The 871,819-nt window shown below is 62.3% G+C and carries 781 protein-coding genes, 13 tRNA genes, 1 other RNA gene, 2 pseudogenes, 4 riboswitches and 1 other annotated feature (1 of these 802 cut by a window edge); of the genes and pseudogenes, 359 read left to right on the forward strand and 438 right to left on the reverse strand.

Features of this window, described 5'->3' with window-relative positions; all coding sequences use genetic code 11:
• Both purU and ACP15W_RS00270 read left to right on the forward strand, forming a co-directional pair.
• A protein-coding gene (gene purU, locus ACP15W_RS00265) for a formyltetrahydrofolate deformylase (RefSeq protein ID WP_424930823.1) crosses the window boundary here: on the forward strand, positions 1-598 show its 3' portion. Its footprint begins 287 nt before the window's first position; 598 of the gene's 885 nt are visible here — the last part of the coding sequence; its start codon lies beyond the left edge, outside the window; it ends in the stop codon at positions 596-598.
• Positions 599-947: 349 nt separating this feature from the next.
• Positions 948-1,517, forward strand: a complete 570-nt coding sequence (locus ACP15W_RS00270; RefSeq protein ID WP_424930824.1) for a TetR/AcrR family transcriptional regulator — start codon at positions 948-950, stop codon at positions 1,515-1,517.
• A gap of 601 nt (positions 1,518-2,118) precedes the next feature.
• Here the strand turns inward: ACP15W_RS00270 and ACP15W_RS00275 are convergent.
• The 4 genes from ACP15W_RS00275 to ACP15W_RS00290 form a co-directional block, all read right to left on the reverse strand.
• Positions 2,119-3,636 (reverse strand): ABC transporter permease, encoded by a 1,518-nt coding sequence (locus tag ACP15W_RS00275; RefSeq protein WP_424930825.1) that lies wholly within the window; start codon positions 3,634-3,636, stop codon positions 2,119-2,121.
• 10 nt (positions 3,637-3,646) lie between these two features.
• Positions 3,647-4,696, reverse strand: coding sequence for a quaternary amine ABC transporter ATP-binding protein (locus ACP15W_RS00280; RefSeq protein ID WP_424930826.1), 1,050 nt, complete (start codon positions 4,694-4,696; stop codon positions 3,647-3,649).
• A 64-nt stretch (positions 4,697-4,760) separates the two neighbouring features.
• Complete coding sequence (locus ACP15W_RS00285) at positions 4,761-5,723, reverse strand: glycine betaine ABC transporter substrate-binding protein (protein ID WP_424930827.1); 963 nt, start codon at positions 5,721-5,723, stop codon at positions 4,761-4,763.
• A 34-nt stretch (positions 5,724-5,757) separates the two neighbouring features.
• Positions 5,758-8,082, reverse strand: a complete 2,325-nt coding sequence (locus ACP15W_RS00290; protein WP_424930828.1) for a DUF1989 domain-containing protein — start codon at positions 8,080-8,082, stop codon at positions 5,758-5,760.
• A 130-nt stretch (positions 8,083-8,212) separates the two neighbouring features.
• Between ACP15W_RS00290 and ACP15W_RS00295 the strand changes: the two genes are divergently transcribed.
• Both ACP15W_RS00295 and xsc read left to right on the forward strand, forming a co-directional pair.
• Positions 8,213-9,238 carry a LacI family DNA-binding transcriptional regulator gene (locus tag ACP15W_RS00295; RefSeq protein WP_424930829.1) on the forward strand — a complete coding sequence of 342 codons (1,026 nt, stop codon included), beginning with the start codon at positions 8,213-8,215 and terminating at the stop codon, positions 9,236-9,238.
• Between the two features lie 125 nt (positions 9,239-9,363).
• On the forward strand, positions 9,364-11,142 hold the full coding sequence (xsc, locus tag ACP15W_RS00300) for a sulfoacetaldehyde acetyltransferase (RefSeq protein ID WP_424930830.1): 1,779 nt from the start codon (positions 9,364-9,366) through the stop codon (positions 11,140-11,142).
• A 66-nt stretch (positions 11,143-11,208) separates the two neighbouring features.
• Here xsc and ACP15W_RS00305 read toward each other — a convergent pair whose 3' ends face one another.
• A complete protein-coding gene (locus ACP15W_RS00305; RefSeq protein WP_424930831.1) occupies positions 11,209-11,964 on the reverse strand; it encodes a hypothetical protein in 756 nt (251 codons plus the stop codon).
• Between the two features lie 509 nt (positions 11,965-12,473).
• Entirely contained in the window at positions 12,474-13,355 is an 882-nt protein-coding gene (gene dapA, locus ACP15W_RS00310; protein ID WP_424930832.1) for a 4-hydroxy-tetrahydrodipicolinate synthase, read from the reverse strand.
• Positions 13,356-13,530: 175 nt separating this feature from the next.
• Between dapA and ACP15W_RS00315 the strand changes: the two genes are divergently transcribed.
• The 5 genes from ACP15W_RS00315 to ACP15W_RS00335 all read left to right on the forward strand — a co-directional run bounded on the left by ACP15W_RS00315 (position 13,531) and on the right by ACP15W_RS00335 (position 19,932).
• Positions 13,531-15,534 carry a transglycosylase SLT domain-containing protein gene (locus ACP15W_RS00315; protein WP_424930833.1) on the forward strand — a complete coding sequence of 668 codons (2,004 nt, stop codon included), beginning with the start codon at positions 13,531-13,533 and terminating at the stop codon, positions 15,532-15,534.
• Positions 15,535-15,831: 297 nt separating this feature from the next.
• Positions 15,832-16,188 carry a hypothetical protein gene (locus ACP15W_RS00320; protein ID WP_424930834.1) on the forward strand — a complete coding sequence of 119 codons (357 nt, stop codon included), beginning with the start codon at positions 15,832-15,834 and terminating at the stop codon, positions 16,186-16,188.
• Positions 16,185-18,353 (forward strand): PQQ-binding-like beta-propeller repeat protein, encoded by a 2,169-nt coding sequence (locus tag ACP15W_RS00325; RefSeq protein WP_424930835.1) that lies wholly within the window; start codon positions 16,185-16,187, stop codon positions 18,351-18,353. Before ACP15W_RS00320 ends, ACP15W_RS00325 begins: the two co-directional genes overlap by 4 nt.
• Before the next feature lie 446 nt (positions 18,354-18,799).
• Positions 18,800-19,192 carry a RidA family protein gene (locus ACP15W_RS00330; protein WP_424930836.1) on the forward strand — a complete coding sequence of 131 codons (393 nt, stop codon included), beginning with the start codon at positions 18,800-18,802 and terminating at the stop codon, positions 19,190-19,192.
• Between the two features lie 353 nt (positions 19,193-19,545).
• Positions 19,546-19,932: a hypothetical protein gene (locus ACP15W_RS00335; RefSeq protein WP_424930837.1), complete on the forward strand. Its 387-nt coding sequence runs from the start codon at positions 19,546-19,548 to the stop codon at positions 19,930-19,932.
• A gap of 11 nt (positions 19,933-19,943) precedes the next feature.
• Here ACP15W_RS00335 and ACP15W_RS00340 read toward each other — a convergent pair whose 3' ends face one another.
• On the reverse strand, positions 19,944-20,834 hold the full coding sequence (locus ACP15W_RS00340; RefSeq protein ID WP_424930838.1) for a LysR family transcriptional regulator: 891 nt from the start codon (positions 20,832-20,834) through the stop codon (positions 19,944-19,946).
• A 108-nt stretch (positions 20,835-20,942) separates the two neighbouring features.
• Here ACP15W_RS00340 and ACP15W_RS00345 point away from each other — a divergent pair, with 108 nt between their 5' ends.
• Positions 20,943-21,440 (forward strand): lactoylglutathione lyase family protein, encoded by a 498-nt coding sequence (locus ACP15W_RS00345; protein WP_424930839.1) that lies wholly within the window; start codon positions 20,943-20,945, stop codon positions 21,438-21,440.
• A 106-nt stretch (positions 21,441-21,546) separates the two neighbouring features.
• The gene (locus ACP15W_RS00350) at positions 21,547-22,431 is read left to right on the forward strand and encodes a DMT family transporter (protein WP_424930840.1); all 885 of its coding nucleotides are present in this window, start codon (positions 21,547-21,549) and stop codon (positions 22,429-22,431) included.
• A 15-nt stretch (positions 22,432-22,446) separates the two neighbouring features.
• On the opposite strand, the gene ACP15W_RS00355 is transcribed toward ACP15W_RS00350, so the two are convergent.
• Positions 22,447-23,625 (reverse strand): MFS transporter, encoded by a 1,179-nt coding sequence (locus ACP15W_RS00355; protein WP_424930841.1) that lies wholly within the window; start codon positions 23,623-23,625, stop codon positions 22,447-22,449.
• 94 nt (positions 23,626-23,719) lie between these two features.
• Between ACP15W_RS00355 and ACP15W_RS00360 the strand changes: the two genes are divergently transcribed.
• Positions 23,720-24,601: a LysR substrate-binding domain-containing protein gene (locus ACP15W_RS00360; protein WP_424931581.1), complete on the forward strand. Its 882-nt coding sequence runs from the start codon at positions 23,720-23,722 to the stop codon at positions 24,599-24,601.
• Positions 24,602-24,655: 54 nt separating this feature from the next.
• On the opposite strand, the gene ACP15W_RS00365 is transcribed toward ACP15W_RS00360, so the two are convergent.
• Together ACP15W_RS00365 and thyX are read right to left on the reverse strand one after the other, a co-directional pair.
• Complete coding sequence (locus ACP15W_RS00365) at positions 24,656-28,456, reverse strand: 5'-nucleotidase C-terminal domain-containing protein (protein WP_424930842.1); 3,801 nt, start codon at positions 28,454-28,456, stop codon at positions 24,656-24,658.
• 381 nt (positions 28,457-28,837) lie between these two features.
• Positions 28,838-29,752 carry an FAD-dependent thymidylate synthase gene (gene thyX, locus ACP15W_RS00370; protein WP_424930843.1) on the reverse strand — a complete coding sequence of 305 codons (915 nt, stop codon included), beginning with the start codon at positions 29,750-29,752 and terminating at the stop codon, positions 28,838-28,840.
• Between the two features lie 76 nt (positions 29,753-29,828).
• On the opposite strand from thyX, the gene ACP15W_RS00375 reads away from it, so the two are divergent.
• The 3 genes from ACP15W_RS00375 to ssrA all read left to right on the forward strand — a co-directional run bounded on the left by ACP15W_RS00375 (position 29,829) and on the right by ssrA (position 31,643).
• A complete protein-coding gene (locus tag ACP15W_RS00375) occupies positions 29,829-30,257 on the forward strand; it encodes a VOC family protein (RefSeq protein ID WP_424930844.1) in 429 nt (142 codons plus the stop codon).
• Positions 30,254-30,955: a DUF1194 domain-containing protein gene (locus tag ACP15W_RS00380; RefSeq protein ID WP_424930845.1), complete on the forward strand. Its 702-nt coding sequence runs from the start codon at positions 30,254-30,256 to the stop codon at positions 30,953-30,955. Before ACP15W_RS00375 ends, ACP15W_RS00380 begins: the two co-directional genes overlap by 4 nt.
• Before the next feature lie 336 nt (positions 30,956-31,291).
• Positions 31,292-31,643: a transfer-messenger RNA gene (gene ssrA / locus ACP15W_RS00385) on the forward strand.
• A 174-nt stretch (positions 31,644-31,817) separates the two neighbouring features.
• Here ssrA and ACP15W_RS00390 read toward each other — a convergent pair.
• Positions 31,818-34,904 (reverse strand): Rne/Rng family ribonuclease, encoded by a 3,087-nt coding sequence (locus ACP15W_RS00390; protein ID WP_424930846.1) that lies wholly within the window; start codon positions 34,902-34,904, stop codon positions 31,818-31,820.
• A gap of 605 nt (positions 34,905-35,509) precedes the next feature.
• On the opposite strand from ACP15W_RS00390, the gene ACP15W_RS00395 reads away from it, so the two are divergent.
• Both ACP15W_RS00395 and prfB read left to right on the forward strand, forming a co-directional pair.
• A complete protein-coding gene (locus tag ACP15W_RS00395; protein ID WP_424931582.1) occupies positions 35,510-38,062 on the forward strand; it encodes a penicillin-binding protein 1A in 2,553 nt (850 codons plus the stop codon).
• A gap of 166 nt (positions 38,063-38,228) precedes the next feature.
• Entirely contained in the window at positions 38,229-39,356 is a 1,128-nt protein-coding gene (prfB, locus tag ACP15W_RS00400) for a peptide chain release factor 2 (RefSeq protein WP_424930847.1), read from the forward strand.
• 29 nt (positions 39,357-39,385) lie between these two features.
• Here the strand turns inward: prfB and ACP15W_RS00405 are convergent, their stop codons facing one another.
• On the reverse strand, positions 39,386-40,597 hold the full coding sequence (locus ACP15W_RS00405) for a GAF domain-containing sensor histidine kinase (RefSeq protein ID WP_424930848.1): 1,212 nt from the start codon (positions 40,595-40,597) through the stop codon (positions 39,386-39,388).
• Positions 40,598-40,832: 235 nt separating this feature from the next.
• On the opposite strand from ACP15W_RS00405, the gene ACP15W_RS00410 reads away from it, so the two are divergent.
• Positions 40,833-41,627, forward strand: coding sequence for a DUF2189 domain-containing protein (locus ACP15W_RS00410; protein ID WP_424930849.1), 795 nt, complete (start codon positions 40,833-40,835; stop codon positions 41,625-41,627).
• Between the two features lie 45 nt (positions 41,628-41,672).
• Here ACP15W_RS00410 and ACP15W_RS00415 read toward each other — a convergent pair whose 3' ends face one another.
• The 5 genes from ACP15W_RS00415 to fliF all read right to left on the reverse strand — a co-directional run bounded on the left by ACP15W_RS00415 (position 41,673) and on the right by fliF (position 46,253).
• Complete coding sequence (locus tag ACP15W_RS00415; protein WP_424930850.1) at positions 41,673-42,809, reverse strand: flagellar motor switch protein FliG; 1,137 nt, start codon at positions 42,807-42,809, stop codon at positions 41,673-41,675.
• On the reverse strand, positions 42,806-43,549 hold the full coding sequence (fliP, locus tag ACP15W_RS00420) for a flagellar type III secretion system pore protein FliP (protein ID WP_424931583.1): 744 nt from the start codon (positions 43,547-43,549) through the stop codon (positions 42,806-42,808). The genes ACP15W_RS00415 and fliP overlap by 4 nt, the downstream gene beginning before the upstream one ends.
• Positions 43,550-43,646: 97 nt before the next feature.
• The gene (locus tag ACP15W_RS00425) at positions 43,647-43,871 is read right to left on the reverse strand and encodes a FliM/FliN family flagellar motor switch protein (protein ID WP_424931584.1); all 225 of its coding nucleotides are present in this window, start codon (positions 43,869-43,871) and stop codon (positions 43,647-43,649) included.
• Positions 43,872-44,031: 160 nt separating this feature from the next.
• On the reverse strand, positions 44,032-44,649 hold the full coding sequence (locus ACP15W_RS00430; protein ID WP_424930851.1) for a hypothetical protein: 618 nt from the start codon (positions 44,647-44,649) through the stop codon (positions 44,032-44,034).
• On the reverse strand, positions 44,649-46,253 hold the full coding sequence (gene fliF / locus ACP15W_RS00435) for a flagellar basal-body MS-ring/collar protein FliF (protein ID WP_424930852.1): 1,605 nt from the start codon (positions 46,251-46,253) through the stop codon (positions 44,649-44,651). Before fliF ends, ACP15W_RS00430 begins: the two co-directional genes overlap by 1 nt.
• Positions 46,254-46,401: 148 nt before the next feature.
• Here fliF and ACP15W_RS00440 point away from each other — a divergent pair, with 148 nt between their 5' ends.
• The 6 genes from ACP15W_RS00440 to ACP15W_RS00465 all read left to right on the forward strand — a co-directional run bounded on the left by ACP15W_RS00440 (position 46,402) and on the right by ACP15W_RS00465 (position 52,108).
• The gene (locus tag ACP15W_RS00440; protein WP_424930853.1) at positions 46,402-46,911 is read left to right on the forward strand and encodes a flagellar basal body-associated FliL family protein; all 510 of its coding nucleotides are present in this window, start codon (positions 46,402-46,404) and stop codon (positions 46,909-46,911) included.
• Positions 46,912-46,924: 13 nt separating this feature from the next.
• Complete coding sequence (locus ACP15W_RS00445) at positions 46,925-47,854, forward strand: hypothetical protein (protein WP_424930854.1); 930 nt, start codon at positions 46,925-46,927, stop codon at positions 47,852-47,854.
• Between the two features lie 3 nt (positions 47,855-47,857).
• Positions 47,858-48,442, forward strand: a complete 585-nt coding sequence (locus ACP15W_RS00450; protein WP_424930855.1) for a MotE family protein — start codon at positions 47,858-47,860, stop codon at positions 48,440-48,442.
• Between the two features lie 93 nt (positions 48,443-48,535).
• Positions 48,536-49,408 (forward strand): flagellar motor stator protein MotA, encoded by an 873-nt coding sequence (gene motA / locus ACP15W_RS00455; RefSeq protein ID WP_424930856.1) that lies wholly within the window; start codon positions 48,536-48,538, stop codon positions 49,406-49,408.
• 2 nt (positions 49,409-49,410) lie between these two features.
• Positions 49,411-51,951 (forward strand): hypothetical protein, encoded by a 2,541-nt coding sequence (locus ACP15W_RS00460; protein ID WP_424930857.1) that lies wholly within the window; start codon positions 49,411-49,413, stop codon positions 51,949-51,951.
• Between the two features lie 67 nt (positions 51,952-52,018).
• Positions 52,019-52,108, forward strand: a tRNA-Ser gene (locus ACP15W_RS00465).
• Between the two features lie 429 nt (positions 52,109-52,537).
• Here the strand turns inward: ACP15W_RS00465 and ACP15W_RS00470 are convergent.
• The 5 genes from ACP15W_RS00470 to ACP15W_RS00490 form a co-directional block, all read right to left on the reverse strand.
• On the reverse strand, positions 52,538-53,815 hold the full coding sequence (locus ACP15W_RS00470; protein ID WP_424930858.1) for an amylo-alpha-1,6-glucosidase: 1,278 nt from the start codon (positions 53,813-53,815) through the stop codon (positions 52,538-52,540).
• 9 nt (positions 53,816-53,824) lie between these two features.
• Positions 53,825-54,868 carry an ABC transporter ATP-binding protein gene (locus ACP15W_RS00475; RefSeq protein ID WP_424930859.1) on the reverse strand — a complete coding sequence of 348 codons (1,044 nt, stop codon included), beginning with the start codon at positions 54,866-54,868 and terminating at the stop codon, positions 53,825-53,827.
• Positions 54,869-54,900: 32 nt separating this feature from the next.
• Positions 54,901-55,743 carry a carbohydrate ABC transporter permease gene (locus tag ACP15W_RS00480; protein ID WP_424930860.1) on the reverse strand — a complete coding sequence of 281 codons (843 nt, stop codon included), beginning with the start codon at positions 55,741-55,743 and terminating at the stop codon, positions 54,901-54,903.
• Positions 55,740-56,585 (reverse strand): carbohydrate ABC transporter permease, encoded by an 846-nt coding sequence (locus ACP15W_RS00485; protein ID WP_424930861.1) that lies wholly within the window; start codon positions 56,583-56,585, stop codon positions 55,740-55,742. The genes ACP15W_RS00480 and ACP15W_RS00485 overlap by 4 nt, the downstream gene beginning before the upstream one ends.
• 105 nt (positions 56,586-56,690) lie before the next feature.
• Entirely contained in the window at positions 56,691-57,959 is a 1,269-nt protein-coding gene (locus ACP15W_RS00490; protein WP_424930862.1) for an ABC transporter substrate-binding protein, read from the reverse strand.
• A 316-nt stretch (positions 57,960-58,275) separates the two neighbouring features.
• Here ACP15W_RS00490 and ACP15W_RS00495 point away from each other — a divergent pair, with 316 nt between their 5' ends.
• A complete protein-coding gene (locus ACP15W_RS00495; protein ID WP_424930863.1) occupies positions 58,276-59,289 on the forward strand; it encodes a LacI family DNA-binding transcriptional regulator in 1,014 nt (337 codons plus the stop codon).
• 119 nt (positions 59,290-59,408) lie between these two features.
• On the opposite strand, the gene carA is transcribed toward ACP15W_RS00495, so the two are convergent.
• Complete coding sequence (carA, locus tag ACP15W_RS00500; protein WP_424930864.1) at positions 59,409-60,605, reverse strand: glutamine-hydrolyzing carbamoyl-phosphate synthase small subunit; 1,197 nt, start codon at positions 60,603-60,605, stop codon at positions 59,409-59,411.
• Between the two features lie 188 nt (positions 60,606-60,793).
• On the opposite strand from carA, the gene ACP15W_RS00505 reads away from it, so the two are divergent.
• Genes ACP15W_RS00505 through ACP15W_RS00515 form a run of 3 tightly spaced genes read left to right on the forward strand, consistent with a single transcriptional unit; the run spans position 60,794 to position 63,311 of the window.
• Positions 60,794-61,249: a GatB/YqeY domain-containing protein gene (locus tag ACP15W_RS00505; RefSeq protein WP_424930865.1), complete on the forward strand. Its 456-nt coding sequence runs from the start codon at positions 60,794-60,796 to the stop codon at positions 61,247-61,249.
• 23 nt (positions 61,250-61,272) lie between these two features.
• Positions 61,273-62,298 (forward strand): Ldh family oxidoreductase, encoded by a 1,026-nt coding sequence (locus ACP15W_RS00510; RefSeq protein WP_424930866.1) that lies wholly within the window; start codon positions 61,273-61,275, stop codon positions 62,296-62,298.
• Entirely contained in the window at positions 62,295-63,311 is a 1,017-nt protein-coding gene (locus ACP15W_RS00515; protein WP_424930867.1) for an aldose epimerase family protein, read from the forward strand. Before ACP15W_RS00510 ends, ACP15W_RS00515 begins: the two co-directional genes overlap by 4 nt.
• A gap of 102 nt (positions 63,312-63,413) precedes the next feature.
• Here ACP15W_RS00515 and ACP15W_RS00520 read toward each other — a convergent pair whose 3' ends face one another.
• Positions 63,414-64,463 carry an alpha/beta hydrolase family esterase gene (locus tag ACP15W_RS00520; protein WP_424930868.1) on the reverse strand — a complete coding sequence of 350 codons (1,050 nt, stop codon included), beginning with the start codon at positions 64,461-64,463 and terminating at the stop codon, positions 63,414-63,416.
• A gap of 398 nt (positions 64,464-64,861) precedes the next feature.
• Here ACP15W_RS00520 and ACP15W_RS00525 point away from each other — a divergent pair, with 398 nt between their 5' ends.
• From ACP15W_RS00525 to ACP15W_RS00535, 3 genes are all read left to right on the forward strand, one after another.
• Positions 64,862-68,515 carry a vitamin B12-dependent ribonucleotide reductase gene (locus tag ACP15W_RS00525; protein ID WP_424930869.1) on the forward strand — a complete coding sequence of 1,218 codons (3,654 nt, stop codon included), beginning with the start codon at positions 64,862-64,864 and terminating at the stop codon, positions 68,513-68,515.
• A gap of 690 nt (positions 68,516-69,205) precedes the next feature.
• Positions 69,206-69,439 (forward strand): hypothetical protein, encoded by a 234-nt coding sequence (locus tag ACP15W_RS00530; protein WP_424930870.1) that lies wholly within the window; start codon positions 69,206-69,208, stop codon positions 69,437-69,439.
• Between the two features lie 479 nt (positions 69,440-69,918).
• Complete coding sequence (locus tag ACP15W_RS00535) at positions 69,919-72,603, forward strand: M10 family metallopeptidase C-terminal domain-containing protein (RefSeq protein ID WP_424930871.1); 2,685 nt, start codon at positions 69,919-69,921, stop codon at positions 72,601-72,603.
• A 100-nt stretch (positions 72,604-72,703) separates the two neighbouring features.
• Here the strand turns inward: ACP15W_RS00535 and ACP15W_RS00540 are convergent, their stop codons facing one another.
• The 7 genes from ACP15W_RS00540 to ACP15W_RS00570 form a co-directional block, all read right to left on the reverse strand.
• Complete coding sequence (locus tag ACP15W_RS00540) at positions 72,704-75,802, reverse strand: ATP-binding protein (RefSeq protein WP_424930872.1); 3,099 nt, start codon at positions 75,800-75,802, stop codon at positions 72,704-72,706.
• An 11-nt stretch (positions 75,803-75,813) separates the two neighbouring features.
• Positions 75,814-76,758, reverse strand: a complete 945-nt coding sequence (locus tag ACP15W_RS00545) for a response regulator (RefSeq protein ID WP_424930873.1) — start codon at positions 76,756-76,758, stop codon at positions 75,814-75,816.
• Between the two features lie 2 nt (positions 76,759-76,760).
• Positions 76,761-78,188: an HlyD family type I secretion periplasmic adaptor subunit gene (locus ACP15W_RS00550; RefSeq protein WP_424930874.1), complete on the reverse strand. Its 1,428-nt coding sequence runs from the start codon at positions 78,186-78,188 to the stop codon at positions 76,761-76,763.
• Positions 78,189-78,199: 11 nt separating this feature from the next.
• Entirely contained in the window at positions 78,200-80,443 is a 2,244-nt protein-coding gene (locus ACP15W_RS00555) for a peptidase domain-containing ABC transporter (protein WP_424930875.1), read from the reverse strand.
• On the reverse strand, positions 80,440-82,137 hold the full coding sequence (locus ACP15W_RS00560) for an ABC transporter transmembrane domain-containing protein (protein ID WP_424930876.1): 1,698 nt from the start codon (positions 82,135-82,137) through the stop codon (positions 80,440-80,442). Before ACP15W_RS00560 ends, ACP15W_RS00555 begins: the two co-directional genes overlap by 4 nt.
• An 11-nt stretch (positions 82,138-82,148) precedes the next feature.
• Positions 82,149-85,109, reverse strand: a complete 2,961-nt coding sequence (locus ACP15W_RS00565) for a hypothetical protein (protein ID WP_424930877.1) — start codon at positions 85,107-85,109, stop codon at positions 82,149-82,151.
• A 338-nt stretch (positions 85,110-85,447) separates the two neighbouring features.
• Entirely contained in the window at positions 85,448-86,899 is a 1,452-nt protein-coding gene (locus ACP15W_RS00570) for an acetamidase/formamidase family protein (RefSeq protein WP_424930878.1), read from the reverse strand.
• A gap of 333 nt (positions 86,900-87,232) precedes the next feature.
• Between ACP15W_RS00570 and ACP15W_RS00575 the strand changes: the two genes are divergently transcribed.
• The gene (locus ACP15W_RS00575) at positions 87,233-89,581 is read left to right on the forward strand and encodes an acetamidase/formamidase family protein (RefSeq protein ID WP_424930879.1); all 2,349 of its coding nucleotides are present in this window, start codon (positions 87,233-87,235) and stop codon (positions 89,579-89,581) included.
• 173 nt (positions 89,582-89,754) lie between these two features.
• Here the strand turns inward: ACP15W_RS00575 and ACP15W_RS00580 are convergent, their stop codons facing one another.
• The 3 genes from ACP15W_RS00580 to ACP15W_RS00590 form a co-directional block, all read right to left on the reverse strand.
• Positions 89,755-90,255: a ferritin-like domain-containing protein gene (locus ACP15W_RS00580; protein ID WP_424930880.1), complete on the reverse strand. Its 501-nt coding sequence runs from the start codon at positions 90,253-90,255 to the stop codon at positions 89,755-89,757.
• A gap of 407 nt (positions 90,256-90,662) precedes the next feature.
• Positions 90,663-90,956: a hypothetical protein gene (locus ACP15W_RS00585; protein WP_424930881.1), complete on the reverse strand. Its 294-nt coding sequence runs from the start codon at positions 90,954-90,956 to the stop codon at positions 90,663-90,665.
• Positions 90,957-91,860: 904 nt separating this feature from the next.
• A complete protein-coding gene (locus ACP15W_RS00590) occupies positions 91,861-93,180 on the reverse strand; it encodes a D-amino acid dehydrogenase (protein WP_424930882.1) in 1,320 nt (439 codons plus the stop codon).
• A gap of 219 nt (positions 93,181-93,399) precedes the next feature.
• On the opposite strand from ACP15W_RS00590, the gene pheS reads away from it, so the two are divergent.
• Complete coding sequence (gene pheS / locus ACP15W_RS00595) at positions 93,400-94,476, forward strand: phenylalanine--tRNA ligase subunit alpha (protein ID WP_424930883.1); 1,077 nt, start codon at positions 93,400-93,402, stop codon at positions 94,474-94,476.
• A 169-nt stretch (positions 94,477-94,645) separates the two neighbouring features.
• On the opposite strand, the gene ACP15W_RS00600 is transcribed toward pheS, so the two are convergent.
• From ACP15W_RS00600 to ACP15W_RS00650, 11 genes are all read right to left on the reverse strand, one after another.
• Positions 94,646-95,077 carry a DUF6691 family protein gene (locus tag ACP15W_RS00600; RefSeq protein WP_424930884.1) on the reverse strand — a complete coding sequence of 144 codons (432 nt, stop codon included), beginning with the start codon at positions 95,075-95,077 and terminating at the stop codon, positions 94,646-94,648.
• The gene (locus ACP15W_RS00605) at positions 95,074-95,505 is read right to left on the reverse strand and encodes a YeeE/YedE family protein (protein ID WP_424930885.1); all 432 of its coding nucleotides are present in this window, start codon (positions 95,503-95,505) and stop codon (positions 95,074-95,076) included. The genes ACP15W_RS00600 and ACP15W_RS00605 overlap by 4 nt, the downstream gene beginning before the upstream one ends.
• 93 nt (positions 95,506-95,598) lie before the next feature.
• The gene (locus tag ACP15W_RS00610) at positions 95,599-97,149 is read right to left on the reverse strand and encodes a peroxidase family protein (protein ID WP_424930886.1); all 1,551 of its coding nucleotides are present in this window, start codon (positions 97,147-97,149) and stop codon (positions 95,599-95,601) included.
• A gap of 182 nt (positions 97,150-97,331) precedes the next feature.
• The gene (locus ACP15W_RS00615; protein ID WP_424930887.1) at positions 97,332-98,123 is read right to left on the reverse strand and encodes an inositol monophosphatase family protein; all 792 of its coding nucleotides are present in this window, start codon (positions 98,121-98,123) and stop codon (positions 97,332-97,334) included.
• Between the two features lie 38 nt (positions 98,124-98,161).
• Entirely contained in the window at positions 98,162-98,395 is a 234-nt protein-coding gene (locus ACP15W_RS00620) for a hypothetical protein (RefSeq protein ID WP_424930888.1), read from the reverse strand.
• A 139-nt stretch (positions 98,396-98,534) separates the two neighbouring features.
• A complete protein-coding gene (rpmB, locus tag ACP15W_RS00625) occupies positions 98,535-98,828 on the reverse strand; it encodes a 50S ribosomal protein L28 (protein WP_424930889.1) in 294 nt (97 codons plus the stop codon).
• 144 nt (positions 98,829-98,972) lie between these two features.
• Positions 98,973-99,203, reverse strand: coding sequence for a DUF1289 domain-containing protein (locus tag ACP15W_RS00630; RefSeq protein WP_424930890.1), 231 nt, complete (start codon positions 99,201-99,203; stop codon positions 98,973-98,975).
• The gene (ruvX, locus tag ACP15W_RS00635; RefSeq protein ID WP_424931585.1) at positions 99,200-99,619 is read right to left on the reverse strand and encodes a Holliday junction resolvase RuvX; all 420 of its coding nucleotides are present in this window, start codon (positions 99,617-99,619) and stop codon (positions 99,200-99,202) included. The genes ACP15W_RS00630 and ruvX overlap by 4 nt, the downstream gene beginning before the upstream one ends.
• Positions 99,620-99,681: 62 nt before the next feature.
• The gene (gene ccmI, locus ACP15W_RS00640; RefSeq protein ID WP_424930891.1) at positions 99,682-100,914 is read right to left on the reverse strand and encodes a c-type cytochrome biogenesis protein CcmI; all 1,233 of its coding nucleotides are present in this window, start codon (positions 100,912-100,914) and stop codon (positions 99,682-99,684) included.
• 117 nt (positions 100,915-101,031) lie between these two features.
• Positions 101,032-102,225 carry an oxidoreductase gene (locus ACP15W_RS00645; protein ID WP_424931586.1) on the reverse strand — a complete coding sequence of 398 codons (1,194 nt, stop codon included), beginning with the start codon at positions 102,223-102,225 and terminating at the stop codon, positions 101,032-101,034.
• A gap of 38 nt (positions 102,226-102,263) precedes the next feature.
• On the reverse strand, positions 102,264-103,250 hold the full coding sequence (locus ACP15W_RS00650) for a 2-hydroxyacid dehydrogenase (RefSeq protein WP_424930892.1): 987 nt from the start codon (positions 103,248-103,250) through the stop codon (positions 102,264-102,266).
• A gap of 113 nt (positions 103,251-103,363) precedes the next feature.
• Here ACP15W_RS00650 and ACP15W_RS00655 point away from each other — a divergent pair, with 113 nt between their 5' ends.
• Complete coding sequence (locus tag ACP15W_RS00655; protein ID WP_424930893.1) at positions 103,364-103,891, forward strand: SH3 domain-containing protein; 528 nt, start codon at positions 103,364-103,366, stop codon at positions 103,889-103,891.
• A 37-nt stretch (positions 103,892-103,928) separates the two neighbouring features.
• Here the strand turns inward: ACP15W_RS00655 and irrA are convergent, their stop codons facing one another.
• Positions 103,929-104,366, reverse strand: a complete 438-nt coding sequence (irrA, locus tag ACP15W_RS00660; protein WP_424930894.1) for an iron response transcriptional regulator IrrA — start codon at positions 104,364-104,366, stop codon at positions 103,929-103,931.
• A 177-nt stretch (positions 104,367-104,543) separates the two neighbouring features.
• On the opposite strand from irrA, the gene fabA reads away from it, so the two are divergent.
• The 9 genes from fabA to ACP15W_RS00705 all read left to right on the forward strand — a co-directional run bounded on the left by fabA (position 104,544) and on the right by ACP15W_RS00705 (position 112,454).
• The gene (gene fabA / locus ACP15W_RS00665; RefSeq protein WP_424930895.1) at positions 104,544-105,050 is read left to right on the forward strand and encodes a 3-hydroxyacyl-[acyl-carrier-protein] dehydratase FabA; all 507 of its coding nucleotides are present in this window, start codon (positions 104,544-104,546) and stop codon (positions 105,048-105,050) included.
• 14 nt (positions 105,051-105,064) lie between these two features.
• Positions 105,065-106,294: a beta-ketoacyl-ACP synthase I gene (fabB, locus tag ACP15W_RS00670; protein WP_424930896.1), complete on the forward strand. Its 1,230-nt coding sequence runs from the start codon at positions 105,065-105,067 to the stop codon at positions 106,292-106,294.
• A gap of 4 nt (positions 106,295-106,298) precedes the next feature.
• Complete coding sequence (locus ACP15W_RS00675) at positions 106,299-107,087, forward strand: enoyl-ACP reductase FabI (RefSeq protein ID WP_424930897.1); 789 nt, start codon at positions 106,299-106,301, stop codon at positions 107,085-107,087.
• Between the two features lie 69 nt (positions 107,088-107,156).
• Positions 107,157-107,468 carry a PepSY domain-containing protein gene (locus ACP15W_RS00680; protein ID WP_424930898.1) on the forward strand — a complete coding sequence of 104 codons (312 nt, stop codon included), beginning with the start codon at positions 107,157-107,159 and terminating at the stop codon, positions 107,466-107,468.
• Positions 107,468-108,133: a response regulator transcription factor gene (locus tag ACP15W_RS00685; protein ID WP_424930899.1), complete on the forward strand. Its 666-nt coding sequence runs from the start codon at positions 107,468-107,470 to the stop codon at positions 108,131-108,133. Before ACP15W_RS00680 ends, ACP15W_RS00685 begins: the two co-directional genes overlap by 1 nt.
• Positions 108,130-109,491, forward strand: a complete 1,362-nt coding sequence (locus ACP15W_RS00690) for a sensor histidine kinase (protein ID WP_424930900.1) — start codon at positions 108,130-108,132, stop codon at positions 109,489-109,491. Before ACP15W_RS00685 ends, ACP15W_RS00690 begins: the two co-directional genes overlap by 4 nt.
• 108 nt (positions 109,492-109,599) lie before the next feature.
• Complete coding sequence (locus tag ACP15W_RS00695; protein ID WP_424930901.1) at positions 109,600-110,235, forward strand: calcium-binding protein; 636 nt, start codon at positions 109,600-109,602, stop codon at positions 110,233-110,235.
• Between the two features lie 357 nt (positions 110,236-110,592).
• Positions 110,593-111,486: an alpha/beta fold hydrolase gene (locus tag ACP15W_RS00700; protein ID WP_424930902.1), complete on the forward strand. Its 894-nt coding sequence runs from the start codon at positions 110,593-110,595 to the stop codon at positions 111,484-111,486.
• Positions 111,483-112,454 (forward strand): threonine ammonia-lyase, encoded by a 972-nt coding sequence (locus ACP15W_RS00705; protein ID WP_424930903.1) that lies wholly within the window; start codon positions 111,483-111,485, stop codon positions 112,452-112,454. The genes ACP15W_RS00700 and ACP15W_RS00705 overlap by 4 nt, the downstream gene beginning before the upstream one ends.
• A 55-nt stretch (positions 112,455-112,509) precedes the next feature.
• Here ACP15W_RS00705 and ACP15W_RS00710 read toward each other — a convergent pair whose 3' ends face one another.
• The 4 genes from ACP15W_RS00710 to ACP15W_RS00725 all read right to left on the reverse strand — a co-directional run bounded on the left by ACP15W_RS00710 (position 112,510) and on the right by ACP15W_RS00725 (position 117,186).
• Positions 112,510-113,355: an amino acid ABC transporter substrate-binding protein gene (locus ACP15W_RS00710; protein ID WP_424930904.1), complete on the reverse strand. Its 846-nt coding sequence runs from the start codon at positions 113,353-113,355 to the stop codon at positions 112,510-112,512.
• A 205-nt stretch (positions 113,356-113,560) separates the two neighbouring features.
• A complete protein-coding gene (locus ACP15W_RS00715) occupies positions 113,561-114,304 on the reverse strand; it encodes an SGNH/GDSL hydrolase family protein (RefSeq protein ID WP_424930905.1) in 744 nt (247 codons plus the stop codon).
• A complete protein-coding gene (locus tag ACP15W_RS00720; RefSeq protein ID WP_424930906.1) occupies positions 114,301-114,654 on the reverse strand; it encodes a hypothetical protein in 354 nt (117 codons plus the stop codon). The genes ACP15W_RS00715 and ACP15W_RS00720 overlap by 4 nt, the downstream gene beginning before the upstream one ends.
• Before the next feature lie 42 nt (positions 114,655-114,696).
• On the reverse strand, positions 114,697-117,186 hold the full coding sequence (locus tag ACP15W_RS00725; RefSeq protein ID WP_424930907.1) for a GcvT family protein: 2,490 nt from the start codon (positions 117,184-117,186) through the stop codon (positions 114,697-114,699).
• Between the two features lie 216 nt (positions 117,187-117,402).
• Here ACP15W_RS00725 and panC point away from each other — a divergent pair, with 216 nt between their 5' ends.
• The 4 genes from panC to ACP15W_RS00745 all read left to right on the forward strand — a co-directional run bounded on the left by panC (position 117,403) and on the right by ACP15W_RS00745 (position 121,799).
• A complete protein-coding gene (panC, locus tag ACP15W_RS00730; protein WP_424930908.1) occupies positions 117,403-118,278 on the forward strand; it encodes a pantoate--beta-alanine ligase in 876 nt (291 codons plus the stop codon).
• Positions 118,275-119,093, forward strand: a complete 819-nt coding sequence (gene panB / locus ACP15W_RS00735; RefSeq protein WP_424930909.1) for a 3-methyl-2-oxobutanoate hydroxymethyltransferase — start codon at positions 118,275-118,277, stop codon at positions 119,091-119,093. Before panC ends, panB begins: the two co-directional genes overlap by 4 nt.
• A gap of 122 nt (positions 119,094-119,215) precedes the next feature.
• A complete protein-coding gene (locus tag ACP15W_RS00740) occupies positions 119,216-119,713 on the forward strand; it encodes a hypothetical protein (protein ID WP_424930910.1) in 498 nt (165 codons plus the stop codon).
• A 58-nt stretch (positions 119,714-119,771) separates the two neighbouring features.
• On the forward strand, positions 119,772-121,799 hold the full coding sequence (locus tag ACP15W_RS00745; RefSeq protein WP_424930911.1) for a M3 family metallopeptidase: 2,028 nt from the start codon (positions 119,772-119,774) through the stop codon (positions 121,797-121,799).
• A 17-nt stretch (positions 121,800-121,816) separates the two neighbouring features.
• Here ACP15W_RS00745 and ACP15W_RS00750 read toward each other — a convergent pair whose 3' ends face one another.
• The gene (locus ACP15W_RS00750; RefSeq protein WP_424930912.1) at positions 121,817-122,695 is read right to left on the reverse strand and encodes a cation diffusion facilitator family transporter; all 879 of its coding nucleotides are present in this window, start codon (positions 122,693-122,695) and stop codon (positions 121,817-121,819) included.
• Between the two features lie 423 nt (positions 122,696-123,118).
• On the opposite strand from ACP15W_RS00750, the gene ACP15W_RS00755 reads away from it, so the two are divergent.
• The 7 genes from ACP15W_RS00755 (at position 123,119) to ACP15W_RS00785 (ending at position 129,588) form a co-directional block, all read left to right on the forward strand.
• Complete coding sequence (locus ACP15W_RS00755) at positions 123,119-123,532, forward strand: MucR family transcriptional regulator (protein WP_424930914.1); 414 nt, start codon at positions 123,119-123,121, stop codon at positions 123,530-123,532.
• An 89-nt stretch (positions 123,533-123,621) separates the two neighbouring features.
• Positions 123,622-124,935, forward strand: coding sequence for a tRNA (N6-isopentenyl adenosine(37)-C2)-methylthiotransferase MiaB (gene miaB, locus ACP15W_RS00760; protein WP_424930915.1), 1,314 nt, complete (start codon positions 123,622-123,624; stop codon positions 124,933-124,935).
• A gap of 83 nt (positions 124,936-125,018) precedes the next feature.
• Positions 125,019-126,047: a PhoH family protein gene (locus tag ACP15W_RS00765; RefSeq protein WP_424930916.1), complete on the forward strand. Its 1,029-nt coding sequence runs from the start codon at positions 125,019-125,021 to the stop codon at positions 126,045-126,047.
• Positions 126,037-126,540, forward strand: coding sequence for an rRNA maturation RNase YbeY (gene ybeY / locus ACP15W_RS00770; RefSeq protein ID WP_424930917.1), 504 nt, complete (start codon positions 126,037-126,039; stop codon positions 126,538-126,540). Before ACP15W_RS00765 ends, ybeY begins: the two co-directional genes overlap by 11 nt.
• Before the next feature lie 39 nt (positions 126,541-126,579).
• Positions 126,580-127,512: a hemolysin family protein gene (locus tag ACP15W_RS00775; RefSeq protein WP_424930918.1), complete on the forward strand. Its 933-nt coding sequence runs from the start codon at positions 126,580-126,582 to the stop codon at positions 127,510-127,512.
• A 68-nt stretch (positions 127,513-127,580) separates the two neighbouring features.
• Positions 127,581-129,080 (forward strand): apolipoprotein N-acyltransferase, encoded by a 1,500-nt coding sequence (gene lnt, locus ACP15W_RS00780; RefSeq protein ID WP_424930919.1) that lies wholly within the window; start codon positions 127,581-127,583, stop codon positions 129,078-129,080.
• A gap of 106 nt (positions 129,081-129,186) precedes the next feature.
• Complete coding sequence (locus ACP15W_RS00785; RefSeq protein ID WP_424930920.1) at positions 129,187-129,588, forward strand: helix-turn-helix domain-containing protein; 402 nt, start codon at positions 129,187-129,189, stop codon at positions 129,586-129,588.
• A gap of 170 nt (positions 129,589-129,758) precedes the next feature.
• Here ACP15W_RS00785 and ACP15W_RS00790 read toward each other — a convergent pair whose 3' ends face one another.
• The 7 genes from ACP15W_RS00790 to dprA all read right to left on the reverse strand — a co-directional run bounded on the left by ACP15W_RS00790 (position 129,759) and on the right by dprA (position 139,982).
• Positions 129,759-130,496, reverse strand: a complete 738-nt coding sequence (locus tag ACP15W_RS00790; protein WP_424930921.1) for an NYN domain-containing protein — start codon at positions 130,494-130,496, stop codon at positions 129,759-129,761.
• Positions 130,496-131,731 carry a lytic murein transglycosylase gene (locus ACP15W_RS00795; RefSeq protein WP_424930922.1) on the reverse strand — a complete coding sequence of 412 codons (1,236 nt, stop codon included), beginning with the start codon at positions 131,729-131,731 and terminating at the stop codon, positions 130,496-130,498. The genes ACP15W_RS00790 and ACP15W_RS00795 overlap by 1 nt, the downstream gene beginning before the upstream one ends.
• Before the next feature lie 106 nt (positions 131,732-131,837).
• Positions 131,838-132,554 carry a sulfotransferase family 2 domain-containing protein gene (locus tag ACP15W_RS00800; protein ID WP_424930923.1) on the reverse strand — a complete coding sequence of 239 codons (717 nt, stop codon included), beginning with the start codon at positions 132,552-132,554 and terminating at the stop codon, positions 131,838-131,840.
• Between the two features lie 188 nt (positions 132,555-132,742).
• The gene (rnr, locus tag ACP15W_RS00805; RefSeq protein WP_424930924.1) at positions 132,743-134,980 is read right to left on the reverse strand and encodes a ribonuclease R; all 2,238 of its coding nucleotides are present in this window, start codon (positions 134,978-134,980) and stop codon (positions 132,743-132,745) included.
• Positions 134,981-135,243: 263 nt separating this feature from the next.
• Positions 135,244-135,720, reverse strand: a complete 477-nt coding sequence (locus tag ACP15W_RS00810; protein WP_424930925.1) for a bacterioferritin — start codon at positions 135,718-135,720, stop codon at positions 135,244-135,246.
• A 280-nt stretch (positions 135,721-136,000) separates the two neighbouring features.
• Complete coding sequence (gene topA, locus ACP15W_RS00815; RefSeq protein ID WP_424930926.1) at positions 136,001-138,652, reverse strand: type I DNA topoisomerase; 2,652 nt, start codon at positions 138,650-138,652, stop codon at positions 136,001-136,003.
• A 154-nt stretch (positions 138,653-138,806) separates the two neighbouring features.
• Positions 138,807-139,982, reverse strand: coding sequence for a DNA-processing protein DprA (gene dprA, locus ACP15W_RS00820; protein ID WP_424930928.1), 1,176 nt, complete (start codon positions 139,980-139,982; stop codon positions 138,807-138,809).
• Between the two features lie 382 nt (positions 139,983-140,364).
• Here dprA and ACP15W_RS00825 point away from each other — a divergent pair, with 382 nt between their 5' ends.
• From ACP15W_RS00825 to ACP15W_RS00840, 4 genes are all read left to right on the forward strand, one after another.
• Complete coding sequence (locus ACP15W_RS00825) at positions 140,365-141,189, forward strand: hypothetical protein (RefSeq protein WP_424930929.1); 825 nt, start codon at positions 140,365-140,367, stop codon at positions 141,187-141,189.
• A 161-nt stretch (positions 141,190-141,350) separates the two neighbouring features.
• Positions 141,351-142,811, forward strand: a complete 1,461-nt coding sequence (locus ACP15W_RS00830; RefSeq protein ID WP_424931587.1) for a carboxypeptidase M32 — start codon at positions 141,351-141,353, stop codon at positions 142,809-142,811.
• 133 nt (positions 142,812-142,944) lie between these two features.
• A complete protein-coding gene (locus tag ACP15W_RS00835; RefSeq protein WP_424930930.1) occupies positions 142,945-143,481 on the forward strand; it encodes a hypothetical protein in 537 nt (178 codons plus the stop codon).
• A gap of 129 nt (positions 143,482-143,610) precedes the next feature.
• Entirely contained in the window at positions 143,611-144,615 is a 1,005-nt protein-coding gene (locus ACP15W_RS00840) for an aldo/keto reductase (protein WP_424931588.1), read from the forward strand.
• Between the two features lie 54 nt (positions 144,616-144,669).
• Here the strand turns inward: ACP15W_RS00840 and ACP15W_RS00845 are convergent, their stop codons facing one another.
• A complete protein-coding gene (locus tag ACP15W_RS00845) occupies positions 144,670-146,058 on the reverse strand; it encodes a hypothetical protein (protein WP_424930931.1) in 1,389 nt (462 codons plus the stop codon).
• A gap of 92 nt (positions 146,059-146,150) precedes the next feature.
• Positions 146,151-147,539 (reverse strand): 30S ribosomal protein S12 methylthiotransferase RimO, encoded by a 1,389-nt coding sequence (gene rimO, locus ACP15W_RS00850; protein ID WP_424930932.1) that lies wholly within the window; start codon positions 147,537-147,539, stop codon positions 146,151-146,153.
• Positions 147,540-147,767: 228 nt separating this feature from the next.
• Between rimO and ACP15W_RS00855 the strand changes: the two genes are divergently transcribed.
• A complete protein-coding gene (locus tag ACP15W_RS00855; protein ID WP_424930933.1) occupies positions 147,768-148,502 on the forward strand; it encodes a glutamine amidotransferase in 735 nt (244 codons plus the stop codon).
• Between the two features lie 57 nt (positions 148,503-148,559).
• Here ACP15W_RS00855 and ACP15W_RS00860 read toward each other — a convergent pair whose 3' ends face one another.
• Positions 148,560-149,060: an RrF2 family transcriptional regulator gene (locus tag ACP15W_RS00860; RefSeq protein ID WP_424930934.1), complete on the reverse strand. Its 501-nt coding sequence runs from the start codon at positions 149,058-149,060 to the stop codon at positions 148,560-148,562.
• Between the two features lie 332 nt (positions 149,061-149,392).
• Here ACP15W_RS00860 and cydX point away from each other — a divergent pair, with 332 nt between their 5' ends.
• Positions 149,393-149,512 carry a cytochrome bd-I oxidase subunit CydX gene (gene cydX, locus ACP15W_RS00865; protein WP_424930936.1) on the forward strand — a complete coding sequence of 40 codons (120 nt, stop codon included), beginning with the start codon at positions 149,393-149,395 and terminating at the stop codon, positions 149,510-149,512.
• Entirely contained in the window at positions 149,496-150,113 is a 618-nt protein-coding gene (locus tag ACP15W_RS00870; protein WP_424930937.1) for a DNA-3-methyladenine glycosylase I, read from the forward strand. The genes cydX and ACP15W_RS00870 overlap by 17 nt, the downstream gene beginning before the upstream one ends.
• A 150-nt stretch (positions 150,114-150,263) precedes the next feature.
• Here the strand turns inward: ACP15W_RS00870 and ACP15W_RS00875 are convergent, their stop codons facing one another.
• The 5 genes from ACP15W_RS00875 to rfbC all read right to left on the reverse strand — a co-directional run bounded on the left by ACP15W_RS00875 (position 150,264) and on the right by rfbC (position 155,210).
• Positions 150,264-151,139, reverse strand: coding sequence for an MBL fold metallo-hydrolase (locus ACP15W_RS00875; RefSeq protein ID WP_424930938.1), 876 nt, complete (start codon positions 151,137-151,139; stop codon positions 150,264-150,266).
• Between the two features lie 649 nt (positions 151,140-151,788).
• Positions 151,789-152,682 carry a glucose-1-phosphate thymidylyltransferase RfbA gene (gene rfbA, locus ACP15W_RS00880; protein ID WP_424930939.1) on the reverse strand — a complete coding sequence of 298 codons (894 nt, stop codon included), beginning with the start codon at positions 152,680-152,682 and terminating at the stop codon, positions 151,789-151,791.
• 37 nt (positions 152,683-152,719) lie between these two features.
• Positions 152,720-153,589 (reverse strand): dTDP-4-dehydrorhamnose reductase, encoded by an 870-nt coding sequence (gene rfbD, locus ACP15W_RS00885; protein ID WP_424930941.1) that lies wholly within the window; start codon positions 153,587-153,589, stop codon positions 152,720-152,722.
• The gene (gene rfbB / locus ACP15W_RS00890) at positions 153,586-154,644 is read right to left on the reverse strand and encodes a dTDP-glucose 4,6-dehydratase (protein WP_424930942.1); all 1,059 of its coding nucleotides are present in this window, start codon (positions 154,642-154,644) and stop codon (positions 153,586-153,588) included. The genes rfbD and rfbB overlap by 4 nt, the downstream gene beginning before the upstream one ends.
• The gene (gene rfbC / locus ACP15W_RS00895; protein ID WP_424930943.1) at positions 154,644-155,210 is read right to left on the reverse strand and encodes a dTDP-4-dehydrorhamnose 3,5-epimerase; all 567 of its coding nucleotides are present in this window, start codon (positions 155,208-155,210) and stop codon (positions 154,644-154,646) included. Before rfbC ends, rfbB begins: the two co-directional genes overlap by 1 nt.
• A 249-nt stretch (positions 155,211-155,459) precedes the next feature.
• Here rfbC and ACP15W_RS00900 point away from each other — a divergent pair, with 249 nt between their 5' ends.
• The 3 genes from ACP15W_RS00900 to ACP15W_RS00910 all read left to right on the forward strand — a co-directional run bounded on the left by ACP15W_RS00900 (position 155,460) and on the right by ACP15W_RS00910 (position 163,148).
• A complete protein-coding gene (locus ACP15W_RS00900) occupies positions 155,460-157,343 on the forward strand; it encodes an autotransporter assembly complex protein TamA (protein ID WP_424930944.1) in 1,884 nt (627 codons plus the stop codon).
• Positions 157,340-162,028, forward strand: a complete 4,689-nt coding sequence (locus ACP15W_RS00905) for a translocation/assembly module TamB domain-containing protein (protein ID WP_424930946.1) — start codon at positions 157,340-157,342, stop codon at positions 162,026-162,028. Before ACP15W_RS00900 ends, ACP15W_RS00905 begins: the two co-directional genes overlap by 4 nt.
• Before the next feature lie 100 nt (positions 162,029-162,128).
• Entirely contained in the window at positions 162,129-163,148 is a 1,020-nt protein-coding gene (locus tag ACP15W_RS00910; RefSeq protein WP_424930947.1) for a Fe(3+) ABC transporter substrate-binding protein, read from the forward strand.
• Here the strand turns inward: ACP15W_RS00910 and ACP15W_RS00915 are convergent.
• Positions 163,126-163,452 (reverse strand): thioredoxin family protein, encoded by a 327-nt coding sequence (locus tag ACP15W_RS00915; RefSeq protein ID WP_424931589.1) that lies wholly within the window; start codon positions 163,450-163,452, stop codon positions 163,126-163,128. The genes ACP15W_RS00910 and ACP15W_RS00915 overlap by 23 nt on opposite strands.
• Before the next feature lie 38 nt (positions 163,453-163,490).
• Here ACP15W_RS00915 and ACP15W_RS00920 point away from each other — a divergent pair, with 38 nt between their 5' ends.
• Positions 163,491-164,711: an aminopeptidase P family protein gene (locus ACP15W_RS00920; RefSeq protein WP_424930948.1), complete on the forward strand. Its 1,221-nt coding sequence runs from the start codon at positions 163,491-163,493 to the stop codon at positions 164,709-164,711.
• Between the two features lie 15 nt (positions 164,712-164,726).
• Here ACP15W_RS00920 and ACP15W_RS00925 read toward each other — a convergent pair whose 3' ends face one another.
• Both ACP15W_RS00925 and ACP15W_RS00930 read right to left on the reverse strand, forming a co-directional pair.
• Positions 164,727-164,906, reverse strand: coding sequence for a hypothetical protein (locus ACP15W_RS00925; protein WP_424930949.1), 180 nt, complete (start codon positions 164,904-164,906; stop codon positions 164,727-164,729).
• A gap of 21 nt (positions 164,907-164,927) precedes the next feature.
• Positions 164,928-166,487 (reverse strand): GMC oxidoreductase, encoded by a 1,560-nt coding sequence (locus ACP15W_RS00930; RefSeq protein ID WP_424930950.1) that lies wholly within the window; start codon positions 166,485-166,487, stop codon positions 164,928-164,930.
• 498 nt (positions 166,488-166,985) lie between these two features.
• Here ACP15W_RS00930 and ACP15W_RS00935 point away from each other — a divergent pair, with 498 nt between their 5' ends.
• From ACP15W_RS00935 to ACP15W_RS00960, 6 genes are all read left to right on the forward strand, one after another.
• Positions 166,986-167,723 carry a CDP-alcohol phosphatidyltransferase family protein gene (locus tag ACP15W_RS00935; protein ID WP_424930951.1) on the forward strand — a complete coding sequence of 246 codons (738 nt, stop codon included), beginning with the start codon at positions 166,986-166,988 and terminating at the stop codon, positions 167,721-167,723.
• 141 nt (positions 167,724-167,864) lie between these two features.
• Entirely contained in the window at positions 167,865-169,505 is a 1,641-nt protein-coding gene (locus tag ACP15W_RS00940; protein WP_424930952.1) for a hypothetical protein, read from the forward strand.
• A 205-nt stretch (positions 169,506-169,710) separates the two neighbouring features.
• Entirely contained in the window at positions 169,711-170,697 is a 987-nt protein-coding gene (locus tag ACP15W_RS00945; protein ID WP_424930953.1) for a glycosyltransferase, read from the forward strand.
• Positions 170,698-170,752: 55 nt separating this feature from the next.
• Positions 170,753-171,469 (forward strand): tyrosine-protein phosphatase, encoded by a 717-nt coding sequence (locus ACP15W_RS00950; protein ID WP_424930954.1) that lies wholly within the window; start codon positions 170,753-170,755, stop codon positions 171,467-171,469.
• A gap of 107 nt (positions 171,470-171,576) precedes the next feature.
• Positions 171,577-172,122, forward strand: coding sequence for a nitroreductase family protein (locus ACP15W_RS00955; RefSeq protein WP_424931590.1), 546 nt, complete (start codon positions 171,577-171,579; stop codon positions 172,120-172,122).
• Positions 172,119-172,823 carry an EI24 domain-containing protein gene (locus ACP15W_RS00960; RefSeq protein WP_424930955.1) on the forward strand — a complete coding sequence of 235 codons (705 nt, stop codon included), beginning with the start codon at positions 172,119-172,121 and terminating at the stop codon, positions 172,821-172,823. Before ACP15W_RS00955 ends, ACP15W_RS00960 begins: the two co-directional genes overlap by 4 nt.
• A gap of 29 nt (positions 172,824-172,852) precedes the next feature.
• Here the strand turns inward: ACP15W_RS00960 and ACP15W_RS00965 are convergent, their stop codons facing one another.
• Positions 172,853-172,975 (reverse strand): hypothetical protein, encoded by a 123-nt coding sequence (locus ACP15W_RS00965; RefSeq protein ID WP_424930956.1) that lies wholly within the window; start codon positions 172,973-172,975, stop codon positions 172,853-172,855.
• A gap of 409 nt (positions 172,976-173,384) precedes the next feature.
• Here ACP15W_RS00965 and ACP15W_RS00970 point away from each other — a divergent pair, with 409 nt between their 5' ends.
• Entirely contained in the window at positions 173,385-175,238 is a 1,854-nt protein-coding gene (locus ACP15W_RS00970) for a phosphoenolpyruvate carboxykinase (GTP) (RefSeq protein ID WP_424930957.1), read from the forward strand.
• 84 nt (positions 175,239-175,322) lie between these two features.
• On the opposite strand, the gene ACP15W_RS00975 is transcribed toward ACP15W_RS00970, so the two are convergent.
• The 3 genes from ACP15W_RS00975 to mce form a co-directional block, all read right to left on the reverse strand.
• Positions 175,323-176,447, reverse strand: coding sequence for an alpha/beta hydrolase family esterase (locus ACP15W_RS00975; protein WP_424930958.1), 1,125 nt, complete (start codon positions 176,445-176,447; stop codon positions 175,323-175,325).
• Positions 176,448-176,523: 76 nt separating this feature from the next.
• Entirely contained in the window at positions 176,524-176,787 is a 264-nt protein-coding gene (locus ACP15W_RS00980; RefSeq protein ID WP_424930959.1) for a DUF1467 family protein, read from the reverse strand.
• Entirely contained in the window at positions 176,784-177,188 is a 405-nt protein-coding gene (gene mce / locus ACP15W_RS00985; protein WP_424930960.1) for a methylmalonyl-CoA epimerase, read from the reverse strand. Before mce ends, ACP15W_RS00980 begins: the two co-directional genes overlap by 4 nt.
• A 185-nt stretch (positions 177,189-177,373) precedes the next feature.
• Between mce and ACP15W_RS00990 the strand changes: the two genes are divergently transcribed.
• From ACP15W_RS00990 to ACP15W_RS01010, 5 genes are all read left to right on the forward strand, one after another.
• Positions 177,374-178,096 carry a response regulator gene (locus tag ACP15W_RS00990; protein WP_424930961.1) on the forward strand — a complete coding sequence of 241 codons (723 nt, stop codon included), beginning with the start codon at positions 177,374-177,376 and terminating at the stop codon, positions 178,094-178,096.
• Between the two features lie 111 nt (positions 178,097-178,207).
• Entirely contained in the window at positions 178,208-179,419 is a 1,212-nt protein-coding gene (locus ACP15W_RS00995) for an FIST N-terminal domain-containing protein (protein ID WP_424930962.1), read from the forward strand.
• Positions 179,416-181,647, forward strand: a complete 2,232-nt coding sequence (locus ACP15W_RS01000) for a PAS-domain containing protein (RefSeq protein ID WP_424930963.1) — start codon at positions 179,416-179,418, stop codon at positions 181,645-181,647. Before ACP15W_RS00995 ends, ACP15W_RS01000 begins: the two co-directional genes overlap by 4 nt.
• Positions 181,648-181,726: 79 nt before the next feature.
• Positions 181,727-184,018, forward strand: coding sequence for a putative bifunctional diguanylate cyclase/phosphodiesterase (locus ACP15W_RS01005; RefSeq protein WP_424930964.1), 2,292 nt, complete (start codon positions 181,727-181,729; stop codon positions 184,016-184,018).
• A 157-nt stretch (positions 184,019-184,175) separates the two neighbouring features.
• Positions 184,176-185,759, forward strand: coding sequence for an AAA family ATPase (locus tag ACP15W_RS01010; protein WP_424930965.1), 1,584 nt, complete (start codon positions 184,176-184,178; stop codon positions 185,757-185,759).
• Positions 185,760-185,772: 13 nt separating this feature from the next.
• Here the strand turns inward: ACP15W_RS01010 and ACP15W_RS01015 are convergent, their stop codons facing one another.
• From ACP15W_RS01015 to ACP15W_RS01025, 3 genes are all read right to left on the reverse strand, one after another.
• A complete protein-coding gene (locus ACP15W_RS01015; RefSeq protein ID WP_424930966.1) occupies positions 185,773-186,879 on the reverse strand; it encodes a polysaccharide pyruvyl transferase family protein in 1,107 nt (368 codons plus the stop codon).
• Positions 186,869-189,595, reverse strand: a complete 2,727-nt coding sequence (gene mprF, locus ACP15W_RS01020) for a bifunctional lysylphosphatidylglycerol flippase/synthetase MprF (protein WP_424930967.1) — start codon at positions 189,593-189,595, stop codon at positions 186,869-186,871. The genes ACP15W_RS01015 and mprF overlap by 11 nt, the downstream gene beginning before the upstream one ends.
• A 118-nt stretch (positions 189,596-189,713) precedes the next feature.
• Complete coding sequence (locus tag ACP15W_RS01025; protein WP_424930968.1) at positions 189,714-190,121, reverse strand: hypothetical protein; 408 nt, start codon at positions 190,119-190,121, stop codon at positions 189,714-189,716.
• Between the two features lie 252 nt (positions 190,122-190,373).
• On the opposite strand from ACP15W_RS01025, the gene ACP15W_RS01030 reads away from it, so the two are divergent.
• The 3 genes from ACP15W_RS01030 to ACP15W_RS01040 all read left to right on the forward strand — a co-directional run bounded on the left by ACP15W_RS01030 (position 190,374) and on the right by ACP15W_RS01040 (position 192,156).
• Positions 190,374-190,805, forward strand: a complete 432-nt coding sequence (locus ACP15W_RS01030; protein ID WP_424930969.1) for a SufE family protein — start codon at positions 190,374-190,376, stop codon at positions 190,803-190,805.
• A 29-nt stretch (positions 190,806-190,834) separates the two neighbouring features.
• On the forward strand, positions 190,835-191,845 hold the full coding sequence (bmt, locus tag ACP15W_RS01035) for a betaine--homocysteine S-methyltransferase (protein WP_424930970.1): 1,011 nt from the start codon (positions 190,835-190,837) through the stop codon (positions 191,843-191,845).
• Between the two features lie 65 nt (positions 191,846-191,910).
• Positions 191,911-192,156, forward strand: coding sequence for an MliC family protein (locus ACP15W_RS01040; RefSeq protein ID WP_424930971.1), 246 nt, complete (start codon positions 191,911-191,913; stop codon positions 192,154-192,156).
• 137 nt (positions 192,157-192,293) lie between these two features.
• Here ACP15W_RS01040 and ACP15W_RS01045 read toward each other — a convergent pair whose 3' ends face one another.
• From ACP15W_RS01045 to ACP15W_RS01060, 4 genes are all read right to left on the reverse strand, one after another.
• Positions 192,294-193,247 (reverse strand): GAF domain-containing protein, encoded by a 954-nt coding sequence (locus ACP15W_RS01045; protein ID WP_424930972.1) that lies wholly within the window; start codon positions 193,245-193,247, stop codon positions 192,294-192,296.
• A 228-nt stretch (positions 193,248-193,475) separates the two neighbouring features.
• Entirely contained in the window at positions 193,476-194,831 is a 1,356-nt protein-coding gene (locus ACP15W_RS01050) for a hypothetical protein (RefSeq protein WP_424930973.1), read from the reverse strand.
• A gap of 366 nt (positions 194,832-195,197) precedes the next feature.
• Positions 195,198-196,349: an alpha-hydroxy acid oxidase gene (locus ACP15W_RS01055; RefSeq protein ID WP_424930974.1), complete on the reverse strand. Its 1,152-nt coding sequence runs from the start codon at positions 196,347-196,349 to the stop codon at positions 195,198-195,200.
• A gap of 28 nt (positions 196,350-196,377) precedes the next feature.
• Entirely contained in the window at positions 196,378-197,424 is a 1,047-nt protein-coding gene (locus tag ACP15W_RS01060) for an aldo/keto reductase (RefSeq protein ID WP_424930975.1), read from the reverse strand.
• Between the two features lie 356 nt (positions 197,425-197,780).
• Between ACP15W_RS01060 and ACP15W_RS01065 the strand changes: the two genes are divergently transcribed.
• Positions 197,781-199,379: a GAF domain-containing sensor histidine kinase gene (locus tag ACP15W_RS01065; RefSeq protein WP_424930976.1), complete on the forward strand. Its 1,599-nt coding sequence runs from the start codon at positions 197,781-197,783 to the stop codon at positions 199,377-199,379.
• Here ACP15W_RS01065 and ACP15W_RS01070 read toward each other — a convergent pair.
• From ACP15W_RS01070 to ACP15W_RS01085, 4 genes are read right to left on the reverse strand one after another with little or no spacing between them, the layout of a single operon-like run.
• Positions 199,376-200,176 (reverse strand): ABC transporter ATP-binding protein, encoded by an 801-nt coding sequence (locus tag ACP15W_RS01070; protein WP_424930977.1) that lies wholly within the window; start codon positions 200,174-200,176, stop codon positions 199,376-199,378. The genes ACP15W_RS01065 and ACP15W_RS01070 overlap by 4 nt on opposite strands.
• Positions 200,173-201,174, reverse strand: a complete 1,002-nt coding sequence (locus ACP15W_RS01075) for a FecCD family ABC transporter permease (protein ID WP_424930978.1) — start codon at positions 201,172-201,174, stop codon at positions 200,173-200,175. Before ACP15W_RS01075 ends, ACP15W_RS01070 begins: the two co-directional genes overlap by 4 nt.
• The gene (locus tag ACP15W_RS01080; RefSeq protein WP_424930979.1) at positions 201,171-201,992 is read right to left on the reverse strand and encodes an ABC transporter substrate-binding protein; all 822 of its coding nucleotides are present in this window, start codon (positions 201,990-201,992) and stop codon (positions 201,171-201,173) included. Before ACP15W_RS01080 ends, ACP15W_RS01075 begins: the two co-directional genes overlap by 4 nt.
• Positions 201,992-203,833 carry a TonB-dependent receptor plug domain-containing protein gene (locus ACP15W_RS01085; RefSeq protein WP_424930980.1) on the reverse strand — a complete coding sequence of 614 codons (1,842 nt, stop codon included), beginning with the start codon at positions 203,831-203,833 and terminating at the stop codon, positions 201,992-201,994. The genes ACP15W_RS01080 and ACP15W_RS01085 overlap by 1 nt, the downstream gene beginning before the upstream one ends.
• 135 nt (positions 203,834-203,968) lie before the next feature.
• Positions 203,969-204,173: riboswitch (cobalamin riboswitch) on the reverse strand.
• 665 nt (positions 204,174-204,838) lie between these two features.
• Between ACP15W_RS01085 and ACP15W_RS01090 the strand changes: the two genes are divergently transcribed.
• Positions 204,839-205,840, forward strand: a complete 1,002-nt coding sequence (locus ACP15W_RS01090; RefSeq protein ID WP_424930981.1) for a PAS domain-containing protein — start codon at positions 204,839-204,841, stop codon at positions 205,838-205,840.
• Between the two features lie 174 nt (positions 205,841-206,014).
• Here the strand turns inward: ACP15W_RS01090 and trpS are convergent, their stop codons facing one another.
• Complete coding sequence (gene trpS, locus ACP15W_RS01095; RefSeq protein ID WP_424930982.1) at positions 206,015-207,052, reverse strand: tryptophan--tRNA ligase; 1,038 nt, start codon at positions 207,050-207,052, stop codon at positions 206,015-206,017.
• A 189-nt stretch (positions 207,053-207,241) separates the two neighbouring features.
• Here trpS and ACP15W_RS01100 point away from each other — a divergent pair, with 189 nt between their 5' ends.
• From ACP15W_RS01100 to ACP15W_RS01110, 3 genes are all read left to right on the forward strand, one after another.
• On the forward strand, positions 207,242-208,735 hold the full coding sequence (locus tag ACP15W_RS01100) for a BCCT family transporter (RefSeq protein WP_424930983.1): 1,494 nt from the start codon (positions 207,242-207,244) through the stop codon (positions 208,733-208,735).
• Positions 208,736-208,881: 146 nt separating this feature from the next.
• Complete coding sequence (locus ACP15W_RS01105) at positions 208,882-209,871, forward strand: NADPH:quinone reductase (protein WP_424930984.1); 990 nt, start codon at positions 208,882-208,884, stop codon at positions 209,869-209,871.
• Positions 209,872-209,977: 106 nt separating this feature from the next.
• Positions 209,978-210,379 (forward strand): hypothetical protein, encoded by a 402-nt coding sequence (locus tag ACP15W_RS01110; RefSeq protein ID WP_424930985.1) that lies wholly within the window; start codon positions 209,978-209,980, stop codon positions 210,377-210,379.
• A gap of 6 nt (positions 210,380-210,385) precedes the next feature.
• On the opposite strand, the gene ACP15W_RS01115 is transcribed toward ACP15W_RS01110, so the two are convergent.
• Both ACP15W_RS01115 and ACP15W_RS01120 read right to left on the reverse strand, forming a co-directional pair.
• Positions 210,386-211,021 carry an FMN-binding negative transcriptional regulator gene (locus ACP15W_RS01115; protein WP_424930986.1) on the reverse strand — a complete coding sequence of 212 codons (636 nt, stop codon included), beginning with the start codon at positions 211,019-211,021 and terminating at the stop codon, positions 210,386-210,388.
• Positions 211,022-211,051: 30 nt separating this feature from the next.
• Positions 211,052-212,047: an endonuclease/exonuclease/phosphatase family protein gene (locus tag ACP15W_RS01120; RefSeq protein ID WP_424930987.1), complete on the reverse strand. Its 996-nt coding sequence runs from the start codon at positions 212,045-212,047 to the stop codon at positions 211,052-211,054.
• A gap of 192 nt (positions 212,048-212,239) precedes the next feature.
• Between ACP15W_RS01120 and ACP15W_RS01125 the strand changes: the two genes are divergently transcribed.
• Together ACP15W_RS01125 and ACP15W_RS01130 are read left to right on the forward strand one after the other, a co-directional pair.
• Positions 212,240-213,367, forward strand: coding sequence for a carboxylate-amine ligase (locus ACP15W_RS01125; RefSeq protein ID WP_424930988.1), 1,128 nt, complete (start codon positions 212,240-212,242; stop codon positions 213,365-213,367).
• Positions 213,368-213,535: 168 nt separating this feature from the next.
• Positions 213,536-215,140 (forward strand): sodium:solute symporter, encoded by a 1,605-nt coding sequence (locus tag ACP15W_RS01130; protein WP_424930989.1) that lies wholly within the window; start codon positions 213,536-213,538, stop codon positions 215,138-215,140.
• Positions 215,141-215,155: 15 nt separating this feature from the next.
• Here ACP15W_RS01130 and ACP15W_RS01135 read toward each other — a convergent pair whose 3' ends face one another.
• A complete protein-coding gene (locus ACP15W_RS01135; RefSeq protein ID WP_424930990.1) occupies positions 215,156-216,490 on the reverse strand; it encodes an MATE family efflux transporter in 1,335 nt (444 codons plus the stop codon).
• Between the two features lie 236 nt (positions 216,491-216,726).
• On the opposite strand from ACP15W_RS01135, the gene ACP15W_RS01140 reads away from it, so the two are divergent.
• Together ACP15W_RS01140 and ACP15W_RS01145 are read left to right on the forward strand one after the other, a co-directional pair.
• Positions 216,727-217,158, forward strand: a complete 432-nt coding sequence (locus ACP15W_RS01140) for a PACE efflux transporter (RefSeq protein ID WP_424930991.1) — start codon at positions 216,727-216,729, stop codon at positions 217,156-217,158.
• A gap of 108 nt (positions 217,159-217,266) precedes the next feature.
• Entirely contained in the window at positions 217,267-218,241 is a 975-nt protein-coding gene (locus ACP15W_RS01145) for a calcium/sodium antiporter (protein ID WP_424930992.1), read from the forward strand.
• 537 nt (positions 218,242-218,778) lie between these two features.
• On the opposite strand, the gene ureC is transcribed toward ACP15W_RS01145, so the two are convergent.
• The 5 genes from ureC to purM form a co-directional block, all read right to left on the reverse strand.
• Entirely contained in the window at positions 218,779-220,491 is a 1,713-nt protein-coding gene (gene ureC, locus ACP15W_RS01150) for an urease subunit alpha (RefSeq protein ID WP_424930993.1), read from the reverse strand.
• Between the two features lie 117 nt (positions 220,492-220,608).
• Complete coding sequence (locus ACP15W_RS01155; protein ID WP_424930994.1) at positions 220,609-220,989, reverse strand: lysozyme inhibitor LprI family protein; 381 nt, start codon at positions 220,987-220,989, stop codon at positions 220,609-220,611.
• Between the two features lie 79 nt (positions 220,990-221,068).
• Positions 221,069-222,073 carry a patatin-like phospholipase family protein gene (locus ACP15W_RS01160; RefSeq protein WP_424930995.1) on the reverse strand — a complete coding sequence of 335 codons (1,005 nt, stop codon included), beginning with the start codon at positions 222,071-222,073 and terminating at the stop codon, positions 221,069-221,071.
• A 205-nt stretch (positions 222,074-222,278) separates the two neighbouring features.
• Complete coding sequence (gene purN, locus ACP15W_RS01165; protein ID WP_424931591.1) at positions 222,279-222,908, reverse strand: phosphoribosylglycinamide formyltransferase; 630 nt, start codon at positions 222,906-222,908, stop codon at positions 222,279-222,281.
• Positions 222,908-223,951 (reverse strand): phosphoribosylformylglycinamidine cyclo-ligase, encoded by a 1,044-nt coding sequence (gene purM, locus ACP15W_RS01170; RefSeq protein WP_424930996.1) that lies wholly within the window; start codon positions 223,949-223,951, stop codon positions 222,908-222,910. The genes purN and purM overlap by 1 nt, the downstream gene beginning before the upstream one ends.
• Positions 223,952-224,148: 197 nt before the next feature.
• Between purM and ACP15W_RS01175 the strand changes: the two genes are divergently transcribed.
• From ACP15W_RS01175 to ACP15W_RS01190, 4 genes are all read left to right on the forward strand, one after another.
• Positions 224,149-224,224 (forward strand) — tRNA-Ile (locus ACP15W_RS01175).
• A 258-nt stretch (positions 224,225-224,482) separates the two neighbouring features.
• On the forward strand, positions 224,483-225,451 hold the full coding sequence (locus ACP15W_RS01180) for a DMT family transporter (RefSeq protein ID WP_424931592.1): 969 nt from the start codon (positions 224,483-224,485) through the stop codon (positions 225,449-225,451).
• 281 nt (positions 225,452-225,732) lie between these two features.
• Complete coding sequence (locus ACP15W_RS01185) at positions 225,733-226,827, forward strand: efflux RND transporter periplasmic adaptor subunit (RefSeq protein WP_424930997.1); 1,095 nt, start codon at positions 225,733-225,735, stop codon at positions 226,825-226,827.
• Positions 226,828-226,835: 8 nt separating this feature from the next.
• Entirely contained in the window at positions 226,836-229,880 is a 3,045-nt protein-coding gene (locus tag ACP15W_RS01190; protein WP_424930998.1) for an efflux RND transporter permease subunit, read from the forward strand.
• Between the two features lie 15 nt (positions 229,881-229,895).
• On the opposite strand, the gene ACP15W_RS01195 is transcribed toward ACP15W_RS01190, so the two are convergent.
• The 8 genes from ACP15W_RS01195 to ACP15W_RS01230 all read right to left on the reverse strand — a co-directional run bounded on the left by ACP15W_RS01195 (position 229,896) and on the right by ACP15W_RS01230 (position 237,735).
• Positions 229,896-230,648 (reverse strand): LuxR C-terminal-related transcriptional regulator, encoded by a 753-nt coding sequence (locus ACP15W_RS01195; RefSeq protein ID WP_424930999.1) that lies wholly within the window; start codon positions 230,646-230,648, stop codon positions 229,896-229,898.
• Between the two features lie 215 nt (positions 230,649-230,863).
• Positions 230,864-232,834: an ATP-binding protein gene (locus tag ACP15W_RS01200; RefSeq protein WP_424931000.1), complete on the reverse strand. Its 1,971-nt coding sequence runs from the start codon at positions 232,832-232,834 to the stop codon at positions 230,864-230,866.
• A complete protein-coding gene (locus tag ACP15W_RS01205) occupies positions 232,819-233,679 on the reverse strand; it encodes a phosphate/phosphite/phosphonate ABC transporter substrate-binding protein (protein WP_424931001.1) in 861 nt (286 codons plus the stop codon). Before ACP15W_RS01205 ends, ACP15W_RS01200 begins: the two co-directional genes overlap by 16 nt.
• Before the next feature lie 2 nt (positions 233,680-233,681).
• Positions 233,682-234,182 (reverse strand): response regulator, encoded by a 501-nt coding sequence (locus ACP15W_RS01210; protein WP_424931002.1) that lies wholly within the window; start codon positions 234,180-234,182, stop codon positions 233,682-233,684.
• Between the two features lie 66 nt (positions 234,183-234,248).
• Entirely contained in the window at positions 234,249-234,602 is a 354-nt protein-coding gene (locus ACP15W_RS01215; RefSeq protein WP_424931003.1) for a response regulator, read from the reverse strand.
• Between the two features lie 292 nt (positions 234,603-234,894).
• Positions 234,895-236,919 carry a pyridoxamine 5'-phosphate oxidase family protein gene (locus ACP15W_RS01220; protein ID WP_424931004.1) on the reverse strand — a complete coding sequence of 675 codons (2,025 nt, stop codon included), beginning with the start codon at positions 236,917-236,919 and terminating at the stop codon, positions 234,895-234,897.
• 15 nt (positions 236,920-236,934) lie between these two features.
• A complete protein-coding gene (locus tag ACP15W_RS01225) occupies positions 236,935-237,570 on the reverse strand; it encodes a glutathione S-transferase family protein (protein WP_424931005.1) in 636 nt (211 codons plus the stop codon).
• Between the two features lie 27 nt (positions 237,571-237,597).
• Complete coding sequence (locus ACP15W_RS01230) at positions 237,598-237,735, reverse strand: hypothetical protein (RefSeq protein WP_424931006.1); 138 nt, start codon at positions 237,733-237,735, stop codon at positions 237,598-237,600.
• Positions 237,736-237,835: 100 nt separating this feature from the next.
• Between ACP15W_RS01230 and ACP15W_RS01235 the strand changes: the two genes are divergently transcribed.
• The gene (locus ACP15W_RS01235; protein ID WP_424931007.1) at positions 237,836-238,732 is read left to right on the forward strand and encodes a LysR family transcriptional regulator; all 897 of its coding nucleotides are present in this window, start codon (positions 237,836-237,838) and stop codon (positions 238,730-238,732) included.
• A 75-nt stretch (positions 238,733-238,807) separates the two neighbouring features.
• Here ACP15W_RS01235 and ACP15W_RS01240 read toward each other — a convergent pair.
• From ACP15W_RS01240 to ACP15W_RS01250, 3 genes are all read right to left on the reverse strand, one after another.
• Positions 238,808-238,881, reverse strand: a tRNA-Cys gene (locus ACP15W_RS01240).
• Between the two features lie 93 nt (positions 238,882-238,974).
• Positions 238,975-240,540 carry a M10 family metallopeptidase gene (locus ACP15W_RS01245; RefSeq protein WP_424931008.1) on the reverse strand — a complete coding sequence of 522 codons (1,566 nt, stop codon included), beginning with the start codon at positions 240,538-240,540 and terminating at the stop codon, positions 238,975-238,977.
• A gap of 191 nt (positions 240,541-240,731) precedes the next feature.
• A complete protein-coding gene (locus tag ACP15W_RS01250; RefSeq protein ID WP_424931009.1) occupies positions 240,732-240,929 on the reverse strand; it encodes a CsbD family protein in 198 nt (65 codons plus the stop codon).
• A gap of 310 nt (positions 240,930-241,239) precedes the next feature.
• Here ACP15W_RS01250 and ACP15W_RS01255 point away from each other — a divergent pair, with 310 nt between their 5' ends.
• The 8 genes from ACP15W_RS01255 to ACP15W_RS01290 all read left to right on the forward strand — a co-directional run bounded on the left by ACP15W_RS01255 (position 241,240) and on the right by ACP15W_RS01290 (position 249,878).
• On the forward strand, positions 241,240-242,436 hold the full coding sequence (locus tag ACP15W_RS01255; protein WP_424931010.1) for a phosphoserine transaminase: 1,197 nt from the start codon (positions 241,240-241,242) through the stop codon (positions 242,434-242,436).
• A gap of 18 nt (positions 242,437-242,454) precedes the next feature.
• Positions 242,455-242,949 (forward strand): GNAT family N-acetyltransferase, encoded by a 495-nt coding sequence (locus tag ACP15W_RS01260; RefSeq protein WP_424931011.1) that lies wholly within the window; start codon positions 242,455-242,457, stop codon positions 242,947-242,949.
• Position 242,950: 1 nt separating this feature from the next.
• Positions 242,951-244,543: a phosphoglycerate dehydrogenase gene (serA, locus tag ACP15W_RS01265; protein WP_424931012.1), complete on the forward strand. Its 1,593-nt coding sequence runs from the start codon at positions 242,951-242,953 to the stop codon at positions 244,541-244,543.
• A gap of 323 nt (positions 244,544-244,866) precedes the next feature.
• On the forward strand, positions 244,867-246,927 hold the full coding sequence (locus ACP15W_RS01270) for a hypothetical protein (RefSeq protein ID WP_424931013.1): 2,061 nt from the start codon (positions 244,867-244,869) through the stop codon (positions 246,925-246,927).
• 245 nt (positions 246,928-247,172) lie between these two features.
• Positions 247,173-248,465 (forward strand): adenylosuccinate synthase, encoded by a 1,293-nt coding sequence (locus ACP15W_RS01275; protein ID WP_424931014.1) that lies wholly within the window; start codon positions 247,173-247,175, stop codon positions 248,463-248,465.
• Positions 248,462-248,701 carry a DUF2842 domain-containing protein gene (locus ACP15W_RS01280; protein WP_424931015.1) on the forward strand — a complete coding sequence of 80 codons (240 nt, stop codon included), beginning with the start codon at positions 248,462-248,464 and terminating at the stop codon, positions 248,699-248,701. Before ACP15W_RS01275 ends, ACP15W_RS01280 begins: the two co-directional genes overlap by 4 nt.
• A 17-nt stretch (positions 248,702-248,718) precedes the next feature.
• Positions 248,719-249,210, forward strand: a complete 492-nt coding sequence (locus ACP15W_RS01285; RefSeq protein WP_424931016.1) for a CreA family protein — start codon at positions 248,719-248,721, stop codon at positions 249,208-249,210.
• A complete protein-coding gene (locus tag ACP15W_RS01290) occupies positions 249,207-249,878 on the forward strand; it encodes a thiamine diphosphokinase (protein ID WP_424931017.1) in 672 nt (223 codons plus the stop codon). Before ACP15W_RS01285 ends, ACP15W_RS01290 begins: the two co-directional genes overlap by 4 nt.
• Here the strand turns inward: ACP15W_RS01290 and ACP15W_RS01295 are convergent, their stop codons facing one another.
• Positions 249,879-250,448, reverse strand: coding sequence for a hypothetical protein (locus ACP15W_RS01295; RefSeq protein ID WP_424931018.1), 570 nt, complete (start codon positions 250,446-250,448; stop codon positions 249,879-249,881).
• Between the two features lie 142 nt (positions 250,449-250,590).
• The gene (gene cbiB, locus ACP15W_RS01300; RefSeq protein ID WP_424931019.1) at positions 250,591-251,532 is read right to left on the reverse strand and encodes an adenosylcobinamide-phosphate synthase CbiB; all 942 of its coding nucleotides are present in this window, start codon (positions 251,530-251,532) and stop codon (positions 250,591-250,593) included.
• Between the two features lie 71 nt (positions 251,533-251,603).
• Here cbiB and cobU point away from each other — a divergent pair, with 71 nt between their 5' ends.
• Complete coding sequence (cobU, locus tag ACP15W_RS01305) at positions 251,604-252,137, forward strand: bifunctional adenosylcobinamide kinase/adenosylcobinamide-phosphate guanylyltransferase (RefSeq protein ID WP_424931020.1); 534 nt, start codon at positions 251,604-251,606, stop codon at positions 252,135-252,137.
• On the opposite strand, the gene speB is transcribed toward cobU, so the two are convergent.
• The 4 genes from speB to speA all read right to left on the reverse strand — a co-directional run bounded on the left by speB (position 252,106) and on the right by speA (position 257,332).
• Positions 252,106-252,951, reverse strand: a complete 846-nt coding sequence (gene speB / locus ACP15W_RS01310; RefSeq protein WP_424931021.1) for an agmatinase — start codon at positions 252,949-252,951, stop codon at positions 252,106-252,108. The genes cobU and speB overlap by 32 nt on opposite strands.
• A 135-nt stretch (positions 252,952-253,086) precedes the next feature.
• Positions 253,087-254,250 carry a carboxynorspermidine decarboxylase gene (gene nspC, locus ACP15W_RS01315; RefSeq protein ID WP_424931022.1) on the reverse strand — a complete coding sequence of 388 codons (1,164 nt, stop codon included), beginning with the start codon at positions 254,248-254,250 and terminating at the stop codon, positions 253,087-253,089.
• A gap of 16 nt (positions 254,251-254,266) precedes the next feature.
• A complete protein-coding gene (locus tag ACP15W_RS01320; protein WP_424931023.1) occupies positions 254,267-255,478 on the reverse strand; it encodes a saccharopine dehydrogenase family protein in 1,212 nt (403 codons plus the stop codon).
• A gap of 18 nt (positions 255,479-255,496) precedes the next feature.
• Entirely contained in the window at positions 255,497-257,332 is a 1,836-nt protein-coding gene (speA, locus tag ACP15W_RS01325; protein WP_424931593.1) for a biosynthetic arginine decarboxylase, read from the reverse strand.
• Between the two features lie 343 nt (positions 257,333-257,675).
• On the opposite strand from speA, the gene ACP15W_RS01330 reads away from it, so the two are divergent.
• The 5 genes from ACP15W_RS01330 to ACP15W_RS01350 all read left to right on the forward strand — a co-directional run bounded on the left by ACP15W_RS01330 (position 257,676) and on the right by ACP15W_RS01350 (position 262,908).
• Positions 257,676-258,365, forward strand: a complete 690-nt coding sequence (locus ACP15W_RS01330) for a response regulator (RefSeq protein ID WP_424931024.1) — start codon at positions 257,676-257,678, stop codon at positions 258,363-258,365.
• Complete coding sequence (locus ACP15W_RS01335) at positions 258,362-259,582, forward strand: FIST N-terminal domain-containing protein (RefSeq protein WP_424931025.1); 1,221 nt, start codon at positions 258,362-258,364, stop codon at positions 259,580-259,582. Before ACP15W_RS01330 ends, ACP15W_RS01335 begins: the two co-directional genes overlap by 4 nt.
• Before the next feature lie 269 nt (positions 259,583-259,851).
• Entirely contained in the window at positions 259,852-261,840 is a 1,989-nt protein-coding gene (locus ACP15W_RS01340; RefSeq protein WP_424931026.1) for an ATP-binding protein, read from the forward strand.
• Between the two features lie 94 nt (positions 261,841-261,934).
• Positions 261,935-262,558: a hypothetical protein gene (locus ACP15W_RS01345; RefSeq protein WP_424931027.1), complete on the forward strand. Its 624-nt coding sequence runs from the start codon at positions 261,935-261,937 to the stop codon at positions 262,556-262,558.
• Positions 262,555-262,908 (forward strand): hypothetical protein, encoded by a 354-nt coding sequence (locus ACP15W_RS01350; RefSeq protein WP_424931028.1) that lies wholly within the window; start codon positions 262,555-262,557, stop codon positions 262,906-262,908. The genes ACP15W_RS01345 and ACP15W_RS01350 overlap by 4 nt, the downstream gene beginning before the upstream one ends.
• A 7-nt stretch (positions 262,909-262,915) precedes the next feature.
• Here ACP15W_RS01350 and ACP15W_RS01355 read toward each other — a convergent pair whose 3' ends face one another.
• Positions 262,916-263,749 carry a quinoprotein dehydrogenase-associated SoxYZ-like carrier gene (locus ACP15W_RS01355; protein WP_424931029.1) on the reverse strand — a complete coding sequence of 278 codons (834 nt, stop codon included), beginning with the start codon at positions 263,747-263,749 and terminating at the stop codon, positions 262,916-262,918.
• 189 nt (positions 263,750-263,938) lie between these two features.
• Between ACP15W_RS01355 and ACP15W_RS01360 the strand changes: the two genes are divergently transcribed.
• A complete protein-coding gene (locus ACP15W_RS01360; protein ID WP_424931030.1) occupies positions 263,939-264,976 on the forward strand; it encodes a quinoprotein relay system zinc metallohydrolase 2 in 1,038 nt (345 codons plus the stop codon).
• A 121-nt stretch (positions 264,977-265,097) separates the two neighbouring features.
• Here the strand turns inward: ACP15W_RS01360 and ACP15W_RS01365 are convergent, their stop codons facing one another.
• Positions 265,098-265,700: a hypothetical protein gene (locus ACP15W_RS01365; RefSeq protein WP_424931031.1), complete on the reverse strand. Its 603-nt coding sequence runs from the start codon at positions 265,698-265,700 to the stop codon at positions 265,098-265,100.
• A gap of 164 nt (positions 265,701-265,864) precedes the next feature.
• Here ACP15W_RS01365 and ACP15W_RS01370 point away from each other — a divergent pair, with 164 nt between their 5' ends.
• The 6 genes from ACP15W_RS01370 to ACP15W_RS01395 all read left to right on the forward strand — a co-directional run bounded on the left by ACP15W_RS01370 (position 265,865) and on the right by ACP15W_RS01395 (position 271,800).
• Positions 265,865-266,977, forward strand: a complete 1,113-nt coding sequence (locus tag ACP15W_RS01370; protein ID WP_424931032.1) for an S-(hydroxymethyl)glutathione dehydrogenase/class III alcohol dehydrogenase — start codon at positions 265,865-265,867, stop codon at positions 266,975-266,977.
• A 7-nt stretch (positions 266,978-266,984) separates the two neighbouring features.
• Complete coding sequence (fghA, locus tag ACP15W_RS01375; RefSeq protein WP_424931033.1) at positions 266,985-267,815, forward strand: S-formylglutathione hydrolase; 831 nt, start codon at positions 266,985-266,987, stop codon at positions 267,813-267,815.
• A 190-nt stretch (positions 267,816-268,005) separates the two neighbouring features.
• Positions 268,006-269,808, forward strand: a complete 1,803-nt coding sequence (locus ACP15W_RS01380) for a methanol/ethanol family PQQ-dependent dehydrogenase (protein WP_424931034.1) — start codon at positions 268,006-268,008, stop codon at positions 269,806-269,808.
• 90 nt (positions 269,809-269,898) lie between these two features.
• Positions 269,899-270,435, forward strand: a complete 537-nt coding sequence (locus ACP15W_RS01385) for a c-type cytochrome, methanol metabolism-related (RefSeq protein ID WP_424931035.1) — start codon at positions 269,899-269,901, stop codon at positions 270,433-270,435.
• Positions 270,419-271,258 carry a substrate-binding domain-containing protein gene (locus ACP15W_RS01390; RefSeq protein ID WP_424931036.1) on the forward strand — a complete coding sequence of 280 codons (840 nt, stop codon included), beginning with the start codon at positions 270,419-270,421 and terminating at the stop codon, positions 271,256-271,258. The genes ACP15W_RS01385 and ACP15W_RS01390 overlap by 17 nt, the downstream gene beginning before the upstream one ends.
• Positions 271,255-271,800, forward strand: coding sequence for a PQQ-dependent catabolism-associated CXXCW motif protein (locus tag ACP15W_RS01395; protein ID WP_424931037.1), 546 nt, complete (start codon positions 271,255-271,257; stop codon positions 271,798-271,800). Before ACP15W_RS01390 ends, ACP15W_RS01395 begins: the two co-directional genes overlap by 4 nt.
• Before the next feature lie 8 nt (positions 271,801-271,808).
• Here the strand turns inward: ACP15W_RS01395 and ACP15W_RS01400 are convergent, their stop codons facing one another.
• Together ACP15W_RS01400 and ACP15W_RS01405 are read right to left on the reverse strand one after the other, a co-directional pair.
• The gene (locus ACP15W_RS01400; protein WP_424931038.1) at positions 271,809-272,681 is read right to left on the reverse strand and encodes a YncE family protein; all 873 of its coding nucleotides are present in this window, start codon (positions 272,679-272,681) and stop codon (positions 271,809-271,811) included.
• A gap of 67 nt (positions 272,682-272,748) precedes the next feature.
• Entirely contained in the window at positions 272,749-273,294 is a 546-nt protein-coding gene (locus tag ACP15W_RS01405; RefSeq protein ID WP_424931039.1) for an SRPBCC family protein, read from the reverse strand.
• Positions 273,295-273,496: 202 nt separating this feature from the next.
• Between ACP15W_RS01405 and ACP15W_RS01410 the strand changes: the two genes are divergently transcribed.
• Genes ACP15W_RS01410 through ACP15W_RS01425 form a run of 4 tightly spaced genes read left to right on the forward strand, consistent with a single transcriptional unit; the run spans position 273,497 to position 276,445 of the window.
• A complete protein-coding gene (locus ACP15W_RS01410; protein WP_424931594.1) occupies positions 273,497-274,660 on the forward strand; it encodes an ABC transporter substrate-binding protein in 1,164 nt (387 codons plus the stop codon).
• Between the two features lie 10 nt (positions 274,661-274,670).
• A complete protein-coding gene (locus ACP15W_RS01415; RefSeq protein ID WP_424931040.1) occupies positions 274,671-275,657 on the forward strand; it encodes a YVTN family beta-propeller repeat protein in 987 nt (328 codons plus the stop codon).
• 36 nt (positions 275,658-275,693) lie between these two features.
• A complete protein-coding gene (locus tag ACP15W_RS01420; RefSeq protein ID WP_424931041.1) occupies positions 275,694-276,146 on the forward strand; it encodes a hypothetical protein in 453 nt (150 codons plus the stop codon).
• 38 nt (positions 276,147-276,184) lie between these two features.
• The gene (locus tag ACP15W_RS01425) at positions 276,185-276,445 is read left to right on the forward strand and encodes a PepSY domain-containing protein (RefSeq protein ID WP_424931042.1); all 261 of its coding nucleotides are present in this window, start codon (positions 276,185-276,187) and stop codon (positions 276,443-276,445) included.
• 51 nt (positions 276,446-276,496) lie between these two features.
• Here the strand turns inward: ACP15W_RS01425 and ACP15W_RS01430 are convergent, their stop codons facing one another.
• The 3 genes from ACP15W_RS01430 to meaB are packed head-to-tail and all read right to left on the reverse strand — an operon-like array spanning position 276,497 to position 278,905.
• Positions 276,497-277,288 (reverse strand): SseB family protein, encoded by a 792-nt coding sequence (locus tag ACP15W_RS01430; protein WP_424931043.1) that lies wholly within the window; start codon positions 277,286-277,288, stop codon positions 276,497-276,499.
• 38 nt (positions 277,289-277,326) lie between these two features.
• Positions 277,327-277,926, reverse strand: coding sequence for a uracil-DNA glycosylase family protein (locus ACP15W_RS01435; RefSeq protein ID WP_424931044.1), 600 nt, complete (start codon positions 277,924-277,926; stop codon positions 277,327-277,329).
• Entirely contained in the window at positions 277,916-278,905 is a 990-nt protein-coding gene (gene meaB, locus ACP15W_RS01440) for a methylmalonyl Co-A mutase-associated GTPase MeaB (RefSeq protein WP_424931045.1), read from the reverse strand. Before meaB ends, ACP15W_RS01435 begins: the two co-directional genes overlap by 11 nt.
• A gap of 28 nt (positions 278,906-278,933) precedes the next feature.
• Between meaB and ACP15W_RS01445 the strand changes: the two genes are divergently transcribed.
• The 5 genes from ACP15W_RS01445 (at position 278,934) to ACP15W_RS01465 (ending at position 285,129) form a co-directional block, all read left to right on the forward strand.
• Positions 278,934-279,776, forward strand: coding sequence for a DUF3108 domain-containing protein (locus ACP15W_RS01445; RefSeq protein ID WP_424931046.1), 843 nt, complete (start codon positions 278,934-278,936; stop codon positions 279,774-279,776).
• A gap of 5 nt (positions 279,777-279,781) precedes the next feature.
• Positions 279,782-282,277, forward strand: a complete 2,496-nt coding sequence (gene hrpB, locus ACP15W_RS01450) for an ATP-dependent helicase HrpB (protein ID WP_424931047.1) — start codon at positions 279,782-279,784, stop codon at positions 282,275-282,277.
• A 241-nt stretch (positions 282,278-282,518) separates the two neighbouring features.
• On the forward strand, positions 282,519-283,952 hold the full coding sequence (locus tag ACP15W_RS01455; RefSeq protein WP_424931048.1) for a Glu/Leu/Phe/Val family dehydrogenase: 1,434 nt from the start codon (positions 282,519-282,521) through the stop codon (positions 283,950-283,952).
• Positions 283,953-284,111: 159 nt separating this feature from the next.
• Positions 284,112-284,963, forward strand: coding sequence for a 3-deoxy-8-phosphooctulonate synthase (kdsA, locus tag ACP15W_RS01460; RefSeq protein ID WP_424931049.1), 852 nt, complete (start codon positions 284,112-284,114; stop codon positions 284,961-284,963).
• 90 nt (positions 284,964-285,053) lie between these two features.
• Positions 285,054-285,129: transfer RNA gene (locus ACP15W_RS01465), tRNA-Gln, on the forward strand.
• Between the two features lie 115 nt (positions 285,130-285,244).
• Here the strand turns inward: ACP15W_RS01465 and ACP15W_RS01470 are convergent.
• Positions 285,245-286,324 carry an IS5 family transposase gene (locus tag ACP15W_RS01470; protein WP_424931050.1) on the reverse strand — a complete coding sequence of 360 codons (1,080 nt, stop codon included), beginning with the start codon at positions 286,322-286,324 and terminating at the stop codon, positions 285,245-285,247.
• 313 nt (positions 286,325-286,637) lie between these two features.
• Between ACP15W_RS01470 and ACP15W_RS01475 the strand changes: the two genes are divergently transcribed.
• Positions 286,638-287,207: a DedA family protein gene (locus ACP15W_RS01475; protein WP_424931051.1), complete on the forward strand. Its 570-nt coding sequence runs from the start codon at positions 286,638-286,640 to the stop codon at positions 287,205-287,207.
• Between the two features lie 321 nt (positions 287,208-287,528).
• Here the strand turns inward: ACP15W_RS01475 and ACP15W_RS01480 are convergent, their stop codons facing one another.
• The 7 genes from ACP15W_RS01480 to cbiE all read right to left on the reverse strand — a co-directional run bounded on the left by ACP15W_RS01480 (position 287,529) and on the right by cbiE (position 293,420).
• Positions 287,529-288,017, reverse strand: coding sequence for a copper chaperone PCu(A)C (locus ACP15W_RS01480; RefSeq protein ID WP_424931052.1), 489 nt, complete (start codon positions 288,015-288,017; stop codon positions 287,529-287,531).
• Between the two features lie 37 nt (positions 288,018-288,054).
• Positions 288,055-288,238, reverse strand: a riboswitch (cobalamin riboswitch).
• 37 nt (positions 288,239-288,275) lie between these two features.
• On the reverse strand, positions 288,276-289,019 hold the full coding sequence (gene cobF, locus ACP15W_RS01485) for a precorrin-6A synthase (deacetylating) (RefSeq protein ID WP_424931053.1): 744 nt from the start codon (positions 289,017-289,019) through the stop codon (positions 288,276-288,278).
• Positions 289,012-289,743, reverse strand: coding sequence for a uroporphyrinogen-III C-methyltransferase (gene cobA / locus ACP15W_RS01490; RefSeq protein ID WP_424931054.1), 732 nt, complete (start codon positions 289,741-289,743; stop codon positions 289,012-289,014). Before cobA ends, cobF begins: the two co-directional genes overlap by 8 nt.
• Positions 289,728-291,056: a cobyrinate a,c-diamide synthase gene (locus ACP15W_RS01495; RefSeq protein ID WP_424931055.1), complete on the reverse strand. Its 1,329-nt coding sequence runs from the start codon at positions 291,054-291,056 to the stop codon at positions 289,728-289,730. Before ACP15W_RS01495 ends, cobA begins: the two co-directional genes overlap by 16 nt.
• Positions 291,053-291,865 (reverse strand): precorrin-4 C(11)-methyltransferase, encoded by an 813-nt coding sequence (gene cobM / locus ACP15W_RS01500; protein WP_424931056.1) that lies wholly within the window; start codon positions 291,863-291,865, stop codon positions 291,053-291,055. The genes ACP15W_RS01495 and cobM overlap by 4 nt, the downstream gene beginning before the upstream one ends.
• Positions 291,862-292,230 carry a cobalamin biosynthesis protein gene (locus ACP15W_RS01505; protein ID WP_424931057.1) on the reverse strand — a complete coding sequence of 123 codons (369 nt, stop codon included), beginning with the start codon at positions 292,228-292,230 and terminating at the stop codon, positions 291,862-291,864. The genes cobM and ACP15W_RS01505 overlap by 4 nt, the downstream gene beginning before the upstream one ends.
• Positions 292,227-293,420 (reverse strand): precorrin-6y C5,15-methyltransferase (decarboxylating) subunit CbiE, encoded by a 1,194-nt coding sequence (gene cbiE / locus ACP15W_RS01510; protein WP_424931058.1) that lies wholly within the window; start codon positions 293,418-293,420, stop codon positions 292,227-292,229. Before cbiE ends, ACP15W_RS01505 begins: the two co-directional genes overlap by 4 nt.
• Here cbiE and ACP15W_RS01515 point away from each other — a divergent pair.
• Positions 293,419-294,174: a cobalt-precorrin-6A reductase gene (locus ACP15W_RS01515; RefSeq protein ID WP_424931059.1), complete on the forward strand. Its 756-nt coding sequence runs from the start codon at positions 293,419-293,421 to the stop codon at positions 294,172-294,174. The two genes, cbiE and ACP15W_RS01515, sit on opposite strands and share 2 nt — an antisense overlap.
• Here ACP15W_RS01515 and cobJ read toward each other — a convergent pair.
• The 20 genes from cobJ to ACP15W_RS01615 all read right to left on the reverse strand — a co-directional run bounded on the left by cobJ (position 294,147) and on the right by ACP15W_RS01615 (position 315,770).
• Positions 294,147-294,899 (reverse strand): precorrin-3B C(17)-methyltransferase, encoded by a 753-nt coding sequence (cobJ, locus tag ACP15W_RS01520; RefSeq protein WP_424931060.1) that lies wholly within the window; start codon positions 294,897-294,899, stop codon positions 294,147-294,149. The genes ACP15W_RS01515 and cobJ overlap by 28 nt on opposite strands.
• Positions 294,896-295,627 (reverse strand): precorrin-2 C(20)-methyltransferase, encoded by a 732-nt coding sequence (locus ACP15W_RS01525; RefSeq protein ID WP_424931061.1) that lies wholly within the window; start codon positions 295,625-295,627, stop codon positions 294,896-294,898. Before ACP15W_RS01525 ends, cobJ begins: the two co-directional genes overlap by 4 nt.
• Positions 295,624-296,253, reverse strand: a complete 630-nt coding sequence (locus ACP15W_RS01530; protein WP_424931062.1) for a precorrin-8X methylmutase — start codon at positions 296,251-296,253, stop codon at positions 295,624-295,626. The genes ACP15W_RS01525 and ACP15W_RS01530 overlap by 4 nt, the downstream gene beginning before the upstream one ends.
• Before the next feature lies 1 nt (position 296,254).
• A complete protein-coding gene (locus ACP15W_RS01535; RefSeq protein ID WP_424931063.1) occupies positions 296,255-297,427 on the reverse strand; it encodes a hypothetical protein in 1,173 nt (390 codons plus the stop codon).
• Positions 297,424-300,765 carry a cobaltochelatase subunit CobN gene (cobN, locus tag ACP15W_RS01540; protein ID WP_424931064.1) on the reverse strand — a complete coding sequence of 1,114 codons (3,342 nt, stop codon included), beginning with the start codon at positions 300,763-300,765 and terminating at the stop codon, positions 297,424-297,426. The genes ACP15W_RS01535 and cobN overlap by 4 nt, the downstream gene beginning before the upstream one ends.
• Before the next feature lie 7 nt (positions 300,766-300,772).
• A complete protein-coding gene (cobW, locus tag ACP15W_RS01545; RefSeq protein WP_424931065.1) occupies positions 300,773-301,828 on the reverse strand; it encodes a cobalamin biosynthesis protein CobW in 1,056 nt (351 codons plus the stop codon).
• Entirely contained in the window at positions 301,821-302,222 is a 402-nt protein-coding gene (locus tag ACP15W_RS01550; protein ID WP_424931066.1) for a DUF1636 family protein, read from the reverse strand. The genes cobW and ACP15W_RS01550 overlap by 8 nt, the downstream gene beginning before the upstream one ends.
• Before the next feature lie 116 nt (positions 302,223-302,338).
• Positions 302,339-302,560, reverse strand: a riboswitch (cobalamin riboswitch).
• Positions 302,561-302,942: 382 nt separating this feature from the next.
• Positions 302,943-303,019, reverse strand: a tRNA-Arg gene (locus tag ACP15W_RS01555).
• Positions 303,020-303,090: 71 nt separating this feature from the next.
• Entirely contained in the window at positions 303,091-304,407 is a 1,317-nt protein-coding gene (locus ACP15W_RS01560) for a branched-chain amino acid ABC transporter permease (protein WP_424931067.1), read from the reverse strand.
• A complete protein-coding gene (locus ACP15W_RS01565; RefSeq protein ID WP_424931068.1) occupies positions 304,404-305,417 on the reverse strand; it encodes a branched-chain amino acid ABC transporter permease in 1,014 nt (337 codons plus the stop codon). The genes ACP15W_RS01560 and ACP15W_RS01565 overlap by 4 nt, the downstream gene beginning before the upstream one ends.
• 5 nt (positions 305,418-305,422) lie before the next feature.
• Positions 305,423-306,145: an ABC transporter ATP-binding protein gene (locus ACP15W_RS01570; RefSeq protein ID WP_424931069.1), complete on the reverse strand. Its 723-nt coding sequence runs from the start codon at positions 306,143-306,145 to the stop codon at positions 305,423-305,425.
• A complete protein-coding gene (locus ACP15W_RS01575) occupies positions 306,142-306,414 on the reverse strand; it encodes a hypothetical protein (protein WP_424931070.1) in 273 nt (90 codons plus the stop codon). Before ACP15W_RS01575 ends, ACP15W_RS01570 begins: the two co-directional genes overlap by 4 nt.
• Positions 306,411-307,199, reverse strand: coding sequence for an ABC transporter ATP-binding protein (locus tag ACP15W_RS01580; RefSeq protein WP_424931071.1), 789 nt, complete (start codon positions 307,197-307,199; stop codon positions 306,411-306,413). Before ACP15W_RS01580 ends, ACP15W_RS01575 begins: the two co-directional genes overlap by 4 nt.
• Positions 307,200-307,268: 69 nt before the next feature.
• Entirely contained in the window at positions 307,269-308,459 is a 1,191-nt protein-coding gene (locus ACP15W_RS01585) for an ABC transporter substrate-binding protein (RefSeq protein WP_424931072.1), read from the reverse strand.
• Positions 308,460-308,571: 112 nt separating this feature from the next.
• Positions 308,572-309,420 (reverse strand): 16S rRNA (adenine(1518)-N(6)/adenine(1519)-N(6))-dimethyltransferase RsmA, encoded by an 849-nt coding sequence (rsmA, locus tag ACP15W_RS01590; RefSeq protein WP_424931073.1) that lies wholly within the window; start codon positions 309,418-309,420, stop codon positions 308,572-308,574.
• Positions 309,417-310,406, reverse strand: coding sequence for a 4-hydroxythreonine-4-phosphate dehydrogenase PdxA (gene pdxA, locus ACP15W_RS01595; protein WP_424931074.1), 990 nt, complete (start codon positions 310,404-310,406; stop codon positions 309,417-309,419). Before pdxA ends, rsmA begins: the two co-directional genes overlap by 4 nt.
• Positions 310,403-311,332, reverse strand: coding sequence for a peptidylprolyl isomerase (locus ACP15W_RS01600; protein WP_424931075.1), 930 nt, complete (start codon positions 311,330-311,332; stop codon positions 310,403-310,405). The genes pdxA and ACP15W_RS01600 overlap by 4 nt, the downstream gene beginning before the upstream one ends.
• A gap of 51 nt (positions 311,333-311,383) precedes the next feature.
• The gene (locus ACP15W_RS01605) at positions 311,384-313,534 is read right to left on the reverse strand and encodes an LPS-assembly protein LptD (RefSeq protein ID WP_424931076.1); all 2,151 of its coding nucleotides are present in this window, start codon (positions 313,532-313,534) and stop codon (positions 311,384-311,386) included.
• Positions 313,535-313,566: 32 nt separating this feature from the next.
• A complete protein-coding gene (lptG, locus tag ACP15W_RS01610) occupies positions 313,567-314,661 on the reverse strand; it encodes an LPS export ABC transporter permease LptG (protein ID WP_424931077.1) in 1,095 nt (364 codons plus the stop codon).
• Entirely contained in the window at positions 314,658-315,770 is a 1,113-nt protein-coding gene (locus ACP15W_RS01615; protein WP_424931078.1) for an LptF/LptG family permease, read from the reverse strand. The genes lptG and ACP15W_RS01615 overlap by 4 nt, the downstream gene beginning before the upstream one ends.
• Positions 315,771-315,865: 95 nt before the next feature.
• Between ACP15W_RS01615 and ACP15W_RS01620 the strand changes: the two genes are divergently transcribed.
• The 3 genes from ACP15W_RS01620 to ACP15W_RS01630 all read left to right on the forward strand — a co-directional run bounded on the left by ACP15W_RS01620 (position 315,866) and on the right by ACP15W_RS01630 (position 318,478).
• Positions 315,866-317,353 carry a leucyl aminopeptidase gene (locus tag ACP15W_RS01620; RefSeq protein WP_424931079.1) on the forward strand — a complete coding sequence of 496 codons (1,488 nt, stop codon included), beginning with the start codon at positions 315,866-315,868 and terminating at the stop codon, positions 317,351-317,353.
• Between the two features lie 7 nt (positions 317,354-317,360).
• Positions 317,361-317,819, forward strand: coding sequence for a DNA polymerase III subunit chi (locus ACP15W_RS01625; RefSeq protein WP_424931080.1), 459 nt, complete (start codon positions 317,361-317,363; stop codon positions 317,817-317,819).
• A gap of 137 nt (positions 317,820-317,956) precedes the next feature.
• Complete coding sequence (locus ACP15W_RS01630) at positions 317,957-318,478, forward strand: glutathione peroxidase (protein ID WP_424931081.1); 522 nt, start codon at positions 317,957-317,959, stop codon at positions 318,476-318,478.
• A gap of 20 nt (positions 318,479-318,498) precedes the next feature.
• Here ACP15W_RS01630 and ACP15W_RS01635 read toward each other — a convergent pair whose 3' ends face one another.
• Complete coding sequence (locus tag ACP15W_RS01635) at positions 318,499-319,575, reverse strand: alcohol dehydrogenase family protein (RefSeq protein WP_424931082.1); 1,077 nt, start codon at positions 319,573-319,575, stop codon at positions 318,499-318,501.
• Positions 319,576-319,644: 69 nt separating this feature from the next.
• Between ACP15W_RS01635 and ACP15W_RS01640 the strand changes: the two genes are divergently transcribed.
• Positions 319,645-320,166 (forward strand): TetR/AcrR family transcriptional regulator, encoded by a 522-nt coding sequence (locus tag ACP15W_RS01640; RefSeq protein ID WP_424931083.1) that lies wholly within the window; start codon positions 319,645-319,647, stop codon positions 320,164-320,166.
• 196 nt (positions 320,167-320,362) lie between these two features.
• Here the strand turns inward: ACP15W_RS01640 and ACP15W_RS01645 are convergent, their stop codons facing one another.
• The 3 genes from ACP15W_RS01645 to ACP15W_RS01655 are packed head-to-tail and all read right to left on the reverse strand — an operon-like array spanning position 320,363 to position 323,449.
• The gene (locus ACP15W_RS01645; RefSeq protein WP_424931084.1) at positions 320,363-320,950 is read right to left on the reverse strand and encodes a retropepsin-like aspartic protease family protein; all 588 of its coding nucleotides are present in this window, start codon (positions 320,948-320,950) and stop codon (positions 320,363-320,365) included.
• A 4-nt stretch (positions 320,951-320,954) separates the two neighbouring features.
• Positions 320,955-321,575: a MarC family protein gene (locus tag ACP15W_RS01650; RefSeq protein ID WP_424931085.1), complete on the reverse strand. Its 621-nt coding sequence runs from the start codon at positions 321,573-321,575 to the stop codon at positions 320,955-320,957.
• Entirely contained in the window at positions 321,575-323,449 is a 1,875-nt protein-coding gene (locus tag ACP15W_RS01655; RefSeq protein ID WP_424931595.1) for an ABC-F family ATP-binding cassette domain-containing protein, read from the reverse strand. Before ACP15W_RS01655 ends, ACP15W_RS01650 begins: the two co-directional genes overlap by 1 nt.
• A gap of 130 nt (positions 323,450-323,579) precedes the next feature.
• Between ACP15W_RS01655 and ndk the strand changes: the two genes are divergently transcribed.
• From ndk to ACP15W_RS01685, 6 genes are all read left to right on the forward strand, one after another.
• On the forward strand, positions 323,580-324,002 hold the full coding sequence (ndk, locus tag ACP15W_RS01660; RefSeq protein ID WP_424931086.1) for a nucleoside-diphosphate kinase: 423 nt from the start codon (positions 323,580-323,582) through the stop codon (positions 324,000-324,002).
• A 194-nt stretch (positions 324,003-324,196) separates the two neighbouring features.
• On the forward strand, positions 324,197-324,715 hold the full coding sequence (locus ACP15W_RS01665) for a redoxin domain-containing protein (RefSeq protein ID WP_424931087.1): 519 nt from the start codon (positions 324,197-324,199) through the stop codon (positions 324,713-324,715).
• 37 nt (positions 324,716-324,752) lie between these two features.
• A complete protein-coding gene (locus ACP15W_RS01670; protein WP_424931088.1) occupies positions 324,753-325,133 on the forward strand; it encodes a VOC family protein in 381 nt (126 codons plus the stop codon).
• Positions 325,134-325,263: 130 nt separating this feature from the next.
• The gene (locus tag ACP15W_RS01675; protein WP_424931089.1) at positions 325,264-325,917 is read left to right on the forward strand and encodes a protein-L-isoaspartate O-methyltransferase family protein; all 654 of its coding nucleotides are present in this window, start codon (positions 325,264-325,266) and stop codon (positions 325,915-325,917) included.
• Between the two features lie 76 nt (positions 325,918-325,993).
• Positions 325,994-327,397 (forward strand): TolC family outer membrane protein, encoded by a 1,404-nt coding sequence (locus ACP15W_RS01680; protein WP_424931090.1) that lies wholly within the window; start codon positions 325,994-325,996, stop codon positions 327,395-327,397.
• Positions 327,385-327,894: a hypothetical protein gene (locus ACP15W_RS01685; RefSeq protein ID WP_424931091.1), complete on the forward strand. Its 510-nt coding sequence runs from the start codon at positions 327,385-327,387 to the stop codon at positions 327,892-327,894. Before ACP15W_RS01680 ends, ACP15W_RS01685 begins: the two co-directional genes overlap by 13 nt.
• A 13-nt stretch (positions 327,895-327,907) precedes the next feature.
• Here the strand turns inward: ACP15W_RS01685 and ACP15W_RS01690 are convergent, their stop codons facing one another.
• Together ACP15W_RS01690 and ACP15W_RS01695 are read right to left on the reverse strand one after the other, a co-directional pair.
• Positions 327,908-328,387, reverse strand: coding sequence for a GNAT family N-acetyltransferase (locus ACP15W_RS01690; protein ID WP_424931092.1), 480 nt, complete (start codon positions 328,385-328,387; stop codon positions 327,908-327,910).
• 164 nt (positions 328,388-328,551) lie between these two features.
• Positions 328,552-330,846 (reverse strand): xanthine dehydrogenase family protein molybdopterin-binding subunit, encoded by a 2,295-nt coding sequence (locus ACP15W_RS01695; RefSeq protein WP_424931093.1) that lies wholly within the window; start codon positions 330,844-330,846, stop codon positions 328,552-328,554.
• A 170-nt stretch (positions 330,847-331,016) separates the two neighbouring features.
• Between ACP15W_RS01695 and ACP15W_RS01700 the strand changes: the two genes are divergently transcribed.
• Together ACP15W_RS01700 and ACP15W_RS01705 are read left to right on the forward strand one after the other, a co-directional pair.
• Positions 331,017-332,048 carry an XdhC family protein gene (locus ACP15W_RS01700; RefSeq protein WP_424931094.1) on the forward strand — a complete coding sequence of 344 codons (1,032 nt, stop codon included), beginning with the start codon at positions 331,017-331,019 and terminating at the stop codon, positions 332,046-332,048.
• A gap of 1 nt (position 332,049) precedes the next feature.
• Complete coding sequence (locus tag ACP15W_RS01705) at positions 332,050-333,669, forward strand: NTP transferase domain-containing protein (RefSeq protein WP_424931095.1); 1,620 nt, start codon at positions 332,050-332,052, stop codon at positions 333,667-333,669.
• Positions 333,670-333,684: 15 nt separating this feature from the next.
• On the opposite strand, the gene ACP15W_RS01710 is transcribed toward ACP15W_RS01705, so the two are convergent.
• Entirely contained in the window at positions 333,685-334,287 is a 603-nt protein-coding gene (locus ACP15W_RS01710) for a LolA family protein (protein WP_424931096.1), read from the reverse strand.
• A 454-nt stretch (positions 334,288-334,741) separates the two neighbouring features.
• On the opposite strand from ACP15W_RS01710, the gene ACP15W_RS01715 reads away from it, so the two are divergent.
• Positions 334,742-337,735 (forward strand): hypothetical protein, encoded by a 2,994-nt coding sequence (locus tag ACP15W_RS01715; protein ID WP_424931097.1) that lies wholly within the window; start codon positions 334,742-334,744, stop codon positions 337,733-337,735.
• Between the two features lie 43 nt (positions 337,736-337,778).
• Here the strand turns inward: ACP15W_RS01715 and ACP15W_RS01720 are convergent, their stop codons facing one another.
• From ACP15W_RS01720 to ACP15W_RS01730, 3 genes are all read right to left on the reverse strand, one after another.
• Positions 337,779-338,105, reverse strand: coding sequence for a hypothetical protein (locus ACP15W_RS01720; protein WP_424931098.1), 327 nt, complete (start codon positions 338,103-338,105; stop codon positions 337,779-337,781).
• 73 nt (positions 338,106-338,178) lie between these two features.
• Complete coding sequence (locus tag ACP15W_RS01725; RefSeq protein ID WP_424931099.1) at positions 338,179-340,785, reverse strand: DNA translocase FtsK; 2,607 nt, start codon at positions 340,783-340,785, stop codon at positions 338,179-338,181.
• Position 340,786: 1 nt separating this feature from the next.
• Positions 340,787-341,995: an aminotransferase class I/II-fold pyridoxal phosphate-dependent enzyme gene (locus ACP15W_RS01730; RefSeq protein ID WP_424931100.1), complete on the reverse strand. Its 1,209-nt coding sequence runs from the start codon at positions 341,993-341,995 to the stop codon at positions 340,787-340,789.
• Positions 341,996-342,326: 331 nt separating this feature from the next.
• On the opposite strand from ACP15W_RS01730, the gene ACP15W_RS01735 reads away from it, so the two are divergent.
• The 3 genes from ACP15W_RS01735 to ACP15W_RS01745 all read left to right on the forward strand — a co-directional run bounded on the left by ACP15W_RS01735 (position 342,327) and on the right by ACP15W_RS01745 (position 346,887).
• Entirely contained in the window at positions 342,327-345,434 is a 3,108-nt protein-coding gene (locus ACP15W_RS01735; RefSeq protein WP_424931101.1) for a transporter substrate-binding domain-containing protein, read from the forward strand.
• A gap of 54 nt (positions 345,435-345,488) precedes the next feature.
• On the forward strand, positions 345,489-346,715 hold the full coding sequence (locus tag ACP15W_RS01740; RefSeq protein WP_424931102.1) for an FAD-dependent monooxygenase: 1,227 nt from the start codon (positions 345,489-345,491) through the stop codon (positions 346,713-346,715).
• Between the two features lie 97 nt (positions 346,716-346,812).
• Positions 346,813-346,887: transfer RNA gene (locus ACP15W_RS01745), tRNA-Phe, on the forward strand.
• 160 nt (positions 346,888-347,047) lie between these two features.
• Here the strand turns inward: ACP15W_RS01745 and ACP15W_RS01750 are convergent.
• The 3 genes from ACP15W_RS01750 to ACP15W_RS01760 form a co-directional block, all read right to left on the reverse strand.
• The gene (locus tag ACP15W_RS01750) at positions 347,048-348,004 is read right to left on the reverse strand and encodes a beta-1,6-N-acetylglucosaminyltransferase (protein ID WP_424931103.1); all 957 of its coding nucleotides are present in this window, start codon (positions 348,002-348,004) and stop codon (positions 347,048-347,050) included.
• A 108-nt stretch (positions 348,005-348,112) separates the two neighbouring features.
• Positions 348,113-351,673, reverse strand: coding sequence for a cellulase N-terminal Ig-like domain-containing protein (locus ACP15W_RS01755; protein WP_424931104.1), 3,561 nt, complete (start codon positions 351,671-351,673; stop codon positions 348,113-348,115).
• Positions 351,674-352,008: 335 nt separating this feature from the next.
• Entirely contained in the window at positions 352,009-354,042 is a 2,034-nt protein-coding gene (locus ACP15W_RS01760) for a GumC family protein (protein WP_424931105.1), read from the reverse strand.
• A gap of 397 nt (positions 354,043-354,439) precedes the next feature.
• Here ACP15W_RS01760 and ACP15W_RS01765 point away from each other — a divergent pair, with 397 nt between their 5' ends.
• The 8 genes from ACP15W_RS01765 (at position 354,440) to ACP15W_RS01800 (ending at position 362,708) form a co-directional block, all read left to right on the forward strand.
• Positions 354,440-355,273, forward strand: coding sequence for a WecB/TagA/CpsF family glycosyltransferase (locus tag ACP15W_RS01765; protein WP_424931106.1), 834 nt, complete (start codon positions 354,440-354,442; stop codon positions 355,271-355,273).
• Positions 355,274-355,329: 56 nt separating this feature from the next.
• Entirely contained in the window at positions 355,330-356,250 is a 921-nt protein-coding gene (locus ACP15W_RS01770; RefSeq protein ID WP_424931107.1) for a sulfotransferase family protein, read from the forward strand.
• Positions 356,240-357,214 (forward strand): sulfotransferase family protein, encoded by a 975-nt coding sequence (locus tag ACP15W_RS01775; protein WP_424931108.1) that lies wholly within the window; start codon positions 356,240-356,242, stop codon positions 357,212-357,214. Before ACP15W_RS01770 ends, ACP15W_RS01775 begins: the two co-directional genes overlap by 11 nt.
• Positions 357,198-358,172 carry a glycosyltransferase family 2 protein gene (locus ACP15W_RS01780; protein ID WP_424931109.1) on the forward strand — a complete coding sequence of 325 codons (975 nt, stop codon included), beginning with the start codon at positions 357,198-357,200 and terminating at the stop codon, positions 358,170-358,172. Before ACP15W_RS01775 ends, ACP15W_RS01780 begins: the two co-directional genes overlap by 17 nt.
• 1 nt (position 358,173) lies before the next feature.
• The gene (locus ACP15W_RS01785; protein WP_424931110.1) at positions 358,174-359,097 is read left to right on the forward strand and encodes a glycosyltransferase family 2 protein; all 924 of its coding nucleotides are present in this window, start codon (positions 358,174-358,176) and stop codon (positions 359,095-359,097) included.
• Positions 359,098-360,423, forward strand: a complete 1,326-nt coding sequence (locus ACP15W_RS01790) for an O-antigen ligase family protein (protein WP_424931111.1) — start codon at positions 359,098-359,100, stop codon at positions 360,421-360,423.
• Positions 360,423-361,850 carry a lipopolysaccharide biosynthesis protein gene (locus tag ACP15W_RS01795; protein ID WP_424931112.1) on the forward strand — a complete coding sequence of 476 codons (1,428 nt, stop codon included), beginning with the start codon at positions 360,423-360,425 and terminating at the stop codon, positions 361,848-361,850. The genes ACP15W_RS01790 and ACP15W_RS01795 overlap by 1 nt, the downstream gene beginning before the upstream one ends.
• 141 nt (positions 361,851-361,991) lie before the next feature.
• Entirely contained in the window at positions 361,992-362,708 is a 717-nt protein-coding gene (locus ACP15W_RS01800; protein WP_424931113.1) for a sulfotransferase family 2 domain-containing protein, read from the forward strand.
• A gap of 157 nt (positions 362,709-362,865) precedes the next feature.
• Here the strand turns inward: ACP15W_RS01800 and ACP15W_RS01805 are convergent, their stop codons facing one another.
• The 4 genes from ACP15W_RS01805 to ACP15W_RS01820 all read right to left on the reverse strand — a co-directional run bounded on the left by ACP15W_RS01805 (position 362,866) and on the right by ACP15W_RS01820 (position 367,676).
• Positions 362,866-364,665: an IlvD/Edd family dehydratase gene (locus ACP15W_RS01805; RefSeq protein ID WP_424931114.1), complete on the reverse strand. Its 1,800-nt coding sequence runs from the start codon at positions 364,663-364,665 to the stop codon at positions 362,866-362,868.
• A gap of 27 nt (positions 364,666-364,692) precedes the next feature.
• Positions 364,693-366,012 carry a TRAP transporter large permease gene (locus ACP15W_RS01810; RefSeq protein ID WP_424931115.1) on the reverse strand — a complete coding sequence of 440 codons (1,320 nt, stop codon included), beginning with the start codon at positions 366,010-366,012 and terminating at the stop codon, positions 364,693-364,695.
• Positions 366,012-366,575, reverse strand: coding sequence for a TRAP transporter small permease subunit (locus ACP15W_RS01815; RefSeq protein WP_424931116.1), 564 nt, complete (start codon positions 366,573-366,575; stop codon positions 366,012-366,014). The genes ACP15W_RS01810 and ACP15W_RS01815 overlap by 1 nt, the downstream gene beginning before the upstream one ends.
• Positions 366,576-366,644: 69 nt before the next feature.
• The gene (locus ACP15W_RS01820; protein WP_424931117.1) at positions 366,645-367,676 is read right to left on the reverse strand and encodes a TRAP transporter substrate-binding protein; all 1,032 of its coding nucleotides are present in this window, start codon (positions 367,674-367,676) and stop codon (positions 366,645-366,647) included.
• Between the two features lie 423 nt (positions 367,677-368,099).
• Between ACP15W_RS01820 and ACP15W_RS01825 the strand changes: the two genes are divergently transcribed.
• Positions 368,100-369,110, forward strand: a complete 1,011-nt coding sequence (locus ACP15W_RS01825; RefSeq protein ID WP_424931118.1) for a LacI family DNA-binding transcriptional regulator — start codon at positions 368,100-368,102, stop codon at positions 369,108-369,110.
• Positions 369,111-369,119: 9 nt separating this feature from the next.
• Here ACP15W_RS01825 and choV read toward each other — a convergent pair whose 3' ends face one another.
• From choV to choX, 3 genes are all read right to left on the reverse strand, one after another.
• Positions 369,120-370,142: a choline ABC transporter ATP-binding protein gene (gene choV, locus ACP15W_RS01830; protein WP_424931119.1), complete on the reverse strand. Its 1,023-nt coding sequence runs from the start codon at positions 370,140-370,142 to the stop codon at positions 369,120-369,122.
• Positions 370,139-370,972, reverse strand: coding sequence for a choline ABC transporter permease subunit (choW, locus tag ACP15W_RS01835; protein ID WP_424931120.1), 834 nt, complete (start codon positions 370,970-370,972; stop codon positions 370,139-370,141). Before choW ends, choV begins: the two co-directional genes overlap by 4 nt.
• Before the next feature lie 145 nt (positions 370,973-371,117).
• The gene (gene choX, locus ACP15W_RS01840) at positions 371,118-372,032 is read right to left on the reverse strand and encodes a choline ABC transporter substrate-binding protein (RefSeq protein ID WP_424931121.1); all 915 of its coding nucleotides are present in this window, start codon (positions 372,030-372,032) and stop codon (positions 371,118-371,120) included.
• A gap of 63 nt (positions 372,033-372,095) precedes the next feature.
• Here choX and betI point away from each other — a divergent pair, with 63 nt between their 5' ends.
• The 6 genes from betI to ACP15W_RS01870 all read left to right on the forward strand — a co-directional run bounded on the left by betI (position 372,096) and on the right by ACP15W_RS01870 (position 380,092).
• On the forward strand, positions 372,096-372,698 hold the full coding sequence (betI, locus tag ACP15W_RS01845; RefSeq protein WP_424931122.1) for a choline-binding transcriptional repressor BetI: 603 nt from the start codon (positions 372,096-372,098) through the stop codon (positions 372,696-372,698).
• Positions 372,695-374,203, forward strand: coding sequence for a choline-sulfatase (betC, locus tag ACP15W_RS01850; protein WP_424931123.1), 1,509 nt, complete (start codon positions 372,695-372,697; stop codon positions 374,201-374,203). The genes betI and betC overlap by 4 nt, the downstream gene beginning before the upstream one ends.
• 61 nt (positions 374,204-374,264) lie before the next feature.
• Positions 374,265-375,452: a BCCT family transporter gene (locus ACP15W_RS01855; protein ID WP_424931124.1), complete on the forward strand. Its 1,188-nt coding sequence runs from the start codon at positions 374,265-374,267 to the stop codon at positions 375,450-375,452.
• Positions 375,453-375,509: 57 nt separating this feature from the next.
• The gene (gene betB, locus ACP15W_RS01860; protein WP_424931125.1) at positions 375,510-376,961 is read left to right on the forward strand and encodes a betaine-aldehyde dehydrogenase; all 1,452 of its coding nucleotides are present in this window, start codon (positions 375,510-375,512) and stop codon (positions 376,959-376,961) included.
• Positions 376,962-376,972: 11 nt separating this feature from the next.
• On the forward strand, positions 376,973-378,622 hold the full coding sequence (betA, locus tag ACP15W_RS01865) for a choline dehydrogenase (RefSeq protein ID WP_424931126.1): 1,650 nt from the start codon (positions 376,973-376,975) through the stop codon (positions 378,620-378,622).
• Positions 378,623-379,066: 444 nt separating this feature from the next.
• Positions 379,067-380,092: a calcium-binding protein gene (locus ACP15W_RS01870; RefSeq protein ID WP_424931127.1), complete on the forward strand. Its 1,026-nt coding sequence runs from the start codon at positions 379,067-379,069 to the stop codon at positions 380,090-380,092.
• A gap of 98 nt (positions 380,093-380,190) precedes the next feature.
• On the opposite strand, the gene ACP15W_RS01875 is transcribed toward ACP15W_RS01870, so the two are convergent.
• Complete coding sequence (locus ACP15W_RS01875; protein WP_424931128.1) at positions 380,191-381,438, reverse strand: MFS transporter; 1,248 nt, start codon at positions 381,436-381,438, stop codon at positions 380,191-380,193.
• 169 nt (positions 381,439-381,607) lie between these two features.
• On the opposite strand from ACP15W_RS01875, the gene ACP15W_RS01880 reads away from it, so the two are divergent.
• Complete coding sequence (locus ACP15W_RS01880) at positions 381,608-381,988, forward strand: hypothetical protein (protein WP_424931129.1); 381 nt, start codon at positions 381,608-381,610, stop codon at positions 381,986-381,988.
• Positions 381,989-382,036: 48 nt separating this feature from the next.
• Here ACP15W_RS01880 and ACP15W_RS01885 read toward each other — a convergent pair whose 3' ends face one another.
• A complete protein-coding gene (locus ACP15W_RS01885) occupies positions 382,037-382,666 on the reverse strand; it encodes a TetR/AcrR family transcriptional regulator (RefSeq protein WP_424931130.1) in 630 nt (209 codons plus the stop codon).
• A 165-nt stretch (positions 382,667-382,831) separates the two neighbouring features.
• Between ACP15W_RS01885 and ACP15W_RS01890 the strand changes: the two genes are divergently transcribed.
• The 4 genes from ACP15W_RS01890 (at position 382,832) to ACP15W_RS01905 (ending at position 385,518) form a co-directional block, all read left to right on the forward strand.
• Positions 382,832-383,278, forward strand: a complete 447-nt coding sequence (locus ACP15W_RS01890) for a hypothetical protein (RefSeq protein WP_424931131.1) — start codon at positions 382,832-382,834, stop codon at positions 383,276-383,278.
• Positions 383,279-383,322: 44 nt separating this feature from the next.
• The gene (locus ACP15W_RS01895; protein WP_424931132.1) at positions 383,323-383,952 is read left to right on the forward strand and encodes a DNA-3-methyladenine glycosylase family protein; all 630 of its coding nucleotides are present in this window, start codon (positions 383,323-383,325) and stop codon (positions 383,950-383,952) included.
• Positions 383,953-384,040: 88 nt separating this feature from the next.
• Entirely contained in the window at positions 384,041-384,694 is a 654-nt protein-coding gene (locus ACP15W_RS01900; RefSeq protein WP_424931133.1) for an alpha/beta hydrolase, read from the forward strand.
• A gap of 236 nt (positions 384,695-384,930) precedes the next feature.
• Positions 384,931-385,518 (forward strand): HNH endonuclease, encoded by a 588-nt coding sequence (locus ACP15W_RS01905; protein WP_424931134.1) that lies wholly within the window; start codon positions 384,931-384,933, stop codon positions 385,516-385,518.
• Here the strand turns inward: ACP15W_RS01905 and ACP15W_RS01910 are convergent.
• Complete coding sequence (locus ACP15W_RS01910; protein WP_424931135.1) at positions 385,491-385,964, reverse strand: disulfide bond formation protein B; 474 nt, start codon at positions 385,962-385,964, stop codon at positions 385,491-385,493. The genes ACP15W_RS01905 and ACP15W_RS01910 overlap by 28 nt on opposite strands.
• Entirely contained in the window at positions 385,961-386,542 is a 582-nt protein-coding gene (locus ACP15W_RS01915; RefSeq protein ID WP_424931596.1) for a YqaA family protein, read from the reverse strand. The genes ACP15W_RS01910 and ACP15W_RS01915 overlap by 4 nt, the downstream gene beginning before the upstream one ends.
• 113 nt (positions 386,543-386,655) lie before the next feature.
• Between ACP15W_RS01915 and ACP15W_RS01920 the strand changes: the two genes are divergently transcribed.
• Entirely contained in the window at positions 386,656-387,489 is an 834-nt protein-coding gene (locus ACP15W_RS01920; RefSeq protein WP_424931136.1) for a neutral zinc metallopeptidase, read from the forward strand.
• Between the two features lie 78 nt (positions 387,490-387,567).
• Here ACP15W_RS01920 and ACP15W_RS01925 read toward each other — a convergent pair whose 3' ends face one another.
• Positions 387,568-387,888, reverse strand: a complete 321-nt coding sequence (locus ACP15W_RS01925) for a DUF2282 domain-containing protein (RefSeq protein ID WP_424931137.1) — start codon at positions 387,886-387,888, stop codon at positions 387,568-387,570.
• A 123-nt stretch (positions 387,889-388,011) separates the two neighbouring features.
• Between ACP15W_RS01925 and ACP15W_RS01930 the strand changes: the two genes are divergently transcribed.
• The 7 genes from ACP15W_RS01930 to ACP15W_RS01960 all read left to right on the forward strand — a co-directional run bounded on the left by ACP15W_RS01930 (position 388,012) and on the right by ACP15W_RS01960 (position 395,043).
• Positions 388,012-388,518 carry a thioesterase family protein gene (locus ACP15W_RS01930; protein WP_424931138.1) on the forward strand — a complete coding sequence of 169 codons (507 nt, stop codon included), beginning with the start codon at positions 388,012-388,014 and terminating at the stop codon, positions 388,516-388,518.
• Positions 388,519-388,571: 53 nt separating this feature from the next.
• Complete coding sequence (locus ACP15W_RS01935) at positions 388,572-389,696, forward strand: ABC transporter permease (protein WP_424931597.1); 1,125 nt, start codon at positions 388,572-388,574, stop codon at positions 389,694-389,696.
• Positions 389,696-390,478 (forward strand): ABC transporter ATP-binding protein, encoded by a 783-nt coding sequence (locus tag ACP15W_RS01940; protein ID WP_424931139.1) that lies wholly within the window; start codon positions 389,696-389,698, stop codon positions 390,476-390,478. The genes ACP15W_RS01935 and ACP15W_RS01940 overlap by 1 nt, the downstream gene beginning before the upstream one ends.
• A 3-nt stretch (positions 390,479-390,481) precedes the next feature.
• The gene (locus ACP15W_RS01945) at positions 390,482-392,218 is read left to right on the forward strand and encodes an MlaD family protein (RefSeq protein ID WP_424931140.1); all 1,737 of its coding nucleotides are present in this window, start codon (positions 390,482-390,484) and stop codon (positions 392,216-392,218) included.
• Positions 392,219-392,226: 8 nt separating this feature from the next.
• Complete coding sequence (locus ACP15W_RS01950; RefSeq protein ID WP_424931141.1) at positions 392,227-392,877, forward strand: ABC-type transport auxiliary lipoprotein family protein; 651 nt, start codon at positions 392,227-392,229, stop codon at positions 392,875-392,877.
• 1 nt (position 392,878) lies between these two features.
• Positions 392,879-393,940, forward strand: a complete 1,062-nt coding sequence (locus ACP15W_RS01955; RefSeq protein ID WP_424931142.1) for an ion channel — start codon at positions 392,879-392,881, stop codon at positions 393,938-393,940.
• A 92-nt stretch (positions 393,941-394,032) separates the two neighbouring features.
• The gene (locus tag ACP15W_RS01960) at positions 394,033-395,043 is read left to right on the forward strand and encodes a hypothetical protein (RefSeq protein WP_424931143.1); all 1,011 of its coding nucleotides are present in this window, start codon (positions 394,033-394,035) and stop codon (positions 395,041-395,043) included.
• 7 nt (positions 395,044-395,050) lie between these two features.
• Here the strand turns inward: ACP15W_RS01960 and ACP15W_RS01965 are convergent, their stop codons facing one another.
• The 13 genes from ACP15W_RS01965 to ACP15W_RS02025 all read right to left on the reverse strand — a co-directional run bounded on the left by ACP15W_RS01965 (position 395,051) and on the right by ACP15W_RS02025 (position 412,981).
• Entirely contained in the window at positions 395,051-395,995 is a 945-nt protein-coding gene (locus ACP15W_RS01965; protein WP_424931144.1) for an acetamidase/formamidase family protein, read from the reverse strand.
• A 33-nt stretch (positions 395,996-396,028) separates the two neighbouring features.
• Positions 396,029-396,682 carry a TenA family protein gene (locus ACP15W_RS01970; protein WP_424931145.1) on the reverse strand — a complete coding sequence of 218 codons (654 nt, stop codon included), beginning with the start codon at positions 396,680-396,682 and terminating at the stop codon, positions 396,029-396,031.
• Between the two features lie 100 nt (positions 396,683-396,782).
• Positions 396,783-397,928, reverse strand: coding sequence for a porin (locus ACP15W_RS01975; protein WP_424931146.1), 1,146 nt, complete (start codon positions 397,926-397,928; stop codon positions 396,783-396,785).
• Positions 397,929-398,039: 111 nt separating this feature from the next.
• Complete coding sequence (glgX, locus tag ACP15W_RS01980) at positions 398,040-400,031, reverse strand: glycogen debranching protein GlgX (RefSeq protein ID WP_424931147.1); 1,992 nt, start codon at positions 400,029-400,031, stop codon at positions 398,040-398,042.
• Positions 400,028-401,659: an alpha-D-glucose phosphate-specific phosphoglucomutase gene (locus ACP15W_RS01985; protein WP_424931148.1), complete on the reverse strand. Its 1,632-nt coding sequence runs from the start codon at positions 401,657-401,659 to the stop codon at positions 400,028-400,030. Before ACP15W_RS01985 ends, glgX begins: the two co-directional genes overlap by 4 nt.
• A gap of 8 nt (positions 401,660-401,667) precedes the next feature.
• Positions 401,668-403,101 (reverse strand): glycogen synthase GlgA, encoded by a 1,434-nt coding sequence (gene glgA / locus ACP15W_RS01990; RefSeq protein ID WP_424931149.1) that lies wholly within the window; start codon positions 403,099-403,101, stop codon positions 401,668-401,670.
• Positions 403,102-403,105: 4 nt separating this feature from the next.
• Positions 403,106-404,365: a glucose-1-phosphate adenylyltransferase gene (glgC, locus tag ACP15W_RS01995; RefSeq protein ID WP_424931150.1), complete on the reverse strand. Its 1,260-nt coding sequence runs from the start codon at positions 404,363-404,365 to the stop codon at positions 403,106-403,108.
• Between the two features lie 46 nt (positions 404,366-404,411).
• A complete protein-coding gene (glgB, locus tag ACP15W_RS02000; RefSeq protein WP_424931151.1) occupies positions 404,412-406,631 on the reverse strand; it encodes a 1,4-alpha-glucan branching protein GlgB in 2,220 nt (739 codons plus the stop codon).
• Between the two features lie 33 nt (positions 406,632-406,664).
• A complete protein-coding gene (locus ACP15W_RS02005) occupies positions 406,665-409,127 on the reverse strand; it encodes a glycogen/starch/alpha-glucan phosphorylase (RefSeq protein WP_424931152.1) in 2,463 nt (820 codons plus the stop codon).
• A gap of 102 nt (positions 409,128-409,229) precedes the next feature.
• The gene (locus tag ACP15W_RS02010) at positions 409,230-409,925 is read right to left on the reverse strand and encodes an orotate phosphoribosyltransferase (RefSeq protein WP_424931153.1); all 696 of its coding nucleotides are present in this window, start codon (positions 409,923-409,925) and stop codon (positions 409,230-409,232) included.
• Between the two features lie 11 nt (positions 409,926-409,936).
• Positions 409,937-410,977: a dihydroorotase gene (gene pyrC, locus ACP15W_RS02015; RefSeq protein ID WP_424931154.1), complete on the reverse strand. Its 1,041-nt coding sequence runs from the start codon at positions 410,975-410,977 to the stop codon at positions 409,937-409,939.
• Positions 410,978-411,103: 126 nt separating this feature from the next.
• Positions 411,104-411,814, reverse strand: coding sequence for a glutathione S-transferase N-terminal domain-containing protein (locus ACP15W_RS02020; protein ID WP_424931155.1), 711 nt, complete (start codon positions 411,812-411,814; stop codon positions 411,104-411,106).
• Positions 411,815-411,958: 144 nt separating this feature from the next.
• Positions 411,959-412,981 (reverse strand): alpha/beta hydrolase, encoded by a 1,023-nt coding sequence (locus ACP15W_RS02025; RefSeq protein WP_424931156.1) that lies wholly within the window; start codon positions 412,979-412,981, stop codon positions 411,959-411,961.
• A 221-nt stretch (positions 412,982-413,202) separates the two neighbouring features.
• Between ACP15W_RS02025 and metZ the strand changes: the two genes are divergently transcribed.
• On the forward strand, positions 413,203-414,384 hold the full coding sequence (gene metZ / locus ACP15W_RS02030) for an O-succinylhomoserine sulfhydrylase (protein WP_424931157.1): 1,182 nt from the start codon (positions 413,203-413,205) through the stop codon (positions 414,382-414,384).
• A 219-nt stretch (positions 414,385-414,603) separates the two neighbouring features.
• Entirely contained in the window at positions 414,604-415,722 is a 1,119-nt protein-coding gene (folE2, locus tag ACP15W_RS02035) for a GTP cyclohydrolase FolE2 (protein ID WP_424931158.1), read from the forward strand.
• A gap of 63 nt (positions 415,723-415,785) precedes the next feature.
• Here folE2 and ACP15W_RS02040 read toward each other — a convergent pair whose 3' ends face one another.
• Positions 415,786-416,289 (reverse strand): hypothetical protein, encoded by a 504-nt coding sequence (locus tag ACP15W_RS02040; protein WP_424931159.1) that lies wholly within the window; start codon positions 416,287-416,289, stop codon positions 415,786-415,788.
• Between the two features lie 442 nt (positions 416,290-416,731).
• Between ACP15W_RS02040 and ACP15W_RS02045 the strand changes: the two genes are divergently transcribed.
• The 6 genes from ACP15W_RS02045 to ACP15W_RS02070 all read left to right on the forward strand — a co-directional run bounded on the left by ACP15W_RS02045 (position 416,732) and on the right by ACP15W_RS02070 (position 421,873).
• Entirely contained in the window at positions 416,732-418,183 is a 1,452-nt protein-coding gene (locus ACP15W_RS02045) for a TrkH family potassium uptake protein (protein ID WP_424931160.1), read from the forward strand.
• Positions 418,184-418,262: 79 nt separating this feature from the next.
• Complete coding sequence (locus ACP15W_RS02050; RefSeq protein WP_424931598.1) at positions 418,263-419,390, forward strand: ABC transporter ATP-binding protein; 1,128 nt, start codon at positions 418,263-418,265, stop codon at positions 419,388-419,390.
• 134 nt (positions 419,391-419,524) lie between these two features.
• Complete coding sequence (locus ACP15W_RS02055) at positions 419,525-419,743, forward strand: twin-arginine translocase TatA/TatE family subunit (RefSeq protein WP_424931161.1); 219 nt, start codon at positions 419,525-419,527, stop codon at positions 419,741-419,743.
• 38 nt (positions 419,744-419,781) lie between these two features.
• The gene (gene tatB, locus ACP15W_RS02060) at positions 419,782-420,150 is read left to right on the forward strand and encodes a Sec-independent protein translocase protein TatB (RefSeq protein WP_424931162.1); all 369 of its coding nucleotides are present in this window, start codon (positions 419,782-419,784) and stop codon (positions 420,148-420,150) included.
• A gap of 8 nt (positions 420,151-420,158) precedes the next feature.
• Positions 420,159-421,028, forward strand: a complete 870-nt coding sequence (tatC, locus tag ACP15W_RS02065) for a twin-arginine translocase subunit TatC (RefSeq protein ID WP_424931163.1) — start codon at positions 420,159-420,161, stop codon at positions 421,026-421,028.
• 47 nt (positions 421,029-421,075) lie between these two features.
• Complete coding sequence (locus ACP15W_RS02070; RefSeq protein WP_424931599.1) at positions 421,076-421,873, forward strand: ATP-binding protein; 798 nt, start codon at positions 421,076-421,078, stop codon at positions 421,871-421,873.
• A gap of 3 nt (positions 421,874-421,876) precedes the next feature.
• Here the strand turns inward: ACP15W_RS02070 and ACP15W_RS02075 are convergent, their stop codons facing one another.
• A complete protein-coding gene (locus ACP15W_RS02075; protein ID WP_424931164.1) occupies positions 421,877-422,449 on the reverse strand; it encodes a methyltransferase family protein in 573 nt (190 codons plus the stop codon).
• Positions 422,450-422,929: 480 nt separating this feature from the next.
• Between ACP15W_RS02075 and ACP15W_RS02080 the strand changes: the two genes are divergently transcribed.
• Positions 422,930-424,684, forward strand: coding sequence for an acetolactate synthase 3 large subunit (locus ACP15W_RS02080; RefSeq protein ID WP_424931165.1), 1,755 nt, complete (start codon positions 422,930-422,932; stop codon positions 424,682-424,684).
• Positions 424,685-424,700: 16 nt separating this feature from the next.
• Positions 424,701-425,291, forward strand: coding sequence for an acetolactate synthase small subunit (ilvN, locus tag ACP15W_RS02085; protein WP_424931166.1), 591 nt, complete (start codon positions 424,701-424,703; stop codon positions 425,289-425,291).
• A gap of 199 nt (positions 425,292-425,490) precedes the next feature.
• Here the strand turns inward: ilvN and ACP15W_RS02090 are convergent, their stop codons facing one another.
• Together ACP15W_RS02090 and ACP15W_RS02095 are read right to left on the reverse strand one after the other, a co-directional pair.
• Positions 425,491-426,312, reverse strand: coding sequence for an arginyltransferase (locus ACP15W_RS02090; RefSeq protein ID WP_424931167.1), 822 nt, complete (start codon positions 426,310-426,312; stop codon positions 425,491-425,493).
• A gap of 100 nt (positions 426,313-426,412) precedes the next feature.
• Positions 426,413-426,886, reverse strand: coding sequence for an RDD family protein (locus ACP15W_RS02095; RefSeq protein WP_424931168.1), 474 nt, complete (start codon positions 426,884-426,886; stop codon positions 426,413-426,415).
• A 305-nt stretch (positions 426,887-427,191) separates the two neighbouring features.
• On the opposite strand from ACP15W_RS02095, the gene ACP15W_RS02100 reads away from it, so the two are divergent.
• A complete protein-coding gene (locus ACP15W_RS02100; protein ID WP_424931169.1) occupies positions 427,192-428,007 on the forward strand; it encodes a sulfotransferase family 2 domain-containing protein in 816 nt (271 codons plus the stop codon).
• A gap of 42 nt (positions 428,008-428,049) precedes the next feature.
• Here ACP15W_RS02100 and metA read toward each other — a convergent pair whose 3' ends face one another.
• From metA to ACP15W_RS02115, 3 genes are all read right to left on the reverse strand, one after another.
• The gene (metA, locus tag ACP15W_RS02105) at positions 428,050-428,967 is read right to left on the reverse strand and encodes a homoserine O-acetyltransferase MetA (RefSeq protein WP_424931170.1); all 918 of its coding nucleotides are present in this window, start codon (positions 428,965-428,967) and stop codon (positions 428,050-428,052) included.
• Between the two features lie 121 nt (positions 428,968-429,088).
• Positions 429,089-429,955 (reverse strand): ATPase, encoded by an 867-nt coding sequence (locus ACP15W_RS02110; RefSeq protein ID WP_424931171.1) that lies wholly within the window; start codon positions 429,953-429,955, stop codon positions 429,089-429,091.
• Positions 429,956-430,057: 102 nt separating this feature from the next.
• Positions 430,058-431,191 carry an OmpP1/FadL family transporter gene (locus ACP15W_RS02115; RefSeq protein WP_424931172.1) on the reverse strand — a complete coding sequence of 378 codons (1,134 nt, stop codon included), beginning with the start codon at positions 431,189-431,191 and terminating at the stop codon, positions 430,058-430,060.
• A 346-nt stretch (positions 431,192-431,537) separates the two neighbouring features.
• Between ACP15W_RS02115 and ACP15W_RS02120 the strand changes: the two genes are divergently transcribed.
• Positions 431,538-431,924: an ArsR/SmtB family transcription factor gene (locus tag ACP15W_RS02120; protein WP_424931173.1), complete on the forward strand. Its 387-nt coding sequence runs from the start codon at positions 431,538-431,540 to the stop codon at positions 431,922-431,924.
• The gene (locus tag ACP15W_RS02125) at positions 431,905-432,435 is read left to right on the forward strand and encodes an SRPBCC family protein (protein ID WP_424931174.1); all 531 of its coding nucleotides are present in this window, start codon (positions 431,905-431,907) and stop codon (positions 432,433-432,435) included. The genes ACP15W_RS02120 and ACP15W_RS02125 overlap by 20 nt, the downstream gene beginning before the upstream one ends.
• 70 nt (positions 432,436-432,505) lie before the next feature.
• Here the strand turns inward: ACP15W_RS02125 and ppa are convergent, their stop codons facing one another.
• The 4 genes from ppa to ACP15W_RS02145 all read right to left on the reverse strand — a co-directional run bounded on the left by ppa (position 432,506) and on the right by ACP15W_RS02145 (position 435,670).
• Entirely contained in the window at positions 432,506-433,042 is a 537-nt protein-coding gene (ppa, locus tag ACP15W_RS02130; RefSeq protein WP_424931175.1) for an inorganic diphosphatase, read from the reverse strand.
• A 123-nt stretch (positions 433,043-433,165) separates the two neighbouring features.
• Positions 433,166-433,873, reverse strand: coding sequence for a nucleotidyltransferase domain-containing protein (locus tag ACP15W_RS02135; protein ID WP_424931176.1), 708 nt, complete (start codon positions 433,871-433,873; stop codon positions 433,166-433,168).
• 175 nt (positions 433,874-434,048) lie between these two features.
• Positions 434,049-434,948 (reverse strand): DMT family transporter, encoded by a 900-nt coding sequence (locus tag ACP15W_RS02140; protein ID WP_424931177.1) that lies wholly within the window; start codon positions 434,946-434,948, stop codon positions 434,049-434,051.
• Positions 434,945-435,670, reverse strand: a complete 726-nt coding sequence (locus ACP15W_RS02145; RefSeq protein ID WP_424931178.1) for a YdcF family protein — start codon at positions 435,668-435,670, stop codon at positions 434,945-434,947. Before ACP15W_RS02145 ends, ACP15W_RS02140 begins: the two co-directional genes overlap by 4 nt.
• Before the next feature lie 195 nt (positions 435,671-435,865).
• On the opposite strand from ACP15W_RS02145, the gene ACP15W_RS02150 reads away from it, so the two are divergent.
• Entirely contained in the window at positions 435,866-437,218 is a 1,353-nt protein-coding gene (locus ACP15W_RS02150; RefSeq protein ID WP_424931179.1) for an aspartate aminotransferase family protein, read from the forward strand.
• An 87-nt stretch (positions 437,219-437,305) separates the two neighbouring features.
• Here the strand turns inward: ACP15W_RS02150 and ACP15W_RS02155 are convergent, their stop codons facing one another.
• The 4 genes from ACP15W_RS02155 to ACP15W_RS02170 form a co-directional block, all read right to left on the reverse strand.
• On the reverse strand, positions 437,306-438,226 hold the full coding sequence (locus ACP15W_RS02155; RefSeq protein ID WP_424931180.1) for a GSCFA domain-containing protein: 921 nt from the start codon (positions 438,224-438,226) through the stop codon (positions 437,306-437,308).
• A 98-nt stretch (positions 438,227-438,324) separates the two neighbouring features.
• Positions 438,325-439,065, reverse strand: a complete 741-nt coding sequence (locus ACP15W_RS02160) for a hypothetical protein (protein WP_424931181.1) — start codon at positions 439,063-439,065, stop codon at positions 438,325-438,327.
• On the reverse strand, positions 439,062-440,624 hold the full coding sequence (guaA, locus tag ACP15W_RS02165) for a glutamine-hydrolyzing GMP synthase (RefSeq protein WP_424931182.1): 1,563 nt from the start codon (positions 440,622-440,624) through the stop codon (positions 439,062-439,064). Before guaA ends, ACP15W_RS02160 begins: the two co-directional genes overlap by 4 nt.
• Before the next feature lie 44 nt (positions 440,625-440,668).
• On the reverse strand, positions 440,669-441,607 hold the full coding sequence (locus ACP15W_RS02170; protein ID WP_424931183.1) for an AEC family transporter: 939 nt from the start codon (positions 441,605-441,607) through the stop codon (positions 440,669-440,671).
• 204 nt (positions 441,608-441,811) lie between these two features.
• Between ACP15W_RS02170 and ACP15W_RS02175 the strand changes: the two genes are divergently transcribed.
• Positions 441,812-443,371 (forward strand): trimethylamine methyltransferase family protein, encoded by a 1,560-nt coding sequence (locus ACP15W_RS02175; RefSeq protein ID WP_424931184.1) that lies wholly within the window; start codon positions 441,812-441,814, stop codon positions 443,369-443,371.
• A 67-nt stretch (positions 443,372-443,438) separates the two neighbouring features.
• Here ACP15W_RS02175 and otsB read toward each other — a convergent pair whose 3' ends face one another.
• From otsB to ACP15W_RS02190, 3 genes are all read right to left on the reverse strand, one after another.
• Positions 443,439-444,173: a trehalose-phosphatase gene (otsB, locus tag ACP15W_RS02180; protein WP_424931185.1), complete on the reverse strand. Its 735-nt coding sequence runs from the start codon at positions 444,171-444,173 to the stop codon at positions 443,439-443,441.
• A 5-nt stretch (positions 444,174-444,178) separates the two neighbouring features.
• Positions 444,179-445,552, reverse strand: a complete 1,374-nt coding sequence (locus ACP15W_RS02185) for an alpha,alpha-trehalose-phosphate synthase (UDP-forming) (protein ID WP_424931186.1) — start codon at positions 445,550-445,552, stop codon at positions 444,179-444,181.
• Positions 445,553-445,662: 110 nt separating this feature from the next.
• On the reverse strand, positions 445,663-445,986 hold the full coding sequence (locus ACP15W_RS02190; protein WP_424931187.1) for a DUF6477 family protein: 324 nt from the start codon (positions 445,984-445,986) through the stop codon (positions 445,663-445,665).
• A gap of 171 nt (positions 445,987-446,157) precedes the next feature.
• On the opposite strand from ACP15W_RS02190, the gene ACP15W_RS02195 reads away from it, so the two are divergent.
• Together ACP15W_RS02195 and ACP15W_RS02200 are read left to right on the forward strand one after the other, a co-directional pair.
• Positions 446,158-447,357: a DUF6456 domain-containing protein gene (locus ACP15W_RS02195; protein ID WP_424931188.1), complete on the forward strand. Its 1,200-nt coding sequence runs from the start codon at positions 446,158-446,160 to the stop codon at positions 447,355-447,357.
• Between the two features lie 181 nt (positions 447,358-447,538).
• Positions 447,539-448,225 carry a class I SAM-dependent methyltransferase gene (locus ACP15W_RS02200; RefSeq protein WP_424931189.1) on the forward strand — a complete coding sequence of 229 codons (687 nt, stop codon included), beginning with the start codon at positions 447,539-447,541 and terminating at the stop codon, positions 448,223-448,225.
• 60 nt (positions 448,226-448,285) lie between these two features.
• Here ACP15W_RS02200 and tpiA read toward each other — a convergent pair whose 3' ends face one another.
• The 7 genes from tpiA to ACP15W_RS02235 form a co-directional block, all read right to left on the reverse strand.
• Positions 448,286-449,020 carry a triose-phosphate isomerase gene (gene tpiA, locus ACP15W_RS02205; RefSeq protein WP_424931190.1) on the reverse strand — a complete coding sequence of 245 codons (735 nt, stop codon included), beginning with the start codon at positions 449,018-449,020 and terminating at the stop codon, positions 448,286-448,288.
• Positions 449,021-449,069: 49 nt separating this feature from the next.
• Positions 449,070-449,411 carry a TfoX/Sxy family protein gene (locus ACP15W_RS02210; RefSeq protein WP_424931191.1) on the reverse strand — a complete coding sequence of 114 codons (342 nt, stop codon included), beginning with the start codon at positions 449,409-449,411 and terminating at the stop codon, positions 449,070-449,072.
• A 1-nt stretch (position 449,412) separates the two neighbouring features.
• Positions 449,413-449,763, reverse strand: coding sequence for a HesB/IscA family protein (locus tag ACP15W_RS02215; protein WP_424931192.1), 351 nt, complete (start codon positions 449,761-449,763; stop codon positions 449,413-449,415).
• A 57-nt stretch (positions 449,764-449,820) separates the two neighbouring features.
• Positions 449,821-450,564 carry a DUF3307 domain-containing protein gene (locus tag ACP15W_RS02220; RefSeq protein WP_424931193.1) on the reverse strand — a complete coding sequence of 248 codons (744 nt, stop codon included), beginning with the start codon at positions 450,562-450,564 and terminating at the stop codon, positions 449,821-449,823.
• Between the two features lie 73 nt (positions 450,565-450,637).
• The gene (locus ACP15W_RS02225) at positions 450,638-451,294 is read right to left on the reverse strand and encodes a hypothetical protein (protein WP_424931194.1); all 657 of its coding nucleotides are present in this window, start codon (positions 451,292-451,294) and stop codon (positions 450,638-450,640) included.
• 61 nt (positions 451,295-451,355) lie between these two features.
• Positions 451,356-451,721, reverse strand: a complete 366-nt coding sequence (locus ACP15W_RS02230; protein WP_424931195.1) for an SUF system Fe-S cluster assembly protein — start codon at positions 451,719-451,721, stop codon at positions 451,356-451,358.
• Between the two features lie 94 nt (positions 451,722-451,815).
• Positions 451,816-453,021 (reverse strand): glycerophosphodiester phosphodiesterase family protein, encoded by a 1,206-nt coding sequence (locus ACP15W_RS02235; protein ID WP_424931196.1) that lies wholly within the window; start codon positions 453,019-453,021, stop codon positions 451,816-451,818.
• Between the two features lie 114 nt (positions 453,022-453,135).
• Here ACP15W_RS02235 and tgt point away from each other — a divergent pair, with 114 nt between their 5' ends.
• Complete coding sequence (gene tgt / locus ACP15W_RS02240) at positions 453,136-454,263, forward strand: tRNA guanosine(34) transglycosylase Tgt (RefSeq protein WP_424931197.1); 1,128 nt, start codon at positions 453,136-453,138, stop codon at positions 454,261-454,263.
• 43 nt (positions 454,264-454,306) lie between these two features.
• Here tgt and ACP15W_RS02245 read toward each other — a convergent pair whose 3' ends face one another.
• Entirely contained in the window at positions 454,307-454,882 is a 576-nt protein-coding gene (locus ACP15W_RS02245; RefSeq protein WP_424931600.1) for an HD domain-containing protein, read from the reverse strand.
• Positions 454,883-455,627: 745 nt separating this feature from the next.
• Here ACP15W_RS02245 and ACP15W_RS02250 point away from each other — a divergent pair.
• Positions 455,628-456,113: a GNAT family N-acetyltransferase gene (locus tag ACP15W_RS02250; RefSeq protein ID WP_424931198.1), complete on the forward strand. Its 486-nt coding sequence runs from the start codon at positions 455,628-455,630 to the stop codon at positions 456,111-456,113.
• Positions 456,114-456,278: 165 nt separating this feature from the next.
• Here the strand turns inward: ACP15W_RS02250 and ACP15W_RS02255 are convergent, their stop codons facing one another.
• Positions 456,279-457,595 carry a TrkH family potassium uptake protein gene (locus ACP15W_RS02255; RefSeq protein WP_424931199.1) on the reverse strand — a complete coding sequence of 439 codons (1,317 nt, stop codon included), beginning with the start codon at positions 457,593-457,595 and terminating at the stop codon, positions 456,279-456,281.
• 3 nt (positions 457,596-457,598) lie between these two features.
• On the reverse strand, positions 457,599-458,267 hold the full coding sequence (locus ACP15W_RS02260; RefSeq protein ID WP_424931200.1) for a potassium channel family protein: 669 nt from the start codon (positions 458,265-458,267) through the stop codon (positions 457,599-457,601).
• A gap of 552 nt (positions 458,268-458,819) precedes the next feature.
• Here ACP15W_RS02260 and lon point away from each other — a divergent pair.
• Together lon and ACP15W_RS02270 are read left to right on the forward strand one after the other, a co-directional pair.
• Positions 458,820-461,231 carry an endopeptidase La gene (lon, locus tag ACP15W_RS02265; RefSeq protein WP_424931201.1) on the forward strand — a complete coding sequence of 804 codons (2,412 nt, stop codon included), beginning with the start codon at positions 458,820-458,822 and terminating at the stop codon, positions 461,229-461,231.
• 98 nt (positions 461,232-461,329) lie between these two features.
• The gene (locus tag ACP15W_RS02270) at positions 461,330-461,764 is read left to right on the forward strand and encodes a YqaA family protein (protein WP_424931601.1); all 435 of its coding nucleotides are present in this window, start codon (positions 461,330-461,332) and stop codon (positions 461,762-461,764) included.
• A gap of 36 nt (positions 461,765-461,800) precedes the next feature.
• Here the strand turns inward: ACP15W_RS02270 and ACP15W_RS02275 are convergent, their stop codons facing one another.
• Positions 461,801-463,324: an aldehyde dehydrogenase (NADP(+)) gene (locus ACP15W_RS02275; RefSeq protein ID WP_424931202.1), complete on the reverse strand. Its 1,524-nt coding sequence runs from the start codon at positions 463,322-463,324 to the stop codon at positions 461,801-461,803.
• A gap of 346 nt (positions 463,325-463,670) precedes the next feature.
• On the opposite strand from ACP15W_RS02275, the gene ACP15W_RS02280 reads away from it, so the two are divergent.
• The 3 genes from ACP15W_RS02280 (at position 463,671) to ACP15W_RS02290 (ending at position 464,947) form a co-directional block, all read left to right on the forward strand.
• Positions 463,671-463,745: transfer RNA gene (locus ACP15W_RS02280), tRNA-Val, on the forward strand.
• A 19-nt stretch (positions 463,746-463,764) separates the two neighbouring features.
• Positions 463,765-463,840, forward strand: a tRNA-Val gene (locus ACP15W_RS02285).
• Between the two features lie 126 nt (positions 463,841-463,966).
• On the forward strand, positions 463,967-464,947 hold the full coding sequence (locus ACP15W_RS02290; RefSeq protein WP_424931203.1) for a sulfotransferase family 2 domain-containing protein: 981 nt from the start codon (positions 463,967-463,969) through the stop codon (positions 464,945-464,947).
• 13 nt (positions 464,948-464,960) lie between these two features.
• Here the strand turns inward: ACP15W_RS02290 and ACP15W_RS02295 are convergent, their stop codons facing one another.
• Both ACP15W_RS02295 and ACP15W_RS02300 read right to left on the reverse strand, forming a co-directional pair.
• Positions 464,961-465,704 (reverse strand): HAD family hydrolase, encoded by a 744-nt coding sequence (locus tag ACP15W_RS02295; RefSeq protein WP_424931204.1) that lies wholly within the window; start codon positions 465,702-465,704, stop codon positions 464,961-464,963.
• 103 nt (positions 465,705-465,807) lie between these two features.
• Positions 465,808-467,196 carry a PleD family two-component system response regulator gene (locus tag ACP15W_RS02300; RefSeq protein WP_424931205.1) on the reverse strand — a complete coding sequence of 463 codons (1,389 nt, stop codon included), beginning with the start codon at positions 467,194-467,196 and terminating at the stop codon, positions 465,808-465,810.
• A 108-nt stretch (positions 467,197-467,304) separates the two neighbouring features.
• On the opposite strand from ACP15W_RS02300, the gene ACP15W_RS02305 reads away from it, so the two are divergent.
• From ACP15W_RS02305 to rpmG, 4 genes are all read left to right on the forward strand, one after another.
• On the forward strand, positions 467,305-467,583 hold the full coding sequence (locus ACP15W_RS02305; protein ID WP_424931206.1) for a DUF3572 domain-containing protein: 279 nt from the start codon (positions 467,305-467,307) through the stop codon (positions 467,581-467,583).
• 127 nt (positions 467,584-467,710) lie between these two features.
• Positions 467,711-468,130, forward strand: a complete 420-nt coding sequence (locus ACP15W_RS02310) for a DUF983 domain-containing protein (protein ID WP_424931207.1) — start codon at positions 467,711-467,713, stop codon at positions 468,128-468,130.
• The gene (locus tag ACP15W_RS02315) at positions 468,111-468,818 is read left to right on the forward strand and encodes an NUDIX hydrolase (RefSeq protein ID WP_424931208.1); all 708 of its coding nucleotides are present in this window, start codon (positions 468,111-468,113) and stop codon (positions 468,816-468,818) included. Before ACP15W_RS02310 ends, ACP15W_RS02315 begins: the two co-directional genes overlap by 20 nt.
• Positions 468,819-468,927: 109 nt before the next feature.
• On the forward strand, positions 468,928-469,095 hold the full coding sequence (gene rpmG, locus ACP15W_RS02320) for a 50S ribosomal protein L33 (RefSeq protein WP_424931209.1): 168 nt from the start codon (positions 468,928-468,930) through the stop codon (positions 469,093-469,095).
• Positions 469,096-469,202: 107 nt separating this feature from the next.
• On the opposite strand, the gene ACP15W_RS02325 is transcribed toward rpmG, so the two are convergent.
• The 4 genes from ACP15W_RS02325 to ACP15W_RS02340 form a co-directional block, all read right to left on the reverse strand.
• On the reverse strand, positions 469,203-470,087 hold the full coding sequence (locus ACP15W_RS02325; protein ID WP_424931210.1) for an SHOCT domain-containing protein: 885 nt from the start codon (positions 470,085-470,087) through the stop codon (positions 469,203-469,205).
• A 90-nt stretch (positions 470,088-470,177) separates the two neighbouring features.
• On the reverse strand, positions 470,178-471,065 hold the full coding sequence (locus ACP15W_RS02330; protein WP_424931211.1) for an esterase-like activity of phytase family protein: 888 nt from the start codon (positions 471,063-471,065) through the stop codon (positions 470,178-470,180).
• Positions 471,062-471,934, reverse strand: a complete 873-nt coding sequence (gene mepA, locus ACP15W_RS02335; RefSeq protein ID WP_424931212.1) for a penicillin-insensitive murein endopeptidase — start codon at positions 471,932-471,934, stop codon at positions 471,062-471,064. The genes ACP15W_RS02330 and mepA overlap by 4 nt, the downstream gene beginning before the upstream one ends.
• 3 nt (positions 471,935-471,937) lie before the next feature.
• Positions 471,938-473,287, reverse strand: a complete 1,350-nt coding sequence (locus ACP15W_RS02340; protein WP_424931213.1) for an MFS transporter — start codon at positions 473,285-473,287, stop codon at positions 471,938-471,940.
• Between the two features lie 144 nt (positions 473,288-473,431).
• On the opposite strand from ACP15W_RS02340, the gene ACP15W_RS02345 reads away from it, so the two are divergent.
• Positions 473,432-473,719, forward strand: a complete 288-nt coding sequence (locus tag ACP15W_RS02345) for a YggT family protein (protein ID WP_424931214.1) — start codon at positions 473,432-473,434, stop codon at positions 473,717-473,719.
• A 163-nt stretch (positions 473,720-473,882) separates the two neighbouring features.
• Positions 473,883-474,179 (forward strand): PRC-barrel domain containing protein, encoded by a 297-nt coding sequence (locus ACP15W_RS02350; RefSeq protein ID WP_424931215.1) that lies wholly within the window; start codon positions 473,883-473,885, stop codon positions 474,177-474,179.
• Between the two features lie 88 nt (positions 474,180-474,267).
• Here ACP15W_RS02350 and plsY read toward each other — a convergent pair whose 3' ends face one another.
• The 5 genes from plsY to ACP15W_RS02375 all read right to left on the reverse strand — a co-directional run bounded on the left by plsY (position 474,268) and on the right by ACP15W_RS02375 (position 478,914).
• The gene (plsY, locus tag ACP15W_RS02355; protein WP_424931216.1) at positions 474,268-474,846 is read right to left on the reverse strand and encodes a glycerol-3-phosphate 1-O-acyltransferase PlsY; all 579 of its coding nucleotides are present in this window, start codon (positions 474,844-474,846) and stop codon (positions 474,268-474,270) included.
• Positions 474,840-476,144 carry a dihydroorotase gene (gene pyrC, locus ACP15W_RS02360; RefSeq protein ID WP_424931217.1) on the reverse strand — a complete coding sequence of 435 codons (1,305 nt, stop codon included), beginning with the start codon at positions 476,142-476,144 and terminating at the stop codon, positions 474,840-474,842. Before pyrC (ACP15W_RS02360) ends, plsY begins: the two co-directional genes overlap by 7 nt.
• Positions 476,141-476,602, reverse strand: a complete 462-nt coding sequence (locus ACP15W_RS02365) for a hypothetical protein (protein ID WP_424931218.1) — start codon at positions 476,600-476,602, stop codon at positions 476,141-476,143. The genes pyrC (ACP15W_RS02360) and ACP15W_RS02365 overlap by 4 nt, the downstream gene beginning before the upstream one ends.
• Entirely contained in the window at positions 476,599-477,552 is a 954-nt protein-coding gene (locus tag ACP15W_RS02370; protein ID WP_424931219.1) for an aspartate carbamoyltransferase catalytic subunit, read from the reverse strand. The genes ACP15W_RS02365 and ACP15W_RS02370 overlap by 4 nt, the downstream gene beginning before the upstream one ends.
• A gap of 357 nt (positions 477,553-477,909) precedes the next feature.
• A complete protein-coding gene (locus ACP15W_RS02375; protein WP_424931220.1) occupies positions 477,910-478,914 on the reverse strand; it encodes a DUF6635 family protein in 1,005 nt (334 codons plus the stop codon).
• A gap of 117 nt (positions 478,915-479,031) precedes the next feature.
• Here ACP15W_RS02375 and ilvA point away from each other — a divergent pair, with 117 nt between their 5' ends.
• From ilvA to ACP15W_RS02390, 3 genes are all read left to right on the forward strand, one after another.
• Entirely contained in the window at positions 479,032-480,294 is a 1,263-nt protein-coding gene (ilvA, locus tag ACP15W_RS02380) for a threonine ammonia-lyase IlvA (protein WP_424931221.1), read from the forward strand.
• A gap of 9 nt (positions 480,295-480,303) precedes the next feature.
• Positions 480,304-481,077 carry an alpha/beta fold hydrolase gene (locus ACP15W_RS02385; protein ID WP_424931222.1) on the forward strand — a complete coding sequence of 258 codons (774 nt, stop codon included), beginning with the start codon at positions 480,304-480,306 and terminating at the stop codon, positions 481,075-481,077.
• Positions 481,078-481,146: 69 nt separating this feature from the next.
• A tRNA-Thr gene (locus ACP15W_RS02390) sits at positions 481,147-481,222 on the forward strand.
• A 142-nt stretch (positions 481,223-481,364) separates the two neighbouring features.
• Here ACP15W_RS02390 and ACP15W_RS02395 read toward each other — a convergent pair.
• From ACP15W_RS02395 to ACP15W_RS02415, 5 genes are all read right to left on the reverse strand, one after another.
• On the reverse strand, positions 481,365-484,397 hold the full coding sequence (locus ACP15W_RS02395; protein ID WP_424931223.1) for a DEAD/DEAH box helicase family protein: 3,033 nt from the start codon (positions 484,395-484,397) through the stop codon (positions 481,365-481,367).
• Between the two features lie 593 nt (positions 484,398-484,990).
• Complete coding sequence (locus tag ACP15W_RS02400; protein ID WP_424931224.1) at positions 484,991-486,757, reverse strand: PQQ-dependent methanol/ethanol family dehydrogenase; 1,767 nt, start codon at positions 486,755-486,757, stop codon at positions 484,991-484,993.
• A gap of 293 nt (positions 486,758-487,050) precedes the next feature.
• The gene (locus ACP15W_RS02405; protein WP_424931225.1) at positions 487,051-487,587 is read right to left on the reverse strand and encodes a tetratricopeptide repeat protein; all 537 of its coding nucleotides are present in this window, start codon (positions 487,585-487,587) and stop codon (positions 487,051-487,053) included.
• Between the two features lie 86 nt (positions 487,588-487,673).
• Entirely contained in the window at positions 487,674-488,636 is a 963-nt protein-coding gene (locus ACP15W_RS02410) for a YVTN family beta-propeller repeat protein (protein WP_424931226.1), read from the reverse strand.
• Positions 488,637-488,640: 4 nt separating this feature from the next.
• On the reverse strand, positions 488,641-489,807 hold the full coding sequence (locus tag ACP15W_RS02415; protein WP_424931227.1) for an ABC transporter substrate-binding protein: 1,167 nt from the start codon (positions 489,805-489,807) through the stop codon (positions 488,641-488,643).
• 171 nt (positions 489,808-489,978) lie between these two features.
• Here ACP15W_RS02415 and pedF point away from each other — a divergent pair, with 171 nt between their 5' ends.
• Together pedF and ACP15W_RS02425 are read left to right on the forward strand one after the other, a co-directional pair.
• Entirely contained in the window at positions 489,979-490,677 is a 699-nt protein-coding gene (pedF, locus tag ACP15W_RS02420; RefSeq protein WP_424931228.1) for a cytochrome c-550 PedF, read from the forward strand.
• Positions 490,678-490,705: 28 nt separating this feature from the next.
• On the forward strand, positions 490,706-491,596 hold the full coding sequence (locus tag ACP15W_RS02425; protein ID WP_424931229.1) for a substrate-binding periplasmic protein: 891 nt from the start codon (positions 490,706-490,708) through the stop codon (positions 491,594-491,596).
• A gap of 23 nt (positions 491,597-491,619) precedes the next feature.
• Here ACP15W_RS02425 and ACP15W_RS02430 read toward each other — a convergent pair whose 3' ends face one another.
• Complete coding sequence (locus ACP15W_RS02430) at positions 491,620-493,752, reverse strand: 4Fe-4S binding protein (protein ID WP_424931230.1); 2,133 nt, start codon at positions 493,750-493,752, stop codon at positions 491,620-491,622.
• A gap of 246 nt (positions 493,753-493,998) precedes the next feature.
• Positions 493,999-495,210 carry a mannonate dehydratase gene (gene uxuA, locus ACP15W_RS02435; RefSeq protein ID WP_424931231.1) on the reverse strand — a complete coding sequence of 404 codons (1,212 nt, stop codon included), beginning with the start codon at positions 495,208-495,210 and terminating at the stop codon, positions 493,999-494,001.
• Between the two features lie 91 nt (positions 495,211-495,301).
• On the opposite strand from uxuA, the gene ACP15W_RS02440 reads away from it, so the two are divergent.
• From ACP15W_RS02440 to ACP15W_RS02460, 5 genes are all read left to right on the forward strand, one after another.
• A complete protein-coding gene (locus ACP15W_RS02440; RefSeq protein WP_424931232.1) occupies positions 495,302-496,057 on the forward strand; it encodes a GntR family transcriptional regulator in 756 nt (251 codons plus the stop codon).
• The gene (locus tag ACP15W_RS02445; protein WP_424931233.1) at positions 496,054-497,025 is read left to right on the forward strand and encodes a TRAP transporter substrate-binding protein; all 972 of its coding nucleotides are present in this window, start codon (positions 496,054-496,056) and stop codon (positions 497,023-497,025) included. The genes ACP15W_RS02440 and ACP15W_RS02445 overlap by 4 nt, the downstream gene beginning before the upstream one ends.
• A 166-nt stretch (positions 497,026-497,191) precedes the next feature.
• Positions 497,192-497,695, forward strand: coding sequence for a TRAP transporter small permease (locus ACP15W_RS02450; protein WP_424931234.1), 504 nt, complete (start codon positions 497,192-497,194; stop codon positions 497,693-497,695).
• A 4-nt stretch (positions 497,696-497,699) separates the two neighbouring features.
• Complete coding sequence (locus ACP15W_RS02455) at positions 497,700-498,977, forward strand: TRAP transporter large permease (RefSeq protein ID WP_424931235.1); 1,278 nt, start codon at positions 497,700-497,702, stop codon at positions 498,975-498,977.
• 8 nt (positions 498,978-498,985) lie between these two features.
• Positions 498,986-500,029: an L-idonate 5-dehydrogenase gene (locus tag ACP15W_RS02460; protein ID WP_424931236.1), complete on the forward strand. Its 1,044-nt coding sequence runs from the start codon at positions 498,986-498,988 to the stop codon at positions 500,027-500,029.
• A gap of 14 nt (positions 500,030-500,043) precedes the next feature.
• On the opposite strand, the gene ACP15W_RS02465 is transcribed toward ACP15W_RS02460, so the two are convergent.
• Positions 500,044-501,069 carry a LacI family DNA-binding transcriptional regulator gene (locus ACP15W_RS02465; protein ID WP_424931237.1) on the reverse strand — a complete coding sequence of 342 codons (1,026 nt, stop codon included), beginning with the start codon at positions 501,067-501,069 and terminating at the stop codon, positions 500,044-500,046.
• A gap of 364 nt (positions 501,070-501,433) precedes the next feature.
• Between ACP15W_RS02465 and ACP15W_RS02470 the strand changes: the two genes are divergently transcribed.
• From ACP15W_RS02470 to iolB, 5 genes are all read left to right on the forward strand, one after another.
• Positions 501,434-503,359, forward strand: coding sequence for a bifunctional 5-dehydro-2-deoxygluconokinase/5-dehydro-2-deoxyphosphogluconate aldolase (locus ACP15W_RS02470; protein WP_424931238.1), 1,926 nt, complete (start codon positions 501,434-501,436; stop codon positions 503,357-503,359).
• Entirely contained in the window at positions 503,356-505,185 is a 1,830-nt protein-coding gene (gene iolD, locus ACP15W_RS02475) for a 3D-(3,5/4)-trihydroxycyclohexane-1,2-dione acylhydrolase (decyclizing) (protein WP_424931239.1), read from the forward strand. Before ACP15W_RS02470 ends, iolD (ACP15W_RS02475) begins: the two co-directional genes overlap by 4 nt.
• 132 nt (positions 505,186-505,317) lie before the next feature.
• The gene (gene iolE / locus ACP15W_RS02480; protein WP_424931240.1) at positions 505,318-506,235 is read left to right on the forward strand and encodes a myo-inosose-2 dehydratase; all 918 of its coding nucleotides are present in this window, start codon (positions 505,318-505,320) and stop codon (positions 506,233-506,235) included.
• A gap of 17 nt (positions 506,236-506,252) precedes the next feature.
• Complete coding sequence (locus ACP15W_RS02485; protein WP_424931241.1) at positions 506,253-506,462, forward strand: hypothetical protein; 210 nt, start codon at positions 506,253-506,255, stop codon at positions 506,460-506,462.
• Entirely contained in the window at positions 506,462-507,256 is a 795-nt protein-coding gene (gene iolB / locus ACP15W_RS02490) for a 5-deoxy-glucuronate isomerase (RefSeq protein WP_424931242.1), read from the forward strand. Before ACP15W_RS02485 ends, iolB begins: the two co-directional genes overlap by 1 nt.
• Positions 507,257-507,313: 57 nt before the next feature.
• On the opposite strand, the gene ACP15W_RS02495 is transcribed toward iolB, so the two are convergent.
• The 9 genes from ACP15W_RS02495 to ACP15W_RS02535 all read right to left on the reverse strand — a co-directional run bounded on the left by ACP15W_RS02495 (position 507,314) and on the right by ACP15W_RS02535 (position 515,247).
• Positions 507,314-508,330, reverse strand: coding sequence for a LacI family DNA-binding transcriptional regulator (locus tag ACP15W_RS02495; protein WP_424931243.1), 1,017 nt, complete (start codon positions 508,328-508,330; stop codon positions 507,314-507,316).
• A gap of 122 nt (positions 508,331-508,452) precedes the next feature.
• On the reverse strand, positions 508,453-509,256 hold the full coding sequence (locus ACP15W_RS02500) for an alpha/beta hydrolase (protein WP_424931244.1): 804 nt from the start codon (positions 509,254-509,256) through the stop codon (positions 508,453-508,455).
• Positions 509,257-509,301: 45 nt separating this feature from the next.
• Positions 509,302-509,988, reverse strand: a complete 687-nt coding sequence (locus ACP15W_RS02505) for an ABC transporter ATP-binding protein (RefSeq protein ID WP_424931245.1) — start codon at positions 509,986-509,988, stop codon at positions 509,302-509,304.
• The gene (locus ACP15W_RS02510) at positions 509,985-510,734 is read right to left on the reverse strand and encodes an ABC transporter ATP-binding protein (protein WP_424931246.1); all 750 of its coding nucleotides are present in this window, start codon (positions 510,732-510,734) and stop codon (positions 509,985-509,987) included. Before ACP15W_RS02510 ends, ACP15W_RS02505 begins: the two co-directional genes overlap by 4 nt.
• Entirely contained in the window at positions 510,727-511,710 is a 984-nt protein-coding gene (locus ACP15W_RS02515; RefSeq protein WP_424931247.1) for a branched-chain amino acid ABC transporter permease, read from the reverse strand. Before ACP15W_RS02515 ends, ACP15W_RS02510 begins: the two co-directional genes overlap by 8 nt.
• Positions 511,707-512,627: a branched-chain amino acid ABC transporter permease gene (locus ACP15W_RS02520; RefSeq protein WP_424931248.1), complete on the reverse strand. Its 921-nt coding sequence runs from the start codon at positions 512,625-512,627 to the stop codon at positions 511,707-511,709. Before ACP15W_RS02520 ends, ACP15W_RS02515 begins: the two co-directional genes overlap by 4 nt.
• 63 nt (positions 512,628-512,690) lie before the next feature.
• Positions 512,691-513,821 (reverse strand): ABC transporter substrate-binding protein, encoded by a 1,131-nt coding sequence (locus ACP15W_RS02525; RefSeq protein WP_424931249.1) that lies wholly within the window; start codon positions 513,819-513,821, stop codon positions 512,691-512,693.
• A gap of 263 nt (positions 513,822-514,084) precedes the next feature.
• Positions 514,085-514,699, reverse strand: a complete 615-nt coding sequence (locus ACP15W_RS02530) for a DsbA family protein (RefSeq protein ID WP_424931250.1) — start codon at positions 514,697-514,699, stop codon at positions 514,085-514,087.
• Positions 514,700-514,725: 26 nt separating this feature from the next.
• The gene (locus ACP15W_RS02535) at positions 514,726-515,247 is read right to left on the reverse strand and encodes a DUF721 domain-containing protein (RefSeq protein WP_424931251.1); all 522 of its coding nucleotides are present in this window, start codon (positions 515,245-515,247) and stop codon (positions 514,726-514,728) included.
• 47 nt (positions 515,248-515,294) lie between these two features.
• Between ACP15W_RS02535 and mutY the strand changes: the two genes are divergently transcribed.
• Both mutY and ACP15W_RS02545 read left to right on the forward strand, forming a co-directional pair.
• The gene (gene mutY / locus ACP15W_RS02540; protein ID WP_424931252.1) at positions 515,295-516,362 is read left to right on the forward strand and encodes an A/G-specific adenine glycosylase; all 1,068 of its coding nucleotides are present in this window, start codon (positions 515,295-515,297) and stop codon (positions 516,360-516,362) included.
• Positions 516,363-516,442: 80 nt separating this feature from the next.
• Complete coding sequence (locus ACP15W_RS02545; RefSeq protein ID WP_424931253.1) at positions 516,443-517,075, forward strand: chemotaxis protein CheB; 633 nt, start codon at positions 516,443-516,445, stop codon at positions 517,073-517,075.
• A 37-nt stretch (positions 517,076-517,112) separates the two neighbouring features.
• Here ACP15W_RS02545 and ACP15W_RS02550 read toward each other — a convergent pair whose 3' ends face one another.
• The 3 genes from ACP15W_RS02550 to ACP15W_RS02560 all read right to left on the reverse strand — a co-directional run bounded on the left by ACP15W_RS02550 (position 517,113) and on the right by ACP15W_RS02560 (position 519,049).
• A complete protein-coding gene (locus ACP15W_RS02550; protein ID WP_424931254.1) occupies positions 517,113-518,219 on the reverse strand; it encodes a site-specific DNA-methyltransferase in 1,107 nt (368 codons plus the stop codon).
• 84 nt (positions 518,220-518,303) lie between these two features.
• The gene (locus ACP15W_RS02555) at positions 518,304-518,951 is read right to left on the reverse strand and encodes a ribonuclease HII (protein WP_424931255.1); all 648 of its coding nucleotides are present in this window, start codon (positions 518,949-518,951) and stop codon (positions 518,304-518,306) included.
• Positions 518,952-518,973: 22 nt separating this feature from the next.
• Positions 518,974-519,049, reverse strand: a tRNA-Arg gene (locus ACP15W_RS02560).
• Between the two features lie 110 nt (positions 519,050-519,159).
• Between ACP15W_RS02560 and ACP15W_RS02565 the strand changes: the two genes are divergently transcribed.
• Positions 519,160-519,468 (forward strand): antibiotic biosynthesis monooxygenase family protein, encoded by a 309-nt coding sequence (locus tag ACP15W_RS02565; protein ID WP_424931256.1) that lies wholly within the window; start codon positions 519,160-519,162, stop codon positions 519,466-519,468.
• Here the strand turns inward: ACP15W_RS02565 and cysG are convergent, their stop codons facing one another.
• From cysG to ACP15W_RS02615, 10 genes are all read right to left on the reverse strand, one after another.
• Positions 519,469-520,866, reverse strand: coding sequence for a siroheme synthase CysG (gene cysG / locus ACP15W_RS02570; protein ID WP_424931257.1), 1,398 nt, complete (start codon positions 520,864-520,866; stop codon positions 519,469-519,471). It abuts the gene before it with no gap.
• Between the two features lie 29 nt (positions 520,867-520,895).
• Positions 520,896-523,517: a molybdopterin-dependent oxidoreductase gene (locus ACP15W_RS02575; protein ID WP_424931258.1), complete on the reverse strand. Its 2,622-nt coding sequence runs from the start codon at positions 523,515-523,517 to the stop codon at positions 520,896-520,898.
• Between the two features lie 4 nt (positions 523,518-523,521).
• Complete coding sequence (gene nirD / locus ACP15W_RS02580; RefSeq protein ID WP_424931259.1) at positions 523,522-523,869, reverse strand: nitrite reductase small subunit NirD; 348 nt, start codon at positions 523,867-523,869, stop codon at positions 523,522-523,524.
• On the reverse strand, positions 523,866-526,325 hold the full coding sequence (nirB, locus tag ACP15W_RS02585; protein ID WP_424931260.1) for a nitrite reductase large subunit NirB: 2,460 nt from the start codon (positions 526,323-526,325) through the stop codon (positions 523,866-523,868). The genes nirD and nirB overlap by 4 nt, the downstream gene beginning before the upstream one ends.
• 83 nt (positions 526,326-526,408) lie before the next feature.
• Complete coding sequence (locus tag ACP15W_RS02590) at positions 526,409-526,849, reverse strand: globin family protein (RefSeq protein ID WP_424931261.1); 441 nt, start codon at positions 526,847-526,849, stop codon at positions 526,409-526,411.
• Entirely contained in the window at positions 526,849-528,501 is a 1,653-nt protein-coding gene (locus tag ACP15W_RS02595) for an ABC transporter ATP-binding protein (RefSeq protein WP_424931262.1), read from the reverse strand. Before ACP15W_RS02595 ends, ACP15W_RS02590 begins: the two co-directional genes overlap by 1 nt.
• A 12-nt stretch (positions 528,502-528,513) precedes the next feature.
• Positions 528,514-529,593 carry an ABC transporter permease gene (locus tag ACP15W_RS02600; protein WP_424931263.1) on the reverse strand — a complete coding sequence of 360 codons (1,080 nt, stop codon included), beginning with the start codon at positions 529,591-529,593 and terminating at the stop codon, positions 528,514-528,516.
• 32 nt (positions 529,594-529,625) lie between these two features.
• Positions 529,626-530,993 carry a CmpA/NrtA family ABC transporter substrate-binding protein gene (locus ACP15W_RS02605; protein WP_424931264.1) on the reverse strand — a complete coding sequence of 456 codons (1,368 nt, stop codon included), beginning with the start codon at positions 530,991-530,993 and terminating at the stop codon, positions 529,626-529,628.
• A gap of 241 nt (positions 530,994-531,234) precedes the next feature.
• Positions 531,235-532,413 (reverse strand): CmpA/NrtA family ABC transporter substrate-binding protein, encoded by a 1,179-nt coding sequence (locus ACP15W_RS02610; RefSeq protein ID WP_424931265.1) that lies wholly within the window; start codon positions 532,411-532,413, stop codon positions 531,235-531,237.
• On the reverse strand, positions 532,410-532,994 hold the full coding sequence (locus tag ACP15W_RS02615; protein ID WP_424931266.1) for an ANTAR domain-containing response regulator: 585 nt from the start codon (positions 532,992-532,994) through the stop codon (positions 532,410-532,412). Before ACP15W_RS02615 ends, ACP15W_RS02610 begins: the two co-directional genes overlap by 4 nt.
• A 258-nt stretch (positions 532,995-533,252) precedes the next feature.
• On the opposite strand from ACP15W_RS02615, the gene ACP15W_RS02620 reads away from it, so the two are divergent.
• Positions 533,253-534,053: a GH25 family lysozyme gene (locus ACP15W_RS02620; protein ID WP_424931267.1), complete on the forward strand. Its 801-nt coding sequence runs from the start codon at positions 533,253-533,255 to the stop codon at positions 534,051-534,053.
• 344 nt (positions 534,054-534,397) lie between these two features.
• Here the strand turns inward: ACP15W_RS02620 and ACP15W_RS02625 are convergent, their stop codons facing one another.
• The gene (locus tag ACP15W_RS02625; protein WP_424931268.1) at positions 534,398-535,468 is read right to left on the reverse strand and encodes an acyltransferase family protein; all 1,071 of its coding nucleotides are present in this window, start codon (positions 535,466-535,468) and stop codon (positions 534,398-534,400) included.
• A gap of 35 nt (positions 535,469-535,503) precedes the next feature.
• Positions 535,504-535,562, reverse strand: a sequence feature (sul1 is cis-regulatory element that is thought to sense ions involved in sulfur or methionine metabolism; They are found in Alphaproteobacteria).
• Positions 535,563-535,737: 175 nt separating this feature from the next.
• On the reverse strand, positions 535,738-536,928 hold the full coding sequence (locus tag ACP15W_RS02630; RefSeq protein ID WP_424931269.1) for a YHYH protein: 1,191 nt from the start codon (positions 536,926-536,928) through the stop codon (positions 535,738-535,740).
• A 153-nt stretch (positions 536,929-537,081) separates the two neighbouring features.
• On the opposite strand from ACP15W_RS02630, the gene ACP15W_RS02635 reads away from it, so the two are divergent.
• The 3 genes from ACP15W_RS02635 to ACP15W_RS02645 all read left to right on the forward strand — a co-directional run bounded on the left by ACP15W_RS02635 (position 537,082) and on the right by ACP15W_RS02645 (position 538,874).
• Entirely contained in the window at positions 537,082-537,567 is a 486-nt protein-coding gene (locus ACP15W_RS02635; RefSeq protein WP_424931270.1) for a MarR family winged helix-turn-helix transcriptional regulator, read from the forward strand.
• A gap of 505 nt (positions 537,568-538,072) precedes the next feature.
• On the forward strand, positions 538,073-538,396 hold the full coding sequence (locus ACP15W_RS02640) for an ArsR/SmtB family transcription factor (protein ID WP_424931271.1): 324 nt from the start codon (positions 538,073-538,075) through the stop codon (positions 538,394-538,396).
• Positions 538,397-538,400: 4 nt separating this feature from the next.
• Positions 538,401-538,874 (forward strand): SRPBCC domain-containing protein, encoded by a 474-nt coding sequence (locus tag ACP15W_RS02645; RefSeq protein ID WP_424931272.1) that lies wholly within the window; start codon positions 538,401-538,403, stop codon positions 538,872-538,874.
• Positions 538,875-539,244: 370 nt separating this feature from the next.
• On the opposite strand, the gene ACP15W_RS02650 is transcribed toward ACP15W_RS02645, so the two are convergent.
• The 18 genes from ACP15W_RS02650 to ACP15W_RS02735 all read right to left on the reverse strand — a co-directional run bounded on the left by ACP15W_RS02650 (position 539,245) and on the right by ACP15W_RS02735 (position 557,028).
• On the reverse strand, positions 539,245-539,994 hold the full coding sequence (locus tag ACP15W_RS02650; RefSeq protein ID WP_424931273.1) for an ABC transporter permease: 750 nt from the start codon (positions 539,992-539,994) through the stop codon (positions 539,245-539,247).
• Positions 539,991-540,719 carry an ABC transporter ATP-binding protein gene (locus ACP15W_RS02655; protein ID WP_424931274.1) on the reverse strand — a complete coding sequence of 243 codons (729 nt, stop codon included), beginning with the start codon at positions 540,717-540,719 and terminating at the stop codon, positions 539,991-539,993. The genes ACP15W_RS02650 and ACP15W_RS02655 overlap by 4 nt, the downstream gene beginning before the upstream one ends.
• Positions 540,719-541,402 carry a TenA family protein gene (locus tag ACP15W_RS02660; RefSeq protein ID WP_424931275.1) on the reverse strand — a complete coding sequence of 228 codons (684 nt, stop codon included), beginning with the start codon at positions 541,400-541,402 and terminating at the stop codon, positions 540,719-540,721. Before ACP15W_RS02660 ends, ACP15W_RS02655 begins: the two co-directional genes overlap by 1 nt.
• A complete protein-coding gene (locus ACP15W_RS02665) occupies positions 541,399-542,343 on the reverse strand; it encodes an ABC transporter substrate-binding protein (protein WP_424931276.1) in 945 nt (314 codons plus the stop codon). Before ACP15W_RS02665 ends, ACP15W_RS02660 begins: the two co-directional genes overlap by 4 nt.
• The gene (locus ACP15W_RS02670) at positions 542,343-542,966 is read right to left on the reverse strand and encodes a thiamine phosphate synthase (RefSeq protein ID WP_424931277.1); all 624 of its coding nucleotides are present in this window, start codon (positions 542,964-542,966) and stop codon (positions 542,343-542,345) included. Before ACP15W_RS02670 ends, ACP15W_RS02665 begins: the two co-directional genes overlap by 1 nt.
• Positions 542,954-543,733 carry a thiazole synthase gene (locus ACP15W_RS02675; protein WP_424931278.1) on the reverse strand — a complete coding sequence of 260 codons (780 nt, stop codon included), beginning with the start codon at positions 543,731-543,733 and terminating at the stop codon, positions 542,954-542,956. The genes ACP15W_RS02670 and ACP15W_RS02675 overlap by 13 nt, the downstream gene beginning before the upstream one ends.
• A gap of 1 nt (position 543,734) precedes the next feature.
• Positions 543,735-543,932: a sulfur carrier protein ThiS gene (gene thiS / locus ACP15W_RS02680; RefSeq protein WP_424931279.1), complete on the reverse strand. Its 198-nt coding sequence runs from the start codon at positions 543,930-543,932 to the stop codon at positions 543,735-543,737.
• Positions 543,916-544,896 (reverse strand): FAD-dependent oxidoreductase, encoded by a 981-nt coding sequence (locus ACP15W_RS02685; RefSeq protein WP_424931280.1) that lies wholly within the window; start codon positions 544,894-544,896, stop codon positions 543,916-543,918. Before ACP15W_RS02685 ends, thiS begins: the two co-directional genes overlap by 17 nt.
• On the reverse strand, positions 544,889-545,698 hold the full coding sequence (gene thiD, locus ACP15W_RS02690) for a bifunctional hydroxymethylpyrimidine kinase/phosphomethylpyrimidine kinase (RefSeq protein ID WP_424931281.1): 810 nt from the start codon (positions 545,696-545,698) through the stop codon (positions 544,889-544,891). Before thiD ends, ACP15W_RS02685 begins: the two co-directional genes overlap by 8 nt.
• Positions 545,699-545,757: 59 nt before the next feature.
• Positions 545,758-545,858, reverse strand: a riboswitch (TPP riboswitch).
• Between the two features lie 50 nt (positions 545,859-545,908).
• Positions 545,909-546,136, reverse strand: coding sequence for a formate dehydrogenase subunit delta (locus ACP15W_RS02695; RefSeq protein ID WP_424931282.1), 228 nt, complete (start codon positions 546,134-546,136; stop codon positions 545,909-545,911).
• Entirely contained in the window at positions 546,126-546,947 is an 822-nt protein-coding gene (gene fdhD / locus ACP15W_RS02700; protein ID WP_424931283.1) for a formate dehydrogenase accessory sulfurtransferase FdhD, read from the reverse strand. Before fdhD ends, ACP15W_RS02695 begins: the two co-directional genes overlap by 11 nt.
• A 64-nt stretch (positions 546,948-547,011) precedes the next feature.
• Positions 547,012-549,894, reverse strand: coding sequence for a formate dehydrogenase subunit alpha (gene fdhF / locus ACP15W_RS02705; protein WP_424931284.1), 2,883 nt, complete (start codon positions 549,892-549,894; stop codon positions 547,012-547,014).
• Positions 549,891-551,420 (reverse strand): formate dehydrogenase beta subunit, encoded by a 1,530-nt coding sequence (locus ACP15W_RS02710; protein ID WP_424931285.1) that lies wholly within the window; start codon positions 551,418-551,420, stop codon positions 549,891-549,893. The genes fdhF and ACP15W_RS02710 overlap by 4 nt, the downstream gene beginning before the upstream one ends.
• Positions 551,417-551,896, reverse strand: a complete 480-nt coding sequence (locus ACP15W_RS02715) for a formate dehydrogenase subunit gamma (protein ID WP_424931286.1) — start codon at positions 551,894-551,896, stop codon at positions 551,417-551,419. The genes ACP15W_RS02710 and ACP15W_RS02715 overlap by 4 nt, the downstream gene beginning before the upstream one ends.
• A 93-nt stretch (positions 551,897-551,989) precedes the next feature.
• Positions 551,990-552,874, reverse strand: coding sequence for a LysR family transcriptional regulator (locus ACP15W_RS02720; RefSeq protein ID WP_424931287.1), 885 nt, complete (start codon positions 552,872-552,874; stop codon positions 551,990-551,992).
• Between the two features lie 171 nt (positions 552,875-553,045).
• Positions 553,046-553,678: a hypothetical protein gene (locus ACP15W_RS02725; protein WP_424931288.1), complete on the reverse strand. Its 633-nt coding sequence runs from the start codon at positions 553,676-553,678 to the stop codon at positions 553,046-553,048.
• Between the two features lie 294 nt (positions 553,679-553,972).
• Positions 553,973-555,448: a protein adenylyltransferase SelO family protein gene (locus ACP15W_RS02730; RefSeq protein WP_424931289.1), complete on the reverse strand. Its 1,476-nt coding sequence runs from the start codon at positions 555,446-555,448 to the stop codon at positions 553,973-553,975.
• Between the two features lie 74 nt (positions 555,449-555,522).
• A complete protein-coding gene (locus ACP15W_RS02735; protein ID WP_424931290.1) occupies positions 555,523-557,028 on the reverse strand; it encodes a hypothetical protein in 1,506 nt (501 codons plus the stop codon).
• Between the two features lie 146 nt (positions 557,029-557,174).
• Between ACP15W_RS02735 and ACP15W_RS02740 the strand changes: the two genes are divergently transcribed.
• On the forward strand, positions 557,175-557,891 hold the full coding sequence (locus tag ACP15W_RS02740; protein WP_424931291.1) for an SIMPL domain-containing protein: 717 nt from the start codon (positions 557,175-557,177) through the stop codon (positions 557,889-557,891).
• Positions 557,892-557,942: 51 nt separating this feature from the next.
• Here the strand turns inward: ACP15W_RS02740 and ACP15W_RS02745 are convergent, their stop codons facing one another.
• From ACP15W_RS02745 to ACP15W_RS02760, 4 genes are all read right to left on the reverse strand, one after another.
• Entirely contained in the window at positions 557,943-559,232 is a 1,290-nt protein-coding gene (locus ACP15W_RS02745) for an O-acetylhomoserine aminocarboxypropyltransferase/cysteine synthase family protein (protein WP_424931292.1), read from the reverse strand.
• A 105-nt stretch (positions 559,233-559,337) separates the two neighbouring features.
• Positions 559,338-560,192, reverse strand: coding sequence for a class I SAM-dependent methyltransferase (locus ACP15W_RS02750; protein WP_424931293.1), 855 nt, complete (start codon positions 560,190-560,192; stop codon positions 559,338-559,340).
• 90 nt (positions 560,193-560,282) lie between these two features.
• Positions 560,283-560,603, reverse strand: coding sequence for a thioredoxin (gene trxA, locus ACP15W_RS02755; protein ID WP_424931294.1), 321 nt, complete (start codon positions 560,601-560,603; stop codon positions 560,283-560,285).
• Positions 560,604-560,879: 276 nt separating this feature from the next.
• Entirely contained in the window at positions 560,880-561,701 is an 822-nt protein-coding gene (locus ACP15W_RS02760) for an LOG family protein (RefSeq protein ID WP_424931295.1), read from the reverse strand.
• 225 nt (positions 561,702-561,926) lie between these two features.
• Between ACP15W_RS02760 and ACP15W_RS02765 the strand changes: the two genes are divergently transcribed.
• Positions 561,927-562,772, forward strand: coding sequence for a dienelactone hydrolase family protein (locus tag ACP15W_RS02765; RefSeq protein ID WP_424931296.1), 846 nt, complete (start codon positions 561,927-561,929; stop codon positions 562,770-562,772).
• A gap of 82 nt (positions 562,773-562,854) precedes the next feature.
• Here ACP15W_RS02765 and ACP15W_RS02770 read toward each other — a convergent pair whose 3' ends face one another.
• Complete coding sequence (locus tag ACP15W_RS02770; RefSeq protein WP_424931297.1) at positions 562,855-563,421, reverse strand: helix-turn-helix transcriptional regulator; 567 nt, start codon at positions 563,419-563,421, stop codon at positions 562,855-562,857.
• Positions 563,422-563,654: 233 nt separating this feature from the next.
• Here ACP15W_RS02770 and ACP15W_RS02775 point away from each other — a divergent pair, with 233 nt between their 5' ends.
• The 5 genes from ACP15W_RS02775 to ACP15W_RS02795 all read left to right on the forward strand — a co-directional run bounded on the left by ACP15W_RS02775 (position 563,655) and on the right by ACP15W_RS02795 (position 566,492).
• Entirely contained in the window at positions 563,655-564,296 is a 642-nt protein-coding gene (locus ACP15W_RS02775; RefSeq protein ID WP_424931298.1) for a hypothetical protein, read from the forward strand.
• Positions 564,271-564,729: a hypothetical protein gene (locus tag ACP15W_RS02780; protein ID WP_424931299.1), complete on the forward strand. Its 459-nt coding sequence runs from the start codon at positions 564,271-564,273 to the stop codon at positions 564,727-564,729. The genes ACP15W_RS02775 and ACP15W_RS02780 overlap by 26 nt, the downstream gene beginning before the upstream one ends.
• Before the next feature lie 96 nt (positions 564,730-564,825).
• Positions 564,826-565,653: a 2,3,4,5-tetrahydropyridine-2,6-dicarboxylate N-succinyltransferase gene (dapD, locus tag ACP15W_RS02785; protein ID WP_424931300.1), complete on the forward strand. Its 828-nt coding sequence runs from the start codon at positions 564,826-564,828 to the stop codon at positions 565,651-565,653.
• A 107-nt stretch (positions 565,654-565,760) separates the two neighbouring features.
• Positions 565,761-566,015, forward strand: coding sequence for a GlsB/YeaQ/YmgE family stress response membrane protein (locus tag ACP15W_RS02790; RefSeq protein WP_424931301.1), 255 nt, complete (start codon positions 565,761-565,763; stop codon positions 566,013-566,015).
• Between the two features lie 141 nt (positions 566,016-566,156).
• Positions 566,157-566,492, forward strand: coding sequence for a hypothetical protein (locus tag ACP15W_RS02795; RefSeq protein ID WP_424931602.1), 336 nt, complete (start codon positions 566,157-566,159; stop codon positions 566,490-566,492).
• 9 nt (positions 566,493-566,501) lie between these two features.
• On the opposite strand, the gene ACP15W_RS02800 is transcribed toward ACP15W_RS02795, so the two are convergent.
• Positions 566,502-567,059: an NUDIX hydrolase gene (locus tag ACP15W_RS02800; RefSeq protein WP_424931302.1), complete on the reverse strand. Its 558-nt coding sequence runs from the start codon at positions 567,057-567,059 to the stop codon at positions 566,502-566,504.
• A gap of 196 nt (positions 567,060-567,255) precedes the next feature.
• Here ACP15W_RS02800 and ACP15W_RS02805 point away from each other — a divergent pair, with 196 nt between their 5' ends.
• The 9 genes from ACP15W_RS02805 to lysM all read left to right on the forward strand — a co-directional run bounded on the left by ACP15W_RS02805 (position 567,256) and on the right by lysM (position 577,449).
• The gene (locus ACP15W_RS02805; protein WP_424931303.1) at positions 567,256-568,662 is read left to right on the forward strand and encodes a glutamine synthetase family protein; all 1,407 of its coding nucleotides are present in this window, start codon (positions 567,256-567,258) and stop codon (positions 568,660-568,662) included.
• Positions 568,662-569,966, forward strand: a complete 1,305-nt coding sequence (locus tag ACP15W_RS02810; RefSeq protein ID WP_424931304.1) for an NAD(P)/FAD-dependent oxidoreductase — start codon at positions 568,662-568,664, stop codon at positions 569,964-569,966. Before ACP15W_RS02805 ends, ACP15W_RS02810 begins: the two co-directional genes overlap by 1 nt.
• Positions 569,967-569,990: 24 nt before the next feature.
• Positions 569,991-571,076, forward strand: coding sequence for a polyamine ABC transporter substrate-binding protein (locus ACP15W_RS02815; RefSeq protein WP_424931305.1), 1,086 nt, complete (start codon positions 569,991-569,993; stop codon positions 571,074-571,076).
• 67 nt (positions 571,077-571,143) lie between these two features.
• Positions 571,144-572,283 carry an ABC transporter ATP-binding protein gene (locus ACP15W_RS02820; protein ID WP_424931306.1) on the forward strand — a complete coding sequence of 380 codons (1,140 nt, stop codon included), beginning with the start codon at positions 571,144-571,146 and terminating at the stop codon, positions 572,281-572,283.
• 28 nt (positions 572,284-572,311) lie between these two features.
• Positions 572,312-573,250: an ABC transporter permease subunit gene (locus tag ACP15W_RS02825; RefSeq protein ID WP_424931307.1), complete on the forward strand. Its 939-nt coding sequence runs from the start codon at positions 572,312-572,314 to the stop codon at positions 573,248-573,250.
• On the forward strand, positions 573,250-574,047 hold the full coding sequence (locus ACP15W_RS02830) for an ABC transporter permease subunit (protein WP_424931308.1): 798 nt from the start codon (positions 573,250-573,252) through the stop codon (positions 574,045-574,047). Before ACP15W_RS02825 ends, ACP15W_RS02830 begins: the two co-directional genes overlap by 1 nt.
• A 176-nt stretch (positions 574,048-574,223) precedes the next feature.
• On the forward strand, positions 574,224-575,600 hold the full coding sequence (locus ACP15W_RS02835) for a glutamine synthetase family protein (protein WP_424931309.1): 1,377 nt from the start codon (positions 574,224-574,226) through the stop codon (positions 575,598-575,600).
• 14 nt (positions 575,601-575,614) lie between these two features.
• Entirely contained in the window at positions 575,615-576,922 is a 1,308-nt protein-coding gene (locus tag ACP15W_RS02840) for an NAD(P)/FAD-dependent oxidoreductase (protein ID WP_424931310.1), read from the forward strand.
• Positions 576,923-577,023: 101 nt separating this feature from the next.
• A complete protein-coding gene (gene lysM, locus ACP15W_RS02845) occupies positions 577,024-577,449 on the forward strand; it encodes a peptidoglycan-binding protein LysM (RefSeq protein ID WP_424931311.1) in 426 nt (141 codons plus the stop codon).
• Between the two features lie 45 nt (positions 577,450-577,494).
• On the opposite strand, the gene ACP15W_RS02850 is transcribed toward lysM, so the two are convergent.
• A complete protein-coding gene (locus ACP15W_RS02850; protein ID WP_424931312.1) occupies positions 577,495-577,845 on the reverse strand; it encodes a carboxymuconolactone decarboxylase family protein in 351 nt (116 codons plus the stop codon).
• 148 nt (positions 577,846-577,993) lie between these two features.
• On the opposite strand from ACP15W_RS02850, the gene ACP15W_RS02855 reads away from it, so the two are divergent.
• Entirely contained in the window at positions 577,994-578,230 is a 237-nt protein-coding gene (locus ACP15W_RS02855; protein ID WP_424931313.1) for an Lrp/AsnC ligand binding domain-containing protein, read from the forward strand.
• Between the two features lie 15 nt (positions 578,231-578,245).
• Here ACP15W_RS02855 and ureG read toward each other — a convergent pair whose 3' ends face one another.
• From ureG to ACP15W_RS02880, 5 genes are all read right to left on the reverse strand, one after another.
• Positions 578,246-578,878, reverse strand: coding sequence for an urease accessory protein UreG (ureG, locus tag ACP15W_RS02860; protein WP_424931314.1), 633 nt, complete (start codon positions 578,876-578,878; stop codon positions 578,246-578,248).
• A gap of 99 nt (positions 578,879-578,977) precedes the next feature.
• The gene (locus ACP15W_RS02865) at positions 578,978-579,196 is read right to left on the reverse strand and encodes a DUF1127 domain-containing protein (RefSeq protein WP_424931315.1); all 219 of its coding nucleotides are present in this window, start codon (positions 579,194-579,196) and stop codon (positions 578,978-578,980) included.
• A gap of 124 nt (positions 579,197-579,320) precedes the next feature.
• Positions 579,321-579,941, reverse strand: a complete 621-nt coding sequence (locus ACP15W_RS02870; protein ID WP_424931603.1) for an urease accessory protein UreF — start codon at positions 579,939-579,941, stop codon at positions 579,321-579,323.
• 16 nt (positions 579,942-579,957) lie between these two features.
• Complete coding sequence (locus ACP15W_RS02875; RefSeq protein WP_424931316.1) at positions 579,958-580,239, reverse strand: YrhK family protein; 282 nt, start codon at positions 580,237-580,239, stop codon at positions 579,958-579,960.
• A 3-nt stretch (positions 580,240-580,242) separates the two neighbouring features.
• Positions 580,243-580,764, reverse strand: coding sequence for an urease accessory protein UreE (locus tag ACP15W_RS02880; RefSeq protein ID WP_424931317.1), 522 nt, complete (start codon positions 580,762-580,764; stop codon positions 580,243-580,245).
• A 113-nt stretch (positions 580,765-580,877) separates the two neighbouring features.
• Between ACP15W_RS02880 and gfa the strand changes: the two genes are divergently transcribed.
• Positions 580,878-581,528 (forward strand): S-(hydroxymethyl)glutathione synthase, encoded by a 651-nt coding sequence (gene gfa / locus ACP15W_RS02885; RefSeq protein WP_424931318.1) that lies wholly within the window; start codon positions 580,878-580,880, stop codon positions 581,526-581,528.
• A 176-nt stretch (positions 581,529-581,704) separates the two neighbouring features.
• Here gfa and ACP15W_RS02890 read toward each other — a convergent pair whose 3' ends face one another.
• Positions 581,705-581,920 (reverse strand): hypothetical protein, encoded by a 216-nt coding sequence (locus ACP15W_RS02890; RefSeq protein ID WP_424931319.1) that lies wholly within the window; start codon positions 581,918-581,920, stop codon positions 581,705-581,707.
• 158 nt (positions 581,921-582,078) lie between these two features.
• Complete coding sequence (locus tag ACP15W_RS02895) at positions 582,079-583,158, reverse strand: PA0069 family radical SAM protein (protein ID WP_424931320.1); 1,080 nt, start codon at positions 583,156-583,158, stop codon at positions 582,079-582,081.
• A 169-nt stretch (positions 583,159-583,327) separates the two neighbouring features.
• On the opposite strand from ACP15W_RS02895, the gene ACP15W_RS02900 reads away from it, so the two are divergent.
• Both ACP15W_RS02900 and ACP15W_RS02905 read left to right on the forward strand, forming a co-directional pair.
• Positions 583,328-584,032 (forward strand): corrinoid protein, encoded by a 705-nt coding sequence (locus tag ACP15W_RS02900; RefSeq protein WP_424931321.1) that lies wholly within the window; start codon positions 583,328-583,330, stop codon positions 584,030-584,032.
• A gap of 18 nt (positions 584,033-584,050) precedes the next feature.
• Positions 584,051-584,701, forward strand: a complete 651-nt coding sequence (locus ACP15W_RS02905) for a DUF1638 domain-containing protein (RefSeq protein ID WP_424931322.1) — start codon at positions 584,051-584,053, stop codon at positions 584,699-584,701.
• Between the two features lie 145 nt (positions 584,702-584,846).
• Here the strand turns inward: ACP15W_RS02905 and ACP15W_RS02910 are convergent, their stop codons facing one another.
• The 5 genes from ACP15W_RS02910 to purC form a co-directional block, all read right to left on the reverse strand.
• The gene (locus tag ACP15W_RS02910; RefSeq protein WP_424931323.1) at positions 584,847-586,193 is read right to left on the reverse strand and encodes a sigma-54-dependent transcriptional regulator; all 1,347 of its coding nucleotides are present in this window, start codon (positions 586,191-586,193) and stop codon (positions 584,847-584,849) included.
• On the reverse strand, positions 586,190-587,923 hold the full coding sequence (locus ACP15W_RS02915) for a sensor histidine kinase (RefSeq protein WP_424931324.1): 1,734 nt from the start codon (positions 587,921-587,923) through the stop codon (positions 586,190-586,192). The genes ACP15W_RS02910 and ACP15W_RS02915 overlap by 4 nt, the downstream gene beginning before the upstream one ends.
• Positions 587,924-587,995: 72 nt before the next feature.
• The gene (gene purQ, locus ACP15W_RS02920) at positions 587,996-588,685 is read right to left on the reverse strand and encodes a phosphoribosylformylglycinamidine synthase subunit PurQ (protein WP_424931325.1); all 690 of its coding nucleotides are present in this window, start codon (positions 588,683-588,685) and stop codon (positions 587,996-587,998) included.
• Positions 588,682-588,921, reverse strand: a complete 240-nt coding sequence (gene purS, locus ACP15W_RS02925; RefSeq protein WP_424931326.1) for a phosphoribosylformylglycinamidine synthase subunit PurS — start codon at positions 588,919-588,921, stop codon at positions 588,682-588,684. Before purS ends, purQ begins: the two co-directional genes overlap by 4 nt.
• Positions 588,921-589,685, reverse strand: coding sequence for a phosphoribosylaminoimidazolesuccinocarboxamide synthase (gene purC, locus ACP15W_RS02930; protein WP_424931327.1), 765 nt, complete (start codon positions 589,683-589,685; stop codon positions 588,921-588,923). The genes purS and purC overlap by 1 nt, the downstream gene beginning before the upstream one ends.
• 166 nt (positions 589,686-589,851) lie before the next feature.
• On the opposite strand from purC, the gene ACP15W_RS02935 reads away from it, so the two are divergent.
• Complete coding sequence (locus ACP15W_RS02935) at positions 589,852-590,172, forward strand: DUF1476 domain-containing protein (protein WP_424931328.1); 321 nt, start codon at positions 589,852-589,854, stop codon at positions 590,170-590,172.
• A gap of 50 nt (positions 590,173-590,222) precedes the next feature.
• Here ACP15W_RS02935 and ACP15W_RS02940 read toward each other — a convergent pair whose 3' ends face one another.
• Both ACP15W_RS02940 and ACP15W_RS02945 read right to left on the reverse strand, forming a co-directional pair.
• Complete coding sequence (locus tag ACP15W_RS02940) at positions 590,223-590,846, reverse strand: GNAT family N-acetyltransferase (protein ID WP_424931329.1); 624 nt, start codon at positions 590,844-590,846, stop codon at positions 590,223-590,225.
• Between the two features lie 31 nt (positions 590,847-590,877).
• Positions 590,878-591,825, reverse strand: coding sequence for a homocysteine S-methyltransferase family protein (locus ACP15W_RS02945; protein ID WP_424931330.1), 948 nt, complete (start codon positions 591,823-591,825; stop codon positions 590,878-590,880).
• Positions 591,826-592,034: 209 nt separating this feature from the next.
• Here ACP15W_RS02945 and ACP15W_RS02950 point away from each other — a divergent pair, with 209 nt between their 5' ends.
• Entirely contained in the window at positions 592,035-592,652 is a 618-nt protein-coding gene (locus tag ACP15W_RS02950; protein ID WP_424931331.1) for a TetR/AcrR family transcriptional regulator, read from the forward strand.
• 165 nt (positions 592,653-592,817) lie between these two features.
• The gene (locus ACP15W_RS02955; protein WP_424931332.1) at positions 592,818-593,003 is read left to right on the forward strand and encodes a CTP synthetase; all 186 of its coding nucleotides are present in this window, start codon (positions 592,818-592,820) and stop codon (positions 593,001-593,003) included.
• Here the strand turns inward: ACP15W_RS02955 and ACP15W_RS02960 are convergent.
• From ACP15W_RS02960 to purB, 3 genes are all read right to left on the reverse strand, one after another.
• On the reverse strand, positions 592,998-593,969 hold the full coding sequence (locus ACP15W_RS02960) for a magnesium transporter CorA family protein (RefSeq protein ID WP_424931333.1): 972 nt from the start codon (positions 593,967-593,969) through the stop codon (positions 592,998-593,000). The genes ACP15W_RS02955 and ACP15W_RS02960 overlap by 6 nt on opposite strands.
• A gap of 114 nt (positions 593,970-594,083) precedes the next feature.
• Positions 594,084-594,539 carry a TspO/MBR family protein gene (locus ACP15W_RS02965; protein WP_424931334.1) on the reverse strand — a complete coding sequence of 152 codons (456 nt, stop codon included), beginning with the start codon at positions 594,537-594,539 and terminating at the stop codon, positions 594,084-594,086.
• 1 nt (position 594,540) lies between these two features.
• On the reverse strand, positions 594,541-595,851 hold the full coding sequence (purB, locus tag ACP15W_RS02970) for an adenylosuccinate lyase (RefSeq protein ID WP_424931335.1): 1,311 nt from the start codon (positions 595,849-595,851) through the stop codon (positions 594,541-594,543).
• Positions 595,852-596,098: 247 nt separating this feature from the next.
• On the opposite strand from purB, the gene ACP15W_RS02975 reads away from it, so the two are divergent.
• Positions 596,099-596,572, forward strand: coding sequence for a hypothetical protein (locus ACP15W_RS02975; protein ID WP_424931336.1), 474 nt, complete (start codon positions 596,099-596,101; stop codon positions 596,570-596,572).
• A 27-nt stretch (positions 596,573-596,599) separates the two neighbouring features.
• On the opposite strand, the gene ACP15W_RS02980 is transcribed toward ACP15W_RS02975, so the two are convergent.
• The 4 genes from ACP15W_RS02980 to ACP15W_RS02995 form a co-directional block, all read right to left on the reverse strand.
• Positions 596,600-597,001: a type II toxin-antitoxin system VapC family toxin gene (locus ACP15W_RS02980; RefSeq protein WP_424931337.1), complete on the reverse strand. Its 402-nt coding sequence runs from the start codon at positions 596,999-597,001 to the stop codon at positions 596,600-596,602.
• Positions 597,001-597,246: an antitoxin gene (locus ACP15W_RS02985; protein WP_424931338.1), complete on the reverse strand. Its 246-nt coding sequence runs from the start codon at positions 597,244-597,246 to the stop codon at positions 597,001-597,003. Before ACP15W_RS02985 ends, ACP15W_RS02980 begins: the two co-directional genes overlap by 1 nt.
• A 159-nt stretch (positions 597,247-597,405) precedes the next feature.
• Entirely contained in the window at positions 597,406-598,035 is a 630-nt protein-coding gene (locus ACP15W_RS02990; protein ID WP_424931339.1) for a DUF1190 domain-containing protein, read from the reverse strand.
• A 398-nt stretch (positions 598,036-598,433) separates the two neighbouring features.
• Positions 598,434-599,627: a glutathionylspermidine synthase family protein gene (locus tag ACP15W_RS02995; protein WP_424931340.1), complete on the reverse strand. Its 1,194-nt coding sequence runs from the start codon at positions 599,625-599,627 to the stop codon at positions 598,434-598,436.
• A gap of 277 nt (positions 599,628-599,904) precedes the next feature.
• Between ACP15W_RS02995 and ACP15W_RS03000 the strand changes: the two genes are divergently transcribed.
• Positions 599,905-600,315 (forward strand): DUF6314 family protein, encoded by a 411-nt coding sequence (locus ACP15W_RS03000; RefSeq protein WP_424931341.1) that lies wholly within the window; start codon positions 599,905-599,907, stop codon positions 600,313-600,315.
• A gap of 7 nt (positions 600,316-600,322) precedes the next feature.
• Here the strand turns inward: ACP15W_RS03000 and ubiB are convergent, their stop codons facing one another.
• Together ubiB and ubiE are read right to left on the reverse strand one after the other, a co-directional pair.
• Positions 600,323-601,849 carry a 2-polyprenylphenol 6-hydroxylase gene (ubiB, locus tag ACP15W_RS03005; RefSeq protein WP_424931342.1) on the reverse strand — a complete coding sequence of 509 codons (1,527 nt, stop codon included), beginning with the start codon at positions 601,847-601,849 and terminating at the stop codon, positions 600,323-600,325.
• Between the two features lie 92 nt (positions 601,850-601,941).
• The gene (ubiE, locus tag ACP15W_RS03010; RefSeq protein ID WP_424931343.1) at positions 601,942-602,697 is read right to left on the reverse strand and encodes a bifunctional demethylmenaquinone methyltransferase/2-methoxy-6-polyprenyl-1,4-benzoquinol methylase UbiE; all 756 of its coding nucleotides are present in this window, start codon (positions 602,695-602,697) and stop codon (positions 601,942-601,944) included.
• A gap of 116 nt (positions 602,698-602,813) precedes the next feature.
• On the opposite strand from ubiE, the gene mutM reads away from it, so the two are divergent.
• From mutM to ACP15W_RS03055, 9 genes are all read left to right on the forward strand, one after another.
• A complete protein-coding gene (gene mutM, locus ACP15W_RS03015) occupies positions 602,814-603,674 on the forward strand; it encodes a bifunctional DNA-formamidopyrimidine glycosylase/DNA-(apurinic or apyrimidinic site) lyase (protein WP_424931344.1) in 861 nt (286 codons plus the stop codon).
• Between the two features lie 108 nt (positions 603,675-603,782).
• Positions 603,783-604,559, forward strand: a complete 777-nt coding sequence (locus ACP15W_RS03020) for an enoyl-CoA hydratase (protein ID WP_424931345.1) — start codon at positions 603,783-603,785, stop codon at positions 604,557-604,559.
• A 95-nt stretch (positions 604,560-604,654) separates the two neighbouring features.
• Positions 604,655-604,921, forward strand: a complete 267-nt coding sequence (rpsT, locus tag ACP15W_RS03025; RefSeq protein ID WP_424931346.1) for a 30S ribosomal protein S20 — start codon at positions 604,655-604,657, stop codon at positions 604,919-604,921.
• A gap of 575 nt (positions 604,922-605,496) precedes the next feature.
• Positions 605,497-606,897 (forward strand): chromosomal replication initiator protein DnaA, encoded by a 1,401-nt coding sequence (gene dnaA / locus ACP15W_RS03030; protein WP_424931347.1) that lies wholly within the window; start codon positions 605,497-605,499, stop codon positions 606,895-606,897.
• Positions 606,898-607,202: 305 nt separating this feature from the next.
• Positions 607,203-608,321: a DNA polymerase III subunit beta gene (dnaN, locus tag ACP15W_RS03035; protein WP_424931348.1), complete on the forward strand. Its 1,119-nt coding sequence runs from the start codon at positions 607,203-607,205 to the stop codon at positions 608,319-608,321.
• Positions 608,318-609,427: a DNA replication/repair protein RecF gene (gene recF / locus ACP15W_RS03040; protein ID WP_424931349.1), complete on the forward strand. Its 1,110-nt coding sequence runs from the start codon at positions 608,318-608,320 to the stop codon at positions 609,425-609,427. Before dnaN ends, recF begins: the two co-directional genes overlap by 4 nt.
• A 99-nt stretch (positions 609,428-609,526) precedes the next feature.
• Complete coding sequence (locus tag ACP15W_RS03045; RefSeq protein WP_424931350.1) at positions 609,527-611,509, forward strand: monovalent cation:proton antiporter-2 (CPA2) family protein; 1,983 nt, start codon at positions 609,527-609,529, stop codon at positions 611,507-611,509.
• A 187-nt stretch (positions 611,510-611,696) separates the two neighbouring features.
• Positions 611,697-615,146 carry a pyruvate carboxylase gene (locus ACP15W_RS03050; protein WP_424931351.1) on the forward strand — a complete coding sequence of 1,150 codons (3,450 nt, stop codon included), beginning with the start codon at positions 611,697-611,699 and terminating at the stop codon, positions 615,144-615,146.
• Positions 615,147-615,408: 262 nt separating this feature from the next.
• Complete coding sequence (locus ACP15W_RS03055; RefSeq protein ID WP_424931352.1) at positions 615,409-616,608, forward strand: patatin-like phospholipase family protein; 1,200 nt, start codon at positions 615,409-615,411, stop codon at positions 616,606-616,608.
• 72 nt (positions 616,609-616,680) lie between these two features.
• Here the strand turns inward: ACP15W_RS03055 and ACP15W_RS03060 are convergent, their stop codons facing one another.
• Positions 616,681-617,325: a thermonuclease family protein gene (locus ACP15W_RS03060; protein WP_424931353.1), complete on the reverse strand. Its 645-nt coding sequence runs from the start codon at positions 617,323-617,325 to the stop codon at positions 616,681-616,683.
• Between the two features lie 320 nt (positions 617,326-617,645).
• On the opposite strand from ACP15W_RS03060, the gene ACP15W_RS03065 reads away from it, so the two are divergent.
• The gene (locus ACP15W_RS03065) at positions 617,646-618,650 is read left to right on the forward strand and encodes a LacI family DNA-binding transcriptional regulator (protein WP_424931354.1); all 1,005 of its coding nucleotides are present in this window, start codon (positions 617,646-617,648) and stop codon (positions 618,648-618,650) included.
• 132 nt (positions 618,651-618,782) lie between these two features.
• On the opposite strand, the gene ACP15W_RS03070 is transcribed toward ACP15W_RS03065, so the two are convergent.
• Genes ACP15W_RS03070 through ACP15W_RS03080 form a run of 3 tightly spaced genes read right to left on the reverse strand, consistent with a single transcriptional unit; the run spans position 618,783 to position 621,972 of the window.
• Complete coding sequence (locus ACP15W_RS03070; protein ID WP_424931355.1) at positions 618,783-619,940, reverse strand: Gfo/Idh/MocA family protein; 1,158 nt, start codon at positions 619,938-619,940, stop codon at positions 618,783-618,785.
• Between the two features lie 13 nt (positions 619,941-619,953).
• The gene (locus ACP15W_RS03075; RefSeq protein ID WP_424931356.1) at positions 619,954-620,847 is read right to left on the reverse strand and encodes a TIM barrel protein; all 894 of its coding nucleotides are present in this window, start codon (positions 620,845-620,847) and stop codon (positions 619,954-619,956) included.
• A gap of 30 nt (positions 620,848-620,877) precedes the next feature.
• Positions 620,878-621,972: a Gfo/Idh/MocA family protein gene (locus ACP15W_RS03080; RefSeq protein ID WP_424931357.1), complete on the reverse strand. Its 1,095-nt coding sequence runs from the start codon at positions 621,970-621,972 to the stop codon at positions 620,878-620,880.
• Between the two features lie 127 nt (positions 621,973-622,099).
• On the opposite strand from ACP15W_RS03080, the gene iolD (ACP15W_RS03085) reads away from it, so the two are divergent.
• The 4 genes from iolD (ACP15W_RS03085) to ACP15W_RS03100 are packed head-to-tail and all read left to right on the forward strand — an operon-like array spanning position 622,100 to position 626,646.
• Complete coding sequence (gene iolD, locus ACP15W_RS03085) at positions 622,100-623,965, forward strand: 3D-(3,5/4)-trihydroxycyclohexane-1,2-dione acylhydrolase (decyclizing) (protein ID WP_424931358.1); 1,866 nt, start codon at positions 622,100-622,102, stop codon at positions 623,963-623,965.
• The gene (gene iolC / locus ACP15W_RS03090; RefSeq protein ID WP_424931359.1) at positions 623,965-624,948 is read left to right on the forward strand and encodes a 5-dehydro-2-deoxygluconokinase; all 984 of its coding nucleotides are present in this window, start codon (positions 623,965-623,967) and stop codon (positions 624,946-624,948) included. Before iolD (ACP15W_RS03085) ends, iolC begins: the two co-directional genes overlap by 1 nt.
• A 13-nt stretch (positions 624,949-624,961) precedes the next feature.
• A complete protein-coding gene (locus ACP15W_RS03095; RefSeq protein WP_424931360.1) occupies positions 624,962-625,804 on the forward strand; it encodes a 5-deoxy-glucuronate isomerase in 843 nt (280 codons plus the stop codon).
• The gene (locus tag ACP15W_RS03100; protein ID WP_424931361.1) at positions 625,801-626,646 is read left to right on the forward strand and encodes a class II fructose-bisphosphate aldolase; all 846 of its coding nucleotides are present in this window, start codon (positions 625,801-625,803) and stop codon (positions 626,644-626,646) included. Before ACP15W_RS03095 ends, ACP15W_RS03100 begins: the two co-directional genes overlap by 4 nt.
• Positions 626,647-626,752: 106 nt before the next feature.
• Here ACP15W_RS03100 and ACP15W_RS03105 read toward each other — a convergent pair whose 3' ends face one another.
• Together ACP15W_RS03105 and ACP15W_RS03110 are read right to left on the reverse strand one after the other, a co-directional pair.
• Positions 626,753-627,484 carry a class II aldolase/adducin family protein gene (locus ACP15W_RS03105; protein WP_424931362.1) on the reverse strand — a complete coding sequence of 244 codons (732 nt, stop codon included), beginning with the start codon at positions 627,482-627,484 and terminating at the stop codon, positions 626,753-626,755.
• Positions 627,481-628,629: a TauD/TfdA family dioxygenase gene (locus ACP15W_RS03110; protein ID WP_424931363.1), complete on the reverse strand. Its 1,149-nt coding sequence runs from the start codon at positions 628,627-628,629 to the stop codon at positions 627,481-627,483. The genes ACP15W_RS03105 and ACP15W_RS03110 overlap by 4 nt, the downstream gene beginning before the upstream one ends.
• Positions 628,630-628,756: 127 nt before the next feature.
• On the opposite strand from ACP15W_RS03110, the gene ACP15W_RS03115 reads away from it, so the two are divergent.
• The gene (locus ACP15W_RS03115; protein WP_424931364.1) at positions 628,757-629,647 is read left to right on the forward strand and encodes a LysR family transcriptional regulator; all 891 of its coding nucleotides are present in this window, start codon (positions 628,757-628,759) and stop codon (positions 629,645-629,647) included.
• 35 nt (positions 629,648-629,682) lie between these two features.
• On the opposite strand, the gene ACP15W_RS03120 is transcribed toward ACP15W_RS03115, so the two are convergent.
• The gene (locus ACP15W_RS03120; RefSeq protein ID WP_424931365.1) at positions 629,683-630,567 is read right to left on the reverse strand and encodes a LysR substrate-binding domain-containing protein; all 885 of its coding nucleotides are present in this window, start codon (positions 630,565-630,567) and stop codon (positions 629,683-629,685) included.
• A gap of 168 nt (positions 630,568-630,735) precedes the next feature.
• Here ACP15W_RS03120 and ACP15W_RS03125 point away from each other — a divergent pair, with 168 nt between their 5' ends.
• The 3 genes from ACP15W_RS03125 to ACP15W_RS03135 are packed head-to-tail and all read left to right on the forward strand — an operon-like array spanning position 630,736 to position 635,032.
• Positions 630,736-632,352, forward strand: coding sequence for a GMC family oxidoreductase (locus tag ACP15W_RS03125; protein WP_424931366.1), 1,617 nt, complete (start codon positions 630,736-630,738; stop codon positions 632,350-632,352).
• A 16-nt stretch (positions 632,353-632,368) separates the two neighbouring features.
• Entirely contained in the window at positions 632,369-633,577 is a 1,209-nt protein-coding gene (locus ACP15W_RS03130) for a mandelate racemase/muconate lactonizing enzyme family protein (protein ID WP_424931604.1), read from the forward strand.
• Between the two features lie 12 nt (positions 633,578-633,589).
• A complete protein-coding gene (locus tag ACP15W_RS03135; RefSeq protein WP_424931367.1) occupies positions 633,590-635,032 on the forward strand; it encodes an aldehyde dehydrogenase family protein in 1,443 nt (480 codons plus the stop codon).
• 60 nt (positions 635,033-635,092) lie between these two features.
• Here ACP15W_RS03135 and ACP15W_RS03140 read toward each other — a convergent pair whose 3' ends face one another.
• The 7 genes from ACP15W_RS03140 to ACP15W_RS03170 form a co-directional block, all read right to left on the reverse strand.
• Complete coding sequence (locus ACP15W_RS03140) at positions 635,093-636,085, reverse strand: NAD(P)-dependent oxidoreductase (protein WP_424931605.1); 993 nt, start codon at positions 636,083-636,085, stop codon at positions 635,093-635,095.
• Positions 636,086-637,204: 1,119 nt separating this feature from the next.
• Positions 637,205-638,839 carry an ABC transporter ATP-binding protein gene (locus ACP15W_RS03145; protein WP_424931368.1) on the reverse strand — a complete coding sequence of 545 codons (1,635 nt, stop codon included), beginning with the start codon at positions 638,837-638,839 and terminating at the stop codon, positions 637,205-637,207.
• A complete protein-coding gene (locus ACP15W_RS03150) occupies positions 638,832-639,650 on the reverse strand; it encodes an ABC transporter permease (RefSeq protein WP_424931369.1) in 819 nt (272 codons plus the stop codon). Before ACP15W_RS03150 ends, ACP15W_RS03145 begins: the two co-directional genes overlap by 8 nt.
• Complete coding sequence (locus ACP15W_RS03155) at positions 639,647-640,648, reverse strand: ABC transporter permease (protein WP_424931370.1); 1,002 nt, start codon at positions 640,646-640,648, stop codon at positions 639,647-639,649. The genes ACP15W_RS03150 and ACP15W_RS03155 overlap by 4 nt, the downstream gene beginning before the upstream one ends.
• Positions 640,611-642,200, reverse strand: coding sequence for an ABC transporter substrate-binding protein (locus ACP15W_RS03160; RefSeq protein ID WP_424931371.1), 1,590 nt, complete (start codon positions 642,198-642,200; stop codon positions 640,611-640,613). The genes ACP15W_RS03155 and ACP15W_RS03160 overlap by 38 nt, the downstream gene beginning before the upstream one ends.
• A gap of 725 nt (positions 642,201-642,925) precedes the next feature.
• Positions 642,926-643,002 (reverse strand) — tRNA-Arg (locus tag ACP15W_RS03165).
• A gap of 103 nt (positions 643,003-643,105) precedes the next feature.
• A complete protein-coding gene (locus ACP15W_RS03170) occupies positions 643,106-644,506 on the reverse strand; it encodes a helix-turn-helix domain-containing protein (protein ID WP_424931372.1) in 1,401 nt (466 codons plus the stop codon).
• 122 nt (positions 644,507-644,628) lie between these two features.
• Between ACP15W_RS03170 and ACP15W_RS03175 the strand changes: the two genes are divergently transcribed.
• The 6 genes from ACP15W_RS03175 to ACP15W_RS03200 all read left to right on the forward strand — a co-directional run bounded on the left by ACP15W_RS03175 (position 644,629) and on the right by ACP15W_RS03200 (position 649,920).
• On the forward strand, positions 644,629-646,161 hold the full coding sequence (locus ACP15W_RS03175) for an acyl-CoA carboxylase subunit beta (RefSeq protein ID WP_424931606.1): 1,533 nt from the start codon (positions 644,629-644,631) through the stop codon (positions 646,159-646,161).
• 34 nt (positions 646,162-646,195) lie between these two features.
• Positions 646,196-646,876, forward strand: a complete 681-nt coding sequence (locus tag ACP15W_RS03180) for an SDR family oxidoreductase (RefSeq protein ID WP_424931373.1) — start codon at positions 646,196-646,198, stop codon at positions 646,874-646,876.
• A gap of 84 nt (positions 646,877-646,960) precedes the next feature.
• Entirely contained in the window at positions 646,961-647,206 is a 246-nt protein-coding gene (locus tag ACP15W_RS03185) for a hypothetical protein (RefSeq protein ID WP_424931374.1), read from the forward strand.
• Between the two features lie 25 nt (positions 647,207-647,231).
• Positions 647,232-647,591 (forward strand): hypothetical protein, encoded by a 360-nt coding sequence (locus ACP15W_RS03190; RefSeq protein WP_424931375.1) that lies wholly within the window; start codon positions 647,232-647,234, stop codon positions 647,589-647,591.
• A 65-nt stretch (positions 647,592-647,656) separates the two neighbouring features.
• On the forward strand, positions 647,657-647,842 hold the full coding sequence (locus ACP15W_RS03195; protein WP_424931376.1) for a hypothetical protein: 186 nt from the start codon (positions 647,657-647,659) through the stop codon (positions 647,840-647,842).
• A 77-nt stretch (positions 647,843-647,919) separates the two neighbouring features.
• Entirely contained in the window at positions 647,920-649,920 is a 2,001-nt protein-coding gene (locus ACP15W_RS03200) for an acetyl-CoA carboxylase biotin carboxylase subunit (RefSeq protein ID WP_424931377.1), read from the forward strand.
• A gap of 186 nt (positions 649,921-650,106) precedes the next feature.
• On the opposite strand, the gene ACP15W_RS03205 is transcribed toward ACP15W_RS03200, so the two are convergent.
• Positions 650,107-650,583, reverse strand: a complete 477-nt coding sequence (locus tag ACP15W_RS03205; RefSeq protein ID WP_424931378.1) for a DUF4174 domain-containing protein — start codon at positions 650,581-650,583, stop codon at positions 650,107-650,109.
• A 120-nt stretch (positions 650,584-650,703) separates the two neighbouring features.
• On the opposite strand from ACP15W_RS03205, the gene scpA reads away from it, so the two are divergent.
• The 12 genes from scpA (at position 650,704) to upp (ending at position 667,216) form a co-directional block, all read left to right on the forward strand.
• Entirely contained in the window at positions 650,704-652,845 is a 2,142-nt protein-coding gene (gene scpA, locus ACP15W_RS03210) for a methylmalonyl-CoA mutase (protein ID WP_424931379.1), read from the forward strand.
• A gap of 163 nt (positions 652,846-653,008) precedes the next feature.
• Positions 653,009-655,288 carry an NADP-dependent malic enzyme gene (locus ACP15W_RS03215; protein WP_424931380.1) on the forward strand — a complete coding sequence of 760 codons (2,280 nt, stop codon included), beginning with the start codon at positions 653,009-653,011 and terminating at the stop codon, positions 655,286-655,288.
• Positions 655,289-655,339: 51 nt separating this feature from the next.
• Positions 655,340-657,235: a propionyl-CoA synthetase gene (locus ACP15W_RS03220; RefSeq protein WP_424931381.1), complete on the forward strand. Its 1,896-nt coding sequence runs from the start codon at positions 655,340-655,342 to the stop codon at positions 657,233-657,235.
• A 298-nt stretch (positions 657,236-657,533) separates the two neighbouring features.
• Positions 657,534-658,046 (forward strand): molybdopterin-dependent oxidoreductase, encoded by a 513-nt coding sequence (locus ACP15W_RS03225; RefSeq protein ID WP_424931382.1) that lies wholly within the window; start codon positions 657,534-657,536, stop codon positions 658,044-658,046.
• Positions 658,047-658,051: 5 nt separating this feature from the next.
• On the forward strand, positions 658,052-659,680 hold the full coding sequence (locus tag ACP15W_RS03230) for a sensor histidine kinase (protein WP_424931383.1): 1,629 nt from the start codon (positions 658,052-658,054) through the stop codon (positions 659,678-659,680).
• Between the two features lie 213 nt (positions 659,681-659,893).
• Positions 659,894-661,372 carry a response regulator gene (locus ACP15W_RS03235; RefSeq protein WP_424931384.1) on the forward strand — a complete coding sequence of 493 codons (1,479 nt, stop codon included), beginning with the start codon at positions 659,894-659,896 and terminating at the stop codon, positions 661,370-661,372.
• Entirely contained in the window at positions 661,372-662,823 is a 1,452-nt protein-coding gene (locus tag ACP15W_RS03240) for a sigma-54-dependent transcriptional regulator (RefSeq protein ID WP_424931385.1), read from the forward strand. The genes ACP15W_RS03235 and ACP15W_RS03240 overlap by 1 nt, the downstream gene beginning before the upstream one ends.
• A gap of 62 nt (positions 662,824-662,885) precedes the next feature.
• Positions 662,886-663,284 carry a cytidine deaminase gene (locus ACP15W_RS03245; RefSeq protein ID WP_424931386.1) on the forward strand — a complete coding sequence of 133 codons (399 nt, stop codon included), beginning with the start codon at positions 662,886-662,888 and terminating at the stop codon, positions 663,282-663,284.
• Entirely contained in the window at positions 663,281-664,051 is a 771-nt protein-coding gene (deoC, locus tag ACP15W_RS03250; protein WP_424931387.1) for a deoxyribose-phosphate aldolase, read from the forward strand. The genes ACP15W_RS03245 and deoC overlap by 4 nt, the downstream gene beginning before the upstream one ends.
• Positions 664,051-665,358 carry a thymidine phosphorylase gene (deoA, locus tag ACP15W_RS03255; RefSeq protein WP_424931388.1) on the forward strand — a complete coding sequence of 436 codons (1,308 nt, stop codon included), beginning with the start codon at positions 664,051-664,053 and terminating at the stop codon, positions 665,356-665,358. The genes deoC and deoA overlap by 1 nt, the downstream gene beginning before the upstream one ends.
• Positions 665,358-666,563 (forward strand): phosphopentomutase, encoded by a 1,206-nt coding sequence (locus ACP15W_RS03260; protein ID WP_424931389.1) that lies wholly within the window; start codon positions 665,358-665,360, stop codon positions 666,561-666,563. Before deoA ends, ACP15W_RS03260 begins: the two co-directional genes overlap by 1 nt.
• Before the next feature lie 17 nt (positions 666,564-666,580).
• Positions 666,581-667,216: a uracil phosphoribosyltransferase gene (upp, locus tag ACP15W_RS03265; RefSeq protein ID WP_424931390.1), complete on the forward strand. Its 636-nt coding sequence runs from the start codon at positions 666,581-666,583 to the stop codon at positions 667,214-667,216.
• Positions 667,217-667,227: 11 nt separating this feature from the next.
• On the opposite strand, the gene ACP15W_RS03270 is transcribed toward upp, so the two are convergent.
• Together ACP15W_RS03270 and ACP15W_RS03275 are read right to left on the reverse strand one after the other, a co-directional pair.
• Entirely contained in the window at positions 667,228-667,458 is a 231-nt protein-coding gene (locus tag ACP15W_RS03270; RefSeq protein WP_424931391.1) for a hypothetical protein, read from the reverse strand.
• 198 nt (positions 667,459-667,656) lie between these two features.
• A complete protein-coding gene (locus tag ACP15W_RS03275; protein ID WP_424931392.1) occupies positions 667,657-668,187 on the reverse strand; it encodes a Pycsar system effector family protein in 531 nt (176 codons plus the stop codon).
• A gap of 184 nt (positions 668,188-668,371) precedes the next feature.
• Here ACP15W_RS03275 and ACP15W_RS03280 point away from each other — a divergent pair, with 184 nt between their 5' ends.
• Entirely contained in the window at positions 668,372-668,746 is a 375-nt protein-coding gene (locus tag ACP15W_RS03280) for a hypothetical protein (RefSeq protein WP_424931393.1), read from the forward strand.
• A 260-nt stretch (positions 668,747-669,006) separates the two neighbouring features.
• On the opposite strand, the gene ACP15W_RS03285 is transcribed toward ACP15W_RS03280, so the two are convergent.
• From ACP15W_RS03285 to hisA, 7 genes are all read right to left on the reverse strand, one after another.
• Positions 669,007-669,498 carry a PTS sugar transporter subunit IIC gene (locus tag ACP15W_RS03285; protein WP_424931394.1) on the reverse strand — a complete coding sequence of 164 codons (492 nt, stop codon included), beginning with the start codon at positions 669,496-669,498 and terminating at the stop codon, positions 669,007-669,009.
• Positions 669,499-670,251: 753 nt separating this feature from the next.
• Positions 670,252-671,295 (reverse strand): hypothetical protein, encoded by a 1,044-nt coding sequence (locus ACP15W_RS03290; protein WP_424931395.1) that lies wholly within the window; start codon positions 671,293-671,295, stop codon positions 670,252-670,254.
• Positions 671,296-671,644: 349 nt separating this feature from the next.
• The gene (gene lepA / locus ACP15W_RS03295; RefSeq protein WP_424931396.1) at positions 671,645-673,444 is read right to left on the reverse strand and encodes a translation elongation factor 4; all 1,800 of its coding nucleotides are present in this window, start codon (positions 673,442-673,444) and stop codon (positions 671,645-671,647) included.
• Between the two features lie 62 nt (positions 673,445-673,506).
• Positions 673,507-675,186, reverse strand: a complete 1,680-nt coding sequence (locus tag ACP15W_RS03300; protein ID WP_424931397.1) for a hypothetical protein — start codon at positions 675,184-675,186, stop codon at positions 673,507-673,509.
• A 178-nt stretch (positions 675,187-675,364) separates the two neighbouring features.
• Entirely contained in the window at positions 675,365-675,688 is a 324-nt protein-coding gene (locus ACP15W_RS03305; RefSeq protein ID WP_424931398.1) for a phosphoribosyl-ATP diphosphatase, read from the reverse strand.
• On the reverse strand, positions 675,685-676,446 hold the full coding sequence (hisF, locus tag ACP15W_RS03310; protein WP_424931399.1) for an imidazole glycerol phosphate synthase subunit HisF: 762 nt from the start codon (positions 676,444-676,446) through the stop codon (positions 675,685-675,687). The genes ACP15W_RS03305 and hisF overlap by 4 nt, the downstream gene beginning before the upstream one ends.
• A gap of 17 nt (positions 676,447-676,463) precedes the next feature.
• Positions 676,464-677,186, reverse strand: a complete 723-nt coding sequence (gene hisA, locus ACP15W_RS03315) for a 1-(5-phosphoribosyl)-5-[(5-phosphoribosylamino)methylideneamino]imidazole-4-carboxamide isomerase (RefSeq protein WP_424931400.1) — start codon at positions 677,184-677,186, stop codon at positions 676,464-676,466.
• A 124-nt stretch (positions 677,187-677,310) separates the two neighbouring features.
• On the opposite strand from hisA, the gene ACP15W_RS03320 reads away from it, so the two are divergent.
• The 5 genes from ACP15W_RS03320 to miaA all read left to right on the forward strand — a co-directional run bounded on the left by ACP15W_RS03320 (position 677,311) and on the right by miaA (position 683,088).
• Positions 677,311-678,129, forward strand: a complete 819-nt coding sequence (locus ACP15W_RS03320) for a TIGR00282 family metallophosphoesterase (protein WP_424931401.1) — start codon at positions 677,311-677,313, stop codon at positions 678,127-678,129.
• Between the two features lie 266 nt (positions 678,130-678,395).
• Complete coding sequence (locus tag ACP15W_RS03325) at positions 678,396-680,120, forward strand: SLC13 family permease (RefSeq protein WP_424931607.1); 1,725 nt, start codon at positions 678,396-678,398, stop codon at positions 680,118-680,120.
• 80 nt (positions 680,121-680,200) lie between these two features.
• Positions 680,201-680,941, forward strand: coding sequence for a YebC/PmpR family DNA-binding transcriptional regulator (locus ACP15W_RS03330; protein WP_424931402.1), 741 nt, complete (start codon positions 680,201-680,203; stop codon positions 680,939-680,941).
• Positions 680,942-681,239: 298 nt separating this feature from the next.
• The gene (locus tag ACP15W_RS03335) at positions 681,240-682,073 is read left to right on the forward strand and encodes an META domain-containing protein (protein WP_424931403.1); all 834 of its coding nucleotides are present in this window, start codon (positions 681,240-681,242) and stop codon (positions 682,071-682,073) included.
• Positions 682,074-682,179: 106 nt separating this feature from the next.
• Positions 682,180-683,088, forward strand: a complete 909-nt coding sequence (gene miaA, locus ACP15W_RS03340) for a tRNA (adenosine(37)-N6)-dimethylallyltransferase MiaA (protein ID WP_424931404.1) — start codon at positions 682,180-682,182, stop codon at positions 683,086-683,088.
• Between the two features lie 88 nt (positions 683,089-683,176).
• On the opposite strand, the gene ACP15W_RS03345 is transcribed toward miaA, so the two are convergent.
• The 3 genes from ACP15W_RS03345 to ACP15W_RS03355 all read right to left on the reverse strand — a co-directional run bounded on the left by ACP15W_RS03345 (position 683,177) and on the right by ACP15W_RS03355 (position 685,944).
• Complete coding sequence (locus tag ACP15W_RS03345; protein ID WP_424931405.1) at positions 683,177-683,407, reverse strand: hypothetical protein; 231 nt, start codon at positions 683,405-683,407, stop codon at positions 683,177-683,179.
• Between the two features lie 206 nt (positions 683,408-683,613).
• Positions 683,614-684,744 (reverse strand): polysaccharide biosynthesis/export family protein, encoded by a 1,131-nt coding sequence (locus ACP15W_RS03350; RefSeq protein WP_424931406.1) that lies wholly within the window; start codon positions 684,742-684,744, stop codon positions 683,614-683,616.
• Positions 684,745-684,867: 123 nt separating this feature from the next.
• The gene (locus tag ACP15W_RS03355; RefSeq protein WP_424931407.1) at positions 684,868-685,944 is read right to left on the reverse strand and encodes an anhydro-N-acetylmuramic acid kinase; all 1,077 of its coding nucleotides are present in this window, start codon (positions 685,942-685,944) and stop codon (positions 684,868-684,870) included.
• Between the two features lie 76 nt (positions 685,945-686,020).
• Between ACP15W_RS03355 and tyrS the strand changes: the two genes are divergently transcribed.
• Positions 686,021-687,277: a tyrosine--tRNA ligase gene (gene tyrS / locus ACP15W_RS03360; RefSeq protein ID WP_424931408.1), complete on the forward strand. Its 1,257-nt coding sequence runs from the start codon at positions 686,021-686,023 to the stop codon at positions 687,275-687,277.
• Here tyrS and ACP15W_RS03365 read toward each other — a convergent pair whose 3' ends face one another.
• The 6 genes from ACP15W_RS03365 to ACP15W_RS03390 all read right to left on the reverse strand — a co-directional run bounded on the left by ACP15W_RS03365 (position 687,278) and on the right by ACP15W_RS03390 (position 691,062).
• A complete protein-coding gene (locus tag ACP15W_RS03365; protein ID WP_424931409.1) occupies positions 687,278-687,538 on the reverse strand; it encodes a hypothetical protein in 261 nt (86 codons plus the stop codon). It lies immediately after the preceding gene.
• Positions 687,539-687,757: 219 nt separating this feature from the next.
• Positions 687,758-688,336: a peptidylprolyl isomerase gene (locus tag ACP15W_RS03370; protein ID WP_424931410.1), complete on the reverse strand. Its 579-nt coding sequence runs from the start codon at positions 688,334-688,336 to the stop codon at positions 687,758-687,760.
• A gap of 2 nt (positions 688,337-688,338) precedes the next feature.
• On the reverse strand, positions 688,339-688,851 hold the full coding sequence (locus ACP15W_RS03375; protein ID WP_424931411.1) for a peptidylprolyl isomerase: 513 nt from the start codon (positions 688,849-688,851) through the stop codon (positions 688,339-688,341).
• 108 nt (positions 688,852-688,959) lie between these two features.
• Positions 688,960-689,478: a pantetheine-phosphate adenylyltransferase gene (coaD, locus tag ACP15W_RS03380; RefSeq protein ID WP_424931412.1), complete on the reverse strand. Its 519-nt coding sequence runs from the start codon at positions 689,476-689,478 to the stop codon at positions 688,960-688,962.
• 70 nt (positions 689,479-689,548) lie between these two features.
• Complete coding sequence (locus ACP15W_RS03385; RefSeq protein WP_424931413.1) at positions 689,549-689,986, reverse strand: CBS domain-containing protein; 438 nt, start codon at positions 689,984-689,986, stop codon at positions 689,549-689,551.
• Between the two features lie 167 nt (positions 689,987-690,153).
• Entirely contained in the window at positions 690,154-691,062 is a 909-nt protein-coding gene (locus ACP15W_RS03390; RefSeq protein WP_424931414.1) for a LysR family transcriptional regulator, read from the reverse strand.
• A gap of 152 nt (positions 691,063-691,214) precedes the next feature.
• On the opposite strand from ACP15W_RS03390, the gene ACP15W_RS03395 reads away from it, so the two are divergent.
• Positions 691,215-692,714, forward strand: a complete 1,500-nt coding sequence (locus ACP15W_RS03395; protein ID WP_424931608.1) for a CoA-acylating methylmalonate-semialdehyde dehydrogenase — start codon at positions 691,215-691,217, stop codon at positions 692,712-692,714.
• Positions 692,715-692,775: 61 nt separating this feature from the next.
• Here the strand turns inward: ACP15W_RS03395 and ACP15W_RS03400 are convergent, their stop codons facing one another.
• Positions 692,776-694,146 (reverse strand): dicarboxylate/amino acid:cation symporter, encoded by a 1,371-nt coding sequence (locus ACP15W_RS03400; RefSeq protein ID WP_424931415.1) that lies wholly within the window; start codon positions 694,144-694,146, stop codon positions 692,776-692,778.
• Between the two features lie 448 nt (positions 694,147-694,594).
• On the opposite strand from ACP15W_RS03400, the gene ACP15W_RS03405 reads away from it, so the two are divergent.
• Positions 694,595-695,368, forward strand: a complete 774-nt coding sequence (locus ACP15W_RS03405; RefSeq protein ID WP_424931416.1) for a hypothetical protein — start codon at positions 694,595-694,597, stop codon at positions 695,366-695,368.
• Positions 695,369-695,414: 46 nt separating this feature from the next.
• Here ACP15W_RS03405 and uvrA read toward each other — a convergent pair whose 3' ends face one another.
• Together uvrA and ACP15W_RS03415 are read right to left on the reverse strand one after the other, a co-directional pair.
• Positions 695,415-698,276 carry an excinuclease ABC subunit UvrA gene (uvrA, locus tag ACP15W_RS03410; protein WP_424931417.1) on the reverse strand — a complete coding sequence of 954 codons (2,862 nt, stop codon included), beginning with the start codon at positions 698,274-698,276 and terminating at the stop codon, positions 695,415-695,417.
• A gap of 153 nt (positions 698,277-698,429) precedes the next feature.
• A complete protein-coding gene (locus ACP15W_RS03415; protein WP_424931418.1) occupies positions 698,430-699,008 on the reverse strand; it encodes a lytic transglycosylase domain-containing protein in 579 nt (192 codons plus the stop codon).
• Between the two features lie 206 nt (positions 699,009-699,214).
• Here ACP15W_RS03415 and ssb point away from each other — a divergent pair, with 206 nt between their 5' ends.
• On the forward strand, positions 699,215-699,688 hold the full coding sequence (gene ssb / locus ACP15W_RS03420) for a single-stranded DNA-binding protein (RefSeq protein WP_424931609.1): 474 nt from the start codon (positions 699,215-699,217) through the stop codon (positions 699,686-699,688).
• A 54-nt stretch (positions 699,689-699,742) separates the two neighbouring features.
• Here the strand turns inward: ssb and ACP15W_RS03425 are convergent, their stop codons facing one another.
• The gene (locus tag ACP15W_RS03425; protein ID WP_424931419.1) at positions 699,743-700,753 is read right to left on the reverse strand and encodes a ribonuclease T2 family protein; all 1,011 of its coding nucleotides are present in this window, start codon (positions 700,751-700,753) and stop codon (positions 699,743-699,745) included.
• A gap of 351 nt (positions 700,754-701,104) precedes the next feature.
• On the opposite strand from ACP15W_RS03425, the gene ACP15W_RS03430 reads away from it, so the two are divergent.
• On the forward strand, positions 701,105-701,545 hold the full coding sequence (locus ACP15W_RS03430; protein ID WP_424931420.1) for a DUF1810 domain-containing protein: 441 nt from the start codon (positions 701,105-701,107) through the stop codon (positions 701,543-701,545).
• Here ACP15W_RS03430 and ACP15W_RS03435 read toward each other — a convergent pair.
• The 5 genes from ACP15W_RS03435 to ACP15W_RS03455 all read right to left on the reverse strand — a co-directional run bounded on the left by ACP15W_RS03435 (position 701,542) and on the right by ACP15W_RS03455 (position 706,750).
• A complete protein-coding gene (locus ACP15W_RS03435) occupies positions 701,542-702,321 on the reverse strand; it encodes an SDR family oxidoreductase (RefSeq protein ID WP_424931421.1) in 780 nt (259 codons plus the stop codon). The genes ACP15W_RS03430 and ACP15W_RS03435 overlap by 4 nt on opposite strands.
• A gap of 5 nt (positions 702,322-702,326) precedes the next feature.
• Positions 702,327-702,812, reverse strand: coding sequence for a hypothetical protein (locus ACP15W_RS03440; protein ID WP_424931422.1), 486 nt, complete (start codon positions 702,810-702,812; stop codon positions 702,327-702,329).
• A gap of 162 nt (positions 702,813-702,974) precedes the next feature.
• Entirely contained in the window at positions 702,975-703,604 is a 630-nt protein-coding gene (locus ACP15W_RS03445; RefSeq protein WP_424931423.1) for a ParA family protein, read from the reverse strand.
• 452 nt (positions 703,605-704,056) lie between these two features.
• Positions 704,057-705,520 carry a peptidoglycan -binding protein gene (locus ACP15W_RS03450; protein WP_424931424.1) on the reverse strand — a complete coding sequence of 488 codons (1,464 nt, stop codon included), beginning with the start codon at positions 705,518-705,520 and terminating at the stop codon, positions 704,057-704,059.
• Between the two features lie 3 nt (positions 705,521-705,523).
• Entirely contained in the window at positions 705,524-706,750 is a 1,227-nt protein-coding gene (locus tag ACP15W_RS03455; protein WP_424931425.1) for a biopolymer transporter ExbB, read from the reverse strand.
• A 172-nt stretch (positions 706,751-706,922) separates the two neighbouring features.
• Between ACP15W_RS03455 and ACP15W_RS03460 the strand changes: the two genes are divergently transcribed.
• Both ACP15W_RS03460 and ACP15W_RS03465 read left to right on the forward strand, forming a co-directional pair.
• Complete coding sequence (locus tag ACP15W_RS03460) at positions 706,923-707,876, forward strand: SPFH domain-containing protein (RefSeq protein ID WP_424931426.1); 954 nt, start codon at positions 706,923-706,925, stop codon at positions 707,874-707,876.
• A complete protein-coding gene (locus ACP15W_RS03465; RefSeq protein WP_424931427.1) occupies positions 707,873-708,391 on the forward strand; it encodes an NfeD family protein in 519 nt (172 codons plus the stop codon). Before ACP15W_RS03460 ends, ACP15W_RS03465 begins: the two co-directional genes overlap by 4 nt.
• Before the next feature lie 74 nt (positions 708,392-708,465).
• On the opposite strand, the gene ACP15W_RS03470 is transcribed toward ACP15W_RS03465, so the two are convergent.
• Positions 708,466-709,773: a calcium-binding protein gene (locus tag ACP15W_RS03470; protein ID WP_424931428.1), complete on the reverse strand. Its 1,308-nt coding sequence runs from the start codon at positions 709,771-709,773 to the stop codon at positions 708,466-708,468.
• Positions 709,774-710,040: 267 nt separating this feature from the next.
• On the opposite strand from ACP15W_RS03470, the gene ACP15W_RS03475 reads away from it, so the two are divergent.
• From ACP15W_RS03475 to ACP15W_RS03515, 9 genes are all read left to right on the forward strand, one after another.
• Positions 710,041-710,829 (forward strand): calcium-binding protein, encoded by a 789-nt coding sequence (locus ACP15W_RS03475; protein WP_424931429.1) that lies wholly within the window; start codon positions 710,041-710,043, stop codon positions 710,827-710,829.
• A gap of 72 nt (positions 710,830-710,901) precedes the next feature.
• Positions 710,902-712,998 carry a hypothetical protein gene (locus ACP15W_RS03480; RefSeq protein WP_424931430.1) on the forward strand — a complete coding sequence of 699 codons (2,097 nt, stop codon included), beginning with the start codon at positions 710,902-710,904 and terminating at the stop codon, positions 712,996-712,998.
• An 11-nt stretch (positions 712,999-713,009) separates the two neighbouring features.
• Positions 713,010-714,275, forward strand: coding sequence for a glycosyltransferase family 4 protein (locus ACP15W_RS03485; RefSeq protein ID WP_424931431.1), 1,266 nt, complete (start codon positions 713,010-713,012; stop codon positions 714,273-714,275).
• Positions 714,272-716,491: a hypothetical protein gene (locus ACP15W_RS03490; protein WP_424931432.1), complete on the forward strand. Its 2,220-nt coding sequence runs from the start codon at positions 714,272-714,274 to the stop codon at positions 716,489-716,491. Before ACP15W_RS03485 ends, ACP15W_RS03490 begins: the two co-directional genes overlap by 4 nt.
• On the forward strand, positions 716,488-717,792 hold the full coding sequence (locus ACP15W_RS03495) for a glycosyltransferase family 4 protein (RefSeq protein ID WP_424931433.1): 1,305 nt from the start codon (positions 716,488-716,490) through the stop codon (positions 717,790-717,792). The genes ACP15W_RS03490 and ACP15W_RS03495 overlap by 4 nt, the downstream gene beginning before the upstream one ends.
• Entirely contained in the window at positions 717,789-719,534 is a 1,746-nt protein-coding gene (locus tag ACP15W_RS03500) for a type I secretion system permease/ATPase (protein WP_424931434.1), read from the forward strand. Before ACP15W_RS03495 ends, ACP15W_RS03500 begins: the two co-directional genes overlap by 4 nt.
• On the forward strand, positions 719,531-720,862 hold the full coding sequence (locus tag ACP15W_RS03505; RefSeq protein WP_424931435.1) for an HlyD family type I secretion periplasmic adaptor subunit: 1,332 nt from the start codon (positions 719,531-719,533) through the stop codon (positions 720,860-720,862). Before ACP15W_RS03500 ends, ACP15W_RS03505 begins: the two co-directional genes overlap by 4 nt.
• A 76-nt stretch (positions 720,863-720,938) precedes the next feature.
• Complete coding sequence (locus ACP15W_RS03510; RefSeq protein WP_424931436.1) at positions 720,939-722,354, forward strand: tetratricopeptide repeat protein; 1,416 nt, start codon at positions 720,939-720,941, stop codon at positions 722,352-722,354.
• A 40-nt stretch (positions 722,355-722,394) separates the two neighbouring features.
• Positions 722,395-723,195, forward strand: a complete 801-nt coding sequence (locus tag ACP15W_RS03515; RefSeq protein ID WP_424931437.1) for a CatB-related O-acetyltransferase — start codon at positions 722,395-722,397, stop codon at positions 723,193-723,195.
• On the opposite strand, the gene ACP15W_RS03520 is transcribed toward ACP15W_RS03515, so the two are convergent.
• Complete coding sequence (locus tag ACP15W_RS03520) at positions 723,164-724,339, reverse strand: hypothetical protein (RefSeq protein ID WP_424931438.1); 1,176 nt, start codon at positions 724,337-724,339, stop codon at positions 723,164-723,166. The two genes, ACP15W_RS03515 and ACP15W_RS03520, sit on opposite strands and share 32 nt — an antisense overlap.
• A 228-nt stretch (positions 724,340-724,567) precedes the next feature.
• On the opposite strand from ACP15W_RS03520, the gene ACP15W_RS03525 reads away from it, so the two are divergent.
• A complete protein-coding gene (locus tag ACP15W_RS03525) occupies positions 724,568-725,149 on the forward strand; it encodes a hypothetical protein (RefSeq protein ID WP_424931439.1) in 582 nt (193 codons plus the stop codon).
• A gap of 281 nt (positions 725,150-725,430) precedes the next feature.
• Here ACP15W_RS03525 and ACP15W_RS03530 read toward each other — a convergent pair whose 3' ends face one another.
• Positions 725,431-725,955 carry an EF-hand domain-containing protein gene (locus tag ACP15W_RS03530; protein WP_424931440.1) on the reverse strand — a complete coding sequence of 175 codons (525 nt, stop codon included), beginning with the start codon at positions 725,953-725,955 and terminating at the stop codon, positions 725,431-725,433.
• A gap of 246 nt (positions 725,956-726,201) precedes the next feature.
• Here ACP15W_RS03530 and ACP15W_RS03535 point away from each other — a divergent pair, with 246 nt between their 5' ends.
• Together ACP15W_RS03535 and ACP15W_RS03540 are read left to right on the forward strand one after the other, a co-directional pair.
• Positions 726,202-726,915 (forward strand): response regulator, encoded by a 714-nt coding sequence (locus tag ACP15W_RS03535; RefSeq protein WP_424931441.1) that lies wholly within the window; start codon positions 726,202-726,204, stop codon positions 726,913-726,915.
• Positions 726,912-728,294 (forward strand): ATP-binding protein, encoded by a 1,383-nt coding sequence (locus ACP15W_RS03540; protein WP_424931442.1) that lies wholly within the window; start codon positions 726,912-726,914, stop codon positions 728,292-728,294. Before ACP15W_RS03535 ends, ACP15W_RS03540 begins: the two co-directional genes overlap by 4 nt.
• 106 nt (positions 728,295-728,400) lie before the next feature.
• Here ACP15W_RS03540 and ACP15W_RS03545 read toward each other — a convergent pair whose 3' ends face one another.
• The 6 genes from ACP15W_RS03545 to ACP15W_RS03570 form a co-directional block, all read right to left on the reverse strand.
• Positions 728,401-729,636: a hypothetical protein gene (locus ACP15W_RS03545; RefSeq protein WP_424931443.1), complete on the reverse strand. Its 1,236-nt coding sequence runs from the start codon at positions 729,634-729,636 to the stop codon at positions 728,401-728,403.
• A gap of 643 nt (positions 729,637-730,279) precedes the next feature.
• The gene (locus tag ACP15W_RS03550; protein ID WP_424931444.1) at positions 730,280-731,050 is read right to left on the reverse strand and encodes an anti-sigma factor; all 771 of its coding nucleotides are present in this window, start codon (positions 731,048-731,050) and stop codon (positions 730,280-730,282) included.
• Positions 731,047-731,589 (reverse strand): sigma-70 family RNA polymerase sigma factor, encoded by a 543-nt coding sequence (locus ACP15W_RS03555; protein WP_424931445.1) that lies wholly within the window; start codon positions 731,587-731,589, stop codon positions 731,047-731,049. Before ACP15W_RS03555 ends, ACP15W_RS03550 begins: the two co-directional genes overlap by 4 nt.
• Positions 731,590-731,718: 129 nt before the next feature.
• Positions 731,719-733,407 (reverse strand): thiamine pyrophosphate-dependent enzyme, encoded by a 1,689-nt coding sequence (locus tag ACP15W_RS03560; RefSeq protein ID WP_424931610.1) that lies wholly within the window; start codon positions 733,405-733,407, stop codon positions 731,719-731,721.
• A 5-nt stretch (positions 733,408-733,412) separates the two neighbouring features.
• Positions 733,413-734,387, reverse strand: a complete 975-nt coding sequence (locus ACP15W_RS03565; RefSeq protein ID WP_424931446.1) for a 2-hydroxyacid dehydrogenase — start codon at positions 734,385-734,387, stop codon at positions 733,413-733,415.
• A 191-nt stretch (positions 734,388-734,578) separates the two neighbouring features.
• Positions 734,579-734,664, reverse strand: a tRNA-Tyr gene (locus tag ACP15W_RS03570).
• Positions 734,665-734,813: 149 nt separating this feature from the next.
• Here ACP15W_RS03570 and rlmB point away from each other — a divergent pair.
• Together rlmB and ACP15W_RS03580 are read left to right on the forward strand one after the other, a co-directional pair.
• Positions 734,814-735,599 carry a 23S rRNA (guanosine(2251)-2'-O)-methyltransferase RlmB gene (gene rlmB / locus ACP15W_RS03575; protein ID WP_424931447.1) on the forward strand — a complete coding sequence of 262 codons (786 nt, stop codon included), beginning with the start codon at positions 734,814-734,816 and terminating at the stop codon, positions 735,597-735,599.
• A gap of 203 nt (positions 735,600-735,802) precedes the next feature.
• Complete coding sequence (locus ACP15W_RS03580; RefSeq protein ID WP_424931448.1) at positions 735,803-736,255, forward strand: CoA-binding protein; 453 nt, start codon at positions 735,803-735,805, stop codon at positions 736,253-736,255.
• A 34-nt stretch (positions 736,256-736,289) separates the two neighbouring features.
• Here the strand turns inward: ACP15W_RS03580 and ACP15W_RS03585 are convergent, their stop codons facing one another.
• From ACP15W_RS03585 to ACP15W_RS03595, 3 genes are all read right to left on the reverse strand, one after another.
• Entirely contained in the window at positions 736,290-736,529 is a 240-nt protein-coding gene (locus tag ACP15W_RS03585) for a hypothetical protein (protein ID WP_424931449.1), read from the reverse strand.
• A gap of 194 nt (positions 736,530-736,723) precedes the next feature.
• Complete coding sequence (locus tag ACP15W_RS03590) at positions 736,724-737,512, reverse strand: M48 family metalloprotease (protein WP_424931450.1); 789 nt, start codon at positions 737,510-737,512, stop codon at positions 736,724-736,726.
• A gap of 59 nt (positions 737,513-737,571) precedes the next feature.
• Positions 737,572-738,177, reverse strand: a complete 606-nt coding sequence (locus ACP15W_RS03595) for an exopolysaccharide biosynthesis protein (RefSeq protein WP_424931451.1) — start codon at positions 738,175-738,177, stop codon at positions 737,572-737,574.
• 180 nt (positions 738,178-738,357) lie between these two features.
• Here ACP15W_RS03595 and ACP15W_RS03600 point away from each other — a divergent pair, with 180 nt between their 5' ends.
• The 3 genes from ACP15W_RS03600 (at position 738,358) to ACP15W_RS03610 (ending at position 741,137) form a co-directional block, all read left to right on the forward strand.
• Positions 738,358-739,020, forward strand: a complete 663-nt coding sequence (locus ACP15W_RS03600) for a YggS family pyridoxal phosphate-dependent enzyme (RefSeq protein ID WP_424931452.1) — start codon at positions 738,358-738,360, stop codon at positions 739,018-739,020.
• A gap of 117 nt (positions 739,021-739,137) precedes the next feature.
• Positions 739,138-740,049, forward strand: a complete 912-nt coding sequence (gene ppk2, locus ACP15W_RS03605; RefSeq protein WP_424931611.1) for a polyphosphate kinase 2 — start codon at positions 739,138-739,140, stop codon at positions 740,047-740,049.
• 212 nt (positions 740,050-740,261) lie between these two features.
• A complete protein-coding gene (locus ACP15W_RS03610; RefSeq protein WP_424931453.1) occupies positions 740,262-741,137 on the forward strand; it encodes a DUF2189 domain-containing protein in 876 nt (291 codons plus the stop codon).
• A 157-nt stretch (positions 741,138-741,294) separates the two neighbouring features.
• On the opposite strand, the gene ACP15W_RS03615 is transcribed toward ACP15W_RS03610, so the two are convergent.
• Positions 741,295-742,245: an MBL fold metallo-hydrolase gene (locus ACP15W_RS03615; RefSeq protein ID WP_424931454.1), complete on the reverse strand. Its 951-nt coding sequence runs from the start codon at positions 742,243-742,245 to the stop codon at positions 741,295-741,297.
• Between the two features lie 78 nt (positions 742,246-742,323).
• On the opposite strand from ACP15W_RS03615, the gene ACP15W_RS03620 reads away from it, so the two are divergent.
• Positions 742,324-743,634: an ATP-binding protein gene (locus ACP15W_RS03620; protein WP_424931455.1), complete on the forward strand. Its 1,311-nt coding sequence runs from the start codon at positions 742,324-742,326 to the stop codon at positions 743,632-743,634.
• 125 nt (positions 743,635-743,759) lie between these two features.
• Positions 743,760-745,358, forward strand: a complete 1,599-nt coding sequence (locus ACP15W_RS03625; protein ID WP_424931456.1) for an SGNH/GDSL hydrolase family protein — start codon at positions 743,760-743,762, stop codon at positions 745,356-745,358.
• 45 nt (positions 745,359-745,403) lie between these two features.
• On the opposite strand, the gene ACP15W_RS03630 is transcribed toward ACP15W_RS03625, so the two are convergent.
• From ACP15W_RS03630 to coaBC, 7 genes and pseudogenes are all read right to left on the reverse strand, one after another.
• On the reverse strand, positions 745,404-746,960 hold the full coding sequence (locus ACP15W_RS03630) for a 2-isopropylmalate synthase (RefSeq protein WP_424931457.1): 1,557 nt from the start codon (positions 746,958-746,960) through the stop codon (positions 745,404-745,406).
• Positions 746,961-747,653: 693 nt separating this feature from the next.
• Positions 747,654-748,433 (reverse strand): annotated as a pseudogene (locus tag ACP15W_RS03635) (HesA/MoeB/ThiF family protein); the annotation flags it as partial.
• A 2-nt stretch (positions 748,434-748,435) separates the two neighbouring features.
• Positions 748,436-749,143 carry a GNAT family N-acetyltransferase gene (locus tag ACP15W_RS03640; RefSeq protein ID WP_424931458.1) on the reverse strand — a complete coding sequence of 236 codons (708 nt, stop codon included), beginning with the start codon at positions 749,141-749,143 and terminating at the stop codon, positions 748,436-748,438.
• Positions 749,144-749,146: 3 nt separating this feature from the next.
• Entirely contained in the window at positions 749,147-750,097 is a 951-nt protein-coding gene (gene cysK / locus ACP15W_RS03645) for a cysteine synthase A (protein ID WP_424931459.1), read from the reverse strand.
• A gap of 47 nt (positions 750,098-750,144) precedes the next feature.
• On the reverse strand, positions 750,145-750,591 hold the full coding sequence (locus tag ACP15W_RS03650; protein WP_424931460.1) for an RrF2 family transcriptional regulator: 447 nt from the start codon (positions 750,589-750,591) through the stop codon (positions 750,145-750,147).
• On the reverse strand, positions 750,588-751,091 hold the full coding sequence (gene dut / locus ACP15W_RS03655) for a dUTP diphosphatase (RefSeq protein ID WP_424931461.1): 504 nt from the start codon (positions 751,089-751,091) through the stop codon (positions 750,588-750,590). The genes ACP15W_RS03650 and dut overlap by 4 nt, the downstream gene beginning before the upstream one ends.
• Entirely contained in the window at positions 751,088-752,284 is a 1,197-nt protein-coding gene (gene coaBC / locus ACP15W_RS03660; protein ID WP_424931462.1) for a bifunctional phosphopantothenoylcysteine decarboxylase/phosphopantothenate--cysteine ligase CoaBC, read from the reverse strand. Before coaBC ends, dut begins: the two co-directional genes overlap by 4 nt.
• A 247-nt stretch (positions 752,285-752,531) precedes the next feature.
• Here coaBC and bcp point away from each other — a divergent pair, with 247 nt between their 5' ends.
• The 3 genes from bcp to ACP15W_RS03675 all read left to right on the forward strand — a co-directional run bounded on the left by bcp (position 752,532) and on the right by ACP15W_RS03675 (position 755,105).
• Positions 752,532-753,011 carry a thioredoxin-dependent thiol peroxidase gene (bcp, locus tag ACP15W_RS03665; protein WP_424931463.1) on the forward strand — a complete coding sequence of 160 codons (480 nt, stop codon included), beginning with the start codon at positions 752,532-752,534 and terminating at the stop codon, positions 753,009-753,011.
• 224 nt (positions 753,012-753,235) lie between these two features.
• Positions 753,236-754,573 (forward strand): DUF5930 domain-containing protein, encoded by a 1,338-nt coding sequence (locus tag ACP15W_RS03670; RefSeq protein WP_424931464.1) that lies wholly within the window; start codon positions 753,236-753,238, stop codon positions 754,571-754,573.
• Positions 754,563-755,105 (forward strand): bactofilin family protein, encoded by a 543-nt coding sequence (locus ACP15W_RS03675; protein ID WP_424931465.1) that lies wholly within the window; start codon positions 754,563-754,565, stop codon positions 755,103-755,105. Before ACP15W_RS03670 ends, ACP15W_RS03675 begins: the two co-directional genes overlap by 11 nt.
• Before the next feature lie 89 nt (positions 755,106-755,194).
• On the opposite strand, the gene ACP15W_RS03680 is transcribed toward ACP15W_RS03675, so the two are convergent.
• The 3 genes from ACP15W_RS03680 to ACP15W_RS03690 are packed head-to-tail and all read right to left on the reverse strand — an operon-like array spanning position 755,195 to position 756,917.
• The gene (locus tag ACP15W_RS03680) at positions 755,195-755,635 is read right to left on the reverse strand and encodes a DUF6446 family protein (RefSeq protein WP_424931466.1); all 441 of its coding nucleotides are present in this window, start codon (positions 755,633-755,635) and stop codon (positions 755,195-755,197) included.
• The gene (locus ACP15W_RS03685; protein ID WP_424931467.1) at positions 755,632-756,000 is read right to left on the reverse strand and encodes a glyoxalase superfamily protein; all 369 of its coding nucleotides are present in this window, start codon (positions 755,998-756,000) and stop codon (positions 755,632-755,634) included. Before ACP15W_RS03685 ends, ACP15W_RS03680 begins: the two co-directional genes overlap by 4 nt.
• Positions 755,997-756,917, reverse strand: a complete 921-nt coding sequence (locus tag ACP15W_RS03690; protein WP_424931469.1) for a glycine--tRNA ligase subunit alpha — start codon at positions 756,915-756,917, stop codon at positions 755,997-755,999. Before ACP15W_RS03690 ends, ACP15W_RS03685 begins: the two co-directional genes overlap by 4 nt.
• 170 nt (positions 756,918-757,087) lie before the next feature.
• Here ACP15W_RS03690 and ACP15W_RS03695 point away from each other — a divergent pair, with 170 nt between their 5' ends.
• Together ACP15W_RS03695 and ACP15W_RS03700 are read left to right on the forward strand one after the other, a co-directional pair.
• A complete protein-coding gene (locus tag ACP15W_RS03695) occupies positions 757,088-759,367 on the forward strand; it encodes a calcium-binding protein (protein WP_424931470.1) in 2,280 nt (759 codons plus the stop codon).
• A gap of 28 nt (positions 759,368-759,395) precedes the next feature.
• A complete protein-coding gene (locus ACP15W_RS03700) occupies positions 759,396-759,893 on the forward strand; it encodes an OsmC family protein (protein ID WP_424931471.1) in 498 nt (165 codons plus the stop codon).
• Here ACP15W_RS03700 and ACP15W_RS03705 read toward each other — a convergent pair.
• Complete coding sequence (locus ACP15W_RS03705; RefSeq protein ID WP_424931472.1) at positions 759,881-760,090, reverse strand: DUF1127 domain-containing protein; 210 nt, start codon at positions 760,088-760,090, stop codon at positions 759,881-759,883. The two genes, ACP15W_RS03700 and ACP15W_RS03705, sit on opposite strands and share 13 nt — an antisense overlap.
• A gap of 419 nt (positions 760,091-760,509) precedes the next feature.
• Here ACP15W_RS03705 and ACP15W_RS03710 point away from each other — a divergent pair, with 419 nt between their 5' ends.
• Positions 760,510-761,589: an Mrp/NBP35 family ATP-binding protein gene (locus ACP15W_RS03710; RefSeq protein WP_424931473.1), complete on the forward strand. Its 1,080-nt coding sequence runs from the start codon at positions 760,510-760,512 to the stop codon at positions 761,587-761,589.
• A 16-nt stretch (positions 761,590-761,605) separates the two neighbouring features.
• Here the strand turns inward: ACP15W_RS03710 and gltS are convergent, their stop codons facing one another.
• From gltS to ACP15W_RS03755, 9 genes are all read right to left on the reverse strand, one after another.
• A complete protein-coding gene (gene gltS / locus ACP15W_RS03715; RefSeq protein ID WP_424931474.1) occupies positions 761,606-762,835 on the reverse strand; it encodes a sodium/glutamate symporter in 1,230 nt (409 codons plus the stop codon).
• 178 nt (positions 762,836-763,013) lie between these two features.
• Positions 763,014-763,913, reverse strand: a complete 900-nt coding sequence (locus ACP15W_RS03720) for a DUF4167 domain-containing protein (RefSeq protein ID WP_424931475.1) — start codon at positions 763,911-763,913, stop codon at positions 763,014-763,016.
• Positions 763,914-764,123: 210 nt separating this feature from the next.
• Positions 764,124-764,963 carry a peptide chain release factor N(5)-glutamine methyltransferase gene (gene prmC / locus ACP15W_RS03725; protein WP_424931476.1) on the reverse strand — a complete coding sequence of 280 codons (840 nt, stop codon included), beginning with the start codon at positions 764,961-764,963 and terminating at the stop codon, positions 764,124-764,126.
• Entirely contained in the window at positions 764,960-766,015 is a 1,056-nt protein-coding gene (prfA, locus tag ACP15W_RS03730) for a peptide chain release factor 1 (RefSeq protein ID WP_424931477.1), read from the reverse strand. The genes prmC and prfA overlap by 4 nt, the downstream gene beginning before the upstream one ends.
• Positions 766,016-766,342: 327 nt before the next feature.
• A complete protein-coding gene (locus ACP15W_RS03735) occupies positions 766,343-766,843 on the reverse strand; it encodes a DUF1499 domain-containing protein (protein ID WP_424931478.1) in 501 nt (166 codons plus the stop codon).
• Between the two features lie 4 nt (positions 766,844-766,847).
• On the reverse strand, positions 766,848-767,981 hold the full coding sequence (gene ispG / locus ACP15W_RS03740; RefSeq protein WP_424931479.1) for a flavodoxin-dependent (E)-4-hydroxy-3-methylbut-2-enyl-diphosphate synthase: 1,134 nt from the start codon (positions 767,979-767,981) through the stop codon (positions 766,848-766,850).
• Between the two features lie 81 nt (positions 767,982-768,062).
• On the reverse strand, positions 768,063-769,343 hold the full coding sequence (locus ACP15W_RS03745) for a helix-turn-helix domain-containing protein (protein WP_424931480.1): 1,281 nt from the start codon (positions 769,341-769,343) through the stop codon (positions 768,063-768,065).
• A gap of 196 nt (positions 769,344-769,539) precedes the next feature.
• Positions 769,540-770,049 (reverse strand): MarR family winged helix-turn-helix transcriptional regulator, encoded by a 510-nt coding sequence (locus ACP15W_RS03750; protein WP_424931481.1) that lies wholly within the window; start codon positions 770,047-770,049, stop codon positions 769,540-769,542.
• A gap of 77 nt (positions 770,050-770,126) precedes the next feature.
• Positions 770,127-770,465 (reverse strand): succinate dehydrogenase assembly factor 2, encoded by a 339-nt coding sequence (locus ACP15W_RS03755; protein ID WP_424931482.1) that lies wholly within the window; start codon positions 770,463-770,465, stop codon positions 770,127-770,129.
• Positions 770,466-770,576: 111 nt separating this feature from the next.
• Between ACP15W_RS03755 and ACP15W_RS03760 the strand changes: the two genes are divergently transcribed.
• Both ACP15W_RS03760 and ACP15W_RS03765 read left to right on the forward strand, forming a co-directional pair.
• Complete coding sequence (locus ACP15W_RS03760) at positions 770,577-771,044, forward strand: SspB family protein (RefSeq protein WP_424931483.1); 468 nt, start codon at positions 770,577-770,579, stop codon at positions 771,042-771,044.
• Between the two features lie 422 nt (positions 771,045-771,466).
• On the forward strand, positions 771,467-773,128 hold the full coding sequence (locus ACP15W_RS03765; RefSeq protein ID WP_424931484.1) for a calcium-binding protein: 1,662 nt from the start codon (positions 771,467-771,469) through the stop codon (positions 773,126-773,128).
• A 60-nt stretch (positions 773,129-773,188) separates the two neighbouring features.
• On the opposite strand, the gene ACP15W_RS03770 is transcribed toward ACP15W_RS03765, so the two are convergent.
• Complete coding sequence (locus ACP15W_RS03770; RefSeq protein WP_424931485.1) at positions 773,189-773,596, reverse strand: DUF3775 domain-containing protein; 408 nt, start codon at positions 773,594-773,596, stop codon at positions 773,189-773,191.
• Between the two features lie 299 nt (positions 773,597-773,895).
• Between ACP15W_RS03770 and ACP15W_RS03775 the strand changes: the two genes are divergently transcribed.
• Together ACP15W_RS03775 and ACP15W_RS03780 are read left to right on the forward strand one after the other, a co-directional pair.
• Entirely contained in the window at positions 773,896-775,218 is a 1,323-nt protein-coding gene (locus ACP15W_RS03775) for a calcium-binding protein (RefSeq protein WP_424931486.1), read from the forward strand.
• A gap of 232 nt (positions 775,219-775,450) precedes the next feature.
• A complete protein-coding gene (locus ACP15W_RS03780; protein ID WP_424931487.1) occupies positions 775,451-776,725 on the forward strand; it encodes a calcium-binding protein in 1,275 nt (424 codons plus the stop codon).
• Positions 776,726-776,923: 198 nt separating this feature from the next.
• Here ACP15W_RS03780 and ACP15W_RS03785 read toward each other — a convergent pair whose 3' ends face one another.
• Positions 776,924-777,952, reverse strand: coding sequence for a helix-turn-helix transcriptional regulator (locus ACP15W_RS03785; RefSeq protein ID WP_424931488.1), 1,029 nt, complete (start codon positions 777,950-777,952; stop codon positions 776,924-776,926).
• Between the two features lie 317 nt (positions 777,953-778,269).
• Here ACP15W_RS03785 and fumC point away from each other — a divergent pair, with 317 nt between their 5' ends.
• From fumC to ACP15W_RS03810, 5 genes are all read left to right on the forward strand, one after another.
• A complete protein-coding gene (fumC, locus tag ACP15W_RS03790) occupies positions 778,270-779,661 on the forward strand; it encodes a class II fumarate hydratase (protein WP_424931489.1) in 1,392 nt (463 codons plus the stop codon).
• Positions 779,662-779,787: 126 nt separating this feature from the next.
• On the forward strand, positions 779,788-780,393 hold the full coding sequence (locus ACP15W_RS03795; protein ID WP_424931490.1) for a 2-hydroxychromene-2-carboxylate isomerase: 606 nt from the start codon (positions 779,788-779,790) through the stop codon (positions 780,391-780,393).
• Positions 780,394-780,445: 52 nt separating this feature from the next.
• Complete coding sequence (ypfJ, locus tag ACP15W_RS03800; RefSeq protein WP_424931491.1) at positions 780,446-781,309, forward strand: KPN_02809 family neutral zinc metallopeptidase; 864 nt, start codon at positions 780,446-780,448, stop codon at positions 781,307-781,309.
• Complete coding sequence (locus ACP15W_RS03805; protein WP_424931492.1) at positions 781,306-781,497, forward strand: DUF4169 family protein; 192 nt, start codon at positions 781,306-781,308, stop codon at positions 781,495-781,497. Before ypfJ ends, ACP15W_RS03805 begins: the two co-directional genes overlap by 4 nt.
• Before the next feature lie 5 nt (positions 781,498-781,502).
• A complete protein-coding gene (locus ACP15W_RS03810; protein ID WP_424931493.1) occupies positions 781,503-781,748 on the forward strand; it encodes a ribbon-helix-helix domain-containing protein in 246 nt (81 codons plus the stop codon).
• On the opposite strand, the gene ACP15W_RS03815 is transcribed toward ACP15W_RS03810, so the two are convergent.
• The 6 genes from ACP15W_RS03815 to ACP15W_RS03840 form a co-directional block, all read right to left on the reverse strand.
• Positions 781,745-782,476, reverse strand: coding sequence for an amino acid ABC transporter ATP-binding protein (locus ACP15W_RS03815; RefSeq protein WP_424931494.1), 732 nt, complete (start codon positions 782,474-782,476; stop codon positions 781,745-781,747). The two genes, ACP15W_RS03810 and ACP15W_RS03815, sit on opposite strands and share 4 nt — an antisense overlap.
• A complete protein-coding gene (locus ACP15W_RS03820; protein ID WP_424931495.1) occupies positions 782,473-783,147 on the reverse strand; it encodes an amino acid ABC transporter permease in 675 nt (224 codons plus the stop codon). The genes ACP15W_RS03815 and ACP15W_RS03820 overlap by 4 nt, the downstream gene beginning before the upstream one ends.
• 6 nt (positions 783,148-783,153) lie before the next feature.
• The gene (locus ACP15W_RS03825) at positions 783,154-783,915 is read right to left on the reverse strand and encodes an amino acid ABC transporter substrate-binding protein (RefSeq protein WP_424931496.1); all 762 of its coding nucleotides are present in this window, start codon (positions 783,913-783,915) and stop codon (positions 783,154-783,156) included.
• Positions 783,916-784,090: 175 nt separating this feature from the next.
• The gene (locus tag ACP15W_RS03830) at positions 784,091-785,119 is read right to left on the reverse strand and encodes an App1 family protein (RefSeq protein ID WP_424931497.1); all 1,029 of its coding nucleotides are present in this window, start codon (positions 785,117-785,119) and stop codon (positions 784,091-784,093) included.
• A 193-nt stretch (positions 785,120-785,312) separates the two neighbouring features.
• Positions 785,313-787,160, reverse strand: coding sequence for a FecR domain-containing protein (locus ACP15W_RS03835; protein ID WP_424931498.1), 1,848 nt, complete (start codon positions 787,158-787,160; stop codon positions 785,313-785,315).
• A gap of 238 nt (positions 787,161-787,398) precedes the next feature.
• On the reverse strand, positions 787,399-788,154 hold the full coding sequence (locus tag ACP15W_RS03840) for a cytochrome c biogenesis CcdA family protein (protein WP_424931499.1): 756 nt from the start codon (positions 788,152-788,154) through the stop codon (positions 787,399-787,401).
• A gap of 122 nt (positions 788,155-788,276) precedes the next feature.
• Here ACP15W_RS03840 and ACP15W_RS03845 point away from each other — a divergent pair, with 122 nt between their 5' ends.
• Positions 788,277-788,552: a sulfurtransferase TusA family protein gene (locus ACP15W_RS03845; protein WP_424931500.1), complete on the forward strand. Its 276-nt coding sequence runs from the start codon at positions 788,277-788,279 to the stop codon at positions 788,550-788,552.
• Between the two features lie 2 nt (positions 788,553-788,554).
• Here the strand turns inward: ACP15W_RS03845 and ACP15W_RS03850 are convergent, their stop codons facing one another.
• From ACP15W_RS03850 to ACP15W_RS03860, 3 genes are all read right to left on the reverse strand, one after another.
• Entirely contained in the window at positions 788,555-790,003 is a 1,449-nt protein-coding gene (locus ACP15W_RS03850) for a phospholipase D-like domain-containing protein (RefSeq protein WP_424931501.1), read from the reverse strand.
• Positions 790,004-790,105: 102 nt separating this feature from the next.
• Positions 790,106-791,524, reverse strand: coding sequence for a dihydrolipoyl dehydrogenase family protein (locus ACP15W_RS03855; RefSeq protein ID WP_424931502.1), 1,419 nt, complete (start codon positions 791,522-791,524; stop codon positions 790,106-790,108).
• Complete coding sequence (locus ACP15W_RS03860) at positions 791,521-792,261, reverse strand: TVP38/TMEM64 family protein (protein WP_424931503.1); 741 nt, start codon at positions 792,259-792,261, stop codon at positions 791,521-791,523. Before ACP15W_RS03860 ends, ACP15W_RS03855 begins: the two co-directional genes overlap by 4 nt.
• A gap of 256 nt (positions 792,262-792,517) precedes the next feature.
• On the opposite strand from ACP15W_RS03860, the gene rpmH reads away from it, so the two are divergent.
• Genes rpmH through yidD form a run of 3 tightly spaced genes read left to right on the forward strand, consistent with a single transcriptional unit; the run spans position 792,518 to position 793,331 of the window.
• Positions 792,518-792,652 (forward strand): 50S ribosomal protein L34, encoded by a 135-nt coding sequence (gene rpmH / locus ACP15W_RS03865; RefSeq protein WP_424931504.1) that lies wholly within the window; start codon positions 792,518-792,520, stop codon positions 792,650-792,652.
• Positions 792,653-792,669: 17 nt separating this feature from the next.
• Positions 792,670-793,077: a ribonuclease P protein component gene (rnpA, locus tag ACP15W_RS03870; protein ID WP_424931505.1), complete on the forward strand. Its 408-nt coding sequence runs from the start codon at positions 792,670-792,672 to the stop codon at positions 793,075-793,077.
• The gene (yidD, locus tag ACP15W_RS03875) at positions 793,074-793,331 is read left to right on the forward strand and encodes a membrane protein insertion efficiency factor YidD (RefSeq protein WP_424931506.1); all 258 of its coding nucleotides are present in this window, start codon (positions 793,074-793,076) and stop codon (positions 793,329-793,331) included. Before rnpA ends, yidD begins: the two co-directional genes overlap by 4 nt.
• Positions 793,332-793,386: 55 nt before the next feature.
• On the opposite strand, the gene ACP15W_RS03880 is transcribed toward yidD, so the two are convergent.
• The 13 genes from ACP15W_RS03880 to metK form a co-directional block, all read right to left on the reverse strand.
• Positions 793,387-793,623 (reverse strand): thioredoxin family protein, encoded by a 237-nt coding sequence (locus tag ACP15W_RS03880; protein WP_424931507.1) that lies wholly within the window; start codon positions 793,621-793,623, stop codon positions 793,387-793,389.
• Positions 793,624-793,881: 258 nt separating this feature from the next.
• Entirely contained in the window at positions 793,882-794,214 is a 333-nt protein-coding gene (locus tag ACP15W_RS03885; RefSeq protein ID WP_424931508.1) for a hypothetical protein, read from the reverse strand.
• A 74-nt stretch (positions 794,215-794,288) separates the two neighbouring features.
• Positions 794,289-795,509: a tryptophan synthase subunit beta gene (gene trpB, locus ACP15W_RS03890; protein ID WP_424931509.1), complete on the reverse strand. Its 1,221-nt coding sequence runs from the start codon at positions 795,507-795,509 to the stop codon at positions 794,289-794,291.
• A 97-nt stretch (positions 795,510-795,606) separates the two neighbouring features.
• A complete protein-coding gene (locus ACP15W_RS03895) occupies positions 795,607-796,248 on the reverse strand; it encodes a phosphoribosylanthranilate isomerase (RefSeq protein ID WP_424931510.1) in 642 nt (213 codons plus the stop codon).
• A gap of 9 nt (positions 796,249-796,257) precedes the next feature.
• On the reverse strand, positions 796,258-796,599 hold the full coding sequence (locus tag ACP15W_RS03900) for a lipopolysaccharide assembly protein LapA domain-containing protein (protein WP_424931511.1): 342 nt from the start codon (positions 796,597-796,599) through the stop codon (positions 796,258-796,260).
• Between the two features lie 42 nt (positions 796,600-796,641).
• Positions 796,642-796,923: an integration host factor subunit beta gene (gene ihfB / locus ACP15W_RS03905; RefSeq protein WP_424931512.1), complete on the reverse strand. Its 282-nt coding sequence runs from the start codon at positions 796,921-796,923 to the stop codon at positions 796,642-796,644.
• A gap of 87 nt (positions 796,924-797,010) precedes the next feature.
• Positions 797,011-797,925 carry a signal peptide peptidase SppA gene (gene sppA, locus ACP15W_RS03910; protein WP_424931513.1) on the reverse strand — a complete coding sequence of 305 codons (915 nt, stop codon included), beginning with the start codon at positions 797,923-797,925 and terminating at the stop codon, positions 797,011-797,013.
• A 16-nt stretch (positions 797,926-797,941) separates the two neighbouring features.
• On the reverse strand, positions 797,942-799,627 hold the full coding sequence (gene rpsA / locus ACP15W_RS03915) for a 30S ribosomal protein S1 (protein ID WP_424931514.1): 1,686 nt from the start codon (positions 799,625-799,627) through the stop codon (positions 797,942-797,944).
• A gap of 98 nt (positions 799,628-799,725) precedes the next feature.
• The gene (cmk, locus tag ACP15W_RS03920) at positions 799,726-800,358 is read right to left on the reverse strand and encodes a (d)CMP kinase (protein ID WP_424931515.1); all 633 of its coding nucleotides are present in this window, start codon (positions 800,356-800,358) and stop codon (positions 799,726-799,728) included.
• Between the two features lie 484 nt (positions 800,359-800,842).
• The gene (locus ACP15W_RS03925; protein ID WP_424931516.1) at positions 800,843-801,250 is read right to left on the reverse strand and encodes a GFA family protein; all 408 of its coding nucleotides are present in this window, start codon (positions 801,248-801,250) and stop codon (positions 800,843-800,845) included.
• A gap of 128 nt (positions 801,251-801,378) precedes the next feature.
• Positions 801,379-802,716: a 3-phosphoshikimate 1-carboxyvinyltransferase gene (gene aroA / locus ACP15W_RS03930; RefSeq protein WP_424931517.1), complete on the reverse strand. Its 1,338-nt coding sequence runs from the start codon at positions 802,714-802,716 to the stop codon at positions 801,379-801,381.
• A gap of 83 nt (positions 802,717-802,799) precedes the next feature.
• Positions 802,800-803,531 carry a tRNA (guanine(46)-N(7))-methyltransferase TrmB gene (gene trmB / locus ACP15W_RS03935; protein ID WP_424931518.1) on the reverse strand — a complete coding sequence of 244 codons (732 nt, stop codon included), beginning with the start codon at positions 803,529-803,531 and terminating at the stop codon, positions 802,800-802,802.
• 35 nt (positions 803,532-803,566) lie between these two features.
• Positions 803,567-804,736 carry a methionine adenosyltransferase gene (metK, locus tag ACP15W_RS03940; RefSeq protein ID WP_424931519.1) on the reverse strand — a complete coding sequence of 390 codons (1,170 nt, stop codon included), beginning with the start codon at positions 804,734-804,736 and terminating at the stop codon, positions 803,567-803,569.
• Positions 804,737-805,038: 302 nt separating this feature from the next.
• Here metK and ACP15W_RS03945 point away from each other — a divergent pair, with 302 nt between their 5' ends.
• The 3 genes from ACP15W_RS03945 to ribD all read left to right on the forward strand — a co-directional run bounded on the left by ACP15W_RS03945 (position 805,039) and on the right by ribD (position 808,760).
• The gene (locus tag ACP15W_RS03945) at positions 805,039-807,009 is read left to right on the forward strand and encodes a putative bifunctional diguanylate cyclase/phosphodiesterase (RefSeq protein ID WP_424931520.1); all 1,971 of its coding nucleotides are present in this window, start codon (positions 805,039-805,041) and stop codon (positions 807,007-807,009) included.
• A gap of 166 nt (positions 807,010-807,175) precedes the next feature.
• The gene (gene nrdR, locus ACP15W_RS03950) at positions 807,176-807,649 is read left to right on the forward strand and encodes a transcriptional regulator NrdR (RefSeq protein ID WP_424931521.1); all 474 of its coding nucleotides are present in this window, start codon (positions 807,176-807,178) and stop codon (positions 807,647-807,649) included.
• Positions 807,650-807,653: 4 nt separating this feature from the next.
• Positions 807,654-808,760, forward strand: coding sequence for a bifunctional diaminohydroxyphosphoribosylaminopyrimidine deaminase/5-amino-6-(5-phosphoribosylamino)uracil reductase RibD (ribD, locus tag ACP15W_RS03955; RefSeq protein WP_424931522.1), 1,107 nt, complete (start codon positions 807,654-807,656; stop codon positions 808,758-808,760).
• Positions 808,761-808,772: 12 nt separating this feature from the next.
• Here the strand turns inward: ribD and hflX are convergent, their stop codons facing one another.
• The 9 genes from hflX to dusB form a co-directional block, all read right to left on the reverse strand.
• Positions 808,773-810,026, reverse strand: coding sequence for a GTPase HflX (gene hflX, locus ACP15W_RS03960; protein WP_424931523.1), 1,254 nt, complete (start codon positions 810,024-810,026; stop codon positions 808,773-808,775).
• Positions 810,027-810,036: 10 nt separating this feature from the next.
• Positions 810,037-810,273: an RNA chaperone Hfq gene (gene hfq / locus ACP15W_RS03965; RefSeq protein WP_424931524.1), complete on the reverse strand. Its 237-nt coding sequence runs from the start codon at positions 810,271-810,273 to the stop codon at positions 810,037-810,039.
• A 163-nt stretch (positions 810,274-810,436) separates the two neighbouring features.
• Positions 810,437-811,939: a TrkH family potassium uptake protein gene (locus tag ACP15W_RS03970; protein ID WP_424931525.1), complete on the reverse strand. Its 1,503-nt coding sequence runs from the start codon at positions 811,937-811,939 to the stop codon at positions 810,437-810,439.
• 2 nt (positions 811,940-811,941) lie between these two features.
• Entirely contained in the window at positions 811,942-813,324 is a 1,383-nt protein-coding gene (gene trkA / locus ACP15W_RS03975; RefSeq protein WP_424931526.1) for a Trk system potassium transporter TrkA, read from the reverse strand.
• Positions 813,325-813,358: 34 nt separating this feature from the next.
• Entirely contained in the window at positions 813,359-814,756 is a 1,398-nt protein-coding gene (locus ACP15W_RS03980; protein ID WP_424931527.1) for a sigma-54-dependent transcriptional regulator, read from the reverse strand.
• Entirely contained in the window at positions 814,753-817,041 is a 2,289-nt protein-coding gene (locus ACP15W_RS03985) for an ATP-binding protein (RefSeq protein ID WP_424931528.1), read from the reverse strand. Before ACP15W_RS03985 ends, ACP15W_RS03980 begins: the two co-directional genes overlap by 4 nt.
• A gap of 48 nt (positions 817,042-817,089) precedes the next feature.
• Positions 817,090-818,541, reverse strand: coding sequence for a nitrogen regulation protein NR(I) (ntrC, locus tag ACP15W_RS03990; protein ID WP_424931529.1), 1,452 nt, complete (start codon positions 818,539-818,541; stop codon positions 817,090-817,092).
• Between the two features lie 3 nt (positions 818,542-818,544).
• The gene (locus tag ACP15W_RS03995) at positions 818,545-819,684 is read right to left on the reverse strand and encodes a two-component system sensor histidine kinase NtrB (RefSeq protein ID WP_424931530.1); all 1,140 of its coding nucleotides are present in this window, start codon (positions 819,682-819,684) and stop codon (positions 818,545-818,547) included.
• Entirely contained in the window at positions 819,651-820,646 is a 996-nt protein-coding gene (gene dusB / locus ACP15W_RS04000; protein WP_424931532.1) for a tRNA dihydrouridine synthase DusB, read from the reverse strand. Before dusB ends, ACP15W_RS03995 begins: the two co-directional genes overlap by 34 nt.
• A 136-nt stretch (positions 820,647-820,782) precedes the next feature.
• Between dusB and ACP15W_RS04005 the strand changes: the two genes are divergently transcribed.
• The 3 genes from ACP15W_RS04005 to ACP15W_RS04015 are packed head-to-tail and all read left to right on the forward strand — an operon-like array spanning position 820,783 to position 822,907.
• Positions 820,783-821,934, forward strand: a complete 1,152-nt coding sequence (locus tag ACP15W_RS04005; protein ID WP_424931533.1) for a bifunctional 2-C-methyl-D-erythritol 4-phosphate cytidylyltransferase/2-C-methyl-D-erythritol 2,4-cyclodiphosphate synthase — start codon at positions 820,783-820,785, stop codon at positions 821,932-821,934.
• A complete protein-coding gene (locus ACP15W_RS04010; RefSeq protein WP_424931534.1) occupies positions 821,931-822,425 on the forward strand; it encodes a phosphatidylglycerophosphatase A family protein in 495 nt (164 codons plus the stop codon). The genes ACP15W_RS04005 and ACP15W_RS04010 overlap by 4 nt, the downstream gene beginning before the upstream one ends.
• Entirely contained in the window at positions 822,422-822,907 is a 486-nt protein-coding gene (locus tag ACP15W_RS04015) for a CinA family protein (protein ID WP_424931535.1), read from the forward strand. The genes ACP15W_RS04010 and ACP15W_RS04015 overlap by 4 nt, the downstream gene beginning before the upstream one ends.
• Here the strand turns inward: ACP15W_RS04015 and ACP15W_RS04020 are convergent.
• Positions 822,883-823,350: a type II toxin-antitoxin system RatA family toxin gene (locus ACP15W_RS04020; protein WP_424931536.1), complete on the reverse strand. Its 468-nt coding sequence runs from the start codon at positions 823,348-823,350 to the stop codon at positions 822,883-822,885. The two genes, ACP15W_RS04015 and ACP15W_RS04020, sit on opposite strands and share 25 nt — an antisense overlap.
• 198 nt (positions 823,351-823,548) lie before the next feature.
• On the opposite strand from ACP15W_RS04020, the gene hpt reads away from it, so the two are divergent.
• Both hpt and nudC read left to right on the forward strand, forming a co-directional pair.
• Positions 823,549-824,088: a hypoxanthine phosphoribosyltransferase gene (hpt, locus tag ACP15W_RS04025; RefSeq protein ID WP_424931537.1), complete on the forward strand. Its 540-nt coding sequence runs from the start codon at positions 823,549-823,551 to the stop codon at positions 824,086-824,088.
• Between the two features lie 28 nt (positions 824,089-824,116).
• Positions 824,117-825,082: an NAD(+) diphosphatase gene (nudC, locus tag ACP15W_RS04030; protein WP_424931538.1), complete on the forward strand. Its 966-nt coding sequence runs from the start codon at positions 824,117-824,119 to the stop codon at positions 825,080-825,082.
• Positions 825,083-825,094: 12 nt separating this feature from the next.
• Here nudC and ACP15W_RS04035 read toward each other — a convergent pair whose 3' ends face one another.
• The 3 genes from ACP15W_RS04035 to ACP15W_RS04045 form a co-directional block, all read right to left on the reverse strand.
• Positions 825,095-825,547 carry a DUF4399 domain-containing protein gene (locus tag ACP15W_RS04035; RefSeq protein ID WP_424931539.1) on the reverse strand — a complete coding sequence of 151 codons (453 nt, stop codon included), beginning with the start codon at positions 825,545-825,547 and terminating at the stop codon, positions 825,095-825,097.
• A 72-nt stretch (positions 825,548-825,619) separates the two neighbouring features.
• Complete coding sequence (locus ACP15W_RS04040) at positions 825,620-826,474, reverse strand: prephenate dehydratase (protein WP_424931540.1); 855 nt, start codon at positions 826,472-826,474, stop codon at positions 825,620-825,622.
• 208 nt (positions 826,475-826,682) lie between these two features.
• Positions 826,683-827,309: a 3-oxoacid CoA-transferase subunit B gene (locus ACP15W_RS04045; RefSeq protein WP_424931541.1), complete on the reverse strand. Its 627-nt coding sequence runs from the start codon at positions 827,307-827,309 to the stop codon at positions 826,683-826,685.
• A 400-nt stretch (positions 827,310-827,709) separates the two neighbouring features.
• Between ACP15W_RS04045 and ACP15W_RS04050 the strand changes: the two genes are divergently transcribed.
• Positions 827,710-828,474: an SDR family oxidoreductase gene (locus ACP15W_RS04050; protein WP_424931542.1), complete on the forward strand. Its 765-nt coding sequence runs from the start codon at positions 827,710-827,712 to the stop codon at positions 828,472-828,474.
• Between the two features lie 10 nt (positions 828,475-828,484).
• Here ACP15W_RS04050 and ACP15W_RS04055 read toward each other — a convergent pair whose 3' ends face one another.
• From ACP15W_RS04055 to ACP15W_RS04070, 4 genes are all read right to left on the reverse strand, one after another.
• Positions 828,485-829,024: a hypothetical protein gene (locus ACP15W_RS04055; protein ID WP_424931543.1), complete on the reverse strand. Its 540-nt coding sequence runs from the start codon at positions 829,022-829,024 to the stop codon at positions 828,485-828,487.
• A 340-nt stretch (positions 829,025-829,364) separates the two neighbouring features.
• Complete coding sequence (locus ACP15W_RS04060) at positions 829,365-830,069, reverse strand: CoA transferase subunit A (protein WP_424931544.1); 705 nt, start codon at positions 830,067-830,069, stop codon at positions 829,365-829,367.
• Positions 830,070-830,191: 122 nt separating this feature from the next.
• Positions 830,192-830,497, reverse strand: a complete 306-nt coding sequence (locus ACP15W_RS04065) for a hypothetical protein (RefSeq protein WP_424931545.1) — start codon at positions 830,495-830,497, stop codon at positions 830,192-830,194.
• 159 nt (positions 830,498-830,656) lie between these two features.
• A complete protein-coding gene (locus tag ACP15W_RS04070; protein WP_424931546.1) occupies positions 830,657-831,277 on the reverse strand; it encodes an AAA family ATPase in 621 nt (206 codons plus the stop codon).
• Positions 831,278-831,448: 171 nt separating this feature from the next.
• Between ACP15W_RS04070 and ACP15W_RS04075 the strand changes: the two genes are divergently transcribed.
• Positions 831,449-833,092 carry an alpha-glucosidase family protein gene (locus tag ACP15W_RS04075; RefSeq protein WP_424931547.1) on the forward strand — a complete coding sequence of 548 codons (1,644 nt, stop codon included), beginning with the start codon at positions 831,449-831,451 and terminating at the stop codon, positions 833,090-833,092.
• Between the two features lie 63 nt (positions 833,093-833,155).
• Here ACP15W_RS04075 and ACP15W_RS04080 read toward each other — a convergent pair whose 3' ends face one another.
• The 4 genes from ACP15W_RS04080 to ACP15W_RS04095 are packed head-to-tail and all read right to left on the reverse strand — an operon-like array spanning position 833,156 to position 837,077.
• On the reverse strand, positions 833,156-833,878 hold the full coding sequence (locus ACP15W_RS04080) for a peptidase (RefSeq protein ID WP_424931548.1): 723 nt from the start codon (positions 833,876-833,878) through the stop codon (positions 833,156-833,158).
• A gap of 24 nt (positions 833,879-833,902) precedes the next feature.
• Entirely contained in the window at positions 833,903-834,721 is an 819-nt protein-coding gene (locus ACP15W_RS04085; RefSeq protein WP_424931549.1) for a transglutaminase family protein, read from the reverse strand.
• Complete coding sequence (locus ACP15W_RS04090) at positions 834,722-835,675, reverse strand: alpha-E domain-containing protein (protein ID WP_424931550.1); 954 nt, start codon at positions 835,673-835,675, stop codon at positions 834,722-834,724.
• Between the two features lie 10 nt (positions 835,676-835,685).
• Positions 835,686-837,077 carry a circularly permuted type 2 ATP-grasp protein gene (locus tag ACP15W_RS04095; RefSeq protein WP_424931552.1) on the reverse strand — a complete coding sequence of 464 codons (1,392 nt, stop codon included), beginning with the start codon at positions 837,075-837,077 and terminating at the stop codon, positions 835,686-835,688.
• A 316-nt stretch (positions 837,078-837,393) separates the two neighbouring features.
• On the opposite strand from ACP15W_RS04095, the gene ACP15W_RS04100 reads away from it, so the two are divergent.
• The 8 genes and pseudogenes from ACP15W_RS04100 to ACP15W_RS04135 all read left to right on the forward strand — a co-directional run bounded on the left by ACP15W_RS04100 (position 837,394) and on the right by ACP15W_RS04135 (position 846,719).
• The gene (locus tag ACP15W_RS04100) at positions 837,394-838,488 is read left to right on the forward strand and encodes an ABC transporter ATP-binding protein (RefSeq protein WP_424931612.1); all 1,095 of its coding nucleotides are present in this window, start codon (positions 837,394-837,396) and stop codon (positions 838,486-838,488) included.
• A gap of 63 nt (positions 838,489-838,551) precedes the next feature.
• Positions 838,552-839,688, forward strand: a complete 1,137-nt coding sequence (locus ACP15W_RS04105; protein WP_424931553.1) for an extracellular solute-binding protein — start codon at positions 838,552-838,554, stop codon at positions 839,686-839,688.
• A 76-nt stretch (positions 839,689-839,764) separates the two neighbouring features.
• The gene (locus tag ACP15W_RS04110) at positions 839,765-841,459 is read left to right on the forward strand and encodes an ABC transporter permease (RefSeq protein WP_424931554.1); all 1,695 of its coding nucleotides are present in this window, start codon (positions 839,765-839,767) and stop codon (positions 841,457-841,459) included.
• 20 nt (positions 841,460-841,479) lie between these two features.
• A pseudogene (locus ACP15W_RS04115) lies at positions 841,480-842,325 on the forward strand (ABC transporter permease); the annotation flags it as partial.
• Positions 842,326-842,449: 124 nt separating this feature from the next.
• On the forward strand, positions 842,450-843,109 hold the full coding sequence (locus tag ACP15W_RS04120; protein ID WP_424931555.1) for a paraquat-inducible protein A: 660 nt from the start codon (positions 842,450-842,452) through the stop codon (positions 843,107-843,109).
• A 20-nt stretch (positions 843,110-843,129) separates the two neighbouring features.
• Complete coding sequence (locus ACP15W_RS04125; protein WP_424931613.1) at positions 843,130-843,720, forward strand: paraquat-inducible protein A; 591 nt, start codon at positions 843,130-843,132, stop codon at positions 843,718-843,720.
• Positions 843,689-846,127, forward strand: coding sequence for an MlaD family protein (locus tag ACP15W_RS04130; RefSeq protein WP_424931556.1), 2,439 nt, complete (start codon positions 843,689-843,691; stop codon positions 846,125-846,127). Before ACP15W_RS04125 ends, ACP15W_RS04130 begins: the two co-directional genes overlap by 32 nt.
• Before the next feature lie 4 nt (positions 846,128-846,131).
• Positions 846,132-846,719: a PqiC family protein gene (locus ACP15W_RS04135; protein ID WP_424931557.1), complete on the forward strand. Its 588-nt coding sequence runs from the start codon at positions 846,132-846,134 to the stop codon at positions 846,717-846,719.
• Positions 846,720-846,743: 24 nt separating this feature from the next.
• Here the strand turns inward: ACP15W_RS04135 and recR are convergent, their stop codons facing one another.
• The 5 genes from recR to ACP15W_RS04160 all read right to left on the reverse strand — a co-directional run bounded on the left by recR (position 846,744) and on the right by ACP15W_RS04160 (position 850,230).
• On the reverse strand, positions 846,744-847,349 hold the full coding sequence (gene recR, locus ACP15W_RS04140; RefSeq protein ID WP_424931558.1) for a recombination mediator RecR: 606 nt from the start codon (positions 847,347-847,349) through the stop codon (positions 846,744-846,746).
• Between the two features lie 15 nt (positions 847,350-847,364).
• Positions 847,365-847,709 (reverse strand): YbaB/EbfC family nucleoid-associated protein, encoded by a 345-nt coding sequence (locus tag ACP15W_RS04145; protein ID WP_424931559.1) that lies wholly within the window; start codon positions 847,707-847,709, stop codon positions 847,365-847,367.
• 3 nt (positions 847,710-847,712) lie between these two features.
• Positions 847,713-849,506, reverse strand: coding sequence for a DNA polymerase III subunit gamma/tau (locus tag ACP15W_RS04150; protein WP_424931560.1), 1,794 nt, complete (start codon positions 849,504-849,506; stop codon positions 847,713-847,715).
• Positions 849,507-849,714: 208 nt separating this feature from the next.
• Positions 849,715-849,790 (reverse strand) — tRNA-Ala (locus tag ACP15W_RS04155).
• A 113-nt stretch (positions 849,791-849,903) separates the two neighbouring features.
• Complete coding sequence (locus ACP15W_RS04160) at positions 849,904-850,230, reverse strand: TIGR02300 family protein (RefSeq protein WP_424931561.1); 327 nt, start codon at positions 850,228-850,230, stop codon at positions 849,904-849,906.
• A gap of 199 nt (positions 850,231-850,429) precedes the next feature.
• Here ACP15W_RS04160 and ACP15W_RS04165 point away from each other — a divergent pair, with 199 nt between their 5' ends.
• The 3 genes from ACP15W_RS04165 to ACP15W_RS04175 all read left to right on the forward strand — a co-directional run bounded on the left by ACP15W_RS04165 (position 850,430) and on the right by ACP15W_RS04175 (position 853,227).
• Complete coding sequence (locus ACP15W_RS04165) at positions 850,430-851,737, forward strand: polyhydroxyalkanoate depolymerase (RefSeq protein ID WP_424931562.1); 1,308 nt, start codon at positions 850,430-850,432, stop codon at positions 851,735-851,737.
• Positions 851,738-851,867: 130 nt separating this feature from the next.
• The gene (locus ACP15W_RS04170) at positions 851,868-852,545 is read left to right on the forward strand and encodes a M48 family metallopeptidase (RefSeq protein ID WP_424931563.1); all 678 of its coding nucleotides are present in this window, start codon (positions 851,868-851,870) and stop codon (positions 852,543-852,545) included.
• 31 nt (positions 852,546-852,576) lie between these two features.
• Positions 852,577-853,227, forward strand: coding sequence for a GntR family transcriptional regulator (locus tag ACP15W_RS04175; RefSeq protein WP_424931564.1), 651 nt, complete (start codon positions 852,577-852,579; stop codon positions 853,225-853,227).
• An 8-nt stretch (positions 853,228-853,235) separates the two neighbouring features.
• Here the strand turns inward: ACP15W_RS04175 and ACP15W_RS04180 are convergent, their stop codons facing one another.
• The 5 genes from ACP15W_RS04180 to ACP15W_RS04200 form a co-directional block, all read right to left on the reverse strand.
• Entirely contained in the window at positions 853,236-853,487 is a 252-nt protein-coding gene (locus ACP15W_RS04180) for a hypothetical protein (RefSeq protein WP_424931565.1), read from the reverse strand.
• Positions 853,488-853,646: 159 nt separating this feature from the next.
• Entirely contained in the window at positions 853,647-854,987 is a 1,341-nt protein-coding gene (gene glmM / locus ACP15W_RS04185; RefSeq protein WP_424931566.1) for a phosphoglucosamine mutase, read from the reverse strand.
• A gap of 53 nt (positions 854,988-855,040) precedes the next feature.
• Complete coding sequence (gene folP / locus ACP15W_RS04190) at positions 855,041-856,054, reverse strand: dihydropteroate synthase (RefSeq protein ID WP_424931567.1); 1,014 nt, start codon at positions 856,052-856,054, stop codon at positions 855,041-855,043.
• Complete coding sequence (gene gph, locus ACP15W_RS04195; protein ID WP_424931568.1) at positions 856,051-856,776, reverse strand: phosphoglycolate phosphatase; 726 nt, start codon at positions 856,774-856,776, stop codon at positions 856,051-856,053. Before gph ends, folP begins: the two co-directional genes overlap by 4 nt.
• Before the next feature lie 227 nt (positions 856,777-857,003).
• Positions 857,004-857,933 carry a dihydroneopterin aldolase gene (locus ACP15W_RS04200; protein ID WP_424931569.1) on the reverse strand — a complete coding sequence of 310 codons (930 nt, stop codon included), beginning with the start codon at positions 857,931-857,933 and terminating at the stop codon, positions 857,004-857,006.
• A gap of 185 nt (positions 857,934-858,118) precedes the next feature.
• Here ACP15W_RS04200 and ACP15W_RS04205 point away from each other — a divergent pair, with 185 nt between their 5' ends.
• Positions 858,119-858,748, forward strand: a complete 630-nt coding sequence (locus ACP15W_RS04205; RefSeq protein ID WP_424931570.1) for a CAP domain-containing protein — start codon at positions 858,119-858,121, stop codon at positions 858,746-858,748.
• A gap of 24 nt (positions 858,749-858,772) precedes the next feature.
• Here ACP15W_RS04205 and ACP15W_RS04210 read toward each other — a convergent pair whose 3' ends face one another.
• The 4 genes from ACP15W_RS04210 to glyS all read right to left on the reverse strand — a co-directional run bounded on the left by ACP15W_RS04210 (position 858,773) and on the right by glyS (position 865,396).
• Positions 858,773-859,576 (reverse strand): cell wall hydrolase, encoded by an 804-nt coding sequence (locus ACP15W_RS04210; RefSeq protein ID WP_424931571.1) that lies wholly within the window; start codon positions 859,574-859,576, stop codon positions 858,773-858,775.
• Between the two features lie 148 nt (positions 859,577-859,724).
• Positions 859,725-860,672, reverse strand: coding sequence for an ArgK/MeaB family GTPase (locus tag ACP15W_RS04215; protein ID WP_424931572.1), 948 nt, complete (start codon positions 860,670-860,672; stop codon positions 859,725-859,727).
• The gene (locus ACP15W_RS04220; protein ID WP_424931573.1) at positions 860,672-863,287 is read right to left on the reverse strand and encodes a putative PEP-binding protein; all 2,616 of its coding nucleotides are present in this window, start codon (positions 863,285-863,287) and stop codon (positions 860,672-860,674) included. Before ACP15W_RS04220 ends, ACP15W_RS04215 begins: the two co-directional genes overlap by 1 nt.
• 57 nt (positions 863,288-863,344) lie before the next feature.
• Positions 863,345-865,396 (reverse strand): glycine--tRNA ligase subunit beta, encoded by a 2,052-nt coding sequence (gene glyS, locus ACP15W_RS04225; RefSeq protein ID WP_424931574.1) that lies wholly within the window; start codon positions 865,394-865,396, stop codon positions 863,345-863,347.
• Positions 865,397-865,579: 183 nt separating this feature from the next.
• Here glyS and ACP15W_RS04230 point away from each other — a divergent pair, with 183 nt between their 5' ends.
• The 3 genes from ACP15W_RS04230 to ACP15W_RS04240 are packed head-to-tail and all read left to right on the forward strand — an operon-like array spanning position 865,580 to position 868,608.
• Entirely contained in the window at positions 865,580-866,014 is a 435-nt protein-coding gene (locus ACP15W_RS04230) for a hypothetical protein (RefSeq protein WP_424931575.1), read from the forward strand.
• A gap of 43 nt (positions 866,015-866,057) precedes the next feature.
• Positions 866,058-867,134: a site-2 protease family protein gene (locus ACP15W_RS04235; protein WP_424931576.1), complete on the forward strand. Its 1,077-nt coding sequence runs from the start codon at positions 866,058-866,060 to the stop codon at positions 867,132-867,134.
• Position 867,135: 1 nt separating this feature from the next.
• On the forward strand, positions 867,136-868,608 hold the full coding sequence (locus tag ACP15W_RS04240) for an NAD(P)H-hydrate dehydratase (RefSeq protein ID WP_424931577.1): 1,473 nt from the start codon (positions 867,136-867,138) through the stop codon (positions 868,606-868,608).
• A gap of 119 nt (positions 868,609-868,727) precedes the next feature.
• Here ACP15W_RS04240 and ACP15W_RS04245 read toward each other — a convergent pair.
• On the reverse strand, positions 868,728-871,819 hold a 3,092-nt coding region (locus ACP15W_RS04245), incomplete at its 5' end, for a putative Ig domain-containing protein (RefSeq protein ID WP_424931578.1).

Below are 871,819 nucleotides of genomic sequence, written 5' to 3' on the forward strand. Positions count from 1 at the left end.
CCACTGCCTGAACGACCTGCTCTACCGGGTGAAGATCGGCGCGCTCCCGGTCGAGATCGTCGCGGTGATCTCGAACCACATGGACTACCAGAAGGTCGTGGTGAACGCGGACATTCCGTTCCACTGCATCAAGGTCACCAAGGCGAACAAGCCCGAGGCCGAGGCGCGGATCATGGAAGTGGTGGAGGAGGCCGGAGCCGAACTGATCGTGCTCGCCCGCTACATGCAGATCCTTTCGGACGACATGTGCCAGAAGATGTCCGGCCGGATCATCAACATCCACCACTCGTTCCTGCCGAGCTTCAAGGGCGCCAACCCCTACAAGCAGGCCTTCGAGCGCGGCGTGAAGCTGATCGGCGCAACCTCGCACTATGTCACCGCCGATCTCGACGAGGGTCCGATCATCGAGCAGGACATCGTGCGCATCACCCATGCCCAGAGCGCGTCCGACTATGTCTCGCTCGGCCGTGATGTGGAGTGCCAGGTGCTTGCGCGCGCAATCCACGCCCACGCGCACCGCCGCGCCTTCCTCAACGGCAACAAGACCGTGGTCTTCCCGGCCTCGCCCGGCAGCTACTCCAGCGAGCGCATGGGCTAAGCCAGGCTCACCCTATCCCGGGTATCGGCGCCGAGGCGCCGGTCCCGCACGGCCTTTCACCGAGAGGCGCGCCGCCCTTCCGGGGCTGCACTCGCGACCAGTCGAACCCGCGCCAAACTGGCTGGTTTCAGCGCCTCCAGATGCGCGGCCCGGATCGTGCCGATAAGAGACTTCCTATTCCATCAACTCATCAGATTTCGGCCTAAGTGTCGGTCGCATGATCCGGTCCGGGCATATCGGTTTTTTGGAGCGCAAATGCTCCCCGCGACATTGCGCGGACTGCGCGTCACTTTGAAAGCCCAGAAATCTTTTTTCTTGTCAGTTTGACAATCAGCATTCGGGTGTCGACATGTCTTCCATGACACAGACCGAAAGAGACATCCTCGAAGCCGCCATTCGCCTGTTTACCCGCTACGGCGTGAAGCGCAGCAGCATGGGCGATCTGGCAAAGGAGGCGGGCGTCAGCCGCCAGACCCTCTACAACACCTTCCGCAACCGGGATGACGTGCTGCGCGCCCTGATCCGTTCCCATACCGACGATGCGGTCACGGAGATCGAGACCCGGATCGAGACCGTCCCGGATCTTGGGGATCAGCTCGACATCGCCTTCGAACGCATGACGGTTTCCGCCTTCAATCTCGTCGCCGCAACACCCAACGCGCAGGATCTCGTCGACGGATTCAACCGCGCCGGCCAGGAGGAACTGGACGCCGCGTCGGAACGGTTTCGCGTGTTGATCGCACGCATCCTCTCCCCCCATCTGGCCGACCAGCCGCGCGCAGGGCTCACTCTCGAGGATTTCTCGGATTTCGTGCAGTCCTCTTCCAGGGCTATCGGCCGGACGGCACGTGACCGTGATCACCTTCTGCGCCAGTTGCAGGTGCTTAAGACTCTCAGTCTTGCCGGGGTGGGGCAGTAGGGCGCCCGTGCGGCGAATTTCGAAACGGACAGGCCATTGCCCGGAGCCGCGCTTCGCATCCGCCGCACAGCGCAAGATCGATGTGGACGGGCCCTAAAGGACATTCATGTATTTCGTGGCGAACCAAGGCAGCGAGCCTTTTTTGACCATTAGGGCCTGGCGTTCATGGCCCGGAATCGAGGTGCGGAGCACCGCCGGGCCAGCGCCCGTCCGCCCCATGGGCGGGCGCTCACTCTACCAGCATTTTCAAGACCAGTCGCGCGTGGTGTCGGCACCATAAATTGCGTTGCACAGTCCGCAGGACGCGCCACCCTCGGACGGCCGCTGGCCCTCGTGTCTTCCAAAGACGAATGTCAAATCCGTCCGCACGGTCGATTTTGAAGGGCTATCCAGAGAAATCCCGCCACCGCGCGGGCCGGGGTCTATCCCTTACAGCGAAGGCCCTGAAGGTGAGCAACGCAGAAGCGCAAGATGGTCAACATTGATCACATGGGCTGGAAGGGCAGCATGGCGCCCTGAATACCTCCGGCCCTTACGAGAACGGGCGGCCCCCTCGAGGGACCGCCCGCTCCGCATTCGCCCGTCAAACTCCGCGGGAAAGCTACTTTCCGCCCGCCACGATCCGGTCGAGAATGAGCGCACAGAAGAGGATCGCGAGCCCGGCCAGGATGCCTTGCCCGGCGGCTGCATATTGCAGGGCTTCCAGCACGTCCTCGCCCAGCCCCTTGGCCCCGATCAGCGAGGCGACGACCACCATCGCCAGCGAGAGCAGGATAGTCTGGTTCACGCCCGCCATGATGGTCTTGCGCGCCAGCGGCAGATCCACCCGCCAGAGCAGGTAACGCGGCGTGGCACCGAAGGCGAGGGCGGCCTCGCGCACGGTTGCCGGCACCTGCTGAAGCCCCAGAACCGTGAAGCGGATCACCGGCGGACTGCCGAAGATCATCGTGGCCACGACACCCGCGGGCTTGCCCGACCCGATGAAGGCCACCACCGGGATCAGATAGACGAAGGAGGGCATCGACTGCATGAAATCGAGCACTGGGCGCACCACCGCAAAGACCCGAGGTCGCCGCGCGCAGAAAATGCCGAGCGGAATGCCGAGCGTGATCGAGATGAGAGCCGCAGCCCCCAGAAGCGCGATCGTCGTCATCGCCTTCTCCCAGAAGTCGAGCACCCCGAGATAGGCCAGCGCCGCCCCGGTGAAGATCGCCACCCGCGGCCCGCCCGAGAGATAGGCCAGCATGATGAAGACAAGCGCCACCACCGGCCAGGGCGTGCCCACCAGCACCACTTCGATCCAGTCCAGGAACGTGCGCATCCCGGCCGTCAGCCCGTCGAAGAAGCCGCGCCCTTCGGTCTTGGTCCAGTCGAACACCGCCTGCACCGCATCGCCGGTGTTCAGCCGCCAGTCGCGGTTGGTGGGAAAGGCGTTCAGCAGGCCGAACGCATCGGGCCGCGCGAATTTCATCGTCGAGAGGATCACCACGGCCCCGGCCAGCAGGCTCGCGACCGTCAGCCGCTCCTTCGACCATCCGCTTGGCGTGCTCCGGTCCGAACGCCAGCGGGCGAACTGCCCCTCGAGCGCCCAGTTGGCGAGGCTCGCGGCGATGAACTTGATCACCAGGAGGAGCACGACCCCGACCAGCAGGTAGACCGTACCGCTGGCATCGGCGCCCGCGGCGGCGGCCTGCGCCTGGGCAAGTGCATCCTGCAGGGATTCTGCCGCCCGCTTGAGCGAGTCGAGAGAGGCGGCACCGGAGGCTTCCGCGGCCTCGATCTGTTGCTGCCGCAGATCCAGCGTCTGGGCGATCTGCTCCGCCCGGAGACGGAACTCGCGGCCCAGATCCCCGAAGAGACCAAGCCCGATCTGGATGTAGGCCAGCGTCTCCAGGATAAGAAAGCCCAGGAACCAGGACCAGAGCCCGCGCGCGCCGAACCAGACGGGGCCCAGAAGCCCCGCCGCCCGGTTCAGCGTGAACCGGTAGCCCGGCGCCTCCATCATGTAGGCAAAGACCCGTTGGTAGTAGTCGCGCGACTGGCCGACGAAATCGCCCACCAGAGCGCGCATCTGCCCCGCCTTGTCGGGCTCGATTTGAGACTCGTCGAAATGCTGCATGACCGCCCCCTTACGCCTGGCTGCTCTGGATGGCGCGGAGCAGGCCCGCGCGGTTGATGACGCCCACCGTCTGCCCCTCGGCGGCGACCTTGACGATGCCATGCCCGTCGATCGCGAGATCCATCAGGTCGCTGAGGTCCATCTCCGGATGCGCAACCTTCGCATCCTCCGGCACCTCGCCATGCGTGGCCTCGAACTCCCCGACCGGTTTCATCACCGAATGGGCGAAGATCAGGTTGAGCTTCGAGATGCCCGCGACGAAATCGGAAACATAGTCATCCGCCGGGTTGAGAATGATCTCCTCCGGGGTGCCCACCTGGACGATGCGGCCGTCCTTCATGATGGCAATGCGATGACCGATGCGGATCGCCTCGTCGAGATCGTGTGTGATGAACATCGTCGTCTTCCCGAGCTTGCGGGAAAGCGCCATGAACTGGTCCTGCAACTGCTTTCGGATCAGCGGATCGAGTGCGGAGAAGGGCTCGTCCATGAGCAGGATCTCCGGGTCCGAGGCGATGGCGCGCGCAAGCCCCACGCGCTGCTGCATCCCGCCCGAAAGCTCATGGGCGTATTTGTCCTCCCAGCCGGTGAGATCGACCAGATCCAGCACCCGGTCCGCCTCTTCCCAGCGCCGGGCCTTTCCGGTGCCGCGGATCTCCAGCGGCATGGCGACATTGTCGCGCACCGTGCGATGGGGCATCAGGCCGAAATTCTGGAACACCATGGCGACACGGCGGTTGCGCAGATCGCGCAGGCCCGCGGCGTCGAGCCCCATCACGTCGTCGCCGTTGATGTAGATATGCCCGTCGGTCGGCTCCAGCAGCCGATTGACATGGCGCACGAGCGTCGACTTGCCCGACCCCGAAAGACCCATGACACAGAAGAGTTCGCCGCGCTCGATCTCGAAACTTGCATCCGCCACCCCGACGACGCAATCGTACATCTCGAGCACTTCGGCCTTGCTCAGATGTTCCTCGTGAATTGCGCGCAGCGCCTCTTTCGCGCGCGCCCCGAAAATCTTCCAGACGCCCCTTGCGTCGATCGCGATCTCGCCAGCCATGGCTGCTCCCGGTATGAGTGGCTCCGCTGGCCCGCCCCTCGCAGGGGCGGGCCGGTGAGGATGGTCAGTTCAGGCCCAGCCACCCATCGACGGTCTCGCTGTTCTCGTCGAGCCAGGCGGATACGGCCTCGTCGATATCCTGGCCCTGGACCACGACCTGATACGTGAGTTCCGAGAGCTCGGTGTCGTCCATGTCGATCTGGCTGAGGAAGGAGGCCGCCGCCGGGTTCCGCTCATCGAGCGAGGCGGAATAGGCCACCGTCACGGTCTTCACCTGGTCACCGGTGGTGATGGAGGATTTCGTGTACCAGTCCGCATCCTGATCCGGCTGGATCATGGTGTAGCCGGCAGGATCGAATTCCGGCTCCTCGATCATCGTCACGTCATAGAGCGCGTGCACGAAATGCGGCTTGTAGCAGTAGAAGACGACACCCTGCTCCTCGTTGATCGCATCCTTCAGACGGGCGTAGAACACGGCCTCGTCTTCGGTCGTCGGCGCGAGGAAGCTCTCGATCCCGTAGTCGCGTACCTTGACCTTGTGGATGTTGGTGGAGGCCCAGCCCGAACCGCCGACCCAGATCTCGCCCTTGCCATCTCCGTCGCTGTCATAGAGATCCTGCGCCATCGGCGTGGCGAGATCGAAGATCGAGGCGATACCGTGCTCCTCGACCATGTAGGTCGGTGTGCAGAATCCCGACCGCCCCTCGTAGCTTCCCGAGGAGAGCGCCACCGTGCCCTTCTGATCGACATATTCCTCGATGAAGGACTGGTGGTTCGGCAACCAGACATCGGGATGCACGTCGATATCGCCGCGACCGCCATCCATGGAGGCGAAGATCACCGCGTTGGCGCCAGGCGCGTATCCGGCCTCACTGCCCAGCCGCGTCTCGATCACCTGGCCGATGATCCGGCTCATCACCTTCGCGCCGGGCCAGCTCGGTTCCCCCACCATCACCGTTTCCTGCGCCAGCGCGCCGGAACCGAAGCTCAGTGCCGCGATCGTGCCGATTGTCTTGAGATGTCTCATGTCTCCAGTCTTCCTCTCAGGTTCGAGTTGTGTCTCAGGCTCGCGCCCTCGTTCGCTGCGGATCTACAAAGGGAATGTCGCTGACGGTCGCGCTTAGGCGCTTCATCCGGCCGTCGAGCTGGCCGATCTCGAGCGCGCGCCCGTTCTCCGCATGTTCGATGCCGAGCCGGGCGATGGCGATCGCATGGCCGAGCATCGGGGAGCGGGTCGCGGAGGTGACAACGCCCACCTGCCGCTCGCCGTCGTAAATGGGGCTGCCATGCGCCGGCACGTCGTTGCACCCCAGAAGCAGGCCCTTCAGCGCCCGGCGCGGGTCGCGCGCGTTGCGCTCCAGCGCCGCCTTGCCCGTGAAATCCGGCTTGTTGAGGTTGACCGCGAAGCCGAGCCCCGCCTCGAACGCGTCGATGCCGGGGGCGAACTCCGCATTCGCCGCCGCAAGTCCGGCCTCGATCCGGATGATGCCCAGCGCCTCGGTGCCCATCGGCAGGATGCCGAACTCCTCGCCCGCCTCCATCACCGCATCCCAGATCTCCAGTGCGCCTGCCTTGCTGCAGAAGATCTCATATCCCAGCTCCCCGGTGTAGCCCGAACGCGAGAGCATGAAGGGCGTGCCCTCCCGGTCGTGCAGCCGCGCGGTCGTGACGCCGAACCACTTCAACTGGTCCACGGCGGGCACATGGGGCTGGGTGAAGGCGATCTTGCGGATGAGATTGCGCGATTTCGGACCCTGGATCGCCAGGTTGGGCATCGCGCTCCCCATGGCGTGAATGCGCACCTGAAGCCCGAGCGCATCGGCCAGTGCGGTGAGCACCCGACCGCTCTCCTCCGAACCGCAGCACCAGCGGAAGAGGTCGGGGGCCAGCCGGAACAGCGTGCCGTCGTCGATCACCGTGCCCGCCTCGTCGCAGAGCAGCGTGTATTGACCGCGCCACACGGCGAGCTTGGCCACATTCCGCGTCGTGGCCTTCTGCAGCAGCGTTTCCGCGTCGGGGCCCACGATGTCGTATTTGCGCAATCCGCTCATGTCCTGAACCGTCACCGCCTCGCGGCAGGCCCAGTATTCCCCGATTGCCCCGTGCGAGGGGAAGTTCACCGGGGTCCAGAGATCCCGTGCCGGCGAAAAATGCTGCGTCAGGGGTTCGAGCCGTTCGTGAAAGGCGGAAGTCTGGCTGATCAAGGCGGTGGAATCCTCTTTTTCCCGGTATGCGACAGCGCGGCGCATGGGGGTCTCCGGTTTGTAAATGCGCACATGCACGTCCGTCGGATTCCAGCCGTTGATCGGATCGATATCGTCCGGACAGGCGGTGGAAACGCAGACGAGGTCGTCCTGCGCCCGCATGGCCACATAGTCGCCGGGGCGCGAATGCGATTCCTCGGTCATGATCTGATGGGTGTGCGGATCGACCCAGGTGCTCCAGAAGAAATTGATGGCCGGCCAGGCGGCGCGCCGCGCCACACCGTAGGGCGCCATCGCATGGGAAATGTTGTCGGAACAATTGAGGTGGCCGGCGAAGCCGCGCTCCTCGTAGCCGCGCGCGTTGCAGGCCAGACCGAATGTGTCGTGCCGCCCGCAGGTATCCTGCACGACGTTGAGCAAGGGCCGCATCTCCTGGTCGAAGAACTTGTCGAGCAGGCCCGGTCCGGGATAGGAGCGGCGCACCATCGAGCGCGTGGCGGTTCCGTCGATCATCAGCTCCTGGCCCCGGTCGAGACCATCGGCGCGGAAGGCCATGAAATCCGAGCACTGCTGCCCCTGGATATCGATGATCTGCACGTATTCGCCCTTCTTGAGCGGGTAGGACATCGCGGTCCCGCGCGGCACGGTGAACTCGTCGCGTGTGTCGCCCAGAAGTGGCGGGAGGAAGGGCCCGTTCGACGGTGCGACCTGCACCGAGAGCGTCACGGAGCCGGTCAAGGCCCCTTCGATCAGCGCGCCGGTCGGGGCAGGGCGGAACACCCAGACCGTCACCGCCTCCCGGACCCGGAAGAGATAGGGCTCGTCCTGTCCGGCCAGCGTGCAGCTCGGGATGCCGATGGCCGTGCGGCCGCCGTTGCCCGCCACCCAACCGAACAACGCCGCCCCGTCGCAATCCTCGATTGCCAGTGTGCCGGTATCCGTCAGGCCGAGCCTGCCCAGTGCCGGGGCGCCACGGTCGTCGAAGGCGAGGATCTCTGCCGTCGCGCCGGATGCCACATCGACCGAGAGGAGATCGCCGGAGCGCACCTCCTGTCGTATGCCTTCGCGCGGGACGAGGTCGCGAACCGTGGCGTCTTGCGGTTTTCGAAATCCGGGAAACGCTCTCGCCGGACTGTTGAACCCGATGTTCTCGAATTCGCGCAGGATGGTGGAGAGGGACATGTTCTCTACCGATTCTCCCAATGTAACTGGTTACATTAACGATGATACTGGTTACATCTGTCAAGGAAGGCTTGTCCTGCGGGAAATTTTACCCGCTTATGGCGACTGAATGGCGCAGAAAGAGGCGAGAGTGGCGAAAGGAAAGGCAGAACGCAGACGAGCCAACCTGCGCGACGTGGCGACAGCGGCAAATGTCTCGGTGGCGACCGTCTCGCGCGTGCTGAATGCTCCCGGCACGGTGGCGGAAACGACTCGCAAACGCGTCGAGGAGGCCATGACCAGCCTGCGCTGGGTGCCAAGCGCCGCCGCCCGCGCGATCAACTCGGGCCGGACGCGCTTCATCGGCGCGCTCGTCCCGACGCTGGTGCACGACATATATGCCCGCGTGCTCGGCAGCCTTGAAAGCCAGCTCGCGCTCCACCGCCTCTCCCTCGTGGTCGCAACGACCCAGGATGATCCCGAGATCGAGGCGCGGAAGGCGCGGGGCCTGATCGACATCGGCGCGGAAGGGCTGATCGTCTCCGGCATGACCCACGCCCAGGATTTCTATGACCTGATCGAACGGGGCGCGATCCCGGTGGTCGCCACCTCCTGCCATGATCCGAGGTATTTCCTGCCCACCGTGGGCTATGACAATGCCGGTGCCGCGCGAGCCGCGCTGGACCATCTCCGCAGCCTCGGCCACCGCCGCATCCTCGTGGTCCATGGCCCCAGCGCGAACAACGACCGCACGCGGGCCCGGATCGCGGGGATCATCGACCACGACCCGCAGGCCGAACTGAGTTTCCTGGAATCGCCGCTTTCCATCGGAGGGGGCTGCGAAACCGTGCGCGGCATCGACTGGTCGGAGCGCAAGTGGACCGCCTGCCTCTGCCTCTCGGATGTCATCGCAACGGGCGTTCTCTTCGAGCTCCAGCGCCAGGGCGTGTCCGTCCCCTCGCAGGTCTCGGTGATCGGCACCGACGATCTGCCCGGTTCGGCGCATCTCTGCCCCGAACTTACGACCGTCCATCTGCCCGTCTCCAGAATGGGCCTCGCCGCGGCCGATGCCATCGCCGGGTGGGTCGAAACTCAGGAAACCCCGCAGGACCGCCTGCTGGATTTCGACCTCATCGTACGCGCCTCCACCGCCCCAGCAGCTCAGGACGGCTCCTGATCGCAGGCAGACCGCCGACCGCTCTTCTCGCGGGCGTTCGGTCTGGATATAGGGGCGGTGAGGATCTGGCCCTATCAATGCCCGGCAGCGGGCGTAAACACGGGAAAAACCAACGGGGAAACGCCATGAAGATGACGACGGAAGAAGCCTTCATCAAGGTTCTGCAGCGCCACGGGATCGAACATGCCTTCGGGATCATCGGATCGGCGATGATGCCGATTTCCGATCTCTTTCCCTCGGCCGGAATCACCTTCTGGGATTGTGCCCACGAAGGCAGCGCCGGCATGATGGCGGACGGCTACACGCGCGCCACCGGCAAGATGTCGATGATGATCGCGCAGAACGGCCCCGGCATCACCAACTTCGTCACCGCCGTCAAAACTGCCTACTGGAATCACACCCCGCTTCTTCTCGTCACCCCCCAGGCCGCGAACAAGACGATTGGGCAGGGCGGTTTCCAGGAAGTCGAGCAGATGAAGCTCTTCGAGGACATGGTCGCCTACCAGGAGGAGGTGCGTGACCCGACCCGCGTGGCCGAGGTGCTCACCCGCGTCATCTCCAAGGCCAAGCAGGCCAGCGGCCCCGCGCAGCTCAACATCCCGCGCGACATGTGGACCCAGGTCGTCGATATCGAGATCCCCGAACCCATCGAGTTCGAGCGCTCGCCGGGCGGCGAGAATTCCGTCGCGGCTGCCGCGGCCCTGCTCTCGGAGGCCAGAAACCCCGTCATTCTCAATGGCGCGGGCGTGGTGCTCTCCGCAGGCGGCATCGCCGCGTCGAAAGCACTGGCCGAGCGCCTCGATGCCCCGGTCTGCGTCGGCTACCAGCACAACGACGCCTTCCCCGGTTCCCATCCGCTCTTCGCCGGACCCCTGGGCTACAACGGCTCGAAGGCCGCGATGCAGCTCATCAAGGAAGCTGATGTCGTCCTCTGCCTCGGCACGAGGTTGAACCCGTTCTCCACCCTGCCGGGCTACGGCATGGAATACTGGCCCGCGGAGGCGAAGGTCATCCAGGTCGACATCAACCCCGACCGGATCGGCCTCACCAAGAAGGTGAGCATCGGCATCGTCGGGGACGCGGCCAAGGTCGCGAACGGCATCCTGTCGCAGCTTTCGGACACCGCCGGCGACGCGGGCCGCACCGAGCGCCGCAACCGCATCGCGGAAACCCGGTCGCGCTGGGCGCAGCAGCTTGCCGAGATGACCCACGAGGATGACGACCCCGGCACCACCTGGAACCAGCGCGCCCGCGATGCCAAGCCCGAGTGGATGAGCCCCCGCATGGCCTGGCGTGCGATCCAGACGGCACTGCCCCGCGATGCCATCATCTCGAGCGACATCGGCAACAACTGCGCTATCGGCAACGCCTACCCGAGCTTCGAATCGGGGCGCAAATACCTCGCACCGGGCCTCTTCGGCCCCTGCGGCTACGGACTGCCGGCGATCATAGGCGCCAAGATCGGCTGCCCGGACGTGCCCGTGGTGGGCTTCGCCGGGGACGGCGCGTTCGGCATCGCGGTCAACGAGCTCACCGCCATCGGTCGCGGCGAATGGCCCGCCATCACTCAGGTCGTCTTCCGCAACTACCAGTGGGGTGCGGAGAAGCGCAACTCGACCCTCTGGTTCGATGACAACTTCGTCGGCACCGAGCTTGACGAGCAGGTCTCCTACGCCGGCATCGCCAAGGCCTGCGGGTTGCAGGGCGTCGTCGCGCGCACCATGGACGAGCTGACCGAGGCGCTGAGCCGCGCAATCCGGGACCAGATGCAGAGCGGCAAGACCACACTGATCGAGGCCCTCATCAACCAGGAACTGGGCGAGCCCTTCCGACGCGACGCCATGAAGAAGCCCGTGCGCGTCGCAGGCGTCTCCGCAAGCGACATGGTGCCGCAACAGGTCTGAGGCGAGTGCCGGGCCAGCCGGGCAGGGCGCTTGCGCCCTCCCGCAGTGCGTGAACGGTCGCGCGCCCTAGTTCCGGTCGAGCACCAGCGGCACGCGCATCCCCATGCCCTCGACCAGCTCGCCCGCCATTCCCACCGGCCAGAGCACCCGGATCGTGTCGCACATCCCGTCGTCGATCTCCGCGCCCTGGCGCGAAACCGGAATCTCGAGCGCGGCCACTTCCTCCGGGCTGAACTGCCGGTGCCGGAGCGCGGTCGGCTCGGGCGCCTCCTCGAGATTGCACAGCGAAAACTGCGAGCCGTCATTGTAGGGCAGGCTGACAAAGCCGTATTTCACCGTCTCTTCTCCCGCGGGTTTCGAGACCACGAGCATCTGGAAGGAGGGGCCGTCGGGATTGTCCTGGTTCTCGAAATAGCCGATGTAATCCCCGTCTCCATCGCCGGTCATGTCGAACTGCATGTAATCGACACCCTTGCCATAGGAGCGGTTGCCCCACATCGTATCCGCCAGCACCCAGAAATCCGCATCCGTCACGCCGCCGAGGCCCGCGTCCTCGCCCTCGAAGAGCGCCTCGTACTGGGCCTTCGCCACCTCGAGATGGCCCGCGCCCCGCGCCAGATCGCCGTCCTCGCAGGCCGAAACCGCCCGCCCCAGCGTGTGCTCCAGATCCGCGCTCCAGGTCTCGGGAATGTCCTCCTCCACCAGCGCATGGTGATAGGCCTCCACGGCGGCAAGACATTCGCCCAGATCCTCCAGCGCATGGGCGGGCAGGGCAACGAGCAAAAGGGCCGGGAACGCGGCAGATGTGAGGCGGAGCGTCATGGAGCTATCCTTCGCAGGCAGGGCGGCGGCCCCGGAGTATCCCTTCGCCGCCCCGGGTTAGGGAAATGTGAATGGTCCTGCACCTGCCGCCTGTCCGGGCGGAAGGCTGGCACCTGCCGGACCACTTCGAGATGTCGCGTCGAGAAACTCAGGCTCGGCGCGGCTCTGAACTCATCCCGATTATACCCCGAAAACCGGGGGACGTAAGCAGCAACCCGCACCGCCGCCGCATTCCATCGCAAGGGGGCGGCCGCGATCACACGCACCATGCGCAGCCCTCTCCAGGCCCGCGCCATCAAGCCTGCGTTATGCCAATCCCGCACCGCGTGGTTCTCGCTCCTGGGCGACCCGCACCCTTATATGTGGTCGAATTGATCGGATGATTGGCAGGGCTCAGGCCCCTTACCCCGAAGGCCACCCGTTAAGAGATCGGTAACAGGCAGCCATACGGTTTCCATATCGAAACCATATGGATTCCATACGCGCGGAATGGCCCGATCGGCCGCGCCTCAGGCGTATTCGAGCACCCCGGCATGGCGCATCGCCGCCTCGACCTTTTCCTTCGTCGCAGGCTCCAGTCCCACCAGCGGCGAGCGCACCTCGTCGGTGCAGCGGCCCAACAGCGAGAGCGCGTATTTCGTCGGCGAGGGGTTCGGCTCGGCAAAGCAGGCCCGGTGCAGCGGCATCAGTTTATCCTGATATGTCAAGGCCTTGGCGTAGTCGCCTGCCAGCATGGCATTCTGGAATTCCGCCGAAAGCCGCGGCACCACATTGGCCACCACCGAGATGCAGCCCACACCGCCATGGGCATTGTAGCCGAGCGCGCTCGCATCCTCGCCCGAGATCTGCACGAAATCCGGCCCGCAGGTGATCCGCTGATCGCTCACCCGCGTCACGTCGCCCGTGGCATCCTTCACGCCCACGATCCGCGGCAGCTTCGCCAGCTCCCCCATCGTTGCGGGGGTCATGTCGACCACCGACCGGCCGGGGATGTTGTAGATCAGGATCGGCAGGTCAACCGCATCGTGCAGCACCTTGAAATGGTGATACATTCCGCGCTGGCTGGGCTTGTTGTAATAGGGCGTCACGACGAGGGCGGCATCCGCACCGACCCGATGGGCGAATTGCATCAGCCGCACCGATTCGTCGGTGTTGTTCGAGCCTGCACCCGCAATCACCGGGATGCGTCCGGCCGCGGTATTCACCACAACCTCGATCACGTGCTCATGCTCTTCATGGGTGAGCGTGGGCGACTCGCCGGTCGTGCCGACGGCCACGAGCCCGTGCGACCCTTCCTCCACGTGCCAGTTCACCAGGCCAACAAGCGCTTTCTCGTCCACCTTGCCATCGCGGAAGGGGGTGACGAGCGCGGGTATCGAGCCTTTGAACATTGGGTAACTCCGGGGTGGACGGACGTGCCGATTTGAAAGCCGCGTGAACCTAATCGTGAATGCGCAACACCGCAAGCGCCGCTTTATGCGCCCAGGATATACGCTATGGTAACGCTTGAGTTGCAAAACGAACCGGTAAGATTCGTTGACAGGTCATGAACGTCAGGGACATTCCATGCGCGTATCGCTCACTGCCTCGCTGACCTTTGGCCTGCTGATCGGCACGGTCGCACTTCCCGTCGCCGAACCGCTCCCCCGGCCTCAGACGCTGAAGCTTTCCGCGCCCGCCACCCGCTCCATCGCCGGGGCCGACCACATCAACCTCGCGCTCGCCGCCGCCGCCCAGGACCGCTGGAGCGATGCGCAAAGCTTCGCGCGCCAGACCGGCGTGCCGGTGGCCGCGGACATCATTCTCTGGACCCGCCTGCGCACGGGTGGCGGAGAATGGGCGGAATACGAGGACTTCCTGGCCCGCAATGCCGACTGGCCCGGTCTCGCGTCGCTGCGTCGCGAGGGCGAACACCTGATGCCCGTGGACCTGCCGCCCGCCGAGGTCGCGAAATACTTCACCGCGCAACTGCCCCAGTCCGCCACAGGCTCCATGCGGCTAGCGGAGGCCTTTGTCGCTGCCGGCAAGCCGGAGACGGCCGAGCGGGTGATCCTGCGCGCCTGGGCCGAGATGCCGATGTCGGTGCCCGAACGCGCCGCACTTCAGGAGACCTGGGGCCACCTGATCGCGGAACGCCAGATGGAGCGGCTCGACTGGCTGCTCTGGAACGGCTACATGCGCGAAGCCGAGACCATGCTCGACGAGTTCGATCCGGGCTGGCAGGCACTGGCCAAGGCACGGATCGCGACCCGCCGCGACACGGCCGGTCTCCAGCTCCTGATCCAGTCCGTCCCGCGCGATCTGCAGGACGATCCCGGTCTCGCCTTCGAGCGCTACCTCTACCGTGTCAGCAAGGGCCGCTGGGACGATGCCGAGGAGTATCTCTTCGAACAGTCGATTGCGCCGGAGAGGCTCGGCCGCCCCGACTTCTGGATGGAGCGGCGCGCGGGCCTCGCGCGACAGGCGCTGCGCCGTGGCGAGATCGACCGGGCCTATCGCCTCGCGGCCAACAGTTTCGGCACCGAAGGCGGCGACTACGCCGAAGCCGAATGGCTCGCGGGATATATCGCGCTGACGGAAATGGACGACCCCAACCGCGCCGCGGAGCATTTCTCCCGCTTCCGCGACGTGGTCCAGACCCCGATCTCTTCGGGGCGCGCGGGCTACTGGCTCGGTGTCGCGCTGGAGAAGGCAGGCAAACCCGATCAGGCCGCCGCGGCCTACCGCTATGGGGCCGAGCATCAGACAAGTTTCTATGGCCAGCTTGCCGCCGAACGCGCCGACCTCGAACCCGACGCCTCCATCGCGGCCACGCCGGCACCCGCCACCCTTGCCGAAAGCCCGGTGCTGACCTCCTCGGTGGTGCAGGCCGCACGGCTCTTCATGGAAGCGGGGCAAGATGGCCGCGCCGCACAGTTCCTCCGCCATGCCGCCGAGAATCAGCCCGCGGATGTGCGCGCAGCACTTGCCCAGATCGCCATGGATGGCGGTCTCACCCATGTGGGCGTGCGCGTGGCCAAGGATGCGGCCCGCGAGCGCATCATCCTGCCCGACCACTACTACCCGCTGCCGGAGATGGCCGAGGAAGACTGGCCCATTCCCACCGAACTCGCGCTGGCCGTGGCGCGGCAGGAATCCGAGCTTAACGCAGGCGCGGCCAGCCATGCCGGTGCCCAGGGCCTCATGCAGCTCATGCCCGCGACCGCCAGGCAGATGGCCGAGGACCTCGGTCTGCCCTACAGCGCCTCGCGGCTGGTGCATGACCCGAATTACAACGCCACGCTCGGCACGGCCTATCTCGCGCGGATGCTCAAGCGCTACGACGGCTCGACCATGCTCGCGGCGGCAGCCTACAATGCCGGGCCCGGCCGCGTCGACGAATGGCTCGACACCTATGGCGATCCGCGCGCGCCGGGCGCGGACCCGATCATCTGGATCGAGAGCATTCCCTTCAACGAAACCCGCAATTACGTCATGCGTGTGCTCGAGGGGCTTCATGTCTACCGGGCGCGGATCGAGGGGCAGGCGGGACCGATCCGCCTCGCCTCCGACATGCTGCGAATGGGCTGACTTGATGCGCCGCTGAGCCACAGCGGCGGGAGACTACGGCCGCCTTGTCCCCAAACCACGGGGCCCGGAGACGTCGCCTGCCGTTCATCCGGCGGATGAACGCTTTCGCATGACGCCGAATTTTCACTGGACCGTGAGCCGGACTGCCCCAATTGTTACAGTGCGCGCATTCGGTCGCGGGACCAAGACCGCTCCGGCCCCATGCGCGCTTGAAATGTTGATCCTGATCCGGTGGCGCACGCGGGTGCGCAGCAAGGCGATCGGGGTCTGGCGCAACAACGCTGGGGGACTTCGAAGATGCATTTTCTGAAACCGCGCTCCGCGCCATCGGCAGTGATGTTTCTGTTGATGGCCGCCGCCGGGCTCGCGGTCACGCTCTATCTTTATCTCACACCGCTCACAGGCGTGAACGGGACGACGGGCGCCGCGCTGGTCGTGTTCGCTTGCGCCGCCATGACGCTGGCGGGGCTGGTGCTCGTCTATCGCCCCTGGGGCGGCTTCTCCGAACTGCTGCGCTATCTCTGCCTGCTTGCAGCCGTCTGTACCGCGGCCGCAGCCCTGTTCCTGCAAGCCTACTGGCTGTTATGGCTCATGGCCTTCGCCGTCGTTTTCATCCTGTTCGATTTCCTGGCCAGGAAGGGAGAGCCCGCATGATCCGGCAAAGCTCCATCGCCGCACTTCTCGCCTGCACCGCCAGCTTCGCATACGCGCAAGAAGAGCAACCGCAGCAGGGCACACCCACCGCGGCCGAAACCGGCGCGGAGGAAGAAGCCACGTCCGATCAGTCCGAGGGCGCGGAGGACAATGCTGCCGGCTCCGAAGACGGCATATCCGAAAGCACCGAAGAGCCGGCTTCCGAAAGCGAGATCGACAGCGAGACCGAAGCCGAAACCGGCCAGACCGAGGCCGAGCCCGCCGCCGACGCCACCGCGCAGGCCGAGCCGCCTGCATCCCCCATACCGCTGGTTCCCGAAACACCCACATGGGACAGTTTCCACGGCCAGCTCAATGCCCAGAAATACGCCCCCCTCGACCAGATCACCCCGGAGAATGTTGGCGACCTGGAAAAGGTCTGGGAGTATCACACCGGCGACCTCTCTGATGGAAAGGGCGATCTGCCCGCCACCGTCTGGTCCGCAACGCCCGTCTACGCCAACGAGACGCTCTACATCGGCACGCCCTTCTACCGGGTGATTGCGCTCGATCCCGAGAGCGGCGAGGAGAAATGGACCTTCGACAGCCAGTCGACGCTCGAGGCCCTCACCCAACCCGCGCTCAAGAACCGCGGCGTGGCCTATTGGGAGGCCGACGAGCCTGTCGAAGGCGAGGCGTGCCAGAAAATCGTCTATCTCGGCACGATGGATGCGCGCCTCTTCGCGATCGATGCGGATACCGGCGAGCCTTGCACCGGTTTTGCCGACAATGGCGTGCTCGACGTGAACCAGTGGAACACCACCAACGACCACTGGCCGCTCTCGCTCCTGCAACCGCCGACGGTCGCCGCCGACAAGCTCATCATCGGCTGGGCCGGCAAGGACTGGGAATGGGCCGAAGCGCCTCCGGGCACGGTCTTCACCGTCGATGCGCAGACCGGCGAGCTGATCTGGACGGTGAACTTCCTGCCCGAGGATATCCGGGTGAAGACCGGCACCGCGAATGTCTGGACCCACATGTCGGCGGATGAGGAACTGGGGCTGGTCTACATGCCGGTTTCCTCGCCCTCCCCGAATTACTGGGGCGGCAACCGGCTCGAGGACATTCCGCTCGCCACCTCCACCACGGCGGTCGATCTCGACACCGGCGAGGTGGTCTGGTCGGCGCAGCATGTCCACCACGACGTCTGGGACTACGACACAAATGCCGCGCCCACGCTCATGGACATCACGGTGGACGGCGAGGAAATCCCGGCGCTCCTGCAATCGACGAAGATGGGCATGCTCTTCGCGCTCAACCGCGAAACCGGCGAGCCGATCTGGCCCATCGAGGAGATGGAGGTGCCCACCGATACCGACATCAAGGGTGAGGAACTGCGCCCGACCCAGCCCATCGTCACGAAGCCGGAGCCGGTGATCAGCCTGAGCGAACGCCCCAAGGCCTGGTGGATCGCAGACCTGCTTTCGCTCGGGAAATGCTCCGAGATCTTCGAGAACGCGCGCTACGACGGCATCTACACGCCAACGACCACCAAGGGCACCGGCACGCTGGTCTACCCGGCGACTTTCGGCGGCCAGCAATGGGGCGGGGTGGCCTTCGATCCCGAGAACCAGATCGCGGTGGTCAACACCTCGCGCGCGGTGCAGATGCTCGACATGTATGAGCGCGAGGACTACGACGAGGTCGCTAGCGGATCGGGCAACGAGCAGGGCTTCTATCCGCAGACCGGCGCGCCCTACGGCTTCGAACTGACCGTGCCGCTCAACTGGCTCGGAATGCCCTGCTGGGAACCGCCCTATGGCGATATACGCGCCATCGACATGACGACGGGCGACACGCTCTGGTCGCGCCCGATCGGATCCTCGCAGAAATACGGCTTCTACATGCCCGAGAGCATGGGCTCGCCCACCATCGGCGGCCCGGCGGTGACGGCCGGCGGCCTGATCTTCATCGGCTCGACCATGGACGCGAAGGTCCGCGCCTATTCGCTCGAGAACGGCGACGAGCTTTGGGAAGACGTCGTCGAGGCACCCTCGGTCTCGAACCCGGCCATCTACGAGCATGATGGACGCCAATACGTGGCCTTCGTCGCGGGCGGCAACACGATCCTGAAACCCTCCGTTGGCGATCAGGTCGTGGTCTACGCGCTGCCCGAGGAAGACTGACCGAAATCCGAGCGGCTCCGGCAACCGGGGCCGCTCTCAAGGCCAAGCCTCCTGCCGGATGTGTGCAGGGTCGCGGCAAGGATGAAATCGCGATCCTCACCAAGCAGTGGCCCGCTTTGAGCCGATCAGACCCTCGGTGCTGGGAAGCAATGGCACGGGACAAGCCGAAGGCGCCGTGCCTGCGGCGGCCCGTCCGGACGGGCTGGCGCATCGTTGATGACGGGGCAACGAGCTGATCCAGGCAGTGTCGTCACCATAAACTGCGTCGAACAAGCGATGGTGCGCCACCCCCCGGACCGCCACCGGGTCGGTCCCAAAAACCGCAATGATGCCGCCAGTGCAAACTGTCACCGGTGCGCCGGCGACGGGATCCCATCCGATCCAACTTGTGCTGTTCCCATCGCCTCCTTGGGAGTAAAACGGCTGTCAGGTGGGAGGCCTCATCCATGCGACACCTGATTTCCAATGGAAACCCGATGGAAGAGATCGTGGGCTTCAGTCGTGCTGTTCGGGTAGGGCCCTATATTTCGGTCGGGGGAACCGCACCGGTCGATGCGTCTGGCAGGACGGTCGGCGTCGGGGATGTTCATGCCCAGACAACCCAGTGCTTCGAGATCATCAAGGCCGCTCTCGAACAGGCAGGCTCCGGTCTGCAGGATATCGTTCGAACTCGGGTCATCCTGACGGATATCGACCACTGGAAAGAGGCCATCGAGGCGAGGAAGAAATACTGCATCGATGCCCGACCCGTCGATACGATCATGGCGGTCACACGGTTCGTGAATCCTGAATGGCTTGTCGAGATTGAAGTCGACGCAGTCGTTCCCCACGACGCATAGCGCCCAAACCCATCCATTCAGGCACGGGCGCGAACGATCGTTTTAACCGGTAGGTTCCTGTGACGTGTCGAATGTCAGACGGATGCGGCTCGTGCACCGCGCAGGCTTCAAGTGCGCACAAGAACTCGAAAGCTGCGCGACACTCAAACGACCGCGGTGTTCAGATTGCTGCCAATTTCAATACCGGGCCGCCGCAGGCACGGCGCCTTCGGCTTGTCCCGTGCCAGTGCCTCAAAGCTCGCCGCCCCCTCTTGGCAATACTCCGGAAAGGTTTCGCTGCCACTCTCCTCAACCGCAGATCAGACAGGCGTCCCCCGGTGGGCACGCCCGGCGCGCGTGAAGGAGGCGTCAGCATGTTCGACAAGACGATACTCGGCTACCTGGCCGATCAGCACTGCCTCCTCGGCATCACGGATCTCGACAACCAGCTCGACACAACAGGCTCGAAACAGCTCGCCACCATCGAAGGTGCATTCGTCGATCCGGGGACCGATTTCGGCGCGGGGCAGGTCTTCCTCGAAGTCAGCAATCTGCGCGGTGTCTGTATCCGCAGGCTTCCCTATGGCGGGCGCATTTCCATGACGCTCGCCGAGGCCGTGCGCGCGGTGGCGGCGATGCGCTCGTCCGGGCTGCTCATCACCGACGCCTCGGGCCGGCCGGGCGTGACCCATTTCCCGCCGCACCTCCTGGGCGAGATCGCCATCCTGCCACTCAATCTGCGGCCCAAGGGCGACCAGTAACCGCCACTCTCTCAGGAAAGCCGGGCGGCCACGGCCCGAGCCAGCCCGGCAATCCGCTGCATCCGCGCGCTTTCGGGGCGCCCGCGCCGGGACACGAGCCACAATTCGTGATAGCGCCGTTTCGGCAGCGGCAGGATCGTCAGCCTGTCCTTGTGCGGATAGGCCTCCACCCCGCTCCGGGGCAAAAGCGTGTAGCCGATGCCCCGGGCGACAGGCTCGGGGATCTGCCCGATCTGGTTGATGAAACTGCGCAGACGCAGCCGGTCCGCGCCGGGATACTCATCCGGGAAATTCAGCCCCAGCAGATCATCCGCATGGGAAAATCCGTCGGGATGAGCCACGAAGCCGCGCCGCTCGAGCGCCGCGAATGTCGCCTCCTCGGGCGACGCATCGGCGGGCAGCACGAGACAAAGCTCCTCCCGGCCTAGCTGCCGGGCCTCCAGCCGCGCATGCACCGGATCCTGCCCAAGAACGCCGAGATCGAAGCGACCGCCAAGCACCCCGGAAAGCACAGTCGCCTGCGGAGCCGCTTCGAGATGAACCTTCAGCCGCGGGGCCCCACGCATCACCTCGAGCACGCGGGGATAGAAAAGCATCGCGAAGCTGCCCGAACAGGCAAAGCGCACCTCGCCCACGTCCGGATCATCCACCTCGATCCGCTCGCGCAACCGCCGCTCCTCCTCGCGCCGGGAGAGGCCAAGCGCGAAAACCGCCTCCCCGGCGGTCGTGAGGGCAAAACTCTTGCCGTCCTGCGCGATCAGGGGCTGTGCGAGTTGCGCCTCGAGCTTGCGCAAATGCTGCGAAACGCCCGGTTGCGTCATGTTGAGCCGCTCCGCGGTCCGGGTGAAATGCCCGGTCTCGCAAAGCGTGGTGAAGGTCTCGAGCCAGGCCGCGTTGATCATGGATCATAACATGGCATTATCAAAAATATTCACAACGATAATTTCACTATTGCCCCGTTTGCCCCCAATTTCCTGTCAGACAGCAACGCAATGAAAAAGGGGCATCCCATGTCGCAGACACCGCGCACCTTCTCCCACATCGGCCTCTCCGTCCCGGACGTGGACGCCGCCGTGAAGTTCTATTCGGAAGTGATGGGCTTCTACACCATCATGCAGCCGAGCGATGTCACCGAGGATGACAGCGCCATCGGCCAGATGTGCACCGACGTGTTCGGTCCGGGCTGGAACAAGCTCCGCATCGCCCATCTGTCCACCGGCGACGGCATCGGCATCGAGCTCTTCGAATTCGACGGCAACCGCGCCCCGGAGGAGAACTTCGACTTCCGCCGCCACGGGACCTTCCATTTCGCGGTGCAGGACCCCGATCTCGAAGGGCTGCTCGCCCGCATCGTCGAGGCCGGCGGCAAGCAGCGGATGCCCGTGCGGGAGTATTTCCCCGGAGAGAAACCCTACCGCATGGTCTATGTCGAGGATCCGTTCGGCATCATCTTCGAGCTCTACAGCCACAGCTACGAACTGACCTACTCGGCCGGCGCCTACTCCTGAAGCCGCTCTCCGCTTGCACTGGCGGCCCGCCGGTGCGAGACACCATACTTGTATCCCAGTTGCGGGATGCCGGTGCAGGCGGAAGATTTCAGAGAGGTGGTTTCGGATGAATGACAATACGCGCGGCATCATGTTCATGGTGCTGGCTGTCACCATGATGCTCACCTCCGACACGGTCCTGAAGTTCGTCGCTCAGGACCTGCCGCTGTTCCAGATCATCTTCATCCGCCACCTCTTCATGACCGCGGGGCTCGTCGCGCTGGCAATGCGGGACGGGGCGCACAAGGTCCGCCCCTCGAGGCGTCAGACCCGGCTCCTGACCCTGCGCACCCTGGGCGAATGCAGCGTGATCTGCTTCTACATGTATGCCCTGGCCATGATGCCGCTCGGCACCGCCACGGCGATCTTCCAGCTCCAGCCCCTCGCCGTGACCCTGGCCGCGGTGGTCTTTCTCTCGCAACCCATCGGCCCCCGGCGCCTGATCGCGATCATCATCGGGTTTTCCGGCGTGCTCCTGATCGTGAGGCCCGGCACGGAAGCCTTCGGCCCCGGCGCGATCCTCGTGCTGCTGGCCGTGGGCGGCGTGTGCCTCCGCGACATCTCGACCCGCATTCTCGGACCCAGCCTTCCCGCCACGATGATGGCGGCCATCGCCTCTGCCGCGCTCCTGGTGCTGAGCCTTGCGGTCATGCTGGTGCGCGGCGGATGGGCCCCGGTCTCGGCGTCCCAGCTCGGGTTGATCTTCTGCGGCGCCTGTTTCCTTCTGGTCGGCTACACGGCGATTGCGCTCGCCATGCGCTTCGGAGACATCGCGGCGATCTCGCCGTTCCGCTACGTGTCGCTGGTCGTGGGGCTCATCTATGGCTTCGTGATCTTCGGCGAAGTGCCGGATGTCCTGATGCTCGCAGGTGCGCTGATCATCGTCTCGACCGGCATCTACACATTCGTCCGGGAACACAGGGCCAGCGTGCAGCGCGTTCCCGCACACTGACCCCGGTGCCTGCAATCACTCCGCGGGCACTGTCCGGCTCTGGGCATCGAGCTGACCCGAGGCCCAGGTCAGACCAAGCCCGATCACGACGATGACGGCCCCGACATAGGGTGCGGCTGCAAGCCCGATGCTTTCGACCACCATGCCGCCGAACCAGGCGCCGAACGCGATGCCGAGGTTGAAGGCGCCGATGTTGAGCCCGGAGGCCACGTCCTCTGCGCCGGGGCTGACGTCACGCGCGACCTGCACCACGTAGGATTGCAGGGGCGGCACGTTCGCGAAGGCAAACCCGCCCCAGAGCGCGATGACCGCAATGGCCGCGATCGGGTTGGCGAGGGCGAGACCGAGTGCTGCGAGGAGAAGCGCCAGGCCGCCGAAGATCAGCGTCAACGCCGGCACCGGGCCAATGCTGTCGGAGAGCTTGCCGCCAAGGATGTTTCCAACCGCCACGGAGGCCCCGTAGAGCAGGATCACCAGGCTGACGCTGCCGGTCGAAAGGCCGGTCACATCGGTGAGCATCGGCGCGAGAAACGTGAAGGCCACGAAGTTCCCGCCATAACCCACGGCCGTGATCAGGTAGATCAGCAGGAGCCGCGGCGAGGTCAGAACCCGCGCCTGGGCACGCAGCCCGCTCGGCGCGCTGTGCGGGATGGAGGCGGGCACCAGAACCGCGCTCGCGACAAGGCCGATCAGGCCGAGACCCACGACGCCGAGAAATGTCGATTGCCAGCCGAAGGTCTGACCGACCCAGGTTCCGAGCGGCACGCCGGTCACGAGCGCGACCGTCAGACCCATGAAGACCATGGCGATGGCCGAGCTTTCCTTCTCGCGCGAGACCAGGTTGGTGGCGATGGTCGAGGCAATGGCGAAGAAGACACCATGGGCAAGACCGGTGATGAACCGCGCCGCGATCAAGCTTCCGTAGCCCGGCGCAACGGCGGCAAACGCGTTGCCGATGGTGAAGAGGGTGAGCAGCGAGAGAAGCAGCGCCTTGCGCGGCATTCTGCCGGTCAGTGCGGTCAGGACCGGTGCGCCGATCGTGACACCGAGCGCATAGAGGCTGACCAGCAGCCCGGCGGATGGCAGCGAAACGCCGAGGTCGGCGGCAATGGTCGGTATGAGGCCGACGATGACGAACTCGGTCGTTCCGACGGCAAAGGCGCTGATGGTCAGCGCCCAGAGAGCGAGTGGCATGAGGTAACTCCGTTGACGAAAGGTCTCGACCGCGGATGTGGCAGGGATTAGCCCTTGCGTGAATGATCATGAATGGAAAGGGTCTTTGCGTTTGGTGCATGAATTGCCGCAAGCGGCGGATCTCGCCGTCTTCGTCGCCGTGGTCGAGGATGGCGGATTTGCCGAAGCCGCCCGCCGGCTGGGGGCTGCGCCCTCAACCCTGAGCCGGACCGTCACGCGGCTCGAGGGGCAGCTTGGCGTCACGCTCCTGCGCCGCACCACGCGGGCCATTGAGCTCACACCCGAGGGGCGGGAGCTTTTGAGGTCCGCGCGCGAGATCCTCGAGCGGACAGAGGCCCTGCGCGACTTGGCATCCCGAGGCCGCGCACCCCGTGGGCCGCTCCGGGTGAATGCACCGGTGCCCTTCGTGCTTCATGCTCTCGCGCCAAGACTTTCGGAGTTCCGCCAGGCCTATCCCGAGATCGAGATCACCCTCGACATGACCGACCGTGTGGTCGACCTGATCGACGCCCATGCCGATGTGGCGATCCGCTTCGGCACCCTGCCCAGCAGTGACCTGCTCCATCGCAGGCTCGGGTGCGCGGAGTGGCGTCTCGTCGCCTCACCCGCGTATCTCGCGCGCGCGGGCCAGCCCGCGGCGCCGGAGGATTTTCGCAATCTCGAACAGGTGCGCTTCACGACGCCCACCCATATCAACCGGCTGCGGTTCCACGGCCAAAACGCCGATATCGAGCCGCGCATTGCCGCCTGGGCCACGAATGGCGAGGCCGTTCGCCATCTCGTCCTGGGCGGCATGGGGATCGCGCGGTTCTCGGATTTCATGATCGACCGCGACATCGCCGCCGGTCGTGTCATCGAGCTTCTGCCCGGTGCGCTCGACATCCCGCCGCAGGACGTCACGGCGCTCTACCTCACCCGTGCGTCCGGCCTGCGCCGGCTCTCGGTCTTCCTAGACTGGCTCGAAACCATCTTCTGACGCCCGGGCGGCGAGATACCCCGCCACCCGGACACCACGTCGCGCTTACGCCGATCAGGCGAGAACCAGATCGTCCGCGATGGTGAACTGCGCCACCAGCGGATCGTGGTCGGAGGCGCGGTAATCGGTCGCGGCGAACTCCGTGTTCACATGCACCGCGTCGAACCTCGCCCCCTCGGCCAGATTGCCGCTCGCCAGGATATGGTCGAGCGATTCCGAATTGCCCTGGTAGATGAAGCTGTAGCGCTCGTCCTCGGGCAGCGTATTGGTGAGGTTGGTCAGCCCGACCGCCTCCAGACCCGAAACCGGCGAGACGAACTCGAACTCGTTGAGATCGCCCAGAACCACCAGGTTCGCATCCGCATCCTCGGCCAGTTCGCCGGCCACGAAGCCCGCCACGGCGGAGGCCTGCGCCTGGCGCTCGTCGAGGCTGCCGTTGACCGCCACGTTCTCCTGGTTCTTGTCGAAGGGCTGGCTGGTGCCCATGATCGGAGCCGACCCGCCCTTGGAGGAGAAGTGGTTGTTGACCATCGTCACCTCGACGCCGCCGAAGGCGAAGGTCGCAACAAGCGGCAGACGACCACCCTCGAATGCCTCGCCTTCACCCTGGCCGGAAATCGTCTCCACCGAGCCGTCCACCAGCGACACGCGATCACTGTTGTAGAGATAGGCCGTGCGGATGTTGCCACCCGGCTGACCGCCGCTCGCATTGTCGGTGATGAAGGTGTTGTCGATCCAGTCGTAGTCGAGCGATCCGTCGAGCGCGAAATTGTCGATGAAGTCGATGGAGCGCGCGAGCAACTCGAGCGTCTCGGAAGCCGACGTGGTGCCGTCATCCTCGGAGCCCGAGTTGTCCTGAACCTCCTGGAGCGCGATCACATCCGGCGTGCCCATGTTGTTCACGATCTGCGACGCGATGCTGAGGAACCGGAAGTCGGTCACATCCGTATCGCCATCGCTGTCGTTCGGGTCGAGGTTGAGCACGTTGTAGCTCGCAACCGTCAGCGCCTTGGGGCAATGGCCCAGCTCGGTCACTTCCGCCTCGAGCCCGCCATCGACGATCTGGTCCGAGAAATCCACGGTCGGAATCAGCTCGTAGTCGCCGAAATTGTAGCTCATGACGCCGGTGACATCGCCAAGCGCGTCGCCCACATTCACCTCCGGCGCATCGAAGCCCGACACGTCGTAATCCGGGTCGATCTGGATGCGCTCGGGGTTGAAGTCGTCCTCCGAGAGATTGAGCGTGCCGCGCTCGGAAAGCCCGGTCGCACCGTCGCCCTGGTTCGCCGCGACGTAGATCTCGCCGAAGCCGTTGGTGCCGGCGATGACACCTGCATCTTCCACCGTCACCAGCATTCCCTCGACGCTCTCCATGAAGTCGATGCCGCTGGTGGTCGGGTTGAAGGCGATGAAACCGTCATCCTCCATGTTCTCGGTCGGCAGCACCCGGCCGCTCTCGCCGATGATCGTGGCCTCGGGCAGCGCGTTGCCCGACGACAGAACGCTCACCTCGGTGACATTGACCAGCTCCGTGGTCGGCAGGTTGCCGGTGCCCGCACCGCCGGGGAAGTATTCCGCAACGTCGCCCGCCACTTCCGCCTCGTCGCCAATGGCCACGGTGGGCGTGCCGCCGGTGTAGACGAAGATCGCGTCGGAGGTAGCGATGTTGCCGTCGCCCTCGGCGTCCTGGAGGTAGAAACCGTTCGAGTCCAGTGCCGTGACGATGCCCTTGGTGCGGATAGCTTCGCCGGTGACGTTGAATTCGTCCTCGAGGCTCGCGAAGAACTGGATGACCGTCGCATAGCCCGCGGCCGACAGCACGTAGGGCGAAACCTGGGCAGCCCCCTGAATGTCGTAGATCGCGGTCAGATCACCGCTGCCACCATCGCCGCCGTCACCCAGAACCGTGTCGTCGCGGAAATTGACGTTCTGGATGCGCTCGTCGTCCGCACGGCCGGTGTCCTCGATGGCGAAGGGCGTCTCCTCGCCGTAATTGTCGAGGAGGTATTCGGCGAGCGCGTCCTGCTCGGTGCCGTCGGAGGCGAAATCGGCATCGCCGCTCTGGCCGCCGTCATCCTCGCCATCCCCATCGAGATCGTAGAGATCAACACGGTTCACCCCGTCGCCGGCAGGGAAGGGATAGCCATCGCCGCCATCGGCCATGAAGTTGAGCGTCACGATGCGCACGTCCGCGCTCGCGTCACCAACGATCTCGCCATCCTCGACCAGCACGTCGACGATCTCGCCGTCCTCATCCACGATCGCCGCTGAAAGGATGCGGCTGCCGGCCTCGAGATCGGGATCATAGGCGAACTCGACGCCCGAAACCTGCGGGAACTGGCCGGCCACGTCGGGCAGGGCGCTCACACCATGTTCGAGCACCGCCACGATCTCGGCGCGGGTAAGCGTGAGCAGGGTCAGGCCATTGTTGAAGGCGAGCGTGCTCTGGATATCGGTCTGGCTGATCCCGCCCTCGGGCTTCACGCCCTCGATCTCTTCGTTCGGCAGACGCTCGGCCTCGGTGGCACCGGCCGGAACCACGAGCTGACCAACGGAGGCACGGATGCCGCCGCCATTCTTGATCGAGACCATCACCGTGTCGTCGTAGTCCTTGGCGATGGCGAGGTTCGCATCCGCCGTCAGGTTGCCGAGGTTGGTTTCCTGGGTGCGCACACCGTCGGGATCGGACGGGTCGAGCTCGTCGCCCGAGCGCTCGCCGTTGAGGAACACCTCTGAAATGCCGAAGACATTGCCTTCGCTTTCCTCGATGGCACCGCGCAGCAGGTCCACGACAAGCTGGACCTCCTCGTCCACGAGGTCTTCCGCGCCCAGATCGGCCACGCCCTGTTCATCGGTGGCATAGGCGCCGCTCACATCCGCGTCGTAGCTGTCGAGGATCAGGTTGCCCGCGTCGTCGAATTCGATGACAAGACGGCCGACATAGAGATACTGCCCATCGGTGTTGACCACGACCACGGGGTTGCCATCCGCATCCGTCAGCTCGATCGGATAGTCGCCGCCAGCCGACTGGCCATCGCGCAGGCGATCGGTGTCATCGGCCAGGATGGTGTCCGAACCGCCCGCCACGATGATGTCCACACCGCTCAAAAGCGGGGCGAGGGCCTGTTCGATGGAGATCTGCTGCATGTGGCTCAGCAGGATCACCTTGTTCATGCCCGGATTGGCGGCCAGAAGCGCATCCACGTCTGCCTGGATCACCGCGGCAAGTGCTTCGAGCTGCGCATCGGTCGGCGGGGTGTCGAACTCTTCCGGGGCGATCGTCACGTCGCCGGGGCTGGAGATCGTGCCGAGCGCGGGTGTCGTGGCGCTCACGATGCCGATCAGTTCACCGCCCACTTCCTTGACGACCGAGCCGGAGATCGTGCCGCCTTCGCCCGCGCCGCCATCCGCGACCACGAGACCGGAAAGAAAACCGTCCGTGAGGAAATCGAGGTTGCCTGAGATATAGGGCATCTCGGTGCCTTCGAACGCGCCGAGACCGTCGATCTCCACATCCGTCACGCTGCCCGAGATCAGCCCGGCCACGACCTCGGTGCCGAAATCGAACTCGTGGTTGCCGAAGGAGATCACCTCGAGGCCCAGTGCGTTCTGGATGAAGATGTCACCGACACCGCCGGCGCCTTCGCCCCAGATGGCCTCGGAGGCGTCGAAGAACACGCCCGGAATATAGGCATCGCCCGAGGAGAGCGTCAGCGTGTTGTCGGCAAGGCCGTCCTCGCCCAGATCCTCGTCGCGCAGCGCGTTGAGCACGGCCGAGAGGGCCGGTGCATCATCGAGCGCGGCCGCGGCGCCTTCCTGGTCGGAGAAGTGGAGAAGTTCGAGAGTATAGGGCATCTGTGCCTCGCTTCGCTTCGGTACACCGCGCGCCGGCAGGGCGGCCCGCGTTCAGGAATGTGCTGGAGGGGAATGAAGCGCGGACACGGCAACAGCGGTGCAGGTCAATTCCTGTTTGCACCGCGCGCCTCGCATCCCATCTCCCCGGCGGAGCGCATCCAACCGCGCAGAGACGACAGAAACGTGACGGGTCTGCGACGGTTTATTAACCATAGCTACGGGTTTTGTGCCGCTCAACCATTGGTCGCACCGGCGCGATTCACGCGAGTGCACGGGGCCTGTAGGGTGCAGGCCCGTGCGAAATTTGCTGCATGAAATGCATATGGAATATGCATGAAATATGCATACGGATTTCGGGCCTGAAATGGGGCCCGAAGGGGGTCAGTCGGAGCGCGCGAGCGCGGCCTCGAACTCCCGCCATTCGCCCTTGCTCATGCCGCTGTCTTCCTGCGTCACGGTCTCGCCCGCGATCATCCGGCGCAGTGTTTCCATGCCCTTTCCGGAGAAGGAAACGGCGTTCAGCCGGTAGTCCTCGAACGCGTTCCAGGCGTGCGGAACCCAGTCCTTCACCACCTCGCAGATCGCTTCGGCATAGACCCGGATCTCGTACTGTGCATGAGGATCGGCCCGCAAGCGCAGGAAATGAAACAAGTTATGTAGATCTACTTTCCAGTACCATTGCGTGTAGATATTGGCCGGGAGGTTCATCCGGGCAAGCTCCCGCGCCAGCCCCTGCTGGCCCTCGGTCGAGAGCATGTCCTCGTAATGGTCATAGGCCCGGCCCGCGTCGCTCCGCAGGATGTCGAGCACCTTTGCCGCTTCAGCATCCTCCAGAACACTCCCGCGGCCCTGGTTGTTCGATGCTGATTGTGCCGCCAGCTGCTCGGGCTGGGGGATGTAGAATTCCCGGTCCAGGATCGAGTACCGCGCGGAATATTCGTTTACATTCGCCGTCCGATGTCTGATCCATTGCCGCGCCACGAACACCGGCAGCTTCACGTGCAGCTTGATTTCGCACATCTCGAAGGGTGTCGAATGCCAGTGCCGCATGAGATAGCGGATCAAGCCCGCATCGTCGCGCGCCTTTTTCGTGCCGGCGCCATAGGAAACCCGAGCCGCCTGAACAATCGCGGCATCGTCCCCCATGTAGTCGATGACCCGGACAAACCCATGATCAAGCACCGGGATCGCCTTGTAGAGATGGGGTTCCATGCCGGGCGCCGTGGCGCGAAGGGTTTCACTGACCGTTTCGCGCTGGGCCGCGATTTCGGCCTTCTGTTCTGCACTCAGCGACATATGTAACCTCTCGGGCGGCGATTCACTTAGATTCGGCTCAACTAGATGTAGACTTCTACAGCGAGGGATACGCAATATGAAGATCAAATATCTCCACACAATGGTGCGCGTCACCGATATCGAGGAATCGAAGAAGTTCTATTGCGATCTTCTCGGCCTAAGCGAAGTTCGCCGGATCGACAACGATAAGGGGAAATTCACTTTGGTGTTTCTCGCGCCACCGGGTCAGGAAAGTGCCGCTATAGAACTCACCTACAACTGGGATGGTGACGAAAACTACACCGGGGGTAGGAATTTCGGCCATCTCGCGTATTCTGTAGAGAACATCTACGAGATGTGTGAGAAGATGCAGAATGCAGGCGTAACGATCAATCGCCCGCCGCGGGATGGACATATGGCCTTCGTGCGCTCGCCCGATGGCATCTCCATCGAGTTGCTCCAGATGGGCGACGCTCTTGAACCCGCGGAACCTTGGGCAAGCATGGAGAACACGGGAAGCTGGTGAAGAAATTTGCGCGAGGACTGTCGGCCTTCCTGCTGATGATTTCACTGCCGGTTTCGGCCGAGAGTGCAACATGCAGACTGGCGCTTGCCCTCGCGCTGGACGTTTCCTCATCCGTTGATACGTTCGAATACGAGTTGCAGAAAGAAGGTCTGGCATCGGCGCTGACGGCGCCCGAAGTGCGGCAGGCCTTCTTTTCAGCGCCCGGACAGACGGTTGCACTCTTGATCTATGAGTGGAGTGGCCGCCATCAGCAACTTGTGCGGCAGAACTGGGTTCTGGTTGCAGAACAACAGGATCTTGACGAGATCGCGGCCGGGGTCCTCCAGATGCCTCGAACGCATGCGAACCTCCCAACCGCAATAGGGGCTGCCATGGCTTTTGGCGGCCAGGTTCTCCAGTCGTCCCCTGACTGTCTCGAGAAGAAGCTCGATGTCTCCGGGGATGGCACCAATAATGACGGACTATGGCCCGGCGATCTTCGCAACAGCGCGATACTGCAAGACGTGATCGTGAATGGTCTCGTGATCGGCCACAACCGCGACGTGCTGCAGGTTTACTACGAACAGTTCGTCATTCAGGGGCCTGGGTCTTTCGTCGAAATGGCGGAGAATCATGAAGATTTTGAGCGCGCCATGCGTCGAAAGCTTGTGCGCGAAGTCGGCGTCAGTGCACTGAGTTTACTTGCGCCCAAGCGATAATTACCGGCACGGGTTGCCGTTGGAATACCAATGATTTCAGGAGATCGGCTTGCGTCTACCCGCAGAATATCATGCGACGGCGCTGCAACGTCCGGCGTTTTTGGCGGGAGCTGATTGCCCCTTTTTCCATTGCGGCTCCGTGCGCCGCCAATGGACCCTCCTTGCCAATACGGAATTTCAGACCCTGCTGGTTTGGTCTGGTTGCAGGCCGTTTGAACAATGCACACCCGGAGAACTGGAAATCTGATGTGAAGTTTGAGAAGGGCGGATCCTCACCTACTTTGGGTTTGCTGCGGGGCGCATATTTCAGGTCCGTGGGCATTCCAGACTTCGCGGGGGGTTCAAATCCGATCCCGGTTGCCCTATATCTGTTCTGTCTCGGAAACGGGACTATGGTGATAAACGCGCCCGTAATAAACGGATCGGACCCGGGGGCGGTACCCGGCGGCTCCACCATTATCCCTCGTTTGGGGATCATGGGGCCGAAACAGGATCGACGGACGTCTAAAGGGGTTAGCTTTCACCCGGTGAGATACCACCGTTATCGGTTCAAACAGTACAGTTGCAAACGACAACTATGCTCCGGTTCGCGTTGCTGCGTAAGCAGTAACAAAGACCGAAAATTAAGTCCTGGCGCCTTGCAGCGTCAGGCGGGGTTCGCAGGCACCTGGCAACAGAAGCCTGCATTCTCCCAAACCTGTTTGTTCTGTGCCCCGCGGGCTGATCACCTTGCAATCGTGGCTATTCCTCGAAGTAAAAACTGTGGCCTGACTTCATATCGCGCCAAGGCCGGTGCCCCGGATTCCAAGAAAAAGGCCGCACCCTTAGATGCGGCCTTCTGCAGATGATTGGGGGAAGCCGTTCAGCCGGCACTGCCAGCGCGGGACCACCATCCCCGGCGCTTCGGCTCCGGCGCTTGCTGTGGTTCTGGAGTTGCCATTTCAGGTTCACCACTTTCCGCTTGCAGCACACTCTGGATCGGAAGCTCCGACTCAACCGTCTGGACTTCTTCGATTTGAGACACACTCGCTTGCGTTTCTACTGCTTCAGATGCCGTATCCCCGACTGTTTCGGCCGTCGGTTCGGTTTCCGCTGCATCTCCTGTGGGAGAAACGTCCAAGGTCTCAGGTTCCGGCTGGCCCTGTTCCGCGTCGTCCACGCTTTCCACTAGAGGGGTGTCCGGCTCCGCTTCGGGTTCAGCGGCAGGGAGGGTATCGGCGGTCGCCGGTTCATCCGCTTCGCTACCTTGGACATCCGAAACCACTTCGTCTGTCGGAGCGATCGCGACTTCTGCAATCACAGCGGCAGCTGGCTGGCTGACCCTCGGCCGACGACCAGGTCTCTGCACGCTTTCTGATTCCGGTACCGCGACAATATCTGCCGGTGCGGCTTCGCCGAGATCAATCACCTCCCCGAAGGCATCCGGTTTCGACGGAGCGGGCTGAGAGCCTTCAGTAGTCTCGGTGTTCTGGCCCACTTTCGCCGGAGCGGCATCACCTGACCCATTTTCAGGGGTCTGGCTCGGTTCATCCTTCTGGTCGGCTTCCTCAGCAGGTTTCTCGCCTTCGGCGGCCTGGTTGTCTGCCGACTCGGCCTGTTGATCTTCCGAACCTTCGCGAGAGGACTTTCCACCCCGCCGACGCCGACGCCGCTTCTTCTTGGGCGGGGATTTCTCCTCGCTGGTCTCGGTTTCGTCCTGCGACGCCGCGGGTTTTTCCTCCTCGGTCTCTTCGACCTCGGGCATGTCCTCGATCTCGACCTTGACCGGTGCAAGCCCCTCAGGCGCGGCGATCAGGCGCGATGCCGTCTTGAAACGCTCGATACGGTAGTCCGGATTGATCAGCAATGCGTCCCCCTCGATCCGAACGGAGAGACCAAAGCGACGCTCTATCAGGGCCACATGTTCGCGCTTGTGGTTGAGCAGATAGTTCGCGATCTCGACCGGAGCCACGACCAGAACTTCCTTCGAGCGCTGACGAACGCCTTCCTCCTCGACCTCACGCAAGAGAGCGAGAGCGACAGAATCGTCCGAGCGTACACGTCCCGTGCCATGGCAGTGGGGGCAGCCCTTCGTGGTCGCCTCGATCATGCCGGGCCGCAGGCGCTGGCGGCTCATTTCAAGTAATCCGAAGCTTGAAATCCGGCCGACCTGTATCCTAGCGCGGTCAGACTTGAGCTTCTCTTTCAGCTTCTTCTCGACGGCAGAGTTGTTTTTCCGCTCATCCATGTCGATGAAGTCGATGACGATCAGGCCGGCCAGATCGCGCAGCCGCATCTGGCGCGCGGCCTCCTCTGCGGCCTCGAGATTGGTTCTGAGTGCCGTGTCTTCGATCGACGCTTCGCGGGTTGATCGGCCCGAGTTCACGTCGATCGCCACAAGGGCTTCCGTAACGTCGATGACGATATAGCCGCCCGACTTGAGCTGAACGACCGGGTTAAACATCCCGGTCAGGTAGCTTTCCACCTGGAAGCGCGAGAAAAGCGGAAGCGGATCGCCGTAATGCTTCACGTTCTTCGCGTGTGAAGGCATGAGCATTTTCATGTAGTCTTTTGCTTCGCGATAGCCCCGTTCACCATCGACAAGCACTTCGTCGATATCGCGGCTGTAGAGGTCCCGGATCGCCCGCTTCACAAGGCTGCCTTCCTCATAGATCAGGCAGGGCGCGACGGATTTCAGCGTGAGGTCCCGGATTTGCTCCCACTGCCGCAGAAGGTATTCATAGTCGCGTCTGATCTCGGTTTTCGTGCGGTTGGCGCCGGCAGTGCGAATGATGAGCCCGGCACCTTCCGGAACCGTGATGGAATTCGAGATATCCTTGAGCTTCTTGCGGTCGGTCGCGTTGGTGATCTTGCGGCTGATGCCGCCGCCGCGTGCCGTGTTCGGCATAAGGACGCAGTAGCGACCAGCAAGGGAAAGATAGGTCGTCAGTGCTGCGCCCTTGTTGCCCCGCTCTTCCTTTATCACCTGAACCAGGAGGATCTGCCGAACCTTGATGACTTCCTGGATCTTGTAGCGGCGGGGACGGGCGCGCCGTTGTGGCTGTTCGTCGCGCGGGTTTTCCTGTCCGCCCACGGAATCGACATCCGTCGGAGTTGCCCTTGTCTCGGGCGTTTCGACCAGCATGGATTCCGAGCCGTCTTCTTGCGGAGCAGTCGAGGCGTCATCCGAATTGGCGCTGCTCTCATTGCTATCAGCTTCGCCGGCACCCTCGGTTTCTGTGTCGGTGGCTCCAGCAGTGACGTCTTCTACTACCGCGGCTTTTGCCGGCACCGGATCTGAGCTTGCTTCTGGCGCATTCTGTTCGATTTCAGTGGCCGCAGCCTCGGTAGGCTCCGCTTGAGGCTCATCATTAGCCTCAACCGCAGACATCTCGTCGGTTGTTGCGACCGTACCGCCTTCCGGAGATCCGCTGGCCTCGATTGATGGGTTTGTCGACTGGTCGCCCTGTTCCGAAACCGAGTGTCCGGCTTCGGCGCTTTCCACTCCGGGATTTGGCTCCTGATCGGGCTGCGGGCCGATTGGTTCTGACTGAAGGATGGCGTCTTCCGACGAAGGAGCGCCTTCGCCGGCGGGCTGGCTCCGCTTGCGACTACGCGAGCGACTGCGCGATGGCTTCTGCTCCGCGGCAGGCCGCTCGCTCTCCTCGTCCGCTTCTTGCGCGAGCGCGGCTTCCTCCGCAAGCAGCGCTTCGCGGTCGGCCTTGGGAATCTGGTAGTAATCAGGATGGATCTCAGAGAAGGCAAGGAAGCCGTGGCGGTTCCCGCCATAGTCCACAAAGGCAGCCTGAAGTGAAGGTTCGACACGGGTTACCTTCGCGAGGTAGATGTTCCCGGCTAGCTGCTTCTTGTTGAGAGACTCGAAGTCAAATTCGTCAACTTTGGTTCCGTCTAGGACGACCACACGCGTTTCTTCCGCGTGTGTTGCGTCGATCAGCATTTTCTTTGTCATGGTATCTTTCAAGGACGCCAAGCGGCATGCCCCCCGCTAAGGGGAACCGTCTGCGCGTCGACTGGGGCTTGGCGATGGGCGGAGCGACAATCCCATGCGGGCCGGATACCGGCCTGAACGCTATGGGGTTCTGTTCGTGCTCTGCGCGGTCCACCGCTTTACACTATCCGGCGCCTGCCAAAGGCTCGGCGCCGCCTCTTTCTGCGGATACTCCGCGTTGAAACCTTGTGGCGCAAGCGCCAGCCGCAACGATCCGTGAGATGCACCGCATGGCCTTACCGTGCGTGCCGAGCAGAACGTCTGCGGCGAATACGTGTGCAGAAGGAATTTTTGCATCCACTCCTGCGATACTAGATATAGAATTGGTTCCGGAGAATGACAATCGCTTTTGTTGTGTCGCTGTCCACGTTCATTTCAAATGCGAACTAACTTTCGCGCGTTCAGGTGCTGCGCCCGGTTCATCAGTCAATCCGTTCCTGATCCCTGAATTCGTGCGGGGATCATCCGAGGCTATCAAACTGCATGCCGATAGTGTGATCGTGCCGCATTTTGACCTTGGCACATGCCTTGGATATGGTTTCCACTCACTTAGATGGCGGCGAATCGTGCTCCGGATCATTACCAGTTTCTTCGGTTTTCTTTTCAGTTGGGCAGTCATCGGTGCGGTGATGGCGCTCGCCGGTCTCGTTGCGATTTTCATGATTTATGGTCGCGACCTCCCTGACCATGCGCAACTCGCACAGTATGAGCCAGCAACGCTGAGCCGCATCTACTCGGGCGAAGGCCTGTTGATGGATGAATTTGCGCGCGAGCGTCGGATCTTCACACCCATCGACGAGATCCCCGACACATTGAAGCAGGCGTTCATCAGTGCCGAGGACAAGAACTTCTACGACCATCACGGGTTCGATCCGATCGGTATCGCGGTGGCCATCAGAGATGCCGCCCGCGGACAGCGGCTTCGCGGCGCTTCCACGATCACTCAGCAGGTCATGAAGAACTTTCTTCTGACCGGGGATCGCTCCGGGGAGCGTAAAGTCAAGGAAATCATTCTTGCGACACGGCTTGAGGCCACGCTCAGCAAGGACGAAATCCTTGAACTCTACCTTAACGAGATTTTTCTCGGGCAGAATTCGTACGGTGTCACCGCGGCTGCACAGTCGTATTTCGCGAAGCCACTCGATGAGCTCACTTTGGCGGAGATCGCTTATCTCGCGGCGCTTCCGCAAGCACCGAGCAACCTGCATCCGGTGCGTCAGAAGGATAGGGCTGTCGCGCGTCGGAACTACGTTCTCGACCAGATGCGCGAGAATGGCTATGTCTCGGGCGAAGCTGCCGAGGCAGCGAAGGCCGAAGATCTTCTGACGGTGCAGGGTGGCCATATTGCCTCGGCGCGCAGTCAGATGCCGCCGCGTGACTATTTTACGGATGAGATCCGGCGCGAACTTTCCTCCAGTTTGGGAGATGAAGAGCTCTTTACCGGAGGCCTGACGATCCGGGCCAGCGTCAATCCGGAGTATCAGGAAGCTGCTGTTCGTGCCCTCCGCGAGGGGCTTGAGGAATACGACAGGGGAACGGGAATCTATCGCGGCCCGGCCGCAACGATAGACCCGGAGAAATTCGATCCCATCGCCGAAGAGACCTGGCGCCGTGCGATCTCCGCAACCCGCGTGGCGCGCGATATAGATGGGTGGTATCCTGCAGTCGTTCTGGGTATCGGAGAAACTTCCGTGCGCATCGGAATTGAGGGCATCCCGGAGGATGAAGACGGCCACTACCTGACTTTTGCGGATGCAAGTTGGGCTCGGGTGAAGACTGACTCTGGCCGTTATCGCGCAGCGACTGGTCCCGATGACATGTGGGATGTGGGCGATGTGGTTTTTGTGGAGAATATTGCGGACGAGGGCGCTGAAGAACCAGAGTGGTCCTATCGTCAGATTCCAGGCATCCAGGGCGGTTTCGTGGCCATGGATACCCAAACAGGTCGTGTGCTCGCCATGCAGGGCGGCTTTTCTTACCAGTCGAGCGTTTTCAATCGCGCAACACAGGCTCTCCGTCAGCCAGGGTCATCGTTCAAGCCGTTTGTCTATGCCGCTGCTCTGGACAACGGCTACAGCCCCGCGACGATCGTTGTTGACGCGCCTGTAGAGGTCGAGACGGCGCAGGGAGTTTGGCGTCCACAGAATGCATCCGAACGCTACTACGGTCCGGCTCCGATCCGCACCGGTTTGGAGCAGTCGCGGAACCTCATGACTATCCGCATCGCGCAGGATGTGGGTATGAGCACGGTTGCGGAATACGCCGAACGGTTCGGGGTCTATGACGACATGCCGAACCTGATTTCCTATTCGCTGGGTGCAGGTGAAACGACCCTCTACAAGATGGTGGCGGCCTACGCCATGTTTGCGAATGGCGGCATGCGTGTCGAACCGACGCTGGTGGATCGTGTACAGAACCGCTACGGCGAGACGATCTACCGTCATGATCAGCGCAACTGTATCGATTGTGAAGCGGACGTTTTGGCTCTGGCATCCGCTCCAAAAATCGAAAGCGAGGCTGAGCGCATCATGGATGCGATCACTGCCTACCAGATCACCTCCATGCTGCGCGGCGCAGTTAGTCGTGGGACGAGCCGTGCAGCCGTTGGGTCTCTCGGGCTCAACCTTGCGGGCAAGACCGGCACAACCAACGATGCCAAAGATGTCTGGTATGTCGGCTACAGCCCCCGGATCGCCGCGGGTTGCTACATGGGGTACGACGCTCCGACCCCACTTGGGCGATCGGCCTTTGGGGGAACCCTCTGTGCGCCGGTCTTCGCAGAATTCATCAAGGTGGTGATGGAGGGGCAGGGGCCGGTGAAGTGGCCGGTACCGCCCGGAGGTTACTTCATCAATATCGACCGCTCTACAGGCCAGCGGCTTGCAGACAATGCAAGCGGGCCGAGTGTTCAGACCGAGTACATCAAGGATGGTCAGCAGACGATTGTTGGCGGCTACGGTCAGACTGTTGATGGCGGTTGGCGCATGGGCGCGGACGTACCCCTTCAGCAAGGCGTAAGCCGGGCTGCGGTCGAGCGCGTCCAGGTGCGGGGCGGCGGAACGAAGGTATTGCCCAGCAATCCCTCCCTTGGCTCCATGTCGAGTGGTGGGCTTTACTAGAGCAACCGATAATTCTCGAAGCACGTCCGACTGCAAGGGTTGCCCTGCCTTTTTCGCTCCGTGCCACCCCCTTTACCCGGGTTTGCGGGGCAGTTAGAACATCTGCTACCCCGATGCACGGTCCTCCATGGCCGTAATCCTAATCTTGAAATGATTGCGAAGGCCCATGCGCGCAGAAACCGAACAACAGGTCGCCGAAATCGAGAAATCCCTCGAACTCCTGCGCCAGCGCATGGATTGGGACACCGCAGAACACAGACTCGAAGAATTCAATGCGATGTCGGAAGATCCGGAACTATGGAACGATCCTGCGCGGGCCCAGTCGCTCATGCGGGATCGTCAGATGCTCTCGGATGCGATCGACACCTATCGCTCGCTTGCCCAAGAGCTTGAGGACCAGCAAGAGCTGATCGGTCTTGGCGAGGCCGAGAACGACCAAGAGGTGGTCAAAGAAGCTGAAGCGGCAATACGTACTCTTCGGGAACGTGCCGCACAAAAGGAACTGGAGGCCCTCCTGGATCAGGAGGCGGATTCTAATGATACGTTCCTCGAGATCAATGCAGGTGCTGGTGGCACCGAGAGCTGCGACTGGGCTGCCATGCTCGCCCGGATGTACGTGCGGTGGGCCGAAAAGCGTGGCTACAAGGTGGAGCTTATATCCGAAAGCCCGGGAGACGAGGCCGGCATCAAGTCCGTCACCTACCAGATCAAGGGTCACAACGCGTACGGTTGGCTGAAATCTGAGTCCGGTGTTCATCGGCTGGTGCGTATTTCGCCTTTTGATGCTGCTGCCAAGCGTCACACGTCCTTTTCCTCGGTCTGGGTCTATCCGGTGGTTGATGAAAATATCGAGATTGACGTCAACCCGGCCGATATCCGAGTGGACACATATCGATCGTCCGGAGCAGGTGGCCAGCACGTCAACACCACCGACTCTGCGGTGCGTATCACGCATATGCCTACGGGCATCGTCGTGACTTCGTCGGAAAAATCTCAGCACCAGAACCGCGCGAACGCCATGGCGGCGCTGAAATCGCGTCTCTACGAAATGGAACTGCGCAAGCGCAACGAGGCAATCACGGCGGCCCACGAGGCCAAGGGCGATGCCGGGTGGGGCAACCAGATCCGCTCCTATGTCCTACAGCCCTACCAGATGGTAAAGGACTTGCGGACAAACGAGGAAACCTCCGACACCAAAGGCGTGCTCGATGGCGATCTCGACGCGTTCATGGCTGCGGCACTCGCGCTTCAGGTCTCGGGCAAGAGTCGCGCGGAGGCGCAGGCCGTAGACTGATCCCCGGCAGGCATGTGCAGGGGAGCGGTTTACTTGGAGCCGGTTTCCGAGGGCTCAACTTGGTACGGTAGGAGCAAAGAAAATCGGTTTCCCCCAGGCTCGGGTTCTACGCTAAGTCTCCCACCATGTGCTGCAGCTATCTGCGATGCAATGTGCAAACCTAGGCCGATGCCCTTCGTCGTAGCCGTATCGCCCCTGACATAGGGGTCAAAAATACCATGCCGGATCCGATCCGGAATCGGCTTGCCGTCACTGATTACATCGATCTGGATCGAGGACGATTGTGTCACCGCACGTATGAGGATTCGGCCATTCGGATCTCCATGTGATACGGCATTTGTCAGCAAGTTGGACAGGAGTTGTCCGATCTTGCCGGAATCTCCTGTCACCCATTCGGGCAGATCGAGATACTTCTCAACCTGCCTGCGCGATGCAAGTTCCACTTCCGTGGCGACGGATTCAATTACACTTTTTAGAGCAACCTTAGGCGCGATATTCAGTGTCATCGGGCCGCCGAGCCGGCCCCGTGTAAAATCTTCCAGATTGTCGATCAGAGATGACATGCGAAAAAGAATACCCTGCAACTCTACCATCGCACACTGAGGGTCCTTCAACTTGCCATCGGCCATCAGGCGGAGACCCGAAGTGAGTGCAGCAACCGGATTGCGCAGATCATGTCCAACTACGGCAATGAATTCCTCGCGCAGTTTGGCGATCTCGCGGGCACTTACCAGCGCGGTCCGGCTGCGATCGAGTTGTGTTGCCAGATCCAAATTGATTCCGATGAACTCGGCACAAAGCTGGAAAAGGCCAATGACTTGTGCTGTCGAGACCTTGCGCGGTTGCGGGTCCAATGCGCAGAGGGTGCCAAAGAAGGAGCCGTCAGGAAGTTGGATCGGGACCGAAATATAGCTTCGAAATCCGTACAGCGCCGGAATGAAATGATCACGCCACGCTTCGTCGGCAGCCACGTCATTGATTACGACAAGATCCCCGCTCTTCCTTATGAGGTCGCAAATTGTCGTCTCGATTGGAATCTCGTCACCGGGACCAAGACCGAATGCAAGTTCGTCGCGAGAAGCGCAGGCTACCCAGCGATCTGTCGTCACGCGAGCAATGGCTGCAAATCCCATGCCGGCCGCCTGCGAGCAGATATCGAGAATGACTGGTACGCGCGCCATCGATTGCACGCGTTGGATATCGCTCTGGAAATCAACTGATTGCGGGTCTGAGAGGTTCAAGACGTCGGATGCTGGCATGAGACAGGATGAGCAGACTACGCACGGACGTAAGATAAAATGCGAGACTACACGGAAGAGCAATGCCAATACAGTTCAAATGCAATGGTCGTCCTAGGAAGCGGGATCTTCATTACTTTCGATCGTGAAGCCCAGAGAGTTGCTATGTCGCAGCGAGTCGCATTAGAATTCTCGCATACGAACGGTATCAATACCGGCGATAGGGAGAACAAGACTGATGTCCGTCACAACAGGCGAGGCGGTCTCGCACAAGCGTCCGCAGATACGTCAAATCACCACAAGTGATGTCCACGCTGCGCTGCTCCAAGGGTGGGCCGACTTTCGTGCGGCGCCGAATTTTGGCCTGTTCTTCGGCGGAATATATGCAATCGCCGGGATTTTCATTTTGCTTCAGTTGATGGCCTGGAACCAGCCGCTCTGGATTATTCCGTTGGCCTGCGCGTTTCCCATCATCGGTCCGTTCGTGGCCCTGGGTCTTTATGAGGTGAGTCGCCGTCGCGAAGAGAACATTCCACTCGTATGGGGCGAGGTGCTCAGCGCACTCTGGGGGCAGCGCAATGGTCAGATGCCGTTCATGGCCTTTATCGTTCTTGCGGCCTTCATGGTGTGGATCTGGTTTGCGCGGCTTCTGGTCGCTGTCATTTTAGGCCGCATGAGTTTTGCAGTTTATTCCGACTTCAATATTCTTTTCACGACCGGAAGTGGTCTGACGCTTCTGTTCTTCGGCACGCTTGTCGGGTTCATTATCGCTTTCTGTATCTTCTCATTCACGGTGATGGCCCTACCGCTTCTTCTGGACAGGGACATCGATTTCGTGACGGCAATGATTACAAGCGTAGATACGGTGAAGGCAAACCCGAGGCCGATGTTGACTTGGGCCTGGATCGTCGCAGCAACTCTCATCATTGCAATGATCCCGTTCTTCCTCGGCCTGATCATTGCCCTGCCTGTGCTGGGCCATGGCACGTGGCACCTTTATCGCAAGGCCATCGCAGAAGAGAACATAGAATAAGGGATGCGCAGGTCGGGAAAGTCCCGATCTGCGTCCTTAATCCATTCAGGTAGGCAGTTCTATATCTAGCAAGTTGATCGTCCCGCGCTTGGACATATCGAGTATGATCTTCGACAGTTCGATCTGCGCGGCTTCGCCTTCCTTGAGCGGAACAGGCTGCATTGCGTCGAGGTCCTCGCGGAAGCGTTCGGCAAGACGGCGGGGAAGGGAGGAAAGCAGGAACTCTACCGAGGGGCTCTCCTGAGCGACCCCGCGATTGAGCGCCTTGAGGAGTTCCTCCTCGTCCATCTCGCGCAATACCGCGGCGACGTCGCGGGAATTGAGACGAACCGCAATATCTTCGAAGGTAAACATCGTTCGTTGAACTTCTGCCGCAAGGACTTCGTTCTTGTTTTCGAGGAATTCCATGAATGCGTCGCGGACTTCGCTGGAGATGTTGTTCATCAGGCCGGCGATCAGTTCTGCCGGTCGGCGCTTGGACATCGAGCTCTGCAGCGTGACGAGGAAATCGCGCTCGATCGCCTGCTGCATCGCCATCGAGACTCGCTTGTCCATACTTGGCACACGGGCGAGGCGAAGAACGACCTGCTGAGCGAAATCCCTATCGATCTCGGCAAGAACGGAAGCCGCAATATCAGCACGCAGTTCTGTAACGATGACTGCGACAGTCTGAGGGTGCTCGGCTGCGAGGAATGTAGCAAGGGCCTTGATAGGGGCTGCATTGAGACGTTCCCAAACGCCTCTACCCTTGGTTTGGGGCAGGGTGCCGAGAATTCGGTCAATCTCCGCATCCGGAATCAAGCCACTGAGAAGTTCCCGCGTGACCCGCGCGCCGCCGGAAAGTTCAAGCCCGGATGTAAGCTGCTCAAGAAACTCAATAATGACTGCGTCCAGTACGTCTTGGCCAATCTTACCGAGTTGGCCAAGCGTTCGGACAATACGCTCCATATCTTCTTCCGATATGTCCTGAAGAACTGTCGAAGCCATTTCGGGCCCAATAGCCGTCAGGACAATTGCAGCCTTCTGGATGAGCGAGAGGTGAGCAGCGGCCGACTTCTGCTTTTGTTCGGCCAATTCGGTCGATGGTAGCTGGGACTGCACGGATTTACGGGCGAGCTTTAGCGCGTCCGGTCTGTCCGGAAGAGTCACCAGTGCAGTTTGACCGCTGTCTTGCTCGCTCATGGCGCATAACTCCTAACCAAAGCGCCCGCCAGCAGACTCCATCCGTCGGCTACGACGAAGAATGCCAGCTTGAAGGGGAGTGAGACGATGGCGGGCGGGACCATCATCATCCCCATAGACATCAGGATTGCTGCAATTACCAAGTCGATGACGAGAAATGGCAGGAAGAGCAGGAAGCCGATCTCAAAGCCACGCTGTATCTCGCTCAGCATGAATGCCGGGATCAGCGTTGAAAGCGGGACGTCTTCCTCGGCGTTCCGTTCCGGTGCAACGTCTTCAAGAAGCTCAACTACATCCGGATCGGCCCGAGCGCTCATGAACACGCGAAACGGTGCCATGGTCGGGGCGAAGGCCTGTTCCGGGGTCAATTCGCCTTCAATCATGGGCTCCACGCCGGCTTGCCATGCCTGATCGAACACGGGTTCCATCACGAAATAGGTCAAAAAGAGCGCGAGGCTGATGAGCATCATGTTTGGCGGTGCCTGTGTTACGCCAATTGCTTGTCGCAGGATTGACAAGACAGTGACCATGAACGGAAAGCAGGTCACCATGATTGCCAGACCAGGTGCGAGGCTCAGGAGCGTGATCAGGATCAGGATCTGAACCGTTCGCAAGCTGAAAGAATCCCCGTCTCCGAAATCGACGGCGATTTGCTGCGCAAATCCTGCCTGGGGCCAGAGCAAGGCGATTGCTGCCATCCCTGCCGCGCAGTAGAGAGCCGTCTGGAAACGGGTGATCATGGTTTTCAAGCCGCTCGATTGAGGTCTGTGTTGCTTTCAGACTCTTGTCTCATCATGTCTATCTCGGGCCGCCAGTTCTGCTTTACTGGAGCGGAGACTAGATTTCGTTTGAGATATCAGCCACCTCCGTGAGCCGGACTCCAAGCTTCCCGCTTGATTCACCGATTTCTTGCAGCTCGCCACGCGCAATCAGCTTGTCGCCGATGTAGAGTTCAACCGGATCATCGACGCTCGAATCGAGCGGCAGAACCGAATCCCTGCGCAGTTCAACAAGTTCGCTTACAAGTGGCCTGGCTTTTCCGACCGAGATCGTCACCTCTATGGGAACTCCAAGGAAGGCACCCGCACGGGCGGAGGCCCCGGATTTTTCCGGTTGCCCCGTACTCGTCGCCGGGGTTGCCTGCTGTTGCAGTTGCGTGGAAGCGGGATCGGCATCCGCCGCGACCGTTTCCGCATTACCCTCTGTTCCGGGCAGGTCTGGTTCAGGCGTATCCGCGTCGCTCATCTCTCAAGTCCCCGTTGTCCTGACTAAAATGGCTGGAGATCACCTCCCGGATCCGGTCAATACAGGTTTCCATATCAAGGTGATCGTAGCCCTGGTCCCAGAATATCTGGGCTTCTCTGGGAAGCAGCTCCGGTGCTTCATCTATCTCTGCAGTTATCTCGCGCTCCTCAACCATGCGGTTAAGCGGAGCGGCTAGCTCGGAAGAGCAGCGGATGCGTGGTTTGGCTGCAGGCACGCTTTCGATCGCTTCGGTAACGATCCGACCGATTTCATTCACCATTCCTGCGTCGGCCAAGCTTGGAGCGATCGCGCGAACGACTGCTTCGATAAGCGGAGCTACCGTGGCCGAAACATGCATGCGGGCAGCTTCGTTTGTCATGCCCGCGTCATTGAGCGCTTCGACAAGTTCGCTGGTCAGTCGACTTTGTTCGGAAAGATAAGTTTCGGTAGCCGCGCCTTGGCCGGCCAGAAAACCTTCTTCATACCCCTGCGCTCGGGCCTGATCGATGCGTGCCTCGAGCGCTGCGTCGCCGTTGCTTGTGGATGACCCGGCCGCTGTCGCCGGATCAAATTCTTGCAGACGAAAGTTGCTCATTACCCTGCCGGCTCCTTCTGACCTTCTGGGGTTTCAATCCAATTCCGAAGAACGCGCGCGGAGTCCTCGCTACGATCCGAGATGACCTCCTTGAGGCGATCAATCTTGCTTAGGCTCTTGGCCGGTAGATCTTCGAGGAAATCACCTTCCTCTGCGCTGCCTTCGCTGACACCGATCTGGGCCGGAGCCTGGTCGTTCCCTTCGATCATCGCACCATCCTCTCCTGCGAGTTCTCCGATGAGGGGTGCCGGCTGTCGGCTCATCATCGGACGGAGTACGAAGAAGATCAGCGCGAGAATGATTGAACCGAGCACCCCAATCTGTATCAGGCGGGCTCCGTAAATTTTCATGAAGCTTTCCTGACCGCCTTCAACGAGCGTGCCTTGTTCGGGCGCAGCGGTGAATTGCAACGACTCGATAGTGACCGTGTCTCCGCGGGCAGGGTCGAAACCGGCCGCTGTCTCCACGAGCTGACGCAAGGTATCCATCTCATCTTGTGGGCGTGGCTGCCAGCTTTGCTCGCCGCCCTCATCTGTGGCGACGATACCATCGACCATTACGGCGACATTGATGCGTTGCACCTGGCCTGGGAGGATCACACGTTCGCTTCGAGTTTCGGAGACCTCGAAATTCTGTCGCTCCCGCGTTTCGTTCGCAGTGCGGGAACTCTCCCCGGCGCCACCTTCGACATCCCCATCCGGCAAGTTGCTGGCAACCGTAACACCCGGTGCTGGACCGGAAGATTGCTCGGTACTCTGTTCCGTTTCCGAACTAATTGCGACGCGGCTCTCGGGGTCGATCCGGCGCTCCGAGATTGTCTGACTGTCCATCGAGGCGTCGACGTTCACCTCGACTATCGCACGGCCTTTGCCAACTCGCGCTTCGAGCAAACGCAAAATGTTCTGACGTAACTTCTCGGCACGTTCATCCGGCTTGGTGATACCAGCCTTCGCCATGTCGTCCAGATCCCCGGAGAGCACAACTCCATTGATTGAATCTATGACTGCAACATCCTGTGCATTGAGCCCCGCGACGGCAGAGGAAACAAGGTTGCGGATTGCTTCTGCCTGGTCAGTTTGCAGGGAACCTCCCGCCATTGTAACTGTAACTGATGCCGACCCGGTTTGGGTGCGAGAGAATGGCTGCTGTATTGGGTTCGCAATATGAACACGTGCTGCACGAACATTGGGACTGGTCGCGATGGTCCGCGCTAGTTCGCCTTCCTTCGCACGCCAGTAGGCTGCATCGAACATCTGACTCGTCGTCCCGAAACCGGAAAGACCGTCAAGGATTTCATATCCGGCGGGACCACCAGCGGGCAGGCCTTCGGCAGCGAGATTCATGCGCAGCCGATCCCGTTCGGAGCGATCCACATAAATGGAGTTGTTGCGTACTTCGAACTGAACTCCTTCGGCTTCGAGGGCCGCAACGACCTCTCCGGAAGCGGAGGGGTCGAGCCCGGAGTAGAGTAGGGCGTTGTCGGGTGCAGTCGCGATCTTGCTAATGCCGAACATGGTCGCGATGATCCCCACAGCGGACAGGATCGCGATCAGGCGCTGGCGCGGTTCGAGACTTTCCCAGATGGTCTGGATTTTTGTTGGCACGGCTTGCGTTCTATCCCTTGGAGGGCGCGCGGGGTTGGGCGCCTCTTTCCGTGGCCGATACTCGGGTCAACAGGCTTAACATTTGGTTAGTGTTGCGAGAGTTAAATACAGCCTGAAGACGTATCAGCCTGCCTATCGGAACCCCCGCATGACCGATGAAACTGTCGAAACAGATGAAGCCGAGGAGTCCGGAAAAAAATCCGGCGGCAAAATGCCTTTGCTCTTCGGCCTCGTCGCCGCAATCCTACTGGGAGGCGGTGGATTCTTTGCTGTCTATTCCGGGATGATCGGGTCTTCCGCCCCTCCTGATGACTTAGCAAAGGTTGAGGCCGAAAGGACGGTCCAGGCCAAGCTCGAGGAAGTGTCATTCGTCCCGATCGAACAGATCATAGTTTCACTTCCGAAGCAGGCATCTGCACGAAACCTTCGCTTCGTCGGCCAGCTTGAGGTCGCTCCGGGACAGGCGGAAGCGGTGGAGCAGTTGATGCCTAGGATCGTGGATGTACTTAACACTTATCTCCGTGCCGTTGATGTACAGGACTTCGAAGAGCCCTCACAGGCCACACGCCTGAGGGCGCAAATGCTTCGGCGCGTCCAAGTCGTGGCGGGTGAGGGGCTCGTTCGTGATCTACTGATCACCGAGTTCGTCTTGAGTTGAGGGAGAGACCGCATTGGAACTACTCACGAACGGACTCCTAATCGCCGCCACCCTTTTTGCCGGCGGGTATTGCTGGGTATTGTCGCGCCGGGTCAGGGAACTCAAGTCGCTTGACAAGGGGCTCGGTAAGTCAATCGTTACGCTTACACGCCAGATCGAGGTGGCGCGTACGACACTTGAAGAGTCGCGAAATGCCGCGAAGATCAGCCGGAACGATCTGACCGACCTGCTCCAAAAGGCGGATGAGGCGACGCAGCGAGTTGCCGAGGCTACGGAGGCGGCTCAAGACATCGAGCGTGGCTTAAGGTTTCAGATTTCCCAGGCGGGTGACCGTCGTCGAAATATCGACCGCGACCCCGACGATTTTGTTTCTGGGCCCAATTCGGCTCTGGCCACGCAGGAAGCCGCGCGGAAAAAGGCGCGCCAAGCTGCACTACGCCGTCAGGCAGAGAGGGAGCGTGCCGCCCGTGAGGAAGCGGAAGTTACGTTCAATAAGACAGAACCTGCCGAAGGAAATTTGGCGTTCAAAGTCGACGGTGAGGAGGTGCGCCAAAGCGTGCAGAATGATGTGCAGGCAGGAAGTGAACACTCCCGAGAGGCGCCTGCTGCCCGAAAAAACATGAATCGGGCTGTAGCTCCTCGATTTGATCCTGAAGAAATTGCGAAGGAAGAGGGCGAAGCTCGTCCTGCGGGTCCGACCGCGGATGAGGTCGAACCTTGGCAACCGAAGCGGGCGGCTTCATCGGTTCTGCGCGCCGGAGCTGACCTGCTTACGCTCAAGCCGTTGAAGCCCAAGACAACGAAAGTAGCTGAACTGCCAAAGCCGAAATCGCTTCCCCCGCTCGGCAATCCGTTGCGTAGCAAGTCCGATGTCGCTGCTATCGACGACGAGGACGAACTCCTCGAAGCACTGAGCATGCTGGCTGCTGGCGGGAAAAGGTAAGAGATGGCAAGAGTAACATCCGCACCGGCTGTGGGAGGGCTGGGGTTGGTCATCATGTGTTTCTTGGCATCAGCCGGGCTGCGTCTCGCCGAGAGCGCGCCGGCCTTCGCCGAGGAGTTCAGCACGCTTGCATCGTTCCGCCCTGCCGCAGGTCAGGCACCAGCCGAATCGCCTCCTGCCGCTGAGGCGGATGCTCTTCTGAGAGAGATCCGTCAACGTGAAGAACAGCTTGAAGTAGAGGCAAAGCAACTTGCTGATCGGGCGCAGGCTCTGAGTGTGGCCGAAAAGAAGCTTGAGGAGCAACTCGAGGCCTTCGAGATTGCCCGAATGAATCTCGAGGGCACGTTGGCTCAGGCCGACAAGGCTGCCGAGCGAGATATCGAACGGATGAAGACAGTCTACGAGAGCATGAAGGCCGCTGAGGCCGCTGAAATTTTCCAGCAGATGGACATCGGATTTGCCGCGGGTCTTCTGTCTCGCATGCGGCCGGAACTTGCTGCTAATGTTATGGCTGCCATGGAGCCGGACGCCGCCTACGCCGTCACTCTGACTATTGCCAGCCGAAATTCAGGCGTGCCGAAGGAATAATTCCGGCCTGAAGGATTCTTAAACGATCATGGCGTAGCACTGTTTGCGTAACAGAGTTGCGCAAACTGCGCGGTATCAGTCGAGTAGTCAGTCATGATCGGTTTTGTCGGAATCGCAATCGTGTTCGCCATGGTCTTCGGCGGGTACATCATCGCAGGCGGCAAGATCGGGATTATCCTGCACGCCGCTCCCTATGAGTTGATGATGATCATGGGTGCCGCTCTCGGTGCATTTGTCATTGGGAACGACACTCACGGTATCAAGCACACCCTCAAGGATGTTGGAAAGGTCTTCAAGGGACCATACTGGAAGCCTCAGGATTTCCGAGACCTTTTGTGCCTCATGTTCCAACTTCTGCATATTGCGAAGACTAATCCGGTCATGCTCGATACCCATGTCGAGGATCCAGCAGCCTCACCAATCTTCTCGGCCTATCCAAAGATCCTGGCGGACAAGGAAGGCGTGGCGCTAATCACGGATACGCTTCGCTCTGCATCCATGAACTATGATGATCCGCATCAGGTCGAGGAAGTGCTCTCAAAGCGTATTGAGGCAAACTATCACCACGCCCAGCATTCCGCGCACACCCTTCAGAATATGGCAGATGGACTTCCTGCACTTGGCATTGTCGCCGCGGTGCTTGGGGTGATCAAGACAATGGCGTCGATCGATCAACCGCCTGCCGTTCTCGGTGGCATGATCGGTGGTGCGCTTGTCGGAACGTTTCTGGGTGTTTTCCTCGCGTATGGCTTCGTCGGACCGTTCGCGTCCCGCGTGAAGGATGTGATCGATGAGGATCAGCATTTCTACAATCTCATCCGCGAAGTCCTCGTCGCCTACCTTCATCAGCACGCACCCAACATCTGTGTCGAGGTCGGACGCCAAAACACGCCATCGGGCTTGCGTCCGTCCTACGATGAACTTGAAGGTGCACTGCGCGACTCCAAGCAGAGCCTGGCGGCCTGATCATGCGCAATCTCGGCATAAGCTTTGCGGCGCTTGTATGCGCCGCCACGCCGGGGCTCGCTGCGGAAGGTGGTCTTATCCGTAGCGGCGAGCAGGCCGGCTTCTCCCGCCTTGTCATGCGGATCGAGCCGACCACGGAATGGTCTCTCGAGACGGCATCAGGAAGGGCAACGATCTTTTTTCCGGGAAAGCTCGTCGAATTCAGCACCACCGGTGTCTTTGACAAGATCCCTCGTACCCGCATTACCGATGTCGAGGTTGAATCGGGAGAGGACGGAACCAGTGTCCGGGTTCAGATCGGTTGCGACTGCCGAGTGAGCACATCGTTTGTAGGCGCGCGCTATCTCGCGCTCGACGTGTCGGATAAGAAGAGCGCTGAAAACGGACAAGACGAGAATTTACCTGAGAGCGAGGTGGCAGAGGCGAAGGCGCTCAGCCCGACATCCACTGAGGCAGTGGATGCTATCGCGGAGGGCACTTCGGCCGAAGTTTTCGAAGGAAACGATCGGGAACTTGCAGACGTAACCGAGGACGGTGGCAGAAGCGAAATCGGCCTGGGGGCCGACTTGGAAGCAGGGACCGAGCAATCGGCACCAGAGAGCGAGGGGTTCGCTACAGGACCTGAGCTACCAAGTCCGGAAATGCTCGCAGAAGCAGAAGAACTCGCAAAACGACGTACGAATGAGATTAAGAATGTCTACGCCGCTGAGGAAGCTCTTTTGGAGCAGATCGAGCGCGCGGCCTCGCAGGGCCTGTTGTCTCGAAGGGACACGACACCTGACACTGACGGCCCTGTAGACCTCGCTGCAACGGATCCGTATTTTGTCGAGAGCGGCGCGCCGGAGGCAATAGAACCTCCAAATGAAACTGTTCCTCCGACTCTGCCGCTCTCGCTTGATCCGACAGGGGAAAGCGGAGATGATCTTGCCGGTTTGGCACGGCACGATCAGATCGAGGCAATGACGGTATTCGATCGCTACAACGCCCGCGCCCCGGAACGTATTCGCAAGTCATCGCTACTGCCCGAGTGCATTCCCGACTATCGTCTAGACATCGACTACTGGGCCGCAGAGCAACCCCTGTTCGAGCAGATGTCCAGGTTGCGGCAAGATCTCTACGGCGAGTTCGATGAGCTCAATGAAACCGCCGTTAATGAGATGGCAAAGCTCTACATAAGATTCGGATTTGGTGCCGAGGCCGAAGCGCTTCTGGAGGCATTCGGAACTGACAGCGCTGATAAACGCCTACTGGTCGATCTGGCGCGCATCATGGATGATCGAAGGGTTGCAGACTTTGGTCCACTCTCACGGGATCTACCGTGTCCTGGCCGGCATGGGATGTGGCTAGCCATTGCAGGAGCGACTTCGGCGTATAGAGATGAACAACATTTTGCGACGGTCGAAGAAGCCTTCGCCGATTTGCCGCCAGATCTTCGTATGCATGTGGGTCCGAGGCTCATGGAGAACCTTCTAGATGACCAGCGTGGATACGAAGCTCGCCAGATCTACGAGATTGTGACGCGAGTAGGGGATCAGGGGACCACGGACCTCAAACTTGCGGCCGCACGTCTTGCGGCAGTTGAGGGCGATCCGGTCTTTGCAATGAAAAGCATGTCTTCGCTTGTAGAGCAAGCCGCGCCCAACGCTTCTGATGCCCTGAAGCAAATGGTGGAACTCGGGCTCTCAGCTGGCTACGCGATCCCTGATCGAACCGTGATTGACCTCCGGAGTACGGCGCTCGAACAGCGTGGAACAGAGAAGGAGCCGGAACTGCGAGCTTTGTTGGCAAAGGCGCTTGCTGCACGCGCTGAGATGGAAACCTCTATTGAGGAAATTCGGGCAGCAAAGGCTGATCTGGGTGAAGACGAATACTTCAATGGTGTCGCTGTTGACATCCTGGCGAATTCAGTCCCCGAGCGGGTTGGACTTGCCAATTATGCACGCTTGGTTCTCTCGTCTGAGGACATGATATCAACGGGACCTCAGAACGACGTGGCACGGCAGAAGATTTCTACCAACCTGCTTGAACTCGGTCTCGCGCAGGCCGCTGAGCGGATGGTGATCCCGGCCGCCGGTCGCACTGAGGAGGGTCGGCTTCTGCTTGCGAAGTCCTACTTGACGCAGGGTGAAACGGAGAAGACACGCAGGGTTCTTGACGGAATGACCGGAGAAGCGGCAGCAGATCTTCGCGCAAGATCCTATTTCATGGACGGGGATTTCCCGAGTGCGCAGGAAGAACTCGACGGAGCCGGTCTAACAGATCGCGCTGGTTCCGTTGCATGGCCGTCCGGAGACTGGACGCGTGCGAAAGACGCTGCGAGTAATCCTGAAACGGCTGCAATGGCAGAGTACATGGCGTCGCGATCTGGCGTCGGGCAGAGCCTGTTGCCGTCGGATGACCCTGCGTCGCTCGATCCGCAAGAAGCCTTCGTCGAACCCCTGCCTCAACTCGAAGACCCCAGTCTCGATTCGGCGCGCCGTTTGCTTGCGACGGGGGAGCAGCTCGAGAATTTCATCCAGTCGCTCTTGTCCGAGAACGAATAATCCTGCTGAATCTGGCAAGAAGGTCTTGCGCTCCTTCGCGCAGAGGCTTATCGGTCTGCGCCGGAATGGAGAGATGCCGGAGTGGTCGAACGGGGCGGTCTCGAAAACCGTTGATGGGGCAACTCATCCGAGGGTTCGAATCCCTCTCTCTCCGCCACATCTTCTCTCAGGAATGATCTCCCAATCCGGCTATGCCGAATTTTCCCGCTGTTGTTGAGGGGTAATGCGGGAAATGCAGGGCATCAGCCCAAGCGCGAGTAGCCAATGGAACCCTGTTCTTAAGCCGATGCTCTTCAGAACTCCATGAGTGCAGGTTGTTTTCAAAGTAATTGCCAAACCATGTATAGTGTAACTTTCTGTCGGTCATAATTTTCAATGCTCTCCTGTGAGTTCTCATGGGAGAAGGTGGTGTCGTTTCTCTTGCAATTATCAACTGAATAGTGCATAATTCGCGCCGAGTTGGCCGAGAACGTGGCGATAGGGCGCATCAAAACAATCCCACAATTTCCGTCAATGTGCGGCGCCCACGGATATTCACCAGGTGGGACGAAGATCCTTGGGTGCTGCTACCTTCTCCGGGACGATCTCAGGCCAACTCAGCTTCCTGAGCCAGAATTTCCAGCACCATTGCCGCTGTCCAAGTGAAATGCGCCCCGCCGCAGGGTTCGGCGGTGATCGGGTCGTAGTATTCTGCGAAGCCGCTGCGATCGATGAGGCGCAGGCTGTCGGTCATGATCCGCCCGACCATGTCGGTCTGGCCCGCCCGACAGAGCCCGTCGGCGATCATGTAGTTGACGATGAGCCAAACCGGTCCGCGCCAGTAGCGCAGGCCGTCGTATTCCGGCGCGGTGGGATCGTGGCTCGGGATGAGATATTCGCAGGACCGGCCCAGCACCTCGATGCGGCGGGAGATCCCGGCGGCGCGCTCGGTGGGGATCGCGGCAAAGGCGGGGAGCAATCCCCCGACGGTGGGGCTCTCGATCAGGGCACCGACCTGGCGGTCGTAGCAGAGATACTGGCCCATCCCGTCGCTCCAGAGCGTCTCGAGCGCCGCGATGCCGCGGTCCGCAAGCGCGCGGGAGCGGGTGGCCATCCCGGGCTCGCCCAGGAGGTCGGCGAGATCCGCGAGATCGGCGCAGGCGCGGATCAGGATCGCGTTGAAGCCCGGGTCCACCACCTGGAAGGGCGAGGCGTCATGTAGTTTCGATGTGTCCCAGTTCAGCTCGCGGAAGATCTGCACCAGCTTGATGTAGCGCTCGTATTGCGCATGCGTCGGCCGGTGGGCCGGGTTGGCATGGGTGATGTCGCGGCGCTGGAAGGTGCCGACGCCCTCGGTCGAGACCCGCTCGAGGGCTGCATCCCAGTCGACCGAGTTGTCGCGGCCCGATTCCCAGGGGTGGATGATCGCCACCAGCCCGGTCCCTTCGGGGTCGCGGGTGCGGTAGAACCATTCGTGCCAGGCGTGCATCTTCGGCAGCAGTGCCGCCGCGCGGCGCCGGGCCATCTCCTTGTCCTTCGCGCGGTCGAACATTCGCCGGGCGGCAAAGGCCGCGACGGCGGGCTGGGACAGGCCGGAGGTGGGCGTGGGTCGTCCGGTCGCGTAGACTTCGGGGCCGGGGAAGTAGCCGGGGTCGTATTCGTGGAAGATGATGTGCGGCACCATGCCGCATTCCCACTGGTGATCAAAGAGCGTCTCGATCTCGGTCCAAGCCCGGTCCTCGTCGTAGTGGGCAAAGCCGAGCGCGCTGAGCGCGCTGTCCCAGTTCCACTGGAACGGGTAGAGCCCGTGGGTGGGCACGGTGTAGGTGCCCCGGTCGTTGTCGCGAAGCACCTGCTTCGCCTGGTCGATGTAGTCCTGTCTCATTTTGCCTTCTCAGCCGACGGCGAGGGTGGTTTCGGGGTCGAACCAGCGGATGCGGTCCGGGTTGGGCGCGAGCGTCAGCCTGTCGCCGGGCTTGACCGGCAGGTCGCTGTCGAGCACGGCGCGGAACATCGTGCCGTTGACCTCGCAGGTCGCCAGAAGATGCGCGCCCAGCGGCTCGACGATCTTCACCCGCGCATCGAGCCCCGTGTCCGCGGGCTGGATGTCCTCGGGTCGGATCGCGAATTGCAGCGGGGACTTTCCGTAGCGCGGCCCGTCGATCTGCTGGCCGGCCACCGTCCACTTGCCGTCGCCTGCGGATTCCGCGCGCAGGAAGTTCATCGGCGGGTTGCCGATGAAGCCCGCGACGAACTCGGCGGCCGGGTTGCGGTAGACCTCGATCGGCGAGGCGGCCTGGACGATCTTGCCCTTATGCATGACACTGATGCGGTCGGCCATGGACATGGCCTCGACCTGGTCATGGGTGACGTAGACCGCGGTGGTCTTCGATTCCGCCAGAACGCCCTTGAGCTCCGCCCGCATTTCCATCCGGAGCAGCGCGTCGAGGTTCGACAGCGGCTCGTCCATCAGGATCACGTCCGGTTCCATCGCGAGCGCGCGGGCCACGGCGACGCGCTGGCGCTGGCCGCCCGAGAGCTCGCCCGAGTAGCGCTTGAGCAGCATCTCGATATGCATCAGGCTGGCAGTGCGTTCGACCCGGCGCTTGACCTCCGCGTCGGGCAGCTTCTGCATCCTCAGCCCGAAACCGATGTTCTCGAACACGGTCAGGTGCGGGAAGACCGCGTAGTTCTGGAACACCATGGCGATGCCGCGGTCCTTGGGCGCGAGGTGGTCTACCCGGCGCCCGCCGATCCACACCTCGCCCTCGGTCGCGGTCTCGAGGCCGCAGATGATGCGCAGGAGCGTGGTCTTGCCGCAGCCCGAGGCGCCGAGGAGAACCATGAATTCCTGGTCGGCGATGTTGAGGTTGATATCGTGGAGCGCCTGGTAGGCTCCGAACTTCTTGGCGACGTTCTTGATCTGGATTTCAGCCATTTTTCTGTGTCCTTCCCTAGGGTTCGCGCCGCTCAGCGGTTCGCGATGCCCCACATGGCGAAGAGGTATTTGCGCACGGCGAAGATGAAGATGAGCGCCGGCACGACGAGGATGAACCCGCCGGCGAACTTCAGGTGGAGCGGCGCCTCGCCCAGCGTCTGCAGGAGGAACGCGGTCAGCGTCCGGTTCTCGATGGTGAGCACCGCCGCGGCGAAGACCTCGTTCCACGAGATCACGAAGGCGAAGATCGCCGAGGCCGTGATGCCGGGCAGGATGAGTGGCAGCACGACCTTGGTAAAGGCGGTGAAGCGCGTGCAGCCCAGGGTCCAGGCCGCCTCCTCGAGCTCCAACGGTATGCCCGAGAAGAGCGAGAAGGTGATCAGCACCGCGAACGGGATCGCCAGCGTGGTATGCACAAGCGCAAGGCCGAAGGCCGTGTCGTCGAGCCCGGTGCGGATGAAGAGCACCGCCAGCGGCAGGGCGAGCAGCGGCAGCGGAAAGGCCCGCGTGAGCAGGATTAGCAGCCGGAAGACTTCCTTGCCGCGGAAGTCGAACCGCGACAGGGCGTAGCCCGCCGGCGCGCCGATGACGATCGACATGATCATCGTCAGCGTGGCGACGATGACCGAGTTCTTCAGCGCCACCAGCATCCCCTCGAAGCCTGCGAAGAACTGGAGACTCCCGAGGTCGAATTCCGGGATGAACGACTTCGGAAAGCTGTTCACGGTTTCCGGCGAGGAAAGCGTGTTGATGAGCAGCAGGTAGAGCGGAACGATCACCCAGGCGCAGAGCAGGATCACCGACGCGGTGTAGAGGAACCGCGAGGCGCTGTGGGTTGTGGTGCGGTCCGCGGCGACAGCGACAGCATCGGTCATATCGTGGCTCCTTTCGGAACGCGCAGGGCGCGGAGGATGACGAGGGTGAAGGCGATCGAGATGCCCAGCACGATGAGCGCGAGGGCCGCCGCCGCACCGCTGTCCTGAAGGTCGAACTGGTAGGCGTAGATCTCACCCATGAGCACCGGGAACAGGGTTCCGCCGAGCGCTGCGACCACCGCGAAGACCTCGAAGGCGAGCACTACGCGCAGGATCAGCGCGGTCTGGAGCGAGGGGCGCAGGAGCGGCAGGGTCACCCGCAGGAAGCGCTGCCAGGGAGAGGCACCGAAGACCTCCGCGGCCTCGTAGTATTCCTTCGGGATGAGGCCGATGCCGGCAACGAGGATCACGAGCATGATCGCCGTGGCGCGCCAGATCTCGGCAAGCGCGATGGCGACGAAGACGATGACCGGGTTCTGGTAGGACAGGAAGTTGACCGGCCGGTCGATGATCCCGAGCCCGTGCATCATCGAATTGAGGAAGCCGGACTGTTCGAAGATCGCGAGCCAGATGATGCCGGCGGCGAGATCGGAGATGCCGAGCGGGATGGTCCAGATGTAGAGGACCATGTCGCGTCCGGTCTTCATCCGGTTGACCATCGTGGCCATCAGCAGGGCGAGGGCAAGCTGTACCGGGACGACCGCTAGCGCTAGGAGCATCGTGTTCTGCAGCGAGATCGGGAATTTCCAGTAGGTCACCACGTCTCGGAAGTTGTCGAGGGTGAAGCCCGCGCCATCGGTGAAGGCCAGTTTCGAGACGAGAACGAACGGGTAGAGGAAGAATACGCAGAGAAAGAGGGTGACCGGCAGGATCAGGAGATAGGGCAATAGTCGAGCGTTCATCGGATCGCTCCCATGGTAGCGCCAGGCGCCAGGATTTGGTTTTCAGGTGACGTGTCCGGGCTGGTTTCAGCCCGGACGTTCGGTGGTGTCAGGCGATTGCCGGGATCACTCCACCGGGCAGGCGCCCTCGGACGGCGCGTCGGGTGCCCAGCAAGGCGCGCCGGATTCTTCCATGATCCTGGAAAGCTGCTGCTTCTGGTCTTCCAGTACCGCCTCGATCGGCTGGCGCGCGAGCACGATGCGCTCGAACGTGTCGACGAAGACGCGGCTGAAATCGCCATCCATGTCACCGAGACCGGCCGGGAGCAAGCCGGGGTTCGCATCCGGCGCGCCGCTCATCTTGGCAACCGCATCACCGGCAGCCGTGACGGCGGGCGGCAGGTCGTCGGGAAGTTCGACATCGACAACCGGGAAGAAGCTGGTGGCGCGCAGGGTCGCGATCTGTGTCTCTGGCTCGAGCATGTATTGAATCACAGCCTTGGAGGCGTCCTGGTCGGGCGTGGTTTCCGGAATCGCGAGGCCGGCGAGCACCGGCATGAAGCCGCGACCCTCGGGGCCGGCCGGAGCGGGGAAGGCGACGAAATCGTCCGGCCGCTCGTTGAAGGCCTGCGCGAGCCGAGAGGTGTGGTCGAAGGCGATCCAGGCGTCGCCCGAGAGAAGCTGTTCCTGCAGGAAGGAGAAGTTGGTCGAGGCGGGGTTGGTGTGCTCCCAGAGCTCGAGGAACTTTTCCCATGCAGTTACGGCTTCGGGCGAGGCGAAGGTGCGCACGACACCGTTGGTGTAGGAGGGGTAGAGATAGCCTTGGAAGAATCGGTGCTTCAGCCCCTTCGGCCCGGCCGGGAAGCCGAACTTCGGCTCGCCGACACCCTCGTGGACATTGGCGGCCCATTCGATGAGCTGGTCATAGGTCAGCGCGTCGATGTCGGCGCCTTCGGGGAGGTATTCAAGCGCTTGCTTGTTGGCGGCCATGATGTAGGTCGCCTGCATCCAGGGCACGTATTGCAGGGTGTTCGTGCCGAGCATCGCGAGCGTGTTGAAGGTCTCGCTGTTGGACGTGACGCCGAGATCACCGAGGTCGACGAGATGATCCGGGTCGATGGACGAGAAATCGCCGTGCAGCGCGCCGAGGACGCCGATGGAGCCTGAGCCGGCCTCGACCTCCGCCTGGAAGCGGGTCAGCCAGGGGCCGACCTCGTTCGGCTGGTAATCCACAGTCTCGGGGGCACCGGTGAGCACGTCCTGGCGCATCGCCTGCGCCTCTTCCACCGGACGCGCCTGGGTCGACCAGAACAGGACATCCGCCTGTGCCACCATTGCGGAACAGATTAGGGCGAAACCTGAAACGGTGCCGGCTAGCGTGCGTCGTGAAGTCATGTATTCCTCCCGAGGACTTTGTATGGGCCAAGTCGTTGCTTGGCGGTGTGTTTCTCAAAATTGTGCGCCGAATGCGTTGCAGGATTGCCGCTATTAGACCCAATTTCAACCGTAGCTTTGCCCCGGTCGCATACCCCAACTCACGCCAGTGCATGCCGAAAGCGGATATATCGTTATATCATTGTCAAGCAGGTTTTATGTTTTTTCAATCCTTCTGATGTCTGTCTCCTGTCATTTTGGTCTACATCTTGCGCTTTCGGGGAAAAACCGGGAGATTTCGGTGGAGTAAGGTTATATCACGCGAATGTGGTCAGGAATGTCTCAGAAACCGACGCTGGAAACCGTTGCCAAGGAAGCTGGCGTATCCGTCCCTACCGTGAGCCAAGTCATGCGGGGCACTGGGCGTATTTCCGAGTCGACGCGGCAAAAAGTCCTTCAGGCCGCAAGCAGGCTTCACTATGTCCCCAACGCCCGTGCTGCCGCCATGCGCTCGGGTCAAAGCCGGGAGATCGGTTTTCTGATTAACCAGTTGGCCAACCCCTTCAATGCAGAAGTCGTTAGTGGTGTCGTCGATCTTCTCGAAGGGGAGGGCTACCTAGTTTCGGTCCTGGACACACGGGACGATACGAGTCGGCAGGATCGGCAACTTGAAGCCTTCATCCGTCACGGACGTGCGGGCTTGTTGTGGGTTCCTACAACCGAAACGCAAAGGGAGGCTGTCGAGTTGATCGCTGCGCACGGTATTCCGACAGTGACGTTCCTGAGGCATCTGCATCGCGACGTTGATCACGTCGGTATTCACAATGCCGACGCTACCGAACTAGCAACCGGCTACCTCGCCGATCTCGGCCACCGGCATATCGCATATTTAGGAGGCACAGATCTGACCGTGGTGCGCAGGGAGCGCATAGCAGGTTACAAGAAGGCTATGGTCCAGCGGGGGTTATCGCCCAATGTTGTTTGGGATTGTGATGACAACAAGCTCGCCGGACTGGAGGCGATGCAAGACCTTCATCGTTCTCACCCGGAAATCACTGCCATCGTGGCCAATGGAGACATGGTCGCACTCGGGGCCAGCTTGGGATTAACGCGTGCAGGCCTGATCCCCGGTCAGGATGTTTCAATTGTGGGATTCGACGATATTCAGGACGCAGCGGTTGCCACGCCTCCACTCACGACAATGTCTGTTCATCCGCATAAACTTGGACGAAAACTGGCCAGGGCACTTCTCGATCGCATCGCTGAACCTGACATGCCAGCTACTGTTTCAGAAGTCGCGGCCGAACTGATCGTACGGGAAACATCTGGACCCCCTTCAAGCCAGATATGAGTCAGCGCGTGGCGCGCGGGTTGCGCGTCTCACCGCAAGCAGCAAGGATCATTCTCTCGATAGGCGAAGCGGGTCTTCCAAAAGCTGTGGGTGCACCCCTGCTGGGGCGCCCTTCGAACTCAGGACTTTGATTTCATGGCCTCGACGAAACGCTCGAAGAGATAGAAGCTGTCTTGTGGGCCCGGGCTGGCCTCGGGATGATGCTGAACCGAGAATACGGGACGGTCAGTCATGGCGATGCCGCAGTTCGAGCCGTCAAACAGCGATACATGGGTTTCCACAACGCCTGCCGGCAATGTCTGGCTGTCGACCGTGAAACCGTGGTTCATGGAGGTTACTTCGACCTTGCCTGTAGCAATTTCCTTGACTGGATGGTTTGCGCCATGGTGGCCGTGGTTCATCTTGATGGTCCGCGCCCCGAGCGCAAGTGCCAGCATCTGGTGGCCCAGGCAAATTCCGAAAACGGGCATATCGCTCTTGTCGAGAATTTCGCGCATCATCGGCACGGCATACGCGCCGGTCGCTGCCGGATCGCCCGGACCGTTCGAGAGGAAAAGGCCCTCGGGATCAAGCGCAAGCACATCCTCGGCGGTGGCTGTGGCAGGCAGAACCGTTACATCGCACCCGGCGGATGCGAGACAGCGAAGGATATTACGCTTGGCCCCGTAGTCGATGGCCACAACGCGGTGGCCGGGTTCTAGCCTGTTCGCGTACCCCTCGGGCCAAGCCCACCGCATTTCGTTCCATCGGTAGCTCTGTGCGCAGGTTACGTCCTTCGCAAGGTCCATGCCCTCAAGCCCCGGAAATGCCTTGGCTTCGGCGAGGAGTGCCGGGATGTCGAAATTGCCTTCCGGGTCATGCGCAATCACGGCATGGGGCGCGCCTTGAAGTCGGATAGAGCGCGTCAGCCTGCGCGTGTCGACCCCGCCTATTCCAATACGGCCTCGCTTGGCGAGCCACGTAGACAGATGATCGGCCGTGCGCCAGTTCGACGGCTCAGTAGGGTTCCACTTGACGACCATGCCTGCGGCAAGCGGATCTGCCGTCTCATCGTCTTCACTGTTCGTACCAACATTCCCGATGTGCGGAAACGTGAAAGTAACGATCTGGCCTGCATAAGAGGGATCGGTCATGATCTCCTGATAGCCGGTCATCGCCGTGTTGAAGCAAAGCTCGGCGGTTGCCGTTCCCTTCGCCCCGAAACCGATACCATAAAACACCTGTCCGTCGTTCAAGACGATGCATGCCGTCGGTTTGACAGCGCCTTCTGAGCCTGCAACGAGGTGATCTTCGGCTTGAGCAAGTGTTTCGGCCATCAGCGAATCCCAAATGTGACGAAATGGAAACTATGCTTGCTCGAGGGTGGGGTCAAGGAATCGCAGTTTTAAATTTTCATCATGGAATCAGGTTGTTGTGAGAACTGGGTGTCACTTGCTGACTGCAGTGCAGCACGATATAGTTAGTAGCTCGGACCTCGTGGAGGTCGGCAAGACATGGGTGATGGATGATCCGAGAGAGACTGTCCGGTGATCTCAAGTCGGCGATAAAGTCAGAAGATGCGCATCGTGTTGCAACACTGCGCCTGATTTGCGCCGCAATAAAAGACCGGGACCTCGCTACGGCGCAGGCTGACAATGCCGATGGCTTGAGCGACGAAGAGGTTCGCGCAATCCTCGTCAAGATGGTAAAGCAACGCGAGCAAAGCATTGCGGATTTTGAAGAATCCGGTCGGCTTGATCTCGCGGAAGAGGAAAAGGCCGAAATCGACATAATCCGGGAGTATTTGCCACGTCCATTTTCTGACAGCGAGATGGACCAGGCAATTGCCAAGGCTATCGAAAAAACCGGTGCACAAGGCGTTCGGGATATCAATCGCGTAATGTCGCACCTTAAAGCGCGACATGCTGGGCGTATGGATTTCACGCGGGCCTGTTGCCAGCTGAAGAACAGTTTTCGCTAAGCCGAAATATACGGAAAGATCAAGTGGACAGCGATATGAATGGCCCCGTGAGGCTAACCACGGGCGAGGCAACGGCGCTTGTTTCCCGTGCCTTGCAGGCTTCGAACTGCTCTGCTTCCGTCGCGGAATGTGTTGCAGGTGCATTGGTCCGTTCGGAGACGGATGGCCAGAGTGGGCATGGGCTTTCCAGGGTTCCCTATTATGCGCTTCAGTCTCGGGTTGGAAAGGTCGATGGTAGCGCGGTTCCCGAACTTCTCGACATTAAGCCTGCGGTTTTTCGGGTAGATGCAGGATATGGGTTTGCCTACCCGGCCTTGCGAGTAGCACTTCCGGAGCTGGCACGGCGCGCACGTGAGACCGGGGTTGCTGCATGCGCTATCGCGAGATCACACCATTTTGGTGTGGCCGGCCATCATTGCGAAGATCTTGCGCGTGAAGGTCTTGTTGCCTTCGTTTATGGCAATGCACCGGCGACAATCGCTCCCTGGGGAACCCGGACACCGGTTCTGGGAACCAATCCAATTGCTTTCGCGGCTCCCATACCGAGCAAAGAACCATTAGTTATCGACTTCGCCGTCAGTACTGTCGCGAAGGGCAAGATCATGGCTGCGGCTCAGGCCGGTCGCGAAATCCCGGAAGGCTGGGCACTGGGCCCGGATGGAGAGCCGACTACGGACGCGAGTGTCGCTATGAAAGGCACGCTCGCTCCGGCGGGCGACGCGAAGGGCGTTGGATTGGCGCTCATGGTCGAGGTCATGTCTGCCTGCCTCGTGGGGTCGGCGCTGGGAACTGAAGCATCCAGCCTTTTTGATGATAAGGGTGGCCCGCCAAATCTCGGGCAAACAATTCTCGCGATGGATCCGTCAGCCTTGTCAGGGGGCGCATTTAACGCACGTATGACGGAACTTGTGGAGGTTTTCTGCGCTGTCGAAGGCGCTCGGCTTCCCGGAACACGGCGGCTTGATGCCCGTGCAAGCGTTTCGAAAAATGGGCTTTCCGTCCCTGCAGCACTTCTCAGAATGATCGAAGAGATTGGGACAGCTCATTGAAGAAGAAGCGTTTTGGCGATCTTAACGGAAAAGCTGTCGAAGAGGTTGTTCTTGAAAGCTCTGACGCGGCGGTTTCGATCCTGAACTACGGCTGTGTTACGCGTGACTGGCGCGTGGATGGTTCACACGGAACGCTGCCGGTAATCTTGGGTTTCGACAGCTTGGCAGCTTACGTGCATCATGCGCGTGGGCATGGTGCCATAGTGGGTAGGGTGGCCAACCGGACGGCAAACGCTTGTTTCAAGCTGGAAGGGCGAACCTACACTTTGACGGCCAATGATGGTCCCGGTCTGAAACATCACTTGCATGGTGGCCTTGAAGGACTCGGTCGGCGGATATGGGAAATGGAGGTCGATACGGCAGCTGGTACTGTCCAACTGCGCTACCGAAGCCCCGATGGGGAGGAAGGCTATCCCGGAACGGTGGATTTCTCAGTAATGTACCGCTTGGAAGGTCCCAAGCTCATCTGCGAGTTGACGGGTCTTCCGGATCGGCCTACGCCGATCAATCTTGCGCACCACAACTATTTCAATCTCGGTGGAGACGGCACGATCCGCGATCATGTGCTTTGGATCGATGCGGAGGAATATACACCTGTGGATGACGAACTCATTCCGCTGGGTAACTTTGCGCCGGTCGAAGGCACGCATTTCGACTTCCGCAAAGCACGAAGCATCAATGACAGCGACCCAAAGCGGTTGGGGCTTGATCATAACTATATATTGCGGTCAGATCGCGATCAAGGCAAGCATGTGGTGTTTTCGTCGTGTCCGCGAACGGGCCTGGAGCTACAGGTTTGGACAGATCAGCCGGGCATCCAGGTCTTTAATGCTTCGGAAATGGTGATCGAGGCGGCGGGGCTCGAGGGGCGGCGGTACGGGCGGTTTGCCGGAATCTGTTTTGAGGCGCAGCATTTTCCGGATTCGTTGCACAATCCGCAGTGGCCGAGCATCATCAGAACGCCGGAAAACCCCTACTTTCAACGACTTGAGGTGGAGATCGCGCGGGGCTGAACAGCGCGGACCCGCCCGAAATCCACGTATGGAATCGGTATGGAATCCGTATGGTTTTCGTATGGCTCGAGTATGGTTCGCAATTTACCCTTGGTTTACCCATCACTCCGAAGCGGTGTCGCCGAGACCGAAGAAGGCTGCGATGGCGGATGTCGAGCAGATGTCGGCGTCGCGGATGAAGGGGTCGCCGGACATGCCGCAAGGCGCACCCATGGCATCCGGGTCGATCGGCGTGGCGTGGGCGAAACCGGGCAGGGCATAGAGCTCGACCAGAATTTCGCCCTCGGGGTTGGCATATGCCGCACGCAAAGCGACTCCGAGATCCCGCTGTTCGTCGGGTAGGGCATCGATCCGGTGAACATCCGTCCACTGCTCAACGAGTTCCCGTGCGTTGGGCGGATCGACGGTGCCATCCGCATCGCCCTGCCAGATCGAGACACGGGGCCAGGGCCCGGTGAAACCGGCTGGTGCAGCGGCGCGGACCAGATCGCCCCATTCCTCGGGAGAGCGGTCGGGGGCAGGGTTGCTAGGCAGGAACGGAAAAGAGATGCCACAGGCCTCCGGGGCGGTGGCCGTGCGGGTGCCGCAACGGTAGGGAAGCCCCGCGATGATCGCACCGGAGGAGAAAACCTCCGGGTAGGTCGCCAGCATCACCGCGGTCATGCCGCCGCCGGCGGAGAGGCCGTTGACGAAGATGCGGTCCTCGTCGATTTCCATGTCTTCGACCGCTGTGGAGATCATCTGGCGGATGGAGAGCGCCTCGCCGCTGTCGCGCGTCGAGTCGCGGACTTCGGCGAAGTTGAAGCAGGACGTGGGATGGTTGCGTCCGTTGGGATCGAAGATCGGACCGGGACCGAGCTGCTGTTCGGGGAAGAGAAGCGCGAAACCGCCCCTGTCCGCTTCCGCCTGCCAGCCGCTATGCTCGAAATAGCCCGGAGCGGACTGGTTGCAGCCGTGAAGGACCACGACCAGAGGCGCACCTTCGCCCAGCCTAGCGGGCCGGTAGGAATACATGCGCAGATTGCCGGGGTTCGACCCAAAATCTTGTGTCTCGGAAAAGGTGCCGGAGATTGCGGCCGGCGCCGTGGAAAGGGAGGCGAGACATGCGAACGCGAGCGGACTCGCGGCGAAAGGTAATCTCGAGAACATCATTCGGCTCCAAGGGATCGGTGCAAATGGCAGAGGGGAATCACTGGGAAATCCTGTGCCGCGCCCGTCCAATTCGGGCTTCGACACGGGTAAAAGGATAGCGCAGGGGCTTCTGATCGCAAACCGATTTCGATTTCCCCCAGCCGTGAGGCCTCTGTGCCACCTGACCCTGCGGTGCAGTGAAAACAGGACTTTTCGCCTTTAACGGGAATCGTTTGCTAACAATCTACTAACAGCAGGTTGTGGACACATTGCTGTCAACCACAATATGTGGTCGCAATGCGCAATAAATCCGTTGCGACTCGGAGCGCTTTGGCATTGTTTGGTGGCAGGCCGCAGGACGGCAACTAGATATGGTGCCGCTCACTAGATGCACCCAGAACAAGACCAAGGAGCATGAGATGAAGATCGAGCGCAGGTTCACCACGGAAGACAGCGGGGCATACGGTCGGATCGCGTTCAAGACAACCGCGTCGGAGATCCGCAACCCGGACGGATCGGTGGTGTTTTCGCTCAAGGACCTGAGCGTTCCGGAGGGCTGGAGCCAGGTTGCAGCGGACGTGCTCGCACAGAAATACTTCCGCAAGGCCGGCGTTCCCGCACGCCTGAAGAAGGTGCGCGAGAAAGGCGTTCCCGAGTTCCTGTGGCGCTCCGTGCCCGACGAGAAGAAGCTCGCAGAACTGCCGGAAGCCGAGCGCTATGTCGGCGAAACGAGTGCGGCGCAGGTCTTCGACCGGCTTGCAGGCGCCTGGGCCTACTGGGGCTGGAAGGGCGGATACTTCACGACCGAGGCCGATGCGAAGGCCTATTACGACGAGATGCGCTACACGCTGGCGGCCCAGATGGGTGCGCCGAACAGCCCGCAGTGGTTCAACACCGGACTGCACTGGGCCTATGGCATCGACGGTCCGGCACAGGGCCACTACTATGTCGATTACCAGACCGGCGAACTGACGAAATCCGCTTCCGCCTATGAGCATCCGCAGCCCCATGCCTGCTTCATCCAGTCGGTCCAGGATGACCTGGTGAACGACGGCGGCATCATGGATCTCTGGACCCGCGAGGCGCGGCTCTTCAAATACGGTTCCGGCACCGGCACCAACTTCTCGTCGCTGCGCGCAGAGAACGAGAAGCTCGGTGGCGGCGGAAAGTCGTCGGGCCTGATGTCCTTCCTCAAGATCGGCGACCGGGCGGCGGGCGCGATCAAGTCGGGCGGCACCACGCGCCGCGCGGCGAAAATGGTGATCTGCGACATGGATCACCCCGACATCGAGGACTTCATCTCCTGGAAGGTGCTCGAGGAGCAGAAGGTCGCGAGCCTCGTTGCCGGTTCCAAGATCCACCGCGAGCGGCTGGCCGCGATCCTTGACGCGGTGCGCGCCTGGGATGGCGATGAGGAAGCCGCCTTCGACCCCACGGTCAACAAGACCCTGAAGACCGCCATCCGCGCGGCCAAGAAGGTTCATGTTCCGGAAGCCTACATCAAGCGCGTGCTTCAGCAGGCCGAGCAGGGCGTGACGGAAATCGATTTCCGTAGCTACAACACCGATTGGGACTCGGAAGCCTATCTCACCGTGTCGGGTCAGAACTCGAACAACTCGGTTCGTGTTACCGACGACTTCCTGCGGGCGGTCCGCGAGGATGCGGACTGGGATCTCACGAAGCGCACGGACGGCACGGTTGCAAGGACCGTCAAGGCGCGCGACCTGTGGCAGAAGGTGGGTGAGGCGGCCTGGGCCTGCGCCGATCCGGGCGTCCAGTTCCACGACACGATCAACGCCTGGCACACCTGCCCGGAAGACGGCCCGATCCGTGCCTCCAACCCGTGCTCGGAATACATGTTCCTCGACGACACGGCCTGCAACCTTGCGTCCATGAACCTGCTGACCTTCCTCAAGGACGGGCAGTTCGACGCGAAGGGCTATGTCCATGCGACCCGCATCTGGACCATCACGCTCGAAATCTCGGTGATGATGGCGCAGTTCCCGAGCCCGGAGATCGCGACGCTCTCCTACAAGTTCCGCACGCTGGGCCTCGGCTACGCCAACATCGGCGGGCTGCTGATGAACATGGGGCTGAGCTACGACAGCCCCGAGGGTCGCGCGCTTTGCGGTGCCCTCACGGCCGTCATGACCGGTGAGGCCTATGCGACCTCAGCCGAGATGGCGGGCGAACTGGGTGCCTTCCCGGGCTACGAGAACAACGCGGCGCACATGCTGCGGGTCATCCGCAACCACCGCCGTGCCGCGCAGGGCAACACGGCGGGCTATGACGGGCTCGCGGTTCCGCCGGTGCCGCTCGACCATGCCAACTGCAAGGACCGGGCCCTGCTGAACCTCGCGCATTCCGTCTGGGATCGTGCGCTGGAACTTGGTGAGAAGCACGGGTTCCGCAATGCGCAGACCACCGTGATCGCGCCCACCGGCACGATCGGGCTGGTGATGGATTGCGACACCACCGGCATCGAGCCGGACTTCGCCCTGGTGAAGTTCAAGAAGCTCGCGGGCGGCGGCTACTTCAAGATCATCAACCGCTCGGTTCCGGCAGCGCTCGCCACTCTCGGCTACACCCAGTCGCAGATCGGCGAGATCATCGACTATGCCGTCGGTCGTGGTTCGCTGACCGACGCGCCCGAGATCAACGCCCGCTCGCTCACCGGCCACGGTTTCGGCCCGGAGGAGGTGGCAAAGATCGAGGCCGCGCTTCCGACCGCCTTCGACATCCGCTTCGTCTTCAACCAGTGGACCCTGGGCGAGGAGTTCTGCACCCGTGTTCTCGGCATCCCGGCGGAGGAACTGACCGACCCGGCCTTCGATCTTCTGCGCCATCTCGGGTTCTCGCGCGCCCAGATCGAATCCGCGAACGCCCATATCTGCGGCACCATGACGCTCGAGGGCGCCCCGCATCTTCGTGATGAGCACTACGCGGTCTTCGATTGCGCCAATCCCTGCGGCAAGATCGGCACGCGGTATCTCTCGGTGGAGAGCCACATCCAGATGATGGCCGCGGCGCAGAGCTTCATTTCGGGGGCGATCTCCAAGACGATCAACATGCCCAACGACGCCACGATCGACGACTGCAAGGCGGCCTACGAGCTGTCCTGGTCGCTCGGGGTGAAGGCCAATGCGCTTTACCGTGACGGTTCGAAGCTCAGCCAGCCGCTCGCGGCCTCGCTGATCGAGGACGACGACGAGGAGGATCTCGAGGAAGCGCTGATCGACGCGCCCCAGGGTGAGCGCGCCGCCGTTCTGGCCGAGAAGGTCGTCGAGAAGGTCATCATCAAGGAGATCCAGCGCTCCAACCGGGTCAAGCTGCCCGAGCGCCGCAAGGGCTACACCCAGAAGGCGATGGTGGGCGGGCACAAGGTCTACCTGCGCACCGGCGAATACGAGGACGGCACGCTCGGCGAGATCTTCATCGACATGCACAAGGAGGGGGCTGCCTTCCGCGCGATGATGAACAACTTCGCCATCGCTGTCTCTGTGGGGCTTCAGTATGGCGTGCCGCTCGACGAGTTCGTGGAGGCCTTCACCTTCACCCGGTTCGAGCCGGCTGGCATGGTGCAGGGCAACGACTCGATCAAGAGCGCGACCTCGATCCTCGACTACATCTTCCGCGAGCTGGCGGTGAGCTATCTCGACCGCACGGATCTCGCGCATGTGAAGCCCGAGGGCGAGAGCTTCGACTATGTCGGCAAGCCGGTCGAGGAGAGCAATGTCGAGGCGGTGGCAAATGCGGAAGTGGCGCAGACCTCGATCGAGATGATCAAGCACATCTCCTCCACGGGCTATCTGCGCAAGCGTCTGCCGCATGAGCTCATGGTGCTGCAGGGGGGTGCCGGGCTTGCCAGTAGTGCCTCGGCGGTCGGGGCGGCGGTGTCCTCCACCACCACGACCAAGACGCAGGCAAGCGTGACGGCGCTCGATGCTCGCTCCAAGGCGCGGATGCAGGGCTATGAAGGCGACCCGTGCGGCGAGTGCGGCAACTTCACGCTGGTCCGCAACGGGACCTGCCTGAAGTGCAACACCTGCGGCTCCACGACGGGCTGCAGCTGAGGAAATTGGAGTTGGGGCGCGGAACTCCTACCTTCCGCGCCCCAGCTTTCCCGCATCGATGTGCACAATGCGGGGAAAGCTGTTTCGACCCAGATTTGGGGCGATGGCCTGTTAGGCCATTATCGAGGCATCAGATCAATGACGTGCACTTTTATACAGGATCTGCCCACAAGAAATGCCAGATTCCTGTTGATAAAAGGAGCCATACACATGGCACGTAAGTCAAACAACGAAGTTACGAGCGCAAGAGCAGCCACAGCGGCAAGCAAAGTGCTTCGAAACCCAAGAGCGAGCAAAGCAGCCAAAACTGCTGCGGCCTCGGCCCTGACACAGAGACCCAACAAGAAATCAAAGTAGAAAGCGAGGGGATTCACTAAAGCCAAGGAGTTTTAGAAAATGGGTGTTTCTCATCCTCTAACCGGTGTGAATCTGAATGTGATAGAATACGAAAGAAAATCGCTCGAGTACGCTGAGGCTGTTACTGCTCACGTTATGAGAATGCAAGGAGAGAAGTTCTCTCGTATTGCTCATGCGCTTGGCACTAATACTCTCAGAGTCGGTGAAGTCCTGAGGGGGGAAAGGCATCCGACAGCGATTGAAGTTGCGAAGCAACTCGTAGTTAGTTCGGCACCAAAGCCACACGACGTTTAGCAGTTTTCGGGAGAGACAGTTGAAGACATTGAGGCGCGGTTGAAACCGCGCTTCGCAAGGCCAGAAAACAAGCCGCAAAAAATCGAGCAGAATGGCGGCGAGAACGGAAGAGAACCGATGGCGACACAATATCGAACAAAGACCAGCGATGTCAGAAAGGCAGATGCCGGGCTTTATAGCAATCAGCGGCATTCGCGAGCGGATTTCGACCATCTTCTCGGGATGATCCAGCTGAACATGTTTGACTGCAAGCAAGACCCCGTCGAGCAGTAAGAACGGAAACGCAGTCCAAGACGGGGGAATGCAAACTACAAGAGGCCCAACCGGGCCTCTTTTTTTTATGCAGCCGGGCACTGGGGTGCGTGGCGAAGGCCCGCAGGCGGCCAGAGATGCCGTGTAGATGCTCTGGTTCAGGGATTTAGCCGCGCATTTTACCGAAAGTGGTTACGACCGCTGAATTGAGTTCGCCTCTTGGAATTGGTCTGGCCAGCAAGAAATTCCATTCCGAGACCGCGCAACCCGCTAATAAAAATAAAAAAATTGATTCTCCCAATTCAAAAGATCAGAAGTATCTCAAATTATACACATAAACTGTGTCTCGCCAAGGCGGCTTTCTATTGTGGCCAGATGTGCGCATCTTCTCGCTTCGAGCAGGAGGACTTGCCGCAAAGGCGCTTAAGCGCACCCGGCAGGGTTCTGGCGAGAAAAATGTGTCTGGGTGGCACGTATACTCGAAAGTGGGGGATTTGCGAGTGTGCGAACATAATGGGTGTGAAGAGTTGTGCTCCGTTTGCGAGGCTCCCGTTCGGCTTGCGGTGCTCGATACGGATGGAAGCCCCATTGATGCGGCAGGGAGTGTTCTGACGCCGGCGCCCATCGCGCCGACGACCGGGGATCTTTCCGGTCTTCTCTCCGGAAGCTACTGGGGCTCGAACGAGATCTCGTTCGGGTTCACAACAAGCCTGCTCGATTATGTCAGCCTCGACGCGCCCAATTCCGAACTCCTGACTTTTTCCGAGTTGGGGGATGGCGGCAAGGAGATCTTCCGCGACGCGCTCTCTCACTGGGATGAGGTATCCGGACTGAACCTCACCGAGAGCGGCTCGCCTGGCTCGGCGGAAATTCGCATCGCGGCATCGACAGCCCCGCTTACGGCCTGGGCCTATGTGCCGAGCCTCGACTGGGCCGGCGGTGGAGACATCTGGGTCGATCCGGAGGAGATCACCCCTTACGCAGACGATGTCCGTGGGGCTACCGGGGCGGTCGGAACCTATGCCCATCTCACCGCCATGCACGAAGTCGGCCATGCCTTGGGCATGGAGCACCCCCATGAAGGGACGAGCCTGGGCGCGGCCTACGACAGCATTGAATACTCGGTGATGAGCTACAAGTCCTATGTAGGGCACGATGGCGGCGGATATACCAACGAGACCCACGGCTTCGCGCAATCGCTAATGATGCTTGATATCGCGGCGATCCAATCGATCTATGGCGCCGACTATACCACACGCTCGGGCGATACGACCTACAGTTTCAATCCCGCAACCGGCGAGATGCTGGTCGATGGGGTCTCCCATGCTGTTCCGGCGGAGAACAGGGTCTTCCGCACGCTGTGGGATGGGGGCGGCTACGACACGCTCGATTTCGCCACCTACACCAGCAGTATCAGCGTTAACCTCAATCCCGGCGAAGCGACGGATCTTGATACTGGCGGGATCGGTCAAAAATCTCGGCTGGGCTACGAGGCGGGTAACTGGGTCTATGCATCGGCCAATATCTACATGTCGCTGCTTTTCCAGAATGACACGCGCAGTCTGATTGAATCCGTCATATGCGGTGGCGGCGACGATGTCCTGATCGGGAACAGTGCGGACAATCTGCTCTGCGGTGGCCTGGGTCTGGACACATACACGCTCGGTTCGGGCAATGACACGATCCGCGGTTCGATTGCGGAGGTCATCGGCGATATCGTGACCGATTTCAGCGCGGGTGATCAGGTCGTGGTGACCGATATCGGCGCGAACCAATCGACCGAAGTTGGCGCAGACGGGGTGATCCGTCTCGTTGAGGGTTCCAGTGGGGATGACACGGGAGGCGGTACAGACCCGGATGTCGGGGGCGATCCCGGCGATGAGGAGGGCAGCGGTGATACTGACAACGATCCGGGATACGATTTCACGGATGATGGGGGCCTGACCGTCCGGCTAACCGGCAAGCGGGATCGCTATGAGTCCCATTCCGAGGATGGCCAGACCGTTCTCGGGATGGAGGGCACGGACAAGATCAGAACCGGGGCAGGGGACGATCGTATCGTTGCCGATGGCGGCAACGACAATGTCTTTGCGGGCGCGGGGAACGATACCGTTGAAGGCGGAGCCGGCAACGACCGGTTGAATGGCGAACTCGGCGATGACGTCATGTTCGGGGGTGGCGGACGTGACAACATGCGGGGAGGAGAGGGTCACGATCTGCAATATGGAGAGGCCGGGGATGACCTGCTTTCCGGCAATGACGGGAACGACAGCCTCTCGGGAGGCGACGGCAAGGATCGGCTGGACGGCGGGCGCGGAACCAATGTTCTCTATGGCGGCGACGGGAATGACCGCCTCGTTGGCCGAGAGGGGGATGATCTCCTCTATGGAGGTAACGGTTCGGATGAACTCGCGGGGGGCAAGGGCAACGATACCTTCGTGTTCCATGTAGACGATGTTGGAACCGACACGATTCGCTTCGACTCCGGATCGGACATCATCGAGATCAACGGTTTTTCCGGAGGACTCGACGATCTGAACTTTTCGGACGGCCGGAAGGGCGTGACTATCGATTTTGGGGGGAGCGGAAGCATCCTCGTTCTTTCCAAGAAGGAAGAGGATTTCCAGGAAAGTGATTTCTCGTTCCATGCTGGAACCAACACGGCCCGCGAGCTTTCACCCGTTCCCCTGAGCGAAGTCGGCGTTTCGAATGCCACAATGACAAATTTGACGGACGGCGATGACGCGCTCAGCCTGACGAGCATCAAGACCGGCATGAAATTCAACCTTCGAGGCGGCGACGACAAGCTGAGTGCAAGCAGAGGCAACGACACGATCAATGGCGGAGCGGGGGACGACACGATCAAGGCCGGTAGTGGCGATGACGTCATTCTTGGAGGGAGCGGGGAGGACGAACTCTTCGGGCAGGGTGGCAATGACGTTTTCGTTTTCCGCGCCAGGGATATCTCGACCGGATCGACAGAGTTCGACAAGATCCTCGATTTCAGATGGCGCGATGACACCATCCGCCTGGAAGGTTTCGATGACAGTTCGGTGGGCGATCTCGAATTCACCATCCACAACAGGAAACTTCAGATAGTCGTTGATGACAAACAGACCATCTGGCTCAAGACGTTGCGGGATGAATCGGTTTTCGTCGCCAACGACCTCATCGATTTCGTGTAATCTTCGCTCCTGAAGGATGCCTCGTTGTCGGAGATTGCTGCCACTTGCGACCCCGGCCTGTCGCAGGTGGGGGCAGGGGGGCTTGCGGAGAAGTCGGGGATCAGCTGGCGAGCTTTGCCTTCTGGGCTTTCCTGAGGACGCTGATGTAGGTCGCAAAGGACGATTCCAGTTCTTCGAGCAGCGCGATGGCGTCGCCCGGACTGGCATCCTGGGACTTGCACTGGGCCTCGATCCGAGCAGCAACAGATGCCATTGCCGTTGCGCCCATCATCTTCGCCGAACTCTTGAGCGTATGTGCTGACCGTCCGAGAAGTTCGATATCCTGATCCACTATGGCCTGGCGCATCGTATCGAACGTGTTGGGTGTCTGGCTCACGAACATTTCCCAGAGTTTTGGGAATTGCGGGCCCATGGTCGCCTTGGTCTTGAGAAGAATTTCCTTCTCGACCACAGGCAGCGGTTTCTTGGCAGCCACGTCCTTCACCGGCTTTGCCTGCTTTGATTGGTCCCTTTCCGGAGCAATCTTGTCTGCTGCCGCGCGATCCGGTGTCTTGGCGGCCTTTGGGGGGGCCATTTTCAAATCGTCGGCCAGAGGTGCGACGACTTGGTCTTCCGCGACCTCGGTGGGAACTTCCGCGACTGCCGCATGGCTTTTCGCGTCTTCGATCACCTGCGGCTTATTCGGAACGGGAACCCGCGGTTCGGCACCTTTCTGTCCGATCCATTTCGCCAAGATCTCGACAACCTCCTGCTCACGGACGGGCTTCGACAGGAAATCGTCCATACCGGCGTTGAAACACTTCAACCGATCCTGCTTCATCGCATTGGCGGTCAGCGCGACAATGGGCGTTCGGCTGAATTCTTCCGTCTCCATTTTCGCCTTCAGGATCGATACTGCCTCATAGCCATCCAGAACGGGCATCTGACAATCTAGAAAGACGATGTCGAAACTCTGGCCTTCCGCAAATCGATCAATGGCTTCCTGTCCATTCCGCGCAGTAACGATCTGACAGCCAAGCCGCCGAAGCAGTTCTTCTCCGTACATAAGGTTGATTGCGTCATCATCGACCAGCAGGACGCGCGCTTTGGTGAAGGTGGCACTGCTCTCGGAAGCCTTGGCCTTTGACTTCGCTTCAAACGATCGATGGTGGAATGCGGACGCGATAGCCTCGACGAAGTTCTTTGCGCTGTGCGGGGCATTGATGACAAAATCCGCCGCCGACTGCTCCTCGCTGCTCAACACATTCGAAGCCAACCTCGAGGAACGCATGAGGCCGATTTTCATCGGAACTGCGCCATTGGGCCGGACATCGCGATGATCCCTAAATTGCTCTGCCGTTTCCACGTTGCTGACGAGAAGAAGATCTACGGGATCACCTCGTCTTTCGGCTTCGAGAATGTATTTCTTCGCGCTTTCGATGTCGTGGATGTGGCGAATGTCGCCTCCCGCTGACGAGATCGATGAAATGGCTGCCGAGGCCAGAGAACAGTCTTCAAGGCACAGAACGATGTTCTGCAACCCGACAACGCAACATTCGCGCCGAAACGGTTTGCCATTGTGCCTTGCGTCCAGTTCAACAGTGAAACGGAACATTGAGCCTTCACCCGGCGTACTGATTACGGAGAGTTCGCCCCCCATCGCCTGAACAATCTGGCTGGATATTGTCAGACCAAGTCCGGTGCCTCCATAGCGCCGGGTTGTCGAGGCATCAGCCTGCCGGAATGGCTCAAAGACGTCCTTGATCCGGTCTTCGTCGATACCGATCCCCGTATCTATGACAGCAAAGGAGACTTCCTTGCGATTTCGGTCCCTATGATCAATCACCTCTACCCTGAGCACAACTTCTCCGGCCTCGGTGAATTTGATGGCATTCGAGAGCAGGTTCGTGAGCACCTGGCGCAGCCGTAGTTCATCGAACACGAACGGCCCGTAAGCCTGCAGTGGAAGAATGGTGATCAGGTCAATATTCTTCCCGTTTGCGAGTATGTTGGCCGCGCTGGAAACACTGTTGATGAGTTCCCCCAGGTTGGCTTCCTGCGGATCAAGCTCCATTTCTCCTGCTTCAATCTTGGAGAGATCGAGCGTTTCGTTGATCAAGGCAAGCAGGCTTTCCGCAGACACATTAAGTGTGTCTAGGTAGCGTGTTTGCATTGGCGAGAGGCGCTCGTTTCGGAGCAGGTCGCTCATTCCGAGAATGCCGTTTAGTGGCGTTCGCATCTCGTGGCTCATCGTCGCAAGGAACCGCGATTTCTGGTAATTCGCCGCTTCCGCCGCGTTAATGGCCTGGCGGCTCAACCGAATCTGCCGGACACTTATGTAGCTCGTGAATATGATCGCGAACGCTATTCCGAGAAGGATCAGATGAAGCCTGAGTTCCTCATCAAGAATAAACGTCTTGAGGTCCGTGCTCGTTGTAGCTGCTAGAAGTGTTATCGCGTGACCATCAAAGAAAAGGGTCAGTCGGCCCTCTTTCTCACTTTGTCCAGCCCCGGACCCAAATTCGTAAACCTGCTTCCTGCCGGTCGTATCGACGGAGATGCTATTTACCCGAACCCCATTCAGCCTATCGACCTGAGTGGCGATCCTATCGATATTCAAAGAGAGAAAGATCACACCATCAGCACCGGAAGACGTTGCTATCTTCTGGTAAGGTTTGAGAAGAGTGATGAAGGACGACGTTTCTTCTCTTGCGTCGGAGATCAGCTTGCCAGGTAACAAGTAAGACCGAGAGGCTACACCACTTTCAAGGTTGGATAGTCGATCTCGGACATCGAGTGACAAGGTTGAGAGGGGGAAGGTTCTGGCATTGCTGTTCCCCCTCTTGATAAGACCTGTTCCATGCTGGTTGAGTTCGACTATCCCAAACTCTGCGACGCCCAGTGATAGTCCATTCACAAGTGATTGCGAGAAATTCGTCAGCTCGTCTGCCTCGAGGGACTGTGACGCCCTCGCGAGCGCCTCTACGGATCGAACCTTCAGGTCGGCCGCCGCAATCGCGGAAGAGGCCTTGCGGTGAGCCTTTTCGAGTAGGTCCACGCGCTCCTTTTCCACGTGCCGCGCATAGTTCGTCATGACGTAGTAATAATCGAGATAGGCAAGCGCGCCCAGAATGACGCAAGTTATGTAGATCGGGAAAAACCTCTTGAGGTGCCCATATGGCTTATGGGCGCGGGCATTCGAGGCATTAGAACTGGTCATGACTACCTAACCTACCAGTCGAAATCAGGCTTTGCGCGCACAACGGCGACCACGCAATTTCCGGTGCTGTTGAATTTGACTTCATCGAAAGCGGTTGCTTTGGCTTGAGCAATGCCTCGTCCATGGGATCCCTGGGACCGGGAAAAGTCGATCTCGACGAATTCTTTCCAAGCGAACCCGTCACCGGGATCCTCGACCACAAGTGACACACCTGTCGTCTTGCGCGATATGGCAGCCGTGGCTTTTCGCTCTGCTGGCAGTTGATCCAGCCTCTTGCGCAGCTCTTCCTTCAGCAGTCCGTCTGCAAGCAAATCGCCCTTGCGGTCAAAACCTATCCCGCAGATGCCGTGCTCCACGGCATTCAGGAGGAGTGCCGCAATACCTTCAATGGATCTCTCGGGGTTGGGAAAGAAGTTGGCCAGGAACCCCGCGAGCGACTGTGCTTCGTCTGGCGTCCTGAACTGGAACTTGGCGGCGACAGCCAGATCAAAGCCCAATGTATCGTTGCTGTGGTCATTCAACGCATCCAACTGCGATGCGCCGCGTAGCGCTGCGGAAATGACCGATCCTACGAGGTTTGCCTCGACCGGTTTTGAAAGATAGTAGAACACGCCTGCTTCAATTCCCTCCCGCATTTCTTCGGGATCGTCCGACCCCGTGATCATGACGATGGGAATGTGACAAAGGTCCGGCTCTTTCTTGACCTTCCGTACTACGGTCAGCCCGTCCATGCCCGGCATGACGCGATCAAGCAGGACAATCGAGATGTCCTGCTCATTCGCAAGTGAGGCAAGTGCATCCTGACCATTCGTTGCCGTCAGGACCTCAAACCCAAGTTGCTGGACAACTCCCTCCAGCATGAGAAGGGACATCGGATCATCGTCAACGACGAGGATTTTCCTTGAGGCAGACCGGATGTTTGACTTTCTGTCTTCCTGAACCGGTCTGTCCAGCATGCTCAACTCTCCCGGAAGGCACCTTCCAGTGCCAGTTTCACTGGCTTCAGCAGATATTCGACAATAGTTCGATTACCGTTAATGATGTCTGCATCCACCCGCATGCCCGGCAGTACGGGGTGTTCACCTTGCCCTGGTCCGAGCGAGTGCCGTGAAAGCCTTATCTCTGCCGTGTAGTAGGGACGGCCATCTGCAGAAACGAGAGCGCTGGGGGAGATCCGTTCGACGGTTCCCTCAACCGCGCCGAACCGCACGAAGTCATAGGCCGTGAACTTCACCTTGGCTGTCTGACCCACGTCTACTCGGCCGATATCGCGTGCGGATATGCGGACACGTGCGATCAGTTCCTCGTCGGAAGGCACGACGTGGGCAACCGCTTGCCCGGAGGAAACGAAATCGCCAACGGCCAGCCGATCGGGAAGCTTGATGATTCCATCGACCGGTGAGCGGACGGAAAGTTGTGAGATCTGAAGCTCGAGGTTCGAAATTCGTGCGTTCACTTCCGAAAGATCGGCCTGGGTCTGGTGGAGCTGCTGCAGCGCGCCAGAGCGTTCCGCGCTGCCCGTAGAGAGCAGGCGGGTTTTGTACTCGCGCTGAGACTGTAGGTTTTGAGCGAGTTGCCTCTTCAGGACGTCACGCTCGGAGATTTCGGACTCGAGATCGAGGCGCGCTTCGACAATGCTCTGGTAGGTCACGAGGCCTTTGTCGTAGAGTTCCTCACGTCTTGACACCAGATCGGCAACGCCTTCGGCCCGGTTCTCCTGTGCTTCGATCTGCCGCTCGAGAATCTGCTGGTCATGTTTCTTCTGGGCAAGCTGGTTCGAGACTATGCTCTCCCGGTCGGTGAGTGCGGCAAGCATCGCGGCATGGGTTCGGCGTGCATCGAACACTTCGGGACCTGCACTGGAAAACCTCTCGAATACCGGCTCGCGTCCCTCGATGTATGCGGCAAGCCTTTCGGCGCGGATCTCCAGCGAGACCGCCTGCTGGCTTGCTATTCGCAGATCCGACCTGATGTCGTTGTCGCTGAAGATAGCGATCAGGTCACCACGTTTGACGGTCTGACCGGATGTTACGGATATGTCGGCGACGGTACCACCAATCGGGTGCTGGATGGCCCGTTCGAAGCCGCGGGGGCTGATCTCCCCTTCCGACTTGGCAATTTCCGGCAGGACAGCGGTGGACCCCCAGGCAATCAAGGCCATGAGAGACGCGGCCACGACGAAGACGGCAAACTTCGCGGAGACGCTGTCCGGACGTTCCTCAAGCCGAACGGAGGCTGCAAGGTGGCGTACCTGGGCCGAGGAGATCGACTTTTGCGCAAGCGTCGGTTGCGCTTTCTCGGTCATACTGCGGCGTTCATCCGGACGCTGTCCCGAGGATTCCATGTCGACGCGGCGCTCCGGATCGAGCCGGGCAATCGGTTTCAACTGTAACGCTCTCATACTTGCCCAACAATCTTGTCCAGTGTGCCAATGACTGCCCGCCCTCCAGGGCGCAGCGCGATTACTCTGTCCGCAATGCGGAGCATGTCCGTGCGATACGAGACGAAGAGGATCGTTTTCTTGCCTCGCAGCCGGTCGATACAGGAACGCAGATCCTCGTCGAGCCCTGCAAGGAGAGACGAAGAGGGTCGTTCGTCTATCAGGAGAACGCTAGATGGCCGAAGAAGGCCGCGCGCCAATCCGATCCTCTCACGCAGGAGTGGGTCGGATTCAGCGATCCGCTGAGGGTCGATGACCGTCTCCATTCCCGCCGGTTGCGCGGAAACACTGCCCCAAGCCCCGGACTGCTCCAGACAGGCTTGCAGGTCCTCATCGGTCGCCAGGGGCATCCCAAGCCGAAGGTTCTCGGCTATCGTGCCCGCGAAAAGGTCGATCTCCTGCGGCACGTATGAGATTTGCTCTCGCAACTCATGCGGGTCGAGCTGGCGGATGTCGAACCCGTCGAGCCTGACGGCCCCGAGCAGTGGCGGGTAGAGCCCGAGGACGAGTTTGAGGATAGAACTCTTCCCGGAGCCGTTCGGTCCGGTGATCGCCAATACTTCACCCGGAGAGGCCTCGAAGTCCAACCCCGATAGAACCATCTGCGCCTGTTTGGGATATCGGAAGGTGACATTGGCGAACCCGATGCGGCCCTCACCCTTCAGGTTCGACGGCGTCAGGGCTCGCGGTTCGTAGCGAGTTTCAGTCTCGATATCCATGAGTTGATCAATCTGTGCGATGGCATTGCGCATCTGCTCAAGGCGGGGGATCATGCCGCACAAGGCATGAAGCGGCGCAAGACCGCGCAAGAGGAGCATCATGCAGGTGATCAGCGCGCCGGCTCCGAGCTCGCCGACCCAAATCAGGTTCGTGCCGACATAGACTGCCGCAACGACGAGCAATCCGGTCAGAAACTGTGCCGCGATCTCACCGTGAATACCGGTTTGGCCGAGTCTGAAATTTGCGATCTGCTCTCGTCCCGATATTTCGCGGTAACGCTCTTCCCATCGATCCGAAAGACCGTCGAGTCGGATTGCCTCGATCCTTTCCAAGCAATCCAGAGTGAACTGCTGAACACGGGAGGTTTCGATCGCTGCTTCCTTGATCCGAACTCGCACGCGGTACCAGACCAGGACGAACAGTCCGCAGAACAAGACCATCCCGACGAGCGCAACGTAGACGATCTTGCCGCCGAGAAACGCCAGCAGGAGCAGCGCAAAGAGTGCTGTGGGTATTTCGATTGCGGTCACCATTACCGGTCCGCAGAGAAAGTCCCGAATTGACTCAAATGTCTTGATGCGCGCGATCTGTTCCGAAACTCCGGCTCTGCCGACGATTGATGAGTTGAGGTTCACGAGCCTGTCGAAACTTGCGCTTCCAACGATAAAATCCAGCCTCGATGTAATCCATGTGAGCAGTTTGGATCGCGCGCGGCGCAGAAGGTATTCGACCGCGACAATGATGGCGACGCCCTTGGTGAGGTAAATGAGTGGGGCTGTCTCGCCAATACTGATGACGCGTTCGTGGACGAGCAGGATAAGCAGAGGCACAGATAACGCGATCATGTTAAGCAACAGACCGACCATGAGAATTTGGCGGATCTGCGGTTTGAACCGCTTCATTGTGGCGCGGAACCACGTTGATCGGGAGTTCTCCCGAGCGATCTTTGAAGTGGGCATGTCGTCCTCGACAATGCCACTGAAGGCGATCACTTCGACCGCTTCGTCTTCGCACGCAGACCTTGAGGTCAGGGTGCGGGCATCCAGTACACACAGTCCGTCGGGGTCATCCGGCGCCTGGCCGACCACGAGTGGGTTTTCCGGGCAGAGCTTCCCCCTGTCTGGACCTCTGAGGACAAGAACTGGCAGCAATCGACGGTCGATCTCGCTGACGCGGCAACGGAACGAGGAATAGCGATAGCCGAGATTTGCCATCGTGTTGACGAATGCAATACGGTCGAACGGTCGGTCGCTTCTCGCAGGCAAGGCCGACGCGATCGTTCGCGCCGGAAGAAACGGGTTCATTCGCGAAATCTGTGCACAGAAAGCCCAGACGAACGCGTCGTCTTCAAGGCTTCCCCGCGAATTGAGCATCATGGAGATACGTCCGTAGAGCTCGCGAATTGCGCTTGCATCGCGGGGAGACACGGGGGGGTGATCAGCAGTTTCGGACTGAACAAGTCTGAGTGGTTCCGCGCTCATATCCGCAACTCCCGATAACGCGCGACTTGCAGCCTCTGGCCGCTTTTCTGGGGGCGCTCCTCGAGTCTGCCCTGGTTATATTGAAGATGCCGGCCGGCCAGACTGCGCATGTTGGCATCATCGGTGGCGAGCAGAACCGTCGCCCGGCCCTGAAGTTTTGCGAAGAGTTCGAATAGAGCGGTGTAGCTCCTCCGGTCGAGGCCCTTGTCGCAATGATTGAAGAGGATGACCTTGGGTCGACTCGCAAGTGCGCGGGCTATTGAAATGCGCTGTTTGATGCCCGGCGGGATCGAGTCCGAACCGTCTCCGCGCAACGGTGTATCGAGACCATTCGGCAGGACGGATATATCCTCATCCAGCCGGAGCTGGCGCGCAATGAAAAATATGTCCGAAATGGTGACCGCACCAAAGCGGGAAAGGTTCTCGAGAACGGTGCCCCGATAGATGACAGATTCAGGCTGGAGGTAAGCAATATGCTTCGCCCTGAGGCTTTCCTCAATGAGATGTGCGGGCCGGCCGGCGAGTAGAACCTCACCCTCATCAGGCTTCCGCAGCCCCGCGACTGCCCGGAAGATTGACAGAAGTTCCGAGCTTCCGGCACCGTCAATCAAATGAGTAACGCCGAAATCAAGGTTCAGATCGACCTTGTCCAGCAGCGGCTTTTCCGACTGGTTGCAGGTTTCTCCCGGCCCTGTCTTGAACACGGTTACGGATTTCAGGGAGAGCGCACCCTCCATTTCCGGTTCTATGTGGCGGATCCGCGTATCGTCCGCGACAATTTCATTGAGCATGGCTTCGGTGCGGGTCTGGTCGACCGCGAGTTCCTGCCTGCGGATCAGTAGCCCGAGGCCACGCTGAACCGGAGGCATGATCCGGCCGGACAGCATCACGGAGGCGATCATCGCGCCAAGTGTTATCTCTCCGGCGACAGCGAGGAAGCCGCCCGCCAGAATGATCGAGAAAATCAGAAGCGTCGAGAAAGTGGAAGTCGCATCGAAGATTTGCGTCAGCCTGCGGGCGAAGGCGTAGTTGGCTTCGCAGCTGCGATACTTGAAATCCTCATACTTTCTCGTCAGTTGGGACTCGATTGCGAGCGCTTTCGCCGTGGAAAGCCCCCGCAGTGCCTCCACGAGGAAATCGAAGCGGGAATTGTCGACGTTCTCCCGCTCTTCGCGCAGATCGAGGAGCTTGCGCGATGTCACGATGACATAGATCGCGAAAGTCACGATCATGATAACCGGGACAAGCACCAGCGGTCCTGCGATGATCCCCACGAGCGTCAACGCAACCGGAACCATGGCAAGCTCCAAGAGGCTGACCATTCCCTGACCGCTCCTGGTCTCACGCAAGCCCTTGACGGTGGTGATCAATGCGAGGTTCGCGCTTGCACTACGGTCTCGTCTGGCACTGCCGCGAAGCATTTTCTCCATTGCCAGGCATCCGGCTCGATGCGCGAAGCTCGAGCCGCGCAAACCCAGGAGTCGTGCGCGTGCGACCCGTAGCCCGAAATCGGCAGACAACAGTACCGTCGCCGCGAACAGGATGACGTTCAGAGAGTGCTCACTCTGGTTCGGGATGATCCTGTCGTAGGTCTGCGAGATCGTCACGGGAAGAACGAAATCCAGAATGCAGACAGAAATCGTCGCAATGACGACTGCAGCTGTAGAGCTTTTCGGGTGGTCAAGGTTCTGCATGTGCTACCCGATCAGAAGAAGCCGAAGGAGCCGGAGCCCGAGCTTCCAAGCGACTCGTCTCCAAGTTGCCCGAGGCCCGCCGCCAGATCGCCCGCCGGAAGTGCAACGCTATCGGATGCAGCACCCGACAGATCGGTCGAGGCTCCATCGATGAGGCCATTGTCCGCAACGGCAGCGATATCGGCGTCGCCGCTATCGAGAACATCGCCAAGATCCCCAATTCCGGTTTCCGCCTCGATATCATCAAGAAGCCTTGAAATCTCCGCGTCCACGTCCGTGTCCGCCGGGTCGGGGTCCGTGTCGGAGACGCCGCCGAGCTCGAGGTCGACATCGCCGAGCAGCTCCTCGACCGGGTCGAGACCGAGCTCCACGTCCGCGACCCCGAGATCCACGTCCACATCGGTGTCCGCAGGGTCGGGGTCGGGATCGGAGCCGCCGCCGATCTCGAGGTCGACATCGCCGATCAGCTCCTCGACCGGGTCAAGACCGAGCTCCACGTCCGCGACCCCGAGATCCACGTCCACATCGGTGTCCGCAGGGTCGGGATCGGTGTCGGAGACGCCGCCGAGCTCGAGGTCGACATCGCCGATCAGCTCCTCGACCGGGTCGAGGCCGAGCTCCACATCCGCGACGCCGAGGTCCACGTCCACATCGGTGTCCGCGGGGTCGGTGTCGGTGCCCGTGTCGGTGTCGGAGCCGCCGCCGATCTCGAGGTCGACATCGCCGATCAGCTCCTCGACCGGGTCAAGACCGAGCTCCACGTCCGCGACCCCGAGATCCACGTCCACATCGGTGTCCGCAGGGTCGGGATCGGTGTCGGAGACGCCGCCGAGCTCGAGGTCGACATCGCCGATCAGCTCCTCGACCGGGTCGAGACCCAGTTCCACGTCCGCGACGCCCAGGTCCGCGTCCACATCGGTGTCCGCCGGGTCAGGATCGGTGTCGGTGTCGGAGCCGCCGCCGAGCTCGAGGTCGACATCGCCGACCAGCTCCTCGACCGGGTCGAGGCCGAGCTCCACATCCGCGACCCCGAGGTCCACGTCCACGTCGGTGTCCGCCGGGTCAGGGTCCGTGTCTGAGCCGCCGCCGATCTCGAGGTCGATATCGCCGACCAGCTCCTCGACCGGGTCGAGGCCGAGTTCCACATCCGCGACCCCGAGGTCCACGTCCACATCAGTGTCCGCCGGGTCAGGATCGGTGTCTGAGCCGCTGCCGACCTCGAGGTCGACATCGCCGACCAGCTCCTCGACAGGATCGAGACCGAGTTCCACATCCGCGACCCCCAGGTCCGCGTTCACATCGGTGTCCGCAGGGTCCGTGTCTGTGTCGGAGCCGACGCCGAGCTCGAGGTCGACATCGCCGACCAGCTCCTCGACCGGGTCGAGACCGAGTTCCACGTCCGCGACGCCGAGGTCCACGTCCACGTCGGTGTCCGCAGGGTCCGTGTCGGTGCCCGAGTCTTGGCCTGAGACGCCACCAAGCTCGAGGTCGACATCGCCGACCAGCTCCTCGGCCGGGTCGAGACCCAGTTCCACATCCGCGACCCCCAGATCCACGTCCACGTCGGTGTCCGCAGGGTCGGGATCGGTGTCTGAATCGGAGCCGCCGCCGATCTCGACGTCGACATCGCCGATCAGCTCCTCGACCGGGTCGAGACCGAGCTCCACATCCGCGACCCCGAGGTCCACGTCCACGTCGGTGTCCGTGGGGTCGGGATCGGTGTCTGAATCGGAGCCGCCGCCGATCTCGACGTCGACATCGCCGATCAGCTCCTCGACCGGGTCGAGACCGAGCTCCACATCCGCGCCGCCTAGGTCCACGTCGACATCGGTGTCCGCCGGGTCGGGATCGGTGTCGGTGTCGGAGCCGCCGCCGAGCTCGAGGTCGACATCGCCGACCAGCTCCTCGACCGGGTCGAGACCGAGTTCCACGTCCGCGACCCCCAGATCCACGTCCACGTCGGTGTCTGCAGGGTCCGTGTCGGTGTCGGAGCCGCCGCCGAGCTCGAGGTCGACATCGCCGACCAGCTCCTCGACCGGGTCGAGACCGAGTTCCACATCCGCGACCCCCAGGTCCGCGTTCACATCAGTGTCCGCCGGGTCAGGATCGGTGTCTGAGCCGCCGCCGATCTCGAGGTCGACATCGCCGACCAGCTCCTCGACCGGGTCGAGGCCGAGTTCCACATCCGCGACCCCGAGGTCCACGTCGACATCGGTGTCGAAGCTGGATGGCCGGAGCCCCGGATCAGCGACGATCGGATCAGAAGTTGGGAACAACGCATCCGTCGATGAACCAACCTCAGCAACCGGGTCCGAATTAGAACTATTGCCACTTGGTTGCGCGGATACGGAACCTTCGCTACCGCTGGAGTTTTCGTTTCCTTCCTGCTGATCGACGTATTCCGCAACCGCCTCATCCGCTCGAGTTTCGTCTCGGGTCGGTTCTACCCCTCCATTTTGGGCAGAGGATGTCTCGGCTTCCGTTTCCGGCGCGTCATTTTCGCTCGCCTCACCCACCAGTGGCAGAAGCGTCGAACTGCCAGAACTGGGCGCATTTCCATCGCTTGCGTTGGATCCGTCGCTCTTTGCCTGCCCCTTCGCGCCGGTATCAACACGACCAGCTATCTCGGCAATTTCAGGGAGATCGAGCAGAACCTCGCCAAGACCTTCGAGATCAATATCACTCAAGTCCGCATCGCCGCGCTCTTGGGTCGCTGTTTCACTACCCTGACCGAGAGGCAGATTGCTTGCACTGTTCACGGCAAGATCTCGAAGCGGGCTTAAGGTCTCCGCTCCGGACTGATCCGCCGTGCTGGACAGCGAATCCGAATCCGGCGCGATGGATGTCCCCAAGTCATGCGTGGAGAGCCCGTTAAGGGCCCCATCTGTGACGTCCAGCTCGTCCGCAGTATAGCGCTTGGCATCCAGTGGGGATGCAGCCTCAATATCCGTGGAATGCTGACCGTCTCGCATAGCTACCCCCTCCCAGATCGAAACGGAGCCAGATATGACAGATCGTGTATAATGAATTGTAAGTGTAAATGAAAATATAGGCCGCAGAATATATACTATTTTGCGTTATTGCTGTAATTTTAATTTAGCAATTCGCATCAATGATTATCAAATTTTTAGATAACTACCTCGCAGTGGGTTGCTTTCAATCGTGAAAGTCCGTACCGGCAAATTCTGGGCGCGCAGGTCAAGTCGACAAATCCGTCCTTGATGTGCTCATCCCGAACCTGGCGAAGGTCACGAGGAGGACAGGCCGTGCGGAACAACCGCTCCGCACGGGGACTGTTGGCTACCGCGCGTCAGGCACGTCCGGCGAACAGGTCCTTCTTGACGATCGCGTGGACACCCCAGTTGCCATCGACAACCTGGGTAATCCCGAAATCGACGCCGACCGACATCAGGGAATGCGCCTCGTCTTCGGTCAGGCCCTTCGTCGTCATCAGGAACTTTCGCATTTTCCGGAACGCATCTCGCATCGCGTCATCGATCGAGGATTTGGTGTAGATGTCCGCCTGTGCCGTCGTGCCAAGAGTGTCCAGGTAGTTCGGCACCGAAAAGCCATGCACAAGCCATTCTGTCTGGGTTTCCAGCATTGGATGGTCCAATTCCTCCAGCGGTGTGCCGGCCAGGTTCGCCTTCTTGTGCAGGATCAACTGGAACGTGCCCGTCAACGAACATTCGATGGCGGTGCCGCAGAGTTCGCTGTCACCCTGCGAAGCATGCGGGTCGCCGACCGAGAGCAAGGCGCCGTCGACCGCTACCGGGTAGTACATCGTTGCGCCCTTGCCGATGCGCCAGTTGTCCACGTTGCCGCCGGTGTAGCTGGGCGGCACCGAGTCGACGACATCCGCCTCGGCGGGTGCCACGCCGAGCGTGCCGAAATGGGGGCGGATCGGAATTCGCACGCCTTTCAGCACATCGAAGTTCCGGCTGGTCAGCGAGTGGTCGACCGGCACGCCCGGGTAGTCGATGGTCGGGTGGGTCACGCCGAACGGGTCGGTCTGCGGCACCCACTTGAAATTGTAGACCGCCTCGGCCCAGTTCTTGTCGCCGTTCGCATCGACCTGGTAGATCGTGATGACCTCACGCTTCTCGTCGTTGAGCATATCGTTGTAGTGGTACCCCCACCAAGCGGCCGCGTTGGAGCCGAAGGTCTTGCCCGTGAACTCCGGGTTGGCACAGGGGCGCGGCACGCAGTCGAGAATGCGGACTTCGAGCACGTCACCGGGTTCGGCGCCACGCACGTAGACAGGGCCGGTGAGGATATGGACACCTTGTCCGTCGCCAGAGCCGATCTTGTAGACCGCAGGGTCCGTGGAGCCCGCGCCGCGACGGTCGACACCTTTCTTGTCCTTGGTCCAGAGGTAGACGCTTTCCGCGCCTTCATCGCCCTCTACCATCCGCTCCATGTCGTCACCGGCGTGGTGGGTCAGCGTCTCGATGGTCACGATGTCACCGCTGTCGACTTCGACCCGCGGTTTCAACGTCTTGCTGAAGTAACCCCAGTGGACGGTGTCTGAATTGGCGGGCAGATAGTGATATGACGGCGCAGACGAGCCGTTGCCAGCACTTGTCTGGGCCAGAGCTGGCGTCACCAGCGACAGGCCACCCGTGGCGCCGGCCGCGGCAATCCCGCCCGCCCCCAGCAAACCGGCGCCGAGAAAGCCGCGCCGACCCGGATTGATCTCTTCCTTGAATTGACTGAAGTGTGCCTCGAAATCGGGGCAATTCACGTCGTCTCCAAGACACATGATCGTATCTCCTGTTTTTGAGTTTCGGGTGCCGGCATCTTCAATTGGTCGAAGGGCATTCGTTATGGCAAGCGCGCGGGCCAAGAGCGGGAAACGGCCTCCAATGCCCGTGTCGGTCGAGAAAAAGATGTTCTATTGCGGTGCTTTAGGTGTATCAGGCAAGGGAAGGGCCTGCGACGGTCCGCAAGTGTTTGCGCGTCCGGGCAACAGATTGTGCACATGCTGCACAGCGCACGCCGATGCAGATGCACAAATATCCGGCACAGTATCGGAAACTTGCGAAAGCGGAGGAATTCCCGGCGGGTGAATGCTAGCCGGGCGTTAGGCTTGGGGATGGATAAGGCTCAAGGACCCGATCATCTGGATCTTTCCACGCTGCCGGAGGCGTCGCGCGCCGAGGGGTGGGGGTCGTGGCTGGCGGAGCTAGGGCTGACCGCCATGGCGGACGGGAATGTTGCGCTGACGGGGATGCTGGGTCTTATCCAGGTTGCAAGCGGGGTGCGTCTGGGGCGTCTCGTTGCTCCGGCTCAGGAAATCCGCCCAAGTGGAACCCGCACCCGCCCAGCACCATTGCTCGTCGTCCTGACGCTTCGCAGCAGAGGCGTGTTGTCGCGGGACGGACACGTGCAGTATTTTGCCCAGAACGATCTTGCCGTGCTGGATCAGGGCAGTGAGTGGCGTCTGCGGTGGTCTGGCGATGCCAAGGCGATCATTCTGGAGATCCCGGACGATGCGATATCCGCGCGCCTTGGCCGACAGCGGCCAAGGCAGCCATTGGTGCTCGGAAGCTCGATTGCAGCCGACATGGCACGGTCGATGCTGTCCGTTCTTGGGGCGCAGTTCGACACGCTGACACAGCCGGATCTCGCCGCGAGCGAAGGGGCGTTGCTCGACCAGATATGCAGCGCGATCACAAGCGAGGCAGATCTTGACGATGGGACAATGACCCCGGTTCAGGTCGCACATTACCGGCGCGTCGCGGCTGCCATCGACTCGCGGTTGAATATGCCGGACCTTTCGCTGAGCGATGTCGCCGGCACGGCGGGGCTGTCGCCGCGGTACGTGCAAAGGCTGTTCGAGCTGCAGGGGGACAGCTTCTCCCGTTACGTCCGCCAGAAACGGCTGGAACGCAGTCGAGCCGCCCTGCTCGACATGAGCCAGAACGCCGTGAGCATTGCCCAGATCGCACACCGATGGGGATTTGCCAGCGCCTCGCATTTCAGCCGTTCGTTCCGCGACGCGTTCGGGCTATCGCCGCGCGAATTGCGAGAAGACAACCGGCTTGCGCCACTGCCCTACGCCTTTCGGGGCAGCCCCGGCAACGCCGCGCGCCCACCCACGGACACCCGTATCCGGCAGCCCGCGCAAAGATCGGTCGCAGATGAAACCGGCCTTCCCGAACCTGCACCCGGGAGTGACAACACTGCAGATTTCGTATTGCCGGCGCGCGCAGATACCGTGCATTGGGGGCATATCAGCCGGTCCAATCCGCCGGTCCTGTTTGTTCCCTCTGGTTCAGTTGTCCGGGTTGAGACGCTGACCCAGCACGGTGGCGACGACTTTGCCAGGTTCATCGAAGGCGACCCCGGCGCGGAAAGCGTCTTTCGTTGGACGCGGGATACCAAGGCTGTAGATCGGCGAGGCGCAGGCCCCATGGACGCCTCTGTCTTCGGTCGCGGCGCGGGAGAAGGGTTCGGGGTGCACATCTGCACCGGACCAATCCACGTGACCGGCGCCGAACCGGGCGATGTGCTTGAGGTCGAGATCATCGAGATTGCCCCGCGCCCATCCGCGAATCCGCTCTACAAGGGTAAGGCGTTTGGCTCAAATGCGTCGGCCTGGTGGGGGTACCAGTACAACGACCCGCTGCAGGGAACGAAGCGGCACGAGACGGTGACGATCTTCGAGGTGGATCTCGACCGCCCCGACGAAGCCCGTGCACTCTATCAGTATGCCTGGACGCCGCAAACCGACCCGTTTGGCGTCGAGCACCCGACGATGGACTACCCGGGTATTCCGGTCGACCACACTACGGTTGAGCACCGTGACGCGCTCAAAAGGATCGTCGTGCCTGCGCGCCCGCATTTCGGTTTTGTCGGGGTGGCCCCCCGCGAGGCGGACATCGTTGACTCGATCCCGCCGGGGTATTTCGGCGGCAATATAGACAACTGGCGCGCCGGACCCGGTGCTCGCGTCTATCTGCCGGTCGCGGTCGAGGGCGCTTTACTATCCATCGGCGATGGCCACTTTAGCCAGGGTGATGGTGAGATCAACGGAACCGGTCTCGAAATGTCGTTGACGGGGACGGTTCGCGTTGTGCTGCACAAGGCTGGAACCGATACTGTTCCGCAGGTGCGCGGGCTTGCGGGTCCGATCATCGAGACGCCCGAGGAATGGGTGATCCAGAGCTTCAGTTTTGAAAACCACCTGCGCGACCTGGGACGCAGCGCCCAGACCGACGTCTACACTCGCTCCTCGGTGGACCATGCATTGCGCAATGCTTTCCGTCAGGGACGCCGTTTCCTGATGGATGTATACAGTCTCACCGAGGACGACGCACACGCTCTCCTGTCTGTTGCGGCGGATTTCAGCGTCACACAGGTCGCCGATGGAAACTTTGGCGTTCATGTTACCATCAGGAGATCCCTGTTTGGCCCGTCTGAAACCTTAATGACTTCCTAAAGAGGTTGACTGTGATCTGCCTGGTCGTGCTTGGAGTGGGGACTGCGATCGACAAGCCGAAAAGCCGCTTTGCCCATAGCGGACGAGACCTTGTACGCTGAGTGAATGTCCGAAAAATGTGAAGGAGCCGCACGATCTCTCGCGCGGCCCCGGTTGCCGATGGCGGTTGAAGATCAGGAAACGGCTTCGGCGTTGACGCCGCCCTTCATGGCGATCGCGGTCATGCGGCGGTCGCCGTCGTACGTCTGGTCGAGACATTTCTTCAGAACTGCCGCGTCACCGTCGAGGCCGAGGCGGTTGGCGAAGGCGGCCAGCGTACCGTAGCCCGCCAGTGCGTAGTGAACCATGCGCTGGTATTGCGGGATGATGGCGGCGTCGCGCACATCCGGGTCGGTGATGTCGTCCGAAAGTCCGTGGGCACGGGCCTCTTTCACGAGGCCTTCCATGCCCTTGCAGTGCTCGGCGTTGGGCTTGATGCCGTGGTCGTTGCACAGCTTTTCGATCTCGGCGATTCCATCGGCGATGCCGTTGCCGCCGTCGATCAAGGCCTCGGACAACTCCTTGTCCTGCGCCGCACGGCCCAGCTCGTTCACGACGGACAGGGACTGTGTATTAGCACTCCAGATGTCCTGCAGCTGGTCGAGGTAGATGTCCTTGAGCGAGTTGATTGGCATGTCGGTATCCTTTGTTCTGGTTCGGGTACCAACGGCTGGAATCGTGGAAGGTTCCCATGTTCGGAAAGTAGGAACGCGCGATGGTTCACGCTTCGCGCGCTCTCAACGTTGTTGAATGTGCTGGTACTCTGTCGCCCGGTTTTCTAGGCATGCCCAAAACTGAAGCGCAATATCAATCGGTAGGCGCACTCTTGAGTAACACTGAGCGTTCTGACCGGAGGCAGGATCGGCTTTGCGAGCCAGTACGTGCTTTCGCGCAGGATCAAAAAAACAACGGCGGAGGAAGCGAGGTGCGATCGGTAAATATTACAATCGCAATGAGAATTTACGCCGTCGAGATTTATTTCTTTTGCTTATTCTTTTTTTGGGTGTCTATTGATCGACACCCTCTCTTGTCTATCGTAAATCTACGCCTTCGCCTTTTTCACCGAGATATCGATTTCATGGCTATGCCAGGGGGAGAGAAAAAGAAGAGCCGGCAGCAGCAGGTACGCAAGCGAGGAGAGGCTTGTCTCCGCAAGGGAACCATTGGCGGTTGCCACGACCTGGCTGACGATGAAGCCGAGTGCAGGGTCCCAGGCCGGCTTGCTGGTGATACCAAGCCCCACGAGCAATTTGCCCCCAAAGATGATCGCTGCGATCGCGAGGATCTGGGATGCCGCGAGGATGCGCGGATCCGGGTTGAGGCATTTTCGTATCAAGTCAGGTCTCCGGTCGCCGCTCTGGCTTGGTTCTCTGCGTTGGTGGACTCTTTGTCGTGGGTCATCTGGATCGGCGGAGGAAAGATGGCAAGGGCAGCGGTGAGCATAAAAGCGGACAAGTGGCATGCGTGCCCGCAGCACCAGGGCGGCGGGCAGGCCGGCTGACCTACTGCGGGTTGATCGAAATGAGCTGGAGATCTGTCGGCAGGGTCGTGGCCGAGATGAGCAAATCGCTTGTGACCGTTCCGTCGAAGAAGTTCAAGGCCTGCAAGATGTTTGGCCTAAGGTAAATATTACAGTCGATTAGAGCCGCAAGTTCGCAGTAGATTGCGTGCATCAGCGGTTGAAAGCGATCTGCAGTCGAGAACATGGCCTCAGCCTTCGGCGGCAATGCCGCTTGCTAACCTGACTCGCTCCAACCTCTACGACCACCCGCGTGGCGAAAGCGCTGAGAACCTGGCGCTCATGAAGTTCATCCGCCGGTAATTCCAGGAAACGCCGTAGTACGGATCTTGGCAGATGGCCCATCATATGCAGAAAGACCAGCGATGTCAGAAAGACAGATGCCGGACTCCACAGCAATCAGCGGCATTCGAGAGCGGATTTCGACCATCTTCTCGGAATGATCCAGCCGAACATGTTTGACTGCAAGCAAGACTCTATCGAGCACTAAGAACGGATACACAGCACAAGACGGGGGGATGCAAACTTCATGAGGCCCAAATGAGCCTTTTTTGGCTTACATCGTGTGCTCTTGTGGCCGCCAAAGCGACTTTGAACCATTCACGGTGTTGAAGGCGCGCGAGGAGGGCGCACGCCCGACGGTTACCCCTACAAGAATGCGTGCGGCGAAAACCGGAGGCTGGACGGCGGGGAGCTGCCCCAGCCGAAATCTGAAACGTCTTCAGGTTGCGTAGCGCTCCGCGGTAAGGCCATCGAAGGAGATCTCCGGTTCCTGCCCAAGTACAACGTCGGTCACCGCCCGCGCCGAGCCGCAGGCCATTGTCCAGCCCAGCGTGCCGTGTCCCGTGTTCAGAAAGAGGTTGTCGTATTTCGACGGACCAAGCACCGGCGTTCCATCCGGCGTCATGGGGCGCAGACCGGTCCAGCCCTCGGCCTTCGAGATGTCGCCTCCACCGGGGAAGAGATCGCCGATCACGTGGCGTACCGTGTCCGTCGCGTGGGGTCCGAGACGTTTGGAGTAGCCGGCGATCTCGGCCGTGCCGGCGACGCGGATGCGATCGCCGAGACGGGTGATAGCCACCTTGTGAGTTTCGTCCATGATCGTGGATTGGGGTGCCTTGGCATCGTCGATCACCGGGATCGTCACCGAGTAGCCCTTGACCGGATAGACCGGCAACTTCACCCCAACAGGATTCAGGACATTCGGCGCGTAGCTGCCAAGCGCACAGATATACTTGTCGCCCGTGATGCGGCCTGCGACTTCGGTATCGACGCCTGCCACCGATCCGTTCTCGATCGCGATCGACTTGATCGTCTGCCCATACTGGAAGGTGACGCCCATTTCGGCGCATTTCTCGGCCAGCGCGATAGTGAACATGCGGCAATCGCCCGTACGGTCGGCCGTCAGGCGCAGTCCGCCCACGAACTTGTCGCGCACCTGTGCCAAGGCAGGCTCCGCTGCGATGCAGCCGTCCTGATCGAGCACCTCAAAGGGGGAGTCGAATTCCGCCAGCACCTCCTGGTCGGCCTTCGATCCCTTCAGCTGTTTCTCCGTGCGGAAGAGCTGCAGCGTGCCCTGTTCGCGACCGTCATACTCGATGCCGGTTTCGGAGATCAGATCCGGCATCACGTCTCGTGAATAGTTCGAGACCCGAACCATTCGGCTCTTATTGACCCGATAGCTCTCATCGTTGCAATTCCGGAGCATCTGAAGCCCCCAGGACCACATGGTCGGGCTGATCATCGGCCAGATGAAGAGCGGGCGGCGTTTCATGAAAAGCCATTGCAGGGCTTTCTTGGGGACGCCCGGTGCGGCCCAGGGTGAGGTCATGCCGTAGCTCAGCTCGCCTGCGTTCGCGTAGCTCGTCTCGAGTCCGGGCCCGGTCTGACGGTCAAGGACCGTGACCTCCGCTCCGGCCTTTGCAAGATAGTAGGCGGTTGTAACGCCGATCACGCCGGCCCCCATCACGACAACCTTCATGGCGCGCACTCCCCTCACCTGAACTCCAGGCGCCGACCTCTCGCTCGCAGGCCGCCGCATTCCAAATGCGCGCGATATTGAGCGGATCGTTCGGCGGGGTGCAAGGCATCGCACCGAAATTCGACCCGAAACACCAACCGCCATGTTGCCAGTGCACGCCAACTCGGCAACTGCCACGCGCTTTTGCAATGTGGCGAGGAGTTGGCCGTGTCGACTTGCAATCGGGGGCGGCTGTGCTAGGCACCTTCGACGCAAATTGCCAGCAGACATGAGGCGAAGATGGACGGGATCACCGAGTTGCGGGAAAAGTATCTCGGCGCGATCGAGGCGGCGGATGACGAGGCGGCGCTCGAGGACGTTCGCGTTGCAGCTCTCGGCAAGAAAGGCGAGGTTTCCGCACTCATGCGGTCGCTCGGAGGCATGTCCCCGGAAGAGCGCAAGACCGCCGGACCTGCACTCAATGCGCTGAAGAGCGATCTGAACGGGGCAATCCTTGCGGCGCGGGCTCGCTTTGCGGATGCGGCGCTCTCTGCGCGACTGGCCACTGAATGGGCGGACGTGACACTGCCATCGCGGCCGCGGACGGAAGGTACGATCCATCCTGTCAGCCGAGTGATGGAAGAGGTCGTCACGATCTTCGCTGATTTGGGCTTCGCAGTCGCCGAGGGCCCGCAGGTTGAGACGGACTGGTACAACTTCGATGCGCTGAACATACCGGGCCACCACCCGGCGCGTGCCGAGATGGATACCTTTTACATGGCGCGGAGCGAGGGCCAAAACCGGCCCCCTCATGTGCTCAGGACCCACACGTCTCCGGTTCAGATCCGGCACATGGAAGCCCACGGGGCGCCGTGCCGTGTAATTGCGCCGGGGCGGGTATTCCGGGCAGACTACGACCAGACCCACACACCCATGTTCCATCAGATCGAAGGGCTTGCCATCGATCAGGACATCTCGATGGCCAATCTGAAGTGGGTGCTGGAGGAGTTTTTCTCGGCCTACTTCGGCACGAGCGTGAAAACGCGCTTCCGTGCTTCGCACTTCCCGTTCACCGAGCCTTCGGCCGAAGTGGATATCCAGTGCTCATGGGTTGGTGGACAACTCAAGGTCGGCGAGGGCGATGGTTGGCTCGAGGTGCTTGGGTCCGGCATGGTTCATCCCAACGTGCTGCGTGCCGCGAACGTCGATCCGGAAGAATGGCAGGGTTTCGCGTTCGGAATGGGCATCGACCGTATTGCAATGCTCAAATACGGCATTCCCGATCTGCGGGCCTTCTTCGACAGCGACCTGCGGTGGCTGCGTCATTACGGGTTTGCCTCGCTCGACATGCCTTCGCTTCATGCCGGGGTAAGCTGATCCGCTCGCAAGAGTGCCTTGAGAAATGGCCCCGCTCGACCTCCATGGAGGGGCGAGCCTGGCGGCAGGACATGACCCGCGATGCCCCGAGGCAATTTCCTGCCCCGGGGCCGTATTTTACCAGTCCAGCATCCAGGGGTGGCGGGTGTTTCGGCGGAACTGGCGTTGTTCAGCTCGTCTGCAAGAGACGCATGCGCACCTGCAGTTGAGGCGCCAGCCACATTCCGGCGATCATCGCAATGGCGAAGATGAGGCCAGATGTGCCGCCGTAGCTGAGCGAGGCCATCGCCGGTCCCGGACAGATGCCTGCGAGGCCCCAGCCCGCGCCGAAGATCAGAGCCCCGATGATCAGACGGGAATCCACTTCGGATTTCGCTGGCCCGGGTATCGGAGCCCCGAGGAGACTCGTGCGGCGCCTCTGGAGCCATTTCCAGGCAAATACCATGGGCAGGATTGCGCCGCCCATGACGAAGGCCAGCGTCGGGTCCCAGTCTCCGGTTACATCGAGCCAGCCCTGCACCTTCTTCGTATCGGTCATGCCTGACAGCAGGAGTCCGAGCTCGAAAAGGGCGCCGGACAACGCCGAAAAGATCAGTCTCATTGGATGATTCCCAGTGCGTGTTTTGCTATCAGCACGGTCGCAGCCCCTGAGGCCAGATAAACCGCGGTTGCGAGAATGCTACGGGTGGAGAGCCTCGAAATGCCGCAGACACCATGACCGGATGTGCACCCGCTTCCGATCCGCGTTCCAATGCCGACCAGCAGTCCGGCCAGTATCAGAATAGGGACGTTGTGAGTCGCATTGGTGGCGGGGGCCCCGAACAGCGCGGTTGCAGCCGCAGGAGCGAGCACCAATGCACCGAGGAATGCCGCGCGCTCGGCAAAGTTCGACTTCCCCGTTCCGTCGATCAGGCCACCGAGGATGCCACTGGCACCCATGATCCGGCCATTCACCAAGAGAAATAGACTCCCGGCGGCTCCAATGAGCAGTCCGCCGAGCAGGCCCATCGTCCAATCTGCCAACCACATTCGGATTGATCCTTCGATCTGCGTTCCCCAAGCAGACCCTAATATGTGTGCTGTATTATATATGTCAATAAATGAATGTGTTTGTGCCTTGCCTTAGTCGGTTATCATGAACCCGACATCCGTTGGTGCGGAAACACCAGAGTTGCGTGCGATTACATCACCCAAGCTCCCGGTTGCCTCGATCACGCGAAGCCCGACCTCCGAGAACGTGTCGGGCCCATAGACAGCCTTGGAGAGCAGCGGGTTCGTCAATGCCTGTGTGAAGGCGTCATTTGCGACCATCCTCACAAGTAGGCCACCCATGAGGTCATCGTTCGAATATCCTTCGGCAAAAATACCGACGAACCACTCGAGCCGGTCCATGGAGCCATACAAATCTTTCAGGCGCTGGGCGAGGACTTCCTCGCCAGTCAGTTCCTCGAAGGTCGCTAATGGTTTCATTCCGTAGCGTGCCCTGTAGTCGTTGTAAGGCGCAAGCTGACAGCGGCGCGCCATTTGCATGCTGACCCGCTGAACATCCATCAGTATTGAGTCGGTATTTCCCAGGCCAATCCTGCCGGCTCTCTGACGCGAGGCATCAAGGCTGAGACGCTCGACGCCTAGCTCGATGGCCCGACGATTGTTGCGCACCAGAAAACCGGCGCTTTCGGTCTGTCCCGCAAACTCGACAGTCGAGGGAATGAGGTCATGCCAGCGATAGAGGAGAGCGAACTCGACCGCTATCCAGTTCGTACGATACCAGCTTTCCTTTTCCGCCATGCCGGGTTCGGCAAAAAGCGGAAAGGGTTGCGGGGAGATGTGGACGATGTATTCGCCAATCACGATCTTGAGCAATTCGACGATACAGACGTTTCGCGTGGTCTGAAACACCCTCTCATCGTCCCAATCCGGGTAGGCGTCGGACAGAATGCCGGCTACGCGATTGTGCTCGCGTAGAAAGACCGTGTTCATCAGCGTGTTGCCGATGGTGACATTTCCATGTTCCAAGCCGACAGCAAAGGCATGCCGCTTCTCCTCGTCAGTGGAGTTCTGGAAGACACGGTGGAAATTGACCGGAGAGTGGAGGTTTGCGAATTCAGGTTTCATCGTCGGCCCGTCTTCGCCCTCTTCGAAAAGGAAGACAGGCCATTCAGCGCCGTCGATTGTCTGGCTCTTGAGCCTGCCGCCTTCGTGGGCGCGAAGCAGATCGGTTTGCGCCTCGCTCAACCCGTAAATTTGACAAAGGTCGATTTCATGGTTGCTCTCGTTCTCGGCAAAATCCTGATCCGGTTCCGGTTTCCACTTCGTGCGCAGAAAGCTGTCGGTGAACCACTGCGCGAAGAACGGGAAGAGCAAGGTGGTGTCTACTGCTCGCAGATCCTTTGTCCGTTCAAATAGAGTAAGGACATCTTCGAGCGGTGGCAGGTTGAGGCTCGGTGCGGGGGGCAGATGGCGACCAGAATAGGCGCGGTTGGTCAGTCCTGGCCAAGTCGAATAGCCTCCCTTCATCGTCAGGGGGCGAGGTCTCGGCGGAACCGCAAAGGCCAGCTGGTTTATGAGGTACCTGTTCAGAGCGCGGTGAAGCGGAGGAATGCGAGGGATCGTGGTGTAGATTGCCGCAAGAATTCTGGTGCGAAAGTTCGCGGAACGCGTCCCGTTTTTCATGAAATCACTCCTAATCGATACGAGAAAAATGCAATTGCAACTAATGAGTGCGCTCAATAGTAGCACGTTTCACGTGTATCGATAAGGATTGCAGGCAGTAAAATGCGCGTGCTTTGAACCCGACCCTTGTGTAGGGGGCGGTTCAATTCACCGATGGGACACCAGACGCCGGAGCGGCGCCCTCAACTCTTACGGACGATTCCGGTCAGTGTCTCGAAGACATGCGGGTTGGCGGCGACAACACTGCGGCTCTCGAACATGCCGGCGCCTTCCTGGATGGGGCCCGTGAACCCGCCCGCTTCCCGGACGAGCAGAAGCCCGGCCGCCATGTCCCAGGGTCTGATCCCGCGCTCCCAATAGCCGTCGTATCGCCCGGCCGCGACATATGCGAGATCAAGGGCAGCAGCGCCCCAGCGCCGAATTCCGGCGGTGCGGGGGGTAAGCTCGGCGAGGTCACGCAGCGTTTTGGGCAATAGAGGCGAACCGCCAAAAGGCACTCCGGTGGCGAAGATCATCTCAATCATGTCGCGTCTGCCGGATACCCGAAGGCGGCGATCGTTCATCCATGCCCCGGAGCCCTTCTCGGCGACGAAGATCTCGTCCTTCGCAGGATCATAGACGACGGCCGCGACCACCTGTCCCTTGTGTTCGAGGGCAATGGAGATAGCCCAGTGCGGGAGACCGTGGAGATAGTTCGTGGTTCCATCAAGTGGGTCAACGATCCATCTGCGCGTGGGGTCCGTACCCGGCACTTCCTCACTTTCCTCACCCAGCCAGCCGTAGTTCGGGCGGGCCTCGGTAAGCTCGGTGCGAATGATCTCCTCGGCCCGCATGTCGGCGCGGCTCACGAAATCGCCGGGCCCCTTCGCCGAAACCTGAAGGTTTTCGACCTCATTGAAATCCCGAACCAGACTCCGCCCGGCTTTGCGGGCCGCCTTGATCATGATGTTCACATTTGCCGAAGCTTGCGTCATGGCGCTTGGTCTGCCTTGTTCGGGGGGAGGTTGCGGCCTCAGCGTTCGTTCTGGAACCGGTTGATGGAGTTTAGGGCGGGCATCTCGGTCTTGTCGATGACGCCGTTTCCGTTGCGGTCAGCCTTCTTGATCAAGACAAGATTGAGGCGAGGAAAGGTTTCCTCTGCCTCGTCGAAGGAGACAACACCGTCGCGGTTGCGGTCTGTATGGCTGAAGGACGCAGCATGGGCCAAGGTCGCAAGGCACGAAAGAGCCATCACAATCAGAGCCATTCGCATCACGGAGTAATCTCACCTTCCAGCCATGCGGGTGATCCGCCGAGGAGACGCATATCCGCAATGCATAACACGTTAAACGGGCCAGAAGGCCCGCTCGAAACCGCTTTCGCAATTACCCTTAGGCGCTGCGCGCTCAGGCGGCAGCGCTCTGCTGTGCCTTGGCGATATCGCGCTTCAGCTTGAGAGCCTTCGGCGAGAGTTCGTCGTCCTTCGACTTTGCGAGGAACGCGTCGAGGCCGCCCCGGTGGTCAACTGTCCGAAGAGCAGCGGAGCTGATCCGGAAGGACACGGTCTGCCCGAGGGTTTCGCTGGTGAGCGAAACGGTATTGAGGTTCGGCAGGAAGCGGCGTTTCGTCTTGTTGTGGGCGTGGCTGACGTTGTTGCCCACCATTACGGTCTTACCGGTCAGTTCGCAGCGGCGCGACATATTTCTTTTTCCTTGCTCTGGGCGTTGCCCTGTTCACGACTCATCCTGGACGCCGGACTGCCTAGGGCGCCATAAAATCTGGAAGCGGCCTCCTAGCCGATACGGTTTCACCCGTCAAGGCCCGGAGCTGCGGCTCTTGCGCAATCAACGCGACCTGGCTCCACGTCCGCCGCGTCGTCTGGGTTTTACCCGTTCAGTGCGCGAGGGCAACTCATTCATGATGGCCTGGCGTTGCTGTGGCGGTAGACTCGACCAAGCTGCGATCTCCTCGAGCGAGCGGTAGCACCCGAGGCACAGTCCAGACTCCTCATGGATCACACAAACCTTCACGCAAGGGCTCTCGACCTCTTCACGCTTCCAGACATCATCGGTCATCTGCTGGCCTCCAGGTGCCTCAGACGGTCAAGCATACCCTGCAAGATGTATCCTGCCGCGACATGATCAATGACCTCGCCACGCCTCTTGCGGCTGGTGTCCGCCTCCAGGAGCGCACGCTCCGCCGCGACTGTCGAGAGACGCTCGTCCCAGTAGGTGATCGGCATTTCCGTGCGTGCCGAGAAGTTGCGGGCGAAGGCACGGGTCGACTGGCATCGCGGGCCTTCGCTCCCGTCCATGTTTCTTGGCAGTCCGAGGACGAGCCCGCCGATTCCGCGTTCGGTGATCAATCCGGCGAGGGCTTCCGCATCCTGTCCGAATTTGCGTCGGCGTAGGGTTTTCAGTGGAGTGGCGATCTGTCGCATTGTGTCGGATACCGCGACCCCGATCGTCTTTGTGCCGAGATCCAGACCCATAAGAGCCTTGCCCGGTGCGATTGCCGCCGCGAATTCCTCGGGGTTCTCGAAAATCTGCCAGCTCAAGGCGTCAGTCCTCCGGCTGCGGCCGCGGCCTCGATCTGTTCCAGAGCAGCGGGGTCGGATGCGAATTTCGCAACCGCTTCCAGGCGGATTGCCTCTGCCCGTTCCTTCTGGCCCAGAACTCCGAGCGCCCTGATCAGTCGCGCCCAGTCTGCCGGCGGGCCGCCTTCCTCCGCGAGGCGCGCACCCAGGCCTTCGACCATCCCTTCGATCATTGCCTGGCGCTCCTCGGGTGACATGTCTTCGGCGGCGGCAATATCTGCGGCATCGGGACCAGGGGCAGTCGCGGAGGTGTCCGGTGCGGGCATGCCTGCAAGTCTGGCGACTTCCCCGATTTGGGCCTGAATCGGCGCGACCCAGGGTGCGCTCGGCTGGCTTTCGTTCAGGAGCCGCGTCCAGATTGGATAGGCCAGGTCGGGCCGGCCCGCCTGAAGGAGGGCCACTCCGGAATAGTAGCGGCCGAGTGGATGTGCGGGCTCTCTCTCAAGGGCGTCTGCGAGCAATTCCTCTGCCTCCGGCGAAACATAACCGCCCGCGGCAAGGATCATGAGTTCAGCGAGTTCGAGGTTGTCCGAGACCTGCGCCTCTTCACCAAGGATCTCGATAACGTCTTCCTGAGCTGCGCGGGCTTCCGCGTAGCGCCCCAGGCTGGCAAGGCTGCGCGCAAGCAGCCGGTGGCCGCGAAGATCCCCTGGACGGTCCTCCAAGGCGGTACGGAGTTGCTCCACGAGAGCAAGGTCGCTGTCGGTATTGAGCGCGGCGGCAGGCCCAGTTCCGGCCTCGCGTGCCGCGGCCTCGGCTTCTTCCTGGCTGGGTCGGTTGGCATAGGCTTCCGCCATGAGCCGATTCCGTTCCGCCAGTGGCTGGTCGGGAAATCCGGCGGCACCCGTGTAAAGGTAGATCCCTGCGGCGGCGGCAATCGCGCATCCGGCCACCAGTGCCCCGGCGACAAGCGATATCCGTCGCGGTGCCCGATCGGCCTGCGCTTCGGCCGCCTCCGCGTCGGCGGCCTGGAGAAGACGGCGGGAAAGCTCCAGCCGTGTCGCTTCGGCTTCCTCCGCACTCAGGAGGCCGCGCGCGCTTTCCGCTTCGACCTCCCTGAGCTGATCACGGTAGACCTGCATGTCGTGGCTGGCTCTTCGCCCGGCCCTTTTCTCGCCGCGCAGCAGCGGGCCCAGAACCAGCAGGAGACTGCAAAGGATCAGTATCGCCGCGAATATCCAGAACAGCATGGTGCATCCAAATGCCTCGTTTCGTGGAGGCGGACCCTAGTCCCAGGCAGGCGCAGGCACAATGTTGCTTTGGTCGCGTTTGCGTGGGTAGACCCAGGTGTGCCGCTGGGAGGAGCTTCAAGGGGTAAAGTGCGCGTTCCAGGTTGACGTTCGGTCAGCATCGCGCCGCTCGAAGGTTTCGAGTGCGTCTTCGACGCTTCGGGTGTCGGGCGTTTCTCGGCCTTCACCGAGGTCGGTCAGGCGCATCGTGTACCACGCGGTCACGCCGCCTTCGATATTTGTCGAGAAGCGGGGAAAATTTGGATCCTGCGCCTTCTCGCCTTGCCAGGAGCGGGCAAGGCCTGGGTCGAGCACGTGACCTCGCGCGATGCCCACGATGTCCGTATAGCCGTCTTCAATGGCGGCGACAGCCTGGGCCCGCGACTTAAAGCCACCGGTGAGCATAAGCGGTTTGCGTGCCACTTGCCGGGCTTTCCGGGCGAAATCGAGGAAATAGGGGCCGCTCCCGGCGCTGTCGGACGCCGATTTCGCGCCGGGGAAGTACGTCCCACCGCTGATGTCGATCAGGTCGATGCTGCTGGCATCAAGCAGTTTTACGACCTCCAGGGCTTCGGTTTGCGTAAGACCACCTTCGAGTTGATCGCTCGAGTTGAGCTTGATCGCGACAGGAAACTCCGGGCCGACGGCGGAGCGGACTTCCTCCAGCACCTCGAGCGCGAGTCGCGCCCGCGCCAAGAGGCTTCCGCCGTAGTCGTCCGCGCGGCGGTTGAAGAGGGGAGAGAGAAACTGCCCCAGCAGGAAGCCGTGCGCGGCGTGCAATTCGACGCCACCGAAACCGAACCTTCGGGCCAGTCGGGCCGTGCGGGCGAAATGGCCTGGAAGGGCGCGGATCTCGTCCCGCGTCAGTTCACCGCAGGTCAGCCCAGGAACGCTCAGTGCGGACGGCCCTTTGGGGGAACTGATTGGGCCATAGGCAAGAGCCCCCGCATGCCCGAGTTGCAGAAAGAGCCGTGATCCGCATCCCGAGCCGGCTCGCGCAAGCGTTTCCCAAGCCGCGGCCGGGGACTTTTCGTGCAGTACAAGGTTGCCAGGGCGCTCGGCATATTGGTGATTGCCCTGAACCTCGCCCACGATCGAGAGGGCGCATCCACCCTCGGCCCATCGCTCATAGAGGCGGAACTGCGCGTTCGAGGGATTTCCACGCCCGTCGCCGAGAGAATCAGACATGGCTGCCTTTGCGATCCGGTTCTTGAGAACCACTCCGCAAGGTAGCTCCTGGGGGCGAAAGAGGGTTTGACTGCCTCCCGTCAGGACAACTTACTCCGTCTCGGAGACCGGCTGCCGGTCACTCAAAGCATCCCTGCAACGACACGATCCGGCGGCCTGTGCCCATCCTCGAAGGTCTTGATATTAAGAATGACCTTTTCGCCCATATCGAGCCGGCCTTCCTCGGTCGAAGAGCTCATATGCGGCAGGAGCATCACGTTCGGAAGCTGCATGAGTCGCGGATTCACATCATGCCCGTGCTCATAGACATCGAGACCGGCACCCCCCAACTCGCCACCGCGCAGCATGCGAGTGAGCGCATTCTCGTCGATCACCTCGCCACGGGCCGTGTTCACCACGTAGGCCGTGGGTTTCATCAGCTTGAGACGTCGCGCGTTCATCAGGTGGAAGGTGGAAGGCGTGTGCGGCACGTGGATCGTGAGGATGTCGATCCGGGCGAGCATCTGGTCGAGGCTTTCCCAGTAGTGAACGCCGAGGCCTTCCTCGATCTCCGGGTGAAGGCGGCCACGATCGTGGTAGTGCAGGTCCAGTCCGAAGACCTTCGCGCGGCGCGCGACCGCCTGGCCCACATGACCCATGCCGAGAATGCCGAGACGCTTGCCGGCGATGCGGTGGCCCATCAGTGCCGTGGGGCTCCAACCTTCCCAATTGCCGCTCTGCATGATGCGCACACCCTCGGGAATGCGCCGCGGAACCGACAAGATCAGCGCCATGGCCATGTCGGCGGTGTCTTCCGCCAAAACGCCGGGCGTGCTTGAGACCGTGATGCCGCGTTGCTGCGCGCTGGCCACGTCGATATGATCGAAACCCGCCCCGTAATTCGCGATCAGCCGCAATTGCGGACCCGCATGGGCCAGCAGCTTGGCGTCGATCCTGTCGGTAATGGTGGGCACCAGGACATCGGCCGTCTCCATCGCCTTCGCCAGTTCCTCCGGCGCAAGGGGAATATCCTGCGTGTTGAGGGTGACATCGAAGAGTTCCTGCATCCGGGACTCAACCGCTTTTGGAAGCCGCCGTGTCACGAACACGTTCACAGGTTTGGAGGACATGCTGATTCCTGTTTTTCTGGCGATGCTTGTCGGTTAATTTGCCGCATTAATGGCACGGGGAGATCGGAGAAATCCAGAGACTATCCCGGCGCGAGGTGAAAGCAGGACCAAAGATGGACAGGCTTCGATGCGGATTTTCGCTGGCATTGGCGGTGGCGATGCTGTCGCTGACCGATGCGGCCTCTGGTGCCAGTGCACAGGAGGTGCTGGCCCGCGGACCCGTGACGAATCTCCCCATGCCGCGTTTCGTCTCGATCCGGGCCGACCATGCGAATGCGCGGCGCGGACCGGGGCTCGACTACAGGATCGACTGGGAATTCGTGCGCCGCGGCTTGCCGGTCAAGGTGGTCGCGGAACACGGGCAGTGGCGCAGGGTGCAGGATGCCGAAGGGTATGGCGGCTGGGTCCACCAGTCGCTGATCTCGGGCGTTCGGACGGGGCTTGTGACCGGAGAGGAGAACGTCCCCATGCTCGCTGATCCAGAGGTCGGCGCCGATGTCCGGGCAGAAGCCGAGCCCGGTGCCTTGGTTCAACTCGAAACCTGCTTCGGTGACTGGTGCGAAGTGCGTGCGGGCGGTCACGAAGGCTGGCTCGAGCGCAGTGCCCTCTGGGGCGTGCGTGCAGACGAGGAATTCGACTGAAAGCCGGAAAGCTGCATCAGCCGGCCGAAACCGATGCTCAGCTTTCGCGCCGGAGCCGGATTACCACATCGACGCGGGACAATGTCGCACCCTCCGGAATGTCCGGCTTGCTTGCCAACTGCACGGCCTTGTTTGGCGCATCCGTCAATTGGCCATCATCCTCCCAGTAGTAGTGGGAGTGGCTGTCGACCCTCGTGTCGAAATAGGAACGCGAACCATCCACCGTGATCTCGTGCATGAGGCCGGCCTGACAGAAGGCGCGCAGGGTATTATAGACGGTCGCGAGAGAGACCGACACGTCGGAGGTGCCGGCGGCCTCGTGAAGGCTCTCCGCGGTCACATGACGATCCTGTCCGTCGCCGACGAGAAGTCTCGCCAGCGCAAGGCGTTGCCGTGTCGGGCGCAAGGAGCCCGATGCGAGCCAAGCTTCCGCTCGCTCGAGCGCCTGGGACCCGGTTCCGGTCGAGGCACACATTGGTATTCACCCGTTACTGTTTCAGGATTTTTATAGCGAAATCGTTGCGGAATGCCAGCCCGGCGTGCCTGTCTCGCGCGCAATTGCAGGATCGTCCCGCCCTTGCACCCCGTCGATCAGCGGTGTTACAGGTCGAAAAAGCCTACGGGGCCTTGGAGGACAGGAGCGTGGCGTTGCATGACTGAACGGGCAACAAGCATTGATTACGAGGGACTTTTGTCCTGCGCCCGGGGGGAGATGTTCGGGCCTGGTAATCCCCAATTACCCGAACCGCCCATGTTGATGATGGATCGGATCACGGAGATTTCAGATGATGGCGGCCCGAACGGGTTGGGCCATGTCGTTGCGGAATTCGACGTGAAACCCGATCACTGGTTCTTCAAGTGCCATTTCGTTGGGGACCCGGTGATGCCAGGGTGCCTCGGTCTGGATGCGCTCTGGCAGCTGACCGGGTTCAACCTGGGTTGGCGTGGCATGAAGGGCAGAGGGCGCGCGCTCGGTGTCGGTGAGGTGAAATTCACCGGCATGGTCACGCCCGAGACGAAGCTCCTAGAGTACACGGTGAACTTTACCCGGGTCATCGATCGCAAGCTGAAACTCGGCATCGCAGATGGCATCATGAAGGCGGACGGAGAGGTGTTTTACACCACCACCGGAATGAAGGTCGGTCTGTTCCAGGAATAGAGAGGGGCATCGAGATGCGCCGCGTCGTTATCACTGGCCTCGGCATCGTTTCCTCCATCGGAAACAACGCCGAAGAGGTCGCAGCCGCACTGAAGGCCGGAAAATCGGGCATTTCCTTTGCGCCCGACTACGCCGAACACGGGTTCCGAAGCCAGGTCCACGGCAAACCGGATATCGTCCTTGCCGATCACATTGACAAGCGACAGATGCGCTTCATGGGCGATGGGGCGGCCTTCGCCTACATTGCCATGGAACAGGCCATCGCGGATTCGGGATTGGAGCCGTCCGATGTCTCGAATGAGCGCACGGGGCTCATTGCCGGTTCCGGCGGACCGTCGACGCGCAACATGTTTGCCGCGCACCAGATCGTTCTGGACAAGGGCAGTCCCAAGCGGATGGGGCCCTTCATGGTGACCCGCTGCATGTCTTCGACGGTTTCGGCCTGCCTCTCGACGCCCTTCAAGATCAAGGGGGTCAACTACTCGATTACCTCGGCCTGTTCGACCTCCCTGCACTGCATCGGCAATGCCGTGGAGCAGATCCAGCTCGGCAAGCAGGATGTCGTGTTCGCGGGTGGCGGCGAGGAACTCGATTGGACGCTCTCCTGCCTCTTCGACGCCATGGGAGCCATGAGCTCGAAATACAATGATACGCCGGAACGGGCGTCGCGCGCATTCGATGCGGATCGCGACGGCTTCGTGATTTCCGGCGGCGGCGGCATGGTCGTGGTTGAGGAACTCGAACACGCCAAGGCCCGTGGTGCCAAGATCTACGCTGAAGTGACCGGCTACGGCGCGACGTCCGATGGCCATGACATGGTCGCGCCTTCGGGAGAAGGCGGGGAACGTGCCATGCGGCTCGCCCTGTCAACGCTGCCCGAGGGCCGGAAGGTTGGCTATATCAACGCGCATGGGACCTCCACGCCGGTTGGCGATGTGGGTGAGGTCGAGGCTGTCCGCCGCATCTTCGGCGAGGGGGTCACGCCGCCGATATCCTCGACGAAATCGATGACGGGTCACAGCCAGGGCGCGACGGGCGCTCAGGAAGCAATCTACTGTCTCCTGATGCTGAAGGACGACTTCGTGGCACCTTCGATCAATGTGGAAACGCTCGATCCCGGTATACAGCCCGGCGAGATCGCGACGACACGGATTGATGATGCCGGACTTGATACCGTCATGACCAACAGTTTTGGTTTCGGCGGAACGAACGGGTCGATGTTGTTGAGCAAATTTGACGGGTGATCCCATGGCACAGTTGATGGCCGGCAAACGCGGCCTGGTTCTGGGAGTGGCAAACGACCACTCCCTTGCTTGGGGGATCGCGAAGGTCCTTTCGTCCCACGGGGCGGAAATGGCCTTCACCTATCAGGGCGAAGGTTTCGGGCGCAGGGTGCGTCCTCTCGCGGAGAGCATCGGCGCAACCATGATCCTGCCGGCCGATGTGCAGGACCCGGCCTCGCTGGATGCGCTCTTCGAGGCCCTGACCGAGAACTGGGGCTCGCTGGATTTCATCGTTCACGCCATTGCCTATTCCGACAAGTCCGAACTCGACGGTCGGTTTGTCGAAACATCGCGCGAGAACTTTTTGAATTCGCTCGATATTTCCTGCTACAGCCTTGTCGAGCTCACCCGGCGGGCCGAACCCCTCATGAGCGAGGGAAGCTCCATCATCACGCTGACCTATATCGGTGCGCAACGTGTCACGCCGAACTACAACGTGATGGGCGTTGCCAAGGCCGCGCTGGAAAGCGCCGTTCGCTATCTTGCAAACGACCTCGGGCCAAAGGGTATCCGTGTCAACGCGGTCAGCCCCGGACCCATGCGAACGCTGGCGGGCGCAGCCATTGCAGGCTCGCGGAAGGTCTACAAGGTCACGGAGCAGAACGCCCCGATGCGGAAGAATGCTAGCTTGGAGTCGGTCGGTGGCGCGGCGCTCTATCTCCTGTCGGATCTCTCCTCCTGCACATCCGGCGAAGTGATCTTCGTGGATGGCGGCTTCCATATTCTCGGCATGGCACAGCCCGAAAACCTCTGATTCTCTGTCAGCGGGGAGTCAGGCGGAACAGGTAGGATAGACGGGAAAAACCCGCCCGTTGGGAATACCATGCGAAAGCTCACGAAACCGGCCGTTGCCGCCTCGCTTGTCTGTTCCGTTCTTCTGGCCTCTGCGGCGACCTACGAGGATTACGGTCGTGCCCGCGAGGCGGTCGAGCGTGGGGAAATCCTTCCGCTAACCGAAATTCTCGAACGCGTGGAGCGTGAGCACGGCGGACGTATGATCGAGATCGAGTTAGAGCTGGAAGGCGAAGGTGTGTTCTACGAACTCGAACTGATCCAGCCCAACGGCCGCGTCATCGAGGTTCTGGTCGACGCGGCCACAGGAGAGACGCTCTCACTTGAGGTGGAGGACGATTGATGCGAGCGCTTGTCGTCGAGGATGACCCGCGCATCTCCCGCGATCTCGCCAGCGCCCTGGAAGCTGCCGGGTTTGCGGTCCGCAGCTGCGGAGATGGCGAAGAGGCCTGGTTCATCGGCGACACGGAGATCTTCGACCTCGTGGTTCTCGACCTCGGCATGCCGGGCATGGACGGATTGTCGATCCTGAAGCGTTGGCGCGGCAACCAGCGACAAATGCCGGTTCTGATTCTGACTGCCCGTGGCGCATGGACCGAACGGGTGGAGGGGATCGAGGCCGGTGCCGACGACTACCTGCCGAAACCGTTTCACATGGAGGAACTGGTGGCGCGGGCGCGAGGGCTCGTTCGGCGTGCATCGGGCCATGCTGCCTCTCGTGTCGCGATCGGTTCCGTCTGGATTGATACCAACCGGATGACCGTTCATTCTGACGAGAAACCCATATCGGTTTCGCCCCTTGAATACCGCTTGCTCACGTTCCTGGCGCTGAACAAGGGGCGGGTGATACCACCGACCGAACTGCTGGAGCATCTCTACGGGGACGATGACGCGCGAGAGGTCAACGCAGTGGAGGCAATCATCACCCGGCTGCGGCGGAAGGTCGGACCGGATGTTGTGCGCACCCGGCGCGGGTTCGGCTATATTGCGGAAGATCATGTGTCGTGATCTCGCGCTCAATTCGACTACGCCTCTTGCTTGTCGGCGGGTTGGCCGTGGTGGTTCTGCTGGCCGTCGGCTCGGCCGGGCTCACGGCGCTCTTCGAACGTCACGCGGAACGCCGGGCCGCTGATGAACTGTCGGCCGATCTCGACCAGTTGCTGGCGGGAATCGAGCGATCCGATGAGGGAGCCCTCGAGGTCAGTCTGCCCCCGGCGGACCAGCGTTACCATCTGCCGCTCTCGGGTCGCTACTGGCAGGTGGAGATCGACGGCGTCACCACCATCTCGCGCTCGCTCTGGGATACCACTCTCGAATTGCCATTGGCCGATGCGGTTCTCGGGGCGTTGCGGTCCTACGACATCGAAGGCCCGGAAGGCGAAGGCCTGTTGGTGCTTGAGCGAAGGGCCGTGCTCCAACCGGCGCTCGGGGGCGGGAATGTCCGCGCCGTCGTGGCCATGGATCGAATCGAGTTGCGTGCAGCAGCGCGCAGCTTTCTTCGCGACCTGAGCCCTTTTCTCTGTCTTCTCGGTGTCATGCTGGTCGCTGGCGGCTGGGTGCAGGTGGCCATCGGCCTCAAACCACTTGCAGCGGTCGGAGAGCGGGTCGTCGCCGTGCGTTCGGGTGCCGCGAGCAGATTGGGAGACGGTTTCCCCGGGGAAGTGCAGCCGCTAGTCGCGGAAGTCGATGCGCTGATTGCTTCGCGCGAGGTTGCCGTGGCGAAAGCCCGGACGCGGGCATCGGATCTCGCGCATGCCCTCAAGACACCGCTTCAGGCCCTCATAGGTGAGGCGGACAGGTTGCGGAACACAGGCAATTCGGAAAGCGCGGAGAGCATAGAGGACATCGCGCAGGCCATCGAGCGGCATGTGCAGCGCGAACTCTCCCGCGCACGCATTGCAGCGACCGGCTGGGCTGCATCCTGCTCGCCGACCACCGTGATTGCCCCGTTGGTCCGTGTCCTGCAGCGTACACCGGATGGGCAAAGACTGCGGTGGGTCGTCGAAGGTGCGGAGAACGTTCGGGCCCGAATTGATTCGGGCGATCTGACTGAAGCCCTGGGCGGGCTGCTGGAGAATGCCGCCCGCCACGCCCGAACGGAGGTCCGCGTGCGTGTCACGGGGGCAGCTCAGGAAGTCCGGATCGCTGTCAGGGACGATGGGAAGGGGGTTCCGGATGCTGAACTGGCCCGCCTCAGGCTTCGCGGTGCGCGTCTCGATATTTCCGAACCGGGTTCTGGCCTAGGGCTCGCGATCACGTCCGAGATCTGTGAGGCCGCCGGGGGCGAATTGCTCCTGGGAAACGTTTTAGACGGGTTCGAAAGTATCATAAGACTACGAGGCGTCGCCGAAAAGGCTGCAAGCTGACAGAAGTCTGACATCGTCCGTCAGACTGGGGTCAGAGAAGATTGTTATTACGAATTTCAGCCGCACGACGAGTGGCGCATTTCATATTGGAACGTGGGAGTTGAAAGCATGGCCAAGATTACGGGAACAGATGAGAACGACGATCTTCGCGGCACTTCATCTGCAGACAAGATCTACGGTCAACTCGGAATCGACGATATCGAGGGGCGGAGCGGAAATGACAAGATCTACGGAGGCGGCGGCAACGATGAGATAGAGGCCGGCAGCGGCAATGATACGGTCAAGGCCGGCGACGGCGTGGACGAGATCGACGGCGATGACGGCAACGATGTCCTATATGGCGGAAAAGGGTCGGACGAGATCGACGGCGATGACGGCAAGGACAAGCTGCTTGGCCAAAAAGGGCGGGACGAGCTCGATGGCGGCAACGGCAGGGACACCCTGAAGGGCGGCGAGGGGCGTGATACACTCGAAGGGGGCAACGGTGACGACCGGCTTTATGGCGGGGCCGGCGCGGATGTCTTCGAATTCGAGGAAGGCGACGATAACGACGTCATCTACGACTTCGAGCTCGGGTCCGACCGTATCGATCTGACGGACTACGACTTCTCGAGTTTTTCTTCGGTGGAGAACAAGGCGGAACAGTCAGGCGACAACGTGATCCTGGCTCTGACTTCGAATGACAGCATCAAGATCAAGAACATGGATCTCGATGATCTCGACGCGGGGGATTTCATTCTCTGAAGCCCCTGCTGGGAATATGGATACCACGCACAGGCGCCGGCCCTTCTTTCGAGGGGGCGGTGTTTACCTTTTCGCAATTCGGGGGCGGAAGCTGCTTTTGCGCGGCGCTAGAGTAACTGATGAAGCACTCAAGCGAGCGATGGACACTGTGGCATGAAAGGGCGAGTGGTTGCGCGATGCATGGGCATTTCCAAGCCTCAAAGTGCCGACTATGATCCCGCGAGAGAAACACGCGGCACTTCGGCGTGCCACTCGCATTGGGACCCATAAAACGATCCGCAATGCGGCGTGCAACACTAAATACGGCCTCAAGACCGTGTGGGTATTTCGAGGAAACAAACGATTGGAGCAACCGCCATGGAAACCGGGGTGGACCTTGCAGGGCCAGAGGGCCGTGCCGGCCGCGAAGGCAGGATGAAATACTTCACGTCATCGGATGGGTTGAAGCTTGCCTATTTCGATGAGGGCTCCGGCATGCCGATGGTATGTTTGCCGGGTCTCAGCAGGAACAGTGAGGATTTCGAACCGGTTGCTGCGGCTTTCAGTGATCGGGCCCGGATCATCCGTCTCGATCTGCGCGGACGTGGAGAATCGGAATACGACAAGAATTTCTCGAACTACAATGTCATGGTCGAAGCTAGGGATGTGGTGGAACTGCTTGACCATCTTGGCCTGGATCGCGCCGTCGTATTCGGTACATCTCGCGGCGGTCTTATTGCGCTCGCTCTGGCCGGAACTGAACGTGGTCGGCTTTCGGGTATCATTTTCAACGACATTGGTCCGCATATCGATCCGACGGGAATGGCACGGATCGTTCGGACCCTTGGCATTCTGCCCCCGGAGGAGACGCTCGAGCCCTACATTCGCCGTTTTGCGGCCGAGAGCGCGGAACAGTTTCCCGGCGTGACCTACGAACATTGGCGCACCTATGTCAGCCGGACATTGCAGGAAACACCGGATGGTCTCGAATATCGTTACGACACGAAGATCCGTGACGCGGTGCTCGCGAGCCTTGAGGCCGGAAACTGGCCTGACCTCTGGCCGCTCCTAGATCAGTGCGAGGGGTTGCCTCTCCTGTTGCTCAAGGGTGAGAACAGCGACATCCTGTCTTACGAAACCGCCGAAGAAATGCACCGCCGCCGACCCGACATGGACTACGTCATCGTCAAGGATCGGGGGCATATCCCGTTCCTCGATGAACCCGAAGCACAGGCGGCGATCGGCAAATACATAGAGGCTCTGAAGAATTGACTGACATACGGCGCATCGAAGCCGCTCGCACACGGCTTGCGGGCAATATTCGTCGCACACCGCTTCTCCATGCGCCTTCCCTCGATCGGATCGCGGGGAGGCGTATTCTCGTGAAGGCCGAATGCCTCCAGATCACCGGGTCCTTCAAGGCGCGCGGGGCCTGGTCGGCGATCTCGGCGCTTCCCGAGGACGTGCGGGCGCGGGGGATCTTGGCCTATTCCTCCGGGAACCATGCGCAGGGCATAGCCTGGGCGGCAGCGAAGCACGGGGTATCGGCGGTGATCGTGATGCCTGAAGATGCGCCGGCTGCGAAGGTTGCCGGGACCAAGGGATATGGTGCGGAAGTCGTGCAGTACGATCGCGCGCGGGAGAGTCGCGAAGACATCGGTCGCGCCTTGGCGGCCGAGCGTGGCCTCACACTCATACCCCCGTATGATTTCCCTGACGTGATCGCAGGCCAGGGTACTGCCGGGCTGGAAATTGCCGAGCAGGCCGCGGAGGCCGGGGTGAACCAGGCGGACGTGCTGGTCTGTTGCGGAGGTGGCGGGCTGTCTTCCGGTATCGCGCTGAGCCTTGCTGCAACGGCTCCCGGGCTCAGGATGCGGCCTGTCGAGCCCGTCGGGTTCGACGATGTGAAGAGATCGCTCGAAACGGGCGAGCGGCAGAAGAACGCGGCACTGACGGGCTCGATCTGCGACGCAATCCTGACGCCCGAGCCCGGAGAGCTCACGTTTCCGATCCTTAGGCAGCACGCCGGGCCGGGCCTGCTCGTTTCGGATGAGGAAGCGCTAGAGGCCGTGGGGCTAGCCTATCGCCACCTAAAAATTGTGGTCGAGCCCGGTGGAGCAGTCGCACTGGCGGCGGCGATGTTCCGGTCCGACGAGGTCCCAGGTGATGCGGTGATCGCGGTCGCGAGCGGCGGAAACGTGGATTCCGCGCTGTTCTCCAAGGCAATAGCAAACGCCTAGAGAGACCGACGTGGCGGCCGGGAAGACAAGATCCCGTACCGCCAAGTCATTAAAATCAGGGCAGTTCGGGCGCGATCAGAAAAAGCGCCTGGAGTGCGAGGCCGGGCTGCGCGCCGGCGAAATTGTCCGCGAAGGTCTGTTCGACGGTTCCATTCGAGTAAAGGTGGCTGAGAGCGCGATCCACGGCGAGGCGGAAATCCGCATCGCCCCGGCGAAGGGCAAGCCCCTGCTTCTCGACTGTCAGGGTATTGTCGGAAATGGCGAACCGCTCGGACATGTCGCTTCTGTAGAAGAGCCCGTAGAGGATCGACTGGTCACCGAAATAGGCGGAGATCTCCCCATTTTCCAGCGCGGCGAGACCGGCTTCGTGATCCTCAAAACCGATGATTTCTGCCGAGAGTTCAGCAGCTTCCAGGGAGTTTGTCAGAATTTCCTGTGTTGTCGTGCCGCTCCGGACGCCGATGGATTTCCCCTCGAGTTCGGAGAGATCTCTCTCTGCCTCGATCGGCATGAGGACGGCGGTGCCATCCACGAAAACCGGCAGGGAGAAGTCGACCTGTGCCCGGCGCTCGATGGTGATGGTCGCGGCGCCGCAGAGGAGATCGATTTCGCCGTTGGCGACTTTTTCAAAACGATTCTCGGTGGTTACGGGGATGAAGTTCGCCGTGAGGTCGTCCAGATCAAGGTCGATGGCCAGAAGCTCCGCCACGCGGGCGCAGAGCATCGGCGTGTAGCCGCGAGGCTGATTGCCCTCACCGAGATAGGACAGGGGGGCTGCATCGGTTCGAAAGCCCAGCCGTAGCTCGCCTGTTTCTTTAATGCGATCAATGGTTTGCGCCGACGTGGGCAAGGCGGCGAAGGTCGCGAAAAGGGCTAGGGCAATGCTGACAGCGCGTCTCATATGGGCTCCGGGACTGAAATTTGCGCGCAACCTATCCTGCATGGAACGGGGTTCCAAGCCGGCACCGCTCACGAAATGTGACCCGCAAATACGGCAGGATTCGCTGTATGGAAACAGTATGGATTCGATATGGAAACCATACTTACGCGCGACCATACGAACCGAATGTGCAACGGCATGACCGCGAGGGCCATGCCGGAACCTTCTACTGCGTGAGACCGCCGAAAATCGACTGCACTTCGGCGGCGACCGCTTCACCGAGAACTCTGTTTGATTGGGCGGTAAAGTGGATGCCATCCACCCCGTCGGTCTCGATCACCGAGCCGGCCGCGAAGGAATACTCCCCGGCAAGATCGGCGACCTTGGCATAGATTTCAGCCAGGGCCGCGCTCTTCTCCTTGCTCGTTTCATCGAAGGCTTCCCGTGCCTCGACCCCGATCTCGTCGCCGAGCGGTGGCGGGCTGATGAGCAGGACGCGCGGAGCGGGATTCTCGGTGAAGGCCCAGGGCGATTCATGAACGATGTTGATCAGCTCGCCCGCGCCGAGCCCGATTTCCAGTGGCGTGCGGTCGAGATAGGTCTTGGTGTCGTTCGTGCCGAGCATGATGATCACGAGATCGAGGGGATCGTGGCTCATGAGCGCCGCGGGCAGATACTCAGACCCGTTGAGAATGTCATCGGTCGGATCGTCGATGTTCGTGGTGCGGGCGCTCAGGCCCTCGACGACGATGCTGTAGTCGTCACCAAGCGTCTCGGCCATGGCGGCAGTCCAGCGGTCTTCCGGAGCGTGCCGGGTGGTCGGAACCACGGGGGAGGTCGGCACCCATCCCCATGTGAGACTGTCTCCGAAGACGAGGATGTTTTTGGTCTCGGAGTCCTGGGCGAGGCCGGGGCTTGCAGCCGCACCAAAGAGCGTGGCCAGGAGAACGGCGGTGCCGACGTGTTTCATGTGGGGTTTCCTCTTCCGGTGCGCGACGGTTGATCCGCCGCGTCATCCGCCTGTATCCGGCGGTTCGTGAGGTTAGCCCGGCCCGTTGCCTTGCGCGAATTGCGACCATTGTCGGGGGTGAATTCGCCTTTGACAGGTGGCAGCGCGGGGAAGGGGTGCCCCCGGAAAGGGAGGGCGGCATGTGCGACGATGGCGGGGTTGCGGTGCCCGGTTTCGCTCTCGGAACGGTGAACGGCTTCGTCGATCGTGGCGAGCGATATGGGGAAGTCGACGGGCAGCACCCTGGGGTGTTCGGGAATATCGTCCGGGACATTCCCGAGGTGCTGCCTGAAGTTTCGGCGCCGCCGCATCCGGAAATTACCGTGGTGCGGAAGCGCCGATGTGCCGGAGGTCTACCCGTCGGCGCGGATGGTCGCGTTCTTCGGGTCGTAGGGCGAGTCCTCGGTGATTTCGGCGTCCCAGAGCCGGTCGAACATCTTCACCTTCAGCTTCGTGCCGGGTTTCGCGAGATCGGGGCGGACATAGCCCATGCCGACCGACTTGCCGAAGGCCACGGAATAGCCGCCCGAGGTCAGCCGGCCGACCTTGGTGTCGCCATCATAGAGGGCTTCCCGGCCCCAGGGATCGGCATCTTCCGGTCCGTCGATCAGGAGCGTGACGCAGAGCGAGCGGATGCCTTTTCCCTCCATCGCGGCCTTGCCGTGGAAATCCTTGGACAGGTCCACGAAGCGGTCGAGCCCGGCTTCGAGCGGCGTGGCGTCCCGGCCCAGTTCGGTGCCGAAGGCGCGGTAGCTCTTTTCCTGCCGCAGCCAGTTCTGCGCGCGGGCACCCACGAGCTTGAGGCCATGCGGTTCGCCGGCTTCCATGAGCCTGTCGAAGAGGTGGTTCTGCATCTCCATCGGGTGATGCAGCTCCCAGCCGAGTTCGCCGGTGTAGGCCACGCGGATGGCGGTGGTGGGCACCATCTTCAGCTCGATGTTCTGCGCCGAAAGCCACGGGAAGCGCTTGTTCGACAGGGCGGTTGCGGGCTCGGGGTCACTGATGAGCTGCGAAAGGACATCACGGGATTTCGGGCCCGCAATGGCAAAGACGCCGAACTGGGTGGTGACGTCCGCCAGATACATCGGGCCGAACTCGGCGATCTTGTCGTCGATCGCCTTCATCAGGAAGTCCTGATCGTAATTGTGCCAGGCGCCGGCGGAGACGAGGTAGTAGCTGTCCTCGCCGGTGCGCACGATGGTGTATTCCGTGCGCGTGGTGCCATTGGCCGTGAGCGCGTAAGTCAGGTTGATGCGGCCCACCTTCGGCAGCTTGTTGCAGGTAAACCAGTCGAGAAACGCGGTCGCGCCCGGCCCGGTCAGCACGTGCTTGGTGAAGGCGGTCGCGTCGATCAGGCCCACGCCTTCACGGACGGCCTTGGCTTCCTCGGCCGCATACTGCCACCAGCCGCCACGGCGGAAGGAGCGCGCGTCGTGGTCGTTGAAATCCTTTGGCGCGAAGTAGTTCGGGCGCTCCCAGCCGTTCACGCAGCCGAACTGCGCGCCTTGCGCCTTCATGCGGTCGTAGCAGGGGGCCGTGCGCAGCGGGCGACAGGCCGGGCGCTCCTCGTCGGGGTGGTGGAGGATGTAGACGTGTTCGTAGGCTTCCTCGTTCTTGCGCGCGGCGTATTCGGTGGTCATCCAGTTGCCGAAGCGCTTGGGGTCGAGCGAGGCCATGTCGATCTCGGCTTCGCCTTCCGTCATCATCTGGGCGAGGTAGTAGCCGGTGCCGCCCGCCGCCGTGATGCCGAAGGAGAAGCCCTCGGCGAGCCACATGTTGCGCAGGCCGGGCGCGGGACCCACAAGCGGGTTGCCGTCGGGGGTGTAACAGATCGGGCCGTTGAAATCGTCCTTGAGACCGGCGTTCTCGGAGGACGGGATGCGGTGGATCATCGACATGTATTCCTCCTCGATCCGGTCGAGATCGAGGGGGAAGAGGTCAGCGCGGAAGCTGTCAGGCACGCCCCATTCGAAGCGCGCGGGCGCGTTTCGCTCGTAGGGGCCGAGAATCCAGCCGCCGCGTTCCTCGCGGACATACCATTTGGCATCGGCGTCGCGCAGGACGGGATGTTCACCGTGGGTCTTGCGATACTCGAGCAGCGCCGGGTCGGGCTCGGTGACGATGAACTGGTGCTCGACCGGGATCGCGGGCATCTTGATGCCCAGCATCTTCGCGGTGCGCTGGGCGTGATTGCCTGATGCCGTCACCACATGTTCGGCGCGGACCTCGAAGGTTTCCTCGGAGGGCACGAGGTTGCCTCCTTTTTCCACCATCTTGCAGCCACGGACGATCCATTCGGAGCCGGTCCATTCGAAGCTGTTGACCTGTGCCTTGCGGACGATCTCGACCCCGCGCTGGCGCGCGCCCTTTGCCATGGCCTGGGTGACATCGGCGGGGTTGATGTAGCCGTCGGTGGGGTGAAAGAGCGCGCCTTCGAGATCCTCGGTGCGCACCAGCGGCCAGCGCTCCTTGATCTGGGCTGGGGAGAGCCATTCATAGGGAATGCCCACGGTTTCGGCGGTGGTGGCATAGACCATGTATTCGTCCATGCGCGCCCGTGTCTGGGCCATGCGGAGGTTGCCGACCACGGAAAAGCCCGCGTTGAGGCCGGTTTCCTCCTCAAGCGTCTTGTAGAGCTTCACGGAGTAGTCGTGGATGTGGCTCGTGGCGAAACTCATGTTGAAGAGGGGCAGGAGGCCTGCCGCGTGCCATGTCGAGCCGGAGGTCAGCTCGTCGCGCTCGAGCAGGAGCACATCCTGCCACCCTGCCTTTGCAAGGTGATAGGCGATCGAGGCTCCGACCGCTCCGCCACCGACAACCAACGCCCGTACATGCGACTTCATTTCCGCGACTCTCCGTGTGGGGTTCCGGGATGCACTCTGCCCGCTCGGGCGCGCGTCCGCCGCAGTTTGCCCGACGAAACGAGGTGCGATTGCGACGTGGGCATGGCTAAAATGCGGGCATTGCTTGCAGGATGAGGGCAGAAACGCTACTTAGCCGCAGGGGTCGGCATGTCCGCTTGCGGGCAGAAATGCCGACGTGACCGGGGGAAGATGCACATGATCGTGTGCAAGACGAAGGCGGAGTTGCGGTCTCAACTTGCGCGATTGCGGCGCGAGGGCGATCTGGGATTCGTGCCCACGATGGGTGCGCTGCATGACGGGCATATCGAACTGGTGCGACAGGCGCGCCGGGAGAATGCCCGCGTGGTCGTGTCGATCTTCGTCAATCCGACGCAATTCGGTCCCAACGAGGATTTCGAGGTCTATCCGCGCGACGTAGACGGTGACCGCGCCAAGCTCGAGGCCGCGGGCGTCGATGTGCTGTTCCTGCCCGAAGTCGCGGAGATCTACCCGGAGGGCAGCGAGACCGTTGTCGAGACGCAGCATCTGGCGCGGATCCTGGTGGGCAAGCTCCGGCCGGGGCATTTCCGCGGCGTGACGACGGTCGTGGCGAAGCTCTTCAACCTGGTTCAGCCCGAGCGCGCCTATTTCGGCGAGAAGGACTACCAGCAGCTCCAGGTGATTCGCCGGATGGTTGAGGATCTGGACTTCCCGATCGAGGTCGTGGGCGTGCCGACGGTGCGCGAGGCGGACGGGCTTGCCATGTCCTCTCGCAACATGCGGCTGACGCCCGAGGATCGTGCGGCGGCTGTCGTGCTCAACCGCGCGCTCGATGCGGCGCAGGCCCATGTCGCCGAAGGGCCCACGAACGTCACAAGTCTTCGCCGGCTGGTGCATGAGACCCTGGCCGAAGAGCCGCGGGGCACGGTCGAAGCCGTCGATATCCGTTGCGCCACGACGCTGAACCCTGTGCGCGGGGCAATCGAGAAGCCGGTGGTGATCCTGCTGGCCGTGCGGTTCGGCGATGTGCTTCTGATCGATCAGCGTGTTGTCGCCCATCCTGCCGTTGCATGGAGAAATGCCGCCGAATGAGCGCAGAAACCCGTATCCGCCGTGTCACGGTCCCACAGATCGCGGCACGCAAGGGCGGTGAGCCGATTGTCGTGCTCACCTCCTATACCGTTCAGCTCGCGGCCTTGGCGGACCGTCACAGCGATGTTCTCCTTGTCGGGGATTCGCTGGGCATGGTGGCGCATGGGATGGAAACGACCATTCCGGTGACGCTCGAGCACATGATCCTGCACGGGCAGGCGGTGGTGCGCGGCTCGAAGCGTGCGCTTGTGGTCGTGGATCTGCCGTTCGGCAGCTACGAGGAAAGCCCGCAGACAGCTTATCGCAATGCGGCACGGGTGATGAAGGAAACCGGCTGCGGCGCGGTGAAGCTCGAGGGCGGCGCGCGCATGGCCGACACGATACGCTTTCTCACCGAGCGCGGCATTCCGGTGATGGCGCATATCGGGCTGACCCCGCAGTCGAGCCATGTGATGGGCGGGTTTCGCACGCAGGGACGCGACCGTTCGACCTGGGGGGCGCATCTGGAGGATGCCCGCGCGGTCACGGAAGCCGGGGCGTTTTCGGTGGTGGTCGAAGGCGTGGTCGAGCCGCTTGCGGCCCAGATCACCGAGGCCATCGCGATCCCGACCATTGGCATCGGGGCCTCGGCCAGATGCGACGGCCAGGTGCTGGTGCTCGAGGACATGCTCGGGCTCAGCCCACGGGTGCCGCGTTTCGTGAAGCGCTATGCGGAGCTCGGCGAGATCGTCGATGGAGCCGTGAGCGAATACGCGCGCGACGTGCGAGCGCGCAGCTTTCCCTCCGAAAAGCACACCTATCCGATTGAAGACTAGGCAAGGGACCGCCGGTCGCCCCCGCCGCCAATCAGTCATCGGGAACCTTTTGGCCCCATTCGCATTTGTTTCGACACCGGTCGGACCAGGCTGGCCCGACCAACTTCTCAAGGGGGGTCGAAATGAAGAAACTGGTGGCTTTCATTCCTGTCTCGATGCTTGTCGCGGCCTGCGCGTCTGGCGAACCGGAGCCGCTGCTGATCTCGTCCGTGACGGTGAACACCGATCTCGCGGCGATCCAGAGCAGAGAAGCCGTCGAATACTGGCAGGATCTGAGCAGCGATCTGGAAACCGCGATTGCGGCCGAATTCGCGGGCAATATCGACCCGACAGGGCGCCCGGTTACCGTGGATATCGATGAGTTGACCCTGGAGGAGACCTTCACGGCGGGCGCCTCGCTCGATACCGCACGGCTTTCAGGCGTGGTGAGCCTCGGCGATGTCGCGCCCGATGGGGTTCCGGATCCGACATGGACCGTGACGGCGACCGCGCAGGATGCGACGCCCTATGTCCAGGAGGGCGGCACGATACAGGTCAATCCCACCACGCCCGCCTATTATGATGCGATCGTGAAAGCCTTCGCGGACGGGGCGGCAGACACATTGCGCTCGGGCTCTTGACCCTTTCCGGTCTGGGGGCGAAAGTCCGGCCTTCGCCCTCAACCGTCAAGAGAATCTCATGAACGCCCTGCTCGATACCTGGAACACGCCCTTCGGGCTGCCGCCCTTTGCAGAGATCGAGAACGACCAGTTCGGACCGGCCTTCGAGGCCGCGCTTGCGGAGGCGCGCGCCAATATCGCTGCAATCGCGAATTGCGGAGCGGTGCCAACCTTTGCCAACACGATCGAGGCGATGGAGCTTGGCGAGGATCTGCTCGACCGGGTGGCCTCGGTGTTCTTCAACCTTGCTGGCGCGCATACGAATGACGCACTTCAGGACCTGCAACGGGAGTTGAGCCCGAAACTCGCGGCCTTCTATTCGGAAACGATGATGAATGCCGCGCTTTTCGCGCGTGTGAAGGCTCTCTTCGATGTGCGCGAGACGCTGGGGCTGAATGCCGAGCAGTTGCGCGTGCTCGAGCTTTATTACCGCATGTTCGTGCGGGCGGGCGCACAGCTCGAGGGGCCGGCTCGGGACAGGCTCGCGGAGATCATGCAGGAACTGGCCCGGCTCGGGACGAGTTTCTCGCAGAATGTTCTGGCTGACGAGAAGGACTGGTTTCTTCCCCTGCGTCCGGAGGATCTCGAGGGGCTTCCCGGCTACCTCGTCGCGGCTGCCGCATCCGCCGCCGCCGAGCGCGGGCAGGAGGGGCATGTCATCACGCTCTCGCGGAGCCTGATCGTGCCGTTCCTGCAAACCTGCCCGGATCGCGGATTGCGCGAGAAAGCCTTCAAGGCCTGGATCTCCCGCGGGGAGAATGGTGGCGAGACCGACAACCGCGAGATTGTCGCACGCACGCTGGCGCTGAGAGAAGAACGCGCGAAGCTGCTAGGATATCCCAGTTTTTCCGCCTTCAAGCTCGAGCCTGAGATGGCGAAGACACCTGCGGCGGTGCGCGATCTGCTGATGGCGGTCTGGGGGCCGGCACGCGCGCAGGCCGAAGCCGATGCCGCGAAGCTCGAGGACCGGTTGCACGCGGACGGGATCAACGGCGACCTCGAGCCCTGGGACTGGCGGTATTATTCCGCCGCGCGCCAGCGGGAGGAGCACGATCTCGATGAGGCGGAAGTGAAGCCCTACTTCGAGTTGAACGCGATGATCGATGCGGTCTTCGATGTGGCGCACCGGCTGTTCGGACTGAGTTTCGAGCCGGTCGACGTGCCGCTCTATCATCCGGACGCGCGGGCCTGGGAGGTGAAGAAGGGTGCGCGCCACATGGGGCTCTTCATCGGCGATTACTTCGCCCGCTCTTCGAAACGGTCCGGCGCGTGGTGCTCGTCCTTCCGCAGTCAGAAGAAGCTGGGCGGCGACGTGCGGCCCATCGTGCTCAATGTCTGCAATTTCGCGAAGGCGCCCGAGGGCGAGCCGAACCTGCTGACTTTCGATGATGCGCGCACGCTGTTCCACGAATTCGGCCACGCGCTGCACAACCTGCTCTCGGATGTGACCTATGCCTTCGTGTCCGGCACGAGCGTGGCGCGGGACTTCGTGGAACTGCCAAGCCAGCTTTACGAGCATTGGCTTGAGGTGCCCGAAATCCTAAAGACCCATGCGCGCCATTCCGAGACCGGGGAACCCATGCCGCAAAATCTGCTCGACCGGCTGATCGCGGCGTCGAACTATGATCAGGGCTTCGCGACCGTGGAATATGTGGCGTCGGCGCTGGTGGATCTCGATTTCCATTCGGGCCCGGCGCCGGCCGACGCGATGGCGCGTCAGGCGGAGATCCTCGCCGGTCTTGGAATGCCACGCGCAATCGTCATGCGCCATGCGACGCCCCACTTCCAGCATGTGTTCTCGGGCGACGGATACTCGTCGGGCTACTATTCCTACATGTGGTCAGAGGTCATGGACGCGGATGCCTTCGCGGCCTTCAAGGAAACCGGGGATGCGTTCGATGCGGGCATGGCGGAGCGCCTCGAGCGGCACATCTACAGTGCGGGCGGCGGACGCGATGCAGGCGAACTCTACATGGCGTTCCGCGGCCGGATGCCCGGTGTCGATGCGCTTCTGGAACAGCGTGGGTTGAAGCCTGTGGCGGCCTGAGCGAGAGGGCTCGGGCGTCAGACCGGGTCCTTGTGGATCAGCACATCCGCGTCGGGCAGTTCCGCGACGATGGCGCGCTTGACGCGGGCGCCGACCGCATGGGCCTCGTGGAGGGTGAGGTCCCCGTCGATCTCGAGATGGACCTGGATAAAGACGCGGGAGCCAGCGGTGCGCGTCTTGAGGTCGTGAAAGCCGCAGACACCTGGAAAGCCGGTGATGATCTTCTCGACGCGGGCGATCTGGCCCCGATCCGCCCGGCGGTCCATCAGCGCGTCCCAAGCGCCGCGCCCGATGGAGGCGGCCCCGAACAGCAGGATCCCGCAGGCGACAAGGGCAATCACCGGATCGAGCCAGCCAATGCCATGCTGCTTCGAGGCGTAGAGCGCGGCCATGGCACCTGCCGCGGGCAGGAGGTCAGAAAGGTAATGCAGGCGATCGGCCGCCACGATGCGTGAGCCGGTCTGCGCCGCGACGCGTCCCTGCCAGATCACGAGGGCGAGCGTGAGGACGATCGAGAACCCCATCACCGCGAGCCCCTCGCTCTCGGCCCGCAGCGGGGCAGGCGAGGGCAGGCGCATGAGGGCCTGTGCGGCGATGGCGAGCCCGGTGATGCCCACGAGGACGGATTGTGCGAGCGCGATCAGATCCTCGACGGAGGTATGGCCGAAGGCGTGTTCCTCGTCGGGCGGCTTGGAGGCGTAGAAGATCCCGAGGAGCCCTGCAGCGGATATCGCGAGATCCATGGCCGAATCGATCAGCGAGGCGGCGACGGAGAGGGACTCCGTGGTCGCGAATGCCCAGCCTTTGGCGATGACGAGACAAAGCGCCACCGCCACCGAGGCGCAGCCGGCGGTGATGTTGAGCCTGTTCCGGGTCTGTGTTTCGGCCTGAATCATGCTGCTGAACTTGCGTCTGTTGCGCTGCGAGATCAACAGGCGCTGATGTGCGAAAAGCCTTAAGATTAAGGTGATGAAGCGGATGAATCCAAAATAAGGAGGCCTTCGGACAAATTCGCCGGGGGCACGTCTTTTGCCATTGGCAAGTTCTTGCCTATTAACTTTTTGTGCGCTAGTTGCGCTTTCTTCGCCGTTTGCTTACGAAGCGTTTCGGTGCGATGCTTGGCCAAGCATCGTCTAGCTGCCTGTGCGAAAAACGAATTCGTGATTTATTTAGAAACTTAGTTTTTGTTTCCCTTGTCAAACATTGCTAGACTAAATAAATGCTTGTTATGCTCTTAATGCAGGCGATGGATTTGAGGGCTCAAGTTAAATCACGGGAATCCCGTCAGAAGCTTCGGGTCCGGACAGAGTAGAGGCGAAATGAACGAAGAGAACGATATCAACCGCGGCGATGTCCTGGCGCTTACTGCCGAGATCGTCTCGGCCCACGTAGCAAACAACTCCGTAGGGCACGGAGAGGTTCCCGACCTTATCCAGTCCGTTTTCGGAAAGCTGACGGAACTTGCCGCTGGCGAGGAAGTCGCAAGCGTGGAACTTACACCTGCGGTTCCGATCCGCAAGTCCGTTACGGATGATCACATCATCTGTCTTGAAGACGGCAAGAAGTTGAAGATGCTCAAGCGGCACCTGATGACCGCTTACGGCATGACGCCGGAAGAGTATCGGGCAAAATGGGGTCTGAAACCGGATTATCCCATGGTTGCGCCGAACTACGCCGCCAAGCGGCAGGAACTTGCGAAGAAGATCGGTCTGGGCCGCAAGCCCCGCAACTGACGATCTTGGAACTTGCGCGCGGTTTCGCGCGACTGTAGGTGGGCGCGCAGTGCTATGATTGCGCGCCTTTTTCTATTTCGGGAAGCGACATGTCCGGGGCCAGTAAGAAACTGTTCATCAAGACCTACGGGTGCCAGATGAACGTATATGACAGCGAACGGATGGCATCGGCGCTCGCGCCGCAAGGCTACGAGACCGTGGACAGCCCGGACGCCGCCGATCTCGTTCTGCTCAATACATGCCACATTCGCGAGAAGGCCGCCGAGAAGGTCTACTCCGAGCTTGGGCGGCTCAGGGTGCTCAAGGCCGAGAAGCCCGATCTGCGGATCGGGGTCGCGGGCTGCGTGGCGCAGGCGGAAGGCGTGGAGATCGCGGCGCGCGCGCCCGTGGTCGATCTGGTCGTCGGGCCGCAGGCCTATCATCGCTTGCCGGACATGCTCGACCGGGTGAGCGGGGGTGAACGTCCCGTGGAGACGGATTTCCCGAGCGAGGACAAGTTCGACCATCTTCCGCGGGAGAAGCGGCGTCGGGGACCCTCGGCATTTCTGACTGTCCAGGAGGGATGCGACAAGTTCTGTGCGTTCTGCGTTGTTCCCTATACGCGCGGTGCCGAGTTTTCCCGCCCGTCGGAGCGGATCGAGGCGGAGGCGCGCGACCTGGTGGACGCGGGCGTGGCCGAGATCACGCTGCTCGGACAGAACGTGAATGCCTATCGGGACGAGACGGGAACGAGCCTCGGGGCGCTGATCGGACGACTGGCGCGGATCGAGGGGCTGGAACGCATCCGCTACACCACTTCGCACCCGAACGACATGGAAGACGATCTGATCGAGGCCCACGGGCAGGAGGCGAAGCTCATGCCCTACCTGCACCTGCCGGTTCAGGCGGGCAGTGATCGCATCCTGAAGGCCATGAATCGGAAGCACACGGCGGCCGAATACATCGACCTGTTGGGTCGTATTCGCGCCGCGCGCCCCGATATTGCGCTTTCGGGCGATTTCATTGTCGGCTTCCCGGGGGAAACGGACGCGGATTTCGAGGACACGCTGCGACTGGTGGAAACGGTGGGTTACGCGCAGGCTTATTCCTTTGCCTATTCGCCGCGTCCGGGCACCCCGGCGGCGGACCGCGACGATGTGCCGCAGCAGGTCAAGACCGAGCGGCTCCACCGGCTTCAGGCGCTTCTTTCGGCGCAGCAGACCGCGTTCAACCAGAACCTCGTGGGGCGCAGCCTGCCGGTTCTCCTGGAAAAGCGCGGACGGATGCCGGGGCAGCTTGCCGGGAAGTCTCCCTATCTCAATGCCGTGCACCTTCAGGCGGATGAGGCGCTGATGGGGCGTGTGGTGACGGCCAAGATCGTCGAGGTCACCGCCAACTCGCTTGCCGGTGTGATCGCGGCCTGAACGCAACCAAAAATCTTGCGCAGTGCGTCCGGCTGGGGCACTGTCGCTCCTGCGTCTGCACTCATTGCGTTTCCGGAGGACCATTGGCGATCAACGCCCCTCAATCCGCCCCAAACCCGGATGATCACACTGATAGCGTTCTCGAATTTCCGGACAATCGACTTCTGATCGACCTCTGCGGTGAGCTGGACAGGAATATTGTCCAGATCGAGGAAAGGTTGGGAATCGCGATACACCGGCGGGGCAATCACCTCGCCCTGCATGGTGGGACCGACGAGCGCGAGAATGCCGAACGCGTTCTCCGCGCGCTCTATGCACGGCTCGAACAGGGCCGTCCGGTGACGCCTGGCGATATCGATGCATCGATTCGCATGTTGCCCGGTGAGACCCCGCCACCGGAGGAGGATCGCGCGCCGTCCGATCAGCTTGAGATGTTCGGGGCGCAGCGCATGGAGATCCGCACCCGGCGTAAGGTCGTCGAGCCGCGCACCGCCGTGCAGAAGAACTACGTCCAGAACCTCTTTGAGCATGAATTGGTCTTCGGGCTTGGTCCTGCCGGAACGGGCAAGACCTATCTCGCGGTGGCAGCGGGTGTCTCGCTCTTCATCGAGGGGCATGTGGACAAGATCATCCTGTCCCGTCCTGCTGTCGAGGCGGGCGAGCGGTTGGGATTCCTTCCCGGTGATATGAAGGACAAGGTCGATCCCTACATGCAGCCGCTCTACGATGCGCTCAATGACTTCTTCCCCTCGAAGCAGGTCCAGAAGCTCATCGAGGAACGGCAGATCGAGATCGCACCGCTTGCCTTCATGCGTGGCCGCACCCTGTCGAATGCCTTCGTGGTGCTCGACGAGGCTCAGAACGCCACCACGATGCAGATGAAGATGTTCCTCACGCGACTGGGCGAGAACAGCCGCATGGCCATCACGGGCGACGTGACGCAGATCGACCTGCCGCGGGGCGTGATGTCCGGGCTGATCGAGGCTGAACGGGTGCTGCGCGACGTGAAGGGCATCGGTTTCACGCGGTTCACCGCCGAGGATGTCGTGCGCCATCCGCTGGTTGCGCGGATCATCCGGGCCTATGATTCTGCCAAACCCTATGACAGCTGACCCCGCGCCGGGCGCGGGCCTTGTCGAGGTGGTCATCGAGGAGCCGCGCTGGTCCGATCTGGATATGGGCGGGCTTGCGGAGCGGGCTGCGGCGGCCAGCCTTGTGGCCGTCGGGATGACCCCGGCTGGGCATGAAATCAGCCTTCTTGCCTGCGATGATGCGCGGATCGCGGAGTTGAATGCGGCCTTTCGGGGCAAGGAAAAGCCCACGAACGTGCTTTCCTGGCCTTCAGGCGAACTCGATGAGCCCGCCAGGCCGGGTCTGGAGGAGGAGGCGATCTTCCTGGGTGATCTGGCGCTGGCCTTCGAGACCTGTTCGGCGGAGGCTGCCGAGGCGGGGCTGTCACTGGAGGCGCATGTGACCCACCTCGTCGTTCACGGAGTGCTTCATCTTCTTGGCTTTGATCACGAAGAAGATGAAGAAGCGGATGAGATGGAAAGAATCGAGATCAAAACACTTGCAAGTCTGGGTGTGGCGAATCCATATACTTGAACTTGGCGCCGTTTGCGGCGTGAAATGCGGATAGGAGACATGGGCGAAAAAGCCGACGGGACGGGCCAGACCGGCCAATCCCGTGACGAAAGCGGAGACGGAGAGAGTCCGGGGCTTTCGAATTTGATAGCGCGTCTGCTCGGATGGCAGAGCGAGGAACACGACGGGGACACGAAGGACGAGCGGGAGCAGAGTGCCGTGGCGGCAGCTGAACAGCTGCGTGCGCGCAACATGCTCGTCAACCTTCGCAACATGCGGACATTGCGGGTCGAGGACGTATGCGTGCCGCGGGCCGATATCGTCGCCGTTGCGGTGGATGCAGAGATCGACGAGGTTCTGGACGTTTTTCGCGAGCACACCTGGTCTCGCGTGCCCGTCTATGACGACACGCTCGATCAGCCGCTGGGTCTGGTTCATTTCAAGGATTTCGCGCTGAGTTTCGGGTTCGGCCCGTCCAGTGTGGCCTTCAATCTCCAGGACCTGGTTCGGCCGTTGCTCTATGTGCCGCCGTCGATGCCGATCGGCGTCTTGCTGCACAAGATGCAGATCGCGCGTATCCACATGGCGCTGGTGATCGACGAATACGGCGGCGTGGACGGGCTCGTGACCATCGAGGACCTTCTCGAGCAGATCGTGGGCGACATTGCCGACGAGCATGACGAGGACGAGAACAAGACCTGGATTGAAGAGGGGCGCGACGTCTACGTGGCGGCGGCGCGGATGGATCTCGAGGATTTCGAGGCGGCGTCGGGCGTGAGCATTTCCCTTCCCGACAAGGAGGAGGAGGCCGACACGTTGGGTGGTCTCGTCTTCCGGCTTGCGGGCCGTGTGCCCGAGCGCGGTGAGATCGTGATCCACGAGGATGGCCACGAGTTCGAGATCCTCGACGCGGACGCCCGGCGGATCAAGCGCCTGCGCGTGCGACTGAAGCGCAATGGCGAGGCCGGACGCTTGCAGGAGGCGGCCGAATAGGCCTTCTCGCGGGGATAGGTGGCGGGCATCTGTGCCAGGTCGAGTTTGGCCAGGCCCGGACGCTCGTCGTGGCCGCCGCTGCCGGGGCTTTCATGGGGTTGGCGCAGGCGCCGGTCTCTTGGCCTTTGGTCTATGCGTTCGCGTTGCCCCTGTTGTTCTGGCTGCATGGCAGAACGCAGAGAGGCTGGACCGGGTTCCGGATCGGCTGGGCGGCGGGCGCGGGCTATTTCACGGTTGTGCTGTTCTGGATCGTCGAGCCGTTTCTGGTTGATATCCGCACCCATGGCTGGATGGCGCCCTTCGCCCTGATCGGCATGGCTGGAGGCCTCTCGCTCTTCTGGGCGGCGGCCTTCGGCCTGACGACATTCCTGCGTCCCAAACCTCTCATGCGGGTGATCTGCCTCGCGTCACTCTGGACGCTGGCTGAGTATGCGCGCGCGCATGTGCTCACCGGGTTTCCCTGGGGGCTGCTCGCCTACGGCTGGATCGATACGCCCGTCGCGCAAGGGCTTTCACTGGTCGGGCCGCATGGGCTCGATTTCCTCACGATGCTTGCAGGCCTCGCGCTCGGGTTGGCGCGGCCGGCTGCGGTTCTGGCCTCGGTGGCACTTGTCGGCGCACTTTGGGGGTTCGGAGCCTGGCGGCTTTCACAGCCCGTCGAGTTGCGGCCGGACGGTTTCGTTGTGCGGGTGGTCCAGCCCAATGCAGCGCAGGACATCAAGTGGCAGCCGGGAATGGCGCAGGTTTTCTACGAACGCCTGCTCGCGGAAACCGCGGCGCGGGCGGAAGGAGTGGCCCCAAGTGCAGTCGTGTGGCCCGAGACGGCTGTGCCTTTCCTGCTTGGAGAGCGACCGGAACTGCAAACCGAGATCGCAGGTGTCGCGGGTCCGGACGCGACGGTCGTGCTTGGATTGCGGCGGCGCGAATGGCAGCCGGATCACCCCGCTGGAGAGGCCTGGTACAATTCACTGGCCGTGCTTGCGCCGGAGACGGGGGACGCGCTCGCGGTCTATGACAAGCACCATCTCGTGCCGTTCGGCGAGTATTTTCCGCTCGCGAAACGGGTCGCGGGTCTGGGTTTGCCGGGGCTGACCGGACTGACCGGGACGGGATTCGATGCGGGTCCTGGCCCGGTGATCATGTCAGAAACCGGGCTTCCGCCCTTCCTTCCGCTGATCTGCTACGAGGCAATCTTTACCAATGAGGCAACTATTCCGGAGGTTCGACCGGACTGGTTCGTGCAGATTACCAATGACGCCTGGTTCGGAAAAATTTCCGGACCCTACCAGCATCTTGCGCAGGCACGCGCGCGGTCAATCGAATACGGTTTGCCGCTCGTTCGGTCAGCCAATACGGGAATATCAGCAATTACAGACCCTTACGGAAGAGTTCTCGCAAGCATTCCCCTTGGCCGCCAGGGTCACGCAGATGCCCAACTCGCTCTTCCACTGGAAGAAACAATCTATATGCGAGTGCGCAATTGGCCGCTTGTATTATTAATCCTGCCAATTTTTCAGTTAACTTTATCAAAAGTTTATGGTGGAATGCTTCGTCAACCCGGACAATAAAACGCTTCAGCGTAGGCCGTAACTTTGACTTGTGGAAAACATCAAGCTGCACGCTTGTTGCTCGCGAAAATGGTTGCTGCCGTTTTGCCTGTAGGGTGGGGTTGAAGTGGATAGTTACACGTTTGCAAATGAAGTCGACAAGCATGTCGGGCAGCGGATCAGAAGCCGTCGGGAATCTCTGAAGATCAGCCAGGGCCGGCTGGGGCGTCAGCTTGGCGTCACGTTCTCCCAGATCCAGAAATACGAGAAGGGGTCGAACCGGGTTGGTGCCGGCCGTCTCTATCAGATCGCGATGTTTCTCGGCGTGACGCCGAACTACTTCTTCGAAGGTCTTGAAGGAGAGCAGGGGATCGAGCCGCAGAACTCCTCGACGCCCAGCTCGGTGAGCCCGGAAGAACTGAAGGCGCTGACCGATGCCTTCTCCAACGTGGACGACAAGGATACGCGTGCGTCCGTCGTTGCTCTCGTGCGCTCTCTGATGGGCGAGATCGAGAAGCGCAGCCTCTGAGTTGAAACTCGGAGTTGGAGCCGCGGGAACGCGCGGCCACAAGAACACCCAGGATCGGCAACGGGGCGCGCCGGCGAACCGGCCAATATCCCGAACTGCCGTGATCTCGGGGCACGCATCATCGCAAACCGTTTCGGTCAGTTGCAGATCCCGCCCGCGCGATGATCGGGCTATTTGCGTGTGCGAGCCCGCGTCTTTTTCTTCTGTGGGCGCATTCTCGGGCCCTGCGGCCCTTTCCGGTCGATCTCGAACTGCGGCATGGCCGCCACAAGGTCACTGAGCTTGCTGTAGCCGAAGGTGCGGGAATCGAACTCTGGCGAGAGGTTGTTGAGACGGTGCCCGACGATGCCGAGGCTGAGCCAGCCCTCCGCATCCCCTTCCAGTTCTCCGATCACCTTTTCGAACAGGGGAAGCGCCTCACCCGTCGGGGTGGCGGACTTTGCCTTGTCACCGTCGCTGCCACCGTTGACGAAGTTCTCGGTGAAGATGAAGCGGGTGCAGGCCTGGCGGAAGCTCTCGGGTGTCTTGCGCTGGCCGATGCCGTAGACAGCCACGCCCTGTTCACGGATGCGCGCGGCGAGCCGGGTGAAATCGCTGTCCGAGGACACCAGGCAGAAGCCGTCGAAACGCCCGGAATGGAGAAGGTCCATCGCGTCGATGACCAGGGTGATGTCGGAGGAGTTCTTGCCGGTGGTATAGGCAAACTGCTGCTGCGGAAGTATGGCGTGGCGCGACAGGATCTCGGCCCAGCCCTTCAGGTGGCCGTCGGAAAAATCGCCGTAGATCCGCCGCAGGCTTGCCTCACCGATGCGGGCGACCTCATCGAAGAGCCCGTCGGCGATCTTCGGCGAGGCGTTGTCCGCGTCTATCAGCACGGCAAGCCGCGGGGATTGCTCTTCGTTGGCCATCAGCGCAGCGCATTCAGCAGGTCGGCACTGGCGAACCCGTCCGGGGTCATGCCGTTCGCCGATTGGAAACGCCGGATGGCGGAGGCGGTATCCGGCCCGATCACGCCGTCCGCACCGCCGGTATCATAGCCAGCGGCGGTGAGACGTTCCTGCAGTTCGATCTTTTCGGTGCGGCTCAGGGTGCGTTCCCCCCGCGGCCAGGGCTGCACGAAAGGGGCGCCACCGCCGATGCGGTCCCCGAGATGGCCGACGCCGAGGGCGTAGGACGTGGCGTTGTTGTAGCGTTTGATGACGTAGAAATTCTGGTAGACGATGAAGGCCGGGCCGCGCGCACCGGCCGGAGCGATGATCGCCGCCGGGCCGTAGTCGGGCAGGGTGGTGCCGTTCATGGTCCGCACCCCTGCCGTCCGCCACTGGCTGACAGAGCGGCGATTGGAGTCGTCCGCCAGCGCGTAGTTGAAGCCAGCGGGCAGGCGAACCTCCATGCCCCAGGGCGCCCCCGACTGCCAGCCGGCGCGCGAAAGGTAGTTCGCGGCGGAGGCGAGCGCATCGACCGGCGAGTCGGACCAGACATCGCGTCGGCCATCGCCGTTGAAATCAACGGCATAGCTCAGGTAGGAGGTCGGGATGAACTGGGTGTGCCCCATTGCGCCGGCCCAGGATCCGATCATGTTGGCCGGCTGGGTATCGCCTGCCTGGATAATCTTGAGCGCGGCGATGAGCTGATCTTCGGCGAAACTCTTGCGGCGTCCTTCGTAGGCCAGTGTCGCCAGCGATTCGATCACCGGAATGTCGCCACGATAGGTGCCGTAATTGGTCTCCATGCCCCAGATCGCCAGAACCGTGTCACTGTCGACCCCGTAGGTCTGCTCGATGGCGGCCATGGTGCTGGCGTATTCCGCGCGACGCGCCCGGCCGTTGGTGACGCGATCGGGCGAGGCCGCGCTGTCGAGATACTCCCAGATCGGTTTGGTGAACTCGGCCTGGCGGCTGTCGAGCCGCATGACCTCCGAATTGACACCGACACCGCGAAACGCCGCATCGAACACGCTGGGCTGGATGCCTTGCGCGATGGCCCGGCTGCGGAAACCGGACTTCCAGGCCCTGAAGCTCTCGGGCTGCGGCGACTGGCTGCGGGCCATGGGCGGCGTGTTGTTATAGGAGGAGTTTGCATTGACGCCGCAGCCGCCCGCGACCAGCGCGATGACGAAAAGGGCAAGTGGAAACGACTTCAAGGCCAGCCTCCTGCTCGATTGGCTTTTTATTGTTCGGCAACTCTACTCTCGCGTGTGCCTGAAAGATAGGGGACGTGTCCGGTTTCTTCGATGAAATGCACGCATCTCAACCGCGCTCCGGAAACGTGAAGGCCGCGAAATCCCGGGCGAAGACTTCGCGGAGATGCTCGCGATCCGCCGGGCCGATCAGGGACTCGCGCGCGGTGGCGCCGGTGGAGATGTTCTTGCGCGGCAGGCGCAGATCGGGGAGCTCGAGGCGCTCGGCCACACGCGCGAAATCGCTTTCGTGCTGGCCAAAATATCCGATGAAATCGACAATCGTCGCGCCGGTTTCGTCCTGCACGGCGTCGCATTGGCAGCGGGAGGCGGGGTCGCGGAAGAAGGAAGGGTGCCGGATGAATTCGGAGAAGGTTTCGGTCTCGCGATAGGCGGTCATGCCGGGCCAGATCAACGGATCGGAGCCTGAGAAATAAGGCAGCTTGAAGCGGAGATTGCGCAGCCCGCCGGCGTCCCGCTTCTCGGAGACCATGGCGAAATAGCGGTAGAGGGATTCGGTGCGCTCGAACGGGTGGCGGACGAAGGCGAAGCTGAAATAGCTCTCCCAGGTCTCGGGGCCGAGAAACTCGCGGATCTTCGTGGCGTGGCTGTGTTTCTCGAGGCCGTATCTGCGCTTGTACTGGATGTTTCGGAGCTTGCCCATCGGAGTGGAGCCGATCACGAGATCGCCCGGACCAAGCTGGCCTGCGAGCGCGGAGGTGATGGATTCCCCTGCGGTCTTGTGGATGTGGACGAAGACGAATTTCCGGGTCTTCGATATAATCATTCGGCCAGGCTCCCTGGGGTGCGGCCCCCGCTGGTCTCGGGGCCGCCTCACGCGCGGGGCGAGCATAGGGGTGGCCCCCCGAGGAACACAAGCGCCAAGCGCCCGACAGGCCGATGGACGGGCGGCGGAATGCCAAGGCAGGGGTGTCCGGGCAGGTGCCGGGAGGTTTGGATTGCCCGTGACCGGGACTAGCGTTTGCGGGTCTTCGATTTGCGGATACGGGAGCGCGACAGCTTGCGGCGGGGCGGTCCGCCTTTTGAGCGCCGCGAGGGTGTCGGCACGCCGCGGCCTTCGATCTCCAGCAGGTCGAAGAGTAGCCCGCCGGTGATGGGCGCCGCTTCCTGGAGGCGGACGAGAACGCGCTGGCCGAGCCCGATGACACGGCGGGATTTCTCGCCGGTGAGGGTCTGGGTTTCCGGGTCGTGGCGGTAATACTCGGTTCCGATGGCGGAGATCGGCACGAGGCCGTCGGCACCGGTTTCGTCGAGTTTCACGAAGAGGCCGAACCGCGCCACACCCGCGATCGTTCCGGGAAATTCGCTGCCGATCCGGTCGGCGAGATAGGCCGCGAGGTAGCGGTCGGTGGTGTCGCGTTCGGCCATCATCGAGCGCCGCTCGGTCATCGAGATGTGCTCGCCGGTGCGGTCGAGCTCGATTTCCTCGTCGCGCGAGAGGCCATCATCCCCCCAGCCATGGGCGCGGATCAGCGCGCGGTGGACGATGAGGTCCGCATAGCGGCGGATCGGCGACGTGAAGTGGCCGTAGCGCGGCAGGTTGAGGCCGAAATGGCCAAAATTCTCTGGCGTGTAATACGCCTGTGTCATGGAGCGCAGGACGCTCATGTTGATCATTTCGGCATGTTCGGTGCCGGCGACGCCATCAAGCAGGCGGTTGAGCTGTGATGTCTTGAGAACCTGGCCCTTCGCCAGAGAAAGGCCCACGCTTTCGGCTGTTTCGCGCAGGGCTTCGAGCTTCTCGGGGCTCGGCTCCTCGTGGACGCGGTAGAGCAGGCGGATGCGCTTTGCCTCGAGCGTTTCGGCGGCAGCGACATTGGCGAGGATCATGAAGTCCTCGATCACCTTGTGGGCATCGAGCCGGTCGCGAAAGGCGACGGACAGGACCTCGCCTGCTTCGGAAAGGACGATCCGGCGTTCGGGGAGGTCGAGGTCAAGTGGCTCGCGGGCAGCACGCGCCTTGTGGGCGGCGCGCCACGCGGCCCAGAGAGGGTCGATGACGCTTTCCTTCAGAGGCGTGGTGCGTTCGTCCGGTTTGCCATCCGCCGCCGCTTGTGCCTGGGCATAGCTGAGGCTGGCCGGAGACTTCATGAAGCCGCGGGTGAAGCGATGGTCGATCTTGTTGCCATGGGCGTCGAGCACCATGCGAACCGCGATGCAAGGACGCTCCACGCCTTCGTGAAGCGAACAGAGATCCCCGGAGAGATCCTCGGGCAGCATAGGCACAACCCGGTCAGGAAAGTAGGAGGAGTTGCCGCGACGTAGGGCCTCACGGTCCAGTGTGGAACCCGGTCGGACATAGTGGGCGACATCGGCGATGGCGACCCACACGACGAAGCCGCCGGGGTTCTTCGGATCATCGTCGGGCGCCGCGCAGACGGCGTCGTCATGGTCGCGGGCATCTTCGGGGTCGATCGTGACGAGGGGCAGGTCGCGCAGATCCTCGCGCTGGCCAAGCTGTACCGGCTTCGCGTCCGCTGCCTCTGCGAGTGCGGTTTCGGGAAATTCGTCCGGGATTCCATGCTCGTGAATCGCGATGAGCGACACCGAGCGCGGGGCGGAGGGGTCACCGAGTCGTGCGATGATGCGGGCGCGCGGCATGAGGTGCGAACGGGCGGTGCCGGATTGCTCCGCCTCGACAAGTTCGCCGTCCTTCGCACCGGACGTAAGACCCGGCGGTACCAGCCAGTCTCGGTCGGTGCGCTTGTCTATGGCGCCGATTCTCCCGCCTTCGGAGGTGGCGTGGAAGATACCGATGACACGCTTGGGGCCCATGCCGATCCGCCGGATGACCTTGGCGGTTAGCGGCGCCTCGGGGTCTTCGGTGCGGATCAGTCGGCCGAGAAGCCTGTCGCCGGCGCCGAGCGCGGGGTCGTCGCGCCTCGTGGTGATGAGGACGCGGGGGGCGGGATCGTCACCTTCCCATTGCATCGGCTCACCCCAGAGATCGCCGGAAGAATCCGGCCCCGTGACGCGCAGGACGAGCACCGGAGGCAGTTCCCCGGCGGGCCGCACGCGGGAGCGGTTGCGGTCGATCAATCCCTCGCGAGTCATCTGGGCCAGGAGCTGCTTGAGCTCGATCTTCAACGCGCCCTTGAGGCCAAAGGCGCGTGCAATCTCCCGCTTGCCCGACTGGCTTGGGTTCTCACGGAGAAAGGCGATGATCTCGTCGGGTGTCGGCAGTTGCTTCATGGCGCTGCGTTAGCACGAGGAGCGAGCACTGGCACCCGAAAACTGGCGAAAGTCCGGCTTGCCGACGTGTGGGCTGTTCCCGGTGCAACCCGACAATTTCGCGGTATGGAATCGATATGGTTTGCGTATGGCAACCGTATGGCAATTTGCCATAGCCCGCAAAATCCCGAAGGCTGGCAGAGCAAGGGTATTGCCCGAATGAAACGGGGCCGCGCAGGAAAGCGCGGCCCCGTATCGTGAAGGATCGAGAGGGGGAGAAAAGATCAGGCCTCCGGCCCGGACATCTGCTTCGCGCTGAAGGTCTGTTCACCCAGGCGGTCAATCAGGCTGATCTGCTGATCGAGCCATTCCTTGTGACCTTCCTCGTCAAGAACGAGTTCCTCGAAGAGCGCGCGGGTTCCGATGTCGTTCTCCTCATAGGCCTGCTTGGCGGCCAAGGTGTAGAAGTTGATGGCCTCTTCCTCGTCGGCGACGTCGGCCTTGAACATTTCCAGGAGGGACTCGGACTTCTTGGGCTTCTTGTGGAAGTCGATTTCCGGTGTGCCTTCGAGAAACAGGATGCGCTCGATGAACTTGTCCGCGTGGCCAAGCTCTTCCTGCATCTCTTCGCGCATCTTGGCGGCGAGCAAGTCGAGACCCCAGTCGTCCAGCACATGAGCGTGCAGCTGATACTGGTGCGCTGCGGTCATTTCCATCTTCATGGCTTTCTGCAGGTTCTCGATCGTCTTGGCGTTGGACATCTTCGGTTTCCCTTCTCTCAAGCTACTGGGACCGCGAGCATCCGGATGACGCTTGCGGCCTGCCGGAACGGGTCCGGCGATACATTCGAAGTAATGAATGCGTAATTCACCCCCTCGATTCTTCAAGGGGGGAACTAGTGCAGGATTTTGTCGGGAAAAGGGCGATTGGCGGTATTCCGCGCCTCATTTGCGGGGCAGAAGCGGCCCGAACGAGGCGTTTGCTCGCGTTGCGAAGGTCTCGCTCGCGATGCGATTTGTGCGTTGCATTGCGCCCGAAAAGCTACCCTGCCGCGGCCTTGGGATCGTCCTTGTCGTCCTCGATCAGTTCCGGGCCGTCATCCTTGGCAGCGGACTTTTTCGCCGGGGCCTTCTTCTTGGTCGCGGTCTTTTTCGCCGCCGTCTTCTTGGCTGCAGGCTTCTTCTTCGCCGGGGCCTTCTTCTTGGGTTTCTTGGCGTTGATGAGTTCGACCGCCTCTTCCAGCGTTACGGCATCCTTGTCGATGCTCTCAGGCAGCGTGGCGTTGGTCTTTTCCCATTTGACGTAAGGCCCGTAGCGGCCTTCGTAGACGCCGATCACGCCGCCGTCAGGGTGTTCGCCAAGCTCGCGGATCGGCTTGGCTGCCGCGCGCCCGCCGCCGCGCGCGTTCTTCTGGGCGATGAGTTCCACCGCGCGGTTCATGCCGAGGGTCAGAACCTCTTCCGGATCCTTCAGAGACGCGTAGGTCTTGCCATGCTTGACGTAAGGTCCGAAGCGGCCAATGGCGGTTTCGACCTTCTCACCGTCCTCGGGGTGCATGCCGACGAGACGCGGCAGCGAGAGAAGCTCGAGTGCGCGCTTGAGATCCACGACGTCGGGGTCCATGCCCTTGGGAATGGAGGAGCGCTTGGGCTTCTTGTTTTCCTCGGTGACCTCGCCGAGCTGGACATAGAGGCCGTAGGGTCCGCGGCGCATGGTGACCTTCTCGCCGTCGTCATTGTAGCCCAACAGCTTGCCATCGGGGCCGCCGATATCGGCATCCCCATCCGTGTCGCCCGAGAGGGGGCGTGTGTAGCGGCATTCGGGGTAGTTCGAGCAGCCGATGAAGGCGCCGCCCGAGCGTGCGGTGCGCAAGCTGAGCCGGCCATCCCCGCAGGACTTGCAGCGGCGCGGCTCCGGGTCCTCGGGGGTCGCCGGGAAGAGGTGGGGTTCGAGAACCTCGTTGATCTTCTCGAGCACTTCCGTGATGCGCAGCCCCTCGGTGGCGCCAAGCGCTTTCGAGAAGTCGGTCCAGAAGTTCGAGAGCAGATGCTTGTAATCCTCGTCGCCGGTGGTCACCCGGTCGAGGTCTTCCTCGAGGTTGGCGGTGAAGTTGTAGTCGAGATAGCGCCCGAAATAGTTTTCGAGGAAAGCGGTGACGAGCCGGCCCTTGTCCTCGGGGTAGAGGCGATTCTTCTCCTTGCGCACATAGGCGCGCTCCTGGATCGTCGAAACGATGGAAGCATACGTGGAGGGCCGGCCGATGCCGAGCTCTTCCATGCGCTTGACCAGCGTCGCCTCGGTGTAGCGTGGTGGCGGCTGGGTGAAGTGCTGTTCGGGGGTGACGCTCTTCTGCGGCGTGCGGTCGCCCTGGGCGATCTGCGGCAGGCGACGGTCGTCGTCGTTGTCCGCATCGAGATCCACGTCGTCGCGGCCCTCGAAATAGACCTTGAGGAAGCCATCGAATGTCACGACCTGGCCGGTGGCGCGCAGGCCCACGACCTTGTCCGACGCGCCGATCTCGACCGTGGTGCGTTCGAAGCGCGCGGCCTCCATCTGGGAGGCGATGGAGCGTTTCCAGATCAGTTCGTAGAGCTTGTACTGGTCGGGCTCGAGCCGGCCGATGTCACCTGGTGCGCGGTTCATGTCCGTCGGGCGGATACACTCGTGCGCTTCCTGGGCGTTTTTCGCCTTGTTCTTGTACATGCGCGGCGATTTCGGCAGGTAGTTCTCGCCGTAGCGCGCCTTGATGGCGTCGCGCGCGGCCATCACGGCCTCGGGGGCCATGTCGATGCCGTCGGTTCGCATGTAGGTGATGAAGCCGGCTTCGTAGAGCCGCTGCGCCGTGCTCATGGTCTGGCGCGCGCCCATGCCGAACTTGCGGCTGGCCTCCTGCTGGAGCGTGGAGGTCATGAAGGGGGCTGCCGGATTGCGGGTCGCGGGCTTTGCCTCGACGGATGCCACGGAGAGGTCGCGCGCGCTGATCTTCGCCACCGCGTCCTTTGCAGCGGCTTCATCGGCGAGGTCGAACTTGTCGAGCTTCTTGCCATCGAGCGTGGTGAGCCGAGCCTCGAAGGTTTCGCCCCTGGGTGTTTCGAGGAGTGCCTTGACGGTCCAGTATTCGCGGGCCTTGAAGGCCTCGATTTCCATCTCGCGCTCGACGATGAGGCGCAGCGAGACCGACTGCACGCGGCCGGCCGATTTCGCGCCCGGAAGCTTGCGCCAGAGCACGGGGGAGAGCTTGAAGCCCACGAGGTAGTCGAGTGCACGGCGGGCGAGGTAGGCGTGGACCAGTTCCATGTCCACGTCGCGCGGATTTTCCATCGCGGTGGTCACGGCGGACTTGGTGATCGCGTTGAAGACGACGCGGGCGACCTCGGTGTCCTTCTTGATCGCGCGGCGTTTGGTCAGCGCTTCCAGAAGATGCCAGGAAATCGCCTCGCCTTCGCGGTCGGGGTCGGTCGCGAGAATGAGCTTACCGTCATCCTTGAGCGCTTCCGCGATGGCGCGGACATGCTTCTGGCTCTCGGACGCGACCTCCCATTTCATCTCGAAATCGTGTTCGGGATCCACGGAGCCGTCCTTGGGCGGCAGGTCGCGGACATGCCCGTAGGAGGCCAGAACCGTGTAGTCGGACCCGAGATACTTGTTGATTGTCTTTGCCTTGGCAGGCGACTCGACGACGACAACGGCCATTAAACATCTCCCGCCCCGCCCAAAAACCCCGGCGGGGGCCGGGCGGTTACATGCGGGCCGGGGCGGGGCTTGTCAACCGGAAGGCGGAAGCGCGGGCTCGAATCTGCCGGGTGGTGGCGCTGCCTTTCGCGGTTCGACGACTGGTTGACCCGGCTCATGCGAGGCTGATGAGGCCGCCGGGATGGCGTCGGATGAGGCCCGAAAGCTCGAGATCGGTCAGTTCGGCCGCAAGGCGCGCGGCACTCTGGCCCAGCTCGCGGGCAAGCGCGTGTTCCGGGATCGGCACTGGCCCCAGCAGCGTGAGGATGCCGGCGGGCTCGGGCGGGGTGGAGGGTGCGGCCTTCGGGGGCGATTGGGGGCTTTCGATGCTGCGGGGGACCGTCTTCTCCGGTTCGGCCGAAGGGGTGTAGCGGGGTGACGCAGGCGCGCCCTGGGCCAGCGTTTCGGCGACATCCTCGCCCGACCGGACGAGAACTGCTCCGTCGCGGATGAGCTGGTTGCAGCCGCCCGCGCGCGGGTCGAGCGGGCTTCCCGGAACGGCCATGACTTCGCGGCCTTGGTCGAGCGCATTGCGCGCCGTGATGAGGCTCCCGGAGCGCAGGGCGCCCTCGATCACGACGATGCCCTGTGCGATGCCGGAGATGATGCGGTTGCGGCGTGGAAAATCCTTGGCGCGCGGCTCGTGGCCCATGGGCATTTCGCTGAGGCGGAGGCCGCTTTCGGGGATCTGGCGTGCAAGCTCGGCGTTGCTGGGCGGGTAGATCGTGTCGACGCCGCCGGCCTGGACCGCGATCGTGCCGGTCTCGAGCGCTGCGCGGTGCGCGGCGGCGTCCACGCCACGCGCCAGCCCCGAGACGATGCCGTAGCCGATCTGGCCCAATTCGCTTGCGAGCCGGGCTGCCATGCGACATCCGAGTGCGGAGGCGTTGCGTGCGCCCACGAGGCCCACCTGCGGCTGGTTCAGCAGTTGCGGGTTGCCGATGGCCCAGAGTAGCGGCGGCGCGTCGGATATGGTGGCGAGGAGCGCAGGGTAGTCTTCGGCCCCAAGGAGCAGGGGGAAGGCACTTGCTTCCATTGCGGCTTCCCATTCCGTTTCCACGCTGGAACGGCTGGCCAGCGCATAGTAACGGCTGCCAGACCGGGCGGCGATTTCGGGCAGCGCCTCTAGCGCCGCGCTCGCCGATCCATGGGCGCGGATCAGCCGGATGAAGGTTGTGGGGCCAACGCGGGGCGAGCGGAAGAGTTGCAACCAGTCGAGCCGTCCTTCTTCCGAGCGGGGAAGGGCTTCGGTCGGGATCTTGCCCGAACTGGGCTCGGCATGGTCGGGCATCGGTGTGGCTCCGGGGTTCGGCTTTCCCCTGCCATCGGTGCGTTAACACCCTGTGAACGTGAGCGCGTGGCGTTGCCTGCGGAGTGCGCGGGGAGGGCGGCCAAATGGCAAAAAGGCCATCGGCATTCGAACTGTCGTAATGTGACGCATCTCCTCGAACGGGGTCGGTTTCGTCCCGGTCGGGCAGACGCAATCAATCCGAGACATGGCAGTTTGGTCTGGTCGGCGGCGGGTTGTTCCGGTCTTGCCGCGGTGGCCGGGAGCTTGCCCGCGCGCAGCCGTGCGCCGCCCAAAAAGGGGGCGCGCGGTTCGGGGCAGGCAGAAATTCCCGACCGGAATACCGGCATTTGGCCGCGCCAGGGCGTATCGAGAGGAAACAGGTTTGGCTGAAGAAGTTACGACGGGTGCAACGCTCACCTTCATGAACGACGGCGACGGGATCACAATCGATCCGGCAACGGGTGCCGTGAACATCTTGTCCGGTGCCGAGCGCAGCAGCATCGGGGTGAAGGTCAGCTTCCAGGCGACCGAAGACGCGGAAGCGCAGGAATTCATGGTCGCCATCACCGATCTCACGGCTGCCAAATCCGCGCTGACCAGTTTCGACGACGAGGCGTCCCTCGCGACCATGAACTATCTGGGCTATCTCGCGCCGGAATGGACCCTGGTGACGGAGGGCGAGCACACGTTCGGCCGGCTCATCCCCGACAGCAATTCGCGCGCCCACGGTGACTGGTCGCGCGCGATGGGTGACGGGCTCTACCGCTGCCTCGTGCGCTGGGCCTGGGATGACCTGGAATACAGCCTCGACCGGCGATTCAGCTTCGGCGCGCGCGTGGCCAAGGTCGGCGCGGATTGGTTTGGCATCCGGGTCGATGCCTATGAGAATTCGATCGGTGAGCGGAAGCTGCACCTGCGCGAATACACCGGCGAGAAGGGCAAGACCGTTGCGCTCGCGACCGCGGAAGTCGGCTGGGAGCACGGTGAATGGCAGTGGTTCGAGGTCGAGGTTCTCGGTGATACGGTCAAGGCCCGGCTCTACCCGGAGACGTCTTCTGCTCCCGACTGGCAGGTCACGGCCACCACCAGCCAGGGCGAGCTTTCCGAACTTGAATCGGGCGCGTTCGGACCCGGCGGTTTCCCGGCACTGAACGAAAGCCCGGTGATCGACGTGCGCGAGATCTCCTACGAGCCGGTCATTCACTAGAGACGGCCCTGCCGTCCAAGGCTGGAGGTTGAATTTCGGGAGTATCCGGTGCAGCGAAGGGTGCGGCGTTCAATGGACGCTGCACCCTTCTTGCGTTTTTTCCGATTGCTGCCAACTGGAGACCCGGATTGCTCGATACCTCGCCCGCCTATGCCGACCTGATGCGTCATTTCCGGCGCATGGCCGCCCTTGAACATGTTCTGGGATTGCTGAACTGGGACCAGGAGACCCAGATGCCGCCGAAGGGCGGGGATATCCGGGTCGAGGAAGTCGGAGCGGTGGCAGCAGCGCACCATGCCGCGCTCTGCGACCCGAGGATCGAGGACTGGGCGGCGTCCTGCGGCGCGGCGGAACCGGGCAGCTGGGCGGAGGCGCATGTGGCAGAGGCCCTGCGGCTTCACCGCCGGGCCGTGCGGCTTCCTGCAACGCTGGCCGAGGACCTCGCGCGGCAATCGGCCCGTGCCCAGATGATCTGGGAAAAGGCGCGGCCCACGTCCGATCTAGGGGTTTTCCTGCCCGAGCTTGGCAAGCTCGTGGCGCTGAAGCGGCAGGAGGCGGAGTGCCTGCGCGAAAGTGACCAGCCCGCCTATGACGCGCTGCTGGCCGAGTTCGAGCCGGGTGCCTCATCTGCGGAGATCGAAGCGGTTTTCACCCGGCTGCGGGCGGCGCTCGTATCGCTTCGGGCCCGGATCGAGGCGGCAGGCGGTGCATCGGGCGAACTTTCGGGGTCATTCCCGGCAGAGCAACAATTGGCCCTGGCTCACCGTGTCGCCGGGCTCTTCGGCTACGATTGGGCAGCAGGGCGGCTCGATCTCGCCGTCCATCCGTCAAGTTCGGGAACGGGGGGCGATGTCAGGATCACCACGCGGATCGACGAGGCCAATCCGCAGGACTGTTTCTATTCCACGATCCACGAGGTAGGTCACGCCGTCTACGAACAGGGGTTGGATCCGGAGCAACTGCTTCTGCCCGCGGGCGGCCATGCCTCGATGGGCGTGCACGAATCACAATCGCGACTGTTCGAGAACCAGCTTGGGCGCAGCCGCGCGTTCTGCGAGTGGCTCTATCCCGCCATGACTGCAACTTTCGGCGAAACGGGACTGAGCAGCCCGGAAGCGCTTTACCGGGCGGTCAATGCGGTGCGGACCGGCTTCATCCGCACCGAGGCCGACGAGGTGCATTACAACCTCCACATCATGATGCGCTTCGACCTGGAACGGGACCTGATTTCAGGTGCGCTGGACGTTTCGGATCTTCCTGAGGCGTGGAATTCCCGCTTCGAGGCGGATTTCGGCATGAAGGTGCCTGATGCGGCGCGGGGCTGCATGCAGGACGTGCATTGGTCCGCCGGGCTCTTCGGATATTTTCCGACCTACGCGCTGGGCAACATCTATGCGGGAGAGCTTCACGCGGCCCTGAGGCGAGACATGCCTGATCTCGATACCGCGCTCGGCGCGGGTGAGATCGGTGGGGTGCGCGACTGGCTCGGGGCCCGCATCCATCGCTTGGGCCGAAAGCACGCACCGGCCGCTCTCATCGCGGCGGCCTGCGGAGCCGAACCCAGCGAGGGTGCGCTGCTGGGCTATCTCGAAGAGAAATACTGGGCGCTCTATGGAGTTTGACCCCGGGTCGAGTTAATAGGAAGCAAATTCAGAGATTTAGGCGCATTTTCCGAACCGCTCTCAACCGGTTCTTCAACCCCCTTGGCGAAACTGTCTGCACGGGGGGCGGGGCACGAGGATGAGGGGGACGGTAATGGCTTATCCTGTCAGTGGCGGTCTGACGCCAGAGTTTGCATATGATTTTCACCCGGTCTTTCCGGCCCGGCTCTTTGAACTGCGCGACATTCGCGCCGTGCTGAAAGAGGCCGGTGTCGCTCTTGACAGCAAGGAGAACCGGATGCCGGTCTTCCGGCACGGTGCCGCGCGGCTCGCCTTCGCGGAAGCGGCCGATCGGGTGAAGGAAGCGATGTGGAACGCGGGTTGGGGCCTCAATGCCGAATTCGGGGATGAGGACGGAAGCGAGGACAATCGCGCCGAGAGGTTGGCTGCCCGGATCCGCGAGAAGATCGCAGCCGAACGCGCGGGCCTCATTTCGCATCGCGCAATGCTCCATGGAATCAAGCAGCTTCATCGCTTCGAGGGCGAACGCATGAAGGGCCGAATGATCGATCCGGGGGCCCTGCGGGACCATGAGGGAGAGAGCCGCACCGGATCGACCACCCTCAAACCGCTGGACATCTGGCGGGCGCAGGTGCTGATCAACAGCGCCGATCAGGCGCACTGCCAGTAGCGAGCAGGCGACTGCGTGGGGGGGGGCGCAGTGTTCATGCGAGGCCTCATCCAGTTCATCCGAAAGGCTTGAGGCTCGCCCGAGAGCCCTCTACCAATGCTGCGGAACGTGGCAGGTGCGGGGCAGGGCATGGAAAAGCGCAGGCTTGGAGCGGGTGGGCCGATGGTGTCGCCGATCGGTATCGGCGCGATGTCCTTCGCGGGCGTCTATGGCAATGCGACAGAGGACGCCGCCCACGCCATCCTCGACGCGGCGCTGGAGCTTGGCATCGACCATATCGACACGTCGAACGTCTACGGCATGGGCCGGTCCGAGGAGATAATCGGTCGGTTTCTCGCGCGCCATGGCGGAGCGGCGCAGGAGGTCTTCAGGATTGCCACCAAGGCCGGGATCACGTCCGACCCGGAAACCGGGCAGCGGTGCTTCGACAACGCCCCAGAACATCTCGAGGCGGAGATCGACGGCAGCCTGAAGCGCCTGGGGCTCGACCGCGTCGATCTTTTCTACGTGCATCGCTGGGACCGGCGCATTCCGATCGAGGAGGTGACGGGCACACTCGTGCGGCTGATGGAGAAGGGCAAGATCCGATCCTTCGGGTTTTCCGAGATTGCACCCTCGAGCCTGCGTGATGCGGCGGCGGTGCATCCGGTTGCGGCGGTTCAGTCGGAATACTCGCTTTCGACACGCGCGCCGGAACTGGGGCTGGTGCAGGAATGCGCCCGGCTCGGAACGGCGCTGGTGGCATTCTGTCCGGTGGGCCGCGGGTTGCTGACCGATACGCCGCCGGCGCCGGAAAGGATTGCCGCATCAGGATTTCTTGCGGGGAATCCGAGGTTTGTCGAACCTTCCTACAGCAAGAACATCGCTGCGACGGACGAATTTCGGACCCTCGCGGCCGATCTCGGGGTGCCAACGGCCGCGCTCTCCATCGCCTGGCTGCTCTCCCGCGGCGAGGGTGTCATTCCGATCCCCGGCACGCGGTCGGTGGCGCATCTGAAGGAGCTGGCCGCCGGGGCGGATCTCAGGCTTTCGGACGGGGATCTCGCCCGGATCGAGGAGGTTCTGCCGGCGGGTTGGGCCCATGGCGATCGCTACACGGATGAGCAGTGGATCGGCGTGGCGCGTTATAGCTGAGGATCTCCCTGCGGGCCGCTCTGGCCCGCGTGCCATTCGGAGGGTGCGGCGGTTTCAACGAACCGGGTAGAGGATCGGGCCGAGGTCGCTGTCTTCCTCTACCTGCCAGCCGCGGTCTTCCAGTTCCGTGCGTGTGCGCTCCGAAACCTTGCCCGCGACCGTGAGCAGATGGGCGGCCTCGGGCTCTGCGTCAAATCGCGAAACGAACCCCTCGAGGCGTGGCGTCCAACTGAGGTAGTTTACTGGTGCCGGAACAATGACCTCGCCGCTTTCTGTCTGTCCGAAGGCGACGCCTTCTGCACGGATCTCGGTGAGCGGTTCTCTTTCGAGGTGATAACGCTTCAGCATTTCCACCGACTGGACCGCGAAGCGCGCCTGTCCCTCCGAGCCGACACCGAGCGCCAGCGGCAGCACTCCCGACCGGCCTTCGACGCCGTCGAGAGCCTGAAAAGAGGAGGCCAGCACCGCCTGCGCGCTCAGCGGATACCAGGCATGGCGCAACAGCCGGTCGGCTTCACCCTGGCTGGCCCCGGCCGAGAGCAGTGCCTGCTCGATCTCGACGCGAAGATCACCGGGCGGTGTATCCCAGACCCAGTCCGTCATGGTGGAGGTCGCGGAGATGAGCGCGCCGCCCGGGATCAGGCTCGTGACGATGTTGACCCCGAGCCCGCCCGCGAAGGCCGCCCAGGTGACGTCGTCGAGTTCCTGGTCCAGAACGGGGTTGGTGGTGTAGGGATCGACCCCCAACGCCTTGGCCAGGCGCCGGCGCTGCTCGTCAAAGCCAAGGATGTTCACCGCGACGCTCCCTCCGGCGCGCGCAATCGCGCCTGGAAGGCTACCGCTTTCGGGCGCGGCGGCGGAAGGGTCTGACCCGCCGGGCAGGTCCGATGCGATCTCCTCGCCGACACCCGGTGTCCGCCCGTGCCGTGTATCGTCGAGCTTCTGGATGCCGGTTCGGACCGAGCGCCCCGTCCGGTCGAAGAAGCGCCCGACGCCCTCCGGCACGCCCGCGAGCGTCTCCCGCGGGCGCGTGGCCAGCGTGCGGAGGCCGCCGGCCGTATCCTTCGCGGTCTCTGCCGCGGCAGAGGCGAACTGGTCATCGTTCCGAACGTCCTCCAGCGCGGCGAGTGCGCGGATTTCATCGAGGCGCACGGCCAGCATTCCGGGGCCGGATGCAGTGAACGCGCCATAGGGCGACGAGATCGAAAAGGTCGCCATGAACCCGTCCGTGGGGACCTGATCCGCGATGGTGTAGGTCTCGCCTTCAAGAGGGATGTCGCCCGCGAGAACCTCCGCATCGAGTATCGGCGGTGTTTCGAAGTCCGTGGCGGCCTGGGCGGCGGGCCATCCGACCAGGGCGGCGGTCAGAATGGCGGGAAGCGCAACTCCGGTGCGCTTTCCTGATAAGAACGATGCCTTGCGCCTGAAGCCTGATGCGAGCATTTTCCTGTCCCGGTTTTCTTCAACCAGAGCGAATGTTCTCTCGCCCGGTGTTCGGGAAGGTATAGCGCGGCTGTCCGGCTCTCCGGAAGCCTCTAGTCCGTGACCGGCCGCCCCCAGAGGTCATACTCGGAGGCTTCCTCCACCTCGACGGTGAGGATGTCGCCGGGCTTCAGCCCTTCGAACGCCTCGTCGATGAAGAGATTGCCGTCGATTTCGGGTGCATCGGCCATGGTGCGACAGGTCGCAGCCTCGTCATCCACCTCATCAACAATCACTTCGAGCCGCTGGCCGACCTTCCGCGCGAGCTTCGCCTCGCTGATTCCCTGGGCCTTCTCCATGAAGCGCTCCCAGCGCTCCTGCTTGACCTCGGGCGCCACGTGATCGGGCAGATCATTGGCGCGTGCGCCGGCGACGTTCTCGTACTGGAAGCAGCCGACGCGATCGAGCTGCGCCTCGTCGAGCCAGTCGAGCAGGTGCTGGAACTCCGTCTCCGTTTCGCCGGGGAAGCCGACGATGAAGGTGGAACGCAGGGTGATGTCGGGGCAGTCGGCGCGCCAGCGGGCGATCTCGGCCAGAGTGTCCGCGCTCTTGGCGGGCCGCGCCATGCGCTTGAGCACGTCCGGGTGGCTGTGCTGGAACGGGATGTCGAGATAGGGCAGCACGCGCCCTTCGGCCATCAGCGGAATCAGGTCACGCACATGCGGGTAGGGATAGACGTAGTGCAGACGCACCCACGCATCTAGTTCGCCGAGTTCTCTAGCGAGATCGGTGAGATGAGTGCGAACCTCGCGGCCTTTCCACGGATGGGTGTCGAACTTGCGGTCCAGCCCATAGGCAGAGGTGTCCTGGCTGATCACCAGTAGCTCGCGCACACCGGCCTCGACGAGCTTTTCGGCCTCCCGCAGCACGGCATGAACCGGGCGCGAGACGAGCTTTCCGCGCATGTCCGGGATGATGCAGAACTTGCACTTGTGGTTGCAACCCTCGGAAATCTTGAGATAACTGTAATGGCGCGGCGTCAAGTGCACGCTCTGGCCGGGCAGAAGGTCGATGAACGGGTCGGGCGCGGGCGGCACGGCGGAATGCACTGCGTCGAGCACCTGCTCATACTGGTGCGGCCCGGTGACGGCGAGCACGGAGGGGTGCGTGCCGCGGATATACTCTTCCTCGGCCCCAAGACAGCCGGTCACCAGAACGCGGCCGTTCTCGTTCAGTGCCTCGCCAATCGCTTCGAGGCTTTCGGCCTTGGCGCTGTCGAGAAAGCCGCAGGTGTTCACGATCACCGCATCGGCGCCAGCATAATCCGGTGAGATGGCATAGCCTTCCGCGCGCAGGCGCGTCAGGATGCGCTCGCTGTCCACCAGGGCCTTCGGACAGCCGAGCGAAACCATGCCGATTTTCGGCTGGCCGGGGCGGGCGGCATCGGTGAAGCGGGGCGCGGGCGCTAGGTCCGGGCGGAGATCGGGCGGATTCTGGGGCATGGAGCGGGCCTATACGGCAAATCGCCGCTCAGCGGAACGGGGAAAATACCGACAGGCGAACCTGTGATATGTTCCTGCACCGTTCCAGCTTTCACGGCAGGGGCTGTCTTGCCGCGTGTTCGGTCCGACGATTGGAACGCAAGGCCCTGAACAAGCGGCCGGAGACAGGGCGATTGACGGCTGGCCTTGCGTTGCGCAATTACGTTTCCTGAATGTGCGAGAGGCGAGATGAAACCTTTTCTGATCCTGCAACTGCGTCCGGAAGCGGTCGTTTCGGACGATGAGTATGCGGCGATTCTCGACAAGGGCGGTTTGACCGAGGATCGTGCGCATCGTGTCCGGCTCGATCAGGACAGGCTCCCGGAGGATCTCGATCTCGACCAGTATGCCGGTGTGATCGTGGGTGGCGGTCCGGGGTGCGTGAGCGACGCACCCGAGACGAAGAGCGAGATGGAGGCCCGTATCGAGACCGCGGTTCTCGGTCTCATGCCTGAAATCACGGGCCGGGACATTCCGTTTCTCGGGTGCTGCTATGGTATCGGCATCCTTGCCCATCATCTGGGCGCCGAGGTGAGCAAGGCGCGCTACGGCGAGGCCGTGGGCACGGCGTCCTGCGTGGTGACCCGCGAAGGGAAGGGCGATCCCATCATGATCGGTCTGCCCGACGGGTTCGATGCCTTCGTCGGCCACAAGGAGGCGGTGCAGGAGCTTCCCGAGGGTTGCGTGCATCTCCTCTCGTCGGAGACCTGTCCATTCCAGATGATCCGCTACGGGCGGAACGTCTATGCAACGCAGTTTCACCCGGAAGCAGATGCAGATGTCTTCGCGCTCAGGATCGAGGTCTATCGCGACAAGGGCTATTTTCCCCCAGGGGACGCGGCGCGCCTCATCGAAGCCTGCCGTGCAGCGGATGCAGGGATGTCCGCGCGGATCCTTCGAAACTTCACCGAACGCTACGGGTGAGCGCGGGTGCCTGCTTCGGGGATCACCTAAAGAGGGCGCGCGACGATACCGAACCTCTCAGCAATGCGACCCCATGCAGGCGTTCACCCGAGGCGAGCCCGTCGTGCATTGCTGGCTCATCCCGTTCTTGAAGCTGAGAAGATGCTCGAGCGGGGTATTGCTTTCGATGAGATCGGCAATGGTGATGTTGTCTAGCGAGGCATAGAAGGCCTCGAGCGCGCTGCTCAGGGCAACCTTCAGAAGGCAGAATTCGGCAAGCGGACAGGTGTTGCGGTCATCGTCGAAGCATTCGACGAAAGGAACGCCTTCTTCCAGCAGCCGGAACACCTCTCCGACGCGGATGTCTTGAGGCGCCCGGCCAAGGGTGACCCCGCCGTTTCGGCCGCGAAGTGTCCGCAGGAACCCCTTGTTGTTCAGAATGCTGATCACCTGGGCGAGGTGGTTTTCGGATACGTTGCACGTGGCCGCGATATCCGCCTTGCGCAGGGCGATCTCGGGGTTCAGGGCGCAACACATCAGGGTGCGCATTGCGATGTTTGTCTTGATGGTCAGGCGCATTGCACTGTCCGATCGTCATTTGATGCCAGGGAACGTCTTGTGGCAAGACTTAGGGCCGACAGCGGATGACGGCGTTGATCAAAGTCAATTGGTCGGGCGAAAAGTTGAATTTGCGATGCAGGGATGATGGCCGGGGTACGTCGGGGTGAACCAAGGCGTTGCTCGCCCTTGCCGGTTTGCTCGCATGCCGGAAGGTGGCGACGGTGATCTTCCTGCCGCTGATTCTGGTCTATACGGCCGGGGTCTAACGGGTATTGTGGAGCAAGGTGACGGCAAGCGACGTGACCGGAAACTCCGGTTCGCATTACTGAAAATGCAAGGAAAACAGAGAGATGTGGTATTCTTCCTGGAAGCTCGGACTGCCACTGGCCGGGATACTCGCGGTGATGAACGCGATCTTGAGCGAGACGCAGGAGGTCAGCCGGCTTCTGGATCATGCCAATGACGATTGATCCCGGTGACGGGCGCAGGCGCTGTGCCTGGTGTGGCGCGGCGCGGGACTACGTCGCCTATCACGATACCGAATGGGGGTTTCCGGTGGCGGATGACCGGCGGCTCTTCGAAAAGATCTCCCTCGAGGGCTTTCAGTCGGGGCTGAGCTGGCTCACGATCCTGCGCAAGCGAGAGAACTTCCGCGCTGCCTTCGCGAACTTCGAGATCGACGCGGTGGCGGCCTTTGGTCCGGAAAAAGTCGAACGATTACTTGAGGATAAGGGCATCATTCGCCACCGGGGCAAGATCGAGGCGGTGATCAACAATGCCCGGCGGGCGCAGGAACTGGTGGCGGAGGTCGGCAGCCTTGCGGCCTATGTCTGGCGCTTCGAGCCGGATTCCGCCGAACTGGGGCCGCCGCAGATGGTCTCGACCTCGCCGGAATCCATTGCCATGTCGAAGGATCTCAAGAAGCGGGGCTGGAAATTCGTAGGCCCGACAACGGCTTATGCCTTCATGCAGTCCATGGGGCTGGTGAATGACCACGCCGAAGACTGCTGGGCGCGGGCGGCCGTGGCGGAGGCGCGGGCCGGGTTCACGCCGCCGGCCGGGCGGGGGTGACGCGGGTTCGGCGAGAATAGACCTCAAGTGCCTGAAACGGATCAGGAAATCCTGTGCATATTCCATGCAGCTTTCATGCATATTTCATGCATACGATTTGCCCTGAAAGGCCTTGAGCGGCATACGATCGCATGCCAACTGGCCAGTTTGTCAGCGCGGGGCAAACCCCAGCATCTGCGGTGGCATGACCATGATCGTCGGGCGGCGGGGCAGGCCGCGGAGCGTGACGTCGATGAAGGACTCCTCGAGGATCTCGACCTGGAATTCGGTCTCCATCGCGGTGAGGAACCCTTGCAGCGAGGTCATGGAGAACCAGTGCATCGGGATGACGATGCGCGAGCGGACGTGCTTGAGGAGCGCGATCATTTCGGGCAGGGGCAATGTCAGCCCGCCGTCCACCGGCGCCATCACCACGTCGAGCCGGCCGATGGCGGCGAACTGCTCGGGCGTGGGGATGTGGTGGAGGTGGCCGAGATGGCCGATGCAGAGTCCCGCCACCTCGAAAACGAAGATCGAATTGCCATGGGCCTCGGTCGGTGCGCCGTAGCTGCCCCGGATGTCGGTGGGCACGTTGCGCACCAGCATTTCGCCGAGTTCGAGGTTGTGAACGGCGGGATTGACGCCATCGGGGCTCCAGCCTTCCAGCACATGGGGGATGCGCGGATCGGGCGCGGCTGTCCAATGGGTGCCGTGGGCGTGGTTCATCGTCACCACGTCGGGGATGAACTCCGTCGGGCCGAGAAAGCCGTTGTAGTCCGTGACCGCCGACAGCCCGCCATGGGTCTGGAGCAGGAACATGGCGTGATCGACATAGCTCAAGCGCACGCTATCGGCGGGCACGGCTTCGAGATAGCTCGCGTTCTGCGGCGCGTCCGTCAGCGCGGCGGGGATCACCCGTAGGCCCGGAACGTTCTCGACGAAGGCGATGCAGTGCGATGGCGGCCTTGTGGCCGGGGTGTCCTGGGCGCGGGCCGTGCCGATGCCGGCGGAGAGGATGGCGATCAGTGGCAGCAGAATGCGACGCATGGGCAATCCTTCTCTCGCTGGTTCGGAGAAGGATAGGCCGAAGCGGCGGCGTGGCAAAAGGGTGTTGTTTGGACGTGCGGGTGGGGGCGCGCAATTCAGATCCCATTCTGCCGAGTGGGAACAAGCGCCATTGGCCGAAGGCCCCGGCCCGGAACAAGGCGCGGAGCGCCGCCGGGCCTGCGACCGTCCGCCCGACTGGGCGGTCGCATCTGCAACGTCGGTGCGCGAGAACTGCCTTCGGGTGGCTCGACCATAAATTGAGAGCCTCGTGCGTTACCTGCTCCCACCCTCGGACGGCCGCTGGCCCTCTGTTGCGGTAGTCCTGAGGTCGGCCCGGCAGGGCGGCATCACCCCCGGTCGGCGTGGCAGGAGTTTTGTCTGGTGAACAGGGCACGCCACAGTGCCAGCGGCCGTCCGAGGGTGGCGCGTCCTTCGGGCTGTGTAGCGCAGTTTATGGTGCCGACATTTCTAGCGTCTGATCTGCGAGATGAAGGCAAGGAGAGCGCCCGCCCATGGGGCGGACGGGCGCTTGGCACGGCGGTGCTGCGCACCTTTGTTCCGTGCCAGTTGGGCCTGGCCTTGGAGTCGTGGGTGGAGGAGAGGCCAATGCGTGAGATTTGCAAACTGGCTAGTGCATTCCGCTCCGGGTTCACCCCCGGTCGGCGATGCGGACGAGGTATTTCCCGTATTCGGTCTTGAGGTAGGGCGCGGCGAGGGCGCGGAGGTCATCGGCCGAGATCCACCCTTGCGAGAAGGCGATCTCCTCGGGGCAGCCGATCTTGAGGTTCTGACGTTCCTCGATGGTGCGCACGAAGTTGCCTGCGTCCAGGAGGCTCGCATGTGTCCCGGTGTCGAGCCAGGCGAAGCCCCGGCCCATGCGCTCGACGTTGAGCGCGCCCTCGGCGAGATAGGAGTTGAGAAGCTCGGTAATTTCCAGCTCGCCGCGCGGGCTCGGCTCCACCGCGCGGGCGCGGGCGGGTGCCGTGCTGTCGAGCACGTAGATGCCGGTGACGGCGAAATCGGATTTCGGCGTCTCGGGCTTTTCCTCGATCGAGAGCACGCGGCCGCTCTCATCGAATTCCACCACGCCGTAGCGTTCGGGGTCCGCGACCTGGTAGCCGAAGACCGTGCCGCCCGAGCCGCGCCTGCTTGCGGCCGAGAGCATGACCGGCAGGTCGTGTCCGAAGAAGATGTTGTCGCCCAGAACCATGGTCGAGGCGGCGCCGTCGAGGAACTCTTCGGCCAGGATATAGGCTTGTGCGAGCCCCTCGGGCTTCGGCTGGACGATGTATTGGAAGCGCATCCCCCATTTCTCGCCGTCACCCAGCAGCCGCTTGAACTGCTCCTGGTCGGCGGGGGTGGTGATGATGGCGATCTCGCGCAATCCGGCCAGCATCAGCACCGAGAGCGGGTAGTAGATCATCGGCTTGTCGTAGAGCGGCAGGAGCTGCTTCGAGAGCGAATGGGTGATCGGGTAGAGGCGGGTGCCGGAGCCGCCTGCGAGGATGATCCCCTTGCGGGGCGGGGTGGCTGTGTCGGACATGGTCCTTCTCTCCTCTTCCCTCTCTCGGGGCGGTCGTTCAGGTGAGCTCGCGGATCGCCTCGTCGAGCGAGGCGTGCCAGTCGGGCTGGTCGATGCCGTAGGCGGCCATGATGGCGGAGCAGTCCAGCACGGAATCGGCCGGGCGCGCCGCCTTGGTGGGCCATTCATGGGTTTCGATGGCGGTGACCTTCGGGGTCTCGCCGGGCGCCCAGCCGGCGCGCTCGAAGATCGCGCTGGCGAAACCGGCCCAGGTGGTGGCGGGCTGGCTGGCGAAGTGGAAGGTGCCGGGCTGGCCGCGTCCGACCTCGTAGGCGCCCGCGATGGTCCAGAGCGCGCGGGCGATGTCGCGGGCCGCGGTTGGCTGGCCGTGCTGGTCTCCGACGACGCGCATTTCATCGCGGCCCTTGCCGACGTTGAGCATCGTCTTGAGGAAGTTCTTGCCGTGGACCGAGAAGACCCAGGCCGTGCGCAGGATGACGGCATCGGCGCCCGAGGTCGCCACGGCCTTTTCGCCCGCGAGTTTGCTGCGGCCGTATTCGGTGGTGGGCCCGGTGGGGTCGATCTCGGTCTTCGGATCTCCGGGCGCGCCTTCGAAGACGTAGTCGGTGGAGATGTGCAGGAAGGGCAGGCCCCGCGCGGCGGCGGCCTTGGCCATGGCCTCGGGGGCCAGCGCGTTCACCTTGTGGGCCAGCTCCGGCTCGTCCTCGGCCTGATCGACGGCAGTGTAGGCGGCGGCGTTCACGATGATGGAGGCATCGGTGGCCTCGATGGCCTCGGTCAGGGCGGTGAGGTTCGTCAGGTCCGCCTGTTCACGCCCGAGGCATTCGGCCTCGATGTCCATTTCGGGGGCGAGATGCGCGAGCTCGCGGGCGACCTGTCCGGTCTTGCCGAAGACGAGCGCCTTCATGATTTCCCCGCTTCCTTGAGCCCGACGCGTTCGAGCGTGTGGCCGCGGGCCTGGATCGCCTGCCACCAGTCGCGGTTCTCGAGATACCAGGTCACGGTGCGGCGCAGGCCCTCGTCGAGGGTGACGGAGGGTTCCCAGCCCAGTTCGGCGCGGATCTTGGAGGCGTCGATGGCGTAGCGGAAGTCGTGCCCCGGACGGTCGGTCACGAAGGTGATGAGCCTGTCGTGGGGCGCGCCCGCGGGGGAGAGCTCGTCCATCAGGGCGCAGATCTTGGTGACGATGTCGATGTTGCGGGCCTCTGCATTGCCGCCGATGTTGTAGCTTTCGCCCAGGCGCCCGTCCTGCACGACCTTGAGAAGGGCCGTGGCGTGATCCTCGACGAAGAGCCAGTCGCGAACGTTCTCGCCCTTGCCGTAGACCGGGATCGGCTGGCCGGCGAGCGCGTTGAGAATCACCACCGGGATGAGCTTCTCGGGAAAGTGGAAGGGGCCGTAGTTGTTCGAGCAGTTCGAGAGCACCACCGGCAGGCCGTAGGTTTCGCCCCAGGCGCGCACGAGGTGGTCGCTCGAGGCCTTGGAGGCGGAATAGGGCGAGTTGGGGGCGTAGGGCGTGGTCTCGGTGAAGAGCCCGGTCTCGCCCAGCGTGCCGAAGACCTCGTCGGTGGAGATGTGGTGGAAGCGGAAATCGCGGCCCGGCTTGTCGCGGCTGCCGCCCCAGTATGCGCGGGCGGCTTCGAGCAGCGTGTAGGTGCCGGTGATGTTGGTGTCGATGAACTCGGCCGGCCCGTCGATGGAGCGGTCGACGTGGCTTTCGGCGGCGAGATGCATCACCGCATCGGGCTGGTGCGCGGCGAAGATCCGGTCGAGAGCGACGCGGTCGCGGATGTCGGCCTTCTCGAAGGTGTAGTTCGGGCTGTCCGCGACGCTTGCCACATTGGGCAGGTTGGCCGCGTAGGTGAGCGCGTCGAGATTGACGACCGCGTGGCCGTCAGCAATCGCCTGCCGCACGACGGCCGAGCCGATGAACCCGGCCCCGCCCGTTACCATGAGTTTCATCAGAACTCTCCATACTCGAACGGCGATACAAAGTCGCGAAAGGCCGGCAGATCCTCGTCCTTGCCCGAAAGCGTGGCCTCATCGCGGGTGATGCCCCAGTCGATGGCCAGATCCGGGTCGAAGCAATCGACACCGCCGTCGCTTTCCTTGTCGTAGAGGTTGTCGACCTTGTAGATTACCTGCGTCTGGGGCACGAGGGTAACGAAACCATGAAGAAACCCGCGCGGCACCAGAATCTGGTTGCCTTCCTCGGCGGAAATCCGCGCCGCCGCCCACTGGCCGTAGGTGGGAGAGCCGCGCCGGGCATCCACCGCAACATCGAGGATCGCGCCGGTGGCACAGCGCACCAGCTTGGTCTGGGCGAAGGGCGGGGCCTGATAGTGCAGCCCCCTGAGCGTGCCCGGCTCGGCGGAGAGGCTTTCGTTGTCCTGGACGAAATCGAAGACCAGGCCGAGATCGGCCATGCGGGCGGCATTCCATGTCTCGGAGAAATAGCCCCGATGATCGCCGAAACGCTTCGGCGTGAGGACTTTAACATCCGGAATGCGTGTATCTATCATGTCCATGGCGATTGAGTATTCCAAGCCTCACGACCCTGTCCAGCGCCTTGAGGGACGTAGCGCCGATTTGTCGGCAACATAATTGACGGAACCTTTGCAATCCGTTGCCGTTTCCCCATGAAAGCAGGCCAATGGCATCGCACCTGGAGACTGTGCCTTGCCACTCGACGTCATTAAGATATCTTGGCCAAAAGAGTTTGAGGGTGAGCGACGGGAATGGGCAGACTTGTGATACGCTCTTTGGGGGCGGGGCTCATGGCCGCTTCCTTCCTGCATCCGGTCGCACCGGCACATGCGTTCGAGCTCTTCGGAATCCAGCTCTGGGGAGAGGATGAGGAAGAGACCGGCAAGATCGATATTCCCGATCCGCTGAACTATTCCGTCACCATTGTCGCGCCCGACGATGTTCGGGGCACCATCGAATCCGCCTCGTCCCTTTGGGACAAGCGCGAGGAGCCCGTGGCCGGAAAGGCCGGGCTTCTCTCGCGGAGCCGGGGCGACTACCGCCGCGTGCTGGGTGCGCTCTATTCAGATGGCTATTTCGGGGCAGGGGTGAGCATCCAGGCCAATGGGGCGGAGGTTGCCGACCTGACGCTCGCCGCGGATATTCCGGACAATTCGCAGGTCGTCATCAGCGTGGAGCCGGGGCCGGTCTTCAGCTTCGGCGAGACCGAGATCGTGAATGCGCCGCCCCTCGTGCGGGAGGACAATTCGGTTTTCGAGCCGCCCTCCTCGGTCGGCTTCGAGACCGGCGAGGATGCCCGGCTGAGCGCCATCAATTCGGCATCGAGCCTGACGATCGGCCAGTGGCGGCAGCTTTCCTACGCCAAGGCGCAGGAAGCGGGGCGGGAGGTCGTCGCCGACCATTCCACCAGCCAGCTCGATGTTTCGGTCACGCTCGACCCCGGCCCGAAGGTCGTCTACGGCCCGGTCTCGAACCGCGGGAGCGAGCGGGTCGATCCCGAGTTCATCAACTACATGATCGACCTGCCTCAGGGCGGCGAATACGACCCCGACGACATCAGCGATGCGCGCGATCGGCTCTCCAACCTCGGCGTTTTCGATTCGATCCGCCTGGTGGAGGCCGAAACGCTCGGACCCGACGGGCAGATGCCCATCAATGCCGTGCTCAAGGATCGCAAGCGCCGGGGACTCGGCTTCGGCGGCACCTATTCCACCATCGACGGCCTTGGGCTCTCCGCCTACTGGCTGCACCGCAACCTCTTCGGAAAGGCGGAACGGCTGCGGTTCGATGCGAGTATCGAGGGGCTGATCGCCGAGTCCGACTGGAAAAACTACGACTACAACGCCGGCGTGACCTTCACGAAGCCCGGTGTTCTCACGCCAGACACGAAGCTCGTGACATCGCTGGTCGCCAACCAGTCGGATTACGACACCTACCGCGAAACTTCGCTGACCGCGCAGGGCGGCTTCTCCCACGAGTTCTCGCGCAACCTGAGCGGCGAGCTCTACGGACAGTTCAAGCGGGCGCGCTACGAGGATGATTTCGGCACCCGCGACTTCCTCACGTTCGGGCTGATCGGGCGCGGCACCTATGACCGGCGCGACAACGAGTTCGACCCGACCCGCGGCTTCTACCTCCAGGCGGAACTCTTGCCTTATCACGAGTTCGAATACGGCAACACGGCCGTGCGCGGCACCTTCGAGGGCCGGGTGTATCGCGGGTTCGGCGAGGACAAGAACCTCGTGCTCGCGGGCCGGGCGAAGATCGGCAGCTTCGTCGGCGCGAGCATCGCGGAAAGCCCGCCCGACATGCTCTTCTTCTCTGGTGGCGGTGGCTCCGTGCGCGGCTACGCCTACAACTCCATCGGTGTCGACGGGACGGATGACGACGGCGACGATATCGTCACCGGTGGCCGGAGCCTCGCGGAGGCCTCCTTCGAGACACGCTACCGCTTCGGCGACAGCAGCTTCGGCGCGGTCGGCTTCGTCGATGCGGGGCTCGTCAACTCGGGCAGCGATTTCACCGACACGGGCGACGTTCGGGTCGGCGTGGGGCTCGGCGCGCGCTATTATACATCCTTCGGGCCTCTCCGGGTCGATGCGGCCGTTCCGCTCGACAAGAAGGAGGGGGATGACAGCTTCGGCATCTACATCGGGATCGGACAGGCGTTTTGAGACGGTTTGCTGCAATACTCGGCGCCACGCTGGTTCTCGGCCTTGCCGCCTTCGGTCAGGAACAGGAAACGGCTGACGCGGACGCCGATCAGGCCACGGACAACGGGTTCATCCTCAATTTCATCCAGGAGAAGATCTCCGGGCCGGGTCGCGAGATCACCCTTAGCGGGGTCGAAGGCGCGCTTTCCTCGCAGGCGCGAATCGGCGGGATCACCGTGGCCGATGACGAGGGCGTCTGGCTCCGGATCGAGAATGTCGTGCTGGACTGGAACCGGCTGGCGCTGCTGCGCCGGCGGGTGGCGATCAACGAGTTGAGCTTCGACAGGATCGACCTGATCCGCAAGCCGATCCCGGTCGAGACCGCACCCCAGGTGGAGGCGGAATCGGACGAGCCCTTCTCGCTGCCCGATCTTCCCGTGGCCGTGCGGCTCGACAGGCTTCTGGCCGAGACGGTTTCTGTCGGGGAGGATGTGGCGGGCGAGGCCTTCGACTTCCGGCTCGAGGGCAATGCCGCGCTGGAGGACGGCGCGCTGGAGTCGGGGCTTGATATCCGGCGGCTGGACGAGCCGGGCGGCACCATCACGCTTGAGGCCAACTATGCCAACGAAGACAGGCAGATACGGGTCGATCTTGATCTGAACGAGCCGGCGGGCGGGCTGCTCTCCACTCTGGCCAACATCGAAGGCCAGCCGCCGCTTTCGCTCACGGTCGCGGGCGAAGGCCCGCTCGACAACGTGGATATCGATTTCGATCTTCAGGCGGACCAGACGACGCTTGCGGACGGGGTGCTTGCGCTGCGCGGCCAGGAGGACGGACAGGGGTTCGATCTCGGGCTCAGGGGCGAGATCGGGCCGCTCATTCCTGCGCAATACCGGGATTTCTTCGCGGGCGAGACCCGGATCGACCTTGCAGGCGTCAGCAAGTCCGAAGGGGGCGTGCGTCTTGATCTGATCGGTCTTCAGGGCGCGGTGATGAACCTGAACGGCCGGCTGGAAACGGCGGAGGACAACTTCCTGCGCAGTCTCAACCTTTCGGGCTCCCTGGGCGATCCGGCGGACGAGCCGGTGCTGCTGCCGGTGCCGGGTGCGGAGACGCGGCTCAACTCGGCCATTCTCTATCTCAATTACGGGGGGGCTTCGCGTTGGGACGGCATCGTGGCGCTCGATCGTCTCGATGCCGCGGGGCTGACCATCGAGGATTTCACCCTCGACATGGGCGGGCGTGCGCAGAACCTCGACGATCCGGCGGCGCGCGACGTGACGGTCAACATCGAGGGGCGCGCAACTGGGGTGTCCTCGACCGATCCGGAGGTGGCCGAGGCCCTGGGGAGCGAGCTCGATCTCTTCGTGGATGCCGCGCTTCCGCCCGGTGCGCCCATCGATCTGCGCCAGGTCCAGGTCACGGGCGAGAGTCTCTCGCTCTTCGTGTCCGGTCTGCTCGACGGGCTGGAATATGACGGTCGGGCGTCGGTCCGGGTGCCGGATCTCGCGATCCTTTCGGGCATTGCGAACCGCAATCTCGGCGGTGGCGTGACGCTCAGGGCGAACGGCAGTGTCGATGCCGCGGCGGGCAAGTTCGACCTCACGCTCGACGGGTCGGCTTCGGATCTCGAGGTGGGCGATCCGCGGGCGGACGGGCTGCTCGCGGGCGAGACGCTGATCTCGGGTCGGGCCGTGCGCGACGAGCGGGGCATCCGCACGGAGGATCTGAGCATCCGCAATCCGCAGCTCGAGGTCAGTTCCGACGGCAGCATCTCGAGCAGTAGCACCGATATCGACGTCTCTGCGCGCATCGAGGATCTCGGGCTTGTCGATCCGCGGTTCGCGGGCGCGCTGACGGTGGACGGACGCGCCTCCGGGCAGGGGCAGCCGGTCAGTCTCGAGGCGGCGATCGCGCTGCCCGAGGGGCAGATCATGGATCAGGCCGCCCGCAACCTGCGCATCGGCTTCGACGGCGAGAAGGATGGCGACACGGTTCGCGGCCAGCTCGACGGCACGGGCTCCATCGCCGATCTGGCGCTCGACCTGGCCGGGGCCATCGAGGCCTCGCAGGCGGCGCAATCGGTGCAGGACCTGGCGCTTTCCTTCGGGGCGCTGAGCCTGGCGGGGGATCTTTCGCGGGAAGAGGGCCAGCCCATCGAGGGCAATCTCGACCTGCGCGCGCCCGATCTCGGGCAGATCGGAGAGGTGGCGGCGCTTGATCTGGCGGGCACGGTCTATGCCGCGCTCGAGTTCGGTGGCGAGGCCAGTGGTGACGCCGAAGAACAGGAGGTTCGGCAGGATCTCTCGGTGCGCGCGACCATCAACGGCTTTGCGCTCGGCGAAACGGTGCTCGACGATCTCTATGCGGATCTCGACATCACCGACCTGACCGGCGTTCCCATGGCCGAGGGCGAGATCAACGGCTCCGGAATCACGGCGGGCGGGGTCGATATCGCCTCGCTCACCACGAGGGCCACCCGCGAGGGCGATGCCAGCACCCGCATCGATACCAACGCGCGGCTCGCCATCGGCACGCTCGCGGATCTGGAAGGCGTTCTCGAGGCGCTGCCCGACAACGGCTTCAAGGTCGATCTCGAGGAAATCAACATCCGGCGGGACACGCTTGCGGCCACGCTGGCCGAGCCGAGCACGATCACCGTGCAGGGCGGAGACGTGGATATCTCGCCGCTCCGGCTCGATCTCGGCGACGGCTACCTGAGCGCACAGGGCGCGGTATCGGACGAGTTGAGCCTGGATGTGGATCTCTCCGAGGTGCCGCTGACGGTGGGCAACCTGATCCGGCCCGCGCTCGATCTGCGCGGGACGCTCTCGGGCCGGGCAGACATCACCGGGCAGCGGGATGCGCCGAGCATTTCCTTCGACCTCGCGGGCAACGAACTCGGGTCCGGCTACGGCGATTCGATCGGGCTTCCGGCGATCTCGCTGGATGCTTCGGGGGAAACATCCGACCAGATCCTCACCGTGGATGCGGATCTGACGGGCGCGAACTCCACGCTGTCGCTGACCGCGGATGGCGAGGTTCCGCTCGCGGCGGAGAAGAATTTCGACCTGACCGTCGATCTCGCGTCCTTCCCGCTTGCCATGGTCGACCGGCTGGCCGGCGGGCAGGGGCTGCGCGGCACGCTCACCGGGCAGGCGCAGATCAGCGGGGCCCAGAGCGCGCCGGAAGTCACCTTCGACATAGCCGGCGACGGGCTGACGGCCTCGATCCTGGCGGACAACGACGTGCCGCCCTTCGCCCTCAACGTGGCCGGGGATTTCGCCGAAAACGCGGTGACGCTCTCCACGCTTCAGGCAACCGGCCCATACGGCTTCGATCTCAGCGGCGGCGGGCGGATCCCGCTCTCCGGCGACGGGCTCGACGCACGGCTTTCGGGTGTCGTGCCGCTCCAGATGGCCACGCCGGTTCTGGCGCAGCGCGCGGCGAGCGCCACCGGCCAGCTAAATATCGATGCCTCCGCAACCGGGTCGCTCGCCGAGCCGCAGACCAACGGCACGATCACGCTGGCGAATGGTACCTTCACCGACCCCGAAACCAACCTGAGGCTTGAGAACATCTCGCTCGATGTGGCGCTCGACATGACGCAGGTGGTGGTGAACCGGCTCCGTGCGGAATCGGCCGCCGGTGGGGATGTCACTGCGAACGGCACCGTTTCGCTTGCGGCGGCACAGGGCTTCCCGGCGGATCTTACGGTCAATTTCGACGAGATCCGCTACACTGACGGTGCGTTCCTCTCCACCGGGCTCGACGGCGAACTGGACGTGACGGGGCCGCTGACGGGCGGCGGACGGATTTCCGGCGACATCGTGCTTCAGAAGACGGAGATTTCAATTGCGGAGGGGTTGGGCGGCTCCGCCGGTGCCGCGGTCGACGAGATCCGGCACCTGCGCCCGCCGCCGCGCGTGGTCCGCACGCTGGACCGCGCCCAGGTCAACCTGTCCGGTGACGAGAACGGCGGCTCCGGCGGCGATGGCGGCAGCGGCGGGCTGGCGCTCGACATCGAGGTTACCGCCCCGAACCAGATCTTCATTCGTGGCCGCGGCCTCGACGCGGAACTGGGCGGTGCGGTCGATATCGGCGGCACAACGTCCGATCCGGCGCCGGTCGGGGAGTTCGAGATGCGGCGGGGCCGGATTTCCATCCTGACGCAGCGGATCGACTTTACCGAAGGCACGCTCGAGCTTGATGGCGAGTTGGACCCGCTGATCAATTTCGTCGCCGAGAGCACTTCGGGCGATGTGACCGCGATCGTCACGGTTTCCGGGCGCGCCTCGGACCCGGAGATCACCTTCTCCTCCTCGCCGGAACTGCCCGAGGACGAGGTGCTCTCGCGGCTGCTCTTCAACCGGGCCGCGCAGGACCTCTCGCCCTTCCAGCTGGCGCAGCTTGCGGCCGCGGCAGCGGAGCTTGCCGGGGTGAGCAGCGGGCCGGGAATCCTCTCGGAGCTTCGCGGTGCGACCGGGCTCGACAATCTCGACGTGCTCACGGCGGAGGACGGCTCAACTGCCGTCAGCGCCGGGAAATACGTGGCGGACGATGTCTATCTCGACGTGCAGACCGACAGCAAAGGCGAAAGCCGGGCGGAGATCGTCTACGACGTGAACGACAATTTCACCGCGCGCGGTTCGGTGGGGAGCGATGGCAACACGATCTTCGGCATCTTCTTCGAGCGAGATTACTGAGCGAATTTGTCGGGCTTTCTGTTGACACCGCGGCGCCTGCGGGTGAAATAACCCTGACGAAAACACTCGGTCAATCGGGCCGACGATCTTGGGGGATTTCATGTCAGTTCGCAGCGCAACTCTGATGACAACGGCCATCGCCGGACTTCTGGCGGGGCTTCCGGCTCTCGCACAGGACGTCAACGTCTATTCGTCGCGCCACTACGATTCCGACGATGCGCTCTACGAGGCCTTCACCGAGGCGACGGGCATCCAGGTGAACCGGCTCGAAGGTGAGGCGGACGAGCTCAACGCGCGGCTGCAGGCCGAGGGCGAACAGTCCCCGGCCGACATCCTGCTGACGGTGGATGCGGGCCGGATCTGGCGCGCGGATCAGCTGGGTCTGTTGCAGCCCATCGAATCCGAGGTTCTGGACGAGCGCATTCCCGAGCACCTGCGCGACCCGGAGGGTCACTGGTATGGCCTGTCCCAGCGCGCGCGGCTGATCTTCTACTCCATGGACCGGGTCTCGAACCCGCCGCAGACCTATGCCGATCTCGCCGATCCGGCTTACGAGGGGCAGGTGTGCATCCGGTCCTCCTCCAACATCTACAACCTCTCGCTGATGGGTTCGATCATCGCGCATGAGGGCGAGGAAGCAGCACAGGAATGGGCGGCAGGCGTGGTCGAGAACTTCGCGCGCGATCCCGAAGGCGGCGACACCGACCAGCTGCGCGGCATCGTTTCGGGGGCCTGCGACATCGCGGTCGCCAACAGCTACTATTTCGCCCGTGCGCTCGCGCAGGATGTCGAGGGCGTCACCGGCAGCACCGACAGCATCGGGATTGTCTTCCCGAACCAGGAAACCACCGGCACGCATGTGAACATCGCCGCAGCCGGTGTGGTGACCCATGCGAAGAACCGCGAGAACGCGATAGCCTTCCTCGAGTTCCTGACCACGCCGGAAGCCCAAGCGCATTTCGCCGATCAGAACAACGAGTTCCCGGCCGTGCCCGGTGTGCCGGTGGGCGAGGTCGCGGCGTCGCTCGGGGAATTCGAGCAGGATACGCTCAACCTCGACGAGCTTGGCAAGAACCAGGCCAAGGCGCAGGAAATCTTCAACGCGGTCGGCTGGCCCTAATACGTAAAGGCGCCCGGACCTGAGCGGTCCGGGCGCGTTCTGCCACGCATGTGGTCCTGCCTGACGCTGCCTCTCTGTGGGGTCGGGCCATCAGCCATTCCCGCAGCCTCTCGGGTTTCGGCAATCCGCCCGCGTGGACGAGCGTGCCATCGACCGAGACGCCGGGCGTGGATACGACACTGGCCATGGCGATGGATCTCGGGTCCAAGATTTTCTCCACATCGACTGCGATATTGATCCGGAACGGGCGCTGCGGTAGCTTTCCCGCTGGCCGGCGATGGCGTCGCCGCGCCCTTGTGTTGATTGTCCTGTACGCCCGGACGTTTTGGACGAGGGCATGACATGCAGTCCATCCAGGAACGCCCCCAGACTTTCATCTGCCACAACGGAGAGCGGGCACCACTGCCGTTCAGCTCGGCGGAATATGCCCGCAGGCTCGACGGCCTGCGCGCGATCATGACCGCGCAGGATCTGCCCGCGGTGCTGCTCACCTCGATGCACAACATCGCCTACTACTCGGGCTTTCTCTACTGCAGCTTTGGTCGGCCCTACGGGCTCGTGGTGACGCAGGAGAGCTGCACCGTGGTTTCGGCCAACATCGATGCCGGGCAGCCCTGGCGGCGCAGCCATTGCGACAACGTCATCTATACGGACTGGCAGCGCGGCAATTTCTGGCACGCGGTCGCCGGGCTTGCGGGCAAGGTGGGGCGGCTCGGGATCGAAGGCGATCACCTGACCCTGGCGGCTCGTGACGCGCTCGAGGCGGCGGTGTCACCCGAAACGCTAGTGGACGTGGCCCCGGCGACGATGGCGGCGCGCATGGTCAAGTCGGAGGAGGAGATCGCCCTGATCCGGGAAGGCGCGCGGATCGCGGATCTGGGCGGTGCAGCCATTCGCGAGGCGATCCGGGAGGGCACGCGCGAGATCGACGTGGCCATGGCCGGGCGCGATGCGATGGAGGCCGAGATTGCCCGCGCCCATCCCGACAGCGAGTTGCGCGACACCTGGGTCTGGTTCCAGTCCGGGCTGAACACCGATGGCGCACACAACCCGGTGACGACGCGCGCGTTGCAGATGGGCGACATCCTGAGCCTCAACGCCTTCCCGATGATCTCGGGCTACTACACGGCGCTGGAACGCACGCTCTTCCTCGGCGCGCCGGACGCGGCCTCGATGCGGCTCTGGAAGGCGAATGTGGCCGCCCACGAGATTGGTCTCTCATTGATCCGGCCGGGCATGAGCTGTTCCGCAATCTGCGCCGAGATCAACCGGTTCCTCGCGGACGAGGGTCTCCTGCAATACCGCTCCTTCGGCTACGGGCATTCCTTCGGCATGCTGAGCCACTACTACGGTCGCGAGGCGGGGCTGGAACTGCGCGAAGACATCGACACGGTGCTGGCGCCGGGGATGGTGGTCTCGATGGAACCGATGCTCTGGGTGCCGGAGGGCACGCCCGGCGCGGGTGGCTACCGTGAGCACGATATCCTCGTGGTGGGCGAGGCCGGTGCGGAGAACATCACCGGCTTCCCCTACGGCCCGGAGGCGAATGTCATCCGGGGGTGAGCGACCGGGCCCGGTTCAGGCTTCGAGCTTGCGCAAGGCCTCCACGTCGGCATCGGTCAGAATCCAGCCGTTGACCATGTGAAATCCCGGTGTCGCCTTCACGGGCGGCACACGGCCCGCAAACGGCAGGGGCAGGGACAGGGAGGCGGCGCTGGCCAGGAGAAGCTTGAAGACGGTGCGGCGTGTGGTTTTCATGTCTGCGTCCTTGTCCCTTGTTCAGCGAATGACCGAATCGTCCGAAACCGAGGCCAGATTGCCTCCGGCGAGTTCCTCGGACAGGTGGTCGCCAAGCCGGAGCGCGAGTTCGACGATGGTGTAGGTCGGGTTGCAGTGTCCGGCGGTCGCGAAGACACTGCTGCCGCCCATGAAGAGGTTGCCGACACCGTGGACCCGGCAGTTGGCATCCACCACGCCTTCCCGAGGATTTTCGCTCATCCGAGTGGTGCACATGTGGTGGTGCGCGCCGACCTGATGGCCGGGTGTTCCCATTTCAGGCGGCGTCGGGTCCTCGTCCATGAGCCAGTCCGCGACCTTGACCCGGCCGATATGCTCCTTGGCGAGGTATTCCCCCATCACCGTGACGCAGGCCCGGTAGGTCTGGAAATCGAGCGGGCTGTGACGCCAGTCGATGGCAAGCCGCTGGAGACCGAACCTGTCCTTCGTGTCCGAGAGCAGAACGCGGCTGTCCCGGTTCAGCGCCTGTTCGGCGATGCATCCGATCTCGCCCTTGTGGAATTCGTCGGTCTTGAGGGCGTCGAAATACCGCGCGATCCCGCCGACATCGCATTTGAACGGCCGACCCAGCACGCGCTCGGCCAGTTCGGTCATGAAGTCCGATGTGCAGGCGACGGACCGCATGGCCTCGGTCTTGAGGTGCAGCGCATGGGTGTTGAGCAGCGCGTTGAAATTGAGGCATCCGGCGCGCTGCATGAATTCGGGGGTCGGGGCAAAGCCGGTCTTGGGGGGCACACGGTCCTCGAACAGGACCTCGCCCACGAGATAGGTGGGGTGTTCGCAGAAATAGCGGCCCACGAGATCGTGCTGGTTGCCGATGCCCTTGGGAAACTGGCTGTTGGCGTTGAGAAGCGCACGCGGGTTTTCCAGCGCCCCAAGGCAGAGGCAGTAGGAGCGGGCGCGCACGGTGAAGCCCCCATCCTCGGGGGCATAGGACTTGAAGACGGTCCCGGCCACCGCCGTGCCGTTCCCGTTCATGCGGATGTCCACCAGGTTCGCGTTCACGACGAGCGTGATGCGGTCTGAGGCGTCGATTTCGTCCTGATATTTCCGGCCGATCATGGTCGGGGGATAGCTGAAGCGGAATCCGGGCAGGAAGAGGTCTTCCTCGGCGCCCTCGACGGTTTCGTCCGGGGTCGCCTCGGAGGGCGGAAGGTCGAGGATCGCCTCGGTTTCCGCGGCATAGGGGCTCAGATCCTCCCAGCCGATGGGCCAGCCGCTGAGCGGGTGATGGGGTTGGGCCCGGTAGTCATAGGGGTCGAGCGCGCGGCAGCGTCCGCCCCAGTGGTTCGAGGAGCCGCCCAGGAAGCGCAGGCGCGTGATGTCGGTCGGGTAATAGGGCAACCCGACGATATCGCCCTCGTAGAGCTCCTGGCTCTCCGCCGTGATGTCGAGCCCGCCGCCTTCCATGAGCGCGACACTGAAGCCGTGCGCTGCCAGCCTGCGGGCGAGACTCATGCCTGCCGGTCCTGTTCCGACGATGCAGGCGTCGAAGGTCCTGTCGAAGAATGCGCGATCCGCATTCTGTGCATCGAGGATCATCGTACTCGTCCTCCTGACATGTACATCCGCTCCATGCCCCGGTTTCTGCGTGTGAGGGGGGTGGAGCGGCACAACATCCGATGCCCGCAGTTCGGTCTGCGATTCACCGGCACGCGCGTTTCGAAAACAAACATGTGTCCATGCTGCGTAATTCTGCAGAATTCGTGGGTCATCTAAATATTACGGTCAAATTCCGTATCGCGAATACTATATCGGATTCTTCCATTCATAAAGACAAAAAATGATGAATACATAAAATTCGAAGCACCTTCCAGAATGCTCACGTCGGGCCGTCGCAGGTCCGCGATGGGACGGGGGTTGTCGATGTGTGGTTTTGTGCGGGTGTCCGGCCAATTCCGGAATCATCTCGCTCTGCGGATAATCCTATCAGGGTTCGGGGCTCGCGGAGAAGCGCTCATGACATTCGGCGAACGCAAATTCGCCCCTGTGACACAGAAGTCGCTTTATGAAGGTGGCATGACGCATTACTCAGGGGGGATGAGAACGAAACCTTCCGCCTTCGCTGTCCATCTGTTCACCGCAACGGGCGCCGCCCTAGCCCTCCTGGCCCTTGTCGCGGCCAGCGCCGGGGAGTGGCGGGCGATGTTTCTCTGGCTCGGGATCGGTCTGGTGGTCGACGGCATCGACGGGCCGCTTGCGCGGAAGTTCGACGTGAAGCGGAACGCCGCCAACTGGGACGGGACAATCCTCGACCTGGTGATCGACTATCTGACCTATGTCTTCATCCCGGCCTTCGCCCTGATCGGTTCCGGGCTGGTGCCCGGCATCTGGGCCATGCCCGCGGCGCTCTTCATGTGTCTGACCAGCGTGATCTACTACGCGGATACGCGGATGAAGGCCCAGGACAACAGCTTCGTCGGGTTTCCCGGCGTGTGGCACATGCCGCTTCTGGTGCTCTTCGTGACCTCGCCGCCCGGCTGGTTCATCGTCCTCTTCGTGCTGCTTCTGGGGTTGGGGCAGTTCACCGGGTTGAAATTCATCCATCCCGTGCGGACCCGGCGCTGGCGCCCGGCCAATCTCGCGGTGCTCATGCTCTGGTTCCTGCTCGCGGCCTTGAGCGTGTTCATGGATTTCAACGCGCCGCCCCTGCAGCACTGGCTGCTCGTGGCCACCAGTCTCTGGCTGCTCTTCGCGGGCATCCTCATGCAGATCATTCCGCCCGACGAGGTGAAAGAGGCTGACGAGGCTGGGGAGCCCCGGTTCAGCGATGCCTGAGCCCGTTTGGGCCGGTTTCGGATCGCGAATGCGTGACAATTCCTCAAACCCACTGGACCGGACGGGCGGATCCGGTTGATGTCACTGTCCGTGCGCGGGTGTCGCGCCCGGTTGGAGGCTCGGCGGGAGGGCGGAAGTGCAATGATTGGTCGGATCGCGCGCCTGGCGCTTGTTCTCGGCATTCTGATCCATGGGCAGGCGGCTCTGGCCCAGCAAGAGCAGGGTGCGCTCAGCCGCGCCGATCTCGTCGCCCGCGTGGCGGAGGGTCTCACCGCGGAGCCGGGGCAGCCGATCGCGGCGGGCGGTGTGCTCTACCGCTCCGATCCCGCGGCCCGGATCATCGCGGATCTGCCGGGCTGGCGGCCCGTCCTGCCCGCCACGCCCGAGCATTTCGGTGCGCGGGGCGACGGTAGTGACGACACGGATGCGCTCGCAGCGGCCTTCTCCACGGGCAGCGTGCGGCTGACATCGGGCCGGACATACGGGTTTCGCCGGCTCGACGTGCCGCCCGATACGGTCGTGAGCAACCCCGGCGCGGAGTTGCGCTATATCGGGAAACCGAAGGACAAGGTCATCCTGCACGTGGGGCGCGGCGCCCATTGGGACACGCTCATCTACCGTGCCGCGATCGAGACCCGGCGCCAGTCCCCCTCGATCCTGATCGAAGGCGGCGCGAGCATCGGCGTGCTCGACATCGCGGCCGACACCCAGCTTGACGCCAATGCCGTTCAGGTCGTGGGCGACGGGGTGGAGATTGGCCTCATGCGCAGCCGCAATTTCGGCCGGCCGCTCCTTGTCATGGACCCCGATGGCGGGATCGACGGGTTCCGGCTCGGCTGGCACGAGTTCGAGAGCATCGTGCGCGGCATCCGCCTCTTTGACGTGAGCAATTTCGAGATCGGCGGCGGGCGGCAATGGGGGCGCTCGCCACTTTCCCCGAACGAGGCGCCGGGGCGCAACAACCTGCTCCTCTCCGGCGTGCGACACGGGACCTTCGGGCCCCTCGATCTCGGTGATGCGGCCGAGCATGCGATCCGGTTCGGCGGTGGCGGCGACGGACAGGGGCTTGCCTCGGAGGATGTTACCTTCGCGCCGCTCACCATCCGGCGACAGTCGGCCTCGGCCATCAAGCTGAACCCGGGCGTGGAGGGACGGGTGCGCGACATCCACTTCGCGGATGTGACCATCATCGATCCGTTCTGGCAATCGGGGGAGAATGCGAAGGCCTCCCATCTCATCCGCATCAGCCATTCCGACCGGATCTCGATCGCGGGCGGCAGTGTCCGCCACGAAGCCCCCGATCCGGTGACGACCGAACCGGGCGTCGTCTTCGCCATCGCCGACAGCACCCAGGTGGATGTCGGGCCCTTCGTCGTCGCCTGTTGCGCGCGCGAGCTGGTCGCCTTTGTCGAGGACAATGACAGTCGCCGGGCCGGGTATCTCGGCGATATCCGCGACATCACCTTCGACGGCATCGATGACGCGCAGTCGCGGCCCCTGAGCCGCGCCCCGATCCGCTTCAAGACCTGCAACATCAAGGTGAAGGACATCCTCATCGACGGGCTCGACCTGCGCGATCTCGAAAACCAGAAGCTCGTCAAGCTTCCGGAATGCGATGTGGACATGGACGAGATCCGGGTGCGCGGTCAGATCGACGGCGTGAGCCGCGAAACCTTCGCCGGGATGCCCGAAGATATCGATATCGAGGCCGACCTGACGATGCCCGGCGGTCACCGGATGAAGGGCTCGCCCCGGGTGCTGCGGGATGCCCTGAGCGACTGAGGCCCGGAGGACTGGCGGGGGCGAGTCGGAGGACTGGCGGGGGCAAGGCGGCTCCCTCCGGCCAGGGTGCGACGTGTGATCCGTATGACAACGCCCGTAACCCTGGCGGGACATGCGTCTTGTCGGACGCGTGGAGCGAGTGCTACGGAAGGCGCGTCGCGGCAGGATCGCGGCTCTTCCTCTTGCTGACTGAAGGGTGCTCTGGATGGACAAGCCTCCCGTCGACTGTTCCGGGGATCTCTATATCGCCTGGATCAACTTTCAGCGTCGGGCCTTGTCGATGCAGCAGGTTCTGGGCTTCGAACTGCATTTCGTGCCGTCGCCCTTCGAGACCAAGTGGCTGAAGCCGCTGGGCTATGTCTGGCAGGCCCTGCGGACGTCCTGGCTCGTGCTCACGCGGCGCCCGAAGCGGGTCTGGGTGCAATCGCCGCCCACCTTCCTTCCGCATATCCTCGTGGTCCTGCGCCTTTTCAGGCGGTTCGGCATCGTGGCCGATACCCATCACGAGGCTCTGATCCCGCCCTGGGCGAAGGTTCCCGGCGCGCTTGGCGTTCTCAACCGGTGCAATACCGTGATGGTGCACAACAGCGAGTCGCTCGAAGAGGCCGCGCGGCTTGGCGTCGATCGCAAGCGTCTTCTCGTGGTGGAGGACCCGCCGCCCCCGAACATGCAGGGCGACGCCAATGTGGCGGAAGCTGCGCGGCCCTATGTGCTCGTACCGTGCTCCTTCAAGTCCGACGAACCGATCGAGGTGCTGCTCGAGGCAGCGCGCGCCCTTCCGGACGTGGAGTTCCGGGTGACGGGCAACCGGGCGCGGGCCGAGGCGCAGGGCTATACCGAGGGCGCGCCGGAGAACGTCAATTTCACCGGCTTCATCCCGCTGGAGGATTACGACGCGACGCTCAAGGGGGCCGCAGTCGTGCTGGGCCTGACCAGCGAGGAGGGCATCCAGCTCAGTGTCGCGAACGAGGCGCTCGGGGCCGGGCGCCCGCTTGTCCTTTCGGACACGCGGGTTCTGCGGGCGATGTTCGGATCGGCGGCTCTTCTGACACCCAATACTTCGCCGGGAATTTCTGCTACGCTGCGCGAGGCTCTCGACCGGCGCACTGAACTGGAGGAGCGCAGCCGCGCCCTCAGCGACCGGCGGCTGGCCGAATGGGTTGACGTGGTTCGTGTCATGGAAACGCAATAGAACCATGGCATGGACTGGCAACGGACGTTGCGCTGGTTGCCCGGAGTGAAGACTGATGAGCAAGAAATCCGCTGTGCCCAGCACGATGCGACGCTGGAAGGATGGCTGGGTCGAACTCGATCCATCCTCCGGGCTCTGGCGGCGAAATGCCTGGATCGACATGGTCTGCTTCGACGATGGCATATTCCGGCTGTTCTGGCGCAACCTGCATGAAGTGCATCCCGGTGTCTTTCGCAGCAATCAGCCCACACCCGGCCAGATCCGCGAGATCGTGGAGAAAGAGGGCATCCGGGCGATCCTGAACCTGCGCGGTCAGACGCTTTTCGGTTCCTATCTCCTGGAGCGGGAAACCTGCGATGCGCTCGGGGTCGAACTGATCAACGTCAAGACCCATTCGCGACAGCTTCCCAGCGTGGCCAAGCTGCGTCAGATCGACGAGATCTTCGCGACGATCCCGCAGCCGTTTCTCATGCATTGCAAATCGGGGGCCGATCGGGCGGGGCTGTCCTCGGCGCTTTACCTGCTCCTCCACACGGACATGCCGGTCGAGGCCGCGCAGGCGCAGCTTTCGGCGAAGTATCTTCATTTCCGGCGTTCCAAGACCGGGGTGCTGGACTTCATGATCGACAGCTATGCCGCGCGCGCGCACCGCGCGCCGATCAGCTTCCGCGACTGGCTCTTCTCGGAATACGATCCCGACGCGCTCATGGCGCACTTCCAGAGCGGTAGGGCCGCGGATTTCCTCGTGGACCGGGTGCTTCACCGGGAATAGGGGCCGAGGCGCCCCGCATGGCCCCGGAGCCTTGACGGCGGGGCCGCTGCGTCACATCTCGTGCGGGTCGACTAGAGTTATTCCGGAGACCCGCCTTGTCCGATGTCATGGATTTCCTTCTCTCGCGCCGGTCCCGCCCGGCGAAGCTCCTGAGCGGTCCCGCACCTGATCGCGCCACTCTCGAGCGTATCCTCGAGGCCGGCGGCCGGGTGCCCGATCACGGCAAGCTGGAGCCCTGGCGCTTCGTGGTTCTCGAAGGGGCGGCGCTCGCACGCGTTGCGACGGCGATCCGGGCGCGCGGCGCGGACACCGGGCAGGACGGCGAGAAGGCTGCAGCCGCCTTCGAGGGGGCACCGGTCGCGATCATCGTCGTCGGTGTGCCGAAGGAGAGCGAGAAGATCCCGGCGGACGAGCAGGTTCTTTCGGCCGGATGTGCGGCCTTCAACGTGCTTACGGCGGCGCTCGCGAGCGGTTGGGGCGCCAATTGGCTGACGGGCTGGATCGCGCGGGATCCGATGCTTCTGCGCGAGACTTTCGGCCTCGAGGGAGACGAGTGGATCGCGGGCTTCATCCATATCGGCACCTGCGAAACCGCCGTTCCGGAGCGGCCGCGCCCGGACATGGACGCCGTTACGCGCTGGGTCAGCGAATGAGCCCGATCGCGGATCTTGCCCGCGCGGTCGCGCAGATGGGCGACCGGCGCTTTCTCGGCGTGCTCTTCTGGTCGCTCTGCCTGACGGTTCTGGTGCTTGCCGGGGTGTTCTGGGGCGCGATGCTGCTTCTGGGTGCCTTTCTGCCCGAAACGGTGGTCTTGCCCTGGCTCGGTGAGGTGACCTTCATCGACAACATGGCATCCTGGGCGGCGGTGGGCGTGATGCTTGCGCTCTCGGTGGTGCTGATGGTGCCGGTGGCCGCGATCGTGGTCGGCTTCTTTCTCGACGGGATCGTGTCCGCGGTCGAGGCGCGCCACTATCCCCAACTCGCTCCGGTGTCCGGGCTCGGCATCAAGGAGCAGCTCTGGGATTCACTGGTGTTCTTCGGTGTGGTCGTGGGGGCCAACCTCGTGGCGCTGCTGATCTACCTTCTGGTCGCCCCGCTTGCGCCCTTCATCTTCTGGATCGTGAACGGCTTTCTACTTGGGCGGGAGTATTTCACGCTCGTTGCCGCGCGTCGCTCGGGCATGGAGGGCGCGAAGGAATTGCGGCGGCGCCATGGCGTGCGGATCTGGCTCCTGGGGATCTGCATGGCGATCCCGCTCAGCGTTCCGCTCTTGAACCTGATCGTGCCGATCCTGGGCGTGGCGATCTTCACGCACCAGTATCACAGGCTCACCGGCACCCGCGCCGTGCCCTGAAGCTTTCGTGCGGCTGCCGGCGTCTTTCTTCAGGAGGATGCCGAGCCAGCCGGCGGGGGCGGAAGTTCGGCCTTGTCCGAGGTGCAGGCCATCGCTGTGGATGTCAGGCCGAAGAGCGCAAGGACAGCCAGCGGGGCAATCATCTTCATCATCGATTCGCGTTCCTTCCCTGTTGTTCGGATGCCGATCCTACCACAGGCGCGTCGGAAGCCGGTTCGCTTTCTGGGGGATGTTGCTCCCTTGCGGATCTGCCATGCCAACCCGATGCTCAACCAATGGGCGAATGTGGTTTACGGGGCCGCCGCGCGGGCAAGATAGCCGATGGGGCGGCCATTCGCGCCGGGGGCTCGGGGCAGGGGCGCGATCTGCATGAAATATGCATGAAATATGCATGTTTTGTGCATGGCTCTCGGCGCTTTGGAGCGGAAACAAACCATGCGAAAGTCTTGAGGCAGATCATGTTCGACTTGGCGCGACTCTCGTAGGTATCGCCTGTCCACCCGAACATACTCGCATGAATGTTAGAAACATAAGCTCCAGGAGGAAAGCGTGGAAGATCTCATGAGGACCCCGACTACAAATGCCGCATTGACCACCTGGGTTGAGAAAATGGAACGCCTGTGCACGCCCGACAAGGTTGTCTGGTGCGATGGATCGCAGGAAGAATACGATGCAATCTGCCAGGAAATGGTGGATGCCGGGACATTCATCCGCCTCAACCCGGAGAAGCGCCCGAACAGCTATCTCGCCCGTTCCCACCCCTCCGATGTCGGCCGCGTCGAGGACCGCACCTTCATCTGCTCGGTGAACAAGGACGATGCCGGTCCCACCAACAACTGGGCGCCGCCCGCGGAGATGCGCGCGACCCTGAACGGGCTTTTCGAAGGCTGCATGGCCGGTCGGACGATGTATGTGATCCCGTTCTGCATGGGGCCGCTCGGCTCACCCATCTCCAAGATCGGCGTGCAGATCACCGACAGCCCCTATGTCGTGACCAACATGCGCATCATGACCCGGATGGGGCAGGCCGTGCTCGACGCACTGGGCACAGATGGCAGCTTCATTCCCTGCATGCATTCCGTCGGCGCGCCGCTCGCGCCGGGTCAGGCCGATGTGCCCTGGCCCTGCGAAAGCGATATCAAGAAGAAATACATCGTCCATTTCCCCGAGACCTATGAAATCTGGTCCTACGGATCGGGTTATGGCGGCAACGCGCTACTGGGCAAGAAGTGCCTCGCGCTGCGCATCGCCTCGGTGATGGCCCGCGACGAGGGCTGGCTCGCCGAGCACATGCTGATCATGGGGATCGAGTCGCCGGCGGGTGAAAAGACCTATCTCGGTGCGGCCTTCCCGAGCGCATGCGGCAAGACCAACCTCGCCATGCTCGTGCCGCCCAAGGGCTTCGACGGCTGGAAGGTAAGCACGGTCGGCGACGATATCGCCTGGATCAAGAGGGGGCCTGAGGGCGAGTTGCGCGCGATCAACCCCGAAGCCGGCTTCTTCGGCGTGGCACCGGGCACCAACGAGAAGTCGAACCCGATGGCGGTTGCGACCATCAAGAGTAACACGATCTACACCAACTGCGCGCTCACCGACGATGGCGATATCTGGTGGGAGGGCATGACGAAGGAGCCGCCGGCGCATCTGATCGACTGGAAGGGCGAGGACTGGACACCGGACTGCGGCCGCCCTGCTGCGCATCCGAACGCGCGCTTCACTGCGCCGGCCAGCCAGTGCCCCTCCATCGACCCAGAGTGGGAGAACCCTGCCGGTGTGCCGATCGCGGGCTTCGTCTTCGGGGGCCGGATGAGCAAGGAGATGCCCCTGGTCTACCAGTCCTTCAACTGGAGCCACGGCGTCTATCTTGCCGCCACCATGGGTTCGGAAGCCACGGCTGCGGCTATTGGCGTCTCGGCGATGCGGCGTGACCCCATGGCGATGCTGCCCTTCTGCGGCTACAACATGGCCGATTACTTCACCCATTGGCTGAACGTCGGTCGTCGTGTGTCCAATCCGCCCCGGATCTTCCGGGTGAACTGGTTCCGCAAGGACGACGAGGGCAACTTCATGTGGCCCGGTTTCGGCCAGAACATGCGGGTGCTGAAGTGGATCGTCGACCGGGTCCATGGTCGCGGCTATGCGGTGGAGAGCCCGATTGGCTGGATGCCGCGCCACGAGGACATCGAATGGGCCGGTCTCGATTTCTCGCCCGAGACCTTCTACCAGCTCATGGAGGTGGGCCGCGAGGCGGGTGCGAAGGAAGCCCACGCCCACGAGGAGCAGTTCGACAAGTTCTTTGACCGGCTGCCGAAGGAGTTCATCTTCGAACGCGAGCTTTTGCGCTCCCGACTCTGGCGCTCTCCCGATCACTGGGGTCTGGCGCATGAGGATGTGGTGCGCCCGGAAGCCAACTGAGGCCAAGGCATAAGCAATCCGGGGTGCGCGGGCGTGTGCCCCGGAATTTCCGTTTTGCCTGATTGAAGCAGGGCGGGCCTGATCTCAGCCGATCGAGGCCCGCTTCTTCGCAGTGGTGCGGTGGCGCAGGAAGAAGCGCACCATCTCGCGCGAGGCGTCCGGACCGGTGGGGTCGGTGAAGCTGCCGGCCGCATTCCCTCCGGACCATGCGTGCCCTGCGCCCTCGACAACCCAATGTTCCGCGAATGACCGCCCCCTGCCAATCCGGTGCGAGGTGCGCACATACGTTCGTCCGCCCGGTACATGGCCGGTCTTCTCGGTCTTGCGCAGGTCCGAATAGGGGTCGAGCGCGCGCATGGCTATGAAACGGCCGTTGCGGGGATTGACGACCCTGTCGGCGCTGCCGTGGAAACAGATCGTTGGCATGGGAACGATATGTCGCAGGCCCGGCGCGCCGTGCTGCATGGCGACCACGGCGGTGGCTTCGTCATGGGCGGCCCCCACCGGCAGGCCCGAGTGGGCACCGACGGCGGCAAAGATGTCGGGATAGGCATCGGCGACGATCAGTGCGGCTGACGCCCCGGCCGAGAGGCCCGCGATATAGACCCGCGACAGATCGGCCCCCTGCCTTGCAATGACATCGCGCACGAGGCTGGCAAGCAGCGCCGGTTCGCCGGCGCCGCGGGTCTGGTCGCTGCGCTTGTACCAGCTCCAGCAGCGGAACATCTGCGTCTTGCGCTCCTGCGCAGGGTAGAGCACCAGGAACCCGAACTCCTCGGCAAGCACGTTCATGCCGGTGCCGCGCGCGAAATCATCCGGCGACTGGCTGCATCCGTGCAGCATGACCACGAGGGGCAGCGCCCCTTCGGACTGTTTGGCCACTGCCGGGATGTAGAGCTTGAAGGCCCGCTCCCCGAATTCGCAGCGATGAAGGCCCGATCTGAACGATGCGCCGCGGGGCCTCGTCGTTCTCGCGCGTGCGGTGGAAGGGGGCTTCGGGGCGGGTTTGGGCCGGGGCGAGGCTGCCGGTCTGGCCTTGCCCTTGGGCGTGACCATCTTCGCGAGCGGCGTGGTCGTCTTTGCCGCCTTGCGCTTCGCCGGCGCCGTTGCGGGAAGCGTGCCCGTCAGCAGCTTGCCGAAAGCCGTCTTCGTGGCGCGCTGCATCCGTTTGCGGGCATTGGTGCGCGAACGTTTGAACGGGTCGTACATCTCATCTCTGTCCGAGGGCGGTAAGCAAGCGGGCAATCTGTCGGCCGTTTGGCGTCTCCATACGGACCCGGAATGGCTACATCCGGCCCCAGAAGTCGATATCCTGTGGCGTTATTCCACCCCAGATAATGATGCTGCCGATGATCGCCCAGAGGATCGTGGCGACGATCGTGACCCAGAGCATCTTCTTGCCGATCATCGGGTTGGTCGGCGCGGAAGACGGCGTGCCCGGCACGACATCGCCATCCTCATCCTGGGTGCGGATGCGGATCGGCAGCGCAACGAGTAGGCCGAGAAACCAGAGGACCGCGAAGAGGACGAGGGCGGCGGTGATGGTCATACCTGTTCGAGTTCCACAAGGGTTCCGGTGAAGTCCTTCGGATGCAGGAAGATCACCGGTTTGCCATGGGCGCCGATCTTGGGCTCGCCATTGCCGAGCACACGGGCGCCCTGCGCGCGGAGCTTGTCGGCGGCGGCGGTGATGTCCTCGACCTCGTAGCAGATGTGGTGAATGCCGCCTGCGGGGTTCTTTTCCAGAAAACCCTGGATCGGGGAGTTTTCGCCCAGCGGGTAGAGCAGTTCGATCTTGGTGTTGGGCAGCTCGATGAAAACCACCGTCACGCCGTGATCGGGTTCATCCTGGGGGGCGCCCACTTTTGCACCCAACGTATCGCGATACTGGGCGGAGGCGGCTTCGAGATCCGGCACGGCGATTGCAACGTGGTTCAGACGACCGATCATGGCTGCTTGTCTCCCTTGGCACTGTGCCGCCCTGCTATATTTGGCTGCGGGTCGGGGGGCAATGGCGCGCCCGTCGATCTTTCGTCTTGTCCATTGGTCCTGCTGTCGCGGGTGGATCGGGTCTGGTAGACTTGGTTCGACGCGCGGGGGACAGGAATTACCGCAAGGAAGAAGGACGTTCGAGCATGGCCGAAACGACACAACGCATGGCAACAGCCAACCGGACCATGCCCCGGGTGCCGCTTGCCCTTGTCGTGGACGATCACCCGCTGTTTTGCGAGGCGCTGTCGATGACGCTGAAATCGGCGCTTGAGGTCGATGACGTGGTGACGGCGGCGAGCCTTGCGAAGGGCATCGAGCGGATCGGGGAAGCCCCCGCGCCCGATATCGTGCTGCTCGATCTCAAGCTGCCTGACGTGGATGGTCTGGATGGCGTGATCCGTCTCAAGAAGGCCGCACAAGGCATTCCGGTGGTTGTGGTTTCTTCCCTGGCGGACAACAATGTGATTGCCTCCGTGCTAAAGGCCGGGGCCTCCGGTTTCATCCCGAAACACAGCCAGCGCGGCGTGTTTGTCGAGGCTTTTGACCGGATCTGGAAAGGGGATGTCTTCACTCCCGACGGCTACGTTGCCCCCGATACCGCCGAGGGCGGTCGCGCGGTGGACGAGGCCGCGGCTGTGGAGCGGCTTTCGACGCTGACGGATCAGCAGGCGCGCATTCTGGGGCTTGTCTGCGAGGGCAAGCTCAACAAGCAGATCGCCTATGAACTCGATATCGCCGAGACCACGGTCAAGGCGCATCTGACGGCGATCCTGCGCAAGCTCAACGTCCACAGCCGGACGCAGGCGGTTCTGATCGCCCAGAATGCCCGTTTTGCCTCGCTGATGCAGAAGCACGACGCGGTCTAGCGGTGGGGAAAGCGGCCCGTCCGATGCATGAGGGTTAACGCGGGTTCGGTTTCGATCTAGCCGCATCGGGCAATCTCGCCTAGACTGATCCCCAAAAAAACAAGGGGAGGAATGGCGCAATTGGAAGGTGCGGAAATCGCCTTTGACGGCGCTGATGTCGGGGTGGCTCTGGACCTCCCGGCAGAAAGCGCGGTCTGTTCGGCCTGCGCGCCGGCGGATGATCCGCGACAGGCGTTTGATGAGCTTGTGCGAACTCTTGGCGGGGCCGAATGCGGATTGCTGGCGATCTTCGCAGCACCCATGGCCGATCTCGAACTGCTAGCGCAACTCGGTCCGGAGTATTTTCCTCGGTCCCAGATCATCGGCTGCACGACCGCGGGGGAAATCACACCCAAGGGATATTCCGAGGATTCGATCCTGCTGGTGGCCTTCAAGGCGAGCCATGTGGTCGCGGAAACGGTTCCCATTCTGGGGCTCGCCAAGGCCGAGGTCGCGCGCGCGGCGCAGGAGGCCGTTCGACGGCGCGCGAAGCTCGCAGCCGCCGCGCCGGAATGGGCCTGGGAATTCAGTTTCCTGCTGATCGACGGCATGTCGCTGCGCGAGGACCAGGTGGTTTCCGCCTTGCGCCTGGGGCTTGGCGGGATGCCATTCTTCGGCGGATCGGCCGGGGACGGGCTCGATTTCGGCCATACCTACGTTCTCGTGGACGGGGTGTTCCGCGAGGATGCCGCGGTGCTGGCGGTCTGCCGGAGCCGCTGCCGGGTGCAGGTCATCAAGTTCGACCATTTCGAGCCGACGAACACCAAGATGGTGGTGACGGAAGCGATTCCGGATCGGCGGATCGTGCGCGAGATCAATGCCGAGCCCGCGGCGCGGGAATACGCGCGTCTCGTCGGGGTCAGGGAGGACGAGCTTTCGCCCTTCGTCTTCTCCTCCCACCCGGTCGTGGTCAATGTGGGCGGGCAGCACCATGTGCGCGCGATCCAGCGGGTGGAGGAAAATGGCGATCTGGTTTTCTTCTCGGCCATAGACGAGGGTCTCGTGCTCACGCTTGCCCAGGCTGCCGACATCACCGATCACATGCGCACCGCCCTTGCCAACGTCACGCTGGGCGGGGAGCCGGATGCCATCATCGGCTGCGAATGCCTGTTTCGCCGATTGATCGCCGAGCAGACCCAGCAAACCCGCGTGATTTCGCGAATGCTTGCGGACAACCGCGTCGTCGGGTTCAATACCTACGGAGAGCAATCGGGATCCGTTCATGTGAATCAGACATTTACCGGCATGGCCATCTATCCGCCGGAGCGGAGCCTCCGGGATTGAGCCTGTCCATCGTCAACCCGCAGGACTCGCTGGAACGCCAGAACGAGAAGCTGCTCAAGATCGCCTCCGCGCTGATGCGCCGTGTGGAGTTGGCTTCCGTGGATTCGGGCGAGGCCTTCGCGCATTTCGAGCGCGCGCTGATGCTCGAAGCGGAGGTGCGCGCGCGCACCCGTGAGCTCGAACAGACGCTGACGCTGCTCAACGAATCGAATGCGCGGCTTTCGCAGGCCATGGAAGATGCGGAGCAGGCGCGCTCGGATCTCTATGACGCCATCGAGGCGGTGAAGGAGGGTTTCGCGCTCTTCGACAGCCGGGAAGTGCTTGTCATGTTCAACAGCCGCTTCGCGCAGACGCTGCCGGATGTGGCCGAAAAGCTCGGGCCGGGGCTGAAGTTCGTCGATTACGTGCGGTTCGTCTCCCAGAGCCGACATATCGTCTTTCCCGAGGGCATGACGCGGGAAGAATGGGCGCGCCATCGGCTGGAGACCCATCGCAAGCAATCGGTCAACTTCAATGTCCGCATCGAGGGGGATCGCTGGCTTCAGGTGAGCGAGCAGCGCACGCCGGGCGGCGGCACGGCGATGCTCCAGACCGAGATCACCGAGCTGATCAAGATGGAGCGGCAGGAGCGCGACAAGCTCCTGGACGAGCAGGCGCGGCTTGTCCGCGCGACGCTGGACCATATCGATCAGGGCATCTGCATCTTCGATTCCGATCTGCTGCTCGTGGGGTGGAACAACCGGTTGCGGGAGCTGCTGTCGCCGCCGATGCAGATCCTGCGGGTCGGAACGCCCTTTTCGGTCTTTGCCGAGCATTTCCGCCGCTCGCGGATCTTCGAGGGGAAGACCGGGCCGGAACAGCTCTCGCGCTGGGTGATGAAGAAGGGTGTCAGGTCCCCGCTCTCGGTCGAACTGCGGACCTGCGACAACGTCTTTCTCGATGTGTTCGGGCAGGAAATGCCCAACCGGGGGTTCGTGATCAGCTTCACCGATGTCACGGCGGAGCGCGAAGCCCAGTTCGCCATGAACGCGGCCAACGCGAGCCTGGAGCGGCGGGTGCAGGAGCGGACCAACGCGTTGCAGGATGCGCTGGCGGAAGCCGAGCTCGCGAATGCCTCGAAATCGCGCTTCGTCGCGGCGGCAAGCCATGACCTCTTGCAGCCCCTGAGCGCGGCAAAGCTCTTTCTCGCCTCGCTGGAGCAGTCCTGTGCCGGAACCGGGTCCGCGGAGACGGTGAGCCGGGTGCAGAGCGCCTTCGAAAGTGTCGAAGGCATCCTGAGTGCGCTTCTGGATATTTCGCGGCTCGATTCGGGCTCGGCGGCGCTCAAGGTGACAAGCGTGCCGCTGGCGCAGGTGCTCAGCCAGCTCGGCCAGGAGTTCGGGGAGATTGCCCGGCTCAAGGGGCTCGACCTGCGGGTTGTGGGGAGCCGGGCGGTGGTGCGCAGCGATGCGGCCTACCTCCGGCGGGTGGTGCAGAACCTGCTCGCCAATGCGGTGCGCTACACGGACGCCGGAAAGGTGCTGCTCGGCGTGCGGCATTCGCGCGACAGCGTCTGGATCGAGGTCTGGGACACCGGGCCCGGCATACCCGAGGCCGAGCGTGCAGCGATCTTCGGTGAGTTCCATCGGGTGGGTGCGAAATCCAGCGCTGACGAGGGCATGGGGCTGGGACTTGCCATTGTCGACCGGGCCTGCCGGCTGCTCGGCCACGACATCGAACTGGTTTCCGAGGTCGGGCGGGGAACGGTGTTTCGGGTTCGGGTGCCGCTTGCCGTCGGGGAAGAGGATATGGCGCCCGAGCTTCTGACCGGCGGGGCGCCTGTCAATGACGGGCCGGCCGAAAGCGGCCTGATCATCCTCATGATCGAAAACGAGAGGGTCGTGCGCGAGGCGCTTTCGGGACTGCTGGAAGCCTGGGGCGCAAGCGTTCTGGTTGCCGCGAACCTCGCGGAGGCGCAGGAGCTTATCGACGAACTCGGGCTCGCGCCGGATCTGATTCTTGCGGACTATCATCTGGATGCGGGTCAGAACGGGCTCGATGCCATCGAGACCATCCGTGCGTCGTTGGGCCCGGTTGACGCGGTGCTCGTCACGGCGGATCGTTCCGATGCCGTTGGCCGGCGGTGCCAGGCCCAGGGCGTGCTTCTGCTGAACAAGCCGGTGGCTCCCGCGCGACTGCGGGCCCTGCTGGCAAGCGTTGTTCCCAACAGCGACGCAACACCCATGTGAAGTGGGGCAAGCTCGTTTGTTAAAGCAATAAAAACCCTTCCGGCGCAGTCTCCATCCCGAACCACATTGTTGGAACGAGATGGCCGGACAGGTGACATCGGATCATACTGGCGCCGTGCGCGAAAGCGGCAATGACGGCCCGGGGCGCTTGAGCCGCATTGCCGGTCTTTTCGGCATGGGTCCGGAGACGGCCGACAGGGAATTGTCCCGGCAACTCTCCGTGGTGATCGTTCTTCTGGCATCCCTCGCGATACTGCCGAGCATCGTGCTGTGCTTCTGGGCAGCGCATGAATTCGACGCCTTCGCGGAGGCGCATGAGCGCATCCTGCTGGAGCGCGCGCTCGGGGAGGCCTTCGAGCGTGTTGCGGCGGATCAGGAAGGCGTGACCCATTGGGACGATGCGGTGACCTTCACGCGGGCCCGCGATCAGCACTGGATGGATGACAATGTCGGCGTCTGGATGGCGGACTACTACGGCCACGACCTGCTCTATGTGCTCGACGAGGAAAACGAGCCGATCCTTGCGGTGGAGGGGGGTGAGACCGTCGCGCCGGCGGCGTTCGAGCGGCTGCGCGCGGATGTCACGGGGCTGGCGGGCGAACTTCGGAGCCAACTTCCGCTGGCCGAAACGCCCGGAACGCTGACCGTCAGCGACCTGATGGAGGTCGATGGCCATCCGGCGCTTCTGAGCCTCAAGCCCATCGTGCCCAGCACCGATCGCGTGGCCTTCGAGCCTGCGCGGACCTATCTGCATCTCTCGGTCGTCTATATTGAAGGCGAGTTTCTCGAGCGGCTCGGCGCACGAAATCTCGTTGAGGGCACGCGGTTCGAGCCGCCCGGCGCCCCGGTTCCGGTCTCCGATCCCCTGCCTCTGGTGAGCGCGCGGGACGGGCCTCTGGGCAATATCGTCTGGACCCCGTCGGCGCCCGGCCAGAAGGTGATCCTCGCCATCTCGCCGGGCATCATCGTTTCTGTCATGGCGCTTCTCGCGCTAATCTTCTGGCTGCTCAGCCGGCTTCGGAGGGCGATCATCCAGATCCGCACGAGCCGCGCGGAGGTTCAGCATCTTGCGTTTCACGACACGTTGACGGGCTTGCCCAACCGGGCGCTTTTCGATGACAGGCTCGATCAGGCCCTGGCACTGGTCCGGCGCGGCGAGGGGCGGATCGCGCTCCACTATATCGATCTCGACCGGTTCAAGAACGTCAACGACACTTTCGGGCATCCCGCGGGCGATGAATTGATCCAGCAGGTCGCGGAACGACTGATGACGATCACGCGGCAGTCGGACACGGTGGCGCGGCTGGGGGGGGACGAGTTCGTCATTCTCCAATCGAGCGTTCGCGGGGTCCTTTCGGCCAAGAAGCTGGCAGAGCGGACGCTGGAGGCCCTGCGGCAACCCTATCAGCTCAGTTCGGATCGGGTTTTCGTCGGAGCATCGATCGGTATCGCGGTTGCCCCCGACAGTGCCGGAGATCGGTTCGAGCTGATGCGCAAGGCCGATATTGCGCTCTATCAGGCCAAGAGCGACGGCAAGAACCGGGTCTATATCTTCGAGGATTCCTTCGACGAGATGGTGCAGCTCAAGCGCGAGGTCGAGGAGGACCTGCGTCATGCCCTCAGTGGCGGCGACGGGCTCGCGCTCGCCTACCAGCCTTTCTATGCGCAGGATGGCAAGGAGATCTGCGGGGCGGAGGCGCTCTTCCGGTGGAACCACCCGCGTCACGGGTCGCTCTCGCCTGCGGCCCTGATCGCGATCGCGGAAGAGCGCGGGTTGGCCGGTGAACTTGGCGAATGGATCCTCCGGGAGGCCTGCCGCACCGCGATTGCCGTGGATCTGCCGGTGCTTTCGATCAACATCTCGCCCCTGCAGTTTCAGGACAAGGCGTTCCCCGACATGGTGCTCGGGGTTCTGGCCGAGATCGGGATGGACCCGCGCCGGCTGCAGATCGAGATCAAGGAAAACATGCTGCTTGAGAATGGCGAGTCCTTCGGTCCGGCCCTCGACAAGCTGCGGGATGCGGGGGTGCGTGTGGCGCTCGACGATTTCGGTTCAGGCTACGCGTCCTTCCGCTATCTGCACCGCTTCCGGGTCGATGGGATCAAGATCGACCGGAACTTCGTGCAGAACATGGAGAACGATCAAAGTACGGCGGCCATCGTGCAGGTGATGTTCGATCTGGCGCGCGCCTTCGAGATCGACATCGTGGCCGGCGGTATCGAAACCGAGAGCCAGTGGAAGCGGCTTCTGGACCTCGGCACGCCCAACCTGCAGGGGTTCCTCTTTTCGCGCCCGTTGCCGCGGGAGGAGCTTTCGGTGTTGCTCTCGAAACATGCCCATCCGGCGAGGCCGGTGCTGGAAGGGTCCTGATCCGCCAAATCTTCCGCCGCCGCGGGGGCACTTTTCCGCCAGATTGCATGAAAAACAGACTTCTGCCGCGCCCGACCTTCGCGGGCGTTGCCGAAGCCCCGCGACAGCCTTTAGATAGGTCCGGAGGGTATCCGGCTGCGAGAAGGGGGCTAGGCGGATGGAGGACGATCCGAACGGTTTCGACCGGAGCGACGGTGCCTCGGCCTCGGAATGCGATCAGCGTGCAATCCTGGCGCTGCTGATGGACCCCGCGACCTACGGCGAGAGTGAGGACGTCAAGCGCGTGGACACGCACGCGGCGCAGGTCTTTCTCTGTGGCGATCACGCCTACAAGATCAAGCGCCCGGTCAAATACGACTATCTCGATTTCTCGACGCTGGACCTGCGACACCAGATGCTGACGCGCGAGTTCGAGCTCAACCATCCCAATGCCCCCGAAATCTACGAGGACGTGGTCAGCATCAACCGCGACGCGCGGGGCCGACTTTCGGTCGGCGGTGCCGGCACGCCCGTGGAATGGGTGTTGCGCATGAGCCGGTTCGACCAGGAGGCGGAGTTCTCCCGTATCGCCGAACGCGGGGAACTGACCGATGCGCTTGCCGATCATCTGGGCCAGTCGATCGCCGCGTACCATTTCAATTCGGAGCCGCGCGATTCCGATGGTGCGGAGTTGATCGCCGAGATCATCGAGGAGCTTCGGCTCGCGTTCGAGACCATGGAGGAAGAGCTGGAGCGCGACCGGATCGCGGCCTATCTCGATGGCTGCAATCTGGCATTCGAGCGTGTGGCGGACGTGCTGTCGACCCGCAGCGGCTCCGGTCATGTGCGTCGCTGCCATGGCGATCTGCATCTGTGCAATATCGTCCTGATTGACGGACGTCCGGTGGCGTTCGATGCCCTGGAGTTCGACGAAATCCTGGGAACCTGCGATGTGCTCTATGACCTCGCGTTTCTCGTCATGGATTTGAACCACAAGGGGCTGTCGCGCGCTGCCAACATGGTGCTGAATGGCTATCTCTATGCCGAGCGGGGCATGGAGGATCCGGGTATCGAGGCCTTTCCGCTCTTTCTCGCCATCCGGGGCGGAATACGGGCCATGGTGGACATCCAGACGGATCGGGCCTGCGACACGCCGGGGCAAAAGACGGCGGGTGCGCGGCGCTACCTCGATGAAGCGATCAGGGCGCTCGCGCCGCCCGCGCCGCGGCTCATTGCCGTGGGAGGGCGTTCGGGATCGGGGAAGACCTCCGTTTCCCGTCAGATCGCACCACTCTTCGGGGCTGCGCCGGGGGCCGTGCATCTGCGCAGCGATCTGGAGCGGAAGGCGATCTTCTGCGTGGACCCGCTCACGCATCTGCCGCCCGAAAGCTACACCCCGACCGTGAACCGGCATGTCCACGAGCGCCTGCGCATTCGCGCGGATACGATCCTCAGGACGGGGCATTCCGTCCTGCTCGACGCGGTCTTCACCACGCGGCGTGAGCGCACCGCGCTTTCCGATCTCGCCGAGCGCCTGGGCGTGGAGTTCACCGGCATCTGGCTGCAGACCGACGCGGACCACCTGATCCCGCGCGTGGCGGCGCGCAGGGGTGATGCCTCGGATGCGGACGAGACCGTGGTCCGCCAGCAGCTCCGCACCCATACCGGGCCCATGGACTGGTATCAGGTCGATGCATCGGGCAGCGCGGAGGAGACGCTGGCGCATGTCTGCGCGGTTCTGGGATTCGACGTGCCGGAGTGAGACCTGGCGGCGCTCAGGCCTCGTCGCGCAGCGCGTCCTCCAGAAACCGTTTCGACTCCGCGCGCAGGGCATCGAGCTTTGCCGTCACCGGGCCATAGTCGATGGGCGTGGTCAGAAGCGTTTCTGCGCGGCTTTCGTCATCATCGGTGAGCAGGCGCTCGGGCAGGCCCACGGCATCCAGGAGCGAGACGAAGCGCTCGAGACCGCGGCTCTGGTTGGGGATCGCGACGAAGGTCTTGCCGAAGAGGATCGCGAAGGCGGTGCCGTGGAACGAGTCGGTGATGATCACATCGGCGTCCATGAAGGCGCGCAACCAGGTCGGCACGTCCGTTGCGTCCGCGCCCGAACCCGGCCTGATCTGTCGAAGGTCGTGTTTTCCTCCGAGCGCGGCAACGGCCTTTTCCCCGACGCTTTTCGCCAGGTCCTGCTTATCGAGCACATAGGCCAGTACTGTCGGCGTTTTGCTCGCGGGGGCGGTCTCGACCACTTCGTCGTAGAAACCCGGATCGATCAGGAGCGTCGGGTCGAGGGTGACCCTCGCATCGCTGCGCCCAAGATCTTCGGCACAGATTCGCACTCCGGACCCCTCGCGCACCGAGACCGCATCGAATTTGCCGAGCAGGTCCGAGATCCGGGCCGTGTGGTCCGGGTGTCCCCAAGTATCGACGCCGAAGGAGGCGGCATAGGAGATCCTGCGCGTGGGCCGGTCGCCGAGGAAGCCGAGGAAGAAGTTCCCGTGCTGTCCGTCGCCATGATACTTGAAGCGCCAGACCTGATCGCTGCCGACGATCACCGTGTCGAGCTTGTGACGCTCCACCGCCTCGGCGAGCTGTTTCGGGCCGCGCAGGTTCGCCGAGACATTCGGAATGAACTTGCGGATGAACGGGTAGTGGGGCTGGCGCTCCATCTCCTTGCCGCGGAACCCGCCGATGTTCTGCCCCGGAATGCGCTCGAGCAGCTCGACCACCTTTGCCTTGGCGGGCGGGCGATACCACTTGATGTTGAAGAGGACCACGTGGTGACCCGCGCGCATCAGCGTCTGGGTCAAAGCCGCGGCCTGGAGCAGGCCGCCGTAATTGTTGGTCAGCGGAAGGGTCAGCAGCCCGATTCTACGCGGCATTCGCACTCCTGATGGGTGAAGCCAACTGTGGTTCAGGGGTCTGCTCAGACGCCGGCGCCGGCGGTGCAGCGCTTTCGGGGCGTTTCGAGGACTGGGGCGTCCGGCGCCGGACGAAACCGCCCGCGCCGCCCGAAATCAGGCTTGCCACGTCCATCAGCGCGCGGGGCAGGCCAAGCCCGCCGGGTGCGGCGAGGTAGACCGGCGTCCAGACGGGCGCGAATTTCTGCTTGTAGGCGCGTAGCCCCTCGAACTTGTAGAACTCGTCGCCCCGGCGATAGATGAAGGTCCCGACGCGGTTCCAGGTGGAGGCGAGCGGGTGGTCGGCGAGACCTGCCAGCGGCGCTGCCCCGAGGCTGAACCAGCGGAAGCCCTCTGACTGGCCATAGAGCAGGATATGGGTGAAGAGCGCGTCCATCACCACCTTCGAGGCCCCGGTGCGGTAGCGCATGAGATCGATTGCGATCTCGGTCGTGTCGGCGCCTTTCCAGAGATTGGCGAAGGCCACGATTTCGTCTTCCCGGCGCAGGACGGCGATGTCGAAATTGACCAGATAGTCGTCGTCGAACCGACCAAGCGAGAAGCCCTTCTCCTGGCCCTTCTTCGTCTCGAGCCACGCATCGGAGACCTGGCGCAATTCGGGAAGCAGGGGAGCGACATCATAGGCCGGGATCACCTCGAAGTGAAGGCCTTCGCGCTCGGCGCGGCGGAGGGCCGTGCGTTGATCCTGGCGGGCCTTGCCGCTCATTGTGAAGGTGGAAAGGTCGACGCGGGCGACCTCGCCGGTCTTCAGGAGCGCAAGCCCCATATCGAGATAGACGGGCAGGTTGTCGGGCGAGATCGCGTAGAACACCGCCTTCGCACCCGCCCGGTCGGCGGTTTCAGCGAATTTCCAGACCAGGTCATTGGCGGCGGTTGGATCGCCCACCGGGTCCCCCATGGTGATCCAGCTTCGTCCCGAGATTCCATACATAAGGAAAGCCTTGCCATCCTCGGAGATCATGAAGCGCTTGTCGCCAAGAAGCGCGATGTTCGGCTGGGAGGTCGGGCATGTTGCCAGAAGGTCCCGGACTTCCTGGGGGATCTCGACCCGTCCGATGCGCGACTGCACGGGGCGGTTGACCAAGGCATCGATGCCGATGGCGGCGAAGACGATGCCGAGTGCAAGCGTTGCACGCAGGAAGCGCGGCGCATCGCCCGACCAGGTGAAATCCCACCAGAGCGCGCTTTGATATTCCACGTTGCGGAAGGCGAAAAAGCCGATGGCCGTCAGCGAGATCATCGTCAGCGCCAGGAGCGCCAGCCACCCCGGGCCGGGCCGGAAGCTCATCCAGTCGCCCTTGCGGTAGAACGCGGCACGCGAGGCGTATAGAAGGCCCGCGGTGGTATAGAGCAGGGCGGCTTCTTCCCAGTCCAGTCCCTTGAGGAGCGAGAAGGTCGCCGCGCCCAGAAGCAGCACGATGGCCGCGACACGCGCCAGCGCCATCCGGTTGAGCAGCCCACGCGCGATCACCAGCAGCAGCAGCCCGACGAGGCTCGCCAGCAGGTGCGAGGTCTGGGCGAAGGGAAGCGGCACCACGTCGCTCAACACATCCATGCGCCCGCCGTCCCGCGGCACGTTGCCCGATACGAGCAGCACGACGCCGCTGAGAAAGACGAGACCCGCGAGCGCACGGCCGATGAACGGACGGGCGGAGCGAATGGCCGAGCGGGAGGCGCGCAGGACCGGCGAGTGGAACCGGCGCCCCTCAAAGACCGCGAGTGCGATGCCCGCAATGCCGAGCGGCAGCAGGTAGTAGATCGTGCGGAACAGGATCAGGGCCGCAAATGCGTCGGGTCTGCTTGCCGCGCCGAGGCCCACCAGCAGTGTCGCTTCAAGTACGCCCAGCCCGCCGGGCACATGGCTTGCGGTCCCCGCTATCAGCGCGAGGGTGAAGAGTGCTATGAAGGTTGCGAATTCGGGCCGCAGATCGGCAGGAAGCAGCACGTAAAGCACACCCGCAGCAGCGGCGACGTCGAGAATGCCCAGAAGGATCAGCATGAGCGTCACGGGGCCGCCCGGCAACGGCATGCGCCAACGGAAGATCGTGATGGACTGATGCGCGCGCCAGACCCAGGCCGTCAGTGCCGCTAGACCCGCGAGGAGCAATGCGCCGGTCATCCGGTCGGCTTTCGGAGCAATATCCTGCAGGGCCGGAAAACCGTTCGGGTCGAAGAGCAGCACGAGGCCGAAGAGCGCCGCGAAACCCAGCCAGAGTGCGCCGAAGGCGATGCCGACGATCCGGCCCACATCGGCGGCGTCAAGTCCCGTGGAGGCATATATCCGGTAACGGACCGGCCCACCCACGAACATGTGGAAGCCGAGCGCGTTTGAGAGGGCGTATCCGGTCATGCCGGCGAAGGCCGCGAGCCGTGCCGGCACCTTTCCGGGCGCGACGCAGCGGCTGGCGACGATATCGTAGAGCCCCATGCCAAGAAAGCTCAGGAATGTGAGGCCGATCGCAAGCCCGATCTGCCAGGGCGCGACGTTGGACAGGGCCGTCTCGATATCGGAATAGCGGATCTCGCCCGACATGCGGTAGAGTACGGTACTGGCCAGCACGAGAATGCCGGCCGCTGCTGCGGACCAGAGCACCTCCGGGCGCAACAGCCATTTCGATGGTCTTGCCCGGCGGCCTTCGAGCCCCAGATCCCGTATCCTGCGTTCGACAGCGGCCATTTCCACCACCCCTTGAATCCGCCTTGTTCGGGGGGCTTATGGCCGAGTAACCTTAATCTGGCGTGTGAAGCGCAGCTGGAAACGCGCGCAAATGATTAGGCTTTTTCTTCAAATGTGTTCAGTTCAGCGGCAGGGTGGTGACAGTGCCGGCCGACTGGATACGGATTGCGCTGGCATCCTCGAGGTAGCGGGTCGGCAGGAAAAGCGCCGCATTCAGCACCCGTCCGGAGGTGGGTCCGGCAGGTGCGGTTTCGATCGGCGGAAAGGCAAGAAACTCGAGCTCGATGTAGCCCGTGGTCGCGCGATCTTCCTCGGTGTCCTCGGCCGGCGTCGGCGCGATGCTCGCGAGCCGCGCGGAATGGTATCCCGGAGAGGGTGCGATCCCCTCCACGCGCACGATGATGCCCCGAAGTGCGGGGTCGATACGGGAAGAAGTCATCTGCACACGTACCGCGTCGGGCCATTCCTCGGGCTCGATACCGTAGGTGTCGCCACCCGAGCCCTCGCGTCCGAGGAATTCAGGCATCTCGACGCTGCAGGCTGCAAGGCCGAGAAGGAGAAAAGGTGCAATTATATATCGATACATGTGCCGATGCCGTCTCTTGACCCGCACATAGCTTCTTGCGCCATGGTTGGAAAGTGAAATCCCGCTTCCTCCCCGGCGTGGCCCGGTGCGGCAAGGTGGATCATTTCGGATCGCAGCGAAAGGGCGGGGGCTGGACCTTTGCCCGGTATGGGCCTACATCGGCGGCAGCGGCTCCAGCATGGGGAAAGACAATTGGCGACCGACTCTTTCGAGGACATTGTGAGCGATTTCGACTTCCTGGACGATTGGGAAGACCGGTATCGGTATGTCATCGAACTGGGGAAGAAGATGGCGCCTCTTCCGGAGCCGCTGCGAACGTCGGCCACCAAGGTTGATGGCTGCGCCAGTCAGGTGTGGATCGTGCCGCGCCTCGACGGTGAAGGGGCATCTGCAAAATTCGATTTCGAGGGCGATTCGGACGCGATGATCGTGCGTGGACTGATCGCCATTCTTCATGAGCTTTATGCCGGATTGACCGTTGAAGAGGTTGTGGGGGTCGATGCGCCCCACGAACTCGGGCGGCTTGGGCTCGATCAGCATCTTTCGTCACAGCGTTCGAACGGTCTGCGTGCCATGATCGGTCGGATCCGGTCCATTGCCGGTGCCGCAGCCGAACAGGTCTGAGACGAACAGGAACGGGGAAACCGGAAAACATGCGTGTTGCGCTAGAAACTCTGCTGTCCGAACGCGACTGGCTGCTGGCCGACGGCGCGACCGGCACCAACCTTTTCAACATGGGGCTCGCATCGGGCGATGCACCCGAGCTCTGGAATGTCGAAGCGCCGGAGAAGATCCGGGCGCTCTACGACGGGGCGGTGGGCGCGGGCAGCGATCTGTTCCTGACCAACAGTTTCGGCGCCAATGCAAGCCGTCTGAAGCTGCATGACGCCCAGGGCCGGGTGCATGAGCTCAACAAGGCGGCGGCGGAGATCGCGCGTGAGGCGGCCGATGCTTCGGGCCGGAAGGTCGTGGTTGCGGGCTCCATGGGGCCGACGGGCGAGATCATGGCGCCTCTGGGGCCGCTTACGATCGATGCGGCGGCGGAGATGTTCGAGGCGCAGGCACGCGGGCTTTTGGATGGCGGCGCGGATGTGCTCTGGGTCGAGACGATCTCGGCGCCCGACGAGTTGCGCGCGGCGGCTGAAGGGATCGGGCGGACCGGGGCGCCCTGGTGCTGCACCATGAGTTTCGACACGGCGGGTCGCACGATGATGGGCCTGACGGCGGCGGCGATGGTGAAGCTGGTTGAAGAACTGCCACACAAGCCCCTGGCATTCGGGGCAAATTGCGGTGTGGGAGCATCGGACCTCCTGCGCACGGTCTTGGGGTTCTCGGCCGCCAATCCGAACCTGCCGATCATCGCGAAGGGCAACGCGGGCATTCCGAAGTTCGTCGAGGGCCACATCCACTATGATGGAACGCCCGAATTGATGGCCGATTATGCGGTAATGGCGCGCAATTGTGGCGCGACGATCATCGGTGGTTGCTGTGGCACGACGCCCGAGCACCTGGTGGCCATGCGCGCCGCGCTGGAAAAGATGGGCGGCAAGGGTGATGCCCCGGAACTCACCGAGATTGCAGAGAAACTCGGCGGATTCTCGTCCGACTCCGACGGCTCCAGCGATGCACCGCAGCGGCCCGCGCGGCGCCGTCGCCGGGGCTGAGCGTGGCTCGATGGGCCGCGGCCCTGGCGTTGGTCGCGGCGGCGGAGAGCGTGGAAGACGTTGAAATGAAAGAGGTTTCTTTCGCCTGTGGTGAGGTGGGGCCTAGCGGGGCGGTCGGGTTTCCGGCCGACAACCCGGAGGCGGTGGTCCTCATGCTCGGGAATGAGACCTCCGACCTGAGGCGCGTGCGGACGGCCTCAGGCGAGAAATATATCAGCAAGGACAAGGGGTTGTCGATCTGGCTCAAGGGCACGGATATGACACTGGAGCTTCCCGGCGGGGCCACGCATATCTGCGCCTTGCGGTCCTGATCCCGCGACATCTCGACGCCTGAACGCGTGCGCAAAGGCGTATGACTTTGATATGCATTTCGTAGGTATTTCATACATACGAAAATTCATGTTTCCTCAAGGTTTGAACCCGGCAGCCGTGCTTGGAGTGACTACGCTCAGAGATACCAGGCGACGATATAGGCAAGCTCCGCACGGTCGTAGATCGGCAGGGCCACCATCGAGGTATAACCCGCCGGAAGGCCGGGTGCGTCTGATGTGACATGGGGCAGGCCCGAGCCGATGACCTGGCCGATCGCGCCCTGCCAGGCGGAGGCGACGGGGGCGTCCACCGGCGGATTGAGGTTGCTCCAGAGCGGACCTTTACGCTCGCAGATCCCGTCGATCAGCATGGCCTTCTTCGCGCTGCCGGTTCGCGTGGCGCGGGCATCCCAGATCTCGAACCGGCGGGCGATGGGGGTGCCGGGCGCGGAGAGGAGTGTCAGCACGCAGGTCTTGTCGGCGGGGCTGGGGATCGGCAGGCCGAGGCCTGTCTTGATCCCGGCCTCACCCGCGCTGGCCGCACGAAGGAAGGCATAGGTCGTGCCGACATCGCGCATGAGGATGGGCGTGTTCGCGGCCCAGACGGCACCGGGAAGCCCCTGACCACGGGAAAAGCTGATCGTCTGCGAGACGGCCTCGAAGGTTTGCGCCGTGCCGTAGTAGCCATCATCGAGCCTCAGGGCATTGTCGCGATCTTCCCAGACCTCGATGGCGCCCGCGTGTTCGGCATCGTCTCCGCAGAGCACCACGAGAACGCCCTTCAGTTCGGCGCCGGCAAAGACGGGCACGGCAACGGCGCTGGTGAGGCCCGCTTCCCGTGCCGCCTCGGTGCGCTTGAAATAGGAGCCGTCGAAGGTCTTGAGCACGACGGGGCGCCCTTCGGCCCAGGCCTTGCCGGGAAGCCCTTCACCCTTGGCGAAGCTCTGCCGGCGGGAGGCCTCGGCGAAGCCATCAAACGCGCCGTAGTTTCCGCCGCGATGGACGAGCACATCGCCTTCGGGCACCCAGACTTCCGAAACCTGTATGAAGGTCCGATCAGAGGGCTTGGCAAGCTCCAGGGTCTCTTCCATGCGGTGGCTCCGTTGATCTCTAGGGCAGATACAGGGTGGCAAAATCAGATCAACGGTCGGTGAGTGCGGTGTTACAGTCAACCGGGAACGGATCAATGGCCGGGCACTTCGCCTTGCCTGTCTAAAAATACGGCAGGTGGGGGTGTGCGGTCCACTCGCTTTTGGCAGTCGCGTTGCAAACGGGGGGCCGCACCCGGCCCCCCAAAAAGCTCAAGTCTCGCGCAACTCTCAGTTGCCGCCGATCCGGACTTCCTGATCGTCGGCCAGCTCGAGGTTGTCGTCATATTCGAAGTCGTTCGCAGCTTCGATGTCGCTTTCCGTCATGCCGGTCACGACGAGTTCATCGTCGTCCTGCTGCGTCACCCGCGACAGCGGAACAGGAACCTGCTTGCCACCAAGGCCAAGGAAGCCGCCGCTGTTCAACACGAGGTTCGGACTGCCGTTGATTTCCACGACCGCCTCGGGATTGCCGAGTTCTTCGCCGTCCGCCGTCACGACGTCCATTTCCAGAAGGTCATCGACGGTCGTCATCGTACCGGTTTCCGCGGCCTCTTCCGATTGCCGCTGGGAGAGACGCTGCTCGCGTTCTTCGGCCGTCTCGATCACGACGTTCGGCTCGCCGTCCTGCTGAATCTCAATCGTCGGTTGTTCCGCCATCAGTACGGACACTTCGGGCTCGGCGCTTTCGAACGAAACGTTGGGGTCGCTCTGCTCGTATGCGATCTCCGGCTCGCCCTCCGCCTGAACGATTTCGACCTGAGCTTCGGAGTTCGCCACTTCCGTATCTGCGTCGACGTTCTGCGTCTGGTTGCCCGCGCTGTCGGAGCCACCCTCGGTGTTCTGCACGTTGGCGGCCGGTTCGGTCCCGGTCCCGCTCTCGTCGACATCCACGCCGAGATCGACGTTCAGTTCCGGATCGGCCTGCGTGACCGTGACCTTCGGATCACCCTGTTCGACCTGAACCTGGGGATCATCGGAGTTGATCCGGATGTCGGGGTCGGAGCTTAGGACATAGATGTCGGGTGCAGGCATCTGGATCCGGACGATGATGTCTGGAATTTCCACGGTCACCTTTGGCTGCTTCTGTTCGACCTGGATATCGGCCGAACGCCCGGCAACCGTGACCTGGGGCTGTTGCTTGTTTACCATCACCCTGGGGGCCGGTACGGCGACATCGACATCGGGATCAGGAATGGTGACTTCCGCCTGACCTTCGATCGTCGCTTCCTCGGTGAGATCGACCTGATCGCTGACCGTTTCGCTCTGCGGGTCGTTCTGAGAGTCGATCGTGGTCTCGTTTTCTGTCGTGCTTTGGGTGGTGGTCTGACTGGAGTCCTTTGCGCGTTGGCGGAGCACCTGACAGTCCTCTTCCGCGTCTGCATCGACAGCGGCGAAGATGTTCTCCTGAAGAACGACCAGGTCACCACTCAGGCCGCGATAGGCTTCCGCAAGGCTGCGACATGCCTCGCTTTTGCTCGAAAGTTCCTCTTCGCTGAAATCGGCAACAGTCTGCGCAACGGCGGTGCTGGCCAGAGGAACAGTGATCGCGGTCGTCAGAAGAAGGCTTCTGGTCATGGTTCTCATTTTGAAAGGTCTCCCTTGCTTTCATGCGCCCTTTCAAAGGCTGACTAATCAACCGCGCTTTCCCGACCATGGTTCCACTTTTCGCGCCGCCAATCCAGGCAATGTATGGTCAACTCATGGGAGAGTGTCCGCTAATATTCTGATTTTAATGCGTAAAAAATGGTGAAAATAAGTGCAGGTCATTGCGGTGCCTGTGCGGCAACGCCTGGTGTCTGTTACCTGATACGTCGCAAGCCCCCGCATTTCACGGCGGGGGGCGATGTAGACGTTTGCGATATTGGGGCGGGGGTGATCCGCGAAAGCGCTCCCGCGCTTCCACCCTCGGGTCGGTCACGTTTCATGCCGCAACGGGGGGTGCGGGCGCCCCTATCGCGGCCGGGTGCGGAGTTTTTCAGGGGTGAGTTCCGCGACGGACCTGCAGCCCATGAGGCGCATGTCGCGCACAAGCTCGGCCTTCAGCTGGGCCATGGCGCGGGAAACACCCGGCGCACCGGCAGCGGCGAGAGGGAAGAGATAGTAGCGCCCGAGCCCCACCGCCTTTGCGCCGAGGGCCAGCGCCTTCAACACATGGGTCCCGCGCTGCACGCCGCCGTCGATCATCACGTCGATGCGGTCGCCCACGGCCTGAACGATCTCGTCGAGCTGGTCGAAGGCGGCGCGGGAGCCATCGAGCTGGCGACCGCCGTGATTGGAGAGCACGATGCCCGAGCAGCCGATATCCGCGGCGCGGCGCGCGTCCTCGACGCTCATCACCCCCTTGAGGCAGAATTTCCCGCCCCATTCGGCGACCATCTTCTCCACGTCGTCCCAGGTCATGGTCGGGTCGAGCATCTCGGTGAAATAGCGCCCGATGGTGAGCGCATCGCCCTTCATGTCGATATGGGCGTCGAGCTGGGGCAGGGAGAACTTCTCGTGGGTGACATAGTTGATGCCCCACATCGGCTTGATGGCGAACTGGGTCATGCCCGCGACGGAAAGGCGGAAGGGAATGGAGAAGCCGGTGCGCAGGTCGCGCTCGCGGTTGCCGCCCGTGATCGAATCGACCGTGAGCATCATCACGTTGATGCCGCTTTCCTTGGCCTTGGCCATCATCGAGGAATTGAGGGCGCGGTCCTTGTGGAAATAGAACTGGTAGACTTGGGGAATGTCGTGCTTCTTTGCCAGTTCCTCCATGGAGACGGTGCCGAGGGAGGAGACGCCGAACATGGTGCCGAACTCTTCCGCCACCTGGGCGGTGGCGCGTTCGCCCTCGTGGTGGAAAAGGCGCTGAAGGGCCGTGGGCGAGAGGTAGACCGGCAGGTCGAGTTTCTGGCCCATGGTGGTGACGGAGAGATCCACGTCCGCGACCCCGCGCAGCACGTCCGGCACGAGGTCCACGGCGTCGAAGGCGGTGGTGTTGCGCCGCAGGGTGCTTTCGTCATCCGCGCCGCCGTCGATGTAGTTGAAGATCGGCGAGGGCAGGCGCCGCTTCGCCAGCCTGCGGAAATCGTGGAAGTTGTGGCAGTCCTTCAGTCGCATGGCGTTCCCCCCGTTTCTTGCGTCTTGGTCACATCGGCATCGGCTGCGCGCGATGGATGGCGGCGATGCCTTCGCGCACCTCGTCGCTCAGCGTGATTTCGGCCGCGCCGATATTGGTGGCAAGCTGGTCGAGGCTGGTGGCCCCGATGATCACCGCGCCCATGAAGGGGCGCGAGGCGTTGAAGGCAAGCGCCATCTGCGCGGGCTCGAGCCCGTGGTCGCGGGCGAGCGCCACATAGCTTTCGGCAGCGGCGAGAGATCTCTCGTTCACCCGGCCGCCGAGCTGCGGATTGAAGCTGCGTCGGCTGCCTTCGGGGATCGCGCCGCCTGCGTATTTCCCGGTGAGAAGCCCGCCCGCAAGCGGCGTGTAGGCCATGAGGCCCACATCCTCGTGGTGGGACAGTTCGGCCAGATCGAGATCGAAGAGCCGGCACATCAGGCTGTATTCGTTCTGGATCGAGATCATGCGCGGCAGGTCGTGCGCCTCGGCCAGTTCGAGCCAGAGTGCGGTGCCCCAGGCGCTTTCGTTGGAGAGGCCCACATGGCGGATCTTGCCCTCGGCCCTGAGGCTGGCCAGCGTCTCGAGGATCGCAAGAAACTCGGCGCGCTGGGTCTTCGCCTGGCCGGTTGGGTCGTATGTCCAGTGCTGGCGGAAGTGGTAGGAGCCGCGATTGGGCCAGTGGAGCTGGTAGAGGTCGATGGTGTCGGTGCGGAGTCGCGCGAGGCTTTCGTCCACCGCGCGGCGGATCGTCTCGGGGCCGATCGGTTCGGATTTCGGCGGGCGCACGGTGCTGTTGCCGGGACCGACGATCTTGGTGGCGACGATGATGTCCTGCCGGCGGCCGCTGCGTGCGATCCACTCGCCGATGATGCGTTCGGTGTTGCCGGCGGTTTCGGCCGAGCCGGGCGTGGTGGGGTAGAGTTCGGCAGTGTCGAGGAAGTTGATGCCGTGATCGAGCGCGCAGTCGATCTGGGCGTGGGCCTCTTCGGTGGTGTTCTGGCTGCCCCAGGTCATGGTACCGAGGCAGAACTGGCTCACTTCGAGATCGCTCCGGCCGAGCTTGTGCTTTTTCACGCGACTTCCCCACTTTTTTTACGCGCGGGCACAGTTGACCCGCCCGGCGGGTGAATTCAAGCCCAAGACGCAAGGCGCGGCAGATAGGGACAAATCGATGGGGCGCTTCGGGACAGCAGCATTGCGGCGCGGAGGTACCTTTGCGCGCGGAGGCCTGCCCGCGTGCGGTGGGGTAGCGGCATGTTAAGCCATCCCCGGTAGCTACTGGCCGGTATTCAACACGAGTGAAGTGCTAAATCTCAGCTGCGGGACCTTCGGTCGGGCGGCGCCAGTGACTTGTTGAGCGATTTGCCGAAAAGGGCCGGTGCATGCGGCGGTCCGGACCGGTTGCGCGCAGGTATTCCAGAAGGGTCAAGATGAAATTCGATCAGACTGTCCAGCCCCGGTTCAGTGATCCTCTCAAGCAGCTCTATCTTCTGGCGGTCGAGCCCGACCTGAGCCTGGGCCAGAAGGTTGAGCGGCTGATCGCTCTCGGTCTGGAGACACTGGATCTGGAGCTCGGGATCGTCAGTTCGATCACCGATCCGGTCTACGAGGTGCTTTACGTGAACGGGCCCGACTGGGCGCCGACGGCGGGGGCGACATTCGACGTCAACGGAACCTATTGCCTTCACACGCTGCGAAATTCCGCCGTCACGGCATTCCATCACGCCGGAAAGCAGGAGATCGCGGAGCATCCCTGCTACCTCAATTTCGGGCTGGAGAGCTATATCGGCGCGCCGGTGCTGCGGGGCGGCCAGCCCTTCGGCACGCTCAACTTCTCCAGCATCGCAGCGCGGACCGCGCCCTTCACGCAGGCGCAGAAGGATTTCGTGACCTTCCTTGCGCGCTGGCTTGGCAACGAGTTGAAGCTCGAGGCCGAACGGCGCGAATTGCGCGAACAGCGAAGCCTTCTTGCCGCAGTAATCGATGCTGTTCCCGAGGCGGTGATGGTGGCTGACGTCAACCGGAGGGTCACGCTGATCAACCCGGCCCTGGAACGGCACTTCGGGTATACCCCTGAGCAGCTTATCGGCCGACAGACGGCGATACTCTACGAGAGTATGGCGGAATACGAGGAAACAGGCCGCAAACGGTTCAACCAGAATGCCGCAATGGAGAAGGACAGATTCACCCTCTCATTCCGGCGCGCGGATGGCACCACCTTCGAGGGGGAGGTCTCCGGTGCCAGTGTTCGAACCGAAAAGGGCGAGCATCTGGGCTATCTCGGGGTGATCCGCGACGTGACTGAACAGAACCGCTTCGAGCGCGCCAAGGATCAGCTCATCTCGACGGTCAGCCACGACCTGAAGACACCGCTCACCTCGCTTTACGGCGCGCTCTGCCTCCTCGATGCGCAATCGGTCGGCATGGCTGTGGCCCTGCGGGAGATGGTCCAGATGGCGATGCGCAACGCCGATGTGGTGCAGCAGATGGTCAGCGACCTTCTCGATATCGAGACCCTGCGTGCCGGAAAGCATGCGGCGGATTTCGAGGCTGTCCGATTGCGACCGATATTGGAAAGGGCGGTCGCGACGGTCGCGCCCTATGCCGCGGAATGTGGTGTCGCCGTCCAACTGGAGGATGCCACGGGGCTCGAGCCGAAGTTGAAGCTCGACCAGCAGAGCATACTCCGGCTGCTCACGAACCTGATGACCAACGCGGTCAAGGCGGCGCCGGAAGGAACCGCCGTGACCCTCGGGATTTCGAGCGATGGCCATGGCTTCTGGGTAACGGACAATGGGAGCGGCATTCCGCCCGAAATACAGCCATCGCTCTTCGAGCGGTTTTCACGCGCGGACAGCTACCGTGTGAAGGAAGGGAGCGGGCTTGGCATGAGTATCGTCAAGGCAATTGTCGACCAGCATCTCGGCAAGATCTCCTTCGAGACGGCCGAATGGAAGGGCACCACGTTTCACGTGGTCTTTCCGACCTCGGCGGAGGTCATGCAGGAGGCGGAAACGAAAGAGGCCTAGGCCGGGTCGGGGCTTGTGTGCGTGTGCGTCTGCTCGAGAACGTCCACCGGCATGATCATCAGGCCGTCGGAACCCTGGGAGACATGCGCGCGAATGCCGTAGACCCGTTCAAGGAGCGCCGCGTCGAGCACGTCCGCGGGCGGGCCATCGGCAATCACGTGACCGCCCGAGAGCAGGATGATCCGGTCGCACCAGCGCGCGGCAATCCCCAGGTCATGGAGCGACACGAGAAGCCCGCGCCCGCCGCGGGCAAGCCGGCGAAACGTGTTCATCAGCGACAGCGCGTGGGCCGGATCGAGACCCGCAAGCGGTTCGTCCGCCAGGAGAAGCGGCGCGGACTGGGCGAGCGCGCGGGCAATCAGGACCCGGGCGCGCTCGCCGCCCGAGAGCTCGGTGGCGGGCCGGAGCCGCATGGCATCGAGCCCCATTTCGGCGATGGCGGTGTCTATGGCGGCACGGTTCTCCGTTCTGCTTGCGCTGTGGGGCATCCGCCCGAGGCCTACCAGGGTTTCGACAGTGACGGGCCAGGCGATGGTGCGGTCCTGGGGAATGTAGGCGGCGCGGCGCGCGCGCTCTTCCGGGGCAAGCGCGCTTGCCGGGTCGCCGCCAAGCCGGACGCTGCCGCGGGCCGGTGCACCGAGGCCGAGGGCGGTGCGGATGAGCGTTGTCTTGCCCGCGCCATTGGGGCCGAGGAGGCCCACGAGTTCGCCCGGTTTCACCTCCATGGAGACGCCATCGAGGATCTGGCGTTTCTTGCGGGTGACGCCGAGACCCGAGAGGGAGAGAAGCGCGGTCATGTCATGGTCCTGCGGTTCTTCAGCACCAGCCAGAAGAAGAAAGGCGCGCCGACAAGTGCCGTGAGCACACCGAGCTTCAGATCGCGGTCGGGGGCGATGACCCGCACGGCAAGATCAGCCAGCAGCAGCAGGGCCGCGCCGCCAAGGGCGGAGGCGGGCAGGAGCCGGGAGGGCAGACCGCCGGTGAGCGGGCGCAGGAGGTGGGGCACCACGAGGCCGATGAAGCCGATGGCCCCGGCGACCGCCACGCCCGCGCCAACGGCCAGAGCCGTGCCATAGACCGCCAATCGCCGGGTCCGCGCGACATTCACGCCCATGGAGGCGGCGGTGTCCTCGCCGAGCGTGAGCGCATCGAGCGCGCGGGCTGTGGCAAAGAGCAGCACGAGGCCCACGAGGATGAAGGGGCCGGCCAGCCAGACATGGGAGAGCGATCGATCCGCCAGCGAACCGAGCAGCCAGTAGACGATCTCGGAGGCGGCGAAGGGGTTGGGCGCGAGGTTCAGCACCAGCGAGGTGAGCGCGCCCGCAAGGCTCGAAACGGCGATACCTGCGAGGATGAGGCTGATCGAGCTGCCCGAGGCGCCTGCCAGTATCTGGACGATGGCGGTGGCGGCGAAAGCGCCCGAAAGCCCCGCGAGAGGCAAGGCGAGGGGGAAGACGACGGAAAGCCCGGTATAGAGCGCCAGCACGGCCCCGAAGGCGGCGGCGCCCGAAATGCCCAGGAGGCCCGGTTCGGCAAGCGGATTGCGCAGGTAGCCCTGAAGTGTCGCGCCCGAGGCCCCGAGGCCCGCCCCGATCAGGACGGCGAGCAGTGCGCGGGGCAGGCGGATTTCGCGCATGACCAGGGCGGTGGCTTCGCCGCGTCCGGAGAGGAGCGCGTCGAGGCTTTCGCGCACGCCGAGGCCCGCGGGTCCGATGAGGAGCGCGCAGAGGAAGAGCACGAGAACGCAGACGGCGAGAACGGCGATGGTGATCCGCGCGGAGGTCCGGCCCCTCATGGTTGGAGGTGCTGCCGGAGTTGGGTCACGGCCTCTGCGGCGCGCGGCGTCGCGCAGACCCAGAGCCGTCCGGCGACGCTTTCGCGGGCGCGGGTGACGGCCCCGAGGGCCGGGTGGCGGAGGATTTCCTGCGCGCGGGCGGGGGAGCTGTATTCCTGGCCGGTGATCAGCAGGTCGGGATCGGAGAGGATGAGGGTCTCGAGCGGCAGGCGGGACAGGCCCTTTCGACCATCCTCGACGGCGATGTTGTCCATTCCGGCCGCGTCTATCACCGCATTCGCGAGGCTGCCCGCGCCGGAAGTATAGCCGTTGGAGTAGTAGACCGCGGCGCGGGGGCGTGTCTCGGGCGTGGGGGCTTCAAGTGCTGCATCCATGCGCGTGATCAGCACCTCGGCGCGGTCCGGCGTGCCCAGGAGATCGCCCATGCGGCGCACGGCGCTGCGGATGTCCTCGAAGCTCGCCCCGATCGGGAAGGCCTCGACGCGGATGCCGAGACGGCGGAGCAGCGCCACGGTTTCGGGCGGCGAGTAGGTGCCCGCGAGCACGAGATCGGGCTCCAGCAGGTAGATTTCCTCAGCGCTGTTGTGGTGGAACGGGTAGGCGCCTGCCTCCTCGGCCATGGCGGAGGAGACCGGGTCCTGCGCGATGTCGCTCACGGCCACGAGCTGGCCGGGCCGCGCGAGCATCATGGCGAGCTGGTCGGTGCAGAGGTTCATGGAGACGACGCGCGCGGGCGCGTCATCGGCATGAACGACGGGGGCTGTGGGGGCGGCGGCGAACAGCCCGGCTAGAAGCAGGGGCCGCAGCCGCCCCGTCATCAGAACGTGCCCCGGATGCCGGCGAAGAACGCCTGGTCGGAGGTGCCGTAGCCGCGCGCGGTCTGGTATTCGGCATCAAACAGGTTCTCGGCCCGGAGGTAGACCTCGGCCTGATCGGTGAGCGCATAGGCGACGCGCGCGTTCACCACCGTGAAGTCCTCGTCGAAGTTCTCCGTGTCCGCCGTGCCGCCATCGGTGTAGTCGGCGACATAGCGGGCCTCGAGGCCGTAGGAGATGCGGTTCACCGCACCTGCGAGCGAGACGGAGAAGTCGTGGCGCGGGATCCGGTCGCGGTCCTCTCCGTCGGCATCCTCGGCATCGGTGTAGGTGTAGCTGCCCAGCAGGCTGAGGGCCTCGGTGATTTCCCAGGCGGCGGCAAGCTCGACACCCTTGCTCTCGGAGGTGCCATCGGATTGGGCGTAGGCCGAAGTGGCGAAGTCGTATTCGATCAGGTCCTCGATCTCGAGCCAGAACAACGTGGCCGAGACGTTGCCGCGCCCGCCGGCGAAGGCCTGCTCGACGCCGAGATCGGCACTCAGGCTGGTTTCGGGATCGAGATCCGGGTTGCCGTAGAGCGAGAAGAGTTCGTAGTTCGAGGGCGGCCGGAAGCCCGAGCCGAGCGAGGCGCGCAGCACGGTTTCGGTGGGCAGTTCATAGGCGCCGGTGAGGCGTCCGGAGGTGTAGCTGCCGAACTCGGAGTGCTCGTCGAGGCGGAGGGCTGCGTTGACCGTCAGCGCGTAGATCGGCGACCAGTCGGCCTGACCGAAGATGCCTGTGATCGCGCTGTCTTCCTTGTCGGCATTGCTCGGGTCGGTGGTTTCCTTCGACCAGTCGGCACCGAACTGGAAGCCGAGGATGTCGGACCAGTCGAGGTTGCCGAGATACTCGGCCTTGATGCGGTTTCCTTCGGTCGAATAGGGGAAATCGTCGTTGTACTCCCGTTCGACGTCGAAGTAGCTCATGGCGAGCTGGTGCGCCAGGCGGCTGCCGAAGGGGGCGATGTCGGCGCCGAACCGGGCGCCCCACTGCTCTGAATCATAGTCGAAATCGGCGTCGCTGATCGGGAAGCCGCGGTCATAGTCGCCCGATTGGGTCTGCCAGAAGGCCGAGCCGAAGAGCGCGACGGCCTCGGACGTGTTGATCCGCCCGGTTCCGGAAATGCGCGTGGTCTCGAAGCCGTCATCCTCCGAATTGCCGTCGTCCTCATCGGCCGAGGAGAAGCCATCGGTGGTGTAGTTGCTGATGTCGAGGGAGAACTCGCCGCGCTCGTCGCGCCCCGCGAAGCCGAGATTGCCACGGAAGGTGTTGTAGGAGCCGCCTTCGAGCGTGTAGCGGGTCTGGAAGCCGTCCTCGGTGGCGCGGCTCGAGGTGATGTCGATCACGCCGCCCACGGCCTGGCCGCCATAGAGGGCGGACTGGCTGCCGCGCAGCACTTCGACGCGGGAAATGTCGCCGGTCAGCAGTCCCGAGAGCGAGGGAGAGACCTGGGTGCCGGTGGGGTCGGAGATTTCGATCCCGTCAACATAGACGCGGACATACTGTTCGGAGGCGCCGCGGATCGCGAACCCCGAACTGGAGCCGGGTGCGCCGTTCTGGCTGAAGGTAACGCCGGGCAGGGTGGTGAGTTGCTGCAGCACGAAGGGGCGGTCATCGGCCCGGATCTCGCTCTCGCTCAGCACGGAGACCGATGCGCCGGTCTTGTCCTGGGGCGTTGCGACGCGGTTGGCGGAGATCACCAGTTCGTCGAGTTCGATGGCGTCATCCGAGAGCGGCTGGGAAAGCGCGGTCGTGGCGTGCAACGCCGCGAGAACCGACAGGGCCGGTGTCAGGTATCTGTGCATGTAGTCCCTCCAGCGGGCAGGCCCGATGGGCCCGGTTCCGGTCTCGTCCTCGGCATCGGGAGAGACCCATCCGCCGCGGACAGTGATTGTCGATCACCGCTGCGGATGGCCGCACCTTCGCGCACCCCGCGCGTCGGTTGGGTGAAGGCCCGGGCAGGTCTCCTGGCTCGCGGGTCATCACCCTGGCGCCTGCCTTCCCGGGCATGAGGCCCAGTGGCATATGTAGGCGCGGGTTCGCCGCTCACAGTTGCGGGGGCAGCCGCGGCTTCGGGCGTCGAACCCTCACCGCATTCCCTTTTGGCCCGCCGGCAAGACGGGCACCCGAACGGCGCGACTTTTTCCGCGAGTGCGAAGGGAAGTCAAGGTGTCAGATGGTATCAAGGGCGCGCGAACACCTGCGGACGAGAAATCCGGCTGGACTTTTCCGCCCCCTTTGGGTAGCGCCTCTCGCGTTGTGCGGACGTGGCGAAATCGGTAGACGCAGCAGACTTCAATTGGAGTGCCCGGCTGGAAACGGCCGGAGTAGAACCGCTCAAAGTCGGGGAACGCTAAAGGATCGTGTTTGCGATCCCAGGCCAATCCCGAGCCAAGCCCCTCTCTTGGGGGGAAGGTGTAGAGACTGGACGGGCGGCACCTAAATCCTCACGCGCAGGCGGGGGCCAGGGTGAAGGGACAGTCCGGACCACGAACGTCTCCGGCACGAGGAGGCGGCGTCGAAAGGCGAAGTGGTGCGAAAATCTGCTTCCCTCTGGGAGTACGGGTTCAAGTCCCGTCGTCCGCACCAGCAAACCCCTTGGCCTGCCTTGTTCGGTGAGGTTTTCCCCAACCGCACGAATCCGCATGGCCCGACCGATTGGCATGCGGATGCCGAGCCGGTTCCGATGTCGGTCCGGAAGTTTCAAGATGAGTGTTCGTCTATCGTTCAGTATGGTAGCGTCCTTCGGGAGAGGCCTGAAAAGGCATTGTTGAGTAATCGAGTTGCCGAGATTGATTGACGGGAGAAGGATGGTGAAAATCGAGGCCGCGCTCGAACGCTGGAACCTCTGGAATGACCGAATGATGGGACGGGCCGTTCGACACGCCAGGATACCGCTCAGCATTTCGGACCCGAATCTGCCGGAGAACCCGATCGTTTTCTGCAACCAGGCCTTCATTGACCTCACCGGCTATTCCGGGGAAGAGATCATCGGCAAGAACTGCAGGTTGCTCCAGGGCGCGGAGACCACCGCTCAAAGTGTTCGGGAAATTCGGTCCATACTCCAAAGTCTCAAGGTCGATACTGTCGAGATCGTCAACTACCGCAAGGACGGATCAAAGTTCCTGAATGCGCTCCAGATCGGCCCGATCTTTGATGAGGACGGGAACCTGGCCTATTTTTTCGGCTCCCAGCTCGATGTGACCGCGAAAAGAGAGGCGGAGGAGCAGGCTCGGAAGCTCGCCAATGCCGAACTGCTCCACCGATTGCGAAATATCGTCAACGTGATGTCCGCCATCATTCGGATGACCGCGCGCCAGGAGACCGATCCCCGGACCCTGGGTTCGCTCATTGCCGAAAGGCTGGCGACTCTCAGCGATGCCCATTTCCAGTTTCTCCGGGGGGTCGAAGATGACGGCCTGCATTTTGATGAGATTGCCCGAACAATCTTGAAGGCCTACGCGTTCGACGAGGCGGAGGGGTTCGCCCTGTCCGGGCCTGATGTCGCTCTGCCGGTGTCTGCAGCCTCCTGCCTCGCCCTTATCCTGCATGAACTGGCGACGAATTCGATCAAACATGGCGCGTTCAGCACGACGAATGGCGTCGTCCGCCTTTCCTGGAAAATACGTGATCTGGGTGCGTCCCGCAGCGTCGCGTTCTGCTGGCAGGAAAGTGGCGGGCCACCCGTCTCGATGCCGAAACGGAACGGAGGTTTCCGGATCATCAACGACCTGATCGCGGTCGCGAACGGATCGATCGACATGCATTGGCCGGAAACCGGATTGGTCGTCGAAGTCGAACTCCCGATGTAGGAGATCGCAGCCGGCTTGAACCCGGCCGGAGCAATCCGCGAGGGTTCAATTCTCTCCACCGGCACCATTTTTTCAGATCAGACGGGTGCATGACGTGTGGCTGTCGATTTGCCCAGAAGACGCTGCCCGCGACCTGACTTCAGATCACGGGCCGAGTTTCTCCCGTCAGCCGGTTCAGCGGCTGCGGACCATTCCGATGATATCGCGGGTTTGGGCCACGATCGGGTCTGCAATGGCGTGGGCGCGATCGGCGCCGTCGCCAAGAACGCGGTCGATCTCCGACACGTCGCCGAGATAGTCGCTCATCTTCGAGGTGATGGGCGACAAATGCGCCACCGCGAGGTCCGCCAAAGCCGGCTTGAAGGCCGAGAAGGGCTGACCGCCATGCTCCGCGATCACCGCCTCGGGGGTCGTATCGGCGAGCGCGGCATAGATGTTGACCAGGTTGCGGGCCTCCGGACGCTCCTTCAGGCCCTCGAGATCGGAGGGCAGGGGCTCGGGATCGGTGCGCGCCTTGCGAATCTTCTGGGCGATGGCGTCGGCGTCATCGGTGAGGTTGATGCGGCTCATGTCGGACGGGTCCGATTTCGACATCTTCCTGGTGCCGTCGCGCAGGGACATGACCCGCGTGGCCGCGCCCTCGATGATCGGCTCGGGGCTGGGGAAGAACGGCGTGTCGAAGTCGTTGTTGAACTTCGCCGCGATGTCACGGGTCAGTTCCACATGCTGCTTCTGATCCTCGCCCACGGGCACATGGGTGGCGTGATAGACGAGGATGTCAGCGGCCATGAGCGCGGGATAGGCTAGGAGGCCGAGGCTCGCGTTCTCCGAGTTCTTGCCCGCCTTGTCCTTCCACTGGGTCATGCGCTTCATCCAGCCCATGCGCGCGACGCAGTTGAAGATCCAGGCCAATTGCGCATGCGCCGGCACCTGGCTCTGGTTGAAGAGGATAGACCGCGAGGGGTCGAGGCCGCAGGCGAGATAGGCGGCCGCAAGCTCGCGGGTGGCCTGCTTCAGTTTCGCGGGGTCCTGCCAGACGGTGATGGCGTGCATGTCGACGATGCAGTAGATCGTCTCGATGCCCTGGTCCTGCATCTTGGCGAAACGCCGGAGCGCGCCGAGATAATTGCCAAGCGTGAGGTTGCCCGACGGCTGGATCCCCGAGAACACACGGGGAGAAAAGGCGGGCGCCGCGGAAGTCGCTTCGGTCATCTGTCTGGTCCGTTGCCTGAGGCGGGAAAACCCGGCGCTTATCCCCGCTTGCCCGGCGGAGGTCAACCTGCGCCCGAAGCATCGGGTCTTCGGGCCGAGATCCGTGGGCAGCATCCATGGACAGCGGCCCGGTGGGCAACTAGGCTCCGGCTGCGCAGGTTTCCGTTTCAGGCATCAGGAGCCGAGAACATGATCGGCAAGACCACCAGCCCGCTGCTGATCATCGCGATTGCGATCAGTGCCGTGATTGCAGGTTGGGGCATTGCCGATCCCGAGGGGCTCGGGAGCCTGGCTTCGGCTGCGGTCGCGATGCAGTTCCAGAGCCGTGGCTGGTTCATCATGCTCGAGGCAAGCGGGCTGCTTTTCGTCGCGCTTTTCCTCGCTTTCTCGCGCTTTGGCACCATCCGTCTCGGGCCCGACGGGTCGGAACCGGAATTTTCCACTCCGGCCTGGATCGCGATGCTGTTCGCGGCCGGCATGGGGGTCGGGCTGCTGTTCTATGGTGCGGCGGAACCGCTCACCCATTTCGAGGAATTGCGCAAGTTCGGGAGCGATCCGCAGGCCGCGGGCTATGCGCTGTTCGTGACCTATCTCAACTGGGGGTTTCACGCCTGGGCGATCTACGGCGTCGTGGGGCTCATCATTGCCTATTTCGCCTATCGCCGGGGCCGCACGCTCCTGCTCAGCGCGCCGGTGGCGGATGCCTTCGGCGAGGCGGGCTGGACGCGCGCGCTCGGCTGGGCCTTCGATCTCCTGTCGATCGTCGCCATCGCCGTCGGACTGGCCGGCTCGCTCGCCATGGGGGTGTTCCAGGTCCAGACCGGGCTGGCGGGCCTCATCGACGTCGAGAACCCCGGCGTCCTGACCCTGCCGGTCTTCGCCGTGATGTGCCTGGCCTTCTCGATTCCCCTCCGGCGCGATCTCGGCGAGGGCATGGCGCGGCTTTCGAACGCGGCCATGCTCATCGCCGTGGGGCTGATGGTCTATCTGCTGGTGCTCGGGCCGACCTCCTACCTGATGAACGGCATCGTCAGCGGGTTCGGCCGCTATGTCTTCGGGGTTTTGCCGGCGGGCTTCTCCACGGCGGAATTCTTCGATCAGGACGTGGTGAACTGGTTCGAGGGCTGGACGCTCAACTACATGATCTGGTGGCTCGCATGGTCGCCCTTCGTCGGGATCTTCATAGCCCGCATCTCGCGGGGGCGCACCATCCGCGAGTTCCTGATCGGGGTCATCGTTGCGCCGACGCTGTTCTCCATCCTCTGGTTCGGGGTATTCGGCGGTCTCGGCTTTTTCGACGCGCTGCGGCAGGAGGCCGGGCTCTCCGCCATCAATCGCGAGAATCTCGACGCAACGACTTTCGCCCTGCTCGACGGGTTTCCGCTCGCCGGGGTCACCCACGCCGCGACCATCGTGGCGGCGTTTCTCTTCGTCGTGACCTCCGTGGTCAGCGCGGGCTTTACCCTTGCCATGATCGGCACGGGCGGTGACGAGAACCCTTCGCCCCGCATCCGCACGATCTGGGGTGCGATCCTGGGCGCGCTGGGGCTCGCGATGGTGCTTGTGGGCGATGTCGGGTTGGTGCGGTCGGTCATTGCGCTTTCGGCCATCGCCTTCGTCTTCATCGTGCCGGTACTGGTGATATGCCTCTTCCGGTCGCTGCGGCGGGAGAAGCGGCAATGAGCGCGGGACTGATCGACACGATGCTGAATCTGACGGTTTTCGCCTATCTCGGAGTTCTTGTCTGGATGTGGCTGCGACCGGATCCTTGAGCGTTCCCGCCGCATTCTGGAACGTTGAACCGCACATCACACCGAGGGGGAATTGCCATGCGCGCCATGACCTACGAAAGCTTCGGACCGGCCTGCGAGGTCCTGCACCTCGAGAACCTGCCGACGCCCGATCCGGCACCGGGTGAGGTGCTCGTTCGTCTTGCCACATCCGGCGTGAACCCCTCGGATATCCGGGCCCGCGCAGGCGGGCGGCCGGGCGTCGTGAAGCCGCCGTTTCCGCAGATCATACCGCACAGCGACGGCGCAGGCGTGATCGCGGCGGTGGGCGAGGGTGTCGCCTCGGGCCGGATCGGTGAACGGGTCTGGATCTGGAATGGCCAATGGAGGCGGGCCTTCGGAACGGCGGCGGAATTCATCGCCTTGCCCTCCGATCAGGCCGTTTCCCTGCCGGAGAATGTCTCTTTCGAGGCCGGTGCGGTGCTGGGCATTCCGGGGCTGACGGCCGTCCATGCGGTGCTGGGCGGCGGTTCGGTCGCGGGAAAGACCCTGCTCGTCAGCGGCGGTGCCGGCACGGTCGGGCGCATCGCGGTTCAGATCGCGGCCGCATCGGGCGCGCGGGTTCTCGCCACGGCGCGGGGTGCGGAGGGTCTGGAGGCGGCAAGGGCTGCGGGTGCGCATGAGGTCTTCGACTATTCAGGGCCCGATCTGGCGGACGAGATCCTTGCGGCAACTGGCGGTGCCTCTGTTGATCGGATCATCGAGGTGGAGTTCGGAAGGAACATCGAGACCGACACCCGGATCATCGCGGAGGGTGGCACCATAGCTGCCTACGGCTCTGCGCAGGACATGACGCCGGTGCTGCCCTTCTACCCGTTGATGTTCAAGGCGGTGACCATCGACCTGATCCTGATCTATCTGCTTGGAAAGGAGGCTCGGGGACGGGCCATCGCGGATCTCACGGCGCTGCTCGAACGGGATGCGCTCGACCTGAGAATTTCCGAGGTGCTCGACCTGGCCGACTGCGCACGGGCCCACGACATGATCGCAGACGGCGCGCGGTCCGGGCCGGTCATCTTGCGAATATGATCCCGGCCATTGTCACATGAACGGGACAGGCGCAGAGTATCATGCCGGATCGGCGCAGTTCTCGGTCCTAGGAGCCTGCGGCCGCACAGTCACCGGGGAGGCCATCATGATCCGCTTCATTGCGTTCTGCACAGCGCTCGCACTTGCAACGCCCCTATCAGCGCAGATGTCGGAGGATGTGCATTTCTCGACCGGCAACTACGGCACGACGGTTGAGGGCAGTGTTACGGGAAACGAATATCGGGACTATCGCGTCGGGGCGGAAAAAGGGCAGGAAATGCTCGTGGAGCTGACCGTGACCGAGAGCGATGGCAACGGAACGGTCTACTTCAACATCCTTCCGCCGGGCAGCGCGGGCGAGGCGATCCATATCGGCTCGATGGATGGAAACGCCATCACGCAGACGCTTCCCAAGAGCGGAACCTACACGATCCGCGTCTACCAGATGGGAAATGACAAAGACACCGGGAAAGCCAGTGCGTTCCGGATCGCCCTCTCGATTCGCTAAGCCGGTTCAGCTTTCTTTGTCGGCAATCCCACGACCCGCCATGCGGTCGGCCATCTCGACGTTCCCAGTTGCACGCAATCCCTCGATGGTGCCGAGATAGTCGCGCGCCTCGCGGTTCTGGCTCAGCTTCGATTTGGCGAGCGTTCGGCTGACCTCGATCCGCAGGGCGACGATCGCGGCAAGCATGTCCTCCATGTAGTCGGCCGGCGCATCGGCCATCCGCCACGCCGCCGCGCCGTTGAGCCGCCGCTCGTGGGTCCGGGTGAGCAGGCCCACGGCCGCGCGCTTGGACGGGGTGTCGTGCTGGAAGGTGATGATCCCGTGCATATGCACTGCCTGGTAGTTCCAGGTTGGTACATGGCGGTGATGTTCGGCCTTGGAGGGATAGAAGTTGGGCGAGACGTAGGCGTCCATGCCCTGGAAGATTACCAGCACTTCTTGCCCGTCCGCGATCAGCCGGTGCATGTCATTTGCCAGCGCCACATGACCGATCAGAAGGTTTCCCTTGCCGGGCAGGAGCGGAATGTGGTTGGCCACCAGCCCCTGATCGGTCTGCGCGACGATGGCAGCTAGCGGTGCGGCCTCGATCACGCGGGCGATCTCGTCCTGGCTGATCTCCTCGAACTGTGGAGGGATATACATGGGCTGCTCCCGTAGCTGGCTGCGCTACCCTTAGACGATATCGAGTGTTACCGGGAAGTGGTCCGATGCGTCGCGCAATGCGCTCTTGAGCGGTTCGGCCTCCTCGAACTGGTAGGGGTTCCAGACCCGCGCGGGCCTCTCGCCCTGCGGGGTGAAATGGCGCGAGACCATGATGTGGTCGATGAGTGCGTTGACCAGATCGCCGGTGAACCTGTCGGTGAAGCGGGCGGTCGAGGGCTCCCAGCCGTAGCGGCCCCATTTCGGTTCGCCCAGGGGATAGCGCAGCAGTCGGTCGGGCTCGAAGATGTTGCCCATGATGAGCTCCACCGCCGAGCGGCCGAAGCGGCTTTCGTAGAAGTCGAAGCCCGGCCCGTCATTCACGTCTCCCATCACCGCCACGGGCCGGTCCGCGTCCAGCCATTCATCGACGCGGATGCGCACGGAGGTGCATTCGGCGAAGAGCTTGCGCCGGTTGCGCTCGGACGTGCGCTCGAAGTGAACGCGGTCCTGGGCGGTGAAGATGCCCTTGGACTTGGCGTGGACCACCATGATCCAGAAGGGCGGTGCGCCATCGGCGCGGGTGATGCGTGCCTCCAGCGGCGGGCGGTAATGCCTGTAGATCTCCTTGATGCCGTCCGCGTCGCTGTCGATCTGGAAGCTCTCGTCGAGGCGCGGGTTGCGCACCGCACCAGCCCGTCCGCCGGGATCATGGGTCGCCGAGAGCACGTCCGGGTCGTAGAGAGCCGCGATCTCCTGCCGGCCGGGAGAGGGAAAGCCGATCAGCGCCTTGCGCTGGCGCAGTCCCTTCTCGGCGGCGAAGGTTTCAAGCGCTTTCACCGTGTCGCGCTCGCCGGTGGTGGTTGTGGTGTTCGGACCTTCGGTGATGCCGATCAGGTCGGGGTCGATGGCGGAGATGGTTGCGGCCACGGCCGCGAATTTCTTCATCGAGGCCGCATCGGTCTTGAGGCTGTTGTCGGGTTCGAAATGGTCATCGAACCATTCGATATTGTAGGACATGAGGCGCATGGCGGTGTCTCCTGCCAGCTTTGGGGGAATCGGATTTGGTGAAAGTCATGCTGAAAGGCCGTGTCGCAATGGTAACAGTATAACCGATCGCATCGCGATCGGGGAGGCCGGCCCCGGTCACGTATGCTTGCGGCCATTGACCGCAAATGCCTGCTCCCGCACACTCTTCGGCAAATTCAGGGGGGAAGAAGAATGGACAAGCCGAGCCTCACCCTCGGGATCGAGGAGGAATATCTCATCGTCGATCGCGAGACCCGGGACCTGGTGGCCGAGCCCGATCCGGCCTATCTCGAGGCGTGTGGCGAGGTGCTGGGCGAGCGGGTCACGCCCGAGTTCCTGCAATGCCAGATCGAGGTGGGCACAAGGCCCCACAGGACCGTGGCCGATGCCGTGGACGAGTTGCGCGGGCTGCGCAAGGGCGTGACCGAGACTGCCGCGCCCTTCGGTTACGCGGTCATCGCGGCCTCCACCCATCCCTTCGCGCAGTGGCGGCAGCAGAGCCACACGAAGAAGGAACGCTATGAAGGCCTCTGGAGCGACATCGGCGGCCCGGCCTGGCGGCTGCTGATCTGCGGGATGCACATGCATGTGGGCATCGAGGACCCCGACATGCGCATCGACCTCATGAACCAGGCGGCCTATTTCCTGCCGCACCTGCTTGCACTTTCGGGCTCGTCGCCCTTCTGGGACGGCACCGATACCCAGCTCTCGAGCTACCGGCTGACCGTGTTCGATGCCATGCCGCGGACCGGGCTCCCGGACCCGCTCTACAGCCATTCGGAATTCGTCCGGCTGGTCCAGCACCTTGAATCCGCGGGCTGCATCGAGGACGGCTCGAAGATCTGGTGGGATATCCGGCCCTCGGCGAAATTTCCGACGCTCGAGCAGCGGATCACGGATGTCTGTCCGCGGCTATCGGATGTCGCAGCCCTTGCCGCGCTCTATCAGGCGCTTCTGTCCTGGCTCTACCGGCTGCGCACGCGCAACCGGCGCTGGCGGATCTACCCCAACACCCTGATCCGGGAGAACCGCTGGCGGGCGCAGCGCTATGGGGTGGAGGGCGAGCTGATCGACCATGGCTGCGGCAAGTCGGTTCCGGTCAGCGATCTGGTCGAGGAACTGATCGAGATGATGGCGGAGGATGCCGATGCGCTGGGCTCGACGACCGAGCTTCTCGGTCTGCGGCAGATCGTTCAGGAGGGCACCTCCGCCGTGCGCCAGCGCAAGGTCTATGCGCAAGCCATGGAGGAAGGCGCCGGCACCCCCGCGGCCCTTCGTGCGGTTGTCGATCACCTGATCGAGGAATTCACAGCGCACTAGTTGCCTCGTCTGAACGGCGCACGATTGCCGGATAGCGGCTTTCCACCGAGTTCCCAGGGTCTCGGTAAGGCACTCCCGTGCCGTGTCTGTTGCAGGCGTTTTCCGGAACCCGGTGCGTCCGGGGCGCGTTGCACCCCTGCAAAAGAACACAAGCGCAGAGGGGGCGGCATGGGCGAGGCAAAATTCGATCTTGCGTGGATAGATTACACCATCGTGGGGATCTATTTCGCGGCGATCATGGCCCATGGCTGGCACGTTTCGCGCAAATCCGGCAGCGGCTCGGAGAGCTACTTTCTCGCCGGCCGCACGCTCCCCTGGTATCTCATCGGCTTCTCGCTCTTTGCCTCGAACATGTCCGGCTCGAGTTTCGTCGGGTTGATGGGCGGAGCCTATGAGAATGGCGTGGTGATCTTCAATTACGAGTGGACCGCCGCGCTCGTGCTGATCCTCTTCGCGATCTTCATCCTGCCGTCCTACCTGCGCGCGAAGGTCTCCACCGTGCCGGAGTTTCTCGAGCGCCGCTATGACGTGCGCTCGCGCCGCGCCTTCTCGGCCTTCACGCTGCTCGCGATCCTCTTCATCGACACCGCCGGTGCACTCTATGCCGGCGGCCTCGTCATCGCCAACACCACGCCGCTCCTGAACCTCTGGACCGCCGTGGCGCTGCTCGCGGCGGTCGCCGGCCTCTATACCATTCTGGGTGGGCTTTCGGCGGTGGTCGTGACCGACACGGTGCAGGCCGTCCTGCTGATCGTTGCCGCCACGGCGCTGTTTCTCATCGGCATGAACGAGGTTGGCGGTTGGAGCGCGATCTTCGAAGGCACGGATGAGGCGATGCAGCACCTTGTCCTGCCCGCCTCGGACGATTTCCTGCCCTGGACCGGGCTCTGGGGCGTCGTGCTGCTGGGCTTCTACTACTGGACGATCAACCAGTTCGTGGTGCAGCGGACGCTCGGCGCCCGGACCCTGCGTCAGGGGCAGGTCGGTGCGCTCTTCGCAGGATTCCTGAAGCTGCCGAACATCTTCCTGATGGTGTTGCCGGGGCTGATTGCCCTGAAGCTATACCCGGACCTCGAGACCCCCGATCTCGCCTTTCCCACGCTCGCGTTCGAGCTGATGCCAATCGGTCTGCGCGGGCTGATCCTCGCGGCCCTGATCGCGGCCATCATGTCCTCACTCGACAGCGCGATGAACTCCGCCTCCACGCTGGTGGTGAAGGATTTCTGGAAGCCGCTGAAACCCGAGACATCAGAGGCGCAGCAGGTCCGCCTAGGGCGGATCGTTACCGGCATCGTCATGGTGTTCGGTGCGCTCTATGCGCCCTTCATCGGTTCTTTCGGCAGTCTCTTCAGCTATTTCCAGTCGTCCCTGAGCTATGTCGTGCCGACCATCGTGGTGGTTTACGTGCTGGGTCTCTTCGTGCCCTGGCTGAACGGAACGGGCGCCTTCTGGACGATCATCACAGGCCTTGTCGTCGGCGTTCCGCTCTTCATCGCCAAGGAGGTAACGGGCATCTGGGCGGCGGCGGGCCTGCCGGACATCCACTATACGGTGATGTCGAGCCTGATGATGCTCATGGGCATTGCGGTCCACGTGACGCTGTCCTGGACCACGCGGCAATCGGCGTCCGAGGATATCGGCCGTCTTGTCTGGTCGGGGGAGGAAACGGCGCACATCTTCCGCCACCTCGAGCGTCCGATCTGGACTGATCGCACGCTTTGGGCCGGGTTTCTCGTCGTCTGCACGCTGGGGTTCATCCTCTGGTTCTGGTGAGGCCAAAGCCCCGGCTCAGCCGGTGGTTCGGGGCTCGAGGCGCTGCGTCAGGACGTGGAACCGAAGCGCCATCAGCCCGACCGAGAGCACGCTTGCAAGCAGGATGCCCTGGTAGATCCCCGCGAGTCCCTGTCCGAAGCTGATCGCCAGAACCCAGGCGGACGGCACCATGACGACCGCATAGTTGAGGAAGTGCAGCCCGGTGGGCACCCATGTGTCGCCCCGGCCGCGGCAGGCGGAGTTCATGACGGTCTGCCCGCCATCGAAGATCGTTGCGAGCATGATCCAGAAGAAGACGGGCAGGGCGGCAGCGACCACGGCCTCGTCGGTGGTGAAGAACCGCACGAACCCCTCCCGTTCGAGGGCAAAGACCAGCGTGAGCGCACCGGTGGCCAATGTCGAGAGCGCAAGCCCGGTCCATCCGGCGCGCGCCATGCCGGAGGCATCCTGCCGACCCCAAGCATTGCCCACCCGCACTTGCGTGGCCGCGGCGATGCCGAAGGCGATCATAAAGGTGAAGGCGAGAAACTGGAACAAGACACCATGCGCGGCGAGCGCCAGCGGCCCGAGACGCCCGATGATCAGGACCAGCACCGCGAAGGCCGTGGCCTCGAAGAGGAACGAGGAGCCCGAGGCGAGCCCGATCCGGACCATTTCCCGCACGGGCGGGACGTTGGCGACCGACCAGAGCCGCCCGCGAATGTCCCGGCGCAGGTAGATCATCAAGCCTATGGCCGAGAGCGCGAATGTGAAGACCGTCGCCATGGCACAGCCCGGTGCGCCGAGCGCGGGAAAGGGGCCGAGGCCGAGGACAAGCACGATGTTGAAGAGCAGGTTGAGGACGTTGGCACAGGCAATGGCCACGAAACCCGGCATCGGACGGTGCTGCGCCTCGAGATAGGAGGCGCAGACATAGTAGAGCCCGACAAGCGGCAGGGCGAGGCCCAGAATGCGGGTGACGCTTGCGGCACGTGCCGCCAGTTCCGCTGATTGACCGGTGAGCATGTAGAGCCCGCCTGCGAACTGCAGAAGGGCACAGAGGCCCAGCCCGAGTGCAAGCGCCAGAACCAGCCCACGACGCAGGATCACGGGCGCTGCCGGCGCATTCTCCGCGCCCATCTCACGCGCGACCAGAACCGGCACACCGAGCATCAGGCCGACGCTCATGGCGATGAGGCTGTCGTAGATCGCCTGGCCCAGCACGTAGTTGGCGAGTTCCTCGGCTCCGGCGCGTCCGAGGACGATCACGTCCATCATGCTCATGGTGACGAGCCCGACACGGCTGAGGATCATCGGCCAGGCCAGCACGAGTGTGCGGCGCGCGTGGTAGAGATAGGAGGTATTCTGCAAGGTGGTCATCCGGAGGCAGGCACAGGCGGCCGCTCTAGCCTGCGGTCGGGATTCGCGCAATCGGTGTGCAGTCTGGTGGTGGCACGACAGCCTTGCCCTTCATGTTTTTCGAACCGGAGACGGGCAGGGGCTCTTGCCCCGTAAGAGTTCCGGTCTCATCTATCGCACGTGATGGGGACGACCCCACCAGACGTGCAGTGCATACGGGACGGCCCGGAATGATCACGGAGCCCCCCATGCGCAAGACATTCGACCGCGTTCGTCAGGCTGTTGCCTTCGAGGTGATCGGAGTTCTGGTTGCCACCCCGCTCTTCGCCCTCGTCTTCGACCATTCCGTTGCCCAGATGGGCGGTCTCGCCCTCCTCGCGGGCACGGCGGCCACGGTCTGGAACTTCCTCTACAACATCGGGTTCGACAGGCTCCTGGTGCGCTCGCGAGGCAGTGCGGTGAAGTCTTTGCCGCTCAGGGTGGTCCATGCAATTGGCTTCGAAGTGACCCTTCTGGCGATCCTCCTGCCCCTGATGGCCTGGTGGCTCCAGATTTCACTGGTCGCTGCGCTGATGATGGACCTGTCCTTTGCGGCGTTCTACGTCGTCTATACCTTTGCCTTCACCTGGGGCTACGACCGGCTCTTTCCCGTCGGCACGGCCCGGATGCGACACTGTTAGACACGGCATGATTTTATTGTGCCCGGAGCGCGTCGAGGGACTGGAAGTGGGACGAGGGACATCCCACGTGCAAAGCCGTTTGATCTGTCTTGCGGAGCCCTCGCGCCCATGGAAATTTCCCTGTCACTTCTCGGTGGCTTCGTGCTGCTGGTGCTGGGCGGCGAGCTGCTCGTGCGCGGCTCGGTCGGTGTCGCAACCCGGTTCGGGGTTTCCCCGCTCGTCATCGGCCTGACCCTGGTCGGGTTCGGCACCTCGACGCCCGAGCTCGTTACATCGGTGCAGGCCGCGCTGGGCGGCTATCCCGGAGTGGCCTATGGCAACATCGTCGGCTCCAACATCGCCAACATCCTGCTGATCCTGGGGGTGACGGCGATCATCTGCCCGATCGCAGTGGCACGAGGAGCGCTCAAGCGCGATGGCCTCGCCATGCTGTCTGTGGCCGCGATCTTCACCCTTCTGGCGTTCGTCATGCCCATGGGGCGGATCGTGGGTCTCGCCTTCGTGCTCGCACTCGCGGGCTACATCTATCTGGCCTTCCGGCAGGAAAGCGCAGGGGCCGAGCCTGGTGCGGTGCATGACAAGGGCGAGGCGTTGAGCGAGGCCGAGGCGGCGATCGCACCCGGTCCCGCGCCCGGCGGCTCGCTGCTGCTCCCGCTCGGCATGGCCATTGCCGGGATCGCGGCGGTTGTCGCGGGCGGAGCGCTTCTGGTGGATGGCGCTGTTTCGCTCGCGCGGATCTTCGGCGTTTCGGAAACGCTGATTGGCCTCACCATCGTGGCTATCGGGACTTCGCTGCCCGAACTTGTGACCTCGGTTATGGCGGCCCTGCGCCGTCAGACGGATGTGGCTTTCGGCAATATCGTCGGCTCTAACATCTACAACATTCTCGGGATCGGTGGCGCGACGGCGCTTGTCAGCCCCGGTGCCGTGCCGGCCCAGATCGTGCGTTTCGACAACCTGTTCATGGTGGCGGTTTCCGCGCTCGTGATCTGGTTCACCTACACGGGACGCAAGCTCGACCGCTGGGAAGGCGGCGTGCTGCTCGCGGGCTATGTCGGGTATCTGGCGCTCGTGGTGCTGTAGGGCCGTCAAGAGAAACTGAACAGCGAGTGGCCCAGGGCCCCTGTGAGGTGAAGAGAGGCGTAGCCCGGCGGCGCAGCCGGGCAACTTCGCCTTTGATCGGATTTACCTTGTACTGGCGAATCTCCTCTGCTAACGCGAGCAGCCTGTCCGGCACAAAAACTCTTGTAGGACCTACTGGATACCGTAGAGCGTAGTCAGATTGCCTTGTGTGCAAGTTCGACAATTGTTGTAGGTCGTTGTCGATCAATGTTCGCTCATTGGCGAGATACGCTCGGCGTCTTGTCTCTTGGAGTTCGGGCATTTGCCACATAGCCCAAATGTCATGGCCATACTTGCGATTCTTACCCAGCTCAGCGCGCGTCACAGCGCCGGATCTTAGCAGGACAACCTTGCATCGTAGTTCGTAAAATTGGGCGAGACACAGAAGTGTTGGCGCCCAAAAGTTCCGTCGCGGATGAGGGTTAATCTCCCAGAGACAGAATGCGGCTTCCAGAAAAGAATTTGCTCGGCCATCAAGATCGGCAGCCTCATCCACATTCAAAACATGAAATAGCGCTGCGCCATGGGGAGGACTTCCGCAGGCTCGCAGGTGAGCAACTCGCCATCGGCGCGCACCTCGTAGGTTTCCGGGTCCACCTCGATGTCGGGGCAGTAATCGTTGAGCTTCATCGCCGCCTTGCCGATGCCGCCACGGGTGTTCTCCACTGCGAGCGTCTGCTTTGCGAGCCCGAGCGAGGCGCCGATGCCATCAGCCTGCGCCGCGCCGGAGACGAAGAGCACGGCGGAATTCTCCACCGAGCGGCCGTAGGCTCCGAACATCGCCCGCGTGTAGACCGGTTGCGGCGTCGGGATCGAGGCGTTGGGATCCCCCATCTGCGCGACAACGATCGTGCCGCCCATCAGCACCATCTCGGGCTTCACCCCGAAGAAGGCCGGGGACCACAGCACGAGATCGGCGCGCTTGCCCACCTCCACGGAGCCGATGTGCTTCGAGATGCCATGCGCCACCGCCGGGTTGATGGTGTATTTCGCGACGTAGCGCTTCACGCGCGCATTGTCGTTCTCGCCGGTCTCCTCCGACAGGCGGCCGCGCTGGACCTTCATCTTGTGGGCAGTCTGCCAGGTGCGGATGATCACCTCACCGATGCGGCCCATCGCCTGGCTGTCCGACGAGATGATCGAGAACGCCCCCATGTCGTGCAGAATGTCCTCCGCCGCGATGGTCTCCTTGCGGATGCGGCTTTCGGCGAAGGCCACGTCCTCGGGGATTGCCTTGTCGAGGTGGTGGCAGACCATGAGCATGTCGAGATGCTCTTCGAGCGTGTTGACCGTGTAGGGCCGCGTCGGGTTGGTGGAGGAGGGGATGACATTCGCCTCGCCGCAGACCTTGATGATATCGGGCGCATGCCCGCCGCCCGCGCCCTCCGTATGGAACGCGTGGATCGTCCGGCCCTTGAAGGCGGCGACGGTGTTCTCCACGAAGCCGCTCTCGTTGAGCGTGTCGGTGTGGATCATCACCTGCACGTCCATGTCATCCGCCACCGTAAGGCAGCAGTCGATGGCTGCCGGCGTGGTGCCCCAGTCCTCGTGGAGCTTGAGCGCACAGGCCCCGCCCTTGACCATCTCCACAATGGCGGCCGGCTGGGACGCGTTTCCCTTGCCCGACAGGCCGAAATTCATAGGGAAGGCGTCGAGGCTCTGGAGCATCCGCCCGATATGCCACGGCCCCGGCGTGCAGGTGGTCGCGAGCGTGCCATGAGCAGGCCCGGTGCCACCGCCGAGCATGGTGGTGATGCCGGAATGCAGAGCATCATCGATCTGCTGCGGACAGATGAAATGGATGTGCGCGTCGAACCCGCCTGCGGTGAGGATCTTGCCCTCGCCCGCGATGACCTCGGTGCCGGGGCCGACGATGATGTCCACGCCCGACTGTGTGTCCGGGTTGCCGGCCTTGCCGAGCGCCACGATCAGCCCGTCCTTCAGACCAACATCGGCCTTGTAGATGCCGGTGTAATCCACGATCAGCGCATTGGTGATGACGGTATCGACCGCGCCGCCCTCGCGCGTGACCTGGGATTGCCCCATGCCGTCGCGGATCACCTTCCCGCCGCCGAACTTCACCTCCTCGCCGTAAGTGGTGAGATCCCGCTCGACCTCGATGATCAGGTCGGTATCCGCGAGCCGGACCCGGTCGCCGGTGGTGGGGCCATACATGTCGGCATAGGCGGCGCGGGAAATCGGCGTGGGCATGGGCGGGTGACCTCAAGAAAGACTGCGGAACGGACGCGGCGAGCCGCGGGCGCGCTCACTTTTGCACAGGCTCTCGCCGGGTCAAGCCCCCGAGGGCGCCAAGCGGCAGTGCCGGGGTTATCGGCCGAAGTTCCTGAGGTCCTTTGTACGCCTTTTGGTCAGCCGCTCGAGACAGGCGGACCAGACCGAGGCCTGCATCGAACCGCCCTGGTAGGGGCCGGCTTCCGCGGAACAGGTGGCATCGCGGAAGGCGATCCATCTGCGCTGGGCGTCCCGAAGGGCCGCACCCGTGCCCATCCGCTCCGCCCGGCGCTGCGCGCCTGGCCAGGCCTTGTTGAGCTTTCGGTCGGCCTTGAGGAATTTCTGGTGGAAGCACTCGTTGATCTGGAGCTGGGTCACGGCCCCATCGCAAATGCCCGCTCGTGCCGGTTCTGCGGGTTGCAGCAGAAGGGTCGCGAGAAGTGCTGTGGCGGCAAGTCGGCGGATCGGCAGAGGCATGGCAGGGTCTTTCCGGTGGCTCGGTCGGTCGATCCTCTCCCGCAGGGATTAGGATGACGTGAACCGCGCGCCTTGCCGCTCAGCCCGCGAGCGCCATTTCCTCGACCACCCTTTTGGCGTCCAGGTATCCGGCCTCGATCCGGCGCTGAATGGCCGATGCCGAGAAATCCGAAACTCCGCTGCCAATCCGCGGGTCGGTATTGCCGATATGGATGATGTCGTTCACATAGCTGCCCGGATCGAGACCACGCGCACCGGGAAAGGCCTGGGCGAAGTGGTGCTGGACCTCCGGTTCCAACTCCTGGATGACCTCGATCAGGCGATTGCGGTGGCGCAGGCGCTGCAACTCGGTCTGGACGCGGCTGGCGATCTGCAACTCGATCATCCGTTCCGAGACCTCGTTGAAATTCGTCGGCATCGATCCCGCGCATTGACCCGGTGCCACTAGGATGAGCCTGCGCCGGATGTGCGTTCCGGCTTCGAAGAGATCGAGGGCGGGTTGCAGGGGCGTGGGGTCGAACATCCCGCCATCCCAGTAGCTCTTGCCGTCGATCTCCGTCATCGGGAAATTCGGCGGCAGGCTGCCGCTCGCCACGATATCGTCTACCGACACATAACCGTTTCCGCGGTTGCTGAACCGATCGATCTTCCCGGTTTCGACGTCCACCGCGGACGCTGCAAAGGCGATCTCGCTCTCGTTGAGCCGGTCGAAATCCACGTGCCGCACCAGCGTCGAGCGCAGGGGGTCGTTCGACAGGAATGCGGTCCAGGTCGGCGCGGCCCATATGTCGAAGCGCGGGCGATACATGCCGAGGTTCATCACCGAGGAAATCGCGCGCCCGGCTTGCGCCGAGAGGAACGGCCCGCCGACGGTAAATTCCTTCCAGACCTCGCCCAGTTCCCTAACCGGGTCGCCGCTGCGCGCGCCCACCAGCACTGCTGCCGTGATCGCACCGATGGAGGAGCCGGTCACGATATCGGGCCGGATGCCGGCCTTGCTGAGGTAGTTGTAAACCCCCAGATGATAGGCCCCGACCGCACCGCCGCCCTGGAACACGAGCGCGGTCTGAATGTCTTGCGCCATGGCGTTTCCCCAAATTATTCGTCCGGCCTTCTAAGGGCGGGCCGGTCCGTGAAGAAGCTTACTATGGATGTAGTCAAAGATCAGATCGAAACATCTCCGTCGAGCATTTTGTCGTGATCCGAGTAAATTTGCCTTAAAAATTTCATCTTCGTGTAGAGTGCGCCTGGGTCGGTCGCCTTTTGCCCCCGCCGGGGAGCGGGAGGTCCTAGCCTGGCCCGGGGCCGGGTTCCTGAACATCGCCCATGATAGTCACCTTCGTCCGGTCCCCGGCCGCGAACCGCCGCAGCACCGCCGGATAGAGCCGATGTTCCATCTTCAAAAGACGGCTCGCGAGAGTTCCCGGTGTGTCGCCGCGTTCGATCGGGATCACGGCCTGTCCGAGGATCGGCCCGGAATCCAGATCGGCCGTCACTTCGTGCACCGTGCAGCCATGCACGCTCATGCCGGCCTCGATCGCGCGTCTGTGGGTCTCCAATCCCGGAAAGAGCGGCAGGATCGAGGGGTGGATATTGATCATCTGCCCGGCCCAGCGGTCGATGAAGGCGGGCGTCAGGATACGCATGAACCCCGCAAGGCAGACGATCTCGGTGCCGTATTCCTCGAGCGTGCGCGTGAGTTCCGCCTCGAATGCGGCGCGATCGCCCTTGAAGATGCGGTGGTCGAGTGCCAGTGCATCAATGCCCATTTCGCGCGCCTTCTCTAGGCCGCCCGCGTCTGGCCGGTTCGAGACCACGACGCATGGGAGGCCCGGATGGTTGCGGTCGGCCATGTCGCGCGCGAGAGCAAGCATGTTCGACCCGCCGCCCGAAATGAGGATCGCGACGCGTTTGCGGATCACAGCTGCCCCGCGTAGGCAATGCCCGCGCCCTTTGTCACAGTGCCGATCCGTGCAACGCTTTCGCCCTCGTCGGCGAGCAGGGTGGCGAGTGCGTCCGCCCGGTCCGGGGCGACGATGGCGACCAGCCCGATGCCGCAGTTGAAGGTCTTGAGCATTTCCGCGTCATCCACGCCGCCCACGTCCCGCAGCCAGCCGAACACCGGAGGCAGGTCCCAGGCATCGAGATCGATCTCCGCGCCCATGCCTTCCGGGAAGACGCGGGGCAGGTTCTCGGTCAGCCCGCCGCCGGTGATATGGGCAAACCCGCGCACGCCCCCGGCCTTGATCGCGGCCATGGCGGGTTTGGCGTAGATCTTCGTGGGAGCGAGCAGTGCCGCGCCGAGCGAGCCACCACCGAAGGGGCAGGGCGCATTCCAGTCGAGGCCGCTCTCCGCCACGATCCGGCGCACCAGCGAATAGCCGTTGGAATGGACGCCCGAGGAGGCGAGCCCCAGCAGCACATCGCCCTCGGCCACATCTGCCGGAAGGTGCCCGCCGCGCTCCATGGCGCCCACGGCAAAGCCCGCGAGATCGAAATCGCCCGCCGCATAAAGCCCCGGCATTTCCGCCGTCTCGCCGCCGATGAGCGCGGCGCCGGCCTGCGCGCAGCCCTCGGCAATGCCCTCGACGATCTGCGCTGCCGCACCCACCTCGAGCTTGCCGGTGGCGAAATAGTCGAGGAAGAAGAGCGGTTCCGCGCCCTGACAGATCAGGTCGTTCACGCACATCGCCACGAGATCGATCCCCACCGTGCCGAGTTCGCCGGTATCGATGGCGATCTTGAGCTTGGTGCCGACGCCATCCGTGGCCGAAACGAGAATGGGATCGCTGTAGCCTGCGGCCTTGAGATCGAACATCGCGCCGAACCCGCCGAGCCCCGACATGACACCCGGACGGCTGGTGGCCGCGGCCGCGGGCTTGATCCGATCCACGAGCGCATTGCCCGCATCGATATCCACGCCCGCATCGGCGTAGGTCAGACTGGTTTTCTTCTCCGACATGGGCTGGGGCTCCCGGCGCTGATTTGAGCGCGCTTTAGACCATGGATCGGGGAATGGGAAGCCGCGCGCGAGGCTTGGCAGGCCGGGGAGCGGGTTTTGTCTACCTGTTTGCCCGGATCATGGCATCAAAGCGGCAATTCGTGGCTCTCTTGACCTCTTGACCCGGCCCGCGGGCCTGCATAGGCATGGCCTCAGGCGGGCCTGTAGCTCAACGGTTAGAGCAGAGCGCTCATAACGCTTTGGTTGGGGGTTCAAATCCCTCCGGGCCTACCAGATCACCCTTATCGGCTGGCGGCGCTTTGATCCTGTCGAGACACTTCGGCCCCTGGCTCGGGGTGCGCGGATCCGCCGTGCCGAGAATCCACGCACGGCCGGGCCACTTTCCCGCAATTTCACGCCATGGCTTGCGAAATGCGTCCGCGCGGTGTGAGGTGGGCGGGATTGCGTCATGGATCCTGGGGTGTTCCCGACCTCCAGACCATGCAGTCAGTGCCCGGAATGCAGGAAAACGCAGGAAGTTTCATGACAGCCATGCCCAGATCCAATGCGAGGGGCGCGATGTTCTCGCTCGCCGCCTTCGCCGTCTACTCGACCCACGATCTGGTGGTGAAGCTTCTGGGCACCGAGTTCGCGCCGTTCCAGATCGTGTTCTTCTCGGTGCTGTTCGGTTTTCCCGTCGTCTCCGTAATGCTGATGCGGGACCCGACGGACGGAAACCTCATCCCGCGCTACCCGCTCTGGACGGCCGTGCGGACCACTGCGCAGGTGATCTCGACGGTTTGCGTCTTCTATGCCTTCTCGGCCCTGCCGCTTGCGCAGACCTATGCGATCCTCTTCGCCCAGCCGCTGCTGATCACACTGCTGGCCATTCCCATCCTGCGCGAGCCGGTCGGCCTGCACCGTGGCCTCGCGGTTCTGGTGGGGCTCGGCGGCGTCATGGTGGTGCTGCAACCGGGTTCCACCGAGCTCGAACTGGGTCATGCCGCCGCGCTCATCGGCGCATTTGGCGGCGCGACCGCCTCCATCGTGGTTCGCAAGGTGGGCCGGGAGGAGCGCAATGCCGTTCTGATGCTCTATCCCATGGTCGCGAACTTCCTCGTGATGGGCGCGGCCCTCGCCTTCATCTACGAGCCGGTCGAGATCCAGCACATTGGCGGTTTCGCCCTGATGTCGTTTCTCTCGATCTGCGCGCTGCTTCTGCAGTTCGCAGCCTATCGGAATGCGGCGGCCGGTGTCGTGGCGCCGATGCAATACTCCCAGATCATATGGGCGACGCTCTTCGGCGCATTGATCTTCGGGGAGCGCCCGGGGCTGAACACCGCCATCGGCGCGGGCATCGTGATCGGGAGCGGCGTCTACATCGTCATGCGCGAAACCCGGAAATACGGCACCACTGCGCCGGTTCTCTCGACACGCGCGCGTTTCGCGCAGGGCACCCTGCCGCGGTTCGGCAGCTTCGCACGGATCTGGCGAAACAATGCCTCGCAGAAGGATTCGTGACACGCGGAGGCATACATCTGGCTCACGGCAGTGAGAATGCGAAGGGCAAGCAAGCGGACCGCGCGGTTGTTCCGCCCAAATCACGCGAGGGGGCTGGACGATCCGGCTTTGCAGACCAGATGGCGTGCGGGGCCCGGACCCGGCGAGGGCCTCACCCTGAAGCAAGGCGCCGAACTTATGAAAACTGACTGGTTTCATATTTCGGCAGTATATCCTAGGGTCCGCGGCGATGCCGTCCCCCTCGCGGGGTGCGCTTCCTCGATGCTGGTGGAAAAACGAGTTTGGTCAAAACGATGTATCGCTTTCTTGCAAGACCTGTTGAGTTCCTGCTGATTCTCCTCCTCTGCCTCGCAGCCGCCAATCCGGGCCGGGCGCAGGATGATGGGGTGCTCCGGGCGGTCAAACTCGAGCCGCTGACCGCGACTCAGAGCGTGCGCGAGCGCGAATTCTTCGGCCAGGTCGTGGCGCGCCAGACCCTCGATCTCGCCTTTCAGGTGGGAGGTCAGGTCAACGAGCTGATCGGGGTGGAGGGCAGCCGGCTCTCTCAGGGCGACCTGATTGCCAAGCTCGATCTCGAACCCTTCGAGCTCAATCTCCGCCAGGCGCGGCTGGAGCTCGAACAGGCCGAGCGGTTTCTCGAACGCCAGCGCCAGCTTGGCGCGGACACCGTGTCGCAGGTCACGATCGACGACGCCGAGACCGCGGCCAACCTTGCCCGCGTGTCGTTGCGCAATGCCGAACTGGATCTGCAGCATGCCACTCTGACGGCACCCTTCGATGCGCTGGTCGCCCGCCGCTTCGTGGCCAATTACACCACCATCGAGGCCGGAACGCCGGTTGTCCGCCTGCACGACATGTCGGAGCTGCGCATCGAGATCGAGGTGCCCGAAGTCCTGTTCCGCAGCGCCGACAGCGGTGCCGATCTGGAGATTTCGGCCTATCTGCCCGAAACGGGCGCGCGCTACCCCGTGGAGATCCGCGAATATCAGGCCGAGACGTCCGCCATCGGCCAGACCTACACTGTCACCCTTTCGTTGCCGGAACTGAACAACGAGTCCATCATTCCCGGCGCGTCGATCACCGTGACCGCCCGCCTCAATTCCGGCGACAGCAAGATCGTCCTCCCGCCCGAGGCCATCGTGGTCGGCCCGGACCGGCAGACCTACGTTATGGGGTTCGAGCCGGAGGAAGGCCAGGCGGAGGGCGATGACCGGACAGGTCGCGCCGTCCGCATCCCGGTCGAGATCGAGGCCGATGAGAACGGCAACGTCGTGATGATCGACGGGCCCGAAGCCGGAACGGAGATCGTGGTTGCCGGCGCAAACCGCGTAAGCGATGGCGAGCGCGTTCGCCGTTTCACCCGCATCGGAAACTGAGGCACGTCATGGGTATCGCACGCGCCTCCATCGACCGGTCCGTTCTGACGTGGCTCCTGATCCTCGGCTGTCTTGCTGGCGGGATCTGGGCCTTCTTCACCATCGGCCGTCTCGAAGATCCGGCCTTCACCATCAAGCAGGCCATCGTCACCACGACATATCCCGGTGCCTCCGCCGCGCAGGTGGCCGAAGAGGTTTCCGAGCCCCTCGAAAGTGCCATCCAGACCCTGGGCGAGGTCGATACCATCACCTCGACCAACAGCCCCGGCCTCTCGATCATCGAGGTCGAGATCCAGGACACCTATGACGGCAGCGAGCTGCCCGACATCTGGTCGAAGCTGCGGGCCGAGATCTCCGATACGGCCGTGGGCCTGCCCGATGGTGTCTCGGAGCCGATGGTCAACGACACGTTCGGGGATGTCTACGGCATCTTCTTCGCGGTGACGGCCGAGGGGTTCTCGGATGCCGAGAAGCACCAGATCGCAACCTTCCTGCGGCGCGAGATGCGCGCGGTGGAGGGCGTCGCGGACGTGGAGGTCGCGGGCCTGCCGGAGGAGGCGATCTATGTCGATCCCTCCATGCCGCTCGCCGTGCACCAGAACATCTCACCCGATGCGGTGATGAACGCGATCAACACCTCCAACTCCGTCAACAGCAGCGGCCATCTCGACCGGAGCGGGGAGCGCACGATCATCCAGGCGCCCACCGGCTCCGAAAGCGTGAGCGAGATCGCCGGGCTTACCATTGGTGTCGACGGTGAGGTGGTCAACCTCTACGACGTCGCGAATGTCGAACGGACACGGGTGGAACACCCCTCGCAGATCATCCGGTTCAACGGCATCGAGGCCTTCAGCATCGGAATTGCCGGGCTTCAGACCGAGAACATCGTCGAGGTCGGCAACCGCGTCGATGCGCGCCTCGATGAATTGCGCACCGAGATTCCCTACGGGATCGAACTGCACCCGATCTACCAGCAGCACGTGGTGGTGGATCGCTCAAGCACGACCTTCCTGACCAACCTCGCGCAGTCGGTGACAATTGTGGTCGCGGTGCTGGCGGTATTCATGGGCTGGCGCTCGGCGGTGGTCGTCGGCTCGACGCTGCTCCTGACCGTGCTGGGCACGCTCTTCTTCATGGGGGTCTTTTCCATCGAGATGGAACGGATCTCGCTTGGCGCGCTCATCATCGCCATGGGCATGCTCGTGGACAACGCCATCGTGGTGGCCGAGGGCATGCAGGTGCAGATGCTCCAGGGCCGCTCGGCGCGCGAGGCCGCCGAGGATGTGGGCAGCAAGACCCAGTTCCCGCTCCTGGGCGCAACGGTCATCGGTATCATGGCGTTCGCCGGCATCGGTCTCAGCCCGGATGCCACCGGTGAGTTCATGTTCTCGCTCTTCGCGGTGATCGGAATATCGCTCCTTCTAAGTTGGGTGCTCGCGATCACCGTGACACCGCTTCTGGCCCATTACTTCTTCCGGCGCGGGCAGGGGATCGGAGGCGCCGATGCCTATGGCGGCCGGGCATTCCAGTTCTATGGCACGGTCCTGAAACGTGCGCTTCATCACCGATGGCTGGTGGTCGGCGGTCTCGTCGGTCTCACGGTTGCCTGTTTCGCGGGGTTCGGCCTGATCAAGCAGCAGTTCTTCCCGGATTCGAACACGCCCATGTTCTTCGTCCACTACAATCTGCCGCAGGGGTCGGACATCAACGCGACCGCCGAAGACATGAGCGTGATCGAGGATTGGCTGGCCGACCGCGATGAGGTGGTCTCGGTGACGACGATCACAGGGCAGGGCGCGAGCCGTTTCATGCTGACCTACGAACCTGTCCAGCCCGACCCGACCTATGCGCTTCTGCTCATCCGCACGGAGAATCTCGAGCAGATCCCCCCGCTGCGCCGCGAACTCGACGCGTATGGGACCGAAATGCTGCCCGATGGCCGGTTCCGCACCGAGCGGCTGGTCTTCGGCCCCGGCGGCGGTGCGCCCATCGAGGTCCGCTTCTCGGGTCCCGATCCGTTGGTCCTGCGCGAACTGGGTGCGGAGGCCATGGACCGGATGGAGGCCGCAAATGACCAACTCCGACACCTGCGCACCGACTGGCGCGAGCCCGAGCTTGTCCTGCGCCCGATCTACGCCACCAACCGCGCCCAGACCGCCGGCGTGACCCGCGAGGATATCGCCCAGACCTTCGCCTTCTCCACCGACGGCATCCAGACCGGGGTCTTCCGGGAGGATGACAGGCTCATCCCGATCATGTTCCGCGAGGACCACGGACCCATCGTGAGCCTAATCGACCGCGTGGTCTTCTCGGCGTCGGCCCAGGATTACGTGTCGATGGAACAGGTGACCGACGGGTTCCGATACGAGATCCAGGACACGCGCGTGCATCGGCGCGACCGCCTGCCGACCCTCACCGTCAGTGCGGACATCGTTGCGGGCGGACCCACGGCTGCCACGGTCCATGCGTCCATCCGCGACACTGTCGAGGACATGGAGCTTCCCGTGGGCTATGCCATGGCCTGGGGCGGCGAGTACGAGAACTCCACCGAAGCCCAGTCGAGCCTTGGCCGGCAGCTTCCCCTGAGCCTTCTGGTCATGGTGATCATCTCGATCTACCTCTTCGGGGCATTGCGCCAGCCGCTGGTGATCTGGCTTCTGGTGCCGATGGCGGTCAATGGCGTGGTCATCGGACTTCTAGGCACCGGCCTGCCGTTCAGCTTCACCGCGCTCCTCGGCCTCTTGAGCCTCTCGGGGATGCTGATCAAGAACGGCATCGTGTTGGTCGAGGAGATCGATCTCGTCCGCAAGGAGGCGTCCGATTATACCGAGGCCATCGTCACCGCCTGCACGAGCAGGCTTCGCCCGGTCCTACTTGCAGCGGCCACCACCATTCTTGGCATGATTCCGCTCCTGAGCGATGCCTTCTTCCAGAGCATGGCGGTCACGATCATGGGCGGGCTCGCCTTTGCATCGATCCTCACGCTGATCGCGGCGCCGGTTTTCTACAGTCTGCTGATCCCGGAGGGGCATATGCGGCACGCAAAGACCTGACCGGAGGCATCCTCGTCAGGGGGTTATCAGCCCGCGGACAATGGCCACGGCGAGGGCCTGTTCGCGGGTCGCGCAGCCAAGCTTGGTGCGGGCCGAGATCATGTGTGACCGCACCGTGTGTTCCGAAATGCCGAGCTTCTCCGCGATCCGTGCATTCAGAAATCCGTTTGCGAGCAGGCAGAGTACATCATGTTCGCGCGGGCTCAGATGCGATCGCCGGTCGAGCACCGTATCTGCGTGAGCCCCTTCCGAGGGAAATTCGTTAAGCGCCACGAGAGGTGCGGCGAGGAGCATGGCCTGAAATGTCTCGCTGTCGATGAAGTCTTCCTCTCCGCGACCTGCGCCGATCATCACGCACCGGACATGCGAGGAGGTTCCGACCGGGCAGGGAATGCCGACACAGGCATCATAGCCGGCCTCCGAATGCTCGGCATGGTAGCTGCGGCGCAGCCGTCCGTTTTCTCCGATGGTCCACCGAGCATCGGATGCACGCCAGACCGTCTTCGAAAGTGCGCGCGGCGCGATGCCCTGAGGCGGGGCATGCGGGTCAATCTGGATATAGTCCCGATCCATCCAATGGTTGATCCAGTCACTGCGCATATTGGACCGGATCTGGAGTGTTTCGCCCGTGACTTGATCCTTTTCGCCCATGTTCAGGAACGGGGAGCCAAGCTTGCGGAAGGCCCCGGCGAAAGCGTTCCACCGCTCATCGGGGCTCTCGCTGTGCTTGGTCGCGTCGAGAATGTCGATCAAGGTATTGAAGGGCATGGGACTCGCGATTCCGTGTTCCACTCATGAATCTATTTGCATGAGAAAGGAAACCAAGTCGTTTCTTGGCTGTTCGATGAATCGCGGGGGCAGATGCCCCTCAGCGCATGGTCATTTTCGCCAGAACGCCCATTTTCTGGACAGTGAAAGGTCTACCGGGCGTGTGTCACGTTACCGGTAGAGCCTGTTCTACGCTGTCCACAGACCAGCCTCCGTCAGCTTGCCTTGGCGATTTCCGCCTCGTACCTTGGCAGCCTGATCGTGAAACACGCCCCCGCCTCGGCGTTGCTGACCGAGATCTCGCCGGACATCTCCCGGATCGTTCCGAAGCTGATCGACAGGCCGAGGCCTGTGCCCTTTCCCGGCTCCTTGGTCGTGAAAAAGGGCTCGAACAGCTTGTGGATGAGATCGTCCGGCACGCCGCCGCCAGTATCCTTAATGCGGAGGACGTGGCCTTCGGGCGTGTCGAACGCCGCACTCACGTGGATTTCGCCCGACCCGGTGCCTTGGCTTTCGATGGCGTCACGGGCATTGCTGAACAGGTTCAGAAGTACCTGCTCGAAGATGACCTGCTCTCCCACGACCAGCGCCGCGTCGTCGGGTATGTCGGTGGTCAGCGAGATATCCATGGTATGGAGCTGGGTGCGCGCAAGCCCGGTGGTCTTCCGAAGCGATTCCCCGAGATCGAACGGCGCCATTTCCCCGTCCGCCTTCCGACCGAACACCCGCATGTGGTTGATGATCTGGGCCGCGCGCTCGGTCTGCTCCTCGATCCGTTCGAACTTGCCGCGGTAAAATTCGATATCCTCATGCCCCTTGGCAATCCGTTTGAGCGAATTGGACGAGGCCATGCGGATCACTCCGAGGGGCTGGTTCAGCTCGTGGGCGATGCCCGTTGCCATCTCGCCCAGCGTGGCCATCTTCGATGCCTGGATGAGCTGCCCCTCGGAGCGGCGCAGATCGGTGATGTCCTTGGCCGAGAGCACCACGCCGATCCCCTCGACGAAGGACTGAACCGTCAGCAGGATGCGATCGGAGTTTCGTTTCATCTCGAGCGGCGCGCTGTCGCGCCGGTTCAGCTGCTCCGCGATCCAGCCGTCGGGATCTTCCCGGACATCGGGGAAGGCGCCCTGTGAAATACCCTCCTTGAGGAATTGTTCCAGCGTGAAGCGATACGGCAGCTTGCGGATAATCTTTTCGTTGAAAGACCGGAAGGCGGCATTGAGAAAGAGCGACTTGCCGTCCAGCTCGAAGATCGCCACCTGCTCGGCGACCTGATCGAAGGCCGAGATCAACCTCTGCTGTTCGAGCCGCGCCTGTCGGACCGCCCGCATGGATTCGTCGAAGACCACCGTTGCGCGCGCCATGTCGCCGATCTCGTCTTCGCGCTCCGTATCGGGAATATCGACATTGTTCTCGCCCCGCGAAATGCCAGTCATGCACTCGACAATGACATCCACACGGGCCTTCTTCTGCAGAAGCTCTTCCTGCTTGTGTCTGAGCTGTGCCCGCTCGACGGACAAGGCCTCGGCCATCTGGTTGAAGCAGCGCGCCGTTTCCGCGAGTTCGTCGCGGCCCGTGTCGGTGACGCGGGTTTCCAGATCGCCGCTCGAGATCCGGCGTGCGCCCTCGCGAAGCCACCTGAGCTGCTTCGTGAGGATTGTGCCAAGCCCGTATCCGAAGACCGCGACCAGCGACATGCCGAGAACCGCGACGATGATGTTCCAGTTCAGCGCCTTGCGGACCTGTTCTTCCACGGCGAGCGTGGACATGCCGAGTTCCAGAGCGCCGAAATTCGTGCCCGCGATGGTGATCGGCACGGAAATGTCGATCACATGGTCCGCCGTCGCCGTCTCGAAGGAGGTATCCGCCCGGAACAGCCGCGCCAGTGCCTCGGCATCACCCCCCTCGGACAGAACCACGCCGGCGGCATTGCGCGCCCGGATGTAGGTGAGGTCGGCGGTCGAAACGGCCGACTCGATCGTGGCATCGAGTGTCGCCAGATCGGTCGCGATGACCGAACCCGCCACGGTATTGGCGAACACCCGCGCCGTGGTGTCTGTCCGGTCGAAGAGCTGCGTGGTTGCCGATCCACCAAGCGCGAACTGGTTGATGGAGATGAGGATCGCCATCACCGTAAGCTCGATGAGGGCGATGCCGAGAATGGTCTTCAGTCGGAAGGACACGTCAACTCACCTTCCTGCAGAATGCCGGACTCCTCGTGCGACATCTCCAGCGCCCGGACATCATTCCAGTCGCCGTCGGCGGCAATCTGCAATCCGACCATGCCGATCCCGGACACCAGCTCGGGATTTTCCTCGGCAATCCGCAGGAAGGCCTGCTGCATGTCCGCCGTGAAATCCGCGTCCGCGTTCGCGCTGACGGCGAAGGCATGGGGGGTGAAGGCTTCGGTCTCGTAAACGATTGTCAACTCGTCCCTGATCTCGGCCGACGTCGCATTGAAGGTCCGCATCACGCCGCCACCAGCGGGCATCAACCCCGCCGCCACTGCGCGGTAGACGCTGTCATGCGAATTCACATAAGCCGGCTCGAAATCCACGCCCATGTCGGTGAGTGCGGCACGGGTCAGGATACTTGCGCCGAACGCCCCGGGCGATGGAAAGGCCACCTGCGCATTCTCCAGACCGCTCAGATCATCGAGCGCCGCATCCTTGCGGGTGACGATGATGCCCTTCAGCCGCTTGTCGGCCTGCCGCGCGAAGGCACGATAGCCCGATTCCTCGGAGAAGATCGCGTAATGCATCGGGTTCATGTAGGCGACGTCATAGGCACCTTCGGCCAGGCACGCCTCGAAGGTCGGAATGTCCTTCGCTGTCCGGAAGCGGAACGTTGTGCCGGTTTCTTCCCCCAGCTTGTTGAGGAACGGGCCCCACATCTGCGCCAGCCGGCTGGCCGACTGCTGCGGAACGATGCCGAAGGTTCTCACTTCGCCCGCCGGATCATTTGCGGCGAAGGCGGGCAGACCTAACGTTGCGGTGAGCCCGATGGCTGCAAGAATTCCATACTTCATCTTCATGCTCCCCCGGTTGCTGCCACGTCGCGTCTGTCGTTTTCCCGTGCGCGTTCGAGGGCTTCCCTGATCCCGTTGCCCGATGCGGCCGAGACCTCCTTCTCGCCGCCGCTGCGCACGGCCTTCCGGATCGCCGTGATCAGATCGTCGGACATGAAGGGCTTGCAGAGGAAGTTGAAAGCCCCGACCTGGACCGAGGCCTGAAGTGCGTCGGGATCGCCGCTCAGAACCAGGTAGGACAGCGACCTGTCGGCAAAACGGGCCTGGGCGCGGGAAACGAACTGGATGCCGTTCGCGGCATTTCCAGAGTCGTCGACGAAATGGACATCCGTCACCACGACGCGAATGCTTTCGTCGGCGTCGAGTAACTCCAGGGCAGTCTCGATGCTGTTGGCGGTCACGTAGGTCCAGCCTTCGATCTCGACGGTTTCTCCCAGTTCCTCGAGAGCAGTCCGGTCGTCATCGACAAGCAGTATCTTGAGTTCCTTCATGTCGTCATCCATAGGCGTGTCCTCCTTGGTTTTCTGGTTCTGAGGGGGGCGGCGGCGGATGAACCGGGGGAGTTCGGGTCATGCATCGGCGTTGATCACGTCGATGAGGTCGTCCACGTCGAGGGGCTTGGCGAAGCAGGCCGTGGCCCCCAGGCTGAGGGCTTCTTCGCGATTGGATTCCGCACCGTGGCCACTGACCACGAAGAACCGGGCGGGGTAATTGCGGCCCTTCAACTCGGCGATCAGTTCCAGACCGCCGCGCTTCGGCATCTTCAGGTCGGTAATAACGATGTCGAACGAGCCGCTCTGGCAAAGCGCGAGAGCGCTGTCGACACTCTCTGCAGGCGTCACCTCGAAATCCTCCAGTTCCAGGGACTCCTGAAGCTCCTCCCGCAGCATCGGCTCATCGTCTACGATCAACACACTGGTCATGGCACCTCCAAGTGGTGGGTATCCTTGGTCGGTGAGCGCCGTTAAGAATTCGATAAATGCGATGCGTTGATACGAAGCGAAAAACGCTTGAAGTAGCCAATTTTAGTAGTTTTTGTTTGGTGTATGCTTCGTTATGGAGGAGAAAATGTCAGTAATTTTTGAATTTTTCGAGTGGTTCAACAATCTATTTTCGTGATATTATTGGTAAATGGACCCGTAAGCATGGAGACAATTTTGCGACGTCTTCGGAAGTGGAGGCGGGCCTTGCCGCCATTCCTTCTGCCAAGTGCCATCACAGATCCAGTTCAAGACCTTCCGCGCTCGCGGGAACCGAGCAGCAGATGAAGACGTGCCCCTCCGGCGCGGGGAAAGCCGGAGGCCGGGTATAAGCCACGTCTCCCGTGATGACGCGTGTGGCACAGGTGCCGCATTTTCCATCGCGGCAGCTGAAGGACGGGGAGAGGCCCGTACCCTCGGCAAGGTCCAGCAAGCTGCCAGCACCGGGCATCCATGTCGCTGCGGTCTCCGAGGCCGCGAAACGCACTGGTGCGGTTTCGGGCAGATCCTGCGCAGCGGCGGGCCGGTTCCTCTCGCCTTCTTCGAGTTCGCCCGCTCCGAAGAACTCGTGACGGATATGGCTCCGGTCGATGCCGAGCTTGCGCAGACCAGCGTAGAGCGTACGCATGAAGCCGTCGGGGCCGCATAGGTAGAACTGATAGCCGCCGAAGGGCAGGAGCCGCGCCAAGATCTCGATGGAAAGCGCGCCCTCGCTCTCGTGGGTCCGGCCCACTGCCTCATCCTCCGCTTCGGGGCGCGAGTTCACCCGGTGCAGGTGGAACCAGCCGTATCTGCGCGCGACCTCCTGAAGATAGGCATCGAACGGACGGCCGCGCGATGTGCGCGCGGCATGGAAGAACCAGATGTCGCGCGGTCTGGCGCCGCTTTCCACCGCCGCGATCTGGGCCTCCAGCATGGCAATCATCGGCGTGATGCCGACACCGGCTGACAGGAAGACGATAGGCTGCTCCCCCTCATCAAGTACGAAATCGCCCGCGGGATCGGCTGCGTCGATCCGGTCTCCGACCGCAAGCCGGTCGTGCAGGATGCGGGAGGCCGTACCCCCGGGCTCGCGCTTGACCGACAAGCGCAAAGTGCGGCCGTTCGTAGCTTGGCTGATCGTGTAGCTGCGCAGGATCGGGCCATCGGGCATATCGAGGCGGATCGGGAGAAACTGCCCGGCCACATGGGCCGGGAGGGGCAGACCATCCACGGGTGCGAGGTGGAAAGAGGTGATCTCCGCGCTTTCAGCGACCCGGGCCTCGATCTCATAGCGCCGCCAGCCATCCGGGACGCTGCGCGCGCGGCGTGTCTGCGCCCAGGTGCCTGTGCCCTTAAGCGGCGGCCAGGCTTCGATCAGCGCGGTGCGCGCGGGCAGCACATGCTCGGCCATCCAGACCTCTTCGGGCCGAATGTCCACGATGCGCTCGGCCCCCTCGAAGGCCGCAACCCGCGCGCCGTTCCAGTCCACCGAGGCGCGCCCGGTGAGCAGGAGCGCGGACCCGGTCGTGAAATCGGGAATGAAGAGGCCCACGCGGCCGTCATCCTCGATATTCCCGAGCGTGTTGAAGAAGCGATTGCCGGAGAAATCCGGGAAAGAGAGCGTGCCATCCGGATTCTGCCCCAGAAACCCCGGTCGTCCGCCGCGATGGGAAGCATCCACGCCGCTGCGTGGGTCGTCGGAGAGGGCGCGGCTGCGTGAAGCAATGATGAACATGTCGGCCCGCGCGATGATGTCGCGCGCCGGCTCGTCCAGGCCGGAGAGCCGCCGTGCGATGATCGCCGAGAGATCATGGTCATCCCATGCGGGCTGGCGGATCTGGATGTATTGCGGACAGTTGCCGAAGCTCTGATCGACCGTCAGCGCCAGGCCACCCCCGGCTGCCTGCCGCACCGTGGCATTCACGCGGTTGCGTCGTCGGGTGGCGAGTTCGATCCCGACCGCGCCGATCTTGGCCCCCACGTCCAGCGAAAGGTCCAGTTCCCCGGCAAGAACCGGCAGGGCGCCAAGGGTCATGGTCCGGGGCGAGGGCGACCCTATGAAGCCGGGCGACCCCATGGCCGCAGTCGCCCAGACCCGCCCGCGCCGGTCGAGACCGCCAAGAAACAGGATCGGCAGGCTTTCGAAGAAGTCGCGATGCTGCTGCGGCATGGCGGGCCGGATGAAGGTCGAGGCCATTTCCGTCTTCGCGAAAGGTACCTCTGCGCGGCGCTGCACCGCCAGTTCGCCCGCGTGAAAGCTCGTTTCCAGATCTGTCATGGCGGTCCCGATCGCTCAGACGAGTTCGGGGATGGGCGAGGTCGCCATGCCCACGAAACCGGGCAGGGCTTCCACGCGGGAAAGCCAGGCGCGGATGCGGGGGTAGGGTGCAAGATCGACGCCACCCTCGGGCGCATGGGCGATGTAGCTGTAGGAGGCCACATCGGCGATGGTGGCGTGATCGGCGGCGAGCCAGTCGCGCCCGCCGAGATGCGCTTCCATGATGCCGAAGAGGTCGTGGGCCGTGGCGACAGCGGTGGCGTGATCGAGGGGCGCGCCGAAGACCGTGACCAGACGAGCCGCGCAAGGGCCGGAGAACACGTTGTCGGCCGCGATGGTGAGCCAGCGCTGCACCTCCGCCGCGGTCCGTGCATCGCGTGGCATCCACTGGCTCTCCGGGCCATAGGTCTGCACGAGATAGACCAGAATGGCGTTGGAATCCGAAAGGGTGTGGCCGCCATCATCGATCGCCGGCACCTTTCCGAACGGGCTGAGTTTGCGGAACTCCCCTGTCTTGTGCGCGCCATTGGCCATGTCGAGATCGATGGTCTCGTAGGGCAGGCCGAGCAGCGCCAGCATCAGTTCGACCCGGTGGCAATGGCCGGATTTGGGGGTTCGGTAGAGTTTGATCGGGGTGATTGGGAAGGTCATTGGGTTCTCCTGCGGGGCGGAAAAGTGTCAGAGGCCGAGGTCGTCGAGGCCAAGATCGCTTGGGCCGGCGTGATCGTCGGGGCGGCGGCCCAGGGGCCAGCGGAACTTGCGCTCCTCCTCTCGAATGGGCCGCTCGTTGATCGAGGCATGACTTGCTCCTTGCATCCCGGTGGTTGCGGTCCGGATGCCGGGAAGCTAGCGACGTTGCCTGGCTGAAAGAATTGGGATAATCGTAAAGTCACTATTTCGCAAAACAGCGATAATCATGGACCGTCTGCAGACCATCGAAGTCTTCGTCGCCGTCGCGGAGACCCGGAGCTTTGCCGCCGCGGCGCGTCACATGGGCCTCAGCGCCCCTTCGGTCACCCGCGGTGTCACGACACTCGAGGCGCGGCTGGGAGTGCGTCTCTTCACACGGACCACCCGTCAGGTCCGGCTCACCGATGTGGGGGAGGCCTATCTCGAAGAGGCGCGTCACGTTCTGTCGCAGCTTCAGGCGGCGGATGCCATGGCCTCGGGTGCGGCGGTCAGGCCGAGCGGACTGCTGCGGATCACCTGCGCGAACGAGTTCGGCCGCATCTACGTCACGCCGCTTCTGACCGAATTTCTGGACACCCACCCGGAGGTGTCCGTGGATGTGCTCATGGTTGACCGGATCGTGAACCTCGTGGAGGAGGGGATCGATATCGGGGTGCGGATCGGGCCCCTGCCGTCCTCGGGGCTGACGGCGGTGCGCGTGGGCACCGTGCGGCGGGTCATCTGCGGCACACCCGGGTATTTCCGGGCAAACGGCCATCCCGGCCACCCGTCCGATCTGAAGGATCACACCCTCGTTGCCGCCGCCCCGGTCGGCCCCGCCAACGAATGGCGCTTCGGCGAAAGCGGTCAGACCGTGGTGCGGGTCCGGCCACGCCTCACCGTCTCAAGCGTGGCCGCGGCGATCGCGGCGGCGCGCAGCGGATGGGGTCTCACACGGGTCCTGTCGTATCAGATCGGTCCGGATCTGGAGCGGGGCAGCCTGCAGACAGTGCTGGAAAATCACGAACCGAACCCTCTGCCCATCCACCTCGTGCATGTGGAGGGACGGCGCGCTCAGGCCAAGGTGCGTAGCTTCATCGACTTCGCGCGTGATCGCCTGCGGGCGGTTCCGGTTCTGAACTAGGAGCCGTTTCGGGCACCCGCCGGATCGCATGGCACCAGGCCTTGTTGCCGATCCGTCATTGTCATTGAAAGGAAATGGAGGCGAGTACCGGAATCGAACCGGTGTACACGGATTTGCAATCCGCTGCGTAACCACTCCGCCAACTCGCCGCGGTGGAGGGTCTCTTAGAAGCGCGGGCAGGACGCGTCAAGCGCTCATGCGCAAATTCCGCGATCCCCGCGCCGCGCCCTGCGTGCCAAGGCTCAGAGGATGAAATCGGCCGCGATGTAGTCGGCCGCGTCAACCTGGCCACCATCCTTGATGATGATCTCGAAATCGGCACCCTTGTCCTTATCTACAGTGCCGCGCACGTAGGTCTTCCCGTCTATTTCCTTGACCCAGAGCCGGCCCGGCTCATCGAGCTTGTTCTTGTTGAACTCGACGAAGGTGAAGGCCTGATCTCCACCCTTGTTCTCCTTTGCGTCTATGCCGGAGACATCGATCTTGTCCCCGCCCGAGCGCCCGGCGCCCTGGAATGCCTTTGCGCCATCCGAAGCAATGATCACATCCACATTCTTGCCCGAGCTCTCTTCAACGTCGTCGAAGATGAAACGGTCATCACCCGCGCCGCCGCCGAGTGTGTCGGCGCCCTTGCCACCCGTGAGCTTGTCCTTGCCGCTGCCCCCCTTCAGCGTGTCGGCCCCCTTGCCGCCGATCAGCTTGTCCGCGCCGCTGTTACCCTTGAGCTTGTCGGCTGCCTGACCGCCCTCGAGCTTGTCCTTGCCGCCGCCACCTTCGAGCACGTTGTTCTTCGCGTTGCCGACAATCTTGTCATCGCCGTCGCCGCCCAGGGCATTCTCGATCATCGAGCGCTTGTCACCCTCGTAGAGCAGGGCGTTGTAGATGTTGCCCGCCGCGCGGTCCTTGTCCGACCAGTCGAGAATGGCGGCCTGTTCCTCGGAAAAGAGGCTGGATTCGCCCGGATTGAGGTCTATCTGGAGATCGGTTTCGTAGGCCGAGAGGTCATAGGTGTCATTGCCGCCGCCGTCCCAGATCGTCGCGAAGATCCGGTTGTCGCCCGGATCGAGCGCAACGCGGCCATCGAGCCGCGTCTTCCCGTCCTCGGGCTTCCACTTGTAGGTGGTGTCGCCGGAATTGACCTCGTAGTTCGCACCATAGAGATACTGGAGCGCGGCGATGTCGAGCATCATGAAGGTCTGAGGAAGCCCCCAGGTTTCGGCGCGATTGGATTCCGACCCGCCGATCTCCGAGCGATAGGTCATCACGGTGTATTCGTAGCCGTCATAGGCTTCGGGAATCTCGGGCCGGCCGTCCTTCTCCTCATGGGGGTGTTTGAGGCCGAAGGCGTGGCCGATCTCGTGCATGATCGTCTTGTAATCCGAGTTGCCGACCTGCGGGTCGAGGCCCTTGCCGCCATACCAGCCATCACCGCCGACATTGTTGCCGGAGGGGTAGTAGGTCGTGGCGGTCCGAACTTCGGAGGAAGACGTGTTCCCGAACCGGATCTCCGCACTCGAGGCCGAGCCCGTCGAGATGTCGAGTGCGGTGAAGCCCTCGATCGTCATGCCTTCCGCCGCATTCGGCGTGCGGAACGAGTCGACGTCGAGCGCCCGGACTGCGGCTTCCTTCTGGGCGTCCGAGAACTCGTAGAAATCGGGCAGCGCGGCGGAGCGGTAATAGCCGCTGCCATACTGCGAGGCCGAGGTGGGGAAGGCGTATTCGAGGCTGTCCGTGTCCCAGGCGAGGGTCGATACGAGACCTGCAAGGCGGGCGTCGGATGGCTCTTTCGGCGTGCGTGTCGCGGTCATCGGGGCGTTGTCCTCTCTCACTGGCCGGGCTGGGAGGCCGGGAGTTTAAGAGGGGCGAGGTTAATCAAGCATGAGAGCCGCGGCTGTCACGGCCCGCACAATCACTTCAATCTTAGGGGCCGCGAAACGAAGAGCGCCCGCCGGGAGGTTTCCCGGCAGGCGCCCGTTCATTCATTGCGTCCGGCCGTTGCTCAGTGGGAGGCCATGAACTCGTCGAACTCGCGCTCGGCGTCAGCCTTGGTCTTGCCATACTTGCGCTGCAGAAGGCCCACCATCTGTTCGCGCTCGCCCTTGGTCTGCTGAATTTCGTCGTCGGTCAGGTCGCCCCATTTCTCGCGCGCCTTGCCCATCATCTGCTTCATGGAGCCTTCGAGTTGATCGTTGTTCATCTTTCGTCTCCTTCAATCGTTGCAGTCCAGAAAGAGCGCGGGGGTGACCCCGCGGCAGCCTGTCCGAACACCTCTCGATGTGCCTCGCATCGCTGCCGATCGCTCTGACCTTACAAACATCCCAGCTAGCCGAGGGTTCCCCCCGATCAACGCGCCCGACCGTCACGAAGCCGTGTGAACGCCAGGGGCAGGGGCAAAAAAGGGGCTTGGCAAAATCGGCCCGAATCGACTATTCGGACGCCGGGCGCGACCCCGGACAAGGGTGAGCGGGGCGGGCTCAGTGATCTCACCCTGACCGAGGAGCTGGCTCATGAGCCATTCCGCCGCTGATGCGGTCGCTGTTGCGGCCCCTGCAAAACCCCAGACAAAACCGGCACGTCCCGAGTTCTCGTCCGGCCCCTGCGCCAAGCGGCCCGGCTGGAATGCCGCCGATGTCGCCGCCAAGGCCTATCTCGGCCGCTCGCACCGCGCCGCACAGCCCAAGGCGCAGCTGAAGGCCGCCATCGATCGCACCGCGAACTTCCTCCGCGTGCCCGAAGGCTACAAGGTCGGCATCGTGCCCGCCTCCGACACGGGCGCCTTTGAGATGGCCATGTGGTCGATGCTGGGCGCAAAGCCGGTGGACATGCTGGTCTGGGAAAGCTTCGGTCAGGGCTGGGCGACGGACGCCACCAAGCAGCTCAAACTCGACGATTGCCGCGTGCTGACCGCAGGCTACGGCGAAGTGCCCGATTTCGGGGATGTCCGCGACGAAGCCGATGTCTGCTTCACCTGGAACGGTACCACCTCGGGTGCCCGCGTGCCGAACACCGACTGGATCAAGCCCGGCCGGGAGGGTCTCGTGCTCTGCGACGCGACCTCGGCGACCTTCGCCCAGGCGCTCGACTGGGAAAAACTCGATGTCGTCACCTTCTCCTGGCAGAAGGCGATGGGCGGCGAAGCGGCCCACGGCATCCTGATCCTCAGCCCCCGTGCGGTCGAACGGCTGGAGACCTACACACCGCCGCGCCCGCTGCCGAAGATCTTCCGTCTCACCAAGGGCGGCAAGCTGATCGAAGGTGTCTTCAAGGGCGAGACGATCAACACGCCCTCCATGCTCTGCGTGGCTGACTGCATCGACGCGCTGGACTGGATGGACGGCCTCGGCGGTCTGGACGCGACCATCGCGCGCGCCACCGCGAATGCCGATGCCCTGCAGAAATGGGTCGACGCCACCGACTGGGTCGAGAACCTCGTTGCCGATCCGGCCGCGCGCTCGAACACCTCCGTCTGCCTCAAGATCGTCGATCCGGACATCACCGCGATGGACGAGGCCGCACAGCGCGACTTCACCAAGAAGATGGTGAAACTGCTCGAGGCCGAGGATGCAGCCTATGATGTGGGCGGCTACCGCGACGCGCCTCCGGGCCTCAGGATCTGGTGCGGCACCACGGTCGATACCGCCGATATCGAGGCGCTGACCCCGTGGCTCGACTGGGCCTTCGCGACCGCCAAGGCCGCGCTCTAGGTCACACGAGCCGGTCCGATGCGCCTGCGTCACGCGAGCCTGGAAGACATTCCGATGCTGCGGCACTGGGACGTGCAGCCCCATGTCGTCGCTTCGGGTGCCGGCGGCTGGGAATGGGAGGAGATGATCTCCACGCCCGTTCTCTGGCGTGAGCTCCTGATCGCGGAAGTGGAGGGGCAGCCGAAAGGCCTCCTGCACATCATCGACCCGGCGCTCGAGGACACGCACTACTGGGGCGACTGCGGCCCGGACCTGCGCGCCCTCGACATCTGGATCGGTGAAGCAAAGGACACGGGGCGCGGGATGGGCACCCGGATGATGCAGGCCGCGCTGGATCGCTGCTTCGCGGACCCCGGCGTCCGCGCCGTCCTGATCGACCCCCAGGTCACCAACACCGAGGCCCACAGGTTCTACCGCCGGCTGGGCTTCGACTTCATCAGAGAACAGCAGTTCGGCGAAGACAGATGCTTCGTGTTCGAACTCACCCGCGCCACCTGGCGCAAAGGAGACTGAAATGCCCAAGGTTCTTATTTCCGACGCCCTGTCCGATGCCGCCGTGCAGATCTTCCGTGATCGCGGCGTCGAGGTCGATTTCCAGCCCAAACTCGGCAAGGACCCCGAGAAGCTGGCCGAGATCATCGGCGACTACGATGGCCTCGCCATCCGCTCTGCCACCAAGGCGACCGCCGATCTGATCGCCAAGGCCGCCAACCTCAAGGTCATTGGCCGCGCCGGCATCGGGGTCGACAACGTCGATATCCCCGCCGCCTCCTCCAAGGGCATCGTGGTGATGAACACGCCCTTTGGCAACTCGATCACCACCGCCGAGCACGCCATCGCGATGATGTTCGCCTGCGCGCGCCAGATCCCCGCCGCCGACGCCTCCACCCAGGCCGGCAAGTGGGAGAAGTCGAAGTTCATGGGCGTCGAGATCACCGGCAAGACGCTGGGCCTGATCGGGGCGGGCAACATCGGCTCGGTCGTCGCCTCGCGCGCCATCGGCCTGAAGATGAAGGTCATCGCCTATGACCCGTTCCTCTCCGCCGAGAAGGCCCAGTCCATGGGCGTCGAGCGCGTGGAGGATATCGAGGATCTTCTGGCCCGTGCCGATTTCGTCACGCTCCACCTGCCCAAGACCGAGAAGACCGCGAACCTGCTGTCCGCCGAGCGCATCGCCAAGATGAAGAAGGGCGCGCGTCTCATCAACTGCGCCCGTGGCGGCCTCGTCGATGAAGCGGCCGTGGCGGAGGCGCTCAAGTCCGGCCACCTCGCCGGTGCCGCCTTCGACGTCTTCGCCGAGGAACCGGCGAAGGAAAACGTGCTCTTCGGTGCCCCCAACGTGGTCTGCACCCCGCATCTGGGCGCGTCCACCTCCGAGGCCCAGGAAAACGTGGCGCTTCAGGTGGCCGAGCAGATGTCGGACTACCTGATGTCGGGTGCGATTTCCAACGCGCTGAACGCGCCCTCCGTCACCGCCGAGGAAGCCCCGGTCCTCAAGCCCTGGGTCAACCTCGCGGAGATGCTCGGCAGCTTCGCCGGTCAGGTCACCGAGCACGCGATCAAGGAAATCGAGATCGAGTATGTCGGCACGGTGGGCGATCTCAACCTCAAGCCGCTGACGGCCGCCCTCAGCGCGGGTCTCCTGAAGCCGCTGGTGGGCGAGGGCGGTGTCAACATGGTCTCCGCTCCGGTCGTGGCGCGCGATCGCGGCATCCAGATCGCCGAGACCATGAAGGACGCCCAGGGCGCCTTCGGCTCCTACATCCGCCTGATCGTGACGACGGAGAAGCAGACCCGTTCGGTCGCCGGCACGATCTACTCGGACGGCAAGCCGCGCTTCATCCAGATCAAGGGCATCAACCTCGAAGCCGAGCCGATGAGCCACATGCTCTACACCACCAACAACGACGTGCCGGGCTACATCGGTGCGCTCGGCACCAAGTTGGGCGATCTCGGCATCAACATCGCGACCTTCGCGCTGGGGCGTGCCGAGAAGAGCGGCGAAGCCATCGCGCTTCTGGGTGTTGACGCCAATGTCGATGCCGATGCGATCGCCCAGATCGCGTCCCTGCCGCAGGTCCGCCAGGCCAAGGCTCTCGATTTCTGATCCTGTCGGCCCGGCGGTCACGCCGGGCCTATAGCAAGAACCATTCAGCTTCAGGTTCGAGCTGAACCGGTTTCACTATACGGGCACGGAGCAAAGCCGTAGGCGCCGTGCCAGCGTCCGTCCGCCCCATGGGCGGGCGCTATCTGCCGCCGCATTTCTAAGCTCGGTCGCCCGCAATGTCGTCACCATGAATTGCGGAGCTCGGGCGTCTGGGCGCGCCACCCTCGGACGGGCGCTGTCCCTCTCCCCGAAATGCTCCGGTTGACACTTGCGCAAGCCGCCAACACCATCCGCGGATTTCACCCCGGCGAGCTAGGCAAAACATGTTCAAGGACGAGACCTGCCTCGACAAGTTCGCCATCATGCTGGTGGGGGCATCGGTTGCCTGCGCCGCCAGCCTTGGCGCGCCCCCACCGCCCGGAATGATAGAGGCCATGACGGCGGGCACCGGGGTTCTTGCGCGCCTTTCGGGTCAGCGCCGTGCCGAGGCTGAACGCGTGCTCAAGGCTTTGCAACGGGACCTCAAGTCGCAGTGGCGAAACTGGAGTGAGGAGTTCTCCCGGGGAGATGCGTCGTCGCGCGAAGGCGCCGTGGCCAGCTTCGAGGAAGTCATCCCGCATTGCATGGCGCTGCCCTGCGACGTGGTGGGAAAGCGCCTTGATGCCAATTCCATCGCGCATGAGGTTCTGCATCGGGCCGAGAAAGTCCTCCCTGTGGTCTATGGCGATACCAGCCCGCGCAATGCCGAGGCGTATCTGGCTCGCAAGTTCCTTCTCGATGTGACCCGCAATGCCTACGCCCGGCTCATTGCCGAACCGGGTTACATGGAGCATCTCGCGCCGGCGCTGTGGCAAGATGTCCTCACTTGGCAGACGCGCATGGAGGATAAGCAGGACGCTCAGACCGCTATGCTGGAAGAGTTGCTGGCGCGCTCTGCCCCGGGCCTCCCCCTCGCCACGGCCAAGGCCATCCTGCTCGATTTCGGTCATGGCGAGGTTCCCGACGATCCGGCGCAGATCGAGCGCCTGCTGCGTGCCAAAGCAGAAGAGTATAATACCTACAAGGACCGCATCCGCGAGCTCGATGGGTCGGGCGATATAATCGTGCATGAACTCCTGGGCGAGGCCGATGCGCTGGCCAAAAACGGACGTTTTGTCGAGGCTGATGCTAAGCTGATCAAGGCAGAGCGCGCAGATGAAGCTGCACATGTCTTGCGGCGTGCCAGGTTTCGCGCAACGCGAGGCGACCTGGCCCGACTTCGACTGCAGTATCGCGAAGCAGCCGGCCACTATGACGCCGCAGCAAACTTTGTCTCGCAGTTGGAGCCTCAGTCGCGATGGATCTTCGAGATCTTACGTGCGGAGGCACTTTACAGGCTAGGCGATGAACTTGGTGACAGAGCCGCGCTTCTGGATTGTATTCAACTCTTTGAACGGGATGTATTGCCTCATTTGCCACGTGTTAAGTATCCGCGCGATTGGGCAGGAGCGCACTACAACCTAGGAAATGCGCTTCGGGTTTTGAGCGGTCGAGACGGCAACAAGACAAACCTAGAAAAAGCTGCAAGTGCCTACCGCGAGGCATTGAACGAATGGACGAGAGAGCGTGTTCCTCAAGATTGGGCCAAGGCGCAGAACGGCCTCGGGATCGTTCTCGCGATTCTCGGGGAAATTGAAGGCAGCAGAGAGCGGCTGAATAAGGCCGTAGCAGCCCTCCGATTGGCTCTGACGGAACAGACGCGCGAGCGAAATGGGCTGGCATGGTCGCAGACGCAAACGAACCTTGGCAATACGCTGACGCTCCTTGGTCAATATGGGGCGGGCAAGGCGAGGTTTGAACAGGCAGTTTACGCCTATAAATTAGCCCTCGAAGAACTCACTCCTGAGCGTGCGCCTCTCGAATGGGCGAACGCGCAGAATGGTTTAGGGATCGCACTCATGCTTCTGGGGCAGCTTGATAGAGATCCTGTACATCTAGAGGCGGCAATCGATGCATTCCGACGGGCGCTGGAAGTCAGAAAACCGGAGACTGTCCCGATCGAATGGGCATCAAGCCAGAACAACCTCGGCGGAGCTCTCACGTTCCTTGGGGCCTACGGTGGCGGCGATTCCCGCCTAGTTGAAGCCATCGAAGCCTTTGATCTGGCGTTGCAGGAATATACGATTGAGCGCGGGCCGATCGACCATGCCGACGCGGTTGGAAACCAAGGCACGGCACGACTGTTTCTTGCCCAAAGCAGGCAGGATTTCACCTTGGCACGACTGGCGCTTCGCCAGATGGAGGAAGCGTGTTCGCTGCTCCGTGCAAGCGGTCATTTGCCCAGGGCGGCAACCTTCGAGCGCCAGATCCCCGTGGCCGAGGCACTCGTTGAACGGCTTTCCTGATCCGCCAAGCTGCTCTTCCCGCATCTGCCAGAGGTCGTATCGTTAACGAGGTATGAAAATGGAGCCATACGGTTTCCATACCGAAACCATATCGATTCCATACCGCGATCTTATCCGATCGGCGTCCGGATTCCGGCATTTCGCCATTTCTGCGGCAGAACAGCCGTTCAACGGCGAAAATACGGTTTCGGCCCGCCTTTCATATCGCTATAGCTCCCTCGTAACGGCATGGAGCACCGAATATCATGGCTAATGTGGTCGTCGTGGGCGCCCAGTGGGGCGACGAAGGCAAAGGCAAGATCGTCGACTGGCTGTCCGAACGGGCGGATGTGATCGCGCGCTTCCAGGGCGGGCACAATGCCGGCCACACGCTTGTCATCGATGGTGAGGTCTACAAGCTTTCGCTCCTGCCATCGGGCATCGTGCGCAAGGGAAAGCTCTCGGTCATCGGTAACGGTGTTGTGCTCGATCCCTGGGCCCTGATCGGAGAGATCGACAAGCTGCGCGCGCAAGGTGTTGATATCACGCCGGAAAGCCTGCGGATTGCCGAGAACACGCCGCTGATCCTGCCGTTGCATCAGAACCTCGACCAGATCCGGGAAGAGGCCGCAGGCAAGGCCAAGATCGGTACCACGGGGCGCGGCATCGGTCCGGCCTACGAGGACAAGGTGGGCCGTCGCTCGATCCGCGTGGCAGATCTCGGCGATGCCGCCACCCTCGATACGCGCCTCGACCGGTTGCTCGCCCATCACGACGCGCTTCGCAAGGGCCTCAATGCCGAGCCGGTGAACCGCGACGAGCTGCGCGCGAAGCTTCTCGAGATCGCACCCAAGATCCTTCCCTATGCCGCCCCGGTCTGGAAGGAACTGGCCGAGGTCCGCGCCGCCGGAAAACGCATTCTGTTCGAAGGCGCGCAGGGCGCACTGCTCGACATCGATTTCGGAACCTACCCCTACGTCACCTCTTCGAACACGCTGGCCGGCATGGCCGCGACCGGCTGCGGCATGGGTCCGGGCGCGGTCGATTTCGTGCTCGGCATCGTGAAGGCCTACACCACCCGCGTCGGCGAAGGGCCGTTCCCGGCCGAACTTGATGACGCGGATGGAAATCGCCTCGGCGAGCGCGGTCATGAGTTCGGCACCGTCACGGGTCGCAAGCGCCGCTGCGGTTGGTTCGACGCGGTGCTCGTCCGCCAGACCTGCACAACGTCCGGAGCGAATGGTATCGCGCTGACCAAGCTCGATGTGCTCGACGGCTTCGAGGAACTCAAGATCTGCGTTGCCTATGAGCTCGATGGCAAGCGCCTCGACCACCTGCCCATGGCTGCCGACCAGCAAGCCCGCGTGACCCCGATCTACGAGACCATGCCGGGCTGGTCGGAAACCACCGCCGGCGCACGGTCCTGGGCCGATCTGCCGGCTGCTGCGATCAAGTATGTCCGCAGGGTCGAGGAACTCATCGGATGCCCGGTGGCACTTCTCTCCACCAGCCCCGAGCGCGAGGACACGATCCTCGTCACGGACCCGTTCGCCGGATGATCGAGCTCTCCTACAAGACGCGCCGCAGGCTCTCGCTCGTGGCGCTGCTTGTCTGGTTGCCGCTTTACATCGTGGTGGCGGTCAAGCTGATGCAATGGCTCGGTCGACCTGGAATTCTCCTGGAACTGCTTATCTATGTAGGGTTGGGTTTTCTATGGATGCTGCCGCTCCGCTTCGTCTTTCTCGGTGTCGGTCGTGCGGACCCGGACGCCCCGAATGACGATGAGGGCCCATAGCGAAGGAGCACACGAGCATGTTGAGCAGGATTGCGTTGGTCGGGGGCATACTCGCAGGAATGTCGGGGTCGGTGGCAGCCGAGGAAATCGGTGAAGTCACGACTGCATTCAAGCTTCTTGGTGCGAACCACAAGATCGTTATCGAGGCCTTCGATGACCCCAAGGTCGAGGGCGTTTCCTGCTTCGTGAGCCGGGCGCGCACCGGTGGCATTTCCGGCAGCCTCGGACTGGCGGAGGATACCTCGGACGCCTCCATCGCGTGTCGCCAGATCGGGCCGATCAAGTTCAGAGATGATCTCGAAGATGGCGAAGAGGTTTTCGGGCGTCGTGCCTCGATCATGTTCAAGCGCATTCAGGTGGTCCGGTTTTTCGATGAAGATCGGAACACGCTCATCTATCTCACCTACTCCGATAAGTTGGTCGATGGCTCGCCGAAGAATGCGCTTTCGGCCGTGGTGGTGCGTGACTGGCACGCTGCGCCCGACCCGGAGACCGAAGCACCAGGATGAGCGGCCCACTGATCCGCGCGGAAGGACCGGTCACCCTGATTGGCGGTGGGCCTGTGGAGGATCGGGATCTTACGGAAGCCCGGGATATTGCGCCGTTATTGGTTGCTGCTGACGGTGGCCTGAACCACCTGCGCAGCAAGGATGTTCGGCCAGCAGCGGTCATCGGCGACATGGATTCGGTCGAACTTGATCTTGTCCGCGAAAGTGGCGTGGCGTGCCACCATATTGCCGAGCAGGACAGCACTGATCTCGAGAAATGCCTGCGCAATATTGCAGCCCCGATCATGATCGGGATCGGTTTCATGGGCGGGCGTGTGGATCACCATCTCGCGGCGATGAATGCCCTGCTGCGTTTCGCCGATCGTCCGGTGATCCTGTTGGGCGGGAGCGATATCTGTTTCCTGTGCCCAGACGAGCTTAGCCTCGATCTCTCGTCGGAAACCCGCGTGTCGTTGTTTCCGATGGCGCCCGCGACGGGACGGATCTCACACGGATTGCGTTGGTCCGTGGAAGGGCTCGTCATGAGGCCTGACGGACGCATTGGCACATCGAACATGGCCCTTGGCGGACCCATCCGTGTCGGTTTCGACGCGCCCGCCGTTTTGGTGATCCTGCCCCGGCGCGAACTGGGGCAGGCCGTCTCCGTGCTGGCGGGATCCGCGAGCTGATCAGCTTTCGACTTCCTCGACGGAAACCGCGACCGCCTGGGTCATCGTGACTTCGATCATGTCGCCGCGGTTGGCTTCCTGCGCAAAGGTCTGGAGGCGCGGCGGAACAGCCGAACGGCGTTGGAGGCCATCGGGGGTGAGATAGGTGGCGATCCCTTCATCGCGGTCGTAGTCGAGAAGTTCGACGACAACCGTTTCGCTTTCAACCGCGATACCGCCGGGCAGTTCGCCGGGAGCGGCTTCTGCCGTGGCAACTGCAATCGAGGCATCCGGCGAATTCGGCGTCGCCATCGAAAGAGTGGTCGCCTCGTAATACTCCACCACCACGATGTCGCCTGCCGTCAGCTGATCAAGATTCTTGATGCCGTCATTTGCGTAGACGGTGAACCGCTGGCCGGTTTCGTCGCCATGGAGGCGAATGATGCGCTCTTCCTTGTCGACCGCATCAATCGTTGCAGTGGCCGTCTGCAGCGACTCGCTGACCGCAGGTCCGCGGCTCGGGCCGGGCATGGGACCGCAGGACGCCAATGCCATGGTTACGGCCCCGAACAGGGCGAGTGCAAATTTCATGATGAACCCCTTCATTTCAACTTGAGCGCCGCTCGGCGCTTTCGGGCGATCGTCTTTCGCCACAGTTGGCATTAGGCGCTCTGGTTGAGCCAAGCAACCCTGTTGGCGGGCTTGATGCAGCAAAGGGGGCAAGTGTCTGATTTTACGCAGCTGCAAGAAGGCAGAGCAGTGCCCCGGCGAGGAACATGGTCCGCTTGTAGAGTCCGAGGCCACGCAACAGATCGCCGGGTGCCGGGTCGGGGGCAGAGGCATTGATCCAAGGCTCCTGCGCCACGCGATCCTGATAGAATCGTGGGCCGGAGAGCCGGCAGTCAAGTGACGCGGCCATTGCTGCTTCCGGCCAGCCGGCGTTCGGTGATCGATGATGCGGGGCATCGGCGCGCATTGTGCGGAGGCATCTTGCAGGTCGACCTCCGGCAAGGGCTATCAGTACGCCGGTCAAACGGGCAGCGGGCCAGTTCACGAGGTCGTCCAGTTTCGCGGCGAACCAGCCGAAATGCTCATGGCGAGGGCTGCGATGGCCGATCATGCTGTCGAGCGTGTTGATGGCCTTATACGCGGCAATTCCCGGCAAGCCTAGGAGCGCCCCCCAGAAGAGTGGCGCGATCACGCCGTCGGAGGTATTTTCCGCCAGACTTTCGAGGCTTGCCCGTGCGATGCCGCTTTGGTCGAGTTGCGCCGGGTCTCGGCCGACGATCTGGCTCACGGCCGCGCGTGCGTCCGCGATCTGCCCGTGCTCTAGCGGGACCGCTACCGCGGCCACATGGGTGTAGAGGGAGCGCGTTGCCAAAAGGGGCGCTGCCAGTGCGCCTGCCAGAAGATGTCCCCAGAACGTCGGGTGAAGCAGAAAGGCGATGATCATAGGCGGCAGAGTCGCGGCAAGTACGGTCACGACCGTGGCTGTCGTTCCGGCCAAGCGATTTCGGCCCGGATCCAGTTGGGGCTTGTTCCAGGCATGATCGAGGCGGGACACGAGCCCACCGATCCATGTCACGGGATGACCGATCTGCGCGTGCAGACGTGTAGGCCAACCGATGGCTGCCTCGATGGCGAAGGCAATGAGCATGACGAGAGGCCAGTTCATGGCCAGGCACCTCCGGGTTGACAGGCGCGGTGATTTTCCCGGAATGCATGCGCGTTACAAGGGGAACTGGAATGGCGCTTACGGATCATCGTCTTGTACTGGGTGGTGCGCGGTCGGGCAAGACGCGGCATGCCATGGCGCTTGCCGAGGCAACTGGCCCAAGGCGGCTCTACATTGCCACGGCCGAGGCGCATGACGCGGAAATGGCGGAACGCATCGCCCGCCACAAGGCCGAGCGTGGAGCGGGCTGGCAATCGGTCGAAGCGCCGCTTGATATTGTTTCTTCGTTTGCTTCGTTCGGCACGGATGCAATTCTGGTGGATTGTCTGACCCTTTGGCTTTCGAACCTCATGCATTCGGGGCGCAATCCCGAAATCGAAACGGGCCGGTTCATCGAAGGACTGCGTGATGTCCGGTCCCCGATCATACTGGTCTCGAACGAAGTCGGCCTCGGCCTGGTGCCCGAAACGCCATTGGGGCGCGCCTTCCGAGATGAACAGGGGCGGCTCAACCAGCGCATTGCCGCAGCCGTCGGTTCCGTTGATTTTATCGCTGCCGGACTTCCGGTCGCACTCAAACGGCCAGAGCCATCAAGCGGTAGGTAATCTGCGCGGCGGTGAAATCCCACGCCTGTTTGCCATCGGGGGCAAGTTCAACGACATCGAGGCCGATGAGGCGACGGCCCTTAAGTGCATTCTCCACGAGATGTATGGACTGAAAATACGACAACCCTCCGGGCACTGGGGTTCCGGTTGCAGGCATTTCGCTGGGGTCGAGCCCGTCCACGTCGAAGGAGACGTAGATGTCTTGCGGGAAATCTTCGGGCAGATCGATGGCATGAAGTCCCTTGGTGACGATTTCCTCGGCATCGACATGAAAGACGTGATTGCGCAACCGGCTCTCCATCTCTTCGCCGGAAAGTGCGCGCACACCGAATTGCGCAAGCCGGACGCCTTCTTCCGCCAGCATATGCATGACCGACGCATGGGAATGCGGCTCGCCCTGATAGGCGACGCGGAGGTCTGCATGGGCGTCGATCTGCACGATCCCGAGTGGTCGGTGGGTCGCGGACAGAACACCCATCACTGCGCCATAGGTGAGTGAGTGTTCGCCGCCGAGCGTGACTGGTATCTTGCCCGCCTCCACGGCGGCGCGCGTTCTGGCCGCAAGACGCGCCATGACTTCGGGTAGGGGGCCGGTGCAATCAACCGGGGCCTCCGTGTGAATGCCCCGCGCGCAGGGTTCTTTCCCGGCTGTATTGCGCTCGAGTTCGTTGCTCGCCTCGATGATGGCCGTAGGGCCGAGGGAGGTTCCTGAGCCGTAGGAAACTGTGCGCTCGAGCGGCATAGGTATTACCCGGAAAAAGGCGTCTTCCCGGCGCTCGGTCTGTGTTAGTTCGCTATCGAGAAAGAAGGTCATGTGGCCAGCCTCCGGGGGGCGGCTTTTGCCGCCAATCTGTGCGCGCAAATGAGCGCGCGGTGCGTCGTTTGGCGTGCCCGTGTTCGGGCCCGCCGACTGCTCTCCAGGTTAACAAACCAGTATGAAAACGGGCCGCTAGGACAAGCGATCGCGGAAGTCTTCATAGCCGAACTCACGAATGATCTTAAGGTCGTCCGTCTCGGAATTCCAAAGCGCAATAGCGGGGAGCGGCACGCCATTGAATGTGTTGGTCTTTACCATCGAGTAATGCGCCTGGTCGAGGAATGCGTAGCGCTGGCCGATCTGGAGCGGCTTCTCGAAGGTATAGTCCCCGATCACATCTCCTGCGAGGCAGGAAGGTCCCCCGAAACGATACGTGTGACCACTCTTGGATTCGCCAAGCAGCGCCGGACGATAGGGTGCCTCGATCACATCGGGCATGTGGCAGGTGGCCGAGATATCCGTGATCGCCAGATCCATACCGTTCTGGGGAAGGTCGAGGATCTCACCCACCAGGATGCCGGCATCAAGCGCCACCGCCTCACCTGGCTCGAGGTAGACTTCAAGCCCGGTCTCCGCACGAACCCCCCGGAGAAAGGCGATCAGTCCTTCGCGGTCATAGTCGCCGCGCGTGATATGATGCCCGCCGCCGAAATTTATCCATTTGAGCGCCGGGAAGTAGGGGGCAATCCTGGGCTTCACGGAGTCCCATGTCCGAGCCAGCGGCGCGAAATCCTGCTCGCAGAGCGTATGCATGTGCAATCCGTTCACGCCCGTCAACGACTGCGCGGTGAGTTGTGAAACCGGCAATCCAAGCCGTGAACAGGGTGCGCAGGGATCGTATTTCGCCACTTCGCCTTCGGAATGCTCTGGGTTGATGCGAAGCCCGACATCGACCTTGCGTCCGCTCGCGAGGATATTCGGCAGGAACCTGTCCTTCTGCACGGCGGAGTTGAAGATCATGTGATCCGACAACGCGATGATCGCATCGATTTCCGACGCCTTGTAGCCCGCACAGAAGGTCGCAACCTCGCCGCCATATTCCTCTCGGGCAAGACGCGCCTCGAAAAGCCCGCTGGTGCAGGTTCCTCCAAGGTATTCGCGCACGACGGGGGCGAGCGCGAACATCGAGAACGCCTTCAAGGCCGCGAGGACATGTGCGCCCGAGCGATGTGACACCTCCTTCAGGATCGAGAGATTTCTCCGGATCGCGGCCTCGTCGACCACGAAACAGGGAGAAGGCACGCGGGAAAGGTCAAAGCGGCGAAAGGCGCCCGCATCCCCCGCTTGCGTCTGCATGACCACAGTCACCTGATCAGAACTCCACTGGTCCAGGGAGGTCGACCACCTGCCAGGGCAGGCCTTGCGTATTCAGCATCTCCATGAAGGCATCAGGGTCGAGCTGTTCGGTGTTCCAGACACCCGGCTCGCGCCAGATGCCCCTAAGCACCATGGCAGCGCCGATCATGGCCGGGACGCCCGTGGTGTAAGAGACGGCCTGGCTGCCCACCTCGCGGTTGCACTCTTCGTGATCGCAGATGTTGTAGATATAGAGGGTCTTCTCGCCGCTGCCGTCCTTGGCCGGACCGGTGATGATGTCGCCGATGCAGGTCTTGCCCTTGGTGGTCTCAGCGAGGTTGCCGGGATCAGGCAGTACGGTCTTGAGGAACTGAAGCGGAATGATCTCGACCCCGTTGTGCACCACCGGGTCGATGGAGGTCATGCCGACATTCTGCAGAACGGTGACGTGGTTGATGTATGCGTCGCCAAAGGTCATCCAGAATCGTGCGCGCTCGATTTCAGGAAAGTGTGTCGAGAGGCTCTCAAGCTCCTCATGATACATCAGGTACATGTTTCGCTCGCCCACTTCAGGGAAATCGAAGGGCACCTTGTTCGACATCGCTTCGGTCTCGACCCATTGGCCGCCTTCCCAGTGCCGTGCAGGGGCCGTCACTTCGCGGATGTTGATCTCCGGATTGAAGTTGGTGGCAAAAGGCTTTCCGTGATCACCGCCATTGCAGTCGAGGATGTCGATCTGGCGGATGCCGTCGAGCTTATGCTTGCGCACCCAGGTTGCGAAGATTGAGGTCACGCCCGGGTCAAAGCCGGAACCGAGAATTGCGGTCAGGCCCTTCTCCTTGAAGCGTTCCTGATAGGCCCATTGCCAAGAATACTCGAACTTCGCCTCTTCGGGGGGCTCGTAATTCGCGGTGTCGAGATAGTGAATGCCGGCCTCGAGGCACGCATCCATCAGCGCCAGATCCTGATAGGGGAGCGCGAGGTTTACCAGAAGCTCTGCCCCTGTTTCCTTGATCAGATCCACGACCGCCCCGACGTCCATAGCGTCGATCTCGGCCGTCTTGATCTCTACGCCGGTGCGTGCCTTCACGCCTTCTGCGATTTCGTCACACTTGAACTTGCGCCGGCTGGCCAGCGTGATCTCGGTGAAGATGTCAGAATTCATCGCCATCTTGTTGACGCATGCGCCGCTTACGCCGCCCGCGCCGATCACGAGTGTCTTGCCCATGGGGATTGCCCTCCGGTGTCAGTGGGATTCGTAGTAGGTGTAGCCGTTCATGCTGTCGCGGTAGGCCGCGATCAGCGTTTTCCGGTCGGAGACCGAAAGCCTGTCTTCCGAGATTGCCGTCTCGACCAGTTTGCGGAAGTCGTCGATCAGATCGCGCGGATCGTATTCGACGTAGCTCAGCACTTCCGAGATTGTGTCTCCCTCGACTTCCTGCAGCAGGTCGAACCCGCCATCCTCTCGCAGGTCGATGGTGGCCACGTTCGTGTCGCCGAACAGGTTGTGCAGATCGCCGAGCGTTTCCTGGTATGCACCGACGAAGAGGACCCCGATATAATAGGAGCTGTCGTCGTCGATTGTGTGCACCGGCAGCGAAGGCGAAATGCCGTCCGCGAGGATGAAGCGGCCGATCTTGCCGTCGCTGTCACAGGTGATGTCGGTGAGAACTGCGCGCCTGTCCGGTTCCTCGTTCAGTCGCTGGAGTGGCACGACCGGGTGGATCTGATTGATGGCCCATACATCCGGGAGAGATTGGAAGAGCGAAAAATTGCAGTGGTAGATATCCGCGATCTTCTCAAGCTGCGCGTCTATCTCCGACGTGCTTTCGCTCTCATGGGCGACGCGCTTGATCCGCGAGAGTATCCGCAGATAGATCCGTTCGCCACGCGCGACCTGACGCAAGCCGACGTAGCCGCGGCGGAACAGCGCCCTGAGCTCATCACGGTAATACTGCGCGTCGTTGATACACTCCTGCAGTCGCATCGGTTCGATGTAGGATTCGATGGCCCGCAGGTCCGAAAGGAGATGGTGATCGTCCGGTTCCGGTTCTGGAGCGGTCTCGACTTCGAAGAAGGTGGCTTCGAGTACGTTGAAAACGAGGAGCGAGGAGTGTGCCACTACCGCCCGGCCACTTTCCGTCACGAGCGTCGGGTGCGGCAGGCCGGCTTCGTCCATGGCATAGCGGACGGTTTCGACGACATTCAGGCAATACTCGTCCACGGTGTAGTTTACCGAGTTGTCGTTTGCCTTCATTTCGCCGGTATAGTCGATGCCGAGGCCGCCTCCGAGATCGAGGTGGCTGAGCGGAACGCCCTCACCCGTCAGTTCAGTAAAGTAGCGACAGGCCTCGTTCACTGCGCGGCGCACGTCGTTCACGTCCGGGATTTGCGAGCCAAGGTGGCTGTGCTGTAGCTTGAGGCAATGCAGAAGACCGGCCTCGCGTAGCCGGTCGATCGCTGTCACAAGCTGGTCCGAATTCATCCCGAAGGTCGAACGATCACCAGAACTTGCGGCCCAAGCTCCGCTGATCTGGTTCGTAAGCTTGATGCGTACGCCCAGAAGGGGATCCAGGCCGAGGTCCTTGGCCGCGGCAATGACCGTATCAACCTCCTTTGGGCTTTCTAGCACGATGACCGTGTTGAAGCCGAGCTTGCGGGAGAGGATTGCGAGGCGGATGAATTCATCATCCTTGACCCCGTTGCAGACGATCAGTGCGTCCTTGGCCAGCGAGCGGCTGAGCGCAATTACGAGCTCGGGCTTGGACCCGGCTTCCAGTCCGTAGCCATAGGGGCGGCCGAACTCGACGATCCGCTGGACCACATGGGCTTGCTGGTTAACCTTGATCGGGAAAACGCCACGATAGGTGCCCTTGTATCCCGTTCGCTCTATTGCCTGGTTGAAACTCTCGTTCAGGGTGCGGATGCCACGCTCGAGAAATGAGCTTACACGCAGAAGAACCGGAGTCTGGATCCCGCGGCGTTCAAGCTGACGGATAATCCGCGGAAGGCTTGCCGGTGGCGTGCTCTCCGACTGGGGGTGTATGAGACCCAGGTCCCCGTCGGGCAGGACACTCACCATCCCCTTGCCCCAGCGTTCGATCCCGTAGATGCCGTGGGGCAGTTCGTCCTCGCTCGTCACCTGTTTCTCCCTTGTCGAAGCGACGTGCCGCCGCCCAGCTCTCGCGCTCATTAACAACATTCTTCCGGCCCGGCAAAACCTCTGTTGTCCGATCTCGGAAACCGGCTTCAATGAACTGGATTGATGCAAGGCGCACATCACGGTTTCGTCAGTACCGACGCGATACGCCCGAACGACTCACCTCCTGTTCACCCTCTCCCTTCGATTTGAGGGCACCTCCGGGGCATTTGATTTGCACGAATGTTGCAGTCTGGTAGTGTCCTGACCTCAGGGAGAAAAAAGCATGCACAAGCAAGCAACGACGCAGGGCGAAGGGGAAATCGGCTCTGTACTGGTGATTGACGACCATCCACTATACTGCGAGGCGCTCGCCAGCGCGATCGAGGGAATTTTTGGCACTGACGATGTAAGATCGGCGAGCTGCCTATCGGAAGGAATGCGGCTATTGAATTCGCGCTATTTGCCGGATCTCATACTGCTCGATCTCAATCTTCCCGATGTCGCCGGGCTCAATGGCTTCATGCGTATCAAGGACAAGAACCCGGATGTCCCGGTTGTCGTGATCTCGGCCAGCACCTCGGAGAAGACGATTCAGGCACTTTTGGGTGCGGGCGCCGCTGGCTTCATTCCTAAGGATCTGCCCAAGGCATCCTTTTCCGAAGCGGTCAGAACCGTATGTGAAGGCAAAATCTACGCGCCACCCGGCATTCGCCGCACCTGTGTGGCGAATGATGATAGCCAAGATGCCGAGCTGGTTTACCAGCGGATCGAAGGGCTGTCGCCGCAACAAAGCCGCATCCTCAATTTGATATGCGAAGGCAAGGCGAACAAGCAGATTGCCTTCGAGCTCTCATTGGCCGAGGCGACAGTCAAGGCGCATATCACCGCGCTCCTTCGACGTCTGGGTGTTCGCAACCGCACTCAGGCCGCACTTCTGGTGAAGGAAGCGAACATGGTGTCCGGTCTGCAATGAAGGACTTGGCCGCTGGGTTGCCGGGTAGTGCTCTTGGTGGAGCGCAGTTCAAGAAAGCTTACGGTGAGAGACGACCCAACGATCCGATGATCAAGGTGGCTGTCTCCCGCGCGGAGACGGGTGCACTGGCACTTCGCGAAGTTGCTGCGGAGTTAATTGGACGCAAGTCGAGTTTCGTGTTTCTTCTGTTTCCGCCGCGCTTCGACCCGGGGGACCTCGAAGCACCGATTGGGGAAAGTTTTCGCCATACGACCGTTTTCGGATGTACAACGGCAGGGCAGATCACGCCTGCCGGCTATGAGACTGACGCGCTAGTCGCTATTGCGTTTCCTTCTGAGCATTTCAGGTTCTCTTCGAAACTTTTCAAACCGCTCGCGCCTGTTTCTATCGAGCAGACCGCCGTCGAGGCCGAGCGCATGGCCGCGCAGTTCCGTCCCAATACCGGATGGAACCGGCTGGCGATCACCGTGGCTGATGGGCTTTCCAAGCAGGAGGATGTTTTCGTCGCCGCCCTGCACGCCGGCTTGCGCGAAGTGCCCGTTTTCGGCGGTTCGGCCGCGGATGGACAGTCCTTCAAGTCGACTTTTGTGCTCCACGGTGGGCGGTTCCACACAAATGCTGCTTTGCTGCTCTTGCTTGAAACCGACCTCGAATTTCGTGGCTTCGGGTTCGATCATTTCGAGACCACTGAACGGAAGCTGGTGGTAACTGGCGCGATTCCAGAAGAGAGGTTGGTTGTCGAGATAAACGGGACCCCGGCGGCGAAGGAATATGCCAGGTTGCTCGGACTGACGGTTGAAGAGCTATCGCCAATCGTTTTTGCCGAGAACCCCGTTCTGGTGCGCAACGGCAACGTCTACCATGTTCGAGGTATACAACAAATCCACGAGAGCGGTGGCCTTACTCTGCTCTCCGCAATCGACGAAGGGCTTCTTCTGAAGCTTGGTCGCGGAAAGGAAATCGTCGCGACGCTCTATGCGGGGCTCGATGTACGAGGCGAGCAGGGGCAGAAGCCGGATTTCATTCTTGGCTTCGATTGCTTCCTGAGAAAATTGGAGATTGTTCACAAGGGGTTGGACCGCGAGGTTTCCGAGGCCATGCGCTCCCACAATGTCATCGGTTTCAACACCTACGGAGAGCAGCATTTGGGAGTTCACGTCAACCAGACCTTTGTGGGCGTCGCGTTCTTCCGACCAAGGAGTGTATCGCCATTCTGATCGATCCGGATGATCCGATGGAGGTCCAGGTCGAGAAACAGGCCCGGATCATCGAGGCACTTATCAACCGTGCCGAGCGGAGACATGAGGTCTCGGGGTCGGCTTATTCCCTGTTCCAGTCGGCCATATCCCTTCAGGCCGAGGTGTGGGAGCGTACCCGCAACCTCGAACAAGCGCTCGACACGCTTGGCCGCGCCAGCACGGAGCTTGCGACTGCTCATCAGGCAAAGGAGGTCAGCCAGGCCAACCTGGCTGATGCGCTTGAAGCAATGGAGGGCGGTTTCGCGCTGTTCTCCGAAAACCGCCTGCAGATTTGCAATGAACATTTCAAGTCTCTATTGCCAGACCTCGCCCCGATGCTGCGACCTGGCCTCGAGTATCGCGACTACATGCTGGCCGTAGCTCGAAGTAATAGCCTCAGACCTGAGCCAGATGATGATGGCAGCGAGTGGATGCGGCTTCTTCCGGATCCAGAGGGGCGGCACTACTCGACATACGTTCTGCCGTTGGCGCATGATCGCTGGGTTCAGGTGTCTCATCGTCGCACCGGCTCCGGGAACATCGCCGTTCTTCAGACCGAAATAACGGATGTCGTGCGCCAGAGCCGGCGCGAAAAGGACCGGTTGATCGACGAGCAGGCGGTTTTTCTGCAGGCAGCCTTCGATCATATGAGTCTTGGCGTGTCGACCTTCTCCCGCGAAGGCGAACTCATTGTCTACAATGATCGTTTCGGAGACCTGCTAGGGCTGCCCTATACCTTCCTGAGGAAGGGAACGAGTGTACGCCGGATTGCCGATTTCCTGGAGATGACCCGCGACCTGAATGGTGCTGGCGACCGGATAGAACTTATGAAATGGGTTCGCGCCGTGCGGTCCGGGAAGTCAGTGAAAGAGCGATTGCGGCGCTTTTCCGACCTGACGCTCGATGTTCTCATCAATGGCCTTCCCGATGGGGGCTTCATTGTCGTCCTGATGGACGTGACCCGCGAAATGGAAGCTGCGGCCGAGTTGCAGCGCATGAACGAAACGCTTGAGCGTCGCGTGGCCGAACGTACTGCCGAACTGACAGAGACCAACCGCCTTCTCAGGCTTCAGTATGAGGAGCAGGCCCGGGCCGAGGAAGCGTTGCGTGTTGCAAAGGAAACCGCGGAGGAAGCGAACAGGACCAAGTCTCGCTTTCTCGCTGCCGCCAGCCATGATCTTCTCCAACCCATCAGCGCAGCCAAAATCTATGTTTCCACTTTGAGAGAGCAGGCCCGGCAAGATGGCGTAGCGGATACCGCTTTGCGGTTAGAAAGATCATTCTCGTCAATCGAGTCGCTCCTTCATTCGTTGCTGGAGATTTCAAGGCTCGACAGCCGTGGTGCGGAGTTCACGCTCAGCGCTTTCCGGATCAATGACGTGCTTGATGCGCTGGGCGATGACATGGCAGCGCTGGCGGCCGAAAAGGGAATTGAACTGCGTATTGTGCGATCCTCGCGGGTTGTTCGCAGTGATCTGCGTTACCTGCGTCGGTGCGCGCAGAACCTTGTTGCCAATGCGATTCAGTATACGGAAGCGGGCAGGGTTCTGGTCGGCGTACGCCTTCGTGGTGAAACACTCCGACTTGAGGTGTGGGATACGGGTGTCGGGATATCAGCTTCGGATCGGGAGCGGATATTCGAGGAGTTTACCCGGCTGGGGCGGGGCGGGTCCGGCGGTGGCGTCGGACTTGGGCTCTCCATCGTTGAGCGTGCATGCCGTCTTCTTGGACACGAGGTGGGGCTACGGTCGCAACCAGGCCGCGGCTCAGTTTTCTGGATTGATCTGCCCAAGGTCAGTTCTCATGAGGTTGATGCGGTTGATGCATCACCAAACGAGGACTCTGAACACGAAGATCTCGCTCGTATCATTCTTCTGGTGGAGAACGATCCAGAACTACGCCATGCCACAACGCAGAAACTCGAAAGTTGGGGCGCGAGCGTTCTGGCTGTTCATTCGACCGAGGAGGCCGTGCGGACGATTCGCGACCTGGGTGCGCCACCGGATATCATCCTCGCCGATTATCAACTCGACGGGGAAGATACCGGTCTCAGGACGATCGAGGCACTTCGAGCAGAAACCCAAGATCATATACCTGCCGTCATGGTCACAGCTACACGGAGCGATGCGCTGCTCAAGGCAGGGGAGGCCTGCGACTTTGCCATTCTGAACAAGCCGGTCAAGCTTGCTCGACTGCGAGCGCTGATTGATTGGAAAACGCGGCATTTGTCTGGATAGCCAAGGCGCCAATAGGTTCGGCACCGACAAAGGTCTGCGGTGACGCGCTGTGGTGAGGGGCTAGGATCACGGGAAGCTTGGGAGGAAACGGGCGATGAAGATCTGGCTTGGGCCCTTGGCCGCGGCGAGCATTTCAACTGCCTGCATCGCGGGAGCCACTGACAACGAGACTTATGACACGATCTTTCGGAGCGGTACACTAGACGCTCTGCCGGAGGCTTCTGTAATCGAATATGCGGAAACGGGCGGTGTCGCGGATCAGACCCTCCGTCTCACGATCGGGTCGGAGAACCTGACAGAACTTGTTCGGATACGCGGGCAACAGCGCGGTGCGATTGGCCAATTTCCGACTGATGTCGGCAATCCGCTGATCATGTATTACATGGAGAATGCCGTTCGGGCTGTGGCCGAAAAATCTGGCGGAAGTCCCTTCTATATCAGGAACCGTTTCAAGGAAGCGCTTCTTGATGAGGCAGAGCATGAACCAGTTTTGTTGATCTTGGAGGGCATTGAGGTGTCGGGAGAGCGGCTTGTGCTTCACCCTCTGGAAGGGGATGTGAATGCTGAAGCGGCGGGCTTCGATGACTTGGCATTGGAAGTAACGGTGTCTCCTGATGTCCCGGGCTGGTACTATTCGCTGGCAGTTTCGGGGGGGGGCGAACCTGCGGCGGTGTCCCAACGGATAGAAATTTCGGATGTGGAGCAAGCTTCAGAATGAAGACATTTCTCATCGCGGGAGTTTTCAGTATCGCGTTTGGCGTGCCGAGTATCGCCCAAACCGTGGCGGAAAGGCTCAATGACTACCCAACCGAGGCGCGGGCCGACTATGTCTTCGGGTGCATGGCTGCAAACGGTCAGACGCGCATTATGCTTTCAAAATGTTCCTGCTCAATCGATCGGATCGCGTCCATCCTACCATACGAGAAATATGTGGAGGCGGAGACAGTTCTCTCGCTCCAGCAAGTGGGTGGCGAACGCATGTCGATGTTCAAGGGACCTCAGATGAACCAAGCTTTTGTGGCAGACCTGCGCAGGGCGCAAGCTGAGGCAGAAATTCTCTGTTTCTAGGCCGGCTTCAACTTGGAGAAACCTTGGGCAAGGTCTTCTCGAATGTGTTGCCCTCGGTGTCGTGTGCAATAATCCTGAGTGATTCAGCTCCGTTGTCGGCGTAGTTGAACCGGAAGACCGGGTTCTCGCTTATCGAGATCCCGCCCTCCATCAGAAACAGGCGCTCGTCCCCCTGAAGAACCTCAATGCGGTCGAGGAAGTGAGCCCCGATGAAGAGTTGGGTGATCTGGTCGCGTTGAAGCCCCGAGTAGTTCGGGTGCCGGATCATTATCTGCGCCTCTTGGCGCGGTTTCGATACCTGTGGGCTTTTCGTCACGCCGAAAAGGCGGAGCCGCATCTCTCCCATTCCGGCCAGTGCTTCTTCCGGACTCTTCGAGGCAGGGGCCGAACAGCCTCCACTCGCCTTCACGAAACGTCCCGTCATGAAATGCCCGTCTGGGGTTTCGGCGATGGCGCGGACATTGGAATACTGATTGACACGCACGCGCATTTCAAAATCGAGCGGTTGCATGGCGGGGCCGAAGCTGATGTCGGCCGCAAGTGGCGCCGGATTTTCGTCGATCACTAGGCGGACCATTTCGATTGGGCCAGCTGTATCGTTGGTTTGCCGAAGGGTTATTGGCACGGTCGCGGCGTCAGCGGCACGATAGGGCGCTCCAAGATCGAAGACATCCTCTCCATCGAGTAACTCAACATCTCCCACGAGGTCATCTCGTATGAGATCCCAACTTTCGCTTGCAACAAGGGGATTGTCCCGGGCGGGTTCGGCTGCCCATAGTGAGCCCGCAAGGGCAAGTGCCAAGCAGGAGATGCTCGAAATGGAAAACGTTCTGGATGACATGGCGAAAGGCTCCGTCCTGTCGACAAGAGGCTGGCGCTGGAACGCTCTGCGGTTTGCGCCGAGATCGATTGCTTGCAACCAACCACCTACCAGAATAGCAGTTTTCATGCTGTAACCGAACCAATCCTTTGGGATATGTGGCGAGTTGCGTTTCAGCGAAGCACAATTTCCCATGAAAAGGACGAATACATGTTCGAAGCATTCGTGATGCTTTGCTCCTTGGAGGCAACTGATGTTTGCCGGGCGGCATTATTGCCCGGTCACGCCAGTATAGACCGGGTCGAATGTGAGCTTTCGGCTTTAATGGCAGAGATCGGATTCGAGGGTGTGATCGTTTCAGGTGGCGTGTATTGCAAGGAGCGGCCAGCATCAGCCCTCGAATTCGAAGAAGTTGCTCCCGGAGTTTTTGTGCATACGGGAGCCGTTGCCGAGCCTGGTCTCAATAACCAGGGAGATACGTCCAATATCGGATTTGTCGTTGGAGAGGATGCCATCGCCGTTATTGACGCGGGCGGAACCCGTGCTCTGGGTGAAGCCGTCTACCTAGCCATTCGTGAGGTCAGCCAGAAGCCGATACGGTATGCAATTCTAACGCATATGCATCCCGATCACGTGTTTGGCGCTGTCCCTTTGCAGGAGGCGGGTGCAAAGGTTATCGCGCATCAACGCTTGCCGCGCGCGTTGGCGGACAGATCACAGACGTATCTCGATCGATACGCCGATCTGATCGCAGAGGTCGATTTCATGGGCACCGAAGTTCCGGTGGTTGATGCCGTTGTCGAATTCGAAACGAGTATTGATTTGGGGGGACGAACGCTCGACCTAGTGCCGCGAGAAACTGCCCATACCACGAACGATATGACCGTATTTGACAGTGAAACGAGGCTGCTCTTCTCCGGAGATCTGGTGGTGGAAAACCATATTCCCACACTGGACGGCTCCTTGCGTGGCTGGATCTCTGTATTGCAGGTAATGTGTGAAGAGCGTGCGGATGGCGTTGTTCCGGGACACGGAAAAGCAGTTCTATTCTGGCCTGAAAGCGTGGTTCCGATGTTGTCCTACCTTGAGGGCCTTGTCCGGGACGCACGCGCAGAGATCGAAGCCGGAACGAGCCTCGCCGAAGCGATCGAACGTATTGGCATGGATCAAGCTGACCGATGGTCCTTGTTTGACGTCTATAATCCGCGCAACGCGACTGTCGCGTATACCGAGCTTGAGTGGGAGTAACGAGGCAGGGAAGCATCCGGCAATGGCATACCCGATCTCATCCCGATATGACTTGGCAAAATCTGATGTAGGCTGAAACTGCAGTCCTATAGTCCTGACGGCGTAGGCTCTCTCGGCCGTGTCACGGCGCTGAATTCAGTAGCATCTGAGCGATAGCGTAAAGCCGGCGTTCCAGTAGGACAGGGGTCTCGCAGACGTAGGTCAGCGATTGGGCCCGGTCACGAAATATGCGTTCATCCCAATCAATCTTTGCCTCCAGCTCATCAAGTCTGTCGTAGTCTGGAGGCTCTGACGCCTCTGCTTTGCGAAACGCCATTCGGTTTTGATCAATTCGCTGGGAGAGAGCATGCTGCCCCGACGCATAGCGCTCGATCCCTGCCATGATCTTCCGCCTTTCCTTTGCGAGGTGATCGAATACGCCCTCGAAGATTAGTCCGAGATCGTCCAGATCGGTCTCAGGGTTCGCTTGCATGAAATCCGCAACAAGGCTTTCTGCATCCGCAAGGGATACCCTTCGAAGGGCCAGAGCATCTGCCAGTTCGCTCTGTGCCGTGCTAATTTCGCTATCGGGTAGCGGATGCGGCCACATCAGCCCGACGGACAAGCCGGTTACCTTGCGTTGCACACAGGGCCAGTTCGGATCTTCTATCGGCTGGGCGATCAGGCTCGATGGCAATAGCAGGGCAGCGATCAATGCGCCGTTGAGTGCGGTTCTGACTAACATCTGAGTGAACTCCTCCCTAGCCATTGTTTCTTATGGCAAAAACGACGGGTTGCGAAGCGGTTCAACTGCATCCTAAGGTCTTAATTGTTCGCGTTGAGAGCGGGCATATACTCGTTCTCAAGGCCTATGGGCAACTTACTCACGTTCTTCAGGGAGAAGCACATATGCGCACCCGCGCCGCCGTCGCCTTCGAGGCTGGCAAACCTCTCGAGATTACCGAAGTCAATCTGGAAGGCCCCAAGGCGGGCGAAGTCCTTGTCGAAATCAAGGCAACCGGACTGTGCCACACCGATGAATTCACGCGCTCGGGTGCCGATCCGGAGGGCATCTTTCCGGCTATTCTGGGGCACGAGGGTGCTGGCGTTGTCGTGGAGGTGGGTGCAGGGGTGACGAGCTTGAAGCCGGGCGATCACGTGATCCCTCTCTACACACCGGAATGCCGGGAATGCGACTACTGCCTGCATCCAAAGACCAACCTCTGCCAGGCAATCCGGACCACCCAAGGCCAAGGCCTGATGCCCGACGGAACGAGCCGCTTCACCACGCTCGATGGCGATCCGATCTACCACTACATGGGGTGCTCGACCTTCTCGAACTACACGGTTCTTCCGGAGATCGCACTGGCGAAGATCCGTGAGGACGCGCCCTTCGATACAGTATGTTATATTGGCTGCGGCGTGACCACCGGCATTGGTGCGGTGATCAATACCGCTAAGGTGGAAATCGGCTCGCGCTGCGTTGTTTTCGGGCTCGGCGGGATCGGGTTGAACGTGATCCAAGGGCTTCGGCTTGCGGGCTGCGATCAGATTGTCGGTGTCGATCTCAACGATGACAAGAAGCCGATGGCCGAGAAGTTTGGCATGACCGACTTCGTCAACCCAACCGAGGTGGGCGAGGATCTGACGGCATATCTAGTGAACCTCACCAAAGGCGGTGCGGATTACACGTTTGACGCCACAGGCAATGTAAATGTGATGCGCACGGCGCTGGAATGTGCACACAAGGGCTGGGGTGAGAGCATCATCATCGGTGTGGCGCCGGCGGGAGCAGAGATCTCGACGCGTCCATTCCAGCTAGTTACCGGGCGGAGCTGGCGCGGCACGGCGTTCGGGGGCGCGCGTGGGCGCACAGACGTGCCGAAAATCGTCGACTGGTATATGGATGGCAAGATCGAGATTGATCCGATGATCACCCACAGGCTCAAACTAGAAGAGATCAACCACGGGTTCGACCTCATGCATGAGGGCAAGTCGATCCGCGCGGTCGTCCAATACTGAGGGTTGCATGGAACTCGTCTCCAAGAACCAGTGTTTCGGCGGGACCCAAGCGGTCTACAAGCATATGTCGGATGTCTGCGGTGTGGAAATGACCTTCGGGGTCTTTTTGCCGCCTCAGGCGAAGAACAGATCGGTGCCAGTCCTCTGGTATCTCTCTGGCCTTACCTGCACCCATGAAAATGCCATGACTAAGGCAGGTATGCAGAAATACGCTGCCGAGCACGGCTTGGCGCTGGTTTTTCCCGATACCAGCCCGCGCGGATCCAATGTGGCGGACGACGATGCCTATGATCTGGGGCAGGGCGCGGGGTTCTATGTGAACGCGAGTATGGAGCCTTGGAGCCAGCACTATCAGATGTATGACTACGTCGTGAAAGAGCTCCCTTCGGTGTTGCAAGGTGCACTCCCGGTCAATGGCAAGCACGGCATTACTGGACATTCGATGGGCGGACACGGTGCACTGACCATCGCATTTCGTAACCCGCAGAAATACAGTTCAGTTTCCGCGTTTTCCCCAATCGTGAACCCCACGGCGTCAAACTGGGGGCGCAAACAGCTCTCGGCCTATCTTGGTGCAGACGAGTCATTGTGGACCAAGCACGACGCCTGTCTGCTTCTCGAGGAGCATGGCTGGGCCGGCTCAATTCTGATCGATCAGGGTGCAGACGATCAGTTTCTAGAGTTGCTCAAGCCCGAGGCAATGGCGAAGCTCTTGGCAAAACGGCGGCAGCCATCAGTGATGCGGATGCAACCCGGTTACGACCACAGCTACTTCTTTGTCGCGTCCTTCGCGGAAGATCATGTCAAATGGCACGCAGAAAGGCTGAATGCATCGTGAAGTAAAGCTGGGAAATTGACGGGGTCGTCGGTCAGAAGAGCCGCAGAGCAACACATGCTCGTTGTGAAAGCGGCCGGTCCTTCGGTTCCTGTAATTGGCGCCCAAGAATAAAAAGATGGCACAAAAGCGCGGGCGAGTGGCGCTGGGGTGACAAGAACCTCAAGAGAACTTTAAGGGAGGTAAATCAAGAATGCGACGATCAATCAGTCTTGCAGCGCTCGTAGCTGTGGCATCCCCGATTGGGGCGAGCGCGAACGAAGCCCTCATGGAGGTCATGAGTGACCCGAACCAATGGGCGATCCAGACCGGAGACTACGCAAACCAGCGCTATTCCGAACTGGATCAGATCAACAAGGATAACGTCGGGGATCTCGTCCCGACCTGGACCTTCTCGACCGGTGTTCTGCGCGGCCACGAAGGATCGCCGCTTGTGATCGGCGATGTGATGTATGTGCACACGCCATTTCCCAACATCGTCTATGCGCTCGATCTCAACGACAACGGACGAATAATCTGGCGCTATGAACCGAAGCAGGACACCAGTGTCATTCCGGTAATGTGCTGCGACACGGTCAATCGCGGTGTGGCTTACGCAAATGACAAGATTTTCCTGCATCAGGCAGACACGACCGTTGTCGCCCTCAATGCCCAGGATGGATCGGTGCTCTGGACGGCCGTGAACGGTGATCCCTCGATCGGTGAGACGAACACGGCGACCGTGCTGCCCGTGAAGGACAAGATCATAGTCGGCATCTCGGGCGGCGAGTATGGCGTGCGCGGCCATGTGACAGCATACAACATGGAATCTGGCGAGCAGGAATGGCGCGCCTATTCGATGGGTCCGGACGAAGAAATGCTCGTTGATCCGGAGAATACAACACATCTCGGCGAGCCGATTGGTGCGGACTCAAGCCTGAATACCTGGGAAGGTGATCAATGGCAGATCGGAGGCGGCACGACCTGGGGGTGGTATTCCTATGATCCGGAAGCCGATTTGATCTACTATGGCACCGGTAACCCTTCGACCTGGAATCCTGCGCAGCGACCTGGTGACAACCGCTGGTCCATGACTATCATGGCGCGTGATCCCGATGACGGGATGGCCAAGTGGTTCTACCAGATGACGCCCCACGACGAGTGGGACTTCGACGGCGTCAACGAGATGATACTCACCGATCAGGACTTCAACGGGGAAGAGCGAAAGCTCCTGACCCATTTCGACCGAAACGGCTTTGGCTACACGCTCGACCGAGTAACAGGAGAGCTGTTGGTGGCCGAAAAGTTCGACCCGGCGGTGAACTGGGCGACCGAAGTGGTGATGGATCCCGAAAGTGAAGAGTATGGCCGTCCGCAGGTCGTGGCCGAATACTCGACCGAGCAGAACGGCGAGGACGTGAACTCGACCGGCATTTGCCCGGCTGCGCTAGGCACCAAGGATCAGCAGCCAGCCTCCTATTCGCCGAAAACCCAGCTCTTCTACGTTCCGACCAACCATGTCTGCATGGACTATGAGCCGTTCCGGGTAAGTTACACGGCAGGCCAGCCCTATGTAGGCGCAACGCTTGCAATGTATCCAGCACCCGACAGCCATGGCGGTATGGGTAACTTCATTGCCTGGGATAATGTGGCCGGCGAGATCAAGTGGTCGATCCCCGAGCAATTCTCGGTCTGGTCAGGCGCCTTGGCCACCGCGGGTGATATCGTCTTCTATGGTACACTCGAAGGCTATCTCAAAGCCATTGACTCCACGACCGGGGAGGAACTCTACAGGTTCAAGACCCCGTCGGGCATCATCGGCAATGTGATGACCTACACCCACAACGACAAGCAATATGTCGCCGTCCTGTCTGGCATTGGCGGTTGGGCCGGAATCGGTCTCGCTGCGGGGCTGACCAATCCCAATGACGGTTTGGGTGCCGTGGGCGGATACGCGGCATTGAGCGACTATACCGCGCTGGGCGGGCAGTTGACGGTCTTCACCCTGCCGGAGTGAAGATAGCTGCCTGACGGCAGATTAGTCCCAGAATGGATCGGCACGGGTTTCCCTCACTCGTGCCGGTCGATCCCCGGCCCAAAAGGTTGAATGATGAGAAGCAGAATCCTGACGCCGTGTCTCTCGGTGGCCTTACTTGCCTGTTCGTCTTTGGCTGGCGCACAGCAGCTTACAGAAGAGGAGATGACGGCCAATATTACCGTCGCCTATGAGGAAGGCGGAAAATACTACACCGACGATGATATACCCACCTACAATGTGGCCGATGATGGTACCGTCGATTGGCTGACATTTTCCGGGTTTCGCCGTTATCACGCCGAGTGCCACGTCTGCCATGGGCCGGACGGGGAAGGTTCGACCTACGCACCGGCCCTCAAGGCATCCGCTGTCAACATGGACTACTACGACTTCATCGATGTGGTGGTGAACGGTCGTGAGAACGTCACCAGTTCTGAGCAGGATGTGATGCCCTCGTTCGGGACGAACAACAACGTCATGTGCTATCTTGATGATATCTACGTCTATCTGAAGGCGCGCGGCATGGAGGCGATTCCGCGGGGACGCCCGGGAAGCAAAGAGGCCAAATCCGATGAGATTCAGGCGGCTGAGGATGCATGCCACGGTTAGGGGCTGCGCGGCGGCCCTGATCTTCCTGCTGGCCGGTCACCCCGGCGAAGCAACCGCGCAGACTGCCGATCTCGTATCGCGGAACGAATTTCGAGTTTGTGCAGATCCCGCAAACTTTCCAATTTCAAGTGAAGACGGTTCCGGGTTCGAAAACAAGATTGCCGAGCTTTTAGCCCGCGAGCTTGATCTCCCGCTCGAATACACCTGGTATCCGGACTCCACAGGTTTTGTGCGCAATACGCTCGGCGCAAACCGATGCGATGTGGTAATCGGATATGCGCAACTCCATGAACTGGTTCAGAATACCAATCACTACTATACATCGCGCTTTGTCATAGTGGTGCCAGAAGCGAGTCGCTATGCGGGTATATCGCAAATCTCAGATCCCGATCTCGAAGGCGCGCGCATCGGACTGGTTGCCGGAAGCCCCGCCGCCTCACACATGGCGCGGAATGGATTGATCAGCCAGGCAAGATCCTATCCGCTTTTTGTGGATCGTCGGTATTCTGACCCCTCGGGCGACATGCTTGGGGATCTTGAGGCTGGAGAAATCGATGTCGCGATCCTGTGGGGGCCAATCGGTGGGCCGCTAGTCAAGACCAAGCATCCTAGTCTGGTCGCCACGCCTTTGATGGATGAGGAGGCGCCACCGAAAATGTTCTATCGCATTACAATGGGTGTTCGCCGAGGCGAACTGGACTGGTCGCGAAAACTGAACTCGCTGATCCGACGCAATCAAGACGAGATCAATGACATCCTGCTGGAAGCAGGCGTGCCGCTCATGAACGATATGGGCACAGCACCACTTGAGCCAAAGCAATGAAGTCGGCTGCCTCAAGCGTGCTAGTTGCGGTCTTTCTCGTGGCCGCGCCAGTCGCGTACGCGGTGGAAGAACCGCAGAGTTATCGGATGACAGACTATCGGGCGCCCGTTCCCGATACGCTCGCAGGCGCCACGGTCATTGACACCGATGCTGCGTATGCCTTGTGGAGGACCGGGCGAGTCGCCTTCATAGACGCGCTCCCTCGTCCACCGAAGCCCGAACTCCCTGAGGGCACGATCTACCGTGAGAAGCCCCGGGATACGATCCCGGGGGCCCTTTGGCTCGCGAATGTGGGATATGGCGAAATTCCAGAGGCAATGCATCAGTATTTCCGCGAAGGGCTAGGAGAGGCGACCGAGGGAGATCTCGGCGCTCCTGTCGTTCTTTTCTGCCAGGCCGATTGTTGGATGAGCTGGAATGCTGCAAAGCGCGCAGTCGAGTATGGCTATTCGAATGTGTTCTGGTTTCCTGAGGGTACGGATGGCTGGTTGGCGGCCGGACACCCAACCGAACGAATGGAACCAAAGCCTGGAGGAAGCTAGCGGGGGGATCATTCCTCTGGATCTACAACGAATGATCCAAAAGCTCGTGGTCCGTCCCCGGTTTCGATCTCTTCCACCACCGTAAGTATTTCCGCATCGATGAGCGATACGGTATTCGAGAACCAGTTGGCCACGACGATCCGTCGTCCATCGGACGTGGCCGCGATGCCTTCGGGATATTCACCAACATTGAGTTCCGCGATCGGCTCGAGGGTCTCGAGATCGAAAACCGTGACGGAATCGGCATACTGGTTCGATACAAAGCCACGCTTGGACGCGAATGCCACGTCATACGGTCTTTCGCCCGTTGGTATCTGACCCTCAACAATCCCGGTGACAGGGTCCATGACCGTCACGGTGTTGCTTCCAACGTCAGCGGTGAAGAGTCGCCCATCCGGGGCAAATTCGAGGCCGAAAGGTCGGGCGCCTACTGTGACCGTATGAGTGAGAACGAGGGACGCGGCGTCAAAAATCGAAACACTGTTGGCATCGCGATTTGCGCTGGCCAGCCATTGGCCATCAGGTGAAACTGCGAGGCCAGCGGGTGTGCCACCGGTCGTCAAAACCTGCATTTCGCTCAAGTCCTCTGGCGAGAGCACCCAGATCCGTGCATTGAACCAGTCGCTGACGAAAACACGCCCTCGCGCCGTATCGAGGGCAATACCCAAGGGACCGCCCTCGAGTTGCGCCTCTGCGACCAGTGAACCGTCATCTATGTCGAGGCGTCGTATTTTTTTGCTTCCCGGACTGACGACAATGGCCGCGCCCAGTATCCCACTTGCAGCTATGCCTGCCGGTTGGCCGGGTATTGGCACCCGGCGAATTTCTTGTCCCCTTTCGAGGTCGAGCACGCTCATGTCGTTGCTCGACTGATTGGTCACGAATGCCAAGTCTCCGGCCAGGGCCGCAATTGGCACCCCCGCGAAGACTGCGAGCCAGAAAATAGTCCTACTGCGCAAAACGTTCGGCAAGAGCTGTCAAACCGGCATCATAGACCGAGGTTACCGCCGCTATGGCCGCTTCGTCATTCAGGTGTTCTGGTGGATCACCGTTCGGATCACCGCGATAAAACGCTCCCCGCCACTCTATTTCGGAGCCGCCTGACATAGGCTTTACAGTCAGGTGCGAAGAGTAATTTGTCACCGGCAGAATTTCTACGTCCACGTCTGTGATGCGGTAGGAGTAGCTCATCTTTGCGTCGTCGTATTTGTAGAGCACCTCGGAGATCGTTGGCCCATCCGATGCACCAAGATAAAGGACCCGGGTTGCGTCGATCTCGTTTCCGCCTTGGCCCTCGGTCACGGCAACGGCCGGATGCCAGCCCATATCCTGAAAGTTGCCGATCACGGACCAGACTTCTTCGGGGGCGGCCGGAACTTCCGTGGTCAAAGTGATCTTCTGGCGTGTTGGCCCATGCGCCAGCACAGCAGCCGGCACCATTGCACCAAGAAGCGCGAAGCCGATGCCGGCTGCCAGCCTCTTCTCGAATTTCATCCTGATCCCTCACCTGTTTTCTTTGCTGACTTGATCGCACATTCGCACGTGGTGAACGGATGATCGGGCCGCTCAGATGAGAGCTCAATACGCCAAAGGTATCGGTTCCATGTCATTGTGCTTTGCCCGTTCCTTACTAGAATGGTCACATAAGAACGGTCGTGAAACGGCCGACTGGGAGGATGACTTGTTGAAGACTTGGATGCTGCCGTTTGTAGCGGCTGCTGTTTGTCCGTCTGCCGTGCTCGGTGTAGATGTCGACGCCGCAGTGCTCCGGGTAGACTATGAGGAACTCTTGCCCATTTCGCGGTTGGACCTGAAGCCTGAGGATCTAGGCTTCTCCGGCGCGATGCTTGCAACCCAGGATAACCAGACAACCGGCCAATTCTTGGGACATGAATTCACCGTCGAAACTATCGCGACTTCACCCGAAGAGTCGGCTGCGGCGCTGGACGGGCTTCTGGGGCAGGGGATCCGTATCATCGTCTTGCTTGCCGGAGATGAACTCACGCTTGAGCTTGCGGAGCGTGCTGGCGAAGACGCTCTGGTGCTCAATGCCTTGGCACAAGGCAATAACCTGCGCGATGAAGATTGCCGGGGCAACCTGCTGCATGTTGCGCCCAGCCGCGCGATGCGAACCGACGCCCTTGCTCAGTATCTTATGTGGAAGAAGTGGGACAAGTGGGTGTTGATCCAGGGGTCCCACCCTGAAGATTTCGCGCTTGCAGACAGCTACCGCAACTCAGCCCGGAAGTTCGGCGCTGAGATCGTCGATCAACGCGGCTTCGAGGATACTGGCGGTGCGAGGGTCAGCGACACCGGGCATGTGATGGTCCAGCGTCAGATGCCGCTCTTTACCCAGGACATGCCGGACCACGATGTGGTTGTTGCCGCTGACGAAGCGGATGTGTTTGCCGTACATCTGCCATATCACACTTGGGGCCCTGATCTTATTGTCGGATCAGCCGGCTTGACGCCTGCAAGCTGGATGCCCGCGCATGAATCCTGGGGGGCAACTCAGTTTCAGACCCGGTTCGAGGAACTTTCCGGGCGCTACGCTCGGGAGGAAGACTACCAGGCCTGGCTCGCATTGCGTGTTGTCGGCGAGGCCGTGACTCGGACTGGTCAGGCAGATCCCGCCACGATCCTCGAATATGCCTTGGGCGATGAATTCGAGCTCGCGGCCTTCAAGGGGCAACCCGTAACGTTTCGGGACTGGAACGGGCAATTGCGCCAGCCGATTTTGCTGACGGATGGACGGATCAACGTGAGCGTTTCCCCGCAGGAAGGCTATCTGCACCAGGTCTCGCCGCTCGACACGCTCGGCCTCGACGAGCCGGAATCGGCCTGCACCGTATTCGACTAGGGAGCTATTCATGGAGAGAATTGTGCGAACGGCTGTATTGGCCGCGATCCTCGGGGCCGGCTGCAACACGGCTCCGGCCTTGGCCAACAAGGTTTTTGTCTCCAACGAGCGCGGCAACACTGTGACGGTGCTCGACAGCGAGACCTGGGAGGTCTTGGACGAGTTTCCCGCCGGCAACCGCCCTCGAGGCATCACGATCGCACCCGATGGATCTGAACTCTATGTCTGCGCGTCCGATGACGATCTCGTCCGTGTGTTCGACCCGGAAACCTACGAGGAACTTCATACATTGCCATCCGGGCCGGACCCCGAACTGTTTGTTTTGCACCCCTCGGGAAATCCCCTCTACATCGCCAACGAGGACGACAATCTTGTCACTGTCGTCGATACGGTAACTCGGGAGGTATTGGCGGAGGTGCCAGTCGGCGTTGAACCAGAAGGCATGGCGGTCAGCCCGGATGGAAATTGGGCGATCAACACCTCCGAGACCACCAACATGGCCCATTTCATCGACACGAACAATTTCGCCATCAAGCACAACATCCTTGTTGATCAGCGGCCGCGCTACGCGATCTACACCGATGACGGAGCGAAGCTCTATGTCAGCTCCGAGATCGGTGGCACGGTCAGCGTGATCGACACCAGTGGCGAGACGCCCGAACTGATCGACAAGATCCGGTTTGAGGTGCCTGGAGTTCAGCCGGAATGGCTGCAGCCCGTGGGGATGCGCATCACCTCCGACCAGTCGAAGCTCTTTGTAGCGCTCGGGCCTGCGAACAGGGTGGCGGTCATAGATCCGCAGACCGACGAAGTGCTGGAATACCTGTTGGTAGGTCAGCGCGTTTGGCAGCTCGATTTCACGCCGGACGAAAAATATCTGATCACGACCAACGGGAACTCTAACGACGTTTCGGTAATAGACGTCGAGAATCTTGAAACGATAAAGTCGGTTCAGGTCGGCCAGCAGCCCTGGGGTGTCGTCGTGGCACCGGATTGAGCCAGCTGATCGGAAAATTCCAAACGGGAGGACTACATGAGAACCCTATTCGCGGCGGCGGCACTCGCGGCCGCCACAGCTCTGCCTTCAGTATCTACCGCGGCACCGCTCTGCGATGAATTTGGTTTCGCAGGCGTGCTGGCAAGCTGTAATCGCGGTGAACCCATTGAACTGACACTTGCGTCCGGCCAGCCTCTCCATCCGGAAGGGGCCGTCGAGCTTCAGTCCGGCGCGTACTATGAGATCCATATCAATGCGGATGGCTCCGCAGAGCTTGCCGTTTCCGGCCCGGAGTTCTTCCGTGCGGTCTGGTTCAACGAGATTGTCATCAACCAGATCGAGGTCCGCCCTATGGCCATTGACAGTCTCGAGTTCGACGCGGCCGGCTCGGCATCGATTTCCTTCGTCGCGATAAAGCCCGGCTCCTACGATCTGAAGATCCCCGGAAGCACGGGGGAAACGCAGAAGGTGACGTTCTCGATCCGCTGATGCGGCGGGAGCGATGATTCAGAGGGAGGAAAAGACTTATGAAGTTCAGAAAGACCATGCTCGCCGCAGTTTCAGTATTCGCGCTTGCAATGCCTCTTAGCGCTTCGGCGCAGGGAGTTTCACCAGAAACTGCCGAGCAAATCCAGGCGATGCTCGCCGAGATGCAATGCGAGATGGATCCGAGCGATATCGAAGTCGAGGATGACGGCTATGAACTCGACGATGTGTTCTGTGCCGATGGTCAGTACGATATCGAGCTGGATTCCAACCTGAACGAAACTGGCCGTCGCAAAGAGTAGCAGTAGCAGACCGAAGCGACCGGGCTCGTCCCGGCCCTGACGCTTGCTGGGCTATCTCAGCCGCGGTGGCTTGTCCGGATCACTTCCTGGTTCGACTGGTGCCTGAGGGTGGTGATTGGTTCTATCATCAGGCAGCTCGATCCTCACCGAAACAGCCTCTATCTGTGCCCGGCTCGGCGCGTCGTTGTCGAGAAACGTGACGTCCAGCCGTGCGTGTTCGACACCGCTGAAGCGTACCGCCTCACCAATTGCAGCTGCCACATCCTTTCGCGCGCCTTCCGGTACACCAAAGAGAACGAGCAGAAGCGCGTTATCGTTCTCGGAGAATTCCGCCTCCACCAAGTGTGCCTGGTCTATCACAGAAGAAAGCGCGGCCAGTTTGGGATCCAGAGAGGCCATCAGTCCGGAGGGGAGGTGGCGCGGCATCGCGATACCGGTGATCCTGGCTTCGTGCAGTTCCGGATCCCCCTCGCCAAGCTGTGCCATCCACCTGACCGCTTCGGGAGGAAGCAGCATCTCTGAAGGTGCCACGCCAAGGTTGAGTGCCAGGCCGACCTGTTGAGTGGAGATCATTTCCACCAACCGCCGCCCCGGAAGCGCGATGTAGGGCGAAGGCTCATCCAGGAACTCGGCAAGTCTTTCACCGCGGTCGAAGGCAAGAATGAACTGGCCTTCATCCATTTCGAACAGATGCGGTTCGATGTGGTCGCGCTCTGGTTCTTCCGCCAATAAAAGGAACAGCTCAGCGTCCATGATCCGTTCCAGAAGGCGCATGTAGAGACCGGTGTCGTCCGGATCGGCCTGCGTGGCGTTAAAGGCTGCGTCGATTGCGGTCTCTGTCATTTCTCTCCCGATCCGCCGGGGTCCGTGTCTACCAAGGTCTAGCGATGTTGCAGGAGGTTGCAAACCCGTGCTTGCAATACAGGCACGAGTTCTTTTTCGAACCATGGGTTGCGCTTCAGCCAGCCGGTGTTGCGCCAGGAGGGGTGGGGAAGCGGAATGAAGTGCTGCGGCAGTTCGCGCCAGTCGGCGACTGTTTGCGAGACCGATCTCGATTTTCCACCAAGGTGCCATTTTTGCGCGTATGCGCCGACAAGTAGCGTCAGCTGAATAGCCGGCATGGATCCAAGAACACGCTTGCGCCACGTTTGGGCACAAATTGCCGGGGGCGGTAGATCTGAACCGTGCGCATCATATCCGGGAAAGCAGAATGCCATCGGGAGAACGGCGATCCTGCTCCGATCGTAGAAGGTATCGCGGTCAATCCCCATCCACTGGCGCAAACGGTCTCCGGAAGCGTCATCAAATGGACGACCCTTCTGATGCACCTTCAGGCCGGGTGCCTGACCACAGATTAGGATCGAGGCAGTTTCAGAGAGCCAGGGAACCGGTCTTGGCGAATGGGCGGTTCGGGTCGCCGCGAATCTGTCGGCACAGATGCGGCAGTGTTGAATCTCGGCAGAAAGCTCTTCAGCTGTCATTCGAGATCAAAATTGGGTTTGGTGCAAAACTGTCCAGCAGGGTTTCCGCGGCAATGTCAGGCGGGAGTTCTCCACTGGCAACCTTGCTCGCCAGTTCCTCGCGGTGCGCGGCAATCTTGGGGTCTCGTTCCAGCCTTGCCATGAGGCCTGCTTCTATCGCATGGCTGAACCAGGTCTGTGCCTGTGCCGCACGACGGGCATCCCAGGTTCCGCTTTGTTGCCTGCCGGTAGCCAACGCTTCGACCGCATTCCAGGCTTCCTCCAAACCGTCACCCGTGTAGGCTGAAACAGTCTGTGCCTTGGGAAACCCCTCGGGATCGCCGGGTCGAGCACGCATCAGTCGAAGCGCGCCGTGGTAATCAGCGCAGGTTCGCATGGCTTGCGGTTTGAGCTCGCCATCGGCTTTGTTTACGAGGATCAAATCGGCCATTTCCATGATGCCGCGCTTGACACCCTGCAATTCGTCTCCGCCCGCGGGCGCAAGGAGAAGAACAAAGATGTCTGTCATGTCCGCGACCATGGTTTCCGACTGACCGACCCCCACCGTCTCCACGAGAACCACATCGGCGCCCCATGCTTCGACAAGCAGAATTGTCTCACGGGTATTTCGCCCGACTCCTCCGAGGGTCGCCTTGCTTGGGGAAGGTCGGATGAAGGCTTCCGGCCTTCGCGAGAGGTGTTCCATTCTGGTCTTGTCCCCGAGAATGGAGCCGCCTGACCGTGCCGAGGAGGGATCCACCGCAAGTACGGCCAGTTTCAAGCCTCGTTCGATGAGGAAGAGGCCGAGCGCCTCGATGAAGCTTGACTTGCCGACGCCCGGCGTGCCGGTCAGACCGACACGCAGAGCGGGTTTCTCGCGACGTGGCAGGTCGGCGAGCAGTGACTGTGCCATCTGTCGGTGATCGGCGCGGCTCGATTCGACCAGGGTGATGGATCTCGCGAGCGCTCTGCGGTCTCCGGATGCGACTTGCGTTGCCATTTCGGATGCAACCCTCGCGCCTTCGCCCATGTCGTTTCTGCCCCTCACGCAAGCTTCATTTGGCCCGCCGGGTTCTTGCTTGGAGGTTTCCGGCGCATTTGGCATACACCAAGACCATCCGTCCGGAGTCAACCACATGCTGTATGCCAGATTTGCCCAGAAATTCGCAGGCGTCAGCCTCGCGACAGTGCTGTCGGTTCCGCTGCTCCCGCCATTGGTCGCAGCTGAACCCTATGAGGCGGTGTTCGATTTCAAGATTGCGGGAATTCGAGCGGGTGAGATAGCGATGTCAGGCCGTGACGAAGGTCGCAGCTACGAGGCAAATGCCGAAGTCCGGACAGCAGGAGTGGTGAGCATATTCGCCGATTTTTTCTATGACGGAACGGCAAAGGGCGGGGTTGCGGCCAATGGTCGGGTCGTTCCCGATAGCTTTGTCGCCAGTTCCAAGTCGCCAAGGGATCGGAGAGAAACGCGGATCGAGTGGGAGCAAGGCACCCCTGTTTTCGTATCCGTTGAGCCACCACGTTCGAGTTCGCCGGAACCATCAAAGCAAAGCGGCACTGTCGATCCCGTGTCGGCAAGTTTTGCGCTTCTGAGAGACGGACCGTCCGACGAGATCTGCCGCAACTCGGTAGACGTTTTCGATGGGTCTCGGCGCTCCAGGATCACGCTGGGTACACCGCAAACTGACGGAGAAAATCTGGTCTGCAATGGGAGCTATGAGCGCCTTGAGGGTGAAGGTAACAGCTTCAATACGAGTTCGTCCTATTCGTTTCGCGTAGTCTATCGCAAGGCCGGCGCTGGTGAGGCGCGGCTGGAACGGATCGAGACACGAACAGACTACGGTATGGCTGCATTGGTGCGGAAGTAGGGCCGTTGCACGCTACTGATCTGCCGATCGAAACGGTGCTTCCGAAGCTGGGGCATGCGCTGGCGACGTCAGGACATGCCGTCTTGCAAGCGCCTCCAGGCGCCGGAAAGACGACCCGCGTGCCGCTCTATCTCCTTGAAGCCGGTATGGTTGAAGGCCGCATCCTTATGCTCGAACCTCGCCGGGTCGCTGCCCGTTCGGCGGCGGAACGCCTGGCCGAAATGCTTGGTGAACAAATCGGGAGCCGGGTCGGCTATCGCATCAAGGGTGAAAGCGTGCGTGGTAGCCGGGTGGAGGTCGTCACGGAAGGCGTGCTGACGCGCATGATCCAATCCGACCCGGAACTCGCTGGTGTCGGATGCGTGATTTTCGACGAATTTCATGAGAGAGCCCTGCAGGCCGATCTTGGGCTTGCGTTGACGCTTGAATTGCGCGCTGCGCTTCGTCCGGACCTCAAGCTTCTCATCATGTCGGCCACGCTCGACGCCGAGCCCGTGGCGGAGCTGATTGGGGGGGCGCCGCTCGTCACGTCGGAGGGTCGGGCCTTTCCAGTAGAGACACGATGGCTGGATCGTCCCTGGTCCAAAGGGGCGCCACGGCGTGGGCAGTTCGAAACAGCGGTTGCCGATTTGGTCTGCACCGCGCTCGACGAAACCGAGGGTGGGGTGCTGGTTTTTCTACCGGGTCGGGGAGAGATCAGTCGGGTCGAACGGCTTCTCGCCGGGAGACTCAAGACCGACATTGTGATCCAGACGCTTCATGGTGGACTGAGGCCAGAGGTTCAGCGTGCTGCACTCAGACCGCTGCGTGAGGGGCGAAAGCTGGTCCTTTCGACATCGATTGCCGAAACATCTCTTACCATCCCAGATGTGCGCGTTGTGGTCGATGGGGGGCGTGCCCGGCGCTCGCGGTTTGATCCCGGATCCGGCATGGCACGGTTGGTGACCGAACCTGTGACGCGTGCAGAAGCGGAACAACGTCAAGGACGCGCGGGGCGCGTCGATCGAGGTTGGTGTTTCCGGCTATGGACGAAAGGCGAGGAGGGTGCCCTTTCAGCCTTCCCCCCGCCGGAAATTGCTTCCGCTGATCTCTCTCCATTGGCGCTTGAGCTGGCGATGTGGGGGGCGAGTGGCCCTGACGACCTCGCCTGGCTAACACCACCACCCCAGAGCGCCTTCGACGAGGCGCTCGCGCTGCTGAAAGACTTGGGTGCCGTGAGCGAGTCCGGACGCATCACGGACCATGGCAAGGCTCTGGCAGGGCTGCCGGTGCATCCGCGCCTTGCTCATATGCTGCTAGAGGCGAATTCGCGCGGGGCGGGGGAAGTCGCGTGCAATCTGGCAGCGCTCGTTGAAAACCGAGACCCGCTATCCAATTCCTCCTCGGATCTTTCTGACCGGTTGAAAGCACTGCGCGGCAAGCCCGTGGCGTTTGAAATTGATTGGGCGGCCCTGAACCAGGTCAGGGCCGAAGCCAAGCGCCTCAGGCGTCTCTTGCCCAAGAGTTCGAAGTCTGGGAGCAGCCTTTCTGCTGGGGCTGTCCTTTCCCTCGCTTACCCCGACCGTATCGCACAGCGTCGCACAGGTGAGGCGCCACGCTATCTGCTGACCGGTGGCAAGGGGGCTGTAGCGGCTCCGCAAGACCCCATTGGGACGGCGCACATGCTTGTAGTGGGTGATCTGGACGGCAATCCTCGGGAGGCCTTGATACGGCGCGCGCTCGTGGCGGCGGAGTCGGAGATTCGTGACCTTCACGCGAAGAACCTGAGGCAGGACCGAGTCTGCGAGTGGTCCAGACGAACGCGGTCCGTCATGGCCCGCGAGCGGTTGATGTTGGGTGCTGTAGCCTTGGAAGATCGGCGCTGGGCGGCAGCCCCGCCGGAGGCGATTGCCCAGGCGATGACGGAAGGCGTGCGGGATCTTGGCATAGAGGCTTTGCCCTGGGATGCTGGGGCCAGGCGCTTCGCGGCCCGGGTCGAGTGGCTCCGTGCGCGGGGAGAGAGGGAATTGCCGGACTTCTCTCCGGATGGCCTGATGGCGGAGGTCGAGCATTGGCTCATGCCCCATCTCTCGGGCATTCGGCGTGCAGATCAGCTCGCACAGCTAGATCTCTTGGCTGCTCTGCAAGCCCGACTGACCTGGAGTGAGCGCGAAAGCTTGGATCGGCTGGCTCCAGCTGCGATAACAGCGCCGACTGGAACCCGATTGCCCGTGAACTACGCCGATGATCCGCCTTCGGTTTCGGTGCGCTTGCAGGAACTCTATGGTCTGTCTGAGCATCCGGCTGTGGGTCCAGATCGAATGCCGCTGCTGCTCCATCTTCTTTCCCCGGCGCAGCGCCCGGTACAAACGACATCGGATCTTCCCGGCTTCTGGGCGTCCTCCTACAGCGATGTTCGGCGGGATCTTCGGGGGCGGTACCCGAAGCATTCCTGGCCCGAGGATCCTGCCAACGCGGTGCCGACGCGCCGAACGCGCAAGCCGCGAGATCGATCGGTCTAGGCTTGCTGCCAGCCACGCATGAGATCAGAATGGTGATCTCCAGCACTGACAGGGGCCTTCAGTTCCTTGCTCCGCGTCGCGCGACAATCAGCTAATCATTTGTCAACAATCCGAAACGCAGAGTTCGGATCCCCGGGGTGGTGGTTGCTGAATACCCTTCGCTGGGGGTTGAGCGCTCGTTGGAGGAGTGTTCTACTCACTGAAGCAAGGACCACGTCAGATCGTCCTCGGGAGGAAAAATATGAATGCGCCGCATCGGGAGCCTGGCTTCCGCGACTCCGTCAACATGATGTTCAACCACGCGGTCCGATTGATGGACCTCACTCCTGGACTGGAAGAGAAGATCCGGGTCTGCAATTCGACCTACACTGTGCGGTTTGGTGTGCGTCTTCGAGGAACAATTCATACTTTTACGGGGTACCGCTCTGTTCATTCGGAGCACATGGAGCCGGTCAAGGGCGGAATTCGTTTTGCCATGGGCGTGAATCAGGACGAGGTGGAAGCACTCGCCGCGCTCATGACATTCAAATGCGCTCTGGTCGAAGTTCCCTTTGGTGGATCGAAGGGCGGGCTCAGGATTGATCCGCGCGAATGGGACGAGCACGAGATGGAGCTGATCACGCGTCGGTTCGCCTACGAGCTCGCCAAGCGTGATCTGATCCATCCGTCTCAGAATGTCCCGGCACCGGATATGGGCACGGGCGAGCGCGAGATGGCCTGGATCGTCGACCAATATCGCAGGATGAACACGACTGACATCAACGCGTCAGCTTGCGTCACGGGCAAACCTCTGAATGCCGGTGGTATTGCTGGTCGAGTGGAAGCCACGGGCCGTGGTGTCCAATACGCAATTCAGGAATTCTTCCGACATCCGGAGGACCTCAAAGCCGCCGGTCTCGAGGGGGATCTCGAGGGCAAGCGTGTCGTCATCCAGGGCCTCGGCAACGTCGGGTATCACGCGGCAAAATTCCTTTCCGAGGAAGACGGCTGCAAGATCGTGGGTGTAATCGAACGCGATGGAGCGATTCTGGATCCGAATGGCATTCCAATCGAGTTCCTTCGTTCTCACGTTCAGGCAAGCGGTGGTGTGAAGGATTTTCCGAGGGGCACCTATGTCGAAGATGGCCAAAGCCTGCTTGAGCATGATTGCGACATACTCATTCCCGCCGCACTTGAATCGGTCATCAACCTGACGAATGCCGAGCGCATAAAGGCACCTCTGATCGTCGAGGCCGCGAATGGGCCCATTACGGCCGGCGCAGATGATATCCTGCGATCACGGGGGAAGGTCATCATACCGGACCTCTACGTCAATGCCGGGGGCGTGACCGTGAGCTATTTCGAATGGGTCAAGAACCTCAGCCATATCCGGTTCGGTCGTATGCAGCGCCGCCAGGAAGAGGCGCAGAACCAGATGCTCGTGAAGGAGATTGACCGGATTCTTTCCGTGTCCGGTGCGGAACACGGACTCTCCAAGGCATTCAAGGAGCAGTTCGTGCGCGGTGCCGGCGAGTTGGAACTGGTACGTTCCGGCCTGGATGACACGATGCGGACCGCCTACCAGTCCATGCGGGAAGTCTGGCATTCAAGGAAGGGCGTCGAGGATCTGCGAACGGCGGCCTATATCGTCTCGATCGGTCGCGTTGCGGGCAGCTATAGGTCGAAGGGGCTGTAGTGCCGCCTCTTGCGCACGAACACCTGTCGATCAAGTGACGGGAGAACGTCTGGCGGCCTACGACTCCGCAACGGTATCCCGCCGAACTGGCGTTGCGTTCGAACGGCTTTACTCTCTCGATGCGGAAGGTTATCGCACCGATGACACAGGGAGGTATACATGGCAGACGCGCCCGCTTTTCGGACAGTTCAAATTGGGGATATTGCTGTTGCGAATGCGGCGCCCCTGACGTTGATCGCGGGGCCTTGCCAGCTTGAAAGTCTCGATCATGCCATGATGATCGCCGAGGCAATGGCTCAAATTTGCGCTGAACAGGGTCTGGGCTATGTCTTCAAGGCATCCTTCGACAAGGCCAACCGAACGTCGTTGAAAGGCCAGCGCGGCGTCGGAATTGACGAGGGACTGTCGATCCTCGCCGAAGTCCGTGCGCGGGTCGGTTGCCCGGTCTTGACCGACGTACATACGGCGGATCAGTGCGCTCCAGCAGCAGAAGCTTGCGATGTATTGCAGATCCCCGCCTTCCTTTGCCGGCAAACCGATCTCCTGCTCGCCGCTGGTGAGACGGGCGCGGTGATCAACGTCAAGAAGGGGCAGTTCCTCGCGCCTTGGGATATGGTCAACGTCGCGGCCAAAGTGGCTTCCACCGGTAACAACAGCATTCTTCTGACTGAGCGTGGCTCATCCTTCGGGTACAATACGCTGGTCGCCGACATGCGTAGTTTGCCGATCATGGCGCGGACCGGCTATCCGGTCGTGATGGACGCGACCCACTCGGTGCAGCAGCCAGGGGGGCAAGGCGGGTCCTCAGGGGGACAGAGGGAATTTGCTCCCGTGATGGCGCGAGCGGCCGTTTCACTGGGCGTTGCAGCGGTGTTCATCGAAACCCATGAAAACCCGGATAGCGCGCCTTCCGACGGTCCCAACATGGTTCGGCTTGACGAAATGGGACGGTTGGTGGCGGACCTTGCGGCGTTCGACAGATTGGCGAAAGCGCGACCGCTGACGATCTAGAGGCGTTGTCCGTCTCAGAGAGGCAGTGAGATCATTCAAATCAAATTCTCACTTGTGATCGCTGAGATCACTGAATAGAAAGCGCACAGTTGGGGCGTAGCTTAGCTGGTAAAGCAGCGGTTTTTGGTACCGAAGAGCGCTGGTTCGAATCCAGCCGCCCCAGCCACCTGGTGACCTCTATCAACCCGCGTTGCACGGCGAGAATGATGTAATCGGCGCGGCTTGGATGATGACCGACCGGGTTCATCTTGCGTTGTCTATTCTCCTTGCCGTCCCATGGCTCACGCGCCCTCGGCCTTCTGGATCTGGACCAGCCTTCTGATGTTGTAGGCGATGTTGGCTATGCCGATCTTCGCCTTGGCCCTTGCGATCCCGATGGTTCGGATCGTGAGACCCATGGCCTGTTTCTGAACGGCGAAGACATGCTCGATCGGTGCACGGTGCTTCGAACGAGTGGCGTTGCCGCGACGGATATGCGCGGGCATCGGCTTGCCCTTCGGCTTTCGGCGATGGACATGGCTGATGAAACCGTGGCGCTCCATGAAGGCCTCGTTCTTGCGGGACCGGTAGGCACTGTCGGCCCAGACGCCTGAGGCGGTGTTCGAAGAATCCAGCAGCCCCCGGCGCAGCATCCTGCCGTCATGAGCCGCCGCGTCGGTGACATCCCAGCGCCGGATCAGGCGATACTTCCTGTCGATGCTCGTATGAGCCTTGTAGCCGAAGGAGGGGATCGCGATATCCGCCATCGGCTTGCCGTCCTCCCGGAGCCGGGCCTTGCCGAACTGGACTGTCCACCGGGCCGAGGTATCCTTCTGGCGTGCCTTCGAAGGATTTTCCGGCCAGATCTGGTCTGCGGTCCTGCCGTCCCTGATCTGGCGCTTCTCGTCATCGGTATTGCGCTGCTTCGGTGCCGCGACCAATGTGCTGTCGACGAGTTGGCCCGACATCGCGATGTAGCCGGCGTCGCGCAGGGCCTCGTCAAAACGCTTGAACAGACCCTCTATGGCACCGGCCTTGATCAGTCGTTCCCGAAACGCCCAGATCGTCTTGGCGTCGGGAACCTTGTCATGCAGTCCCAGCCCCAGAAAGCGCATGAAGGACAGGCGATCGGAGATCAGGAATTCCGCACGCTCATCGCTCAGATTGTTCTGCGCCTGGATCACCAGGATCTTCATCATCAGAACAGGATCGAAAGGCGGGCGGCCGCCTTTGGCGCCGTCCGAATACTTCAGCGCGCTCTCCAGGTCTGACCGGAAGATCTCGAAATCAACCGCCCCAGCATAAGCCTCGAGTTGATCGCCGAGATCGCTCAACCGCTTCAGCCTCTCGTCGATGTCAAAGAACCCAGGTTGTCTCGCCATCCCGACCTCGCCCGTTCCCACAGAACCATTGAATCAGGAAAACGCCAATCTGGCGAGGTAAATAGAGGTTTCCACCTTCTCAGCATTCCTTTCAGGCCCCTTTTCGCTGAAATGGCGGGCATCTACTTGTTTCGGATGGCAAAATCACCTGTTTGCCGGAGCCGATACCCAACGTTCCAGTGACATTCTGTCAGGAACTGGAACCTTTCACCGGTCTTGAGCACCGCATCATACGCGCACAGCTTCACGTGATTGGTGTATGCCGGTCGGACGTGGCGTTTCCGACGTCGCGACGCAGTGCCGGGGGGACCCCATGACCGTCGATCATCTGATATCCGATTATGGCCTTTGGGCGATCTTTCTGGGCTGCTTTCTCGAAGGGGAAACCGTCGCGATCACGGGTGGCGTGTTCGCGCACCGGGGGCTCCTAGTGCTGTGGAAGGTGGCCGTGACCGCTGCATGTGCTGCGGTGAGTTCGGACCTCCTGTTCTTCCTGCTGGGGCGTTATTTTAAAGGCAATTCCTGGGTGCGCAGGATCATGGCGCTGCCGAAATTTGCCGCTGTCATGGTGCGGATCGATAAGAGGCCAGGCCGCTTTGCCTCGGTGTTTCGGTTCATCCCGGGAATGCGGATCATCGGCCCTTTGGCGCTCGCGCAGAGCCGGATTTCGAGCGCGGAATTTGCCGTTCGCGCAGGGGTCTCTGCGGGAATATGGGCCGTGTTCTTCACCACGGCGGGGCATTTCGTCGGGCGCTTCATTACCCTCATATTCGGACAGGTCGACAGGACGGAACTGCTGTTTTTCGTTCCGGTGTCGATCGGTGTGATCCTGATCGCGATCGTCATTTGGCGACGAAAAGGCAGCGGTGCGCGGAGGGGCTGAGGATGGCGAATTATGCCGCAAAGACAGTCGCTTGGAGCCTGAATATTCGATGCATATTCCATGCATATTTCATGCATACGATTTTCGCACCGAGACGGTGAAGCCCATCGCGGAGGGCGCCATTCAGACGGGCCGGTTTTCGAGGGCTCGTCCCATCCTCCAGATCCGCGCCTGAGCACCCGGGAGACGTTCGAGTGAGGAACTCAAACCGCGGCACTGAGTTGTTTGCGACGCGCGAAAGGGCCGTGTTTCGGTGGGATAGGATCGCGGGGGCTCGAGACGTGCCGCATCGCGTTGCAGCACGTCCCGTAGGACAAGGTATCAGCCGACACTTTCCTCGTGATAGTGTTCGTCGTCGGAATGCTCGACTTCGACTTCGATTTCGATCTCGCCCACACCCTCGAATTCAAGGTGGGCATGGAAGTGATCGCCGGCCTCGACATGCTCCTGCACGTCGTGGAAGACGATGTGGATGCCACCCGGCTGCATTGTCAGGGTCTGACTCGGCGCAATCTCCAGCGCCGTAATCTCCTGGATCGACATCTTGCCGCTCTGGTCGACGCTTGGCGCCTGAAACACGCCCGGTTCGGCAAAATCGACCTCAGCCGCGGTCAGAACAGCGGGCGTTTTGTTCGTGTTCTCGATGGTGACGAACACGTTGATCGAATGGGCCGTCGCCCCGGCCTCGACGGTGTAGGCATGGCTGACGACGATACCGGCATCTCGAGCGGCTTCGCCGTCGTGATGTGCTGTAACCGGAACGGCCAGAAGAAGCGCCGCGCTGGCCGCGGCGATGGTACGAATGAACATCAATGTTCCTTTCCGGGGCCCTCCGCCCCTGTTGCAAGGTCGTCTCCGTCCTCCGGCTGGTCTCCTGGCTTGCGGGTCGCTGCGTGCCTCTGCCTTCCCGGTCCCTTGCGGGGACCAGTGGCCTGGGGAGGAACGCTCGCCGCTTACAGTTGCGGGGGCAGCGCCGGACTTTCACCGGCTTCCCAATTTCTCCAAAACGGACCTTTGGATGTGATCTAGTTAGCAGGCGGTGGCGAGGCGGACAATGACTGCCGACGTTCATCGACGGATTTCCCGACGCAAGAGATAGGTATCCATGATCCAGCCATGTCGCGCCCGTGCGGCGGCGCGGGTTTCCACGATCCTCGGCCCGGCCTGGTCGAGGGGGCCGAAATCCAGCACCTGCTCCGCCATGCCGAGGAATGCGCCCCACCAGATCGTCAAGCCCTCTGCGCACAGCGTGCGGAAGCTGCATTCGCCGTCGAGCATGATTGCCACGCTTTCCGCGTTATCGGGCCAGCCGTGGTCCCTGAGGCGCCGCCCCGTCGTGACCGTGACCGCGCCGTTCACCATATTGAAGGGGATCGCGTGCGCGGCAGTGAGCGCCTGCAGGGCGCTGATGCCCGGAACGACGCGGATGCGCGGTGCGGGCGTCAAACGCTCGGCGATCCGAAGCGTGCTGTCGTAGAGCCCCGGGTCACCCCAGACGAGCAGTGCGACCGGTCCCTCGACATCGTTGCGCGCGATCGTGTCCGACCAACGGTGGGCGATCTCCTCATGCCAACGATACACGCGATCCAAGTAGGGAAGGGTTTCGTCCCGGACGGGCATGTCGAACTCCACGACTGGAGCGCTCGCTCCCGCGCTCTCGAGGATCGCGTGGCGGAGGTCGGCCAGATCGTCCTTTCCGGAGCCCTTGCGTGGCACGAGCACGAGGGCCGCTTCGCGAAGGGCACGGCGCCCCTCCAGTGTCAGGTGGTCCGGGTTGCCGGTGCCGATGCCGACGAGCCACAGTTCACGCATGCCCGGCCTCGTTCGCAAGCGCGCCGTAGAGGATGAGCGCAGGCAGATCGCTTCGCGTCTGCGAGAGATGCTGCGCGAGGGTGGCGACGTCCGACCGGGTCAGGGACTGCCCAGCGGTCGACACCCCCTCGGCCAGGAGGGCCGGCGTGGTGCCCGGCAGGCCGTGCACCATTAGCCGTTCGGCGAGTTTCGGGAAGGTCCGCTTGCCCATGTAGACGACGGTGCAGGCAGCGGGGTCGGCGAGCGCGGAGAGATTCATTTCCTCGGGCAACTCCCCCGTGACGTCGTGGCCGGTGACGAACTGCAAGCGCCGCGCGGTCAGGCGCCGGGTCAGCGGCAGGCCTGCCGCCGCCGCGGCCGCACAGGCCGAGGGCACGCCCGGCACGATCTCGTGACCGATGCCCTCGACGCGCAGCGCGGTCAGCTCTTCCTCGAGCCGGCCGAAGATACCGCAATCCCCCGACTTGAGCCGCACGATCCGCCCGCCGCCGCGGGCGTATTCCACGAGCAGGCGCGAGACGTGATCCTGCCGGGGCGAGGGGCGTCCTGCCCGTTTTCCGACACCGACGAGGTCCGCGCCCGGACGGGCATGGCTCAGTATCGGCCCCGACGAGAGGTCGTCGAAGAGGATCGCGTCGGCGCGCTTCAGCCTGTCCACGGCCTTGAGCGTCAACAGTTCCGGATCGCCCGGTCCGCTTCCGACGAAGCTCACGAAGCCTGCCATGCGCCCTCCGCCGAGATGAGGTGAAAGAACGTGCCGGTCGCATGCCCGCGCCGCGAGCCGGTTTCGGGGACCGCCTCGCCATCGGCGTTGGTCACGCGCGCGAGCGGTGCGTCAGGCTGCTCGATGATCGTGGAGTAGTGAAACTCATGTCCGCGCAGTGCTGTCCCGGCCTCGACGCCCGGCATCTCCGTCTCCAGCACGGCGCGCCGGTAGCCGAGGTGAAACTTTCGCTTTTCGTAGGATGTGACGAGGCCGAGGAGCCCCGCCATGGCGTGGCGGGTTCCGTCCTTGTCGATCAGGGCCTCGCCGAGCGCCATGTAGCCGCCGCACTCACCGTGAACCGGGCGGGTTCGGGCGTGGCGGCGCAGACCGTCGAGAAACGCTCCCGCCGCGGCGATGCGTCCCGCATGAAGCTCGGGATAGCCTCCGGGCAGCCAGACGAGGTCCGCGTCCGCATCGGGCGGCTCGTCGGCCAGTGGCGAGAACGGCACGATATTGGCGCCTGCGCTGCGCCACGCCTCGAGAATGTGTGGGTAGGTGAAAGAGAATGCGGCGTCCCGCGCGAGCGCGATCCGCTGCGCGGGCGGCAAGGGCAGGGCGCCCGCGGCGGGAGCCGGACCGCCGCGCGCCGCGCCTCGCAGGGCCGCGAGATCGACATGCTCTCGCAGGAAGGAGGCGTAGCCGGTGATGGCTGCCTCGAGATCGGGATGTTCGATCGCCTGGATCAGGCCGAGATGCCGCTCGGGCAGCGTCAGATCACCCCGGCGTGGCAAAGCCCCGAGAACCGGAAGCCCTGCCTTCTCCATTCCGAGGCGGGTCAGGCGCTCGTGTCGGGGACTGGCCACGCGATTGAGGATGACGCCCGCAAACGGAAGGTCCGGCCGATAGGAGGCAAAGCCGAGTGCCGTCGCCGCCGCCGACTGCGCCTGCCCTCCGACATCGAGAACCAGCACCACCGGCCAGCCCATGCGGGCGGCGGTCTCCGCGCTCGATCCGAAACCCGCAAGCCCCTTGGTCGCGACGCCGTCGTAGAGGCCCATCGATCCTTCGCCGATACAGATGTCGGCGCCGTTGGCGTGCGCAGCCACAGCGTCAAGGAGCGTGCCGTCCATTGCCCAGGTGTCGAGGTTGAACGAGGAGCGCCCCGAGGCGGCGAAATGGAACGCAGGGTCAATATAGTCGGGACCCGACTTGAATGGCTGAACGATGGCGCCGTCCTCGGAGAGCGCACGCAGCAGCCCGAGCATGACTGTTGTCTTGCCGGTCCCGGAGGATGGCGCAGACACCAGAAGGCCGGGAGGCCAAGCCGTCATGGCGCACCTCCCTGCGTGCTGGTGTCGTCCTTCCACCCGGCCCAGTTGCTCTGCGCGGATTGTGGACGGTAGCGGCGGTCGTAGTAGGTCGCGTATAGGCGGCTTTCGGCGAAGTCTGGTGTCCCGAGAGCGCGTCCGACAAGAATGAGCGCGGTCCGGCTAATTTCCGGCGCGACCGCATCGGGCAGCTCGGACAACGGCGCGCGGATCACCTGCTCATCCGGCCAACTCGCGCGGTAGACCACCGCCGACGGACAGTCTGCGCCATAATGGGGCATGAGCGTATCGACGACCGCGGCGAGGTTTTGCACCGAAAGGTGGAGGACAAGGGTTGCGCCGGTCGCGGCAAACGCGGCGAGGCTCTCGCCCTTGGGCATGGATGAGGCACGCCCGGGCGTGCGGGTCAGGACAACCGATTGCGCGACCTCGGGCAACGTGAGCTCTGCGCCCAAAGTTGCAGCGGCGGCTGCGAATGACGGCACGCCAGGCGTGACGGTGTAGGGGATGCCGCGTGCCTCGAGTCGCCGGATCTGCTCGCCCATCGCCGACCAGACGGACAGATCTCCAGAATGGAGCCGGGCCACGTCCTCTCCGCGGGCATCTGCGGCCTCGATCTCGGCCATGATGGCATCGAGGTCCATCGGCGCAGTGTTCACGACGCGCGCCCCCTCGGGACAGTGCCTGAGCACCGCCCTGGGTACGAGCGATCCGGCATAAAGGCAGACGGGAGAGGCGGCGATGAGGTCGCGGCCGCGTAGTGTCAGAAGATCCGGCGCTCCGGGCCCTGCGCCGATGAAGTGTACGGTCATGTCGTGTCCTTCCTTGCCAGAGCGCAGGTCGCGCACCGGTCGCCTGAAATGCTGCGAGAGGCGATTAGGCGCGCGCCGGGTCCGAGCGAAGCGAGGGCTGCCGCTTCCGCTACGCTGCCCGTGTTCCGTGCTTCGCTCGATCTGCGTGACCGCGTGAGGGTGGCTTGGGTCTCCAGATCGGCGGAAGGAATGGGCCGCACCCCGACCCCGAGTTCGGCGGCGAGTGCGACGAGCGCCGGGTGGTCCGCCTTGTCCTCGGCCGTGGCGAGCCAGGCGGGCGCGGGGCTCGCGCATGCCCGACGGAGCGCATCGGCGAGGCTCTCGCGGGTCGCGCTTTCCCGGAAGCCGAAACCTGCCGCGATCATAGCGCGCCTCGATATTGAACCACGGGATAGGATGCGCGCCACGCGCGGCGCGAACCAAGGGGTGCGGCTTCAGCGAGCTCGATGCGCATCAAGTCACCGCCGCGTTCTTCCTGCCATTGCGTCAGGAGCGCCTCGGATTCGAGGGTCACGGCATTGGCGACAAGGCGTGTTCCGCGAGAAAGACGGGCGGCAAGATCTTCAAGCAGGGCGCGGTTCAATCCGCCGCCGACAAAGACGGCGTCGGGCGGCGGGAGACCCTCAAGCGCTTTGGGCGCCGTGCCCCGGACGACAGTGAGCCGGTCGGCCCCGAGCGCCGCCGCGTTGCTTCCGATGCGCGCTGCGCGGTCGGCCCGTGCCTCGATCGAGATCGCCTCGGTCGCGGGATGCGCGAGCAGCCACTCGATGGCTATCGATCCAGAACCGCCGCCGATATCCCAGAGCCGCTCCCCAGCCCGTGGAGCCAGGGCGGAGAGCGTCATGGCTCGTACCGGTCGCTTCGTAATCTGCCCGTCGCTCTCGAAGGCATCGTCGTCGCGTCCCGGCACGCAGGGCAGGCCGGGACCGCCCGCGATCTCGAGCGCCATACAAAGAGGGTGGCTGAAACTGCCCTCCGGCGCATCTGCCCGAAAGGCCGAATGCCGCTCGCGCGGGCCTCCAAGCGCCTCGAGCACGGTCACCTGCGTCTCACCGAAGCCCATCCTGGTCAGATAGCGCGACAGGTCCGAGACAGCTTCGCCGTCGCGCAGGAGCAGAAGGAGCCTTGCGCGCGGCGCAAGGTGCGGACGCAGCCGGGTCAGCGGCGCAGCGTGCAGCCCGAGGCAGGCGACGCGCTCGATCGCCCATCCCATGCGCGCGGCTGCGAGGGCGAAGGTCGACACACCCGGAAAGGCGCGCCATTCCGAGGGGCTCAATCTTTCCGCAATGACGCGCCCCGCGCCGAACCAGAACGGATCGCCCGAGGCGAGGGCGACGGCCCGCCTTCCGCGGTAGCTTTCGAGCAGGATGAGACCCTCGGAGAAGGGCACGGGCCATGAGACTTTCTCCGCAGAGAGATCGGGCAGCAGCGAGAGGTGGCGCGGCGGACCGATCACCAATTCGGCCGCGTCAAGCGCTGCGCGGCTTGCGGGCGGCAGCCCGTTCAGTCCATCCTCGCCCAGACCGACGATCGTGAGCCACGGACCTTCAGACATGCGTGCGAACCTCCTGATCCTTGCGGGAACGAGCGAGGCAACGGCCTTTGCCCGCGCCGCTGCCGACGCGGGGCTTGCGGGAACCGTCTCCTTTGCCGGGCGGGTGGCCCGCCCCTTGCGCCAGCCCCTGCCGCAGCGGTCCGGCGGGTTCGGCGGTGTCTCCGGCCTGCGGTCCTACCTGCGGGCCCACCGCGTGACGCATGTGGTCGATGCGACGCACCCGTTTGCGGCACAGATGAGCCGGAACGCGGTTGCCGCCTGCGCGGCGGAGAGCGTGCCGCTCGTTGCCTTGACCCGACCGGAGTGGAGCGAAGCCCCCGGCGACCGCTGGATCCGGGTCTCCGACATGGCGGGCGCGGTCGCTGCGCTGGACCGCCCGCCGCTGTCCGTCATGCTCGCAATCGGACGCATGCACCTTGGCGCGTTTGCACGGCAGGTGCAGCATCGCTACCTTCTGCGGCTGGTCGACCCACCCGAGGCTCCTCCACCCTTTCCCCGATGCGAGGTCATCGTCGACCGTGGTCCGTTCGATACGACCGGCGATCTCGATCTGCTGCGATCTCGCGGCATCGAGTTGGTGGTTTCGAAGAATGCCGGCGGGTCGGGCGCCTATGCAAAGATCGCCGTGGCGCGCGCACTCGGACTTCCCGTGGTCATGATCGACCGGCCGGTGCAGCCCGACCGGCGGGAGGTGTACGACGTGGCTGCGGCGCTCGACTGGGTGGTTCATGCGGGGACCGACCTCGGTGTATAGACAAATGGCGCGCCCTTCCGGGGGATGAGGCGGGTGGCGCTTGATCCGACGAGGACGAGTGTGCGCATGTCCGCCATCCCGGGGTCGGCTTCTGCGAGAGGTCTGACGGTGATCTGCTCATCTGGCGTGCAAACCGCGCGGGCAAAGATCATGACCCGGTCGGGCGCACACGTCTCTCGCAGGACGTCGAGCGCCCGGACGAAGCCTTCGGGCCGAGAGGCGGAGCGCGGGTTGTAGAACGCCATCGCGAAATCGGCCTCGACTGCGAGCCGCAGGCGCTTTTCGATCAACGCCCAGGGCTTGAGGTTGTCGCTGAGATTGATCGCGCAGAAATCATGCCCGAGCGGTGCTCCGACACGCGCCGCCGCCGCGAGCATCGCGGTGATCCCCGGCAGCACACGCACATCAAGTTCGCGCCACGCGCGCTCTCCGTGCTCCACAGCCTCGAAGACCGCGGAAGCCATCGCGAAAACACCGGGGTCCCCTGAACTGACTACCACCACGCGGGCACCGCCGGCCGCGAGGGTCAGGGCGTGACGTGCGCGGTCGATTTCCACGCGGTTGTCGCTTTCGTGACGGGTCAGGCCCGCCCGTGGCGCAACGCGCCTCACATAGGGGATGTAGCCGATGATGTCGGTCGCGGCGTCGAGCGCAGCGCGCACCTCCGGTGTCACGAGTGCGTCGGAGCCCGGTCCGAGTCCCGCGATGACGACGGAGCCAGTCATGGCCGCCGTCCTTCGCCATGCACGATGACGATGGAGAAGTAGGGCGCTGGCCCATCCTCGGCCTCGGCCAGGGGCGTCACGGTCTGGCCTTCCATGCTGGCATATTGCACCAGCACCGCCTGGTCCGCGCGGCCCGCATGGCACAGCGCGGCGCGGATCTTGGGCAGATTTCGACCGACCTTCATGACGACGAGCGCATCGGCGTTCTGCATGGCGCGCACCAGATCGGTTTCGGGCAGAGTGCCCATTACGACGCTCAGCACGTCGTCGCCCCATGTCATCGGGCGACCCGTGGCCGTCCATGCCGCCGACATACCTGTAATCGCAGGCACGACCTCGACCGGAACCTGTCCGACAAGCCGGTCGTGCAGATGCATGAAGGAGCCGTAGAAGAACGGGTCTCCTTCGCATAGCACCACGACATCCTCGCAATCCTCGGCGAGGGCGCGCAGACGCCTGGTCTGCTCGCAGTAGAACTGCGAGAGACAAGCGTTGTAGGCGGGATCCGCCAGGGGAATCTCGGTCGTGACGGGATATTCCATCGCGATCTCGCGCGCGCCCTCGGCTATCATGCCGGCGACAATTGCACGCGCACGCCCCGGCCGTCCGGCCTTGCGGAAGAACGCCACATTGCGCGCGGTGCGCACCAGGCGGTCAGCCCGCACGCTCATCAGATCAGGATCGCCCGGGCCGATACCGACGCCGTGTATGGTGCCCGTCTTCCTCATTCTACGCGGCACGCTATTGCGTTGATTGCGGCGACGGTGATCGCGCTGCCGCCGAGGCGACCCGTCACGATGAGCGCGGGGGCGGGCTGCGCATTCCAGAGCGCATCCTTCGATTCCGCGGCACCGACGAAGCCGACAGGACATCCGATGATCGCGGCCGGACGCGGGCATTCGGGATCCTCGAGCATCTCGAGGAGGTGGAAGAGAGCGGTCGGCGCATTGCCGATCGCGACAACCGCGCCGTCCAGACGCGGGCGCCAGAGCTCGAGCGCGGCGGCGGACCGGGTGGTCTTCATTCGCGCCGCCATCTCGGCCACCGACGGATCATGTAGCGTGCAAACGACCTCGTTTCCCGCGGGAAGGCGGGGGCGGGTGATCCCCTCGCTTACCATGCGCGCGTCACAGAGGATCGGGGCGCCGGCGTTCAGCGCGTTGCGGGCTCGGCCAACCATGCCGGGCGTGATCCGGATGTCGCGCTCCAGACCGACGAGACCCGCGGCGTGTATCATTCGCACGGCGACGGGTTCGGCGTCTGCGTCGAATGCGCCGAGGTCGGCCTCCGCGCGTATTGTGGCGAAGCTTTCGGCGTAGATCGCAGCTCCGTCTGTTTGGTAAGTGTAAGGCATGTCAGGGTCCGAAGAGCTGTTCGAGATCGGCATGTGAAAGGCCGCGGCGTTCCGGCACATCCCGGGCCGTGCCCTCCCGGACGAGATCGAAGCGACCGGCACGGCCCACGAGGGTGAGATCGGCTTTCCCGGGCCAGGCGCATCCTTTCGCGCAGCCCGAGACATGCGCGCGGATCCGGCCGGGCAGGCGGGTGGCCAGGCGGCGCGCGATCTGCCGTGTGGCGATCTCGCCTTGTTCGCAGCCCGGCGCCCCGACACAGGCCGCGATGCGCAGCAGCGGATCGCCTGGTGCAGTTATGAGGTCGGATCCGCTCAGTACGTCGTGCGCCGGCGGCTCCGTCAGGAACAGGAGGCCAAAGGGCGTAACGCGCAGGGCGCCGCCGGGTGCAAGCGCATCCGCGATGCGGGTCAACTGTGCTGCGGTGAACTGGCCGAACGCCGCGCCGACCGCAAGGCCTCCGGCGCGGGGACCGGGCTCGGGGCGTGGCGCCTCGGGCGCGGGCATTTCCGTGCCGATCAGGTCCGCGGGCAGCTTCGCCCCCGATGCGAGGTGCTGCGCCATCCGACCGCGGCCATCGGCGCCGACCCCGCCCGAGGCCAGAAACCATCGCGCCAGAGCGAGCGCGACGCCTACCGCATCCTCGGGATCTTCGACGGGGCGTCCCGCGGGAGCGCCGTCCGCACGCACCAGAAGGCCTCTTGCGTTGCTCTCGACGCGAATATCCCCGCTGACCTTGGCGAGCACACGTGGCCGGCATCCGGTATCAAGGACAAAACCGAACTTGTTCGGCAAGTCCACATATTCGGCACCCCGCAGAGCGTCGGCCAGTGCTTGCGAGATCCGGATCTGGGGATCGTCCTCTGCCCGAAACGGATCGAGGATGATGTTGCGCCGCGCCTCGCTGCCGTCGTCGGGATCAAGCAGGCCGAGAGCGTCAAGCCCCTCCAGCACCGAGGGAAGCCGTCCCTCGGCCACCCCGCGAATCTGCAGGTTTGCCCGGCTGGTGGCGTCGACCGTGCCGTTGCCGAACTGCGTCGCGAGTTCTGCCAGCCCCCGCAGTTCGAAATCCGAGAGCGTGCCCAACCACGGGCGCACACGGACAAGAAGGCCGTCTCCCGACACCATCGGGCGGTGCGCACCTGGACACCAGCCCTTCACCACGGGATCGCTCATTCTGCGGCTCCGAGGTTCGCGAGGATCGAGTTGCGCCGGGTCTGCCAGAGCCCCGCCTCGTGCAAGGCATCGAAGCGGTCTCGAATTGCCTGCAGGGCGCCGGGATTGGCTTCACCCAGAAACTCCGTGACGTCCGGGTCACCCAACGTCGCGTCGTAATAGAGATCGAAAAGGTGGGACGGGACGACATTCGCAAGGTGCGCGAAGGCCGCCATGTTTTCGAGCGTAGCCGCGATCTCCGCCGCGCCTCGGAAGCCGTGCCGCCGCATCCCGTCGATCCAGGCCGGGTTTGCGGCGCGGGCCTGCACGACGCGCGTGATTTCTTCCCTCAGGGCGCGTGCCCGGGGACGGGCGGGATCGGTGTTGTCGAGATGCCAGAGCCGCGCCGATCCCCCTGTGATCCCCTGCGCGGCGGCGAAGCCCGCCTCGTGAGCCGCGTAATCCTCGGCCAGGAGGAGGTCCGTCTCGGGCAGATCCTGCGCATGGATGAAACCATCCGCCGCCAAAACCCGCGCCTCGATCCCCGCACGGTCTGCCGAGGCATGCTCGCCGTCGAAGGCCCAGGCCGATGCGGCGAGCCAGGCCTCGCCGGCCGCGCGCCGACCTTCGTCCGAATAGGCGCCCAGCGACGCTCCCATGCGGAGCCCGAAGCTGCCGGGGGCCGGGCCAAAGACGCGGGCCGTCGGCTTTCCGACATAGGGGTTCCAGTCCGGCGCCTCGTCCCGTGCGGCGAGCGCCCGCACGGCCTGCTGGAACAGCGCCGAGAGGGTCGGAAAGACGTCGCGGAAGAGCCCCGAAATCCGCAACGTGACGTCGATCCGCGGGCGGTCGATTTCCGCGATGGGCAGAACCTCGATCCCCGTGACCCGCTCCGTTCCGGCATTCCAGACGGGTCGCACACCTAGCAGAGCCAGCGCCATCGCAAACTCCTCTCCCGCGGTGCGCATCGTGGCCGAGCCCCAGAGATCCACGATCAGCCCGCGCGGCCAGTCCCCCTCGTCCTGCAGGTGGCGCCGGATCAGCTCGTCCGCGAGCCTCTCTCCCTGGGCGAAGGCGGCGCGCGTCGGCACGCTGCGTGGATCTGTCGTGTAGAGATTGCGCCCTGTCGGCAGGACATCAATCCGCCCGCGATAGGGCGAACCCGACGGCCCGGCGGCGATGCGCTGCCCATTCAAGGCCTCGAGCAGGGCCTGTCGTTCTGACTGCGCCGCACCTGCGGCATCGAAGGGCGCCTGGGTCGCCGGGGCACGGCCCCAGACGTGCAAACCGTCACCGAACTGTGTTTCCTTGACGTCGCAGACGAAGCGGTCGATCCGGGTGATCGCCTCGGCGGGGCAGGACGCCGCGTCTATTCCGAGATCTCCCTCGACCCCGAGCGCCTGTGCCTCTGCGCGGATGTCGTCCGTCAGCCGGACGCGCCGCTTCGGATCGAGGCCGTCGGCGTTCGAAAACTCGTCGAGCAGGGCTTCGAGGCGGACAAGTCGATCCGGCGTCGTCGCCGTGCGCAGCGGCGGCGGCACGTGCCCGAGCGTGACTGCGCCGATCCGGCGTTTGGCCTGCGCGGCTTCCCCGGGGTCGTTTGCGATGAACGGGTAGACGACGGGAAGATCTCCGGTCAGCGCAGCGGGCCAGCATGTGCGCGACAGGGCTACGGATTTGCCCGGCAACCATTCGAGCGTGCCATGCGCGCCGACATGGACCATGACGTCGGACCGATCCTGAAGCCAGAGATAGAATGCGACGTAGGCATGCCGGGGCGTGCGCGAAAGGTCGTGGTACTCGTCGCCGCGATTGTCCGATGTGCCGCGTTCGGGTTGCAGTGCCACAAGAGCGCGCCCTTGTCTCAACGCCCTGAACCGGACGCCTTCGGGGCTGATATCGGGATCGTCTTCGGGTGCCCCCCAAGCTGTGGCCAGATCGTTTCGAAGCGTCTGCGGCAACCGGGCGAGTGCGCTCTTGTAGGCGTCGAGCGGCCATGCGATCCGCTCGGTGACAAGCGCCCGATCGAGGGGGGCACCTTTCGGGACGTCATAGCCTTCGCCCCGAAGGTCCTGGAGGATCGCCTCGGCCGAGGCCAGCGCGTCAAGCCCCACGGCATGGGCGAGGTTCCACTCGCGGCCCGGATAGGTGGAGAGGACGAGGGCGACGCGTCGTTCCCCGGCAGGTATCGCGGCAAGGCGGGACCACGCCGCCACGCGATCCGCAATTGCGTTCACGCGGTCATCGCATGCCGTGTGCCTGAACCGCGAGAACTGGAGTGCATCATCGCGGGCGTTCGGTTCCTTGAAAGATGCGACACCGGCGAAGAGCCGCCCGTCCACCTCGGGCAATACCACATGCATGGCAAGGTCGGCGGGTGAGAGACCACGCTCCGCTTCGGCCCAGGCACTCTGCGTAGAGGTCGCGAGTGCGATCTGGAACACCGGCACGCCCCCCGCATCAAGCGGCGAGGGGCCGCCGTCCCTTCCGCCCGAGAATGCCGTCGCGTTCAAGATGACGGCAGGCCCGAGCGCCGCAATTTGGGACGCAAGCCATGCACCGGCCTTCAGCGCCTTGAGCGAGGGGACGAAGAGGCCAAGCACCCGGAAGCCCCGTGACCGCAGCGCCCTGACGAGGGCCTCGACCGGCTCCAGATCCGCGGAGACGAGATAGGATCGGTAGAAGACGATGATCGCCAGCGGCTTCGTTATGGCGGAACCCCTTTCAGGGGGAGAGAAGGGGGCGGACCCTGGACCTTCAGCCTCCGGTACGTGCCCGAGGATCGGGCAGGCGACGCCGTGTTCCGGGGTCCACGCCCCGACAGGCGGCAAGGCCTTGATCCCCGGCACCGGCCCTGCGTAGAGCCCCGCAGCGAGCGCAATCTGTGCGAGTGCCGCCTGCGCTGCGACTTCCCCGCCCGTGTCACACAGATCCGCCAGCCGCCGAAGGGTCGAAGTTGGCACGGTCGAAACCGCGTCGAGCCGCTCGTCGGGTCGGCCGTCTGCGGGCAGGACGGCAAGCGCGATGCCTCGGGTGCGGGCGAGCGCCTCCAGCTGCTGGAGACCGTAGGCCCAATAGGACGTTCCCCCGATCAGTCGGATCAGAATGCCGCGCGCGCCTTGCAGCGTCTTCTCCACGTAGGTGTCGACCGACAGCGGGTGCTTGAGTGCAGCGAGGTTCGCTAGGCGCAGCGAGGGGATTCGTCCGTCGCGTCCGCCGCCGCGCTCCCATCCCGCCGCGAAGGCCCCGAGATCGCTGTCCGAGAACGACAGCACGACCAGATCGCCCGGCGTCTGCCCCAGATCCGTTGGCGTCTCGCATTCTTCGAGTCCGTGGCTTTCGCGGAAGATGACGTGCATGGCTGGTCTACTCGGCTGCCTCGCGGGTGTCGGTCAGTGCCTCCCGGATGGCCACCTCGTCCACGTCGTCATGCTCGGCGATGACCACGAGCCGACCCTGCCGCGCCTCATCGGGTCGCCACGGACGATCGTATTGATACCGCACGCGCGCGCCGACCGCTTGAAGCAGCAGCCGCATGGGCTTGCCCGCCACGGCCGCGTACCCCTTGACGCGCAGAATGTTCCTCGACCGTGCCAGCGCCTCGATACGGGCCACGAGATCGGACGGCCCCCTCACTTCGGGAATGTCGATCACGACGCTCTCGAAGTCGTCGTGATCGTGATCGTGAGGTTCGTCGTGATGCGAAGGCCGCGCATCCATGTCATCTTCCGCCGCGGCCTCGAGGCCGAGAATGACGCGCGGATCGACCACGCCCTCGGCCACCTCGACCACGGGCAGGTTGCGCCGCGCCTCGGCGGCAAGGACCTCGCGCGCCTTTGCGACACCTTCGGGGCCGGCAAGATCGGGCTTGGTCAGCAGAACGATGTCCGCGCAAGAGATCTGATCCTCGAAGACCTCGGACAGCGGCGTTTCGTGGTCGATGCTCTCGTCGGCCAACCGCTGCGCGTCCACGCGGGCGACGTCGGGGGCAAAGCGACCGGCCGCAACGGCTTCGGCATCCGCGAGTGCGATAACCCCGTCCACGGTGATCTTCGAGCGGATGTCGGGCCAGTCGAAGGCTTTGAGGAGCGGTTTGGGCAATGCGAGCCCGCTCGTTTCGATCAGGATGTGCTCGGGGCGCGGATCGAGCTTCAGGAGCGCCTCGATCGTGGGGATGAAGTCGTCTGCCACCGTGCAGCATATGCAGCCGTTGGCGAGCTCCAGCACGTTTTCGGCCGGACATTCGGGGACGGCGCAGCCCTTCAGGATCTCGCCGTCGACGCCGACATCGCCGAACTCGTTGACCACGATGGCCAGCCGCTTGCCGCCGGGGGTCTTCATCAGGTGCGAGATCAGGGTGGTCTTGCCCGACCCGAGAAAGCCGGTGACGACGGTGACGGGAAGTTTCTCGAGATCAGCCATTTGCGGCCTCCTTGGCGGGGGTCAGGGGCGGAACACGCGCGATGCAGTTGCGCTTGAAGTGTTCGGGGCGCTGGCGCCAGGGGATGAGCCCGTCCGTCGTGCCGCGATAGAGTTCGGCGCCGCCGACCAGGGTCTCGACGTCGGCATCCTCGTGCAGACGGCCGTAGATGTAGGTCCATCGGCCCGGCCCTCGTAGCGCGACGGTGCAGCCGTCATCGCAATTCTGAAGGCATTCGACCGGGGTGACGGTCACGCCCTCGGGCAGCTCTCGGGTTGTGAGGTTGTCGTAGAGCCGCGCGCCAGGGCGTCGGTCATCCTCGGGCGCTTCCACGCCGCGGCGGCACTTGATGCACACCAACAGCTCGGCCTGCTGCACCTCGTCGGTTTCGGTCACGTCTGTCCCACTCCTTCGGCGGGACGCGGGTCAGATGACGGGCGGTGTCACGTGTCGTCGCGCAAAGCATCGGGCGCGGACCACAGGGCCTCCCGACACCGGAGCACCCCGTCCGGTTTCGTCGTCTCACGCTGGCAGGTCTCCCGGCTTGCGGATCTCGGATCGCGAGGTGGCGATCCTGCGGTGGCCCGGCCTTCCCAGCCCGATGCGGGGCCAGTGGCCATTGGGCGACCTTTCCGGTTACGGTCGCGGGGGCGGCTGCGTCTGCCCCGGATGACCCGGGGTACGCATTCCCATTTTCACCCGACTACACGGGCACCAACTTTTGCTGACATGCGCGCGACACGCACATCTTGTCAAGTGCGAGGAGTCCAGAGCCCGTGGATGAAAAAACAGCCCTTCACAACGAGAAGATGAAACGGAACAGATACGCCTGATGGCGGAAAGGTCTTCCGCACCTCTCCAAGCATCACCCGATTACCGAGGCAGCCATTGTCGGCGTTTCGATGGCGGGCGCGGAAGAGTAATTTTCGACCTCAGCAGAGACGCTCGACTCAGTTTATCGTCGCAGACGCCCGGCGCATCTGCAGCGCGCAGTCGATCTGCTCGACATTGCACCCAGGCGGAAGAGGAATTCCACTTGATTGCGCATTTCATGGCAAATTTCGTGGCATTCGCTCAATGCGTCTCGACGATGATCTTCCAAGTGCTTGAAAAAATTGGCGCACCCGACAGGATTCGAACCTGTGGCCTCTGCCTTCGGAGGGCAGCGCTCTATCCAGCTGAGCTACGGGTGCCTGAACGCTTCTATATGCGAGCTTTCTGGCGGCTGCAATCGGGTTTGACACCGGAATCGCACTTCGTTGGTCTAGCGCGACCGACGTTCGGGAATAAGGCCCTTGGGCGCGAAACGGAGAACCACGAGAAGAATGACTCCCATGAGGAATGGTCGCAGGTGGGCCGCGCCTTCCAGCAGATGATTGCGCAGGAAGCTGGCGGGGTCCATCGGTGATGTGAGGGTGTCCATCAACCAGCGGCCTGCCGGTTCGGCCACGACCCAGACATACCAGATCAGTGCGCCGCCCAGAACCGCACCCCAGTTGTTGCCGGACCCGCCGACCACGACCATCACCCAGATCACGAAGGTATAGCGCAGCGGGTTGTAGGAGGTGGGCGTGAACTGCCCGTCGAGTGTCGTGAGCATGGCCCCTGCGATGCCGACCACGGCGGAGCCGAGCACGAAGACCTGCAGGTGGCGGCGCGCCACATTCTTGCCCATGGCTTCGGCGGCGTCGCGGTTGTCCCGGATCGCGCGCATCATGCGGCCCCACGGCGAATGAAGCGCCCGCTGGCTCAGCCAGAGAATGATCGCGACCACGATCAGGAACAGACCCGCGTATCCGAGGCGCACGGTGATGGTCGAGGCGGTGATGGGATCGGTGCCGAACCGCTCCGCCAATCCGATCAGCCAGTCCGACGCCTGCAGGTCGCGTTCGTAGGGAACCGGTCGGGGCAGGCCGGTGACGTTCTTCACACCGCGGGTCAGCCAGTCCTCGTTCTTGATGACCGAGAGGATGATTTCGGAAATGCCCAGGGTTGCGACGGCGAGATAATCCGACCGCAGGCCAAGCGCGACCTTGCCGATGACATAGGCTGCGGAAGCGGCGAAGAGGCCGCCTACCGGCCAGCCGATCAGGATCGGAAGGCCCAGGCCGCCGAGGTAGCCTTCGGCCGCCGCATTGACCGACTCGATGGCTTCGGAAGCGGGATCGAGGAAGACCCGCATCACGAAGTAGCCGGCGAAGATGATCATCAGCGTTGCCGGTCCGCGCAGGGCAGTGAGCCGGCTGCGCACGAAGAGGGCGAGGGCCAGCGTCAGCATCAGGGAGAGGGCAGCAAGGCCGAGATTGATGCCCCCGGCGGACCATGCGGCAGGAACGGGGGGCATGGAGGTGAGGACGGCGGCCACGCCGCCTAGCGCGGCAAACCCCATGATGCCGAAGTTGAAGAGCCCCGCGTACCCCCACATGATATTCACGCCCAGCGACATCACGGCGGAGATGAGGCAGAGGTTGAGAATGGTCACCATGACCACCCAGCTTTGCAGCAGGCCCACCATGATGAGGAGCCCGGCCATACCGGCGTAGAGGATCGGGACGCGGTAGTTGTCGAAGGCCTGTCTCATAGCACACGCCCCTTGAAGATGCCGGTCGGTCGGATCAGCAGGACCACGACGAGGATGATGAACGAGACCGCGAACTTGTAGTCCGTGCCAAGGAGCTGGACGAGACCGTCAGGCAGCATCTCGGGCGGGAGGACATACCGCAGGACGCCCTTGTAGGCATAAGTCACCATGACTTCCGAGAAGGCGACGATGAACCCGCCGGCAACGGCGCCCAGCGGGTGGCCGACACCGCCCACGATCGCCGAGGCGAAGATCGGCAACAGGAGCTGGAAGTAGACGAAGGGCCGGAAGGATTTGTCGAGGCCATAGAGCACGCCTGCGATGGTCGCGAGGCAGGCCGCGAGGATCCAGGTGATGCGCACGACTTTCTCCGGGTCGATGCCCGAGAGCAGAGCGAGATCCTCGTTGTCGGAATAGGCGCGCATTGCCTTTCCCGTGCGGGTCTTCTGCAGGAACCAGAACACGAAAGCCACGACCACGATCATCACCACGATGGTGATGGCCTGACTGGTCTTGAGCGCCAGGCCCTGATCAAGCCCGGTCCAGTCGCGGAAATCCCGGACGCTGATCAGGAAGCGTTCGCCATCGTCGAAGCGTTGGTCGCTCGTGCCGATGAAGAGCCGGGTCAGGGCATTGTAGACGAACATGACGCCGATCGAGGCCATGACGAAAATGACCGGTGCACTTCGCTGTCGGCGATAGAACCGGTAGACGACCCGATCCGTTCCGAGCGCCAGCAGCACCGCGACGGCGAGGCCCACGGGCAATGCGAGGAGAGCCGTCGGGAGGGGGCCAAGCGAGATGCCCATGGCCTGCAGACCCCAGGTGGCGAGGATCGTGGCCATGGTTCCGAATGCCATCATGTCGCCATGGGCAAAATTCGAGAAGCGCAGCACGGCGTAGATCAGCGTGACGCCGAGCGCCCCGAGCGCGAGTTGCGATCCGTAGGACAGGGCCGGGATCAGGACGAAATTGGACAGGACGATGACGCCATTCAGGATATCGGTCATGAACTCTAGCCCCCCAGAAAGGTCTGCCGGACTTCTGGGTCGGCCATGAGGGCCTCGCCGGTGTCGGTGAAGCGGTTGCGACCCTGCACCAGCACATACCCGCGATCCGCGATGTTGAGCGCCTGGCGGGCATTCTGCTCGACCATCAGGATGGCGAGCCCGGTGGAGGCAATCTCCAGGATCTTGTCAAATAGCTCATCCATCACGATCGGGGAAACCCCGGCGGTGGGTTCGTCCAACATGAGAACCTTCGGCCGGGTCATGAGCGCCCGCCCCACCGCGACCTGCTGGCGTTGTCCGCCGGAAAGTTCGCCCGCGGGCTGGCGCCGCTTTTCCTTCAGGATCGGGAAGAGCGAGAAGACCTGTTCCATCGTTTCGGAGAAGTCGTCGTCGCGGATGAAGGCTCCCATTTCGAGGTTTTCCTCGACGCTCATGCTGGTGAAGACATTGCCGGTCTGCGGAACGAAGCCCATTCCCGCCGAGACGCGGTCCTGCGGGGTCAGGGCGGTGATGTCGCGGCCGTCGAGGATCACCGAACCGCTGCGCAGCTTCAGCATGCCGAAAACGGCTTTCATCGCGGTGGATTTGCCCGCACCGTTCGGGCCGACGATGACGGCGATCTCGCCCTGGTTCACGCCGATCGTGCACTCGTGCAGGATGTCGGCGCCTCCGTAGCCGCCGGTCATGCCGGTGCCTTCCAGATACGCTCGGGCTTCTCTAGCTGTCATTTGTTCATCCGCAACCACTTGAGCGCGCCTGGTTCCATGCCCTTGAACTTGGGCGGGGCGGAGAGCGGGCTCACGCAAAGTGCGGTATCGGCCGGGAGCTGGCGTTTGACCGCATGGTACAACTTGGAAAGGGTCCGCGCGGAGCGGACGAGAAAGAGGCCCTCGGCCATGGGGTGGACGGGGTCTCCCAGGCTGACCTGTGTCCCCCGGCCGCCGTGCCACACGAGGAACAGGGCGTCTTGCGGCGCGGTCTCTTCCTTCCGGCTCATGCGGGGGCGCCCGACTTTTTCTTGTTCTTCAGGCCGCGCCCCAGGTAGGCCTCGATCACAGCCTCGTCCGCCATGACCTCGTCAGGGCGTCCCTGTTTCAGGAGCTTGCCCTCGGCCATGACGATGACCGGGTCGCAGAGCCGGGCGATGAAGTCCATGTCGTGCTCAATGAGGCAGAAGGTGTAGCCGCGCTCGGTGTTGAGGCGCTGGATCGCTGTGCCGATCGTCTTGAGCAGGGTGCGGTTCACGCCTGCGCCGACCTCGTCGAGAAAGACGATCTTCGCGTCCACCATCATGGTCCGGCCAAGCTCGAGGAGCTTCTTCTGACCGCCCGACAGATTGCCCGCAAGCTCGTCCGCCACATGAGAGATCTCCAGGAAGTCTATGACTTCATCGGCTTTCTCGCGGACTTCCGCCTCCCGCGCATTGACGCGACCGGGATGGAACCAAGCGTCCCAGAGGGTTTCGCCGGGCTGGTCGGGCGGAACCATCATCAGGTTCTCGCGAACCGTGAGCGTAGAGAATTCATGCGCGATCTGAAAGGTGCGCAGAAGCCCGCGGTGGAACAACTCGTGCGGTGGGAGGCCGGTGATGTCCTCGCCATCGAGCCAGACCTTGCCGGAGGTTGGCGTGTAATGGCCGGCGATCACGTTGAACAGCGTGGTCTTGCCCGCCCCGTTCGGCCCGATCAGGCCGGTAATCGAGCCCTTGGCGACTTCGATGGAGGTGCCGTCCACGGCGCGGATGCCGCCGAAATGCAGGTGGAGATTGTCGACGCGGATCACGCGGGGCGGCTCCGTGGGTTGCGGCCGGGCCCATGCGGGATGCGGGCCAGGCCTGGAGTTGAAACGGGATCAGCGATAGCTGATCGTCGATGGGGCGTTGTCGATGATCTCGTAGACACGGTAGGAGCCTGCGGCCTCACCCGGTCCGATCAGTTCGACGCCGGAAGCGCCCACGTAGTCGATGTCCTCGCCGGCCGCTGCCATTTCCAGGCCCTTGGCAAGTTCGCCGGGCAGGATCGGCTCGCCGGGTGCATTCGCGACGGCCATCAGGTTGTCGCGGATGCCGGTGCGGTCGGGGCCGCCGGCGGCTGCCATGGCGAGCGAAATGAGCGCTGCTGCGTCGTAGCTCTCGGGTGCGTAGGTGCCGGTCGGATCGACGCCGGCTTCCCCTGCGATGGCGGCGAATGCGTCTGCACCCGGACCTTCCGTACCTGGCAGGGTGCCGATGACCTTGCCGTTAATGTCGTCGCCCACCGCGTCGATCAGGCTCTGGCCATACATGCCGTCGCCGAAGAAGAACATGTCGAAGGCGCCGAGGTCCATTGCGGACTGGACGATGCCCACGCCGCCCTGATCGACGTAACCGAAGACCATGAGCGCATCCGCGCCGGTGGCCTGGAGTGCCGCAACCTCGGCGGAATAATCGCCCTTGCCGTCTTCATGGCTCTCGCTCAGCGCCACCGAGCCACCGAGCCCCTCGAAGGCTTCCACGAAGGCATCGGCCAGACCCTTGCCGTAGTCGTTGTTGGTGTAGGTCACGGCGACATTGCCGATATCCTGATCGGCCACGACCTGGGCCATGACTTCGCCCTGACGGGCGTCCGACGGCGCGGTGCGGAAGAAGAAGTCGTTGTCGTCGATCGTCGAGAGCGCGGGCGAGGTCGCGGAAGGCGAGACCATCACGACGCCGTTTGGCACGGCCACGTTGTTGGCGATCGCCGTGGTCACGCCGGAGCAATCCGCGCCCATGATGGCCACGACATTGTCGGAGGTGACCAGGGTTTCGGCCGCGGTGGTCGCGGCGGCTGCGTCGATGCAGGTGGAATCGCCGCGCACCACGTTCAACGTCGCGCCGCCCGGCAGCGCGCCGCTTTCGGAGGCTTCGGTAAACGCCATTTCGGCACCGGCCGCCATGCCGGGCGTGATGGATTCGAGCGGACCCGAAAAGCCGAGAATGATCCCTACATTCACGGAATCCTGGGCCAGAGCGGCGCCGCCCAATACAGTGCTAGCTGCCGTCGCGAGCAGAATGTGCTTCATGTGAAGTCTCCAGGTTGAACGCATTGATTTCCCGTTCCTTCGGGGCTCCGGCGATCGGAGCAGATTCGTTGGGGAGGAGATTACCGTCTTGTCGAAGCATCGCAAGTGCAGCCTAATTCGTGCCATCCAGCACCCGCGACAGCCGGCAAAAGCCTTCGAGCGAAACCTGCTCCGCCCGCCACGTGGGTTCGATCCCGGCGGACGTGAGCTGCGCCTCCACATCGGGGCCGAGGGATTTCAAGCTGGAACGCAGCATCTTTCGGCGCTGGTTGAAGGCGAGCGCCGTGAGGCGCGACAGGGTTTCGGGGTTCGCGGGAAAGCGCGGGCTTTCGAGCCGGTCAAGGTGAACAACCGCGCTGGTGACCTTGGGTGGCGGAGTGAAGGCGCGCGGCGGGATCTCGAACGCGATGCGGGGTTCAGCCCGCCATTGCGCAAGGATTGCCAGGCGACCGTAGGCCTTGCTGCCGGGTTTTGCGACGATCCGCTCGGCGACCTCCTTTTGGAACATCAGCGTGAGGCTCGACCAGAAGGGGGGCCACTCCGTCGGGCTGAGCCACCGCACCAGAAGCTCGGTACCAACATTGTAGGGCAGGTTGGCGACGATCCGGACGGGCGGCGTGAGGTGGGGCCGCGGGTCCAGCGCCAGGGCATCTCCTTCTAGCACGGTGAGGCGCTCGCCACTTGCCTCCGCAATCTCGCCCAAGGCGGGCAAGCAGCGGCTGTCGCGTTCTATGGCGACCACCTTGCGAGCGCCCTCCCTCAGCAGTCCGCGCGTGAGACCGCCGGGGCCGGGGCCAATCTCGAGCACGTCACAGGCGGTGAGGTCCCCGGCACGGCGCGCGATCTTGGACGTGAGATTGAGATCGAGAAGGAAATTCTGCCCAAGCGCCTTTCGCGCGCTGAGCCCATGGGCCGCGATCACCTCGCGCAGCGGGGGCAGCTCCTCGAGGCTGGCTGTCATTTCCGCGATTCACGTCTCGCGCCGAGATCGGCGGCCATGCGCAGGGCGGCGATGAGGCTCCTGGGGCTTGCTGTCCCGGTGCTCGCGATATCGTAGGCGGTGCCGTGGTCGGGCGATGTCCGGACGAAGTCGAGGCCGAGTGTCACGTTCACGCCGCCATCGAAATCGAGCGTCTTGATCGGGATCAGCGCCTGGTCGTGATACATGCAGACCGCCACGTCATAGCTGCGCCGGGCGACCGGGTGGAACATGGTATCCGCCGACATCGGACCGTGGACGCCGATGCCATCCTGTTCGAGCCGCTCGAAGGCCGGTGCAATGACGGCACGCTCTTCGTGGCCCATTTCGCCGCCTTCCCCTGCATGGGGATTGAGGCCTGCGATCGCAATCCGCGGATCCTCGATGCCGAAATCCTCGATCAGGGCCCGGTGCGTGACGCGGACCGTGGCCTCGATCAGATCCGTGGTCAGTTTGCGTGGAACATCGTGCAGCGGGATGTGGATCGTGACCGGAACCACGCGAAGCTCGGGGCAGGCGAGCATCATCACAGGGCGCCTGGCACCGCAAAGATGGGCGAGAAACTCGGTATGGCCCGGAAAATCGAACTTCGTGCCGGTTCGCAGGACCTTCTTGTTGATCGGGTTCGTGCAAAGCGCGCTGGCTTCGCCGCGCCGTACGATGTCCACGCCCCGGCGAATGATCTCGACGATGGCGAGCGAATTGGCCGGATCCGGCCGGCCAGCCGGCGCGGGTGCGGGCAGGGGATGCTTCAGGACCGGCAAGCCCTCACGCATGGCCGCTACGGCTTCGTGGGGCGCATCAATCGGAGTAATGGGCACACCCTTGCCCTGCGCCATGTGCGCAACGTGGGTGAGGTCGCCGATAAGGAAAAACGAGAGTTCCTCCCGAAGTTCCTTCCAGGCTTTCAGGGTGACTTCGCAGCCGATGCCGGCCGGATCGCCCATGGTGAGTGCGACAGGTTTCATTGTTCCCGGATCACCGCGTCGCGGCGAAGCTCCTGCAGGAATCCCTCACCGAAGGTGTTGACGCGTTCCGAGAACAATTCCAGCCGCATGGCTTCGCGCCTTTCGAACTCGGTTGTCTCGGGATCCTGTGGCGGACGCTCCTTCCGGATCGACAGGACCTTGATGATGGCGATGCCACCGGTGATCTGGATGGGCGGCGCAACCTGGCCGGGCGACAGGCCATTGACGGCATTGCGCAGCGGCCCCGGCATCCCTTCCAGCGGCATGGCCGGGATCCGGCCCCCGTCCGATGCGGTCTCGGCGCGGCTGAACTGAAGTGCGGCCGACGCGAAATCGCCCCCCAGCGACAATTCCCTGTAGAGATCATTCGCCAGTCGCTGGGTTTCGGTCTCCCCGCGCTCCGCGTAGGGAAGGGCAATCTCGCCCAGCTCGTAGACATCGATGCGCCGGTTCGCGGCCTCCACCAGAGCGGCATCGATTTCCGCATCGGACGGCATGGCCAGCTGGCGGAAGCGTGCTCCGAGGACCTCGCGCCAGATCAGGCCGGCCTCGACGAAATCGTCCATTGCCTGCCGGTCGATGTCGCGGGCATCGAGAATGCGCAACACGTCTTCCATGCCTGCGCCACGGGATGCCGCGAACTGTTCGAGGCCGGCAAGAACCGCATCCTCTGGCAGGTCGACTCCGATCCGTTCGCCCGACTGGACCTTGAGGCGGTCTTCCGTAAGCTGTTCCAGTGCGAGGCTTCTGAGATCGCCTTCGGCCCCGAGGGCCTCAAGCAGCCGGATGCGCTGATCGATATCGTAGTCGGTGATGACCTCGCCGTTGATCGTGCGCACAGGTGCATAGGGGTTCGCGGCGAAGCCGGAAAGCGGCACCGCCAGTGTCAGGCAAAGCGCGGTGGTTATCGTTCGAGCAATCCACATTCGGTCTTCAGAATCCCTTCGAATCTCGGCAAGGTTCCGGCTCCGGTCTCTTTACGCGCCTTTCAGGCGACAGTCACGCGACGGCCAGTCCTGGCTTTCTCCATCCCCCAATCCCGCGAGCTTGACGTCGAACTGGATGGACGTGGAGGGATCGAGATTAACCGATGACGTGAAGCGACGCGAGATGGAAAGCTCGAATTCGGCGCATTCGTTTCCGTAGACAAGCGCCCCGCCGGCCTTGAGATTCTGTTCGGTCACCACGTCGTAGCGCCAGAGCAATTCGAGCCCCCAGTTGGGCAGAAACCGATAGCTTGCCTCGATCCCAAGCTCGTTGATCTCCGGTTGCGGCCCGAGAATCTCGTTGGTCGAATCCTCGGCGAAGTAGGTGTAGCTCGTCTCCAGCTCGGTGCGGTCGTCCTCGTAGCTCAGGGCGAACTCGTTGCGCCGGAAGTTCAGCTCGCCGTCGAAGAGCGCGCGGTTGGTCACCTCGAACCCGGTCTGGAACCGGACCGAGACTGCGCCGACGTAATCCGACCACTTGCCCGCGAGGCCGGAGCCTTCCGGGAATTCGTTGTCATCGGTGGCGCGCACGACCCGCCCCATCGTTGCCCCGAGTGACCATCCGTCCGCATCGTAGCGGTTGTAGCGAAGGCCGAGATTGGCCCGCAGCCCGGTCTCGACGCGGTCCCTGCCGGGGTAGCGATTGAGGGCAAAGAGGTTCGTTTCGTCCAGTTCGGGCAGCTGGCTGTCCTCGTTGGGCACATTGCTCGAGCCGAGATCTTCGGACCACACCAGCTGCGCGATGGGTTCGATGACATGGGTTGCCCGCGCGCTGTTGCGCTGCAGGGGATAGCTCACCTCGGTCGAGGCGATGGGCACGGCCCGGAATTTTCCGCCATCGTCGCCATCGGGGTCGGAGCCCACGCCGTAGATGTCGAAATCGCCCGCTAGGGTCGCGTTTGTCACCAGCCCGTTGCCGAAGATCCAGCGCTGCTGCCAGTCCGCCCCACCGCCTGCGCGCAACACGTCGCGTCCCTCCTCGCGCGTGATGCCGAGCGCATTGGCGTTCAACCCGAACAGACCGCCGATCGCGCCGGGCATGGCGCCGCGGTAGTTGTATTCGTATTCAGGAAGGATGAATGGCACGGAGCCGTCGTCCTCATCCTCGCGGAGGCTCTGAAATCCGACGGTGCCGAGGTGGAGGTAGTCGTAGCTGCGCACCCGATCGACCTGCAGGTAGCTGGTGAGGCGGTCATCGTCGGAGTAGTCGAATTCCTGCAGGAAACTCTTGTCGGAGGCAAATTCGAGCTGGAATTCGGAGGTGAACCCGCGCGGCAACCGGAACTCGCCGCTGGCATCGACGGCACCGCGACCGCTGTCCCCGCTACCGTCATCAAGCGCGAGCGTTCCGCCCAGATCTATGCCGCCATTTCGGAACTCCCGCCGGTACTCGCCCTCGAAGAGGGTCGCGCCATCGGTGGTGACAAAGGGCGTGACCGTGATGTCCGCCGATGGCCCGAGGGTGAGGTAGTAGGGCAGTTTGACGCCCGATCCGAAGAGATCCGACTGGTGGTAGGACGGAAGGAGAAAGCCGGAGGAGCGTGATATCCGCGGATCGGGAATGCTCATGGCGGGGAGGTAGGCGATGGGCGCGCCCAGAACCTCGAAGCGGGCGCCTTCGAAATAGATCCGTTCCTCCTGCTCATCCAGCGTGACGCGCTTTGCCCGGATGCTCCACGTGGGGACGGGGTTTTCGGCACATATCACACAGGACGAGGCGATGGTGCGCTGAAGGGCGGTGTAGCGGCTCCCGGTGCGTTCGATCTCGCTGGCTGCGAGCTGCAACTGATCCGCGATCAGAAGCCGTCCGCCCTGGATCAGGCCGGCGGAAAAATCGGGCGAGAGCTGTGCGGCATCGGCCAGGAAGATCGTGCCGTCGATATCGGTGACGCTGATCGGCCCCGTGGCCCGGATCTCCTCGGCCTTCTCGTCGTAGACCAACGTTTGAGCGTGAAGCACGCGCGTGCCGTAGACCGCCTCCACGTCTCCGGTGGCCGTGAGCAGGCCCGTCTTCTCGTCGTAGGTCACGGAATCCGCAATCAGGCTCGCGGGCTGGGATTGGAGCGATCCGGCCCAGAGCACGCCGACCGTCGCAGCGGCGAGAGTGGACAGGGCCTTCCAGTTGCAGATGCGAGAGCTCAAGGCGCGGGGTCTCCTGTTGGTCGTTGCCCTGATTAGCCGTCTTCGAGGTGCAGCAACAGTCCCAGTGCGAAAAGGATCGCGGACAGCGGTGCCGCCCAGACCGATACGAACATCGGGATCTGCCCCTGTGCGCCGAGGGTTTCGGCGAAATCCTTGAAGAAATAGAGGGCAAAGCCTGCCAGGATCGCGACGAGGATCATGACGCCCGTCTGGCCGAAGCGCTGGGGGCGGAGGGAGAAGATCGCGCCGATCAGCACCATGGCGGCGAAGAGCGCGGGGCGCGCCAGCTCGCTCTGGAAGAACAATCGATGTCGTTGGCCTGAAAAACCCGCATTCTCGATATCATCGATGAAGCCGGGCAGATCCCAGAAACCGATCATCTCGGGGGCCGTGAAACTTTCGAGGATCTGCTCGGTGGTCAGCGTCGTGGGGAGATCGTAGCGCGACTGGGAAACGATCTTCTCGAACCTGCCGTCCGGCGCGGCCTCCCAGACATTCGCGACGTCGATGCGCCATGCGCCGCTCGTGAGGCGTGCCACCGGAGCCTCGATCCTGGAGTAGAGCGTGCCCCGCTCGTCGAAACGATGCATCGTGACACGGGTGAGGATCGTGCCGGTGATGTTGGACCGTGCGGCCTGGATGACCGTCTGTCCGTCCGCGTCGGCCTGTCGGAGCCAGATCCCCTCCGACGAGAACGACAGGAAGCTCGCGCGATCATTATCCATGTCGCCCTCGAGTTCCTCGGCCTCGCGCAGGGTGGCGGCGACGAAGGGGTTGACCATCGCAATCGAGAGATAGCCGAGAAGGATCGCGGCAAGGGCAGGCACGGCGATCAGCCGCAGCGCGGATATCCCGGCGGCGCGCATCACCACGAGTTCGCTGGTGCGCGACAGCTTGAGAAACAGCGCGAGGCTCGAGAGCATCAGTATGAGCGGGAAGATCTCGTAGAGCGTCTCGGGCATTCCGAGGGCGGTGAGGCGCAGGATGTCGCCGAGTTCGGCATCCGATCCGGCGTAGCGGCGCAGATCATCCACACCGGCAAACAGTGCAACGATGAGCGCCAGGACAGCGAAGACACCGAGAGTGGCCCGGATGAACCCCATGAGAAGGTAGCGCGAAAGCGTCACGACTGCACTCCCTTCCGTCCACCCCAGGGATGGGAGAGATAGCGCAGCATGATTAGGGTATAGACAATTGCCAGCCCTTGGGGTGCATACATCACGGGCCATTGACCCGGATGCGTCTCGACCTGGCTCTGACAGGCAAAACACACGGCCTGAAGAAGAGCGCCGACGCCGACAGCGACGATCACGCGCCGCCCGAAGCCTGATCTGCGGTAGCCCCCGGCGAGAAACGTCACCAGCGCGATAGCGGGGTAGCTCATGGCCAGGAGCGGCATCGAGATCTTGTAGTGCCCCTCCGCGATGTAGTCGCCGAGGTCGAAGCGCGTGTCGAGCATTTCGGGTGTAGGATCGAGCAGGGCAATGACGGAATACTCGGAGGGCCTTCGGGTTCGGCTGCCGTTGTCATCGATCAGGTCGCTCAGATCGAAGACGAACTGGTCGAAAGCGACATTGTTCAACTCGCCGTGCTCGGTCGTTGTGAGTGCCACCCCGTCCTGCATGACGAGGCGGGCTTCATCTTCCTGGCGCAGGAAGAGCGCGCGTTCGGCCGAATAGGTGATGACCTGTTCCGGGTCGCGCTGGTCATTGAGAAAGATGCCTTCCATCTCCCCCGAGCGTCCGGTTTCGTCGATGAAGAGGGTGAGACCGTTGAGCGGGTGGATGAATTGCCGCTCGACGATAAGTGATGCGGCGAGGTCGGAGCGGATCGCGCGGGTCCGATCCGCGAGCTCCCGTCCTGAGATGGGGACCAGCACCATCATGACCACGGCCATTGCGGCGGCGATGATCGTTCCGAAGATCAGGATTGCGCGGAGCAGTTGCACCGGTCCGTAGCCGGCCGCCATCATGACCACCAGCTCCGAGCCCGAATAGAGCTTGTTGAGGGCATAGAGAGCGGCGCCGATTGCGGAGAGCGGCAGGACGATCACGAAGACTTGCGGCAGAACCAGCGATGAGAACTCCAGGAAGATCCAGGCGCTCTGACCGCTCGAGATCACCGTTTCTATGAGCTGCACGGACTGGGTGAGCCAGATCACGCCGGTGAAGATCAGGAGGAAAAATCCGAAGGCCCCAAAAAGCTGCCGGAGAAGGTATCGATCTAGTCGTTTCAAGCGTATGCCCCTGGGTCCGGCGCCATTGCCCATCTGGCCATCCGGCAGGAAAGCCGTTAGGCCTTTGCCGGTCAGAGGACAATAAGGAGAGAGCCGTGACCACGCCACTCAAAACGAACTTCGTCGAGGCCGATGCGGAGGCGATCGGGACGCTTGAGGGGCGGCTCGTCGCATTCATCACTTCGGAGGGCACGATGGACCCGCTGGCAAAGCGCGTCGATCGACTCACGAAGAAGGCACTCACCCGGCTGGCCGAAAGCGACGGGTTCGCGAAGGGGAAAGCGGGTTCGAGCCACGTGCTGAATTTCCCGGCGGGCCTTGCCGCAGAATCGGTCCAGGTCATCAAGCTCGCGCGCAAGCCCAGTGCAGCAGATGCACGCAAGGCGGGTGCGGCAATCGCGAAGGCGGGGCTGCGCAAGCCCGTGACGGTCTTGGCCGGGCCGCTCGGATCCGTGGCCGATCTGTCCCTCGGCCTGACCCTGCGGGCCTATGATTTCGACGCCTACCGCACCAACCAGGACGAAGGCGAGGACAAGAAGCCCGGCCTGATTTCCGAGGTCACCGTCATGGTGAAGGACCCGGAAGCGGCTCAGGCTGCCGCCGCGCCTCTCGTGGCGCAGGCCGAGGGCGTGGTCTTTACCCGCGATCTCGTCAACGAGCCGGCAAACGTGCTCACGACCACCGAATTCGCCGACCGGCTCGCGGGATTGCGGGAGCTTGGGGTCGAGGTCGAGATTCTTGAAGAGGACGACCTCGAGAAACTGGGCATGCGCACGCTGCTCGCGGTCGGGATGGGGTCCGAGACACCCTCCAAGGTTGTGGTCATGCAGTGGAACGGTGGAGGCGACGAAGCGCCCTTCGCGCTGGTTGGCAAGGGTGTCGTCTTCGACACTGGGGGCATCTCGATCAAGCCGTCGGGCGGCATGGAAGAGATGACCATGGACATGGGCGGTGCGGGTGTCGTTTCCGGCGTGATGAAGACCGTCGCCATGCGCAAGGCGAAGGCAAATGTGGTCGGGCTCGTGGGTCTTGTCGAGAACATGCCCGACGGCAAGGCGCAGCGTCCGGGTGACGTGGTCAAGACCATGAAGGGTGACACGGTCGAGGTGATCAATACCGATGCCGAGGGTCGCCTCGTGCTGGCGGATGTGCTCTGGTACACGCAGGAGCGGTTCAAGCCCTCCGCCATGGTCGATCTCGCCACGCTTACCGGTGCCGTCATCATCGCGCTGGGCCATGAGAATGCGGGTGTCTTTTCCAACGATGACGATTTCGCGGAGGCTTTCCTCAAGGCTGCGAAATCCGAGGAGGAAGGCGCGTGGCGCCTGCCGCTGGGCGCGGCCTACGACAAGCAGATCAAGAGCCGGATCGCCGATATCGCCAATGTGGGCGGACGTCCTGCGGGCTCGATCACCGCGGCGCAATTCCTGCAGCGCTTCGTGAAGAAGGACGTGCCCTGGATCCATCTCGACATTGCCGGTGTGGCTTATGTCGCGAAGGGCACGGAGCTTTCGAACAAGGGGGCGACCGGCTGGGGCGTTCGCGCGCTCGACCGGCTGATCCAGGACAGATACGAGGGCTGATGCATCCTTGGCCGAGGTCCTGTTCTACCACCTGACGGCGACCCCGCTCGAGCGCAACCTTCCGGTGATGCTGGAAAAATCGCTCGAGCGCGGCTGGCGCGTGGTGGTGCGCTGCGGGTCCAAGGCGGGGATGGAGGCGCTCGATGCGCTGCTCTGGACCTACCGCGATGACAGTTTCCTGCCCCATGGCACGTCCGCGATGGGGCATGCCGAGGGGCAGCCGGTCTATCTGACCGTGGGGCAGGAGATCCCGAACGGCGCGGATGTGCTCATGCTTGTGGATGGGGCGCGGGCTTCCGTTGATGAAATGAAGCGATTCCAGCGTGTGTGTCTTCTGTTTGACGGGGCCGATGCCGGCGTCGTCGAGACCGCGAGAAACGATTGGCGCGCCGTGACTGCCGCCGGCTTGAGCGCGAAATACTGGACGCAGGAACAAGGCGCCTGGGTTCAGAAGGCATCCAACTGAAAACCATGCCAAAAAATCGATTTGAGGCGCGCGGCTAGTGGGGTTAATCACATTTTTCTGCGAAACGGTCAGATAATTGTGAACCAAACCGCCATGTAAGGCGTAAACACATCAGATCACGAGATAGGGAGTGTTCCATGCGACGCCTGTTATTCGCGCTTCTGCTGGCGGGACTATCGACCGGCGTCGAGGCCGGTGCGATCGGAGCGCGGTTCGATTCCATCGATGGCGAGGTCTATGCGTTGGAGGAATGGCGCGGGCGACCGGTCTTTGTGGTCAATACCGCATCCCGCTGCGGCTTCGCCCACCAGTTCGAGGGGTTGCAGACCCTTTACGACACCTACCGCGACCGTGGGCTCGTGGTGCTGGCCATTCCCTCGAACGATTTCCGGCAGGAGCTTGCGACCGAAGCCGAGGTCAAGGAGTTCTGCGAGGTGAATTTCTTCCTCGACATGCCCATGACCATGATCACCGAAATTCGCGGCGAGGCGGCCCACCCGTTCTACCGCGCGGTGCGCGATGAGACCGGCTTCGAGCCGAGCTGGAATTTCAACAAGGTTCTCATCGGGCCGGATGGCGAGGTGGTGGAAACCTGGGGCGCGACGACGGAGCCACTTGCGCCCGAGGTGATTGCCCGGATCGAGGAATTGCTGGACTGATCCGGGCATAAGGTATCAGGTCAGGAAGCGACCTGGATACCGATCTTGCCGATATGCGACTTGGAGAGAAAGACCTCCTGAGCGACCTTAAGCTCCTGCAATGAGTATGTTTTCGCGAGCAGCGGCCTGATTTCGCCATTCTCGATGTAGCGCACGAGGTCGGTAAAGACCCGGGGCGGCTGATGGGTGCTTCCGATCAGGGTCAGGTCGCGCAGGTAGAGCGTGCGAAGATCCAACTCCACGATCGGACCCGCGATTGCCCCGGAGGTGACATAGCGCCCGCCATTGCGAAGCGTTGCCACAACGGCTTCCCAGCGCGGGCCCCCCACGAGGTCGAGCACCACATCGAAGGCCCGCTCGGGCAGATCGCCATCGCGGTCCAGCGTTTCATCGGCTCCGATGGCGCGCAGATCAGCGGCTTTGGCAGGGCTTGTGAGCGCCGTGACATGGGCGCCTCGGCGCTTGGCGAGCTGGATGGCGGCGGAGCCGACCCCGCCCGATGCGCCGGTAATGAGGACTCTTTCCGCTCTGAGCGTTGCCCGCTGGATCATGCCCTCGGCGGTCGAGAAGGCGCAGGGAAAGCTCGCCAGTTCCACGTCCGACAGGTCGGATCGGACTGTGAGTGCGTCGGCAGCCGAAATGACGACATACTCCGCGAAGGCGCCGTCCATCTCGGAGCCAAGCGTGACAATCTGGAGGTCATTCGGATCATCGCCACGGGGCTGCATGGTCCGCGCCAGAATGCGCTCTCCGACCCGTCCGGGCGCGACACCTTCGCCGACCGCGACGATGGTGCCACAGCAATCCGCGCCCTGAACCCTCGGAAAAGACAAGGCATTTCCTGCCCAGCCACCATCTTCATCCGCGCCTTCGGAATAGCTGCCGGTGGTCCCCGACGCCGTGTCGCCCCGGACGCTTTTGGAATACCAGCCGATGCGGGTGTTGATGTCGGTGTTGTTCACGGAGGAGGCGCCGACGCGGATCAGAACCTCCCCGTCGCCGGGATCGGGCACGGGCAGATCCTCGCGCCAGACCAGCTTTTCGGGGCCGCCGTGGCCGGTCAGGACCATGCCCTTCATGGTTTGGGGACGTGTCATCATGCGCTCCGTTTGGTAGAATGAACTCTCTACTTGCTCAGGTAGAGGGGTCATTCTACATCGTCAAGCATGAGAGATACGAAAACCAAGATCGCCGCCGGTTTGGAGCGGGCCTTCGCCGCCCGAGGGTTTGCCGAGCCGAGCGTGGAGGACCTTCGGGACGCGGCGGGGGTCAGCCTGCGCACGCTCTACAAATACACGCCATCGCGCAGCGACATGGTGGTGGTGGCGCTCGAATACCGGAATGACCGCTACTTGGAGCGGGTTTTCAGTGGTTTGCCGGTCGATCCTGAAGCAGCACTTGATGTTGTCTTCGAGCGGGTCGCCGGGTGGATGGAGGAGGAAGCCTCCCACGGCTGCCTCTTTCACGCAGCGGTCGGCGCGGCGCCGCAAGACCCGGCATTGCAGGAGCTTTTGCGGCGTCACAAGACCGAAATGGCTGCGCGGACAGCACAGGCGACCGGGCTTGCGGGTCGGGAGGCGGACCTTACGCTCCTGATCGAGGGGCTGATGCAGAGCTGGCCGCTGCTCCGGGCCGAGGCGGTGGAGAGCGCGAAGCGGCTGGGCCGCATGGTGATTCGCGGAAAGTGAGATCGGGCGAAAATCAGGTGCTGGAATCGGTATGGTTTCCGTATGGAAACCGTATGGCAGACGTAAGGCTGCCCGGTTTTTCGTTGCGCACCTCAGGTGTTGCGCGCGCGCTGGAGAAAAGCCCCCTTTTTCCGGTGCGATGGGCGTGCGGCGCTTTGGTGCGCGGCGCAACGAAATCGCGACGTTCCTCCATGCGTCAGCGCACGAGGCGCATGACGTCGCCGGAGATCTCGATCCGGGCGAAGTGTTCGAGGTAGCTCATGCCCAGAAGCGAGGTGTGAAGCTCGCCCTCATTGACCGAGGCCTGGACGTTGCGCTCCTCGAAGGGGCCGAAGCGGACGCTGTCGAGGTAGATCGGCGCGATGCGCACGGTGCCGTTGGCGGTGCTGGCGCGGCCGGTGAAGGAGAGGCGGTCGGGGTCGATCCCGATCCGCTCCGCGTCTTCGAGCGAGAGTACAATCTGGGAAGCGCCGGTGTCCACGATGAAGGAGACCGGCGTGCCCTCGAGTTCGAGGCGGGCGTGGAAGTGGCCGTCGCGGCTCCGGCGGATCTCGATGGCCTCGTCCGAGGTCTGAATGGCGCGGTTGGGGAAAAGCTCGCCCGTCAGCACGTCGCGGAAGCCGTAGGCGATGATGACCATGGCGAAGATCAGCACCCAGATGCCGAGGTCGCGGACCGTCTTGCCCAGGCGCTGGCCGCCGCCGAAGAGGAAGAACCCGCCGACGCCCGCGAGCAGGACCACGAGGTAGATCAGGCGGGCGAAGCTGTCGGGGTCGTTCGGCATCGGCTCAGTTGCTCATGAGGCCCACATCCCGCAGCCCGTCGAGGACGAACTGGACCGAGAGGGCGGCGAGGAGGATGCCGAGAAGCCGGCTGACGACGACAATGCCGGTATGGCCCAGGAGCCGCTCGATGGGGCCTGCGAGACGGAAGAGCATGTAGACGATGGCGAGCACGAACAGCATGACGCCGTGGATCGCGGCGATGGCGGCGTAATCCCCGGAGTTCTGGCTGATGAGCAGGACCATCGTGGCAAGCGATCCGGGCCCCGCCAGAAGCGGCATGGCGAGCGGGAAGACGGAGGGGTCGGGGGGCGCGTCGATCGAGCGTTTCTCGCGGCGCTCGGTGCGTTTCTCGAAGAGCATGTCCACGGCGATCAGGAAGAGCAGCAGCCCGCCCGAGATGCGGAAGGCGGGCATTCCGATGCCAATCACGCCGAGAAGCGCCTCGCCGGTGAGCCCGAAGATCGTCATGAGCCCGGCGGCGATGACGATGGCACGAAGCGCCACCACCCGGCGTTCGCGCGTCGACATGCCGCTGGTGAGCGCCACGTAGATCGGGGTCGTGCCGATAGGGTCGATGATGACGAAGAGCGTCACGAAGCTGGTGATGAGAAGATCGAGCGACATCAGGGAGTTCCACCGGCGCGTTCAAGTTTCTCCAGCGCGGCCATCCAGAGGGCTTCGGCGCGGGCAAGACCGTCCTCGACCTCGGCGCGCTTCTTCTGGAGCTGGGCGAGCTTGTCGGTGTCGCCGCGATCATAGGTCAACGGATTGGCGAGGCGTGCGTCGATGGTCTCGCGCATTTCCTCGAGCTTCGAGACCCGCGCTTCGCATTTAGCGACCTCGGCCCTGAGCGGCGCGATCTCGTTGCGCGGCGCCGGCTTGGCGCGCGGTTTGGCCTCGCCGTTCTTCTCGGCCTTCTTCTTCTCGGAGGACCCGCCGCGTTCGCCGAGGAGCAGGCGGCGGTAGGCCTCCATGTCCTCCTCGAAGGGTCTGACCGCGCCGTCCTTCACGAGCCAGAGCCGGTCGGCCACCAGTTCGACAAGGTGGGCGTCGTGGCTCACGAGGATGACCGCACCGCCATAGGCGGTGAGCGCCTCCACGAGTGCCTCGCGGCTTTCGATGTCGAGGTGGTTGGTCGGCTCGTCTAGGATGATCATGTGCGGCGCATCAAGCGTCGCGAGGAGGAGCGAGAGCCGCGCCTTCTGGCCGCCAGAGAGCCGGCCCACCTCGGTGGTTGCGGTATCGGGGCCGAGGCCACCTGCGGCGAGGCGGGCGCGCAGCTTGGCGGGCGCTTCCTCGGGGCGGAGGCTCTGGAGGTGCTGGAGCGGGGTTTCGTCGAGGTTCAGCTCGTCCACCTGGTGCTGGGCGAAATAGCCGACCCGGAGCTTGGAGGATTTCACCATCCGGCCCGACATCGGCTCGAGCCGGTCCGCGAGCAGCTTGGAGAGTGTCGACTTGCCCTGGCCGTTGGCGCCCAGGAGCGCGATGCGGTCGTCCTGGTCGATGCGCAGGTCGAGGTTGCGCAGGACCGGGCGGCCGTCATAGCCGATGGAGGTGCCTTCGAGCCGGATGATCGGCGGGGAGAGTTCCTCGGGGGTGGGGAAGTTGAAGGCCGCGACCTGGCTCTCGACCACGGCGGCGACGGGTTTCATCTTCTCCAGTGCCTTGAGGCGGCTCTGGGCCTGGCGGGCCTTCGAGGCCTTGGCGCGGAAGCGGTCGACGAAGGACTGCATGTGCGCGCGGGCCGCGTCCTGCTTCTTCTTGGCGGCGATCTGCTGTTCGAGCCGGGCGCGGCGGGTTTCGTCGAAGGTGTCGTAATTGCCCTGGTAGAGGGTGAGCTTGCGGTCGTGCAGGTGGAGGATCGCGCCGACCGAGCGGTTGAGCAGGTTGCGGTCGTGGCTGATGACTAGCACCGTGTGGGGGTAGCGGGCGAGGAAGTTCTCGAGCCAGATCGTGCCTTCGAGGTCGAGATAGTTGGTGGGCTCGTCGAGGAGCAGCACGTCGGGTTCGGAGAAGAGCACCGCGGCGAGCGCCACGCGCATCCGCCAGCCGCCGGAGAAATCGGCGCAGGGGCGGGCCTGGGCTGCGGCATCGAAGCCGAGCCCGTTGAGGATGGCGGCGGCGCGCGCCTCGGCCGAATGGGCGTCGATATCCACCAGCCGGGTCTGGATCTCGGCGATCTCATGGGCGTCGGTGGCGGTTTCGGCGCGCGCGAGCAGCGAGGCGCGTTCGAGGTCGGCGGCGAGCACCGTGTCGAGCAGGCTGTCCTGGCTCGCGGGGGCCTCCTGGGCCACGCCGCCGATGCGCGCCTGGCGCGGCACCTCGATCTCGCCGGCGTCCAGCGCCAGTTCGCCCCGGATCAGCCGGAAGAGGGTCGTCTTGCCCGCGCCGTTGCGCCCGACGAATCCGACCTTGTGCCCGGCGGGGATCAGCGCCGAGGTGTGATCGAAGAGTTGCTTGCCCTCCAGCGTGAAGGCGATGTCCTTGAATGCCAGCATGGGTGCGATGTGACGCGGGGTTTGGGGCATGTCAACAACAGCTGCGGCTTCGAAGCGACATTAAGGCTTCCCCGTCCGGCGGCTGCGTGATACCTGCGCGCCCAAACAGCAAGGGACGCTTGACGAGACAATGGCGATTCAGAGAACTTTTTCGATCATCAAGCCGGATGCGACCCGGCGGAACCTGACCGGCGCGATCAATGCCAAGCTGGAAGCGGCTGGCCTGCGGATCATCGCGCAGAAGCGGATTCATCTGTCGCTCGCACAGGCGCAGGAATTCTATGCGGTGCACCGGGAACGCCCCTTCTTCGAAGAACTGACCGAGTTCATGAGCTCCGAGCCGATCGTGGCCCAGGTTCTCGAGGGCGAAGACGCCATCGCGAAGAACCGCGAAGTGATGGGCGCGACCAACCCGGCCGAGGCCGAGGACGGCACCATCCGCAAGGAATTCGCGCTTTCCATCGGCGAGAACTCGATCCACGGCTCCGACGCACCGGAAACGGCGGCTGTCGAGATCGCCTACTTCTTCTCGGGTCTCGAACTGGTCGGCTGAGGCCGCGCCGGAAACGGCTCGTGACGTGATGCGCGGGGCATCGGAGGCAGGCGCTTCCGGTGCCCCGTTCGCGTTTCGGGGTGGCGGCTTACGAAAACGTGTGCTTTCGGGGCGTTGCCAGCAACTGTTGAAGCGGCCAGACATGGCGCGACCACTCAATGTCCCTGCGACGAAATCCGAGGAGCGAGACCGAGATGACCCATTCCAAGCCCGAAGCCGGTGGCCTGCTGCCCGAGATGTCCTTCCCGAAGCTCGGAGGCGGGGAGATCGCCGTGGGCGGCATGCGCGAGCGGCACACGCTTCTCGTAGTCTATCGCGGCAAGCATTGCCCGCGCTGCAAGAAGTATCTCAATGCGCTGGAGGCGTTGAAAGCGGATTGGGAAGAGGCGGGCTACGACATCGTGGTTGTCTCCGCGGACCCGGAGGAGAAGGCGCAGGCGGATCTCGACGAGTTCGGCTGGAGCTTCGATCTCGCCTACGGGATGACCGAGGACCAGATCCGGACGCTGGGGCTTTACGTCTCCGATCCGCTGAGCCCGGACGAGACTGACCGGCGCTTTGCCGAGCCGGGTGTGTTCTGCGTGCGGCCCGAGGGTATCATCCAGCTTCTGTGCATCTCGAACGGTCCGGCGGCGCGGCCCGACCTGAAGGAGCTTCTGGACGGGGCGAAGTTCAACATCGCCAAGGCGCGCCCGCCGCGCGGAACGGCCTGAGCGGGCCGATATGACGGTCTGAGGGGGATAACCGGGGATGATCGACCACATCACGTTCGGGGTGGGTGATCTTTCCCGGTCTGTGGCCTTCTATGACATGGCCCTTACGCCTCTCGGTTTCCGTCGCCTGTGCGATCTTCATGAAGGGGAAGGCGGCGGGGTCCGGGTTTGTGGCTATGGGGCCGAGCGCCCGCAATTCTGGCTGGCGGAGGAAAATGCCACGTCGGGGATGATGCATGTGGCTTTCGCGGCGTTGAGCCGCGAGGCGGTGGACGTCTTTCATGTCGCGGCCCTTGCGGCGGGTGGAAGCGACAACGGGGCGCCCGGATTGCGGCCCCGGTATCACTCCGGTTACTACGCGGCCTTCGTGCTCGATCCGGACGGGCACAATATCGAGGCGGTTTGCCATACGGGTTAGACGGTTGCAGGGACTGCGCAGGTGCAACCGAAGCCGCTCAAGCCGTTGATGCCGCAACCCCTCCAGTTGTCACGCCAGAGGAATTGTGCCATCTGATGGAAAGTTCGACATGGCATGAAGGTTGTGCACGATGACCGATTTTGCGGCTGCGCGGGAAGCGATGGTGGATTGCCAGGTGAGGACCGCGGATGTAACGCGGTATCCGATCATCGAGGCGCTGCTGAGGGTTCCGCGCGAGGAATACGTGCCGCAGGGGATGAAGCCGGTCGCCTATCTTGGTGACGACATTGCGCTTGGCAACGGGCGCGTCATTCTCGATCCGCGCGTCTTTGCCAAGATGCTCGATGCGATCAATGTCGGCCCCAAGGACCTGGTTCTCGATGTGGGCTGCGGGCTGGGGTATTCCTCCGCGGTGCTGGCGCGCATGTCCGAAGCGGTGATCGCGCTCGAGGAAGACCCGGATCTCGCCCGCCAGGCCGAGGCCAATCTGAACGCGCAGGACGTGGACAACGCGGTTGCCGAGACCGGGCCGCTTGCGGAGGGCAAGGCCAATCACGGGCCTTTTGATGCGATCGTCATCGAAGGCGGGATCGAAATGCTTCCCGAGGCACTTGCGGCGCAGCTGAAACCGGGCGGACGAATCGTCGCGATCTTCATGGATGGCGCGAACGGGCAGGCAAGGCTCGGAATTGCGACCAATGCCGGGATCGCCTGGCGTCGTATCTTCGATGCCACAGCGCCGGTCCTGCCGGGGTTCAGTGAAACGAAAGCGTTTGAATTCTAGAGACCCGGTGTCGATAGTGAAGCAAGGTGTCCGGAGAGCGGGCCTTTTTGAATCGAGCAGTTTCCGGAGGATCGTCATGCAGAAGCGACGGTTGAAATCATTCTTCATATCGTCGGCTTTCGTCATGACGACGCTGGCCGCACCGTTGACACCCGCGCGGGCCGAGTCCCTCGCGGATGCCCTGATCTCGGCCTACCAGACCAGTCCGCTGCTTTCGTCGAGCCGGGCTGCCCTGCGGGGTGTGGACGAGAACGTGCCGCAGGCCCGCGCACAGCGCCGGCCCCAGACAAGCGCCAACATCGGCGCGTCGGCGGACGTGGATTACGGCGAATACGACGACCGGACGGACGCGCTCGAGGCCACGCTTGATGCCTCGCTGCTGCTCTACGATCACGGTCAGACCAAGGCCGCGATCGAATCGGCGCGCAACAGTGTCGCGGAAGGCCGTGCCGACTTGCAGAACATCGAGCAGACGGTGCTCTACGCCGCTGTTCAGGCCTATGTGGATGTGCGACGGGACGAGGAATTCGTCCGCATCTCGCGCAACGACGTGGAACGGCTCGAGGAGACGCTGCGCGCGACCCGCAACCGCTTCGAGGTGGGGGAAGTGACCCGCACCGACGTGAGCCAGAGTGAGGCCGCCCTTGCCGAGAGCCGGGCCAATCTCGCTTCCGCCCTCGGCGCACTGGAGGTTTCGCGCGAGGCCTATCGCGCCGCCATCGGGCATCCGCCGGACAACCTCGAAACGCTTCCGCCGCTCCCGGCGGTTCCCGCTTCGGTGGAAGAGGCGATCCAGATCGGAATTCAGCGCAATCCGCAGATCGTTTCGGCGCAGTATTCCGAGCGCGTCGCGGTCTACAACTTCGATCGGGCGGTGGCCGCGAAGGGGCCGACGATCAGCCTCGGCGGCTCCACGGGGCTTTCGCGGACCAACAACACCACATCGGGTGCCTGGGCCGGCGAGCCCTTTGCCGAAGTGACGCTCCAGGGCTCGATGCCGCTCTATACCGGCGGGTCGAATGACAGCCTCATCCGCCAGGCGCAGGCGCTGATCGACCAGCGCCGGTTCGAGGTTCAGGATGCTGCCCGGACGGTGACGCAGGACGTGTCCTCGGCCTGGGCGCAGCTCGAGGTCTCGAAGGTGGCGATCGTTGCCCGCCGCGAACAGGCCGAAGCCAGCCGTCTCGCCGCCGAGGGTGTGTCGGAAGAGGCCCGGCTCGGTGCGCGTTCGACGCTCGACGTTCTCGATGCGGACCAGGACCGCCTGCAAGCCGAAGCCGAGATCGTTTCGGCGGTGCGGGACGAATACGTGGCGGCTTATGCGCTCTTGCAGGCCATGGGGCTCCTGACGGTGGAGCATCTCGAACTGGGAATCGAGACCTATAATCCGGACGACTATTTTGCGAGGGTTCAGAATGCGCCAGTTGGCGGCTATGATACCTCCGCAGTCGATCGGATAAGGGCACGATGGGAACGATAGAACAGGATTTCGGCGGGAAGGCGACCTCCGCCTCCGGGGCAGACCCGGAGCGCGACGAGGCGACGATCCTGGACGAGGACGATCTCGATACGGAAGACGGCGGGCCCGAAGAGCAGCCGCCGAAGCAGGATCTCGCGGATGTTCTGGCCTCGATCCGCCAGCTCGTGACCGCGGAAACGGCGGCCCGCGTGGAAAAACGCGAGAGCCAGACCGCCGGGGCCGAGGGGGTTCTGATCCTGACGCCGGAGATGCGGGTCGATGGCGGCGGCCATGAGGCCCATTCCGGGGAGATCCTCACGGAAGGGATGAAGGACAACGCACCCGCGCAGGGCGCGCCGATCCTCGACGAGGAGGCGCTGCGGGCTGTCATCAACGCGATCATCCGCGAGGAATTGCAGGGTGAGCTTGGTGATCGGATCAGCCGCAATCTGCGCAAACTGATTCGCCGCGAGATGAGCGTGATGCTGGCCGAAGAGCGCGAGCGGGAAGACGCTTGAGCGTCCTCAGTCTTCAGTCCACGGGCACGAGGTCGAGCTCGTAGAAGATGCTTTCCTCGGCGTTCGGATATTGCGCGAAGGGGCCACGGGGTTCGAACCCGGCCTCGACGTAGATCTTGCGCGCGGCTTCGTAGCTGCTGCCCGAGCCGGTTTCGAGCAGGATGCGCTGGAAGATGCGCGACCGTGCCTCGTCGATCATGTGGTCTAGCAGGGCCTTGCCCAGGCCGCGGCCGCGAAATTCCCGCGCCACATGCATGGATTTCAGTTCGCAATCGCCGTCCCCCAACGGCCGGAGCGCGGCAATGCCGGCAAGCGCGCCGTTGACCTTGAGGCCGAAGAGCACGATGCCGGGTGCGGCGAGATCTTCCGCACTTAGCGCGAAGACGTTCTCGGGGGTGGTGCTGGCGATGGAGAAGGTGACGTGGCGCTGAATGAGCGCCCGGACGGAGGGGTCTCTTGTGTCAACCTGGGCTATGCTCGTCTCGTCCGTCATGATCATCTCTCATCCCCCCGTGGCGCCATACAGGCTTTCCCCATCCATGATTTCCGGCCAGAGGCGCGGAAAAGTGGCATCATTTTGAATGTGTTTTGTTAACAAATGCCTCCGCAATTCGATGTTTTGCGGGCCGGTGTGGCGTCACGGCAAGGGACAGGAGATCATTCCGCGGCCTGTCTCGCGCCATCGAGCCATGACCAGAGCCTGAGGGGCGTGAGCGGCATGTCCACGTGGTGCACACCGCGCTCCCAGACCGCATCGAGCGCGGCATTCGTCACTGCCGCGAGCGCGCCCACGGTTCCGGCCTCGCCGCAGCCCTTCATGCCGATGTCATTGGCGGTGGAGGGCACGAGTTCGGTGTGGAAGGCCATCATCGGCACGTCGTTGGCGCGGGGAAGCGCGTAGTCCATGAAGGATCCCGAGAGGAGCTGGCCGTCCTCCGAGTAGACCACCTGTTCGGACACGGCCTGGCCGATGCCCTGGGCAACGCCGCCATGCACCTGGCCCTCGGCGAGCATCGGGTTCACCAGGTAGCCGAAATCATCGACGACGGTGTATTTCACCACCTCGAGCCTGCCGGTGGCGGGGTCGATTTCCACCTCGGCGAAATGGGCGCCATTGGGGTAGGAGCGTGCGGGCACCGTGAATTCGCGGGTGGTGCTGAGCAGGTCGGTCAGGCCCTTCGAGCGCGCGGTTTCGGCCAGCGCGATCAGATCGGCGGTGCGGTCGGTGCCCGCGATGCGGAAGGCGCCGTCCTCGAAGACGATGTCCTCGGAGGCGGCTTCGAGCTCTTCTTCCGCCAGCGGTCGGAAGGCTTCGATGACCTCGCGCGCCGTCTTGATGATCGAGTTGCCCTGCATGGTGACCGAGCGCGAGCCGCCCGTGCCGCCGCCGCTCTTGATGCGGTCGCTGTCTCCCTGGACGAAGCGGACCTTCTCCAGCGGAATCCCGGCGTGTTCGTTGAGGAACTGCGCGAAGACGGTTTCGTGGCCCTGGCCGTTCGACTGGGTGCCGACGAGCAGTTCGACCATGCCGTCCTCGGCGAAGGCGATGGTCGTGGTCTCGTTCTGATCGCCCAGGATGGACTCGATGTAGTAGGCAAGGCCCAGGCCGCGCAGCTTGCCCGCGCCTGCGCTTTCGGCCTTGCGAGCGGCGAAGCCCGCCACGTCGGCCTCCGCGATGGCACGGTCGAGCACACGGGAGAAATCCCCCACGTCATAGAGCTCGCCGGCAGCAGTGCGGTAGGGGAACTTCTCCTTCGGGATGAAGCTCTTGCGGCGCATCTCGATCGGGTCCTGGCCGAACTGGCGCGCGGCATGGTCCATGAGCCGCTCGATGACGTAGATCGCCTCCGGACGGCCCGCACCGCGATAGGCATCGATGGGAACGGTGTTGGTGAAGATGCCCTTGACGTTGAAGAATGCTTTTTGGACGTCATAGACGCCCGGCATGACCTTCAGGGCGAGGTTGGAGGCGATGTGCTGGGCGAATTCCGAGTTGTAGGCGCCGAGGTTGGACACGCATTCGATGCGCAGCGCCTGCAGGCGATACTCTGCGTCGAAGGCGGCTTCGGCGGTGGTGACGTGGTCGCGGCCGCCGTTGTCGGTGAGCATGGACTCGGCCCGTGTCGCGGCCCAGGCGACGGTTTCGCCCAGTTCGCGCGCGGCGAAGGCACAGGCGAAATATTCGGGGTAACTGAAGCCCTTCATGCCGAAACCGCCGCCGACATCCGGTGTGGTGACGCGGACGGCCTCCGGCGCAAGGCCGAGGTTCTCGGCAAGCTCGTCGCGCAGACCCCAGACTCCCTGGCCGCCATAGGCCATGGATAGGCGCGTGCCGTCCCATTCCGCGACGCAGCCGCGCGGCTCCATGGAGGCGCAGATGATCCGATTGTCGAGCAGTTCGAGGCGAGTGGTGTGGGCCGCGGCGGCGAAGGCCTCGGTGACTTCGGCCTCGTCGCCATGGGCCCAGTCGTAGGCGAGATTGCCGGGCGCTTCCGGGTGGATGGTTTCGCCGCCCGTCGCGGTGGCGGTGTGCACGGGCAGATCGTCGAAATCGCAGACGATGAGGTCGAGGGCATCCATGGCCTCTGCGCGGCTCTCCGCCACGACGATGGCAATGGCCTCGCCCGCGAAGCGGACGCGACCGTCGGCAAGAACCGGGCGCGCGGGGGCGGCGCCCTTGGAGCCGTCGCGGTTCTTGACCGTGCTGAAGGCCATGGAGTTCTTCATCTTGCCGGCAAGGTCGGCGGCGGTGAAGACGGCGCGCACGCCCGGTGCCTTGCGGGCGTCGGCCACGTCAAGCTCGGTGATCTCGCCATGCGCGACGGGGCTGCGGAAGAAGGCGGCGTGGAGGCTGCCTGTCGGCATGACATCCTCGATGTAGCGCCCGGCTCCGCGGAGGAAGCGATCATCTTCGCGGCGCCGCACACTCTGGCTCGTTCCAAACTTGCTCATGACCGATGATTCCCCGACGATTCCACAGGGCGAAAGTAGCGCCTCAGGCGGCGGCGTCCACTGCATTGGCGCGCGCGTGCCCCCCTGATCCGGAGGCATCGTCGGGTGGCTTGGTTCGGGGCGTGAATTGGGTGTATGGTCTCTGGCCTTGCGGAGGACTGGAAGAACCCATGAGCGAGACGGAATTTGATCAGATACCCGAAGCGGCCCTCAATTGGGTGCGCAAGGGCAAGAAGGCCGCGTTGGCCACGGTTGTCGAGACCTGGGGTTCCGCGCCGCGCCCGGCGGGATCCCAGCTTGCCATCAGCGCGGACGCCGAGATCGCGGGCTCGGTTTCGGGTGGCTGCGTCGAAGGGGCCGTGGTGGCCGAGGCGCTGGAGGCCATCGAGGATGGCCGGCCCCGCATCCTGGAATTCGGCGTGTCCGACGAGGAAGCCTTCGCGGTGGGTCTCGCCTGCGGCGGAACGATCCGGGTGATGGTCGAGCCGGTGGCGGTGGGGCAGGGGCCGAGCGAAGCCCTGCTGGCGGATCTGGTCGCGGCGCGCGCGAGCCGGCGGCAGGTGGTTTATGCCGTCAATACCGTGAGTTGGGAGCGTTACCTTGTCAGTGCCGGATCGCTCGGCGATCTGCATGACGCGGTGGAAGCGGCGCTTGTCTCCGATCGCTCGGGCTTTTCGGGCGACTGGTTTCTCGGGGTTCACAATCCCCCCTTGCGTCTCGCCATCGTGGGGGCGGTCCATATCGCCCAGGCGCTGGTGCCCATGGCGCGGATCGCGGGATACGATGTGGCTGTCATCGATCCGCGCGAGGCTTTCGCCAGCGACGCGCGGTTTCCGGGCACGACGCTCTTCACCGACTGGCCCGATGCGGGGCTCGATGCCTTCGGGCTCGATGCGCGCACCGCGGTGGTGACGCTCACCCATGATCCGAAGCTCGACGACCCGGCCATCCGGGCCGCCCTTCGGTCGGAGGTGTTCTATCTCGGCTGTCTCGGCTCGACCCGGACCCATGCCAAGCGCGTGGTGCGGTTGCAGGAGGACGGCTACGGCGAGGATGCCATTGCGCGGATCCATGCACCCATCGGTGCGGATATCGGGGCCAAATCGCCTGCGGAGATTGCCATTTCCATCCTGGCGGAGATCACCGAGCGGCTTCGCAGGCCCGAAACCCGTCCTCAGGTTCGACAGAAGGCCTTCGCTTGAGATGAAGTTCGGGCCGGTTGCCGCGCGGAGCGCCGAAGGTGCGATCCTCGCCCATTCCCTGAGTTTCGGCAGACGCAAGCTGCGCAAGGGGCGCGTGCTCGGAGCGGCGGAGGTGGCCGAACTGGTAGCTGCGGGTGTGGAGGAGGTGGCGGTTGCGCGGCTCGAGGCCGGCGATCTCGGGGAGGACGAGGCTGCGGCGCGAATTGCGGCCTGCCTTCGGGCGGACGGGCTGGATGTATCCGCGCCCTTCACCGGGCGGGTGAACCTCTTTGCTGGAGCGGCGGGGATCTGTGCGGTGGATCGCGCGGCGGTGGATGCGCTCAACCGTATCGACCCGGCGATCACCCTGGCCACCGTGCCGGAATGGTCGCGGGTGCAGGCCCGCCAGATGGTCGCGACGGTCAAGATCATTCCATACGGCGTGCCCGGGGCGCTGGTGGATCGCGCGGTTGCGGCGATGCGGCCCGGCACGCTGGCGCTGCATCCTTTCGAGCCCACGACGGCGGCCCTGATCCTGACCCGGACGCCGGGGATGAAGGAGAGCCTGTTGCGCAAGGGCGCGGAGGTTGTCGCGGCCCGGATGGAGGCGCTTGGCGTCCAACTCGGTGCTTCGGTGACGGTGGCGCATGAAACCGGGGCGGTGGCGGCTGCGCTGCGGGCGGCGCAGGGTGATCTCGTGCTCATCCTGGGCGCGTCCGCCACCTCCGATCCGGAGGATACCTGCCCGAGTGCGGTCACGGCAGCGGGCGGAACGCTGGAGCGCTTCGGGATGCCGGTGGATCCGGGGAACCTGCTGTTTCTCGGACGCCATGCGGGCCGGCACGTGGTGGGGCTACCGGGGTGCGCGCGTTCGCCTGCGCTCAACGGTGCCGACTGGGTGCTCGAACGGCTGGTTGCGGGGCTCGAGGTGACGGATGCCGCCATTGCCGGTATGGGGGTCGGCGGGCTTCTGAAGGAGATCCCGCAGAGGCCGCAGCCGCGCGCGGCCCGGTCGCGTTCGGTCGTGTCGCGTCCGAAGGTGGCAGCGCTGGTCCTTGGCGCGGGTGCCGGGCGACGGATGCGGGGGGCGGACAAGCTGCTCGAGGATGCGGGGGGTCAGCCGATGCTGGCCCGCTCGGTGCGCGCGGCCCTGGAGAGTGCCGCATCGGAGGTGATTGCGGTCATTCCGGCCGGGCATGAGGCCCGCAAGGCGGCGCTCGCGGGGCTTGATGTGCGGGTCGTCGAGACGGCGCTCTGCCGCGAGGGCATGGCGGGGTCCCTTCGTGCCGGACTGGCGGCGATTCCGGATGCGGCGGACGCAGTAGTGATCCTGCTGGCCGACATGCCGGAGGTGGGACCGGGCCATGTGGATCGGCTGATTGCGGCCTTCGATCCGGTGGAGGGCCGCGAGATCTGCCGCGCGGTGACGGAAGCCGGCAAGCCGGGGCATCCGGTGCTGTTCGGGCGACGCTTCTTCGAGAGCCTTGCAGGGCTCACGGGGGACCGCGGCGCGCGGGATATCGTGCGTGCCTCGGCCGAGTTCATCGTCGATGTGCCGACCGAGGGCGAGGCGGCGGTGATCGATCTTGATACGCCCGAGGCCTGGGCGGCCTGGCGGGCGGAAACCGAGGCCGCCAGATAGACGTGGGCGCCGCTGTCAGCGGTAGTTCAGGGCGGCGCGCTCGATATTGAAGAGGCTGCTGTCGAGGCTGACGCCCTGGGTGAGGCGTGTGATATCGACATGGGTCTGCTGGCCGGCCTTGGTGATCACGTCCCAGCTCTTGAGCGCCACGGGCCCTTCGGAGAAGGTGAGAACAAGCCGACCTTCCTTCGGAGTCTTGGGGTCGATCAGGGTGATGTGGGTGCCGCCAGCGTCCTTGGTGGCGCCGAGCACCATGCCGGGTTCGCGCAGGCTGACATTGGGATCGAGCAGCATCCGCAGTGGTGTGCGGCCCAACGGGTAGCGGGTCGGATTGCGGTTGGACTTGGGGTCGAAAACGCCGACGAAGCTGCCGTCGGCGATCACCATGGCGCCTTCGGGCTTGTCGTAGTCGAAGCGGATCTTGCCCGGTTTGGAGAGGTAGAACCGGCCCGTCTGCGTGGAGCGGTTGGGGTTGACCTGGCGGAACGCCCCCTCTGCCGTGCGCAGGCCGCGGAGATAGGCGTCGATGGCGGTGGCGTTCACGCTTTGCGCCTGTGCGGGCAGGGCCGCAACAAGGGGCAGGGCGAGAAGGCCGAGAAGGGTGTCGCGTCTGTTCATAGCACCTAGATAACGCCGGAAATCCGCTTGTGCCACTCGCGCGGCATCACGCTTTCGGCAGGCTGTGGTGAGGGGGCGGGGCACCCCCGTGGCAATACTCGAGACAGGCCATTTGCGCGATCAGGGCCGAATTGTTGTCGGGTGGTTAATATTGTGTTATCGTATCGCGAGTGGAGGGTTTTGACATGAAGTATCTTTTGGCATTGCTTCCTGTACTCGCCGTATTGGCAACAATTGCTTTCTCGACCTGGCGAGCGCCCGACGCTGTCGCGGGGCCGTGCAATCCGCAAGTTCAAAGATGCTGATCTAAGGCCTGCCGCTCTTTTCATCTCTTTGCGCGGCAGTTCCAAATCACCAATTTCACCTGTCCATTCGTCTGGAGCCGGGGGCTGATTGATCGCGGCATGCCTCGACGGAAAGCGTGCCCGCCCCTCCAAAGCCCGGGATTTTCAATATGGAATCACTCGCCGGAATCTGGCCTGCCAGCGTTCCCGAAACGCTTTGGCAATTCAACTTGCTGGCGCCTGAGAGCCGGCGCGACTTTCCGTTCGTGGGTATTGCAGTCACATCTCAGTTCGTCCTGGCATTCGTGGCGGGCGTGATCCTGATCTGCGCTTTCGCCTGGAAGCGGTTCTCGGAGCCGACGTTCGATGTGGAGAGCCCAGCCTTTCGCGATTTCAGGGAGCTGGAAATCTGGAACCTAAAGGACAGCCACTCCCTGCGGCGCGCGTATTTCGTCTACTGCATCTCGCTCGTGGTCATCTATGCGACGCTGGCCTTCTTCGGGCGGGTGATCTTCCAGCTAGTCGAGCAGCTCAACGTATCCGGCCTGCAGCTCAACGTCGGAATCGTGCAATTTGATTCCTGGCAATGGCCGCTGTTTCTCGCCCTGGGAATTTCCGGGATCGCGCCGCTGATCAATCCGCTTGTCCCGGTGGAGGTTTGGCTGCGGCGGTTTTCGCATGAGGTCGTCGGTATACCGACGCGGCTCCGGGAGAAGGCGGACCGGCTCAAACCGATCATCGACGGCAACAAGAACCAGCATATGGAGATTGTCACGACAGAATGGGTGAAGGCCTATCTGGGGTGTCGCTTAGAGACCTGCTTTGCGCTCAAGCAAAACATGGCAGCGGTCCTCGACTGGTCATACAGCGAGCATATCCAGTGGTCTGACCCGGAGATTCGGGGGAAACTGCATGAGTTTGAACGACGTGCGCGGGAGGAAGCCGAAGCCGCGCTTCAGGAATTCGACTATCTTGTCAATCCGGAGAACGTGCCGGATTCGATGGTCTCGGAGAACCACCAGGCACGGCTGAAGGAATTCGAGAAACTGTTCGAAGCCTGCATCCAGAGTCTCGAGAGTGCGCGTGACAAGTTCTCGATCATCCTGGCGATCTACTGCGAGAACGGTTCGCGGCTGATGGAGAGCGAGAACGAGTTCATCAAGAACAACATATCCAACAGGCTGATTTCTCCGCTGGTGCTGCCGGGCACGGGATTGCCGATCTACGCCTTCCCGATCGTCTTCTTGTTATACTACTTCGCGACTCTGCTTTGGTGGCATCCGCTGATTTCTTCCGTTCCGCATACCACAACCACGGTGGCTGTCACGGCCGGGATGGAAACGCTGAAACTCTTTGTCCTGATCTGGTTGCCGATCATGTTCGTGGCGGTGATTTCGAGCGTCGTGGACAACTCGGCCAAGGCGGTAACCAACCGGGAAGCGGACCGGCCCGCCTGGACCCTTCTACCCGGAACGCTCGCGGCATTCATGATCGCCGCACTGACGATGTCGCTCTACGCGATACTCTATTCCGCGCTCCCGGCAAACAACATCACCCAGATGCGCGAGGCACTTCTTGGCACGCCGAATGGGGAGCCATGGTATGCGGCGATCTACTACTACCTGCTCTTCGCGCCGGTTGCCGCGATCTGCTACGGGTTCGTTTACGCGGTCAAGGCCGCCAGCAGGAGGCCGGGACAGTTGCTTGCGCGCGCCCTTGGTGTTGCTGCCAGCTTGTTTGTCTTTTTCTATATAGCGTTCCTGGTGGACCAGCTTTCCTATCCCTGTTTCGATGAAGGGGGGCAGAAGGTCTCCATCTGGCAGCTGGCATATGGATTTTTCGGATTGTCCCCACAGGAGCGGCAGGCCTGTTTCACCGTGTATTCGAGCCTGGACATGCTGGTGATTTCCGCAGCGGCCTTCATCTCCGTTAGCGGGCTTGTTTCCAGGGCATCGCGGCCCTCCCGGAAGGCGCAGGCGAAAAAGCCGCTGCGTTTCCCTTCGCGGCATCCGGCTGCAATCTGTCTGGCCCTGTGCTTGCTGGTCGCGTGGGCCGGGAAAGTCAGTGCTCAAGAAGAACCTGACGATGCTCGACAAGAACGGGACTTTCCCGTTGTGCTCGGGTTTCGCACCGACATTCCTCCCTTTTCCTTCGAGGCACCAGCCACTGGCGTGGTCGCTTCATCCGCGGCGCAAGTGTCCCAACGGCCCTACCAGGGATACATCGCGGATCTATGCTACAAGATCTTCGACAGGAGCGGATACGACGTTGTCCAGCGCCCCGTCGATTCCGGAAACAGGTTCGAGATCATGCGCGGTGAGCTTCCCGAAACCGCCGCCGGTTTGCCCGATGATTCTGACAACCAGGTGGACGTGCTGTGTGATGCAACGACAGTCCGTCTGGACGACGCAGAACGGATGAAGTCCGGGATCTTTTCTCCGATCGTCTTCGTATCCGGGGTTTCCTACCTGTCGCGATCGCGCCGCGGAATTTCGGCCGACGTGCTGCTCGGGTATGTGCGAAACTCCACGGCGAAGAGGGCCGCGCAGGAGGCATGCAGTGTCGATGTGCTGCGACTGGGAGGCGAGGATGCGCGACCGATCTGCAGGATGGGTAGCCCGGAGGATTGTAGCCTGCACAAACAGAAGCCGCGTGCGGACACGGAAACGATCCCACCCACGAAGACTCTCGAGGCCGTCTATGGCGAAGCGCCCGACTATGTGCTCTGCGAGAGGGACGACCACGACGCGCTGATCGAGTGGTTCTGCAGCGATGCGGATCTCGATCTCGGAAACGACAAGGTGTATTTCGGGGATCGGGATATCATCGTCGGAAAACTGGCCGAATGGGAAAAGAAGGGGCGGAGTTGCGAAAGGGTCCGCGATTCCAAGCGGTCCTTTACCTACGAGCCCTATGCGCTGCTGATCTCCAAGGCCGATGTCGAGTTGGTCGGCTTCGTGCAGCGCCGAATCTTTGAGATATTCTCGCATCGTTCGGGCGCGAGGGCGCTGTTCTACAAGTGGTTTCCGGAGGGCACGACCATGTCAGAGCCTTTGGCTTGGTTGTTTCTGCTTAACGGTGTCGCAGACGAGAACGATGTACTCACCGGGCCGAAGAGATACGAGAAGATTCAGGGCCTGACAGAAATTGCGGGTGCCGAGTAGGGCGCTGACCTGCTTTCGAGGCCTGACCGTACCGATACTGTCCTCAGCCGGAGCATTCGTTGATGGCGTCGCGATGGGCGCGGCCGAACGTGTTGGTCACGGAAATCCGGCTGCCCGCGCCGGCAACCGCGGCGTCCCAGGCTTCTGTCATGCTTTCGCCGCTTTCCTTGCGGTTCATGTAGTCGGTGCCGATGCGGTCATAGAGCGCGAAGTCATCCGGTGAGAGTTCGGCCTGAAGCCGCTCCGTGGCGCAGGTGCAGATCTCGGGCGGATCACGCTCGGCGCACATGCGCATGACCCCCTCCTGGGCATGGAGTGAGATGGGGGCGAGGGTGAGGGCGAAGGTGGCGAAGAGATAGGTTCGGGTCATGCGGCGAGGCTCGCATGACCCGGGATCCTGCTCCAGAGATTCGCGCCCCTCGGCCATCGGGGCGCGTCGTCGTCTATCGCTCGGGCACCAGCACTTCGCGTTTGCCGACGTGGTTGGCGGGGCTGACGACGCCTTCATCCTCCATCTGCTCCACGAGGCGCGCGGCCTTGTTGTAGCCAATGGCGAGCTTGCGCTGGATGTAGGAGGTCGAGCACTTGCGGTCCTTCGCGACGATGGCGACGGCCTGATCGTAGAGCGCGTCGTCGCCGCCGGTGTTGCCGCCGAGGCCCAGCACGAGGTCGATCTCGCTCTCGGCATCCGCTTCCGGGCCCTCGACGACACCGCTCTCGTAGGAGGGCGGCCCGAGTGCCTTGAGGTGGCGCACGACATCCTCGACCTCGTCGTCGGAAACGAAGGGCCCGTGGACACGGGTGATGCGCCCGCCGCCGGCCATGTAGAGCATGTCGCCCATGCCAAGGAGCTGCTCGGCGCCCATTTCGCCCAGGATGGTCCGGCTGTCGATCTTCGAGGTGACCTGGAAGGAGATCCGGGTGGGGAAGTTCGCCTTGATCGTGCCGGTGATGACATCGACCGAGGGGCGCTGTGTCGCCATGATGAGGTGGATGCCGGAGGCACGCGCCATCTGCGCGAGGCGCTGGATGCAGGCCTCGATCTCCTTGCCCGCGACCATCATCAGGTCGGCCATCTCGTCGACGATCACGACGATATAGGCCATGGCCTCGGGCGTGAATTCCTCGGTCTCGAAGATGGGCTCGCCGGTATCCTCGTCGAAGCCGGTCTGGACCGTGCGGGTGAAGTTCTCGCCCTTGGCGAGCGTGTCCTTCACGCGCGAATTGTAGCCGTCGATGTTGCGCACACCGAGCTTCGACATCTTGCGGTAGCGCTCCTCCATCTCGGCCACGACCCATTTCAGCGCCACGACGGCCTTCTTGGGGTCGGTGACCACGGGTGAGAGCAGGTGCGGGATGCCGTCATAGACCGAAAGTTCGAGCATCTTCGGGTCGATCATGATGAGCCGGCACTCGTCGGGCGAGAGCTTGTAGAGCAGGCTCAGGATCATGGTGTTGACTGCGACCGACTTGCCCGACCCGGTCGTTCCCGCGATCAGAAGGTGAGGCATGCGCGCGAGGTTCGCCACCACGGGCTCGCCGCCGATATCCTTGCCGAGCGCGAGGGGCAGAGGGTGCGGGCTTTCCTCGTATTTGCGGGCCGCGAGGATCTCGCGGAGCAGCACCTTCTCGCGGTGATCGTTGGGCAGTTCGATGCCGATGACCGAGCGGCCCGGAATGGTCGAGACGCGGCAGGCAAGGGCGGACATCGAGCGCGCGATGTCGTCCGAGAGGCCGATCACGCGGGACGCCTTGAGGCCTGCGGCCGGTTCGAGCTCGTACATCGTGACCACGGGGCCGGGGCGGATCGAGACGATCTCACCGCGGATGCCGTAATCGTCGAGCACGTTCTCGAGCATGCGGGCGTTTTCCTCGAGCGCCTCGTCGGTCAGCAGGTGGCGGACGATGCTGTCGGGATGCTGGAGGAATTCGAGGTCGGGGACTTCGTATTGCGCGGCTTCCGCGGTCGCGGTCGGTGGCGGCGCGAGCGGCGCGAGCGGCGCGCGGGGGGCGCGGGGGGCGACCTTGCGTTCGTGCTTGCGCTCGGCCTGTGGCCTAGGGGTGGGGGCCACGGGCGGATCGAGCAGATCGATCTCGTCCTCGTCTTCCATTACCGGATCATTCTCCGGATCGGTAAGGGGCGGTGGCGTTGCACGCAGGACCGGCGTGCGGGCTTCGGCGTCGGCCTTGGCGCGGGCTTTCACGGCGGCGGTGATCTTGGCGGAGACGCTGTCCTCGGCGGGTTCTTCGACTTCAGTTGCGGCGGAGAAGCGCGGGATGCCGCCGGGTTCGCGGCGCGGCTGGGGCAGGGGGGCGGCATCGGCCTGTTCGGCGCGGCGCGCGCGGCGTTCGGCGGCGTGTTTCTGGGCCGTGCGGGCCCCGCTTGCAGCACCTCGCGCGGCCTGACCGGTCACCCGGAGGATGCCAGCATAAAGCGTGATCGAGCCGCGCATGAGGTAGCGAAGCGCGGATTGCGCCTCGGCCTTGGTGACGCCGAGCGCGAAGGCGGAACTGGCGACGAAGGCGATGCCCAGCACGACGGAGGCCAGGGGCAGTGCGAGCCGGATGTCGAGCGGCACGAGGGGCAGGAGATTTGCCAGGACGGCATCGCCGAGGAGACCCCCGAGCCCGAATTCATGGGGCCATGAGGCGAGTGGCACATGGGTTGCGGCGAAGGCTGCGGCGGCCAGAATGGCGACGGGTGCGGTGACGGCGCGGGTGACGGCGCGGGTTTCGCCCCGGTGCATGAGGAAGCGCGCGCCCCAGGCGGCGAAGATTGCCGGCACGCCATATGCGGCCCAGCCTAACGCCCGGATCAGCGGATCGGCGATATAGGCCCCGATCAGGCCGAGCGCGTTCTGCGGTGGCGCGTCGGTGGCGGTGAACAGGCTAGGATCGCTGGGAGAGTAGGACCAGATCAGCGTGAACGCGAGGGCCGCGATGCCGACAAGGATGAGACCGAGCAGTTCGGCGCCGCGTCGGCGAAGGGCCTCCTCGGTCTCGCTTTCGATCAGCGGGGCGCGGCGTTTGGCCTTGGCGCGTGCAGCCATGTCAATCGGTCCCTTTCAGTTCAGGCATGTCTTCGAGCGTGTTGCGGATCGCGGTCAGGCCGGTCTCGACTTCCCGTGCCTCCGCCACGAGGGCGATGCGGATGTAGGCCGCGCCCGGATTGGTGCCGTCCGCCGCGTCGCGGGACAGATAGGCGCCGGGCAGGACGCGAACGCCGGTGCGGCGGTAGATCTCGACCGCGGCGCGTTCGCCGTCGGCGACGCCCAGCCAGAGGAAGAAGCCGGCCTGCGGCGAGGTGTAGCCGGCCAGCCCCCCGAGGATGCGGTCCGCGATCGCGAATTTCTCGCGGTAGAGTGCGCGGCTTTCTTCCACGTGTTTCTCGTCATTCCAGAGGCTTGCAGCCGCATGTTGAAGCGGAAGCGGAAGCGGTGCGCCGGAATAGGAGCGAAGCTGGAGCATGGCGCGAATGGCGCCGGGACCACCCGCGACGAAGCCCGACCGCAGGCCGGGTGCGCTCGAACGCTTGGACAGCGAGTGGAAGGCCAGGACACGCTCGGGATCCGCGCCCATTGTGCGGACGACCTGAAGCACACCCGGAGGCGGGGTGTCGCGGTAGATCTCGCAATAGCACTCATCGGCCAGTATGCGGAAATCATGGGTTTCCGCCAGGGCGATGAGATCCCGCCAGTAGGCCTCGGTCGCGACAGTGCCCTGCGGGTTGGCTGGGGAGCAGATATAGGCGAGCGTCGTGCGCGCCAGGATGTCCGCCGGGACGGAGTTGAAATCCGGCAGGAACCCGGTCCGCGCCGTCGCGGACAGGTAGATCGGCTCGGCACCTACCGCAAGCGCGGCCGTCCCATAACACTGGTAGAACGGGTTGGGCATCAGGATGACGGGTTGTCTGCTCGATTTGTTTTCCGGGCAGAGTGCGATGGCGGCGTTAAATAATCCTTCACGGGTGCCATTAAGCGGCAGGATTTCCGTGTCCGCATCGAGCTCGACGCCATAGCGCCGCGCGAGCCAGCCGGAGATGGCCAGCCGCAATTCGGGTGCGCCCTCGTTGGGAGGGTACTTCGAGAAACCGGCGAGATTGGCCGCGATGGCAGGGCCGATCTGATCGGGAAGCGCGTGTTTCGGCTCTCCAATTGTCATGTGAATGTCCGGGCCGCCGGCCGGAACATCGCCAAGCAGCCTCCGCAGACGCGGAAAGGCATACTCCGGCAGGTCGGAAAACCGCTGGGGATACTGCATCACTGGCCTCAGGTGTGGGATCTCATTGTCCCTTTGGCGCCATTCTACCCGGCAGGCAAGCGTCGGTCCAGATAATTGCACTGCGGCGGCGGCAGGGTTAGACAACGTCGGGAGGGGGCTTCGGATGGGGTGTCGAAGCGCGCAGGTCACAAGACTGTCGCCAAGCCCGGGAATCCAGATATAGTCGCGTTGCGAGTGATTGGGTGCAGAGCGTTCGCAGCAGGACGCGTGACGATTTGCGGGAGATTTCGCAAGATCTTTCATCTATAACGCGACTCTCCCGCGGAAGGTGTTTATCGTGGTGGAATTGATATTTCGGAAGGACTGTATTTTGCCCTTGCTGCGTGCAAGCTGGACCCGCCTGATCCTCATGTGGGCCGTGGTGTTGCCGTCCGTCACCCTGGCGCAGGATCGGGAAATCATCGACGTGCCCTGGACGGCGGCGGCCGGTTTGGCAAAAGCGGAAGCGAATGGCGATCCATCGGGCTTTTTCGTCGATCTTTCACGCGCCATTGCCGAAGAGGCCGGGTTCGACGTCCGTTTCCGTGAATACGAGACCGTGCAGGAGGCGCTGCAGGCGCAGTCAAGCGGTGAGACGCAGATGCTGTCGGGAATCGCGCAGACCGTACCCCTTGCCGAGACCAATGTCTTTTCCGTTCCGGTCGCAAAATCGACAGTGAACCTGTTTGTGCGTGCGGAGGAGCCTTTCGGTGTTCTGCCGGAAAGGCTTGAAGGACGGCGCATCGGAACGGTGGCGCAGATCCTCGGGCAGACTTTCGACGAGCTGAGCGCGCGAAACGAAATTGTGGATTATCCCGACCAGATGAGCGCGTTCGGTGCGTTGCTCGTCGGAGATATTGACGGCGTGGTCACACGCTACCAGCCGGCCGCGGTGGCGCTGGCGCGCGCGCGGATCGATTACCGGGTGCGTGTTGCCGGGTTGCCCCTCAGGTCGGAAAACCGCTTGGTCGCGATTCATGAATCGCGTTTCGATCTCTTGCCTCGGGTCAATTCGGCGATCGCCAGACTCGAGGCTGACGGCAGGCTCAATAGCCTGAGAGTTCTGTGGAACATGACCTTGCCCGAACCCATGCCCGAGGTGCTGACCGTCGGGTTTCTCGAATTTCCACCCCATCAGGTCATTGGCCCGAACGGCTCCTTCACCGGATTTGGCGTAGAGGCGCTGCGACACCTTGCGAACCGCGCCGATCTCACTCTCGAAATACGCGAGATTACCCGCGAGGAATGGCTCGAGGGGCCGGGAGCGAGCTATGACATGCTTCCGCCGCTCAGCGTTTCGCCGGACCGCCAGTTGCGCATGGATTTCACGCTTCCTCTCCAGCGTATGGGGTTCTCGATCTTCACGCGTCAGAGGGATGCGCCCACGGTTTCCGGGCTGCCGGATCTCGCGGATTCCGTTGTCGGCGTGTTTGAGCAAAGCATTTCCATTCCGGTTGCGCAGGCGGAGGGCGTTCGTAATTTCAGGACGTTCGACAGTGCAGATGACATGGTCGACGCGCTCGTCGCGGGTGAGGTCGATGCCGTTCTCTATCCAACGACGCCAATGCGTGGCGTTCTCGAGGATCGCGGGCTCATTGATGAAGTCAAAGCGGTTCCGGGCCAATTCATGGTCACGGAACGCGGTGTTGCCCTTCGTCCCGGCCTCGGGGTCGTGCGCGAACGACTGAATGGCGTGATACCGGGGTATCTGAGTTCGGAGGAATTTGCCGCTCTGCGAGATCGCTGGCTCGGTGAGCCGCAATTCTGGACACCGGAGCGGCGCCGGGCGGCATGGATCGCCGCGGCTGCACTCTCGGCGTTCGTGCTCCTGGCATTCCTGGTGCAGACGACGCTGGCGCGCTGGAGGGCCGAGGCGCTGGCGGCTGAGACCCGCGCGGTCAGCAATAGATTGGGTGCGATTCTGGACGCGGCGCAGAGCGGTATCGTGGGTCTGACGGAAAAGGGTATCGTGGCTGTCGCCAACCCCGGCGCGCGAAAGTTGCTGGGCCGCCCGGATGCGGAGACGCCCTTCGACTGGCCGGATGATGCCACGTTCATGGATCCCCACGACCTGTCTCTTCTCGGGACCATCAGAAGCCCGATCAAGCGGGCGCTTTCGGGTGAAACCCTCCGCGGTGAGATTGCCCTGCTTCGCAATGATGCAAGCAGCGAACCGCCGCGGTATGTCCGTCTTTCCAGCGCGCCGGTTGCGGATCGGGCGCCATCGGACATCTCGACGGTGATCATTCTCGACGATGTGACGGAGCAGGAGCGGACGCGGCAGCAGGTGGAACGCTCTGGCCGGCTCGACGCACTGGGGCAGCTCACGGGCGGGATTGCGCATGATTTCAACAATATTCTCGCGACCATAGAATACGGCATCGAGCTTGCCTCCGTCGATGTCAGTGGAAAGGCGCGGACCTTTCTCGACAGGGCGCGCACGTCCGTACGGCGGGGCTCGGAGCTGACGAACCGGCTTCTTGCGTTTGCCAAACAGCAGCCGGGTGCGGAGAAGTCGGTTCGGGTTGGGGAGGTCCTGTCGGAGTTCCAGAAGCTGGCCCAGCCGACGATCGAGAGATCCATCGATTTGACCTTCGCCGTCGAGGATGAGGATCTGATCGTCCATTGCGATGTGGGAAAGCTCGAGAACGCGCTGCTCAATCTGGTCTTGAACAGTCGCGACGCGATCCTGCAGGCCGGGAAGGGGGACCGGATCACCGTTCAGGTGCGTGGTCTGCCCGAGTTCGACCGTGTTGCGGGGGAGGAGCCGCGGTCGCAACGTGACGTAGAGCGAAGCGGCCCTTGCGTCGAGTTCTCGGTCACGGACAATGGCCCCGGGATGCCCGAGGAGGTCAAGCGCCGGGCGACGGATCCCTTCTTCACCACGAAGGGCAAGGCGTCGGGGACCGGTCTGGGGCTTTCGATGGTGTTTGGCTTCGTGCAGCAGGCGGAAGGCGTGCTGAGGATCTATTCCGAGGTGGGCCATGGCACGACGGTCCGTCTGGTTCTGCCGCGGGGAACGGAACATGGCCAGGTCTCCGAACCGGAAGCCAAGGTTTCGGAGGCCAAGGGCACCGGGCAGCGCATTCTGATCGTGGAGGACGAGCCGGACCTGCTCGCTGCCGTGTCGGAGATTGTCCGGTCCATGAACTACGAGGTGCTCGAGGCGGATTCGGGGCGTGATGCGATCGCGCGGATCGAGGCGGGGCTCGAGTTCGATCTCCTGCTGACCGACGTGGTAATGCCCGGTGGTGTCGGTGGCTTCGATCTGGCCAAGGTCGTGCGTGAACGCTGGCCCTCGATACCGATCATCTACATGTCCGGTTATGCCGGCATTCAGGAGCGCGAGATGGGCGGGGTCGTGGCGCCGACGCTGCAGAAACCCTGCCCGCCATCGGACCTTGCACGCATGCTGCGCCAACAGCTCGGCACGGCCTGAGGTCAGGCCGATACGGCATGGACAGATGTGGCGACGCGCACTAGGTCCAGTATCATGAGGGATGATTGCGATATTCTGATCGTGGGCGGCGGGCTGAACGGCCCCGCGCTTGCGCTGGCGCTTGCCTCGGCCGGTATCTCCAGCATCGTGCTGGATGCGCGGCCGAGGGCCGAACACGAGAGTGCGGATTTCGACGGGCGTGCCTACGCGCTTTCGCTGTCGTCGCGCCGGATGCTGGAGGTTCTGGGCATCTGGTCCCGTGTCGAGGCGCGGGCGCAACAGATCGAGGCCATCAAGATTAGTGACGGCAGGCCTGGCGAAGGGGCGTCTTCCCTGCATCTGCACTTCCAGAGCGCCGAGATCGACGAGGGCGCCATGGGGCATATCCTCGAAGATCGTTTCCTGAGAGCGGCCCTTCTCGAGGCCATGGACGAGGCCCCTTGGGTTGAGGCGCGCTCTGGTGTTCGGGTCGTGCGTCAGCACGTCGAGGCGGGGCGCGTTCGGGTGGAACTGGAGGACGGCACGCAACTGTCCGCGGCGCTTCTCGCCGGCTGTGATGGGCGGGGCAGCGAGGTGGCGCGCAGGTCCGGGATCGGACGGGTCGGATGGGACTATCGGCAGAGCTCCCTCGTCTGCGCCATCGAACACGAACGGCCCCATTGCGGCACGGCCCATCAGTTCTTCATGCCGGCGGGTCCACTCGCGATCCTGCCCTTGCCGGGCAACCGCTCATCCATTGTCTGGACGGAAGAGCGGTCTCAGGCGGAGGCCATCTCGCGCCTGTTTCCGCAGGAGTATCTCCGTGTTCTCGAGCCGAGATTCGGGGATTTTCTGGGCCGGATCTCGCTTGCGGGGGGGCGCTACAGTTATCCTCTTGGGCTCACGGTGGCGGAGAGGTTCGTCGGGTCTCGGGTTGCGCTCGTGGGCGATGCCGCTCACGGCATCCATCCACTGGCGGGCCAGGGGCTCAATCTCGGCCTGCGCGACGTTGCAGCCCTTGCGGAGGTATTGTCGGAGAGCTTCCGCTGCGGGCTCGATCTCGGCGCGCCGGACGTGCTCGAAAGCTACCAGCGCTGGCGGCGCTTCGACACGGCACTCCTGGCGGGGGCGACGGACGGGATCAACCGGCTTTTCTCGAACGACAATCCGGTTCTGAGGCTGGGACGTGATCTCGGTCTTGCAGCTGTGAACCGGCTTCCCCGGCTTCGGCGGGGGTTCATTCGCGAAGCCGCGGGGCTCTCGGGCGACCTGCCGCGGCTCCTTCAGGGGCGGGCGCTTTGAAGTCGAAATTTCCTGCCATTTTCCTCTGGACACCCGCGAGGAAAGGGCTTAGCAACGCCGCCGTTGCGACAACTACATGACCCCATGTCGCACAGTTGCCCGGGTAGCTCAGGGGTAGAGCAGCGGATTGAAAATCCGCGTGTCGGTGGTTCAAATCCGCCCCCGGGCACCATCTCCTCCCAGAAACGTACTACCGTCTCTCAATGGCGAGCCGCACTACCATCGGCGTTTCGCGCTTCGCAGGCTTGCTCCGCGAGGCACCTTCTCTTGCGAAATGCGAGTTGTTCTTCAGCCGCGGCGGGAGGGCCGATCACCCCCCCCCATTTAGTGATTCAGGAACTCTGTCGGCGCTGAAGCCGCGGCTCGCCCAACCCGCGCTTGCTGACTTCGTCGAGCATGTCGAGAATGGTCGAATCGACGTTCGGGTCGAACTTGCGCGCGAAGAATGCGTCCGATCCGATGAGTTCATCGAAGTCCTTGGAAACCAGGACATGCGGGTGGGCCATGCCGGGGGTCCAGTGGATCAGGTGACGGTTCGCCGACCTGGTGTCGCGGAAGGGACTGCTCATGATGAGCCAGGGCAGCCAAAATTCCTCGGGCAGTTTGCACCGGCGCAGGAACGCGTTCGCCGTTGCAACCAGGGGATCGCGATCAAGCCAGGTGCAAAAATCCCTGTGGAGAACCGACCAGTTCGATCCCTTCCATTGCGCATCGATGCTTGCCGGAGGTTTTCGCCGGATCAGCGGAATCTTCCGAAGCTTGCCCTTGAAGAGATACCAGTAGTGATTGAACCGTTCGCGCACATGTCCGGGGCACTGATCAAGATGCTGGATGGTGACATAGTTCGGCCAGAGTGAATTGCCGGTGGGCGCGCCATCTGCGTCGCAGGCGCCACATTCCTCGGCGGCCTCGAGCAGTCGCTGACGGATCTCATCGACCGGCTTCAGCGGGTAGCAGGCTCCGCTGAGGTTGATCATGTAGTCCCAATCGGGGATCTGCAGGGCCCGAGTGATCGCGGCTGCATGGGTCTCGACGAGGCTCCAATGTCCCCAATGGGTCATTCGAGATGGCAGGAACTCGAGTCGAGGATAATCCCTTGCGATCCGTGTGAACGACTGCTTGTCGTCATCTGTCGCGGCAGCACTGACATGGACGATAAAGTGATCTTTATCGTTGTATATTGCCGACACAAGCCTTCGGAACTGGTTAGGCTTGTCATGCACCATTAGAAAGAAACAAATTTGCAACTGCAAGGCAGCAGCGCTCCATACAAACTCCGAGTGCTCCATAGCATGTGACTGGCGCGGCCTGCAAAATCAATTCCCGCTTTTGCCTGCGTGTGGCAATCGCGCTACGGTTCGGCCCCGCCCGCATCAGGTGAGACGGGGCCGAATGCTTCAGTTTCGTGACAGTGCCTCGTTGACGAAGCCCGTGGCAAAAAGCCATTCCAACGCATTGGATTTCATGCCGTGTTCGGAGGACACGACCGCTCTGCTGGATTCAAAGATAGCGGCGTATCTCGGCCAGTCGGATTGCGCCTTCGGGTAGATGGAATCGCCCATGCTGTTGATCTCGAAGGTCCGCAGGTTGCCGGCGGCGGGACCAAAACACGGGTTGCCCGGAATCGGGCCGTCGATTGCATCCATCATCAATGGATCACCGAAAGGTCGAATACCCAATCCCTGGACAAGAGACACGTTGGACGGGTTGCAGCCGAGTGCGAACCACATGCCTTCAATTGCGGTGTCTGCCACTTCCTCCGTGATCTCACCCTTGGCGAGGAGGTCGAGGGCCAGGCGGCCGCAGCGCCAATTCGATCCCGGACCGAACCGCATCCAGCCTGCGCCCCAGGGATAAAGCCCCGTGCTGTGGAGGCCGTAATTACTGCCAATGCGTGTGTCGGTCGCAAAGCGCCTGTCGGACCATGTCACGATTGCCTCGCTCACAGTCGCATCGACCGCCCGACCTTCCTGTCCGGCGCGGACGTATTCCCAGGCTTCCATCACGTAGTCGCCACGGCGGGTTCCGAGATCTTCACCGGCTCGCGGCAAGCCATGTTTCGCGATTGGTTTGAACGCGTTGTAGGACTCGAAGACGGCGCGCGCGGCTTCATTGCCCGTTGCACGGTAGAGCGAGGCCGCTGCGGCGACCCGCACGATGGCCATCGCGGTGTTGTCAAACGTGTTGTAGCTGTCGATGCCGGTGTCGAGGGTCTTTTCCGCCCATTCCCAGGCAAGGCTGGCCTCGTCCTTCAGGGATTGGCCGAGCTTCTCGTCCCCGCAGACAACCGAAATGACATGACCGAGTTTGGCCGCTGCGGTGACGAACTGATAGGCGCTCCACTCTTCGGGCGCGTAAGCGTAGGTTTCCTGCAGGTGGTTCCAGGAGACCGATCCCGCAATTCCGTCGAGCGAATACTCCACGCCGCCGATGATGCCGCCATCCGCACGTTGGGTGCGGCGCCAGAGGGAAATGCCCCAGAGAGCTTCGTGGATCAGGTCGGGAAGTATGGTTTTTCCATCGCCGGTGTCCGTGGCACTCTTGCGTGCCTCGACGGGGGAATCCGCGAAAACGCAGCCGCTTTCCGGGATGTTGAGGTCGATCTCGCGCAGAGATGGCAGAAGCTCGACCATCTGCGCCATGGTGAAGACAACGCCCATGTGCTGGATACGGCGATCCCAGTCGCCGGCATCGTGCCAGCCGCCCCAGGCTTGTTCAGCCACTTCCGATCTGGTTGCGGTGGCAGCTTCGACTGCTTGGGTGTCGTCCGTGGCGTCTTTGGGAGACAGGGAGATGGCGTCGATCAGGCCGGAGGCTCCCGCAAGGGCGTCGATGAAGATACCTTGGTTTTCGGCATTCTCGATCTCGAACAGATTCCAGCCCGTCGTCAGTTCGGTGATCGCCTGGGTGGTGCCGCGATTGAGCTTCGCCCTGATCCTGCCGGTTAGTTCCACGAGATGAATGCCCAGCGTATAGGTCTGGTTCGACGTGGTCTTGTTGGTAAGGTCCAGCGTGGCATTGCGATAACCCGACGTCGCGTTGATCTGAAGGGCGCTGCCGGTAAGTATGAAACTTGCATCGAGCACGCGCCAGTTGCCGCTGTTGGCAAACGCGTCATTCGGTACGAGTTCGCCAGGCGAAGTGTCTCCGGTCGGCTCGGCGACGTCGTGGCTCGAGGAATGGCCTGTTTCCTTCAGAACCTCGAAAACGTCCGAGCCGCCGACAAAGCCTTCGGAATGCCGCCCGAGAAGGACGTCGGTCTGGTGAATGATCACGCCATCGGCGGGATGGTCGTTGCGGGGGCGCTCGCGGCCTTCGCCGAAGGGCTCTTCAATCGCGCAGCCCGACCGCTGGTGGAAATACCAGCGTGCTGCCGCCCGGAACGCTTCCGTGTAGGGTTGCTCTTCGATGGCAAAAGCCATGGAACTGCCGATCTTGGCCACTTCGAGGCGATAGTGGCCGGTGTCGGATACATCCGAGAAGTCCGCTTCGAAAATGTCGCAGCCGTTGTAGTTGAGGTTGGACTGGTGGGTTTCGGTTGCCGGTTTGACAAGTGACAGGGTTCCCGAAGCCGCCACCTCGTCATCCTCGACCCGGATGAGTTTCCAGCCGGTGTACGCGGACAGGGTTGAATTGGTCGAGGCTGCGTTGCCGCTCTTGTTCGTGCCGAGCCAGAGGCCGACATAGGCCTTCTTGGGGCCCGAGCTGGCGTAGCCCTCCTGACAGACATGGATGGCTTCCGATACCGCCTGGCCATCATAGCTCGCAGCGAGTGTTCCGCCGCTTGGTGGGGTCACGACAACAAGGGCGTTCGTCGGGATGTCCTCTTCGAGCTCGAGCGTCACGAGATGCCGGCGTCGGTTGTCATAGGTGCGTGGCGCGACCTGCGCGGTTTGGATCGGAACCGATTTGCGGAAGACCCGGGTGATCCGGACCGGGGCGCCATTGATCCGGGCGGTCCAGTTCTCCGGCAGATCTGCCGCGGAAAGATTGGCCGCGCCGCCATCGGTGGGACGAAAGGCGTCGGTGTATTCCGTTGCTTCGGCGCTTGCCCATGGGAAGAACAACTGGGGCGCGTTCTCGTGAACGTCGCTCGAGAAATTTCCGGCCGTGTCGGCGTAGCTGCCTTCCCCACCAAGGCGGTTATGTGCGTCCGGTTTCCAGCTGCGATCCATGACGGCTTCGACCGGGGTGTAGGCCGAAGGGGTGATCTTGTTGTCGTAGAGTACAGCCTGAACAAAACGGGCACCGGCGAAAGCCAACCGATCCGAGAAAGCGGCCTCGTGGTTGGCGGCAAGTGCTTCGGAAACAGCATTGTTCTCGCGTTCGGTCGTGACATAGAGGGTCGAGGAGGCCGAGCCACCGGAGTTCGCCGCGGTGACGATGATCCCTGTGTTGGAGAGTGGAATGTCCGTGGGTATCGCAAGAAGACCGGTTTCCGGGTCTATGGTCGCGCTTCCGCCTTTTGCCGTGAAACGGAGATCCTGACCCTCGAAGTTCTGCGCCGTTTCGAATTCTTCGACACCGGAACCAAAGTCGATGACTTCTTCACCCAAATCGGCCAGAAGGGTCGGCGCAGGGTATGCGACCCGAATAAATGGGGTTGTCGCGTCGCTCTGCCCTATCAGATTGAGGGCGCTCACTCGGCAGCAGAGTTCGGATTGATCGTCTTCCGGTGCAACATTATAGGTCTCGCCAGTGGCCCCGGGAATATCGAAGCCGTCGCGCTGCCACTGGAATGACAAAAGTGGTGCAGGCGTGCCACTCCAGGTTCCGGGTTCGACGCGCAACTCCGTTCCGACCTGAGCTGTGCCGGAAAGGGCCGGGTAATCGATGACTGACGGTCTGACGCCGGAAGGTTCGTCCTGGTCGCTGCTCACGGACACATCCACGGAATAGGCACCCGTAGCCGGGTCGGGTGTCACGGTGAATGACGCGTTGGTGGAGTCGAAACTCACCGACGGTCCGGTCAATCTGACGACATAATGGTCATTGTTTCTACTGGAATCGCTTGCCAAGGATCGCTCCAATCTGAATCGGTTTCACTCTCGAGAATTGCGAGCGTGAGCCGCCGGATGGGTGCTGGTGGATTGGTCCCGGACTTCGATCGGATTTCGGATGCGCCGCCACGGCCAGCATGGTTCTGCTCCGGGAGGCGTCATGCCCTTGAAATGTGAGCGCGGCACAGCCCCGGAGAGCCCACCGCTGCGGCTCTCTTATAGGGGCCGGGAGTAAAGAAGGCTTGAGACCTGCGCCCGTCAGAACAGATCTACAGGCAACGGGGAGCATACACCTATTTCGCGTAGCCCGCATGGTAGCGTTTGTCCGCGTAGGAAAACGCATCATCCGAATAGCTGTGTGCCTTCTTGGCTTCCACGAGGGTGGGCACGACGGCAATCGGAGTGACCCCCACGTCCTGAAGTGTGCGAATGGCGCTTTTGACGGCACTTTTCGGAGTCGAGTTCCAGCGGACAACAAGCAACGTGACATCGGCGGCATTCGCCATCGTCGCGAAGTCCAGCATCGGCAGAACGGGCGGCATATCGATGACGATCCGGTCATAGGTCGCGCGCAAATGCTTGAGGAAGATATCGAACTGCCGTGAGTAGGGCAGGTCCGACGGGTTTTCCGTGTTCGGAAAGGCCGGCAGGATGTCGAGGTTTTCACCCAAGGCCAGCAGGTGTTCGTCGATCTGTTCGGGTGCCGTGATCAGTTCGTTGAGGTCGGGGCCGCCGCGTCGGACAGCTCTCCGGTAGGGCGAGCGCCAGAAGTCCACATCCAGAAGAAGTGTCCGTTCCCCGGTCTGGGCGCAGGCCTTGGCAAGCAGGAGCGCGGTGGAACTCTTTCCTTCGCCCGGGAACGCCGAGACAATGGCTATCGAGCGCTGCTCCAAGCCTGTTGCGCCTATTGAGGACCGCAGTTTGCGCGCGCTCTTGAGCAGACGATCGTCGCGCAGGGTTCGGCCGCGCATGAGCGTTCGCAAAGGGGTTTCCCGGCCCTTGCTCTTTGGCATGAGGCTTATGACGGGGAGGCCTGTGGTCTCCTCGAAGTCGCTGACCGTGCGCAGGTTTCGCCGCCGCAACTCGACAATTGCCGTGATGAGACAGGCAAGGAGCAGGCCTATCACGCCCCCAAGGGCCATGAACTGGTTCCTGTTGGGGAAGGAGGGCCAGACAGCCGGACGCGCGGCCGAAATGATCTGGGCATCGGTGCGCAAAATATCATCCTGCTGCTGCATGACACTGAGCTGGGCCACAACGTTGGAGTAGATCGACTGAGTGACCTGAATCTCGCTTTCGAGACGGGCTGCCTCGGCCTCGAATGCGCCTTGCTCTGCAAGTGCGCCTTCCAGCACCGCCAGGGAGGCCTCGGTCTGCGAGAGGTCCGCTTCTGCCGCCCCCGATGCCTGTGCCTGGCTCAGTCGCGCGCGAAGGCGGCCTCTCTGCATCTGTGCGTTTACAAGTTCCTCTTCCGATGGAAAGGGCGACTCCAAGAGATGGGCTTCGAGCTGCGTGTTAAGTTCGGCCAGCCGGGTGTTCAGTTCTTCTGCGCGGCCGGTCAGCCAATTTGTGGACCTGTCCAGTGTGTCGAGTTTCGTCTGCATCTGGGAGGCGAGATACTGTTCGGCAAAGGCGTTTGCGATCCGCGCGGCCTTCTCCCGATCCACCGACGTGAAGCTGATGGTGTAGACCGCTGATACGCTGCTCAGTTGCTGAACGTCGAGTTGCTGGGCGACCGCCTGTATGACCTTCTCCTTGTAGAGAATGTCTTCAACGTCGGTTTCCGCGGTATCGTCCAGACCGGTTTCACCGTCCGTGGTGGGGGCATCGGAAATAAGCCCGGAAACCAGGGATTGTGCGGTATCTAGGACCCCGGAAAGGGTCCCGTTGTCTCCGCCTTCCGCATCGCCATCTACTTGCGCTAGGGCAACGATCTCATCTTCGGGCGCAAACTCGGGATCGTCCTGCAGACCCAGCGCGTCGACAACACGTTCTACCAGGTCCAGGGAGCGCAGAACTTCTGCTTCGCTTTCGAGGGAGGTCAGTGAAATCGGAAGTATGGTGTCTGAGGACCGAATGCCGCCTTCGACCTGAACACGGGTGTCGATCATTACCTGAGCGGAGGAGGTGAATTCCTCTTCGAGGTTCCTGACGATCAGAAAAGCCGTCAGGGATCCAAGGACTGCAGCTGCGACGATGATATACTTCGCTCTTAGGAGAGCGCGGAAGACGTCCGTGATGGCCCGAAGCTCGGTGACATTCGCGCCTTCGAGGAAACCCCGACCATACAGCTGATTTTCCAGCGCGGTCGGATCTATTCGCCGCATACTTAATCTCCCACAGGTAAACACCACCAGACCACCGGCATTCTTGACGTTGATCGCTGCCGGAAGGCAAGGCCGCCAACCTCGCGCAGGGCGCAAATGCTCGCGACCGTTGCCTGGATGTCGTGACATTTTTGCAAGATTGGTGCGGTTCTGTGGCCAAACTCGCGCTTCTACCGGGATTGTTAGTTCGACAGCCAAGTCTCCCGAGCGATTGAGCAAAAATGCCGCGGTTCGCCTCTAAAATGTTCGAGCTGAGTTTTTTTGCGTTGCGTCGCATCAGCAATACGAGTTTTTGTTAACTAAAAATAAATCTTTAGGTATGGCGGCGAAACAAGCCTCAACCGCGCGGTGAGTGGTGGCCCAGATTCGTTTGGGCGAGCAGAAGGAACGCAATTTCATGAACTTCGCCGTTCTGAATCCCGACAACATGCGGCGTGTTCCGCATGTCCGTATTGCGGGAATCCCGGCAGCCGTGGTTTCCGAACTCGGCTTGGCGAAGCTAATGAGCGACGACTGTTCGCGGTTCCGGGCAGGTTTGCTGCGCCGGCCCGTTACCGTCATGGATGTCAACGGGCAGGCCGTTTCCCTGTTTGCCCGCGACCCCGATTATGCGCGGGCACTGGAGTCCGCTTCGATCGTCCATGCAGACGGTCAGTTTCTTGTGACATTCTCGCGGTTCTGCAGCCGGAAGATCCCGGAGCGAACAGCGACGACGGACTTCATTCATGCCGCCGCCCAGAAAGCGCAGGACGACGGGCTTTCGTTTTATCTGCTCGGTGGAGAGGAGGGCATTGCTCGAGAGTGTGCTGACAGGCTCAAGGAACTCTACCCGAATCTTCAGGTCGCAGGATACCGGAGCGGTTACTTCTCCGAAGAGGAGGAGGAGAGTGTCATAGAGGAAGTGAACGCTTCTGGGGCCGACATTGTCTGGGTCGGACTCGGCAAACCCAAGGAACAGCTCTTCGTCTCGAAGAACCGCTCGAAGTTGCATTGCGCTTGGGTCGTGACCTGCGGGGGCTGTTTCAACTTCATTACAGGCGATTACAGCCGTGCGCCGAAGTGGATGCAAGCGGCGGGGATGGAATGGATTCACCGCATGCTGACCGGCCCGCGCTATCTCCTTACGCGCTACCTCACAACTGTTCCGCACGCCTTGTGGCTCACACTCTACTGGATGATCGCCGGGCGGAACGAAGCCAGTGTCGAATTCGATCAAAAGAAAGAAATTTGATCCGCCACGGTGGATGATAGTATGAGCGGCGCTCGAGAGTATCAGGTAAGCGGAATATGCGGGATCGGAACAGTCAGCGGCAATTGAAGGTGGATTTCATCGGGATTGGCGTGCAGAAGGCGGCCACGTCATGGCTTCACGATGTCCTGTCAGCCCACTCCGGAATCGAGGCAAGTACGCCGAAGGAAATCGATTTTTTTACGCATCATGTCGATCGCGGTTACGAGTGGTATGAAAGCTTCTTTCGAAGCGACGAGGCGGACGTGAAGCGCGGTGAATGCTCACCCTCCTACTTCTACAGTCTCTCGGCTCCGGCCCGAGCCAATGCATACAATCCAGAGTTTCGGATCATTGCAATCTTGCGCGATCCGGTTGCGCGTGCCTTCTCGAACCATCTTCACGAGATCCGGAAGGGGCACATTCCCGACACTCGGACATTCGAAGACGCTCTTGAAGCCAATCCGCTTTACGTCGAGCAGGGGCGCTATAAGAGGAACCTCGAGCGTTGGCTGGACGTTTTCGGCCGTGAGGCTGTTCTGGTTCTTTTGGCAGAAGACATCGCAGCAGACCCGGAGACTGCCTATGCGCGCGTCTGTGCGCATCTCGGTGTGTCTTCCGAGGTCCGGCCCGACACGTTGGGCGAGCGGAGCCACGAAAGCGTGGCAAGCCGGAATGCCGGTTTCCAGAAGGTCCTGAGATCGGCAGGCGATGCCGCGCGCTCGCTTGGCCTCGGGGATGCGGTGCGGAGTGTGAAGGCTGCACCGGGCGTGCGTGACCTGCTGGCACTGAACAAACGGGATCTTCGGTCCGAGATCGCGCCGATGCTGCCGGAAACGCGGGAGCGACTGTCGGCGCAATTTCAGGAAGATATCGGTTTCGTAGCCGAATTGCTTGAGCGCGAAACACTGCCCTGGCCCTCGCAATCGAAATCCGACCCTGAAGTCCGTGTGAACCTCGAGGTGGCCAATGCCCAATGATTTCCGCCGTGTCCTGAGTTCGCTTCGGCTCGGTGACATCTATCCGATGACGCGCCGCGTCACAGGGCTGTCCTATCTCGATCGAGAGGATTTTCTACCGCAGGTCGGCGCCGAAACTGCAGAAAGGCTGCGTGATATCGCACTCCATGCACGAGGAGACGGGCCTGCGCCCATCCTCGTATTTGGTGTGATGCCACGATCTGGCACGAATTTTCTCAGGGATGTGCTGGCACTGCATCCGGATGTATGTGCTGATCCGGGGCGGCTCTACGAATTCCCGTTGCTGCACGCGGCCCGCAGCGCCACGTCCTTCATGGATCAGTTCCTGTCGTATTTCCCGCGCAATGCGGAGGTGCTGGATCGGCTCGACGCATTGGCCCTGCTTTCGGGAGCCTGGTTGCGAGAGCTTCAGCGAGAGGCAGGTGAACGGCAAATTCTGCTGAAAAGCCCGCACGTTCAGAACATTGGCCTACTTACTACGATATTCCCGGGCGCAAAATGCGTCCTTTGCCTGCGTGACGGGCGCGATGTGCTCGACTCGTCCCTGAAGACATTCGGTTCAAGCTCGCTGGGGCGGAAGAATTTCAAGCAGCTTGCCTGGGAATGGAAACTTGGGACGGAGGCCATTCTTACCTTCGACGAGGGCGGTGTAAATCAACACCCCGATGTGATGGTTCTTCACTATGAAAGGTTGATCGATGATCAGGATACGGTCATCGAGGCGTTGCTTTCGCACACTGGGCTCGATCCTGTGCGCTACGATCGAGAGGCACTTGCGGCTTTGCCCGTGAGGGGGTCGTCACGCTCGGAAAAGACGAGCGACAGCCGGTGGCAGCCGCAAGCACGCGATGCGAGTTTCAAGCCGGTAGGACGGTGGGCAGACTGGAGCGAAGGCCGCAAGGCACGGTTCGACCGGATCGCTGGGGAAGTGCTGGAAAGGGCCGGCTATGTCCGCGCCGCTTGAGGACGGCTCAGCAATTGCTGCGAAGCGTGTCGCAATCTGCGTGGCGACATGCCGCCGGCCGGATGGGCTCAAGCGACTGCTGGAAAGCCTGAACGGCATTTTCCGTCCGGCCTCGGTGGTCGACCTTCGTCTGATCGTTGTCGACAACGACCCTTCTGCACCTGCGACCGAAACCTTGGGAGATGTCGCGACCCTCAGCAGATGGCCCTTGTTCTATGCTCAGGAACCGGTTCCCGGCGTTGTTGCGGCGCGGAATGCTCTCCTCGAACACGTTCCTGCTGATGTCGAGTTCGTGGCTTTTCTTGATGATGACGAGGTCGTGACCCCGGGGTGGCTCGTTGCCATGCTGGAGACCCAGGCGCGAACAGGAGCGACAGCCGTTCAAGGGCCAGTTCGTCCAGAGTTTGAAGTTGCGCCGCCGGACTGGCTGGTTAAGACCGGACTCTTCGAACTCGGACCTTTTAAGGAGGGGGAGCCCCTTCATTTTGCCGCGACAAACAATGTGCTCGTTTCGAAGCGGTTTCTCGACGAGCATGATCTGAAGTTTGACGTGCGGTTCAATAGGACGGGTGGCGAGGACGAAGAGCTCTTCACTCGACTGCAGGCGTTCGGTGGACGCATCTGTGCCTCGTCCGAGGCTGTGGTCATCGATCAGATCCCGCGGACACGGATGACGATGCGCTGGCTGATGCGCCGGTCCCATCGCATGGGCAACACGCTTGGTCGGATCGCCATCCTGCACAATTCCCGCAAGGCGGAGCGCCTTGCCAAGGGCTTTGCGTCCTCCCTTGTTGGGCTTGCTCAACTGGGGACGACGGGGCTTGTGATGACACGTCACCGAGTGGCGGGAGCAATCGAATTGGCGCGAGGAACCGGTATGCTTACGGCGTTCCTCGGCGTATCATTTGCGGAATACAGTTCCGCCGCGCTGTCGCATGATCGTGGGGAGAAGGCCTGAGATGAGCGCCGCCAACCCCCGCATATCAGTCGTCATCGCCGCGAGGAACGCCGCCGATCATATCGGTGAGACTCTTGCGAGTCTGGAGGCTCAACAGGATTCCCAGCAATTTGAGGTCATCGTCGTAGACGATGGTTCGACGGACGATACGGCCTCAATCGTCGAGGAAACTGCGACGCGCGATCCTCGATTCAAGCTCTACTCCGGACCAGCGCGCGGGGTAAGTGCAGCCCGAAACCAGGGGTTTTCTGCTGTTTCAAGCAAATTCGTGCTGTTTCTAGACGCCGACGATCTCTTGACGCCCCGTGCTCTGTCACGGCTCACAGAGAAGCTTGCAGCTGCGGATGCCGTTGCGGTGTTCGGTGGCGTTCGGAGAATATCGGAACATGGGGAGCCCTTGCCCGGGGCCGACAACAGAACCATTGCGCCGGAGACGGATACGCTTGCCGCTTTGCTCCGCAAGAACTTCGTCGTGACGGGAGGATCCCTTGCGATCCGGGCAGATGCCATTCGTCGAGCGGGCGGATTCGACGAGGACCTGAGCTATGGCGAAGATTGGGAATTCTGGTGCCGCCTGGCGGAGCTTGGTGATTTCGGTGTGCTGGACGGTGAAGAGGTGCTTCTCTACCGGCAGAGGGCGACGGGCGCGAATTTTCTGAAGAAGGGATCGCCCTTTGCGCGTCGGATGCCATGTATCGACAAGCTCGCGGCCAATGACTCCCTTCGCGCGCGCCTGGGCCGGGATCTCGACAGGGCATTGCGGGCGCGGCGCATTGACGTCTTCTGGTCGAAGGTGCGGTCCGAACTGCAATTTGGCGACAGAACACGTGCGTTGTTGGTGGCGTTTGGCGGAATTGCCGTCTACCCGGACAGCCTTCTCAAGCCGCGCCTCGCATTGCGGCTGATCAGGAGCCTCGGACGTTAGATGACCCTCCTGAACGCAGCCGGTCAATCCGGACAACAGAACCCGGGCAGTGCCTTCAACGCACTGACCATTCTCTGCGTTGCGCTGATCTTGTTTGTCGGGACGGATATTTTTTCGATCCTGCTGGGCGCGGAGGGTGTCGGGGGCCCAAAATTCCTCTGCTACGTGGGTATTTTCGGAGTTTGCGGATGTTTCTGGCATACTTACACGCGCGGCATCATTGCGGCTCCACCGCTGCTACTTTTGCTCGTTATGTCCTGCCTCTCAGTCGTCTGGAGCATAAACCCAGGGGAAACGGCCGAGCGCCTTATTGCTCTGCTGGCTTGTTCGTCTATCGGCATACTGATCGGTAGTGGCCATTCCCTTCGTGGACTTGTGCTTTTCCTGGGTGTCTTGGCTGCCGTCGTTGCGTGGTGTTGCCTGCTTGCGGTGGCCGGCTTTCCGGAGGCGCGAGGTGCTCCGCCCTGGGATACAACCTGGCGGGGGATATTCAATCACAAGAACGGGCTCGGCGGAGCGATGGCCATTGGTCTGCCGTTCATGCTCTATGCCGCCATCATTACGAGGGGCTCGGCGCGCTGGTTTTTCGTCTCTGGTGTCTCCGTAGGCCTCCTCATGCTCGTGGCTTCGGAATCGCGAACAGCGCAGATCGTTGGCCTTATCGCGATTACAAATCTCCTCTTCGGGGTCTTTTTCGTTTCTAGAAAGCTCACATGGGCGACTGTTGCGCTGCTCTTGCTGGCGTTTGCATCGAGCCTCGTTTTCCTTCTCTTCGCGACCGGCCTCACGGACGCGATCTTTGCCGCACTTGATCGAAAGCCAACGATTTCCGGTCGTATCCCGATCTGGGAACTTGCCTGGCCCTACATCCTGGAACGGCCGCTGCTCGGCTACGGCTACCACGCCTTCTGGGATCCCGAGTCGGACAGGGTTATGATGATGGCCGTCGATCCCGACCTCAGGTTTGCACCTTTCTACTCGCACAATGGTCTGGTCGAGACACTGCTCGCATTGGGCGTGGCCGGTGTCGGCTTGCTTTTCTGGGTCGTTCTTGGCCTTTTAAGAGCGGTTATTCGTATTCTGAAGTTGATTGCCAGAGCGGATGATCTGGTTCCTGTTCTCGTCTTCGCCATTTCATTCTGTTTGCTCAATGTCACCGAGAGCAGTGTCCTTCAGCGGGACGATATGACCTGGATCACCTTTGTCGCCGTTGTCGTCCGTGTGCGAACACTTCTTAAAAAGGTGGAACCGCTTCCGGAAGAGCCGCGCAATTCCATGCAACTTGGAGGAGCCGGGGCGTTGCGCCGATCCGGTGTTTCCATCTAGTGGCCTGGTTCTTTCTCTCGCGTGTTGCCGCTGCGCTCATTGCACTGATCACCCTGCTCGTGCTTACCCGCCTTCTGGCTCCGGAGGAGTTCGGGCGATACAACATGATCGTGGCGTCCGGTACGATCTGCCAGCAGCTCCTCTTCTCATGGATCATCAGTTCGATTACCCGATTTCACAGCGCTGAAGAGTTCGGTGGTCGTGTGCTCTCGGTTTCTCTCGGCGCGATTTTCGCAGCCGTGGCGCTCATTCTGCCTGTGACGATCGTGGGGTATCTGCTGATCCCTGCACCAATGGACGGGTTCTTCCTGCTTTCGGCGGCCTTCGCGATCAGCACGGCCTTGCACGAGTTTGTTCTCGCCGCTTTGCGGGTCGAGAAAATGGGGCGCACTTTTGCAGTCGCGACACTTCTGCGGCCCGTGCTGGCAACATCTCTAGCTGCCGGTCTTGTTCTGGCTGGAGGGAGCTACGGAAGTGCCGTCTGGGCGAATGTGGCCGGAGCCATGCTTGCCGTGTCTTTCGGATTGCCGCAGGTTTTGAAACTGGCTTCGATAGCGCGGCCCAGCCGAAGTGTCTTGAAGAGCTTCTTTGCGTTCGGCCAGCCGCTTTCGTTCGTGCGATCAGCCTCGATGCTCTTTGCCTTCTCGACGCAGTTCATCCTCGCGACGCTGGTGAACTTCGCGCAGGTTGGGTTCTTTTCTGCCGCTCTAACTCTATCGCAACGCTCAATCACGATGCTGATGGTGACCTTGGGGCAGACGACCGCTGCCAGCATTTTCGAAGCGTTGGAGAAGGAAGGCGAGGTGCGGGCCGCCGATGAGTTGCGCCGGCACTTCGAGATGCTTCTCCTCATATCGGCGCCGCTGACGGCTGTCATGGTGTTTGCAAACGACACCGTTGCCTCGATCATCTTCAATGATACGTTTGGCCCGGGTGTTGCGCCGCATTTGGCGATCTTGTCTTTGGCGGCATTCGTCAACGGGGTCCAAGCTTCCTACTTGGCCTTCAGTTTCAGCATGAACAAGGAAACAATGAAACAGTTGGGGCTCACGGTTTCGATCGCAGCGGTGCATATCCTTGTGACCTACTTCGCGACGCGGGAGTATGGTGCCATAGGCGCCTCATGGGCGATCCTTGGGGTCGCTATCCTGAATGCTGCAATCTACACCGCCTATGGCGCGAAAATGATCAGAGCCAGCCAGCCTCTAGAGCCTCTGCTGAAAGTCGCAGCGGCAATTGCCTGTGGACTCCCGTTTCTCCTCCTGGCCGACAGAATGAATTCGTCTCTCAATAGCTTGGCGCTTATTTGTGCAGCCATGGTGGCGTGTGGAATTGCATTGAAGATGCTGGGCTACGAAAGCCTCGATACCGCGCTCTACGGCGCAAGAAAATTACTGTCCCGCTATTCCACCAAGCTCGCGCGATAGTTGATAAGCGGAAAGCCGCGCAACCGCTTCCGCGAGTTGTGTTAACCAGTTTCCGGGTTAGTTATGATCATGAAGAATGTCAGGGCTGTCCCCGGGGATGGCTTGTTTTCCGCAAGATCAGCTACGAAATGGGGAGCTCGGGTGAAGTTTCGTTCGCGCCGCCTACTGAACAAGCAAAGCGCCGGTCCAGTCTGTCGCGTGATGCGAACAGCCCGGCTTTCCGTCAAGCCGAAGCGCGATGACCGTGTCGAACGGTTTGTGAACCGCCGCGCGAATCTTGTAGCGGCCCCTGTTCCCAAAGTGGCGAGCCGCACGGTCAAGCAGATGTTTGTTGGTATGCGCGAGACGGGCGGTGATATTGAAGAGCATCTGACCCCGGACGAAATTCGGCAGACTTACCCGACCGCCTTCGTGTTTTCCTTCGTGAGGAATCCCTGGGCCCGGGTCTACTCCTGTTGGAAAGACAAGATCGACGACGCAGTCACTCCCGGCAAGCTGTCGATCATCAGCCGCTTTCATCATCTCTATCCATTCATGCCTTTCGAGGAATTCGTCGAGTGGCTGGAAACAGAAGATGGGTCAGACGCCCATGCGGACCGTCATTGGCTTTCGCAAACCGCGCATCTTTCCTCTTCACTCGGCCAGAGCTTTTGCGATTTCATCGGCCGGATTGAGGCATTCGACGACGGGCTACGAGAAATCCAACGTCGGACCGGAGCTACACTCAGTTCCACGGGTGCGCTGAATGTCCAGAACCGCAGCGAGAGCTATGTCCGTGTCTTCAGCCCCCGTGCAAAGCGCATTATTGGGCAGAGATACGGCAATGACATCGAGACATTTGGCTATCAGTTCAATTGAGAAGTCGTTTGGCCCAGTGAGGCAACGCTGAACTGGCGCAAGCAGCGGGCGGGGAACGTTCAGAGCCGACCCTCAACCTTTCTGTGCGAACGTGAAGCCGCATATTGGTCGCCCGGACATGACTGGTATGTCAGGACGACCCATTCGTTCGCGAGCCTCAATGGCTGTGACGCGGTGACTTCGAATTTCCTATGTCTCTGTAGGCATCGGCACCTTCAAGGATCATGCCATCGCTGAAGGGCCTGACGCTCTTTCGGAACATGGATTGCCACGGAGTCTGGCTCTCTGGAATTGCGTAGCCACCGTTCTCTTCGAGCTCTTTCCTGCGGGCCTCGATTTCCTCGTCAGACAACTTCAACGTCACTTTCCGAGTGTTGAGATCGACACGAATGGTGTCCCCATCACGCAGGATGGCGAGATTGCCGCCGGCTGCTGCCTCCGGAGACGCATTCAGAATGGATGCCGATCCGGAGGTTCCCGATTGCCGGCCATCGCCGATACAGGGCAGGGCGCGAACTCCCTGTTTGATAAGGTAGGACGGCGGACGCATGTTCACCACTTCGGCGCCACCGGGATAGCCCTTGGGACCGGCCCCGCGCATAACGAGAATGCTTTTTTCAGTGATTCCAAGGGCAGGATCGTCGATCCGCTTGTGGAAGTCCTCAGGGCCGTCGAACACGAAGGCCGGACCCTCGAAAGCATTCGGATCGGAGGCATCCGATAGATAGCGGTCCCGAAAATCCGGTGTAATGACGGAGGTTTTCATCAGGGCGCTATCGAATAGATTGCCACCCATGTTGAGAAATCCAGCATTGTCGGTGAGCGCCGAACCGATAGGATGGATCACGTCTTGGTTCTCGATCTCGATTTCCGCATAGAGCGATGCGAACGGCTCCCCGGTGACTGTGATGGTGTCGGGGTTCGGGACCAGGCCGCCGCGCACCAGAGTGCCGATGGTCGCACCCAGACCGCCCGCGAGGTGATAGTCTTCGCTCAGATACGCCCCGGCAGGTTGTACATTGGCCAGCAGCGGCACGGAGTATCCGTGCGTTTCCCAATCCGCGTTGGTGAGTTCAATGCCCAGGTGGCGCGCAATTCCGTTGAGATGGATTGGGGCGTTGGTCGACCCGCCAATTGCAGAGTTGACAACTATGGCATTCTCGAAGGCAGCACGGGTCATGATATCGGAGGGCTTGAGGTCCTCGTGGACCATATTAACGATCCGAATCCCGGTCCGGTATGCCATTTGCGCCCGCTCGCGGTATGGAGCAGGGATGGAGGCAGACCCTGGAAGCTGCATGCCCAAGGCTTCAGCAAGGCTGTTCATGGTCGAAGCCGTCCCCATGGTATTGCAGTAGCCGACCGAAGGCGCTGACGAAGCTGCCATCTGGAGAAACTGCTCGTTGCCAATTTCCCCCGCAGCCAAAAGCTGCCGAGCTTCCCAGATGACGGAACCGGAGCCTGCTCGCTTGCCTTTGTACCATCCGTTCAACATCGGGCCGACAGAAAAGGCGATCGCCGGAATGTTTACCGTTGCTGCCGCCATCAGCAGCGCCGGTGTTGTCTTGTCGCACCCGATGGTCAGGACCACGCCGTCGATGGGGTATCCGAAGAGGGACTCCACCAGGGAGAGGTAGGCCAGGTTGCGATCGAGCATTGCGGTGGGTCGCTTGCCGGTTTCCTGTATTGGGTGAACCGGAATTTCGAGGGCCACGCCCCCTGCTTCACGAATGCCCTCACGGACCCGTTTCGCAAGTTCCACATGATGACGGTTGCAGGGAGACAGGTCGGAGCCCGTCTGGGCGATCCCGATGATGGGCTTGCCCGATCGCAACTCTTCGAGCGTAAGTCCGTAGTTGAGGTAGCGCTCGATATAGAGCGCGGTCATTTCAGGTTCATGCAGGTCGTTGAACCAGCTTTCCGAGCGTAGGGGCTTTTTCGGGGTGTCTTTGGTCATACTGGCCTCCCAGGCGCCAATTCGTGTTTATCCATGCCCGGTGATGCCGGGAAATGCGATAAGTACGGCGACCGCCAGGATCTGCAGCCCGATGAATGGCAGCAGGGCGCGGAATATGTCGCCGAGTGCAATATCGGGTGGCGCCACCGACTTGAGATAGAATGCTGCTGGCCCAAACGGTGGTGACAGGAAGCTTACCTGCATGTTCATGGCGAACAATACGCCGAACCATACCGGGTCGTAACCCATCTCGGTGACGATCGGGACGAAGATCGGCATGGTGAGAAGTGCAATTCCAACCCAGTCCAGAAACATGCCGAGGACGAAGAGAATTGCCATCATGAAAAGGATGACGACTGTCGGGTTCTCGGAAATGCCCTGGATCAAGGCGGAGACGAAACGTATCCCGCCCATGAGATTGAAGACCCCTACAAGTGCAGAAGCGCCAATCCCGATCCAAACGATCATGCCGACGGTGGTAAGGGTCTGACGTGCAGCGCCCACAAGCAGGCTCATCGAGAACTCGCCCCGGATCACCGTAGAGAGAGCCACGCCGACGACGCCTATGGCTGATGCTTCCGTCACCGAGGCGATCCCGCCATAAATCGAGCCAAGAACGAAAATCACCACGAGGATCGGAAGGAATAGCCCCTTGAGCAGGCGCAATTTCTCGGCACGTGATATTTCATCCGGCTCCGCGATCGGAGCAAGCGCCGGGTTCAGGTAAGCGCGGATCAGAATGTAGGCTGCGTAGAAGCCCGCAAGCATGAGGCCCGGCAGAAACGCGGCGGTGAACAGGTCGCCGACGGATACATTCGCCGTGAGCCCGTAGATAATGAGTACGATCGAGGGCGGAACCATTGTCCCCAAGGCACCCCCAGCGCAACAGACGCCAATGGCGAGGTTGCGGTCGTATCCAAGCCGAAGCATCTGGGGCAGGGCAAGAAGACCCAAGAGAATTACTTCACCCCCGATGATCCCGGACATTGCGGCCAGGATGACCGCGACCAAGAGAGTCTGGATTGCAACACCGCCGCGAATGCGCCCCGCCATCACCTTCATCGCATCGAAGAGGTCTTTGGCGATGCCTGATCGATCTAGAATGGCCGCCATCAGCACGAACATCGGTACTGAGACAAAGACGAATGAGTTGACGAAACTGAAGATCCGGCTGGTGATCAGGGGCACCGCCATCGGGCCGAACCAGCCGAGCGCAAAAATCAAAGCGACAAGCAGCGTTACGAATGCAAGCGGCATGCCTGTAAGCAGGAGTGCCATGAGTGTGATGAACATCGCGAGGGTGGCGCCTCCGATGCCGAGCGCCTGAAAGTCGGGAAGAAAATCCATCAGTTTCTGCCTTTGGCCCGAGCGTAATTGACGGCGAGGATTGCGAACTGAACGGCCAGCAAGATCAGAACCACGAAAAGGAAGACCTTCAGGAGTCCGGGGTAGGGCGGGTTCCAGGCGCTTCCGCTTGTTTCGAGATGGAATTCACCCTGAGGCGTCCAGGCAGCGCGCTTGACGCTTTGCCAGGCGGCCCAGGCGAAAAACACGGAAGAGACAAAACAGGCGATCGAGATGCCAACGTTGAACAGTCTTCGGGTTTGGTCCGAAAGCCGATCATAGAACAGAACGACGCGGATGTGCTTGTCCAAAGCTGCAGCGAACAGGCCGCCGAACACAAAGGCGGAAGCATTCAGAAAGACGACTGTTTCGTGCACCCACGAGGTTGGTGCATTGAACACATACCTCATGATCACTTCGTAGAAGAGCAATACTGCAGATACGAGAATCGCGAGTGCGAAAATGATACCCGCCCTCTGAACGCCCCTGCCAAACAGGCCCGCTTCGGGCGTGGCCTTGGGTTGTTCACGGTGAAGCGGATCCGCGTCTTCTGCCAATTCAGTCATGGAGAGCCCTTACCCTTACGGGCCTTTCTGGTAGGCCTCCGGCACGTGGCCGGAGGCACCACTCATATGCTAATTCGTCGGGGCGAGCAGTCCGTTCGCTTCGAGATATGCCGAGAGCGTATCGAAGACCTTCTGCGAGTTCGGAGAGGCTTGCGCTGCCTCCTCCCATTGGCTGCGCGCGATCGAACGGAACTTCGCGCGGTCTTCATCTGACCAATCGTGGACAGTGATCTCGCCCCCGGCTTTGGCCTCCTCGACCGCCGCCATGTCGGCTTCCTTGACCGTTTGGCTCTGGTATCTCGCGAATTCGCTTACACTCTCTTCAAGCGCTGTTTGCAGGTCTTCCGGCAGTGAGTCCCATGTCGTCTTGTTGATCGAGACTTCAATCAGCGGCATCGAGTGAAAGCCGGGGTAGACGGGGTGTTTCGCCACGTCGTGCAGTCCCTGCGCTTCGTTGGTCGAAAACGTATTGTAGTCGGCCGCATCGATCACGCCCTTGTCGAGCGAAGTGAAGACTTCGGAACCGGGCAGGTTCACGGGTGCAGCCCCCGCGGCGGCAAAGACTTTCTGTACCATGCCTTCGGGCGCGCGAAGCTTGAGGCCTTCGAGGTCGTCCACACCTTCAAGGGGAACTTTGGAGACAAAGGCCTCCAGTCCGGGGGTGGTGGCGCCGATGAAATGCAGGCCGTATGGCTCAAGCATTTCGTTCATGAGGTCTGCGCCGCCGCCATTCTCCATGAAGTCGAACATCTGATCCGGGTCCGACCAAGCGCCAACCGGGTTTGCGATCAGGCCGAAGGCTGGCTCCTTGCCTGCGAAATAGGAGGTGTCCGTGAAATGGCCGTCGATGATTCCGGCTGCAACTGCATCTTGGGTTTCGCTGTGGGCGACAATCGTTTCGACCGGCAGCATTTCGATAGCGACACGTCCATCGGTCTTTTCGCTGACCATTTCTGCCCATTCATTCTGCAGCGCGAAGTTGGTGTTTCCAGCCGGATCAGACGATTGGAAACGGAAGTTGTATTCCTGTGCAAGGGCACCGCCTCCCAAAGCGCCGTAAATTGCCGTGCCAAGCACGAGAATGCGAAGGTTGTTCGCCATTATTTTCCCCCCGATTTTCTGGTCTCTCAGATTGAGAGTATCGCGCCCGTTTCTTGTGTGAGACGCGAAACTTCCTCTGGACCGCTCATTAATGATTGCGTTAACATTTGTCAATCAAACTGATAGCCCGGGACGAGAGCGTTCCAGTGCTTGTCTATGGGATTACGCTTGTCGGGTTGAGGAGGCAGCGCAGATTCGCGAGGCAAATTCCCTGAGAATCTTCAGCGAAGTGGTGTGGGCGGTATCGGGTCAATGTGCTCAATTAGTCTATTTTTGTAGCAATAATGAGTAGCGAAGTTTGATCTCGATTGAGGAAGTAGTGCAGCGCCGCCACGAGTTCTGAAGCCCCATGAATCCTGCCTGTTTTTGGCCAATACGTAGCAGGAAAATGACACAAGCGGGATACAAGGAATAATCTGCGAGATGATCAAACGACCCACCCTTATCGATGTCGCTCGTGAGGCGGGTGTTAGCGCAATCACCGTGTCTCGTACGATTCGATCGCCCGAGATCGTTTCCGAACGTGCCCGGAGGAAGGTCGAAACGGCAATCAGTCGCTTGGGTTACATTCCTGACCCGGCAGCTTCTGCTCTGGCATCGAGGACGACGACTACGATCGGCCTTCTTGTTCCCTCACTGACCAACAACGTCTTCACGGATGTGCTGAGGGGTGTGTATGACGCAGCGGAGGGGACCCGTTACTTTATCCAGATCGGAAACTTCCGCTACAGTGCGCTGAAGGAAGAGGCATTGATTGGAAATTTTCTCAGTCAGAAGCCGGCCGGGTTGATCATCTCGGGAGTGGATCAGACAGACAGAGCGAAAGATCTTTTGCGCAAGGCGGCCTGTCCGATCGTGCAGATCATGGATATTGGTTCTGACGCGATCGATATGAGTGTGGGATTCCGCCATGCGGAAGCCGCAAAAGATGCGGTCAAGCACTTACTCGATTGTGGATATCGCCGACCCGGTTTCCTTGGAGCCAGGATGGATCCGAGAGCGCAGCGCAGACTAAGGGGGTTCCGCGAAGCTTGTGCAGGGGCCAGAGTGTTCGATGAATTGCGGATCGTGACAACGCCGCAGCCCTCATCCGTGGGGATGGGGCGCCGACTGCTAGAGACCTTGTTTGCTCAGGCGCCGGATACGGATTCGGTGCTTTGCAATAACGATGACCTTGCGGTTGGAAGCCTTATGGAGGCCAAGGCGCGCAATACCGCGGTCCCAGAGGCTCTGGGGATCTGCAGTTTCAACGACGTGGAGATGGCGCGACACATGGTGCCGTCGCTCACCGCAATTTCGACGCCACGTCAGGAGATCGGTCAGCGCGCCATCGAGATGATCATCGCCGAAATTTCCAATCCCGGCACGATCAAGGAGAGACAAATCGACCTCGGGTATCGATTGGAGAAAAGAGCATCGACCCGCCGCCTCTGACCCATCCTGTCAGCAATTTCGAGCAAGTTCACCAAGCATCGAATTTTTGGTGACTTCACCGATCAGGATTCCACCCTCGGTCACACCAATCGGGGAAGTCGTTCCGGTGAGCCGGGCCATCAATTCACTGACAGGCATATCGTGTGGCACGGTTTCCTGATGCTGACCGCTGGGAGGGAGCATGGCATCCGAGGCGGTCAGCACGCCGAGGGGATTCATATGCGTGACGAAATCCTGGACGTATTCGTTGGCCGGCTCGTTGAAGATGTCTTTCGGGGTTCCGCACTGGACGATGCGGCCTCCCTCCATGATCGCGATCCGGTTTCCGAGCTTGAATGCCTCGTCGAGGTCATGGCTCACGAAAATGATGGTCCGTTTAAGCTTTTGCTGAAGCTGTAGTAGCTCATCCTGGAGATGGTTGCGGATAAGCGGATCGAGTGCGGAGAACGGCTCGTCCATGAGCAGGATTGGTGCATCTGTTGCAAAGGCCCTGGCCAACCCGACCCGCTGCTGCATGCCGCCCGAGAGTTGGCTGACCTTGCTGTCGGCCCAATCGGAAAGTCCGACCAGATCGAGCTGACTTTGCACTCGCTTGTCGCGTTCTGCCTTGGGCATGCCGGCCAGTTCGAGGCCGAGGCCGACGTTTTCCTTCACCGAACGCCAGGGCAGGAGGCCAAACTGTTGAAAGACCATCGCAACACGGGATTGGCGCAAGCGACGCAAGTCGGCTGAGCTGGCTTTCGTCACACTCGCCATGCCATTGCCATCGTTGATCCGCACCTCGCCACGGACAACGGGGTTCAGGCCGTTAACGGCGCGCAATAGCGTGGATTTCCCGGAGCCGGATAGACCCATCAATACGAGGATTTCGCCTTCCTGCACGTCGATCGAGCAATCATGGACACCGAGAACTTGATCTGTTTCGGCTTGTATTTCCTGACGTGACTGCCCTGCGTCCATGAGCGGAAGAGCTGCCTCGGGTTTGGAGCCGAAGACGATGGAAACATTGTCGAAGCTGACCGTCGTACTCATTTGCGTTCTATCCTCAGCACACGGTCGAGCATTATGGCGACAACAACGATGACAAAACCGCTTTCAAATCCGAGCGCAGTGTTCACCTGATTGAGTGCGCGTACTACCGGGACGCCCAGTCCGTCCGCACCAACAAGAGCAGCGACGACAACCATCGAAAGTGAGAGCATGATGGTTTGGTTGAGGCCAGCCATGATCTGCGGCATCGCCCAAGGTAGCTCGACCTTCCAGAGTGTCTGTCCGAAGGTACCGCCGAAGGCCTGCACGGCTTCGAGGAGCGGCTTCGGTGTCGAACTGATGCCAAGATGGGTGAGCCGGATCGGCGCGGGCAAGACGAAGATCACCGTCGCGATGAGGCCGGGCACCATGCCGATGCCGAAAAAGACGATGGCGGGAATGAGGTAAACGAAAGTCGGGAGAGTTTGCATCAGATCGAGGATCGGTCGCAAGACACCGTATAGCTTTGGGTGGTGCGCTGCCGTGATGCCGATGGGTACGCCGATTGCCATGCAGACGACGCAGGAGGACAAGACAAGCGTGAGGCTTTCGGTGGTCTCCTCCCAGTAGTCCTGGTTGAGAATGAAAAGGAAACCAAGCGCAACGAAGAGGGAAATCTTCCAATTTCGCTGCAGCAACCAAGAGATGGCGACGAAAACGGCTACGACAATGAGAGGCGGGGGCTCCTGCATCAGCCAGAGGAGTGCGTCAATTATCGCTTCACCACCATCCGCGATCGCGTCAAACACGCCTTGCCCGATCCGTTGTAGCCAGTCAAAGAACCCGGCGGCCCAATCACCTATGGGTATCTTGTTTTCGGTTAGCCAGTTCATCTGCGCTCGCCCCCTCTCAGTGTCCCGCCAAGACAGCAACGGGTGGTCCCGTCCCAGATCCTGACGGCTTTCTGCGTCAAGGCGGCTCTTCCTGCTCGCCTCGATGGAGCCGGGACTTTCATAGGAAGCCCCGGCGGCTCATCGATCAGAGACCGAAAGCTTCTTGCACGGCCGGCAGGCCGGGTTCGCCATCAGTCGTAGTGACGCCTTCGAGCCAGCTATCGAGGATTGCGGGATTCTCCTTGATCCATGCCTGAACCGCGTCATCGGGGTCTTCGCCGTCGTCCAGGATGGCGCCCATGACAGTGTTTTCCATCTCCATGGTGAAATCCATCTGTTCCAGCAGTTTGCCGGCATTCGGACACTCTGCGACAAAGTCCTTGCGGGTAACGGTGTTCACCACACCTTCGCCACCGAAGAAATCCTCGCCACCGGGGAGATACTCGAGGTCGAAGTTCGCGTTCATTGGATGAGGAGCCCAGCCGAGAAACACGACATCTTCTTCGCGGTCATAGGCTCGGCGGACCTGGCTCAGCATTCCCTGTTCGGAACTCTCGCGTACTTCGAACTCACCGAGACCGAATTTGTCTTCCTCGATCAGGCTGACGAGATAGGCGTTTCCTTCGTTGCCCGGTTCAATGCCGTAGATGGTTTCGTCTAGTTCCTCTGCGAACTTGGAAATATCGGCGTACGACTGCAGGCCCTTGTCATAGGTGTAAGCCGGCACGGCGAGCGTGTAAATCGTACCTTCGAGGTTCGTGTTGACGGTCTCGATGCTTCCCTCATCGAGATAGGGGCCGATCGCCCCCTCTTGGGCTGGAAGCCAGTTGCCGAGAAACACATCCGTATCGCCGGAAGAGAGTGCCGCAAAGGTAACTGGTACGGAAAGAACCGACACGTCGACATCATACCCGAGCGCTTCGAAGACCTGTTTTGCAGCCGAGGTCGTGGTCGTGATGTCCGTCCAGCCCACATCCGAAAAAGAAACGCTGTCGCAGGCGGTCTGGGCACTGGCCTGACCGGCCGCAAGGATGAGCGCGAGGGCGGCTGTTCGTTTCATCAGGGGTGCTCCTTTTTTGATTGACCAGTCAATTAAAAGATGGTGAGCCTGAGATTACAACACTTGAGTGATGCCATGCCAAAACTCGGAATGCAGTCCAAGCGGAGTTCAGCTCTGATCGAAGCGGTCATAGCCGAGATCGGCAGTACAGGCTCGATGGATGTGACTGTCAGCCAGATTGCCAAGCGTGCAGGGATGTCGAGTGCCCTTGCTCACCACTATTTCGGTAGCAAGAACAGCATGTTCGTAGCCGCAATGCGCCATATTCTGAACGTTTATGGCAAGGAAGTCCGTGAGAGGCTGGCAGCCGCCAATGCGCCGCGGGAGCGGCTGGAGGTCATCATTAGAACAAGTTTCTCGGAGCAGAATTTCCGGCCGGAAGTCGTGAATGCCTGGCTCAATTTCTATGTCTTTGCTCAAAAATCGGGCGAAGTGGCGCGTCTTCTGGAGGTCTATCACAGGCGTCTGGAATCGAATCTGCGGCATGAACTGCGAATGCTCATGCCAGACTGCGCCGAGTTCGTTGCCGAGGGAATCGCTGCGATGATTGACGGGGCCTATATCCGACGCGTCCTTCGGCGAGATGGGGGGATGCCTTGCAGCCCGGAAGACATGGCCCTCGACTACCTTGATCTTTGCTTGAATAGGTCGGGAGCCGGATCATGACCAAGCCCAATATCCTCATCCTCATGGTCGACCAGCTCAATGGCACTCTCTTTCCCGACGGGCCGGTGGATTGGCTTCATGTCCCGAACCTGAGGCGATTGGCTGCTCGCTCCACACGCTTTGCCAATGCCTATACTGCCTCGCCACTTTGTGCCCCAGGGCGGGCAAGCTTCATGTCGGGTCAGCTCCCGTCCAGCACGCGCGTTTATGACAATGCGGCCGAGTTCTCCTCCGATATCCCCACCTATGCTCATCATTTGCGGCGTTCGGGCTACGACACCTGCTTGTCGGGCAAGATGCATTTCGTTGGTCCCGACCAGCTTCATGGGTTCGAGGAGCGCCTGACGACCGATATTTATCCCGCAGATTTTGGATGGACACCGGACTACCGAAAACCTGGTGAACGGATAGACTGGTGGTATCACAATATGGGGTCGGTCACAGGCGCCGGCGTGGCCGAAACCTCGAACCAGATGGAATATGACGACGAAGTAGCCTTCAACGCCGTCGCGAAGCTGCGCGATCTCGGACGCGGGAAAGATTCACGACCCTGGTGCCTGACAGTCAGTTTTACCCATCCCCACGATCCCTATGTCGCACGTAAGAAATATTGGGATCTCTACGAGAACTGCGAGCATCTTCTGCCAGAGGTGCCCGCCATGGCTTATGAAGATCATGACCCGCACGCGCAGCGAATTTTTGATGCCAACGATTGGCGCAACTTTGACATCACGGAAGAGAACATCCGCCGCGCCCGGCGGGGCTATTTCGCCAACATCTCCTATCTCGACGACAAGATCGGTGAGATCCTGGATGTTCTGGAGGCCACGCGGCAGGAGGCCGTGATCCTCTTCGTCTCGGATCACGGTGACATGCTCGGCGAGCGCGGGCTGTGGTTCAAGATGTGTTTCTACGAGGGATCGGCGCGCGTGCCGCTCATGGTCTCGGCTCCCAGCATGGCGTCTGGCCTCGTAAGCGATCCTGTCTCCAACATCGATGTGACGCCGACGCTCTGCGATCTCGCTGGCATCTCCATGGAAGAGGTTGCCCCCTGGACCACCGGCGAAAGCCTTGTGCCGCTGGGGCAAGGCAAGCGTCGCGAGAGCCCGGTTGCGATGGAATACGCTGCCGAAGCCTCCTACGCGCCGCTGGTGGCGCTGCGTGATGGTCGCTGGAAATACACCCGGTGCGTGCTCGACCCGGAACAGCTCTTCGACCTCGAAGCCGATCCGCATGAGTTGACCAATCTGGCCGGCGATCCGGCTCATGCAGACACGCTCACGCGCCTGCGTGCGGAAGCCGATGCGCGCTGGGATCTCGGGCGGTTCGATGCGGAGGTGCGCCAGAGCCAGGCACGGCGCTGGGTGGTCTACGAGGCGCTCAGAAACGGCAATTACTACCCGTGGGATTTTCAGCCGCTCCAGAAGGCCTCCGAGCGCTTCATGCGCAATCACATGGATCTCAACACCGTCGAGGACGTCGCACGCTTCCCGCGCGGCGAATGACCTACCTACCGCGGCTCCTGGGGCCCTGCCTGAACGACTGAAACCGATCGAAAGGAGACGAATGACCTATCTGATATCCTTTGGAATCCTGATGGCCTTCGCGTTGGTCATCTTCTGCACGATCCGCTGGTGGAACATGCGCCTGATCGGGCCGAGCCCGGTCCCGCTCTTCACCTTCATCGCGATCCTCTTCACCTCGGGTCTCGATGTCGGTCTGATCATGTTCCCGCTGGCCTGGGACTTCCCGCTCTATGCCGACACGAGCGAGAATCCGGCCTATGCCTTTACCAATCCGCTCGCGCTTGAATTCGGATTCTGGGGTTTCCTGATCTGGGCCTTCTATTTCCTTACCGCCTTCTACTTCTGCGCCATCGAGCCCCGGGTGAAGTTCTTCGACAAGCCGTTGGTGAAGTTCATCAACAACATCGTCATCATCACCACCTGTGCCTTCACCGGCAGCCTGTTTCTCATCTACCTGCCCTACTACTTACCCTCGATCGGCGATGGTGAATCCGTCGTGACGACCTTCTACGTGATTGTCTTCGCGGTGATCCTGGCCGCCTCCTACAGCTCGACCGACATCGGCTACGTGAAGGTTCTCTCGGTAGGCTCGACCGGCCTCTTCGGAGCACTGATCATCGGCCTGTGGCTCTATGCCGGGATGTCGATTGCCGAATTCGGCACATCGATCAGCCATATCGGGGGCTACTTCGGCAACCTGCATCGGTTCGTGTTGCCTCTGACCGAGTATCACGAGTTCTATCTGTTTTGGTGGTTTGCCTGGTCGATCATGATCGGACAGTTCACCTCGCGCTTCGTAGGCGGGATGAAGACCCAGCATATGCTGGCGGCGCTGATGATCATTCCGTCGGTCCCGCTCGCGATCTGGTTCGCCGTCCTCTTCTATTTCTACGAGAACAGCATCGCGACCGAGGGCCTCGTGAACATCGCCATGGTGATCGTCGGTACGACCTTCGTGATCAACTCGCTCGACAGCCTGATCCGGCTCTACACCGACAATCTCAACCTCACCGTCGATCGGTTCGGCAAGTGGCGTTATGTCGCCGGCAACACCGCCGTGCTCTTCGTGCTGACGCTGCTCTTCAAGAGCCAGTGGCTCCAAATCGAGTGGATCGGCGCCATCGTCATCGCGCTCTACATGGCGACGATCGTCTTCATCGCCATGTATGCGCGCCACGTCATGAACGACGCGCACGGCACCTACGCGAAACCCGAACTCGATCTCTGATCGACGGCGCCTCGACCGCGGGCCGCGCGCCCGGGGAGACATCGAAGGAAACGACCAATGCAGACACAGCCCAGGGCCAGCCATTTCATCGCAGGCGCATATGTCGAGGACGAAAGCGGCGAAGCCTTCGCCTCGGTGTATCCCGCCACCGGGGAAGCGATCGCCAGGCTGCATGCCGCGACCCCGGCCATCGTGGAGCAGGCACTTGCAGCCGCCGATGCCGCGCGGGCCGAATGGCGAGCCATGACCGGCGTTGAGCGCGGCCGCATCCTGCGCCGGGCAGCCGACATCATCCGCGAGCGCAACCGGGACCTCTCCCTGCTCGAGACGATGGACACCGGCAAGCCGCTGCAGGAAACGCTCGTGGCGGATGCCGCGTCCGGCGCCGATGCGCTCGAGTATTTCGGCTCCGTGGCAGCGGGGCTGAAGGGCGAGCATGTGCAGCTGGGCGCCGATTTCGCCTATGCGATCCGCGAACCGCTGGGGCTCTGCGTGGGCATCGGCGCCTGGAACTACCCGATCCAGATCGCCTGCTGGAAGGCGGCGCCTGCGCTCGCCTGCGGCAACACCATGGTCTTCAAGCCCTCGGAGACAACTCCGCTCACGGCGCTCAAACTCGCGGAAATCCTGACCGAAGCCGGGCTGCCCGAGGGCGTCTTCAACGTGGTGCAGGGCTTTGGCGAGGTGGGCGCGGCGCTTGTGGAAGATCCGCGCGTGGCGAAGGTCTCGCTCACCGGCTCAGTGCCCACGGGGCGCAAGGTCTATGCCTCCGCCGCGGCGGGCATGAAACACGTCACGATGGAACTCGGCGGCAAGTCCCCCATCGTGATCTTCGACGATGCCGATCTCGAGGACGCGGTCGCCGGCGCGATCAACGGCAATTTCTATTCCTCCGGCCAGATCTGCTCGAACGGCACGCGGCTCTTCGTGCAGTCCGGCATCTACGATGCCTTCGTCGCGCGCCTCGCCGAGCGGCTGAAGAGCGCGGTGATCGGCGACCCGATGGACGAGTCAACCAATTTCGGCCCCATGGTCAGCGAACAGCAGCGCGAGATCGCGCTCCGCTATGTCGAGAAGGGCGTGATAGAGGGCGCGCAGCTCGTGATCGGCGGGAGCGCGCTCGACCAGCCCGGTTTCTACATGTGCCCGGCGATCTTCGCTGACGTCACCGACGAGATGACCATCGCACGCGAGGAAATCTTCGGCCCCGTGGCGAGCGTGCTGAAATTCGAGACCGAGGAAGAGGCGATCGCGCGCGCCAATGCCACCGAGTTCGGCCTGGCGGCGGGCGTCTTCACCCGCGATCTTGCGCGCGGCCACCGCGTGGCGGCAGCCTTCGAGGCCGGCACCTGCTGGATCAACACCTACAACCTCACCCCCATCGAGATGCCCTTCGGCGGCGTCAAGGCCTCCGGCGTGGGCCGCGAGAACGCGGCTGCGGCCATCGAGCATTACTCGCAGCTCAAGGCCGTCTACGTGGGCATGGGCCCGGTCGAAGCGCCATTCTGAAGGAGAGCTCCATGGAGGCGGATTACGTCATCGTCGGCGCAGGGTCCGCGGGCTGCGCCATGGCCTACCGGCTGTCTGAGGCAGGCAGGTCTGTGCTGGTGGTGGAACACGGCGGGTCCGACGTGGGGCCATTCATCCAGATGCCCGCGGCTCTTTCGTACCCGATGAACATGAAGCTCTACGACTGGGGCTACATGTCGGAGCCCGAGCCGCACCTGGGCGGGCGGCGGCTGGTCACGCCGCGGGGCAAGGTGATCGGCGGGTCCTCCTCGATCAACGGGATGGTCTATGTCCGCGGTCATGCGCGCGATTTCGACACCTGGGCCGAAATGGGCGCGGATGGCTGGGCCTATGCCGATGTGCTGCCCTATTTCAAGCGGATGGAGAACTGGCATGATTGCGGGCATGGCGGCGACCCCGACTGGCGCGGAAACGATGGCCCTCTGCACGTCACGCGCGGTCCCAGGCGCAATCCTCTTTTCAAGGCCTTTGTCGAGGCGGGGCGGCAGGCCGGCTATGAGCTGACCAGCGATTACAACGGCGAAAAGCAGGAGGGCTTCGGTCCGATGGAGCAGACCGTCTGGCAAGGTCGGCGCTGGTCCACTGCGAACGCCTATCTCCGGCCGGCTCTGGAGCGGGAAAACTGCGACTTGGTGAACGGCCTGGTGGACCGGATCCTGATAGAGGACGGGCGCGCCATCGGCATCCGCCTCGTGGACGGCCGGGAGATCAAAGCGCGGTGCGAAGTCGTTGTGGCGGCCGGATCGATAAATTCACCGAAATTGCTGCTCATGTCGGGCATCGGGCCTGCGGTCGAACTGGCCGCTCTCGGGATCGACGTGAAGGCCGACCGGCCCGGCGTGGGCAAGAATCTGCAAGATCATCTGGAACTCTATATCCAGATGGCATCTTCCAAGCCGATCACCCTTTACAAATACTGGAACATGATCTGGAAAGGCGTGATCGGCGCGCAATGGCTCTTAACCAAGACCGGGCTCGGTGCGTCGAACCAGTTCGAAAGTGCGGCCTTCATTCGCTCGCGCGCCGGTGTCGAATATCCCGACATCCAGTTCCACTTCCTGCCCATGGCGGTGCGCTATGATGGCACGGCACCGGCAGAGGGCCACGGCTTTCAGGTTCATGTTGGACCGATGCGCTCGCCCTCGCGCGGCGAGGTCACTCTGAAGAGCACCGACCCGAACGAAGCGCCGCGGATCTTCTTCAACTACATGTCGCATGAGCAGGACTGGGAAGATTTCCGCACCTGCATCCGGCTCACCCGCGAGGTCTTCGCGCAGGAGGCGTTCAAGCCCTTTGTCAAGCACGAGATCCAGCCGGGCGAGGCGGTGCAGTCGGACGATGAACTGGACGGCTTCATCCGCGAACATGCGGAGAGCGCCTATCACCCCTGCGGCACCTGCCGGATGGGCCGGCGCGACGACACGCATGCTGTTGTGGATCCGGAGGCGCGGGTGATCGGCGTGGAGGGCCTGCGGCTCGCTGACAGCTCGCTCCTCCCCCAGATCACAAACGGAAATCTCAATGCTCCGTCAATCATGGTCGGGGAAAAGGCTGCGGATCACATTTTAGGAAAGACGCTGTTGCCGGCCATGAACGACAGGTCATGGATTCATCCAGATTGGCGAACCGAGCAGCGCTAGCAACTTGGATTCAGTTTCCAGACAAGCCCCAATGGGAACACAGAGCGCTTCCCGGTCAATTCTTCGCGAGACGCGCGGCGGATGGCGCACAAAACTGCGCGAAAACAAGGCAATCCTGTCGCGCATAACGTTAAGCAACTATTAATCGCTCTCTGGACTGGCGAAGAAGACGAATTCATAAGTTCGGAGCGTTCCGGTCTGGCTGCAGCTCTGTGAGGGGAGCATGGTCAGCTCAACGGTGGTTCGTGGGTCACCGGGCGTTAAGTGTGGGCTCGAATTGGTGCGCTGTTTTCGGGTTTGGGTGTTTTGGAAGTTCTGAGTGGGTGGCTTTGGTCTTCCAAGCAGAAGTCAGGCTTGGCTTGGCAGTCTCATCTTTGCACCGGGCCGACAAGGCGTGATCTGAAGAACCGTGGCGTTACCGCGGGAAACTGGAAGGACTGAAGAATGAAGACTATCAAGGGTGATGCCGGCAACAACCGGATTAGCGGCCGCAACAAGGAAGACAAGATCCTTGGTTACGAGGGCGACGATGTGATTGATGGCCTTGCATCATCGGACATCATCTACGGCGGAGAGGGCAACGACACTCTGCGTGGTGGCACGGCCAAGAAAGATGGCGATACGATAGTTCTTCCTGCCGGCGATGACGAGATTTACGGTGAGGATGGAGACGACGAGATTTTCGGCCAGGACGGATCAGACAAACTGTATGGCGGAAAGGGCGTAGATTACATTGTCGGCGGAAACGGCGCTGACAAGATCTGGGGCGGTGACGACGACGATATTCTTTACGGTGGCCGCGGAAGCGATCGAATTTGGGGCGATGGCGGAACTGATCATATCTTCTCCGAGGACGGCAGCGACACCGTGAAAGGTGGCGGCGGAAGTGATCTGGTCTTTGGGGGAAAGGGCAAGGACAAGATCAAGGGAGAAGCAGGCAACGACAGGCTTCATGGCCAAGAAGGCAAGGACAAGCTGGAAGGTGGGAGCGGACGCGACGCTCTTTTCGGGGGCAGCGGTGATGACAAGCTGAATGGTGACAGCGGCAAGGACACGCTGCAAGGCGGTGGCGGCGACGACACCCTCAAGGGTGGTGCCGGCGTAGACGTGCTTATCGGTGGTGATGGGAACGATGTCTTTCTCTTCAAGGAGGAGGATGATTCATACCCAGGAAGCGCCGATCAGATCACATCAGGCGATGGTGCAGAGGCCTTTGAAAAGGGGGATCTGATCGACCTTCGGAGCCTATTTGGGGACAAGAGTCTCAAGTGGGGTGGGGTTATCGATCTCGATGCTGGAGAGGCGCCGAGCAAGGGGCGGGTTGCCGTTTCCGACGCAAATGGCAATCCGAATAGTTACACCGTAGTTTCGGTGAACTTGGACGGCGATGACAACGCCGAGGTTCGCATCAATATTTTCGATGATGGGCGCGAGGCCAGCTGGTATTCTTCGGATGATTTCATGCTCTGACTAGCTTCTGTCTCGGACCGCTATGGTCCGAGACCCCGCTTGATCCGGCCTCATATGCAAGCGCTTGCTTTTAGGGGTGGGGGCCGAATGTACTGGGGCTATACACCTGAGGCCCTCCCGCGCAGCAGTGTGAGCCAGATCAGTGCGCCTCCGGCCATGGCGAGCATCGGGATCATGGCGAGGTTGACCGCCTGCCAGCCTTCCATCGCGCTGCCGCCTGAGCAGTTCATCAGCCCACCGGACGCGAGCGAAGCGACTCCGACGAGCCCGAAGACGGCAAAGTCGTTCATGCCCTGGACCCGGCCGCGTTCCTCGGGACGGTGCGAGGCTGTGAGCATGGCAGTTGAACCGATGAAGCCGAAATTCCAGCCCACGCCGAGCAGGATCAGGGTAACGTAGAAATTCGTGAGTTCGACGCCCGACAGTCCGACGACCCCGGCGAGGGACAGGATCACCAGGCCTGTGACGACAATGCGCTCGACCCCGAACCGGGAGATGAGGTGCCCGGTGAAGAAGGAGGGGCCGAACATGGCCAGCACGTGGGCGCTGACGATATTGGCGGCGTCGTTCGTGGTGAAGCCGCAGCCGACGACCGCAAGCGGCGTCGAGGTCATGACAAGGTTCATCAGCGCGTAGGAGACCATGGCGCAGATCATCGCCACGGCGATGCGGGGCGTTCGGATCAGATCCCAGCGGGAGCGTGCGGGAAGGTCTGTCCCGGCCGGGGGCTTGGGTTTGGGCGAGTCGAGAAAAAGGAAGATCGGCGCGCCGATGAGATTGAGCACGGCGGCGGCGATATAAGCACCGGCGAAGGGGATCGGCGCGAGCGCGTCCTGTGTCAGCTTCACGAGCTGGGGCCCGATGATGGCGGAGGCTAGGCCCGCGGCCATGACCCATGAGATGGCCTTCGGGCGGAAGGCCTCGCTCGCGCCATCGGTTGCGGCGAAGCGGTAGAAGCCTTGCGCCGACATGTAGGCCCCCGTGAGGGTCGAGCCTACGAGAAAGAGCGGGAAGGAGCCGAGCCAGAGTGCCCAGGCGCAGAGCGCAGAGCCGAGCGCACCACCCGCCGCGCCGACATAGAAGCCGAATGCGCGCCCGCGGCTCTGCATGAGGCTCGCCAGCATTGGCGCCATGACCATCGAGCCGAAAACGATCAGCGAGATGGGCAGGGTGGCGAGGCAGCCATTGGGGCTCAGAACCTGCCCGGCTAGGCCACCGAGAACGAAGGAAATCGGCATCTGGCTGCCGAGGATAACCTGAGCCAGTGCAAGCACGACAACATTGCGGCGGGCGCGCCCGTCACCCTCAGAAACCCCCTTGGGGGCAGAGATATCCGATACCGACATGGGCCGCTCATATCGGGCGCGGTGAAATATTCCAAGATGACAATTAGAAGCGCCTTAGCCGATGATGGGTTGTAGGTGCGACAGGGGTGTTCTTCGACGCTTCAAATTACCGAGGTAGCTTGACGAGGCGAATGTCACCATGTTTGAATTAATTGAGGAGGCCAATATCATGAATGATTTCGGCAATCCGAGTAGAGTTGATAATCGCGAAGATATCCTGATCCAGGCTTTGCCCACGGATATTAGGGCGCTGCGCGATTATCTACTGACTGTTCGGCAGCTTTTGGATGAGAGAGTTCGCGATATTGGCGACAGCTATGATCGCGAAGTCGCCTCGCAGCCCGAGCTCTCCGCGCTCACGCACCTGGAAGAGGCCATTTCACGGCGGGTCGCGGAACTTCCATGCGAGAGCATTCCCGAGATCCTGGGAAAGTTCAGCGTCTATGACATGCTCGACGAGATGGACGAAGGTGCAGATACCAGCATGGAACGGGATCGGCTGATTCGCTCCATCCGCCGGGATATCGAACACCTGACCGCGCGCGCCTGAACCGGATGGCGGCGCGCTGCGGTGGTGCCTTGGGTTCGCGGTTGATGATCAGCGGCGTCTGAGGCCGTCCATCAGGAGGCCAATCCTGTTCAGGACCCGTTTTTCTGCTTCCTCCGGGGTCACGTCGTCGAAAATGGCCTGGCGCATGCCCTCCTTGTAGATCGCCAGAATGATATAGAGCGTGTCGTCAATATTCAGGTCTTCGCGGAGTTCTCCGCTCTCGATGCCCAGTTGCAGGGTCTCGATGATGGGGCGAAGCGCGTCGCGGACCTGGGCCCGGTTCTGCATTTCCGTTTCCATCGGCCATTGCCAGGAATAGGCCTGCATGATCGAGTTAAGCTGCCGGTCCGACAGGTTGTGTCTTGCCCAGTTGTGCAAGACCATCCGGATCCGCTCCAGCGTCGATCCCTCCAGCTTTACCGTCTCGTTGATCTCGTCGATCTGCGCCTGATTGAAGTCGTGCAGGACGGCATAGATCAAGCCGGCCTTGCCACCGAAATAGGCGTTTATCAGTGAATGGGTGACCCCGGCCGCCTTGGCGATCTGGGTCACGCTCGTTTTCTCGAAACCCTGCTCCGTAAAGAGCTTTCGGGCCGCTTCCACCAGCCTTCGGCGGGTGGCTTCGCTCTTGCTTGTTGTCTGGGGTTTGCTGGTCCCCGCCAGTCTGATTGTGCTCATGCATCCTAGATAGCGAATGTGTTTACATTTTCAATAACATTATTTTTTACATACTAATTGACAATGTAAATAACCACACCCATATCCGTGATGTCGCAGGGAAACGACCCGGCCAGAAAGCGGAGCGGGCGGCGATCTAGGTTCTTGTCAAAGGAGATCAGAGGGATGGTCGATGTATTCGACGGTGGGCTTTTGCGTGTCTTGCTGAACGGTGCCCACGAACTGCCCCATGATATTGCGCGGCTGGAGGCGCATATCGTCGTCATTCGAGGGTTCCTCGAGGAATATGCGCGGGAGACGGACGAGGATTGGGAAAAGGAATGGCTGCGCGGCAGCGAGTTGAGCGCCCTTATCGAGCTTGAAGACAGCATTGGACGCAAGGTTGCGGAAATTCCGGTCGGAAGCCTCAGGGAGGTGATGATCAAGCTTCGGGTCTGGAAGGAACTCGCGGACGGAGAGGAAGATGCCTATGAGTTTTCAACCCGAGACAGGGTGGTTTCCTCGGTCTACAACGACGTCGAGCAGATCTTGGGCAATCTCACGGCCAACAAGACGCAAAGATGCCCGACATGCGCGACGCTTTTGGGCGGGGAAGCACTTGCACGGCCCTGACGGGTGCGAGGTTTGCGAACAGATAGCGGCATACGGGAGGACGCATGATCGGTCGCATCGTAGAGACACCGGAGGATGTCGCGGAGGGGTGCGCCTTTCTGGCCTCAATCGAGCCGCGTTTTGCCGAGGCCCTGAACTGGCTTGCACCCCTGCCGCTGCGGCGCAAGCCCGACGGTTTTGCCGAGTTGCTCTCGATCATCATCAGCCAGCAGGTTTCGGTCGCGTCCGCTCAAGCCGTCTGGTCGCGGGTGGAGGCGCTCGGCGTGGTGGATGCTGATCTGATCCTGCGTTGTTCAGACGAGGATCTGCGGGGATGCGGGCTCTCGCGGCAGAAGATCCGCTATGCCCGCGAGATCGCGGAAAGCGGTATCGATTTCGCGGCTCTGCGTGGTATGAGTGATGATGACCTGATTGCGCGCCTCGTTGAGGTGAAGGGGGTTGGGGTCTGGACGGCGGAGATCTACGCCATGTTTTCGCTGGGCCGGGCGGACGTGTTCGCCCCCGGTGACCTCGCGCTGCGCGATGCGGCACACAAGCTGCTCGGACTGGAGGCGCGGCCGAGTGAGCCCGAGTTGCGTGCGCTTTCGCTTCGGTGGTCTCCTTGGCGTTCGGTGGCGGCGCGGTTGCTCTGGGAATACTATCTCACGGCGAACCGGCGTGAGGGCGTGCGCTAAGGGCCCGCGTGTTGACATCGCAAGTAGCCACTCGCAAACAGTCACTTGTGAGCGTATTTCCCTGAAGCCAGATAGAGGCGATCCCGCGATGACAAGCTTGACCGGGCCGGAGCGGCCTGCTGCCGAGGGCGAGGCCGACAGTCTCGTCATCTTCCTTCACGGTTATGGCGCGGATGGGAACGATCTGATCGGGTTGGCGGACCCGCTATCGCCGCATCTGCCGAAAACGCGGTTCATGGCGCCGAACGCGCCCGAACGCTGCGTGAACAATCCCATGGGCTACCAGTGGTTTCCGATCCCCTGGATGGATGGATCGAGCGAGGCACAGGCTCAAGCCTCTGCTGCACAGTCCTTCAAGCTTCTCGACGGGTTTCTCGACCAGGTGGAAGCGTCCGGAATGCCGCCCGAGCGCACCATCCTCTTCGGATTCAGCCAAGGCACGATGATGTCGCTGCATGTAGGCTTGCGGCGAAAAAAGGCACTGGCCGGGATCGTCGGATTTTCCGGACGTCTGCTCAGCCCCGAGACGCTGGAAGCCGAGATCATGACACGGCCTCCGGTCCTGCTGGTGCATGGGGATGCCGATCCTGTCGTTCCCTTTGCGAGCCTGCCGGAAGCGGCGGATGCGCTGGCAGCGGCGGGGATCGAGACGTACACCCATGTATCAAAGGGTGTGGGCCACGGTATCGCGCCCGACGGGCTTGGCCTTGCGCTCCAGTTCATTAAGGAACAGCTCGGATAGGGGCGGCCCGTGCTCCGATCTGGCCTGCGATCAATGATCCGCGATTGCTTTGGGCAGCTTTGCCGCAGCCTGTCATAATTCTGTGCAGAGCCCGGTTTAGCGTGCGCTCGAACCTGGGAGCTGCCCTATGTAGGGCCTTGATTGGTTTCCCGGTCGAGATATAGTCGAGAGACGGGCTGCTCGCCCTGTGACGCCGCTCTGGAGCTGAACCGAGCAGTCCCTTGATGGGAGAGCGCATGCTGCAGAGCACCCACACTCCAAGTTTTGTGCGAAGGCCTGGTGGTCTTCGCGACCATCCCGCTCTTGTCCTGAACGCCGATTATCGGCCTCTTTCCTACCTTCCCCTCTCTCTCTGGCCTTGGCAGGAAGCGGTCAAGGCGGCCTTTCTCGACCGGGTCGTGGTTCTCGCGGAATATGACGAGGTGGTGCATTCACCCTCGATCTCCATCCGCATTCCCTCGGTCGTGGTGCTGAAGGAATTCGTCAAACCCGCGAAATCCACTGCTTTTACCCGGTTCAACCTATTCCTGCGCGACGAGTTTGCCTGCCAGTATTGCGGGGCGAAGGACCATCTGACCTTCGATCACGTGCTGCCGCGCTGCCGAGGTGGCCGGACCACCTGGGAAAACGTGGTTGCGTCCTGCGGGCCGTGCAATCTCCGGAAAGGGTCCAAGACCCTCAAGCAGGTGGGGATGCGGCTGCGGCGCAAGCCGTCGCGCCCGACTCCGGAGCAGTTGCAGAATGTCGGGCGGAAATTCCCGCCCAACCATCTGCATGAGAGCTGGATGGACTATCTCTACTGGGATGCCGAACTGGAAGCGTAGGCCCGATACCAAAGGCCTGCAAGCAGGACGCAGACCAATCCATTCCAGCTTGCCATCGAAAGTCCCCACATCTCCCAAGCAACCTGATCGCAGAGCACCACGTCGGTTGCCATGATCTGGTCGAGCAACTCGCCCGACGAGAGTTCGCCGACACTGCCGCCGGTGCAGGAATCCGGGCCTGGCCACCAGCCGCGCTCGATCCCGGTATGATAGAGGGAGATCAGTGCGTTCACGCCCATGGCGATCGCGCCGACCAGCGCCCAGAACCGCCATGGCAGAACCATCATGAGCGCCATGCACAGGACGGCCACTACATGCGGCCAGCGCTGCCAGATGCAGATAGGGCAGGGTGCGAGCCCACCGAGATACTGGAAGGCCAGGGCTGCGATCAGCATAGCTGCCGAGACGCAGCCCGGCCCGAAGGCCTGGCGTTGCAGTCTGTTCAATGTGTCAATCCCAAGATGAGGAAGCCGCCCACGAGCGCGGCCACGAAGAGGCTGAAGACGAGGCCGAGGCGCTCCTCGATGAAGGTGCGGATCGGCTCGCCGTATTTCCAAAGAAGTGCCGCGATGATGAAAAAGCGCAGGCCCCGCGCGATCAGGCTCGAGATCATGAACACCGTGAAGTTCAAGCTCGTGGCACCCGAGAAGATCGTGATGACCTTGTAGGGGAACGGTGTCAGGCCGGCGATCAGCACCGCCCAAGCACCGTAATCGTTGAAGGTGGCTGCGAACTCGTCGAACTTGTCGGCCTTGCCGTAGAATTCCAGCACCGGCTGCCCGACCTGCTCGAATAGGCCCCAGCCGATGAAGTAACCGAATGCCCCGCCCAGCACGGATGCCGCCGTGCACACCCCGGCGATCAGCCAAGCCTGGCTCGGGCGGGCGATGATGAGCGGAATGAGCAGGATATCGGGCGGGATGGGAAAGACGGAACTCTCGATGAAACTGACAGCGGCTAGCGCCCAGAGAGCGTGTTTCGATGCCGCGAGCGAGATCGTCCAGTCGTAGAGCCGTCGTAGCACTTCATTCATACCTTTTACTGATACTCGCAGCGAGTAGCAGCATGGTCCGCTTTCAACGTCAAGGCGGTTGCCAATTCGTGGCAGAAGTCAGCACCGAAGGGCATAGCGCGAAAATGAGCGGTATAACCGAAATCAAGGTCGCTTCGCAGGCAGCGCCCGAGAGCGGACCCGGTTCGGCAAACCCCGACAAGGTGCGAAAAGGTCAGGGGCGTCGGCGGATTCTTATCGGCCTGGCGATCGCGCTGTTCCTGATTGCGAGCGGTGCACTGATCTGGACCCTGATCAAAGACAACCGGATGAACGATCCTCTGCCGCCGGTGTCTTCCGAGCGGGCGTTGATCGTCTCGCGGCGTATCGGCGTGGCATTCGAGGATGCGCAACAGACCTGGTCGAACTGGTTCCGGGCAAAGCGGCTTTCGACGCCGCGCGCGGCGGAACTGGTGCTGTTCAGCGGCGCGCGCCCCTCGCCTTGCTCTGGCACATCGCCGGTGGGGGGGCCGTTCTACTGTCCGCTGGACCGCCGGGCCTCGTTCGATATCGTCGTTCTCAACCAGCTCGAGAAGCGGATGGACCGCGAGGCGGGTTTGGGCACGGCTTTGATCGTCGCGCGGGTCCTGTCGGAACATATACAGGGTGAGCTAGGAGTGCCGGCGGCGGTTGCGCGGCGTGATCGCGATACCTTCATCCGCATGCACACGCTTCAGGCCGATTGTCTGACCGGGGTCTGGGCCGGTCTTGCCAAGAGCAGGATCGGGACAGTGCGACCCGGCTTGTACTCGGAGTTGCTGAGCAAGGGCGCATTCATTACCGAGGTTTACGTGAACGGTGGTCAGCCGGACCAGCCTGCGCTCGATATCTTCCTTCTCGATGACTATCAGGCGCGGGAGGCGTCCTTCCGCAACGGCATTGAAGCACGAGATCCCAAGGCATGTCCGCGTCCGGCCTGAGCGTCGCGCGATCCGGCCGCCTGCTTCGTCGGCAAGTCCTTGTCGTCTATCCTGCCCCTTCACTCTGTCCTGAGCGGCTTAGGACCCGGTGTCGCGGGTCAGCGGCTCCAGCGCTCCGCGCCTTGGTGTGCCGTCAGGCTGCACGGGAAGAACCATTGTGGTGCAGGTGCCTTGGGGAACGAAGATCCATGCATTGCCCTGGTAATCATGACGGCTTTCGCCAGGTGCGACGTGATCGCCGATACCATCGTTCTCGCCCGCAAGCGCCACTCCATAGCAGCGTTCCTGCGACTGTGCTGGAGCAGGCGCGCCAGATCCGGCCACGAAAGCAACTGCAAGGAAGAGTGCGGCTGCACCCCGGAGGGCGCGTGTTGGGGCCGGATGAAGAAATTGTCTCATGGCGTGCTCCCGAAACTACAGTTGAGGGGTGCGTCAGAATGCACGCAAGTTCAAGCCCTGTCCTTTCTTTCCGGCATATGCCACTGTGCGGAAGCTCAGCTTCCCCATCGAACGAGACGACGGATGACCCGACTGACGCTGCCGGACCTGCCCGATCCTGTGCCCTCCGAACCGCTGGAGCTTGTCCGCCTGCGCGTGATGCCGAGCTGGCTCGATTACAATGGCCACATGACGGAAGGGCGCTATCTCCTAGCCTGTTCGGAGGCGACGGATGTCTTCCTGCACCTCATCGGCGTGAACCCGGATTACGTGGCGGCGGGGCGGAGCTATTACACGGTCGAAACCCACATCATGCACCTCGACGAGAGTGCTGCAGGCGATCTGCTGATCGGGCGGCTGCGGGTCCTGTCAGCCGATGAAAAGCGCCTGCATGTCCATGTGGAATTTTCGGTGAACGGTCGACCGGTCGCTGCGCTCGAGCAGATGCTGCTCCACGTCGATGCCAGGGAAGGTCGCGCCGCACCGGCGGATCCGGACGTGCTTGCCCGCCTACAGCCCATAGCGGATGCGCATGCTGCGCTCGAACGCCCCTCGGGCGTGGGCCGGTTTGTGGGCCAGCGCCGTGGCTGAAAAGCGCGCTGCCAAGGTGGGATGAAGGGCCGGTCATGAACATGCAGGCGGCCATGGGCGCGCAGCCGCAGATCGATCTGGAGCGAAGCGGGGACGGCGCACGTCTCCACCTCGGTGGTCCGCTACGGATCGCGACGCTTCACGACTGGCAGGCGCAGGCCATGCCGGAAATCGGGCACGTTGCGCTCGTCATCGACATTCGTGACGTGGTTTCTCTCGATACGGCGGGAGCTTGGTTCCTGCTCGATCTCGAGCGGCGGCTTGCGGCCGGCGGCGCGGAGGTGAGCTTTGATGGCATGAGCGCAAAAACGTCTGCGCTCATGGAGATCGTCCGAGACAATCTTCCCCGATCCGAGGAAGAGCCTGAGGCGAAAAAGGGACTGACGGGGTGTCTGGAGGATCTTGGCAGGACGACATGGAGCGTATGGCGAACCATGCTCGAGCTCAATGGCCTGCTTGGTCAGCTCCTCGTTCGAGGCGCGGGTCTCATTGTGCAGCCCGGCCGTCTGCGCTGGACGGCCATGGTGGCGCATATGCAGGCGGCGGGCCTGCAGGCCTTGCCGATCGTGGCGCTGATGTCCTTCCTGATAGGGGTGGTGATGGCCTTTCAGGGGGCGGTGCAGTTGCGTGCCTTCGGGGCAGAGATCTTCGTGGTGGATCTGCTCGCGATCTCGATTCTGCGTGAACTTGGCGTGCTGCTCACCGCGATCCTGGTCGCCGGGCGTTCGGGCTCGGCCTTCACGGCGGCGATCGGTTCGATGAAGATGCGTGAGGAGATCGACGCCATGAGGACCCTGGGGCTAGACCCGGTGGAGGTGCTGGTTCTGCCGCGGGTTCTGGCGCTCGTCATCATGCTGCCGATCCTGGCCTTTTTTGCCGATATTGCCGGACTGCTGGGCGGGGCGCTGATGTCCTGGATCAATCTCGGCATATCTCCAGGCCTCTTTCTCGCGCGGCTTCTGGAGGAGACGGATGTCTGGAACTTCGTCGTGGGGATGGTCAAGGCGCCGTTCTTTGCCGCGACGATCGGGCTGGTCGGCTGCTTCGAAGGACTGAAGGTGGAGGGCAACGCGGAATCGCTCGGTGCGCGCACCTCTCGCTCCGTCGTCGAAGCGATCTTTCTGGTGATCGTGCTCGATGCGCTCTTCTCGGTCTTCTTTGCGATTGTGGGGGTCTGATGGAGGACGCCGAGCGGGAAAAGGTTGTCGAGGTACGTGGGCTCTCCACGCGGTTCGGCGATCATGTCGTCCATGAGGATCTTGATCTCGATGTCTATCGCGGCGAGGTGCTCGGCGTCGTCGGCGGGTCGGGTACCGGGAAATCGGTGCTTTTGCGCGAGATCGCGGGTTTGATGCGCCCGAGTTCGGGGCAGATCCGAGTGTTCGGCACCGACATGGAGCGCGCAGACGAGGAGGAGCGCCAATCAGTGGAGCGACGCTGGGGCGTGATGTTCCAGGATGGAGCGCTTTTCTCGACCCTCGACGTGCAGGGCAATGTTGCGGCGCCCATGCGTGAGCAGCTTTCCCTCGATCCGCACACGCGGGCGGCGCTGTCGCGGCTCAAGGTCTCGATGGTCGGCTTGCCAGAAGTGGCGTGTTCGAAGTTTCCTTCGGAACTATCGGGCGGGATGCGCAAACGGGCGGGGCTCGCGCGCGCGCTCTCGCTCGATCCGGATCTGGTTTTTCTCGACGAGCCAACCGCCGGGCTCGATCCCATCGGGGCCGCTGCCTTCGACGATCTGATACGGAACCTTGCGGATTCGCTCGGCCTCACGGTGTTTCTGGTGACACATGATCTGGACAGCCTGCACGCCATCTGCAATCGGATCGCCGTGCTGGCGGAGAAGAAGGTGCTGGTGACCGGGACGATGCAGGACATGCTCGAAGTGGATCACCCGTGGGTTCGGTCCTATTTCCATGGGCCGCGTGCGCGCGCAGCCCTCGGCACGCGGCAGGAGTAAGCCATGGAAACACGTGCAAATTTCGTTCTGATCGGTGCATTCACGGTTGCCTCCCTGCTTGGATTGCTGGGATTCTTCATCTGGCTGGCGCAGTATCAGGTCGATCGCAAGTACGACTACTACGACGTGTTGTTCACCAATGTTTCTGGGCTGTCCCAGGCCGCCGATGTCCGGTTCAACGGCTTGCCGGTTGGACGGGTGGTTTCCATGCGGCTCGTGGAGGGAGATCCCTCCGTCGTTCGGGTTCGGATCGAGGTGCAGGATGGCCTGCCGGTCAAGTCCAATACGGTAGCCACTGCGCAGGCCCAGGGCGTGACGGGGATCTCGTTCGTTTCCCTCTCCGGGGGTAGTCCGGGGGCGGGGCCCCCGCCTGAAGGACCGGGCGGTCTGCCGACGCTTCAGGCGGAGCGATCCATTGTGGAGAAGCTCTCGGAGGATGGCCCAGATCTCCTGACTGAGGGCATCTCGTTGCTGCGCGATCTTCAAGGTTTTGCCAGCGAGCAGAACAAGGATTATGTCTCGAACATTCTCAACAACGTGAATGTCGCCTCGCAGCAGCTCGAGACGGCGCTGACCGATTTCTCCGATATTTCCCAGACGGTTTCCCGCGCCACCGATCAGATCTCGGCCTTTACGGACCAGTTGCAGCCGGTTGCGGAGTCGCTGCGCACGGCGCTCGATCAGTCGGGCACGCTGATTACCTCGGCCACGGCCGCTTTCGACGATGCGCAGACGACCCTGCAAGCCGCGACGACGACTATGCAAACGGCCGATGGAACACTGAAGGAGGTCGATACGCTGATCACCGGCGATGTGGCGGCAATGATCTCGGATCTCGCGCAGACCGCCAGCGAGTTGCGTGCCGATCTCGACAGGATCGCGGAGTCCGCGGATGGCGTCATCACGGATTACGGAACCGTCGCGGAGGTGGCGACTGCACGCCTCACAGAGCTTGCCACGACCCTTGCGACAATCGAGACTGTCATGGCCGATGCAGAGACGACCCTGAGCGATGTGGACTCGGCAGCCATCGCATTCGAGGAACTGGTGGAAGGCGACGGGGCCGAGCTGGTGACGGAGTCGCGGGCGACCCTGGTGAAGGTGGACGCCGCGCTTGACGCGATCAACGGGGTCCTGAACAGCGATATGCCCGCGGTCGTGGCCGATGTTCGGGAAGCTGTCGCTACAGTCAATCGTGTCATCAGCGAGGTGGGCGGAGACGTGACGGCGTTGACGGGGCAGTTCGAGCCACTGTCGGAAACTGCGCAGGAGGCGCTGATCGTTGCCACCCAAACGCTGCGTCATGCCAATGTGACGCTGGGGGGGCTCGATGCGGTGATGGAAAGCGCCGATGGAACGCTGAGCGCAGCGGAAGAGACGTTCGACGAGCTCAATGGGGTCATCCGCGAGCAGGCGCGCCCCACTGCCATCGAGATTCAGCAGGCGGCGGCCAAAATCGGTGGTGCGGTGGACGAGATCACCGCCGAAATACCCGCTGCGGTCAGCGATCTGCGCAGTGCCATGGCCAGTGCCTCAGCGACTATGGCGCGGATCAACACCATCGTGGAAAACTCCGCCGCCCCGCTCGACAATTTCACGCAGACCGGACTGCCGGAAATCACCCAGTTCACACGCGAGTTGCGAGAACTGATCGAACGGCTCGACCGGATTGCCGGAAAGCTGGAGCGTAATCCGGCGCGCTTCATTCTGGGTGGTCAGGCGCCCGACTACAGGAGATGACGAAACGGATGATACTGCTACCTTTGCGTCCCCTTGCCGCTTCGGCTTGCGGTCTGTTTCTTCTGGCTCTTGGAGGCTGCGGGACGATTGCCTCCCTTGATGATGCCTCGCGCCATCTCGATACGTTCGAACTGAATCCCATTGAAGTTGCCGGCGTCGCAGGTGGTGGCGCGGGTGGTGCGACGCTCTATGTGGCAGAGCCTTTGGCGACGGGTGCGATTGCCTCTGACCGAATCGTCATCAAACCCGATCCCTACCGGGTCGCATTCCTGCCCGATGGGCGGTGGGTGGACCCCGCCGGCACACATGTTCAGCAGATCATCACGCGGTCCCTCTCGCGGCTCAACCGCTACGGCCTTGTCACCTCCAGCACGTCCGCGCCGCTGCCCGATTATTCGCTCGTCACGGATCTTGAGGCTTTCCAGATCGAGGTGGCGCCTGCAGACGCGCCCGCGCCCTACCGCGTGGTGATCCGGCTTCAGGCTGCCATGGTTCGCGAATCCGACAGCCGCATCATCGCACGCCAACGGTTCGAGGCGGCGGCCTTCGCGGCCAATTCGACACCCGGGGCGGTCATTCCGGCCTTCGATGTGGCAATGGAACAAGTCCTGCGCGGGCTGACATCCTGGGTCACGGCGACGTCTCCGGGCGGGGTCTGAGGTGGTGCGCCAAATGGGGCGGTGCGCGGCACTTCTTGTCCTTGCCCTGCTCGCGATAGGAACGGCGGGCCGTGCGCAGGAAGAACCGGAGCGGCTGCGGGTCGGTATCGCACATGCGCCGCCCTACACGATACTCGGGAAGGATGGCACCTGGCACGGAATGAATGTTTCGCTGTGGAACCGGATCGCCACGGCGCAGGATCTGGATTTCGACTGGGTGGTCGATGACCAAGGCGATCCCGTCGCGCAGGTGTTGGATGGGCGCGCGGATATTTCGATCGCGCCGGTATCGGTTGATGCGGCCGCTGAGAGGCAGATCGATTTCAGCTATCCCTACAGCCGCGACGGTTTTGGTATCGCGATCAGGGAGGATCGCTGGCAAGGCGTGATTGCAACCCTTCGGGCAATCTCTTCGCTGGAATTCGCCTTGACCATGGGTCTTCTTTCACTTCTGGCCCTCGTGGCAGGAACGGTGATCTGGTTGCTCGAGCGGTGGAGAAACGGAAGCTCGTTTGCACGCACGGCGCGGCCGGGGGTCGGGGACGGTTTCTGGTGGGCGGTGGTGACGATGACCACGGTTGGCTATGGCGACAAGGCACCGATCACGCCACCGGGTCGGATCGTTGCAACGTTCTGGATGTATGCCGCGCTGATCCTGACGGCGGTTGCGACGGCACAGCTGACCGCTCGCATCTCGCATGACACCCGCGGTTTCCAGATCGTCGAACTGGAAGATCTTACCGGGTTGCGTGTCGCCGTGCTTCCCGGTGGCGGGGCTCGGGAGGAGCTTTCTCTGTTGGGGGCGACCGTTGTTCCGGTAGATGATTTCGATCAGGCTTTCGGTATACTAGAAGACAACACCGCTGATGCATTTGTTGCAAATCGCGAAGCGCTTAAATGGTACGCATCTTCGAAAGCCGAAATAAGCCTATTGGGTTTGACTATTGGCTTCAATGACTACGCATTTGTGCTACCCGAGGATTGGACATTGCGTAATACGATTAATGTGTCATTATTGAATGTAATTGCGCACGAGGATTGGCGAGTTTCACGAGATCAGTAGAGTGTGCCCAAGACGAACTTGGCAATTCGGGTCATGATCTGCCGATCGGACTAAGCAGTCTTTGACCCGATATAAGATGACGGGACAGTCGGATGCTGGTCGACGGTAGATCATATCGGTCTTTGTGGCTCGATAGGGACGGGCGCACGGTCCGAATCATCGATCAACGCTGGCTCCCCCACGAGTTATGGGTCGTAGGGCTCAACACGCTGGACGAGGCGATCGACGCGATTGCCGAGGGGCGTGTCCGCGGTGGCCCACTCACCGCGGCAGTGGCTGCCTATGGCATCGCTTTCGCAATGTTCGAGAACCCTTCCAATCTCTCCCTGATGCGAGCCTGCGGCCGATTGGCCCATGTCACCGCGGCAAGTGCGGAAGCGGGCTGGGTGTTGCGGGAGATGAACCGGGATCTGCTGTTTCGGCAGCCTTGGCAGCGGCGTGAGGCGGCATATGTCCGAGCGCTCGATCTCTGCGAAACCGATGTCGCCAATCGGCGCAGGATCGGCGAGCATGGTGTTACCATCCTCAAGCAAATGTCGATACAAAGGCAAGGTCGGCCCCTCAAGGTTCTGGCTCTCAGCAGCGCAGGCTGGTTGTCCGCGGTCGATTGGGGCTCGGCCTTCGCACCGATCTACAGCGGTCGCGAGGCGGGCATTCCGATGCACGTCCTGCTGGATTCGGGGCTCGATCAGCGTTCGAGTGCTGCGCTCATACGTTGGGAATTGGCCGGGCAGGGGCTCTCGCACTCGACGATCTCGACCGAAACCGGTCCCGATCTGATGCGTGAAGGCCTCGTGGATCTGGTGTTTCTCGACGCACAGAGTGTTTCCCTCCAAGGCGACGTGCGCAATCTCGAACCGGCGAGCCAATGGGTCGAACATGCGAGTGCGCATGGTATCCCGTGCTATGCCGCCGCAACCTTTGCCGCGATCGGCTGGGGGGATCTGGCAGAGCATGATGATGCAGTGCCGCTTCTCAATCAGATCGGGTCCGACGTAACCATGTCGCAGCATCTGACAGGGCTGATCACAGAGCGTGGCATATGCCGACCGGCGCGCGATGCACTCGGGCTGCTGTTTCCCGACCGGATCGAGGCGGCCTGAGAGAACCTCAGTTGAAGATCGTGCGTGGCATGTAGAAGCTCATGACCCAGTTCGGGGCATCGACCACTTCCGATACGCGAAGATCGCCGCAGACGGATGCAAGCATGTAAGCATCGATCGCAGCGAGGCCTTGCTCTGCGCATAGGAGGTCGATCATGCCGGAGACCGCATTGCGCGCGCCTTCCATCATGTCCGGGCCGACGCCGGTGGTCACTTCGTAGCCGTCCACGTCGAGATGGCGAGTGACGGGACCGGGCGTGGTGAAGCGGGGAAAGGTAAGCGGCGTAGACTTGATGAGATCGAATTTCAGGCAGACGTCTATGGCGCTTTCGATGGCGGTGCCGCAGACTTCGCCGTCGCCCTGTGCGGCATGGGTGTCACCGACGGAGAAGAGTGCGCCGGCGACCTCAATCGGAAGGTAGAGCGTGGTCCCGGAGCAGAGATCGCGGATGTCCAGGTTGCCGCCGACCCGGCGCGGAGGAATGATAGAGTGGCGCCCCGCCTCGGCAGGGGCGACGCCGAGTGTTCCGGCAAAGGGGCGCAGCGGCACGCGCGCATGAGACCCGTATGCGACAGGATCGAGCGAAACCGCGTCATAGTGCCAGAGGTGCAATTCCGGGTCCGGGAACTGATCGGCCAGAAGGCCAAAGCCCGGAATGTTGGCGGTCCAGCCGAAGCCCGATGGCGTGAAAGCCTCTATCTCGACCTTGAGCACGTCACCCGGTTCGGCTCCATCCACGAAGATCGGCCCGGTCACCGGATTTACACGTGCTGGATCGTTCGCCGCGAGGTCGGCGGCGATACTCGATGCAGTGATCTGACCGTCGGAACTTTCGCGGCACTTGAACGCCACGCGTTCACCCGGGGCCACGGTCTCCACCGGCGCGATGGACCTGTCCCAGCCGAAATGGTGGTGATGCGCATGGATCGTGTAGGCGGGAGCGTTGCACATGTTGCGTCCTATGGTCCCGGCCTACAGGCGCGATCATTCCATCGCGTTGTAGGCCGCGTCGAAGAAGGCGTGTTCAAGGTGAACGGCCTCTCGGAAGAGCGCCTCGATCTCGGTGCGCGTCGTTGCATCTGCCCTTTCCCAAGCGGTATCAAGTTGGCTTCTGAGATACTCGACGACACTTTCGAAGCCTTCACCTGCGTGAAGCGTGATCCATTCGGCAAAGTAGAACGGCAGGTTCGGATCCGGTGGATGGAACGGGGCAGCCCAGCTGAGGTAGCTCCATTCCGCCACCACGAGGACGGCGAGCATGTGTTCGTAGCGCCCGGAGGCAGCGGCGCGCGCCATGAGGTTCTGGAAGGCCGCGGTTTCGGGAGCCGCCGCAATGTCTGCGCCGCCATCGGGTACACCGAGGGTTTCCAACGCCCGAAGGAAATAGGTATTTTCGGGCCCGGTGATCACTGCGAGGAACTGTGCAGCCGGCACGCTGTCGGCCAGGCCGGGTGCGTGGGCGATGGCCGAAGCGAGCAGGCGGACGAAGCCTTCCACGAACTTGTAGTCCTGGGTGAGATACCAGGCCATCTTGTCTCTCGACAAGGTGCCTGCCGCGAGCTCGGAGCAGAAGACATGCCGGGTGGCGGCCTGCCAGTCGCTCTCGCATTGCTCTTTGAGGTTATCGGTCGGGCGCATATCGGGAAATTTTCAGAGAAGAAGGCCAAGCGCAACGACAAAACGAAACGGCCGGGCAATTGGCCCGGCCGCAACGATCGATCAGGATGTCGATGCGCGATCAGAACTTGATGCGCAGTCCGGCCATGGTCGAGAGACCGTCTTCGTAATCCGATACATCATCGTCATACTCGAACTGACGCATGGAAACATACCACTGGCTGTTCCAGTTATCGACGTTCTGGACCATGGCGAATGCATAGGAGGTGCTGTCCGCCCCGTCGGAGGAGATGTCCTGTCCGTCATAGTAGTCGACGGAGAAGGCTGTCGATCCGACTGCGAAGAATTCCCGCTCGAGGCCCAGCTTGGCATAGCCGTAGCTCGCGTTCACATCGGCATCGTTCTGACCCCCGGCAAGGGTGAAGCTGAGACCAGTGGGCGTGTGCAGGGTGGAGAAGGAGGCCGACAGGATGTCCGCATCATCGCCTTCGTCGCGGGCATATCCGACCGATGCGGCCACTTCGACCGTATTGTAATCGGCGGCATAGGTGGCCGCGATGTCGTAGAGGCTGTCGTCGTCGTCGTTCAGGGTATCCTGTCCGTATGATGCCTTAAGGGTGAAGCCTGAGAAGGTCGGCGTGTCGTAGCGGACGCGCATCTTGCGGCCCAGGCCGTCCAGGTTGGAATAGGCGCCCGATGTCGTGACGTTGGAGAGCGTGCCGTCATCCTCGCGGAAGAGACCGCCGCCGATGTCGGAGACGCTGGAGTAGGCAATGACGCCCGTACCGGAAAGGTCGGTTTCCGCGGTGCCGTCTGAGGCCATGCTGCCTTGACCGAGCCAGAACTTGCCGACGCGCTCGCTCGAGAAGGCGATCTCGGCCTTGCGGAAGTTGGTCTTGTCGAAGCCGTAGTCGGCGCCGTTCTTGTCGAGCTGGTTGACTGTGTTTGAGGCATGCGGCTGATACTCGAACTCGATGTTCGAGAACATCTCCCAGCCGCTGTCGAAATTGGTCGTCGACGTGATCCCCAGCCGGGTGCTGGAGTTGTCGTTGTCGACGAGGCCATAGCTGGTCGACTCGTCGCCATCGTCAAAGGTCAGGATGCCCTTGTTGATCTGACCGTAGAGCTGGATCGCGGTGTGGTCGCGGAAGTTCCATTCCAGCGGCTGGATACCCTGGCTGTCCTGAGCGATTGCAGCGGTTGTCGGCAAGGCGCAGGTAGCGAGCGCGGCGAACAGAACACGGCTCTTCATGCTGAGTGAAGTCATGACTAATTCCCCCAAAAATGGTTTCGAACTTAAGGCGTCGAACCGCCCTTGGGCGGCGCAACAGACAGCGCCAATCTATGCGCGTATCCGTGACACGGAAGAGACACGAAACTAAACGGTTGCGTTTCGTTTTGACCTGTTGCCTTTATGCATCCCCTCCCGGACGAGGCGAACGCTGCGGGCGGGGACCGCGATTTTTCCCAAGGACGCTTCACTCCAAGCGTATCCATCACGGGAGGGTAGTTCAAACTCCAATTGAGTAACTGATCGATTGAAGAGCACAGCGAGGCGCGCTCCATGCGTATTGCGGAGGATCATCGCAAAGGCGCTCCCTCCCGGATCCTCCCAGTTCTCGGGCTCCATGGCGTTTCCGTTCGGCATGTGCCAAGCCACGTCCGGTATGCCAGTCTCATCGGTCTCGCCACTGAGGAAGGTTGTCCCGGAGAGCACCTTCGTCCGTCGGCGCAAGGTGGAAAGTTCTGCGGTGAAGGTTTCCAGATCCCGGTCGCGGCCCTCCCAGTCGATCCAGGCGATCTCGTTGTCCTGGGCATAGGCGTTGTTGTTGCCCTGCTGGGTTCTGCCGAATTCATCGCCGGCGGTGAGCATGATCGTGCCGCGGGAGGCAAAAAGGGTGGCGAGCATTGCCATGATGTCAGCTCTGCGCGCCCCGAGGATATCGGGATCGTCCGTGGGGCCCTCGACACCGTTGTTCCAGGAGAGGTTGTCGTTGTGGCCGTCTCGGTTTTCCTCGCCGTTGGCCTCGTTGTGCTTGTGTGCATAGGTCGTGAGATCGGCGAGGGGGAAGCCGTCATGCGCGGCAATGAAATTCACGCTGCGCGTCGTTTTTCCTGTGAAGCTGTCACTCGACCCGGCCAGGGCGGAGGCGAATGGGCCGAGCATATGGCCATCACCGCGCCAGAAGCGGCGCACGCGGTCGCGGAAGCGGTCGTTCCATTCCAGCCATCCGTCGGGGAACTGACCGAGCTGATAACCGCCCGGGCCAATATCCCAAGGTTCCGCAATCATGATACGAGTAGAAAGCACAGGGTCGGCGGCAATCTCCTGGAGGAGCGCCGCTTCGGCGCTGAAGCCTTCCATGCTGCGTCCCAGGATCGGGGCAAGATCGAAACGGAAGCCGTCCACGCCCGCGTATCGCACGAAATGACGCAGGGACTCGAGGACGAGACGCCGCACCATGGGATGGTCGCAGGCAAGCGTATTGCCGCAGCCGGTGTCGTTGATCAGTGTGCCATCCGCCGCATGTCGGAAATATGCAGCATTGTCCACGCCGCGGAGCGAGAGTGTGGGGCCGATCGCGTCACTCTCGCCGGTGTGATTGTAGACAACGTCGAGGATCACGCCGATCCCCGACTTGTGGAGCGCCTTGGTCGTCTCGGCCAGTTCAGCTATCCCGCCGGGGCATATGCGCGGGTCGGGCACGAAATAGGCAACGGGGTTGTAGCCCCAGGCATTGGTGAGGCCGAGGGGAGGCAGGTGACGCTCGTCGATCCAGGCGACAATGGGCATGAGTTCGACCGCGCTCACGCCGAGCTTCTTCAAGTGTTCGATGACGGGGGGCTCCGCGAGAGCCGCCACGGTGCCGCGAAGACGCTCGGGAATGTCCGGGTGGCGCATGGTGAAGCCACGCACGTTCAACTCGTAGACCAAGCCACCAGGCGTGAATTTTGGGGCAGCGGGGCGCTTGGGCCGGGGCAGGGTGGTGACGACCGATTTCGGCATCAGGGGCGCGGTGTCGATGCCCTCTTCGCGCGGTGCGGCAAGCCGAGGGTCATAGGCGAAGGGCCGGTCGATCGCATGGGCATAGGGATCGACGAGGAGTTTCGCGGGATCGAACCGGTGACCCTCATGCGGCGCGAAGCGGCCATCGACCCGGTAGCCATATCGCGTTCCGGGCCCTGCCTCCTTTACGGTGGCCGAGAATATGCCGTCCTCCGCGCGCGCCATCTCGATACGCGCAGTCTCCTCCCCGCTCTCGGCGTCGAAGAGGCAGACCCATGCGTGCTCGCCTGCGCCTGACCAGAGCGAGAAGCGAGTGCCGCCCCTGACGGTCCGCGCCCCGAACTCCGCTGCGTCTTCGCTCAAGTGATGACGTCCGGTGCGTCGCGACCGGTGCGCTGCTTGATGCCTGCGAGATCCTCTGCGGCCCCGATAACATCGGCGAGGGCGGACTGGGTTTCGAGCGCGAGCTTGTCGGGATCAGTTGCGAGGCGTTCGAGGTAGACGCGGAGCGTCGCCCCGGCCGTGCCCGTGCCGGACAAGCGGAAGACCATGCGGCTGCCATCCTCGAACATCACGCGAACGCCCTGGTTCTCGCTCACCGAGCCATCCACCGGATCGTGATAGGAGAAGTCGTCGGCCATGCTGACGAAGAGACCGTTGATCTTCGTGCCGGGCAGGCTTGACAGTTCGGCGCGCAGATGGGCCATGAGCCCCTCCGCGGCATCCGCGTCGATGCCCTCGTAGTCGTGGCGGGTGTAGTAGTTGCGGCCATATTCCCGCCAATGAGCCGCGACGATGTCCTTCGCCGGCTCCTTGCGGGCGGCCAGGATGTTCAGCCAGAGCAACACGGCCCAGAGCCCGTCCTTTTCGCGGACGTGGTTCGAGCCGGTGCCGGCGCTTTCCTCGCCGCAGATCGTGGCCTTGTCAGCATCGAGCAGGTTGCCGAAGAACTTCCAGCCCGTGGGTGTCTCGTAGGATTCGATGCCGAGCTTCTCGGCCACCCGGTCGGCAGCACCGCTCGTAGGCATGGAGCGAGCGATCCCCGACAAGCCGCCCTTGTAGCCCGGAGCCAGATGGGCATTCGCGGCGAGAAGCGCGAGCGAGTCCGACGGCGTGACGAAGATCCCCTTGCCGATGATGAGATTGCGGTCGCCGTCGCCATCGGAAGCCGCCCCGAAATCGGGTGCATCTGCGCTCATCATCAGGTCGTAGAGTTCCTTGGCGTGAACGAGGTTCGGATCTGGATGATGCCCACCAAAATCGGGAAGCGGGGTTCCGTTCTTCACCGTGCCCTTGGCGGCGCCGAGACGGTTCTCCAGGATCTCTGTGGCATACGGGCCGGTGACGGCATGCATGGCGTCGAAGGACATGGTGAAGCCGCCATCGAACATCGCCTTGATGGCTGGGAAGTCGAAGAGGCTTTCCATCAGTTCGGCATAGGCCGCGACCGGATCGACTACCGAGACCGTCATGCCGCCAAGATCGAAATCACCAAGAGCGTCGAGATCGAGATCGGGTGCGTCGATGATCTTGTATTCCGAGATCGACTTCGTGCGCGCGTAGATTTCGGCAGTGACCTTCTCTGGCGCCGGGCCGCCGTTGCCCGTGTTGTATTTGATGCCGAAATCCTCCTTCGGCCCGCCTGGGTTGTGGCTGGCCGAGAGAATGATGCCGCCGAACGCGCCGGACTGGCGGATGACATTCGAGGCAGCAGGTGTCGAGAGGATGCCGCCCTGGCCCACGATCACCTTGCCGAACCCGGCAGCGGCGGCCATCTTCATGACGATCTGGATCACTTCCCGGTTGAAGTAGCGTCCATCGCCCCCAACGACGAGTGCCTTTCCCTCGAACCCTTCAAGGCTGTCGAAGATCGACTGGACGAAGTTTTCGACGTAGTTGGCTTGCTGGAAGTGCGGTACCTTCTTGCGCAGACCCGAGGTGCCGGGTTTCTGGTCATCGTAGGGTTGGGTAGAAACGGACCTGATCATCACTCTCGTCCTTATTCGGAAACCAAAGAAGCAAAAAGACTGGCGTATTCGGCGGCGCTGCGGTTCCAGGACACATCGAGCCGCATTCCTTGTCGCTGCATGGCAGTCCAGAGCTTCGGATTTGCCTTGAACTCGACCAGCCTCTGGATCGCCTCGACCAAGGCAAAACCATTGTCGGGTGGGAACTGGATGCCGGTTGCCACGCCGGCAGCAAGCGCTGCGCTATTCGCGTCGATCACCGTGTCGGCGAGCCCTCCGGTGCGCGCAACAACCGGAATTGTGCCGTAATGCTGGGCATAGAGCTGCGTGAGACCGCACGGCTCGAAGCGCGAGGGAATGAGGATGGCGTCGGCGCCGCCCTGCATGACATGCGCAAGCGCCTCGTCATAGGTGAGCTGAACGCCGATCCGCCCCTCATGCACACCCGCAAGCGTGAGGAACCAATGTTCGAGGCCGGGATCGCCTGTTCCCAGCACCGCCAGTTTCGCCCCCATTTCAACAAGTTCAGGTACCACCGACGCCACGATGTCGAGGCCCTTCTGATCCGTGAGACGGCTCACGACGATGAAGAGCGGCGCGTCATCGGCATCGAGCGAGAAGCGCCCTTCAATAAGGCGGCGATTGGCGACACGCGCCTTGAGATTGCGGATCGAAAATTGCGTGCCCAGGTGAGGGTCGGTCTCGGGGTTCCAATCCTCGATATCGATGCCATTGACGATGCCGTGGAGGTGGTCGGATCGGGTCGAGATCAGCCCGTCGAGCCCCATGCCGAAGGCAGGAGTGCGAATCTCCTTGGCATAGGTCGGGCTGACAGTCGTCAGCGCCCAGGCGGATTGCAATCCGGCCTTCAGGAAGCCGACTCCGCCATAATACTCGACACCGTCCACGCTGTAGGCATGGGGTGGCAACTCGAGCCGGCTGAAGATCTCCGGGCTGAACTGCCCCTGGAAAGCGAGATTGTGGATCGTGAGCACCGAGGGTTTTTCGATCCCGCGATACTTCATGTAGGCGGGGACAAGGGCTGCTTGCCAATCATGGGCATGGACGAGGTCGGGCACGAACTCCGTGAACGCGCCACCCGCAATCAGCGCGCCAGCCAGCGAAAAGGCGGCAAAGCGGTGCCAGTTGTCGCTGTAATCCTTGCCGTCCGTATCAAGATAAGGCCCGCCCTGCCGGTCGTAGAGTCCAGGTGCGTCGAGGATCAGGAGGTCAAGCTCGCCTGCCTTCGCGGACAGGAGCCGTGCGGGCACGCCGAGCAGGGTTCCGAAATCATGGATGGGCACAGCAGGCCCCGCCTTTTCCATCAGCCGGGGGTAGCCAGGCACGAGGGTCTTCACTTCCATGCCCATGCGAGAGAGCGCGGGAGGCAGGGCGCCGGCGACATCCGCAAGTCCACCGGTCTTGATCAGCGGGTAGATTTCCGACGCAACCGAAAGAATTCTCATCAGATCACAGATCCAACTTGTCGATCATTTTCTGTGTGATGAGGCATACACCATTGTCGGTGCGGCGGAAGCGTTTTGCGTCAAGCTCGGGGTCCTCGCCGACAACCAGTCCTTCTGGTATGCGCACGCCGCGATCTACGACGACTTTCGAGAGCTTCACGTTGCGCGAGACATAGGTGCTGGGGAGTATGACGGCCTCCTCGAGATTGGAGAACGAGTTCACCCTCACGCCCGTGAAGAGCAGTGTGCGCCAGAGCCGCGCGCCCGAGACGATGCAGTCCCCGGAGATCAGTGACGACACAGCCGCGCCCCGCCGGCCTTCCTCGTCATGAACGAACTTTGCTGGCGGCGTATTCTCCGCGTGGGTCCAGATCGGCCAGTGCCGGTCGTATAGATCGAGCTCCGGGGTCACGTCCGTCAGGTCGATGTTCGCTTCCCAGTAGGCGTCGACCGTGCCCACGTCGCGCCAGTAGGCATTCGCTTCCGAGTTGGAACGAATGCAGGAACTGCTGAAGCGATGCGCCATCGCCTTGCCGCCCTTCACGAGCATCGGGATGATGTCCTTGCCGAAGTCGCGGCTGGAGTTCGGGTTCGCAGCGTCTTCACGCAGAAGCTCCATGAGCTTTGCCGTGTGGAAGACGTAGATCCCCATAGAGGCCAGCGCCACGTCCGGATTGCCCGGAATTCCCGGCGGATCTGCGGGCTTCTCGACGAAATCGGTGATCTGATCCTTCTCGTCCACGTGCATCACGCCGAAACCGGTGGCTTCCATGCGTGGCACCTCGAGACAGCCCACCGTCACGTCCGCGCCGGAATTGACGTGGTCCTGCAGCATGATCTCGTAATCCATCTTGTAGATGTGATCGCCTGCAAGGATGACCATGTATTCGGGGCCGTAGCCCTCGATGATGTCGACGTTCTGGTAAACCGCGTCTGCGGTGCCTTCATACCACTGGGTTTCCGAGACACGCTGACTGGCAGGCAGGATGTCGAAGCCTTCGTTGCGCTCGTGGCGCAGGAAGTTCCAGCCGTTCTGCAGGTGCCGGATGAGGGAGTGTGCCTTGTATTGAGTGGCGACGCCCATCCGCCGAATGCCGGAATTCAGCGCGTTGGAAAGGGCGAAGTCGATGATCCGCGTCTTGCCCCCGAAGTAGACCGCGGGCTTGGCCCGCAGATCTGTCATTTCCTTCAGGCGACTGCCGCGCCCCCCTGCGAGCACATAGGCCATGGCGTCGCGCGACAGTGGATAGCTTCTGGTCGCCATCGTCTTTCCCCCTAGTTTTTTTCTCGGTGCGGCTCTTCGTTCGGCCTTATTCTTCGGGCTGGTATTCAAGCCAGATCGTTGCAAGTGGCGGCAACGACATTCTCGCGCTGACGCCGTGGTCGTCGGGGGAGGCCGTCACCTCGCCCATGTTGCCGACACCGCTGCCGCCGTAGCCTTCGGCATCGGTGTTCAGGATTTCCTTCCAGGCCCCCGCATGCGGGAGCGGCATCCGGTAGTCATGGCGCGGAACCGGCGTGAAGTTCGTGATCACCGCAACCGGATTGGCGCCGGGAGCCTTGCGCAGCCATGCGAAGACCGATGTGTGGTGTTCGTCAGCCAAGAGCCATTCGAAGCCTTCGCCCTCGCAGTCGCGTGCATGGAGCGCCGGCTTGTCCCGGTAATGGTGGTTGAGGTCCGACACGAGGTCCTGCACGCCCTTGTGCAGGTCGATGTCCAGCTGGAACCAGTCGAGGCCACGAGCCTCGCTCCACTCTCGCCCTTGCGCGAATTCCTGCCCCATGAACAGGAGCTTCTTGCCCGGATAACCCCACATGAAGGCGTAGTAGGCGCGAAGGTTCGCGAATTTCTGCCAGCCATCGCCCGACATCTTGCCGATCAGCGAGCCCTTGCCATGGACGACCTCGTCATGGCTTAGCGGGAGAACGAAATTCTCGGAGAAGGCGTAGAGCAGGCCGAAAGTCAGTTCGTTGTGGTGATACTGCCGATGGATCGGCTCGTAGGACATGTACTGCAGCGTGTCGTGCATGAAGCCCATGTTCCACTTGAAGCCGAAGCCCAGGCCGCCGTCATGCACCGGCTTGCTCACACCGGGCCAGGAGGTGGATTCCTCCGCCATTGTCAGGATGCCCGGATGGCTTGCGTAGACCTCCTTGTTGAAGTCCTGCAAGAACTGCACGGCCTCAATATTCTCGCGGCCACCATACTTGTTCGGGATCCACTCGCCTTCCTTGCGCGAATAATCGAGGTAGAGCATGGAAGCCACGGCATCCACGCGCAGCCCGTCGATATGGAACTTCTCCGACCAGTAGAGTGCGTTGTTGACCAGGAAGCTCTTCACCTCGCTGCGACCGAAATTGTAGATCGCCGTATTCCAGTCCGGGTGGAAGCCCTGTCGCGGGTCCGCGTGCTCGTAGAGCGCGGTTCCGTCGAATTTCGCCAGCCCGTGCTCATCGGTCGGGAAGTGCGCGGGCACCCAGTCGAGAATGATCCCGATACCAGCCCGATGCGCCCCGTCCACAAAGCGCGCAAAGGCCTCCGGATCGCCGAAACGCGCAGAGGGCGCGTAGAGGCCGGTAGTCTGGTAGCCCCAGGAGGGATCGTAAGGGTGTTCGGAAATTGGCAGGAACTCGATATGTGTGAAGCCCATCTTCACTGCGTAGGGAATAAGTTCATCCCCTAGTTCGTCCCAGGACAGGAAGGTGCCATCCTCGTGCTTCTTCCAGGAGCCGGCATGAACCTCGTAGATCGATATCGGCTGACGGCGCGCATCGCAGTTGGACCAGTGCGCGCGGTGGTCGGAATCGCCCCAGTCGTGGTCGAGTTCTGGCGCAACGATGGAGGCCGTCGCGGGCCGCAATTCGCTTTCGCGCGCAAACGGATCGGCCTTCAGCGGCAGCCGGTTCCCGTTGCTGTCGATGATCTCGTATTTGTAATGCAGTCCCGCGGTCGCATCGGGAATGAAGATCTCCCAGATGCCGGTATCCACACGAAAGCGCATGGAATGGCGCCGCCCGTCCCAGGCGTTGAAATCGCCGACAACGGAAACACGCCGGGCATTGGGCGCCCAGACCGCGAAATGCACGCCGTCTACACCCTCATGCGTGAGCGGGTGCGCACCGAGCTTGTCGAAGAGGCGCAGGTGGCTGCCCTCTCCGATATAGTAGTCATCCAGCGGCCCGAGCACCGGGCCGAAGGTGTAGGGGTCGGTAAATTCCCAGCTGTCGGTCGCATTGCGCGCCTTGTATTTTAGCGGCTGTTGCTTGCGGATCTTGAGCTTGCCAGCAAAGAGACCATCGGGGTGCAGGCATTCGAGAACGCCTGCACTCTTGCCCCCGAGCGTGAAGGCCTCGACGCTCTCCGCGCCCAGAACGAGCGCGCGGGCGACGAGGCTTTTTTCCGGTTTGTGAATGCCCAGTACCGAGAATGGGTCCCTGTGCTGCCCGGCGACGATGGCGTCGATTTCAGCTTCGCCGAGTGCCGGGTCTTTCAGCACAGCTTTTGTCGCTGTCTCTAGGTTCTGGCTCACGGGATCCCCTCTTCCTCTCAGGATGCTATGCCACTACACGGGCACATTCCAGATTTCTTTTGAATACTCCCGGATGGACCGGTCCGACGAGAACCAGCCCATGCGGGCCGTGTTGAGAATGGTCTTCTCCCACCACGACTTCGGATCGGACCAGATCGCATCGACCCGGCGCTGAGCGTCGGCGAAGCTGTCGAAGTCCGACGCGACCATGAACCAGTCATGGTCATAGAGCCCGGCGACCAGATCGCGGTACCGGTCCGGATCGTCCGGGGAAAACACGCCGGATGCGATTGCATTCAGCGCCTGGCTGAGTTCGGGCGAGCTTTCGATGATGGAGCGCGGATTGCTTCCGCTCGCCCGGCGCTCGGCCACTTCTTCGGCCGTCATGCCGAAGATCACGATGTTCTCGGCACCAACCTGTTCGCGCATCTCGACATTGGCGCCGTCGAGCGTGCCGATGGTCAGTGCGCCATTGAGCGCGAATTTCATGTTGCCGGTGCCGGAGGCTTCCATCCCGGCGGTCGAGATCTGTTCGGAAAGATCTGCGGCGGGCACGAGTACTTCTGCAAGGCTCACGTTGTAGTTCGGGATGAACAGCACCTTGAGCACGTCGCGCACGCTCGGATCGCCATTGATCACCCTGGCGACATCATTCGCCAGTTTGATAATGAGCTTGGCGTTGTGATAGGAGGGCGCGGCCTTCCCGGCAAAGATCTTCACCCGCGGAACCCAATTCTTCTCGGGGTGCGAGCGGATCTGGTCGAAGAGCGCAACCGCCTCGATGATATTCAGAAGCTGGCGCTTGTATTCGTGGATGCGCTTGATCTGAATGTCGAACATCGAGTTAGGGTCGAGCCGGACACCCATTCGCTCCCGTACGAGTTCGGTAAGCCGATCCTTGTTGCGACGCTTCACCTTGGCGAACTCGTCCTGGAAGGCGGGGTCGGTCGCGTATTCCTCAAGATTTCGCAGCACGCGAATGTCATCGAAGAACTTGTCCCCGATCGTGTCCTTGATGATCCCCGTCAGTCCCGGATTGCACTGCATCAGCCAGCGCCGCGGGGTGATCCCGTTTGTCTTGTTGTTGATCCGGTCGGGATACATCTTGTGCAGGTCGCGGAATACGGTCTGCTTCATCAGTTCGGTGTGAAGCGCGGACACGCCGTTGATCGAATGCGCGCCGACGAACGCGAGGTTGCCCATCCGCACCCGCCGCTCGCCGCTCTCGTCGATCAGGCTGATGTTGCGGATCGCATCATCCCCGAAGCCGTGTTCCTGCCCGGCCTTGCGCAGAAGGTGCGCATTGATTTCGTAGATGATCTGCATGTTGCGCGGCAGAAGTCTTTCGAACAGGGGTACGGGCCAGCTTTCCAGCGCCTCCGGAAGAAGCGTATGGTTGGTATAACTGATGGTGGCCTGCGTAAGTTCCCAAGCCTTGTGGAAATCGAGTCCATGCAGGTCCATCAGGATGCGCATGAGCTCCGCGACACACACGGCGGGGTGGGTGTCGTTGAGCTGGATCGAAACCTTGTCCGAAAGGTTGTCGAGCGTGCCGAACTGGTTCATGTGGCGGCGCAGGATGTCCTGGAGAGACGCCGAGGAGAAGAAATACTCTTGGCGCAGGCGGAGCTCCTGGCCCGAGGGCGAGGCATCGGCGGGGTAGAGCACGCGCGTCAGCGCATCAGCCCGGTTGCTCTCCTTGAGCGAGCCGATGTGATCGCCTGCGTTGAAGGCATCGAGCCGGATCGGCGCGACCGGCTCGGCGTTCCAGAGACGAAGCGTATTCACGCGCGCCGCGCGCCACCCGACGACGGGTGTATCATAGGCAGAGGCGATGACCTGTTCGGCCGGGTGCCAGACGAACTTCTCCTCTTCGCCAACCGCTTCGTGATAGTCGACATAGCCTCCGAAGCCGACAACATAGGCGCTTTCGCGGCGGTCGAATTCCCAGGGGTTGCCGTGCTCCAGCCATGTCTCGGGGTATTCGAGTTGCCAGCCATCCTTGATCCGCTGGCGGAATAGGCCGTGGCGATAGCGGATGCCATAGCCATAGGCGGGCACCCCGACGGTCGCCATGCTCTCCATGAAGCAGGCGGCGAGCCGACCCAGGCCGCCATTGCCAAGCGCCGCATCAGATTCGAGCTTGGCGATTTCCTCGAAATCGACGCCGAGCTGGTCGAGCGCTTCCTTCATCTCTTCCAGAATGCCGAGGTTGGAAATCGCATCGCGCATGAGGCGACCGATGAGAAACTCGAGGCTGAGATAGTAGACGCGTTTGCCGCCGGATTCGTAGGTGGCGCGGGTCGACTCCATCCAGTGCTCGATGGCCCGGTCGCGGGTGACGAGGATGGTTGCCATCAGCCAGTCATGGGGCTTGGCAACCTTGGGGTCCTTGCCGACGCGGTAGCAGAGACGACCGATGATTTCGCGGGCGATATCCTCGGGCTTCGATGAACGCGGTTTGGGAAGCATGAAGGCGTTGTCGGGCTTGTTCACTTTGTCTCTCCGCTCTTCCGTTTGAATGCGGTTGAAGAAAACTGCATGGCTCTTGCTCATGCATCAGCAGCACAGTCGTCGCATCAGGTCCGCACCCGCGGATCAGCTCGCGATCGTATCCACCCCTCCGCGCGCGGCGGACCATTCCAGCGGCGCATCGAGAAAGGCCTCGACCTCTCTGAGCGTTGCTTCGTCGAAATGCCCCCCTGCGCGGGCTTCGGACAGCACATCCCTCCAGACGGCGAGATAGTGTAGCTTCAACCCGTGATTCTCCAACACCGATTGGGTCTGGTCAAAGATTCCGTAGTAGAAGACCACGGCGGTATGCGCGCATTCTGCCCCGGCTGTGCGCAGCGCCTCGGCAAACTTGATCTTGGAACCGCCGTCGGTGGTGAGATCTTCCACCAGAAGCACACGGCTGCCTTCCTCCATATAGCCCTCGATCTGCGCATCGCGGCCAAAGCCCTTGGGCTTCTTGCGCACGTAGAGCATCGGGAGGCCAAGCCGCTCGGAGATCCAGGCCGCGAAGGGAATCCCGGCCGTTTCGCCGCCGGCGACCGCGTCGAACCGCGCAAACCCCGCATCGCGCAGGAGCTTGGCACAGGCGAAATCCATCAGCGCAGCGCGCACGCGCGGGAAGGAAATCAGCTTGCGGCAGTCGATATAGACCGGCGATGCCAGTCCCGAAGTGAGCTTGTAGGGCTCGTCGGCGCGGAAGTGCACCGCCTTCACTTCCAAAAGCATGCGCGCGGTCAGGCGCGCCATCTCGGCGTCGTCGGGGAATGAGTTCGCGAACATCGCGTCTCCTGTCAGTTGGCGACCCGCCAGAAGAGTGGCGAACCGGGATCGAATACAACCACCGGTCCCGCGCCGGTTGCAACCGTCTCTGGTAGCGGCTGAGGTGCATCTTCGCGGATCAGGGTTATGGTGTCGCTGTTGGGGGGGAGCCCGTAGTAGGCCGGGCCGTTGAGCGAGGCGAAATCGGCCAGCCGGTCGAGCGCGCCTTCTTCTTCGAAGACTTGAGCGTAGCAGGCGACGGCGAGAGGCGCGGAGAACACGCCCGCGCAACCGCAGGCATTCTCCTTCGCGTGCTGGGCATGGGGCGCACTGTCGGTGCCGAGGAAGAAACGGCGGTCGCCGGAGGTCGCGGCGCGGCGCAGCGCCTCCTGGTGGATGGAGCGCTTGAGGATCGGAAGGCAGTAGTAATGGGGCCGGATGCCGCCCACCAGCATCTGGTTGCGGTTGAGCATGAGGTGCTGGACCGTCAGTGAACCGGCGAGGTTCTCTTCCGCACTTTCGATATATGCCACACCATCCGCGGTGGTGACATGCTCCATGATGATCTTCAGTTCCGGCAGTCTGCGGCGCAGCGGATCGAGCACCCGGTCGATGAAGACCGCCTCACGGTCGAAGATGTCGACCTCCGCGTTGGTGACTTCGCCATGCATGCATAGCGGCATGCCGATTTCGGCCATGCGTTCGAGCACGCCCATGACCTTCTCGATGTCGCGGACCCCGCTTGCGGAGTTGGTCGTCGCGCCAGCCGGGTAGAGCTTGACCGCCGTCGCAATCCCATCTGCATGGGCCGCAGCCACATCCGCGGGATCGGTGGCCTCGGTCAGGTAGAGCGTCATCAGGGGGGTAAAGCCCTGGTCCTCTGGCAGGGCGGCCAGGATGCGGTCGCGATAGGCCGCGGCATCTGCGCCCGTCACCACGGGCGGCACGAGGTTCGGCATGATGATCGCACGGGCGAAATCGCGCGATGCGGGAAGAACGCCCTCCATCATTGCACCATCGCGCAGGTGAAGGTGCCAGTCGTCCGGGCGCGGCAGAGTGATCGTCTTTGTCATGGCAAACCCCTGTCTTCGCCTCGGGCTTAGACAGGGATTCGACCAGTGGCAAGGCCCGGCAGGGCCGCACCGCGCGTGCATGGCAGAATGAGACCGGTCGTGGATCTCCGGTCAGGCCAGGTCAGGTCAGGCCTTGAGGCCCTGGCTGAACAGCAGTTTCTGGGCCTCGCGATCGTCCTGCAGATTGCTGCGCGCATCGGCTCCGACCTCTGCGCCGGTCTTCACTGCAGGCCGTGCCCCGACACGCTCGAGCCAGGCGGCCATGTTCGGAAAATCCTCGATCTTCTGCTGCTGGCCTTCCCAGCCCATGGCCCAGGGCCAGATCGCCATGTCGGCGATTGAGTAATCTCCGGCAACGAAATCGCGATCTGCCAGACGCTTGTCGAGCACGCCGTAAAGCCGTCCGACTTCGTTGCGGTAACGGTTCTTGGCATAGGGCAGGTCATGAGGCGGGTCCATCGAGGGCGCATACTTGAGAAAGTGGTGCGCCTGGCCGGCCATGGGCCCGAGCCCACCCATCTGCCACATCAGCCACTGCTCGATTTCGATCCGATCGCGTTCGCTTGCGCCGTAGAACTTACCGGTCTTTCGGGCGAGATACTGTAGGATCGCACCGGATTCGAAGACCGACACCGGTTCGCCGTCCGGTCCATCCGGGTCGATGATCGCGGGCATCCGGTTGTTCGGCGAGATCTTGAGGAACTCGGGCTTGAACTGGTCACCGGCGCCGATATTCACCAGGTTAAGGGAGTAGGGTAGTTCCATCTCGTGCAGCGCGATGGAAATCTTCTTCCCGTTCGGCGTCGGCCAGTAGTAAAGTTCGATCGGATCGGACATGCGTCACCCTTTTCTGGAACATCTGGTCCAGATTTAGGCGTTTTTGGCTCTTTGCCAAGGGGGCAGCCGAGATGTATCTCGTGAACGTGCAGATCAATATTGAGACACACAGCGTAACGATCCGGCTGTAAGGCGCTTTTTGGGTTACGCCTCGCGCAATCCCTGTGCTGCGTCGATTTCCTGCAGTTCGCTGGATGGCGAGCGCCACGGTCGCAAGTGGCTCCAGCGCGAGTCCTGCAAGCGAAAGCACGGGGCCATGCGCAGGGTCTCGATGTCCCAGCCCGGTCTGCGGCGCAGGATCGCCTCGTAGACGTCCAACGCACCGCCACGGGTATAGAAACTCCAATGGCAGAAGCGCGCTCTTGCCCTGTGAAGCGGGATGCCACGTTCATTGATCCAGGCGGTAACGTCGGGTCGGTCGATCTGAATATCGAGCCAGTTTTCCGCGGTTTGCCCGAGGCCCTGTCCGAGAGCGCGGTCACCCGGAGCTCGCTTCGGCGCGAATGTCTCGAACATCGCGTCGTAAAGATCGTTGAACCGCGCTGTGACGTTGTAAATCTCGGGCCGCTCCGTTGTCCGGATGGCTCCGAGTGCCGACAGGGCAGCGCTCTGGTATTCGGCAGCGCCCAGAAGGATGATCCGTCCCGGAGCGCGCGCCACAAGCGGGAGGGCGGAAAGAGCTACACGCGCACCCAGCGAATGGGCGAGGATCTCGACCCGCCGCTGTGGCGCGACCCGATGGATCATGTCGATCAGGCGAGCGAGGCCGGCTCCGTGGCGCGCGGCATCGGCGTAGACCTGGGAAAAACCCGTGCGACCCCGGCGGAGCAGTGTCTCGACATGGGGCAGGCGGGCGGGCCAGCCAAAACCGATGCAGAGCCCGGTCTCAAATCCATGGCGCGAAAAGCCCAACCCCAGGGGCCAGCTCCGGATCTTGCGGCAGCTCTGCACGTCGCGGAAGGCGTAGATATGGCGCTGCGGATCAGCGGTGCGGCGGCCGGGATCGTAGCGATACCCGTGAACCAGAATGACGATAGGCGCGTTTTCGGGAGTGCGCGAGATCAGCCTTTCGAGATGCGCGGCGGGCGAACCGCCCGTACTGGCCAAACAGGGACCCGACGGTCCGGCAGCAATCCCGACATAGGCCATCGTTTCAGCCCCACTCACGCGAAAAAGATCAACTTTGATGCTAATTATGCGGACAAGTTTAATGATCTGTGGCGAAAGGGTGACGGTCGCATGACAAGACGTTGCAATTCCGCTCGGAGAGGCGCAGCAATTGGCCCTGACATTGACGCAGGTGGCGCGCTTGAGTAAGGGCGCGCGTGGACAAATCCGCAATTCGAACCTTTGCAGCGCGGGGCCGGGGCGATCCGGGATCTTCTGATATGACGAGTGATTGGGCCAATCGGACGAAACTGGTGCATTCCGGCATCCGCCGGAGCCAATATGGCGAGATGTCGGAAGCGATCTTCCTGACTCAGGGCTTCGACTATCCGACCGCGGAGGCGGCCGAAGCGAGATTCATCGAGAGCGGCCCGGACGAGTTCATATATGCCCGCTATGGCAACCCAACAGTGCGGATGTTCGAAGAGCGGATAGCTGCGCTCGAAGGCGCGGAAGATGCCTTCGCCACTGCATCCGGAATGGCGGCAGTCAATGGCGCACTGTTCTCGATGCTTTCTGCCGGTGATCATGTCGTGTCCGCCAAGGCACTCTTCGGGAGCTGTCTCTACATCACCGAGACGCTTCTGCCGCGGTTCGGCGTCGATGTCGATTTTGTGGACGGTACTGATCTAGAGGCCTGGCGTGCTGCGGTGAAGCCCGGCACGAAGCTCGTCTTCCTCGAAGCCATGTCGAACCCGACACTCGAAGTGATTGATATTGCAGGTGTTGCCGAGATTGCCCATTCAGTCGGTGCGATGGTCGTCGTGGACAATGTCTTCGTGACGCCGGTTTTTCAGCGCAGTCTCGAATTGGGCGCCGATGTGCTGGTCTATTCCGCGACCAAGCATATCGACGGGCAGGGACGTTGCCTGGGCGGTGTCGTGCTCGGGAGCCGCGAGTTCATCCGCGGACCGTTCGAGACCTATCTCAAGCACACGGGCGGGGCGCTCAGCCCGTTCAACGCCTGGGTCATGTTGAAGGGGCTGGAGACACTCGATCTGCGGTGCCGCGCGCAGGCGGACACCGCCTCGACCATTGCGCGCGCGCTCAAGGATCATCCCGCTCTAGAACGGATCATCTACCCTGGTTTGGCGGATCACCCACAGGCTGCGCTTGTGGGCCGGCAGATGGAAACCGGCGGCACAATGTTGGCAATTGACCTCAAAGGTGGCAAGGAGGCAGCATTCCGGTTCCTGAACGGGCTCGAGATACTCGCGATCTCGAACAATCTGGGCGATGCCAAGAGCATTGCGACTCACCCGGCAACAACCACCCACCAGCGCCTCTCCGCTGAGGCCCGCGCGGAACTCGGAATCGGGGACGGACTGATCCGGATTTCCGTCGGATTGGAGGATGCCGGCGACCTCGTGAATGACATCCTTGGAGCGCTCTCGTCCCAATAAATGTGGCCGATGAAGAGAAATTCGACACGCTCTCGTGTACCGATAGTCGGAATGCGGGAATTCTACTTTCGTTAAATGCGAAAAATTTGTCGAAATTCTCTCGGAAGTTGTATAAGTTGAATACCGTTCAGCGCGGGTATGGACGGGAGCAATTTTCTTCCTAAGTCTACAGTCTGCATCATAATGTAACCGACGAGCCCAAGTGGCGGAGGCGCATCAATGAATGTTTTGTCGAGCACCAGGTATGATGGCCTTCGTCTGGAGACAGCGGAGGACAGGCCCTCGCTGTCGGAAGCGGAGGCGGCCATGGAAACGTTGCGCGCCTGGGCGTCCGGGGTCGGACCCGCAACGCAAGCCCGTCTGCTCGCAGGGCTGGCGGAGGATTTCCCGGCGGCGGCCTACCCGGTATTCAGCCGGGACTACCCTAAAAACTTCGTGGTCGACGCCGAATATCGCTCGGGTCTTCCCGATCTGCAGAACGGTCCCGCGAGCCTCATTCAGGGGGCCAGGACGGCCATTCAGCATGTGGGGATCTCGAATTTTGTCCTGCCCATCCGGTTCCGCAGCCGCGAGGGAGGCGAGGTCCAGCTCGAGACATCCGTTACCGGCTCGGTCTCTCTTGAGGCCGACAAGAAGGGCATCAACATGAGCCGGATCATCCGGTCCTTCTACAAGCATGCAGAAAAGTCCTTCTCCTTCGAGGTAATCGGTGGCGTGCTCGAGTCCTATCTGAAGGATCTCGAGAGTTATGACGCGCGAATCCAGATGAGGTTCCGCTATCCGATGCTTCGCCGCTCATTGCGCTCCGAGCTCGACGGATACCAGTACTACAATGTGGCGCTGGAAATGGTCAAAACGGCCGAGACCACGCAGCGGATCGTACATCTCGACTACGTCTATTCATCTACCTGTCCCTGTTCGCTGGAGCTATCGGAGCATGCACGGCGTGAGCGCGGGCAATTGGCAACACCGCACTCCCAACGGTCGGTCGCGCGGGTATCCGTCGAACTGGCCGAGGGCGAAATGATCTGGTTCGAGGAAATCGTCGAACTGTGCAACGCGGCGATCCCGACCGAGACGCAGGTCATGGTGAAGCGCGAAGACGAACAGGCGTTCGCCGAACTCAACGGTGCGAACCCTATCTTTGTCGAAGACGCCGTGCGGCTTCTTTGCGAACAACTCGAGAGCGAGCCGCGGATCGCCGACTTCCGGGTGGTCGCAAGCCACCAGGAATCGCTGCACAGTCACGACGCGGTCTCCATCCTCACGAAGGGTGAGACCTTCAAGCAGTCGAGCTACGATCCCCGACTGTTCGACTCGCTCTATCACACCGGCTGAATACCGGCCCCGGCCGTGGCCTGTTGCTCCAAGCCGGGGCAATAGTGCTGCGGCTTTCGCTGGTCATGCGACCATGTCGAAGGAACCGCCCATCGTTTCCGATGGTGTGTTCAGAGTCACAAGAGCGGATGCGTAAGATCCGCCATCTTCGGACGAGGTCTGACCAATGACCATGGCCTCCGGAGCCTGACCTATGCTTTCGACAAGGTTCGCCGACTGCTCGCGAGCTTGCAGCGCAAGCGCCATCTGGCGAGCCCAATCTATATCTTCCCCGCTGTAATCCGAACTGAAATCATAGCGAACGGCAGATTCGTCGATCGGTGTTCCGCCGCCGGAACTGGACCCGCCGGTCGAACTGCCGGTATCCGGGTTGGAACTGGTTCCGCCGGTCGTGACGGTATCGATGATGTCGCCAACACCGCCAGTGCCGGTCGGGGTTTCTCCGGTTTCCGTCGTCTCCGATCCCGGATCGGTTTCGGTATCGGGATTGAGCAGATCGTCGATGATGGTCGTGATCGGTGCGACAATGTTGCCGGCCGGTGGTGAAATTGGTCCTAGTAGTGACATCAGAAACTCCTGTTGCGTTTCAATTACACTCTACCACGTTGCGCCGCACACCGATCAGGGCAGGCTCGCTCCGCGATTAATTGACTACCAAAACATGATTCCCGAGTACACCTACTCTTCATGATATAAGTCATTGAATTCATTTGTGCATAAAGAACTCGTTTTGTGAAAACTTTGCCACAAACGGAGGACGTTTCCGCGCTGTTAGGCACGCGTCTGATTACTTGTCCGGGAGGTGGGATTTTCTCTTTGGCCGCACGAAGAATCACCACTCCGACATCAGGAGTTCAAGTCCGTGACAATCGGATCAGCGCCAGCATCGCCGCTTTCTCCATCAAATTCCCAGGAAACGGCACAGATAAGGTGGTCGGAACGCACCGCTGGATGAGTGCAGCAACCGAGCCCGCTTGACAGAATTGCCGCAGCGCGACAACGATCCGCCATGATCGATCTCAGACCCGCCGGGTATCTCGTAGGCTGGCTCGTCGCGGTTCTTGGCGCGTCGATGATGTTGCCGCTCATCGCTGATCTGGTGATGGGGGATGATCAGAACGCGGGCGAGTTCTCGGCTGCGGCCATTATCACCATAGTTGCCGGGGCCTCGACGGCCTTTGCCTGTGCCAACAGCCGGGGCAAGAGCATCGGCGTACAGGAGAGCTTTCTGCTGGCAACCTTGGTCTGGGCGGTCTTTCCCTTCTTCGGGGCGCTCCCGTTCATCATGGGATCGCCAAACGCGACCTTCACCGATGCTTTCTTCGAGGCGATGTCGGCACTGACAACGACAGGGGCGACCGTGTTCGTCGGCCTCGACGATCTCCCCGCGGGCGTGCTGCTCTGGCGGGGCATGCTGCAATGGTTCGGCGGTCTTGGGATCATCGTCGTTGCAATGGTCTTCCTGCCGACCCTTCGGGTTGGCGGCATGCAGATCTTCCGCTCGGAAGCCTTCGATACCATGGGCAAGATGATGCCGCGGGCCGCGGAGATCGCCTTCTCGCTGACGCTGATCTACTGCCTCATGACGTTCTTCTGCTTCATGGCCTACATCTTCACCGGCATGGAGCCTTTCGACTCCCTTGTGCACTCACTGACCACAATCTCCACCGGGGGCATGGCGACGACGGATGCGTCCTTCAGCGAATACGGCGCCGCCACCCACTATGTTTCGGTGGTCTTCATGATCCTCGCGGCACTGCCTTTCGTGCGCTTCCTGCAGATCGCGAACGGTGCCTCGCGCCCCTTCTTCCGTGACAGCCAGATCCACGGTTTTCTCCTCGTTATCGGGGTCTACACACTCATCCTCTCGATCTATTACGCCGCCGACGCCGAGGGCGGTTTCGAACCTGCCTTCCGCGAGGTCATCTTCAATGTCACCTCGATCGCGACCGGAACCGGCTATTCCAGCGCCGACTACGGCTCCTGGGGGCCGCTGGCACTGACGCTCTTCTTCACGATTGGGCTGATCGGCGGATGTTCCGGCTCTACGGCCTGTTCGGTCAAGATCTTCCGCTACCAGCTGCTCCTGTCGGCAATCGCGGCCGAAGTGCGTCGTGTCCACTCGCCAAACCGCGTCTTCACACCACGTTATGCCGGGCGGCGGGTCTCGGACGACGTGATGAGTTCGGTCATGGCGTTCTTCATGTTCTTCTACCTGACGCTTGCGATCGTTGCTGTCCTGCTCGTGCTCGTGGGGCTCGACCCGGTCACCGCGATTTCCGGCGCGGCTACGGCCATCGCAAATATCGGGCCGGGGTTGGGGCCCGAGATCGGACCGGCGGGGAATTTCGCGGGCCTGCCGGAGATTGCCAAGTGGATCCTTGCGGCGGCCATGCTGCTCGGCCGCCTCGAACTTCTTTCGGTCTTCGTCCTTTTCACCCCGGCCTTCTGGAGAGGGTAGCTCGCTCGCTGTCTTGCCACGCCAGACCGGCGCTGGTATCCCTCCCCAAATTTTTTCGCGCGGAGATGGGGTGGAGTTGATGACTGCCGGGCTGGAGCAGCCTCCGTTGCCCCTGTCCATGAAGGGGATCTGCCACGACTACGGCGAAGGCGCCGTGCTTAGGGATGTCTCGCTTGATCTCCATGAGGGGCAGGTCACCTGTCTGCTCGGACCATCGGGGTGCGGCAAGTCGACGCTGCTCAGGATCGCCGCGGGTGTCGAGCGGCAGTCACGCGGAACCGTCAGCATCTCGGGGCGCGTGGTTTCCGGTCCTGGTATCCACCTGCCACCCGAAAAACGCGATGTCGGCCTGATCTTTCAGGACTTTGCGCTCTTCCCCCACCTGACGATCGAGGAGAACGTGGCCTTCGGTGCGCTCGGTGGCAAATCCGAACGCCGGACACGCGCCGGGCAGCTTCTCGAACGTGTCGGGCTTTCCGGCTACGGCGCACGCTATCCACATCAGCTTTCGGGCGGCGAGCAGCAGCGGGTGGCGCTTGCACGCGCCCTTGCCCCGAAACCGCCGGTTCTCCTGATGGACGAACCCTTCTCCGGCCTAGACAAACGCCTGCGCGATGGCATCCGCGACGAGACACTGGCGATCCTGCGCGAGGAGGGGGCGGCGGTCATGCTCGTGACCCACGAACCGCAGGAAGCCATGAGCATGGCGGACCAGATCGCTCTCATGCGCCGCGGCGAAATCGTGCAGCTCGACGAGCCTTACGCGATCTACAATACGCCGGTGGACAAGGAAGCCGCGCTCTTCTTTTCCGACCTTAACGTGATCCACGGCGTTGTGAAAAATCGTCATACCGACACGCCTTTCGGGCGGTTCCAGGCCCCGGGCCTTGCGGATCAGGCCGATGTGGAGATCGTCATCCGGCCGCAGCATCTGAAGATCGATTTCGACCGCCACGGCAGGGGACCGCATCCCACCCCACAGGACGGCACGCCGGCCCGTGGTCGTGTGGCGCGCGCTCGGTTCACCGGAACGCAGAGCATTGTTGAGTTCAAGATGGAACATGACGGGACGATGCTGAAAGCGGAGGTTCCGGGCGTGTTTCTTCCCAAGCCCGGCATGCCGTTCTGGATCTCGCTGCGGCGCGACCGGTGCCATGTTTTTCCCTGCGCGCGGCAGCGCGTGCTCGAAAACCCTTACCATGCCTGAAAAAAGATTTCTTGCCCCGAAGGCCGGGGCTTGCCCTGGCGGCATCGATTGGGGTTTGAATGACGGCACGAGACGCCATATGACATGGCGGGAGAACCGGGATGACTGGCCTGGTTCGTCAACGGAGACGCGACATGCTTAACAATATCGGACCGGCTGGCCTGATCCTGATTGCCATCGTTGTGCTGGTGCTATTCGGCCGTGGCAAGGTGGCGGGGCTCATGGGCGAAGTGGGCCGCGGCATCACCAGCTTCAAGCGCGGGATCAAGGAAGGCACCGACGAGATCGAAAATGCCTCCAAGACCGAAAGCGATCAGGCGCGTGACGTGACGCCCGAGAAGGACAAGGTATAAGCACCTGTCCTGTGCCTTTGGTGGTCGGAGCCTTGTAAATGCTGGATATTGGTTGGGCGGAACTTCTGGTGATCGGTGTGGTTGCGCTGATCGTCGTGGGGCCCAAGGATCTGCCGGGACTGTTCCGCTCGGTCGGGCAATTCACGGGCCGTGCGCGTGGCATGGCGCGCGAGTTCCAGCGTTCGCTGGAGCAGGCGGCTGACGAGACGGGCGTCAAGGATGCGACCAAGAGCTTCAAGGCCGCCACCCGTTTCGACCTCGACGCCAGTCTGGCCAAGAACCCGGCCGTATCGCCCTCGCCGAAGCCAGAGACGGGCACGGGGCTGAAAGAAGACAAGTCCGCTCCCGAGCCTGCTGCGGCCAAGGCCGACAGTACTGGTGACGACACCGCGGCGGGCGGTTCGTGAGTTCCAGAATGAATGATCGCGAGATTGACGATACCTCCGCGCCACTGATCGAGCATCTTGCCGAGTTGCGGACGCGCCTGATCAATGCGGTGCTGGCCTTCGCCATATGCATGGTGCTCTGCTTCACCGTAGCTGGATCGATCTTCGATTTTCTGGCGCGGCCCTTGTCGAGCGTGTTGCGCGCAAACGGACAGGAACCCGAACTCATTTTCACCGGGCTCCAGCAGGGCTTCATGACGCAGGTGCGGATCTCGCTTTTCGGCGGCTTCGTTCTGGCGTTTCCGGTGATCGGCTATCAGCTCTGGCGTTTCGTGGCCCCCGGTCTTTACCGGCAGGAGAAGAACGCCTTTCTGCCCTTTCTGCTGGCCTCCCCGATCCTTTTCGCGATCGGTGCGGCCTTCGCCTACTATATCATCCTGCCGCTCGCTTTCGATTTCTTCCTGAGCTTCCAGCAGCTTGCGCCCGACGGCGTCGCGCCCGTCCCGGAAGAGGGGCAGGACGAGGTCGGCATCCAGTTTCTCGGGACGATCAACGAGTATCTCGGGATCACGATGAAATTCATCATCGCGTTCGGGCTCTGCTTCCAGCTGCCGGTACTGCTGACGCTGATGGGCAAGGCGGGGCTCGTCTCCGCGCGTGGACTGGGGCAGACGCGCAAGTATGCGGTGGTGGGTATCCTGACGCTGGCTGCACTCGCGACGCCGCCGGACGTCGTGAGCCAGGTGATCCTCTTCGTGGTGGTTTACGGTCTCTACGAGATCTCCATCATTCTGGTCCGGTTCGTCGAGCGCAAGCGCGAGGCGGAACTCAAAGCCGCTGGGCTGTGGGATGAGGAACTGGAGCGCGAGGCCGAGGAAGCGGCTGAGGAAGGCCGGTGACCGTGTCCGATAGCTTGCTTGCGCGCATCGCCGATGCGCTGGACCGGATGTCGCCGCCGCCCGGAGAAGCCCCGGATTTCGCTGCTGCCGATGCCTTCGTTTGGCATGTCGCGCCTGACCGGCTCGAACCGGTCGAGAAGGTGGCAGCGATCGGAATCCGGCTTCTGGTCGGGGTCGACCGGGCGCGCGACACGCTTCTGGCCAACACGATGCAGTTCGCCCGGGGTTTTCCGGCCAATAACGTGCTCCTTTGGGGCGCGCGGGGCATGGGCAAATCAAGCCTCGTGAAGGCCGCCCACGCGGAAGCCGCCCACGCGCATCCCGGTCTGAAACTCATCGAGATACAGCGCGAGGACCTGCCCTCGATCAGCCGCCTTCTCGGTCTGCTACGCGGCGCCGAGGGGCGGTTCATCCTGTTCTGCGACGACCTGTCATTCGAGAAGGATGACAGCCATTACAAGAGCTTGAAAGCTGTTCTTGATGGCGGAATCGAGGGTCGGCCGGAGAATGTGGTGCTTTATGCCACCTCGAACCGGCGTCACCTGATGCCGCGCCAGATGATCGAGAACGAGCGGCAGACCGGTGTGAACCCGGCCGAAGCGGTCGAGGAGAAGGTCTCACTCTCGGATCGGTTCGGGCTTTGGCTCGGGTTTCACCCGTGCAATCAGGACGATTTCCTCTCCATGATCCGGGGCTATTGCGACGCGTTCGGAATCGAGATTTCCGATGCAGATCTGCGGGCAGAAGCCATCGAGTGGAGCCAGACGCGGGGCGGGCGTTCGGGGCGGGTGGCTTGGCAGTTCATCACCGATCTTGCGGGCCGGCGCGGGGTACGCCTCGGATAACGCTCAGCCGGTCTGCGCGCCAAAACTGACGTTTCGCCAAAGACTTACCCGTTTTCGATAAACCGCATAGGCCTCCGGATGCCGCGCCAGCATTACGCGTTCCTCGGTCTCGGACAGGTGCCAGAGCACGAGGCATGTAGCAAGGCTCATGACAAGCGTGAGCGGCTCGGCGGCCAGAATGCCCCAACCGACGAAGCCCAGACCCTGACCCCAGTATTGCGGATGGCGCATGAAACTGTAGCTGCGCCGGTCGTAGATCCCGCGATCCCACCCCGATGTTGCCTTCAGTCCGAGCTCCGCGACGGACACGCCATGCAGCACGAGGCTGGCAATCGTCAGCGTTCCGCCGATGCCCCACGTTAGGAAGCGGGGCAGGCCGGCGGGGTTCCAGTTCTCGGTGCCGAGCCCAATAAGTCCGATATAAATCAACACCGTAACGCCCCAGGCCCAGATCGCGGTGACGAGATTGCCGCGCACCGGGGGCCAGGCCGCGTGCCGTGGAGTGCGGCGGGCGCGGGTGGATATCGCCAGCCAGATCAGCAGCGGGGCAACTACGAGCGCAAGGTTCAGGATCACTGGGGGCATTCCAATCGCGATGGCCTCTGGTGGCGTCTGCCGAGACATAGCGTGGGTCGGTGCCTGCGTCTCGTGGAGGGGCGATCACATCGCGATGAGCAATATGGTTTCGGTATGGAAACCGTATGGAAACGATATGGCTGAAAGTATGGTTCTCGACATTGCCGATCTTCGGCGCGTCCGTCACCAATGCGGCGCATAGGTCGCAGGAATGAAAGAAAAATACGCGTGAGGCGGCATATGCGCAACAAACGGTGAAGTCTTTGGTTGACCGGGGCTTACTGCGCCCCTAAGACAGGCCTTCCAGGGAGAATCAAGTGAACCATTCGGTACTCGAAGTAAGACAGCGCGGGCGAAGGACGGGACGGTAAGGCCCAGTCCGGTACCCCGCGCATGGGCCCCTCTCGAGGGGCCTTTTGCTTTTTGGAAGCGGCGCATCCCGGAGGATCGGGAGTGTGCGCGAGATACGGAGAAGATGACATGACCCGTCGCATGACCGGTGCACAGATGGTTGTTCAGGCTCTGAGGGATCAGGGTGTGGACACTGTATTCGGCTATCCCGGCGGCGCGGTACTACCCATTTACGACGAGCTGTTCCAGCAGAACGACATCCGCCACATTCTCGTTCGCCACGAACAGGGCGCGACCCATGCCGCCGAAGGCTATGCGCGCGCGACCGGCAAGCCCGGCGTCGTCCTGGTCACCTCGGGTCCGGGCGCGACCAATGCGGTCACCGGCATCACGGATGCGCTGATGGATTCGATCCCGATCGTTGTCCTCTCGGGCCAGGTTCCGACCTTCATGATCGGCAATGATGCCTTCCAGGAGGCCGATACGGTCGGGATCACGCGGCCCTGCACCAAGCACAACTGGCTGGTGAAGGAGACGGACGATCTGAGCAAGACCATCCACCGGGCGTTCCATGTAGCGACCCATGGTCGGCCCGGCCCGGTTCTGGTCGACATCCCCAAGGACGTCCAGTTCGCCTCCGGCACCTACAGCGCGCCGGCAGACGTGTCCTTTGCGCAGTATCAGCCCAAGACGAAGGCTGACCCCGAGGCGATCCTCGCGGCGGTCGAGGCGCTGGAAGTGGCGGAACGGCCGGTGATCTATTCGGGCGGCGGGGTCATCAATGCCGGTCCGGAGGCGAGCGCGCTTCTGCGCAAGCTGACGGGCGAGACCGGTTTCCCCATCACCTCGACGCTCATGGGGCTCGGCGCCTATCCCGCTTCGGGCGAGAACTGGCTCGGAATGTTGGGGATGCACGGCACCTACGAAGCCAACTGGGCGATGCACGATTGCGATTACATGCTCTGCATCGGTGCACGGTTCGACGACCGGATCACCGGGCGGACGGATGCCTTTTCGCCCGGCTCGTTCAAGGTTCACATCGATATCGACCCGTCCTCGATCAACAAGAACATCCACGTAAACGTTCCGATTGTCGGCGATGTCGCCTCGGTGCTCGAGGACATGCTGGCACTCTGGAAGAAGCGGGGTTCGAAGACGGCCTCCGAGGCGGTTTCGCGCTGGTGGAAGCAGATCGAGATCTGGCGCGGGCGCAACTGTCTTGCCTATCGGAACTCCGAGACGGTCATCAAACCGCAATACGCGCTGCAGCGGCTCGAGGCGCTGACCAAGGGGCATGACCGCTATATCTGCACCGAGGTCGGCCAGCACCAGATGTGGGCGGCGCAGTATCTCGGCTTCGAGGACCCGAACCGCTGGATGACGTCGGGCGGGCTCGGAACCATGGGCTACGGCATGCCGGCCTCTCTCGGGGTCCAGATCGCGCATCCCGATGCGCTGGTCATCAATGTCGCGGGCGAGGCTTCGTGGATGATGAACATGCAGGAGATGGCGACGGCGGTGCAGTTCCGCCTGCCGGTCAAGCAGTTCATCCTCAACAACGAGCGGCTCGGCATGGTGCGCCAGTGGCAGCAACTGCTTCATGGCGAGCGCTATTCCTCGTCCTGGTCCGAGGCGCTGCCCGATTTCGTCAAGCTCGCGGAGGCGTTCGGGGCAAAGGGGATCATCTGCAAGGATCCGGACGCCCTCGATGACGCCATCATGGAAATGATCGAGCATGACGGCCCGGTGATCTTTGATTGCTGTGTCGAGAAGCACGAGAACTGCTTCCCGATGATCCCGAGCGGCCGGGCGCATAACGACATGCTTCTGAACGAGGACGTCGCCACGGACGCCATCGGCGCCGAAGGTGCGGTTCTGGTCTGAGGCGGGGGAGAGAGACATGAACGCACTGGCGATCAAGAAGGGCGCGAGCCGCCATTCGGCCTACGATCTACGCAACCCCATGGACGACCGGCAGGAGACGCATACGCTTGCCGTGCTCGTGGACAACGAGGCGGGCGTGCTTGCCCGCGTGATCGGGCTGTTCTCGGGGCGCGGCTATAATATCGAGAGTCTCACGGTTGCGGAGGTCGATCACGAGGGGCACCTCTCGAGGATCACCATCGTCACCACCGGGACCCCGGCGGTGATCGAGCAGATCAAGGCGCAGCTTGCGCGGATCGTGCCAGTGCATGGCGTGAATGACCTGACGGTCGAAGGGCCCTCGGTCGAGCGCGAGCTTGCACTGATCAAGGTGGCGGGAACGGGCGACAAACGCGTCGAGGCAATGCGGCTTGCGGAGGTTTTCCGGGCGCGTGTGGTGGACACGACGCTCGAGAGTTTCGTGTTCGAGATCACCGGGGCGCCCGAGAAGGTGGATGCCTTCGTCTCGCTCATGCGTCCGCTGGGTCTGACGGATGTGGCCCGGACCGGAGTGGCGGCAATCGCCCGTGGTGTTGGTGGCGCGGTTTCTGCCCGGCCCGTGCCCTGAAGGAACCGGCCTGCGCGGCCCTCCGGGCGGCGCAGGCCGGTTCCGGTCTGACCCTCAGGCGGCCTTTGCCGCCATCAGGAGCGCGCAGGTGCGCGCACTATTGGTAGTTTTGCGCCGCGCCTGTTGGCGCAGCGCGACTGCTCTCCAGGTTAGCAAACCTATATGAAATCCCGTCTAGGCGGATTGCCGGACGTCGGGGCTACTTCGTGCCGGGCAGTTCTATTGCGGCGAGCTGCGCGCGGATGGCCGTGGCTTCGCTGCGCTCATGGGCCGAAGGGGCGCGATCGGCATCCGTGACCGGGCGCCAGCGCCCGTCGGCGAAGATTTCCATCGGATCGTAGCGCGCCTTGTAATCCATCTTGGAACTGCCGGGGACCCAGTAGCCGAGATAGACATAGGGCAGGTTGGATTCCTGGGCGATGCGGATGTGATCGAGGATCACATAGGCTCCCAGGCTCTGGCGGGTGAGGTCCGGGTCGAAGAAGGAATAGACCATGGAGACGCCGTCGGACAGGATGTCCGTCAGGCAGACCGCGATGAGTTCACGGCGCCCGCCGTTCTCTCCCGGGCGGTAATACTCGATCACCCGGCTGCGCACCGGGGTTTCCTCAACCATTGCGGCGAACTCGTGCATGTCCATGTCGGCCATGCCGCCGGTGGCGTGGCGGGCATCGAGATAGCGGCGGAAGAGATCATACTGGGTCTCGGTGGCCCAGGGGCTGCGCGCGAGGCGTTCGACCTCGGCGTTGCGTTTCAGGATGCGCCGCTGGCCGCGGGAGAACTTGAAGTCGCTCGCGACGATCCGGGCGGAGAGACATGCCGTGCACGTGCCACAGGAAGGTCGGTAGAGCACGTTCTGCGACCGGCGAAATCCCTGGTGCGAGAGAACGTCATTTAGGTTGTTCGCGCTGTCGCCTTGCAACGCGGTGAACAGCTTGCGTTCTACCTTGCCATCGAGGTAGGGGCACGGCTGTGGGGCCGTGACATAGAACTGATGAGACTGCGGCAGCATATGTCGCATGATCGGCCCCGGTTTCCTCCTTCTTGAACGCAAAAGTTAGCAACAGGTTTCGTACCCGGGCAACTTCTTTCTTTGGGTGTTGTTACCGCTGGAGATCCTGTCAGTCCGCCGGGCGGTTGATCATCGCCGTTCTCAGGAACAGATCGGGCACAGACTGGCGGTAGCGGGTGGTGAGGATGGTGACGCAGCTCACGACCTGGATCACGAACACCGTCATGGCAACGATGTAGCCGAGCGTGTGCAGGAAGGCGGTGATCGCATCGAATCGGCTGCCATCATGGCGGCGCAGTTCGATTCCCATGAAGCGCATGCCCCAGGTGGCGGAGCGGGACGCGATGGTGGAGGTCCGATAGATGAGGCTGGTTGCGGCCATGATGAGCGGAAACGCCGCGAAACCGAAGCCCAGGGTCACGATTCCGAAGATCAGTCCGATGGGCAGGGCGATGGCCAGCGTGATGGCAAAATCAACGCCCCAGGCCGCGAGACGCCGCGATGGTACGCCCTCGTAGAATTCCGCGTTGGTGTCCGGGTCGGGGAGGCCCGGCAGGTATCCGGCAAAAGCGGCCGTCTGCATCCGTCGTCTTCCTCATGGTGGTGTGCAACTGAGATGGGGGTGTTCGCCCCGGGGTGCAAGGGTTCTGCCCCTGCCGCTGCCCGGTCGGCACCCACACCCGAATTTCGCCTCTCGGCTGAATCTTGCTTACAAAACCAAGCTCAGGTTGTGGTTCGGTTAACTCTCTCATAACGTGATTGGCAATTGGGATAATTTCAATGGGTCGCATTATTGCCGGGGGCTCTGCCATGGGCCGCCCGAAGGTGTGCCTTTTTGCGTTGTCCCGTCCTTTTCGATGTTCTGCGGCAAGATCCGGGAGAGTTTGGGTGATCATATCCCATTCGAAAAAATTTATCTTCATCAAGACGATGAAGACGGCGGGCACCTCCATGGAGGTTGTTCTTTCCGATATCTGCGAAGACGGGGACGTGATCTCGCCACTGGGCGAGGCAAGCGACGAGCAACTGCGCGCAAAGGTGACGGGGCGCAACCCGGTGAACTATCGCTACAGCTTCCGCGATTGGCTGAGGCTTGGGCGGAAGGACAAGGCCCTTGCATTCCTGACCGACTACTATCGCTCGAAGTTCACCGAGCACATGCCGGCTGCGCGCATCCGGCAGCTTGTGGGCGAGGACATCTGGAACAGCTACTACAAGTTCACCATCGTCCGGAATCCCTACGACCGGTTCGTGTCACGCTACTTCTTCGATCTCCACAAGATGTATGTCGCGCCGAACAAGCGCGAGGCGGCGCGCCCGAACTGGGGCATCGAGACCCCGGACGAGTTCATCCGCTACAAGCCCGAGAGCGTGAACGAGAACTGGCGGATCTACTCCGACAAGGACAGGGCGCTGGTCGACAAGGCGGTGCGCTACGAGCATCTGGCAGAGGATCTGGCGGAAGTGAGCGCGCGGATCGGACTGAAGGACAACCTTTTCGACCGGATGAAATCCGTCCGGACCAAGAGCGGTATCCGGCCCAAAGGCAGCAAGTCGGTCGAGGAACTTCTCGGCCCGGAACAGAAGCTCTCGATCTATCTGCTCTGCCGCCGCGAGTTCGAGCTCTTCGGCTACGACATCGGCGAAGACGTGCGCGAGCTGCTGCGGGGCGAGGCACCGCGCCGGATGCTCAGAACCGCCTGAGGCACGCGCACTTGCGACGAAATTTGACCTGAGCCCGGAGGCTCAGGTTCCGATCAGGTCCATCTCGAAGGGAACCGTCTGGTAGATCTGGTTGATCCAGTTCCCGTAGAGCAGGTGGGCATGGCTGCGCCAGCGGTTGATCGGCGTGCGGTTCGGATCGTCCTGCGGGAAGTAGTTTACCGGCATGGAGATCGGCCCGCCCTTGGTCAGGTCACGGGTGTATTCGTCGCGCAAGGTGGTCGAGTCGTATTCCAGGTGGTTGACCATCACCAGCGCGCGGTGATCCGGATCGTCGATCAGGCAGGGGCCAACGTCCTCGGAATGGACCAGAATCTGGAGATCCTGGTTCAACTCGAGATCTTCCGGGCGCAATTCGGTCCAGCGGCTGACAGGCACCGTGAAGCCATCCGAAAAGCCGCGCAGGAAGGACGAGGTGGGTTCGATCGTCACGTGGTCGAAACAGCCGAATGCCTTGCCGGGCAGCAGGTGTTTCGGGATTCCGTGGAAATGGTAGAGCATTGCCATGCCGCCCCAGCAGACCCCGAGCGTGTGGTGCACGTTGGTCTGGGTCCAGTCGAAAATCTCGCGCAGCTCTTCCCAGTAGGAGACATCCTCGTATTGCAGATGCTCGACCGGCGCACCGGTGATGATGAGACCGTCGAATTTGCGACTGCGGGCCTCCTCGAAGGTCTGGTAGAACGACTCGAGATGATCCATCGCCGTGTTCTTGGGCTTGTGCTCGGTCATCCTGATCAGTGTCAGCTCGATCTGGAGCGGGGTCGCGCCAATGAGCCGGGCAAACTGGATCTCCGTCTGCTCCTTCTTCGGCATCAAGTTCAAAAGCCCGATCTGCAGGGGGCGGATATCCTGCCGAAGTGCGGTCTCCTCGGACATGACCGCAACGCCTTCGCGGCGGAGAACATCATGCGCGGGCAGGTCTGAGGGGATCTTGATTGGCATTTGACTTCTTTTTCCGGGGAAAATTGTCGGGGGTCCGACCTAGATAGGACGGGAGGCCGCGCACTGCAACCCGCGGTAGTACAACGCTTTCGTGGGAATGCCGATCAGGGCGCCGGGGGCGTCAGCCCTCGTTGCGCCGCGCGATGGCCGCGGCGATCAGCTCGTCGAAATCCTCCGGATCTCGGACAGATCCGGCTTCCATGGCGTCGACCGTGACGCCCCAGCGGTCGGCAATGGCCTGGTAGCGGGGCAGGCGGTGGTCGAGCAGGGCGCGGTAGCCATGGCGGATGAACTCGTCGGGATCGACCTCATCGGGCTTCTCACCCTGTTCCGCGAGATAGCGCTCCCAGAGTTCGAGCAGGAACGGCTCGGAGTAGTACATCGGCTTGGGCGCGCGATCAAACCGGCGGGCCAGCAGATCGAGGTGGGCTTCCGTTCCGCGGATCCAGACCGGGAGCAGCGCGGAGGTGAGCGTTGCCATCGTCTGGTCGTCGGCCTCGGGATCGACGATTTCGCAGAGCGAGCCGGAAGTGTCGCAGACGAAGTTGTCGTAGCCGTAGATCTCGTTGGCCTTGCGGATGAAGAGGAGGGCGTCACGTGTGGCGGCGATTTCCGCGTCGCGATGCTGGCGCTGCCGGTGGAGATATTCCTCGAAGGGGATGCCGCCCAGGTCCGGGTTGCCCGGTTTGCCGAGATAGGCCGAAAGTGGCTCGAGGTTGTGGAACGAGATGTTGGAGGCGATGTAGATCGAATCCGTCAGCAACAGGCGGCGCAGATAGGGATTGCGCATGGCCTCGTGCTTGAAGTTGTCGACGATATGCTCGCCCATGTAGCGGGTGCCGATGCGGAAATCGACGGAGTAGTGGAACCACTCGGCCTCTTCGCGCAGCATTGCGGACAGCCTGGTCTTGCCGAGGCCCGACATTCCGAATAGCGCGACGCGCTTGTGCCGGGCGCCAAGCCAATCTTTGGGGGTCTCGTACAGCATCTGGGGTCTCGCGGCAGTCCTGTGGTTTGGGTAGCCGCGCCCGGCAGCCGATGCAAGCGACTGCGCAGGATTTGATTAATTTCTTTCCCGTCGGGCAGATGCTCAGAAGGTATAGCCGAGCCGAAGCCCCGCGCTCCAGACGGAGCCATCGTCGAAATCGGTTTCGAAGCCGTTGCTGGTGCTTCCGAGGTGGCCAAAGGCGAAGCCGCCGGTGATGTTGATCCGCTCATCGACGTCATAACTCATGGCGGCGGCGCCCAATGTGCGGCCGTCATAGGGGCCGAGCGTGTTGAGGTTGGAGCCGCCTTCGGAGGGCTCGTGGATGATCGAGAGCGATCCTGCGAGCTTGTCCGTGATCTGGCGGCCGATGCCGAGCGTGTAAGTGGTGTAATCCTTCTCGTAGTTCACGAGCGGTTCGCGAAACTCCGCGACATAGGCTTGCGGGGCCATCTCGAAGACCGACCATTCGACCCAACGGATGGAGGCAAAGAGCAGCGTGTCCTCGGCGATGCCGGTCTGGAACTCCAGATCGACCGATTGCGGGAAGGTGACTTCGGTGGTGCTGTCGAAGGCCTGCCATTCCTCGGTGTCGTAGCGGATCGTGACTTCCGAGGCGTAGGTGAGCGCGACCCGGAGCGCGATCTCCGGGCGGCTGTAGGCGATCCCGGCGAGATAGCCTGTGCCCCAGTCGGAGCCGGTTTCGACGCTGTAGTTGAAGAGGAAGGGCACGTCGGCGGAGGCCTCCGTCCAGAGCGCGCGCACCCCGCCATAGATCTTGAGGTCGGGGCGGATGTCATAGGCGATCACGCCCGAGACCTGCCAGGTGTCGAGGGTCGCCGTCGTGCCCTCGTAGCTCAGAACGGCTGGTGAGAAACTGTCGGGTCCGTAGTCGGTGTTGGCGCCGAAGGGCTGATCGAGGAAGAGCGCGTAGGAGAGCCGCGAGTTGATGTCGCTCTTGAAGCTGCCGGAGAGGCTCCAGTACGGATCGAAAAGGTCCGAGGTCTCGCCGGCGAGCGGGAGCGGCACCGGAAGGCCGGTAAAGCCCTGTGGCAGGAGCGCGTCGTCGCCGCGCTGATGGGGGTCGGTATAGGTAAGGCCGACCTCACCATAGGTGCCCTCCTCGAACAGGATGCGCGTGGTAGAGGGCAGGGTCCGGTCGATGCCAGCGGCGCTGGCGAAACCGACGGAACCAACAAAGGCGGCGAGGCCGAGGCCGGCATGGGTGATGGGGCGCATTGTCCGGGTCCGTTTCCTTCAGGCTCGTGGCAATTTGCGTTCTGGCGTGCCTCGGCGAGGCTCCGGGCGATCAGCGGTCAGCAGCGGGCGACGCCCTTTCCCGACATGCCGGTAGGATCGCGCTCTGATTGTGTGAAATCAAGACAATTTTAGTAAAAGTAGTGTTCTATGTACGGAGTTGCCCCACATCTACCCGGTCACGTCAGGGAAAGGGTGGTTTCTCCGACATCGACCAGATCAGCAGCGCCCCGGCCTTTGCCCCGCCGGGGCGTTCGCTTATCTGTCGGCCATTCTTTCATTTTACTATTTCGTTGAACGAAGGCCGCGTGCATGGTAATTATACCGTATGGTTGAATCAGAATCGGTTGAAATCAGCTCCGTCTTCCAGGCGCTCGGCGATCCGACACGCCGCGGGATGATCGGGGCCCTGTCGGAGGGGGAACGCACGGTGAGCGAACTGGCCGAACCCTTCGAGATGTCGCTGGCGGCGGCATCGAAGCACATCAAGGTGCTGGAGAAGGCGGGTCTCATTCGCCGGGAGATCCGCTGGCGGACCCATGTCTGCCATCTCGAGCCCGAACCGCTCGCCCGGGCCCATGCCTGGCTTGCGACCTATGAGCGTTTCTGGACCGGACGTCTCGATGCGCTCGAACGGCTCCTCCGCGAGGAGGACCGCAAGGCTTCCAGATCCGAACCTTCAGGAGACAAGGGCAATGGACCAGATGACACTTGATCCGCGCGCGGAATTCCTCGATCCGACAAGCATCCAGTTGCGGCGGACGCTTCCCGGACCCATCGAACGGGTCTGGGCCTACCTGACCGAGAGCGACCTTCGCTCGAAATGGCTCGCATCAGGCGAGATGACGCTGGAGGTGGGGGCGCCCTTCACCTTCACGTGGCGCAACGGCACGCTGACCGCTCCGGCCGGAACTCCGCCCGAGGGAATGACGGGCGAGCATTCCATGGAGAGCCGGATCACCGAGCTCGATCCGCCGCGAAAGCTCTCGTTCACATGGGACGTTACCGGCGGGGTGACCTTCGAGCTTGAGCCGGACGGAGACGAGGTGGTGTTGACGGTGACGCACAGGCGGGTCGAACGCCGCTCGCTGCTGGTGGGTGTCAGCTCCGGCTGGCATACCCATCTCGACCTTCTGGCCGTGCGGCTTGCCGGGGCCTCGCCCGAGCCGTTCTGGGATGGCTTCAGGCGCAACCGGGCCGACTACGAGGCCCGCATTCCCCAATAGGTCGGGCCGGAAAAAGACGAAGGCCGGAGCGTCGCCGCCCCGGCCCTCTGAAACCTGACGCGGATGCGTCTTACTTCTTCATCGTGTCGAGCGAGGTCTGCAGGATCGACTTGGCTTCCGCCTTGTCGCCCCAGCCGATGACCTTCACCCACTTGCCTTCCTCGAGATCCTTGTAGTGCTCGAAGAAGTGCTTGATGCGGTCGCGGGTTTTCGGAGCGACGTCCTCGAGATCCTGGATATGGGCCTGGAACGGGTCGATCTTCTCGGCCGGCACGGCGATGAGCTTGTCATCCATGCCGCCGTCATCTTCCATCTTCAGCACGCCGATCGGGCGGCACTTGATGACGTTGCCCGGGTAGAGCGGGAAGTCGCAGAGCACGAGAACGTCGGTCGGGTCGCCATCTGCGTGGAGCGTGTTCGGCACGAAGCCGTAGCTGCAGGGGTAGAACATCGGGGTGTTGACGATCCGGTCGACAAAGACCGCGCCGGAATCCTTGTCGAGCTCATACTTGATCGGTGCGCCGCCCGCGGCTCCACCGGTGATCTCGATGACGACGTTGATGTCCTCGGGCGGGTTCTTGCCAGCCGGGATCATGTCGATGTTCATGCGTATTCTCCTCGTTCCACGCAACGCTGGCGCTCGCCTAGCATGTGCGTCGGCGCAAAAAAAGGGGGCTTGAACCGAGGTATTTACCCTGTGCCTCCATGGTCTCGCCTCCACGGGCCCGGCTCATGCGTGAGGCGGCGCATCGTTGCGCCATTCGGCGAGGGGACCGCCGCAGGACGCGTAGATGTCGCGGACGACCTGAATTGCGTCAACGGGATCCGCGGTAATGAAAAGCGTCTCGAAGGCGGACAGGTAGTCGACGCCGAGCGTTCCCTCCTCCTGGCGTAGGGTCCGGACGATGTGCTTACCAGTTGCACTCCATTTTCCGTTGATCCTCCGGTGGTGATTGAAAGCGTAAGAAAACAAGGAGGCACCGATCGCTCGTATCTCCGCGGGATCGCTCGCACCGCCAAGATCGTCGAGCAGATCACCTGCAGTATAACGTGACCGATCCACCTCGTCCGGGGTCCAAGCTCTTGGTCCCGCTGCGAGGCCGAGCGAAGCGTCTGCCTGGAGTTGTGCGCTGATTGCACCCTCGATCAGGGGAATGCCTTCGGCGATCATGTGCATCAGCGACGGCACGCCACGCTCTGCGTCCTGCGCAAAGAAGACGCGCAGCGAGTGCGGATCATGGACGAAGGTCTCGCATAGCCGGTTTTCCAGGATAAAGCTGTCCCGCCAGGCATTGGCCAACCGTGCATGAATGACCACTAGGTCGATGTCGGAGGTTGGCGTTCCATCTCCGCGCGCCAGGGACCCTGCCCAGTAGGCCGCTACGGCTTCTGGGTGGCGGTTGGCAAGGATGTGCTGAGCAATTTCAATGGGTTTCATGGGGAGTAAATAGCCTTGGCTTTGTGCTCAAAAAAACTCTCGACCGCGTGAGGGCTAGTAACGACGCTAGCGCAGCCCGTTGCAGACGGTTTGCAACATTAATGGAAAGGGCTTGATCAACCGAGGTATTTACCCTGTGCCTCCATGGTCTCGCCCCCACGGGCCCGGCGGAAGCTCAGCGCAGGCCCGGCTCGCGCGGGCGCCGCTCCGCGACGATATTGAGCAACACGCCCCCGATGATGATCGCGCCGCCCGTGAGCACGAAGACATCGAGGGGCTCGCCATAGAGCGCGAAGCCCACCAGCGCCATCACCGGCAGGCGCAGGAATTCCATGGGCGCCACGATGGTTGCCGGTGCCGCGGCCAGCGCGGAGGTGAGCGCGAAATGGGCCGAAACGCCGGTGAAGCCCGCGACGACCAGCCAGGGCAGCAGCTCTGCCGTGGGCAGCGGAATGCCGCCCGACGCGAGCGAGACCGCGATCGACATCACCGTCTGGCTCAGGGTCATCCAGAAGAGCAGGCACAGGGTCGAATCGTCGTGGACGATGCGGCGGGTGTAGATCGAGGTCAGCGCGAAACTCACTGCCGCGAGAAGAGCCGCGCCATGACCGAGATCGAGCGGGGAGACACCGGGCCGCGCGACCACCAGAACGCCGAGAAACCCGACCAGCGCGGCGAGCGCACGGGTACGGGTCATGCTCTCATGGAGCAGCAAGGGCGCGAGCACCGCGACCCAGATCGGGTTCGACATCTCCAGCGCGACGAGCTGCGCCAGCGGAATGGCCGCCACGCCGTAGAACCACGCGTTCTGGCCGACATAATGGACCACGTTGCGCTGCATGTGCCGCCCGAACTGTCGGGTGTGGACAGGCGCGAAGCCCTGGCCGAGCCTCAGAACGGCCAGAAGGACGATCAGCCAGCCGATAAGCGAGCGATAGACCATGAGTTCGAATGTGGTGAATTCATCCGACACCGCGCGCCCGGCAATCGCCATGGCGACGAAGGAGGCCATGGCGGCCATCATCCAGGCCAGCGCCAGCCAGGGGCGCGAATCGGGGGCGGCGGATCGGCTCATGCGGAGAGGATCATGGCGTGCGGTTCTCCCGCCAGCAGGTCGGAGGTGTCCGACTGTTCATAGCCCAGGGCATTGAGGGTGAGCCAGACACCGAGTCGGCCGACATTGAAGGACCAGGCGAGCGATTCGCGGGCCACCCGGCGGGCCTGCGCGCGGAAACTGCCCTTGCCGAAGGCCGTGGCGGCGGAGACTTCCACCGGGTGATAGCCGGCCCAGCGGAACGAGGCCCAGGCCCGGCCGAGGTGATAGCCATCGGAGACCAGGATCACTGGCCCGGCCTCCTCGGGCGGCAGGGGGGCGCGGGAGAGTAGGGCGTTCTGCAGTGTCGAGCGCGAGGCGTCCTCGACGGTGATGGCCTCGGCCGGCACACCGGCGGCGATGGCGACTTCGGCCATGGCGCTCCCGAGGCCGGGCAGGTTCGGATTGCCGTGGCCGCCGGTGAAATGCATCCGCGGCGCGAGGCCCTCCTCGTAGAGCGTGATCCCGTGATTGAGCCGATCGCGGGTGTCCGGGCCGGGGGCGCCATCCTGGAGCACACCACCGCCCAGCACGACGATCACCGACGCCGTGCCCGGCCGGGTGTCCACATGCGTGAGCCAGAGCGCGTGCGCGACCACGCCCGCCCCCGTGAGGACGAACAGGAGAACCACGATGAGAAGGGCGTTGCACAGCCACAGGAGTGGCCGGAACGGTCGGGGGAGCTGCACGCTTGCGGCTTTCATGCTGCATGGATCCGGTTGCCGTTGCACAGCATATGATCAGTTTCCGGGCCGCGAAACCGCAAATTCCGCATGTGCCGTGGCCGTGATGCGCCATTGATACGGACCGGGGCAACTTCTGTGGTGCTTTGGGAATTTTCCGGTCAGAAGTGGACGATATTCTCCGCTTTCACGCCTTCTTCCCGAGGAGTCCCGTTCATGCACCGATCCCCGTTTCTCGCCCGTGCCGATGCAAGCCTCCTGCGGTATGGCGCGCATTTCTTCGAGCGCGAGATCGTCGGGGCGGAGGGCAGCCATGTGATCGCCGCGGACGGCCAGCGCATACTCGATTTCACCTCCGGCCAGATGAGTGCGATCCTCGGTCATGGGCATCCCGAACTGCGCGCGGTGGTGCACGAGTGGGTCGACCGGGGGATGCACCTGCATTCGGCGATGCTGAGCGAACCGGTGCTCGCGCTTGCCGAGGGTCTCATCGGGATGACGCCGGACGGGCTCGACCGAGTGCTGCTGCTGACCACGGGGGGCGAGGCCAATGACGCCGCGATTCGCCTCGCGAAACTCGTGACGGGTGGGCATGAGGTGGTGAGTTTCGCGCAATCCTGGCACGGCATGACCGGCGCGGCGCACGGGGCGACTTATTGTGCCGGGCGCAAGGGCTATGGCCCGCCCGCGCCGGGCAATTTCGCGATCCCCGTCCCGAACCCCTACCGCCCGCGCTTTCCGGGCGTGGATCTTGATTGGCGGGTCGAACTGGACGATGCCTTCAGGCAGATCGACGCGCAATCTTCCGGTGCTCTGGCCGCCTTCATTGCCGAGCCGATCCTCTCGACTGCCGGCATCCTCGAACTGCCCGAGGGCTATATCGCGGCGCTGAAGGCGAAATGCGCCGAGCGCGGCATGCTTCTCATCCTCGACGAAGCCCAGACCGCCATCGGGCGCACGGGGCTGATGTTCGCCTTCGAGCGGGATGGCGTCGTGCCCGACATCCTCTCGCTCTCCAAGACCATCGGCGCGGGGCTGCCGCTCTCTGCCGTCATGACCAGCGAGGCCATCGAGGCGCGGGCGCATGAGCGCGGGTTCCTGTTCTACACCACGCATGTCTCCGATCCGTTGCCTGCGGCCATGGGGTGCAAGGTGCTGGAGATTGCCCGGCGCGACGATCTGCCGGCGCGCGCACGGACGCTTGGCACGCGGCTGAGATCGGGCCTCGAGGCGCTGGCGGACCGGCATGAGAAGATCGGCTGCGTGCGCGGGCGCGGGCTGCTCCTCGGGGTGGAGGTGGTGACCGACCGTGAGAGCCGCCGGCCGGACGATGTATTCGGGATCAGGGTTATGGAGATCTGCGCGCGCGAGGGGCTCAACATGAACATCGCCGCCCTGCCGGGGCTTACGGCGGTGTTCCGGATCGCGCCGCCCCTGACCGTGAGCGAGGCCGAGATCGACCAGGCGCTGGAGATCTTCGATGCAGCCCTGGGCGATGCGGCCCGCGAGGGCGCACCGCCCGTTGCGGAGGCCGATCAGGCCATGGCTGTTTCCGGCGCCGGTGCATAGCCCAGGCCGGCTACGCACTCGGTACTGGCGCCCACAGTTTGGAGGCGCGCGATGTCGGGCTTCAGGCCGGGGGCAATCGCGGATCCATCAAGCCGCGCAATAGTGCTTGCCGAAGACGTTCATGATGGTCTCGACGATCTCGGGTTTGATGTGCCGGTTGTCGTCCCGGTAGGGGTCGGTGAAATACTCCTTCACGATCTCGTAGGACGGGAAGTAGTAGACGTTCTCGCGAGACTGCGAGATGGCGCTGTCGATTGCCACCCGCAGGATCGCTTTCGAGACCGAATTGGCCGAAAGGCAGCTGACGTCCCGGAATGTCGCCATGAGCGGGATCGGCGAAAGCGTGAAGACCAGATTGCAGTCGGGCATGTGGGTCCCGACCAGTTCGCAGATCCTGACCAGGTTGTCCCGATTTTCCTCGACAGTGCTCAGGCGGAACCCGTGCCGCTCCTCGTCGAAGATCGAGGAAGGCACCGCCCGCCAGAAGGCCCGACCCGATTGCTTGTCATACCAGATCTCGGAAAGGCCAAGCGTGATGATGAGGGTGGACGTGGATTTGAGCAGGGTTTCCGTGTTCTTCCGGACATCCTCGTCAGGGAAGGCGATTTCCTTGTTGGCCCCGAACCAAAGGCCCTCGGTCAGGCTCAGGCCCTCGAGCGCCCATTCCAGCTGCTCCCGGATCGCGAAGGAATTCACGATCCCCTCGCCGAAACGGATGATGTGGCTGTTGAGCGAGAGTTTCTTGCCGAGGACGTTGTAGCCGTTGGCTTCGAGCCATTCGCTGATGTTCTGGGCAAAGCAGCTGCCGAAGGCGGTGACGACCGAATCCTTGTCGATGAGCGGCCTGTCCGGCAGCCAGCCCTTGAGAATGTATTTCTCGATGGCCTCGGAGTCCCGGAGAAGCTTCTTCGAAGGGATGAAGTTGATCTGGTTGCCGCGATACCAGGTTCCGTTGAACCTCTGTGCATGCTTGCCCGTGCGGATCACGAGGTCTTCGAGGTCTGTCATGTGTTCACCATCTCAGCCGTTGGCCCCGGTCGTTATGCTAGAGGTTGAAGAGCGGGATGCCCAGTGCGTGTTGGCCACCTATGGGCGCATCATGCGCGTCACGCCTGCGCCTGCCGTGCCATCCAGTCCTCGCACACACGGTAGAATTCGATGTCTCGCGCATACCAGAGCGCGAGCTTCGCGCGTGCCGTCTCCGAGAGCGGCGGGATCTCGGAATAATCCGTCGCGTGCGCCGCGGCCCTGTCCTCCGCCGTGCAGAGATCGGCCATGGTCACGCCGAGCCCCGCGCGCGCAAGGAAGCGATCCATGTCGGTCGCGAAGTGTTCCTGCCGGATGATCCAGAGCGGCGGCCGGTTGAGAAACATGTAGCCGTTGCGCGTGAACCAGTCGACCTGCTGCATGGCCGTGTGCGAGATCGACTGGACCGCCATCAGCGCCTTGCCGCCACGTTCGCCGGGCTCGAAGAGGCTTTCCGCGAGATCGTTGGCATGTTCGAAATCGGCAAAGGCACGAGCTTCGGCCGGGCTCCATTCGGAAAGGACCCGCGGCTGGCCCTTGCGCTTGCGCGAGTAGAAGCCCGAACGGAAGCGGCTGATCGGATCGCGGATCGGAAAGAAGTAGGGCTGGTCGGGGCGGATGCGCGAGAGATCGACACGGTGGGCGTGCTTGACGATCCGCACCCCGGTCTGTTCCTCGATCTGCGCCGCAAGATGGACGATCTGCGTGCCTGCACATTTGCCGATGTGGAGAAAGGCGATCTCCCGCCCGGTCTCCTGCGTCTGTGACCCGCCGATGAGGCGGCGGGCGCGGGTGAACAGCTTGTGCCTGTCTGGTCTCATTCCCACTCGATGGTGCCGGGCGGCTTTGATGTGATGTCGTAGGTGACCCGGTTTATCCCCTTGACCTCGTTGATGATCCGGGTCGCGGTCTCGGAGAGGAAGTCATGGGAGAAGGGGTAGTAATCCGCAGTCATGCCATCGACGGAGGTGACGGCACGCAGCGCGCAGGCAAAATCATAGGTGCGGCCATCGCCCATGACGCCCACGGTGCGCACGGGCAGGATCGCGACGAAGGCCTGCCAGATCTCGTCATAGAGTCCGTGCTTGCGGATCTGGTCGATATAGACCGCATCCGCCTTGCGCAGGATGTCGAGCTTCTCGCGGGTGATCTCGCCGGGGCAGCGGATCGCGAGGCCCGGACCCGGAAACGGATGACGCCCGATGAAGCTCTGCGGCAAACCCAGTTCGCGGCCCAGTTCGCGCACCTCGTCCTTGAAGAGCTCCCGAAGGGGCTCGACGAGCTTCATGCCCATCTTTTCCGGCAGCCCGCCGACATTGTGGTGCGACTTGATGGTGACGGACGGCCCGCCCGAGAAGGAGACGCTCTCGATAACATCTGGATAGAGCGTGCCCTGGGCGAGGAATTCCGCGCCGCCAAGCTCCTTGGCGTGTTTCTCGAAGAGCTCGATGAAAAGCCGGCCGATGGTCTTGCGCTTCACCTCCGGGTCGGAGACGCCCTCGAGCGCGGAGAGGAAGGTCTCGCTGTCATCGGCATGAATGAGCGGCAGGTTGTAGTGGTCGCGGAACATGCCCACGACCTCCTCGGCCTCATTCAGCCGCAAGAGTCCGTGATCGACGAACACGCAGGTCAGCTGTTCGCCGACCGCCTCGTGGATCAGGAGTGCGGCCACCGAACTGTCGACACCGCCCGAAAGCGCGCAGATGACCTTCGCATCGCCAACCTGCTCGCGGATCTGCGCCACCGCCTGTTCGCGGTAGGCTTCCATGGTCCAGTCGCCGGTAAAGCCCGCCAGGCGCACGAAATTCTCGTAGAGCTTCTTGCCGTTCGGCGTGTGGTGAACCTCCGGGTGGAACTGCACCGCGAAGAAGTTGCGCGAGGCGTCGGCGGTGATGGCGAAGGGTGCGTAGGGCGAGGTGCCATAGACCTCGAAACCCGGCGCGAGCTTTGACACGTGGTCGCCGTGGCTCATCCAGACCTGCTCGGAGGCGCCTTCGAACCAGCCGTCGAGCAGAGCGAGCCGGTCATTGGCGGGCGTGACATAGGCCCGGCCGAACTCCGCGGTGCCGTGGCCGCTTTCCACAGTGCCGCCCAGGCAATGCATCATCACCTGCTGGCCGTAGCAGATGCCGAGGATCGGCACGCCGAGATCGAAGACCTCCGCGGGGGGCATCGGCGCGCCTTCGGCGAAGACGCTGGCGGGGCCGCCGGAAAAGATCACGGCTTTCGGGGCAAAATCCGCGAGAAATTCCGCCGTCACGTTCTGGAACGGGTGAATCTCGCAATAGACATTCAGCTCGCGCAGGCGTCGCGCGATGAGCTGCGTGACCTGGCTGCCGAAGTCGATGATCAGAAGGCGCTGGTGCATGTCCGGTGTCATGGCTGACGCATAGGGCGCCGCGCCGGGGGAGGCAAGAGGTCTGCTTACCCGGTGACGGCAAGGTAGGCCGATAGGGTCAGAATGGAGAGAATCGTTGTCGCCAGAACAACGCGCGCGGTGATGAGCGCGCCGCGCCCGTAGTATTCGGCCAGCATGAACGGGCCGGTGCCGGTGGGAAGCGCCGAGAGGATCACGACCATATGGGTGGTCTCGGGCGGCAGGCGGAGAATCAGGGCCGCCACCACCCAGGTCAGGGCCGGTTGCAGCAGAAGCTTGAAGCCCATGAGCATGGCGGCAGTGCCCCGATCCGATTCGAGCCTGCGGCCCGCGCTGTCAGCGAGAAAAAGGCCGAGCGCAATGAGGGCGCAGGGCGAGGCCGCACCGCCCAGCAGGTCGAGGAAACGGGCGAGGGGGTCGGGCAGGGGCAGACCGGTGATCATCACCACCGTTCCGGCGGCAGGAGCCACGATCAACGGGTTCCGGACCAGCGCCAGGAAGGTCTGACGTGCGATGTTGCTGTGATGGCTCTGGGATTGAAGCCCCGCCTCGATGCAGGCGATCGCGACCCCGAACAGCACGCAGACCGTGAGAATGATCGAGACGAGCGTCACGGCAAGCGCTTCTGGCCCCACGATCGCCAGCATCAGCGGCACCCCCATGTAGCCGGTATTTGGGTAGCTCGCGTTCAGGGCATCGATCCCCGCATCCGCCAGGCCGCGGCCCTGTCGCATCCGCAAGGCAAGCGTGAGCGCGAAGACTGTGCCCGCCCCGGCGGAGAAGGCCAGGATGAAGCCGGGCTGCCAGATCTCGGAGGGTGTCGCGCTCGCCATGATGTCGAAGAGAAGAGCTGGGAGCGCCAGCCAGACCACGAACCGGTTGACCTCGCGCGTGGCATGGGGCCCGAGCGCATTGGTGCGCCGGGCAATCCAGCCGGTGAGGATCAGCGCGAAGATCGGCAGGACGATCAGCAGGTTGGTGAGCATGCGGTCTCCGGTTGCGTTACGGGCCGTCTTACCGGGAGGGGGCACCGACGGCCAATGGGAGAAAGGTCGCGGGTTTTCGCACCCGCCCGCACCCCGAATGTCGCGGATCGGCCCTCCGAGGGCGCAAATCACCGCTACGCGGACGGTCACTTGGGTAAAGCTTGGAGGGCAGGATCGGTTCCGGCACCGATGGAGGAAGGATTCATGGGCGAACTAGACCTTGAAAAGGCACGGCCCGCGCGGGGCCGCAGGGCCGGCGGCGGCGCGGCGCGGCGTGCGGAACGCACGGCCCCGAAGATCGAGTTCGCGCGCTATATCGAGCGCCGCATTCCGAATTTCGAAATTCTTGACGAGGAAGGGCTCGCGATCATCGAGGCCAATGCCGAGACGGTGCTCGAGGAGATCGGCGTGAGCTTCGTGGACAATCCGGGTGCGCTCGAAAGGTGGCGCGAGGCCGGCGCGGACGTGCGCGGCGAGCGGGTGCATCTCCCGAAAGGGCTTGCGCGCAAGCTCTGCGCCACCGCACCGTCAAGCTTCACCCAGATGGCCCGGAACCCGGACAAGAATGTGGTGATCGGTGGGAAAAACCTTGTTCTGGCACCGGTTTACGGCCCTCCCTTCGTGCATGACATGGAGGGCGGGCGGCGCTACGCCACCATGGAGGATTTCCGCAATTTCGTGAAGCTGGGCTACATGTCGAAATGGGTCCACCACTCGGGCGGAACCCTGTGCGAGCCCACGGATGTCGCGGTCAACAAGCGCCATCTCGACATGCTTCAGGCGCATATGACGCTGACCGACAAACCCTTCATGGGCTCGGTGACGGAGCCGTCGCGCGCCGCCGATTCGGTGGAGATGTGCAAGATCCTGTTCGGAGCCGAGAATGTCGGGCCGAACTGCTACATGACGAGTCTGATCAACATCAATTCGCCGCTGACGTTCGATTCGGTGATGATGGGCGCGCTCGAGGTCTACGCGAAGGCGGGCCAGGCCTGCATCATTTCGCCTTTCATCGTGGGCGGCGCAATGGCACCGGTAACGGTCGCGGGTACGCTGACGCAGGTGCTGGCGGAGGCCATGGCGGGAATCGCCTATTCCCAGCTTGTGAACCCCGGCGCACCGGTGGTCTTCGGCGCCTTCGTGACGTCGATCGACATGAACTCGGGCGCTCCCACCTTCGGCACACCGGAAGCCTCGAAGATCCTCTATGGCGCGGGGCAGCTCGCCCGGCGCCTCGGCCTGCCGTTCCGCTCGGGCGGGGCGCTCTGCGGCTCAAAACTCCCCGATGCGCAGGCGGCCTACGAGACCACCAACACGCTGCAGACCGCGCTCATGGGCGGCGTGAACTTCATGCTTCATGCCTGCGGCTGGCTGGAGGGCGGGCTCGTCTCGTCCTTCGAGAAATTCGTGCTCGACGCGGATCAGCTCGGCGCGCTGCACTCGCTCGCGCAAGGCATCGATCTCACCGAGAACGGCCAGGCGATGGATGCGATCCGCGAAGTCGGGCCGGGTGGTCACTACCTCGGCTGCGCCCACACCCAGGGCAATTTCAAGACCGCCTTTTGGCGCTCGGCGGTGTTCGACTATCGGCCCTACGAGACCTGGATCGAGGATGGCGGGCGCGATTCGATGCAACTGGCGAACACGCAGATGCGCAAACTTCTGGCAAATTACGTTCAGCCCGAGATCGATCCCGGCATCAGCGAGGCGTTGTCGGAATTCGTGGCGAAACGCAAGGCCGCGGAACCCGACGCCTTCGGATGAGCAAAGCGAAACAGTTCAGACCGAAACGGTCTCAGCAGGGATTTTCGCTCCGAACCGTGGTTTTGGTCTAGGCCAGGCGCTCGGCCTCGCGCCGCAGCCAGGCTCGGAACGCGGCAGGGTCGGGGGCATGATAGGTCGCGGCGGTTTCGCCGTCACCCACCTTGATGCCCAGACCGCCAAGCTCGCGCGCGACGCGAATCGCATCCTCATCGGTGGTATCGTCACCGGCCATGATGGCGCGCCGTCCCGCAAATTCCGGTTTCCCGCTGATCGTGCGCAGGGCAACACCCTTGTGGGCATGGGCCGGCTTCACTTCGACCACCATCTTGCCGGGCTGAAACACCAGGTCCGTGCCCAGTCCGGCCGCCCGTTCGGCCGCTGCAATACAGGCATCCCCCCGATCCGGTGCGGCGCGGTAGTGCAGGGCGGCCACCGGCCCCTTGAGTTCGAGCCAGACGCCATCTACCTCTTCGATTGCCCGCAGCGGTGCAAGAACCTCGTCGGGCAGCGGACCGGGCCGCTCGGGCACCTCCGCGCCAGGCGCGACGATCTCCAGCCCATGCCCCCCGGCGCGCCAGGCAAAATCGGGGGTCCGGCTTGCTAGATCGCGCACGTCGCGGCCACTGAGGAACACCATCGCACCGTCGAGCTTTTCCGCCAGAACCCGGAGGGCGCCGGTGGTTTCGGCGTCGATGCCGATCGCGTCGGGGTCGGGGCCGATTTCCGCCATGGTTCCGTCGAGATCGAGAAACAGCGAATCGTTCCGCGTCAGCGAAAGCGTATCGAGAGGGTCGAGGGGCATAGGCGTTACTTGACCTCTTCGGGGATCTTTTCGAGATCCTCCAGGAAACTCTTGCGCCACCAGGCAATGCTGCGGTCGCGCACACCGCTGTCCATGGATTTCCAGCGTTCGATTCGCTCGTCGAGCGGCATGTTGATGCCCTGGTAGATCGCATCCGCCGTGGCGGATATGTCGTGAGGATTGACCAGAATGGCACCGTCGAGCTGTTCCGCGGCCCCTGCGAACTCCGAAAGCACGAGAACGCCCGGATCTTCGGGGTTCTGCGCCGCGACGAATTCCTTCGCGACGAGGTTCATGCCGTCATAGAGCGGCGTCACCAGACCCACCCGTGACAGGCGGTAAAGCCCCGCGAGCATCTCGCGCGGGTAGCCACGGGCGAGATAGCGAATCGGCACCCAGTCGAGATCGCCGTAGTCGCCGTTGATCCGCCCCGAAAGCTGGTCGAGTTCCGCCCGCAGATCCTGGTAGGCATCCACGTCGGAGCGCGAGGGCGGCGCGATCTGCAGGAAGCTGACCCGACCGCGTGTGTGCTCGTGATCGTCGAGCATGCGGCCGAAGGCCTCCATGCGATTCGGCAAGCCCTTGGAATAGTCCATGCGGTCGACGCCGAGCACCAGCGCGCGCTGGTCGATGATCCGCCCGAGCCGCGAAGCCGCCGCGGTGCCTTCCTCGCCCTCCGCAAGGCCGAGAATCTCGTCCGCGTCGATCCCGATCGGATAGGCCTTGGTGCGGAAGACATGGTCGAAGGCGCGGATACGGCCATCGTCGAGGAAGGTCGCCCGCCCGATCTCGCGCAGATACCGCTCGAAATTTGCCCGGTCGCGATCCGTCTGGAACCCGATCAGGTCGAAGGCGCAGAGGGCGCGCGCGATGCGATTGTGCTGCGGGAGGGAGGTGAAGATCTCCGGTGCCGGGAACGGGATATGGAGGAAGAACCCCATTGGGCCTTCCCACCCGGATTGCCGCATTTCCTGGCCCATGAGGAGGAAATGGTAATCGTGGATCCAGACCGTGTCGTCGGTTCGGGTGAACTGCGCCAGCAGGCGGCCGAAACGGCGGTTCACCTCCTCGTACATCGCGAACTCGTGGTCGTCGAAATGGGCGAGATCCACCCGGTAGTGGAAGACCGGCCAAAGCGCGCGGTTCGCATACCCGAGGTAGTAGCCCTCGTATTCGGCTTCCGTGAGGTCCGCGAGCGCGAAATCCACGTTGTCTTCTGCAAAGAGCCGGACGCCTCGCGTCTCGCGCTCCAAGGTTTCCCCGGACCATCCGAACCAGACACCGCCGCCGCGTTCGCGGAGTGCCTCCCAGATGGCGACCGCGAGCCCGCCGACCTTGGGTTCCCCAGGGCTCGCGGTGCGGTTAGAGGCTATGATCATTCTTCCTGTCACGGCGCGGAATTGACCGCAAACCGTCCCAAGAAGCAATAGGTTAATGAAAACTTCACGCTAGCGGGTCGGCCGAAACTGGCCGATCCCCGTTTTCGGGGTCAGGCCGCGATGGAAAAACAGGATTTGGCTTCCGGCGCACCGCGCAGCGCAGGCTGGTGACGGGCCTCCGCGATCAGCGCGGTGAGAACGGCCACGTGACGCTGCACCGAATAGGTCGCATCCCCGCGCGCCCGGATCATCTCGATTCGCATTTCCTCGCCGAGAAGCGTGTTGAACGCAGCCTCGGACGAAACCGATTTCGGGTTCTTTATGAAGCGCTTGAGGTCCCTCTCGCGCCGATACTCGGCCACGCCGGCGCGGGCCGCACGGATGAGAATACGGGGGCGGCGGAGAGCGGAGAGAAGGGAAGTCGTGTCGGTCATGCTGTCCTCGTTTCGGTTTTGTGACGGTGAGGATGGCCGAGATTTTCGACGTGTTGCTCTACTTGTGATTGTTGCGCGCGCGGGCTCAGAGTTAAATTGATGTTAAATCAGCAAGTTAATGATGTTTAAGGTTTCTTTGAGGAATCAACTTTAAGACGAGTTTTGCGAAAAATGTGCAGAAAAGCAGGGCTTGTTGTGCAAGGAACCCATCCCATAGACGCTTCAGAAATCGACCCGGAAGGCGTCCGCTCCCGGCTTCCGGACTGGCTACCGGAACCGGCGGTCACCTATCTCGTGCATACGTCCGCAGGGCAATCGATCCGTGGCCTCGCCAGAAAGAAGGGATGCCATGCATCGACGATCCTGCGCCAGGTCCGCAAGGTGGAAGCCTGGCGCGACGATCCGCTCGTCGATGAAGCACTGGATAAACTCAGCCGCAAGCTCAGCTCCCCAAGCCCTTACAATACTGTAGAAAACGAGGTTTCGCCCATGCCCAATACGGCCACGTCCTCTTGCGACCGCCCGGATCCGCGTATCGAACGGGAAGCACGGCGCATTCTTCGTCGGCTGTGCGAAAAGGGTGCGTTTCTTGCGGTTGCCCCCAACATGGAAAAGGCCGTCGTCCTGCGCGAGGTCGTTCCGGGGCGGCAGAACCGCATCGCCGTGGTTGATCGGGATGTAGCCCACGCCTTCGCGTTGCAGGAGTGGATCTCCTGCGATCGTTCTGGAAAGATTGCATGTTATACGATTACCACCGTGGGCCGCGCGGCGCTGAAGCGTCTGCTCACGGAGGAGCGCCAGGCCAAGGCCGCGAAGGCCACCGGGTTCGCCGAAGTCCAGAGCCCGTTCCAGGATCAGCATCGCGAGTTCGCCGAGCGCGTGGTCGCCGCTTCCGATGGGTCCGGCGAGAAGCGGATCCGCTACAACCTCGCTGAAAGCCCGCTCTCCGTTCTTGGCCGCAAGCAGGGCAAGGACGGCAAGCCCTATCTCTCACCGGAGTTGATCGAGGCGGGCGAGCGCCTGCGCGAGGATTTCGAACTCGCCCAGATGGGGCCGCGGGTCGCGCAGAACTGGGATCGGTTTCTGACCGCGGGCGGCGACCGGGGGGCCTTCAACGCCGAAAGCGGGCCGGCCGAAGGGCCCACCGGCGCACGGGATCGGGTCGGCAAGGCGCTCGAGGCGCTCGGGCCGGGGCTTTCGGACATCGTTTTCCGTGTCTGCTGTTTCCTTGAAGGTCTCGAAGCCGCAGAGAAGCGTCTTGGCTGGTCCGCGCGCTCGGGCAAGGTCGTGCTCAAGATCGCGCTCGAACGGCTGGCAGCACATTACGCGCGAAGCCACGGTGGCGCGCAGGAAGACCGCAAGGTCGGATAAGTTCCAACCGCGCATCCCGCCCTGTTTCCCGGGGGCGGGACGTTTCCCTACAAAACGGCGAGTTGATCGCGAACTCTTGCCGTTCTACGATTGGCGCCCGGTCGCTGGTCCAGAATTTCGGGGCCATTGCGGCGAGGAAAATCTGGCCGCAACGCGCTTATCGCACACGAGGGAACTGACAATGCTTCTCGACGAGGAAAAACCCACAGTCGCGCTCCACGTGCCCCGGAAGTTCCGGCGGGGCCAACTCGGACACGACGAGGCAATGTCAGTGAAATCCGGCCTGCAGCTTCTCGATCTCATTGGTCAGAGAAAGCCGGTCGAAGGCGCGAAGATGCTGGACATGGGCTGCGGCGTGAAGGTGGCGCAGGCACTCTACGAACGCGGCTCCCCGCAGAAGCTCTATGTCGGCCTCGACGTCTACAAGCCCATGATCAGATACATGCGAAATGCCTTGTCGGGGAACGCGAAGTATCGCTTCAAGGCCGTTGATTTCCATAACGAAAAGTACAACAAGGATGGCGTCCGCATGGACGAGGTCGATGACTTTCCCGTCCGTCGCCGCGATTTCGATATCCTGACCATGTTTTCCGTGATCACGCATATGGTCCCGGATGATGCGCGCGATGTGCTGAAGAAACTGCGGGCACATGCCGCAGACGATGCCGTGCTGATCTTCTCGACATTCGTGAGCACCGAACAGGAAGAGGATTTTGTCGATCTCGTTCCCGAAAAGCCGCTTTTCAAGGCATCCTACCGGAAGGATTTCCTCGAAACGATCATCGGGGAGTGCGGCTGGCGGATCGAGGAATTCCACCCGATCATCAAGAGGGTGATCACCAACCACTACGTGTGCCGACCGGCCTGAGTGCTTGGCCGCTCCGCTCGCTTTCCGGGCGGAGCGCTTTTTCGTGGTCTCGGCCCGCGATCAGCCGGCCGCGGAGATGATCCCCCCAAAATCCTCGGCCTTCAGCGAGGCGCCACCGACCAGCGCGCCGTTCACGTCGCCGATGGCGAAGATCTCCTGCGCATTGCCCGGTTTCACCGAACCGCCATAGAGCAGGCGAATGCCGTCGGCAATCTCCGCGCCAAACCGCTCTTCGAGGTTATTGCGCATGAAATCATGCACTTCCTCGATTTCCTTCAAGGAAGGCGTGCGGCCGGTTCCGATGGCCCAGACCGGTTCGTAGGCCACCACGAGGGTTTCGGCCGTCGCACCGTCCGGGATCGAGCCCACAAGCTGGCTGCCGATCCGGTCCAGCGTGGCGCCACTGTCGCGCTCGGCTTCCGTCTCGCCCACGCAGACAATCGCCAGCAGGCCCGCGCGCCAGGCAGCGGCCGTCTTTTCGGCCACCATGATATCGGTTTCGCCATGGTCAGCCCGACGCTCGGAATGGCCCAGGATCACCGCCGTGGCGCCGGCATCCACCAGCATCTCGGCGGAAATGTCGCCGGTGTGCGCACCCGAGACCTTGGCATGGCAATCCTGCCCGCCGATGGGAACCGGGCCACCCGCGAGTGTCGCGATCAGCGTCGCGGGCGGACAGATCAGCACGTCGCAACCGGGCGAGGGATGGCTGGCCGCGAGTTCCTCGAGCATCGCCGAGGAGGCCTTGAGACCATTCATTTTCCAGTTTCCGGCAACGAGTGTGCGTGGCGACATCCATCCAGCTCCCTATTTATGTTCGGGACTTGCTAGCAGAGGCGCGGGATCAGGAAAAGTCGGGATCAACCGCCCGGAGCGCCCGTCTGGCCCATTCACAGGCCTCCTCGGGATCGTCGAGTGCGGTTTCGGGCAGGGACCAGTAGCCCATGCGCGCGGGTTTGCCCTTCTTGCCCGTATAGGTGAACTGGTGCGCGCCCTCGGCTTTGAGGGCTTCGGCAAACGATCCGCTCGCCTTGAGGAAGAGCCCCTCGTCGGAGCCGGCATAAAGCGCGAAGATCTGGCCGCGGGAATAGATCGCGAGCCCGCCCATCATCGCGCGGGCGGTCACGTCGCCCACACCCTCGAACAACTCGAGGATGTAGGCTTTCGTCTCCGCCGAAACGGCCAAGTCACATGTCCGAGAACTTGATCGATTCGCCGCAACCGCAGGATTCGGTCACATTGGGGTTGTTGAACTTGAAGCCGGATTCGATCAGCCCGGTTTCATAGTCGATCTCCGTGCCGAACAGGAACATCTGCGCCATGGGCGCGATCAGCACCCGCGCATCGTTCTGTTCCACGACCTCGTCATGCGGATCGATCGCGTCCACATAATCCATCGTGTATTCCATGCCCGCACATCCGCCTTTCTTCACGCCGATGCGCAGGCCCTTCTTGTCGCCACGCGCCATCAGCCGCGCGATCTGGGCCTCTGCGGCCGCCGTCATGCTGATGGGGGGCTTTCCGGGAATGCCGAACATGTCCGTCCAATCTCTGAGCCTTGTTGGCAGATAATCTAGGCGAGATGGGCGTCTTTCTCAAGGGGCGGGGGGCGGCGCACGCAGGAGGTCCAGCGCCGCGACCGTTGCCTGCGAGGCCGCGAGTCCCCAGGCAAAACTGGCCAGCGTGCCGATGATGACATATTCGCTGACCTTCCGGTCCTTTTCTCGTGAGAGCTCGTTGAAGCGCAACACGGATTTCGCGGCAATGAGAAAGCCGATCGCATCCACATGGCCTGCCAGCGTGATCATGTAGATCAGCAGCCGTTCGAGCCGCCCGATGAAGAGCCCGCCCTTGGGCATGTCGAGGCGTTGCTCGGCCTCCTCGATCTCGACGCTCGTCATCAGTTCCTTGACCGCATAGCCCCCCGCGAAGACCGAAGCTATGAGGCCCGCGGCAAGGGCCATTCCCACGGGCAGGGCGGGTGCGATGGGCGCAAGGGCCGGATTGGCCCAGAGCCCGGCGGTGAAGGCCTCGGGCTGGAGTGTCGCGGCTAGGCCGATCATGACGGCATGGGCCGCCTGATCGACCAGGAAGGATGTCACTCCAGGCCCGCCCAGCCGCGCCTTGAGCGCGTCGAGCAGCGCATGGCTCCCGGCAATCAGGCCGATCACGAGGGGCACGGGCGCAAGGCCGAGACAGGCCCAGGTCGCGGCGGCAACGATGGCGACATGGACGGAAAGTGCGCCGATCCGGCGCTTGTTCTCCACCATCCACCTGGTCTGGAACACGAAATCCGCGAGCAGATGTCCAAGGGTCAGGGCGATGACGGTTTCGATCATCCGGCCGTCCCGCAGGGTGCAGTCAACGCAGCGCGTTCAAGGTTGTAATCGAGAAAACAACTTTTAAGGGTTGTCATTCCAAGGCCAAACCCGCTTCGAGTGTCTGCATCGCTTGCTGAATGGCCCAATCACCCCCGGTGCGCAGATGCTTTGCGATCATCTGCTGGCTGACGCCGAGCGCCTCGGCTGCGCCCTTCTGCGGTCCGGCATCGGGGGCAAGCATGCGGGAAAACACCTGCGCCTGCTTCACCGTCCAGCGCCGCGAGATTTCATCGGCCAGCCCGAACATCGCCTGAACAAGCGCCCTCTCGCGCGCCGGGGCCCCTTTCGGCGGGTCGGCATGATCGATCGCGAAACGCGCCGTGCGCGGCATGGCGTCGAGACCGCGCCCAGAGACCTCGAAGGCGGGACCGGCTGACGCTCCCAATGCACCGCCCCGGATCATCCCCGATCCGATCCCGATCGAGACCCGCGTGTCCCGGTCCGGCCCGAGACAGCGCACGCGGGCGCGAAAAAACAATGCCGCGCGCAGGGCCACCTCCGGCTCCGGCAGGACAGCCTGCCAGCCATCACCCCGAAACCGAACGAATTCGGGCGGCTGTGTGCGAATCCTCCAGCGCCACACGAGGCGGCTGGCCTCCCTCAGCGTTGACATGACTTCGTCGAGTTCGTCGGCACCAAGCCGGGACGAGGCGACAATATCGCCCGTCGCGATGGTCAGATCCTGCATGTGTTCGCGGTTCCGCTTCTGTTGCAGTGCAAATTACCCGCACTGCGATCAACCGCAAGGTCTACATGAAGCCGAGTTCGAGCCGTGCCTCGTCGGACATCATGTCCATGCCCCATTGCGGTTCCCAGACGAGATCCACGTCCACATGGCGCACGCCCGGAACCACGGAGATCGCATCCACGACCCAGCCCGGCATCTCTCCCGCCACGGGGCAGCCCGGCGCGGTCAGCGTCATGATGATCTTCACGTCGTTCTCGTCCGAAATCTCGATCGTGTAGATCAGGCCGAGATCGAAGATGTTGACCGGAATTTCCGGGTCGTAGACACTCCGGCACGCATCAACCACCGCCTCGTGGAGTTCATGGTCCACCGAAGACGGCTTGATGAGAGGGGTTCCCTCCATCGGGCTGTCGGGCTCGACACTCATCTGGCATACTCCCAAAATTCCTGAGCACTACTATAGGAATTGAGGCCGCCCCCGTAAAGGAGGGGGCGGAGAGTTCGTCACCAGATCGCCGGGCTCAGTTCAGACCCATGCAGTTCGCGTAGTAGGTCGTCGTGGCCGGCCAGTCGGAGAAGAGCCCGACGACACCCACATCCTGCGCCAGAACGTCCACAAGCTCGAACATCTGGCCGTCGGAGGTGATCATGTCGTTGAGCGGAGTGTAGTACCAGCCGCCGCCCGTGGTGAGCGGGCCCGAGCGCTCCAGCGTCCAGGAGATCAGGTTCAGCCCGGCGGCCTTGGCGGCCTTGGCATATTCGCTGGCCGCGATGGTGCCGTCCGCATTGGTCACGAGCATATTCATGGACGGGGCCAGATAGTTCACGCCCTGCGCCTTCAGCTCCTCAAAATTCTCCGACCAGGTCGCCGGGTCCTGCTCGTCGAATTCGCCTTCCGAAGGCCATTCCACGAGATAGACCGCCTGCGCGCCATATTCCGGCTCGGCCTCGATCCAGTAGAGCACGTCCGCGAGATTGAAAGACTGCGGGAACACGTCCTCGGCCGGAACACCCGCGGCCTTGTATTCGTCGATCAGCTTCTGGGCGTAGTCTTCCTGGCTGAACCCGTCGAACGGCATCTCGACGGCGGGGGACTTCAACTCGGGCGTGAACTTCGTGCCCAGTTCCTTGAAGAGCGCGATCGATTCCGCATGGGTCATCAGCGTGCCGCCCTGCGCGGAATAGAGATCCGTGCGCCAACCGGCAGTTGCGTCCATGAAGCTCTCGATATCGGTCGCGGTGTCGTCGCCCGCGTCCATCTTGCCCTCGAGGCTCTTGAACTCCTCGAGCGTCAGGTCCGAGGTGCGGCAATCGGCACCGGCGGGCGTGTCACCGGAGGCAGGCGTGAAGCCGGCGGTGCACTTCTGGCCGAGATCGGTGGCGAGAATGTTCGTGGTGGTGGCGAGATCGTCCTGCGCGTGGCGGCAGACGAGTTCCTTGTCGGCGGTGAAGGCGACATCGCACTCCAGCACGCCCGCGCCCATTCGCGCCGCGGCCTTGTAGGATTCGACCGTATGCTCGGGGAACTGCATCGGCGCGCCGCGATGGCCGATCGACCAGGCCGAGGGCTGGAAGTCCATGTCTGCGCATTGCGCCAGCGTGTCCTTCAGGTCGCCGTCTTCCATCTGGTCGATGAGAAAACCGGGGCGGGGGCCAAGCTCGACATTGGCGGCAAGCGCAGGCGCACCAAGAGCGGCCAACGCGACGGAGGTGAGAAGCGATTTCATTTACTGCATTCCCTCGTTGATATGCGGGGTTTCCTTTGATCGCATTTAAGTGACAGAAGCGCGACACATTCGTGATGGTTTGTCGAGCCGCCCCCGAGCGCGTAAAGGAGCGCCATGACGAGATTCGCTTTTCAGATCGAGGCCCGCTCGGGCCGGGCGCGCCGCGGCGTGATTTCGACGCCTCGCGGCGAGATCCGCACGCCGGCCTTCATGCCGGTGGGCACCGCCGCGACCGTGAAGGCCATGTTGCCCGAAAGCGTCCGCGCCACCGGGGCCGACATCCTCTTGGGCAACACCTACCACCTCATGCTGCGCCCCGGCGCCGAGCGGGTGGCGCGCTTGGGCGGGTTGCACCGCTTCATGAACTGGGACCGCCCGATCCTCACCGATTCCGGTGGCTTCCAGGTGATGAGCCTCGCGGACCTGCGCAAGCTCACCGAGAAGGGCGTGACCTTCCGCAGCCATGTGGACGGCTCGAAGCATTACCTCAGCCCCGAGACCAGCATGGAGATCCAGCGGCTTCTGGGCTCCGACATCGTCATGGCCTTCGACGAATGCCCCGCGCTCCCCGCGACCGAGGAACAGGTGGCGGCCTCCATGCGGCTCTCCATGCGGTGGGCCGAGCGCTCGCGCGAAGCGTTCGGTGACCGCCCCGGCCACGCGCTCTTCGGCATCATGCAGGGCGGCGTCACGCGCGACCTGCGCGAGGAAAGCGCGGAGGCCCTCAAGGCCATCGGCTTCGAGGGCTACGCCATCGGTGGGCTGGCCGTGGGCGAGGGGCAGGAGGCGATGTTCGGCGTGCTCGACTACGCCCCCGGTTTCCTGCCCGAGGACAGGCCCCGCTACCTCATGGGCGTGGGCAAGCCCGACGACATCGTCGGCGCGGTGATGCGCGGCGTCGACATGTTCGACTGCGTGTTGCCGAGCCGCTCGGGGCGCACGGGCCAGGCGCTCACCCGGCGCGGGCCGGTCAACATCAAGAACGCCCGCCACGCCGAGGATCCGCGCCCCCTCGATCCGGACTGCAGCTGTCCGGCCTGCACGGGCTATTCCCGCGCCTACCTGCACCATGTCTTCAAGTCGGGCGAGATCATCGCCTCGATGCTGCTCACCTGGCACAACCTCCACTACTACCAGGAGCTGATGGCGGGCCTGCGCGCGGCGATCTCGTCGGACACGCTGGAGAGCTTCTCGGAGAGCTTCCACGCGGGCTATCGCGGCGGGGATCTCGAACCGCTCTAGGAGGGAGCGATCGAGCGGCGATGGCTTTCCACCAAACGGAACATTACCCGCGGGTCAGCGGCGAGACATGGCCCTCGCGGATCACGGCGGGGTCGTACGCCTTGCGACCGAACACCTCCTTTACCATCGGCGCGAAGTGATCGAGCGTCTGCATCTCGTAGTCCGGGTCGAAGGACGATTGATCCCACAATTCGCAGAACTGAGCGCAGGACTCGAAACAGGGATGATCGCGAAACCGGTCGCGTGCATTCTCGTCCCACCCGTAATGCCGCCCGTAGTAGAGGGTCTGGAATATGCCGTGATGCTCGACCACCCAGGCCACATCCCACCGGACGAAGGGACGGATCACCTCCGCCGACATCCGGTCATGGTTCTGGGGCGCCAAACCGTCGCCGATATCATGGAGAAGCGCCCCCACGATCCAGTCCAGATCGGCACCATCTTTCTCCGCGCGCGTGGCGGATTGCAGCCCGTGCTGGAGCCGGGTGATCTTGTAGCCGTCCAGCGTGTCCTCGCCCGCACGCGCCAGTTCCGCGAGCACCCGGTCTGCGGTCAGGGCCAGGAAGGGTTTCTCAAGCTCCGCCAGGAGCTGGTAATCTTCCCTGGTCCCGTCCTTCATCCGGGTAAAGGACACCGTCTTCTCATGGCTGTTCACGAGGCTTGCTCCGTCTCTGTCGCACCGCCCCACGGGGCACGGCACCTTCTCCGGCTACAGCGTATCGGGGTTCAGCCGATTCGACAGGACCCGATGAGTGTAATGCGAGATGAGGTCTCCTGTCCGCTTCGTTACGCTCGCCATGCCAGCGGCGGGCCGGGGGTTGGCGCACGACCGGCTGTTCGACGCGGTTTATGGTTACAATACTGCGTAGTTCAAAACGATGGCCCGGCCTCGACGATGCGCCAGCCCGTCCGGCCGGGCCGTCGCAGGCACGGCGCCTCCGGCTTGTTCCGTGCCATTCTCTCCCGGCACCAATGGCGGGTCTCGCCAACGACAGCAATCGGCCATTTTTGTCCGTGTCGGAACACGTGCGGGCCAGCGGCGGGCCGGGGGGTGGCGCACCACCGCCTGTTCGACGCGGTTTATGGTTACAATACTGCCTAGTTCAAAACGATGCCCCGGCCTCGACGATGCGCCAGCCCGTCCGGACGGGCCGTCGCAGGCACGGCGCCTCCGGCTTGTTCCGTGCCATTCTCTCCCAGCACCAATGGCGGGTCTCGCAATCCGCAATTCCCCCGCCAACCTGACATGCACACACGTTTGCCACAGCAGATTTCCCCGAGGGCATTCTCCTGTTGAAGCCAGCGACGCAATCGGCACCTTCAAGGCAGTCCAACACATCCGGCAAAGGGGCTCGCCCAGCATCATGCACCACTTCCGAACCGCCCGGCCCACGGACCTCGATCGCTGCTTCGAGATCGAAGTGGCGGCCTATGAAGGCGACGAGGCCGCGACCCGCGAAAGGATCGAGAGGCGCATCCTCGACTACCCCCAGGGGTTCCTGATCGTCGAGATCGAGGGCGAGGTGGCGGGCTTCATCAACAGCGGTTGCACGCATGAGGTCGAGATGTCCGACGATGCGATAAAGGACTTCGTGGTGCATGACCCGGAGGCGAGGAACATCGTCATCATGTCCGTGGTCGTCGATCCCGCCCACCAGGGGAAGGGCCTGTCGCGGGCGCTCATGGTCGAGTTCATCGCGCGGATGCGGGCCATGGGCAAGGCCACGATCCACCTCATGTGCAAGCCGCATCACGTCCCGCTCTACGAGAAATTCGGCTATGTCTATCTGCGCCCGTCCGCATCAATCCATGGCGGAATGGCGTGGCACGAGATGTCCATGACCCTTTGAGCAGCAATCCGCCGCAGTTCGTGACGCCCGGCAATCATATGCATGAAATCTGCATGGAATATGCATGAAAGCTGCATTGGATTTTTCGGCTCTCGAAATGCCGAAATCACCGCTTTTCAATCACTTACAGACCGCGGTTCGGCGCGATTAACCAGCCGTTAACCCTCACCCCAGATGCACCGTTCCCGCCGGGTAGGCGATCCGCCTTTTCGGTCCCATGGCGAGGATGAACCCGAGCGTCAGGGGGCCGACCCGCCCCACGAACATCACGCACATGATCACCACGCGCCCGGCCGTGTCGAGATCGCCGGTGGTCCCGCGCGAAACTCCCACCGTGCCAAAGGCCGAAGCCGTCTCGAACATCAGGTCGAGGAACTCCCCCTCGTGGAACAGGATCAGGATGAAGAGCGCCGTGAAGAGCGTCAGCACGCTCACCATCGAAAGCGCCAGAACCTTCATGATCTCCGCCGAGCCGAGACGCCGACCGAAGATGTCCACCGCCGTACGGCGCTGAAAGAACGCCTTCGTCGCGAGCAGCAACACGATGAAGGTCGTGACCTTGATGCCGCCCCCCGTGGAGGTCGAACCGGCCCCCACCACCATCAGAACCATGTACATCAGACTGGATCCATTGGTAAAACCGCCGATGTCGATCGTGTTGAAACCCGCCGTCCGCGCGGTTGCTGCCTGAAACCAGCTCGCGACAAACCGCGTCCAGGGGCTTTCAAGCGCGCCGAGCGTCGCGGGATTGGTCCATTCCATCGCGGCGATGGCGAAGGTCGGAACCGTGAGCAGGATGGCGGTGCCGATCAGCATCAGCTTCGTGTGGAGCGAAAGCTGGTGCCAGCGCCGCTTGGCGCGCAGATCCATCACCACCGTGGCACCGATCCCGCCAACGATGAAGAGAGCGGGGATCACGATGTTGATCACCGGATGGCCGACCCAGGCCGAAAGCGAATCCGGAAAGAGCGCGAATCCTGCGTTGTTGAAGGCCGAAACCGCGTGAAAGAGGCTCATCCAGAGCCCGCGACCCAGCCCGAATTCGGGCACGAAAACCAGGCAGAGCAGGAGCGCTCCCACCGCCTGGCAGATGAGCACGAAGCGGAAGATGATGCGCACCAGGTCGAGGAGCCCGTGGATCGAGGTCTGGTTGAGATCCTCGCGCAGGAAATGGCGGTGGGAAATGCCGATGTGCAGGCCCAGCATCGACAGGATCAGGATGGCAAAGGTCATGATCCCGAGCCCGCCACACTGTATCAGAACCAGCAGAACTGCCTGACCGAACAGGGTAAAAGTGCTGCCGGTATCAACGACGCCCAACCCCGTCACGGTGATGGCCGAGGTGGCCGTGAAGGCCGCGTCCGACCAGGTGATGGGAGCGGTCGTGGCAATGGGCAGCTTGAATGCCAGCGTGCCGATCACGATCAGCGCGCAGTAGAGCAGGATCAGTACGAGAGGGGGCGGCAGACGCCAGCGGCCCATGGCTCAGCGACCGCCGGGCAGCGAGCCGATGAACTTCTCCAGACCCGCGCGTCGCCCCAGAACGAACAGCCTGTCGCCCTTCTCGAGACGCGCCGTACCATCGGTGCAGTCGATATGGGCCGTGCCGCGCATCGCGCCGAGCACCCTCAGGTTCTCATCCACGTGCATGGGAAGCTCGCTGACCGTCTTGCCTGTCAGAACGTCTGGAACCATCAGGTTTATCAGGCTGAACCCATTGCCCATGTTGATGAAATCACGCATCAGGGGGAAGTTGAGCATTTGCGCCACATGGCGTCCGGTTTCCTGTTCGGGCAGGATGATGCGGTCGATATCGAGCTTGGCGAGGATGCGGTGATGGGTTCGGTTGGAGGCCTTGGCCCAGATCGTCTTCACACCGAGCATCTTCACGTTCATGGTGCAGAGGATATTGGCCTCCAGATCCTCGCCGATGCCCACGACCGCCACGTCATAGTCGCCCACGCCTGCCTCGCGCAGCGCTGCTTCCTCCCGGCCATCCGCGATGATGGCCTCGCGTGCGGTCTCCGCGAAGGGGCTGACCCGCTTTTCGTCGATATCGATCACCAGGACCGGGTTCCCGTAGCGGCAAAGCTCGCTCGCCACCATCGTGCCGAAGGTCCCGAGGCCGACGACCACAAAACTGCGTTTCTTCAAGACACACCATCACAAGCTGAACAGCGGGATTCGCCGCGCGAGTTTAACAGAGCGGCGGTCTCATGCACGCGCCGCTTGCTGTTCTTGATCGTTTGCGTGGCCCCCGCCACGAAACGAATGGAGTTGCGGCTTTGGGCAAAACAGCAACAGATCAAACCATCTCTGCGTCGATTAGCTTGTGAAATCTCCTGAAATACATTCCAGGAATGGGAAACAATTTTCTGAACTCGCAAGTTCGGATACTTGCATCATGCTTTCTCTCCCTACAACACTTGGTGGCATCACCAATCGCAGATCCATGTGTTTCTTTATATTCGACAATTTAGGTAAATCCGACATCCCCGCGGAGCAAGGCAGGGCGGAGCACGTCCGGATCGGGTTCGGATCCGGGTTACCTTGGTGGAATGCTTCTCTTGCAGCCGCCGAACCGTAGGCGCAGAATGTCATTTGCTTGAAACGCAGCGATGGGCGCGCCATTTGTCACCCAAGTGGAGGTGTCGCGTTGCCGCGGAAGCGGGGCGCGAGTGCCTTGCCAAGAAAAGGACGACATACATGAACGAACTGAGCAGTCCGACCCATCCGGTTCTCCCGTTGCGCGACATCGTGGTCTTTCCGCATATGATCGTCCCGCTTTTCGTGGGCCGCGAGAAATCCGTCCGCGCGCTCGAAGCGGTCATGAAGGACGACAAGCAGATACTGCTCGCAAGCCAGAAGGATCCGTCCGAGGACGAACCCACGGCCGAAGGCATCTACAGGGTTGGTGTGCTGGCGAATGTGCTTCAGCTACTGAAACTGCCCGACGGAACGGTGAAGGTCCTGGTCGAGGGCAAGAGCCGCGTTGGGATCGAGGAATTTCTCGAAAACGAGGACTACTTCGAGGCCAACGCCGAGGTGATCGAGGAGACCGAGGTCGATCCGGCGGCGGTCGAGGCCCTGGCGCGTGCCGTGGGCGATGAGTTCGAGCGCTATGCGAAGCTCAACCGTAACATTCCCGACGAGGCCGTTTCGGCGATCACCGAGGACATGCCGCCGGCAAAACTCGCGGATACGGTTGCGGGTCACCTGGGCGCGAAGCTCGAGGAGAAGCAGGCGCTTCTCGAGGAATTCGACGTGGGTGAGCGGCTCGAGACGATCTACGGTCTGATGCAGGGCGAGATGTCCGTGCTCAAGGTCGAGAAGAAGATCAAGAGCCGCGTCAAGAACCAGATGGAGCGCACCCAGCGCGAATACTACCTCAATGAACAGATGAAGGCGATCCAGCGCGAGCTTGGCTCGGGCGATGGCGAAGGCCAGGACGACGCCTCCGAGTTCGAGGAGCGGATCGAGAAGACCAAGTTCACCAAGGAAGCCCGTGACAAGGCGATGGCCGAGCTCAAGAAGCTGCGGAACATGTCGCCCATGTCCGCCGAGGCCACCGTGGTGCGCAACTACCTCGACTGGATGCTGTCGATCCCGTGGGGCAAGCGCAGCCGCATCAAGAAGGATCTGAACGCGGCCCAGAGCGTGCTGGATGCGGACCATTACGGTCTCGAGAAGGTGAAGGAACGCATCGTCGAGTTCCTCGCGGTGCAGTCGCGTTCGGCCAAGTTGAAGGGGCCGATCCTCTGCCTCGTCGGACCTCCAGGCGTCGGCAAGACCTCGCTTGGGAAGTCGGTCGCCAAGGCGACGGGGCGCGAGTTCATCCGCATTTCGCTCGGCGGTGTCCGGGACGAGGCGGAGATCCGCGGTCACCGGCGGACTTATATCGGCTCGATGCCCGGCAAGATCATCCAGTCGATGAAGAAGGCCAAGACGACCAACCCGCTGATCCTGCTCGACGAGATCGACAAGATGGGCCAGGACTTCCGCGGCGACCCGGCAAGCGCCATGCTCGAGGTGCTCGATCCAGAGCAGAACTCGACCTTCATGGATCACTATCTCGAGGTGGAATACGACCTCTCGAACGTGATGTTCCTCACCACGGCCAACAGCTACAGCATGCCGCGGCCGCTCCTCGACCGGATGGAGATCATCTCGATCTCCGGCTACACTGAGGACGAGAAGGCCGAGATCGCGCGCCAGCACCTGCTCGAGAAGCAGGAAAAGGGGCACGGCCTCAAGAAGGGCGAGTTCGAACTCACGGCCGAAGGCCTGCGCGACATCATCCGCTACTACACCCGCGAAGCCGGGGTGCGGAACCTGGAGCGCGAGATTGCCAAGCTCTGCCGCAAGGCGGTGACGGAAATCGTCAAGGGCAACTCGCAGAAGGTCGTGGTCACGCCCGAGAACCTCGAGGAGTATCTCGGAGTGCGCCGGTTCAAGTATGGCCTCGCCGAGGACGAGGATCAGGTGGGTGTCACCACCGGTCTGGCCTGGACCGAGGTGGGCGGCGACCTGCTGTCCATCGAGGCGCTGAAGCTGCCGGGCAAGGGCCGGATGAAGACGACCGGCAAGCTCGGCGACGTGATGAAGGAGTCGATCGACGCGGCCTCGTCCTATGTGCGCTCGAAAGCGCCGGACCTGGGCCTCAAGCCGCCGATGTTCGAGACCGCGGACATCCACGTCCACGTGCCCGAAGGCGCTACGCCCAAGGACGGCCCCTCGGCTGGTATCGCGATGGTCACGTCGATCGTCTCGGTACTGACCCAGATCCCGGTGCGCCGCGACGTGGCGATGACCGGCGAGGTGACGCTGCGCGGCAACGTGCTGCCGATCGGCGGGCTGAAGGAGAAGCTCCTCGCAGCGCTCAGGGGCGGCATCACGACGGTGCTGATCCCGTCCGACAATGTGAAGGATCTGCGGGATATTCCGGACAACGTGAAGAACGGTCTGGAACTCATCCCGGTCTCGAACGTGATGGACGTGCTGAAGGTGGCGCTGGTGCGCATGCCTGATCCGATCGAGTGGGACGAGGCCGACGAGGCCGCCGCCCGTGCTGCCGTGGCCGCATCCGAGCCGACGACGCCCACCGCGGCACCGCACTGATCAAACGCCCGCTTCGGGCAATCTCGCTGCCGGCCTTCGGGCCGGCAGTTTTCATATGGGGCTTCGTCCAAGGGAGATCGCGGCACATGGGAGAGACCGTGCTGGCCCTCGCCGGCCTCTTTTCCGTCGCATTCCTCGCGGCGACCTTCCTGCCGGCGCAATCGGAGATCCTGCTGACCGCAATGCTCGTCGCGGAGCGCTATCCGGTTCCCGCACTTGTCGGCATCGCCACGCTGGGCAATGTGCTGGGCTCGACACTGAACTGGTGGCTCGGCCTGAACCTTGCGCGCTTCGAGGGGCGGCGCTGGTTTCCGGTCTCGCGCGAACAGGCCGCGCGGGCCGAAGGCTGGTATCACCGCTGGGGCCGCTGGTCGCTGCTCCTGTCCTGGGCGCCCTTCATCGGCGATCCGCTCACCTTCGTCGCCGGGGTGCTGCGCGAACGCCTGAGCGTCTTCCTGCTCTTCGTCACCGTCGCCAAGCTCGGGCGGTATCTGCTGGTGGTCTGGGCCACCGCAAGCTGGAGCGGGGCCTGAGAGCCCCTGCCGGCTTGCTCGGTAAGGCGCTTCCGGTCAGGCGATATCATCGGGCAACACACCCGCGGGCACGTTCTGGTAGCAGACCGGCCGCAGGAAGCGCCGGATCGAGAGCGTTCCCACGCTTGTCGCACCGAAATTGGTCGAGGCCGGGTAGGGGCCGCCATGAACCATCGTGTCGGAGACCTCGACCCCCGTCGGGAAGCCATTGACCAGCACGCGGCCTGCCTTGCGCTCGAGGATCGGCAGGAGGGCGCGTGCCCGCGCCGTATCGCCTTCATCCATGTGCATCGTCGCGGTGAGCTGACCCTCGAAGCCCTTCGCGAGCATCTTCATCTCGTCCTCGCCCGAGACCCGCACGACGAGCCCGAGCGGCCCGAAGACCTCCTCGCCGAGCGCATGGTCCTGAAGATAGGCCTCCGCATCCGTTTCGTAGAGGTTCGGCGCGGCCGTGCGACCATCCTGCTCGGTGGTCAGAACCGGGGTCACGGCATTGCGGCCGTCGAAGCGTGCCTTGCCGTCACGATAGGCCTTCGCGATCCCGTCAGTGAGCATCACCTGCGGTGCGCTTTCTGCCAGCGCGTCCCTGGCCGCGGCGACGAACGCGTCCCCTTCCGGGCCTCTCTCAACTACAGCGATGCCTGGGTTGGTGCAGAACTGGCCTGCTCCCATGGTGAGCGACCCGGCCCAGCCCTTGCCGATCTCGGCCCCGCGTGCCCTGGCCGCCTCGGGCAGGACGAACATCGGGTTGACCGAGCCGAGCTCGCCGAAGAACGGGATCGGCTCCGGGCGCTGCGCACAAAGATCGAAGAGTGCACGCCCGCCCGCCAGCGAGCCGGTAAAACCCACCGCCTTGATGTCGGGGTGCTGCACAAGCGCCTGGCCAACCTGCCGGTTGCCGCCCTGGATCAGCGAGAAGACACCTTTTGGCATGTCGCAGCGCGTGACAGCCGCCGCAATGGCCTCGGCAACGATCTCTCCCGTGCCGGGATGGGCGGAGTGGCCCTTCACCACCACCGGACACCCGGCAGCAAGGGCCGCGGCCGTGTCCCCGCCCGCGGTCGAGAAGGCGAGCGGGAAGTTCGAGGCGCCGAATACGGCCACCGGGCCGATCGGACGCTGCATCATCCGCAGGTCCGGGCGCGGGAGCGGGGCGCGGTCCGGCAGGGCCTCGTCATGCCGGCGGTCGAGATAGTCGCCCTTGCGGATATGGGCCGCAAACAGCCTGATCTGGCCGGTGGTCCGTCCCCGCTCGCCCTGAAGCCGGGCTTCCGGCAGGCCAGTTTCCTGGCAGCCGATCTCGGTGATCGCGTCCGCCCGGGCCTCGATCTCCTCGGCAATGGCATCGAGGAATTCCGCGCGCGCCTCGCGGCCCAGATAGGCATAGGTCCAGAAGGCCTCTTCGGCCGCCTTGCAGGCCGCATCCACCAGTTCGACGCTTCCGATGCTGAAGACATGGGCCGGGCCGGTTGCGGGCTCGGAGGAAAATGTCCCTTCTCCCGAAATCCAGGCGCCCGCGATAAGATGCTTCCCATGCGGGGTGAATTTTCCGTCGAGCATTTCGATCTCCCTGATCTTCTCGCTGTTCTTTACCGGGCGCTGCCGCAGAACGTCCTGCCGGTTCCCGCATACGCAGTCCCCCGTGAGAACGGCCCTCCAAGTGGCCGCCTCGTGCAGGGCCATGTCGTGAAACACCCGCCCGGTCTTTCCGGTGTTCTGTACGCGGTGGCGTTTTTGCGTGTCAATCAGCCGCCCGGTTGCAATCGTTTCATAAATAGCATCGTTCGCCTGGTTGACAGGCTTTGCGCGGGCCCTGGGACTGGCGAACATCCGCTTCACCAATCCGCAGAAATCCAAAGAATACCTCTTGATGGTGCCCGGTGGAATATATATCAACCCGGCCACCGGGCGATTAGCTCAGCGGTAGAGCGCTACGTTCACATCGTAGATGTCGGCAGTTCGATCCTGCCATCGCCCACCATCTCCGCTTCTGCGGGGCCGGGTGATTAGCTCAGTTGGTAGAGCGCTTCGTTTACACCGAAGATGTCGGGAGTTCGAGTCTCTCATCACCCACCATTCCCCATTCGCGAATCGCAGTCTGCCGAAGAACGGAGGACGCCTCCTGACGCGGTCTGCTCTTGCGGGCCGGTGCCCGCCGCGCGATAGAGGTGAAAAGCCCGCGCAGGTGAATGGAAGGCTCGGATGAACGCGATCGATTGCAGGCCATGGAACAAGCGAAACATCACGACCACCTTGCGTGACAGCACCCCGTCCGATGCCCTGGGCTATCTCTTCATTCCGCTGGGCAAGGCCGCGAACACCGAAGTCAAGCGTCAGCTCTGGGAACTCGAGCACGAAGCGGGCAGCACGGTTCCGGTGCCCGAAGAGTATTTCGCCGTCCACAACTACAAATGGGGCGGAACGAAGGGTGAGGTCGAAACGCCATGGGAATCCTATTCGGGTGATGACGTCGATCGCCTCGTGGGCGATCTGATGAACAAGTATCTCTTCACCGTGGTCCGCAATCCCTACACGAAGCTGCTCTCGGCCTATCTCGACAAGATTATCAAGCTTCAGGCCAAGGTCGCCGCCGGAATGTCTCCGGAAAAATACAATGGCTTCAACCTGCCGGGCGTGCCCCAGAGCTTCGAGGCCTTCGTCGAGATGGTCTGCGACCAACCAGATCGGGATGTGGACATCCACTGGGCGGGGCAGGTCTACAAGACGTTCTTCCACTTCGTGAAATATAGCCATGTCGGCCATTTCGAGGATCTTCCGGGCCATTTCGCGCAGATCTCGAGCCGCTTTTCACAAGCCGCACCCGCGCGCGAGAACAAGGCCAGCCACGCCACGTCGGCCTCGCAGAAGATCCGCGAACACTACACCGAAGCGCTCGCGGAGAAGGTCCATGCCCGTTACCGCGAAGATTTCGAAGTGTTCGGATATTCGCCCGACCTGTTTGCCGGAACATTGGCTCCGGTGCGCGCCACCGCCCCGAGCGGAGAGTATTGCGACTTTGCGCGACCGATGTCGCGGGTGGTCAAGCACGCCCACGCGGGCGAGCGGCGCAAGGCACGAACCGTCTTGCGCAAGGTCCAGGAAAAGGCCGACAGGATTCGCCGGGAACTCGTGCTCGATGAAAGTCTGCGCGGTCTACTGAAACGGTCGGAAGTGGACGCCTAGAGCGGAGACGAGTTCAGAGTGCCGCCACCGTGCGGTTCTCGCCATCGATCCAGCCGGGCAGGGCGCCGATGCTGGGCAGGATGACATCCGCGAGATCGGCGAGCTCTTCGGCTTCCGCGAGCCCCGTAAGCACGCCGACTGTCCGCATCCCCGCGGCGCGCCCGCTGAGCAGATCGTGGGTGCTGTCTCCGATCATCACGCAGTCCGCAGGTTCGAAATTCGAGTGATCGCAGAAGGCCAGGAGCATCCCGGGGTCGGGTTTCGCGCCGAAGCCGCTGTCGTATCCTGCGATGAAGGAGAATTCCTCGAGGATGCCGCTCGAATCCAGGTGGTGACGCGCTGCCTGTTCCGCATCGTTCGTTGCGATGCCGAGGGTGTGGCCGTCGCCCTTCAGGCGGGCCATGAGCGCGGATAGCGGCACCGCCTCGACCTGCGGAACCTCCGACGTCGAGGCCAGGACATGGGCCCGGATTGCCGCCCGGCTGAGTTCCGGAAAGCAGGATTTGATCGCTTGGACCACCACGTCCATCGTTCCCGCGATGACCGGGCTCGTCGGTGCGAACTCCTCCCTCACCAGATCGTATCCGAGTTTCCCGGATAGCGCCTCCGCCGCGCTTTCGTCGCCTTTCGCGAGATCGCGGATGAAACCGGCGCACCATCGCCCCCAGGTCAGGCGGAAGTCGAACAGGGTGCCGTCCTTGTCAAAGAGAAGGCCACGGATCGGCTGGCCGCCGGGTGGTCGCGAAAAGGATGCCATCAGTCAGTGAGCCCGCTCAATCTCGTCAGTGACCCGCAGGTTACGCTGAGCTGGGCCCCGGCCGCAATGGCGTGCTGTCGGTGAGGTTTGGGCGGCCCGAAAGTCAGGCCGCCTCCGCGTAGAAGGTCACGCGGTTCCGCCCGCCTTCCTTGGCCTCGTAAAGCGCACGGTCGGCGCGGTGGATCACCGCTTCCGCATCCGTATCGCTGCCGTCGGCAATGGCGACCCCGATCGAGACCGTCACATTCACCTCGCCCTTGTCACGCGGCAGCGGGAAGGCGGTTCCCTCGATGGCGCGCCGTATGCGCTCGGCTGCCGCGGCTGCGGCATCGTGATCGCTGTCGGGCAGGGCCACGAAGAACTCCTCGCCGCCGAACCGTGCCACGAGATCCACGCCGCGGATGTTTTCCTGCAAGCGCCGTGAGAATTCCCGCAACACCGCGTCGCCGGCGTCATGGCCATGCTCGTCGTTCAGGCGCTTGAACTTGTCGAGATCGATCATCATCACCGCGAAGTACCCGTCGGTGTCCCGTGCGCGTTCCATCACGCTGTTCATGTGTTGCGAGGCATAGCGGCGATTGTAGATCCCGGTCAGAGGATCGATCACCGCCATCTTCAGCCCGTCGCGCACGCTGCGCCGCAGCCAGTCCGAATAGCATTTCCGGCGCAGAAGCGACCGGATCCGCGCCGTTAGTTCGCTCGGGTCGAACGGTGCCTCGATATAGTCCGAGGCCCCGATCTCCAGCCCCTTCGCCGCGGTCTCCACATCACCCTTGTTCACGACAAGAAGGATCGCGGCCTGCCGGGTTTCGGGTCGTGCACGGAGCGTGGAGACGAACCTGAGCCCGTCGCCGCCTTCCATCATCGTCTGATTCACCACGAAACAGTCGGGAAGCTCGAACTGCGCGAGGTTCTGAGCCTCGCGCTCCGAGCAGGTCTCGATGGTCATGGCCCCGAGCCCGGACTTGAGATACCGGGCCCAGGATCGCCCCTGTTCGACCGAACCTGGCGCGAGCAGTATCGGCGCGGAATAGTCCGGTTCGATGTCCTGCTCGGACACGAAATCGCTGAGACCCAGTTCGCGCGAGGTCAGATCACGCAGGCGCAACTCGTCGAACATCATCTTCATGCGCAGGAGGTTTCGCACCCGCGCAAACAGGGCGAGATCGTTGAACGGCTTTGACAGAAAGTCGTCGGCACCGGCCTCGAGCCCGCGCACCCGCTCTTCCGGCGTGTCGAGCGATGTGACCATGATGACCGGAATATGGGCGGTCTCGGGGCGCGCCTTGAGTTCACGACAGACGGTGTAGCCGTCCATGTCCGGCATCAGCACGTCGAGCATGATCATGTCCGGCTGTTCGCTCAGGGCCATTTCCAGCCCGCGTGTGCCGTTCTCGGCAGCGAACACATCGTAATACGCAGCGGAAAGCTTGGCCCGAAGCAGCAGCCGGTTGGTGGGTACATCATCAACCACCAGGACCCGACCAGACATTGATGGACCTCCGAGGAAAGGAAGAAAAGCAGCATTGATTGCGCCATTTATTAACGGCAAATGTGTTAACGAAAGGTTTCGGGCAGCCCCGCCAGGTGTAACGAAGAGATGAAGACGGAACTCGCAAAATCCATCGCGCAGGATGCGCTCGTGGCCCTCACGGGCGATCCGGAGAACCTCTCCCATTTCCTTGCCGCAACCGGCGCATCCACCGATGATGTCAGGCAAAGGTTTGAAGATGAGGAGTTTCTCGGGTTCGTGCTCGACTTTATTTTGATGTCGGATGAGCTTGTGATCTCGTCAGCCAGCGCTGCGAACGTCGCTCCGGAGCGCATCATCGTGGCCCGCCATGCCCTGGGAGGTGGCGCAGCGCCGAACTGGACCTGACCGGGAAGACGCGCTGAAATGGTAAACGCCGCTACGGCTCGTTCCCGGCGGTGCCAGTCAGGATTCGGTGGTGTAGGGGTCCGTTCGTCGGGCTGGCTGAGGGCGGCGGAATGACGTAGAAAGAGGCATGACCGACTCGAGGACGACCATGACCCAGGACGACGAACCGCGGGATACCCGCCAGGCGCTTCTGCGCGGTGTCATGATGAAGTGCCCGGCCTGTGGCGAGGGCGCCATGATGGAGAAATACCTCGAGGTCGCCCATGCCTGCCCGGCCTGCGGCACCGAACTCTATCACCATCGCGCCGACGACGGCCCGGCCTGGGCCACGATCCTCATCACCGGTCATATCATGGCACCCCTGATGCTGACGATCTTCGAGGTCTTCCGCCCCAAGGGCTGGGTGATGGCGCTCGGCTTCTCGGTCTTCTTCGTGCTGTTGTCACTCTATCTGTTGCCGAGGATCAAGGGCGCCTTTGTCGGCCTGCAATGGGCCAAGCGGATGCACGGGTTCGGCACGCCAGAGAATGTCGGCTCCAACGCCTGACGCGGGACGCGGTCCCGCTCCGGTCCCGCTCCGGGATGCCGCGACACTGATCCTCTACCGGCGCGAGGCGGAGACCTTCCGCGTACTCATGGGCCAGCGCGGGGCCAGCGCCGTTTTCATGCCGCAGAAGTTCGTCTTTCCCGGCGGCGCGCTCGATGCCGGTGATGGCGCGATCCTGCCCGACAGACCGCATGACCCCGAAACACGCGCACGGCTCGAGGTGGAGACGCCCCCGGATGTGGCGCATGCCTTGCCCTATACGGCGGTGCGTGAACTCTGGGAGGAAACCGGTGTGCTTCTGGGGCGTGCCGGCGCGCCGCCCGAGGGTTCGGTGCCGCCTCCCGGATGGGCTGGATTCCTCGCGACTGGTCAGGTGCCGGATGTGCGGGCGTTGCAATTCGTGTTTCGCGCCGTCACGCCTCCGGGGCGTCCGCGGCGCTTCGACGCGCGTTTTTTCCTGCTCGATGCCGGAGAGGCCGGTCTCGATGCTGAGGATTTCGCCCGGGCCGATGGTGAGCTCAGTCACCTGCAATGGCTCGAGATCCACGAGGCCCGCCGGTTGCCCCTGCCATTCATCACTGAAATCGTGCTCTCCGAGCTCGAAGCCCGGTTCGCGGCCCCGCACAGGCCGAGGCCGGTGCCTTTCTTCGATCACAGGGCGGAGGGCTCGCATTTCCTCATGCTTTGAGGCTTGACTCGCACGGGCGCATGGATAGAAGAGCGGTCTGGAATTTTGCCGCGCTCTGGAGCGCGGTGTGGGCGTATAGGCGCCAGCAGCCTGGCGGGAAGGATAAACCATGGCGAAGCCAACGACGATCAAGATCCGGTTGAACTCGACCGCTGATACCGGACATTTCTACGTGACGAAGAAGAACTCGCGCACCATGACCGAGAAGATGGTCGTCAAGAAGTACGACCCGGTCGCGCGCAAGCACGTCGATTACAAGGAAGGCAAGATCAAGTAAGATCTGCCCGGACGACTGGCGTTTCTCTTCCTGCGAGGAGCGCACGCCTGAAAGCCCGCGTTTGACGCGGGCTTTTTTCATTTGTTCATGTCTGGGGGTGAGGCCCGTCAAAGACGGGCCAGCAACTCCGTCTTCTTCTCGTCGAATTCCGCCTGGGTCAGAATGCCCTTCTGCTGCAGGGCGGCGAGCTTCTCGATCTTGGCGATGATGTCGTCTTCCGACGAAGCCGAAGCCTGCGGCGCCGGAGCTGCCGGTACCGGCGATGGTGCCGAACTCGGAGTGCTCGGTTCGGGCGCGCCCGAGACTGCCGCTTCCGCCTTGGGGGCCGGGGCTGCTGCCGCCGGTTCGGGGGATACGGCTTCCTTGGCACCCGCTGCCTCGCCCTCGAGCCTTACCTTGGGCAGATCGGCCACGCGCACGAGCCCATGCTGGCTGGTGAAGGTCAGCGACTGGTCGCCGCCCTGCTGCTGGGAGAAGCCACCGATCTGGTGATCGCCGGTATCGTATACCGTCGTGTCGTCCCCGAGCCGGATGGCAAGCCTGCGGGTGGATGGGAAGAAGGCGTAGCGCAGGTTGTTCTGTGCGCCGACGGAGGAGGGCGTCCCGAGGCTTTCCGGCCACCAGTCGCTTGACTGCTGCATGCCGGAGACGAAGAGGCTCGTGCCCATTCCGCCGCTCGACTGGCTTTGGGATTGCGCGACCCGCGCCGGGGCCCGTGCAAAAACGTCACCCGATTGCAGCGCATTCGAAAGCTCGGTGCAAAGCGCATCGACCCGCGCCTTGAGCGCGTTGTTGAACATGTCGCCGACCATCGTCATCCCGCCGCGGGACCATTGCCCCATGCCGCCGAGATCGGGGTGGTTGAACTGCGCCTGGTTGCCATTGCTCATCGCAAGGGCCTGCAGCAGAACGGTCACGGCGTCCTCGCTCACCCCATGTCGGGCGGCGGCGTCGGTTGCGATGCTTTGTCCGTGTTCCGTGAGAAGGCTCATATTTCAGTCTCTTTCATGGTTCTTGTTCTGGTTTCGACTGGGCGATCCTTGTCATTCGATATGGGCGGTGGGGGCAATGGCTTTCAAGCGTCAGGAGCGCGAAAGAACGTATTCCGCGAGAATTGTCCGCTGCAGTGCATTGAAATTGTCATCCGAGATCAATGTGACGCGAATCTGCCCATCGCCGTCGCGCCAGACCGAGATCCCTTCCATGTTGTCGAGCGCACCGTCCCCGAGCCGGGTTTCCATCAGGGTGCGCTCGTCGGTCAGCCCGCCGGAATCGACCGCGAAGCTGCGGACCCGCGCGATGAAGCCGCCGAGAAACTGGAAGTGGCGCTCCAGGATATAGAGCCGCCCGTCCGGCCCGAAATCCGCTCCGGTCACGAGAAACTTGCCACGCCGGGTAACAGAGAGTTCGCGGTCCCACCGCCCGTCGCGTAGCCGATATACGGGAAAGGGCCGGTCCCACTCGCCCGAGCGTTCCGGGATGGCATAGAGCGTGCCTTCCGCATCGACGGCCAGCGCTTCCAGCCCGGAATTGCGCTGCAGGCCCTGAAACTCGCGCGGGCCATCGATGTTCTCGGCCGGGCCATCGATCCGCGGATAGCGCCGGATGCGGTGGAAATGCTCGAAGGACATGTATGCCGCGCCGTCCGGTGCGATGGAGAGATCTTCCGCATCCGCGTCCTGCCCCGAAAGCGGCGCGCCGGAAATGGCGAGAATCGGTCCAAACCCGGTGAGCCGCGCGCGCTGCAACGTGCCGTCGGACTTGCGGATCAGATCTGCCCGTGCCCAGTGACCCCGGTCCGAGACCACGAGAATCCGCGCGCCACCGTCAAGCACCTCCAGCCCCGAAAAACCGCCGAAGCCCGCCTCCGCATGGCTCCAAGTGATCTTCGAGGAAAGCTTGAGGGCATTCTCCTCCGCCGCGGCCCCCGCGGGGAGCAGCAATGCAAGCACGAGAAGAAATCGCTTCACGGGGCAGCGACCACGCTGGCACATTGCGGTGGCAGATCGGCGAGCCGAATGGGCGGTTTGGGCTTCGGCGCAGGCGCATCCGGATCGGGCGGCTCCAGCGCTTCGGTCACCCACCAGATCGCCTCATCGCAGCCATCGCCCCGCGGCACCGGATCGGGGTTCACGCAGCCGCGCGCCCCCCGCGGGCAGTTGAGCCGCACATGGAAATGGGTGTTGTGCCCCCACCAGGGCCGGATCTTGCCAAGCCAGGCACGATCGCGCGCGGGCGCATCGGCGCACATCTGGAGCTTCACGGGCGCGGTGATGAAAATGCGGTTCACACGACCATCGCGCGCCACGGCCTCCAGCAGCCGGTGGTGCGACCGCGTCCAGTTGCCATTGACGGAGCGTTGATCGGCGGAGCGGACATTCATCGAGGAGATCCGCTCGCGATCGCCCCGCGAGAGATCCAGGCGACCAGGGGGCAGGAGCCAGAAATCTACATCCAGCCCGATCTGGTGCGAGGCATGGCCCGGTACCGGTCCGCCGCGCGGCTGGCTCAGATCGCCCACGTAAATCCCGTTCCAGCCGACCTTCGTGGCCGCCCGGCTGACCTCCTGCACGAATCGGATCGTTTCCGGGTGGCCCCAGTAGTGATTGCGCGAAAGGCGCATCGCCTGCCAGGTCGGCCCGCTCTCGGGCAGCGCGACACCACCGGCAAGGCACCCCCTTGAGTGCTGCCCGATGGCGTAGGGGCTCTCCGAATTGAAGGGTGTCTCCTTGGACGAGAACAAGGCTTTCGCGTCCTGCGCCCGCAAGTTCCCTGGCATGGTCGCCAGAACCCCGGTCAGCAGGAGCGCCGCCGTCTTGCGCAGAATGCTCGCTTTCATGGCTCAGTCTCCGATCCGCGCCCCAGTCCTCGCTCGCAGGAAGAGTAACAGCAGAAGTCCGAGCGCGAAAAGCCCTATCACCGGCGTGACGCCCAGCCGTTGCGAGCCGGTCGCCGCCGTTGCGATGGCAATGAGCGCAGGCCCGATGAAGGCGGTGGCGCGGCCGGAGAGCGCGTAAAGCCCGAAAGCCTGCGCCATCGCCACGCGGCCCTCCGCCTCATGGACAAGCATGGTGCGCGAGGCGGCCTGCAACGCACCCGCTGCCGCCCCCAGAATACCGCCTGCGCAGAAGAAGAGGAGATCGGGCGCCGTCGATCCGGGCGGAAGGGCCACGAACGCGATGCTTTCCCGCGTGGTGAGCAGGATGACCGCGCAGACGGCGATCAGCGCCCAGTTCGCGGTGATGATCACCGGACGCGGCCCGAAGGCAGCGTCCCCGCGACCGCCCGCCCAGGCCCCGAGCGCGCCGACGCCCGCCGCGATGATCCCGAACACCCCAAGCTGAAAGGTTCCCCAGCCCAGCACACCGCTCGCGTAGATCCCGCCGAAGGCAAAGAGCGCGGCCAGCCCGTCGCGATAGATCATGGAGGCGACAAGGAAGAGAAACAGCCGGCCATGGCTGCGCGCCTCCGTGACGGTGCGCCGGAGATCCGCCAGCCCGCTTCGTGCCGCCTGCGCGAGCGGCACCCCCCGTGGCGTGTCACGGGTCAATAGGAAGAAGGGCAGGGCGAAGACGATGAACCAGAGCGCCGCAAGCGGCCCGGTGGCCCGCGCGGGTTCCCCTTCGGCCACCTCCAGACCGAAAATCGGCGCCATCCCGAGCAGAGTGGTCTCCTTGCCCGGCGCGGGGGCGAGCAGTGCCAGCACCAGAATGAGCGATATGAGCCCGCCCAGATAGCCCAGCGCCCAGCCCGAGCCGGATACGCGCCCCGTCTCCCGGCGCGGGGCAATGTCGGGCAGCATCGCGTTGGTGAAGAGAAGCGTAAGTTCCGAGCCGAGGAAGGCCAGCCCGAAGAGGATCAGCACCGGCAGCGGATCGTCCATGCCCGGCACCGCGAGCCAGAGACCGGCGCACCCCGCAATGAAGGGCAAGGAAAAGGCAAGGACCCAGGGCTTGCGCGCGCCCGTGCGATCCGCGATCGCGCCCAGCACCGGGGCAAGGAGCGCCGTCAGCCCGCCCGCGATTGCCACCGTCGTGCCCCAGATCGCCTGGCCCGCCACCGGATCGCCCGCGACCTGAGCCACGAAATAGGGCGCGAAGATGAATGTCACGATCAGGGTGTGGAACGGCTGATTGGCCCAGTCGAACAGCATCCAGGAAAACACGCCCCACCGGCGCCGTCGATCCGTCATCGGTGTCACTGATCCGTGTCAAACTGCCTGTTTCCGCATCCTTTCTAGTGGCGGATGGCAGCTCTGCCCAGCCCGCACTTGCGGCTCCAGCCGCAGGTGTCTACTTATTCCCCAACCGCCGGTCCAAACACGGAAAACCCACGCATGACATCGCTTCTCCAGATCCTTCTGCTCATCCTCGACATCGTGTGGTGGTTCGTGATCATCCAGGTGATCATGAGCTGGCTGATCAACTTCAACGTGCTCAACCGGAGCCAGCCGCTTGTCTGGCAGATCTGGACCGGGCTCAATCGCCTGCTCGAGCCGATCTACGGCCCGATCCGCAGCGTCCTGCCCAACATGGGCGGTCTGGACCTTTCGCCGCTTGTGCTTATCGTGATCCTCTATGCGCTCCGGATCATCATCCTGAACAACGCTGGCGTCTTCATGTAGGCTGCTACACCCGAGCGATTTGCCCCCGTCCCACTGGGCGGGGAGGCAGGATCTCGCCGAGCGCTGATGATCGCGAAAGTTGATGTCTCCGGCGTGGAACCCGCGGGGCCTCTGGAGTGTTCCCACCATCAGATCCAGACTGGATCTGTTGGAGGAAACGCAAATGGAACATTCCACATTCATCCGGCTCAGTGAAACCGAGCTGACGAAGGAGAAGCTTCAGGGCGCCAAGGTGCACGGGCCCGACAACGAGACGGTCGGCACCGTCTCGAAGGTCGAGGAAGTCGGCCTTGAGCGTCGGGTCATCATCGATGTCGGGGGCTTCCTCGGGATCGGCACGAAACGGGTCGCACTGGACGCGAGCCGGTTGAACTTCGGCGTCGACGAAGATGGACATGTCCACGGCTCGACTGCCATGACCAAGGACGAAATGAAGAACCTGTCCGACTACACAGGGTAATTCGCGACAGCACGAGCCGCGATCGACGCCTCGTCGATCTGTCGAGCCGCGTGAGAGACAGCGCCCGGACGGAAATGCGGGCCGGGCGCTACTTCTTGCCGATCTTCGGCTCTTCGCCCTTCAGCAACCGGTTGATATTGGTGCGGTGGCGGGCAAAGACCAGTGCGCCCAGAAGCAGCGCAAGCAGGATCGCATCCGCCCGGCCGAAGAGCGCGAGCCAGACCGGGCTGAGCATCGCGGCGATGAGTGCCGAAAGAGACGAATAGCGGAAGGCAAGGGCCGCCACGAGCCATGTGGCACAGGACGCAAGCCCCGCCGGGAAGCTCACTGCCAGCATCACGCCCAGGAATGTCGCCACGCCCTTTCCGCCCTGGAACTTGAGCCAGACCGGAAAAAGATGCCCCAGGAAAGCCGCAAGCCCGGCGACAAGTGCCGCCTGTTCGCCGAGAAACGCCCGCGCGAGCAGGACCGCCACGGCCCCCTTGCCGCCATCGAGAACCAGCGTCGCGAAGGCGGCGGCCTTGTTCCCGGTGCGCAGAACATTGGTCGCGCCGATATTGCCAGACCCGATGCTGCGCAGATCCCCCAGTCCCATGCCGCGGGTGATGAGCACTCCGAAGGGGATGGAGCCCAGCAGATAGGCCAGTATTGCACAGAGGATCAGCATGTCTCGCTCTCCCGGTCAAACACGACGCTGCCGCCGACGATGGTCTTGAGGACACGGCCCTGCATCCGCTGCTCGTCAAAGGGCGTGTTCTTTGATTTCGACCGAAGCTTGTATCGGTCGAGCACATAGGGCGCGTTCGGATCGAAAAGAATGAGATCCGCAGGCGCACCCGGCGCGATCCTTCCGGTTTCAAGCCCCAACCGTTTCGACGGGTTGAGCGAAAGCGCGCGAAAGAGCGTCGGCATGTCGATATCGCCCGCATGCCAGAGACGCAGGGCGGCAGGCAGCAGGGTTTCGAGCGCCACCGCACCGGAGGCCGCCTCCTCGAACGGAAGGCGCTTCGATTCCTCGTCCTGCGGTGTGTGCATGGAGGAGATCACGTCGATCACGCCCGCGGCCAGTGCCTCGACCATGGCCTGCCGGTCGGTTTCGGCGCGAAGCGGCGGCTTCACCTTGAAGAAGGTGCGGTAATCGCCGACATCGAGCTCGTTCAGGGTCAGGTGGTGGATGCTGACCCCCGCCGTCACATCGAGCCCCGCGGCCTTCGCCCGCTCCAGCGCAGGCAGGCTCGTCGCCGCCGAGAGGTTGTCCGCATGGTAGCGCGCGCCGGTCATCTCGACGAGGGCAAGATCGCGCTCAAGACCCATCCGCTCGGCCATGGGGGAGACCGCCGGCAAGCCGCGCAGCGAGGCGAACTTGCCGCTTGTCATGGCGGCGCCCTTGCTCAGCACCGGCTCCTGCGGGTGGGCAATGACCAATGCACCGAGCGAACGGGCATAGGTCAATGCGCGGGAAAGCACCTTGGTATTCTCGACGACCTTGTCGCAGTCGGTGAAGGCGACGGCCCCTGCATCCTTCAGGAAGCCGATTTCGACCATCTCCTTGCCTTCGCGTCCCTTGGTGAGCGCCGCCATGGGAAGCACGCGCACGGGCGCGACCTCGCGGGCGCGACGGGTGACGAATTCGAGTGCCTCGGGATTGTCGATGGCCGGTTTGGTATCGGGCCGCGTCACCATTGTCGTGACCCCGCCCGCGGCGGCGGCCCGCCCCGCGGTTCGGAAACTCTCCTTGTGCCGCTCGCCAGGTTCGCAGACCTTCACCCCGATATCGACGATACCGGGCGCAAGATACCGCCCTCCGCAGTCGATCACCTCGCGGGCGCGGATGATCTCGTGGCGTTCTCCATCGACCTCCGGGATCACTTCCGTGATCGTATCGCCCGCGATTCGCACCGCGCCGCGCGCCTCGGTGCCCGTGTCCGGATCGACCAGAATTGCGTTGGTCAGAAGCAGGGTCATGGCGTGGTCTCCTCCATGCCGGGCGCGTCGGCCGGAGCGCGCTTCAGCCCGCGATAGGCGGCGAGGAATCCGTCCCGGTCCTTCAGGTCATACAGGGTGAATGTCGGAATGCCGACGAACTGGACACCGTTGGCGACGATCGGAGTCGGTTCGGGATAATCGGCGTGCCGGATCCATTTCGGCTTCCCGTTGCCGCTCACCGACATCACCCGCTGATCGGTCAGCACATAGTCGATGGACTGCCGCGCGAACCTGTCCACGACGACCCAGACGGCGCTCGCCGCGAGAAACATCAGATGCCGCGTGGAGTTGGCAGAATCGAGGATCGCGGCCAGAGCGAAACCGGCGAGCATCGCGATCTTCAGCCACTTCAACCGACCCCAGAACCCAGGGGAAGGCTGCCCGGACCAGACGACCGTCTCGCCCTCGTTGAGATGCTTCTTCACCAGAGCGGTCACGCGTTCGCCCCGGCCGTCCCGCGCGCTTCGCGCAGGTTCCGCGCCAGGAGATCCATCGCCGCCATGCGCACAGCCACACCCATTTCGACCTGTTCCTGGATCACGGAGCGGTTGATGTCGTCCGCGATGGTTCCATCGATCTCCACGCCCCGGTTCATCGGGCCGGGATGCATGACGATGGCATCGTCCTTGGCGTAGCCGAGCTTCTCCGCATCGAGCCCGTAGCGGTGGAAATACTCGCGCTCGGAGGGAATGAACCCGCCATCCATCCGCTCGCGCTGGAGCCGCAGCATCATCACCACATCGACACCGTCGAGCCCCTCGCGCATGTCCTCGTAGACCTCGACGCCAAGATCGGCCGCGCGCGAGGGCATCAGCGTCGGCGGACCCACCAGCCGCACCCGGTTCTCCATCCGTCCGAGCAGCAGGATGTTCGACCGCGCCACGCGGCTATGGGCAATATCCCCGCAGATCGCGACGTTGAGCCGGTGCAGCGTGCCCTTGGCGCGGCGTATGGTAAGCGCATCCAGAAGCGCCTGTGTCGGGTGCTCGTGCCGCCCGTCGCCCGCATTCAGCACCGCGCAATTGACCTTCTGGGCCAGCAGATGCGCCGCCCCCGAGGAGGGATGCCGGATCACCAGAAGATCGGGGTGCATCGCGTTGAGCGTCATCGCGGTATCGATGAGCGTCTCGCCCTTCTTCACTGAGGATTGCGCCATCGCCATGTTCATCACGTCCGCACCGAGCCGCTTGCCGGCCAGCTCGAAACTGGCCTGCGTCCGCGTCGAGGCCTCGAAGAACATGTTGATCTGGGTAAGACCCTTGAGCGCGTCGCCGTGCTTTTCCGGGCGCCGGTTCAGCTCGGCATAGACCTCGGCAAGGTCGAGAATCGCTTCGATATCGGATCGGCTGAGCCCCTCGATCCCCAGAAGATGGCGATGCGCAAACAAGGCTACCTCACTATCCCGTATCCGTTTGCCCGCCTCTATAACAGCCAGACGGGGAGGAACAAGCCTGCAAGACGCAGCGAGGTCATGACAGCGCGCCTCGAACGGTCGAGAGAGCGAGTTGCCCGAATGCTCCTATCCGGTGATCCGCCGGAGGAAGGAGCGTGCCCCGAAAGGGCAGGGCGCGGGCCTCCCCGTCGGCAGACGATGGTGCGCCCGAAAGCTGCTCAGTATGCCGACATGGAACCGCAACATTTGGTTGCGGGCCTCGGACTCGGTGTCGAGGCTGCCTGGACGGGGCTTCTTCACCGTCAGCGATGGCCCAACCGGCTGCTGCCGATTGACGAGAGCCAACAAACCTCACCCCCGGAAGGCGCGCGCCACGCTGAGCAGCACGTCGCTGAGATCCATCAGCCGAGCGACATAGAGGTCATACGCCACGTAGCCTTGCGCATCCGCGGCATCGAAGGAGGTTTCCAGGCTGTCGATCAGGCTGTTGAGCCTGCGCTCGTGGATGCCGAACTGGCGCTGGACCGGGTCCGAGATGATGCCGGCAAAGGCCGCGACCACCGCTGCCACCCCCATCAGCCCGGCGGTCGAGCCCGCCACCAGCGCGGTCGAGGCCTGCGCCGGGAACACCCCGTACCAGAGCCCGCCTGCGGTCGCGCCGAGCGGAAAGGACGCCACCGCCATCTGTTGCGCGAGCGAGGCTGCAATCGCGGGGCCCAGCGCCAGCGCACCGGGCGTCGCCTGCTTGAAGGCCACCGCCCCGGTGCCGATCGTCACCAGCGCCGTGGTGATCTCCGCGGCGGCCGTGCGCGTCCCGGTGTATTCGGTCAGGGCTTCTTCCATGCGGGCGCGAAACGCCGGATCATCCTTGCGCGCCCCGACCGTTGCCGCAGCATCCTCGACGAGATGCTGAACCTTCGGATGGGTCAGTATCGCTTCGGCCAGCCCGTTCTGAAGCGAGACGCGATCCCCGTCCTTGAATGGCTGACGCAGGAGCTGCGTGAAGATGCGCCAACGCAACTCGCGCGCCACCGCCGTCTCCAGAAGCAGGTTCTGCCGCTCCAGCCAGGCGGCGGATTTCCTGCGCCCCAACCCGCGGGCACCGAGCGCCGAAAGCTTGATGCCGATCTGGGGCAGGGAGAGAAGCGCATTGGCCGGAGCGCGCAGAACGTCCCATCCCAATGCATGGCGATGCAGCCTCGCGGAGCCGAGAAACGTGAAGGTCTCGTCCACGAAGCCGGGCACGCGTGCGCGGCAGGCGTCGAAATAGGTCTTCGCGGCCTCCGCGACGATGGCATCCGCCTCCGATCGCTCCAATCCGCCACCGATCTCTGCCGTTTCCACTGCGGCGTCCATTCCGTTCATGCTCCCATAGAGGTGTTGCTTCCGCTGATATGGGGTTGTCCCGAACATCTGCCATGGGGCATCGCGCCGAGGCTGGTGCTATCGGCGGATGCATGCTAGCGGGCAATCATGTCCGATCTTCCCAGACTCGACCTCGAGGCCGTAGGGGCCGCCGCAACCGCGCTCCGGTCGCTCTTCGAGCCGACGCCCCTCCAGCAGAACGCCTACCTGTCCGCGCGGTGCGGCGCGGAGATCTGGCTCAAGCGCGAGGATCTCTCGCCCGTGCGGTCCTACAAGATCCGCGGCGCGTTCAATGCCATGCGCAAATCACTCGACGCGCAGCCCGAGCGGCGGAATTTCGTCTGTGCCTCGGCCGGAAACCATGCCCAGGGCGTGGCCTATGCCTGCAGGCATTTCGGCACCCGCGGCGTGATCTTCATGCCCGTGACAACTCCCCAGCAGAAGATCGGCAAGACGCAAGCATTCGGCGCGGGGCAGGTGGAGATCCGTCTCATCGGGGACTATTTCGACGAGACACTCAGGGCCGCCATGGAGTTTTGCGCGGCGGAAGGTGCCCGCTTCCTTCCCCCCTTCGATGATCCAGACATCATCGAGGGGCAGGCGACCTGCGCGCTCGAAATCCTCGCCCAGATGCCCGACGGAAGGGCGCCCGACCTGCTGATCCTGCCCGTTGGGGGCGGCGGGCTCTCCTCGGGCAGCACCGCCGTCTTCCGCCAGCGCGCGCCGGAAACCGCCATCCGCTACGTTGAACCCGAAGGGGCGCCGAGCCTGCGCACGGCCCTCGAGAGGGACCATCCGGTGCGTCTCGACAAGGTGGACAACTTCGTCGATGGCGCCGCGGTCGCCCAGATCGGCGCGCGGAATTTCGAACTGCTCCGGGGCGTCGATCCCGCCCATGTGGCGCTCGCGCCCGAGAACCGGATCTGCGCCACGATGCTCGACATTCTCAACACCGAGGGTTTCGTCTTCGAACCCGCCGGCGCGCTGGCGGTGGATGCCCTGCGCGATTTCGGCGATCTCTCGGGCAAACGCGTGGTGGCCGTCGTCTCGGGCGGCAACTTCGATTTCGAGCGCCTGCCGGACGTGAAGGAACGCGCCCTGCGCTGGGAAGGGCTGAAGAAATACTACATTCTTCGGCTGCCCCAGCGTCCGGGAGCCCTGCGCGATTTTCTGGCCATTCTCGGCCCCGACGACGACATCACCCGCTTCGAATATCTCAAGAAGTCGGCGCGCAACTTCGGCTCCGTCCTGCTCGGGATCGAATCGCGAAAGCAGGGCGCCTTCGCGGACCTGGAATCGCGCATGACAGAGGCCGGTTTCGTGTTTCAGGACATTACCGAAGATGCCGTCATAACCTCCCTGGTCGTTTGAGGAAATCCGATGCTCAATACCATCATTCATGGCGAACCGCGCGACACCCCGCCGCTCGTCATCGCCCACGGGCTCTACGGCTCCGCTCGAAACTGGGGCGTTGTGGCCAAGCGTCTCTCCGAAGACCGTCAGGTCATCGCGGTGGACATGCGCAACCACGGCTCCAGCCCGCGCGCCGAGGACAACGGCTATCCCGCCATGGCCGGCGATCTGGCCGAGGTGATCGAGGCCCATGGCGGCACTGCCGAACTGCTCGGGCATTCCATGGGCGGCAAGGCGTCGATGGTGCTGGCCCTCTCACGACCCGACCTGATCTCGCGGCTGATCGTCGCCGACATCGCGCCCGTGGCCTACGAGCACTCCCAGATCCAGTATGTCGAGGCAATGAAATCGGTCGATCTCTCGAAGGTCTCTCGGCGCAGCGACGCGGACGCGCTCCTTGCGCCCCATGTGGCCGAGGCCGCGCTTCGGGCCTTCTTTCTCCAGAGCCTCGAGCTTGGTGAGGGCGGCACCACTTGGAAGCTGAACCTCGACGTGCTGGGCAGGGAAATGCCCAAGATCGTCGGTTTCCCGGAGGTCGAGGGAAGCTTCGGCGGGCCCGCGCTCTTCATCACCGGCGAGACATCGGATTATGTGGGCAAGGCTGACTGGCCGCGCATCACCGAGCTTTTCCCCAATGCGCAGCAGCATGTGGTCCCGGGTGCGGGCCACTGGCTCCATGCCGAAGCGCCGCGACCTTTCGTCGAGGCCGTGGCGGAATTCCTGGCCGCCGATAAAATTTAGCATCACGACGCGAAAACCTCCGGCAGGGTCTGGACGGCTCCGCCGGCGGTTGATATTGACCCCGCCAGCGCCGCTGTAGCTCAGATGGTAGAGCACGTCATTCGTAATGATGGGGTCGGGGGTTCGAGTCCCTTCAGCGGCACCAGATATCCTGAAATCTGAAATCCTTGCGCCCGAAGTGGTCTTTCGCAGTGCTTCAGCGTACCTTAGACAAGCAGCCCAATTCCTCCTGTAGACGGAACTAGCAGGTCGGTCCGTGGGTAAGAGGTAAAGGCAGCTTCTGTTCGCTAGTGCTCGCCGGCCCCTTCCGAAAAAAAGACTACTGAAATCCGGCCAGCAATCTCGGGCTTGTGGTTACGTGACAAGAGTTCGGCTTCCTCAATCACTTCCGACATCAAACGATGAACCTCAACGGAGCGGAAAGTGTCTTCCTCGAGCTTCTCCAGTATCGCATTGATTGCTATGTAGCCCTTCGGGAGATCTTCATAGGCGAAACTATCTCGTACTTCCCGTTTGGTTTGCTCCCAGTAGGGGTCAAGCAATCTGCTCCAGGATTCACAGATCATTTCAATGACGGTGAGAGGCAGGTGGCCAAAGAGCTCTCGATCATCGAGTTCTCGATCGGCTCGACGGCTCATGAACTGCGCACAGGCTTTCATCAGGCTCTCGACACGAGCGGGTCTCAGGTCCCACTCGGTGAGGCGATTCAACTGATCGGAAATGGTCTCGAGCGCAGTAACTAGATCCGACTCGCTGATTCCTGCGTGCTGCTTTTTAAGGCTCTTCGTGCGCTGGAAAGCGGCCTCCAGAGTTCGAGCACAGGCCAACTGATCTCGGTCCAGGACGAATCCCCCTTCTGAGGAACGGAGAAGCAATAGACGCGGCGGGAAGAAGCTGGTCGGCTTGTCGACACCCTTCAGGTGAAGAGCCGTGAACGTCTCCCTTGCAGACATTAGCGCCAATTCAGCACCCCAGGTTTCTTTGATCTTTGCCCTGCTGATGAGATAATGATGTTCCGATGGGATAAGATCCCTCGTTCGCGAAAGAACGTCGTGAAAATTGGCGTTCCGCAGGCGTCTTGAAGACCTCAAGTAGGCTACCACGCTCTCCAGGATTACCTCGGTATCCTCCGATCCGAGCTCCTGTAGGGCGTCAATCAGTTCCTCCCCGGCGAGTGTCCGATAGTTCTCGATACGGTTCGCGACCTTTTCGTCAGACGCAAAATGCCCCACCGGGATATCCACCAAGTGATAATTCACAAGTCCGAACTGACTATCAATGCGGTCGATGCGGCCCAATCCCTGAATGAGCTCCTTCAGGTTTGATGTAACACCGAGAAGCACAAGCGTATCTGACGATTGCAGATTGATACCTTCTGCCATCTTGTACGTCAGGAAGATTGAGGCAGGCCCTGGTGGCGCGTTCTTTCCACCGGGGCGGAAATAGGACTCGACCGCCTTGCCTTGGGTGATCCGTCTAAAGCTGTCCGGTCCCTTACCGAAAATCGTCTTTACCGCTCTCTCGTCACCCTTCGTTTGATTGCCGACGACGAAATTCGCATGGTCCCCGCGGCGGGAGAGCACCTCAGCAAAGATCTCGAGCGTGTCCGTTCTTTCCGCGAGGAAGACAACCCTGTCCTTCTGATTCTGGATGCGAAGACACGCTTCATATCGCTTCTCGTCGAGGTCGCGCAGTGGCTGTGAAGCAAGTTTCTTGGCCAAGGCGTCACATTTCATGGTTGGCACCAAAGGATCAATGCCCAGAAGTCCGAACATGTCGGCCTGATCGAATGCACGCACGTTCCCGCCCGTCTTCTTGCCTTGCTCGAATTCACGCAGCCATTTCCCGATGACACCATGAGACATCTCCCAGGCTGCTTGACCAGTATTCACGCGGAGTATGTTCAAGAGGTTTCGGATATGAAGCTGGTCCTGAGTGATCTGTTGGGTCTTGATGTGACCAAACCGGCTCTTCTCGATCGCCGTAACTCTTCCGCCAGGAGAGAGTTCGTTGCATAGAGAAACGATTTCCTGCAGACTCGCGTTCTGGGACTTGGTGGGTTTGAGTTTCCGGGGGCGCCCGTGGTTGGCCAACCTGGGGTAGGCGTGTTCTGTACGATCTTCGCTTTCACCAATGCAGCACCGCTGACGACGTGTTAGGAACGGCGATATCAACTCCGCAAGTTTCGTGCGGGTTGGCCTGGAGAGAGTTGTTTGGGGGTCGGTCAGAACTGCAAAAGAAGGGTTCTGATCGAAGATGTCCGACGAATTTTTCATTTCAAGATCGAACAGCTCTCCCATTCTTTGAATGTAGTCCGGCGTCATGAAGATAGATGCCCGCTTCTCTTGCATGTGGGCAAGCCAATCCACGTCACGATTTCCGAGCAAAGTCGCGGACAGACAGACGTTCCAGCTTGGGGGTGCAAGCTCCACCGCCGCCGCCATCTGGGACGCCTGTTCGAAACCGGGAGTAACCGTATGGCTTTCATCGATAACGAGAATCCCAAACTGATCGAGCCTCAAGCCAACTTTATCGCCTTCGCCGGTTCCGCGCAGCCGCAGCTTCGAAAGGCTTGTATTTGGAATTGCCTTGAGGGCATTGGTGGAATGCCTTTCCCAACTTGGAATTACCTTCGGCGGGGCAATGACTGCCGTGTTCTTTCTGGCGACGTCATGCACGGGAGAGCGGGGTATGACCCGTGAAAACGTCTCGGATAGCGCCTCGGCAAGATGGCAGCCGATCTCTGTCTTGCCTGAACCCGTCGGTGCTTCCACAAATGCGATGCCGTGGTCGTAGACTATGGCGCAAGCCTCGTAGGTAAGCTCCTGTTGGTAATCAAATAGAGTATGGCCAGTGATCTGCTGCCGAGTTCCGGTAAGCCACGGTTCGAAACCCTTCTGCTCGGCGATCATACGGGCCATCGCGTGTTCGGCAGTAACCGGTTTTATGAGGCTATCGAGTATCGAAAGTGCCTCTGCATTCCAGTCGGTGGATACCTCCCATATCTGCTCCGCTGCGTGCGCACGCTCGAGCTGCAGCTCATGTGATCCCCTGTCGAGTCCATCCGCATACTCGATGTTGCTATAGAGTCCGGACCGGGAGAAGTTCGCGGATCCGGCGACCGCGCCGATTTGTGAACTCACGATTTTGGAGTGCATCCGGCGCTCACCGGATATTCCAAATCTTTGTTGGGCCAGGCCGGGGTCGAAGACTCGGAGCATGATCTTGCCAGACTGGATGGCACGCCTTGCCAGCACGGCGAGTAGGTCCCCCTCGTCTTCGACCTGGAGGCCGGACCTCTCCAGCCAGTACAGTTTCATCTCTTCTGTCACGGGCCTTTGGCGGGCCAATCGTCTGGAGTTTGCCGTGTCGATCCCAAACGATAGCCGGATGCAAACGTCTAGGTCCGCGTCTGGATCCCTGAGCACATCCACCTCGCGCATCAACACCGATAGCGAAGACAGAAAGTCTTGGTAGCCCGTGATGATCAGACAATCGCCAGAAGTGATGTGAGGGCGGTAGAGATTGATGACGGGACGGTCGATGTTCGTGCCGACACTAGTATGGGCCCCATGCCCGATTGCAGCCGGTCTATGGGACTTCGAAGGCGCAATATTATGAGGCTTGGACCGCAGCCAATTCGGAAGAGAGAACAAGGATTGACACCAAAAAGTTCAGATAGAACGAATATGCTACCACAGCCTCCAATCGGGCAATGGATTGTTGTATTGCATTCTCTTGAGATCGCTTTGGAAACTCTATCCGCGAACCTGGTGAAAACGCCCCGCGCACGGGCGATCAATCCTCCGCCACGCGGCGTCATCCTGCCTTTGCCCGACACCCACCCGCACGAAAAAATGCCCCGGATTTCTCCGGGGCATCGAGGTAAGTCAGCTCAGGGGGAAGAGGCCGACTATTGCGCGGCGGCCAGCTGCTTGGGCAGCTTGAAGGTCCAGACCGTGCCGCCCTGGTTGAGGTAGGCGACCTTCTTGGCGACCTCGCCACCCCAGAGCGGAACCGCACCGCCCCAGCCGGAGATCACCGAAACATACTGCTCGCCGTCCTGATCCCAGGTAATGGGCTGGCCGACGATGCCCGAGCCGGTCTGGAACGACCACAGCTCCTCGCCGGTCTCGTCATCAAGGGCGACGAACCTGCCCTCGGGCGTGCCGAAGAACACGAGGCCACCGGCGGTGGTCATCACGCCACCCCAGAGGGGCGCGTCATTGTGGTAGTCCCACTTGATCTCGCCGGTATTTGGGTCGATCGCCTTGAGCGAACCGATATGGCTTTCGAAGAGCGGTTTGATGGTGAACCCCGCGCCCAAGTAGGCCGCGCCCTTCTTGTAGGAGATCGGTTCGTTCCAGATATCCATGCCCCATTCGTTCGAGGGCACGTAGAAGAGCTCGGTCTTCTGGCTGTAGGCCATCGGCATCCAGTTCTTGCCGCCGAGAAAGGACGGCACCGCGAAGACCGTCTCGCCCTTGGCCCCATCCGCCGCTGCCGTGGGATCGCCCGGCCGGTTTTCCTCGTTGTAGATCGGTCGCCCGGTCTCATCGATGCCGGAAGCCCAGGAAATGTCGCTCACGAACGGGTAGGCGTTCACGAAGGCCCCGTCCTCGCGGTTGAGCACGTAGAAGAAGCCGTTGCGGTCGGCAGTGGCGAAGCGCTTGTTGCCCTCCGCGTCGACGTAGGGAACCACCTCGTTCACGCCGTCGAAATCCCAGCCCTCGCGCGGGGTGGTCTGGAAGTGCCACTTGATCTCGCCGGTATCGGGGTCGATGCCGATGCGGCTCGCGGCATAGAGGTTGTCGCCGGAATTGTCGTCCTTGGGCTCGCCCGCACCGCGCAGATGGCTGTTCCAGGGCGAGGGGTTGCCCGCACCGAAGACGAGCGTGTGCGTGTCCGCGTCATAGGAGCCGCCGAGCCAGGTTGCCCCGCCGCCGGTCTTCCACATATCGCCGGGCCAGGTGGCATTGAGCTCGCCCGTCATCGTGGAGGGCTCGCCGTTGAGTTCACCCATGTGGCCCTCGATGACAGGGCGCTTCCAGACCAGATCGCCGGTTTCCGCGTCATAGGCATAAACGGCACCGACCACGCCGAACTCGCCGCCCGAATTGCCGACAACAACCTTGCCGTCCACGATCAGCGGGGCGGCCGTGTAGGAATAGCCGGCCTTGTAGTCCTCGAGCTTCTCGCGCCAGACCACCTTGCCGGTCTTCAGGTCGAGCGCCACGAGGCGCGCATCCAGCGTGCCGTAGTAGATCTTGTCGCCGTAGATCGCCGCCCCGCGGTTGATCACGTCGCAGCATGGCAGGATGCCCTCGGGCAGCCGCGCATCATACTGCCAGAGCTCCTTGCCAGTCGCGAGATCGATTGCATAGAGGCGCGAATAGGAGCCGGTGATATACATCACCCCGTCATAGATCAGCGGCTGGGCTTCCTGGCCCCGCTGCTTCTCGCCACCAAGCGAGAAAGCCCAGGCCGGAACGAGATTGTCCACGTTGTCCTTGTTGAGGATGTCCAGCGGGCTGTAGCGCTGCAGATGCCGCCCCATGCCATTGGTCACGACCTGGCTCGTGATGCTCTGGTCATTGGCCAGATCCTCCTCGGTGACCTCCGCACCGGCTGCGCCCGCAACCAGTAGCCCCGCTGTCACGGTGGCGATGAAACGGTTCATGTTCTTTCCTCCCAGCTCAGGTCTCGTGCAGCGGTGCGTCGGTTCACGCGCCACCGGATCACTCGCCTTCATTATTGTTTTCTGACTATTGGGCGAAATTGCACATTGGTCGTATGTTGAGGGGTTTTACTTGTGCTTTCAAGTGGATGAGTTGTCATTCATTACTTGAAACGCAGCCCGAAACACTGTCTTTCAGCATCCGGGCCATCCGGCACGTGCGCTCCCATCGAGGCCCGCCCCATTCCGCGCCACGCGGCACCGGGCAGGAGACGAGTTCGCAAGGCGGCCGGGCCTCAGTAGAGCCGCTGCTCGTATTTCCAGTTGTCCGCGTCCGGCGTCACCTCGTCGAGATCGTATCCCGATCCACGGAGCCTTTGCGCAACACCCAGACCGGCATCGGCCGCCTCGTCGACCAGGGCCCGCCCACGGGCTTCGTCCCGGTCCACGCCGCGCCCCCGCATCAGGCTGAGGCCATAGTTGAACTGGCCCACCGGATCGCCCGCCATCGCCGCGCGGCGGCTCCACTCGGTTGCGGCCGCCGGGTCTTCCGGCGCGCCCAGGCCGTTGTCGTCGAGCTGGCTCATCCAGGTCATCGCGCCGGTATAGCCATCATCGGCGCAGGTCTCGAAGACCTCGCGGGCCATCTCATGCTCGCCCTTCTTTGTGATGAAATACCCCGAGGCGCAGGTCATCATGTCGGTCTCGCCGCGACGGATGTTCTCCAGCACCCGGTCGATGGTCATTTCGGGCGGGTTGAGATCCCCGTCCACCTCGCCCCAGGCAGGAGAGAACGGCAGCAGCATGGCAATCAGCACGGCTTTCTTCGACATCGGGTCCACCACTTGGTTTTGCCGCAGGATAGCACGCGCGCCCCGAGCCCTCCTTCCGACCAAGGTCGCAGGAACTCCGCGCCCGCTCAGGGCCGAAGCGCCGCGCCCCAGGGGAAGCGGCCGACCTTGATCGTCTTGATCGGTTCGCGCGCGGCCACATCGATCACGGTCACATCGCCCGAAACCCCGTTGGTGGTGAAAAGGAGCGACTTGTCGGAGTTGAACGCCATGTGCCAGACACGCCGCCCCACAAGGATGTAGTCCTCCACCTCAAGCGTTTCCGCATTCACCGCGGCCACATGGTTCGAAGGTCCGAGCGCCACGAAGACGGTCTCATGGCTGCCGTCGAACTCGAAGCCCACGGGCTGAACCTTGTCCGGGTGCACCCCCTGGATCTCGAAGGTGATCTTGCCGATCTCCGACTGATCCGCGGTTTCGAAGACCGTCACCGTGCCACCGATCTCCGCGCTCACCCAGAGCTGTCCGCCATCGTGGGTGAATTCCGCATGGCGCGGGCGGCTGTCCACCAGCGTGTTGGCGAAAAGCTCATGGGTCGAGGTATCGATCCAATGCGCCATGTTGGTGGTCTCGGAGGTGGTGATCGCGATCTTGCCATCGGGCGAAACCGCCATGCCCTCGGGCTCGATCCCCACACCGATCTGCGCCACCACCGTCCGGCTCTCGGTATCGACCACCGTGGTGATCGCATCGTCCTCGTTGGCGATGTAGAGATGCCGGTCGTCGGGATGGAGCACGAACTGTTCGGGATCCTCTCCCGAGGGCAGATCAAAGAGGATCTCGCCGCTTTCGGGGTCCATCACCTGCACCGTGTCGCTGTCGGAGGCGCAGATGTAGAGCCGGCTGTAGTCATGGCTGAAGGTGATGCCGCGCGGCCGCTCGCCCACATTGATGGTGCGGGTCACTTCCAGCGTGTCGACGTCGATCACGCTCAGCGTGTCATCCTTCTCGTTCGAGACCCAGATCTCCTCGGCGAATGCAGGGTGCGCGGCGGCGAGAGCCGCGAGTGCAATGAATGTCTTTGCCTTCATGATCCTATCCCTGAAATGCAGTGCAGCCGCTTTCCGGCGCATCGAGCCCCAGCGAGTCGAGCTCGTTCACCTGGTGCAGAAATCCCTCGATGGGAGCGAGCGCCACCAGCGCATCGGAATCGATCAGCGGCATCGGCTGGCGCAACTGGCCGTTCCAGGCCCGGTAGCTCAGGGGCCGCCCCTTGAAGCCCGCAAGCTCGAACTCGTCGGAGAGGATGAAGTCTCGCAGGGTCGCGGCATCGGCCGTGCCCGTGCGCGTGACCGCTTCGCCAAGCGTGCGCATCGCGGCCCAGGCGGCATAGTCCTGCGGCTCCATGTCGCGCCCCGCCAGTTCGGTGAACCGACCCTGTAGCTGCGCAGCACCCCATTGCTCGACCACCGGCGCCCAGGCCTGCGCGCGCAAGCCCACCGATCCGGCCACGGGCCGCGGCAACCAGGTGTTGAAGGCGATGTAGCGCCCGAAATCGCCGGCCTCGTCGGCGACCAGCAACACGTCGTACTCGCCCAGATCCTGGGTGAAGAGCGGCACCTCCTGAGCGGCATTGCGCCGCATGTCGGCATCGAAGGCCCAGGTCTTCGACGGGCCCGGCGCCAGCCCGAACTTCACCAGCGATGCCTCGAGTTGCGCGGCATAGAGTTCGTCATCCGCGAGCGTGCCGGTGATCTGCGCCGTATCGGTCCAGCGCCGCGAAACGAGAAACTGCACAAGCGCGTCCGTCCGCATCGCGTGCGATGGCATGGTGTGCAGCAGGTTCCCCCGGCACTCGGTATCACGCAGGCGCATGTCTTCGCTTGAGGCATTGAAGATCAGCGCGCCTTCCGCCTCCGACATATCGGCCAATTCCATAAGCTGCTCGGCAGGGGCGTCCGCGATGATGAAATCGGATTTCGCCAGGGCCTCGCGCGCCGCCGCCAGGAAGTCGCCCTCCGGCGCAACCGAAACGATATCCAGGTCATAGCTCTGGCCGAGGAACTGCCCCGTGGTGCGGTTCTCCTCAAGGCCCAGTTTCGCGCCCGAGAGCCCGAGATCCTCCGGGATCGGGTCGAGGTTCGAGAGGGTAGGCGGCGCGACAACCTCCTGCCTGAGATAGATCGCCGCAAGCTCGGTTTCGGCGGAGGCGATGCTGCCTGCGGAAACCGCGATCGCGGCCAGTATCGGACCGATGCGCATGTCGTGATTCTCCTCCCGTTCGGGAAAGAGTATTGCCCTCGGCCCAGGCCCGGAATTCGACCAAGGTGCAATGGTGTATCCGGCCCACATATTACGAACGTCCAATACCGCACCGCGGCCGCCCCCAGTAAAAGTTCGGTCCAGCAACAGAAAAACTGGAGGGAGCGCTAGATGAAGCCCCGTTTGAGACTTGAGAGCCTGACGCCGTTCGCCGCCGTTCTCCTGACAGCCGGCATGGCCCTTGCACACGGGGATGTGGCGCCGCAGCCGGTCAACACCGATGCCCTGCCGGACGTGGGCGAGGAATGGCTGATCGAGAACCCCTATCGCGACATGGGCGATGATGTCTGGTCGGCGGCCATCGATATCGGCTCCTCCGGCTACAACCAGAACTGCGCCCGCTGCCACGGCCTCGAGGTCGTCTCCGGCGGCCTCGCCCCTGACCTGCGCTTCCTGGAAGCCGAGGAGTTCGGCGACGAGTGGTATGTCGAGCGGTTCCAGAACGGCTATACCCAGAATGGCACGACGATGATGCCGGCCTTCGGTGAGCTTCTCGGACAGAAGGCCGCCTGGGCGATCCGCACCTATATCGAGACCCGGCCCGACCAGGACACGATCGAAGGCTTCTATCCCGACCTGCGCGATGCCCGCGACTCGCTTGCCTCGCTCGCGGATGCAGGCGAAGCTTCGCCGGAAGCCGAAGCGATCAAGGAGCAACTCGTGGAAATCGCCAGCCAAGTCGAAACCCTTTCGGGCGCGCCCATCGCGGATTCCATCGCCTTCCGCGCCGCCAACCAGATCTCCGCCGAGCCCGCCTCCTACAAGCGGGCCGCCGAGACCCTCACCGTAGGACTGCCCGTTGCCCACTAGGCGAAAACCGATCCGGAGCGAGGGCGCAGTGGCAGCGATTGCCGCTGCGCTTCTCGCGTTTCTGGCCTCGTCCGACCCGGCCCTCGCGCGCTGCGAGGATTTCGTTCCCGGTCCCAAGCCGCAGAACACCGCCCGCGACATTGTGGGCCAGGACCTCGACCAGATCCTCGAGCGCGGCTGGATCGAGTTCGCGCTCTACGAGGAGTTTCCGCCCTATTCCTACCTCGAGGGCGGCAAGCCCGCAGGCATCGACGTCGAGATCGGCGCGCTCATTGCCGAGGATCTCGGGGTGGAGCCGCGCTTCCGCCTCGTCGCGGCGGGCGAGAACCTCGATGCGGACCTGCGCAACTACGTCTGGAAGGGCGCGATCATCGGCGGGCGCGTCTCCAACGTGATGATGCGCGTGCCCTACGACAGCGAATATGCCTGCCGGGTTGAGCAGGTGGTCTTCACCGGCCAATATGCCTCCGAGCGCATCGCCATCGCCTACGACAAGGCCGCTTACCCGGAGGACGCCCCTGTCCCGGCCTATTTCCGCTTCGATCCGGTGGCGGTCGAGAACGACTCGATTTCGGATTTCTACCTCTCCGGTCTCGCGGGAGGCCAGCTTCTGGGCATGATCCACCGCTATCCCACGATGGAGGACGGCATGGCCGCGCTGGCGGGCGGCGAGGTCAAGGCCGCCATGGGTCCCATCGGCCAGCTCGAAGCCGGGCTGAACGAGGCCATCGCGATCCACGAGCCGCCGCTGCCGGGGTTTGCCTCCGGCGAATGGACCTTGGGCGTTGCGGTGCACATGGCCTATCGCGGGCTGGGCTACGCGGTGGACGATGCGATCTACAACGCGCTCTCAGATGGCCGGATCGCCGCGATCTACGAGGCCCACGGCCTTACCTTCAATCCTCCAATCGACCGCTGAGTAGTCCGGCCTCCGCTTCCCAATCAACCGGGGAGCGGCGCGGGCCCTCCGTCAGGGGCCTTCGCAGCGGAGGCCCTTGCCGCCACCGGCGCGCGCCGGCCGCGTTTCTTCAGGACAACCGGCACGCATTGCTTCGGATCATCATGGATCGTGACGCAGTCGAGACACTGGAAACACTCGGAGTAATCGATCTTTCCACTCGGTTCGATGGCGCCATAGCGGCAGCGCACCTTGCAGAGCTGGCAGGGCGAGCCGCATTCCGTGCGTCGCGCGATCCAGTCGCGCCCCCGCAGCAGCCCGCCGAGCGCCATGAAGGCCCCGAGCGGGCAGACATAGCGGCAGAACCCCTTGAAGAGCACCAGCCCCAGCACCAGCCAGAAGGCGGCATAGAGGACATAGAACCACTCGCGCACGAAATGGACCGTGATCGCGGTCTTGAAGGGCTCCACCTCCACCGCCTTGTCGAGCGCCGCAGGCGCAACCAGCGCCACCGCCACAAGCGCTGCCAGTATGACGTATTTCAGCTTCCGCAGCCGCGCATCCCACAGGGGCGAAGGCTCTATCACCGGCAGACGGAGCCACCGTCCGATCCTGTCGGCAAACTCCTGCAACGCGCCAAAGGGGCAGAGCCAGCCACAGAAGAACCCGCGCCCCCAAAGCACGAAACTCACAAGCACGAAAACCCAGAGAAGTGTCGAAAACGGATCATAGAGCAGGAAGGCAAAACTCCCCCCCTCGATGGCGGTGCGCAGCGTCGCCAGCGGCGTCACGATGGAAAGCTGCCCCTGTCCGTGCCAGCCGACAAAGACCAGCACCACCGCGAGGATCGCCAGCCGGATCTGCGGAAACCACCGAGTGCCCGCAAGCCGGTTCATGCCCATCAGTTGCACGCCGCCAAGCAGCACCAGCCCGGCCCCCAGAACGGCAATATCGGTCTGCCGGTTGCGCAGCGCATCGAGCCAGGGCGGTGCGGGCTTGGCCACCTCTTCGCGCAGGAAGAACCGCGCGTCCGTCTGATGGGCAAGCTCCAGCGTGACCGAGCCGATCTCGGGGCGGAACATGCCGTGTTCGCGCACCGCCTTGATCCCCATGGTCCATTCGCGCGAGGGGTCGAAGCCAAGCCTGCGGTCGGTGCGGAAGATCATTGCCGTGCCGTCGTGCAGACGCTCGGGCACGTCTTCCGACAGCTCCACGAGAAGATCCGCATCGCGCAGCGCCACCGGCAGCCCGTCCTGCTCCATCGTCACCCAGTCGGGCGCGGTGTTGCGCACGAAATCCGGCGAAACCAGCCCATGCCGGCCCGCTTCGATCACCAGGATCGGCTCGTCGCTGCCGCTGATCGCGAGAAACGCCTGCAACTCGTCGTAGCTGCTCTCCGACAGCAGCGCGCGCGCAATCGCTGGCGGCCCCAGATCCGCGACCCGGAGATCGAGATAGGTCTCCTCGGGATAGTCGCTGGCCTCCGGATCGTCATCGGCCCAGATCGTGCCCGCAAAAGCCGCGTCCACCTCCGCGTTTGTCACCGCAAGCTGCGTGACGAGCCCCTCGGCCACAAGCGCTTCCCAATCGAGCGGCTCGTCATGGTCCGGATCGGGACGGGCGGGGGGGCCGGTCTGCACGCCTTGCATCTTGTCCCGCGCCACCTGAAGCGTCGCGGCGAGGATGCTCTCATGGGCGATCCGAACGCTCGCCGTCGCCTTCGTCACCCCGTCGAGATAGACCAGCGCATCAGCGCTGCTCGCACTCCCGTAGGGCGTGCCGACCACGATTGAGGAGGTGATCGAGAGACCGCGATACTGTTCGAAGAACTTCCGGAACGGGGCCTCGCCGAGGCCCGAGACGAAGATCGGCTCGTTGTGCGAAATCAGCTTCACGTCCATGAACCGCCCGTCGAGATCGAGCATCACCATCACGTTGATCGGCGCGCCGGAGAAACCGGGCAGGGGCGCGAGCGGTTCGGTCTCGAAGACATACCCCGACATCGCCCCGCCCGAATTGAGCAGTTCCCAGACACCTTCGTCGTTCACCGGCTCGCCGATGCTGAAGGGCGGCACGACGAAGGGCGCGAGATCCTCGCGCTCGAGCGCGAAAGCCTGCGAGGCGATCAGCGCCAGCATCAGGCACACGGCCAGGGGCAAACGGGCGGCGGCAGTCATCGGCGGTCTCACTGGCTGCAAGACGCGCATTTAACCAAGCGAACCTGTTGGGCGGGAATCCGACAAAGGTCCAAGCTGCACTGCAGCAGCGGCGGGCAGGCACAGCCGAGCATGGCCCGGATCGTATGCCGTCAGGTCACGTCATTCACGGCCAGATCGGTTGACGGTTCGCAAGTTTCGGTATGGCGAAACAGCCATACCGAAACCATATGGATTCCATATCGTTTCCATACCGCGTTTCGCGGCTCAGTCGGCGGCCATCGCGTGGCGCAAACCGGCGATCACGCCCCGCAGTTCCGCAAGCCCCTTAAGCCGACCGATGGCCGGATAGCCGGGCTGCGCCTGCCGCCCCAGATCGTCGAGAATGTCCTGTCCGTGGTCGGGCCGGAAGGGGATCGACCAGTCCGAACGCCCCGCCGCCTTGCGTCGATCTTCCTCGCGCAGTGCCGCCGCGACAAGAGCCGCCATGTCGGTGTTTCCGCCCAGATGCGCATCCTCGTAGAACGAGCCGCGAATGTCGTCCGTTTCCCGACGCACATTGCGCAGATGCAGGAAATGAACGCGATCCCCGAGCCGATCCATCATGCCCGGCAGGTCGTTGTCGGGCCGCGCGCCCAACGAACCGGAGCAGAGCGTGATGCCGCTCGCGGGGCTTTCCACCGCGTCCATCACCGCCTTGTAGTGCGCCTCCGTCGACATGATCCGCGGCAGACCGAGCAGCGGGAAGGGCGGATCGTCCGGATGGCAGCAGAGCCGCAACCCGAGCTTCTCGGCAGTGGGCACAACCTCGCTGAGGAAGTCGATCAGGTGCCCGCGCAACTGCTCTTCCGAAATCGCGTCGTATTCCGCCAGGTGCTGGCGCACGTCCTCAAGCGAGAAGCTCTCCGCCGCACCGGGAAGGCCGCAGACGATGTTTTCCGCAAGTTTCTTCTTCTGTTGGGAATTCATCGCGGCGAAACGGCGCGCAGCCTCACCCTGCAGCGCCTCGTCATAATCGGTTTTCGCACCGGGCCGCTCGAGGATGTAGAGGTCGAAGGCCGCGAAATCGGCCAGTTCGAACCGCATGCAGGTGCCCCCGTTGGGCAGCCGCCATGCTAGATCGGTGCGGGTCCAGTCGAGCACCGGCATGAAGTTGTAGCAGATCACCTCGATCCCTGAGGCGGCGAGATTCTCGAGCGATGTGCGGTAGGTCTCGAGATGGGTGCGCCACGCGCCCTTCTGCTTCTTGATGTCCTCCGACACCGGCAGGCTCTCGACCACGTCCCAGGTCAGCCCCGATGGCCCGCCATCGCGGAGGCGCGCGACCTCGCCCTGGCGCTTCGCGATCTCCTCACGGGTCCACACGGCGCCCGTCGGCACGTGATGCAACGCGGAGACGATCCCCTCCGCGCCCGCCTGTGCGATGTCATCAGTGGACACGATGTCCTTGGGGCCGAACCAGCGCCAGGTTTGTCTCACGGTCGAATCCTCCTTCGGTTGTTGCAGGTTACATACCAGCAAACTCATTTGAATGGTAGTATGGTAGTGTGTTATCCCGTGAGAGGGAGGAATGCGAATCATGGTTCTGCCGGAGGAGATCGACGGCGCGCTCGACGCAGCGCAACCGATCACGCCACAGATCGCGCGACATCTGCGCTCGCGCATCATCCGGGGGGATCTCAAGCCCGGAAACCGCATCTCGGAAGCCGAGATCGCGCGCCGGTTCGATGTCAGTCGCCAGCCGGTCCGCGAGGCTTTCATCAAGCTTGCCGAACAGGGCCTGCTCGCCATCCTGCCGCAACGGGGAACCATCGTCAGCCGCATCGCCTGGTCCGCCGTGCATGACGCGCGTTTCCTGCGCGAGGCGATCGAGGCGGATATCGTTGCGATCCTAGCCAATGACCCATCCCCGGGGCTGATCCGCGATCTCCGCGCCCAGATCGAGGGGCAGCGCGCTGTCGCGCAATCGGAGCCCATGCGCTTCATCGAGTGTGACGACCTCTTTCACCGTACGCTTGCAGAGGCGGCTGGAAAGAGCGGCGCCTGGAAATCCATAGAGGGGCTGAAGGCACAGATGGATCGCGTGCGCTTCCTCTCGCTCGGCCATTTTCCCGTCGACAAGCTGATCTCGCAGCACGTGGCGGTGATCGATGGCATCGAGAAGGCCAACAAGACGGGCGCCAACAGGGCGATCCGCGTCCATCTGCGCGAGGTCCTGCGGGATCTGCCGGAGATCTGCGGGGCCAACCCCCAGTATTTCGAAATGCCGGCGGGGGTTCTCCCCGAACCGGTGAATGCACCCATTCAGGGAGGAGTGGAAAAATGACGTTCGATTGGAGAAAACCCGTCCTTGCCGGAACCCTTGCCGTCTTCGCGGCGGTCCCGGCACTGGCGCAGGAGGTGACCCTCAAGCTCGGGCACCTCGCCAACGAGGACAACCCGTGGCACCAGGCCGCGGTCAAGTTCGGCGAGGAACTGGCTTCTCTGACCGAAGGCCGCATGGTGGTCGAGGTCTTCCCGAACGAGAGCCTCGGCAAGGAAATCGACCTCATCAACGGGATGCAGCTCGGCACCGTCGACATGACGATCACCGGCGAGAGCCTGCAGAACTGGGCACCGATGGCCGCACTTCTCGCCGTGCCCTATGCCTACAGCTCCATCGAGCACATGGACGAGGTGGCCTCCGGCGAGATCGGGGACCAGATCGAGGCGCAGATCGTCGAGAAGGCCCAGATCCGGCCGATCGCCTATTTCGCCCGCGGTCCGCGCAACCTCACCTCGAACCGTCCGATCACCACGCCCGATGAACTCGACGGGCTGAAGATGCGCGTGCCGAACGTGCCGCTCTTCGTGGATGTCTGGGACGCGCTCGGCGCAAACCCCGGTCCGATGGCGTTCTCGGAGGTCTTCACCTCGCTCCAGAACGGCACGATCGACGCGCAGGAAAACCCCCTCGCCCTGATCCGCTCCGCCTCGTTCTACGAGGTCCAGAGCCATGTGAACATGACCGAGCATGTCCGGTCCTGGATCTACCTCACCATCGCGGAAAACACCTGGCAGGGCCTCTCGGAAGAGGATCGCGCGGCCGTCATGGAAGCGGCAACCGTCGCGCAGGCCTATGAGCGCGAGCTTTTCCAGGAAAGCCTCGACGCCGACCGCGCCTTCCTCGAGGAACAGGGCATGACCTTCGTCGAAGTCGATGGCGCCGCCTTCCAGGCCGCGGCAAAGGATGCTGTGCTCGCCAATGTGAACGACGAGATCAAGCCGATCGTCGAAGGTCTGTTCACGCAATAGGTGCAACACGGATATCGCGGAGCGAGCCCAAGGGGTCGCTCCAACCTGACGAACAGGCCAGGAGCCCTCTCAGACGTCATGTTCGGCGGAAAGGGTCCTGGTCCAGTGTCGGCGCGGCCGGTCCTCTCCGCGTCGACACACCCCTCCGGACCAAGGAAACTGAAACATGCCGCGCGCCGGCAAGCTGATCGCGACCATCGCCACACTCGCCCGGCTCGGCACGGGACTGTCCTTCGCCGTGCTCATCGCCGCCGTCCTGATGCAGGTCGTCGGGCGGCTGACCAACAGCGCCCCGGTCTGGACCGAGGAACTCACCCGCTATGCGCTGCTCTTCACCGTCGCGTTCGGCGCCGGGCTCTCGTTCCGCACCGGCGACCTCGTGAACGTGGACGTGGTGAGTGAATCGCTGCCAGGGCGTCTGCCCTGGATGCTGCGGTTTCTGGGCGCCATCGCCACCGCGGGACTGGCACTCTTCCTGCTGCCGCACGCCTGGAAATACGTCTCGATCGGCCGCATGCAGACCTCTCCCGCACTCGGGTTGCGCATGGATGCGGTCCATTTCACCATCTGGCTGATGCTGGCGCTCATCGCGCTCTTCGCGGTCCTGCGCGTTGTCGGAATGCTCACCGGCTCCGAGGATGGCCGGCCCGTGCTGCGCGAGGAGGATTGAACCCATGGACGTCGCGATCCTTCTCTCCGTCTTCATCGGCGGGCTCGTGCTCGGAATACCCGTCGCGATCACGCTCGGCCTCTCCTCGCTGGCCTACATCCTCGTGGCCGGCATCCCGCCTGTCGTCATGCCGCAGAAGATGTATGCGGGCATGGATGTCTTCGTCCTGCTTTCCATTCCCGGCTTCATCCTCGCGGGCAACCTGATGAACCAGGGCGGTATCACCGGCCGCATCATCCGCTTCGCCAATGCCCTTGTGGGCTGGATCCGCGGCGGGCTGGGGCTGACGAATATCGCCGCCTCCATGCTCTTCGGCGGCATCACCGGCACAGCGGTCGCCGACGCGGCCTCCATAGGTGGCGTGATGATCCCGGGCATGAAGAAGGCAGGCTATCCCGGCGATTTCTCTGCCGCCGTCACAGCCGCATCCTCCACCGTCGGGCCGATCATTCCGCCCTCGGTCCCGATGATCATCGTCGGTGCGCTCTCGGGCATCTCGGTGGGCCAGATGTTCCTGGCCGGCGCGGTTCCCGGCATCCTCATGGGCGTCGCGATGATGGTGACGGCCTATGTCATCGCCAGGAAGCGCAATTTCCCCCGGCAGGACTGGCTGGGTGCGCGGGAGGTCGGCCGTTCCTTCGCCGGGGCCTTCTGGGCGCTGGCGATGACCTTCCTCATCATCTACGGCCTGCTCTCTGGCCTTGCCACGCCGACCGAAACTGCCGTGGTGGCCTCGGTCTACGCCTTCTTCGTCGGCGCGTTCATCTACCGCGAACTGCCGCTTCGCAAGGTGCCGGGGATCATCATCGACAGCGCGATTTCTGCAGCGGGCATCCTGGCGCTGGTAGGCTTTGCCAATGTCTTCGGCTGGATTCTCGTCTCCGAGCGCATCCCGCAGGCGATTGCCGATGGCGTGCTTGCGGTGACGGACAATCGCATCCTGGTGATCCTGCTCATCAATCTGCTCCTCCTCTTCGTCGGCATGTTCATGGAGACGATTGCCGCGCTGATCATCCTCTTCGTGCCCCTTCTCTCGCTGGCAGAGGCCGTGGGGATCGAACCGCTGCATTTCGCCACCTTTGCCGTCCTCAACCTGATCATCGGGCTGACGACGCCGCCCGTGGGCGTCTGCCTCTTCGTCTGCGCGGGCATTGCCCGGCTGCCGCTCATGCCGGTGATCGTGGCGATCATGCCCTTCCTGTTGTCGAACCTGCTGGTGCTGCTGATGGTCTCCTACATACCCGCGCTCGCGACCTGGCTGCCCTCCCTCCTGACCCCGTGAGGCCGGATATGAAGACCCGAGTTTGCCGCCTGCATGGCCGGAACGACCTGCGCATCGAAACCGAAACCGTTCCCGAGCCAGGGGAGGGGCAGGTCCTCCTCGCCATCGAGGCGGGCGGCATTTGCGGCTCCGACATGCACTACCTGAGCGAGGGCGGGATCGGCACGATCCGTGTGCGCGAGCCGATCATCCTGGGCCATGAAGCATCGGGCAGGGTGGTCGAACCCGGACCCGGCGTGTCCGGTCTGTCACCGGGCGACGCGGTGGCAATCAACCCGAGCCGGCCTTGCGGCACCTGCATCTATTGCGCCGAGGGCCTGCCGATGCATTGCCTCCAGATGCGCTTCAACGGGTCCGCGATCCGGCTCCCCCACGAGCAGGGGCTTTTCCGCGAACGGATCGTCGTGGATGCGACGCAGTGCATCCGGTTGCCGGAGGGCGCGGATCTCGATGCGGTAGCCTGTGCAGAGCCCCTCGCGGTCTGCCTCCATGCGCGCCGGATGGCGGGCGATGTGGCGGGCAAGCGTGTCCTCGTCACCGGTGCGGGGCCCATCGGCAGCCTCTGTGCCGCCGCGGCGGCGGAAGCGGGCGCAGCGGAGGTCGTCGTGACCGATCTTGAGGACGCGGTGCTCGATGTTGCGCGCAGGATGGGCGCAACCCGGACGATCAACGTGGTCCGCGACGGCGCGGAAATGGAACACTACGGCGAGAACAAGGGCTATTTCGACGTCGCCTTCGAATGCTCCGCCGCCGCGCCCGCGATCCGCTCGGCTGTCAACACGCTCCGGCCCAGAGGCGTCCTGATCCAGGTCGGCGTCGCGGGCGATACCCCCATGCCGGTCAACGCACTCGTGGCAAAGGAGATCTGCCTTCAGGGCACCCACCGTTTCCATGCGGAGTTCGCCGAAGCCGTGGAGGCGATCACCTCGGGCCGGATCGATGTGCGCCCGATCATAACCGGAACTTACCCGCTTCAGGATGCCGCCGAAGCCTTCCGCGTTGCCGCCGACCGGTCAAGATCGGTGAAGGTCCATCTCTCCTTCGGGCAATGAAGCCGGACCGGTGATCACCCAGGCGGGCAGTTTTCCCGAAGATAGATGTCAAAGGGCGTGAAATCGGCCATGGGCGCGTCGTGCTCGCTTCGCTTGAAGTGGCGCGCGAGCACCTCGATCGCCCGGATGGCCTCGAGCCGTGGGTTCTGGTCGATCACCGCATCGAGCACACCTGTCCGCAGCAATTGCCGCCGCAGTGGCGTCAGCTCATGGGTGATGAAAGTGACCTTCTCCTGCAGGCCGAGCGCCTTGATGCACTGAGCAATGGCGAAATTCCCGGCCGTGACATTGTAGATGCCGCGAATGTCCGGTTGCTGCTTCAGGGTCCGGTAGATCAGGTCGCCCGCGCGTTCTGCACTTTCGGCGCTTTCGAGGATCTCGACAATCTCGCAGGCGGGGAACCGCTCCCGCAAGACGGCCCGAAAGCCGATTTCGCGGTCGAGATGCCCGGCGAATTGCTGCGAGCCGAGCATGACCAGAACCTTGCCGCCACGCTCGCCGAGGAAGCGCCCCATCAACTCGCCCGCCACGCGACCCATCTGCCGGTTGTCCGGCCCCACATAGGCGATCCGCCCCGAACTGGGCAGATCGGTCAGGAAGGTGACGACCGGCCTGCGTTTCGAGACCTGCCGCAGCTTCTCGGTGACCGACACATGATCGACGCAATCGATGATCAGCCCGTCATAGCCGCTCGCGGCCGTCTCGATCTTGCGAATGGTGTCATCGAGATCTCCCGGATCGACGTGGAACATGTGGAGGTTCATTCGCAGATCCTGGGTCGTTGCGTCGGCGGAGGAAAATGCCTCGCGCAGCGCGCGGTAGAACGGGTTCTCCGGCGATTGCATCAGCACCGCGATCCGCAAAACCTGGAGATGGGCGCGAAAGACCTTCCGGTCGAGGTTCAGCCGTGTGGCCCACTCAAGGACACGCGCCTCCGACTTGGGGGAGACACCGCCGCGCCGGTTGATCACCCTGTCCACGGTGCTCAGGCTGACTTGCGCGGCCTCCGCGATCTGCTGGAGTGTTGTCTTGTTCGACACGGCCATTCCCACCTGTTGCACGACCCCCGTTTTGAAGGGTTCCCATCATTTTTCAAGATGAATGAAGGGTTGGCGTCATGTATCCGTAGCGCAAAAAAGTGCCGGGAGGAGAGAACACCATGTCTGCTGGAGTTGCGGCCAGCCGCCGCGTGCGGTCGGCGCGGAATTGGTTGGTCCTGGCATGCGCAGGTCCCAGGGGTCGCGCGGCCCAAAGCACGGTCCGCTTCAGTCATCCGACCGAAGGATCGAGGAAACCGGGCGGAGGACGGCCACCTTCGACCGGCACAGGGGTGCCGCGCCTGATCTCCCCGCCGGCACCCCGCCCACCTCTCGAAACCACCGCCCCAGGAACGGAACCAGACGCATGAAGAAACTCGACGTTATCACGATGGGCCGGAGCTCGGTCGACCTCTACGGCGCGCAGATCGGTGGCCGTCTCGAGGACATGGGGTCCTTCGAGAAGTATATCGGCGGGAGCCCGACGAACATCGCCTGCGGTGCGGCGCGCCTTGGCCTCAGGACGGCCGTGATCACCGGCGTGGGCGACGAGCACATGGGCCGCTTCATCACCGAGCAGCTCGCGCGCGAAGGCGTCGACACCACAGGCGTCAAGGTCGATCCCGAGCGGCTCACAGCGCTCGTGCTCCTGGGCATCCGCGACGAGGACAGCTTCCCGCTGATCTTCTACCGCGAGAATTGCGCCGACATGGGGCTGACGGAAGCGGATGTGGACGAGACTTTCATCGCCTCGGCCCGTGGATTCGTCGCCACCGGCACGCATCTCTCGCACCCCAAGGTCGAGGCCGCGACGCTCAAGGCGCTCTCGCTCTGCCGCAAGCACGGGCTGCGCACCGCTCTCGACATCGACTACCGCCCGAACCTCTGGGGCGTGGCGGGTCACGGCGAGGGCGAAAGCCGCTTTGTCGAAAGCGCCGAGGTGACACGCAAACTGCAATCGCACCTGCATCTCTTCGACCTGATCGTCGGCACCGAGGAGGAGTTCCATATCGCGGGTGGCTCGACCGACACGCTCGAAGCGCTTCATGCCGTTCGTGCGGTCTCGGATGCAACGCTCGTGTGCAAGCGTGGCGCGAAGGGCGCGGTGGCGATCGAGGGGGAGATCCCCGGCAGCCTCGATGAGGGCCAGGCCGGTCCCGGCTTCCCGATCGAGGTGTTCAACGTGCTTGGCGCCGGCGACGGCTTCTTCGCCGGCCTCCTGAAGGGGTGGATGGAGGCAGAGGACCTCTCGTCGGTGAACTGGCCGCGCGCGCTGGAATACGCCAATGCCTGCGGGGCCTTCGCCGTTTCGCGCCATGGCTGCACGCCTGCTTATCCGAGTGCGACCGAGCTTGAATTCTTCCTCAAGCGCGGCATCAAGCGGCCCGATCTCCGCAATGATCCCGAACTGGAGCAGATCCACTGGTCGACCAACCGCAAGGGCGACTGGTCGACAATGCGGGTCTTCGCCTTCGACCACCGGCTTCAGCTCGAGGAAATGCCGGGCTACACGCTCGAAAAGGGCGGGGCGTTCAAGGAACTGTGCCTGAAGGCGGCCCTTCAGGTCCAGGCTGGCCAGGCCGGATACGGCATCCTCTGCGATAACCGTATCGGACGGAAGGCGCTTCATGCCGCGTCCGGCACCGGCCTCTGGATCGGCCGCCCCTGTGAATGGCCGGGATCCCGCCCGCTTGAGATCGAACCGGAATACGGGCCGGACTTTGGCGGGCTTTCGGAATGGGCGCGCGAGAACGTGGTTAAGGTGCTCTGCTTCTGCCACCCCGATGACGACGCCGCGACCCGTGCCTCCCAGAAGGCGACCGTCAAGCGGCTGTTCACGGCCGCCCGCCGCAATCATCTGGAGTTCCTGCTCGAGATCATCCCGTCGAAGGTCGGCGCGGTTGATGAGGACACCACCGCGATGCTGATCCAGCAGTTCTACGATATCGGGGTCTATCCCGACTGGTGGAAGCTCGAACCCCTCAAGAGCCGCGCCGCCTGGGAAAAGGCGATCGCGGCCATCGAGACGAACGATGCCCATACCCGCGGCATCGTGGTCCTGGGCCTCGACGCACCGGAAGCCGAACTGGCGGCCTCCTTCGACGTGGCGGCTGCCTACGATCTGGTGAAGGGCTTCGCGGTGGGTCGCACGATTTTCGGCGATGCGGCGCGGGCCTGGCTCCGGGGTGACATGAGCGATGAGGAAGCCGTGGCGCAGATGAGCGAGCGTTTCACCCGGCTCTGCAACATCTGGGACAAGGCGCGGGCAAGCGCAGGGGAACTTGTGGCATGACGAAGACGATACGACTGACGGCCGCACAGGCCATGGTCCGCTGGCTGAGCGTGCAGCAGACGGAAGAGGGCCAGCGGTTCATCGAGGGCGTCTGGGCCATCTTCGGCCATGGCAATGTTGCGGGGCTCGGCGAGGCGCTGCACGGGATCGGAGACGCGCTTCCCACCTGGCGGGGCCAGAACGAGCAGACCATGGCGCATACCGCCATCGCCTATGCCAAGACATCGCGCCGTCGCCGCGCCATGGCCGTGACGTCTTCCATTGGCCCCGGCGCGACCAACATGGTCACGGCGGCAGCCCTTGCCCATGTGAACCGCCTGCCAATCCTCTTCATTCCGGGCGACGTCTTCGCCAACCGCAGACCCGACCCGGTCCTGCAGCAGATCGAGGATTTCGACGACGGCACGATCTCGGCCAATGACTGCTTCAAGCCGGTCGTGCGCTATTTCGACCGCATCACGCGGCCCGAGCACCTGCTGACCTGCCTGCCGCGGGCCTTGCGCACCATGACGGACCCGGCCGATTGCGGCCCCGTCTGTCTCGCCTTCTGCCAGGACGTCCAGGCCGAGGCCTATGACTATCCCGAGAGCTTCTTCACGCCGAAGGTCTGGCGCATTCGCCGCCCCGAGCCCGATGCCGGCGAAGTGGCCGAGGTCGCAGCCGCGCTCAGGTCAGCGGAGAAACCGGTGATCGTCGCAGGCGGTGGCGTGCTCTATTCGCAGGCGGAGGCGGATCTTCTTGCCTTCGCGAAGGCGCGCAACATCCCCATCGTCGAGACCCAGGCCGGCAAGGGCGCCATCGACTGGCAGGAAGACCTCAATTTCGGCGCCCCCGGCGTGACCGGCTCGGATGCGGCCAACCAGACGCTGGCCGAGGCCGATCTGGTTCTCGGGATCGGCACGCGCTTTCAGGACTTCACCACCGGCTCCTGGACGGTCTTCGCCAATCCCGCGCGTCGGCTCGTCTCGGTGAACCTCGCGGGCTACGACGCGGCCAAGCACGGCGCGATCCCGATGGTCGCGGATGCGAAGGTCGCCATCGCGAAGATCGACGCGGCCCTTGGCGATAAGGCCTACGCTGACCAGGATCAGGGCCGCCGCGCAGCCTGGTTCGAGGCGGCGGACGCGGTGATGGCCGTGCCCAACCATGACGGGTTGCCATCGGATGCCCAAGTGATCGGCGCGGTGCAGCGGGTCTCGACCGAGAACACCGTGGCCATGTGCGCCGCAGGCACGATGCCGGGCGCGCTACACACGCTCTGGCGCTCCGCTCCCGGTGGCTACCACATGGAATACGGCTTCTCCTGCATGGGCTACGAGGTCGCGGGCGCCATGGGCATCAAGCTTGCGGATCCTTCGAAGGAGGTCATCTGCTTCGTGGGCGACGGCTCCTACATGATGGCGAATTCCGAACTGGCGACGGCGGTGATGCGGCGCGTGCCCTTCACCATCGTGCTGACCGACAACCGGGGCTACGGCTGCATCAACCGGCTCCAGATCGGCTGCGGCGGGGCGGAGTTCAACAACATGTACAAGGATTCGAACGTCGAGGCACAACCCGAAATCGACTTCGTGGCGCACGCCCGCAGCATGGGCGCCCATTCCGAGAAGGCCGAGAGCATTGCCGAACTGGAAGAGAAGATCGTCGCGGCACGGTCGCGCAACATTCCGTCCGTGATCGTCATCGACACCGAGGCGGTTTCCGGCACTGGCGCGGGCGGCACCTGGTGGGACGTGGCCGTGCCGGAGGTCGGCGGCCCGGAACGCCTCGAGAAGGCCCGCGCGCGCTACACCGAGGCCAGGGAACTGCAGCGCGCCTTCGATTGATACCACCCATCCCGGAAGGGCCGTGCGCAGAAGACCGTGCCCTCCGGAATGCATTGATCCGAAAAATCATAGATGCCGAGGGGCCGGCAGGCCGGCCGGTCGGGCATCGAAAGAACAACGGGAGGAAACCAGATGATCCTTTACGGCACCAACCCCATCGCCTGGTCGAATGACGACGACTGGTCCATCGGCGACCACATCAGCCTCGAGGAATGCCTTTCCGATTGCCGCACCATCGGCTTCGACGGCATCGAGAAGGGCCACAAGATGCCCGACGACGGCATCGCGCTGAAAGCAAAGCTCGGCGAATACGGTCTGAAGTTCGCCGCAGGCTGGCACTCGACCAATATTCTCATCAACGACATTGAGACCGAAAAGAAGGCGCTCAAGGCCTGGATCGACTTCACCAGGGCCGCGGGCGGCAGCCACATCAATGCCTGCGAATGCTCCAACACGGTCCATGGCAACGATCATGTCGCGGTGAACAACCGTCCCATCATGACGGATGCCGAGTGGGACCGCTTCTCGCGCGGCTACGAGGAGCTTTCGGCCTTCGCGGCATCCGAGGGCATGCCCATGGGCTACCACCACCACATGGGCTCGATCATCGAGAGCGCATCTGATATCGACCGCTTCATGGAAATGGCGGGTCCCCACACGCGGCTTCTGCTCGATACCGGGCACTGCACCTTCGGCGGCGCGGACCCGGCGGAAGTGGCCCGCAAATACATCGACCGGGTGAGCCACATCCACGCCAAGAACGTCCGGCCCGACATCATGCGCGAGGTGCGCGAGGAGGGGCTCTCCTTCCTCGAAGGCGTGCGCCGCGGGGCCTTCACCGTGCCGGGCGATGCGGAGGGCTGCGTGGCCTTCGAACCGGTTCTGAAAATCGCTGCGGATGCCGGCTACACCGGCTGGCTGGTGATCGAGGCCGAGCAGGACAGTGCCGTGCGCAACCCGCTCCACTACCAGGACATGGGCCTCAAGGCGCTCAAGCGCATGGCCCGCGAAACCGGCCTCGACACCTCCGCGGCTGCCGAGACCGCCTGATCCCGAAGGGACCCCAAATGAAGATTGTCGACGCCTCCCACCCCTTCTTCAAGCCGCTCTGGCGGCGCATTGCCGTCGTGGCTGTGACTTTGGGCTGGGCGGTGGTCGAGTTCGTTTCCGGCGGGCCCATCTGGGGGTTTATCTTCGCGGCGATTGGCGCCTGGTGCGCCTGGGAATTCTTCGTCTCCGCCCCAGGGACGAAAGACACGGACGAAAGGCAAGACTGATGAGCCACCTTCTCAAACGCCCCTTCGGCACCCACGGCAAGGTGCACGAGATCACCCCCCAGAGTGCGGGCTGGCGCTATGTGGGCTTTTCGCTCTGGAAACTGCGCGCTGGCGAAACCGTGGCCGAGGCCACCGGCTCCACCGAGGTGATCCTCGTCATGGTCGAGGGCAAGGCAAAGATCACCGGTGCGGGGCAGGACTGGGGCGTGCTCGGGGACCGGATGAACGTGTTCGAGAAATCCCCACCGCATTGCCTCTACCTGCCGAACGGCAGCGAGTGGGAAGCGACAGCCGAGACCGACTGCACCCTCGCGGTCTGCACCGCGCCGGGCAAGAGCGGCCACGCGGCCCGCCGGATCGGCCCCGACGGCATCACGCTCACCCCCCGCGGCGAGGGCACCAACACCCGCCACATCAACAACATCGCCATGGAGAACGAGGATTACGCCGACAGCCTGCTGGTTACGGAAGTCTTCACCCCCGCCGGCCACTGGTCGTCCTATCCCTCGCATCGCCACGACGAAGACGATTTTCCGCGCATCACCTATCTCGAAGAGACCTACTACCACCGGCTGAACCCGGCCAACGGCTTCGGCATCCAGCGCGTCTATACCGACGACCTGCAACTGAACGAAACTATGGCGGTGCATGATGGCGATGTGGTCTGCGTGCCCCGCGGCCACCACCCCTGCGGCGCGCCCCACGGCTTCGAGATGTACTATCTCAACGTCATGGCCGGGCCGCGCCGGAACTGGCGCTTCGTGCCGGCCCCCGAGGTCGAACATCTCATGTGACGAATGAGCGGGGCGGCAGGCCCGGCCAGAGCCGCCCTCCGTGACATTCGATCCGCGTCAGGCGCTCTCGCGGCGCACCAGTTCCCCGGTGTACTGGCGCTGGCCGGACGCAGGCCGACTGGCCTTGAGGATCTGCACCAGCCCCTCGGCCATTGCGGTCAGTGGCTGACGATAGGTTGTCAGCCGGTAGTTGGGCGATTCCGCTTGGGGCACGTCGTCGAACCCGGTCACGGCGATGTCGCCGGGCATGTGCCGCCCGAGCTGGAAACGGATCGCATCGACCGCGCCGATTGCCAGCGCATCGTTTTCGCAGACCAGGATGTCGGGCAGCTCGTCCTGCTTCATGCCGCCGAGGCATTCGGATACCCGGTCATAGGCCAGCTTCGGGTCGTAGCGCGGCACCGAAATCGAGGGCGGCACCACGCCCTTCTCCCGCTGCCACTTGCGCAGGAAGGTTTCCTTGCGCATCAGATGCGCCGAATAGGTCTCGGGCCCCGCGAGAAAGAACGGCCGCTGGTAGCCCCTCTCCCGAACATAATTCGCGATGAGCGACATCGCGGCCTCGTCATCGCAGCAGATCGAGACCGTGTTGGGGTTCTCCGAATAGCGCGCGAAGACGATGAGCTTGCGCATCCGCTGCGCGCCCAGGGCGGTCCCGAGCACCTGTTCGTTGAACTGCAACCCGATCAGAACGGCCGCATCCACCCGACGCTGGCTGGCATTCAGTAGCGCCGCCGGCGCATCGGCCTCGTCGAGCGTGTTGACCAGCAGCGTGTCCCACCCGCCCTTGCGCAGGATCCGCGTGAGGCATTCGATCATCACGAGCTTGTGGGGGTTGGAAAAATCATCCACGAGCAGCGCAACGAGGTTCGAGCGGTCCGCCCGCAGACTGGAAGCCAGGAGGTCGGGCGCGTAACCAAGCTGCTCGGCCGCTTCCATCACCTTCTGCCGGCTCTTTTCCGAGATCGAGGCGTCCTGCCGGAAGGCGCGATTGACGGTCCATCGCGATACGCCGGCCACCTCGGCGACCCGGTCTGCGGTGATTGTGTTCGGGCGTTGCTGTTTATCAGGCATGGCTTTGCAGATCTTTCTGGAGGCCCACCTTACCGGGCAATTTCGCGTCGCGCCACCGTTTCTGCTCTCGTGTGCAATAATCTTTCGGCCCGCCATCCAGGGAGTCCGGCGCCGATAGTCCCTTATGTCCCGAGCAAGGCCTCACTGAGTGGGCTAGCTGGATCACGCATGCCCTCGATGACCGAGAAATGGTGGTGATCGCCGTCGATCCTCAGAGCCGTGTCGCAGCCGAGCCCCGACCAGATCGAGGCAATCAGTTCCGACTGTCGGATGAATTCCGGCCGCTCTCCACCCCCGACCCAGGCCGTAAGTCGCGCGATATCACATGGCTCGAGAAGGGCGGGGCTCTCGGCACGGGCCTCCTCGAGATCGAGATCGAGCGTGGCGTTCATCCTTGTCCGCAGGAGCGGGCGGAGATCATGCAACCCGCTGATCGACACCACAGCCTCGATGCGGTCCCGCACCTGGACGGGCAGTGGCGTGTTCGTGCAGATCATCCGGCAGGCAAGATGCCCTCCGGCGGAGTGGCCCGAAAGCCGGATCGGCCCCTCCACCCGTTCCGCGGCGCATGTGATCGCCGCACCGATCTGCCGGGTCATTGCAGAGATGCGGGCATCGGGCGCCAGCGTATAGCTCGGCAGGGCGACGGCCCAGCCCCGTGCGTGCGCACCTTCCGCCAGATGCGTCCAGTCGGATTTCGACAGCTTCATCCAGTAGCCGCCATGGATGAAGACCGCGAGCCCCTTCGGCTGAACCTCCGGCCAGACGATATCGAGCCTCTCGCGCGGCGAAGTCCCGTAGGGAATGTCCAGATCGACGGGAATGCCGCTGGCACGATAGTTGGCCGCTTCCTCCGCCCAGCATGCGGGCAGGGCGGTCGCGCCCGGAACGTGCCCCATGTTGTCATAGGCGTCGTCCCAATCCATGCAGTCTTCCTTCCTGATTGCAGTCCATCCGGTCACCGGAGCCGGTCAGACGCCCACGTATCTGTGCGAGATTTCGGGCGGCAGCGTGCGCATTTCACCGGACCAGACCGTGCGCCCACGCGCGAGGATGACGGCGCGGTCGGCCACGGCGGTCAGTTCCCGCAGCGACTTGTCGATCAGCAGGATGGCAAGCCCCGTCTCGCGCTTGAGTTCCGCGATCGCGGTCCAGATCTCCTGACGCACGATGGGGGCGAGCCCCTCGGTCGCCTCGTCGAGAATGAGCAGTCGCGGGTTGGTCATCAGCGCACGCCCGATGGCCAGCATCTGCTGCTCACCTCCCGAAAGCGTTGCGGCGCGCTGCGCGGAGCGTTCGCCAAGTCGCGGAAAAAGGGCTTGCACCCGCTCCATCGTCCAGGGGCCGCGCCGGGCCGCCGCCATCAGGTTCTCGGCCACCGTCAGATCCGCGAAGCAGCGCCGCCCCTCCGGAACCAGACCGATGCCGAGCCGCGCCGCCTGGTGGCTCGCGCGCCTGTGCAGGTCCTGCCCGTCGAAGCGCAACCCGCCCTGGGACGGAATCATCCGGCAGATCGCCTTGACCGTCGTGGTCTTTCCCATGCCGTTGCGACCCATGAGCGCCAGGACCTCACCCTCACCAAGCGAGAGATCGACCCCGAAAAGCGCCGGCACGGGACCATAGGATGCCGTGAGCCCCTCGAGCGCGAGCAGCGTCATGCCTCTTCTCCGAGATAGGCGTCGCGCACCTCCCGCGAAGCGCGGATCTCCTCCACGGTGCCCGTCGCGATGATCCGGCCATAGACCAGAACGCTGATCCGATCCGCGAGAGCAAAGACCGCGTCCATGTCGTGCTCCACCAGGAGGATCGGAGCCTCCTGCCGCAAGCGGTCGAGAAACCGGGTGAGCTCGCGGGAGCCATCGGCGCCAAGCCCGGCCATGGGTTCATCCATCACGAAGACCTTCGGGGAAAGCGAAAGGGCCACGGCGATTTCGAGTTGCCGGCGCTGGCCATGGCTGAGCTCGGAGGTCCGGACAGCAGCGCGGTCCGCAAGCCCCACGCGCTCCAGTGCGGCCATGGCACGTGCCTGAAGCTCTGCCTCCCGCAAAACGGGTCGCCAGAACCGCCAGGGATGTCCCGAATGCCCCAGCGCGCCCAGGAGCACGTTCTCGAGCACGCTGTCTTCCATCGCAAGCGCGGAAATCTGGAAGGTCCGGCCAAGCCCGGCCCGCGCACGTGCCTGCACCGTGTCGCGGGTCACATCCCGCCCCAGGAGCGCAACGGTCCCGGAATCGGGCGCCACGCTGCCGCAGATCTGGCCGATCAGCGTCGATTTTCCCGCGCCGTTCGGGCCTATGATCGCGTGGATCTCGCCCGGCATCACGTCGATGGAGACATCGTCGGTCGCGCGCATCGCCCTGAAACTCTTGACGAGATTGCGCGTCGAGAGAAGCGGCTTAGACATGGGGCCCCGCCTTTCCCGTCAGAAGACCGACAACCCCGCCACGGGCAAAAAGCACGATCCCGAGCAGGATCACCCCGAGCCAGATATGCCAGAAATCGGTGACCCCTCCGAGCCAGTGCTCGAGCGCGACGAACAGCACGGCACCGATCACCGGCCCGATGAGCCGCCCGGTTCCGCCGATGATGATGAGAACGATCAACTCGCCCGATAGCTGCCAACTGAAGGTGGACGGGCTGACGAAGCGGTTCAGATCGGCATAGAGCGCACCCGCGAGCCCCGTGATCGCGCCGGAAATCACGAAGGCCACCAGCTTGAGGCGCATCGGATCGAGCCCGACCGTCTGCACGCGCTCCGGCACCTGGCGCGCGGCGTTCAGGGCAAGACCGAAGGGTGAGGCCCGCAGTCGTGACTGCAGCACCAGCGCCACCAGAAGACAGGCAAAACAGAGGCCGAAGAACTGGATCGGCACGAGCGTGTTCAGGCCGGGAAACCCGTTGCGCACATAGATCGACATCCCGTCCTCGCCGCCATAGGCGCTCCAGGAGATCGCGAAATAGTAGAGCATCTGCCCGAAGGCGAGCGTTACCATGATGAAGTACACGCCCGAGGTCCGCAGCGTCAGCAGCCCGATGACGAAGGCCGCCAGACCGGAGGCAAGCAGCGCAACCAGCCAGATCACCGGCATGGATTTCGTGCCCTCGATGGACAGCCCCGCGATCTCGAGCGGCGTGTAGCTCTGCGCATGGAAGGCCAGAATGCCCATGGCATAGGCGCCGATCCCGAAGAAGGCCGCGTGTCCGAGGCTGACGAGCCCGCCGATCCCCAGCGCGATGTTGAGCCCGACAGCGGCCAGCGCCAGGATCACCGCGCGCGTCACAAGCGTGATCGTGAAGGGCGCGTCGGTCAGAAGGGCCATGAGCGGCACCGCCAGAACCCCTGCCAGAACGGCGAGCGTGAGATGACGCTCGGCAATCATCGTGCCGCTCCGAAAAGCCCGGTGGGCCGCCAGATCAGCACGAGGCTCATGAGGATGTAGACGGACATGGAGGCAAGTGCCGCCCCCGTTCGCGTCGCGGCGCCGGGCTCCATGAAGAGTTTGAAGACCTCTGGCAGGAAAACGCCGCCGAGCGTGTCGGTCAGCCCCACCAGGAGCGCGCCGAAGAACGCGCCCCGGATCGAGCCGATCCCGCCCACGACGATCACGACGAAGGCCAGGATCAGAACCGGCTCTCCCATACCGACCTGCACCGACTGGATCGTGCCGACCAGCGCCCCGGCAAGCCCCGCGAGCCCCGCACCGAGCGCGAAGACAAGGGTGTAGAGCCGTGAGATATCGACGCCGAGGGCCGCGATCATCTCTCTATCGTTCTTGCCCGCCCGGATCTGCATGCCGAGTCGGGTGCGCGCCGTCAGCCACCATAGGCCGAGGGCGACGGCCACGCCGATCCCGATCAGCGCGAGACGGTAAAGCGGATACTGGATGCCACCGGGCAGGCCGACCGGGCCTGAGAGGTAATCCGGCACATCGAGATAGAGCGGGAAGGAGCCGAAGAGCCAGCGCGTGCCCTCCGAGAAGATCAGGATCAGCGCGAATGTCGCCAGAACCTGATCGAGATGGGCCGCGCGATAGAGCCGCCGGATCACCACGATCTCGACCAGTGCCCCGATAAGGGCGGCAGCGGCGAGGGCTGCAGCCAGCGCAAGGAGAAAGGATCCCGTCGCCCCGGCCACGGCGGCGGCCGCGAAGGCCCCGACCATGTAGAGCGAGCCATGGGCAAGATTGATCAGCCCCATGACGCCGAAGATTAGCGTCAGCCCGGCGGACATGAGAAACAGCATGACCCCGAACTGCAGCCCGTTCAGGATCTGCTCGACAATCAGAACAAGAGACATGGAAAACCGTTGCAGACAGTGCGATCCGGCCCGGTGAAGATGAAACCGGGCCGGGTGCAGGTATTACATCTCGCACTCGGCGGCATAGGCATCCGCGTGGTTCTCGAGTGCCGGGCCGATGATCCGGTTGGTCAGAACCCCGTCCTCGCGCACCACCTCGCGGGCATAGATGGTCTGGATCGGATGCTGGTTCGGACCGAAGGCGAAATCACCGCGGGTGCTTTCGAAATCCGCCGCTCTGAGCGCCTCGCGGAACGCCTCCGTATCGGACGGATCGGCCGTCTCCAGCGCCGAGATCAGGAGGTTCGCGGTATCGAAGCCCTGGCTGGCATAGAGCGAGGGCAGGCGGCCATACTTCGCCTCGAAGCTTTCGACGAAGGCCGCGTTGGTCGGATTGTCGATATCGGCCGACCATTGCGATGTGTTCACGATCCCCAGCGCCGCATCACCCACGGCCTGAAGGATGCCCTGGTCGAAGCTGAACGCCGGACCGATCACCGGTATCTCGATGCCTGAATCGGCATACTGCTTAAGGAAGGAAATCCCCATTCCGCCGGGCAGGAAGAAATAGACGCTGTCCGCGTCCGAGGCCCGGATCTGGGCGAGTTCGGCCGCGTAATCCGTCTGGCCGAGCTGCGTATAGACCTCCTCGGCGACCTCACCCTCGAAGAACCGCTTGTAGCCGGTCAGCGCATCCTGCCCCGCCGGGTAGTTCGGCGCGAGGAGGAAGCTGTTGGTGTAGCCCACCGAATTGGCGTGTGCGCCGGCTGCTTCGTGAAGGTTGTCGTTCTGCCATGCCACGTTGAAATAGTTTGGGTGGCAGCCCTTGCCGGCAAGCGCGGAAGGCCCGGCATTCGGAGAAAGGTAGATCACACCCTGCGCGGTGGCCGCGGGCACGACCGCCATGGCGAGGTTCGACCAGATGATGCCGGTCATAACATCGACCTTCTCGGACTGGATCATCTTGTCCGAAAGCTGCACGGCAATGTCGGGCTTGCGCTGATCGTCCTCGATCACGACCTCGATGTCGTCGCGCCCGGATTGCTCGATCGCCAGCAGGAAACCGTCACCGACATCGATGCCCAGACCGGCGCCGCCACCGGACAGGGTGGAGATCATCCCGACCTTCACGTCCGCCAGCCCCGCGCCCGCGGCCAGCGCGAAAGCGGTAGTCAATCCAAGCAGTTTCCTCATCCGATGTCTCCTGTGTCTCAAGCGCGCAGGCCGGGTCTGCACCGGCGGCGCAGTCTGACCGTTCGTGTCGCTCATGTCTCGGGCTTCGGGAGGGAAAAGTGAAGAGAAACTCTTCATTTTCGTGAAGGCGCAGAGCCTCGCGACCGGCTCACTGATCGCGAAGGTGCTCGTGCGTCACATCGCCTGCACGGCAGCGTTGCAAGCGACACTAGAAGACAGGCCGGCCCGAAGCATAATGCCCACGGCCGGCCCGATCGTTTGCGTCATTCCGCTCCGGCAGCGCGCAGCGTCTCCGCGAAGGTCTCGTAGTTCATGTTGCCGTACTTCTCGCCATTGATCACGAAGGAGGGCGTCGAATCGATGCCGTCGGCACCCGCGTTCTTCTGGTAGCTCTCGACCAGGGCCTCGGCATAGGCCTGATCGGACATGCAGGCATCCATGCGCTCGTTGGTGAGCCCGGCCTGGCGCCCGATGCCATAGAGGTTCTCGACGAACTCCTCGTTGGTCTTCGCGGTCGCCCACTCGCTCTGACGCTCGAAGAGAACATCGACGAGTCCGAAATAGCGATCCTTCGGGGCGCAGCGCGCGATCATGCTGGCCCAGAGACCGGCGCGATCGAAATAGACCTCGCGGAAGATGAGCTTTGCCTTGCCCGTGTCGATGAAATCCGCCTTGAGCCGTGGCATCACCTCTTCATTGAAGGTGGCGCAATGGGGGCAGGTGAAGGACGCATACTCGATGATCGTCACCGGCGCATCGGGGTCGCCCTCGACCATCTCGACCACATCGTTGATTTCCTGCGCAAAACCCAGCGCGGGTGAAAAGGCGAATGCGAGGCCGAGTGCGAGCGTTCGGCGGCGATCGAAAAGAAGCGTCATATGTCTCAGTCATCCAGGCTGCGGAGTTATCGGGCCCTCGATAGCACATTGCGCGCGAGAGTCTGCAAGGCATCCCTCAATTCATCGTCACCAATGCTTGAGAGGCTCTCGGCCATGGGCTCGGGCAGGGCGGAGGCCGGGATCGGTTCCGGCCTGTCATCTTCCGCGGGTTTGCGCGCGACCCTCCGGAAGGGTGTCTGGGTGAGCTGTATGCGCCCCACGGTTCCGGGGCCGAGGCCCGCATTGATCTTGTCGCGGATCGTGGGCAGCATCATCTGGATCTGCGGGGCATGCGCGCCATCCACCGCGAGCTTCAGCAAGCCACCCGAAGGCCCGCGCGCGCTCGTCAGCTTCTCGGGAAAGCAGAGTTCGGCGAGTTCGCGTCCCACGAGATCGGGCCAGAGCGCCTCCAGCCGGGCCTGCGCATAGCCGCGCTTCGCCTGGGCCGTGCGCATCTGCTGCCCGATCAGCCCCGCCGCCGGCAGAAAGCCCACGGATTTGCGTTTCGGAGGGTCATATCTCTTGCGCGTTTGCTTCGTCTGGGCCATGCGTCCACGCTCCATCTGGACCCACAGGTTAACGGCACGGCAACGGCATGTCATCGGCAATCGGGAGCATCGGGAACGAGCGCGATCTCGCGGGCGAAATTCTCGCCTGGTATGACCGCCATGCCCGCGATCTGCCCTGGCGCGTGCCGCCCGGATCCGCGGAGACACCCGACCCCTACCGGATCTGGCTCTCCGAGGTCATGCTTCAGCAGACCACCGTTGCGGCGGTGCGCGACTACTTCGAGACCTTCACTCGGCGCTGGCCCCGCGTGGAGGATCTCGCGGCAGCCGAGGACGGCGATGTCATGGCCGCCTGGGCGGGCCTCGGCTACTACGCCCGCGCCCGGAACCTCCTGAAATGCGCCCGTGTCGTGGCGTCGGATCATGGCGGCACCTTCCCCGACACCGAGGAGGGCCTTCTCGAACTGCCCGGTATCGGCCCCTATACGGCGGCGGCCATCGCGGCCATTGCGTTTGACCGCCCGGCGGTGGTGCTCGACGGAAATATCGAGCGGGTCATGGCGCGCATCTTCGCGGTCGAGGAACCGCTTCCCAAGTCCAAGCCGATCCTGCGCGCCCATGCCGCCTCGCTCACCCCGCGAGATCGCGCCGGAGACTACGCCCAGGCCGTGATGGATCTGGGTGCTACGATCTGCACGCCGCGCAACCCGGCCTGCGGTATCTGCCCCTGGATGGAGGCCTGCCTCGCGCGCGCCGAAGGGATCGCGGCCCAACTGCCGCGCAAGGCCCGCAAACCCGCGAAACCGGTGCGTCAGGGGATCGCCTGGCTCGCCATGCGTGAAGACGGCGCCGTCCTTCTGGAGCGCCGCCCGGAGAAGGGCCTTCTGGGCGGAATGCTCGGGCTTCCCGGCAGTGACTGGCGCGAAAAGCCGCCCGATCCCGTGCCGCCCTTTGCCGCCGAATGGCAGCCCTCTCCGGGCGACGTGCGCCACACCTTCACCCATTTCCACCTCATCCTGTCGCTCAGAACCGCACGAGTGCCGCAGGATTTCACCCCGCCGGAGGGACTGGCGTTCCACGGCGGCGATCCGGGGCGTGCCATGCCCACGGTCATGCGAAAGGCGCTCAAGCTCGGATTGTCGTCACTCGAATGAGCGCAGCGCCGGAGCGGAACCCTTGCATTGCCCCGGCATTCTGCAATCATGGAGCTTTATGCGCCCGGAGCCGCCAATAGATGCATGATGATTATTCCCTGCCTGCCGATTTGACCGATCCGAAGGTAAGCAGCGCGGATCGCGGGTTTCACCATGTGGTGGCGATCGGCGGCTCGGCTGGCGGCGTCGAGGCGCTGACAGAACTGGCACCAATGTTCCCACGGGCGTTTGCCGCACCTATCATCATCGCGGTGCACAGTTCTCCGGGAAGCCAGCTTGCCCCGATCCTCGATCGCATGTGCCCGCTGCCCGTCATTTCGGCCGTTACCGACATGCAACTGAAGCCGGCGCATGTCTATGTCATTCCCCCCCATGCCCAGATTCGTTTCGAGGGGTCGTGGATCATTGTGTCGCAACGCAAGAGCAGTGGCTTGTTCCGCCCGTCCATCGACGGTCTTTTCCTGGCAATGGCGGAAGAGTTCGGAGATGCCGGAATTGGCGTGGTGCTTTCAGGTGCGATGGACGATGGCACGTTGGGCGCGCGGATCCTCCATCTCGTGGACGCGCGCATGATCGTTCAGTCCCCGGAGCAGGCAGGCTTTTCCTCCATGCCCCTGAACGTCATTGCCCATGATCACCCCGAGGCGGTCCTCTCCCTGAAGGGCATCGCCCAGAAACTCGTCGATATCGTCGGCGTCAAGACGTCGGATTGACCCGCCCGTTAGGGGCGGGCCGGGATGGAACCGGCGCTCAGACCGTCATTTCCGAACGGATCTGCTGCCGCCAGTAGTCGATGGGCACGGCCACGCCATCCTTCTTGAAATGCCAGAAGGTCCAGCCGTTGCAGGACGGCGCCCCCTGAACCGCCGCACCGACCTGATGGATCGAGCCGCGCGCGTCGCTTGAAATCAGCGTGCCATCGGCCCGGACCTTTGCGGAATGGCGTCCGTTCTCGGAGATGAGCGTCTCGCCCGGAGAAAGCAGCCCGCGCTCCACGAGCTGGCCGAAGGCCACCCGCGGCTCGGCGCGCTTGCGCGGCGTCACCTGAACGCTGTCCTTGTCGAGCCGCCGCACGCCGCGAATGCGCTTTTCCGCCACAGCGCGGTACTCGGCCTCGCGTTCGATGCCGATATAGCGCCGATCCAGCCGCTTCGCGACCGCACCCGTCGTGCCGGTGCCGAAGAACGGATCAAGCACCACATCGCCCGGATTGGTCGAGGATAGCAGAACCCGGTGGAGCAGGGCTTCCGGCTTCTGGGTCGGATGGGCCTTGCCGCCATCCGCGTTCTTCAGCCGCTCGCCGCCGGTGCAGAGCGGGATCGTCCAGTCGGACCGCATCTGCACGCCTTCGTTCAGCGCCTTCATGGCCTCGTAGTTGAAGGTGTATTTCGAGCGGTCCGACTTGGCCGCCCAGATCAGGGTCTCATGCGCATTGGTCAGCCGCTTGCCGCGGAAATTCGGCATCGGGTTGGTCTTGCGCCAGACAACATCGTTGAGGATCCAGAAGCCCGCATCCTGGATCGTCGCGCCCAGACGAAAAACATTGTGGTAGGAGCCGATCACCCAGATCGCGCCGTCCGGCTTGAGCAGCCGCCGCGCCTCGATCAGCCAGTCGCGCGTGAAGGCGTCATAGGCCGCGAAGGAACTGAAGCGATCCCAGTCGTCGTCCACCGCATCCACGCGGCTGTTGTCAGGCCGGTGGAGCGTGCCTTTCAACTGAAGATTGTAGGGCGGGTCCGCGAAGATCAGATCGACGCTTTCTGCCGGCATGGACCGCATGACCTCGATGCAATCCCCCTCGAGAATGACATCGGTCTTCAGGGGGGCTGGGCGGACGGTCGTTTTCGCTCTGGACACTGGGGCTCTCCGGCAAACAATGCTTTGAACGAATCATGATTCAAAAGTGATTCACCGTCAATTACGAAACGAATCAGGGGTATATCAGCGGGATTCGAAGTCCGTTTCCGCCTGTTGCCACAACATGTCGTGGATTGGCCGGAAGGTCTTGCGATGATGTGGGGTCACGCCGAGGCTGGCGAGTCCCGAGACATGTGCCCGAGTGCCATAGCCTTTGTTATTTTCCCAGCCATATCCCGGAAACTGTTGCGAAAGTGCCACCATTATCCTGTCGCGAGTAACCTTCGCGACGATGGAGGCGGCCGCGATCGAGAGGCTGCGCCCGTCGCCGCCGATGAAGGCGCGGGCGTTGCATCCCAGTCCGGGGGGCGCGTGGCGACCATCGACAAGCGCCAGATCCGGGACCTGCGGCAGTTCCGCGATGGCGCGCCGCATGGCGAGATACCCGGCGCGGCTGACATTGTAGGCCGAGATTTCGTCGACGCTTGCCTGTCCGACGCCGACCTGCGCGCATTCCGCCAGTTTCTCGAACAGCGCGTCGCGGCGTTTCGCCGAGACCTTCTTGCTGTCGTTGAGGCCGGGGGGGATATTCGCGGGATCGAGCACCACCGCTGCGGCCACGATCGGGCCGGCCCAGGGCCCGCGGCCCGCCTCATCGACGCCGCAGACCGTTCGCGCACCATGATCGTGCGCGGAGGATTCAAGCGTGAAATCCGGCAAGGCTCCGGTCATTTCGGGCGGGCTCCGGCTAGGATGGTGACCCCGGATGGATTCGAACCATCGACCTACCGCTTAGGAGGCGGTTGCTCTATCCCCTGAGCTACGAGGCCACGCGCTTCTACTAGCCGGGTTGGCGGGTGGGGGTCAATCGCGAGCGGCCTTGCGATTGCGCCGCCGGGTGCTAATTCTCGCGCAACCGCAGCAGAAGGAGTGAGCGCCTATGTATGTCGCGATGAACCGGTTCAAGGTCGTGTCGGGATCGGAGGCGGATTTCGAGGAGGTATGGCGGGGCCGCGCCAACCGGCTGGGCGAGATGAAGGGCTATGTGTCCTTCCATCTGCTCAAGGGGCCGGAGGCCGAAGATCACACGCTCTATGCCTCGCACACCATCTGGGAGAACGAGGCTGATTTCATTGCCTGGACGAAATCCGAGCAGTTCCGCGATGCCCACAAGAACGCAGGGTCGAACAAGACCAAATACCTGGGCCATCCGCAGTTCGAGGGCTTCACCAGCGTCGATGGGATCTGATCAGCCCGCGTTCGCGGCGTTCTCGGGTTTTTCCACCGCCATGTCCTTCGGGTAGCGGATGAGCAGGATGGCGGGATTGCGCACCTCGGCTGCCTCGATGTCCTGCGCCATCCTCTCGAGCCGCGTGCGGACGATCTGCTGGTCGGGCGAGGCCGCACGGCTCACGATCTCGACCGGAAGCGAGGCGGGAAGTCCCTGCGCGAGCATGTCCGCCTGAATGCGTCCCGAGCTTGCGATGGCCATGTAGAGCGCCAGCGTCGTGCCGGGATGGAGATGATTTGCCCAGTTCTGGATCGCGAAGCCTTCCCGTGTGTGCCCCGTCGTGAGCACCACCGCATCCGTGACACCGCGCTCGGTCAGGAAACCGTCGAGCGAGGCAGTCGCTGCAGAGGCCGCCGTGACGCCTGGAACGATTTCCCACTCGATTCCGGCTGCCTGCAAGCTCTCGGCTTCCTCGGCACCGCGACCGAAGATCCCCGGATCGCCGCTTTTGAGCCGCACCACGCGCTTGCCCTCGCGGGCGGCGGCCACGATCACGCCGTTGATCCGGTCTTGCGGCCAGGAGGGCACGCCCGGTTCCTTGCCCACATAGACCCGCTCGGCATCGCGCCGCGCCAGTTCCAGCAGGTCCGGGTCCACGAGCCGGTCGTAGAAGATGATGTCGGCTTCCTGTAGCCGCTGCACGCCGCGAAGCGTGATCAGATCGCGGATGCCGGGACCAGCGCCCACGAGGCTCACGAAACCCGCCTCGTTTCTCTCGAGCGGCTGCCCGCCGGCCTCGATGGCCTCCTTGATCATGCGCGCGGCCTCGCGCTCGGCCCCGCGGGAATGCTTGAGCCGTGGCTCGCCGTTGAACACCCAGCCCCAGAAGGCCCGCCGGCTCTTCATGGGAATGCGTTCCGCCACCAGGTCGCGCAACCGTCCTGCGAGGGCCGCGAGATCGCCGAGACGCGGCTCCAGCATCTCCTCGATCCGGGTCTTGATCTGCCGGCCCAGCACCGGGGCTGTGCCCTCCGTGCCGATGGCGACGACAACCGGGTCGCGATCCACCAGCGAAGGGGTGAAGGCGTCGCAGAGATCCGGACGGTCGACCACATTGGCCACCACGCCGGCGGTCTTCGCACAACCCGCAAGGGCAGTGTCCATCAGCGCATCGCCGGTGCAGATGAAGACGAGCGCCGCCCCTCTGAATGTGCCGCAGGTGACGGGGCCCTTCTGCTGGCGGATGCGTCCGCGCGCAGCGAGGGCGGCAAGTTCAGGCTCGACCGTGTCGGCGGCGATGACGATCTCCGCCTCGGTCTTGAGCATGAGGCGCGTCTTCTGGGCGGCCTGCTCGCCGCCGCCGGCGATCACCACGCGGCGGCCTTCGAGCTTGAGGAACATCGGAAAGGTTTTCATCGGTCTTCTCTCGGCAATGAGCCTTCGGTCTATTCGGCGGCGACCTTCTGGCTCGCTTTTGCCAGCAGGGAGTTGAGTTCGGGGCGGCAGGAGCCACAATTCGTGCCGGCGGAGAGCAATGTGCCGATCTCGGCCACGCTGCAGGCTTCGCCGCTTTCGATCGCTGCCATAATCGTATTCACGCCAACATTGAAGCACACGCAGACAATAGGACCAACATCGGGTTGATCCGCACCGGCGCGACCGGCCAGCAGCGAGCCGGTGTTGCTGGCCGCAAAGGCCGTGAGCGCATGGGCGCGGGACACCTCGACCGGCTCCGGCCCGGCGAAGAGGGCGGCAACGACGATCCCATCCTCAATGAGGGCGATGCGAGTGATCCCGCGCCTCGGGTCGCTCACGATGGCAAGCTGCGCATCAGGAGCGCCGAACATCGTCCGCGCGAGAGCTTCCCAATCTTCGGGCGCGTTCTCCCCGGCCAGTTCCGCCCTCCAGCACCCTTCGGATTTCGCCAGCGCCCAGTAGCCGTCGATGGCCCCGACATCGGGCTTCTTCCGTGAGATCGCGAACCCGTGCCAGGCGGGATTAAGCCGCGCGACCTCCGCGCGCCCGGCCTTGAGCGCGGGCTGGCCCGAGAACGGGTCGGTGACCGGAGGAACCAGCGGTCCGACACGGCCCGCCTTGGAAAACTGCGCGGTCCAGTGCATCGGCACGAAGATCTCCCCCGGCGCGGTGCGGTCCGTGACAAGGGCGCGCACGATGGCCGTGCCACGCGCGTTCGACACCCGGATGAGATCGGCATGGTCGATCCCGCGCGCGGTGGCATCGCTCGGGTGGATCTCGGCGAAAGGCTCCGCAAGATGCGCGCTGAGCCGCGGCGATTTTCCGGTCCGCGTCATGGTATGCCACTGGTCGCGTACCCGGCCCGTGTTCAGCCGAAGCCCTGGCGCGCGATCCACCTCGGGCGGTGTGATCGGCAGCATCCGCCCGCGCCCGTCCGCGGTGAAGAACCCGCCCTTCGCGAAAAAGCGGGGCGAGCCGCCCACGGGCCATTGCACCGGGTCCATGTCGGCATAATCCGCATCATTGACATCCGAGAGCGCACCGATATCGAAATCGCGCCCCATCTTCGCGGCCACACCGGAAAGACCGGCATGTTCACGGAAGATGTCCGCCGGGCTCTCGTAGGGAAAGGCATCCCCCCAGCCCAGACGATGCGCAAGCTGGGTGATCGCCCACCAGTCGGGCTTCGCCTCACCGGGATGGGGCAGGAACGCGCGCTGGCGCGAGATGCGCCGCTCGGAATTGGTCACCGTGCCGGATTTCTCGCCCCAGCCCACGGCGGGAAGCTGCACATGGGCAAGCTTCATCGTGTCGGTGACGGCACTGGTGTCGGAGACCACCACGAAGTCGCAGGCCCGGATCGCCGCCGAAACCGCATCGGCGTCCGGCATGGAGACGACCGGATTGGTGGAAATGATCCAGAGGAACTTGATCCGCCCCTCCGCGCAGGCCTTGAACAGGTCCACCGCCTTCAGGCCCCCCGCCACCGCCATGTTCGGCGCGCGCCAGAAGTCGGCAACGGCATTGCGATGATCGAGGTTTTCCATGTCGAGATGCGCGGCCAGCATGTTGGCCAGCCCGCCCACCTCGCGCCCGCCCATGGCGTTGGGCTGGCCGGTGACGGAGAACGGCCCCATGCCGGCCCGCCCGATCCGCCCTGTGGCAAGATGGCAGTTGATGATGGCATTGACCTTGTCGGTGCCCGCACCCGACTGGTTCACGCCCTGGCTGAAGACGGTGACGACCTTCTCGCGGCCGATCCAGAGCTTGAAGAAGGCGTCGACCTCCTGATTGCTCAACCCGCAGGTTTCCGCGACCTTCTCGCGGGTCCAGGTGCTGGCAGCATCCAATGCCTCGGAGGCCCCCGAAACATGCCTGTTGACGTAATCCGCATCGAGCGCGCCAAGATCCTGGATGCGCGCAAGCAACCCGTTGAAAAGGGCCGAGTCCGTATCGGGGCGAACGCGCAGATGCATGTCCGCAATGTCGCAGGTCGCCGTGCGGCGCGGGTCGATCACCACGACCTTCATGCCGGGCCGCTCCGCCTTGGCGGCCGCGATGCGCTGGTAGATGACCGGATGGCACCAGGCGAGGTTGGAGCCCACCAGCACGACCGTATCGGCCAGTTCAAGGTCCTCGTAGGTGCCGGGCACGGTATCGGTCCCGAAGGCCCGCTTGTGACCCGCCACCGAGGAGGCCATGCAGAGCCGCGAGTTGGTGTCGATGTTTCCGGTGCCGACAAAGCCCTTCATCAGCTTGTTGGCGACGTAGTAGTCCTCGCTCAGGATCTGGCCCGAGGCATAGATCGCCACGCTGTCGGGTCCGTGGGTCTCGATGGCCGCGCGCATCTTCGAGGCCATCAGGTCGAGGGCTGCGTCCCAGCGGGCCGGTGTGCCGGCGATGCGCGGCTCCAGCAGCCGGTCCTCGAGATCGAGGGTTTCGCCGAGCGCCGAGCCCTTGGAGCAGAGACGCCCGAAATTGGCCGGGTGATCGGGATCACCCTGGATCGTCGCACCACCCTGACCGTCCGGGGTGGCGAGCACACCGCAGCCGACGCCGCAGTAGGGACAGGTGGTGCGAACGCAACTCATGGCATCAGGCTCCCAATGCGGACGGGTCCAGAAGAATGCGGTCGGCCTCCACGCGGATGTCGAACCGCGTGACCTGACCTTCATCCGCGCCTTGCGCCTCGCCGGTCTCCAGGCTGATGACGAAGTTGTGCAGCGGGCAGGTGACGTTTCGGCCATGCACGATGCCCTGCGACAGCGGCCCGCCCTTGTGGGGGCAACGATCGTTGAGCGCGAAGACCTCGTTTTCCGAGTTGCGGAAGACCGCGATGCAGCCGCGCGGGGTCTTCACCACACGCGCGCCCCGCACGGGGATATCCTCCACCGAGCCGACATCGATCCAGTCGTCGGCGCTGATGTCAGTGATCGCATTCATTCCGCAGCCTCCTTGGTGGTGAAATCGGCGATGGGGGTGAACTCGTGCTTCTCGCCGCCCTGCGCCCGCTCGGCCCAGGGGTCCTTCTGGTAGACGGTCTGGCTCAGCTCGAAGCGCTCCACGAGCGCGCGGCGGTTGTCGAGATCCTCGACGACCTGCGCCTTCACCCAATCCATGCCGACCTTCGCGATCCACTTGTAGGGCCGGTCGAGGTATTTCGCGTTCTCCCGGTAGAGCTGGTAGAAGGCGGTTGTCAGCTCGATCGCTTCCTCTTCCGTGGGCACCTGCGCGAGCAGTTCCGTCTCCTTCACGTCCATGCCGGCAGCCCCGCCGACACTGACCTGATAGCCACTGTCCACGCAGACGATGCCGAGGTCCTTGCAGGTCGCCTCCGCGCAGTTGCGCGGGCAGCCCGAGACCGCGAGCTTGAACTTGTGCGGCGACCACGCACCCCAGAGCTTGTGCTCGATCTTGACGCCGAGCCCGGTGGAATCCTGCGTGCCGAAGCGGCAGTGGCTCTTGCCGACGCAGGTCTTCACCGTGCGCAGACCCTTGGAGTAGGCATGGCCCGAAACCATCCCGGCGGCGTTGAGATCGGCCCAGATATGCGGCAGATCCTCGCCCTTCACGCCGAGGAGGTCGATGCGCTGACCCCCGGTCACATGCACCGTGGGCACGTTGTATTTGTCCGCCGCATCCGCGATGGCACGCAGCTCGTCGGGCGTCGTCATGCCGCCGAACATGCGCGGCACGACCGAGAAGGTGCCGTCCTTCTGGATGTTGGCGTGCTTGCGCTCGTTGATGAAGCGGCTCTGGGGATCGTCCTGGTATTCGATCGGCCAGTCGGCGAGCAGGTAGTAGTTGATCGCCGGGCGGCAGACATGACAGCCGTCCTTGGTCTTCCACCCCAGCTCCTGCCAGACGGCGGCCTGGCTCTTGAGCTCGCGCGACTTGATGAGCAGGCGCACGTCCTCATGGGTGAGGTCGGTGCAGCCGCAGACAGGCTTGACCGTGGGCAGGACGAAATTGTCTCCCAGCGTGACGGCGAGAACCTGCTCCACCAGCCCGGTGCAGGTGCCGCAGGAGGTCGCGGCCTTGGTCTGCGCCTTGACCTCGTCGACCGTGGTCAACCCGCCTTCGCTGATGGCATTGACGATCTGACCCTTGCAGATGCCGTTACAACCGCAGATCTCCGCATCATCCGGCAAGGCTGCAACGGCCGCCATAGGGTCCAGCGAGGCACCCCCCTGGTAGCTCGGTCCGAAGATGAGCGTGTCGCGCATCTCGGAGATGTCCTCGGCATCCTTGATGAGGCCGAAGAACCAGTTCCCGTCGGCGGTGTCGCCATACATCACCGCGCCGATCAGCGTGTTGTCCTTCAGAACGAGACGCTTGTAGATGCCGCGCGCCGGATCGCGGAAGACCACGTCGTCGCGGTCGTCCCCTTCGGCAAAGTCTCCTGCGGAGAAGAGATCCACGCCCGTGACCTTGAGCTTGGTGGAGGTCTGCTTCGGCGCGAAGGCGCTCTCCTCGCCATGAAGCGTGCTCGCCACGACCTTCGCCTGGTCGTAGAGCGGCGCTACAAGACCGAAGAGCTGGCCGTTGTGCTCGACGCATTCCCCGACCGCGAGAATGTCGGGATCGGAGGTGACCATCTTGTCATCGACCTGAATGCCACGCCCCACCGCAAGCCCGGCTTCCTTCGCGAGCGCGGTGTTGGGGCGGATGCCCACGGCCATCACGAGAATGTCGCAGGGGATCTCGGTGCCGTTGTCGAGGCGCAGACCCTCGACCTTGCCGTCGCCATAGATCTCCTTGGAATTCGAGGAGCAGAGCACCTTGATGCCGCGCCCGACGAGTTCCTTGCGCAACAGGTAGCCCGCAGCCTCGTCGAGCTGGCGCTCCATCAGATGCCCCATGAGATGAACGACCGTCACGTCCATGCCGAGCATGTTGAGCCCGGCAGCCGCCTCGAGCCCCAGCAGTCCGCCGCCGATCACCACGGCGCGGGCACCCGGCTTCGCGGCCGCTTCCTTCATCTTGTTCACGTCTTCCAGGTCGCGGAAGGTGATGACGCCGGGCATGTCATGGCCGGGCATCGGGATGATGAACGGGTTCGAGCCGGTGGCCATCAGAAGCTTGTCGTAGGGCGTCTCGCCTGCGGCCGAGATCACCACCTTGCGGTCGCGGTCGATGCCGGTGACAGCTTCGCCGAAGCGACAGGTGATCTTGTTGCCCTCGTACCAGGCCGTGTCGTGAGTGACGATCTCCTCGTAGGACTTCTCGCCCGACAGCACCGGCGAAAGCATGATGCGGTTGTAATTGCCGCGCGGCTCGGCGCCGAAGAGGGTGACGTCGTATTTGCCGGGATCGGCTTCGAGAATGTGTTCGAGCGCACGGCCGGAGGCCATTCCTGCGCCAATGACGACAAGTTTCTCGGGGAGCGTATCGCTCATGTCGATCATTCTCCTATTGCTTTGATATCTGGGCCGGCGCGGGTCGGGCCGGGATCATGGCGGTCTCTATGCGGGTCATCCGATCACTCCGCCGCCGAAAGCTTCGCCACCACCATGTCGGGGTGGGTCGCGTCGATCATGGCTTCGGAGAGGGCGGCGTAGGCGGCAGTCCAGGCGGTTTCGGTCTCGGGCGTGAAGGCGTCCCCGAGAACCTCGGCAAAGGTCCAGATCAGAACCTCGCCCACGACCGGGTAATGCTCGGGCCGCGCACCATACTGATGGTGGCGCGAGGCCATCTGCGAGATCGCGGGCAGGAGCTTCTCGAGATCGGTCAGCCCGTCGACGATGATGCCCAGCATGTCGATGAGCTTCTTGCCCTGCGCATCGATGTCCGAGGAGAAGAGCGCACGCACACCGGGCGCCACCTCGAAGAGCCGGTCGTAGAAGATCCGGCCCGCGGTATCGCGCTCGGAGGCGATCGCCTCGTAGCTCGACTGCACCAGGTCTATCTGGTGCGGGGTCATCAGGCCGCATCCTTCTTCTTGGGCTTGGCGCCATGCTCGTATTCCTCGAGAAATTCGAGAATATCGGCCCGGTAGCGGTAGTAATCCGGGTGTTCGAGCAGAGCCTTGCGGGTGCGCGGGCGTGGCAGCGGCACCTCGACGATCTTGCCGATGGTGGCTTCGGGACCGTTGGTCATCATGACGACGCGATCCGAGAGCAGCACGGCCTCGTCCACGTCATGGGTGATGCAGATCGCGGTGACGCGGGTCTGGCTCCAGACCTCCATCAGCACTTCCTGAAGCTCCCAGCGCGTGAGGCTGTCGAGCATCCCGAAGGGCTCGTCCAGCAGCAACAGCTTGGGGCTGAGCGCAAAGGCCCGCGCGATACCCACGCGCTGCTTCTGACCGTTGGAGAGCGAGGCCGCCGACTTGTCCATTGAGTCGCCCAGACCCACGCGCTCGAGATAGTATTCCACCACCTCCTGACGCTCGGCCTGGCTCGCCTTCGGATAGACCCGATCGACGCCGATGGCGACATTCTCCTTCGCGCTCAGCCAGGGCATCAGGTTCGGCGACTGGAAGACCACGGCGCGCTCCGGATCGGCATCGAGCACATGCTTGCCGTCGAGGATGATCGCGCCCTGCGAGATCGGGTTCAGCCCCGCTGCCATGGTGAGCACGGTGGACTTGCCGCAACCCGAATGGCCGATCACCGAGATGAACTCGCCCTTCTGCATGGTCAGCTCGAAATCCTTCACCACCGTCAGCGGCCCCTTCGGCGTCGGGTAGACCTTGTGAAGCTGCGAGAACTGGAGATAGCGGTCCTCGGTCGCCGAGACGGCCGCATCGGCATAGGCCGAGGGCAGCGCATGGAGCGGCACCACGTTCGGCAGCGAATGCTTGCTGGCCGATTTCGCCTGGATGCCCACATCCATTAGGTAGCTGGTGATCTTGGTGCGCAGCGCCTTGAAGACGGGGTTGTCGTTCAGCGAGGTCCGGTCGCGCGGGCGGGGCAGGGTGATCTTCACATCCGGTCCCATCGTGCCGTCCGGGTTCAGCACGAGCACGCGGTCCGCGAGCAGGATCGCCTCGTCCACGTCGTTCGTGATCATGACGACCGTGCGCCGCTGGGCTTCCCAGATGCGTTCGATCTCATCGGCGAGGTTGGCGCGGGTCAACGCATCGAGGGCCGAGAGCGGCTCGTCCATCAGCAGGACTTCCGGCTCCATGGCGAGCGCGCGGGCAACCGAGACGCGCTGGCGCATACCGCCCGAAAGCTCGGAGGGCTTGCGGTCCTTCGCGTGGGAAAGCCCCACCATCGCCATGTATTTGTCGACCAGCGCGGCCTTGTCCTTGCCCGACATCTTGCTGTGCACCGCATCGACGGCAAGACCCACGTTCTTCGCCGCCGAAAGCCAGGGCATCAGCGCGTAGGACTGGAAGATCAGCGCGCGCGAGGGGTCGGGCTGGGTGATGGGCTTGCCCTTGTGATGGGCCGAGCCCTGGCTGGGGGTCTCAAGACCGGCAAGAAGCGACATGAGCGTCGTCTTGCCGGTGCCGGAGAACCCGAGGATTGCGACGAACTCGCCATCCTCGACGCTGAGGCTGATGTTCTTCAGGACCGAGCTGTCGCCGAAGGACTTGGACGCGTTCTTGAGTTCGAGGATGGCCATTGTCGTGTCTCCTCAGGCGCGGGCGTTGTGGCTGACGAGGGTCTGGATCGCGAACATGATCCGGTCGAGGACGAAGCCGATGATGCCGATGGTGAGCACCGCGACCATGATCCGCGCGAGGCTGTCGGAGGAGCCGTTCTGGAACTCGTCCCAGACGAACTTTCCGAGGCCCGGGTTCTGCGCCAGCATTTCGGCGGCGATCAGCACCATCCAGCCCACACCGAGCGACAGGCGCAGACCGGTGAAGATCAGCGGCAGCGCGGAGGGCAGCACCAGCTTCGTGACCTTGGTGAAGGCCGAGAGCTTCAGCACCTTGGAGACGTTCACCAGGTCCTTGTCGATGGAGGCCACGCCCAGCGCGGTGTTGATGAGCGTCGGCCAGAGCGAGCAGAGCGTCACGGTGATCGCGGAGACGAGGAAGCTCTTCGAGAACATGCCGTCATCGGTGGTGTAGACCGCCGAAACCACCATGGTGACGATCGGCAGCCAGGCCAGCGGCGAGACGGGCCGGAAGATCTGCACGATGGGGTTGAGCCCGGCATTCACCGCCGAGGAGAGACCGGATGCGATCCCGAGCGGCACCGCAACCGCCGTGGCGATCAGGAAGCCGAACATCACCGTCGTGATCGAGGTCCAGATCTGGCCGTAGTAGGTCGGCTGGCCGGTGTATTCGCGAACCCGGACCCGGTCTTCCTGGCCCTGCTCGATGAGCTGCGCGTTGCGCGCCTCCTGCCGCTCGTAGAAGGCTTCGCGGCGTTCGGCGTTGCGCTCGGCCGCCTCGTCGAGCTCGACCGCCTGCTCCCAGACCTGCACCGGGCCGGGAATGGCGCCGAGCGATGTCTGGACCTGGGGCGCAAGCCACGCCCAGGCCAGGAGAAACAGGATGATCGAGAAAAGCGGGATGCCGACGATCCGGCCGGCTTCCTTGAGGTTGGCGGCCGGGGTCTCACCAGCAGCCGCTCGCAGGAGCGGCGGCACGAACCCGAGGGCCAGCACGTTCAGCGTGCCTTCGACCTTCGCGATCTGGGTGAGCCGGCGGTTGAGGCGCTCCTCGCGGAGCGCATCGGTGGTGGGTTCGGAGGCGATTGCCATGGGTGTGATCTCCTTTGGCCCGAGCGCGCGGCTCAGCCTTCGACGCCGCTGCCGTTGACGACCTGGTCGCCCTTCAGGCCGATCGGCAGGCTTTCGAGATAGGCGTTCGGTGTCTTGCCGTCGTAGGCAATGCCGTCGATGATGTCCTCGGGCGGGGTCGGCGCACGGTAGCCGTCGCTGTCCCAGGGGAAGTCCGCCTCGTTCGCGAGACCCTCGTCCACAAGCATCCGCGCGGCTTCGAGATAGATCTCGGGCTTGTAGACCGACTTGGCGACCTCGTCATACCAGCTGTCGGGCTTGGCTTCCGGGATCTGGCCCCAGCGGCGCATCTGGGTGAGATACCAGACCGCATCGGAGTAGAACGGGTAGGTGGCGTTGTAGCGGAAGAACACGTTGAAGTCGGGAACCTCGCGCACGTCGCCCTTCTCGTATTCGAAGGTGCCGGTCATCGAGTTCGCGATCACCTCGGCATCCGCGCCGACGTAGTTCGACCACGAAAGCATCTCGACCGCTTCCTCACGGTTGGCATTGTCGTTCTCGTCGAGCCACATGGCGGCACGGATGAGCGCCTTGGTGATGGCGAGCGTGGTGTTGGGGTTCTCTTCCGTGAACTCGGCCGTCAGACCGAAGACCTTCTCGGGGTTGTTCTTCCAGATCTCGAAATCGGTGATGACCGGAACGCCGATGCCCATGAACACGGCCTGCTGGTTCCACGGCTCGCCGACGCAGTAGCCGAAGATCGTGCCGGCCTCCATGGTGGAGGGCATCTGCGGCGGCGGCGTGACGGAGAGAAGCACGTCCGCCCCGATCTGGCCCGAGATGTTCGACGGGCTGTAGTAGCCCGGCTCGATCCCGCCAGCGGCCAGCCAGTAGCGCAGCTCGTAGTTGTGGGTCGAAACCGGGAAGACCATGCCCATGTTGAAGGGCTCGCCGCGCGAGGTGTATTCCTCGACCACCGGTGCAAGAGCCTCGGCCGAGATCGGGTGCTGCGGCAGCCCGTCGGCATTCTGAGGAATGTTCGGCTTCATCTGTTCCCAGATCTCGTTGGAGACGGTGATGCCGTTGCCGTTGAGATCCATGGAGAAGGGGGTGACGATATGCGCCTCGGTGCCGTAGCCGATGGTGGCCGCGAGCGGCTGGCCTGCAAGCATGTGAGCGCCGTCGAGCGTGCCGTCGATCACACCGTCGAGCAGCACCTTCCAGTTCGCCTGGGCCTCGAGGGTGACGTAAAGCCCCTCATCCTCGAAATAGCCGTTCTCGTAGGCGACCGCGAGCGGCGCCATGTCGGTCAGCTTGATGAAGCCGAAGGTCAGCTCGTCCTTTTCGACGTCGAGGAACTGGGCCTGGGCCGCGGTGGCGAGAAGACCGAGAGCAGTCGTGGTCGCGAGGATGGAACGCATGTCGTCTGTATCCTTTGTGGATGCATGGCGAAGTGCCGGAAAAACAAAAACGCCGCTCAATCCGTCCTGCATGTCGCAGAGGGATTGAGCGGCGTTGCTCGGAGTGCCCCGCCATCGGGGCGCAATCTGGTACAGTTCACCGTCGAACCGTTGATCGCTTATTGCACCGCGATAGCCTCATTTCAAGCAGTTTTTTGCAGGTGCACAAAAGTAGTGCAAATGCTGAAACTATAAGCCGATGTCAGGGGCTTGGGGGATCGTCCGGGTCGAACGTGCGGCCGTCAAAGAACCGGTCCGGGCCGAGGATCAGCCGGCCCTGGGTCGAGGCGACGGCCGTCCGCTGGTCGAGCGATCCCTCGAGCTTCTCCGATGCGCCGGGCAGGTCCGCGCCGATCGGCTCCAGCGCCGTGCGGTAGAAATCGCTGCGGAAACAGTCGCGGGCCACGTCCCGCAGCCGGGCGGGGTCCGTGCCTGTCTGTCGCGCAAGCGCCTCCGCGATCCAGAGCGCCTGGCTCCGCCACGGAAAGGTCGCCGCCGCCTCGAAATAGGCCGCCGCCCGTTGCACGCGCTCGGTCCGACCGTGGCCGTCCGTGACGATCCGCCCCGTGAGCACGCGCTCGAGAATTTCGGGGGGCACGTTCAGATAGCGCTCGAGCGCCAGCAGTTCGGAGGTCGTCCCGGTGTTCTCGGGTTTCGCGATCCACTGCGACGCCCGCCAGATCGCCCGCAGGAGCGCGCTGGCCGTCTTGGGCTCCTCCTCGAGCCAGTCCCTGCGTACCGAAAGCGTCTTCTCGGGCGCGAATTGCCAGATGGCCGCGGACGGCAGGATCAGCGAGGCATAGCCGCGCTCCACCGCGACCGAGCCGTAAGGCTCGCCCACGCAGAAGGCGTCGATATCCCCGTGCGCGATCGCATCGGCCATCTGGGGTGGCGGGACGACCACGAGTTGATACTCGGGCCTGCAATCGGGGCCGAGGTTCTCCAGCCAGTAGGACACCAGCAGCGCATGCATCGAGAACGGGTAGGGCACGCCGAAGCGCAACGGCCCCCGCACGGTCTTTGCCAGCCGCCGCCCGACAGCGCGCGCATCCTGGAAATCGAGATCCACCGCGCCCATCGCGTCGGCCACATCGGGCCGGACACCGATCATGTTGCCGTTCACCGACAGCACGCAAAGCGCGTCGATGGCAACGTTCAGCCCGCCCAGCCCGGCGGAAAGCGCGATGCACATGGGCGCGACCATGTGCGCGGCCTGATACTGGCCCCATGCAAGCCTGTCGCGCTGGGTGGCCCAGGAGCCTTCGCGATGCAACACGAGGTCGAGGCCTTCCTCCGCGGCGAAGCCGATCTCGCGCGCAACGATCAGGGGCGCAGCATCAACCAGCGGCACGAAGCCGACATCGACCTTCACGTGGCTCATTTGAGCAGATCCGACGCGGTGATCAGTGCGGCGGCGATCTCCGAGAGCTTCTTGCCCTGATCCATGGCCGTGCGGCGCAGAAGCGCATAGGCTTCCTCTTCACCGATCCCCTTTGCCTTCATCAGCAGCCCCTTCGCCCGGTCCACCGTCTTGCGCTCCTCCAGCGCAGCCTTGGTGGCATCGAGCTCGGACCGCAAGCGGGCGACCATGTGAAATCGCGCGATGGCCGCCGTCAAGACCGGACGTATCCGCTCGCGCGCCAGCCCGTCGACCACATAGGCGCTGACCCCGGCCTCGATCGCGGCCCGCATCACCTGGTCGTCCGATCGGTCGACGAACATCGCCACCGGGCGCTCGGAGGGGCCCGAGGCCAGCGTGAGCGCCTCGAGAACGTCGCGGCTGGGGTTCTGGAGATCGATCAGCACCACGTCCGGATCGAGCGCCGCGAGCTTGCGGGCAAGCCCCGTATCATCGCCGATGACCGTGACAACGTGATCGCCGGTGTCCTTGAGACCGTCGATGATCATCATCGCCCGATCCCGATCCTTCTCCACGACCGCTATGCGCAATCTGTCCGCCACGCCGTCTCCTTTGCCGGTGCGCTGCCGGGACTGAATTTCCCGTTTCGGGTGAATCCGGGCCGCAAATTCCGCCCCTTCCGATTCAGGACATCTCGCGAGTGCGAAATCAATCGGAAAAATTCCCGTCGGCAAGTTCCGGGGGAGGGAAGCAACCACAGGTTGAATCGTTGCTGCAAAAGCGACAGCCTGATACGCTGCACCCGGCCCGGAACGAATGAATCAAACCAGAATCGGGCATAGCGCAGGAGGCACGAGCAGGTGCGAATCCTTACACTTCTTCTCGCGGCCGCCATCCTCGCCGGGTGCGGTGGCGGAAACAGCACCGCATCCTATGAGGCCGCCTCGGCTCAGGTGACGACGCGGGCCTCGGTGGTGGCTCCCCGCTTCAATGACAGCGACCCATGGGAATGGGGATCGGTGGCGCCGTGGCATTATCCGGTCCACGGGATCGACGTCTCGAAATACCAGGGCGACATCAACTGGTCCCAGGTCCGCATGTCGAACGCCTCCTTCGCCTTCATCAAGGCGACCGAAGGAGCGGACCACAGCGACGAGAAGTTCTTCCAGAACTGGATGGGGTCGGCCGCAGCCCAGGTGCCGCGCGGCGCCTATCACTACTATTACTTCTGCCGCACGCCGGAGGAACAGGCGCGCTGGTTCACCTCCCATGTGCCGCGTGATCCGCGCGCGCTGCCCCCCGTTCTCGACATGGAATGGACCCACAAGTCCCGCACCTGCAAGACCCGCCCCGATCCGGCTCATGTCCGCGCCCAGATGCAGACCTGGCTCGATATCGTCGGGCGGCACTACGGACGGACGCCGTTGATCTACACCACCGTGGATTTCTATGCCGACAACGAGCTCTGGCGCGTCAAGGGCCATCCCTTCTGGCTTCGCTCGGTTGCCGATCACCCCTCGAACACCTATCCGGGCCAGCACTGGACCTTCTGGCAATACACCGGCACCGGCGTCGTTCCCGGCATCGAGGGCGACACCGACATCAATGTCTTCGCCGGCACCCCGGACCAATGGCGCCTCTGGGCGGGCCACGCCATGTAAGCCGGCGGACGGCCGCGAAACCCGTGGCACGGAGGGCCTGCGACCGTCCGAGGGTGGGAGCATATGCCGTCAAAGGTCTTCGATTTATGGTCGAGCCACCCCATGGGCCGTGCTCGCGCGCCAACGTCGCGGATGCGACCGTCCAGTCGGGCGGACGGTCGCAGGCCCGGCGACGCTGCGCGTCTTGTTCCGGGCACACGATCCCAAGCGTTAGGAAATTGGGCCCACACGCAAATCGTATGCATGGAATATGCATGAAATATGCATTAAAACTGCATGGGCCAAACCGCTGTTAACATTGGCAGAATCCCGGTTGAGCCGACCTTCCGGCCGGAACCCCCGAACTACCCGTTGCGCGGCAGCGGATCCGAGTGCGGCACCAGCCTCAGCGCCGGTTTCTCCACCAGCGTCCAGGAAGCCCAGGCGAGCGCCAGCGCAATCGGCAGGGCAATGGCGATGTTGACTGCCGGGCTCATCGGCCCGAGGAAATGGACCACCGACTGCTGCACCGGCCAGGCGTAAATGTATACCCCGTAAGAATAATCTCCGACGCTGTTGTAGCGCGAGATCACGATCCCAGGCATGTAGGCGAGCAGAAAAACTCCGTAGCAGACCGCAAGATCGAGCACGGGCTGATAGAGCGGCGTCCGTTCCAACGCCACGGCCATGAGGATCAGGCCCAGGAGAACCACCGGGTGAAGCACGAGCCGGTCGCGCATCAGATAGAAGCTCACGCCCATCGCGAAGGGCAGCCCCAGCGACAGGAATGAGGCCAGCGCACCGGGCAGAGCCGAGGCCGGCAGCACGAAAGCCGCGCCATATGCCACGGCCAACAGCCCTGCCACGGCGAGGCGCGGCTGCCAGCGCCGGAACGCGCCAAGAAGCCCCATCACCATCACACCGGCGTAGCAGAGCACTTCGTATTGCAGGGTCCAGAGCGAGCCATTGGTCTCCCGCGCCAGGGGCTGGTCAAGGAAGACACCGGGAAGCACCGCCTGCCGGAAAGCAAGCATCAGGTTGCGCAGAATATAGCTGTAAGTGTCTGGATCAGTGACATAATCCTCCGCCGGAAGCTCCGTGACCAACAGCCCCAGAAGCGTGGTCGTCAGAAGGAGCATCACGGCAAGGGCCGGGAAAAGCCGCAGGATGCGCGCAAGCACCCATGTCCCGAGCCGGGGCTGCCGCTCGAAACTCCGTGCGATCAGAAAACCCGATATGCCGAAGAAGACAACCAGGGCGATCTGGCCCAGATTGAAATGCAGGATACGGGTGAGCGGCTGCACGGCGCCCCGGCCGAGCGAGATCGGCCAGGCATGGGAGATGAGCACGGCGACGGCCGCCACCATGCGGATGAGGTTCAGGTTGTTGTTTCTGCCATGGCAGACATCGGACAGGTAGATCGCATTCCGAAACATGCTACTCCAAGGGGGCCTGAAGGCTCCCGGCGACATTTTCTCCGGCGGATCGGCGGCCGGATTAGCCACCCCCGCAAGCCCGCAGGGGTCCAGACGAATGGGCGCGTGCCTAGCGACACACCCATTCCATGGCAATCAACCGGGCGGTCCGGCCACGGACACCATTTGTTGAAGCCGCAATGGTGAGCATGAAACGGCCGGAATGGAGCGCATTCTCGCCTGTCGTCGGCGGGATTGGGTGGCGGCCCCTCTGGAGAAGGCCGCCCCGATCAGGGCCGAGGCCTTGGCCCAGGCAAGGCATCCCGAAGGGCTTCGAGCGAGACGCCGAGCCGGCTCGCGACCTCGTCGAGATCCGCATCCGGACCACCGGCCTCTTCCAGGGTCTGCCGCAGCAGGCCCGCATCCACGCCCAGGGTATTGGCAATCGCGTCGAAGTCGGGCGCACCGCCATCGGGGCCGCCGTGACCTGCACCTCCAGGGCCATTCGCCGAACCGATACCCTGCGCGGCATTGGTCGTGAAATTGTCCTGGGCGACCACGCCGACGAGGCAGGCCGGCAGATTGGGAAAGCTCGTGCCCGAATGGTAGTGATAGACTGGTTCGCCACCGTCTTCGGTCAGGCCGACGTGCCCGCCGCAGTCATCCAGATCGTCGGGAACAGAACCATCGTGGTTCAGCGTTCCGAACATCGCATATCCGTCGAAGGCGTAACCGAACTGCGCGGTCTGGTCCTGCGCGACATTGACGCATTCAGCGTCGAGGCCTTCAGTCTCGTAGACCGTGTCCACATCAGTGGAGGTCGCATGCCAGTGATACCACCCGCCGGGATCGATATGGCCGCCGCAGGTATCGAGCGCGGGCATGTGTCCGGTCTCGAGAACCGACGGCGCATCGGCAAAGATCGGCACGCCGTCGAGGCCAATTCCCACCTTCGCGACAGTCCCGAGATCGGTCGGCTCGTCGGCCATCACCGGGTTGGCCGGAATGTGCACCGTCATTTCAACGTCGGGATCGACGGTGGCCTGAATACAGGCGTTCGGCTCGCTCGGGCCTTCCACGCGAATGTCGAAGGAATAGACTTCGCCATCCTCGTTGAAGAAGGTATAGCCTTGGGTATCCAGCATCCGGAGGAAGTCGCCGTCGATCCGATACAACCCGGCCTCGTCGCCATCCCAGTGCCAGATGCCGCCCTCGTCATCCAGTGTCGCGGGGCAGAAGGGGCCGATCTCGAGGTCGTCAGGCAGGAATTTCACGACATAGCTCGCGCAGTCCGCGGCCTCGCCGTTTTCGAGCGTGCAATCGACAATTTCACTCGGGGCAACGAGCGCGCCATCGTGAACGGAATGCGCGTCGGCGTGCCCGTAAGCGCCCGTCGCAAGCATCAATCCGCCAAGGGTGCTGATCGCGAAGATGCTGCACCTGGCATCCGCCTGCTTGATCAACTGAGGGATGGCCGGCATTCTTGCTTTTCCTCTTCTTGGGGAACGCACCGATCGGATGAGCCGTGTCCGAGGCGCAACCAGTCTGCATTCCCGTCGTCGCACCGGGATTGCGACCGCTCGCGGGGTGGGAGTAGATACGGGTTACCCCGAATTAAGTAGGACCCTAACTAAATGTGTGAGCCAAGACAAGGACCGGGGTTTCATCTGCTCCTGCACAGCACGCACCTCCTCGACGATCGCCTCCGCGACCTTCTGAAGCCGCTGGGGATTCACGCAGGCCAGGCCCGTGTCATTCATGCGCTCAGCCGCATGGGCGAGGTGTCACAACGCCAACTGGCCTCGGAGTTCAATATCAGCCAGGCGAGCATGAGCCAGATGACGAAGCGGCTCAGGATGAACGGCTTTGTCGAGCAGCGCGATGATCCGCACGACAGACGCTCAGGTATCGTCTCGCTGACCGCAAAGGGAACGCAACTTCTCGACGAGATTCTGGCAGCCTGGAACGAAGTGGATCAGGTCATCATCGATGCAATCGGCACCGAGAACGCCGAGCAGCTCTTCAGGCAAAGTCTGGCGCTCCGGAATGCCCTCGGAGGCGTCGCACCCGGAGCGAAGGGGGCCAAGCCCTCGCGGACCGAAGACGACCGTACCCACTGACGCCCTGAAGGCGGCAACTCGGCAAACGATCGCAAGCGTTGATTTTGGGGGTGTCCGCAAACCGTGTTCGTTTGCTTCGCCTTGACCCGAAAGGGCCTTTCTTGATCCGCTTTGGCTGCGAAGGTTGCCCTTTCCACATCTTGATTTTCGCCGTCTTCTCGACGCCCTCGACAACCTAGACCCAACGCAGATCGAGCCTCGTAGGCGATAACCATCTTGCACCTGCAACGAAGCACGCAGTGTCGCGACCGGCCCAGAGCCGACCTTCAGGCTCAAATCAGGATGCTGCTGCGCGGCCCATCGAAGCAGCCGTTGGCTGCGCTTGCGAACCCCGGTGACAGTCGGAGGTCGGCTACGCGGACTTTCCCGACCTTGGTAGCCGTTGCTTAAACAACTGCTTTGCTCATCTGACGACTTTCGGCAGCTTACTCTGAAGTTGCCGTTAAACTTAACCAAACAGCAAAGTGTTATTGACACATGGTCGCACTCGCAGTAACTTAACCAAATGGATAACTATTTACATAGACAGTTCCACGCTCTTGCTGACCCCACCCGATTAGCGGTCGTGGAGCGCCTACTGAAAGCTCCTGCCAGCGTCAGCGAACTGGCGGGGCCTTTCGACATGGCACTACCGGCATTCACGAAACATCTCGGCGTTCTAGAACGATCAGGTCTTATCTCGAGCGAGAAAACTGGTCGGGTTCGAACCTGCTCGATCAACCCGGCCGCAATGAGCCAGATCGAACGATGGTTTTCTGATCGCCGTGCACTTTGGGATACGCGACTCGATAACCTTGCCGCCTTTGTCGATGACCAGAGAAAGAAATAGTCCGATGGAAATTCATCACGAAACACTCATTTTCGAGCGCGATTTTGACGCGCCTCCCTCCCAGTTATTTTCGGCCTACATTGACACAAAAGCGCGAGAGCAATGGTCGACTCCATCGCCTACCGCTGAGGTTAAAATCGACAGTTCGGAGGTGCGAACAGGAGGTCATGAAACCGGACGGTGCGGCGGCAAAGGCGATCTGCGTTGGACGCTAAAAGTAATCTATCATCTTGTTACGCCCGACCGCCAAATCACCTTCACGGAAGAGCTTTGGGATGGAGAACAAATCCTGACAGTCGCGTTAATCACCTTCGACTTGAAACCCATTCGCGAAAACAAGACGGCGCTGACTTTGACGGACCAGATCACCTCCTTTGTTGGAGCTGACGCTGTTGGTGGTCATCGAGAAGGCTACACCCAAGCGCTCACAAATCTGCAGCAGCATGTGACCAAGCCCAAGAGCGGACATTCACGATAAGTGCAGCATGTTGAACTTCGGGCTCGGATCGGCCATGCGGCAGCGCAGAGGAAAGCGTGGTGTGGCAGCCGTCTGAATGTCGTCGTCACGTGATCATGGCATGAGATCGCGCACTTGCAGCGAATGGCCGGAACCCGCCCTTCATGCGACCTCGCAACCGCTGCAAAATTCGAGCGCCCGCAGCGAAAGTCAGCTTGGTCCGCATAGCCGACCAACACGGTTTTCGGACACCCCCTTAATTTATCCGGCTCGCAGGCAAATCGTATGCATGAAATATGCATGGAATATGCATTGAAACTGCATGGGCCAAACCGTTGTTAAAATAGCCGGAATCCTGCTCGATGCACCAATCGTGCGGAAGGGGCGATCCTCACCCGTGATCCGGCGTAAACCGGGTCGTGATCCTCCGTGCCAGCCGGTCGACTGTGATGTGCAGGATCACCGTCATGGTCGCCAGAACGATTAGCGCCGCGAACATCAGATCCGTCTGCGCCCGTCCGTTCGCCTGCAGCATGAGGAACCCGAGCCCACGCGAGGCACCGACCCATTCCCCGATCACGGCCCCGATCGGGGCATAGACCGCCGCGAGCCGGAGGCCCGAAGCCAGTGCGGGCAGGGCATTCGGAATGCGCACCCGCCGCATCACCGCCCAGGGTCCGGCCTGCATCACGCGGGCCAGATCGAGATAGCCCTGCGGGGTGCGCATCAGCCCGTCATAGAAGGCCGATGTGACGGGAAAGAAGATGATCAGGAGCGCCATCACCAGCTTCGACCAGATGCCGTAGCCGAACCAGAGCGTGAGGATCGGCGCGAGTGCGAAGACCGGAACCGCCTGAAAGAATACGAGAATCGGGCGCACCAACGTGCGCGCCGCTGGAGACATCGCAAGCTGGATCGCCGTGAGCGCGCCAAGGATGGAGCCGAGCGCAAGCCCCGCCAGCACCTCCACCAGCGTCACCCAGGCGTTCTCCGCGATCGTTACACGTGCCGTCCAGAGCGCGCGTACCACCCGGTCGGGGGCGGGCAGGATGAAGGGCGGAAGTCCGGTCACCAGCACGACGAGCCACCAGGCCCCGATGCCCACGAGCGCGGAGGCCAGTCCATTGCGCAGCGCGATCATGTCGAAACTCCGCTCAGCGCCTCGAAGAGCCGCGTCTGGGCCCGCAGGGTCATGGGGTCCCCGATGGCCCGGATCGGCGGCGCGGCAGGCGTGTCCATCTCGCGCAGTCCGTCTTCATCGAGGAGGAGTATCCGGTGGCCGATGCGCGCGGCCTCTGCCGGATCATGGGTGACGAGAAGCACGGTCCGCCCGGCAAGAAGCTCCACGCTCAGGTCCTGCATCTGCGCCCGCGTCCGCGCATCGAGCGCCGAGAAGGGCTCGTCCAGCAGGATCAGTGGCCGGTCCTCCATCAATGTTCGCGCCAGTGCGGCGCGCTGCCTCTGACCGCCTGAGAGTTGCGCGGGATGCTTGTCCGCGTGGTCCGCAAGGCCCACCCGTTCGATCAGCGCGCGCGCCCGGTCCGTGTCCGGTTTCTCGCCCCTGAGCGACGCGCCCAACAGCACGTTCTGCATCACGGAGCGCCACGGAAACAGCAGGTCGCTCTGGGCCATCAACGCAATCCGGCCCTCCAGCGGCGCCCCATCGTCCGCGCGCACCGTCCCGCCGAAAGCGATGCCCGTAGGCAGGCCCGCGATCTGCCGCAGAAGGCTGGATTTGCCAACCCCTGAAGGTCCCAGCAGACAGGTCCACTCTCCGGGTCTGAGCGTGAAATTCAGGTGCGGAAAGAGCGGCTTGCCAGCGATGGTCGCGGAACCCTCTATACTGACGGTAGGCGCGGGCTGCATCAGGGTTTAAGCCCCATCTCCCAGAAGCCGACCTCGAGCCGGGTCGCGTCCGCGAAGCGTTTGACAAGCCCCTGCCAGCGCGGCAGCGCAGCCCAGTCCGCCCCGAAACGGCGCTCGAGCGCCCCGTCGAGAAGCCCGCCTGCCGCGATGCAGGCGTCCTGATAGTCCTTGCCGCCGTAGGTCTCGATCCAGTCCCGGTAGGGTGTTTCGCCGGCCTCGCTCAAGAGCCTTGCGCCAATCTCGCCATAGCCGAGCACGCAAGGCGCCAGAGCCGCGAGCAGATCGAGATAGTCGCCCGAGTATCCTGCCTCGAGCACATAACGGGTATAGGCCATGTTCTCCGGGCGCTCGGGAGTGGCCGCCAGATCCGCCTCCGGAATGCCGGCTTCGGCGCAGGCGTGCACGTGAAGCTGCATTTCCTCGAGCAGCAGCACGCGCACGGTCTCGGCGGCGGCCTGCATCTCGGGCAGGGTCTCGGCCTTGACGATGGCAAGCGCCCAGGCGCGCGAGAAGTGGATCAGGAAGACATAATCCTGGCGCAGGTAGTGCAGGAACGCCTCCCGCGGGAGCGAGCCGTTCTTCAGCCCCTCGACAAAGGCATGGCGGGTATAGGCCGGCCAAGCCTCCCCGGCGGCCTCGCGCAGAAGCGCGAAGGCGCGGCCATAGTTGGGCGCATCGCTCATTCCGCAGTCACGTCGATTGCGATGTCGGAGACGGGATTGAGCGAGGGGATGAGCCCGGCTTCCTGCAGGAAGGCTTCGAACGCCTGGTAGCGACCTGCATCAAGCGCGGCCGGTCGCGTCGCGAAGCGGGGGTAGGTGTCGACCCAGGCCTTTTCGTTCAGCTCGTTCTGCAGTTCGGATGAGGTCGACGCAAAGATCTCCCAGGACTCCTCGGGGTGGTTGAGGATGTATTGCGTCGCCCGCTCCGTCGCACCGAGGAACCGCGCGATCATTTCCTCGTCCATGGTCTCGGAATTCGCGACGTAGATCAGCTCGTCATAGGCCGGCAGGCCTTCTTCCTCGACGTAGAAGCAATGCCCCGGATGGCCCTCGATCTCCATCTGGTTCAGCTCGAAATTGCGGTAGGCCCCAATCACCGCATCGACCTGACCCGACATCAGCGAGGGTGAAAGCGCCCAGTTGACGTTGATGAGTTCCACGTCGTCCATGGTCAGGCCGTTGGCTTTCAGAAGCGATCCGAGAATTGCTTCCTCGACGCCGGAGACGGAATAGCCGACCTTCTTGTCCTTCAGGTCCGCAATGCTCTCGATGGGGCCGTCTTCCTGCACAAGGAGGCAGTTGAGCGGCGTCGCGACGAGCGTGCCCACGCGCTTGAGCGGCAGGCCCTGGTGGATCTGGAGATGAAGCTGCGGCTGGTAGGACACTGCGAGGTCCGCGCGCCCTGCGGCGGCCATCTTCGGCGGGTCGGCCGGGTCGGCAGGCGGGACGATCTCGACCTCGAGCCCGGCCTCCGCGAAGAAGCCCTTTTCGTCGGCCAGGATGATCGGCCCGTGGTCCGGATTGATGAACCAGTCGAGCACGAGGGTGATCTGGTCCTGGTCCTGCGCGCTGGCGGGCAGGGCAAGGGCCGTGGCAAGCAGCGCGGCGGTGAGACGGGTCATCAATAATCCTCCGTGGCGAATGTTGTCGTTGCAGCGACCCATTCCCGCACGCGGGCCTCCGGGTCCTTGTTGAGCGTGATGTCGGTGACGACCGAAATGATGTCGGCACCTGCGCCGAAAACGAGATGCTGGCGTTCGACCCGCATGCCACCAATGGCGCATAGCGGAATGTCCCCGATCGCTTCCTTCCATTCCGTCACCCGCTCGAGGCCCTGTTGATGCCAGCGCATCTTCTTCAGGATCGTGGGGTAGACGGGGCCGAGCGCGATGTAGTCGGGCTCAAGCGCGAGCGCGCGGTCGAGTTCGATATGGTCGTGGGAGCTGATCCCGAGCTTGAGGCCTGCATCCCGGATCGCGCCTACGTCCGCCTCGTCGAGGTCTTCCTGGCCCAGGTGGACGAACTCGGCCTCCTCCTCGATGGCCATCTGCCAGTGATCGTTGATCACCAGTGTGGCGCCATGCTCGGCGCAAAGGTCGAGACTTTCCCGGATCTCGGCGCGGATCTCTTCCTCGGGACGATCCTTCACACGCAGTTGAGCGAATTTCACGCCCAGCGGAAGCATGCGGGCGAACCAGTCCGCACTGTCGAAAATCGGGTAGAAACGGTCGATCATGCGAGCCATGCCTTTCCTATGACCGGCGTCGAGGGGGAAGCCATGTCACGCGGCTCCATCGGATCGGCGTCACGGGCAAGCGCGCCTGCCTCGATCGCGCGCGAGAAGGCCCGCGCCATCGCGGCGGGGTCACCCGCCTTGGCGACGGCAGTGTTGAGCAGGATCGCGTCGAAGCCCATTTCCATGGCAGCCGCCGCCTGCGAGGGCAGGCCGAGGCCCGCATCGATCACCAGTGGAATATCCGGGAAATGCGCGCGGAGCGTCCTGAGCCCATAGACGTTGTTGAGCCCCAACCCCGATCCGATGGGCGCACCCCAGGGCATCAGCACCCGGCAGCCCGCCTCGACCAGACGTTCGCAGAGTACCAGATCCTCGGTGGTGTAGGGAAAGACCTCGAAGCCATCATCCGTCAGGATGCGGGCGGCTTCCAGCAGCCCGAACGGGTCGGGCTGAAGCGTGTCGGTATGGCCGATCACCTCGAGCTTGATCCAGTTGGTCTCGAAGACCTCGCGCGCCATATGCGCAGTCGTCACCGCTTCCTTCACCGTATGGCAGCCGGCAGTGTTGGGCAGAACCCGAACGCCAAGATCCTGTATCAGCTTCCAGAAATCATGACCTGCACCACCTTCACGCCGCAGCGAAACGGTCGCGACACCAGCACCCGACGAGCGGAACGCCTCGGCGAGGATTGCCGGCGAGGGGTATTGCGCCGTCCCGAGCATCAGCGGGTTCGGCAGGGTGACACCGTAGAAGTCGCGCCTTGCGGTTTCTCCCATGTCAGCCTCCCTGCATCGGTGACAGGATCTCGACCCGGTCGCCATCCGAGAGGCGGGTCTCGCCCCGCTCCGGGGCCGGCACGAAAGCGCCGTTCACCGCCGTGGCGATCTTGCGCGGCCCGAAGCCACTCTCGTCCACCAGGGCCGCGAGCGTCTGTCCGGCAAACTCGCGGTCTTCTCCGTTAACCGATATCTTCATCGCAGAACTCCGGTCTTTCGCCTGCAATCGCCAGGTCCGCTACTTGGGCCGCGAGGGCAGGGGCGAGCAGAAACCCGTGGCGATAGAGGCCGTTGGCATGAATGATCCCGCCGCGCCTGCGGATCCGCGGCAGGTTGTCGGGGAAGGCGGGGCGCGCATCGACGCCGATCTCGAGCACCTCCGCCTCGGCGAAGGCCGGATGCAGCGCATAGGCGGCAGACAGCATTTCGAGAAGCGATCGCGCAGTGATCCGGCTCCGCTCGCTTGCCTCGATCATCGTGGCGCCCAGCATGTAGATGCCGTTCCCGCGTGGCACCACGTAAAGCGGGATGCGCGGATGCAGCAGCCGTACGGGCCGCGAGAGGTCCACATCCGGGCAGTGCAGGATCAGCATTTCGCCCTTCACGCCGCGCAGATCGTCGAGCATGTTGCGTGCGGCCAGTCCGCGGCAGTCGATCATTCCCGGGCCGGGTTCGGCCTCCTCGGTGCGGATCTCGACGCCGTTCCCGATCAGCCGCGATCGCAGCGTGTCCAGCGCGTCGCGGGGCGCCAGATGGGCCTCGTCCCGGAAGAACAGGGCCTGATTGAAGCGCCCGGCCAGATCCGGCTCGAGGTTGGCAATCTCGTTGCCGCCGATCGTCTCGAAGCCGCTCGTGCGCCGCCCGAACCTGTCCAGTTCGCGCCTGTCCCGGGTCGGCGCGACCACGATCGTGCCGCCGCGCGTCACGTCAGCGCCATGGTTCTCCCACCAGTCTGCGGCGGCCTGCCCGTGTCGCAGAACCGGTTCCTCGGCGCTCTCCCTTTCACACCAGGGCGCAAGCATTCCGCCGGCCCACCAAGAGCAGGCATGTTCGCCCGGACCACCGCCTGCATCGATCACCGCGACATGCACACCGCGATCGGTCAGTTCGGTGGCCACGGCAAGACCCGCAACACCCGCTCCGAGTATGGTAAGATCAGGCATATTCGCGCCACATGCGATGAAAATGATGCACCGGCCCATGGCCATGACCGACGGCCAGATCATCAGCGGCGGTGATTGCTCCCTGAAGATACTGGTGCGCATGACGCACGGCAGCTTCCAGCGGCTGGCCGAGCGCAAGCCCGGACGCGATGGCCGCCGAGAGCGTGCAACCCGTTCCGTGGGTGTTGCGCGTTGCGAGCCGCGGGGCCGATAGCCGAATCGGAGCTTCTTCCCGCAGGATCAGGATGTCGGTGCAGGTCGCACCTTCCGCATGTCCGCCCTTCATCAGCACGGCCTTTGGCCCGCGTTCGAGAAGGGCCCGGCCTTGCGCCTCCATTTCCGTTTCCGTCCGCGCCGTGGCGGTCCCGAGCAGTCGCGCCGCTTCGGGCAGGTTCGGCGTTACCACGGCCGCAAGGGGAAGCAGCGTCCGGCCCAGTTCCTCGACGGCATCTTCCGCAAGCAGGGCGTGCCCCGATTTGGCGATCATCACCGGATCGACGACCACGGGCGCAAAGCGCCGTGCCAGAGCATCGGCCACGGTGCATATCACCTCCGGCGTTCCGAGCATTCCAATCTTGACCGCGCGCACGTCCATGTCGTCGAAGACGGCGTCGATCTGGGCTGTGATGATCTCGGTCGAAAGCCCCTCGATGCCGTTGACACCACGGGTGTTCTGCGCGGTGATCGCCGTGATGGCGGAGGTTCCGTAGACGCCAAGGGCGGAGAAGGTCTTCAGATCGGCCTGGATGCCCGCACCGCCGCCGCTGTCCGAGCCCGCGATCGTGAGTGCAACAGGATGCATGTCGTCTCCCCCAGTCTGATCGACCCGGGCGAAGAAACGCATGAAACGGAGATAAGGCCTCTCTCGGCTTATCCGTTCCCTACGCCGGTACTGCCCGGATCAGGTTCGATGGGTCGGTGCGTGCACCTCTCAGCCCTACCGGGCACCCCAACGGATTCCGCAAGCGTTAACACTTTGGTCCCCCTCCTGACAAGGGGGGGAGGGCTTGCGCTAGGCCGCGGAGCGCGGGGGCTTCACGTTTCCGGCGGCCTTGAGCACCATGGGCGACAGTGTCGCTTCTCCGCTTTCAACCAGTTCGAGCAGTCTTTCCCGCATGTCCGTTGACCAGAAGTCATTAATGTGGTTCGCGATTCCAGAGGCACGCTGACCCTCCGGCTGGCTCTCGAAGAATGTGGCGATCTGGTTTGCCATGTAGATGAGCTTGGTATCAGGCGACATGGGTTTCAGCTCCGGGCTCTATGCGATCGGGGTGAGTGAAGATATCGTTCCGGCCGTCCCGCCCTGCATGCACCAGCGTGATGCCCGCGGTCTCGGCGAGGCGAACGGCATGGGCCGTCGGAGACGAGACAGAAATCATGACCGGAACACCACCCACGGCGCATTTCTGAACAAGGTCGACCGAGATACGGGCCGTGACCACGAAAGCCCCGGTGGCACCGTCTGCTCCCGACCTGACGAGTGCACCCAGAAGCTTGTCGAAGGCATTGTGGCGACCGACATCCTCGCGGGCTAGCACGACACCTTCGCCGGGGCGGTAGAAGCCTGCGGCATGGGCGGCATGTGTTTCGTCGTGAAGCGGCTGGAGATCGCGCAATTCCGCGGGCGCACGGTGAATATCGCGTGTCGTGAAACGAACAGTGCTCCCGGATACGGGAACAATCGGGTGCAGCGCTTCGGAGAGGCTGTCGATCCCGCAAAGCCCGCAGCCCACCGGGCCCGCCATGTGACGGCGCCTTGCCTCCATGGCCTCGGTGCGCTCGTCATCCAGCCAGAGCCGGGCCTCGATGCCCTGCGGCTGCGGTACGATCTCCAGGTCGCTGATCTGCTCGAGCTTGGTGATCGCATGATCCGAGAGCGCGAAACCCACCGCGAAATCCTCGAGATCAGCGGGCGACGCCATCATCACGGCCTGTGTCGTGCCGTTGTAGACGATGGCCACGGGCGTTTCCTCGGGCAGGGCGCGCATGGATGTCCTGCCTGAGCCGGTGGTGATCCGCACGGTGCGGGAGGCGGGGGGAATCAAACTCATACCGGGGGATATGGCGTGATCCGTCCCGGCCTCAAATAGGGCCGGGACAATCGAACGACATGGTTCATTCTGCCGCCGGAAGGATCCGGCGCGACAGGGTCGCGCGGGCCTCGTAGTCCTCCTGCCAGTCGGTAGGGCCATTGGAGGGGCTGACCTGAACCGCCGTCACCTTGTATTCCGGACAGTTCGTTGCCCAGTCACTGAACTCGGTGGTGATGACATTGGCCTGGGTCTCGGGATGGTGGAACGTCGTGTAGACCACGCCCGGCGCCATCCGGTCCGACACCCGCGCCTTGAGGCTGGTATCGCCACGCCGCGAGGCGAGCCGCACCCAATCGCCATCCTTCACGCCGCGCACCTCCGCGTCGTGCGGGTGGATCTCCAGCACGTCTTCCTTGTGCCACGTGGTGTTTTGGGTCCGTCGCGTCTGCGCCCCGACATTGTATTGGGACAGGATGCGGCCGGTAGTGAGCAGAAGCGGGAAGCGCGGCCCGGTCTTCTCGTCGGTCGGCACGTACTCGGTCATCATGAACTTGCCCTTGCCGCGCACGAAACCGTCGATATGCATGACCGGCGAGCCCTCGGGATGCGCCTCGTTGCAGGGCCATTGCACCGAGCCCTTCTCCTCGAGCAGGTCGTAGCTCACCGAGGCGAAGCTCGGCGTGGTCGCTGCGATCTCGTCCATGATCTGGCTCGGATGGGTGTATCCCCAGGACGCGCCCATGGCATTGGCGAGCATCTGGGTGATCTCCCAGTCCTCGTAGCCATTAATCGGCTGCATCACCTTGCGCACCATGTTGATCCGGCGCTCGGCGTTGGTGAAGGTACCGTTCTTCTCGAGGAAGGTCGAACCCGGTAGGAAGACATGCGCATAGTGCGCGGTCTCGTTCAGGAAGAGATCATGCACGATGACGCAGTCCATCGCCGCCAGCCCGGCGGAGACATGCTTCGTGTCCGGATCGGATTGCAGAATATCCTCGCCCTGGATGTAGATGCCCTTGAAGGTTCCGGATACGGCGGCATCGAGCATGTTCGGGATGCGCAGACCGGGCTCCGGATCGATCGCAACCCCCCAGAGCTTCTCGTAGATCCCGCGCGCTCCATCGTCCGAGACATGCCGGTAGCCCGGCAGTTCGTGCGGAAACGAGCCCATGTCGCAGGAGCCCTGCACGTTGTTCTGACCGCGCAGCGGGTTCACGCCCACGCCTTTGCGTCCGATATTGCCGGTCATCATTGCGAGGTTGGCGATCGCCATGACGGTGGTCGAGCCCTGGCTGTGTTCGGTCACCCCCAGCCCGTAGTAGATCGCCCCATTTCCGCCCTTGGCAAAGAGCCGTGCCGCATCGCGCAGCGCCGTGGCCGGAACGCCGGTCAGCATCTCGGTGGCTTCGGGGGAGTGGCGCGCATCGGCGGCAAACTCGGCGAAGGCCTGATACTCGTCCCAGTCACATCGGTCGCGGATGAAGGCTTCATCGGCGAGCCCTTCTGTCACGATCACATGTGCGAGCGAGGTGAGCACGGCCACATTGGTGCCGGGGCGGAGTGGCAGGTGATGGGCAGCCGCGATATGGGGCGTTCTCACCAGGTCGATCCGTCGCGGGTCGATGACGATGAGCTTCGCGCCAGACCTGAGCCGCTTCTTGAGGCGGGAGGCAAAAACCGGGTGGCCGTCGGTCGGGTTCGCGCCGATAACGATCACCACATCGGTATGTTCGACGCTGTCGAAATCCTGCGTGCCGGCGGAGGTGCCGAAAGCGGTCTTGAGCCCGTAGCCGGTGGGCGAGTGGCACACCCGTGCGCAGGTGTCGGTGTTGTTGTTGCCGAAGACAGCGCGGATCATCTTCTGGACCAGGTAGGTCTCTTCGTTCGTGCAGCGCGAGGATGTGATACCGCCTATTGAGGTCTTGCCGTGTTCTGCCTGAATGTTCTTCATGCGGTTCGCAGCAAACCCGATTGCCTCGTCCCAGCTCACTTCACGCCACGGATCATTGATGTCCTCGCGGATCATCGGCTTGAGAATGCGATCCTTGTGGTTGGCATAGCCATAGGCGAACCGACCCTTGACGCAGGAATGTCCGCGATTGGCCTTGCCGTGCTTGTAGGGCACCATGCGCACGAGTTCGTCGCCGCGCATTTCGGCCTTGAAAGAACATCCCACGCCGCAATAGGCGCAGGTCGTGACAACCGAGCGGTCGGGCGTACCGATCTCGATCATCGATTTCTCCTGAAGCGTGGCGGTCGGGCAGGCCTGCACGCAGGCGCCACAGCTCACGCACTCGGAGGAGAGGAAATTGTCCGCCGCAAGGCCCGCGTTCACCCGGCTGTCGAAGCCCCGTCCTGCAATGGTGAGCGCAAAGGTCCCCTGGACCTCCTCACAAGCCCGGACGCAGCGCGAACAGACGATGCATTTCGAGGGATCATAGGTGAAATAAGGGTTCGAATCGTCCTTGGGCAGGAATTTCGGGTTCACTTCCCCATTCTGCCGCACCTGGACGTGGTTCTCGCCTTCATAGCCGTAGCGCACGTCGCGCAGGCCCACCGCACCGGCCATGTCCTGCAATTCGCAGTCACCGTTCGCCGCGCATGTCAGGCAATCGAGCGGGTGGTCGGAGATGTAGAGTTCCATCACGCCGCGGCGCAACTTCTTGATCTTTTCGGTCTGGGTATGGACAACCATGCCCTCGTGCACCAGCGTCGTGCAGGAGGCGGGCGTGCCGCGCCGGCCCTCGATTTCCACGAGGCAAAGGCGGCAGGAACCAAACGCTTCGACACTGTCGGTGGCGCAGAGTTTCGGGATCGGGATGCCGGCCTCGACACTCGCGCGCATCACGGACGTGCCCGCAGGCACGCTCACCGCAAAGCCGTCTACGGTGAGATTGACCATCTTTGCCGAATGCGCTTCGGGCGTGCCGAAATCGACCTCGTCTGGGATGATGAAATCCTTCATTCCGCTGCCTCCTTGTGGGTGGCGAAATCATCGGGAAAATGGGTGAGCGCACTCATGACAGGATAGGGTGTGAAGCCTCCGAGCGCACAAAGGGATCCATCCTTCATGGTCTCGCAGAGATCGGTAAGAAGCCCGGCCGCCCCGGCGTCACCACCCGCGATGCGGTCGATGGTCTCCACCCCGCGCACGGCGCCAATGCGGCAAGGCGTGCACTTGCCGCAGCTTTCAATGGCGCAGAACTCCATGGCAAAGCGGGCCATCTTGAGCATGTCGACGCTGTCGTCGAACACCACGATCCCGGCATGGCCGATCAGCCCGCCTTGGCCGTCGAACTCCTCGTAGCCGAACGGCGTGTCGAACTTCTCGCGCGGGAAATACGCGCCAAGTGGACCACCGATCTGAACTGCCTTTACCGGACGCCCCGTGAAGGTGCCGCCCGCGATTCCGTCCACGAGATCCCCGAGCGACATGCCGAAGGCCGTCTCGAAAAGCCCGCCGTATTTCACGTTGCCCGCGATCTGGATTGGGATCGTGCCGCGCGAGCGCCCGAGGCCGAAGTCACGATAGTGCTCGGCGCCCTTTTCGAAAATCACCGGAACGGTCGCGAGCGAAATCACGTTGTTGACCACCGTAGGTTTGCCCAGGAACCCCTCAAGCGCCGGGAGCGGGGGCTTGGCGCGCACCACGCCACGCTTGCCCTCGAGAGAGTTGAGCAGACTGGTCTCCTCTCCGCAGACATAGGCTCCTGCGCCAACCCGGATCTCCATGTCGTATGTATGCTCGCTGCCCAGAACGGAAGCGCCGAGAATTCCCGCCTTGTGCGCAATCTGAACAGCGGCGTTCATCACCTCGACAGCGTCCGGATACTCAGAGCGCATGTAGACGTAACCTTTTGTCGCGCCGACCGCGATACCGGCGATCGCCATGCCCTCGATGAGCGTGAAGGGATCTCCCTCCATGATCATCCGGTCGGCGAAGGTGCCACTGTCGCCTTCGTCGGCATTGCAGACAATGTATTTCTGATCCGCATGCGCGAGGCTGACCGTGTCCCATTTGACGCCGGTGGGAAAACCCGCACCACCGCGCCCGCGCAGCCCGGACATCTTGAGCTCGTCGATGATCCTCTCTCGCTTCATGCCGATCACGCGGCGAAGCCCCGCGAGGCCACCATGAGCCTCATATTCTTCGAGAGAGAGCGGATCGATCACGCCGCAGCGCGCGAAAGTCAGGCGTGTCTGCTGCGCAAAGAAGGGGATCTCCTCGACCGGACCAAGACCGAGCGGATGCTCTCCAAATTCCACGTCGAAGAGGCCCGCCACATCCGTTGCGGATACGGGTCCGAACCCGGTGCGGCCCGCATCCGTTTCAACCTCGAGAAGCGGCTCGAGCCAGACCATGCCGCGTGAACCGTTGCGCACGATCTGCACGTCGATCTTGCGCCGACGGGCCTCGATAGCGACGGCATCAGCGACGTCGTCTGCGCCCATGGCGCGGGCGGCGGCATCGCGGGGAACGAAGATCTTCATGGCCGGGCATCCTCGACGAGTGCGACAATCTGATCGGCGTCCACCCGGCCCGCGGGTTTGTCGTCCATCAAGACGGCAGGTGCGCAGGCGCAAAGGCCAAGGCAGTAGACCGGCTCGATCGTCACCGCGCCGTTGCGGGTGGTTCCATGCCATTCCAGACCGAGTTTTTCCAGCGCTGCCGCGGAGACGGCCTCGCTGCCCGAGGCCTGGCAGGCTTCTGCGCGGCAGATCTTCAGGGTGTGCCTTCCGCCCGGCTCGGTCTTGAAGTCATGATAGAAGCTCATGACACCATGAACTTCGGCATGGCTGATATTGAGCGCCTTGGCGATCAGCGGAAGCGCCTCTTGCGGCACATGGCCGAATTCGCTCTGCACCGCGTGAAGGATCGGAAGTAGGGGGCCTTCAAGGCTGGCGTGATCCTCGAGAATTTCGGTCACGCGATGGCTCAACGCATCAACTGCGCTGTTTTCAGGCATCAAGGTCCTCCCGGTCTAGCTTCCCCTCCACCTTTCACCCTGGTTGGCCCCTCGATCAAGATCGAATTTTCGTTGATTGATAGGATCTGTCTATCAAGCCTCCGCTCGTCTTCGCGCCATCTGCAGAAGCGCATTCACGACGGGACCGTGCGGTTCCCGCTCCGGCGTGATCAGCCCGACCGGCTGATGGGTTTCCGGCTCGATGATCGGAATGGCGGTGAGCGGCGCATTCGTCAGAAAAATGTCGGCCGCTTTCTGAGGTAGAACCGTCACGCGTGAGCCATGCAACACGTGACTGATCAGGACGATCACGGAATTGGTTTCCACATTGGGCGCGGATGAGGCGCCGGCTGCATTCAGATGCTGCGCGATGATGCGGCGGTTCTGCATGTCGGGCGTCAGCAGGCAAAGCGGCAGTTCTCCCAATTCGGACCAAGACACATGATCCCGTTCGGTGATCGGTGAACCGCTTCGGGCGATCAGGACATAGCGTTCAGTGTAAAGGGGCACGGTCACGACCCGCCCAAGCGGTTCATTATCGAGATAGCTAATGCCCGCATCGATCTGCAGATTGTCCAGCAATTCAAGGATTTCGCTCGAATTCCGCGAGAGAATGGTAAAGCGGACGTTTGGATGCGCCTGCGAGAAATCGGCCGTGATCTGAGAGATTGTCGTGAGCGCGGTAGGAATGGCCGCGATCCGCAAATTTCCCGACAGTCCGCGCTTTGTCGCGCGGATTTCCTCGCGCATGGTGCGCGCGTCACCGACGATCCGCCGCGCCCATTCCAGCACCCGCTTGCCTTCCGGCGTCAGTCCGAGATACCGCGAGCCGCGCATCACGAGCGTGCTGCCGAGTTGCTCTTCAAGTTGCTTGATTGCGCTCGAAAGCGTGGGTTGTGTCACGCCGCATGATTGCGCTGCCTTTCCGAAATGCTCTTCAGTGGCAAGGGCAATGAACATTTCGAGTTTTTCGATCATGGCTGAGATCTGGCTATGAGGGGCAAGGGATCTATCAGCTTATAGCCTTCAGGAACCCCATTTCTACCGGTGCTTGCTTATTATCTCCGGCCTGCCGCGAAAGTCGTGCTCATTCCTTTATGCTTGCATCACCCATGCCTCTTTGGCCCGGATTTGCGACCTGAAGGGTGTTCACGCCTCGAAGAAGGACAGTGTGGTGCCCAGTATGAGCGCGAAACTGACCATGACCGTGGCTGCAGCGCGGTAGTTGCGCATCATATGCCCGATGAGGATCGGGCCGAGGATCCAGTTGGCGAGCCCGGTGACAAGGCCGGGGAAATATCCGCCCGCTTCTATGCTCCACCAGGTCTGCGCAACCGCTGTCCCGAAGACCACGTGCACCGTGAAAAAGAGCACGGGTACGAGAAGAAAGGTCGCCGCGCGAAGGTAAACGGCAAGACTCGAGAGCAGGAAGAAAGAAATGGAGACCATGGAATAAACGACGAACTGGTCATCGCTATAGGGCAACCCGCCGTGAAGCCGCGGCATGCGTTCGGGAAAATCCGTGGTAAACTGCTCGGCAAAGTTGATGCAATAGACCGCGATTGCGGCAAAATAGATCGGGAGCACGTCGCTCGGCGACGCCAGTTGGGTTTGTTTTAGATACATCCATGCAAACAACGCCCAGGCAAAGAGCAAACCTGGCAGTTGCATGGCCGCAAGCGAAAACTCCGAGCGTATTTCCACGAAAAGGCCGGCAAGCAGAAGAGCAAGCACACTGCCGGCGACAAACGACATCCGGTCGATTGTGACGGCAAACTGCATCGCTCCATTTCCCCTTGCCCGCTTCCACGGGCGGCTTCCGGCTGGAACGGCAGTTGCTCTGGCCTCCGCATGACGGGGGCCTGAACAGACTGCTCGACGTATGTCGACAAAGGTTCCAGCGTGACCGTGCCACTTGCAAGCTAAGAAACGCTGAATACCTCGAAGGCATCGCCGGGAAGCATCAACTGATCACCTGGATCTGGCCATCCTCGGTCCGGTATGGCTGGATCATTTAACGGATATCCAGTGAGTGCGCCGCTACGCTTTCCGCCGGGCTGGCCACGAGCCTGCTTGCTACAGCGCGGCGTGATGCGGGCGTGCATTCGGCCCCCGCAGCAGTCCGAGCTCTTTTCCGAGGCCAGCGAACTTCCGGATCCGGTCGATTTTCTTCTGGAGAAGGCTCCAATCATCGTCGCGCGCGATTGCGTCCCAGATTGCTTCGACCTCCTCGATCACCATGGTCTCGGGGCTTTCGGATGCGGACGGGTGGGCAAGTGCTCTGCCTAGACCAGGTGCTGTTTCGAGACCACGCAGCCCCTCTTTCACGCGCGGCCAGTAGCTCGTCTGGTATGTATCGCGGATTTCGCTTGCTTCGATTCGCTCAGGCAGACCACCACCCAGGAGATCATGGAAAACCTGCTGGAACGGCGGCGTCGTTTCGTGCATCGCGGTCCAGAACAGATGCATGAGTTCGTTGCTCGTTTCTGTGCCCGGAGAGATCAAGCCCAATCGCGCAAAGGTCTGTCGTTCAAGATGCCTTTGAAAGCGGATCGGGAAATCCTGATACACCGGTTCGATTGCATCCTGAGGGGCTATTGCCAGAAGGCACTCACCCAACCGCGCAAGGTTCCAGCTCAGCGCTTCGGGTTGTCGCGCAAAGGCATAAAGCCCGTTGTGATCAAAATAGGCTGCCGTATGAAGAGGGTCATACCGATCCTGAAAGCGCCAGGGTCCGTAGTCGAAGCTTTCGCCGGTAATGTTGGTGTTGTCGGTGTTCAGCACGCCATGGACGAACCCCGCTGCATACCATTCCGCACCCATGCGCGCCGTTGCATCGCAGATGCAAGCATAGAGCCCGGCAGCAAGATCATCAGTCTCGCGCGCCTCGGGCCAGAAATGTGTCGCGCAATGCTCCACCAGTGCGCGCATCTCATCCAGTTGCCTGTGCACGGCCAGCCGCTGGAAAGTGCCGATCCGGATGTGGCTGTGGCTGAGCCGGACAAGCACGGCGGACCGCGTGGGCGAGGGTTCGTCGCCGCGCGTCAACGCCTCGCCCGTCTCGACCAGCGAGAAGGTTTTCGACGTGTAGACCCCCAAGGCTTCGAGCATTTCCGTGGCGAGAATCTCGCGAACCCCACCCTTGAGAGTGAGCCGACCGTCACCTCCGCGGGACCAGGGCGTTGTTCCGGAACCCTTTGTGCCGAGATCGAGCAGGCGTCCATCCTCGAGATCACGCAACTGCGCGAAAAGAAATCCGCGCCCGTCACCGAGGTCGGGATTGTAGACCCGGAACTGATGGCCGTGATACCGCAGGGCAATCGGTTCGGGCAGACTGCCGGGCAAAGGTTCGAAGCGTGCGAAATGCGCCACCCATTGCTGGTCATCGGCGTCGTTCAGCCCAACGCGTGTGGCCCAGGCGTCATTCCTGAAGCGCAGTCTCGCCTGCGGGAATGAAGCCGGTTGGACGACGTCATGGAATTCGGAGCCGAGGGCGAGATGCGTCGTCTCGGGATTCATCTGCGCGAGGACAGGGGTGCTTGATAGGGCCATGGGTGAAACGTGGCACTTGCGCCGTGCAGCATCAACGCCTGAGCCGCCAAATTTGTGCAAGCGAGGGCGTTTACCTATGGAAGGCGCAATACCGTTTCGCGACCACGTTTGGAATAGCGCACGGAATCGCTGCCGATCGCGATGATCCGACCGCCTTCGAACCGATCGCCCGTCCTAACCTTTTTCACCTGACCGTTGGGCATCCGGACGAGCGCCCGCTTCTGGCTGCTGCTGCCGAAGATCCCGAGCAACGAAACGTCCCTGCTGCTGAGCCCGACGATCTCCTTGGCCGATGCTTTGGCGGGTTCGGCCGACGCTGTGACGACAGCGGCCGTAGGAGCGGCCTTGCGAACGGCAGTCTGGGTTGCGACGCCGGGAGCACGGCTGAAGGTCGGGGGATTCGGGCTGAAAGTCGTGGTTCGAGCGCTGCTGCCCGATCGGGGTCTCGGGGAAGGACGATCGGTCACCAGGGCTTCTTCCCGAGCCTGGCGTACTGCCTCGGCCACTGTGGCAGACACGTCGAGGGAGGTCGGCGCCCTGCCAGGTCGTGCTCTCGGTCGCAGCCTTTCGTCGGCCGAGAGCGAAACGGATACGATCGAGGCCGCGCGGGCATCGCTGATAACGGGTCGACCTTCCGGTCTGAGCGCTTCGGCTACGGCAATCCGGACCAGATCGGCGGGTGCCGCCGTAGGAACCGAAGTGTTGGTCGTCGGCGCCGCGCCAAGGAGCCCAGGAGAGGCATAACTGGGTGCCTCCTGCGGAATGGTTCTCGCGGGAAAACTCCGGGAAGAGACTGTCACCATCGGCACGGGCGCCGGCTCGGGAGCCGTCACGGCAGCCACGGGTGCTGCCTCCGGATCCGGCTTCGCGCGAAACGCTGCCGTTCTGAGATTTTCAGGCCTGTGTGCGGGTGGTCGCACGACTGCAACTTTGCTCTCTGCGGCCTCGGGTTTGGTCTCGGGTCTTTCATGCGACGGCGAGATTTTCAGTGCAATCTCCGCGGTCTGCTCCAGCTCGGGGTGGGCCGACGGCCAAAGCAGGGCCCAGGCCACCACAAGGCCGGACATGGAGGCCGCGACCGCTATCGCCTTGCGATGCTTGGGCGAAGCGGTCTCTGAGGGGGCAGAGAGGTCGGCCGCGATGAAAGCAGGCAGGTTTCCAGGTGGTGCGATGCGGCCCGCCTGCACACCGCAATCGCCGAGAAACAGCCGTGTCTCGTAGATGACCTCGCAGGTCACCGCGACCCATTGCCGGGTGCCCGTCTCGCTTGCGGCGCCTATCGAGACCATCACCTCGCTTTCAGGGACGTGGAACGCCTCGGCCGCTTTCCGCCACGCGTCCCCGACCTTGGCGCCCGCGGGCAATTCGCCGCGGACAAGCTCGGTTTCAGGCAGGATGATCTCTATAGACCTGCCGTTCTTCCGCGCCAAAGCGGCAAGTCCGGCCATTGCTCCCGAAGCATCGGGAGCGCCCAGATCCACTCGCGCAAGAGTGGTGCACGCGATCAGATCGCGCAACTCGATGCTGTCATGATCTAGAACGATCCGCAGCAGCGCATCGGTCGTTGTTTCACTGCTCATGCGATCTCGATCTCCGTCGAGTGTTTGCGACTCTCATCATATGCTATATCCGTATTCCGATCCAGTGTTCTTGCATCTTTGAATACAACTTTTGGTTGTTTTGAGGTAACAACCCGGAACATCTGGTACCAACGGAGCAGGATATTATGGGAATAACCACGAAATGGGCCGCAGTTCTCACGCTGGTCGCGCTCGTCACCGGTGAGGGTATCGCAGCCCAGGAGGTTTCTCGCCACATCACGGTCACGGGATCGGGCGTGGTTTCGGTGAAGCCGGACACCGCAAGGATCATGGTCGGAGTTCAGGCGCGGGGAGAGACGGCTAAGGCGGCGCTTGATGAGATGTCATCGCTTCTCGACGGGGTGTTCTCCGCTCTCGATGATGCGGGGATCGTGGAGGAAAACCGGCAGACGACCGCCCTGAGCCTTGACCCGCTCTACGTCCAGCAGGAGAGGGATGGGCGGAATACTCGGGAAATCTCCGGTTACCGCGCGATGAGTATGCTCTCGATACGCGTCGCGGACATTGGCGGGGCAGGAGCACTGATCGATAGGCTCACGCAAGCGGGTGCAAACCGCATTGATTCCATATCTTTCGAGATCTCCGAGCCGGAGGCGGCGGCCGCAACGGCGCGCCAGCGTGCGGTGGAGAATGCGAGGCAAAAGGCCGGAGAGTATGCCGAAGCAGCAGAGGTCTCGCTGGGGGAAGTAGTCTCCATCTCAGAACACGGCAGTGCCGCGCCCCGTCCAATGATGTCAGGCGCACGCATGGCGGAAGCGAGTTTTGCCGTCCCTGTTGCCGAAGGCAGCATAGAGGTGGAGGCGCAGGTTACCGTGATCTTCCGGATCGCCGATGGACAGTGAGCAGGGGTAGGGCCGCCGCGCCCTTTTGAGGCGGCGGCCGGCTGGTCAATATCAGGCGGTCGCTTTTGCCAGGGCCTGATCGAGGTCAGCGATGATATCGTCCGCGTCCTCGGTGCCGATTGAAACCCGCACGACATTCGGCGCCGCACCAGCTGCGACCTGCTGTGCCTCGTTAAGCTGTCGGTGGGTCGTTGAGGCGGAATGGATGATCAATGACCGCGTGTCGCCAAGGTTCGCCACATGGCTGAAGAGCTTCACGTTGTCGATCAGTTTCACGCAAGCGTCATAGCCGCCCTTGAGACCGAAGGTGAAGATCGCGCCCGCGCCCTTGGGGCAGATCTTCGACATGCGGGCGTGATAGGGTGAGGATTTTAGCCCGGCATAGGTCACGAACTCGACCCGCGAATCCTTCTCGAGCCATTCGGCAACTTTCTCTGCGTTGGCCACATGCTTCTCCATCCGCAGCGAGAGCGTCTCGATCCCCATGAGCGTGTAGTGTGCGCCCTGCGGGTTCATTGTCATTCCGAGATCGCGCAAACCCACCGCTATGGAATGGAAGGTGAATGCCATCGGGCCAAGAGCCGGACCGAATGCCAACCCGTGATAGGCCGGTTCGGGCTCGGACAGGGACGGAAACTTGTCCGACGCCGTCCAGTCGAATTTGCCGGAGTCCGTCACCGACCCACCGGTCACGGTGCCGTTTCCGGTTAGGTATTTCGTGGTCGAATTCACGACGAGCGTCGCACCGAGTTCGATGGGGCGGCAGAGATAGGCCGAGGCCGAGGTATTGTCGACGATAAGCGGGACACCGGCGCCATTGGCGATATCTGCCAGGGCCGGGATGTCGGTAATGTAGCCTCCGGGGTTCGCTATGGATTCGCAAAAGATCGCCCGGGTGTCGTCATCGCAGGCCGCGCGGACGGCATCGAGATCGTCCGTATCTACGAATTTTGCCGACCAGCCGAAACGCTTGATGGTCTGGGAGAACTGAGTGACCGTTCCGCCGTATAGTCTGGTCGATGCGACGATGTTCCGGCCCGGACCCATCAGCGGGAAGAGCGCCATGATCTGTGCCGCGTGACCCGATGAACAGCAGATCGTACCCGCGCCGCCTTCAAGTGCGTTGATCCTCTCCGCTAGCGCCGAAACCGTAGGGTTCGTCAGCCTCGAATAGATGTAGCCGATTTCCTGGAGGTTGAAGAGCGCGGCCGCGTGTTCGGCATCTCGGAAAACATAGGCGGTTGACTGATAGATCGGCGTCTGCCGTGCGCCCGTGGCCGGATCCGGATTCGCACCGGCATGAATCTGAAGCGTGTCGAATCCCTGCGGCTTATCGGTCATGGCGTTGGTTTCCCCCCGTTTTCGGTTTCGACGGGAAGCTATGGCAGCGGCGGGGATTGCGCAACCGCTCGCAAAAGGATCGCCTGATATCCCTCAAAAGTACGTCTAGGTCGTGGCGCGCGCTTCGAAGATGTTCACTCGCGCCGGAAGCGTGATGCCATTGTCGTCTTTCATCCTGCAAAAGCGTTTTCCCAAAGAATTCAGGATCGCTGCGAGGTCAGCTTTCGTGCCTTCGTTTTCGCGCAGGTATCCGGGGATCGGACCGATGACCTTCGCAAGCTGCAGGATCGTCTGCAGTCCGCCGGGGTGAAACAGCTCGATATCCCGCGCCTCGCCGCGACGGTGCTCAAACCCGGAACGCTCGAGGATACCCAGAACCCGATCGATTTCCGCGAAGGCGATCGGGCCGGGAGCATCGGGTGGGGTTGGTTTCGCAGGCCCGAAATGCTCTTCCGCCGCTGCACGGGCTTCCCCGAACCACGGGTTCTGATCCGCCCCCGCCCAGGCGACGAAAACGATCCGGGCCCGCGGCTTGAGACAGGTATGAATGTTCCGGAACGCCGCGACTGGATCCTCGAAGAACATCAGACCGAACCGCGAGATCACCGCATCGTAAAGGGCTATTCCGAGATCTGCGGACTGCGCATCGTCTATTCGGAAGGAGACATTGGAGATACCGCGCGCTTCCGCCCGTTCCCGGGCCAGTTCAATCAACGGGCGAGCGAAGTCGAGACCCACCACTTCACCTTCCGGGGCAAGGTGTTTCGCGAATGTCAGGCTCGTCGCGCCTGCACCGCAACCGACATCAAGTATACGCATGCCCGGTTCCGGTGCGATCGTCTCGAGAAGCAGTTCCGTGACGCTTTCATGCATCTGGTCGAGATCATCAGCCCGAGCAGACCATGTTTTTCCGCCGGGGCCATCGTTCCAGAACCTCGACTGATCCTCATTGCGTCGCATGGGGCGGACCTTTCAGGGCATGTCGCCCTACAAAAAAATGGCCGCCCGGGTCAGGGCGGCCAAACGATTCTCAACAAGCAGCACTGAGGCTCAGACCGACTCGTCGATCCAGCTCTTCAGGCTGGCCTTTGGTGCCGCGCCGGTCTTGTTGGAGACCATCTCACCGCCCTTGAACATGAAGAGCGCCGGAATGCCACGCACACCGAACTGCGCCGGCAGGCCCGGGTTCTCATCCACGTTCACCTTGGCGATCTTGATCTTGCCGTCATATTCTTCGGCCAGTTCTTCCAGAGCCGGACCAATCATCCGGCAGGGGCCACACCACTCAGCCCAGAAATCCACGACGACAGGCACGTCCGAGGCCAGAACCTCTTCCTGGAACGTGTTGTCGGTAACCTTAACCGTTGTCATTTTCGGCTCTCCTTGAGGGAAACGAAGTTGTTTCCAAACTATGAAGGCCGGTGGGGAGGGTCAAGGCGCACACGGTGCAGGCCAGCCATGTGAGAGACGGTTGGGCAGGAAGCCAAATCGCCCCCGGAAGGTCAGAGAAGAACTCGAGCACCCAAGTTTTTCACTACGGGGGACATCATTCCGCAAATGAAGCCGCGGAAAGAATTCTCTCCGTTTTTCTCGCAGCTTTGGCGTTGGGGACGGCGCGGGGTTTGCAGGGCCTGTTGCCCGGTCTGATCAGCCTGTCGCTTTCCAGTTGTCGATGAACTCCCAAGCCTCTTCCGGGGTCTCGACATAGTGAAACAGTCCGATGTCACCTGAATTGATTGTTCCGGCGTCTGCCAGGGCATTCCAGTTGATGACCTTCTCCCAGAACGGTTTGCCGAAGAGCAGGATCGGGAGTGGAGCCATCCTCCGCGTCTGAACGAGCGTAAGCACCTCGAAGAGTTCGTCGAATGTGCCGAATCCGCCTGGGAAGACCGCGATGGCGCGCGCGCGCATCAAGAAATGCATTTTGCGTATGGCGAAGTAGTGGAAGTTGAACGCGAGATCAGGCGTGCAGTAGGGATTCGGGGCCTGTTCGTGGGGCAAGACAATATTGAGGCTGATTGATATTCCGCCTGCGTCTTCCGCCCCCCGGTTACCCGCCTCCATGATGCCCGGTCCCCCGCCCGTGCAGACCACGTCCTCCCGATTGCCTGATGCAAGAGCCCGCTCGCTCGAAAGCCGGGCAAAAGCGCGCGCCTGATCGTAGTAGGAACCAAGGGCGGCGAGTCCCGCATGGCCGGGCTCCGCACCCCCGGGATCGGGAATACGGGCGCTTCCGAGCATTGCAATCGTCGAGACGACACCCCGCTCGGAGAGGGCCAGTTCCGCCTTGAGAAGTTCAAGCTGCAGCCTGACGGGCCGCAATTCATCGCGCGCGATGAAGTCGGTGTCATTGAAGGCGAGACGATAGCTCGGGCTCTCGGTCTGGCTCGTCCGTGGCACCTGACGCATGCGATCAAGATCTTCGCGTGCATCTGGAAATCGGCTTTGGTGGCGGCTCAGATCGGTCATGTCTCTCCCCGGCGGATTGTCATCCCTGCAGGATGTCATGGCTAGATTACGGATTTATATCTCCAGGTGCACCACTGCCAGTTCGCTCGCGCTAAATCGTTCGCACGCAACGCAGGGCGTGCCGCTTCCGGCTGAATTTGCTCTTCTGACGCGGCTGTGACTTCCTTTGGGCGTAGCGGATGTTAATCGTTGCAAGCCTGTTCATTACAGAGGGAGATTCCTGACATGTGCGAAAAAGATGGGTTCCAGCCCGGAGAGCGACTGAACTTGTCGCGCCGCTCATTCGGAGCGTTGACCGGGGCTGCAGGTGTCTCGATGCTCTGGGGCGGCAAGGCCACTGCCCAGGACGTTTCTGGCGAAGAGGTCGAGTTCGACACGCCGGATGGAACCGTGGATGGCTATTTCGTCCATCCGGCGAGCGGTTCCGCACCCGGTGTCATCATGTGGCCCGACATTTTCGGAATCCGGCCCGCCTTCCGCGCCATGGCAGACCGCCTTGCAGCAGAAGGCTATGCTGTTTTCGTGCCCAACCCGTTCTACCGTGACGCCACGGGCGAGGTGGTGAGTGAGGATGAGCCGCTCTTCTCGGCCATCGACCGACTGCGGCCGTATGCCGGCAACCTGACCCCCGATGCGGTGGTTCGGGATGCGACGGCCTTCACCGCTTGGCTCGACGATCAGGACGCCGTCGACACGGGCAAACCTATCGGTGTCATGGGCTTCTGCATGAGTGGATCCTACACGATCCGCGCGGCGGCAGCTCTTCCCGAGCGTATCGCGGCGGGCGCGTCGTTCCACGGCGGCGGCATCGCCACCGATGCGGACACCAGCCCGCACCTTCTGGCCGACGAAACCGACGCGGAATTTGTGTTCGCCATTGCCCAGAACGATGACGCGGAAGATCCCGAATCGAAGAACCGCCTCAAGGAAGCCTTCGGAGAGACGGCTGTCGTCGAAGTCTATCCGGCCGATCACGGCTGGGTTCCGCCGGACAGCCCTCGCCACGACGAGGAACAGGCAGAAAAGGCATGGTCCAGCTTGCTGACTCTTTTTGACCGACAGCTGAGCTGACAGTTGCTGGGTTCGGGCCAATGCGGTTCGAACCCGACTATTTGGTCTTGGGTTGGACAAATGCGCTCGTAGATAGAACGGCTCAGGCGTTGTATCGCGCCTGAGTTCCAGGGTGATTTTCGGCCGACGTCGCTTCCCCGATGGAAAAGAGATCCTCGAGGAAATAAGCCGAAAGTTCGGCGCGGCTGCCAAGCCCCGACTTGCGGTAGACGCTTTGCGCCTGTTGGCGGATGGTGGCTTCCGATGTACGCCTCAGGAGCGCAATCTCACGCAACGTTGCGCCTTTGAGGAGAAGGCCGGCCACATCGGCTTCGGCAGGAGTAAGTTGCCAGTTTTCGAACTGCTCCTCGATCGCCCGACCGAGCCCCTGCAGGAACCTGCGGCTCTGTGCGCGCCAGGCCCGACCTTCCCGCGCGCCGCGCTCGATCATGACCGCCAGGTCATCCGTGCGTCCGCGCAATTCGCTCAGCCGAAGCGCCAGGATCGCGGTCCCGGCAGCTGCCCCGATGAGAATGAATCGGTCGAGGAAATCGACCGCAAGATCCGGCATCAGGGCTGCATCTTCCACGGCTAGGTCTAGCAGGGTGAGCAGACCCGCCAAAAGGGCCACCGATCCGGCACCCAGTGCAATGACCTTTCCCGTTGGCATCCCAGAGTCCTGTCTACTTCGCCCATAGGGCGGGTCGATTCTATGCCCTCACGGCTCAGGCGGCCATCCGCCCTTTGCAGGATATGCCGAAACAGGGCGATTTGGCCCTCCTATCCTGCATTGGGCGGATGGAAAATAAGTTCGAGACGGAGGGTCCTGTTTCTGTCCACCGCCGAAAGGTGCCCGGCAGGGCGCGTTGTTTCTCCGGCACTTGATTAGAAAAGGAGATCGTGATGATCACCCTTTACCCTCGGCCCAATGCTGCGGAATTCACGACCACCATCGACAATCCCTTCCTAACCTTCCGTCCCGGCACGACTTTCATCAGCGAAAACCCGGACGAAGGCGAAATCATCACCGTCACGGTTACCGATGAAACTCGTGTCGTGGATGGCGTCACCTGTTTGGTTGTCCATGACGTTGTTACCCAGAACGGCTTCGTCATCGAGGATACCTATGACTGGTATGCCCAAGATGCCGGCGGCAATGTCTGGTATTTCGGCGAGGAGACCTACGAGATCGATCCGCTTGAGCCGGATGTGCGCATTCCCGAAGGCGCCTGGGAGGCCGGTATCAACGGCGCGCTCGCCGGGATTGTCATGCTCGCCGATCCAGAGCCTAGCCTAAAATATTACCAGGAATTCTACGAGGGTGAGGCAGAGGACTGGGCCGAAGTGAAGTCGCTCTATGCCGCGGCCCATGTGACATATGGCAGCTTTGCCGAAGACGTTCTCAAGACACGGGACGTTAACCCGCTCGATCCCTCGGAAGAGCGGAAATACTACGCCGAAGGGATCGGATTTCTTTTGGCCACCGATGAGGAGGGGGCGGGAGGCGCTCGTTCGCGTCGTGGTAGAAGGGACGAAAGCCGGTGAGACCCTCCTGGGCTATGCCGGAGGAGATGAGATCTTCGGTCGAAGTGGTGACGATAAACTCAGGGGTTTGGAGGGCAACGACACCCTTGCCGGCAATTGGGGAGATGACACCCTCATGGGCGGCGAGGGCTACGACCTCCTTAAAGGAGGCCTGGGCAACGATACGCTCAAGGGTGGGGAGGACGGCGATACGTTCGTCTTCTGGGGCTTTCACAATGCAAAACGCAAAGTAGACATCGTCGTGGACTACAACGCGGAAGATCTAGACGCACTCCAGTTCAAGGGGGGTGCGCACGCGGTCAAATCGGAGACCGAAATCGAAGACGGCTGGAAACTTACCATGAAAGGGGACGGGGACGTTGTTCTCCTGAAAGGGGTCGAGGATACCAACGGCGACGGGCACATTCTCGACAATCTGAAGCTGGTAGCCTGACCAAGTCAGTTCCACCTCATGGAAGTGGCGGGGTCGCGTTGCCTCCCGTCCGCCTTGGGGTTATGGACGCGCGACCTTGGAACGAGAGGAAGCGCGATGAACAAGGATAGCCTGGAAACCGCCATCGAGGCCGCATGGGAGGCACGGGAGACGATAACGCCCACCACCGGCGGCGAAACCCGTGCCGCGATCGAAACCACCCTCGAAGCGCTTGATGGCGGAAAACTTCGCGTGGCCGAGCGCGGCGCCGACGGCAACTGGGTCGTGAACCAATGGGCCAAGAAAGCCGTGCTTCTGGGTTTCCGCCTCAAGGACATGGAACCGCAATCCGGCGGTCCGCAGGGCGGCGGCTGGTGGGACAAGGTCGATTCGAAATTCAATGGCTGGAGCACGGATGACTGGAAGCGCGGCGGGTTCCGCGCTGTGCCCAACTGTGTCGTGCGTCGCTCGGCCTATATCGCACCCGGCGTGGTGCTGATGCCCTCTTTCGTCAACCTTGGAGCCTATGTCGACGAAGGTACAATGGTCGACACCTGGGCCACGGTCGGCTCCTGCGCGCAGATCGGCAAGAATGTCCACCTTTCGGGCGGCGTCGGGATCGGCGGCGTGCTGGAACCGATGCAGGCCGGACCTACGATCATTGAGGACAACTGCTTCATCGGCGCGCGCTCCGAGGTGGTCGAGGGCTGCATCGTACGCGAGGGCTCGGTTCTTGGCATGGGCGTATTCATCGGCAAGTCCACCAAGATCGTCGACCGCGAAACCGGCAACGTGACGTATGGCGAAGTGCCGGCGGGATCGGTCGTGGTCGCAGGCTCCATGCCCTCGAAGAACGGCATCAACCTCTACTGCGCTGTCATCGTGAAGCGCGTGGATGCGCAAACACGCTCCAAGACCTCGATCAACGAACTTCTGCGCGACTGAACCTTCCGGGATTTGGGCGGAACTCCACTGATTTTGCGGCCCGGGGAACAGAACGGGCCGTGAAGCATTATCTCCCACGAACACGCCATTCCTAGAGGGAGAGACGAATGAACGGTATCGGATGGATCATGGCGATCATCATCGGCGCGCTCGCCGGTTGGATCGCGGAGAAGATCATGCACGCAGATCACGGCCTTCTTACCAATATCATCCTCGGCATCTTGGGGGCCGTGATCCTCAACGCGCTGCTCGGCCTGCTCCTCGGTTTCCAGACCGCCGGCATCCTCGGGAGCCTGATCGCGGGCGTTGCCGGGGCGTGCTTGTTGATCTGGGGCTACCGGATGGCAAAGGGCCGCGCCTAGGCGACCCCGTCAGGCCCCTAGCAAGCCTTGGGGCCTTGCGAACTTGAACCCGTGTCGACGAACCCGGTGCCAGCAATGGCGCCGGGTTCGTTGGTTCTGACGAGGCTTGACGTCCTGGCGCGGTTCGTCCATCCCGCCGACATGAAATCGAAAACCAAGGATACCCCCTCCGGTCAGGAGGTGTTCACCCTCGTGGTCCAGGTTGGACGCGCTCCAGAGGACGGTCTGCCGGATGGTGCGACGGGCGCAGGCATGCTCTGCTACGCCGCGGCACACGACGAGGCCGAAGCCGTGCGGGAAACCGTCGCTGTGCTGCGAACTGCGGGGCTTGCGCCGCTGGATGTCACCGGGTATGGCACGGCGCAGGAGCGCGAAGCCGAAGGCGCAATTTCGACCGAGGAGCGCCCTCTTATGGATCAGGCCCTGCGTGAGAATGCCGTCGTGGTCGCGGAAGTCACACCCTTCTTCGACGAGTAGGTCGGCGCTTCAGAGTTCCTTCGGATCGAAGTTGCGAATGATCTCCCGGAGTTCCGGCTCGCGGACCTTGCTCATGGCCTTCTTGCGCGAAAACCACTTCGATTTTCGCTGGCCGTTCTCGGGGTATTTCTTGAGAAGCGTGTAGACATTGAGCGGGAACACTCTGACGGCGCAGGGAAAGGACCTGCCCCGGGAAATGCTCTTGTCGTAGGTGTAGATCCCGATGCTCTCTTCATAGAGCCTGCCCTTCACGCCCGCCTCTTCATAGGCCTCCCGTGCCGCAGACCCCGCCTGCGTCCTGTTGCGCATGGGCCAGCCCTTGGGAATCACCCACCTGCGCGTTTCTCGGCTGGTGATGAGCAAGATTCGCAAACGTCCCTTGGAGTTCCAGCGCCAGCAGAGCGCGGCAACCTGGAGCCGGTGTTGCTTCGTATAATTGAGATTGTGTATCAGCAAATCTTGTATCGTAATTTTTTTGGCTTTTTCGAGAGTTCGGACAGATGCCATGGCACTATTCGTCCTGTTGAAGGGCGATCCAGCATGGTTGGATTGCGTACTGAATCGCATTGCCTGAATACACGGCTTCCCGTGTGGGACCGAATTATTTTGTTCCCAGTCTGCAAAAAATTCTCGGGGAGTTGCAAGCGTGTTTTTTCATCTTATGGTAGAGTTATTGGGCGGCATGAGATCGACTTGCGATCCATGTAAAAAGGCGTTCTAAATCGCTTCAAAGCACAAGGTAAGCGATTGCGGGGGGCCTTGCATGGTAGATCTGTGGCGCGGCAAGGCGTCCGACGTATCCGCGCGTCAGGACGCCGATCTCACACGTCTCGATCCGGTCGGTTGGCTCGAGGCCCGACCTGAGATCAGCAGTCTGAGGGCTGCGGTCTGCGACCTCAACGGTGTGCTGCGCGGCAAGCGCGTTCCCGTGGCCCAAGCCGCAAAAATCCTCGCGGGCGAGCTCAGAATGCCGCTTTCGGTGACCTGCCCGGATATCTGGGGCGCGGATGTCGAGGACAACCCGATGGTCTTTGCCGAAGGCGATGCGGATGGCGTCTGCATGCCTACCGGGCGCGGCATCCTTCCCATGGACTGGCTGGGTTCGCCCACGGCCTTTCTGCCGCTCTGGATGGAAACCGAGGCGGGTGCCCCGCACCTGGCCGACCCGCGTCGGGCGCTGGCCGATGTGATTGCCCGCTTCCGGGAGCGGGGCCTGACCCCGATGGTGGCAAGCGAGCTCGAATTCTATCTGCTTGATCCGGAGGCGGATCTGCCCGCACCCCCGCGTTCTCCGGTGACAGGCCGGCGGCTCGATGGCAACGATGTCCTCAGCCTGGACGATATCGACGATTTCGAGGCGTTCTTCGCGGATATATACAAGACTTGCGAGGCCTATGGGATTCCGGCGGATAGTGCTATCTCCGAGAATGGCGGTGGTCAGTTCGAGATCAACCTGACTCATATCGATGATCCGTTGCGCGCGGCCGATGACACGCTCTACTTCAAGCGTCTGGTCAAAGGCGTGGCGCGGAGCCACGGGCTTGCGGCGAGCTTCATGGCCAAGCCCTATCTGGATCGTTCAGGGTCCGGGTTCCATGTGCATTTCAGTCTGCTGGACGAGGGTGGACGTAATGTTTTCGACGACGGGGGCGAAGCGGGTTCCGAGACTCTGCGACATGCGGTCGGCGGCATCCTTGCCTTGATGCGCGAAAGCGCGCTGATCTTCGCACCGCACCTGAACTCCTACCGTCGCTGGCAACCAGGCTCCCACGCTCCGCACTCGATCTGTTGGGGCTACGAGACCCGCCACGCGGCTGTACGCATCCCCGGCGGGCCGTCAAAGGCGCGTCGGATCGAGCACCGTGTCGCAGGCACGGACGCAAACCCCTATCTCGTGCTCGCCGTCATTCTTGGCGCCGCTCTTGAAGGCATAGAACGCCGGATCGAGCCGACCGCACCGATGACATCGAATGACGCCGCCTTGGAGGGCGACCAGCTTCCCTCGGTCTGGCGACACGGGATCGAGGCGTTCGGTGAAAGCGAGGCCATGCGCCGAATCTTCTCGCCGACGCTGGTCGATGCCTTCCTCGGCATGAAGATCCAGGAACTGGAAGTCTTTTCCCAGCGCATGAGCCCGTTTGAGATCGAAACCTATCTGGAGCGGGTCTGATGGCTGCAGAAGCAGATTATACCGGCGGCGGTGCGTATCCGGGGAGCTACTATGCCGCGAGCGCCAATCCCGCACCGATGCGGCCGGAGTTGCAAGGCGACAATCGCGCCGAGGTCTGCATTGTCGGCGGCGGTTATTCGGGACTTTCGGCCGCGATCGAACTGGCCGAGCGCGGCCATTCGGTCACCCTCCTCGAGGGTGCGCGCATCGGTTGGGGCGCCTCAGGCCGCAATGGCGGGCAGATCGTCAACGGGCTGAATGCCGGGCTCGATCTGATCGAGGCGCGCTATGGCCGTGAGACTGCGGATTTCGTCGGCACGGTGGTTCAGGCTGGCAACGAACTGATCCGTCACCGCATCAGGAAATACGACATTTCTTGCGACCTCAAGGAAGGTAACATCTTCACGGCCTTCACAGCCGCCCATATGCGCGGGCTAGAGGCCAAGCAGGCGCTATGGCGTAGACACGGTCACGACAATTTCGAGATACTCGACCGTGACGCGCTTCGCCAGCATGTCGCCTCGGACGTCTATGCCGGCGGGATGCTTGACCGTTCCGGGGCGCATCTGCACCCGCTCAATCTCGCACTCGGGGAGGCTGCGGCATTTGAAAGCCTTGGCGGCACGATCCACGAAATGAGCCGCGTCATCGCCATAGAAGATCCGGGCGGCCAGCCGGTTGTCCGCACCGAGAAGGGCATCTTGCGCCCGGATGTGCTGATCCTCGCGGGCAATGCCTATCTCGGCCATGTGGTGCCAGAACTTGAAAACCGCATCATGCCGTTCTCCACCCAGATCATCGCCACCGAGCCCTTGGGCGATCGGGGCAGGGCGCTCCTGCCCACGGACATGTGCGTCGAGGATGTCCGCTACATTCTCGACTACTACCGCTTGTCCGCGGACGGGCGGCTCCTTTTTGGTGGCGGTACGGTCTATGGCGGCACTGACCCTTCCGATATCCGCGCCAAGCTCGTCCCCAACCTCGAGAAGATTTTCCCGTCCCTGAAGGGCGTGGCGGTCGACTACGCCTGGTCGGGCAATTGCGCCATATCCTTCAGCCGCCTGCCGCAAATGGGACGCCTCGGCAGCCGCACCTATTTTGCGCAAGGGTATTCCGGCCATGGGGTGGTCGGCTCGCACCTCTACGGTCAAATCATTGCCCAAGCAGTAGACGGGGATTGCTCAAGATTTGACGTCTTCGAGAAAGTCCCTTGGATACCGTTTCCCGGCGGACGTCGCTTCGCAGTTCCCTATTCCGTATTGGGCTCGTGGTGGTATGCATTCAGGGACCGCTTCGGCCTCTAGCCCGAATCTGGAAGGGATATCAGAATGAAAGCCAACAAAACTCTTGCAATTGTGCTCGGCTCGGCCGTCGCTGTACCTGCCTTCGCTGATGAGTTGCACATCTACAACTGGTCCGACTACATTGCTGAGGACACGATCGAAAAGTTCGAGGCGGAAACCGGCATCGACGTGACCTACGACGTCTACGACTCAAATGAAGTGCTGGAAGCGAAGCTACTCGCGGGGTCGTCGGGCTACGATCTCGTCGTGCCCACCTCGGACTATCTGCGCCGTCAGATCGCGGGCGGGGTCTACATGCCGCTCGACAAAGATCAGATCCCGAACCTGGCCAATCTCGACGCGGCGCAGATGGAGCGCGCAGCCGCCTATGACGAGAACAACAACCACGCCATCATATACATGTGGGGCACCAACGGCATCGGCTACAATGTCGACATGATCGAGGAACGCCTCGGGCCGGATGCGCCGACCGACAGCTGGGACCTGATCTTCGATCCGGCCAATGCCGAGAAGCTCGCGGATTGCGGCATTACCATCCTCGACAGCGCCACCGAAGTTCTACCGTCTCTCCTGAACTACCTGGGCTACGATCCGGGCACTTCGGATCGTGACGAACTGGCCGAGGCCGCCGGGCTGATCGAGGCAATCCGGCCCCATGTGCGCTACTTTCATTCCTCGCAGTACATCTCCGATCTGGCGAATGGCGAAGTCTGCGTCTCCGTCGGCTTCTCCGGCGATGTGTTTATCGCCGCCGACCGGGCCGATGAAGCCGGGAATGGTGTGGTGATCGAATACATCATCCCCAAGGAGGGCACGCTTCAGTGGTTCGACATGATGGCGATCCCGGAGGATGCGCCGAACCCGGAGGCCGCGCATCAGTTCATCAACTTCATCTTGCAGCCCGAGATCATCGCCGACATCACCAATTACGTCTATTATCCCAACGCGGTGCCGGCCTCGCTCGAGTTCGTCGAGGATGAGGTGAAGAACAACCCCTCGATCTACCCCCCCGAGGATGTGCTCTCGAACCTTTTCCCGTCGCAGATGCGCGACGCACGCACGGAACGGGCCATGACCCGGCTCTGGACCCAGGTCCGGACCGGCCAGTAGCCGTCCTCCTCTTACCCCACTCCGGCGCGGGGCTGCCTGCGCCGGTCCGCAGTCGGCCGGAGACCCTATGGCGCAAGAGCAGAACGTCGCGAACGCGAAACCCTGGATCGCACGAACCGACACCCCCTTCATCCGGATCACGGATGTCACCAAGCGGTTCGGCGATTTCGTCGCGGTCGACAACGTCTCGCTTGATATCTACAAAGGCGAACTGTTCTGTCTCCTCGGCGGGTCCGGCTGCGGCAAATCGACCCTCCTGCGGATGCTGGCGGGCTTCGAAACGCCCACCGAGGGCCGAATAGAGATCGACGGGCAGAACATGGCCGGCATCCCGGCCTACAGCCGCCCCACCAACATGATGTTCCAGTCCTACGCGCTCTTTCCCCACATGAGCGTGGAAAAGAATGTCGCCTATGGCCTTCGTCGCGACGGCGTGCCGAAACCGGAAGCCATGGAGCGTGTCGCGGACATCCTCAAACTCGTACAGCTCGAACGCTTTGCCCGGCGCAAACCCGATCAGCTTTCGGGCGGCCAGCGCCAGCGCGTGGCGCTTGCGCGGGCGCTGGTCAAACGCCCCAAGCTCCTGCTGCTCGACGAGCCGCTCGGCGCACTCGACAAGAAGCTGCGTGAGGAGACCCAGTTCGAACTGATCAAGATCCAGGAAACGCTGGGTGTGACGTTCATCGTCGTCACCCACGACCAGGAGGAAGCCATGACGCTCTCCACCCGGATAGGTGTCATGGATGCAGGTCGGATCGTCCAGGTGGGCGAGCCACCCGAGATATACGAACACCCGAGTTCCCGTTTCGTGGCCGATTTCGTGGGCTCGGTGAACATGTTCTCGGGTCGTGTCACCGATGATGAAGCCGACTATATCCGCATCGCGTCACCGGATATTGGTGGCGAGATCCACGTGGGCCACGGGGTCGAGTGTAGCCCCGGCCAGGAACTCTGGTACGGAATTCGGCCCGAGAAACTCCGGATCAGCCGCGAAAAGCCGGAGAACGCACAAAATGCCTTTCCGGCCATGGTCGAGGAGGTCGCCTATATGGGTGACATGTCGATTTACCGACTGCGGCTTCCGTCGGGCAAGGTGCTCAACGCCAGTCAGACGAACTTCCTGCGCCATGCTGAGGACACGATTTCCTGGGACGAGGAAATCTGGGTCTCTTGGGGCGATATCGCCGGCATGGTGCTGACCCAATGACACCGAAAAGCAGGGAGATGCGCCGCCCATGATCACCGAACGCGACAATCTCCCTCTGGTGCGCTTGATCCGCGCCGGTCTAAAGCGTTTTGGGTTCCGGGGCAGGACACTGGTTATCGCGGTGCCGGTGGTCTGGTTGCTGGTCTTCTTCCTGATCCCGTTCCTCGTGGTCGCAAAGATCTCCGTCAGCGAAGCGGCAATTGCGCGGCCTCCTTATCTGCCGATCTTCGACTGGGACGGAGAATTTGCCACCCTCACGCTGAATCTGGGCAATTACGGCTACCTCTTTTCCGATCCACTTTATATCACTGCCTATCTCTTCTCGATCAAGGTGGCCTTCATTTCCGCCGTGGCCGCGCTCCTCATCGGCTACCCCATGGCGTATTACATTGCGCGCAGTGGCGAACCGCGGCGCACGTTTCTGCTCATGATGGTCATGCTGCCTTTCTGGACCTCGTTTCTCCTGCGCGTCTATGCGTGGCAGGGGTTCCTGCGCTCCAACGGCGTGATCAACAATTTCCTGATGTGGGCCGGTGTTATCGACCAACCGCTGGTGATGCTGCAAACCGATTTCGCGGTCTACCTCGGGATCGTCTACACCTACCTGCCATTCATGATCCTGCCGCTTTATGCAAATCTCGTACGGCTCGACGGCGCGCTCCTCGAGGCTTCGGCCGATCTGGGCGCGCGTCCGCTGGAGACCTTCCTCCATGTCACCCTGCCGCTTTCCATTCCGGGTATCGTCGCGGGCTTCATGCTTGTCTTCGTGCCTGCCATCGGCGAGTTCGTCATTCCCGAACTGCTTGGCGGGCCGGACACGCTGATGATCGGCCGCGTGCTTTGGAGCGAGTTCTTCTCGAACCGCGACTGGCCGGTGGCGAGTGCCGTTGCAATTGCAATGCTCCTCGTCCTCGTGGTGCCGATCATGATTATCCGAAACCTCCAGCGCGACGAGGAGAAGGCGTGATGCGCGGCTCGACCCTCCTGCTGATCTTCTGCATCCTCGGCTTCGTGTTCCTTTACGCGCCCATCCTCTCGCTTGTCGTCTTCAGCTTCAACGAGAGCCAGCTGGTCACCGTCTGGAGCGGTTTCTCGACCAAATGGTATGGCGAACTGTTCCGTGATCCGCAGATCCTGCAGGCGGCTTGGGTGAGCTTCCGCGTGGCCTTCCTGTCCGCCAGCTTCGCCGTGGTGCTCGGCACCTTGGCGGCCTATGTGCTCATGCGCTTCGGCCGCTTCCGCTCCCGTGCATTGCTCTCCGGCATGGTGACAGCGCCGCTGGTGATGCCCGATGTGATCACCGGCTTATCGCTCCTGCTGCTTTTCGTGTCGCTCGATCAGATGATCGGCTGGCCCGCTGGGCGCGGAATGACGACGATCATCATCTCGCATGTCACCTTCTGCATGGCCTATGTGGCGGTGGTGGTACAGTCGCGGCTCGCCTCGCTCGACGAGAGCCTTGAGGAAGCGGCGATGGATCTCGGGGCTCGGCCCGTGCGCGTCTTCTTCGATATCACCATACCGGTTATCGCCCCCGCGCTGCTTGCGGGCTGGCTGCTAGCGTTCACGCTGTCGCTTGATGACCTGGTGATCGCAAGTTTTGTCACCGGCCCCGGTGCCTCGACCCTCCCCATGGTGATCTTCTCCAAGGTCCGCCTCGGCGTGAGTCCGGACGTCAACGCGCTCGCCACCATAATCATTGCGATCGTGGCTGCGGGTGTGCTCGTTGCCACGTGGCAGATGCGCCGTGCCCGCAAACACTGAAAGAACTCGGACCCAAGGGGCGGCCTGTGAAGGCCAGCCCGGCACGCGTCCTCGAAAGCATGGACATGACACCCTCTTTGCCGCCATAGCATCGAAAAGAGAACGACACGCCCGCGAACCCTTTCCGGGGCGCGAAGAGCCGAATTGGTCGGCATCCCGGCCTTTGGAGAAGTCTGATGAACGATGAACGCCGCCTCAATGCCTTCCGGCAATTCCCGGTCGGGTTCCGCGAATGGGTCGCGGATCGCCGGGTGGAGGAGGTGGAGTGTATCATAGCCGATTTCGCGGGCATCTCTCGCGGCAAGGCAATGCCGTTCCAGAAGTTCTCCCGCGGCGACCGGATGTATCTACCGACTTCGCTCTTCTACCAGACGATTTCGGGCGATTACGTCGACATGGAAATTGCCCACCAGTGGACCGAGGCCGATATGGTCCTCAAGCCCGATCTCACCACGGCCACCTCTGCGCCTTGGGCCGATGATGTTACCGTACAGGTCATCCATGACATCGAGGATCTCAGCGGGAATCCGATCTCCATCGCGCCGCGCAACGTACTCAAGCGCATCGTCGATCTCTACCGCAAGGAAGGCTGGGCGCCGGTTGTTGCACCCGAGATGGAATTCTATCTCATCAAACCCAACCTCAACCCGAACGAGCCGATTGAGCCGCCACTCGGGCGCACGGGCCGCCAGATGGCCAGCCGGCAGGCCTACTCAATGTCCGCCGTGGACGAGTATGGCAAGGTGATCGACGACATCTACGACTTCGCCGAAGCCCAGGGCATCGAGATTGACACGATCATACAAGAAGGCGGCGCAGGGCAGGTGGAGATCAACTTCATCCATGGCGACCCCATCAAGCTCGCCGACCAGGTGTTCTTCTTCAAGCGCACGATCCGCGAGGCCGCGCTCCGGAACAACTGCTTCGCGACCTTCATGGCCAAGCCCATGCAGCATGAGCCGGGCAGCGCGATGCACATCCACCAGTCGGTGGTCGATATCAAGACAGGCCGCAACGTCTTCAACACCGAAGAGGGCAACCGCAGCGATTTGTTCTACGGCTTCCTCGGCGGCCAGCAATACCACTTCCCGGCCGCGGTCTGCATCCTCGCGCCCTACGTCAACAGCTACCGCCGCTACGTTGCCTCCGGCTCCGCACCGATCAACCTCGAATGGGGTCCGGACAATCGCACCACAGGCCTCAGAATTCCCATCGGCCCCCCCGAGGCACGGCGCATCGAAAACCGCATCGTCGGTATGGACTGCAACCCCTATCTCGCGATCGCCGCTTCGCTCGCCTGCGGCTATCTTGGCATGAAGAACGAGATCTCGCCCCGCGAAGCAGTGAGCGGCGAGGCCTACAACAAGCCCCGCGCCTTGCCGCGCGATCTTCTGGCGGCACTCGAGATCTTCGAGTCCGAGGGCGACGAGCTTGCGGATCTTCTGGGCCGCGAGTTCTGCAACGTCTACAAGGCGATCAAGCGGGACGAGATCGAGACCTTCCTGCAGGTGATCTCGCCTTGGGAACGCGCGCACCTGCTTCTCAATGTGTGATTGCGCCTGAACCGATGTCTCTCGACCTCCTGACTGCCAACGATACGCAAGGCACCCACGCGCCGAGCTGGTATGCCGCAACCGCCTCGCTGCCTGATCCGGAACCGCGCCTCATGGGCGAAGACCAATCCGATGTCTGTGTCATTGGTGGTGGATTCACCGGCCTCTCGGCTGCGCTCCACCTCGCCGAGGCGGGCTTCGACGTCGTGCTGCTCGAGGCTCACAGGGTCGGCTGGGGCGCGTCGGGACGAAACGGTGGACAGCTCGGCTCGGGGCAGCGCCAGGACCAAAGCTGGATCGAAAAGGCCGCGGGCGGGCCGGCTGCACGCCAGTTCTGGGATCTGGCGGAAGAAGCCAAGGCCCTGGTGCGGGACCGGATCGCGCGTCACCAAATAGACTGCGCGCTGACGCCCGGCATCATCTACGCCACGCATAAGCGTTCCTATGTCCGCGAGTTGCACGAGGAGGCCGAGAAACTCTCCCGGGACTACGGTTACGATCAGACCGAACCGCTTGACGAGACGGAGATCCGTGCAGCCCTCGGCACGCATGCCTACAAGGGCGGGGTGCTCGATCGTGGTGCCGCCCATCTCCATCCGCTCAATCTGGCACTTGGCTTGGCAAGAGCCGCACGGGAAGCCGGGGTCCGGATCTGCGAGAATACGCGCGTCACCAACATGACGCATGGACCGCGCCCGGTCATCCAGACCCGGACCGGCCGGTTGCGCAGCTCCCATGTCATCCTCGCATGCAACGGGTATCACGGCGGACTGCTGCCCGAACTTCCGGGGCGCGTCATGCCGATCAACAACTTCATCCTGACAACCGAACCTCTGGCCGAAGATCTCGCGCGCGAGTTGATCCGGGACAACGTGGCCGTGGCCGACACGAGGTTCGTGGTAAACTACTATCGCCTGACCGAGGACAACCGGATGCTTTTCGGTGGCGGCGAGAACTATGGCTACCGTTTCCCGAAGGATATCGGCCCCCGGGTCCGACGGGCAATGCTTAAGATCTACCCGCAGCTCCAGGGCGCCCACATCGACTACGCCTGGGGAGGCACTCTTGGTATTACTGTCAACCGGATGCCTGCCTTCCTCCGTACCGCCCCGAATGTTTACAGCGCAGGCGGATATTCCGGGCATGGTGTGGCGCTCGCCTGCCTTGCGGGCAAGCTGATGTCCGAGGCCGTCGGCGGCACGGCGGAGCGCTTCGATATCTTTGCCAGCCTGCCGCAACCCACATTTCCCGGTGGTGGGGCCCTGCGCACACCGCTTCTCGCTCTCGCAATGACCTGGTACGGCCTGCGCGACAGGCTTTGACGCGCCGCAGCAAATTTTTGTCCGGAACCTGTCACTCAGGCTTTGCCATGGGGGGCTAGAGCCCTAGCTGTCTGGTCGAACTCAGGAACGAGAGGAATGACATGGGACTGTTTGATTTTCTGAAAGGCAAGGGCAAGAAGGTCGGCGCGGCAGAAGCCGGTGAGCCGCCTGCAAAGGAAGAGCTCGAGAAGGAGATCGCTGATCTCGGTCTCGACAAGGAAGGCCTTGAGATCGAGGTCGAAGGCGACAAGGTCCGGCTCAAGGGTACCCCGAAGGACCAGGAAACCAAGGAAAAGCTGATCCTTGCCATGGGCAATGTCGAGGGCGTCGCGAAGGTCGAGGACGAGACACCGGGCAGTGAGCCGGTGTTCCATACTGTCGAGAGTGGCGACACGCTGTCGAAAATCGCCCAGACGACGCTGGGCGATGCCTCGCGCTATCCGGAAATCTTTGAGGCCAACAAGCCGATGCTCACCGATCCGGACAAGATCTATCCGGGCCAGGTGCTCCGCATCCCGCAAAGCTGAGCGTCGCGGCTCAGGACCAAACCGGGGTCGGGCGCGGCCCCGGTTTCATCCCCTGCCGTCAGTGAACTGTTCGTAAGCATGGATTGCATCGGCGGCATACATGAGTGCGGGTCCACCACCCATGTAGATTGCCATCCCCAGCGCTTCCTCGATCTCTTTTTTCTTCGCACCGAGTTTCACGAGCGCCTGGGTATGGAAGCCGATGCAGCCGTCGCAACGCGTAGCAACGCCGATCGCAAGGGCAATGAGCTCCTTGGTCTTTGAATCCAGCGCGCCGTCTTTGCCGGCGGCGCCCGCCATTGCACTGAACCCCTGCATCGTTTCGGGGATCTCCTTGCGGAGTTGCTTGACGCCACGTGTAATGCGCGCAGTGATATCAGGATAGTTCTTGCTCATCGAAACCTCGCTCAGATCCCGGTTACACCCAGCTATAAATATATATTTGTGAATGCATATCAACGCGGAATTCGGTGCCTGAAGCCCATAAAGCCGATTGCGTCACACCCTGTCGTCAGGCCAATCTCGGACCGAAAGGAACTCTGTCATGCACTGCGTCTTCATCCAGCTTCGCTGCAAACCCGGCCACGCCTACGAAGTGGCCGATGCGATCTACGCGCGCGAATTTGCCTCGGAACTCTACTCGACCTCCGGAGAATACGATCTGCTCCTGAAGGTCTACATTCCCGAGGAGGAGGACATCGGACACTACATCAACCAGAAGGTGCTCGACATACCCAGTATCGACCGCAGCCTGACAACCCTCACCTTTCGGGCCTTCTGAGCACGAGACAGGGATTCAGGCCTTCAGGCCCCCCGCGGTCTCAATGAATGCGATCACCTCCGGCACGCCGACGCCGTCCTTGACATTGCAGAACTGGAACGGGCGCTCTCCGCGCATCTTTTTCGAGTCGCGATCCATCACTTCAAGTGATGCACCAACATGGGGCGCGAGATCGATCTTGTTGATGATCAGAAGGTCCGAGCGCGTCACACCTGGACCGCCCTTGCGTGGGATCTTGTCGCCCGCACAGACATCGATCACGTAGAGAGTGATGTCGGCCAATTCCGGGGAAAAGGTTGCGGAGAGATTGTCGCCACCGGATTCGATCAGCACCACATCGAGATCGGGGAATTTCTTCACCATTTCGTCGATGGCCACGAGATTGATCGAGGCGTCCTCGCGAATGGCCGTGTGCGGACAGCCGCCCGTCTCCACCCCCGTGATACGCTCAAGGGGAAGCGCCTGCGCGCGCATCAGAAATTCCGCATCCTCGCGCGTGTAGATGTCGTTGGTTATGGCCCCGATCGAGTAGTCCGTGCGCATCCGCTTGCAAAGCTGCTCCATCAACGCGGTCTTTCCGGCTCCTACCGGACCTCCGATACCCACGCGCAACGGACCATGCGGGGAACGGTTCAACTTGTCTGACATTCGGGACTGCCTCAGCACTATTCATAACCCGGCCAATCTATCAGCCGGATCGCGGAAGGGAATGCGAGAACCGCTCCGAATTGAAGGCTGTCGGCCGGGTCAGCTTCTGTTGCGGAAGACGTGCTGGGCCAGATCTTCGCGTGCCAGGCCGTGTTCGGCAAGCTGCGCATCGCTCAACGCATTAAGCCGCTCGAAGTCGCGCGCGCAGTGAACGGCAGAAATGAAGGCCGTCGCAAGCTCTGCGGCATGTGCGAAGAAGGACTGTGCATGGCCCAGAATATTCCGCGAGAGCGGTGCGTGTGTAAGCTGCGTCGACATGGTGAAACTCCGTACAGATGCCCGAAAATACGTTCCTACTGACAAGTTGGTTTGCTTGACGGGTCAGGGCAAGGGGCGCTGGCGCATGGCTGCCATGCGCCTGCCGCAGTGCAGCAATGCTCAGTCACGAGCGGTAGAGTCGCGTGTATTGGGTTTCGTGCCACATGGAGGCCATATCCGCATGGATGGTCATGCCGCCAATGTCGTCGAGCGAGCTTTTTTCCGCCGCAGCAGCGACCCGAGCGGCGAGGGGCAGGAGGTGCGCGGTGATCTGCTGACCAGCGGTCTGCCCAAGCGGAATGAGCCGTACGCCTGCCGAGATGATATTCGCTGCGAAGGCCTGCAGGTGAAGCGTCAGCAAGGCGGGCAGGGGAAGGCCGAGTTGTCCGGCCGCATGGCCTACCGCGACGGGATAGGCCACCGCCGGCACATCGATCTCCCACACCGCCGAGGTGGTGCGGGCAAAGGCCGCGCCCTGGGCCATCGTCTCGAGCTGACGTTCCGAGGAAGCCGCCAATGCCTCCGCCAGTTCCGCCAGCGGGCCGGGGTCCGCTACGGCATGGGCATGGGCCATGAGGATCGCATCGCTCCACCCCGCGCCATGTTCGAGCAGATCGGCCACCCAGGCCTCGAGCGTCGCGCTGTCCGTGACCCAGCCTGTCTCGATCGCCCATTCCAGCCCATGCGAATAGCTGAACGCGCCTACCGGATAGGCGGGCGAAAACCAGCTCGTCAGAATTTGCATGGCGTCGGCGCGCGGCTCAGTCACGCATCCGCTCCGCGAGCTTGTCGACCTTGCCGATGCGCCAGAAATGGATCTCGCGCGCCAGTCTCAGCGAGGGTTTTGCCGCAAAGCAGATGGAGCCGATCAGAAACATCCAGGTGCCGATCGTCTGTGTGCTGTCGCCGAAGAATAGAATGCTCCCGATCACGAACAGGATCGCCGCCGCGAAATCGACGCAGGTGAATGCGATCTCGTAAGCCGCGTAGATCTCGCCGTTTCTTTTGCTCCGTGTGCGGTTCTCAGGATGGAACAATCCCATGCCTTACCCGCTCTCCGTCGCGTTGGCTGCATGGCGATGATGGTGATGCGGATCGTCCTCCGCGCCTCCGTGATGATGTCCGTGGGTCCGACCATGGCCATAAGCACCGCCTTCGGGGGTAAAAGGCGCCTCGATCTCGCAGATGACCGCGCCGAGACGGATCAGCATGTCTGCCATCACCCGATCGCGCCTCAGGCGCAACGCACCGGGTAGGATCTGCGCCGGCGTGTGCCGGTTTCCCACGTGCCATGCCAGCCTTGCAAGGATCTCGCCCTGTGCGCAGACCTCGATCAGCGGCTCCGAGGCCGCCCGTACTGCCACCAGCCCGCCGCCCTCGATCACCAGCGCGTCGCCATCCTCGATCGATACCGTCTCGGCGAGATCCACCAGCAGCGGCATCCCGCCCGCGGTTACAAGCCTGCGGCGGCGCAGGAAACGGCTTTCGTAATCGAGTGTCACGCTGTCGGTCTCAGCGTCCCAGTTTCCCGCCCTGAGATAGGTTCGAGCTATGGCGATGGCCGTCATCAGGGCTCCTGAATTTGGCGGGGCGTGGCTGAGCCATACCTTCCGCTGTGTAGGGGTACAGGGCCAATCATGCTACGATTGTTGAACGAAATACAATAAGCGGGAGGTCGGAAATGGGATTTCTATCAAGTCTTTTCGGCGGTGAGGAAAAACAGTCGCCACCGCCACCAGCCCAGGCACCGCGCGTGTCCTATGCGAATGTGAAGCTCCACCCGTTGCTCGATGGTGGCCTCGCTCCGGCCGCGCCCGGCTTCGCGGGCGGAACCCTGACATGCCGGTGCCCCTCGAACCAGGTGACGGTGAAGGTCAAGGATCAGGTTTCGCACAACCATGCCTGCGGGTGCACCAAATGCTGGAAGCCGGAGGGTGCGATCTTCTCGGTTGTCGCGGTGGTCGGTCGCGACAAGGTCGAGATCACGGCACACGGAGAAAAGCTTGAGATCATCGATCCATCGACGGCGATCCAGCGCCACGCCTGCCGCGAATGCGGCGTGCACATGTTCGGTCGGATCGAGAATACCGATCACCCTTTCTACGGACTCGATTTCGTTCATGTCGAACTTTCGAGTGAGAAGGGTTGGGCGCCACCCGAATTTGCTGCTTTCGTGTCATCGGTGATCGAGGCGGGGGTGGATCCAGACCGAATGGAGGCGATCCGGGGCCGTTTGCGTGAGCTCGGGCTCGAGCCCTATGACACCCTCTCGCCCGCACTCATGGATGTCATCGCAACCCATGTCGCGAAAAGGACCGGTGTGCTCCACTGACGTGACGCGTCACCTTGTGTTGCCGTGTCACGACCACGCCCCGAAGAGCGTGGTGAATTACTGGCGGTGCGGTTTATGCCCCCTTCTAGAGCATGGCACCGCACGTCAGTGCCAGAACGGCAAATTCTCTAGCCGGACCGGGTTCTGCCAGTCCGGCCGGAGAAGCAGGTCGTGATTTACATGTAGCGGGCGAATGCGTAGCGAACGATTTCGTCGCGTGCGATGCCGAGTTCTGCCAGTTCCTCGTCAGACTTGGCCTGCAGGCGCTCGGCCAGCGCGGCACATTTTGCCGGTTGCGATGCGTTGCCCATGGCAACAAGTGCGTTTCCAATGGACTTGATCGCGTTTGCGAAGAAGGATGGGCCGGAGAAGTCTTCACTCAAGATAGCCATTTCTTACTCCATACTGCCGAAATTTGATGCGTTGCCCTAAACTTGGGCGGAGTCCTCCTTCACATCAACACACAGTTCGGCAAAGCAGCCATGCGCCTGCTGCAGCGCAACATACATCTTGCCTTAACCATTTAACCTTAGGGCGACGCCCCGAAACTTTAGAATAGCTCCAACTGCTCCGCGGTCTTTCCCGGCGCGCGGAAGAGATCACAGCGCAACGGCGGCTGCATGCCGTCAAGGCCGAAGCGCCGGACCGCAAGCGCGAACCGACGTTCAAGCAGATCGGCAAGGGTGCCCTTGCCGCGCATTCGGTCGCCCCAATCGGAATTGTATTCCCGCCCGTCATGCATCTGCGCGAGGTGTGATAGTATCCGGCGCGCCCGCGCGGGATTTATCGTGTCGAGCCAGTCGTGGAAGATGTCGCTGACCTCTCCCGGCAACCGCAGCAGGATATAGCTTGCCGAGCGAGCGCCCGCGTTGCGCCCCGCTTCCAGGATGGGTTCGAGCTCGTTGTCCGTCAGTCCCGGCATGACCGGAGCGACCATCACCCGGACTGGCACCCCAGCCTCTGCCAGTTGCCGGATCACCGTCAGCCGCCGCTCTGGCGCGGGCGCACGAGGCTCCATCCGGCGTGAAAGCCCGCGGTCGAGCGTTGTCACCGATATGCCCACATGCACCAGACCCTCGCGCGCCATCGGCCCTAGGATGTCGATGTCACGTTCAATCAGGCTTCCCTTGGTCACGATCGTCACGGGATGGCGCGTCTCGCGCAGCACTTCCAGCACCCCCCGCATGATCCCGAGCCGCTTCTCGATCGGCTGATATGGGTCCGTATTCGTGCCGATCCCGATGGGTCTCGGCCGATAGGATCGGGCGGAAAGCTCACGTCGCAGCAGGGCGGGCGCATTTGGCTTCGCCGTCAGGCGCGTCTCGAAATCGAGGCCGGGCGAGAGCCCGAGAAAGGCATGGCTCGGTCGCGCGAAGCAATAGATGCAGCCGTGCTCGCACCCCCGGTAGGGATTTATCGAGCGGTCGAAGGGAATATCGGGCGACGTGTTGCGCGCAATGATCGTCCTGGGCTCCTCGATCGCCACCTGGGTACGCAACACTGTCGGCTCTTCCTCCCTTTCCCATCCGTCATCGACCGGCTCACGAGCGTAGGGCTCGAAGCGGCCCACCGGATTCCGCGCTGCTCCACGCCCCCGCACTCCATTTTGTCCCGATTCGCGCTTGGTCATGCGGGACGATGTAGAACAAAGAGGGAACAAAGGCAATCGCGCGAGGAACGCTCTGCTCAAAGTCGGTGGAAGCCGCAGTCGTGTCGTTTCCAGGCGTGGCGGCTTTACCTTCATGGCCTAGCTGTTTTAAATCAGGCTTTCTGCAACACAGGGACCTTCAGGGGCAACCATGGCCGATGACGACGACGATCTCATCCTGAGCGAGCTTCCGGATGAGGAACTCGTGCCCCAGATGCACGATGATCTCTATGATGGTCTGGCTGACGAAATCGTCGAGGCGGTGAATATCCTCCTCGAACGCGGTTGGACCCCATATGACATCCTGACCAAGGCTCTGGTCGAGGGCATGCGCATCGTGGGCATAGATTTCCGCGATGGAATTCTCTTCGTTCCCGAGGTGCTGCTCGCCGCCAACGCGATGAAATCGGGCATGGGCATCCTCAAGCCGCTCCTCGTAGAGACCGGCGCGCCGCGTCTGGGCAAGATGGTGATCGGCACCGTAAAGGGCGACATTCACGATATCGGCAAGAACCTCGTCGCGATGATGATGGAGGGCGCAGGTTTCGAAATCGTCGACTTGGGCATAAACAACCCGGTCGAAGATTACCTCGAGGCGCTGGAGAAGGAGCAGGCGGACATCCTCGGTATGTCGGCGCTGCTAACCACCACCATGCCCTACATGAAGGTCGTCATCGACACCATGAAGGAGAAGGGCGTGCGCGACGAGTATATCGTCATGGTTGGTGGTGCGCCGCTCAACGAGGAGTTTGGCAAGGCCATCGGCGCCGATGCTTATTGCCGTGACGCCGCAGTCGCGGTCGAGACGGCGAAGCAGCTCATCGCACGCAAGCACAACGTTTCGGCCGCAGGCTGAGGCGGGGCGGGCAGGGCGATGAAGCTGCCCGATGATGGCACGTTGCGGGACGCAGGGCTCGCGCCGCCGGATGGTTCGCAGGGCCGCATTCTGATCATCGCCTGTGGAGCGCTTGCCCGCGAGATCATCGCGCTCCGGGATCTCAATGGCTGGAACCACATGGATCTGGCCTGTCTTCCGGCCAAGCTTCATCTGACCCCGCAATTCATTCCGGACGCAGTCACGGAGGCCGTCGAGAGGGCGCGTAGTCGCTACGGCCGGATCTTTGTGGCCTATGCCGATTGCGGAACAGGCGGCCTACTGGAAGCCCGCTGCGCGGAACTGGGCGTCGACATGATCGCAGGCCCGCATTGCTACAGCTTCTTCGATGGCAATGCGGCATTTTCAGCCCGCGCCGACGCGGAGATGACGGCGTTCTTTCTTACCGATTTCCTGGTCCGGCAGTTCGATGCCTTCGTCTGGCGTCCGATGGGGCTCGACCGCCATCCTGAGTTGCGCGACATGATCTTCGGCAATTACGAACGGCTGATCTACCTCGCCCAGACCGATGATGCTGCCCTCGATGCGGAGGCCACCCGCTGCGCTTCGCGTCTGGGGCTTGCCTATGAACGCCGGATCACTGGCTACGGCGATCTGGCATCGAGTCTTGAAACGCTTGCTTCCGGCTAGCGGCCGGGCAGGCGGCCTTTGCCGCCATCTTGCGCGCGCAGGTGCGCGCATCGGTTTCCTGTTTCTGCCGCGCCTGGTGGCGCGGCAGGACTGCTCTCCAGGTTAGCAAACCTGTATGAATACCTCCGCTCCGCGTTGGCGACAGTCAAAGGTAGTCCTGACGGGTCAGGCCGTATTTTGCCATCTTCTCGTTGAGGGTGCGCCGGGGCAGGGCAAGTTCGGCCATGACCGAGGCGACCGAGCCTCGGTGGCGCCGGAGCGCATGGTCGATCAGCATCCGCTCGAATGCCTCGACATGCTCCTTCAGGGGGCGCTCGCTGTCGAGCGAGACCGTCGCAGCCTGGAAGCCGTCATCGATGAGCAATGCGGAGATGTTCTGTTCCCCGCGCAGCGTCTGCAGGACCGAGCGTTCCGCGAGGTTGATGAGCTGGCGCACATTGCCCGGCCAGGGGGCCTGAAGCAGATTGGCCGCATCCGCCGCATCAAGAACCGGCGCCTCGCAGCCGTACTCCTCGGCGAACTGCCGGGTGTAATGCGTGAAGAGCGTCAGGATATCCTCGCCACGCACCCGAAGTGGCGGCACCTCCACCACCAGCCCGGCCAGCCGGAAGAACAGGTCGTCGCGCATTCCGTAGCCCGGGGCATTTGCCTGCTTGAGCCGGCTTGAGATCGCGATCACCCGCAGGTTTCGCGGGTTCGGCATTGCCGAGGCCTGATCCGCCGCGTTCAGGAGTTCCAGCAGACGGGCTTGGACCCCCTCGCGCATCGCCTCGATATTCTCGAGAACCAGCGTGCTGCCTTCGGCCTGATCGACCAACGGTTTGCCCGGTTGCGCTTCGCCGCCGAAGAGCATTTCCTCGAGTTGACCGCCGGGAATGGCCTCGCAGTTCACCGTGACCATCGGGGTCTGCGAGCGTGGCCCGCAGGCATGAAGCGCGTTGGCGATCAGGCTCTTGCCGGTTCCGGTTTCGCCCAGGATCAGGACATGTCCGTCGGCCTGGGCCATGTCGGGAATGCCGTCGCGCAGCGCGGCAATCGAGGCATGGGCACCGAGAAGCCTGCGCACGGCCACACTCTCGTCCGCAAGCTCCCGACGCAAATCACGGCTCTCAAGGGTGCGCTGGCGCCGCTCGCAGGCGCGGGTACAGATATCCACGAGCCGTTCCGGATCGAAGGGTTTCTCGATGAAGTCGAAGGCCCCGATATGCATTGCCTCGACCGCCATCGGCACGTCGCCATGCCCGGTCATCAGGATGACCGGCAGGCCGGGGTCGACCGACTGGATGCGCCGCAGGAGCGCCATTCCGTCGAGGCCGGGCATCCGGATGTCGCTCACGACGACACCGGGAAAGCTCGGCGTGATCACCTCCAGAGCCTGTTCGCCGGATTCGAATGCGACGGGAGAAAATTCCGTGAGTTGGAGCCATTGCGAGACGGACTGGCGCAGATCCTGTTCGTCATCGACAACGGCGATTGTGCGTGCGGTTTTCATGGGTGTTCACTGTCTGACTGGGCATTGGCCCTGTGTCTGGGAAGAATGAGTTCGAAAATGGCCCCTCCTTGCGGAGCATTGCTTGCGACAAGGCGCCCGCCGATCTCCGCGGCGAAGCCCGCCGATATCGCGAGGCCGAGGCCCAGACCCTCTCCGGGCTTCTTGGTGGTGTAGAAAGGCTCGAAGAGCTTCTCGGGATCCTTCAGGCCGGGGCCGTTGTCTTCGATCGACAGAACGGCCGCCTCGCCCTGCACCAGAAGGACCTTCACCGCAGGATCATCGCTGTTGCGAACGGCGTCAAGCGCGTTGCGGAGCAGGTTCACGATGATCTGTTCGACCCTGAGCGGATCTGCGCGCACTTCAACCCGTTCCGAGGGCAGGGTGGTGGTGAGGTCCACCGTCATCTTACCTAACTGCGGGGCCATCATCGAGACACTCTCGCGCACGCTCTCTCGCAGGTCGAAAACCTCGATATCATGGTCGCGATCCGCGCGGGCATAGGACTTGAGCTGCCGCATGATGTTGCCCATGCGGTTGATCAGGTCGTCGATCCGCTGGAAGGAAGAGATCGCCTCCTCGGTCCGGTTGCGCTTGAGCAACAGCCGCGCGCCCGCGAGATAGGTCTTCATTGCGGCGAGCGGCTGGTTCAACTCGTGGCTAACAGCCGCCGACATCTGGCCCAGCGCTGCCAGTTTGGAGGCCTGCTCCAGGCTTTGCTCGGCCTGCTTGAGGTTGCGCTCGACCACCTTCCGCGCCGCGATCTCGCGCGAAAGTCGGCGGTTCAGAAGCCGAAGTTCATCCGATTCCTTCAGCACCCTCCGGCTTTCCGCGCTGGTTCGCCGCGAGAGCATGTAGAAGCCCACCGCAAGCAGGATCGCCATGCACATGATGATGAGCGCGAGAATGGAACTCACCTGCGCACGCACATCTTCCAGCGTATCGAAATAAAGAAGCCGCCAGGACCGGAAGCCGATTGGCACCTCCACGCGCAGGTAGGGTGTCTTCGTGCCGAAATGCGTAAAGGTCACATCGGTCGGATCGAGAAAAAGTGCCTGGCTCGCGAACTGGCGCAGGGCGCTGGGGCTCTCTCTCGAGATGATGGAATCCAGGTTCCTGTTGCGCCATTCGGGTTCGGACGCGAGCAGCACATTGCCCTCGCTGTCGCTGACCAGAATGCGCGCGCGCGAGGTCTGCCAGCCGTTCTGCAACGCGCCCAGATCCACCGTGACGACCACCACTCCGAGGAAGCTGTCGAGATCGGTGAACTTGCGCGAATAGTGGAAGGCGAGCTGGCCCGGTTCCTGCTCGGAGATCGAGAACTCGGTGCCTTCGCCCGAGATCGCGGCAATGAAATAGCTTCGGTCGCCGCCGTAGGTTCCCTTGTATTCTGGATCGCTGGAGGCCACCACATTGCCTTCCGCATCGAGCAGGAAGATCGGGCCCGATCCGAGTTCAGACTGGAAGTTCGAAAGCCGCTCGTCGGCAAAGGAAAGATCCCCGCCACGAAGGGCCTGAGAAAGGATCGGGTCGCGCGAAAGCAGGAGTGGCACGACCCCGTGCCGCTGCAGTGAGGACTGGATAGACGCCGAGTAGAGCGTCGCGCGGATACGCGCCCGGTTGCCTTCCTCCAGGCTGTAGGCATGGGTGAAATAGACTTGGGCCGCCCAGACGATGAGGATCATGGCCGCGACAACCGCAAGCGGCAGGACCCGCTTCCAGATTGCTGCCATTCGTCTTCTGGACGGTTTCCTCGCCAAGACTCTCAACCCGCCCCAACTCGTTTCAAGGCGCGCGGGATCCCGTCACGCCTCCTGCAGGAGGCTCGTGCCCAGTGCTTCCGCGAGACTAGCGAACACACCCTTGCCATCGACCCCGCCATGCTGTTCGTCCACCGCCCTCTCGGGATGCGGCATCAGCCCCAGTACCCGCCGGTTCGCTGACAGGATACCGGCAATGTCGTCCATAGCGCCATTCGGCGTGCTGGTATAGCGGAAGGCGATGCGGTCCTCGGCGGAGAGTTGCCTCAGGATCTCGTCGGTGGCGACATAGTTGCCGTCGTGATGCGCGATGGGCACTCGGATCTCCTGACCCTTGGTGTAGGCCCGCGTGAAGGGCGAGGCCTCGGTGGAGACCACGAGCGTTTCCGTCCGGCAGATGAAGCGCAGATTTGCGTTGCGCATCAGCGCACCCGGCAGAAGCCCGGTTTCGACCAGCACCTGGAAACCGTTGCAGATCCCCATCACGTGTCCGCCGCCATGGGCGAAATCAGCAACCGCCCGCATGATCGGGGAGTTGGCCGCGATCGCGCCGCAGCGCAGGTAGTCACCGAAGGAGAAGCCACCCGGAATGCCCACGAGATCGAGACCCGCGGGCAGGGTGGTCTCCTTGTGCCAGATCATGGTGACATCCGCGCCGGCGCGCTTCAGTGCCACTGCCAGATCCCGGTCGCAGTTCGAGCCGGGAAAGACCAGAACGCCAGCCCGGTAACTCATTCGATCTCGACCCGGTAGTTTTCGATCACCGTATTGGCGAGCAGCTTCTCGCACATGTCCGAGACCCGTGCGCGTGCGGCATCTTCGTCCTCGTCCGTGAGGTCGAGCTCGATCACCTTGCCGACACGCACATTTCCGACATCATCGAACCCGAGCGCGCCGAGGGCGTGGCGCACGGCCTCGCCCTGCGGATCAAGAACGCCGTTCTTCAGAGTGACATGGACTTTCGCGCGCATCAGTTCACCAGTTTCGGGCCCGTCGGGGCCTTGCCGTTGTTGCGGGGCATGACACCGAGACGGGTCGCCACTTCGGTATAGGCATCCGAAAGCGAGCCGAGGTCATGGCGGAAGACATCCTTGTCGAGCTTCTGGTTGGTCTCGATATCCCAGAGCCGGCAGCTGTCCGGGCTGATCTCGTCGGCGACCACCAGTCGCTGGAAGTCGCCTTCGAAGACGCGTCCGATCTCGATCTTGAAATCGACCAGCCGGATGCCGACGCCGAGGAACATTCCGCTGAGGAAATCGTTCACCCGCAGCGCCAGCGCGATCATGTCGTCGATGTCCTGCTGCGCGGCCCAGTTGAACGCGATGATGTGCTCTTCGGTCACCAGCGGATCGTGCAGACTGTCATCCTTGTAGTAGAACTCGATGATCGGCCGCGGCAGCTGCTGCCCCTCCGGTATGCCCAGACGCTTCGAGAGCGACCCGGCAGCGTAGTTGCGCACGACCACCTCGAGCGGGATCATCTCGACCATCCGGATGAGTTGCTCGCGCATGTTGACGCGCCGGATGAAATGCGTCGGCACGCCGATCGCGTTCAGCCCGGTCATGAAGTGCTCGCTGAGACGATTGTTCAGGACGCCCTTGCCCTCGATCACCGCCTTCTTGGTGGCATCGAAAGCGGTCGCGTCATCCTTGAAATACTGGATGAGCGTATCGGGCTCGGGCCCTTCGTAGAGAATCTTTGCCTTGCCCTCATAGACTAGCCTGCGCCGGGCCATGGTTTTCTCCGAAAATAGATGCGGGCGGGCGTCGGCGTGCCCGCGACCCCGTTCCCCGCTCCATAAACCCTGGCCCCGAAAGGAGCAAGCACTCTCATGCATCTTACAAGTTTGTAAAAGTTTCCCTATATTAAGAGAAAAGATAACAAGGCGTTGGAGGAGCCAAATGACACTTTTCGATGATCGGGAGCGTGGATTCGAGAACAAGTTCGTCCATGATGAGGAACTGTTGTTCCGGTTTTACGCCCGAAGAAACAAGTTGCTCGGCAACTGGGCAGCTGAACTTCTCGGCAAGTCCGGCCCCGATCGGGATGCCTACGCGCGCGAAGTCGTGCTGAGCGACCTTGTGGAGGTCGATCACGAGAGCGATGTTTACCGCAAGGTTTCCGAGGATCTCGAAGCGCTCGCCGACGAGAGGACCATCAAGGTCAAGATGGCCGAATTCCTTGAAATGGCCAAGCAGCAGGTCATGTCCGAAGAGAAATAGTGCCGGATGGCGGTATCGGGCGCGGGCCAACGGCCCGCGTCCCTGCGGTGTCAGTCGATGCGCCGCATCAGCACCCAATCGCCCGAGATCGGTGCCCAGCCAAAGCCGCCTACGGCTCTTGCGCCAGCCACATCCGCGAAACCTGAAGCCTTGTAGGCCGCGCGCGCATCCCGGTTCCCCTCTGCCACGATGAGACTGAGATCACGCCCGCCCGCACGTTCGGTCGCATCCTCGATCAGTGCCCGGGCCACCCCGCGGCGGCGATGCGCCTGCAAAACCGCCAGAACGTTGATGTAGAACGTCCCCGGTGCCTGGTGTTCCAGTTCCAGAAGGGGGCGGAACACCTCTGGCGTGTCAGGTCCGACCTCTTCAGGCTCATCGCCCAACGCATAGCCGATCAGGGCGCCGGCAAACTGGCCGTGCCGCTCGGCAACCCGCGCGTTGCGCCAGGAAAACCCGCCCTCATCGCGCCGAGCGCGGGCCCGGCCCAGCGCCCAGGGATCTCCGCCGGGGCCGGCCATCTCGGTCCACATGGCCAGCGCAAACCCCTCGCTTGCCAGATGGACGGTCTGCGTCAGACCGGGGGCGTCGTCCCGCGTGGCATCCCTGATCGCTAGGGCCGCGGTCTTCTCCAATACGGCCTCACGTCGCGCCAATGTTGCAAGATTGCTCATTCTCAAAATCCTTTCTCAGTAATGCGGATACTCACGCAACGGCTTGCCCGTGCAGATGCTCCGAGACGCACCCCACATGCCTGTGATCGGTGCCGCAGCACCCGCCCACGACCCGGAGATTGGGCAGATACCGCGCCATCTCGGCGTGCAGCCGGCCAAACTCCAGCGGATCGCCGTCATCCAGCGTCTCGGCGGCGTCGAGTTCAGCATGTGAAAGCCGGGAGGCATTCGCGCGCAGCCCGCCAACCCGCCGAACCCAGGGTTCGCCCGCCTCGAAAGCCGAACGGAAATGGTCTGGATGCGCACAGTTCACCATGTAGTAGAGCGGCGCGCCGCCCGACTTTGCATCGGTCGCCTCGATGGCCGCACCGATCGTCTCGCCGTTGGGAAGCCGTCCGTCCGTCTCCACGGTGAAGGAGATCACCACAGGCAGTCCGAAAGCCTGCGCCGCCCGCGCAATTCCGGCCGCCTCGCCCACATGGGTCATGGTGATAGCGGACATCATGTCGACGCCTTCTTCGGCAAAGGCGGCGATCTGGGGCCGATGAAGCGCCTCCGCTGCCGCCGCATCAAGCTCGGTCTCCGGCGCGTAGCCATCCCCTGATGGCCCCACCACGCCGTTGAGAATGATGGGCGACACCCGATGCTGCCAGCGGTCGCGGACCTCATGCGCGAAACCCACCGCCGCGCGGGTAAGCCGGATTAGGTCCGTCTCGCTCACGCCCAGCTTGTCCGCCCAGCCAACGCATCCGCGCCAGGTGTTCGTGTCGAGAATGAAGCCTGCCTGCGCCCGCTCCGTCATGGCGAGAAACCTGTCGAAATAGCGGTCGAGAGCCGCACGCGCCGTCGGGTCGTCCATCAGCATGATGGCAGCGAATTCCGGCGCCTCGAACCCGTCGATGAAGAAGAGTGTCGTTTCCAGGCCGCCATCGGCAAGAAACGGGCGCTCGGCTGAAATCAATCTGTCAATCATGGTCATGTTGTCTCTTCCTGTTCTTCAAAACCGTGTGGAAGAGATGCCTTGAATCCCCGTGCAAGAACTAGCCGACTCGTGGTGCGGAAACTTACGGCAATAGAATGCTTGAAAATCAGTGATTTACGTCACGCCGCTTTTCGCGGTGTGACAATTGCTGTAGTCTGACTACACCAGCAGTACAGTTTGATCGGATCGGTTTGAGGGGGCGACCCATGGCAAGGGGTGCCGGAACACGCACCAGGATTCTCGACGTCGCTCAGGACGCGATCCTCGCAAAGGGGTTTGAGGCGACCTCCATCGAGGAGATTGTCGCCAATGCCGAAATCACCCGCAGCGGCTTCTTCTATCATTTCAAGGACAAGAATGCGCTCGCCTGTGCGCTCATCGAACGGCACATCGAGGTCGAGGACCAGATCTTTGACGACCTTCTGGGCCGGGCGCACGAGTTGTCGGATGATCCGCTCCAGTCCGCCCTGATCGGGTTCAAGCTGCTTGCCGAACTCATCGAAGACATGCCCGGCGGACATCCCGGCTGCATCGTCGCCACAGCGGCTTACCAGAACCGGCTCTTCAACAAGGAGGTGCACGCTGCAAACCGCCGCGCAGCACTCGGCTGGCGCAAGCGTTTCCGGGCCATGTTCGACGAGATCGCGGCGGTCTATCCCCCCAATGACGACGTGGACCTCGACCATCTGGCCGATATGGTCAGCGGCGTGATCGAGGGCGGCATCGTGATGGCCCGCGCCGTCGGCGAGCCCCATCTCACTTCGCAACAGGTTCTGCTGCTGCGCTCCTACGTCAAGCTTCTGTTCTCGCCTCGGCTGCAATGACGTGTTGCCGACGGAGCGCCCTGCGGCGCAAGCCATGCGCACGGGCCGCGCATGTTTGCGCGATGGCATTCTGTCGGGCCCAGCGGCGGCGGTGGTGACCCAGATCAAGGCGCGAGATCGCGGAAACGGGTAGGGCTCACGCACGAAAACAGAGAGGATCAAGCCATGCTGCGCGTCGCGTCGCTGCTCTATTCCATCATTTCCGCCACTTTCGCGGGGACCCTCGTGATCGTCGCACTCGTTTCCGGGGTTCAGACCGGCGAGACCATCCTCATGGCGGCCGGAACCGGTTTCGCGCTGGCAATCCCGGTTTCGCTCCTGGTTGCGCGCCGGATCACCGCCGCGTCATAACCAGCCCTTCCGCTTGAAGAACAGGTAGGGCAGGAACGCCGAAACCAGCATCAGCAGGATCGCGAGCGGGTAGCCCAGGTCAAAATGCAGTTCCGGCATGTGATCGAAGTTCATGCCGTAGATCGAGGCGACCAGCGTCGGCGGCAGGAAGATCACCGCAACCACCGAGAAGATCTTGATGATCGAGTTCTGCTCGATGTTCACCAGTCCCAGCGTCGCGTCGAGCAGGAACGTCACCTTCTGCGACAGGCTGTCCGAATGGGCGGTCAGGGAATCGACGTCGCGCAGAACCGCCTTCAGCCGGGCGCGCTTCTCTGACGTGCCCTTCCGCGACACCACGATCTGGTAGAGAAACGTCACCATCCGGTCGAGCGTCACGAGGCTGTCCCGGACCTTAGTGGCCAGTTCTCCTGCGCGCCCCAGCTGGTAGAGCAGCGTCTTGAAGTCGCGGCTTGTCTCGTTCGCCGCCAGTTCCTCGCGGAAGATGCTGGCCGACACCGTATCGATCTGCCGGCTGCATTCCTCGAGAATGTCCGCCTCGCGGTTGATGATCGACTCCAGCAGGCCAACCAGGGTGGCCTCGCCATTCGAGCAATCGACCCCGATCTTCTCGGCCCAGGAGGCAAACCCCACCACTGATTTCGGCGCATGGTAGCGGATGGTGATCAGCCGCCCGCCCGTCAGCACGAAGGTCATCGGCCCCATGGCCGGCTTGCCCTCGGCAACACCCCAGGGCACCAGCGCGGTCATCACGGTCGCATTACCCTCGATGTAGAGCCGGTTCGATTCCTCGATTTCCTGCATCTCCTCGAGGGTCGGAATATCGATGGCGAGCCGATGCTCCACATGCGCTTCCTCCTCGGCCGTGGGGTTGGCGAGGTCGATCCAGACCAGCCGGTCGAAGCCGGCCATCGGGGTCTCGACCGGCCGCAGCTTGCCATCGACACTGGTAAATCCGCGGATCATCGCGCTCTCCGTTCTCTGATACACCCCGGCCAGTACCGGTCCCGGTTCCGACCAATACAGCAGTGCCGCGACCGATCAACAGGCCGCGACGTGCCGGCGCCAAAATGGCCGGCCTCAGTCGTTCAGATAGACAAGCGAGGCGTTCAGCAGGGTCGCGAAGGTCACCCAGGCGGCATAGGGCACGAAGAGCGCCGAGGCGACCCTGTCCACCTTCCGCGCTTCCCGGATGAACACCACGATCATCAGAAGCAGGAACGCGATGATCCCGAGCGACACCACTATCATGTGCGCGCCAAAGAACGCCGGCGTCCAGATGAAGTTGATCGGAAGCTGCGCGAACCACAGCTTCATCGCATCGCTCTGCCGCGCCCTTTCCCACAGCCGCCAACCCGCGACGCCGATCATGATGTAGAGCGTCGTCCAGGCCGGCGCGAAGATCCAGTTCGGCGGATTGAAGGGGGGCTTCTCCAGCCCCGCATACCATTCGCCCGGCGTGATCAGGATGCCGATGGCGCTCCCGCAGCCGAGAACGCCCACGACGAAGAGGATGAGCGTGAGGATGCTGCGCATCTCAGGCTTCGTCGCCGAAGACACGCGCGAAGATCGTGTCCACGTGCTTGGTATGATAGCCGAGGTCGAAACAGGCCTCGATCTCCGCCTCGCTCATGGCAGCGGTCACATCCGCATCGCCCTTGAGTTCGGTCAGGAAGTCCGCGCCCTGTTCCCAGACCTTCATCGCATTGCGCTGCACCAGCGAGTAGCTGTCCTCGCGGCTCACACCCTTCTGGGTAAGCGCCAGCAGCACGCGCTGCGAATGGATCAGACCGCGGAACTTGTTCATGTTGGCGATCATGTTGTCGGGGTAGACCACGAGCTTCTCGACGACACCCGTGAGACGCGTCAGCGCGAAATCGAGCGTGATCGTGGTGTCCGGCCCAATGGCGCGCTCCACGGAGGAATGGCTGATGTCCCGCTCGTGCCAGAGCGCGACGTTCTCCAGCGCCGGCGTGACGGACATCCGCACCAGCCGCGCGAGCCCGGTGAGGTTTTCCGTCAGCACCGGGTTGCGCTTGTGCGGCATCGCGGACGAGCCCTTCTGCCCCTTGGAAAAGAACTCCTCCGCCTCCAGCACTTCGGTGCGCTGCATGTGGCGGATCTCGGTGGCGATGTTCTCGATGGACGATGCGATCACGCCAAGCGTGGCAAAAAACATCGCGTGTCGGTCACGCGGGATCACCTGCGTCGAGATCGGCTCGGCCCGCAGTCCCATTTGCTCGCAGACGTGCTCTTCGACAGAGGGATCGATGTTGGCGAACGTGCCGACCGCGCCGGAAATCGCGCCCGTGGCGATCTCGTAGCGCGCCTTCTCCAGCCGGTTCCGGTTGCGGTCCATCTCGGCATAGAACCGCGCCAGCGTCAGGCCCATGGTCGTGGGCTCGGCATGAATGCCGTGGGAGCGGCCGATCCGCACCGTGTCCTTCTGTTCGATGGCCCGTTTCTTCAGCGCGGCCAGCAGCTTGTCCATGTCTTCGAGCAGGATGTCGGCGGCACGGGTCAGCTGCACGTTGAACGTGGTGTCGAGCACGTCGGAGGAGGTCATGCCCTGGTGGACGAAGCGGGCCTCCTCGTTGCCGATAATCTCGGCCAGATGGGTGAGGAAGGCGATCACGTCATGCTTGGTGACGGCCTCGATCTCGTCGATCCGCGCCACGTCGAATTCCACGTCCCGAGCCTTCCAGACCGCCTTCGCGCTCTCCTCCGGGATCACGCCGAGCTTGGCCTGGGCGTCGCAGGCATGGGCCTCGATCTCGAACCAGATCCGGAACTTGGTCTCGGGGGACCAGATCTTCACCATGTCTGGGCGGGAATAGCGCGGGATCATTTGGGGGCCTTTCGCTCACATCGGATTTGCCGCGACTGATAGACCGCAAGGCCCGCACGCACAAGGAGCGGCCCGATCGCGCGCACCCAAGGCCAAGTCGAATTCTACAGCGCCGTACATGATTTTTTGACGCTTTCCCGCTATTTCTAAACTTGTCATCAAATTGACGCGGTCTCGCGCGCGTCGGATTGGCGTGCAGGCGCTGACCTGCCTTTCGCAATTGGCATCGTCTCTAAGGCAACGAAACGTGGAAAACGACCTGACCGGGAAAGCCGGTGATCTCCTGATATCCCCCCTCCACCGGCGCCTGCCGGTGATTTTGGGCTGGGGCCTTGTTATCCTCGGCGCGGTGGCTCTGCCCGTATCCCTCTTCGGGGCGCAGCCGCATACCTGGCTCGAGGTGCTGGGAAGCACCAGCTGCATCCCGATCGGCCTCTACATGCTGTGCGTGCGGAGTGAGGATTGGAACATGCCCCATCGCAAGGATCGCCCGCTTCGCGACCCAGTGGGAGCGGCACTCGGCCTTTCTGAGGTCGGCGCGCTCATCGAACCCGCAGAGATCTTCCACATCATCAATCGACCGCTGGGTCTCAGCATTGCGCAACGAACGGCGCTCTGGTGGCAGTCCGCGCATCTCTTCACGCCGTCCCATGAAAATGAGCAAAAGGCATGTTCGTTTTGCGCGGCTGGGAGACGTCCGGACCGAGGGCTGCAAATCTAGAAGGGTCTCCTGAGCGTTCGGGGCGACCTACCGGGCGCTGAGCCAGTTCTCGACCCGCAACCCGCCGATCCGCCTGAACTCGCCTTCGTTCGCGGTCACGACGATCGCGCCGGAGGCCCGGGCCTGCGCCGCGATCCAGAGGTCGTTCTGCCCGATGGGCGCGCCGCGCAACTCCAGCGCCTGCCGGATCTCGCCATAGGCCGCACCCGCGTCCGGTGTCAGCGGCAGGAGATCGATCTCCGCCAGCACTGCCTCGACCCGCTCGGTCAGCAGGCGGGAGCCGCGTTTGAGACAGCCATAGCGCAATTCGCCCGCGACGATCACGCTCGTCGCCACCTCCGTGTCGCCCACGCGCGCCAGTTCGACCGCTGCCGAGCCCTGCGGATTGCGCACCAGGTCGCTGATGATGTTGGTGTCTAGGAGATACATCAGCCGAGAATGTCTTCGGCCTCGGCGGGAGCATCCTCGATCTCGGGCAGGGCCTCCTCGATCGGCTCCCACGCCGCAAGAAGCCCCAGAAGACCAGCCTTGCGCACCGGCTCGATGATCAGACGCTCGCCATCCTTGCGGATCGTGGCACGATTGCCCGGCAGTTCGAATTCCACGGGGATGCGCACGGCCTGGTTCCGGTTGTTCCGAAACAGTCGAACCTCTCGCGCATCACTCATCGACATCAGGGACATTCCTTGCATATGCCGCTTGTATATGCCAAAAACTTCAAGAAAGTCAACGCGGCGCGCGCAGGCAGGCCCCGGAAGCGCAACAGCGGGTGCCCCGATCCATGCTGCAAGCGGGGAACTGCGACGCCCCACACGCGGACATCCCCGCGATACCTATCCGCCAAACGAGACCGATCGGCTGGAGCCGAAACCGCCCCGAGCCGCCACATTGGCGCGGGACATGGGCGCGGCCACCTTCGGATTGGGCGGGGTGCGCAGGGCGTTCGGGGCTGCCTTGGTGGTGGAGCCGAAGCCGGTGAAGCCCATGCGCTGACCACTCGTGTTGTAGACGCCGCCCTTGCCGTCGGAATAGAGCGGGCGGCCCGAGATGGCGCGCTGTCCACCGCTGAGCATGTTGCCCATCATGTAGCCCATGAAGAGCGGCATGAAGATCGAGCCATGGCCTGCGGCCTGTTCTTCGCCTTCCACGCCACCGGCCACCTCGGGCGGGGCGCAGGCGCCTTCCCCGTGCTGCTCTTCGCATAGCGCAAGATCGGTGTAGCGCGGGGCCAGCACGGCATGCTCCTCGCGGGCGTCCTCGAACGCGGCTTCGCAATCGGCGGCGCTGAACTCGACGCTGGAGAATTCCGAACTGTTGTCGAGGGCCGACCGGCATTGCTCAGCGCTTTGGAAGAAGCTCACATCCACCTCTTCTTTGCAGCCTGCCAGCGCGAAGGCCGATACGCCGATCAGCGCGGACCGCACGGCGGTCGAGCGCTTTCGCTGGAAAGAGGTGGTTTTCATCGGCCGTCTCCTGTTCTGTTGCCTCATATATAGGCTCTGCGGCAACGATTGGCACCCGTGATACGCAGGGGGCGCAAACAAGTGTTCGCGTCATCTGTTCAACACTTGCACTTGTTGCGGGGAACAACGGCACGGAACAAGCCGAAGGCGCCGTGCCAGCGACGGCCCGTCCCGTCGGGTCGGCGCATCGTCTATGCAGGGGTGACGAGCAGATCTAGGCAATGCCGTCACCATAAATCGCGTCGAACAGACGGTGTCGCGCCAACCCCCAGTCCGCCGCCGGCCCGGCCCCAAATTCGGCAGCCATATGCACATTTCAGTCGTCCGCCGGGCACCGCCTATTGCCGCTGCCGGCCGCACGAATTGCATCACACCCGCGCTCAGCCGCGCAGCCTGCTTCACCCCGTGATGAAGTGCGGCTTGAAGCGTGAAAGGTCCTGGGTGATGCGTGAGCGGTCCTCTCGGATCCCCATGCCGACGCAAGCCTCCCCGACGATCCAGGCCCCGATGACAGGGTGCTGCCCGTCGAAGACCGGCAGGGGGGCATAGGCCTGCACGATCTTGGGGTAGGTGTCGTATTCCCGGTTTGTCGAGGCTTCCGTCTCGCGTCCCGCCTCTTGGATGCGGATGCTCGCCCCCTCGCGGGAGAAGATCGGCTTTGTCACGGAAGCGCGCTTGAGCTCGCTACGGGCACGATCCACCCTTGGCCCGCCTGCGGCGATCTCGTCCTCGAAGAAGGCCGGCAGAAGGTTCGGGTCGCCCTCGAAAAGCCGCCAGAGCACCGGCAGGATGCCCTTGTTGGAAACGAGCGCCTTCCAGGGCGGCTCGAGAAAGCGGCAGGCACTGCCGGCGAGATACTCCGAGAAGGGATCGCGCAGCAGGTCTTCCCAGGGGTAGAGTTTGAAGAGCGTGCCGATGATCCGGTCTTCGCCATCGGCGAATTGCCCGGTGTCGGCCAGTCCGATCTGCTCGAGCGCCACGTAATGCGCGATGAGCCCGGCTTCCTTCGCGGTCCAGGCCATGTATTCGACGGTGGCGAAATCCTCCTCCACGCCCTGGGCGGACGTAAAATGCAGATCTGACCCTTCCGGCAGGATCTCGGCAAACCGCGCGACCATGGCCTCGTGGACCACGTTGAACTGGTCGGTCCCTTCGGGCAGCGCGCCCGCCGCGATCTGATCCTCGAGCCAGGTCCACTGGAAGGAGGCCGCCTCATAGAGCGAGGTCGGCGTGTCGGCATTGTATTCCAGAAGCTTTGCGGGGCCGTTCCCGTCATAGGCCAGATCGAGGCGTCCATAAAGGGCGGGTTCCGAGCCAAGCCAGCTTCGGGCGATGAAGTCCCGATGCTCCGCCGGGATGCAGAGGCGTTCCATCAACTCTTGGGACGCGACGATCTCCGCCACGGCTTCGAGACACATGCCATGAAGCCGGGCCGACGGGTCCTCAATACCGGTTTCGACCTGCTCCATCGTGAAGCGATACGCGCTGGTCTCGTCCCAGTAGGGCTCCCCGTGCATGGTGTGAAAGTGGAAGCCCAGGTCCCGGGCCGTGTCTTTCCAGTCTGGTCGCTCATCGAGCGGGACGCGTTGCATCTGTTGCTCCGGTGTCGGGTGCGCTCTGGCGATACGCAGGTTGGCTGCCCATCATTGTGGCCTGGACAGGGCGTCACTCAAGAGTGTGTGGCGGAATGTAAAGGCCGAAGGTTCTGCCTTGATCGTGCCGTCTGCGGCTTCTCGGCCTCATTCGAAGGGTTACCAGACCACTAATTGAGGTATGTATGGAGACCATATCGATTCCATACCGTTTCCATACGCCAGAAATATCGCTCACCGCTTCCATTTTCGCACGTCGCATGAGACACAACAGCCCATGCAACTCGACGATTTCCTCGGCACCTGGCAGCTTGCGCGCGAGATCGAAGATCGCCGCGCGGGCCAGACTGGCCGCTTCACCGGCCGCGCCGAATTCATCCGTTCGGATGGTGGGCTCGCCTATGCCGAGGAGGGTGAAATGCGGCTCGGGGCGGCTGCACCCATGCGCGCGACGCGCCGATATTACTGGTGCGATTCCAATGGGTTGATCCAGGTACTTTTCGAGGACGGCCGCTTCTTTCATGGGTTTGATCCGCGTGATCCGGCACCGGAAGCGCGGCATGACTGCCCCCCGGACGACTACCGCGTCGCCTATGATTTGCGCGCATTCCCGGTCTGGTCCGCCCGCTGGGAGGTGCGCGGCCCTCGCAAGGACTACACCATGTCGAGCTGCTACAGCCGCGCCTGAACCGTCCTCAGACCAGCGTCACCAGTGCCACCAGGAAACCGCCTCCCACCGCGCCGCCAAGCGCCCACGCCCATCCCGGCACGGCTTTCTTCGCAAGCTCCTCGGGGGGCGCACTTGCCCGCGTGATCGCCTGTTCCGCCAGTTGCGGCAGGCGTGGGGCAATGCGCGCGAGGATTTGCACGGCGGTGGTGAAGTCACGGGCAAACGCCTTGGGCCCCAGGTTGTCCGCGATATACTGCGTCACCACGGGCCGCGACATTTCCCACATGTTCATCGACGGGTTGAGGCTGCGGGCCACGCCCTCCACCACCACCATCGTGCGCTGGAGAAGGATGAGCTCGGTGCGGGTCTCCATCCCGAATCTCTCTGTCACTTCAAAGAGATGCGCGAGAAGCCGCGCCATGGAGATTTGCGTCGAATCCTGGCCGAAGATCGGCTCGCCAATCGAGCGCAACGCCTGGGCAAAGGCATCCGTATCCTGATCGGCCGGGACATACCCGGCCTCGAAATGCAGTTCCGCGACCCGGTGGTAGTCGCGGCGCAGGAACCCCATCAGGATCTCCGCATAGACACGCCGCGTGTAAGCGTCGATCCGCCCCATGATGCCGAAATCGAGCGCGACCAGCGCATCGTCCGGCCCGAGCTTCAGGTTGCCCTGATGCATGTCGCCATGAAAATAGCCGTCGCGCAGAGCATGGGTAAGAAAGAGCTGGATAACCCGTTCCGAAAGCCGATTGAGGTCCACGCCTCGGGCACGGAGCGCGTCGATATCGCCCATATGCGTGCCCGACACCCACTCGAGCGTCAGAACGCGACGGTCCGTGGCGGGCCAGATCACCGCCGGAACGCGGAAGCCGGCTTCGCCAGCGGTATTCGTAGCGAATTCGGCCGCCGCGGAGGCCTCCATGCGCAGATCGAGCTCGCCGAGCACCACGCCCTCGAAATGCCGGATCACTTCGCGCGGCTTCAGTCGCCTCGTGAAGGGCGCGAGGGTGTCAACCAGCCAAGCCGCGAGATAGAAGGCATCCACGTCGCGCATGAAGGCCCGTTCGATCCCCGGACGCAGCACCTTTACCGCAACGGTCTGTCCGGTTGCGCGCAGAACCGCCTTGTGCACCTGGGCGAGCGAGGCGGCCGCTATCGGCTCGCTGAATTCGGAGAACACCTCGTCCACCGGTTTTCCGATGGCCGTCTCGAAGGCCGCCATCGCCTCGTCGCGCGGAAAGGGCGGAAGCTCGTCCTGCAACACGCGCAGCTCGCGTGCCAGATCGTCCCCGACAATATCGGGCCGGGTCGAAAGCACCTGCCCGAACTTGATATAGGCGGGCCCAAGTGCGGTGATCGCACGCAGAACCGGCGGCTGGCTCGGATCTCCCTCGTAGCCCAGCCACTGGAACGGCCAGCCGAGAATGCGCGCGGCCGCTCTCAGGAGCGGCGGTGCCTCGAGCGCTTCGAGAGCCACTGCCATCGCGCCGGTGCGCTCGAAAGTCGCGCCGGTGCGGATCAGTCGCCAGATATTGTGCGGACCGCGCATCAGGTCACCTCAAATCGTTGCGGACCGCGCATCAAGTCACCTCAAATCGTTGCGGATCGCACATCAGATAGCCTCGCGGGAAAAGGACGCCATCACAGCTTCCAGCCCGAATGCAGGGCCGCGATGCCCATGGAGAGGTTGCGATAGGACACCTGTTCGAAGCCCGCATCGCGAATCATGCTCGCAAACACTTCCTGCTCCGGAAAGCGGCGGATCGATTCCACTAGGTACTGGTAGCTGGAGCGATCGTTGGCGAGCGTCTGCCCGAGCCGCGGGATCACGTTGAAGGAATAGGTGTCGTAGATCTTGCGCAAGAGTTCGTTCGGCACGCGCGAGAACTCCAGCACGAGAAACCGTCCGCCGGGGCGCAATACGCGGTAGGCTTCGGCAATCGCGTCTTCTATCCGCGTCACGTTCCGGATGCCGAAGGAGATCGTGTAGGCGTCATAGCTCGAAGGGGGCAGGGGCAGCGCCATCGCATCGCCCACGACCCAGTCGAGCTTGCCCTCGATGCCCTGCTTGGCACTGCGTTCGCGCCCTTCGACCAGCATCGATTCGGTCATGTCGAGCACCGTGACCGCCCCATCCCCCTTCACCCGCTCGAGAAAGCGGAAGGCGATGTCGCCAGTGCCGCCCGCCACATCGAGAAGTGACATTCCTGGCCGGGGCGCCAGCCAGTCTAGCATCGCATCCTTCCAGAGCCGGTGGATCCCGAGGCTCATGGCGTCGTTCATCAGGTCATAGCGCGAGGCGACCGAGGTGAAGACGCCATGCACGCGCCCGGCTTTCTCCGCTTCCGGGACGGTCTCGTATCCGAAATGGGTGGTCGGTTCGGATGTGTCGGACATGGGGGCAGGGCCTTTCCTCGGAAATCTTCCCGTGGTTATAAGACGCGCCCCGGCGGAGACAACCGCAACCGGGCGCAACCGGGCGCAACCCGGACACCTACAAGAAGGAGCCGGGCATGCCCGAATTGCCCGAGGTCGAGACCGTGCGGCGCGGTCTTGCCCCCCTGATGGAAGGCCAACGCATCGTTTCGGCCGACATCCGCCGTCCCGATCTCCGCTGGCCTTTCCCGGACCGCATGGGTGACAGGCTTGCGGGCGCGCGGATCGACAGGCTCGGGCGGCGCTCGAAATACCTTCTCGCAGATCTCGATACGGGTGAGACGCTGATCGTCCATCTCGGCATGTCGGGCCGGATGCTGATCGCGGAGCGGCCTGTGGGCGTCTTTCATTTCACTTGGCCCCCAGCGGAGAAACATGACCATGTCGTTCTCGACATGGAAAATGGCGCACGGGTGACCTTCAATGACGCGCGCCGGTTTGGTGCCATGGATCTCTGGCCGAGCGCCAGCCTCGAAACCAACCGCATGCTCGCTCACCTCGGTCCCGAACCTCTGGGGAACGGTTTCAATGCCGACTGGCTGGTCGCGCGGCTCGAAGGGCGCCGTTCGCCGATCAAGGCCGTGCTTCTCGATCAGAAGACCGTGGCGGGGCTTGGCAACATCTATGTGTGCGAGGCGCTCTGGCGGGTCGGTATCCATCCCGGGCGGCTCGCGCGCGACCTGTCGCCGGAGGAGGCCGAGGCACTGACCCGTGCGATCCGTCTCGTGCTTGAAGAGGCCATCGAGGCGGGAGGCTCGTCGCTCAGGGACTACCGGCAGGCCGATGGAGAGCTCGGCTATTTCCAGCACAGTTTCGCGGTTTATGGCCGGGCGGGGGAGCCCTGCCGCAAGCCCGGCTGTTCCGGAACGGTCGCACGGATCGTGCAGTCCGGGCGGTCGAGCTTCTACTGTCCGGACTGCCAGCCGACACGGATCTGAACCATCTCTTCCGGCGTTGCGCCTTTCAAGGCGGGGTTGATCCTCTTCGGTGCCTTGGATTAGCTGACGGACAGTACCGCATCTAGAAGTGCGAGTGAGGAGATAGAAGTGGCCTACGAGACCATTATCGTGGAAGTCGAGGATCATGTGGCGCAGATCCGCCTCGACCGGCCCGACGCGCTCAACGCGCTCAACATCCAACTGCTGGGCGAGCTTGCCGCCGCTCTCGCCGATCTTGACGCGAACAAGAAGGTTCGCGCCGTCGTTCTCACCGGATCGGAAAAGGCCTTCGCGGCCGGGGCCGATATCCGCGAGATGGCCGACAAATCCTTCGTGGACATGTTCGTGGAAGACATGTTCACCGCCGAAATCGACGCCATCACCCGGTTCCGCAAGCCTCTGATCGCCGCTGTTTCCGGCTATTGCCTGGGCGGTGGATGCGAACTTGCCATGGTCTGCGATTTCATCATTGCGGCCGATACGGCGAAATTCGGCCAGCCCGAAATCAATCTTGGGATCATACCGGGTCTGGGCGGAACCCAGCGCCTGACACGCTTTATCGGCAAATCGAAGGCCATGGACATGTGCCTGACCGGGCGCTTCATGGATGCGGAGGAAGCTGAGCGCTCCGGGCTGGTCAGCCGTGTGGTCCCGGCCAAGGATCTCATGCGCGAAGCTCTGGATGCTGCCGAGAAAATTGCAGAGAAATCGCCTCTTTCGACGCGGGCGGCAAAGGAATCGGTCAACCGCGCCTATGAGACGACCCTCAGCGAAGGTGTGCTCTTCGAGCGTCGCCTCTTTTTCGGATTGTTCTCCTCGGAGGACCAGTCCGAGGGCATGGCAGCGTTTGCCGACAAACGCGCGGCACAATTCCGCGGAAAATAAACGCGTTTTCCGATACAGCGTGTTGACAGCTTATGGAGCCGCGCATATTAGAGCGGCTTCAGTTTTCCCGATGACCGAGACACGGACCAGATAACATGGCAAACTCGCCGTCCTCCAAGAAGCGTGCCCGTCAGATCGTACGCCGCACCGAGGTCAACAAAGCGCGCCGCTCGCGGATGCGCTCCTTCATTCGCAAGGTCGAGGAAGCAATCGCTTCCGGCGATCAGACCGCAGCTTCCGAGGCACTTCGCGCAGCTCAGCCCGAGATCATGCGCAGCGTGACCAAGGGTGTGATGCACAAGAACACCGCGAGCCGGAAGATTTCCCGTCTTGCCGGACGCGTCAAGGCGCTGGCCGCCTAAGACCCCAATACCAGGACCGAACACCACGGAGGGCTCGCCCGGCTAGGTGCGCCCTCCGTTTTGCGTTTTGCAATATGCAAACATATTGTTTTAAAATGCAATGTTCCATCTTCGGTCCCGTTGCCCGATGGAGCCCGCTTCGGTATCTTGAATGGGCCCATTGCGAATCTTTTCTGTCATCTTTGAGCGTGTAGTGTTGGGCAGTCCCAGATCATGGGGGTAATACTTGCTGCCAGACTTGCCTGTGAGCAGTTGAGCGCAAACGGAAAAATGGCTTTTGGCGGTTGTGCGACGCTTTGGTGACAAGGTATCGCGTTCTGACAACCGGCATCATGCCGCGGCCGTTCCCTGGGTCGGCTTTAAAAAGAAAAATGGACCGTTCGGTCGGTGTGGACTCATGCTGGCAGGTACGATTGACCAAGACGAACACAGCTGGATGAGCATTCTGCCTCAACTGGCGTAAGGGAGCTTGGCAATCGCTTCTGGCCGTCCGGGGTCATGGTGATCGAACTTGGTGGCCGCATAGGTAACCTCTGCAAGAGTAGATGATGAACCCTCAGAAAGTTCCCCGCGACATGGACGTTGTTACCGATTGTTGGACCCAGATCAGAGAGCGGCTCCAGAGCGAAATCGGCCGGGACAACTTTCGAACCTGGATCGAGCCGCTGTCCTTCATCAGCTGTGCGCAAGGCGTCGGGCGCTTTGCGACACCGACGAGCTTCAATGGCACGTGGGTAGAGCGGCACTACGCGGACCGGATCAGCTCCCTCTTCCGTGAAGGGGGCTTTCAAGTGAGCCGGCTTGAGTTCGTGGTCGATTCGAGCCTGCCTCCCGCGGAAACCAGCGAACGGACTGCTCCGGTGCCTCCGCCTGCGAAGACCGCCGCAGCTGCGAGCGAGAGTGTCGGTCTGCCGGGCGGTCTCGGAGACGTGGATTTGCCAACGTCGCCGCTCGACGGTCGCTTCACCTTCGACAATTTCGTGGTCGGCAAGCCGAACGAGCTTGCCCATGCAGCCGCGCGTCGGGTTTCCGAGGGCGGTGCGGTCACGTTCAACCCGCTCTTTCTTTATGGTGGCGTCGGCCTCGGCAAGACCCACCTGATGCACGCAATTGCTTGGGAGGTCCGCCTGACCCGCCCCGAGGCACGCGTGCTCTACCTCTCGGCAGAGCAGTTCATGTACCGATTCGTTTCGGCGCTGCGCTTCAAGGACATGCACGGTTTCAAGGAGATGTTCCGCTCGGTCGACATGCTCATGGTCGATGACGTGCAGTTCATCGCTGGCAAGGATTCGACGCAGGACGAATTTTTCCACACCTTCAACGCCCTGATCGATCAGCAGAAGCAGATCGTGATCTCGGCGGATCGCGCGCCAGGCGAAATCGACGGTCTCGAGGACCGGATCAAGTCCCGACTCCAGTGGGGACTCGTGGTCGATCTTCATCCGACCGACTATGAACTGCGTCTTGGCATTCTCCAGGCCAAGGCCGAGGCACAACTCGAGCAGAACCCGGGCATCACCATCGGCCCCGGCGTCATCGAGTTCCTGGCGCATCGGATCAGCTCGAATGTTCGCGTGCTGGAAGGCGCGTTGACCCGGCTTTTCGCCTTCGCGAGCCTGGTGGGCCGTGAGATCAACCTCGACATGGTGCAGGAATGTCTTGCGGATCTTCTGCGCCATTCCGAGCGCAAGGTCACGGTAGACGAGATCATCCGAAAGGTTGCCGATCACTACAATCTTCGGATGTCCGATCTTCTGTCTGCCCGGCGCGCACGCAATGTCGCGCGGCCTCGTCAGGTGGCGATGTATCTCTCGAAAACGCTGACATCGCGGAGCCTTCCCGAGATCGGTCGGAAATTCGGCGGGCGCGACCACACCACTGTCATTCATGCCGTGAAGAAGATCGAGGAACTCAAGGCCACCGACAGCCAGATCGCGGAAGATGTGGAAATTCTTCGGCGGATGCTCGAAGCCTGATCGGGACGTTCCCGCTTCGGACTCACCAGCAAACAGGGCCGTGCCTGCTTGACCGGGCACGCCATCGCTTTCGATGCCTGAAGCAGGCGTCTTGTCGCGTCCAGAAAAATGCGGTGCATGGCTCCTATTTTTCAGGACCCGGCCAGACTTGCCTGCTTCTCTCCGGCATCAGCGAAGGCGGCTCCGGGAAACAGGCACACGCAGGGACCGATTTGACCGCTTGCCCTTTCTGACCAAATCGGTAACTTCGCGGTCCGCGCAACCGGAAAGGGACCGCGGGGAGGGTCATCCGAACGGTGGACAAGATGAAACTGAGCATGGAGCGCAGCGCTCTTTTGAGAGCCATGAGCCGGGCGCAATCGGTAGTCGAACGCCGGAACACAATTCCCATACTTGGTAATGTCCTGATCGAGGCGGATGGCGACACGGTGAGTTTCCGTGCCACGGATCTCGACATCGAGGTGATCGACACGGCGGCTGCGGTGGTTTCGATGGCCGGGGCAACGACCGTTTCCGCGCATACTCTCCATGAGATCGTGCGCAAGCTGCCCGATGGCGCGATGGTCGAACTGGCCGATGACGGTGCATCCGGGCGCTTGGAGGTTCGGGCCGGTCGGTCGCATTTCCTGCTGGCCACGCTGCCGCGGGAAGATTTTCCGATCATGGCGTCCAGCGAGTATTCCTGCAATTTCGGCTGTCCTGCGCCGGTGCTGCGCAGGCTCTTCGACAAGGCGAAGTTCGCCATCTCGACCGAGGAAACCCGCTACTACCTCAACGGTGTCTACATGCACTCGGCCAAGGGGATCGACGGCCCCGTCCTGCGCTGTGTCGCGACCGATGGCCACCGGCTGGCTCAGATCGATGCCGCGCTTCCCGATGACGCCGCCGATCTTCCGGGCGTGATCGTTCCGCGCAAGACCGTGGGTGAGTTGCGCAAGCTTCTTGACGATGACGAGATGACGATCGCCGTATCGGTCAGCGAGACCAAGGTGCGGTTCGCCACGCCCGAGGTGACACTGACCTCCAAGGTGATCGACGGCACCTTCCCGGACTACGCGCGGGTGATTCCCGCAAACAACACCAAACGACTGGAAGTGGATGCGGCGGATTTCGCCCGAGCAGTCGATCGCGTGGCGACGGTTTCCTCGGAGCGTTCGCGTGCAGTCAAGATGGCTCTCGACGAAGACCGCCTGGTCCTGTCGGTAAATTCTCCCGACAGTGGCGCCGCCGATGAGGAGCTGGCGGTTGCATATGGCGACGAGCCGCTCGAGATCGGGTTCAACGCGAAGTATCTCCTGGAAATCGCGGGCCAGGTTGACCGTGAGAATGCCGTCTTCCTATTCGACAGTCCTGCTCAGCCGACGCTGATGCGCGAGGGCAACGACGAGTCGGCGGTTTACGTCGTCATGCCCATGCGGGTGTGACGGAGGTCGCTGCCGGTTCGGCCCGTTCGCTTGCCGTTCAGTATCTGAGCTTGTCGCATTTCCGGTCTCACCGGAAGCTCACGCTCGACGTGGAGCCGGCACCGGTCGCCATTTTCGGAGCCAACGGCTCGGGCAAGACCAATCTGATCGAGGCTGTATCCCTGCTGTCTCCCGGTCGTGGGTTGCGCCGCGTGCAGGCCGCAGACATGGCTCGTGTTCCTGAAAGGATCGGCTGGAAGGTGGACGCGCACATCCGCTCGCCCGATGGTCCGCATGAGGTTCAGTCCCGCTGGGAGGGAACGGCCCGCACGGTGGAGATCGACACCAAGCCCGCACCACAGACAGCGCTTGGCCGGATTGCGCGTGTTCTGTGGCTGACACCCGCCATGGACAGGTTATGGACCGAAGCCGCGTCCGAAAGGCGCCGCTTTCTTGACCGCGTGACGCTCAGTCTTTTGCCTGATCACGGCGACATCGCGCTTGGCTACGAGAAGGCGCTCCGCGAACGTGCCCGCCTTCTGCGGGATGGGGTGCGCGATGCCGCCTGGTATGACGCGCTCGAAGCGCAGATGGCCCGGTCAGGGGCCCGGCTCACGGCCAATCGCCGCCGCGCCTTGGGCCGTCTCGCAGCAGCGCCGCTGTCGGAGGCTTTTCCCGCTGCCCGGCTCTCGCTGGAAACCGAAGCCCCCGAAACCGAGGCCGAACTCGCGAGCGCCCTGCGTGAGTATCGCGCGCGGGACATGGCCGCGGGCCGCAACCTGCTCGGCCCCCACAGGGATGACCTGGGGGCACTCTATGTCGATAAGGACGCACCCGCACGGCTCTGCTCTACCGGAGAGCAGAAGGCGCTGCTCATCAGCCTCGTGCTCGCCAATGCCCATGCGGTCGCGCAGGATTTCGGGGCGCCGCCCATCCTGCTCCTTGACGAGGTCGCCGCACATCTCGACGCGGATCGCCGTGCGGCGCTCTACCGTTCCATCCTGTCGCTCGGCGCGCAGGCCTGGCTGACAGGAACCGGAGAAGAGCTTTTCGCGGGCCTCGAGGGACGCGCGATCTTTCTCCGCGTCTCGGAGGATGCCGGGGTCTCTGCGGTCGAAAGGGTCTAGGCTCAATGGCCGGGTGCGACGAAGACAAGGTGGCGCTTCGCGAATTGCAATCCCGCCACGTGCCTCTAGGATGACAGCAGCCAAGGGGAACCCGCGCACATGCAGCATATCTTGCAGGAAATCCTGCTCTACCTCATCGCCGCCGTCATTACCGTCCCGATCAGCCAGCGTCTCGGCTTCGGCTCGGTGCTCGGATATCTCGCCGCTGGCGTCGTGATCGGGCCGCTGATGGGCTTCGTAGGCTCAGAGGCGGAGGACCTGCGCCATTACGCCGAGTTCGGCGTGGTGCTCATGCTGTTCCTTATCGGTCTGGAACTGGAACCCGAGACCCTCTGGGAAATGCGGCGCAAGCTGCTCGGGCTCGGAGGGCTGCAGGTTCTCGCCACGCTCTCGGCCATCGCGCTCTTCTGCCAGGCGCTCGGGCTTGCCTGGAACGAGGCGCTCGCAGTCGGAATGATCCTCAGCCTGTCCTCGACCGCAATCGTGATGCAGACGCTCAATGAGAAGCGCCTCAACCGAACCGAGGGCGGGCGATCAAGCTTTTCCGTCCTGCTCTTTCAGGACATCGCGGCGCTGCCGTTCCTCGCCATCATGCCGCTTCTCGCGATCGGAGCGGTCTCCTCGGGCCACGGAGATGCCCACGGTGCCGGTGAAGCCCTCGAGATGAGCGGCTGGATGCGGGCAGGGCTCGTGGCCGGCGCGATCATCCTCGTGGTTCTCGCGGGCCGCTACCTGTCGGGACCGTTCTTCGGGTTCCTCAAGATGGCGCGGCTGCACGAGATCAACATCGCCGCGACCCTGATGTTCATTCTCGCGATCGCGGTGGTCATGGGCTATCTCGGCCTGTCGCCCGCGCTCGGAACATTCCTGGCCGGGGTGGTGCTGGCAAACAGCCCCTACCGGCACCAGATCGAAAGCGACATCGCCCCGTTCAAGGGCCTGCTCCTCGGGCTCTTCTTCATCACCGTGGGCGCGAGCATGAATCTCGGGCTCTTCATCAACGACCCGCTCCGCATGCTGGCGCTGACCCTCGCGCTGATGGCATTCAAGTTCCTCATCCTCTTCGTGATCGCCCTCATCTTCAAGATCGAGGGGCGGGACCGCGTCCTCTTCACACTGTCGCTTGCACAGGCCGGAGAGTTCGGCTTCTTCCTCGCCAGTTTTGCCGCGCAAAGCGGCGTGATCGGAGTGGAACTGGCCGACGAGGTGCTTCTGGTCGTGTCGCTCTCGATGTTCCTCACCCCCGCACTCTTCATCCTGCATGACAACCTGATCCGCCGTATAACCGAAGGGCCGCGCAAGCCCGATGACGAGATCGATGAGCAGGGGGTGGTGATCATCGCCGGCATGGGTCGTTTCGGCCAGATCGTGAACCGCATGCTCATGGGGCTTGGCCACAAGACAGTCGTTCTCGACAGCCACTCCGAGACCATCGAACGGATGCGACGCTTCGGCATCAAGGGCTTCTATGGCGAGGTTCACCGGCCGGCATTGCTGGAGGCGGCAGGTCTCGCCAATGCCCGCGCCATCGTCATCTCCATCGACGATCCCGATCTCGCGGTGCAGGTCACGCGCTATGTCAAGATGAACCACCCGCAGGTGGAGATCATCGCCCGCGCTCGCGACCGCCACCACGTCTATGCGCTCTATGCAGCCGGCGCAGATGAGAGCGTGCGCGAGATTTTCGACAGCGGGGTGCGCGCGGGCAAATACGCGCTCTCGGCCCTGGGTTATTCCAGCGACGAGGTCGAGCGGGTCGCCCAGGCCTTCTTCGACTACGATCGCCACATGCTTGCCGAGCTTGCCGAACTATGGGATCCGAAGATCCCGCTTGACCGGAACACCGCCTACATCGAGAAATCGCGCGAACAGCATGCGACCATCGAGGCAGTGCTGCGGGGCCAGCTCGCGGAGAACGCCGAGAAGACCGTGCGCAACGCGGAAAAGATCAGAGCGCGCGATGCGATCCGGGCGCGCGCGGAGGAGTCCGAAGTCGAAGTAGATGATGAGCCGTTTGTCGCTCCGCCCCTCGCGGTGGAGCAGGCCGCCGAGAAAAAGGCCACGTCGCGCACGGTCCATTGAGAGAGCGTCCCGGTGCGGGTTTCCGATGGCCGGGATTGGTCGATCCTTGGGCATCGGCCGTCCATTCTCGCGTCATCAGAGCCAGAGGTGGTGATGGTTTGCCCGGGGGCTCTCCCATTCTATAGCAATTGTATGTTGCGGTGCGGTGGTCTACGAAAGTCTGAATAACGCGACGGAGCGAGGGACAATGACAGAATTCAAGAAAATCCTCATTGCGAACCGAGGGGAGATCGCCATTCGCGTCATGCGGGCCGCGAACGAGCTCGGCAAGAAGACCGTGGCGGTCTACGCCGAAGAGGACAAGCTTGGTCTCCATCGTTTCAAGGCGGATGAAGCCTATCGCATCGGCGAAGGACTCGGGCCCGTCGCGGCCTATCTTTCCATCCCGGAGATCATCCGGGTGGCGAAGATGTCAGGCGCGGACGCGGTCCACCCCGGCTACGGCCTGTTGAGCGAAAACCCGCAACTGGTGGATGCCTGCCGCGAGGCGGGGATCACCTTCATCGGCCCGAAGGCCGAAACCATGCGCATGCTCGGCGACAAGGCCAGCGCGCGCAAGGTGGCCATCAAGGCCGGCGTGCCGGTGGTGCCCGCGACGGAAGTTCTGCCCGACGACATGGACGAAGTGCGCCGCATGGCGGACGAGGTCGGCTATCCCTTCATGCTCAAGGCATCCTGGGGCGGCGGCGGTCGCGGCATGCGTCCGATCATGGGTCCCGATGAGCTCGAGGAAAAGGTTCTCGAAGGGCGCCGCGAGGCGCAGAACGCCTTCGGAAATGGCGAGGGCTATCTCGAGAAGCTCATCCTGAATGCCCGTCACGTCGAAGTGCAGATCCTGGGCGACAAGGACGGCGGCCTCTACCACCTCTGGGAGCGCGACTGCTCCGTGCAGCGCCGCAACCAGAAGGTCGTCGAACGCGCACCGGCTCCCTATCTCAGCCAGGAACAGCGCGAGGAAGTCTGCGAACTCGGCAAGAAGATCTGCCGCGCCGCGAATTACGAATGTGCGGGCACCGTCGAGTTCCTGATGGATCGCGACACCGGCGCGTTCTACTTCATCGAGGTAAACCCCCGCGTGCAGGTGGAACACACCGTCACGGAGGAAATCACCGGCATCGACATCGTGCGCGCCCAGATCCTTCTGGCCGAGGGGGCGTCCATCGCCGACGCGACCGGTGTGCCGACCCAGGAAGAGGTGACGTTCTCGGGCCACGCACTGCAGTGCCGCATAACCACCGAGGACCCGCAGAACAACTTCATTCCCGATTATGGCCGCATCACCGCCTATCGTGGCGCGACCGGCATGGGTATCCGTCTCGATGGCGGCACGGCCTACTCGGGTGCGGTCATCACCCGCTACTATGACAGCCTTCTCGAGAAGGTCACCGCCTGGGCGCCGACGCCTGACGCTGCCATCGCCCGCATGGACCGCGCCCTGCGCGAGTTCCGTATCCGTGGCGTCTCGACCAACATCGCCTTCGTCGAGAACCTTCTGAAGCACCCGACCTTCCTCGACAACACCTATACGACGAAGTTCATCGACACGACGCCGGAGCTCTTCACTTTCGCCGCCCGTCGGGACCGCGCGACGAAGATCCTCACCTATATCGCCGACATCACGGTGAACGGTCACCCCGAAACTGCCGGCCGTGCCAAGCCGCCGGCGGAGCCGAAACTGCCCAAACCTCCGGCCCAGCGGCTCGATACGCCCCCCGACGGCACTCGGCAGATCCTCGAGGCACGCGGCGCCAAGGGGGTCGCCGACTGGATGCTCGAGCAGAAGCGCGTGCTCATCACCGACACGACCATGCGCGATGGTCACCAGAGCCTGCTCGCCACGCGCATGCGCTCCTTCGACATGATCAAGGCCGCGCCCTCCTATGCCACCAACCTGCCGGAACTTTTCTCGGTTGAGTGCTGGGGCGGGGCGACCTTCGACGTTGCATATCGCTTCCTGCAGGAATGCCCCTGGCAGCGGTTGCGCGACCTGCGTGCGGCCATGCCGAACCTGCTGACCCAGATGCTGCTGCGCGCTTCGAACGGCGTGGGTTACACCAACTACCCGGACAACGTGGTCGAGGCCTTCGTGGGGCAGGCGGCCTCCTCGGGTGTCGATGTCTTCCGGGTGTTCGACAGCCTCAACTGGGTCGAGAACATGCGCGTCGCCATGGATGCAGTCGTCTCCACCGGCAAGATTTGTGAAGGCACCATCTGCTACACTGGCGACATCTTCGATCCGGATCGCGCGAAATACGACCTCAAGTATTACGTCGCCATGGGCAAGGAACTGCGGGACGCAGGTGCCCATGTGCTCGGCCTCAAGGACATGGCGGGCCTCCTGAAGCCCTCCGCCGCGCGCGTTCTCGTCAAGACGCTCAAGGATGAGGTCGGCCTGCCGATCCACCTCCACACCCACGACACCTCCGGTATCGCCGGCGCGACGCTGCTCGCTGCGGCCGAGGCGGGCGTGGACGCAGTCGATGCGGCGATGGACAGCCTCTCGGGCAATACCTCTCAGCCCACGCTCGGCTCCATTGTCGAGGCCCTGCGCTTTGACGAGCGCGACACCGGGCTCGACATCGGCGCGATCCGTGAGCTTTCCGACTACTGGGAAGGCGTGCGTGCACAGTATGCAGCCTTCGAGGCGGGCATGCAGTCGCCCGCCTCCGAGGTCTACCTCCACGAGATGCCTGGCGGGCAGTTCACCAACCTCAAGGCCCAGGCCCGCTCCATGGGTCTCGAGGAGCGCTGGCACGAAGTGGCCGAGATGTATGCCGAAGTGAACCAGATGTTCGGTGACATCGTGAAGGTCACGCCGTCCTCCAAGGTGGTGGGTGACATGGCGCTGATGATGGTGGCCCAGGGGCTCACCCGTGAACAGGTCGAGGACCCGGCCGTCGATGTGGCCTTCCCCGACAGTGTCGTGGACATGATGAAGGGCAATCTCGGCCAGCCGCCGGGAGGCTGGCCCAAGGCCCTGCAGAAGAAGGTGCTGAAAGGCGAGGCACCGCTGACCGAACGCCCCGGCGCGAGCATGGCGCCGGCCGATCTCGGGGCGCTCGAGGCGAAGCTGCGTGAGGAGGCCGGAGAGGTCTCGATCGACAACGAGGATTTCTGCGGATACCTGATGTATCCCAAGGTCTTCCTCGACTACCTCCACCGCCACCAGGACTACGGTCCGGTGCGCACCCTGCCGACGCCGGTCTTCTTCTACGGCATGGAGCCGGGCCAGCAGATCTCGGCCGAGATCGATCCGGGCAAGACGCTCGAGATCCGGCTCCAGGCGGTCGGCGAAACCAACGAGCAGGGCGACAAGCGCGTCTTCTTCGAGCTCAATGGCCAGCCGCGCACGGTGCGCGTCCCCGACCGCAAGGCCCAGGCCGCGGCCCCCAAGATGCCCAAGGCCGAGGTCGGCAACCCGGCCCATGTGGCAGCGCCGATGCCGGGCGTCGTCGCGACCGTCTCGGTGGAGGCGGGCCAGAAGGTCAATGCGGGCGACCTGATCCTGACCATCGAGGCGATGAAGATGGAAACCGGCCTCTACGCCGAAAAGGCCGGCACGGTTAAGGCGCTCCACGTCAGCCCCGGCGCGCAGGTCGAGGCCAAGGACCTGCTGGTGGAGCTGAACGCGGAGTAGGCGCCAGCCGAAACGCGTTCTACAGGGATACACGCTCTCGCGCCCCGGAGCATCACGGTCCGGGGCGAACCTCATCCACCCGGCTTCTGCGCGCGGCGAAAGGCCGCAGGGCAGGTGATCCCGTTCACGTCATCCTCCGCCCAGAGGCCGTGCCGGTCCCACCCGTGCACGCGGTCGTGAGGGCCGAATCCATTGCGGCATGTTGCGCTGCAATATACACTTGCTCGCAAGGACCGAGGATCATGATGGCACGGGAGTTTCCATGCCCAATCCCGAGACCGCAGAGCCTGCCCGAACACGCAAACCCGTCCGCCTGGCCCTTCAGGGCGGTGGCGCGCATGGTGCCTTCACCTGGGGCGTTCTCGACCGGATGCTCGAGGAACCGGACCTTTCCATCGAGGCCGTGAGCGGCACGAGCGCGGGCGCGATGAACGCCGTCGTGCTCGCCGACGGGCTGAAGCGGGGCGGGCCCGAGGGCGCCCGTGAAGCGCTCGCGGATTTCTGGAACGATGTGGGCAAGGCCGCCGTGCTCTCGCCCTTCCGTCAAGGCGTGATGGACCGGATGAGCGGACGCGCCAGCCTCGACAATTCGCCCGGTTTCCTCCTTATGGAGGGGCTCGCGCGCTTTCTGTCGCCCTATGATCTCAACCCCCTGAGCCTCAATCCCCTGCGCGAGATCGTCGCGCGGCACGTCGATTTCGAGCGCATCAACGCCGCCAGCGACATCGCCGTCCATGTGACCGCGACCGAGGTGAGCACGGGCCTGCCGCGGGTCTTCTCTCAAGGCTCGCTCAGCGTCGATGCGGTGATGGCCTCGGCCTGCCTGCCGCAGCTCTTTCCCGCGGTCGAGATAGAGGGCGAAGCCTATTGGGATGGCGGGTTCACCGGAAATCCCTCACTCTTTCCCCTGATCGACGGCGTCACGGAGGCGGACCTCATCCTCGTCCAGATCAATCCGGTGGAGCGGGACGGGGTACCCCGGGGCGCGCGCGACATCATCAACCGCATGAACGAGATCACCTTCAATGCAAGCCTGGTGAAGGAACTGGCCGCGCTCTACAATGTGGCCCATCTCTGGCCCGACATACCTACGGAGGACGGACCGCGCCCGGCAATCCGCCTGCATCACATTCACAGCGGCGAGGCGGCGGAAGTGCAGAGCGCCTCGAGCAAGCTCGATGCCGGCGCGCGGCAGCTTTCCCGGCTCTTCGACATGGGCCGTGCACGGGCCGGCACATGGTTTGCCGATCACCCCCACAGCATCGGGCAGGTCTCCACGCTTGAACTCGACGCCCTCTTCGGCCCACGCCCGCAGATCCCCGATCGGGAGACACGAGCAGAAAGCTTCGGCCCGCGTCCCGATACCGAGGAGAGGCCGGTTCCGATCCTGCCCTATCTCTGGGGTGTGCCGATCTTCTGGGCGTTTCGCCCGAGCGGCCGGCCACGGTCTGCGTCTTCGTAGTGGTGGTTTGCCCGCGCTTGACCTAGAGCAGGAAGGCCCGCCCGTCGAACGCATGGCAAGCCGGCCCGTAAGCTACCCTGTCGGCGCGATGCTTCCCCCGTCGCCGCTCTCCCGTTTCTTCTTCCAGCGGCGAAATCCCGCCGGGTTGCGAATGCCGTTGACCGGATCGCTCGACCAAAGCCCTTTCCTTTCGGCACGGGCCTGTTTTTCCAGTGCGGTGTAGTCGTTGCAGTAGCGGGACATGGCGACGGCAAACCCGTCGCGCGTCATCTGGGCCGACAGGTCGATCTCACCCACCCAGACCTTCGCGACCATCCGGCCATAGCGGTCCGTATCGATGGGGACCGCGACGGCATCCTTGCCTCCGACGAGGCGGATCATGTGGGAGCGCGCGCGTTGCCCGCCCTTCTGGTTCGTCTCCGGCGCATCCATGCCGTGCAGCCGGATGGTATGCCCGGCCATCTTGATGGTATCGCCATCCACGACCCAGACGCGACCTCGGATGCAAACCGGCTCGCTTGGCACTGCCACCGGTTCGTCTATCGGTTCGACATCCGGCTCGACGGGCAACTCCATTTCGACTTTGCCGGGCCGAAGCCGCTCGCCGTGCCTTGTGCTGTTGCCGGTCGTGTTCCTGTAAGTGAACAGGATCAGAACGATGATGGTGAAACCCAACAATATAAGCTGGAGTATGAGTTCGGAACTTCCTGTCTGCAATGAATTGCTCCCTTTAATCAGAATGTGCGGGAGGCTACGCATCACCCGTTATCGAGAAGTTACCGGTCGGTCGGCTATCTTCACATACGGTTAACGAGTTGGAGTGCCGCGATCTCCCCCGGGTCGCCGGGCCAGCGAGAACTGTCTTGCGCGAACGACCGCGCGATTCCCGCGATCTTCACGCGCCATACTGGCATCTCTTCTTTGCAATCGGTTGCAACCCGTTGCAATTTGTGTCATGAATCTGACACTGCGGCTTGCAGGTGATCGCGAGCCCTACGCGACGTGCTTGATTTCAACTTCGTAGAATGGGTTTGTGAGTGGGCGTAACTCTCAGGGATGTTGCAGAACGGGCGGGCGTTTCTCGATCCGCCGTGTCCCGGACATTCACCGATGGCGCATCTGTCTCGGACAAGATGAGGCGCAAGGTCGAACGCGCCGCAGCCGAACTTGGCTACAGTCCGAACGCGCTCGCAAGCAGCCTTACGACCGGCCGGACAAAGCTCATCGGCCTGGTGTCCAACAACTTCCACAACCCTGTTTTCCTTCAGGTTTTCGATCTCTTCACCCGCGGCTTGCAGGATCGTGGCCTGAGGCCGCTGCTCGTGAATCTCTCCGATGAAACAGACCCGGAGAACTCGTTGAAGATGCTGCGGCAGTATTCGGTGGATGGCGCGGTTGTGGCATCTTCCACGCTGCCGCCGGGGTTCTCCCAGGCGTTCCGCGCGACGGGCTTGCCCGTCGTCCACAGTTTTGGGCGGCTTTCGTCGGAGAACCATGTCCCCGTGGTGGGCATCGACAATGTCGAATGCGGCCGCATCGCGGTTCGCGAATTCGTTGCGAGGGGATACCGCAGGGTCGCATTCATGGGCGGGCCGGAAACCGCCACATCGACCATCGATCGCCTCTCCGGGTTCCAGGAAGAAGCCGCACGCCATCCCGATCTCGAAGCCAGCATCAGCTTCGCCGGTGCCTACAGTTTTCGTGCCGGGCGCGAACAGATGCAGCGCCTCATCGCGGCGGGTCCGGCGGAGGCCTACTTCTGCGGTGACGACGTTCTCTCGATTGGTGCTCTGAGTGCGCTCAAGGACGCCGGATTGAGCGTGCCGGGCGATGTGGGCCTCCTGGGGCTCAACGACATGGAGATGGCGGGGTGGGAGAACATCAATCTCACGACCATCCATCAGCCGCTTCGGGAGATCATTCACTCGTCAATCGAGTTAATCGTTGCGATGCTGGAAGAGCCCGATCGCTACCCCGAAATGCGGGTCTTTCCGTGTTCCGTGGTGGAGCGGGGCACCTTGCGTCCCGCCCCGAAACCCTGATCCAAGCCGCACTTTTATGCATATGAAATGCATATCAAAAGCATATCAAAGTCATATACGAATTTTCCGCGATTCAGACCGCCTCGCGGTGTCGCATTCGGGCGGTGTTTCCGCCCGAATGCACAGGTCATTTCAGCGGAACATCGGCGGGCGCGCGTCCACCCAGGCCCCGTCCTGCTTGCCCGAGTTCGCCACAGCGAAGACCGCCGCCATCGATCGCAGACCGTCCTCCGCACGCGGATAGAGATTGGCCGCCGGATCCATCTCGCGACCTTCCTTTCGGGCCCGGATGGCTTCTGACAAGTCCTTGTAAAGGTTCGCAAATGCCAGCGGCATGCCTTCGGCGTGCCCGATGGTTACGCGGGTGGTGCGATCGGCTTCCGGCGAGAGGTTCGCTTCGCCGCGCTCGATAGTCTGAAGGCGCCCGTTGAGCGGCATCCAGTAGAGCTGATTGGGCTGCTCCTGGGCCCAGCGCAAACCGCCTGTCTCGCCAAAGACCTGGAGGGTCAGGCCGTGCTGGCGACCGATCGCGACCGACGACGTCCAGAGCCGCCCCACAGCGCCGCCATCCATGCGGAAATTGACCATCGCATCATCTTCGAGAATGCGGCTCGAGATGCAGGACACGGTGTCGGCAGAGAGGCGCTCAACTTCCTGACCCACAACGAAACTTGCCATGTGCAGTGCATGTATGCCGCAGTCTGCGAACTGCGCCGAAACGCCCGCCTGCGCCGGATCATAGCGCCAGCGTACGCGCGGGTTGTCGGCGTCCGCGGCGTCGGCATGGTGCCCGTGCGCGAACTCTGCCTTCACGAGACGAATCTTGCCAAGATCACCTCGCGCGACCATCGCCTTCATGTGCCGCACAAGCGAATACCCGGTATAGCCGTAGTTCACGGCGCAGATCCGATCGGACGCCTTGGCAATGCGAACGATCTCCTCGCCTTCCTCGATCGTCATCGTCATGGGCTTCTCGCACATCACGTGGAAGCCAGCCTCGAGAAATGCCTTTGTGATCTCGAAATGCGTGGAATTCGGCGTGGCAACAGTGACGAGGTCGATCCGGTCATCCCGCGCGGATTCACCGGCAAGCATTTCCTTCCAGTCGCCATAGGACCGGTCTGCGGCGAGGCCGAGACGCTTGCCATATTCGCGCCCCGAATCAGGCCTGTGATCGAGCGCGCCGGCGGTGAATTCGAAATCCCCGTCAAGTCCTGCGCCTAGGCGGTGCGCCGGGCCGATCTGGCTGCCTTCGCCGCCGCCGATCATGCCCCACTTCAGTTTTGTCATTGGTTTCCCTCCCTCACTTGAACCCGATGGACTCGAGATATTCCCGGTTGTCCCGGTTGTCTTCCATGGGCGTGTTATCGAGCGTTGGGTCGATATCCTGCTCGACAGTGCACCAGCCCTCGAACCCGCTCTCCAACAGCACTTGGCGAACGGCCGGGAAATCGACATCTCCCTGGCCAAGCTTGCAGAAAATGCCTTGGCCGCAAGCATCGTAGAACCCGGTCCGATTCTCGATGACGTCAGCCTTCACGGTAGGATCTATGTCCTTGAAATGCATATAGGAAATTCGGCCTATATGCTTCTTCATGAAAGCGACGGGATCGAAACCGGCGTAGGAATGATGCCCGGTGTCGAAGCAGATCTTGAGGATATTCTCATCAACCTCGTCCAGAAGGCGCTCCAGTTCCGGTTCGAAATCCATGAACCCCGCCGCATGAGCGTGGATCCCAACGGTCAGCCCATACTCTTCGGTGCCAATCCGTGCGGCGGTGGCGAGACGGTCACGGAAGGCCTTCCATTCGTCTGCATCCATTTGCACAGCTTCGCTTGGGCGGCCTGCGGTCGGGGCTCGGCGCTCGGAAATCGAGTCGATCAGGACGAGATGCTTCGCGCCATGGGCCTTCAGCGCTTTGCAGGTGCGAATGGTGGCATCCTCGGTCTCTGCCCATTTGGCTGGATCATGGAACGGGCGAAAGACCACACCACCAATCAGTTCAAGGTCAAATTCGGAAAGTGCATCGCCCAGTTTTACCGGATCCTCGGGCATGAAGCCCACTGGCCCGAGTTCGATCCCCTTGTATCCGGCGTCCGCGCATTCCTTCAGGACCGTGCGCCAGCTCGGGTTTCTGGGATCGCCAGCGAATTCAACGCCCCATGAGCAGGGCGCATTGCCAATGCGGATAGTCATGTCAGGTGCCTTTCAGCAGCAAGCAGGGAGTTACAGAGAGCGCCACGCCTTGTCTCGCGAGGACTCGATCGCGGCCTGGACAACGCGATTGACTTCAAGTCCGTCGCGGAAAGTTGGCCAGATTGCTTCGCCGGTTTCGATGGCACACAGGAAGTCCCGGGCCTCGATGATGATCTGATCTTGGTATCCCGTCCCGTGGCCGGGTCCGAGACAAAACGGCTCGTAGTCAGGGTGGGCGGGGCCCGTCAAGATCTTGCGGAACCCGCGCTCGGCTTCCGGACCTTCGGCCAGATAAAGCCAGACGGCGTTCTGGTCTTCCTGATCGAAGCGGATTGCGCCCTTTGTCCCCATGATTTCATAGGCATAGCCCATCTTCCGGCCGGTCGCGACACGGCTGAAAAATAAGTGGCCCATAGCCCCATTGGAGAAGCGGCACATCATCTGCGCCTGGTCATCGTTGGTGACCGTACCGCCTGGACGCTCCGAATGAACGGTTTCGACTTCGGCAACGAGGCTTTCGACCTGTCCGACAAGGGCGAGGGCTGCGTTGATCATATGAGGCGCAAGATCGCCCATCGTTCCGTTCGCCATCCCAGTGGTGCGCCACGAGGCAGGGGATTCCGGGTCAGAATAGAAATCTTCGGTATGCTCACCGCGAAACCAGGTGACGGTTCCAATTCTCCCGGATGCTATGAGATTACGCGCAAAACGGCTCGCAGGGGTGCGGATGTAATTGTAGGCAACCATGTTTGCAACGCCACTGGCCTCTGCGGCTGCAACCATGTCTTCTGCTTCTTCCAGTGTCGCGCCCATGGGTTTTTCGCACAGGACCGGCTTGCCGGCGGCGAAGGCGGCTTCGGCGATTTCCTTGTGCAGTTCTTGAGGCGTAGCAATAACGATCGCTTCGACCGCAGGATCGGCCACAAGCTTGCGCCAGTCCGCAGTAGCCCGCGCGAAACCGTATGCCTTCCGGTAGCGTTCGGCTGACTCCGGCGAACTGGCGCAGATCATTTCAAGCCGGGGGCGTAGCTTGGTGTTGAACACGGCACCGACGGAAGACATGGCCACCGAATGAGCCTTTCCCATATAGCCCCCGCCGAGAATGCCAATTCCGATCTCCGGCATCGCGATCTTCCTCCCCCTAATTTCGGTTTGCAACCGGTTGCAAAAGTAGTATCCTGCGAATCAACATTCGGCAAGACTCAATCTTGGGAGCTGAAGCCGAAAAGTAAGACTGAAGGGGAGCGAACGCATGAGCCAGGAAACCATTCGGCTGACGACGGCGCAGGCCATCATTAGATGGCTTGCCGCGCAGCATATCGAGATCGACGGTCGCGAATATCGTCTGTGTGGCGGTGGTTTCGGTATTTTCGGCCACGGCAACGTGACGTGCCTCGGCGAAGCGCTCAACGATTACCAGACAGAGCTTCCTCTCTACCGGGGTCAGAACGAGCAGAGCATGGGGTTCGCTGCGGCCGCCTATTCCAAGCAGTGGCTGCGCCAGCGTTTCATGTTCTGCACCGCCTCCGCGGGCCCGGGTACCACGAACCTTCTCACGTCAGCCGCACTCGCCCATGCAAACCGTCTGCCCATGTTGCTTCTCTGCGGCGATGCGTTTGTAACCCGCCTTCCGGACCCGGTGCTCCAGCAACTCGAGCATTTCGGCAACCCCTCACTGGGTGTAAACGACGCCTTCAAGGCGGTGAGCCGGTACTGGGATCGGATCACGCACCCGGCTCAGATCATCCAGTCTTTGCCCGCAGCTCTCTCCACAATGCTGGACCCTGCCGATTGCGGACCGGCTTTCATAGGTCTTCCTCAGGATGTTCAGGGCTGGACCTATAATTACCCGGTCGTGCTCTTCGAGAGGAAGATCCATCGTATCCGTCGCATTTCACCCGATGCGGCGGAAGTGGCGGGTGCCGCCGAACTTCTTCGGGCTGCTGAACGTCCGATGATCATCGCGGGCGGCGGTGTGCAATACTCAGGTGCCGTGAGGGAACTGACCGCGTTTGCCGAGGCGCATGCGATCCCGGTGGTCGAGACCATCGCAGGCCGGGCCAACCTCGTGGCAACGCACCCCCTCAATATCGGTCCCATCGGTGTGACAGGGTCCGACAGTGCCAATGCCATCGCGGAAAAGGCGGATGTGATCTTAGCTGTAGGCACTAGGTTGCAGGATTTCACGACCGGTTCCTGGACCGCGTTTGCGCAGGACGCACGTTTCGTCTCGATCAATGCCGCGCGCCACGATGCCGGAAAGCACCTCTCCATGCCGGTCGTGGGGGATGCAAAGCTTGCGCTCAATGCACTGGGTGCGGAGATGACGGGCTACAAGACGCCGGAGAGCTGGACCCAATATGCTCAAGAGGAACGGCGGACCTGGGATGCCTATGTCGCGGACAATGTAAGCCACGGCAACCGGCCGAACTCCTACGCTCAGGCCATTGGAGCGGTAAACGCTATCTGTGATACGCGAGACAGAGTTGTCGCGGCCGCCGGTGGTCTGCCCGCCGAGGTCGCGGCGAACTGGCGCACGCTCGATGTGGGAACAGTCGATATTGAATTCGGCTTCTCCTGCATGGGTTACGAGATCGCAGGGGGCTGGGGTGCCCGCATTGCTCAAGCCGAGCGCGAGCCCGACAAGGACACGATCGTCTTCGTGGGCGACGGATCCTACATGCTGATGAATTCGGACATCTATTCGTCCGTTCTCAGTCGCAAGAAGCTGATCATACTTGTGCTCGACAATGGCGGGTTCGCGGTGATCAACAAGCTGCAGAACAACACGGGCAATGAGAGCTTCAACAACCTTCTTGCCGATTGCCCAACCATTCCCGAGCCGTTCGGCGTGGATTTCGAGGCGCATGCTGCGGCAATGGGGGCCCAGACGGAGACCGTGGCCAATGTCGAGGGGCTTGCCGAAGCGTTCCGGCGCGCGAAGGCCAGCGACAAGACCTGCGTGATCTGCATGGCTGTCGATCCCTACGAAGGCTGGACGAAACAGGGTCATGCCTGGTGGGAGGTCGGCACGCCCCATGTGACCGAGAATGAAACGGTCCGTGCCGCGCACGAAGAATGGGAGTCCGCCCGTGTCAGACAGCGCAGGGGCGTGTGATGGCAGACCTCGAGCGCCTGAAGAGCAACAACTTCGTCATCATTGGTCGGGCAGGGATGGACTTCTATCCCGATCCGCCCGGCACGCGGACAGAAAATGCAGAGAAATTCGTCGCATACCTTGGCGGGTCTTCGGCCAATATCGGTGTGGCGATCCGGAGACATGGAGGGCAGGCCGCGCTGGTGACGAGCGTGTCAGATGATGCCATCGGGCGTTTTGCGCTCAACGAACTGGACAAATACGGCATCGACCGCACCCATGTCAGCTCGGTTAGTGGTGAATCCCGTAATTCGCTTGCCGTCGTTGAAACCCGTGTCGAAGATCACCAATCGGTCATTTATCGCAATGGTGCAGCCGATTTCGAGATGACAATTGAGGACGTATCAGCCGTTGACTATTCCGCCTATGGCGCGCTGATCACCACCGGCACAGTCTTTGCCGCAGAGCCCTCACGCTCCGCAGCTTTCAGGGCATTCGAACTGGCCCGCAAGGCAGGCCTGCCTCTGATCTTCGACGTGGACTACCGGCCCTATAGCTGGCCTTCGGCAGAGATCGCGGCAGAGACCTACTCGAGGGCGGGCACACTCTGCGACTTTATAATCGGCAACGATGTCGAATTCGGTTTCATGGCTGGAAGTTACGACAAGGGACTCGACAAGGCCCGCGAACTGGCTGGATCGACAGCAAGCATCGTCGTCTACAAGATGGGGGAGAAAGGTGCCGTGACGTTGACCCGGAATGAGGAATTCAGAACCGGGATCTATCCGGTAGATGCGCTTAAGCCGACCGGAGCGGGCGATAGTTTCATGGGCGGTTTCATCGCCTCACTCGCCGCCGGCTTCCCGCTGAAAGAGGCGGTTTTGCGTGGATCGGCCTGCGCATCGATCGTGGTTTCACGCGTCGGTTGCGCGCCGGCCATGCCCACGACCGACGAACTCGAGGATTTTCTCAAGAAACATCCAGGCCCCACGGCGGCCGGATAACAGAGGATTTACCATGCATATTGCTCCGTTCGACAACCAGAACCGACCCATCGTGGATGTAGACGATGCACGCGTTCCACTCAACTACTTCAATATCGTCAAGCTCGAGCGCGGGCAGATGTTCGAATATCAAGTGCCCGGCTACGAAACCTGCATCGTTCCGGCCACCGGCACAGTGGATGTCGAGGTCGAGGGTGTAGTCTTTTCCTCTCTGGGGAACCGCGGCGTTGATGTCTGGGATGGGGAACCGGAAGGCGTTTACGTGCCGACAGGTGCAAAAATCCGTATGGTCTGCATATCCGAGAATGCCGAGGTTTTTGTGGCGGGGGCGCGATTTGATGGCGTTCTCGAACCCTTCGATATCCGATCGGATCAATTGGACTTCGTGCAGTATGGCAGCGACGACACCAAGACGCATCGCAAGATCAAGCACATCCTTGGTCAGAAGCAGGCCGACAAGGTAGGACGTCTTCTGGTCAGCGAGCTCTTTACAGTCGGGCAGGGCGGTTGGTCAGGATTCCCGTCGCATAAGCACGATACCGACCGCCTGCCGGACGAGACGCGCCATGACGAGACCTATAACTTCCGTTTTCGTCCAAACCATGGCTCAGGATTGCAGATGCTTCAGCGGGTCGACAACGAACCGGGCGACGCCTATCACATCGTCAATGGATCGACCATCGTCCTCGACAAGGGATATCACCCTTGTGTCGCGCTTCCTGGCTACGAGATGTACTATTTCACCATTCTCGGGGGCTTGAGTCAGCGTTCCCTCGTCCAGTTTTTCCAGCCGACGCATGCCTATCAGGTCGAGACGATCCCGGGCATTAAGGACATGGTGGCCAAGTTCAAATGACACGGGCCACACTTGCAGAGGTTCTGCAACCTGCGCTTCGCGATGGCTATGCCGTCGCGGGGCTCGTGACCCTCGGTTGGGAAGACATGCGCGCGTTTGTGGCGGCAGCGGAGGCTGAGGGTGTGCCAGTAATCTTGCAGGCGGGGCCCGGTTGTCGTGAGCACACACCGCTTCCAATACTTGGCAAGATGTTCCTTCATCTGGCGGAGCAAGCATCCGTGCCGGTCGTGGCGCATCTGGACCACGGCTATTCCAGAGAAGAATGCCGAATTGCGCTGGAGAACGGTTTTACCTCTCTGATGTACGATGGGTCGCGGAAACCCCTAGAAGAGAATATCGCCGAAACCGCTGAAATTGCTCAGATGGCCCACAAGGCGGGGATATCCTGTGAGGGGGAAATCGGGTTCGTGGGCTATGACGGCGGTGAGGCTTCAGCGGGTACTGATCCTGAAGAAGCCGCGCATTTCGCTCGTGAAACCGGAGTCGATGCCATGGCCATTTCCGTGGGCAATGTTCACTTGCAGAGAGGCGATGGAGCCGGCCTTGACGCGAAGCGCATCCGGGCGATCGAGGAGGTCACTTCCGTACCGCTGGTTATCCACGGTGGGTCGGGCGTCTCCCACGCCCAGCGCCTTGAACTCGCTCGGACCTCGGCCATCTGCAAGTTCAATATCGGCACCGAACTCCGCATGGTGTTTGGCGAAGCTCTGCGGACTGCAGTCAACCGCGATCAGAGCCGTTTCGACCGGGTTGAGATTCTGAAGGAAATTCATGACCCGCTCGTCGCCGCCACGAGGAAGATCCTTAATGGGTTGGGAGCACCCACAGGCCTGCAAGCCTGAACCAAATGCGTGATCTCGGCGATATCCCCTTTGGACGCGGCTCGACTTAGCGTGATGTCAACGGCGAAGGGTTCCTCCTAAAGATGCTGACTGCAAAGGCGCGCGTTTAGTTCTTGGGCAATGTGCTTCGCAGATATGCGAAGTGGCGTTCGGCCATTCCGCGATAGGCGAGCCATCCATCGGCCGTCTTCTGCGCCACTGCATCGGAGAGGACAGCAAGGGGCTGGCCACTCGAACGCGCGAGTATCAGGGTCTGGGCTGCCTTTTCGAAGAAATAGAGGTCCTCGATTGCTTCGGCAACAGTTTCGCCGACGATGAGAACGCCATGATTGCCCATGACGAGTACGGATTTCCCACATAGCGCCTCGGCCAACCGCTCCCCTTCCTCGGCTGCGTCAGCGATGCCGCCGAAAGTGAGGTCATAGGCCGTGCGCCCGAAGAAGCGCGCGGTATTGTTGTCGATCGGAATCAGTGTCGGGTCCTTGAGGCAAGCCAGCGCCGTGGCATAAGGGGAATGCACATGGAGAACCACGCGAGCCTCCGGCAAACGGCGATGAAGCGTGCCATGGATGCACCATGCCGACGCGTCGGGCGCATTAGGCTGATCTAGTACCTTCAAGTCACCGCAATCAAGCAGCAGCAGGTCCTCGGGCGCAATGGTTGCAAAGTGCTGCCATTTCGGATTCAGCAGGAATTCGTGACCGTCCACCGAGGTTGCGGCACTGAAATGGTTGCCGACGCTCTCGCTCCAGCCGAGCGCATGGCAGATGCGGAAGGCGTCGGATAGATCTCGGCGCAGGTCCGCAATGGTGTCGGTGCAATTAAGCGGCGGATTCATGACTTGAAGCGTCCTTCGCTGACGAGCGCACGATAGGTGGAGCGCATCTCCCCGCGGTCAACATAACAGCCTCTCAGGTAACGTTCTCCGCTGGTCGCGGTATAGGCGGCGCGACCGTGGACGATGCGGTGGTTGTCGAAGACCATGCATTCTCCACCCTTCATCATGAAGCGCATCATGTATTTCTCTTCCTGCAGCATCCGGCCGAACCGGCAGAAGGCGGGATAATAGTCATCCAGAAGCTTCTGATCGAGATCGAAGATATCCGCCATGTGCTGGCTGATTGTCAGGCCCGAGACTTCTCCGTGCTGGTCGAGTTCGATCACGTATTGCCGCGACCGGGCATCGTAGGTGTCGTGTTCGCAAAAATAGGGAATGGCGGTCTCGGAGAGAAGGCGAAAACCTTCTGGGTCACGTGTGCGGAAGGCATTGGCCACGGCCACGCCGTCGGCATAGAGGCTTTCGCCTCCCTGCACGGTGTTGGAACGGCAGTGCAGGAACTGGATGCCTGGGGCGAACTCTTCCGCCGGAGTATCCGTATGAAGCTCGAGCGCGCCAGCTGTGTAGGCGGTATTGGTTGGGTTTATGTGCAGCTTTACGTCGAAATAAGTGCCGAAGAATGTCGGGCGGATTGATCCCATGAGTTCGGCGGTCCGGGTCAGGCCTTCGTCGCTGTCGGGCATGTCGCTCACGATCGTGAAGCCATGGACAAGCATGGCCCTGATCCATTCGGCGCGCCGATCGAGGCTCGCGACCAGTTCCGGTTGCGAGAAGCGTGGCACATTCTGATAGTGATCGCTGAACCACGCCTCGCGCGGCAGGTCTGCCGGATCTCTGCGCCGTCCGCCGCCAGCGTAGATTGCCAGCCAATCAACCGGCATGTGGGTCACATGATCTTCATTGCTCCATTCGATGACGAGAGCATCGCCCTCAAATCTCGCCGCTGCGGCCCGCGGGGCGGCTTCGAGGTGAAAAATGTCGAAGCTGCGCTCTCTCGTCACTGAGCTGAACGAACTGGGACAGTTGTCACGCAGCCAGTAGTAGTTGAAATACTGTGTCCTGCCATCCGCAAGCGTCACGTCCAGTCCATGCTCGCCAAGAGCAACGACGTTGGGCGTGGTCAGTGAAGAACTAAGCTGGTTCATTGTCAGAATCCGCTCATGGAGAATGGGAGATCAAGGAGTTGCTGTGGTGCAGCATTCCACGGGTTTTACTTTACCAACAGACGGAATCGTGTGAAGTTAAGATAAGCTAACGCTTAAGTTGTGAGATATGGATCACCTTCCGCAATTGCGACTTCTGGTAACATTCGAGGCGCTTTCACGGCATGGATCGATGCGCGATGCAGCCGCGCGGCTCAACGTAACGCAACCTGCCGTCAGCCAGGCGCTCCGCGCGCTTGAGGACCATGTAGGAGTGGCGCTGTTCGACCGCTCCGTTCGGCCCGCGAAACTTACGGAGGCGGGCGAATTACTTGCCAGAGCAGTACGCGAGGGACTGGGCCGCATATCTGCCACACTTGACGACCTGCAAGCGCTGCATTCGGTGGGAGAGCGACAGGTGACGGTTTCCTGCACTTTGGGGATGGCTACTTACTGGTTGATGCCACGCCTGCCGGCCTTTTATGCGCGACATCCAGAGATCACGGTGAATGTGCAGGCCCCGTCTACAGACCTGCCGGTCCTGACGCCCGGAATTGACGTAGCATTTCGCTACGGCAACGGGGGGTGGCGCGAGGGGCGAACGGAAAAATTGTTCGATGAGCTGATCTGTCCTGTTGGTGCTCCAGCTCTGGTCGAGCGCCTGCTTGCCGATGGGCAAGGGCTCGACGTCGCGCCACTCATCCACGTCCGCAGTCCGCGCAATCAGCACTGGGCCGGTTGGGAGGATTATTTCCAAGCACGGAGGATCACGCGCCCAAGAGTGGGCGGACAGATCTTCAACAATTACGTCCAAGCCGCGCAGGCCGTTTATGACGGGCGGGGGCTAATGCTCGGCTGGCGGTCGATCACCGGACGCGCAGTGCAGGAAGGAGCACTATCCCACTGGCCAGACGGCACTTTGAGCCTCGGGACGGCCTATTTCGTAACGACCTCGACTGCCCCCTCCCATGACACTCTTAACTTCATGAATTGGCTCAGGGAGGAACAAGCGCTGGTCTAGTGTTTACGCCCTCGCAATCGAGCGCAGCCGACAGGTCAGATCCTCTGTATCAGCAACCAATCAATCAGCGTGCGTACGTCGAGGCGTCGGCGCTGATCGTCGCGTTCCACCAAGGCGAAGTTCGCACTCATGGGAAGGGTTACGTCAAATGGTGCAACAAGGCGGCCTTCCTGAAGCTCGCGCCGGGCGAAGCTGCGGGAGATGATGGCGCAGCCGTGTCCGGCGGAAAGGATCTGCATCGCAATGAGCGAGGAATCCGCTTTGACCCAGTGGTCAAGCCGTTGCCCGTCGAACAACCCGCATTGAACGAGAAGCCTGTCCCAGTCGGCTTCGGAGCCCACGATCTTGACGACATCGGCTGCGGCAAGCGTTTCTGCGCGAAGAGCGGTGCCCAGTCGCGGGGCGTAATCCGGATGGCAAACAATGGTCGCATCATCGACAGGGATGGGATGGATGTTCTGTTCGGGCCAGTCTCCTTCACCGTAGCGAATATCAAGATCGACAGTGGAATCGTCGATACGGTCCGACCAGACAGCTGTTGAGAGGTCGACGTCAATCCCCGGATGCGCGCGTGTGAACTCGCGCAACAGGGGGGCTAGAATGAGAGCCGCAAACGAGATCGAACAGCGCACCCGCACAACCGATTTGCTCTGTACGTGAAATAGCCCGTCGGTCGCGGATTGCATCTCGAGGAAGGATTTTCGGACCGGAATAGCATAGGCCAGACCGATATCGGTAAGTTGAACGCCTTTCGCCAGCCGAGTGAAGAGCGCAATCCCGAGATGTTGTTCCAGAAGACGGATCTGTTGACTGACAGCTGCAGGGGTCAGGTTCAGCTCGTCCGCAGCGGCGCTGAAGGAACTGTGACGTGCCGCAGCCTCGAAAGATCGAAGCCAAGTAACATGGGGCAGCCTACGCATCGAGTATCCGACAAAATTTTTGCGCGATCATGGTGTCGGGCGCAATGGGATGCAACCGGTTAGCTCCAAGCGCGGTGGGGTCAAAGCGGTCATAGCCGTTGTTTGAACTCACCTCGGGAGCGGGATCATGTGGATGGGCGGCGCAGGGTGCAAGACGAGTGCGATGCCATGAAGACCAGAGATTTCGACTACGTGATCGTCGGGGCCGGATCGGCGGGCTGCGTGCTGGCAGATCGGCTCTCTGCGGGGGGGCGCCACAGTGTTCTGATACTCGAGGCTGGCGGGAGCGACCGGCAGTTCTGGATCAAGGTGCCGGTGGGCTATGCCATAAACTACGCAAAGCCTGCGCTGAACTGGGGATATCACACGGATTCGGAGGAGGGGCTGAACGGTCGCATCTGCTATTGGCCTCGGGGGCGGGTAATCGGTGGTTCTAGTTCGATAAATGCGATGACCTATGTTCGCGGTCAACCACGTGATTTTGATGACTGGGCAGCGGCGGGCGCGACCGGATGGGCCTGGGACACGGTCCGTGCAATCTACGAACGGATGGAATGTCACTCGGGCGCGCCGGAGAACGGTGGACCGGTCTGGGTGCAGGATCTGTCGGACCAGATGAACCCCTTTGCGCGTCGTTTTCTCAAGGCCGCGCGGGATGCTGGCTATCTCACCCCTGATGACATGAATGCGGATGGTGCTGAGGGAATCAGCTACTATCGAAGTAATGTTCGAAGCGGCATGCGCTGGTCTGCCGCGGACGCATTTCTGCGTCCAGCACTGTTAAGAGGTAACCTCACGCTAGAAATCCGCGCCCATGTTTCCCGTCTGACATTCGACGGGTCGCGGGCCGATGGGCTGGTTTATGAACAGAATGGCGAGGTCTATCGGGTTCGCGCGCGGCGGGAGGTCATATTGAGTGCCGGGGCGATCAACTCGCCCCAACTCCTGCAATTGTCTGGCATCGGACCTGCCGAACTGCTCCGGTCGCATGGCGTTGAGGTTCGCCGGGACCTGACGCAGGTGGGCGAAGGGCTTCAGGATCACCTTGCAGTGTCCTTCCAGTTCCGGGCCACATGCCAAACACTCAACAACGTGCTTGGTCGACCGCTGGGCCGGGCCGTGGCTGGCCTGCGCTACGCCCTTACACGACGTGGCCCGCTCGCCGTGCCCGTGAACCAGGTTGGCGGCTTCGTGCGATCCGAACCCCGGTCGCGCGGCCCGGACGTGCAGCTCTTCTGCAACCCCGCGTCCTATGAGATCACGCCGGAGGGCCGGGTGGTCATCGACCGTGATCCGGGATACTTGCTTTCCGCACAGCCCTGCCGGCCTACGAGCCGGGGCTCGGTGCGCATCCGCTCGGCGGATTATCGCGAGGTTCCTGTTATTCGGCCGAACTCCCTCGGAACCGAGGAGGACCGCTACACGGCCCTTCGCGGCACGAAGATCATTCGTGCCCTCTCCCGGACCCCTGCACTGCGTGCCGTGACGTCGGGTTGCAAGACTGCCGGTTTCGAGACTATGGACGACGTCGCGCTGCTTGAGGAATTCCGGGCACGCGCTTCGACCGTCTTCCACCCGACCTGCACATGCCGCATGGGCGAGGATCCCAAAAAGTCGGTGACGGATACACGGCTTCGCGTTCACGGGGTGCCTGGGCTTCGGGTGGTGGATGCGTCGGTCTTTCCGAACATCACCTCGGGCAACACCAATGCGCCGACCATGATGCTTGCGCTGCGGGCGTCCGACCTCATCCTGCAGGAAACGGAGCAGGCCGCGGCCAACTAGAAGAAGAGAGATGCCGATGCGTCTGGAGAAGCTTGAAACATTTGTCGTCGGCAACCCGCCACCCCGCCATGGTGGGCGATATTTCATCTTCGTCCGGCTGACCACGTCCTGCGGGATTACAGGCGTGGGCGAGATCTACAACGCGACTTTCGGACCCGATATCTGTTGCGCAATGGCCCGTGACATGTTCTCGCGTCACTTCGAGGGGGCGGAGCCGCACCGTATCGAACTCCTATACCGCAAAGCCTACGGAGCAGGGTTTACCCTGCGTCCGGACATCAGCGTGATGGGAATTTTCAGTGGCCTCGAAATGGCCTGCTGGGATATTCTGGGCAAGGCAGCCGACAAGCCGGTTCACGACTTGCTGGGCGGTGCGGTTCACGATCGGCTGCGAAGCTATTCTTATATCTATCCTTCGAGCGGTGACGTTTATCCCGATCCGGGTCAGCCAAACGCATACAATGACCCGCACGTTGCAGCAGAGATCGCTGCAGGCATGGTCGAGCAGGGCTTTACGGCCGTGAAATTCGATCCCGCAGGACCCTACACGATCTTTGACGGGCATCAGCCAAGGCTTGGCGACATCAGTCTCAGTGTAGATTTCTGCAGCGAAATCCGGAAAGCCGTGGGGGATCGCGCGGACCTGCTTTTCGGTACGCACGGACAATTCACCGTCTCCGGAGCCAAACGCCTTGCGCGCGCGCTCGAACCTTTCGATCCGCTCTGGTTCGAGGAGCCGGTTCCGCCAGAATGCCCCGCCGAAATGGCGCAAGTTGCAATGTTCACCTCGATCCCTGTGGCGGCCGGAGAGCGGCTCTGTACAAAATACGAGTTCGCCCGCCTGTTGGAGGCAGGTGCGGCATCCATCCTGCAGATGAACCTCGGGCGGGTCGGCGGGCTGCTCGAGGCCAAGAAGATTGCTGGCATGGCCGAAACGCAACAGGTCCAGATCGCCCCGCACCTCTATTGCGGGCCGATCGTGGCGGCCGCCAACATCCAGATCGCCGCGGCGTCGCCCAATTTCCTTATTCTGGAGAGTATCGGCACGTTTGACGGTCCGTACATGGCCGCAGTCAAGGGCGAGATCGCTTGGGAAGACGGCTATGTCGTTCCATCTCGCAGGCCCGGCCTCGGTCTCGAACTCGATGACACGGCCATTGCTTCAATGCCCTACACCGAAGGCGAACTTCATCTGACGATGAGCGAGTCGCACGCAACCTCCTGAGCGAGTTAAGACATGATCACGATTGACAGATACTACATTGGTGGCGAATGGGTCATGCCGGATGCCCCGCGCCAGATGCCCATCCTGACCCCTTCGACCGGTGCACAGGTCGGAACCGTTTCCCTTGGCAATTCGCAAGATGTGGACCGCGCGGTCTCCTCCGCGAAGGCGGCCTTCGAGACCTACTCTATGACCACGAAGGCGGAGCGTCTTGCACTGCTGCACCGTCTCGCCGAAATCTCTCGCGCTAGGATGGACGATCTCGCCCGAGCCATTACCACTGAGATGGGTGCCCCGGCCAAGATGTCGCGGGAAGTGCAGGCACAATCAGGCCTTGGTCACCTCGAGAGTTTCATCGCCGCGCTGGAGGCGCATGAGGCAGAAGAAACCCTTCCAAGCGGCGATATCGTCAGCTTAGAGCCCATAGGGGTCTGCGGTTTGATCACGCCGTGGAACTGGCCGATCAACCAGATCTCTCTCAAAGTAATTCCGGCACTTGCCACTGGCTGCACCTGTGTGCTGAAGCCGTCCGAGCACACGCCGCTTTCTGCCCGCATCTACGCAGAGATGATCCACGAGGCGGGGTTTCCGCCGGGGGTTTTCAACCTCGTCTTCGGTGACGGTGAGGGCGTCGGAGCGGCCCTGTCCCGACACGGAGACGTTGCAATGATGTCTTTCACAGGATCGACCCGCGCGGGCCGCGCCGTATCCCGCGATGCTGCAGCAACGATCAAACGGGTGACGCTGGAGTTGGGAGGCAAGTCCCCAAATGTCATTTTCGCAGACGCGGATGTGGAGGCAAGCGTTACTCAGGGCGTTTTCGATTGTTTCGACAATTCGGGACAGTCCTGCAACGCACCGACCCGGATGCTCGTGGAGCGAAGTGCCTATGACCTTGCGCTTGAAATTGCTCGTGCTGCCGCCGAGGCTCAGAAAGTCGGGGATCCGGCTGAAGAAGGGGACCACATCGGGCCACTCTTCGATGAAATCCAGTATCACCGCGTGCAGGCGCTTATAGGCAAGGGGATCGACGAGGGAACCCGTTTGCTGGCCGGTGGTCTGGGGCGTCCCGCCGGATTGCCGAAGGGTCTGGAGACAGGCTGGTTCGCGCGCCCGACGGTTTTCTGTGACGTGACCCCGGACATGACCCTGTGGCGTGAAGAAATTTTCGGTCCTGTTCTAGTGATGGCGCCATTCGACACAGAGGAAGAAGCTATCGCGCTTGCCAATGATACAGACTACGGGCTCGACGCCTATGTCTCGACAGGAGATGAGGCAAGAGCGCTGCGCATGGCGCGCGCGATGCGGGCAGGAGGCATTCATATCAACGGGCGCGGGTCTGACTACGGTTCGCCTTTCGGCGGGTTCAAGCAGTCCGGGATTGGTCGCGAAGGCGGACGCTTCGGCCTCGAGGACTACCTCGAAATCAAGGTGCGCCCGCCGTTCAGCGTCTAGAGCAAATGATGGCTTTCCTAACGGGCGCGTAAGCGGTGCGGGCCCGTCAGACAATATGGATCACTCTGCCGGTGCTCTTTCAGCCAGAAGTTTGGCAAGGGGCGCTGACAGACCTGTCGGAATGACTTCGTATCCAGGCTCCTCGGGCTCGTCATCGACCATCTCGGCGGGAAAGCCCGGCGCAGAAACTTTCAGGCCCGTTGCTTCTTCAAGGCGGCGGATGATGTTGGGTGAAAGCTCACGCTCGCCGAAGCGTGCGATTCCGTCATTGAAGATTTCGAGCATCAGCGGGCTGATCTCCAGAGGAACATCATTTGCCTCGGCGATCTTTTGGAACAGGCCGATATCCTTTTTCACCAAGTCCATGGTGAAGGAAATGTCTCGTGACCCGTTCAGAATCACCTGACTTTCGGTCTCGTGTACGAAGGAGGTGCCGGACGAAATCTTCATCGCCTCGTAGGTCGTGTTCATGTCCATTCCGGCCGCCTTCATCGTCACCAATGCTTCGCAGCAAGTGAGCAGGTTCGCAGTGGCGAGGTAGTTCGTCATCACCTTAAGGATTGAAGCGCTGCCGATTTCGCCGGTGTGCAACACCCTGCGGCCAAGGGTCGTCAGGGTCGGGAGCATCCTTTCGAAGGTCGCCCGATCACAGCCGGCAAAGATCGAGATGTTTCCGGTATCTGCGCGGTGGCAGCCCCCGGACACCGGGCATTCCATAGCCGCCCCGCCACGCGCGATGACTTCATCGGCAAGCCGTCTGATTTCACCTGAGTCGGTTGTCGACATCTCCATCCAGATTTTGCTGCCATCGACAGCCGGCAGCATAGCCTCGACGACGGCTGCGGAAGCCGCTGGAGAAGGAAGGCAGGTGATTACCGCATCGCAGTCCTGCATCAGAGCGAGGGGACCAGACGTGGGTTTTGCGCCCCGTTCCACAAATTTCTCCACAAGGGACGGGTCGAGATCGTGTACGGTAAGATCGAAGCCGTTTCTTAGCAGGCTGCCGGCAAGTTTGCCGCCAACATTGCCAAGACCGACAAAGCCGATTTTCATGGAGGAATTATCCTTATTCTGGGACGTGGGGCGCTTTGAACCATTAGCCTGAGGCAATCATATCTCCCAGTAAAGCAACCGCATTGGGCCCATTGGGGCGGCTTCCATTGGCCATTCTTGCTGACCGATGCGGGGCGAGCCGAAATCGAATGCAAGAGGAGGAGGCATTGAGCACCGGACCGGATTATGCGGAACTCATAGATGAGGAGACGTGGGCATTGATTCAAAAGAGCGTAGACTTCTACCCACCCGGCGCCGCGGGCGAAGGCGCAATCGCGAACCGCGCACGCTATGACGAAATGTATCGAGCTTTCCGCAGGGGCCGCCCGGCCTGGTGTCCAGCCGAGACTGCACGCCGTGTGAAGTCCCCTGCCGGGTCTACGAAGCGGAAACGGAGAGTGGCAGGACACCGTATCTGCATGATGGCGGGGGAGTAGTTTGTTGCGAGGAGAGTCATGACGACACCTGTGCCGAGATTTTCCATCGGGTCGGCTTCCGTGTGGTGGCAATCGATTAACGGCCCGCCCCCGAACATCACCATCCGGCGGCTTCCGAGGATGCGCTGGCCATGAGTGAGGCGGTGCCGTGAGCCTTCGGCGGAAGTATGGTGCTGGTGGGGGATAGTGCGGGTGCAACGCTGCCCACGAGCATCCGCCACGTTTTGCGCGGACTGAGTGTGCCAATTTTGGGCCAGGTGCTGATTTACCTGTTCCTTGGCCCAGCATGGGGGACGGGCAACCGTATCACACGTGCCATCGCGCCTCCTATTCCGGACCCGGGGCTCGAGCCGCTGTCCGATACCGAATATTCGGGTTTGCCACGACCGTGGCTTTTGCGGCAGCGTGCGATCCACTTGCGGATGACGCTGGGCTCTATGCCGCGCGGATCATGGGATCCGGCGGTCGCGCACAGGCGAATATCAAGAGAGAGTCTTGTATACGGTTACCTTCGCGTGCGTGGATATGCCAGACGCGCCCGGTTGAGATTCGAGCGGATCATCCGGGCTATCGAAGTCCAATCAAGTGGCACCAGGCATGCCGCCAGGTAAACACTTGAGTTGGGCCTCCGTGAATGTTCCTGGGGATCGGAGTTGGCGGTCATGGGGTTGAAGAACTCATATCAGATCCCCGCGTTTTCCATGCGCCGGGCCGCCATCACTGTTTCAAGCCACCCAAGCTTCATCTCCGGAACGGACGCCAGCAACATTTCGGTGTAGTCGTCGAAGGGAGGCCTGAGCACCAGGGATTTCGGACCGTAGCGCACCACTTTGCCGCGATGCATGACAGCGATAGCGTCTGCGATTGCGCGCACCGTCGCGAGGTCATGAGTGATGAACATGTACGCCACGTTCTCCTGTTTCTGAAGGTCCAGGAGGAGGGTGAGGATGCCGTCCGCTACCAACGGGTCCAGCGCCGAGGTGACCTCGTCACAGATGATCAGGCGCGGTTTCGCAGCCAGGGCGCGTGCTATGCACACGCGCTGCTTCTGTCCGCCGGAGAGTTCGGCCGGGTATCGATCTGCGAAGTTCTTGCCCATCTCGATTTGATCGAGGAGCTCCTGCACGCGCCGGTGTTTCTCCTTGCCCCTAAGCCCGAAATAGAACTCGAGCGGCCGACCAATAATTGAGCCTACGGTCTGGCGAGGATTCATGGCGACATCCGCCATCTGATAGATCATCTGCAGTTCCCGCAGATCATCTCTCGTGCGAGCCTTCAGCGTCGGTGGCAATTCGCGTTCTGCGAAACTTATCCGCCCTGAATGCGGTGGCAGAAGTCCCGTGACGGCCCGCGCCAAGGTAGACTTTCCCGATCCGCTCTCGCCCACGACTGCGAGTGTCTGGCCTGGGGCGATGGCCACGCTGATATCCCTGAGGACGTCGCGATCCATTCCCGGGTATTGCGCCGACAGGTTTGATATCTCAAGCACGGGTTCGGCGGGTGGCTTACCCTCATGTACTATCGATCGGACGGATACGAGCGCGCGCGTGTAGGCCTCGCGCGGGGATTGGATGATCTGTTGCGTTTGGCCATGCTCGACCATCCTGCCATTCTGCAAAACCATGATCTCGTCCGCAACCTGAGCCACAACAGCGAGATCATGGGTGATATACAGAGCAGAAACACCAGTCTCACGGATCGCCCTCTTGATCGCGGCCAATACGTCGATCTGCGTTGTCACGTCGAGTGCGGTGGTTGGTTCGTCGAAGACCACGAGCGATGGACGCGGGCAAAGTGCCATCGCGGTCATCACGCGCTGCAACTGACCGCCCGAAACCTGATGCGGGTAGCGATTGCCTATGGACTCCGGGTTGGGCAAGCCAAGCTGACGGAAGAGGTCGATTGCGCGGGTCTCGGCCTCCGATCGGCTGGCAAGACCTCTACCCACGGTGGTTTCGATCACCTGATCCATAAGCCTGAGAGCCGGATTGAAGGCCGCCGCCGCGGATTGGGCAACATACGTCACTTCGCCGCCCCGGAGATTGCGGAGATCGCTCACACTTTCTTTCAGGATGTCCCGCCCGTTGAGAACGACCTCGCCACCTGTAATTCGCACCCCGCCGCGTCCGTAGGCCATCGCGGACAAGCCGATTGTCGATTTTCCGGCGCCGGATTCTCCGATCAGTCCCAGCACCTTGCCGCGCTGGAGCTTGAAGGAGACGCCGTGGACAATGGAGATGTCCTTTGGAGGTCCGTCATCGGGATAGACTTTCGCGCCGATCTTAAGATCACGGATGTCGAGAAGAATATCATCCATCGCGGCCTCCCTTGAGGCTTGTGGTGCGGTTGAGGATCCAGTCGGCTACCAAGTTCACCGAAATTGCTAGAGTAGCGATGGAGATGGCGGGGATCAGTGCCGCGGGAATTCCGTAGACTATCCCGTCCTTGTTTTCCTTCACGATGCCACCCCAATCGGCGAGCGGCGGCTGGACGCCCAGCCCGAGAAAAGACAGGGTCGAGATGAATAGCACCATGAAGATGAACCGCAGACCCATTTCCGCAACCATCGGGGAGAGCGCATTGGGCAGGATTTCGTGGAAGATAATCCATCTGCGTCCCTCTCCGCGCAGGCGCGCCGCCTCGACGAAATCCATTACGTTGATATCGACCGCGACGGCCCGGCTGAGCCGGAAAACGCGGGTGGAGTCCAGAAGGCCCATTACCATGATCAACACGAAGATCGTCACTGGCATCACGGAAAGAACTACGAGAGCGAAGATTAGCGCAGGGATAGACATGACGAGATCGATAAATCTCGAAAGGGCCTGATCGACCCAGCCGCCCATCACCGCCGCTGTCAGCCCGAGGAAAGCGCCGACGGAGAAGCTGAGAAGCGTTGCTGCGGTCGCGATCAGAATAGTGGTCTGGCCCCCGTAGATGAGCCGGCTCAGAAGGTCGCGCCCGATATTGTCCGTGCCCAGCCAGTGCTCTGGCGAAGCTGGCTCCCAGACGCCACCGACCACTTCAGCCATGCCGTAGGGGGCGATAAAGTCTGCGAAAATTGCGCTCAGAAAATAAACTGCCGTCAGGATGAGGCCGATGAAGGCTGAGATTGGAATGCCCCTCATTTCGGATGCCTCAAGCGTGGATTGGACAGGATGGAAACGATGTCAGCGATCATGTTCAACCCAATGTAGATCGCTGCAAACACAAGCCCGCACGCCTGCACCACCGGAACATCGCGCTTCGTGACGTGATCGACCAGATACTGTCCCATGCCCGGGAAGACGAAAACCACCTCGACCACGACGACACCGACAACGAGATAGGCGAGGTTGATCATCACTACATTGACCACCGGTGCGATGGCGTTGGGAAAGGCATGTCGCGCAATCACGGTAATGGGGCGGAGACCCTTGAGTTCGGCGGTTTCTATGTAGGCCGACTGCATTACATTCAGGATCGCCGCACGTGTCATTCGCATCATGTGGCCAAGGACCACCAGCACAAGCACGAGTGCGGGAATGGCGATGGCCTGCAGTCTGTCCCCGAAGGACATGCCGTCATGGATGGTGGAAACCGATGGAAAGATGCTGAATTTCACCGTCAGGTAGAACATGGCGATGTAGCTCAGCATGAACTCGGGAATCGAGACGGTGCTGAGAGTGACGGCAGAAATGAGCTTGTCGGGCCACTGGCCGCGGTAGCGCACAGCGATCACGCCCAGCAGAATAGCGAGCGGCACTGCGATCAGGGCAGCAGTGCAGGCAAGGAAGAGGGTGTTCGAGAGCCTACGGCCCATGGCATCGGCGATATCCTGACCGTTTGTCAGAGCGGTGCCGAGATCTCCGCGGAGCAGGCCAGCGAGCCAGTCGAAATAACGTGAGAGCGCAGGCTCGTTCAGGCCCAGTTCTGCCCGAAGGTTTGCGAGTGCCTGGGGGGTGGCACTTTGGCCAAGAATGGATTGTGCCACATCGCCCGGCAGGATTTCAGTTCCGAGAAAAATCAGCGCCGAGGCCGCAAGCAGGAGAAGGAGGCCCAGCGATATTCGCTGGGCCAGGAGGATAACAACCGGATGTCGCAACACGTTAGCCGGCCAACCATGTCTTGTGCGGTGCGAGACCATTCATGGTATCCTGGTTGCCGTCAGACACCCAGCCCTGGACATCGGTGCTTACCGCTTCAACGAAATCGTTAAACATCGGGCAGATCAGGCCACCCTCCTCATGCAGGATGGCGGCCATCTCGGCATAGAGTTCCGTGCGCCTTGCAGGGTCAAGTTCGGCCCGCGCCTCGAGCAGAAGTGCATCGAATTCCTCATTTTCGAAACGCGTGTCGTTCCAGTCCGCCGTGGAGAGGTAGGCCGTCGAATACATCTGATCCTGGACCGGACGCCCGCCCCAGTAAGAAGCGCAAAAAGGCTCCTTGTTCCAGACCTCGGACCAGTAGCCATCGTTCGGCACGCGCTGAACCTCGAGCGGAATGCCTGCTGCGGCTGCCGACTGTTGAAAGAGGGCGGCAGCGTCCACAGCTCCGGGAAAGGCCGCATCTGCGACCTTGAGCACGATCGGACTTCCGTCATGACCGGAGGCCTTGTAATGCTCCGCTGCCTTCTCGATGTCATATTGCCTCTGGGGCAGGCTTTCCGCGAAGAGCGGGTAGGCGGCGTTGACCGGAATGTCGTTCCCGATCGTGCCGAAGCCCTGGAGAATTTTATCGACCATCTCCTCGCGATTAATGGCGTATTTCAGAGCGAGCCGCAGATCCTTGTTGTCGAAGGGCGCGGTATTGCAGTGCATGATGAAAACGTAGTGTCCCCGGCCAGAGACATTCATGACGTCGATGTTCGGCGCACGTGACAGAAGGCTCGCGACCTTGGGTTCAACGAGGTTTGCAATATGCACCTGACCCGATTGCAGGGCTGCCATGCGCGCGGTGGCGTCATTGATAACGAGAAACTCCACGCCGTCATAGTGACCGCGCGTGTCATCCCAGTAATTTGCATGTTTCTCGAAGGTGTATCGCACTCCGGCCTCGTGTTCGACGATCTTGTATGCGCCCGCACCAATTCCGGCTGCCGGGTCATCGCGACCGCCGTTCGGCTGGATCTGCAGGTGATAGTCCGAGAGGAGGTAGGGAAGGTCGGCGTTGCCGGTCTCGAGTTCGATTACGACCCACTCGCCATCGACACTCATGGAGGAGATGCCCTGCATTATCCCTAGTGCACCGGACTGCGCATCTTCGTCGGAGTGGCGTTCAAGCGTGGCTACGACATCTTCCGGGGTGACCATCTCTCCGTTGTGAAACTCGACACCCTGACGAATTCTGAAACGCCAAGTCTTCGCGTCATCAGAACTCTCTATTTCTTCAGCAATCCGCAGATCGAGTTCGCCATCGGGGCTGACATCCACAAGCGGCTCGCCGAAGGTGCGCAATACGTGGAAGGTAACTGCATTTGCCGCTAGGGCCGGATCAAGACTGTCGGTGCTCTGACCGGCAGCAAGGCCCATCTTCAAAATTCCTCCCTTCACTGGTTCTTGTGCGCGGGCAGCGCGCGGCAACACGAGGCTTCCGCCTGCTGCGGCCCACGTGAGTACGGAGGCAGTTCGCAGGAAGGACCGGCGGCTGGGACCGGGCAATGTTGTCTTGCCCGTGAAGGCCTTCTCATCGTTGTTCATATCGTCTTTCCCTCTGCTCTGATCTCGCTTGAAGAGCTCAAGTGTGTCCCTGATCGCAACCGGCGCGGTCACGAAAGAATCCATTGCCCCACAAAACGGTTGGATTCTCAGATTTCGATCCTGAAGTTCGCATGCTCGCGATTTCTTGGGCAAAATGTGCGGAAACGGGTGCGTATGACAATGCTTATCTCAACAGCAGTCGTTTCATTGCAAGGTCAGGCCAAGCCTTCTGCATGGTCAATATCCCTGGGTAGCACAGATGAGGTCTCTATTCCGGAAGAATGCGAAGCCTCGGCCTAGTGCACCATTCGTAGATGCTGGTTACTGGCGGGTGGAACCAAAGGATTCGGCATATCAAGGGGACAGTAAAGCAATGTCATTTGGGCCATTGGGGCAGGCTGATTGTGGCCTGCCATTTGAAAAGGATGCGCGAAGACGACCGTGCGCGGCCACCTCGACGACCTTGCGGGCTCTCAGAAACGCAGCATGTCTTTCAGCCTGTGATTGGCTGTGCAACGATAAGAATTCGAAAGCCGTAGAAAGTCCTCGAACCAAACCGTGAATTGGAGAACAAGACGGCCAAGGTAAGTGAATCGATTGGCCGTGATGGATATCGCTATTACGGTGGAGTTACCCAAGCGGACTGGCAAAACTTTTTCTGCCAAGGGGTCCGCTAACATCGAAAATCGATGGTATGCAGGCCAATTAGATAACCTTAGGGAGGGTGGCGGACTGGGGAGGATTCGAACCCCCGACCCCTTGATTCGTAGTCAAGTGCTCTATCCAACTGAGCTACCAATCCGTTGAGCGGGGAGATAAACTCGAGTGCGGAGGCATGCAAGGCTAAAAAGGGGCATGGCCGCGAAAAAGTTTCAGCGATAGAGATTTGCCGTCTGGCGGCCTGATCAGGCTATGGAGTAGGGCAGCAGGCCACGGTTGGAGAGGTCCACGTTGAGCGGGCTTTCCATTGGAGGAACTGAGCGTTGCGGACAGGTCTTGCGCGCGCAGATCCGACAGGAAACGCCGATAGGCTGATAGGCCGCATCGTTCTTCAGATCGAGCCCGTCCGCGTAGACCAGAGATCCCGCATGTGCGATCTCGCATCCGAGACCGATGGCATACCGCCGAAGGGGCGCATGAAAGCTGCCGCCGGGCTTGACCACATCGCGTGCAAGGCAGAGGTAGCGGACGCCGTCCGGAGTCTCGGCCAACTGTCGCAGCAAACGACCCGGAGATTCGAACGCACTATGAACATTCCAGAGCGGACAGCCGCCCCCGAAGCGCGCAAACTGCAGGCGTGTGGCGGAGTGCCGCTTTGTGATAGTACCGGCCTGATCGACACGGACAAAGAAGAACGGCACGCCTTTCGCACCAATGCGCTGCAAGGTCGAGAGACGCTGCCCTACCTGTTCGATGGACGCCTCGAATTCACAGGACAATGCTTCCAAATCGTGTCGGAGGGACTGCGCGCGGTCGAGAAAATGGTCATAGGGTAGCATGGCTGCACCGGCGAAGTAGTTCGCGAGCCCGATCTTGCAGATGGCCCGTGCCGCCTCAGTCCCGAAGCGGGCCAGATCGAGGGTGGCCTCCAGAAGATCGTCATGTTCAAGCAAAGCAATCTGGTGGAGGATCTGAAAGGTCTGAGTTGAGGCCGGCGCATGCGACGCCAGAAAAAGGTTCGAACCCCGCGCATCGAACCGTCGCATCTCGACATCGGCGGAACTGCGGATTGAGATCCCGTGGTGCGTCTCGAGCCAGTTTGCGAGTGCGGAACGTCTGTCACCCGATGCCAGGCGGGAGGCAAAGCGCTCTGCTGCCCGGTCAATCGCATCGACGTAGTTGTCGCAATAGTGAAAGAAATCCCGCACCTCTTCCCACGGTAGGGGCGCCAAGGCGCTGTCTTCGCGGCCCAAGGCCTCGTTTATCTGGGCAAGCTGTTCCTGAGTCTGCCGGTGCGCGCGATGAAGTGCCAGGAAGGCATGGGCGAAGTTGGGTGCGTTGGACGCAACAAGCTGAACGTCTCCCAAGGGCGGTGCGGAATCAAAAACGGGGTCCGCAAGCGCCTCGCGCAAGTCGGCAATCATGCGTTCCGATGAGCCTTTCGACATCTCGGTCACATCAATGCCCAGTTCCTCCGCAAGCGAGAGCAGCACCCTTGCCGAGAGTGGTCTGTGGTTGTTCTCCATCTGGTTCAGATAAGAGAGCGATACGCCGAGCTTTGCCGCATAGTCCGCCTGCGTCAGCCCAAGGCGTGTTCGGATTTCGCGCAGCTTTACTCCTGCGTAAAGTTTTCTTGCCTGGCTCATGACTTCGCAGATTTGCAATTTGCAGATCGTGTTTGCAATACTATTTGCAAATCCGCCGAAGTTTTCTTGTATCGACCATCCCCCTCTGGCAATTAACCGCCACCGCAACAGGGGGGCGACCGGTGAAAGAGATCCTTGCTCAGCTCGAAGAGCGCAGAAACGAAGCGCGTCTCGGGGGCGGACAGCGCCGCATCGACAACCAGCATGCTAAGGGAAAGCTTACGGCTCGGGAGCGCATCGAAGTCCTTCTTGACGAAGGCAGCTTCGAAGAGTTCGACATGTTCAAGGCCCACCGTTGTCACGATTTCGGAATGGCTGAGCAGGCCTTTCCTGGCGACGGCGTGGTGACTGGCTGGGGTACCATAAATGGGCGGCAGGTCTACGTCTTCAGTCAGGATTTCACGGTCTTCGGCGGGTCTCTGTCCGAGACCCATGCCGAAAAGATCTGCAAGATCATGGATATGGCGGTCCAGAACGGCGCGCCGGTTATTGGTCTGAACGACTCGGGCGGCGCGCGCATTCAGGAGGGCGTGGCATCGCTCGCGGGCTATGCGGATGTGTTCCAGAGAAACATTATGGCCTCGGGATGCGTGCCTCAAATTTCGGTCATCATGGGCCCTTGTGCCGGCGGCGCGGTCTACAGCCCGGCCATGACCGATTTCATCTTCATGGTGCGCGACTCTTCCTACATGTTTGTGACCGGGCCCGATGTGGTGAAAACCGTCACCAATGAGGTGGTGACGGCTGAAGAACTAGGCGGCGCGAAAACCCATACATCCAAATCTTCTGTTGCAGATGGCGCCTTCGAGAATGACGTGGTGGCACTCGACCAAGTTCGCAGACTGGTAGACTTCCTGCCTCTCTCTAGCAGGGAAAAGCCTCCGATGCGCCCGTTCTTCGACCCGACAGACCGCATCGAGAACAGCTTGGATACGTTGGTGCCGCCGAACCCGAACACACCGTACGATATGAAGGAACTTATCCTGAAAGTCGCTGACGAAGGCGATTTCTTCGAGATCCAAGAGGATTTCGCCAAGAACATCCTGACCGGGTTCATTCGGCTTGAGGGTTCCACGGTTGGGGTGGTCGCGAACCAGCCTATGGTGCTCGCAGGCTGTCTGGATATCGATAGCGCCCGCAAGGCAGCGCGCTTCGTGCGCTTCTGTGACGCCTTCCAGATCCCGATCCTGACGTTCGTGGATGTGCCGGGATTCCTTCCCGGCACGAGCCAGGAATATGGCGGCATCATCAAACACGGCGCGAAACTGCTGTTCGCCTATGGCGAGGCCACGGTCCCCAAAGTGACAGTCATCACCCGAAAGGCCTATGGCGGAGCGTATGACGTCATGAGCTCGAAGCACATTCGCGGTGACATAAATTATGCTTGGCCCACGGCTGAGATCGCAGTGATGGGGGCAAAGGGCGCGGTCGAGATTCTCTATCGTTCCGAGCTCGGTGATGCCGACAAGATCGCAACGCGTACCAAGGACTATGAAGACCGTTTTGCCAATCCGTTTGTGGCAGCCGAACGCGGTTTCATCGACGAAGTCATCATGCCGCATTCGACACGCCGTAGAGTTGCTCGCGCTTTCGCCAGCCTGCGAACCAAGCAACTGACGAACCCTTACAAGAAGCATGACAACATCCCGCTCTAAGGCGGTCGGACGAAGCAAGGCCGGGGGATTTGGTTTGGACAAGGTACTGCTCATCACGGGCGCATCGAGCGGCATCGGTGCCGCAACCGCGCGGGCTGCGTCAGCGGCCGGATGGCGTGTCGGTCTCATGGCGAGGTCTCAAGGCAAGCTTGATGAGCTGGTGGCTGAACTGGGACAGGACAGGGCAATCGCGGTTGCAGCAGACGTCACATCCGCAGAGGCTCAGCATGATGCCATCGCCAAGGTAGTCGAACGTTTCGGTCGTCTGGATGCCGCTTTTGCCAACGCAGGTATGGGAACTTCCAGCAAGAGTGCTGAAACAGCAGATCTCGATGACTGGCGCGAACTTCTAGACGTAAATATCTGGGGATTGCTGGTTACAGCCAGAATAGTCCTGCCCGAACTGCGCAAGACAAAGGGCCACTTGCTGCTGACCGGCTCCCGAGCCGCAAAGATCGAGTTGAGCGGCTCTGTCTACGGAGCGACGAAGCATTTTGTCCACGGATTTGCAGCGAACCTGCTTGCGGAAATGCGGCCGTGGGGTGGGCGCTGCACGGTTCTGGCGCCCGGCATTGTGGATACGGCATTCTTTGATTCCCCAAAACCGGACGGTCTGAAGCCGGAAGACGTTGCCAATGCCGCCGTCTACGCACTCGAACAGCCTCCGCATGTTGCGATTGGCGAAGTTACCCTGATGCCGGTGCCGCAGTCATGAAGTCAATGCTTTCCCAAGGGTTGATTAGACAAGGCGTAGGGCGCGATCTATTTTGTGTGGTGTCACCGGATGGAAGACTTCGCGATGATACTCAAGCTCTGGATGTCTCTGCCCAAGCTGATCCGCTTCATGCTCACGCATATCGCAAACGGAATCGTCATCGGCTGTGTCTTTCTGTTGATTCTTATCCATTGGGATGTTGGTGGTCTCGGAACCGTGCTGGACAAGGACGAGAGTGGGTTGGCGACAGCTGTTCTATTCTTCCAGACTGCAATGACATTCGGGGCCGTTTCGATGGGGGTCGCGGTAATGAATCTCGGCGAGGACTGACCGATCCGGCGAGGGGAGTTCCCCCATGCTGAAGCATCGAGGTTTCCCTGGGCGGCTGCCAGGAACCGATCACCAGTTTACCATCAGGAGACCGAGCTCAACCGGAGCGACGCCAATCCGCGCGCGAGAACGCTACAAGGATCGTAGGCCGGTTGATCGGGCCGCTGATGAGGCGTTTATCGCGGCACTTTACGACCATTTTGGCGACGAAGCCTTCGTGCGCGGTAATCTGGACGCGGGTAGGTTGAGTTGGGTTTTTGGTCGGGAGGTCGTCCCGGCTGAAGAGCCGTTCGATCCGGAGAGCTATGACGCAATGTTGCGTCTCGACCTTGAGAAGGCGCGGGCAAATTTTCCTGATGCGTTCCCCGAGGACGAACGATTCTGATCAACGCCCCGCCAAGACGGGGCAAAAGGCCAGGCGAACCGACCCGGCTATTTAGGAGTGGGAAGATGCAACAGAAGGTCTGGATTCCTTTGGCGATCGCCGTGGCATTCTTTGTGGCAGCATGCAGTGGCGGGACCGCGCCGCCGCCGATGTCAGTCGCCGAGCGAAACGAAGTGACGGACAATTTCTTGGCGACAAGTCCGACCGTCTCCGGAGAAATTCCTGCGGCTGATAGCCCGACATCCCCCTGATACAGGCGCCCGCGAGGCAACTGGCCACAGAAAGATCCACGCAGCCCCAATGGGCCCGACTTTTCGAGCGAGGTGACATGTTCAAGAAGATCCTGATCGCGAACCGCGGTGAAATCGCATGCCGCGTGATCAAGTCGGCCCGGAAAATGGGCATCAAGACGGTCGCGGTCTATTCCGACGCGGACTCCGAGGCGCTTCACGTTAAGATGGCGGATGAGGCCGTTCATATTGGCCCGCCCCCAGCGAACCAGTCCTACATCGTGATCGACAAGATCCTCGATGCGATCCGCCAGACGGGCGCTGAAGCTGTTCATCCGGGTTACGGTTTTCTCTCGGAGAGAGCCGAATTCGCGGAAGCTCTCGACAAGATGGGTGTCGCCTTTATTGGGCCTCCTGTTGGAGCCATCGAAGCAATGGGCGACAAGATCACGTCGAAAAAGCTCGCGGCAGAAGCAAACGTCAGCACGGTTCCGGGCTTCATGGGGCTGATCGATGACGCGGATCATGCGGTCAAGATTGCATCCGAAATCGGATATCCGGTGATGATCAAGGCTTCCGCCGGAGGCGGTGGTAAGGGGATGCGTATTGCCTGGAACGACGAAGAGGCTCGCGAGGGTTTCGAACGCTCCAAGTCCGAAGCAGCCAGTTCCTTTGGTGACGACAGGATCTTCATCGAGAAGTTCGTCACGCAGCCGCGGCATATCGAAATTCAGGTTCTGGGCGACAAGCACGGCAACTGCATCTACCTGAACGAGCGCGAGTGCTCGATCCAGCGACGGAACCAGAAGGTGATCGAGGAAGCCCCCTCACCGTTTCTCGACGAGGAGACGCGCAAGGCCATGGGCGAACAGGCGGTCGCATTGGCCAAGGCTGTCGACTACTGTTCGGCCGGAACCGTCGAGTTCATCGTCGATGGTGACAGGAACTTCTACTTCCTCGAGATGAATACGCGCTTGCAGGTGGAACATCCTGTTACAGAGCTTATCACCGGCATTGATCTCGTGGAACAGATGATCCGTGTAGCTGCAGGCGAGAAGCTTTCTATCGCGCAGACTGATGTGAGCATCAATGGATGGGCGATAGAAAGCAGGCTCTATGCCGAAGATCCCTACCGCAATTTCCTGCCCTCTATTGGGCGGCTCACTCGCTATCGCCCCCCGGAAGAGGTGGCCACGGACATTGTCGCCGTGCGGAACGATACGGGCGTGTTCGAAGGCGGCGAGATCTCGATGTATTACGACCCGATGATTGCCAAGCTCTGCACCTGGGCACCAGATCGGGGTGCGGCAATCGAGGCCATGCGGAATGCGCTCGATTCCTTCGAGGTGGAGGGGATCGGACACAACCTTCCGTTCCTGTCCGCGGTCATGGACCATCCCCGTTTCATTTCCGGTGAAATTACCACGGCGTTCATTGCCGAGGAGTATCCGGAGGGATTTGCTGGTGCTACGCTGTCTGCGGAAACCCTGAAGAAACTCGCAGCGCTTGCCGCCCATCTCAATTATGTAAAAGAGCAGCGCGCAACGCAGATCTCGGGGGCAATGGCGTATCACCAACGGAAGCTCGGAGCCGAATGGAGTATTCTGCTCGACAAGGTCGAGCACCGGGTGAAGATTAACCCCGAGAGGGGAGAGAGCGACGTCTATTTTGACGACGGGTCCATGATCCAAGTCTGTTGCGACTGGGTGCCTGGGCATTTAATTGCGCACGCAACCCTTGATGGCGAGCCGCTGATCGCAAAGGTGCAGCTCATGCCGGGCTATATCCGGATGCGACACCGTGGCGCCGATATCAAGGTGAGGGCCTACACGCCACGCCACTCCGAGCTTGCCGCGTTGATGCCCGAAAAGCTTCCGCCGGACACCTCGAAGATGCTGCTTTGCCCGATGCCGGGGCTAGTGGTTTCGATCAACGTCAAGCCGGGAGACGAGGTCTTCGACGGGCAGGCGCTTTGCACGGTTGAGGCAATGAAAATGGAGAACGTTCTGCGCGCCGAGCGGAAAGCGGTGGTCTCCAAGATTCTTGCAGAGCCGGGCGCAAGTCTTGCGGTCGATGAAGTTATCATGGAGTTCGAATAGGGTGCCGTGGTCCGTCGGCATACCCGCACCCCACGCCGGTCGGTCATCCGGCGGTGGGGGAGGCGGCGCAACCGAGGGGAGCGGAAGCGCCGCGTATCATCGGGGTCGATGGACGAAAAGAGGCGCCCTGCCGGACACACCGACCGCGGGGTTTGGTGTGTCCGGCTGCGGACAGGGTAACTCTTACTATGGCCGGAAAGACCCTGCTTCCTGTCGGCGTGACGGCAATCGATCAATGAGGTTGATAATTTCGCGGGCTGTGGTGGGGGCAGGACGCCGCTGCACCACCGAGCCGTCCTTGTCTATGATAACCATGCCGAAACCGCGGGGACGAAGTTCTTGGCGAAGTGCCCCTCGGGCTTTGGGATCCGTGTCGACGAGAATCTCGACATCCCGGTCCTCAAGTTCGCCCCGGCGTTCTGAAAGCCATTCCATCTGCTGCTGGAAGCGGGGATCGTTCTGCGTATCTGCAAACACAACGACCGGGCGGGCGATCCAGAGAAGATCGCCGAGTGACGGCTGCTCCGCGGCGTCTGTGACGCTTTCGACGCCAACCGCCGCAACTTGTGCCATTTCCGTCCAGCCATCCTGGTCGGTCGCCGCGGAAACCGGAAATGCGACGCCAAAAGCCGCGACTATCAAACCACCGAGAATGCGCATCATGAACTCCTTCCCCTCTAGATTTAGTCGGAATTCGTCAGGATGCGAGAAGGAATTTTCAGAAACGACCGAAGCGGCATTTGGGGGGAATCCACCGCTTCGGAAGCCGCGAGGAATGACGCCATGAGCAAGCCTGATATCGCGAAATGGGAAGCGCTGGCCGAGAAGGAACTGAAGGCGCGAAGCCTTGAGGACCTGAAATGGAAAACGCTGGAGGGCATCGAGGTCAAACCGCTCTATACGAGCGCCGATACCGCGGAAATGGAGGAAACTCTGCCTGGTGTCGCTCCATTCACCCGGGGCGTCCGCGCCACGATGTATGCTGGCCGGCCCTGGACGATCCGGCAATATGCGGGCTTCTCGACAGCCGAGGAGTCCAATGCTTTTTACCGTAAGGCACTTGCTGCAGGACAGCAGGGCGTATCGGTCGCGTTCGATCTCGCAACGCACCGTGGATACGACAGCGATCACGAGCGGGTCGTGGGCGATGTTGGCAAGGCCGGCGTGGCGATCGACTCGGTCGAAGACATGAAGATCCTGTTCGACGGCATTCCGCTCGATCAGGTCTCCGTCTCCATGACCATGAACGGCGCCGTCATTCCAACCTTGGCGAACTTCATCGTGACCGGTGAAGAGCAGGGACACGATCGCAGCGTGTTGTCTGGCACGATCCAGAACGACATCCTCAAGGAGTTCATGGTCCGCAATACCTATATCTACCCGCCCGAGCCTTCGATGCGGATCATTGCGGATATCATCGAATACACTTCAAATGAGATGCCGCGCTTCAATTCAATCTCGATTTCCGGCTACCATATGCAAGAGGCCGGTGCGAACCTCGTCCAGGAATTGGCCTATACCCTCGCGGACGGGCGAGAGTATGTCCGGACAGCCATGGCCGCCGGGATGGATATCGACAAGTTCGCGGGAAGGTTGAGTTTCTTCTTTGCCATCGGCATGAACTTTTTCATGGAGGCTGCCAAACTGCGCGCGGCAAGGCTGCTTTGGGATCGGATCATGACCGATCTCGGCGCGCAGAATGCCCGCTCCAAGATGCTACGCACCCATTGCCAGACCAGCGGAGTGAGCCTTCAGGAGCAGGATCCCTACAACAACGTCATTCGGACGGCCTACGAAGCTATGAGTGCCGTGCTCGGCGGAACTCAATCGCTCCATACCAATGCGCTTGACGAGGCGATCGCCTTGCCCACGGAGTTCTCGGCCCGTATCGCCCGAAATACTCAGCTCATTCTCCAGGAAGAGACCGGTGTAACGAAGGTCGTGGATCCGTTGGCCGGTTCCTACTATGTCGAGGCGCTTACGAAGGAACTGGCCGACAAAGCGTGGGAACTCATCGAGGAAGTCGAGGAGATGGGTGGCATGACCAAAGCCGTGGCGAGCGGCATGCCCAAGCTCCGCATCGAGGAAACGGCAGCCCGGCGGCAGGCGCTGATCGACCGCGGCGATGATGTTATAGTTGGGGTGAACAAATACCGTCTCAGTGCAGAAGACCCCATCGACATCCTCGATATTGACAATGCCAAGGTGCGCGAGAGCCAGATTGCGCGCATCGAAAGGGTGCGGGCCTCGCGCGATGCGGGCGCCTGCGAAGCCGCATTGAATGAACTCACGCGCCGCGCATCCGAGGGGGGCAACCTGCTCGAAGCCGCGGTCGAAGCGGCGCGGGCGCGCGCCACGGTCGGAGAGATCTCGATGGCAATGGAGAAGGTATTCGGACGGCACAGGGCCGAGGTCAAGACGCTCGCGGGTGTCTATGGTGCGGCCTATGAGGGCGATGAGGGCTTTGAGGCCATCCAGAAGGATGTCGAGGCCTTTGCGGATGAGGAAGGGCGGCGACCGAGAATGCTGGTCGTCAAGATGGGTCAGGATGGCCATGATCGCGGAGCCAAGGTCATCGCCACAGCGTTCGCCGATATTGGTTTCGATGTGGATGTGGGGCCATTGTTCCAGACGCCGGAAGAGGCAGCTCAGGATGCAGTAGATAATGATGTCCACGTCATCGGCATTTCCAGCCAGGCAGCGGGTCACAAAACTCTTGCGCCCAAGCTCATCGAGGCCCTGAAGGCAAACGGGGCAGGCGATATCCTAGTGATTTGTGGCGGCGTTATTCCGCAGCAGGACTATGATTATCTGAAGAGTGCAGGGGTCAGTGCGATCTTCGGTCCCGGCACCAATATTCCGGACGCGGCACGCGACATTCTGGACCTCATCCGAGCGGCCCGATCCAAGACTGCCGCGGAATAAAGTTCCGTACGGTCTGAGATGATTGAGATCATGGCGGAGGCCCGAGGCTTGGGGTTTCCTCCGCAAGAAAGTGCCGGATCCGCCAGCAATCGACACGACGCTGGCGGCAGGAGCGGCTGTGAGCTAAGCAGCAACAACTGCAACAGCTTCGGGGAACTTAGGGATGGAAAACGGCACGAAGGAAAGTGTGCGGCAGGCGGCGCTCAATTATCATGCGTTGCCAAAGCCCGGCAAGCTCGAGATCCGTGCGACCAAGCCGCTCGCCAATCAGCACGACCTGTCTCGCGCCTACAGCCCCGGTGTCGCGGAGGCATGTCTCGAAATTCAGTCCGACCCGGTATCGGCGGCAAAATACACCGCCCGGGGCAATCTAGTTGCCGTGGTCTCGAACGGCTCCGCGGTTCTCGGCCTGGGAAATATCGGCGCGCTGGCATCCAAGCCGGTAATGGAGGGCAAGGCGGTTCTCTTCAAGAAGTTCGCCAACATTGACTGCTTCGACATCGAGGTGGATCAGAAGGACCCGGAGAAGTTGGCCGAGATCGTCTGCGCGCTAGAGCCTTCGTTCGGTGCGATCAATCTCGAAGACATCAAGGCTCCTGATTGCTTTGTTGTCGAGCGGCTGTGCCGCGAGAGAATGAACATTCCCGTTTTCCACGACGATCAGCACGGTACGGCGATCGTTGTCGGTGCGGCGGCGACCAACGCCTTGAAACTGGTCGGCAAAAAGTTCGAGGACATAAAGATCGTCTCGACCGGAGGCGGCGCCGCAGGCATCGCATGCCTAAACATGCTGCTGAAACTTGGTGCGAAACGAGAGAATGTTTGGCTGTGCGACATCCATGGACTGGTCCACGAAGGCCGGGAAGTCGACATGAACCCGGAAAAAGCGGCCTATGCGCAGAATTCGGACCTGCGCACGCTGGATGACGTGATCGATGGAGCGGATCTCTTCCTCGGGCTGTCAGGTCCAAACGTGCTCAAGCCGGAAATGGTTGCAAAGATGGTCGATGAGCCGATCATTTTTGCCCTCGCCAACCCAAATCCCGAAATTGATCCGCAAGCCGCGCGCGCGGTGAACCACAAAGCCATCATCGCTACCGGTCGCTCGGACTATCCGAACCAGGTGAACAATGTCCTGTGCTTCCCGTTCATCTTCCGCGGAGCGCTCGATGTCGGTGCAACTGAGATCAACGATGCCATGCAGATTGCCTGCGTGGAAGGAATTGCCGAACTCGCCCGCGTTTCATCCTCTGCCGAAGCCGCGGCGGCCTATCAGGGAGAACGGCTCGTCTTCGGGCGCAACTACCTGATCCCAAAACCATTTGATGTGCGCCTGCTGGCAATTGTTGCGGGTGCCGTGGCGAAGGCTGCCATGGCAAGCGGGGTTGCCGAGCGGCCCGTCGAAGACATTGAGGCCTACAAGGAAAGTCTCAACCAGTCTGTCTACCGGACCGCGCTCATCATGCGGCCTGTTTTCGATGCAGCCAGCCAAGGTGTCCGGCGGATCGTCTTCGCAGAAGGTGAGGATGAACGCGTGCTTCGTGCGGTTCAGGGCATGCGTGAGAACGGTGTGGATCGACCAATCCTGATCGGCCGACCGGACGTGATCGAGTCGCGCTGTGAACGCGAAGCCATTCCAATCAAAGTGGATCGTGATTTCGAGGTGGTGAACCCTGAACACGACCCTCGGTTCCGAGAGTATTGGGAGACCTATCACGCTCACCTTCAGCGTCGTGGCATCACACCCGATCTGGCTAAGGCAATCATGCGGACCAACACCACAGCGATCGCCTCGGTCATGGTACACCGGGGTGAGGCAGACAGCTTGATCTGCGGCACCTTCGGTCTCTATCTCTGGCACCTCAAATATGTGCGGGAAATGCTGGCAGATCGGCATCTGAAGCCCGTCGGGGCGCTTTCGCTGATGATCACGGAGCGGGGCCCGATTTTCGTATCTGATACGCATGTGCATCCAGAGCCGACGGCCGAGCATATTGCCGAGACCACGATCGCGACCGCACGGCATGTTCGCCGTTTCGGTCTGGAACCGCAGATCGCGCTTTGCTCCCATTCGCAATTCGGCAACCTGGATACGGATTCAGGACGTCGCATGCGCGAGGCCCTGGAAATTCTCGACGATCACGATCTCGATTTTGTTTACGAGGGAGAAATGCATTCGGATGCCGCGCTAGAGGCATCTCTGCGCGAGCGCATTTTCCCAAATTCCCGGCTCAAAGGGGCGGCCAACGCACTCGTTTTCGCAAACACCGACGCTGCGAGTGCCGTGCGAAACATCATGAAAGTGGTGGCCAATGGCCTCGAAGTCGGCCCGATCCTCATGGGTATGGGCAACAAGGCGCATATCGTCACGCCATCAATCACGGCGCGCGGACTGCTCAACATCGCTGCGCTCGCGGGCGCTCCGGTGCAATCATATGGATAGCCGAAGCGGCAGATAGGCCGCAGCGGCTGAACGCGAAAGGGGGAGGGTCCCATGGCATACAGCGACATCTACGAGGGTTGGCAAAAAGACCCCGAGGCATTCTGGCTCCAAGCAGCAGAGGCCATCGACTGGGTCAGTCCGCCGCAGAAGGCGCTCGATGACAGCAACCCTCCGCTCTATGGCTGGTTCAGCGATGCGGTCTGCAATGTTTGCTACAACGCGGTTGACCGTCACGTGGAAGCCGGAAACGGCGACCGCGTGGCAATCATCTATGACAGCCCAATCACGGGCGCCAATGCCAAGATCACCTTCCGCGAACTTCAGGAAAAGACAGCAGCACTGGCCGGCGCACTTGCCGGAAAGGGTGTGGTGAAGGGCGACCGGGTCATTATCTACATGCCCATGGTCCCTGAGGCGCTCGTCGCTATGCTGGCTTGCGCGCGGCTGGGCGCGATCCATTCGGTCGTGTTTGGGGGCTTTGCCGGCCCTGAACTTGCTGTCCGGATCGAGGACGCCAGGCCGAAGGCGATCATCGCCTCATCCTGCGGTATCGAACCGGGTCGCGTCATTGCCTACAAGCCGATGCTCGATCAGGCCATCGAACTCTCAAGCCACAAGCCCGATTTCTGCGTGATCTTTCAGCGACCCGAGCAGGAGGTCGAACTGACCGAAGGCCGGGACGTCAACTGGGTAAAATTCGTCGAAGGCGTTACGCCTGCTCCCTGCGCGGACGTGGGTGGGATGGACCCGCTTTATATTCTCTATACGTCCGGGACGACTGGCCAACCCAAAGGCGTGGTGCGCCCGTCTGCGGGTTATATGGTCTCGTTGATGTGGACCATGAAGAGCATATACGACGTCGAAGGTGGTGACGTGTTCTGGAGTGCCTCGGATGTGGGATGGGTCGTCGGACATTCTTATATCTGCTATGGCCCGCTTCTCGCTGGCGCGACTACGATTGTCTTCGAAGGCAAGCCTGTCGGCACGCCGGACGCTGGAACCTTCTGGCGTGTAATCAATGAGCACGGAGTCAAGAGCTTCTTCACGGCCCCAACGGCTTTCCGGGCAATCAAGCGTGAAGACTCGAACGGTGAGTTCGTCAAGAAATACGATCTTTCCACGCTCAAGGGCCTGTTCCTTGCCGGGGAACGTGCCGACCCTGACACAATCATCTGGGCGCAGGATCACCTCAAGGTGCCGGTGATCGATCATTGGTGGCAAACGGAAACCGGATGGGCCATAGCGGCCAACCCAATGGGGATCGAGTTGTTGCCGATCAAGCTGGGCTCGCCGACCGTTCCGATGCCCGGATACGACGTGCAGATCCTAAGCGATGAGGGCCATCCACTTCCGCCGAATGAACTCGGTGCGGTTGCGATCAAACTGCCGATGCCCCCGGGAACGCTCTCCACGCTCTGGAATGCAGAGAAGCGCTATATAAGTTCCTACCTGACGACGTTCCCTGGCTACTATGAAACCGGAGATGCCGGGATCATCGATGAGGATGGGTATCTCGCGATCATGGCGCGTACCGACGACGTGATCAACGTTGCCGGGCACAGGCTCTCGACCGGAGCGATGGAGGAGGTCTTGGCCAATCATCCGGATGTTGCGGAATGCGCGGTCATCGGTGTTGCGGATTCGCTCAAGGGGCAGTTGCCCATGGGGTTCCTGTGCCTCAACAAAGGATGTGACCGCGACCATGACGAAATTTCGCGGGAATGCGTCAAGCTAGTTCGTGAGAAGATCGGTCCAGTTGCGGCCTTCAAGACCGCCATCGTCGTTGATCGCCTACCCAAGACGCGCTCAGGCAAGATCTTGCGCGGCGTCATGGCCAAGATCGCCGATGGTCAGGACTACAAGATGCCTGCAACGATCGATGATCCGGCGATCCTTGGGGAAATCGAAGAGTCGCTTGCCAGCATTGGATACGCGCAAGAAGCCTGATCCGGTTCCAGGTCCCGTTTGACCGAAAACCCGTCGCACTCGCTCTAGGGCTGGATCGGCCCTGGAACCTCAGGGGTCTCTCGGTCAGGGCAACGCAACCAAGACCCAAATTATGGAGGCAGGCGGAACGCTGACTTTCCGTTTGGCACGCTTCCATCTTTTTTGCCCGAAAGCTTGACGAATATCTGGCAGGACCTGCTTTGAGTTGTCATAATCGTTTGGCGATGGTTATGACGACAAAGCCTACCTCTCCGACCCTGTCGGCCGGGGATCAGATGGCTGGCAGGGGCGTGGGACTGTGTTGACACTGGCAAACCGATGGAGTCCGTCCGCTCTCAACTTGGGGCTGGCGGTTGTCATATGGGCGCTAATTGCCCAAGCAGCGTTTGCGAATGACGTCGCGCTGGTTCTGAGCCGCGGAACGGGCGATCCAGAAGATACGCTTGAGTTCACGCTTGCGGAGCTCGACGCGCTTCCCCAATCGACAATCAGAACTGAGAACGAATTTGCCGACGGGATGACGACTTATCGGGGGCCGCTCGTGCGTGATGTGCTCGAGCACCTGGGTATTGGAGATGCAGCTTTGCTGCGCTTTATCGCGGCAAACGATTACTTCGTCGATATACCTGCGTCTGATTTCAGGCGCTACAATGCAATTTTGGCAATGGAAGCTGATGGTACCCGCCTTTCGCGACGCGACAAGGGACCCCTTTGGTTGATGTATCCCCTGACAGACCACCCCGAGCTGCAGGGCGATCCGGTGTACATTACCCGTCTGATCTGGCAGCTCGTCCGGATTGAGGCTCTCTGATCGCGATGAAGCCACTGCCGAAATTCGTCGGACTAACGGTGCTGGTGGCGATGGCTGGTTTCATTGCGCTCGGGTTCATCTCGATCCGTCGCGACATCGACAACCTGCGTGTCATCAGCCAGGACAACATTTTGTGGTCGGCCACACAGATGGAAGTCGAGCTGCTTAGGTTTCAACTCAGCATTGCCAAACTTGGTGTCGAGCAAACAGAAGAAGCACTTGGAACTGCCAGGAACCGTTTTGACATTCTGTGGAGCCGTGTCTTCATGCTCGGAAAAGGCCGTGTAGGCGAGCTGATGCGGAAGTATGACGAGGGTCATGGCTCAATCGACGCGATCAGCGATTACCTCGAGGAGATTGATCCGGTCATTGCAAGTCTTGAAGTCGACGATACTGAAACGGTCGAAGCGCTATTGCAGTCCTTTGGGGCACTTCAGCAGGAACTGCGGCTCTACACACTTCGCGTGGTTCGTGCCGATACGGCAGAAAGCGCGTCGGTCCGAGAGCGTATCCAGTCCAGCTCCCAAGCCACCGGAGTCATCAGTCTCGCGGCCGTGTTGCTGAGTGTCTTCGCCCTGATACTAATTCTGCGCGAAAACCGGAGACAGCGGCACCTTGCGTTCATGAACCGGAAGGTAGCGGATTCTGCCGCACTCTCCAGCCGGGCAAAATCCAGGTTCCTCAGCATGATGAGCCACGAACTCCGCAATCCGTTGAATGGCATCCTGGGCCCCTTGGCCTTGCTGGGTCAGAGCAACCTCGCAACTTCACAGAAACGGCTCGTCGAGCAGGCCAAGAACTGCGGCCAGTCTATGGTGCAGATGCTGGCCGGCCTTCTTGACTACGGCGAGATGCAGGATGGCCGGTTCCGGCTCCGCCCGGCGCCATTCGCTGTTGCGACGCTTGCATCCTCCACAGGCCTTTCGCTTTCTTCCGATCTCTCTTCGGGGTTGCAGATCCGGGTTGCGTCTGGCACGCCCGCGCGCATTTGCGGCGATATCGACCGCATCCGTCAGATCCTCGTACACCTTTGCGAATATTTGGTGGAGGCAGTGCCGCCGGAAAGCGTGGAACTTGTATTTCGCTATGATGATGGCAAACTTTGCGTGGAAATCGTTCTCTGCGACTACACACCTGCGGTTGACTGGAAGCTCGACCTGCTGATGGGCCTTGGTGACGTCGCGCCCGATCAGGTATCCGCTGATGCCCTGAGACCGCTGATCGCGAGAGGCCTTGTTACGGCCTGCCGCGGAACGATCGATCTCGACACCCAGTCCGCTGGGCGGCGGGTCATAATTGTCCGGATACCGGCGGAAACAGTTGCGGACAACAGAATGCGTGTCAGACTGGAGACACGTTCAAGGACGATTGCCACAATCTATGAAGTCGCGCTGCGATCAGAGCGCGTATTGTTTCTTGAAGAAGAGGATACGACGCCAGCCGACGTGGTTCTGGTGGATGCAAATTGTCTCGGCGAGGATGCAATGATCCAACGATTACGCATCGCAAATCCGAACGCGCTTTTTGTCGCGCTTGGTCTTCCGACGAGGCCAGCGATGTTCGACGAAGTAGTCGAGAATCCGCGAGATATGGGGCATTTGAAAGACAGGATCTTTGATCGACTTGCGTCATGATTTTCATTTCGCAAAGCCTTTTGCTATTCGCAAATCTCTCGTGTATCATTCGCTGAAATGAGGGGGAGGTTTTCAACTCTTGCGTGCGTCAATTCGTGGTTCTACGAAGGAGGCAATTAGATTTCGGGGGAGAGCATGACGGCTATCGAGCCCAGCCTTGACCGTAAAAAGGTTATTGAAAGCAGCCGTTTGCCGGGTGTTGCCGAGACGGCAATGTTGACACATGATATCCGGACGTCCCTGAATGGCATTCTGGGTGGCCTTTGCACAATCGACCTATCTACATTGCCGGAAGAAACGAGACAGCAGCTGGAGCGCGTCCATGCAGCATCGCTCGTGCTTGCTTCGCTTGTTTCTCAAGCCATCGGTGACTCGCCAGATATCTCCGACGCCGGAGCTCTTGGAGCCACGACGAATCTCGAAGAATTCCAGGAGTTTCTCTGCCGTCGCTGGGATGGTGCTGCAGCGGGCAGGGATGTGGAGTTTGTGGTGGATGCCGAAGAAGGTCTTCCGTCAGCTTTGGACTGTCCGGCAGTCAACCTGTCCCGAATGGTGGGAAATCTGGTTTCAAATGCGATCCGTTACACGCAATCGGGCAGTGTTCATGTGAAACTCTCCCGAGCTCCCAAGGGCGGAATGGACATTGTCGTCAGGGACACTGGACCCGGTGTCGATGAATCCGTTCTGCGAGCCGTCTCGCGGCCCGGGTTCGGAGACGCGCTGCATATTGACGCGAGGAACCGGCTCGGACTGCAGATCGTAAAGTCGCTCGCCACCGAACTTGGAGGTCGTTTTTCGCTCCGAAATGCTGCGGAGGGCGGAACCGTGGCGGCCATCTGGCTGCCGGAGAGGCTATTCCTCTGGGACCACGGCGCCACCAAACCAAACCTTTCCCAGAACGCGTCCTTTCCGGCTCTTGCCGGGGCGCGTGTGCTTCTGGCGGAGGACAATCCGACAAATCAGATGGTCGCCACCCAGATGCTCTCTGCATTGGATGCGGTCGTATCTGTGGCAAGTGATGGTGTGGAAGCTCTCGAAGTTTTCTCACGGGAACAGTTTGATCTCGTCGTGGTCGATATCGAGATGCCGCGCCTGTCAGGGATCGATGTGATCAGGGCAATCCGGACTTTGCCTGACGTACGGAGCCGAATTCCCATCGTGGCGCTCACTGCCTATGCCATGCAAGAGCACAAGGAGAGGATCGCCAATGCCGGTGCGAACGGATTGATTTCGAAACCGATCACTGGGATTGCGGAGTTCGGACGCGCTCTTTCTGTCCATATGGAACCTACAACTGAAAAGACTCCAATTCCGAATACGGGTTCGCAGTTGGTCGAGGGAGCCGCAGTCGATCGCAGCATCTACGACACGCTTGTCGTCGCCGTGGGAGCGGATATGAGAGCCGAACTGCTCGATCGCGTGCTCGCGGATCTTGCCGGTGCAAGATCGGAACTAGGAGATTCCCTGGACCAGATGGATCTGAAAGCCGTGCGTTCTGCGTCTCATATCCTGATCTCGGTCGGAGGTGCCATCGGGGCCAATCACGTCGTCTCGGCCTCGCGTGACGTCAACGCAGCCGCGCATGATGAAGACCTTCGTGGGCTTCCGGACAAGATTGCCCAGTGTATCGACGAGCTGGACCGCGCGATTGCCTTTGTTGAGGGTGAACGCAGAATTCCGGAGACCGCCTGATGGCCAATCGCATTCTATTGGTCGAAGATACCGAAACGCTTTCGATGGTCTACAGTCAGGCGCTGATCCGTTATGGTCACGACGTAACCTGCGCCTACTCGCTGGCGGATGCCCGTGCCGCGCTGGAAGACTTCACTCCGAAACTACTTCTCCTCGACCTGCAATTGCCGGATGGAGATGGTCTCGAACTCCTTGAACAAGTTCAGGCGGAGCACCCCGATTTGCGGGTCATTGTCATAACAGCGAATGGTTCCATTTATCGCGCTGTACAGGCCATGCGTGCCGGTGCTTTCGACTTCCTCGTGAAACCATTTGATGATGCGCGTTTTGTCAATGCCGTGCAGAACGCACTTTCGAGCTTGCAGGACGTCGGGTCGAGTAGTGTTGCCGCCAACCCGGCGGATACGGATCTCGAGTCCCTCGGCTTTGAAGGTTTCATCGGCAAGTCGGAAGCCATGGGCGAGATCTATCGAATGATCCGCTCTATCGGTCGATCCACCGCTACGGTGTTCATCACGGGAGAAAGCGGGACCGGCAAGGATCTTTGCGCCCGGGCGATCCACGCCAACTCCACACGTGCACAGAAGACATTCGTGCCGCTCAATTGCGCCGCCATTCCGCGCGACCTCCTGGAATCAGAGGTCTTCGGTCATCTTAAGGGCTCGTTCACTGGCGCCCTGTCGGACAAGCCTGGCGCGGCTGCGATTGCCGATGGCGGGACGCTGTTTCTGGATGAAATTTGCGAGATGGATCTCTCGCTTCAAACCAAGCTGCTTCGCTTTCTGCAGACCTCGACAATCCAGCCCGTGGGCGCGTCGCGGCCGAAATCGGTGGATGTCCGCATTGTCTGCGCCACAAACCGCGATCCGCTTGCCGAGGTGCGCGCCGGGCGGTTCCGCGAAGATCTCTACTACAGGCTCCATGTGGTGCCAATTCACATGCCTCCGCTCCGTGATAGACCGGATGATGTGCTCGACATCGCCCAATCGAGCCTGCTCAGCTACGCCGAGGAAGAAGGGAAGCACTTCACCGGGTTCGACACCGAAACCATCGACATCCTTCGCAGTTATCCTTGGCCCGGCAACGTCCGGCAGTTGCTCAACGTCATACGGAACGTTGTGGTTCTGCACGAAGGGCCGCTGGTGCAGCGAAGCATGTTGCCGGGTGACATGCACGCTCCGGTCGGCATTTCGCAGGTGGGGGTTCCCTCTCCAATTGCCAGCAACATTGAGAATACCGTTCCTCCGGCACCGAATGGAACGGACGCGAAAAACAATCCCGTCGCGGCTCTTGTCGGGCTTCCACTCGCGGAAGTAGAGCGGGACTTCATCGAGGCGACGATTGCCCATTGCGAAGGCTCGATTCCGCGCGCCGCGAAGGTACTGGGGCTGTCCCCATCGACGGTCTATCGCAAGCTGGAAAGCTGGAACAACGTGGAAAAGACTGCCTGATCGGCACTTGCCAATGCCCCGTCGCCGCGCTCATAGTCTCGTTCGCGATATCCGGGGGAAACATGGATCTGATCAAGGTAGCCCTGGCCGCACAGGCCCAAGCACACGCGCCTTATTCCGGCTTCAAGGTGGGTGCCGCTCTTCTCGCTGACGACGGAGAGGTCTATTCCGGTTGCAACGTCGAGAATGTCGCCTTTCCGGAAGGCACATGTGCCGAGGCCGGTGCCATTTCTGCCATGATCCTCGGCGGTGCGCGTGAAATCCGGGAAATCGTGGTGGCGGCCGACAGCCCACTGCCGGTGCCGCCTTGCGGTGGCTGCCGCCAGAAGATCGCGGAGTTTGCCAAGCCAGGGACCGTCATCGTGATGGCAGGCCCTGAAGGCGAGAAGGGCCGCACGACCTTGGGCGAACTCCTGCCGGGCAGTTTTGGTGCGGATCATATGGATCGGGCGGAAAAATGAGCGCTAGCAGCGAATTGGAAACAACAGCACGCCGTGCGATTGTATGTCTCGACCTGACAAATCTCGAGGACAATTGCACCGAAGCCGACGTCGATACGCTTTGCAAACGGGCTCAGACCCGCGAAGGCTCGGTAGCGGCAGTTTGCGTCTGGCCACGTTTCGTGGCCCAAGCCTCGGGGGCCTTGAAGGGAACCGGCGTCCACGTGGCGACCGTGGTCAATTTTCCATCCGGGGCCGAACCGATCGAGGACGTGAAGCTGGTAACGGAGAAGGCTCTTGAGGCTGGCGCGGACGAGATCGATCTGGTGATTCCCTATCGAGCCCTGATGGATGGCGATCCGGAGGCCGTGGAGCGTTGTGTCGCAGACGTGCGGAAGGTTTGCGGTAGCGCGCCGCTCAAGGCCATTCTGGAAACCGGTGAACTGAAGGATGCAGCGCTGATCAGGGACGCCGCCGAGCGCGCCCTTCGGGGCGGAGCGGATTACCTGAAGACATCGACCGGGAAAGTCTCGGTCAACGCGACCCCGGAAGCCGCAGAAATCATGCTGCATGCGATCAAGACATCCGGGAGCAGCGCGGGCCTGAAGGTCTCCGGCGGGATCCGGACGACGGAGGATGCCAAGACCTACTTCGCGATCTGCGACGACCTGATGGGGGGGAGCTGGGCTGGCCCGCGCAACTTCCGCATCGGAGCCTCGGGGTTGTTGGATGCTTTGCTCGAAACCTTGGGTGGCTCATCTGCAGAACTGAATGAAGACAGCTACTGATGCTCGTACAGGAAATCATCGCGGCGAAACGTGACGGTGGATCGCTTTCACCAGAACAGATCAGACAGTTGATCGAGGGGCTCACGCGGGACTCGGTCACGGAGGGGCAGGTCGCGGCCTTTGCCATGGCGGTGTTCTTCCGCGGGCTGGACGTGAGCGAACGCGTGGCGCTCACAGAGGCGATGCGCGACAGCGGCGACGTTCTGAAATGGGACCTACCAGGGCCTGTTGTCGACAAGCATTCCACCGGTGGCGTGGGCGACAATGTGAGCCTGATGCTGGCGCCGGCCTTGGCCGCTTGCGGAGCGTTTGTCCCGATGATTTCGGGACGCGGCCTTGGGCATACTGGCGGGACGCTCGACAAGTTCGATGCAATCCCAGGCTACACCACGCAGCCCGATGCGGAAACCTTCTCTCGCGTCGTTCGCGATGTGGGATGCGCGGTCATAGGCCAGACAGCGGATATCGCCCCCGCCGACAAGCGGTTCTATGCGATCCGGGATGTCACCGCGACCGTCGAGTCGATCGACCTGATCACGGCATCGATCCTCTCCAAGAAGCTTGCTGCGGGGCTCGATACGCTGATCCTCGATGTGAAGACTGGATCCGGCGCTTTCATGGCCCGGGAAGATGACGCCCGCGCTCTTGCCCAGGCGTTGACGGATGTGGCCAACGGGGCAGGATGCAAAACGCGCGCCCTGATCACGGACATGAACGAACCACTTGCCACGGCCGCCGGCAACGCGCTCGAAATGGCCAATGCGGTGCGGTTCCTGAGAGGTGACGCTGTCGACAGCCGGCTTTGGGACGTCACAGTGGCACTGGGTGCGGAAGCGCTGGCCATGTCCGGGCTGGCGGATGATCCGGCCTCTGGTGCCGAGATGATCGACAGGGCGTTTGAAAGTGGCGCTGCGAGTGAGAAATTCAGCGAGATGGTCGCGGCACTCGGTGGGCCAACCGATTTCGTGGATCGGTTCGAGCACTATCTCGTGACATCCGACGAGAGTGCGGATGTCACCGCCGATCAGGCCGGCTTCGTGACGGCGATCGATACGCGCGCGTTGGGTTTTGCAGTCGTAGAACTCGGCGGCGGACGACAGCGTGCCACCGACTTGATCGACTATGGCGTTGGGCTCGAAGGGTTGATCGGACTTGGCGCGTCGGTCGATCCCGACACGCCGCTTGCGCGCATTCATGCGGCAACACCCGAAGCCTTGGAAACAGCCAAAGCCAGGGTGCTTTCTGCGTACACGATCAGTGAGGCGCCCAGCGAGGAAGCCCCACTCATCGCTGGAAAGATCACCTGATGGCACGCGCATTTCTTCTCGTAATGGACTCCGTCGGTTGCGGCGGGGCCCCGGACGCGGCCGAATTCGGCGACGAGGGGGCGAACACGCTTGGTCACATCATTCAGGCCTGTGCCGAAGGCCGGGCGGAGGAAGGCCGGAGCGGCCCCCTCAAACTGCCAAACATGGCAAGGCTCGGCCTTGGGGCTGCGATCCGCGCAGCTTCGGAAATCGACTTGCCCGGATTTGACGAGGTTCCACAGGGCATTTGGGGTGCGGCTACCGAGATCAGCCAAGGCAAGGATACTCCTTCAGGGCACTGGGAACTCACGGGAGTCCCCGTTCCGTGGGACTGGCACTATTTTCCAGACGGCGATCCCTCGATCCCGACAGAGATCACCAACCGCATGGCGGCAGAGGGCGGACTGCCCGGAACCCTTTGCAATCGTCACTATTCGGGCATTCCGGTCATCGAGGATTTCGGTGAGGAGCATCTGCGCACCGGCAAGCCGATTGTCTACACATCCGTGGACAGTGTGCTGCAGATCGCGGCGCACGAGGATCATTTCGGTCTCGACCGGCTGCTGGAACTCTGTGAACTGACTGCACGGATCGTGCATCCGATGCGTCTTGGGCGCGTGATCGCGCGACCCTTTGTCGGGGAGGATCGGGCAAGCTTCCGTCGCACTCCGCAACGCCGCGACTATGCCATCGCGCCGCCGGAGGATACGCTCCTTGATCGGGTCGTGAAAGCAGGCGGAAAAACCCATGCGATCGGCAAGATAGGCGACATTTTCGCACACAGGGCCATAACAACGCTCTCGAAGGCGAAGGACGACATGGGGCTGGTGGATGAAACCGTCAGGGTCCTGCGCGAGGCCGAGACCGGGGATTTCGTTTTTGCCAACTACGTCGAATTCGATTCCCTCTATGGTCATCGGCGGGACGTTTCAGGCTACGCACGCGCCCTGGAGACCTTTGATGCACGTATTCCCGAGATGGAAGCGCAACTCGGGCCCGGCGACCTCATGATTATCACCGCCGATCACGGCAATGATCCAACCTTCCGAGGTGCGGATCACACGCGCGAGCGGGTGCCGGTGATCGGAACCGGGCCCGGAATACCCCCCAAGTGTTTGGGCCCGATGAATTTTGCCGATGTTGGCGAAACCCTCGCGGCCCATCTGAGGCTCGCGCCCGGTCGGCACGGGACGAACAGGCTGTAAAGGAGTAGCGAGGAGCAATGATTCATCCCAACCTCACCGTTGTCGATCACCCATTGGTACAGCACAAGCTGACGATCATGCGAGATCTCGAGACCTCTACCGCAGGGTTTCGGAGGCTTCTTCGCGAGATCAGCCTGCTGCTGGCCTATGAAGTGACGCGGGATCTGCCGCTGGAAACCCGCAAGATCCGGACGCCCATGGAAGAGATGGATGCGCCCATTCTCGAGGGTAAGAAGCTCGCACTGGTCTCCATCCTGCGTGCGGGAAATGGGCTTCTCGACGGCGTTCTGGAGCTTATTCCGGCCGCGCGTGTCGGCTTTGTCGGTCTGTATCGCGACGAGGAGACGCTTCAGCCGGTCCAGTATTACAACAAGCTGCCATCCGACATGGACGCCCGCACGGCCATCGCTGTGGATCCGATGCTGGCCACTGGCAATTCTTCGGCTGCCGCGGTGGATCTCATCAAGGAGGCGGGCGCGCGCGATATCCGTTTTCTGTGTCTACTGGCGGCTCCGGAGGGGGTCAAACGCATGGCGGAGGCGCATCCTGACGTGCCGATAATAACGGCGTCACTTGATCGCGGCCTCAACGAGAAGGGCTATATCCTTCCTGGGCTGGGCGATGCGGGCGACCGCATGTTCGGCACGAAGTAGCGGCCAGGCCGCTACCAGCTTTCGTAATATGGCTGCCTGCGAACCAGAATATTGAATGTTTTCGGCTGGTTGATGGTGCCGAGGATGAAAGCCTGGCGGCGGGCAGCCCGCCATTCCGGTTCGGGCGAGACGGCGGGGCCACGGGTGATGGTGACGCCCTCGATCGGCTCCGTGGTTTCCATCGCGAAGGCTGCAGGCGCGGAGGCCAGTGCGAGCGCCATGAAAAAGGCCAGTCTGATCATTGGCTTGGCTCCTGCGTGGGGTCGTGATTAACGAATATTAACGCGCGCGCGGTTTGTCGTCCACGATGCCGGTGCGGCTTGGTAAACCGGCCTGCAGGCCGCCGAATGCGGAAGTTTTTCGGATATGGAATCGGTATGGTTTGCGTATGGAAACTGTATGGCAAATTGCCAGATGCCGCTCCTGAACCCGCCGGAAGATCACGCCCCGCCGCTGAGGACGTAGATCGCCAGCGCCCAGAACGGCAGGGCGGAGAAGAAGGCGAGATAGGCCCGGCGGACGTGGCGGTATTTGCTCCGGGCAATGCCTGAGGTGACGTAGCACTGCTCGGTGAGATCCTCGACGTAGGATGTCGGCGTGAGGCCGGAGACGACGGCGCGAAACTCCTCGAGGCTGCGGTTCGAGACATCGCCGAAGAAGAGGATCGAGGTGCCGCTGTCCTTCCTCACGCGCGGCACGAGGGCCATCGCCATGAAGAAATAGGTGAGGATAACCGGCACGGCGGAGAGCACGAGATAGAGGGCAGGGAGGCCCTCCACGCCCGAGCCGCGAAACATCGCGCCGAGTATCCCCGCCATGGCGGTGGTGGTGGGCACGAGCAGGGTGATCTTGGCGTCGGACGCCCGGATCGCCGCAAGCTGCCGCTCGAGATTTTCCTCCAGCAGCCGGGCGGTTTCGGCCGGGCTCAGGCTCTGATCCGCCATGCGGGTGATGTCGGGCGCAGCGTTCATCACATGGGTCCTGGAAATATCCTCCGAGGCGCGCAGAGCGGTATTGAGCGCGCGATCCTCTGACTAAGGATGACGGGGGGCGGCGCTGTCAAGCGCGCGGATGGTCTGGGTGTGGGCAAACACACTTTGGGCGGTCCCGAGCTGGTGTAGGGCTATCGCATGGAGACATCAGAGGAATTTGAGCATGACGGCGCTTTTTGATGCGTGGATGGCGGTCTTCCGGGCGCCGCTTTCGGGCAATGTGACCCAGGATATCGACCCGAGATTCTTCTCGCCGACGGTGAACGTCGATATCGCGGGCGATGGCCGGCTCGAGGGCCGGATCGTGCGCAATGTGGCGAGCTATGGCCGCCAGCTCGACACGGTTATCGACACCGTGCTGCGGCTGGCCGAGAAGACCGGGACGGACGCCGGTGAACTGGCGGGGCTCTCGGCGCGGATCGAGGCGGAGAAACTGGACCATCGCGCGACGCTCCGGGAGCGGGCCGAGGACGCGCTCACCGACCTCCTGCGAGACGATCCCGAGGCTTATCGGGAACTGGTGCGGGGGTTGAGGTAGGGGCGGCGCCGGTAATGGCTTCGGAACGGGATTATTTATTTTTTAACAGCAACTTGGCCCATGCAGTTTCAATGCATATTCCATACATATTTCATGCATACGATTTGCGTGCTCGGGTGAGGAGTTAACGGAGCGGTTCAGTTCCAAGTATGGCGGGCCCCGGCGTACCTATAGCGTGGTGATGCAAGTAGGCGCGTCGAGGATCGCGTGAGCGGGATGCCGGTGGCACGTGGCGCTGGTCCATGGGTCAACCCAGCGTTCTAACACCTCTTTCTACGTCTGAAAAAATCAAAGAACAGTCCGGTTACAGAGAATAACGATAATATATGCATTATATATACCGGCAGAAAAGAGGATAGACCACTTGATTCATGATCCCTGTATATTAATAATATTGACGTTGGAAGGAAAAATACAAATATCACTAGAAAATATAGTAGGGTATTGTAGATTTCCGCTCTTTTTGAGCTTGGAAAAGCGAATTCTTTCGAGCTGCTATTATTTATGATCAACGTATTCTGCATTCTGAAAAGCAAAAATGATCCCAAAAGTGCAACAAATACACAAAATATAACTATTAGAATAGAAAACGTCTTATTTGCTATATAGGCAAAGGATAGGCAAATTGCCCAAGCTGAAACCATTTCTATCGCAATGATTTTACCCTTTCTATCTCTTATAGCCAAGATGAACATTGTAGGCTGCCCTCCCAGGATGAGCGCGCGTTGTTGTGCAGCGAGTATCAGATCCAATTGTTAATACTGATTTTTTCTGCGATTTGGGTTCAGCGCACGGATGTAGTCCACCAGATCAAAAAGGCGGGCCCACGGCCGAAGACGGCCTAGCGAGGAACGCGCCAGCGGGGTGCCAGTGGCACGCCGTGCGATCCGATCGACCAGAGCGCCATGCGCGGAGGTCGAGGGGGGTCAATCTTTCCCCAATGGTCAGGTGAGAGACGCGCGGGCGCATCATGGTGAATGCGTGTCTTTGGCACGACGCAAGCGCGAAAGCGCGCAGCCGTGTCACGCTGAAAGCGTGCTTGCTGCACGACACGGGTTGCGTGGCTCGATTTGCTACGGGTCAATTCGAAAAAAAATAGAAGCGATGACTCTTCTTTCGGCGCGTCAGTTGCAAATTCACAACGCGGTTCGATCTACCGCGTGTAAGATTAAGTTGAGTGGACTTGACTCCAAGAGAATTCGATTTCGCGGTTAATCAGAATGGGCTGGCTCAAGCGACGAGACGGCTGCCGCAAAAGGCGGCAGCATCAGGCCTGGCGATGGATTTCACCTTTTTTGGGAAATATACTTCAAGAATATTTGGGGAGTTATTTCACGCGCGAGATTGAGGTAGCGTGGGGTATCGCCACATTTCCTGAGGATCGCGTCAGCGGGGCTCCGGGGGAGCGCCGCGTGCGCCGGCGGTCTAAAATGCGGTAAAAGCGGGATCAAGAGTCCCAAACGGCTATTTGTGAGATAAGAATCTTAACTGTCACGATGCTTAGCCTATTTCGTTGTTTGAATCTTTCTCAACCTCCAAAGCACTCTCATTGACGGGTCGAGGCTCCTTCTTGCATCATTGTACTCCTCCCTTTCTATGAGAGCTGAAATCGAATTTTCTCCAAAGCTCGACGCGCCACTGAGGCTTGGAAATAACAGAAACGACAAAAGTGAAACTGACGCTCTACCTATGCACGCAACTTTCCTGATCGACCTCCGTTCCATGAGTTTTTTGTATTTTATTTCAAGCGCATGTATTCTAGGAAAAATCAGGTCCCTAATCATTTCTTCAGTATCCATTCCGGGGTTCTTGTCGATGATTTCGCGCAATTCGCGCCTCAACTCGAATAGGACGTCTTCTTCGTCTTCAATTATTCTGTGGAGTAGATCAAAAGGAATGTCAGCTATGAACGGTATACATAAATCAAATAACCCAATCTCATCTTGTTTCTGAGCCTCGTATCTCTTGACTCCCAAATAATTTAGCTCACGTTCAAGCTTCCAAATGTCGGGACCATCAACGAGGCTACCTGTCTCTCTACTGCCGTCCTGGCCAACGTAAGCAAAAAGGTTTGCGCGAGATGGTCTTACAATCAATCTCCCAGACTCGAGGGCAGGCATTAGTTTCTCTATCAATTTAGTGTTAGCTTCACCTTTCCAATAGTAGAATCTTGGAGTGACTTCCAAGTTGTATCCAAGGAACAATTTTGCCTGTGCTTCCATCGGCATCGCAAACAGTGGATTTAGGTGACTGATCTTTCTATTTTCCTTATTGAATGCAAATGGATAACTGGGCAGACCATAAGCAGGAAGCTCAATTGTAGAAAGGTCGTAATTCAGGCATAAAAATCTAGCGATATTTAAAAAGTCTCTGCTTGATATAGAATCTTCATTCCACGAATATTTAGCATCGTAGTCTGTTTTTAGACCCTGGAATGCTTCGATCGAGCTTTCAAACCTTGGAAATTGATCAATATATCTTTCGTGAATACCTTCTATCGTTGAGTCGCGTAGTAAGTTTCGAGCTATACCGGGCGGGGTCAGGTCCATGTCAATACACACTAGAAATCATTATCTTTAAACCATTATTCAGTTCGTTCACTTGTTGTAAAGGATCAAGCCAACTGAAGCGACGAGAAGGCTGCCGCAAAAGGCGGCAGCATCAGGCCTGGCGGTGGATTTCACCTTATTTGGAAAATATACTTCAAGACTATTTGGGGAATTATTTCACGTGTCCATGCCGCACGATAAATTACTGCGCGGCACGCTGGAGTCTTGTTGGTTCGCATGCCGAAGAGCGCGAAACCGGTGCCCACTTTTTCGCGGCATGCTGGAGGCTTGATTTGTTCGCATGCCGAGGAGCGCAAAACCGGTACCCACTTTTGCGCGGCATGCTTACCTAATCATCCATCTTCAGCGCGTTGATGAAGGCTTCCTGCGGGATCTCGACGCGGCCGAACTGGCGCATCTTCTTCTTGCCCGCCTTCTGCTTGTCGAGCAGCTTGCGCTTTCGGCTCACGTCGCCGCCGTAGCACTTGGCCGTCACGTCCTTGCGGAGCGCGGAGATCGTCTCGCGGGCGATGATCCGCCCGCCGATGGCCGCCTGGATCGGGATCTTGAAGAGATGCTGGGGGATGAGTTCCTTGAGCTTCTCGCACATGACCCGGCCGCGGGCCTCGGCGCGGGCGCGGTGCACCATGGTCGAAAGCGCGTCCACCGGTTCGTCGTTAACGAGGATCTGCATCTTCACCAGGTCGTCTTCCTGGTAGCCGATCACCTGGTAGTCGAAGGAGGCGTAGCCCTTGGTGACGGATTTCAATCGGTCGTAGAAGTCGAAGACCACCTCGTTCAGGGGCAGATCGTAGACCACCATGGCGCGGGTGCCGGCGTAGGTGAGGTCGAGCTGGATGCCGCGGCGGTCCTGGCAGAGCTTGAGCACGTCGCCGAGGAATTCGTCGGGCACGAGGATGGTCGCCTTGATGCGCGGCTCCTCGATATGGTCGATCTTGACCATCTCGGGCATGTCGGCGGGGTTGTGCAGCTCCATCATCGAGCCGTCGTTGAGAAAGATCTTGTAGATGACCGAGGGCGCGGTGGTGATGAGGTCGAGATCGTATTCGCGCTCGAGCCGGTCGCGGATCACCTCGAGGTGCAGGAGGCCGAGGAAACCGCAGCGGAAGCCGAAGCCGAGGGCAGCGGAGGTCTCCATTTCGGAGGAGAAGCTGGCGTCATTGAGCTGGAGCTTCTCGATGGCGTCGCGCATGTCCTCGAAGTCGGCGGCGTCGATCGGGAAGAGACCACAGAACACCACCGGCTGGGCGGGTTTGAAGCCGGGCAGGGCCTTTTCGCAGCCCTTCTTCTCGGTGGTGATGGTGTCGCCCACGCGGGTGTCGCGGACCTGCTTGATCGAGGCGGTGAGAAAGCCGAGCTCGCCCGGATAGAGCGCGTCCACGGGCAGCATGCCGGGGCGGAAATGGCCGACGCGGTCGACGGGGTAGGTGGCGCCGGTCTGCATCATCTTGATCTTGTCGCCCTTCTTCAGCACGCCGTCGAAGATGCGCACGAGGACGACCACGCCGAGGTAGGCGTCATACCAGCTGTCGACGAGCATGGCCTTGAGCGGTGCGTCCGTCTCGCCGGAGGGGGCGGGCAGGCGGGTGACGATGGCTTCCAGCACGTCGGGGATGCCGAGGCCGGTCTTGGCGGAGATCTCGACCGCCTCGGAGGCGTCGATGCCGATCACGTCCTCGATCTGCTCCTTGACCCGGTCGGGTTCGGCGGCGGGCAGGTCGATCTTGTTGAGGACGGGCACGATCTCGTGGTCGGCGTCGATGGCCTGGTAGACATTGGCCAGCGTCTGCGCCTCGACGCCCTGGCTGGCATCGACCACCAGCAGCGAACCCTCGACCGCGCGCATGGAGCGGGAGACCTCGTAGGCGAAGTCGACGTGGCCCGGCGTGTCGATGAGATTGAGGATGTAGGTGAGCCCGTCCTTGGCGGTATATTCGATGCGGACGGTCTGGGCCTTGATGGTGATGCCGCGCTCGCGCTCGATGTCCATCGTGTCGAGGAGCTGCGCCTTCATTTCGCGCTCCGACACCGTGTTGGTGGACTGGATGAGCCGGTCGGCCAGGGTGGATTTCCCGTGGTCGATATGGGCGACGATGGAGAAGTTTCGGATGCGCGAGATATCGGTCATTCGCGCGATATCGCCGGGTTTTTGGGGGCGGTCAAGTGGCCTTGGAGGCCGCGCGCATCCTCTCAGGGATCCTGCGCGGTCTCCACGAGGCTGCGAAGGCGGTTTGGATCGACCGCATTGGGGTTCGTTGGTGCCGGTGCGCTGGCCGCGGGCGGCTGCGCAGGTTGCTGCACGGTCGGGACCGGATTGCTCACGGGCTGGGTCGGTTGCGGCGTCTGGCCGGTGTTGGAAGAGGCGCGCGCCGTGCCCGAGAGCCAGACCTCGATGTGTCCGTTTGTGGCGAGCGTGTCGAGGAAGGTGAAGTCGCGCACGTAGGGGCCTTCGGGGAACAGGCCACGCAGGGCCGAACCGATGGCGTTGGCGTGATCGACATCGCCGCCGAAGAAATAGCGCACATTGCTCGAGCTGACGCTGAGATTGATGCGGCTGACCGATTGCACGGAGTAGCCCACGGCTTCGAGCGCCGCGGAGGTGGCGTCGATCCGATCCTGGGCCACGGTCACGGGGGCGTGGATGTAGACCCGGATCGCGGAGGTGGGCAGGACGGTGGTGTCGGCCTCTTCGGTTTCCTCCGCAGCGGGCGCTTCCGGTTCGGCGGCGGTTTCCGTTTCCTCGACAGGTTGCGCCGGCGGCTGCGGCGGCTCGATGGCGACGGGTGCGGAGGGGAGCGTGTCGGACGTGGGCGCATCGGGCGAGGCGAAATCCGTCGGCTGCTCGGGCCGGGCGGCGGCAAGTTCGGTCGTTTCGGCCGGAAGGTTGCGGGGCTCGGCAATCGCATCCCCCGGCGCAACCGGTGCATCGGGCAGATCGAGACGTGCGAGCGTTTCCGGTTCCGGTGCGTTCAGCTCCTCAGCCGAATCGGAGATGTTGCCGCTTGCGGGCGACAGCGGTTCGGCCTCCGCGACCTCCTCCGGGGCTGCGGTTTCGCCGGTCGCGGTTTCCTCGGGGGCTGGCAGCTGGGCCGGGTCCTGGCCGGGAAGCAGGGTGTAGGCGTAGATCCCGCCGAGGAGGGCCAGCACGACAAGAACCGCGATGGCCACGGCCTTGTTCTGATCCCAGCGGGATCGGGACCGGGAGCGGCCCCGCGAGGGGGGCGTGGGAACATGGGTCGCCGCCCGCGCCGAATGTCCGGGATCGGCACCGGGAAAGGCGGGGCCGGCGGGCGCGCGCAGGACGGGGCCTGGATCGCCATGCTCGATCCGGGACGGTTTTTCGAACGGCAAATCGACGTCGTGCTCGGGGGCGTGATCCGGTTCGGCTGGTCGCGGCGGCATTTCCGCCCGGCTTGTTTCGGTCCGGCGTGTTTCGGTTCGACTTGTTTCGGTTCGGCGGGGCTCCGGTGTTTCGGAACGGGGCGCTTCCCGTGCCGATATGCTGCCAGCTCCCTGCGAGCGGGCCATCCGGTTCACTTTCGTCAGCCGGTCGGCAAGATCCTCACGGGCCGCGACGACGGACGCAGGACGGGCGGGATGATCCTCGCGCGGGCGCGCGGCATCGCCATGGGGGGACTCGACCGGGCGACCGGCTTCATCGGTCACGCGCTGGGTGGTGGGGTCGAAGCCGATGATCCGCGCGCCGCCGGTCTTTCCCTCACCGGATTCGGCGGCCTGCTTGGCCTTGCGTTCGGCTATCGCTCTTTCCCGGCGTTTCCGGGCATCGGCCACACGCCTTTCCCACTCCTGCGGGTCGAGGATCCGGTCGGGGGAAGACCTGCCGGAATCATGTGCCTGATCTTTTGTCATGTCTCGTTTCTATTCTTTGAACCAAGTAAGTTACAGGCCCACCCCATAGAGACCATGTACGTGTTTAACACATCGCCGAGGCGGATGGCAAAGCTACGGCACCTTCATCACGGTATTCTGCGCGAACACCGGCTCAGACGTGCAGCAGCGCGCCACTATTCAGCCTTGGGTAGATCCTTCACTTGCCGGGCTGGCGCGCGGCCTTCTCGGCGATGCCGGACGTGCCTTCGCGGCGTTCCAGTTCGGCAATGACGTCTTCCCAAGGCACGCCGCAGGCCTGAAGCATGACCTGGAGGTGGAAGAGCACATCGGCGGCTTCGTAGGTCAGGGCAGGGCGGTCGCCCTGAGCCGCAGCGATGATCGCCTCGACCGATTCCTCGCCGAATTTCTCGGCGCATTTGGCCGATCCCTTGGACAGGAGCTTTGCGGTGTGTGACGAGGCCGGATCGGCGGATGCCCGCGCGGCGACGGTCTGGCTCAGGCGGGTCAGCGTGTCGGTCATGCGAGCCTCACGGGAATGCCGGCATCCGACATGGCGGCTTTCGCCTCGCCAATGGTGTGGGTGCCGAAATGGAAGATGGAGGCGGCGAGCACGGCGGAGGCATGGCCTTCGGTGACGCCTTCGACGAGATGCTGGAGGTTCCCAACGCCGCCCGAGGCAATGACCGGGACGCTCACCGCGTCGGCAATGGCGCGGGTGAGCGGCAGGTTGTAGCCCGCCTTAGTGCCATCACGGTCCATCGAGGTGAGCAGGATCTCCCCCGCGCCGCGTGCGACCATGTCCTTCGCGAAGGTGACGGCATCGATGCCCGTGGGCTTGGTGCCGCCGTGGGTGAAGATCTCCCAGCGCCCGTCGGCCACGGTCTTGGCGTCTATGGCCACCACGATGCACTGGTTGCCGAACTTGTTGGCCGACTGGTTGACCACATCGGGCGTGTTGACGGCGGCCGTGTTGAAACTGACCTTGTCGGCGCCTGCGAGCAGGAGGGCGCGGACATCCTCGGGGGTCCGCACGCCGCCGCCCACGGTCAGGGGCATGAAGCACTGCTCCGCGGTGCGACATGCGAGATCGAGCAGCGTTCCGCGCTTTTCCTGGCTGGCCGAGATGTCGAGGAAGCAGAGCTCGTCCGCCCCGGCCGCATCATAGGCGCGCGCGGCCTCAACCGGATCACCCGCATCGATGAGGTCGACGAAGTTGACGCCCTTGACCACGCGGCCGTTCTTGACGTCGAGGCAGGGAATTACGCGGATTTTCAGCATCCTGTCGCCCTTCTTTCTCACGCGGCCAGAAAGGCGGTCGCTTCGGCGGGATCGAGCTTGCCCTCGTAGAGCGCGCGGCCCGAGATCGCGCCATCGAGCGGCGCGCCGCTTTCCTTGAGGCGCCTGAGGTCATCCATGGAGGAGACGCCCCCGCTCGCGATCACCGGGATGCTGACGGCATTGGCCAGTTCGGCGGTGGAGGCGACATTCGGCCCCTGCATGGCGCCGTCCCGGTCGATATCGGTGTAGATAATGGCGGCAACGCCCGCATCCTCGAAGCGTCGGCCCATGTCGATGGCGCTGACGTCGCTGGTTTCGGCCCAGCCCTCGACCGCGACCATGCCGCCCCGCGCGTCGATGCCGACCGCGACCTTGCCGGGGTGGTTGCGGGCGGCCTGCCGCACGAGATCGGGGTCGCGGAGCGCGATCGTGCCGAGGATCACCCGCGCGATGCCCTTGTCGAGCCAGCTGTCGATGGTGGCGTGGTCGCGGATGCCGCCGCCGAGCTGAACCGGGACGTCCACCGCACCGAGGATGGCATCGACCGCTTCGCCATTGACCGGGCGACCCGCGAAGGCCCCGTTCAGATCGACGATATGGAGCCAGCGGCAACCGGCCTGCGCAAAGGCACGGGCCTGGGCTGCGGGATCGTCGCCAAATACCGTGGCCTTTTCCATGTCGCCACGCAGCAGGCGCACGCACTGGCCGTCTTTCAGGTCGATTGCGGGATAGAGGATCATCTGGGCAAGCTCGCTGTCACTGTCAGCGCCTGATAGCCCGGCCCGCAGGGGAATGCAAAACCCGGTGTGATGCGACTAGCTGGCGGCGCTTGCCGGGGTGTTCCCGAGGTTGTAGAGGTCCGCCATGCGTATTCTCTTTCTTGGCGATGTGGTCGGACGAGCGGGGCGGACGGCGGTGGCCGACCGGCTTCCCGAGATCCGTCGCGACTGGCGGCTCGACTTCGTGATCGTCAACGGCGAGAACGCCTCGAACGGCATGGGGCTGACCGCGCCACACGCCGAGCTTCTGCTCGAGGCGGGGGCCGATTGCGTGACGCTCGGCGATCATGCGTTCGATCAGAAGGACATGCTGGGCGAGGTGGAGCGCAATCCGCGCATCCTGCGCCCGCTGAACTACGCCAAGACCGCGCCGGGCAAGGGTGCGCGGGTCTTCGACGCCGCCGGAGGCAGGAAGGTCCATGTGATCCAGGTTTTGGGGCAGGTCTTCATGAAGCGGCCCTTCGACGATCCGTTCTCTACCGTCGATGCGGCTCTCAAGCTCGCGCCCCTTGGCGGGACGGCGGATGCGGTGATCGTGGATTTCCATGCCGAGGCCACTTCGGAGAAGATGGCGATGGGCCATTGGTGCGACGGGCGCGCGAGCCTCGTGGTTGGGACCCATACCCATGTGCCCACGGCGGATGCGCAGATCCTCGAGCGAGGCACGGCCTATCTCAGCGATGCCGGAATGTGCGGCGATTACGACAGTGTGATCGGGATGGACAAGCTCGAGCCGATCACGCGGTTTGTCACGGGCATGTCCAAGGGGCGGTTCACACCCGCGGGTGGGGAAGCGACGCTTTCGGGCGTCTTTGTGGAGACGGAAGCCGGGACGGGGCGGGCAAAACGGGTTGTTCCCGTGCGTCTGGGGGGACGGCTCGCGCCTTCGGTTCCGGTCGACTGACTGCCTGAGGGGGCCGAAAGGGCTGCCGGACAGGCGGGATCATGCGCAGCGTGGCGCCTGCGGGATGCGCGGGCGGTTAATTCTGCGTGCGTTCTCGCTAGACTTGAGCCTTTGTGATCGTTACGGCAATGTGCGCACCGATTTTGCCACCGTCGCGGCGGCCGTGGTTTGGCGCTGTTTAGTTCGTAGTCGGGGATGGGTAAGTGACGGCATTCTTCAGCCATGAGTTGTTTGCGCCTGTGTACACGCTGGTCGTGCTTGGCGTGATGTTCGCGCTCTTCGTGCGCGAGACCTATCCGCCCGAGGTGACGGCGATGGGGGCGGCACTTGCGCTGCTCGTGGCCGGCGTGTTGCCGGCGGACGAGGTCTTGCAGGTTTTTTCCAACCCCGCACCCTGGACCATCGTGGCGATGTTCATCCTTTCGGGGGGACTGGTCCGGACGGGGGTCCTGGCGCATCTGTCGCTGCTGATCACCAGCCATGCCAAGGAGCGGCCCAAGCGCACCATGGCCGCGCTGGCGCTGATCACGATCGTCGCCTCGGCCTTCATGAACAATACACCCATCGTGGTGGTGATGATTCCCATCGTCGTCCAGCTTGCGCAGACCTTCGGGCTTGCACCGTCCAAGCTGTTGATCCCGCTGTCCTATATTACCATCATGGGCGGAATGTGGACGCTGATCGGCACCTCGACCAACCTGCTGGTGGACGGTGTGGCGCGCACAAAGGGCATGGAGCCCTTCACGCTGTTCGAGATCCTGCCGCTGGGGCTGATCCTTTCGGTCGCGGGCGTGGCCTATCTGGCCACGGCGGGGCGCTTCCTGCTGCCGGTGCGGGATTCGATGGTCGACATGCTCGGGCCGCGGAAGCGGATGCGGTTCTTCACAGAGGTCGTGGTTCCGGACGGCTCGCCGCTCGTGGACAGCCCGGTGATGGATGTCGCGCTCTTCCGGCGCGAAGGCATGCGGGTGATCGACGTGATCCGGGGCGACGAGTCGCTGCGGCGCCAGTTTCCGGACGTGATGCTCGAGATCGGCGACCGCGTGGTTCTGCGGACCGACATGAAGGAGCTTCTGGGGCTCAAGGATTCGGACAAGGTGACCCTCGTGGACCGGGTCGGCTCCAAGCGGACGACCACGGTGGAAGCGCTGATCTCGCCGGACTGCAAGCTGGTGGGCCGCTCGCTCGGCTCGCTGCGTCTGCGCCGCCGATATGGCGTCTATCCGCTGGCGGTTCATCGCCGGAACCAGAATATCGGGCGGCAGCTCGATGACGTAGTCGTGCGGGTAGGGGACACGCTTCTGCTCGAGGGGGCGCCGGAGGATATCCGCAGGCTCGCCACCGAGGTCGAGCTGGTCGATATCGCCGAACCCTCGGAGCGGCCCTTCAAGCGGGGCTGGGCGCCGCTCATGGTCGGCATTCTGGCGGCCGTCGTCCTCCTTGCGGCATTCAATGTCGCGCCGATCCACATCCTGGCGCTAGTGGGTGTAGCCGCGGTGCTGCTCATCGGGATCATGGACAACGAGGAAGCCTATTCGAACATCAACGGACAGTTGATCGCGCTCATCTTCGCGATGCTGGCCGTGGGCGTGGGGCTTGAGAGTTCCGGCGCCATGGAGCTCATCGTCGGTTTCGTCGCGCCGATGCTCATGGATCTGCCGCCATTCCTGGTCATATTCGCGGTCTATGGCCTCTCGATGTTCCTCACCGAGTTGGTGACCAACAATGCGGTTGCTATCGTGGTGACGCCGCTCGCGATCGCGCTGGCGCAGGAACTGGGGATCGACCCGAGGCCGCTCGTGGTCGCGGTGATGTTTGCGGCGTCAGCGAGTTTTTCCACCCCGATCGGCTATCAGACGAACACGCTGGTCTACGGGCCGGGGGGATACAGGTTCACGGACTATTTCCGCGTCGGCATTCCGCTCAATCTCCTGATGTGGGTGCTCTCCTGTTTCCTCATTCCGATCTTCTGGCCCTTTGTCCCGTCCTGAGATCCTGAGGGGTTGCGGCTCTGGCGCGCGCTGACCTATAACGCGCGCCATCATATGACAATTCAGACGGAGCAGGGCGCATGGCCGGGCATTCCAAATGGGCCAACATTCAGCATCGCAAGGGGCGCCAGGATGCCGCGCGATCGAAGCTTTTCTCCAAGCTGTCGAAGGAAATCACCGTCGCTGCGAAGATGGGTGATCCCGATCCGGACAAGAACCCGCGGCTTCGCCTGGCGGTGAAGGAAGCGAAGTCCAACTCGATGCCCAAGGACAATATCGACCGGGCGATCAAGAAGGCGGCGGGCGGCGACGCGGAAACCTACGAGGAGATCCGCTACGAGGGCTATGGACCCAATGGCGTGGCGATCATCGTCGAGGCGATGACCGACAACCGCAATCGGACCGCCTCGAACGTGCGCTCGACCTTCACCAAGCGCGGCGGAAACCTGGGTGAGACCGGATCGGTTGCCTTCATGTTCGATCGAAAGGGCCAGATCGTCTATCCGGCCTCGGTGGGATCCGAGGATGACGTGATGATGGCTGCGATCGAGGCCGGAGCGGAGGACGTGGAGAGCGGCGAGGACGGACACGTGATCTGGTGTGCGGATACCGATCTCAACGAGGTGTCCAACGCGCTCGAGGCGGTTCTGGGAGAATCGGAAACCACCAAGCTGGTCTGGAAACCGCAGACGACCACCGAACTTGACCTGGAAGCGGCGCAGTCGCTCATGGGGCTGATCGAGGCGCTCGAAGACGACGACGATGTTCAGGCCGTGACGGCGAATTTCGAGATTTCCGACGAGGTCATGTCGCAACTTTGACGCTCATGTCCTGACATGCGGCCCAAATTCGGATCGAGAATTCGTGTTAACTCCGTGTTCACTTCATGATTGGCACCACGGACGTTGACACATAGATGAATTCTTCAAGCAGAACCTACACGGGGATTGGACAAACGGCAGAATCCTGCCAATCTGGAAACCGGGGTTGGTAGATCAAGAGTGGCAAGCTCGAATGTTAAGTCGAATATTCTGCGCCGTACTGGTGCTGGCATCCCCGATATCCGTCGCCGGGGCTCGGGACGTTTCCGATACGTATGACCGTTCGCCGGATTTGCCGGTGACGACCCATACTGTCAGCCAGGACGGGGCCTCACCGCAATTTCTGCTCCGCCACGACATGCCAGACCCGGATGTTGCGCGCGTGCAGCGGCACGAGAAGAAATTCCTTTCGGCACAGGCTGCTACGGAAGAAGAAAGCGCGACTTCGGTGGAGACCGACCTCAATCAGGACAGGCCGGGCACTTCGGACGACTCGTCCATGCGCGGACTCGTGACGATGACGGCGGATGGCACCACATTCCTCGATTGCGTTTCAGGGGTGACCCATTCCATTGAGGAAGAAGGCGATTTCGCCGCTCTCGAGCACGCCTATCTGGCAGCGGGCAGTGAGTCCGGCACACCGATTTTTGCGACATTCGATGGAGACATCGTGGGCGAGGAGACGGAGGGCAGCGATGAAGGTCATTCCGTGACGGTCTCGCGGTTTATCGGTGTCTGGCCCGAGGTCTCCTGTGAAAGCGCGACAAGCGAGGTTTCACTGACGAATACCTACTGGAAGATCCTTTCGCTTTACGGCTCCGAGATCACGGCCGCCGAGGGCGGCAAGGAACCGCACATGATCTTGCTGGACGAGGAAAGCCGCTTCACCGCCACGGTCGGCTGCAACCAGTTCATGGGCACCTACGATCTGACGGATGAGGATGCGATTTCCTTCGGCCCTGGCGCCGCCTCGACACGGATGGCCTGCCTGAACGAACTGCAGGAGTGGGAAACGCTGCTGAGCGACGTCATTTCGAATGCTGCAGGCCTTCAGATATCCGGGGAAGAACTGGTCCTTCTCGATACTGCGGGCGTGGAAATCGCGAAATTCGAGGCCGTTTCCGTAAAATGAACGGGTGTGGGCCGGCCATGCCCGCATGCAGTATCAAAATCGGATAATGATGATTATGTTATTTAAGGTTGGATCGCCGGTCAATATTTTTGGTCTCTGATTGCGCATGCGGCGTGCTGTTCTTCTGACTGGACCCACTGCAAGCGGCAAATCCGAGCTCGCAATGCGCATTGCCGAACGCGACAACGGCGTGGTGATCAATGCAGATGCGCTACAGGTCTATGATTGCTGGAGGGTTTTAAGTGCGCGGCCTTCGGAGACCGACACTGTACGGGCCCCTCATGCGCTCTACGGGCACGTTTCGGCCAACATCCGCTATTCGGTCGGCAACTGGCTCGACGATCTGGCGCCATTGCTTGGCACTCTGGAGGCTGCCGGACAGAGGCCGATCATCATCGGTGGCACCGCGCTCTACCTGACGGCACTGACCTCGGGACTTGCGGACATTCCGCCCATCGAGCCGGAGGTTCGCAGGCTCTCCCAGGCGATGATCGATGGCGGCCGGCTGGCGGCGATGATCGCGGATCTCGAGCGGCTGGACCCGCGGACCCATGCACGGATCGATCTGGCGAACCCGATGCGCGTGCAGCGGGCCTGGGAGGTTCTCAGGAGCACCGGACGAAGCCTGACACAATGGCAGGACGAAACGCCACCACCGATGCTGCCCCGCACGGGCTGCGCCTGTTTTGTGGTCCATCCGGCGGTGCCAGCACAGCATGCTGCGATCGAGGCGCGGTTCCGGAAAATGGTCACGCTCGGCGCCCTGGATGAGGCGCGTGATTTCCTTGCCTCAGGCGTTTCGGAGACGATGCCGTCCGCGCGAGCGCTCGGTGCGGAGGACCTCATGCGGCACCTGCGGGGCGAATGCAGCCTTGAGGACGCGATTGCCCGTGCCGTAACCGTCACGCGGCAGTTCTCGAAGCGTCAGAGGCAGTGGTTTCGGGGTCGGATGGCCGATTGGGACTGGATCGATCCGGCCGATGGCGATCCCTTGAAGAGGATCCCGCCCGAGTGACTTCAGGTCATCGGGAAAGTTGGGCCCGCCGGCAGTGTCATGCTGGCGGGCCGTTCTGGCTTGGCTGTTGAGGTTTGACCGCAACCGGTCATTCGGCGGACCGGATGTGTGCGCTGTTGCCGTGCCATTCCTCGAGAAGTGCCGGTGCCGCGAATTCCTTGGTCTGGAATTCCTGTGCGGTCGGTTCGTAGGTTCCACCACCCGAGAAGATTGCCAGCACGAGGATCAGGGCCGCAGTGCCGAGGACCGTGCGTCCAAGGTAGGACGAGCGGACAGACGGCAGTCCATGTCCCGCATGTGCTTGAATTTGATGCGCCATTTTCAGTTCTCCTATGTCACCATCATTGGTCACAGCCCTGAATTTAGGAATGGCGCAGGATAATTCAAATGAATGTTCGGCATGTTTATCATCACGAACTGTGATGTGAGCTGGATGTTGCTCATCTGGCCCTGGGGCGCGAGGTTCCCGGTTCGGGCGTCCCCGCCCGCCCCGTATTTTCCTCCCGCTGCCGGACGCGCCCTGCCCTAGTTGGCGATGGCGGCGACCGAGCCTGCGAGCGCGACGGTGGTAGCGGTCAGGCCGATGACCTGGCGCCAAGAGGAGAATGGCGCTTCGGTAATGTAGACCGTGTCGTCATCGCGGATGATGAACTCTCGTGCCGCGAACATGCCCTCGGGTTTGGTCAGGTTGATCACGTAGGCAATGCGTTGCGGTCCTGCAACCGCTGCACCGCCCAGAACGCCGCTTGCAATGTCCGGCCGCTCACTCCGGAAGATGAAGATGCCGGTCGGGTCGGCTGCATCGCCGTCGAGACCGCCTGCGGAGGCGAGCGCCTCGATTGCCGACATGTCGCGCTTGGTGAAGTTCACGCGCGATTGTCTCTCGCTGGCGCCGAGCGCGGTGAAGGTGCGTCGGTCCGCCTCGACGATGATCTTGTCGCCACCACGGAGCGCGATGTCGTAGCTCGGGTTGTCATAGACATCCTGGAGCCAGGCGCGCCCTACCCGTCCCTGACGTTCGATCTTCACCTGCGCGATGTCGGGCTCGATGTTCACGCCCCCCGACATGGCCAGCATGGAGGACAGACGCCGTGTCGGTACCTCGATGGGGTAAACGCCGGAATTCTCGACGGCGCCAAGGACGCTCACGGTCGCGCCATTGCCCTCGATACGGCGAACCTCGACCTGCGGGTCCGGTGTCTGCTGGGTGAGCGCCTCGGTGATTGTCTGGCGCAGTTCCGAGGGTGTCTTTCCCGCGGCCTGGACCGGGCCGACATAGGGCACGAAGATGTTGCCGTTCTGGTCGACCTTGAGCTGTTCGATGGAGGTGACGTTCTGCCCCGTGGAGACGAGAAGGCCCGCGTCGACATTCTCCCAGACGGACAGTGCGAGCGTGTCGCCGGAGCGGATCGCGTCGGCGCCGATGGGACCGAGCGAGGTGAATTCCGATCCGAAGCCCAGCGGCTCGGTATAGGTCGTGACCGCTGCGATATCCGGGGTCACATCGACGATATGGAGCTGATAGGCCGGATCGTCGCCGCCGGAGGATATCTCGCGCGCGGTGGGCCCCGAGCGTGGCAAGGTACATCCTGCGATCATGGTGCTCACGAGGAGCGCATTGACTGCGTTGACCGCAATCTTGCGGAATGCCTGCATCGATCTGCCTCTTTGGGACTGGTTGCCCGAATTTTCCGGGAAATCTAACGTTTTTGCCCGTGCCACTCCAGCCTCATGCCGCCGGGATTCGTTGCCGATCGGCACCACTGAGAAGCAAAAGCCTCATGGATCGCTGATCCGGCCGCCCGAAACCGGCAGCCTCGCGCCTGTGGTCGCCGGCGAGGACGTAGGCAGGCCCCGCAGAACACGGACCGCGAGATAGCCGAAAGCCTGCGCCTCGAGCATGTCTCCGTCAAAGCCCGCAACCTCGCAAGGCTCGACCGGGGCATTCGTCATCCGGCCCAGAGCACCGAGAAGTGTCCTGTTGTGACGTCCTCCGCCACAGACGAGCCAGCGCTCGGCCGGGATCGGGAAATGGCGGGCGGCAAGCGCCACGCAAGCGGCCGTCAGCGCGGTGAGGGTCGCGGCGCCATCCTCGGTGGAAAGATGCCCGACACGCGCGAGGTAATCGTGGAAATCCTGCCGGTCGAGGGATTTCGGCGGTGGGCGTTGGAGATACGGATGGCGTTCGAGATCGGCTAGGACCGCCTCATCCACCCTGCCCTTGGCGGCGACCAAACCGCCGGCATCGAACCCCTGCCCCAGTCGTTCGTGGACGAAATCGTCGATCAGCGCGTTGCCCGGCCCCGTATCAAAGGCCAGCAGCCCGCCGGGCGCTTCGGGTGCTTCTGCGGACGGATCGACCCAGGTGACATTGCCGACACCGCCCAGGTTGAGAAAGGCCAGGGGCCGGGCCGCGCCCATGCGCCGCGCGCAGGCGAAATGGAAGAACGGCACCAGCGGCGCGCCTTCGCCGCCGCTCGCCACATCCGCAGTTCGGAAATCCCAGACGGTGCGACGGCCGGTTTCCCGGGCCAGAAGATCGCCCCGACCGAGCTGGTGGGTCCCCTGCCCGGCCGGATCATGCGCCAGGGTCTGACCGTGGAAGCCGACGACCTCTGCATCCTCGAACTTCGCGACTGCTTCCGCATGACGGGCCCGCACGAGTTGCTCCGCCTCGCCCAGATCCGTCTCGCCCGGCCACATGCCAAGGCCCGCGCGCAGAATTCCGCGCTCTTCCGGGGTGAAAGGAATGAAGGCGCTCGGGCCGAAGCCCGCGATATCAACACCATCCGTTTCAACAATCGCGGCATCGACACCGTCCATCGAGGTGCCTGACATCAGTCCCAGAGCGCGCATGGATCAGTCTGCCCCTTTTCCTTTGGTCTTGCGATGGCTATAGAACGGCGCCGCTCCGGGTGAAAGGACGAGTCCCATGACATTCAAGCCGAAAAGCGAATTCCTGCATGTCCTGATGGCCCGCGGCTATCTGCAGGATTGCACGGATCTTGAAACTCTTGACGACAAGCTCATCGAGGGGGTCGTGCCGGCCTATATCGGCTATGACGCGACCGCGCAGTCTCTGCATGTGGGGCACCTTCTGAACATCATGCTCTTGCGCTGGCTGCAGAAAACCGGGCACAAGCCGATCACGCTGATGGGCGGCGGGACCACGAAGGTGGGTGATCCGTCCTTTCGGTCCGATGAGCGGCCCCTGCTCACGCCCGACCAGATCGACGCCAACATCACCACCATCAAGGGGGTGTTCGAGAAATACCTCGCCTACGGCGATGGGCCTTCCGATGCCATCATGCGCAACAACGCGGAGTGGCTGGACAACCTGAACTACCTCGAGTTTCTGCGCGATATCGGGCGGCATTTTTCGGTCAACCGGATGCTCTCCTTCGAGAGCGTGAAATCACGGCTCGACCGGGATCAGAGCCTGAGCTTTCTCGAGTTCAACTACATGATCCTTCAGGCCTATGATTTCCTGGAGCTGAACCGCCGCTACGGCTGCATCTTGCAGATGGGCGGATCGGATCAGTGGGGCAATATCGTCAACGGGATCGACCTGACGCGCCGGGTCGATGGCGCGGAGATCTTCGGGCTGACCACGCCGCTGCTGACCACCTCGGACGGGAAGAAGATGGGCAAATCCGCCGGAGGCGCCATCTGGCTCAATGCGAAGATGCTCTCGCCTTACGAGTTCTGGCAGTTCTGGCGCAATACGACAGATGCGGACGTGGGCCGCTTCCTGAAACTCTACACGGAGCTGCCGCTGGACGAATGCGAACGGCTGGGCGCGCTCGGTGGATCCGAGGTCAACGCTGCCAAGATCATTCTTGCCAATGAAGTGACCACGTTGTGCCACGGGGTCGAGGCTGCGGCCGCGGCAGAGGCTACGGCACGAGAGGTGTTCGAGCGCGGCGGGATCGGAGGCGATCTGCCGACCGTTACCCTTGGGGCCGGAGACATCCCCGAGGCGGGCATCTCCATTGTGCAGCTCTTCGTCAAGTCGGGCCTCTCGGCTTCCGGCAAGGAGGCCAAGAGGCTGATCGCGGAAGGCGGTGCGCGTCTGGACGACACACCCGTGACCGAGGCGGGTCTGGTCGTGGGGCGCGACGAACTCGCGGAGCCGCGCAAGCTTTCGGCGGGCAAGAAGCGCCACGCGCTGGTGCGTCTCGAGAGCTGATCAGACCGGGTGGCCCTGCTTCGCACCCATCCGGTCCTTCACCTCGCCCAGACGCCGTTCGATGGAATCGAACTTGCCGTGAACTTCGTCGTGGGGTTCGTCATGATCGGGACCGATGGAGTCCAACTCGTGGGACAGGCCGTTGAGCAGCCCGCCGATGCCGGTTGACCAGTCGTTCGAGGCATCCTGCTCGAGGTTACTCTGCGCCGCGCGGATTTCGTTGCCGATCGCCTCGAAACGGTCCTTGGGATGCGGTTTCATTGGCTTCGTCCTCCTCTGGTTGCCCGGACAGATCATGCCCGGATTGGTTTCGACCCATGATGCGCCCCGCTTCCGCGCGGTGCCCTTGGATCGATCTGCACAATTGAGGTAGGGCCGGCGAAGCGCCGTATCGAGGCCGAAACACGGTTTCGTGCGTGCATTCAGCTCACCGGAGGTGTTGCGGTCTCCGGTGAGCAGATTGGGAAAAGGCTTGCGAAATCAGCCTTCGCCCTTGATGTAGACGTCCTGCATCACGTCCGGCTCGGAGCTCACGGTGCCATTGCGTCCGCCGCCGCGCTTGATGGCGTCGACCACGTCCTGCCCCTCGATGACCTTGCCCACGACCGTGTACTGGCCATTCAGGAAGGCGCCCTCGTCGAACATGATGAAGAACTGGCTGTTGGCGCTGTCCGGGTTCTGCGCCCGTGCCATGCCCACGACACCCTTCTCGAAGGGCACGTCGGAGAACTCCGCCGGCAGATCCGGGTAGGACGAGCCGCCCATTCCGGCCTGTCCGCCGGAGAAGGCCTCCTGCGTGCCAAATTCGACATCGCCGGTCTGAGCCATGAAGCCATCGATCACCCGGTGAAAGACCACGCCATCATAGGCGCCTTCGCGGGCAAGCGTCGTGAGACGCTCGACGTGCTGCGGGGCAATCTCGGGCAGGAGCTGGATCTCGACGGTGCCATTGGCTTCGCCGGCGACCTCGATGACCATGATTTCGCCTTCGTCCTGGGCCTGCGCTACGCCTGCCAGCAAGCCGACGGCGAGGAGAGCGCCCAATGTCGAACGCAGCATGCTCAGGCCTCCACGTCGGCGGCGACGCGGACGGTGATCATCCGGTCGGGCTCGCGGGGCGGCTCGCCACGGGTGATGGCGTCCACGTGATCCATCCCGGACACCACGCGGCCCCAGACGGTGTACTGGCCGTTCAGGAAGTAGCCTTCCTTGAACATGATGAAGAACTGCGAGTTGCCGCTGTTCGGGTTCTGGGCGCGGGCCATGCCGCATACGCCGCGATCGAACGGCAGCTTGGAAAACTCGGCCGGCAGGTCGGGTTTCTGGGAAGCACCGGTGCCGGCGCGACGCAGGTTGAAACCGTCGGACATGTCGCCATGCTCCACGTCGCCGGTCTGGGCCATGAAGCCCTCGATGACGCGGTGGAAGGCGACGTTGTCATACTCGCCTTCGCGGGCAAGTGCCTTGATCTGTTCCACATGTTTCGGTGCCACATCGGGCAGCATCTCGATCACCACTTCGCCGTCCTTCAGCGCGATGATGAGCGTGTTTTCCGGATCCTTGATCTCGGCCATTCGGTCCTCCGCAGGTTACTCGCGGCGGACCCTAGTCGAATGCATGAGGAAGATGAAACCGCTTTTCGCCTCCCGAGCGAATTCCCGCGCCGCGGCGGGCGCAATCCGTCAGGTCGCCGCGGCGAAGGCTTTCGGGCTGGCAAACTTGCGCAGCAGCGGGTCGATCACGGGCCCCGGCACGAAGGGGCTCACATCCCCGCCAAGCCGGGCGATTTCCTTCACGAGGCGAGAGGCGATCGCCTGATGGTTTGCATCCGCCATGAGGAAGACGGTTTCGATGTCGTCGTTCATGGCGCGGTTCATGCCGACCATCTGGAACTCGTATTCGAAGTCGGAAACGGCGCGCAATCCACGGATGATGACATTGGCCTTCACGTCCTGGGCGCAGTGGATCAACAGGTTCTCGAACGGATGCGCGACGATCTCGACCCCGGTCGTCTGCATGATCGGGGCGCATTCCGCCTCGACCATTGCCACGCGTTCGTCGAGCGAAAAAAGCGGGCCCTTGTCCCGGTTTATGGCTATGCCGATCACAAGGCGATCCACCATGCGGCACGCCCGCCGGATGATATCCATATGGCCGAGCGTGATCGGGTCGAATGTCCCCGGATATAGACCTACGCGCATTTGAGCCCCCTTGCCCCTACTACTGTTCAACAGAGATCCCCGCGCGAACGTGCAAGCTCCGGGGAGTATTTCACCAACTGTTGGCGATCATACCCGTGAGCGCGGAATTCTCTTCCTGAATTTCGCTGATGCGCGCCTTGACCACGTCGCCGATCGAAATGATTCCGATCATCTTTCCATCCTCGAGAACCGGCATGTGGCGGAAGCGCCCCTCCGTCATCCGCTCCATCACGGTTCCGGTGGTGTCGTCGGGTGAACAGGACATGACCTGGGCGGTCATCAAGTTCGAGACCCTGTCTTCGAGGCAACTGGCGCCGGTGCGTCCGATCGTCTTGACGATGTCGCGTTCCGACAGGATTCCGTCGAGCGAGACACCGTCGGAGCTGACCACGACCGCACCGATTTTCTTGGCCGTCAGCAACTGTGCGGCTTCCTGAACGGTCTGATCGGGCTTGACCGTCAGGATCTGCTGAATCTGTTTCAACTCGATGATCTTGCGAACGATCATGATATTTTTCCCCTGCTGAGAGCACGATTATTTCTGTTTATCCCCATTTTTTTCAACCCGAGTCGCGGAAGTCAAGCAAAGCCGCCGCAGTTCGCGTCGAAGTTGACAAGAATGCCTGACTGCGAGGCGGTTGGGAACCGGGACGAAGGGAACAGGGCGCGTGCCGATCAGCAGAGCGTGGAGCTTCGCATTTCACTGGATTCGCTCAGGACCTGCTGCATCCAGTCCACGACGACATCTGCAATGCGATTGATCCGCGCGACGCGGGCGTCGTCCTGGTGGCGAACGAGATAGAATGCTCGCGTCAAGCGTATCTCGTCGGCCAGCACGGGAACAAGATCCCGATGCTCGCGTGCGACGAAATCGGGGAGGATACAGAAACCCGCGCCTTTCAGGCACCAGCGCAGTTGAACGATGGGGCTGTTCGATGTGAGGGCGGGGTCGGCGTCCCGACCGAGAAGCGCGAAATAATCCAGCTCCTTGTCGAAGATCATGTCGGAGATGTAGCCGATCCCGCGCACATTCCGAAGGTCGTCAAGCGTACGGATCTGCCCCGTTGCGGCAATGAGCTCGGGCCGAGCGTAGAGGTGCAGGTTATAGTCCGAAATCTTGCGGACGGTGAGCCGTCCCGCGCTCGGAGGGGAAACCGTGATCGTGAGATCCGCCTCGCGTTTGGAGAGAGAAAAAAGCCGCGGCAGGGCAACGAGCTGGACCTGCAGTTGCGGATTTTCTCGCGAAAGAACCTCGCAGGCGTCCGTGAGCAGGTAGTTCGAAACATTTTCCGGGGCGCCGATCCTGACTGCACCGGAAAGTTTCTCCGGCTGTCCGCCAAGGTCCTGGCTGGCCGCGTCCGCATGATCTTCCATCGCCTGGGCATGGGTGACCAGCGAGCGCCCGGCTTCCGTGAGCCCGTATCCCTGGGGCGAGCGGAGGAAAAGCTGGCTTCCCATGGCCTCCTCGAGCGCCGAAACACGGCGCCCCACGGTTGCCGGATCGAGGCCCAAGTGCTTTGCCGCGTTCACAAGTCGCTTTTCCCGCGCGACAGCGAGGAAGACCCGAAGATCATCCCATTTCAAGACACCATCCTGCATGGGCATCTGTTAGCACAGACTGGAATTCTTGCAAATTTTCAAAACGATTTTGCCGAATTTTAACCTGCTGCCCATGGTGTAGCGGCTGAGGTCCGATCCGTTGCGGCCGGACCGCAGGTTGGCAGGAGTCACGAGTGATGGAAGAGATGTGCCACTTCATCGATGGAGCGCGGGTTTCAGGAAGATCGGGCCGTTTCTCCGATGTCTTCAACCCGGCAACGGGCGAAGTGTGCGCACGCGTGCCGCTTGCCGATGCCGATGAGCTGGACCGGGCCGTAGAGACCGCGCGGGAGGCCCAGCCATTCTGGGCAGCCCAGAATCCGCAACGCCGCGCGCGGGTGATGATGCGCTTTGTCCAGCTTCTCAACCGCGACATGGACAAGCTCGCCGAAGCGCTTTCGCGTGAGCATGGAAAGACGCTTGCCGACGCAAAAGGCGATGTGATTCGCGGTCTGGAAGTGGCCGAGTTCTGCATCGGAGCGCCGCACCTGCTGAAGGGCGAATTCACGGACAGTGCCGGGCCGGCGATCGACATGTATTCCATGCGTCAGCCCCTTGGCGTCGTTGCCGGGATCACGCCCTTCAACTTTCCCGCGATGATCCCGATGTGGAAGATGTGCCCTGCCCTCGTCTGCGGAAATGCCTTCATCCTGAAGCCTTCCGAGCGTGCGCCCAGCGTGCCGCTCATGCTGGCCGAACTGATGCGGGAGGCCGGGCTGCCCGATGGGCTGTTGCAGGTGGTCAATGGCGACAAGACGGTGGTGGATGCAATCATTGCTCATCCCGACATTGCCGCCATCGGTTTCGTGGGATCGACGCCGGTCGCGCAATACATCTACGGGCATGGCTGCATGGCGGGCAAACGCGTGCAGTGCTTCGGCGGCGCCAAGAACCACATGGTGATCATGCCGGACGCGGATCTCGACAGCGCGGTGGAGGCGCTGGTCGGAGCGGGCTATGGCGCGGCCGGCGAGCGCTGCATGGCGATCTCGGTCGCGGTGCCGGTGGGCGATGCGACAGCCGAGGCGCTGCGCGCGCGGCTGATCCCGCGCATCGAAGCCTTACGCGTCGGTCCCTACACCGCGGGCGATGAGGTGGATCTCGGCCCCGTGGTCACGAACACGGCCAAGGAGCGCATCCTCGGTCTGGTGGAGAGCGGCGTGACACAGGGAGCGGATCTCATTGTCGATGGCCGCAATTTCAGCCTGCAGGGGTACGAGAACGGTTTTTTCGTGGGGCCATGTCTCTTCGACAACGTGACACCGGAGATGAACATCTACCGCGAAGAGATCTTCGGTCCCGTGCTGTCGATGGTGCGCGCGGGCAACTATCACGATGCGCTGCGGCTCGTCGCAGGCAACCCCTATGGCAACGGCACCGCGATCTTCACCCGCGATGGCGACACGGCGCGCGATTTTGCGTCACGGATCAATGTGGGAATGGTCGGGGTGAATGTGCCGATCCCGGTGCCCTTGGCCTATCACACGTTCGGCGGGTGGAAGCTCTCGGCCTTCGGCGATCTCAACCAACACGGGCCGGACGCCTTCAAGTTCTATACGAAGACCAAGACAGTGACGTCACGCTGGCCGTCCGGGGCCAAGGAAGGCGCGCAATTCGCAATCCCGACGATGGGTTGAGCGCGCGCCCAACCGAGACGCCTGCGGCGGTTGGCTCCCGCCGCAGGCTTTCCTGCAGCCGTTACTCGGCCAGATGCGGATGCGGCCGCGCGGATTTGGCGAGGCGCTCCTCGGCTTCGGGATCGAAGTGGATGTCCGACTCCGTGTAGACGCCCGCATCGGGATCATCGAACACCGCCGTATCAAGCTTGCCTTCGCTCTTGGCGACGATGGTCGAAACCACGGCGTCACCCGAGATGTTCACGGCCGTGCGGATCATGTCCATGAGACGGTCAACACCGAGTATGAGCGCAATGCCTTCGATGGGCAGACCGACCTGGCCCAGCACCATTGTGAGCATCACGAGCCCAACACCCGGAACGCCGGCGGTGCCGATCGAGGCAAGAACCGCCATGGCGATCACGGTGATGTAGCCGCCGACACCCAGGTCGATGCCGTAGACGTTGGCCAGGAACACCGTGGCAACGCCCTGCATGATGGCCGTGCCGTCCATGTTGATCGTGGCGCCAAATGGAACCGTGAAGGAGGCGACCGAGTTGTCCACGCCGATACGCTCGGTGACGGAGCGCAAGGTGACGGGGATCGTGGCGTTCGAGCTTGCCGTGGAGAAGGCGAAGATCTGTGCCGAGCGCATCTTCTTCATGAAGGTGAACGGGCTCAGACCCGTGGTCAGCTTCAGGATGACCATCAGGGTCACGAAGAGGTGCAGGAACAGTGCGCCGACCAGCGTTCCGACATAGGCAAGAACCGGGATGAAGAGGTCGATCCCCTGTTCGGAGAACGTCTTCGCGATGAGGCAGAAAACGCCATAGGGCGCGAAGGCCATGACCATGCCGACGATCTTCATCATCAGCTCGTTCATGTATTCGCAGCCTTCCGCGAAGCTTTTCGAGAAGTCCCCCAGCGACAGCGCGGCGATTCCCACGACGATCACATAGAAGATGATCTGCAGCATTTCACCGTTCGCGAATGCAGCAATCGGGTTCGAGGGAACGATGTTTGCGAACACTTCCCAGACCGTCGGCGCTTCTCGTCCGGTGATCCCGGAGGTGTCCACGCCCTCCATGTTGAAGCCGACACCGGGTCCGACGATGATCGCAAGCATCATTGCCACGGCGATCGCGATGGCAGTGGTGCAAATGTAGAGGCCGAAGGACTTTCCGCCCACGCGGCCCAGAAGCCGGATGTCGCCGATCCCCATCACGCCACAGAGCAGCGAGAAGATCACCAGTGGAACGACCAGCATCTTGAGAGCGTTGACGAACATCGCTCCGATCATGCCGAAGAAACCGCCGACAACATGGGTCGAGATGAAATCTGAATTGATGGTGTTGAAGATGACACCCACCACGATTCCCGCGACCATACCGATCAGGATTTTCATCGTGAGGGACATCTTCGATCCTGTTCGGTCCGAAGCAGTTTGAGCCATGAACGCTCCCCTTCTCATTTGTTCAAATTCGAGCCGCTTCTCGCATCTGCATTCAAAGAGTGCACCTGCGAAATGAACGGCTGCGAAAAACCGCCAGAGGTACATGCCACAGCGTGCGCATCCCCCCAAACTTTCAGCACTGATTAAAACGCTATCAAAATTCAGGCAGAAATCCAGCCTTCAGATTAACCTGCATTCGGGAAATTGGCGTCCCAGACCGCCAAAAATGGCAGGCTTCCAGATCAATACTTGCCTCCGCGAAGTCACAATCCAAGGGACGGCGACATGAAAAACACCCCTCGAATCGACCGGAATGGACATTCGCGGCCAAGCAGCGAGCATTGCAGAAGGACATTGTGACATTTTTTTGACAACCCGCCAAACCGCACCTATTTTCTGCGCTTGCTGCGTGCCTTTCTTGCGTGCGCTTTCAGGATTAAGAGGGCAGATGCAGGACGGCATGAACACCGCGGCGCAACAGAACGGGCAGGCGTACCCGCCCGGTACCGCAGGCTGGCCGCCCGTTGCGACCCAATTGCCCCTGAAGCCAAGCCATTACCTCTTCGGGGCCACGCTCATCGCCGGTCTGTTCTATTTGCTGAACATCGGGGCGGCTTACCTTGATGCGACAACCACGGGCCTCGTGAAGCGTCTTGCGGAGTTCTTTCTGCTCAATGCCGAAAAGAACTTCCCGACGCTGTTCAATTTTGGACTGATTCTCGTCAATGCCATGTTCTGTTCGATCCTGGCGCTGGCGGCCTTCGCCGAGAACAACCATTGGCGCTGGTATTGGGTCGGATTGGCGCTGATCCTGATGTTTCTTTCTTTCGACGAAGCCGCGCAGATCCATGAACGGTTCGCGCCTCTGGGCGCCTATTTCGTCGAGGCGGACGGAATTTTCCGGTTCAGTTGGGTCGTTCCCGCAGCGCCGGCCGTGCTTCTCTGCGGTCTGGTATTTCTCAGGTTCGTTCTCAGTCAGCCCCGTCGCATCATGCTGCTGATGATTCTCTTCGGGGCGATCTATCTCGGCGGCGCTATCGGCATCGAGATGGCCAGTGCCTTTCATGTGGAGACCGGAGGTGAATACGGCTCCTTCACCTACCACCTGATCGCCGGTGTGGAAGAAGTGGTCGAAATGTTCGGAATGGCGCTCTTCGGCTACACCCTCATGGAGCTTTACAATCTCAACTTGAAAGCGCGGAGACCCGCCACAACGGAATGACGTGGTGGGTGCGGTGACGGCACCGCACCGACGTCATTCCTGCTCGCTACTCCGCCGCGACCCGAGCCGTTTCCAGGATCGACTTCAGATATTGGCCGGTATGGCTCTCTGCGACCGTGGCGACATCCTCGGGCGTTCCCGTCGCGACGACGGAGCCACCGCCATCGCCGCCTTCGGGACCGATGTCGATGATATGGTCAGCCGTCTTGATGACGTCGAGATTGTGTTCGATCACCACCACCGTATTGCCCTGCTCGACCAATTCGTGCAGCACTTCGAGCAGTTTCCGCGTGTCTTCGAAATGCAGACCCGTGGTCGGCTCGTCGAGAATATAGAGCGTCCGGCCTGTTGAACGGCGCGCAAGTTCCTTCGACAGTTTCACGCGTTGCGCTTCGCCGCCCGAGAGCGTGGTCGCCTGCTGACCAACCTTGATGTAACCGAGGCCCACGCGCATGAGCGTCGACATCTTGTCCCGGATCGAGGGCACGGCCGCGAAGAACTCTTCGGCATCCTCGATCGTCATGTCAAGAACGTCCGCTATGCTCTTGCCTTTGAAAAGGATTTCAAGCGTCTCGCGATTGTAGCGCTTTCCACCGCAAGTTTCGCAGGTCACATAGACATCTGGCAGAAAGTGCATCTCGATCTTGATGACACCATCCCCCTGACAGGCTTCGCAGCGACCGCCCTTCACGTTGAACGAGAACCGCCCCGGCTTGTATCCCCTTGCCTTCGACTCGGGCAGGCCGGCAAACCAGTCCCGGATCGGGCCGAATGCGCCGGTATAGGTGGCCGGGTTCGAACGTGGCGTGCGCCCGATGGGTGACTGGTCGATGTCGATGACCTTGTCGAGGTGCTCGAGCCCCTCGATCCCGTCCGAGGGCGCCGGTGTCTGACGTGCCCCGTTGAGCCGCATCGAAGCGGTCTTGAACAGGGTCTCGATGGTCAGCGTCGATTTCCCGCCCCCGGACACTCCGGTGACGCAGGTGAACGCGCCCAGGGGGAACTTCACGTCAATGCCACGAAGATTGTTTCCGGTCGCGTTAAGCACCTTGACCGACTTGCCGTTGCCGGGCCGGCGCACAGCGGGAACTGCAATCTCCCGAACGCCCTGAAGATACTGGCCCGTGATCGAATCCGGGTTACCGGCAATATCGGCAGGCGTGCCATGCGCGATGATCTTGCCGCCGTGGACACCGGCGCCGGGACCAATATCGATCACGTGGTCGGCTTCGCGGATGGCTTCCTCGTCATGCTCAACCACGATCACCGTGTTCCCCTGGTCGCGGAGGTTCTTGAGGGTGGTTAGCAGGCGACCATTGTCACGCTGATGAAGGCCGATTGACGGCTCGTCGAGAACATAGAGCACGCCCGTCAGCCCGGAGCCGATCTGCGACGCGAGCCGAATTCGCTGGCTTTCCCCGCCCGAGAGCGTGCCGGCGTTCCGCGCGAGCGTCAGATAGTCGAGGCCCACATTGACGAGAAAGCCGAGGCGCTCGCGAATCTCCTTGAGGATCGCGCGGGCAATCTCGTTCTTCTGTGCCGTGAGATGTTCCGGAACGGTTTCGGCCCAGTCCCGCGCTTCCCGGATCGACATCCGAACCACTTCGCCGACATGAAGGCCGGCGATCTTGACCGCAAGCGCCTCCGGCTTCAGTCGGTATCCACCGCAGGTATGACAGGGACGGTTGTTCTGATAGCGCTCGAACTCCTCGCGAACCCAGTTGGAGTCCGTCTCCCGATAGCGGCGCTCCATGTTCGGGATCACGCCTTCGAAGGGGCGCTCGATCTCGTAGACCCTGCCGCCCTCATCGTAGCGGAACTTGATTTTTTCGCCCTTCGATCCGTAGAGCAGAACGTCACGAGCTTTCTCCGGCAGATCGCGCCAGCGGGCAGATTTCGGAAAGTCGTAGTGGCGGGCCAGTGCCTCGATCGTCTGGCGATAGTAGGGCGACTGCCCTTTCGACCATGGCGCAATGGCGCCCTTGAGAACCGGGAGGCTTTCGTCCGGCACGATGAGGCGCGGATCGAAGAAAAGCTCCACACCCAATCCATCGCAGTCCGGGCAGGCGCCGAAGGGCGCGTTGAACGAGAAGAGGCGCGGCTCGATCTCGGGAATGGTGAAGCCCGAAACCGGACAGGCAAAGTTCTCGGAGAAGGTGATCCGCTTTGGGTCTGCCCCATCGGTTGGAGCGGTCTCGAGAATCGCGATCCCGTCGGCCAGGTCGAGCGCGGTTCGCAGGCTGTCGGCAAGCCGCGTCTCAAGCCCTTCGCGGACCACGAGACGATCAACGACCACGTCTATGTTATGTCGGTATTTCTTGTCGAGCGTCGGCGGCTCCTCGAGCTCGTAGAACTCGCCATCCACCTTGACGCGCTGGAACCCCTGCTTCCGAAGATCCTGAAATTCCTTGCGATACTCTCCCTTGCGGTCCCGCACGATCGGCGCGAGCAGATAGGCACGCGTGCCTTCATCGAGCCCCATGGTGATATCGACCATCTGGCTCACCTGCTGCGCCTCGATGGGCAGGCCGGTGGCGGGCGAATACGGGGTGCCGATGCGCGCGAAGAGCAGCCGCATGTAGTCGTAGATTTCGGTGACGGTGCCCACGGTGGAGCGCGGGTTTCGGCTGGTTGTCTTCTGCTCGATGGAGATCGCCGGGGAGAGACCGGAAATATGATCGACATCCGGCTTCTGCATCATGTCGAGGAATTGCCGCGCGTAGGCCGACAGGCTCTCGACATAGCGCCTTTGGCCCTCGGCATAGATGGTATCGAAAGCCAGGCTCGACTTACCCGAGCCGGAGAGCCCGGTCATCACTACGAGTCGGTCGCGGGGAATGTCCACGTCGATCGACTTCAGGTTGTGCTCGCGTGCGCCGCGGATTTCGATGAACTTCTGCTCGGCCATGCCTTCGCTCCTGGTAACTGGCGATACTTAACGCGGAGCCGGGAGATTGCGAGTCCGATTATGAGAACAAAACGTGATCGACCACAACCGCAAAAATGGCGATGCGCGAAATCTCACCAGTGCGACAAGAATTAGGGCACAAATTGTGGCGGATCAGCGCCCCAGGATCTTCTTCACGTAGTTCTGGGTTTCCTTGTAGGGCGGCACACCCTTGTATCTCACAACCGCGTTGGGGCCGGCGTTGTAGGCCGCGAGCGCCAGGCGCCAGTCACCGAACTTGCGGTATTGCTGGCTGAGGTAGCGGGCCCCGCCCTCGAGGTTCTGCTTCGGGTCATGCGGATTGACCCCCAGCAGTCGCGCGGTGCCGGGCATGAGCTGGGCCAGACCGATGGCGCCCTTGCTGGATTTCGCGGCCGGCACGAAATTCGACTCCTGGCTCACCAGGCGCAGAAAGAGATCCTCGGGGATCTGGTGGCGGCGGGCCGCAGCGCGTGCCATATCCTGGTATACGCCCCGCGATCCGCTGTAGCGCGGGATCGTCCACTCCCCGTCCTCCAATTGCGAAGGGCGGCGCAATTGCCCCTTGAGGGCACCTGGTACCGGCTTGCGGATAAGCGCCTGATATTCGGGTGAAAGACTTGAGCGGCTATTGAGCAGACTCTGCGCATTCGCGGGCATGATCGAGACGCACGCCCACGCCGCGGCCAGAAGCACAATCCGTTTCTTCACCATCCCGTTCCTGCTTTTGGGTTCCGCCCCGGCAATGCAGAGCAATTGCCCGTGTTTTGGGGGAATGAAAAACCACAAGACGGGTCCGTTTTCAACTTGTTCTTTACCGATCGTTGATCCTACAACGGCCCTGAAATCGGGGTGGCGCACCACCGGAAGTGGTCTTGGCAATCACACGACACACCATTCCGAGCATCGAGGAGGTTCACATGGCGGGCAGCGTCAACAAGGTCATTCTGGTCGGAAATCTGGGACGCGATCCGGAATCACGGACATTTCCCAGTGGCGGCAAGGTGGTCAACCTGCGCGTGGCCACGTCCGAGCGTTGGCGCGATCGCAATACCGGAGAGAACCGGGAGCGGACCGAGTGGCACTCGGTCGCAATCTACAATGAAAACCTCGGGCGGATTGCCGAGCAGTATCTGCGCAAGGGGTCCAAGGTCTATCTCGAAGGCCAGCTCGAGACCCGAAAATGGCAGGATCAGAACGGCCAGGACCGCTACTCGACCGAAGTGGCCCTGCGGCCCTATCGGGGTGAACTGACCCTGCTCGACGGCCGTGGCGAAGGCGGCGGCGGTGGTGGCGGCGGATATGACCGCGGCGGTTCCAGCGGCGGGGGCTATGGCGGCAGCGGCTCGGGCGGCGGTGGCGGCGGTAGCATCGACGACGAAATTCCGTTCTGATCGCGAGAGCGCGCTAACGGCCCGCCACCGCGCGGGCCGCATTCACGATGTGGATCATTGCAGCCCGTAAGTGTCGATGATCCCCTTCTTGCAGCCCTGATCGACGGGGCTCGCGGCGAGCATGAGATCCCCCAGGCTCGAATTCTCGGTGATCTCGCCGCGGAGCGAGATCCGCAACTCGCGCAACAGGCGCCGCGAACCATCATCCGAACAGACGAATTCGACCCGGTCTCCTGCACCGGCTCCGAAGGCTTCGTCGAAGCGCTGCCTGATCCAACTGGTGCGCACTTCCTCGCCGAGACGTCCGGCAACGTATGAGCCGACTTCCGAGGCATTCACGGCATTGGTCAGCATCAGGGTGTCGCTGAAATACTCGTCTGCGCCGCCCTGAGCATTGTAGCAGGTTCCGTGCTTGATCCATTCGTGGCGATGGAGCGAACTCAATGCGCCGGGCATGGCGACAGCGAGCGCCTCCAACGTCGCTCTGGAGACATCGCCATCCGGCAGATCGCGCCACCGGCCAGAGGTATCGCGATCAATGATCGAGTCGGATACGCCGCAATATTCCTGGTCGCGGGGCTGCGGCCAGAGCCCGTGGACGGAGAACCGGATTTCCGCCATCGGGAGGGCGCCATCGTTGAGAAGCTCGCATTCTCGCGTTCTTGGACGGTGTTCACAGAATGCAGACTGCCAGCTCAACGCGAGGACATTGACCTCGTTCGAGACCGGCCTTGGGTTGCGCTCGTCGGCGGTGTCCTCGGCAGCAGACGAGGCGACGGTTCCTGCCACGTGCATTCCGCAGTTTCCGTCGACCCAGCGATCTGTGCTGCCTGGCGCGTCCGGGATTCGTATCTGGAAATGCGCACGCTCCGAGGAGTTGGTGCCGATCATCTCGTAGACTTCATTCGGTTCCGTAAGGAGATCGCCCGGATTGGCACCTGTTTTCATCGATTGCGGCAAATCACAGACGGCCGTGGCGACGAAGAAACCCTCCAGTTTTTCGAAGGCATGCGCTTCCCCGGCAAGCAGGACGATGAACGGCACGGCCAACAGCACACCCGGCATTCAGGACTTCCCCATGTGAAAAAAACTTACGGAATGCTTACTCAACATTGCGTGACCCCTGCGTTACTCTTAATGCAAATCACATAAGAAAATTGGCCGTAGATGGAATTGGGCACGGGGTGGCGCAATTGGTCCCGATTGGCCCCGCAGATCAGGCTCGGTCCCGGCCGCCCCTGGCCGGGCGAACAGTCGGCCCCGTCCGGCGACCTTCTGTGAAACTCCTTATCACTTATACCCACAAGAATGACAATTTGATAGCCTGCGGGTCTCTCGCTTCCCCGTTGCGGTGAACCTCGGGAAAGCCGTGCGCGCAACGAACATTCCACACCACTGCCATGAGAGGGGGACTTCATGAGCGTTCTCGGCCTCGCCCGTTTTCACAAGGCACAAGAGAGCATGTGGCCCGTGGCGCATGCAGAGCTTTCCGCCGGCAGGAAGGTGTCGCACTGGATGTGGTTCATCTTCCCGCAAATTGCGGGACTGGGGCGCAGCGGGACGGCTGCCTATTATGCCATCGCCTCACGCGCGGAGGCACGAGCCTATCTTGATGACGAGGTTCTCGGGCAAAGACTTCGCGATGCAGTTGCGACCCTCCTTACGCATCGATCGGTGCCAGCCGAAACCATTCTTGGCAGTGTGGACGCGATGAAACTGCGGTCCTGCCTGACACTCTTCCGTGCGGCAGATCCGCGTGAGCGCCTCTTTGACGAGGCGCTCGACACGTTCTTCGATGGTGAGCCGGACCCTTTGACACTGCAGATCCTGAACGCCGAGGACCGTGCGGAGACTTAAAGCGTCGCGTTGAAGGTGCCGCCATCGAGCAGGATGTTTTGTCCGATCATGTAGCCCGCGTGGATGGAGCAAAGGAAAGCGCAGGTCGCGCCGAATTCCTTGGCCGTACCGTAGCGACCTACGGGAATCGAACCGGCACGGCGGGCCCGAACCTGCTCGACGGACAGCCCTTCGGATTTGGCGGCATTCCCGTCCAGAGCGTTGGCGCGATCCGTGGCGTGAATGCCCGGCAGCAGATTGTTGATTACCACGCCCTTTGATGCGACCTGACGGCTCGTTCCGCCGACAAAGCCCGTCAATCCGGCGCGCGCGGAATTGGAGAGCCCCAGCGCGGGAATGGGAGATTTAACTGACTGCGAAGTGATGTTGACCACCCTGCCCCAGCCACGTTCGCACATGCCGGGCAGCAGTGCCTGCATCAAGGCAATCGGTGTAAGCATGTTCGAATCGAGGGCGCGGATGAAATCATCCCGCCCCCAGTCGCTCCAGAGACCCGGCGGCGGGCCGCCCGCGTTTGTCACGAGAATATCGGCGTCCGGAGCAGCTTCAATGACACGGGCACGATCCGCCTCGGCCGTAATGTCGCCCACGACGGTCGTGACCTCCACGCCGTAGCTGGACCGGATCTCCTCCGCCGTCTCTTCAAGCACATCGGAGCTCCGGGCATTGATCACCAGGTTCACGCCCGCATCTGCCAATGCCTCGGCACAGCCGCGCCCCAGCCCGCGTGAGGCAGCACACACGATTGCCGTTCTGCCCGAAATTCCAAGATCCATTTGTGCTATCCACCCTTGCGATGTGTTTCGATCGGCGGCTTCCAGGACACGAAGAATCCGATGTCACCGGGAATGCCGCCGGGGAAGGTCACGACCAGCGCCCTGAAACGGTAGCCAAGCGGCTTTCCGACTTCCTCGAACAGGTCGTATATCTCCCGCGCCTTGCCCTGGAGCGTTTCCGGCCAATGAGGCAACGCATTGTTGATTGCCCTTCCGCCATCGGTGCAGAGATTCGACGGAAAGGAATAGACCATCGTCTCGTATTCGCGATTGCGCGCGGCATTCTCGATGAGCCCGCGAATATGCATTCGCTCGTCGGGGCCAATATGATTGTTGAGAAAATCCTCGGCGAAGGCTTTCTGGCGCGCGAACTCGGCTTCGTCCGCGACGGACCTTTGCGATATCTCTGCCGCACGATCTTCCGCCATCTTTTTCCGAAGCGCTTCCGCGGACAACGCCGGCGACGGTGTGTCGGTATCAGAATCAGGCATTTCTTCCCCCATCAATTCAATGAATTGAAGCCGCGCAGGCGCGGTTCACAATCGATTCCAACCTTGTCATCGACCCGAGGGCGAGATTGCGCAACCTGCAATGGCATCCATGCCTCACGCGCTTGCGCTCGATCTGACGAGTCGGGACGAAGCCCGAGCAGATTAATGCGCCGTGATCGCGTCAACAACAGGAGCCCACTGGTTTCTCATGGCACGGTTTGAAGACAGAGGCTTGTCGAAGACGGCAAGGCCATCTTCGGCAAGATCTGCGTAAGCCGTGCGTTCCGAAATCCATGCGAGCGGAACCTGACCGATTTCGTCAAAGAAGCTCTTGAGCCGCGCCGTCGATTTCTGGTTCGGACGGACACGGTTGGCGATCATGTGGATCCCGACCTTGCCCTTGCGGACTCGCTTGATGTCCTCAATGTCGCCGAGGAAACGTCGCGTGCTGTCCTCATCGAAGAAACTCGGCAACACAGGTGAAATCACCGCCTTTGCCTCTGCGATCAGGGCTTCGGCCCGCCCCTCCCGGATGGCGCCGGGCGCATCGATCACAAGCCAGTCCAGATGTTTGGGCACATCCCCGACCTTGCCTGATTTCGTCCAGTCGACGCCGACAATGGCGGGGACGGTCACTGGCCGCATCTTCAACCATCTCAGCGCGGATTTTTGTGGATCGGCATCGGCGATTGCCGTTCTTCCACCTGTCTGGGCCAGCGCGGCAGCAATCGTGATGGCCGTCATTGTCTTGCCGCAGCCACCTTTCCGGTTCGCCACCAGTATCGTCTTCATGCCATCCGCCTCATCAATCCTGCCGTTCAGGAATTGTTAAAGCTTGATGACGGCTGCGGGTCAATGAAACCCGGCAACTTCCTGAAGGATTGGGGAACGATATCCGAAAAGAATGAAGTTCAGGCCGTGGGCCTCGAGTGTTTTCGGTGACATGCGGGACCAGCGCCGCGCATGTAGTGTCGCTCCGGACGATAACCGTCCATATCAAGGCGTTTCCAGAGACCAGATACTCTTACAAATGCCCTGCGCAGCGACATGCCGCCTCCTCCGATTACAGGGGGTGAACAGAAGTGCCGATGGATGTTCGAGCAGGGATTTGGTGCCCGCCACCGGACAGGAACATCCTGCGGACAAAAGGTTAAATTAACCCGAATGGCCGGGCACAAAATGCTCGAAAACCCGAAGATAGAAGGCGCTCCGATGGAGGAGGGAGCGCCGTTGTTCCGAGGGCCTTATCTCTCGGTGAACTTGAGTTCGATGCGGCGATTTCGCTCGTAAGCCTCCGGTGTATTGCCCGGATCGATGGGCTGGAATTCTCCGAACCCGGCGGCAGCGAGCCGTTCGGGTGGAATACCTTCCTGCTCCACCATGTACTGCACCACCGACAACGCACGCGCCGTGCTGAGTTCCCAGTTGTCGTCGAACTGGCTGCTGAAACCCACCGGTACCTTGTCGGTATGACCGTCCACGCGCAGGATCCAGTTGAGATCGCCGGGTATCTCGCTCGAGACGTCCTTGAGGACTTGCGACACCTCCGAAATCTGCGCGCGACCTTCTGCGCCAAGGGTTGCCGAGCCCTGCGCGAAAAGCACCTCGGAGTCGAAGACGAATCTGTCCCCGACAATGCGCACGCCTTCGCGGCTACCGAGGATTTCGCGCATTCGGCCGAAGAACTCCGAGCGGTAGCGGCGAAGGTCCTGCGCTTCCTCGCCCAGCCGTTCCCGTTCGCGGCGTTCGAGTTCGGCCCGTGCCCGCTCCTCGGCGGCAGCGCGCGCCAGGGCGGCATTCAGGTTGATCCCCAGCATCTCGATCTGGACCTGTGCCTCGAGATCCTTCTCGCGCGCCTCATCGAGGAGACCCTGCAGAGCGTTGAGTTGCTCACGCAAGGACGCCGTCTGCTGATTGAGCAGGGCGACCTGACGCTGGCCTTCGGCCGAGATTTCCTTTTCCTCGGCAAGAAGCTCTCGCGCCTGGGCAAGCTCCGCCTCCCGCTGTTCCGCTTCGGAAAGGGCTTCCTGTCGGCTTTCCTGCAGGCTCTCCAGGCGGGTCTGAGCGGCCTCGGCTGCGGCGAGCAGGGTCAGCGTTTCCTCGGCCTTTCTCCGCTCCTCCTCGAGGGCGAGAGACATCGCAGTCAGTTCCGCGCTCGAGTTCTCGAGCCGCTCACGCAAGACTTCGGCGGCAGCGGCAGCAGCCAACCGTTCCGATTCCGCTTCGGAAAGCGCATCGGCCTGGGCAACCAGCTCCTGCTCCAGAGATTCGTTTTCTTCACGCAACTCCGCAGCCAGCCTTTGCAGTGCCTCGTTTGCGCTGAGGCGCTCGGCGCTTTCGGCTTCGCTTGCCTCCAGACGGTCCGCGAGATCGGTGTTTTCCGCAAGCAGGGTCGAGACGCGCGCCTCGAACTCGTTGATCTCGGCCAGAGCAGCGTCCCGTTCGCTCGTGACGGTCGCCACCAGTTCGGCCTGACGATCGGCGCGGCTCCGTTCCAACCCGAGTGCATCGGCAAGATTGGCGACCTGGATGTTCAACTCGTCGAGTTGTTGCGATTGCCCGGAGAGCTCGTCCCGAAGCACGAACTGGACGATCATGAAGATCGACAGAACGAAGAACAGCACAAGGATCAGCGCGGTCATCGCATCGACGAATCCCGGCCAGATCGTGGTGGAAAAACGGCCCGAGTTGCGGCGCGAAAGAGCCATGGCCTAGTTTCGCCTCTGCGAAACGAGCGCGCGCAACGCCTCCGCAAGCGCGGAGATATCCTGCCGAATCTCCGTCACCAGATCCTGACGACCGGCGGCGAGGTCCTCGAGGATGCGCACCACCTGGGTGTCGATAGAGCGCAGACGGGCGCGGGTTTCCGCATCCACGCCACCCGATTCCTCGTCTCTCGATTCGATCGCCACGGCAACCCGTTCCTGTGCGACGGCAATTCGTACCAGAAGTTCCGGGTTAAGCGGCTCGGCCGTCGGCTGTTCGGAGATACGCCGCGTGAGTTCCGCAAGGCGCTCGTCCATGGATCGAATGAAATCCCCCATCTGCCTTTCGTTGGCGCGGGAAACTTCTGCGAGCTGGTTTTCCATGGCGTCCGAGCGCGAAACGCTCTTCTCGATGACCTCACGCAACCCGTCGATGTGTTCCGCCGTTTGGCCGATCACCATCAGGACATTGCCGGCCGTAAGCGCTTCTTCACCTTCGATGCCGGAGATGCCGATACGGGTGATCGAGGAAAGCCAGTCCTCAAGTTCACGGTAGAATCGATTCTGCGCATGGCTCGCGAAAAGCTCCAGGAGTCCGACGACGAGCGATCCCGCAAGCCCCAGGAGAGATGACGCAAAGGCTGTCCCCATGCCGCCGAGCTGCTCTTCAAGGCCGGTCATGAGGTTGTCGAAGACGTCAATCGCCTCCTGACCCTCCTGCGGCGCAAGCGAACGAATCGTATCGACCACCGCCGGCACAACCGTCGCGAGACCGTAGAAGGTTCCGAGGAGGCCAAGGAAAATGAGAAGATTGATGAGATACCGCGTGAGATCACGCTGCTCCTCGATCCTCGTGCCGACACTATCGAGGATCGACTGCGTGGAACTCGATGTCAGGCCCCGTCTTGCGCGCCGGTCGGACAGGAGGGCGGCCAGCGAAGCCAGGAGGCGAGGTGCCTTGATGAATTCGTGCCCGGGCCTGTCGAGCGCGAAACTCTCGATCCAGACCACGGATGAGACCAGCGTCGTGACCTGCCAGAAACAGGCAAACAGTCCGACGAGAAACACGCAGAGGATGAAGCCGTTGAGATAGGGCGATGCAAGGAATACGGGCGCGACTGTCGGAAAGAGCAGCACCCCGACCCCGGCCGTGAGCCCGATGACGATCAGCATCATCACGATCTGCCGGACCGGCTGCGTAAATTGCGGATCGGCCTTTTGTGTGAATGACATAGGTCTTTTCTGCTTCCTGCCCAGATTTTGCGGAAGCTTACGCCGTGATGCAGCGCATTCCAACCTGCATCTGCCCCCGTAAAACGCGAAGCAAGCATTCTGTTGCATTGATCTGCCAGTGGTGTAAGGGCCGGAGATGGGAGCGACTGACACCACGGAAGGATCCCGCAACATGGATACCATCGGCCTCTACTGGCCTGGAGATGCATTCGCCCCGACCATCGCGCTGCTCGTACTTGCGTTCATCCTTGTCTATACGACCGTGAAGTCCGTGCCCCAGGGCGACAACTGGACGGTCGAGCGTTTCGGTCGTTACACGCGAACCCTCCAGCCCGGCTTGAGGTTTCTCGTGCCCGTAATCGACAAGATCGGCACCAAGATCAACATGATGGAGACTGTTCTTGATATCGATCAGCAGGAGGTCATCACCCGGGACAACGCGATGATCGTCGCGGATGCGGTGGCATTCTATCAGGTCGTGAACGCCGCGCAGGCCGCCTATGAGGTGCGGGATCTCGAACGTGCATTGCGCAATATCAGCCAGACCAACATCCGCTCGGTTCTCGGTTCCATGGATCTGGACGAGTCGCTTTCTAATCGCGACGCGATAAACCTGAAACTGCTGTCCGTCATCGACGCGGCGTCGACCCCTTGGGGTGTCAAGGTCACCCGTGTCGAGATCCGTGATCTTGCGCCGCCACCGGACATCACGGAAGCGATGGCGCGCCAGATGAAGGCAGAGCGCGACAAGCGGGCAGAAATCCTGACAGCCGAGGGCGAAAAGGCGTCTGCCATTCTCAAGGCGGAAGGCGAACGCGAGGCGCAGATCCGTGAGGCCGAGGGGCGTCGTCAGGCCGCGTTTCTAGATGCCGAGGCACGTGAGAGGGCCGCAGAGGCGGAGGCACGCGCAACCACCCTCGTCTCCGAGGCCATAGCGCGCGGCGACATCCAGGCGGTGAACTACTTCGTCGCGCAGAAATACACCGAGGCGCTTCGTGACGTTGCCGCGAGCCCCAACTCGAAGACAGTGATGGTACCGCTCGACGCTTCCAGCCTCATGGGCTCGATTGCCGGCATATCGGAGATCGCGCGATCGTTGGGTGTCGGCAAGGGAGATAACACTTGAACCTGCCGCTGCTCGGATTGCTGACCGGAATTTCGCCGCTGTGGTGGGTTGCCATCGCACTGTTTCTTCTCGGGCTCGAAGCCGTCATTGTGAGCACGCACCTGCTGTGGCCGGCCTTGGCCGCCTTCGGTGTTGCGCTGGCACTTTGGGCCGTACCGGAGATGTCGGGAATCGGGCAGATCGGCTTGTTCGCTGCGCTCACGATCGCATTTGTCGTGATCGGAAGGACCATTCCAGGCCGTTTTGGTCGCGGGGAGGACGGGAAACCGCTCAACCGCCGTACAGAGGGCCTGATCGGTCGCGAAGCGGTTGTCGAGACGTTTCACTGGCATGAGGGACAAGTGAATATCGACGGTGTTGTCTGGCCCGCGCGGCTGGATGGGCGAAAAAGCCCCGAGATCGGAGAGCGGGTGAAGGTCATCGCGGCGGACGGGATCGTGGTCTGGGTTCGCCGCTTGCCGCTGGACGAGCGGGTCGCGCAGGTTGACCCGCCTGCGCAACAGGACGAGCAGTGAACCGGTTGGGTCCGTGCTCGCCCAAAGCTTGCCCCGGCCGAAGCGGTCGGCCAGAGCATTCGATTTAAGACGTGTCAGAAATACTCGATTCGGCTTTCCAGCAGGCTGGCAAGTTCCTCGGTTCCGACGCCGAGAAAGAGCATTCCATTACCGCCCCCGAGATCGAGAAGCGTTCCGCCTCCGGCATCCGACATGCGTGATGCCCATTCCTCTGCACCGGGCGTTCCGAGACCGTTGATGTTCATCGAGAGGCGAAGCGTGTCCTCGTCGGTGAAATCCAGAACCGTGTCCACGCCATGATGGCTGCGGGCCTCGAACACGTCGGCGCCGGCACCACCGATCAGGAAATCGTCGCCTGCACCGCCGTTCAGACGATCATCTCCCGTTCCGCCATCCAGGAAATCATCCTGACGTCCGCCATGGATCCAGTCGTTGCCCGCTTCACCGAAGATGGCATCATCCCCACGGCCGAGTTGATCGATGGCCCCGACGAAGTCGTCGCCCTCTCCGAGATAGATGACGTCGTCCCCATGGCCGCCGTCGATCCAGTCATCGCCCTCGCCCGCCTTGATCGTGTCATTGCCCCAACTGCCGCGGATGACATCGCGGTCCGCACCGCCTTCGACGGAATCGTCACCCGAACCAGCGTTGATCCAGTCCCTTCCTGCACCGCCTTCGACCACGTCATCCTGGCGCCCGGCATTGATCGTATCGTTCCCGGTACCGCCCAGAAGCGTGTCGTTGCCGTTGTCACCTGAAAGGTGGTCGTGACCGGAGCCACCGTCGAGGCTGTCATCTCCATCCTGGCCTCGCAGGGAATCATTGCCCGAATCGCCATGCAGACGGTCGGTCCCGTATGACCCTTCCAGCGTATCGTCACCCTCCCCACCATGCATCTCGTCGGTCGAAAGCCGTTTCTCGCTACGCCATTCCTCGAAACTCGCACCGTCTTCCCATCGTTCGGAATAGGTGGACCAGCGCACGTCAAGCACGTCGTCGCCTGCTCCGCCGAGCAAGGTGTTGGACCCGCCTGCCCCATGCAGCGAATCGTTTCCGGCTTCGCCCAGAAGCAGGTCATCGCCTGCACCGCCCCTGACAAGATCGTCGCCTTCGCCGGCCCGAACCGTGTCATCACCGTCGCCCGCCTTGAGCGTGTCGTCGCCCGGGCCCGTCACGAGAAGATCGTCGCCGCCAGCCGAATTGAAGACATCGGCCCCTGCGGGATCGAGATAGATGTCCGCGCCGGCGGCGCCCATGGCGATATCCTCGCCTCGCGTTCCGACGCTGAAGCGCACCCCAAGCGCTTCGAAGACCTGCCCCCCCAGGCGGTCGAACAGGGTATTCAGAAAGGTATCCGGATCACCCAGCAAATTTCGTGTCATGCGATATTCCCCCATCTTGCATTGCCGCAGAGCCGAACCCGTTCTGCCGGGAAACGCCGTCCGGCTCCGTCTGGCGCAGAGATGTTGAAGCGTCCCGCGGTGTAGGAACTGTAAAGAACGCTCGATTATCGGACCGAATGATCGTGTAATTTGATCAGGTGTTGATGCAATTCCTTAAGATATTGCAGGTGCGAATTAAGACCCTGTTTACGCCAGATGCCCCATCCAGATCGAGCGACATGATCGCAATACTGGAGGGAGTATTTCATGGCGACTATCCCTGGAGGGGCCTTCAACGACTTCGTCTTCGGAACGTCGGGTGCTGATTTCATCACGGCGGAAGACGGGAACGATTACGCCTTCGGCGCGAGCGGCGACGACGTGATCGACGGCGGTGCAGGCGAGGACACCTTGAACGGCGGTTCCGGCGACGACGTGATTGACGGAGGCACCGGTGACGACCTGGTGATCGGCGGCTCCGGCAATGACGATCTGGCGGGCAACGACGGCGCGGATACGCTGCTTGGCGGTTCGGGCGACGACATGGCCAGTGGCGGTGCCGGCGACGACATGCTCGTGGGCGGAGCCGGCGATGACCAGCTCAGCGGCGATGCAGGCGACGACATCCTGCTCGGCGGCACCGGTGATGACATGCTCATCGGCGGTGAAGGAGATGACCAGCTCAAGGGCGAGGCCGGAGACGATGTTCTCGTGGGCGGTGAAGGCGACGATGAACTCGTCGGCGGCGCTGGCGATGACGTGCTCGACGGCGGGCTCGGCGACGACGTTCTGTTCGGAGGCGCGGGCAACGATCTGTTCGTGTTCTCCGGTGGTGGCGACGTCATCATGGACTTCAGTGAGGGAGACATACTCCAGATCTCGCAGTCCCTTGATGGCGTTTCGTTGGAAACTGCCGGCGACGTTGCCGATTTCGCAATAGATCTCGGCGAAGCTGGAACCCTGATCGACTTCGGACAGGGCGACAGCGTGATGCTCTCGGGTGTCTCTTACGACGACATCGCGGCGGATCCGTCCAAGTTCATCACACTGGTCTGATAGCAGACCGGACCGGCCGGGCTTCGGCCGGTCCGACATGCGCGCGGGGGCAAGAGCGGGGCAAGGAAAAGTATGAACATTCGCGTTGATAACCTGCATCCAGATGCAACAGCACTGGGCGCGCCTTCCGTGACGTTCCGAAACCCGGCGGGCCGACGCAGCCTGGGCCGGATCTTTGTCGTCGCGGTTGCCGACGAGGTGTCCGCCGTTCTCTACGACGAAGCCGGGCCCGCGGATGGAAAACAGGCCCGCAAGCGGCTGACAGCGGAACTTGACGGTTACCCGCTTGAAAAGCCGTTCCTGACGACGCGACTCGACCGCGCAGACGGCGGCACGCGTCACGCACTCTTGCTCAAGGCCGGGCCCGAAGCGATCTCCAAGCGCAACCTCGTGATCAGCCTGGATGGTCAACCGGTGGCGGAGATCGATCCGAACTGGCTCCAATCGCCGGTTTCCGACAGTTCCGCCCTGATCGACGGTCTGAATGAAGTCGGACGCCAGCGCCTTCTTCGACTGATCATGACCACAGGGGCCTCGCTGTTCGGTCTCTCGATCCGGTCCGGATACGGTTCAGTGACACGCCAGCTCATGGCCCTGCTGTCCAGTCGCCGCCATGAACTCGCGTCAATCTGTCCACTGGGCAGCAGGGGCTTTCTCGCGACCTTCCGCATCCCGATCGACGAGCCCATGACGGAGCTGGCCACCCTGCTGCTGGAGTGCAGTGAACGAACCGTGAATCTGAAGGGATTTGAAACGCATGTCGAAAGTGCGGGCGCCCATCGGCTCCTACACATCGCAATCCCCTCGCCGTTTCCGGCCGGATCAAGCCTTGTCGCGCTCGCGGCCCGGCCCATGATTCTTGAAGGGCCAGCCGACGAAACCGAATTGCAGCCCATTGTTCCCTGGCTGGAGCGACGTTGCGAAAGAACACGGGCCTGGGTTCAAGGCCTGCTCGAGGCACGCAGCCCGGTCGACACTGTCGCTGCAGCGGTGCTGCGAGAACTTGCCGCAGAAGACGCGTACGTGCCGGCCCTGGAGGTGCTGCAGCTTTCCGCGACACGTCGCGGCTTGCTCCACGCTCTTGAATTGTCCGATCCCCTGGATCTGGCTCAGGCAATCAGGATCGAATGCGGCAAGGGGCATCGCGACATCCGCGTCAGAGATGACGATCTCGCAGGCTACATCCTCTGGCCGGACCGTGATCCCGGTCCCTGCCGGATACAGATCGTCTACCGCTCTCGCCGGGTGCAAACCGTTCATGAAGGCCTGCCTGAAAGCTTCGATGGCAATGCGCCAGCCGCTCTCGCAAGATGTGAGCCGAAGGCCGCGGCACGCGCCTTGTCGATGGCCCGGCTCGATGGTGCCGCACCTGCAGCTCGAGGCCACGTGCAGGTTGAGCGGTTCGGCGAAAGCCCCGACCGGGTCCGGTTGAGCATTGTCGCGCCGGCAAGCGCGAATCCCGATCTCCTTCGGGCGCGTGCTTCCGCGTTGTTCTCGCAGAGGAACGCCCGCCAGGTCGAACTCGTGATCTACGGCACCGAAAGCATCAACCTCTCGGAACTGCGTGGCAAACTTGCTGAATGCCACGCGCTCTTCGGTATTGCTGTCCGTTTGGTGACACTTGGAGGTACCTGGACCCGCTCCGATGCCCTGCGCGCAGCTGTCTCCAAAGCGGAAGGCGAGCATACGCTGCTTCTTGGCGCGGATGTGGTCCCCGAAGGTCCTGAGTGGTTGTCGGACTGGTTGCGCATGTTCGGCAGGGCCGGCGGAACGCATATCGTCGGGGGGACGCTTCTGAACCCCAACGGATCGATCCTCGATGCCGGAGCTGGTCCTGACGCACGACCGCGATTCAAGGGCCTGCCCGCGGCCCACCTTCCGACCGCCTCGAGGGCCGCGACAAGTCTCGTCACGTCGGAATGCGTCATGCTGGGGCCGGACGCGAAGGCCTGCCTCCTGTCTTCACCGAGTGTTCACCCGAATCCCGACATTCTGCTGGCGGACACTGTCGTCCGCGTTCTCGAGACCGGCGGAAACGTTCGGACATCGTTTCGCAACCTTTTTGTGCGCTTTGGGCCTTCAGCGGATTCCGATCCGCTTTCGCTGGCCGCAGACCGGATCGCGGCGACGGAAATTGCCACTGGTATCGCCCGCGAGGGCAAAGTTTGACGAGTAGAAACATGTTGCGCGTTCTCGAAGTGGCCCATGACCACCCGTCCTGGACGACGGGCGGTACCGAATTCATCGCCAAGGACCTGGCCGATGCGCTGAACTTCCGGGAGGATGTCAGTGCACGGCTGCTCGTTGCCGCGACCAGCCTGCAGCGGCCGGGATCGGCACCGGGGTCGCTTGAGGCGATCGACGATGATTTCGTGATTTCGACAGGCCGATACGACCGTTTCTCCATGCTGCGCGATGACGGGACCAGCTGGCTCGATTCGCTTGGCAAGGTGCTGGAAACCGTGCGGCCCGACGTGGTTCATCTGCACGGGATCGACCGGCTCGGCGCCGAGATCCTTCCCGCCATTCGTCGCATGGCGCCACGGGTACGCATCGCGCTCACCCTGCACGACTACCAGATCATCTGCCCCAATGACGGGCTGCTCCTGACCACAAGGGACCAGAAGCGCTGCATGGGAATGCAGGCGGACCGGTGTCGCAGCTGCTTTCCGCAGATCGACGCGGCGCGCCATGCCCTGCGGCAGACGCACCTTCAGTCTCTTCTCTCGGCGGTCGACGTGTTCATCGCCCCGAGCGAGTTTCTCAAGTCGCGCTTCGCCGACTGGGGCATTCCGGCCGACAAGATCCGGGTGATCCGCAATGCGGTGAAACATGCGGCCCCGGTCAAGTTGGCCGTTTCCTCCGAACTCAAGGCGCAACGCACGCGGCGCGATCGTTTCGCCTATTTCGGGAATGTCTCGCCGCACAAGGGCGTCATGGTGCTGCTGGAAGCGGCGGCACGTCTCAAGGCGCGTGAACTCGATCTCAGAATCGATATCCACGGCGGACTGGGCTGGGCCGATGAGGCTTTCACCTCCGCTTTCCGCGACAGGCTCGAACACGCAGGCATCCTTGCACAGCATCTCGGTCCCTATGACCGAGGCGATCTGCCGAATATCCTTGCACGTACCGACTGGGTCGTGGTGCCGTCGACCTGGTGGGAGAATGCACCGTTGGTCATTCTCGAGGCGCGCGCGGCAGGTCGACCGGTGATCTGTTCCGGGATCGGCGGCATGTCCGAACTCGTGACGGACGGGGTGGATGGACTGCATGTCCCGCCCGGTGATGCCTCGGCGCTTGCCGACACGATGGCGAAGGCCGCGACGGATACCGGACTTTGGGAACGGCTCGCCTCGGCGCCGCGCATGCCTCTCTCGCATGAAGCCTTCGTCGATCAGCATCTCGACCTCTTCAGATCCTTCTTCAAACGGGTGGCAGCGGCATGAGACCGGCAGACGGCAGCGACTTTCCCCAAACCGGACAGTCGACCTTCACCTTGTGTGACACGAGTGCGATTCTGCTCCATGGCGGCCGCACACTCCTGCTGATCGAAAGCGCCGAGCAGTGCCTTCCGGCCTCCGGCACGCTTTCGCAAGAGGGCAACATACTGCCCTGGCATGCAAAATGCTGGCAAACGGGAGGCGGGGATGCGGCCCGCTGGTGCGCCATCGCCATTCTCGATGCGCTTCCCAAGAACGGGGCCGAACTTCGCGATCCGGCGACAGGATGGGTCTGGACCTTCTCGGAGCAGCCTTCGGTCGACGTGGCTCCGCAACCGCTCGCCGATCTGGTGCGCAGGTCCGGCGTGGATTGTCGCGACGTGTTCAATTTCCTGACCCGACACCTCCTCGAGGGGCGCTCGGATTCGGATGAGGCTCGCTCCTATCAGGAGTTCGCACGCAACTTCTTTACCGCAGCGGCCGAGCGAGACGGGTTTCTCGAGATCCTTGCCGCACCGGAATGCGGCGGCCTCTTTGCACAGGGCTGGTCCATGTCGCTGGATGCGGGCCACACGACGATCGCGAGCGTGGCCGGCGGGCTTTCCGTTCGCGAGGTGGATGTAGCAACGTTCGAGCGCGAGGACATTCTCCCTCCCGGTCATGGCGTGTGCTTCTTCTGCAAGGACTGGAAGGAGGACGATCTCCAGGCGGTCGATGCCGTGTTCTTCGAGCGAGACGGCCGGTTGCTTCGTCTCGATGTCGTGAAGGGGTCTCTGCTCAAGCTCCGGACGGAACAGGCAGACGCCCACGTCCGCACGATGCTTGGCCGGATCGAAGGGCCGGACGAAACATGCCGGGCCTTCCGCCGCATCTGCCGTCCGCGTTTCGGTGGCACAGACACGCTTTCGCAGACTCCGCTGCCGATTGCGGCCGCCTTCGATCAGCTGCTTCAGGCAGCGGACGGCTCGCTTCTCGCCATTGGCTGGATGCTCGATCCGACGCACCGTGTGGAGCGGGTGCTGCTGAAGAGTACCGGCAACCTTTATGCGCCGCTTGAGCAGAACTGGTGTGCCCTGCCCCGGCCGGATCTCAACAATGGATACGGCGCGGATCCACGCTTTGTCGATCTCCTCGGTCCGGGCAACACGATGCACGGTTTCATCGTTCACGTGCCCGCGCCACGCGAAAGGGTCGATGCCTGCGATTTGTACCTCGAACTGGTGCTTGACGACGATAGCTGTCTCTTCAAGCCCCTGGTTCCCACGCCGTTCAACTCGGCGGAGCGACTGCCGCAGATCCTCGGGGCAATTTCGCCCAAAGACCCGGAGCTTGGCCGGATCGTGGAGGATCACATCGCTCCGTTCCTTGCCGCCGTTCCGCCCGCCTCAACCGGCCGGCTACATGGCCGGAAGGCCCGAATGATCCCACTGGGCGGGAAGACGGAGGGCCGTCCGGTGACCGCCATCATGCCGTTTCGGACCATGGCCGAGCTGCAACCGATCCTCGGCGTGCTGGCAGGTTCGGAGGAGGCGCGGATGATCGAGTTCATTCTCGTCACCAAACGAACCACGGCCTCCGAGCATCTTTCGCGGCTTGAGGATGCCTTTCGGTTCTATGGCCTGCGCGGCGGTGTTGTGGTGGCGCCCGACGAGAGCACGGTCAGCAGCCAGATCGACATGGCCGCGTCGGTCGCTTCGGGCGCGCGGGTCCTTTGCTGGATGCCATCTGCCCTGCCCAAATGCCATGGCTGGCTCACCGCGTTGATGCAGCAGGCCGACAGGCTCCCGGTGCCCGGTCTTCTGTCCCCTGCACTGACCTACGAAGATGATTCGATCTATTTCGGCGGTGCGAGGCTCGATGATGCGGGCACCGAAACCGCCTGCGCGCTCACCGGCTACGGTGCCGAATGGCTGCCGCGCGGCGCGCCGGAGATGGTCGCGTCCGGAGCCGCCGAAATCGCACTGATCGACCGGGACCTTCTCCTGCGCGCGGGAGGCTATTCCGGCCTCCTCTTCAGCGATGCCTTTGCGCATGTGGACCTGGCCTCACGTCTCCGACGGCTGGCGTCCGGCGCATGGTGCGCAGGTGCGGTGGAGTTCTGGATGCTCGACGAACCCCAGCCAGACGATGACGCGGCCTTTCCCAGCCTGATGCGGAAGGTCGATGCAGCCCTGCTTGCCCGGCGCCGCAACGAACCCCAATCCGGAGAGATATCCGCATGAAGGCCCTGTTCCTGAGCCATGCCCACCCCGCCTTCTCGATAGGCGGAGCACAGGTGGCATCCTACAACGTCTTTCAGGGCATCAAGAGCCAGGAGGGGTGGGAGTCCCACTACCTCGCCGGTGTCGCCCCGCCGGTGGCACGCCACAAGGCGACGCCGCTGATGTCGCTTGGACAGGGCCCCGACGAGACGCTCTACTGGTCGAACGACTATGACTGGTTCTACCTCGCCTCGAACGGCATGGACGATCTGATGCGCCATTTCGAGCGCTTCGTCGCGGATCTCCAACCCGATGTGGTGAACTTCCATCATATCATGGGTTTCGGCATCCAGGCGATCCGCTCGATCCGCCGCGCGCTCGGTGACGTGCCCATCGTCTATACGCTGCATGAATACTTGCCGATCTGCGCCCATCATGGACAGATGATCAAGGCGAAGAACGGCGCGCTCTGCACCAAGGCTTCGCCATCAGACTGTGGTGTCTGCTTCCCGGAGATCGGTGCGGCAAACCTGTTGCGCCGGGAGATCTTTATCAAGAGCTTCATGGCCGAGATCGATGCCTTCGTGAGCCCGTCGCATTTCCTCCTGTCCCGTTTCGCCGACTGGGGGCTGCCGCCCGAGAAGCTGGTGATGATCGAGAATGGTCTCGAGGGTGGCCAGCCGGCACCGCCGCGCCCGGTCGCGCCGGGAGCAAAGCGCAATCGCTTCGCCTATTTTGGCCAGCTCAACCCGTTCAAGGGCATCAAGGTCCTCGTTGATGCGGTCACCAGAGTGCCGGCGGACGTCTGGGGCGATTCCATCCTTTACGTGTATGGCGGCAACCTCGAGCACCAGCCCGAGGAGTTTCAGGCGGCCGTCAAGGAGCTCTTCAGGATCGCGGGGCGCCGCATTCGCTTCATGGGGTCCTACAAGAGCCCGGACCTGCCGAACCTCATGCGTGAGGTGGACTGGATGATCGTACCGTCCACCTGGTGGGAAAACGCGCCGGTGGTCATCCAGGAGGCGTTTTTCCACGGCCGGCCCATCATCGCCTCGGACATTGGCGGCATGGCGGAGAAGGTCCGTGACGGGATCGACGGGCTCCATTTCCGCGTGTCCAACGCTGAAAGTCTCGCCGAGAAGATGGCGATGGCGATCCAGCAGCCCGAGCTTTGGGATCGCCTGCACGCAAACATCCAGCCGCCAACAACAGCCCAGGAATCCGGTCGGCAGCACGCGCGCCTCTTCGAGCGGCTGATCGAACGCAGGCATGCCCGTGCTGCAGGCGGCCAGTCGCTCGGACGGGAGCATGCCGCAGAATGAGCATGCAGCCGGCGGCCGATCCCTGCAAGCTTGCCCTGCGCGACGTCCTTCGTGGTGCGGCGGCAGCCGGTGTGGTCGGATTCTTCCTCAATATCCTGCATCTCGCTCTGCCGCTCTACACGATTCAGGTCTATGACCGGGTCCTGTCCAGCGGCAGTCTGGAGACGTTGAGCGCGCTGGCGATCCTTGTGGCGGTCGTGCTGCTGTTCCAGGCCGTCATCGACTTCCTGCGTTCGCGGCTCTTCTCGATCCTCGGTGGTCGGATGATGACCCGGCTCGGCAATCCCGTCTTCGAATCCGCCGTCGAAACCACATTGCGGCAGGGTCCGATGTCGGCGGCTGGGGTCATGCGGGATCTGAGCGATCTGCGTGGCTTCATCGCGGGGGGTGCCATCGCGCTACCGATCGATCTTGTTGTGGCGCCGATGTTCCTCCTCGTGCTCTTTCTGCTCCACCCGTTCTACGGTCTTGTCGGGCTCGCGGGCGCAATCGTGCTCACCGGGGCTGCTCTTGCGACCGAGATGCTGGCCCGCCGACCAAGCGCGCGGGCCGCTGCCGCCACCAACAAGGTTCAGACGGAAACATCCGCCGCGATCCGGAATGCCGAAGTCATTACGGCCATGGGGATGCTCCCCGCAATCGCACGTCGTTGGCGAGAGTCACAGGCCGCTGCCATCGAAGACGTGGAGCGCGGACGGACCGCAGCCAAGGGCCTCGCAGCCGTGGCGCGCACCCTCCGCGTGGGCTTCCAGATCGGCATCATCACAACTGGAGCAATCCTGGTCGTGAACCGCGATGCCTCGGCCGGCACAATTATCGCGGCCAACGTTCTAATGTCTCGCCTGCTGTTGCCCTTCGAGGGTTTGATCGACGGCTGGCGTCAGTGGGTGGATGCCCTGGCTGCATTCACGCGAATTCGCAGTGTGGTCGAGACCGGCGCGACCCAGCGTTCGGCTTTGCCTATCGTTGTCGGCAGCGGCAGGCTTGCTGCAGATCGCGCGACCTACATGCCCCAGGGCGGCAGCAAGCCGCTCCTGCGCAACGTCAGCTTCCAGGTCGAGAGCGGCGAGCTGATGGGCGTGATCGGACCCTCCGGAGCGGGAAAATCGACCCTTGCACGTCTGATCGTCGGTCTCTGGCAGCCCTCCGCGGGCGGGATCTATCTCGACGGGCAAAGCACCTTCACCCATGAGCGGGCAAGTTTCGGCGCCGCGGTCGGCTACCTTCCTCAGGAGCCGACGCTGTTCGAGGCCAGCGTTCGGGACAATATCGCGCGGTTTCGCGAGGCACCGATGGAAGAGGTTGTCCGTGCGGCCCGTGATGCCGGCGTCCACGAGTTGATCGGCAGCCTGCCACAGGGTTACCAGTCGATGCTTGCCGATGGCGGCGTCCGGCTCTCGGGCGGCCAGCGACAAAGGCTTGCCCTTGCTCGCGCACTCTTCGGCAATCCGAAGCTGCTTGTGCTCGACGAGCCCAACTCCAACCTCGATGCGGAAGGTGAAGCGGCCCTCGTGCGGGCCATCGAGATCGCCCGCGAGCGCGGCGCCACGGTCGTCGTGGTCGCGCAACGCATGTCGATCCTGAGCAAGGCCGACAAGCTGCTGATGCTCCGGGACGGTGCTGTCGCGCAATTCGGCAGCCGTGACCAGGTGCTCGCGGCCATAGGCCCCAAGCGCCCCACACGCAGTGGCGAGCCCGGTCAGAACGGTGGGGTCGTGGCCATGCGGGAGGGCGGCGCATGACCGCTGTGACCGATTTCGAGCGCTTCGAGGCCGAGCCGCTGCAATCCTACCGGCCCGTCTTTCTCACTTCGCTCGCGGCGATCCTCTGCCTTTTCGGGGCGGCCATCGGCTGGGGCATGTTTGCCCGTCTTGACGCCGCGGTGGTCACGCAGGGCGTCGTGCTGGCCGAAAGCCAGCGCAAGTCGGTCGAACATCTCGAAGGCGGTATCCTGCAGCAACTTTGGGTACGGGCCGGCGACCGGGTGCGCGAAGGCCAGATCGTCGCGACCCTCGATGCCACGCAGACAGCGGAAGCATTGGCGCAGTTCCAGGCCGATCTCACCGCGCTCACCTTCGAGAGCTGGCGGCTGGAGGCGGAACTCGAGGGTGCTGGGGAGCTGATGCCTGCCACCCTACCAGATGCCGCACGCAGCGTTTCGCCGGAAGAACGCACGAACCGCACCCGCGCCCAGATCCGCCTATTCGATGCACGTCTGCGCGCGCATGTAGGCCAGATTGACGCGCTGCAGCGTCAGATCGGACAACTGCAGGCGACCGCCACGGCGAATGATGCGCAGGCTGCCTCTGCCGACCGACAGATGGCCCTGTGGCATGAGGAGCGCGCCTTTGCGGCTCAACTCGTCGAAAAGGGCGCAACGCCCCGCCAGAAGCTCCTCGAACTCGACCGCACGATCGCGGCACTTGAAGGAAATCGCGACGAGTTCATCGGACTTGCGGACGCGGCCCGGCAGGACATATCCCGCGCGCGCGCCGAAATCGAGACGCTCAAGAGCCAGCGCATTGCCGATATTGGCACACGGCTCGCCGAAGCCGAACGCGAGATGGAAAGCCTTGAAAGCCGGATCCGGGCGGGTCGGGACGTGCTGGAGCGGCACAAGCTGCGCGCACCCCAGACCGGCCGCGTGGTGGAGATCTTCACGATCACGCCCGGTGCTGTGGTGGCGTCCGGAGCGCCGATCATGGAAATCGTGCCAGACGAGGACAAACTGATCGTCGAAACCAAGCTCGCGCCGGAAGCCATCGATACGGTTCACGCAGGACGGGCCGCGACTGTCCGGCTCATCGCCTACAAGCGTGCACAGGCCCCGCTCGTGGATGGCGAGGTGACCTATGTGTCCCCCGATCTTCTGACCGACCCGATGGACGGTTCGACCTATTTCGAGGCCCGCGTCACCATCGATCCCGACGAAATCGACGAACTGGAAGGCGCAGAACTCGTGGCCGGAATGCCGGTCGAGGTCTCGATCCTGACCGGTGAGCGTCGCGCGGGCGAATACCTGCTCGAACCGCTTCTCCGACATTTGAACCGGGCATTTCGCGAAGAATGAGACAGATGCAACCTATTGTACACCTTCGGTCAATGACCGCTGTCCTAATCTGCGCGATCAGGGAGGACCCAGCAGCATGACCCGACGCGCTATCCTGCAGATCGGCACGGAAAAGACCGGCACGACCAGCCTTCAGGGGTTTCTGGCGGCCAATCGAGACCGTCTCCGCGAGAAAGGCTTCATCTACCCCAGGTTCTGTGGCGACGTGAACCAGACCGGACTTGCAGCCTATGCCATGGTCCCAGACCGAATGGAGCCGCTCCGCAGCGCCTTCGGCATTCACTCGGTGGCCGATGTCGCCCCCGTGCGCCAGCGGCTGGAAGCAGCGGCCGATGCGGAACTCGAGGGCAGCGAGACGGCAATCTTCTGCAATGAGCATTGCCATAGCCGCCTGACGAGCCTTTCGGAGATCGAGACCCTGCGGCGGTTTCTGGCGCGCTATTTCGACGATATCCGGGTCTGCATCTATCTTCGCCGCCAGGATCAGGTGGCGGTCAGTCTCTACTCCACCCGGTTGAAAAGCGGTGGTTCGGGGACGGACATCCTGCCCCGAACGAACGACAGCGATCCCTATTTCAACTACGACCTTTCGCTCCGGCTCTGGGAGGCCTGCTTCGGACAGGCCAATGTGACCGTGCGGCTTTTCGACCGCAAGGAACTCGCGGACGGATCGGTCATCAGCGACTTTCTTCGCTGCTGGGATATCGGCACACCGGAACAGTTTGGCGAAACGCCTCACCTGAACGAGTCCATCTCGCCCCGTGCGCAGGACTTTCTCCGCGTTCTCAACCCCCATCTCGCCCCAATCGAGGGCCTGCCGCTTGATGCCGTGCTGGGTCCGCTGTCGGGTCGGCTCGCTGCTCTCTATCCCGGCAGCGGGGCGAAACCGACCCGATCCGAGGCCGAGGCTTTCTATGCCATGTACCGCGCCTCCAACGACGCGGTGCGCGCGCGCTATTTTCCGGAACGGGAAACGCTCTTCCGGGAGGATTTCAGCAGCTACCCGGAAAGGTCTCAGATCGCGGGCGCATCGCTCGAGGATTTCGGCGAGATCGCGGCACGCTTGCAAACCGAGGCGACAAGGGAAATCCGCAGGCTCGAAGCCGAAGTCTCCATCCGCGATGCACGCCTTCTATGGCAGCGCGGAGAAACTGAACAGGCGATCGCCACGCTGCGGGCCGCCCGATCGTGGCTGCCGCATCATGCTCCGGTCTACCGCGTGCTCGGCGAATATCTCCTGCAGAGCGAACGGCTTCAGGAGGCGCGCAAGGCCGCTGCTAAGGCGGCGGAACTCGGCCCGGACAACTTCGAATACTGGCACTTTTACGGTGTCGTCCTGAGGAGGAGCGACGATCTCCACGGGGCTCGGGACGCACAGGCCAAGGCGCTTTCACTCAATCCGGGCCACGAAGCCTCGCGCACCTGTCTGACGAATATCGAGGCGGCCATTGCGGCCGCCGAGACCCCTCCACCCCAGGCGCGTACTGCCTGACCTGTTTCGAGTAGTAACCAGTGATCCGAGGATTTCGGCCGTGACACAGCACATCGACATCTCACTGACACCACAGCTTCGCTCCACCCTGGCTTCCGCCGGGGTCAAGCTCGCGGGCCTTGCCAAGACCAACCGCCTGCTCTCCGGATCGAGGATCGAAACCCCGACGTCCATTCTCTCGACCGTGACACCGGGTGCCTTCCTTGAGGTCGGCGCATTCTGCAATCTCAGTGGCGGCACGCTGAACAACGTTCGGGTGGGGCGCTATTGCTCCATTGCGAGCGGCGTGGTGATCGGTTCGCACGAGCACCCGACGAACTGGCTGACCACATCGCGCGCGGCCTACTATCCGCAGGTCAACGGCTGGGACGAGTTGATGGCCGGCCCCAACCTGCCTTTCGTTCGCACCAACAAGCGGCCCTTCCCGCAGAGCTGCCCGGTTACCACGCTTGGTCCCGACGTCTGGATCGGTCAGGGCGCCTTCATCAAGTCGGGCGTGCGGATCGGCGCAGGGGCAATCATCGGAGCGCGGGCCACGGTCCTGAAGGATGTGCCGCCCTATGCCATCGTCGTGGGGACGCCGGGCAAGGTCCTGCGCCTGAGATTCCCGGACCTGATCGTAGAACGGCTTCTTTCGATCAAGTGGTGGAACTACAACATATACGATCTCTTCGAGGCTCCGTTCGACGATGTCGAGCGTGCGCTGGGAGTGCTCGAGGAAAAGATCGGCAACGGCAAGGTTGCGCCCTATAGCGGCCGCATGATCAGCGCCGAGGATCTGGCCGATCCCCATGGGCTGGCGGCAAGGTTTACCGAGCAGCCCCTGAGAGACGCAGGCTGACGGGAAAGCGGATGAGATCGCGCTCGGGGCCGACGCTGCAGTCCTCCCCGAGTGGCATTCTCACGAGATAGAGCCAGAAGTCGTCGCCGATATCCTCGAAGTTGTCCGAATGACTGCTCTCATCGAGGAGCGAGGGATAGGCATGGGCTGCGGGCGCGGCGCAATCTCTGCGCCAGAGGAGCGGAACCTCCAGAAGAAGCTCGGGCTTCTCCCAAACCAGGAGATCCGTCGAGCGCGTCCACCAGATACCGCTGACCCTCGGCCCGTCACCATCGCGCAGGGTCGCGGGCGTCACCGCGACATATGTCCCGCTCCCGCGATGCCGGACGACAGACGAAAGCGTGCTGACAATTCCAGGGACCGGGGCGCAGACATGAACTGCGGGCTCGGGCGGCGCTTCGCGAAACGGATCGACAAATCTTGCCGAAAATCCGGTACCATCCCAGGCGCGCCAATCATCGGGACCGCCACCGACAGGACGCCGGATCAGACACGCGCCGCGCTTTTGTGCCTCGTATGCTTCTGCAAAGATTAAGGCGTAGAGGTGATCCCCACGCCTCAGAATGTTGCTGGGACTGAAATACCCCTCTCGCTGCCCGGTGTCGAACCCGGGGCGATAGGGCAAGGATGCCACCAATTCGCTTGCCCCAGCAGGGTTCTGGAAGCTCCGTCCCCCATCTTCGGAGACGAGTTCGACGATGGCGTTCCACCAGCACGCCATGTAGTCGCCTGCCGGGCAAAGGTCGCGCCTGCGATGTCCATGGAATTCGACATGCGCCAGGGCAATCAGCCGCCCGGCCTCGCGGTAGGTGGAAGCGATCCAGACCCGATCATCATAGGCGCCGGGATCATCGAAGTTGCCACCCCGGTGCGCGACTTCGCAACTGCGCGTCAGACGTGAAAGGCTCGGGCCCGAACTGATCCGCGTCTCCTCCGAGCCGGCAAGCAGATGCACCATGCCCATGTCGTCTCGCCAGGCACGAGCGGGCGTGTCGGGAATGTCCCAGCGCGCACAGCGTTCCGCCTGCCAATCATAGACCGTCTCGGCCTGCCCCATGATTTCGAGACCGTCACCGGCAGCCACCACGGTGCTCGTTATGGAAAACAGGCATGCCAGAAACGGAAGCTTCACCATTGCGGCCATTTCTGTCCTCTCGTTGCAGGAGTGTTAACCGAGCCACGCTAGGGACCGGAACGGGGGATCACCCTGATACACCCGACAAGCGCTTACCAATTCCTGAACGCCGAAGGCCTTCGAACCATGCTCGACCACGAAAGACCCCCAGCCGATGGATCGTCACAGAGGACGGAAAAGGCAGGGCAAGACCCGGATGATGGCGCAAAAACCCAACGGCTCAATGGAGTGGTGGACGTGTCCCGACCGGGCCGCGTCGTTGGATGGGCCATAGACCGGTCCGACCCTGAGGCCGCCGTCGATGTGGAGATCTATCGCGATGGGCGGCATGTCGTCACCGTTCATGCGGATCGGCACCGGGAGGATCTCGTCCGTGGCGGCATCGGGACCGGCAAATACGGCTTCGTGGCGGAACTCGCCCCGCAAGCCGAACTGGGCATGGAATTCGCCGTAACCGCAATCGCGCGGGCCGCGGACGGAACCCGCGCCCCCCTCCGCCCGATTGGAAAAGCGGCCCCTTCAAGCGATCCGGGGCGCCGTCTGCTGGAGCGGACATTCGAGGAAGTGATTTCCCTCCGCGCCGATATCGCCCGGTTGCGGAAGCAGGGCTCGGGCAGCAACGAGGAAAGCCTTGCAGGTTTTCGAGACATGCTCGAGCGTATCGAAGTCGTTCAGGCTCGGCTGGAGGAGCGCGTTGCGCCCTCTGACCGTCCTGACGGGAGCCAGAACGACAAGAGCCTCAGGTTGATTGCCGGAGCGGCTCTTCTGATCGCCGTGGGGTCGTTGACGCTCGGTATCTTCTCGATGCTTCAGGGCTAAGACTGAGCCGTGCCTTGATGGCGCGCGCGACGGCGCCTGTCTCAATCCATGCTCCGGTATGCCTTCGCCAAGACCAGCGGCGCGAAATGCACCAGGGCAGCGGTGGGGCTTGGGCGTGGGTCCAGCCTAGCAGCGCCCAGAACCCACAGGGACTGAGACGTTTGGACATGGCGGCTTCAAATGACAAAAGACGAAAGGCAACCGGGGCGCGCGTCGAGCGGCCCCGGCGAGATCACTCAATGTGTCAAGGCATCGATTTGCCAACGACGCCTTGAGGGAAATCAGCGGCGACCGCGATCTTCCTTGCTGATGGCTCCGTCGCCGTTGCGATCCATGCGATCGACAACATGGGCAAAACGCTGGTCGAGTTCGGCATCGGTGATCACGCCGTCTCCATCCGCATCAAGACGCTGGAAGGCATCGACCATGCGCGAGCGGGTCAGTTCGCGGTAGACGGTATCGAACTCCTCGATCGACAGGGCACCATCACCCGATGTATCCGCTTCGGCAACCTTGTTGGCCCGGAAGGTGTCGATCTCTTCCTGGGTCACGGCGCCGTTGCCATCCGCATCGACCTGGATGAAGATCTCCTGGAACATCTCGTGGCCACGGCGTCCGCCATCGCGTCCGCCATGCTCCCGGTCTCCGCGCTCACCCCGGAAATGGGCGGGCTTTACCTGCATCTCTGCGCGCGGACCCTGACCGGGCTCGGCGGGAACGGCTTCCTGGGCAGTGGCGATTGCCGCACCGGCGGCAGCAAGCCCGAGAGCGACGAGACCTGCGGCGATGATCTTCGGCTGTTTCATGAGAGTCTTTCCTTCTTCTTTCAGTTTGGCGGGACGCCTCGTGTCCCGATGACCCCCATCTAAGGGTTTCTTTCGCAGAAGGTTTGTCAGCGGCGGGGCCAGTTTGTCGCATCCTGTCGCATGGATCGGGCTTGCGACAATCTGCGACAATTCTCTTCCGCGCGCCCCTGTTTGATGATGGAAATTTCACCTCGTCGGGACGTATTCAGGTAGGCAATACGAGCACATGGACGGGAGACGCGACCCTTGGAGAGCACCGAGCCCCAGATCCTGATCGTCGATGACGCGCGCGATATTCGCGAGCCGCTGGGCCAGTATCTGCGCAAGCAGGGCTTCCGCACCCGGCTGGCCGCGAACGCAACTGAGGCGCGCGAGGCCATCGACGAGGCGGTCATAGCGCTGGTCGTGCTCGATATCATGATGCCGGGCGAAGACGGGTTGAGCTTGTGCCGGTGGCTTGTGGCGCGTGGCGGCCCGCCAGTCATCCTGCTCACGGCAATGGCGGACGATACCGATCGGATCGTCGGCCTCGAACTCGGCGCCGATGACTACATGGTCAAACCCTTCAATCCGCGCGAATTGCTGGCCCGTATCCGCGCAGTCCTCCGCCGCACACCCGCACCCGAGCCCCAGATCCCTTCGGATCGGCGGCGGTTCGGCGACTGGATCCACGATCCGGCAACCCAGTCCCTCGAGGGGCCGGATGGTGCGTCTATCGAACTGACCTCAGGGGAAAGCCGGCTCTTGGGAGCAATGCTGGACCATCCCCGCACAGTTCTCAGCCGTGCGCGGCTTCTCGATCTCACGGCCGGGCGCGAGGCAAAGGCCTATGACCGGGCCATAGACAACACGATCAGCCGGCTTCGCCGCAAGATCGAGGCCGACCCTGCCAATCCCAGGTTCATCGTGACGCAATGGGGCGGCGGCTATCTTCTTGCCGCAGACGTCGAGGACGCATGAAAAACCTCGCGAAAAAGGTATTGCCCGATGGTCTCGCAGGCCGGTTCGCGCTTGTGCTGATCTTTGCCCTGCTGACGGTGAACCTTGTGGGTCTGGGGCTCCTGTCTCTCGAGCGGAGCCGGTTCGACCGTGAGGTCCAGAGAACACGGGCCTTCGATCAGATCGTTTCTCTGGTGCCACCGCTCGAAGCCATTGATCCCGATGCACGGCGCGGGTTGGCGGAAGATGCCTCCGGGCGGCTGTCACGCATCACCATCGGGCCTGCACCGCAGGTGGCTGTTTCGGGTCGGGATGCCGAGTCCCGGGCACTCGAAGAGGCCTTTCGGGATGCCCTGCCGGGCCGCGAAATACGGGTTCTTGCCCTGCGCGACGAGCGGGACAGACGCAGAGAGCAAAGGGATGGCGAAGGTCGATCCGAACCGCGGCTCGGGTCGGTTTCAATTTCGGTTCGACTGGAGATAGACGGTCCGGAACAATGGCTTAACGCGCGATCCCGCGTCTTCCGGCCGATGCCGCCGAGGCAACCGTCTCGATCCGTCCTGACGGTGCCCATCCTCTCGCTTGTGGTGGTGCTGGCGACAGGGCTGATCTTCGTGCGCCGTCTCACGCGGCCTCTCGCACGGCTTGCCGAGGCTACGCGCGCAGCCGGGCATGGGGATCGCACGGTGCGGGTGCCGGAAGACGGCGCACGGGAACTGCGGGCCGCCGCCGCGGCCTTCAACGACATGCAGGAACGCATCGCGCGCTTCGACGCGGAACGGATGCGCACGCTCGCCGCCGTAGGGCACGACCTGCGCACGCCCATCACATCGCTGCGGATCAGGGCCGAGATGCTCGACGAAGCCGAAGCCGAACCGATGATCCGCACCCTCGACGAGATGACGGTCATGGCCGATGGCCTGGTGGCCTACGCCAAGGGAGCGGGGGCGGCGGAGGATGTGCAAGATATTGATCTCGAAACATTTCTGCGCCAGATCTGCGAGGACTTGCAGGCGGATCTCGGCGTCACACGACCGGCGAGCGTCTCCGCCCGACCCGTGGCGCTGCGCCGCGCCATCGGGAACCTCATCGACAATGCGCGGAGATACGGTGGAAGCGCGCAGGTCACGCTGCAACGGGACCAGAAGAGCGCAATCATCGAGGTTGCAGACACTGGTCCGGGCATCCCGGAGGAGCGTATCGAGGCGATGTTTGATCCTTTCGTGCGCGGCGATGACAGCCGCAGCGTAGAGACGGGCGGAGCCGGACTGGGGCTCTCCATCGCACGCAATATCATCCTTGCGCAGGCGGGCACGATCACGCTCGAGAACCGCGAGACAGGTGGGCTTCGTGCGGTCGTGCGGCTGCCGCTGAAGGGTCACCCCGACCCCGGTCCATGACGGCCAATCGGCACCGAAACGCGATATGGAATCGGTATGGTTTCCGTATGGTTTCGATATGGCTTTCTGTAAGGCAACCGAGCATGGCCCCTGCCCGCGACGACCGCTACTGGCCCACCCAGATCTCGATCGTACCGCGGGAAGGCAGCGGATCGTAGAAACTGAAATCGCGCAGAACGGCCGGCGTACGATCCCAGCCGAGTGCCGAGACAGACCGGCGTGCAGCGTCGAGATCACTTTCGAAATAGTAGCGCACGTTGCTCACGGAGATTCCGAAGGGCACAGCGCGGGCTTCGATGTTGGAGAAGCCACTCACCCGGAGCGCGGCAATGGTCGCCTCGGCATCCTCCCGTCCGACCGCCGACATGTAGTGCACCACGACCCGCGGCTCCGCGGGCCCGGATGCGGCGGGTTCGGACTGTGATACGGGATCGGCCGTACGCGCTTCCTCAACCGTTGCCGCATCGGACAATTGACTGCCTGCCGCACCTTGCCATTCGACATCCGCCTCCGAGACCGGCGAGGGAGAAGGTTGAGGCGGGAGAACGGACGCAGCAACAGGATCTGCCTCGTCGGTCGTCAGACCCGGCTCGAACAGGCGCGGTGCGGCACCCGGAACGGTCGCCACACGTCGGGGCGGAGGATCGAGGACAGGCAATTCCGCAGTACCCATCCCCTGCAGGGCCGGAAGCGCCAGGGAGGATCGCGCAATTCCGATGGCCGATGCGTGCAGGGGATGAGTGGGGGGCTCCTCCGCCTCTGGAATGAGGGGAGCAGGGAGTTCGGCAACCACGCGCAAAGGCGCGGAGGTCGGTTGAAAGTCCGGTGGAACAGGCGCGCTTTCCGCCTGGAGTGAAGGCAGGTCGGCCGCTGAAGCGAAAATTTCGGGCGGTACGGCCGGCACGGGCCGGTCGAGAACAAAGAGACCGACCCCCAATACCACGGGCGGAGCAATGACCGCGCCGATCCAGCGCAATCCGCGGGGAGATTTCCTCTCTCGCGCTTCACGTGGCAAGGCCGCGGGCCCAACATCTAGCCTGTGAGAAACATGAGGTGCGGGCGCGAGGGCGGGACCGGACGGCTCCGGCGCCTCGACGAACGCTTCAGGAACCGGGCGGGTGGGCTGTTCCTCGGCGGGGTTCCCGGCAGGCTCTGGCGCGACAGTCTCGCGCGCGGCAATGCCGCCTTTCGCGAGCGGTTGGCCCAGAGCACGGCGCAATGCGGAAATGTCGCGGGATTCTCGCGCGCTCCTCTCGGAGGAGCCGCGAACGGACTCGTACCTGTCGCCGGACGCGCGATCGTTCTGCGTCTCGTCCGCACGGTCCATCGAATCCAGAGACATTCCGGTCACCCTCCCCATTTGTTTAATACGCTCAACTCATGCCAGATTAAATACCTGTAATACTCTGCAAACGACTGCACCGGGCACGAACAGGCAAATTTGACGCGGTTCGGCAGCCTGTATTCCCAAGAAGCGCACCTGAGTAGAAACGCCGGGCCCCGGTGCCAATGTGACACCGCACCTTCAACACATCTGTCGCGCACAGGTTCCAAATCGCTTGGACATGGTCCGGCCCATTCAGGTCGCACGACATGCTCGTTACATACACTCGATACTCCAGGACCCGGCGTTTCCCGTCCGGCCCGGAGCACGGGCTTGCATCGCCCTGCCCCGGGACAACCGGACGGACGAAGCCCCACCCCCAGTGCACTTCGCCCGTCCGCCTCCGCATCCGAGGGTCGCCCCCCGGAGCGGAACCAGAATTCTCTCTCATTTCATGCGATCTGCTTCTGCCCCACGTCTTTCGCCTCGCCATTCGGCTTGTCGCCTGCATAGGGGCTACCCCCGCGCGCCGCTTACGGATGCAGCGAAACGCGATTTTTCTCGGAAAAGCGAAGCCAGCACCGGACAACCCTCTGAAAGGTCAGCTGAATCCAGTCAGAATTTTGCTTTGAAATTCAACGCGAGCTCGACGCCCTGCGCCTCAGCCGTCGCGCAGAACCGGGGCCTGTGCATTGCCGACGCCGAAAACCGGGCCGGTGGGCAGTCCGGTGGGCGAGCCGCCGACGGGCTCGATCGTGATCTCGTAAAGCTGGTTTTCGGAGGGCCGGGGCAATGCCGGTCCGGGCACACGCACCTGGGCGGTGGTGTCGAGCACGCCGACCGAAACCGGCGGACCGTCCGGATCGGGCTTGGTCCAGAGCTGGAGTGTCTGCTGCGCCGAGGGGTTGGCATCGGCCAGTGGTGTCACCAAGACGGAATTATCGGCATAGGCTTCGAGCACGGCAACCGCGCTTCCGGTGTCGTTCACGAGAACCACCATCAGTTCCGGCGTTTCGGCCCGGAAGACCTGCCAGGCGAGCCCTGCGGCCAGAAGAACTGCAGCGGCCATGCTGGCGAGCGCGGGAAGCTTCCAGGCAGCGCGCGGTTGGGAGACCGGCTTTCGCAGGGGCACGACAGTCTCCGGTGTCGGGCGAACCGGCGCAGGCTCACCAAGCGGGATGGCCTCGGTCTCGTCGGCGTCCTGCGCGGCGATCCCGGCCTCGATTCGGGACCACAAGCCCTCGGACGGCGCGAGGGCGGGCGCGGAGAGATCGAGCGGCAGCAACCGGTCGCGGGCCCCACCCACCAGTCGGGCAAGCTCGCTGTCCTCCGGTGTCACGGGATAGGTGATGCGCGCGGCGACCTCTTCGGCCTCGGCAGGATCGAGCAGGCCGATCACGTATTCGTCCGCCAGTGTGTGCAGGTCGTTCATGACATGCACTCCCGAAGGGCTGCGAGCGCGCGGCGGATCCAGGCCTTCGCCGTTCCGAGTGGCACATGCATCCGGCCCGCGACCTCGCCGTGGGTCATTCCCAGCACGTAGGTCAGCAGGATCGCCTTGCGCGGCCTCTGGTCGAGCGCGTCGAGGCAGTGACGGAGCAGGCCCTCGCTGTCGAGGTCCGTGCCCGCCTCTTCAATCGTTTGCTCGCGCATCCGGTCGAGGTCCGAGGGGTCTACCGCGTCCTCGCGGCTCCGGTCGCGGAGCAGATTGAGCGCGCGATAGCGGATGATCGCGTAGATCCAGCCCCTGCCGGAGCCGAGCGCAGGGTCGAAGGTGGCGGCATTCTTCCAGATCCGGACGAAGCCGTCCTGCACCGCTTCCTCGGCTAGATCACGTCGATGGAGGATACGCATCGCGACACCGGTCAACTTCGGGCCCTCGTGATCGAACAGATCGCGGAGCGCGCCCTCGTCGCCGCGCGCGCAGGCCTGAAGCTTGCCCGCGTAGTCGAAGTCGCTCTGTAGGTCCATCTGTCGGAATCACCGCCCATATCCTGACTACCCGATAGAGAGCGATCCGGATGCAAATGTCCATCATTGCAAGCCACTTTCTCCGGAGACCGGTGGCGGAGTGTGGTCGCGCCCCCCCGAGGGGGCGTGTCAGGTCCGGTTGCGTGCAGCCAGCGCTGCGGCGCGCGTGGCCGAGAGGCTCATGCGCGGGGTGAGGGCTTCGGGCGAGACGGTGAGATCGAGCACGGCACCGGTTTTCGAGGCTTGGGCCCGGGCAAAGGCGGCTTCGAATGCCGCCGTAGTCTCGACCCGTTCGGCGTGAAAGCCGTAGGCCTTTCCGAGGGTAACGAAATCGGGGTTCGCGTTCATGTCGGTGCCAATGACCCGGGCTGGGTAGCGCCGCTCCTGGTGGGCGCGGATCGTGCCGTAGATTCCATTGTTCACGATGAGGACGATGGGCCGGGCGTCATGCTGTGCGGCGGTGGCAAGCTCGGCGCAGGTCATCTGGAAGTCGCCGTCGCCGGCGAAACAGACCACGGTTCGGGTCGGCTCGGCGAGCCTGGCAGCGATGGCCGCGGGAAGGCCGTAACCCATCGCGCCCGATTGCGGCGCGAGGAGTCGGGCCTCGGGGCCATAGCGGAAGAACTTGTTGGGCCAGACGGTGAAATTCCCCGCGCCGTTGGTGAGGATCGCATCTTCGGGCAGGATCGCGTCGAGATGCGCCGTGATCTTGCCCATGTCGACCGGACCGGGCAGGTCGTCGAGCACGAAACCGTCTTCCCAGGCCTGGCGCGCCGCAGCCCGCCAATCGGCACGTGGGCCGGCCGGGGGACCGGTGTCCGGGGTTTCGGCCAGCGCGATGGCGAAGGCGTTGGGGCCGGCGTGGATGCCAAGCTCGGGCTGGTAGACCTTGCCGAGCTCGAGGTCGGAGGCGTGCACATGGATCAGGCGCTGCTGCGGAACCGGAACATCGAGAAGGGTCCAGCCTTCGGTCGTGTTCTCGCCGAAGCGGGTGTTGATGGCGAGGATAACGTCGGCGCCGGTGATCAGGTCGCGCACCGCCCCGGTCATGCCGACGCCCGCCTCGCCGCAGAACACGGGGGAGAGATTGTCGAACTGGTCTTGGTAGCGGAAGACGGAGAGAACCGGGATATCGGAGCGTTCGGCGAAGGCCTGAAGCGCCGCACTGCCCGCGCGCGTCCAGTTGCAGCCACCATAGAGGATCAGCGGGCGGTCGGCCTCCGCGAGGATGGAACAGACCTCCGTCAGCGCCTCGGGAGCGGGGTGCGGTTCGAGGCAGGTGGCCGGGCCGGTCAGGGGCTGGGCTTTCGTGCGGCTCGAAAGCATGTCCTCGGGCAGCGCGATCACCACCGGGCCGGGGCGGCCGGTGAGCGCGGTCTTCCAGGCGCGCGCCAGGATCTCCGGGATGCGGTCGGCATCCTCGATTTCCACGGCCCATTTGGCGATGGTGCCGAAAACGGCGCGGTAGTCGAGTTCCTGGAAGGCCTCGCGCCCGCGCATGGCACGCCCGATCTGGCCGACGAGGAGGATCATCGGTGCGCTGTCCTGCATGGCAGTATGAACGCCGATCGAGGCATTCGTCGCACCGGGACCGCGTGTGACCATGCAGATGCCGGGCTGTCCGGTCAGCTTGCCCCAGGCAGCGGCCATGAAGCTCGCGCCGCCCTCATGACGGCAGTTCACGAAATCGAGCCTGCCGGCGGTGTCGTGGAGCCCGTCGAGCAGGGCGAGATAGCTTTCACCCGGCACACCGAAGGCCATGTTTGCGCCGAGCGCGGCGAGACATTCGGCGAGAAGCTGTCCGCCGTGGCGCGTCACCTCGGTCACGCGCGGGCCTCTTGCGGCAGGTAGCCCGAGAGATCCACCGGGGTCAGCAGATCTTGGCCGGCATAGAGTGCGGCGAGGTTGTCCACCACGAGTTGCGACATTGCGTCGCGCGTCTCCACCGTGCCGGACCCGTGATGGGGAAAGAGCGTGACGTTGGGCAGAGCCGTGAGCTGCGGGTCGACATCGGGCTCGGAGGCGAAGACATCGAGCGCGGCATGGCCCAGGGCACCGCTGCGAAGCGCCTCGATCAAGGCGGGTTCATCCACCACCGAGCCGCGCGCGACATTGACCAGAAGCCCCTCGGGGCCAAGCGCCTCCATGATCTCGCGCGAAATGAGGCTCCGCGTCCCCTCCCCGCCCGCGACGATCACGACGAGATTGTCGGCCTGTTCGGCCAGCCGTCTCAGGTCCGCCACAAAGGTCCAGGGCGCGTCTTTCTCGCGCCGGTTCCAGTAACGCACATCCATCCCCATGACATCCGCGCGCCGGGCAATGGCCTGGCCCACCGTGCCGAGCCCCACAATGCCCAGAACCTTGCCCTTGAGGGTGGTGCGCAGGGGAAACGGGCCTTTCGCGGCCCAGTCACCCGACCGGACATAGGCATCGCCCGGCACCAGCCCGCGGCGGGCGGCCATCATCAGCAGGATCGCGGTATCGGCCACCTCGTCGCAAAGCGCGGGCGAACTGTTGGTGAGACGAATGCCACGCTCGGCCATGGCCACGAGATCGAAACTCTCGAACCCAGCCGATGAACAGGCAACAAGTTCGAGCTGCGGCATTTGCGAGATCATGTCGCGGGTGAGCGGCGCATGCCCGTTGGCCGCGACTGCGCGGCATTTCGGCCCGTGTTCGGCCAGCAGGGCGGCCTTGTCCTCGGCGAGGTCGTAGCGATGCAGCGTGTAGGCCGCTTCCAGCTGTTCCATGGCCTTCGCGCGCATCGGGCTCAGCATCATCACATCGGGTTTCGTCATCGGGGTCCCTCCAACTTCGGCCACTCTTCCCGGTGGCGGGCCTGAACTGTGGGTCCTGTCTAAAGCGAAAGCACTTCAGACTGAAACAGTTCGGGGAAGATATTTCCACTCGTCGCGCGAAGCTGATCGCACGGAACCTCGGGGGTCAAATTAGACCCAGGGTTCTTTCGAAGTTATATAGGGTGGGAAAGTGGTGGAGGGGACTGGATTCGAACCAGTGTAGGGTTTCCCCGACGGATTTACAGTCCGTTGCATTTGACCGCTCTGCCACCCCTCCAAGGATGTGCTCCGAAGCTCCGTTCGTCGCGGTAGCGGGGGCATAGGGCAGCGCGCCGCGAGCGTCAACACGGAAAATGCCTTCACGTCTTGTCTCCCGCCCCGTCGCATGCCTATGTCGGCGAAATCACGGAAGAACGGCAGGGGCCAATGGCCAGGAAACCAGACTGGGCGATCGAAAAGGAACGGGCGCGGCGCGGAGCCGGCGGCGGAGAAAGCACGGTCTGGCTCTTCGGCCTGCACGCGGTGCGCGATGCCCTGCGCAACCCGGCGCGCAAGCGCAAGCGGCTGATCGTCACGCGCAATGCGGCGGACCGGCTCGCCGAGGATATCGCCGCCTCCGGCATGGAACCGGAGATCGGGGATGCACGGAAGTTCCCTGCCCCGCTCGATCCGCAATCGGTGCACCAGGGCGCGGCCCTCGAGGTCGAGCCGCTCGACTGGGGGTCGGTGTCCGAGCGATGCGCACCGCGCGGGGAAGCGCCCGTCGTGCTGCTTCTCGACCGGGTCAGCGATCCGCACAACGTGGGTGCGATCCTGCGGTCTGCGGAAGTTTTTGGCGCGCGAGCGGTCGTAGCGCCGGCGCGGCATTCCTCGCCCGAGACCGGCGCGCTGGCGAAATCCGCGTCAGGAGCACTGGAACGCCAGCCCTACCTGCGGGTGACCAACCTGGCGAGGGCCATGGAGGCGCTGCGCGAGATGGGCTACGCGATTGTCGGTCTCGACGGCGAAGGCGATGCGGAACTGGGAGAGGCGCTTGCGCCCTATGGCGACCAGCCGCTGGCGCTCGCCCTCGGCTCGGAGGGGCCGGGTCTGCGCCAGCTCACCCGCGATCTTTGTGACACGCTCGCGCGCATCCCGGCCTCGGGACAATTCGGGTCGCTCAACGTATCCAATGCAGCGGCGGTGTCGCTTTATGCCGCGCGCCGCAGTTGATGTGGAACCTTCCACGGTCAAGGGGCGTTCACATTGTATTCACTGCCCTACACGGAAAGAAACCAGACCCCATATTATCCGGTGAAGCAAGTTGCGTGGAACTGCCTTGCTTCATCTCACTGTCCCTCGTTCCAACCTGACGCCCGGACAACTTCGGGCGTCTTTTTTTTGGGCCCGAACCACGACGCGTAGAAGGACCGTACATGAGCCAGATCGAGACAGACATTCGCGAAATCCTGCAGACGACACGAACGATTGCTGTGGTGGGCATTTCCAACAAGCCGACACGGCCGTCAAACGAAGTGGCGCGCTATCTTCAGGCGGCCGGATACCGCATCCTGCCCGTGAATCCCGGTCTCGCGGGTCAGGACCTGCTGGGTGAAACGGTCTACGCGAGCCTGAGCGACATCCCCGAAGAGGCCGGACCGGTGGACATGGTCGATATCTTCCGGCGCTCGGACCAGGCCGGCGGCGTGGTGGATGAGGCGATTGCCGCACTTGGCGCGCGCGGTCTCAAATCGATCTGGATGCAGATCGGTGTGGTGGATGAGGCCGCCGCCGAGCAGGCGCGCGCAGCGGGCCTCATGGTCGTGATGGACCGCTGCCCGAAGATCGAACATGCGCGCTTGGCGCTGGAGCAAAGCCCGGCAGGCTGATGGGCCCACGGGGGGCATCAGCCCCACGAGCCTTCTACCCGCGCGTGATAACGAGCAGCGCGATGAAGATGGTCGGTACGAGAGCAAGGGCCGGAAGGATGATCGCCGGATAACCGAAGGCGATGATCGCGATGATCCAGGCCATGACCAGCGTGGCGATGAAGTAGTAGATGTTGTCCTTGTCGCCGTAGGCGACGTCCTTCAGCATCCAGCCGAGCACCGGTATCGCGTAGATCGCGCGTTCGTAGAAGGGCAGCCGCCGCGGTCTTGCCATCGAATTTTCCTCCTCGAACGATCAGGCAGTGGTGCCTTGAAGGGCCCTTCCCCCTGATCGTATTCCCGAAAGAGTGGCGCACTTCGGCTGACTGTCGCCCCACGCCCTCACCGCATGTGAAATACAACCCAACCGCAGCAAGTCAATGCTGCAGCGCACAAGAAAACGCCATCCGCAGCTCGCGGAACACGCCCCTACCTGCTAGCGTAATCCGGGCGGGGGGTGAGGCCGGCGGCTTTCTGCCGCTCGATTTCCTGGGCTGCGGCCGAAACGAGCTGAAGCCTCCGTGGCGAGGCGGGATGCGTGGAGAGCAGAACCGGGCCTCCGCCAGAGGCGAGCGCCGGCCGGCCAAAGACCTGCGAGCCACGCTCGGGGTTATAGCCTGCCCGCGCCGCGATGAACGCGCCGACCCAGTCGGCCTCGTATTCGTAGGACTGGCTGTAGGCGCGCGCCCCCACGAACGCCCCGACATCCATCGCATCGCGCACGGCCTTCTCCGTGGCGAGATCGCCGCCGAGCGCTGCCGCCAGCCCGCCCGCCACCATGGCGCCGAGGATCTGGCTCTGCTGCTGCTTGGTCAGGTGTTCGGCCACATGGTGCGCTGCCTCGTGAGACAGCACGAAGGCGATCTCGTCATCGGAGCGCATTTCGCGCAGAAGCGTGGAGGTCATCACGAGAACCGGACGGCCATCCTCCCCGATGGTCTGGAAGGCGTTGGGCGGCAGGTCGGGGTCGGTCTCGAAGATGATCCGGAAATCGCAATAGCTCGCGGGGGCAGATGGCGCTTCCTCGCGGCACACGGTTTCGGCCACCGGCTCGACCCGACGCTTGACCCGGTTAAAATCGGCCGGGCTGCGCGAGGCGCCCCCGCTTGCCACGGACGATGCCCCCGTCTGCGCCCCGGAGGGCGCAACGGGCACGTCATAGGTCGTGCTGCATGCCGCCAGCCCGACAAGACCAAGGATCAGACAGAAATGCCGCATAGGTCTCGAAACTCCATTCGTTTGCGCGGATGATGGATAAGCGCGCCGGGCGCGTCCAGTCACGGCCCCGCGACGATAGACGTGATCAGCGTGATCGCCCCGCCGATGAAGCCGAGACCGGCAATCGCGAGAAGGCCGTCGGTGGTGATGAGGGAGATCGCGAAGAGCGCCACCGCTGCCCCGAGGATCGAGCTCGACATCGGCACGAACTCCAGAAACGGCATCGCAAGGCCGCACATCACGCAGCACAGCTGGATCATCTGCGAGACCGGGGGAAAGAAAATCCGCTTGAGCCGCGGCCGGGTGAAGCGATCCACCACGCCAATCGGCTTGCGCAGCCATTCCATCGCGGTTCTGAACCGGTCCTGCGGGATCTTGCGCCTCAGAATCCAGTCCGGCAACCAGAGGCAGGATCGGCCAAACAGCATCTGTGCCGCGATGATCGCAATGGTGATGCCCGCGAGCGAGGAGAGGCCGGGAATGCCGCTGAGCGGCGTGACGACGATCAGCGCGGGCCAGAGCAGCACATGGCCGAAGGATTCGTTGCCCAGTTCCTCGACGATGGTGCGGACCCGCAACTCCGGGCCGTCCGCGACTTTCCGGATCTGATCCACCGTCCGGGTGATCGGGGTATCGCCGGGCATCGTGTTATCCGTCTCGCTCATAGTGCCTTCCAAGTGTCTCTCGCATGACAAAGCGCTGGCCCGGCGGGCGCTGGTGCTCGGCCAAGGGTTCAAATAGTGCGATCCTCCGGGTATTTAAGGCCAAACCCGCGGGGTGCCAGGCCCATAGCCGCATTACGCTATCCCGCGCGCGGACCCCAACAGCCGAAAGCACCTGCCACCATGCCCTTGTCCGATATCAGATCCCGTGTCGAAAGCGCCCTCGCGGCAGCCGGTCGGCCCGCGGATGCCGTGAAGCTCATCGCGATCTCGAAGGTCCAGCCTCTGGACCGGGTCGAGGCGGTCCTCGAGCAGGGGCACAGGGTCTTCGGCGAGAATCGCGTTCAGGAAGCCGAAAGCAAATGGCCGGCCTTCCGCGAACGCTACGGGGATGTGGAACTGCATCTCGTCGGGCCGCTGCAGACCAACAAGCTGAACAAGGCGCTGGATCTCTTCGATGCGATCCACAGCCTCGATCGCGACAGCCTCGCGAAGAAGCTCGCCAACGCGGTCCAGGCACGCGGCATCTGCCCGCAGCTTTTCATTCAGGTCAACACGGGCCGCGAGCCGCAGAAGGCCGGAATTGCCCCCGAGGCACTCGACGATTTCATGGAAACCTGCAGCACGTCATATGCCCTGCCCATAGAGGGGCTGATGGCCATTCCGCCCGCCGACGAACCCACCGAGCCGCACTTCCGACTGCTGGCAGAGCTCGCGGCCCGTCATGGCCTCAAGGGCTTGTCCATGGGGATGTCGGGCGATTTCGAGGCCGCTATCGCCTGCGGCGCGACCCATGTGCGGATCGGATCGGCGATTTTTGGTGAACGGATTCCGCCGTCTCGCTAGGGTGCCACACAAAGCTGTCATGAAACCGACTTATTGAGCGCAGAGAGTGCCGCTGAAACTGGGATTGGGCAGGCTCGCCTCCCGTGGCGATCGAGAAAGGCTTATGGAATGAGTGATATGTTGCAGAACAGCCAGGAGATGGATTGGCTCGAAGCGGAACTGGCAGATACGCTCGACGAAGATTACGAATTGGAAATTTCCGAGCCTGCGCTCTCCATGGAGATCCGCAAGATCTATCAGAAGGCGCATCCGCCGACGATCCCGCGGCAGGACTATTTTCGCGCCCTGCTTGCGCTGCAGGCCGAACTGATCAAGCTTCAGGACTGGGTGCAGTATCACAACGAGAAGATCGTGGTGATCTTCGAAGGTCGTGACAGCGCCGGAAAGGGTGGCGTGATCAAGCGGATCACCCAGCGTCTGAACCCGCGTGTGGCCCGCGTGGTCGCCCTGCCCGCCCCCAGCGAACGCGAGAAGAGCCAGTGGTATTTCCAGCGCTACGTGCCGCACCTGCCCGCGGGTGGCGAAATCGTGCTCTTCGACCGATCCTGGTACAACCGTTCGGGCGTCGAGCGGGTCATGGGCTTTGCCACCGAAGACCAGGTCCAGCAGTTCTTCCATGACGTGCCCGAATTCGAGCGCATGCTCGTGCGCTCCGGCATCCGGCTGATCAAATACTGGTTCTCGATCACGGACGAAGAACAGCAGATGCGGTTCCTCATGCGCATCCACGATCCCCTCAAGCAGTGGAAACTGTCTCCGATGGATCTCCAGTCCCGCGTGCGCTGGGAGCAGTATACCAAGGCCAAGGAAGACACCTTCGCCAAGACCAACATCCCCGAGGCGCCGTGGTATATCGTCGAGGGCAACGACAAGAAGCGTGCGCGTCTGAACTGCATCGACCATCTGCTGCACCAGATCCCCTACGAGCCTGTGCCGCACGAGGACATCTCGCTGCCCGAACGTGTCTTCAACCCGGAATACGAGCGCAAGGTTCTGCCGCCCGAGCTCTACGTGCCGCAGAAATACTGAGCTTTCCGCCTGCTTTTTCAGGCCCGGCACCGGTTGCCGGGCCCAGGGCCCCGCGCTCTCACCCGATTTTGTTCGGGAGATTGCGCCGGACCTGTGATACCCTTTCGGTCAAATTCGAACGATCAAGGGTGCCTCCGACGCGATCGTTGACCTGAGAAGGGGCCGTTTGCGGCGCGTTTGTGCAGGACGCTCAGACAACGCGGGAGGAAACAATGGCTTCGACAATTCCAAATCCGGGCTCCTGGAGCGTCGACCAGATCGGCGCGGCGGGCAAGCATATCGGGCAGATGACCCGGGAAATCGGCGGTGGTGACATTGATGCCGATGCCCTGCCACGGGTGCGCAAGCTCGAGATGGAGGATCTTCGCATCGCGCTGCGCAAGGGCATGGAGGATTTCACCGCCTGCCGGTCGGACGTGATGTTTCTTTGCCTGCTCTACCCGATCATCGGCATTTTTCTCGCCTGGGTCGGCATGCAGCGCGAGTTGTTGCCACTGCTCTTTCCGGTGATGTCGGGCTTTGCGCTTGTCGGCCCCGTGGCTGCGGTCGGGCTATACGAGATGAGCCGGAGACGCGAAATGGGCGAGCCGGTCGGCTACCTCGATGCGTTCCGCGTGGCGAGTTCCCCGGCCTTCAGCGCGATCCTGGCGCTTGGCATCATGCTCTTCGCGACCTTCACGGTCTGGATGATCCTGGCCGACATGATCTATCGCGCGACGCTCGGCCCCGAAGCGCCGGCGTCCATGGGCGCATTCCTGGTCGATCTCTTCACCACCGGGGCCGGATGGATGATGATCATCATCGGAATGGGTGTGGGCGCACTCTTTGCCTTCGCCGTGCTCGCAACCAGCGTGATCTCCTTTCCTCTCCTGCTCGACAGGCATTGCGGGATGCCGGCTGCGGTCGTGACATCCGTGAAACTGACCCGGCGCAATCCGGTGGTGATCCTGACCTGGGGTATCATAGTCGCGGGTTCGCTCGCGATCGGCTCGATTCCGGCCTTTCTCGGCCTGATCGTGGTCATGCCGGTTCTGGGACATGCGACCTGGCACCTCTATCGGCGGGCAATCGATTTCGAAACGGAGTGATCTCAAAAAAGAAGGGGACTGCCATTCGGGAGCCCCCTTGAGAGTTGGTTTCAAGCTATTGATCCGACTATAGGTGATTCGCGTGGATTTATGGTTACCGAAAGCCTAATCTCTGCAAATCTCGCCCCCGAGCCCGACGCCAGAAATTCACGTCATTTCAATTTGTTTCATTGCGATCCTTATCCTTCCTACCAGTCAGGGAGAATAAGGAATTGGGTCCCGGCGCCCCGCCGGGATCGACGGCGCCGCGCTCGCTCAGATCGATGAGGTGAGCAAGGACGTTCCGCGCCGCCGCACCATGAAGTGCGGGACTGACATCAGCATAGAGGCGGGCGACGATTTCAGGGATCGTCGTTGCCCCATCGTGGAGGGTGGACAGGATCTGCCGCTCCCGCTCCGCCCGATGCGCGAGAAGATGGGCCAGGAGAGGCTCCGGGTCGTCCACCGGCGCGCCATGACCGGGATAGAGCCGCGCAGGCGACAGCCCGAGAAGACGCGTGATGCTTTCTCGGAAGGCAGCAAGGTCGCCATCGGGGGGCGAGATGAGCGTCGTCGCCCAACCCATTGCGACATCTCCGGAAAAGACCGATAGGCCCCATTGGAAACACAGGTGATCCGACAGATGGCCCGGCGTATGAAGCGCCTGCAATTCCCAATCCGGACCGTTCACACGATCCCCCTCGCGCAAGAATGTGTCAGGTCGGAAGTTCGGGTCGATCCCCTCGCCGCCACCGATGGCACCGGTTTGCGCAAGTCGCGCCATGGTCGGGCTGCGTGCTACGGCCGGATTTCCATGTGCGAGGATCGGGGCCTCGACCCGGTCTGCAAAGGCCCGCGCCCCGGCGGAATGATCCCGGTGCGAATGGGTCACAAGGACAGCCTCCACGGTCTCGCCCCGCACGGCCTCGGCGAGCGCCTCGAGATGCGCCCCGTCCGCCGGTCCGGGATCGATCACGGCTACGCGCCCTTCGCCGACGATATGGGTTCTTGTGCCGGTATAGGTCATCGGACCGGCGTTGGGCGCCGTCACCACGCGCAGACCGGGTGCGAGGGTTTCCACAGCCCCGATCCGGGGTGCGTGATCACGTTTGAAAGGATCCTCGCTCATTCGCCTCATCCCGCTTGATTGCCTGTCGCGGCACCCCTAATCCTTAGTCGCATCATGCCCTGGCTGCGATTGAAATCCATGCTGCCCCGCAGCCTGCTTGGCCGCTCGCTGGTCATCCTGCTCGTGCCCATCGTCCTGTTGCAGCTCGTGGTCGGCACGATCTTCTTCCAGAGGCACTACCAGCGCGTCACGCAGCAGATGACGGAGAATTTTTCCTCCGGATTCCAGTATGTTGTCAGGCTCTCGGAAAGGATGGACGACCCGGCCGAGATCGAGGAGTGGCTGGCGGAGATCGACGCCCCGCTGGGGCTGAACCTCAGTTTCGAAGAGGGTGCGACGATCGAGCCGGGGCGGCTGAGGGAATTCTTCGATCTTTCCGGCTGGACGATCGCGGACACCCTGGAGAACAACATCTACCGGCCGCTCTGGGTCGATCTCGCCAGCGACAGCCGTGCCGCGACAATCCTGGTGCAGACGTCGGACGGGGTCATCAGGGCCGTGGTGCCGCGCTCTCGGCTTTCGGTCTCCAATCCGCACCAGTTGCTCGTGCTGATGGTCATGGCAGCGATCCTGCTCGCGACCATCGCGGTGATCTTCATGCGCAACCAGGTCAGGCCGATCCGGCGGCTGGCCGAAGCCTCGGAGGCGTTCGGGAAGGGTCATTCGCTCACCTTCCGGCCCTCGGGCGCGGAGGAGGTTCGCCGGGCTGGCATGGCCTTTCTCTCCATGCGCAGCCGGATCGAGCGTCAGATCGACCAGCGGATGCAGATGCTTTCCGGGGTATCGCACGATCTGCGCACACCCCTTACCCGCATGAAACTTACGCTTGCGCTTCTGGAAGAGGATGAGGAGACCGAGGCCCTTCGCGAGGACGTGGACCAGATGGAGCGCATGCTCTCGGAGTTTCTCGATTTCGCCCGCGGGGACACCACGGAGGCGACCGAAACCGTCGACATCGTCGTGCTGGGGCGCAGCATCGCGGATCAGGCCGAGCGCTCGGGCCACGCGCCGAAATACCTCGTCCAGAAGGTCTCGGATGGAGATGACCTGGTCCACCTGCGCCCCGTCGCGGTGTCGCGCGCGATCCTCAATCTCACGGCCAATGCCACCCGCTACGGCACGCGCAGCACCCTCACGCTCAGGCTCACGCAGCGCGCCATCTCCTTCATCGTGGAGGATGACGGACCGGGAATACCGGCCGAGAGCCGTGGCGACGCGCTGCAGCCGTTCTCGCGGCTGGACCGGTCGCGAAACCAGGATGAGGGCGGGAATGTCGGGCTCGGTCTTTCCATCGCGATGGACGTGGCCCGCAGCCACGGGGGCAGCCTGATCCTCGGTGAGAGCGCTGAACTGGGCGGATTGCGGGCGGAGTTCAGGATACCTCGCTGAGGCCCAACCTGCACGCGAAACAGATACACGGAACCCGGATTGGTGCTACAACATGAGGAGCATCGCCTGGAGAAGCGGTGCAGGGACATGACCGAGGCCGGAACGCCAGAATTCAGGGGGGTAAGATGCACGAAGATTTGGGTTTCGAAGAAATCGTCTGGTTCGGGGACAGCCTGACGGACGAGCGCAACATTCACGACCTGACGGAGCGCACGACAATCGTGACCCTGCCTGCGGAATCCGCGGGCTATACCGAAGCCTTCACCAATGGCGACGTTCATGCGGTCACCACCAGCAGCCTGCTCGGGGTCGAAAGGGCCAATTACGCAGTGGCTTACGGCCACGCGCTCGGCAGCTACAGCGTTGAGGACTACGCGGAAGACCGGTTCGGCGGCCAGATCGACGGTGTCGACGTCTTCCTGCCGGGCGCGACGCAGGAGGATCTCGACTACGACCTCTATCTCGGTGGTCAGGTCGAACGCTATCTCGATGACACCGGCAGCGAGGGCGCGAGCGACGACACGGCAGCGGCGTTTCTCATCGGGCTGAACGACTACTCCGAATTCGAAGCCACCAATGATTTCACCGCGCCCTTCGAGGCGGCGGCCCTCGTCACGGGCGTTGTCGGAGCAACGGTGCAGGCGGCTCAGGCAGTGATCGAGACCGGTGTGGAGACGATCCTGTTCTACACCATGCCGAGCTTCCGCTTCTTTCCGCTCTCGGCCGGGCAATCGGAAGACCTGCTGGCGCTTGGGGACCAACTCATCGCGCGCCACAACACCGCGCTTTCGCAGGGCGCGGCCTATCTGGAATCGACCACGGACGCCGACGTCACCTTCATCGACTTCAACCGGCTGGCGCGCGAGATCATGGACGATCCCGAGACGTTCGGCCTCAGGGGCGAACTTTTCTCCCAGCCGATTATCCTGGGCACCGGGGGCAACGGCACGCTCATCGAGCTCGACGATGGCAGCTATGACGTGGCCTTCCCGCAGAACCCGGCCGTGGACGGGATCGACCCCGATCAGCTTCCCTTTATCGACTTCATCCACCCGACGGCCCCGGTGCATGACGCGCTCGGTGTCTTCACGGCCCTGAGCCTCACGAGCAAGATCCGGCTCGAGGGCAGTGGCGGGGACGAGATCAACGGAACGGGCTGTCCCGATCTGGTGCTTTCAGGGACCGGCAAGGACCGCATCAAGACGAAGGCCGGTGACGATGTCGTTCTTGCCGGGCGCAACGACGACGAGGTCTTGGCGGGCGATGGCGACGATATCGTCTCGGGCGGATCGGGCGATGACGTGCTCCGCGGCGAGAAAGGCAAGGACGTGCTTGCCGATGGCGCGGGCGATGACGATGTCTCGGGCGGGCGGGGCAAGGATCTGCTGATCGACGGCAACGGCTTCGACATGCTCTGCGGCGGCAAAGGCCAGGACGCGTTTCTCTTTGTCGATATCGCCTATCGCGTCGGCGACACCGAGAACGCCGGAGGCGTGATGAAGGGCGGGCGCGGACAAGACACGGTCTATCTCGTGCTCCAGGACGAAACCCGTGCGTTGGTCGAAGCCGAGATCGTCGATGGAAAGAATACCCAGAGCCTCGACAGCATCGGCCTCACGACCAAGGGGATCGAAGCCTACGAATTTCTCGATGAGGTGGAGGACCTGGCCGCGCTTCTGCCCGACTTGCGGGTGCCGGAAGCGGAGCTCTGGGGATTGGTCTGAGATTGCCGCGCCCGGCCGAACCGGGCGCGGCTCGAACTCTCGGGATCAGACCGCCGCCGCCTGCGGAGCGGTCTTCAACCGGCGCACCATCAGCTTGTTGAGCGCATTCACGTAAGCCCGCACCGAGGCGACAATCGTGTCGGTGTCCGAGGACTGGCCGGTGACGATCTTGCCCGCCTCCTCCATGCGCACGGTGACGGTGGCCTGGGCATCGGTGCCCTCGGTGACCGCATGGACCTGGTAGAGTTGCAGCCGCGCTTCATGCTCGACGAGAGCCTTCACGGCATTGAAGGCCGCATCCACCGGACCGTCCCCGGTGGCATGTGCGGAGTGATCCTCGCCGTCGATGGACAACACCAGATCGGCGGTTTGCGGGCTCTGGGTGCCGGAAACGACCTGAAGCGATTTCACCTGGATCCGGTCATGGGCCGAATGGGTGCCGGTGTCCTGCATCAGCGCGATCAGGTCGTCGTCATAGACTTCCTTCTTGCGGTCGGCGAGTTCCTTGAAGCGCACGAAGACGTCGTTGAGCTGGTTGTCGCCCAACTGGTAGCCGAGGTTCTCGAGCTTCGAGCGCAGTGCCGCTCGGCCCGAATGCTTGCCCATGACGAGGTTTGTCTCGGTCAGGCCGACATCCTCGGGGCGCATGATCTCGAAGGTCTCAACGTTCTTGAGCATTCCGTCCTGGTGGATGCCGCTTTCATGCGCGAAGGCGTTCTTGCCGACGATCGCCTTGTTGAACTGCACCGGGAAGCCCGAAACGGTCGAGACGAGCCGGCTCGCCTGCATGATCTTCGTCGTGTCGATCCGGGTGTTGTATGGCATGATGTCGTTGCGCACGCGCATCGCCATCACGACCTCTTCGAGGGCGGTATTGCCCGCACGCTCGCCCAACCCGTTGATCGTGCATTCGATCTGACGGGCCCCGGCCTCCACGGCCGCCAGCGCGTTGGCCGTCGCCATGCCGAGATCGTTGTGACAGTGGGTCGCGAAGGTGATCTTATCCGCCCCCGGCACCCGCTCGACCAGCATCCGGATGAGATCGGCGCTCTCGCGCGGAGCGGTATAGCCCACGGTGTCGGGAATGTTGATCGTGGTCGCGCCCGCCTTGATCGCGATCTCGACCACGCGGCAGAGATAATCGTGCTCGGTGCGGGTCGCATCCATGGGCGACCACTGCACGTTGTCGCAAAGGTTGCGGGCGTGGGTCACCGTCTCGTGGATGCGCTCGGCCATCTGGTCCATGTCGAGGTTCGGAATGGCGCGATGGAGCGGCGAGGTGCCGATGAAGGTATGGATCCGAGGCTTCTTCGCGTGTTTCACCGCCTCCCAGCAGCGGTCGATATCCTTGAAGTTGGCGCGCGCCAGCCCGCAGATGACCGCGTCCTTCGCCAGTTTCGCGATCTCGCTCACCGCCTCGAAATCACCCTCGGAGGCAATGGGAAAGCCTGCCTCGATGATGTCCACGCCCATCTCGTCGAGCAGGGTGGCGATCTGAAGCTTCTCGCCGAGCGTCATGGTCGCGCCGGGGCTCTGTTCGCCATCGCGCAGCGTGGTGTCGAAAATCACCACACGGTTCTTGTCGTCTGCAATCTGTGTCATGGGGGTCGCCTGCTGTGTATCGAGTGGTTTATGCGGCGCGTCTCTCTCTCCTCTGAGCGCGCGCGCCGAACCCCGGCACGCTCAGAGGCGGCTAAGGAGAAGGCATAGGCCAAGAGCGCGCGACCCGAACGGTGCGGCGATGGCATTCTTCAGGATGATGTCCTGTCCACTCATGGGCGCGGAGTATACGCAAGGCGTTTCAAAGATAAAGTGGAAAGGCGCCATGTTCTCGTCTTTCTGGCGACCGCCCGATTTTGGGGAAACGGCGGGAGGGTGCAACAACGGCCGTTCGATATGGGGCGGCGGCGGACCTGGGGTTGGCGTTCAAGGCCCGGAATCCGGGTGCGTAGCACCGCCGGGCCAGCGCCCGTCCGTCCATACGGTCGGCTTTGGAGTGACATGCTGCAAACGGCGGGCTCCCCGCACGGCCGGACGCCCGGATGCGCAACGCGCTCCGGGTTTTCCTATCCTGGCCTGTGGTCCAACGGCGGGTCGGGGCGCGAAAGCCGTTGCGCATTCCGCTCGTATGGCCGTGCGTATGTATAAAGCGCCATATCGGAACCATACGGATTCCATACGCAAACCATACGGGTTCCAGATGGAGAAACTCCGGACAAGCCACTAGCTTAGATAGATATTTATCGATCTTGCCCAGATTGGCCTTGGAATCCGGAGCCTTCCGTTAATCTTCCGTCAAGAACTGCCGCGCTCGGCGTTCTCCTGTCGAGCACCGCCACAAACCGCGCAGCCCGGACTGCGCCTGAGCCGGACCCGGCGCACCTCGGAATAGAGCGCGTCATACATCAGCAGCGTGCCGCGCAGGCTCTCGCCCGCTTTCGCGATATGCTTGATGGCTTCGAGCGCCATGATCGAGCCGACGACACCGGGCAGCGCGCCGATCACACCCGCCACGGAACAGGGCGCCTCGGTTCCCGGTTCGGGTGGTTCGGGGAAGATGCAGGCATAGCACGGCGCGCCCTCCGCCGGATCGAAAAGGCTGATCTGCCCTTCCCACCGGCTGATCGCTCCGGACAGGAGCGGCACACCGGCCGCGACGCAGGCGGCATTGACGAGGTAGCGGGTGGCGAAATTGTCGCAGCCATCAAGCACCAGATCATATCCCGCGACGATCCCGGCGGCATTCTCTTCCGCAAGGCGGGTCTGGTGCGCGATGACCTCGACATGGGGGTTGAGCCGCGCGATGGCGGCGGCGGCACTTTCGACCTTGGACTCCCCCACGCCGGGCGTCGCGTGGAGGATCTGCCGCTGGAGGTTCGAAAGACTGACCGTATCGTCATCGACAATGCCGAGCGTGCCCACGCCGGCCGCAGCAAGGTAGAGCAGAACCGGGCTGCCGAGCCCGCCTGCCCCGATGACCAGCACCCGCGCACGCTTGAGCCGTTGCTGCCCCGGCCCGCCGACCTCATGGAGCACGATATGGCGCGCGTAGCGCTCCAGTTCCTCCGGCGCGAAATTCACGTCAGCTCCTTCTCCATCCAGACCCATGCACCTCCCGACCCGATGGACTGTTCGCGGACAGCCCGCAACCCCGCGTGGCGCAGGAAATCGAGATTCTGCCAGGACCCGGCCCGCAGCATGATCCGCGTTGCACCAAGCTCTGCCGCGATTTCCTCCGCGCCACGGACGAGGCTCGCACCAATTCCCTGCCCGCGATGGGCTTCGGCGACCCTCAGGACCACGATCTCGCAGGTATTTCCAAGCACCGTGAGGCGCAGATGCCCCGCGATCTCGCCGCTCTCCGCGCGCCAGGCAAGCGAGCGGCTGCGCGGCACACTTCCCAGTGCCCGGCCTGCATCTCCTGCCAGCGCAGTTTCCGTCTCATCCACCAGCATCGCATCATCCGAGATCTGAACAAGCCCCAGCAACGGCTTGTTCGTGTGCGATTTCTCGGCCTCTTCGGCGGGATCCGTCCCTGCCCGCTGCCTCAGGCGTCGGATCAGCAGGGCGTAGGCCGCAACCGGGAGAAGTCCCAACGCGACCCATCCCAGGTTTTGCCCTGACTCCGCCACATCCACCCGCAGCGGATGGCCCGCCGGGAGCAACTGGGTCGCCAGAGCCGCGGCCACGCCGGCCCCGAGCACGTAGCGCCAGCTCCCGCGCGGACTGCGCAGAACGCGGGTCATCAGAAGAGCGAAGAGCGTGAAGGCGACGATGAGCGTCACGGGTCAGATCGGTTCGAACAGCGACGTGGAAAGGTATCGCTCGGCGTAGCTCGGCAGGATTGCGAGAATGCGTTTCGCACCCATCCCCGGTTCCGAGGCGATCTCCAGCGCCGCCGCCACGGCTGCCCCGCAGGAAATACCCCCGGAAATGCCCTCGATCTCCGCTAGCTTTCTTGCGGTCTCGATGGCCGTCCGGTTGCCGATCGTCAGCACCCGGTCGATGGCACCGCGGTTCAGCACGCTCGGCACGAACCCGGCGCCAATCCCCTGTATGCAATGGGGACCCGCTTCACCGCCCGACAGGACCGGGCTGTCTTCCGGCTCGACCGCGATGATCTCGACATTCGGGCATTCGGCGCGAATGACCTGCGCCACACCGGTAAGCGTTCCGCCCGTCCCCACACCACAGACGAAGACATCGAGCGCGCCGCCGGTATCGGCCAGGATCTCTCGCGCGGTCGTGGCGGCGTGGATGGCGGGATTGGCCGGATTGTCGAACTGTTGCGGCATGACGGCTCCCGGTATTTCCTCGAGCAGTTCGTTAGCGCGCGCGATCGCGCCAGCCATGCCCTTGTCTGCCGGGGTAAGCTCGATCCGCGCACCGAACAGTAGTAGCATCTTCCGCCGCTCGGCCGACATGTTCTCAGGCATTGTCAACACGAGCTTGTAACCACGGGCGGCGCAGACGAAGGCAAGGCCGATGCCGGTATTGCCCGATGTGGGCTCCACCACCGTCCCGCCCGGCCGGAGGCTGCCATCGGCTTCAAGCGCGTCGATCATCGCAACCCCGATCCGGTCTTTCACGGAACTGGTCGGATTGAAGAATTCAAGTTTGGCCAGAATATCGGCTTCCAACCCGGCGGCTCGCGTCATCCTGCTCAGTCTGACGATCGGCGTGCCCCCGATTGTTTCCGTAATGTCATCGAATATCCGGCCCCGCGGCGCTCTCGGCATCGGATTCCCCACCTGTGATCTGTTGAACTCGCTCAGACACAGTTTGATCAGATTGAATAGTCTGGCAAGCTCCCGTCGGCCCGCTTGATACCTTTTTCCCGGGCATCCACACAAAGATCTTCCAGCGTCAGCGTCTCGAACCGCGCCAGGATATCTGCATAGGCCTGCTCGCAGAGCGGTCCGATCACCAGAGTTCCCAGATCGCCATTCGATTGGAAACTGTCCTCGGTATCCAGCGAACTCGTCACGCGGATGACCTCCGCAACGGTAATGCGCCGCCGCTCCCGTGCAAGGGTATAGCCGCCGCGCGGACCACGAACGCCCCGCAGGATGCCGGCGCGCACGAGCTGCTGGAGAACCTGTTCCAGGTAGCGGTTCGGGATGCCCTGCCGGTCGGTGATCTCCCGCGACTGGACCGGCTCGGGGCGCGCGTTGTAGGCAATGTCGAGGACGGCCTCGAGGGCGAGGACGGATTTCTTCATGACCCGGATCATGTGCCTGCTCCTGCAACATCATGGGTTCCGGTGGAGCCGAAACCGCCCGCTCCGCGCCCGGTATCGTCAAGCGCCATGCGCATCTCGAACCTCACGGATACAACCGGCGCCGCGACCATCTGCGCGATCCGCATTCCGTGGTCGACCGTGAAGGGTTTGTCGCCCAAATTGATCACTATGACACCGATCTCGCCGCGATAATCGCTGTCGATCGTGCCTGGTGAGTTCAAGAGCGTCACACCGTGGCGCAGTGCGAGGCCGGAGCGGGGCCGAACCTGGACTTCGAAACCCTCCGGAATGGCGAGCGCGAACCCTGTCGGAACGAGCGTGCGCGCCCCCGGCGTCAGGCACCGGCCCGCTCCGCGTTCATCGAGGGGCAGATTGGCGCGCAGATCGAGCCCGGCCGCACCGGCGCTGGCTTGCGATGGTAGAGGAAGGGTCACGTCACGAGTCTCAAGCGCCCGCAACCCGATGATCACCGGCTTGACACCTCCGCTCATGACAGGGCCTCCGCGATACGGGACGCCAGTCGGTCCGCCATCGCGGTCTTGGACATTGGCTCCCACGCCTCCGGGCCGTCCTGCGTGATCAGGGTCACGGTCGTGTTCTTGCCCCCCATGATGCCGGTTTCGGGCCGCACATCATTGGCAATCAGCCAGTCGCAGCCCTTTCGCTGCCGCTTGGCTGTCGCATTGGCGATGACATCGTCCGTCTCCGCGGCAAAGCCGACGACAAGAGATGGACGATCTTCTGGCTTATGCGAGATCGTTTTCAAGATATCGGGGTTCTCCGCTAGTTCTATGGGGGGCGGGGTTTCTCCGCCCTTCTTCTTGATCTTGGACCGGGTTTCGGCCTTCACGTGCCAGTCGGCCACAGCAGCGGCGAATATCGCCGCATCTGCCGGAAGCGCGGCCTCAACCGCCGCCAGCATTTCCCGCGCAGTCTCGACCTCGATCACTGCGCACCCCAGTGGCTTGGGAGCACTGGCCGGCCCCGTGATGAAGCTGACCCTTGCCCCGCGCCGGACCAGCGCCTCGGCAATCGCACTCCCCTGTCGGCCCGAGGAGCGGTTCGCGATGTAGCGGACAGGGTCGATCGGCTCATGGGTCGGTCCCGACGTGACAAGGACATGCCGCCCCGCGAGGTCGCCCGAACCGAGGGTCGCGTCGATCGCCTCGACGATCCTCGCCGGTTCCGCCATCCGACCCGGACCGAACTCGCCGCAGGCCATCTCACCCGCATCAGGCCCGACCGTTAGAACGCCGAAACCCTGAAGAGTTTCGAGATTCCGGGCTGTTGCAGGGTGTTCCCACATCCGCACATTCATGGCGGGCGCCATCAGCACCCGCTTGTCCGTCGCGAGCAGAAGCGTGCTTGCCAGGTCGTTTGCCAATCCACCTGCGAGCTTCGCCATCAGGTCGGCCGTGGCAGGTGCGACAACCACGAGATCGGCGCTCCGCGACAACTCGATATGTCCCATTTCCGCCTCGGCTGTCAGATCGAAAAGCTCGGCATGAACCTTCTGGCCTGCGAGCGCCGAGACACTGAGCGGCGTGACGAACTCCGCACCGGAACGCGTCAGAACGGGTACAACAGACGCGCCTGCCTTCTGCAACAAACGGATCAGCTCAAGGCTCTTATAGGCGGCGATCCCGCCACCGATCACAAGAAGGATCTTCTTTCCGACCAACATTCCAAATACACGCGCTATGGTTGAAAGTGTTTATTTCAAACACCTTGTTAAATTAATATTCTACAGCCACTCACCATGTCGTGGCAAGCGCGAAGCCAACATATGACAATCGTATTCCGATTAAGCCGAAATCTACGACGCTCGCATTGATTGTTGGTAAAGACGTGCGGTTTTGCCGTTGCAACCCGAGCTATCCCGGCTAGATTCCCCCCCAAGAAACCGGGTGATTTTCAAGGAGAGCAAAGCAATGGCCGAGGACATGCTGGAAACAGGACAACCGGCCCCCGCCGTTCGTCTTCCCGCGGATGGTGGCGACGAACTCGACCTCAAGGATTTTGCCGGCAAGATCGTCGTGCTCTTCTTCTACCCCAAGGACGACACCTCCGGTTGCACAAAGGAAGCGGTCGGTTTTTCCGAACGGGTTGAGGAGTTCAACGCGGCGGGCGCGGAGGTCATCGGCCTCTCGAAGGACAGCGTCAAGAGCCATGACAAGTTCAAGGCCAAGCATGACCTGAAAATCCGCCTTCTCTCGGATGAGGATTGCAGCACCTGCGCGCGCTTCGGCGTCTGGGTCGAGAAATCCATGTATGGACGGAAATACATGGGCATCGAGCGTTCGACCTTCCTCATCGACCGGACCGGGACGATCCGAAAGGTCTGGCGCAAGGTCAAGGTTCCCGGCCATGTGGACGCCGTTCTCGAAGCGGTTAAGCTTCTCGATACCTAGAAGTAGAAAACCGTTCTTTCCAAGCGACTTGCGCAGTACAGGTTGTGTGCAACCTCAAGAAATGCGCGTTTCTTCCCATGTACAACTGCCCAATTGATCGGCGCTTCCCTGCCGATCCAAGTGAAATTGGCAGTTCGGCGTTGCTTTGCTCGCTCCCGCACCATAGAGACGGTCGAGGTTGAGGCCGAAGAGCAACACATATAGCGGCAGATTTGGGAAGACGGATGGCGAGTGTAGTGCGTCGGACAAACAAGGCTTTGTCCGGGATCATCTCTGAGAAGCGTGTCTATGTGCAGTCGGGTCAGTCTACAAGCTACGTCCGGATAACGCCGCTTTCCCAGATCATGATCGGCGGGGTCTCGATTGCCCTGGCCGGTTGGCTTGCGGCATCGACGTCCCTGGTCGTGCTTGATCGGATCGGCGCGCAGACCGAACTTGGCGAGGCCGTCGTTCTCCGGGATGCCTACGAGCAGCGCCTCGATGATCTGGCCGCCGAGCGCGACCAGCGCGCAGCGGAGGCCCGCTCGGCCCAGTCTCGCTTCCAGGTCGCCATGGAACAGATCAGCCGCCAGCAGACCGCGATCCTGAAATCCGTCGAGGAACGGCGCGAGCTGAATGTGGCGCTCGACCTCCTGCGCACGCGGCTGAATGAAGCCATTGAGCAACGCGACGCGGTGGCCGACGCCAATTCCACCCTGCTGAGCCGCATGGAAACCGTAAGCGAAACCCTCGACCAGCGTCAGGTCAACGGCGAAGACCTTACCGAGACGCTCGATGTCGTTTCCGCTGCGCTTTCGGAGGCTGCAACGGCGCGAGACATCGCGATGCGCGAGCGCGACGAGCTTGAGCAGAAACTGGCGGATCTCGAGATCCGCGAGCGCGTCAATGCATTGAAGCAGGACGAGATGGTCAACCAGCTCGAACAGGCGGTCGCCATCTCCTTCGGTCCGCTGGAGCAGATGTTCGAACGCTCCGAGCTCGACGTCGAGAGCGTTCTCGCCACCATTCGTCAGAACTACTCGGGTGAGGGCGGGCCGGAAGGCCGCGTTTCCGTCTCCAGCCGCTCCTTCGCCAACGACGAGACGAGTGCGCGGTTCGACGGAGTGCTGGAGAAGCTCGGCAAGCTGAACATGATGCGCATTGCCGCTGACAAGGTTCCCTTCTCGATGCCGGTCCTGGATTCCTACCGCTTCACAAGCGGCTATGGCTATCGACGCGACCCCAAGGGTCGCGGTCGGCGGATGCACGCGGGCATCGACCTAGCTGCGCCGAAGGGCACGCCCATATATGCGACAGCCGACGGTGTGGTGGTTTCGGCTGGCTATGAGGGCGGCTACGGCAAGGTCGTGCGGATCCGTCACGAGATGGGTTATGAGACGGTATACGCACACCAAACAAAACTTCTGGTTGAAAAAGGCCAAAAAGTATCGCGTGGCGATGTAATTGGTGCTATGGGTTCAACCGGGCGTAGTACGGGCGTACATCTGCATTACGAAGTTCGCCTGAACGGAAACGCCGTGAACCCCATGACGTACCTGGAGGCTGCCAAGGATGTTTTCTAAGACCCGCACCACAGAATCGGGCCCACAGTTCAACGATATCCCTGAGACGACCACGCCACCCAAACCAAGCGAAACGGCGACCTCCGCCGCTCCGCCGATCCCGAGCCCGGCTCCCAAGAAAGCCAAGCCAGCGGCCTCGGTCCTCTCCTCCGACATCACGATCACCGGCAATGTCCGCTCGAGCGGCGACATTCAGATCGAAGGCAATATCGAAGGCGATGTGCGCGCCCAGACGCTGATCGTCGGTGAAACCGCCACGGTCAAGGGTGAAGTGATCGCCGATGAAGTCATCACCCATGGGCGGGTGATCGGTCGCCTGCGCGGCCTCAAGATACGCCTTTCCTCTTCGGCACGCGTTGAGGGCGACATCATTCACAAGGCGATCGCGATCGAGAGCGGCGCGCAGTTCGAGGGCTCCGTGCAGCGTCACGAAGATCCGGTCGGCGGCGCGAACAATTCCTCGTCGCAGCGGTCACAGTCGAGCAATCTCTCCAGCGTGCCCAGCCCGGCGCCTGCGAAGGCCGTAGGCTGATCTGACGCCCGACTGGAGGGATTCTGGGGAGAAGACCCGGCTCATGGGGTGCCGGAGCAAGACCAGAGCAGAAACCTGATCACACGAGACTAGTCCGAATACCGCGCATCGAGCTGACGCCAGAGATACGCACGACCATCAGGGTAGGACGCCACGACCGTATCGGTCCCGTCCGGTTCACCCTGCGCCAGAAAATGGGCCACGGCCCGGCCCGCCGACAGATCTTCGGCAAGACTTTCAGCATCAAAACACGAGAACCACGGCGGCGGCGTGAGCGGTGTCGGTTGCAGTGCCTCGGGCAAATCCTCGAACACGACCGGGTCCGCCCGGAAACAGGCCCTGAGTTTCAGCGGCGAGGTTGAAGCATCGATCAGGTCGAGTTCCTGCACGGGCAGAACAAGCTCACCGAACCGCAAGACCTCGCTCTCTCTATCCCGCTCGTAATAGGCATAGAACTGGGTGTAGATCAGCCCCGCCGTGAAGATGACGAGCAGCACGAGAAACCCGAGAATGAACTTTCGGCCGCTCATGCTCCGTCGAGCGGCTGGCCGAAGCAGAGACGGTTTCCGTCCGGATCGACGATCTCGAACTCGCGCATGCCATAGGGCGTGTCATGGAGGGGTTTTGCCAGAACGATGCCTTGCGCCACTGCCCATTCCGCCAGCGCATCGACATCGGGCGTGTGGAAATAGACCCGCCAGCCCTGGTGACCGGGCGCATCGGGCCCATGCCAGCCATCGAGAAACACGCGCTGCCCATCCCGGATGAAGATGCCGAAGCGCGGCGGATCGCCGCCCTCTTCCGCGACGGCAAAGCCCAACTGATCACGCCAGAACGCGCGCGCTTTGGCGTAGTTGCTGACACGGAGGACCGGAACGGCCGAAGTGATTGTCATGGCTGCGCTCCCGCTGCTTCGGTCCGCAGGAAGGCATCGGCGCACTCCTTGGCCAGCGCCCGCACCCGCCCGATATAGGCCTGCCGTTCGGTCACCGAAATCACGCCGCGGGCGTCCAGCAGGTTGAAGAGATGGCTTGCCTTGATGCACTGGTCATAGGCGGGGTGCGCCATGACGATGCGCCGGCCCGCCTTGTCCTCGACCTCCTCGGACAGGATACGCGCGCATTCGGCCTCGGCATCCTCGAAGTGGCGCAGGAGTGTCGGCGTGTCGGCGACGTCGAAGTTCCAGCGGCTGTATTCCTGCTCGGTCTGACGAAAAATGTCGCCATAAGTCAGCGGGATCGGCGCGTCGGGATCGTTGAAGGGCATGTCCATCACGTGATCGACCCCGAGCACATACATCGCCAGCCGTTCGAGGCCGTAGGTCAGCTCGCCCGAAACGGGTGCGCAATCATGCCCGCCCACCTGCTGGAAATAGGTGAACTGGCTCACCTCCATCCCGTCGCACCAAACCTCCCAGCCAAGCCCCCAAGCGCCGAGCGTCGGGCTTTCCCAGTCATCCTCCACGAAGCGGATATCGTGGATCGTGTCGTCGATGCCGATGGCCCGCAGCGACCCGAGATAGAGCTCCTGGAGATCCGGCGGCGAAGGTTTGATGAGCACCTGATACTGGTAATAGTGCTGCAAGCGGTTGGGATTCTCGCCGTAGCGGCCATCGGTCGGCCGGCGCGAGGGCTGCACGTAGGCCGCGGCCCAGGGCCGGCTTCCGAGCGCGCGCAGCGTGGTCGCGGGGTGAAACGTCCCTGCCCCGACCTCCATGTCATAAGGCTGAAGAACGGCGCATCCCTTCCCGGCCCAATAGGCTTGAAGCCGCAGGATCAGTTCCTGGAAACAGCGCGGTTTGCTCATCGTCATCTTGTCTACCTTGGGCTCGCGTGCCGGAGCCCCGGTTTACCAGCCTCGCGCCCCGCGTCAATCTCGTCGCTCGTGGTCCCGTTAACCATGTTTTCCCGTTTCGTGGATTCAATCGTGAATTTAGGGTAAACAATCGGGGAAGTCGCATTATTCCCGGTTAGGAATTTGATATGTCTATTCAGGGCACTGCAGGCCCCGATGTCCTCGACGGGACGTCGGGCGGCGAGATTATAGAGGGTCTCGCGGGTGACGATCTGATCCGCGGAAACCGTGGACGAGACAGTCTCGAGGGAGGTCGTGGCAACGACACGCTCGATGGTGGCGGAGGCACGGATACACTCGACGGCGGTCAGGGCAGCGACACAGCCGATTACCGCGCGACCACCGTATCCGTGCTTGTCGGCCTCGATCCCGATGGCTGGTATGACCAGTACGACGGCACGTGGCATCGCTGGCGCTACACCGAAGACGCGGCATCGCAACTTGGCGGCGCATATTTCCCAGGCACGGGTTGGGATTCCGAAACGCTGATCGGCATCGAAAACGTGCGTACCGGATCGGGTGATGACAGCCTCTATGGCGATCTGCATGACAACCTGCTCGATGGCGGCACGGGCGACGACTATCTCTCGGGAGGCCTCGGGATCGATACGCTTGTCGGCGGCATGGGCAACGATACCGTCGTGTTCTTCTGGGAGGAGCATTTCAGCTTCTACGGCGATGCTGGCTGGGACTGGGAGTATGACTACGTCGATGTCTCGGCCCATGTGATCGGTCAGCTGACCGCGGACGGCGGCTCGCTCCGCATTCGGGGTGATGCGCTTTTCGACTGGGACCAGACCCCGATCGACATCCGGCAGGATCTGTCCGGGATCGAGAACCTCTCCACCGGCTATGGGGACGACGAGCTGCATGGCAACAGCGCTGCCAACCAGCTTTCCTCAGGCGCAGGCAATGACCTGCTGAGAGGTGGGGGCGGCAAAGACACGCTCTTGGGCGGCGAAGGGGACGACACGCTCGATGGCGGCGGCGGCACGGATGAGCTCGATGGCGGTGATGGCTTCGACGTTGCCGACTATTCCGCCACCGGCGTCGATATGCAGGCGGACCTCGCGCAGCAGCGGATCAGCTTCCCGGGCCGCAACTGGAACCCCGAAGTCCTCACCGCAATCGAGGGCGTCATCACTGGCAGCGGCGACGACCTTCTTCATGGGACCGCACAATCCGACTTTCTCGGAGGCTCCGGTGGCAACGATACGCTTCATGGCTATGGCGGGGACGACACGCTCGATGCTGGATACGGCACCGACAGGCTCTTCGGCGGAAACGGGTCGGATACAGCGGATTATTCCTCCGTCGGTCATGGCGTGAAGATCCGCATCGGCGCACAATTGGGCGAAATCTACAATTTCGGCGGCGGATTGCGTTCGCGGGACAAATTCGCCTCGATCGAGAACGGTACAGGCGGCAGCGGAAACGACACGCTTCTGGGCAACTCCGCGGCGAACACCTTCGACGGCGGCCTTGGAGACGACTACATCGAAGCCCGCGAAGGGGACGACACGCTCCTGCTGTCCTCCGGAAACGACACGATCGTCGGTGGCTCGGGCAACGACACCCTTGTGATCGACCACTCTGACGGTTTCCTAGGGAGCGCGACGTTCAAATACGAGGGTATGGAACGCGGTGTGCGATCATGGATCGAAACCGATCACCACGCCGACAGCTACGTCAACCTGACCACCGGTGTCATACGCGCCGGGGGTGGTTTCTCGGGCGTGAGCCATGCCGAGCAGATTGAAACAGTCCTGATCCGGGCTGGCTGGGGAGACGATACCGTCATCGGCTCTGACGCCGACAATGAGATCCATGTCGGCCATGGGGCGAATTTCGTCGAAGGAAAACGGGGCGACGACATCATCTATGGCGGATCATCCGCCGGCGAGGATTACAGCGACCTCGTCGATGATATTGTCTGGGGAACCTTTGCCTTTGACTATGGCTCCCAGGATGAGGAACTCTATGGAAACCAGGGGAATGACACCCTCCACGGTTCCGGCTTCCTGCATGGCGGTGAGGGAGATGACCACCTCATCGCAACGGACTACGGCCCGGAAATCACCATGACCGGCGGCAATGGCGCGGACATGTTCGAATTCAGTGGCAGGACAAAGGACATTCCCGGCGGATATTATCCGATGGATGTGGCGATGCTGGGTCGGATCACTGACTTCGATCCCGGAGAAGGGGACCAGATCGCCATAAACGGGCGATCACCGCATGATTGGAACGGACATCAGACGGAAGTCGAGTTCTGGCAGGATGGCGCAGATACGATCCTGTATTACGCCAACGAGGACTATGGCAACTTTGACGACATCTACGGCCTAACAATCACCCTCGAAAACTATGCCGGCTCACTGAGCGAGAGTGATATCGTCTTCGTCTGACCCCCGTGAATGTCGCAGAGCCCTGAAAATGACAAAGCCGACCCAGCGCCACGACTTTCCCTCACGTGTCGTCTGGACGGGAAACCGCGGCACGGGAACGAGCGCCTATCGCGCCTATGACCGAACGTGGATGATCGAAGTGGAGGGACGCGCGCCGATCCACTGTTCCAATGATCCGATGCTCGGGGGAAATCCGGACCTGCCGAACCCGGAGGATCTGATGATCTCCGCCCTCTCGGCCTGCCACATGCTCTGGTATCTCCACCTCGCAAGCGTAGCTGGGATCACGGTCCTGTCCTATGAGGATGCGCCCGTGGGCACCGGGGAGACAGCACCAGACGGTGCAGGTCGCTTCGTCGAGGCAGTCCTCCGGCCCCGGATCGAAGTGAAGCGCGGCGCGGATCTATCCCGCGCCGCGGCAATCCATGGCGAAATCCACCGCTACTGCTTCATCGCACGGTCGGTGAACTTCCCCGTCCGCGTGGAACCCATGTTCCACGAGGCGGCGAGCGATCACTCGCCGTAAACGCTCTTCCAGGCAACTTCCTTGATGGAGAAGCGCGAAAGCTGGATGTCGTTGAGATCCCGGTCGCTCAGAGCTTCCAGTTCATTCAGCGTCTGGCGATAGCGGCGATAGTCCGCAAAGCGACGCTTCAGAGCGGCAAACGTGCCGCGGGAGGAACCAAAACGAACGCCAGCGCCGTCGATCGATGCGTAAGCCATAGTACTCTACCTTTCCTCGGCCTGCCGCAGTGGATTGCGGACAAGCCATTACACCTTGGCTGTCGGCTCATGCCGAAGCCATCCGAGTTAAGGGCGGACCGAAGGCCGCCACGAGATTTTCCTCCGAAATTGTCGAGCCCCTCATCCACCGCATTCCCGCCCGGCCGCATCCTGCTGCGGTTCTGGCGGACCCGGGTTCGCGGGACCGTTTTGGGACGGTTTCACAATTCACGTTTTCCGTCCTGTTGCAGTGCAAGATACTCGTGATTTCCTTAAGCACAAGTAAACGGACGGTCAGATCCGCTATGCGTTTTCTGCAAAGCACATTGCCGCGACGGGTTAACGGGGGTGATTTGATCCTTGCAACCAAACGTCAGGGGCGCGACACCTGACCCCAGCCAGAAGGTCCGGGAGGGGTCATGAGCAACATGCGCGAAACCGTCATTTCGGCACTGCGGAACGTCATCGTTCCCGGCCGCGGCGAAAACCTCATCGAGGCGGACATGGTCCGGGCGCTCTCGATCGAGGACGGAACCGTTCGTTTCGTGATCGAGGTGGATCCGGCGGACGGCGAACGTCTCGAACCCATGCGCGCCGAGGCCGAAACCCGCGTTGCATCCCTCGAAGGTGTTGAAAAGGCTGTTGTTATCCTAACCGCGCATGGCCCGAAGCCCCAACCGAAGGAGCCACCCTCGCTCAAGGTCGGCCGTCATCCCACGCCCCAGGCGGGCCCTGCGACCGTGCCGGGCATTCGCAACATCATTCTTGTGGGCTCCGGCAAGGGGGGTGTCGGAAAGTCGACCGTCGCCGCAAATCTTGCCATCGCGCTCGCCCGCCAAGGCAAGAAGGTGGGCCTTCTGGATGCGGATATCTACGGGCCCAGCCAGCCGCGGATGATGGGCGTGAGCGGACGACCCGCCTCCCCCGACGGCCAGACAATCCTGCCGCTCGAGGGCCACGGGATCACGATGATGTCAATCGGACTCATGGTTGCGGAAGGCGAAGCGGTGGTCTGGCGCGGACCGATGCTCATGGGTGCACTGCAACAAATGATGGGTCAGGTGGCCTGGGGGGAACTGGACGTGCTGGTTGTCGACCTGCCGCCGGGCACTGGCGATGTCCAATTGACGCTGTCGCAGAAATACCAGCTCACCGGCGCGATCCTCGTCTCGACCCCCCAGGATGTCGCGCTGCTGGATGCGCGAAAAGCCCTCGACATGTTCCGCAAGACCAAGGTTCCGATCCTCGGGCTGGTGGAGAACATGTCCAGCTACATCTGCCCCAAATGCGGCCACGAAGCGCATATCTTCGGGCATGGCGGGATGCGCGCCGACGCAGAAGCGAACGGGCTGCCCTTCCTCGGGGAAGTTCCGCTGGACCTCTCCATACGCCTTGCGGGCGATGCCGGCAAACCCGTGGTCGTTTCTCACCCGGAAAGCCGCGAGGCCGAAGCCTTCTTGAAGATGGCGAAGGCCCTGATCGGCGAGGGGTACGCCTGAGCCGCAGATCGGCGGCTCAGAATCCCAGTGCAAGCTTGATGATGATCGCGTTGGCGATATCGACAAAGAAGGCCGAGACGAGCGGCAGCACGATGAAGGCCAGAGGCGCCGGCCCGTAGCGCTGGGTCACCGCGGTCATGTTGGCGATGGCCGTCGGTGTCGCGCCCAGCGTGACACCCGTGAAGCCCGACGAGACGACCGCCGCGAAGTAGTCCTTCCCCATGGCGCGGAAGACGACCAGCAGGATGAAGGCGGTTGCCGCCGTGGCCTGGAGCGTCACGGTCACCGCGAGCACGCCGACATGATCGGCCAATGTCCAGAGCTGCATCGACATCAGCGACATGGAAAGGAAAACCGACAGGCTGAATTCCTGGATCAGTGCCATGGCGGGGGTTCCGGCCGGCCATTCGGCGCGCCGAAAGAGCTTCGGCACGATATTCGACATGGCGATACCGGTGAGCAGACAAGGCACGAAGAGCGGCAGCATCACGCCCGCTTCTTCGAGCGCCTCATCGAGCGACACCCCGATTGCCACACAGATGTTGATCCAGAGAATGCTGCGCAGGAAATCGCTGTTGGTGACCGCGCCCACTTCCTGATCGGCCTCTTCCAGCGCCTCGCCGGCGAAGGACTCTCCATGATCCTCGGGGCGCGCCAGATTGTTGCGCTGGATCAGGAAGCGCGCGATGGGTCCCCCGAGCAGGCTCGCGACGATCAGCCCGAGCGTCGCGGTCGCGATCCCGATTTCCGCCGCGCCAGCCACGCCATAGGTCTCCTCGACCACGGGCCCCCAGGCGATCGCGGTGCCATGCCCACCGATGAGAGCCGCCGTGCCGAGCATCACGCCCGCCTGCGACGGCAGACCGAAGAACAACGCGCCAATGATGCCGATCAGGGCCTGAACCACCATGTAGCCCACGGTGAGCGCCAGCATGAGTGCAAGGATCGGTCCGCCCCGGATGAGGTCCGAAATGCGGGCACCGAGACCAACGGTCGTGAAGAAATAGACCAGAAGGAAATCACGCGCCGAAAGGTCGTAGATTACCTCGCGCCCGGTGAGCGAAACGACGCCCCAAGCCAGAAGTGCCGCCAGGATGCCGCCACTGACAGGTTCGGGAATCGAATAGGCGCGCAGAAATCCGATCGCCCCGGTCAGCCGCACACCCGCGAAATAGACCACAATGGCGAAGGTGAAAGCCGCAAATCCCCCGATCTCGATGGCAGACACCGTCTCAGTCGGATCCATCCCAACAGCCCCCTTGCTTCACTGGTCCGACCGGCCGCATCGTAAATGCTGCTCCGGAAACACCTGAAGCACGAAGGAAAAATGACAGAAAACGACGCCTGCGGGACGGAACGTTCACCTTCAGGTAGCATCACCCGCCACGCTCGCCAAGCCAAAAAGGGGGCCGAAGCCCCGCTGTTCACTGATCGGCGGGAGCTGTCTGTTCCGCCGGAGCAGGCTGCTCGCTTGGCATTGGAGCCGAAGCGGCCTCAGGTGCCTTCTTCGACTTGCCAGCCTCATCACCCGCATCGGAACCGGTCGCTTCGTCCGTTGCCGCGGCCTTGGTCGTACGTGGCTTGCGGCGGGTGCGTTTCTTCGGTGCGGGCTTCTCTTCCTCGCCTGAAGCTTCCGCCTGAACCGCTGCATCGGGCGCCGAGCCGTTGCTCTGGCCTTCCGGTGCCGCGGAGGGTTTCTCCTCGGCGGATTTTGCTTCCTCAGCCTGGGGGGCAGACTGCGCCTCAGCGACATTCTGCTCCGAAGCCCCAGCGTCCGATCCGTTCTTCGCCTCGGGCGCATCACCGCCCGGCTGGCCGGATCTTTCCTGTGCGCGAACCCGCGCCTCGCGATCTTCCGGTGTCTCCACCGGGCCGGAATTGTCGTCCGATCCGCGCGGGTCCAGGGTCACGAGCGCGGATTCGTCGCGGCTGTCCGAGCGGCTGTCAGAATTGTCGTTGCTGTCGTGCCCGTTCGAGCGCCGCGACTGTTGCGGCTGAGACTGGGCCTCTTCCCGGCGGGCCGCATCGCGCTGTTCGTGGGCCTGGCGCTGCTCCTGCATTTGACGCTGCGCATCGCCGAGCAAACGGCTGTAGTGCTCGGCATGCTGAAGAAAGCTTTCCGCTGCAACCCGATCGCCAGCCAACTGCGCGTCGCGAGCAAGCACGTTGTATTTGTCGATGATCTGCTGCGGCGTACCGCGAACCTTGCCATCAGGACCGGCGCTGTCGAAGACGCGATTGATGATGTTTCCGGCGCTGCGGCGCTGGCTCTGGTTGCCATTGCTCGACTTGTTCCGTGAACGTGACTTGTTCGATGGTCTCATGCTTAAGAGTTTCCGCCATTTTTTGGCTATACGGGCCTGCCGCCGCGCCGTAGCGCCTGCGCATACTTGCAGACCGAAGCGTCAATACACTTTCTGGGACCGCTGTGCGGCGCGACCGATGGGTCTGGGCGCCCTGCCCGCGGAACATTTGTAGTCTATATCCGCTCAGGCGCGGATGACAAGGCAAATCGGGGCGGGAAATGGTCTCAATTAAATAGAAATGTCGACAGAACGCGCTTTTCCGGCCAGATCGCGGTGCATTCGAACGTTTTCGAACCCCGCCCGGCGAAAGAGCTCCGGCACGCTTTCTCCCTGATCCGCCCCGATCTCGAAGAGCGCCCGACCCCCCGGAACAAGAACATCACGCAACCCCGCGGCGATCCGCACATAGCTCTCCAGCCCCGTCGGCCCCTCGCTCAACGCCATGTGCGGCTCCCAGTCGCGAACGGAGCGGTCGAGCGTCGCGATCTCGGCCCGCGGTATGTAGGGTGGGTTGCAGACCACAAGGTCAAAGCCGCCTTCAACGCCGTCGCACCAGTCGCCGGACCGAAGTTCGGCCTGATTGTCAACGCCGTGTCGGACGGCATTGCGCCGTGCAACGCGAAGCGCGTCATGGCTCCTGTCGACCCCCAGACCCGTCGCCTCAGGCCATTCCGAGAGCAGTGAAATCAGGAGAATGCCGCTTCCCGTTCCGAGGTCGAGCACCCTGCCGGGCCTGCGACCGGCGAGCGCCAATTCAACCAGCAGTTCGGTTTCGGGCCGCGGATCAAGCACATCCGCGCCCACCTCGAACTCCCGCCCCCAGAACCATCGCCGCCCCAGGATATGGGAAACCGGGCAGTGGGCGGCGCGGCGCTCGACGAACGTCTCGAAACGCGCGGCGGGCTCATTCTGGAGCATTTCCGGCTCCATGAGCGTCAGCCGTCCCGCGTCGATCCCCAAGGCCTCGGCCATCAGAAGCCGCGCATCGCGCGCAGGCTCGGGAACCCCGGCCTCCTTCAGTCGGCGCACCCCTGCCCTCAGGACGGTCGCCACGGTTTCTCGTGTCATTCCGCGAATTCTGCCAACCGTGCAGCCTGGTCGGCGGTCACGAGCGCCTCGACCACCTCATCGAGATCGCCCTGAATGACCTGGTCAAGCTTGTAGAGCGTCAGCCCAATCCGGTGATCGGTGATCCGCCCTTGTGGGAAATTGTAGGTCCGGATCCGTTCCGAGCGATCGCCCGAGCCGACCTGTCCCTTCCGATCCGCGGCGCGTTCGCTGTCCTGCCGCTGCCGTTCCATGTCGAAGAGCCGCGCCCGCAACACCTGCATTGCCTGCGCCCGGTTCTGGTGTTGGGATTTTTCCGACGAGGTCACCACGATCCCGGTGGGAATATGGGTGATGCGCACGGCGGAATCGGTGGTGTTCACATGTTGACCCCCCGCACCGGACGCGCGCATCGTATCGATGCGTATATCGCTCGCGGGAATGTCGATTTCGACTTCCTCCGCTTCCGGAAGCACCGCGACCGTCGCGGCAGAGGTATGGATACGCCCGCCGGATTCCGTTGCTGGCACCCGCTGAACCCGATGCACCCCGGATTCGAACTTGAGCTGCGCGAACACGCCCTCGCCGCTCACTTCCGCCATCAGTTCCTTCAACCCGCCGAGCTCGGTCGGCGTCTCCTCCACGACCGTCCATCGCCAGCCCCGCCTCTCCGCGAAGCGTTGATACATCCGCGCAAGATCTCCTGCAAAGAGCGCAGCCTCCTCGCCACCGGTCCCTGCCCGGATCTCGAGAATTGCAGAGCGGCTGTCCGCGGCATCCTTCGGCAGAAGCGCGATCCGCAACCCGTGTTCTGCTTCGGGAAGCTCGGCGTCGATGCGCTCGAGTTCTTCCTGCGCCAGATCCTTCATCTCCGGATCGGCCAGCAGGCGCTTTGCCTCTTCCGCCTCCCGGACAAGATCCTCGTAGCGGGCGATCTGTTCGACCACCGGTTTGAGTTCGGCATATTCGCGCCCCAAAGCCGCAAGATCCTCGACCGCCGCACCTTCGTTCAGGCGGGCCTCCAGGAATTCAAATCGGCCGCGGATCTGCGTGAGTCGTTCTGTGGGAAGCATGGCGGGGGATTTGAGAGATCGACACGCTTGGGTCAAGCAGAAGTCGCAATTTTGCCCGTTTCATGTCATGTTGCGATCATGGAGCGGGTCGTGATCATTGCTATCGCCACGATGATCCTGCCATTGGGCGGCCCGGTCCGTGCGGAACAGGCGCAAACCGCACCGGGTGCCAGCGCGATCGACTGCTACTGCCGCGACTCCAGCGGTAAGAGAATCGAGATGGGCGATGTCCTTTGCCTAAGTGTGGACGGTCGGAGCTTCCTCGCGCGCTGCTCGATGTCGCTCAATACGCCAATGTGGCGCGAGATTGAGCAGGGCTGTGTGATCTCAGGGCTCTTCGACCCCAAGCCGCTTCTGTACTGTGCTCAGCCAACGCCGAATGCGTTTTGCGTTCACCCCAAGGTCTGAGTGCCCGTATCTCGAACGCGAGTAGATCGCGAGCATGGCCCCATCCCCGCCTTCGGCCTCGATTACACGCACCGAAATATAGTCGGGAAAGCCGAAAAGCCCGCTGCGCTGAACGTAAGTTGTCCAGCCTTCCGCCGGTGCGCCCGCAAGCCGAGTCGTCCGGGGTTCGGAAAGCGCCACCGCGTCGAACGCCATGGCAAGATCAGGCGCGGGAACCGGGTATACGCCCGCGACCTCACCCTCACGTAGCGCATCAACTCCACCTGGCAATATCCAGTATTCGTTTGGTTTTCCGGAACTTTCAGCACTGAGCGGATCAACATGCCACACCGCCGGATCATCGGAGGAAAGCCGCACGGCTGCCATCAATCCGACGAGACCGGCAACCGCAAGGGCGAGACCCCAGAGAAAGAATTGCACGTGACTACTCGGCCGCTTCCGGGGCTGCCGCACTCTCGGCTTCGATCTCGGCCGCGCGCTTTTCCACCAGTTCGACGATGTGATCGACCATGCCTTCGTTGCCGAGCTTGTGGTCCTGCTTGCCTGCCATGTAGACCATGCCCGAACCCGCGCCACCGCCGGTGAAGCCCACATCCGTCATCAGCGCTTCGCCCGGTCCGTTCACTACGCACCCGATGATCGAGAGCGACATCGGCGTCTTGATATGTTCCAGCCGCTTTTCGAGGATCTCCACCGTCTTGATGACATCGAATCCCTGCCGTGCGCAGGACGGACAGGAAATGATGTTCACGCCGCGATGACGGAGACCCAGGGACTTGAGAATCTCGTAACCGACCCGAACCTCTTCGACCGGGTCGGCGGAAAGGCTCACCCGGATCGTGTCGCCGATCCCCATCCAGAGAAGGTTCCCGAGCCCGATGGCCGATTTGATCGTGCCCGACATCAGCCCGCCGGCCTCGGTGATGCCGAGATGGATCGGCGCGTCCGTCGCCTCGGCCAGCGCCTGATAGGCCGCCGCCGCAAGGAACACGTCCGAAGCCTTCACCGAGATCTTGAACTCGTGAAAGTCGTTGTCCTGAAGAATGCGAATGTGATCGAGACCGCTTTCGACCATCGCATCGGGGCAAGGCTCGCCGTATTTCTCAAGCAGATGCCGTTCGAGCGAGCCCGCGTTGACCCCGATCCGCATCGAACAGCCGTGATCGCGCGCCGCCTGGATCACCTCGCGCACGCGATCGGGCTTGCCGATATTTCCCGGATTGATCCGCAGACAGGCCGCACCCGCCTCCGCTGCCTCGATCCCGCGGCGGTAGTGGAAATGGATATCCGCAACAATGGGAACCGGGCTTTCCTTCACGATCTCCTTCAGTGCCCGGCTCGAATCCTCGTCGGGCACGGACACGCGCACGATATCGGCACCAGCCTCCGCCGCGGCCTGAACCTGCGCGATGGTCGCGCGCACATCCGTCGTGAGCGTGTTGGTCATGGTCTGGACACTGATCGGCGCACCACCGCCAACAGGAACATTCCCCACATGAATCTGACGGGATTCACGGCGGTAGATGTCGCGCCAGGGACGGATCGGATTATGTGACATCAAGCTCTTCCACGGGGCTTCGTTTCGAGGGGAAACCTAGTGGAGCGGGCCGCGGATGTCACCCCCGCGACCCAAGGGTGATCACTGGATCGCGACCGCTCTGGGCGCTGCACCAGACCGCTGGGTGATCTCTTCGGGGATGTCTTCGACCACCGGATACTCCGCCGAGAGCGCCTCGGCCGCAAGCGATACATCCTTGATCGACCGCGTGCCGCTGCCCAGGGGCCCGCGCAGCACATCGCCCATCTCCACGTAGAGCGACCCGGAATTGCCGGCCCAGATCTGCGGCCCGTCGATGCCGCGCGGCAGGGTATAACGCTCGCCGCGCTCGAGGATCTTCTCGAAAACGATCGTCCCGTTTTCCTGGTAGATCCGCACCCAGGCGGCGCGCTCGGCCACGATGGAAATCGGGAAGTCGCCCTCCGCCTCCGGTGCCATGGCCACGTCGATCTTTTCCTGCTCCGCAGCTTCGGCGGCGTAGACCGCCTCGATCAGCGGCGCGACGACCATGGGGGCGGCCGACGGATTCGCCGCCGCAGCCGTCTGCGCCACGGGAGGCGCGATCTGCCTGGGCACATGGACGAGAAGCGGACCCACCTTGTCCGGGTCGATGGCCGCAATCGGGCCGTCGCGCGGCTGGAGGATCGGAACTTCCAGTTCCTGCTGACGATAAAGCTCCGAGAGAGCAGTCGCCGTCACCGGGCTTTCGAGATCGGCCAGCAAGGTGTCCGCGTCCATGGAGGGCTCGGGCGCCTCCATCGCGTTCATCTCCGCCTGTGCAACCGGCAGGTCCTCGACCGGCGCGAACTGAACCCGCTGGATGTTCTGCAGGATGGACCAGCCACCATACCCCAATCCACCGACCAGCAGGGCCAGCACGAAAAGCGATCCGAGAGCGGAAAGACGGAAATCGCTGAAGACGCTCGAGCGCGGCTCGGCCAGCGGAAAGCGCGGCTGAAATCCTTCGACGGCCGGCTCCGGCCCCGCCGCACGGCGAAGCAGCATGCCCGGCTTTCCCGGAACGGCCGCCTTCTCCTCGCGGCTCTTCCGGGCACGCGCCTCGGCTGTCGCAGCATAACTGAAATCGTTTTCCGAGCAAAACCGATCGTAGACCTGTGCCGGTTCGAGCCCGAGATAGCGGGCATAGGACCGCACATATCCCGGTATGAAACTCGGATTGGGAAAGGCCTCGACATTGCCTTCCTCGATGGCGGCGATGTAATTCGCCTGTATGCGCAGATCTCTCTGCACATCGAGGAGGGTCTTGCCCTTGGTCGCGCGCTCACCGCGCAATTCGTCCCCGAGCGCGAACTCGTATTTCGTCGCGTCACTGTTGGACGGATGTGTGTCCGGTCGATCCATGGATCCGCCTCGAGACCCCGCATTCATATTTCACTGCCCGCTCCGGTCATACGCGAATCACATCGCGTTCTGCCGGCTTTGATTTTGACCAATCTTATCACGGTTTCAGGAGCTTGGGCAGTAAACTGTTGCGGGGTCCCCCCACTCGGAGGAGAATTGCCCACCGCCAGCGCGGCGCTGGGCACGAAATACGTGATCAGTAGATGTAGCGGATCTGATCGGTCCAGTAGCGTTCCATGCGGCGCAGGCTCGCGTTGATGTCCTGAAGCTGCACATCGCCGGTGACATCCTTGCTCAGGATCCCGTCCGCGTGGCGCTGGAACAGATCACCTACCGTCGCGCGGATCCGCTGGCCCTTCTCGGTCAGCCGGACGCGCACAGCGCGGCGGTCCACCGCGCACTTCTGGTGGTGCATGTAGCCGCACTCGACAAGCTTCTTCAGGTTGTATGAGACGTTCGAGCCCTGGTAATAACCGCGCGATTTAAGCTCGCCGGCCGTTACCTCGTTATCACCGATGTTGAACAGAAGTAGTGCCTGAACCGCATTGATGTCGATAATCCCGAGACGCTCAAATTCATCCTTGATAACATCGAGCAGCAGCCGATGAAGACGCTCGACCATGGATAGCGTCTCGAGATAAGCGACGAGAAAGTCCTCGCTAGGCAAGGTGTCCCCGACGCGCGCCACTTCGGCAGGCATACTCATGATGTGTCTCCGGGTAATCTTTACTTGCCCGGAGCGTTGCCCAAAAACTTCTACAAGTCGTTAAAGACGCAACATATTCACCAAATTCGGTGATAAAGCCGAATTCTCTCGAGAATTTCCGTGTGCTCGGACGGCATCGGAACCTGACCGCTAACCCACTGGTAGAGGTCTTGATCGTTTTCCGACAAAAGTGACTCGTATGCATCAAGTGCATCGCTTGAAAGCTTCGCGATCTCGGCATCGGAATAGGGACCGAGAATCATGTCCATCTCCTTGGTGCCGCGCCGCCAGCTGCGCATCTGCAGCCTCTTGAGCCTGTGCTCCCGTGTCTCGCTCGCAGCCTCGTTCATGATCTTGCCATGCTCCCCAACACCGTCGCACCCCGCCCGAGCGGCGGCCGGTGCGGCGCGCATCATACTCCCGGGCGTCGGAGCAGCAAGGCTCCTCCCGGAATTCGGGCCGGAGGCCCTTTCCCTGCCCCGAGAATCGGATATGGTCGGCAGACTTCATCAAGGGACTGCGGTGCAATGTCGGAATCGATCAACTACGGGCGGCTGATGCATAAGGCGATGCGGAGGCTGATCGCCGAGGTGCTCGAACAGGTTGCCAGGGAGGGCCTCCCGGGCGCCCACCACTTCTTCATCGGCTTCGACACGACCCATCCCGGCGTGGACATGGCCGCCTCGCTCAAGGCGCGCTACCCCGAGGACATGACGATCGTCATGCAGGAATGGTTCGAGGATCTCGCAGTGGCGCAGGACCGCTTCTCCGTGACCCTGAGTTTCGGCGGCGTGCCCGAAACGATCGTGGTGCCGTTTGACGCCATCAAGACCTTCATCGATCCCTCCGTGGAGTTCGGGCTCAAGTTCGATGCTCAGGACGAGGACAACGATCCGGATGATGATGAGGATGAAGACGACAGCGCAGAGCAGGAAGACGACGCGGAAGAACACGACGCCGAAATCGTCAGCCTCGACCAGTTCCGCAAGCATTGAACCCTGCCCTCCAGCGAGCCTTTAAACCCGCAAGGTTCTGAAACGGACATTTTCGGGTTGAGCCGTCCAAATAGCTTTCCTCGGCTTGCGTGTTAACGCCGCAAGAGAGAGTACGGATCAGGTGGCCGGCATCACTCCAACGTGTCGCAGGATCGTGATCCATAGCGCGGATCGACCCGATTAAGTGGGCCGATCTCAGATGCATTGTCTTGCATCAAAGTCAGATCGGAAAAACTCGCCTTATAGTTTAGTGTTCCAGATGTCTCTGTCCCACAAGGATGGAATCAGGACGCCAAAGCGTATTCGAGGATCTGGTGATTTTGACTGTTAGTTGGTTCCGAGTTCCCTGTCTCACAGTTTAAACCGCGCACCCACATTTCTCATGAGGGCACAGCGGTCATGAAGCATTGTCTCTGAGGATCATGAAGATGCACACCTACGAGGGAGTTCTCTCCCAGAGCAACCCGGACGAAACCTACAAGCTCAAGCTTTACCAATCCAAGCGCTATGTGATTGAACTGGAAGGCACAGGGTCCGATGCGCTGGAGGATCCATACCTGTTCGTTCTCGGCGAGGGTGGTGAATACCACGAAGACGACAACAGTGGAAACGACGGTGCGGCGCTGATCGAGCTGCGCCCAGCCAAGACCCAGTACTACGACCTGACAGCCCTCGCCGCGAGCGGCGCTTATGGCGCGTTCACACTGACCGTCAAGATCGACGATTTTCGGGATTCGATCGACGGAGCCGCGCGGGTCGGGGAGATCGATACGGATGGCACGACCAGGCAGGCCCGGATCGACGAGGCCGGCGATACCGACATTTTCGAGATCAGGCTGGTAAAGGGCCTGAACTACAATCTCCGCCTCGAGCCCGGACCGTCAGGCACGAATTACGTCGGCAACCCGAAATTGACGCTGCTTTCGCATTCGGGTGAAGTGATCACGACTGGCAACGACTCCGGAACGGAGGGCGCCGCGTTTATCGACTACATCGCAACCAGAAATGGCCTCCACTACATGCAGGCCGAAGCTAGCGGTGACGATACGGGGACCTATCGCATTCTGGCCAGTATCGGGCGGGCTTCCTACCAGAACGACGAAATCGAGGGCACCCGGTCATCGGATTCGATAAATGCCCTCGAGGGTGACGACACGATCAAGGGAGGTTTCGGGGACGACCGCATCTGGGGCGCAAATGGCGCTGATGATCTGCGCGGCGGTCAGGACAACGACATGATCCGCGGCGGCGATGGCTTCGACCGGATTCAGGGCGGCGCAGGTCGCGACACGCTGCGCGGCGAGGAAGGTGACGACTGGGTTCATGGCGGCCGGGAACGGGACGAAATCTATGGCGGCGACGGCATGGATCAGCTTTACGGCGGCAAGGGGCGGGACATGCTCCGCGGCGAGAGCGAAAACGACCGGATCGATGGCGGCGGAGACTACGACCGCATCTATGGCGGGAACGGTGACGATACGCTCATCGGTGGTGATGGCGGCGACAGCATGTATGGCGATGACGGCGCGGACGTCATGCGCGGTGAGGAAGACGGCGACTACATGGTGGGCGGCAAGGGCGACGACACCATGAAAGGCGGTGACAGCGGCGACAATCTCTACGGCGGCAACGAGGACGACGCGCTGTTCGGCGGCAAGGGCAACGACTATATCAGCGGCGAAAACGGAGATGACCGCCTGGATGGCGGGTCGGGCTCGGATTACTACAGCGGCGGCGGCGGGAACGATACCTTCGTCTTTTCGGACGTCGAACATTCAACCAAGAAGCTGACAGACCGGATCTACAGGTTCGACAACCCGGGAGAGAAGAACGGCGACCTATTCGATCTGAGCGCCATCGACGCCGACAGCACCACTGGCGGCAATCAGTCGCTTGTCTTCGACAGCGAAGGCAGTGGCAATCTCGGCACCGTTTGGCTCGAGGATTCCACGAAGAACCGGGATTCCTCAATCTATGTCTACGCAAACACGGATGATGACGCCGCTGCCGATCTCGTCATCAGGATCTACAACTATCAGGGTCGCGACGCGGCCGACTACACCGCGGATGATTTCATCCTCTGACGCAGACCCGCCCCGACGACGCACCGGTTTCCCTCGAGAGACCGGTGCGGGCGTTTGGCCCTAGTAGCTCCCGGTCTCGACCAGATCGCTCCCGTCGTAGATCTTGTCGAGCCCCTCGTCCCAGTGTTCCGCGATATGCGGATGCGACAGAAGGTATTCCGCCGTGGAGCCGACGCTGCGCTGCTGGGCAAGCCGCACGGCCTCCTGCCATTCCTCTGGTTCCATGTCGCCACGACCGATCCACATCAGCGCGACGAGCTCGGCCCGCTGGTCCGGCTCGAGATCCTCGATCAGCGTCACGACCTCATCCGCGGAAAGGTCGCGTTCCTCGCCGAGAAACCGGTGCGACGCGATATCGTCCTTCGGCTCGCTGTCCTCGGTGGTAAGTTCGCTCGTCTGCGCCATCAGCGCACGGGTCTTCAGTATGAGTTCCTGCAGGAACCTGGGGTTGAGCGTAAGCGCGTCCATGAGCGTGTCCCTTTCTCCGGCAATCGCCGGGTCACCCCCTAGAAATTGCGCCGCGCACCGGAAGTGTCAATATGACCCACCCCCGGAAGGCGCTCGCGCGGCCGGCATATTCGCCTTCAAAGCGAAAACCCGCGCTTTCGCTGCACCAACTCGATCTGGCCGACCCACTTGTTCACGCGATCATTCCGATCGAAAGAGTTTTGATCGTGTCGAAAAAGTTGTATCCTCCCCAAGTAGAGTAAGCGGTCCCGATTTTAGCAGAATTACTTCATCTACAGCTTTCTCAAGGAAATAGAGATATGCCCGAATTCAGCGGAACTCTCGACAGCGCCGACGATACCGAAATCTACACGGTGCTCCTCAAAGCCGGCAAAACCTATCTGATCGACCTCACGGCCGATGGCGATGCGCTCGACCCGAAACTCGTGGTGAGAAGCGACGATGGCAGCTACCAATCGGACGAGGACAGCGGCACAGGCAATGCCGCCCAGATCCGCATCAAGCCCGGCTTTACCGGCTATCATGACATTGTCGTCACGAGCGAAGACGGCAGCGGGGCGTTCAGCCTTGATGTGAACCAGGATCGCTACGCCAACAGTGTCGAGAGCACGTCCGCCATCGGCAGGCTCAAGGCCGACGGTACCCTGAAGAGCAGCCGGATCGAATACGAGGGAGACGCGGATGTCTTTTCCGTGAATCTCATCAAGGGACTGACCTACAATCTTCGGGTCGCGACCGCGGAGAAAAATGAAAATAACGTCCTGAGAGATCCGGAGCTCACGCTTTACGACACGGAGAAGGCCGAGATCGAAAGCGCAACGGCCGAGGACGGCAAGCTTGCGACCATCAGCTACACCGCCGAGGCTTCGGGCACTCACTATGTTCGGGCCGCGGGCGAGAACACGTCGGAGACAGGCAAATACGTCGTCGTCGCGAGCGCAGGCTTCGGAAGCGAGGAGAGCGACGACGTTCAAAGCTCTAAGAGGAGCGACAATTTCTATCTCCTGGGCGGTGACGATACAGCCCAGGGCGGCAAGGGTTCCGACACCATCCACGGCGGCGAGGGCAATGACAGCCTCTCCGGCAACAGCGCGCATGACGAACTCTACGGCGGCGAGGGCAATGATACGCTCGAGGGCGACAAAGGCTGGGACGACCTCGAGGGCGGTGCCGGGGATGATCTGCTCGACGGCGGCAGTTCGGGCGACACCCTGAGGGGCGGCTCGGGCGATGACACCCTCATCGGCGGTGGTGGCTGGGACAACCTGCATGGCGGCGAGGGCAATGACGTGTTCCGCTTCGAAGACACGAAGGACTCCCGGAACTGGAATGCCGATTACATAGGAAACTGGTACTCGAACGACGGGTTTGAGAATCCCGGAGACGAAACTGGCGACCTGATCGATCTTTCAGCGATTGACGCCGACACCACCACCGAGGGCAACCAGGCCTTCACCTTCGGCGACAAGGGCGAGAAAGGAAGCGTCTGGGTCGTCAAGAAATGGGGGGAGTTGCAGGTGCGCGCCAATACTGATGACGACAATGATTTCGAACTCTTGATATACATCTATAATAACGGAACCTCCGCCAGCGATTTCACGGCAGCCGATTTCATCCTGTAGTTTAACTTCGGCCCAGGCATGTGCCCGTTTACGTGCCTGGACCCTCCCAACCTGCCCACCAATACCCCCAAATGAGGGCATCTCGACAGCAATTGACCCTCATATGAGGGACGCGAGATCCGCCAATTCCCGGCACTCTCCTTCACGCGGCTAGCACATGGGGAACAGAAGCGACGCCGCGTGCGAGGTTTGCTTCGCACCGAGGGGAACCAAAAATCTGGGAGTATTGGTGATGGGCGGAATTTATTATATTGGTGGTGACAAGGTCGATGTGGTCGGTCCGGTCTCTGAAGTGCTCAGCCGCAAGCGCGACGCGGACTCAACGAACTATGGCGACATCATTGTCACCTTCGATGGTGGCGACAAGATCTGCGGACTGGGTGGCGCAGACAACATCTCGTCGGGCAACGGCGCGGACTTCATCGACGCAGGCTGGGGCAACGATGAAGTGGATGGAGGCAACGGCAACGACCTCATCTACGGCAACAAGGGCAATGACGACATCCAGGCCGGAGCCGGGCACGACTATGTTCTCGGGGAATGGGGCCATGACTGGATCGATGCCGAATCCGGCAACGATACCGTGGATGGAGGTTCAGGCAACGACGAGATCTATGGCGGCGATGGCTATGACCTGCTGATCGGCGGATATGGCTATGACACGATCTACGGTGGTAACGACGACGACTACATAAATGGCGGCTACCACGACGACGTCCTCTACGGAGAGAACGGACACGATTGGATTCTTGGCGGCAAGGGGCACGACTGGGTCTCAGGCGGCAATCATGACGATCACATCCGCGGCGAGAAGGGCAATGACGTGCTCTATGGCGATGCCGGCAATGACTGCATCGATGGCGGCAAGGGCAACGACTACATCGACGGTGGCGTGGGTCATGACACCCTGCTCGGTGACAAGGGCAACGACAAGATCTACGGCGGCGACGGCGACGACGACATTGACGGCGGGAAGGGTGCCGACAAGATCGACGGCGGTAACGGCAATGACTGGATCTTCGGCGGTGCCGGAAACGACAAGATGAAGGGCGGCGCGGGCAACGACGTCTTTTTCTTCCGCGAGGATGAAGGCGATTCCGACTTCAACCTGATCAAGGACTGGGATGCCGGCGGTGACGACCAGTACTACGACCTGATCGCGCTCTGCGGGCAGACCATCCGCGACTTCCACGTCTCGAAGATCGAGTTCGCCAACCTGCAGGTCTCCAAGAGCAACTACGAAGATGACGTTCTCATCACGCTCAATGACAACACCCAGATCGGTGTTCTCAATGCGTCCCATGATTTCGTAGAAGGCGTCACTGACCTGGTCGACGGCTTCTACATCGAACAGGTTGCCGGAAACGCGGATGATTTCGTTCGCTACACCGAGAAGAACTGCCCCGAATTCTACTGCGACGAATTCGAGATCGCGGACTATCTCGAGCGGCCGATCGAGATCTGCGACGAATATGACCACGTGAACGATCTGGAAGTACTCGTCTGAGATGGAAGGCCCGGCGAGAGCGTAACGGGTTCAGGCCAGCACGGCCTGGACCCAGGTCCCCGCTCAAACCCACGCAGAGGCCAAAACGCTATCTCGTAGTGCGAAAACACTTGCCGATTTTGGCCTGACCGGGCCTTTCAAGGGCGACCGCATCCCGCGGTCGCCCGCCTGCTTTCCGGAGGGCGTCGCTCGGAAGGACTATGCCTGGAAGGCCTCCACCAGATCCGGCTGGTAGTCGGGCAGATAGGGCGGCACCAGCCCGTTCACCATCGCCACCAGTTCACTTTGCCGGTTGACGCCGACTTTGCAGTAGATCCGCTTGAGGTAGCTCCGCGCGGTCGAAAGCGTGATGTTGCATTCGCTCGCGGCATCCTTGAGGGAACGGCCCGCAATCAGATGCTGCGCAAGCCGACGCTCCGAATGGGTCAGCCCGAAGGCACACAGAAGCAGGTTCGTCATTTCGGACGACTCGCCCCGCGCACCAAAGACCGCCAGCAGCGCGTGATCCGACTTCGACTGGTAGGGCAGACAGTAGATCACGTCGGGTCGTGCTGCGCCCGCCTGCCCCAGCAGCAGCACGTTCTCGCGTTCCAGTCGCCCGGAACACGCCATCCGCACCGCATCCGCCAACCGCCTGTTCGACCGGCTGTCCTCCGCCACGATCCGCCCCCCCCGGACCGAGATCGAACGATCACCGTCGAGCCAGGTCTGCGCCACACCGTTGGCCGAGATCACCCTGCGGTTCCTGTCCACGAGGATCAGCCCCAGCCCCAGTTGCAAGGCGGCAAGGTCGATCCCCGGCGGGCGGGGCTCGGCGGACCCGTTGCGGTTCCGGGCCGCCCAATCGAGCCTGTCGCGCTCATAGATGAGTCCGATCCGCGCCACGTCCCGCTGAGCCGCCGTGAACTTCTGGTCCGTATCGAGTTGCACCAGCGCCACGAAGGGCACCCGCTCCATGCGCTTTCGCCACAGACCGATCATGCACTTCTCCGACAGGAACCAGGCGGCCCCCACCTCGCCGGCCCCGGAATCGACGAAGACATCCCGCTCCCGACCGGGCGGGCCGGTTTCTCCCACCCACCTCGAGCCGATCCGCGAAAGTCCCCTTATGGCAAGCTGTATGGCCCCCTCGCGCGAAAGGCGATCTTCACCGAACGCCAGCGCGGCATCGACTTCTACAACTTTAAATTCATCAAATACGACCTGACCGAGCACAACGGCAGTCACATTGGAAGACCTACGAATAATATCAAGAATTTCTAGGCGATTTGCATAGCAAGCAGTATTGAGCATAAGAGTAACTCTGCTCCCCACCATTCATAATTATTTGGAATCACACCCCATCAATTTAATAGCATGCATCACGGATTCTAACAACATAAGGCAAATATAGCGCTAGTCGGCTCTCGTGACTTCACCTCCCGCGAGCATTTCCTACCAATCGGTAGCTCTTGTTGGAAGTTACAATCCGTCCTGAAATAGCCATTGGTATTCGGATTGTTGCGGAGCTATAGGTTCCCCGACATTCTTTGCAGGAGGGGCATATGACCGCCACGCGCACCGAGACCGACAGCTTCGGACCGCTTGAAGTTCCCGCCGACAAATACTGGGGCGCGCAGACCCAGCGTTCGATCATGAACTTCCCCATCGGCTGGGAAAAGCAGCCGGTGGCCATCGTCCGCGCGCTCGGCGTCATTAAGAAGGCCTGCGCGCTGGTCAATGCCGAGGAAGGCAAGCTCGACCCCAAGCTGGCCGAAGCCATCTCCCAGGCTGCGGGCGAAGTCATCGAGGGCAAGTTCGACGACAACTTCCCCCTCGTCGTCTGGCAGACCGGCTCCGGCACCCAGTCGAACATGAACGCCAACGAGGTGATCTCGAACCGCGCCATCGAGATCCTCGGCGGCGAGATGGGCAGCAAGTCGCCCGTCCACCCCAACGACCACTGCAACATGAGCCAGTCGTCGAACGACACCTTCCCGACCGCCATGCATGTGGCCGTGGCCATGACCGCGCGCGACGTCACCCTGCCCGGCCTGCGCAAGCTCCACGCCGCTCTCGCCGAGAAGTCCGAAGCCTTCAAGGACATCATCAAGATCGGCCGCACCCACACCCAGGACGCAACGCCGCTCACCCTGGGCCAGGAATTCGGCGGCTACGCCTTCCAGGTCGAGCAGGCGATCAAGCGCGTGACGGCCGCGCTCCACAACATCTACCCCCTCGCCCAGGGCGGCACCGCCGTCGGCACCGGGCTCAACACCAAGGTGGGCTTTGCCGAAGCGGTCGCGGCCAAGATGGCCGAGATCACCGGACTGCCCTTCGTTACCGCGCCCAACAAGTTCGAAGCGCTGGCCGCGCATGACGCCATGGTCGAGATGTCCGGCGCGCTCAAGACCGTCGCGGCCTCGCTCTTCAAGATCGCCAACGACGTGCGGCTCCTGGGCTCCGGCCCGCGCTGCGGCCTGGGCGAGCTGATCCTGCCCGAGAACGAGCCCGGCTCCTCGATCATGCCCGGCAAGGTGAACCCGACCCAGGCCGAGGCGCTCACCATGGTCTGCGCCCATGTGATGGGCAACGATGCCGCCGTGGGCTTTGCGGGCTCGCAAGGACACTTCGAGCTCAACGTCTACAAGCCGATGATGTCCTACAACGTGTTGCAATCCATGCAGCTTCTGGGCGATGCCGCCGGTGCCTTCACCGACAACTGCATCGCGGGCATCCAGGCCGACGAGGAGCGCATTTCGAAGCTGATGTGGGAAAGCCTGATGCTGGTGACGGCGCTTGCGCCGACCATCGGCTACGACAACGCCACCAAGGTCGCCAAGACCGCGCACAAGAACCGCACCACGCTGAAGGAAGAGGCGATCCGCCTCGGCTTCGTCGACGAGGCGACCTTCGACAAGGTGGTTCAGCCGAAGGACATGATTGGCCCGAAGTGACCTTGGGCATCGCAATCAGCCCGAGGGTCGCGCTCGGCCCGAAGGTGGGCGCAATCGCGCCCGCCTTGGGGGGCGGGGCGTGCGCGATCCGGGGTTTCACCCCGGAAGTTTGACGGAACCAGAACGATGCCCCTCCCCCTCACCTTCTGGTTCGAATTCGCCTCCACCTACTCCTACCTCTCGGCCATGCGCGTCAATGCGATGGCAGCCGTAGCCGGTGTCAGCGTTACTTGGCGCCCCGTGCCCCTTGGGCCGATCTTCGCCGCCCAGGGTTGGAGCGACAGCCCGTTCAACATCTACCCCGCCAAGGGCGCCTACATGTGGCGCGACATGGAACGCCGCAGCAAGGCCCGCGGCCTGCCTCTCCGCAAACCCGACCCCTTCCCGCAGAATTCCGTCTATACCGCCCGCGTGGCGCTCGCCGCCCTCGAAACCCCGCAGGGCCCCGCCTTCTGCCAAGCGATCTACACCGCACAGTTCGCCGAGGGCCGCAACATCGCAGACCCGGAGACCATCCGCGCGGCCCTCACCGAAGCCGGCCTCCCAGAAACGCTCGCGCAGGCCGCCGATGACCCCGCCCGCAAGGCCGAACTCAAGGCCAACAGCGCGGAGGCCATGGCCCTCGGTCTCTTCGGCGCGCCAAGCTATACCGTGGGCCGCGAGCTTTTCTGGGGGGACGACCGGCTCGAAGATGCGCTGGAATGGGCGCGCTCCACGTCTCAATCCCCTTGACCACCCCCCTCCTTCGCAACACCCTCCCGTCAAACCCCGAGAGGAGACGAACATGCGCTGGAAAGGCCTCAGGACCAGCAGGAACATCCAGGACCGCCGCGGCAGCGGCGGGGGTCGCGGTGGAATGCGCCGCGCGGGCGGTGTCGGCGGCATCGGCCTTCTGGCCATCGTGGTGATCGGCGCGCTGCTCGGCGTCGATGTCACGCCCCTCCTGCAGGGCGGCTTGGGTGGCGGCACCATGCAGTCCTCCGCACCCTCCGGGCCGAACGAGATCGACGACAGCAACGAGGAATTCGTCGCCGTGGTTCTCGCCCAGACCGAAACCGTCTGGTCGGACATCTTCTCGCAATCGGGCTATGACTACGCCGAACCCACGCTTGTGCTCTTTTCCGGTGGCACCACCTCGGGCTGCGGCTATGCGCAATCCGCCATGGGTCCGTTCTACTGCCCAGCCGATCAGAACGTCTTTCTCGACATGGATTTCTTCCGCGTCATGGAGCAGGATCTCGGCTCTTCGGGCGAGTTCGCCAAGGCCTACGTGATCGCCCATGAGGTCGGCCACCACGTCCAGAACCTCACCGGCGTCCTGGGCGAAGTGAACACCGAACGCGCCCGTGTGAGCCAGCGCGAGTCGAACGCGCTCTCGGTACGTGTCGAGCTTCAGGCCGATTGCTACTCGGGCATCTGGGCACGGGCCGTCTCCGAAAGCCTCTCGCTTACCGATGCCGACATCCGCAGCGCGCTCGATACCGCCGCCCGCATCGGCGACGACGCGCTTCAGCAGGCTGCAGGAGGCCGCGTGGTGCCCGACAGCTTCACCCACGGCACCAGCGAACAACGCCAACGCTGGTTCTACGCAGGCTACCGCTCGGGCGATCCCGGCGCCTGCGACACCTTCTCGACGAGCGACTTGTGACGAAAGTCGTCAACCTCCGCACCGCCCGCAAGCAGCGCGCCCGTCAGCAGGCGCGCAAGAAGGGGGACGAGGCCGCCGCAAGGTCCGGCGAGAGCCGCACGGAGAAGATCACGCGCCTCGCCGAAACCGACCGCGCCAAACGCCACCTCGACGGTCATGCCCGCGATCGGGACGAACCGGAAACGTGAACCGAATGGATCCGGCCCGGCCCCAGAAACACTCGCTCACCCTGCGCGGTCACCGCACATCCGTCTCGCTCGAACCCGCTTTCTGGCAAGCCTTCCGGGAGATCGCCGCAGCCGAGGGCCGTGCGCTCAACGAGCTTGCCGCCGAAATCGACGCCGCGCGCGGCACGGAGTGCGGTCTCGCTTCCGCCATCCGCCTCCATGTGCTGAACTGGTATCGCAGCCGAGATGGTAGCGTTGCCGAACGTCCCTAGCCCACCCGGCGCAGGAAATCGCGCGTGCGCGCATCCTGTGCATTGCCGAAGATCTGGCTCGGCGGCCCTTCCTCGACGATGCGCCCGCCATCCATGAAGATCACCCGGTCGGCGATCTCGCGCGCGAACTGCATCTCGTGGGTGACGATCAGCATGGTCTGGCGCTGTTCGGCCACCCGGCGCATCAGGTCGAGCACCTCGCCCACCCATTCCGGGTCGAGCGCGGAGGTCGGCTCGTCGAAAAGCATCAGTTCGGCCCCGATGGCCATGGCCCGCCCGATGCCCACGCGCTGCTGCTGCCCGCCCGAGAGCGCCGCCGGATAGGAACCCGCCTTGTCCGCAAGTCCGGTCTCGCGCAGGATGGCGTCTGCACGCGCCTCCGCCTCGGATTGCGGCATCTTCTGCACCGTCACCAGCGCCTCGGTGATGTTCTGCCGCGCCGTCTTGTTGGCGAAGAGCGCGTAGTTCTGGAACACGAAGGCCGTCCTGCGCCGAAGCGCGAGGATCTGGGCCTTGCTCGCGCGGGCCGCGTCCACCTCCATGTCACCCACCCGGATCAGCCCCGCCTCAGGCCGATCGAGGAAGTTGAGACAGCGCAGCAGCGTCGACTTGCCCGTGCCCGACGGCCCGATCACCACGATCCGCTCGCCGTCACGGATTTCCAGATCGATCCCGTTGAGCACCGTGGTGCCGCCAAAACGCTTCGTGAGCCCCTTGATCGAAATCATCGCGCAAATGCCCGGTTGAGCCGGACCTCCAGAAGCTTCTGCACCTGCGAGAGTGCCTCCACCACGATCCAGTAGATGACAGCCACCACCAGGAAGGCCTCGAAATAGAGGAAGCTCCCTGCGGCCTCCTTCTGCGCAGCCCCCATCATCTCGGTGACGCCGAGGGTGAAGGCGAGCGACGTGCTCTTGATCATGTCGATGAAGTAGTTGACCAGCGTGGGTGCCGCCACCCGCGCGGCCTGCGGCAGGACGATCCGCCGCATCATCTGCGCCTGGGTCATCCCGATCGACTGCGCCGCCTCCCACTGCGAGCGGTCAACCCCCACGATCGCGGCACGGATACTCTCGGCCATGTAGGCCGCGAAATGGAGCGTCAGCCCCATGATCGCCGCCGTCACCCCGTTGATCTGGGTCAGGAACGCCAGAACCTGCGGCAACCCGTAGTAAAACAGGAAAAGCTGCACCAGGAGCGGCGTGCCCCGGAAGAAGCTGATGAAGAGGATCACGAAGGTGTCGAGCACCGGCACCTTGATGACCCGCTCCACGGCGAGCAGCGAGCCCAGGATCAGCGCCAGCACCATGCCCAACGCCGCCATCCAGAGCGTCAGCGGCAGATAGCTCAGCAGAACCGGCACGAGGCCGAGCATGTAGTCGAGATCGAGGGCCCGCATCGCGGCTTACTCCGGCGAGGTGATGTCGCTGCCGAACCACTTCTCGGAGATCTCGGTCAGCGTGCCGTCCTCGCGCAGCACGTCGAGGGCCGCGTCCACCCGGTCGCGCATCGCACGGCCCGCCTCGTCGTCCCGGAAGGGCAGCGCGTTGCGGATCTCGCTGAACGGCTTGCCGGCCAGCGCCAGCGGCAGCGGGCTCTCCGCGATCAGCTGCGCCGAGGAGACGCGGTCCATCACGAAGGCATCGACACGGCCCAAGGCGGTGTCCTGCCCGATGTTCGACTCGTAGGTCCGGATGTCGATCTCGTCCGCATAGGGCAATTCGCGCAGCAACTCCTCGAAATTCGAGCCGAGGTTGACCGCGACAGTCCGCCCCTTGAGATCCTCGGGCCCGGTGATCTCGTCCTCGTTGCCGGCCTTCACCACCACCTGCGCGCCGTCATAGACATACGGCTCCGTAAAGACGAATTTGGCCTCCCGCTCCGGCGTGATGGTGATCTGGTTCGCGACCGTGTCGATCCGGCCCGCATCGAGCGCACCGATCAGACCGGAGAATGACATGGTCTGGAACGAAACCTCGAGCCCCGCCTCCTCACCGACCGCGTTCATCACGTCGACCTCGAAACCCTGCAACTCGTCCTGCTGAACGAAGGTGAAGGGGAAATAGCCCCCCGACATGCCCACCCGAAGCTGATCCGCCTCCTGTGCGGCGGCAGGGCAAGAAACGGCAAGGGCAAGCAGGGCAGCAAGAGCGCGGGAGGTCGACATTAAGATCTCCTTGGTGAGAAACGTGCGGGTCTTCGTGAGCTTTTGTCTTGAGCCCACCCAAGCGATAGCCCATCGCTCGAGCAAACTCTACACGCCAACTATTATTCGCCCGCCGTCATGCAAGCGGTGCGCCGTAAATTCCACCGAACTGTGGCCACGCCACGCCGCTTGCCTCTCACGTCGCCGCGCGATCGGGCTGTGCCGCCTCTCCGGGCTGGATGCGGATCAGCGAGCGGTAGTCGCGCCCGATCGAGACGTCGATGCCAAGCGCCGCCGCCTCGGCCGCAAAGCGCTTGTCCTTCTCGTCCGCACCCGGTCCGGGGGCGCGCAGGATGATCCGCCGCACCCGCCCCGGATGCCGCTTGGCTGCCTCAAGATAGACCTCCGCATCGTGCTGCCCGGTGTCGCCCACGAGCACGAAGGGGAGATCCGGGTTGGCCGCCAGGATCGTGTCGATGGCTCCCCCCTTGTGATCCCCGTGGCTCTTGGTCACCAGCTGGCTCTTGCCGATGCCCAGATCGCGCAGGAAGAGCGGCCCCCGTACGAGACCCGCACGGGAGAACACGTCCTCAAGGAAATCATGAAGGTTCCACGGGCTCGACGAGACGTAGAACACCGGGTTGCGCCCGTCATGCAGGCGCAGCATCAGCGCAACCGCGTCCTCGAAGACCTCGCGCGTCATGCTGTTGCCCGTGAAGGTCGTCCAGAGGTTCAGCGCAAGCGAATAGGCGCCCGTGCGCATCACGGTATCGTCGATATCGGAGATCACGCCGAAAATGGCATCCGGCCCCGTCACCCGAACCGGCAGGCGCTCCCGGCTTTCACCGCGCTCTCCGATTTCGGCCTCGATCTCGGCCCATCCCCCCTCATGTTCGCCCGCGGGCAGTTTGAGCGTGAAATAGCCCTCCTCGTTCGATCGGGTCGTAACCCCGCTCCCGCAGGCCTTCACCTCCACGCCCGCAACCTCGCGCGTGAAGAACCGCGCCAGCAACTGCCGGGCATTGGTGAGCCGACTCTGGTTCGGTTTCGGTGTCGCCCCCTTGAGCGAGACCAGAACCCGGCCGCGCGCCACCAACCCCTGCGGCGTCGAATACCCGACATAGGGCTCGATCACGCCCGCCTCTGGCGGAACATTGGGGCGCAGCCGGTCGAAGGCGCTTTCGATCAGCCAGACGGTGCGGGTGAGAAGGATCTTCCAGGACATGCCCCCTTAGATATCCGTGTGCGCGCGGCTTCAAGCCCGAGCGGGAATTCGGAGCGAGAGCGCGGGCCCCGCGCCACGGGACCGCACACACCCGCCCGCCGCAGCCAGGGCCCGAACGAAAAACGGACCAGGTCGGTGAGACCTGATCCGCGTGTATCCGCTTCGGGATGCCAGAAGTTCGGCTGAGGGGGCCTCAGCCCTTCTTGCCCTTGCCGCCCTTGCCTTTGCCACCCTTGCTCTTGCCGCCCTTACCCTTGCCGGACTTGCCTTTGCCCTTGCTGGATTTGTTCTTCTTGGATTTCGCCTTGGCTTTCTTGTTTTTCTTGGTCGCCTTTTCCTTGGCGGTCTTCCCGGCGCTCGCAGCCTTTACTTCGCTGTTGGACCCTCCAATGCCCCAGAGCGGATTGTTCTTTCCGTCACCGACATTGTCATTGCCCCAGTTTCCGTTTCCGACATTGCGACTGCCCCAGTTCCAGTTCCCCTGGTTGTCGTCACCGACGTTGTGGTCGCCCACATTCCGATCCCCGGCATTGTAGTTGCCGTTATTCTCGTTGCCCCAGTTGTTGTTGCCGACGTTCCGGTCACCGGTATTGTTGTCACCAATGTTGTTGTCACCGGTATTGTTGTTCCCGATATTGTTGTAGCCGTCGTTCCCGGTGCCGATATTGCCGTTCGCATCGGCTTCCGGCCCGTCGTCGCCTTCGTCGGTTTCATCCGACCCGTCGTCCGTGCCTTCATCCGACCCCTCGTCAGCCCCTTCGTCGGAGCCTTCGTCCGAGCCTCCATCGGTGTCATCGCCGGCGCCGTCGTCTCCATCCCCGGCCTCATCCCCGTCATCTGATCCGTCATCGGACTCGCCGCCGGAACCTTCGCCCGAGCCTCCGGTATCGCCTCCGCCGGTCTCCTCGTCCGAGGTTCCCGAGCCACTATTGGTGCTGCCGGAATCGCCACCGCCATCCGTACCGCCGGACCCGTCATTCGTCGTGCCCGAACCCTGATCGGTTCCATCCGAACCCTCGTCGGTATTACCCTGACCGCCAGTCCCACCGCCAGTCCCACCAGACCCCTCATTGGGGGTTTCCGAGTCCTGGTCGCCTTCGTCGGTGCCGCTGTCCGAATTGTCCGTGCCATCATTCGACTCACTGGAATCGCCACCGGTCTCGCCGGCTTCACCGGAATTCTTCTTCTGTTTCTTTTTCTTCTTTTCTTCCTGTTCCCTTCGGACCTTCTCTTTCCGCTCCTGGCGCTCGGTCTCCATTTGCGCCAACTTGGTCCTGACGCTCGCGATGAACGTAGCGCCGTCATTGCCACCGCTGTCGCGGTCGGATCGCGTCGCAGTTGCGCCAAACGCATTGCCCGCTTTGGAAACCGCCTCTGCGGCGCCACCTGCTGTCTGGCCCGAATGATTGGCCGGAGGCGGTGCGATCTGCGGCACGGCCATGCCTGCCGGTGCCTTGCGCACCGTGGCCTTCTCGCCCGGCCCCTTCACGGAAAGCGGCGCGCTGTCGCTTGCATTCACCGCCACGCTCTGGCCCGAGCGCACATCGACTTGGGTGCGGCTGCCGAAATCGGTCGCTTCCACCGAGCCACGCTCGACCCTGATCCCGGCCGTGCGTCCATCGACGATGGTTTCGAACCGGGTCCCCTTCACCACCGCGGCGAGATAGGGCGTCTGAACGGTGGTATGCTGTTCCGCGCGCGTCTCCACGTCGAGGAGCAGCCGCCCGAATTGCTGACCGACCACGGTTTCGCGCTTGCCGCCCGTCGTCTTGCTCATGATGGCGGCCATCGTGTTCGGCGCGAACATGATTTTCTCTTCTTCCCGGCCCAGAATGACCCGGCCGCGCTGGCCGGTGTGGATCCAGGCCGCGTTCGGCACGTCCATCCCGGCTTCGAGCGTGACCCAGGTCTGGTTGTCGGTGGTGTATCTGACCGGCTGGAACACCTTCTGCGCACTCCAGTCGGAAGCCATGGCCTGGGCCGAGATCATAAGCACCGCGAGGCCCGCAATGACCGATACCAACTGTCTCAACCGCATCATCGAAACTCCAGAAACCCGTTGGTCTCCTTCTGTTCGGAACATGGTTTAGAAAAAGTTTTCCTCTCGAAGAAAGCGACACGCGCTGCGCGAATTCATCGCGGATCGCTGCCGCACCGTGCGCCAACTCGTGCACTGGCCCACGCGGCAGATGTTAAGGGATCATGAGAAATCGTATGTATGAAAACACTACGAAATGCATATCGAATTCATACTGTTTCTGCAGGCCGGTTTTCGCGCCCTAGCCGATCTGCCCCAGCACCGGAAATGTCTCCAGAAGCCAGAACGAAAGATCGCTGAAAGCCCCTGTCATCATGAGCAATCCGACGGCCGCAAGCAGTGCACCCATGGTCCGCTCGATCGCCCCCATATGCCGCTTCATCCGGGACATGATCCCGATCGCACGGCGCAGGAAGACCGCCGTCAGCAGGAACGGGACGCCAAGGCCCATGGCGTAAAAACCCATTAGGAGCATACCCTTCTCGACCGAACCTTCCTGCGCTGCGAGCGACAGGATCGTGCCGAGCACCGGCCCGATGCAGGGCGTCCAGCCAAAGGCGAAGGCAAGCCCCAGCATGTAGGCGCCAAAGGCCGTACCGCCCTTGGTCTGCGCCTCGAACCGCGCCTCGCGATAGAGCAGCGGAATGCGCAGAACGCCCAGGAAATGCAGCCCGAAAACGAGGATCACCAGCCCAGCCACGATCGACATCTCGCGCTGATGGCTCAATAACAGTTGCCCGAAAGCCGATGCCGCCATCCCGAGAAACAGGAACACCGTCGAGAGCCCGAGCACGAAGAAAACTGCCACCTGCAAGGTCCGCGCCCCGGCCCCGCTCTCGCTTTCCGTGAGTTCCTCCATGCTGGATCCCGCCATGAACGCAAGGTAGGGCGGCACGATGGGGAGCACGCAGGGCGAGAGAAAGCTCAAAACCCCCGCCGACAGGGCAATGGCGAGCGCGGGCAACAGCGAGGCATCCCACAGGTCTATTCCGAACATGCGCTCTCCGCCCGTATCCACTTCAAAGTCCGGGGAAAGTAGACGGTTCGCGCGCCCGCGTCACCTGCTCCGCACGTCACTTTCCTGTGGACAGGCCCGCCGCCCGACGCTAGCCCGCGATCATGCCGCAGGATCATATCGACAAGATCAACCGCTGGGATGCGGAACTGGATGCCACCGGGCTTCTCTGCCCGCTTCCGGTCCTGCGCGCGCGCAAGAAGCTTCTTTCCATGGCGCCCGGCACTGTGCTGCGCGTCTTGGCAAGTGATCCGGCAGCGCGCATCGACATGCCGCATTTCTGCGCCGAACAGGGCCATGAACTGCTCGATGTGAGCGAAGTCACCTCGCCCCCCGCGCAGGCCTATCGCATCCGCGTGCGCTCCAATCCACGGCAATAGCGCTACCGCTTGCGCCGGAAGGTCCGGAACAGGCTCATCAAGGCTTCGAACGGAGAAACCGGGCGGATCGGATCGGCCGCGTCGGATTCCGCCAGCATTTCCTCGTCGTAGCTGTGTTCCTCCGTGCGGATCGGCAAGAGCCGCCGCCCCGTCTTCGGGTTGAGCGCGTCGATGGCGCGCACCAGCGATCCACCCGCCTTCTCAATCGCGCGCGATACGTCTTGAACGTCGCAGGCCAAATGCTCGGCAACGAGGTCGTTGCGCATTGCCAGAATCTGATCGGCCTCTTCCGGTGTCTCACCCTCGATCAGAATGTCGCATTCCGTATCGTATCCCATGGACCGATTGTTCAGATTGGCCGAGCCGACCTTGAACACGCGGTCATCGGCAATCATGACCTTCGCATGGACATAGATCGGCTGGTCGCCCGCATTCACCGGGTAGTAGATGCGAAAGCGATCATCGTGATCGGCCCGCCTCAGAAGTTCAATCATCCGGGCGCGTGCCGAATCCATTGCCTTGGGTTCAAGCCAGCCCTCGGAGTCCCGCGGGCAGACCACGACGATCTCCGGCCCTTCCGCCTCTTTCAGCCGCTTCGCCATGGTTTCCGCGATCCGCCGCGACGCGAGGTACTGGCTTTCAATGTAGAGTGTCCGTTGAACGCTCTCGAGGATGGCCAGCGTGGCCTTTTCGACTTCTGATACCTGTGGCGCGTTCTTGTATTCTGGAATGGTCCGCGCCACCCCAATCTCGATATTCTCGAACTGCGGGTCCAGCCCCTCGGGCCAGATGTCGTTCGTGTCATCGACCGGAACAACCTCGTCGCCCGTGGCCCGCTCCCAGCGTTCGCGCGCAAGATCACCCAGGAGACGTGCCGCCGGCCCGGAAACGCAACTGGTAGCGTCGTGCCAGGGTTTGAGTTCCTCTCCACCGGAGGGATCCCTGCGCCCGTCCCGCCCCGGTTCGTGCGCGCGCGTGTCCCAGCGCCCTTCCGTCATGTCGATCCCGCCGCAGAACGCTAGGCTGTCATCCACGACCAAGAGTTTCATGTGGTGGGCCGAAGCTGGTGGATGCGCGCTGTCGAGACGCAACTCTATCCTCTGCCTGATCCGCCAATAGAACAGGAAGGCCGGCGTCTCGCCCCGGCTCAGGGAGTGCAGGAGCCCCACATCCCATTTCAGAACCCGGAGATCGACCTCGGGGCGCTCCTTCGAGAGCCAGTTGAGGAAGGAGCCGATCTGGTTCGGCCCTTCCAGGGTCTGACCCTCGGGCTCGAGTTCGATCCGCGCATCGAAGTCCCAGCCGATGAGATAGACCGAGTGCTTCGCGGACAGCATTGCCCGCTTGGCATGGAAGAAGAAGTCGGCGGCATCGACGATGAAGGCAAAGCGCGCGGCGCTCGCGCTCTGCCAAACCGTTTCGCCGGGGCGTATCAGGGAGCTTTCGGTCATCGGGCCGCCGTCTACTTCGGGGATGGTATGTGCACGGAGGCCTAGCCTTAACCGCCTCAGTGCCCGCGATCCACCCCCGCCAAGCCCAGGCGCCGCGAAACCTCAGGGCAACCGCTGGACGAGGCGGACGATCCGCTTCACCATCGGGTTCTCGAAGAGCCGGGGCGTGTAGTAGGAACCCGCCGCCCGCTTCGAAACCTCCGAGAGCGTCGGGTAGGGTAGAACCATACCCGCAATGGTTGAGATCTTCGTCTTCGAGCCGATCGCCAGCGTCCAGAGCCCGATCAGTTCGCCCGCTTGGGCGCCCACGATCCCCGCACCCACCGGCTTGCCCTTGTGAACGATGACCTTGATGCGCCCTTCCGTCAGCCCGTCGGTGCGTGCGCGATCATTCCCCTCGTAGTCCGCGGTCAGAACCTCGATCGCATCACCATGTGCCTCGCGCGCCTCGCGCTCTGTGAGGCCCACCTGCGCCAGTTCCGGCTCCGTATAGAGCACCCGGGGCACCACGAGACCCGTAGCCTTCACAGGCAGCCCGAAGAGCGCAGAGCGCACGACAAGGCCTGCATGCGCTCCTGCCAGATGGGTGAACTGCCCCTGCCCGGCCACGTCCCCGATCGCATAGACCCGCCTATTGGAAGACCGCAGCCCCGCATCCACCTCGATACCGGCCTTGGTCGAACGGATGCCCGCGGCCTCGAGGCCAAGATCGTCGATATTGGGCTGTCGTCCTGCCGCCACCAACAGGTGCGAGCCACGGATCTCCTCTCCGCCATCAAGGGTCACGATGATACCTTCGCCCTCGTGGCGCACATTGCTGGCGGCTGCCCCCTCACGGAAGGCGACCCCTTCCTTGCGCAATCCGGACAACACGAATTCCCGCAGATCCGGATCCTCGCGCCCCAGAAGTTCCGCAGCTTCAATCACGGTCACCCGGCTTCCAAGCCGCAGATGCGCCTGAGCCATCTCGAGGCCGATGGCCCCTCCGCCCAGAACAAGCAGATGCTCGGGCCGGTCCTGCAGGCCGAAGATCGTCTCGTTGGTGAAATAGTCGACGTCCCCAAGCCCCGAGATCGGCGGCACACCGGGCCTTGAGCCGGTGGCGATGACGAACCGCCGTGCCGTGACGCGCACTTCACCAGCCTCAACCACCCGGTCGGAGACAAACCTTGCATGTTCGCGCAGAACCGTGACGCCGAGACCCTCGAACCGCTCCTGGCTGTCATGTGGCGCGATGCCCGCGATCACCCGGTCGACATGCTCCTTGGCGGCAGCGAAATTCACTTCGGGCGCGACAGGAGCTACCCCGAACTCAGCGCCGCTCGACATGGCACGCGCGTGCTTTCCTGCAGCCAGCAACGCCTTCGAAGGAACGCAGCCGTAGTTCAGGCAGTCCCCTCCCATTTCCCCGGCCTCGATGAGCACGACGGACGCCCCCATCTGAACCGCCCCCGCGGCAACGGAAAGACCACCCGAACCGGCACCGATGACGCAGAGATCGACTTTCAACTCACGGCTCATTGCACACGCTTTCTCTTCAGAATGGGTTTGAGGATGATCGGCAGGGCCGCAAGTGCCGCAAGGCCAAGGATCGGTCCGAGCACCACGGGATCGGTCACGATGGAGAGGTCGGGGCTGTCGCCACGCTCGAACACCGCGCCAAGGCCGGAGCCGATCCACGAATAGACAAACGTGCCCGGAATGATGCCGAAGAGCGTGGTCAGCACGTAGATCCGGGTATTCACACCGAGAAATGCCGGTGCGAGGTTTGCCACGAAGAACGGCACCACCGGCACCAGACGAATCAGAAGCAGGAAGCTGGCCTCATTCTCGCGGATGCCCTTCTCGAAGCGTTTCATCGCACCATTCTCGCCCTTGTTGGCCATTCGGGCGTAAAGCGCGTCGCCCAGACCGTGGCGCGCGGCGAGAAAGATCGCCGTGGCGCCCAGCGTGGCCCCGACAACCGTGAGCGCCGTGCCTCCGGGGGCGCCGAACAGAAACCCGCCTGCCAGTGTCATGGCCGCGGCCCCGGGCAGCGAAAGAGCGACGACCGCGAAATAGGCTGAACAGTAGACCAGCGCCGCCAGAAGCAGATTCGCGTCCCGCCAGGCTATGAGGTCCGCACGGTTCTCGCGCAGCGTCTCGAAGCTCAACAGATCGCCAAAGGTCCAGAAGCCGGCGATTGCCGCGACAAGTATGAGAGCCAGAGGCGCTAGGCGTCCGAGCGATAGTCCGGGGCGTTTGGTCATTTCAGTCATGATGTCCTGATCGGTTGACGTTACATGTCGCACCTTTCGCCCAACTGGAGGCGCAACTTACGCCCATCACGAAGCCTTGAACCCTCAGAGGGAAATGTTACGGAAATGTGGAGCTTTCGCGCCAAGGCTCATTGACTTTTCTCCGTTTCCTGGCGTATGGACCGGCTCTCGAATTTCGGACGCCGTGCGCGAGGGCTCGCATCGCGGCGTCTCTTGGTGGGCAAGGGCTCACCGAACAGATCAGGAGACGTCAAAGATGAAACGCACTTTCCAGCCCAGCAACCGCGTTCGCAAGAACCGCCACGGCTTCCGCGCGCGCATGGCCACCAAGGCCGGCCGCAAGATCATCAACCGCCGCCGCGCGCAGGGCCGCAAGTCCCTGTCCGCCTGAACGGCATAGCAGTGCCCATGCCCGATGCGGTCCAAACGGATACGGAATCGTCGCGCGCTGCACTTGAGATACTGAGAAAGCGGCCGGACTTTCTGGCCGCAGCACAGGCCCGGCGCCAGCCGCGGCCTGCTTTCGTTTTGCAGGCGCGCCAGCGGCGTGGCGAAGATCCCCCCGGCCCCGTGCGTGTCGGTTTCACCTGCTCCAAGAAGGTCGGCAATGCCGTTGCGCGCAATCGCGCGAAACGTCGGCTTCGCGAAGCGGCCCGGCTGGTCCTTACGCAAGCAGGGCGTCCCGGCTGGGACTATGTCCTGATCGGACGCCGAGACAAGACGGCAAGCGTCGATTTCTCGCAACTCTGCAGTGACCTCGAAGCCGCAGTGGGCGCGATCCATGCGCCTCGTCCACCGAAGAAACGGCGCTCATGAGCCCCCTTGCGCGCATTGTGGCTTTGCCCGTCCGCGCCTATCGCCTGATCCTCTCGCCTTGGGTCGGGCATGGTTGCCGCTTCCAGCCAACCTGTTCAGCCTACGCACTCGAGGCACTTAAGGAACACGGGGCCTTCCGCGGGTCTTGGCTCACGCTTCGCAGGATCGCGCGTTGCCACCCCTTGGGTAGCTCGGGCATCGACAATGTGCCCCCGGCTCAACCGACGCAGAAGCGCGAACGTAAATCAAACTGATCAATCAATGTTCTTTGGTGGGGGTGTTCTTCACCAAGCCTGCGGTTCGAGGTGCTCACCCTGTGAGCCACCGAGCAATCAGATCACCGTCAGGCAAGCTTCCCGAATGCATGAGGTTGCCGTCAACCGAGATCCCCGGCAAGGAGACCACACCCGCACGCGCAATTTCCATTGGGCTCGTCACACGTTCGACAGTCACATCAACTCCGGATCGTCGCGCAACTTCCTCGACCATGGCCGCGGCGGCCTCGCTCCGGCGACAGTCGGAACCATATACCTTGACGATTGTCATTCGATCACCTCGATCCTGGTGCCCGCTCCAACTCCCCACCCATCATGATCCCACACCGCGCAGGTGCTGGGAACATGGCCAGAAGGCGTAGTCATGTTGAGCTGGTTCGGCGACAGACCATCACCGGTCATCGAGAGATAAGTCTAGCGTCGGCACGGAGAGGACCGACGCAGAACTTGCTGCTAAGCTGAGTTAGCTTTCGCTCCTGCCGGCCGCAAGTTTGAATACGGCGGGCAGGATTGAACAAATGTCCGGGTGTCAGGCGTCCTTGCGGAAGAACTTCTTCTCGCGCGGTTTGCCGTCCCAACCGGGCTTGCCGCGGTTCGGACGATCATCGCCGCCTTCACTCCGACCACCCCGGCGTCCATCGCGGTCGCCGCGCGGTCCGCGATGACCATCGCCGCGGCCGTGCGATTTCTCTTCCTCGCGGAATTCCCATTTCTTGAGAAGCTTCACGTTGAAGCGGTCGCGACCGATCCGGCCCTCATGGCACCAGACACAAGCGACAACATCACCGTCGACTTCCTCGACCGCCATGCGCATCGAACCGGCGGTCAGGACCACAAGATCCCCGATTGCAAGATTTTCCATAACGTAACGTACCTTCGTTTCGGACCACTCGGGTCCGGCATCAGGGAGCAAGCCCCGCTCCCCGGGGATCGGCCTCAGAGGGAAACACCCAACGCTTCAGCAACGGTGAAAATGTCCTTGTCTCCCCGCCCGCAAAGATTTGCGACCAACAGGTGATCGGCGGGAAGCGTCGGCGCGATGCGCCTTACATGCGCCAAAGCATGCGACGGTTCAAGAGCAGGAATGATCCCTTCGGTCGAACACAAAAGTTTGAAGGCTTCGAGCGCTTCGGCATCCGTTGCATTCACGTATTCCACCCGACCAATATCATGGAGCCAGGAATGCTCCGGACCGATACCCGGATAATCGAGCCCGGCCGAGATCGAATGACCCTCGAGAATCTGCCCGTCATCGTCCTGCAGGAGGTAAGTGCGGTTCCCATGCAGCACGCCCGGTCGCCCCCCCGTGAGAGAGGCCGCATGCTCCATCCGATCATCCACGCCATGGCCGCCCGCCTCGACACCGATGATCCGGACGTCCTCATCGTCGAGGAACGGGTGGAACAGTCCCATGGCATTCGATCCGCCGCCGATGCAGGCCACAAGTGTATCAGGCAGCCGTCCTTCGGCCTCGAGCATCTGTTCCCGGGTTTCCTTGCCGATGATTGCCTGAAAATCCCGCACGAGCTGCGGATAGGGATGAGGACCGGCAACGGTTCCGATGCAATAGAACGTGTCACGCACATTGGTCACCCAGTCGCGCAATGCCTCGTTCATCGCGTCCTTGAGCGTCGCGCGGCCTGCCTTTACCGGCACAACCTCCGCGCCAAGAAGCTTCATGCGAAAGACGTTCGGCTTCTGTCGCTCAACGTCCGTGGCGCCCATGAACACCACGCATTTGAGCCCGAACCGCGCGCAGACGGTCGCCGTCGCCACGCCATGCTGGCCCGCACCGGTCTCGGCGATGATCCGGCTCTTGCCCATGCGCCGCGCGAGCAGGATCTGGCCCAGCACGTTGTTGATCTTGTGCGCACCGGTATGGTTCAACTCGTCGCGCTTGAGATAGATCTTTGCCCCGCCGAGCTCCTCGGTCAGCCGTGGCGCAAAATAAAGCGGGCTCGGTCGGCCGACGTAGTGCTTCCAGAGATGGTCCATCTCGGCCCAGAAGTCCGGATCTTCCTTGGCTGTCTTGTAGCATTCCTCGAGTTCGAGGATCAGAGGCATCAGCGTCTCCGAAACGAACCGGCCACCGAAATCGCCGAACCGCCCCTTTTCGTCGGGCCCGCTGCAAAACGAATTGCTCTTCTGAACGTTCATCGGCCTGCGCCCCCGTTTGTCGCTGCTGTGTAGATAGCGTTACCTATATCTCCGGACCGGCCACGTCGAGGGGCCCCATGCCAGGATTGACCTGTGTTCAGGCCATCTGTCCCGTGGCCGCGGCAACAAAAGCCGCCACCTTTTCGGGATCCTTGTGGCCGGGGCTGCGTTCCACACCGCTGGAGACATCGACCTGCTTCGCACCGGTCAGATGAACGGCTTCCGCGACGTTCTCGGGCGTGAGCCCCCCCGCCAGCATCCAGGGGATTCGCCAGCGGTAGCCATCGATCAGCCGCCAATCGAAGGAAATACCGTTCCCGCCGGGCAAATCGGCGTCCGGTGCCGGCCTTGCATCCACGAGGATCTGATCGGCCACACGCGCGTAGAGATCGATCATTTCGAGATCCTCTACGGTCGCAACACCGACGGCCTTCATGACCGGCACCTTGAAGCGCTTGCGCACCTCCGCCACACGATCTGGCGTCTCGCTTCCATGCAACTGGAACATGTCCGGGCCAAGGACCTCGCGGATTTCCGCCAGTTCCTCGTCGCTGGGATCGACGGTCAATGCGACCGTCTGGATGCCGTTCGGCAATTCCTGTGCGATCCAGCGGGCATCGCTGAAGGTCACATGCCGCGGTGATTTCTCGAAGAACACAAATCCCGCGTAAGCGGCGCCGGACTGCGCCGCCACCGCCACTTCCGCGCGGGTCCTCAGACCACAGATCTTGACCCGCATCACAGTCGATCAGTTACCCAGCAGAGCCAGAACGTCGTCCTTCGGCCGCTTGGTTTCCTTCCGGAGTTGATCAACTTCACGATTCAGCTGGGTTGCTTCCTGCTGCTTCTGCCGGGCGCGCTTGCGATGCTTGTATTCCCGCAGATACTCGAAAAGGTAGCCGAGGACGAGCCCCACCAGGATCGCTGCGAGGATAACCACGAAGAGTGGCAGGTCGATGCTTGCGCCCGGTACAAGATGTGCAAGCCCCTGCGGCAAAAGCTCAAGCGTCACCGGCTCGCGGTTCGCCAGACCCAACACCACGATCGCAAGCAGGATGATTCCCAGCAAAATCAGTTTGATCGTTCTCATCGCCTCACCCCCGGAACACGCATCATCCGTCCTGTTTTCCCGTCATTCCGTATTCAGCCGCTCGCGCAGCAGTTTGCCGGTCTTGAAGAACGGCACGTATTTCTCTTCAACCTCGACCGTATCCCCCGTGCGTGGATTGCGCCCTTGTCGCGCATCACGCTTCTTGACCGAGAAGGCGCCGAAGCCCCGAAGTTCGACACGATGACCTTCGGCCATTGCGTCAATGATCTCCTCGAAAATCGTGCCGACGATCCGCTCGACATCTCTTTGATAGAGATGTGGGTTCTCCTCGGCAATCTTCTGAATCAATTCAGACTTAATCATCACCGCCCTCTTGCGCACTCCCTGGGCCGTGACGGCTACCCACCCGAACTCCCAAGTCGCCGCCCCGGGACCACATACTGGCAGGAATTACGGCCCGATGGAATAGAGCTTGGCCCCTTGCAGCAGCGAAATTTCTCCGAGAATCCCGCCAGTTGACGCGATTCGGGTCAGGATCGAAGTCACAAGCGGGACGTCTTCCTCCACGGCCCAGTTTACGACCGGCAATCCGGCCAGGCCGTCATCACGCGATTCGAGCCAGGTGAGAGCCTCGGCTTCGCCGCCGATTTCGTCCACGAGTCCGAGTTCAAGCGCAATGCGTCCGGTGTAGACCGCGCCGTTTGCAGCCTCGTCGAGGGCCGTCCCGGAAAGCGAGCGCCGCTCACCCACGAGACCGCGGAACCAGTCGTAGCTGTCGGCGATCATCGCCTCGTTGAGCGCCCGCGCTTCCGGGTTGGTCTCTCGAAGCGGTGAAGGCTCCGCCTTTAGCGGCGAGGAACGCAGTGTCTCCATCTCGATGCCGAACCGATCGAGAACCCCCGTCAGGTCGGGGTACTCCATGATGACCCCGATCGACCCTGTCAGGGTGTTGCCGCGCGATACGATATGATCCGAACCGATCGCGGCGACATAGCCACCCGAAGCCGCCACTTCGCCCAAAACCGCGACGACCGGCTTCTCCTCGGAAATCGAACGCAGGGACTCGAAAAGCGCCTCGGCCCCAGCCGTCGTGCCACCGGGGGAGTTGATCCGCACGATCACGGCCTTCGCGGAGTCGGCCTTCGCCAATTCCTTCAGCAATTGATCCCTGCGAAAATCATCGCCGATGAAACCGGAAACCCGGAACCGGGCCACGTGATCCCGTGTCGTATCGACTCCGAGAAAACTCAAGCCGACACCGATAAGGATCAGAATGAGGATCGCGATAAAAAAGCCGCGCCAGAAAGCCGAACGGCGCCATTTCCGGCGCCGTTCTTCGTAGAAATCACGCTCGAGAGCGTCCATCAAGGGTGTCCTCGTTTCAGGAGTCGCCCTGGCGCTTCAGAGCCGCGCCGAGGATGTCACCGAGCGAAGCACCGGAGTCGGAGGAGCCATACTGCTCGACCGCTTCCTTTTCTTCCGCGATCTCGCGCGCCTTGATCGAAAGGCCAAGCCGGCGCGATTTCGGATCGATATTCGTCACGCGGGCATCGACCTTGTCGCCAACCGTGAAGCGCTCGGGGCGCTGTTCGGTGCGATCGCGGCTGAGATCCGAACGGCGGATGAAGCTCTTCATGCCATCGTATTCGACCTCGATGCCACCGTCCTCGATTGCGGTCACGGCAACGGTGACGATGTCGCCACGCTTCACGCCTGCAACCACGTCCGCAAACGGATCGCCGCCAACGGCCTTGATCGAAAGCGAGATGCGCTCTTTCTCGATGTCGACATCGGTGACGACAGCCTTGACGATATCGCCCTTGCGGTAGTCCGCGATGGCGTCCTCGCCGGAACGGTCCCAATCCAGGTCGGACAGGTGAACCATCCCGTCGATGTCGCCCTCGAGGCCAACGAACAGCCCGAACTCGGTGATGTTCTTGACCTCACCCTCAACGACGGTGCCGTTCGGGTGGGAGGCAGCGAAGTTGTCCCACGGATTGCCCTGGGTCTGCTTCAGGCCGAGGCTGACGCGACGCTTGCCCGGATCGATCTCGAGCACGATGACTTCCACTTCCTGGGAGGTGGAGACGATCTTGCCCGGATGGACGTTCTTCTTGGTCCAGGACATTTCGGACACGTGCACGAGACCCTCCACGCCCGGCTCCAGCTCCACGAAGGCGCCGTAGTCGGTGATGTTGGTCACGCGGCCCATGTGCTTGGAACCGATCGGGAACTTCGCCTCGACGGTATCCCACGGATCGGCCTGAAGCTGCTTCATGCCGAGCGAGATGCGCTGGGTTTCCTTGTTGATCTTGATGACCTGAACCTTCACCGTCTCGCCGATCCCGAGGATCTCGGACGGGTGGTTCACACGGCGCCATGCCATGTCGGTCACGTGAAGGAGGCCGTCGACACCGCCAAGGTCCACGAAGGCACCATATTCGGTGATGTTCTTCACGACACCGTCGATCACGTCGCCTTCCTGCAGGCGGGCGATGACCTCGGCACGCTGCTCGGCACGGCTTTCCTCAAGCACGGCACGGCGCGAAACGACGATGTTGCCCCGGCGGCGGTCCATCTTGAGGATCTGGAAGGGCTGCGGCATGTGCATCAGCGGGCCGGCATCGCGCACGGGGCGCACATCGACCTGGGAACCCGGAAGGAACGCGACAGCTCCACCGAGATCGACGGTGAACCCGCCCTTAACCCGGCCGAAGATCGCACCTTCGACACGCTCTTCCTTGTCGAATGCTTTCTCCAAGCGATCCCACGCAGCTTCGCGGCGCGCTTTGTCGCGGGAGAGAACCGCTTCTCCGCGGGCGTTCTCGACCCGGTCGAGATAGACCTCGACGGTGTCGCCCACTTCGATTTCGGGCGCCTTGCCCGGAGCGGTGAATTCCTTGAGATCGACTCGGCCTTCCATCTTGTAGCCGACATCGATGATGGCTTGGCCCGCTTCGATCGCGAGCACGGTGCCCTTGACGACGCTTCCCTCTTCGGGGGTCACCAGTTCGAAGCTCTCGTTCAGGAGCGCTTCGAAGTCTTCCATGGTTGCCGCAGCTGGCATACAGTTCTCCAAATAGCGTGTTTCTGGCCGGGCGGTTGGCTCCGCCGGTCTTTCACCACAAGTTTTCCATGCGAATGCGCAAAAAGGCGGCAACGGCCTCAGGCCTTGCCATCCTGCTTGCGTGTTTCCACATAGGCAATCGCCTGAGCGATCGCGGCGTCTATAGACAAATCCGTCGTGTCGAGCAAGTGAGCATCGTCAGCCTGGCGCAATGGCGCATCCGAACGCGTGGCATCCTGCTCGTCCCGGGCGAGAATCTCGGCCTCGATCTGCTCGAGGCTCTTGGCTTCTCCCAGTTCCGCGTGACGCCGCTCGGCCCGGACACGAGCACTTGCGGTCACGAAGAGCTTCGCCTCCGCCTGCGGGCAGATCACCGTTCCGATATCGCGCCCGTCAAGCACCGCACCGCCCTCGCGTCGCGCAAAGGCCTTCTGGAATTCAAGCAGCGCCGTCCGCACCTCCGGCAATGCCGCGACTTTCGAGGCGGCACGGCCCGCCAGAGAGGTCCGGAGCCCGTCCGCGGCGAGATCCGCCTCCGAAAGTCGCCGCGCGAGTTCCGCCGCCCAATGGGGGTCGATTACCCCCTGACCGTCATTCATGGCGCGCACGCCGACCGCGCGATAGAGCAGCCCGGTATCGAGATAGGCAAAGCCGAAATGCTCTGCGAGCGCGCGAGCAATCGTTCCCTTGCCCGCGGCGGCCGGCCCGTCCAGCGCAATGGTAAAGGTCAAGCCGTCCCCCAAGGATTGAAATTCGCTACGTGTCGGGTGAATGGACCATTTCGCAATCGGAGCCAAGTTTCAAGACAGGAGGAAGTGGACCTCCCGAAGGTCCATATCGACGAAAATACCACGTTCCCGGCTGATCGACAGTTCCGCATCCGACGTATCATCATCCATGTGAACCCCGATAATGGCTTGCAGGAAACTTCCGCCCTCTGTGCCTTGGGAGTTTCTCGCCTGCCCGGAGGTTGAGAACCCCGCCTGCCGATGAAGACCAGACCTTCATTGACCGAAACCAAGGATCGTGTCGGCCTCATCCGTGCCGTCAAGCGCCTCTTCCAGGAACCAAGCCATTGACGGCGGCCATTCTTGTTACCCCCCAAGATCTTCCAGACTTAGCTACAGAAATAGCGATACGAACTGCCGACGTGCGGGATCGCGCGCCAAGTGCCCTGAAATGCCCATTTCGACTGTCGCAAAACGCCAGTCAGGCTTATTCGCGCAATGGGAGATCCAGCTCGGCTCCGCCATCGACCTGGGGCTGGCCATCCGCGACCGTATAGTAGTCGCTCTTGGCAGCCACGTAGATATGCGCGGCAAGCGTCAATCCGGTGGGCACATCAAGCGTTCCGGCGAAGACCGACATCAATCCCGAGCCCTCGCTGCGCCAAAACAGGTTCGAGCCGCAAACACCGCAGAAACCGCGCGCGTGGCCGGGGCTGGACACATACCAGACCGGCTCACCCATGACGTGAAGATCCTCGAGCCGCGCCGCCGTGGCGGCCACATGATGCCCGGAAGTGCGCCGACACTGCTCGCAATGACAGGCAACCACGGGCCGCATCGGCCCAGTCACCTCATAGCGGATCGCTCCGCAGAGGCACCCACCTGCCCGGCTCATGTCCGCTTCCCGGTTTCAAGGCCCACCATCACGCCCCACCCGATCACTTAAGTTCCGGTATTCTGATTGCCCGCCCCTGCGCCGGAGATCAATTGCTTCCAGCCCGGACCTACCCCGCAAACCGGCATTCAGGCGAACGTCGCCCCCAAGCCACGCATCAGGTTGAGAAAGCTCGGAAAACTTGTGGCAATCGGCCCGGCATCGTCAATGACGATGGGCGCGCGCGCCGCCAGGCCAAGGCAGAGGAAGGACATGGCAATGCGGTGATCGAGCCGGGTCTCGACCCGTGCATCGCCCGAAACACCCCCCGCCCCGCGGCCATAAACGGTGAACGTATCCTCGGTTTCCTCCACGTTCACACCGCAAGCTTCGAGCCCGCGCGCCATTGCGTCGATCCGGTCGGATTCCTTGAAGCGCAGCTCGCGCACGCCGCGCATGATCGTCGGACCTTCCGCACAGGCTGCAAGCGCCGAGAGGATCGGATATTCGTCGATCATCGAGGCGGCCCGCTCACTCGGCACCTCGACACCACGCAATCGGGAGTAGCGCACGGTCACGTCTGCCACCGGCTCGCCACCCTCGTCGCGCACATTCGAATAGGTGATGTCGGCGCCCATCTCCTCGAGCGTGGTGTAGAAACCCGCCCGCGTCGGGTTGCGGCTCACTCCGGGCACGACAACCTCCGAGCCCTCCACCAGGAGCGCTGCCGCGACCGGAAAAGCCGCCGAACTCGGATCGCGCGGCACTTCCACCGTCTGGGGCTTCAGTTCCGGCTGCCCCTTCAGCGTGATGACATTGCCGTCCGGCCCGTGCTCGACTGAGATCTCGGCACCGAAGCCCGCCAGCATCCGCTCTGTATGATCGCGCGTGGGCTCCTTTTCGGTCACGATCGTCGTTCCCGGCGCATTGAGGCCCGCGAGCAGCACGGCGGATTTCACCTGCGCGGAAGGGACGGGCGTAGTGTAGCGCACGGGCTGCGGGTTCTCCGCGCCCTCCAGCGTGATCGGAAGCACCCCCCCCTTGCGGCAATGGGCCACCGCCCCGAAGAGCGCAAGCGGGTCCGTTACCCGACGCATGGGCCGTGACGAGAGACTCGCATCGCCGATAAAGGTCGCGGTCAGCGGAGAAGTGGCCACCGCTCCCATGATCAGGCGAACACCCGTGCCGGAATTCCCGCAGTCAATAGCCTTCGACGGTTCGAGAAAGCCTCCGACACCCACACCGTGAACGCTCCATTCACCCGGACCGAGACGCGTGACTTCAGCGCCGAACGCCCGCATGGCCTTGCCGGTGTCGATCACATCCTCGCCCTCGAGCAGACCGGTAATCCGGGTCTCACCGACAGCCAGTGCGCCCAGGATCAACGCACGATGCGAAACCGACTTATCGCCGGGAACCTCCGCCACGCCCCGAAGCGGGCCGATTGCCACAGCATGAAGAGCGCCGGACTGGGGGTGTGCTGACATATCTCGCCTCTCCGAAAGGGTCGCGCCCGCATTCGGGCCCGTGGTGCGACGGCTCTCCACCAAACTCTGCCGTGGCCGTCAACTCAAACCCGACGGAAGGTCGCGTATTGCGGCACCCGCCCGGCACGGATCGCCTTGGCTTCGTAGCGCGTGCCGGGCCAGTCCAGCCAGGCGTTGTCGCGTCCAGTAGCAACTGGCGCGGCCAATTCGAGAAGCCCCGAGCATTGCCCGACCGCTTCGAGCGCGTGTTCCATGTAGTCGGGGATGTCTGTCGCAAGCCGTAGCTCCGCACCTGCCCGCATCGCACGTGCAAGCGGGCGGAGATTCTCCGGATTCATGAACCGCCTGCGGTGATGCCGCGCCTTGGGCCACGGGTCCGGATACAGCAAGAATGCCTTGTCGAGCGCCCCGTCGGGCAGTCGATCGATCAGATCGCGCGCGTCAGACGGATGCACCCGCACATTCCCGATCTCTTCGCGCTCGAGCCGGCTGAGCAGCATGGCGATGCCATTGACGAAGGGCTCGCAACCGACAATTCCAACGTCCGGGTTCTCGATCGCCTGATGCGCAAGATGTTCGCCGCCGCCAAACCCGATCTCGAGCCAGAATTGTGCGGGCAAGCGGCCAAAGATCTCCGCAGGCTCGAGTGCACCCGGGCGCGCCTCCGTATCACCGAGATTCACCTTGAGAGACGGCAGAACCTCCGCCATGAGCCGCTCCTGCGACGCGCGGAGCGGTTTCCCCTTGCGACGACCATAGAGCTTGCGGCGGTTGCGCAAGCCCCCGTCGTCGCCGGTTTCATTGTCGATAGGCACGTCCATCCCCTCTCCGGACCAGCAGCCGTCCCGGATCAGACCGCCGACTTGAGAGCGTCAGCCAGGTCGGTCTTCTCCCAGGAGAACCCGCCATCCGCTTCCGGCTCGCGGCCGAAATGCCCGTAGGCCGCAGTGCGTTGATAGATCGGCTTGTTGAGGCCGAGATGGGTGCGGATGCCCTTGGGCGTGAGATCCATCACCTTTGCGATGGCGGTCTCGATGGCCGTCTCGGGCACGGTTCCGGTCCCTTGGGTATCGACATAGATCGAGAGCGGCCGTGCCACGCCAATGGCGTAGGAGAGCTGCAGGACACAGCGTTTTGCAAGCCCGGCCGCCACGACATTCTTCGCAACATAGCGTGCCGCATAAGCCGCCGAACGATCCACCTTTGTGGGATCCTTGCCGGAAAACGCCCCGCCACCATGGGGCGCAGCCCCGCCATAGGTGTCCACGATGATCTTGCGGCCCGTGAGACCTGCATCCCCGTCCGGACCGCCGATGACGAACTTGCCGGTGGGATTGACGTGCCAGACCGTCTCGTCGGTGAGCCAGCCCTCGGGCAGAACCTCGCGAATGTAGGGCTCGACCATCTCGCGCACATCCGCAGACGTCATGCTTTCGTCGAGATGCTGAGTGGAAAGCACAAGGCTCGACACCTCCACCGGCTTGCCATCGGCATAGCGCAGCGAAAGCTGGGACTTGGCATCCGGACCGAGCCGCGGCTCCCGGCCCGACTTCCGGGCTTCGGCCAGACTGCGCAGGATGGCATGGGAATAGTGGATGGGGGCCGGCATCAATACCGGCGTCTCGTCCACCGCGTAACCGAACATGATGCCCTGGTCGCCTGCGCCCTCTTCCTTGCCCTCGCCGGCATCGACACCCTGGGCAATATGGGCGGATTGACCGTGAATGACGTTCAGGACCGAAAGGGTTTCCCAGTGAAAGCCCTTCTGGGCATAGCCGATATCGCGCACGCAATCGCGGACGATCTGTTCGACGCGCCCCAACACCCCGGGCGCACCGCGCACCTCACCGCCCACGATGACCCGATCCGTGGTCGCGAAGGTCTCGCAGGCGACACGCGCCTCCGGATCCTCTTCCAGGAAAGAATCAAGCACGGCGTCCGAGATCCGGTCGCAGACCTTGTCCGGATGACCCTCTGAAACGGATTCAGAAGTAAACAGGTAATCTTTACGATTGGTCATGAAAGGTCTTTCCGTCCGTTCGGTGCGCCATGAACAACATTCCCTAAGCAGGGCCGCGGGACAGGTCAACGCCAGATGCCCCCGAGGGCTTTCCTTTGCCCGACTCCGGTGCGCGATTGCAAAACGGGTACTCATGACAGGATGAGCGGAGTCTGCCACAATTTTTCAGGACATTCGCGGAATTCTCTGCGGGCCCGGCTCACCGGGAATTAAGCCTTGCCGGCCATCTTCCGCAGTGACCCGCATCGGGGAACGGGGACGGGACGGGATCGAACGTGGCAACGCGCATGAGTTCAGGAAGGATGAAACAGGTCGTGCTCGTCGGGCTCGGCACAATCCTCCTGACCTTCTTCATCTATCTCGGCGCACGCAGCGCGCTCAACACGAGCGTTACCGAAACACTCGTGCAGAGTGGCACGGTCGCGGCAGAAAAATGGTCGTCCCACCTTTCGAGAACCGCCCCCGATCTCGACCGGATCATTGCGGGCCATGAGCCCAACAATTTCCAGGCCTACAAGCTGGACGAAGCGATCACATATTCCGATGTCTTCGCCTTCAGCATTTTCGATCACAACGGAAACTGGATCTATTCATCCGACCTGCTGGACCCGAATGGCCAGAAAGTCCGCTTCACGTTCGACATCGATGCCGCACGAGCCTATCTCGGCGGAGAAGTGACGAGCATTCTCCAGCACGGAACCCCGCAGGACGGCTTCCCGCCCACATACGTCACGGCATACACCCAGCTCGTCGATCAGGACAGCGAGAGGCTCGGCGCCCTCAAGGTCTTCGTCGATCGCTCCGAAGCTCATCAGGTGCTCGATCATTCCATTTCGCGTCTCAGCGTGCTCCTCCCCCTCGGCGGGGTGTTCATCTACATGATACCCGGCCTCGCCTTCCTTTTCCGCACCAGACAGGTCTGGAAGGTCCAGGAGAACGTGAAGCGCTTGTCGGACCACGATGCCCTGACAGGCCTCTACAACCGCAGTGCGTTCAGCCGCAAACTCGACGAGGTCTTCGAGGGCCCGTCCTGCAACAGGATGGGTGTCGGGCTGATCTATATCGACGTGGACAACTTCAGATCCCTGAACGACGAGTTCGGCACAGAAACGGGTGATGCCTATCTCTGCTTCGTCGCCGACATCCTGACGTGCAACATGCGGGGCAGCAGCGACCTCCTGGCCCGCGTCGGCGGGGACGAATTCCTCGTGGCCATTCCGAACATCACTCAGGAACAGCTTGAGGAACTCGGCCTCCGGCTCCAGAAAGCCGCCAGCGAGCCGTTTCTCCACGCAAGCCACGAGATCCGCGGAGATATCAGCCTTGGCCTGCACCTGTCTTCCGGTAAGGAAACGGCCTCACGCGCGCTTTACGCAGCTGAAATCGCCCTGTTCTACGCGCGCGATTCCAACATGCACTCGCTGGTGGTCTATTCGGACGGCATGGACCGGGAACTGAGGGAGCGCCGCGAGATGGAGAGCCTCCTTCGCAGCGCCCTGCAAAACGGCTCCTTCCGCTTGCTGTATCAGCCGCTCGTCGCTCAGACGGATGAACGCATCGTTGGTTTCGAGGCCCTTCTGCGCCTGCCAGACGGCCAGGGCGGTCAAATCTCGCCCGCGCGCTTCATCCCCCATGCCGAGGAAACCGGGCTGATCGACGAGATCGGCCTCTGGGTGCTGGAAGAGGCGCTTGCCACGGCCCACGGCTGGCCGGATCATATCACCATCTCGGTCAATCTCTCGCCGCACCAGTTCATCCGGGGCGATCTCGTCAATCGCGTGGCCAAGGCGCTGGACCACTGGGACGTCCCCGCCGAGCGGCTCGAACTCGAGATCACCGAATCGCTCTTGGCATCAGACAACGAATCCGTCGACCGCCAGCTCGTCAGGCTCAAGGACCTCGGCGTTTCCATCGCCATGGATGATTTCGGCACCGGCTATTCGAGCCTTGGCTACCTGCTGAAATACGGCTTCGACAAGCTCAAGATCGACCGCTCCTTCCTCGAGAACATCGAGTTCGATCCCGCCAAACATGGCCGGATCATCGAGACGATCGTATCGCTTGGCCACAATCTCGGCATGAAGGTCACGGCCGAAGGGGTCGAGACCCGCCGGCAGGTCGAGCTTCTCCGCCCGATCGGCTGTGATATCTATCAAGGCTACTTCTTCGGAAAACCGATGGAAGCGAGCGAGGCGCAGAAGCTCATCGCACAGGACGCGCAGAACATCGGCATCGTGCCCGGCGACGCCGAGATGAAATCGCGCGCAAGCTAGGCTGTCCTCGTCAGTAGAACGACACGACCCGTCCCGTCAGCCCCTGCACGTCACCACCACTATTGGACAGATGCAGATTATATAGTGGAGTCAACTTCACTCTACCCAAGCGCTTGAGCCCCTCCTATACTGACGCCCCAGTTGCCGGAAAATCGGGAGGCCGCCCATGCGCTGTCCGTTCTGTGGAAACATCGACACCCAGGTCAAGGACAGCCGTCCCGCGGAAGACCACGTCTCGATCCGTCGCCGCCGATTCTGCCCGGCCTGTGGCGGTCGGTTCACCACCTACGAACGTGTCCAGCTCCGCGACCTCGTCGTGGTCAAGAAGAACCACAAGCGCGAACCCTTCGATCGCGACAAGCTCGAGCGTTCCATTCGTATCGCAATGCAGAAACGCCCCGTGGAGATGGAGCGCATCGACCAGATGATTTCCGGCATCGTCCGCCGGCTCGAATCGATGGGCGAAACGGACATCCCCTCGGACAAGATCGGCGAGATCGTCATGGAATCCCTCGCACGGATTGACACCGTCGCCTACGTGCGGTTTGCCTCCGTCTACAAGAATTTCCAGGCCGCCGACGATTTCGAGGAATTCGTCCACGAGTTGCGCCCGGAACCTGTGGAAAAGGAAGAAGACTGATCTCATGACCAGCAGGTCGGAAGACGCGGGCTACATGCGTGCGGCCCTCGGGCTGGCGCGTCGTGGTCTGGGCCGTGTCTGGCCCAACCCTGCGGTGGGCTGCATAATCGTGCGCGATGGTCGCGTGGTGGGTCGGGGCCATACCGGGGACGGTGGTCGCCCCCACGCGGAGTCTCGCGCCCTGCAACAGGCTGGTGAAGCCGCCCGCGGCGCCACCGCCTACATCACCCTCGAACCCTGTGCCCACACGGGCAAGACGCCCCCCTGTTCCGATGCGCTGATTTCAGCGGGCATTTCTCGGGCCGTCATCGCGGCCGAGGATCCCGATCCGAGGGTAAACGGCCGCGGGATCAATGCGTTGAAATCCGCCGGTATCGAGGTGGATCTCGGCTGCCTGGCCGTCGAGGCCGTCAGCCTGAACCGGGGTTTCCTGAACCGCGTCACCACCGGCCGCCCCATGCTGACGCTCAAGCTCGCCGCCACGCTGGACGGGCGTATCGCGACCGCCACGGGCGAAAGCCGCTGGATCACCGGGCCGCGTGCCCGCGCCGAGGTGCACCTCATGCGTGCCCAGGCCGATGCGGTTCTGGTAGGGGCCGGCACGGTGCGAAGCGACAATCCCCGTCTCGACGTGCGCGACCTCGGGATCGAGAATGCCAACCCGATCCGCGTGGTTGTCACAGGCGGCCTCAACCTCGCCCGCAACAGCTATCTTGCCGAAACCGCCGAGGAAACGCCGCTCTGGCTCTGCCACCACGCGGAAGCCGAGCAATCGCGCGCCGAAGCCTGGTCGGAAAAGGGCGCGAAGCTCGTCGAGATCCCGTTTCAAACCGATGGCCAGCTCGACCTATCGGCCATGATGCAGAAGCTCGGTCAGTCGGGCCTGACACGGATCTTCTGCGAAGGCGGAGGACGGCTCTCGGGCGCGCTTCTGGCTGCGGGCCTCGTGGATGAGATCGTGCTCTATACCGCGGGCATCATTCTTGGCGACGAAGGGACCGCGGCCGTGGGCATGATAGAGGTGGAAACACTCCAGCTTGCCCCCCATTTCAGGCTGGTAGATGTCCACCGTGTCGGCCCGGATGTCCGCAGCCGCTGGCAGCGGCGCTGACACCACAAGAGCTCAAAGCGCCTCGAACTGGCGCTTTTCCCGCTCCGTCCACTTTACCGACAGCGTCAGCCCGTCATCGGTCGGCACCTCGCGCTGAACGAGATTGTGCTCGAAGAGCCAGGCTCTCCGGCGTCCGTCTCCGAACGCGACCGACACTTCATCCTCGAAGGACGAGGCCTTCAGCCGCTCCGCCACCAGCGACAGGAGTTCGTCCGATCCCTCGCCGGTGAGCGCCGAGATCGGAAGGACGCTCTCGTTGCGCGCAGCCGACGCCCGGACCAGCGCCCGCTCGTCCTCGGGCATGAGATCGATCTTGTTCCAGACCTCGATGACGCTTTCCTGCGCCGTCTCGTCGATCCCGAGATCCGCGAGGATGGAGCGCACATTCTCCGCTTGGTGCTCGGTTTCGGGATGCGAAATGTCACGCACATGCAGGATCAGGTCCGCTTCCAGAACCTCCTCGAGCGTGGCGCGAAACGCAGCCACGAGCTGCGTCGGCAATTCGGAGATGAACCCCACCGTATCCGACAGGATCGCCTCCGGCCCGCCGGGCAGCTCAATCGAGCGCATCGTCGGGTCGAGTGTCGCGAAGAGCATGTCCTGCGCCAGAACGTCCGACCCGGTCAACCGATTAAACAGCGTCGATTTTCCGGCGTTCGTGTAGCCCACCAGGGCTACGATCGGATAAGGCACGCGCTGGCGGGCCGAGCGATGCTGCCCGCGCGTCTTCACCACTTTCGCAAGCGCCTGCTTGATCCGCTGAATCCGTTCGTCGAGCGCGCGCCGGTCCGCCTCGATCTGCGTCTCACCGGGCCCACCGAGGAACCCGACACCACCGCGCTGCCGTTCGAGGTGGGTCCAACTCCGCACCAGCCGCGATTTCTGATAGCTGAGATGGGCAAGCTCGACCTGAAGGACACCCTCACGGGTGCGCGCACGATCCCCGAAGATCTCCAGGATCAGCCCCGTTCGGTCGAGAACCTTGCACTTCCACTCCCGCTCCAGATTGCGCTGCTGACCGGGAGACAGGGCGGAATCGACGATCACCAGCCCGATCTCGTCTTCCGCAACCAGCTCCCCGATTTCCGCAAGCTTGCCGGTGCCGAAAAGCGTGGCGGCACGCGGCTCGTTGAGCTGGACCGCGAAAGCCCGAACCACATCGAGTTCGAGCGCGCCCGCAAGGCTCGCGGCTTCGGCCACGGCATCCTCCGGATCGCGCTTGGATTGCCCCGTGATCGCCGGGTGAATGACAAAGGCCCGCATCATTGCGGGCGCGTCAACTGTCTCCGCCTTCGTAGAGCTGGATCGGCTGAGACGGCATCACGGTCGAAATGGCATGCTTGTAGACAAGCTGCGACTGCCCGTCACGGCGCAGAAGCACACAGAAATTGTCGAACCAAGTGATGACGCCCTGCAACTTCACACCGTTCATCAGGAAGATCGTCACCGGAACCTTGGACTTCCGTACGTTATTGAGAAACGCATCCTGGAGATTCTGTTTGTCGGCAGCCATTATTTCAGCCTTCAGTTGTATGGCACGCGCTTTGCGCGTACGTGTTGTTGTTTGGAGTACTTATCGCCGCTGCTGCCGGGCATTTCCAGTGCGGTGCAATAAAATTTTCTGGACATGTGTCCTCGGGGACCGCATCGGCGCGGCTTGATGAGCGCCATTCGTGTCAGCTTCTCCAGAAGGACGGGTTGAAGAGCGCGATCACCACCAGCGTCTCCATCCGGCCCACGATCATCCCGAGCCCGAAGATCAGCCGCCCGGCGGCGTTGAGATCCGTATATCCATACTGCCCCTCACCAGTCTGGATCACCGGCCCCGTGGTGGTCAGGGACGCGACCGAGAAGGTCAGGCTCTCGTTGAAACCGAGCCCCGTGGCCGAGAGCGCGATCATGATGAACGCCAACGCAACCAGAAACAACATGAGAAAAACGAAGGCGATCTTCGGCCCATCATCCGAAATGAGCTGATCGCCTTCCCCATGCCGCCCGAGGCTCGAGGGGTGAACGAGCTTGTCCATCTCGCGCAGCCCGTGCCGGTAGAGCGCGTAGAGCCGCAGAAGCTTCACGCCGCCGGCCGTGGTCGCGATTCCGCCACCCATGACAGCAACCCCGAGCAGAATGGCGCCAGGGTCGGGCAATCCGGACCAGATCTGCATCGTGCGCCAGTCATGGCTCTCGAATCCTGTGGTCGTGAGAAAGGACAGCACCGTGAAGACGCTGCCCCAGAGCGCACTTACCGCCGAATCGAGCTGTCCCTGGCGGTCGATTTCCACGGCTCCGATGAAGCTGCGCAGGAACAGGATCAGCGTCACGCTGAACACCGAGATCAGCATGAGTTGGACTTGAGGGCTGCTGAGCTTGGGGCGCTTGAACCGGAGGATCTGCGCGTTCAGCCCCTTGTGAGAAATCGCGAAGAGCAAGAAGCAAGCGATTGCGATCTCACCCAACCGCCCCGAACCGGCCGCCTCGAGGCGCGGCAGCGGGGAAATGCCGCTGGTCGACATGGTCGACATCGCGTGACAGAGCGCCGTCAGCGGCCTGTCTCCCAGAAGGATCAGGATGAAGGCCAAAAGCCCCGTCAGCAGGGCGTAGACCGGGGCGATCATCCCGGCATACTGCCGAATCCGTCGGTTCCCTTCCGACAGGGACGCTCCGATCCCACCGCTGCGTAGGGCAAGCGTGTTCTGACTGATCTCGAACCCCCCGAGGTTCAGAGGCGCGAGGATCGCGAAGGCCGTGACCAGCACCATCAGACCACCGAACCAGCCGACCATGGCGCGCCAGAGATGCACGGGACCGGGTATGAGCGATGGCCGCTCGAAGATGGTCGCACCCGTGGTCGTGAGGCAGGAGAGCATCTCGAAATAGAGATGGCTGAAAGTGAAGTTGGGGATGATCGACACCAGAGGTGTGGCAAGCACGATCGGCAGCAGCATGTAGGTCGAAAGCAGCGAGAGAAGGTGATAGCGCGCGGCCATCCTCGGCTTGCTGTTCATGGTGGCTGTGCCGAGAATGATCCCGACGATCCCGAAGAAGATCCCGTGATAGAAGAAGCTGCGTGCAACCGCCCATTCCCCGATCGCCATGGCCTGCGCCGCGGGAACAAGCATCGCCGCCGAAATGATCAGCAGCAGGACGACGACGATGGGAAACTGGCGCAAGGCTCCCATGGTCAGAAGAAATCCAGGCCCACCTGAAACAGGCGCTCGACCTCGTTCACCTGATCACGGATGCAGAAAAGCGTAAGCACGTCGCCCTCCTCGATCCGCGTATTTCCGCGCGGCACGAGCAGGTCGTCCCCCTTCTGTATCAGGCCGATGAGACACCCCTCGGGCAGTTCGGAATTGCGGACCGTCCGCCCGGCTATGGCCGATGTGCCAAGCACCTGCGTTTCGATCACCTCCGCCTCCGCATCGCCCACGGAATAGACCGCGCGCACCCGGCCATGGCGCACATAGCGCAGGATCGAGGACACAGTCGTCGCACGCGGGTTCACATAGGCGTCGATCCCCATGGGCGAGATCAGCCCGATGAGCGAGGCATCGTTGACCAGGGCGACAACCAGTTTTGCGCCTTCGGTCTTGGCCCGAACGCAGGCGAGAATGTTCGTCTTGTCGTCATCGGTGAGCGCCAGCACCGCATCCATGTGCCGGACATTGGCCTCCTCGAGCAACTCGAGGTCCAACCCGTCCCCGTTCAGCACGACGGTTCGGTTGAGTGCGTCCGCGGCAAATTCGGCCCGGTCGCGGCGCCGCTCGATGACCTTGACCCGCGCCTTGATGCGCTTGCCCTCGAGCTTCTTGGCGACATTGAGCCCGATATTGCCCGCCCCCACCACGAGCGCGCGGCGCACATCGAGATGCTCCTTGCCGAAGACCTCCATGACGCGCGGAAGATCCGAGGTCGCGGAGAAGATATAGGCCTGGTCGCCGGCATAGAGCTGGTCACCCGGATCGGGCACGAAAAGCCGGTCATTGCGCCGGATGCCCACCACAACGGCCTTTAGCGTGGAAAAGAGCTCGGAGAGCTGGCGAAGCGGTGTCTGCAACACGGCGCAGGCCGAATCGAGCGAGATCCCCACGAGCTGCGCCTTGCCATCCAGAAAGCTTTCGATATCGAAGGCCGCAGGTGCCGCCAGCCGCTGCATCACCGCATCCGCCACCGCAAGTTCGGGCGAGATCACCACGTCGATCGGCAGATGTTCGCGGCGATAGAGATCGGAGTAGATCGCGTTGAGATAGGCCGCCGTCCGCAGCCTGGCGATCTTGCGCGGCACCGAGAAGATCGAATGCGCCACCTGGCACACGACCATGTTGACCTCGTCCGACTGCGTCGCCGCGATCACCATGTCCGCATCCCGCGCACCGGCCTGCTCCAGAACATCCGGGTGCGAGGCGAACCCGGTGATCCCCCCCACGTCATAGGCATCCGAGATACGACGGATCAGGGCGGGGTTGTTGTCGACCACCGTCACCTGGTTCGACGAATCCTCGCGGGAAAGATGGCGCGCAATCTGGCCGCCCACCTGCCCGGCTCCACAGATGATGATCTTCATCGGATATTCCTGATCTCAGGCCAATCCTCGCGGATCACGCGTGTTCTTCGGCCTCTTCGTTCTTCTGCGAGCGGCCCCCCGGAATGACGTTGAGCGACTTCAGCTTCCGATGCAAGGCCGAGCGCTCCATCCCGACGAAGTTCGCGGTGCGCGAGATGTTCCCGCCAAACCGGCTGATCTGTGCCATCAGGTATTCGCGCTCGAAGGTCTCGCGCGCTTCGCGCAGCGGCAGGCCGGCAAAGGCCGCGCCAAGGAAACCGCCATCCACGCCTTCGCTGACCGCGGCCTCCGCCGCCAGTTCGTCCGGCCCGATCGGGGCCGAACTGGATCCGAGGATCAGCGCGCGCTCCAGCAGGTTGCGCAGCTGGCGCACATTGCCGGGCCACTGCATGGTCTGCAGATGCGCCTCCGTCTCAGGCGCGAGTTCACGCTTCGGCAGGCCCTGCGCATCGTTGAGATCATTGAGGAAATACCGCGCAAGCTCGGGAATGTCCTCGCGCCGCTGATCGAGGCCCGGCACCTCGATCGGCACCACGTTGAGCCGGTGATAGAGCTCGGTCCGGAAACGCCCGGCCCGGATCTCGGAATCGAGATCGCGCGTCGTGGCCGAGATCACCCGCACATCCACACGCACGGTATCCGTCCCGCCCACGCGCTGAAACGCCTGATCGACCAGAACCCGAAGGATCTTCGACTGCGTCCCGAGCGGCATGTCGGCGATCTCGTCGAAGAAGATCGTGCCGGTATTGGCCCGCTCGAGCAGCCCCGGCTCGACACCGCGCTCCAGCGTGTCACGCCCGAAGAGCACCTCCTCCATCTGGTCGGCTCCGACCGAGGCCGACGTGACCACCACGAAAGGATTGAGGGAGCGGTCCGAATGGGCATGGATGTAGCGCGCAGCCGAATCCTTGCCCGACCCCGCGGGTCCGGTCAGCATCACCCGGCTGTTGGTGCGCGCGACCTTGTCGAGCCGCGATCTCATCTGCCGGAATGCCGGGCTCGAGCCGATCATCTTCAGGCTCTTCACGTCCTGCCCCTTGAGCGCCGCGTTCTCCCGCCGCAACTGCGAGGTTTCCAGCGCGCGGGTGATCACCACCATGAGCTGGTCGATGTTGAAGGGCTTCTCGATGAAGTCGTAGGCGCCTTGCTTGATCGCCGCGACCGCGATCTCGATATTGCCATGGCCGGAGATGATGACCACCGGAATGGAGGGGTTATCCCGCCGAACCTGCTTCAGGATGTCGATCCCGTCGAGCCGGCTGTCCTTGAGCCAGATGTCGAGAATGATGAGATCGGGCGCCGCCCTGTTGATCTCCTCGAGCGCGGAAGTGCTGTCCCAGGCGAGCCGGACGGAATGCCCCTCGTCCTCGAGAATGTCTCCGATCAGGTCGCGAATGTCGCGTTCATCATCAACCACGAGAATGTCGCTCATGTTGTTCTCTCTTTCAACGTCTCGGGATAGGTGCTTCTGGCGGGGAGGTCGGCGTCGCCGGGCGTGGCCAGCGCCTGCGGGAGCAGGATCCGCATCCAGGCACCCGGCTTTTCCTGGTCATCGGCGAAGAGGGGTGCGGGGCGCATCTCCAGCGAGCCGCCATGCTCCTCGACAATCTTCTTCACGATGGAAAGTCCCAGTCCGGTCCCTTTCGGCCGGCTGGTGACATATGGCTCGAAGAGCCGTTCGGGCTGGTTCGGCAACCCGGTCCCGTTATCCTGTATGTCCAGAACGAGCAGATCGGGCTCGGCGGTCAGGCAAACCCGGATGGCGCCCTTCTCGTCCCGACCCTCTTCCTTCCTGGTATCAATGGCTTCCGACGCGTTCTTGAGAACGTTTGTCAGCGCCTGATTGATCATCGTGCCGTCGAGCCGCGCCAGAACGCCGTGCTCGGGAAGGTCCACCTCAAACTTAATATCCGGCCGCGCGGTCTCCTGCAGCAGCACCGCATCCATCACCAGCTTCTTCACGTCCTGCGACTTGCGCTCCGGCGCCGGCATCCGGGCGAATTTCGAGAACTCGTCCACGATGCGCCTCAAATCATTGGTCTGGCGCACGATCACATCAGCAAGCTGCTCCAGCGACTCGCGCTTGTCGCCCACGATGGGGCCGAACTTGCGCCGCATCCGCTCTGCCGAGAGCTGGATCGGCGTGAGCGGGTTCTTGACCTCATGGGCAATCCGCCGCGCCACATCCCCCCAGGCCGCCATGCGCTGCGCCACCACGAGGTCGGTCACATCGTCGAAGGACACCACATACCCCTCAAGGTCGCCGTCACCAGCCTCGCGCGCCGCGACACGGACAAGCAGCTCGCGTTCGAGCGCGTGACGTCGCAGACGCACGTCGCCCTTGGCGACCGAGGACGCCCGGCTGTCGAGCTTGTCCATCAGGTCGGCGAACTCCGGCACGATATCGGCAAGAAACGCGCCGTGCACGCCTTTCGGATCGAGCGCGAGAAGCTCGATGGCAGCGGTATTCACCACCTCGATCCGCCCCGCGCTGTCGAGCCCGATCACTCCCGCCGTCACCCCGGTAAGGACCGAGTCGAAGAGCCTGCGCCGCCGATCTGTCTCGTCATGGGAGGCAATGAGCTCATCGCGCTGCGCCTTGAGCTGCCGGGTCATCTTGTTGAAGGTCTGGCCCAGGAGTGCAATCTCGTCATCGCTGCGGGACTCGCTCACCCGGACATTCAGATCGCCGCTGCCGACGCGCTCCGCCGCGCTCGCGAGCTTGCCCACGGGCCGGGAAAGCCGCTCCGCGAACCAGAGCCCCATCCAGACAGCCGCGAGAATCACCACCAGCGCCACGCCCATGTAGATCAGCGCGAACTCGAAGATCAGCCGACCCCGGTCGTTCTCGAGCTGCTGGTAGAGGCGCACGGTCTCCTGCGTCTCGTCGAGCAGCCCGAGGATCTCGCCATCCACCGCGCGGCTCACGTAGAGATAGCGATCCGCGAAACCCTGCAACTGGAGCAACGCGCGAAACTCGTTGTTCTCCCAGTCCTCGATCACCACGACCTCGCCGGCGGAGGCCCTCTCGATATCGGCCTCGCTGGGCTGGATGTAATCGAAGAGATAACTGCGCTCGCCCCGCGCGCTCAGTTCCCCCGCCCCGGTGATGACGTAAGCCTTGGGCAGCGCGCGCTGCATCTGAAGCTGGCCAGCGGTGAGAAGTTCCCGCAACCGTCCCCCGGACATCAGCGGTTGGCGCTGTTTCTGTTCGGAGAGGAAATAGCCCAGCATCCGAGCATCGGTCTGAAGCGTCGTGCGATGCTCCTCCTCATAGGCTTCTGCAGCCGCCATCGAATTGGAAACCACGTCGCGAACCCGCTCGGAGAACCAGCCCTCTAAGCCGAAATTCAGCGTGACCGTGGCGAAGATCGCGACAAGAATGGTGGGGATGAGCGCGATCGCCGTGAAAAAGCGCACCAGCCGCATGTGCAGCTTTGCCCCCGCCGAACGCCGCTTGCGCGCCGCGATCATCTCCGCGATCCGCCGCGCCACGAACATCGCGACCGTCAGGGCATAGACGAAATCGCAGATCAGCAGCGTGCGCAGCACCGGCTGGCTGGAAAGCGCATCGATCCCGCCGAGCGCCGCGAAGGTCGCGGCCGCGAGCAGAGGACCAAGCGCCAGCATGGTCCAGCGCGATGCGGTTTTCACGCTGGGGCGACTCTGCCAGCGCAGCAATCTCTCTCCAGCAAGGCTCAGGGAATGTAGGCGCATTTATCCGTGGCGCGCTTCTTTGTTGCAAAAGGCTCGACTGTGACCTTTCTACATCATTTTCTTGCCACGTGTCACCCGAATGTCCAGATCCCGAATCTTTTTTCGCAGAGTATTCCGATTGATTCCCAACAATTCGGCCGTTCTGACCTGATTTCCGCGCGTCGCGGAGAGAGAAAGTGCGATAAGAGGCAGCTCCATCTCCTTGAGAATACGGTCATAAAGTCCGTTCGGCGGCAACGTGTCCCCGTGGAGATCGAAGTATCGGCGTAAATGCGCCTCTATGGCATGCGCGAGCCTCTGGGGCTGGGCGTTCTGCGCCGGAGTGGAGGAACTTGGCCGAGCGGAAACCTCCTGCGTGACAACATTTGCCGAGATCACGTCATCGGTGCAAAGCACGCAGAGCCGACGGATGAGATTCTCCAGTTCGCGGACATTCCCGGTCCATTCCTGCTTTTTCAGGATGTCGAGTGCCTCGCGCGAGATGGTCTTGCGCGGCAGTCCCTCTGTCTCGGCCTTGCGCAGGAAGGAGCGCGCGAGATCGGGCACATCCTCGAGCCGCTCGCGCAGGGGCGGCAGGCGGATCGGCACCACGTTGAGCCGGTAGAAGAGGTCCTCGCGGAAGCGGCCCTCCGTGATCAGCCCGCGCAGATCCTGGTGGGTTGCGGCGACGATACGCGCATCCGCCGCCTGCACGTCGCGCCCGCCGACGCGGGTGAACTCGCCCTCCTGGAGCACGCGCAGCAGCCGTGTCTGCGCATCGAGCGGCATGTCGCCCACCTCGTCGAGGAAAAGCGTGCCGCCACGCGCCAGCTCGAACTTTCCCGCCATGGCCCGGTCGGCCCCGGTGAAGGCGCCCTTCTCGTGCCCGAACAGCTCGCTCTCGATCAGATCGCGCGGGATCGCCGCCATGTTGATCGCCACGAAAGGCCCGTCCTTGCGCATGCCGAAGTTGTGCAGCGCCCGCGCGACCAGCTCCTTGCCGGTGCCGCTCTCGCCATTGATCATGACGCCGAGATCGGTGTTCATGAGCCGCGCGAGAATGCGGTAGACCTCCTGCATCGCCGGGCTGCGGCCGATCAGCGGCAGGTTTTCCTCGCGCTGCACCGGCTCGTCATCCGAAATGGGCCCGCGGCGCGACTTCTGCTTCAGCGCCTTGGAGACCTGCCCCAGAACTTCCTTCAGATCGAAGGGTTTGGGGAGGTATTCGTAGACCCCCACCTCCGCCGCGCGGATCGCCGTCATCACCGTGTTCTGCGCGCTCATCACGATCACCGGCAGGTCGGGCCGGCGCTTCTTGATGGCGGGCAGGAGGTCGAGCGCATCGCCGTCGGGCATCATGACATCGGTCACGACCACGTCACCCTCCCCTTCGTCCACCCAGCGCCAGAGCGTCGAGGCGGTCCCGGTTGCGCGCACCCGGCACCCGGCGCGGGTCAGCGCCTGCGCCAGAACCGTGCGGATCGTGCGATCATCATCGGCGACAAGGATCGTTCCTTCCATCCGTTAACGTCCTTTCTCGATTTTCTTGTTCTTGCTCTGCGGCGCCGACCGTTCGTTCCAGACCGGCAGCCGCACGATGAACCGCGTGCGTCCCGGCCGGCTCTCGCATTCCACCGTCCCGCCGTGATCGGAAATGATCTTGGAGACGAGCGAAAGCCCGAGGCCCGTGCCGTTCTCCTTGGAACTGACGAAGGGGTCGAAGATGTCGCTGATCAGCGTTTCCGGAATCCCGGGCCCGTTGTCCGTGATGGTCACCAGGAGCGGCAGGCTCTCGCTCGCGCCGCCGGGCCGCGAAAGCTTCACACCGGGCCGGAAGGCCGTTCCGATGGAGATCGCGCCACCCACACGCGGAATGGCTTCCGCGGCGTTCTTCAGAAGGTTCTGGAAGACCTGCAAGAGCTGGTCCGGATCGCCGGAGGCCGGCGGCAGCGAGGGGTCGAACTCCTCGTGAAAGCGCGCATGCGCCGCGAAACCCGCCTGTGCCGAACGCCGGGCGCGATCAAGCACGTCATGAATGTTGATCGCCCGGCGTGATGCGGGCCGCAGATCGCCGAACTGCTCCACCCGGTCCACCAGCGCCCCGATCCGCGCAGCCTCTTCCTGGATCAGGCCGGTCAGTTCGCGATCCGCCTCGCCCAGCCCCATTTCCAGAAGCTGCGCTGCGCCGGAAATGCCGGCGAGCGGATTGCGGATCTCGTGGGCCAGCATTGCCGCCATTCCCGAGACGGAGCGCGCCGCGGAGCGGTGGCTCAGGCTGCGATCCATCTTTTCCGCCATGCCGCGAGGATGCATCAGAAGCAGGATCTCCCCATCCGCCTCGTGCATCGGCGCGGCATGAACGTTCTGCAACGCAGGCGGCATGCCCTGCCAGCTCACGGTGACGTTGTATTGCGTCACCGAGACATCGCTCCTGCGTGCCTGGTTGATCACATCGACGACGACGCTGTTGGGTCCGAGAAACTTGGTCAGCGGCTTGCCGCGCATCTGCCGGAACGAGGTCGAACCGAAGTCCTCGGCGGCCGGATTGGCGGCCCGGATCGTGTCATCCTTGCTGATGATGAGACCGGGATACGGAATCGCGCTCCAGAGCGCCTCGAAACCGATATCCATCAGGCCACGGCCTGCAGTTTGGACGAATTGCAAGAAGGTATCCCTGTTTGAAGCGCATTGATGACGGCCGCGGGGTCCGGAAGCCGCATGACATGGGCACGCAGCGGAGCCGCGCCGTCGAGCCGGTCGAGATACCAGCCGAGATGCTTGCGCGCGACCCGGACACCAAGCTCGCTGCCGTAGAAACGCAGCATGTCCTCGTAGTGACCGACAACCAGATCGACCAATTCGTCCACCCCCGGATCAGGCGGCACCGGGCGGCCTTCGAGCGCCGCCGCGATCTGGCTCAGAACCCAGGGCCGGCCACGCGCACCGCGCCCGATCATCACCCCATCCGCCCCGGAAAGCCGCAGCGCTTGGGCGGCGGACGCCCCGTCGACGATATCGCCATTGACCAGCAGCGGGAGGGAAACGGCTTCGCGCACCGCCCGAACCGCCCCCCAATCGGCGCTTCCCTTGTAGAACTGACAGCGCGTCCGGCCATGAACCGCCACCATGCAGGCGCCCGCATCCTGCGCCATTCGGGCGAAATCGGGCGCATTGCGCGCCGCATCGTCCCAGCCGAGCCGCATCTTGACCGTCACCGGCAGGCTTACGGCCTCCGCCACAGCCTCGATGATGGCCTGCGCGAGATCGGGCTTGCGCATCAGCGCCGAGCCGGACCATCCTGTCGTGACCTTCTTGGCCGGGCAGCCGAAATTGATGTCGATGATCCGCGCACCTGCGCCGGCACAGTAGCGCGCCGCTTCGGCCATCAGTTCGGGCTCGTTGCCCGCGATCTGTACAGATGTGCGATCGTCCTCCGCGCCAAGTTCGGCACGCGCGCGGGCGCCGCGCCCGGCGCTCAACACCTCGCGGCTCGCAACCATTTCGGACACGACCAGCCCCGCACCATACCGGAGAACAGCTCTCCGGAAGGGCCGATCGGTAATTCCCGCCATAGGTGCGAGAAAAACAGGCGGAGCGTAAGACTTGCCCCCAATCCCGACAGACATTTGCTTATTCCGTATGCACCATTAACGCTTTGCATACCCCATGCCGGAAAGACTGGCAATATATAAGCATATGCCCAAACATTGTAGAGTTAATCGACCCGCCCTATAAGCTCCGCGCGAGCAGGAGGCAGGGCAGATGACAAGCGCCGGATTGATTGTGGCCGCCGGACGCGGCCAGCGGCTGGGCGGCGAGATTCCCAAACAGTATCTCGATCTCGGCGGGCAGGCCATCCTGCGCCACTCCATCGACCGCTTTCTCGCCCATCCCCGCATTCAATGCGTCGCCGTGGTGATCCATCCCGACGATCTGCCGCTCTACAGGGCGGCGATATCCGGGCTCGACACACCGCGCCTCCTCCCCCCCGTCGAGGGCGGCACCACGCGATCGCTCTCCGTGCGCGCAGGCCTCGAGGCCCTGGCGGCAAACCGTCCGCGAAACGTGCTCATCCATGACGGCGCGCGCCCCTTCGTCACCGCATCCACCCTCACGGCGGTCATCGACGCGCTCGCCGGGAGATCCGGCGCCTTCCCGGCCCTGCCCGTGGTCGATGCGCTCTGGTCCGCCGAAGACGGCGAGGCCCGGCACCCGGTCCCGCGCGCGGGCCTCTGGCGCGCCCAGACACCGCAGGGCTTCGATTTTGCCGGGATTCTCGCAGCCCACGCAGCGCATGAGGGTGATGCCGCCGATGATGTCGAGGTCGCCATCGCGGCGGGGCTTGTGGTCGGGGTGGTCGAGGGTGCAGAAGGAAACTTCAAGATCACAACCCGCGCCGACCTCGATCGGGCAAGACAGGGCCTCATGCAAACTCCCGACATCCGCACCGGAAACGGCTTCGACGTCCACAAGCTCGGCCCGGGCTCCTCCGTCACCCTCTGCGGCGTGGACATCCCCCATGATCACGGCCTGATCGGCCATTCCGATGCCGATGTGGGCATGCACGCGGTGACCGATGCCATCTTCGGCGCGCTGGCGGAAGGCGATATCGGCCAATGGTTCCCGCCTTCCGATCCACAGTGGAAGGGCGCCGCCTCCGAGATCTTCCTCGCCAAGGCCGCCGAGCGGGCCGCAGCGCGCGGTTTCGCGATCACCCATCTCGACTGCACGCTCATCTGCGAACGCCCCAAGATCGGGCCACACGCAGATGCCATGCGTGAACAGCTTGCCCGGATCACCGGCATCGCGACCGAGCGCGTCAGCGTCAAGGCCACGACCTCCGAACAGCTCGGCTTCACCGGTCGCGGCGAGGGCATCGCCGCTTTCGCCACAGCTACACTTGTGAAGACATGAGCCGGTTCATCGCCACATTCGGCTTCGTGGGCCTCATTCCCGTCGCCCCCGGCACCTTCGGGTCACTGGCCGCCCTCCCCCTCGCCTGGCTCCTGCACTGGAGCGGCGGCTTTCCCGCCCTCGCCCTTGCGATCGTCGCCGTCTTTTTCATCGGCCTCTGGGCCACCACGCGCGAAACGTCATCGGGCGAAAACCCCGACCCGTCCGAGATCGTGATCGACGAAGTCGTTGGACAATGGATCGCGCTGGTGCCATTGTCTGCGGGGCTCTGGCACGCCGGTGTCGCGCCCCACATCTTTCCCTACCCCGGCTGGATCGGCGGGTTCCTTCTCTTCCGCATCTTCGACATCTGGAAGCCTTGGCCGGTTTCCTGGGCCGACAATCTTCACAGCCCGCTCGGCGTCATGCTCGATGATGTCCTGGCCGGCATTCTCGCCGCTGCCTGCGTCGCGATCGCTGCGGCGATCGCTCATGGAGCAATGACCGGATGATGAGTGTTCTCAAGGCTGTCGACCTGCTGGACAATGCACGGGGGCGCGGCATCCTCATCGCCACGGCGGAAAGCTGCACCGGCGGCCTCGTGAGCGCAGCTCTGACCGACATCCCCGGCTCGTCGCGCGTCGTGGACAGGGGTTTCGTGACCTATTCCAACGAAGCCAAGGTCGAGATGCTGGGTGTCGACCCGGAACTGATCGCGACGCATGGGGCCGTCTCCGAGGAGGTCGCGCGCGCCATGGCCATTGGCGCCCTCACCCATTCGAGAGCCCAGCTTTCCATCGCCACCACCGGCGTGGCGGGGCCCGGAGGGTCCGAGTCCAAGCCCGAGGGGCTGGTCTGGTTCGGGGTCGCATTCGGGGACAGGGTCCGCACGGATCACCGCCGCTTTGGGGCCATCGGTCGGGCGAACGTGCGTGCGGCCACGGTCGAAATCGCCGTGGACATGGCAATTCAGCTCTTGGCGCGCGGCCCGTAAAGCTGCTCGGCGCGGCGTTCGAAGGCCCGCACGATCCGCTGCATCGCCTCGTTGAAGACAACGCCGATCAGGCGCTGCAGGATGCTGGAGCGGAACTCGAAATCCACGAAGAAGTCCACCTCGCAGCGCTTCTCGTCGAGGGGCACGAATTTCCAGTGGTTGTTGAGATACTTGAACGGCCCGTCGAGATACTCGACATCGATCCGGTGCTGATCGGGCCGCAGCGTGACCCGCGAGCCGAATTTCTCCCGGTAAACCTTGAACGAGATCACCAGATCCGCATCCATGACCTCGCCGTTCTCATCGGGCAGAGGCTTCGATCCGCGCACCCGCGCCGCAGCGCACCACGGAAGGAACTCCGGATATTTCGAGACATCCGCGATCAGCGCGTACATCTCGTCCGCGCTGTAGGGCATGATCCGTTTTTCGGCGTGTGTCGGCATTCTGAGGCGGCTGTCCGATCGACTTGAACTGATCAACTGAAGCCCGGTCAAACCACAGCCGACCCAACAGCACAAGGCAAAAGCCCGTCTCATTCGCGCAATGCTGCCCTGCGGGAAACATGCCCGCTGCGGATTGCGCCCGCCCGCGCGAGATGCGAAGACCGTGCCGGAGCCGAGCAGCGAAGAGGGTGATCCGAGGTGGTCGACAGGAACTACGTCATCGACGAGATGATCTCAGCCAAGCAGATCGCGGCGCGTGTCGAGCTGCTGGCGCGCGAGATCAAGACCCACTTCCACGACACCCAACAGCTGGTGGTCGTTGGCCTTCTCAGGGGCTCCTTCATCTTCATCGCCGACCTGGTGCGCGAGCTCGACCTGCCCGTCGAGGTCGATTTCCTGGAGGCCTCCTCCTACGGAAACTCCACCGAAAGCAGTCGCGAGGTCCGCATTCTGAAGGACTTGCGTGGCGAGATCGCCGGGCGCGACGTGTTGCTCGTGGAGGATATCGTCGACACCGGCTACACGCTCAGCCACGTCCTCGCCATCCTGCGCACCCGCGAACCGGCACGCCTTGAGGTCTGCGCCCTGCTCGACAAACCCTCCCGACGCGAAATCGACATCAAGGCCAGTTGGACCGGCTTCGAGATCCCCGACGAGTTCGTCGTCGGCTACGGCATCGACTACGCCCAGCGAAACCGCAACCTGCCCTTCATCGGCTCGGTGCGCTTCACGGGATGAGCCCTGACGCGCGGGTCGGGAGACACCCATGAAAGACGCCGAAGCCGCTACATTCTCGGGCGCAACGCTCGACCGCGCCGCGCATTTTCGGGCCGATCCCGGAAAGCTCGCCGAATTCTTCGCCCATCCGGAGGCCCGCTGCCTGCCCTTCTGGCGAAACCGGGCGTTGCTCGAGGCGCCCGAGGGCACTTCGCCCGCCCTCACCTGGCTCGAAACCGGCCACCCGATCTTCGCGTCCGCCACCGAAGCCCCGGTCTTTCTCGGCCTCGAGGGCACGGCACCTCGCTTCGCGCGCCTGATACCCGACTGGGAAGACGCCCATACCGAAACCACCGGCTTTCTGGATCCGAGCCGCACGCCGCACCCGGACCTGCCCCCGCGGTTCGTCTTCGCCGATCTGCGCGCCTCCATGGGGCAGCTCGCCCAGGCCGACGCAGGCAATGCCGCCACCGCCCGCGGCCTCTTTGCCTGGCATGAAACCCACGGCTACTGCGCCCGCTGCGGCGCCCCTTCGGAGATCGACGACGGCGGCTGGCGGCGCACTTGCCCGGCCTGTGGCGCGCATCACTTTCCCCGCACCGATCCCGTCGTCATCATGCTGATCACCCATGGCAACTCGTTGTTGCTGGGCCGGTCGCCCGGCTGGCCGGAGGGCATGTATTCCCTCCTCGCGGGCTTCATGGAACCCGGCGAAACCGTGGAGGCCGCCGTGCGCCGCGAAACCTTCGAGGAAACCGGCGTGCCGGTGGGCGAGGTCGGCTATCTCGCGAGCCAGCCCTGGCCCTTCCCGTCGAGCCTGATGATCGGCTGCCACGGCGTGGCTCTGGGACGCGACATCCGCCTGGACCCGAAAGAACTCGACAACGCGCTCTGGCTCACCCGCGAGGACACGCTGCGCGCCATGATCGGCGATCTGCCCGGTGTCTGGCCAGCCCGCAAGGGATCCATCGCCCGGTTTCTCATCGAGCGATGGCTGGCGGACAGTCTCGCCTGATCGGTCGCGCCGCTACTCCACCGTGATGGTCAGCGGCTCCGACAGGATCGGCGGATCGAACGGAATGTGGTTCTCGTCGCCAAGAAGCAGGTAGAGCGTGTGTTCGCCCGGCGCGAGATCGATCTCGGTTTCGGTCTGGCCGCCGCCGAAATGCACCACGTTCTCATCGGCGGGCAGCGCACCACTCAGATCGAGGCTCTCGGGATCGACATCGATGATCAGATGGTGATGGCCCGTGGCCGCCTTCTCGACACCCGCAGGCGCGATACCCATCCCCGTCAGCCCAAAGACGACCCGCACCGGAGAAGAGACCGTCGCGCCCTCCTCGGGTGACACGAAATAGACCGAAGCCCCCTCGGGCGCGGGCTTCTGCTGGGCGATGGCGGCCGAACCGGAGACGAGCGCCCCCGCAGTCAAGGTCGCGGCAAAGGTTGTGGCCAGCATCGTGGCCATGAACATTCTCATTGGATTTTTCCTCCCGTTTCCGGCGCCTTATGTGAGCGCCTTCAAATCAGGCTAGCGCCTGTTCGGCGCCGGTCAATGCCCATTTCTCTGCTCGTGCCGGAAGGGATGCGCCGGGTAGACCCCGATGATCTGCAGATGATCGGTGAAGAAGGCCAGTTCCTCGAGCGCGCGCTGCACCGGCGGATCTTCCGGATGACCCTCGATATCGGCATAGAACTGCGTCGCGGTGAAATGACCGTTCACCATGTAGCTCTCGAGCTTGGTCATGTTGACGCCATTGGTCGCGAACCCGCCCATGGCCTTGTAGAGCGCTGCCGGAATGTTGCGCACCCGGAAGACGAAGGTCGTCAGCACATCACCACGCGGCGCTTCCGCCGGCTTCGGCGACATCACGAGAAACCGCGTCGTATTGTTGGCGTGATCCTCGATATGGCGGGCCAGAACCTCGAGCCCGTAGATCTTCGCGGCCAGTTCGGAGGCCAGCGCCGCCACCGCGGGATCGCGCTTCTCGGCCACGGCCTGCGCCGCACCGGCCGTATCCGCCGCCACCCGGCGCGAAAGCTTGTGCTCCTGAAGAAACCCCCGGCACTGCCCGAGCAGAACCGTGTGACTCATGGCCGTGCGCACATCCGCAAGCTGCGTGCCGGGAAGAGCGAGCAGGTTGATATGCACCCGCAGGAAATGCTCTCCGACGATGTAGAGCCCGGATTCGGGCAAGAGCTGATGAATGTCCGCCACGCGCCCATAGGTCGAGTTCTCCACCGGCAGCATGGCAAGATCTGCCCGGCCTTCCTTCACCGCCGCGATCGCGCCCTCGAAGGTATTGCAGGGCAGGTCCTCAAAGTCGGGAAAGGCTTCCGCACAAGCCTGGTGCGAATAGGCGCCGGGAACGCCCTGGAACGAAATCCGTCCTCTCCGATCTGTCATCGTCTGCCCCACTGGGTTCTGGTCATGGTTCGGGGGGCTTACGGGGCAGCGCGGGGATTTGCAACGGGGCCAGCGTCACCGCCGCCGCCCGAACCCGACCCATCTGAAACCCTGACCATCCCAGACGAAAAATCGCGACCCTCAAAGGGCCGCGATCCATTGTCTCAGAAGCGCAGTCCGCTCTCGCGCTTCAAGGTGTTAGAGCGGCTCAGTTAACCAGATTGGCTTCGGTGTATTTGTCGACTTCTTCGCGGGTCACACCATCGGCCAGTTCCACGACCTTCAGCCCGCCTTCGACCACGTCGAACACGCCCAGGTTGGTGATGATCCGGTCGACGACACCCTTGCCGGTCAGCGGCAGCGTGCATTCCTTCAGAAGCTTCGACTCACCCTTCTTGTTGGCGTGATCCATCACCACGACAACCTTCTGCACACCGGCCACGAGATCCATCGCGCCGCCCATGCCCTTCACCAGCTTGCCCGGGATCATCCAGTTCGCCAGATCGCCGTTTTCCGCCACTTCCATCGCGCCGAGAATGGCCGCCGCAATCTTGCCGCCACGGATCATCCCGAAGGAAGTCGCGCTGTCGAAATAGGAGGTGCGGTTGAGCTCCGTGATCGTCTGCTTGCCGGCGTTGATCAGGTCCGGATCTTCCTCGCCCTCGTAGGGAAACGGACCCATGCCTAGCATGCCGTTCTCGGACTGAAGCGTGATGTCCTTGTCGCCCACGTAGTTCGCCACCAGCGTCGGGATGCCGATGCCGAGATTGACATACATTCCGTCTTCGAGTTCTTCCGCCGCCCGCGCGGCCATCTGGTTGCGGTCCCAGGGCATTCAGTTTCTCCCATATCTTGCAAGCATGTTCACTTCCGGAACATCACGAGGTCAGAGCGACCGGAGTCGTCTCGACATGTCCGTCAAGCATCGCGAAGAGTTTGTCAAACCACAGAACGCCATATTCCGCGTTCATGTGCGCGGATTCATCTGCCGGATGCCGCTCGTCAAGCCAGAGCCGCTCCGCCAACAGGCGCGCACCGGCAGGTCTGCGTCGGGTGATTTCATCAAGAATTACCTTTCGTCTTCTGGCTTGAGCCGGTTAGATCCTCGCTCCGGAAAACCCGACAGGGGATCTGTGGCACGCATCGCCCGCGTGCGCGTCCCTTGGCGTGTCACGTGCATAGTCGATGGATGCCCCACGCGCAAAGGTGCAAGCCGGCGACAAGGAGGATAGAAGATGCAAAATGTAGTCACCGGCAGGAAGGTGCTCATTACGGGTGCAAGTCGCGGTATTGGAGAGGCCACCGCGCGCCACCTGGCGGGCCTCGGAGCGGACATCATTCTGGCCGCCCGCAGCGCCGGTGCAATCGAGGCCATAGCCGAGGATATCCGCGCCGATGGCGGCAAGGCCACGGCCAAGACCTGCAACGTGGCATCATACGCCGATGCCGAGGCAGCCGTCGGTGAAGGCGTGGACGTTCTGGTGAACAACGCCGGCCTGATCGACCCGATTGCACGGATCCACGAAAGCGATCCCGAGGCATGGGCACGCGTGATCGACGTCAACGTCAAGGGCGTCTACAACTGCGCCCGTGCCGCCCTGCCCGGCATGCTGGCGAAGGGTGCGGGCACGATCATCAACATCAGTTCCGGAGCAGCCACAGGCGCACTCGAAGGCTGGAGCCACTACTGCGCCTCCAAAGCCGCCGCACTTTCGCTCACCCACTGCCTCGACAAGGAATATCGCGAGAGCGGCATCCGCGTGATCGGCCTCAGCCCCGGCACCGTCGCGACGGAGATGCAGACCACGATCAAGGCTTCGGGCATCAACCCGGTGAGCCAGCTCGACTGGTCGGCCCATATCCCGCCTGAAGCCGTGGGCCGCGCCATCGCCTGGCTGTGCGGTCCGGGTGGGGACGCGTATCGCGGCACCGATTTTTCGCTCCGCACGGTCGAAGGCCGGCGCGCCGCCGAACTCCCCGTCGAGGGCGCGACCGCCTGATAGGGCCGGATCAGGACGATGGCAGGGCCCGAGGATCGAAGTCGCACCATTCGGCTGCCTTGAGCCAGTTGGCGGTGAACCCGTCCAGCAGGTATGTGTCGAATACCCGGGCTTCCCCCTCGCGCATCCGCGCGACAATGAGGGTATTGCTCGCGCGCAGCTCCGCCACCGCATCGCCGATGAACCCGGTGGTCATGATCGCCTCAACCGAGGGTTCGCCCCAATCGCTCGTGCCCTCGGAAACGAAGACCTCGCTCGACAGCCAGCTCTCCTCGCCGTCGAAGATCAGCGAGATCTCATCGGTGTCCCGAAGCGGCAAGGCCTCGCCGCGGAAATAGACCGGCTCATAGACCAGGGTCGCGTTGAACCCCTTGGGGTCGACGTGGAGCGAGAGACTGCCGTTGCCGTCGCCGCCGGTGCGAACCTCGCAGCTGCCGGTGTCAGTCGTCTGGACCCGCCAATGGCCCTTTTCCCAATAGGACGCGCTCGCGGGTGTGGCTGACAAACCGAACAGCGCGGCTGCAATGGCGAAGGACGTGACGTGCGGCATGCAGGTAGCCTTTCCGATGGCAGGATGGAAATGGCAGAGTGCTGATGACCGATTAACAGGAGGTGACACCCGGCCTTCACCTCGCGGGTGGCCGGGCGCTTCTCTCGATCCATATGAGCGCGTGCGGGGTTCCGAAGGCTGCTGCTGCCGAACTGACGGTGAGGGCACGACCGACTGAAGCGGCCCTCGCGAGGCCGCAGAAGTTAAGCCAAGATGAATTCCGATATGGCTCTCCTAGCCATATCGAAACCATATCGATTCCATACAGAATCCATACGTCGATTTCGCGGCGAATTCCGGGGGTCGCAACGCCTCGGCGCGGGCGCTCCCCGGCCCCTGTTCAGGCCGCTGTTCTGGGCCGCGTCGTGCGCTGCTCGATGCGCTTCTCGTGCTGACCCTGGATCAGGCGATGCACGTAGATCCCAGGCAGATGGATCTGGTCGGGATCAAGCGAACCGCGCGGCACGATCTCCTCGACCTCCACCACACAGACCTTTCCGCAGGTCGCGGCCGGTGGGTTGAAGTTGCGTGCGGTCTTGCGGAACACGAGGTTGCCGGTGTCATCCGCCTTCCATGCCTTGACGATCGAAAGATCCGCCACGATTCCACGTTCGAGAATGTAATCCTGACCGTCGAAGTTCTTCACTTCCTTGCCTTCGGCAATCACCGTGCCGACGCCGGTCTTGGTATAGAAGCCCGGAATACCCGCACCACCCGCACGCATGCGCTCCGCCAGCGTGCCCTGAGGATTGAATTCCAGCTCTAGTTCACCGCTGAGATACTGACGCATGAATTCGGCATTCTCGCCCACATAGGAAGAGATCATCTTCTTGATCTGCTTCGTCTGGAGCAGGATTCCCAGGCCGAAATCGTCCACACCGCAATTGTTCGATGCGATGGTAATGTCCTTGGTTCCCGCCTTCTTGATCGCCTCGATCAGAAGCTCGGGAATGCCGCAGAGGCCAAATCCGCCCGCCGCAATGAACATGCCGTCGAACAAGAGGCCGTCGAGCGCGGCTTCGGCGGATTTATAGACTTTCTGCATCGCTTTCCCCCGGTATTATGGCGTCGCGTCATCGCGACTTTGGATGCCCCGTGCATCCGGGAAGGCGCAGTGGGTGTCAAGAGGGACAAGGGCCAATTGCCGGTCTTGCGCGGCCCGAGAACTCAGGCGTTGTGCGGAATCTCTTCCGTGTAGACGATCATCGAGGCACCCGCCTCACGCGCGCCATCCAGCGCCTGCTGCATGATCGGGTGACGGTCCGCCAGTGCTTCATTGACGACGGGGCCACAGGTAATGACCCGAGGATAGATCCAGCCTGCCCCATCGACCTCCCGCAGGGCTTTTTCCTGCGCCTCATCCGATGTCGTGCCCGTCACATAGACGATGAGCGCATGTCTCGCTCCAGGCCTATACTTGCTTTCGTCACCGGCCACGGCCTCTGTAAAGAAAATGTACATCGGATCGCCCATGCCCACCCCCGGACTGTCCGCAAGATCGATTGCGGCAATTCTAATCGAATTGTCGATTATTGGGTGGGTGCTCGTCTACTGTCTACTTCCATGGACCACATTGATTAACGGTGGTCAGACGCGAAATTCTCGAGAATTTCACTCATGGGACAGCAGCGTTCAGGCCGCGATGATCTCCTCGATCTCCGCTTGGAGCGCCTTTGTTTCACGTGCCGCAGCCGAACGGTTCGACAATTCCCCTGCGGTTCTGCCATCAAGAAATGCCTGGGCGAAAGCCACCCGGTTCCCGAGACGCGAGGTCAGAAGAAGGTCCTGCGCATCACCCAGACTGTCGAGAATATCATCCAGTGTGCTCATCCGCGGCGGCACACGGTTGAGAAGGATTCGGCAGGGTGTCTTGAAGCGCGCGGCACTGCTTATGACGGTCTGGCTCGCCCACACGTCCACGGCCGAGGGCTGACAGGGCGCGACCACCATGTCGCTCTCGCGCAAGACGTTGTCGAGCAGGGTCGAATCCGCGCCCGGGCAATCGACAAGCACCAGATCGTGCTTCTTTCGCGCCTGTTTCATGTCGCTTGCTGCGCGATAGTTCCTGCTTTCGATCAGGGTCAGATTCGGGTCGGCCCGCAATTCAGCCCAGCGGGTGAGCGAATGCTGTGGGTCCAGATCGAGAAGCGCGACCGACTTGCCTGCACGCGCCCAGCCGGCTGCGAGATGCGCAAGAACCGTTGTCTTGCCTGCACCGCCCTTTTGTTGGGCAAAAGTAATTATATAGCCCATATATCCTGTGCCTCCTGCCCCTCGATCCGCAGTATATGGGAAGCAAATCGTATGGAAAGATAAAACTCGAATAAAAAGGGACTGATTGCCTGGCCCGGTTGACCCTCACGGACATCTCGGCAAGTGTCACGGCTGTTCGGAAGCGGCGACGGTAAACCGGGGGGAACCGAAATGCGTGAATGGTGGCGCGGGTGCGTGATCTATCAGATCTATCCAAGATCGTTTCAGGATCGGAACGGGGACGGTATTGGCGACATTCCCGGCATCACGTCGCGGCTGAAACATGTGGCCGACCTCGGGGCTGATGCAGTTTGGCTCTCGCCGGTCTTTCCCTCTCCCATGGCAGATATGGGATACGATGTTTCCGACTATACCGACATCGACCCGCTTTTTGGCACTCTGTCCGATTTCGACGCGATGATCGAGGAAGCGCACGGATTGGGCCTCAAGGTCATCATCGATCAGGTCTTGAGCCACACGTCGCATCTCCACCCCTGGTTCGTAGAGAGCCGGAAAAGCCGTACCAACCCCAAGGCGGACTGGTATGTCTGGGCTGATCCGAATCCCGATGGGACACCGCCGAACAATTGGCTTTCCGTATTCGGCGGCGGCGCCTGGGAATGGGACAGCGTTCGGCGGCAATACTACCTCCACAATTTCCTCGCGGAACAACCTGACCTGAACTTCCACAACAGTGACGTACAGGATGCCCTGCTCGAGACGATGCGCTTCTGGCTGGAACGTGGCGTCGATGGTTTCCGCCTCGATACGGTGAACTACTACCTCCACGATGCGCAGCTCCGGAACAACCCGGCTGCCACGCGCAACGATCCGCAACCGGCCGTGAATCCCTACGACATGCAGAACCACGACTTCGCGCGCAACCGTCCGGAAAATGTCGAGTTTCTCAAGCGGATGCGCGCCCTTCTTGATGAATACGATGAACGGATGCTGGTAGGTGAAGTGGGCGAGCGTGGCCAACGCGCCATTGACATCATGACCCAATACACCTGCGGCGACGATCGGCTGCACATGGCCTACTCCTTCGAGCTTCTCGAAGCGGACTTCCGGCCGGAACAGTTTTCCCACGGGATCAGGGAGTTCTTCGCGCAGGGAGAAGACAGCTGGCCCTGCTGGAGTTTTTCAAATCACGACGTCCGTCGCCATGTGACCCGCTGGGCGAAATACGGCGCGAGCCAGGATGAGTTGGCAAAGCTGACAGCGGCTTTGCTTGTCAGCCTGCGCGGAACGGTCTGCATCTACCAGGGCGAGGAACTCGGACTAGCCGAGGCGGAACTCGAATTCGAGGAACTGACAGATCCACCGGGTATCCGCTTCTGGCCCGAATACAAGGGTCGCGATGGCTGCCGCACCCCCATACCGTGGGATGCCACCAACCCTTGCAGCGGATTCTCCACCGCACTGCCCTGGCTGCCGGTCAAGCCGCCGCAGGCTGCGCGCAATGTTCATGAGCAGGAACTCGACGATGCGTCCGTCCTGCATTTCTATCGCACGCTTCTGACGTGGAGACGGGATCACCCGGCACTCTTCACGGGAACCATTCGGTTCCTCGACGTTCCAGATCCGGCACTGGCAATCTTGCGGGAAGACGACGAGGATCTTCTCCTATGCGTCTTCAACCTGTCGCCGGAACCGATGGAATTGACGACGACGGGAACGATGGATTTTGCGGAAGGAGCGCCACGACAGTCCGCTGAACTTGCCAGTGATGGCCTGAAGCTTGGCCCCAACGGGTTCGCCTACCTCACCACCACAGAAAATCCAGATGAGGTTCTCTTGAAGGAAAAAGCCTGACACAGGCTGCTTCCGGACCGGGCCGGCGCCGAGGTGCCGGCATTCGCCCCATTCAGCGAACTGTCAGGGCACTTCGGCGAAACTGTCGCGGAGCGCCTGGCTCCAAGCGTCCGACATCGCCGTGAAGCTTGGATCGCCCGGTTCGATCCGCTCATTGCAGCAGATCCGAAACTCGTCGGTCTTGATCATCGCCAGATCGAGCGGCATGCCGACTGAGAGGTTGGATCGGAGCGTGGAATCCATCGACAGCAGCACGGCCTTCCGACCATCCTCCAGGCTGGTTTCCGGCGTCACCACTCGATCCAAAATCGGCTTGCCATATTTGTGCTCACCGATCTGGAGATAGGGCGTGTCCGGCGTGGCCTCGATGAAATTGCCCTCCCGGTATATCAGGAAGAGCCTCAGCGCACCGCCCTTGCGCTGCCCCGCCAGCAGCATGGAGGCGGTGGCCATCTGGTTCATTGCCCCCATCTTCTGGTTTATCTCGAGACTCACTTCGTTGAGTGTGCGGCCAACGATTTCCGCCACCTGGAGCATGCTCTCAGCCAGAAGGATCGAGTCTGTTGGCGAAGCATCGGATCTACTGATCTTGTGCTTCAGTTTCGCGAGCACGGTCTGGGTGACTGAAAGGTTGCCGGCGGTCATCAGGACGATCGCACGCTCACCCGGCACCTCGAAAGTGAACATCTTGCGGTAGACCGACACATTGTCGATCCCCGCATTGGTGCGCGTGTCTGAAAGGAGGACCAATCCCGCATCCAGACGCAGGCCCACGCAATAGGTCATGTTACCGGGCCTCCAGGCGCCCCGCTATTGTTGCGCGGACACCATCACAGCAACATCCATTGCTTCGATCCCGCCTCCGCGCGATACACCACGAATCGGGGCGGCTTCAATGGCATCACGTCCGGAACCAAGACGAATGTAGCGATCATCGGGGCATGTGGCGTTCGATGCGTCAAATCCGACCCATCCGAGGCCGTCGATGTTTATCTCTGCCCAGGCATGACTGGCCTCGCCATTGCTACCGTCCTGATCGACCAGGAGATAGCCAGTCACGTAACGCGCCGGCAGGTTCGCGAGGTGGGCCAGCGCGATCAGCACATGGGCATGATCCTGGCAGACACCCTCGCCGGCTTCGACAACCTCAGCCGCAGTGGAATGCGCGTGGGTGGTTCCGGGACGGTAGGCGACGATCTTCGCAACGAAGTCCGAAAGCGCATGCGCGCGGGCCAGATCGTTGTTCTTGTCTTTCAGCCCTCTGAACGCACGGGACAGCAGATCATCGAAAGCGGGGCCCGCTTTCGTCGCCTTGGTTGCTCGAAGGTAGCACCGAGGCGAGATGATTTCCGAATGACCGCGCAAGACCCCGGACGTGTTCTGTGTCTCGACAAGACCGGAAACCTCGACCTCAATTCGTTCGACTGGGCCATCCACCGTCATCGTCGTGATCAGGTCACCCGCGCCGTCTGTGAACTGCGCCCCGACTGTCGCGCCTGCGGCTGTCACATTCCACGACGAGACCGTCTGGCACTGCGAATTTGCGGGCGTAAGCCGGTGGCTCTGCGCCACGAAACGCATGGGCTTGTCATATTCGTAGACCGTGGTGTGCTGGACCTTGAGTCTCATTCAGTTCACCCCGAACAGGTAGTCGTCGGCCACATCGAGGCTCAGCGAAGAATTCTGATTGATGAATCGCGTGAGGAACTCGTGCAGGCCTTCGTTGACGATATCGTCGACCCGTGCCTCGGCCAGTTCCGCTATCAGCTTGCGCTGTCGCGCATGTGCATGAACCGTTCGGCCGTAAGCATGTGAAAGTCGATTGAGATGGTATCCGATCTTCTCCTGACAATGCAGGAGCGAGCGCGGGAAGGCTGCGTTCAGGATCAGGAAATGAGCGATCTTGCGAGGATTGTATTCGCTTCCATACGCCCAGTGGAACGAACGGAAGGCAGAAAGCGCCCGCAGAAGTGTCGTCCACTGATACGTATCCACACCGCCGCCAACCATGTCGATCGTCGGCAGCAGAACGTAATACTTGACATCGAGAAGCCGCGCCGTGTTGTCGCCCCGCTCGAGATAGCTGCCGATATTCAGGAAATCATAGCCATCATTCTGAAGGTGGGTCGTCTCGGTATAACCGCGCAGAATCGCGCATTGCCGCTTCGTCCAGTCGCAAAGTTCCGGAAGCGGCGCAGCCGAGCGTGGGCGCCGCTCCAACTCCTTCATCTCCAAATAGGCGACGTTGAGGGCATCCCACATGTTTGACGTAAGTGCGGTGCGCACGGCTCGTCCGTTCTGCCGTGCAGTCTCCAGACAGGAGATCACGCTCGCCCCGTTGTCGCGATCGAAGAAGAGCCAGCTTTCGACGTCACGCTGGTGATACTGGTCTCCGTATTTCTCCTCGAACCCGACCGAGGATCCAGCTGCCGCGACAAGCGGCGACCATTCGTTCCGGTATCCCTGGCCCGTCGATGGCATGAGAGACATGCGGTAACCGACCTCGAGCAGGCGAGCCATGGTTTCGGCGCGCTCCATGTAGCGCCCGATCCAGTAGAGGTTTTCGGCGGTACGGCTGAGCATTACGTTCCCCTCAATCCGCCAGAACCCAGGTGTCCTTGACCCCGCCGCCCTGACTTGAATTCACCACAAGCGAGCCTTCGCGCATTGCGACGCGCGTCAGACCACCGGGACAGAGATGAACCTCCTTGCCCACGAGACAATACGGTCGCAGGTCCACGTGCCGTGGCGCGATCCCCTCGTCCACGAAGGTCGGGCAAGCGGAAAGCGAAAGCGTGGGCTGCGCGATGAACTCCTCGGGCGCCGCCTTGATGCGCTCGGCATAAGCCGCGATCTCTTCCTTCGTGGATCTCGGTCCGACGAGCATTCCGTAGCCACCGGAGCCATGAACTTCCTTGACGACAAGATCCTTGAGGTTCTCGAGGACGTATTTGCAGTCCTTCGGCTCAGAACATTTCCACGTCTGGACGTTCTTCAGGATTGGCTCCTCGCCCAGGTAGAACCGCACCATCTCCGGGACGTATATGTAAACGGCCTTGTCATCGGCGACGCCGGCGCCCGGCGCCGAAGCAATGGCCACGCCTCCTGACCGATAGACGTTCATCAGGCCGGGCACACCGAGCATCGAATCGGGGCGGAAACACAGGGGATCGAGGAAGCTGTCGTCGATACGCCGGTAGATCACGTCCACTCGCTTGGGCCCTTCGGTGGTTCGCATGTAGACGAAATCGCCCTGCACGAAGAGATCCTGCCCCTCGACAAGCTCGATGCCCATCTGGTCCGCAAGGAAGGAATGCTCGTAATACGCCGAATTGAACGATCCCGGCGAGAGCAGAACGCTGACCGGTGTATCCTGCGCCTTCCGTGGTGCCACGGATGCGAGAGTACGGCGGAGAAGCGTCGGATAGTCATCCACGGGTAGAATGCGCACGGACCTGAAAAGGTCAGGAAACATGCGCATCATGATCTCGCGGTTCTCCAGCATGTAGCTGACGCCCGATGGGGTTCGGCAGTTGTCCTCGAGAACGAAGAAATCTCCCGGCCCTGTCCGCACCAGGTCGATGCCGACGATATGGCTGTAGACATTGGCCGGCGGATCGATCCCGACGACCGAAGGTTCGTAGGCGTCGTTGCGATAGACCAGATCCGCCGGAATTACGCCGGCCCGGATGATCTCGCCGCGATGGTATACATCGTAGAGGAAGGCGTTCAGCGCGCGTGCCCGCTGCTTCACCCCGCGCTCCAGTTTCCGCCACTCCGCCTCGGTAAAGACCCGTGGCATGATGTCGAACGGTATCAGGCGCTCGACATCGCCACCCTCTCCGTAGACTGCAAATGTGATACCGATACGCCGGAACAGCGCCTCGGCTTCATATTTCTTCTGCGTCAGAACGTCAGGCGGTGTGCTGTCTACCCAGCGCTTGAGCTGCTCGTATGCCGGGCGCACATCGTCGCCGTCAAACATTTCGTTGAAGGTCTTAATCGGACCGCTCCCCAATTTGTCCCGGCGCCTACTAAATTGATTTCATACCGAGAACGCAAGCCGTGCCACGCGCGTTTTTGCGGCACATGCGAAAATTGCACGCGTCATGACCATTCGCGGTCGCAATATACAGAACATCGCCATCCGAGTGTCGGAAATCGTGTGTGAATGGTCGCTTGCAATGCGAAGTTAACTAAGATCCACAGAGCTGAAAGATGGCATTTGCAACATATGCAGCCTTGTGCTTAGCATTCGGGCAACTTTCTGGTTGGTGAGCAACAGCTCAGGTGAGGACTACATGGCGGCCGAAAGCGGCGACACGGCATTCGTTTCTTTTGAACAGGTGCAGAAGAGCTACGATGGCGAGACGCTCGTCGTGAAGGATCTCAATCTCTCGATTGGAAAGGGCGAGTTTCTGACGATGCTCGGCCCGTCGGGCTCCGGCAAGACCACCTGCCTGATGATGCTGGCTGGGTTTGAAACGGCAACTCACGGAGAGATCCGGCTCGCTGGAAAGCCGATAAACAACATTCCGCCCCACAAGCGCGGAATCGGTATGGTGTTCCAGAACTACGCCCTCTTTCCCCACATGACGGTGGCCGAAAACCTCGCATTTCCGCTGGAGGTGCGCGGCATGGGCAGGAGCACCCGGGACGAAAAGGTCAAGAAAGCGCTCGACATGGTTCAGATGGGCGCATTCGGCGGACGTCGACCGGCCCAGCTGTCCGGCGGGCAGCAACAGCGCATCGCGCTGGCGCGTGCGCTGGTATTCGAACCCGACCTCGTTCTCATGGACGAACCGCTTGGGGCGCTCGACAAGCAGCTCCGTGAACACATGCAGTATGAGATCAAGCATCTGCACGAAAGTCTCGGAATCACCGTGGTCTACGTCACCCACGATCAGTCCGAAGCACTCACGATGTCGGACCGGGTTGCGGTGTTCAATGACGGCGTGATCCAGCAGCTCGCCGCCCCTCCCACACTCTACGAACGCCCTGACAACGCCTTCGTCGCCCAGTTCATCGGCGAGAACAACAAGCTTGTCGGAAAGGTTACGTCTATCGACGGCGATCAGGCCCGCGTGGCGATCGAGGGCGCGGGGGAAGTTTCCGCAGTTGCGGTTTGCTGTGGCAAGGTTGGCGAGGAAACAATGCTCTCGATCCGGCCCGAGCGCGTCATCATCGGGGCCGAACCCTCGCAGAATGCGCTGCACGGCGAGGTCAAGGAACTGATCTATCTCGGCGATCACATTCGCTGCCGCATGAGCGTTGCAGGACATGACGATTTCATCGTCAAGGTCCCCAACAGCAGCGCCCATGCAACCCTGCATGTCGGGGAAACCACGAATGTTGGTTGGAACACGGATGATTGCCGGGCCCTCAACGCGGCCTGAACCCCAGGCCAAGGCAAAAGGGACGAAGGGGCACACCATAATGACGACACTGAGGAGTATGAAATGAAATTGAAGCATTGGTTGGGTGCTACGGCAATCGCCCTTGCCCCCGCGGTCTCCGGAACCGCTCTACTCGCGCAGGATCTGCCCGAATGCGAGGACTGCGCAGACAGCCTGACCGTCGTATCATGGGGCGGTGCCTACCAGAATTCCCAGCAGAATGCCTACTCCGAGCCCTATTCGGAGATGACCGGCACCAGCTTCACCTGGGACGAAAGCTCGAACGAAGCGGTCGCAAAGCTTCGCGCAATGTTCGAGGCCGGGAATGTCACCTGGGATCTGGTCGACGTGGAAGGCCCGGATAGCCAGCGCCTTTGCGACGAAGGCCTGGCCATGGAGATCGACGTCGAAGAGATGCTCGCAGCCGGCGCCGATGGCTCCGAAGCCGAGGATGATTTTGGTGACAGCCTGATCAACGACTGCTTCATTCCGCAGATCGTCTTTTCCACCACGTTCGGTTATCGGACGGATGTTGCCGATTGGAACGGCGCCGTGCCTGAAGATCTGTGCGCGGTTTTCGATCTCGAGACCTTCCCGGGCAAGCGCAGCCTCGAGAAACGCCCGAAGAAGAACCTCGAATGGGCACTGCTCTGCGACGGCGTCGCCAAGGAAGATCTCTACGACGTGCTTTCGACACCAGAAGGCGTTGATCAGGCACTCGCCAAGCTTGGAACGATCAAGGATCAGGTTGTCTGGTGGTCGGCCGGCGCCGAAACGCCGCAGCTCCTGGCAGATGGCGAAGTTGTCATGGGCTCGACCTACAATGGCCGCCTCTTCTCGGTGATCGAGGAACAGGACCAGCCCGTCGCGATGCTTTGGGACTGGCAGGTCTTCGACTTCGACGGATGGATCATTCCGGCTGATCTGCCTGAAGAGCGCCTGAACCGCGTCCTCCACTTCGTGAAGTTCGCGACCGACACTCAGCGCCTCGCTGATCAGGCCAAATACATCTCATACGGTCCGGCACGCGCCTCGTCGCAGCCGCTCGTGTCTACCCATGCAGACCTTGGCATCGAGATGGGGCCGCACATGCCGACCAATCCCGATAACCAGAAGAACTATCTGGTGAACAACATCGAATGGTGGGCGGACAACCAGGATGATGTCGAAGCCAAATTTCAGGTTTGGCTGACCCAGTAATCCCACACGACGCACCGGGGTCCAGGCCTGGATCCCGGTGTTCTTCCTTCCGAAGACGAGAGTGAGACGCGTTCCCGTGACCGACGCCCCAGGATCCGCAAGCACACCCCCCGCAGGCCCCGTTCTTGCGGCAGACGGAACGCCACTCAAGAAAAGCCTTCAACGTGCGCTCCGGGCGCAGAAACTGCGCGCCCTGGCGCTGGTCGCCCCACTTCTCATCTTCGTTCTGATGAGCTTTCTGTTTCCGATTGGCGACATGCTGTTCCGCTCGGTCGAAAACCAGATCGTCCCGAACACGATGCCCCAGACGGTGCGTGAATTGCGCGGCTGGGAAGGCGCCGGAGACGAACTCCCACCTGAAAGCACCTTCGACGCCCTATACTACGATCTCTTTCTTGCGGCCGAAGCCAAGCAACACACCCGCCTGGGCACCCGTCTCAACTACGAAAAGCCCGGCCTTTCCTCACTCTTCCGCTCTACGGGGCGCAGCCTCGATGATGTGGGCGAGCAGTATCAGGATGTCTTCGAGGAGCTCGATCCCCGCTGGGAGGAAGCTGGGTTCTGGTTCGAACTCATGACCGGCGGATCTGATGCCGAACCGGATAACACCGAATTGCTCGCTGCCAGGGAACGGCTCGAAAAGCTCACTTCCGATGACATGAGCGGGGAGGTCGGCTTCGTTCCGGGAGCGGCGATCAGTCAGGTTCTACCTCGGACAGTTCGTGAGTATGCGGCTTTTGCGTTATTCACGGCCATCGAGGACGAGGATGTCGTCGCGGAAGAAGAGCCCTGGGAAGCGGTCTATCTCGCGCTCGGGCAGGATATGCAGGACCCGACACTTGCCCCCGGCATCTCCGCCTATGCGGGGCCAGGCTCAGACGCACTTGCGGCAGCACTCGAGAATGTTGACTCCCTGCCCCGCGTCGAGATGTCAGCCACTTTCGCGGAGATCGACAGCGATTGGTCGAGCGCGGCCAACTGGGAAACCATCAACCTCTATTCCGGCAACTATACCAACGGCTACCTGCTGAACGCAGTCGATATGAAGAAGACCGTCGACGGGCCGGAACTCAAACCGGAATCCCAGCGCATCTATCTCAAGCTTTTCTGGCGCACGATGCTGATGAGCCTCGCGATCACCTTTCTGTGCTTCCTGCTGGGCTACCCGATTGCCTATCTGCTCGCCATTCTGCCGCTGCGCTCGTCGAATCTGATCATGATTCTTGTGCTGCTACCGTTCTGGACCTCGCTGCTCGTGCGAACGGCCTCGTGGAAGATTCTCTTGCAACAGCAGGGTGTCATCAATGATCTCCTCGTCTGGATCGGGGTAATATCGGATGCCGGCCGCCTCGTGATGATCAACAACGCCACCGGCACCATCATCGCCATGACGCATATCCTGCTGCCCTTCATGATCCTGCCGCTCTACTCGGTGATGAAGACCATCCCGCCCTCCTACATGCGCGCCGCAAAGTCGCTGGGGGCCACGGACTGGACGGCCTTCTGGCGGGTCTACTTCCCGCAGACGATTCCCGGCGTCGGCGCGGGCGCGATCTTGGTCTTTATCCTCGCGATCGGCTATTACATCACCCCGGAACTCGTCGGTGGTACGAGCGGCATCTTCATTTCGAACCGCATCGCCTATCACATCTCTTCGTCACTGAACTGGGGCCTCGCTGCCGCACTCGCAACCATGCTGCTCATCGTCGTGCTGGCCCTCTATTGGACCTACGACAAGATCGTCGGCATCGATAACGTGAAGCTCGGATAAGGACCTCCAACATGGCCGCTCTCCCGCCGTATGCTTCCACCGGTCAGCGCCTCTGGTATTGGGCATTCCGCGCAATCTGCGTGGCAATCCTGCTGTTCCTGATCCTGCCGATCCTTGTCATCGTTCCTCTCAGCTTCAACGCCGAGGATTTCTTTACCTTCACCAAGGGCATGCTGGCGCTCGATCCGGATGCCTACTCGCTGAAGCACTACCGAGATTTCTTCACCAACTCGGACTGGCAGCAGGCGCTTTGGAACTCGGTTCGAATTGCCCCGGTGGCTACTCTGCTTGCCGTCGCACTCGGCACACTCGCGGCCATCGGACTGAGCCAGCCACACGTCCCGTTCAGGGGCGCCATCATGGCAATCCTGATCTCGCCAATGATCGTGCCGCTCATCATATCGGCTGCGGGCATGTATTTCTTCTATTCGCGCCTTGGCATTCAAGGGACCTACTGGGGCGTGGTACTGGCCCATGCTGCGCTTGGCATTCCCTTCGTGATCATAACGGTGACCGCAACATTGGTGGGGTTCGACCGAAGCTTGATCCGAGCGGCCGCAAATCTCGGAGCGAGCCCGGTCAGAACGTTCTTCAAGGTCCAGATGCCCCTGATTCTGCCGGGCGTGATTTCAGGAGCACTATTCGCCTTCATCACTTCCTTCGACGAAGTCGTGGTAGTCCTTTTCGTCGGCTCTGCCGGTCAGAAGACGCTACCGTGGCAGATGTTTATCGGTTTGCGCGAACAGATCTCCCCGACGATCCTGGCAGTCGCTACGCTTCTGGTCACGATCTCCATCCTCCTTTTGACCACACTTGAACTTCTTCGCCGTCGTTCGGAGAAAATTCGCGGTATGAGCCCCGGTTGAGCGACACCTGGGCCTATCCGCGAGAAACACCTTTCGCGCCAGCTACCGTCAATTCCAATCCGCTGACGAATGGCTATATCATGTTATGGTGCGTCAAGACGGCGTTCCGTACGCCGGAGGTGGCATGAAGACGGAAACACACGCGGCTTCAGGGTTGCTAGAGGATGAGTCGCAGGAAATCATAGCCTGCACCATCTGCGATGCGATTCATGCCGTTCCCCCCGAGATACCGGAAGGCGGTCGCATTCGCTGCATACGGTGTGGCGCAACGCTACTCCGCGGCCCGGGCAAATCCCTCGATCGCGTCCTTGCCGGCGCACTCGGAACAGTTGTCCTCGTGTTGTCTGCCCTCTTCTTCCCATTCCTGGAGATGCATGCATCGGGCCTTTCATCCGCCACGACGCTGATCCAGACCGCGTTCGCCTTCGACAAGGGCTTCACGGCTCCCCTTGCCCTGGTCCTCATGCTCCTGATCATTGTTCTTCCTGTGGTACGCGCGAGTGCACTTGCCTACGCGCTCATGCCGATCCGTCTCGGATATGCCCCGTTTCAGGGAACAAAGAAGGCTTTCCGCATCGCAAGCCATCTCAAGCCCTGGTCCATGGCTGAGGTTTTCACCGTCGGTGTTGTTGTGGCATTGGTGAAAATTGGCGGAATGGCAAAGGTCGGCCTGGGACCGGCGTTCTGGGAACTCATATTCATCGTGCTAATTGTGGCACTAGAAATGTCCAGCCTGAGCGAGAAAACGATTTGGCGCATCATCGACCAGAAGAGCCGGTCCTGACCGCGCGCGCCGCGGGCCTTGTGGGCTGCGGTGTCTGCGGCAATGTCAGCCCACCGGGTCCGCAGAAGTGCCCGCGTTGCGGCGAAGACCTCCACTCCCGGGCGCCAAGGAGCCTCGAGCGTGTTTGGGCTTGGTGGATTGCCGGCTTGATCGCCTACATTCCAGCAAATCTCTATCCGATGCTGCGAACGCAGTTTCTCGGGAGCAAAACGGATTCGACCATTGTTGGCGGTGTCGTCGACTTGCTTCACCACGGCTCCTATGCTGTGGGTGGTATCGTGTTCTTCGCCTCCGTCGTGATTCCGGTCTCGAAGTTTCTCGCGATTGGCTATCTCGCAATTTCCATCGGCCGGCACAGCCATCTCTCCTACCACCAGCGCACAATACTCTACGAAGTGGTTGAGTTCGTCGGCCGGTGGTCGATGGTCGATGTCTTCGTCGTGGCCATCCTCACGGCACTGGTGAACCTTGGGTTCATCATGGCCTTTCAGCCTGGCATCGCCTCGGTATTCTTCGCGCTTTCAGTTGCTTTTACCATGGTTTCCGCGCTATCGCTCGATCCGCGACTGATTTGGGACGATGCGGAAGAAAGCGGGGAAATTAGTGACTGATCTTTCTCCTGCGCAGCCCTCGGTTGAAGAGCGCACGAAACGCCCGCGAATATCCGCAATCTGGCTTATTCCCGTCATTGCTCTTGTGATTTCGCTGGGTGTTGCCTGGAATTCCTACAATCAACGCGGCCCCCTTATTGAAATCGAGTTCGAGTCCGCGGACGGCATTGCCGCGGACGAAACGAAACTCAAGTTCAAGAGCTATGACGTCGGCACGGTCGAGGAGGTGCGCTTCACGGAAGATCTGAGCAAGGTCATCGTGGGCGTGCGGCTTGACAAGGAAATATCCAAATACGTCGACGACAGTGCCGAGTTCTGGCTCGTGAATGCCCGCGTAGGGCCACAGGGGATCACCGGTCTCAGCACCGTCATTTCGGGAGCCTACATTGAGGGCTCCTGGGATGCGGATACGGGAGATCGCCAACAACACTATGTGGCGCTGACAAATCCGCCCCTGACGCCACCGGACACACCGGGCAAGCGAATTCGCCTACGATCCCCGACGGGGGGCTCACTTGCCGTGGGAGCACCGATCCTCTTCAAGCAGATCCAGGTGGGAACGATAGAGGAAGTCGCGCTGACTCCGGCGGGTGACGTCATGGTCTCAGCGTTCATTGAAGCGCCCCACGACGAACGATTGACCTCGTTCACGCGCTTCTGGAACGCATCCGGATTCTCCATCGATTTGAACACGTCAGGCGCCTCGCTTCAGGTCGATAGCCTTCTTTCGCTTGTGCGGGGCGGGATATCGTTCGAGACGGTCAACTCCGGTGGATCACCCATAGAATCGGACCACGTCTATCAACTGTATGCTTCGGAGCGCGCGGCACGCTCAAACGTGATCTCCGAGCAGGAAGGCGGCGCCCCGCCCCTCGAACTTGTGTCGATATTCCAGGGATCGGTCAGCGGGCTACAGGCTGGAGCCGATGTTCAGTATCACGGTGTGAAGGTTGGCGAAGTTACCGGGATCGAAGCCCGAGTCGTCGAACACAGCGATGGGCCGGGGGTTGATCTTGAAACCAGGTTCAGCATCTACCCCAATCGTGTCGGCGTGGTTTCTGATGGTGAAGAAGCGCAACAGGAGGCCTTGGAATTGATCCGCGCCGGGGTCGAGCGCGGCTTGCGAGCAAAGTTGACCCGCGCCGGTCTCATCTCACCAACTCTCTTCATCGACCTGGTCGCCGACCCCGATGAGCAACCAGCCGAATTGGTCATACGCGACAACGAGCCGCCCATCGTTCCGACCATTCCGCCTGACGAGTCCGACTTGATGGGATCGGCACAAGGCCTGGTGGACCAGGTTACCTCACTTCCGATAAAGGAGGTGATGGATGGGGTCGTCGCGCTTATTGGCAATGTGAATGCTCTGATAACGAACGACGATTTCAGGAGTGTTCCTCAGAACATCGGGGAAATGGTTTCGGAGCTTCGCGAAAGCGACCTGATCGGGAACTTGAACTCCACGGTTGAGTCATTCCAGGATGTTGCCGAGAGTATCGCGGCGGCAGAAATTGCCGGGCAGATCAATCAACTCCTCACGGAGGCTGACGGTTTGGTCCAGAATGCGACGGAAGCTTCCGCAGAACTTCCCGAGTTGCTCGCGTCTCTCAGGGATGTCGCGGACAAGGCGGGAGATCTTCCGCTCGAAAGCATCGTGGCATCGACGTCCGAATTGATCGACTCGACAACCGAATTGGTCAACAGCACCGGAATTCAGGAGTTGCCGCCTCAGGTTTCCGCCATTCTCAGCGAGATCGAAGGGACGCTCGTCGAGTTCCGCGAGAGCGGCATCGTCGACAATGCGGACGCAGCCGTCGGGTCGCTGCGCAGTGTTGCCGAAGAAGTGGCCGCCGCGCAGCTGACCGAGCAGATCAACCGGCTCATTGGCGAGGGCGAGAACATGGTGGACAACCTCTCCACCGCATCGGAGGGCTTGCCCGAATTGCTGGTTTCGCTGCAGGAGGTTTCGGACAAGGCCGCCGGGCTTCCTTTGGAAGAACTGGTCCGTTCGGCTTACGAACTGGTGAATACCACCAACGCCTTTGTCGCGGAGAGCGGGATGTCGGACTTGCCGCCGCGCCTGGCTGATACGCTGCGCGAATTGGAGCTTACCCTGGCCGAACTCCGTGAAGGGGGAACGGTGGAAAGCGTCAATGCAACACTGGCTTCCGCTGCTGAAGCAGCCGACGCCATTGAACAGGCAGCGCAGAGCTTGCCTGCATTGGTCGAGCGACTGAATCAGGCAGTCGCTCGCGCAGATAGCACTGTCGGAGCTTATGGTCCGAACTCGGCCTTCAGCAGAGATCTGTCCGCATTGCTAACTGAGGCACGTTCAGCGTCTACCGCCGTCGAGTCCCTTGCGAGGGAACTGGAACGGCGACCAAATTCAGTCATTTTCGGGAGGTGAAGGCATGAGGCGGCAATACAGGCTTGGAGTCGGCGCAGCAGCGCTTGCGCTACTGCTCTCGGCCTGTTCAGGGCCGGACTACTATCTCATGCCTGCGCAGTCGCAACCGGCGATCCGGGGCGCTGCACCAACGCGAAGTGTGGTCGTGACGGATATTAGCCTTCCCGCATATGCGGAAGCCCTGGAGATCGCCACGCTCGAGGATAATGGCGCTGTCAAGCTGCAGGGAAATGCCAGTTGGGGTGACGAGCCGCGGCGCGGCTTCACCCGTCATCTCGCGGCCGCTCTCGCGCTCAGGCTCGGCTCGCAGGTCGGCACAGACCCGTGGCCCGCATTTGCCGACGAACCCGACTATCGCGTGGAGGTAACGACGGACCGTCTGATCGGCCGGGAAGGCGGGACTGTCGATTTCGAGGGGCAGTATTTCATTCTGCGGGTCGCGAGCGGTTCCATCGCCTATTCCGGACGTTTCGATATCGAAGTTCCGGTCAGTGGCCCGGATACCGTAGACTTCGTTGAAGCACATGGAAGAGCAGTCGAGATCCTCGCGGACCAGATCGCAACACGAATAGCGGGACGGGCATCGACATAGTCCCGCCCCGGCGCTTCGCCTGCTTCAGATCGACTTGCGCGCCATCAGCGCTGCGCCGATCGTTCCATCATCCAGGTAGTCGAGTTCCCCGCCAACAGGCACGCCCTGAGCGAGCGTCGTTACCTTTACGCCAAGAGGCTCGACCTGATCGGCGATATAGTGGGCCGTCGTCTGCCCATCCACCGTGGCATTCAACGCGAGAATGACTTCCTCGACCCCGTCATTGCGAATTCTCTCCAGCAGCAACGGGATGCGAAGGGCTTCAGGCCCGGTTCCATCCAGCGCGGAAAGAACCCCGCCAAGGACATGATAGCGACCGCGGAAAAGCCCGCCCCGCTCCATCGCCCACAGGTCGGCAACACTCTCGACCACCCCGATTTCCGTCGTGCGTCGCCTTGGATCGGCGCAAACAGGGCAGATTTCACCGGTCGATATGTTTCCGCAGATTGAGCATTCGCGGACAGTGTCGGCAACATCGGCAAGCGCCTGCGCCAATGGGTCCAGCAGGGCCGCGCGCTTTCGGATCATGGTCAGCACAGCGCGCCGTGCCGAGCGCGGCCCGAGGCCCGGCAACCGGGCCATCAAACCTATCAACCGCTCGACTGCTCCATCATCGCTATCAAGACCCATTGTTCTCGTGCCGGTTCAGAAAGGCAGCTTCATGCCGGCGGGGAGGTCCAACCCTTCGGTCACCTTGCCCATCTCCTCCTGAGCTGCCGACGCAGCCCGTGCCTGCGCGTCCTGTATCGCCGCGACGATCAAGTCCTCGACGACTTCTCGCTCGTCGGGGTTGAACAGGGACGGGTCAATCGTCAGGCCCTTCACCTCCCCCTTTGCAGTCGCGGTAGCCTTGACGAGCCCCGCCCCGGCTTCGCCAACCACTTCAATCTCGTCAAGCCGGCTCTGCACGTCCGCCATTTTGGACTGCATATCCTGCGCCTGCTTCATGATCTTTGCCATGTCGCCCAATTGCCCAAGGCCTTTCAGCATAGTCTAACTCTCCTCTTCAAAAGGATCGAAGGGATCCCAATCGTCGTCCTCGGCTTCCAGTTCGGCGTCGAGCCCTTCGCGAACCGCATCGGGACCGGAAGGTTCGACACTCGCGGGAAGCCGCACGTCTTTGATCGTAGCCCCCGGAAAGGCGGCAAGTGCGGCCCTCACGAGGGGATGCGCTTGGGCTTCCGCGAAAATATTTCCGCGGCGCTCGGCAGCCTTCTCGGCAATGGTCTTGTCACCGCCGGAGCTCACCACCGAAACGCCCCAGCGTGCGCCTGTCCAGAGCTTCAACCGTTGGTTCAGACGTGCGGCAAGATCCGGCTCCGCAACATCCGACGGCTCGAACTCAATCCGCCCCGGCGTGTAGGATACCAACTTCACGCCCGCCTCGACATCCATCAGCAGGCTCATATCGCGCCGTGCACGGATGAGGGCAACCACATCGTCAAACGTCGCATACCGCGCGAGTGCTTCGACACTTTCCGAACGCGCCTGCACGGCCCTCTCTGGCTCTTTCCGTGCTACGGCAGGCCCAGCAACCGGCCTTTGGCGTGCCGTGGCTCCACCGCCTCCCGAACCTGCCCCAGCGCCCGGTGCAGGGCCGGCTGGCTCCGTGACATTCCCCGGTCCGGAAAGTCGCCGAACCAATTCACCGGGGCTCGGCAATTCAGCGACATGGGTCAGCCGAATGATCGCCATCTCAGCGGCCATCATCGCATTGGGTGCGTTCGCGACCTCGTCCAGAGCTTTCAGGAGCATTTGCCACATGCGGGTCAGCACACGCCGCCCCAATCGAGCGGAAAAGTCGAGACCTCTCGCGCGCTCGTCCGGTCCAATCGTCGGGTCATCCGCGGCATCTGGGGAGATTTGCAGCATCGATACCCAATGGGTCACTTCCGCGAGGTCACGCAGGATCGCCATCGGATCAGCGCCGGCGGCATACTGAGCCGAGAGTTCGGCCAGCGCGGCCCGCGCATCACCGTTCATCACATGCTCGAACAGATCAAGGATCCTGCCCCGATCCGCGAGGCCCAACATGGCAGCAACCTGCTCGGCCTCCGTGTTGCCACCACCATGTGCGATTGCCTGATCGAGCAGTGAGAGCGCATCACGCACGGAACCATCGCCCGCCCGCGTCAGCAGCGCGAGTGCTTCGGTTGAAACAGATGCGCCCTCCCGACCAGCAATATCTGCCAGGAACGACATCATCGTCTCGGGTTCTATCCGCCGAAGATCAAACCGCTGACAACGAGACAACACAGTCACAGGAACCTTGCGTATCTCCGTGGTCGCGAAAATGAATTTCACGTGCTCCGGTGGCTCCTCGAGCGTTTTCAGGAGCGCATTGAACGCAGAGGTGCTGAGCATGTGCACCTCATCGATGATATACACCTTGTAGAGGGCCGAAGCGGCGCGAAACGCGACCGAATCGATGATTTCGCGAATATCGCCGACACCGGTGCGACTCGCCGCATCCATTTCGAATACATCAACGTGGCGTCCGGCCGAGATTGCCTTGCAGTTCTCGCAGACCCCGCAGGGCTGAATGGTCGGTCCGCCCTGCCCGTCCTCGCCGAGGCAGTTCAGGCCCTTGGCCAGAATACGAGCAGTGGTCGTCTTTCCGACACCCCTCACACCAGTCAGGATAAAGGCATGCGCAATCCGCCCGGCCTCGAAGGCGTTGCTTAAGGTGCGCACCATGGCGTCCTGACCAATCAGGTCAGTGAAGGTTTCAGGGCGGTATTTGCGCGCCAGAACGCGGTAGGGCGCAGATTCTACGTGCTCGCTCAAGGGACCATCGCTTCCGATTGTTCAATGGAACCTATGCGGGCAGTTCGAAAGGAACAAGGGCCTCAAGGAAGCACTCAGGCCTCGATGCGAGCAATCGTCTTCTGCTCGGCCGCACCACGTGAAGATATCCACCAGGATAGCTGAAAGTGTCACCAGTCACCGAGCTTGCGGATCAAGCTCGCGCATCGAGGCAATACTGATCGGGTGATGGTGGAGCCAAGGGGGATCGAACCCCTGACCTCTTGCATGCCATGCAAGCGCTCTCCCAGCTGAGCTATGGCCCCGTTCCAGTTTTACGTTCCGAAGGGCAGTGCCCGGATCGGCGTCGCGGAGGTGTCTTTAGGGGTAGGCCCCGGTTAGATCAAGACCAAAAAACGCTGATCCGGAACAAACTGCATCAGTCCTCGTCATCCTCACCGCCGACATCCGCGATATCGTCAAGGGAGACGTTGTCATCGTCGTCTTCCAGAAGATCGTCGCCGATATCATCGTCGCCTTCGATGACATCATCCGAATCCGCAAGATCCGGCAAATCTTCTTCTTCGGCAGCAGGCTCGGGCTTGGCCTTCTCGGGGCGGAGTGCCTTGGGCCGGGAATCGGTCAGACTCTCGACAGTGAAGCTCGCTCCACAATTCGGGCAGGTCAGCGGATCCATCCGCAGATCGTAGAACCGCGTGGAACAGCTCGGGCAAACCCGTTTTACGCCCCATTCTTCTTTGGGCATTCAGTGTCCTCATTTGCTCCTGAGAGAATCCGGCGTCCGATGCCATGCGCATCCGGTGATGTCAAAGGCTTTGACAGTGCCGATGATGATTAAATTCTCAACCGCTCCTCTTAGGCAAGGGTAATAATATTACTTGAATGCAGCGCAGCGAGCATTAGTGTAAGCCGACGCACTGAAATCACCCTTTCGAGTCTGGAAAATGCTGTATCACGCTTACGAGATGACGCACGCCGCGATTTCGCCGATGCGGACGGCCGCGCGGATGAGCAAGGAAGTTCTGAAGAATCCTCTCAATCCTGCTGCCGGAACGTACGGCTCCCGAACGATGTCCGCCGCACTCGAAATGTTCATCAATGCGACCCGGCGTTACGGCAAACCGGATTTCGAAATCGAATCGACCGAGGTCGATGGGGTCGAGACGCCAATTGTGGAACAGGTGGTCTGGTCCAGGCCCTTCTGTGACCTTCTGCACTTCAAGCGCGATTCCCTTGAAGCCCAGGATCGGAATGATCCCAAGGTTCTGATGGTCGCGCCGATGTCCGGTCATTACGCGACTCTCCTGAGAGGCACGGTCAAGGCCATGCTTCCGGGACATGATGTCTATATTACCGATTGGCGCGATGCGCGGGATGTCCCTGTAACCGACGGCAGCTTCGATCTGGATGACTATGCCGACTACGTGATCGCGATGATTGAACATCTTTCGCGTAACGGAGAACGGGTGCATGTAATGGCCGTATGCCAACCCGGCATCCCGGTCATGGTCGCGGCTTCCATCATGGCGATGGACAAGAACCCGGCGCGGCCAGCATCTCTCACCCTTATGGGTTCGCCGATCGATACCGCAAAGAATCCCAAGCAACCCAATGAACTGGCAAAGACCAAACCGCTGAGCTGGTTCGAGAACAATGTCGTTACCCATGTTCCGTGGCCGAACAAGGGGTTTCTGCGACGGGTCTATCCAGGCTTCCTTCAGCTCTCGAGCTTCTTCGCCATGAATCTCGATCGCCACGTCGGAGCCCATGTGGATCATTTCCGCAATCTGGTGCGCGGCGATGGCGATGGCGCTGAGGCGCATCAGCGCTTCTATGACGAGTACATGGCGGTGATGGATCTCACCGCTGAGTTCTATCTGCAAACCATCGACCGTGTATTCCAGCGCCGCCTGCTGGCGCAGGGGGAGTACATGTATCGCGATCGACTAGTCGAGCCCTCTGCCATGGAGGATATCGCAATCATGACGGTCGAAGGTGAGAAAGATGACATAACCGGTCTGGGGCAGACAGAGGCTGCACACGCGCTCGCCACAGGTCTTCCAGAATCGAAACATATGCATTTCGTGGCCGAAGGTGTCGGCCACTACGGCGTTTTCAACGGATCGCGCTGGCGCAATATCATCCAGCCGAAGATTCAAGCCTTCATCGAGGAGAATCGAGCCAGGGTTACACGTTCAAGACCGGGGCGCGGTGCCAAAGTTGTTCCGATAAAAGAGAAGATCCCGGCCTGACATTCACGTCGGACTCTGATCCTTCACCGACCGGAAACAGAACACGATCCTCTGCCGTGAGCCTAGTGTAACATTGGACGCCGATCGCACCGCAGCGCTTGTAATCGGCGACCCGCCAATCGAGGTACGGTTGCGCCGCAGCTCCCGTGCGCGGCGTTTCATCCTACGGGTTTCCCATGCCGGTTTCGGCGCGACGCTAACACTGCCAGAAGGGAGCCACCGGAACGCTGCGGAGGATTTCGTCAGAAGCAACGAGGTCTGGCTCCGGGAAAAACTCTCAGGGCAAGCCGATAGGGCAATCGTTGAGCCGGGAACCTCGCTTCCATTCCGAGGCAGCCACGTGGCGATAAGGCATGTGCCCGCGCCCCGTGGTGCCGTAGTTCTGTCCGATGGAGTTCTTGAGGTTCCAGCCTCCCAGGTCGATGCGGTGCCCAAGCGCACTGAAGTCTTCTTCCGCGAGGCGGCACGGCAGGAAGTGGCTGACAGGGTTCGTCATCATGGATCAACTTTAGGCCGTGAGCCCAGCAGGATAGCGCTCAGAGATCCGCGCAGCCGTTGGGGGTCCTGCACGACTGATGGACGTCTGATGTTCTCCTGGCGGTTGATCATGGCCCCTCCGGACGTATTGGATTACGTCGTCGCGCATGAGGTAGCCCATTTGCGTGAGATGAACCATTCCCACCGCTTCTGGGCCATCGTGGCCGACCTGTGCCCCGACTACGAGACCCACCGGAGATGGCTGAGAGAGAACGGCAGCCAGCTCCATCGATACGACTTCACTCATTCGGGCAAGAACCGACGGACTTGACCGCTCGATAGCCTGTGATCACATTGCAAGCATGGCCTTTCGCGACCGCCCCCTCGACGCGACAATTCCTGCGCATGAACGCGTTTACCGCACCCTGCGTTCGCGGGTGATGCACGGTGCATTGGAACCCGGTGCCGCCCTCACGTTGCGCGGAATAGCCTCGGAGTTCGACGTGAGCATGACACCGGCTCGGGAAGCCGTGCGCAGACTGGTCGCGGAGGGTGCCTTGAAGATGTCATCTTCCGGACGTGTCTCGACACCGGAGTTGACCAATGAGCGGATCGAGGAACTCGCCGCATTGCGAGCGCTGCTCGAGCCGGAACTCGCGTCTCGCGCTCTGCCAAGAGCCCATTTTGCGTTGATCGAACGCATGCAGGCGATCAACACTCTTATCGAGGAAACCATCGTGAAGCATGACGCGGTCGGCTACGTGCGGACGAACCTCGAGTTTCACCGCACATTGTATCTGAGGGCGCAGGCGCCTGCCATGCTCGCGCTGATCGAGACGGTCTGGTTGCAATCCGGGCCGACCATGCGGGCGCTCTATGAGCGGCTGCAGCGGCGCACGGCTACGGAGAACCACAAGAAGATCATTGCGGCGCTCCGCGCCGGTGACGATCCAGGATTGCGGCTCGCAATACGCATCGATGCTACGCAGGGCCTCAGGATGCTCGTGAGCTGAGCCCCGCCTTACCCGTTCGCGAGTATCGATTTCACCCGCCTGACCTTGTCACTTCTCGAATATTGACGGTTCGTCACAGCCATCTGAATACCGGCAAGCTGGTTTGTGGTCAATGTCGTAGCGTCGACGTCATCGAAACCGTAGCGGTTGAGCTGGTGCTGGACATTTCTTTCGAGTTGGCTCGGCGCTTCCTGTGCATTGGAGGCTACGGGAGCGGCTGCAAGCAGCCCGATGAGCGCTAGGAGACCAATACGTTTCATCACTTCAACCTTTTTCTACTGAATAATGTGCGGAAGAGGTCTTTCCGGGAGTGTGCCAGAGCAGTTTCCTGCGCGGCAAAGCACAAAACCTTGACTGACAGGACCATGTTTTCCGGGAACGGGGTAGCGTGCAACGCGACCGGTGATCAACCGGTCGGTTCAGGCAAACCGAGCCACTTCGGCCTCGATTTCCCCAATCACGGACTTCAGCAATGCAGGATCCTCACACTCACCCATGATCCGCACGAGAGGTTCGGTACCCGACTTCCTGATCACGAGCCGCCCGCACCCATTCAGGCGTTCTTCTCCTTCCCTGATCGCGGCTTGCACGCTGTCGGCATCCAATGGAGCGGCACCCTTCGTATAGCGCACATTCGCGAGCATCTGCGGGAATGCGGTAAAAACGCGCGAAAGTTCGCTAGCCGTCTTTCCGGTCTCCACCATTGCAGCGAGGAACTGGAGCGCAGCAATCAATCCGTCGCCAGTTGTGACATGGTCGGTCATGACAATATGTCCCGACTGTTCGCCACCGAGGTTGTAGCCGCCCTCTCGCATGGCTTCGACCACATACCTGTCCCCAACAGCGGTGCGCAGCAGCTTCAAGCCCTGCCCCTCCAGAAACCGCTCGAGCCCCAGATTGGACATAACGGTCGCGACCAGTGTTCCGCTGGCCAGCTTGCCTGCTTCAGCCCAGCGACTTGCAATGAGAGCCATGAACTGGTCACCATCCGCAAGATCACCCTGGGAATCGATGATCAGAACACGATCGGCATCACCGTCCAGGCAGATGCCGACGTCCGCCCCGTGTTCGAGCACCGCACGCCTCGCCGCCTGAGGCTTCGTGGAACCACAGTCGGCGTTGATGTTATAGCCATTTGGCGACACTCCGATGGGGATAACCTCCGCACCGAGTTCCCAGAGCACCTCGGGCGCGGTGCGGTATGCGGCGCCATTTGCGCAATCCACCACGATCTTCAAGCCGGTCAAGCGCATCCCACGGGGGATCGTGGTTTTGGCATACTCCATATAGCGTCCACGTCCGTCATCGATGCGCGTCGCCTTGCCGATATCGGGTGAGTCCGCGAGCTCGGGTTCTGCCCGCATCGCGGCCTCTATGGCTTCCTCCACGGCATCGGAGAGCTTGAACCCATCCGGACCGAAGAACTTGATACCATTGTCCTCGTAAGGGTTGTGAGACGCGGAGATCATCACGCCAAGGTCGGCACGCATGGAACGCGCCAGAAGCCCGATTGCTGGCGTTGGCACGGGGCCCACCAGGAACACGTCCATGCCAACGGATGTGAAACCCGCGGTCATGGCGTTCTCGAGCATGTATCCCGAGCGCCGAGTATCCTTGCCGATCAGCACGCGATGGCTGTGGTCTCCGGTCCGAAAGTGTCGCCCAGCGGCCTGACCCAATTTCAGCGCCATATCTGCGGTCATCGGATGCGTATTGGCCTGACCCCGGATGCCGTCAGTGCCAAAAAACTGCCTTGCCATTCTTGCCTCTCGCTTCCCCGGATCACGTCGCCTGCGAGCGATCCGAACATGCCCTAGTCGAACCCGTTCAAGGCCTCCCAGAGCGAGACGGCCTGGCGGGTCTCTTTTACGTCGTGAATACGTATCATCTGCACACCCTGCCGCAAAGCCTCGAGCGCGACTGCGATGGATCCCGGCGCACGAGCAGATGCGTCCGGCTCGTTCCCGATAGCTCCGATGAACCGCTTGCGCGAAACCCCGACCAGCAGAGGAGCACCCAGCCCATGGAATATGGAAAGGTTGCGCAGCAGCGCCAGATTGTGAGCGAGCGTCTTGCCAAAACCTATTCCGGGGTCGACGAGGATTCGAGTGCGCGGTATGCCTCGAGCTTCGCAGCGAGCAAGTAGCGCCTCGAACCATTCGTATATTTCGAGCACCACGTCCTCGTACTGAGGCGCATCTTGCATCGTCCCCGGTTCACCCTGGGCGTGCATCAGGCAAAGAGGCACGTTGGTGTCCCGAGCGAGGTCGGCCATGTGCTGGTCGTATCCAAAAGCCGAGACATCGTTGAGCAGATCAGCCCCTGCCTCAATTGCTGCCGCAGCCACTGCAGCCTTGCGCGTATCGACAGAGATCGGCTGGTGGACCCCAACTTTCTTGAGGGCGGTGATGACGGGAACCACACGCCTTGCCTCTTCATCGGCCGGAACGGTTTCCGCGCCCGGGCGTGTCGACTCACCGCCGAAATCAATCATGTCTGCACCGGCCGCCGCCATCCGCCTCGCTTCCTTCAGGGCATTCTCATGCGAGAAATGCTGGCCGCCATCGGAAAAACTGTCTGGCGTCACATTCAGAATGCCCATCAACCGGGGGCGCGACCACTCCAATCCGCAGATCGGCGGACGCGGTGCGACCAACCTTTCCAGGTTCAGGTCCGGAAGATCGCTCGCGGAACAGATTTCGGGGGTCTGATCCGCTTGGTGAAGCACGCCCCGGTCAAACCACAGAGGTCCACCACACAGGCGATACGCGCCCTTCGGCGCGACTGCGCCACTTTGCAGAAGCGGGCGAAACCTCGGGCTGCTCATGAGAATTCCTGCTGTTCCAGCAAACCTTGAACGAGTGCCGGCAATTCGTCATATCGGTCGAAGATCGCATCAGCCGGCAAACTCTCATGCGGCACATGGCAATAGCCGTTTCGATGCAGGAGAAAGGGAACCCCGGCGGCATGGGCCGTCGCGGCGTCAACCTCGCTGTCGCCAACAAAGATGACCTTTCCTTCCGGAAGCTGCTCTGCTGCGTGCCACAGCATTGCGGGGTCAGGCTTTATCACATCAAGGCTGTCGCCGCTCGTGAGCCCGGCAATCGGGGGCATCAGCTCGAGTTCTTTCAGGATGGTAACGGAAGGCGAATTTGGCTTTTGGGTGCAAACCGCGAGCCCATGCCCGTCCTGTGACAAACAGCTCAAGGCTTCAGTCACACCGGGGTATGCTCTGGTCCCCGTTACCGGATCGGAAAAATAGATTTGCTTGAAGCGGAAGATCGAATGATCGAGACCGAAAGCCGGAATGCCGCCGGACGCACACAACACGCGTTCCACCAACTTGGCCATTCCGTTGCCAACGAACCCGACAATCGTGGAATGCGTCAGCGGCGGGCGGTCGAACTCACGGAGCAGCGCGTTTGCCGCCTCTGCGAGCGATGACGCCGAGTCGACGAGCGTCCCGTCGAGATCGAAAATGACCCGTGCCATTTGAAGGTTCCCTCGGAAATTGTGTGATGACGCCGGCAGCGGCAGGAAGTCTTCCATTCCATGGAACAATTCGTTGACGCGACCCGTTCCGGCGGACTTTCCCCGAATCTAACCAATCGCCTCATTGCTGCGCGAGTCCCTGTCCTTGCCCCCGGTTCTGCACTCGGACGACTGTCTATAAGGCGCCTTCGGGCATGACGTTCGAAACCGGAATTGAACTCGAAGAGGTCTGTCGTGCTTTCAAATTTTGGCCTGCTGCCATCTGCACCGAAAGCACATCTGCCTCAGATCGCATTTATCGCGTCGGGATCAGACCAACCCACAAATGTCGCCTCGACATCCAACTCTTGCGTCTCGCCAACGACAACCAGGCGTCCTTCGATGACTGCGCTCAACCAACCTGCAAGCTCGGCCGGAGAAGCTGCGTCCGGCACGTCCCGAGTGCGGCCCGCTTCGGCCATGCGCGCGGGTGCCCAAATCGGAAAAACGCCGGCGTCGAGCGACCATTCCATCTCGGTTCGCGAAGACACGACCTCGAAACGGTCATCCATGTCGGCGAGTTCGAGACCTGCCATTTCCACCAACAGATAGCCGCGACGCCGTGCATTCGGCGTATTCGGTGCGCCGATTTCCACCCCCGGCCCGACACAGACGATAGCAGGCCGCCCACGCTCGGCTATGGCCGAAAGCCACGACCCGGCAAGCTTTAGAGCAGCGCAATCCAGATAGATGACATCAACCAGCTCTCTGGTCCGCGTCTTGACCGGCGCCTCCGGCAGCAGTCGCGGAAGGTCCGGTCCTACACGGCTACGGACAATCTCGACGCCCAGGGCCCCCGGAATCCGGTCCAGCTTCTCGACCCGGATGAACGAGCGGGACACTCGACGATCCTCCAGACATGCTTGGGCCAGACGTTCTGCCAATGTCTCGAGCAGGTCGACCCGCTCCTCAGATAGCAGCCGGTCAATCGCTTTCACGATCATGTCGTAGGAAACAACCTGATCCACGTCATCCTCACGCGCGGCGGCGTGGTGAGCCACCTCAAGGACCACGTTGAACCGGATGCGCTGGGTGACACCACGCTCGGCGGCAAACGCACCAATCTCGGCCTCACGCACATAATCCCTTACGGATATTCGATCCACAGGACCAGCACTCTCCGCCCCGATGGCACGCAGATGGAGCGGCCCGAAGGCTGTCTCGGTTTCGTCCATTAAATGTCCCGCCTCGCTTGCGATTTCGCAGATAGGCACCAGAATGGCTGAAGACGTCAACCCAATGTCAACCTTGGGAGCTAGTCTCGGCAGCAAATTAACGCATGAACAAGGCTAAGGCGCGAAAATAAGCCCCGCGAGAGGGCGGCCCGCGCTGGAAAAGGCCGAAATCGATTGGGGACAGTATGGTATACAGGTTTCTTCGTGCCACGGGGATCGCGGTGGCATTCGTTTCCGTGTTATCTGGCGGATGGGTGGAAGCACAAACAATACCGCGCCACCTCCACCAGAAGATTTCTACATCCAAGCCGAATCCGCAGCTCTTCAACGAGGCAGTGCTGCTTTTCTCGAATGCAGCCCGCCGAAAGCATGGACGCTCACCACTCACGCTGGACCCTGCACTCGCATTGGCTGCGAACGACCACGCGAGAAATATGGCCCGGCTCAAGACCCATTCCCATGACCTGCCGGTTCGCGGCCAGCGCGACCTGAGCCAGCGGATCAAGCGGCGTTCGGTCTCCTTCCGCCTCGCGGCGGAGAATATCGCAATGGACAAGGTCTACCGGCTTCTCGGTCGGCCGATCGCGGCCAACTACTCGGGCTGCAATTTCCGCTACGGCGATACGAAAGAGGCTGTGCCGGCGCACACATACGCGAGCCTTGCACAGCAAGTCGTAAGTCGTTGGGTGGCGTCCCCAGGTCACAAGAAGAACCTGCTGAACAAGAAATACCAGCGCCTCGGCGCCGGTATCGGCGTTGACCCGAACGGGCCAGCTTGCGGCGACTTCTACCTCGTTCAGAACTTCGCTGACTAGGTCGTGTAAACCGTCACGATCTCGCTAGCGGGAGGCTGTCCGGGTCTGCGGGACAAAGAAGATATGCTTTCCGATCTCAGCCGTGCGCGTCATGCTGCGCGCCCAACGCGGCCGAACGTAGGTCGCGTGAAAGTGCAGAGCGCCTGAGGTAATCGTGCGCGGCCAATCACCCAGCATAAGCGTCGCAAGCTTCTCGGCGCGATCGCGGGCAACAGGACTCGTCATGGTCTCTGGGCGGCCATCACAGGCATAGGAAAACTGACAGTCCCGACGGCCTTTCTTGACGCCCTGGTTGGTCACCGCACAAATGGTGTTCGGATAGCGGGCAGAATCCACCCTGTTCAGTATCACTTCAGCAACGGCAACCTGCCCAAGCAGAGGCTCGCCGCGTGATTCAAAATAGATACCTTCCACAAGGCACTGCCATTGGGCATCGCCGCTGGCTGGGGGAAGAGCATCGAGCGCGGAGACTGTAAGCGTGGAGGACAACGTCACGTCGGAGCGGGAAACGCTTCGACTTGCGCGCGTCACGGTCGTGCGCGATTTCGTGCCGGTCGGACGGGCGAGCGGCCGCGTGCTGTCGCTTGCCGATTGCACTTCGCCAGTACGCGAGCTAGAGGCATCAAGGTCCCGGAAGAGTGAAGAAAGGATACGCAGGTAAGGGAGTTCACCGGTCACGTTCTCCGCAGCCGCTGGCTCGGGCTTCATCAGCCAGGGCAGAGTCAGAACGAGGCTTGCCAATATGGCAAACGCGATCGGCAGACGCTTTTGTCCAGCTAGATTCAATTGATTGTCCCGTCCCCATTCTGGTTCCACGAACCAGATCATCCCACGCATTGCAGTGCAGCATGACGCCGCCTGCGTGCTTCATTTGCGTTTTTGAGAGAGTTAAGTCAAAACTTTGGGATCCAGATCGGCATTTTCTCGCTCATCTGGTGCGGCGTCAGTATTAACGCCGTTTCGAAAGTATCATAATTTACAAGTACTTTAAGCTATTTTGAATGGAGTTCCTTATTCGTGTGCTAAGGCAGGATACATCGACAAAGATGTCTCGTGTCCGTGCAAGCTCTTCCCGAATCGCTGCCAGTCCTGCCTGTCCGGCAACCTCTACAAGCCGGGCCTCGGCCCAACTTCTGGTTTGGCGATCACGCCTTCTCAGCAGTTCCCCTTCCGAAGCCTTGATACGACCGCATCGAGCAATCGCGTCCAGTGCCTGCTCCAAACCTTCTCCGGATTGAGCGGATACGATCGCGACATCGGCACTATTCTGGCTTCCCGAAGCAAGTGAAAGTGCGCCTCTGACATCGGCAGCGGCGCGGCGTGCGATGGCGCCCATATCGCCCTTTGTAACAAGAACGATGTCGGGAACTTCCATCACCCCCGCCTTCATGAATTGCAGCGCATCACCGGAACCTGGCTGTGCGCAAAATACGACAATATCGGAGCAATCTGCTATCTCGGTTTCGGATTGCCCAACTCCAACCGTTTCGACGATCACGTAGTCATAAAGAGCTCGCATCAGAACAGCGGCCGGAAACGTCGTGTCGGCAACCCCACCGAGCCGCTTGCGTGCTGCCATCGAACGGACAAAGATGCCCGGATCGTCCGGATCTGCGTCGATACGCGTTCGATCACCAAGAAGCGCGCCGCCAGAATTCCGCGAGGACGGATCGACCGCAATCACGGCAATTGTCTGCCCGCGCCCTCTTATGCGCGCTATCAGGGCATTCGTGAGTGTCGATTTCCCCACTCCAGGTGGCCCGGTCAAACCGACCACAAGACCTTTCGGTTCACGCGCGGCCGCATCGAGTAGCATTGCTACATCAGGTTGGTGCGATTGAATTTCGAGCGCAGAAAGCGCGCGGGCAAGGCTCGCCTTTCCGCCCGCCTTGAGCGAGGCCAGGTTCGTTGCAAGCTGCTTCATCAGGTTTCGCTCGGACCCGAGGGAGTTTGTGATCGCGAAAGAAGCGTCGCCTGCGCCGCGGCAAGGCGCGCGATCGGAACGCGGAAGGGCGAGCAGGAGACGTAGTCGAACCCGGCAACCTTGCAGAAACGCACCGATGACGGATCGCCCCCATGTTCGCCGCATAGACCGAGCGACAACCCGGGATTCTGCGCCCGTCCACGCTGTGAGGCCATCAGCATCAACTCACCCACGCCCTCGATGTCGAGGGAATGGAATGGGTCTTCAGGAAACACGCCTTGGTTGACGTAGACACGCATGAAGCGACCTGCATCGTCTCGGGACAGGCCGTAGGTCATCTGCGTCAGGTCATTCGTGCCGAAGGAAAGAAATGCGGATGTGGCAGCAAGATCACCCGCCCGGAGCGCGGCCCGCGGGGTCTCCACCATCACACCTAGCTTGTAGGTCAACTCCGAGCCCTGCTCCCGCTGTACATCCTCTGCGATGGCATCAATTCGTCGCTTGACGAGTTCCACCTCGCGGTTGGCGGATACGAGCGGGATCATGACTTCAGGCACGACGGGAGCACGACTGTCACGATTCACGGCAATCGCTGCCTCGAAGATTGCCCTCGCCTGCATGTCATAAATTGCCGGCATGGTAACGCCGAGCCGAACCCCGCGCATGCCCAGCATGGGGTTCACTTCCGACAATTCTCGCGCCCGCGCCGTGACCTGCGCGATCGGGAGCCCCATTGCCTCCGCGAACTCTGCTATCTCTTCCGGCGCATTCGGCAGGAATTCGTGGAGAGGCGGATCAAGCAACCGGATCGTCACTGGAAGCCCGCGCATGATATCGAAGATCTCCACGAAATCCTCGCGTTGCATCGGCAACAATCGATCAAGTGCCGCCTGACGTGCGCTGTCGCAATCCGCAAGGATCATCTCGCGCATCACCGAAATACGCGCCTCGTCGAAGAACATATGTTCGGTACGGCAAAGACCGATGCCATCGACCCGAAACTCACGGGCAGTACGTGCATCAAGTGGCGTATCCGCATTGGCCCTGACACCAAGATCTCGGACCGCATCAGCCCAGTCCAACAACTCCGAGAAGGACCCTCCGAGCTCGGGCGCGATCATCTCCACCGATCCGGCCATCACCTCGCCCCGCGTGCCGTCAAGAGTGACGAGGGCGCCATCGCGTATCACCCGACCATCCGGCGTCGTGAGCGTGCGCTCCGCAAAATCCAGACGCAGATCACTTGCCCCGACAACGCATGGCAATCCAATTCCACGAGCAATCACCGCAGCATGGCTCGTCATGCCGCCACGGACGGTCAAGACCCCGTTGGCCGAATGCATGCCACGTATATCTTCGGGGCCGGTCTCGACCCGAACAAGGATACTTGGCTCGTCCTGAGCCGCCGCGGCCTGAGCCGCCTCGGCCGTGAAGACAATGCGACCGGTTGCCGCGCCCGGACTTGCGGCCAGCCCGGCGCCAAATACGTCGCGATGTGCGTTTGGTGCGATCTGGGGATGCAGGTATTCGATCAGACTGCGTGGGTCCACCTGCAACAATGCCCGGGATCGGCTGATCGCGCCTGTCTTGGCCAGATCGACCGATATTTGAACCGCGGCGCGGGCTGTGCGCCTGACTGGATGCGCATCCAGAATTGCGACTTGACCGGAACGGATCGCAAATACGAGTCGATAGGCGTCACTCAGGCCTTCCGCCGTTCGCATGGCTGCGCGCCGAAGTTCCCGAAGCGCGCCCGGGCATGTTTCCTCCAGCGTCAAACCAGCTTCGTCGCCACACTCTGCGTCTTCGGCAGCAAGCGGCATTTCTCGTACTCTTGTGGGTTTGTCGGGATCGATCAAACGGAAACTGCCGAAATAGCCCGGTTTGCCAGTCCGACTGTCCACAAGCTGAATTTCACCTCGCCCGGTAACGCCGGTGCCAAATCCGCTCGCGACTTCCTGAATGACCAGACCCAGCCCGGCATCAGCTGGCGCACCCTTGGCCTCCCGCAGAATGCGCGAAGAGGGCGAGTTCCATGCTTTCGCCATAGCCCGAGCGCCTTGCTCCAGCTGCACCCGAGGGTCTTGCGGGAAAGGATCTCCGATCTCTTCCTCGTAAAACTCGAGCATCCGATCGATAAGCCCGCGAAGAGCCGCCGGGTCGGCACTGGCCGCAGCAGCAGGATCAAGTGATTGGAAGTCCTGGGGATCGAGACCGTGAACGGTCATGGCGAACTCGCCGATGAACCGGCGATAGATGTCCAGACTGGCCGAGCGACCAATCCGGTTCTCGAGCGCCGGTAGACTGCGTTCACAGACCCCGATGCAGCGAAGGGTCGGCGCTCCTCCCCAGGCTCGATCGTAGGGAGAGGAGCGCAGCGCGAGCAGGCGTCCAGGCGCTTCCATTCCGGCAAGATCCGGAACCTCGCCATTCTCCGCCAACTCACGAACACACTCGAAAGAAAGCGCAAACCCGTGGGGCACGGGAAGACCCAGCGTCATCAGACGAGCCAGCTTCGACGCACGTTGCCCATAGGCCGCAGAACGCACCGCCCGGCCTGAGTCGAGACTTATGACACCGTCCATCGGGTCGCGTATGATTTCTTCCGGCTTCATTGCGCTGCAGCGTAAAGACAAAACAGCCGGAACGAAACTGATTTGTCGATTGTCCGGCTAACTACCTTCAAGGACTGAGAATATCGCAACACGGTTCATCACGGCACGAATCGTGTTGAGAAGGCAAAGGCGGTTCCGCCGAACCATCGGTTCTTCCGCATTCACGACAGTCTTTTCGAAGAACGCGTCGATCGGCGCGCGCAGGCTCGCAAGACACGCCATGGCGGCGGCAAAATCCTCGTCTCGGAGCGCTGCCTCCAATGCATCACTTGCGGCATCTAGCGCGACAAAGAGATCGGTCTCGGCATCGTTCTGGGCCAGGTCCGGGTGGGGATCCAGCGAATACTCTACCCCGTCCTTCTTTTCCTCTTGTCCGAGTATCCCGACAGCGCGCCGATATCCTGCCAGAAGGTCAGCTCCCTCGGAACTGGAAAGGAAAGACTGCAGGGCTTCGACACGGGCAACCAGCAATTTGAGGTCATCCTGCCCGCCCAGTTCCATACATGCCGCAATCACGTCATGTCGGATCCCACGGTCACGAAGATAAACACCAAGGCGATCTGCAAGGAACCTCAGGAGATCGTCGGGGTCAGCCCCCGGATAGCCTTCTGAGAAGAGTGGCAGCAATTTGATCCGCAAGCCGTTCTCGAGAACCAGCCGGATAACGCCGAGGGCGGCACGACGCAGCGCAAACGGATCCCGAGATCCGGTGGGCTTTTCGTCGATGGCCCAGAATGCGGTCAGCGTGTCGATCTTGTCGGCAAGCGCAACCGCAACCGAAACCGGCGCCGAGGGCGTCACATCTGATGGCCCAAGCGGAGAGTAGTGTTCCTCAGCGGCATTCGCTACGGCAACATCCTCTCCTGCCCGAAGCGCATAGTAACGACCCATCACCCCCTGCAGCTCGGGAAATTCGTAGACCATCTCGCTCGAGAGGTCCCCCTTTGCCAGAAGGGCCGCGCGCTCTGCCAGATCGGGATCTGCGCCAACCTCGCGCGCAATCTGGCGGGCAAGCTCTGCAATGCGCTTGATCCGCTCACCCTGCGTTCCCAGCCGATTGTGAAAGGTAACGTGGCTCAGTTTCTCGGTCATCTCTCGTAGCGGCGTGCGAAGATCATTCTCCCAGAAGAAGGCAGCATCCGAGAGCCGCGCTGCAAGGACGCGCGCATTCCCCGCAAGGATCGTTGCGCCATTGTCCACGGTTTCGCGGTTTGCCACGACGATATAGGCCACAATGCGCCCATCGTTCGGATCCCGCACCGAGAGAAACTTCTGGTGCTCTTTCATCGAGGTCTGCAAGACCTCCGGAGGCAGGTTGAGAAAGCGCTCCTCGATTTGCCCCAGAAGTACAACAGGCCATTCAACAAGCCCGGCAATCTCTGCAAGCAACCCGGGATCTTCCACAACCTCCAGCCCCTGCGCAAAGGCCAACTGCTCTGCGTCATGGGCGATCTTTGCCTTCCGGTCCTCCGGATCCAGCAGGACAAATGCGGCATCGAGCTTTGTGCGATAGCTCTCGAAATCCTGCACCCCGATGCGTTCGGGCGCCATGAAGCGATGTCCACGCGTGACACTGCCCGCCTTCAGACTATCAATCTCGAGCGCAATCGGTTCCGCTCCGGCCTCGTTGGTCAGAATACAGAGAATGGAGTGCAGCGGCCGGACCCACCTTAGTGTTCCGCCACCCCAGCGCATGGATTTCGGCCATGGGAACCCGCGGACGACTTCCTCGACGGTTTCCGCCGCGATCTCGGCGGCGGAGCGGCCGGGTTTCACAATCTCGGCAAAATAGACCTGACCCTTCTTGTCGTCTCGGACGGTCAGATCCTCGCGGCTCAGCCCCACGGAACGCAGAAAACCCTCGATTGCCTTCTCTGGTGCATCAACGCGCGGGCCCTTGCGCTCTTCCCGCGTCGTCGGAGAGTTCTCGCTCAACCCGGAAATCGCGAGCGCAAGGCGACGCGGGGTCGCGAATGCCTCGGCATGGGTATAGGTCAAACCCCGCGAAACCAATCCATCTGTCACCAACCGCTTGAGATCGGCCGAGGCCCGCGACTGCATACGGGCTGGAATTTCCTCCGACAGAAGTTCGAGAAGTAGATCAGGCATCTCAGGTCCGGGGCTGCTTGCGTGCGGATCAGGGCAAACCGGAACGGCCACGTGAGGTCAAGGGCAAATGAGAATACAATCGGCGTCGAAGAGCCTGATGCTCGCACCTTGCACCCGTGAGGTTGTGCCTTTCGAATTGCGCCGCTCTCACCTAAATCCATTGATGGGAATACGAGAAGCCAGTTGGACGACACCAGAATGACGCGGCATCGGCTTACCATTGGGCTCGCTGTGGTGGCCTTGGCCATCATGTCCGCCTGCTCTGCACCGTCGGACCGTGAGGGTAGACCTTCGAGCGGGCTCGACTTTCAGATCGCATTCGAGGAGCGTTTGCGGCCGGACATCATATTCGTCACGGGGACCGCGCGCCGCGACCCTTCACCCGGTGCAGCCGCGGGGCTGTGGGGTGTATTGCGAGGTTTGCCACGAGCGGAACAGGCGGTCGTGGAAAATCTCGGCACAGGTGCGAAAGCCACGATCTCGCTCTACTCTGGAAACCCCGGCGGGGGCGCTACCCTGCGCCTTTCTCCTCAAGCCGCGGACCTGCTGGGCGTTCTCGAGGACCCGGTGGAGATCTCGGTCACGGCTATTCGCCAGGAGCCGGTTCTGGTCCAATGAGACCTGATCTGGCGCGTTCGAAACGGCAAGAAGGAGAAGAACATTGAAATGGTCTTTCAAGCTTGGGCGTTTTGCCGGGATCGATGTCAATGTCCATGCGACCTTTTTTCTGCTGCTGGCATGGTTCGGTTATTTCTACTGGTCCGCAACTGGAACGGTCGCAGGCACACTCAACGGAATAGCGCTGATTCTGCTGCTCTTTCTCTGCGTTCTCCTGCACGAATACGGCCATGCCCTCGCAGCTCGGCGCTTCGGCATCCGAACCAAGGATATCACGCTCCTCCCCATCGGTGGCGTGGCGATGCTCGAGAAGATGCCCGATGACCCGAAGCAGGAAGTGATTGTCGCCTTGGCTGGTCCGGCGGTCAACGTGGCAATCGCCGCATTCCTGTTCCTGTTGATTGCTCTGGGGGGACAGGAGGGAAGCCTGCTCCAGTTCGATGTCGATCGGGGGAGTTTGCTGCCAACGCTGCTCACGACGAACATCATACTCGCGATCTTCAATCTTCTGCCGGCATTCCCCATGGATGGGGGACGGGTGCTGCGCGCGGTTCTTGCCATGCGCATGGACAGGGTCAGAGCCACGCGCCACGCGGCAACAGTCGGACGCGCCCTTGCCCTCCTGTTCGGTTTTCTCGGACTTACGGGCAATCCGCTCCTGATCCTGATTGCCATTTTCGTATGGGTCGGGGCCGGCGCGGAAGCCGACGCCACAGAGGTTGATGCCAGGCTGTCGCAAAAGCCGGTTGGGCTGGCAATGATCACGGATTTCCACACGCTGCATCCGGGCGATCCGCTTGCGCGCGCCGTCGATCTTACGCTTTCGGGAACACAGAAGCATTTTCCCGTCGTGGAGAACGGGGAACTGAGGGGTGTTGCAAGCCAGTCGGCAATTCTGCGCGGTCTCCGTGACTTCGGAGTGGAAGGTCAGGTCGGCGAAATAATGGGAAGCGCACATACGGCCGAGGTCGGGACATCGCTCGATGTGCTTCTACGTGACCTTCAAGAGACAGATGTGCGTATCGTCTGCATCACGCGTGCAGGAAAGCTGGCCGGTCTCGTGGATCTTGAAAACATATCCGAATACCTGCGGATTCAGGAAGCGCTGGGGCGCGGCTGACATGCATGAGTTGCTCACTGCCATTGAAATGAACCGGGCCGATCAACTCGCAATCGCGGGCGGCGTTCCGGGCATGGACCTCATGGAGGCCGCCGGACACGCCGTCGCGGAGGCGGCAGCGAACCTCTGCCCCGATGGGCCTGTCTGTATCGTTGCCGGACCAGGAAACAACGGCGGCGACGGTTTCGTAGCGGCACGCGGGCTTCAGAACCGGGGCCGCGAAGTCACGCTGCAGCTTTGGGGCGATCCGGGACGGATCCGTGGCGATGCCGCAATTGCCAGAAAACGGTGGGGCGGACCTGAACAGCCCGCTCAGCCCCCACTGCCAGACGCCTCGGTCATAGTCGACGCGCTTTTCGGCGCAGGCCTCGATCGCGACGTCTCAGGTGCGCCCGCAGACCTGATCAACGCGATGAACGACCACCCGGCCGCGAAGCTTTCCGTGGACGTTCCAAGTGGCCTCGACGGCACCAGCGGACGCATCCGCGGATGTGCGGTAAGGGCGGATGCCACAGTCACCTTCTTTCGCAAGAAACCAGGCCATCTGCTTGAACCGGGTCGCAGTCTGTGCGGCGCACTTCACCTCGCGCAAATCGGTATTCCGACCGAGGTTCTGTCGACCATCGCGCCCATGTGTTTCGAGAATTCACCCGAGCTGTGGAAAGCGGCATTCCCGGCGCCCTCCCGAGGCAGTCACAAGTATAGACGGGGACATGCACTCGTTGTCTCTGGCCCCGCGATGCGCACTGGAGCCGCCAGGCTCGCGGCCGAAGCCTCGCTGAGAGCGGGAGCGGGTCTGGTTACTCTGGCAAGCCCCGCAAGTGCCATGGTCATCAATGCGGCGCATTTGACGGCTGTCATGCTTCAGCAATGCGACGACCCTGCGAGCCTTCGAGAAATTCTGGAAGACAGCCGCATAACAGCAATCGTTATCGGACCAGGCCTCGGCTTGGAGGAAAGGGACCGAACGATGGTTGAAACAGCGCTCGAGACAAAGCCTGCGCTGGTCCTTGACGCCGACGCCCTCACGGCGTTCGCAGACGCCCCATACGCGCTGTTCGAAAGGACTGCCGCTCGGGAAAAGCCTGTTGTTCTGACGCCCCATGAAGGCGAATTCGCGCGGCTGTTTCCCGATCTGAGCGAAGGTTCGAAAGTCGACAGAACTCGGGCCGCAGCGGTTCGATCCGGTGCGGTCGTGGTCCTCAAGGGATCTGACACGGTGATCGCGGCTCCTGACGGCCGGGCCGCAATCAATACGAATGCGCCGCCTTGGCTTGCGACCGCGGGCTCAGGCGATGTACTCGCCGGAATACTGGCAGGTCTGACAGCGCAGGGAATGCCGGGCTTCGACGCAGCCAGCGCTGCCGTCTGGCTACACGGCGAGGCCGGCAACGTTGCCGGTCCAGGCCTCATTTCCGAAGATCTGCCTCAGTCCCTACGTCCTGCGCTTGCGCAACTCCTAGACCGCAGCTGACGGGGGCGGCTTGTAGCTGGGGAACTGCATCCATTTGATGGAAACCAAGCCTCACAAACTGCTTTGAAGCCGGCCTCCATCGATTTTTGGGCGCAGCCCGATGAAGACTCAAACACGTGTCAGACGAGCATCTCGCTTTCAATTGAATCCGACACCTCGATCAAATTTGCTATCATTGAGATGTTTCTTGCCTCGAAGGTCACGGTCACTTCACCATTGTTGAAAACGGCATTGCCGCCCGATTGGGTCAGATCGCTCGCAGCGTCTGCAGCATCTGCGTACCCGAAGCCGGCCAGCAGGACTGTATCGTTGTTGTAAATGGAGGTGACTATGTCTGAACCGGAATGCGAGGCATCAAACACGAACATGTCGGCGCCACTGGAACCACCGGACAGTTCGTCATCGCCAATGCCGCCAACCAGATAGTCGTTGTTCGCGCCACCGTCGATCAGATCGTTACCTGAGCCGCCATAGATTGAATCGTTTCCATTGCCGCCATCAAGTGAATCGTTTCCATTGCCGCCATCAAGGACGTCATGATCCGACCCGCCATTCATCAGATCATTCCCGGCGCCCCCTATCAATGTGTCCTGGCCGGTCCCGCCATCTATTGTATCGTCTCCATCCCGACCATCTATCCGATCTCTTCCGCCATTGCCGTTGAGTTCGTCAGCATCAGCACTGCCAAGAAGCAGATCGTTTTCGCTGCTTCCAAACACGCTTTGCACACCTTCTGCAGAACCAATGTCTGCATCCAACGTGCCGCCGGATTGGGTTGTCTCAGCAAGCAGCGCCTGCAACCAGTTCTCGGCCTGTATTGCAGTCCCTGCTTCGTTCGGATGAATTCCGTCTGTCTGCAAGTCGGAAACGGTAATATTGGAGTTGGAGACGAGGGTTACATCAATACCCTCACTCTGGCCCGTAGCCACAATCGACGGCAATGCGGAGTTGATCGCATCGATTTCAGCTTGATCGGCCGCGTCATCGATCACGGGAAGCGTTCCCAAGAGTATCTTTGCCTCGGAATTGTGCTCCTCGATCGCCCTCATGATGTCGAGCAGCCTGCCAGGCACAGTCTCGACCGGGTTTGACTGCAGGCGCACTTCATTCGTGCCGAGAAGCAGAAGCGTGATATCATGCGGGTTGGCGTCCAGAATGGCGTCAATCCCTTCGAGCACCTCTTCGGCCGTAATACCGGCAAAGCCTTCATGGTCGCTATCCACAAGAAGATCTGCCGGATTTGATGTATATTGACCGACAAAATCCACCCATAGCCCCTGGTCCTCGACGAGGCCTTGCCAAAGTGGCAACCTGTATCCGCCAGCAACGTCTGCGTCCGTGTCAAAAAACAGTCCGCGTGTCAGAGAATCGCCGAGAGGCATGATCCGAACCGCGTCGGCCCATGTTCCTGCGGCAAGATCAACGACCTTTGCCACCTGAACACCGGTCGAGAAGTCCAGTTCCGAAGAGTTGCCACTGGCCACGTCCAGTTCGAACGTGTCGCTGACACTGCCCCCGTTGCCGTCATCGGCAATGACCGTGATGGACAGGTTCGCAGCGCTCCCCGGCAACCCCGAAAAAGTGGCGGAAGCGGGATCGAATGACAGCCAGGCCGGGAGAGCAGAACCGTCTTCGAGCCTCGCGCTCAGGCTCAGCGCGTCGCCGTCAGGATCGCTGAACGTGCTCCCCGGGATAACGAAGCTGAAGTTTTCTCCCACCGTCGCCGAAAGATCCGAAATGGGCACGGCCAGTTCGGGGGCATTGTTCGCTGTTGCACTGCTAGTGATGTCGAACGTGTCACTGACACTGCCCCCATTGCCGTCATCGGCAGTCACGACGATGGTCGCCGTGCCCTCGTTCTGGGCCGTGCCTGAAATGACCCCGGTCTGGGCGTCGAACGTCAGCCAGGCCGGAAGAGGATCCCCATTGCCAAGCGTGGCGCTGTAGCTCAGCGCGTCACCATCCGAGTCGAAGAACGTATCGGTGGGAATGGCGATGTTGAATGTTTCACCAACGGTGACGGTCTGATCGGCAATCGGATTGGACACCGTGGGTGGGGTGTTTCCGGAAGCATCACCCACGGTCCAACGCAAATAGACCGCGTTGTCGGCGTAATACTGGTCGCTCCAGATCCATTCGGCTTCACTGCCCTCAGGAAGGGACTGTCCGGTTCCGGCCAGCCGTCCGGTCGAGGCCGTTCCATAGCTCGTCGCTTGCGCCCAGCCACTGTCGTCAAAGCCCGACTGGAGCCAGCCATCGCCCGAAACACTGGTCGCCACGCGCCAGTCCGTCCCGGACCCGTATCGCGTGCCGTCCTCATATGCGATATCGACGAATACCTCACCGGCCCCACCGGTGTCCGTCGCACTCAGCGCAATGACATCGCCTGCCTCGATATCAAGATCGGCCGTGTAGACCTGCGCCCAGCTCGAACCGGAAAGAACCTCGACGCCATTCAGATGAAACGTAAATAGATTGTCCGCACGGACGCTTACCGTCGCAAGCTCGCCCCCCGAAGAGGAAGCACTGCTTGTAATGTCGAACGTGTCGCTGACACTGCCCCCGTTGCCGTCATCGGCAGTCACGACGATGGTCGCCGTGCCCTCGTTCTGGGCCGTGCCTGAAATGACCCCGGTCTGGGCGTCGAACGTCAGCCAGGCCGGAAGGGCATCCCCATTGCCAAGCGTGGCGCTGTAGCTCAGCGCGTCACCATCCGAGTCGAAGAAGGTATCGGTCGGAATGGCGATGTTGAATGCTTCACCGACGGTGACGGTCTGATCGGCAATCGGATTGGACACCGTGGGTGGGGTGTTTCCGGAAGCATCACCCACGGTCCAACGCAAGTAGACCGCGTTGTCGGCGTAATACTGGTCGCTCCAGATCCATTCGGCTTCGCTGCCTTCAGGAAGGGACTGTCCGGTTCCGGCCAGCCGTCCGGTCGAGGCCGTTCCATAGCTCGTTGCCTGCGCCCAGCCACTGTCGTCAAAGCCCGACTGGAGCCAGCCATCGCCCGAAACACTGGTCGCCACGCGCCAGTCCGTCCCGGACCCGTATCGCGTGCCGTCCTCATATGCGATATCGACGAATACCTCACCGGCCCCACCGGTGTCCGTCGCACTCAGCGCAATGACATCGCCTGCCTCGATATCAAGATCGGCCGTGTAGACCTGCGCCCAGCTCGAACCGGAAAGAACCTCGACGCCATTCAGAT

Origin of the sequence: Amaricoccus macauensis, from assembly GCF_049800915.1 — a bacterium.
GTDB classification, from domain to species: Bacteria; Pseudomonadota; Alphaproteobacteria; order Rhodobacterales; family Rhodobacteraceae; genus Amaricoccus; species Amaricoccus macauensis_A.

What these genes read in the sequence shown, in the direction of transcription:
- ACP15W_RS02515 (WP_424931247.1), bottom strand. Translation starts at nt 511,710, where the DNA reads ATGATTGCCGAGCGTCATCTCACGCTCGCCGTTCTGGCAGGGGTTCTG.
- iolC (WP_424931359.1), top strand. Translation starts at nt 623,965, where the DNA reads ATGGCAGACCTCGAGCGCCTGAAGAGCAACAACTTCGTCATCATTGGT.
- ACP15W_RS03375 (WP_424931411.1), bottom strand. Translation starts at nt 688,851, where the DNA reads ATGGCCGAGATCAAGGATCCGGAAAACACGCTCATCATCGCGCTGAAG.
- ACP15W_RS02040 (WP_424931159.1), bottom strand. Translation starts at nt 416,289, where the DNA reads ATGTCACTACTAGGACCAATTTCACCACCGGCCGGCAACATTGTCGCA.
- ACP15W_RS03585 (WP_424931449.1), bottom strand. Translation starts at nt 736,529, where the DNA reads ATGGCAAGACCGCGGCGGCTGCCCTTCTACGAACGCGCGATCTACGCG.
- ACP15W_RS03155 (WP_424931370.1), bottom strand. Translation starts at nt 640,648, where the DNA reads ATGGTCTCGCACCGCACAAGACATGGTTGGCCGGCTAACGTGTTGCGA.
- ACP15W_RS00490 (WP_424930862.1), bottom strand. Translation starts at nt 57,959, where the DNA reads ATGACTTCACGACGCACGCTAGCCGGCACCGTTTCAGGTTTCGCCCTA.
- ACP15W_RS03355 (WP_424931407.1), bottom strand. Translation starts at nt 685,944, where the DNA reads ATGCGCGCTCTGGGACTGATGTCAGGCACCTCGATGGACGGTGTCGAT.
- ACP15W_RS00440 (WP_424930853.1), top strand. Translation starts at nt 46,402, where the DNA reads ATGACCGATGAAACTGTCGAAACAGATGAAGCCGAGGAGTCCGGAAAA.
- ACP15W_RS04180 (WP_424931565.1), bottom strand. Translation starts at nt 853,487, where the DNA reads ATGAAACGTATTGGTCTCCTAGCGCTCATCGGGCTGCTTGCAGCCGCT.
- ACP15W_RS03670 (WP_424931464.1), top strand. Translation starts at nt 753,236, where the DNA reads ATGGCGAGTGTAGTGCGTCGGACAAACAAGGCTTTGTCCGGGATCATC.
- ACP15W_RS00655 (WP_424930893.1), top strand. Translation starts at nt 103,364, where the DNA reads ATGGACAGGCTTCGATGCGGATTTTCGCTGGCATTGGCGGTGGCGATG.
- ACP15W_RS01685 (WP_424931091.1), top strand. Translation starts at nt 327,385, where the DNA reads ATGGGAACGATAGAACAGGATTTCGGCGGGAAGGCGACCTCCGCCTCC.
- ACP15W_RS02155 (WP_424931180.1), bottom strand. Translation starts at nt 438,226, where the DNA reads ATGACAGACCTCGAAGACCTCGTGATCCGCACGGGCAAGCATGCACAG.
- ACP15W_RS01535 (WP_424931063.1), bottom strand. Translation starts at nt 297,427, where the DNA reads ATGAGCGATCCCGTGGTGAAGGGCTGGTGTCCAGGTGCGCACCGCCCG.
- ACP15W_RS03305 (WP_424931398.1), bottom strand. Translation starts at nt 675,688, where the DNA reads ATGACCGACACGCTGACCCGCCTGAGCCAGACCGTCGCCGCGCGGGCA.
- ACP15W_RS01575 (WP_424931070.1), bottom strand. Translation starts at nt 306,414, where the DNA reads ATGAGCCGGAAGGAAGAGACCGCGCCGCAAGACGCCCTGTTCCTCGTG.
- scpA (WP_424931379.1), top strand. Translation starts at nt 650,704, where the DNA reads ATGAGCAAGCCTGATATCGCGAAATGGGAAGCGCTGGCCGAGAAGGAA.
- ACP15W_RS03475 (WP_424931429.1), top strand. Translation starts at nt 710,041, where the DNA reads ATGGCGACTATCCCTGGAGGGGCCTTCAACGACTTCGTCTTCGGAACG.
- ilvA (WP_424931221.1), top strand. Translation starts at nt 479,032, where the DNA reads ATGTCCGATCTTCCCAGACTCGACCTCGAGGCCGTAGGGGCCGCCGCA.
- ACP15W_RS02795 (WP_424931602.1), top strand. Translation starts at nt 566,157, where the DNA reads ATGAAATCGAAAACCAAGGATACCCCCTCCGGTCAGGAGGTGTTCACC.
- ACP15W_RS03705 (WP_424931472.1), bottom strand. Translation starts at nt 760,090, where the DNA reads ATGGCTTACGCATCGATCGACGGCGCTGGCGTTCGTTTTGGTTCCTCC.
- ACP15W_RS03610 (WP_424931453.1), top strand. Translation starts at nt 740,262, where the DNA reads ATGGCTTCGACAATTCCAAATCCGGGCTCCTGGAGCGTCGACCAGATC.
- ACP15W_RS01245 (WP_424931008.1), bottom strand. Translation starts at nt 240,540, where the DNA reads ATGACCGCGACACGCACGCCGAAAGAGCCATCCGACGCCCGCCTTGCA.
- ACP15W_RS01505 (WP_424931057.1), bottom strand. Translation starts at nt 292,230, where the DNA reads ATGATCGCGGCAGGTTTCGGCTTCCGGGAAAGCGCGACCCGCGAGAGC.
- ACP15W_RS04160 (WP_424931561.1), bottom strand. Translation starts at nt 850,230, where the DNA reads ATGCCCAAAGAAGAATGGGGCGTAAAACGGGTTTGCCCGAGCTGTTCC.
- ACP15W_RS03900 (WP_424931511.1), bottom strand. Translation starts at nt 796,599, where the DNA reads ATGAGAACGATCAAACTGATTTTGCTGGGAATCATCCTGCTTGCGATC.
- ACP15W_RS01765 (WP_424931106.1), top strand. Translation starts at nt 354,440, where the DNA reads ATGAACTTCGCCGTTCTGAATCCCGACAACATGCGGCGTGTTCCGCAT.
- ACP15W_RS02175 (WP_424931184.1), top strand. Translation starts at nt 441,812, where the DNA reads ATGGGCGAACTAGACCTTGAAAAGGCACGGCCCGCGCGGGGCCGCAGG.
- ACP15W_RS01405 (WP_424931039.1), bottom strand. Translation starts at nt 273,294, where the DNA reads ATGAAATTCGAGAAGAGGCTGGCAGCCGGCATCGGCTTCGCGCTTCTT.
- gph (WP_424931568.1), bottom strand. Translation starts at nt 856,776, where the DNA reads ATGGAAGACTTCCTGCCGCTGCCGGCGTCATCACACAATTTCCGAGGG.
- ACP15W_RS01670 (WP_424931088.1), top strand. Translation starts at nt 324,753, where the DNA reads ATGATCGACCACATCACGTTCGGGGTGGGTGATCTTTCCCGGTCTGTG.
- ACP15W_RS00955 (WP_424931590.1), top strand. Translation starts at nt 171,577, where the DNA reads ATGGATTTCCTTCTCTCGCGCCGGTCCCGCCCGGCGAAGCTCCTGAGC.
- ACP15W_RS02710 (WP_424931285.1), bottom strand. Translation starts at nt 551,420, where the DNA reads ATGAAGATCTTCGTTCCCCGCGATGCCGCCGCCCGCGCCATGGGCGCA.
- ACP15W_RS00920 (WP_424930948.1), top strand. Translation starts at nt 163,491, where the DNA reads ATGCAGTCCATCCAGGAACGCCCCCAGACTTTCATCTGCCACAACGGA.
- ACP15W_RS01645 (WP_424931084.1), bottom strand. Translation starts at nt 320,950, where the DNA reads ATGCCGAACGACCCCGACAGCTTCGCCCGCCTGATCTACCTCGTGGTC.
- pyrC (WP_424931154.1), bottom strand. Translation starts at nt 410,977, where the DNA reads ATGACAAAGACGATCACTCTGCCGCGCCCGGACGACTGGCACCTTCAC.
- ACP15W_RS01805 (WP_424931114.1), bottom strand. Translation starts at nt 364,665, where the DNA reads ATGACCAAAGACACCCCGAAAAAGCCCCTACGCTCGGAAAGCTGGTTC.
- fliP (WP_424931583.1), bottom strand. Translation starts at nt 43,549, where the DNA reads ATGATCACCCGTTTCCAGACGGCTCTCTACTGCGCGGCAGGGATGGCA.
- fabB (WP_424930896.1), top strand. Translation starts at nt 105,065, where the DNA reads ATGCGCCGCGTCGTTATCACTGGCCTCGGCATCGTTTCCTCCATCGGA.
- ACP15W_RS02960 (WP_424931333.1), bottom strand. Translation starts at nt 593,969, where the DNA reads ATGATCCGCGGATTTACCAGTGTCGATGGCAAGCTGCGGCCGGTCGAG.
- fabA (WP_424930895.1), top strand. Translation starts at nt 104,544, where the DNA reads ATGACTGAACGGGCAACAAGCATTGATTACGAGGGACTTTTGTCCTGC.
- ACP15W_RS02600 (WP_424931263.1), bottom strand. Translation starts at nt 529,593, where the DNA reads ATGGCAATCGCCTCCGAACCCACCACCGATGCGCTCCGCGAGGAGCGC.
- ACP15W_RS02720 (WP_424931287.1), bottom strand. Translation starts at nt 552,874, where the DNA reads ATGATCGAAAAACTCGAAATGTTCATTGCCCTTGCCACTGAAGAGCAT.
- ACP15W_RS02745 (WP_424931292.1), bottom strand. Translation starts at nt 559,232, where the DNA reads ATGACCGATAAGCCGCAGGGATTCGACACGCTTCAGATTCATGCCGGT.
- ACP15W_RS01040 (WP_424930971.1), top strand. Translation starts at nt 191,911, where the DNA reads ATGAAAGAGGTTTCTTTCGCCTGTGGTGAGGTGGGGCCTAGCGGGGCG.
- ACP15W_RS01420 (WP_424931041.1), top strand. Translation starts at nt 275,694, where the DNA reads ATGAGAACCCTATTCGCGGCGGCGGCACTCGCGGCCGCCACAGCTCTG.
- folE2 (WP_424931158.1), top strand. Translation starts at nt 414,604, where the DNA reads ATGAATGTTTTGTCGAGCACCAGGTATGATGGCCTTCGTCTGGAGACA.
- ACP15W_RS02500 (WP_424931244.1), bottom strand. Translation starts at nt 509,256, where the DNA reads ATGGATTGGGACGACGCCTATGACAACATGGGGCACGTTCCGGGCGCG.
- ACP15W_RS03000 (WP_424931341.1), top strand. Translation starts at nt 599,905, where the DNA reads ATGCAACTCGACGATTTCCTCGGCACCTGGCAGCTTGCGCGCGAGATC.
- meaB (WP_424931045.1), bottom strand. Translation starts at nt 278,905, where the DNA reads ATGGCAACGCAAGTCGCATCCGGAGACCGCAGAGCGCTCGCGAGATCC.
- ACP15W_RS02660 (WP_424931275.1), bottom strand. Translation starts at nt 541,402, where the DNA reads ATGAGCGATGCGCCCAACTATGGCCGCGCCTTCGCGCTTCTGCGCGAG.
- ACP15W_RS04145 (WP_424931559.1), bottom strand. Translation starts at nt 847,709, where the DNA reads ATGCTGAAAGGCCTTGGGCAATTGGGCGACATGGCAAAGATCATGAAG.
- iolD (WP_424931239.1), top strand. Translation starts at nt 503,356, where the DNA reads ATGACGAAGACGATACGACTGACGGCCGCACAGGCCATGGTCCGCTGG.
- ACP15W_RS03480 (WP_424931430.1), top strand. Translation starts at nt 710,902, where the DNA reads ATGAACATTCGCGTTGATAACCTGCATCCAGATGCAACAGCACTGGGC.
- ACP15W_RS03520 (WP_424931438.1), bottom strand. Translation starts at nt 724,339, where the DNA reads ATGGCCGCAATGGTGAAGCTTCCGTTTCTGGCATGCCTGTTTTCCATA.
- ACP15W_RS01215 (WP_424931003.1), bottom strand. Translation starts at nt 234,602, where the DNA reads ATGACCAGTGTGTTGATCGTAGACGATGAGCCGATGCTGCGGGAGGAG.
- mutM (WP_424931344.1), top strand. Translation starts at nt 602,814, where the DNA reads ATGCCCGAATTGCCCGAGGTCGAGACCGTGCGGCGCGGTCTTGCCCCC.
- cobA (WP_424931054.1), bottom strand. Translation starts at nt 289,743, where the DNA reads ATGGCAGGCTTCGTGAGCTTCGTCGGAAGCGGACCGGGCGATCCGGAA.
- ACP15W_RS02555 (WP_424931255.1), bottom strand. Translation starts at nt 518,951, where the DNA reads ATGACCGGAGCCTTGCCGGATTTCACGCTTGAATCCTCCGCGCACGAT.
- ACP15W_RS00835 (WP_424930930.1), top strand. Translation starts at nt 142,945, where the DNA reads ATGGCTTATCCTGTCAGTGGCGGTCTGACGCCAGAGTTTGCATATGAT.
- ACP15W_RS03470 (WP_424931428.1), bottom strand. Translation starts at nt 709,773, where the DNA reads ATGACACGAAATTTGCTGGGTGATCCGGATACCTTTCTGAATACCCTG.
- ACP15W_RS02495 (WP_424931243.1), bottom strand. Translation starts at nt 508,330, where the DNA reads ATGCCTGATAAACAGCAACGCCCGAACACAATCACCGCAGACCGGGTC.
- ACP15W_RS01775 (WP_424931108.1), top strand. Translation starts at nt 356,240, where the DNA reads ATGCCCAATGATTTCCGCCGTGTCCTGAGTTCGCTTCGGCTCGGTGAC.
- ssb (WP_424931609.1), top strand. Translation starts at nt 699,215, where the DNA reads ATGGCGGGCAGCGTCAACAAGGTCATTCTGGTCGGAAATCTGGGACGC.
- ACP15W_RS00485 (WP_424930861.1), bottom strand. Translation starts at nt 56,585, where the DNA reads ATGAACGCTCGACTATTGCCCTATCTCCTGATCCTGCCGGTCACCCTC.
- ACP15W_RS00740 (WP_424930910.1), top strand. Translation starts at nt 119,216, where the DNA reads ATGAAGAAACTGGTGGCTTTCATTCCTGTCTCGATGCTTGTCGCGGCC.
- ACP15W_RS03260 (WP_424931389.1), top strand. Translation starts at nt 665,358, where the DNA reads ATGGCACGCGCATTTCTTCTCGTAATGGACTCCGTCGGTTGCGGCGGG.
- ACP15W_RS02340 (WP_424931213.1), bottom strand. Translation starts at nt 473,287, where the DNA reads ATGACGGATCGACGGCGCCGGTGGGGCGTGTTTTCCTGGATGCTGTTC.
- ACP15W_RS00415 (WP_424930850.1), bottom strand. Translation starts at nt 42,809, where the DNA reads ATGAGCGAGCAAGACAGCGGTCAAACTGCACTGGTGACTCTTCCGGAC.
- glgA (WP_424931149.1), bottom strand. Translation starts at nt 403,101, where the DNA reads ATGAGAATTCTTTCGGTTGCGTCGGAAATCTACCCGCTGATCAAGACC.
- ACP15W_RS02510 (WP_424931246.1), bottom strand. Translation starts at nt 510,734, where the DNA reads ATGTCTAAGCCGCTTCTCTCGACGCGCAATCTCGTCAAGAGTTTCAGG.
- ACP15W_RS00810 (WP_424930925.1), bottom strand. Translation starts at nt 135,720, where the DNA reads ATGTCCAACGCCAAGACGATCGAGAACCTGCAGAAAGCCATGAAGATG.
- ACP15W_RS02410 (WP_424931226.1), bottom strand. Translation starts at nt 488,636, where the DNA reads ATGAAGGCAAAGACATTCATTGCACTCGCGGCTCTCGCCGCCGCGCAC.
- ACP15W_RS02440 (WP_424931232.1), top strand. Translation starts at nt 495,302, where the DNA reads ATGCGAATCATGGTTCTGCCGGAGGAGATCGACGGCGCGCTCGACGCA.
- ACP15W_RS00540 (WP_424930872.1), bottom strand. Translation starts at nt 75,802, where the DNA reads ATGACCAGTTCTAATGCCTCGAATGCCCGCGCCCATAAGCCATATGGG.
- ACP15W_RS03795 (WP_424931490.1), top strand. Translation starts at nt 779,788, where the DNA reads ATGCCCCTCCCCCTCACCTTCTGGTTCGAATTCGCCTCCACCTACTCC.
- ACP15W_RS00545 (WP_424930873.1), bottom strand. Translation starts at nt 76,758, where the DNA reads ATGCTGGACAGACCGGTTCAGGAAGACAGAAAGTCAAACATCCGGTCT.
- pedF (WP_424931228.1), top strand. Translation starts at nt 489,979, where the DNA reads ATGAAGCCCCGTTTGAGACTTGAGAGCCTGACGCCGTTCGCCGCCGTT.
- cydX (WP_424930936.1), top strand. Translation starts at nt 149,393, where the DNA reads ATGTGGTATTCTTCCTGGAAGCTCGGACTGCCACTGGCCGGGATACTC.
- ACP15W_RS03160 (WP_424931371.1), bottom strand. Translation starts at nt 642,200, where the DNA reads ATGAACAACGATGAGAAGGCCTTCACGGGCAAGACAACATTGCCCGGT.
- ACP15W_RS00495 (WP_424930863.1), top strand. Translation starts at nt 58,276, where the DNA reads ATGTCTCAGAAACCGACGCTGGAAACCGTTGCCAAGGAAGCTGGCGTA.
- ACP15W_RS01285 (WP_424931016.1), top strand. Translation starts at nt 248,719, where the DNA reads ATGTTGAGCAGGATTGCGTTGGTCGGGGGCATACTCGCAGGAATGTCG.
- gfa (WP_424931318.1), top strand. Translation starts at nt 580,878, where the DNA reads ATGGGATTTCTATCAAGTCTTTTCGGCGGTGAGGAAAAACAGTCGCCA.
- ACP15W_RS03385 (WP_424931413.1), bottom strand. Translation starts at nt 689,986, where the DNA reads ATGATCGTTCGCAAGATCATCGAGTTGAAACAGATTCAGCAGATCCTG.
- ACP15W_RS03685 (WP_424931467.1), bottom strand. Translation starts at nt 756,000, where the DNA reads ATGACAATCACTTCGGCCGTTCCGGTCCTCCGTGTCAGCAACTACGCC.
- ACP15W_RS00345 (WP_424930839.1), top strand. Translation starts at nt 20,943, where the DNA reads ATGTCGCAGACACCGCGCACCTTCTCCCACATCGGCCTCTCCGTCCCG.
- ACP15W_RS02955 (WP_424931332.1), top strand. Translation starts at nt 592,818, where the DNA reads ATGCTGCGCGTCGCGTCGCTGCTCTATTCCATCATTTCCGCCACTTTC.
- purM (WP_424930996.1), bottom strand. Translation starts at nt 223,951, where the DNA reads ATGTCGGAGAAGAAAACCAGTCTGACCTACGCCGATGCGGGCGTGGAT.
- ACP15W_RS01160 (WP_424930995.1), bottom strand. Translation starts at nt 222,073, where the DNA reads ATGGCGCAAGACATTCAGACCGCGCTCGTGTTCCAGGGCGGCGGTGCG.
- ACP15W_RS02820 (WP_424931306.1), top strand. Translation starts at nt 571,144, where the DNA reads ATGGCGCAAGAGCAGAACGTCGCGAACGCGAAACCCTGGATCGCACGA.
- ACP15W_RS00575 (WP_424930879.1), top strand. Translation starts at nt 87,233, where the DNA reads ATGGATAAGGCTCAAGGACCCGATCATCTGGATCTTTCCACGCTGCCG.
- ACP15W_RS02810 (WP_424931304.1), top strand. Translation starts at nt 568,662, where the DNA reads ATGGCTGCAGAAGCAGATTATACCGGCGGCGGTGCGTATCCGGGGAGC.
- ACP15W_RS00570 (WP_424930878.1), bottom strand. Translation starts at nt 86,899, where the DNA reads ATGTGTCTTGGAGACGACGTGAATTGCCCCGATTTCGAGGCACACTTC.
- ACP15W_RS02910 (WP_424931323.1), bottom strand. Translation starts at nt 586,193, where the DNA reads ATGAAAACCGCACGCACAATCGCCGTTGTCGATGACGAACAGGATCTG.
- ACP15W_RS01750 (WP_424931103.1), bottom strand. Translation starts at nt 348,004, where the DNA reads ATGGAGCACTCGGAGTTTGTATGGAGCGCTGCTGCCTTGCAGTTGCAA.
- ACP15W_RS00710 (WP_424930904.1), bottom strand. Translation starts at nt 113,355, where the DNA reads ATGAGACGCGCTGTCAGCATTGCCCTAGCCCTTTTCGCGACCTTCGCC.
- ACP15W_RS00365 (WP_424930842.1), bottom strand. Translation starts at nt 28,456, where the DNA reads ATGCCCTATACTCTCGAACTTCTCCACTTCTCCGACCAGGAAGGCGCC.
- ACP15W_RS04200 (WP_424931569.1), bottom strand. Translation starts at nt 857,933, where the DNA reads ATGGACGAAACCGAGACAGCCTTCGGGCCGCTCCATCTGCGTGCCATC.
- ACP15W_RS02565 (WP_424931256.1), top strand. Translation starts at nt 519,160, where the DNA reads ATGTATGTCGCGATGAACCGGTTCAAGGTCGTGTCGGGATCGGAGGCG.
- ACP15W_RS04015 (WP_424931535.1), top strand. Translation starts at nt 822,422, where the DNA reads ATGATGAGTGTTCTCAAGGCTGTCGACCTGCTGGACAATGCACGGGGG.
- ACP15W_RS02750 (WP_424931293.1), bottom strand. Translation starts at nt 560,192, where the DNA reads ATGCGACGCAATGAGGATCAGTCGAGGTTCTGGAACGATGGCCCCGGC.
- ACP15W_RS03120 (WP_424931365.1), bottom strand. Translation starts at nt 630,567, where the DNA reads ATGCGTAGGCTGCCCCATGTTACTTGGCTTCGATCTTTCGAGGCTGCG.
- rpsT (WP_424931346.1), top strand. Translation starts at nt 604,655, where the DNA reads ATGGCAAACTCGCCGTCCTCCAAGAAGCGTGCCCGTCAGATCGTACGC.
- ACP15W_RS00565 (WP_424930877.1), bottom strand. Translation starts at nt 85,109, where the DNA reads ATGCGAGACGGTCAGCATTCCACGGATATTGAGGCTGCATCCCCACTG.
- ACP15W_RS01725 (WP_424931099.1), bottom strand. Translation starts at nt 340,785, where the DNA reads ATGGCTGCACGCGCCAAGGCCAAACGCCGCGCCCCGCTGATCGAAAGC.
- ACP15W_RS04040 (WP_424931540.1), bottom strand. Translation starts at nt 826,474, where the DNA reads ATGACAGATCGGAGAGGACGGATTTCGTTCCAGGGCGTTCCCGGCGCC.
- ACP15W_RS04070 (WP_424931546.1), bottom strand. Translation starts at nt 831,277, where the DNA reads ATGGGCTATATAATTACTTTTGCCCAACAAAAGGGCGGTGCAGGCAAG.
- ACP15W_RS01140 (WP_424930991.1), top strand. Translation starts at nt 216,727, where the DNA reads ATGCGCAAGACATTCGACCGCGTTCGTCAGGCTGTTGCCTTCGAGGTG.
- deoC (WP_424931387.1), top strand. Translation starts at nt 663,281, where the DNA reads ATGAGCGCTAGCAGCGAATTGGAAACAACAGCACGCCGTGCGATTGTA.
- ACP15W_RS04055 (WP_424931543.1), bottom strand. Translation starts at nt 829,024, where the DNA reads ATGCCGCACGTCACGTCCTTCGCCATTGCAGCCGCGCTGTTCGGTTTG.
- ACP15W_RS00335 (WP_424930837.1), top strand. Translation starts at nt 19,546, where the DNA reads ATGTTCGACAAGACGATACTCGGCTACCTGGCCGATCAGCACTGCCTC.
- ACP15W_RS04085 (WP_424931549.1), bottom strand. Translation starts at nt 834,721, where the DNA reads ATGAGACTCAAGGTCCAGCACACCACGGTCTACGAATATGACAAGCCC.
- ACP15W_RS03195 (WP_424931376.1), top strand. Translation starts at nt 647,657, where the DNA reads ATGCAACAGAAGGTCTGGATTCCTTTGGCGATCGCCGTGGCATTCTTT.
- ACP15W_RS02400 (WP_424931224.1), bottom strand. Translation starts at nt 486,757, where the DNA reads ATGAACCGTTTCATCGCCACCGTGACAGCGGGGCTACTGGTTGCGGGC.
- ACP15W_RS02740 (WP_424931291.1), top strand. Translation starts at nt 557,175, where the DNA reads ATGGGAATAACCACGAAATGGGCCGCAGTTCTCACGCTGGTCGCGCTC.
- pyrC (WP_424931217.1), bottom strand. Translation starts at nt 476,144, where the DNA reads ATGACCCTGCTTCTGACCAACGCAATTCTGGTCGATCCGGACACGGGC.
- ACP15W_RS01295 (WP_424931018.1), bottom strand. Translation starts at nt 250,448, where the DNA reads ATGAAATTTGCACTCGCCCTGTTCGGGGCCGTAACCATGGCATTGGCG.
- ACP15W_RS01890 (WP_424931131.1), top strand. Translation starts at nt 382,832, where the DNA reads ATGGTCGATGTATTCGACGGTGGGCTTTTGCGTGTCTTGCTGAACGGT.
- ACP15W_RS03330 (WP_424931402.1), top strand. Translation starts at nt 680,201, where the DNA reads ATGGCCGGGCATTCCAAATGGGCCAACATTCAGCATCGCAAGGGGCGC.
- ACP15W_RS01690 (WP_424931092.1), bottom strand. Translation starts at nt 328,387, where the DNA reads ATGACGGACGAGACGAGCATAGCCCAGGTTGACACAAGAGACCCCTCC.
- ACP15W_RS01730 (WP_424931100.1), bottom strand. Translation starts at nt 341,995, where the DNA reads ATGCAGTATCCCCAGCGGTTTTCCGACCTGCCGGAGTATGCCTTTCCG.
- ACP15W_RS01225 (WP_424931005.1), bottom strand. Translation starts at nt 237,570, where the DNA reads ATGACCTTCCCAATCACCCCGATCAAACTCTACCGAACCCCCAAATCC.
- ACP15W_RS02275 (WP_424931202.1), bottom strand. Translation starts at nt 463,324, where the DNA reads ATGCTCGACGGAAAATTCACCCCGCATGGGAAGCATCTTATCGCGGGC.
- ACP15W_RS00755 (WP_424930914.1), top strand. Translation starts at nt 123,119, where the DNA reads ATGAACGAAGAGAACGATATCAACCGCGGCGATGTCCTGGCGCTTACT.
- sppA (WP_424931513.1), bottom strand. Translation starts at nt 797,925, where the DNA reads ATGGACGCTCTCGAGCGTGATTTCTACGAAGAACGGCGCCGGAAATGG.
- ACP15W_RS01120 (WP_424930987.1), bottom strand. Translation starts at nt 212,047, where the DNA reads ATGCGCCTCATGTCCTACAATATCGAATGGTTCGATGACCATTTCGAA.
- mutY (WP_424931252.1), top strand. Translation starts at nt 515,295, where the DNA reads ATGTCATCGGCAATCGGGAGCATCGGGAACGAGCGCGATCTCGCGGGC.
- ACP15W_RS02945 (WP_424931330.1), bottom strand. Translation starts at nt 591,825, where the DNA reads ATGACCATGATTGACAGATTGATTTCAGCCGAGCGCCCGTTTCTTGCC.
- otsB (WP_424931185.1), bottom strand. Translation starts at nt 444,173, where the DNA reads ATGCCCCTCGACCCTCTCGATACGCTTTCGCTGACGCGGAACGATTCG.
- ACP15W_RS02995 (WP_424931340.1), bottom strand. Translation starts at nt 599,627, where the DNA reads ATGCAACGCGTCCCGCTCGATGAGCGACCAGACTGGAAAGACACGGCC.
- ACP15W_RS01950 (WP_424931141.1), top strand. Translation starts at nt 392,227, where the DNA reads ATGATACTGCTACCTTTGCGTCCCCTTGCCGCTTCGGCTTGCGGTCTG.
- tatB (WP_424931162.1), top strand. Translation starts at nt 419,782, where the DNA reads ATGCTGGATATTGGTTGGGCGGAACTTCTGGTGATCGGTGTGGTTGCG.
- ACP15W_RS02255 (WP_424931199.1), bottom strand. Translation starts at nt 457,595, where the DNA reads ATGGGCCGCTGGCGTCTGCCGCCCCCTCTCGTACTGATCCTGCTCTAC.
- ACP15W_RS04010 (WP_424931534.1), top strand. Translation starts at nt 821,931, where the DNA reads ATGAGCCGGTTCATCGCCACATTCGGCTTCGTGGGCCTCATTCCCGTC.
- ACP15W_RS01100 (WP_424930983.1), top strand. Translation starts at nt 207,242, where the DNA reads ATGATCGGCAAGACCACCAGCCCGCTGCTGATCATCGCGATTGCGATC.
- ACP15W_RS03350 (WP_424931406.1), bottom strand. Translation starts at nt 684,744, where the DNA reads ATGCAGGCATTCCGCAAGATTGCGGTCAACGCAGTCAATGCGCTCCTC.
- ACP15W_RS03055 (WP_424931352.1), top strand. Translation starts at nt 615,409, where the DNA reads ATGCCCAATCCCGAGACCGCAGAGCCTGCCCGAACACGCAAACCCGTC.
- ACP15W_RS03760 (WP_424931483.1), top strand. Translation starts at nt 770,577, where the DNA reads ATGTCGGAATCGATCAACTACGGGCGGCTGATGCATAAGGCGATGCGG.
- ACP15W_RS01975 (WP_424931146.1), bottom strand. Translation starts at nt 397,928, where the DNA reads ATGACTTCACTCAGCATGAAGAGCCGTGTTCTGTTCGCCGCGCTCGCT.
- ACP15W_RS02460 (WP_424931236.1), top strand. Translation starts at nt 498,986, where the DNA reads ATGAAGACCCGAGTTTGCCGCCTGCATGGCCGGAACGACCTGCGCATC.
- hisA (WP_424931400.1), bottom strand. Translation starts at nt 677,186, where the DNA reads ATGATCCTCTATCCCGCAATCGACCTGAAAGACGGCCAGTGCGTGCGC.
- ACP15W_RS00965 (WP_424930956.1), bottom strand. Translation starts at nt 172,975, where the DNA reads ATGATGAAGATGATTGCCCCGCTGGCTGTCCTTGCGCTCTTCGGCCTG.
- cobU (WP_424931020.1), top strand. Translation starts at nt 251,604, where the DNA reads ATGGCGCTTACGGATCATCGTCTTGTACTGGGTGGTGCGCGGTCGGGC.
- ACP15W_RS01680 (WP_424931090.1), top strand. Translation starts at nt 325,994, where the DNA reads ATGCAGAAGCGACGGTTGAAATCATTCTTCATATCGTCGGCTTTCGTC.
- ACP15W_RS02875 (WP_424931316.1), bottom strand. Translation starts at nt 580,239, where the DNA reads ATGGGATTGTTCCATCCTGAGAACCGCACACGGAGCAAAAGAAACGGC.
- ACP15W_RS02145 (WP_424931178.1), bottom strand. Translation starts at nt 435,670, where the DNA reads ATGAAAGCCGCAAGCGTGCAGCTCCCCCGACCGTTCCGGCCACTCCTG.
- ACP15W_RS02115 (WP_424931172.1), bottom strand. Translation starts at nt 431,191, where the DNA reads ATGCGCCCCATCACCCATGCCGGCCTCGGCCTCGCCGCCTTTGTTGGT.
- ACP15W_RS03135 (WP_424931367.1), top strand. Translation starts at nt 633,590, where the DNA reads ATGATCACGATTGACAGATACTACATTGGTGGCGAATGGGTCATGCCG.
- cobJ (WP_424931060.1), bottom strand. Translation starts at nt 294,899, where the DNA reads ATGACTGGCTCCGTCGTCATCGCGGGACTCGGACCGGGCTCCGACGCA.
- ACP15W_RS01515 (WP_424931059.1), top strand. Translation starts at nt 293,419, where the DNA reads ATGCGTGCGAACCTCCTGATCCTTGCGGGAACGAGCGAGGCAACGGCC.
- ACP15W_RS02315 (WP_424931208.1), top strand. Translation starts at nt 468,111, where the DNA reads ATGTCGGCTCCAACGCCTGACGCGGGACGCGGTCCCGCTCCGGTCCCG.
- ACP15W_RS03625 (WP_424931456.1), top strand. Translation starts at nt 743,760, where the DNA reads ATGCACGAAGATTTGGGTTTCGAAGAAATCGTCTGGTTCGGGGACAGC.
- ACP15W_RS04175 (WP_424931564.1), top strand. Translation starts at nt 852,577, where the DNA reads ATGGCCTTTCGCGACCGCCCCCTCGACGCGACAATTCCTGCGCATGAA.
- ACP15W_RS01220 (WP_424931004.1), bottom strand. Translation starts at nt 236,919, where the DNA reads ATGACAGATCTGGAAACGAGCTTTCACGCGGGCGAACTGGCGGTGCAG.
- ACP15W_RS00925 (WP_424930949.1), bottom strand. Translation starts at nt 164,906, where the DNA reads ATGAAAACCACACGCCGCACCGTCTTCAAGCTTCTCCTGGCCAGCGCC.
- iolD (WP_424931358.1), top strand. Translation starts at nt 622,100, where the DNA reads ATGAGCCAGGAAACCATTCGGCTGACGACGGCGCAGGCCATCATTAGA.
- ACP15W_RS03595 (WP_424931451.1), bottom strand. Translation starts at nt 738,177, where the DNA reads ATGAGCGAGACGGATAACACGATGCCCGGCGATACCCCGATCACCCGG.
- ACP15W_RS00470 (WP_424930858.1), bottom strand. Translation starts at nt 53,815, where the DNA reads ATGAGACAGGACTACATCGACCAGGCGAAGCAGGTGCTTCGCGACAAC.
- ACP15W_RS02010 (WP_424931153.1), bottom strand. Translation starts at nt 409,925, where the DNA reads ATGTTCGCGAACTCATTCCCCGACGACGCCGAGATGGCGCGCCTGACC.
- ACP15W_RS01320 (WP_424931023.1), bottom strand. Translation starts at nt 255,478, where the DNA reads ATGGGCAAGACACTCGTGATCGGCGCGGGCGGCGTAAGCGGCGCATGC.
- metK (WP_424931519.1), bottom strand. Translation starts at nt 804,736, where the DNA reads ATGACCAATCGTAAAGATTACCTGTTTACTTCTGAATCCGTTTCAGAG.
- ACP15W_RS01270 (WP_424931013.1), top strand. Translation starts at nt 244,867, where the DNA reads ATGTTCAAGGACGAGACCTGCCTCGACAAGTTCGCCATCATGCTGGTG.
- ACP15W_RS00990 (WP_424930961.1), top strand. Translation starts at nt 177,374, where the DNA reads ATGGCCGAAACGACACAACGCATGGCAACAGCCAACCGGACCATGCCC.
- ACP15W_RS00845 (WP_424930931.1), bottom strand. Translation starts at nt 146,058, where the DNA reads ATGCTCGCATCAGGCTTCAGGCGCAAGGCATCGTTCTTATCAGGAAAG.
- ACP15W_RS03985 (WP_424931528.1), bottom strand. Translation starts at nt 817,041, where the DNA reads ATGCGCCTACATTCCCTGAGCCTTGCTGGAGAGAGATTGCTGCGCTGG.
- ACP15W_RS03895 (WP_424931510.1), bottom strand. Translation starts at nt 796,248, where the DNA reads ATGCGGGTCAAGATCTGTGGTCTGAGGACCCGCGCGGAAGTGGCGGTG.
- ACP15W_RS03220 (WP_424931381.1), top strand. Translation starts at nt 655,340, where the DNA reads ATGGCATACAGCGACATCTACGAGGGTTGGCAAAAAGACCCCGAGGCA.
- ACP15W_RS01965 (WP_424931144.1), bottom strand. Translation starts at nt 395,995, where the DNA reads ATGTGCAACGCTCCCGCCTACACGATCCATGCGCATCACCACCATTTC.
- ACP15W_RS02650 (WP_424931273.1), bottom strand. Translation starts at nt 539,994, where the DNA reads ATGATCGCGCTGCGCAATGGACTGGCCTCCGCGCTCGTGGGCATCGGG.
- ACP15W_RS00390 (WP_424930846.1), bottom strand. Translation starts at nt 34,904, where the DNA reads ATGACAAAGAAAATGCTGATCGACGCAACACACGCGGAAGAAACGCGT.
- ACP15W_RS02725 (WP_424931288.1), bottom strand. Translation starts at nt 553,678, where the DNA reads ATGCAGTTTGCCGTCACAATCGACCGGATGTCGTTTGTCGCCGGCAGT.
- ACP15W_RS04045 (WP_424931541.1), bottom strand. Translation starts at nt 827,309, where the DNA reads ATGCCCTGGGACCGCAACCAGATGGCCGCGCGGGCGGCGGAAGAACTC.
- rfbA (WP_424930939.1), bottom strand. Translation starts at nt 152,682, where the DNA reads ATGTCCGACACAGCCACCCCGCCCCGCAAGGGGATCATCCTCGCAGGC.
- ACP15W_RS03185 (WP_424931374.1), top strand. Translation starts at nt 646,961, where the DNA reads ATGATACTCAAGCTCTGGATGTCTCTGCCCAAGCTGATCCGCTTCATG.
- betB (WP_424931125.1), top strand. Translation starts at nt 375,510, where the DNA reads ATGCAGACACAGCCCAGGGCCAGCCATTTCATCGCAGGCGCATATGTC.
- ACP15W_RS02055 (WP_424931161.1), top strand. Translation starts at nt 419,525, where the DNA reads ATGCTTAACAATATCGGACCGGCTGGCCTGATCCTGATTGCCATCGTT.
- ACP15W_RS03720 (WP_424931475.1), bottom strand. Translation starts at nt 763,913, where the DNA reads ATGAGACCATCGAACAAGTCACGTTCACGGAACAAGTCGAGCAATGGC.
- ACP15W_RS03205 (WP_424931378.1), bottom strand. Translation starts at nt 650,583, where the DNA reads ATGATGCGCATTCTCGGTGGTTTGATAGTCGCGGCTTTTGGCGTCGCA.
- ACP15W_RS02850 (WP_424931312.1), bottom strand. Translation starts at nt 577,845, where the DNA reads ATGAGCAAGAACTATCCTGATATCACTGCGCGCATTACACGTGGCGTC.
- ACP15W_RS01390 (WP_424931036.1), top strand. Translation starts at nt 270,419, where the DNA reads ATGCATGCCACGGTTAGGGGCTGCGCGGCGGCCCTGATCTTCCTGCTG.
- folP (WP_424931567.1), bottom strand. Translation starts at nt 856,054, where the DNA reads ATGAGCAGCCCGAGGTTTCGCCCGCTTCTGCAAAGTGGCGCAGTCGCG.
- ppa (WP_424931175.1), bottom strand. Translation starts at nt 433,042, where the DNA reads ATGAACATCGACATGATCCCGGCTGGCAAGAACCCGCCCGAGGACATC.
- metA (WP_424931170.1), bottom strand. Translation starts at nt 428,967, where the DNA reads ATGCCAATCAAGATCCCCTCAGACCTGCCCGCGCATGATGTTCTCCGC.
- ACP15W_RS02415 (WP_424931227.1), bottom strand. Translation starts at nt 489,807, where the DNA reads ATGCGCATCGGTCCGATACTGGCCGCGATCGCGGTTTCCGCAGGCAGC.
- cobN (WP_424931064.1), bottom strand. Translation starts at nt 300,765, where the DNA reads ATGCACGTCATCTTCCGCGAAAGCCACGGACTCGAAGAATGCGAGACG.
- ACP15W_RS02950 (WP_424931331.1), top strand. Translation starts at nt 592,035, where the DNA reads ATGGCAAGGGGTGCCGGAACACGCACCAGGATTCTCGACGTCGCTCAG.
- ACP15W_RS00930 (WP_424930950.1), bottom strand. Translation starts at nt 166,487, where the DNA reads ATGATCCTCGATGCACAGAATGCGGATCGCGCATTCTTCGACAGGACC.
- ACP15W_RS03070 (WP_424931355.1), bottom strand. Translation starts at nt 619,940, where the DNA reads ATGACAAAACTGAAGTGGGGCATGATCGGCGGCGGCGAAGGCAGCCAG.
- ACP15W_RS00830 (WP_424931587.1), top strand. Translation starts at nt 141,351, where the DNA reads ATGCGTCATTTCCGGCGCATGGCCGCCCTTGAACATGTTCTGGGATTG.
- glmM (WP_424931566.1), bottom strand. Translation starts at nt 854,987, where the DNA reads ATGGCAAGGCAGTTTTTTGGCACTGACGGCATCCGGGGTCAGGCCAAT.
- ACP15W_RS00270 (WP_424930824.1), top strand. Translation starts at nt 948, where the DNA reads ATGTCTTCCATGACACAGACCGAAAGAGACATCCTCGAAGCCGCCATT.
- ACP15W_RS02080 (WP_424931165.1), top strand. Translation starts at nt 422,930, where the DNA reads ATGACCCGTCGCATGACCGGTGCACAGATGGTTGTTCAGGCTCTGAGG.
- ACP15W_RS02890 (WP_424931319.1), bottom strand. Translation starts at nt 581,920, where the DNA reads ATGGCTATCTTGAGTGAAGACTTCTCCGGCCCATCCTTCTTCGCAAAC.
- ACP15W_RS00775 (WP_424930918.1), top strand. Translation starts at nt 126,580, where the DNA reads ATGGGCGAAAAAGCCGACGGGACGGGCCAGACCGGCCAATCCCGTGAC.
- ACP15W_RS02535 (WP_424931251.1), bottom strand. Translation starts at nt 515,247, where the DNA reads ATGGCCCAGACGAAGCAAACGCGCAAGAGATATGACCCTCCGAAACGC.
- ACP15W_RS04035 (WP_424931539.1), bottom strand. Translation starts at nt 825,547, where the DNA reads ATGAGAATGTTCATGGCCACGATGCTGGCCACAACCTTTGCCGCGACC.
- ACP15W_RS03490 (WP_424931432.1), top strand. Translation starts at nt 714,272, where the DNA reads ATGAGACCGGCAGACGGCAGCGACTTTCCCCAAACCGGACAGTCGACC.
- upp (WP_424931390.1), top strand. Translation starts at nt 666,581, where the DNA reads ATGATTCATCCCAACCTCACCGTTGTCGATCACCCATTGGTACAGCAC.
- carA (WP_424930864.1), bottom strand. Translation starts at nt 60,605, where the DNA reads ATGGCCGAAACACTTGCTCAAGCCGAAGATCACCTCGTTGCAGGCTCA.
- ACP15W_RS03860 (WP_424931503.1), bottom strand. Translation starts at nt 792,261, where the DNA reads ATGACTGAAATGACCAAACGCCCCGGACTATCGCTCGGACGCCTAGCG.
- ACP15W_RS01925 (WP_424931137.1), bottom strand. Translation starts at nt 387,888, where the DNA reads ATGAGACAATTTCTTCATCCGGCCCCAACACGCGCCCTCCGGGGTGCA.
- ACP15W_RS02610 (WP_424931265.1), bottom strand. Translation starts at nt 532,413, where the DNA reads ATGAGCCACGTGAAGGTCGATGTCGGCTTCGTGCCGCTGGTTGATGCT.
- ACP15W_RS01235 (WP_424931007.1), top strand. Translation starts at nt 237,836, where the DNA reads ATGGACCGTCTGCAGACCATCGAAGTCTTCGTCGCCGTCGCGGAGACC.
- dut (WP_424931461.1), bottom strand. Translation starts at nt 751,091, where the DNA reads ATGAGCGGAGGTGTCAAGCCGGTGATCATCGGGTTGCGGGCGCTTGAG.
- ACP15W_RS02225 (WP_424931194.1), bottom strand. Translation starts at nt 451,294, where the DNA reads ATGCAGGATCTGACCATCGCGACGGGCGATATTGTCGCCTCGTCCCGG.
- ACP15W_RS01715 (WP_424931097.1), top strand. Translation starts at nt 334,742, where the DNA reads ATGGAATCACTCGCCGGAATCTGGCCTGCCAGCGTTCCCGAAACGCTT.
- ACP15W_RS00910 (WP_424930947.1), top strand. Translation starts at nt 162,129, where the DNA reads ATGTCAGTTCGCAGCGCAACTCTGATGACAACGGCCATCGCCGGACTT.
- ACP15W_RS02345 (WP_424931214.1), top strand. Translation starts at nt 473,432, where the DNA reads ATGACATCGCTTCTCCAGATCCTTCTGCTCATCCTCGACATCGTGTGG.
- ACP15W_RS04095 (WP_424931552.1), bottom strand. Translation starts at nt 837,077, where the DNA reads ATGTTTGACGGCGACGATGTGCGCCCGGCATACGAGCAGCTCAAGCGC.
- ACP15W_RS03745 (WP_424931480.1), bottom strand. Translation starts at nt 769,343, where the DNA reads ATGGATCGACCGGACACACATCCGTCCAACAGTGACGCGACGAAATAC.
- ACP15W_RS02375 (WP_424931220.1), bottom strand. Translation starts at nt 478,914, where the DNA reads ATGGACGCCGCAGTGGAAACGGCAGAGATCGGTGGCGGATTGGAGCGA.
- ACP15W_RS00620 (WP_424930888.1), bottom strand. Translation starts at nt 98,395, where the DNA reads ATGGCTCTGATTGTGATGGCTCTTTCGTGCCTTGCGACCTTGGCCCAT.
- ACP15W_RS03690 (WP_424931469.1), bottom strand. Translation starts at nt 756,917, where the DNA reads ATGACGATGAGCAAACCGCGCTGTTTCCAGGAACTGATCCTGCGGCTT.
- ACP15W_RS01070 (WP_424930977.1), bottom strand. Translation starts at nt 200,176, where the DNA reads ATGACCGCGCTTCTCTCCCTCTCGGGTCTCGGCGTCACCCGCAAGAAA.
- purC (WP_424931327.1), bottom strand. Translation starts at nt 589,685, where the DNA reads ATGGCCCGGCGCAGGCTAGTCTATGAGGGCAAGGCAAAGATTCTCTAC.
- ACP15W_RS03450 (WP_424931424.1), bottom strand. Translation starts at nt 705,520, where the DNA reads ATGGCTCTTTCGCGCCGCAACTCGGGCCGTTTTTCCACCACGATCTGG.
- betA (WP_424931126.1), top strand. Translation starts at nt 376,973, where the DNA reads ATGGAGGCGGATTACGTCATCGTCGGCGCAGGGTCCGCGGGCTGCGCC.
- ACP15W_RS03495 (WP_424931433.1), top strand. Translation starts at nt 716,488, where the DNA reads ATGAAGGCCCTGTTCCTGAGCCATGCCCACCCCGCCTTCTCGATAGGC.
- ACP15W_RS03280 (WP_424931393.1), top strand. Translation starts at nt 668,372, where the DNA reads ATGACGGCGCTTTTTGATGCGTGGATGGCGGTCTTCCGGGCGCCGCTT.
- thiD (WP_424931281.1), bottom strand. Translation starts at nt 545,698, where the DNA reads ATGCATCCTGTTGCACTCACGATCGCGGGCTCGGACAGCGGCGGCGGT.
- ACP15W_RS01825 (WP_424931118.1), top strand. Translation starts at nt 368,100, where the DNA reads ATGATCAAACGACCCACCCTTATCGATGTCGCTCGTGAGGCGGGTGTT.
- ACP15W_RS00430 (WP_424930851.1), bottom strand. Translation starts at nt 44,649, where the DNA reads ATGAGCAACTTTCGTCTGCAAGAATTTGATCCGGCGACAGCGGCCGGG.
- ACP15W_RS00605 (WP_424930885.1), bottom strand. Translation starts at nt 95,505, where the DNA reads ATGTGGTTGGCAGATTGGACGATGGGCCTGCTCGGCGGACTGCTCATT.
- ACP15W_RS04005 (WP_424931533.1), top strand. Translation starts at nt 820,783, where the DNA reads ATGACAAGCGCCGGATTGATTGTGGCCGCCGGACGCGGCCAGCGGCTG.
- ACP15W_RS02855 (WP_424931313.1), top strand. Translation starts at nt 577,994, where the DNA reads ATGCACTGCGTCTTCATCCAGCTTCGCTGCAAACCCGGCCACGCCTAC.
- ACP15W_RS01335 (WP_424931025.1), top strand. Translation starts at nt 258,362, where the DNA reads ATGAAGGACTTGGCCGCTGGGTTGCCGGGTAGTGCTCTTGGTGGAGCG.
- ACP15W_RS01525 (WP_424931061.1), bottom strand. Translation starts at nt 295,627, where the DNA reads ATGAGGAAGACGGGCACCATACACGGCGTCGGTATCGGCCCGGGCGAT.
- ACP15W_RS00900 (WP_424930944.1), top strand. Translation starts at nt 155,460, where the DNA reads ATGGCCGCTTCCTTCCTGCATCCGGTCGCACCGGCACATGCGTTCGAG.
- ACP15W_RS02395 (WP_424931223.1), bottom strand. Translation starts at nt 484,397, where the DNA reads ATGAAACTGTACTGGCTGGAGAGGTCCGGCCTCCAGGTCGAAGACGAG.
- ypfJ (WP_424931491.1), top strand. Translation starts at nt 780,446, where the DNA reads ATGCGCTGGAAAGGCCTCAGGACCAGCAGGAACATCCAGGACCGCCGC.
- ispG (WP_424931479.1), bottom strand. Translation starts at nt 767,981, where the DNA reads ATGTCACATAATCCGATCCGTCCCTGGCGCGACATCTACCGCCGTGAA.
- ACP15W_RS03300 (WP_424931397.1), bottom strand. Translation starts at nt 675,186, where the DNA reads ATGACAAAAGATCAGGCACATGATTCCGGCAGGTCTTCCCCCGACCGG.
- ACP15W_RS01195 (WP_424930999.1), bottom strand. Translation starts at nt 230,648, where the DNA reads ATGCCCTTCAATACCTTGATCGACATTCTCGACGCGACCAAGCACAGC.
- lepA (WP_424931396.1), bottom strand. Translation starts at nt 673,444, where the DNA reads ATGACCGATATCTCGCGCATCCGAAACTTCTCCATCGTCGCCCATATC.
- ACP15W_RS01570 (WP_424931069.1), bottom strand. Translation starts at nt 306,145, where the DNA reads ATGACAGCTAGAGAAGCCCGAGCGTATCTGGAAGGCACCGGCATGACC.
- ACP15W_RS04215 (WP_424931572.1), bottom strand. Translation starts at nt 860,672, where the DNA reads ATGAAGCAGCTTGCAACGAACCTGGCCTCGCTCAAGGCGGGCGGAAAG.
- ACP15W_RS01180 (WP_424931592.1), top strand. Translation starts at nt 224,483, where the DNA reads ATGCCCAGATCCAATGCGAGGGGCGCGATGTTCTCGCTCGCCGCCTTC.
- ACP15W_RS02595 (WP_424931262.1), bottom strand. Translation starts at nt 528,501, where the DNA reads ATGGCCATCCTCGAACTCAAGAACGCGTCCAAGTCCTTCGGCGACAGC.
- prfB (WP_424930847.1), top strand. Translation starts at nt 38,229, where the DNA reads ATGCGCGCAGAAACCGAACAACAGGTCGCCGAAATCGAGAAATCCCTC.
- ACP15W_RS02385 (WP_424931222.1), top strand. Translation starts at nt 480,304, where the DNA reads ATGCTCAATACCATCATTCATGGCGAACCGCGCGACACCCCGCCGCTC.
- ACP15W_RS02880 (WP_424931317.1), bottom strand. Translation starts at nt 580,764, where the DNA reads ATGACGGCCATCGCCATAGCTCGAACCTATCTCAGGGCGGGAAACTGG.
- ACP15W_RS02430 (WP_424931230.1), bottom strand. Translation starts at nt 493,752, where the DNA reads ATGACTGCCGCCGCCCGTTTGCCCCTGGCCGTGTGCCTGATGCTGGCG.
- tatC (WP_424931163.1), top strand. Translation starts at nt 420,159, where the DNA reads ATGAATGATCGCGAGATTGACGATACCTCCGCGCCACTGATCGAGCAT.
- ACP15W_RS00995 (WP_424930962.1), top strand. Translation starts at nt 178,208, where the DNA reads ATGGCGCAATTGGAAGGTGCGGAAATCGCCTTTGACGGCGCTGATGTC.
- ACP15W_RS01635 (WP_424931082.1), bottom strand. Translation starts at nt 319,575, where the DNA reads ATGACACGTCCCCAAACCATGAAGGGCATGGTCCTGACCGGCCACGGC.
- ACP15W_RS02840 (WP_424931310.1), top strand. Translation starts at nt 575,615, where the DNA reads ATGTCTCTCGACCTCCTGACTGCCAACGATACGCAAGGCACCCACGCG.
- cysK (WP_424931459.1), bottom strand. Translation starts at nt 750,097, where the DNA reads ATGCCGAGAGCGCCGCGGGGCCGGATATTCGATGACATTACGGAAACA.
- dapD (WP_424931300.1), top strand. Translation starts at nt 564,826, where the DNA reads ATGAACAAGGATAGCCTGGAAACCGCCATCGAGGCCGCATGGGAGGCA.
- ACP15W_RS02825 (WP_424931307.1), top strand. Translation starts at nt 572,312, where the DNA reads ATGATCACCGAACGCGACAATCTCCCTCTGGTGCGCTTGATCCGCGCC.
- cbiB (WP_424931019.1), bottom strand. Translation starts at nt 251,532, where the DNA reads ATGAACTGGCCTCTCGTCATGCTCATTGCCTTCGCCATCGAGGCAGCC.
- ACP15W_RS01080 (WP_424930979.1), bottom strand. Translation starts at nt 201,992, where the DNA reads ATGACGGGGCGGCTGCGGCCCCTGCTTCTAGCCGGGCTGTTCGCCGCC.
- ACP15W_RS02295 (WP_424931204.1), bottom strand. Translation starts at nt 465,704, where the DNA reads ATGGCATCCTTTTCGCGACCACCCGGCGGCCAGCCGATCCGTGGCCTT.
- gltS (WP_424931474.1), bottom strand. Translation starts at nt 762,835, where the DNA reads ATGGATCCGACTGAGACGGTGTCTGCCATCGAGATCGGGGGATTTGCG.
- ACP15W_RS02790 (WP_424931301.1), top strand. Translation starts at nt 565,761, where the DNA reads ATGAACGGTATCGGATGGATCATGGCGATCATCATCGGCGCGCTCGCC.
- ACP15W_RS03770 (WP_424931485.1), bottom strand. Translation starts at nt 773,596, where the DNA reads ATGGACGCGCTTACGCTCAACCCCAGGTTCCTGCAGGAACTCATACTG.
- ACP15W_RS00450 (WP_424930855.1), top strand. Translation starts at nt 47,858, where the DNA reads ATGGCAAGAGTAACATCCGCACCGGCTGTGGGAGGGCTGGGGTTGGTC.
- ACP15W_RS02250 (WP_424931198.1), top strand. Translation starts at nt 455,628, where the DNA reads ATGCACCACTTCCGAACCGCCCGGCCCACGGACCTCGATCGCTGCTTC.
- ACP15W_RS03095 (WP_424931360.1), top strand. Translation starts at nt 624,962, where the DNA reads ATGCATATTGCTCCGTTCGACAACCAGAACCGACCCATCGTGGATGTA.
- ACP15W_RS02715 (WP_424931286.1), bottom strand. Translation starts at nt 551,896, where the DNA reads ATGCCTGAAAACAGCGCAGTTGATGCGTTGAGCCATCGCGTGACCGAA.
- ACP15W_RS00320 (WP_424930834.1), top strand. Translation starts at nt 15,832, where the DNA reads ATGCATTTTCTGAAACCGCGCTCCGCGCCATCGGCAGTGATGTTTCTG.
- ACP15W_RS00340 (WP_424930838.1), bottom strand. Translation starts at nt 20,834, where the DNA reads ATGATCAACGCGGCCTGGCTCGAGACCTTCACCACGCTTTGCGAGACC.
- ACP15W_RS00275 (WP_424930825.1), bottom strand. Translation starts at nt 3,636, where the DNA reads ATGCAGCATTTCGACGAGTCTCAAATCGAGCCCGACAAGGCGGGGCAG.
- ACP15W_RS00325 (WP_424930835.1), top strand. Translation starts at nt 16,185, where the DNA reads ATGATCCGGCAAAGCTCCATCGCCGCACTTCTCGCCTGCACCGCCAGC.
- ACP15W_RS00855 (WP_424930933.1), top strand. Translation starts at nt 147,768, where the DNA reads ATGAAACCTTTTCTGATCCTGCAACTGCGTCCGGAAGCGGTCGTTTCG.
- ACP15W_RS00350 (WP_424930840.1), top strand. Translation starts at nt 21,547, where the DNA reads ATGAATGACAATACGCGCGGCATCATGTTCATGGTGCTGGCTGTCACC.
- ACP15W_RS01065 (WP_424930976.1), top strand. Translation starts at nt 197,781, where the DNA reads ATGAAATTCGATCAGACTGTCCAGCCCCGGTTCAGTGATCCTCTCAAG.
- ACP15W_RS01050 (WP_424930973.1), bottom strand. Translation starts at nt 194,831, where the DNA reads ATGAGAACCATGACCAGAAGCCTTCTTCTGACGACCGCGATCACTGTT.
- tpiA (WP_424931190.1), bottom strand. Translation starts at nt 449,020, where the DNA reads ATGTCGCCACGCACACTCGTTGCCGGAAACTGGAAAATGAATGGTCTC.
- bcp (WP_424931463.1), top strand. Translation starts at nt 752,532, where the DNA reads ATGGCCGAGGACATGCTGGAAACAGGACAACCGGCCCCCGCCGTTCGT.
- ACP15W_RS01530 (WP_424931062.1), bottom strand. Translation starts at nt 296,253, where the DNA reads ATGCCTTACACTTACCAAACAGACGGAGCTGCGATCTACGCCGAAAGC.
- ACP15W_RS01410 (WP_424931594.1), top strand. Translation starts at nt 273,497, where the DNA reads ATGCTGCCGTTTGTAGCGGCTGCTGTTTGTCCGTCTGCCGTGCTCGGT.
- ACP15W_RS03750 (WP_424931481.1), bottom strand. Translation starts at nt 770,049, where the DNA reads ATGAGTATGCCTGCCGAAGTGGCGCGCGTCGGGGACACCTTGCCTAGC.
- ACP15W_RS00750 (WP_424930912.1), bottom strand. Translation starts at nt 122,695, where the DNA reads ATGATTCAGGCCGAAACACAGACCCGGAACAGGCTCAACATCACCGCC.
- rimO (WP_424930932.1), bottom strand. Translation starts at nt 147,539, where the DNA reads ATGCCCCAGAATCCGCCCGATCTCCGCCCGGACCTAGCGCCCGCGCCC.
- trpB (WP_424931509.1), bottom strand. Translation starts at nt 795,509, where the DNA reads ATGAACGTTCAGAAGAGCAATTCGTTTTGCAGCGGGCCCGACGAAAAG.
- ACP15W_RS03945 (WP_424931520.1), top strand. Translation starts at nt 805,039, where the DNA reads ATGAAACAGGTCGTGCTCGTCGGGCTCGGCACAATCCTCCTGACCTTC.
- ACP15W_RS03440 (WP_424931422.1), bottom strand. Translation starts at nt 702,812, where the DNA reads ATGCCTGATTCTGATACCGACACACCGTCGCCGGCGTTGTCCGCGGAA.
- ACP15W_RS02815 (WP_424931305.1), top strand. Translation starts at nt 569,991, where the DNA reads ATGAAAGCCAACAAAACTCTTGCAATTGTGCTCGGCTCGGCCGTCGCT.
- ACP15W_RS03275 (WP_424931392.1), bottom strand. Translation starts at nt 668,187, where the DNA reads ATGAACGCTGCGCCCGACATCACCCGCATGGCGGATCAGAGCCTGAGC.
- ACP15W_RS02095 (WP_424931168.1), bottom strand. Translation starts at nt 426,886, where the DNA reads ATGCAGACGGCCGCTTTTGCCGGATACCTGCCGGGCCTCCCCGACCCG.
- ACP15W_RS00725 (WP_424930907.1), bottom strand. Translation starts at nt 117,186, where the DNA reads ATGAAGTCGCATGTACGGGCGTTGGTTGTCGGTGGCGGAGCGGTCGGA.
- ACP15W_RS04080 (WP_424931548.1), bottom strand. Translation starts at nt 833,878, where the DNA reads ATGACCTATTGCGTGGGCCTGCGTCTGGATGCGGGATTGGTCCTCCTT.
- mepA (WP_424931212.1), bottom strand. Translation starts at nt 471,934, where the DNA reads ATGAAAGCGAGCATTCTGCGCAAGACGGCGGCGCTCCTGCTGACCGGG.
- ACP15W_RS03855 (WP_424931502.1), bottom strand. Translation starts at nt 791,524, where the DNA reads ATGAGCCGTGAGTTGAAAGTCGATCTCTGCGTCATCGGTGCCGGTTCG.
- metZ (WP_424931157.1), top strand. Translation starts at nt 413,203, where the DNA reads ATGACGAGTGATTGGGCCAATCGGACGAAACTGGTGCATTCCGGCATC.
- rpsA (WP_424931514.1), bottom strand. Translation starts at nt 799,627, where the DNA reads ATGCCAGCTGCGGCAACCATGGAAGACTTCGAAGCGCTCCTGAACGAG.
- iolB (WP_424931242.1), top strand. Translation starts at nt 506,462, where the DNA reads ATGAGCCACCTTCTCAAACGCCCCTTCGGCACCCACGGCAAGGTGCAC.
- dnaN (WP_424931348.1), top strand. Translation starts at nt 607,203, where the DNA reads ATGAAACTGAGCATGGAGCGCAGCGCTCTTTTGAGAGCCATGAGCCGG.
- ACP15W_RS01250 (WP_424931009.1), bottom strand. Translation starts at nt 240,929, where the DNA reads ATGAACAACGATCAACTCGAAGGCTCCATGAAGCAGATGATGGGCAAG.
- ACP15W_RS03545 (WP_424931443.1), bottom strand. Translation starts at nt 729,636, where the DNA reads ATGTCTCTGGATTCGATGGACCGTGCGGACGAGACGCAGAACGATCGC.
- ACP15W_RS01355 (WP_424931029.1), bottom strand. Translation starts at nt 263,749, where the DNA reads ATGTCATCCAGAACGTTTTCCATTTCGAGCATCTCCTGCTTGGCACTT.
- purQ (WP_424931325.1), bottom strand. Translation starts at nt 588,685, where the DNA reads ATGAGTTACCGGGCTGGCGTTCTGGTCTTTCCCGGCTCGAACTGCGAC.
- cobW (WP_424931065.1), bottom strand. Translation starts at nt 301,828, where the DNA reads ATGGCTGATCTCGAGAAACTTCCCGTCACCGTCGTCACCGGCTTTCTC.
- ACP15W_RS02120 (WP_424931173.1), top strand. Translation starts at nt 431,538, where the DNA reads ATGGTTGAATCAGAATCGGTTGAAATCAGCTCCGTCTTCCAGGCGCTC.
- ACP15W_RS01655 (WP_424931595.1), bottom strand. Translation starts at nt 323,449, where the DNA reads ATGCTGGCATTCAAGGACATCGCCTTCACGCTGGAGGGCAAGCAACTC.
- ACP15W_RS02215 (WP_424931192.1), bottom strand. Translation starts at nt 449,763, where the DNA reads ATGTTCGGCATTCCCGGAAAGCCCCCCATCAGCATGACGGCGGCCGCA.
- ACP15W_RS01900 (WP_424931133.1), top strand. Translation starts at nt 384,041, where the DNA reads ATGACAAGCTTGACCGGGCCGGAGCGGCCTGCTGCCGAGGGCGAGGCC.
- ACP15W_RS04205 (WP_424931570.1), top strand. Translation starts at nt 858,119, where the DNA reads ATGGTATACAGGTTTCTTCGTGCCACGGGGATCGCGGTGGCATTCGTT.
- ACP15W_RS00975 (WP_424930958.1), bottom strand. Translation starts at nt 176,447, where the DNA reads ATGTACGACCCGTTCAAACGTTCGCGCACCAATGCCCGCAAACGGATG.
- ACP15W_RS03710 (WP_424931473.1), top strand. Translation starts at nt 760,510, where the DNA reads ATGAGCAACATGCGCGAAACCGTCATTTCGGCACTGCGGAACGTCATC.
- iolE (WP_424931240.1), top strand. Translation starts at nt 505,318, where the DNA reads ATGATCCTTTACGGCACCAACCCCATCGCCTGGTCGAATGACGACGAC.
- ACP15W_RS01430 (WP_424931043.1), bottom strand. Translation starts at nt 277,288, where the DNA reads ATGACAGAGACCGCAATCGACGCAGCCTTTAACGCCACGCAGGCCGAT.
- pheS (WP_424930883.1), top strand. Translation starts at nt 93,400, where the DNA reads ATGGACGGGATCACCGAGTTGCGGGAAAAGTATCTCGGCGCGATCGAG.
- ACP15W_RS03370 (WP_424931410.1), bottom strand. Translation starts at nt 688,336, where the DNA reads ATGCTGCGTTCGACATTGGGCGCTCTCCTCGCCGTCGGCTTGCTGGCA.
- ACP15W_RS03590 (WP_424931450.1), bottom strand. Translation starts at nt 737,512, where the DNA reads ATGCGGCATTTCTGTCTGATCCTTGGTCTTGTCGGGCTGGCGGCATGC.
- ACP15W_RS03125 (WP_424931366.1), top strand. Translation starts at nt 630,736, where the DNA reads ATGAAGACCAGAGATTTCGACTACGTGATCGTCGGGGCCGGATCGGCG.
- ACP15W_RS02450 (WP_424931234.1), top strand. Translation starts at nt 497,192, where the DNA reads ATGCCGCGCGCCGGCAAGCTGATCGCGACCATCGCCACACTCGCCCGG.
- ACP15W_RS02545 (WP_424931253.1), top strand. Translation starts at nt 516,443, where the DNA reads ATGCATGATGATTATTCCCTGCCTGCCGATTTGACCGATCCGAAGGTA.
- ACP15W_RS02900 (WP_424931321.1), top strand. Translation starts at nt 583,328, where the DNA reads ATGGCCGATGACGACGACGATCTCATCCTGAGCGAGCTTCCGGATGAG.
- ACP15W_RS02800 (WP_424931302.1), bottom strand. Translation starts at nt 567,059, where the DNA reads ATGCGATTCAGTACGCAATCCAACCATGCTGGATCGCCCTTCAACAGG.
- ACP15W_RS03695 (WP_424931470.1), top strand. Translation starts at nt 757,088, where the DNA reads ATGTCTATTCAGGGCACTGCAGGCCCCGATGTCCTCGACGGGACGTCG.
- serA (WP_424931012.1), top strand. Translation starts at nt 242,951, where the DNA reads ATGCCCAAGGTTCTTATTTCCGACGCCCTGTCCGATGCCGCCGTGCAG.
- ACP15W_RS02135 (WP_424931176.1), bottom strand. Translation starts at nt 433,873, where the DNA reads ATGAAACCCATTGAAATTGCTCAGCACATCCTTGCCAACCGCCACCCA.
- nrdR (WP_424931521.1), top strand. Translation starts at nt 807,176, where the DNA reads ATGCGCTGTCCGTTCTGTGGAAACATCGACACCCAGGTCAAGGACAGC.
- ACP15W_RS01155 (WP_424930994.1), bottom strand. Translation starts at nt 220,989, where the DNA reads ATGCCTCTGCCGATCCGCCGACTTGCCGCCACAGCACTTCTCGCGACC.
- ACP15W_RS00410 (WP_424930849.1), top strand. Translation starts at nt 40,833, where the DNA reads ATGTCCGTCACAACAGGCGAGGCGGTCTCGCACAAGCGTCCGCAGATA.
- ACP15W_RS03815 (WP_424931494.1), bottom strand. Translation starts at nt 782,476, where the DNA reads ATGATTTCGATCAAGGGGCTCACGAAGCGTTTTGGCGGCACCACGGTG.
- ACP15W_RS01880 (WP_424931129.1), top strand. Translation starts at nt 381,608, where the DNA reads ATGAATGATTTCGGCAATCCGAGTAGAGTTGATAATCGCGAAGATATC.
- ACP15W_RS01935 (WP_424931597.1), top strand. Translation starts at nt 388,572, where the DNA reads ATGGGCGCGCAGCCGCAGATCGATCTGGAGCGAAGCGGGGACGGCGCA.
- ACP15W_RS01855 (WP_424931124.1), top strand. Translation starts at nt 374,265, where the DNA reads ATGACCTATCTGATATCCTTTGGAATCCTGATGGCCTTCGCGTTGGTC.
- ACP15W_RS02625 (WP_424931268.1), bottom strand. Translation starts at nt 535,468, where the DNA reads ATGTTTCGGAATGCGATCTACCTGTCCGATGTCTGCCATGGCAGAAAC.
- ACP15W_RS00980 (WP_424930959.1), bottom strand. Translation starts at nt 176,787, where the DNA reads ATGACCATCACCGCCGCCCTCGTCCTCTTCGCGGTCCTCTGGTTTCTC.
- ACP15W_RS00650 (WP_424930892.1), bottom strand. Translation starts at nt 103,250, where the DNA reads ATGTCCTCCAAACCTGTGAACGTGTTCGTGACACGGCGGCTTCCAAAA.
- ACP15W_RS03765 (WP_424931484.1), top strand. Translation starts at nt 771,467, where the DNA reads ATGAAGATGCACACCTACGAGGGAGTTCTCTCCCAGAGCAACCCGGAC.
- ACP15W_RS03555 (WP_424931445.1), bottom strand. Translation starts at nt 731,589, where the DNA reads ATGGACCTACAGAGCGACTTCGACTACGCGGGCAAGCTTCAGGCCTGC.
- ACP15W_RS03105 (WP_424931362.1), bottom strand. Translation starts at nt 627,484, where the DNA reads ATGAATCCGCCGCTTAATTGCACCGACACCATTGCGGACCTGCGCCGA.
- ACP15W_RS03680 (WP_424931466.1), bottom strand. Translation starts at nt 755,635, where the DNA reads ATGAGCGGCCGAAAGTTCATTCTCGGGTTTCTCGTGCTGCTCGTCATC.
- ACP15W_RS00600 (WP_424930884.1), bottom strand. Translation starts at nt 95,077, where the DNA reads ATGAGACTGATCTTTTCGGCGTTGTCCGGCGCCCTTTTCGAGCTCGGA.
- rlmB (WP_424931447.1), top strand. Translation starts at nt 734,814, where the DNA reads ATGGCCAGGAAACCAGACTGGGCGATCGAAAAGGAACGGGCGCGGCGC.
- choW (WP_424931120.1), bottom strand. Translation starts at nt 370,972, where the DNA reads ATGAACTGGCTAACCGAAAACAAGATACCCATAGGTGATTGGGCCGCC.
- glgC (WP_424931150.1), bottom strand. Translation starts at nt 404,365, where the DNA reads ATGGCGACCAGAAGCTATCCACTGTCGCGCGACGCCATGGCCTATGTG.
- ACP15W_RS00290 (WP_424930828.1), bottom strand. Translation starts at nt 8,082, where the DNA reads ATGTCCCTCTCCACCATCCTGCGCGAATTCGAGAACATCGGGTTCAAC.
- ACP15W_RS01895 (WP_424931132.1), top strand. Translation starts at nt 383,323, where the DNA reads ATGATCGGTCGCATCGTAGAGACACCGGAGGATGTCGCGGAGGGGTGC.
- ACP15W_RS03240 (WP_424931385.1), top strand. Translation starts at nt 661,372, where the DNA reads ATGGCCAATCGCATTCTATTGGTCGAAGATACCGAAACGCTTTCGATG.
- ACP15W_RS03365 (WP_424931409.1), bottom strand. Translation starts at nt 687,538, where the DNA reads ATGAAACCGCATCCCAAGGACCGTTTCGAGGCGATCGGCAACGAAATC.
- nspC (WP_424931022.1), bottom strand. Translation starts at nt 254,250, where the DNA reads ATGCAGACGCAAGCGGGGGATGCGGGCGCCTTTCGCCGCTTTGACCTT.
- ACP15W_RS03320 (WP_424931401.1), top strand. Translation starts at nt 677,311, where the DNA reads ATGCGTATTCTCTTTCTTGGCGATGTGGTCGGACGAGCGGGGCGGACG.
- ACP15W_RS01260 (WP_424931011.1), top strand. Translation starts at nt 242,455, where the DNA reads ATGCGCCTGCGTCACGCGAGCCTGGAAGACATTCCGATGCTGCGGCAC.
- ACP15W_RS04165 (WP_424931562.1), top strand. Translation starts at nt 850,430, where the DNA reads ATGCTGTATCACGCTTACGAGATGACGCACGCCGCGATTTCGCCGATG.
- nudC (WP_424931538.1), top strand. Translation starts at nt 824,117, where the DNA reads ATGAAAGACGCCGAAGCCGCTACATTCTCGGGCGCAACGCTCGACCGC.
- ACP15W_RS01710 (WP_424931096.1), bottom strand. Translation starts at nt 334,287, where the DNA reads ATGAACAGACGCGACACCCTTCTCGGCCTTCTCGCCCTGCCCCTTGTT.
- ACP15W_RS00505 (WP_424930865.1), top strand. Translation starts at nt 60,794, where the DNA reads ATGATCCGAGAGAGACTGTCCGGTGATCTCAAGTCGGCGATAAAGTCA.
- ACP15W_RS03565 (WP_424931446.1), bottom strand. Translation starts at nt 734,387, where the DNA reads ATGACGAAACCCGATGTGATGATGCTGAGCCCGATGCGCGCGAAGGCC.
- ACP15W_RS02045 (WP_424931160.1), top strand. Translation starts at nt 416,732, where the DNA reads ATGATCGATCTCAGACCCGCCGGGTATCTCGTAGGCTGGCTCGTCGCG.
- ACP15W_RS01970 (WP_424931145.1), bottom strand. Translation starts at nt 396,682, where the DNA reads ATGCGCCCGACCGATAACCTCAAAGAGCAATGCGAGAGCGACTGGCAG.
- ACP15W_RS01330 (WP_424931024.1), top strand. Translation starts at nt 257,676, where the DNA reads ATGCACAAGCAAGCAACGACGCAGGGCGAAGGGGAAATCGGCTCTGTA.
- ACP15W_RS04050 (WP_424931542.1), top strand. Translation starts at nt 827,710, where the DNA reads ATGCAAAATGTAGTCACCGGCAGGAAGGTGCTCATTACGGGTGCAAGT.
- ACP15W_RS03395 (WP_424931608.1), top strand. Translation starts at nt 691,215, where the DNA reads ATGGAAGAGATGTGCCACTTCATCGATGGAGCGCGGGTTTCAGGAAGA.
- ACP15W_RS02200 (WP_424931189.1), top strand. Translation starts at nt 447,539, where the DNA reads ATGCTTCTCGACGAGGAAAAACCCACAGTCGCGCTCCACGTGCCCCGG.
- ACP15W_RS02965 (WP_424931334.1), bottom strand. Translation starts at nt 594,539, where the DNA reads ATGCGCAGCATCCTCACGCTCATCCTCTTCGTCGTGGGCGTTCTCGGC.
- ACP15W_RS03415 (WP_424931418.1), bottom strand. Translation starts at nt 699,008, where the DNA reads ATGGTGAAGAAACGGATTGTGCTTCTGGCCGCGGCGTGGGCGTGCGTC.
- ACP15W_RS02140 (WP_424931177.1), bottom strand. Translation starts at nt 434,948, where the DNA reads ATGAGCCGATCCGCCGCCCCCGATTCGCGCCCCTGGCTGGCGCTGGCC.
- ACP15W_RS02170 (WP_424931183.1), bottom strand. Translation starts at nt 441,607, where the DNA reads ATGCTCACCAACCTGCTGATCGTCCTGCCGATCTTCGCGCTGATCCTC.
- ACP15W_RS01395 (WP_424931037.1), top strand. Translation starts at nt 271,255, where the DNA reads ATGAAGTCGGCTGCCTCAAGCGTGCTAGTTGCGGTCTTTCTCGTGGCC.
- ubiE (WP_424931343.1), bottom strand. Translation starts at nt 602,697, where the DNA reads ATGTCCGACACATCCGAACCGACCACCCATTTCGGATACGAGACCGTC.
- lysM (WP_424931311.1), top strand. Translation starts at nt 577,024, where the DNA reads ATGGGACTGTTTGATTTTCTGAAAGGCAAGGGCAAGAAGGTCGGCGCG.
- ACP15W_RS00875 (WP_424930938.1), bottom strand. Translation starts at nt 151,139, where the DNA reads ATGCGTCGCATTCTGCTGCCACTGATCGCCATCCTCTCCGCCGGCATC.
- cobF (WP_424931053.1), bottom strand. Translation starts at nt 289,019, where the DNA reads ATGCGTGAACTGTGGCTCGTCGGCATCGGCACCGGCAACCCGGACCAC.
- ACP15W_RS02805 (WP_424931303.1), top strand. Translation starts at nt 567,256, where the DNA reads ATGGTAGATCTGTGGCGCGGCAAGGCGTCCGACGTATCCGCGCGTCAG.
- ndk (WP_424931086.1), top strand. Translation starts at nt 323,580, where the DNA reads ATGGCGATTCAGAGAACTTTTTCGATCATCAAGCCGGATGCGACCCGG.
- ACP15W_RS03425 (WP_424931419.1), bottom strand. Translation starts at nt 700,753, where the DNA reads ATGCCGGGTGTGCTGTTGGCCGTGCCGTTCATCGTCCTGCTTGCCGGG.
- ACP15W_RS01705 (WP_424931095.1), top strand. Translation starts at nt 332,050, where the DNA reads ATGAAGTTCGGGCCGGTTGCCGCGCGGAGCGCCGAAGGTGCGATCCTC.
- ACP15W_RS03970 (WP_424931525.1), bottom strand. Translation starts at nt 811,939, where the DNA reads ATGGGAGCCTTGCGCCAGTTTCCCATCGTCGTCGTCCTGCTGCTGATC.
- purB (WP_424931335.1), bottom strand. Translation starts at nt 595,851, where the DNA reads ATGATCCCGCGCTATTCCCGCCCAGACATGGTGAAGATCTGGTCCCCC.
- ACP15W_RS01055 (WP_424930974.1), bottom strand. Translation starts at nt 196,349, where the DNA reads ATGCGACTGAAGGACTGCCACAACTTCCACGATTTCCGCAGGCTGGCG.
- glyS (WP_424931574.1), bottom strand. Translation starts at nt 865,396, where the DNA reads ATGCCTGATCTACTTCTCGAACTTCTGTCGGAGGAAATTCCAGCCCGT.
- ACP15W_RS02830 (WP_424931308.1), top strand. Translation starts at nt 573,250, where the DNA reads ATGCGCGGCTCGACCCTCCTGCTGATCTTCTGCATCCTCGGCTTCGTG.
- mce (WP_424930960.1), bottom strand. Translation starts at nt 177,188, where the DNA reads ATGATCGGTCGTCTGAACCACGTTGCAATCGCCGTGCCGGATCTCGAA.
- thiS (WP_424931279.1), bottom strand. Translation starts at nt 543,932, where the DNA reads ATGAAGATATCGGTTAACGGAGAAGACCGCGAGTTTGCCGGACAGACG.
- ihfB (WP_424931512.1), bottom strand. Translation starts at nt 796,923, where the DNA reads ATGATTAAGTCTGAATTGATTCAGAAGATTGCCGAGGAGAACCCACAT.
- dnaA (WP_424931347.1), top strand. Translation starts at nt 605,497, where the DNA reads ATGGACGTTGTTACCGATTGTTGGACCCAGATCAGAGAGCGGCTCCAG.
- yidD (WP_424931506.1), top strand. Translation starts at nt 793,074, where the DNA reads ATGAGCCCCCTTGCGCGCATTGTGGCTTTGCCCGTCCGCGCCTATCGC.
- ACP15W_RS01435 (WP_424931044.1), bottom strand. Translation starts at nt 277,926, where the DNA reads ATGACAGCTGAAGAGCTTTCTGCCGAGATTCAACACTGCCGCATCTGT.
- ACP15W_RS02590 (WP_424931261.1), bottom strand. Translation starts at nt 526,849, where the DNA reads ATGACCCCGCACCAGATAGACCTGGTGCAGTCGAGCTACGAGGCGATC.
- ppk2 (WP_424931611.1), top strand. Translation starts at nt 739,138, where the DNA reads ATGTTGCAGAACAGCCAGGAGATGGATTGGCTCGAAGCGGAACTGGCA.
- ACP15W_RS04105 (WP_424931553.1), top strand. Translation starts at nt 838,552, where the DNA reads ATGAAATTGAAGCATTGGTTGGGTGCTACGGCAATCGCCCTTGCCCCC.
- ACP15W_RS03755 (WP_424931482.1), bottom strand. Translation starts at nt 770,465, where the DNA reads ATGATGCGCGCCGCACCGGCCGCCGCTCGGGCGGGGTGCGACGGTGTT.
- coaD (WP_424931412.1), bottom strand. Translation starts at nt 689,478, where the DNA reads ATGCGCGTAGGTCTATATCCGGGGACATTCGACCCGATCACGCTCGGC.
- ACP15W_RS00970 (WP_424930957.1), top strand. Translation starts at nt 173,385, where the DNA reads ATGAGGACCCCGACTACAAATGCCGCATTGACCACCTGGGTTGAGAAA.
- motA (WP_424930856.1), top strand. Translation starts at nt 48,536, where the DNA reads ATGATCGGTTTTGTCGGAATCGCAATCGTGTTCGCCATGGTCTTCGGC.
- ureC (WP_424930993.1), bottom strand. Translation starts at nt 220,491, where the DNA reads ATGCCCACGCCGATTTCCCGCGCCGCCTATGCCGACATGTATGGCCCC.
- ACP15W_RS02185 (WP_424931186.1), bottom strand. Translation starts at nt 445,552, where the DNA reads ATGATCATAGCCTCTAACCGCACCGCGAGCCCTGGGGAACCCAAGGTC.
- ACP15W_RS01700 (WP_424931094.1), top strand. Translation starts at nt 331,017, where the DNA reads ATGAGCGAGACGGAATTTGATCAGATACCCGAAGCGGCCCTCAATTGG.
- ACP15W_RS02695 (WP_424931282.1), bottom strand. Translation starts at nt 546,136, where the DNA reads ATGTCGCCTGATACCAAGCTCATCTACATGGCAAACCAGATCGCCACA.
- ACP15W_RS02530 (WP_424931250.1), bottom strand. Translation starts at nt 514,699, where the DNA reads ATGACGCTTCTTTTCGATCGCCGCCGAACGCTCGCACTCGGCCTCGCA.
- ACP15W_RS01905 (WP_424931134.1), top strand. Translation starts at nt 384,931, where the DNA reads ATGCTGCAGAGCACCCACACTCCAAGTTTTGTGCGAAGGCCTGGTGGT.
- ACP15W_RS02640 (WP_424931271.1), top strand. Translation starts at nt 538,073, where the DNA reads ATGGATAACTATTTACATAGACAGTTCCACGCTCTTGCTGACCCCACC.
- ACP15W_RS03150 (WP_424931369.1), bottom strand. Translation starts at nt 639,650, where the DNA reads ATGAGGGGCATTCCAATCTCAGCCTTCATCGGCCTCATCCTGACGGCA.
- ACP15W_RS01650 (WP_424931085.1), bottom strand. Translation starts at nt 321,575, where the DNA reads ATGTCGCTCGATCTTCTCATCACCAGCTTCGTGACGCTCTTCGTCATC.
- rfbC (WP_424930943.1), bottom strand. Translation starts at nt 155,210, where the DNA reads ATGGACATGATAGATACACGCATTCCGGATGTTAAAGTCCTCACGCCG.
- ACP15W_RS02775 (WP_424931298.1), top strand. Translation starts at nt 563,655, where the DNA reads ATGATCACCCTTTACCCTCGGCCCAATGCTGCGGAATTCACGACCACC.
- ACP15W_RS01455 (WP_424931048.1), top strand. Translation starts at nt 282,519, where the DNA reads ATGAATGCGCCGCATCGGGAGCCTGGCTTCCGCGACTCCGTCAACATG.
- ACP15W_RS03810 (WP_424931493.1), top strand. Translation starts at nt 781,503, where the DNA reads ATGGATCCGGCCCGGCCCCAGAAACACTCGCTCACCCTGCGCGGTCAC.
- ACP15W_RS01640 (WP_424931083.1), top strand. Translation starts at nt 319,645, where the DNA reads ATGAGAGATACGAAAACCAAGATCGCCGCCGGTTTGGAGCGGGCCTTC.
- ACP15W_RS03820 (WP_424931495.1), bottom strand. Translation starts at nt 783,147, where the DNA reads ATGCGGGCCCTCGATCTCGACTACATGCTCGGCCTCGTGCCGGTTCTG.
- ACP15W_RS00520 (WP_424930868.1), bottom strand. Translation starts at nt 64,463, where the DNA reads ATGATGTTCTCGAGATTACCTTTCGCCGCGAGTCCGCTCGCGTTCGCA.
- ACP15W_RS01495 (WP_424931055.1), bottom strand. Translation starts at nt 291,056, where the DNA reads ATGACGGCTTGGCCTCCCGGCCTTCTGGTGTCTGCGCCATCCTCCGGG.
- ACP15W_RS01340 (WP_424931026.1), top strand. Translation starts at nt 259,852, where the DNA reads ATGGAGGGCGGTTTCGCGCTGTTCTCCGAAAACCGCCTGCAGATTTGC.
- ACP15W_RS02905 (WP_424931322.1), top strand. Translation starts at nt 584,051, where the DNA reads ATGAAGCTGCCCGATGATGGCACGTTGCGGGACGCAGGGCTCGCGCCG.
- ACP15W_RS04065 (WP_424931545.1), bottom strand. Translation starts at nt 830,497, where the DNA reads ATGGGCGATCCGATGTACATTTTCTTTACAGAGGCCGTGGCCGGTGAC.
- ACP15W_RS03460 (WP_424931426.1), top strand. Translation starts at nt 706,923, where the DNA reads ATGGATACCATCGGCCTCTACTGGCCTGGAGATGCATTCGCCCCGACC.
- ACP15W_RS00715 (WP_424930905.1), bottom strand. Translation starts at nt 114,304, where the DNA reads ATGAAACACGTCGGCACCGCCGTTCTCCTGGCCACGCTCTTTGGTGCG.
- ACP15W_RS04135 (WP_424931557.1), top strand. Translation starts at nt 846,132, where the DNA reads ATGAGGCGGCAATACAGGCTTGGAGTCGGCGCAGCAGCGCTTGCGCTA.
- ACP15W_RS00460 (WP_424930857.1), top strand. Translation starts at nt 49,411, where the DNA reads ATGCGCAATCTCGGCATAAGCTTTGCGGCGCTTGTATGCGCCGCCACG.
- ACP15W_RS01130 (WP_424930989.1), top strand. Translation starts at nt 213,536, where the DNA reads ATGGGCGAGGCAAAATTCGATCTTGCGTGGATAGATTACACCATCGTG.
- ACP15W_RS00700 (WP_424930902.1), top strand. Translation starts at nt 110,593, where the DNA reads ATGGAAACCGGGGTGGACCTTGCAGGGCCAGAGGGCCGTGCCGGCCGC.
- dprA (WP_424930928.1), bottom strand. Translation starts at nt 139,982, where the DNA reads ATGCCCGACCATGCCGAGCCCAGTTCGGGCAAGATCCCGACCGAAGCC.
- ACP15W_RS02575 (WP_424931258.1), bottom strand. Translation starts at nt 523,517, where the DNA reads ATGAGTTGCGTTCGCACCACCTGTCCCTACTGCGGCGTCGGCTGCGGT.
- ACP15W_RS00555 (WP_424930875.1), bottom strand. Translation starts at nt 80,443, where the DNA reads ATGAGCGCGGAACCACTCAGACTTGTTCAGTCCGAAACTGCTGATCAC.
- ACP15W_RS03775 (WP_424931486.1), top strand. Translation starts at nt 773,896, where the DNA reads ATGCCCGAATTCAGCGGAACTCTCGACAGCGCCGACGATACCGAAATC.
- ccmI (WP_424930891.1), bottom strand. Translation starts at nt 100,914, where the DNA reads ATGCTGTTCTGGATATTCGCGGCGATACTGATCCTTTGCAGTCTCCTG.
- ACP15W_RS03505 (WP_424931435.1), top strand. Translation starts at nt 719,531, where the DNA reads ATGACCGCTGTGACCGATTTCGAGCGCTTCGAGGCCGAGCCGCTGCAA.
- ybeY (WP_424930917.1), top strand. Translation starts at nt 126,037, where the DNA reads ATGACAGCTGACCCCGCGCCGGGCGCGGGCCTTGTCGAGGTGGTCATC.
- dusB (WP_424931532.1), bottom strand. Translation starts at nt 820,646, where the DNA reads ATGTCTGTCGGGATTGGGGGCAAGTCTTACGCTCCGCCTGTTTTTCTC.
- ACP15W_RS01470 (WP_424931050.1), bottom strand. Translation starts at nt 286,324, where the DNA reads ATGGCGAGACAACCTGGGTTCTTTGACATCGACGAGAGGCTGAAGCGG.
- ACP15W_RS02670 (WP_424931277.1), bottom strand. Translation starts at nt 542,966, where the DNA reads ATGGCTCGCATGATCGACCGTTTCTACCCGATTTTCGACAGTGCGGAC.
- miaA (WP_424931404.1), top strand. Translation starts at nt 682,180, where the DNA reads ATGCGGCGTGCTGTTCTTCTGACTGGACCCACTGCAAGCGGCAAATCC.
- ACP15W_RS00950 (WP_424930954.1), top strand. Translation starts at nt 170,753, where the DNA reads ATGAGCAAGAAATCCGCTGTGCCCAGCACGATGCGACGCTGGAAGGAT.
- ACP15W_RS03110 (WP_424931363.1), bottom strand. Translation starts at nt 628,629, where the DNA reads ATGAACCAGCTTAGTTCTTCACTGACCACGCCCAACGTCGTTGCTCTT.
- ACP15W_RS02940 (WP_424931329.1), bottom strand. Translation starts at nt 590,846, where the DNA reads ATGAGCAATCTTGCAACATTGGCGCGACGTGAGGCCGTATTGGAGAAG.
- plsY (WP_424931216.1), bottom strand. Translation starts at nt 474,846, where the DNA reads ATGCTGATCCTCTGTGCAATACTGGCCTATCTGCTGGGCTCCATCCCC.
- ACP15W_RS02150 (WP_424931179.1), top strand. Translation starts at nt 435,866, where the DNA reads ATGCACCGATCCCCGTTTCTCGCCCGTGCCGATGCAAGCCTCCTGCGG.
- ACP15W_RS01075 (WP_424930978.1), bottom strand. Translation starts at nt 201,174, where the DNA reads ATGAGGGGCCGGACCTCCGCGCGGATCACCATCGCCGTTCTCGCCGTC.
- ACP15W_RS00720 (WP_424930906.1), bottom strand. Translation starts at nt 114,654, where the DNA reads ATGCGGCGGCGCCGAAACTTCAGGCAGCACCTCGGGAATGTCCCGGAC.
- choV (WP_424931119.1), bottom strand. Translation starts at nt 370,142, where the DNA reads ATGAGTACGACGGTCAGCTTCGACAATGTTTCCATCGTCTTCGGCTCC.
- ACP15W_RS01920 (WP_424931136.1), top strand. Translation starts at nt 386,656, where the DNA reads ATGAGCGGTATAACCGAAATCAAGGTCGCTTCGCAGGCAGCGCCCGAG.
- ACP15W_RS02935 (WP_424931328.1), top strand. Translation starts at nt 589,852, where the DNA reads ATGACACTTTTCGATGATCGGGAGCGTGGATTCGAGAACAAGTTCGTC.
- ACP15W_RS01740 (WP_424931102.1), top strand. Translation starts at nt 345,489, where the DNA reads ATGAGGGATGATTGCGATATTCTGATCGTGGGCGGCGGGCTGAACGGC.
- ACP15W_RS04100 (WP_424931612.1), top strand. Translation starts at nt 837,394, where the DNA reads ATGGCGGCCGAAAGCGGCGACACGGCATTCGTTTCTTTTGAACAGGTG.
- ACP15W_RS02765 (WP_424931296.1), top strand. Translation starts at nt 561,927, where the DNA reads ATGTGCGAAAAAGATGGGTTCCAGCCCGGAGAGCGACTGAACTTGTCG.
- rpmB (WP_424930889.1), bottom strand. Translation starts at nt 98,828, where the DNA reads ATGTCGCGCCGCTGCGAACTGACCGGTAAGACCGTAATGGTGGGCAAC.
- irrA (WP_424930894.1), bottom strand. Translation starts at nt 104,366, where the DNA reads ATGTGTGCCTCGACCGGAACCGGGTCCCAGGCGCTCGAGCGAGCGGAA.
- ACP15W_RS00560 (WP_424930876.1), bottom strand. Translation starts at nt 82,137, where the DNA reads ATGCAGAACCTTGACCACCCGAAAAGCTCTACAGCTGCAGTCGTCATT.
- ACP15W_RS01815 (WP_424931116.1), bottom strand. Translation starts at nt 366,575, where the DNA reads ATGACTGAATTGGCAGAAGACGCGGATCCGCTTCACCGTGAACAACCC.
- trpS (WP_424930982.1), bottom strand. Translation starts at nt 207,052, where the DNA reads ATGACCGAAGCGACTTCCGCGGCGCCCGCCTTTTCTCCCCGTGTGTTC.
- ACP15W_RS02895 (WP_424931320.1), bottom strand. Translation starts at nt 583,158, where the DNA reads ATGACCAAGCGCGAATCGGGACAAAATGGAGTGCGGGGGCGTGGAGCA.
- ACP15W_RS02835 (WP_424931309.1), top strand. Translation starts at nt 574,224, where the DNA reads ATGAACGATGAACGCCGCCTCAATGCCTTCCGGCAATTCCCGGTCGGG.
- ACP15W_RS02735 (WP_424931290.1), bottom strand. Translation starts at nt 557,028, where the DNA reads ATGAGCAGTGAAACAACGACCGATGCGCTGCTGCGGATCGTTCTAGAT.
- ACP15W_RS02090 (WP_424931167.1), bottom strand. Translation starts at nt 426,312, where the DNA reads ATGCGACATATGCTGCCGCAGTCTCATCAGTTCTATGTCACGGCCCCA.
- ACP15W_RS01665 (WP_424931087.1), top strand. Translation starts at nt 324,197, where the DNA reads ATGACCCATTCCAAGCCCGAAGCCGGTGGCCTGCTGCCCGAGATGTCC.
- rpmH (WP_424931504.1), top strand. Translation starts at nt 792,518, where the DNA reads ATGAAACGCACTTTCCAGCCCAGCAACCGCGTTCGCAAGAACCGCCAC.
- ACP15W_RS02125 (WP_424931174.1), top strand. Translation starts at nt 431,905, where the DNA reads ATGGACCAGATGACACTTGATCCGCGCGCGGAATTCCTCGATCCGACA.
- ACP15W_RS02445 (WP_424931233.1), top strand. Translation starts at nt 496,054, where the DNA reads ATGACGTTCGATTGGAGAAAACCCGTCCTTGCCGGAACCCTTGCCGTC.
- nirD (WP_424931259.1), bottom strand. Translation starts at nt 523,869, where the DNA reads ATGAATGCGATCACTGACATCAGCGCCGACGACTGGATCGATGTCGGC.
- deoA (WP_424931388.1), top strand. Translation starts at nt 664,051, where the DNA reads ATGCTCGTACAGGAAATCATCGCGGCGAAACGTGACGGTGGATCGCTT.
- ACP15W_RS03540 (WP_424931442.1), top strand. Translation starts at nt 726,912, where the DNA reads ATGAAAAACCTCGCGAAAAAGGTATTGCCCGATGGTCTCGCAGGCCGG.
- ACP15W_RS04090 (WP_424931550.1), bottom strand. Translation starts at nt 835,675, where the DNA reads ATGCTCAGCCGTACCGCCGAAAACCTCTACTGGATCGGGCGCTACATG.
- xsc (WP_424930830.1), top strand. Translation starts at nt 9,364, where the DNA reads ATGAAGATGACGACGGAAGAAGCCTTCATCAAGGTTCTGCAGCGCCAC.
- ACP15W_RS03400 (WP_424931415.1), bottom strand. Translation starts at nt 694,146, where the DNA reads ATGGCTCAAACTGCTTCGGACCGAACAGGATCGAAGATGTCCCTCACG.
- ACP15W_RS02050 (WP_424931598.1), top strand. Translation starts at nt 418,263, where the DNA reads ATGACTGCCGGGCTGGAGCAGCCTCCGTTGCCCCTGTCCATGAAGGGG.
- ACP15W_RS01015 (WP_424930966.1), bottom strand. Translation starts at nt 186,879, where the DNA reads ATGCCGCGTAGAATCGGGCTGCTGACCCTTCCGCTGACCAACAATTAC.
- ACP15W_RS01780 (WP_424931109.1), top strand. Translation starts at nt 357,198, where the DNA reads ATGTCCGCGCCGCTTGAGGACGGCTCAGCAATTGCTGCGAAGCGTGTC.
- ACP15W_RS02505 (WP_424931245.1), bottom strand. Translation starts at nt 509,988, where the DNA reads ATGACGCTGCTCGCGCTCGAGGGGCTCACGGCATCCTATGGTCCCGTG.
- ACP15W_RS01810 (WP_424931115.1), bottom strand. Translation starts at nt 366,012, where the DNA reads ATGGATTTTCTTCCCGACTTTCAGGCGCTCGGCATCGGAGGCGCCACC.
- ACP15W_RS01675 (WP_424931089.1), top strand. Translation starts at nt 325,264, where the DNA reads ATGACCGATTTTGCGGCTGCGCGGGAAGCGATGGTGGATTGCCAGGTG.
- rnr (WP_424930924.1), bottom strand. Translation starts at nt 134,980, where the DNA reads ATGAAGCAACTGCCGACACCCGACGAGATCATCGCCTTTCTCCGTGAG.
- kdsA (WP_424931049.1), top strand. Translation starts at nt 284,112, where the DNA reads ATGGCAGACGCGCCCGCTTTTCGGACAGTTCAAATTGGGGATATTGCT.
- ACP15W_RS01560 (WP_424931067.1), bottom strand. Translation starts at nt 304,407, where the DNA reads ATGAGACAGGCCTTCGACAACTACCGCGTCCCGATCCTCTACGCCGGT.
- ACP15W_RS03650 (WP_424931460.1), bottom strand. Translation starts at nt 750,591, where the DNA reads ATGATCCGGGTCATGAAGAAATCCGTCCTCGCCCTCGAGGCCGTCCTC.
- ACP15W_RS03050 (WP_424931351.1), top strand. Translation starts at nt 611,697, where the DNA reads ATGACAGAATTCAAGAAAATCCTCATTGCGAACCGAGGGGAGATCGCC.
- ACP15W_RS02325 (WP_424931210.1), bottom strand. Translation starts at nt 470,087, where the DNA reads ATGAGCCTTCTCACGGAACACGGACAAAGCATCGCAACCGACGCCGCC.
- ACP15W_RS03190 (WP_424931375.1), top strand. Translation starts at nt 647,232, where the DNA reads ATGCTGAAGCATCGAGGTTTCCCTGGGCGGCTGCCAGGAACCGATCAC.
- ntrC (WP_424931529.1), bottom strand. Translation starts at nt 818,541, where the DNA reads ATGGAAGGAACGATCCTTGTCGCCGATGATGATCGCACGATCCGCACG.
- ACP15W_RS01790 (WP_424931111.1), top strand. Translation starts at nt 359,098, where the DNA reads ATGACCCTCCTGAACGCAGCCGGTCAATCCGGACAACAGAACCCGGGC.
- ACP15W_RS04220 (WP_424931573.1), bottom strand. Translation starts at nt 863,287, where the DNA reads ATGAAGCCGGAAGAAATCATACGCGACCCGATGGACGGTGTCATAAGT.
- ACP15W_RS00870 (WP_424930937.1), top strand. Translation starts at nt 149,496, where the DNA reads ATGCCAATGACGATTGATCCCGGTGACGGGCGCAGGCGCTGTGCCTGG.
- ACP15W_RS03830 (WP_424931497.1), bottom strand. Translation starts at nt 785,119, where the DNA reads ATGTCCTGGAAGATCCTTCTCACCCGCACCGTCTGGCTGATCGAAAGC.
- rsmA (WP_424931073.1), bottom strand. Translation starts at nt 309,420, where the DNA reads ATGACAGCCAGCCTCGAGGAGCTGCCCCCGCTGCGCGAGGTGATCGCG.
- ACP15W_RS00590 (WP_424930882.1), bottom strand. Translation starts at nt 93,180, where the DNA reads ATGCGGCGGCCTGCGAGCGAGAGGTCGGCGCCTGGAGTTCAGGTGAGG.
- ACP15W_RS02985 (WP_424931338.1), bottom strand. Translation starts at nt 597,246, where the DNA reads ATGTCGATGAGTGATGCGCGAGAGGTTCGACTGTTTCGGAACAACCGG.
- ACP15W_RS03405 (WP_424931416.1), top strand. Translation starts at nt 694,595, where the DNA reads ATGCAGGACGGCATGAACACCGCGGCGCAACAGAACGGGCAGGCGTAC.
- ACP15W_RS02470 (WP_424931238.1), top strand. Translation starts at nt 501,434, where the DNA reads ATGAAGAAACTCGACGTTATCACGATGGGCCGGAGCTCGGTCGACCTC.
- ACP15W_RS02980 (WP_424931337.1), bottom strand. Translation starts at nt 597,001, where the DNA reads ATGTATCTCCTAGACACCAACATCATCAGCGACCTGGTGCGCAATCCG.
- ACP15W_RS02305 (WP_424931206.1), top strand. Translation starts at nt 467,305, where the DNA reads ATGAAGACGGAACTCGCAAAATCCATCGCGCAGGATGCGCTCGTGGCC.
- ACP15W_RS01045 (WP_424930972.1), bottom strand. Translation starts at nt 193,247, where the DNA reads ATGGAAGAGACCCTGGAGCTTGCCAAGCCCTCTGATCGGACCTTCATA.
- ACP15W_RS01370 (WP_424931032.1), top strand. Translation starts at nt 265,865, where the DNA reads ATGCGCACCCGCGCCGCCGTCGCCTTCGAGGCTGGCAAACCTCTCGAG.
- ribD (WP_424931522.1), top strand. Translation starts at nt 807,654, where the DNA reads ATGACCAGCAGGTCGGAAGACGCGGGCTACATGCGTGCGGCCCTCGGG.
- ACP15W_RS02605 (WP_424931264.1), bottom strand. Translation starts at nt 530,993, where the DNA reads ATGCGTTCCATCCTCGCGACCACGACTGCTCTCGGTCTTCTCGCCACC.
- ACP15W_RS03580 (WP_424931448.1), top strand. Translation starts at nt 735,803, where the DNA reads ATGAGCCAGATCGAGACAGACATTCGCGAAATCCTGCAGACGACACGA.
- ACP15W_RS00375 (WP_424930844.1), top strand. Translation starts at nt 29,829, where the DNA reads ATGAAGATCAAATATCTCCACACAATGGTGCGCGTCACCGATATCGAG.
- ACP15W_RS02685 (WP_424931280.1), bottom strand. Translation starts at nt 544,896, where the DNA reads ATGCCTGATCTTACCATACTCGGAGCGGGTGTTGCGGGTCTTGCCGTG.
- ACP15W_RS03270 (WP_424931391.1), bottom strand. Translation starts at nt 667,458, where the DNA reads ATGATCAGACTGGCCTTTTTCATGGCGCTCGCACTGGCCTCCGCGCCT.
- ACP15W_RS00790 (WP_424930921.1), bottom strand. Translation starts at nt 130,496, where the DNA reads ATGGCCAACGAAGAGCAATCCCCGCGGCTTGCCGTGCTGATAGACGCG.
- ACP15W_RS03825 (WP_424931496.1), bottom strand. Translation starts at nt 783,915, where the DNA reads ATGTCGACCTCCCGCGCTCTTGCTGCCCTGCTTGCCCTTGCCGTTTCT.
- ACP15W_RS01820 (WP_424931117.1), bottom strand. Translation starts at nt 367,676, where the DNA reads ATGGCGAACAACCTTCGCATTCTCGTGCTTGGCACGGCAATTTACGGC.
- speA (WP_424931593.1), bottom strand. Translation starts at nt 257,332, where the DNA reads ATGGTGAGTGTCCTGCCCGACGGGGACCTGGGTCTCATACACCCCCAG.
- lon (WP_424931201.1), top strand. Translation starts at nt 458,820, where the DNA reads ATGAACGAACTGAGCAGTCCGACCCATCCGGTTCTCCCGTTGCGCGAC.
- ACP15W_RS00695 (WP_424930901.1), top strand. Translation starts at nt 109,600, where the DNA reads ATGGCCAAGATTACGGGAACAGATGAGAACGACGATCTTCGCGGCACT.
- ACP15W_RS02220 (WP_424931193.1), bottom strand. Translation starts at nt 450,564, where the DNA reads ATGATCGAAACCGTCATCGCCCTGACCCTTGGACATCTGCTCGCGGAT.
- ACP15W_RS02405 (WP_424931225.1), bottom strand. Translation starts at nt 487,587, where the DNA reads ATGTCGAAGAAAGCCGTGCTGATTGCCATGCTGCTGCCGTTCTCTCCT.
- ACP15W_RS01785 (WP_424931110.1), top strand. Translation starts at nt 358,174, where the DNA reads ATGAGCGCCGCCAACCCCCGCATATCAGTCGTCATCGCCGCGAGGAAC.
- tyrS (WP_424931408.1), top strand. Translation starts at nt 686,021, where the DNA reads ATGACATTCAAGCCGAAAAGCGAATTCCTGCATGTCCTGATGGCCCGC.
- ACP15W_RS02870 (WP_424931603.1), bottom strand. Translation starts at nt 579,941, where the DNA reads ATGCAAATTCTGACGAGCTGGTTTTCGCCCGCCTATCCGGTAGGCGCG.
- ACP15W_RS01600 (WP_424931075.1), bottom strand. Translation starts at nt 311,332, where the DNA reads ATGTGGATTGCTCGAACGATAACCACCGCGCTTTGCCTGACACTGGCG.
- ACP15W_RS03620 (WP_424931455.1), top strand. Translation starts at nt 742,324, where the DNA reads ATGCTGCCCCGCAGCCTGCTTGGCCGCTCGCTGGTCATCCTGCTCGTG.
- aroA (WP_424931517.1), bottom strand. Translation starts at nt 802,716, where the DNA reads ATGTCAGCACACCCCCAGTCCGGCGCTCTTCATGCTGTGGCAATCGGC.
- ilvN (WP_424931166.1), top strand. Translation starts at nt 424,701, where the DNA reads ATGAACGCACTGGCGATCAAGAAGGGCGCGAGCCGCCATTCGGCCTAC.
- ACP15W_RS01565 (WP_424931068.1), bottom strand. Translation starts at nt 305,417, where the DNA reads ATGACCGATATCCTGAATGGCGTCATCGTCCTGTCCAATTTCGTCCTG.
- ACP15W_RS02520 (WP_424931248.1), bottom strand. Translation starts at nt 512,627, where the DNA reads ATGTCTCTTGTTCTGATTGTCGAGCAGATCCTGAACGGGCTGCAGTTC.
- ACP15W_RS01475 (WP_424931051.1), top strand. Translation starts at nt 286,638, where the DNA reads ATGACCGTCGATCATCTGATATCCGATTATGGCCTTTGGGCGATCTTT.
- ACP15W_RS01445 (WP_424931046.1), top strand. Translation starts at nt 278,934, where the DNA reads ATGTCGTTTCTGCCCCTCACGCAAGCTTCATTTGGCCCGCCGGGTTCT.
- bmt (WP_424930970.1), top strand. Translation starts at nt 190,835, where the DNA reads ATGCGTGTTGCGCTAGAAACTCTGCTGTCCGAACGCGACTGGCTGCTG.
- ACP15W_RS02865 (WP_424931315.1), bottom strand. Translation starts at nt 579,196, where the DNA reads ATGTCGACGCAGCTTACACACGCACCGCTCTCGCGGAATATTCTGGGC.
- ubiB (WP_424931342.1), bottom strand. Translation starts at nt 601,849, where the DNA reads ATGCGCGGTCCGCACAATATCTGGCGACTGATCCGCACCGGCGCGACT.
- choX (WP_424931121.1), bottom strand. Translation starts at nt 372,032, where the DNA reads ATGAAACGAACAGCCGCCCTCGCGCTCATCCTTGCGGCCGGTCAGGCC.
- ACP15W_RS02230 (WP_424931195.1), bottom strand. Translation starts at nt 451,721, where the DNA reads ATGAGTGTCGAGCCCGACAGCCCGATGGAGGGAACCCCTCTCATCAAG.
- ACP15W_RS03980 (WP_424931527.1), bottom strand. Translation starts at nt 814,756, where the DNA reads ATGAGCGACATTCTCGTGGTTGATGATGAACGCGACATTCGCGACCTG.
- panB (WP_424930909.1), top strand. Translation starts at nt 118,275, where the DNA reads ATGAGCGCAGAAACCCGTATCCGCCGTGTCACGGTCCCACAGATCGCG.
- ACP15W_RS03840 (WP_424931499.1), bottom strand. Translation starts at nt 788,154, where the DNA reads ATGTTCGGAATAGACCTGTGGGATGCCTCGCTGTTGCCCGCGCTCGCC.
- ACP15W_RS01425 (WP_424931042.1), top strand. Translation starts at nt 276,185, where the DNA reads ATGAAGTTCAGAAAGACCATGCTCGCCGCAGTTTCAGTATTCGCGCTT.
- ACP15W_RS01380 (WP_424931034.1), top strand. Translation starts at nt 268,006, where the DNA reads ATGCGACGATCAATCAGTCTTGCAGCGCTCGTAGCTGTGGCATCCCCG.
- ACP15W_RS02760 (WP_424931295.1), bottom strand. Translation starts at nt 561,701, where the DNA reads ATGACCGATCTGAGCCGCCACCAAAGCCGATTTCCAGATGCACGCGAA.
- ACP15W_RS03850 (WP_424931501.1), bottom strand. Translation starts at nt 790,003, where the DNA reads ATGACCGAAAGCTCCCTGATACGCCCCGGCGAAACGGTTTGGCAGAGC.
- ACP15W_RS03600 (WP_424931452.1), top strand. Translation starts at nt 738,358, where the DNA reads ATGCCCTTGTCCGATATCAGATCCCGTGTCGAAAGCGCCCTCGCGGCA.
- ACP15W_RS02915 (WP_424931324.1), bottom strand. Translation starts at nt 587,923, where the DNA reads ATGGCAGCAATCTGGAAGCGGGTCCTGCCGCTTGCGGTTGTCGCGGCC.
- ACP15W_RS00580 (WP_424930880.1), bottom strand. Translation starts at nt 90,255, where the DNA reads ATGCCAATCAACTCGCTCAAGGACATCTACCTCGACCAGCTGCAGGAC.
- ACP15W_RS02070 (WP_424931599.1), top strand. Translation starts at nt 421,076, where the DNA reads ATGTCGCCGCCGCCCGGAGAAGCCCCGGATTTCGCTGCTGCCGATGCC.
- ACP15W_RS01230 (WP_424931006.1), bottom strand. Translation starts at nt 237,735, where the DNA reads ATGCAAGGAGCAAGTCATGCCTCGATCAACGAGCGGCCCATTCGAGAG.
- thyX (WP_424930843.1), bottom strand. Translation starts at nt 29,752, where the DNA reads ATGTCGCTGAGTGCAGAACAGAAGGCCGAAATCGCGGCCCAGCGCGAA.
- ACP15W_RS03430 (WP_424931420.1), top strand. Translation starts at nt 701,105, where the DNA reads ATGAGCGTTCTCGGCCTCGCCCGTTTTCACAAGGCACAAGAGAGCATG.
- ACP15W_RS01145 (WP_424930992.1), top strand. Translation starts at nt 217,267, where the DNA reads ATGGAAATTTCCCTGTCACTTCTCGGTGGCTTCGTGCTGCTGGTGCTG.
- ACP15W_RS02990 (WP_424931339.1), bottom strand. Translation starts at nt 598,035, where the DNA reads ATGAAAACCACCTCTTTCCAGCGAAAGCGCTCGACCGCCGTGCGGTCC.
- speB (WP_424931021.1), bottom strand. Translation starts at nt 252,951, where the DNA reads ATGACCTTCTTTCTCGATAGCGAACTAACACAGACCGAGCGCCGGGAA.
- prmC (WP_424931476.1), bottom strand. Translation starts at nt 764,963, where the DNA reads ATGACACGAGAAACCGTGGCGACCGTCCTGAGGGCAGGGGTGCGCCGA.
- hisF (WP_424931399.1), bottom strand. Translation starts at nt 676,446, where the DNA reads ATGCTGAAAATCCGCGTAATTCCCTGCCTCGACGTCAAGAACGGCCGC.
- ACP15W_RS04210 (WP_424931571.1), bottom strand. Translation starts at nt 859,576, where the DNA reads ATGATCTGGTTCGTGGAACCAGAATGGGGACGGGACAATCAATTGAAT.
- ACP15W_RS01930 (WP_424931138.1), top strand. Translation starts at nt 388,012, where the DNA reads ATGACCCGACTGACGCTGCCGGACCTGCCCGATCCTGTGCCCTCCGAA.
- ACP15W_RS01365 (WP_424931031.1), bottom strand. Translation starts at nt 265,700, where the DNA reads ATGTTAGTCAGAACCGCACTCAACGGCGCATTGATCGCTGCCCTGCTA.
- panC (WP_424930908.1), top strand. Translation starts at nt 117,403, where the DNA reads ATGATCGTGTGCAAGACGAAGGCGGAGTTGCGGTCTCAACTTGCGCGA.
- ACP15W_RS03780 (WP_424931487.1), top strand. Translation starts at nt 775,451, where the DNA reads ATGGGCGGAATTTATTATATTGGTGGTGACAAGGTCGATGTGGTCGGT.
- ACP15W_RS02770 (WP_424931297.1), bottom strand. Translation starts at nt 563,421, where the DNA reads ATGCCAACGGGAAAGGTCATTGCACTGGGTGCCGGATCGGTGGCCCTT.
- ACP15W_RS00525 (WP_424930869.1), top strand. Translation starts at nt 64,862, where the DNA reads ATGAAGATCGAGCGCAGGTTCACCACGGAAGACAGCGGGGCATACGGT.
- ACP15W_RS00480 (WP_424930860.1), bottom strand. Translation starts at nt 55,743, where the DNA reads ATGACCGATGCTGTCGCTGTCGCCGCGGACCGCACCACAACCCACAGC.
- ureG (WP_424931314.1), bottom strand. Translation starts at nt 578,878, where the DNA reads ATGTCAGACAAGTTGAACCGTTCCCCGCATGGTCCGTTGCGCGTGGGT.
- ACP15W_RS02655 (WP_424931274.1), bottom strand. Translation starts at nt 540,719, where the DNA reads ATGCAGCCCGCGCCTACCGTCAGTATAGAGGGTTCCGCGACCATCGCT.
- ACP15W_RS03345 (WP_424931405.1), bottom strand. Translation starts at nt 683,407, where the DNA reads ATGGCGCATCAAATTCAAGCACATGCGGGACATGGACTGCCGTCTGTC.
- ACP15W_RS01885 (WP_424931130.1), bottom strand. Translation starts at nt 382,666, where the DNA reads ATGAGCACAATCAGACTGGCGGGGACCAGCAAACCCCAGACAACAAGC.
- ACP15W_RS03075 (WP_424931356.1), bottom strand. Translation starts at nt 620,847, where the DNA reads ATGACTATCCGCATTGGCAATGCGCCCTGCTCATGGGGCGTTGAATTC.
- uvrA (WP_424931417.1), bottom strand. Translation starts at nt 698,276, where the DNA reads ATGGCCGAGCAGAAGTTCATCGAAATCCGCGGCGCACGCGAGCACAAC.
- ACP15W_RS03145 (WP_424931368.1), bottom strand. Translation starts at nt 638,839, where the DNA reads ATGGATGATATTCTTCTCGACATCCGTGATCTTAAGATCGGCGCGAAA.
- ACP15W_RS01415 (WP_424931040.1), top strand. Translation starts at nt 274,671, where the DNA reads ATGGAGAGAATTGTGCGAACGGCTGTATTGGCCGCGATCCTCGGGGCC.
- dapA (WP_424930832.1), bottom strand. Translation starts at nt 13,355, where the DNA reads ATGTTCAAAGGCTCGATACCCGCGCTCGTCACCCCCTTCCGCGATGGC.
- ACP15W_RS01005 (WP_424930964.1), top strand. Translation starts at nt 181,727, where the DNA reads ATGGCCGGACAGGTGACATCGGATCATACTGGCGCCGTGCGCGAAAGC.
- ACP15W_RS03530 (WP_424931440.1), bottom strand. Translation starts at nt 725,955, where the DNA reads ATGAAACAGCCGAAGATCATCGCCGCAGGTCTCGTCGCTCTCGGGCTT.
- rfbB (WP_424930942.1), bottom strand. Translation starts at nt 154,644, where the DNA reads ATGAAACTCATGGTAACGGGCGGGGCCGGGTTCATCGGCTCGGCCGTC.
- ACP15W_RS03500 (WP_424931434.1), top strand. Translation starts at nt 717,789, where the DNA reads ATGAGCATGCAGCCGGCGGCCGATCCCTGCAAGCTTGCCCTGCGCGAC.
- ACP15W_RS00330 (WP_424930836.1), top strand. Translation starts at nt 18,800, where the DNA reads ATGCGACACCTGATTTCCAATGGAAACCCGATGGAAGAGATCGTGGGC.
- ACP15W_RS01875 (WP_424931128.1), bottom strand. Translation starts at nt 381,438, where the DNA reads ATGTCGGTATCGGATATCTCTGCCCCCAAGGGGGTTTCTGAGGGTGAC.
- ACP15W_RS03230 (WP_424931383.1), top strand. Translation starts at nt 658,052, where the DNA reads ATGAAGCCACTGCCGAAATTCGTCGGACTAACGGTGCTGGTGGCGATG.
- ACP15W_RS03445 (WP_424931423.1), bottom strand. Translation starts at nt 703,604, where the DNA reads ATGAAGACGATACTGGTGGCGAACCGGAAAGGTGGCTGCGGCAAGACA.
- nirB (WP_424931260.1), bottom strand. Translation starts at nt 526,325, where the DNA reads ATGAGCGATACGCTCCCCGAGAAACTTGTCGTCATTGGCGCAGGAATG.
- ACP15W_RS04240 (WP_424931577.1), top strand. Translation starts at nt 867,136, where the DNA reads ATGCATGAGTTGCTCACTGCCATTGAAATGAACCGGGCCGATCAACTC.
- coaBC (WP_424931462.1), bottom strand. Translation starts at nt 752,284, where the DNA reads ATGTTGGTCGGAAAGAAGATCCTTCTTGTGATCGGTGGCGGGATCGCC.
- cobM (WP_424931056.1), bottom strand. Translation starts at nt 291,865, where the DNA reads ATGACCGTACACTTCATCGGCGCAGGGCCCGGAGCGCCGGATCTTCTG.
- ACP15W_RS01360 (WP_424931030.1), top strand. Translation starts at nt 263,939, where the DNA reads ATGTTCGAAGCATTCGTGATGCTTTGCTCCTTGGAGGCAACTGATGTT.
- ACP15W_RS01085 (WP_424930980.1), bottom strand. Translation starts at nt 203,833, where the DNA reads ATGCACAGATACCTGACACCGGCCCTGTCGGTTCTCGCGGCGTTGCAC.
- ACP15W_RS01695 (WP_424931093.1), bottom strand. Translation starts at nt 330,846, where the DNA reads ATGAGCAAGTTTGGAACGAGCCAGAGTGTGCGGCGCCGCGAAGATGAT.
- trxA (WP_424931294.1), bottom strand. Translation starts at nt 560,603, where the DNA reads ATGACAACGGTTAAGGTTACCGACAACACGTTCCAGGAAGAGGTTCTG.
- tgt (WP_424931197.1), top strand. Translation starts at nt 453,136, where the DNA reads ATGACGAGATTCGCTTTTCAGATCGAGGCCCGCTCGGGCCGGGCGCGC.
- ACP15W_RS01205 (WP_424931001.1), bottom strand. Translation starts at nt 233,679, where the DNA reads ATGAAGTATGGAATTCTTGCAGCCATCGGGCTCACCGCAACGTTAGGT.
- topA (WP_424930926.1), bottom strand. Translation starts at nt 138,652, where the DNA reads ATGGCCGTTGTCGTCGTCGAGTCGCCTGCCAAGGCAAAGACAATCAAC.
- ACP15W_RS04130 (WP_424931556.1), top strand. Translation starts at nt 843,689, where the DNA reads ATGCGGAAGAAAGCGGGGAAATTAGTGACTGATCTTTCTCCTGCGCAG.
- ACP15W_RS00355 (WP_424930841.1), bottom strand. Translation starts at nt 23,625, where the DNA reads ATGCCACTCGCTCTCTGGGCGCTGACCATCAGCGCCTTTGCCGTCGGA.
- ACP15W_RS01770 (WP_424931107.1), top strand. Translation starts at nt 355,330, where the DNA reads ATGCGGGATCGGAACAGTCAGCGGCAATTGAAGGTGGATTTCATCGGG.
- ACP15W_RS03115 (WP_424931364.1), top strand. Translation starts at nt 628,757, where the DNA reads ATGGATCACCTTCCGCAATTGCGACTTCTGGTAACATTCGAGGCGCTT.
- fghA (WP_424931033.1), top strand. Translation starts at nt 266,985, where the DNA reads ATGGAACTCGTCTCCAAGAACCAGTGTTTCGGCGGGACCCAAGCGGTC.
- ACP15W_RS03290 (WP_424931395.1), bottom strand. Translation starts at nt 671,295, where the DNA reads ATGGACCTGACCCCGCCCGGTATAGCTCGAAACTTACTACGCGACTCA.
- ACP15W_RS01585 (WP_424931072.1), bottom strand. Translation starts at nt 308,459, where the DNA reads ATGAAGCACATTCTGCTCGCGACGGCAGCTAGCACTGTATTGGGCGGC.
- ACP15W_RS00935 (WP_424930951.1), top strand. Translation starts at nt 166,986, where the DNA reads ATGAGAACGAAACCTTCCGCCTTCGCTGTCCATCTGTTCACCGCAACG.
- hflX (WP_424931523.1), bottom strand. Translation starts at nt 810,026, where the DNA reads ATGATGCGGGCCTTTGTCATTCACCCGGCGATCACGGGGCAATCCAAG.
- ACP15W_RS02455 (WP_424931235.1), top strand. Translation starts at nt 497,700, where the DNA reads ATGGACGTCGCGATCCTTCTCTCCGTCTTCATCGGCGGGCTCGTGCTC.
- ACP15W_RS01125 (WP_424930988.1), top strand. Translation starts at nt 212,240, where the DNA reads ATGGACAAGCCGAGCCTCACCCTCGGGATCGAGGAGGAATATCTCATC.
- fdhF (WP_424931284.1), bottom strand. Translation starts at nt 549,894, where the DNA reads ATGAAGGATTTCATCATCCCAGACGAGGTCGATTTCGGCACGCCCGAA.
- ACP15W_RS03885 (WP_424931508.1), bottom strand. Translation starts at nt 794,214, where the DNA reads ATGGAAAATCTTGCAATCGGGGATCTTGTGGTCCTGACCGCCGGTTCG.
- ACP15W_RS01385 (WP_424931035.1), top strand. Translation starts at nt 269,899, where the DNA reads ATGATGAGAAGCAGAATCCTGACGCCGTGTCTCTCGGTGGCCTTACTT.
- mprF (WP_424930967.1), bottom strand. Translation starts at nt 189,595, where the DNA reads ATGGCCGCTGTCGAACGCAGGATACGGGATCTGGGGCTCGAAGGCCGC.
- ACP15W_RS02350 (WP_424931215.1), top strand. Translation starts at nt 473,883, where the DNA reads ATGGAACATTCCACATTCATCCGGCTCAGTGAAACCGAGCTGACGAAG.
- ACP15W_RS02235 (WP_424931196.1), bottom strand. Translation starts at nt 453,021, where the DNA reads ATGAAATCGCTTCTCACCTCCGTCGCGTTGGCCGCTCTTGGTGCGCCT.
- ACP15W_RS00615 (WP_424930887.1), bottom strand. Translation starts at nt 98,123, where the DNA reads ATGACGCAAGCTTCGGCAAATGTGAACATCATGATCAAGGCGGCCCGC.
- ACP15W_RS01345 (WP_424931027.1), top strand. Translation starts at nt 261,935, where the DNA reads ATGAAGATCTGGCTTGGGCCCTTGGCCGCGGCGAGCATTTCAACTGCC.
- ACP15W_RS03925 (WP_424931516.1), bottom strand. Translation starts at nt 801,250, where the DNA reads ATGAGCCGGGCAGGTGGGTGCCTCTGCGGAGCGATCCGCTATGAGGTG.
- ACP15W_RS02195 (WP_424931188.1), top strand. Translation starts at nt 446,158, where the DNA reads ATGTGCAGAAAAGCAGGGCTTGTTGTGCAAGGAACCCATCCCATAGAC.
- ACP15W_RS03510 (WP_424931436.1), top strand. Translation starts at nt 720,939, where the DNA reads ATGACCCGACGCGCTATCCTGCAGATCGGCACGGAAAAGACCGGCACG.
- ACP15W_RS00860 (WP_424930934.1), bottom strand. Translation starts at nt 149,060, where the DNA reads ATGCGCCTGACCATCAAGACAAACATCGCAATGCGCACCCTGATGTGT.
- ACP15W_RS01115 (WP_424930986.1), bottom strand. Translation starts at nt 211,021, where the DNA reads ATGTATATCCCTCCACAGTTCGAGGAGATCAGCCAGGACGAGATCGCC.
- ACP15W_RS00800 (WP_424930923.1), bottom strand. Translation starts at nt 132,554, where the DNA reads ATGATTATATCGAAGACCCGGAAATTCGTCTTCGTCCACATCCACAAG.
- ACP15W_RS03200 (WP_424931377.1), top strand. Translation starts at nt 647,920, where the DNA reads ATGTTCAAGAAGATCCTGATCGCGAACCGCGGTGAAATCGCATGCCGC.
- ACP15W_RS00680 (WP_424930898.1), top strand. Translation starts at nt 107,157, where the DNA reads ATGCGAAAGCTCACGAAACCGGCCGTTGCCGCCTCGCTTGTCTGTTCC.
- ACP15W_RS03880 (WP_424931507.1), bottom strand. Translation starts at nt 793,623, where the DNA reads ATGACAATCGTCAAGGTATATGGTTCCGACTGTCGCCGGAGCGAGGCC.
- ACP15W_RS01945 (WP_424931140.1), top strand. Translation starts at nt 390,482, where the DNA reads ATGGAAACACGTGCAAATTTCGTTCTGATCGGTGCATTCACGGTTGCC.
- ACP15W_RS01110 (WP_424930985.1), top strand. Translation starts at nt 209,978, where the DNA reads ATGATCCGCTTCATTGCGTTCTGCACAGCGCTCGCACTTGCAACGCCC.
- ACP15W_RS00745 (WP_424930911.1), top strand. Translation starts at nt 119,772, where the DNA reads ATGAACGCCCTGCTCGATACCTGGAACACGCCCTTCGGGCTGCCGCCC.
- ACP15W_RS00305 (WP_424930831.1), bottom strand. Translation starts at nt 11,964, where the DNA reads ATGACGCTCCGCCTCACATCTGCCGCGTTCCCGGCCCTTTTGCTCGTT.
- ACP15W_RS01870 (WP_424931127.1), top strand. Translation starts at nt 379,067, where the DNA reads ATGAAGACTATCAAGGGTGATGCCGGCAACAACCGGATTAGCGGCCGC.
- ACP15W_RS03130 (WP_424931604.1), top strand. Translation starts at nt 632,369, where the DNA reads ATGCGTCTGGAGAAGCTTGAAACATTTGTCGTCGGCAACCCGCCACCC.
- cysG (WP_424931257.1), bottom strand. Translation starts at nt 520,866, where the DNA reads ATGAAAACCTTTCCGATGTTCCTCAAGCTCGAAGGCCGCCGCGTGGTG.
- ACP15W_RS02645 (WP_424931272.1), top strand. Translation starts at nt 538,401, where the DNA reads ATGGAAATTCATCACGAAACACTCATTTTCGAGCGCGATTTTGACGCG.
- ACP15W_RS01290 (WP_424931017.1), top strand. Translation starts at nt 249,207, where the DNA reads ATGAGCGGCCCACTGATCCGCGCGGAAGGACCGGTCACCCTGATTGGC.
- ACP15W_RS00315 (WP_424930833.1), top strand. Translation starts at nt 13,531, where the DNA reads ATGCGCGTATCGCTCACTGCCTCGCTGACCTTTGGCCTGCTGATCGGC.
- ACP15W_RS00940 (WP_424930952.1), top strand. Translation starts at nt 167,865, where the DNA reads ATGATTGGTCGGATCGCGCGCCTGGCGCTTGTTCTCGGCATTCTGATC.
- ACP15W_RS01960 (WP_424931143.1), top strand. Translation starts at nt 394,033, where the DNA reads ATGCTGGTCGACGGTAGATCATATCGGTCTTTGTGGCTCGATAGGGAC.
- miaB (WP_424930915.1), top strand. Translation starts at nt 123,622, where the DNA reads ATGTCCGGGGCCAGTAAGAAACTGTTCATCAAGACCTACGGGTGCCAG.
- purS (WP_424931326.1), bottom strand. Translation starts at nt 588,921, where the DNA reads ATGCGCGCGAAAGTCCATGTCACTCTGAAGAACGGCGTTCTTGATCCG.
- ACP15W_RS03045 (WP_424931350.1), top strand. Translation starts at nt 609,527, where the DNA reads ATGCAGCATATCTTGCAGGAAATCCTGCTCTACCTCATCGCCGCCGTC.
- cbiE (WP_424931058.1), bottom strand. Translation starts at nt 293,420, where the DNA reads ATGTCTGAAGGTCCGTGGCTCACGATCGTCGGTCTGGGCGAGGATGGA.
- ACP15W_RS00610 (WP_424930886.1), bottom strand. Translation starts at nt 97,149, where the DNA reads ATGAAAAACGGGACGCGTTCCGCGAACTTTCGCACCAGAATTCTTGCG.
- ACP15W_RS04120 (WP_424931555.1), top strand. Translation starts at nt 842,450, where the DNA reads ATGAAGACGGAAACACACGCGGCTTCAGGGTTGCTAGAGGATGAGTCG.
- ACP15W_RS03100 (WP_424931361.1), top strand. Translation starts at nt 625,801, where the DNA reads ATGACACGGGCCACACTTGCAGAGGTTCTGCAACCTGCGCTTCGCGAT.
- ACP15W_RS03170 (WP_424931372.1), bottom strand. Translation starts at nt 644,506, where the DNA reads ATGAGCCAGGCAAGAAAACTTTACGCAGGAGTAAAGCTGCGCGAAATC.
- ACP15W_RS03215 (WP_424931380.1), top strand. Translation starts at nt 653,009, where the DNA reads ATGGAAAACGGCACGAAGGAAAGTGTGCGGCAGGCGGCGCTCAATTAT.
- ACP15W_RS00945 (WP_424930953.1), top strand. Translation starts at nt 169,711, where the DNA reads ATGGACAAGCCTCCCGTCGACTGTTCCGGGGATCTCTATATCGCCTGG.
- ACP15W_RS04060 (WP_424931544.1), bottom strand. Translation starts at nt 830,069, where the DNA reads ATGCAGAAAGTCTATAAATCCGCCGAAGCCGCGCTCGACGGCCTCTTG.
- ACP15W_RS02300 (WP_424931205.1), bottom strand. Translation starts at nt 467,196, where the DNA reads ATGTCTGGTCGGGTCCTGGTGGTTGATGATGTACCCACCAACCGGCTG.
- ACP15W_RS02665 (WP_424931276.1), bottom strand. Translation starts at nt 542,343, where the DNA reads ATGACCCGTCTCACCGCCGCGCTGCTTGCCACGGCCCTTGCCCTGCCC.
- ACP15W_RS00475 (WP_424930859.1), bottom strand. Translation starts at nt 54,868, where the DNA reads ATGGCTGAAATCCAGATCAAGAACGTCGCCAAGAAGTTCGGAGCCTAC.
- ACP15W_RS00675 (WP_424930897.1), top strand. Translation starts at nt 106,299, where the DNA reads ATGGCACAGTTGATGGCCGGCAAACGCGGCCTGGTTCTGGGAGTGGCA.
- ACP15W_RS03615 (WP_424931454.1), bottom strand. Translation starts at nt 742,245, where the DNA reads ATGAGCGAGGATCCTTTCAAACGTGATCACGCACCCCGGATCGGGGCT.
- ACP15W_RS02190 (WP_424931187.1), bottom strand. Translation starts at nt 445,986, where the DNA reads ATGACCGACACGACTTCCCTTCTCTCCGCTCTCCGCCGCCCCCGTATT.
- ACP15W_RS03550 (WP_424931444.1), bottom strand. Translation starts at nt 731,050, where the DNA reads ATGAACGACCTGCACACACTGGCGGACGAATACGTGATCGGCCTGCTC.
- hfq (WP_424931524.1), bottom strand. Translation starts at nt 810,273, where the DNA reads ATGGCTGCCGACAAACAGAATCTCCAGGATGCGTTTCTCAATAACGTA.
- ACP15W_RS02245 (WP_424931600.1), bottom strand. Translation starts at nt 454,882, where the DNA reads ATGAAGGACGGGACCAGGGAAGATTACCAGCTCCTGGCGGAGCTTGAG.
- recR (WP_424931558.1), bottom strand. Translation starts at nt 847,349, where the DNA reads ATGGGTCTTGATAGCGATGATGGAGCAGTCGAGCGGTTGATAGGTTTG.
- ACP15W_RS00630 (WP_424930890.1), bottom strand. Translation starts at nt 99,203, where the DNA reads ATGACCGATGATGTCTGGAAGCGTGAAGAGGTCGAGAGCCCTTGCGTG.
- prfA (WP_424931477.1), bottom strand. Translation starts at nt 766,015, where the DNA reads ATGCTTCCCACAGAACGACTCACGCAGATCCGCGGCCGATTTGAATTC.
- ruvX (WP_424931585.1), bottom strand. Translation starts at nt 99,619, where the DNA reads ATGGGTCTGGATCTCGGCACAAAGACGATCGGGGTCGCGGTATCCGAC.
- ACP15W_RS01760 (WP_424931105.1), bottom strand. Translation starts at nt 354,042, where the DNA reads ATGCGGCGAATAGATCCGACCGCGCTGGAAAATCAGCTGTATGGTCGG.
- ACP15W_RS01630 (WP_424931081.1), top strand. Translation starts at nt 317,957, where the DNA reads ATGCGACGCCTGTTATTCGCGCTTCTGCTGGCGGGACTATCGACCGGC.
- ACP15W_RS00285 (WP_424930827.1), bottom strand. Translation starts at nt 5,723, where the DNA reads ATGAGACATCTCAAGACAATCGGCACGATCGCGGCACTGAGCTTCGGT.
- rfbD (WP_424930941.1), bottom strand. Translation starts at nt 153,589, where the DNA reads ATGAAGGCGCTCGTCTTCGGCAAGACCGGACAGGTCGCCCGCGAGCTC.
- ACP15W_RS00685 (WP_424930899.1), top strand. Translation starts at nt 107,468, where the DNA reads ATGCGAGCGCTTGTCGTCGAGGATGACCCGCGCATCTCCCGCGATCTC.
- ACP15W_RS03325 (WP_424931607.1), top strand. Translation starts at nt 678,396, where the DNA reads ATGTTCGCGCTCTTCGTGCGCGAGACCTATCCGCCCGAGGTGACGGCG.
- ACP15W_RS01940 (WP_424931139.1), top strand. Translation starts at nt 389,696, where the DNA reads ATGGAGGACGCCGAGCGGGAAAAGGTTGTCGAGGTACGTGGGCTCTCC.
- ACP15W_RS02290 (WP_424931203.1), top strand. Translation starts at nt 463,967, where the DNA reads ATGAACGCGATCGATTGCAGGCCATGGAACAAGCGAAACATCACGACC.
- ACP15W_RS03845 (WP_424931500.1), top strand. Translation starts at nt 788,277, where the DNA reads ATGCCGCAGGATCATATCGACAAGATCAACCGCTGGGATGCGGAACTG.
- ACP15W_RS01280 (WP_424931015.1), top strand. Translation starts at nt 248,462, where the DNA reads ATGATCGAGCTCTCCTACAAGACGCGCCGCAGGCTCTCGCTCGTGGCG.
- ACP15W_RS03455 (WP_424931425.1), bottom strand. Translation starts at nt 706,750, where the DNA reads ATGTCATTCACACAAAAGGCCGATCCGCAATTTACGCAGCCGGTCCGG.
- ACP15W_RS01090 (WP_424930981.1), top strand. Translation starts at nt 204,839, where the DNA reads ATGGTGAAAATCGAGGCCGCGCTCGAACGCTGGAACCTCTGGAATGAC.
- rpmG (WP_424931209.1), top strand. Translation starts at nt 468,928, where the DNA reads ATGGCGAAGCCAACGACGATCAAGATCCGGTTGAACTCGACCGCTGAT.
- ACP15W_RS01025 (WP_424930968.1), bottom strand. Translation starts at nt 190,121, where the DNA reads ATGCCTGAATTCCTCGGACGCGAGGGCTCGGGTGGCGACACCTACGGT.
- ACP15W_RS02020 (WP_424931155.1), bottom strand. Translation starts at nt 411,814, where the DNA reads ATGTCCGATCCGATCGAACTTTACTACTGGCCGACGCCGAACGGGAAG.
- ACP15W_RS02635 (WP_424931270.1), top strand. Translation starts at nt 537,082, where the DNA reads ATGTGTGAGCCAAGACAAGGACCGGGGTTTCATCTGCTCCTGCACAGC.
- ACP15W_RS02675 (WP_424931278.1), bottom strand. Translation starts at nt 543,733, where the DNA reads ATGGGAGAAACCGCAAGGCGCGACTTCTACGGTGTCACCCTGCCGAAC.
- ACP15W_RS03080 (WP_424931357.1), bottom strand. Translation starts at nt 621,972, where the DNA reads ATGCCGGAGATCGGAATTGGCATTCTCGGCGGGGGCTATATGGGAAAG.
- ACP15W_RS00840 (WP_424931588.1), top strand. Translation starts at nt 143,611, where the DNA reads ATGGAAAAGCGCAGGCTTGGAGCGGGTGGGCCGATGGTGTCGCCGATC.
- ACP15W_RS01350 (WP_424931028.1), top strand. Translation starts at nt 262,555, where the DNA reads ATGAAGACATTTCTCATCGCGGGAGTTTTCAGTATCGCGTTTGGCGTG.
- ACP15W_RS02630 (WP_424931269.1), bottom strand. Translation starts at nt 536,928, where the DNA reads ATGCCGGCCATCCCTCAGTTGATCAAGCAGGCGGATGCCAGGTGCAGC.
- ACP15W_RS00960 (WP_424930955.1), top strand. Translation starts at nt 172,119, where the DNA reads ATGAGCCCGATCGCGGATCTTGCCCGCGCGGTCGCGCAGATGGGCGAC.
- ACP15W_RS03675 (WP_424931465.1), top strand. Translation starts at nt 754,563, where the DNA reads ATGTTTTCTAAGACCCGCACCACAGAATCGGGCCCACAGTTCAACGAT.
- ACP15W_RS03245 (WP_424931386.1), top strand. Translation starts at nt 662,886, where the DNA reads ATGGATCTGATCAAGGTAGCCCTGGCCGCACAGGCCCAAGCACACGCG.
- rnpA (WP_424931505.1), top strand. Translation starts at nt 792,670, where the DNA reads ATGCCCGATGCGGTCCAAACGGATACGGAATCGTCGCGCGCTGCACTT.
- ACP15W_RS02730 (WP_424931289.1), bottom strand. Translation starts at nt 555,448, where the DNA reads ATGGCCCTATCAAGCACCCCTGTCCTCGCGCAGATGAATCCCGAGACG.
- ACP15W_RS03435 (WP_424931421.1), bottom strand. Translation starts at nt 702,321, where the DNA reads ATGGATCTTGGAATTTCGGGCAGAACGGCAATCGTGTGTGCTGCCTCA.
- ACP15W_RS01190 (WP_424930998.1), top strand. Translation starts at nt 226,836, where the DNA reads ATGGGTATCGCACGCGCCTCCATCGACCGGTCCGTTCTGACGTGGCTC.
- ACP15W_RS03630 (WP_424931457.1), bottom strand. Translation starts at nt 746,960, where the DNA reads ATGACACAGATTGCAGACGACAAGAACCGTGTGGTGATTTTCGACACC.
- ACP15W_RS03835 (WP_424931498.1), bottom strand. Translation starts at nt 787,160, where the DNA reads ATGATGCGGTTGAGACAGTTGGTATCGGTCATTGCGGGCCTCGCGGTG.
- guaA (WP_424931182.1), bottom strand. Translation starts at nt 440,624, where the DNA reads ATGACACCGGACATGCACCAGCGCCTTCTGATCATCGACTTCGGCAGC.
- betC (WP_424931123.1), top strand. Translation starts at nt 372,695, where the DNA reads ATGACCAAGCCCAATATCCTCATCCTCATGGTCGACCAGCTCAATGGC.
- ACP15W_RS01210 (WP_424931002.1), bottom strand. Translation starts at nt 234,182, where the DNA reads ATGGATGACGACATGAAGGAACTCAAGATACTGCTTGTCGATGACGAC.
- ACP15W_RS01255 (WP_424931010.1), top strand. Translation starts at nt 241,240, where the DNA reads ATGAGCCATTCCGCCGCTGATGCGGTCGCTGTTGCGGCCCCTGCAAAA.
- ACP15W_RS01275 (WP_424931014.1), top strand. Translation starts at nt 247,173, where the DNA reads ATGGCTAATGTGGTCGTCGTGGGCGCCCAGTGGGGCGACGAAGGCAAA.
- ACP15W_RS01105 (WP_424930984.1), top strand. Translation starts at nt 208,882, where the DNA reads ATGCGCGCCATGACCTACGAAAGCTTCGGACCGGCCTGCGAGGTCCTG.
- ACP15W_RS03700 (WP_424931471.1), top strand. Translation starts at nt 759,396, where the DNA reads ATGACAAAGCCGACCCAGCGCCACGACTTTCCCTCACGTGTCGTCTGG.
- ACP15W_RS02525 (WP_424931249.1), bottom strand. Translation starts at nt 513,821, where the DNA reads ATGAGGAAACTGCTTGGATTGACTACCGCTTTCGCGCTGGCCGCGGGC.
- ACP15W_RS00280 (WP_424930826.1), bottom strand. Translation starts at nt 4,696, where the DNA reads ATGGCTGGCGAGATCGCGATCGACGCAAGGGGCGTCTGGAAGATTTTC.
- fdhD (WP_424931283.1), bottom strand. Translation starts at nt 546,947, where the DNA reads ATGAGTTTGATTCCCCCCGCCTCCCGCACCGTGCGGATCACCACCGGC.
- ACP15W_RS01720 (WP_424931098.1), bottom strand. Translation starts at nt 338,105, where the DNA reads ATGACCCGAACCTATCTCTTCGCCACCTTCGCCCTCACCCTCGCCCCC.
- trkA (WP_424931526.1), bottom strand. Translation starts at nt 813,324, where the DNA reads ATGAAGATCATCATCTGTGGAGCCGGGCAGGTGGGCGGCCAGATTGCG.
- ACP15W_RS04020 (WP_424931536.1), bottom strand. Translation starts at nt 823,350, where the DNA reads ATGCCGACACACGCCGAAAAACGGATCATGCCCTACAGCGCGGACGAG.
- ACP15W_RS02160 (WP_424931181.1), bottom strand. Translation starts at nt 439,065, where the DNA reads ATGAGACCAGACAGGCACAAGCTGTTCACCCGCGCCCGCCGCCTCATC.
- ACP15W_RS03485 (WP_424931431.1), top strand. Translation starts at nt 713,010, where the DNA reads ATGTTGCGCGTTCTCGAAGTGGCCCATGACCACCCGTCCTGGACGACG.
- ACP15W_RS02485 (WP_424931241.1), top strand. Translation starts at nt 506,253, where the DNA reads ATGAAGATTGTCGACGCCTCCCACCCCTTCTTCAAGCCGCTCTGGCGG.
- ACP15W_RS02110 (WP_424931171.1), bottom strand. Translation starts at nt 429,955, where the DNA reads ATGCTGTACGAGACCCCCAAAGATTGGCTTGGCGCCCGGCACAAGCGC.
- ACP15W_RS01480 (WP_424931052.1), bottom strand. Translation starts at nt 288,017, where the DNA reads ATGTTCATTCGTACCATCGCCGCGGCCAGCGCGGCGCTTCTTCTGGCC.
- ACP15W_RS03140 (WP_424931605.1), bottom strand. Translation starts at nt 636,085, where the DNA reads ATGAAAATCGGCTTTGTCGGTCTTGGCAATGTTGGCGGCAAACTTGCC.
- ACP15W_RS02310 (WP_424931207.1), top strand. Translation starts at nt 467,711, where the DNA reads ATGACCGACTCGAGGACGACCATGACCCAGGACGACGAACCGCGGGAT.
- pdxA (WP_424931074.1), bottom strand. Translation starts at nt 310,406, where the DNA reads ATGAAACCTGTCGCACTCACCATGGGCGATCCGGCCGGCATCGGCTGC.
- fumC (WP_424931489.1), top strand. Translation starts at nt 778,270, where the DNA reads ATGACCGCCACGCGCACCGAGACCGACAGCTTCGGACCGCTTGAAGTT.
- ACP15W_RS01010 (WP_424930965.1), top strand. Translation starts at nt 184,176, where the DNA reads ATGGAGGACGATCCGAACGGTTTCGACCGGAGCGACGGTGCCTCGGCC.
- ACP15W_RS03235 (WP_424931384.1), top strand. Translation starts at nt 659,894, where the DNA reads ATGTTGACACATGATATCCGGACGTCCCTGAATGGCATTCTGGGTGGC.
- ACP15W_RS04075 (WP_424931547.1), top strand. Translation starts at nt 831,449, where the DNA reads ATGCGTGAATGGTGGCGCGGGTGCGTGATCTATCAGATCTATCCAAGA.